Here is a 922,746-nt window from a genome sequence, read left to right on the forward strand (position 1 = left end):
TAACACTCATTGATATTCCGGATATACGAGAAGGCTTTGCCTGCCTTGATCAGATTGGACCCCGTTTCCTGTGACGTTGCCACGTCTTTGCTGAAATAACCTTTTTGGTACCAATCACGCATCAGGTCAGCCATTGTGGAGAACCGCGAAGTCGCAAAAAGATTCTGCACGGTGAAATCCTCCCCGCCAAAATCCAGTACGCCAGGTGCTGTTCCCAATGGATCAAAATTCAGCATGGCTTGTCCGGGTGTTTCCTGCGAGGTATAGCTGACAATTGGCGTGACACCCGGCTCATTGTCCTTAATACGCTGCAATACAGCAGAGATATCATTCCAGGTTTTTATGGCGCTAAGGTCAATATCATGCTTATCGGCAAGCTCTTTGTCCATCACCAAACTGGGAGAAAGTGCCCAAGCTTTAATGCTGGGAACGCCATATGTTTCGCCATTCATCTTCCCGGCTTCTGCAGCTTCCTCCGGAACAGCCTCCAGTATCTTTTTACCGAATTCACTCAATGATTCGTCCATGGGCAGTAACTGCCCCCTGCCGATTTGGGATTCAAGGCCGAACCAAACGCTGGTATACACCAGATCCAGTTTCTCGCTGCCCGCCAGCATCAAGTTCATTTGATTGGCATAGTTAGATCCATTAACAGGCAAGAGCATCACAGTGGCGCCTACCTTTTCCGCTGTAATATCACTGATGGCTTCCTGAATTTCCTTAACATCCGTTACATCCCCAAAAGCCGGATACGTCATGACCACTTCATACATGTCTGTTGCTGAAGCTTTCTCCAGTTCTACTCCATCCTTACTGTCTGGATTTCCGCATGCCGCCAACAATAGAGGGGCCGCACAAATTAAGGACATTACCTTTATGAAACCCGCAGGTAATCTTTTTCTGAACATCTTCATTCACTCCCCATGTTTGCTTTTGGATGTGACATCTCGGATACGAAGCATGACTAACCTTTTACGGCACCAATGGTCAATCCCTTGACGAAGAATTTCTGGAAAAACGGATACGCTGCGATCAGCGGCAACACGCCGATTACGGCAATAGCCATTCTCACACTGCCGAGAGGTACGGATGAGACAACAGCCGTCTGGCCAGACAAACTGTTTTGCTGCAAGTACTGGACATCAGACAACATTCGATTAAGCAGGTTTTGAATGCTGTAGAGGCTTCCGTCATTGATGAAGATCAGACCGTTAAACCAATCGTTCCAATACGAAATCATGAGCATCAGACCAATGGTTGCCAGGCTTGGGAGAGCAAGCGGGAGAACGATTTTGCAATAAATAACCCATTCGTTGGCTCCATCCACATAGGCCGACTCCACGACTTCGCCGGGAATGGACGTGGAAAAGAAACTGCGCATCAACAAAATGTAGAACCCGTTGGTCAGTAAATTCGGGATGATTAGCGACCAGATGGTATCTTTCATATGGAAGAGGTCCGTATAAACCAGATACATGGGCACCAGCCCCCCATTGAAAAGCAGGGTGAAAAATACGAAGAATGACAGGAACGAACGAAATGGAAGCACATTTCTGGATAGCGGATAAGCGACCAGGGTTGTGATCAACAATCCAACGATCGTGCCCACAACCGTGATGAACGTCGTAATTCCATACGACCGCAGAATCAACGAATACTGATTAAACAGATACACATAAGCATCGAAGCTGAATTGAGCCGGAAACAAACGATAACCATCCCTGATAATGGCTTGTTCCTCGGTTAGGGAAGCGGATATCAGAAGTATAAACGGAAACACTGCAGCGATTGCCATCATGATGAGCACGAGGTGAACAGCCATTTGATAAATCCTATTTGAATACATGTTGTCCTCCCCCCTTAGCTAAAACAGCGCCAAATCCCGGTTTTTGCGACGAACAATCGCATTGGTCGTCCATACTAACAGAAAACCGACTATGGACTGATAAAGTCCGGCAGCGGATGACATTCCGAAATCCCCGAAAGTCATCAATCCACGATAAACGTATGTGTCAATGACATCTGTAGTCGTTTGCAGTGCACCCGAATTCAGCGGAACCTGATAGAACAATCCGAAATCGGAATTGAAGATGCGTCCCACTGCAAGAAGCACCATAATAACCATCGTAGGTTTAAGCAGAGGAAGGGTAATGCTCCAGACTTGCCTCCACTTGGATGCTCCGTCCAGCGTAGCGGATTCATAATATTCCTGGCTGATGCCTACGATTGAGGCCAGATAAACAATGCATGTATAACCGACGTTTTTCCACAGATATACGACGCTTAATATAAAGGGCCATTTACCGGAATCCGCATACCACGACACGGGGTCAATCCCCAGCAAAGGAAGCACGTAATGGTTAACGAATCCGTTTTCTTCGTTGAGCAATGCCAGAACCAAGTAAGCGACAATGACCATCGAGATCAGATAGGGCAGCAAAATGATGCTTTGGTACAGTCGGGAGGCGAATCGCTTTTTTACCTCGTTCAACAATACGGCCACAGCTATGGAGAGTACTGTTCCAAGCACGATAAATGCACCGTTGTAGAGTAACGTGTTTCGGGTAATCACCCAAGCATCCTGTGTTTGGAACAGATAGGCGAAATTATCGAAGCCTACCCAGTCACTTCCCCAGATTCCTTTTGCAAAATTGATATCTTTGAACGCAATCACAATGCCGAACATGGGCAAGTAATTGTTGATGAACAGATAGACAATGCCTGGCAAAATCATGACCAATAACAGCCCATGCTTTCTGATGTTTTGGATGCGGTTTGCATGGAAACCTCGACGCATGTCTCTCTCCCCCTGTTCGTAACAATGATGTTTGGTTTTTGTAACTCCTCCAATATCCCTCCTATTCTGTTAATGTCAGTTTATGTGACTCGGAATTGTTCTTATAAGAATAATACGATGTAAGGAAGCCTCAGTCATTGGTGTGATTCACTAAAAAAAATGATTTCATTTGGATTATTACACCAAAAGAAAAGGCTGTCTAAATTTAAGTGTCATGTATTATCACATAAATTGCATTAAGCAACGTTTTATACGTCATCTGATCAGCCTTTTCATGCCAAAAAGCAACGCACCTGAAAAAGGATGCGCTGCTTCATGTATATTAAAGATTGTTACGAATGGATGGCTGCCATCTGTCTACTGTTCGGAAACATTCGACCACCAACAAGCACACCTCCCGAAAATACAGCTTCGCGTGAAGGTGCCGCCGCCAACGCATGCATGGCATTTATGGCATTTACCAACGAGAAAGTGCCTCGTTCACCCACTTTTGGAGTTAATGGCGCATTGGATATAAGCTTGTACGTTTCTAACAGCCAGAAGTCTTCCACCCAACCGGATGCTTCAGCGAGACGTGACCCACGGGAGAGCATATCGCCATTTCCGAATGGGCTCCATGAATCCAAAATGTTATCGGAACCGATATGCACGGATACTCCCGTTTCCATCAACAGTTTGATAGGGGGCATAGGCCTGTCAATGGGCACACTCGTCATGATGGCTACGCCGGTCGCACACAACCTTTCTGCGAGTGAGCGCACCTCCGTTTCCCCAACCTGGCCCAAACAATAGGCATGGCTTACCGCGGTACGGCCGGACATACCGGCTTGTTCTGTCAGTTCGGCGAAGCGGCTGATCGTGTATATTCCGAGATGACTCGGGTCATGCAGATGCAAGTCGATGCCCGCAGAGAATTCTGTCGCAAGTTCAAACATGGCTTCCAGACTGGCATCCACCCGGCGGTCCAGTCCGGCCGGATCCACACCACCAACATAGTTAGCTCCAGCACGAAGCGCTTGCCGCATAACGGAAACGGAGTCAGATCGAAGCAGGCCTTGCTGGGGGAACGCCACAATTTCCATATCGATGCGTCCTTGGTATATCTCACGCACTTCCAAGATCTCCTCAAGATGAGAGAGGCCAATTTGCGGATCCACGTCAACGTGTGTGCGGATTGTCGTTGTACCTTGGGCAAGCATTAAATCCAACATTCGTTTCGCACGTTCTCCCGCCCCGGTCGGTAGTTCCGCCAACATGCTTTTCTCAAATTCCAACTGTCCGGGCAGCGTGACAAACGGCTGCAAAGACTTCCACGGCTCACCGATAAAATGCTTGTCCAGATGGGTATGCATATCTGCCATTGGCGGTACATAGTGCAGCCCATCGGCGTCAATAACGGTTGTCGCCCTACCGGCAATATTTACAGATGTGAGATCCGCATCCGTTCCGGCAGTCTCAATGCTGACAATAAGTCCAGTTGCTTGATCAATCGTTAGATCAAACAGGTTTTCCGACCATTTGACATTTTTTACGAGTGTTAAGCCTTTCTCCATAACTCCATCCCCTTACATCATAATCAGATTGTTTCAATCCCATCCGACAACCACGGTAATTCCAAAGGTTTGGAGTCAGTACAAGCTACCTGTAATCCCGATTTCCAAACCGTGCGGGCCTCCGGTTTATTAAGCAGAACTTCCCTTTCCGACCGCTCTCCGAACAATACCATATCAGCCGGAGCGCCGACCCTAACGCCATAATTATCAATGCCTAACGCCTGTGCCGCGTTATGCGTCAGCATGTTGGTCAAGATGAGCGCATCCCGTTTGCCGCCCATGTACGAAGTAATCGCCAATAGCCAGGCAGCCTCAATCGGGTCTGCCTTGCCAAACGGCGTGAATGGGTTGCGCACATTATTGATGCCAATCGCCACATTCACTCCGCAATCCTGCAGCAGTTTCACGGGAGTCAAACCTCTATGGTGTCCTTCGGGGCCTTCTCTTCCATTCAAAAAGAGGTCCGTCATCGGCAGCGTAATGACGCTGATTCCGGCACGACACAGAAGCTCTCCGATAGCCAAAGCTTCGTGTTCAGGAAGGGAACCGAGCGAGGTTACATGTCCGGCGGCTACATGCCCCTGCATTCCTGCAGCAATTGTCCTTTTTGCAATTTCCACAACGGCACGGTCGTTGGAATTGACCGAGAAATCCGCGTGAAAATCCAGCGGTTTTCCGTACTTCCCTGCCAGACCAAATGCAAAATCCAAGTGCTCCCCCAGGTCTGCATCCTGATAAGTGATTCCTCCAATCACATCGGCTCCCATACGAATGGCCTCTTCCATCAGCCCAGCAGTCCCTGGAATCTTAAACACCCCTTCTTGGGGAAAGGCAACTACCTGTAAATCCAGTAGATGTCTTAAGGATTGTTTGAGACGAAGAGCAGATTCGATAGCTCTGAGTCCGAGAACCGGATCAACCTCTGCATGGCAGCGCATATGGGTTACACCATTCCTGACGGCTTCCCGAATGACAGCCAGCGAGCGCTGGTACATGTCCTCCTTCGTGAATGAACTTTTCAGTTTGGCTGTTATCCGAATCGCATCCTGGAGAGACTCCGCCTCCCGATCCATGGAATCCAGCAAATATGCTTTTTCCAAATGAATATGCGGCTCGACAAAGCCCGGCAGCAATAAGCCCCCTTTGCCCTGCACTACACAAGACGCTTCCGTTTTCCTTTCCCCGCATGGCGCGATAAATGCAATCTTGCCTGAGGATATCCCGACATCCATTCGCCTTACACCCCCGGACAACACCGTATCCGTGATAAGAAGATCAATCATTACAACCTCCATCCATGTACGCTTTTATTACACGCAAGAAACACTTTAAGCATAATTCACTCCTTATAAGAAATCATTGGATGAAAAGGATAAAAATAATTAGCAATATTGGATGATCAAACCAAAGATATTTACTCTCCATGATCATAGTGTTATATTACTTAACAACAAAACAACTTGTTCCAGAAAGGGATGGGTCGATGTGCTGCTGACAGATTTGTTGAATAACAGCATTTACGATGATGCCAGAGTGATCACGGGGCATAAGGGTTTAGTACGCGAGGTTCAAACGGTCAACATTATGGACTGTCCGGATATCATTCGGTTTCTGAGGCCCAACGAGCTCTTGCTGACCAACGGCTTTTTCATGAAGCAGCAGCCAGACATGTTCATTCATCTGATCAGGGACATGCAGCGTCTTCATTGCTCGGGCTTGGCCATCAAAACCAGGCGCTTTGAATTGCCGATCCCCGATGACATCCTTAGGGAAGCGGAGCAGAACGAATTTCCCATCATCGAAATTTCCGATGTCCGTCTATCCCTCGGCGAAATTTTACAGCGATCGACCAGTGTTATTCTGAACAATAAGAGCGACGAACTGCAATATGCACTCAGCATCCACAAAAAATTCTCCGAAATGATCATGCGCGGCAAAGGAATTTCCGGCATTATCGATTCCCTGTCCAAACTGTTCTCATCCCCAGTCATCCTGTTAAACAACAAATGGCAAACCATCTCCGCCTCCAACCAGAATACAGGTGTTGCTGAGCTCACTACGGCCGCAGTAACTACACTTCAAGACTTGTCCGATATTTCTAACCCCACTTCGTTGTGCTTCATCGACACATCAGTCCGGGAACGTTGCTGTATGCTGGTATATCCAGTAAAGACTTACCGCCACGAAGGCTATTTGTTATCCTTTCATTCGCCGGATCAATGGACTGGCCTTTTCGGTCTGACGCTCGAGCAGGCCTCCAACGTCATTGGAATGGAGCTGACCAAATCACAGGCTGTCAAGGAGCGCTCCCGCAGACACAAGAACGAGTTTTTTTCCGATCTGATCGAGGGATACATCACTTCTGAGCAGGAGGCGCTGAACCGCGGCAAGAGATATGGACTTATCAAGGGGCATGCATGCGTCGTACTGACCATGCGTAATGACGAGGTGCATCACATGCATCAAAGATTTCCTAAATACGAGGGTTCGACGTCTCCGAAAGGAGATAATATCACGGAGCAAGAGGAGCAATACGAGCACATCAAACGTCTTTTTGGTGTGTTAGAACATTCCTTCGTCATGTTTACCAAACATGATACCTACTGTCTTCTGCTATCTATCCCTGAGTCGGGGTGGGATGAGGCAAAACTCACCGAGCAGCTGTCAGGATTACTTAGAGAGCTCCATCATGAGACTGGACTGAGTCTCTCTATCGGCATTGGTAAACCTGCAACAAATGTACTCGGCGTTCGACATTCTTATACAGAAGCCGTTAATGCAATGCAATTCGGCTACTGGCTAAAACGAAAGCAATTCGTCCAATCTTACCAAGCAAAGGATATCGGATATTTATTCCATATGCTTCCCCACAACGAACTGAAACAATTTTATGAAGCGACCTTGAACGGATTGCTGCAAGTTGCAGATGAACATGAAAAAAAAGAGCTGCTGCGCACCTTGAACGCTTTTTACGATACACAATGCCAGCTTGTCGAAACATCCAAGCAACTTTTCGTTCATCGAAATACGGTGGTGTATCGACTGGAAAAGTGTGAAAAACTGCTGGGTGTGAAACTCAAAGATCCAGCTGAAAGCTTACGAATACGCATAGCGATAGCCATCGAACCTCTACTACTTCAAAAAGATTAAGTGGGAAATCGTCTCTTTTTCCACTTAAAGTTATTCCGAAGATTGAACAGGCCACGTAAACAAGCAAGTTAGTATCGTGTGTAGCTTTGAAAATTTCTTTATTGTCCCAATGAGGATCATTTTCTGAAGAGTAGTGTTGGCCATCAGGTGGACGCGAACGTATTCTTGAACAAAAGCTTTAATGTACCTCGGCTTACATTGGAAATAAAACCCATTATACAATGAATGTTACTTCTCGAATTTATACTAATTCGATTTTAACTAATTGTTGGCATAACCAAAAATTTCCTCTGCTCAACAAGATTAAATCCATCGTGTTCCCACCCTTCAAGGTAAATTTTATCGGAAATAAAAAATGAATACCTTGCAATTTCTGCACGAATAAGTCAGCAAAAAACTTGCCCTTATTTATGATAAGGTTTCCCGCGAAAACTGAAGAACCTACTTTAAAAAGAATTGAGGGCGCTTACCTTCAGCGCCCTCAATTCTACACGTCATATAGATTTACCACTGGGCCATGTCGATAGCGCCTGCTCCTCAATAGCTTCCAGCATTTCACGACAGAAGTCAGCCCTGGCTTGAACAGCCATACCATGAAGCACCGTCATTACGTATGCAGCCAGGACTGCAGCATTAGCATTTTCCGGCAGGTCGCCTTCCTGCTTTGCCCGTTCGAAACGGGCACGCAGCGATGCCTCTCCATCCGCACGCGCATCAATCAGAGCTCGCCGAATTGGTTCGGCTTCGTCCGAGCCGGCCAAGGCGCCGTGAATGCCCAGACAACCCTTGCGATCCTTGTAACGGGTATGCAGCTCGGCCGCCGCGTAGAGGATTTTTGCAACTACTTCCCGTGAGGTCGGCTGCTCCAATGCCTCCGGGAAGTAATCTGCCCGTTAGTTTAATGAATTAACAGCAAAATACCGATTAAATATACACCTAATCGGAAATAGGAACATGTTCTTGTCCCCCGACACCCTAATGTCTTCACTGAATTTCTCCCTTCACTCTTTCATTTTGCACCAAGTCGGACTTTCTCGACACGAAGAAGCCTCCGAACCGGGTCGGAGGCTTCTTCGTCTTTTGATGTTGAGTTTGCGATCGCGTTCGTGGGGACTTTTTTTCTTAGCTTGAATAATCCGACGCGTTCATAGTGCGTCTTTTGACCGCGATGTAATAGGTCGTTCCTTCCGTTCTTAGGTACTGATCAAGTGTTACTTGAAGGTGGAGGTGTAATCAATGGTTCCTTTCTAAATGAAGGTTTAATTGATGAGATCAGTCTAGTCTTCGCCCCTATTATGGACGGAACTTCTAATATTATCGGTTGGTAAAGACTAATTAACGAAAGAAGGGTTGGCAAAACGGTGTGATACTGGGGTATAGCAGTAACTGCTCGCTTCAAAATGCCCCATATTCACCTGCCATAACAAAGGGCTAAAATCACGCAGCAGCTTATTATTGAAACCGCCGAGGCATTAATTGAGGGCACGGGGAAATCCGAAGTGACACTCTCACAAATAGCGGATGAATTGAATATCACCCATGCAGCACTTTATAAGCATTTTAAAAATAAACAAGAACTCTGGGCAGCCGTAGCTAAAGACTGGTTCAATCGGATGATTTCAGAACAAATCAGTATAAACATGGCTCATTTGGCCTCACCACAGGAAGTGCTCCACGATTGGCTTTGGGCATTTGTGAATGCCAAAAAACGCGCTTATAATGAGAATCCCAAAATGTTCGCTTTGAATACACAATATGTGGACAGTAATCCATTGGTATTAAGGGATGTGCTCTGGGATTCATATCACATTATTGATGGGTTTATGGGTTATAACGATCCTCACTTTGAACGGGCAGAGGCAATCCTATCTGCTTTTGCGGTGTTTAGTCTTCCCTCTTTTAAAGAATCCTGGAATTCACCAGACTACCAAGAGCGGTTTGAACGCATCTGGAGTTTAATCAAACAGGGTGTTTGAAAGGATAATTCTATATATAACAAGGAGCAGTGTTGCCTGCCTGAGGTAACTGCTCCTGTTTTATTGCCAATGTTGCCGTCCTTACTTGCCGGCAAACCTGCCATATGAGATTGTTGGGTAGATTGAGAATGATGTACAGATAAATATCTTGATTTCCTCTAGTATTGACTCCGTATAGATATTCTCAGTAATTTGAAAACGAGAATGAATGTACTAGGCGTAGTATACATTGATTGCCGCTCCAGCTGCGAATATATTCCTGCATACACCGTCCTCTCTTGAATTTCATATAATTTTCGGATCGTTTTCTACCCTTTCCCTACCTTCATCTGCTTGCAGTAATGGATTGCAATTCTTCGATATGGCCGATATGATAATCGGCTAGATTGCTTATACAGGCCTTGCCGATGGCCGCGACCCACATGCCACCTCTGAACGCCGCTTCTACGCCAGCTTCCGCATCTTCCACGACCAAGCAGCGGTCCACGCGCACCCCCAATTTACTTGCCGCCAGCAAAAATACTTCGGGATCCGGCTTGCTGCAGCGAATTTCATTACCGTCCACGACAGCATCGAACATATGCGGAATTCCAAGCCGCTCAATAATAAAGGGAGCGTTTTTGCTAGAGGATCCAATCGCCAACTTTAATCCTTTTTCACGCAGCCTATCCAGAGTATCTAAGACTCCAGAAGGCATGTCCGCGTCAGATAAAGATTGCAGGTGGTCTTTGTAGTAATCGTTTTTCCCCTCGGCCAACTGCATTTTCTCCCGCGACGAATATGCACGAGCCGCCTTCTCCATAATGATGTCCATGCAAGCCATACGGCTTACGCCCCGTAGCCTATAGTTAACCGACTCGTCGAAAGGGATGCCTTCCTCGCTACACATCCTCTTCCATGCCAGATAGTGGAAATGGTCGGTATGTACGAGCACACCGTCCAAATCAAAAATAACCGCTTCTATTTTCATAATTCCTCCAACAGGTTCTTCCTACCGCTTCGCTTCCCAGCAGTCGCAGAATGGGTTTACCGGGCTTATGCCTTTAAAATCCGATCTGCCTAGCAGCTTTTCGATAACTGCATCAATAATCGTCTCACTGCCCGAATATGCGTTAATATACGTTTGTACCTGCGGCACATCGAGAAGATGATATGGACTTGAGACAGAAACGAACGCCGTCGGGAGCTCCCGCACAAACCAAGGAACATCCGCGGCGAGCAGCGGCTCCCAATCGATACGCACCGTTGTCCGGTTACTTGCCGTCTCGATGTTAGCCACGTAGAGCGCCAAATCATATTTTTCACGCAGCTCCTCCACGCCGCTAAACACTGCACTGAAGTCCACATTTTTATTGTCGAAAACAGTGACGTCAAACCCTTCTGCTTCTAATTTAGCAATCATGTAAGGTGCAATCGACGTACTGCGATGACTTCCTTCGTCTCCAAGCACATATAACAGCATGCGTTTATGCGAATCGACAGCGATCGGGAGCAGTTGCTGCGTATCTTTGACGAGTGTGACCGATTGATCTGCACACCACTTCGCCCATTGTTTATGCTCTTCACATTGCAAGATGGACAGCTCTTCCGGACCTGGAACAAGCGTTCCCTCCCGCTGCTGCTTATGCAAGCCAAGCGATGCTTTGAGCGCCAAAATGCGCGTGACCGCTTCATCTAGTCTTTCCATCGTCAAGATCCCGCTTTCGAGCCCCTTCATCATATAATGGAAATCTTCGCGTATATTTTTGTTGAACAGGAACATGTCGCAGCCGGCGGCGATCGATTTTGGCACAGCGAGCTCGCGCTTTTCAGCCATCATAAAACCAGCCATCGGCGTAGCGTCCGTCACAACGAGACCGTTAAAACCAAGCTGCTGCCGAAGCAGCGTTCCGATCAGTTCGGGTGAAAGCGTAGCAGGCATCAGTTCCTCGTCGGCAATGCCGGGCACAAGTTTTCGCGAATAACCAGGAAGCATGATATGACCAGCCATAACGGTCTCAGCCCCCGCTTCGATCAGCTCCCGGTACACTATGCCGAAGGTCGATTCCCACTCGTCCACAGACAGCGAATTAACGGTAGTCAACAAATGCTGGTCGCGCTCGTCCACCCCATCGCCGGGGAAATGCTTGATCGATGCGGCCACGCCGCTCTTCTGAATACCTTCGGTATACGCCTTTGCCATCCTTGCAACTCGAGCTGGGTCGGAACCGAACGTCCGAACATTCGTGATCGGATTACGGAAGTTGAGATCGATATCGACAACCGGAGCAAACGCCCAATTGCAGCCGACGGCACGACCTTCTCTCCCGGCTACAAGCCCTAATTTATATGCCATCTCTTCATTATCCGTCGCCGCCACTTGCAGCTGTCTGCCGAAAAAAGTACCGTCAGAAGCAATTCCGTTGCCTCCGGACTCGAGATTAGCTGCAATGAGCAACGGCACCTTAGAATGTTCCTGCAAAAAACGGTGTACTTCTTGACTTTTCTTACCTGAATCTGGTCGGAACAAGATGCCTCCCGGTTTTATCGTTTCGATGAGCGTTTTCAGCTGTTCGCGGTCATCCGTTATCCCGATCGGACAAAACAGCTGCCCGACCTTATCCTTCACATCCATCGCAGCCAGCGTTTCATTGACCCACTGAATATCTTTTTCCCGCAAATAAAAAGGTTTTGCTTCTAAATCCACCAATTTTGTTTCCCCCAAATTTCAATATTAAAAAAGTACAAATCACTGTATATAAGTGTTCCCAGGATGAATGATATATGGCGGTTTCAACCATGCAAAGTCCGGCGCATCCTTACCCACATCGCACTGCAAGCGTCTACGTGCATTGTGATATGTTTTCTTTTCGGCAAACCAAAGAAGTACCAATCCACATTACTCAGGAAGATTAACGCAGTTAAAATGAGACATCTCTCTTCCCTTTATACCAAGCAGAATCTTTGCAGAGCCTCCCGTTTGGGCTTGTCCAAACCGAACTCCTCTTTAAAATATGCATCATACCCTCCATAAGTACTCTTGATCGATCCCAAAGCGGCAGACAAAAACGCTTCGTTAACCGTGAGGATATGGTTCAAATTTTGCAAAATCGCTTCGTCCGCATGTTCAGCCAGCCTTTCAAGAAGGGTTCTGTTGAACGTTTGCAACGTCTCATTGCTTAAGAGATAGTCTTCCATAACCGTTTGTTCAGGGACACCCAGCGCAAGTAAGATGAGCGCGGCTCCAACCCCGGTACGGTCTTTGCCTGACGTACAATGATGCAGCAGCCCCAATCGATCCGGATCCTGAATGGCTTCCATCAAATGTTTGTACGAAGGATTGGTAATTGGAAGTTTCATATACAATTCCGTCATGTAGGTTTCTGCGCTGAAACTTTTGAAGAAGTCACTTTTAACCAATGCTTTCATAAGATGGCCTTGCGTATCCTCCCCTTCAGGAGCGTCCGGAAAATTCATATGTTCATGCTGATCCTCCGTGTTCGCCGGTATCCGTACATTTTTTGCATTAGGGAGAACCGGGTCCGGCATGATGTGCGATTCACGATCTCCGCGGTAATCGAATACCGTTTTGATATTCAACGTTTGCAAGAATGTTAAATCCTGCTCCGTTAAACCGGTCAAATGATCGGAACGAAAGAATAGGCCGTATTTTACGGTGCGGCCATCGGACGTTCGATAGCCTCCCATATCTCGGAAATTATGCACGCCTTCCAAGGGAATGACTCGATTGGCGGGAAATGCGGTAAATTGACTTGTTGACATAGCTGCACCTCTTTAGCGAAATTATTATTCTATTCTTTCAATAATCACTGATCATTCAATTCTATAGGTCTTTCCGGGATCGAAGGGTCAATAAGGCCGGCACTAACCCTTCCGAAGACGCCTCAATGCGTATCTCTCCTGCCTCATCCAGTGACTGAATCAAGGCCATGGCGTAGCCATTGAACACGCTTCTCGTATTTCCTCGATCCGACTCATGGCATCCTGGATCTCCGTTCCCCAGACCAAGCAGCCTCCCTTTACCCGTAATACGGAATTGTATCTGATTACTGGCAATGGGCACCACTCTTCCCGATTGATCCCTTACTGAGACTGTGACTATGGAGACATCCTGGCCATCGGCGAGCAGTTCAGAGCAGTTAGCCTCCAAGTGAATCGCGTACGCGTCCGTCGTAGTTTCTTTTCGCTCTATTGCTACCACCACGCCATCCCGATAAGCAATGGCTTCGAGAATTCCGGGTTCATAGGCTACTTGCCACGATAATGTGATCTCACCCGCTTCAGCATCCGCTTTCTTCTTGCCCAGGGTTTGGCCGTTCAGTATCAGCTCCACTTCGCTGCAGTTGGTATACACGCGAACCTCTACTTGCTGTCCCAGCCGGTCTGACCAGTTCCAATGCGGCATAAGATGAACGATAGGCTCATCCTTCCAGATCGATTGATAGAAATAGTAAGAGTCCTTTGCAAATCCGCAATAATCGAGAATCCCGAAATGCGATAGCACGGACGGCCACTGAAATGGCGTCGTCTCCCCGCGATAATCAAAACCTGTCCAGATGAATAACCCACCCGAAAAACGATTATTCAAGAAATAGCGCCAGCTTCGTTCAGGCGTTGACGTACCACCAGCTCCGCCCAGATTTCCTACATCCATCTCCTTACCGGACATATGATATCTCGATCCGTAGCTGGAGCATCTTCCACCTTCCGGGTCATCCTCATAGACGCCTCTTGCAGAGAAGAAGGAGACATTCTCCGTATTCAGCACTTTGGATTCCGGATGGGATTGGAACCATTCACCGATCGATTGGCCTCCTATTACGGTCTCGCCATAATTAACGCCATTGACATCGACGTCCATGCCTTTCTGACTTAGATTGGCCGCTGTAACAGGACGGGTGGGATCGATTCGTTTTGCCAAATCCTTCGTGCGCCTCAGCATCCGATTGGCTTGATAACTGCCGCTGATCTTCTCTTCATTACCGAGACTCCACATAAAGATACTTGGATGGTTGCGGTCACGATACAGCATCGATTTCAGATCATCAAGCTTGATCTCCGTACTCTCCGTGATCCGGTTCTCGTTCATGACCAGCATCCCAAGTCTGTCGCAGGCATCCAGCAGCTCCGGGGCGGGCGGATGATGGGCACAACGGTAAGCGTTACAGCCCATTTCCAGCAAGCGTTTAATTTTATATTCATGCACACGGTCCGGCAGCGCGATGCCCACGCCAGCGAAATCCTGGTGATTGCAGGTGCCTTTCACTTGTACATACTTGCCATTCAGGTATAATCCGTCCCGTCGGTATTCCACCGTACGGATCCCGAAAACGGTCCGATACGTGTCGATAATTTGACCTCCATGAAGAAGTTCAGTCACGGCCTCATACAGATGCGGCGTGTCCTGCGACCAGAGCAGCGGCTTCGCTACTTTAACCGATTGAAGAACCGTTTGTTTGTCGATTCCCAGCGTTTCACAGTCGGTTTCCGTGATGGCAACGAGCTCCCCAACCGGATTCAGAATACTCGTTCGGATGCCGTACTTCATCGTCTGCGGATATTCGTTGCTTACCGTCGTTTCGATCGTAACCGCGGCCATTTCATTGTCAACTTGCTCAGTTCTGATAAAGGTTCCCCAGCGGTCCACATGTAAGTAATCATATTTGGTTAACCAGACATGGCGGTAGATGCCTCCGCCTTCATACCACCAGCCTTCATCTCCGCCGGTTGTATCCGTTCGGATCAGGATTACATTATCCCCTTCCTCATCCCCATATTTCAGCAAGTCCGTGATGTCATAATGAAAGCTAGTGTAGCCGCTGAGATGATCGCCGACGAAGCATCCATTCACCCAAACTGAGCTGTTCCGCATCACTCCGTCAAATTCAATGATGATCTTCTTGCCTTCATCCTCCTGTGGAATTTCAAAGACCTTGCGGTAATAGCCCACTCCATTGGGCAGATAACCTTGAAACGCGCCACCGCGTTCCGGGTTGTACGGCTGTTCTAACCGCCAATCATGTGGCAGATCGACGCTCACCCAGCCGGTGGTCTTATCCTTGGGTGTATCCGAACCGTACATTTGGGTAAGATCGAAGTTCGGATCTCCCAGATATTCTCGAGCGATGTTCTGGATGATACGTGCAGCTTCGCCGATCGCAAATGGCTCATGTTTCTCTTCCCCCAGTGCATTTGTCAACCCCGCGATCATGCCTGCTTTTTTCACCGTCTTGACGATCTTTCCAACCTCACCGAAATGAAACATCCAGTTTCGGTCAAAATTTTCCCTAGTTCTCATATGCAGCGGCTCCTTTATGCGCTTAAACTATTTCTGGGTTTTCGCCCATTCGTCAAGCTGCTTCTGTTTTTCGCTTATAATCTTATCGATGCCCGAAGCTTTTAATTTACTGATAAATATCGGCAAGTTCTCGACCGGATCCAACGTACCCGTTTCCAATCCTATGCTGAATTCGGTTAACACGTTATTGACCGAAGCCATTTCCGTTTTCACCGGATCCACATTATAGATGAAGCCCAGTGCTTTTGATTTTTTCGCGCTCTTATTGAATTCATCTAATTTCTTCAGACCGTCCGGATCTTCCGTCGACCATGTGTAGGATAGGAACTGATTGCCGAACATCCATGGCGCATTGAAATTATAGGACGTGTTCTTGACATCAACGCCTTGTGGATAATCAATCACGTTATCCGATTTCTTCACGTAATGCTTCCCTTCGATTCCCCATGCCAACAAGTTATACAACTGCTTGTCGGAATACAGCTGGTCGAGGAACATCATCGCTCTGTCAGGGTCTTTCGAGTTTTTCGGAATCGACCACATCATTAAGTCAATAAAGCCTGTGGTCGAGTAAGCAGGCGTCATTTGAACGGATACCATCGGTTTGCCGACACGTCTCGATTCCTGCGCGTCAAATCCGGGCTTCATATTAGCGAAGTAGGAAAACGCTTTATTCGCCTTGACCAATTCCCTGCCGTCCGCCTTGCTTGTCGCGGCATCCTTCGGTATGAAACCAGCCTGGAACCATCTTCGCAATACGTTCAATTGATCTGCATATTCCGGCGTTTCATACCAATCCATGACTTTCATATTATTATCGTAGTTCGGTAGTACGCCGATTCCATCACCTAAGCTGTCGTAAGTAACATAACCGCCGGTAAATATGGAGAGCCCGGGACTTCTTGGGACGACTGGCGACATATTCGGCTCGTTATTCTTAATGACTTGAAAGACCGCATCCATATCGTTGAGCGTTTTAATGTTGCTCAAATCGATCTTGTACTTTTCCACAAGATCTTTGCGCATCACGATGCCGTAGTTGGCAGCCATATCTCTCGCAGTCGGAATGGCGTAAGTTTTGTCGCCAATTTTGGTCGCAGCGAGTTGATAGGGCTCCAACGCCTTTTTTATTCCCGATCCGTGTTTTTCCACGAGATCGTCAAGCGGAAGCAATTGACCTTTTGCCACTTGCGTACCGTACGTGTTAGCGTACGTAAGCATCAGATCCACCTTCTCATTGCCTGCGAGCATAAGATTGGTCTGCTGCTGCCATGCGCTGACGCTAATCGGCGTCAATTTGACGGTTGTATTGAATTTCTCCTTCGTGATCTTGTTCATTTCATCCTGGACGGCTAGCAAATCCTTCTGGTCGTTTCCGGGAAATGCCATCACTACCTCATACGGCGACTCACTGCTAGCTGAAGAACTTGACGTATCCTCGCTCTTTGTGGAACAACCTGCCAACACCATTACCGACGTCATAACAATTGCCAGCCCAGACTGCATGATCCTTCTTTTCATAGCCACACTGAAACCCTCCTAATAATTTCCACCTTTATGCTAACCGGCGTTTGCCGGAAGTAGCCTTACCCTTTTACCGATCCGATTGTAAGTCCTTTTACGAAAAACTTTTGGAAGAAAGGGTACACAATTAGAAGCGGGATAATCCCGATGACTGCCATCGCCATACGTACCGTCTCCGTCGGTATGTTTGCGGATGAGTCGAATTGAGTTCCGGAGAAATTGCTATTGCTCAAAAATTGGATGTCTAGCAGAATCCGGTTTAACATGTTCTGCAGACTGTACAGCTTACTGTCCGTTATATAAATCATGCCGTTAAACCAGTCGTTCCAATAGTGTATCGTTTGAAACAATCCGACGGTCGCCAGAATCGGAAGGGATAGGGGCAGCACAATCCGGACAAACGTTACGAATTCTCCTGCACCGTCAATTTTGGCGGATTCCATAACAGGAGCTGGAATAGAGTTCGAAAAAAAAGTGCGCATCAACATGACGTAAAAAGCATTAGTCAAAAGTCCTGGTATGATGAGCGCAAACAATGTGTTTTTCAAATCAAACAATTGCGTATAAACCAAATACGTGGGCACGAGACCGCCATTAAACAACATGGTGAAGAATATGAAGAATGACCAAAATTTGTTCAAGGGCATGTCCTTACGTGTCAACGGATATGCCAACATAGAAGTAATGATCATGCTGATGACCGTTCCAATCACCGTAACCATAATCGTAATTCCATAAGATCGAAGTATTGTTTCGATATCATTCCATAAATAACGATAGGCAGATAAGCTGTATGCCTCCGGGAAAAAGGAATATCCATGAAGTACAATCGACTGTTCGTCTGTTATAGAAGAAATGAACAACAAGATAAATGGCAAGATACACGAGAGCGCAATGATCATCAGAATGATGTTAACACTCCACTGCCATATCGAATTTCTACCTTTCAAGCAGTTTTCACTCCTTTAAATTAATGCATTGTCACTGTTTATCTTCCTAACGATATAGTTTGACAATAATACAAGTACAAAACCGACAAACGATTGATACAATCCTGCTGCTGAGGACATACCTATATCACCCGACGTCATCAGCGCACGGTAAACGTACGTATCGATCACGTTCGTCGTTGATTGCAATGCTCCTGTATTAAGTGGTACCTGATAGAACAGTCCAAAATCCGAGTAAAAAATACGCCCGATCTGAAGCAATGTCATAACTGTAATAACCGGCATAATGAGCGGAATTGTGATACTTTTGATCTGTCTCCATTTGCTTGCTCCGTCAATGATTGCGGCCTCGTAATATTCTGGATCAATTCCGATGATCGCGGCCAAATAAACAATACATAAGTAACCTGCACTTTTCCATACATGTACGAGAGTCAAAATGTAGGGCCAATATTCCGGTTCGCTATACCATGAAATATCAGACAGGCCTAGTACCGGAAGAATCGTATTGTTTAAGAAGCCCGTTTCCGTACTCAGCATCGCATACACTAGATATCCTACAATGACCATAGAAATCAGGTAAGGCAGCAAGATAGCGCTTTGATAGAAGCGGGATAAGAACCTTTTCTTCACCTCATTGAGAAGAATCGCTACGCCAACTGCAATGATCAAATTAAGAAAAATAAAGGAAATATTGTATAAAATTGTGTTTCTGGTGATCGTAAGTGCATCTGTTGTTTTAAATAAATATTTAAAATTTTCAAACCCTACCCAATCGCTACCTATGATTCCTTCGCTGAAATTGTAATCTTTGAAGGCAATAATCAAGCCAAACATAGGCAAGTAATTATTGATTACAATGTAAATGAGTCCTGGCAGCATCATCAGATACAGCGGGATGTATGGTTTTAGCCTGCCCTTCCTCTTCCTTCCGCTTATTAAGTTCATGTGCTTTTTCCTTTCTTGTTGTTTTAACCTCATTCATTTTATTTATGTTTACCACTAGTAAACACCTGTTTACCACTAGTACACTTTTATGATTATAGAGATCATATGTTATGGAAACGTCATCTGATTGTAAAGATAATATAAAAAATAGGACGCAACGCAGTCATTAACAGGACACTTCGAATTCGCGGTTTTTTTATGCATTAATAGAGGAGGGAGTGACGGGGATAAGAAAGCAAAAAAAAGAGATGCCCTCTAATACCAGAAGGACATCTACATTTATTGACATTATTTTAGTAGAATTGCTCATTTCAATGCTTGAGGCTTCAGAAAGGTTAATGCCATATCTAACATATGATCCAGAACAACATCAGGTTCGACTCCTTGGTCCAAATGCAGTACCTTGCCTCTTAAAATCATACGTTGCAAGGTAGCCATTACGACATTACTTAATGTAAACGTTAATATTTGTACCTCGATATCGCTTCGAATCGATCCGTCCCGAATCCCTTCTTCAAGTAGCTCGTAATATGGATGGGTGCGGCTTCTCATGAAGGATATAAATCGACCTTCAAGGAATTCATCAGCATAATTTTCATGATATTTTGTATCGAACATGGCTATAAACCGCACATAACTGGCATATTGCTTCGAAGTGCCTATCATTTGCCTCAGCAGGTGCCCAATTTTTTCAAAACCATTGTTTCCCTCGGGTAAATTATTTGTAACAGCTCTCCAAAAATCGGTTAAAACATTGATTTGAACTTCAATTACAATCTCATCGAAAGATCGGAAATATTTATAAAGCGTTACTTTGCTAACGCCGCAGAACTCGACAATATCTTTGAGCGTTACCGAATACAACCCCCGTTCGATAAACAACTGCTGCGCGCCTTGAATAATGTCTTCTCGCCGCTTATTTCTATGCTCCTCTAACTGTTTTTTCCACTGGTAATTCACGATTATCCCCCTTCCTGCATGCTTAAATACCGTCGAATTCAACGGGTCCTGTTTTCAACACGAGTGTGGTTGGTAAACTTGTTTTTCTAAAAAAGCGTAACTACGATGGTCATAGCCCCGTCAAGTAGACAATAAAAAAAGAGATTTTATTATGAGGCGACTTTTTCTCGAAATTCAATCGGGGAGATGTCGCTCAATTTGTTTTGGAAACGTTCCGTGCTGTATAAAGAAATATACACCTTAATTTGCTTCCTTGCCTAAAGCGGTTTGACCTTTCTTCGTTGACATAACAAAATCCCTTCCGATATCCAGTGTTTGAGTTCATTGTAACATGCCCTCTTTATTCACTGTTTACCATGAGGGCATAATACCACATTTCGTTTAATGCTGCCTCTCTTTTTTACACATTGATTTTCTGTGTATTTACATTTATTTTGTTGATATTACTTGTCCCGAGGGTAAACTTTTTAACAGATCTGATCACGATTAATTACTTTATCAGTAACTGACGGATTGCCGGCATACCAGTTTAATTTCTCTCTTTGACTTATGACTCCTTCCGGAGATGAAACTTCGCTTAAACCAGTGTAATGCCAACTATGTGCAGATAGTATGAATGAACGGTTTATTCTCATTCTGTAAACGAAAAGCTTCCCTTGCTGCTTCAATAAACGATAACATGATTGGTGAAAGCCATTTGTCTTTATGCCACAACATCTGTGTATACACCCGCAAGTCCGGAATTTGCCATGGGAGGACAACAAGTTCTCCGCGTTCAACTTCGGCTTCTACAACGATTTCAGGAAGAAAACCGATGCCGATTCCGGAGATCGCACATTGTTTAATAGCTTCGGCACTTTGAAACTCTAGATACGTGATGTTATCAATGCCCTCTTTCTCAAAAGACCGGTCAAACATCGTTCGATATGGACAACCCTTCTCATTCGTCAGGAACACTTCTTCATGAAAATCTTCCAATTGCAGCACAGTCCGTTTGGCGAGTGGGTGATCTGGAGCAGCTAACAATCGGAAATGTTCTTCCAGCAAAGGTTCCACGGAAAGTCCACTCGAACGAATAGGTTCGTCTAGCATATAAACGATATCCGTGGTTCCCTCAAAGAGCGTTTGCTTGATCTCTTGATTCGGAACTGAGCGGAAGATTAGACGAACTCCCGGATGCTGCGAACGAAACCGTTTGAAGACAGGTGGAAGACGGTAGGAGCAAATAACCTCATTCGCACTTATCGTTAAGGTACCACTTAGTTTTTCATTATCATGGACAGCACTACGAGCTTCGTCCATTTTTTCAAGAACGCCTTGGGCGTGTGTTAAAAAGCGTTTACCCGCAGTTGTGAGCGCGAGTTGCTTGCCCAACCGATCAAAGAGGCGCACACCTAGCTCATCTTCCAATGCTTTAATTTGCATCGTGACGTTGGAAGGAACGTAGCTCAGCACTTCTGCTGCCCGCGTGAAATTTAATGTTGTTGCAACCGTGCAAAACGTATTCAGTTGGCGAAATTCCATTGATGTTCTCCCATCATCTTTCAATTTTATTGAATGCTGACTTGAATTTCATTCACTTTTAATGAGACTATCACGGCTCTATACTAAGCACAAGAGATCACAGTGAGCATGTGGTTTTTCATTTTGAAGGGAGCGACTATACGATGGATTATGAAATTTTTAATTTGGGTGATGTCATCTTACAATCCGAAGTGACGTTACCAAACGCTTATCTCGCTTATAAAACTTACGGAAAACTAAATGAACAGAAGGACAATGTTATTGTCTACCCAACAGCTTTTGGAGATCAGCATGTTCAGAATGAATGGCTCATTGGCAGCGGGATGGCACTCGATCCAGAGAAATATTTTATTATCGTTCCCAATTTGCTGGGCAATGGGCTATCTTCCTCTCCCAGTAACACGCCTCCTCCATTCGATCGGGCTAACTTTCCACTGGTAACTATCTATGACAACGTTCGATTACAGCACCGACTGCTGACCGAGAAATTTGGTATTCAAAAGATTGCTCTCGTCGTCGGGTGGTCTATGGGCGGCATTCAGGCATTTCAATGGGGGGCTAGTTACCCGGAGATGGTCGAACGAATTGCACCTTTCGGAGGAATCGCCAAACCTTGGCCTCACACATATGTAGTTCTGGAAGGCGTGAAATCTTCCCTGCTATCTGCAGTCGGCTTCGACTCAAGTAAACTAAACCAATTGACTTCTGCAGACATGCGCGCCGTTGGACGGGTGTATGCGGGCTGGGGACTATCACATGCGTTTTATAGAGAAGAGCTTTACCGTGAGTTGGGATTTGACACATTGGAGGATTTTGTAGCCGGTGTCTGGGAAGATAGCTTTATGAATATGGATCCTCATAATGTTCTGGCAATGTTATGGACAGGCCAACATGCTGATATTAGTGCAAACCCTTCCTATAATGGAGACTTTGATAAAGCACTTCAGAGCATAAAAGCTCTTGCCTGTATCATGCCGGGAAGCACGGATCTCTTCTGCACAGCGGACGATAATGAATACGAAGCTAAGCGTATACCTCATGCTGTCTTGAAACCAATTCAATCGATCTGGGGCCATTTTGCCGGTCGTGGAATCAACAGTACCGATAATCAATTTATTGATGACAATCTAAAACATTTGTTGTCACTTCGCACTAATGAATAGATCGTCAATTACATCAGATGTCTGTCAGGCCTAACAGATGCCCTGTTCTTTAGCCCGATTATATCTCTCATGAATTCATTACCTAACCGATCGGATTTGAGGTCACCAGAACTTACCTATTTACCTATGTTCTTGTCCTTCGATAAGAGTTGCTGCCGATGAACTACATTATCAATTCTAAATTTAAACGACCGATTCCCATGTAGAAATTTTTGGAATCGGTCGTAAGCCTATTTCAGAATTGCCTTATTTAAAGGGATCCTTATGCCATAATTGGTCACCCCATATGAATGGCTTACCAACATCGCTAACTAAATATTAGTCCAGAAGGCTATAGATCTGTATGCTCTCCACCTTGGCATCCTTGATATGAAACGACATCACATCCACATAATTGGATGGCTCGTAACGGAAGTCATCCTCCTCATTAGGGGCTCCATCTCCAAGCAGTTTCCCCTCAGGATAGGCATTTTTGAGTGTATCCAGGCTATCTCCTGCTTTAATGTTTCTCACTGTCGCGTACTTAGGATCCGTAATTTCGATATGAAAGATGGAGTCTTGTTTCCCCTCCGGTATACTGATGGTTTTAATCTCCAGACCAGGATACGTATAAACCTTTTCTGTAAAACCGATTAACGTATCCATGTTTGTTCCATCGTCGGCAGTGTACGTATGAGATTTCAGGTTCTCCGGTTTGCCCAGCATCTGTTCCATCTGATCTTCATTCGCTGTATCCGAAATCGCAATGGTTTGCTCATTATAGACAAAAGCAAGCTCCTTCAGCACCACATTGCCTTCCTTTTCCATCGAACCTTCCTTAATAGCTTCAGCACTCTGTCCTTCCGAATTTTCTGAAGCAGGCGCATTAGAATTTGATGTTCCTTCCCCTTTGGCCTGTTCGTTCGACGTGTTTTTTCCAGCCGAGTTCTGAGCCGCTTCTGGCGACTTGGCACCACCGGACTGACAGCCCGTTAGTGCCATCGTTAGTAAAATACTCAGCAGTATAAAACCTGCAGCTTTCATTGTTAATTTCATCATGATCCCTCCATAAAATGTGTGATTTGTTCTTATGAAGTGATTATAAATAAAACATTTGTTAGTCTCATAACAGAAATGTACCAATCTTGTAACGTTACTTATTTAGGCTTGGATTTAGATGCAGGGCTACGCACGAGGCAAAACAATTGTAACGGTCGTCCCTTTTCCCAGTTGACTTTCGATGTCGATATATCCATTAAACCGCTCTACGATCTCTTTGCAAATGGAAAGTCCAAGACCTGAACCATTTGCTGTGCTTGCATTTTTCGCCCGGTAAAAACGTTCCTGCACTCGCTCCAGCTCATCGCCCGCAATGCCTATGCCTTGATCACATATCCGTATAACTACTTCGCTTGGCGTATGTTCCAACCTCAATTCGATCAGCGATGGACTGCCTGAATATTTGATGGCATTGTCCATAAGATTGGCGATCGCATGGGACATCAGCATTGGATTTACGTTGGCATGAACTCTCGCCGTACCCTCATCATCCGTTTCTTCCTCCGCCTGACTAACTCTGATCTCTATCCCTTTACCCTTAGCCTTGGCTCCCATATTCATTGCGACTTGCTGAATCAGTTCGTTCATTTCCGTCTTCTCGACTTCCAAATCGTTAGCACCAGCCTTATCGAATCGGGATAGTAATAACAGTTCATTAATCAAGCGGGTGAGCCGATCCGATTCCTGCAGCAGATGAGCATAGATTTTTTGAAGCTCCTTGTTCTCAGTCTCCCCTTCCACCAAGTATTGAGAGAAACCACGAATGGCTGCCAAGGGTGTTTTTAACTCGTGAGAGACGTTGGAGACAAATTGTTTCTGGTACTGAATGTAATCATGAAGCTGTCGCCCCATCGAATCCAGCCCATCTGCCAGCATGCCCAGCTCATCCTTCCGTTTGAGATGAACTCTCCGAAACTCCTGTCTGGAGAAACTTTGCGCAGCGCTAAGCAGTATCTTAATCGGCTTGGTTGTGTTGCGGGCAATCCATAGACTGGATAACGTAATCAGCACAATAAATCCGCCTGCACCTACAAACAGGATATAACGGATTTGATCCATGATCGCATAAAAGTAGGAAATGTCCTCCACGAACTCATACACATAAGCGTTTTCGTAGAATTGATCCTGAATGGGAGTCGCAAAATAAAGCAAATGATCTTCCGTGACGGTGTAGGCGTAACTGCCGCTCAGGGCTTTCTCAATATTCTTTTCAAAAATAAGAGGCTTGCCATCATTAATGATGATGCCATCCACAGCCAAGCCCAGCAAGTGCTTGGAGCTGTCATAGATACGTACTTCCTTGCCTGAAGCTTTCAGCTTCTCCAGAGCAAGTCTGACAATTTCCTTGGTCTGGGGCTCTCCTGGCGATGACCTATGCTGTGCCAACACCTCACGGAAGGACAACTCGGATAGATCTGCCTTCTCCATCATCTGTTTCTCAATGGTAACGAAGCTGTAGTAATCAATAGCTTTATTTACCGCAAAAATGATGATGCCAAAAGACAACACGGAGAAAAATAAATAATTCAGCAGTAACCGGGTTGCATACTTCAGGCCTCGCCACCTCCAAGTTGATAGCCAAATCCATAGATCGTCCTGACATACTTCGGTTCGTCCGCGTTATCCTCCAGCTTCTTCCGTAATCGCATGATGGTCATATCCACACTGCGGCTGTCTCCCATAAAGTCATATCCCCATCCGATCTGCAGCAGTTCATCCCGGGTAAAGATTTTGTCTGGTCTTTTGAGTAACGTTTCCAGAATTTTAAACTCTTTGGCCGTTAAAGAGACGGGAACATCATTTTTCAGCACTCTCCTGCTCTCCAGGTCAAAAGTAAGCTCTTCATGAATGATGCGTGTAGATGTCACCTCTGTTCCTTCACTTGATTCCTCCTTGCTCTCGTTTCTTCTCAGAATCACTTTGATCCGAGCGAGCAATTCGCGATTATCAAAGGGTTTGGTCATGTAATCTTCCGCCCCTAGCTCTAGTCCCAGCACCTTGTCGATTACCTCATTTTTGGCAGAGAGCATGATCACAGGAACGGTACGTTTTCCGGTTATTTCTTTGCACAGGTCATATCCGGAGCAGTCAGGGAGCATCAAGTCAAGCACCACCAGGTCCGGCCCAAAAGTATCCAGCAGTTGCAGGGCTATTTTACCGTTTTCAGCCGTTTGAACGACGTAGTTTTCTCTTCTCAGTACGAGCTCAATTAAATCTCGAATTGCGATTTCATCATCAATGACTAGGATTTTCTTCAAATGTACACCCCTATCTAGCCTTGTTCCCCAGCTTGAATCATAATTCACCCTCATCTTAGCACAGACACTTTAGATTCCTCCACCAACTTGAAGATGAGGTACATTTCACTAGCCTACATAACTTGTAATAAACCCGAAGAAAGGAGAACAATCCATGGATCTGCTCTGGGTACTCATTGTTGGTGGACTTATTGGCTGGTTAAGCGGCAACTTGATAGGGCGGGACTTACCGGTCGGTTGTACTTGGGAACGTAATTGCGGGTGTTATCGGTTCCTGCTTAAACGGAACTGCTGGGGCTAAGGGGCCGGTGTTTGGCGGCTTTCATATTATTCCAGCCATCGTTGGCCAAGGTACAGGATACACATAAAAGGACCGAAAGCATTCATCGTAGAAGAATCAGTTGATAAATGGGAAATACAGCCATAAAATCAAAGAGTATGAATCTTGATTTTCCAATGGACGGTGAGCTACAGTTTGATGCTGCGTATATTGGTTATAAGTTTTATTCAAAGAATGGTAGAAGAATGGTATAGGCTATGAAAGGTGGTTTACCAATGAAGATTCTAATAGTTGGCTATTTTAACGAGACCTCAAAATCAAATATTGCGAGGTGTTTTCCGCAAGAATGGAAGGTTGTAGTTGTCCCGCCCGGAGAAGAAATGCTGCATCATATCGAAGATTGCCATGTAATCATCCCTGAACATATTAAAATAGATCACAGCCTGCTTTCTATCGCAAAAAAATTAAAATTGGTACAGACGGGTGCAGGATTTGATAATGTAGATGTCCCTACTTGTACACAATTCGGCATTTGGGTGGCCAATGCTGCAGGAGTGAATGCACAGGCAGTGGCCGAGCACGTAATGGCACTGATGTTATCATACTATAAAAACATACCTTTTCTTGATTCTTTCATGAAAAACAAGATGGATGAAAATCAATTGGACTATACAGGGAGTGAATTAAAAGGCAAAACGATGGGGATTATCGGTTTGGGCGCTATCGGCAAAAAAGTAGCTGCGTTTTGCAGGGTCTTTGATATGAATGTGCTGGCTTATGCGAGAGATGCCAATGCACAATCGGACGGTTCTGTGAAAATGACGGATTTCGATACTCTTATTAGCACATCTGACATAGTCAGTGTACATGTACCCTTGAATCAGCAAACCAAACATCTGATCAACAAAGCTGCATTCAAGAAAATGAAGAATACCACTCTTTTTATCAATACATCGCGAGGCGGGATTGTCAACGAAAGAGACTTGATTGATGCATTAAAAAACGGGGATATTTCAGGCGCATGCCTGGACGTGTTTGAATCTGAACCACTTCCTATTGATAGTGAGCTCAGGAATCTGAGTAATGTGATACTTACTCCCCATACAGCAGGAATGCCTGATGGTCGAAAATTTCATGAAAAAAGATATGATTTCTTTATCAAGAATATAAATCGTATAGAAAATGGTGAAGAACCTGAAAGCAAGCTCAATCAGTTATTATAGCTATGGTGCTATAAAAATAAGCTATTGGATGCAGTTCGTGTATCTAGGTTAAGTCCGGGCGGGGACGAGTGATGTTATGTCAGGCCAGCTGTTGCTGCGTATCACTCCATTGGTTGTATCATGATGATAAAGCCAAGGAAGACGCTACCTATTGAGATTTAAACAACATCATGTTTATTTAGAGCTTAACTAATCGGTAATTAATCTATGTTCTTGTCCCTTCCGACAATCGGTACAAGTTCTTGTCCCTCGACATTCATCTTTAATTTCATAGGATAACTCACTCCTGGTTGCCATTACAAAAACACCTCCAAGATGATTTCCTATTTTACGATAAGATTTCATTGTCTTGAAGGTGTTTTGATTTGTCTCACGTAATGAGGTCAGGCCAATCGCTACATTGGTCTGTTACTGCTTTTCTTTATAAAGACACGTATTCCTAATGAATATAACTGCAATTAAGTAAGTACAGTCATCGCTTCTCTTGTAAATGGAACCAGATCATCGGTACGTCCATCTTGAATTTTCTTAGCCCATTCAGGGTCGACCAGAAGAGCACGTCCTACAGCAACCAGATCAAACTCATTATTCTGAAGTCGCTGTACCAATCCATCGATACCGACGTTACTTGCGCCTTTACCCTCTGTGAACAGACTTGTAAAGTCACCATCAAGACCAATCGATCCAACGGTGATTGTCGGTTTGCCAGTCAGTTTTTTGGTCCATCCAGCAAAATTCAGATCAGATCCTTCGAATTCCGGCTCCCAGAAACGGCGTGTGGAACAGTGGAAGATATCGACTCCAGCTTGAACCAAAGGTGCGAGAAGCTGCTCCAGTAATTCCGGTGTTTCAGCCAATTTAGCCTGATAATCATCTGTTTTCCACTGAGATAAACGCAGTACAATCGGGAAGTCCGGTCCCACTACTTCACGGCAAGCCTCGATCACTTCAACTGCAAAACGTGTGCGAGCCATCATATCTCCACCATAACGATCCGTACGAGAGTTGGTTTTCTCATACAGGAATTGGTCGATCAGATAGCCGTGTGCTCCATGGATTTCAACACCATCGAACCCAACACGTTTCGCTTCCGAGGCTGCTTTTGCGAATTCCTGAACGATTGTAGCAATCTCAGCTTCCGAATAATCATTAACATGACCTTTGGCTCCCATATGCCAGATCTGTGGAATAATTCGACCGCCAGCTTCGTGTACTTCAGATACAACATGTGCCCAGCCATTCATTGCAGCTTCCCCATAAAAGTGCGGTACATTGGCTTGATTGGATGCATCCGGGTGATTAATTATTGTCCCTTCCGTTACAATAAGCCCCACTGCGTTCTCTGCCCTGCGGCGGTAATAGCCCGCAACATTCGAACCCGGGATACCGTCCGGAGAAAACTGACGCGTCATCGGCGCCATTACGATTCGATTGGATAACTTCAGGTGACCTAACTCTATAGGTTGGAACAATGCTTCTACGGATTGAGAATAATTCATAATAACCTCCACATATTTCGTTTTATATAAATTGACCTAGGAGATGTTAAACAGCTACAAACCTGGTTAACAGCTAGACGTTACTTCCAAATGAATCAATACACGATTTTTATCGAAAAGCCCCACCTCCTTCAAGGTTTCGTGGTGTATTATTCCGCCTTCCATTATTTTTGACTTCGTAGTCAAGAATTTCACAAAAAAAAGATCAAGACATGATCATGCCAAATGAAGTACGCAGAACCGTCTCGATCTGTTCACGGGATGAACCTGATTTCTCCATAACTCTCACACCAAGAATGGTGTTATATAGATAAGATGCAAGCTCTATACTCGTAAACCGGTTGGAAATTAACTGCTGTTTCTGGCCACTGCTTATGATTTTCTCTAATATCAGTTGAATCTCTTCTGCCATGAGCTCAGCTTCGCGTGTGACCTGCTCGTCATCTGTTCCGAATTCGAGTGATGCATTCACAAGTAGACACCCTTGGCAGCCTTTTTCACCATCTAAAAGTGAATACCGTAAGGCATCCAGTTTATCACCGGGTGACGAATCCAGCGCTTCAATCTCCTTCAGTTTCGCTATGACCTGTTCACGGTAGAGTGCCAACGCCTTCAGGAACAACGATCGTTTGTCTTTAAAAACACAGTATAAACTTTGCTTTTTGACTCCTGTAGTACGCGTAAGGTCCTCATAAGAAGTTGCTTTGAAGCCTTGATTCCAGAACACTTCCATAGACTGGTGTAATACACGATCGACATCAAATTCTCTTGGTCTGCTCATGCAATTAATATATCAGTTATTGACCACGCAGTCAAAAATATTACTTCCTTTTTCAAAGAGGATGGTTTTATTTAACTTAACTCTACAAGAGTTAGCCCTTCTCTCCCTCACTAACTATTGTAGGCCCAAGCTCATTTAAATCATTTGATTTAGTTCTTGCCCTTCCATCAGGAAACGATAAAAAAAGCCGCCAAAATAGCGACTTGAATGAGAATATGTTCTTCTTGTCCCTCGACATCTAAGACATTCCAGCTTGCTGTAAAACATCTTCTAATTTCAATTTTCCAACAACTTGATACCCTTTATGGTCTCCCAGTGGTTTAATAATGACTGTCTCCATACTCGAGAGTTCTCCTAATCCCAGACCGCTAGGAAAAGAGTGAGCTACAATAAGCCTGTTCGAATTCGTTGAAGCGGTTTGCTCCACTTCATTTGTAAATGCTTGAATTGTGCTGTTTATATTTTCCGTGTCCAGATTTTGACTGAGTTTATATATGTTTAACCAAAATGTATTTTCTTTAACATTTTGTGCACCAAAAGCAATCTGAGCAGTTTGGAGAGTTCGACAAAGGGGGCTTGCTTTCACGGGGAAGTGGACAGGGATATTTAGTTTCCGAATAGCATGACCATACTTCTCTGCCTGTTCCTTTCCAACCGCACTTAAATTCCTCTGTGTAGAGCAATCTGTCAGACTAAAATCTGGTTGATCTACTCCCACTGTTGCATCTCCATGTCGGACATAAAGGATGTAACCACCTTTTTGTAGATCATTTATGAGAGAAGCTGTGGGAATTTCCGATGCTTCGACTGTATGATTTGCTCCAAAGAACAATAAAAGACTGATGACAAAAACGGATACACGGTACATGGCTCTTCCACCTTTTTCTCCCTACTCTCCCCCTTGTTATCATTTTTTATTCAACATTTCCTCTCCTTAAGGGAGATCGAAAATTGATAAATCCTTCCCTCTGAAAAAGAGGACTTTTACCACACCTGTTTCAATACACGGCGGTTTGTTTTATTTTATCAACAGCTGGCTTTCCGAATGATTACTAGCTGGACTAGCACATACTAAGGAAAATTTGGATGAAGATTACATAACGGAGGTCTCTTCATGGTATTTACCATCACAATTATCATCGTTGCACTGTTTGCAATATGGGGGGCCGTCGCCCCTGATCAGCTGGCGGATGTGGCTAACGTTGCCTACAACTTCTCTATTCACAATTTTGGCTGGTTTTATTTGTTAGCGACACTGTTCTTCCTGATCTTTGCTTTCTATCTGGCATTCAGCCGATTTGGCGGGATCAGGCTAGGGGATGACGATGATGAACCGGAATATTCTACGATTTCCTGGCTATCCATGCTGTTTAGCGCTGGTATGGGAATCGGACTGGTTTTCTGGGGAGTTGCCGAGCCCCTGTCCCACTATTTATCTGCACCGGAAGGAGCAGAAGCCGGAACTGCGCAGGCAGCAAGACTTTCCATGCGTTATTCCTTTTTCCACTGGGGGCTGCATCCTTGGGCGATCTATACCGTCATCGGTTTAGCGCTTGCTTACTTCCAGTTCCGGAAAGGATACAAAGGGCTGATCAGTTCCACCTTTATCCCTCTGATTGGTGAGCGTCTTGCCGCAGGCTGGCTTGGCAAGTTCATTGATATTCTGGCGGTTATCTCCACCATCTTTGGTGTTGCGACTTCGCTTGGATTGGGTGCACTTCAGATCGGTGGGGGGCTGAATCACTTATTCGGTATTCCTAACTCGGTTATGACCCAAGTTGTCATTATCTCAGTTGTAACCGTACTGTTTCTAATCTCGGCAACCTCCGGACTGGATAAAGGGATTAAGATTCTGAGCAACACCAACCTCGTTATAGCGGTGCTGTTGATGGTGTTTGTGTTGGTAACTGGACCAACTTCTTTTATATTTGACACCTTCACAACAACCCTGGGCAGTTATATGCAGAATATTATTAATATGAGTTTGAGATTGACGCCGTTCTCAAGAGAAACCTGGATTGGAACATGGACGTTATTTTACTGGGCATGGTGGATCGCTTGGGCTCCCTTTGTCGGTACTTTTATCGCAAGGGTATCCAAAGGAAGAACCATAAAGGAATTTGTAATTTACGTCATGGTTATTCCAAGCCTTTTCGGATTTGTCTGGTTCTCCGTCTTCGGCGGAACAGGACTTCACATGGAATTGTTCAATGCATCCCATCTGGCGGAAGCCGTCAAGGAAGATGCGACAACCGCTTTATTCCTTATGTTGGAGCAGTTGCCTTTAGGCACGATCGTAGCATTTATCGCTACTCTCCTGATTATGATCTTCTTTATTACGTCGGCTGATTCGGCTACCTTTGTGCTTGGCATGCTGACTACAGATGGCAAGATGAACCCGAGTACAAGAGTGAAATTAACTTGGGGAATCATGCAGTCCGCTATTGCGGTAGTGTTGCTGATCAGTGGTGGATTGAACGGCCTTCAGACGGCCTCCATAGTTGCTGCTCTGCCGTTCGCTGTTGTCCTTATCGGGATGTGTTTCTCCCTGCTCAAGGCACTGCAGTCCGAGGACAGAGAGCGACGTCAGAAGGAAAAACGGCAGCGCCAAAAGCTGAAACGACTGCTGGAGGAACATGAAAACTTGCAGCCTGAAGTTCCGGGCACGTAATGTATCTTGTTGATCTCGTTAGAAAGTGTCCCTGTCTTTTCTTCGAGAATTGTAGTACAAGCTTCTCCTTGTTCTATTACACGCAAGTACATAAAAAAAACCAAAGTTCCGATCGGAACTTTGGTTTTTTTTATGTAACATTTGGTGCACAGCGGACGATAATAAGTACGAAGCTAAGCGTATACCTAATGCTGTCTTGAAACCAATTCAATCGATCTGGGGCCATTTTGCCGGTCGTGGAATCAACAGTACCGATAATCAATTTATTGATGACAATCTAAAACATTTGTTGTCACTCGCACTAATGAATAGATCGTCAATTGCATCAGATGTCTGTCAGGCCTAGCAGATGCCCTGTTCTTTAGCCCGGTTATAACTCTTTTTTCTGCGATCGTACTTCCTTTAACGAATCCAGTGAACTCTGAAGACTGTAGCATGTTCTTGTCATCAATGGTACAATTTCTTAGCCTTAGCTCGGGACAAGAACTTGTACCGATAACATAAAAAAGCCGCTAAAATAGCGACTTCAATGGGAATATGTTTTTGTTCCTCGACATTACTGCAACAAAAAAGCATTCTTTCTTACAACTGCGTGAAAAATATAAAAAACCACCCGTTCGGGCTATTGCATAAGACAGATTAACCGATCTTTAAGCAGCATTGCTGCAAATAGGACGAGAAGATTTTTTTATTCATTAGCATGTGCTTGTTATCCCCATCCAACTTGCTGAGTAAAATCCCTCCCTCCAACAAGGAAAATGCAAATGATGCTAGCGCATCCACATCCAGATCCTCCCTGAACTCCCCAGCTTGAATGCCGTCACGAATAATACTTTTCATCATATCCAAGAAGTTATGCATCCCTTGCCTTGCCTGACCACAAAGCTCCACATGCGTATCGTCACTTTCTACAGCTGTATTCTGCATTGGACATCCGCCGATAAATGGGGGATCGTGGACGACATTCTCATAAACACGAAAAAAAGCAACCAACTTTCCTGACGCAGACTGCTCTTGATCGACCGCTTCAGAAAATTTACTGGCGACCATACTGGCAGCATAATTGTAAGCTTCAAGCGCTATCTCGTCCTTACTGGCAAAATGTCGATAGATGCCCCCCTTCTTAATTCCTGTGTCGGCAATAATATCGTTTAACGATGTACCCGCGTATCCTCTCTGGTTAAAAATTTCAGCCGATTTCATAATGATATGTTCCCGTGTTCTGTCTCCTTTTTTCATGTGCTCCTCCGTATGAACCTTTTTTAATTTCATTTGTTTTAAATGAATTATTCAATTCGCCTTGCAATTCACTAATATCATGCTAATATAAAAATACCGATCGGTCTCTTTTCGAATTATACAACAGGCCATTCTAGAATGAAATAGCGCTGGCCCATTTTTATTTCATCACTAGCGTTCGCTTATTGGAATAAATAAAACTCATAGGGGGATTTTTCAATGACTGTAAAAGTAGGTATAAACGGTTTTGGACGAATCGGACGACTCGCTTTTCGCCGAATTCAAGATGTGGAAGGCGTCGAGGTGGTAGCGATTAACGACCTTACGAACGCTAAAATGTTAGCTCATCTGCTCAAATACGATACGACGCAAGGTACTTTTCAGGGTGACATCGAAGTAAATGACGGAGCCTTCAAAGTAAACGGCAAAGAGGTTAAGGTTTTGGCTAAGCGGAATCCTGAAGAACTTCCTTGGGGAGAGCTTGGCGTTGATATTGTTCTCGAATGTACAGGCTTCTTCACTACGAAAGAGAAGGCCGAGCTTCACCTGAAAGGCGGAGCGAAGAAAGTCGTCATTTCCGCCCCTGCTACAGGCGACATGAAAACGATCGTTTACAATGTAAACCATGACACACTGGACGGAACGGAAACCGTTATTTCCGGCGCTTCCTGCACAACCAACTGCCTGGCCCCTATGGCTAAAGCTCTGCACGACAAGTTTGGTATCCAATCCGGGCTTATGACGACCGTTCACGCCTACACGGGTAACCAAAACACGCTTGACGCTCCGGATCCAAAAGGCGATTTCCGAGCTGCGCGCGCCTCAGCGGAGAACATCGTGCCTTACTCCACCGGTGCCGCAAAAGCCATTGGTCTGGTTCTCCCGGAACTAAAGGGCAAACTGGATGGGGCATCTCAACGTGTACCTGTACCAACAGGTTCTGTTACTGAACTCGTTGCCGTTTTGAGTACAAAGGTAACAGTTGAGCAAGTTAACGCTGCTATGAAAGAAGCTTCCGATCCAGAAACGTTCGGCTACACGGAAGACGAAATTGTATCTTCCGATATCAAAGGCATCACATTCGGTTCGCTTTTCGACGCCACCCAGACGAAAGTTCTGACTGTCGGTGATCATCAATTGGTGAAAACCGCAGCTTGGTACGATAACGAAATGTCTTATACAGCCCAATTGGTTCGTACGCTGGAGCACTTCGCTAAGATCGCTAGATAAATAATCGTAAGATGGAGAGAAAGAAAATTCTATGAAGAATGCGCTCTACAGTACGATGATCGATTGTTCGGCATTAGTCTGGTTTTGACCGGAGGCGCGTCGGTTAAGCTATACCATCAATCCGCGGCGGCGCCAGGCGGAATATCCTGAATTCCGAACCGAAAGGATGATTTACTTTGAAAATTCTCGTCACGGGAGGCACCGGCCTGCTCGGCGGCCGCCTGATTCCGAAGCTCGTGGAGGATGGTCACCAGATTTTCGCCTTCACACGCTCTGTATCAGCTCACGCCAAACTCAAGGCCATGGGTGCGACGCCGGTCGATGCCGATCTCGAAAGCAGCACGCCAATCGTTTTACCGATGATCGATGCAGTTGTGCATGCGGCTGCCCTTTTCCGCTTTTCAGGGCCTCGCGAACCCTTCTTCCGTACCAACGTCGATGGCACCGCAGCTTTGCTGAAGGCAGCTGAGTCCGCCCGTGCGAAGACATTCGTCTACATCAGTGCGGCAGGGATCCACATGGATAACGGCGGTACGCTTATCCGCGACGCTGATGAAAGCGCGCCGACTTTCCCGAATCACTTCTCCGCCTATCTGGCGAGCAAGGCACGGGCAGATTCTTTGGTTCTGGCAGCCAATAAACCCGGCTTTCGCACGATCGCGCTTCGCCCACCGGCTATCTGGGGGCCTGGTGATCCGTTTAGCCGAGCGCTTCCCGAAGCACTCAGATCTGGACAGTTCGCGTTCATCGACCGCGGTGATTACCCTTTTTCAACCTGCCATGTGGACAATGTGGTTGAAGCCATACAATGCGCTCTTGAACACGGAGAAGGCGGCCATGCCTACTTTATCAAGGATCAGGAAGGGCAGACTTTCCGTGAGTTTGTCGCCTCGCTTGCGAACTTGCAGGGCTTGTCCATCGATAAGATGCGTTCGCTGTCCTACTGGCTCGTCTCTGCCATTGGCCGGCTGTTCGACACGATCTGGGCCGTCACACGGAAAGACGGCGATCCGCCGATCTCACGCTCGATGATACGCATGATTGGGCGTGAGTTCACCGTCAACGATGCCGCTGCACGTCGAGAGTTGGGTTATGTCGGAAGAACTTTGCGCGACGCCGGCTTGCAAAGCTATGAGGAACCATCTGCTCGACGATAGGGCTTTGGAGGGCAAACGACGGCAATCGGTGGTAAGTTGTTTCCTGGGCTGGCTCTTTTGGCCAATTTGGTAAGCATGAGCACTACAGGATCATCAAAAGCCTATTAGCGTAATAAAAAATGGAGCAGTCGCTGTCGGCGATACTGCTCCTTTATTTATTGAACTAAAGTGCTCCGTTAGTTCAGTGATTACTTCATTAAGTATGGGATAATTGCTGCTTTAGACAGTTTTGGACCCTATCCCATACTGAAAGTACTTAGGGGTGCAATGGACATGCAATTCAATTCCCACACTAGCAGCAATTTGCTCGATCTCTTTATCGCCAAAGAAATTCTTCACTATAGTAGCATGATCACCATTATTAAGCTTCCGAACCATCGTTTGCCCAGATGTCCCCACTACATGGGACTCACGGGTTCCTGCTACTTCTCGATCATCGATAAAAAACATTTTCCCTCCGGGCTTCAAACAGCGAGATACCATAGTGAAGAAGCTTTCCAGTCTCTCTCTGGGTAAATGAGATATCCAAAAAGTAAAAGCAACTGAATCGTATAACTGATCCGGAGACCAACTGAAAAGATCTGCAATGATCGTTCTTACATTGGGTTCAGATGCCACCGGATTATGCGAAAGCATTTCTTCGGAACCGTCTACAAGGGTCAATATAAGGGCATCTTTTAAAAACAGACTACTCCAAGTGCCAGTCCCCGCCGCAAGTTCAAGAAAGTCACCATGAAAATGTTCAGCTTTAAAAGCTTCCTTAATCGTACGGATCTCATCGAACCAAATTTGGTTGGCTTCGTCTCCTTGATTAAATGTGCCTCGACGGTACCACCAGTCATCATACTCTGGAGCTCGTTCTTTATAATATTTCAACTGATCCTGAAGCTGCTGTTCTGTCACACTTTCGTATGAAGCACCGTTGGTTTCCTTGCTGTTCATGCAAACATCATTCCCTTCTCCCATCAGGGCTTATGTCAAAGATTTTTCCATTAACAAAAGTCCTAATAAAATTAAATTTTCACATACTTTCGTTGAATATCTCCTCTAATTTTATAATCATAAATACAACATTTATATGATTCATCAACTTTAAACTTGAAATTATTTATTCTAAATCATTATGTAATTCACATTCAATTTAGATGTTCTAACATTGTTTCTTTAGGTAAAGTTTTGATTCTTGCTATACCGAAAAAAATTAAAAAAAGCCGCTAAATTAGCGACTTTCAATGGGATCATGTTCCTGTCCCACAACACTATTTTAATATTTATCGTTTTTTTCCTTTTTTAAAATGTAATGACAATTTTACCTACAGCGTGGTGAGTCTCACTCAAAGCATGTGCATCATAAATACCCTGCCTACTAAAAGGGAATGTTGCCCCTACAATCGACTTAATCTTTTTCTGTTCCATCAGATCTGCCATTCTCTGCAATTGATCACCATCTGGTTGTAGCCAAATCCCCTTTGCTGATACATTGTGAGACTTAGCCATATCATGGTTCGGTTCACCAACAATGGTAATCAGTCTTCCGATATTTGGCTTAAGCACCTTATAGCTATTCTCAGCTACTTCTCCACCCATCGTGTCGAATACTAAATCGATATCTTTTAGAATCTCTTCAAAGTGTTCCTTTTTGTAATCAATGACTTGATCAGCACCTAACGAATAGAGAAGTTCATGATTTTTTTCACTTGCTGTTGTAATAACATGAGCGCCAGCATACTTTGCTAATTGAATGGCATAAATACCTACACCACCAGCGCCAGCGTGAATAAGTACAGTTTCGCCTTCTTCTAAATGGCCATGAGTAAACAATGCCTGCCATGCTGTTAAACCAGCTAAAGGTACAGCCGCAGCCTCCTCATACGAGATTGAATCGGGTAGTTTTGCCAGTAGGTGCTCATCAACTGCAGTATACTCAGCATACGTACCGAAACGAGTTGTTTCAGGACGACTGAATACTCGGTCCCCAACTTTCCACTTCGTAACGTTTAAACCAATTTCAGTTATGACTCCAGCTACATCCCAACCTAAGATAATAGGAAATTCCCAATCAAACATAACTTTCAAGTAACCCTCTCTTAATTTCCAATCGATTGGATTAATGGATGTAGCTTCTAGTTTTACAACCACTTGATTGGCTTCTGCACTTGGTTTATTCACTTCCTGCTCAACTAACTCTTCTTTACTCCCATACTGATTAATCACAACTGCTTTCATTTTTATAACACTCCTTTAAGCTAATAGCCTGTTACGTGCAATTCCCTATTATTTATATCTTTCACTGAGCGTTCATGAATATTATCCTTACTTATTTTTTACGACTAGGATAAAATTATGCAAAAAAATAATCAAATTATTAAATATTTATCAAAATACCTTCGACTATTTATACCTAATCGTCAAGGGGAATATGTTCGTGTCCCTCAACATTTTTCCGCGGCCGAGTTGTTTACGCATTATTCCAGACTGCTGAAAAATCGCTCAACAAAAACATCCCCATATATTTTCTTCATATGCGCCGTGTTAAAAATATATTGTTCCATATGCTCAAGCTTGCGCAGATTGCGTACTAGTACTTTCCGATCATCGTCAGATAGATCAGGGTCATCGTCTATCTTCTTCAAAGCATTTTTTACACGTGAGGATACCTGTTCTACATACAAATGGTTTTTTGATTTTGGCGGAATACATTGCGTCAGGTCACAGCCCACAAAACGAACACCATCAAGGATGCAGTTTTCAAAATTGGCGATTAGCTTTTGTTGGCCATCTCCCTCAAACGTAATATCTACTAGCTTGCCGGTAAAGGAACAATTGACGATATTCGCCGCTTGTAAAATCCGGTCACTAAATCTACATTTATAAAAAGTACAGTCGATAAACGTAGCATTCTCCAATGTCATGCCTCTCATATCGCAGGCGGTGAATTCGCAATTGGTGAAAACAGCTTCGTTCCTGGCAATGCCAACAGAGCGCAAGTCGGAACGAATAAATGTACAATGATCAATCGTACTACTGGCAAAAAATCAAAAATCTCGCATTTGTAAGATCGCAGGTACTAAATACAAGATGATGCAGGTTACAGCTCCAAAATATAGGTGAACCAACATTCGAGTTTGTTATGGTCGTTTCGCTTATCGTTTCGTGTTCATACCTGACAATATCGGTAAATATTTCGTTGTCTACTGTCATACCAGACTCCAGTCTTCTCATCCCTATCACCCGCTCGAAGTAATTGCGCTGCTGAATTGTAGCGGTACCTTAATAACCAACTTTCATATTTTCACTTCATACATGTTGTAACAAATTTAAAATACCTCATGTTAATGAACATAGCAGTAGTTTCAATCACTAATATTCCTATTTCGATACGACTTGACATATGAATTTATTATCGATATAGTGTGAATCAGTTCACACTTTGAATAAAGGAGTATTATATGCCCAAAAATTCTTTCTTTCGTTTAGATGAAGCAAGGCGCGGAGAAATCTCTAATAACGCTATGCATCTTTTTGTTGATAATGATTACGAAGACATTACGATGAAGATGGTTTTGGATCGTTTGTCCATGCACCCCGGAACATTTTATCGGTATTTTGAAGACAAGGATGACCTTTATTGTCTATTGGTACGTAATGTTACCCAGAAAAGAGCTGCGTATTTTAATAACAGTAATGAAGATTCACTTTACCAGTTTTTCCTGACTACCTTATTTGGTAACGTTAGTGACACTGTGACCGAGCCGCTGAATGAGTTGGAAATCAAACTTATTCAAACATTTTTAAACATTCCTGAAAACACTTTGCTTAAAGTATATCTGAATGTGCTGAAGGGCGAGTCATTACCCTTAATCAAGGACATTTTACGCCGAATGAGGGTTGATGGATATCTAAGACCGGATATTGACGATGACCTGATTTCTTTTATGTTTGAGTCCATGCAGTTTAATTTAGTCATGTTTTTTAGGGAATTCGATATTAAGGATTCTACGCTGCAACATAAGCTTAGCAAGTACTTTGCTGACTTTATGAGTCATGGGCTGCTTGAAGATCATACATATTCTGAAATGGTTAGTGATCTCAAGAAAACCAAGGAGTAGACAGGATTCACTGAAGATCGGATGTAATCGGTTCGCAGTTTTGAAAAGCGCTCATAGCGCAATCTACGTACTTCACATTTTCCACTTTTATTAATGAAGGGGGAACAAGAATATGAGAACTTATGACGCATTTCCAGAACCAATTGGCGAGTATACTGTCGGTCGAACCCAGATGGATTTGGAGTACACCGCATCAGATCACTCCAAAAGAGAACTGACCGCGTTTGTGTACTATCCGTCCGATAGTAACGAAGGTAAGACGACATCAACGTACATGTTTCCTGAAGTCTACGAAATGTTGAAGAAGCAGTCACTTGTCACTGCATATCTTAAAGGGGAGGATTTTTTCTCTATAGATATCAAGACTCAGTGCTACGACGACCTTGCTCTCTCCGGGAAGGAAAAGCGCTATCCGGTGTTATTCTATGTTTGCGGCGGGGGCGGTTCTCCAGAATGGGGTACAGTGATCTGTACAGACTTGGCAAGCATCGGATATATTGTGGTAAGCATCGGCCATCAGAATAGCACAATGTATAAGCGTAAAGATGGGCGCCTGTTTAATGTATCAACGGGTTTCTCGGATGCCATTACAGCGCTTTCTGAAGATCCGGAGATGCTGGCGTTGGCTGGTAAGATGGAGATGCGGCCTGACGATGAAACCGCCATAGAGATATGCCGTAACGTGCTTGCACTGCCGATCCTTTCCAAGTTAACAGAGTATAGTGAATTACAGGCAGAAGATGTAAGGTATGTTGCCGATTGTCTTTACAAACTGGACTCTGGAGAGCTGAATTCCATCTTTAAGGGCAGATTGTTGCTTGACATCGGCATAGGCATAATCGGACATTCTTATGGAGGTCCAACGACGGCGATTGTTTGCCGGGACGACGACCGGTTCGCCTGCGGGATTGGCTTGGATAGCGGTGCGTTCGGCCTTCAGGACAGCGACCTTAAGAAACCCTTCTTGTTACTGTTTTGTGAACCTAACTATAATATGAATGCGATAATTGGCGCTAACAATAGCATGGAAACCTATTATTTCTCTGTTGATCGTGTTGCGCATCTAGATTACTGCGACATCGTGTTTACCTATGCTAATGAGGAACTCAGAGGCGAACGGGATGCTATGGAGATGCGAAATCTGGTTACAGACTATTCAAAGAACTTTTTTGATCATTACTTACTGCAGAAGGAAGCAAGTGTGGAAAGTCTGGCATACGATGGCGTGGACTTGATCAAGAAGAACAGCAACAAGTGACATAACTAAGCGGTTGCTTATAGACGCATTTCAAAGAGTTAGTCGTACAAACACAAAGCCGATAAACCTATTACGCGTTTATCGGCTTTCTCATATTTCAGGCATCGTTGACAGAATAAATGTTGGTCTAACTCTTCCGGTAAGCAACCTTATGAAAAGCATTGATATAATGAAATAGTGCTTCACCATCATCAGGTACATGTGTGCTTCCATCCAGGGGCAGCATCATGGCCTGATACGACTCTGGAACCATTCTATATTGATGAACATAGGAGGTTAAAATGAACCCGTTGCGCTGCCAGAACTGAATGCGTTCCTGATGAGCCTCGGTTTTCCCGGACTCCGCCTCGATAATCATACCATTGATCCCGTGTTCTCTTAACCCCCAGACTCTGAGTTGCTCCAGCATCCAAGACCCGATGCCCGACCCGCGCAGCTTCTGTTCAACCGCGAGGTAATCGATGATCAGGATGCGGTTCGCTGCCTTCCCCTCCAGTCCAGTAACAGCCATCGCAACCACTTCTCCTTGATGCATGCCCGTGTGTAAGTAACCAATTCCCCTGTGCAGCATATTGCGCAAAATCGCTTTTGTCTTCGCCCCGCTTGGAAAAGCCTCATGATAAATTCGCTCCATCCGCGCCCATAATGCTTCATCCCACTCCACTATAGTTGTAAACTCTAATTCCAGCATTTCATTCCCCTCCAGTTTTTTATCAGCGCTTAAATTTTGTATCTCAAGTAAAGGAAGTAACCAAAATAACATTTTAAAAAGATCCCTTCCTCTGTTATCTGTTATGCACAAAGCGGATGAACACGTGAAGAAACGATGATTTCAGTATTTCACTATTTTGTGGGGTAGTCCACCTTTGATTGTATTATACTAAAGCTGATTGCTATTTGGTTCATCGTCATACTTTTTGGGTTGGTAACTGACCAAGCCATCAACTAAAAAAATGCAGGATAGTTCAGACTTATTCCCATTTCAGGTTACTGAGTTATGAAATATAAAACAAAGAAAGCAGTTGATCACCTGGTCAGCTGCTTTCTTTGTTTGAAACAAGTGTTATTTCATTGCAAAGATTGTTTAGATTGTTAGAAAGTTGATGTTTCCGATATAGGGCCATAACTAATCATGTGGAGGTTATCGTAAAGACTTGGAAAAGCCTGTTCTCCATGTGGGATATTGAGGAATCCACCCGCATTCGTTCTTGGCTTTGCGGTTCGAGGCCCCTCTCTCCCACGGGCTTGCTCCCGATTGAATATCTGGTGCTGGTGCACCCAAGGCTTGAGCGTATACAGGGAGCCAGTCTGTCCCTTTAGCTGGTTCATCATCCACAATGTTATACGTACCCGTTGGCCAATCCAGCGCCAGCAAAGCAGCATTCGCAGCATCTTCGACATGAACAAAAGATGATACCCCATCCGTTGCCTTTACTTCTTTGATACTGATCTTCTCTGCTATATCCCCATTTTTAGCATACCAAGTTGCAGGTCCATACAGAGTGCCATATCGCAAAATGACATACGCAGGCATTTCTTTTACGGCTTCCTCCAGAGCCAATACTCCGTGAATTGTAGTATGTCTAGGCATAGGAGCATCCATGTCCAATGCTGTTTCTTCCGTCGCAGGAGTCGTGCCAGGTTCATATGCCCAAGAAATACTCTGTGCGATGATTTTTTGTACCTTCGCCTGTTTTGCTGCATCGACCAAATTTCGTGTTCCTTCAATTCGTATGCGCGCATTTTCTGCCGAACTGCCTTGACTTAATGAGGTTAATTGATGAATAACAACATCAGGTTTAACTTCATTTAGAATTTCCACCATTTGTCCTCGATCAAACACATCTGCAAGAATGGCTTTGGCTCCTAACTGTTCAATGGCCTCTCTTTGCTCTTCTTTCCGCGTCATGCCAATAACTTCGTGACCAGCCTGTATTAATTGCGGCAGCAGCAGTCTGCCAATAACACCACTTGCACCAGCAACGAAAATCTTCATAAATATAGACCTCCAAGTTCATTTTTTATGTTCTAATATTGAGACATTTCTCGATCTTTTTGAGCACATCAACGAATCTTATTTTTTGAATTTTTTCTAGATACCATAGATAAGGATATAATCCCCATAGCTATAGAAATGAATACCATTGCCAATATTCCTGCATTAAAATGACCCATACGGTCATGTAGATAGCCCGTTAACAAAGGGCCGGCCGCTCCAATCAGAAATCCTATACACTGAATCATGGCTGCCCAAGAGGCCGCCTCTTCAGGGGAGGAGGTCATTTCAACCGGAAGCAAATTAAGCAGTGCAAACAGCATACCTGATCCCAAACCACAGATTACCACAGCAAACCATAGATAAGTTGAACAGAATATAAGCAACAGACCAGCGGCTTGCATCAGGGAGGATACGATGAGCCAGCTCCGTCTTGAAGCGTGCATTTTGAGAAGCTGCTGTACAACAGCACCACTTGGAATTTGTATCAAAGCGAACAAGGTCACCATAATTCCAGCGTGAAGCATGGATGCACCTGCCGCAATGAGCATTAAGGGAAGCCAGGCTAGAAGAGAATAAAATACGAGAGATAACAACCCGAATTGTACAGCTAGAATCCATGCTTTTCCCTTATGCCAAGGTATTTCCAATGATTTTCCAAGTAAAATCGCCGAATTAGCTTTAGAACTCAAAGGCTGTCGTTTCAGCACATTGAACCATAGTGGCAAAGCCAGAATCACAGGTATCAGCCAGAATGACAGTGACATTTGCCAAGAATGAAGCCTCCAATGCAAGGGTGAAGTAAGGCTTGAACCAAGTGCTGCTCCCAATGCTAAAGCCATGGAGTAGATTGCAATCATGGAGGGTGCACTGTCAGCCATATGCTTTTTAATAAAACCGGATAACAAAGGTCCCATCATCGCAATACCAATACCCGATAACAATGTAGTCAAAAATAACAATGAAGCGGAATGGATAAACAGGCGTAATAGCGTGCTCCCTCCGATCAGCATCAAGGACCAGGTGATGACTCGCTCAATACCGAGCCTTTCACTTAATTTTACAGAGAACGGAGCGAGTATTCCCATACATAACACCGGAATAGAAACGAGCAAGCTGGATACAGCACCACTTAGGCCAAGATCATGTTGAATGCTTCCCAAGACAGGTGCAATGGATGCAACGACGGGTCTCAAATTGAGCGATGCCATAAAAAGTGCCGCAACGCACAGCCAACGATTCAATACGTAGTCTTTGTGGATTGGTACGGGAGATACCGTCTCAGGCGCTATACTCATCGTGGGTGCTCCAAGGCAGTTGGTTCTACGGTTTCTCATGAGATTAACTTCTTTCTGTTGGATTTGGAATTGGCATGATTTATGATAGCATGATATATTGGTTATCATTAGAGCCATTTTAGACATGTTTTAACCATACCAATTCATTAAAAAGGAGATCCCTCATGCAACCCGGACGAAACGAAACGAAAACCAGACAGGTATACTCGTTTATTAGAGACCGAATTATGCAAGGCAGTTACAAGGCAGGAACTCCCCTTCCCTCCACTCGGGAGCTTGCCAAAGAACTTGGGGTCTCACGCGCCCTTATTGTCGAGGTATACGAGCAGTTAACAGCTGAAGGATTTCTGGAAGGCAAACAAGGTTCGGGAACCTTTGTAAGAGATATAGGGACAAGCAGACCACTACATATACAGCCTGAAGAACTTGTTGCAAGGAATGAGAATGTCTCCCCTGCAGCTGAGAATCGCTTACCATCTATCGATTTTCGTCCCAGCTTTCCTGCTCTTGAGCATGTTCCTTTCCAGAAATGGAAAAGAGCTGCAATGGATGTGTATCATGATCTTCCCCCTTCTATGCTGGGGTACCAGGAGGATATGGCTGGCGACATTGAGCTTCGACAAGCCATTTGTGAGCATCTTCTCCATATCAAAGGCCTTCACTGTCTACCTTCGCAAATTATCGTCACGGCTGGCGCAACCCAGGCGTTTTCGATACTCAGCAAGCTTTTATTAAGGCCTGGTGAAACGGTTGCAATAGAGGACCCCACGGCAACATTTATTTATAACCTTTTCGCTGAAACGAACTCCCGAATTATACCTGTGCCCGTCGATGACAATGGTCTGTGTGTAGAGCAGCTGCCAACCGATGTGAAGCCCAGATGTATCTTTGTGACACCTTCTCATCAATTTCCGTTCGGGAGTATTCTGTCGATCAGCAGGCGCCTCCAATTACTTGACTATGCTCGAAGCTCAAGGGCTTACATTATAGAGGATGATTATGATAGTGAGTTCCGCTATGGCGGGATGCCTGTTCATGCCTTGCGTGAGCTTGATGCAGAGCGGGTAATCTACGTAGGGACGTTTAGTAAAAATATGTTTCCTGCACTAAGGCTTGGTTATATTGTAGCTCCGCAAGAGCTGGTAGACCCGATCGTGCAGCTAAAACGTACGAATGATATGCAATGTCCTGCCTTATCGCAATTAACTTTAGCCCGCTTTATGAACGAAGGGCATCTGAAACGTCATATTTTGCGGATGAAACGAATCTATAATAAACGAAGAACTCACCTGATTACGGCTTTAAGGGAGACGTTTGGAGAAAAGGTACAAATATCGGGTGATGCTGCGGGTTTGCATCTTATTGCAACTTGGCCAGGCCGAAACGCTGATCTTCTGACTGCAATGGAGCTTGAGGAGCATCGTATCAAAATCTACCCTGCCGAGCGATATACCATTCGCAAAGATCAGTATAACGAGAGTCTTATCATGGGGTTTGGCAATGTAAACGAAGCGCAGATTACCGAAGGGGTTCAAACTCTTGCGCAATTTATATAATACAGGGAGCAGTTCTGTTCACCTAACCTGACTGTCTAAAAAATGCAAGTAAAAAGGAAGGGCCTCTGCCCTTCCTTTATTAACATTCATTTCATTGTACAATCAGATGATTCCTTCATCGAAATAAGATACCTGCACATTTTTCCTGACGATTTCTTGTAGACTTTCCTCATAAAATGGCATCAGCGCATCCGCTTCTTCAAGACGAATCCAGGCTATTTGTCTGATCTCATCAGGTCTTGAAATGCTCTCAGCTCCGCATACAATACATGCCCTGAAGGTTACACATATCCCGTGTTCTGAACCATCGCTCTTTTGATACTCATTAATAGCAACTACTCCTTTGAGCTGTACATGTAAGCCGGTTTCCTCGCATACTTCACGAATAGCAGCGACTTCTAACGTTTCATAAGGTTCAACTTTACCTCCCGGAAGAGACCACGCCTCTGAGACTATGTTTTGAACCATTAATAGATGTGAATCGTTCGGATTGGTGATCAATGAATAAACGGTATGCACTCTGTCCATCTTATAATCCTTTCTAGATGCTTACGATAATGACCCCAAGAAGAATAATAGCAATGCCCGCCCATTGGCTTTTCGTCAGCTTTTCTTTTAAAATCAAGCCGGCCATAAGTATGGTAACGACACTATATAATGAAGTAAGTGCAGTTGTGCTCGTTGTATAATCAACGGTTTGTCCCATATTAAAAGAGAGTAAAGCTCCTGTATCCAGCAAGGCGGCTGCAACCAGAATCAGACCGGTAGACAGGCCTATACGCGGGAGTTGAATTCTTTTTACCCGTAGAAGTGCAAACGCACAGAAAAATTGTATGATCCGTGTGATGAGTACAGGAAGAATCACACCCAGATGAGGAGTAATGTATCCGATCGCCCAAAAATAAAAACCGATGCAGATTGAGGCGATAATGGCTTCTGGTATGCCCGACAACGTCACTTGTTGTCCGACGCTTTTGCTTGATCTCGTTACCGTCAACACACCAATGATCAGCAGCATGACACCGATAATTGAATTGAAAGGCAATCGTTCACCGCCAATAAAAGCGAGAATGGCAGTCACCACAGCAAATCCAGAGCCGATGGGAGAAACGATGGACAAGGTTCCCTTTTCAAAAGCTCGATATAACAATAATGTACCTACAAAGTTGACTACACTGATGCCTGCTATTCCAATCCATACCATGGAGTTTTGATCAATATGAGGTGATTGTGTAAGTACATACCCTCCCAGCAGGAGTGAGGCAATGAACTGAATCCCCAGCAGGGCAGGCAAAGTTTGAACCTTTCTGGTGGCCTGGGTAACCATAAAGTCCGATAAACCAAAACATAGTGCTGCAATCAGGCCAAATAACATACGTTTATCCTCCAAGTTTAGCTTTCTGCCCATGAATCCGAGTTATTTATTAATTATGATGGCGACACAGAACTCCGGCTACTACCCTTATTTTTACGGTTCAAAGTCCTCTTTTCCCCATACTTGTATAACAATACAAAGCTAAACATAAACAGACTTGCAAAAAGTGTGACAAGAGGTAAACTCCAAACTTTATCTTCAGGAAATACAAAGGTTAGTAGCGGTATAGCGTATAAGGCAGGAATTCGGACATGAAAAAGGCGTGTTATCACGACGACTAAAAACATATCAATGAACGCAGCCAGAACCGGCGAATCCACCTGTATAACAATGAGAACGCCAACGGATGCAGATAGGGTTAGGGTAAATCCTTGCTTAAACGCCATTTTTGCTGTGTAGATCGGCTTTTGGAGCGATTCGTAAACCACAACAAAAATAGGTGGAATCACTGCCATCTGTTCATAACCCAGTAACCAGCAAATACTGAGCCAGCATAGTGAAATGGCTAAGAAGATTACCATGTATTTGTATTGGACCTTCGACTTTGTTACTAGATTTCTATGAAGCTGAAACACGACAACTCCGGCCATTAAGGTCAGTGTGAACACAAAGACAATTGATACAAATGACCAATCTTCTGTATGAATAGCAAGTGGTAATAGACCTGTAGCAATGGCGGGTGCAAGATTCGAGTGTATTAATCTCAGAAATAACATCATTATAGATAGAGTAAGCATTACCTTTATCGGATAATTGGTTTGGAACTGATTCATGCCCAGACCGATCGCAGCAGTTACGGTCGGTGCAATGAAAATGACGGAAGGACGTCTGATCCACCCTGGTTCTCTGTATACCCACATGGCTATAGCCATTGCTGCAACCTCTGGTAAAATAATCTCTGCATGTTGTAACCATACGGATAAACTAACCATCAATAGAATAAATGATATCGCAAGAACGTAAGGCAGCTTGCCTGTTTTGTTCATTGCGGGATCTGTTACATTCATATGCTCCCCTTCCATTCCAACCTCAAACCATTGCTCCTGCTGGATCATCAAATTGTTGTATAGTTGAACAGCATGCTGTTAGATTTATGCTAACATGAACCTTTTGAATGTTTTAAGTACCACTATATGCATTTTTTTGCATACCAATTTTTGAGATTCTCATAAATCTGCCGAAGGGAGTTTCATCTTTCTTTATTAAGGCAAACGGAACAATCCTTGAACCGGACGTATTTGCTAGCAAATCAGTTATTGTCCTTAGCTTGGACACGATCGTGTAACGGTAAAATAAAAAGTCGCTACATTAGCGACTTTAATCAGAGTATGTTGTCCACGGCTGATTTCTCAATGTGAATCTTATCCTTCATCACTTCAACAAAGTGGAAAGTTCGTACTTTGGTTGCTCAAGAAAATCAATTCCTTTTCAAAATGCCCAGATATGCACTCCAAGGTCCAACATCAGTTCTGTATCTCTCTGCCATCACCCTAACAATTTGCGCCATATGCGTAAAATCATGAACGACCCATGCAGAGAGCAGCTCCTTCAACTTAACGATGCCGAATTCCGGATGTAGGCCAGTCTTTTCAAGATAGGAAGTTGATTGAAGGAACTCCTTTAGCTTGGAGAGGTTCTTCATTCTGATGCTGCCGAACTCTTGCAGGGCCTCTTCAACGGTTCTTTTAGAAATGTTCTTCAAGTGGGAGAAGCGGTCAAATGCAGGAAACAGATGGTTTTCCCCTTCGAATAAAATGGATTCCACTCGCGGAATCCAGTTATGCTTCTCTGCTTCAATGAAGTGTTCAACCACTTCGTGTGTATTCCAGGTTCCTTCACCTTCATTGCTTTGCAGCCATCCTTCAGACAGACCAGATAAGAAACGTTCCAGAGTTTGCGGCGTGCGCTCCAAAATTTCAATAGCTTCATTTAAATGAAAATTAATTTCAATGCACCTCTCTGTCCTAAATAATACATTCCATCATTTCTTACTGCTCCACATACCTTTATGCTTTACAGGCTTCTCGAACGGAGACCTACAAAACAGCTCAATGGCATCCTGGTGGAGATGCTTCTATTAGATTCTTTCTTTAGCATTTGCCCTTGTTCCTTCTTGTCATCAGAATAATCGGTAAAGTTTTTTTAGAAATTATCTCTGCGCTATCGGTCAATTTCGGTAGCTGCAATGCTTTTTCCGCTCCTTTTCGAGACAAACTTCACTCCATATTCAGAATTTCTTTAGAAAATTCCTTTCAAGTTCTTCAGAGTTTATCTCTACTATGGATACGTTAATAAATCCGTATAGGAGTTGAGCATTTGAAGCTTTCTAATCATTCATACACTAAATCAGCATGGCTTTCACTGATTTGGCTTTCAGCAGTTCCAATATTAAATATTTTCTACGGTGTATTAAATCGGCCTGGTGATCATGTCAATAGTCTTGCAACAAGTCTGGACCACATGATCCCTTTTGTCCCATCCTTTATCATCCTATATGTATTATGGTACCCGTTCATTACAGGTGCATTAATAGCACTTGCATTCAAGGACAAGAGAACCTACTTTCAAACGTTAATCGCACTTTGCAGCGGTCTGGTGATCTCGTACATTTTCTTCGCTCTGTTCCAGACAGCGATTGATCGGCCGGATATACGGAATGAAAAAGGCTTTATCTACACTATGGTCAGTTACATCTACAGTCAAGATCAACCATACAACTGTTTTCCAAGTATTCATGTGCTCACCAGTTACCTGATTCTTAGAGGAACGCGTGTATTTAGACGAGCCATATGGGCGATGACTTCCACCCTTTCCATTCTTATTATGGTATCAACCGTGCTCGTGAAACAACATGTAGCGGCAGATATTGCGGGTGGTATTCTGGTCGGAGAGCTTTGTTTCCGGTTGGCGGGCATTGCCCGCATTTCGATCTCATCTCATAAAATGGAGTGATATGAACATTGACAATTCATTTACCATGGCTGCTCCGAAAAAATAGTATTCGTATGAATATTATCATCAGTTTTGGTTTCAGTTTATTAGTTGACTTCTTCGTGACCTTTATGTTCACATTAGACATTTGATTACCGCTCCTGAATATATGCACCTCATCAAGTCTTTCCAGTAAATTGGAAAGACTTTTTTGTCTTCAGCGTAGTTGTTTGGCTTTACTTATGTATTCTTTAGATTTTCTTCAGATTTATGCTCATTAATTCCTTAGTTTTTTTCATTATGATTTCTATATCAACAAGAGAGGAGGCAAAACAATGATCAGTAATACGATCTTAGAGCTGCTTCACCAGTATGGATATCTGATTTTTTATTTTGCCTTCTCATTAGGGCCTTTCGGCATTCCAATTCCGAATGAGATCACAATTATCAGTGGTGCCATTTTAAGTCACACGGGAGTTATCCATTCGTGGATCACATACTTCTGTATTTTGTCAGGCCTATTAACGGCCATCACCTTTGCTTATTTTGCAGGAAAGTTATTTGGAACCAAGATAAAACACCGATTTCAACATCATAAACACTTCATTAAGGCTGAACTGATTCTGAATAAGAGTGGCAAATGGGCGATGTGCATCGGTATGTTCATTCCAATTGTGCGATATGTTCTCCCTTTGCTTATTGGAATGAGCGGCGTGCAGTATCGGAAATTTGCCCTCATCTCATATTCCAGTGCTTTGTTATGGACCATAACGTATTTTACAGCGGGCATCTACTTTGGCGGTCCCATTCTATCCACGCTTCAATTATTACATTTCTAATTAATTTTGCTAACATACCATCACATATATGGAGGAACGACAAACATGAATTCCAATGAACCCATTTTATTTCTGAAAAGCTTTCTTCAAAGCCCTAAACATGTTGGCAGCATCATTCCCAGTTCCCGGTTTCTCGCCAACAAAATGGTGAATCAAGCCTCTTGGCTAGAGGCAAAAGCAGTCGCCGAGCTTGGATCGGGTACAGGTCCTATCACTCGTTATATTCAGCAACAGGTGCAGGACTCCACCAAAGTCCTATTGTTTGAGATGAACGACACCATGAGGAATAATCTGCAGATAGCATATCCGGAATTCTCTTGTTATCCAGACGCCGCTCGATTGGTAGAATCCATGAATCAAGAGAGCGTTCAGCAATTGGATTACATTTTTAGCGGACTGCCCTTCTTCAACTTTGAGCCTGAATTAAGAAATACCTTGGTAGAGCAGATCCATAAGGCACTCAAACCTGGAGGATTATTCATCGCCTTTCAATATTCACTTCAAATGAAAAAAACATTATCTGAACACTTTATCATCGAAAAAATAGAATTAGTGCCTTTGAATATCCCTCCTGCGTTCGTTTATGTCTGTCGCAAAAAGGAAACAATTTAAACATTCCTGGCTATCGTTTACACTGATGTTATCCTCTTTATAAGAAATTAAATTTTTAAGTAGAACAGAGCAAAAAAGGAGTGTTGAATTATGAATACCATACTTGTTGTTGATGATGAACCTGATATCCGTGATGTCATTCATGTCTATTTACGTAATGAAGGATATCAGGTCATTGAAGCAGCCAATGGTGAAGAAGCGCTAAATATTATCAAAACAACATCGGTCCAACTCGTAATACTGGATGTCATGATGCCTATTATGGATGGAATCAAAGCCTGCTTCAAAATAAGAGAAGTATCATCCACTCCGATTATTATGTTATCCGCCAAGGAAGAAGACATAGATAAAATCACAGGCCTGACTACCGGGGCTGACGATTACATGGTCAAACCGTTTAATCCGCTAGAATTACTGGCTCGCGTTAAAGCTCAGTTACGACGTCAAACACTGATTGGCAAAGCTGAATTCAATTCACTTATCCTGATCAAGGACCTTGTCATTGATACAAGTAAACATTCCGTGAAGCTCAAAGAAAATGACATTTCGCTTACACCACTGGAGTTTTCTATTTTGGTGTTGCTTGCCAGCCATCCTGGACAAGTATTTAGCTCCGAGAAGATTTACGAAACCGTATGGAAAGAACCTTACGGGTATTCAGATAATACGGTGATGGTTCATATTCGTAACCTGCGAGAAAAGCTGGAAGTGAATCCACGAGAACCTCAGTATATTAAAACGGTATGGGGAGTGGGTTATAAAATTGATTAAACGATCTAACGCTTCTCATCGAACTCGAAAGAAGAAAATTCAGGTTAACATTTTGATCCGAATCATTTTGAGTACCATTGCTGCAGCTGGCTTCAATAATATGCTCATTTACCTATCTATAGATGTTTTCAAAGCCTGGGAGCAAGCCTGGTTCCGCAATTCGCTTCCGTATGTTATTGCTCCAATTTTCATATTAACTTTTATCTTAACCTTTCTATTTTTAACACGTCGAATGGTTAAAGATATCATTCACTTGGAGCAAGGGCTTCAATTCATTTCGGAGGGCAATCTGGACTACCGTGTACCCGTCAATCGACAAGATGAACTTGGACGCGTCGCTTCCAATATCAATCATATGACTGAACAGTTGCAGATGCAGATCATTAAGGAGCGTGAGCTGGAGAAATCCAAGATGGACATGATTACGGGTATCTCTCATGACCTGCGCACACCGCTTACCAGTATCATCGGCTATATTGAGCTTCTTAGAACAGAATCATTTCAAGACAAAGCAGAGTATGACCGCTTCATTCAGAACACCTATAACAAAGCAACGCATCTAAAGAAGCTGCTCGATGATCTATTTGAATACACGCGTCTAACCTCAGTAGATACCCAATTGGATTTAAAAAAGGTTGACCTATATCAGCTATTAGACCAGTTGTTGTTTGAATTTGAACCTTTAGCTCAGGAGAATGGTATCCATATCGAGAAAGAGATCGGCAATGCCCCCATTATGGCCTGCGTGGATAGTGATAAGATTGCTCGGGCTATCGATAATCTTCTCATGAACGCTCTGAAGTATTCCTTTAAACCTGGTGAGATTCACATTCGAATGAGTATGCACCATGAGCACATTACCATTGAAGTCGAAAATAAAAGTGCGCCGCTCACAATGGAGCAAAAAGACAAACTGTTTGATCGTTTTTATAAGGTGGATTATTCAAGAAGCAGCGAAGGCATTCAAACGGGTTCAGGTCTGGGTCTTTCGATAGCAAAAAATATTGCGGAGCTACATCAAGGTACCTTGACGCTTCAACATACGCATAACGTATTTACGTTCCAGTTAAACTTGCCTTCCAACGTCAAGTGATATTTACCTTAACTCGTCCCTTCATCTTTCAGAGCTCGATTGGAACATGTCAATGAATACCACGAAATGAAAGAAAACTTAGCAAACTCAGCAACAGTGTTTTTGTTTGAAAGAGACAAAAACATGAGGAATCATCTTAGGGTGGAATATCCTGATTTCATGTTCCATTCCAATGCATCCTATTTATTGAAAAGAATGAATCAAGAGCGTGTCCATCAGCTTGATTGCATTATTTGCGGATTACCGTTTTTTAATTTTTCAAGGGAAATGAGAGAATATATCCTTTCTCAGATCACTACGGTATTAAAGCCTGGAGGCGTGTTAGTCTTATATCAGCACTCCCTTTATATGAAGAAAAAATTATGTTTGATAGGGCTGCCCTTTTGCAAGATGGCGAAAATGTGATGTAACAGTTTGTTTGCGCAAGCGATCACGTCCACCTTGGTAGGGCTTGTCCTCTTTTCTTTTTTTTCTCGTAGTACGAACAGATCCTTGCAGGATGCTTTTTACGAGTTCGACTTCTGGCAGGCTTGCCGCCATCTCCTCTCCATTTGCTTTCAACCTCGTCCAGTTGTCCCAATCATTGTCACCAATGGCCATCTGCATCAATACATAATGATAATGAAAAAACCTCAGCTAGGTTAACCAAGCTGAAGTTTTCTTTAGTTACCAACACTGTTGGAGTGTTCTAATTCCCTTAAATTTGCATCAGGCGCTTTGAATACCTTTAATCACTTCAACCTTTTTATCTCCTGCTGTCTTCGCTACCTCTAACGTTGTTTTACCTTGGATAGCGACGATCACGCTAGTAGTCAGCATAGAAACGATTAAAGCTGTGCTGAGAACTGCGGAAAGTTTCTTCTTGATCATAACCCATACCTCCCATATTTATTTACAGGTGTCCATTACCCAACACGATGTTCCGCTTTTAGTAACTTAGACTTCATAAATCAATTACAGTATTTCACTTTTTTGTTGGGTAATTTGCTTGGTATTTGTATTATAACGTACTGACAAAGATTGTAAAAGAGTTTTTTCAGAACTGCTAAACAAGAACCTAAATTTAGATTTATGCTTAATATACTTCTAAATCTTAACAGAAAGTGCTGCTTCGCATGCTGACGGTAAAATGGATAGCGCATCAGCGGCTTATCACAATGGCAGAATAGAGCCTTACAAATCTGGCTGCCTACTGTCAGATTTAGCATGGCCATAATGAGTAAAGGTGAGAATCTTTCAATTGAATCTAGTGAAAGATGATCTTTGAAAATGATTACCAATAGAGATAGGAGTATGCCTATGATCAGAATAGCCAATAAACGTCTGTGGAACGGTGCACGGAGGAGAGCGGTATGCCCGGTAACGAAAATTTCGTGTAATTGCTCGTATTCCTTTTTTTCGAATGTGCGCTGCTCGTTGACATGAAGGTTAGACGAGGAAGGTCTGCTAAGATCATGATCTGTTGACTGAGCCATTCTCTGTTGAAGATCAGCAATCCATATTTCTGGATTTAACAATGGATCAGCAGGGTTTGTTACTGCGCGCACTGCAGATGTGAAATCCGTATGTTTTAGTAAAACATACCCACAGCGCCTGTTAATTCCGATAAATCGTCTAAGGTCATGTTTTTTTCTTTTCTGTACTTTTTCAATTCACCGCCAATTTGTAATACAATTTGTTTTGATTCATCGATTTCATCCATTTGAAATTCACCTCAACAAAAAAACTATATAGCTAGTATATTGTTTATCTAGACTCTTCCATACTTCCCTAACGTTCTTATCAAGGGATGCGAAAATGCTTGGCAACGTATAAAACAACTGATCGATTTCTTGCGATTAAATTAGATATTCTTCTAATCAAAAATCGAATTATGTTCTAGTCCATTCCGGTTCAATAGAACGTGATAAGATTATCTTGATAAAATTGAATTAAAAGGATAAAATGACGAGCATCAAACGGGTTTTATTCTAAGAATGGTATCGGTTATGAAAGGTGTTTTCCACAAGACTGGAACGTCGTAATTGTCCCGCCCGGAGAAGAAATGATGCATCATATTGAAGATTGCCAGGTAATCATTCCTGAACATATTAAAGTGGATCACAGCCTGCTTTCAAACGCCAAAAAATTAAAATTGATACTGACGGGTGCAGGATTTGATAACGTGGATGTCCCTGCCTGTACACAGCTCGGCATTTGGGTGGCCAATGCTGCAGGAGTGAATGCCCAGGCAGTGGCCGAACACGTAATGGCGTTGATATTTTCTTACTATAAAAACATACCTTTTCTTGATACTTTCATGAAAAACAAGATGGATGAAAATCAATTGGACTATACAAGCAGTGAATTAAAAGGCAAAACGATTGGGATTATTGGTTTGGGCGCTATCGGAAAAAAAGTAGCTGCGTTTTGCAAGGTTTTTGATATGAATGTGCTGGCGTATGCGAGACATCGGACATAGTCAGTGTACATGTACCCTTGAATCAGCAAACCAAACAGCTGATCAACAAAACGGCATTCAAAAAAATGAAGAATACCTCTCTTTTTATCAATACAGCCCGCGGCGGCATTGTCAACGAAAGAGACTTGATTGATGCATTAAAAAACAGGGATATTTCAGGCGCATGCCTGGATGTTTTTGAATCTGAACCGCTTCCTATTGATAGTGAGCTCCGGAATCTGGGTAATGTGATCTTACTCCCCATACAGCAGGAATGCCTGATGGTCGGAATTATCATAAAACAAGATATGATTTCTTTATCAAGAATATAAAACGTGTAGAAAATGGTGAGGAGCCTGAAAGCAAGCTCAATCAGTTATGATGTTTTGATGCAATGAAAATTGATCGTCCCCTACTCCCTTACCTTCAATGATACCAATCTCAGCAGCTTTTTAATTTCGTTAGCTGTCTATCCACCCTTTTATATTTTAGACCTCACCAGCAGAGGAAGCATAAAATACGTCTCCATGCATGTGTTTAATTCTATCCCAGTTTGCGGGATTGGTTGTGTCTAGGGATCGGTTCTCCATTATTGCTTGATATAGAGCAGTTTTTTCTTCCAAATGAGCTAAGTGCTGTTTGGCTTCTTCAAACTTGGCAAGAGCTGCTTCCCTATGCTCCATCATAAGTGTGTAACGTTGTGGAATCGTTGAATCTCCTTCGAGACAGAAATCAACATATATCTTAATGATTTCGATCGGCATCCCGGATTGTTTGAGACATTTAATCCCATGTAACCAGTTGATTGATTCTTCGTCAAACATTCGAATATTATTCTGATTGCGCTGTACACTTGGCACCAAGCCTTTATCTGTATAAAAGCGAATAGCATGCTCGGTAAGTCCTGTTATCTGCGCGGCTTCTTTGACGGTGTGCATGAGAAGACCTCCTTGAAAAAATAAATTGCGAAGTATGCTTGCCTTCGTGTAACACGAAGGTGATAGGTTTATTGTAATGCAACTATACCATTAAGGGAAAGCCCTGTGGAGGTGCCCAAATTTTGAATCTAAGGGCTGTTGCATACTACATTTAAACATTAGGAGGAATTACAATGCAAACCGTAACATTAAACAATGGTGTGAAAATGCCGATGATCGGCTTTGGTGTTTACCAAGTTCCAGATGCTGAAGCATGCGAGAATGCAGTATATGAGGCGCTGATGGCAGGTTATCGGTTGATTGACACTGCATCCGGTTATTTGAATGAGGAAGCGGTTGGACGTGCGATTAAGCGCAGTGGCGTGCCACGTGAGGAGCTGTTCATCACGACCAAACTCTGGGTTCAGGATGCCAGTTACGAGAGTGCTAAGCTGGCTTTCACCAAATCCTTGAGTAAGCTACAGTTAGATTATCTCGATTTATATCTAATTCACCAGCCGTTTGGCGATTACTACGGCGCTTGGCGTGCAATGGAAGAACTGTATAGTGAAGGTAAAATCAAGGCGATCGGTGTCAGTAACTTCCTGCCCGACCGTCTGATGGACCTTATCGTGCACAATGAAATTGTGCCAGCTGTTAACCAGGTCGAAACGCACCCGTTCTATCAGCAAACCGAGAGCGCTACCTTTATGAAAGAACAAGGAGTTCAACATCAGTCATGGGCTCCGTTCGCTGAAGGGCTTAATAACATGTTTGGCAACGAAGTGCTGACATCGATTGCCGTAAAACACAGTAAGTCTGTCGCACAGGTCGTGTTGCGTTGGCTTGTTCAGCGTGGAATCGTTGTAATTCCAAAATCAGTGAATAAAGAGCGGATCGTCGAAAATTTCAACATATTCGATTTTGAGTTGAGTACCGAAGATATTGAACAAATTTCGGCGCTGGATACACGGGAGAGTCTTTTCTTATCGTACCGCGATCCAGAAGTCGCCAAAATGATGGGTAACTGGAAAATTGATCTGTAAACCTGAATAAAACCTCATATTACGTGTGGTGAACTAGAAGCTGGTCTAACGGAGAGCGAACTTTGGGAAGGTGCTATAATCATCTTCTTATCGATTAACGTCATAATAAAAGAAAGGGTTTCAGTGCTTAAAGCTTCTATTCGATGACGTGCTCGTTGCGATACACCACACCTATATTGCCAGTTGGAGGCCTATAGCAGCGAGCTTAACTGGTGACTTTTCTGGCTTCAGCCAACCTTCACTATGCCCTGCTTTGTGTCAAATCACTCTATAAAAAAGAAAAGGCTCGCAAGGCAGGGTATGATGATTTCCCTGCCCAATACGAGCGTTTACGTCAAATACACTCAAACGGTTGATCCGGGTGTGTACTTTTAGCAATCGTTTCATTTCATGTAGCGATATTCTAATAGATCCTTCAAGTTTGAGATTTTCCGCAGCAGCTTCTCCCCGACATTGGTTTCCCTCACCAGCTTCCGCTCCAGTTCTTTGTCCACCAATCTTTTTAGAGATAACACGTCCGTTCCGTTACATAACACATCTTCTTTTGAATTAAATTTCTGATGGGCGACGAGCTGCATGCCAAAGGAATTGTACAACAAGGTATATCCGGCAATGCCCGTTGTGGACTGATAGGCTTTGGAAAAACCGCCGTCAATCACGATCATTTTTCCGTTTGCTTTAACAGGACTCTCTCCACGACTTTCTTTGACTGGCGTGTGACCGTTAATGACATGTCCGTGATCTGGATTCAAATCAAACTCCTGCAAAATTTTTCGAGTGATCTCTTCATTTTCACGTAAATGGTAGTAAGGGTTCTTTCTCTCCTTATGTGCTTCTTTATCTTGGATAAAATACCGTTCAAAAGTGGTCATTTCTCTCTTTCCAAAGAGCGAGGAACATTCCCCTGTCCAGATGTACCATACCATATCCGTCGCCAGATCTTCTGTCTCTTCCGGATGGGCAAAGGCGTAACGTAAGTGATCTTCAAAAACATCGAGCAACTGACGGCCCGCATACGTCTTGTCTTCAATCTGCATTTCTTCCATATTTCCTTCTTCATCCAAAGGAATACAGCCATGGATTAACAAATTCCCGTTGTATTTTAAATAAAGGCTGCCCTTTTTCATAAGAAAGTTCATATGTCTGGCCAGCTTTTCGGAATGCTGAACGGAGAACAGCAGCTTTTCCATCACCTGGCGTTCTTCCTCCAGCAATTGTTCAGGCTTCTGCGGATTTACGGTTGCGAAACAGGTGTTTTCCAGCAGGTATGTTTTGCCGCAGATGTTGATTTCATTTTTGTCGTAATCAACCTGCTCCAGCAAAAGTCTTTCAGACATATTAAAGTATGGGCGTCTCTTGATAATCGGGATTTCAAGTTTAAACTGGATCATGGCAATGGCTTGATGAATTTTGGTGATCTGCAGAATTTCCTGCTCCGATAGGTTATGACCAGCCTGTAGCTTAGGTCTGAACGATAGATTGTCCTCATAGTATTTCTCCGCCAAGTTTAGCAGTGGGCGAAGATTGATTCCGTATACATCTTCGATGATATCCAGATTGTCGTATCTGGCGCAGATCCGGATAATATTCGCAAGGCAGACCAGAGAACCTGCGTAGGCGCCTATCCAGAGCACATCATGGTTCCCCCACTGAATGTCTACAGAATGGTAGTTGATTAACGTATCCATAATTTTATCGGGGTCCGGCCCCCGATCATAAATATCGCCAACCACATGAAGATGGTCAACCACCAGGCGCTGGGTCGTATAAGCAAGGCCGATTATGAGATTGTCCGCCTGGCCCAAAGATATAATTTGCCGATATATTTCCTCGTAATAAGGATCTTTATTGTTGGTCGAATCCGTCTTGTATAGAAGCTCTTCTACAATATATACATACTGCTCCGGCAGAGCTTTACGCAATTTCGAGCGTGTATACTTGGAAGAGGCGTAAGAAATAAGCTTAAGCATGTGTTCAATCGTTTGTCTGTACCACTGGTTCAGAGCCTGTTTATTGCTCAGCTCCCCTATGACCAGCTTTATTTTTTCTTCCGGATAATAGACCAACGCCGCAAAATCATTGATTTCTTGATCCGTCCAAACCTTCCGGAATAACTCTTTGATTTTCTCTTTTACCGTACCTGAACCGTTTCTTAGTACATGCTGAAAAGCCTGAAACTCCCCATGCAAATCACTGACAAAATGCTCAGTTCCCTTCGGCAGATTGGAGATCGCTTCGAGGTTGATGATCTCTGTTATGATTTTTTCTTCCGTATCATATTTCTCGGCCAGTAGATCTAAAAATTGCTCATCCAAAACAGATGTCCCCCTTCAAGGAAGTTATGTGGTATTGATTTTATAGGGAATTTCCAAGGGAAATCCTTTTGAACAATAGCTAAGAAGAAAAGCATTAGGTTTTTGGTAACTCTTTACTGTATGGTTAACAATAAAAATAAAATTATTTATTATATGGTGATGATCAGCATTGCCTTCCCCATCATACTCCAGTTCCTCATATATGAACAAATTTCATTGAATGGATTTACTTCAATAGGAATAAGTTCTTGTCCCGCGACACCTCTCTTTCTAATGACAAAATAATTAATGCTCTAGGGTTGCCAAAAACTTTCCAGTGCCTTTTTTATTAATCAAAGCAACTTCAAAATCAGATACCCATTTAAGGTCGCCTAAATGTCTAGCATAAGCGAATTCATCTGGTTGCTCTGAAATGACCTTCTCTAAAAGTACTTGAGTACCATCTCGTTGTAAAATAGATATAAATATATCCATGCTTTCTACATTATGATGGCATATGACTTCAGCATAGTACTTCTTATTAGGGCTCTTGATGTTTTTCTTCCAAGTCCATTCATTAACATAACCTAACTGCTCTATTTGCAAAGCGATATCTTGAAATGGTTTAATGTCCCAATTGTTACTTAGAGCAAGTTTTTCTATCCCATCCATTAGCAGTCGAAGCGTAGTCTTTTTTTTCTCCAACTCACTTTTTGCATCGAAGTCATTCAAACTACATTGGATTGGCACCGAACACACACCTGAATCGTTAACAATCCTTTCGTCCGAAATGTTTTCTACACATTCTATTAGGACTTTCCAACAATCTTTCGTTTTGTACTTCCCAAATAAACGTTCATACATCGCTGTAATACAGCGAGTTTCCAATCTGAATGAACGTCTCTTCCATTTCCAATTCAACTCATAATCTAATTTTGTTGCTTCGTGGTACTCACATTTTTGTTTTTTTATTATAGATTCAATATTTTCATCATCAACAATATATGGTATATCTAAATCAAATTCTTTTAGATACATTTTGATCCTCTCCTTATATGACTCCCATTGGCGTGATTTTTGGTGTTTACCTATTGAATTGCCCTTATCCCATAGTTTCTGCGCATTTGCGCTGATTTAAGCATGCAATAAAAACCCCCGTTGATTCTAAGATAATATCAACAGGGGTTTAAAAATCAAGATTGTTTTATTTGTTTACATGAAATGGCCTTTTGATTAATTTCAGTCAAAACACGTCACTCACAATGATATTTCCCCATAAACTTTTTAATGTTTTACCATTAATCTTAACTTGATTTAATAGTTGTTCAACTGATTCGTACATAACTTGTGCTTCTTCATTTTCCTTAATACAGTAACAACCACTTACATTATAACTGATTAAGAAATGAGTATCATTCAAGATAAATTCTATTTCATGTCCGAGATTTAAATCTTCGGTGAATTCGTTGTAACTATACACCTTGTGTCTCCCTTCACTATCTCCAAGGACCTTTCAATGTCTCATCTTCGGTTACTGCATAATTAACTTCTTTCCAAACTCAAAACCCAAGTTTTAAAGGAATCTAGTATCTCTTCTAAATTTGTTGCTCCCCCTGCACCGTGAAACACTCCATCTCTCACAATACAATAGAACCAATCTTCTTCATTTCTCTCTTCTTCAATTGACTCAAACGGTACGTCTTCTAAATAAGTATCTGTCAAGTCGATTTCGACAGACCAACCGGGATTATCCACAGTATCAATTTTCACACCGTATGAATGCTCCCAATCACCATTACAGTTTTCAAGATACCAGTTCTGAAACCATTTTAATGTGTTCATCATACTTACCTCTTATTCGGAATTTCTTCAAGTATAGCTGGTCTATCTCGGATACATTCTTAATTTCCTCTACAGGTCATTTTGAACTATCGTTTCCCGTTAGTGAAATGTGATGCTCCCAGGTTAATAAATACTATTATAAATGTTTTTTTAATTCTTGAACAAAATCAATCGGCAGCATAGGGTCATCAGAAGCGGCTACTCGTTGAAGCTCTTTTAACCAGTTCATTGATTCTTCATTTAAATTTGACACATTGTATTTTCCTTCAGATATCCTTTCATAAAATGGCGGAAAAACAATTTATAATATTCCGTTTTATTTTCAAATTCCTTAAACGGATAAGAAAGTGCATAATACAATGTAATCCCAATATCGTTTACGAAATACGTATAACCGCAATCATCAAAATCGAACAAATAAATGTCTCCGTTATGCAGATAAAAATTACTTTGATGAAAATCAGTGTGAGTCAAACCGTATGTATCTTTGGACTTGGGCAGAGAATTAAGCTTGTTAATCTTTCTTTTAGAATTGAAATCATTACATCATCAGGTCGCAGGTATTTCTCCGCCTTTAATTGAACTTCTTGGTCCCAGGTCTGTCGTTTAAACGCCGGATTGCTCCATTTATAACCCTTAGTGGCATGATGGATTTTCCCCAGAAATTCGCCCCATTTTTCGTAAAGCGATTCATTCCAATCTGCATCCGACACTTCTTTCCCAAGAGCCATTTCGTATGAAATGGCTAGGAACGAACCATTTTCTGCAGCAATTTCTTCGGCCATATTACCCCTGGTCGATGGAACAGCATTTGAAACTGCCAGTCCTTTATTGGACAAAAAATTTAAAAATTCAATTTCACCCCGTATATTATTTCTTGATCTTCTAATTGTATGTGAGATTTTTAAGATGAAAAATGCATTGTTTTTCTGGTATTCATAAACAAAGCTTTCATACCCCCCTAATAAACGAACAGTGTCATTATTAATGTCATATCGCTTTGTTGCTTCGGTAAGAATCTCTTCAGTAAATTGCTTCTGCAAGGGCGATCGAGATAATTGATAGTATACTTGATTTCTCGTATCATCTTCTATCCCTTCTTTCATTTATAATTTAAGTAGCTTCATAATTCTTTCAATCGTAAATTTTGACGACCATCTAATCGATCCATTCGTGAATGCTTAAAACATATCATATAAAATTCCACTTATTTCCCTGATATCCTGCCCGTTCGTTTAATGAAAACAGCAGCTGATTTTCTGATCAGCTGCTGTTTGTCGCATTCTCCAATTGGATCGTGAATTGGCTTATCCGAAAGTGAACCAGAGCATTGAGGTTTTAATGTTATTTAGAGTTACATCTTATATGGGAAAAAGTGATTTTTTTAATTTTTAATATCATATGGACGAATGTGTTATTTTGTTTCGATTAAAATCTCTTTATTCTCACATGACGTATAAATCAGTGTTTGGACTCCATAATTCATCGAAGTATCAATAAAAAGTATCAGCAAAGAGCATGCAAGCTCCCACTTCGGCTGTCTCAGTCCCTTCGTAGCAGTAGATAACCCTGTATCTAGCGTATTGACACAAGAGTCATCCATTTTTTTGCAAACAAAAACCGCTTATATCAAGCGGCTCGGAATGATTGTCTTGTTTTGAATCACGACAGCCGTTCAACATTAATTAAAGGCTGTATTTTGATGTCGAAGTCAACATTAATTTTCATATTTCCCCAATATTTCAACCATTGCTCTTCCGTTAGTTCTTTAGAAAACGGCTTAAGTGAATGTGTTCCGACCTCTAAGGGATCCACTTTCAACCGTTGCATACTTTTTAATAATTCTGACGTTTGTTCCTCAAGGTATACCTCAATCTCATGAATTAAATGTTCCAATGGTTCCTCGCTTTGAATATTCTTTTCTCCCTGGTATTCCTCAATTCTTCCTTTCAATCCTACATGTAAAGACAAGGATGAATAGTCACTCGATAGTTTCATGCGAATATTGGATCGAACACGTCCTAAACTGATAGATAACTTTGGAATGGCCAAAACTTTCAAGAAATGATCGTTATCCAGAAGTTGAAAAATTTCATCGCTTACGTCTTGAGTGACCATTACTTCTTTATCATTTCGGAAGAAGGCCGTTCCTACGTAATTGAAATTGTTCTTATCCGCATGAAAAACCGGCACGATCGGATCCTTAAGAGGGGAATATAACATCTTCATAAATTGATGAATATTGACAATGCTCATTTCACCTTGGTTATGCTCCTCGTAATGCTTTAACATCCGATAAAGAAAATAATCTTGGTTTTCTTGCTTCGTCAATTGATTTTTTATGTATTCATCAAAATCGCCTCTGACAATCAATAAATAGACACGCATTGAAATATCGGGATCAACCAATATCGTATTGATCAGCTTTTCAATGCCACCTTCTTTTGCCAGTTCCTCATTGATTAATAACATTCGCAGCTGTCCCTGCTTCAATTCTCGATAATAAATTAAATTAAACTCCTTGCCTCCCTGCTTTAACAGATCAACTTCCTTGGAGAGAAATTGTTTTTTTTCTTTGATGAGTGGTGGTACTAAAGTGCTGATTTTAAACTTTCCTTCCGTCCCCTTGTCAATCGACCAGAAAACTACCGGAGCGATCTCTTCGATCATATTGTTCTCGACATATGGAGAAGAGCAACCGACTATCCACATAAGGCTTACAATCGCCAATAAACCATAATGCTTGTATGGTATCATGCCTACATACTCTCCTTTCGTTTAACCACAGTGAAAAGGATCGTAGGAACAAGTAAATAAATGATTGCGCCGAGCCAAATTTGAATGTTCAGTAACATCTTTTGACCCGGAACCGTTTGCCATAACCATTGATCCATTATGATGATACTTATCAAAATGACGAACCAACTCGACAATAATCCGATCCGAGTTGTGCGTGCATTCATTTTTTTCATAAAGACTCTTCCTGCTCCATAAAAACACAACAGAAGAATTGAAATGTCAAATACATAATTAAACATGTGGAAAGAGATAAGTATGTAATCGATTCGTTCTAAACCGCTCGTTTGAATGTATCTTCCCATATATACTACCGGAAAATTGATCTTGTTTAAGAAGTTCGAACCGTAAAACAATACCGTAGCAATGAATAATAATGAATATTCGATAATCGTCAGCATGTTTCCAATGACAAGATATTTCGATATTTTTTGATTGGAGCTTAACCATGGAACCATAAAGACCAAATATACTGGACCGGAAAATGCCGACCAAATAAACAACAAACCCTGCCATGATTGTCCAGACCATTCGGTGGGTATTAGAGGATATAAATCGCGGTAATTTGCAATCGGCGGAAAGAAAAAAGGTATAAACATGATTAAGATCCAAGCCCCACAAAAAAAGGCGATGACGACAAACCGCAATGTTTTCTCCATTCCATGTGAAGCCACAAATAAGCTGATCGAAAGAATAAAAAAGATCAGCCACTTTTTATTCATTGATGGATAAATAAAATTATGGAGCATTTCAACGTAACCCAGTGTTATGATTGAGATTTTTAACAATATGATCAAAAAACCAAATATTGCGAAAACTTGAACTGTCCGTTTCCCAAAAAGCTGTACAATTCCTTGATAGCCTCTCTTTGCATAACTGGAAGTAAACCATTTGCACAGCATCATCAAATTAAGTTGGGACAGTAACCCCAAGGCGACAATTCCCCAAACCATATACGAATGAACCAAATAAACCGGCATGATTAAAATAAAGTAATGCATTTGCGTGCGATTGACCAATAAAAGGAAATGGATGCCGCCAAGGGTGAAAGTTTGATTGAATAAGGATAAAGTCTTCATTTCTTCATCTTCTCCTGTCGCCATTTCTGTAGTGGTTTTAGATTATTCGGACGCGTTTTCATCCAAATCAAAGGTCCGCGAATAAAGAGGTCAATCCAATCCTTTCCATAAAAAGGAGAAAGCGGCGCTAAATAAGGTTGACCTAATGACGTTAATGCATGGATATGTGCAAGAATCCCGATCAGCCCGATCACGATTCCCGGCAACCCAAGAAACGATGCAAGGATAAGAAGAAGCACTTGCAACAGAACCATGGATTTTGTCATTTGATAATTGGGAACTAAAAAGAAAGCAATAGCGGATATACCCATCAAAACAATTAATACTTTACTTGCAAAGCCTGCTTCTACAGCTGCTTGTCCAATGACAATACCACCAATAACCCCTAAAGTTTGACTGGTTTTGGTCGGCATTCGCAAACTTGCTTCTTTGATGATTTCCAGCGTTACGATCATGAAAATTCCTTCCACAAACGGAGTAAAGGGCAATTTGCTTCTCGATTCCAATAATACGAAGAGAATCGGTAGTGGAACCATTTGGTAATGAAATGTCGTTAACGCAACATAAAAAGGAATCATCGTCAAAGAAATAATAAAACTTCCATACCTCATTAAACGTAAAAAACTGGCTACCGGCCAACGAAGGAAGTAGTCTTCTGGCGATTGAAATAGATGAAATAATGTAATGGGACAAATTAAGGCAAACGGTGAATTGGAGACTAATAGAGTCAGCTTACCCTCACCTAAGGCGTACGCACAGGCATCCGGCCGATCCGTTTGTAGAAACTGCGGAAAGACTGTATGGTTATGATCTTCAATAAAAGCTGCAAGCTGTGCGGAGTCTAAAAACTGATCGAAATCCACACTTTCAATTTTCTCTCTTGCAAGGGAAACAAATTCCGGATTAATTATTCCGTCTATGTACATTAACACAACCTTCGTTTTACTTAGTGATCCGATAGTGAAGCTTTCCGTTTTTAATGTCGTTATAGGCAAACGCCTGCGCAACATTGTAATGTTTTTATCGATTTGTTCGCTGAAGCTGTCTTTCGCTCCATATATAACAGTTTCCGTTTGGGAAGGTTCAACTGCCCGACCAAGAGGATTTTCCAATTGTACGCCTAGCCATTGATCGTTGACTGAATCGTATAGAAGAATAAATCCTTGCATTATTTTTTGCCCAGCATCTTCAATCGATATAACTTCAGAAACTTTGGAATTGATTATGCATGATGAAACCGAATGGCCAGCAGATCGCTGAAGTGGCTGAAGAATCGCCTCGTTTAAACGCTCTTGATCAATTAACGTTTTTATAAATAAAAGATGGACTGAAGCACCGGTACCTATTCTGTGCTCAATGATTTCGGCATCATCCATATGGTTTAATTTCTGTTTTAAATCATCAAGCCATGTAGACATTTGATGATTTTTCATTTGAGGGTCGTGTTTTTCAACCATGGTCTTCTCCTTTATTAAAGTAATCAAAACCATCATATGGTTGTTATCTTACCCTGCAACTAGAAAATCATACGACCGGCAATTTGTATTTTAAACCGTACAACGTTCGAGAATGAGGTAGAAATCTGGATCAGGATTCTTTGTTCGGTGAGAATGCATGTGGTACAAAATGATTCACGCTCCTCACCACAAGCTTACAATTATTGGAATTTTGAAATACATTGAAAATCTTAATTATTATTCGCTCTTGTTCATGAATACGGAAAATCGACCGAGCTATGACATTGCCAGCTACGCAGGACCAGCAATATCGGGAACAACATGCTGCCAGATTAATGGAATGATGGCATTAAGGTACCCTTTGCATCTATCACCGGCTTCCTCTCGGGAGCAAAAAACAAAAAGACAGGCATCAACTGATACCTGTCCTATCTCAATTTCGTCAGAATTTCTGTATTACCCTTAAATAAAGGGCCTACGGTCCAGTACTTTATTCAAGATTCGGTCACTGATTACCTGTTCGGGAAGCACGGATTGAACAAGTGCCAAGGCACATACAGCACCGCATAAACTATGCAAATCTCCATAAGGTTCTTCCTCAGCGGATTTACACAAAATGAACTGAATAAATTGTTCGGAGACCTGGTTAATCATCGCCGCTGCCTCATCCCCTCGATGCTCTGTTTGCTCCTTAGCACTGATGAAAGTATACAGCCAGTCCAGTTGATTGAAGGTAAACTCCAGCTCCGACAAAGGCAATTGTTGACTATTAAACATATCCAGACAGGTATTGATTAATTGTTCAGGGTAACGGACTTTTCAGGTTGACGTTTCCCATGAGCATTAGCCAATAATCTCAATATCGCGAAACAGGTCATTATAATATAGTTTCCACTTTGAATTAACTGAATCCGGGAATACTCCTTTTATTCCGAACTTCAAATTAATCAGTTGTAGTTAGACAAGAGTGCATGGACTGCACCCCCATGGTTGGTCTCTGTCATACCATGGGGGTGCAGTCCAGCGTCGCTGCTTCTTTTTTTGATGTCTTCAGGGAACAAAAACCTCCGGGTAATCCTTTCGCCAAGCGCCGATGCATCCAACTAAACAGGCAGTATAACAAGTCATTGCACTGCCGTCCTCGTTCGTTTCATACTCAATGGCGACATTGATACCGGATTCGCGCCATGCCAGAAACGGACCGGTGCCCCCGAGCCAATCCCCTTCTTCATACAATGCAGGTTGACCGTATTCACGAATCAACTCATCTGGCGTTGAATTCATTGTCATTCCTGCAGGAAGCTGTCCCGGAAACGGGGTATGGATTCGGTCATCCGAGCCAGGAGCTAGAAAATGGACGGCCCCGATCATCCATTCATCCGTGTTCAGATCGTCACGTCCAGTCAGTTCATGAAGTTTCGGGGAGCGATAAACGTCAAGGCGGATAGATGACTTTACAGACCAAATAATGTCGTCACTAAAATAACCGCTCGCCTTCGGTATACGTTTGACACCGAAGGATTGCAATACTTGTTGAACACGCCTGGAATCGTAAGGCTGACCCAGCATGGCAATGAGGTGTTCAGACGGTTCTTTCATGATTAGTGGCACACCTTTCCCTTTGCTCAAGCACATCCAGCTTTGGGTACATCATTGTGCACAAAGCAACTTTTTTAGCATAATCATCAACATATTTCGTGCTCAGATTACCTTTTTCCTGCCATAAAAAAAGAAAACCTTTATCACAAAATATCGATTAGAATAAATAACAGGAGCAATGTTGCTAATAAAGAACTCCCTAAACAAATCAGCACAATCTATGATCTCGGCGTTTCCTCGCCCTTTGATCCAAAAATCATATTCACTATCTCTCCATTTCTTTGCTAAAGTGTTTATTGATGGGTTCATAGTTCTAGTTGATATACTTCCGATCAATTTTGACCATAAACCAGCCTTCAGAGTTTCAGTAAATCACTTGTACCGCTAAAATAGCAACTTTAATGGGAGCCTTTTTATGTCTCTCGACACTTATTTAATGGGGGTAGTCATTCATGAAGTCGAAATTTCCCCGCGCCCCACAAATACCACTTCTCGAGCTCCTGATTCTCCCCGCTCATCTCCAGAATATCCGGGTCCAGGCATCGTAGGCACGTTGCGTTAATATACTGTTAGTTGAATAAACACAACTACAGTTTAAGTACAATCTTCCCCTTTGTTCGTCCGCTTTCCATATGTCTATGAGCCTCTATGATCTGCTCTAAAGGATAGCACTTCTCAATAAAAGATTTTATTTTGTAATCCTCCATCAGTTGACTTAAAAAGTCCATGTCTACATTTTTCGGCATAAAAGTTAGTACATTCTGACGAGGACAAACGTATTCCGCATGAGATCCGAAACAACTTCCAATAACATGATCACCAACCTTATAGTTAAATGTATTAATCAAAGCATTTCGTACCTTAAGCATCATCCTATCGTCTTTCTTAATGGATGGCAGTTTTATATCCCTTATCTCCAGAACATCAGGTAAACCATAAGATTTGCAATCCTGTTTTTATATATATTTAAGATTCGAACTTTTTAACTGTTTAAAACCTAAGAAAATTACTGAGTAGGTCTTTTTAAATGAGAGTATATTTGCACGAATACTACAGCCAATCCTACCATTAGTATTCCCAAGACCTCAATAACCGATAAATTACGATGTAAGATGAGAACATCCAATACAGCTACCTCCAATAACATCAAATTGTTGATTAGACTATTTTCATAGGCTCGCAAGTGCTTTTGAGTCCAAGTCCATAAGGAGAATGCAAATGAACCATTAATAATCCCCAGCCAAAGTATGATACCAACAAGTGGCCAAGAGATGCTTGGTAAACCTTCAAAAATGAGTCCGATTATTAACATCCCAAAGGCACCAATCGCCATGGGCATGAGAACTAGATCACCCAGATTCGCTTTTTCGTTTTTAAGTAAGTGCCTCGTTAATGCCAGATGGATAGCATATCCAGCACAAGAAGCGAGTATTAGAACAATTCCACTAAAGTGGCTTCCCCCAAAATCCCAAGGGAAATAGAAAACGACAACTCCAGTCATTGCTACCAATATGCCTAAAAAAGATGAGCGACCACGTAACTCTCTGAGCCAAAAAACATCTAGTATAATTAAAGCGGCAGTGTTACCAACTGAAAGTACCATGCTCGTTTGTGTTGGGGTGACCAGCATTTGCCCCGCGTATTGCAGTCCCTGTGCCATCATATATCCAGTTACTCCAAGAACAACGATATAATATGGTTGTAATTTGATACGGCCTCTTTTCTTTTGAAGATCCACTTCTGGTGCTATATTTTTTCGATTTACCAAAATCAACCTAATGAGTACCAAAGTGATTGTAGAAACGGCGTATCGTAATCCAGCTAAAGTAAAAGGTCCAATAGTATGTTGAAACGCTATCTTATTTAAGATGTAGGATGTCGACCACAGCAAGGTGACCAAAACGGCCGCACCAATAGCGAGAAAATAATGATCTTTAACTGCACCTATACGACCTGAGTCTTCGTTAGTCAACACAGCCACCTCTTTCTTCGTGAACAGTGAACCATTCTCTGATACACTCCTTTGCCTTTATTAAAGCTGGCCGATGATGATCATGGCTTCATTTCCATAACATTCTCCTTCCTATTTAGCTGCACTTATGGTTCGTATGTTATGATTGTAGTTAAAATAAGGGAAATAAAAAGAGTATAGTTTCAAATTTTAAACTTCCCCTTTTATTTGGAGGTGAATCTTCTGCAGTTATCTGAACATTTCTTCAATCTCAAAAAATTGTTTAGCACGCTCGAAGCACAGATTTCACACAAGACGACATTACAGGAGTTGGGCACAGTATGGAACTGCACACCACGTAATGTAAAGTGGATCATCCGTCGTTTATGTACGGCTGGGTGGATTGCATGGTCTCCAGGACGCGGACGAGGTAATCGCTCAACGCTGACTATATTAACTTCGGAAGCGGAAGTAGTGCTCGCACTTGCCCAGGAGGCAACGATTAAAGGAAGGTTTCATGATGGAATACGATTACTTGAGAACCACCACGTGGACGATGTAATACGTGGCAGATTTGTACAGTGGCTAGAGGGACAGTATGGTTACCGCGTAGATAAGAATGAACATTATCAATTAGACACGCTGCGTCTTCCCTTTTATCGAAGTATGACTAATTTAGATCCGGCTTTTACACTTCGGCGTACGGAGTGGCATATGGCCCGGCAACTCTTTGATACGCTTCTTATCAAGAATGATGACAATAACGAAATCCTTCCTCATTTGGCTTATTACTGGGAAACCGATAATACTGAGAGTACATGGACTTTTTACATACGTAAAGGGATACTCTTTCATGATAATACCGAACTCCATGCGAAGGATGTTGTCTATACTCTTGAACGATTAACTTCAACAAAATTTGGGCGAACAGAATGGACTGAGCTTCCAATAGATAAAATCAGGGCCATAGGCCCATACTGTGTTAAAATTAGTCTAAGACGACCTTATCACCTTCTTCCACAACTGCTTGCTTCTCCACGTGCTTCAATCCTCCCCCTCTCTTCGGCCAAACGTTCACCTGGGGAATTTGCACGTCTTCCCATTGGAAGTGGCCCGTTCCGAGTGGTAGAAAACGATGACTCCCAAATTGTTCTTGAAGCCTTTCCTGCTTATTTTTCGGGACGAGCTCAGCTGGATCGGGTTGAACTGTGGATCTTACCGGAAACCCGTTATCGTTCATTGCCGCTAAGGGAATTAGCTGGGGACACGCTTCCCTATATTCATCCATTTCAACTCCACCCACGAAACAATCAACCTCCTGACATTGAAAGAATAGAAACAGGATGCACTTATATGACATTTCAACTAAACAAGCCAGGACCTCTAGAATCTGACGATTTTCGACATTGGCTTAGTCTTGTAGCCAATCCACATCGCATGAATGCAGATCTCAATAATCATACCTATAGCCCTGCTTATAGTTTTTTTCCTGATTGGAGCATCATCTCTGAACAAATGTTAAAGCATGACTATCTGAATTATGGTCCCAGCTACTTAAAATCAGAACCAAATTTTCTAGAAGGACCACCCGTTCATCCACAACAAACACTATCAATTCTGACCTATCATATATTGGGTGATTCCTTGGAACGAAACGCTCGCTGGTTTAGCGAGCAATGCGCTATATATGGAGTGAAAATTAACGTAGAAGTTCGAGATTACGAAGAGTTTATTCGTCCAGAGATTATCGATGCTGCCGATCTTGTATTAGCTAACGCTGTTGTTGATGATAATTCGGTTATTTCTTTTTTACGTCTTATGTTTGACGATCGTCACGTCGTACGTAGGCACCTATCCCCGGAGGTTTATGAGCATCTAAACATTAGATTGCATAAGATCGAAAACGAGCCAGAAGCAAACAAACGAATTCTAATGACCCAAGAAACAGAACAATGGCTTAGAGATAAACGGGCTGTATTCTTTTTGTACCATCTAAACCAGTCCACTTACTACGATAAACGTTTAATAGGAATGCAGACAAACGCTTATGGCTGGGCAGATTTTTATAGACTTGCGTTACGACCGTCCTTTGATTGAGAAAACTTTTAATCTGAACAAGTTCTCTCGCAGTCGCGATAGGAGCTTGTTCAATTAAAGAAAATAGTCTCAGGACTAGGAACTGCCCTATAGACTTGATGACCATCTGTCTGGTCGTCATCGCTATTTCAATACCTTGACCTTTCGAGATCAGTGAACCGGGTTTTACATCCAGCGGATTGCTGCGGTCTGGCGAATAAAATATCAATTTCTCTTTGTCGGCGATAGCTAGCGCAATATCTTCTTTCTGGCAAAGCTGGGCAAAAAACGGTGCAGCTTTGAAAATACTATCCAATAATTCAGAGCTACTTACTGTGAATTCCAATCGAACCTCTCCTCTGTCCGCATAATAACTAGACTTTATGTACTCTAAAATATTGTACCTGTAAAATGTTATTTCATTGTTAAGCGCGACTTGTATGCTTTACATATATATCTTCTTCTCCGAGGACTAATACAGAGACACAACAAATCACAATGGTACATATTCATGTCCTCATCTTGGGACATGAACTTGGTTCCTTAAAACAAAAAAGCCGCTATAATAGCGACTTTGAATGGAAGAATGTTCTTGTTCCGCGACACCATTCATTTTTTACTCTTTTCTACTACTTCTTCTTTTTTCTTTTTCTGAAGAAATCGAACTTGATCACATAATCAAAAAGAGAGGTAATTACAACAACTCCAAGTGGAAACAAGGAATATACCCATAGCGGATTATTTGGCGCTTCACCAGGAGGGGCATCAGTTAAATAAACATAAAGAACAACACAATAAATTATGGCCACTGCAATACCTGTTATATTTCTATTTTTCATAGTTGTTTTTCCACCTCTTGTACACAGAAATTCAAAGCATTATATCTTCCACCCAAGAATATCATAACCCATATTTGGAATAATCTACATCAACTATTTAATACTTTATAATATCGATTGTAAAAATATTAGATTCTGTGAACCCAGGCCTACGTCTCATATCTTTAGATACCCTTTCGTACCCAACATAGCTGATAATTCTTCAACATGAAAAAACTCCCCACACAGTAACAGGATTTATCATTTCACCTGTCAACCGTATGGGGAGAATACAACTTTTAGTAATAAGGTCTTAATGTTGTAATAACATTTGGCTCACTGTGACAGAAAAAGTTATCACTATTGTTAAGCCAGATACACTTTCGTATTAGGCTTTACTGTGAAGGGTAACTAGGTAACCGTCTGGGTCGGCAAATGTAAAAGTTCGTCCGAATGGTCCATCTATTGGTGAAGACGTAATCTTTACGCCTGCTGCAATAAGATTGTTGTGGATTTCTTGCGTATTGGGGGCATGAAGCCACAGAGCGACACCAAGTCCAGGCTGAGTACCTGAACCGAGTTCTGTTTCAGGCAACAGGTCACGAAGAGCAAATGCAATAGGCTTTGTTTCGAAGACTACAGCATGAGGTGGCCCAGCCTGTGAACGAACCAGTCCAAGATAGTTTTGATAGAATTCTGCAGAGATTTCAAGCTTACTGGATTTTTGAAAGATTCAAGTTCAGAGACTACGACATCTGCCCCATATCTAATCGGTAATCGCCCTATATTCTTGTCCATTCCGTCAATATAAAAAGCCGCTATAATAGCGACTTCAAATGGGAATATCATATTCATCGTTGAACTCAGACTAATTCACTTTAAAGGAACTTAATTAGCTCTTCTAGCTCATCAACCAAAACTTTGGCAAGTTCAAAATTAGTATCTTTTAAAGCCAATTCGATTTTCATTTCAACAGACTTTTTCTTTTGTTCCGTTTCTAGATAGTTTTCATCAAAATGACTCGCATAAATCATCTCTCTAAATTCTTGTATACTCATCTTGTTAATCGTTTTGTCCTCAATAATTAAAACATAATCCATACCATTTACAACAGAATAGAAATCATGAGAAATCATGAGAATCGCACCTTTGTAGTCCTCAATAGCTTTCTCCAATGCGATTTGTGAATAGATGTCTAAATGGCTTGTTGGTTCATCAAGCAGCAATACGTTGGCTTGACTGGCAGAAACTTTAGCCAATTGAAGCATGTTTTTTTCTCCACCAGATAAAGACTCTATCTTTTGATCAAGGATTTCTCCTTCAAAGCCATAGTCCAAAAGATGCAATCTAATCTCATCATAAGTTTGAAACCCAGCATCAATAAAGTCGTTTAGTATGGTATTCGAATCCTTGAGCATTTCGCCTTGAAACTGAGATAAATAAGCCACTGTAGCATCAGCATTTATTTCAATAGAATCCTGATTATTTTGGAAGATTTCGCGGAGTAACGTCGTTTTCCCGGTACCGTTTGGACCGATCAGGGCTATTTTATCTGTCGATTTGATCTCAAAGTTCACATTTTCCAAAAGTAATTCGTCAAAGGAAACGCTATAGTTATTGACGTTAACCACAACGGTGTCTTCCATTTCCTTTTCGATGCCAAAACGGATATTCGGCTGCTTGATATCAACAAATGGTTCTTTTATTCGACGCGCTTCCAATCTCTCTTGAAACTTGACTCTGGCTTTTAACGCTCTGCCTCTGGAGGCTTCCGAATTATACGTGGCGATCTCTCTAAGATTGTCGATGATATGATCGTACCTCTCAATTTCTTCAGCTTCAGCTACCGCAATTTCTTGCAGCTCGATCTTCGTCTGAAGCAACGAGAAGTTATAGTCGATGTATCGCCCGTCAAACTCTTGGATCTCCGTGTTTTCAAGGTGTATTATTTTATTGAAACAATGATTCAAAAGATAGCGATTGTGCGTAACAACGAGAAGCATTCCCTTGTGGGAATTAATCAATTTTTTAAGTGCATTCAGGTTTTCAAAGTCTAGAAATACATCGGGTTCGTCCATGATCATTAAGTCTGGACGATTCAGCATTTCCTTCATTACTTGAATAAGTTTGAATTCCCCGCCGCTTAATTCGGATACATCAAGGTCTTTTAGCTTCATGAGGTTGGCAAGGTTTAGCTGCTTATTAATGGTGTTTTCGTAATTATCCCCATCCATCGCCTCGAAGGCATCCAAAGCCAATTGAACCTTTTCAAGCAGCGCATCCATATCCGACGTGGTGGCCATCTCCGCATACATAGCTGTGATTTCATCTTGTAACTTGATGAATTCTTCTCCGATATATTCAAAAACGGTCATTTCTTTCGTTTTCTCGACTTGCGAGAACTGACTCACATACCCAATTCTGCAATCGGGGTCTATCTCTAACTTGCCCTCGAACAAATATCGTTCAGGATCCATCAGGATATCGATCAGTGTACTTTTCCCACTGCCGCTTGTTCCGATAAAAGCGCAATGTTGTGCCTCTTCAAGCGTAAATGAAATGTTATTATATAGTTCTTTTTGTGGAAACGAGAAGGATAAGTTATCAACTTTTATCATAGTGTTACCTTTCTTTATAACTAAAATGGTGGCTAATATTAAATGTATTGTTAAACACAGACTTTTAGAGTAACACTGTTTACCACCAAGTACAATCCATTTGTTGCCCTCACCCCCACTTCGAAATTCAAATACTTTCTATAGAATGGTGGCTTGTTGGACAATTTTCAGAATCAACCACTGCGTACGATAATGAAGATTCATCTAAAACATGGACGAAAAAGCAGCCTGGACGTTTATCCAATCCCAAGAGTTTTCTGCACTTCAACCTATATGTATATACAAATTTAGGATTAGTCTTCATTTCCCCCTTCAATATTACGATAAATAGTATGGGGTTATACAATAACCATATTATTTATTACTTCCAAGGGGGAACAGAACGTGAGACAGACTCGCAAAAAAAAGATGGATTTAAGGTTCAAACTGTATTTGATCATTCTGGTTCCGCTGCTGGCCATGGGCGGTCTAATCATGTGGACCACTATCGACTCTAGTGAAAATGCATCATTAATGACCATGCAGCATAACAATCAGCAGCTGGCAGTGAATACTGCCTCTCAACTAGGTCAGGAATCGGAATTAATCACGACTTTATCCTCTACTGCTTCAGAGGAGAGCAACGAATACAAAAGTCTTAGAGACGAACTCGTTAAAGTTAGGCTTCAATCGGGAGCCTTATACGTTTATATGTATAACAAAACTTCAGACGGGTGGATCTACACCGTGGATGGAGCAGATTGGGACGATAAGGAATACAGCCCTTACGGGACTGCAATGGAATTCAAACCCCAGATTCAGGAACGCTTGTTAAGTGGTGAAGTCGTCACAACGGGCATTGTAGATGATCCAACCTGGGGACAGCTATTGTCCTCCTTTACACCAATCAAGGATTCGCAAGGTACTATTATTGGCTATCTGGGCATTGATATTTCTGCTGCAGCAGTGAACCAAGTCTCCGAGACATCCTTGAATAATGCTTATCGGACCATTATCCCGATTTTTGTGGTTGTACTCGTTCTATCTTTGGTTATGATGCTATTCGTAGTAAGGGGCATTCTCGGACAAGTGCGCGATATTAAGTCAAGCCTCGAACAGGTTGCTGATGGGAATCTCAAAGTCGTGTCCAAACATATGACAAACGATCAGCTCGGTGACATCAGTGATTTGATTAATGTCATGGTTGCCCAATTGACGAACATTCTGTTGGGAATACAGCAAGGATCCAATACCTTGCAGCATTCCTCGAAAAATATTGCGGAAACGGCTCAAACGAACCTGCGTCAGACCGAAGAACTTTCCAGAGCGATCGAAGAAATTGCCATAGGGTCTACGAAACAGGCCGAAGAGACAGAACAATCCGTCCAGCACTCAGAGAGTCTCGGCAAAATAATGGATGAAGTAGGTTCATATGTGCAACAGTTTACCCATACTTCAGAGCAGTTATCTGCCGTGCAAGTACAAGTTACACATGAACATGAGGTTCTGCTTGAAAAGAGCCGCGAGAATGCGAAGCGTGTTGAGCATCAGCAGGAAATTTCCAGTTCACTGACGACTCAATCGGAACTCGCTTCCTCCATTAGCGGACAAATACACAACATTTTAAAACAAACTCAAATTCTATCGCTGAATGCTTCAATCGAGGCAGCCCGCGCTGGCGAAGCGGGAAAAGGCTTTGCGGTCGTTGCTGGTGAAATGGGACAGCTCGCTCAGCAATCCGAACGTTCGATTCAGGAGATTGATGAAATCCTGAGTTCATTTGTTCAAGAGATACATCGTATGGGCAGTCATTTTGATGCGAATATGGTGGCGGTCAAGGAGCAGGAAGAACAGATCGCTGATTGCCTCCAGACGTTCAGACAGGTTAGCCGTTTATCGAACGAAGTGCATGAGCTGGCTCAACGTTTGGAAAGCCGTACGGTGGATATGCACTCTATTCGTCAGGAAGTGGAGCAGCACTTGAGCTATATTGCTTCCGCAACCGAGGAAACTTCAGCCATGGCCGAAGAAGTCACTGCAAGTGCTGTGGAGCAGCAGCGATCGGCCAACGAATTGTCGAACATATCCGGCCAGCTCGCCAGCCTTGCAGGGAACCTCAAATCATATTCTGATCAATTTCAGATCGAAGTCCGTAAATCAGATTCATAATAATAAAAACCCCGTTACCTGTCGATTCAGACTGCGGGGTTTTGCTTTAATCTACCTTACAATTTTCTAATTCTACCTTGTAACTGTGCTCATCTTTGGATATGAACTTAGTTCCTCTAGAGTAAAAGGCTGGGCAAAACCCAGCCCCTCCTCATCAAACCGTACGTGAGGTTTTCCCTCATACGGCTTTCCGATGTTCGTCATTCATGCGCATGCAAATTACAACAGCGTTTTTAGTCCATATTGGCTGGCGATATATTTAACCTCTGATACTGAACCCATCCATTTTCTGCGTTGCCTCTTCTTCGCGTACCACCGGGTTAACCGTTGCAACATATACCAATCCAGCTTAGCGAGTCTCTTTTGGCTGTAGCTTGTGTAGTAATAATTTCTCCACCCTTGAATCTTCGGATTGAGCCATTTCACATGCTCCGCAAACGATCTGGATCGCATACTCGGTGGGGATAATCGCTCTTTAATCACTCCACGAATACGTTCTTCTGCCTGTTGGGTTAGCCATTGCTGCGTGGTGTAGTATACCTTCCCTTGCGACGTTTCTGCTTTCGTTTTTCGGTGGTGCATCCCTAAAAAGTCGAATCCTTCGTCTCCTGTCCATAAGCCTACAATGCGGGTTTTGGTCGGGTGCAGGGTTAACTCCAGACGTTCCATGATTCTGCGTATAAGTTCATATGCATGCTCCGCGTCCTTTTTGGTTTTGCAGACCACCACAAAGTCGTCTGCATACCTTGTCAGTTCTCCCAGACCTCTTCCGTGTTTCTCCCATAGTCGGTCAAAATAGTTCAGATAGATATTCGCCAGAAGCGGTGAGATCACACCACCTTGCGGCGTTCCTAAATCAGAGCGCCGTACGTTTCCTTCTTCCATCACTCCCGCCTGAAGCCACTTCCGTATTAATTTCAGGATCCGCCTGTCGTTGATGCGCATCTGCACCAATTTCATCAGCTTCTCTTGATTCATGTTATCGAAGTAACCTTGGATATCGACGTCGACTACCCAATTCCCTTTGCGGTTGCAGGCTTTCCGAATTCGTTCCAGCGCTCCTTTCGCACTTCGTTTCGGGCGAAATCCAAAAGATACATCCTCAAAATCCGCTTCAAAGATGGGTTCAATCACCAGTTTCGTTGCCATCTGTATGACTCGGTCGCGCACGGAGGGTATGCCCAGCGGTCTTGGCTTCCCATCTTTCTTGGGGATATAATGCCGCCGTACAGGCTGCGGATGGTAGTTGCCTTCTTTCAACGCTCGTTCGCAGTCCTTGAGGAAGTTCATTTCTCCTTGTTCCTCCACATCTGCCAGCGTCATGGCATCTACACCTGCCGCTCCCTTGTTCGCTTTCACTCGTCTCCAGGCTTCGCACAAGACATCCCATCGGTAGACTTTGTCGTACAAGGCATGGAATTTACGCTTGCCGTTCTCCTTGGCCACATGACCTAGCTTTTCTTGGAGTTGTTGAACTTTTTCCTTTGGTGTTGTTAGCCGATTGGCATTCACTCACTCGTACCTCCTCCAAAAGCATAAACAAAGCAGGGCTCCTTCCCTCCCCAAGGTTATGTTGTCCTTGGGTTCTTGGGTACTATGAGCCCCTCGGACTCCCTTCCCACAGACGTTTCACTTCGTCTTTTGGACTTATTGAATGTCTCTTTACGAATTCCTAAAAGAAAAAAAAAAATCCGTGTGGGGGAGGGTCTCCCCAGTTCACTGCATCCTCTTTCATTCCATGCTGTTCCCTATACGCCGGAGGATTCTTCGCTGTCGTTCCAAGTTCTTCACAGCTTCCTTGGCCTTCGTCCAGATTCGCGAGACTCGGCTTCCTCTTGTCCCTCTTGCGAGGCCTTTTTAACGACGCGGCAGGATTCACTTTATGTTACAGCCTGGCTTGTTGCTCGCCCTGTCTCTGACAGGTACTTTCGTCGATACGCTTTTACGCACAGATTTCGCCATACGCAAGTATCCTAGCTACGCAGGGGCTTGGCCCCTCCTGCGACCGGACTTTCACCGGCTAGAAGATGCGTGCTTAGCTGGGCACGCCAAATCAAAAAAAGCCCCTAAAATAGGGACTTTGAATGTAATAATGTTCTTGTCCTGCGACAAGCATACACAGAATAGTGCATGCCTTTTCTCTTCAGTGCATATATACACAATTCGGAAATTATCCAACCAACCACTCCATTCCATTAAAATGTATGAATTATTGCTACAGAATCGCTTTTTGAGCCTTAATAGTGGAGGAGAAATATCAAAATCTATCCGACATATTGAAGAATTAACTGGTATATTGCTACGGAAAGCCCTAAAATACTCGCTTTCATTTTAGATGGATGATATCTTTTGCTGCGAAACAAGTACAGAAAGATCACTATAAATCCTAAGGGAATCAACAGCTGAAAGACACCTTCTGTTGTATAACGAGAATAAATTGGAATAATGGAAGTACTGATCAAAAAGTAAAAGAAAACTGTAAAACGTCTTGTTTCTAAGTGCTTGCTCCACCTTACTAAAAAGAAAAAAATAATGATTCCGATAATTGTAATGTGTAAAGGGGGGAGAAGAATAGAAACGTTCCCAAATTTGAACTCCATTTTGCATTGCCCTCCTCTTTTTAATCATCACCACTTTTTGTTCCGGATTGGGGAAGTATGTACATTATATGTTATAATTGAAAGGTTGATTTTACCAAAAGAAAGGAGGAATGTAAAAAAACATTGTTGAGTTTATAGTTTTCGCTTAAGATTTTAGCTTTATTATGGAACCATTCCAAACAGGTGGTGCCAGGCAAAGAACCAGTAGATATTGGGTACTTCATAGATCGCGGAACAAATATCCATGTCACAAATTTAAGAGGTACATCTCCCATTGATGTGGCGACAAGCTATAAACCAGACAAGATCATCCCATTTTCAGAAGAATATCGACCATTACATCGAGACTAGGAGGAACTCATATCATGAAAAGGATCACCAAACGTACTTTTCTAATCACTACTCTAACAACGTTCATTACTATTTCCTTAGTCCCCATCGCCACTTCAGTATCTGCTTCTGATTACAAGCAACTTCCAAAGCCAGAGTGGACCTATGACGTACCTACCGATACGACACCCCAAATACATAGTAAGAACTATTATTTCACAGGAAATATCTTCTACCCGATCGTATCAGAACAGACTAACTCTCAAACTGCATATACATTCTTGTATCAGTCAGATCGCTCTACCGGCAAAACTAAATCCGTACACTCCTTACTAGCGATAGACGACAAAACTGGAAAACAGAAGTGGATTCATAAATCGCCTATGCCCTACAATTCGTTTGAAATAGATCAGAGCGGTAACGTCTACTACTTCGATGAGGTAAATTCCGGTAACAAGAAGGTATACCAGTTGATCTCTCTGGATTCAAATAACAAGCCACGATGGGTCAAAACATTCAAAGAGCACTTTCAATTCAATATCCTAGAAGATGGGCGCATAGCCGTGATTACTTTCACAAAAGACACCAGTGTGATTACTCTTTATACAAAGGAAGGCAAGCCGCTTATCAAAAGGGAGTTTCCTGGCCACGTAAGACATATTCAGGGGAACTACGTCGGTTTGTTAAATTCTGATGCTCCGAGAAACACGACGACAATTGATATTTACTCCATTCCTACAGGAAAGAAGATTATTTCCGCTGTCCAACCGCAGGATCACGTCAATATTGTGCATGCTGACTTTGAAGTTCTAAGTGGCGGAACTGTGATTGTTCCCATCTACGATGCAAAGATGGAAGTGGAAACCTTGCACGGCTATAAGCCTAACGGGGAACACAAATGGATCAGACCATTGCCTAAGCCAGCACAGGATGCCGTTTTCGGTACAACGTATGCGCATAATATGTACGATTCTTTGTACGTATCCTTAGGAAATAATTATCTGATTCAAGAGAAAAATAAGCTTAGTCTGTACAATACTAACAATCAATTGATTGCGACCAAGACGTTTACTGATTTACCTGCACAAGGACTGTTACAACGACTAAATGATCAGAGCATTGTCTTCGGAGCCGTCGACAAAACACAAGCTTGGTATGATTCATCTAAACCGGAGCCTAAGAAAGCCGCCTACTATATTCTGGACTCTAACACACTAAAAATAAAAAACTCTTTTGTAATCGATGACGCACTTTTTCACCAAGCCGATGTTCGTTTTCACGATGCAAATACATTCTATATCCAGATGAGTGAAACCATTGCCAAATACATTCTAGAGTAGCATATGCAGGCTGGAGTTCCCCCCCATTTTAACGATGTATGCCTAGCCCCTCTCCAGGAGCGAAGTCATACATCGTTTCTTTTTTTATCAAATGAGCAGCCTGCAGAATTGCAGACTACTCATTAGTTTTATTGAGATATCGTTTCCTGTTAGCTTAATGAAAGAACCTTATTTTTCTCTTGTAGGGCCCACGTAATCTCAGATTCATTTCCGACTAGAGTTATCATTCGCCTGCTAGATCTTAAATGTTTTCCTTTATCCAAGAACGCAGCTTATCTGCATAAAAAGCGCGTTCATCTAGATCAGATGGAGAACCCTTTGACAGATAAAGTTGATCATTCATATATCTAGGGTAAACATGGAGATGATAATGCCACACGTCTTGATTGCCAGCAGGCTCATTATGTTGCCGCGTAGAAATCCCTTCACATCCATATGTACTTTTCATTGCAAATGCTGTAAGTTGAGCCGCGCGGTGAATTTCAACAGCGTAATCCGCAGGGAGGTAAAAGATGTTCTCGAAATGTTGATTCGGAATAACAAGAACATGTCCTTTATTTTTTGGCCACCATTTGCTCGCTATAAATGCAGTTACCTTTTCATTCTGATAGATGATATCCCTTTCTTTTGTTCCCTGATTGGGGCGTTCGATCCCCCAAACACAACAAAATGGACATTCGTATCCTTCGGGCTTATGTGAAAATAATGCTGTCATCTTTCGCATTCCACTCCTTTCATATTTTTCCAACCACCTATTAGACGCAGGCCGTTTCTGTTCGTTGCGTTATCCTCAATATTGGTAATCAATTAGAGCTCTCCTTCACACCGGCATGCAAGGCTCTCTTCCCATGATAAATTGGCAAGGCTTTTTGTCTTGAACGTAGTAGTATCGCTTTGCTAATGTAATCTTTAGATTTTCTTCAGAATTATGCTTATTAATTCCTTAGTTTTTTTCATTATGATTTCTATATCAACAAGAGAATATCATTGAATGCAACCATGGAGGATACCGCGATGAAAACATCCGAACCGTTTCTTTTCCTGCAAGGATTCTTAAAGAACCCCAAACGAGTAGGAAGTGTCCTTCCCAGTTCCAAATTTCTAGCCAATAAAATCGTCCAGTCTGTACAATGGGATGAAGTTAAAACGATTGCAGAGCTGGGGCCAGGAACAGGTGCCGTCACACGTCAAATGAGAGCAGAATTACCCCAAGCTGCAACCGTGTTTTTATTTGAAAGAGACCCCAAAATGAGAAGTAATCTGAAGAAAACATATCCTGAATTCATGTTCCATTCGAATGCATCCTATCTTTTGAAAAGGATCAATCAAGAACATATCCATCAGTTGGATAGCATCATTTGCGGACTGCCCTTTTTTAATTTTTCTAGAGAAATGAGACAAAACATCCTGTCACAGATTCATACAGCGCTCCGACCTGGAGGCACACTAGTTTTGTACCAGTACTCACTTCATATGAAGAAACGATTAGCTGACTTATTCGATATTGAGAAAATTCAATTTGTGCCCTTCAGCTTCCCTCCTGTTTTTGTGTATACTTGTCGCAAAAAGAAAGATGAAGGACACAGTGAAACGAGAGAAGCAGTATACTAACCATACGAAGTGTTAAAGAAAAAAACCATCTATAAAAAGATGGTTTTTAAAGGAAGTAAGATTACCGTGCCTTCTCAACACGAGCAATAAGTTCTTGAATCACCTCGTCAGGCGACCGATCAATCATCCAATTTTGCCCAAACATCTGGAACAATTTCACTACAGGAAAGTCCTCCCAGAATCCAACAAATTCTTCGTTTAGATACACCTTGTCTGTGACGTGCTCGTTCATTTCATCCAGGCACTCTTCTAACACTTTTTTTGCCACGGAATCGCTCAACCATTCGCTGAGCAAGCTGAACTTGTGGAACGTGACTTCTTCCTTTCCGAAGTTGCAATGCAAACGTTCGGTGATCCGGATGTCTCGGGATGAGCTACCCAGTGCGATTTGGAAAAATCCACTCTCTGCAATCCAACGGTTATACTTGGTGTTGTAGTATGAGAAGTCTCTCTCTTCAAGCTCGAAGACGATTCTGCGTTTTTCGCCAGGCTCAAGCTCGATTTTGGCAAAAGCTTTTAATTCCTTCTCCGGACGGGTCCAATTGCATTCCTCATCATGCACGTATAATTGAACAACTTCCTTCCCTTTTCGCTTGCCCGTGTTTTTCAGTTGAAAGGACACCGTAACCCCTTTCTCCACTTGATCTACTTCGAGGTCCGCATATGAAAACGAAGTGTAGGACAAACCATGACCGAACGGGAATTGCGGTGCAAGTTCTTTACGGTCATAATATCGGTAGCCTACAAATAGACCTTCACGATAATACAGTTTGCCGTTTTCTCCCCGAATCCGCATATGGGACGGGTTATCCGACAACTTCACTGGGAAGGTCTCGGATAATTTGCCTGAAGGGTTCTCCTGTCCAAACAATACTTCTGCGATCGCTCTACCCATCCCTTGGCCCGACAACCAAGAATGAACAACACCAGGCACAAGCTGCACCCATGGGCGCATGACAAGAGCAGAGCCACTGCTTGTCACCACGATGAACTTAGGCTGAACCGCTGCAACCGCCTGAATCAACTTCACTTGATGCTCCGGAAGATCAATGCTCTTCAGATCGCGCATCTCCGATTCGGCATATTCCGGTTGGCCAACGAACATTACTGCCACATCGGAGTTCTTGGCCAAAGATACACTTTCTTTAATCAAGTCTTCCTGAATGGAGTCATCCTCCGGGTAACCTTCAGCGTAACCCAATGTTACCGAGGTTCCGGCCAGCTCTTTTATTTCATCCCAAGGAATGTCGACTCTAGTAGGGGTTACCTTTGCACTGCCCGCCCCCTGAATTCTGGGTTTCTTGGCAAACCGTCCAATCACGGCAATCGACGAGATCGAATCCGGCTGCAGCGGAAGAATCGCATTTTCGTTTTTTAGAAGGACAATACTTTCGGCTGCCGCTTTACGTGCAAGGGCATGATAGTTTTGATCTCCGTAAGAGTCTGTGGCTTGGTTGCTCGTAACCCGCTCGACCAGCTTCAAAATGCGGGCAACACTCCGATTCAGCTGTTCTTCGGAAAGAGTCCCGTTCTGAATGGCTTCAACGATCGCTTTGGTATTGTAATGAGCAGGACCCGGCATTTCAAGATCAAGTCCAGCCTTCAGGCCGCGAATCCGGTCATTAACGGCAGTCCAGTCGGACAGAACAACACCTTCGTAACCCCATTCTTCTCTCAAAATGTCATTCAGCAGATGTTCATTCTCGCTTGTATACGTTCCATTTAACAAGTTATAAGAACACATAACCGTCCAGGGATCAGATTTTTTGATGATACGTTCAAAAGCACTAAGGTAAATTTCGCGCAGTGTCCGCTCGTCTATTTCCGAACTGGTTACCATTTTCTCAAACTCCTGGTTGTTACCAGCAAAGTGCTTGAGGGAAGCTCCTACCCCCTCGCTTTGGATACCGTTAATGAATGATGCACCGAGTTCACCCGTTAAGCATGGATCTTCCGAATAGTATTCAAAATTTCTTCCGCCAAGCGGTGTTCTTTTCATATTGACTCCCGGTCCAAGCAGTAACTCGACGTCCATAGCCTTCGATTCACGACCTAGCGCAACTCCCACCTCATACAACAAATCCGTATTCCAAGAGGAGCCTATCGCAGAACCCGTTGGGTAACAGGTCGCGGGAACGTTCTCTGTCGTGATGCCCATTTCTTCGTCACTATTCGTTTTACGGATCCCGTTAGTTCCGTCATACATATGAACGGGCGGGATATTTAACCGCTCAATTCCTTTGGTCATCCACATATTTAATCCCGCGCAGATTGAGGCTTTTTCGCTAAGAGTCATTTCCTTCAGCAATTCATTAATCGATTTGTTCATGTCAATCCATCCTTTTTAATCAGTTTTGTTCCTGTTCCTTTTTCAGTTCTTGTGCATCATATAGTTTGAAAAACGGGAACCAGACAACGAATACAATCAGCAGGATTACCGCAAGCAAAATGAGTCCGTTGACGCCGGACATAATGTAGGTTGACAGTCCGATTGGCGTATACCACAATTGAAAGATCTGGCTCGGAATTCTTGCAAAACCCATATTTAATGCCAAATACACAATAATCGGCGTGATCAGTCCGTTGATCCACATCGGTACCATGAGAAGCGGATTGAAAGCAATCGGTGCTCCGTACACGACTGGCTCGTTAATATTGAACAAGGAAGGGATAATGGTCGCCTTGCCGACAGACTTTAATTTTTTCGATCTTGCCAGCAGGAACCAGACGACGAGTGGCAAGGTCGCACCCATTCCCCCAATACCAAGCCAGCCGGAGAAGAAGGTTTCGAAGGTATTAATATTGACCGGATCTTGTCCAGCTGCGACGAGAGCGGCATTCTCTTCGATTGCGGGTATCCATATGGCGTACCAGATCGGTGTCATGACCCATGGACTTACGCCGAAGGAATAGAGCACAACACCGATGAAGTTAAACAATACAAACCCAGTCAGGCTTTGCCCCATCGCATTGATGGGTTCGAACACGCTTACGATCAGTGCAAAGATATCGAAATGAAGCTGGTATACGAGCAGCCATCCAGAAGTTAACACCAAAGCAATAGGGACGAGAAAGTCGAACCAATCCATGATGAACTCGGGAAGAGATGATCCTTTTTTGAAAAACGAGAATTTATTGCATACATTCATGACAAGTGCAACAAATACCCCCACCAAAAGCGCCGTGATCATACCGGAAGGACCAAATCGTTCAAGGATGAACTGAATGGTTCCATCTTCATTCACGCTCGGATTAAGAAGCATAACGAACAGGGAGACCCCTGACATCCCCGCAAGCAGCTTAATTTTGTGGCGATCCTTTTTTTCCATGACTACATACGGCGTCAAAAAAGCAATAAACAGACCCAACAAACCAAAACTGAATGTCGTTATGGGTGTCAGGTCCGGCATTCCCGGAATGAAATCCTGCAAAATCGAAATTAATGTAATGATCGAACCGATAAAAATCATCGGAATAGCGACCATGATCGCTTCTTGAATCGACGAAACCCAAATATTGTTCGTAAACGCCTCCAATCTGGGCGCAAACGATTCTGTCATCCATTTCATAAAACGCTTCATCCAAACTCCCCCTACTTTCCTCTTAGCTGCTATAACCATAGTATAAAGTTTCATGTTAACGCTTTCTTGTTGTAACTTGCCGCATCTTGGTTCGTTTTTTGTCCTCTTCATGCCTTTAGTTCTATCTTGTCTGCTTCAGCTGGAATTAAACAACAAAAAACACCCCTCCCTTTCGGAAAGGATGCCTTCAGTTGAAGATTACACAATCATTTAGTACTGCCGATCGAGGGTAAGCAGCGTTATACCATGCGGCGGGAGCAAAATTTCTTTGTACCAATGTTCACCCTGCACGATTTCTGACCGGATTACCGGACCGCTTCTGCCGTTTAAATAGGAGATCTCTTCGGCTGTTAAAGAATCTGGTGAACCCATACGGATCCACTCGTCAAATACCGATCCGTGCTCCCGATCCAGTCGATAACTGGTGCATTTATACGTTCCTGAAAGCATATGTAACGAAAGTTCAAATGCCTTGATTCCTTTTTCCTCAAACACGTCATAACGCGATGAATCAGATAATTCCGACCAATCTCCACTCGCAAACAGCTGATCTACATGTACGTAGTGATAGAACAGGAACTGTATGCTTCCGTCACTTTTTCGAGTTCCGACATAACCGTTTCCCTTTACAAGCAGCTCGTCCCCCAGCTTTTGCATTAGCTCAAACGCATAATACGCCGGCTTTTTCAGCCCGTCACGATTGATCAGACCAAAACCTCCATAGAACGGAGAAGCAGGAACGATGCTTTCTTCGAATACGTCAGTAAAGGACCAGAAAGCCATCGCCTTTACGTCGCCGAGCGTATTCATGGTTTGGTAGATAACAAAAGGAGCCATAAACATCGTATCGTGCAGCAAGTTTCGGTCATACAGTGAAAAATTCCACTCCGTTACATGAAGCTCAACATGCCCGTACGATGACGCATTCATTTTTTGCCGTAAACGTTCAATGCTTTCCTTATAGAAAGAAGGCGGCATAATCTTCGTCAGACGATCTTCATCAATTTTAAGTTTCGGATACTCCGAATAAATATGGAACGAAAAGAAGTCTAGGGGCACTTCACGTTTTTGGCAATATGCCAAAAACTCTTCAGTCCAAGTATCGTTCCAGAGGGAGCCGTAACCCATGGCAGGGCCTCCTGCTTTCAGTTCGATCAACACCGATTTGATCGCACAAACGGTGGATTCATAAAAAGCAAAGTATTCTTCCTTGCTCCCTGCCCAACAGACTCCTGCCAGGTCAGGCTCGTTCCACACTTCGAAATACCACTTCTTCACTTCTTGCGCTCCATATCGATTCAAACAATGGCGAATAAATTCACTGACAAGTGCTTCCCATCGGGCGGGATCGGACGGAGGACTGATATTCCCTTTCCACTGAAATATCGTTTCATTGGACCTCGCAAGTAGACTCGGCATGAAACTTAACTCCACAAATGGCCGGATCCCCTGATCCAGAAGGAAATCATAGAGCTTGTCCACGTAAGACCAGTTGTAGACTGGTGTTCCATCCTCATTCTCGCTGTACACCATCATCTCATCATTGAATATGCCATGAAACCGGATGTAACGAAACGGAATTCGCGCCCTCAATTCGGCCAACTGCCTCCGCCAATCTTCGCGCAAACCTTCTGCTGCTCTGCCGGCAGTCATGGTAATATTCCAGTGTTTCTCATAAAGAACTGTAGTGTGGTCTTTCCGTATCTCGATATGATGTTGCTCTTCCATCAAGGCTTTCGTTGGTGGAAGCGGCACCTGCTGCGTTTCCGATTTCTCGTCCAGATACCGATACAATGATCCCATCGCGTTTAACGTGTCCATCTCATAATAATCCCCGCTTGAAGATTCCTCGTATGTTTTGGGCTTTCGGTTCTGGTTCGTATTGGGTGATTCTGGCGCGAGCGAAGCTTCGCGGTAGGAGCCGGGCGTGCAGCCGTACTTTTCTTTGAAGTATTTGTTGAACAGCTTTACATTGGCGAAACCACAATCCAGCGCGATTTCCGAAATTTTTTTCTCACTCCCTGCCAGTTGTGCCTGGGATTTCTCCAAGCGAATGAGCGTTAAGTATTTTTGGAAGGGGATTCCGATTTTATCGGTAAAAAAATGGGAGAAATAATGCAAGCTCAAATGCTCATAAGCAGCCATGTCTTGTAGCGTAATCTTCTCACTGTAGTGGCTGTCAATGTACGCAAGGACCCTGTTCAGTCTTTTATAATCGTACTCCTTGCTGCTCTCCTCTGCATCCAGATTTGTCCCATCGGAAAAATATCGCAAAAGGCATCCACATAACATCTGCAGTCTGCCTATCGTGTAGCTTCGATAACCCTTCGTTTTTTTGTTGATCTCCCATACCATTTGAGCGAGGTTTTGTTTGATGCTAGTTAAACGTAATTTATCCCCATCATTATTCAGAGCAGAATTGCAGGAGATAGACGCATTAGTGTTCAGCAATTCTGGACCGAACTGCAATGTCAGAAGTACATTGTCTTGATTGGTCCGTTCAATCTTATGGACAGACATGCTATTGACCACGATTACATCATCTTCATGAAGCGTGTACTGCTTTTGATCCAAATACATGATGATTGAGCCTTGAAGGACATACACAATTTCAACTTCCTTATGCCAATGAAAATCAACATGTTTCACGCTGTTTACAAAGAGCTTCATGGGTAGGTCGTCCTGATGCTGTATAAACTCGTATAGATACCGAATCGACTTCTCCTCCCCTCGTATTAAATTATTATAGACATAGCGTTTACAATAAAACAAAAGACTACACCTAATCGTAAGCATCTGTGCTATAGAATCAATATAAACGCATGATAAATACATAATGATTTTTCAAAAGCAAAAACCCGTTATTCCCTCACACAATCTAGTCCACTTCTCGTCTGACCATCAACCCAACCCATCGACCTCCAAAGTGTTTATAAGTATGAAAAATAGTAATGCTCCTACCTTCAATAATTAAGTGCTAATATAAATACCACTTTTACAGAACGTATGTTCCTGTTATTATGTAGTTATAGTGTTTTGTTCTAGATTATATTCCCACTTAGAAAGGATTACATAATATGAATTTATATAAGTTTGAATTAACGGTTAATGGGTTTCTTTTACGCGTTCATTTTAGTGCCTCTGAAGAAAGTGGATTAAAATGGTGTAAACGAATTGCTTCTGAATTCCAGAGTAATGTTGCTAATTTGGAGATAAAAGTTGATGTACATAAAAAGGAGAAGCAAAAGAATGCATGGGAATATCACGGAAAACCTTATTTATATGATCGAACATTGAGGAAAAAGCCACTTACAAAGAAAAACAATGTAGCTGAATCAACTGCTGCTATGTAAAGGGAATTAAAAGAAGCGGAGTATACCTACAAACCCAATCTGGTATAACGGATCGAACCCAGTTTTTATACAGACCCGTTCAAGCAAGCCGGAAACATGCCGACAAGCAGGTACGGTCAGGCAAATCGCGGCTGCGAGTAACATAGCCGAGAACCTGATCCCGATTGCCCGGCAAGTTCCAGGTACCCGATCGTGGTTATGAGCCATTCTTTTCTGGCAATATCCGTGTCAGTAGCTATGACCTTGATCATCTAACCCTGTTTGCTGTCGTAAATTTTTTTCAGCAGGTCCGCAAACTGCTGTTTATCGCTTTCGGACAAACAATTCGTCATCTGAAGGCTGAACTCATCCAAAATCCGTTTCAGCACAGGTTCGAAATCTTTCGCTTTTTGCGTTGGATAAAGCCGTATTTTTTGCGCTATCGATCATTCAATCTAAGTTCAATAGATTAGGGGTTATTCCAGAAAGTTCCCCGCCATTTTGCCTATAAGGTATGCCTGAAACCAGGTTTACCTTTTTTTAGTCGGCTCCCAAATGTCTTCAACTGCTTGTCACATCGAAAAAGCGAATAAACTCTTCAAGGATCGCACCCAAGAAGAGTTTATTACAAAAGTTTTAGCTTATAGAATCGATGTTCGTGAGGATGTCGATACAGAACGGTATCTTAGTAAAAGATATGTGTCCAATTTATACTAATGCATGTGGTATATAAAGTTCTTCTAAACGGGTAATTTCTTCAGGCGTTAATTTAACCGATAACGCTGAAACCGCATCTTCGAGATGGCTGATTTTGGTCGAACCGATTATTGGTGCTGTGACCTCTTCCTTTTGCAGCAACCATGCAAGAGCAACTTGTGCGCGCGGGATCCCTCGGTTAGCTGCAACTTCCGCAACTCTTTCTGCAACTTTGCGATCAGCTTCTTCCGTTTTAATAAACAACGCTTTTGCTATTTGGTCATTCTCGGATCGCGAGGTCTGCTCATTCCACTCCCGGGTTAACCGTCCTGCCGCCAAAGGTAGGTAAGGAGTGATACCAACCCCCTCATCTTTGCAAAGGGGGAGCATTTCTCTTTCTTCTTCACGATAAAGCAAGTTAAGTCTATTTTCCATGGAAACGAAACGTGTCCAGCCATTGCGCTCCGCGACATGCTGCGCTTTGGCAAATTGCCATGCCAACATGGAAGATGCTCCGATATATCTAACCTTTCCCGACTTAACTAAATCGTGAAGAGCCTCCATTGTCTCCTCAATTGGTGTATTAGGATCCCACCTATGGATCTGGTACAAATCGACGTAGTCTGTTCCAAGCCGTTTTAGACTGTTATCAATTTCATTCATGATGGCTTTACGGGAAAGCCCCATTGCATTCGGACCTTTGCGCATCGGAACAAATACCTTTGTAGCGATGACGGTTTCATCACGACTGGCGAAATCCTTTAATGCACGTCCAAGAATTTCTTCACTTGTTCCGTCAGAATACATATTAGCAGTACTAAAAAAATTAATGCCCATTTCGATTGCTTCTTTAATGATCGGTCTACTGTCCTCTTCATTCAATGACCATGGGGTATTGCCGCGTTCAGGTACGCCGAAGCTCATGGTTCCAAGACTTAATTTCGAAACATCCAAACCGCTTTGTCCCAGTTTCACATATTCCATTTAATAACACACTCCTTATATTTGTAGGGCAGGCGTTACGCCTTATCGATGAAGCCCGGGCATACAGCGTTGACCTTAATGCTTGTGGACTCAAGTTCTGATTGCGAAAGCAAGTGTAATCGCATTGAGAGCGGTTTTAGACGGACTATAAACGGCGCCGAACATTTCACGATGCGAATTGGCAGGGTCTGCGTTTAAAGTCAACGAACTCGAGCCGCTTTTTCATCCGTTTTTTCTCCTTCCTTTGCTTCTTTGCAAATCTTTATAATCTTCGTAGGTTGACATATCAACCTAAAGATAATTTCATCTCTTTGGTTGATATGTCAACTCACAAAACAAACTGTAACATCTTGTGGTTGACGTGTCAACCATGGTATTATATTCGCATGGATATTAACGAACTAAACGAAGACGAAATGCGAATATGGAATACGTGGAAAGGCTCCTTTAAACGAGTCTTCGGTCGCGTTGTAAAGGAAATGTCTGAATATACAGGACTATCAGAAGGTGATTTTGGAGTATTAGACCGTTTAGTCCAATTTGGAGATGGTAAACTTCGCCAACAGGAACTAGCTGACTCGATGGACTGGGATAAGAGCCGATTATCTCATCATCTAACGCGTATGGAAAAAAGAGGTCTAGTTCTGAGGAAACCACTAGACACAGAACGTGGTGTGCAAGTCATTATTACTTCCGTCGGAAAGTCCGCCTTGGATGAAGCCCTTCCCATTGTCTCAAAGGCAATACGCAAGTATTTTCTAGATCTATTAACTGATCAAGACATTAAGTCAATAACTGAATTGGCGGAACGAACCAAAAAAAGTACTGCAATTGACAATTAACGGGCCCCTCACGCTGAAAATAGCGGAGGGGTTGCTTTCTTCATTTAAAATTTTTCTTGCATTAACTAATTTTCATAATCCTCCCAAATGATCTGCTCCATAAGTAAGCGCATAAAAATGTACCCTAACCCCAGACAATAAATCCTTGCGTTACAAAATAAATCCAGGCCATTTTATCGACAACGAAACTAAAAAAATGATTTCATCTAAGATCCATATTTCGCATCATGAGCACTTGCTCAACATTTGTTGTGAAACCTAATTTTATCAATAGATCGTTCAAAAGTTGATTGGATTTACGCAAATTAGCTGTCCCTCGCCTGCATACATAGTCTAACGGGGCGAACAATTCACTGAGAGCAAGCTTATAAATCTCCTCTGCATCGTCCCGTCCAGGAAGGACCTCACATTGATAGAGCGAAATGGTTACCAATTTACCCTCTTGATCAAATGTTCGCTTATACAATGCATAGCATACAGGCTCGCTATCTTGTCTAATGATTATAGATTCACCCTCCTTCATGCTAGGCCATTGTGTCTGCCAAGCAGATAAACCTCGATAAAAGTCTAGCGCGTATACATCACGGGGCAATCCTTTGGTGATAGAAAAGGGATGCGCAACAGATCGCTTCAGTAGTTGGGGATCTATTGTACCCGTATGTTGTAAAATCATTAATCGATCCGTAATTTCATACCCCACATACTGATATAGCTTGATCGCACTCTCATTCTGGGTGAGTGCTTCAAGTATCGCAATCTCCACGCCTTGTTCTCGGTACAACTCTAGATTTCTTAACATGAGCGCTCTGCCAATGCCCTGTCCTCTAAATGTAGGCGCAATACCTGTGCCACCGTTCCATGCCACTTTCTTTCCATCTACGTCACGAAATCCATTCATGACAAACCCTGCAGGTTCACCATCCACATAAATAGCGAGTGAATTCTCCAAAGAAAGTCCTTCGTTAACAATCCTAGTCATCAAAGCCTCAATCGTCATAACAATCTGTATAAAATAACCCTCGAATCCTAGATTCCAAATACGTACATTTTCCTCGATCGATAGCTCACTTAGTTTCCTAAACGTTATTGTCATAAGTACGAACCTCTCTTTTACTTCGTTTAATGTGATCATTTTCGCCCAATCTAATAACTAATACCCTATTAGGTACCCACCCCTTCTCACCATGTGTGGTATGAACAAAACTCCATTCATTAAGTTCAAATTCTTTTTCAACTAACATACCAGGAGTAACAGTCAATTCGTATGCGGAATAGTGTGCTAACACAGTCGCTTTGTTTTCCTCAGTTGGTTTACTTAATATTTGTTTTGGTACCCAGCCTCTCTTTTTCGAATGGATTGCTTCACAAAAAATCCAGTTTGGAAATTCAGTATCTTCTCTGCCGTATATAACGACATCTCCTATAGCTAAAACAATTGGATCAGGATAATTTGAAAGATGTGGGTATACCACTTTATATTGCTTCATAATATGCCTCCAAATTTTAAATTCAACTGTTATTAACCAAGTTACGTCCAACACCGTAATGATTGGTTCCTTCACGCCATATTCATTCAACCTACTTACCTGCATGTTAGCTCAAAGAAAAAGAAACAGACTCCCAACCTCAGGTCTGCCTCTAAAAAATAGATTTATTTAAATTTCACTTGTTTCCGTTTCGTTTCGAGTATATCACTCATATATAACATATGTAAAGAACGCTTGTTCCCTTTTATTATTTCTGGAGTTACAATAACCTACCGTTAACTTAAAGATCTGTTTTCTACGTTTAGTCTTTCTTTTACTTGCTTTCAGTTTTGGGTTTCATGACAACTGAAAATACATTCGTGGATAATAATAGTAACAACCCCGGATACAATGTAAAATACAAACTTTCTTTAGAGAAAATCCCCATAGGATATAAGGCTCCACAAGCCATCAATATATAAGCGGCTATTTTCACCAATTTATACATAACAAACCCTCCAATTAAACGCTTATTTACTTAAATAAGTCAGATCGGTAACGTCTACTACTTCGATGAGGTAATGTCCGGTAACAAAAAGGTATACCAGTTGATCTCTCTGGATTCAAATAACAATCCTGCTGGTCAAAACATTCAAAGATTACTTTCAATTCAATGTCTTAGAGATGAGCGCATAGCCGTGGTTACTTCCACAAAAGACACCAATGATATCACGGCGTACTCGGTGAGTCGCATTATCTTGGCAGCTCTTTGACCGTATGTACGAGAAACCCTCCTTGAGCTTTTTTAAGACGGCTTGCCTTCGGGTAGAACCAGGTTCTAAGCTTATTGTAAAGCAATTCAGCCATATGTGAAATCGGCGTGCATAACGAAATCGTACCTGCCGTCAACTAGATTGCTATATAACGACTTTGAATGGAATAATATTATTATCCATCGACAATAGCCCGCTATACAAGCGGGCTTGATAATCCTTTTCATTAAGTTAAGGAATATAAGGAGTTGCCTCTACACTTTTATTGTAATTACTGGACTACCCACAGAAATATTTTGTGCTGCCACCCCAATTACTGATACATAATTGTCAGAGTTCCAGATACAAGGCTATACACAGTCATCCCTGCTTTCGAAACGGATGGATTTGAGTTTTTACCAAGTTCTTCAATACCGGAAACAGCTACGGAATCCTTTGTAGGCTGCCATCGACACAGGTAATAACACAAGAATCAAAGTTCGAAAGTAACCAGCTCCATCAACGAAGGCGACCTCTTCCAGCTCTTTGGGGACGTTGCGAAAAAAATTCAACAACAGGATCATGTTCCAGATGGATACCGCTTCAGGGAGAATCATCACCCACATCGTGTTCAACAAATTCAGCTTCTGAATCAGAATATAAAATGGAATCAATCCGCCACTGAACAACTGTTATGATGGTTTTCATTCTTGCTACTACGGCAAAAGATTTAATCCCCGTGTTTGTTTTTTCCAACAAAAGTGAGTATTCCGTACTGGGAAGTGTTTCTCCAGCTTTCATTGGTCTTATCATTCCATTTGGCTACGTTCTGCTTGCCTCCGCCCTGGTTGTCGTTAATTTGAAGATCCAAACCAAGAACATTTCCTGCTTTGGGTGTTAGTGAATGTAACTTGATTCTGGCTTCTACGAGATATCCTTTATTCGTTTTCTTCACAGCGCTTACAAGACGTCCGGGTGAGGCACTGCCTGCAAAGGTTCCTACATTGTCTGCACTGATTCTGAACTGGGCATCATCATATTGAAAATACGGTGTGCGCTGGTGATTTTCGTCCAGGAAAATCTCAACCGAATCCTGGTCCCATGGGTTAATACTATCTGTTATGATATTTGGATCAGTGACGTCGACCAGCAGATATAGATACTCACCTGACCATATTGCGTGAGCCACTGCTTCTGCACCTTCAGTCTGATTCAACCGTTTTACCTCAAAGGGTACAGCCTTATTCCATAGGGCGTCTTTCTTCCCATCAATCTGAACAATCCCTTGCACAGCTTGTGCAGATTTGGGCATAGGGGCGAGTTGAATCACGCCGTATTTGCTTGTATCTTGTTCCTGTGATTGTGTTCGATCATTCCAGTACAGTGGATTATAAGGCTGTGTCCCACTTGCACCGCCATCAGTCACACGGATATCCAAGCCGGCTTCATATTCTGATCCGACTTGGATACCACCCCATGGAATGGACAATTCAACCGAATATCCGTTTTTTGTCTCGCGTACACGATATGAACGTGGCTCCGCGCCATCTGCTTTGCCCGACCGCTTAATGATTACGTGTCGATCATCTGCTTCATAGGAGGTGGTCTTGCCATTATTGAGATCAACAAAGAGTTCTACTTTGTCATTCACATCTGCCTTCGCATCCTGAACATCCACAAGGATATACAGGTTACTTTGATCCCATAAGGTGCGGAAACTGGCTGATCCCGAAGAGTCGCCCTTCAGTGGAGTAGACACCGCTTTGTTCCAGAGCGGATCTTGTGACTGTTTTTTAACATCTGGTTTACCTGAAAGTGATACGGCTCTCTGCGTCAAAACAGGCAAGCTGGATTCATCGACGAGTCCCCAGTATGCTTTTTTGGCCTTCAAGGCTGAATCAAACAGCATAGCCTGGTTGTTGTAAGACTTCTCATCCTGCAATCCCCATAAGGTAACTGAAGAAATGTGATCTTTGTGTTTTTGGTACAAATCCAACAATTCCTTATATCGATACGCTTGTTTTACCGCAACTTCATCCGACATCACTTCACCAAATGGAATTCCGCTATCCACATCCAGTTCCGTGATCTGAATATCCAATCCAAGTTCGACGAACATGTTGATCGTTTTTTCAATTTCCTCGATGGGCGGGGATTCCAGGTTATAGTGGGATTGCAAACCCACACCATCGATGAGTCCCTTCTCTTTCAGTCGTTTGACTAACTGAAACATATGCTCTCTTTTCTCAGGGACTTCCGTGAAGTATTCGTTGTAGTATAATTTGGCATCCGGATCGGCTGCACGAGCAAATTCATAAGTTTTCTCAATGTAATCCGGACCGATTAATTCATAAAAGAGACTCCTACGTAAACCGTTGGCATCACCATTGCTATCCGCAATCGCCTCGTTTACCACATCCCAGGCATAGATCTTACCTTTGTATCGGGTCATGACGGTTTCAACGTAATCCTGAATCCGGGCAAGCAGTAATTCTCGACTCGCAGGTTTACCCTGAGGATCCTTGAGCATCCACTCTGCTGCATCAATATGCCACAACAGCGCATGTCCGCGTACACCCATACCATGCTCCTCGGCGAACTGAACATATTGATCGGCTGCCTCGAACTCATAAACACCTTCGGAAGGAGAGATGTACTTTGGTTTCATCTCATAGGTTGCGGTCAAGCTGTTAAAGTGCTTTGTGAGCAGTTGTCCGTATGCGCCTTCCAACTGCCAGCGATACACTGCCGCACCAATGGGGAAATCATCTTGATACAGATCATTCAGAGACAGAATATCTTCTTCAATCTCCAGTTGCTCTGCCATAGTAAATGATACATCATCCACATAGAACGATAACGTATCTACGCTATCTTCAGAGATGTAGGGTGTTTCGATGAACAAATTCAATTCAGCGGGATCATCGCTATACTGAAATTTTCCGGTGATCTTGTGCCATTTATTCCATTCTGCCTTGGCAATCTTCACGCTGCCGATCGGGTTCCAGCTTTCGGCAGTTGTTTTTTTATATGTGGTGAGCTGTAGCGTTTGATCCGTGGTGGGCTCCTGGGTAAGTCTTACATATGCCGTAATTTCGTACTCTTGGTTACGCTCAAGCAGATCTTTCATGGATAACATCGCTCCTTGATAAGAACGCTCACGGTTGGCAACCAGCATACTGGACTGACCTTCGTGTGCCTCCTGCTGTGTCACTGTCAGCCTTTCGTTACCGATCCGTGGAGTCCATCCCTGAAGTGTACCGTCTTCAAAATTTGTACTCAAATGACTTTCCTCAACTTCCGTAACTGCCTTGGCTGCATGTGAGACATTCGAAAATGGAAGCATACCGAGTACGAGCATAAGAACCAAGGCTGCAATATTCCATTGACGTAACCGTTTCATACAATTCCTCCTCTTGATTTGGTCTAAGTATTTCTGAACGGATTAACATCCAGATACATAAATTATAATTCTTACGATAGCGCTTACATATAAAAAAATCCCAATAATGATAATAAAATGTTATCATTTGTCAATATAATATGAGTTTAGGAAGCTGGAGTTCGTTCGCAAAGGTTCGATTAGTAAGGTACCATACGAATAGATTTTTGCAAAAAAAAGACCGTTTCCCGATAGAATACGAGAAAACGGTCATCGTTAGAAAGAATCATTTTTTCCTGTCTGCTAACAGGCATATAAACATACTAGAAATCAAGGGCATCAGATATTCAAAGAATCGCGTGCCATAAGTAAATCAATATAACCTTTGTTTTATAATCGTTCCTCGTGACCCTGTTCCTCCTGCACAATTCGAGCAATGTGAATCATCAAATATAATAATTCCTCGTTTGATATGGAGATATCCAGCATGTTTTGCACATAGGTTTTGATCATCTCCGCGCATTTGTATTCAAGCGGATGCTCCTTCACCATGTGCTGAAAGATGAAATCTTTCGGCGAATTGCCCAACCGACCCTCTTGTAAACGCTGGATGAAAAATTGCAGGTGTGTGACGAGTCTCACATAATGGATGGAGTTTTTGTTCAATTGCATATCAAAGCTATATTGAATCAGGTTAAAAATATCTTTTAACATCTTAACGGATTGCATGGTGCGCTCCATATTCTGCTCATGTGTTTGGGCATTCACAAAATGAAACGCGATATTCCCTGCTTCCTCTTCCGTAAGCTCAATGCCAAGTTCTTGATTCAACATGTGGACGGCTTCCATGCCCAGTTCGAATTCGACGGGATGAAACCTCTGGATCTCCCACAACATGCGATTCTGTAATGATACACCTTTTTTCCATCGTTCAATGGCAAAAGACAAGTGATCCATAAGCGTAAAGAAGATTTGATCGTCAAGAGACAGCTTTTCTTTTGCATTGGAAATCAGTTTGTTTATGACATTCACATGTTTTTCTGGCATGTTTTCGATGGTTCGTACGTAAGCCTGAGCAGATGGATTATTTTGCAGAATGAATCGTTTCTGGATATGCTCCTCTTCGAGACACTCACCGACTTTACCTTTGAATGCCAAACCTTTGCCCATGACAATCACTTCTTGCCCCTGTTCATCTTTGGTCAGTAGCAAGCTGTTATTCAATATTTTGATTACTCTCATGCTTTCATCACGATCCTTTATTCTTTCGTGACCGCCTGATCCGAATTTCCGATACATCTACCATTTTGTTTAATGACCTCTTGATACCACGAGAAGCTTTTCTTCTTCAAACGTTTCAAGTCTTTCAGATCCTGTTCACCACGGTTTACATAAATCATGCCGTAGCGTTTCCCATAACCCTGATGGGTGCTTACTACATCAATAACGGACCAAGGGCAATAACCAATCACATCCACCCCATCCGTTAGAGCGAGTCTGATCTGTTCCAGGTGTTTCTCGATAAAATCAATTCGGTACGTGTCGTTGACAGTGTGATCTGCTTCCAGTACATCTGGAGCTCCTATGCCATTTTCCGTAATTAAAATCGGGAGATCATATCGTTCACTTACCTTACGCAATGTCAGCCTTAGGCCAACCGGGTCAATGACCCAGCCATATTTTGTTTTTTTCGTATAAGGATTCTCTGCGGCACGGTACACTCCCTGCTCGCCAAGCATAATTTGCTGATCACCCGCACGAGCTGTAACATCCGACGCATCGCCCGTACTGGCGGCAATGGTTGCCGTTGAGTAATAATTGATCGCTACAAGATCGGGATGGCCTGACTGGATGTCTTCCATGTCGTCCTGCTCAATAATCGGCTCGATGCCACGTTCCTGCAAATAACTCCAGAATAATGGATTATACCGTCCCCACACCGATAAGTCGAGAAACCCCCATCCACGAATGGTCTCCCAGTTATGTGAAGCGATTGCATCTGCTGGCCTGGAGGTTGCCTGGTACATGGAAGTCATGTTTAATGCAGGACCGATCTTGCCGTGCGGGAGCATATCATGAAATAGTCGCATTGTTCTGCCTTGAGCCACAAACATGTGATGATTTTGCTGATACAGTTCCTTACTGGAAGGCAAACGTCCGCCCTTCGGTGTACCAATAGCACCTGGATGAAGAATCATCGTATTTTGCTCATTAATGGTCAACCAATATTTCACTTTATGCCCGTATTGCTCAAACAAGATACGCCCGTACTCGACAAAGGCATCGATCGTCCCCCGGTTGTTCCATCCTCCGGTTTTCTCAAGCTCGTAGGGGAGGTCGAAATGGTACATGGTGACAATGGGTTCAATGCCATGTAACAGCAACTCGTCAATCAATTGGTGATAAAAATCGAGGCCTTTCTCATTAATAGCCCCTACGCCTGAAGGCAAGATTCGAGTCCATGCAATGGAAAAACGATACGCTTTGAGACCCATCTCTGCAAAAAGCTTCACGTCTTCTCTGAATCGGTGATAGTGATCGCTCGCTACTGTGAAATCGGCGGTTCCGGCCGGATGATCACACATATCAATCACGGACAGACCTTTGCCATCTTCGTTCCAGGCTCCCTCCACTTGATAGGCCGAGGTAGAGCCTCCCCACAGAAAATCATTGGGGAATGGTTTGATGTGTTGATATAACATCTCAAGCACTCCTTCATCTTAATGTTGATCTACATATATATAGGACCGTATTACGGTTGTTAGGTAAGGTGGATAATCGTCGCTCCAACCTCCACAGGACTCTGCTTCTCCAGCTTAATGTCCGAGAAATGATCCGAATTGGCGATAATGATCGGGGTTATGACTTCGTAGCCTTCCGTCTTGATGGCATCGATATCAAAGCGGATCAATAAGTCCCCCCGTTGTACCCGATCCCCTACTTTAATGGATGAGTCGAAATGTCTCCCCTTCAAGTTGACGGTATCCACTCCAATATGAATGAGCACCTCTTCTCCATCATAACCATTTAATTTGACTGCATGTTTGGAGTCCATGAAAGCCGTTACTTCACCTGCGATTGGTGCATACAGTTCTCCTTTGGCAGGAATAATGGCAGCGCCTTTACCCAGTAATCCCAAAGAGAAGACATCGTCTGGTACACGGTCTAGATGGACTAATTCCCCTTGCATCGGGCTGGCGATCGTAAGTGGGAGTAATTCATTTTGGCTCGGTACATTTGCATTTGTTATTGTAGAAGACTTTGTGCTTGGGCTGTTGTCTTGAACAGGCTGCCCGGAAAGTGGCTTGTCATCGTTAACGTTGGTGTTGCCTTCTTCTTCATCGTCCACTGGATCTTCAAAACCAATGATCCATGTCAGAGCAAAGGTAACGACAAAAGCGATTAGACAAGTCACAATGGCATGAACGATGTTCATCGGATTGCTGCCAATGAAGGCAGGTAACGCGGCAAGCCCTGGAGACACGAAGGCATAACGTACTAATCCAGTCAGACCAGCATATATCCCTGCTACACCACCACCGATCATTGCGGCAATTAAGGGTTTCTTCAGTTTCAGCGTTACGCCGTACAAGGATGGTTCCGTGATGCCCAGCACAGCGGTGAAACCGGATGAAGCAGCGAGCTGTTTCAGTTTTTTGTTTTTTGTTTTTAATGCTACAGCAAGCGTGGCCCCACCTTGAGCAATATTGGACGCAAGCATTCCCGGACCGTTGATCATTTCATATCCATTTTTGGTCAGTTGGCTAGTTGCAATCGGCGTCATCGCCCATGCAGTGCCTGTCACGATCAGGAACGGTTGCAAAGTGCCCATTAACAAAGGAATCAGCCAACTGGCTCTGGCATTAATTGCTTCTGCACCCATCGCCACCAGATCATTCAGGTATGTTCCGAAAGGGCCGATGGCCACTAATGCAAGTGGTGCTGTAATCAACAGCACAATCATCGGTTTCGTGAAAAATTTGATCATGGAAGGTGATACTCGATCCGCGAAACGTTCAATGTAAGACATGAGCCAAACAACAATAATAATCGGCAGGACGGAGCCTGCATAGTCGGTTAGTCGAACTGGCACACCGATGAAAAACACGTCTTTTCCTTCCGCCATCAGGGCGCTCCATCCCGGGTGTAATAACACGCCGGCAACGGTCATCGCCAGAATTGGACTTGTTTCAAACTTAATGGAAGCTCCATAAGCCAGCAGAATAGGCATGAAATAAAACGCCGCGTCTGCAATGGTATTAAGGATATAGTAGTTTTGGCTTTCCGTCGTTACGAGGCCTGTCAGCACAAGTACGGCTAATATCGCTTTGATCATACCCGCGCCAATGATTGCCGGAATGACCGGAGTAAATGTCGTTGAGATCACGCTGATGAATCTGGAGATCCAGCTCTGTTTTTGTTTTGGTCCGTTATTTTTGCCAGAAGCTGATGTGGTGTCCGCACTTCGAGTTGCTGAACCCATCTGTTGAGTGATAACTCGGTAGACCTGCTGTACCTCATTGCCCACGACAACCTGGTATTGTCCACCATTGTTCACAACGGTAATGACTCCTGGGAGTGCTTTAAGTTTTTCTGTCTCCGCTTTGGAGATATCGTGAAGTTCGAACCGCAGTCGGGTTGCGCAGTGCGTAAGCCGAGCGATATTATCCTTCGTTCCAACCAATTCCGTAATCTCTTGTCCCAACTTGCGATAATCCATACCTTTGCCCCATTTCTGAATTTGGATATAAAAAAGACCAAAACGATATGCCTTCCCCTACTCACATAAGGAAAATGCAAAATCATTTTGGTCATGCCTGCTTTACCAGTAACAGCCAAACACTGCTAATATTCAATTCGCTTTTGATGTAAACGTTTACTGGATCATAATATCACACAACAAATTAGTTAGCAATCACTTTATTCGACATTTTTCTGCATTTTGATATGAGAATGGTTCTCCATCTGCCAGCTTTCTTACTCGTCAAACCGATGGCTATATAAGCGAACATGGCGAATGGAGATTTATCCATCAACATGTATCATTACCAACAAATTTCAGAACGGGCCATGCTTATTAAAATGAAAAATCAATTGGTTTTATACCTGCTAAATATTTATGGTGCATAGTAACCTTGTCATATTAGCGTCTTGTTTTTTGCTTTTCGGATGTTAAAAGCTATAACCTGTATTCAACGAATAATTCTAAAGAGGTTCAACATTATGCAAAAACGTCCTCTGCATCGCTAATTTCCAATGGTTATTTATAATGTCAGCCACCTCCTCGAGCGCCTCTACGATGCGTCCGTCTGCCCAGTATTATATTTTAGCGTTTCTCGAAGACAATTACTTTCCTTGCAGAAGGTCTTATGTACGGAATTACTAGCTTTGCAATACGGCTAAAGGGTAGTGACACGTAAATGACTTTGCGACGGACAAAAGTCACGCTTTCTATCGAACGATACTTTTTGTTATTACTGTTCTTTTCGTTTAAAAAACATCTTGCCAAGAATAAGTCCCATACCAGATGAACAAATAAGATATCCAAAGAACAAGAAAAGTAAATATACTCCATGAAGATCTTCAGCAATCTGATTTGCACCTACAAACCAAGCAGAACGAAAAGGATACAGTAATGCTACCCAGATAATCATTAACAAAAGAACATAATTAATTGTTTTTCTCAAAATAAAGATCCTTTCAAATTCGAGTGGAAAGCGTTAAGGCCATTAGCTTCAATAAACTCAAGGAATTTATCAATGAACTTATCATTATCGACTTCTCCCCCCCCTTTTAAGATTATATTATCCGATTAAAACGAGATCATCTATAGCTATATTCCAATTTGATCAGTGCTACTGGAAGTTAATTTCCATTATCAGCCCAACCATGTTACGCTCGAATCGCAAAACAAAGAAACTACGGTACCTTATTCGGCACCGCAGTTTGTAATCAATCATATGCTTCCTGTAAGATTTGAATGCCTCAGTAAATTCCTTTGAATCTCATATGATTTAGGTAATGTGAAACTTTCACGGTATCATTTTGTCCTGAACAGATTGTGCTGTATCCAACAGTTTAAACTACTGCATCTCAGCTAGACGTAGTACATCCTCCAGAGTCAACCTTTTAACGATCTCATACCCCATATGATTTCCCAGCGGTTTTAATATTACTGTCCCCATATATGGAATGTCCCCTAAACCCATATCCTGTGGAAAAGAGTGAGCTATGATAACCCTATTGGATGTATTAGGAGTTATACGTTCAACTTCATTTGTAAAGGCTTGAATGATATTCTGTGCATCCTCTGTATTGATGTTCTTGCTTAGTTCGTATATGTTCATCCAAAATTCATTTACAGTTACATTGGGTTTGCCAAAAGCAGCTTCCGCAGTTTGCACAGTTCTACAAAGTGGACTCGATTCAACTGGAAAAGTAACGGGTATATGGAGCTTTCGAATGGCTTCACCATACTTCTTTGCTTGATCCATACCTCTAGCACTTAAATTCCTTTGAGTGGAACAATCCGTTAGACTAAGATCTTGTTGATCCTCTCCTAAAGTTGCTTCCCCATGACGAACATAAAGGATATACCCTCCTTTACGGAGATCATTTATAAGAGGATCTTCAGAAACAGGGGAAGCATAAGAATGTAATGGTGTAATCAATAAAAAAATAAAGGGTAACAACATGAACAAACGGTACATTTCTCATCCACCTTCCGTTTTCATACTGTCCCCATTCAGAAAACACTTTATACAACGTCTAAAGTGGATATAACTATACATGATGGCAATCTGGTATTGTACTACAATGCAAATTCGACACCATAACGGTTCCTTGCAAATGGGGAGTATTTTGTACAACTTATGATTGCATGCTTCCCCTCTTTTTTATCTGCTTTACCTATATATAAAGGAATAAAATCATAGTGCCTGATTGCTGACTTGATTCAAATAAAAAAGCCGCTAAAGTAGCGATTTTACCTTCGTATTCATACACACATGCTCTTTATTATTTGTCATAAGCAGCTAATGCAGTTCGAAGTGTTCTTTGTGTTTGGTTACCCACTATTGAATGGGGAAATTAGTTGTTCCCTAACTTTCTCTGATCATTCCATATTCAACGACCTTCCATTGCCCTTCCTGACAAGCTAGTTTCATGTCTAAAGCGACTGCTCCTTCGTTTGCACGATACTTACTGACCTCAATCGTCATCTCATCTGGGTTGTTAGATTGCTGCTGCTTTTCAATCGTTAAAAGAATGCCTCTTAGCGTAGTTTTCTGCTGGGCATATAACTTCTCCTCTATTAATTGTTCATAAGTGTAGTTGTACATCGTTACGTTATATTCTTTTTGCAGGGATTCCTCAATGACTTGCTTATCAGAGCTTTTTAAAGTAACTCCCTCATTCCAAACCAGGGAAATGTACTCCATATTGGTATTAAGAACTGTATCATATGAAATCAATTCATCCAACGCTACACGATAGGCTTCAATAAGATCATCCTGTGAACCTGTGCTAGTCACTTTGCTGTAGCAAGCTGATGTTAGAAAAATCAGTATAATGCTGAGAATACAATGCAAATATTTTACTTTGATTATAATCCTCCCCTTTAAAGTGCTTACTTATATGGACGCGCTACAAATACATAATGTTGCCAAACGTTATTCAATTCCTGGTTCGAAACTGTTCCGCTCCAGCCCCTGACTATAAAGAAACCCCTTTAGAGTTGAGATTAGAACTGCTCATTTTTTTGAATAATACGATGGCAAAAAGAAAAGCTATGCTTACAGCGGCAAAACCCAGCCAATTCAAATACAGAACAGATGTATGACGGATGACGAGCCCTCCTAATCCAGATCCCAGTGCAAAACCAAATTGGATAAACGACGTATTTACGCTAAGGGCAATATCCGGATTTCGTGGTGCTAGAGTAACCAGATATAGTTGCTGGGCAGGGGAAATGCTCCACGTGGCTAACATAAAAATCATTAACACCAAGAGTAGAACCACCAGATGCACACCCGCTAGAGCGAATAAAAGAAGAGTCACGCCCTGTAACATCAGTCCGAGGCCAATGGTAAACTTTGACCCCTTTGCATCTGCCAATTGCCCGCCCACTTTTGATCCGACAAAGCTGCAAATCCCCGCCAGAAACAGAACACCGCTTATTTCGGCCATGGACAGAGAGGATGTAGCTTGCAAGAAAGGCGTAATATAGGTAAACAGTGTAGCATAACCGCCAACATACAATAACGTAATAACCAAGGCAGTCAGAATGGTTGGATTTTTTAAAATGGTAAGCTGCATGGTGAGCGTAACCTTTTCTTCTTCTTTGATTGCCGGAATCTTTTTATAGATGATCAGTAACGGAAGAACACTTAACAAACCGATGAAAACAAATAGAGCTCTCCATCCAAACATCTCACTAAAAAATGTGCCTATGGGAACACCGAGCACTAGCGAGCTGCTAAGCCCCATCAAAATGATACCAATGGCATTGCCTCGTTTTTCTTTTTCCACGAGTCGTGTCGCTACTGCCATAGCTACAACGGTAGAGATACCTCCACTAGCCCCTTGAATCATTCGTACCCAAAGTATCGTTTCATAGGTAAGATCGACGAGCATTAGTCCGTTGCTGGCAATAAATACACTGAGGGTAGCCATCAGCAACTTCTTGCGATCCATATTTATGGTTAATGCAATCAATATCGGAGCAATTATGGCCGCTGCGAGAGCAAACACGGTCACCAGTAACCCTGCTTCGGAAGTAGATACTTGCAAGTCCGCAGCGATCATTTCAATGACTCCAGTAATAATGTATTCAATGGTTCCAATCAGAAAAACAGCCAGTGCCATTACATAGATGATTCCTTTATTTTTCAATGTATTCCACTCCACCTTCTTCAGTTATCTATTTCGTATTGGAATTTGGATTTCGATAAATTGTGCCTCTTGTTCTGGAGATAACGGCAAATATAGTTCCCTACCCGATTCATCTTCCTTGATCTGATAGTTGTTTTTCTCAATCCATTTCGCCAGATGAACACAGGCCGCCCCATCAAACTTGGAATTTGAATGAAAAGCCATCGTAGCCATCATCGGTTCAGGAGGAAGAGTCCGCAGTTGAAACGGCTCCGGGAATGATTGCAGCTCACAGGTTAAAAAATAACCAACTTCGAACTCAAACTCATCCTCTTTTCCGTCAATGTCTCTCCACAACACAACCTGAGGACCTTGAATCCATTGGCGAATTTCCTTTGTTACGAACTGATCAAACTTACGAAACAAAGTCGGAATGTCCTCTTCTCTGCCGCATGCTTTCTGAAAAAGAAACGGCTGAGCACCTTCTGCTTTGATTCGGATCTCTTGACCTGTTTCGACCTGTCCCTCTTCTTCTATAAGCTTCATACGCTCCTCAATCCTGACAAGTTTGGCTTGTTCTGTATCGATGATTTGTTGGATTTCGCTTCTTTTCAACCTAAACATGCCTTGAATATTCTCCAATGTAATTTCTTCCTGGAGCAACTGTGTAATTTGGGGCAAGGTGAAACCCAATTCCTTATAGATCAAGATTCGGTTGAGCTCAAGAAGCTGATCTGCGGAATAGTAACGATAACCCGTATCGTGATCCACTTTTCTCGGCTTAAGTATGCCAATCTGGTCATAATAGCGCAGTGTTTTTAAAGAGACCTTGCTTAGCCTGGAAAACACACTGATTTTGAACAAAATATCATCTCCAATCTATAACATAATGCGAGTATACAGTTTCCCGTGCAGGGGAAAGTCAAGGGTGTAGAGGCTTTTCATTTTGCGGGGGACGCTACGTCACATTCTATGATGAAAAAAATAGATAAAAGGAGTTCTAATTATGCCTGAAACCCATGTAAAGGAACAGTATAAAATACTGTTGATAGCATTACTAACGCAATGATCATGGGTCTAATTCCGTCAATCTTACCTATGTAATTTAAAATCTTGTCTATTGAAATCATACTGGTGAGAAAATACAAGAAATGATTTTTTGAAAAGAGGAAAGTTAGATGCGATTATCGGTTCTACAGATATTATTGAAAAGGGTTTCCAGATATTTCTAAGCAAGCTTTCTTGGATGGACAAATAAAATTGTGGAGGTTACGGGCACCATTTATGAAAAAGAATATCTGAACAGCCCATAGTAAAGTGGCCCCATCAAAATAACGAATGTTATCAACATCCAAATTCTTCTCGTTACAATCGGTAATTCCTCCAGGATTGCTTCACCTTCGTAATCTTTTAGAAGCATTGTGAATGATATATCCCACAGAAGAGCTGTCACGGTAACCATTTTCCACACAGAAGGATTTAGAATAGTGTTTTCCGTAACGTATTGCATTATAGCCAATCCTTTTCGCAATGGATATATTCAAATCCTTCCATATATAATGGCTATGTAATCGTTCATTTCGGTTATACTTTCTTCACCTCGCAACAAGCTCTTAATTCCATAAAAAAAGCCGCTGCATTAGCGACTTTCAATGGAACATTATTCTTGTATCCTGACAGTATGTTTGTGTTGTTTCATCAACTTCATTAGATCCAAATATCATTGACTGCTGTTAATTCTGACTCTGTCTCGCCAGTGTTTACTACGCCCCTAGGCTCAACCATCATGATATGACATTCCTGTTGAGCAAACGTTTTGTGTTCGACTCCTCTTGGTACAATAAACATCTCCCCTTGGGAAATCTTTACTTGGCCATCGCGGAAATAGATAAACATCTCCCCTTTGATCACGATAAATACCTCATCGGTATCTTGATGATCGTGCCATACAAAATCTCCTTTGATTTTAACCAATTTAAACTGATAATCATTCATTTCACCAATAACTTTCGGAGACCAATGTTCATTGAACTTAGATAATTTCTCTTCAAAATTAATAGGTTGGTAACTCATATTAAACACTCCTTTTTCAACCCATTGGCAATGGTGTTAATCCCTCTGATTCATTAAGTTTACATCCTATGATGCATCACGTAAAATCAAATAAAAGTATATAGATCATCATAATATGTGATGCAAAAGGAGAGGGCTGTTTTGGATATTAGGTCTTTGGAAGTGTTTAAGGCAGTAGCCATTGAACAAAGCATCACCAAGGCTGCTGAGAAATTGAATTATGTACAGTCCAACGTTACTGCACGAATACAACGTCTTGAGCAAGAATTGGGCGTTCCTCTGTTATATCGATATCATAAAAAGGTATCCTTAACGCCTGCAGGACGTGAGCTGTTGCCGCATGTAAACAAGTTGCTCTATGATTTCGAGGAAGCGATTGAGGCAGTTAAACTTTCTTCTGCCCCGCGGGGAACCTTGCGCATTGGAGCTATGGAGTCAACTGCTTCTACACGATTGCCATTGATCTTCACACAATATCACAAGAAATTTCCACAAGTAGAATTAAGCTTATATATGGCACCTACCGTAGATCAAGTAAGTACCATTCTCGAATATAAGGTAGACGGTGCATTTGTGGATGGACCCATTCTTCATCCGGAGATTGTTGAATACCCTGTGTTTGAAGAATCTCTAGTTTTGATTACGAGTTTCTCTCCCGAGCCCTTTCAATTAGAATCGATTTTACATGAACCACTGCTTTCGTCATTCGCGCATTGCATCTATTTGGGACGCTGGCAGCGATGGCTAGAGGATAATGGTTATGCTTCTATGAAGGTCATGGAATACGGCACACTAGAGGGTGTTCTTAAATGTGTCGAGAACGGGCTAGGAGTCACTGTTTTACCCGTGTCTATGGTTGAATCACGCATAGAGCAGGGGAAAATCAGCTGTCATCCATTACCGGAATCGTATGGAAAAGTGCCCACGGTGTTTATAAGACGACGTGACTCGTACATGACAAGTGCTCTCTCACAATTTATGGAGCTGGTGGGCATCACTAATTTTTGATTTATTTCCAGATGGTCACTAGCGTGTTTGGCGTGAGCCTTTCTCCGCCAGAATTGCCGCAGCCGCACCTGCGGCCTCGCCCATCGCAAAGCAATTCGGCATGACTCTGGCAGAGCCTTGGGTCGTTCGATCCTATGATATGCCACACAAAATCAAGTAATTCAGGATCGATGCGATATCATCAAGGGAGGTGCGCAGTGCGATATAACCGTCAGGACGAATCAATACAAGTTCTTTACTTGCGACATCGTAAATTCGATAGGCATTGCCTGCTGTGTCTATTATGCCTTCCAACGCCTCCACCTTCGATGGCAGGATATAATGCAAATGGAGTTCGTCGTTGGTAAAGTTCTTCAGAGAAGGATCGATGTAGTTTGTAAAAGCCAAAAGCGTCCAGTGTGGGCCGCGCAAGAGGTCAAAGACATTTCCTGCAAACCCGGTGCCTTGCAGTCCCGTAGCATTAGGAGCACGATCTCCAGGAAGTGAACGGGTAGCATTTGTTCGAGCAGACGGACGGGTAAGCGAACTAGACCGATAGGAAATGAGAAGCCCGCTCGTCAGATCGTCGGATATGGTGCTCAAGGATTGGGACAACCCTCCGCCTTCTGTCGCCGTTCCTATGACGCCTCCCATCTTCTTTGTGCTGTCTTTGAGCACGGCTTGAGCCACTGGGCGGCGCTCTTCATCGTACGTGTCGAGCAAGGCGGTGTCCGCTCCGCGTATGACAGCCGCCAGCTTCCAGCCGAGGTTGTATGCGTCCTGAATCCCCGTATTCATGCCTTGACCGCCGGCCGGAGAATGAACATGAGCAGCATCACCGGCAAGGAAGACCCGGCCATTGCGGTAACATTCAACCATACGAACGTTGACGCGGTAGATGGACAGCCAGGAAGCATCCGTGAGCTGAACACGTCCGGCCCCGGCGCGACGGTCAAACATAGCCTGATACACCTCTAACGACGGCTGTTCTGGTTCTTCAATGTCTACCGGAATTGTAGCCTGCAGCTGCCAAATATCGGATTTCGGCAGCGGTGTCACCCCGACCATCCCCTCCGAAGAAGTCCAGATATGAATATGGTCACGATCTAACCCTTCCAATCGTACATCGCCAAGATACCATCGCTCATGATCATGTGTTTCCCCAACCAACGGTAAGTGAATAAATTTGCGGATATTGCTTTTGCCCCCGTCAGCGCCGACTACATAAAGAGCACGAATTTGCTCTTCTCCTTGTGGTGTATTCACGGTTACCGATACACCATCCACATCCTGAACAAGCCCTACAGCTTCCATGCCCAACTCAATTTGACCGCCAAATACTGCATATCGGTCGCGCAACGCTTTTTCCACATCAAATTGAGCAATCCAGACCGGATCACGATAGGGTGTCTCAAGTTCGGCGCTGGCTGCAACGGTAATAGTCGGCTTCTCCACACTTCTGCCATCTGCGGTATAATAACGAACAGGTAAGTCCACAACACCTGTATCAACAATGTAGTGAACGGCTTCCAAATCATCGACGACTTCAAGCGAGCGAGGCTGGATTCCTTTGGCGCGAGATGCAACGTTATACACGGTGCTTCGATCAATAATACGATGGTTGACGTTTCGACGGGCAAGTTCGCAGGCAAGTGTAAGCCCTGTGGGTCCGGCCCCGACAATGAGAACATCAACAACAGACGGTATGGTATTCATGGATAAAAACCTCCTTGATCATTGATTTGATATGCTACATTTGTTACACTACACCGTACAGTGTAATTTGTAAAGCAGGGCTCTAATCAATTTCTGAAAGTATACCTATACAGGGGGAAACGTAAGAATGGATAATACGGAAAATAAGAAAATGCGCAAAGGCTCTTCAGAAAAACGAGCTAAAATAATTGCGGCGGCACGAGAGCTGTTTCTTTCAGAAGGGTTTGATCGTTCCAGCGTCGATGCGGTCGCAACTAAAGCGGGAGTTTCAAAACGGACAGTTTATGATTATTATGGCGACAAACAGAACCTACTGCTTGCCGTTGTTGAAGAATCCAGTTCGGCGGTTCTGGATATGATTGAGCAAGGGATTTCAGACCACCTCCTGGAATTCGAGGATCTTGAGCAGGCGCTCATCTTATTTTGTGAACAAATCGTAGCTTCTGCGAATGGTTCGTCCGATTACAAGGCTTTGATTCGTCTGGTTATGGTGGAAGCTGCCAACCTGCCAGACTCGTTTTTTGAAAGGCTGGATAACGCAACTGAAGAGGGGATTATCAGGAGGTTTACAGCTTTTGGACAAAACGGATTGCTCGATGTGATTGACCCTAAAATGGCTGCAAAGCACTTCGCTGCATTAACGTTTTTATTGGTATTCAATCAACCGGGAAAAATCGGAATATTAGAGGAGGAACAAACTCAACGTATTATCACTGAAGGCGTACGCGTCTTTCTTTGCGCTTATGCACCACAACGTAAGTCTTAAAATCGCCGTTGTGAATACCTTTTCTTTTTCCGGATACGATATTTTCATCGGTGATCGGGGGATCACCCTGTCTTCGCCAGCACCTGCAACGTAAATTTCATAATCCAATCGATCTACGACTTCATTATCATGGTAAACGCAAAAACGGAACGAAGCATGCCGATACCCTGCTTCGTTCCGCCCATCCTTTTATCTTCGTCCCATTCCGTTGAGTGAACTTGCTCTAATCTAAAGCAACCCTTTATTGAATGGAAAAAACTTCTTTTTTCAATAATTCTTCTGGCGTCTGCCCTATCACATCACTGTGAAAATAATCGCGTATAACGCCATCTTGAAGATAGTTAGCGATCGACACCATAATCATCCCTTGATCCAGTGCCAAATAGGCCTTGGCAATTTCACCAGTTTCAACATTAACGGAGTCATAGAACCCGTATTTGCCAACCATTTTGAAGTTCTTTAAAGCTTTGATGTTCTTTCGAACAGCTTCAGGAGCATAATCCAGGGCAAGGAATGTTGCGTGTGCTGTTACCGTTGCTCCATCTTTGTAACCTGAGGTACCTAACGGCGTTGCTGCAAACTCACTGTAACCTGTCGGAGTTGCAGAAGGTGAAAAGCCCCATGCGGCATACCCTTTTGCTTTGGCATATGCGATTTGCAATTCGACATGACGTTGGTTGTTCAAGCCCAAAGCTTGAGTACCCAGTTCTTTTTCCTTTATGACCATACCAGGCATAAGAGCCTCAAACATACTGCCTCCCCAGCTTGGCACGAACTTTTTATCCTTGTATACATAACTTCCTTCAAACACATCCACTCCATCGTACTTAACGGATTTACCTTGGGGAATCTGAGCTTGCCAATCCCATTCTTGAGGCAAGGTGCGATACATCTTCCACCAATGATCTTGGGGAACGTCACCTTTCCCAATCGCAATATAGCTGGCTAAGCGTGGTTCCGTATAAAACATCCCATAATGGTGCTCTGTCAGCGCGCCTTTAGCCACATCATAACCTCCGCGAAATTGACCGACTTCAGGATCATATAGCGGTGTATAATTCATATTTTCAACCAACTTGCTTGTTTGCCCATGAAGTTCTTCATAGGCTTGCCCAACGACCATTAAACCTGCGGATAACCAGCCATTATCGACTTGGGAAATAAATTGTCCCCAATCTTTCTTCACTGAACCGTCATCCGTGTTATACCAGTTATAGAATAGTCCGTTCCACTTTTCTAACTTTTCAAGCGAATTTAAAGTCGTTTGCAGGCGATGTACAGCTTCTTTCTTTGAAATAATACCCAATTGTTGGGCTGAAACGGTACTCATCATATACATTGCGATATTTGTGGGCGAAGTCCGTTTAGCTTCTTCTGTCCCGTTTTCAGTGAGCCGTACTTCATCGTAAGTCAAGCCGGTGTTCTGATCTGTATAGTCCTCAAAAAACGTATAAGTCTTATTTGCAATCGCTTTCAATTCTGCTCGAAATCCATTTAGATTGCTTGAGTCTTTCGCTGAAACCATAGAAGTTAAAGTTAAATTAGCCAACAGACAGCAAGTTAAAATAAAACTAAAAACTTTTATTTTTTTCATGATTTTCTCCCTTCAAATGAACTCGAAACGTTTCGTGTATATGTTATCATAAATTTACCATTTCGGTAAACAAAAAAAATAAAACGCTTACAAATGTTGATTTTAACAAGGTTTATTTATAAATATAAATTCGAAACGTTTCATTATATGTGCAATAAACCCATCTGTCAGGCAAAGTAGCTGACTCTGAAGACAACTCGTAAAATCTGCAAAAACTGGATTTAAAAGAAACATTCATCCGCTTTGTAGCGTTAATGTCATGTAAACCATATTACTTTAGGGGGCATCGAAATGAAGCGAGCTATTTCTTTATTGTTAATATTAACTTTTGTTGTCAGTTCTGCGTCCATTGCATCTGCCAAGGACCAATCTGCAAGGGAACTACCCTTTGATGAACGTGCGGCGAATATGTACAGCCCTTTACTAAAAAAATCCATCTTAAATGTAACGCATGACAACAAGCTAACTACAACGACGTATCAATCGATATATATTCCAGTGAAGGATATATTTAAATCAACCGCAGCAATAATTACATGGGATGGTAAGAAAAAAATAACGACAATTAAAAATCAAGGACAAGAGCTAATTCTCAATTTCTCGGGGAATACGGTCTTAGCTGAGCAGAATCAAGTTGTTATCCCTCAAGAGTGGGTACAATTGAAGAACGGAGTCTCCACCATTAATGCATTTGTCTTAACGTATATTTTTGAATATTACGCAGATGAATCGGATCATGAAAGAGTTGAATGGGAAGAACGACTTGAATTTTTGGATATTAAACAAACAACCGGGATCGCAGGAGTAGATCGAAATATGCATGTATTTGTTGAATTTAATGATTAACCTAGAGTTCTTGTAACTGAATCCTTTCTGAAGATACTGATATACGCCATTACTCAACAAAAAAGCCGAATGGATCGTTCTCATCCACTCGGCTCTTATGTTATTTTACAATCATTTGTTTAACATCACTTACCTTAGTTCCACTTCCATTCGCAATTCACTGCCATTATTCAGAAAGTGTCGGTTCACCTTGAGCTTCATTTGCAAGCAGCTCCGAATCATCGGAATGCCGTTCGAACATAACTGCATCAGCCCTCGTATAGATCATATCTGCAGGAAGCGTTGGCGGGTCTACCGTTGTAGGCGTAACCCTGGTTAACCGGACATACTCGCTGCCGTCACCCGTAAAGTCGAACGTTCCTAGATTAACCCAACCCGATGAGCCGACCGTTGCATCGATATAGGTGACCTCGGTACCCGTCTTATGCTTCACTTCCACTTTGACATGATTATCGTTACCCGTCGTATGGACGAGCTTGTAGATCGAGACCGTATATTTCCCCTCTGGAAACTGGCCTTTCCAAGTTGCGGATGATCCTTCAACTGTTGAGTAACGGGATTTAACCCCAATTTTGTATCCGGCTAAATTGCTTTGACTCCAAGACCCTTCTGTCGTGTACAACCCAGTTGTATTTGTACTGTCCACGATAACCGTTAGGTCCTTAATCGTGATGTTCAAAGGTGGTGTGGTTAAGGTCACACCATCAATCGTTACTGTGGCCCATACCTCAATGTGATTCGTATCCCCATCGAGATTTAGAAGGGTCAACAAGCCACTGCTATCCACTTCGGCCAGATCCGTACGATCAACGAAATACTGTACATTGGCCTGTGTTAGATCACCGATCAAACCGTTATCCAAATAGCCGGTTACGCTCAGCTGTGCGGTTTGAGTCATCTGCAGCTCGTTCCGATCAGACAGGATCACAGCAGACTCCAATTGCGGTATCTGGTTCGCGTCCACCCACATGATCGCATCGGCAACGACCCGAGACTTGTTGGCCTTGTTGGTTAGTTCCACGTACCCGCTATCGCCTGCAGCAAAAGGATAATCCCCTAGGTGCACCCAAGTACCATTCGCTGCTGTCTCATCAACAGTAACCGTCTCGGAGCCTCCGCTGTAATACACGGTAAATGAGGCATTCGTTGTCCAATTTTCACTCGCAGCGGTGATTTGCGGAATCTTGTAATACACACTGTAAGTGACACTTTCCGGCAGCTCAGGCCGCCATCTCATTTTGCTTGTCGCTGTGCCAGCCGTAGATTTGGCATACACATAGTTATCATAGTAATAGTTGTCAGCCGTCGTATCCCTTATCCAGACGCCTTCTGTCTCCGCCTCCGTATTATCCACTATGATAGATGAACTCTCCTGCCCATCGGGTTGGACTGGAGTTTCCGTAACCTGATCAGGCAGATAAAGTGTCCGCTTGCGGGTCTGTTTCCCCTCTGATTCCACGTAATACGTGAAGGTTTGGGATAAATCATTCACCCGTATCGACCATTCCATCGGGTATATCGTATCTGGGACGGTTGTATACGTAGCCCCGCCATCCAAGGAATAATGGATTGTCGCTGGTTTCGTCGTTTTGGCCTGCACATATGCATCATAGACCGTTTCGTCGGGTTTAACCATCAGCATGCCTTTAACCGCATCAATTGGACTGTGGGTATCAAAGAAATAGCTTGCATCCGATGGTTCAGCCGTTCTAACCTGATGCATCGGCACATCAATGTTAAGTCCTTCTACAATGATAGCGGTGATGCCCTTGCCTGAAACCGTGGCTTGAATGATTCCGCCACTCATAACTGCTTGCTCTGGTGTACCATTGTCGCGGATGATCGTTACGGTATAATCCTGTGTTGGGTTGAATCCAATGATTTGTTCATTCAATTCAATCGGAGTCTGAACTTCTTCTGACGATGCATTGCTTAGCCCGATGTAGAATTTATCACCGCTCTCACCCGTTATCCAATTCAATTGAGGATGGTTGGTCTTAATAATCCCCTTGGGCATCCAAAGCCAAACGTCGGAATTGCCATAAAATTGACCTGGTTTATTCCCATAGAGGTGATATTTGAACCATAAAAAATTCGTTTCAAATACGGAAGGAAATGTAATACTCCCGTTCGATTTTAATGATTGTTCGCTGATCAAATAATCCATCGTTTGCCCAAGCTGCCCCGGAATATGGTGGTAATAGATGGATGTAGCCCCGCTGGGGCCTTCCAGCGGAAAGTCTGATTCAAGTTGACTAACGGCGAAACCCTTATAGTAATAACCTGGATAACTGGAATATCGGCCAATAACCGCATTATGAGCAATATCCTGCAGCAGTTTATCCCCTGTATAAAGCGACAATCTCAGCATGAATGGAGCTTCCTGAGCATTCATCCGATAATAGCCGGTTGTACTTCCTGCTTCAAACGTCAATCCGCTCGGTGAAACCAGCCAACTCGCAGCTTGAACGCCTCCAGCTATATCTTCTGGAAGCTTGAGCCTAGGATATTGAAATTTACCACTTTCCGGCCAATGGAACGACTCCGCGTAATTATACGTCTCTGGCTGCGGAATCGTAACGTTTCCTTCAGGAACTGGACGAGCAACGAACATGGTTGCATACCGTTTGGCTTCCTTATAAGCGGCATTCAAATATTTGGGATCTTGAGTTTCCTCATATAGCTCCAAGATCTCCATCCACAGCTTGCTATAATAATAAATGAACTCATTTTTACTCACATCCACGGTTGCAGGCGTATCAATATATTGCAAGATATAACTATCGGCTGCATCCTTGGCAGCCTGCAAATACTGGGCCTCTCCTGTCATACGATACATCATCAGGGGTTGAATGACAGGCCCCCGGTCTTTCTGGTCAGGATCACGCATGAGGTACTCTTCCTGTGCCAGCGCCCCAATTCCTGCCGAAGTGCCCATCATCTGATTGACGGCGGCTACGCTTGAAACATCGAACGGCAGAGTAGCCATTTTCCATAAGGAAGGCACACCGTAAACTTTCTTCTGGGTCGGCGACCAACCGATACCGTTTCGCGATACGCCATACTGGACGGACGGCAGTGCTCTCGTATCGTATAGCTGGTCATCCCCAGTCAAATAGTAAGCCCCCAAAAGAACCGCATTCGAGCTTGTTCGGACGCTATCCTCGTTTTCGATATCAATAAAGCCCTTGGCACGGCTCCACCACCCGCTGGGTGACGGGACATAATTGACAGAGTCGTCCCCTTGCGGCTCAATCTTAAGCAAATCGATCATATTGAACATCGCGTCAGTGAGCGACTGATCTGACACATTTTCCCGGTATGCTGAATAACCGTACTCATTGCGAAGAATATCCGCGTAGGACTCATACAGATTGCTTTTTTGAGCGATTAGCCCCATATGAAATTGATAAGTGCTTTCTGCGGTCATTTGCGAATAAGTCCCTAATTGAGGCGCATACAGGATTGGCTGCACGCTGCCTTCGTTGTTGACCAGGCTCATGCCAAGCCGTTGTTTCGTAACGCCTCCCGTCGGTTCAAATTCAATCGGAAGCTCTGCCGAAGGTACAAAAACACCATACGTCAATGGATTTCCCGAACCATCATTTTTCTCAACCAGGCTCATCGGAGCGCTCAGCTCTCTCAAGCTTGTTGATTCCACCGTACCTACCATTTTGGCATGGGACCTGAATCCATTTAACACTTCATTGATGCCCGAGACTGCCTCTGTTGTGAAGGACTGATATCCTATAACATAATTGCCGTCGCGGCGAGGTGTAAAAGCAAAGGAAACATCTGGTTTATCCCCTGCCATGGACCAGTTCACTTCAAAATCGTAATCACTGCCATGCGTAGAATCGGTTAATACCGCCGTGTGGCTGTCTGGAAAATGGACCTCGTCGAATGTAATCCAGCGTTTGTTCATCGTATCGTAGTAATTGGTTCGGCTGCCCGCATTCCCATCCAATAAAACCCATTGCTCCTCAAGTCTTTCCGATACATTATTAATCGGCATCCAGTTTCCCGTGTCCGTGTTCTTGTAGAACATGTCACGAACGATGGATTTGCCCCCATCCCATGCTGCCTCATAGAAGGTCGCCTTATAGTTAGCATTTTCGATGCTGCCTTTTTCCGTGTAACTGAGATTCGCTAATGTGCGGCTCCGCAGCGGGGGCAACGGTGGTGCTTGCTGTCGGATATTTCCTTCGAACTTGACTGCATCGGCCCGTGTAATAATTGTCCCCGTCGTAGGTTGCGTTCGAGTCAGCCTGACAAATTCGCTATCATTACCACTAAACTCATACTCCCCGAGATCCACCCATCCAACCGATGGACCTGACGAAGGTCTTAGATCCATAAACTTGACATCCGTTATCCCGTTATGAACAATCTCAATTTTCACATTACTGTCTGCTTTATCCGCCCAATCCAGCTTATAGAACGATATTCTCGCCGTCCCTGCTTCCAAGCGCGGATTCCATGTGATCGTTCTACCTACAGCGTCTGTGTATTTGGAACTGGAATTATTGTATCCCTTCACTCCTGCGCTTGTGGTCCAATAAGGAGCGGAGAACCCGTTATTGACATTGCCTGAATCAACAGTGACGACATTATCAATTGTGAGGCTTCCATCATCAATGATGATCGTCTTATGTGGTTCTTTCTGCCTTATATTCCCTTCGAACTTGACCGCATCCGCACGCGTAAGGATCGTGTTCGTGGTGCCGGTAGACCGAGTCAATTTAACGAATTCTTCACCAACTCCGGAAAAATAGTACTCTCCCAAATCAACCCAACCTGCTGGAGCGCCAGATGAGGGTCTTAGATCCATAAAGACTACATCCGTCGTTCCATTATGAACAATTTCGATTTTCACATTGCTATCAGCCTTATCCGCCCAATCCAGCTTATAGAAAGATATTTTCGCGGTTCCTGCTTCCAAGCGTGGATTCCATGTGATCGTTCTGCCTGCTGTACTCGTATATTGGGTGCTTGAAAGATCATACCCCTTCACCCCTGTGCTTGTGGTCCAATTTGGAGCCGAATATCCATTGTTCTCGTTACCCGCATCAGGTGTCACAACATCATTAATCTTAATGCTCCCGTCATCGATGATAATGGTCTGATAAGGTAAGGTCTCCGCATAAGCGGCCCTTATTCCGATCAGGCTGGAAGGAACTACGATCGTCAACATGAAAACGATGAAGAAAAAAAGCTTCCTTTTGACCATACAACTCACAGCCTCTCCTATTAATGATAACGCTTCCATAAATGCATTGCCTCTTGCTCGAATGATCGTAAAAAAGCAATTAACCTAGTCTTCTGGCTAATCCCGCTCTGTCGTTTTTATCTTAGCATGTTACATCACGGTGAAATTTCTTTCATTTTAAGAATTTCTTATATGATTTTAAGTAAAAAAAGAAACCTACATCCTAATTGATTGCTCAGTTGCAGTCAGATAGAATATAGGTCTTCCAAGTGTTCCAAAAGGACTAATCAATTATAATGGCGGCTGCACCAATAGTAACTTACCAAGCTGAATGACCGTTTGATCATACCAAGCTGGATGCTGCCGCACGTGCTCCATACTTCGTTCATTGCCGCTAGCCTCAAATACGGCCGCTTTGTCAGTCTTCTCGTGATCAATTTCGAAGCGAACTTTATGTTTCCCATTTGGTAGCTCCGGTAAGAAAACATATTGATTTCGATTATGATCGTTATATGATGTGAATCGATCGATAAGAAAGGGTTCCCCTCCATCCACCGTCACCTTCAATCTGCCGGAATCCGGCCCCCCAATATCGAATAATCCGATGTGGGTTCCCTCAAACTCCACTGTGATCGTCTCTCCGGGATCGACTGCTCGCCATAGACCGGGGAACAACCAATCATACTCGCGCACTAAAGCAAAATCATCAGGGGTCATGTAAGACCACCCCGCGGAAAAATGAGTAAGACGATCCAGTGGCAGCATGGTTGCATACTCCCAAGGGTTGGCCGGGACCAAAGGCTCCTCCGGCAAGTGATGTTCGACTTTTCCTACGTGATCTCGAAGCTCTCTGATTTTCTCAAACGACCGGTTGATTGTATCTGTGTAAATCTGATGTCCTTCGGGAATCGTTGGATGGATCGAATCATGCGTAAAAATAACGGCTCCGGGAATAGATACGTCTGCTCTTAAGGTGAAAATGAGCTTTCCATCCAAAACCAATTGACTGACTGCTACGCCCAGATGAATCGAAGGAATGCCGTAATAGTCGGCGACTTCCTCTTGCATACGAGCGCCCTTCTGGTATTGGCCGGATTGAAATGAGGTCAAATCCCGTTCCTTAACCGTATACACAAACAGGACATCCGTAAAACGGCTGTGCTTGCGAATCTGTCGGACAATACCTTCGATCCGTGCTTTGGATTCGGGAACTCCCCCATCGTTTCCAACAAATTCAACAAACACGAGATCAGGCTGATGACGCAGTACATCTGTCTCCAAACGGGCGCAGCCGAGGTCCGATCCTGTCCCATCAATGCCTGCGTTCACAGAGCGGATATCTGCATGGGGATATTGCCCTCGCAGCCAATCCGCCGTCATGACCCTGTATCCTTCAGAACGCGTATTACTGCCGCCAAAATAGACAATTGTTACTGTCTCCCCATTTTCCAACTTTTGAATGACATTAGGCAGCCCTCTTCGAGGGAAAAATTCCTTCATCGTGACTTCACCCGCCCTCACTTAGCGTTTTTAGGAGCAAAAAATTTGACAGCAAACACTTCATAATAAGGCGAACCATACGTTGCACAGAAATCAAATCGGACTCGGGTTACACCTTTTGCATGCACCTGATGTTTATTCAACGAAAGATAATTACCACGGATATTCATTTCACTCTCGGTTCCGTCTTCTAAGGTTAAGATCACATCATAATCTTGAATCAACGGCTCGATCGGATCGTCGAAATGCTCCAAATTCAGCTGCGAATTGAAAACAAGATGGATTTCATCCAGATTCTTGGGGCTTGCAAAACCAAATTCCAACCACTCCTGTCCTTCCGAACGTTCAGAAATCCAGCCGTTCGGCAGACCATAAGGTCTGGAGAAGCCGTTGACGACATTCGCGGGATTATACATATCCTGGGATGGCATCAGATCCTTGAAGCAAATGCTTCTGTTGAATTTCTTCAGTCTGGATGGCTCTTCCGGTCTATAATAGAAGCTCACCGCTCCTGTCATTTTTTCTTCATTACCATATACGTCAAGGCTCGCTGTACCTTCCAATACGATGTAGATTTTATCGTCAGCAGGCTTCTGACAGCCCAAATCCAGTGTAATCCAGTCATCGTGCCCCGCTGAAATCATCAAGTTGTAGCCTTTCAGCTCGCTGGCTGGAATATAGTTTTCCTTCCGTTCCCCGCCAAACAGCTTCACTTGCAACGTTTCCGAATGCTCGGATCTATTTTTAATTTTGATCTGCACACTTTCAGCCACGGATGTCTGGATCGGCAAGACCAAACATAACGCTTTGTCCAAGGAGATCTCTTCGGTAGGATGAAGATGTTCATAGCTTCGCTGAGACGAGGCACGAATCGTTAATCCGTCAGCGAAATAAGGGTCCAACGGCTCTTGAAGTCCTACAATCGTTTGCCCGTCTCGAAGCAGCTGCGTCTGAAGCTCACCCATATGCGCTTTGACGATGTCCGCGGGGTCTGTATCATATTTTACGCATAACGCAGCAGCTGTTCCTACCGCCTGCCCCATACAACCACAGGTCGCCATCACCCTTGTAGACCCAAAAGCTACATGGGTAGCGCTTATATTGCGGCCAGCGAACATGAGATTGGGAATATTGCGTGAAAATAAGCTGCGGAAAGGGATATTATACAATCCCGGCACGAAATTCCACGCTGTAGCCGGCCCCTCATCGTAGATGCCTTTATTCGCATGCAGATCCATATACCAGCCTCCGACGGATACAGCATCTTCGAAATGAGTCTTTTGTGTAAGATCGTTCTGAGACAGCATGTGTTCCCCGATAAAACGTCTCGACTCCCGCTTTCCCGGAATCGGGCATACATAATCCAAGATGAGATTGTCTACATCATCAAACTCACCGCTATTTTTGATATAATCCCAGATTCCATACACCAATTTCCGCAGTTCCAATGCGATGTCTTCATTATTCTTGATAATATCCATATGTCCGCCGTATTCCAGCCACCACAATCCGCCAAGTCCATTGATTTTCCTTGGAAAAGACCGATGGTTTATTCCTTTTTTGATACTCTCGAAAAACTCCAGCTTCGTGATATCATACGCAAAGCCAGGCCTTTTGTAAGGAACGGAATAGTTTACGTCACGGGCTTGAAACAGAATCGTATCACCCATCGTGTAATGATCCGCCACTTCTGGAGCAAGCTCCTCCTTGTATTCATGCTTCGCCTCTCTTCCCCATCGGAAGTCAGCACCTGCTTGGTATCCAACAATTCCATCACCAGAGCAATCGATATAGGTTGGGCTTTCAAAACGAAATTTTCTTTCGGAAGCTAATTGAAGGCCCTCCACCCACTTGATTCTGCCGTTCTCGATGCCCGTTTCATGTACACATGTATTCAGAAACAGAGAAATGTTAGGCTCATCATAAACCATGTCGAGCAAGACCGTATCCGAAAGCGAAAGCATAAGCTTCTTGTTGTATAACGGATTATAATGAAAGATCTTCAGCTTGAGTTCTTCTACCAACCCGCCCTCGCGGGCATAATAGGATGGACTATTTCCGAGATATGCCGACCCGTTGATATGAACTCTGACCTCGCTGCTCGCATTTCCCCCAAGCACCGGCCGATCATTAATAAGTGAAACCTGCAGACCTTGGCGTGCAGCTGCAATGGCAGCGCATATCCCTGCAATACCTCCACCTACGACGGTTACATCTGCTTTCATAAGCTCCATTTTGATAACCTCCATGATTAGATGCTCCTATCATGGTAATGGTTTTGGCGCCTTTTTTTTTACAGGATTTCGCGAAAAAATCATACATTTTTTGCATCCTTATTTGGACTCGTACCGTGTCATTTTTATCCGATATTGCTTAGGTGTATCACCCGTATATTCTTTAAACAGTTTGCAGAAATAACCTTCATTGACGATACCTACTTCCTCGCACAATTCCAATAAAGAATAATCCCGGACGTTTAACAACTCGAGAGCGAGATGGATTTTTTTACGGTTGATGTAGCTGATCACGCCTTCGTTCATTGTTTTTTTGAATAAGCTGCTAAAATACGATGGCGCTAGATTCACTTCCTCCGCAATTGCCTCCAACGTTAAGCGTTGTTTCAAGTTTTTCTCTATAAAATGCATAGCACTCATGATTTCTGCACGATGTAATCGTTGGCCCGAGTGCACGTATTCAAATGTGAAGTCGCCAATATAAGCGAGTTGTTCTTGAAATGCCATATATTCCATAGGGAATTCAGCTGCTTCCGTAGTCAGCTTGTTCCCCAATTTAAACTTTACGGTAATTTCTCTGTACAAGTCTCTAATCATGGGCGCCATGATGGACTTGTGGATTTTATGGTTCGAAACAAAGTGCAACAGCTCGGCAAGTGCATTGTCCAGCTCTTCCTTGGAAATCTTTCGTTTCAGCCGGATAAGAAAATCAGCCAGTTTCTGCTGAAAGTCTGCTTTTTTGTCATTATGGTATTGGAACCGATGCATCGGTGTTTTGACTACTTTTTCGGTATGATAATAGAAATCCTCACTCACATTTTTAGCTTCCGTGTACGCCTGTTTGATCGATTCCCAGCCTCGGTGTGGACCACCAAAAGCGACAGATACCCTTTGATTCAAATATTGATGCAAATGAGATACGATCTGCCCTCCCAAGGATAGGCAAGCATATTCCGTTTCCATATCACTGCGGTTATTTTCCCAGGATAGAAAGCCAATAAAACGATTATCGGACAGATCCGCAGCTACCCCACTGCCACCATTCATCACCGTTTCTTCGATGATATTCGTAATCGCATATTTCAAGATGTTTTGATCTGAGGCAGCGTATTCGTTTCGAAAACTTTCATACGTATTCATTTCAACGATGAAGCAGCAATAGTTGGCTTGAAAGAAATGAAACTGCATGCGATTAGCAAAATCCGATGCCCGATGAGAAGGAATTTCGCCTCTGATCAGTTCGTTAAAAAATTGCTTGCGCACTCTATATTTATTTTCAAGGACGGATACATTTAACGATTGAAATTCCGCTTCTTTTTTCTTAAACTCATTTAAAATTCCGGCTGCCTTATCCAAAGCTCGATTCAAATCCGCTTCCCGCAAGGGAACCTTTACAATGTACTCCAATACGTTGGCTTGAATCGCTCGCTGGGCGTATTCAAAGGATGAATAGGCGGTCAAAAGTATGTATTGCGTATGGGGGAGCTCCCTCTTGAGCTGCTCAATCATGGAGATTCCGTCCATTCGCGGCATAACGATATCGGATATGACGATGTCCGGCTTCAGTTTTATGATCTCCTCGACCCCATTCAGCCCATTATTCGCTTTGCCCACTAGAACAAATCGCTTATCCCTATGAGAGAGTTCATTAAAAAACAATTCCAATCGTTGAATGATCAGGTCTTCATCGTCAACAATGAAGCAGGTATAGTCTCTCATCATTATGCATCTCCTTTTTGCAATTCTGCCGGGAATACAGCGCGTACACGGGTTATTTCCTTAGGTATGCTAATGATTTGCAGTCCGAATTGATCGCCGTAGTGAAGTCTTATTCGGCCATGAATATTGTTCAGCCCGATTCGTTTTCTTTTTACTTCCTCTTCACTCGGTTCAGAGATTAAAATATGCTTTATTTTATCAGCTGGAATTCCCTCACCTTGATCAACAACTTCGATGATGACGATGCCGTCCTCCCTGTACGCATGAATCGTAATAGGCCCCTCAATTCCCCCTCCGTTATAACCATGGAAGATACTATTCTCCACAAGAGGCTGCAGCAGCATTCGAAAAACAGGGAAATCCATTAACCCTGCTTCGATATTTTCAATCAAGTGGAAGTTTCGGTTATACCGAATGTTCTGGATCTCGATATAGTCCGCTACATTGCGTAATTCCTGGCGTAGGGAAACCTTCTCTGAAGCATCGTCTATCCCGTATTCCAATAATGAAATGAGCGACCCGATCACCACATCTACTTTCTCTATTTGTCCGAGACGTATGACATTGCTGATCGAACCAAGTGTGTTATACAGAAAATGAGGGTTAATTTGAGACTGTAACACCTGGATTTCCAGCTTCCGCTCAAGTTCATTATGAAGCTCAGCCCCCCGAATCAGTTCCACAATTTGTTGCAGCATACGATCGAATGCTCGTGAAAGATCGCCAAACTCATCGTTTCGATTAATTGTTATTGTCGTTGTGAGGATGCCTTGTTCCACCTGCTTCATTTTTGTTTTGAGCGTATAAAGTGGTTTTCTTATATATTTGGCAACCAAAAAAGAAATGAACAAACTTAAGAGAAGACCTGCAGCTAGAAGCTCAATATAATAGGTTTCCAATCTGGACAAAGCTGCTTTCAAGCGTGATTCATCATTGATCGAGATTATGGTCCAGTTGAATTTCTCCGTCGGTTTTTTCAGAAGGGAGACCGGAATGCCATCCTTGGTATGCAGTTGAAGACTTGTTTCTGTCGTATCAAGAATTTGTTCCGCTGACGTTTCTCCGATCGAAAACGTATGATCTTGAATATTCAGTAGTCCTTTATTTTCAGAAAATCCGGCAATGATTTTACCTGTCGCGGTGATCAGAGCCAGATTCATTTGTTCTTGTTTATTAATCTTGAACAAGGTTTCCTCAATGGCATTTAGATCCAAGTCAACCGCAATGGCCATTGGAAACGGAGCACCGTTCAGATATCGAACCATCGTAACGGTCCAGCCAGAATACTTCGATTTGTATGGTTCACTAATAAAGGTAGTCCTTCTGTTCTTATCAGCCGCATCAAACAAAGGTTCTCTCTCAGTTAAAGGTTCATCGAATATTCGAGTAGCTGTACTTCCGCCTAGAATGGATAAATCGCTTTTGATCAAATAAATATTACTGACGTAATTACTATTGAGTTCATACAGTTCTCTTAATTGCTTTTTAATCACTTCGGTATTGTTAATGTTGGCTTTCACTGATGTTTCAACCGAGAAGAGCATCGTTTGGAAGGAGGAAAAATTAACAGTGAAGTACTGGTCTACCTTGTCAAGGATTTGATTGGTGTAAAAAATGTCATTGGTTCTTATTTCCTTTTGGACATAGCGATAAGACAATTGGCTTATCAAGATGATGCACCCTAATACAAAGGCAAACACGATAAAAAATAATTTTAAAGGCAAGCTGATTCTTCTTCGCATCGATCATCTTCCTTTTAGTTCCGTTTTAAACTAAGAATAGCATATGCTAATAAAGAGAGGGGCTCCGAATAGCCACTCTCTTCGTTTATTTATTTTACTTGATAAGGTCGGCTTCTTTAAATTGCTGGATTGCTGTTTCCTTATATTTCTGCATGTCAAACTTGGTATCCAACGTTTGGAGGAAATTGTCCCAGTTAGAAAGAGGCTCTTTGCCCGTCATAAATTTAACTAAACTTTCATTAATGAAACGTGTGCGGTCAGCATCCAAGGTATCGCTGGGGTCAGGGGTCAATAAATTTCCGGGCAGCGTTGGCCCCACATATTGCTGATTATCCTTGAAAGCTTCCGCCGTCTTCGGATTCTGGAAGCTGAAGTACTCCGCATCATCACCACGGCGCGGCATTCTATAATGATCGACCCACAGGTACTTCTCTTTCATTTCCTTCGATAACTCGGAGGTTTTATTTTTGATCTTGCCGTCCACCACGTCCCAATGAATCCCTTTAATTCCGTATGCAAAGTTCGGATAAGCTTCTTCGTCCGTAAAGAGATAATTCAGCATGGACAAGATCCGAATGATTTTGTCCTTATCCGCTTTCGCGGAAATGGCCCATGAATTGCCTTGGAACGATTTTCTCTCTACAATTTGATCACCGTAAGGACCTTTCATCGGAGGAATAACAATCCATTCCGGCACCTCGCCACTAATTTCTTTCATTTTCTGCTGATAATCCGGCTCCAGCCTGCGGGCATCTCTGATCATGAAGCCAACTTTACCCTTAAACATCTTTTGGTCCAACAGATCAGGCGAATTCATCGTCACCCAGTCTGGGTCTACCACTTTGGCTGCCATCATTTTGTTAATGTAAGCAAGCGCTTCTTTCATTTTGGGATCGATAAACAGGAATACCGGTTCATTATCTTTTATCTCAACGGCCGAAGGAGGATTGACACCAAACATCCACATCAAGCTATCGAAGCCATAGGTTTGCAGATTACCTTCTTTATTCATACCGCCGATGAATCCGTACGTATCGTTTTTACCATTCCCGTCCGGATCTTTCTCTGTAAAGGCTTTCATAACTTCGAACAACTCATCCGGTGTCGTTGGTACCTCCATATTCAGCTTTTTCAGCCAATCATTGCGGATAAAGAAGCTTCGACTGATACCGTTTACATTATCATAGCCTGGAACTCCAATCGTTTTTCCTTGATAGGACATTGCTTCCCAGGAGTCGTTGCCAAACCGTTTCTTTAATTCAGGGAATTGATCCAGATACGGTGTCAAATCCGCAAGAACGCCTTGGTCGTAATATTGCGCAAGATCAGCCCGACTCTTCAAGAAGATCAAATCTGGAATATCTCCGCCTGCAATGAGTGTATTCAGTTTGGTTGTTGCTTGCCCAGCTTGAGGAATCATCATATCCAAGTCGATGTTCATCTCTTTTTCCAACATTTGACGTTGAACATCTTCATCACGTGGAGGTACCGGAGCAGCAGCATTGAAAGTGCCTTGGTTAAACATTGAGATTTTCATTTTGGTTGCAAACTGGCCAGATTGCCCTTGCGAATTACCCGAAGCTGTCGATGTAACTTCTTCATTTCCCCCACATCCTGACAGTAGCGTACCCAATCCTAAGATTGCCGACAGAATAGCAAATGAAATCTTCTTACGCTGCATATTGACCTCTCCTTTGCTTGTATATTATCACGGTTTCACCGTAATAAGTTAGGTTGGAACACCTTTTAACCTTTAACGGATCCCAAGAGCACACCTTTGGTAAAATGCTTTTGTAAAAATGGGTAAACGATTAAAATCGGAATCGTAGTCACAACAACGGTAGCCATCTGTACAGCGAACGTACTTACAGCTCCGGAATTGGCGAGCGACTCAGCGCTTTGTGTTGCAACGTTAAGCAGGATGTTGCGCAAGACGACTTGAAGCGGCATGAGGTTGGAATCATTGATATAAACAATAGCATCAAAATAACTGTTCCAATGCCCCACTGCGTAAAATAAAGAAATGGTGGAAATGACGGGCAAAGACAGAGGTAAAATGATCCGCCATAACGATTGAAGTTCACTTGCACCGTCAACCCTCGCTGATTCCTCGATTTCACCAGGCAATTGCTCAAAAAAGCCTTTAATGATCACCAGATTAAATGCACTAATGAGATTTGGAATAATCAATACCCACGGACTGTTTAGCAACCCGAGAGAGCGAATTAGTAGATAAGTCGGAATTAACCCCCCACTAAACATCATGGTAAACACAATGAATAGTAAAAACGGGCTGCGTCCCGGCAAATATTTTTTGGATAACGGATACGCTGCTAAGACCGTAAATAACACATTAAGCATCGTGCCTACAATCGTTCGAAACAACGTAATTTTATACGCCTGCCAGATCCCATGAGAGATGAATACTTCTTTATAGGCCAGAAAGGTAAAAGATTCTGGTATAATAACAATCCCTCTTCTTAACACTTCCGATTCTGGCGTCACTGAAACAGCAATTACATATAGAAAGGGCAGTAAGCAAAGTAGGGATAAAAAAATAAGAATAACATAAACGACGGATTGCCAGACTTTTTCCCCGATTGTTAAATTGATCATATTAAAAACCACCTCACCAAATTTGCCCATCGAATTTTTTGGCGAGCTTATTGGCCGCCAACACTAAAGCAAATCCAATGACAGCTTTAAACAATCCTACAGCAGTAGCCAAGCCAATCTTAAGACGCTCCAACCCCTCACGGTATACCCATGTGTCGATAATGTCGATCTTCTCCTGGTTAAAGGTGTTGGCAAACATGAATATTTGGTCAAAGCCAGCATCCAGAATATGGCTTAATTTAAGGATCAGCATCAGAATAATGACTCCTCGAATGCCGGGTAAAGTGATATGCCAGAGCTGTCTCCATTTGGAAGCACCATCCATTCGAGCCGCTTCATATAAGCTTGGATCAATACCTGCTAATGCGGCGAGGTACAGTATCGCTCCCCATCCAATGTCCTTCCATATTTCAGATGTGATGACCAGCAGTCTTCCCCAAGCAGGCTCCGTTAGAAATGAAATGGGCTGAAAACCACTTTCCTTCAAAATCATATTAAAAAGGCCATCGCCTGGGGCTAATAATGCTACCATCAATCCATATACAATGACCCAAGACAAAAAGTGGGGTAAATAAGTAATGGTTTGTACGATTTTCTTAAACCATTGGGTATGAACTTCATTGAGCAATAAAGCAAGTAAGATGGGAGCGGAGAAACCGAACAATAGCTTATACAGCGATATAACAATCGTATTTTTCATGATGTCCCAGAAATAAACGCCGTTCATAAAATCCGTAAAATTTTTGAATCCCACCCATGGGCTATCCCATACGCCCAAAGACAGGTTGTAGTTTTTAAAAGCAATCAATATTCCCGCCATAGGGATGTATTTGAATACGGCAAAGTAAATTAATGCTGGTAATAAGAGAGCATACATCACTTTATATTTTTGGATCGTCCTTATCCATGACTTCCGCTTTTTGGAGAGAGGAATGGCGTCCGCTGCCAATTTCACTTGCATATCATCACCTCGTCTTTGTTTGTATTTGTATATTAGCACCCGCCTAACGGATAAATTTCTGAAATTTCAAGAATTTCTTATAAGATTTTATGTATGTAGGCCGTACTAGCCTAATAAACAAGCAATGAGAGTAAACTGAACAAGCGATGAGTACCGGAACTTATACCGACAAATCATGAATGGATCTTCATATTCTTTTATACTCAGCTTATCTTCCCAAAATACAAACAAGCACTGTTCATCCCCAAAGGATAAACGTGCTTGTTTGCTAAAAATCTCATCGTTATGATAGTGAAAATGTTAAATGGATCTCTTTCATGCACTTGATGGAGGGCTATATTATTTTCCCTTGACTTGCAATGCATTCTTTAGTGTAACAAACTCATTATTAAAAATTATGCCATTTTATTGTGTTGGCCCCATCAGGATGAGACTCACATCCGATAACATAATCGCTGTATTCCCGTCTTCGACACCACTAATGTTGCCCATATCAAACACGATGCGGCTGTTCGCATAGCTCGGCTCGGTAGTATCAAATATGAAGGTATACTCCCGCTCCGTGGTAGACAAGTCCACTTGTTCACCAAAAAATCCGTGCCATGCATATCCTGCGGGAACGTCAACCCAACCGATGCCTAGGCCCATTTTACGCGGTTTATCCGCTTTGGCTTTGAACGTCAGTTTGTATTTATATCCCTGTTGCATTGCAAAACCTTCATTAATAATCTGTCGATCCCACGGATTAGTTCCCGCCTGACCGATTTGAGCTTGCAGCTTCTGATTCGCAACTTGGAATACCAGTTCTTCGCTATTCCCGTCAGAATGTTTAAACCATCCTTCGCTGCCTTTTGCAAAGTCGCCATTCGGAATCAGATTGACATGTACCGGCTGTCCCCCTTGATCCGCACCAGGATTCACTTCGTACAACATTACATTTTGAATGGATACGTTATGCTCTCCTGCCGAAGCGGTGCCGAGACCAAAGTTCAACAAGGCAGCTGAATCCCCTTGTTCCCCCATCCCAAAGGTATATACATATGATTGTTTGGTTTCTGTCAGGTTTACCGTTTCATCCATATACTTTGTGTCTTCGCCGTTCCCCTGCGACACTACCACTTGCATGGATTTTGGAGCGGTTGCTGATGCCTCAAAGCTTAAACGATACGTTTTTCTTCCCTCCAGCACAAGTTTCCCCTGCTGCAATAACACTTCCCACCAGTTCTCACTTGTTCCCGGCAAATTGATGCTAATACCTCCATCTTCTCCATGGGATACCTCGAGATCAGGGGGGATCAATTCCCAACCACTTCGATCTGAAGTCAGCTCCCCGTTCTGAAGTATGTTCTGCGAGACGTCCAGCCAGCGTGTATTGTATTCATTCCCTTCAAAATTAACGTAGTACACTGCCCCGGCTTTCAGGGAAACCGCTGGGAAATATATGGTTTTATAGGTCTGCCAACCACCTGTATCTCCAAGCACCAGCTGTGAGGTGGCCACCGTTGTACCTTGTTCATCCTTGACACTGAATCGAACTTTTGAATCAGCTTTGGCACTTGCCATCCGTGTGGAGAAGACGTACACTCCATCGTTCGCCCCGTCTATTTTGAATTGCAGCAGATCACCTTCGTCCATGTAGCTGACATGTTTGCCGCCTTCATCGGAGTTTTCGAGTTGCAAGCCTTGCATGAGCCACGCTTCTGTTGCAGGAATATGTGCATACTTCTGGATAGATACAGGCTTTCCCCGTTTCGTCAGGCGAACGTTATCGACGTAGACCTTTCCTGCAGAACTGCCAAATAATAATTTCAGTTCAGACGTTGCTGCAGCCGGGCCCTCTCCAATCACAATCTCACCCGTATAATTCTTCATTTCTTGACTAATCTGAATGAGTTGTCCTTGATGTATCTGTACGTCATGACCCTCAGCGGTAGACAACTCCACATCCATCGTGCGAGATACATCGGCCTTGGCATCAAAAGAGAATCCGTAGGTTGTGCCGCCTTCCAGTTTCATATCAGGCTGAACGACAGCCACTTGATCAGGCTCCCCATTCGTTTGTTTCACATCAACCACGAGCTGCCGCTCCATGATCGGGAACTTCAGGAAATTGTTAACGGAAATCTGAGCTTCAGCATCAGGTTGAATCTGCTTGGACCAGAAGCCCAGTCGCTCCTTGCCTTGATCAAACGTACCGTTATAAACATAATTGCCATCCGGCAGTGCTTTCCGCTCCACAGGGACTGGATCTGCCTCTCCCATCTCCGTCAGTCTGACATTGGACAACAGGACTGTCCCTTCATCCAGGCCCAGATTGAATTCGAATCGAGCGTTATTGTCTGCGCCATCCCGCATATTAAATGTGTATTCGAACGGCTGCCATTCGGTGGTCAATGAGAAGGTTTTTTCACCGGAGTAATTCGTCCAGCTTTTCTCAAATTGGGTTACTTTGGAGCGAATATCACGGTTAACGGATGCTTTGGCATCAAACTCTACTCTATACTTTTTATTTTTCTTCATATACATCGGCATTTGCGTCAATTGTACGGAATAACTCTCGGTGCCCGCCTGGGAGATGGTCACTTTCGCGGCCTTGCCCTTCTGTTCATCGTCAACGATTTCAACTGCACCAGCTCCGCCTGCATTTGTAATAAACTTCCATTCGTTGGGCACCCCGGTTGCATCGGAGCCTTCAGTGAAGCGTTCATTATAGATTTCGTTGCCGTCTGCTTGCGGAGCACGTTGCCGTTCAGGCTCCATTGGACTTGAAGTCACGTCCGGCCAGTCGTTTATTTTTTTATAAGAGTACACCCGAACAAAGTCAACATTCATCTTCTCGGAGACAAATTCGTTCTCAGGTGATCCCGGCCAGTCTCCGCCCACCGCGAGATTGAGGATCAAATAGAACGGTCTGTCGAAGGGTGCAGGGAAGGTATAGCTCTCCGGCTGACCTGCAGCAGTCGTCTGCCAATCATTCACCTGATGATGAAGCTTGCCATCCACATAGAAACGAATCATGCCAGGCAGCCATTCCACCTGAAAATCATGGTAATCATCTGCAAAGGACTCGCCAGCAGGAAGAGTAAACTTGCCTTGATCATGCCCATGCGAACCGTCAGACTTGACGGCATCATAGTGGATGGTGCTGTACACTTCATGGTCTTTATTTTTGCCACCGATCAGTTCCATAATATCGATCTCACCTGAAGCTGGCCATCCGCCATAATGCGCTTCATCCGTAGGCATCATCCAGATAGCTGGCCACATGCCCTGCTGCACCGGCAGCTTTGCCCGAACGACAACTTTACCGTAGGTCCAGTCCCCTTTTCCCATCGTCATCAGTTTGCCTGAGGTAAACGACTTGCCGCTTTTTTGCTCCCGTTTGGCCTCAATTTGCAGTACATTGCGATCCCCGTCCTTGACGATGCGTGTATTGTCAGGGCTGTAATATTGCAATTCATTGTTGTAGACAAGTCCTGTATCCTGAACAGTCCACTTGGATGCATCGATAGCTGAACTGCTAAATTCGTCATTCCAGATCATTTCCCAATCCTTGTTCGGGATCATCGTTGCCGGAATGGGCTTCTCTCCCACAGGATTACCAGGAACAGAAGGGCTCTGTCCACCCGGATTCGAAGGCGTGGAACCATTTGAACCGTTACCGTTTCCAGGTGTAGGAGGTCTTGATGCTGCTGGCTGATCATTACCCAGCGTCATATTAACACTGTGCTGGCCTGTTGTGACCTCTTTCCCGTTAACAAGCACGTTTTCCGCTTCCACATTGAGTAGTTTTATTTTTCCTTTTGCATCAATCCGGGTATGCCGAGCTTTGCTGTTCACGCTTAATGCAGCAATGACGCTCTCGTCAGACAATTCAACCGTCGCTTTGCGCAGAATAATCATTTCTTCAATCAGGCTGTTACCCGTGATATTCACATGTACCGGTCCCGAAGCGTTGTCCACTACCACTCGTTTCAGTTGGGTATTACGAATATTAATGGAATGGCTTCCTCCACCTTTGATGATGACACTTCCCGTAACCGTCACCCCATCAAGCGTCACTGTACCTTCGCCAATCCCTTCGGCCAGCAATAGATTGCCGCCAACGGTCATGTTTTGGAGGGTGACATCAGCTGATCGAACGACCAGGTTGCCATCAACGCTCGACTCATACGTGCCCGGGCTGCTTTTCACATCCTTAATCATGTTGGATATCAGCGTTGCTGCCTCTGCTCTGGTAATATCGGCGTTCGGAGCCAATTGGTTATTGTATCCGTTTACAATTTTCTCCTGAATGAAATAACTGAACGCTTTTTTGGCGTAATCTGCTACCTGTTTCGCATCTGTAAAACGAGTCAGTACGTGCTCATCTTCCTGGCCTGTTGATAGTTGGAACGCTCGATCAGCCATAACTGCGGCATCCTGTCTGGTGACGGGTTGATTGGGTGACAGCTGTCCAGCAACAGTACCCAGTATGATCCCTGCCCTATTTGCTCTAACCAGTGCTTCATAATACCAATCGTTTTCATTCAGGTCGGTAAAAGATACAGATGCTGATTCTTGCCCGCGAGCAAAGCCCATTATCCGGTCCAGCATCACAATAAACTCGGCGCGGCTGATGCGTTCATTCGGTTTGAACGTGCCGTCCGTATAACCTTGAATCACAGCAAGCTCCTGCATCCGTGTCACGGCTTGTTCAGCCCAGTGGGCCGTCATGTCCCTATAGGGTGTGGAATGCAGGCTGTTCGCCTGCACCTGCTCCATTCCCTTCGCTTGCTTTGTTGCGCTGTCTGCTCCGGCCATTGCCGGATATAGTAGTGAAACCATCATGCTTCCTGCCAAGAGACAAGCCAATCCTTTTTTCACCCGTATTCCTCCCCTTATGTGTTGTTCCTTGCAGGGCCATGCTATTCTTTCACTGCCCCGATAACGATGCCTTTAACGAAAAAGCGTTGTAAAAATGGATACACCAGCAAAATAGGCAGAGCCCCTATAAAGATTTGAGCTGCGCGGACCGTGCGCTGGGAGACGTTCTCCAGCATGGACGGGTCTACGTTGATTTTACTAAGATCCTGCTGCACGATAATCGTCTGCAGTAAGGAAGCCAGTGGATAATTTTTCACGTCCGACATATAGATCATACCGTCAAACCAGGAATTCCACTGACCTACCATAGTGAAAAGGGACAGCGTAGCAATGGCCGGAAGAGACAGCGGCACGTAGACCAGCGCCAGAGTCTTGATATGACCCGCCCCATCTAGATAGGCTGCTTCCTCCAGTTCCTTGGGCAGACCGCGGAAGAAATTCATCATGAGAATAACATTCCATACGGACAGTGCTCCTGGCAGAATCAGTGCCCAGATCGTATCCATAAGTCCCAGCTTCTGAATCAGAATGTAACTGGGGATCAGGCCCCCACTGAACAAAATGGTAAAAACGAAAAACCATGTGTAGATCGAACGACCCTTGAAGCTGATATCTTCCTTCGAGAGCGGAAATGCCGTAAGCAGCATAATGACCATGCCAATGATGGTCGCAATCACCGTTCGTTTCACCGAGACCAGCAAGGAGTTAATAAAATTGGAATTGCCAAATGTCTTCACATAAGCGTCGGTGGTGAATCCAATCGGCCAGAAGCTGACGAGATTGGATGAGGCTGGCGCCATGCTGCTGAACGAGACGGCCAAAATATGAATAATGGGCAATATGCACAGCAACGATAATACGCCGAGAAAGATATAATTGAATATGCTGAATAATCGATAGCCTTTTGTTTTGTAATACAAGCCCTTTTCTCCTCTCTAGAACACGCGATAGTTAGCCAGTTTGTAAGCGAGTCGATATGAAATAACGATCAGAATTGTCGCCACCACCGATTTGAACAATCCTACAGCTGTGGCAAAGCTCATCTTGCCGTTCAGGATACCGAGTCGATATACGAACGTATCAATGATGTCGCCTTTGTCATACACAAGCGGATTGTACAGGTTGAACACCTGATCGAATCCCGCATTCAGAATATTTCCGATGGAAAGGGTCATCAGTACGATGGTGATCGGCATCAACGCAGGAAACGTAATATGCAGGGTCTGCTTGAACCGGTTCGCTCCATCCACCTCAGCAGCTTCGTATAATGCCGGGTTGATGCCCGAGAGAGAAGCCAAAAATACAATTGTGCCAAAACCAAATTCCTTCCACACATCACTGACAATCAGTGTTATCCGAAACCACGTTCCATCTCCCAGGAAAAATATCGGGTCTCCACCCAAGGCAACAACAAGCTTGTTCACCATGCCTCCTTGCGGAGAAAGGATATCCAGCAAAATCCCGCCGAGGATAACCCATGAGAGAAAGTGCGGCAGATAAACGAGTGTTTGACTGACCCTTTTAAAAGCGACCAGACGAACTTCGTTTAACAGAACGGCGAACAGGAACGGAGCGATTAACCCGGCAATAATTTTAAAAAATGCAATTACCAGCGTGTTCCAGATCACTTGCCCCATATCTGGATACAGGAACAAATATTTGAAATTATCCCAACCTACCCATTTGGATTCGGTAAATCCCAGATAAGGTTTGAAATCCTGAAAAGCAATGACAATGCCTCCCATTGGTATGTACTGAAAAATGATTGCCAGCAAAACCGCTGGAACAAGCATCAAATGCAAGGACCAGTTTCGTTGCATATTCCAGCGCTGTTTTACCTTGATGGCCCGCCGTTTGCGCGGCGTTTCTAACGTATGTTCCTTCACCCCAACATCCCCCATGTTATCAATTTTGTATTTTACAAGTGCGCGTGAACTTGTATATTAAAATTATAGCAACGCCCATTTGCGATCTATATCCTAATATTGCAACAACGATAACAATATTTTAATGAGTTGAGGAGGTTGAGCGTTGTTCGCCCGTTTGAATGTCTTTACCAAAATCACATTGCTGTTTGTCATGTTGCTCATCCTGGTGTTATTCCTCTACACTTACTCGAACAGAGAAAGTGTGCGTGTGATTGAGCACGAAATCCAGAATAATACGATGAACCACCTATCCACTTTTGCTGATTCTGTAGAATCCAATATTTACCAACTATCTCTATATGGCATATCCATTGGACAGGATTCCAGCATTCAGGAGTACCAGCGTCCGGACTATAAAGATATCCCATATGAACGTGTCAAGGTTGGAAGCGCTATTCTCGAAAAAATAAATTTGTATAACGCCGCCAGCAAATGGCATTCGACGATTACACTGTATTTTCCAAGGTTGCAAAAAGTCATTTCCACGGATTATTATGCTTATATCCCATACAGGAAGGATGAATTTTCCAAGCCGCTTTCAAAATCCTGGGCTTATACACATGAGCAGTTTGAGTGGTACACAACGGACCCCACAACGGCTATGGATACTCCGGGAAAATCCAGACTTATCACCAAGATCAGTTTCCCGGTACATCATTTAATCGCTATGCTCGATCAGAACAAGCTGAATAACAAAGGTGACCCCTTTATGTTCCATCCCGACCTGGGCTTAATAAGCAACAGCAGCGCAAATGACACCTTGAATGCGATTCAGTCCAAGCTCAAAGCGACGGAACTTTCGGGTAAAGGCGGATTTACCGCGACCCTTGACCACACGGAGTACTATGTCTCGTATATTCAATCGGGCAGTCTTGGATGGTACTACGTGGATTATGTACCGATGCAGCAGATTTTAGGGCCCATTACAAACAGCCGTAATCTCTTTTATGCTTCCATCGCCGTTCTGATTGCCATGAGTGTGGTGGTGTTATATGTACTGTATCGCAGTGTTCAGCTCCCACTGCTTCAGCTTGTTAAGGGAACGAATCGATTATCGACTGGAGATTTTTCTGTTCGTTTGCACTATACTTCTCGTAATGAGTTCAGTTTGTTGTTTGCACGATTTAACATCATGGCCCAGCGGATTCAAGAGCTGATAGAGAACGTATATGAGGAGCAGCTTAGAAGACGTGAAGCTACGCTGAAGCAGTTGCAATCACAGATTAATCCGCATTTTCTGTACAACTGTCTCTTCTATATTAAAAATATGGCAAGAATGAAAAATGAAAAGGCCGTTGTGGCCATGGCGCTTAATTTGGGTGAGTATTACCGTTACATAACCAGATCGGAGAATGATCAGGCAACGATCAAGGAAGAGCTTACGATGGTGAAAAATTACCTGGAAATACAGGCGCTCAGGCTGGAACGAATGCATTTTACGATGGATGTGCCAGATGATATGCTGCATAAAACATTACCCCGATTAACCCTGCAGCCGATCGTTGAGAACGCTATCATTCACGGCATCGAACCTCGTACAGAAGATGGGCATATTACGATTACAGGCCATCATACGGATGAATTGAGCACGATAACTGTGGAGGACAGCGGACGGGGTATGACAGAAAATCAGATGCAAGAGTTAACAAATAATTTGCACAAACCGCTTGACAGCAGCATAGGATGCGGGACCTGGAATGTTCATCAGCGTTTGTCTTTTTTGTATGGTGAACGAGCGGGTCTGAGTTATGAACATGGGTCACGCGGCGGAGTCAAAGTGAGCATCACATGGTACAACAATATCAACGAGTAGGTGAAGTACATGTTACAAATTTTATTAGTAGACGATGAACGATCCGTCGTAGAAACACTGGCTGAAACGATCTCTTGGGAAAGCTGCGGAATCAGTACGGTGCACGAGGCATTATCCGGTGCTGTCGCACTTGAAATTATGGAAAACCATGATATCGATATTGTGATCACCGACATTCGTATGCCAGAGATATCCGGCATTGATTTGATTACGACCATTCACGAGAAGTGGCCTCATGTGCAAACAATTTTACTGTCGGGTTTTGCCGACTTTGAATATGCCAAGCAAGCGATGGCTCAGGAGAGCTTTGATTATTTGCTGAAACCCGTGAGTGATGAGGACCTGATTGAAACCGTGCAACGACTGGTCGATCGGATCAAACAAAAGTGGGAAACCGCCGCATCCTATCAACGGGCTTTGCATGCGTTTCAGGATAATCTGCCACTGCTGCAGTCCACCATGCTTCACGAATTACTTACAGGCAAAACCTACTCTCCTTCTGCGCTGGCGGACAAGCTGGAACTGCTTGAACTGCCCTACTCCATCGGCGAGGAGCTCGGCATGCTGGTCATTCGCATGGAGGAGCATCTGTCCGAGATGGGAGATCACGATCTGTCACTGATGCAGTACGCCATTAGCAATATCATCAGTGAAGTGATGCAGCATCATTTTCACATCTGGCACACACGGGACGTGCATGATTATCTGGTGGTTCTGGTCAGTGTGAAGAGGGGCGCAGTGCAGAGCATGAACAAAGAGGAGAAACCCCAGACATTGCTGGAGCATTATGCGGCGCAGATTCAGACCAATGTTCAGTTGTACCTCAAAGGGGCCATCTCGATCTCCGTCTCCCATTGGGGCAAGTTCCCTTATGAGATCGGAGCAATCTATGAAAGTGCGGTTCGGTCCATGCGGAAGCGTATGGGTCAGGCACAGGGGCTGTTTATCACCGCATCTGATGACAAGGATGTACATCCCCTGCCTGCCATTCGATCCCTTTACAATCCACCGACATTGATCAGTCTGCTGGAAGCGGGACGGTTTGATGCGGTAGAGCAGAAAATTGAAGTTATTTTTGAAGAATTACTGGAGTCAGGACAGCATCACGATATTGCCGAAACAACCATTGAGGTCTATCACGCGTTGGCCGGAGCTTTTGCTTATATCATTCATAAGAATGGCAAACAGATTTCTTCTGTTCTGCCTGCTGAATCCTATAAGTACTTCCAAGCTCCTGTATATGCCACAGCACAGCAGCTGAAGGACTGGTCCATACGAACACTGTATTCGATCAGTGAGGATGCTGAACAAGAGCTGAAGGACAATCACAGCACCATCGTTCGAAGTGTCAAAAGCTTTGTGGATCAGCATCTCGCATCAGATGTCTCACTCCCGGCAATTGCCGAGCATGTTCACCTGCACCCGGTATATTTGTCCAAAGTGTATAAAACCGAGACCGGCGAGGCGTTAACAGCTTATGTATATCGATTGCGGATGGAAAAAGCAGCATATTATTTGCGCTCGTCCAGCGCCAAAGTATTTGAAATTGCCGAGCTTGTCGGGTACAACAACACCGCTTATTTCATTCGGGTGTTCAAGAAGTTTTACGATTTGACTCCACAGGAATACAGAGAGAACCTGCCTGTTTGATATGATGTTTTCGAAACCCTACTTAGCTGCCTGCCTGATTTAAGCATCACGAATAAATTTCGTCAATTCTCGTAAAAGATTAGATTAACACATCAAAAGGCCTTGCCGGATCTTACTCCAGCAAGGCCTTTTCTCTATTGCTCTGTTTTTCTCCAGCTTACTTGCCGCTAGTTACGGATTGATACCACTCATTAACTTCCTTCGTATTTTGATCTCCACCTGAAGAATTCCATTTCTCTACGAACGTATCGAATGCGTCGATTGGAGCTTTACCATAAATGATCTGAGAGAACGTATCTTTTTCCATTTTGGTTAAGATGTCGTTATTCATTTGCATCGACATCGTTGGCGCACCTGTGAACATCTGTTTTAATGCAATATCTTTTTGATCCTGAACAATCTTGGCCGCTTCCACCATTGGTGCCGGTACGCCAGATTTGAGTTTTTTCTCGAAAGGTGTTGTTGCTTCTTCACCGTTAGCAAACTTCGCAAGCGTAGCCATGTTCAGACTCGGGATACGTGCACCATCAAACGTTAATGTGTATTTCTCAGGTGCATAACCGCCTGTCACACTAGCATCCGTTGTTACTTTGCCGTCTTTCATTGCCCAGTCATATCCTTCAGCAAAGCCATTTTCAAATTCATCACCTGCTTTTGGATTGGCATAGTGATCAAATAGATAGTTTTGATATGTGAAAAAGACTTCTGGGTTCTTCATATCTTTGTTAATCAGAATTACACCGTTGTCGTTCGCGGTACCGCGTCTGCCTGCCTTGCCATCAGGTCCAGATGGAATCGGGTAAGCTTTGTACTCCGCTTCCGGATTGTTTTTCTTCACATCTTCGAGCGGCCATGACGGCATCCAGTGAGGTCCGACAACAATCCCCGCTTTACCTGCTGTAAACTCTTCTGCTGCTTTGGTTTCATCATATACCCCTGCTTCTTCTGGAATGTATCCTTTGCTCATCCAGTCAGCCAGTGTTGCCAAGGCTTGTTTTGCTCCAGGGTTTACAGAGCCGTACTCCAGTTTTCCTTCTGCGTTCAGATTCCACTGATTTGGCATCGTGCCGTAGGCTCCGAAGATCCAGCCAGCATCAGACATCCATGTGCTCAACCAGTTTTTGAATCCGATGGTGAGACCGTATGTGTCTTTTTTACCATTGCCATCCGGGTCTTTATTCGTAAACGTTTCCATAATTACTTCAAGATCAGCCAGCGTTTCAGGTGCTTTCAAATTAAACTTCTTCATCCAATCCTCGCGAATCCACATCACTGGATCACTATTATAGGAGTAATCGAGAATCGGAATACCAATCCGTTTACCATCCTGCATGTACGGATACCATACGGAAGGATCTTCATTCACTGCGGATTTCCAGGTATCACTTGCATATTGATCAAACAATTCACCTGCATCAACGAACTTGCCCGTTTCAATCAACTCACGTGCCAGATTAAAGTCGCCGCGATACGAGATAATGTCCGGCATTTCTGCATTGGAAGCCAGCGACAGACGAAGCTTCGTTTCAAACGCGTTGTTTGTGGATGGTGAGACCCATTGATTTTTCAATTCAATGCCGAGCTTGTCTTTCGCCCATTTCGTGTGCACGTTATTGTCCTGATCTTCACCAGATTTGAATTTGATTTCAGGTCCCCAAGGACGCAAATAAGTAAGTTTTACGGGTGGATCATACTTACCGTCCTTCGATTCCAGTGTAGCACTCGGTGTGCTCGGTGCATCCTCTTTACTTGCTCCACTGTTACAGCCGCTCAGCACTGCTGAAAGCGCGAACATTCCTGCCAAAGCCAAACCACCGATCTTTTTCTTTTTGCTTGTTACCAACTTATGTTTCCCCCTGTCTATGTAATGGTGTTGTCTACAGAATCCATCATAATGAATGATCCAGGTGCATGCCCATACTAATATTACAACATTTATTGCATTAATTTAGGATATTGGAAAATGGATATGGATGTTGCATTAGTGCAATGGTCCTTATGAAATGTCTAAAATAACATGCAAAAAAGAGGACAGCGACATACGCCCCTCTCCTCTTATCCTCTTCGTTATTCGCCTTCTTGCAAATGGATCACTCTAATTACTTGTATATTTCACCCAGTCATATTCAGCATACAGCGGGTTAGCTCCGTTGTAAGACCCCAGCCAGCTGTCCACGCCCGTTCCGTTCCACAGATTCATCATAATTTTACCAGGCGTCGTTGGAATGTTCGTTGTGGCCGTATGTTTCAGAACGCCATCCACGTACCACTTGATATGGCCTGGTTGCCAATCAAACGCGTAGGTGTGGAAGCCCTGAGATGCATCAAATCCCAAATTAACGATCTTCTCATGATTGCCGACACCATTGGTGTAATAATTGAACTGTACTTTGGTAGTGTCTTTTCCCAAGAATTCAATATCAATCTCATCCCATTGCGTTCCGTGAGCAGGTCCGGTATACGTGAAAAATGAAGAGACAATGCCTGTGTTTTTGGCAGGTTTCATACTTACCTCATACAGACCATATCCTTGAGAATTGGTTGATCGATATTCACCACAATCAAATTTGTTGTTGGACGGGCTGGTCAAGCTCAGTCTCAGCTTACCATCACTCGTAAAGTTTGCATTGTTCGCTCGCCAGGTGCAATTAAACATTGAACCGTTGGAATAACCATCCGCCTTTTGCCAGGTGCTCGGGTTGTGGTACGTTAGCGGCTCCCAAAATACATACCCTGCGAAAGCGCTTACCGAAAGAAATAATGAAACCACTCCCGAAATCGTTAACGTCCACCATGTCTTCCTTTTCATCATACACCTCCATTCAAATTCACCCACCTAATATAAAACGCTTACATGGGTGTTGTTTCCATTTTATATATTCCACCTGAAGTGAACTATAGCAAACTTTAAAGAATGTATATTCATTTTTAAAGATATGTTAGTTTCATTCGTATAAGGCTGAGCACCTTCTTGAGCAATCATGCCAATCCTTTATTCTTACCAAAAGAACAACTGAAATTGTCCATAACCGTATTCCGGAGAGCACGGTTTGGAAATACTCATACATGTACCAGCCAAAACAGGAATTATTAAAGTTATACACCTTTGTATCAAAAGCAATTGAAGAAGGTCTACCCTCCAGCTATACATTTTTCGATCTGATTTATAACAGAGCACCCTCGTAATAGTACCGAATCAAAATGTCCTGGTCGTAGTTCCCGAATCCCTTTCCAAACAGCGTAAGTCCACCCCGGCCGGGTACCCCTTCTTCAGGACTTAATTGAATGGTCCAATACGTTGCGGCTTGGAGATCCAGATCGTGAATGCGGACATCCGAGATGCGCTGACCGTCGATAAAGGTACCTTCTGCATTGATACGAAACACTTTCAGTACGCCGTACTGGTTCACGTCGGAATGCCACCATTGCGGTGTCAGTTTACCCTTGCGGTCGCCAAAATCACCAGGGCTTGTCCACGTTCCGAGGTGATGGCCATTAAGGACAAAACGGATGTCCGAAGGCCAGTTCTCATTGACTTGCGGAGCCTCCGATCCAAGCTCCAGTGAAATTTCAATTTCACGCAGTACCTGATCTTTGTACAGATAATTAGGTATCTTATATTCGAGAAAACCTCGTGCCAACCAGAGTATGCCTGCATTCACCCGGTCCGGGTCCATGAAGCATGCGGGTGTGTCATATTGTCCAATCATTTGGGTCGTCGTTGCAATCCCGCATGTCGGCCACGCTTCGTAATCCGTATATTGTCCAACCGGAATGGATACCTCATGGTATGGGACATCGAGCGGTTCGGGTGACAGATTGATGAGCATGAACTCTTGCTGAATAAAACAATATTTATATGTGCCACCGTTCTCCCGCTTCATTCGGCTGCCTACAATTCCGGCCTTTTGCAGCTTGCTCACATGGGTACTTACGATGGCTTTACTCAAATAAAGCTCCTTGGAGAGCGCATTAATGTGCATTTCTCTGTTCAACAGCAATAACCGAACAATATTTAACCGCGCTTCGCTTGCCAGCGCCTCATAAATGACTAGCGAAGATGCATCTGTGCCAAGCATCATCAATCTCACTCTCCTTATATTGAATTCGCTATTTTGCGAACTCTGCAAAACAAACTTGCTCCTATAGTTGCATTATGATACATATTAACTAACAAATCAATGAATTGATTTTGCTATTTGGCGAATTCAATCCTATGGAGGTTTTCATTTTGCTTACATCCAAAATGCTTATTGATAAAGATTTTCAGGTAGCCGAAGTCGATCCACGTCTGTATGGCTCCTTCGTTGAACATTTGGGACGTGCTGTCTATGGCGGTATTTATGACCCTGGTCATCCCACGGCGAATGAACAAGGTTTCCGCCAAGACGCTATCGAAGCCATCAAAGCGCTGAATGTGCCCATTATCCGTTATCCAGGTGGAAATTTCGTATCCGGTTACAATTGGGAAGATGGTGTTGGACCGGTAGCAGAGCGGAAACGCAGACTTGAGCTGGCCTGGTGGACCATTGAAACCAATGCGGTTGGCACCAACGAATTCGCGGATTGGGCCAAGCTGGTCGGAACCGAGGTCATGATGGCGGTCAATCTCGGTACCCGAGGCATTGATGCCGCAAGAAACCTGGTGGAATACTGCAACCATCCTTCGGGCACCTATTGGAGTGATTTGCGAATTTCCCACGGGTATAAAGAGCCTCACAAATTCAAAACGTGGTGCCTTGGTAACGAAATGGACGGGCCTTGGCAAATTGGTGCAATGACCGCGCATGAATACGGCCGCATTGCGAATGAAACGGCGAAGGCGATGAAATGGGTTGATCCGAATATTGAACTTGTAGCGTGCGGCAGTTCCAGCCGGGGCATGAGCACGTTTGCAGAGTGGGAAGCGACTGTTCTCGACCTGTCCTATGAAAATGTGGATTACTTGTCCTTGCATGCTTACTACAACAATAACAATGACAACACATATAATTTCCTGGCTACATCGCTGGATCTGGACCAATTCATTGACAGTGTGGCATCGATCTGTGACTATGTGCAAGCCAAGAAACGCAGCAAAAAGAAATTGATGCTGTCCCTTGACGAATGGAATGTCTGGAAGTCCATTGGCACAAGCCGAGCTGAAGAGCGCTGGCAGATTGCACCGCCTGAATTCGAAGATGTATACACACATGAAGATGCCCTGGCGGTAGGCTGTTACGTGATTACACTCCTCAAACATGCAGACCGTGTGAAGATGGCCTGCCTTGCACAGTTAATCAATGTCATTGCGCCAATCATGACAGAGAACAACGGAGCGATCTGGTTCCAGACGACCTATTTCCCGTTCATGCATGCATCCAACTTCGGTCGCGGTACTGTGCTTCAGTCTGTCGTATCTTCGCCGAAGTATGATTCCAAAGACTTTACGGACGTACCTTACCTTGAAGCGATCAGCGTGCATGATGAAGAAAACGGCATGATCACCATCTTTGCGGTGAACAGACATCTGGAAGAACAGATGGAGCTTCAAGTGGATCTTCGTTCTTTCGGGGAAACTACATTCATTGAGCATATCGTGCTGGAGAACGACGATCTAAAGGCCATCAATACCAAAGCGAACCCGCATAACGTTGTTCCGCACAACGGAGGACATACCAAGGTTGATCAGGGTAACGTACAAGCTGTGCTGAACAAAGCGTCGTGGAACGTTATTCGTCTGAAAACGAAGCAGGCATAATGGAAATAGGTTTAAAGGGATTTTTCTGTGTACGGGGAGCTGCCTTGATATGCCGAATATCTGGATAGCGGGACGCTGTAGAAGTCTATTTAAGCCCTCAAGATTTGAATAAATAATGAAAATGCCGCTTATCCATTCAAAGATAAGCGGCATTTTTCTGATCCGGTAATCATATGCTCTATTCCCGAGATCAGAAGCTGAATGGCATTTACATGAATCGATTTCATCACTACTCAGCTCAGGCATAGCTATGCATAGCTGGGTATCATTTTGAAGAACTATACTTCTCCCCAAAAAATCTCAGTCTCATAATCGAATTCAACAATACCATCTTGATTATTCCTATTGAATAGATTCCGCAGTTCTTTCATCATGGGATCATAATTTGCATGCCCGGGTGCAGGGCTGTAGGAAGAGGACAGCAACCGGCCTTTCAAGCCCTCAAAATCGAACTGCTGACTCATTCTGACTCGCATTTCATGCATTGAACCTTCCTTGAAAAAAGAGAGCAGCATCGTCTGAGAAATATTTTTATGATTGACTTTTTCGTAGTCGGTTCCGTAAGTATGAAGCAGATGATTGTACTCTTCACGAAACGGAGTACCGTTTGTAAGACGTGAGTTCCAGATGAGTATTACTCTCCCACCTGGCCTTAGAATTCTGCGAAACTCGATTTGGGTTGCAGAGCGATCGAACCAGTGAAATGCCTGAGCGCAGACAATAAAATCAACCGACTGATCAGGTAATCCAGTAGATTCTGCGGAACCTTCTATACTCTGGAATTGCGGATTACTTTCTAACATTTGCTCGGCGGCCTCACGCATTGCCTGATTTGGCTCGACCGCGATTACATAGCTTCCGCGTTCCAGAAGCAACTTTGAGATGATGCCAGTACCTGAACCGATGTCTGCTATATTACTGCTCGCACGTAAACCGACGACCTCATACAAATGGTCAATAGCCTCTTTTGGGTAACTCGGGCGGTATTTTAAATACGAATCGACCCGGCTCGTAAACCGTTCTCTATTGTTCATCGATCGTCACACTCCCATCACTATTTTGACATCCTATATACTGGCCTCAGTAACAGTTTCAAAATCTTACTGCCCCAAAAAGCAAATACCGTCGTTCCGGTCCATGAGCTGCGCTTATCTTGGCTGTATTGATCGTTGATCATATAGGTTCGAGTCGAAATAGGACTCTTCAGACCGAACTCTTCCCATTTCGCCGGATCATTCGAACCTCCAAGTTTTCTAAGCATATTCGCCGACTCATGATCTATTTTAGCCGGAATTTGCTCGAATGCTTGGGTGATTTGCGTATGAAACTCGTCGATCGGGTTGCGACTGGTAATGCTCTGGAGATGGATGCTTTCGCGAATGTAAGAAACGTATGCCAGATGGTCAGCCCAGAACTCGTCGATATAAAAAAGCCGTACCCGCTGCTCCGATGAGCTCATCGGTCTCTCGCCTTTCAAAATTCCGAGCCGCTCCTCGTATAGAATTCGCCTCTGATCCTCCACCATATCCGAATAACAGTTCAATTCCCGCTGAATATCGAAGTTTTGACCTATAATAACGCGCTGAATATGCTCGATTTTGCTGCGGAGCGCCGGATCATCAAGAACCTCGTCCTGCCTGGGAGCGCGAAACAGTCTATGAATGCCAAAGCGAAGCATCAACTCGTCTTCCAGGCTTATATAAAATATGGAAGCTCCCGGGTCGCCTTGGCGGCCGGAACGCCCGCGCAGCTGGTTATCAATCCGCATGCTTTCGTTCACATGTGTACCTATTACGTATAATCCGCCCAGCTTGGCAACCACTTCTGCCTGAGCAGGATTACCGCCGCCGAGACGAATGTCGACGCCGCGCCCTGCCATATTCGTAGATACCGTTACGGCCCCGATTTCTCCCGCTTTAGCGATGATTTCGGCTTCTTTTGCATCGTTTTTTGCATTCAGAACCTGGCAAGGTACTCCGGCAACCGCAAGTGCCTCCGCCAGCATGTCAGATTCCTCGACGCTTGACGTACCAATAAGAATGGGGCGTCCCACCCTATGGACGGAAGATATTTCTTGTACAAGCGCCTTATATTTGGCTTCTTTATGGGTGTAAATCCGATGTTTGTGGTCGATCCGTATGTTTGGCTGGTTCGGCGGAATTTGCACGACCTGCAGTGCATAGATATCCTCGAATTCCATTGCTGAAGCGTGCGCCGTAGCCGTCATTCCGCAAATTCCCGAATACAGGCTAATGAAGTGTTGAATGGTGATCGTACCGAGGATTCTACCACCAGCCTTCCACTGCAACCCTTCTTTCGCCACCAGTGCAGCTTGAAGCCCGTCCGGCAAATACCTGTTCTCGGCCACACGGCCGGTATGTTCTTCGATTAGCTCAATTTCACCGTGCCGGACGATGTAATCGACGTCTTTTTTTAATAACGATTCCACATGCAGCGCACAATTCAATGACGTTAACAAATGACTATTATGGCTATCGTACAAATTACCGCATCCCAGCAGCAACTCCGCTTTTGCAGCACCCGCATCATTCAAGTAAACGTTCCGCTTGAACTCGTCAAAATCGTAATGCTCTGCTGGCTGCAGCTGCCGGGCCACTTCTGCGAAAAGAATGCCGTCATTCTTGGAAGCACTCGAATCGCCACTAATGACTAGCGGCACCCGCGCTTCATCAAGAAGCAGTGAATCCGCTTCGTCGACGATGACGTAGTGGAAAGGACGGTGTACGGTATCAGCTTCATTGAATGCGATTGTGTCGCGCAAATAATCAAACCCTGCTTCTTTAGCCGTAACATAGGTTATATCCTTGGCGTAAGCTTCCCGTTTTTCGAGCAAACTCATGCCCGCTTGAACCGAGCTTACCGTTAACCCAAGGAAGCGGTAGATTGGGCCCATCCACTCTGCATCTCGATTTGCCAAGTAGTCGTTAAATGTGAGCACATGAACGCCTTTGCCGGTCAATGCGTTTAGATAAGCAGGCATAACAGCAGAGAGTGTTTTTCCTTCACCGGTATGCTGTTCGATCAAAAATCTCTCGTGCAAAGCGATAGCAGCCATAATCTGGACATCGTAAGGCTGTAATCTGAGTGTTCTCTTCGCAGCCTCGCAGACTAGCGCATAAGCATCAACAAGCAGCTCATCCAAAGACGTGCCTGATTTTGCCTCATTTTGCAGCCGAAGGGATTCCGCTTGCAGCCGCTGATTGTCCCAAGCTTCCAAACTCCGTTTCCTGATAAGCTCCACTTTGTCTCGATAATCTTTCAACAAACGCCGGGTATCGCGCTCTTTGAATTCACGTATCAACTTGGCGACTACATTCATCGGAATTTGATTCCTCCTCAGTAGAAATAAGCGGTTCTATCGTAACTTTTTAAGCGGTATCCATTCCGTATGTCCTCATATTGCCCCGTGATAAGAAAAGACTCCATATGGAGTCCCTTCTTTCGATCATTAACACACCAGCCAAATCATTCGTTCCCGCTCTAGCTTATGTGAAACAACTTCATCACTTCTCCGATGGGAGCGGTGTAAAGAGTAGATTAACCGGCAGGTTGCTTCCTGGCGCGGCAGAGAAAAGAATCGTTACGCTCTCTCCATATGCCCCTGTGCGGTAAAGAACGCTTTGTTCACTTGAATTGCTAACAGCAACGTTACCATCGGCAATGGATACAACCTGATTGTTTACTAGAGCCACTCCTGAGTACTTCCCTCCACGAGGGTTAAATGAGATTAACGTACGCGGAGCCACATTATTCAGCGTGATTTTGTACAATACGCCAAAATTACCCGCGTTGGATGCGTCTGTGTAAGCCATTGGATCTGTTCCAACCAGATTGGGATCGCTTGCGTTATCACCCAGTGGCAGACGAGCAGGTTCGGCTCCCACTAGCTGATCATACGTAATGATACGAGTCGCATTCGGATACGTTCCACGGTTGTGCACACCGTCACGATCAAGCACAGGCAGCATTGGTAAAGTCTCGAACGGATCTTTATTTTCTTCGACCAGGATAACGTTATAGTCAAGGGTATAATCACTATAAGCATCCGAATAGAGTGAGATCACTTGTCCTTCTTTGATTGGAGTTTTATTTAGTTCGGTCAAAATCAGTTTGCTTTCTCCAGGTTGAATAACTTCTTTCTTTTGATCCGCCCGGGTCTGAATTGACTTGAACCATTTATCAATCGACAATTTCCCAGCGACGGTAGCATACGGTGTAGGCCCAGCAAAGCCCATATTTTGTTGTTCGAATACTGCCGGATTTAGGTTGTTATTTGTTGCAATTACATACATCTTCACTCTTTTTCCCGTATTGTTCACGTGGTGAATCATGAAACGGGTCTGCCCTGAAGATGATTCTTTATACACGATTCCTTCCGTATTAACCGTTTCCGGACTGTTGCTGCGGATCAACAAACTTGGCTCATCCGTGTACGTATAAGACACTTTTTCCATGGAAGTTACTTCGCCACCGTTAAAGGTAAATTTCTGTCCTACCGGCGTGAAGAGTAAATTGAAATCGGAAAATGAATATAATGTCTCATTGGTTATAGTTATAACTTTGGAGTACGTGTTCGTCGCGCCGTGATTGTCAGTAACGGTGAGTGTCACCGTTTTTGGACCGGGTTCAAAGAAAGCCAGCGAATTATTCTCCCATACCGTTTTATCAATACTGTTTTCATCATCTGTACTTTGGTCGATGTATGTTATTTTCTCACCCATTTTATACTGTTCCTTGTCTGTGGTGAACATGGCTACAGGAGGAAGATTAGGACTCAAAACTTGAATCGTCATCGAATAGGGATCGCTCCATTGGCCGTTTGAATCCTGTACTTGATATGAAATCGTATATGTACCCGCTTGATCAAACGAATCCTGACGACCTGTCCAGCGTTCGTCTAGGATATCCAAGCCATTTGGAGAACTGGAAGAAGTCACATAGTCCACCTTATCGCCAGCAAAAATTTCCTTTTGTGTAATCACAAAGCTTGCAACGGGTTTAGTATTGAGATTCAGCACAACCGTTTTAGCCGACTGATTCACTTTATAGGTGATGTTCAGAGCTTGAGTAATGGAAGTTAACGGCACCATGAACGTATTTTTTTGCTGATAAGCAGGGCCTTTCATCGTTCTGGACTCTCCATTTACGGTATAGACCGTGCTGTTGGTTTTGAATCGGAGCTCATTATCACCACTAATGATGATCGTTTCTTTGGTCTTGTTATCGTATTTGACCCCGTATCCCACACGGTCCACCAGTGCACGGATCGCAACATAGGATACGCCGTTTTTTACAGTCATTGGCTGGCCAGCCAGATACGTTTTCCCATCCTGCTCCATCTTGTTACTATTCATGTACAACGTCAGATTGCCGCCTGCTGCTACAGCAGAATTTCCATCAATGGATGGCTGCTCTATTTGAGCAGGCGTAGCTGGCGTTTCAGCATCCTCAGGAGTTCCCTCTTGAGTTACAGGTTTCGTGCTTGTTTCGTTTGTAGTCGTCTCTCCCCCATCTATAGCGGGTTTCTCGATATCTGTTGTACGTGTTGCCTCAGTGTCTGTTGGATTTTCAGTTTTCTTCCCTTCAGAAGACGGTGTAATGGCAGATGCATTACTGCTCCCTGTCTTTACTTCACGCTCAGCAATCGGCTGCTCCTGCTTTAATACCTCAACCGATTCTACTTTGGCCGTATTTACTGACGATGTGTCATCCTGCGGTGCTGACTGCGCATTCACTGAACCGACTGCAAATGCTTGTAAAACGGCTAAAGCGGTAAAAATGGATAATTTCTTTTTCATATTCATGCGTTGTCTTTATCTCCTTCTGCTCCCAAGTAATTGTTATACTCTCAAAAAGTCATAGTATAGACGCTAGATTCAGGAAAAAGTTTCTAGTAAACTTGTAAATTATGGATCGATTTCAGCGTGGTTTTTATTTATTCGATGCTGGGAGAGAGAAAATAAGAAAGACCTTGAGAGTTTAGCACCCTCAAGGTCTTGAATTATCTATTAACTTATGGACGGACCACAACACCATTTTTAAAATTTATCTACGGAAAACTCCCACCTGCTTTTTCATTCTCCGGAATTTCGGCTTCAATTCTTTTCAAGTCACTTTTATTTAATTGGACATCCAGAGACCGGGTTGATTCCTTGTTTATCTTGAAACCGACATTATGATATCCTGGGTATCGCTTAAAGAAACAAACCAGTTTTGTAGAAGAATATTATGATGTGTAATGATTTGATCTGCAATTAAAACGGAAGAGTCCGCGGTACTGTGAGCATCTTTTGCTAAAATAACGTCATATCCCAAGCTAAATGCTCTACGACATGTCGCATCAACACATATCTCAGTCTGAATTCCCGCGACAACCAGTTGATTAACCCCTAGATGAGTTAAATGGGATTCAAGGGTGGTATCTTGAAATGAATCTGGAAAGTTCTTTTCAATTTTCACATCTTGAGCGATCAAGGGTAAGGCGGGATGAAGACTCCACCCTGAGGAATTTTTTGAGGTAAGCGTCCCTAATTTCCCATTATGCTGCGTAAGTATGACTGGAATCTTACTTATGTGGGCCCACGTAATAAGTTGTTTGATATTATCTAATAATTTTTCACTGTTATGTATAAAGAGAGGATCCATAAATGATCCGATCTGTATATCTATGATCAATAAAGCTGGCGTGTAGGTCATAACTATCCCCTCCTCATCCTGGATACTTCTTCATTCATTTCTAGAGGTTAGAATTGCCCGTAAGCATAATTATATTCATTATTTTTTACACCTAATCAGTTATGACCCCAAGTTTTGCCCTCCATTTGGGACAGGAACTTTGTTTTTTTAAACAAAAAGCAAATGTTGCGGGGGACGCTACGTCACAATCTATAATGAAAAAAAACAGATAAAAGGAGTTTAATTATGACTGACACCACGGCAAAGGAACAGTACAAAATACTGTTGAGAGCATCACTAACGCTAACATCATTTCTTTTTATCGGATTGGTTTTTATTTGGATATTCAAACGGGGAGATATGTTACCATTTATAGCTGACCTATTTATACCAAACGAGATTAGTATTTTATCCGCAGTACTCATTGGTCTTATTTCTAGTTTGGTTATAACAACTATTGTTCTAGTTGCATTCATCAAAACCAGAACAGAACTCCCCAAAACCGAGGGATCAGATCTGATCAAAAAAATAATGATCCAACCAAGTGGTATAGCTTTATCTGCAATAGGTGGTGGGGTGTTTGAAGAATTCTTTTTTAGAGGTGTCCTGATCGGATTATGTATTGGATACTCTATAATTGTGGATTGGCTCGTTATCCTAATAAGCACTTTTCTATTTTGGGTAATACATGTTCCCCAATATAAAGGAGCCACTGGTATCCTCACAGGTGTATTTGTAAATGGTTTGATTTTTGCACTACTCTTTTATTTTACCGGCTCGTTAATCCCGTCAATGCTTGCCCATGGGATTTATAATACCTGTATTGGAATGATTCTGGCGAAAAAATACAAGAAATGATTTTGGAAAAGAGGAATTTTAGATGAGATTAACGGCAAGTAAATTTGCAAAGCTGGCAGATACGACGGTTCGTACCTTACGACATTATCGACAACTTGGAATATTAGTCCCCTCACAGAAAAATGAAAAAGATCATTATATATATGTGGATGCGGACTTTAAAAGGCTTCATGAAATCCAACTATTGCAAAGTCTAGGTCTTTCCTTAAACGAGATTAAAGTCTGTTTGGAAAATCCGAAATATTCTTTCCATGAAATCATTAGAGTTCAAGAACAATTACTTCGACAGCGGAGGGAAGCCATTGATTGTTCTTTAGCACTCATTGAACGAGTCCAATTGTTAACCGAGCAAGATCAACTCAATGAATCAAACTCTGAAATACTCATGTTACTTATGAATTCCATGCGTGTTGAGGAGGCTCAAAAAAAGCTGCTTCAAAAGTATGTCTCTATAGATATTATTGATCAGGTGTTTCCAGAGGATATCTCAAAGCAAACCCATATGGATGGACGATTTTACAATTTGTTATTGCTTGTCCATCGGGCTATCGTAAATGATCTTACACCAGATCATCCTATCATACAGCAGCAGTTGCATGGCATATGTGCAGATACTCCATTACGTAATCTCATGTTCAATGACGAGGTAAATAACGAAGAACTGAATAAAAGCGTAAAACCCTATGAGGCGTTGGTGCCTAAGCATACCATGGATTTTTTAAAGGAAGCATTTGAGGTATTAAATACGAAGAATAATTCTTCTCTACAGGATTGAAAAGAGGGTTTCATATAAAAAAGGAGAGCTGCCTTTATATAAGCAGTTCTCCTTTTTGAGATTAAACCGTTTCTTAGTGGTCCAGGAATACAAGCTGGATGAAGAACAATACCGCAAAAATGTAGAATATCGGATGAACATCCTTGCCCTTTCCGCGAAGCAGCTTGAGTACCGGATAGAAAATGAAGCCAACACCGATGCCTGTCGCAATACTGTGCGTCAACGGAGTAAGGATGATAATCAAAAAGGCAGGAAATGTTTCTTCGAGATCCTTCCAATTGATTTTGCTGATTACGCTAATCATAAAGTAACCAACAATAATCAGTGCCGGAGAAGTGATCGCCGGGATACCTGATATGACACTTACGATTGGTGTAAAGAACAAAGTAAGAGCAAGTAGTACACTTACCGTTACCGCCGTCAGTCCTGTTCTTCCTCCTGCAGCCACCCCTGTGCTGGACTCGATATAAGCCGATGTTGGGCTCGTTCCAAGCAAAGCGCCAGTGGTAGTCCCAACGGCATCTGCCAATAGGGCGCCGCGTGAGCGCGGAAATTTACCTTCCTTCAGCAGCCCTGCTTGTTCAGCAACGCCGAGCATCGTCCCCGTCGTATCAAACAGCGTAATCAACAGGAACGTAAATATGATGGTATACAAACCATTAGAGAATACGCCTGCCAAATCCAATTGGAAAGCCGTTGACGTGAGGCCTTGTGGCAAGGATACAATCGACTCCGGCATTTGAAACAGCCCCATGATCCAGGCAAGAATCGCTGTTACCACCATTCCGATGAACAGATAACCTTTTACATTGTAAGCCATAAGCACAACAGTGATAATTAATCCGATTATGGTCAAGTAAGTCATAGGTTCTGCCAAGTTCCCGATCGTAATCAAATTGGATTCGGAATCAGCAATAATCCCGGAATTTTGCAGGCCTACCGTTGTAATAAACAATCCAATCCCTGCTGTTATCGCGTGCTTAAGGCTCGCAGGAATGGCATCAAGCAGCATGTAACGAAATGAAGTAAGCGATAAAATAATAAACAAAAGCCCTGCTATAAATACCGCTCCCAGTGCAACCTGCCAAGACACGCCATATCCAGCAACTACACTATAAGCAAAGAATGCATTCAGACCCATACCGGGCGCTATAACGATCGGATAATTGGACCCGATTCCCATGATCAACGTCGCCACAATACTCGCCAACACTGTAGCAATGAATACTCCGTTAAAGTCCATGCCCGTGCTGCTGAGTATTCCTGGGTTTACGATTACGATGTATACCATCGTGAAAAATGTTGTAATCCCTGCGATGATCTCTGTTGAAACGGTCGTGCCTCTTTCTTTTAGTTTGAACCAATTGTCCATGATTAAAGCCAGCCTCCAACTTTCAAATTATTCACCAAAGCTAAAAATAAAAAAATCCTAATCATCGTCATAGGATTGTAATATTACCGCTCCTATATTCGTCATTAGGATTAAAAAGCTAAGATTCTAAACCAATGATAAGGATACTCATATCTGCTTTACCCTGATGCCCTTTCGAATTTTAATAAATATATCACTCATTGTCAATGAATTAACGTATTGTTCACAGTTATTTACGAACTATATAGAGATGATAGGGAATATTCATTCGTTTTTTAGAGTAAGTTACAATGAATTTAGTTCTTGTACCAATCAAACAAAAAAAGCCGCTAAAGTAGCGACTATACATCGAATTATATTTTTGTTGTGGATAAAGTAAAATTGACAATATAAAGTTCCATTGTTGTTTGATACCCCAAGCCTTTATATAAGCGAACAGCAGGCACGTTATTTGCTAAAACGCCCAGATAAACATCTGGTGACCGTTTTTTACCGAGGTGTGTCAATTCACTTGTTAGGCGTTTAGCTAATCCTCTGCCTCTGTAATCTAACCTGGTAACAATGTTCCCAAGCTATACTAGCTGAGAGTCATAAAAATGGTAGCCGCCCACAGCGATGAAATCCTCCCCTTCCTTAATTCCAAGAAAAGGGTAATTCTCTAACTCACTCCTTGTAAAAAACCTCATTTCCCCACTATGTAAAAAATCAATTACCTTAGAATATTCATTTTCATTTATCTTTTTTGCAATGTGAGCTTCAAGGAGTTTCGATTCATCCTGATGTTTCATAGTTAAAAAACGCTGAGGAATTCCTTTGATGAGTCCGCAGGATTGAAAAAGTTCAAGGTCTCGTTGACAGAGTACCGTGCCACATACAGCACTTTCGTCAAGTTGGATAGTTTCTCTTGTAAAAGCAATTAGTTCTGGCAAAAAGATGTCCTGATCTTCCACTCGGAAGAAAGAAAATGCAGGAAAAGATAGTTCGCTAAAATAAGCTAATACAGCTGTAAGTTGGCTATTCATAAATTGACCAACATATTGAGCCTTATCCTTACGTTGCGTTAAATAACTATAAAAAAGCAGATTCTGTTCTGTATTAATGTTGGGCAATAATTCAATAATTGTATCGTGAGTAAGCAAGCGATGCGAAAACATTTTAACACCTCTCAACCTATAATTTCTTATTCTATTTTTTTATCTTGTTTTCTTTCAACAAATACCCAGATATAGTATGTCAACCAAAATACAATAGGAACTAAGAATACATAAGCTCTCTGATTTGCTGTAAGAAAGTAAATTATAAACAGTCCAATGATTAACATCGGTGGCATCAGGATAAAGTACTTCTTCTTATCTATGTCCATCCCTCCATTTGTTCAATATTCATAATAATAACATTCATTTATTTCTTTGATAAGATTCGCATCTGCTACCAGAAGTAGAGTATATTAAGCTTAGTTAATTTTATTTTAGGAGGCTATAACCATGCCACAAGAGATCTGGATTAACCTGCCGGTCAAAGATGTTGAGAGGTCAACTGCCTTTTTCAATGAAATTGGATTCCAAGCGGTGAGCGTTGGGAACGAAAGAGCCAAGCTTTCCATAGGTCAAACAGCGATTCTATTGTTCCCGGAGTCAGCGTTTGAGAAATTTACAGGTTCAAAAACAGCAGATACTTCCCATAGCGCAGAAGTAATATTCTCCATTGGCGCTGAAAGCAGAGAAGAAATAGATACCTTTATTCAAAAAGTGGAGTTTGCCGGAGGAAGCATCTTTGGCAAACCGAGTGAAAGCGACGGCTGGATGTACGGCGCAGGATTTGCCGACCTGGACGGTCACCGCTGGAACCTGCTATACATGGATGAGAGTAAAATGCCGAAAAAATAAGTGAAGCGCCGGTTTCCTGTTAAGGTCGCCGGCGTTTATTCATAGGGTGCTTCTGAATGAAATCATGTTCGAACCAGAATTCAAAAGAACAAATCCCCCAAATGAAGTATTGTTTTAGGGATTCTGCCTGCTCTTAGCCACATCACAGGGTCCATTCACTTTTCTTTATAAAGTATACTTATTAAGTGTCTATGGCAATTCCTCAAGTTATTCAAAGAAATCATTAATGGATCGAATGGGCTTCACTTCTATAGGCTGACTCGACAATTTCAAAGCCGCATATGCTCCAATCCAAATGATAGCTGCTAAAATTATATATACCATAACGCTCACCTCCTGTATCTCCATTGATCCTTTCTAAATGTATCCAGTGCGTTTTGTAACCCTCTTTATAAAATAACTTTATAAAGTCAGTATGCAGCAAACCTTAATGCTCTGTCAAAGGGTAATTTAGGAAGCTTCTATAGCCTCCGCCGTATGTAAAAGAAAACCTCTAATCATGAATGAATTTTTCAATGATTAGAGGTTTATTTCGATTTGATCATCTGTTTTCAGATAAATTCATCCTACATCTCAACTAAATTAATGCGCGGTATAGCCGCCATCAACAAGCAAGGTCGTACCATTCACGAAGCTAGCATCATCGCTGGCTAGGAACAACACAGCTTTAGCTACTTCTTCTGGTCTTCCAAGTCTGCCCTGTGGATGAAGTGAAGTTAAATATTCTTTGCTCTTTGCATCTACGTTTTTCAACAAAGGCGTTTCAATGTATCCAGGACATACCGCGTTGACACGAATTCCCTCGCTTGCATAAGCAGTACATAAATTCTGAGTTAACAGTTTAACGCCTCCTTTTGCTGAAGCATAAGCTGTCGTTTTAGGCAATGCAACAAAGCTGTGGATCGAGCCAGCATTAACAATAATTCCGCCATTTCCCTGCTTAAGGAACTGCTCAATAGCATATTTATCGGAAAGAAATACACCCGACAAGTTAATATCGATTGTGCGTTTCCATTTATCATAAGACAATACATCAGCGATTTCGTCATCGGCAACCCCTGCATTTGCATACATAATATCCAGCTTGCCATATTTCTCAACAGTTTCCTTAATCATGTGTTTAATATCTTCTTCTTTAGTCACATCTGTTTTGACAAATAACGTATCATGACCTTCTCCATTAAGTTCGGCAGCTAGCTCTTTACCATGTTCAGAATAGTCAGCAATGACCACTTTTGCTCCTTCTTTTGCGAAAAGGCGAACCGTGGCCTCACCAATTCCACTGGCACCGCCTGTAACAATAGCTACTTTTGCATGTAATTTCATAAGATTCAACCGCTCCGTTTCATGATTAGTAAGATTCAATAATCAGTACTCTTCAATCTTACTCCTTTAATTTTGAAATACTATCCTATAAGGTTCTGTGTAATAATGGATTGTATACCCTCCATTTGTAGGGTATTTCATTGGAAGGGAACGGCTTATTATGACCCAACATTTTCATCCATATGGTGAAATGACTTTTCAGGAATTTGTATTATTTTTCAAAACGCACAGCAAACAGCTCGAAGAAAACACAAACATTTACTTGATTTCGGAAGCTAACATCCCTGAAATACATCGGAACGAAACGGAAGTACTGATGAGATCCTTTTTTCAAATGTTTACTTATTCAGACTTGGATCATTTGGATAATCATTATTCTTCTTATTTGGATACCTGGGTTCAATCCCAGCTAACTATTTTAAATATGGCAAGCTTACAATGGCTTCAAATTATATTGGAAAAAGCTTTACTAACACTATTAATACAACTGAAACATCAACGGATGTTGGACCCTCTAATGTTCCTGTTATCTGTCTTTTCTTATCTGATGCATAGCTTTCATAAGTGGGCTGATACGGAGTCTGTTAATCAAGGAACGGAGGAAAATGACGAATTAAGGAACCTGCGCTTGCTGGATCAGTTAAACCAACTCCTAGTCAGTTCTTCCGGAGCTTCAGATTTAGCCTTTATCCTGAAAAAATGTGAGAAGTATTTCAATTATAAACGTTGTGTCTTCTATGCCTATGTACCTTGGTCCAACCAGTTCTATGGGGTCATTGGTGAAGAACTTCCGAAAATTCAGAGTATGAAAGGACAATTGACCGAGCAAAATCTAATCTTTAACTCCAAGAGACCGATCTACTTGAAAAATCCAAAACCTTATCTAAGGGACGAGCATATCCAGTTATTTCAGTTGTCTTCGATCATATTTATACCGATTGCCCACGAGCAGCAATTGTATGGCTGGGTCACTTTTGACCAAATGGGGGATTCATTTGATTGTACGAAGGGCGAACTCGATTTGCTTGAACAAGTGGGAAAGAGAATTGGTTTGTTTTTATCCAGAAAAGAGAAGGAAAACACCGCCAAAACGATGGCCATCGCCTTAACAGAAAGGGAGTCCACCGTTCTCGAACTTCTGGCGGAAGGATACGACAACAAAAAAATCGCTTCCTTGTTGTTCCTCAGCGAATATACTGTGAGAGATTATGTAAGCAGCTTGATGTCCAAGCTGCGTGCAAAAAATCGGACACAGGTCGTTGCTTATGCTTTTCGTTGGGGGTTATTGAGTTAGTACATTTGGTCATGCCTCGGTCAACGAATCAACCGATTTGATCAAGAAATTTACTAAACTTACACATATGATATTAATTATTCATTCGTTTCAGAAAAAATAATAGCCCTTAAACCAAAGACAGCCGGTCCATGGATCGGCTGTCTTGCACAGATGTTTTATGCTTGTTATAAGATTTGTCCATTACTTTCAATAACTTGTTTATACCAGTCAAACGAGTCTTTGCGGTATCTTTGCAGCGTACCATTCCCGGCATTGTCTTGATCTACATAAATGAAGCCATAACGTTTACCCATTTCAGATGTGGAACAGCTAATAATGTCGATGGGTCCCCAGCTTGTGAAGCCCATCAAATCTACACCATCTGCTACCGCTTCTCTCATTTGCTCGATGTGGCGACGCAGATAGTCAATCCGGTATGTGTCATGAATGGAGCCGTCTTCCTCCAGTTTGTCGGTAGCACCAAGGCCATTCTCAACGATAAATAAAGGCATCCGATAACGGTCGTACAAACGGTTCAGTGCAACACGAAGACCGATTGGATCGATTGGCCAACCCCATTCAGTCACTTCCAGGTGAGGGTTTTTCACTTGACTAACCAGCATGCCGGAATTGCTGTTGTCATTCGGATCGTATTTTCCGATATAAGTCATATAATAGCTGAATGCAATGAAATCGACCGTGTTATCTTTAATAATCGCATCATCCTCAGGTTCCTTCACCAGCTTAATCCCGTTCTCCTCAAAATATCGATTCATGTAAGATGGGTATTCGCCCCGTGCCTGAACCTCTGGATAGAACAGATTCATCTGATCTTCCTTCAGCGTTTGCAGAACGTCCTCCGGTTTGCTTGATGCAGCGTACGTTTCCAGACGGCAAATCATGCAGCCGATTTGGGCGTTTGGCATCTTCTCTTTACCGCTTTTTACAGCGAGTGCGCTCGCTACAAACTGGTGATGCGTCGCTTGATAGGCAACCTGCTCTTTGCTGCCTTTGATTTTATCCTCAAGGATACCGCCACCCGTATACAGGCTTGTAAGGATCATGTTCATTTCATTAAACGTAATCCAATATTTTACTTTGTCTTTATAACGGTCAAACAGGGTGTTGGCGAATTTCAGATACAGGTCAATGAGTCTGCGGTCTTCCCAACCATTGTATTTCTGAGTGAGATGTACAGGCATTTCGTAATGGGAGATGGTCACGAGCGGTTCGATATTATGCTTCAAGAGTTCATCCAGCACATTGTCATAGAACGCCAGACCTGCTTCATTAGGAACCTCTTCCTCCCCTGTAGGGAAAATGCGTGTCCATGCCATAGAGATCCGTAATACCTTGAATCCCATCTCGGCGAACATGGCAATGTCTTCTTTATAACGATGATAGAAATCTACCCCGTTGCGCTTCGGGAAATACACATCTGTGTTTCCTCCCAGGAACTCTTCAAGCTCAACAGAATTGACATCAAAGGTAAAATCCTTGCCATTGCGAAGTTCCTTGGGTACGAATGGAGCCATGTCCGAAGTGGACAGCCCTTTCCCATCAGCATCAAATGCTCCCTCCAACTGATTGGCTGCTGTAGCGCCTCCCCACAAAAAGCCTGCTGGGAATGCTTGTTTAGTTTCTTGTTTTGTCATGATGGTTGTGCTCCTTTGATATAATAGTTTGAGTTTGAAATTAAGATGACTTCATATGATAAATGTGATAAAACATTTAGCGAACAGTGACTAGAAGCAATTCATTCATTGAAATCACCCCCTTCACATGCACTGGCACAACATCCAGATAATCCGGCGTATTCGTCACAATAACTGGTGAAACAATGTCCAGTCCCGCTGCTTTGATGCTCTCCAGATCGAATTCAATAAGCGGATCGCCCAAGCGGACTTCTTGTCCAGCTTCTACTTTGACATCAAAGAACTTGCCTTTGAGCGAGACCGTGTTTAGTCCAACGTGGATGAGTATATCAATCCCATCCATGGATTGAAGCATAATCGCATGTTTGCTTTTGGCTACCATCGTGACTATTCCGTCAAAAGGTGCGGTCACTTTGCCTTCTGTCGGTCTGATCGCAATTCCTTTACCTGTCAACTCATCTGCAAATGTTTTGTCTGGAAGCTCTGCAAGTGGGACAAGTTCCCCGGTCAGCGGACTCTGTACCTCACCTTTCTTCTCTTCAATGGAGTGAACCGTGACAGGCAATTTGTTTTCCTTCGGCGAGGTTTCAGGTTTCACTTCCATCGATGGGGGGTCTAACGATACCGAAGGCTGTGGCTCAGAATCATCCCATTTCAGCATCAGAGTCAAGATAAACGAAATGACGAAACTGATAGCGACTCCAATTAACGCATACCACAAGTTGGACATCCCACCCTTCGGGTCGATGTATAACGGCAGTGACAGCAATCCCGGAACAGCAAATCCAAAACATTTCAGGCCAACTGCTGTTATAAACCCACCGCCTGCGGCTCCACCAACGAGTGATGCGTAGAACGGTTTTTTCAACTTTAGCGTAACTCCGTACAACGCAGGTTCCGTAATGCCCAGTAAAGCGGAAATGCCACTCGACAGTGCAATCGACTTCATGTTTGGATTTTTCGTTTTGAGAAACACCGCCATTACCGCGCCAGCCTGACTCATGTTGGTGACGAGGTTGATGGGCAACAAAAGCACGTCATAACCAAGTTTGCTCAAATTTTGCAGTGTGCTCGGAAAAAATGCATAGTGCATGCCTGTCATGACGATTAATGGCATCAAACCGCCAAGGATAATTCCCGTCAAAGGACCGGAATGGGCGAAGAGCCACGATGTACCCATTTCCAAATAAGTACCGATGTAAGTACCTAACGGGCCGATGGCAATCAACAGAACCGGCACCGTAATGACCAGAACAATCATCGATGTAAAAATAACTTTTACCGGCCCTGGAATAACCTTGTCCACCCAGCGATACACGTAGCTAAGCAACCACACACCCAGAATAATCGGTATGACGGACTGCGTATAATTCACGATCGAAACCGGGAGCGAAAGGAAACGAATCGGTTCAAGATGATTGGCATTGAAAGCATCCAGAATGGTCGGATATAACAGCGTCCCTGCAAGCGTCAGAGCGATATACTCGTTCACCTTGAATTTGCGTGCGGATGACACCGCTAGCAGGAAAGGCAAGAAATAAAAAGCAGCATTGCCAATGGAGGACAAGATCTGATATTCGCCACTGGTTTCGTGCAACAGTCCCAAGGTCACCAGCAATGCCAGAATTCCTTTGAGCATACCAGTGCCTACAATAGCCGGCAGAATCGGTGTGAATATGCCCGAGATGGTATCCAGAACGGCGTTGATGCCTCTGGAGCGCGGAGCCTGTTTGTCCTTCTCGGTAGAGGTGTCCTGCTTCAGTTGACCCTCCAATTCCGCATATACCGCAGCGACGTTATTTCCGATGACGACCTGGAATTGATCGTTCTGAAACTGGGCACCCAGGACACCATTCAGTTTTTTAATCTGCTCCAGTTGAACCTTCTTCTCATCCTTAACATTGAAGCGGAGTCTGGTGATGCAGTGCCAGGCCTGTATGATGTTTTCTTCTCCTCCTGTTAACTGGATGATCTCCGCGGACAACTCCCTGTGGTTCATGCTGATTCCTCCTCTGTTTTTGGCGAAAAAAAAACCAAATGCTAAACCTGTCCTCTGCATGTGCAGAGTCGGTAACATTTGGTGGTGCCTGATCGAATCAGTAACACTCCATATTCTATTTATTCAAACGTGATGTTCAGTCCGCATCGGAATGCGACGTCACTCTCTCGATGTGAATCATTAGGTAAACCATCTCATCAGGAGTAATCGTGAACTCATGCTGCCGTTCCATAAACTCCTTTATTTTTTGCGCACATTGGAAGCTTGAAGGGTACCTTTCCGATAGCACGGCATACAAGAAATGCTGATCTTTGAACGAAAGTACCTCCCGATTCATTTGGCGGACGATGAAGTAGCGCAAATGAGTGATGAATCTGGAATAGTTCACAGATTTCTGATCCAGCGCGATGCCGAAATGATGGGACATAATCTCCAGGCTGTCATTAATCATTTTAGTAATCTTGATCGTTTGGTTCATGCCGCCTGAATCGATCTGCGAATTCACGAAGTGCAATGCAATGGAACTTGCTTCGCTATGGGACATCGTCACGCAAAAAGCTTCGTTTATCCGGTTAACGGCTTGTTCACCTACAAGATATTCCACAGGATACAGATGCCGAATGTCCCAGTGAAGGGGATTCTGAACATCCATCCCGCTTTTATGGCGTTCCAGTGCAAAATGTATATGATCCGCAAGGGTCAACAGCAATGAATCGTTAAGCTTTTTCCCAATCTTCTCTTGACCCATTTCTATAATCTGATCGGTTATATCAATGACTTGCAGAGGAATGTCGTTAAAAAACTGCTCGATCCGCTGGTATTTGTCATTGGCTCCAATTCTGAACATTTTTTGGATCTTGTCGCGATCAAGGGGTTGCCCTTTCGCTTTTTTGAAACCAATGCCAGTACCTATTACAATGACTTCGCAACCTTCGTCATCTTCTGCAAGGGCGATATTGTTGTTCAGTGACTTTTTGAATTTCATGCTGCCTTCACCCCCTATATGAGAAAAGCACCACCATCGTCTTCAAACACAAGTATACACTTGTGAAATGGAGACTGAGGTGGTGCCTGATCGAATCAGTGACACTCCTTATTTAGCTGTATTGTAACGAATCATGTAATCGTTGTCAAATAAATAATACGTGTAACTCAAAATAAGTATTGAATACATGACAATCCCACTGGTTTACATCCTTTTACACGATTTTGCTTCAATGTGTACATGTACAGTTTTCACGTCATGTGCAGCACTCAGCAATTCTTCTACGCCCCCTACCTTTAAATGGAAAAAAGCAGGGCATCAAGCCCCGCCAATAGTAATGTTTTTAATCCAGCCTTCTGGTGCCGGGAGAACTCCCATCTGGATACCAGTAAGAGTTTCAAGCAGTTTCTTTGAAATAGGCCCCATTTCGGACATCCCACTTGGGAAATAAATTTCTTTACCATGGTCATCTATTTTACCGACAGGAGAAATAACAGCTGCTGTTCCACACAAACCACATTCTGCAAAATCTTTTACCTCTTCGAAAAGAACTTCCCTTTCCTCCACTTCAAGGCCAAGATATTTCTCAGCAACTACCATCAAAGAACGTCTGGTGATGGACGGAAGAATACTTTCCGACTTAGGTGTAACAACTTTATTGTCTTTGGTTATAAAGATAAAATTGGCCCCACCTGTTTCTTCAACCTTGGTTCTGGTTGCAGCATCCAAATACATATTTTCATCAAAGCCATTTTGTTGGGCTGTTCTTAGCGCATGAAGACTCATGGCATAATTCAATCCTGCTTTGATATGTCCTGTACCATATGGCGCAGCACGATCATAATCACTAACACAGAGGGTAAGGGGCTTAGCTCCTCCTTTAAAATAAGGACCTACTGGTGTAGTAAACACTCTAAACTGATACTCTTCAGAAGGTTTAATCCCAATTACAGGGCCACTTCCGAATAGAGAAGGCCGTATGTATAGTGTGGCACCAGAGCCATACGGTGGTACATATGATGCATTTGCTTTTACGGTCTCGACAATAGCATCTATAAACCTATCCTTTGGAAAGGGCTGCATATGAAGTCTTGTGGCGGAATCCTCCATGCGCTGTGCATTTAAATCGGGACGAAAAATTGCAATTTGTCCGTCTTGGGTGGTGTAGGCTTTTAAACCTTCAAAACATGTCTGCGCATATTGAAGAACGCCTGCCGATTCGTTGAGGACTACATTGGTATCCTCTGTTAAAATTCCATCATCCCATTTTCCGTCTATAAAATTTGACACATATCGTTTCTCAGTCTTTCTGTAATTGAATCCGAGGTTACTCCAGTCCAAGTTTTGCTTTTCCATTTTGTCACCATACCTTTATTTTATCGAATAATGTAATCTCTTCTCCATTCATAATAAATTCAAAATAATATTAAGTATAGAGCAGTTTTATAAAAATCGAAATAAAAATTACTGTTTGCTCACCAGATGTCCTTATTCGAACATTCTTAGATAAAACAGTTTTTCTAGCTATTTTACATAATTGTTAATTTATACTCCAACGAGTAAAATGTTGTACACTTAGCTTACTTCATCAAATTTCTAAACCATTGCCTCTTCTCGCAAATCATGCTCCATGAAGAGAATATCACGTTTCATTTCTTTCATGCCCTGTCTTGAAACCCAGAGTCATATTCTATAATCCCCCCGGCTAACGATTCATGTTCTTGTCCTACGGTTTAACATCAATATATAAAAAAGCCGCAGTTACGCGGCTTTTAAGTAATGTGATAATTTTTGTGTCCCTCGACATCAACCGTCCTTTTGGAACAATCTTATTTCGAGTTCACTTGTAATCAAAAGAAAAATGATTTACCTTAAAATATAATTCCGATAATTATAGCAGATAAAACGCTTACAAGTGTGGCCCCATATAACAGCTTCAATCCAAAACGAGCAACAATATTCCCCTGTTTTTCATTCAGCCCTTTTACTGCACCCACGATAGTACCAATGGACCCAAAGTTAGCAAATGAGATTAGAAAAACGGAAACAATAGCTGTAGTACGGCCACTTAAACCGTCTTGAATCTTAACAAAGTCTAACATGGCAACAAATTCATTCGCAACCAGCTTCGTTGCCATGATACTCCCCGCATGAACCGCTTCATGCCATGGCACACCGATCATAAAGGCAATTGGTGCAAAGACATACCCTAGAACTCCTTGAAACGAGATACCAAATATGCCGCTGAAGACCCCGTTAATTAAAGCAATGATTCCAACAAAACCAACTAACATTACTCCCACTACAATGGCAACTTTAAAGCCATCCATAATATATTCGCCTAGCATTTCAAAAAACGTTTGTTTGCCCTCTTCCCGAACTTCAACGATATCTTCTTCAGCTGTAACTTCATACGGGTTAATGATGGATGCAATGATAAAGCCGCCAAATAGGTTTAATATTAATGCAGCTACTACATATTTAGGTTCCAGCATCGTCATATATGAACCAACAATGGACATCGATACCGTCGACATTGCAGATGCACATAATGTATACAAGCGATGCTTTGGCAATAATCCAAGTTGATTTTTTACTGAAATAAATACTTCATTTTGTCCTACAATTGCGGCTGCAACCGCATTATAAGATTCCAATTTTCCCATGCCATTTACTTTACTTAGCACCAAACCAATATACTTGATAATGAACGGCAATATTTTGTAATGTTGCAGGATTCCTATTAATGCTGACATGAAGACAATTGGCATCAACACAAACAGGAAAAAGGTATGAGCTCCTTCATTGGCAATCCCACCAAAAACAAAGTTCGTTCCTTCGTTGGCATATCCGAGTAATTTCGAAAAACTATCGGCAAACCCTTTGATTAAGAATTCGCCTATACTCGTTTTTAGTATAATTAATCCCAAAGCTAACTGAATAACAATCATTATGATGATTGGACGATATTTGATTTTCCGCTTATTATTACTCGCAAGCCAGGCCAATAATAGAACAATAACCAGACCAACAACAGAAATTAGATAATGCATAATTAACCCTCCAAATTATCGATACTTTTTTCGGAATCCTCATATCGATTTGCATCTTTCCACATTAACGCTTGTTCCAAAATAATCGCCAATAGACTTCCGCAAATTAACCCATTATTCAAAATGGCTATTACAATCGGAGATAAATGGCTCGTAGCGGATGTAGGAATAAACATTAAACCCACACCAACTAGAAGAGAAACTCCACTAACAACACATGTTCGTTCTTCATGAAGAACCTTCTTCAATTCCTTCAGCGATAATCCAACCATCTTCACAAAGATGACGAATGTAACGGCATAGCCTATAGGCGCTGGGATACCGGATATTACGTTCATTATTGGCGGAAACAAGGATACAGAGATGACTAAGATGCACCCAATTAAAAACGATTTCCGTTCCCTCATCCCTGTTTGTTCAACATATCCCGCCGCTCCTGAAATAGGCACTGAACCAATCGCTCCGAAACTGCCACCAATAAAATGGGTAATGCCCGAAGCAAATCCGGCACGCAAATAACGATTATGATCCAATTTCTTTTGTTTCATAACGGTCTCCATCAACCGAATAGACGCAAGCGCATTGGTTATTAATAATAGTGTTAATAGAAAGGCAGTTGTGACTGTCCCGCTATCAAATCTTGGACTTCCAAAAGGAAATATTTTGGGCAGTTTAAATAGCGTATCCGCCGGTGAAATCACCGGCATCTTGTCGCATATGATAAACAATAAGCAGCCTATCGATATACTGATTATTACTGAAAATTGGCGCAGCAAAACAAAGCGACTGTTCCCTAACCCAAAGGTAATGCAAATCACAATCACACTCAGCACGAACACTTTAACATCTAACAAGGTGTGGCTTGACGTGATCCCCATCATACCTTTCATAAAAGAACCGCTTAATTGAAATATCAATAAGAGCAAATATATAAAAGTGACCGTTGGCGTAAATAGACGAGCGATTTTATCCATTAGCTTAAATGCTGAGATTAGGATAAATAAAACTCCACTACAGATCATTCCCGCGCTTAAAGCTTGCAGGGCAGCAATACTCGAAGAATACAATCCCCCCACTAAACTTGCATAAATGGTGAAAATGCTCCACCATAATCCTGCTGGACCTTCATGAATAGGGAATTTATGGCCGATGACGCCTTGTAAAAATCCAGCTATTCCTAAAGTAATCAGTGTGCTCTGGATGAGTCCAGAAGCCTCCAAAGGTGTTAGGTTATATAAATCTGCGATAGCAATTGGCGCAGCAATTGCACCTGCGATCATAAACATCATCCACTGCAATCCAGATAGTATTCCCTTCATTTCTTACTCACTCTCTTTTCTTGCACCCGTACTCGTATTGATAGATTAGCTCTCAATGGCTGTGTTAAGAGCGATTTCGACCATTTCATAAAATGATTGTTCACTTTCTTGATGAGTTAAGTGCTCCTGTGTTAACAGTTGACTGCCAACTGTCAAAATGGATAGCGCTCTCACACCATATTTAGCGGCTAACGTATATAAGGCTGTGCTTTCCATTTCAACTCCTAATACACCAAAATCCATAAACTTGTGAAGTCGATCTAAGCTCTCACGGTAGAATTCATCGGAGTTATAGATATTGCCGACAAAGACATTTACTTGTTTAGCTTGTGCTTGTTGATACGCTTTCATTAACAATGAGAAATCTGCTGTAGGTGCATAATTACAGCCATGGAAGATCTTATCCGTCATATTACTATCCGAAGACACGGATTGGGCTATTATAATATCGCGGATATTAATGTTTTTCTGCATCGCGCCACATGTACCAATACGAATCAATTTCTTCACTTCATAATCGACGATTAATTCTGTTGCATAGATACTCATCGATGGATTTCCCATCCCTGTCCCTTGAACCGATACGCGTTTCCCCTCGTATAATCCGGTGTACCCGTACATTCCTCTTACTTCGTTATAACAATTGGCCTCATCTAGAAAGTGTTCTGCTACAAATTTTGCACGCAAAGGATCTCCCGGAAGCAAAACGATGTCCGCTATTTCTCCTTTTTTTGCGCCTAAATGCCTACTCATATTTCTGCCTCCTACTTTCAATGTTGAACCCGTCTTACCGAAATCTCTTCCGTTGTCTTCAGAAAATCAGTTCGGAAAGTACATTGAGCATAAGATTTTTCAGCATAACAAACTAGACCAAAATCTTACGGAGGATACGGGAAATAATTGATCAAATTATAAAAGCAGTTCTTTACGAATATTGTCCAGATCTCTTTTAGACGGGATCGTAGAGATAATAACAACAGGCACGGTCTGCAATGTTACCGGGATATTACTAATGACAAAATCAATCTGATGTTTCTGCATCATTTCGTCGGAGAGCCCTTTCATTATGGAAGTATTGATGATCAGCTGATCCCCAATTTCCTTCTTGATCAAATCCGCTATGTAATGACGAATTGAAAATTCTTCTCCAATCACCAAGAAGGCCCTTTTTCTTTTATAACGTAAACTTGAACGAACAATTAAGGTTAGCTTGGTTAAATGAAAATGATTATACAAGACGGCAGGATAAGCTTTACTCCACGTTTGCATGCAAGTTTGCAGTTCTTGATAAAGCTGCTGGCATTCCTTTTGAACGTACGCCGTTAAATTACTTTTTGATATCATCATCCATTCAGGAATTGCATTATCGATTAATAACTTGTCAAAGAATGCGTATATCTCCAATAGAAATCGTTCTTCCATCTCCAAGTTAGGGTATACTTTGGCTAGTAGCCTTAGAAGCAGATTACCCATTTGATATTCTTCTTTGTCCTTATGCAATTCAACTTCTTTCATCGGCGTTATTTCTGATCCTTCATAATAATGATATTGGCTGAGACTGACCAGGGATTGCATAAAGTAAATTTCACTATGGGGAAAATCAATGGAAAGCTTATCTCCAAGACTCTTGGCGAGGGTCTTCACAGGCATATAAAACATCCCCTTTTCCCAAGGGTAAGCACTTTCGTCGATTTTTACGTATTTCCCTTTAGCGACTCTTTCCACAACAATGGCCAACAAAAAAGATAATCTCCGTTTGGAATTGATAAAATACACAATATTTTTCTCATTCTCTGTATTTGTGATTAACTGATTGATATATGCAAAATCGACATTCGCAAAGGGCCATCCTGTGAACTCATACGCATCACAATATAACTTCCAATAGAAATATCGAATATTCATTTCATTCCCTTTGATTGTCGGGGTTGAATATGTAATGCGTAACTTATACGCTTTGAGATCATTATTATTTAATTGTACAATCAGTTTCTTCAACGATGAGGTACTCATAAACATAACTCCGGCTAGCTCCTCCACGGACAGTCGATCCACATTGGTGAACAATACATTCATCAGTCGATAAAAGACGGTTTGTCTGAACATCGAAGAAATCACTTCACTCATCGTCTCACTTCGTCCATCTCGCCGAAGAACGATTCCCTTTCCTCTAGAAACTTCTATGGTTACAGTAGGAGGTAATTGCTTGCTGATTTCCTCAACCATTTTACGTATGGTTTTATCGGAGATACCTAAACTTTTTTCAACTTCAGCTAATGTAAACCATCTATGTTCCGTATCAAGCAGCGTTAAAAGTTGACTAGCTAATGTAAATCCCTTATCCATTTCCCCACCCTGTTTCAATTTAATTGGATTGTCATCATGTTTTTTGATAAAAAGTTTATTTGATAAAGAAAAGTCGATTCCTCCATAAAGAAAGAATCGGCTTTTTAATGTGTTTAAATACGATCTATGATAAACCAGTGTGAATAAGCTTAAACTATCTCACTCGTTAGTTCAATCCAGCAGTAGCGTTAAATCTACTATCAAACTAAATATCTATTTTGAAGCGAATTTCTTTCTTGCTCCGTAATGCCAAGTCCCTCGTGAAGATATTTTTCGAAAGAACCATAGTTCTCATCAATGGCTTCAAGCGCAGCCTGTATAAAGGCTGCTTTCATCATATCCGGAATATTGCCCTCTAATTCAGGCATCTGGTCCATATACACTTTGTTAGTATCCGACAGGAAGCGCTGCATAAGCCCGTCCACCGCTAGATTCGTTAGCTCGTAGTCTTCAATAACTACCTCCCGAGGTACGCCCAAGGTAAGAAGGATAACTGCACATACTACACCTGTCCGATCTTTACCTGCGGCGCAGTGGAACAAGGAGGTGCTGCGGCCTTCTTTTAATAGCTCCTGAAGGATAAGCGAACATTTTTCTGTATTTAAAATCATAGCTTTATAGCCTACGTTTAAGTCAAACGCAATCTTCTGCATTTCTTCCGGGTTTGCTTCTGCCATAAAAGGAATGTTCGAGTTCATTGCTTTTCCGATTACAGGGCTTGGACGACTCGCCACTTCGAATTCGCTACGCAGATCACAAATCCAATCTATGCCGAGAGCTTCAGCAGTCTGAAGATCCTGGTCACCGAGCTCATGCAGATCAGCAGAACGCAGCAGCATGCCCCATCGGGTAGTTCGTCCATCTTCTGTGTGATATCCGCCCATATCACGGAAATTAATAATGCCATCCGTATAAATCATACGATCTTGTATCGTAGACACAGAACCGTCCTTGAACTTCACGTGATAATAGCTGCGGCCTGGCGATAGTGTTCTTGTGAAAGTTGCTCCAATGGGCTCTATACGTACCTCCAGCAGCGTACTGCTCAGTTCATCGAATTCCGGATGATTGGAATGGTAGATCGCCTCTGCTTTTACATTCTCTGCTGTATTCCAAGCAAGGGTAAATACGTTATTATCGCTGTATTTTGCCTGTACTAGTGGACCTTGTAAAAGTGGTTTAGATGTTGACATCATATTTCCTCCTCGTAGAGCTTTCGCTTCTGTGATGATATTTCAACTTAGTTCTGTCGTATTTTGAGTTTCATTTTATAGCGGTTTGCCACGAATTCAACACTGAATACCATAACAAAAACGACCAAGCCCACAAACAAAGCGGCTGCGAAATTGTATGATTTCATCGCATGAGTCATTTCATATCCGATACCGCCCGCACCAACTGCGCCTAGAATAGTAGATTCAGCGATACCTCCTTCCAGCTGCAGCACACACCAGGCAATGAAAGCTGTTTTTACTGTAGGTAAAATGCCTTGCATGACAATTTGCAGCCAGCTCGCACCAGTAGACTGCATAGCTTCGAGCACGCCTTTGTCCATTTCTTCAAGTGACTGGGCAAACACCTTAACAAGCATGCCTGATGCAGAAACGGCAATCGCAAGAACACCGGGAAGCGGACCAAGACCGACGGACACGATAAATATAAGGGCCCACACGATCGTAGGAATCGCCCGAAGCAGAGATGCAGCGCTTAGGATGATCCAGGCGATCATTGGATGTGGCGTCAAATTGCTCGCAGCTAAAAAGGACAGAAAGAAAGCGACGACAATTCCAAGCACCGATCCGATAATGGCAACTTGCAACGATTCTATAGCAGCAAGCAAAACATGGCGCCAAGCCGAGACATCAGGAGGAAACATGGTACCCATGTAACCGCCAAGCTTCGTAAAGCCTTGTGCGATTTTGGAATAGTCGAAATGAAGCTGAACAAGACTGAACACAAACAGAACGGCGATAAGCGGGAGCCCAATCATAACCAGCTTGTTTTTTTTCGGCTTAGGCGGTTCTGCCATTGAAGTGAGCACAGTAAAGGACGGTTTAAAATCATTCATTTGCATACTCATATAATTCGCTCCCTTACGCGATTGGTGATCATTTCAACGATGAGGACGATAACGAGCACGAGTAGAACCGCCATGCTTGCTTCTTGGTACTGGAACAATTTCAATTTCGATTGCAAAATAAATCCGAGACCTCCACCTCCAACCATTCCGACAATCGTAGAGGCGCGTACGTTGATTTCAAAGTTGTACAGGCTCCAGCCGATAAATCCGGGTAAAAATTGAGGAACTACAGCTTGAGACAACACTTGAAAATAACTCCCACCAGCTGCCCGAACTGCTTCCACCTGCCCCATGTCAATCTCTTCAAGCACCTCGGCAAAGGAACGAGTCAGCATACCGATTGAGATTAGAATCAGGGACATCGTGCCAACAACTGCACCCAATCCGAATGCTGCCACCAGCAAAATGGTCCAGATGAGTACCGGAATATTCCGAAACAGCGAGGTAGCTGCTCGAACACCTATTTGCAGGTAAGGATGAGGACTTGTTGTTGCCGCTGCAAGAAAAGACAACATCCCCGCGATAACCGATCCAATTACCATCGCGACCACACTCATATAAAGGGTCTGCAAGGCAGGTTCAATGAGCTGGGAAAGCGATGAAAAATCAGGTGGAAGAAAATCGAAAAATATAAAACGGAAGCTTTCACCTATCCCTGAAAACAGGGCACCAAACGAAAATTCTGCACCTATTGAAGACCAAATAATGAGACCCAGTAACACAATAAAAAACAATATCGTCTGAGTACGTTTCATTTTTCGGGCGGATTGTATCTGTACCGCATTCATGTCAGGCTGTCTCCTTCACTTTGGGACTGGTCTGGTTGTAGATTAGCCGGATCATATCGTCCGTAAGCTCTTCGGGTGTTCCGTCAAATACTTTGGTCCCCTTATGGATACCAATAATACGAGTAGCGTATTTCTTGGCGATATCCACCTGATGCAAATTGCATAGGCAGGCAATCCCTTCCTCTTTGCAGATCGTATACAAATAATGCATAATCACCTCCGAGGAAGCAGGGTCCAGACTCGCTATGGGTTCATCCGCCAGAATCAAATCCGGTTTTTGGGAGAGAGCCCGGGCTATGCCCACCCTCTGCTGCTGACCACCACTAAGCTCATCTGCCCGCTTGTACATCTGCTCAAATAGGCCGACACGCTGCAGCATCCCCTTCGCGGCTTCCGTATCTGCTTTGGAGTATAAGCCCAGGGCTCCCTTAAATGCATTCATGTATCCTAATCGGCCATGAAGTACGTTTTTAAGAACAGACACACGAGTAACAAGATTGTATCCCTGAAAAATCATGCCCATGTGGCGACGCAGTTCACGCAGCTTTTTGCCTTTGATTCCTACGGTTTCACGGCCTTTAAACTGGATCTTTCCGTTGGTTGGTTCGATCATGCGGTTCAGGCTGCGCAGCAGTGTACTCTTCCCCGCACCGCTTGGTCCAATAACAACGACGAACTCACCTTGGTTGATCTGCAGGTTTATGTTATCGAGCGCTTTTGTTCCGTCGGGATATACTTTAGATAACCCTTCCACTTGTAAAAGTGTCATACTAAAATCCTCCTTATCTCTCATTTCTGAACTCTACTTTCTCAGCAGCTCCTCAGGAGACATATCGAGATCTTTGGCAACCTGTCGAATCGGATCAAAGTCACTATCACTTCCTTCTACAAAACGGGCGGCCCCCACACTTTCCAAGAAACTAGGATTTTTCGTGTGATATTCCAGCATAAGCTCACGCAGTTGTTTAACTAATTCCTCTGGCAAGTCTTGACGATATAGTAATGGTGCTCCTCCAACGATAGGGTCGGATTCAGCAATGACACGGAAATCTTCCTCTTTTACCAGTCCCGATTCTGCCATCATTGGCAGCATGAGACTCGATGTACCGATTGCGTCAGTACTGCCGTTAGCCAGTGCAAGCAGCGATTTGTCATGTCCACCTGAGAACGCTACACTGCCAAAAAAGGAATCCAATTCTTTATTCGATAAACCAAGCTCTTTCATCAGTGTGGCACGTGGATACAAATTTCCCGATGTTGATGCCGGATCTGCAAACAAGAAATCCTTTCCTTTAAGATCTTTTACGCTTTGATAAGGGGAGTCATTACGGACAAGGATTACGGTATTGGATTGCTGATCACTCTCAGACCGAACGAGCAGTTTCGCATTGGCGCGTTCCGTAGCGATGATGTACCCGAATGGTCCGATTAGTCCGATTTCGATCTTGCCTGCACGCAGGGCTTCAATAACCATGTTATAATCTTCAGCTACAAATATTTCAGCAGGGATACCGGTTGCTTCGGTAATATCTTTTGCAAGTTGTTCCTGTGAACGGTTCATCTCGCCTTCTTCGCTTGGCATAATTCCGATTCGAATCACTTCCGGCATTCCAGCCTCACCTTCGCTTGAATTTGCGGTGGTTCCACAACCAGACAGGATGACAAGCATGAGCACAAGAGAAAAAATCAAACCTAGATGACCTTTGCGTTTATTCGTTTCCAACATGTGAGCCTCCTAAAATCGATGTTTTGATTTATCGGTACACAAGTAGGATACAAGTTGAATGTAAGAAGAATGTGTCACAATATCAGGAAATTTGTAAAATGTTCAGATAGGTTGCAGCCCCTCTTCATGTACTGTTACTATGGAATAGCACAGATTAGTTTTAAGAAGACTGGTAAAGTGAATCTACGTCAGGATAGAAGGGAAATACATATATGAAAACAAACTCGCTGGCAGATACAGCTTATCTGCTTCTTCGTGAACGAATGGTTAGCGGCGAGCTAATGCCGGGAACATTGCTTTCAGAGAATGAACTGGCAGAAGAATTTCAAATGAGCCGAACACCCGTCCGTCATGCTATCGCCCGTCTCGAATCGGAGGGATATATTGTTGCGCTCAAAAATCGTGGAGTGCTGGTCAAGGAAGTGAGTGTAATTGAATTTCTTGATCTCAATGAACAAATTCAATCGATGCTCTTTTACTGTTTTCAGGCAATGAAAGATGAGAAAAGAGACATTAATGTCAATCTCGAATCACTTTCTGTCCATGTGGAATTACAACGGGTCGCAGAACATAATAATGACTATGCCTCTTATATAGAGCATCATTTTTTATTTATGCGAGAAATTCTAGCATCACTCGGAAACGGCGTAATGCTCAGTACATTTGATTCCTTTAAAGATAAGCTGTGTATGTATGCCATCGTACGTTTCAAGCTTACTCCTCATATCAAACATTATAGTGCCATTGGGATTAATAGGGAGACGCTGAAGGCATTGTCGAATCAGGATTATGACTCCGCACAGGAAGTTGTGCTATCGCTCACACGTCTTTCCAGAGAACGAATGCTCACATCTGGTCATTTTTAATAACTGTGGAAGACGTGTAGAAGGGGTCGAGATGACATTATGGTAAACCATAATGTCATCTCGACCCCTTTTCATTTTTTGCATGCAGTAACGAGCTTTCACTAAGGCTGTGTTTAGTCCGATCCATTTAATTCGGGGTCACTTTGCATGTCGTCGGTATAAGTAGTGCTGATAATCAATTCATTGACAATAATCAGAGACGGTTGTTGGAGCGCAATACAAGCGAATTAAATATCGCCTTCTTTATATCGTCTCATTAATTTTGATCAATAATTTCTTTAATACTTGCCTCTCTTCGTCGGTAAGGACTTGAACGATTTCTTCCTCCACCTTTTGGAAAGAGTCTTGGAAGTCTTCAATCAGTTCAACCGCTTTTGGCAGTACATATATGTTTTTTTGTCGTTCATTATTGGCAGGGATTTTACGCTCGATTAACCCTTTTTGCTCTAGAGCTTGAAGCATACTTGTAATGCTGGGCCGACTTAGATGAAACCGATCTGCGAGATCCATTTGAATAATATGACTATTTTGGTTTTCGTAAATATAATCGATTACTTTCCCTTGTTGAGCGTTTAAGCCCAGCTCTTTTATACTCTCGTCCGCTCTTTTCTTTAACTTAAGACCGATAATCTGAAATAAATCCAGATAAGGTGTTTCCTTTCGGGATTTCATAATCGTCCCCCCAGTAATTGTTAGAAATCTAATTGTAAGTAAATAAACTATACAGCGTTCCTATTGGCTTGTCAAAAAAATTAGCTTATTGACAGTTAGAAAACTAACAGTTATGATTCGAATTGTTCACAAACAAACAATTGGGAGGATTTCAAATGGAGAAGGTAACACAAAATGCTGCGTTAGAACAAGTTACGGTGATTACAAATGTACGTATCTTTGATGGGGAGCAAATCATTGCGCCCAGACATGTCGTCATTAAAGGGGAGTCTATCGTTTCAGTCGGTGGAGACCTTCCGGATGATGCAACGATTATCGATGGAGAAAATGCGACTTTAATGCCTGGTCTGATTGATGCACATGTCCACACTTCCATCGGCGGTTTACGAGATGCTCTAAAATTCGGCGTTACCACTGAACTCGAAATGAACGGTGATTTTACTAAACGAGGGCGCGAAATTCAATTGAAAAACGTGAATGACATCGCAGATGTCCGTTCTGCTGGCACAGCGATCACCGCTCCGGGCGGACATCCGGATGAATTACTTCCGGATGGAGATGAAATACCTGAATTTGTATTAAAGGAACTAGAGAAGTTATCGGAAGAAGATCGCGAAGCAATGTTAGCTGCATACGCTCACGATCACGATGAAATACCGCAAGTGACAACAGTCGAAGAAGCGATTAAACATGTCCATACCCAAGTAGAGAATGGGGCCGACTATATTAAGATCATGATTGAAGAAGGAACAGTCATGGGTGCACCTGGCCTGCCTGTATTAAGCGATGAGATTCTAAAAACAGCCGTGACCGAAGCCCACAAGTTCGAGAAGCTGGTCATCGCCCACGTCTTGACGGCCCTTTCATCGCAACAAGCCATTGATTTTGGGGTCGACGGTTTGGGCCACTTGTTTATCGACAGACCGGAGTACACCTCCGAGTTAGTGAAATCCATAGCTGGTTCAGGCGCTTTTGTTACACCGTGCTTGGTGTTGAATTCATCGATTATCGGAAATCCGGCATCCGACTTGGCCAATGATCCCCGTGTTCATTCCAAATTAAGCCCAGACTGGATCGATATTTTGAACTCAAGCTTCAATACGTTCCCGCAGGGCAATATGGAGAACAGCTTTCAGAATGTGATGGACCTTCACCGAGCCGGTGTTGATATTCTGGTAGGGACGGATGTCGCGCCAGTTCCCGTTCCAAACCTTGGCGGCCTTGCTCATGGGGCAAGTGTCCACCATGAAATGCAGCTGCTGGTCAAGGCTGGGTTCACTCCGATCGAAGCTCTTCAGTCGGCCACTTCGAAACCGGCCCGTTGCTTTGGACTTCACGATCGCGGCCGTATTACCGAAGGTGCGCGTGCTGATCTTATTCTCATAGACGGTGATCCAACCACTGATATCTCGGATACCTTGTCGATCAAATCCGTGTGGTTTAATGGTTCGCAGCAACCAGGTTAATCTGATTCAACCTACTTGCATAATAAAACTAAAACTCCGTGCTTTGGCACGGAGTTTTAGTTAATTTAATTGCTTTATAGAATCTTTCCCAATTATAACTGTAAGGTACGATACAATATCACTGCTGTTTCAGCACGGATCTACGGTTAAGTGAAAGGACACGGGGTCCCATTTCACTTCTCTGGGTATGGTTCAATCATGCGAATGGTGCCATCCGGGTTGTACGTCAACTCGGCAAATTTTACGCAGCGCTTGTAATCGATACCGCCGGAAAGGGAGCAGTCGTGATAAAACAAATACCACTTCTCCCGGAATTGTACAATCGAATGATGCGTTGTCCAGCCCATGACCGGAGGTAAAATCGTGCCTTGGAATGTAAACGGCCCCATGGGATTGTCACCGATGGCGTACACCAGCTTGTGCGTCGTTCCTGTGGAGTAAGACAGATAATATTTCCCGTTATACTTGTGCATCCATGGTCCTTCAAAATATCTGCGATCCTCGTCCCCAGCGGTCAGCGGCTTCCCTTCCTGATCCACGATGGATATCTCCAACGCCTCCGACGCCATTGAGAGCATATCTTCACTCAGCTTCGCAACTCTCGGTCCGATCGCCGGAGCATCTGGAGCAGGTCCTTCCGCATGTTCGATGTAGCTTCCAGTTTGATATTTCTCCAACTGTCCACCCCACAACCCGCCAAAGAACATATAAGCTTGCTCATCATCGTCCACGAACACAGCGGGATCAATGCTGAAACTTCCCTGAATATATTGCTCTTCCGGCTTGAATGGTCCTGCCGGAGAAGAAGACGTAGCCACGCCAATGCGGAAAATGCCATCATGATCCCGAGCCGGGAAAAACAAATAATAGGTGCCTTTTCTATACGCAGCATCCGGGGCCCACATCTGACTGGACGCCCAAGGGACATCCTTCACATGCAGTGCTTCGCCATGATCCGTCACGGGTGAATCTATATCCGCCATAGACAGCACATGATAATCCTCCATCTTGTACTGATCTCCGTTGTCATTCACCGGACCGTCGTGATCCAGATCATGGGATGGATAAATATAAATGCGATCCTCGAACACATGCGCTGAAGGATCAGCAGTGAATATATGCGTAACTAAAGGTTGATGCGGTTTAGGCAATTCGCTCATACAAATAGCTCCTTCCAAAAGATATGCAGCCTCGGACAGTTCTTCGAGACTGCTAGGGGTTAAACGATATTAATCCGTTCACCTCACTTGGGTACAGCGATTCGCGCAACGCGCTGATAGGCTTCCTTCGGACGATGCAGCTCATCGAACAGGAATGGCCAGTTTTTCCGCCCTCGGACAGGGAAATTATCGAGCCAGGTGTAATCATCGGCAGCCCCCCAGAAGGTCACAGCGCTAATATGTTCCTTATATTCGTGGAGAAGGCGGAAGATAGATTCATAACGCTCAGCTTGCAATTCCAGCATCTCTTGCGATGGCTGAACGAGATCTGTACGCCTGTCTTCAAAGCGAAATACCGATACATCCAGTTCGGTGAGTTGAAGCTGCAGGCCAAGCTGCGCATACCGCTCAATCGCGGCGCGCATATCATCCAGGGACGGATCATACAGATTCCAGTGTGCCTGCAGACCAACGCCATGAATCGGCACGCCTTGATCGAGTAATGAACGAACAAGCCGATAGATGCGTTCCCGCTTATGCGGATCAGATTCGTTATAATCGTTATAGAATAACAGCGCCTGCGGATCTGCTTCATGGGCGAATTCGAACGCTTTGGCAATAAAATCCTCTCCGGCGATATCCAGCCATTTGGATGGGCGCAGGAATGCGTTTTCGTCATCCGCATCATCGGATATAACCTCGTTTACAACATCCCAAGCATAGATAACGTCCTTATATCTGCCAACGACGGTTTGAATGTGAGCCTTCAATCGCTCCAGCAATACACTTCGCTCCACCTGTCCCCCAGTTTCATTCTCGAACAGCCAATCCGGAGTCTGGTTGTGCCAGACCAGCGTGTGACCGCGCAGCGCCATGCCCTGCTCTCTGGCAAAAGAAGCGATGACATCCGCATCCTCAAACGAATACTGTTCCTGCTGTGGATGCACACTGGAGAATTTCATTTCATTTTCTGCCGTTAGGCTGTTGAAGTGATAGGCAAGCAATGAACGCTGGCTTTCAATCGTCTTCGGATTCACCGCTGCTCCAATGTGGAACGCATCCTTGTACAATTCCTTCAGTGGTGCCTCTTCTCGAAACGAACTCATGATTTCCCTCCTCTGAATTCCCTTTTTCGCATCGTTTATTAGCGACTGAATCAGACTGAGTACTCGAACCAATCAAAATACGCAGGTGTGCTGCTTGCCTGACCATTGCCGGTAGCATATAGTCCGACCACCGATCCGGTAAAGCACATTTTGTGTACAAAATCCTCCGGAGATATGGCACGTGCCGAGCCTGCACACAAGAATGTCCAGTCCTGTCCATCCTCAGAATATATCAATCTGTATTCCTTCTCTGTCGATTCAATTCGAAGCCATAACTGCTCCGTCCCAATCTCGCGCTCATGCACCATGTTCGACTCTCCTCGCACCGTTAAGCGAGCAAAGAGTACGTTTCGCCCATCCAACCTGCTTATGCCAAGCTCATAGTGTGCATCCTCATCCCGTCGAACGCACAGTCCCGCTTCTTCTCCATCCGCAACCGGCATGAATGTCAGACAGGTCGTAAAGCTGGCATGAATATGCTGCTGCCTGCGGCCAACAAACGTAATCTGACCTACGTCTCCAAGCCCTCCTGCCTGACCATACAGCGTTAGGAAACCTGGTTTTTCCGTAAGCGAGCATGTCCCTTCTGAAGGGTTGCGCACAAACATCCATTGCGGCCCAAGTTCTCCGTCGAATTCGTCCCTTCCGACAACGATGGCTGTATGACTCTGGGACAAAGAAGGTGATGCCATTGGCAAACGCTGGACCTTCATATCCAGACTCACTATTCCTTCATTGTTATCAATGTGGGGCCACCCATCGTTCCAGACGACCGGTGCGAGAAAGGTTTCACGTCCAAGCACGCTATACCCGTCCTCCGTCAAACGCACGCCAAGGAAAACGGCCCACCAGTCTCCTTGATGATCCTCCACCAGATCGGCATGACCCAAATACTGAATGGGATGATCCAGATGGCGATGGGTCAGGATGGGCTCAGGATAGCGTTCGAACGGACCATAAGGTCGATCGCTTCGACCGATGATCTCACGATGCTCCTTCGCCGTCCCGCCTGAAGCAGACATCATATAATACAACCCATTGATTTTGTATAGATGCGGTCCTTCGGTCCATGGCCCTCCATCCCCATGCCAGACAACTTGTGGTTCAGAGAGCGCCTCACCTGTGGTGATGTCAATCTCGTACTGGATGGCATGAGAATCGTAATCGGCGCCTTGTTGAGCGGTCACGTATACTTTGCCGTCGTCGTCAAAAAACTGAGAAGGGTCGATTCCACCAAATGGAATGCGAATTGGATCGGACCAGGGGCCTGCAGGGTCGGTTGCCGTCACGTAGAAATTGCCGATGCCTCTCACATCTGTCGTAATCATATAAAATGTACCTTTATGGTAACGCAGTGCAGGAGCATAAATCCCGTCCGAGCTTTTCTGTCCGGTCAAATCCAGCTGGCTGACCCGGTCCAATACATTACCAATCTGCTCCCAGTGAATCAGATCCCGGCTCCGAAAGATCGGCACTCCGGGAAAGTACTCAAATGAACTGCAAATGAGGTAAAAATATTCTTCCGCCTTCACGATGCTGGGATCCGGATAGAATCCGGGAAGAATCGGATTGGCATAACGGATCAGTTGTGATTGAATCTGTGACATCTATTCCTTCACACTCCCTACATTTAGTCCAACGACAAAGTATTTTTGCATAAACGGATACACCAGCAAGATCGGAACAGAAGCGACAATTGTAACAGCAGCACGAATGGAAATTGGCGTTACCTGTGTTGAATGCTCCACCCCCACACCGTTGGCAACGGAAGGATTACTGTTGGCGTTCATACTGGAAGACAACAGCTTCATCAGTTCGTATTGCAATGTGCTGAGCTCTTGACGTGATGACGTGTACAGAAATGCATCGAACCAGGAATTCCACGCGCCGACCGCGACAAAGAGCGCAATAGTCGCCAGCACAGGTTTGCACAGTGGAAAAATAATTCTCCAGAAAATTCTGAAATCTCCTGCTCCGTCGATTTTGGCTGATTCAATCAAGCTTTCGGGGATCGTGTATATATAAGTACGAATGACGATCAGGTTAAACGCACTAATCAATGAAGGCAGGACATACACCCAGAAGGAATTAATCAAATGCAGATCCTTCATCAGGAAGTACCCCGGAATTAGCCCTGCATTGAAATACATCGTCAGCACAAAAATGGTCGTAATCAGCTTGCGGAAAATATAATCACGCCGACTCAGCGTGTAAGCCAGCATGGTGGTCAAGAAAATGTTCAGAATGGTAGATAGTACTGTACGTGCAACGGAAACCAAAAATGCGTTATAGATTGTGCCTGATGCAAATACGGCTTTGTAATTCTGCATGGTGAAATCGCGGGGCCACAAATATAAGCCTCCTCGAATGGTGTCATTCCCTGCATTAAACGAAACCACAATCGTGTTCAAAAATGGATACAACGTCACAATTACCAACAGAACCATGAAGATCGTGTTAAAGGTATTGAACAGAAACGGTTCAATGCCTCTGCCACCCGGGCGGCGAACGGAAAGCGCCGCTGTATTTCCTAAACCAGACAATGGTGTTTTTTTCGTCATTATAACAGCCTCTCTTCCCCAAGCCGCTTGGCGGTCCAATTCGCTACAAGTAACATTGTAATGCTGACCACGGTCTTGAATATTCCGCCTGCAGTTGCGAGCGAATAGTTGCCCTGTGCAATCCCGTATTTGAGCACGAAGATATCAATCGTTTCTGCCCAGTCAACAACCAACCCGTTACCCAGCAAATACTGAACCTCGAAGCCAGCTTCTAGAATATGTCCAATCGACATAATCAACAGGATGACAATGGTAGGCTTGATTCCTGGCAAGGTGACATTCCACATTTTTTGATATCGATTGGCTCCATCAATATCGGCAGCTTCATACTGTGCCGGATCAATAGAGGCCATGGCCGCCAAATAAATAATGGTGCTCCATCCGACTTCTTTCCAAATATGAGAACTTGCAACAACGCCCCAGAAATACTTCCCTTCCGTCAGCCACAAGATCGGCTCGTTGATTAAGTGCAGTTTCATGAGGATATCGTTGATAATGCCGTCAGAAGCAAGCGATGTCGCTACGATGCCGGTAACGATAATCCATGATAAGAAGTGAGGAAGATAAGAGATGGTTTGTACCGTCCGCTTCCACATGATCTTCTTGATCTCATTGAGTAACAAGGCCAAAACGATGGCTGTAACGAAACCTAAAATCATGTTGATGATACTCATGGCAAGCGTATTGCGAAGCACGCGCAAGAAATTGTCATCAGTGAACAAAAATTGAAAATGCTTGAACCCTACCCACGTTTGTTGCGAGAAACTTCTGGCCGGTTTGTAATCCTGAAAGGCCATCGTCCAACCCCAGACAGGTACATAAGCAAAGATGATAATGTACGCAAGCAGAGGAACCGACATCCATATGAGCTGTCTCTGTGCTTTGATATTTTGCCAAGTAATCCGCCTAATTTTCGGTTTTTTCTTCGGGCGGAGCGGCTTGGTACCCACTACAATTTCCTCCATAATATCAGGCTCCTATCCATCTTTATATTGAAAGGAATAACGTCCAGCGATATGTTCTTCAAAAAATCAGGAAGGAAGGTATCCTTCCTTCCTGACAGCAATTTCTTACTTTACAGACCAGTTATCGATTCTCCACTGCAATACTTCATTGATACGATCTTCATACGTTTTGATATCCAGCTTTTGAATTTCGGAAACGTATTCGCTCCATACACTGTCGAATTCAGACGTGTTAGCCAAAATCGCTTTCGGCAAATATTTGGTTGACAACTCGTTCAACTTCGTATTGGCAATCTTGGCTGGAGATCCCTCTACCACATCGACAGACCAAGCAGGGTAAGTCACCGGATTCTCTGGTGGAGCACTGAAGAAATCGACATAGCTTTTGAAACCGTAGGCGTCCAAAACTTCCTTATCAAACGGTCTCAAGCTGGCTTGATATTCTTCCGGCTGATTGCTTGCTGAAGTCGCGTTGCCATCGCTGAAGTAACCTTCCATCTTCGGTGCGGTTCCATAGAAAGCATCTGCTTTATTGGCCAGTTTCCAGGCAGCATCTGCTGCATTGTCGCGCTGCTCTTGTGTCTTCATGAAGCGGCCTTCTTCATTGACATAATAGTCTTCATCCACAATGCCCCAAGTGAGTGTTTTCTGCCATTCTTCCTCCATCAGTTTGTCGAGCACTTTGAGGATTTTTACAGGGTCTTTGGCACTCACGGTAATACCGAAACCATTGTTGAGATTCAGTGCTGCGCGGTCACGATAATAGTCTTTGGTGCTGCTGTCATACACAAGCGGGAAACCTACATAAGTGCGTTCAATTTTGTCTTGCGTTATAAGTGAATCTTCCGCGCTTTGGAAATTCCAGTGTTGATCGAACATGCCGAGTACGGCCCCACTGGACAATTTGGCCATATATTGGTCGTAGTTCTGTGCAAACGCTTCCTTATCAAGCAAGCCTTGGGCATTGATTTCATTTAGCTTCTGATAGTATTTTTTGGCATAATCCTTGTCTGCAAAGATCTCTGCCTTGCCATCGTTGACGACCACTCCACCATCATTCGGATGACCGATCAAATGCTGCGGCGGGTTCAGCAAGCCCCAGTTTTTCCAATCATAGTTCAATACCTCGAAACCGACTGTCGGTTTGCCGTCAATAGTTGGATACTTTTCCTTGTATTTCGCGATCAAGTCAAAGTATTCGTCCAGTGTTTTTGGCGTCGGATAACCGAACTCTTTCAACACGGCTTTTTGAATCCAAAAGGCAGGTCCGCTGTAGTAAGTATCAGCCACTTCGCCGTTGTATGCACCGTAGTTTGGCAGGTAGTATATGTGTCCATCGTTAGGGTCCTTCATCTGATTCCAGTACTTCTCATAGTGCTTCTTCAGATTAGGCGCATGCTCCTCAATCAGGTCTTCCAACGGAATGACCGAGCCGGCTGCTGTCAGCTTGGTATCCGCAGAGATGAGATCCGGATAATCTCCTCCTGCAATCATGACGCCGAGCTTCTGGTTTTTGTCGCCGGCCAAAAATTCAAATTTGAATGTAACGCCAAGCTCATCTTTGATTTTTTTGTAAATTTTGTTGTCAGCAGTTGGCTGTTGTCCGGCCTCGTTCAGGAATACCGAGATTTCTAACGGATTGTCAGCCCCCACCTCACTACCTTTACTGCTCTCTTCTCCGCTGCCTGAATTGCCACTTGAGCAACCTGCTAGCACAACGCTCAACGACAATAACAACGTTGCCCCCATACGGAAGAATGATTTTTTGTTGTCCCCCATAAAGCACCTCCAAAGTTTGGTCTTACTGCATGAAAGCCCTTTCATTTGAATAATTTAATTATAAATTTACATCTACATGGAAACTATATTCGAATTATAGCTCTTTCCGAGAAAAGCTCAGGTTTTCTTATCATATCTTAAAATGGTTAAACTTCAGAGCAATGCTTCCTGACATATCAAGAAAAACTTCTACGATACGCGGTCTGGCTTCCTAGAAGGTACGTTGCTAGACGTTTTTCTTATATTCGGTAGGAGACATTCCCATGCGTTTCTCAAACTGTTTTAAAAAATGATGGTAATTGGCGTATCCAACCTTTTCCGAGACCTCGCTATTTTTGTACTGATTCATCTGTAGCAACCGACATGCCTCCTCAACCCTCAGGTTATGAAGCAGTTCATTGAAGCCGATTCCATTTTTGCGTATCAACAGTTGCCCTAAGTAAGCCGGATGCAGGAAGAAACGTTCAGACAGCATCTTAATCGTCAATGCCTCCCGGAAATGCGCATGTATGTAGTCGTTGATATCCTGCACAATACCCTGCGCTTCGAATACGCTCTCTTTAAGCAATAACTCAAAGCAGACTCTACCGCACGAATGCAGCATGCCGATCAAATCATCAAAGGTTAACAGTGCTTCATCCAGATCCGGGATTTCGAACAAACGGTAATTCTCTGAATCTTCAGCCATTTGCGCCCTCATGTAAGCCCGAATTTCATGAAGAAGGTAAATTACAAATTTCCGAGCCTCATCCGGATGGACCCGCATCTGTCGAAAAGATTGCTCTATAAACTCCACAGCGGACTGGTAGTTATTGTAATCAATGAGCTGAAGTGCTCCCAGCACTCGCTCAATCAGTTCAACCTGTTGGTAATGCCTTTGAAAATCATGGTTCTGGAGATCGGTATAATCCAATATGCTGTTCCCTTCCACTTCATAAAAGGCGTGCAGCAGCGCCTTCTCTGCTGTTATACGGGAGTTGCTGATGTGATGAAGAGAGGATTCGGTTGAGCCAATCGCCATATATGTACGAAAGCCCGCCAGACGGCGAGCCAGTGCTTCTAATTGTTTTCTTAAATTGTCGCTCGTTCTCTGCGGCCCGGGGGAAACATCGCCGAACACAATAGATACGAGATCATTTCGCATACGAATGATATAAATAACATGCCGTCCGTTCATAACCTCTGAAGCAAGACTGCTCCACTGGCCAAAGTCTTTCTCCGACACCTGAACCAGGCAGACATTCCAGGATTCAGCTGACCGGGACAGTGAGTCCATTAATTGAGTCCCTTCTGCTGACAGCACTTTGCCTAATAAAGCCTCCTTCATTGTCAAAATCTCCTGCTCTCTCAATGCGATCTGCCCAATATAAAGCTGCTCTTGCTCCTTCATCAGTTCCTTGCCCATCATACGAATTTCGGACTCCGCCTGTTCCTCGTCCAATGGCTTTAAGAGATAACCGGAAACTTTGAATTTAAGCGCTTTTCGCGCAAACTCAAAATCGCTGTACCCCGTAAGAATAATGAACTTGGTCGACCAGTTACCTCTACGCCGCCATTCTTCAATCATTTCAAGTCCATTCATGATTGGCATATGAATATCCACCACAACAAGATCGGGCTTTAGCTCTTCCATTCGTTTTAATCCTTCCGCACCATTGCCGCACAAAGCGCCTACCTCAAAGCCAAGACTTTCCCATGGAATCACCAGCTCCAAGCCCTCTAGCGCCCATGGTTCATCATCAATCAGCAGCACTTTAAATGCCATTGTCTCTACCTCCCTCTTTACCCTGATGCTCTAGCAGTTGCAACGGTATTTCGAATGAGACCTCTGTCCCCTCACCTATTCTGCTCACCAGGTTAAAATTCACTTTATCGTCATAATACAATTCAAGACGGCGATATACGTTACGTATGCCAATATTACTCTCCCCGCTCTCCTCCTTGCTTCGCATATGATACAGAACCTCTTGTAACCGTTCCTTGTTCATGCCCTTACCATTATCAGATACAACGACGCGCAGGCGCTCGCTCACAACTTCCGCTTTAATTTTCACATAGCCGAGCCCCTCAATAGCCTGAATTCCGTGTTTACATGCATTCTCGGCCAATTGCTGGATACTCATTTTGGGAATTCTATACTGACTCGCCTCATCGCTAATATCAATGTAAAATTCAAACTTGTCTCGAAAACGGAATTTTTCAATTCCCAGATACATGACCGTAAAACTCATCTCTTCTTCCAGGGTGACCACATCGTCCTTCCAATTCAACAGACGGCGAAGCAGCTTGGATAGGTCCTTGATAATATCCTTAACATCCGCATAATTGTTTTTGGTGCTGACCACCAGCAGCGCATTGAGCGTATTGAATAAAAAATGGGGATTCATTTGGCTTTGCAGCAAATTCAGCTCAGCGCGAATGCGCTCAGCTTCCTGGCTCCGCTGCTGAATTTCAAGCTTGTACACATTATTGATCAAGGAATGGATCTGTGCGGTCATCATATTGAAATTACGAATCAGATGACCTATTTCATCCTGTCCACCATCAATGTTGATCAGATCAAATTTCTCGTTACCCACCTTTTGCATATGTCTGGACAGACGCTTCACTCGATAATTGTATGAACGCAGCATGACATAGATGAAGATGGAGGTAACCAAAGTAATGATACCGGCCAGCATGCCGTAATATAGTTTCATGGAAAGCATTGCTTGTTTGACACGTGTTTCCTGAGGCACGCCAATGAGCTTCCAACCTTTCACATAGCTGGCATTGCCAATCGGGACGATATGTAGGTCCTGGTCTGCCGCCTTGCTCGTATCGAATAACGCATAATCACTACCTACCTCGCCCTGATACTTGTCATCTGTGGACACGATAATTTGATTCTCGGCGTTGACCAGATACAGGTCCAGCGAACTTTTCTCTCTTGCAATAACGTCATAGAACCGATTCAGGTAAAAATCAATGCGTACCAACTTCTTGTAAGAGTTGTCTGCGTTGTAATAGTCCATTTTTTCAATCACGCTAAAATAAGACGAGGTCGCCGCGCGATCATTCACCGCCTGATCGCGATAAGCGAGCACACTTAGTGTTTCCCCTGCCTTTTCCCATTGTCTGTACCAGGCACTGGTTTTCATTGAGCTGCCCAGATAATAATAGTCCCCTCCTGACACAATGGTTGGGTTATCCGTGTAGATGCCGATTCGCTGAATCTGATTGTTCACGGGAATATAGGAAGTCATCCGATGGCGCAGCTGTTCGTCGAATGTATTGTAGAAATCCAGCTGGCCATTGTATACACGATCCATAGATTCAGACAACAGCTTGTCCGTGATTAAGGCGTGACTGACAGCTACCCCCCCGTCAATCATGGTGTGAATATCCTTTCTGGCCCGCCCCAGTGAGATTTGCAAATTCTGTTCTTCCCGCTCCTTGATTAGCCCCGACATCCGATCCATGAACAAATAATTGCTTGCTATGATTGGAAGCAAAATACCAAAAACATAGATCAGCATAAACTTGTAGTTCAAAGGAATATCGTTCACGATGCCGCGAAATCGGATTTTTTTAAGCATATCTTCCATCGCCATCCTTCATTTGTTACTTGTCGAGTGTATCTACAGTTGTTTCCGGTATGCAGAAGGAGCCATCCCCGTCATTCGTTTGAACTGACTTACAAAATAATCGGCATTGGGGTACCCTGAATGGACCGCAACTTCGGCTATGCTGGAACAGCTCTGACGAAGCAGCCTCTTGGCTTCCTCGATCCGTTTATCATTCAGATATTCCCGAAAAGACTTACCCGTCTGCTGTTTGAAGGCTTGCCCCAAATAGTTGGCATTCATATGAAATTTCTGTGCAAGTTCCTGGAGCTGCAGCTTCTCCCGAAACTCCTGGTTAACATATTGCACCACACGAAAAATCGTGCTGCATTCTTTTTCTTTCCGCTGCTCCTGAAGAGCTCTCAAAGCGTTGAGACTTAATATAAGCGCATATTCCCGAAATGCAGGATAAGAGTCAATATCAGTTAAGCCTCCTAACATAGGTTGCAACTGCAACACAAACCTGTCAACATCTCCATCCAGCTCCTTCAGCTGCTTGAGAACTCCCATTTCAAGGGCGAGCAATTGTACACGAACATATTCTATATCCGACACAGGTAACCCCCGGTCTGGATTCGCAAGCAGCTCTTGCACGCCTCTCTCCAGCCCATCCTCTTCACCTGTTAAAATAGTTCTAAACAGATTAGTCAAAGCTTTTTGGTTTACGGTTGCGATGCTACCATTTCGTGGCAAATCTTGATCGTGAAAAATACCGCTCCCTTTCTGATAACGCTTCCATTTTAGCGTAGATAATGCTTTTTCATATACCGTCCGCATAGCGCCTACTCCACCTGAATGATATCCAAATGCCATAATGATCGATGCATGATCGGAGTACATCTCAAACAGGTTTCCCCCTAACCTCTCAAGCCAGCTCAAAGAATCTTCAATTTCAGCAGCAAACACACCCATTCTTCCTTCAGCATCCATAAAAAATTCATAGTGATGATCGCTTGCAAAACGCTGTACGTGTGACTGTATTTCCTCATTGCATGAATCCGTCTCAATTAAAAGACAGGCCATGTTCTCATGACCCTCCATTTGCAATAAACTTTCCACTTCGGCTTGCAGTTCGCTGCTGTCCTCCCCTTGAAACAGGCGGTTGAACAAACAATTTACATATAAAGTACGCTCGTGTTGATGCAATTTCTCTGAGACAAGCTCGTTCTGAATTTTAAGACTCATCTGTTCTAATACGTTTTCAATCTCAACCTCATCAATGGGTTTGAGTAAATAATCCTCCACACGCTGTTCCAGCGCTGTTTTCGCATAATCGAAGCTATCGTATCCGCTTAATATGACAAATCGCGGCGGTTTGGCTAGTTTTTGCATCGAACGGCCAATCAGCTCAAGTCCACTAACGGAAGGCATATGAATATCTGTAAATACCAGGTCTGGCTGAAGATCCTCAATAATGGCCCAAGCAGCATTTCCGTTCTCGGCCTCTCCACAAATTTGAAAACCGTATTTGTTCCAATTTACCATTGTTCGTAGACCTTCCAGTACCCATGGCTCATCATCCACCAACAAAACATTCATCATTCTTGTTTCCCCCCGTTAATAGTGATGAATAATCTGCTTTTACCTTGGACACAAACATTAATCTCTCTGTTTCAATTATGTGTCAGCGTACTCCTCGAAATTAAGATATTTATTAAATCATAACATCCAAGAAAAGAATACCAATACTTCAAGCCAATAAACAATACTTTTTAAAGAAAATGATTTAATTTGAACAGCCATGTCTATGGGCAAGAATGTTGATTAACTTACCAAATGGATCACGGACATAGAATCGACGAACTCCCCAAGGCTCATCCGTAAGTTCATATTCTATTGTATAACCAGCGCTTTTCATGCGTTCGTACACTACATCAACATCATCGACTTCAATCGAAAGATCAGGTGTAGGTGTATTGGAGCCACCTTGTGTGGCAATACTTATTTGAACGTTATCCTCCCCAAGTAATCCGTAGGTTTCAATCCAACCCTGATTCATCAATGAATCAAGTTCAAGCACGTCCTGATAAAAGCTTTTTGCTGCTGCAACGTTCTCCGTATGAATATTGGTAACAATTCGTTTTACCTTCATATTCAGAACCTCGATTCAAATAATATATTCCCTCCATTGAGGAAGCCTCTCCCTTAATTCACATTATCATCTAGTACCATGTTATTCAATCGACAAAAAGGCTAACCAGAAGATTCTGGCTAACCTGATAATGCAAAAGTGGGATGTAGCCCTTATGAAATCATAAATTTTGGCCAATCCAATAATAAGAAATTAATTCAGATGAAAATCTAGGGGAGTGACTTTTTTTTCTTATTTTCTTCCTTTAGTCGTAGTGTACGAATATAGTTAAGTATTCCCTCTGATGTACGACGTTTCTGATAAGAGGCGCAGATCAAGTTTGGTTCCTGCCTAATATAACTGCTATTTCGAATCAAGAATATAGCGGTTCCATTTCTGTTGCCAGGCGATATCATCCCAGAATGGATGATGCGGTGCACAGTTAGAGCATAGAGTCATTCCCCAGAAACCCAGAGCCATTCCTTTTCGCAGCGCGTACTCTGCAATAAATTTCCCCACAGGCCCCTCCTCGAATCCCGCTAACAGCGGCGTATAACCAACGTATCCTTCCCCTATAACGACTGGCAACCCGGAATGAGCCGCCCATTCATGAGCTTCCTCCAAGCGCATATCTGCCTTTTGCAGCATTGCCAGCTTATGTTTACTGTAATTGTCATATAAAAAAAGATCCCATTGGTCTGGCTCCACCCAGTCATGCAGATAAAGCAGTCTTAGCCCTACCGGATTTCCTTCCATCCTCCATTCTTGACCACGGGGTAGCGAGTACTCTTCAAATGGAGGCGCATCCTCCCGCAGGAGCGATTGGACGAATGAGCCGGGAAAAGGCGCCTGCTCATCATCAATTCCAGCCGCTTCGGTTAATTCATTCAATACCCCTTTGATATAGAGATGGAAATGTGCAACCTGTAAATTTTCCGCTACATAGGATTTGGGATAGGCTTCATTTAGTGTATAGCTTGCTGTCATCAGGATATCCGGGTGCACACTTCTAAGATAACCTACGGCCTCTTCAATATAAGGCTGCATGGCTTCCACTAGTGCCGGTACATTGGACGGGGCAATACCTTGAGCGGTTCCAATCTCGGTCAATTGCCCGAACTCCACCTCATTATGCAGCTCCGCGTAGACGATCTGCTTATCGTATCCTTCCGCTTTTATATACCGGATAAGCTGATCCATGGATCTCGCAATAGCCATAAATCGCTCCTCCGGAGCTATGGCAGCCAGCTCATCGCGCAACCCGGGAAAGGCAAGGAAGCTTGGGCTCTGCTGATATTCCCACGAAGACAGCATGATATAACAGCCATGGGCCTTGGCCTGTCTGAACAACTCCAGCAAATGCGCATGCCCATCCAGCTCGGCGCCGCCCCGACAGTTGTACCAGCGTGTCCGCTGTCCGATCTCACCAAGACTACCGAAGTGTAACGGGCCCGACCGTTTGCCTTCCGCCGTAAACAATAAGAAGGGCATCGCACAGATTCGGATCGTATTGTAGCCCCTCTCTACCGCTTCCTTAAATCTCGTCTCTAGGTCGCTGTATGGTTCTCCCGGTAAGGTCATGGTGTACCAGGAGAAATCCCACATTGTGATGGTTAGTTTGCTTGGTAACCTGCTAAGCGCTACATCCATTATCATTACACCCTCTTTTTAGTTTTTAGCAATACAGATTTTTCCCTCTGTGACCCAACCAATGGACAATGCTATTTGAGGAATCATCAAGGTTGAAATCCTTCACGCCATTGCCGGGGATACCCTCTATGAACCATTGCCCCTTGATGAGCTGGCTCCATTTTCAGAACCAACTCAAGTTCGGTTCCGGCTTCTTCGTCACGGCCAAGCCCCAGAAGTCCCAAGCCTCTCATGTATCGACAATGGATTACATTGCGCTGGTTCAAATCATCCTCAAATACCAGGAAATCCGGCAAGGATACAGCAAAATAATCCATTTGGATATCGTCAAAAATATGCTTTTCAGCATAATCAATTAGTTTATTGAAGCGACGCTTGGCTTCCTTCTCGTTACGGAGCTTCAACCAGGCCAACCCTTGGTAAAAGATCATTTCTGGCGGCTGATCGTTGTAGAACAACGCACTTGTCGGCTCTGCCAAACCCTGTGAAGCTATGGTGTAACTGGCGATGGCCTCTGTTTCCCGCTGCATACCTTCGTAGGCCATGCCTAGATAATAATAAATATTGTTCTCCTGTGCTCCTTCCAACTTCCCTTCACCCAGATTCAACGGATAGACTAATGCTTGTTGTAAATGCTGAGCCGCTGCTTCATAATGACCGTTCTGCAGCGCTTGTTTACCAAGCTCGGTATGAGCCAACTTATATTGCCCCGTCACTTTTCCCTCTCCACCTTCCCACGGATGGAAATTGCGCAGAGACAGGGCAGCGAGAGCCTCTTGATAACGTTTAAGATTGTTTAGCAAGGTTACGTATTCCACATACAGATCATCCCGCTTCTCAACCAGATCTCGCCGCTCTTCAAGCATATTTAGGCGTTCGTCTATTGACCATGCGAGCTTCTTACGCAGCTGATCCAGTTCATAGAAGATACGACCATCATGCGGTGCATAAGCAAAGGCCATCTCAAGCGAAGTTAGGGCCGCTTGCGGGTTGTTCTGCTTGTTGTAATAGGCCAACCCCAAGTTGCGGTGTACCGTCGGATAATCATTGCGGAGTTCGCGGGACCGCTCCCAGCTGGCAATCGCCTCGATAGGCCGTTTCTTGTCATAATAGAAATTTCCCAGATAGTAATGAGCCTTATCGTCCTCCGGATTAGCATGAACTGCACTTACCAGCAGCTCATGTTCAAACAACGTGTTCGGGAAACAATAGATTGGATCAGCCCATTGTCCCTTACGGCGAGCTTCTTGAGCATGCTCATGTTGTCCGGTACGTTCATATAATGCAGCGAGTGCATAATACAGCATCGGATAGACGGAATTCTCCGGATTCACTATTCTTTCCCCTACTTCAATGGCTTCTTCGTAGAGACCGCTGTTCATATAGTCTGCGATGACATTCAGGTAGTTGTGAGCATCATTTCTCATCAATTGCTGTAATTCAGACAAAATACCCTGTGCAGCATCCTTATCTCCCAAGGCTGAATAAGCCAACGCCAATTCATTATAAGCTCCAAAATCCGCAACATCCAATTCCAAGGTTTCAAGTGCATAGCCCTTTGCTTTATCAAACAACCCAAGCTTGCGCAGCAATGCGGCTTTCAGATTACGCGCTTTGTAGTTTCGGGAATTGCGGATGAGTGAACGCTCAACCTGTTCCATTGCCTCGACGTACTGGCCTTTCAAGGTGGAAATCTGAGCAAGTGAGAAGTACCCTGCATCCTGCCATGCTGCCGACCATACCGATTTGTGAAAAGCAGCAAACGCTTCATCCAAACGGCCTTGGCCACGCAGTGCTACCCCCAGCTGGTAGTATGCCTCGCTGTCATAAGGATTCGGATTACGCCAGGTCAACCGCTCCATCGCTTTACGGAAATACGGCTCGCTGTCTATATATAATCCACGGCGAAGCAGTAACGTTCCATAAGCTACATTCAACCGGATATCTCCGTTGTCCCGCTTCAAGCCTTCCAGATAGTAGGCTTTAGGCTCAAACGTAGCATGACGATATTGCTCCAGATGCTGACCAGCCAAGTACAGTTCTTCGGTTGAATGCAGTTCTTCCGGTGCCACCAGTGGTCTGGCAGCATCAGGGACGCGCTCAATATCCTTACGTTTCGGTTGATAGGAAATCAGCAGCCTGCCTTCCCTATTTCGGACAGAAAGCTTCAAATCATGCTCCTGCTCCCCGCTCTCCAGCGGTATAACCTTCTGGTAAACCTTTATCGGGGACAATTCAAGCGTTTCCTGTAGATATCGGGTTGCTGCTCCGCTTAACTCCACAAGGGCATGTTCAAGTTCAGATGTGGCATATACCTTGATTACTGCCTCTCCGGCTTCAGCATCCACTTCCAGATTGATGGCTGCTTCGATGGAGGCATTTTTTACGACACCGATGTTTTTGTAGGGCATGAAATACTGGGTGAAGGTCTTCTCCTCGTAGGGATGCAGCCATGTAAAGTCGGGCTGATTGTCTGTGTACACTCCAGTCATGAGTTCAATGTACGGGCCGTCTTCATCGGTCAATTGACGGTCCCACGCCTGACCGAACTCCCCATTTCCCCAGGTCCATTGTTTCTTGCCAGGAGAAATATGATGATTCGCCACATGCAGCAATCCGGCCTCTACGCCGTGATCGTATGCGCCGACAAAATTATAATCGGATTTATAAGCCATGTACGAAGTCGGAACCGGGATGTTTTTATACCGTGAAATATCTACGCCTTCCGAATAATCCTGTTTGTAATAGGTCCCGGTCGCGATTGGGAAACGCGAGACATCCCTTTTGCCATGATCAAATACAGCCGTTACGTCTGGAGGAAACACGGATTGCGTATATTCATTAACCGCTACAGCCGGATTCGCCCACCACAGGAAGGTCTGCGGCTCAGGTGTCCGGTTGTATAATTGAGCATGGATCTCCAAGTAGGCTTTGTCCGGATAGAGCCTGAAGGCTGCCGTTACTTTTGTGCCGTACATCCGGTCAATCTCACTTACCCATACTGTAGCACTGCCATCGTCATTTTCCTCGTATTTGTATTCAACCGGACCAAATGTATTAGGGCGGTGGTGCTGAGGCCAGTTAAATTCAATTCCTCCGGAGATCCAAGGACCAGCAAGGCCCACCAGCGCAGGCTTAATGACACGGTTATAATAGACAAAATCATAATTGTTCGTCTTGTCAAGCGCGCGGTAGATTCTGCCGCCGATTTCCGGCATGATCTCAATACGGATATATGGATTCTCCAGAATAACCAATTTGTAATTTTTATCATTCTTCACATCCGAGATACTCTCGATCACTGGATGCGGATACACACGACCGGAGCTTCCCTGATAGACTCTTTTCTCCAGAAACATAGGATTCGGGTCAGCTTCACCCGCCTCATACGTTGGTATCAACACGCTGGTTTCCCACACTTGTACCTGATTGGACCCGGTTGGACCCACCTCCAGCTTATGATCCACAGCCTCATGCTTCATGTCAGAACTGCCTCCCTTGTCTTGATAGTTATACTGTATAAGCTGGCAAGGCAGGTTCCAATTGACGAAATGCGGGTATTGATGGATTATATTCTTATTCTAATTATGAATTACGGGGGTAACTGGAATGGGGCCAGACCATATTCGCAAGCGTGAGGGATTTGAAGAGCAGAAGCTATATGTACTTCCGGAATATTGGATGAAAGAACTGGAACAAGAAGAACTGACCTCTACCTTATTCATTACGGATATCGGCTATTTTCCCAACGCTCAGTATCATTTCAGGGAACGTCTGGAAGGCAGTCCATCACATATTTTCATTTTTTGTGAAGCGGGAGAAGGATGGGTTGAGCTGAATCATGGAGAGCGAATGATGATGCAGCAGGGAGATATGATGATCATCCCACCCGAAACTGCACATCGTTACGGGGCAATGCAGAAGAATCCATGGAGTATCTACTGGTTTCATTTCAAAGGCAGCCATGCGAATCGATTGGTGAAGATGTTTGGTTTGTCTAACGCCTCTCTCTCTTTATCGCCAAGCGGCAAAGCCCGTTTAATGGAATGGTTCGTCCCTACTTATGAAATGCTGGCCGAGCGGACATATGCTCTGACTACCCACATACATGTGGCCCAAACGACAAGACAGTTGCTTTCCGGGATTGGCTTAAATGCCGTCAAATCAGCACAAGAGAAGAAACGTGAATCTTACCTGGAACAGGCAATTCAATACATGAATGTACATATGAGCGACTCTATTTCTCTTACAGAGTTGGCTAAGCATGTCGGGGTATCGAAGCAGCACCTGATCTTTCTGTTTAATTCTGAAACGGGCGTCGCTCCGATCGAATATTTCCTCCGGCTCAAGATTCAGCGGGCTGGTCATCTTCTGGATCTTACCGAACTGAGTATTAAGGAAGTCAGCTATGCAGTGGGCATTAGTGATCCCTATTATTTCTCCCGCCTCTTCAAAAAAATATCGGGATACTCCCCTTCCAGCTATCGGAAGATCCCGAAGGGCTAACCTTTCGAAATTTCTTTGCCGTCTTTCCTTCATTACACACAATAGAAAAACCGTTGAGTCTTTAAATTAAAGTTCAACGGTTTTCTGTATTCAACAGGGTGGAACCCTCATATTCTCAATTAAAGTCAGGATCAGACTGAGCATGTTGTGGGGTTTGATGCGAGATGTTTTTAACGAGTAGGAAGTAAGTAAGAATCGCAACAAGACTCGTCATTAATAAAGTGAGTCCTAACGGGACAGCAGTGTCTTCACCTGCGATACCAACCAGAGGAGCAACGAGGGCACCTAGAAGGAAAGGAACAACTCCGAGCAGTGCTGCTGCACTTCCAGCCATCTTGGCTTGACTCTCCATGGCAAGCGGGAAAGCCGCAGTAGACGTAATCCCTATGGAGCAAACGAAGAAGAACAATGGAATGACCAAAGCGAACAGCGGACCATGAACTATAGTTACCACCAATGCAGCAGCGCTTGCCGCCAAAGCAAGCCAGAGTCCAGCTAATAGAAGGGTCTGCTCCGGTATACGTTGTGCCAACCGTCCCACGATTTGAGAACCGATGATCAAGCTGATCCCGTTCGAGGCAAATAATATAGCAAATACAGTTGGTGTGACTCCATAAATATTTTGGTAAATAAATGGTGTTCCCGCTACATATGCAAAGACGCCAGCCGTCATGATTCCCTGTGCCAGCATATAACCAACAAATTTGCGGTCACGTAGAAGCGTTTTGTAATTCCCCAACTGCTGCTTGAAGTCGGGAGCCATACGTCGTTCAGGCGGGTTGGACTCTTTCAAACTCCATTTGGTCATTATTAATAAGAAAACGCCCAAAAATGAGAGTGAGATAAACACACCAATCCATGACGTGAATGAAAGAATACCACTTCCAGCGATCGGTGCTGCCAAGGGCCCTAAATTCCCTACAAGCAGCAGCAAAGAGAAGAATTTAGTAAGTTCATGTCCACTATAAAGGTCCCTAGCTATCGCACGAGAAATGACAATCCCTGCTGAGGCCGCAAATCCTTGAGTGAAACGAAACAAAATCAAGAGCCCGATATTAGGAGCATATGCGCACGCCAAGGAGCAAATAATATAGGCCGCCATGGAGATTAACAACGGTTTGCGTCTACCGTGAGCATCACTCAAAGGACCCATAACGAGTTGTCCCATACCTAACCCTAATAAACAAGCAGTAAGACTAAACTGAACAAGTGATGCGCTTGTATTGAAATTCCCTGCAATCTCAGGGAAAGCCGGTAAATACATATCAATCGTAAATGGACCTAATGTTGAAAATAAACCCAGCAGCAATGCCAGGCCAAATACATTCCAATTATTGCTCTTGCTCTTCATCATTGTTGATTAAATCTCCAATTCATTACGTAATTTAGTTTATTTGAATCGTCATTACAATCCATTTAGCATTACCTATCCCCTGTTCACACCCCACATCCTGTTTATCCTAACAAATTGTAAATGCCCTACTCCAGAAAAGCCACTTATTTTTCTTTCCTAATCGGAGTATAAGACATAGAGTTAACTGTAAGTCAAATCATATATTTTAAAAAGGGGGTTGGGCGCATAACCACTGGATAAGCTTATCCGCTTCATAATGAAACCAAAGTTCGTTTAAAAACAATCATCGCCCCCTACTAGAACAAAGTATAGTTTTGCTCTAGTAGGGGGCGAGACTATTAATGCATCAGCCTTGCAGTTTTCTAATGATTTAGTGCACAATGAGGACTGGGCATTTTGACAACTGTGAAACCTTGTGGCTGACACTTCCAAGCATCATTTCTTTTATGCCACTTAGCCCCCGGCTTCCAATTATAATAAGTTGCTGCTCAGTATCCTTTGCATATTTTAATATTTCATGTGAAGGATCTCCCTTAAGAAGAACTGTTTCTGAGTTAATCCCCACAGATTTTAATTTGGATTTGGCTTGTTGCAACTTTTCCAGACTCGCTTTCTTCATTTCGTTCAATATTTCTTCCAAGAAATTCTCTGGTAAATAGGTCATACCATTCGATACATATTCCTGACTAACATTAACCAAGGTAACTTGGCTTTGTTTGTCTCGGGCTATTTCAACGGTTGCATTGAGAAGTTTGTTCGTTATTTCAGCTTGATCAATGGCCACAATAATTTTGTTAAACATCGTTATCATCCTTTCCGTGGCAGCTCATAACTACTTCCGCTACCTACAAAACGGTTTCTTGCTGCCCCCATTCCGGCTAACAAGAGTAAGACCGAAGCGCCAAGCAAAATGAAAAGCGGCATATCCCAACTATTTGTCGCATCATGCAGATATCCTATAAGGGCAGGACCAATTGCGGCAAGAAGATATCCGATCGATTGCGCCATGCCAGACAGTTCCGCAGCTTGATGTGCATTTTCAGTGCGTAACCCGAAAAACATCATGGATAAACTGAAGGCGAAGCCCCCACCAATTCCCAGTAATATGATCCACAATAATATGATATTGGAGCTTCCGTAAAGAAGCCCGAGCGTTCCCGTCAAAAGCAAAATGGTAGTGATAACCACTAACAAACGTTGGCTAGACATGCGCCCTGCAATAACAGGAACAATAAATGTAAATGGAAGCAGTGCTAATTGCATTATCGAGAGGTACCAACCTGATTGGGTCGAATCAATTCCTTGCTGCTTTAAAATTTCAGGTAACCATGCGATTAACACATAGAAAACCATAGACTGTATACCCATAAACAAGGTTACTTGCCATGCAAGAGGGGAACGCCAAACACTCACATCGTTACTGGCCCTCTGTTGACTTGTCGTGACTGTTTGCTTCGATTGATTTCTTAATTGGGGTAACCAACAGAGAATGGCTACAAAACTTAGAATCCCCCATATTCCTAATGCTCCCTGCCATTTAAGACCTGCGTTCACTGCTAGCGGTACACTGATTCCTGATGCGATGGCTCCACATAAACACATTGAAACAGAGTAGAGACCTGTCATAGAGCCAATTTTATTAGGGAAATCTCTTTTGATTATACTTGGCAATAATACATTACATATGGCAATTGCAAATCCGAGAATGGCTGTTCCAATATACAGATTGGCTTCACCAGATAAAGAACGTATTACAATACCAATTGTCAAAAAAATTAGGGCAAGCAAAATGATACGTTCCACCCCATATTTTCGGCCTAATTTGGGTACTAGAGGTGATAATAAAGCAAAGGCAAGCAAGGGTAAAGTCGTTATCAAGCCCGCTAATGTATTTGAAATATGAACGTCATCCCTTATTAGACTCACTAAAGGACCCACTGATGTTAAGGGAGTACGTAAATTAGCAGCAATAAAAATAATGCCAAGAATGATAAACCCTATAGAGGATGGTAGGGCTTTTGTATTTTGATTGTTCAGCATCTCCATTACTCCTTCCTGAAATTACAGGTACTATTTGTTCTCTGCTGATTATAAAAATGTTGTAATATGATCCGCGCGGACAACAAAAGTATATTATAATATATCATTATTTACAATAAGTATTTTATATTATAATTTAATCTTCTGAAAAACAAAAACAACTCTGAATTCCGGTGATGGAATTCGGAGTTGTTTTCATAAGCGAAAATATGCTACTTTTAGAAACCATACTTCAAGGCTATATGCAGCACGGTTTCACTATTGGTATGATTGGTATAAGAGTGTGGAGAATCAGCACGGAAACTAATCGTATCGTATTGATTCAATGTGTGAATCTCTTCATTGACTTGAATTTCAATAGATCCCGTCATTACGGTCGCAATTTCAGTTGTATTCACATGATGTCCTTCAGGGTGATAGGAGCTATTGGGCTGTATGTAAGCCCGACACATTTCAATATCGCTGCTAGCATTTTTAAAGACGGGCTCAATAACCCAATTTTTTTGTTCATTAGAAAAACGCAGTCCTTCGCCGGCTCGATACAAACTTACAGGCTCTTCTGATTTGAACAAAGCCAAGAGTGGTAAAGATATGCCTTTGGAAATTTTCCAGATCATCGCCAAAGTTGGATTTGTCTCTCCACGTTCGATATTTCCCAAAGTAAGTTTGCTCACGCCTGTCAATTCCGCTAAGTCATCTAAGCTCATGTTGTTTTCTTTTCTGTACCTTTTTAAGGCAGCACCAATTTGTAATACAAGTTGTTTGGATTCATCGACTTCTTCCATTTGATATTCACCTCAACAAAAAAGCAATTATAAGCTAGTATATCGTTTATCAAGATTCTTTTCCATACGATGAGAATTCAGGAGAAGAAGGCGAGATATCGGCCAACCATCAATTTATGGATGCTACCTGCGGAAAACGGGGGCCGTCATCTATGAGAAACATATAGTCGAATTTCGTACACTTCTGCCCGATCGCCCCCGTGCGTTTCCTTGATGATGACCCTAATCCGTTTGGATAGTATCGGATTCTCAAGACGATGAATCTTTTTGCGAGTAAGGTTAGGGTTATCACCAGCAATACGTTCCCATTGCCCATTAATATAAGCATGCACCTCATAGCTCTTAACCAACTCCGGAATGGTCAGAAACGGTGTTTCATGATGATGCAAATTGATCAAATCCTCATTAACATCGTCATTAAAAGTAAGGTGAATTTCCCGAATATCCACTGGTTCTGGAAGGTTGACTTCAATCCATTCTTCACCGCCATTAGCGATGGGTTCCGATATCCACAGCTGTGGACCGCCAAACGGACGGACATAGCCGTTGATGACTTTATCAGGTGAATACGCGTCAGTCTCAACTGCAAAACAGAATGGCTTCCGGACAAGGCGCTTCATCGACCATTCGATAATCGGCTGATTTGGCTGATGATCCTCCAGGTCGGAGCTGACTATTGGTTTGACCCCTCTCTCAAAGGCGAGGACACCACTTATCGGGACAGCTGATGTGTAGAGACTAACTGCTTCATTCGCCCGAACAATGACAAATACATTACAAGGATCGCCTCCAATCATTGCACTGTCTGCAGGCACATCCAACCATTGCTCCTCACCTACATCGACTTGGATGTCCAAAGCTTGCTTGAAGTTTGCCGGTACATAATTCTCATGGCGACCTGTGTCCCACAGTTCAATAGTCAAACTTGTCGCTTCTCGGGCAGAGACCAACAGCCTAAATCCTTCAATTCCACCCTCGGTCGGGAACAGCCATCCAACGTCAGCGACCAGCCGGTACTCCTCGGAAGGTTCGTTGATCAAAATGCGGGTCATCGTGCTTGAAGCCGTGATGGTCCCCTTTCTCGCAATGTCAGCGGAATCCATATTTCTCAGTCCTATAATTGAGGCATCGGTCCGCAACATCGTTTGCTGCAATTCGGTTAAATGCTGCTCACGCAGCTCACGAGGCGTGATACCTTTAATTACCGACAAGGCAGCGCCTACACCTGCGGCTTCTCCCATTACCGCACAAGTTGCCATGACGCGGGTTGTTCCGAATGCAACATGCGATGCACTGATATTACGTCCCGCAAACAGCAGATTGCTGACATTGCGGGAATACAGGCTCCCAAACGGAATATGATAAATGCCATCTGCATGCAGATGCTTGGAGCCGCTCTCGCTTGCATACATCCCTTGTGGGGGATGCAGGTCGATGGACCAACCGCCAAAGGCGACGCGGTCGTCGAATGGGCGTTGAGAGATAACATCATTTTGCGTCAGAATCGTATCACCAAGGAAGCGGCGGTATTCGCGTTTGCCTGGAATCGAGCCCACCCATTCCAACGTCATCTCCTCGGCCTGAAACTTGCCGGAGTTCTTAATATAATCCCAAACGCCATAAATAACAGACCATAACTCATCCCGAATCTGCTCATTCTCATGTACCGTATCCAGCTCTCCGCCCCATTCAATCCACCAGTAATGACAGCCCGAATCTCCACTGCGGATCACACGCTTTAGCGGAATGGGGGTTGTCGTAATGTCTTTAGCAAACGATGGGGCTACAAACCGTACCGGTTTTCCGGTATCTTTCGTATAGAACAGCAGTGTGCTGCCAAGTGTAATATCATCAGCAACTTCCGGTGCCCATTCTTCCCCGAACTCATGACGGGCTTCACGGCCAAGCCGGTATGCTGCTCCAGCGAGAAATCCGACGAGTCCGTCACCTGTACAGTCAAGGAACATCTCACTTTCAAACGTAATCTCACGCTCGGAGCCCATCATCCAGCCTTTCACGCTACGAATTATCCTTGCATCTTTCTCACCGTCTGCTTCTACTTCTCTAACATCTGTATTCATAAACAAAGTGAGATTAGGTTCGGCTCTTACTGCCTCCAGCAAAGTAACGTCCCACAAATAGGGGTTGCCTTCCGGATTCCGTTGTTGATTCTGAATGAATAATTCACCCATAATGCCGGTCTCCCGTGCATAACGATTCACGCCATGCCCCGTTGCACCGCATACCCATACACGTACCTCGGAGCTGGAATTGCCGCCAAGTACAGGACGATTATGCACAAGTGCAACCTTTTGACCTAATCTTGCCGCTGCTATAGCGGCACAAATCCCGGAAAGTCCTCCGCCAATGACCGTAACATCGAATAATAGTTTTTCGCGTCTCATTTTTATAAGCCTCCTTTGAATTAGCCTTTTACAGCTGAACTGGATACACCTTGAATAATATATTTCTGACCAAGCAGAAAGATTAAAATCATAGGGATAATCGCTGCGGAAGAAGCTGCCATCATGCCGTTATAGTCAACGTTGTTTTCCAAAACGAAATTTTGTAGCCCAAGCGGAATTGTATAAAGCTTTGGACTCTGCAGGAAAACCAGAGCATTCTCATAATCATTCCACTGCCAGGAAAAATCGATAATAGCAAACGTTGCAAGCGCTGGTTTGGCTAACGGTAACACCAGCTTGAAGAAAATTCGAAAATGACCCGCACCATCGAGTAATGCAGATTCTGTAATCTCGTTCGGAATACTGAGAAAGAATTGACGGAGCATAAATACACCAAATATCGAGAACATGGCTGGCAGAATTAATGCCCAATGTGTGTTATAAATATGAAGCCAGTTAAACAGGATAAACTTCGGAACAAAAACGACTTGAGGAGGTATCATCATCATGGATAGATACACGATGAAGAGGGTATTACGTCCTTTAAATTCCGTACGGGCGAAGCCATAAGCAGCAAAGGCCGACAAAAAAACAGCACCAGCTGTACCAATCACAGCAATCTTAATGGAGTTCAAATAATAAGGGAGAAAATTATAGTTCCCCGTCCAGATTCGCTTATGGCTGGTCCAGTCGAGCTTCGAAGGAAGCCATTGACGGAATACTTCACTCGGGGTCTGGAAGGAAGTACTGAGCATCCATAGAAAAGGAACAATCATAAACAACCCTGCAATTAACATGAGGATCGTGACAGAAAGCTTAACCGAGTGTGTCTTCGTTGTTCTAAACATAGGCCAGCTCCTCTCTAGTAATGGACCCAGCGTTTTTGGCCGACCCATTGGATTATGGTAATGACAAGAATAACTGCAAACAGGAACCAGGAAATGGTTGATGCATAGCCCATCTCATAATAGCTAAATGCCGTTTTGTAGACGAACAGCGACAGAATCGTGGTGCTTCCGCTTGGGCCGCCGCCCGTAATCGCTTGGATGAGAGAGAAGGATTTGACCGTCATAATCAGCCCCGTAATCAGTAGCATAAATGTCGTTGGACTAACAAGCGGCCATACAATCCTCCATGTAATAGTCGCTTTCCCTGCACCGTCGATACGTGCGGCTTCAAGTTGCTCGGTCGAAATCTCCTGCAGGGCTGCCAGATAGATAATCATGTTGTAGCCTAACATAAACCATATCTGCACGACGTCAATGGCATACATCGCCGAACTCGAATCAGCGAACCAGCCGGGAGGCGATACAATGCCGATAAAGCGAAGCACTTCATTAATCGGCCCCTGGGACGGCTGGAACAGCAGCATCCATACAAAAGCAACGGCAACACCGCTAGAGATATATGGCAGGAAGAACATGCCTCTAAGCAATCCTTTCAAATACACGCTCCGGTTAAGCACAAGAGCAACGAGAAATGCAATTGCCAATGAGACCGGAACGGACATCAGGAATATGATTGTATATTTAATTGAAGCATAGAACTGATCATCACCAAAAAGGCGTTTGATATTATCTAACCCGGTGAACGTCCAATTCGGATTGGCGAATTGATAGTCCGTGAACATCATAAAGAAGGAGTACAAGGCTGGCAGTATAAAAAATGCGAGGATACCGAGCATATTAGGCAAAATAAATACGTAGCCCACCCAGCCTTGTTTCCGAATCCAGCTGTTCCTTTTCACAGAAAACGCCGCCTTTCTTCTCGTATGGAACTTTTTAAATACAGCAAAGAGAGAAGACGGAAGCGAAGAATCCTTCTTCTCTCTTAGGGATATTGTCACTATTCGATTATTTGATTATTTGATATATTCCTGATGGCGTTTGGCCATATTCTTAAGCGTTGTATCGATATCCTGCTCATTCAGGAAGTATTTCTCGTATTCTTCCTTGCGGGCATCCAGCGCTTGCTGCGGTACATTTAGCTGGAATGATGGGAACTCTCCGAACACAACGCTATTCATCGACTCTGTATCGTATTTGTCTTCAACACCCTTGAGCAGCAGGTCCATCGCCTGCTTGTTATCGACGCTCTTCGAGGATGGAAGACGTCCTCCACTCGCCATCGGCAACATTCCGCCGTCCGCATACCACTTTGCGAATTTCCATGCCGCATCTTGATGCTTGGATTTTGCATTAACGGAGAGCATGTCACCTAAACCGCCAGCATATTTATAGTCCTTTTGATCGGCAGATACTTTCGGAATTGTAGCGAATGCGATTTTGAAGTCATGCGGAAATTCCTTCAGGTTATTGGCGTTGCGGAAAATAAATTCTCCTGCGGCTAACATCGCTGCCTCCCCTTTGAGGAACATTGTATCTACCGGCATTTTGCTGGTTACTTGTTCACCATATTCGGGTGTCGATTTGTCTACAAACATCATGTCATGCACGATTTGAAGCTGCTTTTTCCAAAGATCATTATTGAAGTTAGATGTTCCTTCCGGCGTGGTTACGCCAAGGCCCGCAATGGTACCGTCAATTGCAGCGGTAAAGGCAGCATCATGCTGCATAAGACCGTACACATTTGATTTTGTTAGCGCTTTCGAATATTCCCTCAAGTCATCCCATGTCCAATCAACGGGAGGAATCGGAAGACCGGCTTCATCCAGCATGCTTTTGTTAAGCCAGATGAATAACATGTTTTTCTTTGTCGGAATGCCATAATACTTATCCCCGATTTTCCATTGAGCGGCGTCTACCCCCATTTGCTCGTCGATGTTGTAATCAGTTCTGCTGCTCAGATCCAAAGCGACTCCTGCATCAACACGTTTCTGTAAACGGTTAATCGCGTAGTTGACGAACAAGTCTGCGTCCTGACCCGTCATGAGCGCCGTATCCAGCTTCAGGTTGCCGGGGTCATCATTTACATAACGGAAGTACTCGACCTGAATGTCAGGATTTTCTTTGTTCCAGCTGTCAATCACTTCTTGAGGTCCTGCCTCGGCAGGAACAGCTCCCCAAAGTGTGAGATTAATAGTCTCACCAGCATTTTGATTCGCCGATCCCGCACTCGCTCCTTCGTTGTTAGCCCCTGCGCATGCGCTGAGCATCGAAGCTGTCAAAGTCGTAATCAAAGCTGCCTTTAACCAATTTCTATATTTCATTTACAGTCCCCCTTATCAAGTTGATAAGCTGCTTGCTACGTCTTTAACTTTATCACCAGCCTGACATTGGGGGTATGAACGGTGTTTGGATATTCATAGAACGTTTTTTTGTTCTTTCCGGTATTCATTTGGAGTCAACCCGCACCACCGCTTGAATATTTTAATGAAATAATTGTCGTTCTCGAAGCCTACCAACCTGCCAATTTCACTCACCGTTTTCTCCGTCTCTGTCAGCAGCATTTTCGCTGCTTGAACGCGGCGGTTCTGAATAAAATGCGTCATCGTGATCCCCATCTTCTTCTTGAATAAGTCACTAATGTAACTGGCATCCATGCGAACATATTCAGCCAATCTCTTTAATGTCACATCCTCGGCGAAATGCTCCTCAATGTAAGTAATCATTCGGTTCAGCTCTGGATGATTTGTTGGTTCTTGGACAGTCTTATCCGGGAACCATTTATCTGCCAGGCGAAGCTTATCCATTCTCGTCAGCTCTCCGGCTACTTTGTCCATGGTTTGCTTCAGTTCCTTCAAATCCAGAGAAAGTTTCATCAAATAACCTGAAGCCCCGTATTCCAATGCTTGTCTGGCATACTCGAATTCACTTACTGCCGTCAACATAACGAATCTGCATTCATGTCCTTCCTTTCTCGTGAGCTGGAGTAAACGGATGCCATCCATTAGCGGCATGAAAATGTCGGAAATGACAACATCGGGCTGCAGTTCCCGAATCAACTGCAAACCTTCCTCGCCATTTACCGCCTCACCGATAATTTCAAACGTGATATTCGCCTTTGTAAACAATTTGCGCAAGCTTGCTCTTGCGTATTGTTCATCTTCAACGATCAATGTGCGCCACAATGGTGCTCCCCTCCTTCAAATATGGTTTGGATAACAATAATGGGAAATGCATGATGACCTGCGTTCCTTCGTCCGTCGACTCTATCCGAAGTCCTGTTGGCTGGTTCTTAAACATAAGCTCCAAGCTCTCGCGAAGGTTTTGTACACCAATGCTTTTTCGTTTCCGGTAGGACTGATTCGCCTGGGATTTTTTCATTCCAATGCCATTATCTGCAACCTCCAAAATAAGCAGCGAATGTTGGATTGATGCACGAATGTCGATCCGCCCCTCAAGCTGTGATTGTCCAAACCCGTGAATCAACGAATTTTCTACCAGCGGCTGCAGACAAAATTTCGGAATCAGTGCATACTCCAGATCCCTGGAAACTTCATAATGGAGCTCGATGCCATGTCCAAACCGTTTCCGTTGAATATCCATATAGGATTCAATTAGCACAATCTCCTCCTTCAGAAGAATAAGATCAACCTCCAGATTCAGCGTAGTTTCTAATATTTTTCCTAGCGATACACAAATCTCGTAAATCTCATCTTCATCCTTATCCAGTGCTATGCTCTTGATTGTATTCAGCGTATTCAGCAGAAAATGAGGATTCATCTGACCAAGCAACACCTGAAATCGGACAAACTGCTTTTGCCGCTCCTCAAGCTTTAACTGTTCCAACAGATTATTGATGTCTGCGATCATGAAATTGAAGCTTCGGGTTAGCGCCAGCAATTCACCTCTGCCTTGTTCCGGCAGCTTTGTCTTCAAATTCAATTTTACGGTTGTCTCCATCTTTCGTTGAAGGTGCTTTAAAGGACCGGTAACGGTTGAAGAAATGAAATAAGTCAGCAGCACAAACAGCAGCAGGATGGCCCCATATACGGTATAGAACCTCAGCTTCTGTTTGTTCACTTCTTCGAATAACAAGGATAGGGGAATCTTTTTCACAAGATAACCGTCAAGCTCTTGAATCTTGCTATAGGTATACATCATATGATCGTTCACAATGGATTGGGAGGAGGTATCCTGTCCCTGGCTATGACTTGCTGCTGTAATAGCAGATGACACGGTAGAGGGTACGTTGTCCCCCGACTTGGACTGAAGCATAATATTCCCATATCCATCCATTAGAAAATAGGCTCCTTCCCTATCGCTGCCGAATGTATTTTCCTCCGTTTTTTCCTGAAACCATGCTTCATAATCAATACTAAAACGTCCATAAGCGAATGGTTTCAGTCCGTCGTCACGTAGGACTTCGTAAAGGCTCAGCATCCGATTTCCTTTTCTCTCACGAATGCCGGTCGTCAAATCATTGGATTTCCATACGTACCGTTGTCCGTCAGTCCTCTTCAGCTCCTGTACCCAGGGCTCGGAACTGATGCGGGCATAATTCAAAGAATTCTGCGGTGTATACGAAGTGTAAGCGTTTCCTTTTAAATCGATCAATGTATAAAATACGGTAGCTCCCGTAAGGAAAAAACTGTTTTCAATACTAGCAAATTTATTTTCCACAATTCGCTTTCGATGGATGGCATCATATAATTCCGGCTTCTGCATCACTTCGCGGAGAACAGAATCCTGATCCAGCAGCATCCCCGTCTTCATCACAAGACTCATCAAATCAATAAGATCGGCTTTGATGCCTTCGAGTTGCTTGACGTTAATGTCCGAAGCATCCCGCTGGAGCATAACTTCCGTTTCTCGGAAGTTGTAGAGAACTAAAATGGCTATAGGCGTCAGGAGGAATAACAGAAACGAAAATAGTATTCGGTGTTTAAACGTACCTGGCGTTATTCGTCGCAGCCATCTGGTCAACATGATTGTTGTTCAGCCCTCCCATCGGTATGTACCTCCCAATTTACTGAACATTAGGGCTGATCGCAACAGAAAATTGTAAGCGCTCATATGAGGAGTTGAGAGTCTCCTCTTCCCCTATGGATAAAAAAACGACAGCCAAATAATTGACTGTCGTTAGGTTGAATACTATTTCCGAATCGACTTGAAGGACTCCGTCTGCTGTCTAATGCCTTTCTCTGCCGCAAAACGCTCGATGCTGGATGCGCCGAAGAATCCATCAATGCCCTTCGTTCTCTCAATGACATAAGCCGCATCCTCCGGCTCTGCAATGGGTCCACCGTGGCAAATAATCATGATTTCCGGGTTCACAGCCCGTCCTGCTTCAATAATAGCCTCAATTCGTTGCACACAGTCGTCCAGGGTCAGTGCTGTTTTTGCACCAATGGAGCCCTTGGTCGTCACCCCCATGTGTGCTACCAAAATGTCAGCCCCCGCCTCCGCCATGGCCTTTGCCTGAGCAGGATCAAAAACATACGGCGTAGTCAGCAAATCCAATTCATGGGCGATACGGATCATTTCAACCTCCAGATCGTACCCCATACCGGTTTCCTCCAGGTTTTGTCTGAACACCCCATCAATCAAACCAACGGTTGGGAAGTTTTGAACTCCGCTGAAGCCCTGCTCCTTCAGCTGCTTCAGGTATACCTCCATTATTCGGAAAGGGTCGGTGCCGCACACCCCTGCCAGAACAGGCGTATGTTTGACGACGGGCAGCACCTCGGCACCCATCTCAACGACGATTTGATTGGCATCTCCATAGGAGAGCAAGCCCGCCAGCGATCCGCGGCCCGCCATTCTATACCGGCCGGAATTGTATACGATCAACATATCTGCTCCGCCCGCTTCACTGCTCTTCGCCGTAATGCCTGTTCCTGCCCCGACACCTAGTAGAATTTTACCCTGCTTTACCTCTTCCCTAAATTTGTCCATAATTTCTGATCTGTTCAGCTTATTCATTTCGTTATCCTCCTTATTGGATTGATTAGGAATTTGATGTCATGAGAGCGATCAGCTTTTGTGCTGCGGCCTCTGCAAAGGCTGGATCGTTGATGGCGCAATCCATTTCAATCACTTCAACAATTGTGCGATCGACATGCTGGCGCAGGGTATCAAACAACATCCGGTCCTCCTCCGGTCCGTAGAAAGGCTCCCCCTCCACATCAATTGCGGATACGCCTCTAAGCGGCAGCATTAGCACGGTGCGTTCCTTTGCCATGTTCAGCTTCTCCGCAAGCTTCCTGCCGATCTGCTCATTCTCTTCCACCGTGGTTCTCATCAGAGTTACCGTCGGATTATGCTGATAGAAGGTATGATCCTTGAATTTCTCAGGCACCGTATCGCTCGGCCCAAAATTGCACATATCCAAAGCGCCTACCGAGACTACCTGCGGAATGCGATTGTGGCCTGCAGCCTCCAAGCGATTCGGCCCCGCAGTTAAGACACCGCCGATGATTTCATCTGCCCACTCCGTCGTCGTCAAGTCCAATACCCCTTCAATAAAGCCTGCTTCAATCAACGCCTCCATCGACTGCCCTCCGATGCCCGTGGCGTGGAACACAAGCACCTCGTAGCCCCGCTCCTCCAAATATTTTCTTGCCGCTGTCACACATGGTGTTGTCACCCCAAACATCGTAGCTGCAACCAGCGGCTTTTTATCCGGTTTATGCGTATGCTCAAACTTGAGCATGCCCGCCATCGCAAATAATGCATTTGTAAATATTTTTGTAGAAATGGAGTTCAATCCTGCTACATCCACCACAGACGGAATCATGACAATATCACTCGTGCCTACGTATGGAGCTGTGTTTCCAGAAGCAACGGTGGATACCATCACCTTAGGGACACCAATCGGCAGAGCTCTCATGGCAGGTGTGACCAGTGAGGTCCCACCAGTCCCACCAAAGGAAATGACTCCGTCAAATTTACCTTGTTTGTACAACTGTGGCACCAGCTTCTTCAATCCTATGGACAAAACCTCTGTAGCCAAAGCCCGATCCTTCTTTGCCGCAAGTTCTTCTATGACCATGCCTGCGGCGTGGGCGACTTCCTGATTGGACACATCCGGAACAAAGGACGATTCAAATACACCTGTATGAATCATCAATGTCCCCAACCCAAGCTCCTCTGCAATGCTCTTGATGTAAAGGTATTCGTCACCCTTTGTATCAAACGTTCCAATGATTGCGACGGTTTTCATTCCACGGCCTCCTCGTATGACTCTTTAGAAACCAAGCTCGATCGCAGGTAGCACGCTGATTTTTTTGGCTAACAGAAAAACCAGTACGATCGTTATAACTTCATCATACTGGTCCTGTTTATTTATGAAAACGCTTTTATGTTCTATGTTTTTGTGCTTAGGTTAAATCTGTACTTTTTGGGGGAGCAGCCCTTAAGCTTTTTAAACATTTTGCTGAATTGTGCGTAATTGGGATACCCAACCATCCCGGCCACTTCGGATAATTGAAACTGCGGCGCATGAAGAAGCGTGACGGCTTTATTGATGCGGAAGCTCACCAGATAGGTCTGAAAGCTGCAGCCAACCTCCTTTTTAAACAAACTGCTCAAGTAGCTGCGGGAAACATGAGCAACCTTGGCCAGATCCGAAAAAACAATTTCACTGTTGTAGTTTTGCGCGACATACTCTTTGACAAACTCAACGTAATCATAATGGTGAGTGATGCCTTTCAGCATTTTGACCATAAAATCGTCCTCATCCAGTTTACCCAGGCGTTTAAAATCGCGAGTAATTACCGTAATCGACTTCTCAGAAGGAATTCGTTCAAAAGCAGACCCGCCAATATAGCCCATAATGTCTGTGTTGTCGCTATACATGTACTGGACATCGACCGGCGTCTTTACCGGACCGCCATAAATCATCTTGATCAAATCCGGCTTAAGCTGATTGCAGGTATCAAAAATACGCAGTGCCTTTGATTTGGCGGCCTCCAAGGATACAACCTTCCGTGCACCCAATAACCCGCCTTCGGTCAGGCCGAGATGAGCACAGATTACATCTGCCCCCGCTTCAATCATCTGGGCCGCCTGAAGCTCATCAAATACGAACGCCACCGTAAACAAATCCTGTCGATGGGCCAGGCGTATGGCCTCAACCTCGATGTCATAACGAATTCCGTCTTCCTCCAGAGCCTCTCTGAATAATCCGTCGATCAAGCCGACCGTAGGATAGTTGTTGACTCCCGAAAACCCTCTCCTCTTGATTTCCTCTATATAATCAGCTATTTCTATGGTTGGATCATTCGCATTCAGTCCAAAGAGTACGGGAGAATGCCTCACCAGCGGCACAATTTCTCTTGACGCAAAATCCATCACCATATCATTACTGTTGCAAAACGGCAAAAAGCCGGCTAGAGAGCTCCTGCCCATCTGGCGAAACTTGCCGGAGTTCAGCATTAATATAAAATCCGCTCCACTCTGAGCTGCATACTTGGCTGTAATCCCCGTGCCTGTTGAGACACCGATGATGTGATTTCCCTCGCAGATCTGTGATTGAAGACGCTCCAGTATGACTGTTCTGTTCAAACTCCATCCGCTCCTCATCACAATTTAACAATTGTAGTTTTTGTTCCTCGATATTATTATTGTACATCATTCCATATAGCTCATTCCCTCCTACCTCGAATCGTTTTGTTACAGGGCATCAAAAAAAGCCGATTTCCCAGTTGGGGAATCGACCTTAGAACATGCTTTTGATTCATTATTGTGTGACAATGATTGGACCATTTTTAGTAAGGATAATCGTATGTTCGATTTGAGCTACATAGCTTTTTTCTGTAGCAAAGGTCCATTCGTCTTCTTTTTGATACACCTGTTCTTCTAAAGTTGAGATAAATGGTTCGAATGCAATAACCATGCCTTCTTTTAATAACTCATCATCCGATGTATCGTTATAATTATAAATATGGTCAGGTGCTTCGTGTATGTTACGTCCAACACCATGTCCTGTAAGATTTTTAATAACGGTTAATCCATGCTGTTTTGCTGTTAAGAATACCGCTTTTCCGATGCCGCTTTTTTTGGATCCAGGTTTTGCTTTCTTAAGACCTGCTTCAAATGCCAGTTTAGCAACATCGCATATTTTCGTTAATACTTCGTCTCCTTCGCCTACTACAAACGAGATTCCTGTATCAGCGAAATAGCCATTCTTCGAGCCAGAGACATCTATATTGACTAGATCTCCTTCTTGAATAACCCGCTGCCCCGGAATACCATGTGCCACTTCTTCATTAACACTAATGCAAGTAAAGCCAGGGAAATTATATGCACTTTTTGGAGCTGAGACTGCGCCTTCTTTCTCAAAAAGCTCTCCAGCTATATCATCAAGTTCCTTCGTCGTTATGCCAGGAACTGTTCTTTGTACCAATTCATCTCTAATAAAGGCAACAATTCTGCCAATTTCCTTCAAACCATTAAAGTCTTCTTCTGTTTTTGCAATCATTGTTTTCTGACCTCACTATCTTTTATCATCAATTAAATGTATAAGCTGAAACAACCAATTAGATAATCATATCCAAATGGTCAAAGCTTCGCAACTTTTTTTAAAAACTCGATTTATCAATAACACCTTGACACTAAAAAAGAAAAGCCCCTTACGTCAAAGGGGCTGAATTTCGAATTAGGCCTCTTCCTCTTCGGCCTGACTAGGTGGAGCCATCAGACCTTTGACGGCACCCATAAACGGATGGATGGATTTGATCATGCCGTAGCCCATTTTCATGACCGGCATGAATTGCTGGATCATGCCAAATAGCCGCATTCCACCTCCAAGTATACCTCCAGCCGAAGCCGCACCACCAAGCCCGCCAAACAGCGAGCCCATCATCGGTAGAAAGGACGAAACCTGCGCACGTGATACTGCGCGCGAGCGGGTAGATGGTTTGCGTGTACCATTTACCCGTTTCCGGTTCTGAGGACGACCGTTTTTGCTGCGTGAAACGACCTTTTTATTGGAACGCTGGGAACTGTCCCCTGTGGTCGCTGTGCGCGATACTTTGCCTCCTCCGGTAAGCACCACGCCTCCGCTATTGACGTCAGAAATGTAACCGATGTACGTTTCACCATTATGAAGAGTCACGCAGACGGGCCGGGCCTTATACCGCTTTGCCTTAAGGCGTATTTCGTTGGTTTTAGCCATGGATTTTCACCTCGCTCTACTGATCTACTTCAGTTTACGCGAGAAGTGGACTACTTGCCTGTGCGAATGAGACATACGTGCGGTATTCGCACTAGGAAATTGACGAGTCAAGGAAGGAGAATATGCGATATGTATTTTTCCCTTCCGCTTTAGCAAGATAGAGAGCCGCATCTGCTTTTTGAAGCAGTTCTTTTACTGTGTCGTGTTTCTCATAAAAGGCAATTCCTATGCTGGAAGTAGTATAGAGCTCCTGCCCGTCTATATTCCAGGGAAGTTGCAACGATTCTAAGATATCTTCAGCCATTTGCCTGACGTCTGAGGAGGATTGAACTTGGGGAATTACAAATACGAATTCGTCACCACCCATTCTGGTCAAAACCTCGTGTTCTCGAAGGTAAGCTCCAGCCCTCTTTACAAATTGACGAAGCAACTCATCCCCAGCATCATGCCCTAATGTATCATTAATCTGCTTAAAATTGTCTAGATCTGCAAACATGACAGCCAGCTGACCCACATCTGTTTTTTCTCCACTCAGGGCATCACTTAACATTTTATTAAGAAATCTTCGGTTAGGTGCTCCAGTTAAGGCATCATGATAACTTAATTGCTCCAATTGTATTTGGTACTTTTTTCGTTCTGTTATTTCTCTTCCGACAAGCATCATATTTTTAAAATCACCGGACTCATCGAACATCGGTGTTCCTTTTAACTCTAACCATACTGGAAATCCCTGTTCATGCTGACGCTGTATCTCATAGGTAAAGGGCTTTTGTAAAAGCAACATACTCATAAAAATCGTACGAAAATTCTCATCTACTTCATCATTCGGTTGATAGAATACCCATTTGCCTATGTATTCTTTTGGATCAAATCCAAGTACCATTTTGTGAGAAGGAGAAGCATACTCAACAATACCGTCAAGATTAATCAGTTGGATAAGATCAAGGGAGTTTTCTGCTAACAATCGATATCGCTCTTCACTTTCTTTCAAGGCCGTGAGCAACTGCCTTTGCTCAGTAATGTTTTTAGCTACTCCAAAAATACCATTGACCTTGCCTTCAAAGAACAAGGGAACTTGCTTAATTTGCAAATGAACGATATTTCCATTTTTATGATAAGCTTGGGCAACGTATTGACAGGATGCACCCTTTAAAACTTCAAAGAAAAACTGGCTAATCAAATCAAGCTGATGTAGACAAAATATATCTTTGTAAGATGAACCCATAATTTCTTCCTTTTTATAACCTAAACACTCTGTAACCCCTTCATTCACTTCAACGATCTTTGCTTCGTTGGAAACAATGAAGATGGCATCCGGATTGTAATTAATGATCGATCTAAATGCCTCAATGGACTGCTCACTCAAAAACTTCCTCATACTTCGTCCTATCCTCCGCCAGCATAGCTGTAATTAGTTAGAGTAACTTTAGATTACTTTAGCAAATTTTGTCTCAGTTTGATAATGCTAAAATTAACCAATTGATTCCGTAACCTCCTGCTAAAATTAAAGCGAATTTCCGGCTCATTCTGGAAAGTTAATCCCTTTTAAATATCGTTCTGAAAAATCAAATTTTCAATCAAGGTATTTTGTTCGTAATACTACCTTGACAGTCACAGTAGTGTGTCGTATTATACAGATGCGAGGTGATTACATGAGCCAGAATAAAATTACATCCGACCTACTACGCGGCCATACCGATACGATGATATTACGGCTCTTATCCGAAGCTGACAGATACGGGTACGAGATTGTCAAAATGATTGCCGAGCGCTCGGGTGGTGAGTACGAATTAAAAGAAGCCACCATGTACTCCAGCGTTCGGCGACTTGAAGCGGAGGGCGATATCGAGTGGTATTGGGGCGATGAATCTCAAGGTGGACGTCGTAAATATTTCAGGATTACTGAAAAGGGTAAGGCAACGCATGCCAGTAACAAAGACAACTGGGAGTACGCCAAGCGTGTTCTTGAAAACTTATTATAGGGAGTGTTGAGGTTATGAATGAGAAGTTAACCCACTATTTGAATGGCGTTTTCGCACCGTACGATGAGGTGAAAAGCGTCACCGAATTGAAAGCAGACCTTCACTCCGATTTGCAGGAGAGGTTCCGTGATCTCAAAGCCGAGGGCAAGGATGATGAAACTGCTTTTGAGATGACCATAGAGAGCATCGGTGATATTGAGCAAACGGTACAGGAGGTCGCCAACCTCTCCCGCTCTCTGGAGCGGCAGGTGGTGACGAACTTTAACGCGAGTAACCTACCAACAAGCGACTTTGCGGGCGTTATCGCCCATAAAGGACAATTTAAGTCCAGCGCGTTGCGAGGATCTAATTTCACGAACGCCGACTTGACCGGCAGCTCGTTTGCCAGCAGCGATGTGCGGGATGCCAATTTCGACGGCGCAAATTTGACTGATTGCAACCTATCCACCCTAGACCTAGGAAATGTGAGCTTCAATCGATCGATCCTTGTACGCACAATCTTCAGCAAGTCGGGACTGGACGGAGCAAAATTCACAGGTGTAAGACTGACCGACGTCACGTTCTCCTTGACCGATCTTAGAAAAACCATTTTTCAAAACTGTATCTTTGACGGCGTGGAGTTCAAATCTTCCGATCTGGGAGGGATGTGTTTTGACGGGCAAACTTTTATCGGTGTCAAGTTTGATAAGGCAGCACTGAACGAAGTTTCGTTTAAAAATGCGACACTTAAGAACGTCTCTTTCCCGACATCTTCGTGGTCTAAAAAATATTACCGTATTATCAAAACCATCTGCTTTGACGGTGCGATGATGGATAAACTGACGTATGCCGCCCTTAAAGGCATGGATGCCAATTTGTCAAAAGTTACGGTTATCTAAGGAGGGGATCCCATGCAAAACAAGTCAATTCATGTGAATGGCCTGCAAAAATCCTTCAAGCAACTGCAAGTCCTTAAGGGCGTTGATTTCGAGGTGGAAAAAGGGAGCATCTTCGCCCTGCTCGGCTCCAACGGTGCGGGCAAAACAACCGTTGTCAAAATCCTCACCACGCTGCTCAAAAAAGATAGCGGAACCGCCACCGTAAACGGGTTCGATGTGGAAACCAAACCCGACAATGTGCGGCAAGCGATCAGTTTGACTGGGCAATTTGCCGCCGTAGACGAGATTTTAACCGGACGAGAAAATCTGATCATGATTGCCAAACTTCGATACCTCCAAAATCCCCGTCAGGTTGCGGACGATTTGCTTACACGTTTTGGCCTGACAGATGCCGCCGACCGCAGGGTGTCTACTTATTCTGGTGGTATGCGCCGCAGACTCGACATCGCCTTGAGCCTTGTGGGAAAACCGCAGATCATTTTCCTTGACGAGCCAACGACTGGACTTGACCCCGAAGCACGTATAGAGGTTTGGAAGATTGTAAAGGAGCTGTCGGCCGGAGGTACGACGGTATTCCTGACCACGCAGTATTTAGAAGAAGCGGAACAGCTTGCCGATCGAATTGCCATTCTGCATGAAGGCAGGATTATCGCTAGCGGAACACTCTCGGATCTAAAAAAGTTGATCCCGTCTACAAAGGTCGAGTATGTGGAAAAACAGCCAACATTGGAGGATATATTCCTCGCAATCATCGGCATAAAGGAGGCAAACTAAATGGAAACGGTGAAAAAACACTTTTTTAGCGATATGAGCGTTATGCTTGGACGTTCCATGCGGCATATTTTCCGCAGTATGGACACCATTATTACGGTCACCATTATGCCCATCGCGTTTATGCTGCTGTTCGTCTATGTGTTTGGTGGAGCCATTCATACCGGAACCGATAATTATGTGAATTATCTACTGCCGGGTATACTATTGATTGCTATAGCTAGCGGTATATCCTACACGTCATACCGTCTGTTCATTGATGTGCAGCGGGGCATATTCGAGCGGTTTCACTCCATGCCGATTTCACGTTCCACCTTATTATGGGGACATGTGCTGACCTCTCTGTTATCCAACTTTTTTTCGGTGATAGTCATCATTCTCGTAGCGCTCGTTATGGGCTTTCGTTCACCCGCAGGGATACTGTCATGGCTTGGGGTAGCTGGCATACTCACTCTGTTTACGCTGGCATTAACCTGGGTCGCGGCAATTGCCGGACTGTCCGCCAAATCTGTGGATGGCGCAAGCGCCTTCTCCTACCCGATTATATTCCTGCCTTTTATCAGTTCTGCTTTTGTACCAACCGAGTCGATGCCTTCTGTCGTTCGAGCCTTTGCCGAAAATCAACCGGTAACCTCCATCGTGGAAGCGATCCGGGCACTAATGTTGGGTCAGCCGGTAGGCAATGATATATGGGTCGCGCTTGCCTGGTGTGTCGGGATCTTGGTTGTAGCATATATCTTCGCAATGAGAGTGTATAAGAAGCGGGTATGATCCGTCTTGATCTGACTACTTAACAAAGAGAGATGGTGAAGAAATTCGTTCATGTCTTTGCACCAAAAAAGCGCTCCCTAATAAAGGAGCGCTGTAGCTTTTCAGACTCTTCAACAATGAATAATCTATACCCCCATCTATATCTTCGCCTTCTCCTCCTCCGCCATCGACCGGATGTAGAAAGCACCCAGCACCGAGCACAGCAAGAATGAGAAGAAAGCAATCGCTGCGGCTTGTTCGCGCTCCTGGAAAACGCTGAATACCTGCTGCATGGAGACACCAAGCATCTGCGGAGAGTTGGCTCCGATCAGATAGGGCGCAGTGAAAGAGCCGATGACCCCCATGAAGACAAAGGTCAGGGCAACAAGAAATGTCTTGTACGACAGTGGGAAAATAAACCGGGTAAATAGCGTCAGTCTGCCTACACCCACGTCCTTTGCACTTTCAATGATCGATGAAGGAATGCCCGACAGCGCGGAACTGAGCAGCATCGTCGTAAATGGAATGTTGAACCACAGGTTGGCGATGATGATTCCTTTCTCGTCAAAGATGATGCGTGGCAGCGTGATTCCGACCACCTCAAGCATGCGGGCGAGCCAGCCATGGTTGCCGAGCAAGTTGATCAGACCATAAGTTGCAATGACACCAGGGATGAACAGCGGGATCATGTACGTTTTACGAATCAGATTAACGATTGGCCCCTGATTGAAGCGCATGTAGATTGCCAACGTGTAGCTGATCAAAATTACGGCAACACACGTAATGGCAGTCACCCGAAGTGTAAATACGATATTGCTGCGCATCCCTTTATCAGTGAACAGATAGGTATAGCGGCTCAGATCGTATCCACCCGAACTGTTGCTCAGACTCATGATGAAGGATTGAACAATCGGGATTATGACGACGATCAAGAGGATGGCGAAGGAGGGGAGCACCATCGCCAGGCCTGTGATCGACTGTCTGGTTTCCTTACTCATTTCGCGGCAACGTCGCTCTGCCAGCGTTTGTTAATCTCCGTGCCCAGATCCCCGATGTTGAACGTGCGGAAGCCTTTGGCCACACCGTCGAATTTATTCTGCATCTCCTGTGACATGTTGGAGAGCTCAATGCCCGGGAAACCATTCATTTTGTCAACGATTACTTCCTGCGCTTCAGGGGACAGGACAAAGTTCAGGAATTCATTGATCGCTTCCTTCTTGTCCGACTCCTGGTTGACCATCAGGTACGTTGGTCCGCCGTTGAAGCCCGGTGTGATCTGCTGCATCTTAATTGTATCCGGCAACAAACCTTCGTTCAGCTGCTGCAACACCATGTCCGACCAGGCCGGAATTATGGACACTTCGCCATTCATCAACAGATCCAGCGTGCCCTGGTTTTTCTTCGGATAGATGCCCTGGCCGTAGACATACGGTCCGATTTCTTTGAGCGTGTCGAAACCGCCGTCCCACTTCTCCATGATCGCCGGATCGGAGTTGTGAATGTCTTCTTCCGGCAGGTCCTTGTAGACAATCGTCTGCACGAACGAGCTGCCGGAACCACCCGTTGACGGGTCATTATAGGCGAACTGCTCAGGATTGGCTTTGATCCACTGCAGCAGCTCGTCCAGCGTAGTTGGCGGATTGGAGATTTTGCTGCTGTCATAGGCCAGAACCACGGCGGACGAACGATACGGAACTGCGAAGTTGTCCACATCCTTCATCGTGTCTGTGTTGACTTTGCTCAGATTAGGAATGTCCTTCTCGTTCAGCTGCTCCCAAACACCATCCTTGGTGCCCTGCGCGACGGAGGTGATTCCGTCCTCGTACAGGTCAATGTCTCCTGAGCCCTTACCCGCTTTCTTGGCAGCCACGATCCGGTCGTAGGTCGGCTCAGCGCCAGTACCGGACGGGATATAAACCAGGTTCACGTCGATATCCGGATGCTGTTTCTCAAACATCGGCTCCAGCGAATCCCACAGATCCTTGACGTTCTGAGAGCCCGTAAAGTAGAAGTTAAATTTCACCGGATCGCTCGATGCAGCAGCGCTCCCTCCGGTGGTAGTTGTACTTTTAATCTCGCTTCCGTTCCCACACCCGGCCAGCAATGACACTGATAATCCCACAACAGTCAACAATGATAAAAATGGCTTTTTCATACGCATATCATTCATCCTCCTCAGTTCGATTCATCGACCGGGAATCCGGTCATTTTCGAGATCGAGACGCCGACATCTTTTCCTACCTGCAGCTGCTCAACGAATTCCTTGTTCAGAAAAGCACGTATAATGCCGAATTCCACCAATTCCACGGTAACTTCGGCGTAATGTCCAAGAATCATGACCTGCTTGACCTTGCCCGCCAAAATACCTTCACCCATCGTAGTACTGCTCACCTGTACGTCTTCCGGTCGGACCGCAGCTGTCACCTGTCCGCTTAACCCCTTCTCGTTCGGCAGGCGAAGATGTCCAACCCGGATGCTCTCCCCTTCCGCCACCCCCTTTAGGAAATTCATTTTGCCTATAAAACCGGCGACATATAATGAAGCGGGCTCATCGTAAATCTGCTGTGGATGAGCAATTTGCTCGATGCGCCCGTGATTCATGACGATAATGCGGTCGGACAACGACAGCGCTTCTTCCTGATCATGCGTGACAAAGACCATGGTGAGCCCGGTCTTCATTTGGATCTCACGCAGCTCCTCACGCATTTCGTGCCGCAGCTTGGCGTCCAACGCCGAGAAAGGCTCGTCCAATAGCAGTACCGCCGGATTGAGCAGCAGAGACCGCGCCAGCGCAACCCGCTGCTGCTGTCCACCCGAAAGCTCTGCCGGATATTTCTTCTCGAAACCCGACAGTCGGACCAGCTTGAGCGCATCCTCAACCGCCGTGCGGATCTCTTCCTTCGGCATTTTGCGGATCTTCAGGCCGAAAGCCAGATTGTCGTATACCGACATATGCGACCACAAGTTATAGCTCTGGAACACCATCGAGGTCGGCCGTTTCTCCGGTGGCAGTTGAATGACACTCTTGCCCTCAATCAGGATGTCACCGGAGTCCGGTTCGAGAAACCCGCCGATGCTTCGGAGTACAGTAGTTTTCCCGCACCCGGAGGGACCAAGAAGGGTGACCAGCTCGCCTTTTTTGATATCGATGTTGATGCCGCTGACCCCGTCACCCGTTTTGTAACGTTTGGCTAACTCTCGTACAGACAACTGCATACTTCTGCCTCCCTTTGCTTCGATATATCGACCGAAACATGTTTATTTCATTTGAAAACCGCTCGCCAGCACGTCCGCGCTCACCAGCCGCTGGGCTGCCACCAGCAGAATAATGGTCGGCAGCGTCAGGATGATCGAGAATACGGCTCCGGCGCTGCTCGGAAAGTCGGAAATAATGGAGTACATGACGATTGGCATTGTTTTGTAATCCGGAATACCGACCAGGAACGTCCCCTGTGCTTCGTCTAGCGAATTGAGGAACGTGAAGATCGAAGCGACCATGATGCCGGGCATCGCCATTGGCAGGGTAATGCTGCGGAACACTTTGAATGGGCTTGCCCCAACATCCCGCGCTGATTCCTCCTGCGCCCGGTGCACGTTGCGGAAGGCGGAGGTCGGAATCCAGGTCATGAACATCAGCACATTGATCATATGGATCAGCACAACGCCGAGCAGCGTATTCATCAGTCCAATCCGGTAGAAAAGAACTGCGATGGAGACGTACAACCCCATTTTCGGAAAAGCGTGCGTCAGCAGGAACGAGAACAGGAACATCCGCTTCAGCGGAAACTGGAGTCTTGCGAAGGCATACGCTGCTGGGATGCAGACGACGATGGACAGCAAGGTCACCAGAGTAGCAATGAGGAACGACAATGAGATCGACGAGACAATATCGTCCTTCGCCAGTACGAACTCCCACCATTTGAAGCCCCATACCTGGGGCAGAATATCCGGATAATTCCACTTTTCACTAAAGGCAAGCACTAGCAGATTGACCAGCGGACCCGCGAAAAAAATGGCGAACACGGTCAGCAACACAAATTCGATTATTCTTCTCGGACCTACGTGTTTCCAGTACCAAGACATGTTCCGTCCTCCCTTCCATTCGTCGATTGACGAACAATCACTTCGCTTTCGTATTCAATCAGTCGCGGCACGCTCCCCTCGCCGCTAATCAGGCGATCCAGAATCGATACCGCGTCTCGGCCGATACCAGACGCATCCACGCTGACGGTAGTCAGCGATGGGTGGTACATGCCGGCCACTTCGGTATTGTCGTAGCCCATAACGGATACTTCCTCCGGAACGCGGACGCCGCGCTCCATCAGCACCTTCATCGCCCCCAGTGCAAGCATGTCATTTGTACTGAACAGAGCGCTGTATCGTCCCTCCCGGAAGGCCACATAATGCTCCTCCATCAACTTCCGACCGGAATCGAAGCTTGATTCCGACGACTCGGCAATGGTAAACCCGTCCTGTTCAGAACTAACACCGAGGGATTCAAGCCGCTTTCGGAAGCCCTCCAATCGCAGCGAGTGGCTCCGATGCTCGCTCGGTCCGGCGATGATAAAGAATTTGCGGTGTCCGCAGTCATATAAATGCTGTGCCGCTCGTTCTCCACCGGCTTCATCGTTGCTCACAAGATGTACGACGTCCGGATCTTCCGTCGATCCGTTCACCATCAGATAAGGGATATTGAAGTTTTTGACGTAATCGATGACGTTCTTCTGCAGCCGGCTGACCAGAATGAGTCCATCCACACGCTGTTCCAGCATATAATCGGTGGAGCGCAGCGACATTTCCCTATCGGTCTTCAGGAAAATCGAGTAGCCCATCTCTTCAGCGGACATCAGTATCTCGTCAATGATTCTGCCATACAGCGTGTGGGACACAATCGGCAGCCTGTCACGGAAAACGATGACTCCGATGTTGTACGTACGCTTGGCAACCATCGCCCGGGCGACGGCGCTCGGCTTGTAGCGAAGCTGCTCGACCGCCTTCAGGACGCGATCCCGGACTTCAGGACTCGCATATCCGTTTCCGGAGATCACCCGAGAAGCGGTCGATTTCGATACACCGGCCAGTTGGGCCAGCTCCCGCAAACTATGATTCAGCTTATTGTCCAATCCCTATTCTCCTTTGCAAAATCCGTCTCTTCCCGGACAGCAATCAGCTTCGCCGGATCACGGGTTGTTATCGAGTCAACGCCCAACTGTGCAAGTCGCCGCATGTCGTCCGCCTCCGTAACCGTCCAGACGTAGATAGCCAGACCATTCCGCCGCACAGCTTCCATAAGTTCTGGCTGAACGACCTGATACGGCACGTTAATCCCAAAGCAGCCGGCTTCGTGAGCATTTGCACACGCCTTGAACACTGCCTCGTCGCAGCTCAGACTCCTGAAGCTTTGCATGTTCACATTAAGCAGTCTGCGGATGCTTGGAGCGTATCGACCGGCTTGGAGGGCCGTCTCATATTCGCAGCCGCTGAAGAACACCATCTCCGTCATCCCCATCCGTTCAATCAAGGCGGACACCGGCTCCAGAGCGCTGTCTGTTTTGATATCCAGATTCATCATTTTACCGGCTGAGCGTATCTGCTCAAGCACATCCTGAAGCGTCGGAACGGGCGCTAGTCTAGCGGTGTTCAACTCCTTCAGTGTCATTTCTGTAAGACTGCCGCAGCTCCCATCTGCCAAAGTGATATCTTCATCGTGGGCGAGCACCGGTACGCCGTCCCGAGTGGAACGGATATCGTCTTCGTAAATATCTACGCCAAGTCTTAGCGCCGCCTCAAGTGACTCGAAAGAATGATCGGGATGGCTCATGCAGCCAGTATGGGCTGTGATCAGCGGGAATTTGTTCATCGCGAGTATCCTCCTTCTTCGAAATAGATCGCGTTGGTAAAGGCGATCAGCACATGGGCTCCTCGTACGGTTCCCCATAGCTCGGCGCGAATCCACCTGCGGGGGATATCTGGAGCTGACTCCCTCAGTTGGGCTTCGAGTTGCATCATCTGTCCGTCCGATGAAGACGGAACTTCAAGGTTAAGCTCCTCGCCCAGATTGGAATACAGCTTCAATTTGCAGACCTGGTTCGGTAGCGACCACAGTCCGGTGCGGACCGAGAAGTCCAGCGTCAAGTTCGCCCGGATCGGCTCCTCTGCAGTTTCCCGTCTCTCGTCTGCCGTTGGAAACGTAGAGCCGATTGCATAGATTGCACCTCCAGCGGCCAGTGTCAGGGTCAGCAGAGGACCTATCGTTACGGACGCGCGCCCTTCTCGCAGCGCTTGGATAAGCATTTCTTCATGGAGCGAAAGGGCTGTCGAATCCCCGTTCCCCGCCACTGCGTCGTCCTCGATGCCGAGGTAAGTCACCGAGATCGGATCGTCTGTCTCGCCCTGCGCATGCCAGTCCCTGCCTGAAGTGGCCGCGATCCGATATCCTTCATTCAGTTTCTCCGTCCACAGATCAAATGCACGCCGATTGTTCGTCTGAATGGAAGGGAACGTGCCGGACCAGACTTCAATGTAATCAACGGCGGACCAGTTCCCAATCTCGTATTCCCAGAAACAACCCGTACACGCCGGACTTCCGATCCGGAAGGGATGAGCAAGCCCAGCGATTCCACCAAGGCGATGCACGTTCTCGATCCCCTCATCGATTCCATCCCGATTCGCTTGACGCCAATCAGCAAAAGCGCTCAGTCCGATCGTCACCATATGGCCGTGAAAAGTTGTCCATTCCATGCCGGGGATGATTCGTAGTCCGTATTTCTGCTCGATTTCTGCTTTGCCGCTCAAACCGGACATCGTGTTGTGATCGGTCAGCGCGATGGCGTCGAAGCCCAGATTAGCTGCTCCCGCTGCCAGTTCTCCCAGCGTCTGACTGCCATCGCTGTGCAGCGTATGCGTATGCAGTTCACAGGCGAACCACTTCATATCGAGTCCTCCTCTGTCGTCCAGACTTCCAGCCGATAAGCGCACGTATCGGTCACGATGCAGTGCAGGCTTAATGTGACGCTCCAAGGCCCCGGAACCAGCTCGCCCGCCATTAGGCCGGGAGAAGCTTCTCCCTCCGATACGTATAGATCCTGCACCTCGTCTTGGCGGTGGCACGCCCCTCGGTATCCCCGCGCATCATCCAGCGAGAGTGTGATCAGATTTTTCAGAGGGAGATGATGGTCGGCATTGGCAATCGCGTATTCCCGATTTTGCGGCAAAATGTATAGATCGTAACTGTCCTTGAGCAGCCGTAGCGCCTTCTCCCGATTCTCGAGCGTTTTCGGCGTATATTGTAGTCGCAGGTTCAGCTTTCCACAGCCCTCTTCCAATTCAAAAGGAATGCGGATATGTGTTTTGGAATCCTCGGGAGATGCGTATCCTTGCAGATCCAGCAGCTTCATTGCGCCGCACCACCTTTCATTATTCCGTTATATTGATGACTTGCGTGATACACTTCCCCTGAATGTGGGACCGTTCCCACATCTAATACTTATGTTACGGGTTAAAAATCAAATCCGTATCTGCATCGTGTTAATATTCTGTAAATGCAAAAAAGACCAAACTTCTATTAAAAGAAGACCGGTCTTTTTATCTTTTTATCGCTAGATTGTTTTCGCACGGCATACGAGGGGCAGCTCGTAAAGATTCTCTTGAATGGATTCTTAAAATCGATTGATTGAAAATGTAGAAATGTTATGTTCCGTTTTCCCTGATATAATCAAATCACTTAAAATCTGTCCAACTACACTGCTGAATTTAAAGCCATGTCCTGAGAAACCGGATGCAATGGCAACGTTAGGATAGTTAGGATGTGTATCGATAATGAAATCTTCGTCAGGAGTCATTGTGTACATACACGTTTTACCGAACTTCAATTCTTGTGCAGAGGGCATATAGTGATGTAAAAATTGTTTTAAATCTGTTGTGTCTTCCTTTAGTTCACCAAATCCCTGGATGGCTTCATCTGGATCGATTGTATCTCCTCCATCATGTCGGCCTAATTTTAATCCGGAACCATCGATGCTTGGGAAACCATAATAATGTCCGTTAGATGTTTCGAAGGAAAAGGCTGGGAACTCCTTATGATTATATAAATCTTCATTAGTATCAAACCAGGCAAATGTTTTTCTTATAGGGTTAAGAGGAAGATTTAGATCCAACATGGAAAGAAGACTTCCTGACCAGGCCCCTGCCGAAACTACTAATGCATCTGCGCTAAAAGTATGATCATCGGTTTTGATGTTAACTCTTTGATCATGAACCATGATTTCTTTTACTTTGCTATTGGTTATGATGGTCGCTCCGTTCTGCTCTGCGAGTTCTCGATAGGCTTCGATGCACTCCTCACATTTCAGCACTCCTGAAGTTGGTTCGTAACAGCCGATGTAGTTGTTCGGTAAAGTGATGCCTGGCCAGCGCTTATTTACTTCAATGGAATCTAAAATTTCAAGTGGCAATGAATATGTTTTTGAGCTTGAAATGATATTTTGGATAAAATCTGTTTTCTCGTAACCCACGTTTAGAACCCCGGTAGGGAGAAATAACTGTTTTCCCGACACTTTTGCTAAGTCATTCCATAATTCTTGAGACTTGAGCGCCAACGGAACATAATTTTCACCTTCACCATACGCGTGTCGAATGATTCTCGTCTCTCCGTGATGACTGCCTTTGTTATGGGGCGGGTTAAAAGAATCGATTAATAATGTACTTTTCCCACTCTTGGATAAAAAATAACCCGCCGCCATCCCCATTGAACCTGCTCCTATTACGATTACGTCATAATGCATTGTAAGTAACCTCCCTGTAAGAAATCCCCATGTAACTTAAGTATTACGTATGGCTAGATTCTTCTATATTACTAAATGATATTATCACTTAACAATTGCGCTATCCTGGGCATGATACCCAAGTCATAATAAAAAAACCGCATAACAACGCGGTTTTCTTAGATTCATAAATTTATTACTGAGCCGTTAAAATCAGCGGTCCATCCGACGTGATTGCGATCGTATGCTCATATTGTGCCGACAACTTGCCGTCGGCCGTTCTCGCCGTCCAATGATCTTCGTCGATCGTGATACGGAACGTACCTTCGTTAATCATCGGTTCAATGGTAAACACCATGCCTTCTTTTAATCGAATGCCTTTGCCGGCTACGCCGATATGCTCATAGGTCGGTTCCTCGTGTAGGCTCCGACCGATTCCGTGCGCCAACAGATCGCGTACGACCGAATACCCGTGAGCTTCCGCATGCTTTTGAATCGCCGACGTTATATCGCCGAGTCGGCCCCCGGGTACAGCCTGGGCAATTCCCAGATCCAAGCATTCCTTTGTCACCTTCATTAATTTTTGCGCTTCCGGCCGAATATTGCCCACCGCATAGCTCATGCACGAGTCGCCAAACCATCCTCCGTATTCCGCGACGATGTCGAGTTTCAGCAAGTCACCGTCCTGAAGAACCCGGTTCGAGGGAATGCCGTGGGCTACGACATCGTTGATCGAAATGCAGGTTTCGGCGGGAAAACCATTATACCCTTTCGTAAACTGCTTGCCACCCAGCTTGGTGATGTGTCTGGCAACAAAATCATTGATTTCTAGCGTGGTGATGCCGGGCTCAATGAGTTTGGTCACCTCGCGGTAGCAGTCCGCAACGATTTGGCTCGCCGGCTTCATTTCTTCAATTTCCCTAGGTAATTTTATAATGATCATCTTTTGTTTATTCACTCCTCATCCATCCTATAATTTTAAAAACCGGACGATATCCATCGCCTCTTCGTGAAGCTTGTCGCGACGCATCGATAGCGAGGCGCAGCCAACCAAGGCGGCCAGCAGCATTTCCGCGCGCTGCAGTCCATAGGGCTGCTCCACCGCTATTCCGCCGGAAGCGGCATCCCCGTCCGTCGCATGCCCGGTGTCCACCAGCGCGGCAAACGGCGCAACCACTTCATGCCGAAAAGCGGCCAAGAGTGTGGCTGATCGAGCTTCAGGTAGCGAGGCAAAACCCTCAACAGCCAGCTTATGCAGCAAGTATAGGGCGTGGTCCTCCGCCCAAAGCTGCAGCAACTGGACGCTGGCTGCCGCGACGGGGCCAAGTTCTGCGGAAGCGGTCGTTTCATGGCTTTCCCGGCTGGAATTCGTCGCAATCGCATTCCCGTTGTGCACGGCAGCACCCAAGACGAAGGGCCCACTCGCTGGCTCCTCGCCCAAAGCCGAATCGTTCGGGGCATCTGGCCATCCCTCGGCCCGCTCCAATGCGTCCCACAGGAGATCGTTGAGCAAATCGCCCTTATTGCTGTAATAATGATATACCGTGCCATACCCGAGTCCAGCCTGAGCGGCCACATCTCGGATTTCCATTAAAGGCCCTTTATTCAAAAACACATCGGCAGCGGCTTTACGGATTTGCGCCAGACGCCGCAGCCGGATTTCTTCGTTTTGTTCTTTCGTGCGTGGAGTCATCTCGTCGGATCACCTCTTTTTTGACCTACTATTATGTCAATATAAAACATTAGCTTGCGAATAACAAGAGAAGAGCTGTTACTGAAGCTCTATTGCATTCACTTTTATTTACTGTGTTAGTAAGATAATATTATTAAGAAAGAAAAAAAAGCGTATATACTCCAATTAAATTACTATTCAGAACGGAGATAGAAAATATGAAGAAGTCACAGGTATATGCAGTAACAGATCGTCTACATATTAGGCAATTTGGCTTGCAGGATACGCTGCCTTTCTACGAGTACCGAGCAAATCCAACCATTTCCCAGTTCCAATCCTGGGAGAACTATTCGTATGAGGATGCCGAATTGTTTGTTGACAAGCAAATGAACCACACTCCTAATCAGCCAGGTACATGGTTTCAATTCGCTCTTGCCTTAGCGGATTCGGATCTGCTTATTGGAGATTGCGCTCTGCATACACCCCTTAATGAACCGAGAATTGTAGAGATTGGGTTCACTCTCTCACCTGAGCATCAAGGGCATGGATATATCCATGAAGCGCTAAAGGCATTGTTGGATTATATTTTTAAAACACTGGGCAAACACAAGGTGATTGCATTTACGGATGTACGGAATGACAAATCCATTCGCGTTCTTGAACGCTTAGGCATGAGGCGTGAAGGGCATATGTTGCAAAATTACATGTCAAAAGGAAACTGGGTGGACGAGTATCAGTATGCCATTCTCCAATCGGAGTGGTTAATTGACTGATCACTTCATAACGAATGAATTGCTGCATGGGCTGATCATGATTTAACACACATCGCAAAGATCGTTTGGATAATGGCCAAAAGAAACGATTCGGAGGTGGGACCTTGGGAAGAATATTTGGTTATTTTAAAATAAAGACCACTCCATATGTCGTCCCATATCTCTTCATTATTAAAAAAAGAACAGACGTATTACGGGGTGCCCCAAGCGAGTACCCGGTTTAATACGTCTGTTTTTTAACGAGTAACAACGTATTTTACGATACCATCGTTTTGCAGATCTGCATTACCAGGCGTACACGCCCTTCTCATCCAAGAACTCTCCGTTATGATGTTTGCCATCTGTCGCATAACCCACGATTATCGCAGCAGCTGCTTCTTTTGATTTACCGCCTTCGGCATTACCGTTAAGGTCTGTTGATGTGAATCCAGGCGTTACCGCAAATACTTGAGCCCTGCTGCTTTTGAGTTCATATGCCATCGAAACTGTCATGGCGTTGTTGGCGGTTTTGGATGAATTATAGTCAAATGCGTTTAAAGTAAATCCCGTATTTTGCATATGATCCAGCGAAGCCATGTCGGTCGATACATTAACGATTGTGCCTTCGTTATCTTTGATTAACGGGAACAAACGCTGGTTCAGACGGAAGGTTCCGAAAAAGTTGACTTCGAAAGCGTTCCTCAGATCCTCCTCTTTGGTATCCGTAAATGAACGCGAGAAAGCACCAGGCATACCCGCATTATTGATCAGAAGTTTGAAGTCCGGATAATCCTTAGTAATCGTATCGGCCGACCTTTTGATGCTTTCCAAGTCACTCATATCGATTTGCACAAACTCTATGTCTAACCCCTCGGAAATTAACTCGGAAACAGCCGCTTCCCCCCGTTCAGCGCTGCGTGCACCAAGGAGGACTTTCCAGCCGGCCTGACCTAACTGCTTAACGATTTCAAATCCGATACCTTTATTTGCTCCAGTTACAAAAGCGATTTTTTTCATGTGAATCCTCTTTTCTCTAATTTGATTTTCATTAACAATGTATAAGTTACTATGCTACACTTAGTGTAGGTCAACCATAAATTTTGATAAAAGAGGGTTAGCATGTTAACAATTGGAGAAGTAGCGAAGAAAGTCGATATCGCTGTCGGGGCGATACGTTTTTACGAAAGAAAGGGCCTGTTGAAGCCTGCTGCGCGCAGTGAGCAGAATAACCGTCTTTACACGGAAGATGATCTGAATTGGCTGGTTTTTATCAAATGTCTTCGCGAAACGGGGATGAGTGTGGAGGACATTAAAACGTATTATGACAAGGTAAATGAAGGAACCTCAACTCTGCCTGAAAGAACCAAACTGATTCAAGATCAAAGGCAAAAGCTGTTGGAAGATATCGAGCAGAAAAAAGCGCAGCTCGTTCATCTGGATCACAAACTGGAGCGCTATTATCGTGGAGAAAATTATTAAGATAAGTCTTGTCCTAAAGATAAAACTTTTGAATTTCATGTAATATCAAGTACTCTTTTGCACTATTTTCTTGTTTATTATGGGACAATAACTTGGTTCCTTAAAGCAAAAAAAGCCGCTAATTCAGCGACTTTGAATGGTACTATATACGATTATGGAATATGAAGATTAGACCTTAGCAAAATGATTCATAATTGTATCGGCGGCTCGCTTATAACCACCGGCCTGCCGTAAAGATTCGCCGATGAGGTAAGCCTGCTGTTTATAAAGAGGGTTTCTTAGTACTTCTGCTAATGCCTCTCTCAAACCAGTTGTGGTGAGGTTATGCTTATCTAAAGTGATACCCGCGCCCAGCTCCTCTACCCGACTGGCTACAAGAGGCTGATCCGACGTTAATGGAATCATCACCAATGGAACGTTGTAATAAAGCGCCTCACTAGTGCTGTTCATTCCGGCATGTGTAATAAAAACATCCGTATGCTGCAGCATATCCAACTGTGCGATGTATGGCTTGACGATAAAATTATCTGGAATTCGATCAGCCAGTGGCTCCATATCGGTGTATTTTCCAGAAGATAGTACAACATTCACCGGCAAATCCCCAAATGCTTCAAAGCAAAGCTGATAAAAATCCAGGTTTTTATTTATAATGGTTCCCATGGCAATGTACACCGTTTGCGGGTAACGTTCACGAAGCAGCTCGAACGAGAAGGTCGGAGCATCTTGACGCGGTATGATCGAAGGACCCGTGAAAATAAAACTATCATCCAGCTTTTCTGCCTGCGGCTGAAAATAACGGCTTGTATACACGAGCTTTAACCGACCTGCATGTGCCGGAATCTCTTCCATGGCTGGAATATTCACTTGGAACTCTTGGGCCAACTCACGCGTTATCTTCATCGTGGCCTCATACAGTTCCATCGTATCGGCATCATCCTTCTCATTCAAATCTTGGCCAGAACCTAAGGGCTCTGCGAAAGCAAAGGAGGCAATCGAACACACCGCTGGAATTCCCAGCTTTTCGGCAAGAATAGTCCCACCCCAGCCCATCAGGGAATCAAAGATCAAATAATCGAACTTTTGATGTTCTATCGCTCGAAGCACAGCGGGGATCACCCTCCGAATGATACCGCCTACCATCATATAAATGAATTGATAAGAATGCTTGTACTCCTGTGGCTTCAGTACTGGATCATGCGAGAAGGCATCTTGCGGAAATGGATAGGTAATTAACTGGGCTCCGCTTTGTTCAATTCGGGAACGGTACTCCTCCGTGCACACATAGACAACTTCCTCGCCATTGTTCCTCAACTGAGTAACTAATCCTAACGACGGATTCACATGGCCTTCAGCCGGAGTAATTACAACCAACACACGTGCCATCTTTTCCACCTCCCAATTTCAATAAGTACCCCCGTTCTTCATGATGTATTTTGCGATGTATCCGTTTTCCATTACATGGGAAGCGAATCCTTCGCATCGCTTAATGAATGATGTTTTTGATGAACAAGTTCCGTAATTCTTAAGGATGCTAAGAAACTTGATAAAACAAAGAGTAATTGGAGCGTTAACACCATCAAAACGCCTGTCGATATGCCCCACTGTAAAGTTTCGGACAAAGCAATTAGAGCACCGCCAACTCCAATGCTTACACCCATATAGAAGGAATCCACAAATTGGAGATCCGCGGACATTGCTCCCTCTTTCCCAGACTCGGCATGTTGTAAAGCGATAGCCGCAGTTGTAGGGTTGGCCAATCCAACACCGAACCCCGTAATCATTTGTGAGATTAGGATGAGTATAATTCCACCGCTTGAAAAGATAAGGGCTAGGATCACAAGTATAGTTCCAGCGACCATAATCCCAATTCCCACCATAACTCTGCGCTTTCGGCCATGACCATAATCTCGTGCATCAAGCTTGGCTTGCAACCACGCTGCTGCGGACCAGCTCAGAGACCCTGCTGCAACAAGCAGGCCCGCGAGATCTGATGATAACCCCTTCACTTCGGTCAGTGCCAGGATCACAAAACTCTCCGTTGTAAAATAACAAGCAACATACAGCCCTCTGGAAACCAAAGTTGCCGGCAACCCTTTTTCCACCGTGAAAGTGCCTATTGGAAGCAACTTGTGCATTAGCGGGATCATGATGAATAACCCACCAAAAGTCAGTACTATTCCTTTCCAATCGGTTATCATCCCGAGCCCTGTGAGTAACAATCCCGTTCCAATGGCAAGTAAAATCGCATGGATAATCTTCGAGTTGGCTGTTTGGGCTGAACCAGTCAGAGCTTGACGAAGCTGCAGATCACGAAAAGAGCGAAATGTGAGACTTATTGCCAATACAAGCAAGGGTAGAACGATCCAGAAAACAAACCGCCAAGAGATATAGGAGGCAATAAGCCCTGCCACATAAGGCCCGATTAACGAAGGCAGAACAAATGCCATGGAGAATGCAGCTAAGATTTGAGTACGAAGAGCATCTGGATAATGTAATGTTACACAGGTATAAACACATGTGATCAAAGCTCCCGCTCCAAACCCTTGAAGGGCTCTTCCTGCAATAAGCATATCCATATTCAAAGAAACAGCCGCAACTATGGTACCTAGCACAAAAACACTACACGACACAAGCATGGATGTAAAAACGCCGCGCTTGTCAACCTGCTGACCCATGACCAAGGTTCCTACAAGCTGCGATAACAAAAATGCGCTGAAAATCCAACCGTACAAATGAATGCCCTGCAAGCTTTGTGCCATTTTCGAGGCAATTGTCGTGATAGCCAGTCCCTCAAAAGCTACAGTTGTCAGAACCAGCATAATACCAATTGTAGTCGCTCTGTACGGAGTATCAAAAATTCCAATTGGATTGTTGTTTGTCTCCTACACCCCCATACCTAAATGATTTTATGGAAAAATTCACCTTTTTTATGTCCTGAATATACAATAACGAAACTACTTTGTAAATAAAAAACTTTAAAAAGTAGTTTCGACGAACCAAAAAAAGGCATTCGATCACGTTTGATCATCTGCCTTCTTGATTTTATTTAACTATAGATGAGGTGTGACCTGATTGGCTACCATCATTAATCATCCGTTCTAACATCGATCTCCCCTTTACCATAACCATTCAGCATATCAAAATCATATTATTGTATTTGCTATTTCAATTAATGTTTGGTAATCGTATAACGGTTCAAGATTGTTATTTTTCCCTGAAACAAGAGAGTAAGTTAACCCCTCGTTTCTCCAATAGACGGCACTTACATGTCCGTCCCCTTGGTCCCACGTTTGCGAACCATTAGATAATTTTAGACCTTTCTTTCCATTCGGAGGCGTATCAACCTGTGAGTTTGTAATCATAATGATCAGGTTCAATCCTTCATCGGGATTGGCATACGTGATTTCTACTGCATCAAATTTACCATTGGTATCTAAAATCCTTGCTGATTTTTGAGTAACTTGGAAAGGCACTGACGGTTGTTGGATTTCAAACGGGGTTCTAGCTTCCGCCTCTTCCAATGAAATTTCAACTGGAGGACTCAGTTCCGAATTAATGGTCGGGTGGTTACTTTCCGCGTTGTGTAAGCAGGCAGACAATAATAGAGGAATCATACATAGGACCAGCAACTTACTTACAGCTTTCATTTAATCACCTCGATATCAGAATAGTTACTTCTATTACGTTCTATTGGCTGGGAAGATACATTAACTTGCTTAAAGATCAGAAGAAAAAAACGTTCCTCGAAGTTTATGGTTTGCCTCATTTACAGTAAATAGGCACAAGGCGACCAACATATTTTACGTATTCGACGATGTGTCCTCATATTCCCTGTTAAAATTACCCAAGTGATGTGTTTTTTCATTTTATAAGTTGACAATGATAATCGTTATCAATAATGTAAGATGAGTTATACCCGGATAAATCGCAGAATCATCAGCAACCTATTATCGAAATGAGGTACGCAACGTGAAAATAGACGTGAATCAGTTAGCAGAACATTTTGCACACATTCCTTTTCAAGTTAGGACCGGCAGAATATCTATTAAAACACCGTCTTAACATAGCGCAAAAAATGCTATTTACAAGCGATATGCCAGTACAGCAAATTGCACAAACGGTTGGAATCGCTGACCCCTTTTATTTCAGTAAAGTGTTCAAGAAAGAATTTGGCTTTTCTCCTACTGAATATCGACGGAAGTTCATCAATAATCCATGCTAACTTCAACAGGCATCCATTTTATATCCAAAATTAAATCCGTATACTTATGGTAGACCAAGGAAACAACATCATCATGTCTTGAATTGCGTATGCATCAGAATACTGAAGGTACAACAAGGAGGGATTATTATTCATTATCAAGCGATTAAACTAAGCGAGGAACTATCTAAAATAAACGATAATTGGTCCCCCCAATTAATAGGTGAAATGAATGACTATCAATTTAAAATCGTTAAAATTGCCGGGGAATATGAATGGCATGTTCATCACGAAACCGATAAGTTATTTTTCGTGATTGAAGGCGAGATGATCATTGATTTTTGTGATGGTCAGGTGAGAATATTCAAAGATGAGATGTTTATTGTCCAGAGGGGACTCGAGATCAAACCTTCCGCCGAAAAGGAATGTCATATCCTTTTGATGGAACCTAAAAATGAAGGAAGCACTAGCTCGACTGAGCCCGCATAAACAGCCCACTACGTTTCGTCCAAAGGTAATGTAATAAACGAAACAAAGCCCCTTCAGAAACGAAGGGGCTTTTGCCTTTTATCTTTTTAAGATAATACATGTCACTGAACAGTTGAATGGTTTACTAATACACCGATTTTTAAATAAATAGATTATGATTTGCCTGAGCTGCCTGCCCCAGATAATAACCCACTCCACCAATGTTAACCGAATCCATTAATTCTTCACGCTGAATCCCCATTAAATCCATGGACATCTGGCAAGCGACAAACTCAACTCCCTGCGCAGTTGCGGTCTGCATCAGTTCTTCCAGAGAAGCAACATTATTATTCTTCATAACGCTGCGGATAATCTTCGGACCAACGCCGAGCATATTCATTTTGGACATGCCAAGCTTGTGGCTGCCGCGCGGTAACATCATGTCAAACATGCGGCCGATCATTGTTTTGGATACAGGCTGTGGCTGATGCTTACGGATAATATTCAATCCCCAGAAAGTGAAGAACATGGTTACTTTACGTCCACTTGCTGCTGCCCCATTTGCAATAATAAGAGAAGCAATCGCTTTATCCAGATCACCACTGAAGACAACCATCGTGCTGGCAGGCTCCTCTTTAGGAGTTTCCATAGCTGAAGATACGGGCTGCGCGATATTCTTCGCAATAACAGCTTCAATAGTGCCGCCTTTGGATCGTTCCAAGTGTAGGAGTGAGGAGCCAGACATGGTTGCCCATGCTTTCACATCTTCATAAAATCCTGGATCGGAAGCTTTCACCCGCAGGGTCTCTCCATTCGATAGTTGATCCATTTTCTGCTTGAGTTGAATCAGCGGGCCGGGGCAACTTAAACCGCACACGTTCAACTCGTTATCGATACGCTGTGGCTGTGCAGAGGTTGGGTTGGGAAGCTCTCTTTCCTTTACTACAGCATGTTTCGAATTATTGTTCTGATCTTGTCCGTCATTATTTACGTCGTTGCCGGTAGAAATTGGAGCGGGCCGAAATTGCGCTTGGCGGTATGTTTTATAACCTCCACTCAGATTTTTCACCTTAAAGCCATGTTGTCGCAAAATTTGCGAAGCTGTATATCCACGCAGACCAACCTGGCAGTATACCCAAATATCTTTGGTTGGGTCTAATTCATCTAAACGCTGACGAAGCTCATCCACTGAAATATTTATTGAACCTGGAATATTCCCATTGCGATGCTCCAGCTCACTGCGTACATCCAGCAGTATTGATTGCTCCGGCTGGCGTTCAGATAGCTGATCATAGGTGAACGTTTCAACACGCCCTGCCATGATATTTTCAGCTGCATAACCAGCCATATTAACCGGATCTTTTGCAGAGGAATACGGTGGCGCATAACTCAACTCAAGCTCTGTCAAATCACTGATGTGACCCCCAAAATGAATGGCTACAGCAATGTCATCAATCCGTTTATCCACTCCGTCATAACCAACTGCTTGTGCGCCTAAAATTTTACCTGTCGGTGTAAACAGCAGTTTCAGCGTAATCGCGCTGGAACCGGGATAATACGATGCATGAGATGCAGGATGCACGATTACAGTTCGATACTCGATGCCGAGACGTTTTAGTGTTTTCTCATTACTGCCTGTAGCTGCCCCGGTCATTCCAAACACTTTAATAATGGCTGTCCCTTGTGTTCCTTTGTAGATGGAGCTTAGTCCGGCAATACGATCTGCAACAATGCGTCCCTGTTTGTTGGCAGGTCCAGCAAGCGGAATAGCTGTCTTTGTGCCATGAATGGTGTCAGTTACTTCGATCGCATCGCCAACAGCATAGATATGTGGCACACTGCTTTCGAGTGCATCGTTCACCATAATATGTCCACGTGTTCCCAGGGAAACTCCGCTATTTCTCAGAAAAGCTGTATCTGGAGTTACACCGATTGCAAGAATAACCATGTCAGCTGTCAGAACACGACCATCAACAAGCTCGACACCAATTCCCTGCTCAAGTGAACGAAAGCCCTGAACACGCTGGGAAAACAGCAGCTTTACCCCATTTTGCTCCATTTCCTGTGCCAAGGCTGCTGCCAGCTCAGCATCAAATGGGGTGAGCAGCTGACCATTCCCCTCTACCAACGTCACATCCAACCCGGCTTCCTTCAAATTTTCTGCCATTTCAACACCAATAAATCCTCCACCAATAACAATTGATGATGCGTTGTTAGACGAACTTATTTGCTTCTTGATCCGATCAATATCAGGAATGCTGCGCACCGTATAAATCAGTGGATTATCCTTACCCGGCAGATCAGGAACGATTGGCTTGGCACCTGGTGACAAAATCAATTCGTCATAGCTTTCTTCATATCGACCACGCTCCTGGCTTTCTACCTGAACTGTACGAGTATGCGGATCAACAGCGACGATCTCGCTTCGAGTACGTACATCAATATTAAAGCGATCAGCCATACCTTTAGGCGTTTGTACCAGCAGACGTTCTCGATCCTCGATCGAGCCACCAATATAATAAGGTAAGCCGCAATTGGCAAACGATATATAGGGTCCTTTTTCAAATATGATAATTTCGGCATGTTCATCCAGACGGCGCAGACGGGCAGCTGCTGATGCACCACCCGCTACTCCGCCTACAATCAGTACTTTTTTGCTCATGATTCACAATCTTCCTCTCCAAACAAAATAGGTATCATCTGTTCAATCCGTTGGTCGGCAAGCACATAATTTACTTCAAGGCCATTGCGCTCAGTCGCTACAATACCTGCACTGCGTAGCTTCTGCAAATGCTGAGACACTGTTGATTGCGGGAGATCCAGACACTCCTGCATATATGAAACATTGCATTTCTTTTTTCGCATCAACCCGCGCACAATGCACAGACGAATCGGATGAGATAGAGCTTTCAGTAAATTAGCAGGCTCGTCGAACAGTTTTAGATTAGTGCTATCAAAAGCTTCAGTATTCAAAATTACCCCTCCTGAATCGTTATATCGTAATATTACGATATTTAAATCAGAATGTCAAAATATTTTCATTCCCTGTTCAACTTCCAACTTAGACTCTTTAGAATGTTGCATCAAAAATAAAGTATTAGAACTAGAACTCAGTAATCTCAAAACGTTTAAGAAAAGCCCATAAACACACAGAAGCAGTGGTGTTTATCGGCTTTTAGACTTTCCATCATATCACGAATGACTATTTCCTGTTCCTCAATCAATATAAAACTAAAGACTTGATAAGAAAGAACGTACACAGAACACTTAGCAACAGAAAAATCAGAGCTAACTGACGTTCATTCTTCCACAATCGAAATGTATTAGCAATGCTCAAAATTACCATTGCAAGCATATTAATTCTAGTGTTCATTTCAACAAAATTAATACATAGCAGAATAAATACCACGATCGTGACAAAAAGGAACCATATCGGTATATTTTTAGTAAGACGTTTACGCATTTCATTCCCCTTTATAATTTATATTCTATTTCTATTAGGGTATTCTTCAACCTTATTGGAATACCTTCAATTATGTTCCATAAAATCAAATCGATTTTTTATAACGCCCACAAGGAAAATATAAGCCGTCAGGAACGGTTGTTTTGTTTTGCAGTCTATGAATATATGCTCTTGTCTTCCAGTCCCCCGGATGAGCCGGGGATGACAGAACATCTGACAGTCGATGGAGAATGGACAGAAATGTACCATTGCAAGCGATGTGTAAGATCGATCAGACTGACATAATATCCGTGACCGGCTCCAGTATCAATCCCCATTTTGCCTGCTCCAATCCATATTTGCCACGGCGGAACAAGAAAGCGGTACGTCGAGGTATGACCAAATACAATTGTATATTCAGGGTTAACCGGGCTTTCAAAAAAGGGCTGTCTGATCTCGGTCAGATCTTCAGCGGTTTGATGGTCTAGCGGAATTCCAGGACGAATACCAGCATGTACGAACAAATAGGAATCACATATATACCATAACGGCATTTGATCCAAAAATTTGCGGACATTTGCGATCTCATCATGGCTTGCCGGGATTGAATCAGGCATGGAACGCAGCCACTTGCGTTCATTATTCCCTTGTAAGGCAATGGCACCTTTTTGGGTCAGATCATGCACCAGCTGGAGCGTTCCCCAGGAATCCGGCCCCTTATTCACGTAATCTCCCAACAAAACGAGGCAGTCCTTGTCAGGATTATAACCTGAAGCAGCCAGCAGCTGCTTCAGAAGATGTCCATGTCCGTGTATATCAGACACGGCCAGCAGTCTACTCATCTTCCGTGTGTGCTCCTCCCCGATAGATCATCGTTTGCTCTGGGGAACATTGAACCCAGCATGCCGAGCCCAGTTCCAGAGGTTCAGCATGAAACGCATGAATACGTTGATGATCCTCTGTTGCGATAATTACTCTCCAGTGTATGCCTTCAAAAATGGTTTGTATAACCGTACCCCTGATCTCATTATGATTTCCTTCCTCGTCTGTTGCTCGAAGCTTTAATTGCTCCGGGTGAAGCATAATAATGGCTGCCTGTCCGCCAAGTCCTGGATCTATCATCCTCCCTGCAATACACCGGCCTGCAATCATGACGGATGATGCTCCTATTGTATAGATCCCGTTAATTCGATTATGGTATCCCATTAAGCGGGCAACCCAAGGCATTGCCGGACGCGTAAATAATTGCTGAGGTTCGGCAAACTGATCAATTCGTCCTTCACGAAGCACCAAAATCCGGTCAGCCAAAGTAAAAGCCTCCAGCATGTCATGGGTAACATAGAGCACTGTGGTTTCCAGATCCGACAAAAGTCTCCCCAATTCACTTCGCATCTCAGTCCTCAGCTTCACATCAAGATTGGATAACGGTTCGTCCATAAGCAGTATGGAAGGTTCCGTTGCCAGTGCACGCGCCATTCCGGCGCGTTGCTGCTGCCCACCCGAGCATTGGGAGGGCAGACGGTCCAGCAGCCCGTCCAACTGCAGCATCGCTTGCAGTCGATCCACTCGCTGATTACGAACAGTGGAGCCGATTTTGCCGCGTTTCATACCGTACTCGATATTCTGGCGAATGGTCATATGCGGCCACAGCGCATAATCCTGGAACACCATGTTTACCGGACGTTTTTCTGGAGGGATGTACTGATGTCTGGTGTCCACGCTTTTACCATCCATTTCAATGCTTCCTCCATCCACTCTTAACAGTCCCGCAATCAGTTGCAGCAGGGTGGATTTTCCACATCCCGAAGGTCCGAGAATGCAGATCCTCTCCCCATGATTCAGGGCAAAAGACATCGGCCTGAGTACAACCTGTTTATCGAAGGACTTGTGCACCCCTTCCAGTTTAAGAATTGAATTCATATGGTGAGCCTCCTTGTTGTACCGTATGGGTATGCCTTTCCTGAATCTTGGTTCTGTTTCTCTCTCGACGATCGCTCCACTTAAATATGGCCTCTCCTGTAAATTGAATGAGTACAATGATCAGGAGAACCATCCCTCCACTCAGAACAGTTGCTGCCGTTGCATACCCATAACGACCAAACTCAAAGGCTTGATCAATCACAAGCGGCATCAGCACATAATTGGCCGGCTGCAGCATGGAAGTCAAAGCAAGATCGAATACACTTGTGCCAAAGGCCGTCAGGACGGCAAGCAGCAATGATCTGCGTACCAAGGGAAGAACAATGTGCAGCATTCGAGCCAATGTTCCTGCTCCCTGCACTGCCGCGGCATTCAGGATAGAGGACGAGATGGTGCCGAAAGAGCCCAACTGAACACGTACGGCGTATGGAACAGCACCTGCAATAACTGCGATCACAAGCAGCGAGGGAGACCCATAGAGGTGCAGATTGAATGTCTCCAGCCACTTTTGATTCCAGACAAAAATGTAACCGATTCCCATCACAATCCCCGGCACAGCCAGCGATATGATCGAGAATAACTGCAGCCAGCCCTTCATTTTAAATTCCGTAAATGTAAGGACATAAGCCACGATGAATCCAATGATGATACTGATGCCTGCTGCGATTGCAGCAATCGTCAATGAATGGAGCATGCCTTCAAAAAAACTGAGCTGCTTGTGGTCCGTAGAGGACGCTGCAAACAGGGAAAAATAATGATCAAGGGTCAAATTTGGCCAAACCAATTTGTTACCAGCCTTTTTCATCAAGGAAACGCATAGACTGCTTCCCACCGGAATGCCGATACTCATCATTAAAAATACAATGGTTACTCCATTCAGAAACAGTGTGCTCTTCGGTCTAACCTTAATCATTCTGACCGCTCTCGCATTCAAGAAATCAAACCTGGATCTGCGCAGAGACCATAGCAGAACAGTCATGGCCATTGCCAATAGGACGACCAGATAAAAAGCAAGTACTCCGGCCATATCAAAACGAACAGGAGATTGATAGATGGCAGAATAGATTGAATATGTCAGTGTAGGAAATCGGTAGACCGTGGACAATGCCGCTGGCAGACCAAAATCACCGACAGTATCTATAAATACCAGCGTAGCTCCCGCTACAATGGAAGGAGCCGCAAGTGGTAACTCCACCGTGCGCCATACCGTCCATGGGTGAGCGCCATTCAAACGGGCAGCATGTCCGTATTGGCTGACATTCCATTCCGTTGCAGCAAGAACCGTCAGATAAGCCAGCGGAAATTTGCTCAGGGCCATAATGACCATAAGCCCGGAAGGTTGAAACAGAGCAGCTGTCACCCAGTTCATACCGAGCAATCGGCTGGCAAGTCCGTCAGCACCAGCAAACAGCACCCATCCTTGAGCCAGCATGAACGAAGGCGCGATGAGCAGCAGCCAGACTCCGGCATCCAGCAGACGCCCTGATGCAAAGTTCCAGCGCGCCCTTACCATAGCTAGCGAGGCTCCAATCAACGTGCCCAGAAGTGCAGTTCCTATCCCAAGCCACACGGAGTTAAGCAAGGACTGTCGCCACAAGGGTCGGTGAAATATCTCTCCGAGTAGTCCGAAGCCCTGAAACTGTATGTTGCCAAAAAACAAGCCGGGCAATATCGCGTTCAACAGAACCGCAAGCAGCGGCAGAAAAATTATGATGAATAACAGAAGCGCTACGCCGACTCCCCAACGTGTTCCAGAGTTTTTCATAGGTTGTTCCTCTTAATTTACGTTCTGGTCAGCAAACCAGGTTTTGATCTGTACCTCGTGTTCGGCGGCCCATTCAGCTGGCGGAAGAATGAAAGTTGCATTCGTCTCGCGTTCCTTCCTCGCTTCTACTCCCTTTACCAATGGGGTAAAGAAGCTGTCGGATGAATCGAGGGAAGCTAACATCTGCTGCGTTTCCGGTTCAAGCATGAACTCTACAAAAGCCTTAGCAGCGGCAGGGTTCTTGGTCTGTTTGCTGATGGCAGCAACACGTAAGCTTCCCGGTGCACCTTCTTCCGGCCAGACCAGTTCAACGGGTTCTCCCGATAACTTCAGGTCATAAGCATTGCTCTCCTGGAGCGCTGCAATATCGATTTCCCCTGAGACAAGGGCACTGCCCAGAGGACCGTTTTTGGGATAAACTCTGAGACCATTGCCCATCATTTGTGCATACCTTTGCTCTCCCTGATCAATGCCCCACTTATAAAACAGTGCAGAAACGAGCGGATATGCAGGTGCCGCAACCGCCGGATCAGCCTGACCTGCGGTGCCCTTATATTCAAAAAACTCATCCCAGGTCTTCGGCGCCTGCTCCTTGGTAAGACGGTTGGTGTTATAAGCGATAACCGCAGATGCATGAATACTGATTGGAGTATACGCGTGGTCCTCGGGAACCAGCGAGGAGCCGTATTCGGTCAGGTTACCGATATGATCAGGAGTCCAGTCCGTCATCAGAAATCCCCTGTCTGCCAGGCTGCGAATCGATCCGTGACCGTCCATCATGACAACATCCCACTGTGGATTGCCCTGCTCGGCTTCAATTTTGGCCAGAGCCTCTCCGCCGCCATAATGTACAGCCTCTATTTTGTATCCGGTCTGTTTGGCAAATTCAGGTGCCACAATATCCACAAAGTCATTCCCATATAAATAGATGGTCTCACCTGTGTCCTCCTGGGCAAGTGAGCTGCTGCCTTCAGCTGTAGAAGAGACCGGTGCGGCAGTTTCGCCGTTAGATGATCCACTCCCTGTTGTTATCGTTCCTCCTCCGCATCCTGCCGTAACCAGTACGAGCAGCAAGCTCATTCCGCTTAATCTTTTTCGCCAAATGTTATTCATCATTCTCCCCCTCAAATATGTTGCTTGTTGAATCTATCTTCATCCTAAAGCTATTATTGGAGATTCATATTAGGGGAAAGTAAACGCTAATTTAAATGATATTAATGTATTATATGATAATATAGATATTATCAATGTTTAGGCCAAAAGGAGACGTTAACGGATGAATTTGCAGCAATTGAAGGTGTTTGTCTACGTCGTGGAATTGCAAAAGCTGTACTTAGTCGCACATAAGCTGAATATTACACAACCGACAGTGACATTCCATTTGAACAAACTGCAGGAGGACGCCGGGATTGCCCTGTTTCATACCAAAACCTATCATGTCATCAAATTGACGGAAGCTGGCAAGGCACTGTACCACTATGCCAGTCAGATTGTTGCCCTGAACGAGGAAATGCTCCGCACTCTGGACGACCACAGGGGCTCCGAAACTGGTCGATTGCTGATCGGAAGTACCCATACACCCGCCACATATATGCTTCCATCCTTGTTATCCGATTTCAAACAGCAGCATAATCTGCTCCTGAGTCTTGATGTAAAACCGGCACGCTACATAATGGAGAAAATAAAATATTTCGAATTGGATGTGGGCGTTATCTCCCATACTTCCCCGGATGATGCGGATCTGATCTTTGAACCACTGATGAAGGATGATCTGGTCATTATTTTCCATCCCGAGCATCCGCTGGCTCGCCAAAGTATCGTTCACCCCATGGATTTGCAGGCATATCCGCTCGTTGCTCATGAGGAGGGCTCAAGCAGTCGCACGCTGATTGATCAATGGGCGGAAGCACATGGGGTCCAGTTCACCCACGCCATTGAAATATCCGGTTCCGAGGCATTGAAATCCATTGTTCGCCTTAATCTTGGTATTGGCATGGTATCTGAAGCCTCCATTATTCAGGAGCTGCAAAAAGGAGAACTCAAAGCCTGCCCTATTCCCGATTGGACTCCGGTTAGAACGATCTATGCAGTAAGACATCGTAATAAACTGGTTACGCCAGCATTAAGCCTGTTTTGGCACATGCTTGTAACAAGCTTCTCAGCTCGAAACGAACTATTATAGCCAAATCATACCTGATCAGAACAACAATCAATCTCTCTTCTGTGCTCAAAAACTGGAATCTGTCCGGTTTAAATCTCTTATTTATTCCCGTAGAATTAAATTCATAACATTACAAAAACATATAAATAATTCCATATCTTTTATATGTTTTTGTAAAAAAAAGAAGGTGATACAAGAAAATGATTGGCCCAAAATAGGTCTCAAAATAAGTCTAGGCTTGCTTGTTCAGGTTGAAAAATTTAGTTTAGAGGAGAGTGTAGTGTTGTTATTCAAATTAAAGAAGTCAATTAGTATTCTGTTGGCCATCCTGACTGCCTTGCCGCTGATCTTAACTCCAATTCAGGCTTCGGCTGCCAGCGATGTTACTGTGAACTTGTCCTCTGAAAAGCAGCTTATCAAGGGATTTGGGGGAATCAATCATCCGGCCTGGATTGGAGATTTGACATCAGCACAAAGAGATACGGCATTCGGTAATGGACAAAATCAGCTAGGTTTTTCGATTTTGCGTGTGTATATTGATGAAAACAAAAACAATTGGTATAAAGAAGTGCCTACCGCGAAACGAGCCATCGAGCTGGGGGCGATCGTCTTTGCGTCACCATGGAATCCCCCAAGTGATATGGTGGAAACATTCAATCGTAATGGAGACACTGCAGCCAAGCGCCTTAAATACGACAAATATGCAGCGTATTCCCAGCATCTTAACGACTTTGTTTCTTACATGAAATCCAACGGTGTTAATCTCTATGCAATCTCCGTGCAAAATGAACCGGATTATGCGCATGATTGGACATGGTGGACACCTCAGGAGATGCTTCGATTCATGAAAGATTATGCAGGCTCCATTACAGGAGCAAAAGTAATGGCGCCAGAATCCTTCTCTTACTTGAAAGAAATGTCAGACCCCATACTGAATGATCCTCAAGCTTTAGCAAACATGGACATTCTGGGTGCACATACGTATGGTACACAGTTTAACAATTTCCCTTACCCACTTTTTAAACAAAAAGGTGCTGGCAAGGAACTTTGGATGTCGGAGGTATACTACCCTAATAGTAATGCGAACTCAGCAGATAATTGGCCAGAAGCGCTGGATGTCTCCTATCACATCCATAATGCAATGGTAGAGGCAGATTTCCAGGCGTATGTGTGGTGGTATATTCGTAGACAATACGGACCCATGAAAGAGGATGGCACTATTAGCAAGCGGGGATATAACATGGCCCATTTTTCCAAGTTTGTTCGCCCAGGCTTTGTAAGAGTTGAGGCGACGAAAAATCCGGATACCCAAACGTTTATCTCTGCATACAAAGGAGATAACAAGGTGGTTATCGTAGCAATCAACCGAGGTACTTCCGCTGTAAACCAAAAGTTCGTATTGCAAAACGGGAACGCCTCAACCGTATCTTCCTGGATTACGGACAGCACAAGAAATCTGGCAGCCGGATCTTCCATTAACATCACTAACAATTCTTTTACTGCTCAACTTCCTGCCCAGAGTGTTACCACATTCACAGCTGCATTAAAGTAGGAACCAATCGTAAGCTTAAAAAAAGGGATCTTCGTCTTCATATACCTTGTCAAAACCAGAACAAAAAGACAAAAGCGCTCCCCTGTCTCAGCCACAGTAGGAATGCTCCTGTCTTTTTGTTCTTGTCTGTTTCTTGGTGAAATCTCAAGGTTTGTCTATCCAATTCTTTTAATATTGAAAAATTAATTTGGAATATTGATACAGATCATTCTTCCATAAAGGCCAATCATGTCCACCGCTCTCCTCATACCAAATATGAGGTACTTCGTGCTGTGCCAAATAAGCGTGCATCTGTTCGCTGATTTGCTTGAGGTTGTCTTGGTCACCGCAGGACAACCAGAGCAATCGAAGAAGCGATGACGCTTCTGATGGATGCGGGAGAAGCAGCTCCGGGGCTTTGGTGTTTGGAGCTGCGGAGAACGCACCGATCCAGGCAAAATGGTTTAAATTTTTCAATCCGATATTTAAAGACTGGCCTCCGCCCATGGACAATCCTGCAATTGCCCGGTTCTCCCTTTTCGTCCGTACATGGTAATTCGATTCAATAAAAGGAATTAAATCGTGAAGTAAATCGGACTCAAACGTCTCGAATGCTTTTATTTTCTCCGGATCAAACAGATCTCCCTCAGCCCTGTCGTTTGGCATTGCGCGGCCATTAGGAAAAACGACAATCATCGGTTCAAGCTTGTTATCGTCGTACAGATTGTCGAGAATCACTTGTGGATTGGCATGATTATGCCATTCGGCTTCGTCTCCACCGATCCCATGCAAAAGATAAAGCACATTATAGGTATATTCAACGGAATATCCGGGTGGAGTATACACCATGGTTTTGCGCGAATTCCCTACCGTTGCCGAGAAATATTCCACCATTTCAATGTTGCCATGCCGTATGTTTTCCCTGTACTGGTCATACCCTTCCGGTGCCGTAGTTATTATCATCATCATTCTCCTTTCCCAACATACGTCTTTCGTTCCGGCTTAACATGATGTTGCGGCTAATCAACAAAACCAAATCCCAAAATCGTAAATCGTTTGTCCTCATGGCCTTCAGCCATTGCAATCTCCACAGTATGCTCTCTGGAATGTTCTTCATCGTACAGGATTACAGCATGGCAATGCGTCCAGTTCACTAGATGCGGGTCAGCCGTCCTCACCAGTGCACCATCCACCCTGATATTAGCTGTCCCGAAATCGGCTCTGCCGGAATCCTTAAATACCAAAATAAGTCGTTTGCTCCGCAGGATTAGCTTAAAGCTGGCATGGCCCGTTACGTTCTGCCCCGTGTGCATCCAGTTGTTGGGAAATAGTGGTGTACCGTATGCATGATCATCCATCTCCGTCAGTTGCAGATCGGTGTCCGTCTCCCGAAACCCACCCGCCTCAATCCGGGCGATACTGTCCCCATTCAGACGGTCCAGCAGCTTTGTGCCGACAAAATGGTCCCCAATTAGCGGCGGCCTTTCATTCGTACTGTCTTCATCCTCCCCGTCCAGGACAGATTGATCGGTTACGTCGAACAGCCAGCCCAGACAATCAGCCATAATATGATGCCCGGCATTGGTCGGATGGTAGATGTCGTAGAAAAATTGCTTTTTGGAAATGACATGGCCCTGTTCCAGTGTCCAGTGGAATTGCTCCACCACAGCATCCTTTACACTCACCATAGGCAAATTATAGTGCCAGCCAACAGGAGCCAGCCGATCCTGAAGATTCCAGTCATTCTCAAACACGCTGAACAGCAAAATGACGGCTGGCTTGTTATCTGCATCAAGCGCCTTTAACACCAGACTCTCGTAACAAATGCCTTGGGTCTCATCGTCTGCATCATTTACTGCAAACTCCAGAATGACAATATCCGGCTGGACTGTCCCGTCCCTAAGCACATCCCGGTCATAGCGAATGATGCCCAGCTGTGACGGCGTGCCGCCTACGCCTGCTTTGATTAGACGAATTGGACTGTCCTCAGATGGAGCGAACATGCGCTTGAAAATTTCAAACGAGCGATAGGCGTAACAATTGAGATGAAGAGGCATGGCCCCTGCGCCGTGGGTAATCGAACCGCCAATATAAGCGATGGTCACGGGCTCGCCGCCTTTTGCTTTTTCGATAGCAGCCTTCAATCTGGTGTTATTCCCTTTGCTCAAAAGAGATTTGGCAATCATATTGCGATACGCCTGTGACTCGGAATCAACCGGTGGCTCATTCACAGCTTCAGCAACCCCAACCGGGTCACGCGGTGCCGTTGGAACTTCCTTTTCATTTGCCGAATCCGCTGAATTGTTGAGCATGGACATCCATCACCCTTTCCTGTAACAAATGTGAAGAAAGAAGCAGACACTTGAGAAGAACAATGGAGAGAAACAAGCAACAGGCACGGTCAGTCAATGGAACGCAGTCTTTTACCCTTTCACCTTAAAGTGTAACGCTTACATTATGTACCATCAACCTGACGATAACTTGCTTTTCTCCCTGATAAAGTATAGTTTTTTGTTTTAACATACAATGAAAATCAAGCGAAGAGAATACTCGGTTGGAATTACCTATATTTTTTCTGGAAAGCGCTTTAATTTGGTTAGTATTTGTCATGTTATAATTTGACTAAATCGAGATACCAAGGAGGAAGCGAATGACCATCACGGACAAAGGTGCATTTTACACGGGAACATACCGGAATCTGTTTCTTGAACTGGGCTATGACGACAGCGAAATTACGGAAAAGCTCGAAAAAACGTGGACCGAATTGTTTTATGGAGATGCCGATACGCGAATCTATTACCCGATGGGTGAGGACAAAGGATATGTACTCGACACCGGCAATCTGGATGTGCGCTCGGAGGGCATGTCTTACGGGATGATGATGGCTGTGCAAATGGACAAAAAAGAAGAGTTCAATCGACTCTGGAATTTCTCGAAAACGTATATGCAGCATACCGAAGGCCGATACAAGGATTATTTTGCATGGCATTGCAAGCCGGATGGCACCCGGATATCTCAGGGACCTGCCCCTGATGGTGAGGAATTTTTTGCCATGGCCCTGTTCTTCGCCTCCAATCGGTGGGGCGACGGTCCAGAGCCTTATGATTATGCCGTACAAGCGCGGAAAATACTGCGTGCCTGCGTACATCAAGGGGAGAACGGCGTTGGCGATCCGATGTGGGACCCCGAAACCAAACTGATTAAATTCATACCGGAATCACCATTCAGCGATCCATCCTATCACCTGCCCCATTTTTACGAGCTGTTCGCCAAATACGCGGATGAGCGTGATCAATCGTTCTGGAACGAAGCTGCCGCCGAGAGTCGGGCTTATCTGCATAAAGCCTGTCATCCGGTAACCGGACTTTCGCCTGAATATGCAAATTTTGACGGAACGCCTGCACCACCTCAGCACCATGGCGATTTCCGGCATTTCTACAGTGATGCTTACCGGGTAGCGGCCAACATAGCCCTCGACTGGGAATGGTTCCGCAAGGATCGCTGGCAGGTGGCGCAGTCCAATCGTATCCAGGCATTTTTCAGCGAAATTGAAGTATCGGATTATCGCCGTTACACGATTGAGGGTCAGCCATTTGATGAACTGTCTCTGCACCCCATCGGATTGCTCGCCACCAATGCCATGGCTTCTCTGGCCGCCGACGGGCCGCATGCTAACCCGTTCGTGCATCAGTTCTGGAATACGCCATTACGCCAAGGTGCGCGCCGATACTATGACAATTGTCTGTACTTCTTCAGTCTTCTGGCTTTGAGCGGACGTTATCGTATGTATTAATATGTATGAGTTGATTGTCATCCAGCTGTCCTGGCCCGCAGACTTATGCCTCAAGCATAATTGCTTCATCATCAGCATACATAGGTTGTTGACCGCTTGGCGCTTTGTGCTTGGGCAAGGAAGGAATTTATTCAACCTTTGATAAGGAAAGGAGCACATGGATATGGAGACGAAAGAGGCACTGCAAGGCTTCACTGGGAGCCACATGATATATACTTACGAAAACGGCTGGGAATACGAAATCTATATCAAAAACGATCATACCATTGATTATCGCATTCATAGCGGCATGGTTGCAGGTCGCTGGGTGCGCGATCAGGAAGCAAACGTTGTGAAGTTGACGGAGGGCGTTTATAAAGTAGCGTGGACCGAGCCGACAGGCACGGATGTTGCCCTAAACTTCATGCCAAACGAAATGCGGATGCACGGCATTATTTTTTTCCCGAAATGGGTGCATGATCATCCGGAAATCACGGTCTGTTACCAGAACGACTATATCGATCTTATGATTGAATCACGAGAAAAATATGAAACCTATCCGAAATACGTCGTTCCCGAATTTGCCGATATCACATTTATTGAAAATGCGGGCATCAACAATGAGAAACTGATCTCCATAGCACCTTATCCTGGCATGACGGATGACATACGTGCCGGGAAGCTGAAATAAGCCCATTCGTCGCAGCAAGCAAAGATTGAACAAAGAATGGAAAGAACAAAAAAAACGGACCGGGTTCGCAGATGCGAGCTTGGTCCGTTTTATTCATGAGCACGGGCAGCCGGAATTATTCCTGTGCTTCAGACAGACATTTTTCGGAATTTATCTGATCGTCCTGCAAGCTAAGATGTTTCGTTCTCATACGCTGCGCTGCCCACCTCGGCAATTGAGAATCGTTTGTCTGCAGAAGGATCTTTTTCCAATTCCAAATCCAGGTAGACCGAATACGTCTCTTCCTCCACCCGGAACAGCGGGATGAATTGGGCTTGATGCCCCTCTTCATCCTCTGCCGCGAATGCCAGCTGATCCTGGGGCATTCTGATAAATCTCTCATGAATATTGTGTTCGTTTATGCCCTTCAACAACGCGCTTTGCCCCAGCTGTGCAAGCAGGATGCTGCCGTACATCACCGCCACCCTGCTGTTCGAGCCTTGGAGCGGAACCAAATGCTAATACGCAGCGATTTCGATTTCAATTGTATCCTGATCATGAAATACACGTTGAATGACGATGTACCCGTTTTCCTTTTGAAGCCCCACCGAAATGTCGTTGATCTTGACCGCTTTGACAGCCTTTTCCTTCAGGAGCAATGCAAAAGATGCAGGTTTGGCAATCTCGATCACGAGCGTGGACGCAAGCGAATCAGGGAAATGGGTATGCTGCGTAATTTTGGCCTGTTTTTCTTTCCATTCGACCGTTGACGCTATAAATGAATTCAACAGCAGCATGTTTTGGCTTTTGAACCAGATGTTCTTCTGCAGCTCGCTCATCGCTTCAATTCCTGACGCCGTGCAGCACCAGAACGAGTTGTACGCGCTGCTGAATGTTTTGGACGCACCGCTTCCCATCGGCTGATGATACTGCGAAAGTCCGGTTTTGCTGCTGGCGCTGTTCAGGATGGCGTTATATTTCAGCGATTCCATATGATCCAGATATTCAACTCCTTCAGACCATGACCATGACAGCAATCGCTCCAGGATTCGTTCTGTGTTGTGCGCACAGCAGCTCTCGCTTTCTCCGCCAGTCAGTGCATCCTCCAGCCTGCCGCAGCCTCCCCAGTGCTCCGATTTTTCCGAAACTCCGCCTGCAACAGGAGCTGCAGCCTTTGAGCTGCTATTGCCGTTCGCAAACGTTCTTCCCCGCAAGCAATCGTAAAAATGCAAGGCTGCCGTTTTGTATCTTTCCTCCCCGGTAATGTCATATCGTTGCATCGCTGCAATAATCATGGGAAGATGGGTGTTGGCATGCAGATTCTCAAGCACATCCTGACCATCTGCAAGGCGAGCCATAAAGTAGTCCCGGTCGAACAGTCGCGCCAGGTCAAATATTTTGGCATCGGCCGTGAGGTCAAAGAGGGAGTACAGCGCATCGCCCATGCCTCCAAACTCGTTCGCCGGGTTCACCTTTGTGCAGCGGAGGATGCCATCGATTTTCCAAAAGGAGAGCTTCATAATCCGCCCATGAATATAATGGGCCAGGTTTACCGCAAGCTTCAGCGCCTCAGGATAGTTCAGGTACACATGGCAATCCATGAGTCCTTGCATGATTTTGTGCAGGGTATAATAAGGTGCCCACACCTTCCGGTTTTCCTCGCTTTCCAGCAGGTCAAGCTGCTCCTCCCCGAATGCGCTCAAATATCCGTTGGGCCGGGCGCAAGCTGCCATGATGTCAACAATCTCGTAGGCTTTGACTCGCAATGCCTGATCCTGATCAGCCAAGGCGAATTTGGCGCACGCAGACAGAAAATGCCCGGCAAAATGCCCTCTCAGACCGCAATCCTCGGCTTCCCAGCCTTTCAGTGGCTCTGCGGATGATGGAATTCCCGCATTGCGTTTGAACGTATGCATGAGCCGGTCAACGTCGAATGTAGCAATGTATATTTTGACAAGCTGCCTGCGAAGTGCAAGATCACCTGCGGTTAACCTCACTTCATCCAGGCTAAAGTTGGCGAACAAACCGGACACCTCGATTCCGTAATCAATGGATAAGTCTCAACCTGGCGCTCGTGCATTCTGGAAATTACATTCAGTTACTTGGAAATAGACGAGGAATCGTAAGACGATTGCATGATCTCCACATAACGCTGGATGTTGAGTCCCTCCAACCCTTTCACGTAATCCTCCCAATCCTTATCCAGGCTCTTTGCCCCCGTGATGAATTGCAGGGCGTTCTGGTCAATATAATCCTTGAGATTGGTCTGCATCATGCTCACTTCATCAGCACTTGCAGGGTCGACCCACAGCGCCCAGTGAGGGAATACGTTTTTGGGCTCCTTACCTTCCATCAGCAATGTTGCTTCATACAGACGGCGCTCATATCCGTCGCTTGCATAAATGTCCGTGCCCTGTACTTCCGCGTCGCGGTATGCCCGGTGATGGTTGTACTGACTCATCGCTCCCCAGCTGTCATTACGCGGCTCTTCTCCAGAGGCGAGCGGAATCGACTTGTAGAGCGGCTGGATCTGATCGTTCAGCGCGACCTCACCTTCCTGCGGCTTGCGCCAGCTGGTGCCTTCCTCGCCAAGATAAGCACTCATCGCACCTTCTTGCGTATAGAGGTAATCCAGCAATTGAATAGCTGCGATTTGCGTTTGCTCGCTGGCCTTGTTCGTCAGCACAAACGATGCTCCGGGATCAATCGGATAGTTGTAGGTTGCATAGTTCGCATGTGGTCCTTGCAGCGGAGGAATCGCGTTGTAGTCCTTGCCGTACGGCGAGCCCTCATCCGTATTCACAAAAAGGGCCGGGTGCATGGCTGCGCCTGCTCCTAGCAGCTGCGCATCGGCGTTATCGCCAATCTTCTTGAATGCCCCCGAATTTTGTGTAAAGGCGCCGGGATCGATCAGACCTTCATCGTATAGCGATTTAATATATGTGAGTCCTTCCTTCCACTCCGGTTTGCTCGCTGCCGTATCGACCTTGCCGTTATTCACAACAAGATATGTTCTGTCATCATCGTAAATGAACCCGTTCATCAGGTACGGAATGATGTGCACGCCAAAATTTTCAATGGACCCGCTAAGCGGTACTTCGTCCGCCTTTCCGTTGCCATTCGGGTCCTTGGTTTTGAACGCTTCGAGCACCGCCTTGAATTCATCCGTCGTTCCGGGTTCGGATAACCCGAGCTGTTTCAGCCATTTTGTATTAACCCACATTTTATTCGGATAGGAGCAGTGAAAGCATTCATTTAAGCCGGTCAGACCGTAGATGTTGCCATCAGGAGCTGTATTCATCGCTTTATAATATTCGTTGCTGTCAAGCACTTTCTTGATGTTTGGGGCGTACTTGTCGATCAGGTCGTTAAGCGGCAGGATAACGCCCTGCTGGCCGAATTTCAGCAAGTCCGTTTGCGAGAAGCGGTCCACCCAAGGAATGAGCAGGTACAGGTCAGGATAATCGCCCGAGGCAAGCGAGATCTGCCTCTTTTCAGCAGCTCCGTCAAAGGGAACCGTCGTCCAATGGAACTGGATGTTGAATTTGTCTTCCATCTTTTTCGTAAACTTGTTCGTTTGCAGATTGGTATCCGAGCCTTGATGCGCAAAAACGTTGATGGATACTTTGTCGCCGGAGGAAGCATCGCCCTTCTCCCCGTTGCCGCGATTGCTGGACGAGCACCCCGCCAGCGCCACACTAAGAAGAAGCAGGCACACAAGCATGATTGATCCTGGTTTTCTCAAAAATATCCTCTCCCTTATCGATGATTGTAATCAGTCAGCCTTTGACAGAGCCAATAAGCATGCCCTGCACGAAATACCGCTGAACAAACGGGTAGATCACCAGCACTGGCAAGCTTGCCATGACGATCAATGAAAACTTCATTAATTCCGCCATCTGCTGCATCTTTACCATTTCCCCGGCGTCGATGTTTCCGGTGCCGTTGTTCAGGATGAGGATGCTGCGCAGAATCAGCTGCAGTGGATAGAGCGATTGTGATTTCAAATAGATCAACGCATCGAAGTACGCATTCCACTGCCCGACCGCATACATCAGCGACAGAACGGCGACAATGGGCTTTGCCAGCGGCAGAATGACGCTGAAAATAAATCTGATATCACTGCACCCGTCAATGTCGGCTGCCTCGGACAGCTCCTCAGGAATGGAGTTCTGAAAAAAGGTGCGCGCAATGATAACCTGCCACACCCAGATAGCATTTGGAATCAGCAGCGCCCAGCGGGTATCAATCAATCCCATCGATTTGACCACGAGATAGGTCGGAATCAAACCGCCGGAGAAGAGCATGGTGAACGTGATGAACATCATAAGAGGGCTGCGCCCGACAAAAGTTTTTTTGGAAAGCGGATAAGCGATCATGATCGTTAAAGCTACGCTGATCAGCGTGCCGCATGCGGTGTAGAACAGTGAATTGGCATATCCGGTAATTACCTGATCGTTCTGCAATACCGCCTTGTATCCGGCCAGCGTAATGTCAACCGGCCACAGCCAGACTTTCCCCGAAGAGACAGCAGCCGGGCTGCTTAGGGACGAGCTTAAAATATAGATCAGCGGATAGAGCACTGCAATCAGAACCACGGTCAGAATGATGTAGGTGACTGTCATGAACACGCGGTCCCCAAAGGACTCCCTGATCGTGTGCTTTCGTTTATCCACCAAACGGCTTGGATGCGATTGTAACTCGCTCATCGTATGGACTTCCTCCTTTCAAGGGCGTATTGCATTACCACAGGCTTGTATTGGACAATCGCTTGGCGGCTGCATTCACAGTCAACAGCAGGATCAGGTTGATCAATGAATTAAAGAGGCCGACGGCCGTGGCAAAACTGTAATTGGCGTTCAGCAGCCCCATTTTGTACACGTAGGTGGAGATAATTTCCGAAGCCGACAGGTTCAGCGGGTTTTGGAGCAGATAGATTTTCTCAAACCCAACCGCCATAATGTTGCCTACACTTAAAATGAGGATAATAACCGCCGCGGGCAGTATGCCAGGCAGATCGACGTTCACTATTTTCTGAAACCGACTAGCACCATCAACCCTGGCTGCTTCGTACAGGGAAGGGTCGATGCCGGAAAGCGCCGCCAAATAGATAACTGCCGAATATCCCATGCTCTGCCACACGTCCGAGAACACGTAAATGGAGCGAAACAATCCCGGCTCACCAAGAAAATTCACCGCTTCGAAGCCCAGCGCGCCTGCAATCGTATTCACGATGCCAAGCCGCGGGGAAAGAAACAACATGATGATTGATACCATAACAACCGTCGAAATAAAATAAGGCGCATAGGTGACCATTTGAACGGTTTTCTTGAATCTTGCGCTCTTGATCTCGTTCAGCGCCAGGGCCAGCAGGATCGGCACCGGAAAACCAACGATTAACTGATAGAAAGAAATATACAGCGTGTTTTTGATCAGGGTGGCGAAAGCGGGATTTCGGAAAAGCATTTCAAAATACTTGGTCCCCACCCACGGGCTGCCCCATATCCCCTTGATGACGTTGTAGTCCTTGAATGCCAGGACCGCGTTAGCCATCGGTACATACTTGAAGATGATGAAGTATACGACGGGTGGAAGGACTAGCAGATAAAGCTGCCAGTGCCTTCTCAGACTTTTGGATACGGCATGCTTGACCGCCGAGCGCCTGCGCTGCCTCACATCCGAATTGGCATTGGAAATTGTCGTTCTCAGATTCATCCCCCCATGCGGTGGTCGATGCCATCAGGCAGACCCCTTTTTTTGTTAGCGCTTTCTTGATCGTAATCATAAGATTGCGCGTCCCGGCTCGTAAAGGTACACTTGGACCGATGGGGTACGATTCCAGTTTTTATCGACGGATAGCCTTGTTACTACCCCATTCTCAGCTTCGCCCTCCGTGATCTTCGATCTGCCGGAACGCGCTCGGCGACACCCCCCGAACCCGCTTGAACGCTCTGCGGAACGAATGCGCGCTGTTGTATCCGGCTTGTACTGCAATTTCATCAACCGTCTGACTGCTTTCCCGCAGCAGCTCTGCCGCCTTGTTAATCCGAACCAGTTCGACATACTCCGAAAGATTCTCTCCGGTATGTTCTTTGAACAGCTGCGAGATATACTTTTCCGGCTTGCCGATCTGTTCCGCAATCCGGTACAGCGTCAAGCTCGCATCGTCGTACCTCGACTGGATATAACGGATAATTCCGTTCACAATGTCCGCATGCATGTCGGATTTCTTCCGCTGTACGTCCAGACAGATGTCTTGTGTCAGCTGATTGAATTTATCCCGAAGCACAGCAACGCTATCTGTTGTCAATACGGCAGCTACCCGGCTTTTGAATTGCTCGATGAGTGATTCGTCCAGCAATATTTTGGGCTCGGCCACCTTCAGAAATGTTCCTTTCAGCTCCATGATGAACTGCTGCGTCATGTCATACGACAGCTCCCGCTCCTCAAAGTTCCGGCTGAACAGTTGGTCCAGAATACGGCTGGATTCCTCGAATTCACCCGCCTTGAGCGTATTCAGCAGCCGCTGCTCGGACTCGATCGGATAATAATACATCTCTGTTTCTTTCACAGCATCCTCGAATCGCACCATGTTCTCCGATCCAATATGAATGGCGTATTCAAGTGCTTGCCTCGCTTCATTGAACGAGCGGCCGATGTCGTTCCATACGTGATACGGAGAACCCATCCCGATCCTGGTTGATACCCGGTAATCCCGGTACACGGAAGCGATCAGGCTTTGCAGTTCGGCTTCGAACATACCCAAGGTTTCCTCTGTGTGCTCATGCTCTCCAGGGACTGAATGCACAAAAGCGATCTGATCCGTCCCCCAATCGGTGACCAGAACATCAGAATCCCAATCAATCAGGGCCTGCCTTACGATTAATCTGGCAATGCTCAGCTCCTGAATAATCTCCCCGCTGTCGGGTCTTCCATAACCGTCTACCTTCACAATGCCTACGAAGCCCTGGCTGCTGCGAAGGGATACGCCTGTCTGGGAAGAGACAGCCTCGAGCTCGCCCGTTGTGTAGAACTCGCCCGTCAGAAGGCGTTTGATAAACCCGTCGCGTAGCAGCGGAAGCTGCTCGTTCAATGCGGTCTCCAGCAGATGATTGTTCGTAATCAGGCTGGTGATGTTGCTCGCCAGAAAATCGTACTCGTTGCGGATCTTACCGGGTAATTCGATATCCTGCTCCCGGAACACGGACAGGAGTCGGTGAATCGGCGCGCTGTTTCGGTAAGCCAGCAAAAGCCCGATCAACAGCCCAAGCCCGAGTGTTGCCAGTGTAAAGGTAAAGGTAACCTGTTTGACCCGGTCTGCTGTGACCATGAGCGCACTCTCGGGAATGCCAGCGGCATAGTTCCAGCCGTTCAGATCCGACTTAATGGAAATGAGCAGACGACCATTGCCCATAGGCGTGACTTTATCGTGCTTGTTGGCAGGCATGTCTTTCAATCGTTCTGCCTCCGCTCCATCGATGCCACGCGAGAATATAATGTTCCCCTCCGAATCCGTCACCAGCGTCCAACCGCCATACTGTTCCACGATATTTTGCGTCAGACCGGCCATCTGGTCCTCATCAATCATGACGCCAATCGTAGCCTGCGGTTTATTGAAGCTGTTCAGCGGAAGAGATTGCAGAAACGTGATCGCTGGAGCGTCGACAAGAACGTTATTGCGAATCTCCCGCTTGTAGTTTCGAAGCGGCATGATCTCGTTCAAATGCGGTTTCTTCAAAATATGCTCGCGCCATTCCTCAAACGTCATGCCTTCAAGTTGATTCGCGGCGTAGTAATGCTCAGGTCGGTAAAAAACGGTCGTGGGCGTGATGATGACATTGTAGTTCGGAATGTAAATAAAAAAATGGGACAGATAGTCGTTCGTGCTGCTGTACATGGACAGGCTGCGCTGCATGCGTCCCACGCCGTAAACATTGTTCGAATCCAGCGGCTTGGGATCGGCAATCAGGCGGTACAAATCCTGGTTGATTGCAAGCTGCCTCGTGAAGGCCTCTACCTGCAGGAGGTTTCGTTCAATAATTTCCTTTCCCAGATTCAATGATTTCAGACTGTTTTCGATAGAGCTTGTCCTGGCCACTTCAATCGATGCCTTGTAAGAGGCATAGCCTGCGATCTGGGGAATCATCAGAATGATAAAGTAGGAAATCATAAATCTGCGGAATACCGGTGAAAATTTGGACCATAAACGCTTCATATGTACCCTCCCTTTTTATAGTAAGCGTTTACAAATACAGTAATATGATGATACGCCTTGCATTAGGGCCTGGGGTAGGTACACCTTCTTCCTTAGCGTACAATTGCGGATTTATCGTTATCATACCTTTTTTATGATACAAATGGTTTTATTCATCTCTATTCATCTCTCTTCTGGTTCATATACAGACTGATATAAACGCAAAAAAAGCATGAATGAAAAGGGATGGTTACCTTTGTCACTCACGCTTGTCCTTATATCACCGTGTGGCAAATAACAGGGGACATCCTGTCCGTTAATAAATGACGGTTCAGGGTGCTCCTGCATTCTCTTAGTTTACGGCGACAAATTTCCATTGCTGGTTGGTTGCGTTTGTAAAATCGTTTTGCTGCAATTTGGCACCGTCTGCCGTTGAGGAACCTGTGACCTCAACAGCCTTGTTACTGTTTACGTTTATAATACTCCAGTATCCATTGCCCAGATCATTGATTTTGAAGTGCTGTGCAGTGGTATTCAAATTGCTCATGAGCTGAACTGCCTCTCCGTTGTTGCTGGTCCCATTACGGATATCGATCACCTTATCCGGCGAATTCACGCTCGTCAAACTGTAAATTCCATTAGCAATCTGGGTCAGGACCCACTTTTGAGGGTTGCCACCCAGATCCGACCATTGCTGAAGCTGCAAATTGTTCTCATTTACCCCACCCGGGACATCGATAACTTTGCCAGAATGTCTGGCCACAATCTTGTATGTCGCTCCCGGTGTCAATCCGGTTGATGGAGTGCCACCATTTGGATAAGACTGTGCGCGTTCATAGAACCAATTAAACAAAAAACGTCCCATTGCACTCCGTGAAGCATCACCGTCCCATTTCAAGCCTGCCGTTGGATCGGCAAAGGAGCTTCGTTCCCCGGCATCCAAAATGAATCCGTTCATATGTGCTGCAATACTGACATTGCCTGCCGCGTTGAAAATGGTCTTTGTATTGTTGCCAAAGCCTTCATTGCTGCCATTGAACAGATTCCAGTATTCGGAATCGCCTGCTTTCTTTTTGAACCACGTGACTTCGGTGATGTTAATCGGATATTTATCAGCCGCAGCCTTCACATTCGTATTCCACTGATCTTGCAGAATCGACATGTTGTCATACGCTCCGTACCCCGGATACCAGTGAACGGCATAACCGTAATTGTTCAACGGGTCTGTCAAAGGATGGCTTGCTGTAAGACTGTAGAATTGGTTATATCCCAAACCAGCGGCCCAGATGACATTATCCGCGCCTTGGCTGCGGATGGTTGAGATGATGGAGTTCTGGAAATTGCGCAGATCATTCCAGTGGTCCACGAAGTCGTTCTCGCCGTTGTAGCCGCCCCAATGACCGTTAGCGTAAGATTTAACCGGCTCATTGATCAGCTCGAAGTGTACGTTGTCTGCGCTTTTAATTTCCGGGCGAGAAGCGAGATAACCCCAGATTTGATTGAACTTTTGCAGATTGGCTGCGGTCGTAGCTTGATCATCCTTCAATGTGAAGTCAAGTCCGAGTGTAACATAGACGCCTTTCGTTTTTGCATATTGGATATATGGGATAATGACGTTCTGCGTTACCGTTTGTACACCGGCAAAATTGTAAGTACCTGCTGCTACATCGCCCATATCCTCGCGGTCGATAAACAAACGAATCTGATTCATGTTCCAGCCGTGGCTGCTTCCGTATTTCGGGCTGGTGCTCGTAAATGTATCGGTAATGTCCTTGAGATAAGCCAGCGTTGCGGCATGGCGATTGTTGCCGTTTCGAGTGAGATAATAGTTGCTGTTCTGGTAAGTCCAATAGGCGCCAGATGGCTGATGCCACCCACTCAGCAAGACTGGCTGGTTACTGCTGTTGACCAGATTTTTCCCACTGACATGAAGCTTGCCCATGGGCATGCCAACCCACGCGTCCGCGCGACCCGACCCGAGTGGCGTGATGGACAGCAGCAAGGCCAGAATGATCATCAATTTACAGTAATTCAACATCTTTTTCAACATAATCCCTCCTGAGCTTGAATGGTGAAACGTGAAAACAGACGGCATCACCTCCTTCACTGGACTGTATGGGACTCTCCCTTGATGCCCCTTCCGATGGAGAAGCATCATCCAACGATGCCCGTGCGTTCAACGCTCTCCACAAAGTAACGCTGTACAAACAAGTAAATGATAATTAAAGGCAAGATGGCCAGTAAAATACCTGTATCCTGTATCATGCTTAGATAAAAAGGATCGGCTTTGGATGCACCGTCGCTGACCTGCTGGGCCAGATTATACGGCAGCGAGGACAGCTGGGTTGACATCACTTTGCTGGATGTCAGGTAGGTTGTCGTATAGAAGCTGTCATTCCATTGCCACACGAAGGAAAATAACAGCACGGTCACAATGGAGGGGATCGCATTGGGCAGCATGATGCGTACAAAGGTGCGGCTGATGCCAGCACCATCAACGTAAGCCGCTTCCTCCACTTCCTTGGGAATGCCTCTGAAAAACTGGCGGAAGATGAAAATATACAGCCCTGCTTTGAGCGAATTGGCGGTTATGGCTGTCAGGATAAACGGCCAGTACGTATTCAGCAGATTTACGGGCTTGCCGGCGATCAATGTCATCAGCCCCATCAGATCAAAGCTCTTCAAGTTTAGGTACACCGGAATCAAGATGGTCGTTGGCGGAACCAGAATGGTCAAGATGACTCCGGCAAACAACAGATTGCTTCCTTTGAATTTCAAGCGGGCAAACCCATATCCGGCGAGTGCGCAGGAAAGCGTCGTCAAAATGGTCGTAGTGGCAGACAGTGCAAACGTATTGAGCAGCGTGGCCCAATAATCCATGACACGAATGGCCTGCTTGAAATTGTCGATGGAGAAGTTTTGCGGAACCCAGACCACGACAGCCGAATACAGGTCGCTCTTATCCTTAATGGATGTCGATATTTTCTGAAATATCGGGAACAGGATCACGAAGGAGAGCCCGGTAATCAGCGTGAACCGCACAACAGACCACAGCCAGCTCTTCCACTGCTCAAGCGACAACAGCCTTGATATCATCAATCCGAACAACCTCCTTTCTAATCTTGATAGAAGACACGTTTGGAGAAAATAAGCGATACCACGATCAGAATAACGGCAATCGCCACGAAGTAGACCCACGCCATGGCTGAGCTCAGTCCAAAATCAAATTTGACAAAGCCCGTATCTCGAATCAGCGTAGTCATGGCATTGCTGGCAAAGGAATCGACGATGGTATAGATCACATTAACGAAAATAAGCGGGCTGACCATGGGGAACGTAATTTTCCAAAAAGCTTCATATCCCGTGGCTCCTTCCATTTTGGATGCCTCGTACAGCTGGGGCGAAATGGTTTGGATGCCTGCCAAAAAGATAAGAATCTGCACGCCAGATTGACTGACGATCTGATAAATGCGGTCAACCGCGCCGCTCAGATACATGACTACCCACTCGCTTAACCCTGCGTCCAGCATCAGGTTTTCGATTTCAAAGGTACCCAGAGCGCTGCCACCCGTACTGCTCTGGTTAACAGCCTCGATCAGACTGGTGCTTTCCAGCGCCATGATGACGCCTGATGCCAAAATCACCGGCAGGAAAAAGATAGACCGCGCTATGGCCCGCCCCGGAAACTTCTGATTGAGAATGACGGCAAGGAACAGGCTGAATATGACGATCAGCGGCACATTCACGAGCACATCCGTTATGGATTCGATCAGCGCCCGGTTGAAGCTGGTATTGACCGTCAGCGCCTGAATATAGTTGGCGAGACCTGTGAACTGGATGGATATACCCTGCGCGTTCGCCTGGATTGAGCTCAGACTGTAACGCAGGGAAGCCAGCAGCGGAACAAAAAAGAACAGGACAAAACCGATAAGCCAGGGAAGTACATAGATCACTCCCCAGGCCGCCTTCTGCTGGGCATAGGTCCGACGCCCCCACTTCCATTTCAGTAGCGCTTTCAGAGCTGCTCACCACCTGTCACGTAACTTTTCGCTTCCACAGTTCGGCCAGCTGCCTGCACCTGGAAATCGTTATAATTCACCAGAGCGAAGCCTCCGTTTTCGTATGTCGTTTGAAATACGCCTTCAGCCAGCTTTTCGTGTGCTACCATGTTCAGCCCGGCGAATCGACGATTGGCCTCATTGACCTCTTCATACATCTCGGCTGCCAGGTCCAACCACTGCTCATAATGGGCGGCGTACAGATCATCGTAATCCGTTTCCTTCACGATATGGTTCGGCGCGTTGAACCAGGTGAAATAGGGACTTGCTCCATACTCAACAAGCTTCAGAACATATTGTCTCGCATCGGTATACGTTGACAGATTGTAGGCAGCTCCGGTGTAGCTGATGCCACCGTGAACAACCAGCTGGAAGAACGGAATCTCTTCATCCTCCAGCTTGAAGCGGCTGCTGGACATCGGCGCATCTGTGAGACCCGTCACGTACGGCAGCGCATACGCATTACCGCCTTCGGCGACCACTGGCATCCCCTGCTGATTAATCTGCTTCAATGCCTCCGTGACAGCTGCTTGTGCTCCGGTGCGATCCAGCAGCTTTTTCGGATTCATATCGCTGTTCAGCTGCTCGGCCAGATCACGCAGGGACAATCCGCCTGCCTCATATGGCTTAATCGCTTTTAGCATGTCTTCTGTTACGTTACCCAGCAGGTTCGGAGAAAGGATATAAGCCGGTTGTCGATCCCGGTCACGCCGCTGTCTTGCCGGGTCCATCGGATATAGAACCGCTGGCTCCTGCGTGAGCGTTCGGGAAGCTTCTGAGGAAGGCTTGAAGCCGTTCTTCGCATGTACGTTGAGGACCGCTACATCAGGATAAAAAACGATCCCGGCCTCACGGGCATAGTCGCTAAACGCCTGCATGCCTTTTCGTCCTCCAACCGCCCCGTCCACCTTGATGGAATCCGGCAGCCGATGAAGGAGTCCTCCGTTGAACCAGCCCGCGTAGCGCACCTGAATGTTGGATACATGTTTTTCCTGGAGCTCGGACAAGATTTGCTTCGCCTCGTCAAACGTGGTCAACGCCTCATTCGATTCGTAAGGTATGCCCAACAGGTGTTTTTTGGTGGTCATACTGCCGGCAAGCTTCAGGTAAAACGGAATGTCCTTTTCTCCCTCAGCCGTTTGCTTCGCAGGAAGGCCGTCTGTCCGGGTTAAATAGTCCCGATACAGGGAGGCAAGACCGGAATAGGAGGCCTGCTCTGCTCCCGCAAAGGCGTAACGAACGACAAAATCGGATACCGTTGGCTTCTTTTGAAACTTGGGCAATGTCCGTACCATGTCGCTCGCCTGAAGCGTCACATCGCTTTTGTTCACAACGTAAAAGCTCGGATACACATTGTTGTAGCTGTTCAGCTTGCCGCTGATATCCGCATTAACCACCGCTGTAGCTGCACCTTCCTCGATGATGCCCAGGAACGCACCGCCCTTGCGAATCAGTCCGAAGACCGGCATCCTGGCCTTTTCCTCAGTCGAGTCCACTTCACGAAGTTTCATCGTCAGGTCCGGTCCATACACGTCCTGCTGATAGGCGGGATATTGAACCTTGCCATTATTGAAATGAATGAGCGCTCCTGAACCATCGGGTACAAACAGGGAGCCTTCATCATCCGCTGCACCAGCACCGAAATAATCCAGCACGGATATGCTGTTGATTGGGTATTGTTCCGGAAAATGAATGCCAGATGCCGGCACGCGTACGACCAGTGCTTCGTCATCCAGCCCGTATTCGATGGATAACATAAACATGCGTGGTCCACTTTTTTCCTGCTCAATGCCATGCTCGGCATTGTCCAGTTGAAGGTCCTCGGGCGTGTAACCAGCTGTCTCGAAAGCCTTGAGTGCACGCGTTAGCTGAAGTCCCTGCATCGCCTTGTCGATTCGGATATAAATGCCTTCGTCCTTGTCCTCCGCATAGCCGACCTTCAAGGCACGCTGCCCGGCCTTATCGAGCGCGGCAAGCAGCTTCTGCTCGAAGCGTTCCTTGCTGATTTTCACAGGCAGATCCTCTATGGAGCTCTCATTGCTGCCAAACTGGTAGTTCACCCTTACGCCGTTTGGCAATGCTTCGTAGCTGATCTGCTGGTGGGCTACACTATCCGTATAGGAGTTAACCGAGCCGCTCTGTCCAAGACTGTTATAAAAGCTGAGCTTGGCCTGTGAAGACAGCAGGTCCTTGTTGATTCCCGCCGCAAGCGTATCCAGATTGCGCTCTTCCGGATTGCTGCGCCAGATCTGCCCGCTTTGCTTGTGAATTACCGCAATCTCGGCTGTCTCTTCCTGGATGAACAGCTGCAGCGCTTCATTCTGGGCAAGCCCGATCATGCCAGGCAGACGTGTATCATTGAAGGATGAGGCCAGCTTCTCCCCGGGCGGCAGCGCAGGCACTTCCGCTGGTTCATCCGAGTTCGCAGACATCCTGGCTTCAGGCATGGAAGCGGTCTGACACCCGCCAAGAAGCAGGCCGAATACGAGCAGGATCGCGATCATTTTTTTAGCCACGTACAAATTCATCTCCATTCTCCTTCCTTAGCCCCGGAGTACAAGTTCCTGATAGATGGTGGCTGCAAAGGACACAATCTGCTGCACCAGACTGAAGAACAGCAGGCAGAGAAATGCCATGAAGGCCATGGCAACCAGCGTCAGAAGCATGGTCAGCACCGTTTTGGCGGGTGTATATTGATGCACCGTCATATTGCCGACAAATAACAGGTATACCGTCCAGGCCGTGGCAGCCATGTTAAAGAAATAATAAAAGGCGGTTTCCTGCCCGGAAATGATCAGGCTGAGCCAAATCCATGGAAACTGAATCAAAATCAGTGGAACCAGTGCAAAACATGTGGACATGAAAATTTCCGAGAATTTGCCCTCTCCGTCCATCAGCGTGGTCAGTGACCAGTTTGCTGTACACCAGAACAGCACCGGAACAATGACATAGACGATTTCCAGCAGGCTGTTCAATCGTTTCGGGTTGTTAAAATTGACTAGGAATCCGCTGTACTGGGCCTGAAGGATCGTTGTTACCGTTAACAAAACCAAAATAGCCAAAGCAATCATGAGCGTTGTTCTCTGATTTCGCTCGTATTTCAGCTCCCAATACCCGTCAAACGGATGAAAAATAAGATGCAGCGGATATTGGATCAGCTGTCTACTTGATGCCTGCATTTGTTGTCCCCCTTCTCTGTCTGCGAACGATGGTCACGGTTACCAGCACGGCAACAATCAGAAACAGTCCGGACATGATCCATGAGAAATGCTCGCGGAGCAGCTCTTTGCGAAACAGGAGAAACGCTTTGGAATACCCTTCCCGCTCCATGCTTCGCTTAAAATATTGCGCAGATTGCGCATAATCCTTCTGGCGCAGCAGCGCTTTTCCGATGCCTGCGTAGGCATATTCAAGATTGGCATTCATATCGGCAGCTTTTGCAAAACTTGCCGCTGAGCCCTCCTCGTCTCCATTAAAATAACTTCGAACCGCTTCATGCAGTGTGCGTCCATATTCTGTCGTTTGAAACACGGTAATCTCGCCTAGTGCTTTGTCCAACACTAGCATTCGTTCTCCCGCACGCTCTAGCGAAACTGGGGTATTGAATTGGCCCAACCGGTTTCCAATGCCTCCGAACATGTGGAGCAGATATCCATCTCCGTTATAGGTAAACACCCGCCCCATCTTGGCATCAAGCACGGAATACATATCGCTGTCCCCTACGTCCACATCAACCAGCCGGGAAGGACCTTTCTCATTGGTGTACAACAAATCCCCCTGCGGCGGATAGTAACCTTCCCTTCTCAGGATGTCCGCACCCTGCGCATTCAGTTTCTTGATCGGCAATCCCTTCAAGTCCCCACTCGTTGCATAAATGAAACCTTCTTCGTCAATGTCCATATTGGTGAACTCGGTTGGTGTGAACATGACCATTTGGCTGCGCTGCTGACGGGTTGCGAATCGTTTCCAGAGATACTCCACCGGGTCAACCGAGACTCTATTGGCTCCGATAAAGGAGGCAAAGGACCCGTCGGAATTAAACTCCATGAAGCCGTCAAAAACACCTTCCGCCATGACGTAAATCCGTTCGCCTTTATCCATAACAACCCGGAGCGGCTTGAATTGAAAATCCGCCTTCAGCAGGTCGGATTGCGGCTGCTCCACAATTTTGATTAACTGCCCCTGCTCATCCAGATGAACCACCCGCTGATGTTCCGAATCCGCAACGAGCAGCTGCCCATTGTCTGATACGTACAATCCCTGGGGATTTTTGAAATAATCCTTCTGTCCATCATGATCAAATGAATCGATAACCCGTATCAGCTTCAATTCCCGGTCCAGCTCGACGATTCGGCTGTTGCCCGAATCCAGCACGTAAACCCGCTCATCGGCTGTGACATGCATGTCGTTTGGTTCTTTGAATGTGCCAATCTTCAGCTCGGTGCCCGTCACTATTCGGGTTGCCTCATACGCAGCAGGAGAGCGAACCGCTTCTCCCCAGTAGGAGTAGTTGTACGCATCCGTCTGACCATCGGCAAATGCCGTTGCCGCTGCATTTCCCAAGCACAGGAGGCAGGCAAGGCCCATGGTGAGCCATCCGCATTTTTTCCACATGTTTTTCAATATGTCGCTGCCCCCCTTCTACTCTTTCATACCGGAAGTTGCCATCGTCTGCATGACACTGCTCTGGGAGATGATGAACAGGACGATCGGCACGATCATGAGCAGAAGCGCTACCGCAGCGCCGACACCTGCACGGGCAATTCCTCCCTGGGTAATCTGACTGAGCGCATAATGCAGCGTTTTCAGATTTTCACTGTAAATGAAGCTTCCGCCATCGGTCCCCCACAGCGCCGGAAACTGCAAAATCATAAGCGTGAGCCAGGCTGGCTTCACGTTAGGCATTACGATACTCCAGAATATCCGGTATTCGTTGGCCCCGTCGATTTTTGCAGCCTCCAGCAGCGCATCCGGTATTTGCTCCATGAACTGCTTCATCAGGAAGAGTCCCAGGGAAAAGGCGAGTGAAGGCACAATAATGGAGGCATGTGTGTTGATCCATCCTAGCCAGGACATCACCATGTAGTTCGGAATCGCCGTGACGTGTGGTGAGAACATCAGGGACAGGATGACGATGGTAAACAGCACCTTTGAACCGGGAAACCGGTATTTGGCCAGCGGGTACGCTGCTGCGGAAGCCAGCAGGATATGGCCTGCCGTTCCAAGCAGCGTAATAATCAGCGTATTGGCAATGTATCTGGATAGAGGAACCCATGAGTTGCCCATCAGATTGATCAGGTCCGCGAAATTTTCCATTGTCGGATTGTTCACCCAGAAGCGCGGCGGAAAAATAAACAGCTCATCCAGTGGTTTAAAGGCGTTGTTAACCGTATAGATCAGCGGCAATACCATGAATGACCCGAACAGAGCCAGCAGTGCAAACAGCATCAGGCTGACGGTAAATGACCGATTCAGTTTTCTGGACATGCCGAAGACGGCGCGTACCTTGCTGGTCATTGTCATTCACCTATCTTTCTCAGCATTTTTTGTGTCAAAATGTTCGTTCCGAGCATCATGGCGAACAAAACGGTCGCAATGGCGGACGCATATCCCATCTCAAACCGAATGGTGCCATAATCCATCAGATGTGTTACGACGGTATGTGCCGCATAATTGACGCTGGGAAAACCAGCCAGCGCGATGGAGATTTCGGCTACGGCGAACGAGGCAGTAATCTGCATAACGGCGCCGAACATAAGCTGCGGTCTCATAGAAGGCAGTGTAATGTACCATAGCTCCTGCCAGCGGTTCTTGATACCATCCACAGTACCCGCTTCAACCAGCGATCGGTCGATCGTCTGGAGGCCCGCAATGAAGGCGAGGAAGCTCGTGCCAAGGCTGAGCCACAGCTGTACGAGGATGACAATCGCCAGCACGTACTTCTCGTTTGCAAGCCACAGGATCGGCTCCAGAATAACGCCGAGGCGCATCAGAAAACCGTTCATGTATCCATAGCTGTCTCCAGAAAAAATGATCAGCCAGATGAAAAAAACGTTGCCTGAAATGGAAGGCGCATAGAACACAAGTGTCATGACGGCCCGAATTTTGGGCGACAACTCGTTGATGATCCACGCAAACAAAAAGCAGGCAATATAGCTGACAGGACCCGTAATAACGGCAAACAGCAGCGTATTTTTAAGAGCGATCAAAAAAACATCGTCGTTCAGGAACAGCCGCGAATAATTTTGCCAGCCGACAAATCGGGGCAGCTCCAGCATGTTGAAATGAAAAAAACTGAGGCCAAGCGAGAGGCCGACCGGAATGACCGTAAACAAGAAAAAGATCAGCATAAACGGTGCCATCAGTACGTAATAATGTCTGCTTAGGTACAAATCCCTTTTCAAAAGGGACCACCTGCTCGCCTGCCTGGCGTTAATGGCAGGCGCAGCGGGTGCCTTGGTGGTTTCTGCTTGCAACCGTTACCCTCCCTTCCTTCTACTTCAGATTGAATTCCTTGCGCTTGAGCTCGATTTCATCGTCAATGTACAGGACGTAGTCAGACAAGGCTTCGCGCGGATTTTCGTTCGCATTGACCACCTTGCGGAACGCGTTGTCGAGATGCCGGCCCGTAAAATATCCGCCGGGTACCTGGGGAATGCCCTTTACCCATTCCCACTGCTGCTCCAGGTTTTGATAATCCTTGACCGGCCAGGGCAGCTGCTCCAATGCTTCGATATTAGCAGTTGGATAACGCGCCGCGGCCCCCATCAGTCCCTCCATTTCCCTGCCATATTCAATCTGGGTCTGCTTGTCGGTCCACCATTTCATGAACGACCATGCAGCCTCCTTGTTCTTCGCGTTTTGCAGCATCATGACCGCACTTGTCGTGCTTGCAACCTCATGTCTTACAGAACCGTCCGCCAGCTGCGTGCCCGGAACGATGGTGAAATCCCACAGATTGCGGATCTCGGGAGCCATAACGGTCAACATGTTGTAGGTTGTGTAATCTGCAATGCCAAGCGGCATCTCCCCGGTACGGAAACGGTTTGGAAAATCAGCTTTAAGCGGAAATTTGTAATTGGTATAAAATTGCGTCCACCGCTTGAACGCATCCATGGAAATTTCCGAATCCAGCGCGCTCTCCTTTTGATCTTCCGAATAGAACTCGCCATCGTTCTGATATAAGAGCATGGCGAAGGTTGCGTTGGGTATCATGTTGGCATTGTTTGTTGTATCCTCGATTGGCAAATAGAACTCCATATTGTGCTTTTGCAGCACCGAGATGGCATTATACACGTCCTGCCATGTTTTGGGCGGCTCGAGGCCAAGCTCGTTCAGGACATCCTTGCGATAGAACAGCATTGGAAAATGCTGCTGCTCTGGAAGAGCATAGACCCCATTGTTATAGCGGTAAGGCGTCAGTCCACTCTCCCGAAATCGGTTTGCAACCTGCTCAAAGTCCGGGAATCCGCTCAGGTCGGCTGCCGCATTACGCATCGCGTAATTGACCGGAATATCCTCGCCCATCTGCATCGCTACATCCGGGCCTTCTCCAGCCAGCGTCGCAGGCAGCAGGATATTGGGCGGAACAAGTCGCAGCTGCACGGAAATATCCGTTTCCGGTGTGAAGGATTCATCAATCAGACCTTTCAGCACCTGAGCCTGGTCACGTCCGGTCGTAATCCATACCGTGATGGAATCCTTTTTCAGCTCCGTGTTGCCGATGCTGTCATAATCCTCGGTATAGGAAGCGACATAGGCACCCACTTCGTGCTTCATTTGCTGCAGCAGAGTAGCCCCGGCCTCTGGCAGCTTCTGATCCGGTGAGGCCACCAGGAGGTAATCCAGTGCAATAGGCTGTTCACGAACGGATAGAATCCATGTTCCCAACCCGCCCACATTGATCTTGAAGGTATCCAGACGTTTGGGCACCGTTTCCGGTCTTGCCGCCATATCCTCCAGCTGGACGACCATCGCATGCAGCACAGCTACCTTGTCGCTTTGCTCACCTGTTGCCTGCTCCAAATAGTTGGCAACCGAACGGAGGATGCCTGCCTGCCGCTTGAATACCTCGGTCATCTCGGGAATGCGCTGTTCAAGCTGGTAATCCCTCAAAGGATCAGGCTTGTTGGATGTAATCATCAAAATTTTGCGGTACATTTCATTAAGATCCAGCACGCTGGATTCCACCGTTCGCAGCAGCGGAGCGATATCCCCCAACGTAACCGTCATTCGCAAGCGATGTGTTCCTTTTGAGAGCCGGAACAGGTAAGGCTCGCTTTCGCCCAGTACCCGTGTCTGCCATTCGGGGCTGTAGGTAAAGCGAATACGTTCCACTTCCTTAAATGGAACCTTGCCGTCAATCATCAGGCTTCGTGTCGCATACACACCGCGAAGCTGGTCCTGCTTCACCTTGAGCGCAATCTGGTACAGGCCATCCTCCGGCACGTCTACATCCCATTCGATCCATTCGCCGGGCAGCTTCCAGTTGGTGCCTCCAATAGCATTGATCCGGATTTTGGATACATCGTAGGGCTCGAGGGAAGGACTCGACCGATCCGAGATCGGTGCAAGGGTTGGTGACGATTTACTCACCGCCTGTTCTCCCTGTACCTTGAGCATGACAGCTTCAGCCGGCTTCAATCCGGCCGATGCATAAGCGGTCTGCAGCTCTGCGTAAGACGGAATGTTCTCTTCCTGGTACAGCTCGATATAATCGATCGCCATGCTTTCGCGCAGCGAGGTCAGTGACAGCTTTTGTTTTCCCTTTTCAAAATAAAACTGGTACGGCTCCTCGAAGTAACCGGCGCTGTCCTTGAAGGCGGCAAGCTGCCAAACGGGCTTCTCCACCTGCCGTGGCCTGAGATCATTGCCGCGATCATCCCTTCGCACGCTGTCTTCCCGGTTCCCCCATGCCCTGTCAAATAACAGCACATCGGCTCCCCTGAAAGGAACCTCACCGTTAAGGGTCAGCTTCCGTTCAATGCCGGAGCTTTTGCCCGTGACAGAATAATAATGAATGCGGATCTGGTATAAACCGCTCGCCTGTACAGGGACTTCCCAGCTGATAGTGCCAGCTTCCGGGGTGATGACCGCTTTCCCGTCCAGTCCGGCATATCCATCGACAGTCTCGAACTCACCGTCGGCAGCGTGAATGAAGGATTCTCCTTCGATTCGCACAGCCTGCTCCGGCTTGGCTGCATCTGTGTAATTGGAAAGGTAATGCTCATAGCTGCGTGGGTCGTCTGTACCTGATACGGCTTCAAAATCCTCGCGCGCCTGAGCTATACCCGGACCGCGATCCCGCGCAGGGTAAATGCTCCATATGGAGAAGATCAACGCAATGACGAGCAGCAGGATCAGTCCTTTTTTCTTTCGTGACCGCATGTTCCAAAATGTCCCCCTTCCTTCTGGCGTGGAGCATGGCTAAGCTGTATCACTCTCCGGGACAGTGCGTATAGGGCCTTGCATCCGTTCCGGAGAGAACCGCATCATTTCTTTGGTTTGTATACCTCATCGATAGCAGCCTGGAACGGCGCCTTGTATTTTTCAATGACGGTTGAAACGGAAACACCATCGACCAGCTCACCGTTGAAATCCCAGAAAGGCAGTGACGGGAACGTATTGTGATCAAGCACCAGCATGCCTTCGGCAACTGTTCTGGCATTTTCGATGTCAGCTTCGTCCGCCAAGTGGGTCTCCAGGGTTGATTGTCCGGGGTAATCGTAAATTGAATCGATCTCGTTGATTTTTTCCCAGATATACATTAACTGCTCTGGATGCTCAACTGCTTTCGGAATCGTCAGTGCCTGATATTGCGACTCGCCAGAGTGGTACGCGGTTGCACTTGGTCCTTTCGGGAAAGGCAGGAAGCCGATATCATAGTCCTGCATATCTGTTTTGATACCTTCGATCTCGTACATGGCGCCCGAATACATCAACGTATTGCCCTGACGGAAAAACGTGGCAGGTTCAGTCCAATCCCCGCCTTCCGAGGCTCTGCCGACTTGCTCGGTAGCCATTCTGGAAACAAAGCTCAGTGCTTCTTTTGTTTTTGGATCATCCAGATTTTGCTTGTCACCATTGGTCAGTGAGGCTTCGTTGGAATACAGCACCGGTTCAAGCAGTCCCCTTTGGGCTAATCCCCAGGTATCGAGCTTGCCGTCGTTATTGCGGTCCTTGTTTGCCTTTTTGGCTACTTCAATAAACGTATCCCAGTTCCACTGATCTTCGTCCACATATTCCTGCAGCGGCTTCATGCCGAGTTCCTGCATAAGTGTGCGATTATAAAAAATACCACTGATAAATGAAGATTGATCCTCGGTAAATCCATAACCCCTGCCTTCATACTGCATGTATTGGTTGGTCGTTTTCTGGTTAAACACTTTATCGTTCTTGGTATACTCATCCACTGGCCATAACAGATCTTGCTTGGTCAATGCCGGGATAGCGTAGCTTTTGCCCAGCCGAACAATGTCCCCTAGCGGTTCTCCCGCCATCAGGGAGGCCACGACCTTCTCCTGGTACTCGCCAAAATCGATCGAAATGTATTCGATGTTAAAGTTGTGCTTTTTCTTGAGTGCTTCCAGATTCTCGATGCGCTGAATGTTGTCCGGGTTGCTATCGGTCATTTCCATGTTCCACCAGGCAACCACCTTAATCGTTCTTCCCCCCATGTCAAAATCCATCTCCGGCGTTGATGTCTCATTCTTGGGTTCTGTTTCGTTCGTAGTCTGCTCCTCCTGCGGTGCTTTCGTTTCTGGCTCTGTCTGTGCGCTGGAGCCGGTACTGCACGCGGTAATCAACAGAAACATTACAAGAACAAGGCTAATCATCATGAACGTATTTTTTCTCATCGTTGTCCCCCCTTGAATATGGCTTACCGTTTTCCATCAAAAGTGTAGCTCTTGAATGAAAGCGTTAACAACCTGTTAAAGTAAAGGTGTTTACCCTGTCAAAATATAGGTTTTGGCAATTTGAATCCAAGTTAGCGTATTTTCAACATTAATTGGTAAACAAATGGACCATCTGCAAAGAAATGCACATTGTATGCGCTTTCTTTTATTCCCATAATGAAATAAAGACATGAGTCATACTGGTTTCGAGAGGGTTTGAGGCTCAGAGGGATTCAAATCAAGCGAAAGTGAGGTTTCCTTCATGCATAACATCTTGCTTGTGGATTTCAACCGCCATGCTTGCGGAGAATTACAGAAGCTGCTGGGGCGCTACAGATCCGATTATGCCATCGGAGATTGTGTAGTCTCTGCGCAAGCCGCTTTGCTGGCTTTGGCAGAGCGGGAATTTTCTGTCGTACTCGTGAACACGGGAGGATGTGCTGCTGCAGGTTTGTGGGTATGCCACTATATTCGAAAGAAAAGCCAGATTCCGATCCTTTTCATGGGCGGAGTGGATCATTTCAGGCTTGTACGCAAAGCTTTGGCGTATCAGGTCAGCGATTATTTGCCAGGCCCCGTCCGGGCCTCCGCCCTCCTCAACAGTCTGGATCAGCTCAAGCTCAGGCTGGACGCGGAGCCCGCGAAGAGATTTCCATCCACCTTCAAATCACCTATTCATCTGGAAGGTAAACATCTGCATTCCGGCCAGGTGATCAAGATTGTAAAAGCATATGTACGTGATCATCTGAGCAGTGACATTACACTGAAGAAGATTTCCGACATGCTTCATTTCAATTGTGCGTATCTTGGTCAAAAATTCAAAATGGAAGAGAACATATCCTTTAATCATTATTTGATGCAGCAGCGGATGGAAAAAGCCAAGCTTCTGTTGATATCCACCAATTTGCGGATTTACGAAATTGCCAGCGAGGTTGGATATACGGATACAGACTGGTTTTATAAAAAATTCAGAGCATATACCGGGGAAAGTCCCAATGTCTATCGAAAGCAAAAAACGTTCACCGCATAGTTTTGGAGCAGCCCCTTTTACGATTCGGATAACAAAAACAGAAGCAAGACCACAGGTTCATCTCACCTGAGGTCTTGCTTCTGTTCATATTCACTTCTATTTTAACGAACCAATAGAGATTCCCGAAATTCCTGGGGAGTCATGCCTGTCACTTTTTTGAAAAAGCGTGTGAAGGAATGCGCTGCCTCATAACCAACCTGGAGTGCAACCTCCCGAACCATGAGATCGCTATTCCGCAGCAGCTCCTTTGACCTTCGAACTTTCAACTCGTCAATAAATTCGGAGAGGTTGATCCCCATCTCCTGTTTGAAGAAACGGGAGAGATAGGATGGATTGAAATGATGAAGCTCCGCCAGCCTCACCAGGGAAAGGTCTTCTTCCAGATGTTCCTTGATGTAAGTACACAGGGAATGAATGACCGCATTTGCTCGCTCCTGCTCATCCAAGCCCTTGAAGCGAACGAGCTGGTCAGTTGCCTGATACAGCACCTGCACCGCGTCCTTCATAGACGCATACTCGCTCAGACGAAGCAATCTGCGCTGATCGGGAATATCCTGATGCAGTCCCCATCGATTGATGGTCGAATACAGGTGCAGCGCCAGATTATAATAGGTTTCCATTGCCCTCTCCATCGTCACATCCTGTTGAAGCAGTTCATTGACCAGCTCTTCAAACACTTCGTAAAATTGCTGGATTCGCCCGGTTTCCAAATACCCTGACATCACCTCAATTCGGCTGCTGACCCGTGTAAGCTCCCTATGGTCCGGATTCGGCAAAGCATCTTCATGATCGGTGAGCACCATGGAAATGCCGTCTCCGATCTTCATCCAATGCAGCTGCCTTAATCGCTCGTATTGCCGGGTAATGTCAGACCAGTTGCAGCTTTTCCCGCTTAACGCAAAAGCCACAGATATGCCAAGCGAAGCCATGCAGGCTTCCTGTACCAATTCGAGTGTGCCCTCCAGATATCGGACCAGGGAATGGGCTGGCTCCGCTTCTGGCTGTTTGGATTGAATCAGCCACACCACATCTCCATAATGGTCTGCCACGCTGGCATGATAGGTGTGCTCATCCAACAGGGAAGAACCGATCTTTCGTGCTGATGCCTGAATCTGAGCGCGCTCCGCATGCAGAGGTTTATCCTTATAATCCAATCGGCCCAGCACAACGTACACAGGGGCCGAGGAATGCAAACCAATGTCACGCCTGGTCCATTCATCCTGAATCTCACTTGATCCCGCTGTATATGCTGTGCAGTTCTGAAGCAGGTTCCGCAGATACTCTTCCTGCTGGAGCTCCGCCAGCTGACAGGTGACCTCATGGGACTGCTGCAGCAATTCGTGCATGCGGTGACTCTGCCGAATCTCTTGCATCACTTCCTCAACCACAGCCATGATCTTGTCATACCCTTCGGTTTTGAGCAAATAACGTACATTCGGCATTTGAAATGCCTTGTAGGCATAATTAAAGTCGCTGTATCCAGTGAGGAAAATAACGCGGCAGTGTGACCAGTACGCCTGGATCTGCTCTGTCAGTTCAAGACCGCTCATGCCAGGCATACGAATGTCTGTCAACACGATATCGATCCTTGAGCGTTCCATCCAGGTTAAAGCCTCCTTGGCTGAATAAGCCTTGCATACATCAAGCCGTTCGGGCATATGGCTTACAAAGGTTTCGTAGAGACTGTCTGTAATAATTTCCTCATCATCCACAATCAAAAGTCGATACATCCGTCTTCCCTTCCTTCCATTTGAATTCGGATCGTGACCTTCAACCCCTGCATCTGCTCGCTTCTGGTCAAAAACAGGCCGCTTCCTTCCCCGAATGTCAGCACCAGGCGCCGATGAATATTCATGAGTCCGGTCATTTCATCCGAGCTGCCGTCTTCAAGCAAGCGCTGCTGAAGGGCATGAATCTGTTGATCCTTCAACTCATGCCCATTGTCCTCCACAATGATTTCTGCGATATGCTCCTTCATGCTGAACCGGACTCGAAGCATGCCCTGATCCATCTTTTTCTCAAGACTGTGCTCATACGCATTCTCAATGATAGGTTGTATGATTAACCTTGGAACACAAATGCGCTTCATATCCGGTGGCAGCTCCCCAAAGTCGGCCTGTATTCTTCTGGAAAAACGCAGCTTCTGAATTTCCGTATACACGCGAGAATGGGCAGCTTCCTCATCAAGACTTACATGATCTGTTCCGTTTCGCGTAATGAACCTGAAATACTCGCCAAGCATGTTGGCAAATTGCTCAATGCGCGCTGTATCCCCCGTTCTTGCGAGCGAATTGATAATGAAAAAGCTGTTGTACAAAAAGTGAGGATTAATCTGCGACTGTAGCTGCTTCAATTCGGCGCGCTGCATCATCATTGTCTTTTTGAAATCCCGATCAATAAGCAGCTGAAGCTTCTCAAGCATCTGATTGAACCGGGTGTACAGGAAGCCAAACTCATCCTTGCGCTTGTGCACGATGGGGATATCCAGCACACCGGTCTCCATTTTTTTGAATCTTTTGACGAGCAGCAGCAGCGGAATATGAATGAGCCTGTAGCTGGAATAGAGATAAGCCGATATCGCGACGAAAGATGTCACTGCAAACAGCCAGGCCCAATGATAGAACTTGCTTAAGGGCCTCTTCACACTTTCCTCCGGCAAATACGTTGCTACCGACAAGCCCAATGAACTCATATCGCTCTGGCTCACATAATAGCGTGTACCCTCCACCTTTACCTGAAAGCCGCCAGGATTGCGCTCGACAATGTGATCACGATAGTACGGAAGGATGAAATCACGCTTCGATCGGTCTGTGATAATATGACCCGTCTTTTCCTCAATAAGAAACGAGCCGCTGTCCGGGTACAGATTAAGCTGGGTTAGTGCATTTTGAAATTGCTCTGTATCCAGCTCGACCTGGACGGCAAACAGCGGTTCCTCTCCCTTTTTGCCAGTCAGGCGCACGGCACTTAGGTTCATGGTGCCCTCCTTCACCGTAAAGCGAGTGCCTTTTCCCTGCTTGCCGGAGCTGAAGTATTCATAGGAGGCTTTGTCATAATCATCGATGCCATGGGTGGCCGAGATGCTCTTGCCAATCGTGCGGATATGCACATGAACGTTCTTGATGTAAGCACTGCTGTTCTTGAACGTAGCCAGCCGCTCGGACAAATAGTTCAATGTATCGCGGCGCTCTACCTGATCCATCATGCCCCACAGAATGGCGAGCCTGTTCAGTTTCCTGTCCTCAACGATGTCGAACTGCTGCAGCTCCAGCCATTCGATTTCCCGATTCAAATCATCCAGATATCGGGCAAGCCGTCTTTCTGTTGAAGAGGATATTTCCTGACTAGCGTTGTCATAGCTCCAGTTGTACAGATACAGGCCCAGCAGAATCAGCGGAAGAACAAAGATCAGATAGGTTACAACCAGCCGGGCAAAAATGCTGCTGCGCCAGGATTGGGCAGGGAATTTAAGCAACACATCCCCCTCCATCGCAACAGGCCGGATGGTTTGTTTGCACAATTTGCAAATGAATACACCCTTGAGGAACGGTCAGCGTTCCAGTGCTGTTTTGGTTTTGAGCCACGTATTAACCTCCGTTGTGATCTGTTCTCCGCCTAATTTGAGCCAATTCTTCACAAACTGGTCGAACTCTTCAATCGGTCTTCCCAGAATAATGTTCATGTATGCTTCAAGCTGAAGATCATTAAGAATCATCTGCCGATCGATCATCGTTTCGGTAATTCCCCCCGTGAATTGGTCGTATAAAAGCTGTCCGTTACGCTCGTAGCCATCGGCTATGCTGAAAGCGCCTGTTGGACCGTAGGTTTGATTCCAGCCCCAGCCGCTTTCGACATCTTGAGTCACATAGGCTTCGATTCTTTTTTGAATAGCGGATGCTTCATCCTGAAGAACAGCAAGATTGCCGGATCGCTGAGCCTCCCGAATTTGCCGATAAGCGTCGAGATTTTTGGTGCCCGGAAAGGGAGTCACCGGCGAAAGCATCCACACCGCCTTGGAATCGTCATTGTAGTACGTTTCGTACTGCGCCTGCTCGCCCCAGTTCGTCTGCAAATGAAGATTCATGAGCTTCATCACCACTTCAGGATGAGCGTAACCCTTCCTGACGGCGAAATATTGCCAAGCATTGGTGCGAAGTGGTACTTTAATTTGCCTGCCAGATTCGGCTACTATGGGGTATGCTTGCCAATCCGCTTCTGCATCGTCCTCTCGGCTCGACTGGATCATGAAGGGTGTCCACTGTTCTCCGTACAGCATGCCGATTTTCCCATCTTTGATCAGACGAACGGCTTGCGTACCCTTTTTATAGCTAAATTCGGGATCAAGCTGTCCCTCCAGGTACATCGTTTGCAGAACCTGAAGCGCTTCCCGGACTTCAGGCTGGATGCCGCCATAAACGAGCTTGCCATCTGCATCTTTGATCCATATATTCGGGTATGCCCCATATCCGGCCATCAGACCGGCAACCCCCATCACCGGGTCCCACAGATGATTGGTTAGCGCAAGGCCGTAGGTGTCAGGTTCACCGTTGCCGTCAGGGTCCTCTATTGTAAACGCTTTCGAAATATCAAGCACGTCCTCCATCGTCTCGGGTGGTTGAAGTCCCAGACGTTCAAGCCAATCGGTTCTGACCCACAAGTACTGGGCTGTCTCGATGGAGGAGGCCGTTTCCGGTATCGCCATCAGCTTGCCATCAATGGTAGCGGCATCAAACGGTCCGCTTCCTTCTGCCTCCAATATGCTCTTCGCAAACGGCGATGCATACGTTGTGTACACCTCGGACAGATCCTGGATCAGCCCCGCATTGCTCAGCTGCCTTAATTGGTACGGATTCACCTTAACAACGTCCGGAATGCGTCCGGAAGCAAGGGAAACACCCAGCTTCTGACCGTACACGTCTCCTTTGGCAATCCAGTCATAGCGAAGTTTAATCCCCAGATCTTGCTCATATAACCGGGTCCAGCGATTGTCCAGCAGTGTCTCTCCCGGCAGCTGGCTGATCATCCGCTCCAGATCATCCCCGGCCTCCCTGACAAAAGATACTTCTACAGGAGAACTGTATTTTTCGAAAATGGAATGATTCCCGGATGGCTGCTCATCCACGACTGCCAGGCGTTGTACCGAATATCCGCTCGTATGGTCTGTTGGTATACATGCACTGAGCAAAAGAATGACGACCCACTTTGTTTTGGTTAAAGCAGCAATACGCACATCATGCACCCCGATTCGTCTGTAAAATATCATTTCCAATATTGGAATCTTTTTATAATTGTACAATAAAAAGCTCCAGTTGAAGCAGAAATACCTGTTCTATTGCAAGAAAAACATCTAGCGAAGTCCTTCAGAGAAGTTGGACCGTATTTAGCAGAAGTTCTTCTTGGAATATCAGGAAACGAAAGCTTCGAAGATCAACCGTTCTGATATCATAAAAAAAGCCGCCGGCTCGGCGACTTCTATACAGGTTTGTTCTCGTCCTCCGACACGATCACATCATATTTAAAATTCGAAAAATCAGCGATACCCCCGGTCACTCTCGTCGAATATAAAAACAATCCGATTCGGCATCCCATAAAATGATCCAGCTTATAAATCATCTTGTGTGAAATGCCAAGCTGCCTCCACTCTGCCCCCTCCAGATAGGAGAACGTACACTCGTCCTGATTGTCCACGAAGTTGCCAAAAGCCTTGAGCGTAACCACTGATCCTGAAACAGGTATCCGTGCATGCTCGGTGGCAGGTTCCGCATCAATCAGATTGCCAAATATCGATGAATCCTCACTTTCTCTTGCCAGCATGACCAGGTAAAATCGCCCTTCGTTCTTCGTCAGCGCAATTAAACCGTATGTACCGATCAGAAAACACAAACCTGCATAATCACCCTCCTTCAGCCGGCTGCCATCCAGTGTAACCATTGCTTCACAGGCGGGGCCCATCGCACGCTGCGTCAGCGTATTAACCGCAAAGGTCAGATTGGGGCTGATGTGCGCGGTTTGAATCCGATACACGCCAGGCTGGTCCGTCACGGACCAGAGCGCATCATTCGGGGTATGGTTCCATTGCCAAACATCCTTGAGCTGTACTTTCCCCTCTTCATTCACTTCGTAGTGAAAATCATCGCTGTCAACCAAAGGTTTGTAGACGTGATCCGGTCTCGTGCTTGGCACTGCGATCTCTTTTGGCGCTTCCCTGGCGAACACCGGGATATCGTTCTCAAAGTGCAGTGGGACCAGCACAGGGACGCGCCCAACCGCCCCGTGATCCTGAAACAGCATGGTATACCAGTCGCCATCCGGCGTATCGACGATTCCACCCTGGGCAACACCTGAATTAAAGTAGCCCATATCATCGTTAAACACTTCCCCGCCAACAAATGCGTCTTCCAGGGAATCCGCCATATAACATGCCTGTGTTCTCCGGCCGGAAGCCTTGGATATGTGGATCAGAAATACATAATACTTGCCGTTGATTTTGTAGAAATGAGCCCCTTCGTAACCAAGGAAATAAGGCTCTTTGTCTTTTACGATCATGCGCTGTGCTCCACCGGGCTTGGGTCCGGACAGATCAGAGCTTAACTCGGTCAAATGAATCTCGGCATTGCCGTGCACCAGGTAAATTCGGTCATCTTCGTCGAAAAACAGGGAGCAATCATGATAAAAGCCTTCCACATACTGCTTGGTCCAGGGACCCGAGATCGTATCGGACGTGTACAGATATGTCTTATGGGTATCGTTTGCCACAAAAATGACATAGAACTTATGCTTGTGATATCGAAGCGATGCTGCCCACATGCCTTTGCTGTAAATCTGCCTGCCTTGCTCCAGCCGCTGCGCGGGTGTATCGTCAAGTCTGTCGTACACATGCGTAGCCACTTCCCAATGGGTTAGGTCATAGGAACGCAGGATGACGCAGCCTGGCATCATATGCATCGTTGTGCTGACCATATAATATGTGTCTTCAACCCGAATCACATCGAGATCCGGATAATCGGCCCAAATAATTGGATTTGCATGCATCTGCCTGTTCGCCCCTGTCTGTATTATATTTCCTGCACTTTTCTGATATCATGACTTTAGAAGCTGCCTTATTGATCAATTCAAAGACGGAACAACTATCGGGAGCAAATAATATCATGTTTTGATAGCGCATTCTTAACGCTTATTATTATGAAATTATAAAATAGAAAGACGCCTCAAAGAATGATATATGCTGACGCAAATTTGATCTATTCCAAGATTGGAGATAGCGATGACTACCATTTTCTATGTCGGCTATGACGCCGCTCACCCGAATGATTTCATCTATGACATACCGGAAGGGCATGATTTCTGGCTGCTTATTCTCACACAGACCCCTGCGGAGTTCTGGGTCCATGGAGAGATCAAAGCCTACCCTGCCAATTGTGCCGTGCTGTATCCACCCCATCAAAAAGTGATGTATCGTGCCTGCTCGGATCAATACGTCAATGATTGGGTGCGATTCCGTTCTGAGGAATCATATATACTGGAAACAACGCTTCCTCTAGGCATTCCGATCCCGCTTCCTGACCCCGGCTATTGTCATCAGCTATTCCAATTGCTGGCTACGGAAAACTTTCTTCATTGCGATTACCGTGAGCTGTCCATTGACTATTTGTTTCGCATCATGTTCAACAAGCTGGTCGAAGCCTCGCAATCGGCAGGAAATACACCGCATTATCAAAATCTGCTGAATTTGCGCAAAGCCATCAATCACCATCCAGGCCACGAATGGACGGTTTCGGCAATGGCCGATTATGTTCATCTAAGTTCAGGCTACCTTCAGTCGTTATACAAAGCTGTATTCGGCATCTCCTGCATGGACGATGTCATTCAGTCCAGAATACGCCTCGCCAAAGAAAGGCTCATCCACGGCCGATCCAGAATTTCAGACATCAGCGAGCTTTGCGGATATCGAAATGTGGAGCATTTCTCCAGACAATTCAGACAAATTACAGGCTGCACACCGCGTGCATATCGCAAATCCGCTTCCCGATTATAGGACATGCACGCATATGCAATCCGCCGTTCATAAGGCGTTCAACAGGAGGCATTCAACAGAAAAGATCAGCCAGACTGGAGCTCTTCTGGCTGATCTAGACATCTGATTCATGATCGTCTGAATCAGACGAAAAATTTGCGATAAAGCATTTACGAGACTTTATACGAGTCTTTACGACGCTTCCTGCTTTATCCACGCTTCCTGCCTGCTTTATTGATGCTTGGTAATCCAGCCGATGAGATCCGAGGTCGCTTCCTCGCGGTTAAGCTTATTCTGCATCTCGTGCCGGGCCTGCGGGAGATGATTAGCACTTCACATCCTTGATTCCTGCACTTTTAAACAGGTTCATGATCATATGTGTCCCGATTATTTCCTATTCCAGAATGCCCTCCGGCTGACGGACAATAAAAACGGTCATCAGACAAAACAATATCGTATGGATTGTATTCAATATTGCTTCCCGACGCTTTGATGGGGCAAACGGGACTTCGGGTCCAGTTTTACACTTGCTTATTCAAAACTCCATTCCCTGATACTGATGCCTTGCTTGCCGGATGCTCCCCCAACCACCATATAAATGTCATGAACTCCCTGTGCATCTGTAATTCCAGTAGAATGCTCTTTCCATCGAGCTGATATGTCCGATCCAGGTGATCCACCCGATGCCGGAATCACAAGCTGGCCAATCAGCAGTCCGTCGGGGCGATCCAGATGAAGCTCCAGCACCGCCCCCTCGCCTTCATTGAAGATTGAAGCTGTAAAACATGCTGCCCCTTCATTGCCAAAATCAACCTTCGATAACGCAATCCAGCTGCCTCTTTCCATCACGGTAACGACAACGTCAGAAACGGCAGCATCCGCAGTGTCCCGTGTACATAATCGCTCCGTCTTCACCCCTGCACTCCATCCCATTGTGGCAGCAGCTACCCGCTGATAAGGATTGAACAGCTTGATCTGTTCAACACCTTCATAATCTGCGGCCACCTCGTTAATGCGGTCATCAACTTCGCTGAAGCTAATCCGGTTCAGATGTGTGGAACGATAACCATCAGGAACTTCCATCGCCTGCGATAACGTCTGGGCATGATAAGCAATGTACCAGTGCTCCAAAAATTGAAAAATGGCATGATGGTTGTTGCCGCCAACGCCAAAAAAGTGTCCCGGATTGCGCAGGATTGTTCCTCTGTAGGTCCATGGCCCCATGGGCTGGCTGCTCGTCATGTAAGCAATTTCACCGGGTGGCGGACTGCCCTCCGGACGAATACCCTCGTCAAAGTTAGAACAGTAGGTAAAGTAATAAATATTGTTGAATTTGTGAATCCCCGCATCCTCAAACATGTACGGAGCGGGGATAACCCTCGCGCGTCCAACCACACTGGTCATATCTTCACCCAACGGCATAACTCTTGCGGTATCCGGCCTCTCCGCTCTCCCTTCCGGTATACCTCCTCCAAAATAGATATAAGCTCTGTGATCATCGTCTACCAGCACGGCCGGATCGAACAGCCACGTTACATCTTCAACACCCGGAGTATCTCTGGTAATGAGCGCTTTTCCAATAGGATCTAACCAAGGCCCGACCGGACTCGGGGCGGACAATACACCGATGCCGCTGGCATTGTTAGAAAAATAAAGAAAAAATCGATCCTGCCCGTCGATGATCTGATGTGCAGCGGCTGGTGCCCAGGATTGAATGGCCCATGTGGCTGCGCCTTGAGGCCCTGCCACATGAATCTCCCCATGATCGGTCCAGTTAACCAAGTCGTCTGAAGAGATGACTGTTATGCGATTGATCGAGTGAAAACTGTTTTTCTGCGGATTGCCCTCCGAATCATATTCCAGCTTATCACTCGTCATGTACAGATAGACACGACCCTCGAACACCAGAGCATACGGATCGGCTCCAAATTTATGGGCAACCAAAGGATTGTTATTGGGTGGAAGTTTCCCTATGGCCTTACTGAACTTCACAGCAGCTGCAGATGGATGACTCTGTTCCGTTTGTTCACTCGCATTTGAAGCAGAATTGTAGTTCATCAATCGTTCCTCCATTTAGGTTGGATGTACATCTTTTCCCCGCTCTGCGATTTTCCTGATCCAGTCCCAATACGCAGGAAAACGCTTGCAGTAGAAGACGCATTTATGTTAGGATGATTACATTTTAAGGTAAAGCTGAATACATTTTCATTGCGTATTCCGCTCTATTTATTGCGCGAAAGGACAAGGAGGTGCTACATGAACGGATCCACTGAATATTTTTACGATCCCATCCAGTCCGAGCTTTTATATCTGCATCGCGTAACTACGTATCCATTGGAAACAATCTATCATCGCCATGATGCATACGAGATCTACCTGTTTATTCGCGGCAATGTCAACTTTTATGTGGAGAACCGATGTTATCATCTGGAGCCGGGGGATTTGCTTATCATGTCTCCTGAGGAAATGCACCGTGCCTTTATTTTGGATGAAACCGAATATGAACGAATTACGATAAATCTAAAAAAAACGTATCTGTGTCAGTTGTCGACATTATCAACCAACCTATCCGCATGTTTTGATAATCGTCCAAAGGGACAAGAAAACATCGTTCACCTAGATGAATATCACATGAAGCAGATTTTGCATTTAACTAGCGAGCTGGAGGAATTGCTTGACTCAGATGTATATGGAGCAGATGTTAAGACCAACGCAGTTGTTGCACAGTTGTTGGTGTTGATTAACCATTCGTTCCACAATAAAACCTCTATACCCGTCGATATCATGCCAGAGATGGTACGCAAAACAATGGAATATATTGAAGCGCACATCTCCCAGGAAATAACGCTTCGCAAGCTTGCCGAGGCTTTTTATCTGAACAGCACGTATATCAGCCGCCAGTTTAAAAAGCATACCGGACTAACGATCCGCTCTTACATATTGAACCGTCGTATTGAACTGGCCAGATATTACCTGTCCGGGGGGATGAGTATAACGGAGGCCTGCTTCCAATCGGGGTTTCGCGATTATGCCAATTTTATTCGAACCTTTACCAAAATTACCGGAGTCTCTCCGGGCAAATATAGCAGGCAAGTGCAACATATTCCTGATCCTTTTATTACTTCAGTTCCATAATACCCACGCTCAACATATTAATCTGCATATCTTATGCTGTACCTTAATTTAAAGGAGGAATTAAAGATGGGCTATGGATGCGGAGAAAATGTTGGTGGAGTTGGAGTAGGTGGATGCGGATACCCTGGATGGACTTCTACCGGAGCAATTTTGGTTCTGTTTATTCTTCTGGTCATTATCACTAAAGCCTGTTTGTTCTAGAACATTTTTCTGTTGAGATACGAAGACCGTCAACCTTAAGTGGTTGGCGGTCTTTTGTTCGAATGCACCTTTTCCCCACATATGACACGGTGTCACTTTTATTGTTGACGTATAACATTGGTGTCATATATAATTCATTAATCATCAATTGTGACACAGTGTCACTCATTAAGATTGGAGGATCATATTTGCCCAAAAAAACATTTTTTCACTTATCGAAAGAAAAACAGGACACGTTAATTCAATGTGCCAAAAGGGAATTTTCACGAGTTCCATTACACGAAGCGTCCATCGCCAATATTATCAAAGACGCGGGAATCTCCAGAGGAAGTTTTTATCAGTATTTCGAGGAAAAAGAGGATCTGTATTATTATCTGTTGAACCAGTCCTCGCAGAAAAATAATGACCGATTTATTGCAGCTTTAAAAGAGAACAACGGAGATGTATTCGAAGCTTTTATCGATTCATTTCAATTTATGATTCAGAATCACACTAATCAAGAACACAAAAACTTTTTTAGAAATGCTTTTTTAAACATGAATTATAAAACAGAGAAAACATTTACAAATAATATTTATGAAGAAAACCGGGAAAATCAGCTTTTACCTATCATTGAGTTAATGAACACGGAAACTTTAAATATACAAGGTGAACGAGAATTGCAGCATATTTTAAAAATCATTATAGCTGTAACCTTTGATAACCTGATTCAAGTGTTCGTAAAGGATTTGACCTATGAAGAAGCTTTAAAAAATTATGGTGAGCAGATGGAACTGCTAAAAAGAGGATTTAAAAAGATTTAATAGATAGATATATTTATACACATATATTTAAACGAGCTAAGGGATCAAATGAAGTGTCAAAAAAGGAGAAAACAAATATATGGATTCAGCTTTACAGGAAAAAAAACCACCCTATTTAATGATTGCGATTCTTTTTATCGGTGCATTTGTTTCATTTCTCAATAATTCGCTCTTAAATGTAGCGCTGCCATCCATTATGGTGGATTTGAACATTAAAGACTATTCCACGATTCAGTGGCTATCTACTGGCTATATGCTGGTCAGTGGTATATTAATTCCGGCGTCAGCATTTTTATTAACACGTTTCTCCAATAGAAGTTTGTTCATTACTTCCATGACCATTTTCACTTTAGGTACGGCCATAGCAGCCGTTGCACCAAACTTTGGTTTATTACTTACAGGAAGAATGGTTCAAGCAGCAGGCTCTTCAGTAATGGGACCCCTGTTAATGAATATTATGCTGGTAAGTTTCCCACGAGAAAAACGCGGAACAGCAATGGGTATTTTCGGATTAGTTATGATTACCGCCCCAGCAATCGGGCCCACATTATCAGGTTTCATTGTAGAATATTATGACTGGCGTTTACTTTTCGAAATGATTCTGCCGTTAGCCGTCATTAGTTTATTGTTAGGGATTTGGAAATCCAAAAATGTAATGCAGCAAAACAAAAATGCAACACTGGACTATTTCTCGATCATATTATCTTCCATCGGTTTTGGTGGTTTGTTATATGGTTTCAGCTCTGCAAGTTCAGATGGCTGGACTGATCAAGTCGTCTTAATCACTTTAATCGTTGGAGCTATTTCCCTGATCGCCTTCGTTGTGCGTCAATTGAAAATGGAAACACCCTTGTTGGATTTACGGGTTTACAAGTATCCGATGTTTGCCCTTGGCTCTGTTATTGCCATTGTAAACGCAGTGGCGATGTTCTCCGGAATGATTTTAACACCGGCATACGTACAAAACGTAAGAGGTATCACACCACTTGATTCAGGTTTAATGATGCTGCCAGGTGCAATCATCATGGGGATTATGTCACCTATTACAGGTAGACTATTTGATAAATATGGTCCACGGGTTCTCGGCGTAATTGGACTTACGATTACAGCGATCTCAACGTACATGCTGGCAAACCTGCAAATTGACTCTACGCACACTTATATTATCCTTGTGTACACTCTGCGTATGTTTGGTATGGCCATGGTGATGATGCCTATTATGACAAATGGCCTGAATCAATTGCCAACACGTTTAAATCCACATGGTACAGCTGTCAACAATACCGCTCAGCAAGTGTCCGGTTCGATTGGTACAGCTATTCTGATTACGATCATGAATTCGGTGACCAAAACAAAAGCGGAAGATTTAATGACGGGTGTTGACCCAACAACCTTGACAGCAGCCAATAAAGCTTTGTTAACCCAGGAAGCGTTGCTAGCCGGAATTCAATATTCATTCTATATCGCACTTGGCATTAATATTGTCGCCTTAATATTAGTTTTCTTCATTAAACGTGCGGAAGTCAAAGATGAACCTGTCGAGGCTCTAAAAAATCATCAGGGTAAACCTAAAACAAAACCCGCAGTAAATTAATGAAAAGCATTGGATCAAAAACAATACTGACAAAATTAAAGAATATATAATATAAATGGAGCCTACTATCTTTAAGATAGCAGGCTCCATTTTTTCTCTCCTCTAAACTTACATGTTAGGTATAATTTCAATCTAATCGACCGGGTATATATTCATCTCAGTGAAATTGTAGGGAATACGCTTTACGATGATCAGGTAAACCTATCTCAACAAAACTTGCTCAAGAAATATGATATTGAGTAGATCCATAGTAGTTTCATTTAAAATATCCTTTCAAATACGAAAAGCCGGAAAAAGTTACTCCCGGCTTTTCATGTTATTTTCCAGTTTCACCAAACGTCTTTATGCGCTCCCCAATCTGGTCACGAACCTTTTGGAATACAGCCCATTTCTCCTCTTCTGTACCTTGCGCTTTCGCGGGATCATCGAATCCCCAGTGTTCTCGCTTCACTTGTGGAGGGGTCATTGGACATTTATCTGCCGCATCCCCGCATAATGTGACGACGAAATCTGCACTGTTCAGTAACTCGGAGTCAATAATGTCCGATGTCTGGCTTGAAATATCGATACCTACTTCGTTCATCGCTTCTACTGCTTTTGGATTCAAACCGTGAGCTTCGATTCCTGCGCTATAGATGTTCCAGTCCTCACTCAGATATTTCTTGGCCCAACCTTCAGCCATTTGGCTCCGACACGAGTTGCCTGTGCATAGGAAGTAAAGTGTTTTCTTGCTCATGTTCATCATCTTCTCCTCGTTGTTTGAATTTATAGAATGCTTAACCACAGATAGAGACCCACTAGCGTAATAAGTAAAGTCGGAACTGTGATAATGATACCTGTCTTAAAGTAGGTGCCCCATGAAATCTTGACGCCTTTGGTGCTGAGCACATGAAGCCAGAGCAGTGTTGCCAGTGAACCAATCGGTGTAATCTTGGGACCTAGATCGGAACCAATAATATTAGCGTAGATCAACGCCTCCCGAACGGTCCCCTTAGCCGTTGTTGCGTCAATGGCGAGTGCGTCAATCAAAACCGTAGGCATATTGTTCATCAAAGATGAAATGATCGCAGCAATAAAGCCCATACCAATCGTTGCGACAAACAATCCTTGATCTGCCACGGCCTGGATGGCTACGGCCAGCAGATCCGTCAGACCCACGTTACGCAAGCCATAGACCACGACATACATACCGATAGAGAAGAATACGATTGCCCAAGGCGCTTCCTTAACGACTACTTTAGTCGGTACAGCAGAGCTACGAGAAGCTATAATCAGGAAGAATATAGCCACGACTCCTGCCACAATAGATACAGGCACACCAACAAATTCACTGCCAAAGTAACCGACGAGCAGGATGCCAAGTACAATCCATGACAACCTGAACATCTTCAGATCTTTGATCGCTGTTACAGGTGCTTTCAGTTCACTGGCATCAAACCGTTTGGGAATGCTTTTCCTGAAAAAGAGATATAACACACCGATACTTGCAGCCAGTGAAAACAGATTCGGAATAAACATTCTGCCTACATACTCCATGAAAGTAATACCGAAGAAATCGGCAGATACAATGTTTACTAGGTTACTTACAACCAGTGGCAATGAAGTTGTATCCGCAATAAATCCGCTGGCAATAATGAAGGGAAACACTTTTTTCTCATCAAAATTCAGTGCGCGGACCATAGCCAGAACAATTGGGGTCAGAATCAATGCTCCTCCGTCATTGGCAAAGAAAGCAGAAACTACAGCTCCTAAGAGGGAGACGTATACAAACATCCGAACACCTCTGCCATGAGCTGCCTTCGCCATATGTAAAGCTGCCCATTCAAAGAAACCGATACGGTCCAAAACCAATGAGATGATAATAATGGCCACAAAAGCAAGCGTGGCGTTCCATACCATTTGCGTAACATCCCAAACATCCTGGAAATGAACTACGCCTACAAGTAACGCCAGAATTGCTCCGCCGCAAGCAGACCACCCTATGGACAGGTTTTTAGGCTGCCAGATGACGAGCACTAACGTTATTAAAAAGATAATGCAAGCTAGAAAAGTAGAAAACAATCATGTACGCCTCCGATCAAATGAATTCCATCGCATAATCATATAACAATATACTTATATATTGCTTAAAAATTAATTACATACGGATGAAATGTTCTCTTTATTCAATGCCTTAAGAATGGCTGCAGAATCTGGCATAAATTCCAACACAGATTTAATATAAGGTGTATCCTCAACATTCAAAGAGTAGTATACCCATTGTCCACGTTTATTCTCTTTGACCAAGCCTTGATCCTTTAACTTGCGCAAATGCTGACTGATCCCAGGTTGTGACATGTCCAGTATGTCTACAAACTCACACACACACCATTCACGTTCTTTGAGGAGTGTAAGTATCGTCAGACGAGTCTTATCCCCAAGCAATTTTAACTTATCTGATGCTTCTTGAATAGAATTCATATCACTTACCTCCTTTTCTATACATAAGCACATGCTTATATTATAATGCACAAGTCTTCTTGTCAATTTTAATTCAAAGTGAACATAAAAGTATTGGTTTACAGTTGTTCCAAGACTTTCATGTTAATCAGACCTATTCCAGGTTAATTGGAACAAGATGAACTACAATCATTTGTTTGCTCGGCTACCTGTACTTTTGGACGATTCAGACTGCATACACCCATGTTGCTCTCCGCTTATGGTAATCTTCTTCCCTTACTGCTTCTCAATCCATCCAATAATATCGAATTAAAATTTTAATGTCAAAAATTTTAACTATAAATTAATTTATAGAAAGAGGCAGCAGCAAAATGTCAAATTATCTTCATACTATTGCGACAATCCTTTGACTTGTCTGTGATAATAGTCCTGTTGTTATGATAATTCTGATATATTAGTACATGAGATGAATGATCTAGATCGTAATAGCAATGAGTAGATAACTACATGTCATTACTGTAAGGATATGGAGGATAAGATTTTGGTATTAGCGATATTAAGTATGGTTATGGTTGTATTGTTCTCATCATACATTGTTCTAAAAGCATATAAGCGTAAAGAAAAACTTGCGGGTATGCCTGGCATGATGATCGCTATGACCGTTGGCATGATGTCAAGCCTTGCACTTGGTGTACAATTAGGCATTGTGTTTCCACGTGATTTAACAGTCCCATCCATTACCGCTATATTGTTTGGCTTGGCAGCCGGGTACTTCACAGGCAAACCTATCAGTCTATTGGCAACTTTGGATGGCATGTTGGCAGGAATTATGGGTGGCATGATGGGCGCAATGCTCGGGGCAATGGTTGGTCCTTCTTATATCATGATGATCTTTGTTGACATTCTATTTGTTTTTATTTTGAGCGTTGCTCTTCAATTGGCGAATCAAGAAACGGATACTAACGATAAAACAAATAAAAGTGGTATAGGGATGCCGTTTATTGCAGGAATACTAACGGTCACTTTTGGAGTTGTAGCTGTAGGTGCAACGTTATTTTACCAATATCAACCGAATGAAACATCGGCCACCAAATCACAAGAGTCGCAGAGTGAGCAAGCTAATTCTCTTCAAGAAAATTCAGGATATCAGATTGTATCAGTCGACATAAAATCAGATGGTTTTAGTCAAGAGAATATTGAAGTAAAAGCAGGAGTTCCGACAAAAATAAATTTCATAAAACATTCGGGTTATACATGTATAAGAAGTGTTCAGTCCAAAGATTTAGGGATAGATGTGTATCTTGAAAAAGGAGATAACTTCGTTACCCTAAAAGATTTGAAACCTGGAACTTACAACTTTAATTGTGGCATGTACATGTATTATGGAACGATCACCGTGGTATAAGCGAACTTTCCCCCTTCCAGATGAATTGCCCATCGTAGTTAGTCGATTTAGGGAGCGTAGTGTCAGTTAATCATGACACTACGCTCCCTATTTGGATTGCTTTTGTTGACCTTTATATAACAAATCCTCCTCCCTTTCAAATGTAAGCTTTTTGTAAGAATGAATTAATAAAAAATCAGGATTCACACTCTACAATGAAGTTATCGATTGATATCATTCATATCTATGAGGAGGACAACAATGAGTTTAACGAGAGAATTGGGCAGCTTCAAGAAGTACATAGTTGGGTTCATGGCATTATGGATTGTGTTAGGATGCGGTACAGGTACCGGTTATGCAAGCATTGAACCTGCGACAAGGCTGACGTTAGCACTTGAGCATGCGACGATTGTAGACGTAAGGTCCGGAAAGTTAACCAGCGATCAGACCATTATCATTAAGGATAACAAGATCAGTCACATTGGAAACAGCAGTCAAACGGCCATCCCCGATTACGCACAGGTACGTGATGCTAAGGGCCAATACGTCATTCCTGGTTTGTGGGACATGCATGTCCATCTGGAAGATAACTATAAAAATGCTTTCCCTCTCTTTCTGGCTAATGGAGTGACCGGAGTACGGGAGATGGGGGCGGCTTTAAAGAACGTCGATATATGGAAAACGAGTATTCAAGCGGGAATGCCTGCCCCACGTCTTGTCTATGCGGGTTCGACTCTAAATGGAGGTCCGGCTGACGAGGCTCCGCACATGTTCTACTTGAGCACAGAGGAACAAGCGCGGGAAGCCGTACGTCTGAATGTGGCAAAAGGCGCGGATCATATCAAAGTATACTCTTGGTTGCCGCGTCCTCTGTTTCTGGCGGTTATGGACGAAGCGAATAAGTACGGTTTGCCAGTTGTCGGTCATTTACCGGTAGAGGTTCGGGCCAGCGAAGCCGTTCAGCTAGGATTTAAGAGCATAGAACACCTACACGGCTTATTTATTGCCACTTCGAGCATCGAGGACGAACTTTTCAAAAATGCCGACATGAGTGATTTGCTTGGTTATTCGCTGGCAGAGATCGAGGCTTCCCAAGCCTATGACTCCGTCAAGGCCAGCAAGCTGTTCCGCAAATTCAAAGAAAAAGGTGTCTGGCCTGTACCGACCATGGTTACCTATTTGAATATGGCCAAAACCGAAATCGATCCGAGGTCCAAATACGTACCTACGGCCGTGCAGAAGCAATGGGCCGAAGTGATTCGCGCCACCCCTCCGGAACAAACAGAATTAATGGAGGCCATCAATTCCCTAACGCCGGGCATGGTCAAAAAATTAAATGATGCCGGTGTGCCTATGCTTGCAGGCACCGATTCCAGTTACGAAATGACTAACTTTATATACGGCATTTCCTTGCATGATGAACTTGAATGGCTAGTTAAAAGCGGCCTCACCCCACTCCAGGCCTTGCAGTCAGCAACGTTGAATCCGGCACGATATTTGGAAAGAGAGCAGGAACTGGGCACCGTAGAAAAAGGAAAACTTGCTGATCTCGTAATTCTTGATAAAAATCCGTTAGAGGATATTCGAAATACAACAAGCATATCCGCGGTTATCTTGGATGGAAAACTGATGGAGAAACAAACGTTGGACCGTGCAGTTCAAACCTATCCCGTGATAAAAGTAGCCGATATGAAAGATGAAACGCTATGATCGGGATCCTCTGCTAAAACATCTAGCATAATCATGAATGCGGCCAAGCCCTTCTCTTCCCGAATATGAAGAGGATGGGCTTTTCCTGTTTCAATGCTTTGATCCTATTAAAAAGAAAACGACAGCCCAGTAAATTACTGTTCTGCCGTTAAAATAAACATGATATTAATTGCATGCATGGTGATCAAGCAAGCGCATCTGCTCTTACAAGTTCAGATCATCTGCGAGTGCTTCAACTCCTGTGAAGATAGAATCCCCGTAACCCCAGAAGTTATTGAAATCAATAACGTAAATTTTCTTGTTTTTAATCGCGTTAATGCTTTGCAATTGCTTGTTGGCTAGCAGCTTTTCAATCGTTTGTTCCGGATCAATACCGCCAGCATATTTAGAAATAATCATGGCATCTGGATTGATCTCGATTAGCTTCTCCAAACTGAGCGTGCCTTCTTCGTTAATCAGCATATTATGCATATTGATTAATGACATGGCACTTTCAATAAATGTATCTCCATTTCCGTTGTACACTCCAATGGTTCCATCACCATTATCAAAAAAAGATGCATAGTTGATCGTTTCAGCGCTTGCTCGAGCCGCTAATGCTTTCTCACGTGCTTTGAGCTGTTCGATATAAGACGCTGCATTCGCTTGTACATTAAATATTTCACCTAGCTCAGTGATATCCTTGTATAGATTATCTAATTTTGCATCAGTAACACTGGTACTTTGTACAAAGGTTTTGATATTCATCTCATTCAGACTGTTTACAGTGCCAACGCCCCAATCTGCATCTTCAAACAATCCCCCGCGCCCCATAACCAGATCAGGTGAAGCACCTATGGTTACTTCTTTACCTACATAACCTTCAGATAGCACAGGAATTTTTTTGAAATCTTCAGCAATATCCTCAGGCACATTGCCAAACAGCGCTGCTACGCCAACAATCTTGTCAGTTAAACCAAGACGAATTAATAACTCCGCTGCACCTTGTGTATTGGCAACCACTCGTTCAGGTGCTTTATCGAAGGTTTGTTCCTTAGCCACCCAGGTGCCGTTTTCAGTTGTATAGTTTGAAACAACGATTGGGTATGTTGTTTGAGCTGCGCCTGTAGCATCCGCATCCGTTTTTTGCCCATCTGTTGAAGCATTCGTATCGCTATCCGTCACTGCTTCCTGTGAGCTAGTGTTTGCAGCTTTGCTGCTGCCATTACTACTGGAGCAAGCTGCAAGCACAAGAACAAGTGCAGTCATTAAACATAGAATTGCTCCTTTTTTTACGGATAAAAACATTCAAAATCTCTCCCTTTCCTTTTTCACTTTGGCCATTATGTATCATAGTCATTGTCAGTATACAGCAAATGTCGAATGACGTAAATGAGAATGATAACTATTATCATATTAAAAGGTTGCGAATTATCGTTAATCACATTCCATTGTGACATTTTAACTGCCTGTCCACTATTCATTCCCTCCTGGCCAGTCGTTTCTAGCAGCAAATCCGTATAAAACAAAAAAAGCCGGTGCAATTAACCACACCAACCTCTTACATCACATTGACCATATTCATTATCACCCACAGCCACCACCGTGCCGTCTGATTTAATGCCAAGAGTATGAGCACAACCCGCAGCTATCGCCACAATGTCACTCCAGTTACCTACATTGCATTGATCGTACTTATTCCATCCCACGGCCACCACCGTACCGTCCGATTGAAGGCCAATGGTATGATTACTGCCTGCCGCTATCGCCGTAATACCACGCCAGTTGCTTACTTCGCATTGGCCATGTTTATTTCCACCCACGGCAACCACAGTGCCACCCGATGTAAGCCCCACGGTATGGAGGTACCCTGCCGCTACCTCCACGATGTCGCTCCAACCGCTTACATCACATTGGCCATATTGATTATTGCCCACAATCGTCACAGTACCATCTGATTTAAGCCCGGCGGTATGCCAGTCTCCCGCGGCTACCGCAACCATATCACGCCAGCTGCTTACATCGCATTCGCCTTCATTATTTCGTCCCACAGCAATCACCGTGCCATCCGATTTCAGCCCGACGGTACGACGCCACCCCGCAGCAATTGCTACAATATTGCGCCAATCGCTTACCTCGCATTGCTCATGTTTATTCCAGCCCACCGCCACTACCGTGCCGTGAGACGTTAGGCCGATGGTATGCGCATTACCTGTGTTCGTCGCCATATGAACATTACCAGCCGCTATCGCCACAATATCGCGCCAGCTGCTTACATCACATTGGCCAACTTTATGATCCCCCACTGCCGTTACCGTTCCGTCCGATCTAAGACCAATGGTATGACGTCGCCCCGCCGCTATGGCGGTATATTTAGGGCGCTCCGCCTTTAATGCCGCTTCAATTGACGAAGTGTAATCCATCTTTTACCCCCTTGAAATACATTGCCTGAACCCCGATTCAGTATGAATATTATTTTTTTACATCTTACTCTACAATAAATAATAAATACAACAAATAGTAAATACAACGATTAGAAAGGTCAAAAAACCGTTAACTCTTCTCAGAATTAACGGTTTGAAATCGTACCCTATTTTAATCTAGCTGGTGGAATACTTTGCGGGTTATTAAATACATTTTTCGGATCGTATTTCGCTTTTACTTTTCTTAATCTGGCGTAGTTCTTGCCATAATAGGTCGGCCCTGGATTTTTAATACCTTGGTCTGGTACGTTAATGTAGGACCCTACAATATAAGGCTGCAATTTCGTTCTCGTGTTCCGAGTCAAAGCAATATTTTTAGCTGCATGCGATGGCTTCACCCATGAGCTGTTCCATTCCACATAAAATTCAGCTTTTCGCCAGTAAAACGCAGTGGCTTGAGGAGCAACTCGACTTACAGCACCACCCCAGTTAAGGAAATAGAAACCGGCTGGTGTACCTCCCTCTGCATTTTCCAGAAACTCACGCATGACTTTGAAGGCTTTATCCGGGAACGGGCGTCTGCCGAAGCCACTGGAAAACTGGTTGCTGTATTTTTGGGTGAGCACAGGATCCGGGGCCAGCAAAAACTTCGTGGCTGCCCTGTATGGCAGGTACAGAATGCTTTTTTTGGTAGGTGTTCCTACGCTAAGAATGGGTTCCAACTGACGGAGGGCTTCACTCTTTGAACCGAGGTATACCCCAAGCATGCTAACATTTCCGCCTTTTTTGGGACCAACACTTAATTCACTTCCCAGCTTGGTACTGGCTTTAGGTGCCCATACTTGCCATTTCTTCACGACTTTTTCGAACTGATCCCATGGCCATGTGATACTAAATACAGTAGCTTTGGCTGGAGAGCGCCGCACCTTGAATTTATATTTAGTGTATACACCGAAGTTACCGCCTCCGCCGCCACGTGTAGCCCAGAGAAGATCGGAATTTTGCTTTTTGTTCGCCCGAATAATCCGCCCTTTAGCGTCAACCATTTCGAGCTCGATTAGATTATCACAGATGAGACCCGTTGTTCTTTGCAGTGGACCAATTCCGCCACCAGGTGTTATTCCACCAATTCCAACCGTTGGACTGTCACCAAATGGGGACATATATCCTTGTCGAGCCAACGTATCCACGATTCTTCCTACCCGATTACCTGTCTCAACGACGGCCGTTCCGCTTTTTTTGTTTAACTTGATTCTCTTCATTTCGCTAACGTCGATGACTATACCACCATTGACTTGTGAAAGGTTGGACTCTAATGCGTGCCTCCCACTTCTCGGACGAATAGGCACCTTATTTTGGCGCGCCCATCTTATCGCATTGGCTACATCCTGTGTTTTTTGAGCGAACACAAACACTTTAGGGAATCTGTCCGTATGCGGGTCCCAGTTCTTCCGAGCCACTTCATAACCAGGGTCACCTTTAAACACCACTCGCCCTGTAAGCTTCACTTTTGAAATCACGTATTTATCCAACTCCTTAGTCATGAAAACATGTATTTTCCAATAACAAATTAGGCTGATTCCATATAGCCTATGAAGGAGAATCTGGTTGTGTTTGGGCGTATAAAAAAAGAAAAATATCGGATCACGAGCAACCTACGCTCAGAACCCGATATTTTCAAATGGAATCCTTTTTCCTTATGCAATCATTTTAGTTGAATCTTGAAGACATCTCCCGCTTCACCACCAAAGACGATAAAACCACCTTTGGGAAGCACCGTTGATTCTTGATTCGTTGCTTTCGAAAATTGAACCACTTCACCTTCAGCGTTATATACGGCATAACCTCCGCTCTCCGGAGTATCCACCGTTAACGTTTTGTTCGCCGAGCGGGAATCGATGGCATACCACCGAGCTTGACCGTTTGACGGGATGGTGGTGATGCCTGTTTTGCCACCAAAGATTGGTGTAATGGCCTCCTCCGCAATATACTCCTGTCCATCCTGAGTTAAGTACTCCGCTTCGTTCTTCGTGCGGAAATGCAGATCGAATGCATCTCTTCCGTTCATAACAGGAATCTGAACGACATTCTCTGCATTATCCGGATCAACAACTCGGGTACCATTCGCATATCCGCTTTCCACATCTACGGACAGGTTTTTGATCAGCATCGTTGGGAGCAGATAGAAGATCGACGTTATCTTTTCATCCAACGCATAATATTTCGAACCGTTTCTAGCCTTCCATCTCTCTTTCGATGCTGTATCCAGCGAATTATTTTCCAATTTTTGATAATCATATGTGTTCATCACGGTTTGGCCTAATCCGGGCAGCGTGATATGCGCCTGAACTTTAAGATATACCTTGTCATTGCTTTCTTTCTCGAAGCTGATCTTCACGCTTCCGTCGTTACTCGTAAACTCCCCTTCACCCGTGTACACGTAATTCTGCTCCGGGATAAGTCCTCCCTGCATAGCCGGAAGTGAGAGTTCGCCATTCTTAATCTCTATATCAAGGGTTGAACCTACCGTACCGTAGAGGCCGGAATACGCCGTCAATTCCGAAGGCATCTTCGTTTTGACAGGTGGTGAGAATGTCTCATCAGGCTCTATCTCGTCGATGATGCCTTGTTCCTCAAGAACCTCCAGCAGAACTTTAGTGGCAAACAGCTGATTATAGACAGAAGACCCGCCCGAAGAAAGAACCGCCATCGATATATCATGTTCCGGTATAGTGATTAACGAGGCATGATACAACATGGTGTCTCCACCTTTGGTAAGTGCGGTAATGCCATAATCGCTGAACGGTGCAAGTGCTACTGCATCCCATCCAAGACCATAGTTGAAGGTATTTCGCTCTTCTGACACCCATATTCCTCGACGATATTCATGATTTTGCATGGACTCTACTGAGGTTTTGGACAGAATATCCGGTTTGTTTCCTATCAATACTTCAGCGAATCGACTTAATTCTTCTGCGGTCGAGTAGATTCCACCTGTACCAATGATATTGGCATTTTCAACAGGCAGTTTCGTTTTAATCGTAGGCCAATAGGTTTCAGATAATTGTTTTCTATCAAAAGAATCAAGTGGTGTCTTGGTTGCATGCAGCTGTAACGGATTGCTGATGAACTTGGCAATAAATTCGCTGTAGCTTAATCCACTCACCCGTTCAACCAGTATCTCAAGCAACTGAAAGCCATCATTACAGTATACGGAATAAGCTCCAGGGTTTGATTTTAATTTTTCTGACTTTAGTTTGAGCAGTAATTCATCATGATTGCGGGTATCATTATCGTCAAATAACATACTGTTTCCATAATGGGTACCATAGAGCCCGGAAGAATGGTTCATAAGCATGCGTGGCGTTATTTGCGTATATCGGTCATCCGCCATTTCAAAATCTTTAATATACGAAGTGAGGGGCTGATCCAGATCCACTTTACCGGAATCCACCAACATCATGGTGGCAGCCGTGACAACCATTTTGCTAACCGAGCCTATTCCAAACATGGTATCCTTGTCGACTGGTTTCTGGGATGCCTTATCCTGGAATCCAACACTGCCGGACAAAATGATCTTCCCTTCATCCATGATCGCATACTGCATACCTGTGACACCATAATTCTGCACCATCTCTGTGGCAAGTCGCCCAGCCTGATCCTCAATCGCTCCCATCTTGTTTCCCTCTGCCCTGACATCTGTCATCGGCATGACAACAAGTACAGCCGTACATAACATACTGATTAGTTTCTTCATAATAATAACTTCCTCCCTTATGATACTGTGCATATGATTGCATTCATCATATCGGGGACGAAGCATATAGAGCGATAACGAACCCTGAATGGAAAAAAACAATCCCCGAACGGTATGTTCAGTGACTGCTCATGTCAAAAGGAAGCACGACCATGTTATTAAACGTCCGATGTTGATTCTCAATACTCATATGTCCACCATACTTTTCGCACATTCTCGAAATGTTGGTTAGGCCGATCCCATGATACTCCGGGTTGGGCTTCTCACTCTTGAGGTGAGTCACTTTCTGCTCCACCTGATTCAGAATCTGGATTACAAGTGCAGACGCCGTGGAGTGAATTGCGACCAGGATGTATCGGTCTTCGGCATGTCTGACTTTCTTGGAAGCTTCGATGGCATTATCCAACATATTGCCGAGCACAACACACAGATCATAACGGTCAATATGGATATGTTGTGAATGAAGTTGAATACGGGTGTCAATTTTGATCCCGTTGGCCTGCCCCAATGCAATCGTATTCGTAACAAGAGCATCAATAACAAGATTGCCGGAATTTACCCGTTGGTACGCTCCTTCAATCTTATTCAGCGTGAGTTTAATATGATCGCCTGCCGCATCAAGCTTGTTTTGCTTAATACACTCCTCAATGTACAGGAACTGCTGATTGATATCATGGATGATGTTTTTTACATTTTTGAAACTGTGCACTGTTTTCTCATAGTTGGCATCCTGGTAATCCATCTGACGCTGTAATTGAGCATTTTCATTCGCGAGCTGAACCTTTTCCACCATATTATCGAATACATAAACAATGAACACATTAAGAAAAAGGGAGCCCAGCACGGAAACGACATAGTATATGTTTTTTTCACTATAAGTCGAGGCTACATTGATCTGATAGATCGTAATGGTGGGAACGATCAGAAACAAGAGATAATAACGATAATGCATAGCGAAACTTCTCCGTTTGGCAATCAAACGCACAATCTGAATAACAATGAACATAATACTGCAACCAAGCAATACTACTTTGGAGAACACCCAATGATAATCCACGTTGAAATGATCCCATATACTATAATCCGTAGAATCGATCGCACTCATAATATATACGGCAATGTAATTTACCGTTGTGAGCAGTACAGCATAGAGGATGGTAAAAGCCAGTTTTATGATGAATTCCACCTCATAGGATTGTGCCAGGCTGAAGATGAGTAACAAAGCAAAAGCGGACGATACGACAGGTGAAAATGATGATACCCAATAGAAATATCCCAGTACAATAAATATAATGAAATAAATTACTCTGTATGGCTTTCGTCTGGACTTGCCCAGCACGGAATTGAAATAAAAATTCACCTGGAATGCCATAAGTAAAGGAACGACGAAGACAGACAAGTTTACATACATATCCATATCACTGAATCCTCATGATCATATATTTGGTATAAGCATCCTTGACTTCCTTGACTTTGGAGCGGCCTATGGGCAATTCTGTTCCATTTAACATAACGACCTGGGTACCGGCAAACTTCTGAACATGCAGCAGGTTGATGATAATAGATCGATGAATTTGCAAGAAACCATGATCTTTCAAAGCTGCAGCGTAACCGGATAGGATGCCTTTGCTTTCATACGCATTATCCTGAGTCACAAATTTTAATTTGTTCTTGATCGTCAAACTCTTAATGACCTCAATCCAGAGAATATCATCGTATTTCAACAGAAACTCTTCATAGTCTGACTTAATCAGTACATACTTTTTGTCCAACGCTTTGAAATATTGGCACAGCTTGATCATTTTCTCCTCGAAGATCTGCGGCAGGATTGGTTTGATCAGATATTGAAAAGTAACCACATCAAAGCTCTCCACCATATACTCGGGATAGCTGGTCAGAAACATGATTTGCACGTCCAGATACTTCATCTTCCTGATTTCTTTGGCTGTCTGGATTCCGTTCATTCCGCTCATCTCCACATCCATGATGAGGATATGAAACGTGTCCCCAACGTTTTTATAATGTGAGACGAGCTGCTCACCTGATGCAAATAATGTAATCTGAAAATCAATATTCGTTTTTAGAGATAAGGAGATAAGCATCGTTTTCACAAGTTCTCTTTGGTTCTCCTCGTCATCACAGATTGCAACATTGAACATGTTTGAACATCCGCCTTTCATTGACATCGACGCTGAATTTCACTCTCAAATATACTATTTTATCACAGGTTTAAGGGCTTAATTGAGATGAAACGCATGATTCAGACCCTAAAATGCACAAAAAAACCGTTAACCTTTTCAGATTAACGGTCTAGCTGTTCAATAGTTTCGAGCACTTATTTCTGCTTCTCAAGCTCAATGCTCATCTACAGCGCTGTGCAGCATCATAACACTACTTTACATCCGCTGTTCTATTCACACTTACCAACCGCGGTTGGACATGCGCTCCTCTGGAGACAATTTAGAAATTTCAATGCCTTTCATTGGAGCGCCCAAGTTTTTGGATACTTCAGCAATCAATTTGTAATCCGTGTAATGTGTTGTAGCTTCAACGATTGCACGAGCGAATTTCTCAGGGTTATCTGATTTGAAAATACCGGACCCTACAAACACACCGTCTGCGCCCAGATGCATCATTAGTGCTGCGTCTGCCGGAGTGGCTACACCGCCTGCTGCAAAGTTAACGACAGGAAGTTTTCCATTTTCATGAACATCGCGCAGTAATTCATAAGCTACGCCCAGATTTTTTGCTTCAGCGTATAACTCGTCCTTGGACATGTTTTTCACTTTGCGGATCTGGCTGTTAATCAGACGCATATGACGAACTGCCTCAACGATGTTGCCTGTTCCAGGCTCACCTTTGGTACGAATCATTGATGCGCCTTCGCCAATACGACGCAGCGCTTCTCCCAAATCTTTGGCTCCACATACAAAGGGTACGGTGAACTCCTGTTTATCGATGTGGAACACTTCGTCTGCAGGCGTAAGAACTTCACTTTCGTCAAGGTAATCCACACCTAGAGATTCAAGCACCTTGGCCTCTATGTAATGACCGATACGAGCCTTGGCCATAACCGGAATAGATACAACCTTCATAACCTCTTCCACGATAGTTGGATCTGCCATGCGAGCTACACCGCCGGCTGCGCGAATATCGGAGGGAACCCGTTCAAGAGCCATAACAGCTGTTGCGCCCGCTGCTTCAGCGATTTTAGCTTGCTCTGCATTCATGACGTCCATGATGACGCCGCCTTTTTGCATCTCAGCCATTCCTCTTTTTACACGATCTGTACCTGTTTGCATGATTGTATTCCTCCTATTTAACTTTATTGTTTCACTTCAACCTATGATTTAGTATAAAATGAGAATGGACAACTAAAAAGATCCAATATTTTCGGTTTTTATTGTACCACTTCTAAAATAACCTCTGGAGGGCATATGCAATTTCATGTAGCTTACAGTTCATATTTGAACCGAAAATATACCAAGATGAAAGCTCTTTATCAAGCAATTCGTGATGCTATTCAAGAAGGTAACCTGGTGCATGGCGAGAAGTTACCATCTACACGAGAGTTAGCTGCGACGTATCACATTTCCCGCGGAACTGTGAATCAGGTGTATGATACGTTGACTGCTCAAGGTTATATTCATTCCGAGCATGGGAGAGGAACCTTTGTTGCTTATCAGTTGGATTTAAGCAATGATGCGTCCACCGAGAAAGCATGCACCCATCACTTATCAGCCTGGGGGAATCGTATTCAGCAGTTTGAACAGCAGACCACTCAAAGGTATTCGCAAACCAATGCACAAGCAAGTGATTCCAGAAAAGAAAGCGACGACGTTATTGACTTTAGCAAATACCAGCCTGATTTATCCAAATTCCCTTACGATGAATGGAACAATCGATTGTATGCAGAGATCCGAAATCGCGAGCATCACACGAAAACAACCTCTGCTCTAGTTAGTTCAACCGGAGATCCGAAATTGAGAGAAGCCATTGCGGCCTACCTTCGGAGAATGCGGGGGATTCAAGTCGATGCAGATCATATTGCAGTGACTGCCGGTTCTATGCAAGCTATAGCTCTACTCACTCAATTACTTGCAGATCCCGGGGATCATGTAGTGACGGAAAGTCCTTGTTACATCGGGATTTCTAAAGCCATTGTGGCTGCGGGTGCAAAGTTGATTGAAGCCAATCTCGATGGTCAAGGCGTTGTTCCTCAAAACTGGGAAGCACGTATGTTGTTTGTGACGCCGTCACGACAATTTCCTACTGGCGAGATGCTCAGCCTTGAACGCAGACAAACCTTGCTGGACTGGGCACATCGTCAGGATGCCATGATTGTCGAGGATGATTATGATAGTGAATTCCGATATCGTGGAATGCATGTTGAACCGCTAAAAACACTGGATAAAGCGGGGCGCGTAATCTACCTGGGCAGCTTCACCAAAACCTTGCCTTTAGAAGTAAGGCTTGGCTATGTGGTTCTTCCCCCCACTTTGGCAGACACCTTTCGAAAAGCACAGGCATTATACGAGCCTAGACCCGTCAATCTGATCGAGCAGCGCGCATTAGCTGCATTTATGACAAGCGGCCAATATGAGCGTCATCTGCGTAGGATGAATCGTTTGTACAGCCGCAAATTTCATCTGTTACTCAAACTTTTGAACCAACAACTCTCAACATGGTTTGACTGGGTGGAAAATGAAGCTGGTCTGCACGTGTTTGGCTGGTGGCGAGGTGATGCATCCACTTATGAAGTCTTTCGTTCAGCGGCTAGATCGGAAGGGGTTATATACTCAGAGGTCAGCAGTTCAACGTCTGACGGTACGAAGTATGGTATCTATTTATCATTTGCACATTTGTCAGATGTTCAATTACAGGCAGGCGTATCCAAATTAAAAAATGCTGTCAAAGCTGCATTGTAAGGAACCTCGTTTCAAAAATGCAGTACAAGAAGATCAGCATTTGTTAGAAGGAGCATTGTCGAGCTTTTCAAGTTTTCCGAATTGGAGAGGCAACTGCCAAAAGGACCTCTGCCCCTCCCTTTAACTTCAGCTAGTCGGGCATGAGCTCACTATGTTACAACCATTGCCCTCCTAGCTGAATACAAAAGATGCCCTCAAATGGTTTACTGTTCTTTTCGTTTAAAACACATCTTTCCAACTAAAAGTCCCATACCAGATGAACATATAAGATATCCAAAGAACAAGAAAAGTAAATAAACACCATGAAGATCTTCAGGAATCTGTTTTAAGCCTTCAAACCAAGCAAAACGAAAAGGATATAGGATTGCTACCCAAATGATCAGCAATAATAGAAGAAAATTAATTATTTTTAGCACAATAACGATCCTTTCAAGTCCGAGTGGAAACAGTCGGATGTATACGCTGCATCTTTCATTTCGTATACCTTAACGCTGCCCGCACTATAATAGTTAGCTTATGTATTAGACTCGCTACATTCTGAATGGGCAAAATGTGAGGTTCACGTGTGGTCAAGATGTCAGAAATCTAAGGAACCTGAGACACTATATCGGGATGTATCGCCTTTTAGAGCGTTGTTGAGACATACTTTAGGGTTCATGCTTTGGTCGATGATTGCTGCGGCACAAAGGTACCCTTCTTTTAACAGAAAGGCCCTCTTTGTGCATTTGTAGCAACGTATTATGCTCAGTGCACTCTAGGAGCACTATCTTGCAAATTCGTGTTCGATCTTTTCTTCTTTCTTGGCTGTCCTTTCCAAGATAGATATGTCCAGATTCGAAGGAGATACTCGACTGGCCCACTGCTAAATTTCTTAAGATATAACGGACTGAACCATAATTGAGTACCATAGACAGCAAGTGCAATAACTGCTCCAATGATTACACCAGCACGCCCAAACAGACCTAGACCGTAACCATAAAAAATAGTCGTACAGATGACACTCTGCATCAGGTAATTCGTCAGTGAGAGACGGCCGACCGCCTCAAACCTGCGCATCAGGCTATAACGGCGACTTCCTGCGTATAACATTGCAAATGCGTAAATGTATCCGAGTGCAAGCAACATTCCCCCGAGTGTCCCGCCGATTCCGATTCCGGGCCATCCTTCCGCACCAAATTGTGGCGCCAACACACCGTATGCTTTGAGTATCAAACCAACTGGAATCAAGAACGAGGCACGACGTAAATACATATGCCTCATTGCCTGAGGATCGCTAAACGTGCCCATTCTTGCAGCGTGCATACCAAGCAAAAACATCGGTACCGTCATTAGCGGGGCTAATACCAGGGCCAACAAGGCAAATGACACATCCAAATCCCCACCGAATGGATCGCCGTTATTGCTGAAATCCCTGATCTCCTCGTAGTTGCCATTACCGTATACATCCTGACTTTGAATGATGTAGTTCTTCATATGAGTGGATTCAATAGATAGCGGATTCATTGGATTGGATGCCGGCAAACCTAGCAGCCCTGCTCCGACAAGTAGCAGTACCGCCCAAATGAGCAGCGTTTTTGGCTTTCGATTCAGGAACATCAGCAGAAAGAAACCGAGTACACCGTAAAACGATAAAATGTCCCCTTCCCAAAGATAGGTTATGTGCAGCAATCCGATACCAAACAGTAGTAGAAAACGCCGGGCAAGATGACACTTTGGTCGTAAATCTCGCGATTGAAGGCTTTCTGACAGTTTGATCATACCGAAGCCGAACATGAAGGCAAAGATCGGCATAAAACTACCTACCACAATAATCTGCAGAAACGAGAGAAATGCCTGGTCTACACCACCGATCCCGAATAGTTGGGGTTTACTCTGGCCGAACATTCCGTATTGGAAAGCCAGCATATTCGCCAACACGATACCGGCCAGACTGAATCCGCGCAGTCCATCAATTAATTGGATGCGCTTTTTTGATGTGCTCAATCAATCACCTCTGTCTATAGCATAAAGATCAATCCTAAATATACGTTAAATCTTTCCAAAATTTCAACTATAACTCTGTCACGAACTCCAGTACTTTAGATTCGAAGCCATCCCAGTTTGTATCATGTCCTCCATTTGATTCCCCTCTTATTACACCTCATCTTCTAAACTAAAAAAGCCGCTAAAATAGCGACTTTTAATGGGTTATATTTTCTTCATTATTTATTGAAAGTAACCTTCTCTGTACCGCTCTCCAAAATGATGGACATATCTCGCGGTTTTGTTTCCGCGATTTTGCGTCCACCTCTGTACGAGTAGAGTACACCAGCCTGCTTGCGAACAGCCTCGTATTCGTTCTCTGCTTCAAGAACGATGAAGTTGGCAGGTTTCCCTTCTTCAATGCCGTATACATCCTCGATGTGCAACGTTCTTGCGCTGTTTTTCGTAATGAGATCAACTGAATTCACGATTTGATCATAACCCAGCAACTGCGAAGCATGAATACCCATGTGCAGTACTTGAAGCATATTGCCCGTTCCCAGCGGATACCATGGATCAAAAATGTCATCATGACCGAAGCACACGTTAAGACCAGCTTCCTGCAGCTCTTTGACGCGAGTCAGACCTCTTCTTTTTGGATACGTGTCGAAGCGTCCTTGCAGGTGAATGTTGACCAGCGGATTGGAAACGAAATTGAGGTCAGCCATCTTCAGCAATCTGAACAATTTGTACGTATATGCGTCATTATAAGACCCCATCGCCGTCGTGTGACTTGCCGTTGTGCGAGAGCCCAGTCCGCGTTCGTAGGCTTCCTTCGCAACGACTTCCACGAAGCGGGATTGCTCGTCATCGATCTCGTCACAATGGATGTCGATCAAACGGTCGTATTTTTCGGCAAGGTCAAAGGCAACCTTCATCGAATCAACGCCGTATTCTCTTGTGAATTCGAAGTGCGGAATGCCGCCGACCACGTCAACGCCCATTTTCAGTGACTCTTCCAGCAGTTCAGCACCGTTTGGATAGGAATGAATACCTTCCTGCGGGAAAGCCACCAGCTGGATGTCGATGTAGGGTGCCATCTCTTCTTTTACCTCAAGCATCGCTTTGACTGCCGTCAAGCTTGGATCTGTAACGTCCACATGTGTCCGCACATGTTGGATTCCTTGCGCCAACTGCCATTTCAGTGCTGTTTTGGAGCGGGTTTTAACATCTTCATGCGTCAAGAATGCTTTGCGTTCCGACCAGCGCTGAATGCCTTCAAACAGCGTTCCGCTCAAATTCCACTCCGGCTCGCCAGCCGTTAACGTTGTATCCAAATGAATGTGAGGCTCAATAAATGGTGGCAGTACAAGTGAACCGTTGACGTCAAGTACTTCCTCATTTGCAGTGGCTTGCAGCTCCTGCGTAATTTGTTCGAACTTCCCGTCTTTTACAACGATATTCCATAGACCTTCTTTACCCCGCAATTTTGCGTTCGTTATAATCATTTATTTTCCCCTTTTCTAGGTTGGATTCTTTGTTAGGAACGATCAGCATCAACACGATGTAGGCCACCGCCGTACCGAGCAGTGCATTCAGTGGTGTTACTCCTGGAGCCAGCTGGGCAAACGCAACGCCGATGGCCCAAGCCACCATCGCTACCCAGTTTACCGTTTTGAAACTCATCTCGGCAAACGGTTTATAGTTTCTGCGCTTCACGAAGAAGTAGTCCGCGATGATGATCGCCCCAATGGATGGTACCGCTGCACCCAGCACATTCAGGAAGCTGACGAAATTGTTGTACATCCACATGGCAAATACAGTACCCACAATACCGTTTACGATGACGAAGAACTTTTTCGAAATTTTAGTGATGTTGGCAAAACCTAATCCGGAGGCGTACAAGGCATTATCGTTGGTTGTCCAGATATTGAGTCCAAGAACGATGATTGCGGGAATGAGCAAGCCTTGCAGGAACATAACCTCCGAGATATCAGCCAGGTTATAAGCCATTGCACCAACTGCCCCGAACAAGAACATTAGCGAGTTACCCAGGAAGAAGGCAATCACCGTTGCGGTAACCGCCTGCTTGGACGTCTGGGAAAACCGGGCAAAATCGGGCGTCAGCGTTCCGCCACTAATGAATGATCCGATACAAATGGTTAATGCTGCTGCCGCGGTGAGTGTCTCTGTCGGCGTGTAATCAAGCAACCCTTGCAAACCTCCCAGCGATCCTGCCCCTTCGAACATGGAGTAACCGCCGAGAATAGCAATTGCCGGAACCGCAATATAACCCAAGATGACGAGCGATTTCATACCGAAGATGGCTGATGCCGTCATAGCAAGACCAAACAGGATAATCAGCAGGTACACGTTCCAATCCATTGCTTTGGCAACCGGAATCGCGAACATGGCCACGCCTACCCCGAACCATCCGACCTGTGTGAAGCCGAGCAGGAACGATGGCAGGTACGATCCTTTCGCACCAAACGCATATTTAGCAAGTAAATGTGTGGAAAGGCCCGTCTTGGCAGCGATATGCGCCAGTGCTCCTGTATAGATGCCGAGCACCAGATTGCCGGCCAGCACGATGCCAATGAACTCGATGAACGTCAAGCTGACTCCAAGCGTCCCCCCTGCCAGCATGCTTGCCGAGAAGAAGGTGAAACCCAGCATGACGGACAACGTCTTCCAAAATTGGTTTCTCTGCGATTTTGGCACCTCTTGCCATGAAAACTCTTGATCTTGTTTACTCATCAGAATACCTCCAGCTTAAAGTGTATCTGATACCAAAAAAAGCAGAAAAAAGAGGCTACTCGTCAAGTTACGTACTGACAAGTAGCCTCTTTTTGCATCATAATCCGCGCGAAGACGCAGAGCATCCCTGAGGGGATATGCCCTGATTCCCGCGTGATTATAAAATCCGCTGCCCTTGCCAGCCTCTCTGGACTGAATTAAAGGTACCAGTATTCAATTACGTTTATTATTTTAGAAAAAGCCGCACATGTCAATGTAATTATTATCCAATGGTTATAAATCGCTGATACAATATGCTTTTTTTATTCTTCTTTATCTTTTAAATGAACTAGGATTTCATAATAAAACCAAAGACCACGTTAATCCTTCTGAAGGAAACTGCGTGGTCTCATATCGTTATCTATCTATTAGCTATACTGCAGTCTGTCCTTGTACCACACGTCAGGAATCATATCACGCTCCAGTTCCAGCAATTCATGAATGATTTTGTCCGCGTCACTGATGGAATTCACGAGTGGATCGGTGAGCATCGCCCTTCTCAGCTTCTCGTAGCTCTGTTCCAGAACTGCTTCAACCGTCAGCTCATGTGTATCCAGTACAAGTTCTTGCATACCTCTTACACCGCGCGGCATCTCGCCTACATGAACTGGCTTTACCCCATCCATGCCCACGTCGCACAGCACTTCCAGGAATGAATCGGCATTCATATTGGTTACCGCGCCTTGATTAAGCGTATTGATAAAAAATTTCTTCCCCAAATTTCCTACCATGTTCTCAATGATATCCGTCGCATGATCCGGGCCAAAAGTGCTCATATAATCGGCAATCGGGATAGTTCCCGTAAGAAAGTCATCGACCTGACTCCACATTTCGTCGTGACGCTGATACCTGTCCTCTGTCTCCCAGATGGATAATGGCGGAATCGTGTCTGTAGACTTGCCGAGACCTTGCCAATACCGAACGTATTCCTTCGTATGCGCCGTGCACGTGGGGATAATTCCGAAAATATCATACAGTTCATAGGTAATCGCATCGTTAAAAATAGCTTTTGCGCCGCGATCACCGCCGTTGTTCTCATCACCTGCCATTTTGCGCATAGCTTCCGCGATTAGGGGCATCACATTTTTTCCTTCGAATTCCGCTTTAAGCAGCCAAGTAAAATGATTGACACCAGCGATGCGGAAATCGAATTTCCGGTCAATCTCACGGGTGAACTCATCTGTCTTTTCGATGATTCCGGCTCTTACAGCATAATAGGCTTTCTTATGCGGCATATGATGACTATCGCACAGCGCAAACGATTTGAGCTTCGGCGCATAGCGATGTAACGCGATGCCATGAACGGTAGACGGGTTAATATAATTAATCACCCAGGCATCAGGACACAGCTCCTCAATATCTTTGGCGCATTCCATAATAACTGGCAGTTCCCTCATCGCGCGAAAGATTCCACCCGGTCCAATGGTATCGCCGGAACACATGCGAATGCCGTACTTTAGAGAGACTTGGCAGTCAATTCCCCGGTATTTGACCGATTGCTCTGCAAAGCTAAGCACAACGAAGTCAGCTCCCGGCAGCACTTGTCTTCGGTCCACCGAGCCCTCAATCTTTAAGGATACGTTGTTCTCCCGGGCGACCATCTCTGCCAGTGTTACCATTTTCGAGAGCCGTTCCTCGTCCGTATCCACTAAGGCCAAAGTTCCCTGGTTCAAGTATGTTGAGTGAACCATCTGCCAGATGGATTGACGACCGAAAAACAGGCTGCCTGCTCCAATTACGACTACCTTTGGGTGCTGTATGTTTGTACCATTCATTACGAACCCCTCCTCTTCACGATATAAGTTCATTATAGGGGAGTGGCCTGAGATCGGAATGTGTGATAGTTTTCAATACATGTCATATGGTACGATGAATAACAAGAGATAAAGCCTTGTTTATATTAGTTATAAATCGAAGTATGTCATAAAGTGGAGAGGATTGAATTGAATCCAATGCATACAGGGACTGTAAATATGAGTATAATCGATGAACTTTCGGAATATATCACACTTCGCATGAGCTCTTATTTGGAACAAACTCATGACAGCCATTGGGTTGAGCACAAGTCACATTCCGATTATGATCTGTGGTTCATTACAGCAGGCTCCATCAAGATTATCATTGACGGGATCGAACATATAGCTGACCCGGGTGACGTTGTATTTTTTTATCCAGATATGCCCTATCTTGCTTCCACGACTGAAGAGTGCCGATTCATATACATACACTTTGATTTCAGCATTGCTGAGCAAAAGCGAATTCTGGGCGAGTTTCAATTGCCGGGCATCGTACCAGGCAACCTTATTCGGGAGGAATCAACGCTGTTCACCTCATCCTATCGAAGGTTCAAGCAGAACAGCGGCGCTGCCGGAAGTCCACTCTATTTGAAGGCTTCTCTGCTTCTGGTGATTGCCAAAATTTTGGAGCTTCACGGGCAAGGTCTGTATAACGGTAAATTTCTAAAAGACCGAAAAATGCGGAAAACGGAAGGAAGTCTGGAGGTGCTGCAGAACGTATTCCCATACGTGGATGCGAATCTTCATCGTGTCATCCGAGTTAACGAGCTTGCGGCCATTGCAGGTGTCTCTGAGAAATATTTTATTTCTTTGTTCAAGAAAATTTTGGGTATTACGCCGGGACAGTACATCAATCAAATCAAGATGAACCGGGCACGTGACTATCTGTACGAGAAAAAATATACGATCCAGCAAATTGCCGGATTTCTGGGCTATCCCGATCCCTTCACCTTTTCCAAGGCATTTAAAAAATTTTACAACGTGCCTCCTTCCAAATTCGAATAGAGTGTCGTAGCTAAACAAAGAGGCAACCGGTCTATGCCGGCTGCCTCTTTGAATCACTGGTTATTCATGCTTCAGTTGTATGTCACTTCAGCATTCCTCATAACGTAAAAGGTGCTTCACTCAAATACATGTCATGGAAAAATCCCCTGTACGGTATATCCTCTTCCAGACATTTAATGAAATACAGCACTTCTTCGTTATCTTCCAATTCTTCGCCAGTATGCTGCATTTCCTCCAATTGACCTAGAATATTCTCCAAGAGGGTAACTTGAATAAATAAAGGCAGCTTCTCCAACATCGAATCTTCAATCTTGGTTTCGGAAGTATAACCAGCGAGGGCGGTTTCAAAATAATCATTCATGAACGCATTACGTTTCCCGGCGTCAGGTTCGAATTGTATCCAGCCCACACCGTGTGTCCATAGATCTGCCAGGTCATACATATACCAGCCAAAGCATGAATTATCGAAATCATACACCGTGATGTGGCCGGTATCAAAATCGATCGAGTAATTCCCATCGTTATAATCGAAATGGATCATCCCGAATGTTTCCTGATTTGTATTCAAACCTTTTAAGGTATTCAGGAGCTCGACCATCTTCTCCTTAAGCAGAGAGAAAGATTCAGGGACCAACCTCTCGATATATTCAACTTTGTAATTGTCAAAAAAATGATGCCTGCGATGAACGGGAACATAGCTTTTGGATAGCTGATGCATTTTGCCCAGAACTTTGCCGCTATTATAATAGTATTCGGTAAGTGGAACACCTTCCCGGTACTGATAATTATTTTCTACCAGCAACTTTCCCTTGGCCTTGTGAAACAGGCTGACAAAAAACGTATGCTCTTCATAAGTGATCTCTTCCAACAGATTGCCCTTCTTGGAACTCACCACATTCGAAACGCTGGCTCCATGATCAAACAGATACTGGACATATTCCAGTTCCGCAATATAATCTTCGCGGTTTCTGTCAGGCAAAAAAGACACTCGGAGAATTAGCGATTCACACCCCTCTTGCTCACAGGTGTAAACGACATTCCGCCCACCCTCATGAGGTGGAATAAGCTGAATGTTGTAACCCTCCAGATGAAACAGCTCGGATACCCATTCCAGTACGTGCGTATTGCTGATGTTAACAGCTTCGATAAAGTTAATAATGATCTCCTCCAGTAAACATTGTCGGGACGATCTCCCGCATAGCAATGTCCACAAAAGGAATTCCCATGCCGCAAATATCCTTCTGTGAACCTAAAGCACAATCACCTTGTTAGTCATTGAAATTCGCTCCTTTTTGTTCAGATGTATATATCTTATCCTAAAATTCCAGATTATTCTATTGTTTTTGTTAATACCGCTGCCACGTAATAATACCGAATCAAAATATCTGGGTCGTCGTCTTTGGGCCATGAGTAAAAAATGATTGGGTGAAAAGTAAAAAAAGTGCACAAACCACTTTGATCATTTCTCCGCTTTAACCCAAAAGTAAAAAAACATGCGAATTCTCGTCAATAACCTTTATATCCTGTTCTCCCTTTCTCGTTTAGACTATTTTCAAGAAAACGTATTCACATATGACGCTTAAGGGGGAAAGGAAATGAACAAGAAAACCAAGACTTTACTGTTGTCTTTATGCCTGTCGACCCTATTGGTCGCCGCCTGTACGAATGGAAGCAGCACCGAGAAAAGTACATCCAATACCGATTCGGATGCCAACGAGGGCGGAATAACAACCATTCACACCGTGACGTCAGAATATTCTTCTGCCAAATATCCAAAGGGCGATGATATTACAAACAATGTGTGGATCAAGCGATACAAAGAGCAGTTTAATATCGATGTCAAAACAGACTGGGTCAGCGATGAGTATGATACCAAATTGAATTTGGCTATAGCATCGAATGATCTCCCCGACGTGTTTAGGGTTAATCCATCACAATTAAGACAGTTAGTCGAAGCAGACATGGTAATGGACCTTACCGATGTCTTTGAACAACACGCTTCAGAACGTCTCAAAGGCTACATGGAAACGGACGCGGACAGCTATGAGTCTGGTAAGAAGGACGGCAAGCTGTACGGGATACCGCAGATGCACTGGGGATTAATTGATCAACCAGATTTCATCTGGATTCGGAACGATTGGAAAGAAGAACTGGGTCTCCAAGATCCGAAATCGGTGGAAGACATCAAGAACATTGCACTGAAATTTATGGAAAAGCACGGCGGATATGGCATAGCAGTAGATCAATCGCTCGATTACCTCAACCTGCTCGCCATTGCTTGGAATGCACATCCAGATATGTGGATGGAAGATGCCAGCGGGAAATTAGTATATGGCTCAGTCCAGCCTGAGATGAAGAATGCACTGGCTGAGTGGTCGGAATGGTACAAGCAAGGCATTATTGATCCGGAATTTGCAATCAAAGACTTTAATGCGATGAACGCGGATATCGTAGCCGGCAAAGTGGGCGTACAGCCTTATTACCAGTGGTGGGGTTATAATCCTGGTGTTGATACAGTAGCCAATCTGGGTAAGGACGCGATCTTTTATCCGTATATCATCCCTACCATTGATGGAAAGGAAGCGAAACAATCCATCTTCTTCGCCAACAACAATTATATTGTCATGAAAAAAGGATTCAAGAGCCCTCAAGAAGTGATCAAGATTTTGAATGACTATGCTTATATCGTTGATGAAGGAAATGGCAAGGAGTCCAAAGAAACACTCTCTGCTTTGCTGGACAATGATATTGCCCATGTGGTCGGGGCGTTCCGTGTGCTTAATCCGAATTCAGATTACGAGCAGTTCGAGGCTGTATCAGCAGCCCTTCAATCCGAGGATACCAGTGGACTCACTACTTCGGGAATGTGGCAGAAATATAACAACAGTGTTGAGTTTATGAAGAATGCAACACCGGGAGCAGTCGGTGATTATTTGCAACAAGGTGCTCCAAAGAATGCGTATGGTCTGGCTAAGAAAGTACTCGATAGCGAGAACTACATTAAGACGGCGCTATGGGGTGTTTCTCCGGAGGTGCTGTCAAGCTATGGTACAACGCTGGATGATATCCTGACAGAAGGCTTCACCAAGATTATCATGGGTAGTGAACGTATCGATTATTTCGATGTTGTCGTCCAGAATTGGCGAGCAGCCGGAGGCGATGAAGCAACTCAGGCAGTTAATGATGCCTACGGCAAATAAAAGTGCCGTTTCCAAGAATGGACGGGAGAGTTCTCGTCCTTTCTTGATAACGGTTACAAATGTGGTACACCAAGAACGGAGGAATATGAATGCTGAGAAAATGGAAGCAGCAGAGTCCCTACCATCTTATGTTGATCCCGAGCCTGGTCTTGGTCTTCATCTTTAGCTATATCCCTTTTTATGGGCTTATTATTGCATTTCAAAAATACAATCCGGGTCTCGGCTTTAACTCTCCATGGGTTGGATGGGACAATTTTTCGCACGTATTTAGTCAGCCGAACTTCGTAAGAACCATCTGGAATACACTCTATATGTCCGTCTTCAAGATTATCGGCGGCATTATCGTGCCTGTTATTTTTGCATTACTGCTTAACGAGGTACTGCACAGTGGAATCAAACGTACATTTCAAACACTCGTATACATTCCGAACTTCCTCTCTTGGGTCATTATGGCTGGCATCATGCTGGATATACTTAGCTCCGATGGCATCATCAATACATTTCTAGGCGTATTCGGGATTGCACCGATCTCTTTTCTGGGCACACCGTCCATATTCCCTTGGACCATGATCGTGAGTGATATCTGGAAAGGCTTTGGATTCGGCACGGTTGTATATCTAGCAGCCCTAACCAGTATTGACCCTGGTCTATATGAGGCCGCGGTAATTGATGGAGCCAAACGATGGAAGCAGACCATCTACATTACTTTACCCCTTCTCATGCCAACGATTGTTTTAATGACTGTGTTGTCACTGGGTAACGTCCTCAATGCCGGATTTGATCAAATCTATAACCTGTATTCCCCTGTCGTGTATCAGACGGGAGATATTATTGATACCTATGTATATCGTCTGGGAATTCAGCAGGCACAATATTCGATTGGTACCGCTGTCGGATTATTTAAATCCATCATTTCCAGTGTTCTCGTTGCCGTATCGTACTTCCTGGCCTACAGGGTAGCCGGCTATCGCATCTTCTAAGGAGGAACGTTCATTATGATCTATGATAAAAGTATGAGCAGGCGTGTGTTCCATATCCTAAACTACACGATATTGCTTCTAATCTCCCTACTCTGTATCCTCCCATTTATCAACCTGTTGGCTGTTTCATTCAGCAGCAGTGCCGCTGTATCCGCGGGAAGTGTTACGTTCTGGCCCGTCGAATTCACGACTAAGGCTTATGAATTTGCATTAACTGGAGGGTCATTTTTCTCCTCTCTCTGGGTGGCGATCCAACGAACCGTTCTCGGAACGTTGGTAAATCTGGTGCTGATCGTGCTCACCGCCTATCCATTATCCAAATCCAAACAAAAATTGATGGGCCGTAATATCTATATGGGATTTTTCATTGTGACCATGTTATTTAGCGGAGGATTGATTCCTACCTATCTGGTGGTCGTCAAAATGGGATTAATTGATTCGATTTGGTCTCTGATTCTGCCCGGAGCTCTGCCCGTGTTTAGTATGATTATTCTTATGAATTTCATTAGAGGTTTGCCAGAGGAGATTGAAGAATCAGCGATCATCGACGGTGCCGGGCCTGTGCAGGTATTACTTCGTATTCTATTGCCGCTCCTCAAGCCCGCTCTCGCAACGGTCGGTTTGTTCAGTATCGTCGGCCATTGGAATTCATGGTTCGATGGCATTATCTATATGAACAATCCAGCCAATTATCCACTACAAAGCTACCTGCAGACCCTGCTGCAGAGCTTTGAGCAAATCATGCTGAAATCTGGATCAGACTATACTCAATTGTTATCCATGATGAACGCCAGAACTGGGCGCGCCGCTCAAATGTTCTTGGGTGCCATCCCGATTTTGCTCGTTTATCCGTTCTTACAGAAATACTTTACCAAGGGTTTGGTACTCGGTAGCGTCAAGGGATAATAGAAAGGGGCTGTCTCAAAAGGAATTCCGCCTTGCTCCAATCGCTAACGAACCTACCGCACCTTAAAAGGCGGATCATCAGCGCTTGCAAGATTTAACGAACCTCAGTATTGCTATTTCGTCATAGAACGTTGTCAAAACCTGAAAAATCGACCGAATCGACGAAATAACGTCTCTGTCATTCCTAAGATCTCAGATCTGGGCAAATGGAAGCGAATAGCGTGTCTCAGGTTCATTAACACAAAATAACACGAACAAGGGATGTTCCTGTCATATTCATGACTTATGGGACATCCCCTTTCGGTGTGTTTACCCTCTGATACATACTTAAAATCGTTCTAGGATTGTGAACATATGCATGATTACTTCTATGACTACGTTGTTTCGGTGATAGCAGGTAGCAGAATGGTAAAAGTCGTACCTTCTCCAATCTGACTTGCCACCTGCATTCCATAAGGCTTGCCAAAATGAAGTTGAATACGCCGCTGCACATTATGCAGGCCGATTCCTGTTCCTTTGTCTGGTTCGAGCTTATCTTCCATAAAGTTCTGGATCGTATGTTGATCCATACCAATGCCATTATCGCAGACTTCGATCACAATATCACTGCCCCGTGGTTGAATCCGAATGGTAATGACTCCGTCTTCTTCAAGCTCGGCCAGACCGTGAAAGATCGCATTCTCCACAATGGGCTGCAGAATCATTTTGGGCATATGATAATCGAGCAGTCTATCCTCAATCTCATATTTCATCTGAATACAGTCGTAGTACCTGACATTCTGAATCGTCACGTAATTCGCAATATTATCGATTTCCTCACGAATCGTCACAAGTGTTCCATCGGATCTTGTGGCATAACGAAGCATCGAGATTAATGCATCAGTCATTTCCACGATTTTGTCAGCCTGCTGCATGGAGGCGATCCATTTCACTGAACCCAAAGTATTATACAGAAAATGAGGCTTGATCTGGTCATGAAGCGCACGCATCTCGGCCTTTGCTTTCTCTATCTCTTCCTGCTGCATCCGCTCAACCATACGCTTCAATTCATGTGACATCTTGTTAAATCGAACCGATAAATGCCCAATCTCATCGCGAGAACGAATATGTTCAACTTGTTCAAACTGCCCCTTCTCGACCAAAGAGATATTGCTGAGCAGCTTCTTGATAGGGGTGGTGATGACATGAGATAGAAAAATCGAAATAATGGCAGCAAAAAGAACCAGGACAATGGACAGTGTCACCAGATTATGCCCTAATATTTTGCCGTCGGCAGTAAGCTCATCCAAAGGCATGTATAAATAAGTAGTCCATTTCTGCTGACTAAGTGGACTGGTCACCACAACATTTAATGATTCGGGAGGACGAACGTTGTCCCGGAACAATGTACCGATTAATCGTTCATTCACGTTATATACGATTTTGTCATTCTCATCAACGATCATGAATCTGGAACGCAGCCCTTCCTGCAAGTTACGATTAACGATTTCGATGAACTTTATATCAATGCTGACGACAATGACGCCGAGCAGTTCCCCGCTAGCCACATCATGAATTTTACGAGCGTGTGACACTGCCAGAATTTTATTCTCCAATTGCTCATCGATTCGGGTTGTCAATGTGATGGTTCGATCATTATCATGCATGAATTTTTTAAACCACAATTCGTTCGCCACTTTGAAGTCCGGGTCAATAGGCTGGTTAGGACTGACGAACAGATCTTGTCCCCCATTCAAATTATAGAGGTAAATGGAAAATACGCGATCCTTCATCATGATATAATTCATCAAAATATTGTATGCGGCAATCTCATTTTGTTCATCACCCTCTCGCAGGAAATCCTGGATCGGAAAGCTTCCTTCATGGGTTGCAGATAAATTGTCGCTCAGTCCATTGCTGGCAAGCAGTGTGATTTTCTCAATCTCCTTTAGGAACTCATCGATGCGAATATTCGTCTGCTTGGCCAGATCGGTGAGCAGATTGGTATAATTCTGTGCCAATAATCGCTCAGAGGAATAATACGAATTGATCGTCATCACAAGTACGGGAAGAATGATGACTGTAATGCATATCACCATGATTTTGTACTTGATTGGGAAGAGCCCGGAATGCCTCATATGCTGCACCTCTATTCACGGATTACATGAATTCCTGCTGTCGTTCTCGATATTCCTCAGGAGTGAATCCTACCGATTTTTTGAAAATCTTACTGAAGTACGTGTAATTATGGTAGCCCACCTTGTGGGCAATTTCATATACTCTCATTTCCCTGCTCAATAGATAAGCCTTGGCATGTTCAATCCGAACTCGTGTCAGGTACGTGATAAAATTCTCTCCTTTTTCCTGCTTAAACAATCGGCTGAGATACGAAGGATTGACACGGATCTGGCTAGCGATACTTTGCAACGAAATATCCTCGGCATAATACTTGTCCATTAACTCAATGGCGAGGTCTGTGTAAGAACGCTCCTGCATAATCAGGGAATCGGTTTTAAAGTAATACGCAATATGAGCCAGCATATCCTGGTGAATATCCTCCCAATACTCTCCCTTTAAAACGATTTCGTAAGGCGATCTCTCGGTAAAGGAAGGCCTGCCTCGTTCAATAGCTCGTGAGAGATGGGAGTGTATGGTCTCCATCACCCTGATATATTGCTTGCGAATACTGCTCTCATCTGCTTCTTGCACCTCCAGGTTAGAGCGAATTTCTTCAAGGAATTCCTCCGCCTTTTGGTTATCTTTACTCACCCATAATTTGAGGAAATTTCGTTCTTGCTCCGGACTGAGCATTCCATTCACTTCTTTCCGAACTGGAGCTTGAATCACGTCCGCGTAATACAGTATCTGGTTACTGCCTTTAAAGAAACTTTGCCTTAGAGCGAATTCCGCTTCTCGACACGCCTTTCTTATGCCATGGAAACCGGAAACGATTGTACTTACACCCGCTGAGAGCGACAGATTCATAAAATCCTTGATTGAAGACTGAAGCTTATTACATAGTTTGTTTAGATCGGCTTGTACAGACTCACTCCCAGGAAGAACATTGACAATAACCCAATATTCAGATGAGCTTTCCACAAAAATCTCTTTCTCCCATTTGGATGGAATGATCTCTTCCATAATATTCAGAATAGAGAATCGAAGTAGTTTTTCTCCCTTCTCGACATATTTCCTCTTCGCCTCCTCGTAATAATTCACAACAAACTGGATGACCACCAACTTGTCTGATCGTATACGTAAATGCATTTCTTCAGCTTTGGCAGCCATATCTTTTTCATCTATGAATCCGCTTACAACATCTTGAAAGAAGCTATCTTTGAGATGTCTCAGGCTCTTGGAATGGTCATGTGTCATAAATGGTATGTTGGTCTGCGTGCCACGTTCCCTTTTTAGTTTTTCTTCAATGGTGGAAAGCAAATCAACTAAAGAGGTTTCTGTAATCTCACTTTTAATCAAGTAGTCTACAGCCCCAAGCTTCAATGCCTCTTTTGCATAATGAAATTCATCAAAATTACTCAGGATGACATATTTGCAGCTTTTCAGTAAACAAGATGCCTCTTGTATGAGCTCTAACCCATCCATAATCGGCATCTTGATATCGGTAATAATTAGATCAGGGGTCACTTCTAGCGCAAGTTCCAACGCTTCCTTCCCGTTCCCCGCTTCACCAGCAACATAGAAATTATACTCTTCCCAATTCAGCATGGAACGAATTCCAACCCGCATGAGCAGTTCATCCTCTACGATCATCAGTTTATACATGAGCATCCTTCCTCCAAAATGAAGCATTTTCACTATTTTACCATTAATCCAATTATTGCAAAGATGTCTAGCCGCCCTTTGAATTATGATTTCTAATCAGATGGATGTCCCTTTCGTTCCTGTTCTCAACAGATGCATCCTATGATAAACTTGGATTGCTTAATTATGTTAATGAAAAAAGATAATTCAGAGGAGATGTCACTTGGTATTGAATGCAGAACAATTTGATTATATTTCAGAGACAGAACGATTAATAATAAGACCTTTAAAGAAAGACGATTATGAAAATTGGTTAAATGCATTTGAAAACCGTCTCCCTTCCCAACACCGCCACGATCAAGGGAAAATGGATATGAGCGAATGTACACCGGATTGGTTTCATCAACTCGTAGATCGACACCAAAAGTTAGCGTGTACAGATGCCGTTTATGTATTTGGTGTATTTAGAAAGGAAGATGGTACACATCTGGGTATGATTGATATTGCGACTTTAGCAAGAGCGGATTTTCAATGGGCAAGCTTCGGATATACCATCCATAATCAGTATTGGAGAACAGGCTACGGCAAAGAAGCCGTGAATGAAGCTCTTCATATTGCATTTGAACATTTGAAATTCCATCGTATAGAAGCCCATATTAATTTGGATAATACCCCTTCTATAAAACTTGCAGAACGTGTAGGCATGGAATTTGAATGTGTTCGCAAAGGATTTATATACGAAAACGATGAGTGGACAGACCATTTGGTTTATTACAAGAATTTCAAATAATCTTGCGTCCTTCCTTACCATAGCGTCCTTCTTCCGATTCTGGTCTGGTTGCTATCCATTTGGATTTTATATGATCGGAGTTATAACAGTTTCCTGTATATTTTTATATCCACACCTGTCGCCGTTGAATAACCTTCACTAACGAGCGTATCATTGTTGAGAAAAGATAAGGCCTTACTGTTTGTAACCATTTTGGGAGCAGTACGAAATAATGCAGTTTTCAGCGTTTTATCCATGTTTCCGTTGTTTTCGATATAAATTTGGCAGGTCTGTCCTGTGTAGTCCGTTCCTTGGAGCATGTACCTTGCTGATAGCGTGTGGTAATTCCCCTGTTCCCTGATAATCTGAGTATCCACTCCTCCATCAAGCACCAATCCCTCAAAATACTTTCCGGTCACGTTCCCTGTAAATGTAATCATGACAACCGATTCATCCACGCTGTTATGTAATTCAATTGATTTCCCAATGTTCACATGTACCGTGAACAATTCTTCTAATCTCACGCTTTACCACCTCCAGATTAAGTTAATTATAACTCTACTCCTTATTTTGTAGGTAGCAAGGAATTACATGAGGCATAACGTGACCGGCGGGATCAAAGATCAAAATACAAAAAGACTGATTCCGTATTTGGAATCAGTCTTTTTCAACAGCATTAATCGTGCTTTACTCCGTTCTCACAGGTAACTTGCCCTCAGCTTTCCGTTGACCAACCAGCACTTTGATCCCTGCTAACGTATTGGGCTCCTGCTTTCCATACACAGCAAGCCCTGATCGCACATTCTGCAAATAAATCATCTCGTACGGGTTGCCAAGCGACAATAGGGAGTAACGCTGATTACGCCTGTTCATCGTATCAATCAAGGTTTGATAATCAGACCATCCGAACTCACTGGCCACGTTGCGGAACTGGTAAGAAGCAAGAATGACGTAGTCCGCCTGTCCAATCGCCTGAAGGGCTTCATTCATCTTCCCTTGTCCAATAAGAGAAATTTCTGTCTTTAAGGATAGGTTACCTGTAGCTTGTATCAGTTGCTGTTCAAGCTGCTTTGCCTGTTCCTGTTCGGCTGCGAGAATAACGACCCGGTCGCCTTGTTGAATTTGATCCGGAAGTCCACCCTCACGGCCGGCCAATACGGTGACCGCTCGCTCGGCAATTTCCTGCTCCACCGCCCGATGCTGCTTTGATCCAATGACACCGTTAAGCGCATTTAGCTTTTGCGCTAGAGTCTGGCTGCGTTCAAACAAACCATATTTGGCTTTCAGCTCCAAAATTCGCTTTACTGAAGCATGAATGGTTTCGTCCGGGATCTTCCCGCTCTTCACTGCGTTCACCAGCGTTTGATGGGCAGCAGCCGGATCTTTTGGCATAAGGATGATATCAACACCTGCGGAAACAGCACGTTCCACGGCTTTATTCTCCCCAAAATGCTCCGCGATCGCATTCATGGTAAAGGCGTCAGAAATGATCAGACCTTCATATCCCAGCTCCCCCCGAAGCAGTCCGGTCAGCACCTTTTTGGATAAGGTGGCAGGTATGGGCACACTCTTTCCGTCTTTGAGTGAAGTAACATGCTCGTTATCAATGGCCGGGAAAGCAATGTGTGCAGTCATGATCATCTCGACCCCGTTTTCAATCGCATCCCGAAATGGTTTTAATTCTACCGCATCAAGTCGTGCGCGGTTATGTGTTAGCACAGGCATACCGAGATGGGAGTCTACGGTTGTATCCCCGTGCCCTGGGAAATGTTTGACTGCCGCGATCACCCCGGATTGCTGTAGACCCTTTATCGTTGCGAGACCAAGCCGCGTCACCAAATCCGCGTCTGAGCCAAACGATCGTATGCCAATGATTGGATTGTCTGGATTGCTGTTAATGTCGAGCACTGGCGCAAAGTTGATCTGTATCCCCAGTGCCTTCAGCTCCTCCCCTGTCAGCTGACCAGCCGCTTCGGCCAGTGCCGTGTCTCCCGTTGCGCCAAGCGCCATCTGTCCCGGCAGATTCGTCCCGCCCGGTATCCGCTTAACGACGCCCCCTTCTTGGTCGATGCTAAGAAATAAAGGAATGTCGCCGGCTTCTCTTTGCATGTCATGTGTGAACGTTGTAAGCTGCCTGATATCCACAATATTTTTGTCAAAAAGAATAAGCCCGCCCAAATCTTGATCATGAATGGTGCTTTTCAATCCCTCATGAACGATCGTGGTCACTTTACCGTTCCATTGCCTAATGTCAGGCATAAGCATCTGGCCGACTTGCTCGCTTACGGTCATATAGGATATCAGCTTGTCCCAATCTTGTGTACGAATGGCTGCTTCCCGTTCGAATCGAATCACACGTGACATAAATACAGCATATTCCGCTCGCGTGACCGTTTGATTCGGACGATAAGTACCATCCGAATATCCGCCGACCAAGCCGTTGGAGCTCAAGATCTGAATGGGTGCCTCAGCCCAATGTTGTTTCGTATCTGACCAATTGGCAGGTTGCTTGCCTTCCAAGAGTGAATACGCACGCGTAAGGAATGCTGCAGTTTCGGCGCGGCTAAGCGGTGCATCCGGACGGAAGGAGCCACCAGGAAATCCGCTGGCAAGTCCATTTTTTGATGCTAACGCGATTTCCTGATAAAAGGGGTGAGTTGCCGGAACATCCGAATAAGTCGTTGTACCTTCCACCGGTTTCTCCAGCTGTTGAGGATACAGCTCCCGCACCATAAACGTGACGGCTTGCGCCCTTGTTACCAGCCCTTGGGGCTTAAATATTCCATTTCCATATCCTGCGACTGTTCCTCGTTCAGCCATATACTCGATACCGTCTTCTGCCCACTTCGAATGCTGCAGATCGGTAAAACGTTCTTCCGCATCTACACTTCCTGCCCATATGAGCATAGAGCCGAGAACAGCACCGAATATCGCCATCATTTTTAGTTGCATCTATTCCACTCCTGTTGATGTTCTTTGTAAGATGAATAGACGCTATGGATATACGTTTTGTTGCGTTGAGTCGCTGTTATTATCGCTTGGGTACATAATTAACCCCGATGAAGACTTGACTGTTATCTCACCATCTAAGATAATTACAGTTTGACTAAAAAATTCCTACAACAGGATCTTTCATTTGGAAGGGGGCGCTCGTTATTAACTGGTTAAATGATCTCTATAAGATCAATAAACGGGAATCGGAAAAGGAAATCGAACGATCTTTGGTTAACGCCATCTTCCGAATCTATGATCGGTTTCCTCGAATTGGCCTTAGAGAGCGAATCGGGCAGCAAGAGATGTCTCTTGATATAGCCGATGCTTATATCCATGGGTATAACGCCATGATTGAAGCTGGTGTCGGAATTGGCAAGTCTTTTGGCTACCTGATCCCAAGCCTGCTCATGAATCAAATGTCCCAGAAACCGGTCATTATAGCTACATCCTCCATTCAGCTTTCGGAACAGATACATAAAGATTTAAGAGTCATTGGTAGTCGGCTGGGCTTCACAACGGTTCGCTCTGTCGTTGGGAAAGGAATGGGCCAGTATGCCTGCCGAAGCAGGGCAGCGGAATGGATCAGGCCTGATGATCCGAACACCTCACTGTCTACCCTTGCCCAGCGCATATTAGATTATGAAATTGATGAAAGAGCGGATATTAAAGCTGGAATTAGTGATGCGGATTGGTCCAACTTTTCCGTAAATGATTGCAAATTTGAACGTTGCCATCATAAAAATGCGTGCTTGTTTTACGATATGAGAGCTAAATTAAATGCAAAGGCTCATGAGATTGATTTTATTATTGTGAACCAGGACCTGCTCATACGGGATTTGATGAAGAAAAAAGAAGGAACCAAAAGCATCATCTCGGAACAGCCGGCTCTGATCGTCATTGATGAAGCGCATAATCTGGAAGCGAAAGTTCGAGATGCCAGAACGCTTGAGTTTACTTATCGGGGAGTTTGCCGCACTCTGGATAACACTGTGCAGCTTCTCACGAAGCAGTCCGGGGATAAAAGTATCTTCTCACAAACCAAGTTTATAAAAAAATGTATTGAACGCATCTTCAAACAGGTAAATGCAGATCTGCTCCACCATGCCAAGCAGGATAGCGACCGTATAAAAGTGTCGGAGATCAAAGGAATACCGTTAAACCAAATCTCGAACGATTTGAAAGATCTCAGTCTTCGCCTTTCCATTTTGACCTCTCGTCACGAGCGGGAGATTGATGACGCTTTTGAAGCTATAAACGCGCTTATAACTCTCATCCGTGTCTTGGCTGAATTAGAGGATAACTATCTCATATGGGCAAGCAGTCCCTTGGGAGTAGCCACGATCAGCATCTGTCCCAAAGATATAAGCCAATTTCTGAAGTACGCTTTATTTAACGGCAAGGCGCCTGTTATCTTAACGTCGGCAACGCTGTGCCAAGGCGGGGAGACACTGGAGGAACAATACTCTTATTTGACGCAGTCCCTCGGTTATAAGGGTGATTTTATGGATCGCAAATCCTCCCCTTTTGACTACACCAATCATGCCATGATGTACATCTCGAACAACGTTCCCTATTACCAGCATGAACAGCGCGAAAACTATCTTGAAGCAGCCTACAACGAATTGGTTCAGCTCTGTAATTTAACACAAGGCAGAACCATTGTCCTTTTTTCAGCAAAGGAAGACATGAAGTACATTCATAAGAAGCTGATTTCAAGTCCTGATGAATACACATGGGCAGTTCATGTTCAGAAAGAAGGATCTTCCCAGGACAGTGTCATCACCGAATTCAGGAAAAGCAAAGGTGTGCTCCTGGGTACCGGGGTATTCTGGGAAGGTGTGAATATCGAGGGGCCCGATCTTTCGCAGGTCATTATTTTCCGTCTGCCCTTCCCTGTCCCTTCCGATCCAATTTATGAATATAAGGCATCTGTATCGGAAAATCCGTTCATGGAGGTGTTTGTCCCGGATATGCTTCTCCGGTTACGGCAAGGAACGGGACGCTTGATTCGTAGTGAAACGGATCTAGGCATACTCAGCATACTAGACTCCCGTCTCAGCGCAGCGGCAAAAAAGAGTTACCGGCAACAGGTGCTGGACACGCTCCCATTCAAAGAAGTGACAGAGGATTTTTCGATTTTGGAGAAATTTGCTCAACAAAAAGGGATACGACGTACGGATTGAAAGTGGAACAACCAAATCATATAACTGCTCCAATCACATCAAAAGGCCCTTCGGCCCATATAGCGGAAGGATCAATTTCAATGCTTGAAGTAAGATATATGCTAGAATATAATCCAGAAATATGAATCTCAAAGGAGGTATTTATATGGTTGAAAGACCAACTACAGAGGAATATGCAGCTTTTTATGAAGGGTACATCCGGCTTGTTCCTGAAGGGAATATCATTGAACGGTTAGAGCAGCAGGCCCACATCGTACAAACTTTGCTTTCTTCATTAACAGAGGAGCAAGCAAATTATCGCTACTCCGAAGGCAAATGGAGCGTGAAGGAGGTCATCGGTCACCTACTGGATAACGAACGTATCATGAGCGGCCGATTGCTCCGCATCGCCAGAGGCGACAAAGCGAATCATCCTGGCTACGATCAGGACGTGCTTATGCAGAGCCAACCCTTCAATACGTATACGGTAGCCGATTTGAACGAAGAATATGCCGTCACACGCCGCTCAACCATTCTTATGCTCCGTCATCTCACGCCGGAAGCTTGGCTCTGCAGAGGGATCGTCAGTGATAACCCTGCTTCGGCTCGATCAATCGCCTATATTTTGGTTGGACATGAGCTTCACCATTTGTTGGTACTTCGTGATCGATATTCACTGGATATAACCCTATAATTACAACTGAAGGATAGTTCTGGCTTCTTCTACAATTTGAATAATGATATCGCCTGCAGATTGGTTATCTGTTAACATTCTCGTTCCCTGACCTGCCCAAAGGGCCATATATTCCGGATTATTTTGCTTAGCAGAAGCATTTCTAATCTCGCGAGTTAATGTATTTTGGGTAGGAAAGGTTAGCGGCTTAATGCTGGATGCTTCCCAATGCTGTATGAAGTCATTCTTGATGCCACGCGCTGGCCGTCCAGAAAAGGCATTTGTAATTACAGTACTTTCCTCTGTGCTATCAAGTAATGCACGTTTATATACCTCATGTGCGCCAGACTCTACCGATGTCAAGAAACGCGTCCCCATTTGCACCCCTTGCGCTCCCAAAGCGAGTGAAGCCACCAGTCCTCTGCCATCCATAATACCGCCGGCAGCAATGACTGGAATATGGACGTGATCTACAATTTGTGGGACAAGTGCCATGGTTCCGATGTTTGCTCCAGTAGGCTGAGATGATACATTAAAAGTTCCTCGATGCCCTCCTGCTTCACTACCTTGTGCAACAATGACATGACATCCACGCTTCTCCGCTTCAATAGCTTCCTCTACCGTTGTGACCATACTCATGATTTTGATGCCTAACGATATTGCCTTCTGCATATGGTGCTCAGAAAGTAGTCCAAACGTTGTACTAATCATCGGAACTTTTTCGTCCAGCAGGATGTCAAACTGCTCTTCAAAATGATTGGGTGTACGTAGCTCATCTTGAGCACGCTGCTTCATACCTACAGACTCCCGAATTGGGTTCAACTCTTCGTTTACCGCATCAAAATTCGTATAGTGATCCGGTCCAACATGAGCAAAAATATTTACGGCAAACGGTGCTTGCGTCCGTTTTTTGATCTCGTGTATAGCGCCTCTTAGTTCCTCAGGACTCATATACGCAGCGCCTAACGTCCCTAACCCACCTGCATTAGAAACCGCAGCCACTAGGGGTGCCATGTTTGCAATACCGGCCATCCCCGCCAGAACGATTGGGTAACGAATATTTAAGCTTTCACAGAGCTTATTGTTTAATTGAATAGGCATCTAAGGTTCCCTCCCCATCAAATTCGGATTCCATTCTTTATAGTTTACATCGAGTTTATCCATCTTGTATAATCCGTAAATCAGATGTTACATATCATGATTTCAGATAGATTGTGTTCTAAAGGAGGGTCAACTTGGATATTCACTTGCTGGAGATTTTCATTCAAACACCCTCATAACACCGGCACTATCTGCTTTTTTAGATGAAACTAAGAAAGAAATTCTCCAAAGCTAGCTGCACCGATAAAATAAAACAAAAAAAGCCGCTAATCAGCGACTTTCAATGGGGCTATGCTCTGCTTCTTTCACATGCGCTTTTGACCACTTCAATATCAATACTCTTTCTTAATTACAAAAAATGATCCCCGAATGGTTCCAGCTAACTTGGATTTCTGTCTGGCAAACTTAAACTTGCCTTCCAACTCCGCTGGAACTTCCATCCCCTCGGAAAGCTTAAAACCCACGGCCCGCTTCTTAGGGTCATCCACCGTATACATGACATTGAGTCCAAGACCATCTTCATAAAAGACGTAGGAAATTCGAATGTTTTCCACTTGAAAAGCCGACGTCTCCAAAGGCTTGGCCGCAAATTCAATATCACGTTCTTCCTTCAAAATTCGTGTTACATAATCAAGGGTGTCCTGACTTTCGCTAGCAGGAACAACCGTAAATTCATGCTTGTATTTGTTCATAAAATAACGGGCTTCATTCGCACGCAAACCTGCAAGCGCTGCTGCTACTGGTGAGGACTCTAATCCGACCGTAGACACATTTTTAAAATCAACGATATACGACATGCCGATCTCTCCTTCACCTTATTTCTTAACAACAGGAATCCATATTTCACCAAATACCAAGCCGTTTCGTTGCCCCATCTCAACCGTAGTATTTGGTCCACCAACATAAGCATAATTCGTTTCCGCTGGTAGAACTTGACCAAAAGCAACGCCAGTAAGGTTATTATTTAACTCATCAGATGTTGCTCCTTCCCCCTTAACGACCAGGTACTCACCTTTAGGGAATTGGATCACTCTGGTTGCTTCTGGCAGTGTTTCTTCTGTCATGACACCAGCATAATGCATCATCTTGTTATTCACCGCTTCGTTCACGGCAAAAATATAGTCATTGGTCGCTATAGCTTTTAAAGCATCCAGGCTTCCATCTTCTTTCACAGCCGACCAAAAATCCGCCTTTTCTTTGTTAATCCCAGCAAAGTCTGTGTAATTGCTCTTAAGCTCAGTTCCAATACCCAAAACGATAAAACTGTCTTTTTCCTCAAAATTATAATTACTCATTCGTAACACCATCCTCTTTAAATTTATCAATGCATTTGTCTTTTCACTTGATGGGTTTATAATAACCTTGAATCATGTCAAATTATGATACTGTTTAGGAGGACCCGATGAAAAAAGTTGAACGGATTAATATCATCATGAGGTATATTAACAACCGTGCTCACTTTACCATTTCTGAGATCATGCGGGAATTTAACATCTCTCGTTCGACCGCTATTCGAGATATCCGAGAAATTGAAGCTATGGGCATGCCACTTGTCGCTGAAGTTGGGAGGGATGGGGGTTATTTTGTCATGAACAACTCTGTCCTGCCCACGGTCCGCTTTACCGATAATGAGATCAAAGCTCTTTTTCTCGCCTTTATGGCAACTAGAAATCAACAACTCCCTTATCTAAAGAGCCGTCAGTCTTTAACCGAAAAGTTACTGGGCCTTATCTCCGAAAATCAGCAAGATGACCTTGTTCTTTTGAATCAAATATTGCTTTTTGAAGGGACCAACCCCCATAATCCCGACTTGCTTGATCTGTCAGACCTGCCCCACCCTATGTTGGAAAAACTCATCCAGCTTCTTCTTATAGAGAGCCATTTGTTGGTTACCGTCCAGGAAGAAAGGGAAATAAATTCGTATCCCATTTATCTTCTACACCTTTATCGTGAAAAAAGCCTATGGATCATTGAAGGCTTCGACTTAGAGGAAGAAAAGAGACGGATTCTATCTGTCGACAATGTCACCCATATTGAACCCTTTCCTACGAAGAAAAAGGTAAGCAAGAAAAAGATTTTAGAAAAATTAAGTAAGCAGGAAGAAGTGATCAACCTTGTCCTCGAACTTGGTCCAAAGGCGATTGCACAGTTCAAGAAGTATCATCCTTTAAAGCTTTCACTTTCTTATACGAACCCTTACCAAACTACAGCCGTTATAAAGACGTTTATCAACGTTCATCATGCAGAAGAATTAACCGAAATAACCAATTGGTTGCTTTTCTTGGGTGGAGATATCCAGGTTAAGGAGATGCCAGAAGAAATTGCAGCAGGTGTACAAGAGAGATTAAGCTTATTTTGCCCTTAAGTATTGGATAGTTAAAACCAAATAACTTTGAACTTAGATCATGCTTTTATTATCTGCTGTTTCTACTGAGATCTACTATGGAACATTATCCCAATTCTCCTGAACTATAAGGTATCGTTTAACGATAAAAAAACGCATTGAGGAATGATCTCCTCAATACGTTTTCTGGCGATCTACAACTCACTCACATCATCTGTTATTGTTAAGCTCTTCAAAGAACTTAATATTAGTCTCGAAATCGGGCACAGTTTGAGATTCTTCAGCTTGTTTAACTAATCTTACAACCATATCATTATAAGGTGTTGAGATTTGTTTGCCTAAAGCTGACCGTGGAACTACTCCATTGATATAATCAATTTCGGTCTTCCGCTGCTTTTCGAGATCCTGCAGCATGCTTGCTTTTAACAGTCTGGAGGACGCCATGAGAACCCGAAGAGTTTTAATTCGTTCCGGGATATCCTTATCACTTTGTATTTCCAAAGATTCAATATCAAAGCCACCCATCGTGGCAAATTTCACACCATTTGCGTGTCCAACTTTGATCGTTTCATCGGCAATATGAACGGCACTTACAATACTAATATCATGATCAAGCACGACGCCATACTCCACGTTCAGTGCTGCAGATAGGCCGCTAAATGCATTGTTAATAAGCAATTTAGACCACTTCGTGCCCACCAGGTTATCGGAAATATGTGTTCCACCCACAAGGTCTAGTATAGATTGGATCTGTTGAATTCTTTCGGTTGTTTCCCCATTTAATTCGCCAATTTGAAAAGCGTACTGCTTAAAGCGATTGAACTCTGTTGTAAGTCTTGATACTCCCGGTTCAATAAACGTAGCACCAAATTCAACAGATCCGGCAATGACCCGTTCCCGGCCAACAATGGAAGCTACTTTTTCTTCAGGGATACCGTTTTGCAAGGAAAGCACAACACTTTGGTCATCTAAATACGGTAACAGGTCTTTTAGAACGGACTCGTTATATAGCTGTTTAGTTAGAAGCAAGACTAAATCATAAGTTCCTGACATCTCGTCGGGAGTAATGGCCTTCACCTTTGCCTGAAAATCCGTAGTGCCAGTAATTTGGGCCCCTGTCTGGTTTAATGCGTCCACATGTGCTTGATAGACATCGATCAACTCTACATCTTGTCCGCCGGCAGCAATATATGCACCAGCAATGGTTCCTAAGGAACCTGCTCCTAAAATTGCAATTCTCATATGGAATTCCCCTACCTTTTCTGTTTGAATGCTTTTTTTGAATGCTTTTAATGACGTTTATTTTTCATCAGCTAAATAATCATATATAACTGTTGGAGAAGGCAGCGAAAGCTCTGTGATGATATGGGAAGCCGAAACAACCTCAAGTACTGGCAAATCTGCCATCGGCGCAAGAGCATGAGCGAATAGCTCCAGTCTTGCAGGGCCTGACCAGGCACCCTGTATTTTAATATCCGTAATTTGGCTCCGTACCAATTCACAGATTCTTGGATATCCGTCATAACCAGGCATCTTTTTCAGCATATAATTTGGTTTAACAATCTCTTGCAGCGCCTCCGAATGATCAAGCGGAAAATGCTTATATCCCATAGTCGCGGTAGCCACTCTCAAAGAGCCATAATCCATAAGTCCAACCAATGTGTCGGAATCTACATACAAACTGGGTTTGCCCATTTTTTTAGGAAAGGCACCTATTTCCCTGCCTGATGCGATTGCAGGAAAACTGTCTACGTACATTGCGTGGAGATAATCCCCTTCCTCCCCATCATAGCTCACAGGTATCACTTGACCACATTCTGTATAGGAACCAAGGCCTGTTACATCCGGCATTTTCATAATCTCAAACCTTACAAGCGGAGAGGTAACCTCCAATGGCTCCGGAACGATTTTTCTTAAGCGTTCCAGATCAGTTCTATATAAAATGTTCAGGTATTCGCGATTATAAAAACGATAAGGCCCCAAAGGATATGCCCCTGCATCCAGAGGAGTTGTAAATTGCTTAACCACTTCTTCCTTTCTCATCTGAACCACACCTTCCGATCTCTAATTTCTTCATTTTGTTGTCTGATTTATATCGAAATGATGATTACAAAATCCATTTTACATCTCAATTTACATTTAATCTAATACATGATAATATATAAACTTATTTATTATAATAAATATATGGGGTGCACTATAGTGGAGCTGCTTCAATTGAAATACTTTCAGACCGTCGCTTATACAGAGCATATTTCTAAGGCTGCCGAACAATTAAATATTGCTCAGCCTTCTTTAAGCCTGACGATAAAGAGACTTGAGGATGAGTTGGGTACAACCCTATTTGATCGGAAAGGGAGAAATATACAATTGAATGCATCCGGAAAAATCCTCTTGAACCATGTCAACAGGATTTTCACCGAAATTGAAAATGCAAGAATGGAAATACAGACGAAGGATATGGCAATTGACCATACCATCAAAATATCGATTTCAAATCCCAGATTCCTATCCGGATTGATCAGCAGGTACATTACCCAGTGGCCGGATACCAATATTCAACAGGGACTCGGAGCTAGAAATGACATCCTTGCAAGCTTAAAAAAAGGGGATATTGATTTGGGGATCGCAGGTCCACCTATGGCGGACGATGAGATTGAAAGTTGTGTCCTTATTAATGAAGATATCGTGCTGGTTTTACCATTCACTCACAAGTTTGCGACAAAATCTGAAATTTCGTTAAGTAAAGTGGCCGATGAATCTTTTATTGCCCTTGCTAATAATGAGGAATATAGCTTTTTTACAACCGAGCTTTGCAAAAAAGCAGGATTCACTCCCAAAATTATTTTCGAGGTGGATTCTCATTTACTGGCGGAAATTATTAAGGTCAACCAGGGTATCGCGCTACTCCCTATTTCAGTCTGTAGAACGTTGGATTTGAATTACGTCAGAATCGCGGATATTAATCCTACCTATCCAGTAGGACTATCTTGGGTGAAGGATAGATATTTATCTTCTTCGGCCAGAAATTTCCGGGACTTTATTATTGCCTATTTTAATGATTATTCTGCATTGTACAAAGTTTGAAAAATTACATATACGGAGCATTCTGTGACTTTTTGCGCCTTCAAATTCATCATTGGTTCTCATCTATAGTGCTGTAAAATTTCATTTACTGTTTGCTCAGGGGACTGCTCCGAACTGTCCAGCCAAAATCCGATTTGAGGCGTTTCCTTCAAAAAGTCTGAATACAAATTCTCTACCGTAAAGGCAGTGTACCCGACCTTTCCTCTTGATTTTTCACGTTCTTTTACTACCTCTACCTTCGGACACAGCACAACTAACCGAACCGGGTGATCCTTTAACTGCTCCATCATATAGACTAATTCCGCACCATAGTAATTATCCTGCAAAACTACAGAAAAATCATTCTCATAATAGGTTTTTGCGGCATTTGCAGCTAACCGATAACGCAAATATAATTGACGGACTGCTTCTTCCGACGGTTCAGCGGCCATGTCTTCGCGGCCGGATACAATCATCCGACGGAATATATCACCACGCAGATGCACGGCTTTTCCCAGCTTGGAAGCCAGCAGCTCCGACACTGTTGACTTACCAGAAGCCATTACGCCTGTAATTAAGTAGATCGTTTTTTCCATAACGAAGTACCTCCTTCTTATCATAAAAAGAAACAACCCTGTACAAAGTAGAAATATTCACCAGAATCAAGATATGGGTTCTTAGACATATTTATTTATCATGGCATTTAGGAACTCTCGGAACTCTTCAACATATGCTTTAGGTTCTATGATTTGCAAATCCGTCCCGAAACTAGCTAAAAACCGAAATCCAAAGTGGTTTTGCGGCAAATCTATTTCGGCTATAAGGAGTTCAGAATTGTAAGCTTCAATCCTTTTTTGACCGTATCTTTCAATAAATTGATCTTTTATTCGATGCGAGATCAATACTTTAATTGTAATTAGATTCGGTTGATAATATTGCTCTGTTTTCTGTTCAGTCATAAAATCCCTAGCAACAAATGTATTAATATCGATATTCAGATTATCCGTTCTGGACAATTTAAACGTTCGATACTCCATTCGATCTAAACAAAACCCCTTCAAATACCAACTCATTTCACTAAAATGAAGCTGGTATGGCTCGACCCGTCTCTGCGACTTGGCCCCACTTTGATCTATATAATCGAATGTAAGTAACCTTTCTTGCTCTATTGCTTCCTGACAAGTCTTTAAGATTTGCACAATTTCAGGACGACCATCCCAATTATAAAAAGACAGTTGAATGGTACCTCCCAAAGTCGTTGAACCTATCATTGATTCAATCTTTTTAAGCGTTGATTCTACTTCGTCACTAAATAGAATTTTTCCCAATCCGCCCAGTGCAGTTAGTATATTTTCTAAATCTTTGCTGCTTAAAAGTCGTTTGTCTATTTTGTATTCATCCATAATCCCGTATCCGCCGTTCACTCCATTTATAGAATAAATGGGAATGTTAGATAATCCAATTGTTTCCATATCACGTAGAATCGTTCTTTTGGACACATTGAATAATTTTGCAAATTCGGTGGCTGATACTATATTCTTTTGCAGCAAGATCATTATGATGGATATTAATCTTTCAATTTTGTTCACGATAGTCCTCTTTAAAATATAATTTTTGAACAAAGCTAATAGGTGACAACCTAGCTGTCACCTATTATAGCTTACACTTCATGTATTACAAGAAGGAGGTTTTATCATGTCCGTTATTGCATATTTAAATTTTGATGGGAACACCGAGCAGGTCATCGCGTTTTATTCGGAAGCTTTAAACGCAAGTGAGGTAAAAAAAGTGAAATTCAAGGATTTTTCACAAGATCCAAACTACCCTTTGCCAGAAAATGAGTTGAACATGATTATGGAGTCATCGTTAGAATTCGCTGGTGGAAAAATAATGATGTCGGATCTTCTTCCTTCGATGAAGAATGTAACGGGTGAGCTGGTTAAAGGCAACAATGTAATCATTAGTATCATTATTGATGATAAACAGGCAATGAAAAACTACTTTACTAATTTGTCTGAAGGCGGCTATGTGATCATGCCATTATCAGAGATGCCTTGGTCATCCTGCTTCGGAATGTTGGTGGATAAATTTGGTATCGTTTGGAAGTTTAATAGCGACGCTAACACATTCCTGGATAGCGTAATTGCTAATGCTACTTAATGAACTGCTGCCAGCAAAGTCAAAAAGCGAATTGAGATCTTGGTTTCAAGAACATTGCCTGACTGAAAATTCTTGCTGGGTCGTGGTGAGTATGAAATCAACACCAGGTACGTTGCTGTATCTGGATGCTGTTGAAGAAGCCTTGTGTTTTGGATGGATTGATGGGCAAAAAAAGAAAATTTCCGAGACTCAATTAGCTCAAAGGTTATCTCCTCGAAGCAAAAAAAGTTCGTGGACTGAATTGAATAAAGAACGGGCACGTCGCCTTGAAACGCTGGGATTAATGACAGATGAAGGTCGAAAGGCTCTCCCTGCTCTCAGTTACGAATCATTTAAAATCGACCCTATAATTTTGCAGAGGTTGAAAGAGGACACGAAAGTGCATCAGAATTTCTCTGCATTTCCAGATATTTATAAAAGAATTCGAATCGACACCATCCAAAGCTATAAAACTCAACCTGAGTTATTTAACAAAAGATTAGATAAATTTATAACAAACACCAAACAAAATAAAATGTATGGCAATTGGAATGACAATGGACGCCTATACTACCAAAACACCTCACCTTGAATATTCAAGGTGAGGTGTTTCATGATAGAAAGTAATATTAATCGAAATCGGAATTTAAATATTTCAATTATCATTAGAAATTTCATCAGTCAAAAAAATCCGATTGGTGGAGTTGCTTTATTGGATTTGTTGAGTCAAACCCCATGATTATTACTCACCCAAGTTGTTCCAGAACGCTTGGAAGGCAGCTTTCTTGATTTCGAAGAATACCGGTACATTGCCATAACGCACCAGACCTTCCCCAAATAGGACTAATTGGACCTGCGTCTTATCTTCGAGCGTCAGGTAGATGATCTTGCGATCTTCCTGCCCGTAAAGACGCTCTTCCAGTTCAGGGCTTGTTGCTACCGGTTTGGCAGCGTATAGCGCTGAGATAAAGCTGTTCAGCGCTTTGTCTGCTGCGAGCGGCTGCAGCTGCTGCAAGCCATTGTTCCAGCTGGCGAAGGTCTCCCACTGCGCCGAAGCGACGTTGCCCTCGAGGTGAAGCTTGCCGATCAGGTCTTCGCCGCTGCCGATAGTGATGCCGTTGCTCTGGTCAAACAGTTGGGCATGCCCCTGACCATCGATCTCGGTGTAAGACATGATGCGGAAATTCGTGTCGTAGCCATTGACCGCATAGATGTCCGCTTCTCCTATGTTGGAGGCAAGTTCTCTGTACTCATCCTTTCCACTCAGCTCATGAATGCCGCCAGTCGTAGTACCCAGCTTCTCGCCTCGCAGAGCAAGAGCATCCGTACCGTCAAGCGATGTAGCAGACTGTGTATAGACGTTGCCCTGATAAACCACCAGTTGAAGCATATCGGCCTTCACGCCATCCTTGGAATCCGGCAGCTCTGTCTTCGGAATCACCACCGGGTCGAATGACGCGCCCGGAGTGACCTGTGCCACCTGCGTCGCTGGCGCAGTCGGTCCATTCACTTGCTGCCATATGCTTGGCGCCGCAAGTCCAACACTGGCAGCGATGACGACGCTTGCTGCAATATATAGCGTTTTTCGCTGGTGCTTTTGTTCATGGCGTTGTGTGTTCAATGTTTCTTCTATCCGTTTTTTCATTTGGTCGTTTGTTCTCATATGGTCCACCGCTTTCTTATAGTTACGTTTAAATTGTTCCTCGTTCATTGGGGTTCTGCTCCTTCCAGCTCCAGTTTTAACAGCTGTCTTCCCCGCTTCAATCGCATCTTCACCGCAGACTCGCTGATCTGCAGGATCTCGCCGATTTCCCGGATCGGATAATCTTCGTAATAGTACAAATGAACCACCGATCTATACTTGACGGGCAGTGACAGCACGAGTTCAATCAGTGCCTGATCTTCGGGGTTGTCTGTCGTAAGGGAATCTGCTCCCTCCAGCTTGACCTCCCGTTTGCGCCAGCCTTTGCCTAATAAGGATTTACAATGATTGGTGATGACCCGGATCAACCATGCTTTCTGATGTTCTGCATCGTTGAACGTAGGGGCTTTTTCCATTAACTTGATGAAGGTATCCTGAGTGGCTTCCTCCGCGTCCTCTCGCCTGCCAAGATGCACCATCGCGATCCGGAACAGCGTATCCGCGTAAGTTTCATAGACTTTCATCATATGATCTCCCCGTTGGGGCATTGATCGCTGCATGGTTGTTCTGCCCTCCTTTATATCTCTAACACTCTCAAGGACGGCATTTGGTCACATTTTGTTGTAAATTTTAAATTTAGATAATTTTCTAACGGATGACCGACCAACCTCTTGCTCTCAAGGACGGATATGGATTTGTACGATAAAATAATAAAAAGCCGCTAAAATAGCGACTTTGACAATTAAAATGCGATTGGGATTCATCATAGAGCGGAGCTTCTTTTGACAACAATTAAACTTACCGGAAAATGTAGACAGACAAAAGGCCGTCATGATGACGGCTTACACGTTTTAAAGCATCAATAATATATACAGCAACTGAAAGTATGTTAAATACTTCTATGGATCACACTTTTGGTCTCGGCTGCCTCAAAAATAGTCTCAATCAGTACAAGCACTCTGTGAACTTCATCATTCTTAATTGCAATCTCAGATTTCCCTTCGAGTACAGAGACGAAATTTTCATAGAAGCTTTGCTCCTTCAATTCCGGCTTTTCAATCGCGAACTTTAGTGTAGACAGTTCGGACGGCGGTGCCATCGTTTTGGTCAATCCCTGCCCTGCTTGGATCGGTTTCGGCTCTATATGAGCAACATCCGGATTCCGAGTGATAATCTCTCCACTTAAATCCCAGTCCCTAATCACTGCTGTACCTTCCGTTCCTTTGAGATACCATCTCGGTAACTTCACGTAATTGGTTGTTCCCACTTCAATAAGTGCCGTAAGGCCATCTTTAAACGTTATATAACTCGTAAAACCATCATCCACTTCGGTTCCCAAAATATAACTTAAATTAGCGGCCACACTTTCAATTTGGCTATCTGTAATCTGCAGCAGTTGGTCCAGCAAATGCACGCCCCAATCCAGCAGCATACCTCCACCGTAATCTTTCAGCTGGCGCCAGTCGCCAGGAATGCCATTGGCTCCTTGAACCCGGGATTCCAAATGGAAGAGCTCGCCCAAAGTCTTTTTATCGATGATGTCCTTGGCCGTCAGGAAATCTTCATCCCAGCGGCGATTTTGATGGACCGTAAACACGCGTTTTTCCTCATTCGCTACCTTGACGATATCATCAAAATCCTTGCTGGTGATTGTAACCGGTTTTTCGCAAATGACATGTTTACCCGCCTGCAGAGCTTGAATGGCTATTTCTTTGTGAACATCATTAGGTGTAGCGATTAAAACGATATCCACCAGCTCATCTGTCAGAACAGCATCCAGACTTGCGTATGTTTTATAGCCGGCTTCCTTTCCCAATTCCATCCGATATTCAACCGTATCGTAAACCCCGATGACGGAAATCTGTGATACAGGCTCAATTAACTGGCAATGATAACTGCCCATCCCCCCAAAGCCAACAATTGCTATATTATAAATTCGGTTATTCATCTTCATCGTCCTTCCTTTTTGGAATATGCCTATATGATAGAACTCTCACAGCAAACTTTATGTAAAAAAGATGAGTGGCTGCGACCTTGATGTATGCAAGATGTATAGCACCTCAACTTAATTTAATACCCTTATCATACAAGTCTCATTAGAGACTATCTTCCTATTTTCTTGCTGTTTTATTCCCGGATATTGTCATGCGATACTTTAAAGGCGATGTGCCCGTCGCTTCCTTGAAGAAGTGATGAAACGTCTTAACGCTATTGAATCCGGCTTGCTCTGCTATTTCGGTAATCGAATAGTTTTCATTGAGCAAAATCCATTTCGCTTTATTAAGTCGATATTCATTTAGAAATGTTACAAAGGTCATACCTGTATTTTTCTTGAAAAACTTAGTGAAATAATAAGGACTGAACCCTATATAGTCGGCTACGTCTTTTAGTATAATTGATTCTTGGTAATGGCTTTCTACATATTCAAAAATTCGTTCCAGCTTAAATAGCATTTCTTTGGTCGGAATCAGGATATTTTCCGAGATTTGGGGTCGATGTTTCTCACTCCCCCTTGGTACTTCTCTTAGAATAAAAGTCAACATTTCATAAAGTTTGGCCTTGATCATATATGCATAACCTTCTTTGCGCTCGTAATCTTCTGTGCTTATGTCTTGCAGAAGAGGAAGAAGCTTGGTTGCCGTTTCACGAGGCCAGTTCCTGCTGGATTGCTCTATTTGAGTAAAAATGTCACGAAGCGACCGATCATCGTAAATTAGTGTGGATACGTCTTGGAACAGACTCAAGTCAAATTGAATAACAATTCGCTCACTATCAGGGGATGACAAAAAAAAGTGGACGTCACCGCCATTAATGAATTGGACTTCCCCCTGCTTCAGACGGATTACCTTGTCATTCAATCCCAAATCCAGGCTTCCCTGGGTAACATAAATAATTTCAATTTCCTTATGCCAGTGAGGATAACAGAGCACATCCCCTGTGTGAATAAAGCTTCGAAATGGGAGCCGTTTGTCAAGTTCCGGGATTTCCAGATATAAACTCATGTACGCTAGCTGTCCTCCTTATATGTTGCATTCCATATATTTCTGTAACCGATTTCAGCCAAATTCATGTAAACATTCCTTCTGTTCTTTCTCTATAGATCCTAATTAATAATAATTCAAAAGAATATGTTTATAAACGATTTTCCTCATAAGGATTGATGCTGAGCACTCCTGCATCATCAAGTCGATTTTGAAAGTAACGGTGCAAGATAAGATTAATCATATGCCTTATCAAAAACCGCACATCCGATTTCCGGATGTACGGTTTTGTTTACATTCTAATTCCCTTGTTCCTTAATCACCTGTTCAATTCCCGATAAAATCAGCTTCAAGCCGAACTCAAACGCTCCATCGCTCCCCATCATCTCAAACAGCCCGCCCTTGTGCATTCTCCGGAACAGTCCTGCTTCCGTCTCGCTCATGGAGTCGAGTAGCTGGATCATCTCCACGCCCGGAAGCTCTCCCTGATTCTTAATCATGACGGAGACCGTACGCTGATGCTCATAATTATCCAGAACGAAGAAGAACACATAGTTCACAAGCGTGAGAACGGCTTGCAATTTCTGCTCTTGCTCAAGTGGCGTCGATTCCATGCAGAGCAGCATACGGTTGGTGAAACGAATCATGTCCGGCTCATGGGGCAGCGTCTGCATCATAAGCTGCGTGGAGCAGGGATAACGGCGGAGTACACTCCGTATCGATATCGCAAGGCCCTCCATTTGCACCTTCCAGTCCCCATCGGATTGGAATTCGTTCAGGATCATTTTCGATATCTGGTTGGCCAGATGCTGGTAGAGATGCTGCTTGCTCTTAAAGTACCAGTACAGAGAAGGAGCCTGAATACCCAGTCGATCGGCCAATCGCCTCATACTGAATTTCTCAATACCTTCATCCCCAAGAAGCTCCCAAGAGGCTTCCAAAATCTTATCCTCCGAAATCTGAGGCTGTTGTTTTTTCATCCGTATCCACCCTTTTATCTAACAGTGTAAGATTATGCTTTACAGGTTCATACATTCATGATACCATCTAACACTGTAAGGCACAAACTAACACTGTTAGATTGGAAATTGAAATATCATTCGCATTCCAATTCATTTCAAAAAATAAACAAAGAAAGTAGTGACTCCACATGGATGCAGAAAACCTCCATTATTTTGAAAAAGCACCGATCGCAAAAGCCGTAGCTCACTTCGCTGTACCGATGATGTTAGGTACGTCGATGAGTGTCATTTATTCTATCCTAAACGCCTATTTCCTTGGTACATTAGGCAATACTGCCATGTTAACCGCACTCGCGCTAACCTTGCCGTTATTCGCCGTGATTATGGCGCTCGGCAACTTGATTGGTATGGGCAGCGGTACATTCATCTCCCGTTTGTTAGGAGAAAAAAGATATGAGGATATAAAACATGTTTCTTCATTCGCCTTTTACAGCAGTTTAGTTCTTGGTCTTATCGTAATGGCCGTCGGCCTCCCGCTGATCAATCCCATTGTTCATAGTCTGGGTGCAACGCCTGAATCCTTTGGATTTACAAAAGACTATGTCACGATTATGCTTATCGGTTCACCATTCGTCATATTATTCTTCACGCTGGAGAATATCGTGCGCTCGGAGGGTGCAGCAATCACATCCATGATCGGTATGATTCTCAGTGTGGTTGTAAATATTATTATTGATGCGATCGTCATCTTCATCTTCCATTGGGGTGTAATCGGCGTTGCTTCTGCAACAGTCATTTCTAACTTGGTTGCCAGTGTTTTTTACGCATTCCATATGGGATATAAAAGCCAATTCTTGACTGTCTCCGTAAAATGGTTCAAGGCTTCCAAGGAAATTATGAGTAATGTGTTCAAAATCGGTGTTCCCGTCTTTATCATGAGTATCTTCTTGGGTGCAATGTCGCTCATTTTGAACCATTTTCTTGTCGAGTATGGAGATCAGGCCGTAGCGGGGTACGGAATTTCATCACGTTTGTTGCAATTTCCTGAGTTTATACTGATGGGCTTATGCGAGGGGGTTGTGCCGTTGATTGCCTTCTCTTTTACAGCGAATAAATTACGTATGAAACATACCATTGGATTTACGATCAAAGCGATTTTGGCGTTAGCTGTTGTGTTCGGCGTTGTCGTCTATTTGATTTCCGACCACTTAATTGGTTTATTTACGAATGACCCGCAATTAATTGAAATGGGTAGCTACATTCTGCATGTGACGTTCCTATCCTTGTTCATTACAGGAATGACTTCGTTGTTTGTGGGGATCTTCCAAGCAACAGCGCAAGGAACCGCCGCGTTTGTTATGTCAGTCATTCAAGGAATTACGCTGATTCCTGTACTCTATATCGCCAACCAGCTTAACGGCTTCCACGGGGTTGTATGGTCACTTGTCATTGCGGATGTCGTCGCGTTTCTTGTTGGAGCTATCATGCTGTATATTCTTCGTAACAAATTGCAGCCAGATTTAGAGAATCTAGTGCATTAGAAAATATTTAAAAAATAACACGTAACGTCACAGAGTTTACTTTAGAACGCTGCTCACAGGCTTAACCGCCCGGTATTAGTTATTTATAAATTAAAATAAAACGCCCAATCTTTCTAAAAAAATTGGGCGTTTTCTATATTATGAATGGCGGTCTTAGACCGCAGCTATATGATTATTTATCTCCCCTTCTTCTACATACTTCAATTCATTTACTTCTAAAACGTTTCTGTCTAGTGCAATCTCTAGAAGACAATGCGGTCTTTGACTGATCACTTAAATAACATTTTAAAATCTGTCGTTTATCCTTGTCATAACAGGGTTCAACAAGAACAGCCATGTGCTATTGTCCAAAGCTGGAAGCAAAACAAGGGGACTTTTTGTACCAGCATACCGTATTCGTATGCTATCTGATTCAATACACCGTAACGTACTTAGAAGATACTTCGCATTAATCGTAATAATAAAATTTTCTCCGTTCTTATCTTCCAAAAGAAGCTCATCTCTTACATCACCAATCTCAGACGTACTTGATATAAGCTCCATCCTCTTCTCTGAAACATGTATTGTAATTAAATGATGATCAGCCAACACAAATACGCGGTCAATTACTTGCCTAAATGATTTGACATTCAAGATAATCTCGGAGACATAAGTAGTTGGAACAAGATTTCTGGTTGATGGGTATAAACCTTCGATTAACACCGATTCAATAATCTGATTTTGCGCTATAAACCTGATCTCATGATGGCTTAGTTGTATGGTTACCATTCCGTCGCCTTCATCGTCCAACAGTTTGACGATCTCCATTAAGTTAACACCAGGAATTACAGCACTTCCGAAAAATTCTCTTCTGTTCTCAATACAGATTGACCGTGAGGCCATTCTAATAACCCCGTCTGTAGCGACCATAGTAAGCTGATTTCCTTGAACCTCCAGCGATACTCCCGTCAAAATCGGTTTCGCCTCAGATGTTGAAACTGCCACGACTACCTGTTTGATCAAAGACTTTAATAAGCTGGACGATACATCTATGCTTTTACCTGTGTATTGATGATATGTTGTAGGAATAAATGGGGAGTCAATAGGCGACATTCCGCTCAGGCAAACACGTGTGTTCCCAGAAGTAATACTTAGTAAAAGTTGCTCGTTCACCTCCAAGACCACATTTCCATCATTCAATTTACGAATGATTTCATATAGATACTTGGCTGGGCAGACAATGCTCCCCTCCTTAACAGTATGAATCTTGTTATTATCAGTAATACAAGCCCTATGCTGAACCGTTAGACTGGCATTACTACCGCTAAAAACGACCTCTTTGCTTCCTGCATATATGTACAACCCGGACAAGACTCCCTGATTATTATTCGATAAAGCCTTAAAGACATGCTGAATAGACTTAGCTAATAAATCTCTTGATAAGTGTACTAACAACTTATTCACCTGCCTTTTTTATTAGCGTCATAATAGGCCTCAATCAAATTCCTTAAAAAGGAAGACCGAGAGATCTCTAGATCTTGACACTCACGATCAACTTCTTCCCAAATCTCTTCAGTTAGAGTTAAGGAAACCTTCTTTGTCACGCCGATACCCTTTCTTCCTGCACCCTCACGCGGCCCTCCACGGGTAAAAACGAAGCCGAGCTGACCGTCTTTCTTAGATAGACCAATCTTAAATTGTTTGTCCTCCATCTTATATCAACTCCATTGAATTAGGTTACTCAAATCAATTCTCCATAGTCACATTTTACCACATATTTCTATACCCTGTCACTGAGTGAATACTCCGAATCGTTAATCGTTACAAGGACTTATCCTGGAATGAAACAAGAACTTACAATGTTAAAACAAAAAAGCCGCTATATTAGCGACTTTTAATGGGAAAATTTTATATCCAAGATAGTGGGACACATCATACGAACTGCTTTTTCCAACTAAAAACAAACAAACCGTTAAGCACTTTTTATTCAATTACGCTGCAATCAGCCACGACTTCCGGTTTATAACGCATGCTGTCCGATTCTGTGATGGGACGAATGACTCTGCAGGGTACACCCGCTGCAAAAGAACCCTCAGGGATATCTTGGGTCACTACGCTTCCTGCACCAATGACACATCCGTCACCGATGGTAACACCGCCGCATACGGTGACGTTAGCCGAAATCCAAACATCATTTCCGATGGTGACAGGTTTAGCATAACAAAGCGACTTGGGTTCCCCGTTTTGGTCGAGCATTTGTCGACGTTCTGAAGCTATGAAAGGGTGAACCGGTGTAACAATGGTCACATTAGGTCCAAAGCTGACATGATCACCAATAGTAACCTTAGCATCATCCTGAACGGTCAAATTGTAGTTCGCAAAAAAATGGTTGCCGATTTCTGTGTGAACGCCATAATGAAAGAAAATGGGACCTTGTATAAAACAACGCTCTCCTTTTCGACCCAGAATCTGCATGAGTAATGCTTCGCGCTCCTCCGTCTGATCCTCAAAAGTACGACTGTATTGACTGCTAAGATTGTGAGAGCGCAGCTTAATCGCCTTAAGGTCAGGATGGCCGGGGCTAAATAAGATCCCATCAAAAATTCGTTCTTCTTCAGTCATGTTATCAACTCCTGTTATAGATACTTCGATACATGAAATCAATCAAACTGCTAAGATTAATAATAAAACACACTTTATACAATACCTTTATAATGAATATTTATAAAGTGTATAAAAAGCATCCTACGAAATCAACTACAAAGCAAGTGTATTTATCCACACCATTTCTGTCAATGAATACTCGGAGGCTTTTCGTTCTTCCAACAACCTTTATTTTCCTTACAAACTGATTCCCTTTTCGTTTCGTACTTTGTCCGGTGTTACATCATTTCCATCTGGATCAAGTATGGTAAGCACTGAAAAAGTGTTTAGAACTTGCCCACGAATTTCCCGTAAATAATCTTCTCGTAATACTTGTTGTTCAACTCGTTCCGCATTGGTTAAGCCTTCTTCACGCTCTTTTTTCGCCAATTCATTAATGCGACCTAAATGTTTAATCATCCTTTTCCTCTCCTTCTTTACAATGATTCTTACTGGTAGTCTAGCACCGAAATGCATACATTGCACCTATTTAAGAGCCACTTCAGACACTTTTGTTCTGTAGGATAGCATTTGTGATATTGTATACTTTTTTATACGAAAAGGGAACTGCCACGTTCGACAGTCCCCGTCTCCTAATTACTGCTTGCCTTAAAGCTCCTCATGCCATTCCTGTTTGAGCTCACTCCAATGTGCTCGTTTTTCCAGTGCAGCCTGGAAATCATTCCAAGCCTGTTCAAATTGTGAGTCATCCTTAGCCATAATCAGCTTGGCTTTGTACTCTTTTCGCACATTATCGAGTTCAGGCAAATACTTCTCCCATAAGCCACCCGGTTTGGCTTTCACCATATCGTAGTTTTCAGCAACCCGTGTCCCACCCATTTTGCCAATCTTTTCGGTGAATTCGATCGTTTTGAATCTTCCTTTCGGTTCAGTAACCCCATAATTCCACCATGGATACCAGTCGTTACTATAGGAAGAAGCCGCGTAAAGCTCTGGCGTCGTGCTTGCCTTCTTCGCTTGATCTCCAGAGTCATGCAAAGCTTTATATTTCTCGTCCGTGTACACCCATTTTCCTAACGGTTGATCCACCCAATCCCAGAACACTCCTGGCGGACCTTCATTCACGACCTGCTGCTGTTCGGGCTTTGGCTGTAGTGTGTAATCGAAGAAAGCAAGAATGGAATCGAGATTTTTAGTATTTTTATTGATAAAAACGTCATTGGCAGGATAAGGATTGATAATCTGATTAGCGCCAATCTCACTCACGCCATCCACTTTCGGATAGGGAATGACATCATAGTACCATGCCGGATCGGTTGGCCCATCGAGAACCTCCCATAACTGGGCGTCCATATTAAAGAACCCACCTGCATTCATGGCTACACGTCCGGATTTGTTTTTCTCTTTGTAACGCTCCTTCTTGTCTGTAATCGCTTCGTGATCCAGAAGCCCTTCCCGGAACATGTGGTTCATCCATTGGTAAGCCGCTTTATATTGTGGATTGTCATAGATAAACTGATAATCATTGCCTTGCTTCTCTACTGGAATGACGCCGCCCGCTGTGCTGACCGTAACGCCAAATGTACTCAGGATGACATTTTCATCGCTTGCGTCAGACAGAAAACTAAGAGGAATCAATGGTTTCCCGTTTTCATCCTTCTGCTCAGCAGACAATCTCAAATATTTCTCTATACCTTCCAACGATTTCAAATCATCCATCGTCATGCCGGTTTTCTCCAGTACATCTGTACGGACAAACCAGCCGTAGGAAGCCCAACCGGGCCAAGGATCATCGGGATTTTGATCAAACCATGTCGGAATGGAATAGATATGTCCGTCCGAAGCTTTCATTTGATCGAGATAGATTTTCGGAATGGAAGCCAACCCGGGATATTTATCCGGCATATCGAAGTATTGTTCCAGCGGAAGAACGCTGCCCGAACGCGTCATCGCAGTGGTCACGACATCACTACGTGAGAACAGAGCTGCATCATCAAAGCCACCGGTATTCAATTTCAGGTTCAGCTCTGTCATTACATCGCCCTGCGTAGCCTCCAGCCGAACGTCTATGCCCGGCTCCTTTTCTTTCCAATACATTTGGACCATACTTTGATTATTAATTGTTGCATTCCAGCCCAGCCATAGCTTAAATGAATTTGCATAACTGCTGCCACTCTCTGTGCTGCTGCTTGAGCATGCCGTTATCCCAAACATCAGTAGAGCCAAGGATAATAGCGCCAGTTTTCTTCCCTTTTGTTGACGTAAACTCATCACATACGTCCCCCTCGGTTATTTTGAAATTGTATAGGATTAGAAAACCCATTCTGTTGCTTCATTTTTCATTTTTCATTGGGTTATCCTTTTACTGAGCCGATAAGCACACCTTTTACAAAATACTTTTGCAGGAATGGGTACACACACAGGATCGGAAGCGCGCTTACCATAACTGTCGCCATTTTGATGGACATCAGTGTAACGTTAGAGAGCATGGTGCCCCGGGCAAGCGCTTCCTGATTATTGTTGGACCCGAGGACAGTCGAGATATCCTGGGCAGACAGCAATTGTTGCAAAAACGTTTGAACCGGAATCAGATTCTGATCTGAAACATAAAATGCGCCAGAAAACCAGTCATTCCAGTGCGCCACTGCAGTAAAAAGGCCAATGGCTGCAAGCATGGGTTTCGAAAGCGGCATAATAATAACGAAGAGAATGCGGACAGGATTGGCACCATCCATCTCAGCCGATTCGATCAGTGCTTCCGGAATCCCCTGGATGAATTTCATCATCACAAACATATTCCACGCCGAGAACGCGGACGGAATGATATACACCCAGAATGAGTTTAATAATGACAAGTGATTAAGCTGGATATACAAAGGGATTAATCCCCCACTAAACAGCATCGTAATCAGCACGTATCCCAGGAGGGATTTCCTGAAAGGAAGCTGCCGGTAGGACAAGCCATAAGCCGCAAGAAGTGTGATGAGTAAGCCGACAAAAGTGCCTACGATTGTACGGGATATCGTAATTAAGTAGGCATGTTGAATAACCGAATTCCCAAGCACAACCTCGTAATTGTACAAAGTAAACTCTCTAGGCCACAGATAGACACCACCCTTTGCCGCATCGCTGCCAACGTTCAAGGAAACGGCGAGCATATACGTGAATGGATAGATTACCGAGATACAGAGAAGGGCCAATAGAAACACAATAATTGTCTGGCCCACCCGTTCCCTCATAGAAGTTCTCATATTACCAAAGCCCCTCTCCGTTGAACTTTCGCGCCATCTGATTGGTGCACAGTACCAACACCAGACTGATGACCGAAGAAAGGAGACCCACTGCAGTGGCCATTCCAAAATAACCTTGCTGCAAGCCGTTGCGTAAAATATATGTGTCTAGCACATCCGCGACTGGCTGATTGGCCGGATTCATCAGAGGATAGATTTGATCCATGCCTACTGCAATCAGTCCAGGCATACTGAGAATCAACACGATGGAGATGGTCGGCATGATACCCGGCAGGATTATGTTGCGAATTTGTGCGAGCCGTCCTGCTCCTTCCACCCTAGCGGCTTCATAGAGCTGCGGGTCAATCGTTGTAATTGCCGCCAGATACAAGATCGTATTCCAGCCAATCTCCTTCCATAAACCGCTCACTACGATCATGGGCCGGAACCACTCCGTGGATCCCAAGAAAAAGATTGAATCTCCCCCGAGCTTCTCTATCAACTGATTGACCAATCCGCCGTCCAACGTCAGCAGGGATTGCAGAATGTAAGCCACCACGATCCACGAAAAGAAATGCGGAAGATAACTAACGGATTGGACAAACCGCTTGTATTTGTTGTTTTTCACCTCATTGATGAGCAATGCCAAAATAATAGGAGCTGGAAATCCAAACACAAACTTGAGAATCGCGATGTAAATTGTATTCTTCACCACAATCCAGAACTGTTCATCTTGCAAGAATGAGAAGTTTTCCATACCAACCCATTCACTACTCCACATCGTGCTGCCGATGTGAAAATCCTTGAATGCCACCTGGATGCCCACCATCGGAATGTAGCTGAAGAGAAGCAGCAGGATCGCACCAGGGAGGATCATTACATATTGCCAACGGTATTTTGCCAGTCGTTCAATCATTTAACCACCTCTGCCATCAGTATAGAGATCAATTAAAAGCGGTAACATACAACAACGATCGGATTTCTAGCGATTGGATTGGCAATATCAGAAAAAGCGAAGGAACAACTTACAAATCAAATACGCTGCGTACGATTAGCTGTGATTGCAGTTCTTCAAGGGATGCCGGTTTGTTGAGATCATCTTTCCTCAGAGAAATGGTCTTTCTTTCACCTGCTGACAAGTCAAAATAATTGTTACTGAAAATAACGTCTAATACACCTAAATCCAGCTCCACAAACCGTGCAAAGGCTTTAGAATCAACCGTAATAACAAAACGATCCTTTTCTTCCGTCATCGTGGTCTCAATTGCGGGATCAATAAAATCAAAATGCTTTGGCTTCACAAATAACACTGTACCTTCGCTGACAACTTCACCACCCACCTCAAAGGAAAACTGTAAATACGTATTCCGTTTCTTGGCAGTTGTATTGAGCATCTCAGTGAAATCAAGCTGTTCGAATAATGAGGTTGATAACGCTTTCAAATCAATCACTTTTGAAGAAGCTACGATTTCATTGGATTGCGAATCCATGAGCCTCCATTTCAATTCTCCTTTTACAGCACTCCTACTCTCATTCGATACGTGAAGTTCTACCTTTGAACCATCTTCCCGAGCCGATACAAGAACAGGCGCGAAAAAGCGTTTGGCTGCATAATGCAGTGCTTTCCAGCGACCAAAGTAATCGATACTGGACCAGGAAGCAACAGGCCAGCAATCATTCAACTGCCAGTACAGTGCTCCCATACAGCGTCCACGATGTCTGCGCCAGTGCTCTACCCCACATGAGATACCTTCAGCCTGAATGAGCTGTGAAGCGTATAACAGGGAATTGAAATCTTTTGGCAAGCGATACGTCTCCCCGATGTAATACAGAATTTTCTCATTGCCCGTACCATTCTTCTGATGAGATTCCATGACCGGTGAGAAGATATTGCGATCTTCCGGCAACGTAAACGTCTCTATGGTCTTGTGATTCGGAAAGGATTGCAATCCGAATTCGGACATGTAGCGCGGGAACAATGTGCGGAATTCGGTAAAAGGCTTCTTGCCATGCCACACATCCCAGTAATGCATGTCTCCGTAATTTTCATCGTTTGGATTGTCAAAGCTGCCTTTGGATGAAGGTGAAGCTAACCAGTAGAACGTGTTCGGATCATATTCCTTCGCAATAGCCGGAAGTAATACTTCATATTGCTTAATATAGTCTGCTTGTAACTGTAAGGATGTTTTCTTCGCCCAGTCCCATTCAACCCAAGCCATCTCCTGCTCATTGTTTCCACACCAGATTCCCAATGAGGCATGATGACGCAAGCGTTTCATGTTATCGATGGTCTCTTTTGTAATCAATTGCTTGAATTCCTCAGTGAGTTCATATACACCGCAGGCATACATCAAGTCCTGCCATACAATCAAGCCGTATTCGTCGCACAAATCATAGAAGTAATTCTCCGGATAATGTCCCCCACCCCAGACACGAATTGTATTGAAATGGGCTTGCGCACAGCTCTTGATCAATCGTTCTGTCCGATCTGGGCTACAGCGCGGCAAGATGTTATCTTCCGGAATATAGTCAGCACCCATCGAGAAAAAAGATACACCGTTCACTTCGAATTCGAAGGACTCCCCCCACTGATCCTGCTCTTGCTTCACAGTTAATGTTCTCAGTCCAATGCGCTTAACATCACGATCCAACTCCACGCCTTGTTCCATAAGCGCAATGCTTAGCTGATACAATGGCTGTTTGCCCAGACCATTCGGCCACCATAACTCGGGATGGTCCACTTCAATCCAGATATGATGATTCGCATCATTCACGACAGACGTGCATCCTTTCAATGTCTCCCCGGAAGGAGTATCTAATGTGACCGTGATCTCCCGCTCTTCTTGGACCCAACCAGATGCCCTTACGCGAACATCTAAGGTTACCTTTCCTTCGCTATGCATCTGTGTAATGTAGACATCTTCCAAACGGGCATGATCATAGCCTTGAATGGAGATATTTCGCCAGATTCCCAAATCAGGTAATTGTGGACCCCAATCCCAACCGAACATGGAGTGTGCTTTACGCAAATGGGAGATTCCTTCCACTGCATCACTGCAGTTAATCAACGGGCGCTCGGCTTGTTTACGCAGTACATACTCCACAGGGGAACGAAGAATAATGTGTATGGTATTTTCACCTTGTTTGATAAAGGAGGTAATATCGATTTCATAAGTACTGTGCATGTTACTTACATTCGCGATATTCATTTCATTTAGAAACAATTCGCCAATCGTATCCAACCCTTCACATAACAGGATGATCCGGTCATGCTTAAGATCCGCTGCGCTCACTTCAAAAGAGTGTTTGTATTCATAATCATAATTGCACAGTTCAAGTGCCGCCTGCTCTTGCTCGCGGTAGTAAGGGTCTTCCATTTGTCCAGCTTGAAGCAAATCATTAAAGACCGAACCTGGAACCGTCGCCGGAAGCCATTCGGCATGATCCACTCTCTTCATTTGCCACCTGCCATTGAGATCGATAAGCAACATTTGTGATACCTCCTGATGTCTTTGTAATCTATTTCATTCTATCAAGAGGTCTCCATACTTTCTTATGTTGTGTTCACGGAATTCGTGTGCTATTTTGACATTAACAATAATTGGAGAGGTTCGAGCCATGATCAAATACACAGCGTCTACTCACATCCATCCCGACCTGCTCGTAGATCCGTTCTGGGTCGATTCCTTATCGAAAGTGTCACCCGAGCATACCCATGACTTTTACGAGTTCTTCATTCTAAGTGAAGGGCAGTGCCAACATATCGTCAATGGAACAACCCAGCATTTAAGGCCGGGCTGCCTTGTCTTTATTCGACCGCATGATATTCACCGTTATGAACCGGAAGGCACTCAGGACTGCCGTTTTCTGAATAGCCCGTGTCGATCCGCAGTAATAGAAGAAGCTTTGGCCTACTTGAATGAACAGAAGTATGCGCAAGGACTCTTGCAGGCTCCCGTTCCCCAGATCGCCATGTTATCTCAGTTAGAAATGACAGAGATGGTTCGAAGCTTTGAACGGATTATGATGCTCTCCACAGTGGATAAGAAGAAGGCTCGCGTATACGCAAAAGGGCTGATTATTCAGATTTTTACGCAGCATTTCTTTGAGTTGGAAACCATTGAACAACCCATTCTCCCGCTGTGGCTTGAGCATGCGATCTCCAAAATGCAGCTGAAAGAAAACATGATTCGAGGTCTTCATGCCCTCTATGAATTGTCAGGTCGAAGCGTTGGTCATGTGAACCGAGCCTTTCGTCAATATCTGAATCAGACACCAACAGAGTATATTAATCAGCTTCGGCTGAATGTAGCCAAAAACTTGCTGCTCACGACTGAGCTGCGCGTGCTTGAGATTGCATTGGAAGCGGGATTTGAGAACGTCAGCCACTTCTACCATCAGTTCAAAAAATACTATAATCAAGCTCCGCTAGATTTCCGTAAAAACGCGACAATGAATAAGGAATCGCTGCTGCCGTAGGGAATTCAAAGCATAGCATTCATGTGATGATATACAAGCGTGCCATCTGATCCGTACCCAAAACTCAAAAAAGCTCCCCCTATATGCAGGGAGAGCAGGGTATACACAAAGCAACTTAAGCGGAGTATTTATATTGGCGATTGGCGACACGAACCCCTTTGTGCATTTCCTCAATTTCTCTTACTTCGAGGTTTGGTGCAACTTAGGAGGATATAGTTGCCGTCTTTTCCTTCAGACACGTTGTGCCGCAGGGAAGCCGAACGAGATTACAGCTCCGCCTTCCTTACGGTTGGTGGCCTGAATCAGCCCGCCGCAGCGTTCCACAATGGCCCGGGCAATCGCCAGGCCCAGTCCGGACTCACCGTCTTTTCCTTTTACAAAACGGTGGAATAAGGTGGGCAGCAGCTCCTGCGGAAAGCCGGGACCGTCATCCGTGACGGATAGCGTGATCTTCCCTTTTTCCAAGTTCGCAGTGATGTGAATTTCTTCTTTGGCGTACCTTGCAGCATTCGTCACGACGTTGAGCAGTGCCTGCAGCAGTTTATCCTGATCAGCCATGATGAACAGCTCCTTATTCTCCGGGCAGGCGATATGGAGTGTAAGTCCTTTCTTTACAAGCAGCGGATTGACACGTTCAGACGTTTCCGTCAACAATTCGTTCAGACTGACCTTAGAAGGTTTGAAGATATCCTCTTCACTATCCAGCTTCGCAAGCAGCGTCATTTCGGTAACAATCTTTCCTAATCTGCCGCTCTCCCCAAGAATCACGTCCAGCCCTTTACGAACGTTCTCACCTTCAAAGATTCCATCCCGAATGCCCTCCGCATAACCTGCAATGGACATCAGAGGCGTCTTCAGCTCATGGGATGCATTCTGGAAAAACTGCTTCTGCACCTCATTGAACCTGTTCAGTTCACCCGCCATCTCATATACCGCCTGTGCGACAGCTCCAATCTCACCGCCGGCCTTGACCCGCTGTACATCCGTGAAATGACGTTGTTTGACCTTCTTAAGTTCCTGCTTCAGATTCATCAAGGGCTGAATTAGCCTTTTCGTAATAAACAGACTAAGCAGGAACATCATGGCCCCAACGATACAGATCACCAGGATGAGACGACCCAGAAGCGCCTGTTCGATTGCTTTGATCTTGCTCATGGGAGTCAGCAGAGTCAGAGTTCCTTGGGGGATGGGGCTGACGTCCATCACATAGCGCCCATCCGTTCCCTTCCACAGGTCCTTGATGCTGGACGAAGTGACCGCTGTGTATTTCGACAAGTTTGCTGGTACGGCTTCAGTCAATGTGTTACTGCTCGCCATTCCGGTTGTACCACTCACAGACAATGTCCCTGACAGCACATTTCCGTTAAAATCAGTGACAAAGGCTTCAACATCCGCAGGAATGAGTGTTGAAGGAGCACTCGTAACTTCTCCTGTTACCAACTGGACAGACTGCATACCCGTCATATTCGAATTAGGCATCGTGACAGCAGATCCAGTGGTAAGTACAGGACTCATTTTGATATCCCCCGTCGTTATTGAAGCGGACATTGCTGTACTTAACGTCTTGAGATCATTCTTCTCTGTTCCAATGAAATGATCCAGAAGCACATAATGAAGTAAAACGGCCGTGACGGAGAGGATCAGAATCAGTGACAATCCGAACGCAAGGTTAATCTGATGGACTAGTTTCATATTAAACTTCACTCCGATCTGTACGCATGCGATACCCGTGTCCCCATACCGATTCGACGGGAAGTTCCTCCATCTTTTTGCGAATCCGCTTAATCAAATGATCCACGGCACGGTCACTGCCAAAATAATCTTCTCCCCAGACAAAACTGAGCAGCTCGTCCCTCGTAAACGCTCGATTCGGATGTTCAGCCAGTACCTTGAGCATGGTGAACTCTTTGCTGGTCAGGTCCACTTCTTCCCCTCGCCATATGGCCCGCCTCTCTTCCAACATTAATTGAAGCTCTCCGGTATCGATTCGTGGCGTCACAGCTTCGCTTACAACAGCTCTTTCTTCCGCACCGGTAAGTCTAATCCAACGTTCCAGCTGCCGCTTGATGCGGGCTACCAGCTCACGGGGGCTGAACGGCTTCACTAGATAATCGTCACTGCCGAGCTCAAGGCCAAGTATTTTGTCCACTTCATTATCCTTCGCCGAGATCATAATAATGGGAACCTCTCCTTCACTACGGATGCGTTTGCACAATTCATAGCCATCCATTCCGGGCAGCATAATATCCATCACCCACATACTCGGTGGACTTATTCTATATAAAGACCAGGCATCCTCGGCATTAGCGAGGCCTATCGTTCGATAGTTCTGCTTGTGCAAATAAGCTTGAATCAGCGTACGTATATTCTCGTCATCGTCTACAACCGCGATGAGGTAATCGTTATTCATGAACGGGGCCTCCTGTACTTTTCTCTATAGTGAGTATACCAAAGGTATTTATATGGGAAGAGCTTTGCCATTGTTTTTCCACAATTACACCAATATTGTGCCACACTCCTTCGGTAAATTGATAACTGTAAGACAAACCAAATCATAAGGAGTGTTACGAAATGAACTACAGTTTCAAATTCAGAAATGTTGCCCTGTCCGCCCTGCTGCTCACTGCGATCTCCGCACCGATTGTCGCGAATGCCGACAGTGCCGCTAACGCAAATGCTGTTACAAACGGAACAGCTACCTTGAAAGAAGCAAAATCCGCCATTGCGGCCTTTACATTGGCTAATCCAGTGGAGCTCGCCAAAAAGTACGCGCCAGAAACAGTAAGCGAATGGAAAAAAACGTTGGCCCGTTACAATAAACTGCTTTCACAAAACTCTACATCCCAAGTAATGGCCACTTTGGTTGCTGTTGATGTAGACTCTAACGAATGGAAGAAAGTATCCGAAAACGCCAAACCAGGTGAGATCAAAGAAATGCAGGCCTTGAAGGTTGAGGAAGGCAAGCTACCCTCAGTTGAGAGTGTAAAAGCCGAAAAAATACCTAATTCCGAAAATTTGAACACCTTGTCTTTTTCCATTACCACAAACAGTTCGGATCTGAAAGGATTCGTTGAGAACGCAGAACCTGGAGTGGCAATTGCCCTCAGCCCTCTGAATCTTGACGAAAAAACAACCGGAACAACAAGTGCGGTTATAGCGGATGCTCAAAGTCTTCAATTTAGCGGTACTACAGCTGCCAGTGCATTCTTCTCAGCCCAAGCGAATTTGAATAAGGCCGTAACAGCTAAGGATGAAGCTGCAATCAAGACTTCCCTAGCCGACCTTCTGAAGCAATACAAAGCGCAAATTGCTGAGCTGGAGGCAGCTCAAGAGTAGGTTTAATACATTTCAGCTTTAACAACATCATTAAGCAAAAACACGTAATCTTACGCGAACTAAAAGACCGAAACGCCAACAACCAGCAGGCCTCCATGTGGAAGCCTGCTGGTTGTTGTTTTATCGACCATAAGTTTATATCTGCTATGTGTTATCTTTATTTTTCATTAACCCGGGTAACCACAAATGGTTCGTTCAACGCATGCAGAGCTGCGGCCATATCTTCAACCGGAAGTCTGCCACCCGCCGAAATATGATATTGAAACTCATAGAAGCCGCCCAAGGTCGCTTTGAAATTCGTTTCCCAATAATTCGTCATCAGCCAGGCATAGACTTCTGGTTGGGCGTCAGGTGCTTGCTGGGTGTGGACCTTTCTTGTTCCGTAATCCAGCGTCCCCCATTGCATAAGCGGCGTATCCGGGACGGCAAGCAGCAGGCTGCGGTCATGATCCTGCCAGGCAATGCCCGACTGTACAGCGGAATAATCCAGGCAAGTTCCCGGAATCTGATCCTTCCAAGGGCGAACGAGGCCTCCTGGCTTGTCGGCAAACAGGGTAACTGGCCCGGTGCCTCCCGCGGTGAACGGCAGGGCCAGATAAACGTTCTCCGGATTCCAGATGCTCTCTTTATGGAACCGCGCCGAAATATCCATCCGGTTTTGACGGGTATAGATCTGCAAATGCAGTGAAAAATAGGCGATGCCCTTGAGCTGATAACCAAGCTCAACGGTAGCATACAACGGTCCATTATCCACCGTGCGCACAGAGATGAGCTGACCAACCGAACGCTCCACGTTAAGGCCTTTACGGTTGCGTCCCATTTTGGAACGGACGCTCCATACCTGAGAAGCATTCGCAGGATTCGCTGGATTGGTCACCTCATAGATGGGTGTAAACGCCCCATACAGATCATCCGCTTTCAGCAGTTCGCGTCCTGTCTCCTTATCGATCCACGACACGATGCCGCGCTCTTTCGACCAAGTCAAGCGTACATAAGGTGACTCCAGCCCCGTTTGGCAAACGGAGACCGGCGCTTGCTGTCCGCCTGTCGTTAAGGAATACATATCCTCCATATCGTACACCTGGTCAGCGCCGATCAGCTTCGAATTGGAGGTTGACGTTAAGGAAAGAAGAGTATTCTGGGCTGCCAGGAGTGGGCGCAGGATCAGTATGCAGCTCTCCATGCCTTGGAGCTTAAGCTCTGCAATAATCGTCTGCGGGTGACTTGACTGCTGGATCAGCACCTGTCCTGTGTCCTCCCGGATTACTTCTACTCCGTTCAATAGCTCATCCGGTTCCCATCCTTCAAGCTTCAACTGAACCAACTCCGTTACCTCCCGCTCCGACACGTTCGTAACCTTGAAGCGATAAGGACGCCCCGGGTACAAGGTGGCGGCATTATCGGCAAGCAGCACCTGATCCAGCGCGCGGTAAGCAAGCCTGCTTGCCTCTGCAGCGTGAGCTGTCTTGCGAACCTCAAGCATCTGTACATTTTTGTGCCACGGTTCATACACAGAGGAGTGATACCCCCAAGTGTGTTCGGCATAAAGAGTAAGCGCCTGCTCTACAGCCTCGATTTCCTGGAGACTAACACTTTTCTGTTCAGGGTCGAGCTTTTCCACCTTGCGAAGTGTCCGCTGTGCATCACGGTAAATCTGGGTGTGCATCGGTGTGGAGCTTACACCGTCCGACCACCAGTCCGGCCAATCCCCTTTATGCACAGGCAGATCATCCGTCCCTTCCTCCTTCAAGCGGGCAAAAAAGCCGCTCAACGTACTCATCTCCACGGAAATTTCCTCACCGTTTTGACGGTTCCACGCCTCAATCCATTCCATGATTGCGCTATTGGGCGATCCGTTGTCTGTGGGCAATCCGGACAGCATCATTGGCACGAAATCATACGGATACTGCTCGGCCTCAAGCTGGGCCAAGTATCGGTGGATACGAATATTGGCAATTTGATCATGAATGTTCCCCGGTTCCACAAGTCTGTGGCCGAATTCATCACGAATCATGTATTTGCCAAGCGCACCAGGGCAGAAGCCAAGCTCGTTGCCAAGCATGTAGTGGTCTCCATTCCAGACCAGCAGGCGTTCCCCACTTGGAGCTTCCCACCAGAAAGGGGACTGCTTGCGGCCCAACGCATACATGCCGTGATGAGTATGTATACAGCTGAATAAATGTCCGATTCCGTTATTCAGCAGGCTATCGGCATATCCCCAGCTGTAGCCGTTGATATCCGCTGTCATCGCACTGTCTATTGGGTGACCGATAGATTCGGCATATGTCTGAGCCTTGCTGTGTATTTTGTTCAGCAGCTGTAGGTCGGGCAGCTCGGTCATATTCAAATATGTGCCGGAGAGCTCGATATCGCCACGCCGCACGGCATCGGCAAATGCAACTTTTTCCTCGTCTTGAGCCTGCTTCAGGAATTGCTCCACAGCCCAGAAGGTCTCACAGGTCCAACGGAACCCTTTCCACTCGGGGCTTACACCGTTATGAGCATCATTAACAATACGCAGCGCCTGACGGATAAAATCGATATGATATTGTTCAATCTTCTCCTGCCGGTCGGTATAACCAATGTCAGTATGGGAATGGTGAATGACGTATATTTTCCATTTCCGATCAAGCGTCGGGATGGCGGCCTGTTTAATTTGTTGTTCGAGTGTCATCGTTATTTTCTCCTTTGTTGGTGGATTAGGTACCTTTTACGAGCTGGAAAATCCCGTGGAACACATGCTCCTGCAAATGTTTCTCATTATGCTGAGCGATCCTCTCGGGCAAGAGCGCTTCCGAAAGCGCGCCGCCAAATAAATCAAGGGTTTCGGCAATTTGTCCCCCCAGGATCAGACGAGCGGGGCGAAACTCTGCCACGTACGGACGCAGCATTTCCCCAAGCCGCTGGCCGTAAAGCTGCCATACACGGATGGCGGAGGAAATCCCCTGTCTAGCCGCTATCGCCAGTTGGTACACATCCTCTCCCTGCCTTCGAGCAGCATGGCTATCTGCCAAGGCCAAAATGCCTCGGCTTCCGAACAGATCATCCACGGTTCCTCCGTTATATTGCTCGGCATACAACATGCCTGAGTCGGGAATTCCCCATTTTCCGCTGACAATAGACCGATTCTCAACAAAAGCGGAGCCGAGGCCCGTTCCCAATGTAAGGCAAAGCAATCTTTCCTGAGGATAAAGCCTGCTGACCCCCAGAGCGAACAAGGCAGCATCATTGCCAAAACGAATATCTGCGGCAGCAAGCCGGGTCATCCATGTAGGAGCAGTGGGCTCCGCTGCAAGCGCCGTTAATTCACACCGCAGCAGTGTTTTTAGATTGAATTCATAAAGCTGCCCGTATTTATTCAATCCCTGGATACGGGAAACACCTGTGTCGTATTCAAAAGGGCCGGGGAAAGCAAAACCGATGTGAAAATTGGCAAAAGTGGCCCGGGTCCCTTTATCGGTACTTAGCCTCTCCATGTAGGCGACGTATGCAGCAGCAAGCTCCTGGATCACGCCAGCCAGATTGGAGGCAATTTCATACGCGCTACTGTCGGAGTGCGATGACCTTTTGACATAAAGTTGTGGTAGAAGATTCCCGTCACTCAGTACAACGGCACCCTTCAAAAAGGTCCCCCCGGCATCAATAGCAATCGTGACGTCAGGTTTCATAGATGCTCACCAGATTTCCAGTGATGCGGAAGCAGAGGCATGCTCCAGTCTGGCGATACCTGTGCCCGGATCAGAGTGCACGATCGTTCACCCAGAGACTCCAGGCGGAAACCTCCGACGGAAGCAGGAACGATATACGCCTCGGCATACCCCCACTCCACAGCCGCTGCCTCATCATCCAGCGGGGTCAGACGCACACGATCGCCTTCTACGAGGTTGAACATAACAAACTCTCCAGCCGTATCGTCGATCCACTCTCCGTCCAGCTTTAATCTTTTGATCTGAAAAAGCAGATCCTCCCGTTCGCCCAGCAGCTCTTCCCTGCTGTCTCCCTGTACACGGCTTTCTTTTGGAACCGCTATCAAATGCTTCTGAACGTAATCCGTGTCAAACAGTTCCTGCATGTTGGCTCTGGCATGATCACCGTTGATCGGACGCGGCCGCCCGTCTCTATCCAGCCGCAAATGGTCGTATATTTTGAAGGTAAACCACCAGGTTGTCGAAGAGATCTCCAGCACCAGATTGTTTTTGCCCGAAAAATGTACGGCTCCTGGCGGGATCAGAAACAGATCACCCTTATTCGCATTCCAAATGTTCACAAATTCTGGGATCTTCAGCGGTTTTCCCGTAGTATGGGCGAATTCAACCGCCTGAAGCATCTCCTCTCCGGTTGTTCCCTCCGTGAAGCCTAATCCCACAAAAGGTTTAGCGCCTTCCTTCTGCTCCATAATGTAATAGGATTCCTGCTGCGTCATCGTCTCGTTAAAGGTCTGCTCGATGTAAGCCTGCTGGGGGTGGACCTGCAAAGACAGATGATCCCCGTCGATCGTATCGAGATAATCAAACCGGATTGGAAAATAGTCGCCAAACAGCTGCACATTGCGCTCGCCCATAATTGCTTCTGGATGAGCGGACAGCAGCAGCGGGAAAGGAAGCTCCACTATAAAATCCCGATAACCGATTAATAGCGTGTTCTCCGGTGCGATAGGTTCAAACCCCCATGCGCAGTTATTCCAATCCTTAGGCAGGTCGCATAGTTCTTTTAAATACTGTCCGCCCCAAATCCCCGGTGCAAAAAAGGGCTTTACTCGAAAAGGCTGCCGGGCTGCTGAAGCCAATAGTAGGCGCAGCATGCGGACGGTGACCAAAACGGGTCGTTCCCGGTTGTTCGCATCCACGTAGTAGTCAAAGTCATACAAGTGACGTTTGCGATATTCCTCCCAGACGGGCCACTCCAGAAACAAGGCCTGTTTATAGGTTTCGACCGTATCCCGGCAAGGGCCTAACCCCAAAGAACCCATCCCCTGCTGATGCAGTTTCTGCTGTGCCTCTCTGGATAAGTCGCAAAACAGAGAAACGTTCGCTAAACCTGATGCTGTAGAAAGGAAGCCAGAGCCTGGCCCATAGGTCACAACGATGGGAGCTAACTGCTCTACGTTTGGCGACTGGGCCTCTGCATGTTCAGCGGAATGATAAAATCGAAGTTGATCGTCTACATCACTGAGCCAGACCGACTGTGCATGTGGCCGGAAATAATCCTTAACGCTGACGTCCGAGGCCACAACGCCAAAAGCACGGTTATCCGTCAGATAAGGGTGAAACTGCTGAAGCAAATCTGCAGAAGACTTTAAATAATCAGCGCTGTCTATTTCAATTAAAACCCTGCTCTCTAGCTGGCAGCGCGACCGAAGTAATTCCAGACATTCGCTGAATGCGGCGCCATGCGTACCGTCAATGACCATATAAAAAGGAAGCATATCATTCTGTACACATTCGGGCCAAATTTGATCAAGCCATTCTTCATATCCATTCCAGATCCCCGATTCGATCTCTTGGTCGGGCTGAATCCGGATGAAATTAACGGGGTTGTTTTGAAAGGCCAAAGGGGTTATTCGGGGCATATTTAAAACCTCCAACTCTATATCGATTTATGTTCATCATTGTATAGGGAGTTGGAGGTGCTGTCTTTAAACGATCAAGCTGTGTTTTTGTACGATCAGGACATTCGGGGTGGGTAGTGCATTTTTCCAGAGCGGCCTTCGGCAAACTGATTGCGTCGGAATTTGGCCGGGGAAACACCAAGCTCACGGGTGAATATCCGGGTAAAATAATGTACGGATTGGAACCCGCACTGGAGTGCGATGTCTTTAATTGGTGTCTGTTCATTTAACAGGAGCCCAGTGGCTTGCTGAACACGTCGTTCCTGAATGTAGTGGACAAAGGACTGCCCCAAATTTTCCTGGAACAACCGGGTCAGATGGCGGGACGAAATGTGGAGGTGCCTTGACACCGTCATAAGTGTAAGCTCATTGATCAAATTATCATCAATGTACCGTTTGGCCTGGCGGAACAACGTATTTGGTTCCACGGGCTGCTCTACCGTGTCGGCCGAGTCTGTTCGAGTCGGAACGTGCAAATCTGCTATCGATAATAGCAGAGAAGCGGAAATTTGCTTTACAGCAAGAGGAAGAGTTGCCCCAGGCTGGTCGAAAGAAGTAATGAGCGCTTGCCATAAATGGCCAGTCGGCGTAAGGTTCGCTTGCTGGGCTACGCTTTGCCCAAGCTCAGCAAGACGACGGAAGGATTCAGTATAATAAACATCTGTATTGGCCTCATCCAGTTCGAAAGCCACATAAGAAAGTGTCAGTCCGGTCTGACTGCGAATTTGATGCCATACGCCTGGAAGAGATAGAAATGCTGTTCCTTTATTTAAAGCATAATGCTGGTTTTGTTCTATGTAGCTTCCTTCACCGTCTACCACATAACAAGCCTCAAAAAAGGAATGTCGATGGAAGGCATTATCAAAATGGTCGGGCATGAATCCCCAATACAAAATGGACAATGAAAGCCCTGTTTGCTCTACCTTAGTAATATAACGATTGCATATGTGATTGGCCCGGCGAAAGCTGGCTTCGATGGTCATGGCAGTCCGCTCCCTTCAAGCTTTCATTATACGTTTGCATAGCAAAATGGCAAACCGGAAATCGGCCTGCCTTTTTGAGTATTAATGATGTTCAGCCATTTTCAGGAAATACTCTGAAGCCAAACGGACAGCCAGAACACTCGCACTATTGAGGGAATTAAATTTAAATACACAAGTTACAAATCTGAATGCACAATTATCTAAACTATGGTTGGACGGCTAAAGGTTAGGTCCGTGCCTCACGACAAATCAAAAAAAAGCCGCATCAATGCGACTTTTTATCGTTCAACACGCTAACTCATGTCATCTGTACTTTTTGCCGCCCTGTTGTCTCTACACTCGAAGCTACTTCTAAATTAGTCTTATAATCAAAGTAACTCCAGAGCTTTCAACAAGGCATACTCACTAGAGGTGGCACCTATTTGAGAAAAATGTGCATTCGGAAACATTGGAGCCAAATGATGATATCCAGGAAGTACTTGCAATTCGATCAATACACCGTCAAAAGCTAGTTGTTTGGCAAATAATAAGGTTTCGTCTATGAACAGATCAACGCTGCCTATGCTCATATAAGTGGGTGGTAAACCGGCAAGAGATTTGGCACGCGCTGGCACGTAATACTCATTTGTTTCCTTTTGTCCGGGTTCGTGACCTAAGACTGATTTCCAGCCGAAATAATTGCTTTTTTTGGTCCAAACAAACTCGCCGGCATAAGGATGGTCTGGCAAAATACTTGTACGGTCATCAAGCATTGGGCTGCGCAATCTTAGATGATGGATGTCGAATTCCTTCTGGTCGCGAATGTACAGGGCTAACCCCGCCGCTAAACCACCACCAGCACTGCTGCCAGCAAGTGCAACTTTCTTAGTATCTATCCCTAATTCCTCGGCATGTTCAATACACCATTTCAAGCCTGAATAACAATCCTGTAATTGACTTGGCTGGATATGTTCTGGCGCTAGCCGATAGTAAACCGATACACAGCAAAAACCATGTTGCACAGCCAGTGCCGCATTGCTTTGGCGTTCACCGACTGGACTGCCCATAACCATTCCCCCACCGTGAATCGAATAATATAACGGCATCTTACTGTACTTTGGTTGGCGGGGTTTAATAATTTCTATACGAATATCAGGACCACCAAAATAACTTGGTACTGCCCATTCTTCGAATGTGACCGGAAACAACTGTGTTACATCGATTTGCGGCATCATTTTTGTTTGACTTTTCCGTGCTTCCATTAGTGTGGCAGCGGAAAGATCGGTGGTTGGAATTAATTCAATCGCATCTATTATCTCCTGATCGATCAGATGTCTGCTTCTGCTTTTTGGTTCATTCATATTCACCGTTTCCTCGCTCTCTTAATCGACTCCTCTTCTGCCTAATCCTATTGTAAAGAACGCAATAAGCTATTTAAATGAAAACAATAAGTTAGAATCGTTTTTGACCTAAAAAAGCACTGATGAGTTTCTTCATCAGTGCCGTGTACTACTTATTTTTGGAATAAACAATTTTCTTAATGGTTTCGATAGAGAGAAAGTAGTCCTTAGCAAGCTGTTCAATGCTGCTATTTTTCTTAAAAGCTTGTCTAATATTGGCATTTCGGTGATCTAACCACTGCCTTCCGCCACTCAAGCTTCCCCAATGGTTATATTCCTTTTCCTGTTTCGGAATGTAAATCACTTCTCCCTGGACATACTCTTGAATCATTATTATTAACTTTTCGGGCAATATTTTTTTAGCGTTTGTATATTTCACTCTGCTTCACTCCTTATTTTTGAAAATAAGGTGCAAAGCCACAATATTAGATAAGCTTATTTAGCGTTAGAAAAGATTTAACCCCATGCAAAGTAACGCTTCTCCAATACTGGCTTTGCACAAGTGAAGCGAGTCACAGACAATCTTAACAGATTCTCCATCAGTAAAGCACCTCCCTTTTACGTTGCCAGTATAGCATAAATATAATTACTTCGAACCATCTCATGATCAAAAGTTAGTCGCTCCTATGGATATATTGAATTAACTTAACTTTACCCGTATCGATATCGAATGTAATGAACTCCTTCGCATTTGGAGGATTGTGTGGACCATAGTAAGTGCTGACTTCAACAACCACTCGAAAGGCATAACCTCCAGGCGATTTCCTTTGTAGTTCCAGAACCTTCATATCATACAAACCATAACTTGGCTGCGGCTTCTGAATTTCTTGATAATACTTAGTAATCGCCAGCTGTATGGACGGATTAAGTAACGTTAAAGATAAAGGTTTAAATTGCTCCTCATTCACTGTGTCAGGTTCTGCATAGGCTAGACCGCTTAGATTTAGCATTAGAATACAAAAAACAATACAACGAACAAAGATGTTGGATACTTTCCTCATATGTTCTGCTCCTTAGCGAGATTTGACCCTTCTCCTATCAAGTTTCCCAATAGTTGATTTTTTTAACATAAGTCAACGACAAGTCGCTTGGGAGTTGATTTTATAAACCGTATAATCATAAGCAGAGGTGACGTTGATGAACGAAATTAATCTTGCATCGATTCTTGTAGCAAAACGCAGAGAAAAAGGATTAACACAGGATGCAGTTGCTGCATTTATCGGTGTTTCCAAAGCGTCCGTTTCCAAGTGGGAAACGGGACAAAGCTATCCTGACATCACTTTTCTGCCACGGCTTGCGACCTATTTTAACATTAGCATTGATGAATTGATGGGTTATTCGCCGCAAATGGAGCAGTCGGACATCGCAAAGCTGTACACCCGACTGGCCAATAATTTTGCAGCCTTCCCTTTTGAAGAAGTAATCACTGAATGTAGGGCGGTCATCAAAAAATATTACGCCTGCTTTCCGCTTTTATTGCAAATGGTTAAGCTGTACACCAATCACTTCATGCTGGCGACAACACAAGAGCAAAAAGAGACTCTTCTTAACGAAACCGTGACCCTGTGTGAACGGATTCAGGGCGAAAGTGGCGATATGCAGCTTTCCAACGAGGCGGTTTTGTACCAGTCGATTTGTTGTCTGGCACTAAGGGACCCGCAGCGGGCGTTAGATTTGCTTGGGGAGACTGTTCGGCCTATGATGCCAAAGGGCCAGTTAATTTCACAGGCATATCAGCTTATGGGCAACATCGACAAAGCCAAAGAAACCTTGCAGGCTGAACTGTATCAGCACAGTATGGCAGTCTTTCAAGGGCTGCTGAACGTCCTTCAATTAAATATTAATAATGTCGAAAAAGCCGAAGCAGCTTTTATGAGAGCGTCCGATTTTGCATGAATCTTTAATATGGAGCGGCTAAATCCGAACAATGTCGTCTTGCTTTACGCACTAGGGGCTCATCTATATTGCGTGAACAAATTCCTTGAGAAATCAATTGAATTTCTTGAAAAATATGTGGATACCTGCGTGGAAGGATTCTTCCCTTTTGAGCTTCGTGGTGATCCCTTTTTTGACCTGATTGATCCGTGGCTGAAAGATTTCGACGTCTCCGCCCCACGCAGCGAGCAAGTTATCAAGAATAGCATGATGAGGGATGTTCTGCTGAATCCAGCGTTCGATTCGTTACATGAATTACCCGAATATCAACGACTAGTTCAAAAAATGAATAGGTTTATAGAATAAACATGCTGATCGGAGGTTTTGGGAATACGATACCGGATTATCCGTTAAAGAAGAAACGATTGAAGATGCTATCCTCGCAGCAGATTTATTACGCAATGACCCACGTATTGATACCAACCAAATATTCATTATAGGTCATAGTTTAGGCGGGATGTTAGCTCCACGAATTGATGCAGAAGGTGGACATTTTGCTGGCATCATTATTATGGGTGGGTCTCCACGGAAGTTAGAAGAGATTCTGATGGATCAAAACAACGATGTTTTAGACTCATTGAATATGTTTTTGAAAATGATTGCGAAGAAACAAATAGGAGCGCTATCAGCTAAATTTGATAAAATTTATACATTAAGTGATGAAGAAGCGAAATCAACTGTGATTTTGGGGAAATATTCTAAAGCCTTCTACTTCAAAGAGATGGGAGAAAATCCCTCCATTAATTATCTTAACGTATCAGATAAACCCGTACTCATTTTGCAAGGAGATCAAGATTTCCATGTATCCGTAGACAAAGATTTTCAGGCTTACAAAGACTTATTGGGTGAAAAGCCAAATGTAACGTTTAAACTTTACCCCAACTTAAATCATTTATTCATGCCAGCTGTTTATGGAGAGATATTAAAAATGAAAAAAGAGTACAAAGTTGCACAACATGTAGATAAAAAAGTGATACATGACATTGCCGAATGGATTCTTTCCGTTTAGGAAAACCGGCCAAACCTGTTGAACGTTTATTCAATGACCTACTGATTTCTTCAAAACTTCTATATTTTCCTGAAGGAACGATTGATTTTTTTCAACGCCTCTGTTTTTACACCAAACCACGGCGCTAAAAGCATCATAAAAATTATAGAATGGCAATACGATTTCGAGATTTAACATGGTCCGAATGGTTTGATAACCTTCAACGTACGGGGATTTTGTTCTCGGGTTAACTTCCCAAATATATCTATTGATTTTAGTGAAATCTATTTCAGAGGAACCACCACGAGCACTTTCGAAATCAATAATACCAACGACCTTGTTGCTATTCACCAATATATTTCCAGGTCGAAAATCCATATGTACAAAACAGGGTCCGTCAGGATCAGGTAAAGCAGAGAAAACGCCGTCAAAATGAAGAATGCATCGTTCATACAATGCTGGATCGAGGAGCTCTTTGCAGGGCTCTTTCCACTGATATGTAGACGCCAATTATTTTGGTCAAGAAAAATAAACCCGTTGGTTGAATGGTAACCGTATCCTGGCGTTTTTACCTCATGAAGCATTGCATGATAAACACCCATTTGAAAATACAGCTTTTCATCCATATTTTCTGTACAAGGCACACCTTGAATTGCCGAAAGAAGCAACGCCCCCGTAGTAATTTCATCCCCATACCAAATGTCCAATACCTTAGGAACAGGTAAGACATCCTTCAATGTTTCAAGCATCTGAAATTCACGAAAAAGCTTATCCTTGTTAAATGGAATCTTTACATAAACGTCTTCTCCACTAGCAAGACCAAGTTTATATACATCCGAACTAAATGATTCGGGAACATCTTCAATATTCAAAACGTTCAACTTTAGCTTTTCTATAACGTTTAGAATGGAACTCATGCGGCACCTCCTTTATTTGGCTTTCTAATAAGCGAGCCTGTTTGATGCAGCACGCTGATTTAATGCTCTGTCATTCCATAATACATTTCGAAACTAGGACCTTCAACCTGAACAAAGGTCGACGTTTTTACGTATATGGTGCAGGCACAAAATTTCCCTTTGAGCAAATTTGCCTAAAGGGCAAATTTAAGTTAAGATGATCCTGAGAAAGGAGTCGTGTGAACCCAAAATGAAGTCAACAAATTACGATTGCTTCCCCCAAGTAACAACCATGTTGGAGGTGTACGCATAGCGGAAAATGATGACCAAACCAACTTTGCGACATTTAAAAAAAGAAGCGACAGAGCAATCTCTAGCGATTGCAGCATTTGAACTTGCACTTGAACACGGTCTGGACGGCTTTGTTGTTGAAGATATCGTGCAAAAAGCCGGTTACTCCAGAAGAACTTTCGCAAACTATTTCACATGCAAGGAAGAAGCAGTTGCGAGGGGAGCTACAGCTGTTCATAACACGACTGAGTTCGAGAATTTGCTCACCCAGATTCCCCCAAATACCTCATTGCTTGACGTTCTGTATCAACTCATCCAGATGCAGCTTACAGCGGATCTCATAGGAAGATTGCGTGAACTTTTGTTGCTTTCCCAAAAATATCCTGTCTTGGAACCACATTTCCTCGGGGTAGTGCACCAGATGCAGACGAAAGCTCAAGAAACATTGTTAGACTTGTCTAACGGAAATGATGACGAGGTATATACTTATCTTCTTATAAACGCAGTTTACGGGATCATTCTTCCTTTAATTGACGGAAGACTTAATGTGCTGCTCCCGGGACAAAAGAAGAATGACCATCCAAGCACTGAAGCGGTAGCATTCGATGAGTTTTTAGAAACTATGTTTAGTTATTTGCGCAAAGGATTCTGATGAGCTAAGCAATTTATATTCACCATAGAGGGAGTGTAAAATAGATATATGTCTACATTATTATACAGAGTGGGGAAAACCGCTTTTCGCAAACCCGGGTATTTCATCATTGGTTGGGTATTGATTCTGGGTATTGTCGTTTCTATGATCAGTATCAATGGTGTTCATATCAGTTCTGAAATGAAAATTGAAGGCACTGAATCACAGAAAGTCTTGGATCAATTAGCTAAAGAATTACCAGCGGCCTCCGGCGGCCAAGGAAGTGTTGTGTTCAAAGCACCTGACAGCGAGCGTTTGGATACACCTGAACGTTTGACTGCAATAATGAAAGCTGTCAGTGAAGTTTACGGATTGAACGATGTGCTTAATCCTGCGGATTATGCAGCTGAAGCTAGCAGTTCGGGTGCATCTGCCGACATGGCTCAGGCTGCCAATATGCAGCAATCCACTACAGCCTCTCCTCCCCCCTATGGTCCTCTTATGGTGGATGGCGTTCCTGTACCTGGTGTCCTTCTCTCTTCTGACGGCAAAATTGCTCTGTTCCAATTTCAGTTCACCATTGAGCAGTCTGCAATTACTCAAGATGTATTTGATTCTGTAATTGACTCTGTGATGACTGCCCAGCAAGGAACCAACATCACCGTGCTACCAGGCGAAACGCTCAAAACGGTAGCGATCGGTGTCGGATCGGCAGAGATTATCGGACTGATCATTGCTGTTATTGTTTTGCTAATCACCCTGGGTTCCGTCGTTGCGGCAGGTCTGCCTCTGGTCACTGCACTCCTCGGCGTTGCCATTGGAGTAGGTGGAGCGTTCTCAATCTCCAAGTTTATAGAAATGCCAAGTGTCACTTCCGTTCTGGCTCTAATGGTTGGTCTGGCCGTCGGAATCGATTATGCTCTATTCATTGTCAATCGCCAGCGGCGAATGATTATTGATCAACGTTTGAGCGCACAAGAGGCGACAGCAAGAGCCATTGGAACTTCGGGCAGCGCAGTATTTTTTGCAGGATTAACCGTCATTATTGCACTGTGCGGTATGCTTGTCATCGGTCTCACATTCTTATCTACGATGGCTTTAGTTGCCGCAGCTACCGTTCTTATTAATGTATTTGTTGCCCTTACTCTATTGCCCGCTTTACTTGGATTGGTGGGTGAACGCATCTGTTCCCCTAAAGCACGCGAGAAAAGCACAAAACATCCTAAAGCGGCTGACCGTGGGATCGCTCACAGATGGGTTAAATTCGTTATCAAGTATCGTTGGATCACAATTATTGCCATTGTCGTACTTCTTGGGGCAGCGGCCACACCTATAACAAAAATGGAAATGGGCATCCCGGGAGCTTCTTCAGCAAATCTGGACACCACAGCAAGACAAAGTTATGACGCCATATCCGAAGGCTTCGGAGAAGGATTTAACGGACCACTTATTCTGGTCGCAGAACCTAATAACTCTTCCGCTCAGGTGACTCCGGAACTCTTGGGCAATCTCATGAAGGAACTTCAAAGCCAAAATAACGTTGCACAGGTGACACCACTAGGCATGACAGAAGATCTGGCTATCTTTAGTCTTATTCCTGAAACGGGTCCCAACGATAAAATCACCAAGGATCTGGTGACTGAGCTGCGATCTGCTGAATCAAGCGTGGCAAAGATGAATGACGTTAAGATTGGTGTTACCGGACTCACCGCCGTTAACATTGATATGTCATCCAAATTGGCACAGGTATTCCCGATCTATGTGGGAATTATTATCCTGCTGTCGCTGATCATCCTGCTTTTGGTATTTCGTTCGATTATTGTTCCAATTAAAGCAACGATCGGCTTCCTTCTTAGCATTCTGGCAACGTTCGGGATCACTACTGCTGTATTCCAGTGGGGCTGGCTCCATTCGCTCTTTGGTTTCGACACCGGTGGCCCGCTGCTGAGCTTTATGCCGATCATCGTGACAGGTATCCTGTATGGCTTGGCAATGGACTATCAGGTCTTCCTTGTCAGCTCGATGCGGGAATCATACGTACACGGTCATAGAGGAACTGAGTCTGTTGTTCATGGTTATAACCAGGTAAGTCGCGTGGTTGTTGCCGCAGCGGTGATCATGGTTTCGGTATTTGCTGGGTTTATCTTCACAGATGACGTCATGATCAAACAGATTGGTTTCACATTAGCTGTAGGCATTCTGATTGATGCTTTCATCATTCGGATGGGATTGGTTCCTGCCATCATGGCTATTTTCGGTGACAAGGCTTGGTCACTTCCAAAATGGCTGGATCGCATTCTACCAAATCTGGACGTTGAGGGCGAGAAACTGATTGCTACACTTAATGCTAAAGATCATTCCAACTCCAAATCTTGATCTGGAATGTAATTAATAAGCTTCGCTTTCATTCAACATCGTCAAGTGTTAAAGATCGTACAAAAAAGCCCGTTGACCAGTTCGGTCAATGGGCTTTCGTTTTGTTTATTTTCCGTTAAAAAAAATGATTCCATGCAGTCCTTCATGTCCAAGCTTATAACATATCGAATTTCACTCCATATGTATCGAATATGGCCTTGTATTTATTTTCAAATATGGTCCATCGATGTTCTGCTCCATACTTTCCATGCAAAGCCTTCAAATAATGGTTAGCGGCTGTTACATCCCCGGATTTCAGAAGTAGATGAAAACTCTCTTCACCCAGATGCAAAAATGGGCCCGATATGTAATAATCCACAATGGATCTGGCACTGGTCATCGTATCATATAAGTGAATCACATCTTCCAACCCGGGTAGCAGCATTTTTATTAAATCATCCCTATTTGTATCGGGAGTAACAGCGAATCGATCCGGAACGGCCCGGGCAATTTCCCCGATTCTTGCTCTGAAATGACACTCGGATTCATGGGGTGCAGTCAAAATCTCTTTCGACTGGATTTGCGCCAACTCCGCTGAATAAATGCCACAGTTCACATAAAACATGACATTGTCTGCCGAATTTCCAGAGGATTTTTGGAAATTGAACATGTAGATAAGCTCCTCTGCTTTTCTACTGAAATTCAAACCCTTCTTTGTATAACCGTAATTGGAAAGAAACGGCTTTACATCCTGCTTAATCAGAGCGTTAAAGAGCTGCTGCAACATAATCCCTCCTTTTCTTAACCGGGTCCATATAGTTAGTGCTTTACTTCTTCAAGCTTTCCATAAAATCGTGCAGTGCGTTGGATACCCATTTCTTCGGATGAAGAACGAGCTGAATTTCAAGTTGAAGCTCTGCATGTTCAAGGGGTAGGGCTTTCAGCTCCCCCCGCTCGATTTCCTCCATTACAGCCATTTGCGGCAGAATCGAAATGCCCTCACCTGACTTAATACTTCTTTTGATCGCTTCCGGATTGCCAAGTTCCAGACCGATTCGATAAGGAATTGAATTTGCGCGAAGCACTCTTTCAAGCAGCTGCCTGTAATTACAGGTATCTTCAGGCATGATCCATTCCATATCCTTTAGATCATTCAATTCAATCTGCGTTTTGGCGATCAGCGGATGCTGTGGATGCACGATCAGCAAAAGCGGTTCTTGGCGAATAGTAATCCACTGCAATGCCGGATCGCTCGAATCATCTGCGAGAATAAGCCCGATATCGGCTTCACCCTCCCTAACCTGATGCAAAATCAACCCCTCACGATTCGTATGCAATCGTATGTTCAGTTCCGGGTATTCCTTACGGGTGGCTTGCATATATGGAGGTAAAAAGTAAGAAGCGATAGAGTCCATCGTACCGATTGTTAAGGAGCCGCCACCCTGCTTCGCCATTTTTTCCTTGGACTGCTCAAACAATTCCAACATTTGTCCGGCAAGCTTGAACAGCTCTTCCCCGGCAGAAGTCAGACGAATCTTGTTATTGCTGTAGCGTTCAAACAGTTTGACCTGATATGCTTTTTCCAGCTTCTGAATTTGCGTAGTCACACTGGATTGTGCATAACCCAGCACCTCTGCGGCTCTGGTGAAGCTCTCACGAATTGCGACTTCTCTGAACGTCTGAAGATAGATTAAATCCAACTTGCTCACCTCATCGAAAATATTGATGACAACGATCATTTGTTATAGGTAACTGTGATGCTGATTCCTATGTTACATTAGTTTCAATATAACGGGAAGAGGTAGTTGATAATGATGAATGAACAACTTGTTCAAGGAATTTATATACCGGTAATTGCCCCTTTTTCGGATGATAGCAAGCTCGACATTGAATCGTATCGCAAATATGTTACTCATCTTGCCAAACACGACATTCAGGGATTGGTCGTAAACGGCACGACTGGAGAATCTCCAACTGTCTCCTGGGATGAAGTAAAGCAGATGGTGGAAGTAACGAAAGAGATTTTGACAAGTCTGAACAAAACCATCCCTCTCGTCGTGGGAACAGGAACCAATGATACCTATTCGACGGTTCATCGGACCGAAATGGCCGCTGAATTAGGTGCAGATGCTGCTCTGGTGGTCACTCCCTACTACAACAGACCGACGCAAGAAGGGATTCTAGAGCATTTTTCCAACGCGTCCCGGACCGGATTGCCGATTCTAGTCTATGAGATTCCGGCTCGAACCGGTAGTCGCATGACCTTGGATACAATGAGAAAAGTCATGGATCTGGATGGGGTTATTGGGCTGAAGGACAGCACTGGCGGTTTGGATCTGCTGCTGGCGCTAACCCAATATGAGACGAAGCCTGTACTTTGCGGCGAGGACGCGTATTTCCATGCGATGCTGTGTCAAGGTGCCGCAGGCGGGATGGTGGCCTCTGCCAATATTCATACCCAGCGGTATGTGGATGTGTATCAACGCTTTGTATCCGGTGACGTGAATGCGTCAAGAGACAGCTTTAAGCAGCTGCAGCCGCTAATTAGTGACGTGTTTGCAGAACCTGCTCCAGCCTCGATCAAATGGTGGTTGGCTCAGCAACAGCTGATCGCCTCTGCAAAACTGCGTCTGCCGCTGACTGCCGCATCGGAAAAAGCAAAACAAAGGTTGGCGAATACACTCGCAGAGATGGTTGTACCTTCTTAAACAAGCATAGATCTGGCTACGATTTATGAATACATCCAGTCTGATAATTTGAGACATCATCAAAAAAACAACCAGAATCGATACATCGATACTGGTTGTTTTAATTTTAAACACAATTTTAAACACAAATCTCCACATTGTAGAACTAGATACAGCTAATTCACCATTCATCAGGGGATGCCGATCACTACATTGAATATTAAAAGTAATCCGAAAAGTATGGTGCCTGCTGCTCAATAGCATCTTCTAACAAATCAAGCGTTTCTGGATCACATTTAATCCGGCCAATCTTATGCAAATACTCAGGACGTTTATAGCCTAATAACATGGTCGTCATGGTTTGGATATTTATGCTGTCTTCACTACGTCGATTTTGGCTCCGAATTACTCTTCCGCTTCCATTCGGTTCAATGTTTAGAGTAAATGTGCCTTGATTCCATGACAGCAAAGGATCTTGCAAAGTAAAGGTCCACTCTCTATCCATCGCTGCGGGTTTGAACGGATATTTTGAAATAAATTGCTCAATGTCCACGATCCGTGCCATAAAGTAAGGTGAAATGGTTTCCTTAATATCCGCATCTTCCAGCAAAAAAGCAAGCTGTTCATCGGTATGAATATTGCCTACCACTTTAGATATCATTGAAAAATGCGCACTAATGAAATTCCATAGTCCACTTCGTGCTTCTTCGTGAATGAAGATCATATCTTTGACGTGGAACACTTCTTCTTCAATCCAATATAAAATGTAGCCATCCGGTTGTCCGTCTTCACCATAATAGACAGCTGCAGTTAAATCATCTGAATCCCACCGCCAGTACTCACTCCACGCCAGTTCTTTCCGCAGCATGGCTCCATGGGTTTGCATTGAAAAGCGTTCATAAGCCACCTTCACATCTTCGCTGTCCGGTTCTACACGTGCCACATCGCCAGGAACAGGTTTGTTTTTGGGCAATTGGAAGTCTTGAACCTCAAACACGATTTTATCAGAAATGATCTCCCATCCCTTACGGCGATAATACGGTATGGAATAAGGATACAAGTACGAAATGGATTGTTTCTTTGCACGCATATTGGTGAGAGCTTGCAGCAGCAGTTTATTCATTAAGCCCTGACCCGAATATTCCGGAAAAGTCCCCACACCAGTGACCCCCCCCATAGCGTATGTTTGGTTAAATATTCGAACCTCAAATGGATATATGGATACCTGAGAAATCAGTTTTTCGCCATCGAACCATCCAAGAACATCTGCTTGTTGTAGGACAGGTGACTTTTCATGGAGAATTTCGCTTTCTTTCCAGCCATGTTTGTGAAGATCATTATGAGTAACCTGAAATACATAACGTAACAGCTGACTATATTGTTCTAAATGTGATAAATCAACCTTTTTCATCTTTAAATTTTGCTTACGATGCATGCCGGTTATTCTCCCTTAGTTTTAATTATATTATTTACCAATTGCTTCAGAATAATGCTGGAGCAGCCTTGATCAGGTTTGTTCTTTTTCAAGTGCTTCTGTGAAATTTTCTTAAACAAATAAAAAAAACCATTTAACTTTTAAAAGTTAAATGGTTAAATGCTTAAATGCTTAATTGCTTAAAATTTCATTTTTCAATCACGCTTTTGTTGTGTTCATTCGTCACAAACCATGATCCGATTCAGAAATTGTTCAATCTCTTAATTCCAATGTAAATCCTCCCAGCTCTTCTTCCGCTTCATGCATCAGGTCCAGCAACTGATCTGCGTACTCTCCAAGCGAATTTCGGCTTGCATCAAAATTAATCCACTGAATGGTAAGTGGCATCGGGACAAATCCAGTCAGGCAATCCCATAATGCGTCCAAATTCCGCCCATACGTTTGACCTAATTCAAGACTGGTCTGAAGGACGTCATGTAATTGTTCTTTTCCATGAATGTCCTTTCCATTGATGACAACTGTTTTCATATGATCACCCTTTCCCTATTCGATTTGCTCGAACGTACGGTAATGATCGGTTGTTTTATAGATTAATCCATCATTGGAATATAAAATCCGATCACTCCCCCGTGTTCCTCCCGAATAGTTAATATCTGCTTCGTACCAAGTTCTTCCCTTTTTCTTGGGCAACAGCCCTTCTCGATTTTGAAATACGTCACCGCCAATGCTTTTGCCTGGAGCCACTTTTTCCAAATTACCTTTGCTAGGCTCCCATCCTAATTCTCTAGCTTCTTTCTTGGTTATATAATTGTCCGGAAGTTCATTATGCTCCGAAATATACTTGGCTACTTCATCAAATTGCGTTAGAGCTGCATTCTCTTGAGATGAGCCGTTTAATGAAACCGTTTCGAGTGAGCAGCCTGTAAACAGGAGGGTCGCCAGAATAAAAAGTAAAGCACCTAACCATTTTTTTACAACCATTGATTTTGATCTCCTTCTGAAAAATTAGCATCCTCTCTATCATAACATGTTCCTTCTGTATACTCCTCTTTATATTCGTTTCTCACGGCTTTCGGCCATCTCAACACAAAAAGGCTGGAGCAGGGATGATCCCAGCTCCAGCCTTTATTATGCTTGCATCCTTACGGCTCAATTCCCCAAACCAGTTGGCCATTGATATACCCGGTAACCTGTTCATGGTTTGCAAACTGAGTACTAGATGCCTTAAACGAATAATCGTTAGTCTGGTTGTAATTAGACCAGTTATTTTTGGAGAAACGTGCTTGAATTTCAGCGCTTTGTCCGGCATTAAGCGTTCCGGCAGCACTCGTAAAACCAACCTCCAAAGCATAATCCGCTCCGGCGACTGGTGTTGCCAATTTAACAAATTTGCTGGTTACATTTGCACTTCCGATACTGGCCCAGTCAGACCAGAAACTCTGCGCTTCTTCCCCGTCAATCGTATAGTAATACCGGAGTTTTACATCACTCAACTGAATCGCCGAATTAGCGGTATTGACCACTTTGAATTTAGGTGAGATTCCGTTGGTAGACGTACTTGTATTTCCGTTAAAGGCTTGGATTGTCAAAGCCCCAGAGGGTGCAGTAACACTGCTGTCCACTACGTTTACCGTAAGAACAGCGTTATTTCCTCCGTTAAAATGAAATGTTATCGTATTCTGACTCAGCGGCAGCGTGGAGAGATAGGATTTGTGCAGAACGATGGCAGTGCTTGATGCCGTATAGTCCTGGCCCGATACAAGAGTATAATTCCAATTCGTTATGCTTGTAAGCTGTTTTCCGTTTAAGGTAAGCGTTAAGGAAATATCCTGCGCTAGATTCGCTGCTTTATCAAATGCTGCATTCACGGGCGAAATCATAGCACTTGTGCTTGGTGTTGAATCGACAATTTTAACTTTTAATACAGGATCCTGCCCTTGATTAAAATCAAAAACGATGGAATGTTCGCCGACCGATAGTCCGGCCAAAAATTCTTTTTTCAGCAGCAACGTGCTTCCGCTTAACGTATAATCCTGATTTGCAGTCAATGGTGAGGTACCTATCCGTAGACCGGTTAACGTATTACCGTTAAAGTTCACGGTTATGGCCTTGTCGCTTGGATTGGGCGTGTGTTTGTCAAATTCAACGGTTGTAGGTGTGAGGGACGCGTTGGATGTAGGATTGTTAACCTTCAAATTAGGCAGTTCATCCAGCGTAATGACATAATCGCTTTGATAAAGCGTTTTCAGAGTTGCTGGATAATTAAAGGCTGAACTCATGAGATGCTCGCCATACCATGGGCAGAAGTAGAGCCATCCCGATTTTTCCTCTGTCAGATTCTGTACACTTGGGACGGTGTCATTCTCTGTCATGGCCACCATTTTCTTGCCATCCGTTAAATCAACCAGTTGATAGAAGATCGAGGTAATGGCATCCTCATTCGGTACGCCGGACAAACCGTCATTGCGGTTGTAGATCGTATTGTATTTATCATAACCGACGATATCCACCTGATCGTCGCCAGGATACCATGCAGGAGAAGTGTTATATACGTAGCTGTTGTAAGTCCAAATCAAGTTGTGCAAACCGTACGTCTCTGTAAGTTCAGTGTAAAGCATATCCCACAGCTGTTTGTACACATCTGCACCTGCGGAAGCCCACCAGAACCAGGCGCCTTCCCCATTCAGACCGCCGTTGCCCTCCGCCTCATGATAAGGCCGGAAAAGAACGGGCACATTGTTATCTTGCAGAATCAGCAGTTGTTCCGCCAGATCATCAATCGTACTCATTACGTATTGATATTCTTTTGTACCAGGAATTACGGCGTTAGCTGTATTAAAATTCGTTTCTGTTGGTTTATACGTAGCCTCCTTCCAATCCACATGATCCCCAAGCTGGTAGGTTGTGAAATTTCGGGGCACATTGATATGCCAGGAAGCTGTCGCAATTCCATTGCGGTTATTCACCCAATCGATCATTCGATCGGTCGTACCGTCTTCCCATCCGTAGAGCGGATTATAGTTCATAAAATCAAATCCTCGGATAGCTGGATACTTCCCGGTCAAATTATGAATCCAATCAAACTCCAGCTCCGTATTGCCATCGTTTCCACCACCATATATCTCCTGCTGGCCAGAGATAATATGATTGCCATAAACCTCCGTTAAATAATTCATCAGAAGCTGTGTTTCCGGTGTGGCTTGGGAGTCAGTAAGGACAGGCTGAACATCCAGGGGATCAAGATTGGCATAATCCACAGTGAAGGTGTCAAAATAAGCGAATCCCCAACCAGCCTTTAACTGTATCGTGTTACTTCCCTGGTTCAGCTTGTGGTAACCAAAATTAAAATCAGACCAAGTTGTTGTGTATGGTAGCATATACGAGCCTTTGGTAACGCCATTAACGGATAGATATTGAAGTCGGCCGTCAGCACTTAGCTCCTGCATGTATCGGGTGGAAATTGCATACATGCCCGTTTCCGGGACAGTCACAGTGAAGGTTATCGTGCCGGAATTCTGCATCCAGACAAATCCACTTCCAGAAAATCCAGGCTTGGGTTGTCCGTAAATTTCTGTTGTTACTTGAAGATCAGAGGAAAGTAAAGCGTTTTCGCTTTCGATCGTGAAAAGCGGTGAATCTGCATGAACGGGTACTGTCATCATTCCAAGAAGCAGAGTCAATGCCAGCATTAATACGCCTGTCTTTTTGAGCAAAATCATCATCATCATCTTCTTCCTTCCCATGTTAAAATATGATAAAGAATGATTCCTCTGTTTACTCATGATGGCGCTTTCATTGTAAACATAGCATATGTATCAATTTTTGCAAATATATGGACGAAAAAAAAGCCGCAATTTTGCGGCTTTCAATCTGTTAATCCATATGCGAATCCATTGATTTTCGAATTAACCCTCTTATTGGGCCGTGTATCCTCCATCCACGATAAGGCTATTTCCTGTCATATAGGATGAATCGTCGCTAGCTAGGAACAGTACGGCTTTGGCCATTTCATCTGCTTGACCGAGCCGTTTCATAGGTGTTGCCGAAGAGAGGGCCTGCTTGCTCTCTTCTGGAATAATCGGTGTATCGATGAAACCTGGGCAAAGTGCGTTCACCCGAATATTTTTCTCAGCATACTCCAGCGCGAGCGAACGAGTCAGATTCACAACGCCACCTTTTGCTGCATTGTAGGCTGCAGAACCAGGTGAACCAACCCATCCGTACATGGAAGCCGTGTTGACGATCGTCCCTCCACCAATTTTGAGCATTTCTCGGATCGATTCACGTGCGACCAAGAATACACCGTCCAGATCTACATTCACCGTATTGCGCCATTCAGCATAATCAAGCTCATGCGTTGGATGAACACGCCCGATTCCTGCATTGTTAAATACGATATCCACTTTACCGAAAACCTCAACGGTTTTTTTGAAGATCTCAGCAACCTCTTGTTCACTCGTGATGTTCGCTTTAATAAAAAGGGCGTCAGCCTTAAGCGCTTTCAGTTCTTGCTCAAACGCCTTTCCTTTTTCTTCATTCAGGTCTACCAAGACCACTTTGGCTCCTTCGGAAACGAATAAGCGTGCTGTCGCTGCGCCGATTCCGGATGCCCCTCCCGTAATAACTGCCACTTTGTCTTGAAGTTTGCCCATGATTAAATCCTCCAGTATACTATTTTGAATAGCACCTATTCGCATATGTGCTATATGACGTTTACAAATATAATTGTATGCTTAAAATTGTAACAATCCAATCATTAAGATTTAATGATGTGTTTACTACATAGACACTTAGTGAATTAATGTCTATTTTAATAGGAGTTTTTATGAATGAATGATGAACAATTTTTGAAATCTCAACAGCGTAATCGAACCGAGGAGCATCTTAAAACCGCCCTGATCCAGCTCATTAAGAAAAAAGGCTATCATGCCGTCTCTGTCAAAGATATCGTTGATCAGGCGTGTTACAATCGCAGTACATTTTATTTACACTATCAAGATAAATTCGTGCTCGCCGAAGAATTGTTGAATACGAAGCTCGAAGGTCTGAGGTTCGCCGTAGGCAAGCCTTATTCTCACGGTCAAAAGGTCTACACCACCAAGCTAAATTCGGAATCCTTTCAAATTGTCGATTATGTCTATGAAAACCGAGACTTCTTCGAACTGATTCGATATGATGACACGTTACCAGGTCTGCATACAGGTTTCCCACAGACAATCCTGAAAATCTATGAGGAGCAGTTTATTTTCGAGACGATCAACGATATCCCTGTTAACATGGAGTATTTTAAGTACTATACAGCGTACGGCTTTTTTGGATTATTGAACAATTGGATATTAAGCGGATTTCGTGAATCACGGGAGGCGTTTATCTATAATGTGATCGAACTGTCTAAAACACACATTCAATCTTTTCATTATGTGGGGAACAAGTTGGATTGATTGTAAATTAAAATAAAAATAGCCGCTAAATTAGCGACTTTATATGGTAATATGTGCGGCAGTTGTAGTGACAACTGCCCGCAAACTTCACAGGCAGTCATTTGTTTAAATCGTAGTATGTTTCTCATCATATTCGCTTGATAATTGCTTAAGCGATTTGATTTTACCATGAGGATGCTGTTCTTGCTTTCGTGACTTCCAAGCAGCTTCCTGCCTTTTTTTCTGGCGAGCCATAAAAGATTACCTCCTCTGGAAAATTAGAATTATACTACTTCTTTATGATGTCATTTATCAATTATTTTCATTCATAAATGGAAGCTGAATCCCTGAAGGGTTCCGTTACATTATGCTCACCACCATTATGGCATATTAATGCAAATCTCCTATGATTGGATAGATTGGGCTTCTCAGATTAAAATTGTAGTTCAGGTCTACAATCCCTACGACTTCGTTATTATCATATAGATCTAACATGAAGCCTGCCATTTCTTTGGCGGTGTGGTATTTAGACATGTTAGCTTTGTAATCAAAATCTTCTGTATCTAATGATTTCTTCACAAATTCCGTTTCCGTAATAGCTGGAGCCAGTACTTTTGCTTTTAGTTTTGCACCTTTTATTTCAAGTTCTTTGGCAAGCCCTTCTGTGAAAGCACTAACGTAATATTTCGATGCCGAATACGCAACACTTCCAACAGCAATGGCATATCCAAGTGCGGATGCAACGTTAATTAACTGAGTTCCCTCAACGTCTGCATAATCTCGCACATAGAGTGTAGAAAGGATCGTCAGGGACTCTATGTTCACACGCAGCATCGTTTCAACTTTCTCCAAATTCTGTTCTGCTACAAAAGAACCTTCACCGAGCCCCGCATTGTTAATCCAAGTCTCAATATGGTATTCCTTCAGCGTGTTATAAAGTGTGTATGCCTGAGTTGTATCCGATAGATCACTTGTATGCACAATAACATGTACTGTAGCATCAATTTTCTGAATGGCTAATTTGAGTTCTTCTAATTTGTCCAATCTTCTAGCGACCAAGATTAAATTTTTGCCTCGTGCAGCAAACGCCAATGCAGTCTCATATCCAATTCCTGAACTTGCACCTGTAATAACTGTATACTTCATCCTATTTTCTCCTTCTCAACATGTATTTTAGTATAGATAAGCTTTCAAAAATCATTTTAGAACGATCGTTCTTAAAATTACAAAAAAAACAGTTAGATCTAACTTGCTATTTAGAATAGCATTTCTAGAACGAACAGTAAAGAATTATTTTCTGACGACTATATCATGATGTTGGAACAGGGAACTATGAGTTTTGCCAGACATGCGATACAAGTTCTCCATAACGTTATCTGGACAAGAACCTGTATCACTAAAACAAACCAGCCTCCATGGAGGCAACGCCCTCTTTGCCTTCCATGTTGGAACTCCGCGTTCAATCTAAAACGGATAGTGTCATATCCACAATATTTTTTAACTTTTGCTGATCCGTAGTGGTCTTAACCAACGTACGTATCCCCACCCATGCATTCATCAAATAATGAGAAATAACTACAGGGTCAACGTCAGCCTTGATTTCACCCTTTTGCTGGCCTTCCAGAATAAGGTTTCTCAAGAATTCCTCTGTTTGCAAGTAACTCTCATTAACCAAGGATGCAACTTCAGGATCCAACACGCCCAGTTCCACGCCTGAGTTTACAAGAAAACAGCCTATAGGTTGTCCTTCATTTCTTATTGTTGACTCAAACAATGCCCGAATAATCTCTTTGATTGGTTTTTGGGTACCAATTAGAAACCTCATTTTGTTGGTCTGCTTCGTTTCATATCGTTCAAGAGCTTTCATAAAGAGAGCATGCTTATCCCCGAATGTATCATAGATACTTCTGCGGTGAATGCCCATATATCCAACCAAATCTTGCATTGATGTTTTCTCATATCCTTGGGTCCAGAACAATTGTATTGCTTTATCTAATACTTCATTAACTTCAAATTCTTTGGATCTTGCCATCCTCATCACCTCGAATAATCATTATACAATGAAGTGAACCATCGGCAAACTGGAATTGAACAAGTGGACAGATTACAGGGATGACATGTGCAAAAGAAGATTTTTTTTATTTATTCGCAAGATGATCATCCATGGCCTGAACAGCTAATTCGAATGCTTTAATTCTTCTTCTTAAAAGCGTCTTTTGAGGGCTGCCCGCTTTCGACTTACTATAACTGTTCTCAAGTGACGGGAATAAACCATTCAGAACATTTCGAGCTTCTGCTAACTCTTCCTTGGTGTACTGATGAGCTTCTTGATTCCAAACCGTTTCCAGCATTGCCAAACCAATGTTTAAGGCATTGAGTCGTTTATTTAATAAAGTAGTGTTATTCCCTTTCTGAGTCAAATTAGTCAAGGCGTTTTCGGATTTGCGTATGGTCGATTGGAAAGCTTGAATGGATAGCAATTTTTCTTCTTCTGATACATTTTCCATGTAGCGCTACCTCTCCTTTTCTCATGCATAAAACTAATTTACATGCCCCGCGAGATGTGATCAATATTATAACGGGCACAAACTAATGCAGGTTTCAATGTTAACTGTCTTCTCCACCATAGCAGATGGATAAAATGAAAATCCCGCCCTAGACATAATGTCCAGAACGGGATGTATTGGTTAAATTAATTGTTCGCGTTTTCCTTGGTCACCAGCTTCAATTCAGCCGGAATTGATTTCTCTACCTGCTTGCCATCCAGCACATCCAAAGCAGCTTGCACCGCCAGCTGGCCAATTAGTACTGGCTGTTGAGCGACTGTTGCCGTCAGCTTTCCGTCTTTAATGGATTTGATCGCATCATCGTTGCCGTCAAATCCAATTACGGGAATGTCTTTACCAGAACTTTGAATTGCTTCAATCGCGCCCAGCGCCATCTCGTCGTTATGGGCAAATACCGCCTGTACATCAGGATTGCCCTGCAGCAGATTCTCCATGACATTCAAACCTTTGGAACGATCGAAATCGGCAGACTGCTTTGCAACCACATTCAGTTTTTGATCAGCAATCTCGTGAAAACCTTTCCCCCGCTCTCTTGTTGCAGAGGCTCCGGGTACACCCTCAAGTTCGATCACCTTTGCTCCTTCGCCAAGATGTTCTACGAAATATTCCGCCGCCATTTGCCCACCTTTGACGTTATCGGATGCGACCAATGCGGCCACGTCGCCTTTGTCGGCCGAACGGTCAAGTGTAATCACAGGAATACCCACACTATTAGCCGATTGTACAGCCGTAGAGATTGCCGCGGAATCAGCAGGGTTAATCAGAAGGGCATCCACGCCCTGTTGAATCAGGTCGTCCACATCATTCGTTTGTTTGGCTGAATCATTTTGAGCATCAACCACAATGACCTGAATTCCTTGTTTTTTGGCTTCTGCAACGACTCCGTCCTTAAGGGAAACAAAGAATGGATTATTCAACGTGGAGACCGACAGGCCGATTTTTTTCTGTCCATTGCTTCCGGCAGAGTCGGGCTTAGCCCAACCCGGAGGCTCCAGAGAGCATCCTGCCAGAACGATCATCATTACGCTTACAAGCAATATGGTTAGTTTTTTCATGTTCGCTTCTCTCCTTAAGCCGTTTTCTTGCGGTCCAGCAGGACAGCGATGGCAATAACGACACCTTTTACAACCATTTGATAAAACGAGTTTACTCCGAGCAGGTTCAAACCATTGTTCAGCACGCCGATAATCAGGACCCCAATCAGTGTGCCGACGATCCGTCCTCTACCACCTGACAGGCTTGTTCCACCCAGAACAACAGCTGCAATGGCATCCAGTTCATATGAAGTCCCTGCCGTAGGCTGCGCAGAATTCAGACGGGAGGTCAGAATTGCGCCTGCCAGTGCTGACAGCATACCTACCAGGGAATAAATCATGATTTTTACGCGATGCACTTTAATACCTGAGATAATGGACGCTTTCTCATTGCCCCCAAGTGCGTACGTTTTACGACCGAAAGCTGTTTTATGCAAAATCGTCCACAATATTACGAATGTAATGAGCATTGTGATTGCTGGAACCGGTATGCCTAGCATATAACCACGACCGAACAGTTGGAACAGCAGGCTATCGCCCAATCCGGTTATCGGATTACCGTTTGTATATACCAGCGTTAATCCCCGGAACACCGTCATCGTTGCTAATGTAGCAATAAACGGAGCCATCTTGCCCTTCGTTATCATCAGCCCGTTCACCATACCCATGACTCCGCCGAGCGCAACACCAATAATGATTGACAGAATCGGGTCCAGGCCGGACAGCATCATATTGGCTACAAAGGCGCTAGATAACGCCAGAATGGAGCCAACCGACAAGTCGATGCCGCCAGTCAGAATGACAAATGTCATGCCAAAAGCAATCAACGCGTTAATCGAAACCTGACGCAATAGATTCAAGATGTTAAGCGGTTCCAAAAAGCTTGGATTCAATACCGATACGATGATAATCAAAATGATCAGTCCGAGCAACGGACCTAATTTCTGTGTCAGATTCGTTAGACGGAAGCCGCTTTTGGCGGGTTGGTTTTCCTGCAAAGTTGTCATATCATTGTCCCCCTGTAGCCAATGTCATAATGTTTTCCTGTGTTGCCTCTTCTTTTGCCAGTTCACCGCTAATGTGTCCCTCATGCACTACCGCGATTCGATCGCTCATGCCGAGCACTTCAGGCAGCTCGGAAGATATCATAATGATGGCAACCCCGCGGTCAGTCAGCTCGTTCATCAACTGATAAATTTCTCGTTTGGCTCCAACGTCCACGCCTCGTGTTGGCTCATCCAGGATAAGTACACTTGGGCCAATGCCGACCCATTTGGCGATAACCACCTTCTGCTGGTTGCCCCCTGACAGGTTTCGTGCTGCCGTCTCAGAGGATTGTGTCTTGATTTGCAAACGTTTGATGAGCGTATCCACAAATTCCTGTTCTTTCTGAGTCGAGATGAACCCTTTACTTGAGAAGCTGAACAGATTGGGTAAAGCCATATTCTCACGAATGGAGAAATCAAGCACCAAGCCTTCATCCTTGCGGTCTTCCGTAATAAATCCAATTCCATGTTTAACCGCATCCGCTGGCTTCCGAATATGAACCTTTTTGCCTCGAATCATGATCTCGCCACCATCCAGAGATTGCAGACCGAAGATTGCCCGCATGATCTCTGTCCGTCCCGAACCCATCAATCCGGAGAACCCGAGAATCTCGCCTGCTCTCACCGTAAAGCTGATATTCTGGAACAATCCTTTGCTGCTTGCGTCCCGTACTTCAAGGACTACTTCACCGTACGAAGGATTTCGTGCCGGATATCGTTCCGTGAGTTCCCGTCCAACCATCTTCCGCACCACTTCGTCAAAACTGGTCTCCGGAATCGTCTTGGTGTCTACCGTTTTGCCGTCACGCATGATTGTAATCCGGTCGCAAATGGTGAAAATCTCCTCCATCCGGTGCGAGATATATACGATGGAAACACCATTTTTCTTAAGCGAAGTGATCACGCCGAACAACTTCTGAATCTCCCGCTCCGTAAGCGCCGCCGTGGGCTCATCCATAATGATGACTTTAGCATCGGTCATGAGTGCCTTGGCAATTTCAATCATTTGCTGCTGTCCGACAGAACATTCCCCGGCAGGACGATCCAGCGGGATCTGCACGGAAAGCTTGGCAAACTGCTCGGTGGCAAGCGCTTTCATTTGTCTTGTATTTAGCAACCCTATAGATGAAGTTATTTCCTTACCGATGAAGAGATTATCAAGCACCGTCATTTCCGGCCAAACGTTCAACTCTTGGTGGATAAAAGCAAGTCCCATCTTCTCGGCTTCCTTCGGATTGGCAAAATAGGTTTCTTTGCCGTCAATAGAGATGGTTCCCTGATCACGCCCGTGAAGACCAATCAAAATGTTCATTAACGTGGATTTGCCGGCCCCGTTCTCTCCCATCAAGGCATGAACCTCGCCTTCTTTCAGTTCGAAATCTACCCCGCTTAGCACTTGGTTGGTGCCAAACGCTTTATATATGTCTTGCATCTGAATAAGCATGATACCGTCCCCCTTTTAACCGAAAATGACGCCCGATTGTAAGATGCAATTGGCATACGGCGTAGCTTCGCCCGTACGAATGACGACTTTGGCATTCCGGGTCAACGCCTTGAATTGTTCATGACTGATGGAAACGTCAATTGCTCCATCGCCAAATTTCTCGGTCATAAATTGCAAAGCTTCTGGATTCCCTGCCTGGATCTCTGCTGCCAGAATCACTTTCTCAACGACCATATCGTCCGCAATAAGCTCCACGACCTCTTGAAAACTGGGTGTCCCCAGTTTCAGGGACAAATCGATTTTGAGTACACCGTCTGGAACCGGAAGGCCAGCATCCGCGATGACAATCATGTCCGTATGACCCAGATCAGATAACACCTTGGAGATGTGACTGTTCAATATTCCCTGCTTCTTCATTTCAGGCTTGCCTCCACTTCACCCCGTGTTGGCATGCCTCCTTGTGCGCCGAACTTGGTCACGGATAGCGATGCAGCCCGGTTGGCGAATCTAATGCTGTCTTGTAACGGTTTCCCTTCCGCCAGAGCGACTGCAAATGCGGCGTTGAACGTATCACCCGCTCCGGTTGTATCCACTGGTTCCACTTTATAAGTAGGTACAACGATCTCCTGTTCGCCGTCAAAATATCGAACCCCGTTGCTGCCCTCCGTAATAAACAACTTGTTTGGATATTTGCGCAGCGCCTCAGCCGGAGTCATGCCCTGAAACAATATCTCGGCCTCATGCTCGTTCGGCGTGATATAAGCAGCTTTGTCAATGACCTCATCCGGTACTTTCCTTGCAGGTGCAGGATTCAATAACAGTGGAGTTCCGCTTTGAGCGCAAATCTCGCTGACACGAACAACGGTTTCCTCCGGAATTTCCTGCTGAATCAGTACAATATCTGCACGTTGGATCACTTCTGCCGCTTCATCAACATAGGCTGGTGTAACTTCGCGATTTGCCGCTTCAACCACCACGATACTATTATCACCTTCAGCCAGCACGATATGAGCTGTGCCGCTCTCCATATGTGTAACCGGTTTCACATTCTGCGTATTTACACCATTTGCTTTGAAATTATTTAAAATGGCTGTACCAAAAGCATCATCACCCACTCTGCCGATCATGGAAACGTCGGCCCCCAGTCTTGCGGCAGCGACTGCCTGATTTGCTCCTTTGCCGCCAGGAACTGTTTTGAAGCTGTCGCCAAGGACGGTTTCACCCGCCCCAGGCCGTCTTGAGGAAGTAACAACCAGATCCATGGAGCTGCTGCCAATAACGCATATTTTAGCCATCTGAATTCACCTTTCTTGTTGTGCCCCGTTCAATGAAACTGACCGGAAGCTGTATGTGTTTGTTTTCGATTGGAGCTTGTTCCACCAGTTTGATAAGCAAACCGGCAGCTTCTCTTCCCATCTCGTATGCCGGTTGGCGAATGGTCGACAATGCCGGTGATAGCAGGCTGCTCATCGGAATATCGTCGAAGCCGATAATCTGCATGTCCTCCGGAACTTTTTTACCGATGCGCAATGCCTCGTGCAGTACCGCCATAGCTGCGATGTCATTACTGGCAATGACTCCGTCTGTATCGCCGTACTTGCTAAAAAGCTCGTCCGCCCATAACCCAACATCGTTAAAGGAAAAGGATGTCGTTTGGATTACACGGTAATCCAGGCCGGCCTGACGTATGCTCTCGATTGCGCCTTCAAAACGGTCCTGCGCGGGTTTGATATGTGCCGGCCCCTGCATAACCGTAATTCGGCGGCTTCCGCGATTGATAATCTCCCGTGCAGCCAGACGTCCACCCTCTCTGCCATCCGCATATACGGAGGGACTGTCCAGAGGTGTTCTGTCAAGAAACACCACGGGGATCTTCAAGTTCTCATATATTGAAGAGTGAGGGTAATTCGTTGAAGAGATTACGCCGACTACATTATTCTGGATAAAAGTCTGGATGTAATCCTTTTCCTTCTGTTCATCCTCATCACTATTTCCGAAAATCAGTCTGAATTCCTGCTCCTGCATCCGGTCCTCTACACCGCGTGCAAGCTGCGGAAAGTAAGGGTTTGCAATATCGGGTAACAGCAGGCCAATCAATTTGGACTTGCGCTTGTATAAAGAGCGGGCCACCTCATTGGGAGAGAAGTTAAGTTGCTTAACCGCTTCCTCCACTTTCTTGCGAGTGTCCGCATGAACATAACCTCTTTCATTAATGACCCTGGATACGGTGGCTACCGAAACGCCAGCCAAGTTAGCTACATCTTTTATTGTTGTCATGAACGTTCACTCCTATGTGTAACCGGTTACAGATATGAAAATATCATATTTATTTCAGTTTGACAATCCTTTTATGACTGGAAATTTATCCTAGTCATCAGATAAAGACCTACTTAACGCAGTAACACTATGCCATAGCGTCACCTTGAACCAATCTATATATTCAATCAAAATTAAACAACTTCCTTCGAGGGTGAACTGAAACATCGATACTAAATCAATGCGCGGAATGGTTATAATAGAACATTAAGATACATGTTCAAGTTGAGCACTGCTTGCTTTACATTCGACCTATCCATTAGAGTAGATATACGGAGGTGTACATCATTGAAATTTAACGAGTATGTTATAGGCAAGTCCTATAGAACCAATTCTATTCAATTGTCAAAGAAGGATATTATTGATTTTGCAAAAATCTATGATCCTCAATATATGCATATAGATGAGGCCAAAGCCAAAGAAGGCCGCTTCGGCAGCCTCATTGCTTCGGGTATGCAGACGATGAGCACGTCCTTCAAGCTATGGGTGGAACTCGGGATATATGGTGAAGAGGTTGTCGCAGGAACAGGTATGAATAATATAAAGTTTATCAAACCTGTGTTTCCAGATGATGAAATTAGAGTTCTAGCTGAAGTGATGGAATTGGCTCCAAGAAGGAGTAGTGGTGGAATTGTCACCGTGCTGCTCACTACTTTTAACCAAAATAATGAGAAGGTTTTTCAGGCAGAATTAAGTGCTCTGATTCGTAATTGAATTCACATATAAGTCATTTTAAACAGCGACCGTCACCCGGCAATGTATATACCAGTCAACGGTCGTTTATTCACAATATTTCGATATATCCTTCGGTTCCATGTACCCGAATTCGCTGCCCATCTTTTATTCGATGGGTTGCCTTCTCCACTCCAACAATCGCTGGCAAGCCATATTCACGCGCAATTACAGCTCCATGGGTCATCAGTCCACCCACTTCGGTAACTAGGCCTTTTATAGAAACAAATAATGGTGTCCAGCTCGGATCCGTATACGGAGTCACTAGTATATCTCCATCTTCCAGATCAGCATCTTCAATATTGAAAATGACACGTGCTCGGCCCTCGATCACCCCGGAAGAAACAGGCAGCCCCATAATAGCATCGGCTGGCAGATTTTCACGCTTATACTCACCTGTAATGATTTCACCATCAGACGTGAGCACACGAGGTGGCGTTAGCTTATCATAGATTTTGTAATCACCTTTTCGTTGAGTAATGATCTTCTCATCCAGATTATTGGTGTGTACAACTTCACGAAGTTCTTCAAAAGTGAGAAAATATATATCTTCTTTTTCGGCAATAACACCCGCTTGTGCAAGTCGTTCGGCTTCTTTCAATAAAGCCTGTTTATAGACGAAGTAACGATTGATCATGCCGTATTTGGGATATTCCCGATACCCGATGAAGTTGCGAACCAAGTCAATCATTCGTTTCGTTTCCTTGGCTTTTTGTTCACCGTCAGGCAATAACTTCAACCGATCTAATATTTCTTGTTCTTTCTTCAACGCTTCCTGTCTTCCCTGCTCAAATTTCCGTTTGCTTGCATTAGGCTCAAAGTTTTTGATGTTACCCAGAATCAATGGCACAAGTGTAATGGGTTTTTCAATCCAACGGGTTCTGGTCAGATCGATTTCTCCGGCACATCTCATGCCGTATTTGTCCAGATAATCCTGGATAGCGTCCCTTGTTTCCTGTCCACCCTCAACCTTAGCAAGTTCATCCATAAAGTCATCCTCTTTCACATGCTGTAAATAAGCAATGACTTCCGGATAAGGACGAATCACATCTGCAACATCCAGTAATGCGAGACCCATTTCGGAAGTGATATTGTTAGGTACCGATTGAGACAGCGTATCCGCTGCATTTTTCTCACCCAACCACTCTTTCATGTTTTCATTGATCCATGCTGAAGCCTTCATGGCAGTCATAAAAACATTTGAACTTCGTGGGTCAGATAGAAATCTCTTCAATTCTTGCAGATCTTCAAGGATAAAATCAAACAAATCCAATCCAGACTTGTTTTGGATGTTACGTTTTAGCTCTTCTACTGAGGCTTGATTGCTCTTAATCAAATCAGAGACGATGGTTGATTCATTTTCAATATGTGCTTGAAAACCATTAGACGCGCTCTGTTCATTGTTAGTAGGTGGAGTTGGTGCTGGATGATCAACTGGTATCGATTTTATGAAATTCTGGCGCTTGACTACAGTTGTAAGTGCGTCCTTAAGGAGCGGATCGGATTGTCCCATGGTATTTATGAAGTTTTCTCTCATGACAGGCGAAGCCAGCCTAGGCGTAATATCAACAAACAATCTTCCACCAGCTATACGCATGGGTGCCGGAGTCGTTAACAGAAAAAAGGATAAGCCCAGCGGTTTCATAGGATCAGTCATCATTTGTTGGTGACCAACAGAGAGGTACACATGATTTTCCTGGTCATTTGCTTCAGGAATCGGGTATAACGTTGTAATTGGCCGACTTTGGACTATATAAAACGTATCATCCGCCAAACACCATTCTATATCTTGCGGGAAACCAAAATGAGCTTCGATCTGTCTTCCTATGCGTGCCAGTTCCATAATTTGTTGATCGGTAAGTGTTTGCGTCTTTTGCAGCACGGGATCGATCTGATGTGTATACGTTCCACCATCTTTCCGTCCATAGATAGCCAACGTTTTGAGGGCTATCGTCTTGTCGACAATTTCACCTTCCCGTACTTTATAACAATCAGCAGATACCAGGCCGGACACCAGCGCCTCACCAAGTCCAAAACTTGCGTCGATAGATACCAGTTTCCGGTTGGATGTGACCGGATCAGCCGTAAATAAAATCCCTGAAGCCGTTGGGAATATCATCTTTTGAATGATAACGGACAAGTAAACCTGACCATGGTCAAATCCATTTTGCATACGGTAGATCACCGCCCGATCGGTAAACAGGGAAGCCCAACATTTGCTGATATGGTGCATGATTGCTTCTTTCCCGATGATATTTAAGTAGGTATCTTGTTGACCCGCAAAAGAGGCATGTGGTAAATCTTCAGCAGTCGCACTGGAACGTACTGCATACGCATGACCCTCTCCAAATGTGGAAAGATAATGAGCAACTTCATTTTCAACATCGGCAGGAATGTCTGCGCCTATTATAAGCTCCCTGATCTTCCTGCTGATTTCACTAATCTTCTCTCGTTCTTCAGCTTTTAACAAGGATAGTTGATCCAGCAAAGTTTGATACGTTTCGTTTTGTTCAACGGCTTTTTGATATCCGACGGTTGTAACACAAAATCCATCGGGAACCTTTACCCCTTCCACCTTTGATAACTTCGCTAGTTTGAATCCTTTTCCACCAGCGAGCGCAAGCTGCAATTTTTCCGTTTCCTGTAATCCGATAACCCAGGAACTCATTCGGTATCTCCCCTAACCAGTAAATTGAAAAAAAACATTTGACAAAGAGTTTACGGCCATGATAAGATTTAAATATAAGATGAGATAATTATGAATAACAACATTAAAAAAGTGTGTTTTGATTATATCATTGTATTTGTTTATATACAATATCAAAGAACCGAGGAACATTACCTCGGTTCTTTTTTTGATCCACTAGATACTATCGTGAAAGCCTCTTCTATGTCATAGATGTAGAAAGCCAATAGAAAAGCAGCCTACCCTTAAATGAACTGCACCCCAATTGTTAGACACCATCTAACAATTGGAGGTGCAGTTTTTTTGTCAAAATTTAATTTAGACTTGAAAATAGAAGCTATTCATCAATATTTATCAGGAAATGAAGGGATTAAAAGCATTGCGAAATCCTTAGGAATTAATCATGAAATCCTGCGTATGTGGATCAAGCAATACGAATATCACGGTTTAAAAGCTTTTGAAAAAACCTATACAGCTTACTCTCTAACCTATAAACTAGACGTACTCAACTATATGAACGAAAATGGGACGTCTCCAAATGAAGCTGCGGTCATTTTCAATATCTCTTCTCCAGGGGTTATTCGAAGGTGGCGCAGTCAGTTCAATGAAAATGGGATCGACGCCCTAAAACCAAAGATAAAGGGGCGTCATTGTATGACGGATAAGAATAAAAAAGGACTTCAAAAGCAAGAACCTGCTGAGGGATCGACTGAAGCTCTACAAGCTGAATTAGAACGTTTGCGTATGGAAAACGCCTACTTAAAAAAGTTGAATGCCTTAGTTCAAAACAAGGAAAAATCACCAAACAAGACAAAGCGCAAGTCGTCTATGAATTAAGGCTTGAATTCCCGGTGGTTGCATTATTAGCGTTCGCTGAAGTCCCACGTAGTACCTTCTATTACTGGGTGAAGCAGTTTGACAAGCCCGATCTAGACGCAGACCTGAAACTCCTTATTCAATCCATTTATGAGGAACATCACGGGCGTTATGGATATCGTCGTATCTGTGATGAACTAGTTAATCGTGGACATCGAGTTAACCATAAAAAAGTACTGCGTATCATGAAAGAATTAGGCTTGAAATCAGTGGTGCGTATGAAGAAATATCGTTCCTATAAAGGAACTGTAGGTAAAATTGCACCCAACGTACTGGATCGTAATTTTCTAGCAAAAAAACCAAATGAGAAATGGGTTACGGATATTACAGAGTTCAAGTTGTTTGGAGAAAAGATGTATTTATCACCTGTTCTGGACTTGTATAACGGTGAGATTATTACGTACACAGTAGGGTCTCGCCCTACGTATTCCTTAGTCTCCGAGATGCTAAATAAAGCCTTTAAACGCTTGTCCAACGAGGATAAACTCCTCCTGCATTCGGATCAAGGCTGGCACTACCAGATGAAACAGTATCGACAGGCTTTAAAGGGACAAGCGATTACCCAGAGCATGTCACGCAAAGGGAATTGTTATGATAACGCAGTAATGGAGAACTTCTTTGGCATTATGAAGTCAGAGTTTTTTTATCTTCATGAATTTGAAAGTGTAGATCACTTCAAACAAGAGCTAGCACGATACATGGATTACTACAATCACAAACGCATCAAGTCAAAATTAAAAGGCATGAGTCCGGTACAATACCGGGCTCATGCCCAACAAATTGCATAAAAATATTTGTCTAACTTTAAGGGGTCACTTCAAAATGAGGTTGGGCTTCTTTTCTATTGGCATTTTTTCATGACGTTAAAATACGAACCGCAATGTAGCAATGACTGAAAAGATTAAGGCCTCTTTTCTGTAGAAATAGTCTTTACATTTTTTTGTTACAGCTACTAGCAGTTTGTGATATGGTCAGTGAGGTGCAATCAGCCCGTACACATATACATATCATGCGAGGAGAAGATTGAAAGTGAATGAGATAAAAGCTATGGAGAAACCGATCAAATTTAGCGATCCTTTATTTGTAACTTTAGTTGCAAGTATTTGTTGCTTGTTATGGGGAAGTGCCTACCCGTTTATTAAGCTTGGATATAGTGCTTTTGACATCCTGGCGGAAGATATTCCATCAAAATTTGTATTTGCGGGTTATCGATTTATTTTAGCAGGATTACTGCTCCTATTCCTGTTTCGTGTCATGAGTAAACGGAAGTTTAATCTGTCTGGAAAACAATTTTCAAGTTTAATCTTGCTTGGCGTGTTCCAAACGGGTCTGCAATATATGTTTTTTTATGTTGGTGTAGCCAATACAACAGGTGTCAAAGGTTCGATCATGAATGCGACAACGACCTTTTTCAGTGTGGTTCTGGCTCATTTTTTATATAAAAATGATAAACTGAGCAAAAATAAAATAGTCGGCTGTTTGCTGGGATTCATTGGGGTAGTTATTGTTAATTTTCACTCCAATCTGCTGGAATTCTCTTTCTCTCTCACAGGTGAAGGTTTCGTTATTATTGCGGCTCTTATTTTTTCCATTACGGCCATCTATGCAAAGCACTTAACAGGCTCCATCGACGTCCTCGTTATTACCGGAATCAGCCTGTTTGTCGGCGGACTGGCACTCACCATACTTGGACTTCTGCTTGGCGGTCGGGTTGCGCATTTTACACTTGAATCAACAGGCATCTTGATTTACTTAGTTTTACTTTCATCAGCTGCATTTTGCTTGTGGAATCTGCTTCTGAAATACAACAAAGTGGGAAAAGTATCTGTCTATAACTTCCTTATCCCAGTGTTTGGTGCATTGCTATCGGCGTTGTTTTTGGGAGAAACGATTATGGAATTCAAAAACCTAATCGCATTGCTGTTCGTGTCCATCGGCATTTATATGGTTAATCGCGTAAGCTCTCGAAAGTTCTCAAATACCCTCGAATCGTAGTTCAAAAAAATAATAACAGGGGCGCGACATTGGTCGCGTCCCTGTTTGTTTCCTATTGTACGAATACTCGTCAGATTCCACTTCCGTCTTACAAGCAGGAGTAAACAACATTACGCAAACGGCGCTGAATGTAAGGCTCCTGACTGTTGAGCAAATGCTGCGCATACATGACAGTGAGTTCGGAATCTGGATCAATAATGGCCATGCAGCCGGCAGCCCCACTCCATCCAAATTCACCAAGCGGGCTTAACGAACCGCTGCCCGCCTTGGAGACATGCGTACGTACACCCAGCCCGTAACCATACCCGCCCATATGATCCCATGAGTAATCACCACGGGTCAGATCGTTCAGATGGTCAGTGCGCATAAGCTCCACTGAAGCCTGTGACAGAATGCGCACGCCTTGCGGACTCGTCCCGCGTCCAGTCAGCGCATTTAGGAACAGTGCATAATCGCTAACGGTAGACAACAGCCCGGCACCGCCGCTCTCCAAATCCGTGCCTACCCGGAACCCGTTTCCGTCCATGCGTACGGCTTTTTCAAGCTCATCATTGTAAGCATACTGTGGAATCAGACGCGTCTTCTGTTCCTCGTTCAGATCGAATGCCGTATCGTTCATACCTAGCGGTCCGGTAATTTCTTCTTGCAGATATGTACCAAATCGTCTGCCACTCACAACCTCCACCAAAGCTCCGAGCACATCATGACACATGCTATAGTTCCAATGCGTACCTGGCTCAAACAAAAGGGGTTCCTTGGCGAGCGCTTTCGCAAAGTCTCTTGTCGGTAATGTACCATTGGTGCTTTGCACAGCTTCCTGAATGCTTGGCGAGCCAATGTCATAGGAGAACCCGGCAGTCATCGTAAACAAGTCGCGTACCGTAATCGCCCTTGTCGCTTTTTCCAGTCTGACCTCGCCGTTCGATAATGTTTTCTTCACCGTCATCTCGGCATACTCCGGCAGATAGTCGGACAACGGATCGCTCAGCAGCATTTGCCCTCTCTCTACAAGTTGAAGCGCTGCCACACAGGTCATAATTTTCGTCATGGAGTAGAGATTGAAGATCGCCCCATCACCAATGGGCGTTTGCTCCTCCAGATTGGCGTAACCATTGCGGTAACGGAAAACGGTATCATTTTGATGCATCACAAGGACCTCTGCCCACGGAATTCTCCATGATGTGATGCGGTCAATAAATGAAGCAAGCGGTTTAAAGTCCATATTTCCCCGTCCTTTAATGTAGAATCGTTTATCATTGCACATCGTGAATCTGTGTTTATGCACATAACCCACATAGTATTAATATACGACCATTCACATGCATTGACCATATCTAATAGAAAGCAACTTTAAACAATTCATACATTTTTTTTAGGATCGGTACGATTACTACAGGGTTTTGATCATGATAAAATCGAATTGTTCCTCGTCCCCCATATAAAAAGAGTGAGAGCCCGTTTGAACAAACCCCATCTTCCTGTAAAAAGCAATGGCATTGTCATTCTTTTCCCATACTCCTAGCCAGACCTGCTTCTTGTTGTGCTCCAAAGCGGTCTCCATGGCTTTATTTAACAGATATTTACCCAGTCCATTTTTTTGAAATGGTTTCCTGATATAAATTCTCTCAATTTCTAGTGAAGCATCACTCATTTTTTCGGATTGGGCGCCATCTCTGTTCACTTTTAGATATCCGGCAAGTTCATCATTGTAGTAGACGAAAAAGAAGTCTGAACAGCTATTAGACAGTTCATCTTCCAATTGTTTAGCGTTAAATGCTTTTTCCAGATAAGCTCTCATATTGTCAGGGGAATTCTGATCCTTAAATGTATCGTTGAATGTTTCTATACCTATTTCTTGCAGTTTTTGTAAATCCTCGCGACGGCAAGCTCGTATTTCAACTGTCATTGTGATGTATCTCTCCTTCTATGAATCCACAACATACTTATATTTTTTTGTCGCAAATACAACATAATTTATAATCTTAATCTACTCCTAATTTGTATCGTTTGCAACATAAAATAGTGAGACCAAGCAGATCAAAATACATAGCAAACGTTTTCGAAATTTTAATGTGCTTTTCCTTGAATGGACTATTTAAGCAATTTTTCTTTGTATTCTGTGGGACTGAATCCCGTGTATTCCTTAAATACCTTGGAGAAATAATGCTGATCACTGAATGATAGCACATCCGATAACTCCTTAAACTTCATCTCGGGTTGGCATTCCATCAGTCTGCAGGCTTCCTTAATTCTAAGGTTTGTATAATACTGAACAAACGTAACTTGTGTTGCGTTTTTAATGACTCTGCTAACGTAAGAGGGGCTGACATGAAACTTCATTGCAATGTCATTGATGGATATCTGGGTGTACTTGTTCCGTTTGATGTACTCATCCATTTGCACAAACAGATCTTCTCTGCTTTTCCGACCATGGGATTGAAGCATATCAAAACATTGTCCAATCCATTCCGTTAATTCACTGCAAAAATCACCATATGTTTCTTCATCAAACAGTTTTTTTGCTCTAAGCTCCAAACCAAGCCTAATTCCCGCCCCTTGCTCTTCAAGCAAATGTGCGAATGTATCTATTACTAAATTGATAAATCGTTCCAATTCTTTCACATGTACGTTATCCTCCGTCCATCGATTCATCAACTCGGACAGCTTAAGGACAAACTGTTCCTTCTGATGAGCTTGTATCATGTGGACAAAAGCAGATTCCAATGCAGCATCCAGGCAACCTGACTCAGTTCTTGCTATGGAGACGGGATTTCCGCTATCCAGCACCAATCCATTGTTCAATCGCTGGTGAATCGATAAGATGGACGATATGTGGTAATAAAGCTCCGACAGATTAACAGATTCCGACCATACGAGCTGCCCAGCAATGGTTGTGTCCATACCTTGTGTAACCAAATGACGCCGCAACGATTCGAGACATTCATGTACAGAAGAATACAAATCAAGAATTCCTCTGTTTACAAAAACGATGAATTGCTGCGGAGTTTGACTTAGAAACACTTTACATAGACGAGGAGCAAAAAAATCTTCTAAAGAAGCCTGTAACGTCTTTTGTCCCCATCGTTCCCGTTCCGAGGTGAAGGGCTGTCTGCGCAGAATAATCATCATTGGGGCCAGAAAAGCAGCATGTTCTCCTGGCTTAATTTCAGCATAACTATGGGGATCAACGATCTCCTGCAGCTCATGAAAGTTTCTGGACCTCGATTGATCGAGCTGCTTAATAACTCTGCCCATGACTTCCTCCAGAGCATCAGGTTCGACGGGCTTCAGCAAATAGTCGAACACCTGCAAATTCAATGCTTTTCGTGTATATTCAAAATCGCTATACCCGCTAATTAAAATAACCTTCAACTCCGGCTGGGCAAGCTTTGCCTGCTCAATTAGTGATAAACCATCCATCTTGGGCATTCGTATGTCTGTCAACAAAAGATCGATTGGCTGCTTCCGAAGTGCTTCCAGCGCCTCTTCCCCATTCGTGGCTGTAACTGCCACGTGAACGGGAAAGTTCAGCTTATCCAACAGCATTTTAATATTGCGCAATATAGGTTTGCTATCCTCAACAATCATGATTTTGTACATGGTCTATCCCTCCTGTGCTCAGTAAAAATCGCTCGTCATCGATCCGATGATTTGAATGGTTGCTCCTTTTTCCTCGTCAGAATGATTGTTGTACATATTAAATAAAAGCCGATTGCTATACATCAGTTTAAGCCGATTGACGCTATTAACGATCCCCATGTTGCCAAGAGCTGTCTGACGATCAGTGGATTGATTCATTCCGGAGCCGGACTTCTGAATATTGGACAAAATCTCTTCTATTTTATTTGGCGGGAAGCCCTCTCCGTTGTCTTTAATCTCCAGAGCCCACAATCCGTTATACTGCTTTACGGTAATTTGGATACGCCAGGGAGGCGTAGTATTGAAGAAAGCATGCTCAATGCAATTTTCAACGAAAGGCTGAATAACCAGCCGCGGCAGCCGGATTTCACTCGTCAGATCATCAGCATGGATGCTCCATTCCAAATCCTCTTCATACTTTTGCTGTACCAACGACAAATAATGTCTCGTATGCTCAAGCTCCTCCGTCATCGTCACATGTGCATAAGGGGATGAAACAATATAACGTAAACTGTCTGACAGATGTTTGCACATATCAGACACGACCCGGGTTCTTCCCTCTTGAGCAGCAATACTGATCAAATAGAGGACGTTATGAAGAAAATGGGGAGCAATCTGAGCTTGTAATGCGGAATTCCGTGCAGTGACTTCTTCATGCAATGCCTTCTTCTCACGGTCAATGGACTGCTGTAAACGTTCCATCAAGTCCTGAAAAGCTTCATTCAACAGCAGCAGGTCGTTATTTTTAGGCCGATCATCGACTTTCAGTTTCATATTGCTGTAGTTAATGCGCCAAATCTGGCTGCGAAGCTTGCGAATAGGAAGCAACAGGTTGCGTGTAGAGAAGAAAATGTACACGAAAGAAATAAGCATTAAGGCTGTAATTAGCAAAATGGACATGCTTTGTACGGAACGGATCGAGCCTAAAACCGAATCTTTCGGCGTTATTATAAAAGTAATCCAACCCGTCTGGTGAGATGTAGAATGTGTAACGTAATTATTTTGTTCATCAACTGCCAGTCCTTCTTCGGATAAAGGCTCTTTCCATGTCAAAGCGTTCTTTCTCGCTTCCGATCCAGTCATTTGTTCACCTTGCTTGTTCAAAATGAATACATCTCCTGCTGTAATTCCTTCCGTGAGATTTTGAATGTAAGCTTGATCCATTTGAATACTAAGATATCCGTATAACTTGCCATTCTGATCGTTGACCGTACGGAGAAATGAGATCGTGTCTGCCTCTCGAAGCAGGATAAAACCGTTCCCGGTCCACGCTCGTCCACTCCTGCTTTTTTCCGTCAGGGTACTCAGGATCGTTGGAGGATGACCTGAACCCAGATACGATGTGAGCAGCACACCTTGTTTATCATAAATGGACATGTCCTTGATGTTCATGCTGGGGCCAATGGCTTGAAACATGATATCTTTTAGTTTCCGAATCTGGTTCAGTCGTTCATAATTGCTTGGGGCTGAAGAGCTCTTGTCCATCGTTGTGAAGATGTCCTTATTGGACAATATGCGCTGGGACATCTGGTTTTGCTGCTCTACGTACAGGTCAACCTGTTCTCGTACCTTGGTGGCCGTGATCAGTGTATCCTCCTCCGTTTTTTGTGTAAGCGGGCGGATAACGACCAGGTTCACGTAAACGATAAAACAGCCCAGCACGAATAAAAGAAGGGCCAGAAATGTCAAAAATACTTTTGTCTGCAAGCTGAATTGTGTGGCTCTATGTATAAGTTTAGCCATGCTTCGCGAAGCCTCCTGTCTTGTCATGCTGTACAACTCGTCTGGATCATGTCTTAATGTAGCATGGGTTTGAATGAAATGATAGCGATTTCAAGTTCAGAATTTTACACATAAATATTCAAGCACAGACATGTACCGGAGAAGAAGTGGATTTTATAATTGGACTTGTAAACGGATTCATTACATGTTTCAGAGGGGGATTTGCGTTGAAAATGCATAAAAGAAAAAAAGCAGCATCCATGGTACTGGCAAGCTTGTTGTCCATTTCACTGACCGCTTGCGGATCAGGTGGCACTGATTCCGGCACGTCCGCAAGCAATGGCAATAAGAACAGCAAGGTCACACTGGAATTAGCGATTTCGAAGAGTTCACAGGATTCTGCCTTTATCCAGCAGGATATTCTCGATGAGTTTGAAAAGCAGACAAATATTTCTGTCAATCTGCAGCTCATTCCGGCTGAGCAAACAACGACCGTGCTGCAAACCAAGCTGGCTGTCGATGAAACGCCCGACATCATTCAATACAATTTGGCCAGTGCGATTACGGATCTGAATCTTGAGCGAAATTTTGAAATTCTGGATAACGAGTCCTGGGCCAGCAGAATTGTAAACAAAGATGTGCTCTCCGCTGCCGGCCATATCTACAGCTTCCATGTCAGCCAGGACACGGGCATGCAAGGTGTTGTTTACAACAAACAGATTTTTGCTGATCTAGGTCTGTCCATCCCTACAAGTTACGAACAGTTTTTGGTGATTTGTGAAAAAATTAAAGCTGGCGGCATTACTCCGGTATTCATGCCCTATAAAGATGCTTGGGCTGCGAACATCTGGCCTGCGGCAGCATTTGCCGATTTTGTAGCCAAAAACGATCCTTCTTTTTTCGATGAGCTCAACAGCAACAAGAAAAAATGGTCCGATATTCCTGAGTTTAAAACGTTTTTGGAGCAGCAATATGAAGTGTACACCAAAGGATATACCAATACGGATGTGCTTAGCGACAGCTATGACATGGCCGTTGGCAAATTCCTGAACAAGGAAGTCGCCATGATGTTTATGGGAGATTGGTTAATCGAAGGCGTAGCAGAGCAGGATCCAAGCATGGAACTCGGCGTATTCCCGATTCCGTCTTCCGATGATGCCAAACTGGGTGCAAGTCCGCTTGGAGGACAGCTGTTCATTCCGAAAAAGGCTAAGCATTTGGACGAAGCCAAACAGTTCCTAGACTTTATCGCCTCCAAGGAAATTGCTCAACAGATCGTCGATGCCAAAGGATATGTATCTAATTTTAGCGATGTTACTACACCGGAGTTGCCTGCTTACAAACAGGATATCGTTGACAATTACATTCTGCCTAAGAAAACCGTATTAACCACCGATGCTTACATGCTGGTTGATCGCAGTGAGCTGTATAGGCTGTTACAGGATCAATTCGCTGGCGGTTTGACACCGGAGGAAGTATTAAAATCCTGGGATGAGAAGTTCAGTCAACTGATGCAGGATAAAGGCGTTTCCGGTTTCTAAGAATTGAAATACAGGGCAGTATGTCATTCCTGAATGATGTGCTGCCTAGCCATAACGGAGTGTGAAACATGAAAAGGGCTAAAAATTTATATTCGTATTACATGGTATTTCCGGCACTGCTTATCTACTCCATCTTTTTTGTCGTTCCAGCGATTGCTGCTTTTTATTACTCTTTTACGGATTGGCGGCTGGATCGGATTGATCTGAAGTTTATTGGATGGGATAATTTTGAGAAAATTTTCTCGGACAAAACGCTTATTTTGGCGCTTAAAAATACAGCCATTTTTGCCGTTGTTACGGTTGCTGGCAAAAACATTATTGGTCTGCTGCTTGCCGTGGCGCTAAACATGAGATTAAAAACGAAGAACCTGCTGCGCGCGATTTTCTACTCCCCTTCCATACTGAGTATTCTGGTCATCAGCATCCTGTTCACACCAATGCTGCGTACAGAAGGTACGATCAATCATGTATTGGAAGCAGTCGGATTACATTCATTAAGCCAAGCTTGGTTGACCAATCCTTCCCTTGTCATCTGGACGATTGCGATCGTATCCATCTGGCAAAGCGCCGGATTCCAAATGGCCATCTATCTGGCTGGTTTGCAATCTATTTCTCAAGAATATTATGAAGCCGCTAAGATTGACGGAGCAAGCTCCTGGAAAAGTTTTTTCAAAATTACGCTGCCTCTGCTGCTGCCAGCCATCAATATTAATCTGATGTTGACACTGATTGGCGGGCTTAAAGTATTCTCGGAAGTGTATGTCATGACCGGCGGTGGCCCAGGCAACGCTTCACAAGTTGTGGGTACCATCATTCTCCGTTCTTTCGGTGAAGGAAACTGGGGACTGGGTACCGCAGTTAACACACTTCTGTTTGTGGTCGTTACGATTATTGCTATACCGCTATTGATCTTCATGCGGCGCAAGGAGGTTACGGAATAACATGGGATATACTCGCAAACTCGCTATTCGCAACTATGTTGTTGAAGGATTTCTGCTGCTCGCCTCTCTGCTCATTCTGTTGCCGCTGGTAATTCTAATTCTGGGTTCATTCAAAACAAGTGCTGAAGTGCTCAGCTTCTCCTTGAGTCTGCCGGATAAATGGCAGTTCTCAAACTATGTCCGGGTATTTGAAGAAGGCGGTCTGTCCAGAGCATTCCTGAACAGCATCTGGATTACGGGAATATCGTCCATCATCAACATTGTCGCTTCTTCAGCAGCGTCCTTCATTCTGGCACGCCGGGACACCAAACTTTCAAACACAATATATATGTATTTCTTCATGGGATTGATCGCACCAATGTCGATCATTACGACGATTCGGGTTGTGCAGGGATTGGGGTTTTACGGCAGCATATCAAGTGTCATCCTGATCTACGCGGCGCTTAATACCGCTTTTAGCGTATTTTTGTACAGTGGATTTATCAAAACCATTCCGAAAGCACTGGACGAGGTTGCATTTCTCGAAGGTGCCAGCGTATTCGGCGTGTTTTTCCGTATCGTTACACCGCTTATTCTGCCCGTTAACGCAACGGTAGCGATCATGGTGTTTATGTCGGTATGGAATGATATTACGATTCCGGTGTACTTCCTTACGAATAGCTCAACGTGGACGATGCCGCTTTCGATCTATAATTTTTACGGCAAATACAGCCGAGATTGGAATTTGATTTTTGCGAATCTTGTACTGACTTCACTCCCTGTGTTTATCCTCTACTTGTTTGGACAAAAATATATCGTTAGCGGACTTACTGCGGGAGCAGTCAAAGGGTGACCATTGGTATTTAAATAGAAATAAACTAGGGCGCTTTTGGCGATTCAACTCCCAAAGCGTTTTTTGTTCATGCTCTCTTAACGTTTATTTACAACACATACCTCTCTGTTTATTAATGAACAAATTCAATGAATCCAACAATTGATTATACGCTTCTCTCTTATATAATAATAGATATATGTTCATTATTGTATGAATGTAAATTAATAGTGCCCGATGCTTATCTCGCACCTCCGTTCATTTTGAATGGATAAGAGTCGAACAAATGGAACATAACGGATTGCGGATGACTTATCGAGTAGAAGGAAATTCTAAAGAATTCTCAAACGAATAGCGAATGGAGGATCACGTAGCTATGGAAAAAAAACAAACTGCTGGACGAGATATATTGGGTGAATTCGCCCCCAAATTTGCAGAGTTGAATGACGATATTCTGTTTGGCGAGGTATGGTCAAGAGTAGAACAATTATCCAGTCGTGATCGCAGTATGATTACCCTCTCTGCACTTATTGCCGGCGGAAATTTTGAACAATTAACCCCCCACCTTCATAAAGCAAAGGAAAATGGAATAGCTCGTCATGAAGTGGCTGAAATGATTACTCACCTTTCCTTCTATGTGGGCTGGCCTAAGGCATGGTCTGCGTTCAATATTGCAAAAGACATTTATAAATAAAATAGAAAGCAGGTAACCATTATGACAAACGAACATTTGAGTAACAGCACTATCTTCCCGCTGGGAAAAAAAGTAGAAGCCAATTTTATTGGAGACGCATATCTGGAGATGGTCTTTACAGATGAAACTCCACTTAACACTAGCATTGGAAATGTCACTTTCGCGCCGGGAGCACGCAATAATTGGCATTCACACGTTGTAGGTCAAGTATTACTCATTACAGGTGGTGAAGGCTGGTACCAAGAAGAAGGTAAACCCGCACGATTGCTTAAAACCGGAGATATTGTAAATATTCCTCCTAACGTGAAGCACTGGCATGGGGCAACAGCCGATAGCTGGTTTGTGCATCTGGCTATGACACCTGGACAGACGGAATGGTTAGAACCTGTGAATGATGAGTGGTACAACGCGCTCTAAGGCGAAAGAATCTGTATCTAAATGAAAGGAATGAAATTGAATATATCTAACATTGCGGGTAAAGTTGTAATTCTTACAAGCGCATCCAGTAACACACTTCAACCGATTCTGCCCGTTAGTTGAATAAGATGCCTTTTTTTTGATTATATCCAGGAGTCCAAGCACTCTAGTAACCTTCGAATATACTATCCTATCCCACTGACTAGGAGGTAGATTCAATGACAACATTTCTTGATGCGAGAACATCGCAAAACGCAAGTTTGGCTAACTCGATTGCTATTCCGATTCTGGTAATCAACACGCCGCAATTGTTCGGACAAATTGGTCTTCAGACCGCAGGTGCAGGTGCTAACCCCAGAGTTCAATTTAAAGGAACCATTTCTGTACAATTGCCATTAGCTCTTGTCGGAATTACGATTACTATTGTAAGAGGTACCTTGTCCACTGACCCGGTCATTTACTCAGCGACTTCCACATTTAATTTGAGTATTTTGGCGCCTCAGGTCATTACGTTCTCTGCGGATGATTTCAATCCGCCTATTACCCCTCAATTGACATACACTGCATTCGTAAGCTCCAACTTGCTCGGTACGATCCGTGTAGGCCCTGAGAACTTTGATGGATTAGTCGTTTCAGATTAATACAACAGCTCATTTTTCAAATGGTTTCTTACCGTCTCCTTCGTCATAAAGAAGAAAAATCCAATCGCATGTTATTAGCGATTGGATTTTCTATTTTCTAATTATAGATAGATCACATGGTAAAGGTCTTTACAGACTACTTAAAAACAACTTAAATTGTGCTCGTGTCGATTACGAATCTGTACTTCACATCTGAAGCTAATACACGTTGGTATGCCTCGTCAATTTGGTCAGCTGAAATGACTTCGATCATAGGAACAATATTATGTTCTGCACAGAAATCAAGCATTTCCTGAGTCTCACGGATGCCACCGATCATTGAACCTGCAAATGAACGACGGTGACCGATGAGGGACATTACGTTTACTGCCAACGGCTCCCCAGGAGCACCTACATTAACCAGTGTGCCATCCAGAGTGAGCAGTGAGAAGTAAGCATTGATGTCGATATTTGCACTGACCGTGTTAATAATCAGATCAAACGACCCGGCGAGTTTGGCAAACGTTTCTGGTTCGCTTGTGGCATAATAATGATCTGCACCGAATTGCAAACCATCCTCTTTTTTCTTCAATGATTGTGACAGGACAGTTACTTCTGCGCCCATGGCATGTGCAATTTTAACAGCCATGTGACCTAGACCACCCATACCTACAATCGCTATTTTTTTACCTGGTCCAGCTCCCCAATGATTTAACGGCGAGTATGTTGTAATACCTGCACATAGGAGTGGTGCAGCGACATCCAGCTCAATGTTGTCCGGAATACGAACGATGAACTCCTCGGTTACGACGATGTGAGTGGAGTACCCACCTTGAGTAGGTTCGCCGTATTTATCAACACCCGCGTAGGTGGGAACATTTCCTTTGAGACAGTACTGCTCTTCTCCTTGGCGGCAGTTCTCACATTCGCCACAGGAGTCAACCATGCATCCAACCCCTACTCGGTCACCAACTTTATACTTTGAAACCTCGGCTCCTACATCGGTAACAATTCCTGCGATTTCATGGCCAGGTACGAGCGGATAGTTTACGGGACCCCATTCGCCGTGAGCAGTATGGATGTCAGAGTGGCAGATGCCGGCATATTTAATCTCGATCAGGACATCGTGCAAATCAAGATCGCGTCGTTTAATCTCAGCTGCCCGGAACGATTGGTCCGGACCATCAACAGCTCGTGCTTTAGCAGTTATCATCATAAAACCTCCTAAGATTGTCATTCTTCCTTTTCTCTTGCAAAACGATCTTAATCCCTCTAGTTAACTCTAAGTCAACCCTTTTTAGAAACTTTGACATCCTGCAAACTGCGTGGTAAAATCCCAAAAGATAATCCTAGAGTTAGCTCGAAGTCTATACTAGTAAGAAAAGGGGAAAATAAATGACATATTCAATTAGCGAAGTTGCTAAAGAATTGAATCTAACCGTATATACCTTGCGTTACTACGACAAGGAAGGACTCATGCCTTTTGTAGAACGTACCCCTGGCGGAGCTCGAAACTTCAAAGAATCGGACATCGATTTTTTAAAGATCATTCAATGTCTGAAATCTACCGGGATGCCGATTAAGGATATCAAAGATTTTATTGCATGGTGTTCCGAGGGGGATTCTACTTTGCAGGAGCGATATGACATGTTTACAGAACGCAAGGCGAGTGTAGAAGCGCAGATGGAAGAACTTAGAAAAACTATGGAAGTCATTGAACATAAACGTGCTTATTACAGGACTGCTCTCGATGCTGGAACGGAAGAGATTCATAAAAGCAATCGAATGGGTAATTTCATTGCTAACTAATTACGCGTTGTATTCGACTCATAACAAAAAGCCTAGACATCTGTAGACGTCTAGGCTCTTTTTACTCCATCCACTTGAGGATGACGTTTCCTTTTTAATAACCCATATCCTTTAATATCTTGGATAATGTACGCAAACGCTCGCCGATCATTTCATCGTCATCACTCAGAGCTTGGCTGAACAGCTTAATATCTTCATTTATTCTCTCATTGTCCGTACAGATTTCCACGGACATTGCGTCCCCTTGCAGTCCAACACGATCGATGACAGGCTGCTCTGGGTCATATAAATTTTCATATCTATAAGCCTCGCGAAAATGTTCCAAAGACCGACAGATCAGAATGGACAAATCCAGCACGCGATGGAGAGGTAGTTCCTCGGATTGTCTGGACCACTTTTCTCCGGTGTATCTCCATACCTTGGCTGAAATATCAACCTTTCCTCTATCGTTCCACTGGGCCAATCCCAGGGAAAGACCTTTGGCGTCGGTGTTCCCGGCCATCCGGCCGTCAACCTTTTCATAATTATCCGATACGACAACAGGTTTATGTTTTAACGTTGTAGGTATTTTCAATTTCATTCCCTCATTCCGTTTACCTTTTTACTAATTTACTAAACGACGGTTTCATCTTATCTTGATTTTAAGCGTTAGTCAAATCAGTTTCCTCTTAGATGATTTAATTCTTTGGAGGTCTATTATAGCCCTTGTCTCCGTAAGGCTGTAACTTCTGAAGCCACGGCTTCAGGATTTGTTTTTGTTCCCAACGCATATCCATCACCTTATCGATGTCCTTCTGTTCCAGAACCTCATAAGTGAATGCCTCTTCTCCAAATTCTCTCCATTCTTTTTGTAACTCGGCATTCGCAAATCGTCCTTGATCCAGCTGCATCTGCAGAGTAAACCATTTGTTTTTCAAGTTGGGATAGCTGTCGATATAGATCTTACCGTTAATTTTGTTTTTAATTTGGGCTACGCCCATATATGTCTTGATCTGTTTGTACTCCTCCAGCAGCTCCCTGCGCTTATTCATATCCATGTGTCTCTCTCCTTATCGTTTCATTTCCCTTTCCGTCATGATGATGGAGTTTCCTCGGCTTTATTTCTTCTTTCAATGACAATAGGTAGCAATAATAACGCACCGATTATCACAAAAAAACCACTCGCTATAAATACACTAAGCAAGGAAAACATATCCTTGAGATATCCGGAGGTAAGCATGCCAATTACCATCATTCCCATAAAAATCGGCATGATCGCTCCGGATACACGGCCAATAAATGCCCCTTCCGTATTCCGCACAAGAAGCGTCTGAATTCCACCTTGGATACACGGGAAGAACAAACCGCTGATTACGAGCAGAATAATGGTTAACCAAATTTGTGTTGATGCACCCATTCCAACCGTACAGATTGCATTAACAAGTAAGCCGACTAAAAGCAATACCTGTGGCTTGACTTTTTTAGCGATCGCCATGATCACAGCACCTCCGACCAACATGGCTGCCCCATTCGCCATCACCAGCCATTGCAAGAACTCTTTATCCTGGCCCAAATTTTCAATGACAAGAAAGAGCTGAAGCGGCTGAGTCAGTCCTGATGCCAAACCAACTGCCGAGAAAGTTAATCCAAGTGTTCTCAAGGATTTATTCGCCCCGATATAACGCAGGCCATCCGTGAGCTCTTTAACGAAGCCGCCACTATTCCCTGATTTCTCCTCCTCTACATCTCGGGGAAGCGATAATAATACAAGCGAAGAGCCCAGAAACATGATCGCTGTCAGGATGAGGGATACGCTAATGCCAAACTTAATGAAAATAAACGTGCCAATGACCGGCCCCAAAACCATAAAGACAGCAACAAGCGTTTGGGACATAGCCATGACGCCCTGCAATTGTTCGGCTGGTACATGCCTTTTGTACAGTTTCATCGCCGAAGGCTGAGAAAACTGTGACAAACTGGCAGAAACGAATGATCCAATCAGAAGTGCAATCCATCCACCATTCATGACCGTAAGCAATACAACACCAACGGATAAACCGGATAATAAATCACTCCATACCATTGTTCTTTTCGGCCGCCATCGATCGGCAAAGGTACCACCAATCAGACCAAATATAAAGATCGGTGAAAATTCCGCTACCGAAATCAGTGAAATATCAACCGGATTATTATGCGTCAATTCGGAGACATAAAGAAGAACGGCATAATTTCGGATCCAAATTCCGAGCTGCAAGAGCACCCGGGAAAAAATAATAGTTCGAACATATGGATTGGCAAACATGTTAATACCCCATATCCTTTAAGATTTTTGCTAACGCGCGCAGCCGTTCACTATTCATTTCATCATAAAGCAACTGCTTCTTTCATTTTTATTCCTCCTATCCTCCAACTTTTTATTTAGTAATTTACTAAATTACTAATTTACTAAATCACGGCTTCATTCTATACAGGATATCTTCCTTCGTCAACCGTTTTTTTGAAAGCTTCCTTTTCAATTCTGCTTTTGAACAACAAGTGATCCATGGGAAAAAGGTGCTGTTCAGCATATTTTCACAATAATTTTTGTGTTAGAAATCTATCCAAAAAACAAAAAAAGCCGCTAAATTAGCGGCTTTCCGTGCTCAAACATGTATGATTATGTCGTTTCAATTTGCTTACTCAATGAATAGTCACACTTGTGGACCAAAGAAGCAGACTTCAGAGGCTACTAATTAGGACTTGGAATCGAATAGTCTACTTTAGGAGCGGTGGCTCCCTCCGGCTTCAATTGAATGGATCGCTGGCAGGTCGCTGTGATTACAAAAGCCATCAGAGCTAGTATCACAGCTACTGGTGGCACCCACGTCACACCACCTAAATTGACAGCAAGCCCGCCAACTCCGGAGCCGAGAGCTATCCCCACATTTGCTGCCACGGGCAGCAGCGTGGATGCGAACGGTCTGGAATTCGGCGCGATTGCTCCAGAGACGTCGAACAGATAGAGCTGGGACGCCGCGCTCATGGATGACGACAGGCAACCGATCAGGAACAGGAACGCCAAGCCCAGCCACTGGTGAGACACGGTGAAGCTGAGTCCAAGAAAGATGACTGCCTGAATGACGAAAAGCCACTTGAGCTTGGGCAAGAAATCGCCTTTGGCTATTTTGGCACCGATCCAATTGCTTAGTATGCTGCAGGCACCGTAAATGAGGAGTACAGCGCTAATCCAGCGTGCAGGTATACCCATGGACTGCCCCAGCAGCGGAGTGATATACGTAAAGATTACAAAAATACAACTGTTTCCAAGAACCGGAATCAAGCAGGCCAGCAATATGCGCGGCTTCATAAATAGCGCCATCTGATCACTGAATGAACCGGCAATGGTCGTTGTTTGCCTTGGAAGTATCCGAAACATGAATAGGAATGGCACGGCCCCGATGCATGCCGTAACAACAAACGTCATGGACCAGTTCAGATGCTGTCCGATGAAGGTGCCAAGCGGAACGCCAAGCACATTGGCAATGGAAAAGCCGCCCAGTATCCAGGCGATCGCTTCCCCTCTTCGTTCCCGGTTGACTGCATCGCTTGCAATTGAGATCGAAAGGGATATCGTAAGTCCACATGCTACGGCTGAAATGATCCGAATAACCATCAAGGAATAGAATGTCGTTGAGAAAATGGTAAGTACGTTCAAGACCAGCACGACTGCAAACCCGATTAAAATGGAGTTTCTTCGGGGGATTTTGGCCAAGAACGCAACGGCAAACGGTGTCCCGATCGCATAGGCAATCGCAAAGCCGGATACGAGCGCGCCTGCGGCAGCCAGCGATACTTTCAGATAGGTTTCGATTTCCTTTAATACGCCTACAATTACGTATTCGGTTGTTCCCAATACAAAGCTAACCAATGTAAGTGTTAAAATAAGTAAATTTTCTCTTTTTCTAGTCAAGAATAAGCCCTCACAATTCTCTCTAATGTTGCAAGCGTTTCATTTTCTTAAATGGATTCCATTCTTAACAAATTTTGCTTTCACATCCCTTCCATTCAATATATAGTACATATTATTGAATAGTGAAATTGTACTGTCAGACATGCTAAGCGACAATCAAGGTTGTTGTGATCTTCATCCAAAACATTATGTATGTTGTCATTTCACCACAGAATCTTGAAGGGAAGACATTAATGAATACACGCCATGAGCCCGACCGACTGCATGAAGATCAAGATTGCATTATTATTTATGTAGGGAAGTTGGCAGATAATCCCCATTGGAGTTTTCCGACCCATAAGCATGACGATTTGCATGAGATTATTTATGTTAATGAGGGTCAGGGCTCGTTCACGATTGATGGGACAAAGCACTCGGCTCAAAAGGGAGATGTTCTTGTATACAATAAGGGAACGCTTCACGAGGAAAGATCGGACCCGGAATTCCCTTTATCCACCTTTTATTGCGGCTTTCGGTTCAAAGAGGGCACTCGTGCCAACAACGATTGGGTTGTTCCTCCTGGTAGTGATCCAGTTGTTCGTGCCAATCGTTATTCCGAAGAGATCCGTTCGTTAATGCAGACCATGTTCAATGAATTTTCAATCCGGGAAGAAGGATACAACTCTATCTCTCATCATCTGCTGAATGCCGTTCTGCTGATTATCGATCGCATGTCTCAGCACCAGCGCGCAGCCAATGAGATCGTTCGGAGTAATACCCTCGCTGAAAGCATCAAAGATTATTTGGATACAAACTACCGTCAACATATTAAGCTCAAGGACTTGGCTGACCAATTCCATATCGATTTCTACTACTTGATTCATATGTATAAAAATTGCTACGGCATCTCCCCCTATCATTACCTCATTCAGCGAAGAATGGGAGAAGCGACCCGATTGTTGGTTTCGACCAAGAAAAAAGTATGGGAAATCTCCAAGTTGGTGGGTTACGAGAACCCAAACTACTTTACGATTCTATTTACCAAAACGGTCGGTGAATCTCCGAGAAGTTTCCGCAAAAGAAATCAAAAGGACATGTTTGGTGACCCTTCCAACTAAAAAACAGGTAGCCGAAGGGCTACCTGTTCTGTCTTACGTCAAGAAGAGACTACATTCATATTTACTGGAACGTTCTCATATGTGCCGCTCCTATTTTATAATATAAGTACTTCGTTAGAGGCTTCGTCAGAGTCTGGTTCAACGTGAACATGAACAGTGTACACCTCATGCTCTTTTAACAGCTCGTCTTCTACATTTGTTGAAATATCATGAGCTTTCTGCAGATCCAAATCCGATCGTACCAGAATGACCACATCGACAACAGCATTATTACCATAATTCCGTGCTCTTAAATCCTTAACTGCCTCTACCCCGTCCACATTGGCAATTGTACTCCTGTATTCCTTGATTAGCTCTTCGTCAAATCCATCTGTAAGATGGTGTGTAGCTTCCCGAAAAATGTCCCAGGCGGTTTTACATATTAGGATGCCCACCGCTACTGCTGTTAATGGGTCGAGCCATGGCAGGCCGAATTGGGAACCAATAATCCCTACAACTATCCCTATGCTAACCCAGGCATCCGAGATATTGTCTTTTGCAGCTGCCATAACCGCCTGGCTCTTGATTTTCAAAGCAAGTCTTTTGTTATATCTGTAAACCAGATACATCACAGCGGCACAGAAAATGCCTGTCCAGGCTGCGATGAGGTCCGGAGATTCGCTTTTCCCCTCGAATACGGATGTAATCGCTCCGTAAAGCACTTGCAGCCCAACTACCATCATTATGAAAGACGCAACCAGTGAGGCAACAGTCTCAGCTTTCCAATGTCCGTATGTATGATCTTGATCAGCAGGTCGTTGAGCAAGTCTCAGACCGATAAGAACCGCGATCGAAGCTATAATATCGGTAGCATTGTTTAACCCATCGGCTTTTAAAGCTTCTGAATTAGACATATAACCGATCATCATTTTAATTGCAGTCAAACCAATATAAGCAATAATACTGATGATTGCTCCCTTTTCACCCAATTTTAAGTTGTCGTACTTTATTTGCTCCACGAAACGTAATCCCCCTGATTCCAACTGTTTTCTAGCACTTGTACGATGGTATCATCACGATGTTGTGTGGGTCTAGAGAAACGTTTTGAACCAAGTAAAACAATGTCTGTACAACGAAAGAGTTTGACCTCGGCCAAAAAAAGTTGCGATAAGTAAACTTTTAGATATTGTGAATCGTACACCTTCTCCAGTCACAATGCTCCTCTTTACTTCGGTTTGCCCCACCTTTTCCGCATATAGCTTGACTCTGGTATCGTCCCAGGGTTTATCGTGTTGTATATCAAATATGGCTTTACGAATCAGGAGTGGATGAAGATGATCTTGCAAAAACAGTTTGACCACGTGTTTGAAATTATGAAGCAATCATTTCCCGAAGCCGAATACCGGGAATATTCAGAACAGAAGAAACTGCTGTCCCATTCATGCTATCGCCTTCTTACAGAGGAAAATGAGCAGAATGACGTGATTGGTTTTCTCGCAGGCTGGGAGTTCGAGTCGTTCAGATATGTTGAGCATTTGGCTGTTTCCCCGAACATTCGTGGAGGCGGCATTGGCAAGTGGTTAATGGAGCGTTTCATGAACCAGTCAGCCAAGCCGGTTATCTTGGAAGTTGAATTACCAGAAGATGAGCTAAAGCGGAGAAGAATCGGATTTTATGAGCGCCTGGGATTCTGCCTGGGGGATCATTCTTATGTTCAGCCGCCCCTTCGGGCTGTCAGGCAGCAAACCTTACCTTTACAGATCATGAGTTATCCGACAAAGTTGACCCCGACACAATTTGAAATGGTGAGAGAATTACTGTATAAGGAAGTGTATGGCGCGCCTTCGGCATACGCACACGCATATATTAGCTGAGTATAAATGAGGAAAAAAACCGATGAAAAATGATTATAAAATCAATGAAATCTCGAAGCTTTACGGAATAGGTGTTGATGCACTGCGTTATTACGAGAAATTAGGGCTGCTGGAGCCTCGGCGAGACGGAAACGGGTATCGTCTGTATAGCCTTCAGGATATGTATAAGCTGAATATCATCCGGGACCTGCGCCAGTTGGATTTTACGATGCAACAGATCAAGGCGTATTTGGATGAGCAAAGTGTCGAAAATACGCTTCAATTGTTGTTCACTGAACAGGAACTAATTAAGAAACAAATAGCCAAACTCGAAACCACGCAGCGTATGATTCAGGGCAGAATAAAGGTGTTAACTGATGCCAGCAAAATTCAGACAGGAGTTTTCTCCATCAAAACGTATCCTGACCGGCCGTGTCTTCATCTCAATACACGTATAACGAAGGATGAGGAGATGGATTACGCCATTAAGAAACTGCATCAAAAGCATAAAAGTCACATTCCGGACTTCGGCAACCAATTATATGGTGCATCCGTGTCCCTTGAGGAATTAAAGCATGGCGTAAGGGATGTCTTTAACTCCGTCTTCTTTATTTTTAATCCTGACGAAGCCAGAACGATCAATTATGATTACATGCTGCCAGCTGGTGAGTATCTGTCCCTCTTTTATCGGGGTAACTACCGTCAAAGTTATGAAAAAATGCTTGAGGTCGTTGCTTATGCGAATGACAATGGATTCCGTGTAATGGGTGATCCTTTTGAAATTTATGAAATTGATAATCGTGATACGATCATTACCGAGCAATTTCTGACCGAAATACAGCTGCGGATTGCCAAAGCATGATGAACTTCAAAGGGTAGAAGTTATAGAATTCGACTGGATGCCATAACTTCTACCCTTATAACAAAAAAAGTCGCTAAATTATTAGCGACTTTTTTTATGTTATATCCTTTTCTCCCCGACATTAACTCCTGCTTGTAGTGATTAGTGAATATCTTTCTTTTTGAAATTGCCGCCCTTCACTTCGGCTACGTCGTACACTACAATAAAAGCATTAGGATCAATTTCGTGAATGATATCCTTGATTTTGCTTTCCTCCATACGGTTGATTACGCAGGTAATCTCTTTGAATTGTTCATTGGTATACCCGCCGTAAGCATCGGTATACGTTGCTCCACGACCTAATCGATCACGAATGGTTTCGACCATGATCTCCGGTTGATTGGTAATAATTTTAAAGGTTTTGGAGCCGCTCAAACCTTCCTCAACAATATGTATCACTTTGGAAGCGATGTAATAAGCAAGTGCGGACAGGATCGCCCCTTGCAGACCAAATACAGTGGATACGACAATAAAGACAAACATGTTCAAGAATAAGATTAGATCACTGGTTCCAAAAGGTAATTTGCGTGAAAGCAGGACAGCCAACATATCGATTCCATCCAATGCCCCACCATTACGCAGCGCCAAACCCATACCAAAACCGATAATAATCCCGCCTACAACGGTAATTAACAGTGTATCCCCTTGAATAATCGTTGGTACATGGTGCATAAGGCTTGTACCCACAGCTAGCGAGGCAATACCGATAATGGAGTAAATAGCAAAGCTCTTACCTATTTGTTTGTAGCCTAACCATACAAATGGAATGTTGATGATACCAATCAGCATACCTAACGGTAAACCAAACAGTTGTGAACCCACGATACTAAGACCTGTCACACCACCGTCTGATACATTATTTGGAATTAATACAGCTTCCAGACCATACGAGGTAATAAAAGCCCCGATCATAATCAATAACACTTTGGAGATAATTTTCAGTTTGTTAGACTTTTGCACGTTCCTTTGATTCATTCCTTTTCCCCCTTGATGAACAAACATAAAAAATAGTCTATAACAAAATTCACTATTTTGGCAATATATCGTCACATAGGCAACCACTGAATTCGCTCTGCTCGTTTCCTCGATCAGATTACATTATTTCCCGATTGATACTCGATATGCCGTAATTTTATTCTCCAGCATCTGATCTGCTGCGTGAAGTGTGTGCATCTGCTGTTGAATCGCCTCTTTGTGCTCTTCCAGCAACTTCAAACGCTCTGCAGCCGTATGCTCACCTTCCTGATATAAGGATGCGTACTTTTTGATGATAGCGATGGGCATTTGAGTCTCTTTTAGTTTGATTACAAATTGCAACCAATTCAGATGTGATTCGTTGTATCGTCTATCTCCACTAGCATCACGGAGCGGTATGATAATCTGCTCCTTCTCATAATAACGCAATGTGTGGGTACTGATACCGAGTAGTTCAGCCACTTCACCGATTGTATGCATAGTGATCCTCCTTCTATATTCCGCTTGACTTAGAGTAAGCTCTAATCAGTATAATCAACTCGTAGTCATATCACAATAAATAATGAACCGAATCCAGGAGGAATATCCATGAAGTATACAGTGATTACCGGTGCCAGTTCGGGCATTGGCTATGAAGCAGCTTTGGCTTTTGCGGCTCGCGGCAAACATTTGATCCTGGCTGCACGCAGAACCGACGAACTGGAGAAGTTAAAATCGAAAGTAACTGAAATTGATTCTGATTTGGACATCGTCATTCGCACGGTGGATCTGTCCATCGCTGCCAATGTCCATGCATTTTATGAAAGTCTCCATCAGTACTCAATCGAGACATGGATTAACAACGCAGGGTTCGGAAATTTTGCTTCGGTTGGTGAACAGCATCTACCTAAAATCGAACAGATGCTTCATCTGAATATAGAAGCATTAACCATTCTTTCTTCCCTCTATGTACGTGATTATGCAGAGGTTGAGGGCACACAGATTATTAACATCTCCTCTGGAGGTGGATATACGATCGTGGCGGATGCAGTAACCTACTGTGCAACAAAGTTCTATGTAAGTGCCTTTACGGAAGGGCTCGCACAGGAATTAAAAGGAAAGCGTGCAGCAATGCAAGCCAAAGTACTTGCGCCTGCGGCAACGGAAACGGAATTTGCGGAACGTGCTTTTGATCTGGACCAGTTCGAATATGAGGGCCGTGTTCCCCAATTCCATACAGCAGAACAAATGGCTGGATTTTTGCTTGAGTTATATGACAGCGAAAGCGTCGTCGGTATTGTAAATGGATTAACCTATGAGTTCGAATTGAAAGAACCGATTTTTCCGTATGCCGCGAGAGCAGCCTCGAAACCCAACGATGAATCATAAACACAACCGTTTACCCATCCTATGTTAAACGTCAAAAGGGAACCTGTGGTCAGGTTCCCTTTTGCTTTTGCTATATCTGTAAAAAGTATTAAGCCAATCTCATTTTGAAATCCTGATAGCCGAACTCGCGAACCACTTCGCAATCACCATCTTTTCTTTTTACTGCGATGGCTGGTAACGGCATGCCGTTAAATGTATTGGTTTTGACCATGGAGTAGATCGCCATGTCCTCAAATACCAATCTGTCACCCGTTTTGAGCGGTTGATCAAACGAATAATCGCCGATCACATCACCTGACAGACAAGTTTGTCCACCCAGACGATACAGGTGAGGTTTCTCTCCTGCTTCTCCCGAACCGATAAGCGGTGGGCGATACGGCATTTCCAGCACGTCCGGCATGTGGCATGTGGCCGAGGTATCCAGAATAGCAATGTCCATACCGTTCTTGTGGAAATCGAGAACGGAAGTCACCAGGAAGCCCGCGTTCAGCGCAACTGCTTCGCCCGGCTCCAGATATACTTCCAGACCATATTTTTCCTGCATGCGTTTGATGCAGGCTTCCAGTCTTGGAATGTCGTAATCCTCGCGTGTGATATGGTGTCCACCGCCGAAGTTGATCCATTCCATTTGTGGCAGCCATTGTCCAAACTTCTCTTCTACCGCATTCAGCGTCGTTTCCAGATCGTCTGAATTTTGCTGGCACAAGGTATGGAAATGCAGTCCGGAGACCCCTTCCAGCAGCTCCGCACGGAAATCTTCTTGCTTTGCACCAAACCTTGAGCCAGGAGAACATGGATCGTAGATCTCATGTCCCTCCTGAGTCGAGCATTCAGGGTTAATACGCAGGCCTACTTTTCGACCAGCCTGAAGCGCTTTGCCCTTGAACTTCTCCAGTTGGGAGAATGAATTGAAGATAATATGATCGGTAATCGAAAGGATTTCATCAATCTCATCTTCGCGATAGGCCGGGGCAAAGACGTGGTTCTCTTTGCCCATCTCCTCATGGCCCAGGCGGGCTTCATACAGCCCGCTTGCCGTTGCACCGCTCAGATATTCTCCAATGAGCGGATACATCGTGGTCATGGAAAATGCTTTCTGAGCCAGCACGATTTTGGCTCCTGTACGCTGCATAACACCGTTCAGGATTTTGAGATTTCTTTCGATAAGTCCTTCGTCAACAACAAAACATGGTGTCGGTAATTGCTCAAACCGCATCTTAACGAACGAGCTCCGATTCTTTGACTTCTTCTGGCAGTTCGTCAACGAGTACCGGGTTGAAGTCTTCAACCCATGGGAGACCCCATTTGTTCAACTCTTCCATGAATGGATCTGGATTGAACTCTTCCACGTTGTATACGCCTGGTTTGTTCCATTTGCCCGTCATCACCATTGCTGCACCAATCATGGCTGGAACACCTGTTGTGTAAGAGATCGCTTGGGAGCCGACTTCTTTGAAGCATTCTTGGTGATCGCAAATGTTGTACACGTAGTACGTTTTGTCTTTGCCGTCTTTTTTACCTTTGAAAATACAGCCGATGTTCGTTTTACCCACAGTACGTGGTCCAAGGGACGCCGGATCTGGCAATACCGCCTTCAGGAATTGCAAAGGAATAATTTGTTTGCCTTCGTATTCGATAGGTTCAATCGAAGTCATGCCCACATTTTCAAGTGCTTTCAAGTGCGTAAGGTAGCTTTGACCAAATGTCATGAAGAAACGAATGCGTTTCAGACCAGGCATGTTTTTAGCCAAGGACTCCAGCTCTTCATGATAAAGCAGATACATGTCTTTCTCGCCAACTTCTTTGAAGTCATAGACACGTTTAATTTCCATCGGTTTTGTTTCGATCCATTCACCTTTTTCCCAATATCTTCCGTTAGCCGAAACTTCGCGGATGTTGATTTCAGGGTTGAAGTTGGTTGCGAACGGGTAGCCGTGATCCCCACCGTTGCAGTCCAGAATGTCAATATATTCGATCTCGTCAAAGTAATGCTTCAGGGCATAAGCAGAGAATACACCCGTAACACCTGGGTCAAATCCGCTGCCGAGCAGAGCTGTAATTCCTGCTTTTTCAAAACGCTCTTTGTAATCCCATTGCCATTTGTATTCAAATTTTGCCGTATCTTCCGGCTCATAGTTCGCTGTATCCATGTAGTTCGTTTTCGTTGCAAGGCAAGCATCCATGATTGTCAGGTCTTGGTAAGGCAATGCCAGGTTCATGACGATATCCGGTTTAACTTCGTTGATGAGGGCGATCAGTTCGTCAACGTTGTCGGCATCCACTTGAGCTGTCGTAATTTTTGTTTTACCGCCGTCCAGCTTGGCTTTAAGATCGTCACATTTGGATTTCGTACGACTTGCGATGCAGATTTCCTCAAATACTTCGCTGTTTTGAACGCATTTATGAACTGCTACTGAAGCTACGCCGCCGGCGCCGATGATTAGTGCTTTTCCCATTTTCCATTCTCCTAACCCAATATGAATTTTTTTTAAAAATTTAACTTTATTATTTTTCTCATTTTTCAACTTTTCGCCCGTTCTGAACCAACAAAAAAAGCAAGGTGAAAAATGCCCCAAACGCGCATCATCACACTTGCTTGTCGATATACATCATTAAAAAGACGCAAAGTTCCCATAACTAAAAAAGTTCAAAAGAACTCCTGTAGCGGAAAGCTTCTTCATGTATATCAATATCAGATCAGAGTCTATATAGCAAATAATTCGCCTTTACCACTCTTATTGACCGTTTCACAAGTTGATGTGCAGATGCACTGGTTGTAAAGTAACCAACTTATAAAATTTGAGCTTTTAACTCAATCAATAAGGCAACATAAGTTGCCAATCGGCGTTTGACCCGGCTGTCCGTATGGCCTTAACTTCCTTAAGAGAAGTGGTCAAAAATTATCTGCTGGAAAGACCTGATTCATGTTGATATATCTGCTTTCCAAAATCACAGGTCTTACAATATCAGATACATTGCAAAAAATCAAGCGATCTCTAAAAATTTATTTATTCATTATTTTGGAACCCACATTTCGCTCTTCGGCACGCCTGATTATTGGGGCAGATATTTACCTGAGCTTGAAGAAAGCTCGTGAATCTGACATCGATATGATAGATGTGGCTAACCTGGGGATTTAGATGATCCTATCGTGTTAATAGTTTTAAAATAAGTTGTTAAATGAATTATTTTCACATAAAAACGCATCCAAAAATATTTTCAGTTCACTTGAAATTTTATACAATTTTGATAGGTAGATATGATATATTTGGTATGTAATTTAAAATATATCCCAGAAAAGAGGATCTTATGAAAAAAGCCGTTTTGCTATTTGCTGCAATTTTCATGTTTTTGCTCCCCATCGCTCCTTCAGCGTCTGCGGCTGGAGACCGCCTCATTTACGACATTATGTATAACAACTCGATTCCACTCGTATCCAACAACGTCAGGTTTTCACTGCAATACAGCGTCTACGGCGACCTACAGCTCTGGGATAACCGCACACGCACGATGTTATGGAACACCAAGACCAGTGACACAAGAATAAATCATTTCAAGATTGATTATTGGAGTGGAAAACTAGTACTTCAGGATCCCCAAAACACACCTTACTGGACGTCAGACAACAAGGCATGGTCTACATCGTACTATGGAGCCGACAATGTGCCACCCAACCTCAGAGGTAACGTGCTCATCGTTCAAAATGACGGCAATTTGGTGCTTTACAATACAGAAACACCGAGTGCAGGCTGGTATCCTGTCTGGGCTTCCAATACAGGAGGCCATTAAGGTCTGTTGTACTGGAGCACAAGTTGTTTAATCAAAGCTTCATTTGATTGATGCTTGTCCTCATTCATTTTCGGGTTTCAAACTAAAAATACACTCACACAGTGTAAACGTGTGCGAGTGTATTTTTTGGTATGGCGAATGTTTAAACTGCCATGACTCTCATTCACATCCGTGTATATCTTATTTCCTTACCCTTCGGCTTCTCCGATCATTTGCCGCTCGATCTTCTTCATCTCATAAAAATAACCTTTTTGCTCCATTAACTCCGCATAGGAGCCTGTTTCCACTATCGTTCCCTGTTCCATAACCACAATCCGATCCATCTCTTCCAGACCGGTAAGCCGATGACAGATCAAGAGAAGCGTATCCTCGGCTGCTTGTGCATAGAGATGTTTCATCACTCGTTCTTCTGTAACGTAATCCATGGAGGAAGTTGGTTCGTCGAGAAGCCATAACCGTCCCTTGCGAAGCATGACCCGTGCCAGAGCCAGCCTCTGCTTCTCGCCGTCCGACAGGTTTTCCCCTTTTTCATATACTACATCGGTCAATGATGTACTCGGCAGCTGTACTTTCGCCAGCACATCCAACAGTTGCTCGTCCGAATGTTCATCATCATTCAACAGCAGGTTATCCCGGATCGTTCCCCGGAAGAAATGACTTTGCTGCAACACGACATTTGCCGTCTGCCAAATACTCGTCTCCTCCAATTCCTTCACCGAAATGTCATTTAATCGGATCTCCCCAGTCGTAGGTGTTCGCAGTTTAAGCAGCAATTCAATCATCGTTGATTTGCCTGATCCGCTCGGTCCAACAATCGCCGTTTTGGAGCCGGGTACAATCTGCAGCGAAATATCCTTTAACGCCGGTCTCCACTCCCCTTCATATTGAAACGTAACATCGCACAGATCAAGCGAAACAGCCTGATTGTCAGATAACGCTCCTTCTGGCTGCGTAGACACACGCTGCCTATCGGAGGTCTGTATCGTTTCCGTCAGTCGCTTGGCTGCGTGTTCGCTATCCTGCTTATACAAAGGTAATGTCGCCATTGCCGCAGCTTCTTCGAATACGGTTAGTGAGGCCATGACCAGCATTGCAAGAAACACGCCAGCCAGCGCTCCATCAAAAATCAGATAAGCACCAAGTGTCAGCACGCCCCAGGAAATAAGGAACGTAACCAAAGCATGCATGGATTGCCCGCGCAGGAGGTGTCCGGCAGCCCTTTGCTGCTGGTCCGTCAACGCAGCAGAAGCCTGCTGCAGCTGCTGCTCTCGCTGAGCCAGTTGTCCGTACACTTTCAAATCCCGGAATCCATACAATACTTCGGTGACTTCCGTGGAAAGCAGCGCCCGTTGCTCGCGAACACGACCATGCATTTTTCGCTGTCCAAGCAAAACTATTCCCGGTACAACCAATGCCGTTGTGAGCATACCTACTACAAACAAAACCGCAATCCAGAATGAAAAGGCAGAAGTAAACAACACTGTCGCCAAAAAAACCATGACAACAATGATCGGTGGATAAGCAACTCGCAAAAAATAATGTTGCAGGCTCTCCACATCCCCAACAATGCGGGCTAGCAGGTCCCCGCTTCGCTTTTTGTTCAATATTCCCGGCGTTAAAGGAATGAGCTTCGCAAAAAAGGAGGTACGCAAACGGCTAAGCATAGAGAAGGTAGCCCGGTGGGAATACAAACGCTCCCCGTAACGACTCGCTGCCCGAAGCAGTCCAAGCAACTTGACCAGCGAGGTGAGTACAATTAAGGTATACAGCGGTGGCGCAAAGACCGTTTGTGAAATCAGATATCCGCTCGCAGAGAAGAGGGCTACTCCTGCAATCCCTGCAATAAACCCACCTAGAATGGAAAAGATGATATCCTTGCGCTCCTGAATCATGGCTTTGGACAAAATCGCTAGTTCATTCATGCTAAGCCCCCCTTTCGTTGAACCTCAATCATCTCGGCATACTGGGGTAGGCGCGCCATAAGCTCTTCATGCCGTCCCGAATCCACTAGCACACCGTTGTCCATAAACAATATACAATCGGCATGTTGAATGGTATATAACCGGTGAGCCACTGTAATCATCGTCGCCTTGTCAGCCAATCTGGCAATCGAACGTTGCAATATCTGCTCCGTGCGCAGATCCAGTCCCACCGTGGGTTCATCAAACAATATGATGGATGGACGCTTCAAGAAAGCACGTGCCAAGGCAAGTCGCTGCTTTTCCCCGCCAGACAGACCTCGTCCCCCTTCTCCAACCAAGGTATCGAAGCCATGCTCCAACTGGGCAGCAAGTTCGGCAAGCCCGGCATCCTCTGCCGCCTGCTCAATTTCCGTCCTGGACACGGTCCGACCCGCTCCGATCGCAATGTTCTCAGCAAATGTACCTGCAAAAATATACGGATGCTGTGTAATGTAGCTAACCTGTTCGAACCATACAGCCTCATCATATTTGGATAACGGCTGTCCATTTACCAGAACTTCTCCTGATGCTGGCTTCAGCAAACCCGCAATGAGATGCAGCAATGTCGTTTTCCCTGAGCCGCTTTTGCCGACAATAGCAATGTGTTCTCCCGGATTAAGCTGGACCCGGCCAGTTTCAAGTTCGAATGATTCAGGCGAATATCGAAAACGGAGATGGTTCAAAATGATGGATGGCGGCATGGAACTGTCATTGGAACGGTCCATTTGCAATGTCCCTATCCCGTTCTCCCTTTCCATCCGATCCGTGTTATCAACCTCGTCAATCCCATCGGATGTGCCTGATCCTTCTTTGCCATCTGACGATTTGTTCTCTCCAGCCGTTTCCTCAAGCATCTGCTCTACCTTACGAACCGCTCCCATACTTGTGCGCCCGCTGTGAAAAGCCGTCCCCGTATTTTTCAACAAACTGTAAAACTCGGGAACAAGCAGCAGCACGAGAAACGCGGTGTGGAACGACATCGATTTGAATACAAGCAGCTGGATTGCCAGTTCGAGAGCGACGATACCGATACTTAGCATGACGATCGATTCCAGCATAAACGTATTGGTAAACGCAATCCGCAAAATGCCCATCGTGGCATCCCGGTAACCCAGGCTGGTGCGCTCAATCTCCTGCTGCTGACGGTGAGCGCGTCCAAATATTTTCAACGAAACGAGCCCTTGAAGAGAATCCAGAAACGTACCGGAGAACTCAGCCAGCTGCGCATATTTCTCCTCTGATTTATTTTTCGTCTTCAGTCCCACCAAAATCATGAACAAGGGGATAAACGGGGCGGTAAACAGCATAATGAAGCCTGCGTTGGCATGCTGCATAAACGTTACCACCAAAATCAGAATCGGAATGATGGCAGCCTCCATCATACGCGGCATATACTGACTGAAATAACTGTCAGCCTCATCCACAGCATCCAGAGCAACACTGACCTTTCCGCCTGTTTGGCCATGAAGGGTTGATGGCATCGACGCATGGGTCAAATGTTCCAGAACGGCTGCCCGCATATTCGTCTTCGCACTGGCAGCCATATGCAAACCAACTTTTCCGTTCCCATAAGACAATCCTGTACGTATGACCATGACAGCCAGAAGTATCCCGAGCAGCATGACGACCGACGAAAGGGAAGCCTTCTCCACGAAAATCCGTTGCACAGCTTCAGCAAGCAGCGCAGCCTGACTTACAATCGCTGCACCCAGCCCAAGTGAAATGACCGCGAGGAGCGAAAGACGTTTTCGCTGGCCAGACATTTGTTGAGAGATCAGGCTTGTTTTCCTCTTCATGTTCACTTTCCTCCTTTCTATGAACCTGTGAGATTACTCCCTTGCATCGCATAATGAATTCAATTTATTTTTTTCCCTTTACATAGTCCGCATCAAACAGAAACAGTCTGAAAACCAGAATCAAGGAAGGAATCAACATACACATGCCACCGATAAAGACAACAACCAGTGCGAAGCCCATTGCTGGTGAGGTTACACTGTTTTGAATTGTAATGAACGGATCAAGGATATAAGGATATTGACCAATTCCGTAAGCGAAGAAGGCACAGAAAAATTGCAGCATGATGCATATAAACGCTAATCCGTAGCGGCGTCCGTTATAGATCAGCCACATCGCTATCATGAAGAAGGCAACGGAAAGTGCAAGCAGCCACCATAAATCCATCATATTTTGAAAATGTCGCTCATTGTGCTGTCCCAAATAAATAAATGCAGTCAGTGCGATGATAATCGTCGGTGTGCTCCAGAACAGGGCATAGGTCCGTACCAGCTTCAATGCAGCGTGATCCTCTGCCCGCGACGCATAGAAGGCCAGAAATGAGCTGCTAATAAATAATACAGACACAATCGCCAGTCCAACGATGCTCCATGATAACGGATTGGTAAACAACGTCCAGTAATCCAAAGAAACCATCGAACCCTGCTTCACGATAAAACCACCTTCAGACAGCGTTAGCGCCACTGATAGCGAAGCGGGAATAAGCAATCCCGAAGCTCCATATAGAAACAGATACACGATATTATTTTTGGAACCATAGTTCTCAAAGGCATAAAACGACCCACGAATGGCGAGCAAAATGACAGCAATACTGCCCGGTACGAGCAGCGCTGATCCGTAATAATAAGCCGTGTCGGGAAAGAATCCAACGATGCCAATGTAGAAAAAGACAAAAAATACATTCGTAATCTCCCATACCGGTGATAAATAACGAGAGATCAGACGATTAATCAGGTGATCCTGTTTCGTCAGGCGTGCATAAAAGGCAAAGAAACCCGCCCCGAAATCAATGGAGGCTACTATTAAATATCCATACAAGAACAGCCAGAGCACCGAGATGCCAATCAGTTCGTAACTCATGTACGCTCACCCTTTTCTGTAGACGGATTGCGCTTCTCCTTCATCCATTTCTCCATCTCGACTTCTGCCGGATTATTGTTGAACAAACGTCTTAGTACGAGAACACACATCACTCCCAGAACAATGTAAAGAAGCAGGAAGAAGAAAAAGATCATTCTGATGTTGGGTGATGAAGTAGCGGCTTCCTCTACACGCATATATCCCCGGATAATCCACGGCTGTCGTCCAAGTTCAGCATAGAACCAGCCCAGCTCAACCCCGAGAAAAGCCATCGGTGCGCCTAGCGCTATAATCCCAAGCAGCCACTTGTTCAGCTCATTGCGCTTTTTCCAGAACACAAACAGGAAATACAGAACCGAGATAACCAGCAGCGTAAATCCGATTCCCGCCATTAAATCAAACAGGTAGTGAACGAGCAGCGGCGGCCATTCGTCCTTCGGAAACTCCTCCAGTCCAGTTACTTCGGCATTAAAGTCACTAAAGGCCAGGAAGCTGAGCAGTTTCGGCAGGTGAAGAGCCCCTATAATTTCATGCTCCGCATTCAGCCATCCCAATAAAATCAAATCTGCGCCACTTTCCGTCTCAAAATGCCATTCTGCTGCTGCAAGTTTCTCCGGCTGATGCTCAGCCAGAAACTTGGCGGACACATCTCCCGCTAACGTGTTTAGTAAGCCGAATAGCAGAACCACCGCCATCATGAGATTCAAGGCTTTTTTGTGGTAGGCAGACGCCCCTTTTCTCAGCATTGCAAAGGCTGCAATTCCGGCCAACAGAGCAGCTCCTGTCAAATAGGCCGAGCTTAATACATGAAACACCTTGGAGAACGTCGCCGTATTCAGCATCGCCTGCACCGGGTTAACCGCTGTGAATTGGCCTGCTTCCATCACAAAGCCTCCAGGCTGGTTCATGAAGCCGTTCACCGTCGTAATAAACACAGCCGACATCCCTGCACCGGTGACAATGGGAATCGTCAGCAGCCAGTGGATGTATGGATTTTTGAATCGATCCCACGTATACAAATAAATGCCCAGGAAGATGGCTTCAAAAAAGAACGCGAATACTTCCATAAATAACGGAAGTGCAATGACATTGCCTGCCAGTTTCATAAAATTAGGCCACACCAGGGCCAGCTGCAGTGAAATCGCAGTACCAGTCACCACACCAACCGCCACAGAAATGACAAACCCTCTTGACCACCTCTTCGCCATCAGTGTGTAATGAGGGTCCTTCTTGCGAATCCCCATGAACTCAGCAATTGCGATCATTAGGGGTATACCGACGCCAAGTGTCGCAAAAATAGCGTGGAAGCCCAGTGTCATTCCTGTCACCAGCTTGCTCCACATCACCGTATCGATTGCCATACTTTACTGCCTCCTTTCAAACTCTGTTCGATATTTGTACTGATTTGAATCTTTTACTTATTAGGTCAGTCAGCCCTCGGACTGCGTTCTATATCAGGTTGATAGAAGCCCACTAGACTGATTCAGAGTTTATCTACAAACCATTCCTCCATCGTTGTATGTACAAAGAGAATTTTTTCACAAAGTAAGAGACGAAGGAAGCTTTACCACACCATCATTGTGTATTGCCACATAGTAACTGGACTGAGCATGGGTTGGCGAGCTGTGTTTTACCTGATACTGAAGGGCCAAAGTACTTAACGGGACCTAATAGTTAAAATTATTATATCTTTGTGAATTAGCAATTCAATCACTGACACGTCTTCGTCCCTAAATGTTCAAGAAAGGATCAACTCTTTCTGACAACTCGGTGAAAAGCATTAAAAGCACCCAAAGGGGCTATTGATTCATCAGGCACAACCGTGGTATTGCGATTTTCCATTCTACTATGCATGCAAGATGTTCGGAAAAATCGTTCACGTTTGCCTGGATTCTCATTGCAGCTTACAAATAAAACAAAAAAAGCCGCTCCTATAGCGACTTCTCGACTTGTTTTGTTCATAAGCATACATCTTGCAAAGCTCAATTCTTTTGCTGTACGGTCTGCTCCAGCCATTGCTGCAAGGGAATATCCTTGGTCAACTCACCGAGCAGAATGTGACTGAATATACCTTCCTGATCTATGATCATGGTCGCTGGCAACCCGGTGATGCGATATAGACCGGAGACCTTTCCGGTCACATCAATGATAACAGGGAAATCGAATTGCTGTTTCTCCATAAATTCACGAATGGTGCCCTTCGCTTCCCCCACGTTGACAAACAGGGTCTCTACATCGTTTTGATATGTCTGAGCGATCTGATTAATCATTGGCATTTCCCTCACACAGGGCGTGCACCATGAAGCCCAGAAGTTAATCATGACGACTTTGCCCCGATAATCGGAGAGCTTCACCTGTTCTCCTGCTGAGTTAACCGCAGTGAATTCGGGGGCAATTACGCCTGCTTCAATAGCACTGGTCCTTTTGGACTCGGATGATGAAGTCCCCTGATAAATGGCCCACGCCGCGACCAGCACAGCAGCCATTCCAATCAGGATAGTAAGCAAACGTCTCATTTTCGCACTCATTTTTCTATTCTTTATTTCCAATCGATTCACCTTCATTTTAAGCCAAGACTATGATGAAAAGCAGCATGAAGCGACCCAAACTGCTCTCGAAACTTCTCAGTAGAGCCATCTCCCACATTACGTCCCTGATTCATAAAAACAATGTGATCTGCAATATCATCTGCAATCTCAAGCTGGTGGGTGGAGAACACAACCATATGCCCCTCCTCCTTGATCTGTTTTATCAGATTTGCAAACTCCTGCATCCAGAAAGGATCTAGTCCATTCGTCGGCTCATCAATGATCAGCAGCGGAGGCTTGGCCAGCAGAGCCTGGGCAAATAACACACGCTGCCGCATACCTTTGGAAAAGGTCGTGACTCGTTTCTTTTTTTGATCGGCCAAGCCTACCATGGTTAGCACTTCCGTTACTCGCTCTTTGGGCACTTTCCTAAACGCCGCCCAGAACTGAAGCACTTCCTCTGCCGTCAAACCCTGGTTGAAATGATAATCATCCGGCATATATCCGATCTGTTCCGAATATCGCTTTCGTTCTTTGGACCAGCGCATCTTGTTTACAATGATTTCACCCGAGGTAGGTTGAAGAATACCTGCGAGCATACGCAGAACGGTGCTTTTTCCGGCCCCATTTCCTCCGCATAAGGCAAGCACATGACCGGAAGAAACGCGAAAGGATATATCCTCAACAATCTGTTGTTTTTTTATGGATTTACACAGTCCAACAATCTCTGCTTCCACGTTATCCATGGGAACGCCCCCTTTCCCATATCCCGTATACTGCCACGATCGAACATGCAATCCACAGCAGGCATATCCCCATAAAAATCCAGCTCCCGCTCGATGGCTGTAACCAATCTACCCACTGATAATATTCAGGTCCCAGAATAGAGCCCCCGCCAAGTTTAATCACCACAAACAAACGTACCAGCTCAGCCGGATTGATGAAGGTTAGAACGGTGAGTAAAGGTTTTACCCACTGATAAGGCATGAGACCCAACACGGAGATTAGAAGCGTAGGCCATCCGATCACCGCAAAAAACCAAACGGATACGGATATCGTTAACGCTTGCCAGCGATTTTTGGATAACGAACCGATAAACAGTGCAATCGTCAAAAATAGCAGCACCAGTCCACAGGAGAATACCAGAAATAAAAGGTATGTCATGACATTTAAAGGGCTGTCCATCCATCCGCTGAGAATTCCCATCAGGCCATAACCAAATGTAACTATCGTTATTAATACAACGGACAGACCGAGATATTTGCCAACAATAAAAGACATCGTACCGATGGGGTAAGTGGACAACAGCTGCCAGCTGCCCTCTTCTTTTTCAGAAGTCAACGAGAACGAGCCCAGAAAGAGGGTCATCAGCGGCAACAGATAAAGAATGAGATTTAACATGGAACCTGTCGTGCCAGAGTAGCCTGCTACAAAATTCTGAGAATTAATGATTAACAAACTCAGGCTAAACACGCAGAAAAGAATCAAAAATGAATATGACCAGGGGTTGCGAAAGCCCATTTTCATTTCTCGTCGAACGACTTGGAACATATCTCCCATCATGCATCACCATCTTCATTGTTCATTACTTGTGGCCTGATTCTTCCGTTGATTCACTTTCCCCATGCGTTTCTTCATGCATACCTTCACCCATTCCCTCTTCGGAATGCCCGTGCTCACCCTCACCCATCATATCCATCATTTCGGTATTCTGTTTCCAGTCGTGAGAAGCGAGGTCTTCAGCGGTCATGATCGTTCCTACACCCTGCTCAGCTACAAAAGCTTCCGCGGAGGCTTTATCCTTGAAATTGAGGATGCCGTAAGCCATGGGTGTACGCAGTGAAGCATCATATACATAAGTGGCTTTGCTGTACTCAATCCATTCCTTGTCATTATAATCACGAACAAAATCCATCCCGATATTATCTGTTCCGTTCTCTTCTTTCCACTGATGCATACAACCAATGTCATCAAATTTATAATTTTTACCGTCTTTTGTGGTAAGCTGCGTGGCATAGGCATCATCTTTCACCTGCATTTTGCAAATGGCACAGATATCCACGTCTTCATTAATAGGCAATGCCTCGTATTTTTTTCCGCAAGCTGTTAATAACAGCACCCCAAAGAGAAGCACCATCACTGTTTTCCAATGTGTTTTCATTCTCATTTTCGTAATACCCCCATTTTGATCATAATAAAAGTAGCTAGGCCCAGTAGAATGCATCCAATGATCCAAACCCCAGTTGTCTCTTTGACTGCTTTTGTACCTGTCTTCGTCGTCTTTGATTGCGCTTCCATACTCATTAACGGCGATCTGTCGCTTGTCCACTCTGCCTTGCCTTCCGTAAACAAGCTGCTCATAAAGATCATGCCTGGAGATTGAAAGAAAAGTTGATAGGCCGAATTTCGGTTGACCACTTGCTCATAAAATGGATTAATCCCATAAGACAGTTCACTAATTCCATCATTGTTCAGGTCAAGACCCTGAAAGGAATCCCAATAATTTTCCTTCATCTCATTGTTCCGGCTGTCCATCGCTGAAGCTTCAATCACATTCGAAACAAATTGGTTTCTGGTAAACTGATTATCCTCCGCAAGAACGAGCTGAATTCCGATGAAATTCCGGAGCACCGCATTGCCGCGAATTTCATTTCCTGAGGATTCAGCAATGTTCATGCCAACACGATTACCTTCCACGACATTGTTATGAACCGAAGATTGCTGTACGTCATACAACAAAATCCCTTGTGAATGCACATTTTCGTTCTGTTTGCTAAAGGAATTTCCCGATACAACCGTATTCTTGACACCCATGACCATGGCTCCGGTACTGTTGTTCTCCCCCACATTGTCCATAACAGAAGAACCATCAATATACATACAATGAATGCCATATCTGGTATGTAACAGCGTATTAGCCTTAACCGTAAGATTGCGACTATTCTCCAGGTAGATCCCGTCCCGCATACCCGTAATTTGGTTGTCTTCGATGTGGGTGCGATGGGAATTGTACAGATCAATGCCATTCCCCTTTTGACCACTGGAAGCAGACTCCGGTCCAGCCCATGAAATGGTATTGCCTTGTATGAGCCCGTCGACGGAACCCCGCAGCACGATTCCAAAACTTTGACTCTGAATATCCAGGCCCGTGATCTCTACACGATCTCCTTCAACCAGAATCGCAGCAGTGGGTTCGTTCGTTAAATGTTGAACCGTGAACCCCTGCAAAGTCACTCCATCTGAACGAATGGTAATCGTGGATTCAGCTTCCATATTCAATACCGTTACCGATGAATCTCCTCGAATGGATATATTCTTGTCTATACTTACGGGACCAGAATAAATACCCGGCTCAAGCACAAGCACTTCTCCAGGTTTAGAACCATCAATGATTGGCTGGAGTGGAATAGCGTCTTTGGTATCAGAAGCAGCGTTCGCAGAGTCAAGTGAGTAAGATAACGGGATCGCCAGTATACCCACAAGCAGCAACAAGCCCAGGACAATCCGTCCGTTTAACATCATAACCTCCTTCATGAAGCACACTGCTCATAGTGTACATAAAAACAAATTTTTACCATATAGCTCAATCTGGCTATAGAGCTGGACGTTTTGTGTCCAATTTGTGAGGTCATGGTGGTGAAAAGCAGAGAAAGTGACATCCACTTATACATAGAAACCGAAAGAACGCTCCGATCTAGTAAAAAAAGCTTACTACAGACGATTGTGGTCTGTAATAAGCCCTTGCTCCAATGCGTAACGTGTCAGTTGAACACGATTTTGAACCTGCAGCTTTTGCAAAATGTTTTTCAAATGATTCTTGACCGTATATTCTGAAATCGTATAATTCACAGCGATTTCTTTGTTCGTCCAACCTGCAGCCACGCCATACAGAATATCCTTTTCCCTTGTCGTTAGTGGAACGTCAGGTTCTTTTTTCTCCGTGAGTGAGACATCCTTCAGGATTTGGTAAGCCACCTCGCGGCTCAATGGAGCTTCTTCTGTAACAATGGAATGAAGATATGCCAGCCACATGGACGGTTCCAGATTTTTGAGCAAGTAACCCTGAGCTCCCCGCTTCAACGCTTCCAGGAGGTGGAGTACATCATCCGAGACGGTAATCATGACAATTTTCACATAAGGAAAGGCTAATTTGATCCGCTGTGTTGCTTCGAGACCGTTCATAATGGGCATCTGAATGTCCATGAGGATTAAGTCGGGAAGCCACTGTTCTGTATAGTCAATCGCCTGTTGACCGTCCGATACGACGCCAATCACTTCGAAGCCGGGATCCATGGATAAAATTTCACATATGGCTTCTCTCGCATGAGCGTGGTCGTCTACAACAAGTACGCGAGTATGGCTCATAACATCTCACCATCCTTTGAAAATTCGACAACAGTAAGCTGCTGCTCCCTTCGGAATTGCATGTTAAAGTTCAGTTCATTCATCCGCTCTCTCATAATTTTCAGTCCATATCGATCCTTTCGTTCAAAGGGGTTCATCTCAAATCCTTTTCCATTATCTCGAATCGTGATATTCCAGCAATTCTTGTGCCCGTTTCCCTGAATCCATCCTTGGGAAGCTGATGCGTGCTTCTGAATATTAAAGAGGGCTTCCCGAATACAAGCGAGCAGTTCTACTTTCTCTTTGTCCGTAAATGTATCATCCGGGATGTTCCAATCCAGTTCGATTCGGACGGGAATATCTTTGACAATTCTTCGGATTTGACCAAGTAGTGTGATCGATTCGTTCATAGTGAAGGTATTGTCAACGTTAGGATCATAACGTAAATCGGCAATGGCCTGGCGTACATAACGATTGACTTCATGAACCGTTTTTTTAATCGAATACACATCGTCCAGCTGTTGATCCTGCTTGGCTTGTTCCTCCAAACGCCCTACTTTCACCGATAATAAAAAAAGGGATTGGGCGATTCCATCATGAAGTTCCTTGGCCATCTTTTCCCGAGATTCAAATGCGGCTTTGGCTTCACGCTCATGCTCCAGCTCTTTTTGAATTCGTTCCAGGATAAGAAACAACCGAGTTAACAACGTTATACTCACTACATACACAATGACAGGTGTTAGCCAGTTGCCCAAATCCATTGATATATAAGGGAGTAGAAACCGATGTCGTACATATTCCCAGAGAGCAACGGTTAAGGTGGGAATCAGCAAGATCATCCACTTGATTTGTTTATAAGACATGTTCCCCTCCTGAACTTCAAGATAAGCATCAGTGAGGCAGACGAAGAATATAACCGAACCCCCACAGGGTTTGAATCAGATCTTCCCGATTCGGCACATGTTCGGAGAGTTTGTCCCGCAACCGTTTTACATGGGTATCTACGGTTCGATAATCCAGATCTTCCTCATGCTCCACTTTCCAAACAATTCTCAGCAAATCCTGCCTGGAGAATGCGATTTCCGCGTGTGTCGCCAGATGATAAAGCAAATCAAATTCTTTGGGAGTCATATGAATCTCCTCGTCTTCTACTGTGACTCTTCGGGAAGTAGGATTGATTAAAATAGAGGAGATCAACACCTCGCTTGCTGAATGGTCTTTTGACGCAGGTTTGATTAATCCGTTATAACGAGCCATCATGGTTTTGATGCGCAGCACAACTTCCCTCGGACTGAACGGTTTCATGACAAAGTCATCCGCCCCGGCTTTGAAAGCTTCAAGCCGATTCCCCTCTTCTGACTTGGCTGTCAGAAACATGACGGGTATGCTTAAGTTGGTCCGTAGATATTGGCATATTTCAATCCCCTTAATATCGGGGAGAATCCAATCCAGAATGATCATGGCATACGAGTCATGATGAAGCTTGCTTAAGGCTTGCCAGCCCAGCGAAGCCTCCTCAACGATAAATTGTTCTTTCTCCAAATACATGCGAAGAAGTCCACGGACCCGTTTATCATCATCTACAATCAATATTCTATTTTGCTGCAGGGTCCCGTTCATGTCTTACCTCCAAATCTTTGCGATATGTAATCAGCATACCTTCAACGTACTCAAAAGGCATGACTCCATAGAGCCATGCCTTTTGATAATCTATCTCTGAATTGTAGACAATGTATGAACGATGATGTTCAGGTTGATTTCTCTCCTGTGACGGCTGTCAATCATAATTCTCGAATGCACCAAATATCGTGCATTCGAATATGGATATCTACTAAGCCACAAATTTTTTAAGCCTAGTAATAGAGCCCATTCATGAGGTTTTTTCACAAAATCGATACCGATATACAATTGACAATTCTATATATTGATATAAAATTGAAAATATAATCTATATATAGTGTTTGTTTCTGATCACCGTTCATTTGTCAAGGAGGATAATGATCATGCTAATTGTGTATGATTCTATAACCGGGAATGTTAAGAGGTTTATTTCCAAGCTTCAACTGCCAGCAGTACAGATTCAAAATCAAATGACGATTGATGAACCGTACGTACTTGTGACATATACAACAGGTTTTGGGCAGATACCTGATAAGGTGTCTTCTTTTTTACAAAAAAACTCTGAATACCTGATTGGCGTGGCCGCCAGCGGTAATCGTAACTGGGGTGAGCGTTTTGCCAAAAGTGCAGATTTGATCTCTGCATCTTATAACGTCCCGGTTATTAGTAAATTTGGATTATCAGGTTCCAAGAAAGACGTGGAGTATTTTAAACAGGAGGTGAGCCGCATTGCGTCATATTGAATTAAATAACATGCTGCTAAAACGCAACTCTGATGGCTTCTTCCAGTTACATAAGGATAAAGAGGCTGTAGAGGAGTTTATGAAAGAAATTAAAGATAAAAGTATGGCATTTGCCAACATTGATGATCAGGTCAAATTCATGATTGATCATGATTATTACGAGGATTTCTATGCTTCCTATACAGCTGACGAAGTTAGAACCGTATTTGAAATTACGCGTGGCTATCAGTATACCTTTCCTTCCTATATGGCAGCGTCCAAATTCTATACTGATTATGCGTTGAGAACATATGACCGCAAAACATACCTTGAGCAATATGCAGATCGGGTAGCCGCCGCTGCACTTCATCTGGGTCGTGGACACTTTGATACGGCTTGTTTGCTGTCCCGTTCGATGATGGAGCAGCGTCTTCAACCGGCAACCCCCACTTTCCTGAATGCGGGAAAAAGTCGGCGCGGTGAACTGGTTTCTTGCTTCCTGCTTGAAATGGATGATTCACTGAACTCCATAAACTATGTCCTAAACACGTGTATGCAGTTATCCAAAATCGGTGGTGGCGTTGCTGTCAATCTGTCGAAGTTGCGTGCTCGTGGTGAAGTCATTAAAGGAGTTGAAGGTGCTGCTAAAGGCATCACGCCTGTTCTCAAGCTGATGGAAGACGGCTTCTCCTACGCCGATCAGATGGGTCAACGTAAAGGTTCTGGTGCAGCATACTATAATATTTTCGGTTGGGACGTTATGGAACTGCTGGATAGCAAAAAAATCAATGCGGATGAGAAAATCCGGCTGAAAACTCTCTCTATCGGACTTATTGTTCCTAATCGTTTCTATAAGCTGGCTCAAGATAATGAGCCTCTGTATCTCTTCGCACCTTATAGTGTTTATAAGGCGTATGGAACACATTTGGATGATATGGATCTGGACGTAATGTATGATACCTTGCTGGCTGACGACCGGGTGAAGAAGAAAAAATCGCTCAGCGCACGGGATATGCTGACCAAAATAGCGATGACTCAACTTGAATCCGGCTATCCCTACATCATTAATAAAACCAATGCCAATCAAGCACATGCCTTGAAAAACGTAGGACAAGTCAAAATGTCCAACCTCTGCACAGAGATCTTCCAGCTCCAGGAGACTTCTGAAATTACAGACTATGGTCAACCGGATATTATCCGCAAAGATATCAGCTGCAACCTGGCCTCCCTCAATATTGTTAATGTTATGGAGAGTGGCAAGATCAAGGAATCCGTGCATGAGGGCATGATTGCACTGACCTCCGTCAGCGACATGACGCATGTTGCCAATGCTCCCGGTGTGGCTAAAGCCAATTCCGAGATGCATTCCGTTGGCTTGGGAGCCATGAACCTGCACGGTTACTTAGCCAAAAACAGGATTGCTTATGAAAGCTCGGAGGCCAAGGATTTTGTACGTACCTTCTTTATGACCATGAATTATCATTCTCTGGAGAAAAGTATGGAGTTTGCAGTTCAAACGGGTCAACGGTTCTATGGATTTGAGCAGTCGGATTATGCGACTGGCGTATATTTTGATCGTTATGTGACTACGGATTACCGTCCCACCACATCGAAAGTACAAGAATTGTTTACCGGCATTGCTGTTCCGTCTCCCGAGGATTGGAACCAGCTTAAGTCTAAAGTGATGAAAAATGGTCTCTACCATGCCTATCGCATGGCTATTGCTCCAACGGCCAGCATCTCTTATATCCAAAACGCAACATCCAGTGTCATGCCGATCGTAGAACAGATTGAGACACGGACCTATGCCAATTCAACCACGTATTATCCAATGCCCTATTTGCAAAAGGATAACGTCTTCTATTACAAATCAGCGTATCAAATGGATCAATTCAAGGTGATTGATTTGATTGCGGAGATTCAGCCGCATGTGGACCAAGGCATCTCAACCATTCTGCATGTAAACAGTGATGTAACCACGCGAGAGTTGGCTCGCTGCTATCTGTATGCTGCTCATAAAGGGTTGAAATCTTTGTATTACACAAGAACCAACAAGCTGACGATGGAAGAATGCATTGCTTGTTCAATATAAACAAATTTCCCTTTAGGGTATTACGATTGGAGTTTGATATACCATGCCGGCAATTCAAGCTGTGAACTGGAATCGGGCGGATGATGATTTCACCCTGATGTTCTGGAATCAGAATATTATGCAATTTTGGACCGATGACGAGATTCCTTTATCCGATGATAAAATGACCTGGGGCATGCTCAGTGATGTAGAAAAAGACGCTTATATGAAAGTTTTGGGAGGCTTAACCCTTCTGGATACAATCCAGGGCGGTGTAGGTATGCCGCAGATTATGGAGCATGTCGATGGACTGCAACGCAAAGCTGTACTTAGTTTTATGGCGATGATGGAACAAATTCATGCGAAATCATACAGCAGTATTTTTACCACGTTGGCATCAACCGAAGAAATTGACAGTGTATTTAAATGGGTGGAAGAAAATCCATATCTGCAAACCAAAGCGTCGGTTATACGCCAGTATTATATGAGTATTGAAACTTCAAAAGATCTGTATATGGCTATGGCGGCCTCCGTTCTTTTGGAAAGTTATTTGTTTTACAGCGGATTTTTCTATCCACTCTATTTAGCTGGACAAGGCAAACTCACATGCAGTGGTGAGATCATTGATCTGATTCTAAGGGATGAAAGTATTCACGGTGTATATGTGGGCGTGCTGGCCCAGGAAATATACGCAAGCTTTGATGAAACGCAGCGGAACGATGTGTATCAAGGTTTGGTTGATCTAGTACAGCTTCTTCATCAAAATGAGTTGAAATATACGAAGGAATTATATACCCCTATTCATTTGACCGAAGAAGTCGAAGCATTCCTTCGTTATAACGCTAACAAAGCGATGATGAACCTCGGTTTTGAGCCATTATTTGAAGACGAGGAAGTCAACCCGATTGTATTAAATGGAATCAGTACACATACCAAACAGCATGACTTTTTCTCTAAAAAAGGCAACGGGTATATTCGTACTCTGAATGTAGAACCTCTGACGGATGATGATTTCAAATTTGAATAAGTGATAAAGAATTATAATAGGGCTAACGTATAACCTATGAATATAAATAAAGAAGGCTGTTCCTCCCAGAGGAATGGCCTTCTTTATTTACTTTTCCAGCATGAAATCAGTCTTTGCAGCAGAACCGGCTCTTCCTTGCGGAATTGTTCCAACCGGAGTTTTATCCTCGCAAACACAGCCTTGTCTTCACGAATTTCATGACGGATGTATTGATCTCTTAGCTTCATTGCCCTTGTGGTTATATCCTGATAACCGTTCACAAGTTCTTCGTCGTAAGGGATCATCCCCTCCTCGATCAAGTAGGCAATCCGTTCACTCATCATTTTTTTGTGCTCCCAGAGCACATGAAGATGCCTCACATCGTTACGGTCACCGAGACGAGGATCGTTGCTCTCTACCGCATCATAGTACATTTGCAAATAGTCGTAGACGTTAATTCCAAAAGCCTGTTCGTTATCAGGATTGTAATTAATACGATTCAGATGAGTCTCTCCGTTCAGGTAATCATGCAGTTGGTCGAGCGCTACGATTCTATCGAAAGGATAAGGAGAATGCGGCTCGTATTTGTAAAAATAAGTGTGATGATCCGCGGTGAGTCCCTCTCTGAGCAGATGTCTCATGGAATGGATAGCATCCAGGAACTCCTTGAACGGAATCTGTACATTGCGGTAAACTCCCGTATGGTCGAACATGGAAGCATCAAAAAAACGATTGTCCCAATCAAAACCGTACAGAAAAAGATGATGCGGAAACGGTTCCTGCTGATAGGCCGCCGCTGGCGTTAGCTTCGCTTCGTCCAAAAACACGACACAATAATAGCCGTTGCGAATCTGATCGGTGAAAAATTGGGGCCAGGCGTCCAGCGCCAAATGCTCCAGAATTGTGTAATTCACAGAGCATGTGAGTAGAAATGGATTATTGAAATTCAGTTCGTTGGGTTGGCCCCGAAAAAAATCGATATAAAACTGTCTGCCATCCTCCAGAAAGGTTTTCTTGCAGGACAACTGAATGAAATTGCTGTAATACCAAGGAATCGTTTCCTCATGTGCACTGGTAATCGAAAGCGTGTAAGCCCACCGCAGAAATCCTTTAAGCGGCGGATTTAACACGGGCAGCTGAAGAGCATTCATTTTTCTCCCCCTTAACTGCTTGCACTGCTATATCCCTTCACAGCCTGTTTCCAGAGCAATCGTATAACTGTGAAGAGTATCAGCGAAGCGACCAGCGCCAGTCCTGTATAGAGCCAGCTGAGCTGTCCTAGCAGGAACAGCGGTCCGAAGTTGGTAATCAGGAACAGCGGAATGACAAAGGTACCGATCCGCCGGACCCAAGTTGGGTATATCGCCATTGGAAAATTGTTGGCGTCCCAAGCGGAATGAGCGATCTCCGATGCAGAGCCCGTCTGAACGAACCGAAATGACAGCAATGCAGGGATAATCATTAGACAGTATGTGATGATAACGGAGACGAATAACAGCAGCATAAACCCGACTAGCTGGAGAAACGTCAGGGGGATGTCCATCGCATGCCAGCCAATGCCAATCATGACGAAACCAACTAAAATATCGGGGATTGGCAGCGCCAGATCGACATAACGCAAAGAAGCCATAAATTGAAGAGAAACCGGCTTCGTTAGCATTAGATCAAGCGAGCCGTCCTTAATATATTCCGGAATTTTCGTAAAATTGGTAAAAAACAGCCCGACATACATGCCTGTCACCACGGTGTGCATGCCTATAAATAGAAGCAGCCCTTCCGGTGGTATGCCATCGACGTGAAGATCGGTACGGAACACAACGAGTACATATAACAGTTTGGCGAGCAGGTAGACGGATTCCACGAGCAGGCTCATCATGAAATTGCCTCGAAACTCCATCTGGGCAATGAGACAATTTTTAATGAACATGCCATACAAATGTGCGTATTTTCTCATGGCTCTAAACATATGGGATCTACGCTACCCCCCAACCGCTGAATATTTCTTCATGGATATGCGCCACGTTAGACGGGATAGCCAGAAGAACAGGAGTATCCAGCCGAACTGGATGAGCAATCCTTGATACATCGCCGCCACCTCCGTTTTGCCGCTGAGCACATTGACTGGAAAATAAATGGTATATGGAAACGGCGTGTACTGAAGTGCCTCCACGATCGAATCCCCGAAAATCTCTAATGGGAACATACCTCCGCTCAGAATATTCACAAGCAGACTCGTAATAACGAAAAAATAAGAGATTTCATTTAGATAAAAAGCACTTGCACAGATACAGTAGGAGATCAAGAAATTGAGCAAAAGCGCCCCCGACAACGTAACGACGAACAAGATCAGCCGTATGACCTGGAACTCAAGCACACCACCCGCAGATGAGATCCAGATAATCCCGACAAGAAGCACCGCTGTAACACCGTAATAGATCGCCTTCTGTCCGAAAAAGGATACCAGCCGATATCCGAAGTAGCTGACCGGTTTGATCAAATACTTATTGAGACCGCCGTTCTTGATATCATCGACAATCTGGTGCTCGAACTGGGTAGCGATCAGCTTGGAGACCAAACCCGCCAAGATCGTATACAAAATGATCTGATGATATGAATACGAGAATAATGCCGTTTCCCCGGAGTGCTGGTACACCGCTGTCCATATAAAATACTGAACAAGAATCGGAAACGCGGAGCCGAGAAGACCGAGAAAGAAGTGAAATCGGTATTCCATCGATTGCTGCACACCCATCGAAAATACAGCCGTATACAATCTGCGTCCACTCATCCGACGGATTCCTTTTGGTAGAGCATGGAGATACTCTCCTCGATCGGCACGTCCTCAATCGTCCAGTCAACAATCGGAAACGAATCGAGCATAGCACGTGACACTTCTTTTAGTCGGTGCTTGGGCAGCTCCAGAACAACACTGTAGTCGTCTGCGCTGATTATTTTTCCGAATTTGGCCAGCCGCTGCTCGGCAACCGGCTCCGAGAACTGCAGCTTTACAATTTTGTGCTCGCCAAACAGATCGTTAATCTTATGAAGATCTCCGTCATACAGAAGAGTTCCTTCATTAATGATAATTGTTCGCTTGCACAGGTCCTCCACGTCCTTCATGTAGTGGCTCGTTAGCAGGATCGTGGCGCCAAACTGCTCATTATAGTATTTCAGAAATTCCCGCACCCTCTTCTGAGAGGGGAAATCCAGGCCGATCGTCGGCTCGTCGAGATACAGCAGCTTCGGTCGGTGGATCAGAGCAGCGATTAGCTCCATTTTCATACGTTCACCCAAGGACAGTCTGCGAACCTGTACATCCAGCAGATCTTGCACATCAAGCATCTCTGACAGTTCGGCAAGAATTCGACGATAGACATCATCCTCGACGTCATATATACATTTGTTCAAATAAATCGAATCGCTCGCGGGAAGGTCCCACCAAAGTTGATTTTTCTGACCCATTACAATGGAGAACAGCCTTTTGAATTCATTTTTCCGCTCCCAAGGCACATAGCCAAGTACGTCAGCTTCTCCGCTTGTCGGATATAGAATGCCCGACAACATTTTGAGCGTTGTGGTTTTACCTGCTCCGTTCGGTCCCAGAAATCCAACGCACTCTCCGGGGCCGATATCAAAGGAAACGGATTTAACCGCTTCCTTCACAAGTGATTTGCGAGCAAACAGGTTTTTCAGTGAATGTTTGAGTCCTGCTTCTTTCCGGTAATATACGAACGATTTGTGCAGTTCTCGTACACGGATAAAGTCCATCCCCGCTCCTCCTGAATGATTGCATGTTTTTCCATATTGGCGGCTTAAAGTTAAAGCGATTAAACTCCGTTGTTATACAAAAGCACGCATTTGGAGCAAATCGGTGTCAGGCCGCAGGCCAGAACCTCGCGTTGTTTTCGCAGATCCTCACCGTGGAAAATATCGGTCACACTTTCTTCATATAAATTACCGACACTGAATTCCGGAAAAAATTTGCATGGATTGACCTTACCGTCTGGCATCACGTCCATCCGATTGGAGATCGAAAAACACTTGGTCCGATTCATGGCCGGCTTTTCGCTACCCCGAATAAAATCTTCTACCTCTTCGGGCTCCAGCGCAGGCTGATAGCGGATACGTACATTCCACACTCGTGAATTAACTCGTTTAAATTCCTCGATTAATGTGTCGTAACGATCCGGTGAGATGTGAAACGTGAAAGAGTGCCAGCTGTTCTTGTGGTCGCTCGCAAAGCGGGAGGCCAGGTGCGGAAAGTGCGCATCAAAGTAGGTGTCCATTTTTTCCGCCGTATCGGAAGGGATGTACCATGGGAAGCAGAAGTACACGGAATCAACACCCAACTCTTCAAAGAATTCCATCAAGCTATACAACTGATCAACCATCTGGTCATTTACGGTCAGAGCTACGGACACTTTGCCTTTGTACAAGCCCTGCTTTTGCAGATCCAACAGCAGCTGTATGGCGTGAATCACTTTTTTGAACGTGCCTTTGCCCCGAATCGCGTCATTCTCCTTCTCGAATCCTTCCAGGCTGACCAGCATGACTAAATTCTTAGACATTTTCAAAATGGAATCCAGCTTTTGTTCAATGAGAATTGCGTTTGTACAAATGGTTGTATGCCGGTCTTCCTTAGCCAGCAGTTCTGCCAGTTCATCGAACTTGGAGTAGAATAGCGGTTCTCCGCCCCACAGGAACACACGTGATTTGCGTTCTCTCGTTTCGGCGAGCAGTTTCTCCACGACGGGAATCTCGATTTCGTCTCTTTTCACTTCACTGGCAAAGCCGTGATGGAAGCCATCTGGATTCCATTCAAAGCAATGTTTGCAGCGAAGGTTACAGCCGTTATTAAGCTTGATTCCGATCTCATAAGGCACGGGTGCGGCATATGTCGGGTCCTCCCGGCGTTTCCTTCCCGTTTCGGCGAGCGGAACGAGGGTTCTTTTCATATTTTGGAATGTCAGCTTATCAAACGTAACTGCTGTTTTCGGCTGCATGCGTTTTCCTCCCCAAATGATTGATTTTTGATCGCTGCTCCAGCAAACGTCCGTACATTTCTTCGAGATGTTGTTCCGAGTAATCCAGGGCTTTCCATTCCGCGAATCGAATACCGAAACCACAGGATTCCCAATAGTTTGAATTCTGAAGCTCATGGTCGCCAAACGGCTCTAACATGACAAAAGGTATTCCGCAGGACAACGAATCGTTAAGCGTCGCTCCTCCTGGCTTGCTGATAATGGCAGCACAATTGCGCATCAGATGCGTGTAAGCAGAGTAATCACGGAGCGGAATTGCCCGAAGAATGCCATCTTCACGTACATATTGGTTCATTGGCGGAAACGAATGCCGCCCTTGGGCATCCCGACTCCACGGGTTCCATGAAGCCTCAGTTCCGAAGTAACGTGTGCTACCATCGTCTTCCTCGACCTCGGAAGGATCATAGACGATCACATCCAGCAAGTAATTACATTGACGAAGCTCTGCAATCGTTGACGCGTACGTTCCTATGCCCCAGCCGCCGCCATGGACCAGAATGCGTCCGTCTCGCTGTGCATAAGGCAGGACTTCCTTTTCATTGGAGGCAATATAATAATCTGGATACAACCTTGAAGGCTCGTAAAGCCAGACATTATCGTAGTCCGGATACAAGGACCTGTGTACTTTAAACGAGGGCGTATCGCACACATCCAAACGAATCAGTTGAATATCCAGAGACGAAGGTGCAATGGCTTTGTACCTCTCCAGGACCGGGAGCCAAAAACCGGTAAACACAGCAAAATGAGATACCCCATCACGTATCCATCCATCCAACAGCAACTGGACTTCCGCTTCGTTCAGGGAAGAGTCTACAGGCTTGGCCAGTTTATGCCCCATAAGGGCAACAGAGAAATCGGCATGAAATGCTTTTTTGGTGGAATTAATCTTGCCTCTGATTCCTTCATGATACAGGTTCTCCAGAACGTAAACGTCCGTTCGAACACCTCTATCTTGCAGGTAAGTGTTCAGATGCATAGCCGGAATGTATGCACCAAGCGAATTGCCCGACGCAAGCAGGGTAACCGAAGATGAATTCATGCGCAGCCTCCGCATTCCAGAATTAGTTGTACACTTTAATAGACAAGTCAGCGAGTACCTGTCTCAGACTTACGATCAGTTCATTGCGATGTTCGTCATCACGGCCCACCACCGAGATATACAATCGTCCCTTCGGCATACCACGATGACTCTGGATTCCCTCGGCTATACGCCGTGAGGTCAGAATATCATTCACCATTACGGTGTTAGATGAAATAGGCATAATTCCGTACTCACCTTGCCCTTTGAATAGAAGACCGGATACATGCAAGGCGTCGAGCAACTTTCCGAACGTGAAGCCTTCAGGTAGACCGAGAGAGAGGAAGGTAAGAAGGCCGCTATGGCCGTACGTTTTCCAGCCTTTATCGAGATAAGCATTAATAAGACCCATGGACTTGCGGGCGTTAATCTCAACAATGGGTACGATATCGCCATCCTCCAGAATCATGGAGTCGAAGCACACGAAGCCATGGTATCCATCCTCGAATAATACCCGAAGTGCCTTTTCCATCGTATCAAAATAACCCACGCTCTCCAGCAGAAGGAGCAGATCCTCATCTGCTCTAATAGAACCGCCGTAATTCTGCTGCTGATTTATCATTCGCTGAACGGAAATGAAATCTCTCTCCCCGCTCTTACGAATGAACCAGTGTGAGCTGAAATCAATCTCTTTTCTCAGCAGTGGTTCCAGCAGGAATTGCGAGCGCAATCCTCTTCTCTCCTGCTTGTCCAGATGCTCTGCTATCCTTCGCTGCATGGCTTCATTTTCAATGAGCATATTGCCCTTGCCGGAAACACCGAATGGATCTTTCAGCAAATACGCCCCTCGCTTCAGCAGCGTATTTCCGACAGCCTGCACTTCTACTACACTGTTCACTTCCGTGCCATAACACTTCTCTCCGATTCTGTTCACCAGTCGGTTAGAGTAGAATTTGGAATTTACACGTTTAACCGTCTCAAGGTCGGGCAAAGAACCCAACGATCCTTCGGCACGCAGGTACTCCTCCGTATCAGCCGTAATGGCATAAGGAGAGAGCTGTTTTTCGTTGTGGGTCAAGATCTCTTCACGCTGTTGATTGTCTGAAGCAAGACTGAACATGCACTGCTTGAAAATGTCCGGTTCGGGCAGGGTCCTCTTCTCATCGTTCAAATCAAAGTGATAACGGCTGCGAAAGGAAAAACCTAACCCGTTTAGATATTCGTACAGCTTTTGATCGATTTTGCAGCGGGTGTAGAGGATATCGTCTGGCCCGCAAAATGGAAACAACAGCTCGTCCATACATAAGACAATGGATTCCCTGTCCTTGTCAGGCATAGCAGGTAACTTGGCTAAGTCCGGATCCCTCCATCGCGTTTCAGGGTCAAACGTGCCCATAACAATTCTTGGAATCACCGCGGCCTCAATTCTGGACATCTTCGTACAATAATTGCTCTTGCGACTGGCAGCTTTTCAGAAAGGTTATAAATGTGTCGATCGACTGAAGATGTTCATAATCGAATTCGTCATAGTCAATAATTACGTTCAATTGATCCTCGACTTTGAGCATAAACTGGATCATTTGCAGAGAATCGAGACCAATATCGTTATTCAGATCCGTTGCTGGGGACAGGGATTGGCGTAGTTCCGGTTGGTCTTCTTTGATAGCGCACAAAATATCTACGATTTTATCGTACATGACTACACTCCTTTAAAGTGATCATTGTGTGAGGGTACAACCGAAATTATTACGCTTACATACCATTCAAATCAAACCTGAGCTTGGTGTTGATTTCTCCTCCCTCTTCCAAAGTTACAATTATTATCTTTATAATGACATTTTATGTCAAGGGATAAAAACCTGTGATTTCGCCCTCACCAACAAGGCTTCTAGCCACTAAAAAACCGCTATTTTAGCGGCCTCACAGGGTCGAACTTCCTCATTTTGTTTTGGACGATTTTCTCCCTTTGATAAGATCAAGACAAATTGTTAAAATTTATGTACTAGCGTTTAAAGCCACCCATTTAATAGAAAATGAGGCGAGAACATGATTGAAATTACGAATGAACTGGTTCGTCAATTAGTCGATAGTCAATTTCCGAAGTGGAAGGGTTTAACGATAACACCTGTAGAAAAAAGCGGGCACGATAACCGCACCTATCGATTGGGAGACGAAATGACGATTCGTTTACCGAGTCACGAACGTTACGCCTCTGCTGTAGAAAAAGAACTGAAGTGGCTTCCAGTTTTCCAACCTCAACTGTCCTTGCCTATTCCAGCTCCCATTGCCAAAGGTGAACCTTCGGACGAATATCCCCTTCCCTGGTCAATCAACCAATGGATCGCAGGCGAGACCGTCTCGCATACCAACGTACTCGATCTCAGTGTATTTGCCGAAGACCTCGCTACATTTCTGAGGGAACTGGAAGCCATTGATGTTAGTCACGGTATACCCGCAGGCATTCAAAATTTTCATCGCGGCGGAAACTTAGCGGTTTACGATACAGATACAAGGACCGTCATTGAAAAGGTATCCGGCCAATACGATCCAAAGCTCTTGACTGAAATATGGGAGCTTGCGCTGGCAACGAAATATCAAGCGTCACCGTTATGGCTCCATGGTGATGTTGCAGTAGGCAATCTGCTCGTGCAAGATGGACGATTATGCGGGGTTATTGATTTTGGAACTATGGGCGTGGGCGATCCTTCAAGTGATCTTGTGATGGCATGGAACTTTTTTGATGATGTAAGTCGTAATATATTCTTAAGCTGCATGAATGTTGACCAAGATATGGTTGATCGTGCCCGTGGTTGGGCTTTGTGGAAAGCACTCATCTCCTACGATTGGAATGAACAAGGATCGGAAACCTCGAATTGGGGAAAGCGTGTCATAGATGTCATTATTCGTGACTATACATCGCTCTAAGCATATGACCCTACCAAATCCCTACGCGGGGCGCACAGCCCCGCATAGGGATTTCTTTCTGCTTATCCGTAGATTGGTTTTACATTTTATTTCGGCCATCTCATTTAACCTCTAAATCTTGCACTATTAATTCCAAATCAGTGTTGACATGAAGCCGAGGATAAGGCAGTTCGTTATAACGAGTTGGTGGGATGGTGTAGTAGGGATGCAGGTATGAACTGGGGAGCGTAAATTAATCTTACTATTGTGAATTTTTCATATATTGAAATAATAATATAGTGTGCGAAGGCAAGCTGCCGTGAGTTAACATTTGTAGCTATACGTTTAAATTCTCCCTTAATTCTTGGGTAAAAATCTGGCGGAAGCACCCCCTCCCTGTGGACATAGCAAGTACGCTTTTGTTATTGTGAATTTTTCATATAGTGAAAATATAAGGTTGTTGCCAATAAAAAAAGCCGCCTTTAAGGCGACTTTGTAATTATCATGCTATTTTTATAGCTGATAGAATCAAGTTCGTCCAATCCAGTCAGCTCCCGCTATTTCTTTCCAACGTTCTCTAATCTCGTCATATAACTCCTTACTCAGAGCTCCTTTGGCGACGAGATCCGCATTTTGCTGCCAACGGTTAGGTTTAGCTGTACCCACAATTGCCGTGTCTACCCCTTCTGTACTGAGCGTAAAACGCAATGCCGTTTCAACGGCTGTTTGTGCATCTTCACCCAGAAAACCATAACCAAGTTCAGTTAAGCGTTTCCAGTATACATAGGGATACGCTTCTTCTGAAAGCGAGTCATACGTCCATGCCGCATTGGCAATGGGACGTTTGGCGATAACACCCATATTTCTCTTTCTTGCCTCAGGCAACGTCAGTTCGATAGCTTCCTGATCTGCAATGTTCAGCGAGGTTTCCAAGCTGTCGAACACACCTGTCTGAATGGCATAAAGGGCATCCGTTGTATCGCCGCTATATCCAATAAACCTTGTTTTCCCAGCTTCCTTGGCTCGCTGCAGCACTTCTATAACCGCTCCTTGCCGAAGTACTTCTTCAGAGCAACTATGAAGGTGGATGACATCCACGTATTCCGTTTTTAGTCTTCTAAGGCTACGGTCAATCGTTTGCTCTAGTACTTTGGCGTCCCAATCCGGGCCATCGATCCCGGCGGCATGTCCACATTTGGTAAACAAATAATAATCATCTCTGCGATGTGATAGCACATCTCCAATTAACTCTTCACTATCCCCATAACATTCAGCCGTGTCAATGACGTTTAACCCTGCATCCAACGCACTGTTTAGCAATATTTCTACATCTGCTTTGGATACGTCCTTTCCGATCTCCGCTCCACCAAACCCAAGTGTACTTACTTTCATGCCAGTGTTTCCGTAATTACGCAGTTCCATGGATCATTTCCTCCAAGCCTTGTGAATTTGGTTACAGATAATGAAAGTTCATATAGTACAAAATAGTTTTCGGTATGTATTACCCTTATGTTGGGTATTACACCCACTTGTTGTCCTACTTTATTTCCTCCAACTCGGTACATCCGTTAAATCAGGTTACGAAGAACTGACTCGGGTTCCCCAGTTCAGGATGAAATTTCTCACGAAAGCGGCCTCCCGTGTATTCTCCAATGATTTTTCGCCAGAATGCCTGAGCAATGACATTGTTCCGCACCTGGGTTACTTTCCACCTTCCAGGAAAACGTTCAAACAGCTCATAAGCGGCCCGGGTACCCACTCCACTACGCCGGTATTTCTGCATTACAAAAAACTCGGTCAAGTAGTAGTCATTATCTTTGCTGCCAGGTTCACAACGCTCTACTAATGCAAACCCTGCTGGTGCCTCATCACTTGTAATCAAAAAAGGAAACTTGCGGTCTTCCTCTGACCAAAAAGCGTCCAATCCGGGATACTCCGGGAAAATACCGTTACTATCCACATCAATATTCAAATATTTAGTAAAATCATACAGATAAAATTGCATTAAGTGCCGAATCACCTGACTGCGTTCCCGGGGAACCAGCTCTATTTTTATATTCATCCGGTTCACCTCCTCTGCTCTACTTATAACTCATACTTTAAAGCTTTACACCGCCAAGGGCAAGGAAGCATGAATTGGATTATTCCGGTTCCGTGATCAGGCTGTGACGATCTAAATATGGTAAACTAGGATATAGCATATTTTAGAAATTATTTTAACATGGGGGTGCCGAACTTGACCAATGTGCAAAAAGAGATCGACCGACGCAAGCTGGATGACAAACTGCCTTCCATGCCGTGGTTCGTTCAGCAATTCATTGACTATAAATTACCCGACTTATCTCCTTCTACGCTGCTTGAATATTTAAGGGATTACGAAGCTTTCTTTGGCTGGTTGCGTGCGGAAGGATTATCCGAGGCAAGCTCCAATAAGGAAGTTACATTGACTGAGCTGGAAGTCCTTCGAATGGAATCAGTAACATCTTATCGATTATTTCTGGCCACCAAGCGTGAAGGAGCCAACTCCAGAATCACGGTATCCCGCAAGCTTTCTTCCCTTCGTTCGCTCTTTCATTATTTGAGTCAGATTGCAGAAGATGAAGATTTCTACCCCCTGCTGAAACGAAACATTATGGCGAAGATTGAGATCAAACGCACCCATAAACCCAAAGATACAGCAGCCAAACTAAAGGGTAAACTTCTGGAGGAAGAAGAGTTACTGGAATTTATCGGATACATCCTTGAAGGATATGCCGTAGATATGGAAAAGAACAAACAGGCAATTTACTCACATGAGCTAAACAAAGAACGAGATGCCTGTATCGCCAGTCTCATTCTGAATTCGGGTTTGCGTGTATCTGAAGTGGTGAACCTGAACGTGGATGATCTGGATCTCAACAATAAGCTGCTGTATGTATATCGCAAAGGTAATAATGATGAGACGTTTAAGACGCCCGTGTATTTTAGAGAACAAGCCAAGGATGAACTCGCAACTTATATCAATCTGCGCCAATCACGTTACCGTACACCCAAACGGGAAAAAGGGCTGTTTATCGCTCTTCGCAATGGAGATTCAGAAGGAAGTCGGATGACCAAACGGGCCATACAGGCTATGATCATGAAGTACGCCAAACAATTCGGCAAGCCGTATCTGACTGTTCATAAATTGCGCCATTCTTTTGCCACAGACTATTATTTGCAAAATGATATCTATAAAACGAAGGAACAGCTTGGACACGCTTCTACGGAAACAACCGAAATTTACGCGCACCTCACGGATAAAACGATGTCTGAAGCCATTGAACGTCGCACAGATGATGGGATGTAGCCTATTTATGCTGCTCAGCATGCCGATTCATTAGATCCATTACATGGTAACTTAAAAAAGCGATTCTTTCAGGAAAATGTCCTGCAAGGATCGCTTTTTCCATTTTAATTCATTCACAAAATTAATGAAAACATACTCTTTTCCTTACATTTCATGCCATTCAGTTTACATAATAATTATTTCGTCATAATCTTCTTTTCTCTTCATGACATTCAAGCGAAACCAGCCATCTTGCTATATCCTCTGCCTCATGAACAGAATGCCAAACGAGATCCCCACTTTTCTCCACACATTCCCTCTTGTCATCCGTCAGCCATGAAACAATCCCGACTGCATCCTGTAACGTCTCCATTAGAGAGAGATCTTTCTCTTCACGGACCATGACCAATTTGGGGTAAGGAGCTTGTTTGTATCCCTCAATGAGAATCCAGTCATACCTTGACAGATAGTTTATCATGTCTTCCAACGACGTTGCTTGTCTTTCAATAAGTGCGGTACGTTTCTCTGACAAAACAACGACTGCATCAGCCCCTGCCTGAGCAAAGCTGTAGGAATCGGTTCCTTCGTGATCCATCTCAAAATGATCATGTCCATCATGTTTAATTACAGCCACTTTTCGTCCAGCAAAGGTAAGGGACCTGGTAAGCGCAGCAATTAAAGTGCTTTTGCCTGTGTTTTTATATCCAACAATCTGCATGATATGTGGTGAAGTGATGCTTGTTTCAGCCATGTATGACCTACCTGACATGACCCGTAGGAAGTCTGAGAATTCGAACCTGTTCACCAGCAGGAATGCCTTTTTTCTCGGGCGGAACAACGATCAGGCAATCGCTGTCTTTAATGGTAATCATGACACTGGATTCATCCACACGCGCGGCAGAAGGTTTAGCATACACCATTCCGTTACGTATCTCAGTCCGTCCGCGTACAAATCGCGTAAAATTGTTCACCTTTGTATAGTCATCATCCAAAATGGCTGTCCATTCTTCCAAATATGGATGAGCATCGGCCTGCATCATACGGATCGTTGGCCGAACAAATAACTCAAAGCCAACAAAACAAGCTCCCGGATTGCCCGAAAGCGCAAAGAGCAGCTTGTCATTAATCACAGCAGCCGTCGTAACACTGCCGGGACGCATGGTCACTTTATTAAACAGCATCTCCATATTCCCTTCCCGAACCAAATCCCCCATTATATCATAATCCCCAACCGATACCCCACCTGTTGTGACCACCATATCATTATGTTCAAGCGCCTCACCAAGCTTCGTACGTGCAGTATCTACGTCATCAGCAATCGAACCATACATAACCGGCTCGCCCCCCGCTTCAACGACCAGAGAACGAAGCATATAGCTGTTACTGTTCCGAATACGCCCGGGTTGCAGCGGCTCGTCCACTTCCAACAACTCTGTACCTGTTGCAAAAATGGCTACCTTGGGGCGTTTGTATACAGGCACTTGACCTACGCCGAATGTCGCCAGCACGGATTGTTCACCTGCCTGAATAATCGTTCCTGCTTCAAGCAGCAATTGCCCCTCATGCACCTCCAATCCAATCGGCGTAATGTTGGCTTCCGGCTGAATATGGCGCTTCAGGCCAATCCATTGTTCCCCATGCTCTTCTTTACTTTCAGTCATCTCCATCATAACAACAGCATCTGCACCTTCCGGTACCTGAGCTCCTGTCATGATCCGAGCAGCTGTACCCGATGTAATCGTAAGATCCGATATATACCCGCATGGAATTTCATCAATGATACGGAACCAAATCTGCTGCTCGCTGGATGCTTCAATCGTATCCGAACTTAGAATCGCAAATCCATCCATTCCGGAACGACGAAAGAATGGGTAAGGATGGGGAGCATGAATTGTCTCAGCAAGCGTTCGACCATGTGCTTGCTCAAGTGTTACCTTTTCTATTGAACCCGAACTGACATGAGCAGCAACTTTCGCCTGCGCATCCGGTACTTGTATAGCTTTACGGATAAATTTCGAAGTCGACATATCTGTTGAATGTGAATTTATTTTCAATGGCGATAGAACCTCCCTGGGTCATTTGTTCATCTTAAAAAGTGTAGCCCGAAAGCCAGGTCATGACAAGTACTCACCAACAACCCATTCACATGAAAGACGAATCGACAGACCATAATATGTAAGAGAAAAGGAGCTGACATATATGAACCAACAATGCGAATTATGTGGAAGGGAGCCTGTCGAGACAACCGTCCATCACCTGACACCAAAAGAAATGGGCGGAACGCACATGCCTACTGCCGATCTCTGTATCCCTTGCCACAAACAAATTCATTCCCTATATACCAATCGTGATATTATGACCTTAGGTTTAACTGGAATACAGGCACTAAGGCAAGATGAGCGCATCGCTCCTTATATCCGCTGGATTCGCAAACAACCTGCCACAACCATTCCTCGTGTTCGAAAGTCTCATCATGTCCGCAAATCGTAAAACAAAAAGAACAGCGTCCAAGGTCATGTTCAGTGGCATAGCTCGCTCCACCTTACCTTTTCACTGTTCTTCTGCGAATGATTTAATATTGCGGGTCCCTTTCATGAGAAGTGCTACCTACGCCTCATGATTCGGCCACCGCCAACCCTCGTTTTGGGCTTTTTATAAGAGCTCTTCGGTGAATCAAACAATCCTCCAAGGCCGCCACTGCTCTTATTACGATCAATTGTACCTTTGCTTTGTTCCTTATTTCGGCTGAATAATCCTCCACCGGACCCTACGCTCGAATCCTTATCGCTGCCACGCCGGGTAATTGACCCTTTTCGGTCAACGGTAATCGGTGGAGCCACCTTTTTATCGCTGCTCGTCGGTGTCCGATAGGAGCCTTCTCTTGGCTTGTACGTGTCCTTGTTCGTATAACCCCGATACGTACCGGACCCTCTACCCCCGAACGAATCAAACAAATTACCGATTAATGTTGCGGTTAAGTAGCCTTGCAAAAAGGACGAATCATAATTCTGCCGAACATATTCCTTGGAATCCACCTCAACCAAGGTGTCTTCCACTTTATTCGGGTCTTGCTGCAAATGATAATACTGGTCCTGATACACCAGGAACATCCGCTCTGTATTTTCCGCCGAGATCTGATCCGGCTTCCGCTGTTCAGATAATTCCTGAGCGACCTCTGGAACGGTACGATCGGCAGCTCGGTACACATAGGATGTCGTGTTACCACTGCCGCTGACCGATTCAAGCGGATATGTGTCCTGAACGGAAGGTGCTCCGCACGCGGACAGCAGCGACATCACAAGGCTGAGGACCAGCATTAATTTTAATCCATGTGCCAAGCGCTTTTTCATTGGAACCTCTCCTAGCTCGAACGAATCACTTTGATATCCGCAGGAAGAATGGACTCACCCTCATACAGTGTAAATCTTCTGTCTTGCCACTCCACACGCAAAAGCATGTTATCATCAGACTGATATTGCCATACTAATTGTTCCCCCGCCTGACCATAGGGTGTCCTGCCTGCAGTGGTTACCATTCCTCCGTATTCTTCCTCCAGATGATACGCACGTCCATCCAGATCCAGCAATGTAGGCACCTCATCCGGTGCATCGAGACGTCCATCAATGGGTGTATAGAGGGCATACCGGGTCATTTCCCGTTCTTCAATATGCAAATGTCGGATTGCCGTACCATCCTGCAACGTGAGGACAGCCGCATTCCGTGCTCGATGATGTACCCGCCCAACAACTTCATAGGTGACCAGCGAAACCTCACAGATATCACCAGGTGCCAGCTGAAGCATAGTTTTCTCTGCCTTAGGCGGTTCAGGTTTGGCTATTATCCCTTTAATCCGTTTCCACACACTCATGCCCATTACTCCTGTTCTTTATCTTATAAACAAGCTGCAATAATTAATGCGCCCACGATATGTAGGGCACCCGAGAACAAACCGTAACCTGTCTTGCCCTGCTGTATTCCCGTATCCAGATCCAGGTTGGCCCATCTCCGAATCATAAAGTGAACCACACTCTCCAGAATCAGCAAAATGACAAAGGAAACAACGGATACAAGCAACGCTTCTCCAAGATGACCCGCTGTCGAAATGGAGGTGGCGAGTACGTATCCCTGAGCAAACAGCTTCATAACCATACGTGTCGTAACGGCCATATTGCCGGCCTTCACTTCGGCAAAATCCTTATACTTCGTGAACAAAGAATCCACATACATCAAGACAAACAGCAAAACCGAACCCGATAACGTCCAGACCAGCATTGCCAAAATGTTCAAATCCATTTACATAGCCCCCACATTTCAACATGAACCGCAATTAAAAGCGAAGGAGAAACGCTGGTCTCTCCTCCGCTAGTGCCCCTGCTTGCTTACAAGGTTTAGTTCTTATTTTCGTATTGCTTCATCAATGCTGCCAGTTCATCCTCGACAGCCTGATCCTTGCCCAGCTTCTCAAACTCATCGTCCAGCGATTTACCTTTGGACGACATCTCATTGCTGGCTTCAGCCTGAGCTTCCATCTGCATCATTTTTTCTTCCATACGCTTCATGCCGGCACTTGCAGTGTCGGAGCTAAATCCGTTCAGCGCCTTGTTGATTTCGGTTTGAGCTTTTGCCGCGTTGTAGCGCGCAACCAATGTTTCGCGTTTATTTTTCATTTGAGTCAATTGTTTACGCATTTCGTCCAGCTTGCCACGAAGGTTATCGGCAGAAGCTTTATTTTGATCATAGCTTGTTTTGTATTCAGCCATCTTCTCTTCAGCGACTTTTTTCTCTTCCAGTGCCCGACGGGCCAAATCCATATTCTGTGCACGTGCTGCTGTATGTGCTTGCTCCTCACGTTTCTTCACGAGAGCTTCCTGTTCTTCGAACAGCTGCTTGAATTTCTTCTCAATGGCAATCTGTGCAGCAACAGCTTTCTCCGCATCTTCAAGATCTTCCTGCATATCCCGGATATATTGATCCGTCATCTTGATCGGATCTTCTGCCTTGTCAATAATAGAGTTAATGTTAGACATGGTTAAATCGCGTAATCGTTTGAAAATGGACATTATGGTATTCCTCCTAGTCGATAGTTCATCCTTGTATATAATCATACATACGTGGCAATGTTCTACTCGTTTCAATTTTAACAAAAAAAATCATAAAAAACGATTTTAGCCTATTTTGCTTACATCGAACTATTGAATTAGTCGACCCGTTTGGCACAGCTCCTCATCAAGCAGCTTCTCTGCAGTCTGCACAATCTCATCAATCTGCATCCGCGTAATGGCGTCAAAGTGAATCCCCATAATCACAGTGACGGTTACCTTTAAATGCAGGGCAGCCTTACGTGCCAGTCTTTCACACAGTTCTTGTTCTTTATGTCCTGGAATATGCACCGTAGCTCCACTCACCCGTTCACGATCCGGATAAAATATCGCTACTGCTCCAATGTGTGATCTGCCTCCAGTTATTATAAAAACCTTATCTTCTCCTGCTTCGATCACCTGTAACCGAACGGAATTTAAGTCGTATGTACTCATCCTGCTCCACCTGTCCTTTTCTATATATATGGTGGAATTATGGCTTTGATTTTCTGAATCAGCAATGAAACATCTCACATCATGCATAAATACGGATGGCCCCGGGCATACCAAAGAGAACGCAATTTGGGAAAAGGAGGCACTAACATGCGTATACGCCTCATCATGTTATCCATCATGGTCATTCTTCTGGGAGGAAGTTACGCTCCTGCTCAGTTATGGGCTTCTTCAAGCCCGCAAACCGAACCTGCTTCGAAGTCTGATTCTTCCGAAGAGGAGCAGCTGACGCTGGGACAGCTCCGACAGAAATATGCGGATACATTCAAAACGAATGGCCCCTCGACAAAAAAGGTCGCACTGACTTTTGATGACGTACCTGATCCACGGTTCACCCCGCAGGTGTTGGATATTCTAAAAAAACACAAGGTGCGGGCTACGTTTTTCATTGTGGGACATCGCGCCGAGAAACATCCGGATTTAGTGAAACGCATGGTGAAGGAAGGGCATATTGTTGGCAATCACAGCTACAATCACCCGGAGTTCAGTAAGCTGACCATGAATGCATTTCGCAAACAAATCTTACATACCGGGGATATTATTCGGGATCTGGTGGGGTACACACCCAAAATGATTCGTCCACCTTACGGCGACATTAACGAGCAGCAGCTGCAATGGGCAGCCAAACAACATTACAGCATTGTGAACTGGAATGTCGATTCCCTGGACTGGAAGGGCCTCTCCAAAGAGGAAGTCAAACAAAACATCCTGTCCGCCGTCAAACCGGGTTCCATTGTTCTTCAGCATGCAGGAGGCGGTGTCGGATCAAAGCTGAGTGGGTCCATCGAGGCGTTGCCTGAAGTTATCGAGGAATTGCGTAACCGCGGGTACGAGCTGGTGACTTTGGACGAAATGCTAGAACTGCCAAAGGGCAAATAGGTCAAAGAATCCAGAAGTCGGATATTCAAAAGGGTGCCCTTCAATCACATTCTCGTGATTAAGGGACACCCTTTACTGTTTAATTTAGATTTAGTTGGAATCACATATGATGATGTGCAGCTACGCTTTGATTTTTATTTCAAAATGTAAAGTTCAACATCCTGAATACCAAATGTGCTCACGGATTGTTTGCTGCCAGGAATAAAGATATCGATCTTATGGCCTTTAATGGCGCTGCCCACATCACGAGCCGTAGCGACAAATGCCTGTTTTGGCAGTCCTGGGTGTGTATGACCTGTTACCAGTACCTTAGTTCCCAATGGAATAATACTTGGGTCTACTGCAATGGTTCCCAATTCGAGCGGGTTACCGAAGTAGTCCACAGCACCCCATCCTCCATTTTCGGAAGCGTCCGCGGAGTATGCTGTTGCTTTGACATCGACCGCTTTGCTGTAATCAAACGTTTTTCCCCAGGCTTGTACAACTTTACTATCTGCATTAACGTCAAGACTTGCAGTAGTGATCGTTTTAGCCTCCGTTTTAGCTTCTGCAGCAGAAGCTGTGTACGTTGTTTTTCCAGGAATCGTAATTTTCAAACCACCATAAATGTTGTAAGCTGAAATGTCATTGTTAGCTTTGATAAGAGCGTTAAGTCCAACTCCGTATTGTTTGGATAAGGTATAGAAGGTATCCCCCTCTTTGGCCACATGAACTGAATCAGCGTGAGCCGGAACGGCCTGAATGAGCATTGCTGCTGTCAGCAAAGCTGTTGCTGTTTTGGCTATACGTTTCTTGTTAATCATGGTCTTCCTCCCTCATTATGCCTGCGAAGTTAGTTGTCGGATTCGGATGGAGGAAACCACCCTATAGGTTCAATTACATTAAGAATTTATGTAGCCCTAATTCACCCCAAGCCGTGTGCAAATGATTCTTCCCCAAGCACACTCTGCATCGTTACATCCCCCGCACTCCCAACTCCGGAAGTTTCGGCAGGAACAAATATATCACAATTTTGTAACCAAGAGTCGTAGTAAATGTTACCATCTGTCTAATTCACTTCAACATCATGGCTGAATCTAAGCGGTTTTTTTCAAAAAAATGTCTATTTGAGCTTATATCGCTGATGACAGAAACGTTACTTTTTATGTTAATCCGTGCGTTTCCTTACATAACAAAACAATCCCTGCCGACGGGTCGTCGACAGGGATGTATGAGGGGATGAAATTCTCATCCAAAGTATAGATTTTGCAATTTCATCCTGATCTTCATCCTGAATAACTTGGATGTATTAGAGCACTTTAGCAAGGAAGTCACGTGTACGTGCATGCTTGGGCTCACCGAACACTTCAGCAGGCGTTCCTTCTTCTACAATTACCCCGCCATCCATAAACAGGATGCGGTCACCCACTTCGCGTGCGAAGCCCATCTCATGCGTCACAATAACCATGGTCATGCCGCCCTCTGCAAGCCGCTTCATAACATCCAGGACTTCACCCACCATTTCAGGGTCCAGTGCAGACGTTGGCTCGTCAAAGAGCATGACATGCGGCTGCATCGCGAGCGCTCTTGCAATAGCTATCCGTTGTTTCTGTCCACCGGACAGCTGATTTGGATAGGCGTCTTTTTTGTCAGAGAGGCCCACCGTCTTGAGCAAATCTGCACAGATTTGTTCCGCTTCATGTGCAGGCTGTTTCTTCACTTTAATGGGAGCAATCGTAATGTTCTGCTGCACCGTTTTGTGCGGAAACAGATTGAAATGCTGGAATACCATCCCCATTTTTTCACGAGTTGCATTAATGTTGTGTTTCGGGTCAGTGATCGAAACTCCCTCAAAGTTAATCTCACCGGAAGTAGGTTTCTCCAGTAAGTTCAGACAACGCAAAAAGGTACTTTTCCCCGATCCGGACGGACCGATGACCACGACAACCTCGCCTTTGCCAATCGTTACGTTAATGCCTTTAAGCACTTCGTTCTTATCATAGGATTTATATAATTGTCTAACGTCTATCACTTGCACCCAACTTCCTTTCCAGTCGACCCAGCAGTTTGGACAAAATGAACGTCAGCACAAAGTAGATGGCTGCCGCAATCAGGAATGGATTCATCCCTTGATACGTAATATTTTTGACCACACTTGCCTGGTACATAATGTCCACCATACCGATAACCGAGATAATGGAGGATTCCTTGATAATGGTCACGAACTCATTACCGATCGCCGGCAACACCGCTTTGAACGCTTGTGGGAGCACGATGAAGCGCATGGCCGCACCTCTGCCCATTCCTAGGGAACGAGCTGCTTCCAGTTGGCCGCGATCCACACCCTGTATACCAGCACGGAAAATCTCCGCAAGATAGGCACCACTATTAATGGATAGTGTGATAATCCCCGCCTGAAGCGGCGAAAATGTAATACCGAACGTCAAGGCAAGCCCGTAATAGATAATCATCAATTGAACCAGCATTGGTGTACCACGAATAACTTCAACGTAAGCTGTTCCAATCCAACGCAGAATTGAGACGTCATGCAGACGTAACAGACAGATGATCAAACCGATAATTACCCCGAATATTACACCGAGTGCAGACAGTAATAGGGTGTAACCCACACCTGTTGCATAAAAGCTTTTGTATTGCCAGAACACTTGAAAAATGTTTTGATCTTTTTTCACCTTGTCTGCCATCAACTGGCTTGCTTCAGTGACCATCTGATCGATTTTATTTTCGCTTTTCAGACGTTCGAGCGTTCCGTTCACTGCATTCAGCAATTCCGTATTGCCCTTACGAATCCCGATTGCCGCTTCGGCCTGCTCTTCATCCGGAATAGCCGGAGCTAGTCCAATCACATCATCCAGGTAACCGGCAGCTACCGTATCCTCAACGATTGCAGCATTTACACGATTGGTCTGCAATTGCAGTACGATATCAGATATTTTATCAAGTGCTGTCAGTTTTGCGCCGGGGATTCCCTGGCCAATCGTTTCCTGAATGGAGCCCTTTTGGACACCAATTTTTTCATTTTCCAGATCAGCCATGGTTGGATATTTATCTTTATCCGCATTGCGAATCATGATGACTTGCTTGGATTTATAATAGGTATCGGAGAAGTCAATGCTTTGTCTACGCTCATCCGTTGGCGTCATTCCAGAGATGACCATATCCACACGACCACTCTGTAACGCAGGAAGAAGTCCGTCAAAACCCATATCCTCTATTACAAGCTCTGCGCCTAGATCCGCAGCAATTTCTTTAGCAATCGAAATATCAAATCCGACGATTTGGTCTTTACCATCAATCACTTTATGGAATTCATATGGTGCAAAATCGGCACTTGTACCGAGCACCAGCTTTTTACTGCCTGAATTGCCTGTAGTTCCCGTTGCCGACGCAACAGGTGCAACCGTAGTTAACAAGACCACAAGAGCTAGCAGCATCATGGTGTAACGACTAATCAATTTCAACCCTGTTCTCCCCTTATAATACTTTGTATGCTTTCTGTTGTTGATGCCTGAGTCATTATAAAGTAGAATGCATGATTATGCAATGCATTTCGACATTACAAATCCTGACTAGTTTCTGAAAAATAACCGCAACTATGATATAATTATTGAATTATTTTCATTTTTGCTTAAGGAGTCCAGCATGACACATACCAAAACACAAATTTTCACTGTAATTGATCAATATGCTTCCCGTTTTAAAGAGATTTCATCATACATTGGTGCGAATCCCGAACTTGGGAATGAAGAATACCTCGCCTCTGCCCGGTTAAAAGAAGAGCTTGCATACCATGGTTTTTCCGTAGAAGCTCCTGTCCTGGGCTTGGACACCGCATTCATCGGTACGTATGCTGCATCCAAGCCAGGTCCGACCATTGCCCTGTTATGTGAATACGACGCACTACCGGAAATCGGTCATGCTTGTGGGCACCATCTGATCTGCATGATGAGCCTCGGAGCTGCGGTAGGTCTGAAGTCCATACTGGATGAAGTGGGCGGAACATTGAAAGTGTTCGGTACACCAGCGGAAGAAACACGTGGGGCCAAAGTGCCTATGGCTGAAGCGGGTTTATTCGATGACTGTGATATCGCACTGATGGCGCATCCTTATTACGCGTATGAGAAATCTGGCAGCTCCCTGGCTATTGATGCCGTACAATTTGAATTCCATGGGAAATCTTCGCATGCTGCTGCAAGTCCACATGAAGGCATCAATGCCCTGGATGCGGTTATCCAGACGTTTAATGGCATTAATGCGTTCCGTCAACAAGTGAAAAGTACGGTTCGTATCCACGGGGTTATCAACAGCGGAGGACAGGCAGCCAACATCATTCCTGACTACGCTTCTGCTCAATTCTATGTACGAGCCTCAACGAGAAAAGAGTTGAATATTCTCACTCAACGTGTAATTCAGATTGCGGAAGGTTCTGCTCTGCAAACCGGATGCCGGCTTGTGACATCCAATTACGAGACATCCTATGATGAGATGGTCACGAATGAATCGTTATCTGCTGCATTCAGTGCTAATCTGCTTGAACTCGGCATTTCTCAAGAAGAGATCGTCAGTGGCAACGACCATGGTTCCATGGATATCGGTAACGTATCCTTGCGTTGTCCTGCAATCCATCCGTATATCCGTGTTGTGGACGAAGTTCATACGCTTCATTCCATTGAATTCCGTGATCTGGCGCTTCAGGAACGGGCCCTGGATGGTATGATCCTTGGAGCCAAGGCAATTGCTGCAACTGCTTATGATGTTCTTACACAGCCTGAGCTGCTGCAAACCATTCAAACAGAGTTTAAGCAAGCAAGTCGCTAAGTTTTTCGTGAACTGTTGTATATTAACCTAGGGTGTTCCCCATGACCTGCATTTCAGGTCTTAAGGGGCACCTTTTTTTGTTTTGATAAGTACGTATATACGGACACAAGGTGGAGATGCTGTGAAAAGAAAACATTGAAAAATGTTGAAATTCTTACATTTAGCGACCGCACTTATGGTTCATATGCTCTCTAACTTGGTTATTTATAGCTATAACTGTATCTTAGTTTCAGGAGGTGTTGTCATGCTGCTCGAAGCGATGTATCACGTTCCCCGCGATAAATGGGCCTATGCTTATAATCCCTCGACGATTCACCTGCGTGTACGAACGAAGAGAAACGATGTGCAATATGTGACTGCACTGACTGGTGATAAATATGATTGGAATGGAACCTATAAAGAAATTCAACTGGAGAAAGCGGCTTCCGACAGTATGTTTGATTACTGGGAAACTGCAGTTAAGCCCAAATTCAAGCGCCTGACATACATCTTCCGCATTACCGCTGGTACCGAAAATATTTATCTGGCTGATAACGGAATTCATTATGCTCAGCCATATCCTACCGGAGGATATTATGAATTTTCCTATATTCATGAAATCGATGTGTTTAAGGTTCCCGAATGGGCCAAAGAAGCCGTGTTCTACCAAATCATGACCGAAAGGTTTGCCAATGGCAATCCCGACCTGAACCCTGAAGGAACCCAGGAATGGGGTGGCCGACCTGAACTGGATAACTACTTTGGCGGAGACCTGCAGGGGGTGCTCAATCACCTGGATGATCTGACTAAGCTCGGTGTTAATGCCATTTACTTTACCCCGCTGTTTCAAGCAAACTCCTACCATAAATACGATACCGTTGATTATAAAAAAGTAGATCCTCATTTCGGGGATAATGAGCTACTCAAAGAAGTGGCGGAACAATGTCATCGCCGTGGAATCCGGGTCATGCTTGACGCGGTTTTTAACCATTGCAGCGAAGACTTCCCTCCTTTTCAGGATGTACTGAAGAACGGCAAAAATTCCAAATATGCAGACTGGTTCCATATCAATGAATATCCGGTGCAGATCAAGGATGGTATCCCAACCTACGATACATTTGGATTTTATGGCAATATGCCCAAGTTCAACACTGCTAATCCCGAAGTAAAAGACTATTTGCTTGATGTGGCTGAATACTGGATCAAGGAGATTAAACTCGACGGTTGGCGACTCGATGTTGCGAATGAAGTGGATAACCATTTCTGGCGCGATTTCCGCAAAGTGGTCAAAACCGCCAATCCGGAAGCCTATATTGTAGGCGAAGTATGGAGTGATTCCCTCACCTGGCTCATGGGAGATCAATTTGATTCCGTAATGAACTACCCTTTTGCTGACAAGGTGCTTGAGTTCTTCTGTGGTTCGATGGATGGGTATAACTTCGCTAACGAGATGGGATCACTCATTATGCGTTACCCGCAACAGACGAATGAAGTCATCTTCAACATGCTGTGCAGTCATGACACCCCACGTCTGCTTACCCGAGCTGGAGAAGACAAACGCAGATTAAAATTGTCGGTTGTGTTTCTTTTCACTTATATTGGTACGCCCTGTATATTCTATGGGGATGAGGTGGGTATACGTGGAGAAGGTGATCCGGATTGTCGTAAATGCATGCAATGGGATCCTGCCAAGCAAGATCAGGAGCTTTATGACTTCTACCGTCTGATGATTGATTTGCGGAAAAGTAATGAGTCTCTGCGCAAAGGCCGCTTCCGTTTTCTGAAGGCCGATCACAACGATCCATGCATCATATATGAACGTATGGATGACACTCTCCACTTTACGGTGTGGATGAACAATACTCCGCAAGAACGTACCCTGTCACATCCAATGGAAACCATGGACTGGAAAGATGCCTTAACCGAAGATGCTGTTGTTCCCACCAATGGCATGATGAATATTAAACTTGATCCTTATGGATACCGCATTTTGTATAGACAATTGGAACCGAGCTAATACTTGCCAGAAAACTCCTGAAATATTGAACGACCCTTTAATGGATCATCAGATGCTTCAGGAGTTTTCTGACGAAGACTTTACTGAAGCTATAACTTCGTCGTTTTCAAATCCCCTTTCGCATCTATGGTGATTCTCCACCGCGTAGAATTCGGACCCTGCATGACCATTTCATTTACGAATTGATATAACGTTCCATTATTATCCTTAACTAGATCTACAACTATGTTTTTCCCGTTTGTGAAGGGACTTGCGCCAAAGAGATAACGTCCCGCCGCACTTGCCGCAACCATCAGCATGTTATCTGTTATGATATTGCCCTCCACCGTGTTATTAACCATGTCCAGATGCACTGCCCACCATGTTCCCTCATATTTTAAGCGATTTCCAGTAATGATATTGTTGGAGCCACGTAATTGAATACATGTACCTTTTCCTGCAACTGAATTATGAGAAAAGGTACAATCATTATGCAGACTGACCATCCGGTCAGGATTGGTCGTTTCAAAGCCAGGCTCAATGATGTTGCTTGATGCAATCACTCCATTAGCGATATCCATGGCAATGCCCGCTTGGGCAATATAATTGCCTTTTACGATAATATGACCATCCGCCACAATTCCCCAGTGTTTACCTCTAGGAATAATAATGTTGTCTGATATAACTCCGATGTCCATGCCTTCTGGACCCGTACTGGTTTTCGCTTCTATGGCAGCAGTAGCACTTGACCTGGAGATGGTGTCGATCAGGTTACCCTGGATTACAAACAGATGGTTGCTTAAGTCATTAGGATTATATTGGGAGGGAAGGAAAGATACTGAAATAACAGACGTGATTTTGATATCCTTAAAGACATTGGAGGTTACAAATGCGCCTTCAAAACCGATAAGCCCCACACCAAATGCTGTTCCAATCAGGCTATTGCCATGTATGTGCAGGTTTTTGGCTCCAGTCTCTCCTCCCTCATTGTTACAGGTAATCCCACCACCGACTGTAGGCATATTATTTACCTGTTGTCCGCCTGAAAAAGAAGCAAAATCTGAATCACTGGATAATACAGGAGTGTGCAGAAAGTTGTCGGTGATCGAAACATGCCATGTTCCCTTGACCAGGATGCCATCCCCCAGATAGCGGTAACAGTCATTCTCACGAATCACCACAAAAACCAAATGACTCCGAACTGCAATCGGCTCTTCTCCCAAGTGATGAAGCTTATTGTTTCTTATGACGACATTTCGGGCGGGATTGTCTTGACTGCTGGAACCATTCACTCCAATGCCATCGGTAAATTTACTAATATCATTATGCTGCAATAGTACATTGCTCGAATTCTCGATGTTAAGCCCTGTCTTGTTTTTACTCCAACCTGCTTGAGTCGTGCGAACCAAGGTTAAACCACTAATTTCTACATGATTGCTTCCTTCAATTCGGAGTCCTTGATCCGAGACCTCCAATATTGCACCTGGCAGTGCCTTGATGATGACGGATCTGCCGCTAAACGTATAAAACCAGCCCGTCTTAACAACTTTATAGTGCCCTGATGTAAATAATAAAACGTCACCTTCCTGTGCCGAGTCAAAAAAAGCTTTGATCTGAGCTGTCTGATCGCTTCCATCTCCGGGAGCAAAATTCCTTACATCAATATGGCTACCTGTCAGCGTGGATTGTACAGAGGCGATATTACCCATGATCTGGCCAAACATTTCATTCATTTTGACGGAATCATACCCGTCGGCACTGCTTAAAGCCTGCAAATTAGGATTGTAAGTAGAGGTAAAATTAATGTAGTTGTTCATTTTAAATTCGCCTCCTCCTTATGATCGTACAAAAAAGCCACAGTACGAATATACTGCGGCTGATTTGTGCAAATCTATTTCACAGATTCAAGCATTATGCGGCGATAAATATCCATATACTCTTCTGCTGAGACGTTCCAGCTATAATCTCCGCTCATTGCATTTTTCACGATTTTTTTCCAGTGCTCGGGCTGACGGTAAAATTCTTCAGCACGGCGAATGGTGTTCATCATATCATGTGCGTTAAAGCTGGTGAAGGAGAATCCATTCCCCTCTCCGCTGAATTCATTGTATGCCTGCACCGTATCGTTCAGACCCCCTGTTTCCCGGACAAGCGGTACACTGCCATAACGGAGTGCAAGCAGCTGGCTAATGCCACATGGCTCGAACCTCGATGGCATCAGGAACAGATCACTGCCTGCATAAAAACGGCGGGATAACCCATCATTAAACGTAATCTGAGCAGACATTTTTAGCGGATAACGATTAGCTGCCTCACGGAACCAGTGCTCATAAGCCGGATCCCCAGTACCCAATACTGCGAACTGAATGTCGTCATAATACAATAATTCATCCAATACACGACACACCAGATCCAACCCTTTGGAATCCACAAGCCTTGTAACCATCACCATTAGTGGAGCATCCGGACGTACAGGCAATCCTAATTCCTTTTGCAGCTCGATCTTGTTCTCGATTTTCTTGGACAGGCTGGTTCTGTATTTAACCGCAATTTTATGATCCGTTGCGGGGTTGTAACTCTTGGTATCAATACCGTTCACAATCCCACTGAAACGATCGCCCAATGAGCTGAGCAACCCATCCAGACCATAGCCATAATAGGAAGTTTGCACTTCCTTGGCGTAGGTAGGGCTGACAGTTGTTACATGATCCGCAAAAACGATTCCTACTTTGAGAAAATTGACATTGCCATAATATTCTGCCCCATCCACCGTGAAATACCGATCATCCAGCTCAAGCAGATCACTGAATAAATCATGTGGAAACACACCTTGATATAACAGGTTATGTATCGTAAAAACGGTTTTCATGTCACTGTAGAAGGAATCATGCGCATAATGAGCCTCCAGTAATAAAGGAATCATGCCTGCATGCCAATCGTGACTGTGCAGCACATCCGGCTTGAATTCAATTTGCGGCAGCACCTCGAGAACAGCACGATTGAAGAAGGCAAAACGCTCCCCGTCATCCATATACCCATACACGCCATCTCGTCCAAAATAGTATTCATTGTCTACAAAGTAGACAGGAATTCCGTCATGAACCAGCATCTCGATTCCACAATAAGGTCTGCGCCAACCCAGAGGAACATCTGTTGTGATGACAGGCTCCATCGCTTCTTTATACTCACCCGCAATGCCCTTGTATTTGGGTAAAATAACACGAACATCTGCCCCACTTTTCTTTAATGCCTGTGGTAATGCGCCGATGACGTCAGCAAGGCCTCCTGTTTTGATAAATGGATGTACTTCAGCAGCAGCAAATAGAATATTCATGCCTTCGTCCTCCTTTTGGGTTTAACTGTAGTGCTATCTTTTGTTTTACTGGTTTTAGTGGTACTGGCTTTTTCTCTGACGGATTGAACTTCAAGGGGCAATGCATCCGTTTTCCGACGTGTGTTCTTTTTTAAAATAACTACGCTTAGCGGTGGCAAAACAACTTCCAGACTATGTGGTTGCCCATGAAAAGGAATCTTTTCAGTAGTAAGCTGCATATCATTGATAATGCCTGATCCGCCGTAATCGGAATGATCACTGTTCAGAACTTCGGTATACATACCGGGACGCATGACACCAATCCGGTAACGCTCCCGCTTGACTGGCTGAAAGTTAATGAGCACAAGGAGTGTATCCGCAGGTTTTTTTCCTTTGCGCACATATGAAATGACACTTTGGTCCTGATCATCCGGAGTGATCCATTCATAACCGTCAAAGGAATGATCAAGCTCCCACAAAGCTTTTTCGCCCAAGTATAGCTCGGACAGATCCCGTTCAAACTTGTGGAGTTTACGGTGACTGTCGTAGTTCAGCAAAAACCAGTCCAGTTGATCCTCGTCTTTCCATTCGATAAACTGGCCGAATTCTCCACCCATAAACAGCAGTTTTTTGCCTGGGAAGGTCATAAAGTACCCCATAAAGGCACGCATGCCGGCAAACTTCTGCTCGTATGTTCCTGGCATCTTGTCTAGGAGCGACTTTTTGCCATGAACGACCTCGTCATGCGACAGAGGAAGCACGTAATTTTCTGCAAAGGAGTATACGACCGGGAATGTCAGCAAATGATGTTTGGAAGGACGCTCGTGAAAATCCGATTCCATGTAGTCAAGGGTATCGTTCATCCAACCCATGTTCCATTTGTAGTTAAACCCTAACCCACCCTGATCTACTGGCGAAGTAACCATCGGCCATGCACTGGATTCTTCTGCCATCATCAGTGCATAGGGAAAGTACTTGAAGACCGTTTCATTCAACTGCTGCAAAAAAGCAACAGCTTCCTTGTTCTCCAGGCCACCTTCGTTATTCGTTCGGTATTGTCCTGGCCGCTTTTCGAAATCCAACTTAAGCATGCTGGTTACGGCGTCAACCCGCAGTCCGTCGAAATGGTACATCTCCATCCAGTACAACGCATTAGAGATCAAGAACGAACGAATCTCTGGTTTAGAGTAGTCAAAGCTGAGGGTGCCCCAGCCTGGTCTCTCTGCTAACAGTGGGTCTGCATATTCATACAAAGGCGTTCCATCAAACAAACGCAAGCCATGAGCATCCTTGGCAAAATGTGCAGGGACCCAATCGAGCAATACGCCTATTCCTGCCTGATGTAGCGTATCAATCAGATACATCAGATCTTTAGGTTGCCCATAACGGCTGGTTGGCGCATAAAATCCTGTATTTTGATACCCCCACGAAAGATCGTAAGGATGTTCACTCAGGGGCATCATCTCAACATGGGTATATTTCATCTCCAATAAATAAGGAACAAGCAAGTCTGCAAGTTCACGATAACTGTACAGAGTTCCGTCTTCTTTCCGTTTCCAGGTTCCAGCATGCATTTCATAAATATGTAGAGGTTTGTTATACACGCCTCGTTGTTTGCGTCTCCACGCGCCATCATTCCATTTGTAACCTTCAATGGAGCTGGTGACGGATGCCGTACGCGGACGTACTTCCGCCTGGAAAGCATAAGGGTCAGCTTTCAGCAATTCGGTACCATCTTCCGTTAATATACGGAATTTGTATAAAGTTCCTTCACTGATTTCCGGAATAAAACGACTCCAAAATCCAGAATCGGGTATCTTATATAAAGGTTCCTGTTCACCTTTCCATCCATTACGATCTAAAGCCAGTCCTACTTCTGTGGCATTCGGAGCCCACACAGTAAAACGGTACCCCTGACGATGATCTTCGATCGCAGGCTGTGCGCCCATTATTCGATAACTGTGATGAAGGTTTCCTTCATGAAACAAATAAATGTGCTCCGGCGAAATTTCCGGGTTTGTTAACGGTTGAATGGCCAAGAGATCACCTTCTTCTCCAGAAAATAGATATAACATTAACCATTACCCCATTCTAGCCAAGTTGAAAAGAAAAATGCGGTGTGTAAAAAAATGTTGTAATTTTTCAGGATTTTTACAGTATACATCGTTTCAATAGCTCCGCATTGCGTTTATGTATGTACTACACTGGACAAATATCTTGGGAGGGAAACGATTATGTTTAATAAAGATTGCATCGCTATGCTGTTGGCGGGAGGAGAAGGGAAGCGATTAGCCCCTTTAACCTCAAGTATCGCAAAACCCGCTGTACCGTTTGGCGGGCACTACCGGATTATCGATTTTCCTCTCAGCAACTGCGTAAACTCAGGAATCGACACCGTAGGTGTTCTGACGCAGTATCAAGCTGATTCATTACATGATCACATTGGTGGAGGAGAACCTTGGGGACATGGTACTTCAAGTGAGGCAGGAATTTCCTTACTTCCATCTTATCATACAGGAAATGACGAATACTTGGGAACCGCGGATGCTATTTATAAAAATATGGACTATATTGACCAACAAAACCCCGAAAATGTTCTAATTTTGTCGGGCGACCATATTTATCATATGAATTATCGTGAAATGCTGGAAGCTCATACAGCCAATGAAGCGGTAGCGACCATTTCCGTTATGGAGGTTCCTTGGGAGGAAGCCCATCGCTTCGGCATTATGGCCGCGGATGAGAATCTGAGAGTGACTGAGTTTGCCGAGAAACCGGCCGAACCAAAAAGCAATCTGGCTTCCATGGGCATTTACATGTTCAAATGGGAATACCTGAAGCGCCACTTAATCGAAGATGCCGCAAATCCGGAATCCAGCCATGACTTCGGTAAAGATGTGATTCCTCAAATGTTGAATGAAAATACCCCTCTCTTCGTATATAACTTCAATGGTTATTGGAAAGACGTGGGTACCGTGAAGAGTTTATGGGATGCGCACATGGATCTGCTTCATAACGATGAAGACTGGAGCCTGCAAAAAGAAGATTGGCCGATGTTTACTCGTGACTGGAGAACTAAACCGAGTGCATTCAAAGCACGTCATACACGCGCTGAGCTCCTGCACTCCATGATCCATGAATCCTGCGCTATTGATGGCCGTGCGGAACGTTCTGTTATTTTCTGCGGAGCCGAGGTTGGTAAAGGTTCTGAGGTTAAAGATAGCGTGATTATGCCAAATGCACGGGTAGGTCGCGGTGTTCACATCGAACGCGCCATCATTGGTGAAGGTGCCATCATCAAAGACGGCGCCATTGTCAAAGGCACGGCGGATGAAATCGTGGTTGTTGGACCGAATGAGATTGTTTCCGCCAAACCGGCTGTGCGCACGCAACCTGTGCGTATACTGAAAGATGTTTATGAAAAAAGCGGGCGTTTGCGCGCTGGTGAACTTTCTTCATAAAGCATAAAGAAAAGGCGAGCCATATGGCTCGCCTTTTTGGTACGGTAAATCCCAACATTATTTCAAGCAATAATACGCAGCCTTAATGTTGCCAACAAAAGATTATGTTTCTTCCTTATCGGACTCTGTCTGCTGGGCATGTGTCTCCTGAACTTCTTCAGAGTCATTGTTACGCTTATGAGCTTCACTCACCACAGCCTCTTCTTCAGGTAATGCTGGTAAAGAAACGGTAACTGTAGTTCCCGACCCAAGCTCACTCTGAATCGTGATTGTGCCGTCATGCAGTTCCACAAGTTCCTGCGTAATGGCAAGCCCCAGCCCAGTCCCCCCGTTTTGGTGATTTACCTGGAAGAACCGGTCACGTACCTTGATTAAATGTTCTTCACTGATACCAATACCCGTATCCTGAACAGCAGCTATGATCTGACCCTTCTCTTCTTTGACAGAAAGGAAAATCCACGAATTCTCATGAGAAAATTTAATCGCGTTGTCAACCAGATTAAGAAAGACCTGTTTCAGCCTATTGCCATCCCCAAATACGTTAAACGCACGCGTCTCATCTGTGTCCAGCTTGAGATGTACTTGCTTTTGCTCCGCTTTGGCCCAGACGTTCAACATCGTTTCCTGAACAATTTCTCGAATGCTGACCGAGCCTTTTACAAGCTTCATCTGATTTTGCTGCAATTTGGAGAAATCGAGCATTTCTTCAACAAGACCGATCAATCGCTCGGTTTCTTTGGATATAATACTCATTCCAATTCTCGTTTCATCGGGATCATACCCGCCTGAATCCAGGGTTTCGCTCCACCCTTTGATACTGGTCAGAGGTGTCCGCAATTCATGCGAAATAGATGAAATAAAATCGTCTTTAATCTGGTTACTGCGTACAATCTCATGTGCCATGAAATTCAATGTAGATGCAAGTTCACCAAGCTCGTGCTTGTAATTCCCTTTAACTCTGACATCCAGACGTCCCCGGGCCATTTGAGCCGAAACGGCTGTAATGTTATTGAGGGGTCGCACAATTGAATTCGCCATTCCGATACTGATAATTAAAACAATGACTAGTACAGCCACGCCTACAGCAACGGCAAGCAGTCCCATAACCAGAAGCTTGGAATTAACCATATCCAGCGAGGTGAGATACCTCACAATATACGTATTTTCGCCACCCAAATCTAGCTTGTGGGATACAGCCATGACTTGCTCACCCGTAAGGGGTTGTCTACCCACCCAACGGCCTATGCTTCCGTTCATGGCCTGTGATATATCACTCGTTTGAAGAACGGCATGCTCGGACTCAAAAGCAGTTGAACTAGCTAAGACTCGGCCATCCATATCAAGGATTTGCAGCTCGGTACTACCCAATTGTAAATTGGCGAGCAAATACGATAAATTATTAGCCTCGTCCGTACGAGATAACGTCTCTTTAAAATCATTCGTCGAAGTAATCTGCTGATTAATCGTATTATAAATACTCTCGTAATAATACCTTTGCACTGCAATCAAAAATACGAATTCGACCAACAGCAGAGCCAGAAAAACTACAATAAAGTAATGTAGTACGATCTGCCGTGTGATGCCTTTTTTGATCATTGATCCCGGCCCTTCCATTTGTACCCGTGTCCCCATACAGTCTGCAGGTACTCAGGTTCGGAAGGATTGTTTTCAATTTTCTGACGCAAGCGGCGAATGTTTACGTCCACGATTTTGGGATCACCCATATACTCTTTGCCCCACACATGATCCAGCAGCACATCACGACTGAGTGGTGTGTTTTCTTTTTCTAGGAAAAATTGAATCAAGGAAAATTCAGTTGGTGTTAACTCAATTAATTCATTTTGTTTCTTGAATTGCTTGGAGATCAGATCGAGCGAGAACGGCCCTGATTGGAACGTTACCTTTGCAGCTGTCTCCCGGTGAACATTGACCCGGCGAAGCAAAGATTGTATACGTGCGATAAGCTCGGTTGGACTAAACGGCTTACTTACGTGATCATCTGCCCCAACGGATAGCGCATATACCTTGTCCTGCTCTTGCACTTTGGCTGTCAGGAAAATAATTCCTAGACGTTCATTCGTTTCACGGATTCGTCGACACACTTCAAAACCGTCAATTCCAGGAACCATGACATCCAGCAAAGCCAAGTCAATATCTGGTACGGATTGTAAAATACGAAGCGCTTCATGTCCGTCCCCCGCTTCAAGCACTTCGAACCCGTTTCTCTTCAAATTGATAACAATAAAACTGCGGATGGATTCTTCATCCTCAAGAATAAGTACTTTACTCATTAAGTTCGTCCTTTCTGTTCAGATGCGACATATTGTCCAGTAATCCACCATCGTTATTCGCAGATTGTGCGCTACGATAGGCAATCACTCGATCATTTGATTTGGTAATTTCTTTCCACCCTTTACCCTTGTCTTGTTCCCACTGCGTAAGTGTGAAATATTTAATTTCACCCACCGTTTCATCCGTATCAATCATTTTGAAACGAATATATTTCCCCTTTTCTGATTTGGTATCTATCGTAACTTTTCCGTACCAATCCGTTTTCAGGTTAAGATGGAATGCATTCGCATCATCACGATACTGGAAGGATACGAAATCTTTACCATCCTTACCATTCCATTGATAGAAAGTATAGAACCACATCCGAGCATCAAATACGTAATGTTCCCAGCCTCTGGGTGTTTCCTTCAATCCAAATTCAATAATACCATCATTATTAAAATCACCGCTTAAAATTTTGTCATCTCTATAAGTTTGATCAGGGGAATTGAATGCATACACCAGTTTGTTGTCTTTTACATACACAATCTGTGTAAACGTACTTCGGTCATCCAATTCAGCATCCAATAGAAAGCCCACTTTATCTTTGGCAATTTGACCACCAAGTGCATTATAAAATTCTTTTACTGTATAGTCTGTTTGTATTCGGTCTACTTCCTTGAAGCTGCCATCATCATATTGATATAGAGCAATGGAGGCAAATCCGCTAGTATTGAGCGAAACGATTGCAAAATCATTTTTTTTGTCCCCGTTCAGATCCAAAGGATTCCCTTGCAAATCATCAATAATTAATTCATTATAAGGTACACCGCCCATCACCTGTTCAAGGGCCCCTCCTTTATAGGAATAGGCCATTAAGGCTTTCTGCGCTTCAAGGCTCACTCCAAGAACAATATCAGGATTGCCATCGTTTGTGATGTCCAGCAGTTTAAACGATTGCAAGGTATTTCCTGGAACATCAAAAGTAAGTTTTTTCACCCAGGTATCACCCTGTTCTTCGAGAAGCATGCCATGAATCCGCACATTTTCGCTCGGAGTTTCGTAGAAAACAATGGCTTCTCGGGTTCCATCCCCATCCAAATCTGCCACCCGTATCATGCTTGTGTTGTTCAAGTCTTTGGGCCGAATTAATTGGCTTTCAGGGGGTTGTTCTTTCTGTACAATAGTAAGAAGTCTCTCCTTGTCCATCGACATCATCGGTTGTTTCATTAAAAGCTTGGGATCACTCAGGACAGTGCATCCGCTAAGAACGGAGCCGAGTACAATTATAGCTGCTCCCCCCGCTAACAGGCGCCCCCACCGTGAATTAAGCAAATTCATCACTCTTTTCAATAGTTTAAATCATATTTTTTTCTTGTTGTGTCAAGCGACGTCCACGTATATCAAAAGCAATTTTGCCTTCCGCAAGACCCCAGATGCGGGTCGCATGTTTCTCTGCCATTTCAATCGGCAATACTGCTATCACGGTAGCTCGTTCCTCTTCGCACAATTTGCGCAGCGTTTCCAGCACCGTATCTGCGGTATGAGGATCAAGTCCGATGACAGGCTCATCTGCCAAAACAACTTTGGCACCATGCGCGAGCGCTCTGGCAATTGCAACACGCTGCTTCTCGCCACCACTGAGCTTCTCTGCCGTCTGGTGTGCTTTATCCAGCAATCCGAGCCCTTCCAGATAATCCATCGCACCCATATAATCATCCGAACGAACCATACCTGTTACCATTCTCCACAAAGGGGTTTGACCAGACCGACCGATCAATACATTTTTCAAAGCTGTACGTCTCGGATACAATTGCGGATTCTGTTCCAAGTATGCCCATTCCCGTTTAATTTTCCGTTTTCCGGACCAACCTTCTTTTATAATCTCGGCGCCGTCCACCGTAAATTGACCACTATCCCATTTTTCCATCATAGCAAGGCATTTAAGCAGCATGCTTTTCCCGCTGCCACTCGAGCCTACTACACCGATCATTTCTCCCTGTTGCATATCGAACCGTATATCCCGCAGAACCGGAACCCGGTCCGCTCCAACGGATTTGCTTAAACCCTCAACTCTGATCATCGCGATGTCTCCTCTTGTCCATGTTTTTCCCTACTACTAGTGTACTCGGAAATGGACATCAATTTCCATGCGAACACCAGCTTCTATTTTACCACAGATTCGAGCATAGGTTTACGACGAAATAATACACCTGCTGCACCAAAAAGAAGATACATGAATCCAAGCAAAATAAACATGCTTCCTGGTGAAATCCAATTGATCACTTGCCCACCCAGATTCGGTCCAATGATGCTTCCAATTGTAAAATGAAATGAGGCCACCACATTCGCTGCAGGCAGGAGCGCTTTTGGCAAAATATCTGCGGCATAAGCCAGGCCAAGCGAGAAAAATGAACCTACCAAACCGCCTGCTATGGTCAACAGCACAAGTGTCCACCAGAAATGTGTGCCCGCAACAGGAACCAGCATGAAGATGATCCCCCCAGTAATACCAGCAAACATTAATGTTTGCTTACGTCCATAACGGTCACTCAACATGCCTAGCGGTAATTGCAGGAACAGACCACCGATTCCGACAAAAGGCAGCAAGGACGATATCTGATTGGCATCCAGACCAATACGCAGTCCGTATACCGGAAAATTGCTGTTCATCCCGGCTTCCATGTACCCGTACAATAACGCAGGCAACAGCGCATACCACGCCCAGGCCAAGCTCCGACGGAAACGGCGTTCAGGCAATTGTCCATGTTCAGCCTTTTCCGGCTTCGTATCGGGAAGCTTCATTAATACAAGGATAAGTACAGCAGCCATACATACGAATAATACCCAGAATGGAACGGCATCTCCATACCCAAGCAGTTTGATTCCCAATGGGCCAATACTGAATCCTAAACCATAAGACATGCCATATAAAGAGATGTAACGTCCGCGTTTTTCGGGTGCGGTCACCAGTAGTACCCATAATTGGGCAGAATAATGGAGTGCACTATCCCCGATTCCGACGACGAGACGCAATATGAACCAAATTTTGATATCCGGAAAATAAGGAAACAGAATCAGGGGAATCATGACAAATAACAGTCCGCCGATAATCAGCTTTTTGAAACCAATAGCTCCCAGCAATCGTTCGGCCACCAAGGTCATGGCAAAAGAGCCAACGTACAGTGCGGCTGCATTCAATCCGTTTAAACCCGGTGAGACTCCCTTTTGCTCCAAAAAAATCGAGAGCACCGGTAATAAAAGGCCCTGACTGATCCCCGCCACAACAATAACGGTAATCAGAATGAGATAGTTTGATGTAGAATGTGATAATTTGGGGGTGGTTATAGATGACACAAAAATCATTCCTCCTGCAAGCATACAAAGAAAAATCGCCATCACTGACGACCTTTCAGATGTTATATCTATTCTATTGATCATGCATGGTTAAGCCTGGGGTTTTGCCCCGGACTTGAACATTATAGTGGACAACGCCCTGCAAAACAAGCCATAATAGTACTTAAGTCGCTGCGTACATTTAGATGTGACGGGAGGATTCTGCATCATATGGCTTATCATGTTAAAATCGATGTTTCACCGATATATGAAATGCTCAACAGCTTTTTGGTCTATGTAACGAAGAAATGGATTCAACATCTGGATGTTGGCCCCGAATGGATCATTGAGGTGGAAGGCAAACTAAGTTCCAATGTTCGAGCAGCGCTCGCACCTGCTGCCACCTGGCCTTTTGATGACTTTGATGTATTATTTGCATGGGCGGCCTATCGGAACACTTCTAATGAGAATATTGATTTTCTGGATATGCTTGCTGGACTGACAGCCGAAGAGCTGTTCGCACGCGTATCTGTTCTGCTTCCCCATCTTACAATAGAAGAATCTACACGTATTCGGGATAGCTATGTGCCACTTTTACGACTCTGGGATCAGCATTACTGCCAGAATTTGAGTGAGGATTATCGTACCTGGCTCGAGGAAGACGCTGAAGAGAAACGCGTACTGCTTGATAAAATGGGGCCTGAACTCCTTATTGAATACGCTACTGCGGGTGTTCTGGTTGAACCGATGCCTGGACTGGATGAAGTTATCCTGTTTCCAACCGTCCACAACCGTCCTATTAATATGTACTGCTTCTATGAGGGCATGATGATCATGCAGTATCCTGTAGACGCACCGGAAGAGGATGAAGACCAACCACCGACCTGTCTGCTTCGTTTCACACATGCCCTGGCTGATCCGGAAAGACTCCGTCTGCTCCGCTACGTGTCAGGTGAACCGAAGTCGCTCGCCGAAATGTGTGAAGAGTTGGGCAAAGACGAGGATATGGTTAAAGATCAGGTTATGGCACTGCGCATCGCTGGACTGCTGCGAACCCATCTGCTCGGCAGTAATCGGAAAGAGAAATACAGTATTCGACCGGATGGCGTATCTGAATTGAACATGTTCCTGGAATCCTATATTCGCATATAAAAATATGAACAACTGTGCTGCTGCTGCAAGGAGTGAATTGGATATGAAAATAATAAAACAACATATTTTGTTTGATCTCGATGATACACTCGTGTACTGCAATAAATATTTCAACCTGGTGCTTGGTGAATTCTTCGAGAACATGCAGGAGTGGTTTGACGGACATGCCCTAACGGTTCAACAAATTAGGGAGAAGCAGCTGGAGATCGATGTAACCGGGGTTAACAAACTGGGATTTGCAAGTCACCATTTCCCGCAATCCCTTATTGATACTTACCGTTACTTCTCCCAGAAGTTCTCAAAGCCAACCTCTCATCAAGAAGAGTCTTACCTCACCAAATTAGGAATGAGTGTATATGACCAAGAGGTTGAGCCTTATCCGCATATGGTCGAAACGCTGGAGAATCTTAAGTCAGCTGGACATGCCCTGTATCTGTACACAGGAGGAGAAACCGTAATTCAGCAGCGGAAGATTGACCAGATGAAGCTCTCGGCTTATTTCGATGACCGGATCTACATTCGGCAGCATAAGAACATTGAAGCGCTGGAAGGGATTCTCTCAAATGGCCCGTTTGATCGTCGTGCAACGTGGATGATTGGTAACTCACTGCGCACAGATATCATGCCAGCAGTGACGGCTGGTATCCATAGCATATATATCAAGCAGCCTAACGAATGGCAATACAATATGGTGGAGCTTCAACCTAATCCCGAGACATCGATGTATACCATCACGGCCCTGGAAGAGGTACCGAAGGTCATCCATGAAAATATACAACAGCAGCAACAGAAAAGGACCCTTGGGTAAGGGTCCTTTTCTTATTGGTTTAATAATATTTGAATTTGCGCTGGTATATCAGGCTGCACGTTCTTCTTTCTGCTTTTACATCCAAAGCCTTATGCATCCTGCTTTTCCGCAGATAGTTTGCCTGTTGCCTTATCCTGCAAAATAATACGTGCTTTCACCGTACTTCCGTCTTTTCGTTTAAAAGCCAGTACCTGAGTACTCCCCTTTTCAATCAACGCTTTCAACATCGTACTGGTGATTTTTTTGCCGACGTACTCTTTCCAAATGACAAACCCGCAGCCTTCCTTAAAGCGTGTACAGCCATAACCTTTCTTGCCTTCAATAATCTGACCGGTGCAACCCGGTGATGGACAAGATGCCAGCGTTTCACGAACGCCCGGTTGACTGGAAGTCGAAGATCGAGTTTGTGCCGTCGCGTTCGCGACACTGCCAGTTCTGGATGACGTTTCCGACGTTTGACGTGAAGTCTTCGAACCTGCACGGGTACTTGAGCCAGTACCTGATGTCTTGGTGGAAGTTGTTCTGTTGCTGGTTTTCTGGGTTTTGGCTCCCTTGCCTTTCCCCCGTCCTCCACGTGTATCTTCACCAAAAGCATCCGCTGGTGCCGGTGCCTGCACACGTACTTTATCAATAATGGACATCGTAAATTTCTTGACGTTCTCCATAAACTTGTCCTGGCCCGCTTCACCTTTGGAAATTTGATACAATCTTCTTTCCCACTGACCTGTCATTTCAGGCGAGGTTAACAGATCTACGCCTGCCTTGCGGATCAATTCAATGGCTGTCCGGCCCTTCAACGTCAGTTGCATCTTTTTACCCTGCATCGTAATGTAACCCACGTTTTTAAGTCGTTCTATCGTTGCCGCACGTGTCGCAGGTGTACCCAGTCCACTGTCTTTCATCGCATCACGCAGCTCTTCATTCTCGATCTGTTTCCCTGCACTCTCCATTGCTTTCAGCAACGTTCCCTCAGTGTAACTTTTGGGAGGCTGGGTCGCCTTCTCCTTGAATTCACTTTTGGTACATTGAACAGGCAACTCAGGTTGAACGGCAAAAGCCTTATCCGTCCATTCCTCTGCTTCCTCTTCTTCGTTGCTATTTTTCTTTGTCTTTTTCTTGCCTGTCTGCTCCTGATCTGAAGATCCCAGTACCACCTTCCACCCCAGTGACAGCAGTTCTTTCACAGAGGTCTTGAACTGGTGCTTCTCAACGTCAGTGAGCACGGTATGCTGCTTGTACTCTGCTGGCGGATAGAAATGGGATAAGAAACGTCTTACGATCAGATCATAGATATTCTGCTCATCCTTGGATAACGTACCCGGTCGTTTCAATGTAGGCAGGATCGCATGGTGATCCTCAACTCTGGACGGGTTACATACACCTTTGTTTCCTTTATGAACAAGTTCAGGTTTCGCTCCTTGCGCCAGCTCACTATAAGGTCCGTTTTTAAGCAAATTCAGCGTTTTGTGCATCCCTTCAATATTCTGTTCCGTAACGTAGTTTGAATTTGTCCGTGGATAAGAGATCACCTTATGTTTCTCATAAAGTGCCTGTGCAATATCCAACGTTTTCTTCGCCCCATATCCATACTTGGCATTTGCTTCACGCTGCAAAAGGGTCAGATCATACAACCGGTATGGATACTCCTTGGTCTGTTTTGCTTCGTACTTGGTAATCTGTCCCTTCTTCCCCTTCACACTGGTCGCAATCGATTCAGCCACGGCGGGGTCGGTCAGCTTGTCTCCTTGACGTAAGCCCCTGTACTCCACTCCTTCCTGACGAAACCATGCGGCTACTTCATAAAAGGTCTGGGACTGGAACGCTTCAATCTCCATTTCCCGATCATAGATCAAGGCCAGTACCGGAGTCTGTACCCGGCCTACAGAGAGCAGGGCATTATGTCGTGTAGTGAAAGCCCGGGACGCATTCATGCCAATCAACCAATCCGCTTCACTACGAGCCCGGGCAGCATGGGTCAAATTCTCAAATTCCGAGGCGTCTTTCAAACCGTCAAAACCACGTTTAATACTCTCTGCGGTCAGATCCGATATCCAGAGACGTTTGACAGGCTGACGCAGCTTCAACTGCTGTTGAATTAAGGCAAAAATATACTGTCCCTCTCGCCCTGCATCACAAGCATTAACGATGGCCGAGGCTCTTTTCGCAAGTTCTCCGATCATTTTCAGTTGATCTTTCGTTCTGGGGTTGGGTACAATCTTGAACTGATCCGGAATGATCGGCAGATCGCCGATATTCCAGCGCTTGTACTTTGAATCATAGGCATCCGGTTCAGCAAGTCCCAATAGATGGCCAATCGCCCAGGTGATAATGTAATGCTCACCTTCCAAATAATTGCGATTGTTCTTGGCTCTTGGTTCTATGACGGCGGCAATGGTTCGGCCCATGTCGGGCTTTTCCGCAATAACCAGTGTCTTCATCCGTCCATCTCTCCTCCTTCACCGTCCACATGACGGCAAAAAGGGGCCTTCCGCCCACGGAAGCCCCTTGCTTCTGAAACTTATTATATCAGATTTTGGTTGCGGGAGCATCCTCCCCAATTGGATTTACCCTGCTGCCTGTTCATTCAAAGCCTGCTTTGCTCTGCACTCTTTGCATACGCCCTGAAAATCAAGCCGATGGTCTATAACCGCAAATCCGTACTGCCGCTCAATTTGTTGTTCCAAACGAAGCAAGCCATCCTCCATAATCTCTTCTACAGTGCCACATTCTGTGCATATCAAGTGATGATGGTGGTGTGAGCCGTCGGTACTTCGCAGGTCGAAGCGCGCAGCACCATCCCCAAAGTTAATCTTTTCTACAACCTGAAGATCACTAAGCAATTCAAGTGTACGATATACCGTAGCCAAGCCAATCTCGGGGAATTGTTCCTTGACCAGCAGAAATACTTCCTCTGCGCTAAAATGATCCTTCTCATTCTCAAGTAGCACACGTACCGTAACTTCTCGTTGCTGCGTCAGCTTATAACCTTTTGCAACCAACTGTTTTTTAATGTCATTAATCTGTTCTGAAATGGATTTGTCCCGGTTACTTGCCATAAAGATTGCACCTCCGGATATTATAATTTCACAATTCGTGTAGTTTTCAATGAAGTGTCATTACATTTCTTATTTATAATAATTATAATGTAATAATAAATCTTTATGAGATAAAAAGCAATGCTATACCTCACAGTTGTCTAAAATAATTGTTGCTGAACGTCTCTGGATCTCATAAAACAACAAAAAACCCCCGCTAATTGCGAGAGTTTTGTTGTATCAGTTATATATTCTATTCATAATTGCAAATACATATCCACTTGTCGCTCATTAACTCATTATACGAGAACTGTAGAACCCATCAAGTATTTGTCCACTTCACGGGCAGCTTCACGACCTTCATTAATTGCCCATACAACCAGACTTTGACCACGACGCATGTCACCTGCTGCAAATACTTTATCCACATTGGTATTGTATTTGCCGTAACGTGCCTTAACGTTGGTACGACGGTCTGTTGCAAGTCCAAGTTGTTCCACCAAAGTCTGTTCCGGTCCGTCAAAACCGATAGCAATCATGGCCATTTGAGCTGGGAAGACGCGCTCTGTACCCGGAATAGGCTGATAGATTTTACGTCCTGTCTCATCTACAATACGTTCAATTTGAACGGTGTGAAGTTCTTTGAGGTTACCCTCATCGTCACCCACAAATTTGGTTGTCATGATGGAGAACTCACGCGGATCGTCACCGAACAATGCTTTCGCTTCTTCCTGTGCATAATCAAGAGTATATACGTTCGGGAATTGCGGCCAAGGGTTATTAATGCGATCACGTTCCATAGGAGCCTGAGTATGTGTACCAAATTGTGTAATGCTTCGACAACCATGGCGAAGCGATGTAGCTACACAGTCGGAACCAGTATCCCCGCCACCGATGACGATAACATCCTTGTCCTGTGCGGACAGATAGTTTCCATCCTCCAGATTGGAGTCCAGGTAACTTTTGATACTGCCATTCAGGAAATCCATCGCGTAGTGTACGCCTTTCAAGTCACTGCCTTCAATGTTGAACTCACGTGGTTTGGTTGCACCGCCACACAGAACAACCGCATCATAATCATCCACCAGTTGCTGCGCAGCAATATCTTTACCGATCTCCGTGTTCGTTACAAATTGAATGCCTTCTGCTTCCAATAAATCAACACGACGCTGAACGACGTTTTTGTCCAATTTCATGGTAGGGATACCATACATCAGCAAACCGCCGACACGGTCAGAGCGCTCGTATACCGTCACTGAGTGACCCGCTTTGTTCAACTGAGCTGCAGTAGCCAGTCCCGCAGGACCTGAACCTACAACTGCTACTCGTTTACCTGTACGTTTCTCTGGAGGCTGAGGAACCACCCATCCTTCTTCAAAACCCTTTTCAATAATCGCTTCTTCAATCGTTTTGATGGTTACAGGTTCACCGATAAGTCCCACTGTACATGATCCTTCACAAGGAGCAGGACAGACACGACCTGTAAACTCAGGGAAATTATTCGTTTTGTGCAGACGGTCAAGTGCTTCTCTCCACAAACCACGATATACCAGATTATTCCATTCTGGAATCAGGTTATGCACAGGGCAACCCGACGTTCCGCCAGTCATATCTATACCTGTATGGCAATACGGGGTACCACAATCCATGCATCGTGCACCTTGTGTTCTGAGCTCTTCTTCAGCCATATGTTTATGAAACTCTTCCCAATCCTTAACCCGCTCCGCTGGTTGGCGGTCCGCAGGCAGCTGCCGTTTGTATTCCATAAATCCAGTAGGTGTAGACATCTTACGTTTTCCCCCATCCGTTCTTGTCTTAATCCCTTCATCTGCATGGTTCTATATGAAATGGATTACTCATGTTTGAGTTTTTGTATATTGTATCACAAAATCTTCTCGAAGATATTTCAATTATAGTAGCACTTTGCATGCTGAATATTAAATGGATTATCCGAATAATTATTTGTATTTTATACATCATATCGTCCAAGTCTACCCATGGTCAATACCCTTAAAATGGTTATTTCTAAGGTATGGCTATTTGAAATTAGGCGTTTATTTAAAGGAAAAACGATCGAAACGTCATTTGAATGTGAGGTAATTTGTCATTAAAAACAACAGTTTATGCTATTTTACGCCAGAAAATCCGAATAATATCTCATTTTAGGACTTTACAACGGTGAAATCCTACATTTTTTATACTTTTTTACCACAGAGTGTTTTAGAGGCTATGTATTATATTCATACTTCTGTTAATACAGCGTCACCTTTATGTTATTTATATGTCATTTCGTAATTTTATTAAATAATTTAAAAGAAAAAACGCTGTTCACGAATGTTTCGCAAATCAGCGCCCTTCTATTTCGTAAATAGCGCATGTTGGGGCTCTTCTACTTCATTTTATGTCCCTTTTACTGTTTTCGTTCATAGAACTCAAACGTATACGCATAAACATTTTTTTCATCTTGCTCGCCTTCGATCTGTTCTGTTAGCTCCCACTCCGACCAATCCACTTCCGGGAAAAAGGTATCCCCCTCAAAATCCTCATGAATTTTGGTCACCACCAGACGATCTGCGAGCGGCAAAAACTCACGATAGACCTGGGAGCCGCCAATAACGCAAAGCTCTTCGCCTTTTGTAACTTCCAGACCCTCTTCAATCGAATGCACCACTTCAGCCTGATTTGCTTTGTAGTTCAGATCTCTGGTTACGACAATATTCCGGCGTTGCGGAAGCGGTTTTCCCCCAAAGGACTCCCATGTATTGCGTCCCATAATAATTGTTTTGTTTAACGTACGTTGCTTGAAAAAGGCCATATCTTTAGGCAAACGCCACGGAATGGAATTATTCAAACCAATGACACCATTCTCGCCCATCGCCCATACAAGTTCAATGCTCAAAGATTACACACTCCTTCAATCCGTGTCTGTTTAGAGATTGCTCCAAATCACGCACTTATACTGCAATCGGAGCTTTAATACCCGGATGATGCTGATAGTTCTCAAACTCAAAATCATCAAACGTATAATCGAAAATGGAATCCGGCTTACGCTTGATTACCAACTTAGGCAGCGCAAATGGCTCGCGCTCCAGCTGAGTTTTCACTTGTTCCACATGGTTTGAGTAGATATGAACGTCCCCACCGGACCAGATGAACTCTCCCACTTCAAGATCACACTGCTGTGCAATCATATGTGTCAGCAGCGCATAGCTGGCAATGTTAAATGGCAGTCCGAGGAACGTATCTACAGAACGCATGGTAAGCATACATGATAGTTTACCCTCAGCCACGTAGAACTGAAACGCGAAATGACAAGGAGGCAGTTTCATGTGGTTAATCTCCGCCACATTCCAGGCGCTAACGAGGTGACGCCGTGAATCCGGATTATTTTTGATCGAATCAATAACAGCAGCAATCTGATCGATCTTCTCCCCGTTAGGTGCTTCCCAAGTACGCCATTGTGATCCATATACCGGACCCAGGTCGCCATTCTCGTCGGCCCAATCGTCCCAGATCTTCACACCATTTTCCTTCAGATAGGCTATGTTCGTATCCCCACTCAAAAACCACAACAATTCATGAATGACTGATTTCAGATGGATTCGTTTGGTTGTTACCAGCGGGAACCCTTCGGACAAATCATAACGGAGCTGTCTGCCAAATACCGACTGTGTTCCAGTTCCGGTGCGATCTCCTTTATGCACGCCTGTATCCAAGATATCCTGTAATAAATCGAGATAGTTTTTCAAATTATATTCCCCTCGCACTTTTTTTCATACTAAACTAAAGAATATTTACACTTACCACTCCGATGACAGAACAACCTTCCGATCGCTGTTATCCCCAGATTTTTTTGATTTCCTTTTCCAAAAGTATAAAATCCGGGGATAAAGGCGAAGCGTATGCTTCCGATGCAGCTTTCCTTCAGAAAGCTTTTAGCTCCGCATCTTCAGGTTTTTTCTGTCCTCTACGTTCTCGTGTAAAAGGTTAGTTTAACTAACTTAAATACTAAATATATAGACCGTGATTGGCTTGGAGCCACATCATAACTGATCATTACTACAGTGTACCACAATTGAGTTGTTGGATAAAATCAATTCACTAAACCTTTTGAGTGTGTAACTTTTCATCATATCATATACACTGGTATCTTGAATTTCTCGGCTTTTGCTCAGAAAAAAGAGACGAACAACGCGTTAACGTCATTCGTCTCTTCTGATTTACGTATAATGCCGGACGAATCCGAAGCTTAGACGATATTAGCGGGAAATGATGTGGATCGGGTGACCCATAACCAGTTCCGCAGCTTCCATCACGATTTCGCCCAAAGTTGGGTGAGCGTGAATAGTCAGCGCCAAATCTTCCAGAGTAGCACCCATTTCGATTGCGAGACCAAGCTCAGCAATCAGGTTGGAAGCTTCCAGACCTACGATTTGGCAACCCAACACGAGGCCGCTTTCTTCGTCAGCAACGATTTTCACGAAGCCTTCAGCGTGGTTCAAAGATACAGCACGGCCATTACCCGCATAAGGGAATTTGCCAGCTTTTACTTTGTAGCCTTTTTCTTTAGCTTCTTTCTCAGTGTAACCTACGCTGGAGCACTCAGGATCTGTGAACACAACTGCCGGCATACATTTGTAGTCAACTACAGATGGTTGTCCTGCGATCGCTTCAGCAGCCACTTTACCTTCATAAGAAGCTTTGTGGGCAAGTGCCAGACCGGATACGATATCACCGATTGCAAAGATGTGAGGAATGCTAGTGCGGCCTTGGTGATCAACTTTAACGAATCCACGCTCGTCAACGTCTACGCCAATCAGGTCCAGACCAAGCTCTCCGTCTGTGTTAGGACGACGTCCAACAGTAACGAGCAGGTAATCTGCAGTTACTTCTTTGGATTCACCGTTTACAGAATATTTAACAGTTACATCTTTATCCGTTTGCTCAGCACTTTCAGCTTTTGCACCCGTTACGATTTCGATGCCTGTTTTCTTCATGTTTTTAGCTACGAGGCTAGTCATGTCTTTATCGAAACCTGGCAGTACCGTATCCAAACCTTCGATGATTGTTACTTTTGCACCGAATTTGGAGTACATTTGACCAAGCTCAGCACCGATATAACCGCCACCGATAACGATCATGCTTTTTGGAACTTCAGGCAAGTTCAGAGCTTCTGTCGAAGACAGAATGCGTCCGCCAAACGGGAAAGGTTTCAGCTCGATTGGACGGGAACCTGTTGCAATGATTGCATTTTTGAATTTGTAACGCGGAGACTCGTGATCATTGAATACACGAGCTTCGTTTTCGTTGATGAACATGCACTCACCGTTGAAAACTTCAACTTTGTTGCCTTTGAGCAAACCAGCTACGCCGCCAGTCATTTTCTTAACAACGCCGTTTTTGAATTCTTGAGTTTTGCTGAAGTCCACTTTTACGTTCTCAGCAGAGATACCAAAAGCTTCGCCGTGCAATGCAGACTCATATTGGTGTGCAGCCGAGATCAGGGCTTTGGATGGAATACATCCACGGTTCAAACAAACGCCACCCAGTTCGGATTTGTCTACGATCAATACGCTTTGGCCCAGTTGAGCAGCACGGATGGCAGCTACATAGCCACCAGGACCCGCACCAATTACTAATGTGTCGATATTGAGAGAAGCGTCGCCTACTACCATATCTTACACCTCCATAACAAGCAGCTCAGGGTTAGCGAGCAGCTGTTTAATGTAATTCATAAAGTTTTGTGCTGTTGCGCCATCGATGATACGGTGGTCGAAGCTCAGGGAAAGAGCCATTACAGGTGCAGCAACAACTTCGCCATTTTTGATAACGGCTTTTTCGCTGATGCGTCCAGTTCCTAGAATTGCAACTTCAGGGAAGTTGATGATCGGAGTGAAGAACATACCGCCAGCAGAACCGATGTTACTGATGGAGATTGTGCTTCCTCTCATTTCGTTCGCGCTCAATTTGCCATCGCGGCCACGAGCTGCCAGATCACGAATGGAATCAGCGATCATCCAGATGGATTTACGATCAGCATCTTTGATAACAGGAACGATCAAACCGTTGTCTGTATCTGTAGCGATACCGATGTTGTAGTATTTTTTGTATACAATTTCATTAGCTTCTTCATCAATCATAGCGTTCAATGCTGGGAACTCACGGGAAGCTGCAACCAGAGCTTTAACGATGAATGGCAGATAAGTAACTTTTGTACCTTTTTTCTCAGCAATAGGTTTCATGCGAGTACGGAAAGCAACCAGCTCAGTTACGTCCACTTCGTCCATGATTGTAACGTGAGGTGCTGTGTAAGCCGATTTAACCATCGCATTGGCAATTGCTTTACGGATACCTTTGAATGGTACGCGCTCTTCTTCCACACGTTGATCAGCTGCTGCTGCTGGTGCTGCGGATTTTTTCTCTTCTTGAGCCGGAGCTGCGGAAGATGCCGCTGCGGAAGAACCGCCACCGTTTTTGAAGGATTCAACATCTTCTTTGGTAACTTTACCGTTGTTGCCAGTACCGTTAACCTGAGCGATGTCTACGCCTTGTTCGCGGGCAAATTTGCGCACGCTTGGTGTTGCCAGAACGTCTTTGGCAGGCACTGCCGGAACGCTGTTGTTTCCGCCTTCTTTTGCTGCATCCGAGCTGGAAGCTGCTGCGGAAGAACCGCTTGTGTCAGCTCCACCTTGAGCTGCATCTTTTTCTTGCTCGCCTGCAGGAGCATCGTCTTGCTCAGGAAGCTCGCCTTCAGCGTCGATGATTGCAACAACTTCGCCAACGTGGCAAACTTGGCCATCTTTTGCGAATACTTCTGTTACTGTGCCGTTAACCGGACAAGGTACTTCAACGACCGCTTTGTCATTCTGTACTTCCATGATGATGTCGTCGTCAGTTACTTTGTCCCCGACTTTGATGTGCATCTTGATGATTTCGCCTTCGTGAAGGCCTTCGCCCAGTTCAGGGAATTTGTATTCAAATTTAGCCAACTGAAAAACCTCCTTGATTATGTCTCAATCCTGAAAACAACCCTTAACTCCAAGAAACAACCGTTACTGCTAGTGCAATAAACTGTTACTCAAGGGGCTAATGGCTGTTTACAGTGCAGCTTGCGCTGCGGTGTGGATCACCATACTGCGCCTTGCGGCATGTCAGATGATTAAATTAGAAATTTACGACTTTGTTAACCGCAGCAACGATACGCGCTGGGTTAGGAAGCCATGTATCTTCGATTTGTGCAAATGGATATACAGTATCCGGACCAGCTACACGCAGAACCGGTGCTTCCAAGTGCAGGATTGCTTTTTCATTGATTTGGGCAATGACTTCAGCTGCAACACCTGCGCTCTTTTGAGCTTCCTGTACAACAATTGCACGGTTTGTTTTCTTAATGGAAGCAACGATTGTATCGATGTCGATCGGGCTAACCGTACGAAGGTCGATAACTTCAACTTTGATTCCTTGTTTTTCGAGCTCTTCTGCTGCTTTCACAGAAGTGTGAACCATCATACCGTAAGTAATGATCGTCACATCAGAACCTTCACGAACAACGTTCGCTTTGCCCAGCTCAACAGTGTAATCTTCTTCAGGTACTTCTGCACGGAATGCATGGTACAGGTTCAAGTGCTCCATGAAGAATACAGGGTCGTTATCGCGAATAGAAGCGATCATCAGACCTTTTGCATCGTAAGGGTTAGAAGGAACTACCACTTTGATCCCCGGAGTTTGTGTAAGCAAACCTTCAAGGGAATCTGTGTGCAATTCTGCTGCTTTTACACCGCCACCGAATGGTGTACGGAATACGATTGGAGAATTGTATTTACCGCCAGAGCGGAAACGCATACGAGCTGCTTGAACTACCATTTGGTCAAGGGCTTCGAAGATAAAACCAACGAATTGGATCTCGGCAACCGGACGGAAGCCTTGAACACCCAAACCTACAGCCAGACCGCCAATAGCGGACTCAGCGAGTGGAGTATCAAATACACGCTCTTCGCCAAACTCTTTTTGCAGACCTTCCGTTACACGGAAAACGCCGCCTACATTACCTACGTCTTCACCGAAAAGCAGAACGTTAGGATCACGTTTCAACTCAACGCGAAGCGCATCACGGATTGCTTCTTTCATGTTCATTTGTGCCATTTGCTTCATTTCCTCCTTAAACATTGACAGTTCACATTTGAATTCATACATGTATACCGGGACACCGGAACCCGTCCCGGATGTTTATGCTTTATCGGAAAAAACTTATTGGAAATCAGCTTTTTGCTCTTCCAAGTGCTTAGGCGTTTGTTCGAACATGCTGTCGATCAAGCCTGAAATCGTCATTTTCTCGGTTTTTTCCGCTTTTTTGATCTCTTCATTCACTTTAGCTTTTGCTTCTTCTTTCACACGTGCTGTATCTTCTTCAGTCCACAGACCTTTTTTCTCCAGATATTTAGCAAAACGCGCGATTGGATCTTTTACGCTCCACTCAGCCTCTTCTTCTTTCGTACGATACTTGGAAGCATCGTCAGAAAGGGAGTGAGGACGGAAACGGTAAGTTACTGCTTCGATCAGAGTTGCGCCTTCACCGTTACGACCACGTTCAGCAGCTTCCTGAACTGCTTTGATAACTGCGAAGATGTCCATACCGTCAACTTTAACACCTTTGATACCTGCTGCTACCGCTTTGTGAGCGATGGACAGAGCTGCCGTTTGTTTGGCAAAAGGAGTTGTGATGGCATAACCATTGTTTTGTACGAAGAAAATTACAGGCAATTTGTAAACACCAGCGTAGTTCAGACCTTCGTAGAAGTCACCTTCTGAAGAACCACCATCACCTGTGTACGTAATTACAACTTGTTTTTGTTTCTTCAATTTGTAACCCATAGCAATACCCATTGCGTGCAGGATTTGTGCACCAATGATGATTTGCGGCATCAATACATTAACGCCATCCGGGATTTGTCCACCATGTTGGTGTCCACGGGAGTACAGGAACGCTTGATAAAGAGGAAGTCCGTGCCACACGAGTTGCGGAATGTCGCGATAGCCAGGACATACAAAGTCTTCTTTTTCAATTGCAAATTCACTACCAACCATTGTAGCTTCTTGACCAGACACTGGAGCATAGAAACCAAGACGACCTTGACGGCCCAGGTTTACTGCACGGTCATCCCAAGTACGGGTAAATACCATGCGGTACATAATTTCTTTTAATTGATCGTCGGAAAGTTTAGGCATCATGTCTTTGTTAACGATTTCGCCGTCAGGAGACAGCACGGACAGAGCTTCTACATCCTCCGTATATACTTCATAAGGAACCTTGCTCATTTTTTTCTTCACCTCAACAAAAAATTTGAATATCAAGTTCCGCTGTTATAATATTATTATACACCTGTTTCACTGCATACGTCAAAGATATCCGTAACTTTTTTATGTTTCCTTCCGGATTGTATGTATAACAGGGGCTTAATATTGGTATAACAGCATAATACATGTTTGCGTATTTGACCTATCCCCGCACAAGGTTAATCTTACCGTATTGCGCGGTCGAATGCAAAAATTAACCGAGAAAGGTGACGTTTTATGACGGATTCCCGCTATTTGAAACGCACGATTGTGAAGGAAGAGATTGAGAGCCGCTATCTTGGAGAGAAGCGAACACTACGAATTTATCTTCCCCCAGGTTATAACGAATTGTTATCCTACCCTGTCGTTTATTGTCAGGACGGTGAAGAATTTTTCAACTTTGGACGTATTGCCACCACTGCCAACCGTATCATTCTGGACGAGGGAGCCGAACCTTTCATTATAGTAGGAGTTCAGGTTGACGTGTCAGTAAGAACTCAGGAATACGCCCCTTTCGGCGATCGGTTCAAGGCGTATACCTCATGCTTCGCTGAAGAGATTATTCCCTATGTAGAAGAGAAATATCCTGTGCGCCGCTCTCCGCAGGAACGTGTTCTTGCCGGCGACTCATTGGGTGGCAGCGTTTCGCTTCATCTTGCTCTACTCTATCCTGACCTGTTCACACGTGTCATCAGCATGTCCGGAGCGTACTACTCCGCTTCCCAGGAAATCTACGCTGCAGCTGAAGACTTGTCCTGGTTATCGATCTGGATGATTGTTGGTTTGCAGGAGACTGCCTTTAAAGCCGACACCGGCACGTATGACTTTGTACAATTAAACCGCGATACCCGTGATTTGCTGGAAAAACGAGGTGCGCTTGTCTCCTATCAGGAGAAAGACGGGCATCACCAATGGGGATTCTGGCAGAACGAGCTGCCGGAAGCATTGCTTTATTTTTTTCAGGAAAATTAATTCGATCATTGAACAGGGCGGCTGAAATGCCGCTTTTGTTTTGCAATCGCATGATACCGCTTACATCAACACTCAAAAAAGAAGCAGGTTCTCCTGCTTGTCCGCCCGGCTTCTTCTGTTGTATCTCACTTGTCATTCCAAGCAAATGTAACCGATGTTATATCAAAGAATGTTCCTTTTCAATCCGATCCAGCAACACGTCACAACCGGCATCAACCAGCCTGTACACTTCTTCAAAATTCCCTGTATAATACGGGTCGGGTACTTCACGGAGCGTCTCGTCCGGCAGCAGATCCATCATCTTGATAATATCCGCATCTGCACCACCTGTTACACTTCTTACGTTAGCTGCGTTGGAATCATCCATGCATATAATGTAATCAAAATGGGTGAAGTCTGCACTCGCAAATTGTCTTGCCGCCATATTGGCATAAGAAATTTTATAGGAATCCAGCAATGCTCTAGTCCCCTCATGCGGTGGTTTGCCAACATGCCAGTCTCCTGTACCTGCGGAGTCCACTAAAATTTGCTGGTCAAGTCCTCTTTCACTCACTTTATGACGGAGGACAGCCTCAGCCATCGGCGAGCGGCATATGTTGCCCAAACATACAAACAAAACGTTAATCATGTTATTCCCCCTTACTCAAGGTGCGGTTAAGTGGCGCTGGTGCTGTCTGAGGTTTTACACTCTCCGTTTGTACCAGGGAACGACGTGGCAGCTTCCATTTATAATGAACAGAGCACATCCGGAAGAACACAACGGCGGCGAAGCATATTAACAGTCCAGCGTTCGTTGTAAACCATCCCATACCTATGGCGAAACCAGCTGTTATAGCCCACACAGCATAGATTTCATCGCGCAGTACCAACGGCTTTCTTCCTGCCAGCAGATCACGAATGATCCCTCCGCCTATACCGGTCATTACTGCGGCTACAATAACCGCACTAATGGGATGTCCCATATCGGCCGCGTATAACGCCCCTTGAATCGCAAATGCTGCAAGTCCGATCGCATCAAACAGCGCTTCAGTCCGCTTCCAATGACCAATCCACTTAAGAGGAAGGACAAACGCAATCGCGACAGATATTAGAGCGAGCATAATCAGCATTCCCTGGCTCCACAGCATCGTTACGGGTACACCAATGAGAACATTACGAATGACTCCGCCTCCGAATGCGGTCACCAGACCCAGCACCAGCACGCCCAAAATATCATACTCCTCTTCCATTGCCACGAAAGCTCCGGACATTGCAAATGCGATGGTACCTATAATGCTGAATACTTCAAAAATGTGCAAGTCCAACCTGTTCAAACCTCACTTTTCAAGTCATCTCCATGTTGCTCTACCCATTGTATCCGCGCATGCCGAAATTGTGCAACCACATTTTGTGGATTATACTGGTTTTGTGAATGATTTTTGCATCATATTAACACCTTAATTAGAAGTGAATTGTTTTTTATTGATCAGGAAGGATGAAATAGAATGACTAAGAAACGAGTTGTTATTTTTACGGGCGGAAATCTCTCTCCCCAATTTCTAAATGAAATCGGTAAAGATGACCTTATTATCGCGGCCGATCGTGGGGCGTTATTCTTAATAGAAAACGGGGTACAGCCACATATCGCAGTAGGAGATTTTGATTCCATTACCGAGCAGGAACGGGAGAGTGTACGAGATAACAGCGAACGGATAATCACCTGCGATCCGGTGCATAAGGATTTGACGGATACCGAGATGGCATTTGAAATAGCGTTGGATCTCGAGCCGTCTGACATTCTTATGTTGGGTGCAACGGGCACTCGCATGGATCATACACTGGCTAACGTACATATTATGGTCCGCGCTATGCAGCATCATATTTCCTGCACTCTGCAGGATGAACACAATTATATGATGCTAACGACCTCCGAAGCTGATGTGGAAGACCGTGGATATGAGTACATCTCCCTGCTCCCACTCACTAATGAAGTAACAGGTATTACGCTGGAAGGTTTCATGTACCCGCTTGATCAAGCAACTATACGTATGGGTCAATCATTGGGGATTAGCAACAAACTGCTCGGAAAGACTGGCACCGTCTCAATCGATAGCGGGTTATTACTCATTATTCAAAGCAAAGATTAACCTTCCGCTTATACTTATTACGTTTTTGTAACCTATGATTTAGATTAAAAATAATCAAATAAAACATCAAAGACCCTTGATATATCAAGGGTCTTTTCTATATTTGTAACGTTCAAGGCTCGTCAATGATTAATTTTTTGACATTTTTAATGGTATTTTAATAAACAAACCCAAACTGTTGCGGCCCTAAGGATGATCAGGTTCCATCCAATTTCTAGGCTGTTACAAAGCTGTTATACTCGCTCTAGCAACTAAACGAAAACGAATTTTGGAGGTACTCACATGAAAACAAACATCTTTGTCCAAAAGGCCGTAACCGTCGGGTTGTGCGCTACACTAGGTTTTGGAGCTGTATTAATGACGAATGCACCTGTTGCACAGGCAGCAAGCGCTTCTGTATCCACAGGACAACAAATTGTGAACTATGGTAAAACCTTTACAGGAACTCCATATAAATTTGGCGCTTCAACTTCAACTACACAAAATTTTGACTGCTCTTCATTTATGAAATACATCTTTAAAAAGTATGGTGTTGATTTGCCACGTACATCCGTTAAGCAATCCAAAGAAGGCGTAGCTGTATCTAAAGCTAATCTGCAAGTTGGAGATCTGGTCTTCTTCTCCAGCGGTAGTCGCTCCACAGGCTCCAATATTACTCACGTAGGCGTATATGCAGGCGACGGAAAAATTCTGCACACGTACGGATCACCAGGTGTAACTCTTTCCGACTTGAACTCGGGGAACTGGAAAAAAACATATATTAAAGCTCGCCGCGTACTGTAGCTCATATTTTGAAGATAAAGAAGCGAGTAGGGCCGGATCTAATGATCCGGTCCTTTTATATTTACCCAATGAAATTCTCAGCTCAAACAGGAGTTATGTGGAAAACAGGCAATTCGTTAGCCCCGCTTTTATTGGGTATGAAGCATATAACCGACTCCACGCACGGTATGAATTAATTTGACGCTCCTTCCCTTATCTACCTTTACCCTTAAATGTTTGATATACACATCTACCACATTCGTATCCATTGCAAAATCATATCCCCATACTTCCCTCAAAATAACACTCCGGGGACATGCCTCGTTCACATGACGCGCCAAGAACTCCAGCAATTCGTATTCTTTCGGAGTCAACACCAGATATTCACCTGCACGACTTACGCGACGTGAACGCAGATTAACCTTGAGATCATGCACTACAATGACTTCTTCATCTTCCTGTGATGTATGCGAGAACACACGTAAAAGATTCCGTATTCTGGCCATCATCACCTTATCGTGAATAGGTGCTTCCATCACATCGTTAGCGCCATAATCGAGCAATTCCACAATTAATTCAGGCGATATCTTGGGAGTTATGACAAGCAATGGAGAAGTAACTCCTATGTGTACGAAGGACTCCAGTCCATTTTTTAGGGTAGCTTCATGGCATCCTTCATTTATTAATATGATCATATTGAGATTCGTGAGTGTTAGTTCAGAAAGACGGTTCAGATCTGTCCATTCCATTTGCTCGACTTGGTAGCCTTCAGCACACAGTATGCCTTGAGTAGAAGATACCAGCTCGCCCCTGCCAACCAGTAATATGGATGTTTTCATTTTTTTCACCCGGCCTGTCTTATACGCTGCTACATATTTGTTGGTTTAAATTACACTTGAACTCCACAATCTTGTGACCGTTGTGTATCGCAGCATTGTTGTATAGTTATCATGCCGTAAAATGAAAAAGTCCATTCCCGGAAGGAACGGACTCGGAACATTCATTTTCTTCTTTAACCAAAGTACCGATGAACCAGCGTACGCGCCTCTGCCGTATCTTTTGTGCCATGAACAAGGACGCGACCATCCTGAAAAATGACCATCCTGTGCGCTCCAGTTGTAAAAGAAACCAAAAACGGATTAGCCTCCACGCGGCCTTCCTCCAGCTTAACGAGGCGATCAGCCGTATGCTGTAGATCCAGATTCATTCGCCGTGAAGGGCGAATCTGTACTGTATCTCTGCCACATAGTACGTCGGTTTTTTCCAAGTTTGAGGCAGAGAGGTACGGATAGTTAGCCTTTGCTCCGCAGGATGGACAATCTTCTTTCCGGGCACCATCGACGTTAATGGATATGTATTCATTTCTCCACACATCGAATGATAACAATTTGCGTCTCAGCGCACCTGAATTACCACTGAGAAACTTCATCGCTTCCGCAGTCTGATTAGCTGTAACCATCTGCACCGCCTGAGGAATAATGCCTGACGTATCACAGGTGTCCCCACCTAACGGAACCTCACCTAATAAGCAGTTCAAACAAGGTGTTTCGCCAGGTAGAAATGTGTAGGTAATTCCATAACTGCCCACACATCCGCCGTAAATCCAGGGAATACGATACTTTTGAGACATATCATTTATTAATAGCCGGGTATCAAAATTATCTGTGGCATCCATGATCAAGTCTGCATTCTGAACCAGTTCCTCCAGTTCGTCTACTCTGACGTCCATCACTTTGGCTACAACCTCAACAGTAGAATTAATGTCAGATAGGCGCTTCTTTGCTGCCATCGCTTTGGGCATTCGCTGAATGGCGTCTTGCTCGATATATAATTGCTGTCTCTGCAGGTTGCTCCACTCCACATAGTCACGATCTGCAATGGTGATATGGCCAATTCCTGAACGTACCAGCGTTTCAGCAATGCCCGTACCAAGCGCGCCCGCTCCAACAATTAATACTCTGCTGTTATTCAATCGATGTTGACCTTCTTTACCGATAGGTGCATACCGTTCCTGTCTGGAATAGCGGTCTCCCTGTTCAGAAGATCGTGTCTGATTAGTCATGTGTGAACCATTCCTTCCGCGGGACTGCTCGCTGCTGCATAGCGCTTAACGGGAATCATGCCTGCCTCATAAGCCAGTCTACCTGCTTCAACCCCCAATCGCATTGCCTTCGCCATCTTCACCGGATCTCCGGATCCGGACACAGCCGTATTCAACAAAACACCGTCAGCTCCCAGCTCCATCGCATAAGCAGCATCTTTAGGTGCTCGAAGTCCTGCATCCACAATAACAGGAACGACGGCTTGTTCAATAATAATCTCCAGGTTATAGGGATTAATAATGCCTCTTCCCGCCCCTATCGGTGAAGCCCCAGGCATAACAGCATGTACGCCGAGTAGTTGCAATCGTTTGGCCAGCATAACATCGTCCGAGATATAAGGCAGTACCGTAAAGCCTTTTTCAAGCAAAATTTCGCAAGCTTTATAGGTTTCAATTGGGTCAGGAAGCAAAGTGATTCCATCGCCGATAACTTCTACTTTTATCATATCACAAAGCCCTGACGCTCGAGCAAGTTCAGCGATTCGCACAGCTTCCTCTGCTGTTGAAGCACCCGCTGTATTAGGTAGAAGGGTATACCTTTTCAAGTCCAGGGTGTCCAGAAAGTGCTGTTTGTTGCGCTCTTCCAGATTCAAACGCCGAACGGCGAACGTTAATACTTCCGTACCTGAGGCTTCAACCGCCTGGCTCTGCACTTCCAAGTCCGAAAATTTGCCTGTACCCATAAGCAATCTTGACTCAAACGTATAACTCCCAATCCTCAACATGATTCAACCGCCTCCCACAAAATGTACAATTTCAATTCGGTCTCCGTCTCTTAAAGTGGTCGTTTCATGATATTCCCGCGTTAAAATTTGACGATTCAACTCAACCACGACGGTTTTTACTTGCAAATTAAATGAATGGAGCAATTTGTCCACACGATTTAAGCTATCTTCAATTTGCATGGTTTGTCCGTTGACAATGATATTCACTGCAACATCTCCTTTGTGTTCAAACGTTCTGGACTAAGGTCCTGAATCCCCAGCTCTTCCGAGGTTTTGCCACAAATCAAGTCAGCCATGAGGCTCGCTGTAATCGCACTAAGCAATATGCCGTTACGATAGTGTCCAAAAGCAGCGAATAAACCGGGAACACTTTCGCAAGCCCCCACATAAGGCAATCCATCCGGAGTCGAAGGACGGACACCCGCCCACGCTCGGATAAAATGGGCTTCCTTTATGCCAGGTATCCAGTTTGTTGCAGCTGCAAGCAGCTTCTGAATGCCTTGCACCGAAACGTTCATATCTGTTCTTCCAGGAAGGCTTGTTGCACCGATCCATACTTCTCCATTAGCTTTGGGAACAATATATATATCCTCTGCATACACCGTTTTGTCTGGCCTGTACCCGGCATGGTGAGGTGAAAACTGCACGGCTGCAATCTCTCCCTTTACTGGTAAAACAGGCGATTTCAGACCCACATGTCTCATCAATTCTTCACCATGTAACCCTGTAGCAATAATGACATTTCTCGATGTCATCGTTCCTATTGAAGTCTCGATCCCTTGCACTCCATTCACATCCGTATGCAAACGGACATCCTGTACACCTTCCATCACCCTTGCACCCATGGCTTGAGCAGATCTGACATAAGCCTGCGTTAAGTTGACAGGAAGAACCTCGCTCTCGGAAGGTCTGTAAAATGCTCCATACGTATCCCTGTTTAACCATGAAGCTTCCTGTTGGACAGCGACACGATCCCACCAAATATGTTCTGTAGATAAGGTAGACCATCGATTATTCTTGTAACTGCTGACCTCACTGTATGAGCGAAAAGGAGTAATAAAACCTTGCTGTTGCAGCCCCATTTCAACGCCGCTAAGCGCACTGATTCGTTCCTTCTGCTCATGAAGCAAAGCTCTGCTCTGCCGGGCAAGCTTTGCCATCACAGCATGAGTAAATTCCTCACTGTCAGCGGCAAGCATGCCTGCGGCTGCACAGGAAGTTCCACCAGCGATCCGAGCACGCTCAACCAGAAGAACGTCATAACCTCGGGTAGCGAGTTCACATGCGATAGCACAACCGATAACGCCTCCGCCTACAATAATGGTTTCTGCATGAAGCTTGCCTCGAAATTCTGCTCCAACTTTACTCCTCGATACTGTGCCTGGATGATACCCTGAACGATTCCCGCTTCGGCTTCTTGCTTCCTTTCTCATGGCATCATCTCCTTGGTTCGGCGTATTTCTCTGAATCCGTAATCGCCAGTCGCAATGCAGCGGCAGCCAGTTCCGGCTGATCATTCGTCCAAATCGACGAAATCACAGCGGCTCCACGGGCACCAGCAGTTCGAATGGCAGCAATATTCTCCGTTGCAATCCCACCAATCGCGATGACCGGAATTGAAACTTTAGCGCATACCTCTGCTAACGAAGCAAGTCCCCTGGGCTCGAAATTTGGTTTACTGGGTGAGGCATATACATGCCCGTAAAAGAGATAATCCGCTCCACGTTCTTCTGCAACTTTTGCTTCTTCCAGAGAATGAACCGATACTCCTACGCGAAGCCGATTGTTTCTCCTCAACACATCCTTATCGTATTTCCGAATAACTGCTTGACCCCAATGCACACCACCAAGCAACGCATGATGATCAAGCTGAGTGGAGCCATTCAGAATGATTCGGTTAAATGGGACACCTCGTGTTCTGAGACTTTGCGCCCAATACATCTGTTGCTCAAGGGGCAGCTTTTTTTCCCGTATGTGGATATAATCGACCCACCGCCATATATCCTTAGCAATATTCAGAAAAGAGTCCAAGTCTCCTGTACCTGGTGAAACCACATGCAGTTCGAATAATCGTGTTGTTAACTGTTCGTGGAAGATTTCCGTCCTGTTCACCCTCCTCTTGTATGATTTAAGCGGATATAAAACAACAAAAAAGCCACTCCCGTAGGGGAGTGGCCACGAATTTAGAATTCATGGATCAACTGAATGACTGTCGCATGGGATTACTCTATATATACATAATGCATAACAACTACAGAAACCAACATAGTCGCAACGCTGTATACTTAGAAACCGCATGAATCATCTTGCAGGCCATATCGCAAAGTTATCGATAACGCCCTTTGTCATTAGCTGAAACGCGCCACTTCCCTACGCTGGTATGATCCAGATCAGGTACAAAGGGTCCGGAATCGCATTCTTCCATCTCAGCCGCATCGTGCGGCCCCCCTAGTGTTCATATGAAGCTGTAGCCTATGTTACCATAGACACCTTTTTTTGTCACCGTACATTTCCAATTATTACGTTATTGTTTCTCGGACCAAGCTTCAACATCCCACGTTTTGGTAACCCAATCTTCATAAAAATCAGGTTCATGGGATACGAGCAGCACGGTACCCTTGAATTCTTGCAAGGCACGTTTCAGCTCTGCTTTGGCCGTTACATCCAAATGGTTTGTAGGCTCATCGAACAAAATCCAGTTACTTTCACGCATCAGAAGTTTACACAAACGAACTTTGGCTTGTTCACCACCACTAAGCGCGTTAAGCGGACGGGTGATATGCTCATTTTTCAATCCACAACGTGCGAGATGCCCCCGGACTTCATTCTGTGTCAGATGAGAAAATTCATTCCACACATCTTCAATCGGGGTAATGTTTCCTGCACGTACTTCCTGTTCGAAATAGGCTGTCTCCAAATAGTCACCCAAGAAAGTCTTACCGCTGATTGGTGGGATTTTTCCCAAGATGGTCTTGAGCAGTGTGGATTTACCTACACCGTTACAGCCAACAATGGCAATTTTCTCGCCACGCTCAATCGTCATCGTCATTTTGGGCAATAATGCATACGAATATCCAATTTCAAAATCAATGCCCTCAAAGACGATTTTACTACTCGCCCGGGCATCCTTGAATTTAAATGTGGGTTTGGCCGCTTCGTCTGGACGATCGATCCGTTCGATCTTGCCGAGCTGCTTCTCACGGCTCTTGGCACGACCGGAAGTAGAAGCACGGGCTTTGTTCCGCTGGATGAAATCTTCCTGCTTCTTGATATACTCCTGCTGTTTCTCATAAGCATCAATATGCTGCGCCTTATTCATGTCGGCCATTTCAAGGAATTTGTTATAGTTCGCTGCATAACGCGTCAACTTGGCAAATTCCAGATGATAAATAACGTTAACGACCTCATTCATAAACTCCGTATCATGCGAAATCAGAATAAACGCATACGGGTAATCCTTCAGGTAACGCGTCAGCCATTCAATGTGTTCCACATCAAGATAGTTCGTTGGCTCATCCAGCAAAAGAGCAGTTGGTTTTTCCAGTAAAAGCTTGGCAAGCAATACCTTCGTACGTTGACCACCACTAAGCGCGGCAACGTCACGATCCAGACCGATGGCGGACAAGCCCAGTCCATTTGCCATCTCTTCCACTTTCACATCAATCAGATAAAAGTCACCTTGCTCCAATTGCTCCTGAATGTCACCCATTTCTTCCAGCAACAATTCGAGTTTGTCCGGATCGGCGTCTGCCATCTGATCGGTAATGGACATCATTTCTTTTTCCAACTCAAGCAAGGGCTGAAACGCATCCTTAAGCACATCACGAATCGTTTTTCCAGGTGTGAGCTTGGTATGCTGATCCAGATATCCATAACGAACTTTGGGGGTCCATTCGACCTTCCCTTCGTCCTTTAACAATTTCCCGGTAAGGATGTTCATCAGTGTGGACTTTCCCACACCATTAGCACCAACAAGGCCTACACGCTCTCCGGCAAGTAAACGAAAAGATACATTTTTAAATAACGTGCGGTCTCCAAAATTATGACTCACGTTCTCTACTGACAATAAACTCATAAGATGAGGTTGCTCCTATCTATTGGACATTACTATCGTTCCGAAACCCTATTTTAGCACAGGTGTCGCCTTTTCTGAAAGTAATGCAAACATCTCATGCAACCTCGCTTTTATATTTCATATAAACTGCCTTTAATTATTTGAACAGCTATACTCAAAATACCCTTGCGCTGCCGCTTGTTTGGCATTTGTAAACACTTCTTCAGCTCTGTAACCATTGTTACATGTGGATGGGTAATAGTATTTAATCCCACTTACCGGATCAACTCCGCCAACAATCGCCGTTTTCTTCACCAGTCTGCCACCACCAATGGCATAGTTGTTAAACTTTTGATTACCTACAGGAATTCCCTGAATAAACGCCATAAGCCCCGTGTCATTAATTGAATTGTACCAGTCTTCCTGAGAAATCAAAGGCATGGTAAAGGTATAGGAAACACCATTCCTTCTTGCAAACTCATTATGGCGGTTAATAACATCTGCCAAATCTTCCTGCACACTTGTCACGATCCGGCTTCGTCTGACCTGCTCAAACGTCTCGGCATTCTGAAGCAGGGGGATTTGCGTGCTGGAGGCCAATTCTTTCTGGAAACCCTCCACCCACTTGCCCAAACCTGCGTCATAGGCATACACATACCCATCGAGTGTGAAATTAATACTGTTACCATTTGAATCAGAATATGTATAGGGCTTTTTGGGACTCCAAACTTGCCGGAATGACTCTTCAAGTTTTCCGGTCATTTCTGTTTCGATCGCGAAAATATAATAACCATCATAATCCAGCACGACTAATGCTGGAATGTAATTGAACATGGCCCGTATAGCAGCAGGATCATTTAAAATCCCCATATTTAGCGCCATTGTTTGGGTAAACGTAGCTAAGGCGAGCTCTTTGTCCGCTTTTACAAATTTGGTCGAATCATATCCTGCTTCATCGTTTTGCTTCTCATTTTGATGCATCACAGCCCCTGCATCCAGTACGGCACTCTGAAGTGCCATCTTATACCGATCGCTTAAATATTGAGCCTCTTGAGCACTGTTTGTATTGTGAGAGATAACCCAGAATATAGGTGAAAAGATAAGTACAAATACAATGGAGAGATCAGTAATCTTCATTAAGCACCATACCTCCATATGTGGTAAACACCGCCGCAGCCTGTGCAGACCCGTTCAACCACTCACGAATCAGCATGGCAGGTGTGCGATTGGTATTTTTGATGGTTACTGTGAAGAAATCCCCCATTGCCAGTGTATATCTGCGCCCAGGATCGTCTAAAGCCTGCACACCGGACGAAGGAAACAGCTTTGCTTTAATTTGGGCTGCATAGTAGCCATCTTGTACAGTTTCATAGGTACCAGAGAATGTGCTCTGATCCATTGTATCTGAGTAATGAGGAACATATTTTTTGTGCAAGTGCTCCATAGAAATCTCATAGACGTTCCCCGTTCGAGCCATCTGTTCTTCGAACTCTGCATACATGGCAGGGGAAATGTATCCCTTTGTTCTGACCGCATCAACAAAACGGGTAACCGTCTGAACTACGGTCATACGTGCCATGTCATCCTGTCGATCAGCAGTTTCTGCTGCCGGGTAAACATAAAGCAAAATCACTGCCAGCAAAACAGCAAGCAGCTTGGATGCAGCATTAATCAAGGTGTACTGGCCTCCTTCCAAAATGCAATCTTCAGCAGTTCGCCAGCCTCACTTCTTATGAACTTGGGTGTATACGATGCAGCAAGCTGGACAGGAATAGTTTCTTTTCTGTTTACAAGGGGATCAATGACATATGCAATCCCGTCCACCTGCACGCTGACTGTTGTCCCTGTCATTTGCCTCACAGTGTGTAACACTTCCGCACCACTATAACGGATTGGCTCGCTTATATGCAGCGTGGTATTCAACCGTCCTTCCATGTCTGCTGTCGTCTGTACCAAGTGATTCAAAGCGTCTGATAGAATTCGAACATTCTGCTGCCCGTACAGGCAGGCTGTCACAAATAGGACAACCGCCGTACAGAACAACATGAGCTGCTGTGTATTCTGGGACATGTTAAACCAACTCCTGTCAGGATTGCTGGAAAATAAGCCCTCTTACCACATTGGATTTGTCTTTTACGATAATTGCTTTGAATTTACCACTTGGATTGACATATTGATTGTCTTTTTCACTCATGGTCTGGTTGATAACACCCACTTTCTCGTCAGGTTTAATAACAGAACCATAATCTGCATTATTGAGATCCTGGGAGATGTTCAACTGATTACCGTACCATTGTCCTCCTTTATTTTTACCTGTAATCACTTGAATCCCGAACTGGTCTTTGTCCGCATATTTACGCAGCGCGTTTGTGACTTGTGACCCACTAATGGTAGTTCCGTCATATACCGTAAATGCAGCTTGGGACAATTCGGTCTGGATATCGGCAAAATTGTTTTGCGCCGTTTTGGTCGCCTCCTGAGCCGAAATAAACAACAGAACTACAATTGTAATAAGGGCGATGGTCAGAAAGATGCCTGCTGCCACCTTTAAAGCGCTTGATGCATTGTTCATGATAAATCCTCCTGTATCGTTTTTAATTTATTTCAGACTGTGACGTAATGGTCGTTACAGTTTCTGAATCTGTTCATAATAAATGTTCATTTGCAGGAAACTCATACCTACCAACGGAATGACCAGATAGAGGAAGATCAGGGCATACATCGGTGTAAACCCGATCATTCTTCCCCATGATGCTTTAACATCAATCATCTTGGTGTATTCCTGCTTCCTTTGTTCAAAATAAAAGGCCATCATGCTTTCCAGATCATCAAATGCTTCTCGAATCGAAATTTTCCCAAGTGCAAGTTGCAGCTTATCAACCAGACGCTGAAATTCAGGCAGACCTGCTTCTTCTTTCAACTGTTCAAGTGCATGCTCAGGCCCATGTTCAAAGTGCAGCAGACATTTTTGCAGCGGCCTTTTGAAAATAACAGCAAAGCGATTGAGCCATTCCAATATCTCCTCTACAGACATACGGTCCATCTCTCGCAAGATCGAGATAACCGTCTGAAACTGATAGATTTCATGCCTCATGTCCATACTTCTCATCTTGCGCTGGAACATCATTAGCCAGATCGGCATGTGATAACCCGTTATACCTACCAACATTGCAATAATTAATTCCCACCAGTGGAGGTATTGCTTGTTATAGCCTTCCAGCTTCTGCAGAATGCGTGCAATAGTTTCAGTCTGTGTGTCATGATCCAGTTGCACGGGATTTACGGACTGCAATGCTTTCGAAATCTCATCAAAAGTTGCACCCCGCTTCATTTCGATGCGCTCGAGTACAGCTTTATCCAAGCTTGTCTTTTCTGTAGCCTGCTTCAACTCCTCCTCTCCCATCGCTCCAAACATCCGGTCATCTCTCACGGGATCATATAAGATATGATTTCGTTCAACCTGATGCAGCACCAAGACACAGCCAATGGTCAGCACAAAACAACTTGCAAATAACATCAGCCTTCGTATAGCCAGCCATTCATATTTCAGTTCCGAGCTGCTTTCCCGCATCAGTCTTACGGTTTGACTGTAATTGGTACTGCCAGGTTTGGGCGCAAACAACATCGCCACCTTTCGAATGAACGTCTGCTTGTATAGGAACTGATCCATTCTGGAGTGTTTGCGTCCTGTCCGATAGCGGGTTTCATCATACTGCTGAAGTCTTTGCAAAAGCAGGTAGGCAAGTATGATAATGACGTAGATCGATATTTTGGTTACAAACCCGATTTTGCTGCGATAGAATTCATCCATAGTTGGAAAACTTCCCCTAGCCCAACGTTCAATTGGAGCTGTGAACAGGACGGGGGCCAGGGCGATGATATTCAACCCTTTTAACAGATAGTCCAGTTTGTCCCTCCGCAAAATCTCAAGATGAATTTCCTGCGTCAGATTCCCCAGGCCTTTCAAGTAAATCGAACCTTGTGCTCTGTCTTTATCTCCGAACTCCATCACCATATATGAAATACCGGCAAAACCTTTAAGAAAGCGATTCGGCGCAATCTCATAGTACCGTTCCAAAGCTTCGTTCGGATCGGGAGAAGTCAATGCTTCATAGATCAACAGCACTTGATCAGCAGCCTCTCCTTTACCTGCTTCCGCTGCTTCATACAGTGCTTCCTCTACCATTCCATGCTGATGATACCGATGTCTCACGTCGGCAAACAGGTCCAGCATCTGTACCAACAGTCGTTTCTCCATACGATTCAAACACATATCCAGTACAAGGCTGTTCAGAACGACAGCGCAGAGTACCGACAATATAACAAAGGCGATACCCGGCTGCATAAGGAAAAGAATTACACTGATACTCCCGTATCCTCCGAGGATCATTAGAACCACGCTCATCGTCATTCGTCTTAAAGATGGTTCGTCGCCGACATGCCTGAATGAAATTCGTTTTTGTACTTGCATAATATAGGAAGAGAATAGCGGCACTTTCATTCCCCAGCGATAAGACTGTAACAGGAACGATCCCCACCGCAGCATACGATTGCCGTTAAGTGTAGCGATCCCTATGGATTTAGTTGCAGAGTCACCTCCTCTGTGACGTAACAGGTTCAGTACAAGTAGCGTGATTATCAAGCCACCTGCACATATCCCCAGCACCAAAAGAAGAACAAGCTTAACGGTCATAGGTATCACCCCAATGTTGCTTGATGAACTGTTCGAAGAGCGCAGCGTCCTGTAGTGTCATCTGATCCCGCATATCCGTAATACTTTCTATGGAGATCGGAGCTGTGACGACGTAATTGCCATCTCTGTACTCGATCACATTACGAAACGAAAATCCAGCCCGTTCTTCCACGCTATCCCCTTTATTCGCACGTGGCAGACACTCTGTGATTCGTTCGATATATCTTCGACCCTCTGCGTCCTTTTTCATATGTACATCAAAATTAATGACACTTACTACTTGCTCCTCGGCAATATGTTCATGTTGAAACATACCTGTTTTGAGCAGTGAATTACGGAGGGAGAAGACCAGATCGCGAAACGTTTTGGCATGATGGGTAAACAGGGTGAACAGACTGGCAACTTGGGACATCTGAATCATCCATGCGGCTACTTCGTCACTTGCGACCTCACCGAGAATATTTACAGTACCATCGGTCTTTTTCTGTAAATCCAGTCCCTGTTGACCAGATATGTGCTCGGTCTCCCGGAAGCTTAGAATGTTACGTCGACTGTATATACGCCGCAGCTGTAACTCGAAAGCCATCTCCTGTACACGCAGGGTATATGAAGCATAAATATGCTTGACCATTGCCATAAGAAGCGTCGTTTTACCCGACCCCTGTGCTCCTGTTACAGCTGTAATTCGACTGCCTTTCATCAAATACTGCAGCAAATTGATTGGCAAATCTGCGTTGTTACCAGTAATCAGCTGTTCAAGTGAAGCATTAGGAATATCGAATTTCCGGACAAAGAATGCCCATGATTCGGCAAAGGGAGGACGCACAACAACGACGCGTGATCCGTCCTTCATCTCGTTTACCTTATATCCATTCGCTTCCGAAAGCTGTCCCGGATAGTTGTATTTATAAATATTTTGACATACCCTCTTCAGTTCACGGATACTGCCAAATGACAGGAAGGGCAGATGAATGGACTTACCTTTATAGAAAATCCAGACACTTTCCATTCCACTAAGCGGTTCTTCGAGGGGAGCATCTTCAAGTCCATCCGCGAGCAGATCATTCCACAAAGCTGGCTGCCGTAGCCCCATATCCTGAAGGGCATCCAGCATGCCGCTCACACCACCACTAACGCCATCTATTCGTTGATCTCTTATTTCATCAACCACCGAGAAGCCTTTGTAATGTTGGTAGATCCGTTGAACGATGATATCCGTTTTTTCTCTGAAGCCAAGCTCTCTGTACTCACATTCAAACACATATCGGATATCCTCCTCGGAGATATAGTAACTTCCTCCGTCGTCTGCACCTTCACCCAGCCTCAGTCTGCCAAGATCATAAGTGTCTATCATGCGCGACAAAGCATCGACACCAAATTGCTGCCGGTATAGATAAAACACGATTTCGAATTGATCCTGAACCGTCAGTAACTCAGTGTCTCCAAAATAAATGACTTCATCGATATTTGACTTATTCAGTCCTAGGCTGCGGGTAAGCAGATCACCTATCAGATTTTTGACATATGTTTTGTCACTGATGCTTCCTGATACACAACCTTTAAGCGCCTTGCGCATCTCGGCACGCTGATTGATTCTTCGCCGATACTCTTCTTCATGTAATCCGGCATCCGCAAGTTGACTATGACTAAGCTCATGAAGCGAGTTCTTTACTTTCTCCGTCAGCAATTCAATTGTGAAGGATTCGCGCTCAGGAGCACGGTTATTCTTTTCACGATGGGAAGCTCTGAACTTGAACCAAACATACGCAAGGCATAACAGCAAAACTAAAATTAACCATAGGGTATTCCAGAGCATCAGAGTTCAGGCTCCCCTTTCCAACCTCTTTAGTACGGTTCGCATCCCCGCCCCGTCCATAATGAGGCGAGCAAGTTCAGCCATACTTGCGGCAAAGCTCCCTTTACGCATATCTTTATTGTTGCTCAGACCTTCCAATTGCAAGTACGCTGCCGCATCACGACGATTGAAGGCATCCAGAAATCCGGTGGTATACGGCAACACCGATATCGATCCTTTGTATCGAAAACGCCGACGAATATTGGTAATGGTTGCGTGTGAATGTGGGTCATACTTATTCAGTACCACATGCAGCTTCTGATCACCCAGGCTTTCGGGTCTGATCTTTTCAAAAAAATACTCCAGATCCCTCATATTTTGATTTAGGTTCACCACAACATAGCCGGCTTGATCCAGCAGAACCTGGTCACGTATACCTGCACGGTCTGCATCCAGTAGAACTAGATCATAATATTCATTGGCTACGTGCAGCAGCGTTTTTAATGTCTCTACATGTTCTTCTGAGGAACGCTCCAGCCTGTTAATTCTGCCAGTCAACAAATCCAGACGATCTTTAAGGAGCGGCTTGGTGTAGTCCCTCAAATTATGCTTGTTCAGACTCCCGCTGATATGCAGCCGTTCCACAGCATCCCAACCCCCTTCCTCAAACGTGAATGCTGATCCCGTGTCCTCTATTTCTTTAGGTGGAAGGGCAGCTTCTGTGCTGCTCCCGACTGGACCTGTATTTACAAGTAAAATTCTTGTCCTATATTGTAGTGCCATCGCATAGGCGCTGATTAGCGCACTTGAGGTGCTGCCTGTTCCTGCAAAAGGACTCCAAAACGTAATGCTGCTCATGCCCTCATCCTTTCAGCTTCTTTAATGGCCCTGCGACTCTGGACATTTTCCCATCCGGTCAACTGCTCCACTAACCTGCATAGCGATCTTTTATAGTTCCGTGACAATGGCCCCAGGCGAATACGACGATGATGCTCGTTTTCCAGTTTGACTGCTGCAGTCAGTTCATCCCAAGGCAATATCAGCGATTCTCCTGCCCATACAAATGGGCTGTCTTCCAGATACGCCCACAAATATCGAGCTTCCAGTTTGCAATCAACGGCATTAATCAAAATGCGCTGAAATGGTAGTTCTGCTGGCAGGGACTGCTCCTCAAGCAAACGCTTGAGCCACCCTTTGCCCCGTTCCAGATTGTAACGTTCATAGTCACTGACCCAGACACGAGTATCTGCCATGAGCCATAGTTCACGTGATGCAAAGTGCGATGTTTCCATGTCGTAAAGAACGTAATCATAACTCTCTAATTTCTCGCCATTCGCTTCAAGATGACTCTCAACCGCTGTTGAAGTTACGAACTGACAAGCGATATCAAAACCTTCAAATTCTGTAATACGCAGAGATTGCTGACTTTCCCCAACGCTGTATCCATATTTCTGTTGTAATGTTCCATCAACAAGCAAGACACGTTTACCGGAGGAGGCTAGTATTTTGCAAAGGTACAGCATCAGGTCATTCTTCTCGCATAACCCGGCAAAAATCCATGTTTGCATAGCTATCAAAGCTCCTTCATGTTACTTTTATACGTTGTTAAATGAATATTAATTGTTCTTCCTGCGTTTTACTCCCCGCCCGTCAGCAAGCTTTTCTGCTCATCCGTACTCGAAGCTGACGCAGAAGAATCATTGCTGCCACTTCCAGTCGCTCCACCGTTACCTGAACCGTCATTCCAGATGACCCCATCAGTAGATGAAGAGTTATTCGCTCCAGGGCGACTATTATATGAAACGGAGGACTGCGCAACGTCCTGCTCCACACCTTGGGAAGGCGCTGATATGGACGCGGCGAGTGAGCTTTCTAACGAACTTCGTACCTGCCGCGCCAACTCCACTTCAGCCCGACGTACAAGATTAGGATCACTCTCCAGCAATTTTAACACCTCTTTGTTGGCAGGGTATGTCGGGATCGCTGGTGTCTGGAACTGTGGTTCTACGTAGGTTAAGGCATAGATTGAAGCTTTATGTAAATAGGCATCTACAATTGCACTTGAAAGGGACAGGATCTCCTCCTCCGTCATCGTAATCCATAGTGTAGCTGCATTTAATCTTTCGACTTTCTTTTTGGACAGGAGAATGTAGTCTTGACCCGTTGGAAACTGAATACGAATATCAATGATGTCTCCCTTAATAAGTGAAGAAGGTAATAACACAACCTGTAGTTCACGGTTTCTTAAATCCGGCGGTGCCGGGGTATCTTCATACACCATTTCAGTTGTAATGGCTGTTCCCTTTTTTAATTCTATTTTCGCCACTTGACCATCCATCTGCTTGGAGCTGGACCACAGATTCCTTGGTGCCTGTGCATCTGGAACGGCTATGAGTTTGATATCCTCGGGCAATATCGGCTCTCCTGCTTCAACATCCCGTATTGTCACCCATCCCTGTGCCCCTGAGTTCCACTGCTGCATCAATTCAGCTTCTTTTTGTTCGTAGGCTGATGAATAACGGGCCTCCACTTCAGTCCTCGTATCACTCATGGTTTTGACATTGTAAATGACATATGCCCCAAACAACAAACCAATTGCTCCTGCTCCCGTCAGCCCAGCATAAATCAGTTGACGGCTTTGTTTTCTTAATTTAGACAAAAGAGGCTCTCCTTTCGCAATCTCTTCTAATCATGTACTCTTTTTCTTGCAAAGAATGAACGTTTCTTGGGAAGCTGCCCAATCATATGAGTCAGAATATGAGCAAAAACCTTATCCATCTGTGGTTCACGATCAAAGGGATCGATATGTAAAGGCAATCCATATACACTGGAAGTGTCCAACGTTTTGCGCATGCGCTGAACGGCGTCAGCAGCTGCCAGTGGCAGACAGTAGATCCATTTGTCTCTTGGGTACCGATTGTGTGAACGGACAAAAGAACCAATCTCCGCTTGTCTCCATTCGGCTCCCGAACCTATAACAATGGGCAAGTCGGCTCTAAGAAACTCTTCAAGCCGGTTCTGATCCTGACCACTGCCCAGATCCATCACAATGAACTGATAGCTGCCTCCCAATAAAGATAGAATGTCTGCTCGTCCCGATTGTTTCCAGTAATGTACACCATCTACTGAAAACTGTCTGCCTGCTGGCACGGGTTTACCTGCATGCGCCACTTGTTGAATCCGTGCAAACGATTGGGAACGTGGTGACATCTCGATTATGGCCACTTTGAAGTTCTGCCGCTCCAGATAGTGACTGATGGCTATGGCCGTATGTGTAACTCCAACTCCAGATGATGCCCCCGTCAAAGCGATCACTCTTGTCCCTCCGCTTATCGTCACCGTCGTTTCTGAACTTACAGACGCTATTCCCGGTCTGCGCAGCAGCTCCTTACGAACTTCATCAGCCGATTGAAAGCGTTCATTCGGATTCAATCGCAACAGCCTTCTCACAACAGGAATATAGGTACGCGGAGCATCACTGCGAATGGAACTCTCTACTCCCTGAATCCATTCCGTATATGTCCCACAAGTCATGAGATAGAGCAGCAATGCTCCAAGCCCGTACAGGTCAGAACGCGCATCCGTCTGCCCTGAACCATATTGTTCGGGTGCAGCGAAGCCGGCCGTTCCCAATTTAACCGTATCATCGACTCTTTGTGCTTTATAACTCCGCGCTATCCCAAAATCAATCAGTCTGACTTCATGTTCCGGTGTAATCATAATGTTGGATGGTTTCAAATCCCGGTAGATGACAGGCGGGTCCAGACTGTGCAAATAACTTAATACATCCAGCAACTGAAGCACAAACTCCGTCATATGTTCAAGCGGAATCTTCCCGCGGCATTGCTTGAAATAGTCACTAAGTGTCAATCCCTCAATGTACTCCATCACAAGATAGGTATACCCGTGCTCATCCGGAACAAAAAAATCTACGATTTGCGGCAATCTGGGATGCCTCAGAGATGTAAGAAGAGCAGCCTCCGACTCCATACTGCCTTCGTATGGCATCGCCGTCACGCTTTCTTTGATCGCCCAGGTTTTGCCTGGCAATTTCAAATCCTCTGCTTCATATACATGGCTCATTCCACCCGAACCGAGAATGGACACGATACGATATCTTCCTCCCAGCAGGCTTCCACGCTCGAGCCTGGCCGGATGTCTCATATAGACTCCTCCTTATGTGCAAAACAAAAAAGGGAAAGCTTCACCGAAGCGGAACAGACCGGATATCCGGACTCTTCACTTCGGGATGCTTTCCCTCAACTTGTTATGGTTAATATTGGTATCATTATAGTATAGGCAATAAGGTATTGTAAAGCATAAAATTTAACGCCCTTAATATCTTAATACTTAATCATGTATAGCGTGATTTCTTCACGGTTATGAAACAACTGTTTGGAACGCTGAATCTGCATCCGGGAGCGCTCAAATGTATCGATGACTTCTTTAATCAACGCAAGCGGCTTCTTATGCAGTAACTTCACGGTCACAACTGCTGTTCCCCCTGATTGAAGGCTGTATAACAGGTCCGATATAAGACGGCTCATCAGCTTGGGACTCCAGCTCATATCACATACGAGCAGATCGAATTCTCCTTCGCGGAAACGTACATCACCTGCATTTTTTTTCAAAAAGGTGAGCTTAGGCGATTCCAGCAGGGTTGCATCCATCTTAGCCGGATCAACAGCTGTAACTTCAAGCCCGCGCTCAAGCAGGAAAGAGGTCCATCCACCTGGTGCAGCACCGATGTCCAATGCTTTGTGAAAAGAAGTAAAGTCGATGCCGAATGTCTGCTCCGCTTCAAGCAATTTGAATTTGGCCCGAGAGATTTGTCCCTCTTCCTTCTGAAAACGAACTGCTCCGCCACTCCAGTCCGACAGATTTTGATCAGGTCTGGATACACCAGCATATAACATATCATCCGCAACGAAGACAGATATAACATGATCCGCATCACGGACAACCCACTCACAGCCAAGGTCATCCAGCTTCTCAGTCAAGAGCTGTTTCAATGAAGCAGCGTTTTCCTGCCAGAAGGCACCTTCGGTTTTACGAACCTGCAATGCAACTTTAGTGCCTGTTAACTCCGTATGGTTCAACACAAATGAAATCAATTTTTCCATTGCTTGCGCTGAATCTTCCGTATTTTCCTGAAATTGAACAGGTTGAATATGACGTAAAAACGTCGGGCTTTCTTCCAAAAGCTTGATCGCTACCTCTTCTTCCGCAATCGGAAGACCGGCAAGCAGAATTTCACCTGGTACGAGTACCGTGCTCTTAACTGCCCCAAACGTACGGCGCAATTCCTCCTGAGCATAGGGCGCAAAGCCATGATTGGCTGTGCAGATAAAACGGGAGAAGTCTCCTTCACCCCAAGATGACTGTGTACTCAAAATGTGTTACCCTCCAGAACGTACGCGGATCCAGGGACGTCCATCATCCCACTGGATATCAACCGGAACATCGTACGTATGCTTAATTGTATCTTGTGTTAAAACTTCATGTTTGGGACCTGCCGCAGCAATACGTCCATCGCGGATCAAGGCCACATGTGTGAACAAAGGTACGATCTCTTCAACGTGATGCGTTACATAAACGACAGTGATATTACGCTTACGCAATCGATCAATTTCGGCTAGCATTTTCTCACGTTCATATAAATCAAGTCCAGCACAAGGCTCGTCCATAATCAGCAATTTGGGATCTGCCATCAATGAACGAGCCAGCATTACTTTTTTGCGTTCCCCTTGAGAAAGGGTGCCGAGCGGATGATTAGCCAGTTTTGCAAAGCCCATTTCATCAAGCAGTTTCATCGCTTTGGCTTTCACATCATCCGGAATCGTCTGATAGAAACGCAAAAAAGCATAAGCTCCTGTTGCGACAACTTCCCATACCGGATCTCGAGGTGTCAGCTTCTCAATCAATGTCTGACTGATATAACCAATCTCTTTCCGTACCTCCCGCACGTCACATTGACCATAAAGGTTGCCCAATACTTCAATGCGCCCCTGACTGGGAAACATATATCCATTCATCATTTCCAGCAGCGTTGTTTTACCTGAACCATTGCGCCCAAGAATCACCCAATGCTCGCCTTTTTTAACATGCAGATGAACGTCATCCAGAATCTGATTGTCTTCCCGTCTAAGAGAGACATGCTCCATCGAGATTACACTCATTTTAGCACCGCCTTTCGGATTTCCCCTAACAGATGCTCAACAGAGTTCATCCGATAGACCATTCTGGGCACATCATGTTCTCCATCAAACAGCATAACCGCAGGCACGCTTGAAATCTGAAACTGCTGAACAAGTTCCGGGATATCGTGAATATTCATCTCGGTCAGAATCCCTTCGGGCAGCAGATGTTCGGCGATCTCAAGCATTCGACGTGCTGCTGCGCAAGTTCCGCACAGCGGGGTATAGATAAATACAGCCTGAGGCATGCCTTCCCATACTCCACGCATTAACATTTTGGTCGTAATCGGCTTCATCAGCTTTCTTCTCCTGCAGCAACACGAAGCATAACCTCACCCGACATCGGACCATTATGGACGGTGACAGAGTCTGGTTTATTGCTGTACAACAATTCGTACATTTGACGTTTGCCATACATGCTGGACGTGTGCAAATAGATCTGACGTGGAAACAAACCTTCCCGGACGATCGAAGCAGCAACTTCTCCGCCATTCGGCGAATCTGGACCCAATTCATAATCCAGAGATAGAATGTCCACATCACCTTCTCTAAGCAGCATCAGGCACTCTTCTGCATTGGTAGCCAAAACAAACCCTTTCGGACATGCCCGGTAATCATCCAAAAAAACATGCATTACAATCGCTCCTCTCCCCATTTAAAGCCAGGAACGCATGAGCTCAATGTCTCCACGGTGTGTTCCATCTTCGCCTGATTCGGTTTCCAGCACAACTACTGCTTGCTGAAATTCAGGCGCACATAACAGTTCCTGCATCGCTTTTTTTCCTATATAACCCTGTCCAATCCGTGCATGTCTGTCCTTGCATGAACCGGAAGGATATTTCGAATCATTAAAGTGAACAGCCGCAAGAGCATCCCAATATCCCAACAATCTGCCTTTCTCCAGCATGGATGTCTCATTGCCTGACGTCCACATGCCTGAAGCAAAAGCATGACACGTGTCAAAACAAAAAGCAATATGTTCAGGATACCGGCTTAGCTTACGAATCTGTATCAATTCTTCCATCGTTGTCCCCATGGGACCATGATCTCCAGCCTGATTTTCAAGCAGAACCTTAGCCTGTCCATTCCAATCTGCTAAAGCGGTATCCAGACAGGATATGAGATTCTGATATCCTTCAAGTGGTTCATTGCTCTTGAGATGTCCAAAGTGAACTACAGTCCCTACTGAACCACAGGCATCTGCAATATGCAGATCATTTTGTATCGATGCGATGGTTGCATGAAAACCCGCCTCTCCTCGGGTTCTGCCAAAAGCCGGATTCGTGGGATAGGGTGAGTGGGCAATGGAAGATATCCCTTGCGTCTCACACCAATCCCGACACTGTTCAGCATCTTTGAGGTCCAGTTCTTTCAAGCCAAGGCTCCGCGGGTTCTTCGGAAAATATTGAAATGCCGTAGCCCCCATATCATATGCCCGTTTGGCTGCCTGTAGAAATCCACCTCTGGTGCTGACATGTGCCCCGATTCCGCTTTTAGGCCTCATGCTGGCAATCCGGACAGAAAAAAGCCTTCTTGCCCGTAATTTCCACGCGTGCTATCGTTCCCCCACAACGAGGGCAAGTTTCCCCTTCACGATCATACACTCGACACTGCTCGTCAAAACTTCCCGTCTTGGTGTCTCCCTGCATCAGCGGCATTTCCATATAACCGCCTTCCGATGCAGCTTCCCGCAACACGGATTGCACAGAATGGTACAAACGTGCTGTGAGTTCAGGCGAAGCGGCAATATTTTGCGTCTTGGAGCTTGGTCTCAGGCCTGCTGCAAATGCAATCTCATCTGAATAACAATTTCCGATGCCTGCAATAATGTGCTGGTTGACCAGTGTAGTTTTGAGTGTCCCCCGACGTCCTTTCAACAGGGCAGCAAAACGTTCTGCATTCATGCGCCGATCAAGAGGTTCAGGTCCAAGGTCAGACATAGCCTCTTCCGTCTCTTTGGAAGTAAGCAGATGCAGATATCCTAAACGGAGCCCGATAAAGAATAACGTATATTCTCCAAACTGAATTTCCACTTGAGTGGAGCGATCAGGACGTTCAGCTTCTGTGCCCCAGAAAATCATTCCACCCAGCATGAGGTGCAGGACAAGCCGCTTACCATTAGCCAGGTGAAAGATCAGATGTTTGGCCCGGCGCTCTACAAATATGATACGATTGCCTGTCAGTTCACGTGTGAACACATCAGGATCGATATTAATCGACTTTTCACGGTTAACCACCACACCTGTAATCGGCAAATCGAGTATTTTCTCGGACAGCAAGGTCCGGTAGTTTTCCATTTCCGGCAATTCTGGCATCGTACATCTACCCCTTCTTGGATGCTTGGCTTGTCGTCTGCGACAGCCACTCAATCAGTTTATGCAAATCTTCAAACACATGATCAGGACGAACCTTGGTCGCCTGGATGTGACTATCCATATTGTCTCGTGTCGTTATTCCGGTAAGAACCAGCATTGTCTCGCATCCTGCCGCAGCTCCTGCCGCAATATCTGTACGCATATTGTCTCCGATTACAGCAACTTCATCAGACTTTAAGTTCAATCGGCTAATGGCAGACTTCATAATAATACTTGAAGGTTTGCCAATGACGGTAGGGTGAACTCCGGTTGCAGCTTCTATCGCTGCCCCAATCGTTCCCGCTCCTGGCGTAAGTCCATCATCAGAAGGAAGTTGCAAGTCCGGGTTGGTCATGACAGATTTAGAACCACCGTTGATCCAGCGGAGCGCTTTGGTCAATTTATGATAGGAAAATTCACGATCAATCCCTTGTATTACGTATTCAGGTTCATCATCCGTTAGTGTAAGCCCTGCAGCTTCTATAGCTTGCAACAGCCCCTCTTCTCCGATACAAGCCACTTTCGCACCTGGAGACTCTTGGGCCACGTATTCCGCAGCCGCCACCGCAGAAGTACATACCTGTGATGCATCGGCAGGGATACCCATCCCGTTCAGATGATCTGCCACACCTTGCGGAGTACGCGAAGAATTATTAGTCACAAACAAATAAGGCATGCCTTGTTCATTCAATGTCTGAATAAGCTTATCGGCTCCTTCGATACGATGTCTGCCATGATAGAGCGTACCGTCCAGGTCGATCAGATAGGCCTTAATCATATACAGCACTTCCTTTCTTTATTTCATTAACATTTCATGTCATTAACCATTTGCCTCGAACTTCAATGCCAACCTATGTATACAGTACAAGAAAATAGCTAGCTCGCATCTGCACGTAACACGTCGAACCGAATCGAACACAGACGTCTGGCCCCGCGCGCCTTCTGTACAAGCTTGTCATTTCCTGCGCTTTCCCGGAAAATAATTTGAATCATTTCCCTGCTCATATTGCCCATCCTACACGCTTTCCGGCCAGATTGCAAAAGGGACCTCGGGAGTAACTTCCCCTCAGTCCCGTGCAATTAACGGCTTCTTCTTCCGTCGTGTTTGGCTGTACTGTTTCGCACATCCACCATTAGGATTCGCTCTTACGGTGAACAACTGGAATAAGCTCGTGCTCAATCGCAAGTGTTGTATTCGGGAATATCGACTGTGCTTCTTCCAGAAGTGGCTGCAGCTGATCCTCATCTTTGTAACGAGAGCTAAAATGGGTCATGATCAGTTGTCCTGCACCTGCCGCTCTTGCCGCCTCAGCCGCTTGCTTCGATGTACTATGATAGTACTCATGAGCCGTATCAGCCAAATCATGCAGAAACGTAGCTTCGTGCACAAGAACATCCGCATTTAGTGCAAGTGGCTGTACATTTTCACATGGACGCGTATCTCCCAAGATGGTAATGACCATCCCTCGCTTGGGTGCACCCAACACATCTTCTGGGCGAAGGAAGTCCCCGTTGTCGAGGGTAATCGTTTCTCCCCGCTTCAAGCGACCAAATAGCGGCCCTGGCTTCAGGCCATACTCAGCCAGTTTTGCAGGATCCAGACTGCCCGGACGATCCTTTTCGGTAATCCGATACCCATAACTGTCGATACGATGTTCCAGCAACGCAGATTCCACAATGAAGCTCTCGTCTTCGAAAAGCACTCCGCCTGTATGCTCTACAATGCTTAGATCATAGTTTAGACGTGATTGACTCAGCTCCATGGTTGTCATGATCATTCGTTCAGTTCCTGGCGGACCATACACCGTTAACGGCGTAGTACCACCCTGATATGCTCTGCTGGAGAGCAGACCTGGAAGTCCAAATACATGATCTCCATGTAAATGGGTTATAAATATTTTCTCCAATTTGCTCAATTTAAGCGGAGAACTTAAAATCTGATGCTGGGTTCCTTCCCCGCAGTCAAACAACCACAATGCTCTACGCTCATCCAACATGCGCAGCCCTATGGAAGTTACATTCCGCTGAAGCGTCGGTACACCAGCGTTAGTTCCCAGGAAATATAGTTCCATCTGGATCGCACCTCTTTCTGCTGCCAGCAAAAAGCCTCCGACAATGCGGAGGGCTTTGCCTGACCTTTTACTTTTAAGCCTTATCCACGTTAAAATACTTCGCTTGCGGGTGGCTGAATACCATCGCTGATACGGATGCTTCAGGTTCCATCATGAAACCTTCAGTCAATTCCACACCAATATCCTCAGGCTGTAACAACTTGAACAGCGGCCCTTGGTCTTCCAAATCGGGACAAGCCGGATATCCGAATGATACCCTGATTCCCTGATAGCGTGCTCCATGACGCTGCTTCATGGTCATCTGTGCTGGATCCGGGAATCCCCAGATATCTCTCATCATATGATGAACCCGCTCAGCTAATCCCTCTGCTACTTCAAGCGCTACGGATTGCAGAGCATGTGAGCGAAGATAATCACCTTGCTCCTTCCAAGCTGTCGATAACTCCCGTACACCGTGCCCAGCCGTAACGACCATGAAACCAACGTAATCCATTTGTCCGGATTCCACTGGCTTCAAGAAATCGGACAGGCAGAGGTATGGTTCAACTTTTTGACGAGGGAACGTGAATGTATGCAGGATATTGCTTGTATCCTCCGGGTCATAGATAATGACGCTGTTACCGCTGGACTGAGCAGGGAAGAAACGATACATCGCATGAGCCTGAATAATCCCGTCACGAACAGCTTCCTGCATAATATCATCCACTACCGCTTTCAGGTCAGTAGCTTTCTGATCACCCGAAGCAAGCAACTGCTCTACTGAGCCACGCAAACCAAGATGGTGACCTAGCAACATCTGCATGTTCACATACGGTAAGATGTGTGATAGCGGATAATTTCGCATAACATGTCGTTCCAGATCCGGCGGAACAAGGACCGGGTTGTCTATTGCGATATCCGAACGTTCTACCCGTGTAAGCTCAGGAAGTGAGGTAACGGTTTCTGCACCAGCTGCGTCCGCCTCTTTTTCTGCGTCCATCTCCAGCTGCATCACTTCACGAGTGCTTGGGTTCATGAGCTTGTTGGCCAAATCCAGACCGTCCATCGCATCTTTTGCATATACAACCATGCCGTTATATTCCGGGCGTATACGATTCTTGGTGAATTTGCGTGTCAATGCCGCTCCACCAACCATAATAGGTACATCAATTCCTGCTGTACGCAAGTCCTGAGCGGTAAGAATCATCTGCTGCGCCGATTTTACCAACAGACCGGATAGACCGATCGCATCGACTTTTTCTTCTCTGTACGCCTCGATAATTCGCTCTGGTGGTACTTTTATACCCAAATTAATGATCCGGTAACCGTTATTGGAAAGGATGATCTCCACAAGGTTTTTGCCGATGTCGTGTACATCGCCCTTGACCGTCGCCAGAATAATTTTCCCTTTAACTGACGTCTCATTCTTCTCCATGAACTGTTCCAAATAAGCTACCGAAGCCTTCATGACTTCCGCGCTCTGAAGCACCTCTGCTACGATCAACTCATTATTGTTAAACAGTCGCCCTACTTCTTCCATGCCCCGCATCAGCGGTCCATTGATTACTTCAAGGGCTGTATATTTGGTCAGTGCCTGCTCCAGATCGGGCAGCAAGCCTTCTTTACTTCCTTCAACAACATAGGATGCGAGACGTTCTTCCAACGACAGGTTCGAAATCTTTTCTTTTTTCTCGACCTTTTTGTTACGGAACGCCGCTACGAAAGCAGCCAGTGTCTCGTCATTCGTATTATATAACAGCTCTTCCGAGAGTCTGCGCTCTTCTTCCGGAATGGATGCATAACGCTCCAGCTTCTCTGTATTAACGATGGCATAATCGAGACCTGCTTTGGTACACTCATATAAAAATACAGAGTTCAGCACTTCACGCCCTGCTTCAGGCAATCCAAATGAAATGTTACTGATCCCCAGTATCGTATGACATTCAGGCATCGCTTCTTTAATGACACGAATACCTTCAATTGTTTCTTTGGCGGAACCGATATACTGTTCATCGCCCGTCCCTACTGGAAACACCAGGGTGTCAAAAATTAGGTCTTCTGCTTTTAACCCATATTTGTTCACCAGCAAATCGTAAGATCGCTTGGCTACCTCCAGCTTGTCCTCACGACTAATGGCCTGACCACGTTCATCAATCGTTCCGACAACGACAGCACCGCCATATTTATGCAAGAGCGGAGTGACCAGCTCGAACTTTTCCTCGCCGTCCTCAAGGTTAATGGAGTTAATTATCGCTTTACCTTGAGAGTATTGCAGTGCAAGATCGATAACGGCTGCATCCGTCGTATCGATCATAAGTGGCACCTTTACTTTTTTGACAACAAGTTCAAGGAATTTCTCCATATCTTCGGCTTCTTCACGGTCCGGGTCTTGAACACAAACGTCGACAACATGTGCCCCATTTTTCACCTGAGCCCGAGCAATTTCCGAAGCTTCTTCATATTTCCCTTCAACAATAAGACGCTTGAATTTCCGTGATCCAAGTACGTTCGTACGTTCCCCAACCATGTAAGGGCGATTGTCCTGTTCAACGTAGACTGGATCAATTCCCGACAATGCTGGTGGATGTGTTCCATTCATTTCTCTTGGAGGGTACTTGGCAAGTGTATCCCGCATTGCCCGAATATGTGCAGGTGTTGTTCCACAGCAGCCACCCGCGATGTTCAACCAGCCCTGCTCGGCAAAAGCACCGATCTTCTGAGCAAGCGAATCAGGGGATTCATGGTAATTACCGTTTTCATCCGGAAGACCTGCATTTGGATAACAACTTACTGCAACTGAAGCCATCCCGGAAAGCGAGCGAATATGGTCACGCATGAATTCCGGACCTGTAGCACAGTTTAGTCCCACTGAAATTGGGTTAAGGTGTTCTAAGGATATATAAAAAGACTCAATATTCTGACCAGCGAGGGTTGTACCCATCGGTTCGATCGTTCCTGAGATCATCAAGGGAAGTTTGATACCACTTTGCTCGAATGCCTGTTGAATTCCAATGCTACCTGCTTTTACATTAAGCGTATCTTGTGAGGTTTCAAGCAGCAGCGCATCAACGCCTCCCTCAATTAAAGCAAGCGCTTGCTCAAAATAACTGTCGATGAGTTCTTGGAACGTTACTCCACCTGTTACAGACAGCGTTTTGGTAGTAGGGCCCATAGCGCCGACCACATAACGCGGAGACTCCGGTGTCGAGAATCGATCCGCGGCCGCTTTTGCAATTCTGGCTGCTTCGAGATTAATTTCATGTGCACGGTCCTGAATGTCATATTCAGCAAGTACAACTGAAGTTGCACCAAACGTATTTGTTTCAATCAAGTCAGCACCGGCTTCCAGATATTCCTCATGAATACGCTGGATCAGCTCTGGACGTGTAAGTACAAGCATTTCATTACACCCATCCAGGTCTTCTCCGCCAAAATCTGCGCCTGTGAGTTCAACCTGCTGAATCATTGTCCCCATTGCACCGTCGAGGATCAATATTCGTTGTTTTAATGCATCATGTAAGCTAAGCTTATCCAATATCGTCACCTCCGCAAAACGTTAAATCTTAGTTTAACAGAAACTAACTTAATGTGAAAGATCGGGTTTGATCAGTCCCCTGGCGGTTTTTGTTGAAGTTCGAATCAATATGTGAATCGACAAAAATAGAGGAATCCGATATAATAGCGATTAAACCAAGTGGAAAAGAGGGAAAGAACATGGCTGAAATTGTAATCCGAAATACGAACGAACGTATCACTGGAGACGAAAATGTTCGAAATTTCTTAAACAAATATGATGTATTATTTGAAAAATGGGACGCGTCCAAATTAAACACTGATCTGCAAAACAACTTTGGACTCACCGATGAACAAAAAGAAGAAGTCCTAAAAACTTATGACTATGAAATCAGAGACTTGGCTGCACGTCGCGGATACCAAATCTGGGATGTAATAACGTTATCAGAACAAACACCAGATATTGAAGAGAAGCTTGCCAAATTTGAAGAGATTCACACTCATGCTGAAGATGAAATCCGTGCAATTGTAGCCGGCAAAGGAATCTTTGTCATCAAAGCTACAGATGATGTAGGTTACTTTAATGTAGAATTGTCTCCTGGAGACGTTATCTCGGTACCTGAGAACACCCCACACTTCTTCACATTGATGGAGAATAAACAAATCATTGCCGTGCGGCTGTTCATTGAAAAAGATGGCTGGATCGCAGATCCGTACCCTGATCCAACGTTTATCAAACAAGCCTAATAAGCAAATTATATTATTTGCTCAACAAACCCCTGTTCAATTCGAACAGGGGTTTCTGCATATGGAGAAAGTATACAACATTTGATGTTTTATATAAAATAATGCGGATATTTCGCCTTCATCTTCTCTTGTTCAACAACAACGAGTCTGAGATGAGCTTCCATAACCTTAACAGCTCGCTCGGTTTCACGTTCCGTGATGAGTCGGTATATTTCTTTGTGTTGTGAAATAATAACCTCTGCATCGGAATCTTCAGACAGGCGTAACAAACGAAGGCGATTAAAGGGAATATTGAGCTGCTGCAGCATTTTCCATGTTCTCATTTTTCCTGTGCCTTGAAACAATATTTGATGAAACTCTTCATCCAGTTCAAAAAGCCGATAGAAGTTATTTTTGCCTATACATACTTCCTGCATGGCAATATTGGTTTCAAGTCTGAATCTGAATTCTTCCGGAAAAGAAGCACAAGCCAGAGTAACAATTTCCTTCTCCATCTTCTCCCTCATAAACCTGCCTTCTTCAACATGCTCCAGATTAATATGGGACACGATGGTTCCACTCTGTGGAATGATATCCAGTAATTCTTCTTCGGCAAGCTTCATGAATGCTTCACGTACTGGCGTTCTGCTTACTTGCAATTCATCGGCAATTTCCTTCTCGGAAATCTTGGTACCAGGCTCAAGTTCAAGGTGCAGAATTCGTTCCTTTATCAGATTGTATGAATAATCCCGAGTCGAACCTCTAATCTTTTGATTAAGTGACATTCCGTAACCTCTTCCTCTCAGCCGTATTCATCCATCTTAGCACAATTTGCCGCTCCACTAAAATTCCCTCAGTGAAACGGCAATGGGCAAATTTCAATTCAGAACTACTGTTGCTTGTTTTCTTTGTACTTCTTATACGTGTCGTTGGCAAGCTGCAAATATTGAGACAATCCTTGGCTTTCCAATTCTTTTACAAATGCATCAAACTCGGTAAGTTTGCGTTCTCCCAAAATGAATTTAAGTGTATTTTGATCCGAAAAATCCTTGAGTGGTGTACTGAGCAGCGTGACTTGTTCACGATCGATATCCGAATAGGGAATTGGTGGCTCTGCCGGAATCACTTCTTTTGTATCTTTCATGTCTTGTTGGAATTTCAGTTCTTCCTCACTAAACATGGATTGCAGCAAATCTGTTGTGCCTCCATATGCAAACACACCACCAGAGAAGCCGTAATCTATACGCAAATCTTTCGTGCCCTTCGGATTCAATCCGTTATAATTCACGTCTTCTGCCAGTTTACGAACGCCGTCCTTTTTGGTGAAGGTTTCCCCTTCAACACCCCATTTAGCAAATTCCTGACCTTCATCACTATAATATAACCAGTCAATAAATTGCATGGTTGCTTTAAAGTTTTCGCTGTCTTTAATTTTCCCGGAAATCATGACACCGTTTTCAAGCCTGGAGCCAGACATCAGTTGGCCTTTTGGACCACCAGGGACCGTAATTTTGGCGATGGAGAAATTCCCTTCTCCCAACGTTTTGTTCATGTCATTGCGGTGGAGTACTAACGTTTGTGAGTTACCATTGATCATGAATGATTTACCAGAAACGAATTTTTGTGTAGCCTGATCATCGTCTTGCGTGAAGCTTTCCTTATCCAGAAGTCCTTCCGATACAAGCTTGTTGAAGTAAGTTAACATATCTTTATATTCCGGTGTTGTAGCCGTGTATACAAATTCATCCTTGTCTGCCTGATATGTCAGACCATTACCGAATCCCCATCCGGCTTTTGTCCCAAAACCAATAGCTGCAATACCCAGCGTACTATTGAACTTGAAGCGATCCGAGAATGGAATGGAATCCGGATAAATTTCTTTCAGCTTTTTGGCTGCCTCATACAATTCATCCCATGTCTTCGGAATGGCAATGTTATTTTTCTCAAAAATATCAGTTCTTACAATAAGCGTATAGTCTGGCCATACCTCTTCGTGTAAACCTGGAAGTACATAATATTTCCCATCTTCTTGTCGAAGGCCCTCCAGCTCATCCTGAAGTCCCCATTTCTCTATTTTATCCTTGAAATTAGGCATCAAATCAACATAGTCACTCACTGGCAAAATCGCACCCGAGGATACAAAAGCCGCTTCTTCACCTGGATAGGTTTTCGGAATAACCAGTGGAGCATCTCCAGAGCTGATCAAAAGAGATCTTTTCTGGGGATAGTCACTCATCGGTACGATGGTAGGATCAAGCGTAACTCCGGTTTTTTCCGTGATTTTTTGGAACAGGAGCCAATCTTTCTTGTACGGGTATGCAGGCTGGTCACTGTACAGAATAGATAGATTAAACGGTTCAGTGGCTTTGAAGGTCTGCCCTACACCATAGGATTCCATGGCTCCCTTGGATTCTGGTTCGACTTTGTCTCCACCAGCTCCGCTGCTACATGCTGCCAGAACGACACTCATCATTGTTGCCAATACCATCTTGCCTACCAGCTTACGTGGTCTCTGTTTCATTCAATTCTCCCCCTGCATGTGGTTTAGATTGGCCTTACAATCAAGATGTTGAACTATATCGTTTTAGGATTACTGTTTTACTGTTTAACAGATCCCAACATGATACCGGTTACAAAATATCTTTGGACGAAAGGATAGATGGTCAGAATAGGAAGAATGGTAAGTACCATGGTCACCGACTTAATATTCGCAGCGATTTGAGTCAAATTATCTGCAGATGCTCCCGCGGAAGCCCCACCAGTCGCGCCGGCGATCATATTACGCAAGTAGATTGTTACTGGGAACAGTTCCTTTTTGTCGAGATACAGAAATGCGGGAAACCATGAATTCCAGTGTCCTACAGCGTAAAACAGAACCATCGTTGCCATGACAGCTTTACTCAGCGGTAGAATGATCCGCAACAAAATGCCGTACGTATTCAAACCGTCGATTGCTGCCGCTTCCTCAAGCTCCTCAGGCATGTTTTCGAAAAATGATTTCATAATTAACATGTTATAAATGCTGATTGCACCAGGCACAACCAATGCCCACATCGTATTATTGAAACCTAGAGAGTTAATCAGGACATAGTTAGGAATCAAGCCGCCACTGAAAAACATCGTGAAAACTGCAAACATCGTCAAAAACTTTCGTCCCATTAATCTTTTCTTGGATAAGGCATAAGCGAAAATCGTCGTCATGAACATGGAAATTAAAGTACCTACAACCGTATATATAATTGTGTTTTTATAGTTGGTCCAGAACATGCTGTCACGAGAGATCGTCTTGTAGGTTTCAACATTAAATCCTCTTGGGATAATGCTCACCTTGCCTGAATTAATATAAGCCTCGCTACTGAAAGATTGGGCCACAACATTCAGAAACGGATAGAGCGTGATGAACACCACAAGCAGCAAAAAGATGGCATTGAACACTTTAAATACTTTGTATGATTTTGACTCCAGCATATTGCTCCTCCTTTACCACAAGCTTCGTTGTGTCAGTCTGCGTGAAATTGCATTAACCGAGAATACCAGGATCAGCCCAATAATGGATTCGAACAACCCAATGGCGGTAGCATAGCTGAAATTGCTCGACTGCAAACCTACCCGGTACAGATAAGTAGAAATCACGTCAGATGTCTCGTAGATCAGCGGATTGTAAAGGAGTAAGATTTTCTCAAATCCAACCGCAAGGAAATTACCCATGTTCAAAATCAGCAATGTAACAATCGTTGGGAGAATACCGGGTATGGTTATATGGAGGGTTTGCTTCCAACGGTTTGCACCATCGATCCGCGCAGCCTCATACAAAGAATCATCAATGGTTGTCAACGCAGCCAAATATAGAATGGCTCCCCACCCCATACCTTGCCAAACCTCAGAGGTGATATAGATTGTTCTGAACCATTCCGCTCGCTGCATGAAAGGAATGCTGTCTCCGGTAAAAAATGATACCATTCCGTTAATTGAGCCATTAACTGCCGTTAATTGCAGAATCATTCCGGCAACGATGACGATGGACAAGAAGTGCGGAAGATACGATGCGGTCTGCACAAACTTTTTGAAGCGTTTGCTTTTCACCTCATTCAGCAGCAATGCAAAAATGATCGGAACTGGGAAGGTGAAAAGTAACGCAAGTCCACCGAGCATAAGTGTGTTTCCAAATACTTTCCAAAAGGTTGGATCTTGAATGAACATCTGAAAATACCTGAATCCAACCCATGTCTCTCCAAAAATACTGCCTCCCGGTACAAATCGTCTAAAGGCGATTACATTACCAAGCATTGGCCCGTATTTGAAAATAATAAGATAGATAATTGGAAGAATTAACAGCGAGTACAGCTGCCAATCTTTGCGAAGCAGAGCTGCAGCCGTTCTTAACCTGCTTTCTTTTCGTAAAGATGTCATCGTTAGTGTAGTTTTAGCGGTTTCCGACTCCATATGTTATTTCACTCCGATCCTTAGCTTGATAAACTAAAAGCGTTTTCGGCAAGTCTTATCATATCTTCCTTTTGTAGAAGACAAGTATTTAGATGAACTTCACCCCCACTACAAAATCAATAATGTAAGCGGTATCAATTCTGGCAATCACTAGAGATACATATCGGTTAAGATGCTTACCATCATTTTGTTACTAACCACTACCTGTTGTTTTTACTGAATTAAGTGGCTTTCTTTAATTATTTAAAGCGCTTACAATAGAAAGCAAAATTAGAGCGAATAACTCCTGTTTCACTTCATTCGAGTAAGTCAACAGATATCCGCTGCATTTCTTCGCATACTAGTTGTACTAGTATGTTAGTTATATTCTAAATCAGCAGTTCTATAATATCAATAACTTTTAATAAAAAATTTTATATTTCGTAATTACGGTTCAGTTCAAGCTGTCCCAAAACAAAAAAACATTGTTAGGTTTTATGGATAAAATACATCTCATAAAACCTAACAATGTTTGAGCAGTACAAGAAAAAAACGATTTATGATGCACTAATTGAGAATTCAGCAATGATTCGTTCCAATTCGGATAAATGCTTGATTTGATGGTCAGGCACATACGATTCGGTATTCTCTTTGTTCTCACGGTTAATCCAAACAGATTGAATACCTGCAGACAACGCTCCACGAATATCAGTCGTAAGCTTATCTCCAACCATTAAACTCTCCTCAGGTTGCACTCCCAGCTTACTCAATGCGTGCTCGAAGATCGAAGGATCAGGTTTTCCTTTACCGAATGTACCCGAGATAATAATTTCGTCAAAAAAAGGAGCCAATTCAGGAACGCCATCAAGCTTCTCTTGTTGTAAAGCAGGACAGCCGTTGGTTAAAAGCAAAAGCTTGAACTTCCCTTGTAGATGACTCAACGTTTCCATCGTTTCTTCATAGACATGGGGTCTTGATCTCCGCTCTGCCCCAAATTGTGAGGCGAGTTGTTCCGCCAGATCTTCACGATCAACACCCAGCTTTAACAAGCCACGACGCCATGACTCTTTACGATATGCAGGTGCAAGCTGCTCCAACTGGCGAAATTCCGGCTGATCCCCACCCGTGAAGTTAGCCCAAAGACCTTCAAACGGGTTAATCCCAATCATTTTGGTAAACGAAAAAGTTTCATAAGACTCATACAGATTACGTGCCTCATTACGAACAGCTTCTTCAAGTTCTTCGGGTTTAACACCAGTCTCTTGAGCAGCGATCAGGCAAGTCTCATGAAAGGCTTCTCGAACACTGCGCTCATCCCACAGCAAAGTATCATCCAGGTCGAACAAAATCGCTTTTAACGCCATTTCGGTCATCTTCCCCTTTATGCAAAATTACTTTTTCTCGTATGTTTCCACGGTGATTTGATGTGCTTTGGCGAATTTCAGAAGACGCTCAGTGATTGCATCGGTATCATAACGATTGAGTAGTTTGGTAAATACCCATCTCTTACCTCGTGCATTATGCTCAATCACAACCGTGCCTGGCTCAAATCTGAATTTCACGATATCGTCGACTCCAATTGAACGCTCACGGTTCCCTTTTGTCGTCAAAATCCGGTTACTTCCTATTTTGACATAAGGACGACGGAGCATGAAGATGACTGCCAAAAATACATACAGCAACATGGTCACCCAGTCCCAGGTGGTCATCGGAGCTTTGACAAGAAATGTACTCATAAAGAGGTACAGGAATGCTAGTCCGATCAGAAAAATAGGAAACAGAAGGCTGCGTCCTTTAAATACTTCCTCACCTGGTGTGCCTGAAATCGGTTGACCGCTTTTTTTACGTTGCTGATTCAACTGCTTAGAATTTTTCCGAACCGTTCTCTCGAACGAACGCGACATGAGAATCCCCCTTAGATGTTCTTTGTATCGGCTTACATAACAGTAAACCAACATTTCCCCCTATAATTTGCAACCTCTAGATAACAGGAAGAAACCTAAATATCATAATGATATCATTAGGTTTCCTTAATGTTTGAGTTTGCCTTGGTGGCCTTGATCGTTCTCATCATCTACGATTTCAATCGAATCCAGTTGTTGTCTGAAATTGCTTCGAATGTTATTCAAATAGATTTCTCTAAGCTTGGCACGTTCAGCGAGCTCTTCCTCTGTCAATCCAGTAGATTTTTGCTTGCGAGCCAATTCATTAATACGTGCTACCAGACTATCTATATCCAAGCTTGTCCCCTCCAAAAATACAAAGTCATATTAACTTTGACATGATAAGGGCAGCTTGTCAAGCTGACACGCATTAATGCGTGTGAATATGCAGTTTTATTGTGTGAATTGAGGCAGTATTAAGACTTGCCCCACTTGTATTGAAGTTGATCCAAGTTGATTGACTTTCTTAATTGCTTCTATATATATACGTGTATCCATTGTTTCCGGTTTGTGATTCAATGATATACTCCATAGTGTATCTCCTTGTGAAACTGCTATCTTCCCGCCAGGCAACAGATCATTTTCATTACCAGCAAACACTGTCAATACTGTACTGCATCCAACCAGTATAATTAAGCTTACGATTATTAATTTCAAGACCCATGTTGGGACATTACCTTTTGCAAAAACCTTCTTAAAATTCCTTATGTTCGTTTCAACCACTTCTGAATGCACCGGTTCGTAAATGCTTTGATAAGTAGAATATCTCATTAAATATCGACCTCCAAACGTTTGTTCCTATCCGTTGAAATCAATATAACACGAACACTTGTTTTGTACAATAACTTTTTAGAACAATTGTTCGCTTTTTTTTGTAACATCCTACATTCCATTATCTTTCTTCTATTGTATGGGAACTGTCATTTGCAGTATTTGATTAGACTAAAAGAAATTTTTCATCTTAATTTGCAAAAAAACATTGATTTTATGGCATTTTATTTAGAACTTATGTTTGTACGAACGGAGGTTCTATGTTATAATTTTCCCAAACGTTACTAAAATGGGGTTGATACGGTATGTCGAAGATATCCAGCAGGCAACAGGCTATTCTGGAGTTTATACGCAATGAAGTCCGGTTGAAGGGGTATCCTCCTTCCGTACGCGAAATTGGTGAGGCCGTTGGGTTGGCTTCCAGCTCTACAGTACATGGACATCTGGATCGTTTGGAGAAGAAAGGTCTGATTAGACGCGACCCAACCAAACCAAGAGCCATTGAACTTCTCAGCCAGGAAGAGTCAGAGCATTCACATCAGTTTGCTCACAGCGTTGCTCGCATTCCAGTCGTGGGTAAAGTTACTGCAGGGGTTCCAATCACAGCAACAGAAAATATCGAAGATTACTTCCCTCTTCCTACGCATTATGTAGGCGATCAGAAAGTATTTATGCTTTCGGTCGTGGGTGACAGTATGGTTGAAGCAGGCATTGTTAACGGAGACTATGTTATTGTACGTCAGCAGCAAACTGCGGATAACGGCGACATCGTAGTAGCCATGACTGAAGACGATGAAGCAACGGTAAAAACGTTCTACAAAGAAAAAGATCATATTCGTCTTCAACCGGAAAATTCGACTTTTGAACCGTTGCGTTTGAAACACGTTAGCATCCTCGGCAAAGTCATTGGCCTTTTCCGTGATATTCATTAATATGTATTGATGTTGTTCAGATGTTTCACAATAAGATACTTAAAGAGGTTGTCCCGTTCCGGGACAACCTCTTTTTTCTACATATTACTTATATTATTCTACGTTAACGACTATTCGCTGCGTCTAAGAATGCTCTTATGATGAGAGAACACATCAAAACTCTGATGACCATGGTAAGAACCCATTCCACTTTCTCCTACGCCGCCGAACGGAAGATAATGTGATGTCATATGAGACAATGTGTCATTAATACAACCACCACCAAAAGAAACTTGATTCAGAACCTGATTCTGCAGATTATCATTTTGCGTGAAGAGGTATAATGCCAGTGGTTTTGGACGGCGAACAATCTCATCTAGCATCGGGTTAAGATCAGTATACTTAAACACAGGAAGGATTGGACCAAAGATCTCCTCTTGCATCACTGGGGATTTCCAATCCACTTCCCCCAGTACTGTTGGTTCAATGAGCAGCTGATCACGTTCAGATCGTCCACCAATCATTGCTTTGCCATCTTGGAGTAACACCGCTAAACGATCAAAGTTACGTGCGTTGACAATGTGCGGAAAATCAGCATTTTGCAACACATCGTCTCCAAATTTGTCCTGAATTTCTGCACCGATCAATTCCACTAATTTGTCATGTACATCCTCATGTACAAGCAAATAGTCAGGAGCGACACAGGTTTGCCCAGCATTCAGAAATTTACCACGAACAATGCGCTGAGCCGCCAGCTTCAAATCCGCATCCTGATGAACTATGACTGGGCTCTTACCCCCTAGTTCTAACGTAACTGGAGTCAAATGCTCAGCAGCTGCCTTCATAACAATGCGGCCAACACCTGTACTGCCTGTAAAGAAAATATAATCAAACTTTTCTTTCAGCAATGCTGTACTGGTCTCGACTTCTCCTTCCACAACTGCCAGGTACTCACTAGGAAATATCTCATGAATCAAATTATAAGTCAGACGTGATACGGCTGGAGTTAATTCAGACGGCTTAATAATAGCACAGTTACCCGCAGCAATGACTCCAATTAGAGGGCCGAAAGCCAGCTGGAACGGATAGTTCCATGGTGCAATAATAAGAGCAACTCCATAAGGTTCTGGATAAATTAGGCTTGTACCATCAGGTATAGCAGAATTTGTAGGCACAGGTTTTGGTGTTGCCCATTCCTCCAAGTGTTCCAATGCAAAATCCAGTTCACCCAACACAATTCGAATCTCGGAGCCATAAGCCTCTGTTTCAGATTTATTTAGATCCGCACGGAGTGCGTCAAGAATACGTTGCTGATATTTCTCAATTCCCTGTCTTAATTGCTGAAGAGCACGAATACGGTACTCTACAGACTTGGTTTGACCTGTATAAAAAAATGTCCGCTGTGCGGAAACCAGTTGCTTCTCTTGTTCCATATTAACATCTCCAATTAATTGTTCAAAATTTAATTTCTAAAAACATAAATGAATTATAACGCAATTATATGAAACTATCAACATATAGATACTGTAAAAATAGAGTAAACAATCAATATGAACTTTCGCTTCAACGATATGATCGTAATTTAATTAACCATTCTCTTTTTTATTGACTACTTTAAAACCTCAATGCTAAGATGCCAAGATCTACACTACGAATACCAGCTTTCCCTTTACCTTTTTGTTTCGGTCCCTGATCTACTACAACGTGAGATAGTAATCGTTCTCGATAGCGCACACGGTTTCTGCCTATGTTATTTCTTCCTGAATTTTCTCTTCATTAAATACACTTGATATATACTTGGAATCAGGATACTTACTGCATATGTTTACGAGAATAGGATTGACAAAAAAAGAGGTCATTGCTACAATGGCCCTCATATCTTAAGGAAGGATGATTCAGATGATTCGTCGTCTAAAAAAACTAAAGAATGTGGCTACCGCATCTCGCTTCTAAGTTACTCAGAAATATAACTTAGAAGCGAGGAATTTAAAATGAATATAAACCACTTTAATCACTGGTCCGAAATTAAGTATTTAAAGGACATTGTAACCAATCCATTAATTGATGTTGGCGATTACTCCTATTACTCTGGTTATTACGATAACCATTCATCTTTTGAAGATGGATGCGTGAGATATTTATGGGGAGATGAAAAATCGAGGAGCTTATTCAACCCGATTGAGGAATTTGGTTGGCAAATAGATCGATTAATTATTGGTAATTATGTATGTATCGCAGCCGGCGTCGTTATTCTTATGGGAGGAAATAACAATCACCATGCGGAGTGGATCACGGTTTATCCGTTCGCTAATCAAATTAGCCGTTCATTCTCACCCAAGGGAGATACCATTATAGAAAGCGATGCATGGATCGGCATGAATGCCATGATTATGCCTGGTGTTACCATTGGTGAAGGTGCGATTGTTGCAGCAGGCTCAATTGTAACAAAAGATGTCGCCCCTTACACGATAGTTGGTGGAAATCCTGCAAAAGAAGTTAGAAAGCGTTTCTCAGAAGAAAAAATTATGAAGTTAAAAGAAATGCGCTGGTTTGATTGGAAAAGAGAATCAATTGAAGCAGCCACTCACTTACTTTCTAGTTCTTCTATTGATGAGTTATATGAGTACTATTTATCAGAAATTAAGGACTGAGCTCCTATATATATAAAGCTAGGTAGAATAATATTCTACCTAGCTTCTTTATATCCCCCGCCCACAAAAAGAAAAACCCCTCAGCGCTAGAGCGCCAAGGGATTCAGCTATTAGTACAACGTGATATATTAATCGCGTTCCCATTGGTGGACTTGGGTACGATTTATGTACGATGGCTTCATATTATTGTTTCTTTCATTATATAAGCGCTAAATATGGAATCCAATAGAAACAAAAGCTCGTATTCAATCATAGCTTTGCATGACTTGAGGGACGTTTGGGGGACGAGTTGGGGGATGTCCCCGAACTTCAAATGAACCGTCAGTACAGCTCCGATGGATTACAAATCATATGTCCGAAACAACCCTATATAATAGAAGGAAAAAAACTGAGCCCCTGGAGTAATCCCTTGGGGCTCTATCAATTATCGGCTTGCCGCAGTAATTTCTTCGATCTTGATCCAACTATAATCCTCATCAGCGCGTACAAGTTTAATTCTCCTGTTTGGCTTATCGATCGATGTCACAACGCCCCGCATAATCTCGTCATCAAATGGGTTAAATACAGTCAACGTAACAGAGCGGCATTCTTGGTAAGATTCCAGGATCGCTTCCTCAATGAGCTGCATTTCCTGTTCATCCAAGGCAGGCTTCCCCCGTCTCTCTTGTTCCTTCATTTCGTTTAAGTATGCTTCCCGATGTTCTGGAAGAATAATGCGAGATCCTTCAAAGATCCCGTTAGCCGTCAATTTGCTCGACACATTGCATTCCTCCTCAGTATTCAGTCCAATAGCTTAAATCATTTGGCTGCGCCGGCGACGGTGCCTTAGGAAGCTTAGGCAGCTCAGACTCTCGTTCCCAGTCTTCCAAAATAACGATACTAGCCGTATCTGACTTGTCATCCCAATGTATGTATTCCGAGGCTATAAGAGCGTCCAGGGCAGCCATGACGTCTGGCTTATGCTTACCCGTTTTAACAGTCAATTCATGGATTGTAGGCAGCCGTCGCCGCCCACCACTGTAGTTGTACAAGATCCGTAGGACCTTACGTTGATAATCTGTCAACATGTTAACCACCTCGAATTCATTATATGCGAACATTTGTTCTTTTATAAACAACAAAAAAAACCAGTCGAGCAGACCAGGTACATTTATAGTAGCACTCATAGGAGAGAGTAATAATAGCTTACACCATGTTATGTAATTTTATTCTTGAAGGCAGGTATGGAGCAGATATTGAATAAATTCATAAGTTCTTCAGACAATAGAGATGCAGGCAACAGAGTAGGTAACCAGTTTGAAGTGCATCAAGATCGTAGAATTATTTGGGATTAGCAAAAACCCGCTAACCTTAGTAGTTGGCGGGTTTTCCTTTAGTAAGTTTAGAAACCGGAATCTTGTGTAACAATTCCTGAATAATAGGCTCTTACTTGTGATGGAGTAACTTGAACGATATTCGTTCTTTGAAGAGTGCCATAATAATGATCGGCATCAGTATAAAAATAGGTTGAAGGAATATTAGCATTTGATGGGTAATCTTGATAAACGGTCACACTTTTTTGTTTGTTCATAATCGTTACATCTGAAGCTTGGCTTGCCATTACTGGCACCGATATAGACAAAAGCGCAAGAGACAAAACAGAAGCAGTTAAGATTTTTTTCAAAGCCACAAGATCATCTCCTAGTATTTTATATGTATTACACAAACAACAATACTATATTTTTACATGTATTCATGTAACATTCGTTACATAATTAGGATAATCACACACCTCCTAACCCATAACTTACCGCATCTATCCTTTATGGCAAAACGATATAATTGGATTGAGATTTTTTAATGTATTTTTCAATCTTCAGGATTACTCCATAAACCAATGTTTGATCAATTTATTGTGTGATTATATATTGCAAAGACAATACAGGAGGTGTTTTGTATGTGTGGTAGATTTACAATCACTGACCCCATTGAAGCTATATTAGACCGGTACTATGCATCTATTGCAGATGGATTTGAGTACAAGCCTAATTACAACGCTGCACCTATGCAGTACATCCCCACCATTATAGGGAGCAAAGACGGCAATAGGCTGGGCTCACTCCGATGGGGACTGGTACCCGTTTGGGCCAAGGATGACAAGATCGGTAACAAGATGATTAACGCTCGAGCTGAGACACTAAATGAAAAGCCGGCCTTTAAACGACTGATCAGCTCCAAGCGTTGTATCATCCCATGCAGCGGATTCTACGAGTGGAAGAAAGAAGGGACAGACAAACAGCCGATGCGCATACTGATGAAGGATGAAAGTATCTTTTCATTGGCTGGCCTTTATGATACCTGGGCGGATCCGGACGGCAATAAGCTCAGCACATGCACCATCATTACTACTCAGCCCAATGAACTGATGGAAGACATCCACAATCGTATGCCGGTTATCCTGCGTCCAGAGGACGAGGCGGAATGGCTTGGAAGAGATAATGATGATGTTCAGTCGTTGCTCGGTCTGTTGAAGCCGTATCAAGCATCAGAGATGCGCGCATACGAAGTACCAAAGGGAGTAGGTAACGTACGTAATAACAACGAGGATTTGATTAGAGAAGTAGGCTGAACATGCCGCAAAGCTGCAGCTCAGCTGCAGATAAATAAGAACTGAACACGTTGCTTGATAAAAATATATATGTGAACAAAAAAAGACACTGCCAGCATTATGCCAGCAGTGTCTTTTACCGATTCAATTTTGTTGTTTTAACAGATGTTCACATAGATTAACATACATCTCTTGCATCTGAAGAGATTTCAAAAGATATGATGGGTTAACATCTGCCGGCGCTATCAACTTCACAAGAGATACGAACTCATCATATGTTGGTGGAGAATCACTCAATAGGAAATCATCAGGAACTGAAAAGAATTTATTTCTTTCCTTTATATCTTCTATCTTCTCCCTGTGAAAATGCTCCATTTGTTCGTCTCTTGCACTAGTTTGTGCTTTTAGCCTGCGGTTAAATATGTATAACACATCAGTCAAAGAACGAGTTTGCTTTTCATTAAAATCGTGATCAAGTAGGAACATGAAATATGGATGTTCATCCGAGGCAACCACTGTTCTAATGAGCTTGATTTGATATTTCAAAAGCTCAAGCTGTTCATCTACATTCATTCCATTCCCACCTTGTAAATTATTTAAAATGCAATAAACATAATAGCCTTAGCTATTACTGTCGCTGCACCTTGTGGAATACTGCATTCGAATATTAAAAATCCAATTAAGTTTTTCTCTACTACTAGTTCAGTCTCTTCTATAAAGTTCGCGATAGATAAACGATTTTCTTTCACATAATCAGCATACTCTTTTTTACCTAGATATTCTAACAAATCTTCGAGCAGTTCCCCTCCATGCTTTAGAGCAAATACAAAGGCTGATTTTTTGAATCCCATTGTCGTAACAGTGCCATCATCAACTGGTTGTGGAGTAACAACTGGCGTTTCAATCTTTGCTCTGTCAACAGGATTCGGTGTGCTAGCAAATGCGGAGATTGGAGCAATAACAAATGATAGAGCGAGTACGGAAGTCGACATAGCTAATACCAATTTCTTTTTCATAGACGCAATCATTCCAATACCTCCAAATATTTGTATTTATGTTACTGGATCATAGTATTATATTTCCAATGTCGAAGTAAGGGGAAATGTGTAAAATATCTGTTAAATAAAAAAAAGGTTCCACCAGCGTTATACTAGTGGAACCTTTTCACCGATGCTATCGGATTTAAATATAGTGGCTGTAAATTGTTCCAATTTAAATATAGCCACATTTTCCTGGGTCTGATAGACTATTTTATGTTGTTAATTATTACTATATCAGGAGGAAGAAGATTGAAAAAGCCTATTCAGAAAAAATGGTGGTTTTGGCTTATTGTTGTGATTATAGTTGCAGGGATTTTTGGAAACAAAGATGAGGAGAATTCTAAAAAAGACGAGGTTGCATCAACCGAAGTATCGATCCCGACTGAAAGCAAGTCAGAGACTATTGTAACTGAAAAATCAGTTGCTAAAACCCAGGAAGTAAAGGTAGCAAAAGAAAATGTAAAGAAGCAAGATCAGAAGGAACTAGAGATCCCTGGAAGTTTAAATATGACACCTGAAGAATTTCGAAAGTCATTTAACAAACGTGCTCAGGAAATCGGAAATTCGAAATTAAAAATAGGGAAGAAACTTGAGATACAAAAAGGAGCAGTTCAGGATGTATTTCAGTATATCATTACAGATTACATAGGTATCACTGGTTCCATTAACAAAGCTGATGGTTCTGTACGAGATGTTACAATGATCGGTCAAGGAAATGGAACCATGACATCTGGAGCTGATATTGTTCTAGCTATCGGTTTAGTTATTCTTTCTGTTAATCCCGATGTGCCCGCAAGTTCTGTCGCAAATATCCTTTCAGATATGCATATACTGGATGAAGGAGTTGACTGGAGTACAGTTGATGAATCAACCGAAGTAAACGGAATACGATACACTGTACTTGGTTCGGAAACGATCGGAATTATGTTTAGTGCTAGTGACGCAAACGATAAGTAATTTATAAAGGAGACTACTATGAAACGAGTAACAGCTCTACTATGTGCCATTACAATGTTTGGATTCATATTTAACGCATCTTACATCGAGGCTGCTACTGTAAATCCAAAGACTCTGTTAGAAAAGAAATTCCCACGGGAGCAGGTAAAGGTCAGTAAGTCAGTAGACCTAAACGTAGACAAAAAGAAGGAACACTTATTGATCACTGAATCAGGCAATTTTTATCTTATTAATTCCAAAGGTGTCATAGTACTTATAGATACAAATTACTATAGCGATGAAGAACCAACAATCCAAATCCTCAATGTTTCGGCTAAAGAAAAGCATGTAGCTGTTACTCTTGACTATTTACCATCAAATACAGAACTGCTCGTTTATAAATATCAGAATGGTACTCTTAAAAAGAAGTTATCTGTTATGGGTGATGTTGGAATAGAGATTTCGAAAACCGGGGAAATAATTCAAATGTGGAAGAATTACTATCCAGAAGGTGGTTGGAAGATCGCAGTTGCAAGCTATAAGTGGAATAGTAAGAAAGATAAATATGTAGGTTCAGGTGAATTACCACGATAAGACAAATAAGACTCTTTCGACTTAGTTTCGTGAGAGTCTTATTTTTGTTCAATTATGCAAAGCATAAACTAAGTATCAACTCCTCTTGCTTTGCCGACCTAGAGCATAAGCCGTCACATAATTGATCCTGCCGTCACCCAGTGCAGGTAAGTTTGTCTCTCCTGTTACGATAGAAATTTTATTTGCGCCAGCCACGCCCATACCGTCCCTTTGTTTCTGATGACGACAGAACCCTCTGTTTCGTAAGCCATGTTGAATCTACTTTTGCTCATAGAGAAAAGCACCCGTTTGGGTGCTCTTAGGTTAAACCTTGATTAATTTATTAAGTAGGAAGATGAAGTCCTCTTGTCCACCAACATGCGAGGTTAAACGGACACGGAGTAGATTCAGTACCTCCTCTGATTACTTAACGCTCAACATCTTCTTCAGAACGCTTGTTAAGTGATCTTTATATTTTGGGTCATCCTGATGCTTTCAGGGCTCAGCATATAGAATTTTATTACACATATAAACTCAAACCTCGATTTCTAAAATGTACTCGTTTGAGGGTAAGATTAAATTAATCTTTAAAGGCAGCGGTAGTTCAAACTCTTTTATAATCGCTCTTACATAGCACTCTGCACTTCGCTTCTGTATATCCCATGGGAAATAAATTGTGTGATTGTTCATTTACTGTCCTCCATGATGCCAGGCTTAGTATTTGAATTTCTTTTCTAGTCATGAGAGCATTATTTTTGCTGTGAATAAAAAACTTGCCTACCCTTAAACACTTCAAATGAATGAAAGCATTTTATGCTCTATTTGTGGATCAATAAACGTTGTAATCAATTAAAAATTATGTAACCAGACCCGTAGTAGAACTTATATTCAAACGATAAACTGCAAGATACATGAGTAGTGAGTTTTTAACCTTACTACTATCAATAATTTCTCACCATTCTTATAAGTCGTGAAAAATAATTATCCATTTTAGGATCATAGTTTTCTTTCATACAAATACACCTGAATTTTATTTATGGCTTTAACCCTTTAACCTGAGCAAGAGCTTGATTAATGTTCCACGATTCCCACGGCTCCATTACTCTATATCATAATTCACTAAGCACACGGATCTAACTGGATGATGTTTTTGTATCATTGTTGTGTTGATTTATTAATTCATCTAATAGTTCGGATTGTCTGATAACCAAAGGATGTTCAATACCATATATGTTAACTAACTTGTTTAAGACATCCCTCTCTTCTTCTATTTTTTCTTTAATTGTAGGATTAGTAGACATAACAAAATCACCTCTATAACTAATCCTAACTCTTTCTATTCAAATTTCAGATTGGTGAATATATACAAAAAAGACAATTAAAAAACCTCCATCCAAGGAGGTTTTGGACATTACTATTCTGTTTTACCAACCGCCAGCACCATGTGAGCTCGTTTTTATTATGGAAATATCTTTTTTTGGAATAACTTCGTAGTTATCAGCTGATACCTGATTAAATGGAGCAATTACCAAAATTGCTAAAGTCACAGCCAAAGAAACGATCATTATCTTCTTCATATAACTAATTCGACCTCCTTTAAAATTGCTTTATACTTATCTAGTTGATCCACTGTTGCTGAATGCCTCAATTTCTCAAATAAGCAGAAGCATCTGACCAGATAAGCATCATTATTTAGTTTAGCAGATATTGCCAAACTATCTAACACAAAGATTATACCAATATTAGGGCGTAGAGATCTAATATAATATTCAGCTAAATCAGCTAAGAAAATCACAAATCTGTCGTTAATTACTTGAGAAGTATATGTCCCCACCTTTTTCTGGGAGATTACCTGGTTTTGAATCATTTCGTTATAGCGCTCTAAAATATGGTCGATATTACAGGAGTATTTCAGCGCAGCTTTCACAACTTTGAATAGAGCCAGAAGTATTTCGTTATCGTTGCTAGCCAAAGAATCTACATAATTCTCAATTAATTGGATATCCCCTGTCATTATTCTATAAAGCATTCTATTCGCGGTGGCCCAGACTAAAAATTGTTTCTTTGTTTGCTCGGCTGCAGCGTCGGTTTCAACGATCCAACTGTGATCCTCATATTTTTCTAAATGATAAAAAGCTTCATTGAAATCCCGAGCCTCTTCAGCTACTGTCCCTAATATCAAATGCGAATACAAAATATACCCAAATAACACTTTTTTAGGTCCACTCACACTGATTTCATTTACTTTCCTTTTATGTTTTAAATCGTATTGTATTCTAGCTATTCGTCCCATTTCAGTGCTTAATTGTTTTGCTTTCTCCCATTTCTGCAAAGAAACATACAAGTTAACGAGATCTTTTATAGCATCAAGTTGTTCTAATTCACCCAACCTTGTGACAAAAGGTTCGAATACAAGAGCAAGTTCATAATTGATATGCTGATCATTCCCTAGTGATAATTTGAAGATTCTATATTGACACACAGCTAACCTTTCGGCATGCTGATAACGTTCTCCTTCTGAGACTTTTTTATAGATAAGAAGTGATGCCGTGGTATTGCCTCCTTCATACAGAGATTCAGCAAAATCAAATAGTGAAGAAATATAGTAAGATTTCTCCAACATAAGATCAACAACTTTTTCAATACAGAATAGTTTATTTAACTGTGAGCATCTAGTTAGAAACGGCCGTAACCTTCTCCAGTCTGTTGATGGATCAAGCAGCAGCTCATCTACATATAGATCATAAAAAGTGCCCTCTTCAAGTCCCATCGTGTATGTCATTCTATCAAGAGCTTTAATCGGAATGAGCTGAGAACCATTGATAAAGCGACTAAGAGTTCCAGAATTTATACCCGATATTTCAGCAAAATGATAAACAAGCATTTGATTTTCTTCTATGTAATTTAACAACTCTGCCCGAATTGTTTGTTGAGTTTTCACTTCCAAGGATGATTTCACCTCCACTGATAAAAATCCATTTTTTATGTCTTTATCATCTATATAGGTAATGATATGGATTATTCTACCATCGGTCAATGCATTTTTCTGCAAAAATACTTAAACAATTTAATTTCGCAGAATTATAAGCTAACTTTTTATACGAACAACAAAAAAAGGTTCTAAATTAACGCGGCCCTTTTAGGAACTTCATTTAAAATTAGGTTTGATTTGAACCAGTAATCACTAGTAAATTCGCAGTTGTTTAATTAATCGGCTTATCTAATGAAATTTTATTTGGCTTACTTCAACATTTTAAAACAAGAACCCAAATCAAAAATATAATGATTGGGGTTCTTCTAAAACTGAACATTCTCTTCACTTTATGAAATTAGTAATCATAAGATGTTGGCGTTCCTGCTGGGAATGGATCACGAGCCGCTTCTCGAACTTGTACAACGTCACCGGATTGCATGGGCACTACTTGATCCACATTCAATGCAACCCACTCTCCACCATTCCGAGAATATTCAAGCGTCGACAATGACGTGGATAGCGAATTGTTTCCAGTTAGGACATAAACATTAGATGTGAATGTAAAACTTTTGGCTGGTCCTGCTGGAAGAAAATCGTTTGCACTTTCGCGAAGAAGGATCGTAAGGTCTCCAGGGAATTGTGGTGGATTTGCCTCATTATACGTAGTCCACGTTTCTCCGTCATTTGAGGAATACTCCATTGCTGATGATATATACGCTTTTTCAAATGTGTTACTAGCATCATTAATACGAATATACATTGCTACATTTTCTACAAAGCTAACAAACTTCGTTTTCCCAGATGGAACCTGACTAACTGGATCAGCTTTAACTCTAACTCTTACAGATACGCTTCCAGGGAAAATCGGAGGGTTTACTTCATCATAAGTAATCCATTTCACACCATCGTCGATGGAAGGCAAGTAACAGTCAATGGCCTTTGCCGAGCGAACCTGGTAACGATCCATGTCCAGCTGAACTTTCGCCGTACAAAAATAGGTTTCAATGGCCCAACGTTTACTGTAATAGCCTAAAACTTATGTTTTTCAATCCAAATCTTCTAATTCTTTATATTACAAACAATGTATGTTTGCTTGCTTTTTATTACATTTACATTTCTATCATTTGCTTCAAATAAAAAAGACAACAGTTTTCTGTTGTCTGCTGGCTATTAATATATGTACGCTTCATTAAGATATTCGATTGCAAGTTCGAAACTTTGATTTATTTCGTTTAATTTATTCAATGCCTCTTTGTTAAATTGATTTTCAGTCAACTTGTCTTTACCATCGTAATGATCCTTAATGAATTTAACAAGTTCAGTTTTTTGTTCAGCTATACTTTTTAGTAGAAAATTGCTTTCTCTTGTATAACTTTTAATCATTTCTGCCAACTGTTTTTTGGCAGCAGCAAGGTCCTTTTTGATCTTTTCTTTCTCCTTTTTCAAGACTTCGATTGAGTTTTTACTTGATTTATTTTTTACTGCTTGGTTGTACTTTACTGTCGCCTGTTTTAATTTTTCTGTGAGTGAAGCAACTTCTGTACCTAATACTACTTTGAGTTTTTTTTGTGCCTTCTTAATCTCTTTTACATTGTCTTTGTAGTCCTCAAAATAAATTCTTTCAATCTCACTAGTAGACATTGATCTTGCTGCAAACACTTGGACTGGAAAAATTAAAGTAAATAACATAACTAACAATAATGCTTTTCTCATATGTATCCCCTTATATACTTAGTTTTAGATTTCATTTTAAGTTAAATAAAGGAATCAATCAATAGATATTATTGCAGGGTTATATTCATGAGTAAAACAAGAAATTACTATTAAAGCTCAAAAGTACATTCACTAAACTGGGTCACTGTGAAGTTGTACGTAAGGAATTCAAATTGTGCATCAGAAGATAATTCGTTATGAACTTGTACACTTGTACCATTAAAGGACAAGAACTTCTACCTATTGCTGTATAATTCCTCTTTTCACTCTCAATTTCCCCGGGTCCATGGCTAAACTTTCAGATTAGCCGCTTCAACTTATTTACTTCCCATTGGGTAGAAAAATCTGCTTTTTATCGCCAGATTATCTTATCTGGCCGTCAAACCCTCAATAACAATCCCAATGCATGTGCCATTCACCATTCGAACGAGACCTTAACAGTACATCGTCCCCGTTGTCACCCACCATAACTCCCGGCTTTTCCTCGCTTCCGATCTGCATGATAAACTGAAAATCTTCTAAGGAAACCGGTGACTGGATATAGGATGCATATCCTCCTATTTTCGTTTGCGGGTAACTGTCGAATTCATCGAAGAACTGATCGTGCGCAGCTTCATCCTCATTCACTTCCGTCAAGTCAACATATTTCCAAGCCTCTTCCCAGCATGGGTAATCATCGCTGCTCCTTCCGGTGTTATCATCAATTGCAGCTCTTCCACCGACTGATGCTCGATGAGCAGCCAGCCTTCTCCGTTCTTGACAGGATAGATCGGAAGCTGTTTCCTGTTCAGAAACAGCTGGATCAAGCTTGCCTTCCCCACACCTCTGCTGGAGTTTTTTGTGAGTTATATAGCCAAAAACCAATCGAGAAAATTTTAGTTCAGGAAATCGCGAATAAGTCAGGATATAACCGTAGCACCTTTTATCAATACTTTACTCTGATATATACGAATTGTTAGATGCTCTCGAAAATGACTTATTGAGCGACATAAAAGAAGAATTGGCGAAAAAAGAGCTATCGATGCATGCGGTTCAAGATGCGCTCCATTGTCTGGACAAAAAAAGAACATCTTTTGGTTCTCAATGCCCTTTTAGGTGTTTATGGAAGTCCCCGTTTTTTAAAACGCTTAAAAAAGAAATCACTCTAAATCGGTTAATTAAATGTTCCGCAAAACCCTTCCTTAACGCCATATTTGATTGAGTTTTACCTGTCAACCTCCCTTTCCTTATTTCGTCTTTGGCTCCAGCGACAAAAGGATTTATCGTCAGAAGAGTTTTTCAAGTTAGTGGACAACCTCTGTTCAAAAGAGGTTACGTCCTATTCTAAAGAACGAGTTAATCGGTGTGTAGTACAATAAAAAACTTGCCCTTCCTTGTGGTACGATTCAGGAATGATCTTAAACTATCCTACCCGTTAGTTTAATGAATTAACGGTTATAAAACTCCTCACTTAGATATTCATCTAATCGGCAATCGGACTAGTTCTTGTCCTTGGCTCAGGACAAGAACTTGTACCGATAAATTAAAAAAGCCGCTAAATTAGCGACTTCAATGGGACCATGTTCTGGTCCCTCAACACTTGTACAAATCCTTTATTTTGCTACAGGGCATTTTTTTGTTTTTAGTTTTCCTACATGAATTATTTTTTGTTTTCAATTTTTGTTAACTAGAAAATATTGTGTCCCCATATAACATTTTTTATTCATTTTATTATTTGATGTCACTCCCCTACTATAAGCTTCCTATACCAGAATGAATACGGCTTCTTCTTAAATCCCTTCAGCTGAGTAAAATGTGCAGTCTTTTGAAGCTTCCGCTCATGATACTCTGACATTCCAAATATCTCGACGATTGTTTCCGGAGACGTATCCAGGAATAAGCCATCAGGCAACATGCCATTCCAAGTCGGATAATACTTTAGGTTGTACGGCGGCCGGATAATCTGCCGCTGCTGACAATGGCATTCGTTGTAGATATCCCGCTCATAGGAACTGTCAACTACCACTCCATGAGAACTGATCGGTATTGACGTCATGGAACGAAACTCTACCAGCTTCTCATACCCCGTATCGGTCACCCCTCCTCCAACTGAATAGGGTCACCTATTCCGCTTAACGAATGGAGGGCATCCTCCCATTTGTTCTTTTTGCAAAGGATCTCGAACCGAGTGTTACTCGACAAATGCTTCCCTTTAATGATGTGATGCGTATCACTGAACACACGCACTTCCTAAAAAAGAAGAAGCGTCATGAGATAGAGGTTATGTTTGTTCTTAACGCTATACGCAGCTTTCGAGATTTCCCCTTTCCCAGCAAACACCATGTTCTTGTCCATTTTTGGTGCAACATCAGTTGCCCTTTCCGCCAGCACCGCCCGGAAACAGCCAATTGCGCTTATAGTATCTCTAAAACCAACTGAACGAAACTTCCCGTGAGAGCTTATTCATGAATAAGCTTTTTATAAGCTGGATAGACTTTATACATGAAAATTATGCTTGAATTCATTAATGTCGATCAGCAATCTGCTCATAAACGTCATTCACAAATAATGATGTGTGAGTTTATTCAGTCAATCTAGAATTTACGAAGGGAGAGTGTATATGGACGCATTTAAATACCAACCTGGATTCGGACCTGATGATAAAATAAACTTGATATTGTAAATACAATTCTAATTGAAATTCCCCCTAAACATACCATTAGTATGCATTGTGATTTTTTGGGAGAAAAAGAGAACACGACGTGTATTTACTCTTTGCAAACCGGAGCAAAAATATGGCATCAAAATAAAAATGATAGATTACAAAATGGTACAAATGACTACACAATACCAATTTTTCACTTGGACAACTACTCATCAGCCCTAGCAATGTCAAATTTAAAAACAGCATGGCATAAGATAGATCCTGCTTCTTCTTCTTGGTACCAATCAAAAAATGTTGTATTTAATCGCATGGATATAGCAATGACAATTAACAATGACATAGATATTTACAATCCCATTTATAGTATAGTTGGTGATGGCAATCTTGATTTACCGGAAATTAGATACTATATACGCATTACGGATCCCTCCAAAGCTCCAAAATGAGTTGTAGTAGTTAGTATCACTTTTAACGTTAACCGTTCCACCCGTAATTATCTTAAAAAGTAACCAAGTAAGTAGAGTAAAAACAAATGTCCTGCCGTCATGGGTGGATTGGCCGGTTATACAAAGAATCAATGGGAAACGGAGCTATGGTAGCAGGGTTTAAACATAACTCGAAGGATCTCAATGGCATCTTCTGCACGAGAGTTTATATATTTGAGGACTTGTGCATTGAAATTCACTATGTGAACGTGAATAGTGTTGGAAGCAAATAACTCATTCATAATTGTGCTGATCTGCAAGGCAGCCATCACATTAAATTTTAAAATAAACATAAGTAAATCACGGCAGTCCAGCATGCAATTCAGTAGTTCTCCATTTCACCACCTCAAATAAAAAGACGAGACTACTAAATCTCGTCTTTGAACCTAATTAACATGAGCGTTTTACATAAGTAGCCCATCTTTCTCCACCGTGTGATGTCCTATTATGTTCATCTGCATCTGCTTTAGCATCAGCGCTATTAGTTCTACATTGACCATACCATCCTCCGAAATGACCATTACACAGTGCCTGCCATCCCTGAGCTAGAGCTGGATTAGTAACCACTGATATTGTCATAATGTTAGAATCTTGTGGATTCATCATTACTTCAGGGACAGGATGATAATAATAATGAGCTGGAGGCATTGGATAATAGTATTGAGGGTAGAAAGTAAGATGGACATGGCTGGTTATCATACCAAGCAGCAGACTTTACATTTTTTAATGCTGCAGTATTAAAACAAACTTGTTTGGACGATGCTTGCCCGCAGACAGGTGGTCTACCATCCTTGTATTCGATATAACAATTTCCCATTACGTTTGCTCCTTTAAAGTTATTGTTAGAACTAACAGTAACTTATTCTAAGCACATGCCTATGGTTCCATCGACACATTCATTTCACCAAATAGAACATTGATCATTTGCCAACTCGAAATCACTAGAAGTCTTTTAAGCGTCCCCAGGTGCCCTACTTTATCGCCATTTTCGAAAATGGATGCTCATCTCCCGCCTAATTTTCTGCCAAAGTGTTGCTTAGTTCAGCATCTTCCCCCGTACGCTTGATGAAGAACGACAGAACCAAACCAAGGATACCAATGCCTACAAGAACAAGATACGAATCGTTGATACCTTGTATCATTGCTCCCAGTTTCAATTTGTCTGTCAATGCGGCCCCTGAAGCTGCTATTTTATTCCAATGGCTCGTGTCTGCGAAGACATAACCGTTACGAGCAAGGATGTTCCGATCGCTCCGGCAACCTGGCGTATAGTATTAGTAATAGCCGTTCCATGACCGTTTAACTTAGCCGACAGCTCATTCAATCCCACTGTTTGAATAGGCATCATAAGCATTCCCATCCCAATTCGTCTCGCAGACGACATTAGTAGCAGAAAGATATAGCTCGTCGATTCCGTCAGGTTAATAAAGCCTAGGGTCGTACCGATCGTAATAAGCTGCCCAATAATACTTCCGCTTGGCTCCGAAGCGATCAAACAGCCTACCTGTAACAGGCATCAGAAAACCCATGATGAGTGCTCCGGGAAGCATAAGCAGGCCTGCTTCAATTGCTGTATAGCCGCGGGCATTTTGAAGATATAGTGGCAGAAGCATCATAATCTGCAAACATAATCATCGTTACCGCTGTACCATATTTTCCGCCATAACGCTGATAGGCTCGAAGTACCTGTTTTTTCGCATTCGCATCGCGATCCACTCGTTTACGCTTTAAATACGCGTAATACCCACTTCGGGAAACCCCAAACACACGAGCGAGTTTTTGGACATCTCCGTAGGATGCTACCTTGTCCATGATCTGATATCTTTCCTGTATAGCTTCCTTTTTCAGTTCAAAGGAATACGTTTTAAATTTCTGTCCCATAAAAATACACCCCCTAGAATTCATCCTCTAAACCCGGGGGTTTTTCCAATGTCTATTCTAAGGGGTGCACTACATGGGATTTTGTGGTTTTTGAGTTTAGATAGGGATCTCTGTTCCAAACTCTCCGTTACGTTCGCCAACGGGCAATTCGTGATTAAGATATCTTTCGATAGGTCTGTTGCTACCATACTGACTAGCCCATCGAACAGTATAGGCATAATCAGTATTATATATTGCCCAATTTAATTCACCAGCCCGGTAAATACCCCAATTGTGTGAATCCAAAAGGTAGAAGTTTCCATCTTGAGTAACAGTAAGTGTTTGATAGTCCTTTATTTTAACAGCTGCTGGACCTTTTTGTGCAGGAAATGATACCTGTCCGACATGTCTATCATTTGGAACAAAAAATCCGTCACAATCGAAATTTGAAGAAGTTGCTTCACCTGGTTTTAAAGGAAAACAACTATTATCAAAACCGCCTACCGGATCTCCACCATACACACATAAAATTTCATTTGTCTTATTTATTATTCTACCATTCATAACTAATCCTCCTACATAGGCCAATGGACTTTTGTTCGGATCTCACGGGGTACGAACACCAAGACGCTGTTGTCAGGAAAAATCATAGTTCTTCAATTTAAAATCTTCCTTCAAAAGAAGATCTCCAATAACTTCTTCTATAACTATGCCCGTTAAGTGATCAAAGAAAGCAGCTAATTATTTTAAACTACTCGACAGCGCCCCGGTTAATGACACCAAATGAATGGGAAAAATAGTTGTTAGATTAATAACCCCGCGCAATCAGGGATGATCTCAAGGTAAGTTTCAATGCTTGTGGCCTGTCAGCGCTCGTAGGCGCGCATAGACAATTTAGAATTTTGAAGGCTATCGGCTTCCATAGGATTACCAATTGGGAGTCAATCAACAGCTCTTACGGTTAGTAAATTATTGTTCTTCAAGGTGAACATACATCGAGCCGGGAGCAGTATCTTGATTAGAGATAGTAACATCAATATCGAAATCGAATTTTCTATCTATATTTGTTGCAACTTCCCCACTAAATATAATACTTTGATCATTAGACTTTTTGATTTCAACAAATAAATTAACACCAGGGCAATCGCATGGATATTGTCCCCCAGCTTTTTTGCACATAAACACTTTTGCCCTGTTCTTCACATGCCACTGCTTTGGACCATCCTCTTTTGTTAATTCAATTACTTCTTGTGCAACACGAACTCTTTCTAAAGTTGCTGTACCACCGTTATCATCATCAACCATAAAACTATTTTGTTCAAGATTTGTTTCAGAATCGTGAAAATTCTCGTGTGAATATTGCATTTCTATTCCTCCTGTATTGAGTTTCTGGATTGTCGATTTCAATTGCAATTGAGGTATTATATTGCAAACTTATTGTTTCCTAACAAAGTAAATCTAATCTTAATAATATATGGAAAGAACATTACAAATTGATTTTAGTTCATTAACGTAATTAACTGGACAGTGAGTAGTTCTTATGAAAAAATCGAGGCATAGAAAAATAACCCAACTGAGCTAATCATTCTCACACGAAAGGAATAATCGCCAGATGAATCTCAAATTTTTTGATCAAATTCTATAATGTCCAAATAGTTCACTTTTTTCTTTGTACTTATTATTTTGTTTTTTCTAATCCATGCAAGTTTTTGCCCTAGGTTAGTCTAACGAACTTTTACTGATAAAAAACCGGACAACGAGAGAATGTCTTTGAACCGATGCAGAAATTTACCAAAATGACGGGAATGACGTCTTCAGCATGGTTATAGTCCTCATTAAGGTAATACCACTTCCAAAACTTTTCTGACTGATGACATTATTATTTAAATCAGGTCATGGAAAGGATGCGTTAGGTCAATTCCTCGGCTGTGTATTACAAGCTGTTCACCGATGATCCCAAAACGTGCTTTCATGGTCGCTAAGTTGCATTGACCAGGCCCCCAATAGTATAAATGCCCATACGGGCTAAGTTTCGTTCCTTCCTCCCTCCAACACCCCAGCACTCGCGGACGGGATGGTTCCAAATTTTCTGCGGAAATGTCTCATAGCTTACTTCATCAATGAAACCAGTCGCTTCGTTATTTTTGTCCAGAATATAGAGTGCTATCTTGCTCTGGAGTATGTTATCTCCTAGCCCAATCGCAGTGGGTCACCCCATTTCTGTTTTAATAATCTCCTGAAGCTTTCGAGTAAATGTCTAAATTATCTCCAAACAAATTCTGCGTATCGTACGTAATAAATATTTCATCTATACTAAGTGATCGTAAACATCCAACTATTCGTAATCGCTTTAAACTTGTACCGATTGCCGTATCATATCAAAACCACAGTCCAACTGCTTGGCGTCTATGTCTAACCGATAGTGTCTTCTGCTACCACATCACCGAACTCAAACCCTGCATTATCAGCTATTTCTTGGCGACATTCCTGCTTAGTGTACAACATTCCATTATAAAATTAATGAGGCCGCTAAATGTTCTTGTCCCTCAACCTTTGCGTTCACTGAATTTTGCTCAAGTCGGACTTTCTCGACACGAAGAAGCCTCCGAACCGAATCGGAGGCTTCTTTTCTATTGATATTGAGTTTACAAACGCGTTCGTGGGGAGTTTTTTTCTTAGCTTGAATAATCCGACGCGTTCATAGTGCCTCTTTTGACCCCGATGTAATAGATCATCCCTTCCGTTCTTAGGTTCACATCCAGGATAGCATCGCCATACGTACCTGCGGACGAAATAGAGAATCGCCCCGACGTATCAGTCTGCACTGGAATGATAGTCTTTATGAACTGAAACTTGAAACTGTTCAAAGCCATTGAGCTGCAGTTCCAGTCCATGAATTGTCTTATAACTGAAGGCAACCTCCTGAATGATAAATGGTATACTGACAATCTCTTTGACCCAATCTTGCGAAGAAAGCCTAATATTCAATTTAACCTTTAAACCAATCAACATTTTCTCCATTTCTTTAAGCGGAAGGTCCAGTTGTTCTTCAATGGAATCCTGGCTTAGATCGTTTTCTTCATCCGGAGTACTCTCATCACAGTCAACTAAACTAAAGGTAGAGCCCTCTTGTAATTTTAATGGCTCCCGTGACTATGTTCTTGTCATTCAACAGTTGAAGCAGCTGCTTTATGATTGTAATCCACCATTTAGTCTGTTAGTCGATCAAAAGGACTCACTACCCACACTTAGCTATTCATCTAATCGGTAATCGGACGATGTTCTTGTCCATTCCGGCAATCGGTACAAGTTCTTGTCCTTGGCTCGGGACAAGAACTTGTACCGATAAAATAAAAAAGCCGCTAAATTAGCGACTGATATGCTCCCCTCATAGTAGACAGTAGAAAAAAACAAAACTTTCTACGGTTACTATGAGGGGAGCATATCAGACTTCAATGGGAACATGTTCTTGTCACCGACAGATGTCGTTTACCGGCAATCGACTCACCATTGAGATCCGCTGTTCCATTACTCAACTTGTAATCGCCATCGGCAAAGAAGAAAACTGACTCCCAACGCTGTCTACCATCAATAACCCAGATATATCCGTCTCCGTTATTCCAAACGAGAATATTTGGGATGTAGCGATCCCTAATGACGGAATCGACCAGGTACGAGCGTCGATCATTCTTCCACACGCTGTTGCGTTGGAATGGCAAATCAAATCGAATACGTTCACGTATATTTAAAAGACTTTTTGTAGTTCTCTGAATACTTGACCTTTTCATACTTGTATCCTCCTCATATTAAGAAAACAGGACGCATTGTACACGCCCTGTTCTTTGGTCATATATCAAAAGCCTGCTCTATAGATTGATCCTCAAACGACGAGGCTCGAACAATTCGATCAGAGAATCCGTCTACTCCATGAATGGATTCTTTCCCTAATAACAAGGACAAGACAGAAAATCCTTTTTGTTCCTTCAAGCTAGTCCACGCTTTTAAAAAATCATGATTTACATGCGCTTCCCCATCAGTAACAAAAATAACATCTGCTTGATTAAATCGACTTTGTTTAATGACTTCGCTTGCTTTGTTTAAGGGTTGTACAAAATTCGTACCTCCGTCAAGAAAAACGGTAGCAAGCTGAATCATATCTTGCACTTCAATTTTTCCTCGCTCATAGATGATTGCATCAGAAGCATGTGAGGAAAACGGAATCCACGCAAAATCCCTTCTCTGTTTCCGAGCAATGCTCATGAGTGCCAAAGCGAATCCCTTGGAAATAGTATCCTGATCCTTCATACTACCAGATTGATCTAGACACAGGATGATTGGCCCTTTACCGAGATGCTCTTTTCCCTTCGTATCATACTGAAGAGTTTGACATTCCGCATATCGGCGTAAGAAATCCAATTTGCTAATGGGGCTGGCGTAACTGCCCAGCTCCATCGGCAGCAGTTGCTCAATATCACTCCCTTGCCGAATTCCATTCCGATCAATCGCATCCTTATGTTTAGAACGCTGTTTACGATTCGCAATGACCTTCATTCGTCCTGCCCATTTTGCGATTTCCTTCAAATTCTTATTATGACTCAACTTTTCAGCAAGAAATAATTGCTCTTTTAAAGGAACCTTCTTCAGCTCACTGTCACCACTTCCGGCCTGTATTCCACCTAAAATAGATTTCACATTTTCTTTAGTCTCTACCGACTCATCAGCAGCCTGAGCGAGCATTTGTGATAATTGAGAACCGTTCTGATTAAGTGCTGCGGATAAAGCATCTGTAGCTTGCTGGGAAGCTCCCTTTTCTCCTTGAATGAGCTTCTTTAAAGCTTCTGCCAAGTCTTGATCTTGCTTAGCCTGCTCTTTTAACCATCCAAGAACGGTTTCACTGTATTTCGTTGTGCCAATGGCTGCTGCCAGATCATCCAAGCGAGTAAACTCACGAAAATCCAGATATCCTTGATCAGTCATGACTTTTTTCATGAGCTGATGGTTCATTCCAATTTCTTCAGGAACCTCATCAAGTAGCTCTGGCTTCATTTTGAACAACCCGGCCCATAGATCACTCATTAAAGGTTGGATCAAGGGGAATATGTTTTTCCCCTCTTTTCCAATTTTCTTGAGGCTGTCCGACATTTCCATTAACTGTCCAAATCGTCTACGGTCATATGCATCTGTGTTTAAAACAGATTTCATAGGTTCCTTCATCTGCTACACTCCCAACACTTGTGACGCGATACCACTCAAAGAGCTTTGAACAGTTGTAATCGTACTCTCAATTTCTGATCTGTTTGGTTGTTCTTTTTGAAGTTTTTTCAGCTCATTGACCAACGATTTCAGTTTCTTCGTACTTTCAACAGCAACGTCCGTAGAATTACTGGACTGATCCAAATTTTTCATAATATCTGCTGTTTCAGCTTCAATTCCTTGAATACGTGTCTTCACCGCATCCTGAGCATAGTTCCGCACGATTTTCATGACCTTATCGCGTTGTTCCGGTTTTTCCCACAAACTGTTCTTGAGAATCATGAGGTCTTCCAAGATAGCCTTATCTCTGCCAGCAAGTACGGCCTTCGCGCGGATCACAGAGAGAGTCTGTTTAAAACGTCGATCCGAAGGACGAATCCCTTCATCCATCAGTTCTCTCCTAATTTTGCTCAAGGCATCAAAAACCTCATCAGGAATCACTACCGTGTCACTAAAAAATTGAAGTTGAAACAGTTCTTCAATATTCATATCCGCAGGAGATGGTGGAGATCCTTTCAACATGGATACAAAAGACTGATCCTCTCCGATATAGTTAACCTCAAATCTCAGTAGAAATCGGTCGAACAATGCCTCCAGTCCTTCCCCTTCCTCAGGATACTCATTTGAGCTGCCAATGAGTGACATGAGCGGAACTTGTGCTGGCGCGCCATCATTGTAAAATATCCTTTCATTAATGAGTGTCAAAAGTGCATTCAAAATGGCACTATTCGCTTTAAAAATCTCATCGAGAAAGGATGTATGTGCCGTTGGTAATTTGCCAGCCGTGTTCCGCTTGTACACACCCTGTTCCAATTCTTTCAAAGATACAGGTCCAAATAGCTCCTCTGGTGTACTGAAGCGTGTCAGACAGCCATTGAAAATAATTGGCTCCTGTAATACGCTTGGTCAAATCACTCACCATTGCGCTCTTTCCTGTTCCGGGCGGTCCAATCAAAAGGGCATGTTGACGAGCAATCATGGCTACCATAAGCCCTTCAATGACTTCTTCACGTTCTGCATATTGTTGTGACAACGCATTTTGAATATTTTTAATTTTCATATTTAAGTCCTCCATATATTGGTTTTAGAAATTAAAAAGAGCTGAACCTAAAAAGAAATAGGGGTAGCTCCGTTCAACAAGACAATGTGAAACTCAATCGGCCATATTTGCTAATGCATCCGCAACTCTCTTACGGATGAGCGCAACATAAGCCTCCATTTCTTGCAAATTCCCTGTAACAATAATTTCGTAGTCTTTAAAGTTGCTCACTACATTTTTCGCATCCTCAAGAATAGCTTTTAAATCATTCTTCTTGAGTTGATTCTCTACCCCGTTCTCACAAGCAGCCAGTGTTGAACGGAGATGATCCATCAATTTCCGAGTCACCATGTTTTTCATATCCAACGTGTTCATGACAGGAACCTTCTCCGCTTCCCCTTTTTCAAGTGAAACAATAAAGCGGATCAGTGCATCCAAGTTTCCATCAAATTGTGCTGGAACAAAATAGACACCTCCAGATGGCCTTACTGGGGTTGGTGACATACTCTTTAAAGCATTCGTAATCACGGTTCGTAATGTAGTAGACCCATAGTTGTTTCGGAAGATATCAAATTGTAGGGCAGCATTACTAACGAGTTGCTGCGCCATGGAAGAGACGTAACTGGCATCTACCTTCTCCGTTTTCCGATCCAATACTAGCGATCCTACATCCGGGATGTAGTTCAACCTTCTCCCTTTGGTATCCACCGTTTCGCAAACCAAATTAAGTTGCACGAAAGAACTTGTCGATGCCACTTCTCTAAACATGTAGTTCTCATATACACCGGGCGACATCTCCCGTTTAAACTTTTCACTGGTCGCTCTTCTAAAAGCGTCTGGTAGACGAATTGCATTTGGCATCCAGCCTTCTCCCAGCCCTGTATCGGTAAGCTTCTGTTTCAAGTCTTCAGGCGTGATTAGCATATTAGATAAGGAGTTCCAAGTTAAAAATCCAATTGCATCCCCTTGACCAGCCGCAACCACAACAGCATCTTTTAAAATTGAGTTCAATGAAAAAACCTCCTCGTTTTTGGAATAAAGAAGAACACTTGAAAGTTGTTCAAGTGTTCAGATCAACATTATATGCTTGCTTACAGATAGTCTTTGACTGGCTTGCTGCCACCATAAAGTTCAAAGTTGGTTGTGATAAAGTGCTCCAACTCCTCACGGGTGACCCCATCAAACTCTTCAAGTCTTTCATAAATGTACATTTTATCCAATGCCTTTGCGTATCGTGGGTAAGACTTTTCCACGATATGTCGAATCGTACTCCAGTGCTGGACAAATCCACATATCGTAGAGAACGTTATTCCCGACATCAAGTACACCAAGACCAGTAGCCCCAAAACCTCTTTTTTTGAAGTCGATTTCCAATTGCCTATAAACCTCTTGTTCAAAAATAATCTCGAAGATGAGTTCACCATCTTGCTTCCAATTTTCCAACGTAATGAGGTCAAGATTGTGTCGTTTAGTGTACTCCCTGAGCAAGTTTTCCAAAGATTCATCCGACAGTTTAGACAAGTATTCATAACAAGCAAATTGCTTTGCTTTATAAAACTTTCCTTGAATATTCTCTTCAACATGCCGCTGAAGGACAATACGTACAAGCGCCAGCGGGTCATATGTAAATTTCACTGTTTTCATCCTACCTTACCTCCTTCATCTGCAACAGATATCCAACGCGCTGGCAGTATTCCAAACGAGTCATTCTGCCTAACATGTAGTTATCAAAAACACGTTCGATTGAATGAGATACTGGTTCTCGACAAACTCTCCAATTATTTCTCATTTCATATCACTTTCCTTATTAAATTGAGAAAGCCGATTTCATCGCATGGGATACATGCATAAAATCGGCTTTTCTGTATTGTTCAAGCTATACACGAAACATTTTCACTCTCGGTACAACGATTGAACTTTCATTCATTTGTTGTGTCAGGTCAGCAATGTTGGATACCAACTGCTTACGACCTTCTTCACGTTCTTTAATATCATCCAGCAAATCTTGTCCAAAGACCATTACTTGCTGCACGCTTTGCCAAAAAGGTTGTCCTTTAAGAGCCTGCACGTTAATTTCATTTCCGTCCGTTTTGTAAAAGAAACTTTGAGTTTCCATATCGAAACGGACGGTATCACTGATTTTCACTTCTGTTTCAGCGGTTCCCCATACTTCTACAGCGACATAAACAGTTACTCCGGCCATCATCTGAAGAAAGCCACAGCATTTTTATGACGTTTTTTCTCTTCATGGAGGAACCCACCTACCGCTGTATGAATCGTACTTTTTGCATCTTTACCTCTGAACAGTTTAAACATTTTAATCATCCTCTCGATTTTTAATGAAACGCAAAAAAGCCGATCTCCGCACGGACGAATCCATGCAAAAATTGGCTTTTAAAACTCAGTAACATTGCTTTTCCAAGAGCCTTTCGGTACTCTTCATTCCTTGTCTCCAGCAAACGGGAGCTGCGGAACTTCATTGGCTTTAGCCTTTTGTCCTACATTTTATCCTCTCTTCATTTCTGTCTTTATCAGAACGGAGATATAGGTTGAGGTGTTACACTAGACTTGTTCTTTCGATACAAGCTACCCTACTTTGTAACTCTGTGAAGACCAAAGTCAAAGTGACGGATAGACCCTTGTCTCCAGCAAAATGGGAGTTTAGGAGTTAAGGAATAATTTATAAAATTATTATACCACTGGAGCACATCTTAGTTCAAGAGTACGTCGAAAATCATATATATTCAGGAAAGTTCTCGACTGAACTCAAAAGTTTGGTCGAAGTTTCACATATTCTGGATCGCCAGGCTGAAGGTCTATCTACGGGTTATAAGCTACTGCGTAAATATGATCGGTTGGCACGATTCTGATGTTCATTACTGATACCTCCTTATAGCAACAAAAAAAGGACAAACCGTAAGGCTCGTCCTAGAAAAAATCATTTTTAAATGTTCAACAAATCAATAGATGAGGCGGCTTCCCCGATATCTCGCAGATCGACGAAGCTGGTCTTGCCCTTGCCTGCAAGGCACGAATATGAGATAAATTAGTCTCAGAGATAGAGACTTTATCTTTAAAAAACCAGCGAATGAACGAAGAGAATTCGATTTTGAAAAACTATTTAACTATTAAATCCACTAAAATAAAGCAATTGCTTAATGAAAATAAAAAGCTGCAAGCTTACATTTCAATAACATGAAAAATGGCGGACATTTGTCTGCCTTTTTTTATCTTCATTATCGATTGTAATTAAAAACCATAATTAACATTGTAATTACATAATGAATACAATTAAGCGTATTTAATGTTATAAAATAGAAAATATAGTCATTTAGGGAGTTTTTCTCAACTAAAACAATTGGAAGTCGAAGGGAGATTCTATCTGTGAAAAAATTAATTACAGCTGCTTTATCCATCGCACTGTGCCTTGAGGTTGTTGTTCCTACGGTGATGCTTGCAGCTCCAAATGCACTGGAAGCTAGCGTAAGTCAACTTTCACAAGAAAAACAAAACTTTATTTTCTTAGAAGGAAAACCGGGAGACGCGCATCTTATATATACCTATGAAAGCAATGGAGATACGTATAAAGTTGAAGAAAGAGCTAATAAGGATTTTACTGAGGTTGACAGCACTATTTATGTGAAAAACGCTGAAGGAGAATTCGTTAAGCATGCAACTCAAAATGCTATCATCGATACTCAGAACTCTCTTTTCCAAGTTACTACTAATGAGAATGGAGTAACTGAAACAGAAACACAAAATTTTGGTGTCGATCCAACCGATCTCTCAACTATCCCCAATATCCCTATGCGTCCTGATAGAGGCGATCTGATTACCCCTTTTGATAGTTATATGGGAGGTGCTGTATCTGCCTGGTATTACGGTTCATGGGTTGATGGTAGTAGCAAGATAGAAAGATATACTGTCACTGCAGTGACAGCCTTACTTATTGGGTTAGCGACCGCCGCAAACCCCTCAGCTGCAGTTGCAACATCAGTTATAGGTACTATGGCTCTTACCATTGTTCAAGACCAAATTCCACTTGTATATTATAAACGGCGGTATGCAGAAAAAAAATCCTTAGTCGCAACAACTGTCATTGTCGGATCTAAATGGGACACTATTTTTTATAGTAATTCAGCCCGTACGAATGAATTAGACCGTACAACCGCAACGAAATTTTTGAGCGGGTATGTGGCGGATTGAAAATGAATTTGAAAATTTTTCTCAAAAACTTCTTAGGATTCTTCATACTCTGCAGCTTAGTATTTATTGGTTTTAATATGTTAGTACGACATAAATCTTGGGATGAAATCGATCATATGCTAAATTTACTTAGCGCTACTATCATCAGTTTAGTAGTAGGTATTTCAAAGGCAAGAAAGTAAGCTTTTTTACTTAATCCCCCTAAATGACTATAAATTGCTCAGTACCATTCGTTATACGTCTGGTACTGAGTTTTATTTTGACTTCGGGGTTATAGTTTATAAACTATGCAAAATAAGGCTTATTTTGATAAGGGAGATCCCTTTGAAGTCCACAAAAAAATAAAACAAGAGTTTAATAAGCTACATAAATGGGTGCTAAAAACTTCTAAATACAAGATAATAGTTCAGCTCTATGAGCAAGTTCAACAAGAATCATATCAAGTCTATGTAGGTACTCTGGAGCAATTACAAATTATTCAGGCACATAACTCAAAATACGATCTGAAAATTAATCACGTTCTTAGTGAACTTGGGAAGCTTAAACAAGATTACATAACGAACTCTCAGGAACTGTGTTTTGCAAAAGAATATGAAGCAGTCAATGTTCCGAAACAACTGGATATAAGCCCGATTTAAAACGTTGCCCTCATTTGCTGGACCCGGAGTACATCCTAGTCGCAGACCGGTCATATGGCAAACCTAAACAGTTTGACCGCTACCAGAAACAAGAAAATCGGTAGTGCTTTGTCATTCGGTTCCGCGATCATACCACCTTTACCCTTCCAACGCCACGGGTATGCGAACGTCCCTTAGGGAAGCATTGAGCAAGATTTGATCTGCCAGTTAGGGAAAAACAAGGCCCTTTCCAAAAACCGGTTGAGTCTGCATACGGTCAATAACCCCGGTAGACCAGCTACAAATACTTTTATGTCGATATACCTCCAAAATGTTGAGGGAGATCATAAAGCATCATATTCTCTCTACGCTTCTAAGCACAACTGATTAACTATTTTTCAAACAACAATTCTGTAAATAGAATGCAAAGCATGCTGTATTCATTTGCATATGCTTATTATCCCCATCTAACTTGCTGAGTAAAATGCCTCCTTCGAGCAAGGAAAAGGCAAATGAAGCAAGTGCATCCGCATTCATATCCTCCTTAAACTCCCCACTATATATTCCGTTAAGAATTATACTCTTTATCATATCCAAATGGTTATGCAGCCCTTGTCTTGCCCGATCTCGAAGTTCCGTATGAGTATCGTCACTTTCTACTGCTGTATTCTGCATAGGGCATCCGCCAACAAATGGTGGATTACCAACAACATCTTCATAAACACTAAAAAAAGCAAGTAACCGCCCTGACGCAGACTGCTCCCGTTCGACCGCCTCAGCAAATTTGCTGACAACTATACTGGCGGCGTAGTTGTAGGCTTCAAGCGCAATCTCATCTTTATTTGTAAAATGTCGATAGATGCCCCCCTTCTTAATCCCGGTGTCGGCAATAATATCATTTAACGATGTACCGGCATAACCTCTTTGATTAAAGATTGCTGCCGATTTCATAATAATGTGCTCTCTTGTTCGATCTCCTTTTTTCATAGCTTCCTCCGAATGATCTTATTCTAATCTAACATTATATCAAATTTTACGGCCGAAACCTTGCCAATGTCATAAATCTTGATATAATAAAGGTACCGATCGGTATCTTTTTTTTAAAAACAAACCATTCCAAAGGCAAATTGGACAAAAAAATGGGGAATGGATTTCGAACGAAAACAGGAGGTTTATTCAATGAGTATAAAAGTAGGCATTAATGGTTTTGGGCGAATCGGTAGACTCGCTTTCCGTCGAATTCAAGATGTGGAAAATATCGAGGTTGTAGCGATAAACGATTTAACTGACGCAAAAATGCTGGCGCATCTGCTCAAATATGATACTACACAAGGCACTTTCTATGGTGATATCGAAGTTCATGTTGGAGCCTTTACTGTTAACGGTCAAGAAATTAAAGTGCTGGCTCACCGCAACCCTGAAGAAATCCCATGGGGCGAGCTTGACGTAGATATCGTACTCGAATGTACAGGTTTCTTCACCACCAAAGAAAAGGCCGAGCTTCACCTGAAAGGCGGAGCAAATAAAGTTGTTATTTCCGCTCCGGCAACAGCCGACATGAAGACCATCGTGTATAACGTAAACCATGAAACACTGGACGGAACGGAAACCGTCATTTCCGGTGCTTCTTGCACAACGGTCAGTCTGGCTCCCATGGCTAAAGCTCTGAACGATAAATTTGGAATTCAATCCGGGTTGATGACAACCGTTCACGCCTATACAGGCAACCAGAATACCCTTGATGCGCCAGATTCAAAAGGAAACTTCCGCGCAGCACGGGCTGCAGCAGAGAACATTGTTCCTTACTCCACCGGTGCTGCTAAAGCCATTGGCCTCGTTCTTCCTGAACTGAAGGGCAAACTTGATGGTGCATCTCAGCGTGTACCTGTGCCAACAGGCTCCGTAACAGAACTCGTAGCCATTTTGAACACTAAGGTAACGGTTGAGGAAGTTAACGCCGCTATGAGAGAAGTATCAGATCCAGAAACATACGGATACACGGAGGACGAGATCGTATCTTCCGATGTTAGAGGAATGACATTCGGGTCTCTTTTTGATGCCACTCAAACAAAAGTTCTAACAGTTGGCGACCAGCAACTAGTGAAAACTGTAGCCTGGTACGATAATGAAATGTCTTACACCGCGCAACTGGTTAGAACATTAGAATATTTCGCAAAAATCGCCAAGTAACACTGCTGCATTGCTTCTTGATTCTACCTGCAAGCGTCAAAAGAGCAGGGTTTATATGCACTGTACGGAAAGCTGCATAAGCAGGAGCAAGATCGGTACTTCCGATTTCTAGAAAGTTATTCCAGGTGAAGAGTTAAGTTTTTCAAGACATGATTGATGAATTAGAGAAAATGCGAACGGTGAAGCTGATAACACAGCCTCTATGAAAGGAGTCATGAAATGAGAGATTCTGAGGAATTGTTCAAAGATGTAGATGATGTATTGAGAAAACTGCGTCCTTATTTAAACCGCGATGGTGGAGATGCCGAATTGGTTCAAGTTAAGGATGGAGTGGCTAAACTAAAATTCTTGGGAGAGTGCAACGGCTGTCCTAGTGCAACGATCACATTGAAGGCTGGCATAGAACGTGCCATTTTTGAAGAAGTAGATGGCATTCATGAAGTCGTTCAAGTCTTCTAGAGAAAGGGTGACCAAACAAACTACTTCCTTGCTGACATACGTTTGGACCTGCCTTTTCGCTACAATAAGAGCGTAAACCAAACTTGAAACGAATGCAGCTTTATGATGAAGATTGCGCTAGATCCAACAAAAGTATGCGCTTCCGGAAAAAACGGCTTTTCCAAGTGCTTCAAAGGATCACGTTTCAAATCACATTTAGGAGGAACATTCATGTATAATGCCAGCTCCACCCGATATGACAAGATGACATATAACCGTACTGGCCGCAGTGGCCTGCTCCTGCCAGCTATTTCGCTAGGTCTGTGGCATAACTTTGGCGGGATCGATAACTTCGAGAACGGCAGAGCTATGGTGAGAAGAGCCTTTGATCTGGGAATCACCCATTTTGATTTATCCAACAACTACGGGCCTCCTGCCGGTTCCGCAGAAGAGACTTTCGGACAAATCCTGAAGAAGGATTTAGCCGCTTATCGTGATGAACTGATTATCTCCAGCAAAGCCGGATATTATATGTGGCCAGGCCCTTACGGAGAATGGGGCTCCAAGAAATATCTCGTATCCAGTCTGGATCAAAGCTTGCAACGGATGGGACTGGATTATGTAGACATTTACTACCACCACCGCCCAGACCCTAACACGCCGCTGGAAGAAACGATGTCTGCATTGGATCTGCTTGTTCGCCAAGGCAAGGCCCTGTATGTCGGCATTTCGAATTACAGTGCGGAAGATACCCGCAAAGCATCGCAAATCCTGCGCCAGCTCGGAACTCCATGCCTGATTCATCAGCCGAATTACTCGATGCTGTCCCGCTGGATTGAAGGCGGCTTGCAGGATGTACTGGACGAAGAAGGTATTGGAAGCATCGTGTTCTCACCGCTGGAAAAAGGCATCCTGACTGACCGTTATCTAAACGGCATCGCAGCCGATTCCCGTGCCGCCGGACCAAGTGTCTTCCTTTCTGAAAAAGAGCTTACGGATGATGTCCTCGGTAAAGTACGGAAACTGAACGATCTTGCCGCTGCTCGCGGACAGAAAATGTCGCAGTTGGCTCTCTCCTGGGTGCTTCGCGGCGGCAGAGTGACTTCCGCCCTGATTGGAGCCAGCAAGGTAAGCCAAATTGAGGATGCGGTCGCCTCCTTGAATGCACCGGAACTTAGTGCAGAAGAGCTGGAGCAAATCGAAGCCATTTTGCCCGGATAGTTTACTTTTCAATATGGAGGGCGGGGACAACGGTCCCCGCTTATTCTATTCTATCTACAGCCCATGCATGGGCTTGCGCTCTACTGAGCCTTTACACTCTACTCCTTGCTCATCCCTTTTCATTACAGGTTTATTTTCCGGATCATGCTCTGGAGTTGTCAACAAAAGTGCAGTTTGAAAACACACACAACAAGCTGATGGCTGCTTGCGGCGTTATATTAGCTCCACTCTATGGCACACTGCAAAGCATTATCGGCGGGTTGACGCTGGTGCTGCTGATTGCTGTTGCCAGCAGTTTCCGCTTCGGCTTTCAAGATACTAAACAAACAGCATTGCCACTGGCTCCTTTTCTGGCTATTGGCGGCATCGCTGCTTTTTTCTTTCGAATTAAAGCTATTTTTCATTTCGTATTAAGGAGGATAAATATGAATAGCGTATCTAATCTGCTTCATTTAGCACAACAAGGTGACAAAGAAGCTGAAGCCAGATTGATTATCCGTTATGGGATTTATAAATAAATACGCTAAACGAAATGGCACCATTGATCCAAATTGCAAACAACAGTTGACAATTGCCTTTATCCTGGCAGTCAGTCGCTTTGATCTTAGTCGTTACAAATAATACAAGGACAAGCCATGTGGAGTTTGCTTCATATGGCTTGTCCTTGTTTCCATACTATATTCTAAATTATTTATAGAGAAATATCCAAGGAAGTAATCATCAGATCTTAATGTTACCTTTATTGCCCCTTGATCTTTAAGAACTTCATATTACTTGTTTCAAGTACGTTCTTTTCTCTGCTGTCTGCTATATCGACAAAAGGGGGCAAGTCCGTAGAACGACTAACCGGCGATTGTCTGCGTTCGCCCTCCAAAGCACTATCGTCGAGCAGATGTTTCCTCATAGCTTTGCAAGCCCGCATCACGCAAAGTTCTTCCGACATAGCCCAACTCTCGACGTGCAGCGGCATCGTTGACTGTGAACTCACGCCCGATCATGCGTATCATCGAGCGTGAGATCGGCGGATCCCCGTCCTTCCGCGTGACGGCCCAGATAGTGTCGAGCAGCCGGCCAATGGCAGAGGCAAGCCAGTAGGGCATCGAATGCAGCTTATTGATGGACAAGCCCTGTAAGTTCGCGAGCGAGGTGACGAACTCACGGAAAGTCTGCCCTTCCTGGTCTTTGATGAAGAAGGCATGACCGCCTTCTCCGCGTGTGAGTGTGCATTGTATCGCTTCTACCACATTGTCCACGTGGCAGGTTGCAAAAGCATAGTCTCCGCGGTTGATGAAGGCGAACTGTCCAGATCTGACTGCTTCGGGAAGCCCTTGACTAAACGGATCACCCGGCCCCCAGATAGCCGGCGGGCGAAGCGCGATGGTGCGAAAGCCAGGTTTGTTAGCTGCCAGAACCATCGATTCGGCCCGTGCCTTGCTTGCCAGGTAGGCGGAGAAGTGGTTCGGGAAAATCGGCGTGCTTTCATCAACGTTGCGTTTGGGAGTACCGCCATTATCCATGAGGATTCCCGCTGCACTGATGTAGACAAATGTCTTCGCACCGGCGGACTCGGCTGCCTTCAACAAGGCTACGGTTCCATCAACGTTGGTACGAAAGAGGGGTTCGCGAGGCCCTGAAAAGCGGAACAGTGCTGCTGCGTGCACAACCGCATCAATCACCGGCAATATGAGTGGCGTGCTGCTTTCGAGATCGGCATCGACTGGCGTAGCACCCATGGACTTGAGTTTGGCGTGAGATGATATGGAGCGTGTGAGTGCGAAAATCTCGTGACCGTCCTCTATGAGCTTCGGGATTAGGCGACCGCCTAGCAGACCAGTACCTCCCGTGACAAGAATTTTCATTGTGTTCGTCCTTTCTGTTCAGGATGTAGGATGGACCGTATGGCCCCCTCACGAATTTGCTCCAGGATTTCTAAAGTGGGTGGCACCGCTTTGCGTAGCCGAGCTGTGACGTATAGTAGGGATGCAGCATTCGCAGATGCCCACATGAGATCAGCAGCCACCTCCACCGTCGGCCTGAGCCGACCCTCAGCAGCGATGGCCGCGATGCGTTGGATGAGGAGCGCAAATGCCTGCTCGTCGGCGGGAATTTCAGCATCGTTGAGAACGCGGCCCATCATCACCCCGTAGAGCCGTGGACGAGCCGCCGCGAAGCGCACGTAATCGTCCCAGCCTTCGCGTAGTGCCATAACCGGATCGAAGGATTGCGTAGCAGTCCTTTTACTCTCAAGAAACTGAGCAAATGCTTCCTTAATGGCGGCGCTCAGTAGCCCGTCGGCGCTGCCGAAGTGATGGTACAGCGTCGGTGCGGTCACCTTCGCTATTGCGAAGACGGAGCGGGTTGTGAACTGTGCCTCGCCCTCTTCCTCGAGAACTTGTAAAGCCGCATTGAGTAGAGCGTCGTGTGTATTCATGCGACCAATATAGCACAGCTACTTAGTTTGTCTATAGCGATGCTATATTGGTGCCAATCCCCTCCTGACATTCAATAAAACCCCAGTTCCCGACGCGACTATATCCGTTTCCCGTACGGACGCTGAAAATCCATCTTGATTCAGTGATTGTGGCAAACACGAGCAATCCCCCATCAAAGTCTGTCTCTATAAGACCCACGATTTCTCATGGACGATAAGCAAAGCTTACCCTAAAATTACGGCCTAGTACTTTTCTTTTGTTGTTGAACACTCCAGAGAGTAAATAAAATTCCCACGCCGGTTACGATGGAAGCAACCCAAGGAACGGCTGTTAGGCCTCCCCCAAATTGTAAATCTATAACCAAGCCTCCGATATACGCACCAAACGCATTACCCAGGTTAAAAGCCGCAACATTTAAAGTCGACGCCAGCGTTGGAGCTTCTTTGGCCATATTCAGCATATGAAGCTGCAATCCTGGTATAATTCCAAAAGCAGCCATTCCTAATATAAAAATAGTAATCAAAGCAGGCACTTTATGCTGATCCGTAATTGAGAATAATGCCAAAACTATGGCCAACACAACGAGTATCCCGAGGAGAGACGGCATTAATTTGCGGTCAGCCAGCTTGCCTCCGATAATATTCCCAAGCGTGATGCCGATCCCGAATAAAACAAGGATGTAAGAAACCGAATTCACCGGGAACTTAGTAATATCAGTTAAAATCGGTGAAATATAAGTGAATACCGTAAAGAGCCCTCCATTACCAAACGTCGTCATCAAAAGAGCAATATAAACGGTTGGCTTACGCAGTACACTAAGCTCCTGCTTAAGGTTCGATAAAGCTGATTCTACTTTTGGAACGAGCACGGCAATCCCAATCAAAGCAATCAGACCTAGGATAGTGATCGCCCAAAAAGTGGATCTCCATCCAAAGGCTTGACCAATAAATGTACCGATCGGAACGCCAAGAATATTTGCAAGTGTCAGACCGGTAAACATGATTGCAATAGCTCCAGCCCGTTTTTCCTTAGGAACCAGTCCAGCTGCAATAACAGATCCAACGCCAAAAAAGGACCCATGAGTTAATGCAGCCACGATACGAGCTACCATTAATACTCCATAGTTCGGTGCAAGAGCAGCCAATGCATTACCTGATATGAACAGAATCATAAGAAAAAGAAGCAACTGCTTTCGCTTCATTCGATGAGTGGCGACTGTGATGATAGGAGCTCCTATAGCCACACCCAGTGCATATCCGGTAATGAGTAGCCCTGCTGAGGGGATGGACACCTGCAAGCTTTCGGCCACTTCAGGAAGTAACCCCATAATAATAAATTCAGTCATTCCAATCGCAAATGCCCCGATTGTCAGCGCTAATAGCGCCAAAGTCGGTCTTTTACTTTCTGGTTTATTTTCTATATTCACTGCATCCAAATAAATAACCACCTATCCGTTTTTCTCAATAAGAAAGCACTCGAAAACCAGCAGCTTTAGCACCAGACTCGGGTGATTCCTGCATTATTCACAAGCCCCGTTCGACAAGCTCCTTCTGCTACTCCTTCGATATAGCTCACCATTTTGTCATACATATACGCACAATGGTTGTTCCATCTACTCGTGTTTCCTTGCGAAACAGCATTCCTGCAAATAAGACGAGAAGAATGTTATATTCATTAGCACGCGCTTGTTAGCCTATCCAATCTACTGAGCAAAACTCCTTAAATCCAGATCCCCCTAAACTCCCCAGCTTTAATCCTGTCACGAAAAAATCGAACATACGATTCCGGTCTTGCCTTTCAATAGAATCATGATACAATAAAAGGTACCGTTCGGTATCTTTTATTGTACAACAAGCTGTTCTAGAATGAAATAGCGCCGAGCCATTTTGTTTTCATGAGAGTTATTACCTTTTTGGAATAACTAAAACTTATAGGAGGACTTGAGAATGACTGAAAAGTAGATTTTAAAGGCGTTGAACTGATCTGACCTTTTTTTCGCCGAATTAAAGAGTTGTCACATAATGAATTTGTAGTGCACGCAAGGACAAGGAAGTGATTATATATTTGTTAAAATACGGAACTAAAATTCTCATTGTTGCTCGGGATAGACGCATTCAAATGCTTCTCAAATCAAATCTTGAGAAGAAAGACTGCATGGTCGATCAAGTGTATGATGATAAATCATCATTTCTTAAAACACGACAGTTCGACTATAGTCCCGTTACATTAGATGCAGCAACTCCTTATCAGGATGAAATCACTCTTTGTTCTAAGATCAAGAAATGAAATTCAAAAAAAAGAAAGCTATTGGATAAGACAAAACAACCAGGGGAGTTGAAGTAAGATGAGTGAAGCAACAGAAACGATAGAGGGTTGGTATGCACTGCATGATTTCCGCACCATCGACTGGCTTGCCTGGGAAAGTGCAACCACAAAGGAACGCGAGTATGCAAAGCATGATTTGATGACGCTAATCTATGAATGGTCGGCGGTCGAATCCCGGATGGAGGGCAGCTTGGCAATGTACGCCATCGTAGGCCAGAAGGCAGACATTATGTTTATAAACCTACGCGAGACACTCGAGGAGCTGAACTCAGCGGAGAACGCATTTAATCGTTCTCGGTTCGCAAAATTCGTAAAACCAGTTTACTCGTACGTCAGTGTCGTCGAGCTGAGCAATTATTTAGCCCCTCCCGGCTCCGATCCGATGCAAGTTCCCGAAGTAGCCGCTCGCCTTAAGCCAATCTTACCCAAGGCGAAACATATCTGCTTTTACCCTATGAACAAGCGACGCATGCTTAACGATAACTGGTACATGCTTTCTCTGGAGGAGCGCAAAAACTTCATGCGCAGTCACGGTATGATCGGCCGCACTTATGCAGGCAAGGTCAAGCAGATTATCACCGGCTCGGTCGGCTTCGACGATTGGGAGTGGGGTGTTACACTGTTTGCCGACGATCCGCTGCAGTTTAAGAAGCTCGTCTATGAGATGCGGTTCGACGAGACTAGCGCACGCTTCGGAGAATTCGGCCAGTTTTACGTTGGCAACATACTCACACCTGCTGGCTTGACAGAGTTGCTGAACGTGTGAAGGGCTAAATTATGCTTCACGGATTTTTAATTTTTTTATATTTCGTGACAGTTCTAGGTCCATTTTGAAAATATAAACCCAATTGCAAAGTACCGAGGAAACTTAACAAAAAATCAACCCGGATAAGGAGAAACTTAGATTGATGACAAACCAGACGGAAAAAACATTGGTCATTGTAACCCATCCTAACTTAAATAGCTCAAGAATAAATAAACGGCTGACCGAAGAACTATTAATACATGAAGAAGTCACTGTCCACCTGCTGTATGAAGCTTACCCTGACGAACAAATCGACGTGGAAAAAGAACGCCAACTTTTGGAAAATCACGACCGGATTGTACTTCAATTCCCATTTTACTGGTACAGCGCTCCTTACTTGTTGAAAAAATGGCTGGACAAAGTATGGGGCAGCGGCTGGGCGTACGGGCCGGGAGGAAATAAGCTGGAAGGTAAGGAACTGCGGCTGGCCATTTCAACCGGCGGTGTTCGTGAAGCTTATCAAGCCGGCGGATTCCATCAATATTCTTATAGCGAGCTGCTGAGACCCTTCCAGGCTTCTGCAAATCGTGTAAAAATGCTTTATAAACCCTCCTTTGAAATTAGTGGTGTTAGAGAAGTAAATGACGAAGCTCTTGAAAAACTGGCTAAGAAGTATGCTGAATTCGTCACTCAGCCATTTCTGATTGCAGTTGAATCCTAAGGGGGGATCTCACTCGGGGAGTCATCCAAAAACTTAACCCCTCATAAGCGGCGCTGCGCTCATATGTCCAGTAATCGTTGCTGGTGTATAAAAAAAGAACGGTTCCTGAGCATAATGTTATCCATCAGCAACGACAATGCAATCGGCTCACAAGAAAAAGCGGCTCGGATATCCGAGTCAGCGTATACGAAAAGGAGATAAGAAGATGACGAATACGAACGCAACGAATGGTAAAGAGGCCGCCTATCATGGTGTGCCGGCGGAAGACGCTTACGGTTATGCACAAGCAATCAAGATCGGAAACACGATCCATGTTTCCGGCCAACTCAGCCACGACGAAAATGGGGCGATGGTCTTCCCCGCGGTGCTCGATGAATCTGGGAAGCCGGCCGACTTCTCGATGATGGAGGAGCAGATGCGGGTAACCTATGCCAATGCCGCGAAGATCCTAGCACAATTCGGGGCCACCTTCGACCACGTGGTTGAAGATACGCTCTACGTCCTCGATGTCGATGCGGCGTTTGCGGTCGCAGGCAAGGTTCGGAAAGAAGTCTACGGGACGCCGCGGCCTCAGGTCGCCAGCAATTTGATCGGCGTACCGAGACTGGGCTTCCCAGAGCAACTAATCGAAATCGTCTTCAAGGCAGTGCTGCCTCAAGCCTAAGCGGACGCGGGTTTGACGAGGAGGCGTGCCCATCACGAACCCATCAAGACAACTGCCCCCAACGACATGTTGATTGTGTGCCAACCTGTGGCAGCATGTCGTGTTATGCATGAGACGTGTATTGGCATCCTTGGTCGCTGATAACGGTCAATCCAGTCACGTCTTTATGTTGTTTAAATACCTTTTTAGACGTCTCCAGGACCAACGGATTGTCGTTATGGCGGTCGAATCCCGGATGGAAGGCAGCTTGGCAATGTATGCCATCGTCGGCCAGAAGGCAGACATTATGTTTATAAACCTACGCGACACACTCAAGGAGCTGAACTCAGCGGAGAACGCATTTAATCGTTCTCGGTTCGCCAAATTCGTAAAACCAGATTGCTGAGGGACAGATATATAATCAACACAAATTACAAATGGCTTTGGAAGGGAGGTCGTAAGGAATGGGAATTGATACGGTACTATGGAGCAGGCTGGTGACAGGAATAACACTAGGGTTCCATATGATATTCGCGACGATTGGTGTCGGTATCCCTCTCATGATCGCGATTGCTGAGTTCATCGGCATCCGCAAGCAAGATTCTCATTACACACTGATGGCTAAGAGGTGGGCGCGGGGGTTTGTTATATCCGTCGCAGTTGGTGTCGTAACAGGCACGGCAATTTCACTGCAACTGGCATTGGTATGGCCGAATTTTATGAAATTGGCAGGGAACGTTATTGCACTTCCGTTATTCATGGAGGTATTTGCATTCTTTTTTGAAGCTATCTTTTTAGGCATTTATCTGTATACGTGGGATCGGTTCAAGAATCCCTATATTCATTGGCTGCTCACACTCCCCATTGTCTTAGGGGCAGGAATGTCTGCTGTTTTTATTACGACTGTGAATGGTTTTATGAACCAACCTGGGGGATTCACAATGCAAGGTGGACAATTTACAGCCGTTAACCCTGTGCAAGCGATGCTGAATACGGCGACGTTCTCCAAAGTGTTCCATGTATTAAGCTCAGCCTACTTAACAGGAGCGGCTCTGCTAGCAGGAATTGCGGCTTTTACGATGCTTAGAAAAGGGGTTACTGGATACCACAAAAAAGCGTTAAAGCTTATGATGGCCGTTGTTATGTTATTCGGATTGCTAAACACAGTAGCTGGAGATGCGTCTGCCAAGTTCTTGGCCGAGCATCAGCCGGAAAAGCTAGCAGCTGCGGAATGGCATTTTGAGACCGAGAGCGGCGCGGATTTGATTCTATTGGGGTGGCTTAATGCCGAGCATAAAATTATTGGCGCAATTCACCTGCCGAAGATTCTCAGCTTCCTGGCTTTTGGAAATTTTAATGCGAAAGTAACAGGTCTGAATGAATTTTCTCCAGATGAACAACCTCCGCTCCTTGTGCATTATTTTTTTGATTTGATGGCTGGCATAGGGTTTGCGTTATTGGGCATATCCGTTCTGTATTTCCTATTTACATTCTGGAAAAAACGCAATGAGCACAATAAATGGCTGCTCCGCATTATTGCTCTAGGTGCGCCGCTCGCATTTTTGGGAGTCGAGTTGGGCTGGTTTTACGCCGAGTTGGGGCGGCAGCCGTGGATTCTACGAGGATATATGCGTGTAGAAGAAGCGGCGACGACATCGCCCAGCGTGAGAATTCTTTTTTTCCTCTTCCTTCTTCTTTACATCGTATTAGGCGCGGTTAGTGTTCTTGTTCTTCGGCGCTTATTCCACAATAATCCGGCAGAAACTGAGATGGAGAAGTGGGCACAGCATGCGGGTAACAAGAGGTCCGGGAAGGATGCGCATGCCTGATGAGTTATGATTTGATTGGAATTTCAGTACTTTGGCTGTTTTTGTACGGTTATCTTATTTTAGCCTCCATTGACTTTGGAGCAGGTTTCTTTGCCTTTTATGCCCGCCTGACCAAGCAGGACCACCTCATTAATCGTCTGATTTCTCGTTATTTGTCACCCGTATGGGAGATCACAAATGTGTTTTTCGTCTTTTTCTACATCGGCATGATCGGATTTTTTCCGGATACAGCGTATTATTATGGCTCGGCGCTTATTGTTCCAGGGAGTGTCGCAATCGTGCTGCTTGCTATTCGTGGCTCGTTCTATGCATTTGAAAACTATGGGTCCAAAAATAATATTGTCTATCTGTTTTTGTACGGCGCAACGGGTTTGCTGATCCCGGCTTCATTGTCCGTGGCGCTGACCCTGTCTGAAGGCGGCTTTATCTTGAAGCAGGATCAGACGGTTTCTCTGGATTACTGGGCTTTATTAACCAATCCATTATCGTGGAGCATCGTTGGATTGGCGATTGTGTCTGTTTTGTTTATTAGTGCCTGTTTTTTGACGTTTTACGCTTCACGAGCAGAGGACAAAGCTGCCCTAAAGCTTATGCGGACCTATGCGCTGTTCTGGAGCACACCGACGATTATTATCGCCCTGACGGCCTTTATCTATTTGGGGCAACACAATGAGCGGCACTATCAAAATATGATGGATTTATGGTGGCTGTTAGCACTTTCTGTTACCTTTTTCATCATTGCGTTGTGGCTGTTATACCGCGGCCGTCGCTATGGGGTAGCATTTGTTTGCATCATGCTGCAATTTCTCTGTGCCTTTTTCGCTTACGGGATTGGGCAGTATCCCTATATTCTTGATCCCTACATTACGATTCAAAGCAGCGTTACCTCATCGTCAATGGGCTTCGCGCTGGTTGTCGTATTTATCGGGGGTATGTGTCTATTAATTCCTTCTCTTATTTTGGTTTTCAAGCTGTTTCTATTTGATGCGGATTACGTGAAAGGGAAAAAGTAGGCTGATTACTCGCAGGCTACTACCATAAAAGGAGTTGAGTTTGGTGAAGGAGAAAAGAAGCTTGATTGCTATACAGTTGACCGCGCAACGCAAACGTCTCATTTACCTGTCATTCATCTCGCTCGCACTAGGCGCCGCGATTGTAAGTCAGGCTGCACTGCTGGCCGAAGCCGTCCAGCAGATCTTTGTAGAGAAAGCATCTTTATCATCGGTTGCCCTACTACTTGGCATCCTACTGGTCGTGATGACGATGCGTACACTGTTGTCATTAGGGAACGCGACAGTTGGTTTGCAAATGGCAGCAACCGCCAAAATAAATATGCGAGCAGCCGTGCTTGAAAATTTCATGCATGCTTCCATGCCTTCCTCTCTTCAAGGGCAAACGGGGGGAAAGGTCAGCATTGCGCTGGATGCTGTGGATGAGGCGGATAGTTATTTCAGTCAATACATGCCGCGTATGGTGGAAATGGTCATTATCCCCATTCTGATTTTAGTCGTTTCGTTTACCCAACATGCCAATTCAGGTATTATCATGCTGGTTACAGCACCGTTTATACCGATTTTTATGATTTTGGTAGGGCTGAAAACAAAAAATAAATCAGAAGAAAAGTATGCGCAGTTGGCTGAATTTTCCGGTACATTTCTAGATTCTCTTCAAGGGCTCGTTACGTTAAAAATATTCGGACGGGCCCGCCATCAGCAGCAAGAAATCGAACGTAGTAGCTTAAGATACCGTGATGCCACAATGGATATTTTGAAGATTGCGTTTACGAATACCCTCATGCTGGAATCAATTGTGATGCTGAGCATCGGGATTGTTGCTCTCGAACTGGCCATTCAGCTCCTTGTTTTCAAATCGATGTCGTTTCACACGGCCTTTTTTGTATTGTTGCTCGTGCCCGAATTTTACAGCTTACTAAAGAGTTCGGGAACAGCCTTTCACAATGGGCGAACCAGTATGGGGGCGGTTCGCAAGGTTGAAACCATGCTCGCGGACACGAACGATAGAAACGATCTGAAGGATCAGCCGGTAGGGCTCCAGACATTTCCGAAGAAGCTGTTTCCAATGCCGCCCACCATTGAACTGGACAATGTCCGGTTTCAGTATGCACCTGACTCATTTGAGCTGAATACAGGTTCGATCACAATTCGACCAGGAGATCATATTGCCCTTGTTGGTCATAGCGGATCCGGTAAAACAACCTTGCTCCATCTTATAGCGGGTTTACTAAGACCGGTGTCGGGGACCATTCTAGTGAGTGGAAACCCGCTTACTCAACAGAATGAGACGATATGGTTCGAACATATCAGCTACATTACGCAGCATCCTTACATTTTTGCAGGTACCTTCGCTGATAATATCGCAATCGGTGCCGGGCGGAAAGTCTCCAGGGCTGAAATTGAGGCAGCGGCTGCGGACGCGGGTCTTTCGCAGGTTGTATCCCAACTGGAGCAGGGATTTGATACCCCCGTCGGTGAAGGCGGTAGAGGACTATCCGGTGGGGAAAAGCAACGGCTTGCCGTAGCGCGGGCTTTTTTGAAGCGACCTTCCATTATTTTGTTCGATGAGCCGACCGTCGGACTCGATCTTCACACCGAGAGCATCCTGCAACATTCGATTGGAACCTTGGCAAAATCGGCGACGATGATTACGGTGGCTCACCGATTGTATACCATTCGAAATGCGGACAACATTTTGTTTATGGACCATGGCGTCCTAATGGGCTCGGGACATCACGACGAGCTTATTAAACGCCTGCCTGCGTATGCAGAGATGGTCGATGTCCAACGCAAAGGGGTGCCGGGATGAACGAGTTGGCTATTTTGTTCCAATCTATGATTCGGGAGCGCAAAGATATTATTCTTTCGATTTTAGGCGGATTTGTCGCCGGTATTGCCGGTGTGATCCTCTTTTCTGCGAGCGGCTATCTGATTTCGCAAACGGTGTTTGCACCTCCGCTTTATACGCTGATCGTACTTACTTCGTTGGTCAAGCTGCTTGGTTTACTTCGAGCGGTGAGTCGTTATGGCGAGCGCTTATATTCACACCGAGCGACATTCTCTATGCTTAGCCGTTTGCGATCATCCTTTTTTGCCAAGCTCATTCCCTTAACGCCAGGCATTTTAAATAAAAACCGAAGCGGGGATCTGCTTGCACGAATCGTTGGGGATGTAGAGAGTTTGCAGCACTATTTTTTACGCGTCGCGTATCCGCCGATCATTGTTGTCATGGTGTTCTTGACGACAATGCTGGCTACCGCCTCCTTTTCTTTCTGGATGGCTTGCTTGATGCTACTCGGTATGCTGGGAACCGTATTGGTCGTGCCGGGAATCGTATTACTAGGATATCGGAAAATCAATGGGCATGTTCGCAAGCAGCGAGCGCTGTTGTCTACGGAAGTAACAGAGGTGTTGTATGGTTTCCGGGATCTTAAAGTTTATGGGCAGCTTGCGCAGCGGGAACAGCAACTTCGCCAAGCTTCTGCTACATTGGCAGCCGAGCAGCAGCGAGCGGCCGGACAACTGCTACGTGGACAAACGATGCATGCCTTTGTCACATATCTGATTTCCTGGGGGGTGTTGGCCCTTGGTGCTTATCTGATATCGGATGGAATGCTAGCTGGCGTATATCTGGCTATGCTTGTCATGGCCTCATTAACTGTATTTGAAGAAGCAGCGACTATGGCCACGTTGCCAGCATATAAGCAAGATAGCGAACATGCAGCCAAGCGGCTGACGGAAGCAGTATTGACTCCTGCAATGCAGCCGGTTCTGCCAAGTTGTACGTTAAATACCGAGCATGCCGTTTCTATTGAACTATCCGGCGTTTCATTTCAATATGAAGACGAGTGGAGACCAGCATTAAAGAACTTTTCGTTGCAAATTCCACCAGGATCTAAAACAGCGATTGTCGGACCTAGCGGTTCGGGAAAGTCTACGCTGATTGAGTTGTTACTCAAGCTACGTACGCCAACGGCTGGGGATTTGCGACTGAGCGGCATATCAGTACAGGAACTGGAGGAGTCGAGCATTTGGAAAACGGCTAGTGTCGTGCTGCAGCAAAGCCATTTTTTCCGGGGAACGATCCGGGATAACTTGCTCATGGATGGTGAGAATCATTCTGACGGCGACCTGTTGGATATTCTCGCTAAAGTGCAATTGCCGACCATCTCGTTAACGGATCCCGTGTACGAAAAGGGAGTAAATTTATCGGAAGGCGAAAAACAGCGGTTGGCCCTGGCGCGGGCCATACTTCGCAAGGGAAAGCTATGGCTACTGGATGAGCCGACGTCTTCGCTGGACTATGTGACAGAGCAACGTGTTTTGACGTACCTATACGAGCAGGCGTCCGAAGATACGCTTCTGCTAATCTGTCACCGGCTTAACGGTTTGGAAGGAATGGATAGAATCGTCGTTATGGAGCAAGGAGGGGTAGTAGAAACGGGTTCGTATTCCGAATTGATGGAGCAAAAAGGCTATTTTTATAAGATGAAACAAATTGAGTTACAATTAATTGGCGCTACGGGGGACTGAGCAGATTGCACTCAGAATCGGAGCGGGAAGAAGGAAATTGATTATGAATAATGGGTTAATCAACGCTATTATCGCTTATATCATGTGGGGAGTTCTCCCGCTTTATTGGAAGTTGTTTAATGATGTGCCTGCAGGCGAGATTTTATCACACAGGGTTGTCTGGTCGTTTGTCTTCATGGGTATTCTCGTCACCGTCCAGCGCCGCTGGGGTGATATGAAGCGGATTGTGACTAGCCGTACGCTCCTGCTATCACTCACCGCCAGCGGACTGTTGATCGCTGCTAATTGGCTCATCTTCATCTGGGCTGTCAATAACAACCATGTCGTTGAGACAAGCCTCGGCTATTATTTAAACCCGCTGCTGAACGTGTTACTAGCAATCGTCTTCCTTCGTGAGAAGCCGAATCGTGGCCAGTGGCTCGCGATTGCCGTCGCTGGCGCGGCGGTGCTCATTATCGCAATCGACTATGGGCGATTTCCGTGGGTCGCAATCTCGCTGGCTGCGTCGTTTGGCTTATACGGCCTTGCGAAAAAGAAGATTGTGCTAAACGCTTCTGTAGGCTTGTTGTCGGAGACAGTTGTAGTTCTACCCATTGCGCTCGGGTACTGGGTCTATTTGGCATCCGTGGGCAAGGCGATGGCATGGACACTGCCTCCGTCCATGTTCATCGAACTACTCCTTTCGGGCGTAGTAACGGCACTGCCGCTGTTCTTCTTTGCACGAGCAGCCGCCCGCATGGCGTTTTCCACACTCGGATTCGTACAATACATCGGGCCGACAATCATGCTGTTACTGAGCGTATTTGTGTTCAAGGAATCGGTTTCGTCTACCCTTCTCGTCGGTTTTGCACTCATTTGGACAGCGCTTGTTATATACGCTGTGGCATCAGTTCGTGGCACAAAAGTCACGAAGGTGAATGTGCACCATGATAAAACCTATGTATGACGAGGCCTTCAGGTGTTAGACAGTACAACATATTAATGAAAGCGTCCAAACGATGACAGATGTCACCCGAGAACTGAAGATTAACCATGACACAGTGTATGGTTCTCCAATAATAAGCTGCCCGTTCAACACAATGTGTTAAACCGCGAGTTCCAAGCGACGAAGCTCGAAGAGAAATGGGGCAGCGATATCATCTATGATTGGAACGCGGAAAGATGGCTGTTTTGGGCAAAGCCTGTTAGTTAGCCAAAAAAAGGTAAAAAAGCCGCCTCATTCGGTAAATTGTTGTACCCCTGCAATCTCCCGAAACGAGGCGGCCTCATGAAAAAGCCTACTTCAATATCCAGCATTCTTCAATATATTGATTCCGGAAGAAACCATCCTTCCCTACTAAGCGAGATGCACTACGTCGATGTTGCGCGGAAATTCACCGTATATAAGTTATATTTGTTATTGGCGGAAGGCTGCCTTCCAGCAGTGGAAGGGATTTCGAGGATGGGGATATACCTCCAAAATGTTGAGAGAGATCATATAAGCATCTTATTCTCTCTACGCTTCCAAGCACAACTGATTAACTATTTTTCAAACAACAATTCTGTAAATAAAATGCAAAGGATGCTGTATTCATTTGCATATGCTTATTATCCCCATCTAACTTGCTGAGTAAAATGCCTCCTTCGAGCAAGGAAAAGGCAAATGAAGCAAGAGCATCCGCATTTAAATCCTCCTTAAACTCCCCACTATTTATCCCGTTAAGAATTATACTCTTTATCATATCCAAATGGTTATGCAGCCCTTGTCTTGCCTGATCTCGAAGCTCCACATGAGTATCGTCACTTTCTACTGCTGTATTCTGCATAGGACATCCGCCAACAAATGGTGGATTACCAACAACATCTTCATAAACACGAAAAAAAGCAAGTAATCTCCCTGACGCAGATTGCTCCCGGTCGACCGCCTCAGCAAATTTGCTGATAACATTACTGGCGGCGTAGTTGTAGGCTTCAAGCGCAATTTCATCTTTACTTGTAAAATGCCGATAGATGCCCCCCTTCTTAATCCCGGTATCGGCAATAATATCGTTTAACGATGTACCGGCATATCCTCTCTGATTAAAGATTGCTGCCGATTTCATAATAATGTGCTCTCTTGTTCGATCTCCTTTTTTCATGGGTTCCTCCGAATGACCTTATTCCAATCTAACATTATATCAAAATTTTACGGCCGAAGCCTTGCCAATGTATCAAATCCTGATATAATAAAGATACCGATCGGTATCTTTTATTTTAAAACAAACCCATTCCAAAGGCAAGCTTGTTTGGCTTCGGGTCAATGCTTACCTTTAAGTTCTATTGGACAAAATAATATGGAATGGATTTCGAACGAAAACAGGAGGTTTATTCAATGAGTGTAAAAGTAGGCATTAACGGTTTTGGGCGGATCGGAAGACTCGCTTTTCGTCGAATTCAAGAGGTGGGCAATATCGAGGTTGTGGCCATCAACGATCTGACTGACGCAAAAATGCTGGCTCATCTGCTCAAATATGATACTACGCAAGGCACTTTCCATGGAGACATCGAAGTTCATGATGGAGCCTTTACTGTTAACGGCAAAGAAATTAAAGTACTGGCTAACCGTAATCCCGAAGAGATTCCTTGGGGCGAGCTCGGCGTAGATATCGTGCTTGAATGTACAGGTTTCTTCACCACCAAAGAAAAGGCCGAGCTTCACCTGAAAGGCGGAGCAAATAAAGTTGTTATTTCTGCTCCGGCAACAGCCGACATGAAGACCATCGTGTATAACGTAAACCATGAAACACTGGACGGAACGGAAACCGTCATTTCCGGTGCTTCTTGCACAACGGTCAGTCTGGCTCCCATGGCTAAAGCTCTGAACGATAAATTTGGAATTCAATCCGGGTTGATGACAACCGTTCACGCCTATACAGGCAACCAGAATACCCTTGATGCGCCAGATTCAAAAGGAAACTTCCGCGCAGCACGGGCTGCAGCAGAGAACATTGTTCCTTACTCCACCGGCGCTGCTAAAGCCATAGGCCTCGTTCTTCCTGAATTGAAGGGGAAACTTGATGGTGCATCTCAGCGTGTACCTGTAGCAACAGGCTCCGTAACAGAACTCGTAGCTGTTTTGAACACGAAGGTTACGGTTGAAGAAGTTAATGCCGTTATGAGAAAAGCATCAGATCCAGAAACATACGGATATACTGAGGACGAGATCGTATCTTCCGATGTTAGAGGAATGACATTCGGGTCTCTTTTTGATGCCACTCAAACAAAAGTTCTAACAGTTGGCGACCAGCAACTAGTGAAAACTGTAGCCTGGTACGATAATGAAATGTCTTACACCGCGCAACTGGTTAGAACATTAGAATATTTCGCAAAAATCGCCAAGTAACACTGCTGCATTGCTTCTTGATTCTACCTGCAAGCGTCAAAAGAGCAGGGTTTATATGCACTGTACGGAAAGCTGCATAAGCAGGAGCAAGATCGGTACTTCCGATTTCTAGAAAGTTATTCCAGGTGAAGAGTTAAGTTTTATCAAGACATGATTGATGAATTAGAGAAAATGCGAACGGTGAAGCTGATAACACAGCCTCTATGAAAGGAGTCATGAAATGAGAGATTCTGAGGAATTGTTCAAAGATGTAGATGATGTATTGAGAAAACTGCGTCCTTATTTAAACCGCGATGGTGGAGATGCCGAATTGGTTCAAGTTAAGAATGGAGTGGCTAAATTAAAATTCTTGGGAGAGTGCAACGGCTGTCCTAGCGCAACGATCACATTGAAGGCTGGCATTGAACGTGCCATTTTTGAAGAAGTGGATGGCATTCATGAAGTCGTTCAAGTCTTCTAGAAAAAAGGGTGACCAAAAACAAACGGCTTCCTTGCTGACATACGTTTGGACCTGCCTTTTCGCTACAATAAGAGCGTAAGCTAACTTGAAACGCACGCAGCTTCACAGAGCCCAACAGTCTTATGGCTGAAATCCATAACCGTATGCCGGCCATAATTAGTCCGCATGATGAAGCAGAGTGGTTAAGCAGAGAAAAGGACAAGAAGAGCGTTACAGGACTTCTCAGACCATTTGCAGCAGAAGAGATGCGTGCATAAGGTGGATTCTTCGGTGGGTAATGTAAGGAACAATAACAAAGATCCCAAGAAGTTTCATAACAAAAGATTTAGGAGATGTGAATGCGATTTACTTGATGACTAGCGTAATACGCCGGTCTCGGAAGATGGGTTCGGCGTATTGTGTTTTGTGCATGGTCTTGTAAAATCTCCTTTCCATAAGTGATTTTTTGTTTGAGGTCCCGAACCAAGTTATCACCTGTTTAAGCTATCTGCTCTATTTACAGATTCACGGCGTTCTTCTTCTCCAACGTGTGTGTAAATCATAGTTGTGTTTAAATCGGAATGGCCAAGTTGATCCTTTAACGAGGCAAGATCTTTGTTTTCCTTATGATACTTGGTTGCAAATGTATGTCTTAACTTGTGAATTGTCAGTGCCGGCTTTCCAAAAGAACTCACATAGCGATCGAGCATTTTTTGTGAAGCCCTAACAGTTAATCGGCTTACTTTCCCGTGAGGTCCAGTAGGAAGTGAAAGAAAGATTGCTTCTTGTTTGTCATCTACACCATAATTGGTTTGACGAAAGGCCAAATATGACTTTAAATCATCCAATGCAATATTACTTACAGGTACTGAATCTTTCTTATTACCTTTTCTGTTAACCAAGACCTTGCCTTTAAGCCAGTCTATATCAGGAAGGTCAAGGGACAGAGCTTCAGACACTCGTAGACCTGAACCAAGAATAAGACTTACGAATGCTAAATCACGGTCTTTGTTCTTCAAGTGGGAATTCAGAATTCGTTTATTGTCTTTGCATACGATCTGAAATCCTTCAGCAATGAATTCTCTGAACTCAAAAATCTCTTCATCACGGAGGATTTTATCCTTAATTCGATCTGCTTTTGCCATTACAGTAATCTTTTCTTTTTCCGTCTCAATTTTGACCATTACATTGCGCTTTATGTATGGGTATCCATTTTCATCCTCGGAAAGTACAGATAGGTACTGAAACAATGACTTTAGAGAGGCGATCTTTCTGGCTATAGTATCCAATGAGTTTTCATGTTTTATTGAAAGAAAGTCTTTGTACCGTTCAACATCGTCTACGCGTAAAGACTCCAGTGTAGAAAGAGGACAATCGAGTCTAGTTCCATTATAGAATCCCTCTGAACTCAACCAATCCAAAAAAGAGATGTAATCTGAACAATAACCTAATAGAGTATTAGGTGACCTTTTACGAAGGTTACGAATGATATATTCCTTAGCATACCAAGGTAATTGATCCATTTTAATTTCTGTTTTTTCATAAAGACGTTTCCGTTCATCATTGTGCATAAGTTACCTCCAAATATGACATATTTGTTAAAAACGTATATTCATAGTATACCAAACATTTGTTCCTGTGTATAGATTACGCCTAACTCTTGTTAGGCGTAATTAAGTTGATAGTTAGTTTTATAAAAGAAAGACGAGTCATCTTTTCCGGTTATCTTGGTGACTCATAACGACCATCAGACTGGAGAGTTTTCAAGGTGGCGCTGATGACTCTAAATAACATGTAATGGAGTTGCGCCATGACGATTAGTCGCAGTCTCTTGTTCTCGCTTAATTGCTGTTTTTTCATTTCACTGTTCACATTCGCCGGTTTCCATTTTGCCCGGTTGCGCAGTCAACGTGATTCTCGCCGATTGATAGGTAACGCGCCCAGGCTGATGAACACTAAAAGTGCTTTCCGCCTCCTGATTATCGTTGCTGCAGCCTTCGTCTTCTGGACGCTCTTGAATCGTTTCGCCCTGGATCCGGATGCGTCGGTTTTTTTGAGCCACAAGACCAAGCTCATCCGTCCGATGAATTTACCTGTCTGGCTAACTATGCTGAACGTTCACGTCATCTTCGCCTGCATCGCAATCGCTGCGGGAGTCATAAACTTTGCTAGTGCCAAGCTCCGTAAGTACCGGAAGATGCATCGTATTCTCGGCTACGTCTATGTCGTCGCCGTACTGGCCGTATGCATCACATCAGGCTATATGGCTCCTTTTGCGACCGGAGGCAAGATCGTGAGTGTAGCCTTCAATTTGCTTAATATCATTTAGATATTTATAACAGTGAACGCATACTTGCATATTCGACAAGGACGGGTTGAAAACCACCGCCGCTGGATGATCCGCAGCTACGCGTTCTGCTTTACAAATCAGATAATACATACGCTTATGCTTCTCTTCATCAACGCGCTGGGAATGAGCTACGAGGTACGGCGAGTGTTATAGGAACGATCGTACTTCTTTTCTTGGCGGCGGAATGGACCATTCGGAGACGCAAGGCTGGCGAGCAGGCTTCGTAAAATATGGCATATTACTTTGCCTGGGATTAAGCCTACCATTGTTATTTTGCTAATTTTACAAATCGGGAAGATGCTCTGATGAATCTTTGAGTATAGATTGATTCCTAATAGAAAAATACCAGTATATCTTTTTTCATTTTCACAGTAGTTATACAAAATAATATAAATAGGAGTGAATATTGTGTCTGTTACCAAATCAAAAGCATTTTTTATTTTCATCCTAGCTTTAGGGATTTTTGGAATCATTAATACAGAGATGGGCATTATCGGGATATTGCCACTCATTGCTGAAAACTTTGGAGTTAGCGTTTCAACTGCAGGCCTGCTTGTTAGCCTATTCGCACTCGCAGTTGCAATTTCAGGTCCTATCTTGCCATTGTTATTCTCAGGATTTAACCGTAAAGGTGTTATGCTTCTTGCTATCGGGCTATTTGTGGTTAGTAACGTTGTTTCTATGTTTGCCCCCAATTTTACAATAGCCTTAATAGCAAGAATTGTTCCTGCATTCCTACATCCGGTTTACGTGTCTGTTGCCTTTACTGCAGCTGCTTCCTCAGTTAGTCCAGAAATGGCTCCAAAAGCAATCGGTCGTGTATTCATGGGTCTCACCGCGGGTATGATTATTGGAATTCCAATTGCCTCTTTCATTGCGGACTATGCGAATCTTGAGATAGCGATGTTATTCTTTGCTGTTGTAAATGCTTTAACATTCTTGGCCATTCTTCTCTTTGTCCCTTCCCTTCCCGTGAAACAAAAACAGTCTTATGGTTCACAGGTTCGTATTTTGAAGAAAGGTGTTGTTTGGGCAGCCATCTTTGGTGCAATCTTTATCCTTTCTGGTATGTATGCAACATTCAGCTTCTTTGCAGAGTACCTTGGGCGTGTAACGGAAATGTCTTCAAATACGATTAGCTTAATGCTTATTCTATTTGGTTTAACAGGGATGATAGGTAATTTACTCGCAGGTAAATTACTTACAAATAATGCGTTAAAGACTGCCTTTGTCTATCCACTCGTGTTTGTTGGTAGTTATTTTGTACTATTCTTGCTCGGATCGTTTACTGTTCCCATGATACTTCTTATTGCTTTCTGGGGCGTATTGTTTACTTTTGGCCTTAATATCTCCCAGTACATGATCACTTCATCCGCGCCCGAAGCACCAGACTTCTCTAACGGTCTGTTCGTAGCGTTTTCAAATCTTGGAGTTACCATTGGTACAATGGTTAGTGGTGCATTTATCAATGGCATGGGTATTCAAAGCGTCATGTGGGTAGGAATTGTCTTCTTGTTACTTGGGTTCTTATCTATCCTATTATTTATACCTCTTACCCGTAAGTCCAATATAAAAGATGCATCCAAGTTAGCAGCTTAATATCTCTCCAACAAAAAAGGTCCTGAGTCGTTTGGTATTCCAACCTAACGATTCAGGACCTTTTCTATTTATCAATCAAGGTTTTTAAAAGCAGGTGCTCCTAATTGTGGAGTTGAAGTGTTTTTTGTTATAGTTCTGTGCTTTTCCAATCTACAATTTGAAATCAAGCCACCTATTCTGCCGAACGGGGTATCGATGACATTTAACGTACTGCCATCCCCTTGCCCCCACAGGATACGTTCGGAGCCGGTAGGAACCAGCTTACGGTGCTTGCCCAGTAAAGTCCCGTCCGGCCTGATATAAAACATTATACAAAGTGCCCGTACTGAACTCCTGATCCCTCTCTACCACGCCGATAATCAAATAAACTCCCAATTCTTTTGCCAATTGGCCCAACATTTCAGTTTCGGATCCCGGAACGTCAATCGAACTTTCCCAGTAGCGCTGCCAATCTTTTCTCCCTTCCACTGTACGGCTGCCAACACGCATACCGAAGCTGAGACCCCGCGGATACCCGGGCAGGAATATCTCGGGGAACACGATCAGTTGCGCGCCTTGTCCGGCAGAGCTCCAAGTCCCGTCCCTGTTGTGAAGATGGTCCAATCCGTGCCGCTTTCGAGCAGACGAAATAAGTCCCGTTCCAATTCCCACTCTTGCAGCACAAGCAAACCCTGCTGCGGACGAACGATCACCTCACCGCCCTGCCGCTCAATAATCTCACCGAGCTCCTGTATTTTGCGTGAGCCGGTGATGGCGACCTTTCGCCCTGACAATCCTTTAGGCAAAATGTTCACCTACTCCTGCTTTCTTGAGCGTCGTTTTCAAATCACCCTTGAGAATTCCGTGAAGCTGCAAGGTTTGGCGGGTGGTGATGAGCATATTTTTGTAATCTGTATACTCATCCGCCAGCTTGTTAAAGACGAGATATTGATCCGAAGTTAGCACATCGCCCGGAATGCGGGCGCGGATCATCATGCTGTAATGCCGCTCCTTCCCCTCTATCTTAAGCTGTGCCCGTAAATCCCGATCATCCTGCTGATAGACGCCATGAAACTTGAGCACTTGAATATTATCCTCGGAAAAATACGGTTCTTCGTCCTGCAACGCTTCCTTTATTGTGCCCCTAGATGACGGCCCTACCGCTTGATGATCTCGACCTTGGATATCTTTTCGTCATTTGATGTTTTCATAAACCGAACTCACTCCCTTATTTAATTCTGATTTGATCAAAATGATAAACGAAAAAACGCTAAAAATAACCATCCAATATCGGTATATTTGTACCCACCCATTCTGGTTGGAGTTACCCTTTGCCCGTTATACAACAAATAGCCTCCGTTTGTGTGTGTAGTTCTAGTCTGACACTTCAATTCTAGCTCAATGCATTAAAAAGACAAAATATTTCATCATAATTGCAACAACCGCTTTAAGATCTTTACGGTCAGCTCCATTGATTGCTTGATTTTTCGCAGACATTTTCACAAATTCCGTATTTAACCTCAGGTACACCAGCAATCAGGATAAACTCCTTCTTCTTGTTAATGCTGCTACCAACATTAATTACACCATCTCGGTAAAGAATAAATGCTTTCATCGTCAGTATGCCTCCTCTGCCGGCCGAGACTCCCTGCAACTGGCTCACGGCTACGCGCGGCCAGCTTTTGGCCGGCAGCTGCCTCACGTAATTGTTGATCTGCTATCGGTATGCGTCCTGGTGCAGATCGATTTGATTAGTTTACTTTTCAGTGGCCTCGCTATAGGCATAGGTGTTTTGCTTAACTTCTAATTACATATACCTTTGCATTTTTGCTTCAGTTTGGTATTAGTTTAATGTAATCAATTAACAGATCGTAGTCTGAACTTGAGCCATTTTTACCTGCAACGTTAAACTTAAAAGATTTATCGCCTGCCGAGCTGAAGGTGATAGTAGCAACATTCAGTTCTACATAGTTAAATGCAGAGGAATATAAATCCTGAATCAGACCATGACTGACATCGTTTACAGACAATTGAAACTGCCCTCTGTTCGCTCCCTTTTTCACGCCGACCCTTACACTATAGCTTCGCGCTTCGGGCACATTCACCGTGTATGTCACAAAGTCGTTGACTGCATTGGCGTCTAGTGCAGTTCCAAATCCACCGCTCAAATTTAGGTCTCGACCGGTTCCATTCCCAAACATGGTGTGTTTGTCGCCAGAGGTTGCGCTTACAAATAAATTTTCTGTTTCATATCGGCTGCTTTGAACTGAAATATTATCAAATTTGGCAGCTGAATCATACGTTCTAAGACCAACACTGCCCCCAATATAGGTTGCATCCGTTACATTAATCTTAGGTATCGTCATATCATCAACATAGACCTTTATGGAAGCATCTTGTGCGACGATTTTAACATGATACTTTGTATTAGCCGTTAAGCTCATAGAAGCAGTGGAAAGCGATGTCCAATTGTTGTTAGCCTTTCCGATCAAAACCTTCTGATTGGGAACATCGAGTCCAGCATAGTAGCCTTGGTAAGCATCCGCACCCGTTCCAGGATTGGATACTCTAAATACCAGACCCGCATTGCCGGTTGACCCCGGTGTCACATCAGCTTCATAAATTACATCTGAGAAATTGGTATCCAAAAGTGCCTTGGCACCCGGATTTGATGCTACATTATACTGGCCGCCAGATACGGTCCATGCACCGCCATATTTGGTCCATCCCGTATCAGTACTGTCATCAAAGGTATCTTCTTCTGACATTTCGACTGGTTTTATCGTATTATCAGCATTAAACTCAAATTTATCAAATGCCAGTACGCGTTGTGAACTGCTCAGATAACGCTTATGGTAAAAAATGTACCAATCATTTGTTGTAGGTGATTGAACAATACCGTTATGACCAGGTCCATCTGCTGTTGTCGTATCGGTATGTAACATAATACCTTGCGGTACAAATGGTCCTGTTACAGAGCTGGACGTTGCATACATGACCTTATAAGATGAATCTGCCCAAACGCCTGCAGCATAAGTCAAATAGTATATCCCGTTTCTCTTGAACACTTTAGGCGCCTCAAAATAATCATTATCGCCCGTTTTAGTGGGCGTAACTTTCTTATAGACGGTTCCGTCAGACCATGTTCCCAAAGACTTCATGTCCGCGTTAAGTTTTACAACATTACACTCGCCCCAACTGCCATAATACATGTACGCTTGACCGTCATCATCTATAAATACATCTTGATCCATTGGGCCTGCACCATTTCGTACAACGTTGATAAGGGGGGCGCCAATCGCATCGGTATATGGACCTTGTGGATTATCAGCGACCGCAACGCCTATTCCGCCTAATTGTCCATCGCCATTGATTGCGTTAGCAGCAAAATAGATGTAGTATTTCCCATCGCGATAAGCCCCGCTCGGCGCCCACAAGGAGTGTTGCAACCATGATATATTGGCCGAGCTTATGACATTCGAGTATTTGGTCCAATTGACCATGTCTGTTGAAGAGAAGATGTCCACCGATTTTGCGCCAGTGTCGGATTCACCAACTTGAGTCGAACGAGTCGGATACACCCAATATGTGCCATTATATATCTGTACGTCAGGATCTGCATAATAGCCATCCACAAATTGTGGACCAGCGTGAATTGGAGCAGCATTTGCTAGTCCCGGTAAAGATACAATCAAGCAAAATACAATCGAAAAGCAAAACAATACATAATTAGATTTTTTAGTTTTTTTCATAATACAACCTCCTTCTGTAGTTGACTTGACAGTTTACTCCCCTCGTTACAAGATAGCGCTTACAAATTAATGGAATTTGAATGGTTCATTACTGAATCACCTATTGAATCAATCGTTACATATTGACCTCCTCCTAGAAGCTGTCTTCGCCACTGCTGCCTAGCTGATATGGATGCGTAGTCTTGTCCTGTAATCCCGATTATGAATTGACACGCATTGTTCCTTGAAATCTTTCTCTACGGCCATGTGGTCTCCGCTCAGCACAAATGTGATTCGACAGGAGTCTCTGTCGGTAATCTTAAACAGAGATCTCATGTAAAGTATCATACGCTCATGAATTTTGATTAAAATGTAATTCTATAAATGATTTTTGCAAAAAAATAAAGATTTGAAGAGATGATAAAAATGCACTCCTGCTGTCCAAAAAAAAAAATCAGCGTTACCGTTTTAATTCGGTAACGCTGATTTTTTTTATATTTTTAATCGAGCTACAACTGGTCTACATATTTTTTGAATTGTTTGTTTTCGCTAGTTGGATTTGAATACTTTGGATTCCCCGCCGGTAATGGGTTATTTAACTAAAGTTGCATTAGCTCAACAGCCGCTTCTGATAGGTACTATTTTTCTGCAGATAAACAATTATGGCAAACAATTTTGCCTTTGAAATAGGATACGTTTTCTGCATTGCCGCAGAAGATACAAGCAGGCTCGTATTTCTTAAGCATAATACGCTCGCCGTCTACATAGATCTCCAGAGCATCATTCTCGCCAATACCAAGGGTACGGCGCAATTCGATTGGAATAACAACACGACCCAATTCGTCGACTTTACGTACAATATCATATCAGTTCAGCGACGACGGTAGGAGTCTAATGTAGTGTAGTACTTTGAAAAATGCAAATGAGCCCATCACCGTAATTTGGAAGCTTTTATTTTCCAATTTTACATGGCAATGGGCTATTTATGTTCAATGTAAAGCAGTGTAAATAGAGTGAGAAACAGATGGATCGAAAGGTTGGCCAATCCATAAGTGCTTCCCATTTGCTAGTTGTTTAATGGCGCATTCCTTCTCTTCGCTAAGCGACGAGACTGATTAAATTGTTATCGGGGTCCTTAATGATCGCATATCGCTCTCCCCACGGTGTATCTCGCGGCTCGAGGAATCCGTTATACCCAAGCATCGTCAACTGACGGTACACGTCGTCCAGCGCTTCGTTGCTGGAGAACTGAAAAGCGAGCTCGGTCCGGTAGCCGACAGGATCTTCCCAGCCTTCAAAAACACTCTTTACCGATTCCAGCATATCGAATGCAAACACAATTCCTTCTTGCTCCACGTCTACGTGATGCGCTTCGTCTGCGCCGTCCGGAATAACCAGCCCCAGCACGCTATAAAAATCCAACGACCTCTTCATCTCTTCTACGTAAATCGCGACTCGTTTCAACTTTACCGTCATGCTTTGCAGCTCCCCTCTCCTTGTTTGATTTTCAATCCCATTATAGTAATTGTCCCTCATTGCAAAATAGTAAAAACGGACTTCCTCACTCCTGCTTGGTCAGCCGTTTAAGTGGAAGTCCGTAATATCGTTTAAAAACGCCAGCGAAGTGTGACTGATCGTAGTACCCGTGTTGAAGGGCCAAATCCGTCAAGCTGAAATAGTCTCCGCTGTTCAATTCCTCAAGAACGCTTTGAAAGCGGACGATTCCGAGCATCTCCTTCGGGCTTAGGCCAAGCTCCAGTTCAAAAGCCCTTCGCAGATGCCTCTCGCTGAAATTCACTTTATCCGCCAAATCCGTTACGGAAAGATTACCTTTGACCTCGTATATATACTGCATGCTCTGGTAGACCAAAGTGGGAGCAGGCGCCTCGGTCGCAGCCAGTATTTGGCCCAATTGCTGCTCGACGACCTCGATCCTGTCTGGTAACGATTGGGCAGTCAGCAGCTTTTCGACCCAATCCAGAGCCTCTTGTCCCCAGAGATCCTCCAAAAACACACGATTTGCCGCTAATGTCGATATTGGAGACTTCAGGATCGTGCGGGCCGACTCCGAATAAAGCCGGATGCCCCATACCGAGCGTGCTATTGTAAAGTTCATAACTTCGACTTGTGTCGTTAGCCCTACGACATAAGCGGCCTGCCTGCTTGATGAAGCGAGCAGGTCCACTGTAATATCGACACAGCCATCGGGGATGACTCGATGCCCCGGATTTCCCGGTACCGGCAGGAAATCCACCGTCCAGTAGGCAGCTACATGCGACGCCAGGCGACGGCTCGGCGCAAACTCCCGGAAGTTGTGAGAAGCTTGACAACAATCAGCCGATCCATCATTTGCTTGTTCATTTATGTATTTATCGTGGGTCCAAAAATAGCTATACGAGTCCAGCGTTATTCCATAAGGAATAAGGGCTGATTTTTTTTGTTTTCTGCGGTAAAAACGCATCAGTCTCCGCTTTCCCATTGCATGAGCGAATATTCCCCTATCGATCCGTTATCCCGTCCATGACGGCATATAAACTGCTTCGGGGAGCAACCAAAATGTCTTCTAAACAACTGATAAAATTGAGCCGGGCTTGCAAATCCCACTCTGCCGCTGATTTCGGTTACCGACCAAGACTCCGTGAGTAGAAGCTGCGCGGCCCGCTTCATCCTCCGCATTTGCACATAAGACGTAAACGTCATTCCCATTCCTCTCTTAAACAGCTTGGAAAAATAACTGCCGTTGTAATTCAACTCTTTGCCGATATCGGCGATCAGGCAGGATGTCTCGAGCTGCTGCTCAATCAGCGCTAACGCAGGCCGCAGTTTTTCCGCCAGATGCGGGTCCATCGGCGCAATAACCTTCCTGTCATCGATTTGAATCAGCGTATACAAAAGCATTTTGAAGCTGGCATTAACGGCGAGCTCGTATCCTCTTTTCTTGGCCGTAATATCCTGAAGCATTCTATTGAGCAACTCCAAGGCTTGTCCCTTTGAGCCGGACTTGCTTAACGGCTCGTACAGCGTCGTCAGATTGGCGGATTTGCCCGTAAAAGCCGCATAATACGTCAGCAGGGACGGGTCCATAAAAGCGGTCATATCAACGTGGCACACGATGTAAATCAGTTCGGAAGTTCCGTATTTATAGGATCGATGAAGCTCATTTGAGCCTAACAGCATCACGTCGCCGCCTTGCAGCGGATAATGATGATTCGTTGTTTCAATGGCCATCGTGCCCTTCAGAACAGCAATCCACTCCACTTCCTCATGATAGTGCCATGGTCCGTATTCCTCGGAGGTTAAACTTTGGTGGTTAATCTTCCATATTTTCATGCGAAAATATGGATCGGCGTAATCGACCTGTTCCCTGTCATAAGCACTGAAACTCACCGTCATTTTCCTGCCTCCACATTGGCTATAGTGCCTTTATCGTATCATGAATGTCCGTTTTCAAGACAAAGGAATCGGCTATCAAGAGGCTTTTTCGGGCACCTTGCCTTTACAATAAAGAGAAAATGCCATAGCCGAAGGAGCCGTCCGACATGAATGACTATCAGCGTCTTTCCAATAATCATGACTTGAACCTGCCTTCCTGGGGACCTTATGCCAAGCAATATATAGGTATCTCCCACATTAACGATCCGTCGAAAGGCGTTCGATTTGATTTAAGCTTAATGCCCGGATTCTATCGGCGAAAAATAGACATTCCTAATGTCTTATGGGAATCCGGCTATCATCCCTGGGAGGCTTCGCCGGATTTCAGCCATTTCTCCCATCGTCATGAACTCGAATGGAAGGACCGCGTCTACGCGGATATATCGTTCAGCCGGATTGATGAGCAGAGTCGGCTTATCCGCCTTAACTTCGCCAATCAAACGGAGTATCCGCAAAATCTGGTGTTGCACGCGATGGCTTCGCTCCAGCCTCCCCGGCTGCCGGGACACGGCGAAGTCCAAATCTTCGCGGAAGCACGGCTTCCTGATGGAGCAAAATGGGTAAATGCGCTGGATTACAAGGAATTGATCTTTGCCAAGCCACGGCCTGCAAACGGTCTTGTCTACGCCGGATTGGCGCGCGGGGAGATTCGCGGACAGCATTTTACGGGCGGATCGGCTGTTGGCGGTTCATTCGGAACGGATCCCGGAGATCTGCTCCGATATGAGATAAACCTCGAGACCTCCCTGAAGGACGCCGTGTTCCTGCTGCGCGGTCAAGCCATTCGAGGAGCGGAGCTCGAGCTTCGGCTCGGGGAGCAGAAGTACCGGCTTCATCTGGAACCATCCGGCAGCTTAACGTTGTCAGAACTGCATATCGGGAACTTGCCTGCAGGAAAAGTTGCCGTTAGTCTTCGCACGCGGAGTGCTAACCCGCTTGTTCTTGACGGCTTTACGCTTGTCGAGCAGCAGACTTCCGAAGAGGTTGCGTTCGTGTATCTCCCTTGGGGCTTGGAACCGAAACTACTGGAAGGTCCCGTTCCCGGCAGTCTTATTCTTCATTATCCGGATAACCCCTGCTATTACGGCTTGTTGTGGAATTATCCCGATGCGGAGATCAGACAGTTCAGAACGGACGAGCTTGATCATTTCGCCCGTCACACGGTGCACAATCATGTGAATGCTATTTTGCAAGGCAACGGAAAAGGAAATTATACGAATGTGTTTATGCGTCCTATTCCCCTAAACCCGGCTTCATCCCTTGTTCTTCACGGATTGGTGTGCGGCGGGACTTTGGAAGAAGTACATGCCCGTCTGGCATGCTTTGCATTGGATGCCAGCAGCTGCGAGTCTATCTATCTAGCGGAACGCAAAAAGCTGGAGTCTCCTCCCGCTTATCCTTCGGGCGACCGATATTCCTTCAGCCAGCAGCTCATGCGGGCGACCTTGCTGACTAATACGGTTTTCCCGGTCTACACCAAGCGACAATTTATTCGTCACAACACGCCGGGGAGATGGTGGGATTCCCTGTATACATGGGATTCCGGGTTTATCGGACTTGGCTTCGCCGATCTCGATGACAGCCGGGCGATTGATTGCTTAAATGCTTATATGACGGAGCCGGGAGATCCTGAAGCAGCCTTTATTCATCACGGCAGCCCGGTTCCCGTGCAGCATTATTTGTTCCACGAGTTATGGAACCGCAAGCAGTCTCCAGAGTTCCTTAACTATTTCTACCCGAGATTACGGCAATACTACTTATTCCTTGCAGGCAAATTGAATGGTTCAACAACGGACGTATTTCAAACCGGTCTGCTTCAAACCTGGGATTATTTCTATAACTCCGGGGGATGGGATGACTACCCTCCTCAAAAATACGTGCATGAGCAAAAATTAGAAAATAAAGCAGCTCCCGTCATTACGACGAGTCAGCTCATACGAATCGCCAAAATCCTTAGGATGGCGGCGGCATCTTCTGATGATTGGGATATAGACATCCAGGAATACGAGAAGGATATCCGTAGATGGAGCAATGCCCTTGACGCTTATGCCTGGGATGAGGAGACCGGCTATTACGGCTATGTGCTGCATAACGAAAAAGGAGAATACGAAGGTCTTCTGCATCACGGCTCCGGAGCGAATTACAATAGGGGGATGGATGGTTTATACCCACTCCTGGCAGGGATCTGCAGCAAAGACCGTGCCCGGCGTCTGATTGAAGCCTTGTTTGACGAACAACGTTTCTGGACGCCAATCGGCTTATCCACCGTTGATCAAAGCGCCCCGTATTATCGGGCAGACGGTTATTGGAACGGTGCGGTCTGGATGCCTCATCAGTGGTTTTTCTGGAAAACGATGTTCGATTACGGTTATCCGGACCTCGCTTACCGTATTGCAAACACGGCGCTGGAATTATGGAAACGCGAGAACGAAGCCACTTACAATTGTTACGAGCATTTTATCGTGCAGTCGGGACGCGGCGCAGGCTGGCATCACTTCGGAGGGTTATCGGCGCCTGTCATCAATTGGTTTGCGTCCTATTATCAGTTGGGTAAGGTTACGACAGGCTTTAACGTCTGGATGCTGCAGCAACGCATTAAGGATGACTTTACGGAATATGAGGCAGAGTTTCATTACGCCGGACAATCCGATCAGCCCTTTCATATACGGGTCAATCTGGCCGAAGGATTCGAATACGAGGCTAACTGCACAGGATGCGAAGTCGTATGCACAAGCCACCCTGACGGAGGAGTGGATCTCATGATAACCAACTGCCTGTCGCAAGCGTCGATCCGGATTCAGCCCGCTGAATAAAGGTAAAGGCCTGAATACGCCATTCAGGCCTTTACTAGTTGCCTGCTATTCCAATGACGGAATCTTAACGACTACAGTTGTTCCATAGCCAATCCGGCTTTCTATGGTGATCCCATAGCGCTCTCCGAAAAGGAGCCGAAGCCTGTTATGGATATTGGTTAATCCGATGCTTTGCGACGGTTGGCCGTCTTGCGCGCGTTCCGGATAATCCGTGTCCAGCTTAGCCTGGAGAGCGGCCAGTTCCTCCGGTTCCATTCCTTTTCCGGTATCCCTGATACAGAAGCACACATCCCCCTGCTCATCCATGCTCCCGGTAACCTCTAGCCGCCCCCCTTGGTCCATCCGCTCGAGCCCGTGATAGACGGAATTCTCGACAATAGGCTGGAGAATCATCTTGGGAGTTCTCAACTCAAGCAGCCGCTCTTCCACATCCACGTTCATAGAGAATTTATTATCATACCGAATAGAGATAATCTTTATATAGGCCTGAATACAGTCCACTTCTTCCTTGATCTGCACAAGCTCATCTTGCTTGATGCTGTACCGGAAAATTTTGGACATGCTTGACGTCATTTGCGCGATTTCCCTGTTTCCGTATTCCAATCCGATGCTGCTGATGCAATTCAGCGTATTATACAGGAAATGCGGGTTGATCTGGCTCTGCAGGGCAGAAAACTCCGCTTGCTTCTGGCTGAGCTCGGATTTGTACAATCTGGCTTGGGTATTAAACATATCCCTTGTCATTTCCTCCATCTCATCCATCATCCGATTGATATCGCGAGCCAGCGAGCCTACTTCATTGGTAGAGCGGACTTTAATTCGGAAGCCCCTGTCCCTTCTCCCTACCCTCTTCATATCCATAACAAGCCCCATCACCGGATTCATCAGGCTATTCATGAAGAAAATGCCCATCATAATCAGAATGAGAATAATCCCGATCCCCACGATAATGCTGACCTTCCTCATAGGGTTCATGTCCGCAGTTAGTTCATGAACCGGAATCAAACTAACAATTCGCCACCCATCCGCCTGCTCCAAACCTTTGACCTGAACGAGAATACGTTCCCCGTCGATGGTTGTGTTCACGCCGTTAAGCAGGTTGTCCTTATTCATAGACAGTACATCCTTGAACAACATGCCTCGTGTCTTGGCATTCGTGGACGCAATAACCTCATCCTGGCTGTCCAGAATGTACAAAGTGGAGTGCGGCGTCAATTCCGTATTTTCCACAAGCCCCTGAAGCTTGTCCATATTAACCATTACGGTGAAGTAACCCGTTATTTGCGAGAAATAGATGCCACCAATAGATTCCAAAATCGGCGCGATATAAAAAAACTGTTCCGATCCCGTGCTATCGTCTTTTAAAGTAGTGGTGAACTGCCCCTTTTCCCGAAGCGAAGGGTCCTTCTTATACGTCCGGATAAAGCTTTCGTAACGTTTTAGAAAGAAAATATCGCCGCCCGAGGAATCCAGACTGTAAAGCTGCTTCCCCCGAACGTCATCAATGACAATTCCGCTCACATACGAATTAAAGGATCTCATATAATCCATGAGATCCAGTGCATAATTACCGCTATCAAACGCCCTTTTGTAATCATCATCCACTACGGTATATTCCTGAATCAGTTTGCTGTTGACCGCAATGCCGGTGCTGACCCGGATATCATTAAACACGGTATCAATCTTGCTTCGCGTTTGCTCTATCATTTGGTTTCCAAAATTGGCGGCCCTATTCTGGGTTAGATGAGAGAAGCTATTGAAGAAATACAACACCATGACTGTAAATATAACGATAGCGAAATAAAAGATAAGCCATATCTGATGTTTCAATTTCAGTCTACTGGTCTTCATGGCCTGCCGCTCCGTTCATCGTTAACTGCTTTTTCTGAATTTAGAAGGCGTTATTCCGCAATGTTTCTTGAAAACCTTATTGAAATAGTAGTATTCCACATACCCAGTCTGAATGGCGATCTCCTCGATCGACAGGTCCGTTTTCCTCAACAACTCGCGGGCTTTCTTAATCCTGAGCTCCGACACGTATTTGGAGAAGGTTTTGCCCAAATTTTTCTTGAATAATTGACAGCAATACACCTGATTAATATAGAACTGGGCGGACAAATCTTTCAAATACAATTTCTGTTCATAGTGACCGTCGATATAGGCTACCATTCGGTTAAAGCAAGATACAATGTCCCCTTCCTGCAACGGTCGGTTGTTCCCTTGCGTAATGGAAGCGAGGACGTCATGCAAAAAGCTGCACAAAGATTCGAAGTGTTCGAATCGTTCTTTAATCTCGGAATAATTGAGGAATTCCATTTCCATATCCTTCAATTCTTCGGCGTAGGCGTTTATAAGGATCCCGACTGCCTGGTTCCATAAGTAGACAACCTCGCTCATGCCGAGCTGCTGTTCTTTGAAGTATGCCTGCAGCCCGTTTAAGTACGCATCCATGTCGCCAGGCTGGTCCTCCCGAACGATCCGATTAATCTCTTCGATACATGGTTTCACCAAATGAACCTTCGGTTCGTAATGAACGACCCTTCCAATTTCGTTCAAAAAAACCTGTGAGGCAGACAGATCCGCCTCTTTAATCAGCTTGCTCATATGCGTTAGCTGACTGGAAATGCTGCTGACGCCCACCGTATTCATGCCAGTATTGTTCGCGACTAATTCATCCCAAAGTTCTTCCAAACAAGCTTTATGTTCCGTTATCAGAACAATCAGCCTTTTACTCGTTCCGGATTCAACGACCACAGCCGTAACAGGCTTTTCTTCCAAAGAGAGCAGCTTTCCGAAATCCTTGTTGCCGCCTGCGAAATCGATAGAAAGCACTTGGTAGTAACATACCTCCCCGCTACCCGGAAGAGGCAAATAACGTTTGATCTCCTCCTCATTGGGCGAGGTCAGCGCATCCAGAAGGAGCTGATTGCGTGCCGCGCTTCTTTTGGAGAAATGCATGGCAAGCTCCTCAATAAATGAATCTGCCATATCTACATCCAAAGGCTTCAGGAAATAATTAAGCGCGCCGAAGCGCAGCGCTTCCTGGGCATATTTAAATTCCGCGTATCCGCTAACGACGACAAACTCAGTGTCCAGATTATGCGATTTGGCTCTCTTCATGAGATCAAGTCCGGAAAGGTCCGGCATGCGTATATCCGTAAATACCAAGTCAGGTTTCTCTGCTAGAATAGCATCCCACGCTTTGTAAGCGCTTGTAAATTGGCCTATAATTTCAAAACCGTAATTATCCCAGTCAAAGGCGTTGCGAATTCCTTTAATCGCCCACGACTCATCATCAATAATCATGACCTTGTACATGGGTATCCTCCTGAACTTGTGGATTTCTTCGAAATGATAGCAAAGCTTCCCGGTAATAGCAATCTAAAATACGGATAAACCACGGTCATTAGCAAACGATGGGTTTATCCGTATCTTATGAATTACTTGCTGCTCTCTTTAATTTCTCTGTAATGCTTCACGTTCTCTTCTTGAACCGCTTTACCGCCAGCGTCCATATATTCTTTCACCAGCTTGTCATACAAGGCGTCGAATTCGGCCGGCTTGACAACAATCAGCCGATCCGTCATTTGCTTGTTCATATCACCCAGCGTTTTGCCGTATTTGATGCTGGCTTCGTTCGGGACACCATAGTAAAAGCCGGTATAGCCGTCTGTCGTGTTGATCTTATAGGAATCAACAGCCATTTTCTCATAGTCTTTATCTCCGGTCGCCAAGGCTGCCGCGTACGTTTTGACATTCTTTTCGGTGTCGCCCAGCTCCGCGCCGTTAACAACGAGCGTATAATCCAGATTGAGATTGCTCATCTGCATATTTTCGCCGGTTTGCGCAATCCCTTGCGGGATGCCGTCTACCATCGTGTGGTTGACGCCTTTTTCGCCGAACTGCAGGAAGAACAACACTTCCGGATCGGCCATCCAGTTCAGATACTTCATAGCCAGTTCCGCATGTTTGCTGCTTTTCGGAATAAAAGAGAAAAGTCCGTTTTCATTATACGTCTCTTTGATATATTTTCCTTCCGCGTTCTTGAAGGCATCGATCGGAACATAGTTCGCGTCCGGCGCATTTTGTTTCAGCGGCTCGCGAATTTTTTGCACCATCGGATAATCCCAGTTGGCCCCATAGAAGCCTACCTTGCCGTTCGTTACGTCGGCATCCGCCTGCTTAGCCGTTTTGTCCAAAGCAAAGTCGGGGCTGATCAGTTTTTCCGCGTACAGCTTATTCAGCCATTTATACGCATCCTTGTTGCCGGGCTTCAGCCAGTTGGTGGTGGTAACGAATTCTTCCTCCGACATAGGACTCCAGAAGGATGGAACCAGATTGCCAAAGGTGTAGTTCATGCCGGCAGCCGCAGTCGCCCACGGAATGACGCCATTTACATTGCCGGGGTTCTTGTCGCGGAAGGCAACGAGCGTATCGTACAATTCGTCCTTGTTCGTCGGAACGGGCAGTCCAAGCTTATCGAGCCAATCTTTGCGGATAAACAATCCGTTCCAGGCAAGCAAAGTCCGCTTCGCCGGGATGGAGACCTGTTTGCCATCGTATTTCCCGTAGTCAAGAACGGTATCGCCGAGATAAGCTTTCAATTGCTGGCCATCCTTCTCGAGCAATTCGTCCAGCGTATAAAGGCCATTGTTTTTGGCAAAACGGGTTACGGTCGTACCGTCGTAGGTGAAGGAAATATCTGGCGCTTCGTTGGCAGCCATGAGTACGTTCAGCTTGTCGACTTCCTGGGAACGAGGCACGGAAACAAATTTTACGACGGCGTTATTAGGCTTACCGAATTTTTCGTTGACGTATTTGGTCCACGTGTTGTTATTCAAGTCCGGCTGTCCTTGAATCCCTCTATCGAACACTTCTACAGTCAAGGTTTCAACGGGACCAGAAGATGATTCTGCTGCCGGGGATCCACCGTTTGATGCCGCCGGTTCATTATTGCCGTTATTCCCACCGCAGCCTGCCATAACACCGGCAAGCAGCGCTGTACTAAACAGAATGGCTGCTTTTTTCTTTATACCAGTATTCACTCAAAACCACCCTTTCAAATGATAGATATGAACTGATTCTTATCGCAAAGCCTCTTTACATCCACCAGCCCAGCCCGGCAATCACCCCTTTCCATCCGAATTTTCCTTATCAGCCCTTAATGGCTCCCGTCATTACGCCGTCTACGAAATACTTCTGCAGCTTGGGATAGATGAGCAGGATCGGTATGGTCGTAAACATAACGCTGGCCGCTTTCAATGACTCGGGCACAATGAAGGAGCCGGCGCTTCCTTCTCCGCCTTGCTGGCTGTCCAGCTGCTGATTGGCCGAAATGATCTGGTACAGCTTCATCTGCATCGGATACAGATTTTTATCCGTAATGTAGAACAGGGCATCCTGGAAACCGTTCCATCTGTCCACCGCATAAAAGAGGCTTAACGTGGCGATCGAGGGCAGCGACAGAGGAAGCACGATTTTCATGAGAATGCCCAGATCCGAACAGCCATCAATCGCAGCCGATTCTTCCAGACTTTCTGGAAGATTGGTGAAGAACGTCTTCAGGATGATTAGGTTAAACACGCTCATGGCGCCCGGCAACACCAAGCTCCACACCGTGTTCATCATCCCCAGGTTTTTAACCAGTATATAAGAAGGAATCAAACCACCGCTGAAATACATGGTGAAGACCAATGCCGACAAGATAAAGTTTCTTCCCATCAGCCGCTTTTTCGTCAGCGGATACGCTCCGCAAATGGTCAGGAACATACATACTACGGTGTAGAAAACCGTAAGCAGAATACTGTAACCAAGCGTATACAGCATCTCCCCGTCGCTTAAGATGGTTTTGTACGTTTCGAGGGTGAAGCCCACCGGCCACAGCCCTACCTTTTGAGAGATAATCGCTTCGTTGGAGCTTAAGGAAAGCGCAATCATATAGAGGAACGGAACGATACACGTGAAGGATAACGTCACGATAAATACGATAATGACGATATCCGCCACGCTCATTTTTTTCTTTTTGCCTAAACTGCTCGCCATGCTCACCATATCCCATCCTCACCCAATTTCTTCGCGATATAGTTAGCACCCATCAGCAGGATTAGGCCAACGACGGATTGGAACAATCCTACCGCAGTCGCTTGGGAGAAATCCCCCGAACTAATACCAACTCTGTATACGAATGTACTGATCACGTCGGAGTAATCGCTGACTAATGAATTGCCCATTACAAACGGTCGATCAAACCCTATGGAAACCATTCTGCCAATCTGGAGTATCAGCAAAATATTGATCGTTGACTTAATGCCGGGCAGCGTAATATGCCATACTTTGCGAAGTCTGCTGCATCCGTCAATATCGGAGGCCTCGTACAATTCCTTGTTGATTCCCGTCATTGCCGCCAGATAGATGATCGTTCCCCAGCCGATATGCTGCCATACGCCAACCGAGATATAAGTCATTAACCAAGGCACCTTCTGCGACAGAAACTCGATCTTCACAAGGCCCAGGTTCGCCAGGAACGTGTTGACCATGCCGCTGTTGGAGAACATCAGATAGACCATGCCGCCGATAATCACCCAGGATAAAAAGTGAGGCAGATATAATACGGTTTGCGTTATTTTCTTAAATTTCACCATTCTCACTTCATTGAGCAAAATCGCTAGAATAATCGGCGCTGGGAAGCCCGCGATCAAGTCATAAACATTCAGCAGCAGCGTATTCTTGAGCGCACGGTAGAAGCTGTCCTGCTGGAAAATGAACTCAAACACATCCAATCCAACCCACTCACTCCCCTGTATTCCCGCAAAAATATTGTAATCTTGAAAGGCCATAACAACGCCGTAGATCGGGGCATACTTGAAGATCAGGATATAGGCAAAGGGCAGCAGTAAAAGAGCGTATAACCATTTGTCTCTTTTGACGTTGTGAAGAAATTTATTTTTCTTCTTAATTGAAGCGTAGTCTTGTTCTAAAACCGCTTTCATTTCTTTCCTCCTTCCGGCTGTATTAAGAGGAGCTCTCATATTTTCATTATAGCTACCGGGGAAATTATAAAAATGTACTCATTTAAATGAATTTTGTAATAACTTAAAATCGTGGTGATATAAGTAATCCGAAAGAAACCCGTAAAAAGCCTTGATTGCTCAAGGCTCTTTACGGGTGATGCCTAGCTAGCGCGAAGTTATAAAGCGGGCAAGTATGGCAGATACTTCAGCTCGAGTGACGCTGCTTGCAGGCGCCAGAAGGTTCCCCGGCTTGCCGTTCATGATCCCTTGCGCCACAGCCAGTTCATCGCTTCCTTTGCCCAAACGGAAACCTCGCCGCTGTCGGCATAGCTCTTACCGTTGCCGCTTGTTGCAGGTTGTCGGCGTACCGGGCAAAAGAGTGATCAATTGCTCCCTGGTAATGGCTGCATCCGGGGCGCTGCCGTCGCTAATCCCGGCCGTTACAGACCAGTTTTGCGCCTTGGTGTACCAATTCGCACCGCCTTCGGTCTCAACGTCGTCGAGGCGAGCCAACACAGTAAAGAACATGGCACGGCTCATGGATTCACCCGGAATAAATACGCCTTGCCCCGTTCCAAGGAACAGTTCTCGGCTGGCGGCAAAGGTTATCGCTTCGGCCGCCCAATAGCTGTCAGGCACATCCTTGAAGGTAATCTTGTTGTCGATCAATTTAACCGTCATATCGCCTTTGGCTATAAAGCTCACTCCATCTTTGGTTAGAACAGAGTCTCCAATGATTTTTCTGGAGCCGTCTTCCCTGACCGTAAGGCTACAGTCGAAGCAGAGGCATTTTTCGCGGGGATCGTAATCCGCGCATCTGCCACGCCTTCTGGTAGATGGACATTGGCGGTTACTTCCGCAAGGGAAGTCGTGATCGTTTCACTTTAACTCCATTAGGCCAAGTGGTGGTCTCGGTTACTGTACCGGTTGTCTTATTCGTAACGATGGTTGTCGTACTGCCGTCCTCGTTTTTGACTGTTGTAGACGTGTTGGTAGAGCTGCTAGATCCACCTCCGCCCAGAGGGGTTCGTCGGTTGATCATAACCTTTGATGGTTAACTCCACATGGGCACTGGCTTTATAGTCATCGATCTCACGGTAACGAATCCAATAAGTTCCCGGAGCCGGATTGTGCAGAGTATCCCCCTTTACAATGGACCACGTGCTCCCATTGTCCGAAGATCATTCCATAGAGGCGTTCACGCCCGTGATGGTTCCATCGTTAGCGCCTGCCGCTGTTTCATTACTTGACCCAAGTCCAACAGGAGTTGCCTTAGCTCCTCCGGTAACCATCACTTTGAAATCGTCAAAGTCGATGGACGCGTTGGCATAGCCGTCGATGCCAAACCGCTGGCCGGTCAGCTTGTTGCCGCCCGTATGGCGGAAAACGAAGTCAGTAGCGACCGGATCAGGATTATCGTTGATATAGACGGTATAAGTCTTGGCATCCCAGTTGGCTACCATTTTAATTTTGTACCACGTGTTAATGGTGTAGTTTTGGACGGTCTTCTTGGAAGCGCCATCCTGCACGATCAGCTTGCCCTTCAAACGCAGAGACCATAGAATAATTGCTAGTCCCGCTGTCGTTCCTCGTCATAGCGCCATTGGCGTACTGGAAGTTGGTGTTTAATCGTGCGCGATATTCGATAACAATGCGTTGATCTGCCCCAGCTGTCACCTCACCCAGATAAGGCAGGAACAGGTTGGCTTTGCCTGCGGTAGCGGTTGTGGTCAACCGAAGGAATTTATTTCCTTCCTCTTCCTGAACTGTTGCGGTAGCGCCATTGGTCAGGTCTTCGATGTTAAAGCCAAATGGGTATTTACCCGTCTCATCGCTGGAGAAACCCCGATAAGCGTTATAAAACACGCCATCTTGCGTACTATTGAGCGAAGCTAACAGAGCGGCTTCCAGCTCGGCAAGGGAACTCCGTTCTTCGTTGAATTGCTCTTCCGTCAAACTTGCGTCGGTAGATAATTCCTCCGCATGGTCGAGTTTAGCGAGAAGGGCATCGTACGCAGATCGGCTATAGCTTCCCAACCCTTCGCCTAGCGGATACGAGAAGTTGTCTATTCGGCTGCGAGCTTGCTTCACGATCTCATCAAGACCCTAGGCCAGATGTTGTAATTGATACGGATACTGACCGTATTTATGCGCCAAGACATTGAACTAACGGGAAACGTTAGCTCAATAAAACAAGAATCATCCTACAAAAAATATCTGCAAATTTACTTATGTCTGTACAACGGGTTTTGCCTTTTTTATATTTCCTTTTTAATTCCGAAATTGAACATGTCTTGCCGATGATAAGTACATTTTCAAAATAACCATCAATTTCAACTATCAAGTTCATCACCGCCGGTCGCTATCCAGCCGGTAAGCTCAAAGGTATTGATACATAAGATTATTAACGGCATCTCTTAGTTAACCCGTTAGGCGGAATCAATCTTTACCAAACCCTTTCGTTCCAACATCATTTGCCAGAGGGGAAGAAATGAAGGTAACTTATCTATCGATACATCAGATACGCCTTCTATACGACCAGATTGGACGAGTTGACATACACCGTCTTCTGACCATTCTTAGTCTTAAAGTCGCCATTCTCCAACTTGTCTAAGAATCCTGTAGTGTGAGCTTCAAGCATGTCAATGAGGTGAACGATGTAAGCCCAAATGGTTACTGGCTTATCGGCAAATTCACCGTGATGCCCCAACTGAACTGAGATAATATCGTAATAAAACTTCTCGCCAAACGTCACCACGATTTCATCTTTATTTCTCATAGTGATCTCAGCACCAAAAACCCTGTGACTTATATAGGACAACCCTGTGTAAACACCATCTTCAATTTCTAACACCTTACCTATAACATGAAGGATAATGCTCAGGTAGAGTAAATCAGCCCAAGGAGCTAGTCGAGAATCATTTTCGATCAAGGTTCTAGCAAGACGAAGCATCTTCATCGTATGGTTCATCAAACCACCGATCTGAGCGTCATGCATCTTCGCACCCGCCCAAGTAACCTTGAACGGATCGAACAAATTTTCCTTCTGAAAAATGCCGAATAATAGAGTTGCAGCGGGCTGAGTGAGGTTACTGTTTACAAATTGCACGAAACTTTTGAAAACCGATTCCACATCTACTCGCTTGTAAAAGATATTGATATCCGTTACACCGTGCTGGAAGTTTATTTCTGTTAATGTCAACTCGATTTTATCGTTGTAGGAATCAACATTGCCTTTAATCAAGGCAATAGCCCCTACAAGGTTGTTGATGTTGAGATTGTTCTGAAGGTACTCGTCACAAATCTTGAAACCTATTGTCTTACCGTAGTAATGACAAGTACCGTATATAGGTGCCTTACCTGCCGCATCTGTCTTTGGTGTGTAATCAGTGATGTAGATAAGTCCGTTGATAATCTCCCCGTCTTTAACGCTATGCAAATCTATAGGTTGTATGTTTATCACTACTTAATCTCACCTCAAAAATATTGGTCATTAAAATAGTTCTATATCATCAATGCAAACCCCTTTTTATTCCAGTGACCTGCCCGTTAGTTGAATTAAAGCAACTGATCAAAGTGATCAGCTGCTTTCTTGGTTTTATTACGCTATCGTTTCCCGTTAGTTCAATAGGTGTCCTGCGCGAAATGAGCTGCCATGAGTCGGGATTTTGTTTCGGAAACTAGTTGTACTGCAAAGCCAAATAGGCCCTTACCATTTTAGTGAATATAATGTTTTAAAGTAGGAAATAATTGTTGGTATAGAAAGGGCGAGGATAATATGTTTAAAAAAATATATTTAATAGCCTTTGCAGTGACTATTATTTCAGGAGTGGAATTAATATCGAATTCAAAAGCAGACACCAATCCAGAAATGGAAACTGTAAATAAGACAGTTGAAAATCCTGTTAACACTAATTTTTCAACAAATAACGTAAAATCCGTAAAATTCGAAGAATCAGTAAAAATCGTAGAATCCGTAGAATCAAAACTCACAAAAGGGTATTTTAGTCAACTATATACACCTCATGGCATGTTCTTGCGAGCAGATGAACAAAGTATCTTTAAGGAATCTGAGATAGCAAGAAAGTTAGATCAAATCGGACCTAATACGAATCAACTAATTTTTGAAGGCGAGTTTTTTTTAAAAGTAGATGAATCAACATTTCTTAAATCGTATCCCAATTCGTTGCTCTTAAATGAAAAAGATGAAAACCCGACTGATACTGATGTTCCATCAAGTTTATCATAATAGTAATTTCATAAAGAAGGAGCCATTGTTTTCGACAATGGCTCCTGATTTTTTTTATTCTGGAATTAGCGTGACTCCAGTGAATGCTTCTACTTCCGGCCGCTGTTGTTCCCAGATATTCACGGTAGAAATCCGGTGACAAAGGCGGACGCTATCGCTCCTACATTTTCTAACTTCTCCTCCGTCTCTCTTCCCTTATAAGATATTTTCAAGTTCAATCTATATAGATTTAAAAGCTCCGTTTCAGTCACGTCCATATCTATTTTCCTACGTTAACCTGCCCGTTAGCTTAATGACTTAGCAGGCAGAGTTAGAATAGATATACTTCTAATCGGCAATCGGATCATGTTCTTGTCCCCCCACAATTTTCGGATTTCTTTAATGGCATGTATTCCCGCATACTCGGCACCGATGACGACGCAAGATAATGTTCTCATAGCAATTACTCCTTCTATAGTTTGCATATAAAACGAGTTAGCGGCTTTTAATGTGATATAAAGTTACAACTTTTTGAGAACTACGAGCTGACTCCATCCAAAATTCGGTGCAAGATAACCACCACCGCGGTAAACGACTGTTTCCTGTGGCTATTATTCAAATCACTTCAATACTAACTTTCGGAAAATGAAAACAAAAATGAGAACTATGGTATATCCTTCATGAAGCACTGGAAAGGCTGCCAATGAAGGCAGCCATAATAAATTGGCCAAATTTGAATAACACCAGATTAAACCGCTACTACCGAATCACGTCGTCATAAAATACTTCAAGGTCCATCATCGTGTCATGCCGCTTACGTAGTAGCATCTATTCACCATTCTCTATATTAGTTAGTCAATATTATAAATTAGATCGATCTTATCACGATATGAAAAAATCAATCCAATTGAATCTACACATTAGAGTAAAACTGCTCACTAAGATAAAGTTATTTATTTTCTTCAAAAATGCTGAACAAATCTCTGGCCTCATGAAGTGGTCTTATATTCTTTTGAAACTCCAAAGCCTCTTCATACGTCTTAAAGTATCTCATTGATCGAAAGCTTTTCTGAGAGGACTTATTTTCAAGTATACATTCCAACTTACCTTGCTCTTTTATACTAGGAATTATATCTGAAATACGCAAATTATATACGCCCATCACTGCAAACAATTCCAGATCTACCTCAAGTAAATTAATATTCTCAGGCTGCACAAATGTAAAACCGGCGGTTTGACTGATTAACCGATCTTTATCAAAATCCTCAGGAGGATCGAATGTAATCGAAGTATACTTAATATTTTCTCTGAACGGCACTTCTTTTACAAAGGACGAGTACAGTTTAATTAACCAGATGTCTTCCTCATCACTAAGAGGCAAATCTAGTGAAAAATGGACTCCCAACTTGTTCTCAACACTTTTCATCTTTTTCCAAAACGTTAATAGTTCATTCAATGTCCCACTCTCTACATCGTTGATTGGCGAAGGGGGTAATCTCATTCCAACTACCTGCCCGTCGCCTTGAATAAATGCCTGATATACTAATAAAACACTTAATAATTCATCGATGGAATTAACTTTTTGGAGATTAAAATTAAAGGAAAATTGAAGTGTTTCTATATCTTCAAGTACTGTCATGGATACCTGCAGACCGTCATTATCTATATTTTTTAATAGCGTTTTATTAAGATCAGCAAGCGGCTGCCTTTGCATAGTTAGAGATCTAGTGTGCCCATATCCAGAAAATTCAACTACGTGAGGTGGCGGGAATGGCTTTGGCTGTAAGTAGAATTCAGTATTTTCACTTGCTAATAAAGGAGCTAATGCCGCTTCATCTAATGGTATCTCGATCCCGTTTATTTTAACTGGCACATTTTTATCAATTTTAAGTTCAGTTTGACTTCTATAGATTATATCGAAAAGTTCCTCCGGTTTGTAGATTCTTAAACTTTCAGGGATTTTGATATTGGCAGACATCTGCATAGCCCTACCTTCACTAGGCACTGCAACAACCAGGTCATTAGCTACTCGCTTATATATAAGACCATCAGGCAACCTTTTGTTGAGAGACTCAACGATTTCTTTTGGGATTATACGACCGTCTGATTTTTTAAATGATTCTTTAAAGTTGGAAAACATGTTTCACCAATCCTTCTCTAATTGAGTAAATACCATAATTTTAGAGATTAGAATATATTTTGTGGTTTGATCAGTGTGTAAATCATTCATGATGAAATGAATTAAATTATCTCGATCTTCAACCGTATCCACGATTAGATATTCAATCTTATCATAATCAAATTTCAACCACAGTTCTTCTTTTTGTTCAATGCCGTCTGAGTATGCATTACATACCACATTGTTCAAATTATTCACCAAAACCGATTGTGGAATTATCAAACTCAAATCTGTATATACATCACTAAAATTGGGGACGAATCTCCATTCCCTCTCATCATGAAAATTCTTAGAAATGTGTTCGAAAGAAGTCCCTCTTTGCTTTGCCATTTCTCCGTTTAATGGTTTGATAAAAAGCAGTTGTGTTGCCAATTGATTATGAAGGATTTCATCCCCAGTACCATCACGCATTTGTTCCATAGCATGTTTGAATGCTGTTTTGAAGTCAGAGAGTAAAGCCGATGAACTATTCATATAACTAATCGGTTGAACACCTTCTTGGATGCCCCACATCTTGCTCATACCAATTCCGTATCGCCCATATCCATCAGAGCTATTGGTGCCTCCCATATGGTACGTTAATTTGTTTAGATGAATATCACAGAAACAAACCATAGGAAATGCAACTTTATCCATCTCGGTCAAATCCAAGTATGTGATATTCTCTTCATAAAATCTCGGAATCATTGCTTTTTTGCTTAATTTACTTTTCAGGTATTCAAGTTTAGGCATGAAATTGAAAAGGACATTCGCACTTTGTCTGTAAGTGTAGTTAGCCTGAGACACCTGTGGAGCTGAGTCCAATAAAATATCACTATACTGTTCAATGGCCATTAGAGTCTCCTATAGATTTTAAGTTATATTGCTAACTGAAAGAATCATTTACTATAAAATTATACCTTATGGATTAAGAGGACGCATTTTGGTTTACATAAGTTTAAAGATATAAGGAAAAATAGAGATAGACACTTTGGGTTAGGCATTAACGTCGAAGAAGCAAAAGAACTTGGTTTTTTTAATAACTATTGACGATACGGGCCTACTGGTCGAAACTCTTTTCCTTCTCATCCAAACTTAGGTCTGGATGGCCGTAATTGAACTGTACGTTATTCTGGCCCTGCAAGGCCCATTTACATGTGTTACGGTACTTAATGAGGTTTTAAGTGATATGCTCAATGCTTAGATTTATATCTAATCGGCAATCGGACTAAGTTTTTGTCCATTCCAGCACGGTTCTGGTCTCGAACCAAGGACAATAACTATAAAGCTAAAGTATGGTCAAATTCTCTGAAATAGGGTAGAATTGTTATCGCTATTTGGTCAGTGAGAAACCACTGTCTTAAACCAATCACAACTTTTGGAGCCAATAGTGGCTTCTGCACAAACGAGCCTCAGTTACTAAGGCTCGTTTTTTGTTGATTCCTTTAAAATATCTTTTTCAGATTCTAACTAAAAGCTTTTCCTTTTTACATCTTTCAACAACAACATTTTACTGCTCTGTTCGATAATTTGATTAACTTACGCTTACACCGCTGTAAAGCGGTTTTACATATACAAAAAAATGAAATAACGTTCTATACAGTACCCGTTCTCTCGACATGTGCCATCATTTCTTATCAGAAGTTTTCCCATCATTCCTACAGCTACCCATTCTGGACGCTCCAACCGAGAAACGTAAGTCTGTAAAGGATCATACTGAGGATTGATTAATGCTGTTTTCAACGTGTGTGATGGGACTGTAACCTCCCCGTTTCCATCTTTTCATGGACGCTCTCCTCATTTCATTTAGTGTATCTGAGGTGGCTTCGAGTGTCCAATTGGATTAGAGGCTTTAAAGATATAAAAGGGGTTCTTAATAAATACATTATGCTAATTCTGCAGAATATGAAGTTTAAAGCTTCACATAATCAATGGTTTGATGCAGCTCTGCCTTCTCCATACTTCCAAAAACATTAAAATCTCTGAGGAACTCATCGAACTTATCCCTCAAATCGATGACCAAGGAGCACTTCGAAGCTCCCCCTCCAGCTTTGTTGTTAACTTTACCGCATACCTACTCTCCGTATAGGACGGATGCTTTCCATATAAAAGCTCGATATTCCATAATGCCTCAACCGTATTTGGCATCTCGCTGACCTGAACATCCGGCGCAAACCATCAAGCCCCTAGAAAAGAAAAAAGACGACCCACCAATTCGAGTCGCCTTCATTCCAACTCAATGCCAGTTTAAAAAATCACGAAACGACCCAAACAGCTCCGTCATAATATACCCCGAAAATGAAGGAGATTATATCATTATTTTAGCCCGTTATCGGTTAGTATTAATCCACATTTACAGGCTCGATCACTTCGAATAAAAATGGATTACCATTTAAATATTCTCTTATGTATGCTTGGGCATACTTTTGTTCATCGATTAAACTGGTTGTTTCTCTTGGATCAGAGGAGTGATGGCAGCAATTCTCGATCATGAACATGACAAAAAAACATTCCAGATCCCGAATATAGTCCGTTTCCAACTTCCTAATACTCTCATAACCTTGGATAAGCATCCATCGATGCTTTGGCCAAAGCTCCAATATGGTGCCTGCCATATCGTAGAGATAATATCCGTACCCACATCTTCCAAAATCAATCGGATAGGGTTCATTATCCTTAAAAACCATATTACCGGTATGTAAATCAGCATGAATGAGCCCATAGTTATGTTCACTTGGATGCATAGTGGTAAGTTGGGATACAACCTTCTCAGCTGCATCTTGATACAGCTTCCATCCCTCTTCGGATAAAAAACGTTCATAGTAAAGTTCCAACTTACCCATTTCACGTTTAAAACTTTCTACTCCCCAAGTAGGTCTTACAAAATCAGAAGGTGGATTGAAATCCTTTGCTGCTGCATGGAGCCTGCTCATCAATACACCTATATTATATGCTTGACTATCTGTAAATTCACCTGCTGCTTTTTCACCCTCTATCCACCGCATCATCGTTACATAAGGGCGCCTATATCCTATCTCTGTTTCGATGTCCAATACATAAATACCATCACAACTTGCCATCCCTTCTGGTACATTTAGATCTTTCGATTTGTTCAGTGCTTGTAACAGTAGGAGTTCCGAACGAATTTCCTCTCTGCTTAATCGGTCCGAATGAATGCGAAGTAAATAATTGTTATCTGTACTGGTTTCAATTTTATACGTGATCGTATCGGATAGTTGAATAAACTGGATGCTATCCCATTCTAAGGCATACTTTCGAATTGCAGATAAAGCGACTTTCCTTGCTCTGATTAATAACGCCCGCCGTTCTTCATCAGTATCAAATCTAAAAAAATCATTCATTTGTTATCCCCCTGCAGTTTTTATGAAGTAAAATCAACTACTTCTTTTATATGTTATTGTAACGATAGTAAAAGCTTAAAAATATGTAGTAAACAATTTAAACTATACTATACACAAAAAAGTCACATTAGAATTTCTTCCAATGCGACTTTTGTTAAACTATTATTTTGTATAAACGATCTTTTTAATAGTATCGCTTGAAAGGCAAAATCGATCTGAAAGTTGATCGATAGTGTCACCATCGAGAAACTTTTGCCGGATTTCATCATTTCTAAGATTCAAAATTTTTCTGCTGCCTGAATTTTCACCCCATTTTTTACGCAAACCTTTTGATTTAGGGATGTAAACCAATCCACCGTTCATATACTTTTGTATTTCATTTAGTAGGTGAACCATATGATCGCTAGTGATACGTGGATGAAACACTCGATTTTCAAGCTGAAGACGAGGACGAACTTTTCGGAGATACAAAAACCGGAAATTCTACCCGCACAATTAGCGTAAGTAACGGAATCATAAATGATTTGAGATATCATGCTTCATGGCAGAATCAAAATAAGATCAATTTAGGGGAGTCAATGTACAGACACGATTTAAACCTGGTCTTGTGCAGGAAATGATGGTAGTCCGATGCCTAAATCTAGTCTCTTTAATGCTTCAAAGAGAATTTTGAGAAAGGCTGGTTTGAGTGAGGAATTAACAATTCATTCCTTGAGACATACCTATGCTGTGATCATGCTAGAAGCTGGGGCTGACATAAAATTTGTACAAGAGCAGCTTGGGCATGGCAGTGTGCAAATTACATCCGATGTGTATGCTCATATTTCTAAAAAGCTAGAAAAGCGGAACATTGATAAATATGAAGAGTACACTTCCCGTATTTTTGGATCAGAAAATCAAAAACCGGGGGACGTTTGGGGGACGCAACCTCAATAGAAGTGCAATTCCCTCAAAACGTCCCCCGGTTCATTCCTTCAAAACCCCGTAGTTACAAGGTTTTTTCGATTAGTACAACGTGATATATTGATCGCGTTCCCATTGGTGGACTTGTGTACGGTACATATCCCACTCAATTTCTTTCAGCTCGTAGAAGTGAGCCAGGGCGTGGTCGCCGAGAGCATCACAGATAACTTCGCTGCGGATCATTTCGTTCAATGCTTCTTTCAGGTCAGCTGGCAAGCTTGGAATGCCTTCTTCCACACGCTCTTCTTCTGACATGATGTAGATGTTACGGTCAATCGGAGCTGGTAAGGAAAGCTCACGTTTGATTCCGTCCAGGCCTGCTTTCAATAAAACTGCCAAAGCCAAGTAAGGGTTAGCAGCCGGATCCGGATTACGAACCTCAACACGTGTACTCAGACCACGGGAAGCTGGAATACGGATCATTGGGCTACGGTTACTGGCGGACCATGCTACATAACAAGGCGCTTCATAACCTGGTACAAGACGTTTGTATGAGTTCACAGTTGGGTTCGTAATTGCTGCAAACGCACGCGCATGCTTCAAAGTTCCAGCCATGAAGTGACGTGCAGTTTTGCTCAGACCCAGCTCGTCCGACTCGTCTACGAATGCGTTCACTTTACCTTGGAACAAGGATTGGTTACAGTGCATACCGGAACCGTTCATACCAAACAGCGGTTTCGGCATAAAGGTAGCATGTAGACCATGCTGACGTGCAATCGTTTTAACAACAAGTTTGAACGTTTGGATCTGGTCTGCTGCTTTAAGAGCATCAGCATATTTAAAGTCGATCTCATGCTGACCTGGAGCTACCTCATGGTGGGAAGCTTCGATCTCAAAGCCCATTTCTTCAAGTGTGATAACGATGTCACGACGACAGTTTTCACCAAGATCCGTAGGCGCAAGGTCGAAATATCCACCTTGGTCATTCAGTTCGTTAGTCGGGTTTCCTTTTTCGTCTGTTTTGAACAAGAAGAACTCTGGTTCAGGACCGACGTTGAAGGAAGTGAATCCCATTTCTTCGGCTTCTTTCAGGTTTCGTTTCAAGATGCCACGCGGATCTCCTGGAAACGGATTACCATCCGGAAGATATACGTCGCAAATCAGTCGAGCAACACGGTTCTCGGCTACCCAAGGGAAAATGAGCCAAGAATCAAGATCAGGATAGAGGTACATGTCGGACTCTTCAATACGCACATAACCTTCAATGGAAGATCCATCAAACATCATTTTATTGTCCAGAGCCTTGGTAAGCTGGCTCACAGGGATCTCAACGTTTTTGATTGATCCAAGCAGATCGGTAAATTGCAAACGAATGAATCGTACATTCTCTTCTTTTGAGATGCGTAGTATGTCTTCTTTAGTAAAACTCACGATACCCTCTCCCTTTCTTCTCTGCGTATTTGGCTTGCCTGTTATATTTGTACATTAGAATATTGCACGGGTCAAGGAGTCCTCCTACCCAAAAGCAGGATTTCCCCTGACCTACGAGGTTATACGAACTTATTTTTTATTAAAGAATCGGGAAAGCTCTCCCTGGATGAGAGATACTTGTCCAGGTCTCTTACCTGACACCAGTTGTTGTTTAAGCAGACGATGCAGTTGGGAGTCCGACAGCTCTCTGCGTTTCACTTCCGTATCGGCTGTAATAACCGTTGCTTCTTCTGACTCTTTGGATACAGGATTCATCACTTGTTTAATGCCCGCAATGTTAACTCCTTTTTCAATCAGAGCCTTGATTTCCAGCAATCGTTCTACGTCATTGAAAGAGAACAAACGCTGATTACCTGACGTTCTCGCAGGAACAATCAAACTGTGCTGCTCATAATAACGAATCTGACGCGCGGACAGATCCGTTAGTTTCATTACAATACCTATCGGGAATAAGGCCATATTTCTGCGAATTTCGTCACCCATCATTCATCAACCTTCCAGTCATCTATTCTTCACTCTATTGTACATTTAGTTATTACTAAGTGTCAATGATGTGTTAGATAAACTCACAATAATTTACGTTCTTTCATGGTCTGTAGTGCCATCAAAACGCCATATTTAACATGAGAGTACGTTAAACCGCCCTGCATATAGCCAATATAAGGCTCACGGATAGGCGCATCTGCAGATAATTCAAGGCTTCCGCCCTGTATAAACGTACCTGCCGCCATGATGACAGGATGCTCGTAACCCGGCATGTCCCACGGTTCAGGAACAACATGGCTATCTACTGCAGCAGCCCGCTGTATTCCTTGCACAAAGGCAATTAAATGCTCGGCCGAACTGAATTGAACAGCTTGAATCAGATCTGTACGCATTTCGTTCCATGCCGGTTTGGTTACAAATCCGGATGCAGCAAACATCGCTGCAGCGAATATACTCCCTTTAATGGCCTGTCCCACAATTGTCGGAGCCATGTAAAGTCCTTGGTAGATGCCACGAGTTGTTCCCAACATCGCACCAACCTCACCGCCAATTCCGGGAGCAGTCAGACGATAGGCTGCCAATTGTACGTACTTTTCCTTCCCGCATATGTATCCTCCGGTTTCCGCCAGACCTCCACCGGGATTCTTAATCAGTGATCCTGCCATCAGGTCTACCCCGATTTCAGTTGGTTCATGTTCCTCCGTGAATTCACCATAACAGTTATCCACAAATACGATGACATCTTCCTTGATCGCCTTTACACGTGCAACCATATCAGCGATTTCCTCAATACAGAAGGAAGATCTCCAATCATATCCTCTGGAGCGCTGAATGCCAATGACTTTTGTCGCTGCATGGATGCTTTTCTCGACCGCTGCCCAATCTACTCCGCCATCTTCTAACAGAGCCGTCTCTTGATAACCAATGCCGAAATCCCGTAACGATCCTGTTCCATCACCAGGCTTGCCAATGACTTTATGCAATGTGTCATAGGGCTTACCCGTAATGTACAACAACTCGTCACCTGGACGGAGCACACCGAACAAAGCTGTAGCAATAGTATGTGTACCTGATGCAAAATGCGGACGCACCAGTGCCGCCTCTGCACCAAACACATCGGCATATACTTCATCAAGCACCTCACGCCCGCGATCGTTATACGCGTAACCCGTTGAACCCGCAAAGTGAAAATCACTGACTTTTCTGCGTTGAAACGCATTGATTACTTTCCACTGGTTATGATCGGTGATCCGATCAATCTGTTGCAATTGCCCCTCAATCTGGCGTTCAACCTGTTGTTGAAGTTCAATAATCTCTGAATCAAAGCTTGCCATCTTGCTTCATTCCCCTTCATAGCACGAATCTGACGTCAAATATCAATTATCGTGTCAACTTATCATACAAATATGTCATCGATGTTACAGTTGTATGAAATCTTCAAGTAAATAACCGAATTTCTCATATTCGCCTTTTTGCAGTTCCACTTCATAAATTACATCATTATCTTCAAATGTGGTCTCAACCACATCACCAATTTTGTAAAGTACAGACGTAAGATCTCCACGCTCAGCCGGAATACGGAACCGTTTCGTGTCTCCGGTCAATTCAGCCTGAATAAGCTCCCGAATTTTCTGCAAGTCCTCAGCATCCAGAGCGCTCACTTTGATATGTTCTTTATCCAAAGGAAGCATTTCAAGCTGCTCCGGCGTACAAGCATCCTTTTTGTTATACAATACCAATTGAGGCTTGTCCCCTGAACCCAGTTGCTGCAAAATGGTGTGTACCGTTTTCATCTGATCTTCACGCATTGCAGACGATGCATCGACCACATGTAATATAAGGTCCGCTTCATTCACTTCCTCCAGCGTTGCACGGAAAGCCGCAATCAGATCATGAGGAAGGTTCTGTATAAAGCCAACCGTATCTGTGAGTACAATTTCTTTACCACTTGGCAGTTCCATCGTCCGAGAGGTTGGATCCAGTGTGGCAAACAGCTGGTCTTGAATGTACACATCTGCCGCCGTTAATTGTTTAAGCAAGGTGGATTTACCCGCATTCGTATAACCTACAAGCGCTACCTGAACGATCCCCGTCTTTTTGCGACGCTCCCGGTGCAGCTTGCGATGACGTGTCACTTCTTCCAAATGACGCTTCAAGTCATCAATGCGACCACGAATATGTCGACGATCTGTCTCCAGTTTACTTTCACCCGGACCCCGCGTTCCAATTCCGCCGCCAAGTCTGGACAAATTCTTGCCGTGACCCGACAAACGTGGCAGCAAATAGCTCAACTGAGCCAGTTCAACCTGGATAATACCTTCTCTCGTGTTGGCACGCTGCGCAAAGATATCCAAAATCAGCTGGGTACGGTCAATAATTTTGAGATCCAACGCTTCTTCCAGGTTACGAACTTGAGCACCGGACAGTTCCTGGTCAAAAATAGCTGTTGTTGCTCCCATTTCCTCAGCTACTGCACGAAGTTCTTCCACTTTCCCCTTACCAATGAACCATTTGGTGTCCCGGGTTTTCAGGTTCTGTGACAATACACTCAGCACTTCCACACCTGCCGTCTCGGCGAGCTTTACCAACTCCTCAAGGGAGTACTCCGGGTTAATACCCGAACGTTTGACCTCATCGGTAACCAGACTCACCAACACAGCGCGATCCTTCTTCACCATATCTGTATCATGTGTGCCATTTGTCATCGTGTATATTCACTCCTTCTACTTACGTTTCCGTATATATTCTGTGCCACCATGCTTACATGGCATGCTTTAAGCCGAACCGGTTAACCCGGCCGGCTGCATTAAAAATTATATTATCGCTTACTTTTGCTCAAACTTCAAATCCTCTGTGCGAATGGTCATCAGCTCCAGTTTTCCCGGACTCCCTTGGGTATACTGTTCCAATAGTCGAACTGCCTGATGGCGTATCGATCGTTCAATGGCATTTCGGACATATCGGGCGTTGCTGAACGCATGAAGAGATTCATTTTTTTCCTGAAGCAGATGCTGCTTTAGTTTGAGTATGGTCTGTGGCATGAGAATATAGTCACGTTCCTTGGCCATAATCTCGGAGATTTGAATCAATTGATCAATGCTATAGTCTGGAAATTCAACCTGAATCGGAAAACGGGAAGGTAATCCGGGATTCGTCTGTAGAAAAAAATCAATCTCTTCCGAGTATCCCGCCAAAATGAGGATAAATTGATTCTTATTATCTTCCATTGACTTCACAAGAGTGTCGATCGCTTCCTTCCCAAAATCCTTCTCGCCCCCGCGAGCCAGACTGTACGCCTCGTCAATAAACAAAATTCCGCCCAATGCCTTCTTGACCAAGTCTCTGGTTTTCTGTGCCGTATGCCCAATGTATTCTCCGACCAAGTCTGCACGTTCCACTTCAATCAAGTGACCCTTACTCAATACACCCATCTTCTGAAAAAGCTTCGCAACAATTCGTGCTACCGTTGTTTTTCCGGTTCCCGGATTGCCTTTGAAAATCATATGATACACGTGCGCCCCACTGATCAATCCAGCCTCGGTACGCATCTGGGCAATCTGTAAGAAAGCATAGATTTCAAATACTAAATCCTTGATATTTTCCAGTCCAACCAGTTGCTCTAACTCACCTTGAATTTCTTGAAAATGCGCATGTTTAGCTAAGCCTTTTGCTGCTTGTATGGCTGTCTCTTCTTCTTTGACCAGCATCTGAGGTTCCTGGTTACGCAAAACAACATTAATTTGTCTGGATGGTCTGCCTCCCGGTTGCCCTCCTGCAGCCATGACCCGTCCGTTCATTCGCCATCACCTCTATTTTATCGGGCTGAACTCTCCTGATTATTAATGTATTCTATCAGGTGCTCTAATATTAGAAGGATGGAGAAGAATTCTGCAACTTTTCCATGACTCAAATCTGAATATTTTTTCGGAACTCCCCATTCTCAAACAGGGTTTGTCTATGCTTCAAGGACAGTTGGAAATATGGAAACACATGTGCATCAATGGCATGCAACAAATCCTTTGCTGTCCGGTTCGCCAGATCATAATCCCCCGTCGTAATGTGCTTACGTGAAAGAGCATCTTCAAGTTCATCCTCGTCCAGCAAAAATATTTCTCCATCTTTGAGGACAACGACATCCAGATACAGATCATCAAACCACGGGACACCCTGATCGGTTATGCCCTGGCTGCGGCATGTATCAATGTACCATTCAACAATCCGCTCCTGATCGTCAAACATGGCCGTAACAACAAAATGCTCGCCTTTCGGATAATACTGCAACCAGGAATAACCTTTATCCGCAATGCAGAAGGTGCTCCCTCCATAGGTTTTCCATAAAGGCTCTTTCAAATCTTGTATCGTATACAACGTAATGTAACCCGTAAAAATTTTGGATTGAACGAACCGGCATGTAAATTGTCGGTTCGTAATCCGGCGCCAGTTCGCGCGGTCCCCGAATTTCCGTTTCATACGAACCCCTCTTTGCCGACCACAGGTCCGTGACCTGCTGATATTGGTGAACAGCGAATAACGTCCGCATTACCGATTCCACAAGTCCCGGAATCCGCTTTGCACAACGTATTACGAATAGTTACAGCTTACCATATTTAAGTTATACACTCAAAATCAAGCTTTGCCTCATCTGTTAGAGCGCTCTCGTTCAACTTCAAATGTTACAAACACCAAAAACCTGCTTCCCCAATATGAGGGGAGCAGGTTTTTGGTTGTAATTATTTAATGCGGCTTATTCTTGTTAACCGCCAGTTCCAGCTTGAGAATCTGTCGGTGCATTCGTTTCTCCACTGTTACCGTTGTTCCCACTATCTGGTGGCGTGACTACTTCACCCGGTGTTGTTACAGACCCATCATTGGAACCTTCACCGGTACCTCCAGGTTCTGTTGTTCCCTGTCCTGGTGGTGTATTTCCTTCTCCGGTCTGTCCGTTCCCTTGACCTGTCCCGCCGTTGTTTCCATTATTCCCGTTACCATTGTTGCCATTGTTGCCATTTTCATTTCCATTTCCATTGCCATTGTTACCCTCAGAACCTCCATTCCCCGGCAAACCGTTGTCTGGATTTTCTGTTCCTGGCTGCTCTGTACCCGGTTCCGTTCCTGGCTCCGTGCCCGTATCTGGCTGTTGTGGTTCCAATTCCTCTGCTTCAATCATCAGCGATATGGTATTGGACGTATCCGTCTCTTGTCCTGAAGCCAGATCATAGGCTGTCACATAATACTCATAAGTGAGACCAGGGAGTGCACTTAGATCCTGCGCACTGGTCGAACCAACAGCATCAATGAGGTGAGTGAACTGTCCCTCAGATGTTTCTTTTCTGTAAATCCGATACTGTGTCGAGGAATCTCCCGTTGAAGTCCAATTCAGCGATACAGTTTGCGTAGATGGATCATACGAACCATTCAAACCACTCACTGAAAGTGTTGGTTGTTCCGGTTCTTTTTCCGGCGGAGGTGTCTGGGCTCCTGCTGGAGCTTTGAAGTCCTTCACAGGAACGCCTTTCAATGCATCCCCCATTACTTTGGCAAAGAACGCAGCTGACAGCTTACTGCTATTCTTGAGCATATGGGTTGCATCGGGATTGTCGTAACCCATCCATACGGCAGCTGTCCATTCTGGCGTGTATCCGACAAACCAAACATCACGGTTGGAACTGTTGCCGGAAATACCACTTTGAACGGTTCCCGTTTTACCTGCAACCGGTCGATCCAGACGCGCCGAACGACCTGTACCGTCATTTACTACATTTTGCAGCATCTGAGTCAGGGAATACGCATTCTGCTCACTCATGACACGCGTTGTTTCCGATTTATCGTGTTTAAAGGTCGTTTTCCCCGCGCTATCCTTAATTTCCTTAATGGAATACGCCTGCTGGTACTCACCCAGATTGGCGAATGCGCTATAGGCTTGCGCCATTTCCAGCGTATTCGTACCTTTACTAAGCCCCCCCAGCGCAATCGCCAGGTTTTTGTCTTCATCCGTAAGCTGGATACCTACGCTTTTGGCAAACTGAACACCTGTATTCACACCAATTTTGTTCAGGAGCCATACTGCCGGGATGTTCTCCGATTTTGTAATGGCATCCGTCATGCTAATGGTTGAAGAATACCCATGCAAGTTACCCGGACAGTAATTCCCGAAGCATTGCTTTTCATTACTGAGAGGTGAGTTTGCATTGTAATTACCTGATTCAAGAGCCGGTGCATAACTCACAATCGGTTTGAATGCCGATCCAGGCTGTCTGCGGCTCTGTGTTACCCGGCTATAGCCCTTCGTTTGATAATCCCGTCCGCCCAGCAAGGCGACAAGACTGCCATTTTCATGGTTCATAATTACCATGGAGCCTTGAACCTGCTGATCATCTTTGCTTGACTCAAACAAACTATCATCCGAGAACGCACTCTCCATGGCTGTTTGAGCCTGAGCATCCATCGTCGTGTAAATTTTGTACCCGCCGATATTCAGATCATCCTCCGTTTTACCAGTCACTTTCTCTGCTTCACGAAGAACATAGTCGATAAAGGCTTGATATTTCTGCTCTTTCTCAGGCGGTGTATAATCATAATCTACTTCTTTGGCTTCATCCATTTCCGCCTTGGTGATGTAACCTTGCTCATACATCAGCTGCAATACCACACCACGACGGGCCTTGGAATCGTTGGGATTGCTCAGCGGGTTATAGGCAGAAGGCCCTTTAGGCATCGCAGCCAGCGTAGCAATTTGCCAAATCTTCAGCTCATTAAGGTCAGACACCCCAAAATAAAATTCAGACGCTGCCTTAATTCCATAACGCTGATGACCAAAGAAAATCCGGTTCAGATACATCGTCAGAATTTCGTCTTTTGTGTACTTGCGTTCCAATGCCATTGCAATGGAAACCTCCGTCGCTTTACGGAAGAAGGTCTTGTCACGGGACAAGAACATATTTTTCGCAAGCTGCTGTGTCAGCGTACTGCCACCTTCCACCATGGAGCGGGCCATGACGTCTTTTACCGCCGCACGTCCGATGGACCAGATATCCACGCCCTGATGCTCGTAGAATCGTTTATCCTCCGTAGCAACAAAAGCTTCCTTTACTAAATCCGGAATATCTTCTTCTTTGACCGGCTCCAGCTTCTGAATGGACAACTCGCCCATTAACTGGCCGTTGCGGTCATATACTTTTGAAGTTTCATTAATTGTTGTTTTGTCCATGTTGGCTTTGAGCAGATTTTCGCCACTCACCATAATAAATAAATATCCACCCAGTGCACAGAATATGGCGATGGCCATGGTGAAAAACAGTGTCCATCCAACGCGTTTACCCGTAATTTTTTTCTTTTTAGAGGTCTTTGGCTTCGCTTTTTTGGTTGACTTGTTATTACTGTTGCGATTGTTAGACCTCGACAACGGATCGTTTGGCATGTTACCTCCTGACTCCCTTTCAATTGCATAATTTCTATTCGTCTGCTGGCTCAAGCTCCATTGAGCTTATTTTGCCCGGAATGAAAAGAACAACCCTTATTCAGGTTGCTCTGTTTCAATTCCTATACTTGTAGACGAAATGGTTGATAAAAAGGTTTCGTAATTTTTTAAGCTTCGCCGCTATTATCTTGCTGCATCAGCGATACGCTGCGTTGCGGCGTGAACGTGGAGATGGCGTGCTTGTAGACCATTTGCTGGCGTCCGTCGCTGTCAATGACGATCGTAAAATTGTCAAATGCCTTGATCGTTCCGCGGATTTGAAAGCCATTGGTCAGATAGACCGTAGCTGGAATGTTTTCTTTCCGCAGTTGGTTCAAGAACGTATCTTGGATGTTGATGGACTTGTTCATTAGCCGTACCCCCATTGGTTCATTTGAATTCGTGATTAAGTAATATTCAATATCGCTGAGTAGCTTTCGTGCTATTATATCATGAACGGATTCATATAATCCACAAAAACCCCTTGCCTGCTATTTTGCACCTATGCCTGAGCTTCGCTTGCAACTAGAAGACTTATCCATTATACACCGCTTGTCAGAATTGCAAAAGAGGGACAAATTCTACCTTTCCCCACGATTCCCTTCCAATTTTCCGGATCTGTATACGGTTTCTCTTTTTCTCTGAATAACGTAATATTTTTCCGATTTTTTCTATCATTGATTAAGAGTTTCAGGTATGTATTGGTATTGATTAGAACGATAATTAACCAAATTAAGGCGATAAGACCTCCAATGGCAAAGGCAATTCCAAATAACCCTGAGAAAAAGAGATATAAACTTGCCACTCCGCTCGGTTCTGCACTCATAAAATCTTCCCCCTTCCCACTTTAGCTTAGAATCAAAATCAATTAGCCTGTCAGTTGAATACATTTTAATATTTATGTTATTTTTTCACAATGAGTTTCTTTGTTTAAATTTGTATAGATCTCCGATTATTTCCTCATATATTGACATTGTTTTATATAAAAAAGTAAAAACCTCTACCTTTTATTGCTAAAAGATAGAGGTTCTAAAGTCCTAAAAAGGTGGCAAATTCCACCTTCTATATTCAGTCAAACTTGCGTTTGATCATCTCACATACTTCGGCATAATTCCCTGCAAAATCTTCGGTTTCCGTCATATCCACCCATTCGATGTCCTTCATATGACGGAACCAGGACAATTGCCGCTTGGCAAAACGACGCGTATCCCTTTTCAGCCACTCCACCGCAGCATCCCAGCTTACTTCACCCTGAAGATAAGCCGCAATTTCCTTATAACCGAGCCCCTGCATGGAGATATGCCCTCTCGCTACGCCGCGCTCCAGTAAGGACTTGACCTCATCTACCAGACCCTGCTCGATCATAAGATCAATTCGCTCTTCCACGCGGGCATACAGCTTCTGACGATCCATGGTCAAACCCACAATAAGCAGGTCATATGGAGACTCTTTTTTCTGGGAAGCCAGCTGCTCGGACAACTTCTCACCAGTAAGGTGATAGATCTCCAGTGCACGAACAATTCGGCGCTGGTCATTCGGATGCAGTCGTTCTGCACTAACCGGATCAATGACCCTCAGCTTATCATGTAACGCCTGCGGGCCATGTTGCTCTGCATAACGAAACTGTTCATCCCGGAACGCTTCATCCGAGCCGCTGTCCGAGAATTGAAAGCCATAACATACCGATTCCACATACAGACCCGTACCACCAACAATAAAAGGCAACTTGCCGCGCTCATGGATTTCCCCAATCAGACGTGTACAGCTTTCCTGAAATTCCGCCACGGAATAGGGGTATTCCGGTTCATGGATGTCGATGAGGTGATGGGGCACACCCTTCATTTCATCGCGAGTAATTTTGGCTGTCCCGATATCCATTTCGCGATATACTTGCATGGAATCCCCCGAAATAATCTCGCAATTGAACGCCTGTGCAAGCTCAATACTCATTCTCGTTTTGCCTACTGCTGTTGGTCCGACCAGCACAAGCAGCTTCGGTTTAACTTCCGCTTTCAACATTAATCACTCCGTACAGTGTTTTTGCATTGCCCCGGTCGTGCACTTCAAAACCGAGTCTCGTAAACTCTGCGCTGCCGCGCTTCTCTTTCATCACTACCCGCTTGCGGGCAACTCGTTTCGCTTCAATAATACTCTGTTCATCCAGTGCACTTGGATTTGCATAATCTCGCAAAGGCTGTATGGCGCTTGAATCAAGCATTGGTTCACGAAACATCGGATCGAAATATACCGTGTCACAGCTTCGGTCTGGCAAGGAACGCAGCAAATCGAGATGATTCGCATGCCGCAGCTCAATACGCCGGAAAGCTTCGTTTACCGCAGGCTTAATGCTCTCGTATTGAGACATGCCTTCTACCAATAAGGTGTACAGTGGGAGTGAGCTTTCACAGGCGATGACCCGACCGCTTTTGCCTACAGCAACCGAGAATACCAGTGCATCGGTGCCCAATCCTGCTGTACAATCGATAACGGTATCCCCTTCCAGGATCGCCCCTGCGTCCAGCATCGGATCAGCTTCTCCATTTAACACACGTTTGGCCCGAACAAATCCCATACTGGGGTGAAACTCAAGCAGCGGTGAATCCGGACGAAATAAACGAACTTTGCCCTGAAGCACAACTACAATTTCATCTATCCCATAATGTGCAGTCAGTGCAGGTAAAGACATTTTTTTGCGCGGTACATAGGTCCCTCCTGTTGTTTCCGCCAGGTTTCGTGCACGTTCCACAAGGTGGCCTGCTTCCTTTTCACCGGTTGTAATATACATAACTTCCTCCTAAATAGCTACATGACCCGTTTGAACAATTTCTCCAGATCATAGGTTGAAAATGACACCACAATCGGTCTCCCATGTGGACAAGTATACGGTTGACGGCAGGAACCCAGGCGTTGAATCAAGACTTCCGCCTCCTGATCCGTCAATTTCTGATTGGCTTTAATAGAAGCCTTGCAAGAGCACATAATAGACGCCGCTTCTCGCATCTTGGCAACATCAATACTACGTTCACTCAGCACCCATTCTGACATCTCTTCAATAATGTCTTTCTCGTCCCCCTTGGGGAACCAGAACGGATGGGAACGGACCCGGAAAGTTTGCCCACCGAAATGTTCCAAGTACACACCCGCCTGCTCGAACCAAGCCAGTCTTGTTTTGAGCTTTTCGGTCTCGGATGGTGTGAACTCCAGTGTAATGGGCAGCAGCAGCTCCTGCGAAGCCTGAGCCGGATTGCCAAACTGCTCGTAGTAATACTCATAATTCACCCGTTCATGAGCCGCATGCTGATCAATCAGATATAGACCATCTTGATTTTGTGCAATCAAGTACGTCCCGTGATGCTGCCCAATCAGGCTTAGTTCGGGAAACGCAGGCATAGAAGCATCCGACTTAACGGCGGATGCCAACCTTGCCGAATCCGGTAAATTTGGAGCCTTCCAGCTTCGCTCTCCTTTTGCAGCCACCGCAGATGGATTATACGATGAACGTCCTTCTCTGACCGGAGAATTCACCGAATTGGAACGATACGTAGAAGCCTGAGCGTGTGAAGTCGATATCCCCTTATCCTCAGTTGAAGGTATGGCATCTTGCGCAGCACGATCTGTAGCAGCACCGGTATTTCCACCCACAGCAGAAGCTGGATCACTATGGGAATTTTCGTCAGGACTATAATTTTGCTTCAGAACATCATTAGAGCCTGGGTCCCCGCTTAACATCCCAAATGGATCATAGGCTGGTGGTATCTCGGGTGGAGCTTCAGGCAAAGGCAGCATCTGGCCCTCACCTTTTCCATCAGAAAGTGATTGCACATCAGCCGGAGCATCCAGATCATCGTCCTCTGAAGTCGTTTTATCGAGGCCAGCAGTTATCCCTAATGGACCCTGTTGCCCATACCCCGCGGATTCTGTTTCGTCCTTTAAAGGACCTCTGGGGAACAGAAATTGTTCCTGGATAAAGGAACTGTTATCTCCACGTCTGATTTGCTGCTTGGTTACCTGTGGAATGAGCACTTCCTTCCGCAAGATTCCACGCAGTGTCGTTTCCACAAACTCGTACAGCTCCGCTTCCTTGCTGAAACGAACCTCCAGCTTCGCCGGATGCACGTTCACATCAACCAGGGACGGATGCATTTCCAATTGCACCACGACAAGCGGGAACCGATTAATGGGCAGCAGCGTATGATACGCCTTCAAAATAGCCTGGTTGAGCCCATAATTTCGAATAAATCGTCCATTTACAATGGTCGACATGCCGCCACGATTCGCACGAGTCCATTCCGGCAAACTGATCAGCCCACTCACATGATAGTCCAGACTCTCTCCCTGAATGGGGAGCATCGCTTTGGCGGCACTTGTACCGTAGATTGCCGCAACCACTTGCAGCAGATCCCCATTGCCCAGCGTCTGAAGCAGCGTATTTTCATTATGTCGCAGCGTGAACGAGATATTCGGATGAGACATCGCCATGCGATAGAGAACATCCGAGATATGCCCCAACTCAGTCTGGATCGTTTTCATATATTTAAGCCTAGCTGGCGTATTGAAAAATAGTTCTTTTACCTCAAAGTCCGTGCCTTGGGGTGAGGTTTCATCCTCATGTGAGAGAAGTTTACCGCCCTCAATCACGATTCGGCGCCCTCGCCCGTCATTCCCGCTGGCCGATAACACTTCCACCTTGGAGACAGCGGCAATACTCGCCAAGGCCTCTCCCCTGAATCCAAGACTTGTGATCTGGAACAGATCGCGGCCATGAGCTATTTTACTGGTTGCATGACGATAGAAGGCCTTTTCCATATCCTCCGGTTCGATACCGGAACCATTGTCTTTGACCCGAATACGGAGCAGTCCGCCCTCTTCCACCGTAACATCAATTTTGGAGGCGCCTGCATCCACCGAGTTTTCGAGCAGCTCCTTAACGACTGAAGCTGGCCGTTCGACCACCTCACCTGCCGCAATCTGGTTGGCAATATGTTCATCAAGCACATGAATTTTCGCCACAGGATTTCCCCTCCCCTATACTCAGGATAATTGCTGTGCCTTTAATTTGAGATCATTCAGTATTTGCATCGCCTGAAGTGGCGTCATGTTCATTACATCAATATCCTTCATATTACGAATAAACTCCCGGGCAGGCTTGTCAAGGGCAACAACCTCCGTTTTCGGAGTTACACTTGGCTCTTCATCCCCAAAGATGGACAGTTGAACCACATCAGCATGTTTGGAGACTGACTGCTGCTTCCCAATTTGTTTTTTGTCCTGTTGTTTCTGTTCTGGAGCTTCAGTTGCAACAGCCAATTCAACAGTTTCCGCAGACTCACCTTCACGGATTAATGAGGAATGATCTGTCGGCTGGAACTCCACGCGCTGATCATGGTCATCACGTTGCTGCTTGTCCTTCCCGGCAAATTCACTTCCAACCGCAACCTGAGCGGCCGCATGTTCGAAACCGTGTAACAAGCCATTCGCCCGCTCAATGATGCTGTCCGGCAGACCTGCAAGCCGTGCGCAATAGATTCCGTAGCTGCTGCTGGCAGCCCCGGCGATCAATTTACGCAGGAAATTAACCTTGTCCCCACTCTCCTGAACGGCCATGGAGTAATTCGCCAGCTTGTCCAAACTCTCTTCCAGATGAGCAAGCTCATGGAAATGGGTTGATACAAGCGCTTTGCACCCAATGATATCATGCACATATTCGATGACAGACTGGGCAATCGCCATTCCCTCACTGGTAGACGTTCCCCGACCCAATTCATCAATAATAATCAGACTGCGTGGTGTTGCTTTGTCCGTCATGACCTGAATGTCGGCCATCTCCACCATAAACGTACTTTGTCCGCCGATGAGATCGTCTGCCGCACCAATCCGTGTAAAAATACGATCCATAATCGGCACTTCAGCTTGCCCAGCTGGCACGAAACAGCCGATCTGTGCCAGAATCGAAATCAGCGCCACCTGCCGCATATACGTACTTTTCCCCGCCATATTCGGACCGGTAATCAGCAGAATGCGCGCCTCTTCCTTCTGCATCGCAGTATTGTTGGCAATGAAAGCTCCATCTCGCATCACTGCTTCAACCACCGGATGGCGCCCCTGCTCCACGACCAGATCGTAACCATCGGTCAATGTAGGCCGTACGAAATTGCGTTCTGCACTGATGACGGCAAAGGATTGATACACATCAATCTCCGCGACCAGCTCAGCCAGCTTCTGCAGCCTGGCGATCTCCTGATTGAGCCGTTCCCGTAATTCCGCGAACAAGCCGTACTCAATATCGACCATCTTGTCCTGAGCTTCCAGAATCAGCGTCTCTTTTTCTTTCAGTTCCGGTGTAATATAACGCTCAGCATTCGCAAGCGTTTGTTTCCGTTCGTAACGGCCTTCTGGCAGAGAAGCCAGGTTCGACTTGGTAATTTCAATATAGTACCCAAATACTTTGTTGTAACCGATTTTCAGCGAGCGAATGCCAGTCGCTTCACGCTCTCTGGCTTCCAGTTCAGCAATCCACTGCTTACCATTCACCGAGGCTTCCCGGAGCTCATCCAGCCGCTCGTGGTACCCTTCACGAATTAAGCCGCCATCACGCACAGATACAGGCGGTTCATCAACGATAGCCTGACCGATTGCATCTCGCAGATCACTGCAATCATCCATAATGCCAGCAATGTGCTGCAGCGTCTTGGAAGGCGAATCTGCACAATATTGACGTAGCCCTGGAATTTTGTCCAGTGACATCTTCAGTGCATTCAGATCCCGACCGTTGGCGTTACCGAAGGCAATCCGCCCCACCAGGCGTTCCAGATCGTAGATGTCTTTGAGTTCTGCACGCAGATCTTCCCGCAATATAAACTGGTTATACAGCGTATCTACCGCTTCCAGACGTTCATTAATTTTGCCTTTTTGCAGCAAGGGTTTATCCACCCAACGGCGCAGCATCCGGGCACCCATGGACGTCTCTGTGCGATCCAGGAGCCAGAGCAGTGAACCTTTTTTCGAACGTTCACGTACGGTTTCCACCAGTTCCAGGTTACGCCGAGTGAAGGGGTCCAGAATCATAAAGTGATCCGGCTCATACGTTGAAACCTGTGTCAATTGTCCAAGTGAACGTTTCTGTGTCTCACTTAAATAGGAGAACAGCCGCGCTATACAGGCTTGACGTTCAGGCTCCAAACGTGCCCATACCGCTTCGCCGAATTGCTGACGCACCAAATCTTCCTTACTCTTCGTCCATGGTGTGTATACTACAGGCCGACCAATTGGAGATGACTGGACAGCCACCGTATCCAGCAACGCAGCATCACCCACCAGCTCCGAAGGTTCGTAGATCCCGATCTCATCCTTAAGCCACTCTTGCGAGTATGGAACAGAGGTGACGTATAGCTCCCCTGTGGACAAGTCACAGGCAGCCAGTGCAATGGTGTTCTGGTTCCCTGTCAGGCAAACCATATAGTTATTGGACTTATCCCCCAAGGTCTTGCCTTCCATTACCGTTCCGGGTGTTATAACTCGTACAATTTCTCGCCGTACCATGCCTTTGGTTACTGTCGGATCTTCCATCTGCTCGCAGATGGCTACTTTGTATCCTTTTTCAATCAAGCGCTGTATGTAATTGTCAGCCGAATGATAAGGCACACCGCACATCGGGATTTTGTCTTCTCCCCCACCTGCGCGTGCTGTTAATGTAATTTCTAGCTCACGAGAAGCATTAACTGCATCTTCAAAGAACATTTCATAGAAATCACCTAATCTAAAAAAAAGAAAAGCGTCCTGCGCTTCGGCCTTCACTTGCAAATATTGTTGAATCATTGGCGTATACTGAGCCATGAGTATCCTCCATCCGTTCCAATGTTGTCAGGAAGAGAAAGCAGTCCCGGAAGGAGCAATAAGGCGGTCAGGCAACTTATTCGTGCCACCGCCTCATGTTTCGGCATCTGCCGCTTCCCTCACAGGTTGCTGTTCCATTTCTTCCGTAACGATGATCAAAATCAACTTATTTCTCATTATACCAAAAAAGTGCCCACTCTTCATGAACCTGCTCGAATATTCCAGAGTTTGCGTATATCCCGACTCTCATCCCACGTCCTGCCCAGTCTTAGCTGGCTAATTAATGGAGCGGCGTAGCGTTCATAGCGGTTATAACCATCCATTTGCGTCAGATCATCCAGTAATGCCGGAATATGCGCCTGCATCACTTCACGGTTGCCTTCATAAAAAGCAGTATGAATAACAGCCTTCGCCAATGGACGTTGAAGCAATTGTTGGTAACCTCTCGCGATAAGACCAGCCAGAGCAACAACGCCTTTGGCAACCAGAGGGGATACCAGGAAACTAGGTAACGTGCGGTATTCGAATCCACCGTAAGATTTCAGTCGAAAATCACCCAATACCCCATAACGTGGACGCCTGCCCGAACCTCGTGGGTCCTGAAGAACGGCAAGCGGCAGCGCCAGATAATTGTCAAGTGCACGCAGCAGCTCCCCGTTTAGTGTAACGCCACTGAAATGAATATGTCCGCCGAGTGGCAAGCCGCGCTGGGGCATTCCCCCTGCCTGCCAGATTAGCGAGTGATCACTAATACTGCGCGATGCGGCCGCAAAAGCTCTCATCAGATGAGCCAACAATTCACGCGGCTCGGAGCTGGGGGCAGGTCGCAGTTCGGCTACAGGATATATTCGTCGTCCATTGATCGTTACGGAGTCACAGCCAGCTACACCTGTTCGTTCGAGAAATCTGGAGGCGGGCACGATTTTGGATTCTGGCATCTGCACAAGCAGGAATTCGGGGTCCATTCCAAGGATGGGTGCTGCATTACGAATCCGCTCTTCATCCAGTTCGGACTGAAGCTGTTCCCAGCCTGCACGGTACATGGCAGAGAGATCCGTCATGCCCTTCCATGGCCTTGGGTCAATCGAGATGACAGCACAACCGCTCTTTCCTGACGCTTCCAGTCTTACAGCGCCGTGATCCAGTCCAACCGTATACAATGCTTTGATGGCAAGCCGTTCAATGCGTTTGAATAACGTTGATGCCGCTTCACGATCCAGCACACGTTCTTGCGCTCCCCCCATGCCACTGGTGTCCCTACGTTTGATGCGAATCGCTTGCAGACAACATATCTCCACATCGTAACGTACACGCAGACCCAACTCCCGGTCACGCCTGCCCTGCGATGCCAGTACTTCAATTCCGGATCGTTTCAGTCGATCTGCCCGTTCACGAGGGAGCATGCGTTCATATCGGCGCACCGACTCCTCGGCCTCATCGATCACATTCATCCTGTCCCTCCTCCCAATTGTCGCCCAAAATGAAAAAAGAGGGCTTACGCCCTCTTCACTGCCGCTCGCGGCGCATATAATACCTTAAGTTTATGAATCCGGATCGCTGAGCTTACAGCTCATCGTCAAGCAGGTCGGGATCGAGATCATCATAATCTCCATCACCACTGCCGTAGTCATAATCCTTGTCTTCGTAATCTCCACAGCCATCCGTGCACACTTTCACACAAACTTTGGTCTCGGCAACCAGTTCAACAGCGAATTCCCGTTCCACCCGGATAATTACGCTGCCTCCACCTGCCGACACCGTGGCTTCCACACAGCTTGGTTCCTGCGTTGCATCCGCAGATACCTCCACAGTGGCGGCCCGGTGTTTCGGGTCCAGATAGGACAAAGGCACATGTTCTACATACGACACCGTTTCTTTGGCTACATCCGTCTGTGAATTTTTGTCATAGGAATACCAAATGTTGATATCGTAAGTACCAATAACTTCAATTCCGTCCCCCGCTGATACGGCTTCATATTGGTGGTTGATAATCCAAGCCCCCAAAATACTGGTCGGACCATGTGGCGGAGTCACGGTATGTGTTACGGTAGAGAACTTACGACCTTTGCCGCAGATCGCCTTCGTGATGATCTCTCTACATTGATGTTTATGACTCAATGACATCTTTAAACCTCCTCCATACAATCATTCTTTACAAGTGTATGCAGGGCATCCGTCTAGGGTGACAACTATTTTCTATTATTCATTTGTAGATTGGGACCGGTCCGATACCGGAGACGGTGCTTTGTCCTTCTTGGCTATTTTCAGATACAGCGCGAGTTCCCGGCACAGCTGGAGAATCGCGGAACGAATCTCGAATTCTTCCCTTGTATCCGGCAATTCCATTTGCTTGAATTCTTCTTGCACATCTGCGAGAAGTTTTTCTGTACGTCCAGTGTAAGATTCAGTGAGCACATCCTGACTGAGCTGGTCGAACAGCTCCGATACCATTTCGGCGTGCGGCATCTTCTGATAGATCTGGGATACCAGATGCATCATATGCTGGATGGAATCCAATTGCGTTTTGCGCATATAAAAGTAAACACTCCATCCCTCATTCGGGTGGATGACCTGATTCTCCAATGAACGTTTGGCCGCTTCAATGCCGCCCAGTACAGCCTTGTCGGCTTCAATAAGCTCTTTTCCTGCCCATACTTCGTTTGGATTGCGCAGCGTGGCTGCAAACTCCTTGAAGATAACCGAGAATAATTCATCAATTCTTTTGCGAATACGCAGCATCTGCGGGTCCGCAGCCGGCATATAGGCCAGATTGACAACCATCGCGGAACCGAGACCAATCAACAGCAGCCCAATTTGGATCAAAACCACCTGTACGTCCATTTCACCGCCGCTAAATACCCGGAACACCACGACAGAACCCGTCACAATGCCTTCCTTGAATCCGGCCCGAACGATAACCGGGAATGCAATCAGTATGTAGACCGCCAGCACCCAATAATGGAAGCCAAGAAAGTGAAAAAGTACACTTGCAAATAAAAGCCCCACTACGGAAGCGAAAAATCTCGCAGATATGGTGCGAATACTTCTTTTTCGTGTCACATCAACGCCGAGTATGGCTAACAAGCCCGCCGATGTTGGTCCGGGCAAGCCGCACCAGTCCGCAATCAGCACGGCCATCAGCGCGGCTATTGCGGTTTTAATTACCCTAAAACCCATCTAACTCCCTCTCCTCTAAGCTGCAAAAATGTCAAAGCCAGCGAGCAATACCTATCCAGGTGAGCGCTTGTCCAATGCCTGACAGCGTGTATCGTCATATCTCATATCCTTAGTATTACACATCCTGCCAAAAACCATTTCTTATCTAATCAAAAGAATCATTTCGAAACAACCGCATATCGCAATTCGCTTCTACACTCATAAACGACATCAACCGACACGCATATGCATGTCGGTCTCAATAACGCGCCCCGGATGAGGGACGCTGGCAATTTGTTTGATGCGACAGAAGCCTCTGGGCCCTCTTCTCCAATCGTCGCATTCATTCCGGACTGCGCGGAATATTCGTATTAGTATGGTACTTGATTTTACAGGTTACGGCAACGTGACACCTCTTGTGAAATTGTATACATATCATGAAGCGTTCTATTTTGCACACACATGCTGTGCAGAATTACCTGCGTCCTGCCAGCAGCTTTCGTTCTACATATACAACGAGTTGGTACATCGCTGTGGCTACAGCCGCAATAATCAACAAGCTCGATAAAACAAGGGTAAAGTTGAACACTTGAAATCCATAGATGATCAGATAGCCCAATCCCTGCTTGGCGACCAGAAATTCACCCACAATCACACCGACCCAGGCCATGCCCACGTTTACTTTCAAGGTAGAGACAATGGCAGGAAACGAAGCGGGCAATACGACTTTGCTGAAAATCTCGGAGCGATCGCCACCAAACGTACGGATAACCTTAATATAGTTCTGATCTACTTCATTAAAGCTGTTATACACGACAAGTGTAGTAATAATGACTGTAATGGATAACGTCGTCATGACAATGGCCGTAAATCCTGCACCAAACATAACGATAAAGATTGGACCCAGCGCTACTTTGGGCATGCTGTTGAACACAACCATATAGGGATCAAGCACTTTGGACAAAAAAGGAGACCACCAGATCAGAACCGCAAGCAGTGTTCCGACGAGTGTCCCCAGCAAAAAGCCGACTGCCGTTTCCCCAACGGTTACCCCAACATGCGCCCATAGTTCTCCACTGACGATATCCTTCCAGATCTGATTGAAAATTTTGCTCGGATAACTGAACAAAAGCACATCAATCCAGCGCAACCTTCCCGCCAGTTCCCACAGCAAAAACATAAACACCAGCATGGACAGCTGCACCGCCAGCACTTTATGTCGCCATCTGGCAACCTGTTGAATATGACTTTGGTGCAGCTGTCTCATCCAATCATCACGCATCTCCTGCTTCTGGTTCGTCTGATTCACCCGTTCTTCTCACCTCCTCCGGACTGATCCAGTTCACTCCATAACGCCTGGAACAGCTCATTGAACCCTGGCTGCTCCCTCGCGTGAAAAGGCTGTGCGTTCCGCAGATCTTCGGGAATGATAAACTGCTTCCGAATGCGCCCCGGATTGCGATCAAGCACGATGACGCGGTCACTGACGGCAATAGCTTCCGACAGATCATGGGTAACAAGCACCGAGGTTTTGCCGGATTTCTTCAATGTGTCCGAGACCAGATCCTCCAGCTGCAGCTTGGTTTGATAATCGAGTGCGGAAAAGGGTTCATCCAGCAACAGTATTCCCGGGTCCGTAGCCAGTGTACGTACCAAAGCCACCCGTTGCCTCATGCCCCCGGATAACTCGGAAGGATACTGGGCTTCGGTGCCAGCCAGACCCATACCTGCCAGCAGCTCACGTGTGCGCTCACGACTCTGTTCATTGAGCGTACCTGTCAGTTCAAGTCCGATCAGGGCATTATCCAAAATGGTGCGCCATGGAAACAGATAATCCTGTTGCAGCATATAGCCGATCTGGGCAGACGGGCCTTCGATGCGTTTCCCTTTAACCTTGACCTCGCCTGCGGTCGGTGTGAGCAGCCCGGCGATGATCGACAGCAATGTCGTTTTACCACATCCGCTTGGGCCGACAAGACTAACGAACTCTCCTTGCTCGACCTGAAGATTCAAATTTTCGATAACCAGTGATGCTTCACGCTCGCTGACATAAACTTGCGAAATTCCTTCCAGTCTGATCACCGTTTCGGATTCAGGCATACATGCTCACGTCCTTTCCTGAATACCTGGTTACTTCGCTGATGCTGCTTGTTCTGCATAGGAATTATCCACAATCGATTGAGAATCCACACGCTGTTTCAATTCTCCCGCAGCACTCATGACGTCCAGCAAGTTATTCCATTCGTCTTCATCAATGATTGGATCGGTTGCATAGGTGCCCTGTTCCTTGTAACGGTTCACACTGCTTACCAGAATGGCTGGATCGATATCTTTGAAATAAGGTTTGATGACTTCAGCAATCTCTTCAGCGGTGTGGGAATCCACCCATGCTTGTGCTTTGTGCAAGCCGTTAGTGAACTTCTGTACAATGTCTTTGTTGTCGTTGATATAACTTTGTTTGGTCATGAAGACCGTATAAGGCAGATGACCACTTTCCGTTCCAAACGAGGCTACAACCTTGCCGCGGCCCTCTTTCTCAAAAATGGACGCCTGAGGTTCAAACAGCTGTACATAATCCCCCGTACCTGAAGCAAATGCAGAAGCGATGTTGGCAAAATCCACATTTTGAATCAGTTCCAGATCTTTCTGCGGATCAATGCCATGTTTTTTCAGCGTGAATTCGCCTGCCATTTGAGGCATACCGCCTTTTCTTTGTCCAAGGAATGTACTCTGTTTCAATTGATCCCAATTGAAGTCGCCTTCGGGATTGCGGGCAAACAGGAACGTTCCGTCCGTCTGTGTAAGTTGGGCAAAGTTAATGACCGGATCTTCTGCGCCTTGTTGATAGACATAAATAGACGTCTCTGCTCCGACCAGTGCGATATCTACTGAGCCTGCAAGCAATGCAGCCATCGTTTTGTCTCCGCCAGCCGTCGTCTGAATGTCCACTTCAAGCCCCTGTTCCTTAAAAAAACCTTGGGCCACGGCCACATACTCAGGCGCGTAAAACACAGAACGTGTGACTTCACCAATCGTAATTTTGGTTTCATCCTTATCTCTATTGCAGCTGGTGAGAGCTACGATGATAATGAGCAAAATGACGATGGCCCGGATGAACCAGGGCGTGTATTTCATGATATTTCCCTCCTTCACTGGTTTCAGCTGTTCTCTCTACTATGAATATGCTGATGCCCAGCAAAAGGTTAAGAACTTGCATGCAAAAGAAGAGCCGGGCAAAGACGCCCCGCTCTTCAAGAGTTAGATGATGATGTTATAGCTGTACTACAGCTTGTAAATCTCGGTATATTTCGCTTCCAGATAATCGGCCAAATAGTCCGGGTTCAACTCTTCACCCGTTACGGCCACAATCAGTTCGGAAGGAGTGCGGCTTTTGCCATAACGATAAATTTTGTCAGTCAACCATTCCTTGATTGGAATCAGGTTACCTTCAGCAATATGGGCATCGAACTCCGGCATTTCTTTGCGCAGTGTATGTAGAATCTGTGCAGCATACATGTTGCCGAGCGAGTAAGAAGCAAAGTAACCAAAGTCACCACCCGACCAGTGCACATCCTGAAGCACACCCAGACCATCATTCGGCGGCACAACGCCAAGATATTCCTTGTATTTTGCATTCCAGGTCTCCGGCAGGTCCTTAACTTCCAGGCCTTCGTTAAACAGCATTTTCTCAATTTCATAACGAATGATGATGTGCAGATTGTACGTCAGCTCATCTGCCTCAATCCGGATCAGAGAGCTTTCAACCCGGTTAATTGCCCGATAAAAATCTTCTAACTCAACCTCGTTTAATTGAGGGAAGTGCTGTTGCAGATCTTTATAATAGCGCGTCCAGAATGGAAGACTGCGGCCAATCATATTTTCCCAAAGACGCGACTGGGATTCGTGGATTCCCATGGACGTTCCTTCGGCAAGAAGAGTACCAGCCAGGCTGTCGTCAATATTTTGCTCATACAGGGCGTGTCCGCCTTCGTGTAGTGAACTGAAGACCGCACTCGTCACATCATCCTGCAAATAGTTTGTCGTGATCCGCACATCTCCTGGATTCAGGCCCGTTGCGAACGGGTGAACACTCTCATCGAGTCTGCCGGCTTCAAAATCGTAACCCATTTGTCCCAGAATAAACAAACTGAATTTCTCCTGTTGATCCTTGTCAAACAGCTGGTTCAAGAACTCTGTCTCCGGTTTGTTGGCCGACGCGTTGATCTTCTCTTGCAGAGGCACCAAGCGGGCTTTGAGACGGGCAAATACCGCATCCACCTTTTCTACCGTCAGTTCTGGCTCATACATGTCAAGAAGGGTATCATAACGAGTATCTTTCACACCCCAGTAGTCAATGAACTCTTGTTTGAGCTTCACAATATCGGTAAGGTAGGGCGAGAAACCTGCAAAATCGCTATTATGCTTGGCATCTTCCCAAGCCGTTTCCGATTTGGCGGTAAGTACGGTATACGCTTGTACTTTTTCCGGTGGTACGGACTGACTGCGATTATATTCTTTCTGGCAATCTTCCACCTGACGGCGATCGATATCTTCCAGCTGTTCCAGCACCGCTGGACTTGTTAATGTATCCAGGTAGGATTTCATGTCAGCTGAGGTTTGCAGTTTGAATGCTTCGGTCGACAGCATGCCAAGTGTTTCCGAACGTGTCGGGACACCTTTTTTGGGCGCACCTGTGCGCAGATCCCAGTGAAGCAAACCAATGGCTTCATGATAACTCTTAATTTTGCGAGCCAGATTACGGAAGGATTCCAGCTGTTGCTGTGTTTGTTGTTCCATGGTTAACGTCCACCTCTTCAAAAAATGTTGGTTTCCCTATTGATGATACTTTTTGCATTGCGTATAATCAACTTTTAACAGATACAAATTGCATTATTCCTCCAAACCGAGGAATAATGCAATTTGTTGACCGTGGTATAATAAAAAACCAAAGGGCGTAGGACAAGCTGCATTTAATGCAAGTGGCCGTGCTCATCGTATTGGATAACAGGAGGCAATGGACATGAACAACATTCAAGAGATTCTGGCTTACAACAAATCATTTGTCGAGACTAAAGAATACGAAAAGTATACGGCTGGCAAATTCCCAACCAAAAAGATGGTCATCATCACTTGTATGGATACCCGTCTGGTGGAAATGCTGCCCAAGGCCATGAACCTGAAAAATGGCGATGTGAAAATCATCAAAAACGCTGGCGCAATCATCTCTCAACCTTTCGGGTCTGTTATGCGTAGTGTTCTCGTTGCCATCTATGAGCTTGGTGCCGATGAAGTACTGGTTGTTGGACATACGGAATGCGGTATGGCTTCCCTGCATGCAGAGACTATGATTGGACATATGGTTGAACGGGGTGTATCCGAGGAAGTCATGAGCACACTGGAGAACTCGGGCATACGTTTACAAAAGTGGCTACGCGGGTTTGACAGCGTTGAAGAGGGGGTAAAACATACTGTGGAAGTGATTAAGAAACATCCATTGCTTCCACCTACTGTACCCGTTCACGGCATGGTCATCGACTCCTACACGGGTGAACTTGATCTTGTCGCAGATGGGTACGGGCAACAGACATCTCTCTAAATGGTTTTGGGTGCGGACCTCAGGGTCCGCACTCTTTTTTTGTCTAAATTGAGGCAGTTGTTCTGTCAGGTTGTCAAACCATACAGTTTCAGTGTACACTTTTATGAAAGCGGTCAATGAGAACAATTTGCATTGTTTTCGCTGGCCCAGCCCTAATATTAAGGAGACATGTGCATGAACATACTTTCCTACGGATTGCTCGGGCTTCTTACCCGCGAGGAGTCATCAGGTTATGATCTAATGCTGAAGATCCAGCCGCATTGGCAGGCTAAACACAGTCAGATCTATCCCCTCCTCTCCAAAATGGAAAACGATGAGCTTTTAGCCTCCCGCTGGGTACAACAGTCTGACAAACCAGACAAGAAAATGTATGCAGTCACGGAGAAAGGTATTGAAAAACTGCTGGGATGGATGACCACTCCCGTTACCGCTCCAGTTACGCGCGACGAGTTCAATCTGCGCATTTTATGTGTAGGCATTGCGGAAGACGGAAGCATGAGACGCATTTTGAATGAGCGCAAAAACTGGTTCATGGAACGCATCCGTTATTTCGAAGATTTGAAGTCCCGAATCCCTCAGGATCATTTGCGAGTAGGCAGTCGGGAATTCGGAAGTTACATTCTGGTACAAAAAGGGTTGATGAACGCACAAACGGGTATCGAATGGTGTAACTGGGTAACCCAGCTACTGGATGGTCAAGCGGCAATTCAGGACCCTTGTCCAAGTATTTCAGAAAAATAAACAAAATTTGAAACGTTCCTGCAAGTTGACCGTATTACTTGAGTAAGGCCCATTTTTGGGGTAATCAAACAAATTTATCGGGGGGTTCGATCTTTACAATGAAGAAAAAATTCGGAATTAAACATCTCATGATGGTTTTCATGGCCTTTACATTGCTGTTTGCAACAGTCGGAGTCGCGAATCCGGATTCTGCTGACGCTAGACGTGGTGGCGGTTTCAAATCGGGAACCAAAAGTTATACCAACACACCTAAGAAATCCGATTCCAACAGTAATGTGAGCAAATCGAATACGAATAACAACTCCAGCAATGGAGCAGCTACAACGAACCGTGGCGGATTCTTCGGTGGTGGCGGTGGATTCATGAAAGGTATGATGCTGGGTGGTCTTGCTGGTATGATGTTCGGCGGATTGTTCGGTGGCATGGGCGCTCTGGGTAACATTCTTGGATTGCTCGTAAACGTAGCTGCAATCATGCTGATCGTAATGCTGGCAATGGCCCTGTTCAGAGCCATTACGAATCGCCGTAAACCAGCAGCAGATGGTCGTTATGACCGCCGTAATGATCGTGATGATGATGACCGTAACAGAAACGGACGGTACTAATCTCTATGGTTCTGAGTATGGATGAAATTGTCAACGCGATCTGTATTCACATGGCTGAACGCAAGGGTGTTCGCCCAACCGATGTCAATGTGGAACTGAGCTGGGAAGAAGATACGGGATATTCCGCTGAAGTCTGGATTCAAGGCCGCAGTCAGTATCTGGTCGAATCCAACATGATCGAAGCGATCCTGCGCTACCTGCACAGTGAATACGACATTCGGGCTTACCGTGAGAATGTAAGACTGGATCTGGATGAAGAGATCACAGCGATTGTGAATCAATAAATGAATAAGCCATTTGCGGATGGCATATAAAAAGGGCCGTCTCCATGATGTCAATGACATGATTGGGGACGGTCCTTTTTTGGTGTTGTTTGGGAAGATAATGCCTTCGCTATTACCTTCCCAAGATTCATACTACAATCCTGTGGCTATTTCAATTTCACCAGACTGTAGTTTTTCTTGCCTTTGCGGATAATGATGAATTTACCGCCGATTGCGTGCTCTGCAGAGACCGTGAATTCCAGCTCCGTCACTTTCTCACCATTCATGGAGATAGCCCCTTTGGTGACATCCTCACGCGCCTGACGTTTGGATGGTTCCAGGCCAAGATCCACGAGCCAATCTACAATATTTTTCGCTTCACCATCGGTTTCGAAGGTCGGCATTTCTTTGAATCCCTGCTCGATTTCGTCGGCTGTAAGGGAACGAATATCTCCGCTGAAGAGTGCTGCGGTAATGCGTTTCGCCTGCTCCAGCATATCGTCGCCGTGAACAAATTTCGTCATTTCTTCAGCGAGTGCCTTTTGTGCTTCACGCTTGTGCGGCTCCGCTTCTACCTTTTCAGCCAAAGCTTCAATCTCTTCTTTGCTTAGGAACGTGAAGTACTTCAGGTATTTAATTACATCACGGTCATCCGTGTTCGCCCAGAACTGGTAGAATTCGAATGGAGTCGTTTTATTCGCATCCAGCCAGATGGAACCGCCTGCAGATTTACCGAATTTCGTACCGTCGGATTTGAGCATAAGCGGGATCGTCAGACCGTAAGCTTTAGCTTCTGGCCCTTCTTTTTTACGGATCAGGTCCAGACCGCTTGTAATGTTGCCCCATTGATCGGAACCACCGATTTGCAGCTGTACACCCTCATGTTGGAACAGGTGCAGGTAATCGAGCGATTGGAGAATCTGGTAGGAGAACTCGGTAAACGAAATTCCGTCTTCCAGTCTGCTCGCAACTACATCTTTAGCCAGCATCGTGTTGAGATTAAAGTTTTTACCGTAGTCACGCAAAAATTCAATTACATTGATTTTGTGTGTCCAGTCGTAGTTATTGACCATACGTACCTGATTGTCGCCATCCGTTACAAAGAGCTTTTTCATTTGTGCAGTCAGAGCATCCACATTGGCCTGTACCTCTTCCAACGTTTGCAGGGAACGTTCCGATTGACGACCACTTGGATCACCAATGGTTCCTGTTGCCCCACCAATTAGAATCACTGGACGGTGCCCAGCAAGTTGGAAACGTTTCAGCATCATGAACGGGATCAAATGTCCGATATGCATGCTGTCTCCTGTAGGGTCAACCCCGCAGTACAATGAAACCGACGTCGTCTCGGTCAGCTCACGCAGACCCTCCGCATCCGTCTGTTGATTAATGGCGTCACGCCATTCCAGTTCATCAATAATATTCAAAACAAACAACCCCTTCTCTATGCAATGGTATTAGGCCATGATCTACGTTAAACGTGAATTCACAAGGAGCTAAGCCGGGTGAGCCTTTTTTGGACACAAAAAAATCGCCGCCTTGTCTTCAATAGACATAGGGACGATTATCATAACCGTGGTACCACCCAACTTGCACAGACAACAACTCACACGCTGTCCATACCGCTTTCAGCAAAATATCGTTTGCCATCCCGCTTGGCATTACCCAAGTACTCCAGAGTGTAATTCGCAGCCCTTGTATGTATCAGGTTCCATCAACCCCTGACTTTCTGTAACAGGGACAAAGCCGCTACTGCGCTCTATCAACGTAATTCATGTATTCAATTTATAGCCAGTATAGCCGAACGTTAATATCATTGCAAGACCAAGTATTTAAACTTTAGATAGAGCAATAGATGAGCGCCTATGCCTAACTTATAAAGACATCATGTTCAACTTCCTGTGATAATATGCATATGCCTTTTCTGCAATCTGATCTTCATTATTCCAAAATTGCTGATCCAGCGTATCCAGCTGGTGTTCCTCCTCTGATGTTAGAAACTTAGGAATATCCCACAGTCCGGTAAGTCTTTCATCCTCTTCCAAATGCTCAATGCAGCCGTATGCTGACTTAATGATATCCAACACTTGAGTCGCACCAATCGTATGTAATGCCCGCAACGCATAAAGGTACGCCTCTTCTCCCCAGTTGCAGAAAAATTGAACAAAACCACCGTTAAAGACATCCACCTCTAGCAGCCATAAAGCAGCAATTTCCTGTTCATTCGTTGTTAACGCAGCCCAGCCCTGAGCGGATTCATTCTTTTTCCCCACAAAGGTTAAGGCATATTCATACCACACATCATTAATATCCTGTTCACTCACGTCAATCACCTCTCTTTCCTTGGTTCCTGCCTCTCCAGATCATGCCGTTTACCCGTCTGATGCCAATACAAGTAAGGATCACCGAGCTGTTGGAAAGCCTTCTCAACACTTTGGGTCAGTTCTTGCGTCACTGCGTTTGTGTAATTCAAGTGTGTCTGTTTATTATCCACACCATATCGTTTCAGCAATTCCACATGCGCTGCCGTAAAAATGATATCCTCCAGCAGCCAGTAGATTACTTCTTCTGTCTGTTTCATTCTTTTTTCCAACATGACCATGCCACGCTCGTATATACGAACTATATATGCATTCTTTTCACTCTCTACATATGGAACACCTTCCCATTTATGGCTCTCAAACAAGCGGTTAACATAGTTCTCCATCTCCTGCCTGCGGAAGGATGTGCGCTCAAGCAACTGAAAAAGAGTTTTTGCAATCTCTGGTTTGCTTCGTATGTTGGACATAAAATCTCCTTTCGACATGATAATGAAAAAGCTGCCAATGGCAGCCTCTTCATAACAATTTTTCAATCAGGTTCCACAAAAAGTCCGGTAGGAGGTATCGCACTGCGTAGGCAGTTCCGCGTACTCAGCCTGTTCGGTAGAATGTGCAAACGGGTTGGAAAGAACAGCAAGAAGTTTTTCCATCACACTAAGATCTCCGTGATTCTCTGCTCGGTCCAGTGCTTCTTCCACCCGATGATTACGAGGAATCACCGCAGGGTTGTTAGACTTCATCAATTGCTGCGATTCTTCTTTCCCTTCCTGTTGTCTGCCCAATCTTGCCTGGCGACGCTCATTCCATTCTGCAAACTCTGAAGTGTCGAACAAGGGAGATCCGTTAAGCGTATCAAAGGTTAGTGCGAGAAACGTATTTGTGTAATCTGCAGTATGCTTCTCCATCAATTCAAGAAGATCCCTGATTAGCACTTCATCCTCAGCCTCTTCATTAAACAAGCCCAGTTTGCTCCGCATTCCCGAGAGCCAGTGGTGATGATACAATTCAGAGAATTGTGCAATGGCATCCTGGGCGATTTGTACAGCCTGATCTTCATCCTCATGCAGCAGTGGCAGTAGCGTCTCGGCAAATCGAGCCAGATTCCAGCCGCCAATATACGGTTGATTTCCATAAGCATATCGACCTTGCGTGTCAATGGAGCTAAATACTGTCGCTGGATTGTAGGCATCCATAAATGCACACGGCCCATAATCGATGGTTTCACCACTGATGGCCATATTATCCGTATTCATTACGCCATGAATGAAACCAACCTGCTGCCACTTAGCAATAAGTGAAGCCTGCCGCTGGATGACTTCCTGAAGCAGCTGCAGATAGCGATTGTCGGCTTCGGCAACATCGGGAAAGTGCCGTTTCAGTGTATAGTCCGCCAATGCTCTGAGCTCATCAATTGATCCCCATCTGGCTGCGTATTGGAAGGTTGCTACACGCAAATGACTTGAAGCTACTCGTGTCAGGATTGCACCAGGGCGCTCTGTTTCACGTGTAATGTTTTCTCCAGTAGACACAACCGCCAAACTTCGCGTTGTTGGAATCCCCAGTGCATACATCGCTTCACTAATAATATACTCTCGCAGCATGGGTCCAACGGCAGCACGTCCATCGCCTCCACGAGAATATGGGGTTCTTCCCGAACCTTTCAGCTGGATGTCCACTCGCTCGCCTTGTGGCGTGATCTGTTCTCCCAGCAGCAAAGCCCGTCCATCACCAAGCATGTTAAAATTGCCGAACTGATGACCTGCATAGGCCTGAGCCAGAGGCTCGGCACCTTCCGGAATCAGGTTTCCTGCAAACACCTCCGCTACTTCATCAGTGTTCAGTGCCTCAACATTCAGCCCCAGGCTGGCTGCAAGCAATGTATTGAAGATGATCAATTTTGGTGATTGAACAGGTACCGCACCCTGATTTGTAAAAAAGGTCTGTGGCAAACGTCCATAACTATTGTCAAAGTGCCAGCCTTTTTTCAACGTTTCTTGTTGCATGGTAATCACAACTCCTTTTCTGTAACCAAGCGATATCAGGATATCTCTTCGTTTTATTTTAGCCTTGTGAACCAATGCTCATTTATGTAGTCGCATGGAAATTCAACGGGAAGAACATGTAGCATGTTCATGATGAAACTTTAGCATATTTATATCCCTTTTGCATTCATCCTGCTGTAACTTTCATACCCCAGGCACCGTTTAAGTTTCAAGGGGGGATCAGATTGAGAAAATATATCTATGTGATTGGCTGTGTGACGCTTTTATTTATGTGCCTTACCGGGTGTTCAGCGGACAACATACAATCAAAGGGAAATCAGGTTATCGTTCAACAACCGGTTGAGAACTCCAATCAATACACCCTGTATAGAAAAATTACCGATCCAGCACAGGTGCAAGCCATCAGGAACATCACCGCCTCTATCCCATCGAACAATACTATAGCGGATATGGTACGGCCTCCGGATTATAAATTCTTTTTCGAGAAAAAGAACACAGATTCCTCAGATAAAAGTGTCATCTATAGCCTCTGGATCAGTCCTAATCAGGATCAAGTTGAAATCATTATTGAAAGCAAGCCTACTTATGTTCAATTAACTAAGAAGAAATCTGCCAAACTTTTCGAACTTATCACAGGTGAAAAGCTTCCGGGGTATGTTTGAATAAAAATATCCAATTGTACTCTGCAGACTCTGCAGTTTATCAACATAAAGACCCAAGAGGTTCATTTGCGAGGGGAATCATTCCCGATCATTCCACCTCAATGAATACCATCTTGGGTCTGTTCCATTTATTCAGATCGTATACCTGTTAGCAAGATGATCTTACGTATGTGCTTCTTGAGCCTGTACGGGCTGTACGGGCAGACTCTCTTTTTTTAATCCAAGGTTAAAGAAGATATTGAGCAGGATGGCACACAGACTACCTGTGATAATACCGTCACCAACAATAATGCGGATACTTTGAGGCAGCTGGGCAAACAGATCCGGCACAGCCGTGACGCCAAGACCGAGTGAAACCGAACAAGCAACGATTAACAGATTGGATTGCTTGCTGAAATCCACATGTTGCAGCATTTTAATCCCGGATGAGACTACCATGCCGAACAGAACAACCGTTGCCCCGCCGAGTACCGCGCTGGGAATAATCGTTGCGAATGCCGCAACTTTGGGGATCAGTCCAAGAAAAATCAGAATACCTCCGGCTGCAACAACCACATTGGTCGTTTTCACTTTGGAGAGCTGAACCAAACCGACATTCTGAGCAAATGTGTTATACGGAAAAGCATTGAAGATACCACCAAGTACAAATGCCAGACCTTCTGCGCGGTATCCTCGTGCCAAATCCTTTTCGTTAATCGGTTGATCACAGATTTTGCTCAAGGCCATAAACACACCTGTAGATTCGATAATGACAACGGTGCCGACAATAATCATGGTAATGATCGGACCGATTTCGAAGGTAGGCCATCCAAAATAAAAGGGCTGGGGCAAATGGAACCAGGAGGCTTCCTGTACAGAGCTGAAATTCACTTTCCCCATGAGGGCAGCGACGAGGGTACCCACAATAATACCAAGGAGGACTGCGAGGGATTTGACAAAGCCGCGAGCATATCGATTCAGCACCAGAATGAAGAGCAGCACCCCGAAAGAGAGAGCCAGATTGTCCAGACTTCCGAAATTTTCGCTGTTTGCTCCGCCTGCCATGTTTTTGATACCCGTTGGAATCAACGCCAGACCAATAATCGTTACGACTGTTCCAATCACGACGGGAGGAAACAGTTTGACGATTTTACTAAAGAAAACAGCACATATAACGATGAATATCCCTGCTGCTATAATGGAACCGTAAATGGCCGGAATCCCATATTGTGATCCAATCGCAATCATGGGAGTCACAGCAACAAATGAGCTTCCGAGAACCGCTGGCAAGCCAATCCCCAAGTACTTCCCTTTGCGTGCTTGAAGCCATGTCGCGATACCACAGGTTAACAGGTCAATCGATACCAGGTACGCCAATTGTTCCGCAGTCAGATTTAACGCTCTTCCCACAAGCAGCGGTACCAAAATGGCTCCGGCATACATCGCCAATACGTGCTGAATTCCCAGTGAAAAAATCCTCATTCTCTTCGTTTCTCTCATCCCTACCTGCCCCCTGTAATTTAGAATCACTTTACCGCTGCAAAATCATGTTATGTTGATTCACATTATATAAACAATTGCTTCAAGTTCCATGATTCATGTTGCGGAATTGTTACAAAATATAAATAGATTCAGTCTTTTTATGCTTCTTATACAAAATTAACACATAATCGATCTATTATATGTCAGTTAATATAACAACAAAAGTTGAATAACGTTGCACTCTTCATACTTCTTCGCCAAGGATAATTACACGTCACGATTTAGTAGTAAAGATTTCCTTTAGATCAATCTCTTGATCTCTGTTATGATGATTAACGGCAAATTTGAGAAATTCGGGAGGAACTTCCTAGATGAGACAAAATTTTAAAGGTATCACCCTATTTTACTTAACCATGCTTTTAGTGTTACTAGCCTGTCCTTGGAATAAGGCCGCTGCTGCCGATTCCTACAAATCGTTGGACTTATACTATCCAACAGACATTGACGATCACTGGGCATACGATACCCTTGACAACTTCGTTAATGCTGATTTACTAAACGGGTATCCCCTAAGTACTGGCGAAGTGGCTCTCAAGCCCAATCATCCCATTACCCGTGCAGAATTTGTTTCTATTCTTGTACAGGCGGCAGGGCTACATAGCACTGCTCAAGGGAAAGCCTTTAATGATGTGAACGCAGGCAAATGGTATGCCGATGCGGTCCGGATCGCTAGTTCACTTGGCGTAGTTGGAGGCATATCCAGTACTGAATTTGGTCCAGATCTCCCTATCACCCGCGGAGATATTGCCGTTATGGTTGTACGGACTTTCTCCAGCTCCATCCAATTTGAAGGCTCTGCCAAAACCTTTAAGGATGTCCCCAACTATTACGCAGCCTCGGCCATTGCAAAAGCAAGTCAAGCAAGGATCGTTTCGGGTATGACGACCACCACGTTTCAACCGTTTGCGAAAGCCACTCGCGCCCAATCGGTTGTCATGCTAGAGCGGGCTTTACGTTTGGAACAAACCCAGCTCCCTGATACAACTGAACTGATTACTCTGGCTTCCAACGCAACCGAACAGGAGATTACGTCGATGTCTGAACACAGCTACAATCAAGTGTCTGATATCTATGCTACATATTACACCGGTTATCAGCTCTCCTTTAATCTCACTTCACTTGAAGATCTGACATCCGCTCTGGATGAGCAAAGCCAGATGGATATTGATTGGATCTCCAAACCTGTTTTCTCCATTGTGGAGCGCTCCAATCAATATGCCGTATTGGAAGCGAATGGCGGCAAAATTAAAACGAGCATCAATGCAGGTAAGGACCTAAACGAAGAAACCATTTCATTAGACGGGTTGTATAGGCTCAAGAAAATGGATGATAACACCTGGAAAATCTACGCGGTTTTTACCTTATGAGGGATAACATCAGAAACACTGATAAATAACAAAAAGCACTGAACCGGGTTCAGTGCTTTTTGTTATTTCAATAAACCATTAAACAGCTATTTCAGGCAACCAGCGATTCCAAGCCCCTCATCTTGAGGGGATCGGATAATCGACCACAATTACATTCTCCACCCACTCATTCAGAGAGGTTACAAATGCCTGATGTGCAGGATGCGGGCCATAAGCACGCAGTGCCTCCTGATCTTCAAACGTCACTCTCAGGCCAAGTGTGAAGCCCTGAATATGATCCGTCTCCTCTGTTACATTAACGCCTGCGGTCAGATCCACAATTCCAGGAATTTGTTCCTGTAAAGCGAGCAATTGAGCCACCAATTCTTGCTGTTTGACCGTAGTGATTTTATCGTTCAATTTAAATGCGACCAAATGTTCATACATCATTTTCTCCTCCTCATTCCTTTAACAAGTTATTCAGCTTTTTAATACTCTGCTCTGAACATGATGCAGCAGCTTCTGTAGCCAGATTATATCACTTTGAATAGAGTGGTAGGCATGATCTCGCATTAACAGGAGTGCATCTTTCAGATCCTCCTGCACATCAATCTCCTGAGGTGTATGAGAATCAATGTATTCCAGCCTCTTATTCATCTTCTCAATAATATCCTCAATCAAATATGCGATTTTCTGATTATCCACCTTATCCAAATGAACCAACGCAGCGTATAAGGACTGTACATTCGTAAACTTCTGAAACACCTTATATATGCTCTCTTCAAGGGACTGACGTCCTTTTTCGGTGATTCCATATGTCGTTTTATCCGGTCGATTTTCAGTCTGAATCGTTTCAACCTTCTCGATCAGGCCCTTCTTCAGCAACACTTCAAAATTATAATAAATGGTGCCTTCCGTAATCTTGGCATCCGTTTGATCCAGATGTTTCCCAATTCGTTTCTTAATATCATAGGGATAACAATTCCCCTCACTTAGTGCACCGAGTATAAAAATTTGAATCGACATTGTGACTGCCCCCATTCTGCTCTTCCAAGGGTACAGCTTCTTCCTGATCGCCTACCCTTATCACTTCTATTTTATATCATAACGGGCTGTTGTACAGGCTCCTGTGTTGTATCAGTCTGTTTGGCTTTTTTGAAATGATGAATGGCTGTATTGATCACAAAGGCTCCCAAGCCCACCAATGCCAGTCTAACCGCATATTCTACCGTCTTCCCTCCGCCAAAGAGAATATTATAATCCAGATGTGTTGAATAGAACATCGGTGTAATTTGACTCACGAATTTGAAATATCCTGGCATCATCTCCGGTGACATGGACGTCCCGTTTGCAATGGACTGGCTGAGTACAAATATCATATTGATCAGCATTCCGCCTTGACCGAGAAGCATGATAAAGATGCTGGTGAACTCAATTGACACAAACAGCTGTAAACTGTGTACCATCCACATTTTCATAAACACTTCCACGCCATACCCCTGCACCATAAAATAAATGCCGATCCCTACGAGTGGAGCAAGTATGGAAACAAGCAAATTCGTACCTCGCATTGCAAAAAATGCGTTCCATTTCCCCATTTGTCCTTGCAGCTGCTTCATTCCCCCAATGCTTTGCATCGCATAGATCATGGCTCCAACATAGAGCGCCATGGTGATGAACATCGGTGCCATCTGATTCTGCATGCCTGCTGGCTGCGGATTGCTCAGAACGATGTCGGATGACACTTTGCCCATAGTGGATTCCACAATCTGTTTCGATTGCTCGGCAGGAATTTGCATACTGCTCAACACACCCTCGAAGCTCTGTGCCTGAACCTGTGCACCCATCTGCGCGGTGATTTCAGCTGCCACATTTTTCATGGAGCTCGTGATTGTTGTTGGGTTCGATTCATTAATCAGGTACTGTAACTGAGCTTTGCCGCCCTGTTCAGACAGTTCCTCCGTAAAATCACCCGGTATACGTATGATCATATGAATATCCCGGTCTTCCAGCCCCGTCTTCGCCTGTACTAATGATTCGTTGGTAACGACTTTAAATGGCAATTGTTCTTGCAACTTTTGTACAAATTCAGTTCCGGATTGCTGGTCTTCGTTGACAATAGCGACCGTAAGATTCGTTACATTTTTGGGGATTACGCTATACCCCGACATGAAAACGGTCAACATTACAATTTGGTAAAAAACGATCATAAATATGCCTGCCTTGACTCCACCGTGCTTCAGTATGTTCTTCACTCTCTATTCCACCTTATTATCTCAATTTAAACTACTTGAATTAAAGTACTCTTGTTTGTTATATTTGTCAATGAGACCAACCAAGGAGGCGAAACGAATGACGAAGAGCTCTATTATTTCTCTGTCTGAAATCACGAATTTCCAATCGAAAGAAGAAGAATTCAGTCCCTACCGTTGGTATCGCAGCATGTTGAATCAGGAACCCGTCATCTACAATGAAGAGACCGATTCCTGGCATGTATTCAGGTATGATCTTGTCAAAACCGTGCTTAATGATCACGAGCACTTCTCCAGTGTGAGAAAAAGATCTATTGTTAACGTGGGATATTCAAGTGAAGAAGAAGGTGCGGACAGTGAGCATCACATGCCGGACAAGCTGGATATTCACAACGTAGATCCGCCGGAACATCGCAAGCGGAGATCATTGCTGGCAAGTGCATTTACACCCAGAAGTCTCAAGCTCTGGGAACCGAGAATCGAGGCTGTGGCTGAAGAGCTGATCAGCGAATTTGAAGGTCAATCAGAAGTGGACATTGTTGAAGCTTATACAAGCATGTTTCCTGTCATTATCATGTCGGACCTGCTCGGCATTCCTTCCAAAGATCGTCATTTGTTCAAGGATTGGGTGGACACCATGTTTATGCCTACTACCGATGCCACTTTTGATCAAATTAACGAAATGAAAAAGATAGCCGGGGAAGAATATTTCAAGTACTTGTATCCCTTCGTTGTGTCCAAAAGGTCCAATCTGGGAGAAGATATCATATCGGACCTGATTCAGGTGGAATTGGATGGCGAGCACTTTACGGATGAAGAGATCGTGCGAACCACCATGTTTATTCTGGGAGCCGGCATAGAAACCACAAGCAACCTGCTGGCCAACTCGTTCTATGCTCTTCTGTATGACCAACCGGAATTGTATGCCCAACTCAGGGATAACCTTGAGCTTGTCCCCGCCGCGGTAGAGGAAATGCTGAGATATCGCTTTCACATCAGCAAAATGGACCGTATGGTCAAAGAGGATAACGATCTGCTCGGAGTTAAACTGAAAAAGGGAGACGCTATCGTGGCGTGGATGAGTGCAGCCAATATGGATGAGACCATGTTCGAAGATCCGTTCACTTTGAATATTCATCGAGCGAACAATAATAAACAGCTTGCGTTTGGTTTTGGTACTCACTTCTGTCTGGGGGCTCCTCTGGCCCGTCTAGAGGCCAAAATTGTACTGACCGCATTTCTCAAAACGTTCACCAGCATTGAACCCGTGCAAGGATTCAATCTGGAGGAAAACCTGACCGCTTCTGCGGCCGGACAATCTTTAACAAGCCTTCCGATGAAGTTGTCTAGGTAATTACATCTGACGTAAATGCTTATATGGATATGTCATCTTTACTATAAGTTCTATCGATATTATCAAAACAAAAAGAGCAGATCCCATCTGCTCTTTCTCTCTACCCTTATCCTTATAGATATCCTCTATCCTTCAATTCTACCGTTCGTTAATTCAGCAAACCTGTTCCATTCATCATAAACGGCACCACTCGCTCGGCCAACTCAGCCGGGGATTCCTGCCTCTCCTCCAGATTCCAACGATACGTCACCCCATAGATCGACCAGCTCAGCATCGTTGCCAAATACGCCAATGTTCTGGGTGGCTCCGCACCATGTGTTTGACTCATGGCAAGCTCCAGAACAAGCTTTTCTAACTGAGCCTTAATGTTTTCCTCAAAGATTGGCGCTACGGACTCATATTTCTTGATACACTGGTTGCTTGAATCATGGTAATTACATAACGAGATCACCAGTTGCTTCAAGGTCTCTTCGGTCAAATGTGCCTCTACATCAATCTGTTTGAGCACATATTCTTGGAAAGCATAGGACAAAACGGATTCAAGCAGTTCATATTTGTCTGCAAAATGGGCATAAAATGTGGCCCGGTTAATCGTCGCTTTTTGCGTAATATCCTGAACCGTGATAGCAGAGAAATCCTTTTTATTCAAATGATAAAAAAACGCATCCTGAATTAATTGACGGGTTCGGATCACCCGCGGGTCATTGGGATTTGGAGAAAACTCACCTGACATATACAAAGTACCCCTTTTGATCGATCTTGTAATCAACCTTCTCAATGCCTCTATTATAAATAGCTCCTGTTAGGTCAACAAGTAATTCAGGGTTAAACCAACATTATTATGGTCGCTTCGCTTAAGCAACACATTGGTTAAATCGTCGGTTGATACAGGCATTCTCCATTGATACTATTGCACTCGTACCCCGCTTGGAGGTGCACTATTATGGAGGTGTTTGACTTGAGTAATCATCAGCAGCAACAAGTCCAATCGACGGAAAAACTGTTTCAACCTTATACAATTCATCATTTAACCCTGCAGTCACGTATCGTTATGCCCGCAATGGGTCGGGCTTTCTCACCAGATGGTGTGCCAGGCTCCGATGTAGCAGCTTATTATCGCAGACGTGCCGAAAATGGTGTCGGACTTATTATTACCGAAGGTGTAACTATTGACCATCCGGCGGCAACCAGCGAACCACGCGTGCCCCGTTTTCATGGCGAAGAAGCATTAAACGGCTGGGCAGAAGTCGTCAGACAAGTCCATGAAGCCGGGGGCAAGATTTTTCCACAGCTCTGGCATATGGGTATGGCTCGTCCAGCGGGATCACAGCCTTATCCGGAAGTTCCGTCCATTGGGCCGTCCGGTATTGATCTTGAGGGAAACTTGACCGGTGCACCAATGACCGAGGAGGAAATCGCCAACATCATTCAAGCTTTTGTGGACGCAGCAGTTCATGCCAAACGGCTTGGGTTCGACGGCATTGAAATTCAAGGAGCACATGGTTACCTGGTTGACCAATTCTTCTGGGCCAGAACAAATACACGGACAGACCGCTATGGCGGCGATCTAATCAAGCGTACGCAATTCGCTACCGAACTTATTCAAGCCATTCGTACAGCCGTGGGTCCCGATTATCCGATTGCCATCCGTTTGTCGCAGTGGAAAATGAGTGATTATGACATCAAACCGCTGGACACACCGGATAAGCTGGAGCAATTCCTGAATGTGCTGGTAGAGGCCGGCGTCGATATATTCCACTGCTCTACACGACGTTTCTGGGAGCCGGAATTTGATAGTTCGAAACTTGGATTTGCCGGCTGGGTGAAAAAACTGACAGGCAAACCAACGATAGCCGTGGGCTCTGTCGGTCTGGATAATGAATTCACCAGTCTCTATACGGAAGGTAAAGGTGCAGGACATAAGGATTTGGATGATCTTCTTCATCGGTTGGAACAGGAGGAATTTGATCTGGTTGCCGTTGGACGCGCACTACTTGCTGATCCGACGTGGGCCGTGAAAATCCGTGATGGCCGTGTGAATGAAATTCAGGCCTTTTCACCAGAAGCACTTGCTACGTTGCTATAAGAATAATTTCGGTTCAAATTCATATGGTTATCCATTAAATGAGCTATAATTGAACCAAAATACTCGTCATCCATCTAGTTAGGGACAGCGGGTATTTTGGCTTTTTTACATGTTTGAACAAAACAAAGCGAGCAATATCGTCCAAGAAAGTTCCTTCTTTTCATATTATAATGACATTTAACTTACCAGAAAGAAGGTGCAGCAGGTGACTCGCGAAGTGCGAACCGTCGTGTTCGATACCGATTTACAGCTCGAAGCCTATCAATTCGAAGGCATTATGCAGAAATTCCCCAATCATTTTCATGACTATTACGTCATCGGATTTATTGAGCAAGGCAAGCGCCATCTCGTATGTAATAACGAAGAATATATGCTGAACACTGGAGACATGATTATTTTTAATCCGCATGATCCCCATGCCTGCGAACAGGTGGACGGCAGAACTCTGGATTATCGCTGCATCAACATTCAACCTGAGGTCATGCACCAGTATGTACAGGAAATTACAGGACAAGATTACTTGCCCCGATTTACTTCTCCTGTTCTCTACCAAAGCGAACATGTTGGTTCTTTACACGAACTGCATCAGATGATTTTGGAAGAGCAAGCTGACTTTCACAAAGAAGAGCTGCTGCTCTTTCTGCTGGAACAACTGATGAGAGAATATGCGGATGCCGATCCACCCGTTTCTGCCCAGGACGTCACCATCGAGATCAGACGTATATGCGAGTACATAGAGACTCATTATATGGAGAGCATTACGCTGAACCAGCTGGTCGAGTTAACAGGACTGAGCAAGTATCATCTGTTGCGTTTATTTACCCGTCAAAAAGGGATATCTCCCTACCGCTACCTGGAAACGATTCGCATCAATCAGGCCAAACGTCTATTGGAACAAGGCAATCTCCCAATTGAGGTCGCCGCGCAGACCGGTTTCAGTGACCAGAGTCACTTTACGAATTTTTTCAAAAAGCTGATTGGCTTGACACCCAAGCAATACAGACGCATCTTCAACCATGAAGTGGATTCAAATCGCACAGCGGATGATCTGTCATGACAGGTCAGAACAAACCCTCCACTGGACACCTGCTGGCCTTACTTACGATCCTGATCTGGGGAACAACGTTTATCTCCACTAAGATGCTGCTGATCGATTTCACCCCGGTGGAAATTCTCTTTTTCCGTTTCGTGATTGGCTATGTAGTGCTCTTCCTGATCTATCCACGGTTGATGCGAATTACCTCGCTCCGAGAAGAAATGCTGTTTATCGGTGCTGGAGTATGCGGAGTTACGTTATATTTTCTTATTGAAAATATTGCACTGGTGTACACCCTCGCTTCCAATGTAGGTGTTATTGTTTCAATTGCCCCCTTCTTTACTGCAGTCCTTGCACATTTCTTTCTGGATGGAGAGACATTGCACAAGCGGTTTATTGTAGGCTTCGCCATTGCCTTGACTGGCATTATCCTGATTGGATTCAACGGCAGTTTCATTCTGCAACTAAATCCGCTGGGCGATCTGCTCGCTTTCGTAGCACCTGCTGTGTGGGCGATCTACTCAGTAATCATGCGCAAAATAGGTGAACTTCCCTATCACACCATCGGTGCAACACGCAAAGTATTTTTTTATGGACTATTATTCATGCTGCCGTCTTTGTTCCTGTTCGAATTCCACTTCGATCTTGGGCGCTTCGCCAACATGGCCAACCTCTCGAATTTTCTCTTTCTGGGGCTGGGTGCCTCGGCCTTATGTTTTGTAACCTGGAACCGGGCAGTGAGTCTGCTGGGAGCCGTCAAAACAAGTGTGTACATTTATTTGGTGCCTGTCATAACTGTCGTCGCTTCTGCACTGATTCTACATGAACGGATTACCTGGATAACGCTGCTCGGAGCTCTATTAACGTTGCTCGGGTCATTTATATCAGAGAAGAAAGTACAAAGAAAAGACTACGGTAGTACCTTGCCGAAACTTCAATAGTGCATGGTTCGTCTACCATAACTCAAAAAAGAGGCATTTATCCTGACGGATTAGTGCCTCTCTTCATTTTGCCAAGGACATTGCTTCGATGCCTTTCTCTAATTCAACATGGATAGAAGTTTCTCCAACTCCTGTTTCTCCAGATGTCTCCATTGTCCACGTTCCAGTCCATCCAGCGTAACATTCATAATTCGGATGCGCTCCAGCTTGAGCACTCTGTAACCCAGAGCCTTGCACATTCTGCGGATTTGCAGATTAAGCCCCTGAGTCAAAATGATACGAAATACGTTCTCACTATGCTGCTGATATACCTCACACGGCTTCGTCACCACGTCCAGAATCTCAACCCCTTGCGACATCGCCCGTACGAATTCGTCTGTCACAGGTTTGTCGACGGTCACTACGTATTCCTTGTCGTGGTTATGCTCCGAACGCATCATCTTGTTCACAATATCTCCGTCATTCGTCAGAAAAATCAAACCCTCGGACGCCTTATCCAGCCTGCCAATCGCAAAGATACGCGAGGGATAATTCACATACTGAATGATGTTTCCCTCCACCTGTTCCGCTGCGGTGCAGACAATGCCGATAGGTTTATTCAGAGCAAGGTAAACAGGCTCGCGATCATTGTAAGGAATCTCCTTACCGTCGATGAGCACGATATCCTCAGGCTCTACGTCCGCACCTTTTTCACATACCTTGCCATTAATCGTGATGCGCCCGGCTGCAATTAATCGGTTCGTTTCCCTGCGGGAGCAATATCCCGTTTCACTGATGTATTTGTTAATTCGCATGCTCCACCACTTCTCATCTGTAATATTGCCGCTGGTCCATTAGCAAGTTCATGTTGTCAGTTCATCTTCTCCGTTCAATGGGTTAGTACCTTGTACTGATTTTCATCCCACATCATCTCACTTATAATGAAACGAAGCAAATGAATTGTTATACGTAAGTACATAGGAGATTAAAAATTAACTTTGGAAAGGAGTTAACCATGGACAAAAAGTGCATGAGAGTGCTTAAAAAGTTATATCTACACACCAATGGTGATTATGACAGAGCACGAGAAGTAATGATCTATCAAACGGATACACTAACTCCAGCCGAACAGGAGCTACTGGCTGCACAAGGTTGGGTGGCTAATGATCTGGAGTTAATCCACCATGATAATATCATTCAACAACTAATCGCTTTCCAGCAGAATGAACGTCTTTCCTGGTCCACGATTACCCAAGCATTTATTGCAGGGGTCGGAGGCAGTTATCCACGAGGCATATCTACGCTCGCAAGCTACCATATGATGACTCACTCGCAGGCGCATGCTTACGAAGAGACCGAACAATTTCTTGCTTGCAGAGTTTGCGGTTTCAGTCATAGTGATGAGAGCTGGAAGAATCTATCCAGTATCCGATACGCCCTCCACCAGGGTTATGATTACAGTGGGTCAAGCGTAGGTGCATACGCCGATCTGACAGAGTTTGTCACCTTACTTGAGCAAGGACCCATTAAAGCGACTTCCGAGGATATCAGCACATTCAATCAACTGCTTTACATGCTGGATCAAGCTGACGCCGAAGAATCCCCGGGAAAATTTGAGAAACGACTCACTGCAGAGAAATTGGTCAAAGGACACGCCGGGATTCGTCGAAGTATTCTTCAAGCGCTGTCCAGGGTAGGTGTGCTGCCCAATCAGGTTCTCTCCCTAAGTACAGACCATTGGACCAACAACGAGCATATCCTGAACGGTGAGTTGCAGCTTAACAATACCAAAGGCCGCTCTGATATGGAGATGCCTTGGGCTGGCTGGCAAGGTAAACTTGGCGTCGATTGGGACAAAGCGCACAAGCTGTTTGGACACGTGATTCAAGTCAAAGATTAAACGTACCGACCGGTCAGATTTGATGATTGATGTTTGTATAAACAGCTTAATCCAGATAAAAAGGAGTTGCCCATGCACAAAGTTACCCAACTTTTAATTGACCCTGATCATCCGAACCAGAATACTGGCGTATGGATTGGCGGAGAAGTTGCATATGTTACGAATTGGCCGCTTAATGCGGAGGGCCAGCCCTTGTTGCATTTGTTCTCCATCGATTGCAATACACTTTTACAACAGCACCATATCCTTTCTTCTTTACCACCGGATAAGTATATCTCGGTCTTCTCCAGTTATTCCGCTTCAGAATACTTTTTGGATCAGGTAACCTATGCGGGAGATGAGCTGGAGTGGAAGGAAAATATTCTCGCTGGAAGTACATACGTATCCATAACTTCAGAGCCACTGACTTCCGTATGTCCCATTCAATCCATTCCTTTATGCGGAGTAAGATTGACGGAAATGGAGATTGAGGAACAGGATTTCCCTGCCTTTTCATTTTTCTCTTCCATGCTACCTAACGGTGTGAATGGAATTAGCCATTTGTTAGAGGACTATCAATTCGTAGGTCAGATTTATTCCGCGGATTTCCCCGATCCCTATCAGGATATACTGGGACTTTCCGATGCAACCGGATATTTGTTATTACGAACTGGCCCTGCATCTGCTCAGGCTCCCTTGGATGGGATTTTCTTCGTGCAGACTGCTTAGTGGGGACGATTGCTTAAGTTAAATCATATTCGGATTAATGTTCCCGAACGTCAAGAAGTTTCCTGTCTATTACTGACAAGAAACTTTTTTTTGTTTCGACACGAAATCGTTTTAGGCTGAACATTGTGTGAGAAAGATCATTCATTCGTCAAAAGTTAACATTATTTTACAATAAAAAGCATGTACAATTGCATAATTATGGTATAAGTTATATACGAAAGAAACATTATTTACATAATATAAAATTTATATCCATCTTAGGAGGACAACTTATGAGAAGAATTTTCGCTTTAAGCTGCGGTTTTTATCTGTTAATCGGCATAACCAGCGTTGTACTCGGTGCACTTCTACCCGTTTTATTGACACATTACGAGCGTGGTTATAGTGATGGCGGATTTTTGTTGTTTCTGCAGTTCCTCGGTTTTCTTGTCGGGGTGCTTGTTGCTCCTTCCATGACTGCCCGCATCGGCAGAAAATCCATGTTAACCATCGCACTGATCTGTATTGTGGCCGCCTATGCCGTTCTCGGATTTTTGCCATCCTGGACAGTTGTTCTTCTTCTAACCATTATTGTCGGGTTTGGGTCTGGCATCATTGAACCCTCCGTTGGTGCGTTTACGATAGAATTTACGGAAAATCAGAAAGCAGTCGCCATGTCCAAGCTTGATGTGTACTTTGCCCTCGGAGCACTTCTCATTCCGGCAGTCGCTGCCTTATACATTTGGCTGGATCTTTGGCATCTTACGTTTTATACCGTTTCCGCGTTATCCCTTATTCTCATGCTGCTATGGGTAACCATGCCCACCTCCGCCGCTTCTTATCTGAAACAAGCTGGTGAAAATACCGTTGGACATGCAACGGGCAGGGCCCAGTATTCCAGAAAACATCTGGGGCTGCTCACCATTTTCGTCATCTTCTTCTTCGTTTACATGGGTCTGGAGTTAGGCCTGATGAACTTCCTGCCTTCCATCCTGGTCGAACGTTTGCAGTTGCAGGAATCCGTCGCTTCACTCAGCGTATCCATTCTATGGATTGCCATGATTATCGGTCGTCTTTTTTCGGGAAAAATTGCCGAGGCCGTCAACTACATGCCTTTCCTGATTTGGAGTACGGTAGGAACACTTCTGTTCGCCGTTGCCATGGTGTTCGTTACAGGCCAATGGGCAACATATCTGCTAATCTTCGGAACTGGATTGTTCATGTCAGGACTGTTCTGTATCGCACTGGTCTATGCCAACATTCTGATCCCGGGCATGACTGAACGCACAACCAGCATCCTGATTGCCTCAGGCGGCATCGGTGGCGCCATTCTACAGTATGTCACTGGATGGAGCATGAGTACGTGGCCTGTAGTGAACACGGTCTGGATTTTGGCCGGATTTTGTCTGATTCTGCTCCTCACTCTCGTACTCTCTCATCTCTGGAATGTAAGGAACAGCAGCGTAAGTGGAACTCTCGCACATCAGAGTAAAGAGATTTAAACGTTGCATCTTGAGAGGGGTGATGCCTGCGTAATCCGGAATTATTGATCATCGTTCAGGCTAGTACATTACATTTATGGAGGGAATCGTATGCAAACTTTAACCAAAAACCGCTTCAGAACCGGACAAGGGATTAAGTTGATTGACGATGCAGGCGTTGAATATCTGGATGGCGTATCCGGTACATTTAACCTGTCACTGGGCTACAATCACCCGCATGTCGTGAGCAAAATTCAGGAACAAGTCGGCAATCTGACGCATATGTCTTCCTCCTTCACAGAACCGTATGTGGATGAAGTGCTCGATCATCTGATTGAATATGCTCCAAACGACATTAATGCCGGATGGATGCGGGATATTACGGGTTCAACCGCCAATGAATGTGCCACCAAAATTGCACAGAAATACACGCAATCCACAGACATTATCAGCCTGTACCTGTCCCATCATGGGCAGACCCAATTTGCAACCGGGATTTCGGGAAATGCCTTCCGGCGTAAACGTTTCCCCAACTCGGCTGTTGCCAACTCCGTTCATGTACCTGCACCATACTGCTATCGTTGCCCATTCAAATCTTCAAACGGAGACTGCGGATATCAATGCGTTGAAGCTATCTCCGATGCTATAGAATATGCGAGCTCCGGCTCAGTCGCCTGCATGATTATTGAACCAATCCTCGGCAATGGCGGCAATATCATTCCTCCTGCAGGATATTTCAAGCGCCTGCGTAAACTGTGTGATGAGTACAACATCATTCTTATTGCCGACGAAGTGCAGACCGGAATCGGACGTACTGGATATATGTTCGCCAGCGAACTGTTCGATATCCAGCCAGACATGATTACCCTTGCCAAAGGTCTCGGCGGAATCGGTGTACCTGTTGCTGCGGTATTGATGCAGTCCCGATTGAATGTACTGGAAAAGCATGAACATTCCTTCACCTCAGGAAGCAATCTGATCTCCGTAACCGCTGCCAAATCTACCCTGGAGGTTGTATCCGAACCTGGATTCCTGGATGACGTGAAACGCAAAGGTGAAATTTTAGGTGGATTACTGCAAGATTTGGCCATGAAATATCCAAGCATCGGTGAAGCTCGCGGAGTCGGGCTGATGTGGGGATTAGAAATGGTGGGTGACAATAATGAACCGGATACGGATAAAACCAACGCCATTATTGACCGTGCCTTCACGGATGAGCATCTGATTTTAAGAGGGTCACGTTATGGCTTCGGGAACGTAGTTAAGGTCAGACCATCGCTAACCACAACAGAAGATGAGTTGGTTGAAATTGTAGAGCGACTCGATTCGGTGCTTGCAAGCGTCCATTAAAACATTTCAATGCCATTGCTCGTAGTGGTCGTTTCGGTTACGAATCGTTCTTCTGATCGCTGTTATCCCCGGATTTTTTTGATTTCCCTTTTCCAAGGGAAAAATCCGTTGATAAAGGCGAACGCTCCGCTTCTCCAGAATCGATTTCGTCCCCTTCACTACTTTCGTATCTTGTCAGAAACTGTTTTTAAAATGAATCGCTATAGTTACATTTCATATTATAATAAGGAGGTTTTCACATGTTAGCATTGGTATACAAATCGGCCTGGGATGTAGTGCTTGAAGAACGACCTGTTCCGGAAATCGCAAGAGACAATCAAGTATTGGTTCGAATCCGGGCAACAGGTGTGTGCGGTACCGACCTCGGTATTGTCAGCGGTAAATATCATGCGGTTCCTTCCGTCATTCTTGGTCATGAGTCTGCCGGGGAAGTCATTGCTGTGGGCTCTGCTGTAACAACACTACAACCGGGCGACCGGGTTGTCATCGATCCTACCTATTATTGCGGGCAATGCGACATGTGCAGAACAGGCAGACAAAATCACTGCACACATAAATCGGTTACAGAGACAGGTGTGAGCGCTGACGGTACATTTACGGATTATTATGTAACCGAGGATCGCTTTTTGTATAAATTGAAGGACCATGTGAGTTACGAGGAAGCGACGCTGACCGAACCTCTGAGCTGCATGCTTACAGGTATTAATCAGATCCATCTGCTGCCGAATTTTAGAACCATTATCCTCGGTGCGGGCCCGATTGGCATTCTTTACAGCTATGCCCTCGCTTCCAAAGGTGTCACTGGCTGTCTCGTCGACATCTCGGAAGAACGTCTGGCTATTGCAGGTTCGATTGCACCGGACCGATGGGAGGTTCATTCATCCTTTGAAAATGCGATAGAATCACTGGCACCCACAACCAATCAGGTTGATATGATTGTGGATACGACAGGCGTCGTGGGTACACAAGTGCTTTCACAGCTCGCAAGCGGCGGCTATCTCATGCTGGTTGGTCTGAGAGATGGAAACACATCGTTCAATCCCAAGGAAGTTGTGGACCGCAGTCTGAAAATCATTGGCTCCATCGACTCCCTGGGCACATTCGCAACAGCACATTACATGATTGAGCAACAGATTATCCCGGCGAAAAAAATTATCACCCACTCGTTCCCGTTGGAGGATTACGAAGAAGCATTCCGCACGCTTGGCTGCGATATTCAGGGGCGTACACTTCAAGCTTCTTCACATGCGATCAAAGTGGTGCTGCAATCCAGCGGTTCCAGTATCTAATGTAGCAAGTTCATCATAATTGAGATAAATTAGAGATAATTGCTTACAGAATCCTGGAGGAGGAATACAACATATGGTAGCAAACAAGGAGTTTGAAGGGCTGGGAGAGTCGAAGGATGACAGCATTCAGGCGGTCATTTTTGACATGGATGGCGTACTGATTGACAGCGAACCGATTTATTTCGAGATTGAACGCAGCTCTTTTGCCCATTTCGGCGCGAAGATGACGGAGGAAGAACATCACACCTATGTTGGAGTCACGCTGGAATCGATGTGGCGGCAAGTATTGGACAAGCACCAGTTGACGGCTACCGTGGAAGAAGCCCTCGCCTACCATCAACATAATGTGATGCAGACGATGCTGGCTCACCCGAAGCTAACAGCCATGCCTTCCGTTGAACGCTGGTTAAGCTGGCTGCATGAGCAGCACATTCCGATAGCCGTTGCTTCTTCATCTCCACGTGCACTGATCGACCTGATCATGGACAAGACCGGACTTGGAAAATACTTTGAGGTCCGAATGACAGGTGAGGAAGTTACAAACGGCAAACCGGCTCCGGATATTTTCCTGACTACAGCTGAAATGATTGGAGCATCCCCTTCGAACTGTCTCGTCATTGAGGATTCGCGCAATGGAGTTCAGGCCGCCAAAAGTGCAGGTATGCGCTGCATCGGATACCGTAATCCGGGATCAGGTGACCAGGACTTATCCAAAGCCGATCTTCAGATTTCCAGTTACGATGAGTTATGGACGCTGAAAGAGACACTTCCGTTGAAAGGCAGATCGCCAAGCTTGTAGGAAATCATCTAAAACGAAAATAAACAACCCAAACGGCTTCAATTCCTTGGAATTGAAGCCGTTTGGGTTCTGCTTGCTGCATATTTAACGCGAGAACGAAAACTCAAATATCTTCTAGACCGAAATATCCAGACTTCCACCCAGATTGGGATGAGGAGCCGGAACCGACTTTAACATTTCTGTTAGTTGCTGACCTTGCTGCTCTGCCATGTCTTTCGACATGGACATGACTTGCAAGCTCGCCGACTGTGCCACTGAGACTTGACTCATAGCCATTGATAATGCTGCAATATCCATGTTCTGCACTCCTTTCGTTTTCTGGTCTATAGGCATACCTATTTTATATCGGTCAGATGGGAGAAAATATGTAATCCTCTCCTTCATATTCATCAGCTTAACATTCACTCTAACCCAAATATTTCAATACCCCATCCGTTTCTTTGGCTCTTAGGGTTACTTTGGCTAATAACTGTTCGGGTTGCTGAAAATCCTCTTTGATCTCTGCCATCAATTCTTTTACCATCTCTTCCAGTTGGGCTAATGTTGTTTCTTTAGGTAAAATACGAGTTCTTGCGATCTCATATTTACGAACAGAATCATCGTACGATGGTACGGTTTCCTGACCAAATGCACTAACTTCCAGCTCCACTTTTATTCCTTCCGACATGGGTTTCACCTCTTCCACTCGTTTGGGGTTGATTAGGCCTCAATCAATCCATATTTTACAAAACTGTGGTATAAACCATCTTCTTCAATAGTTCCAGTTATATCATCTGCAATGGCTTTGAGACCTGGCTTGGCATTACCCATCGCAATCCCTACAGCACAATACTCCAGCATCTCGGCATCATTCATGCCGTCCCCAATGGCGAGTGTATCTTCACGTGACATATCCAGATGCTCCAACAGATCTGCAATTGCAATGGCTTTATGAATGCCCGGGATCATCAGTTCACCGCTTCCTTCCCCGAAGATGGGCACCGTGCACTGAATGACTTCGAATTTGCCTTCGAACTCCTGCTTGATTCGATCGAATGGAATTGTGGAGCTTTCCAGAAAACAAACTTTGTTCACGTCGTCCTTGTATAAATCAGCTTCACCATAAGTCAAACCGGCAATAAACGGATGCGGCTTTTGTTCTTTTTTTGCTCTGGCATTCGGATCATTCTCCACATCACCATAGATACGACGTTCCAGGTGAGGTTGAAGATTGGGGCTTGCGTACAAGGCCGAATTCGATTCCAGGTAGAAGTCAATCTGGTGTTCATTGAAGAAATCGACCATATGCCGTACATCTTCTGCCGTTACCCTTTTGTGATACAGCACATCCTGACCGAATTCAACATATCCACCACCGGCACCGATCAGACCGTCAAATCCTACATCCCATATCGATTCGTAGATTTCCGCCTTCGATCGCCCTGTACATAAATAGAGCAAATGTCCATTTTCACGTGCCTGTTTGCACGCCTGTTGTGCAGACAACGGAATATTACCGTCATCATCTACCAATGTGCCATCAATATCTATAAAAACAATCTTTCGATTCGTTGTACTCATCTCGTATCCCCCATTAAAGTAATCCAAGCGCATCACGCTATCTTCCCTTCGGTATCCACAGTTCGTACATCAAAGTAATCATAGTCATAATCACTTATTTTGCAGCAATTTGTCCATATGCACCGTCTGCCAATCATCGTCCTGCTCCACTACAACCACATATCCCTGACGTTTCCAGAAATCCACGGCTCCAGGCAAAAAGCGATGTGTATGCAAATACAACGTTGTATAGTGCAGTTCTGCCACCACGTTCTCCAGTTCTCTTACGAGGAGTGAACCGATACCGTATCTGCGATATTTAGAATCCACATAACATTTCACAATTTCGGCAGCAGACTGCTCAGGATATCGTCCATTCAGAACTTCGATACGCCCATTATAAGGCAGGATGCCAATGGAACCCACAATCTCTTTGTCTTCGGTGACAGCAACCAGAAATACAGCATCGGCTGCATCCAGATAACGTTCTTTGAATTGCTCCAGATCTACAGGTAATTTCCCATGATCCAGCATTGGAAATACTTCTTTGCGAACACGCATGGCAAAATCAATTGCATCATTCATTTGGTGTTCCTGAATAGCTATCACTCTCGGTGTGGCCTGAAGGTGTGTCATAAAATCCACATTCCTTATCTTTAGTTTCGAGCCCCTTTTCAGCTCCGTATACGAATCCAACTAAGCGCAAGTTCGCTCTCTGTTTACAATTCTACCGAAATAAACTCTTCCTATCAATCTATCTAAACGACTAACCAAAATAAAAGAAAGCCCGCGCGATTTGATAGGGATTGCATACGATAAGGCGTGTCATCAATCAAAATTCGAGGGAGGAGAACATATGTGGTTATCGCTAGGAATCTCTGCTGCAGCTCTGCTGGCCATTGGGTTCGTATATCGTTATGTGGAATATAAACTTGCAGCCAAAAAGTTTCATCCCCACGCACCCAAGCAGCTGTTAATCAAGTTCAAGGAAGGTACGACATCCGACGAGATGTACACTCTGCATAAAAAAGCAAAATGTAACGTAGCCGAAACGTATGAAGATCTGGGCTGGTATCGCATTGAATCAAGAAAGAAAATGCAGCGTATGTTGAAGCACTACAAGGACCATGTGCTCATCGAGCACGCTGAACCGAACTACTACCTACAGGCATCATTTACGCCAAATGACCCGTTTTTTCCTTACCAGTACAATCTACCAAAAATCAATGCTCCTGCTGCCTGGGATATTTCCCAGAGTAACAGCTCGGTGAAAATCGCGATCATTGACACTGGCGTGCAGTTAAACCACCCTGAGCTTGCTGGCAAGCTCCTTCCCGGATACGATTACGTTAATTATGATAGTATTCCCGAAGATGGTAACGGGCACGGCACCCATGTAGCTGGAATTGCAGCTTCTATAACCAATAATGGAGTTGGCATTGCTGGTGTGGCACCGCTCGCTTCGATTGTCCCGCTACGAGTGTTGGACAACAATGGACAAGGTACAACGGGCAACGTCGGAAACGGACTTGTTTACGCGGCCAACAACGGTATTCAAGTCGTTAACCTGAGTCTCGGTGGGCCAACGGGAGAAGCTTTCCTTCAAGCTGCCGTGCAATATGCATGGTATCGGGGCGCTGTCATCATCGCGGCAGCAGGTAATGATAATACTTCGTATCCGATTGTACCTGCATCTTATCCCAACGTCATTGCGGTAGCTTCAACCAATCCTTCCGATCTCAAATCGAATTTCTCAAACTATGGATCGTGGGTAGATATGGCTGCACCGGGTGATAGCATTTTGTCCACATACCTGGGCGGCTCCTATGCTTATCTAAGCGGAACGTCCATGGCGGCTCCCCATGTAGCGGGAGTGGCTGCATTACTGGCTGCTCAAGGGAAAACCAATGCCCAGATTCGCGATGCCCTATGCTTCGCATCCGATCCCGTATCCGGCTCCGGTGTCTACTGGACGTATGGGCGACTGAATGCCTATCAGAGTCTGCAAGTGCCATAACATTTACATTCACTCATAATGGCATGGATGATCGCCATACCATTTCTCACGAATAAAGAAACCAAAAAAAACCATGGTGCTTCTATTGAAGCTCCATGGTTTAAATAAGTTTAATTGGTTCTACACTTTTGCTGCCCAAATTTCGATTTCAATTTTAATTTCTGGTAAACCTAATTCCGTAATATATCCAATTGTCATCGCAGGATAATCATGACTGAATAATTGTCCCCACTCAGCGTATAAGAAATCCCAATCGATTTTCTCCGTTGCCCATATGTTAACTTTGATAATATGTTCGGCATCTAAATGCTCGGATTCGAGTACTGTTTTAATATTATTGAATGTATTCGTGACTTGTTCATTCAGACTTTCTGGAAAGTGTCCGCTACGATCTGCTCCAATTTGACCCGACGTCACGAACAACTCTGCATTCCTCGGAATTCTTGTAATATGCGTGTACTGTCCTACAGGAGCTGGCATATTAGCTGGATTTTTTCTAGTAATTTTGTCGATTTTCATGTTGATTACCTCGTCATTCTTAAGATTTTTCTGCGTTATTCCCTAGTTTTCTTCCTAATTTGGGCGCACTTCTCCCTTGGAATAGATTCTAGAAAAAGACAGCAGTGGAGTATCCATATCCCGTAGATATAAATGCAAGTGATTTTTTCTTCATGATTGGATGCTCCTCCCTTCTTAAGTGACAAGATTCTCTTGATCTCTTGATTATATATGTGAAACAAATCATGAGTCAAATTCATCCCTATAAGCAAAGAGCAATCCCGCGTCAACGAGACTGCTCTTCGTATACTCAAAAGGGACTACACCTGGAGTTAAAAATATTGCGCTCCATTATTGGCAATAACCTCTTTATACCAATGGAAACTTTTCTTTTTCACTCTGCGAAGTGTGCCGCTTCCGTCATTGTTCCGGTCTACATAAATGTAACCGTATCGCTTTTTCATCTCCCCGGTACCCGCACTGACCAGATCAATCGGTCCCCAGCTCGTGTAACCCAAAAGCTCAACCCCGTCCTGAATGGCTTCAGCCATCTCGGCAAAATGACGATTCAGATAGTCGATACGATAATCGTCTTCAACGGTATCATCCTCCAGCAACACATCCGTTGCGCCAAGTCCATTTTCCACAATAAACAATGGTTTACCATAACGGTCATACAGCTGGTTGCAGGTAATTCGAAGACCCTTCGGATCAATCGTCCAGCCCCATTCGGAAGCTTGAAGATACGGATTTTTCACTGAACCAAACACATTACCTTCGGTCGAATCCTTCAAAATCTCTGGATCGGTACTTGTACAGCGACTGGCGTAATAACTGAATCCAATATAGTCAACTGTATTCTGCATGAGAATATCTGCATCTTCCGGCTGCATATCAATGACGATCTCGTGTTCTCTGAAGAAACGCTTCGTATACCCAGGATACGCTCCTTTGGACTGAACATCGATAAAAAAGAACGACTCCCGATCCTGCTCCATGGCTTTCCATACATCGTCTGGATTGGAAGTGTACGGATAAACCATGCCCGCTGCTAGCATGCAGCCAATCTGTGCACCTGGAATGATCTCATGACAGGCCTTTACAGCCAGAGCACTCGCAACCAATTCATGATGCGCTGCCTGATAGAGAACCTGCTCTTTATTCTCACCTTCCTGAAGAACAATACCAGCTCCAATGTACGGAAGATGCAGCAGCATATTGATTTCATTAAACGTCATCCAGTATTTGACCTTGTCCTTGTAACGATTAAACAAAGTCTTTGCATAAGTCTCAAAGAAACCAATCATCTTACGGTTCTTCCAACCGCCATATGTTTCGACCAGATGCACAGGGACATCAAAGTGACAGATGGTGACCACAGGTTCAATATTGTATTTCAACAATTCGTCGAAGACATCATCGTAAAACTGCAATCCTGCCTCATTCGGCTCAGCGTCATCACCATTAGGGAAAATCCGTGCCCAGGCAATGGACATTCTGAAGCACTTGAATCCCATTTCCGCGAATAGCGCAATGTCTTCTTTATACCGATGGTAAAAATCAATCGCTTCATGCGAAGGATAAAACTCTCCATCTTTCGGCTCATATGAATCGAGATTACCCAAAGCAATAGGGAAGCGATTAGCCCCTGTGGGGATCAGGTCGACTGTAGTTAACCCTTTGCCACTTTCAAGATAGGCTCCTTCAAGCTGATTCGCTGCCGTTGCTCCTCCCCAGAGAAAATTCTCCGGGAAGGCTGTTAATTTTTCATACATTCACATCTGCCTCCTATCCATAATGAACGTTTAATTAACCGAGCACTGTGATCAATTTATCTTTCTCTTTCACAGATGCATCTTTCGTGCCCACTACATCCAGATAATTGGACGTGTTCGTAATAATAATCGGTGTAACTGTCTCATACCCGGCATCCTTGATCGCTTGCAGATCAAATTCCATAATCAGATCGCCCACATTAACACGGTCGCCATCTTTTACATGAGCTGTGAAATGCTGACCTTTCAATTGCACGGTATCCTGTCCGATATGAATCAGCATCTCAACACCATCATCCGTTACAAGTCCAATAGCGTGTTTGGTGCGATATACCGTTTGTACAACTCCCGTGATTGGAGATACAACTCTGCCGCTGGTTGGACGAATCGCAATCCCTTTACCCATATGCTCTCCTGCAAAGGTAACATCATTGATCTCTTTCAGTTCAACCACTTCACCAGCCATTGGGCTGAAAATTTCATATCTGTTGTTCGGGTTTGGATCGAGTACCGGGGCTGGAGCTGGTGTAGCTGCTTTGTCCACCGGATCTTTGAAACCAACAACATACGTCAAGATGAAACCAAGGATGAATGCAATAATGGTTGCTGCAACCGTCCAGAAGAATACGGAATTCATACCCTCTGTAGGACTTACATAGCTCGGATAACCGAAGATTCCAAGACCACCAATTATATAACCTTTAGTTCCGGCAAAACCAAGGATACCACCACCAATACCACCAGCAATACAGCTCATGATAAACGGTTTTTTCAGTGGCAATGTTACGCCGTAAATCGCTGGTTCAGTGACACCGAAAATACCAGATATAAACGCAGGTGCACCGAGTGTTTTTATTTTTTGACTTTTCGTTTTCAGAATAACCGCAAGCACTGCACCGATTTGAGCAAAGGAAGCTGCAAATGACAATGCCAGAATCGAATCATAACCAAGCGTTGCAAGGTTAACGAATGCCAATGGAACGAGTCCCCAGTGGAGTCCAAACAAGACGAATACTTGCCACAAACCGCCGATTACAAGTCCTGTAAGTAAAGGGCTCAGTCCGTAAATCGAAGATGTAAATGCACCTAACAGTTGACCCGCCCATGTCGCAACCGGCCCAATTACCAAGAACGTAAGTGGTACAATAACTAGTAAAGTACAAAATGGAACTAGGAAATTGCTGACTACTTTAGGCATAACCTTTTTGAAGAAACGTTCGATTTTGACCGCAAAGAACGTTGCTAAGATAATCGGAATAACGGATGAAGCATAATCCATTAAAATAACCGGTATACCTAGAAACTCGATCCGAATCGGTGATTCGAACAGTGTGCCTGCAAATAAAGTGTACAACGGTTCTCCAGCACGAATACCTGCAAGTGTTGGATAGACTAATGATGCACCAATGGCCATACCTAGGAATGGACTTCCACCGAATTTTTTAATAGCTGTGTATCCAAGGAAGATCGGGAAGAAGTAGAATAAACAATCCCCAATGGCATTTAATAATGCATACGTACCAGCAGTATTGTCTACCCAACCCAAGGACACGAACATAGCAGTGAAACCTTTAATCATTCCCGTCGCTGCGAGTAATCCAAGCACTGGAGTAAATACACCAGAAATCATATCTACAAAGCGGTTAAACAAACTGCCTTTTGGACCTGAATCTGAATCTGTCTCATCTACTTGACCTTCAGCAGACAAGTTACCTGCCTTTACTACGGCTTTATATACATCCGGCACTTCATTGCCGATTACGACCTGATACTGTCCACCACTCTGCATAACGGTAATGACACCCGGCAGATTTTTAAGTTCTTCCGTTTTAGCAACGCTTTCATCTTTGAGTTTAAAACGCAATCTGGTTACGCAATGGAATACACTGTTTACGTTTTTAGCTCCACCTACACCAGACAAAATGTCTTTGGCCAGTTGATCGTAGTTCATAGTAATTCTCCCTCTCTAAGTAGACTCCCGATGCTTGTGAAACAAAGAAAACCTGAACTACTGAACATACACAACGTACCGAAAAATCCGGAAACAAGTCGTGATATTCAGCAATTCAGGTTTTGCCCTTAACGGTTGCAACCCTGTAAGGCTGTACACAGCGATATTCAGTTGTTACACTAACAACTTCATCTTAAAGTAAGTTGCAACCCATCTTTACGGACCAGAGTGGTCGGAAGTATCGGAATTGCCTGATTGAACAGTTACAATCCGATTGATGTATGCGCTTACTTTATGGATTCATAATATAATAACTTCTGAACTATTGCAAGCGTTTTTTTAAGAATCTTTATTTTGTAATATCGTTACTCAGATGTGGCATGTACCACACGCTCAATATGAATGGTTAAATACATCATTTCTTCGTTAGTCAGTTGATACGTGTAGTTGTTTTCAATGAATTTTCGAATTTTCTCCGAGCACTTGTGCGCTTCTGGATACTTTTTCTGAATCATCTCGAATAACTCATCGTCGTTGTTACTCTTGTAATGCTTGCCTTTTACCAGCCGTTGAGCGAAAAACTTCAGATGGGTCACAAATCGATAATAATTCAGTGAGTTCTCGTCAAAGTCCATCTTGAAATGATATTTGATGATCGTCAAAATCTCCTGCATGACCTGAGTCATGCTTCGGATGTTAGGCATCTCTTCGTTTAGTGCCGCATTCACAAAATGAAGCGCCATGAACCCTGCCTCATCTTCCGGCAACAATATACCAAACTGATCACAAATCATATTTAGCGCTTCCAGCCCTACCTCATATTCATCCTTGTAGAGCTGCTTGGTCTCCCACAGCAGTCCATTACGGATAGGCAGATTATTACGATAACGTTCGATGGCAAAATGAATATGATCCGTCAGATGCAGGTAGATGCTCTCGTTTAGCTTTTTCCCAAGCTTCAGCTTGGCATAGGCAATAATCTCCTCAGACACTTTCATGTATTCCAGTGGTATGCTCGCGATTAATGCCTTGAAATTTTCCTGAATATTTTCATTCTGTAAAGTAAATATCTTATCAATATGCTGCTCGGACACCTCATCACCGGCTCGCTTCTGAAAAGCAATTCCCCGGCCAATGACAATGACTTCACGTTCGTCTTTCATCGCAACTACAGCATTATTGTTTAACACCTTCTCGATCTTCACTTTATCCACTCCAATATACAGAAAAAGGCAAACCGTACCTTCTACGAGGTCACTGGCCTTGCCCATTTCACATCAATGTTAACTATATGTGCGTTCATGGTATTACATTTTTCTACATTGTGCAACATAAAAATCGATGATGCTTTACCCCTAACAACCATTTTTTGAATGTCTAAATGGAACTGTTTAGTCGCTTTGTATTTTTTTCTGTTTGCGCATATCGAATCTGCATCTATTTACCTTCCCTCACAAACCACGCCCTTAGCATGACGTTTTATCCAGTGAATTATACTTACACAGAGAGCATTAGATCGATAATTTCAATACCTGCCTGCACCAGATCTGTGTCAGACAGCCTACTACTCACCTTCCACTTCGTCCACTTATAAACCAAAATTAATAAGTACGTTTATGAACATTTTAGCGTCATTCCAGATTAAAAGCGCTTGCACTTATTCGCTATTTTTTTGATTATCCGCCTCTTAAAATCCTGCTGAATTCCGATCATAAATAAACAAAAAAAGCCCTCCCTAGAGGAGGACTTAATGTGTCCGAATGATGAAAAATGGCATACAAAAAAATTAATTATTATTATTTTGTCACGATTTGCTCACTTTTTTCGCAGACATATATCATCTCAAGACTATCATCAGTCAACGGCGTAACATGCCAATCCTTTTCCCTTTTCGTGTAGTGTTTGATCATGATTTATTCTTTTTGCTTTCCTTCTCCAGCTCTGCTTCAATTCTTCGATTAATGATCTTCAACTGATCCGAGTCCAAGTGATCCATATCGGTTAACTGTTTATCGATCTGGTACTCTTCCGCTTCACCCTTGTGCATCAGTCCTAGATGATGCTTAATGGAACGAATATCCTCGCGCATACTCATGGTCTGACGATAATTGTCTGCAACAAGTGCAAATATAATAGCACCTACCAAAATCGTACCATATGGGAACAGAAGACACAGAACAAATCCTACTATTAGAGCCAAAATGAGATACATACTTTATTCGCCTCCCCTTATAATTACAGTTTGAATCGTTCTTGGATTAGCTGCGCCACGTCTTTCGGGCTCTTATTGGTGTTATTAATCCGAATATAATGCTCATGCGTAATTTCTCCGGGCTCTGAGTTCAACCGATATTTCTCCATACTCGAAAGCAGGTCCTGCTCAGACCATTCGATATTACGCTTCGTTGCTTTGTGCAGCAGCCGATGTGGACTCTTGTTACGCTCCACTCGTTCGGTCGGATCAGCCTCCAGTTCAACATAATATACCTCTGCACCTCTGGACTCGAACAACGCACTGACTTTGCGTATGTACTCCCAATCCTCTTTTATATCGAATGCCCACACAAATGTAAAAATCAAACCGGGCAGCTCACTCTTCGCCACTTCTTCAAAAATCTCCTGACGGAACAGATTAACAAGTCTCTTTCCTTGAGGTGTACCATAACTGAAATAAGGTGACACCAGTTCAATCGTCATATGATTGTGAAACAATTTCAGATCGGTGATCTTCTCCAATTCCTGACCCACCGTCATTTTCCCCACAGCCTGTGGACCAAAAATAATGATAAACTTCATCCCATCACTCCTGACATCAACGATATGTATACCATTACTTGAATTTTCTGGACATTAGTCCATAATAACGCCTCTTGGACAAATAAAAAAGAGATTTCAAGTCATCCACTGAAAATTACAGGGCTTGAAATCTCTCTTTTCGGCTTCACTTTATATTCATCATTTCACAGTCTACCCAACGTTAACGTCCGATCAGAACCCATCCCCACTTCATTCTTCTAAGTCCCATGGCAATCATCCATGAGAGCAGAATTGCCACAACATAAGACAGCATAATGCCCAGGCTGAAGTGTGGAGCGAGTTCCACGGAAAGCTCTCTTCTCCAGAACAAAAGCACTAATGGGTGTATTAAAAATACACCAAACGCCACCGTACCCAAAGAGTTCAGAATGCGAGTTGTCCGATTAGATCCATTCTGGTTCCATGCACCTATTCGTTCACATACGATCAGTAAGAGTAAGCAGGCTGAGAGGGTAAACAGATTACGGAATAGAAATAGCAGCGTATAGGTTAGCGCCGGAGTTGCGGCGAAAGCCGTTTTTATATAAGTATTGCCGTAAATAAAGACTGCTCCTCCGCTCAACAATGCAGCAATCAGCACATAACGGTACGAGAACAATTTCTTCAATGCCGCATCGAAGTTCAAGCCAATCCAAGCACCGAATCCAATAACAATCAGGTAACTGGGCAGCAAACTCCCCATCCGTGAGAAATGAAACTGCAAATGCAGTGCGTAAAAAACAGCCTGCGCCGCAATAAAGAACAACGGTAAATATCGATTAAATAAACGGTAACGTGTTAACGAAAGAAGCAGTGGAAAAACCACATAAAATTGCAAAATAATCAGAAAAAAATATAAATGCGTATGTGCAGTACCCGTTAACAATTGCTCCGAGAACTGCTTCACATGTGCCAGAGGCTCTTTGCCTGCTAGCCATTGTTTGACGATAAAATAAATGAGTGACCAGGCCAGATAAGGCACAAAAACATAAAATAATCGCTTTTTATAAAAAGCGGGCATCCAGCCCTTTTCCTTCATCTTGGAGCTGTAATTATAAAACAACACCAATGAGGACAAGAACAAAAATGCAGGTACGGCGAATTGCAGAAAGCTGTTCCAAAAATAATAAAAGTTATGATCCAACGTGTGCTTGGGATAATGTGCAACGGCTGTTGAAGTCGCATGAATGGCGACCACTGCCATAATTGCAAAAGCACGATAGAGATCCAGATACTCAATATGCCGGGGCCGATTAACCGGTTGATTCATAGTAAAACCTCACTTATGCCTGATAGGATGATAGTTTCCGGCCGCAATCCAGATTCTAAGCTTTATTTTAATCAGCAAACGTTAGTAATACAATCATAATCTATATTATTTTCGTTAAATCACCCCAATTTTCAGCATTATTCGACATTAGCTATTTACCTATCCAGAACCGCTCAACGATATTTCCGTCAGGCTCTACATAGTCTTGGTCCTGAATGCCCCCGTTACGAAGAATAACTCTTCTGGATGCCTCATTATGGGCGTTACATACGACTAATACTTTGGTAATTCCGAGATGTTTGGTAATTTCCAAGGAAAGCTTGAGGATCTCCGCACCGTATCCATTCTGTCGCTCGCCTGGACGAATTCCATAACCAATATGCCCTCCGCTATGGAACAGCTTCTCATTCAATTCATGTCGTATATTTACGGCTCCAACAACTCGCTCACTCTCCGTCACGAGCCAGTATGTACTGTCTCTGACCCAGCCTTCCGGGATATCGATGCCTTGTTCGCTGCGTTCCAAAAAAGCTAACATCTCTTCATAAGGATAAGGCTCTTTCGTAATGACCCACGGTACCATTGATTCTCCGCTTGCAACCCAATCTTCATAAAATGCTACATACGCTTCTTTGTATTCAGCTGAAGGTTTAACCAGTCTGACTTTTTCTTTGCTCATTCTGCATACGTCCTCCTTACTCATATTGATATTGCTATGCTCCTTCACCCTAATATATTAATTCACAGTCGTGATGCTCCCAGACGTCGAACAGATTACCGTCCAGATCTTCAAAAGTAAAAAACTTTCCGTATATGCCCTCATCACTAACTTTCCCAACACGGACATGACCAGCAGTGAGTTCAGTATGGAGTTTAACGATATCGTCCGTGAAAAAGGTGATCACCCATCTCTTTTTCTGCTTCACTTGAAATACGGCTCTGGAATCATGATCACTTTCAATCAGATCGAGAATCGGTCTATTGTCTCTAAAAAGGCTGATATAGCCTTCTCTTGGCTGTCTAATATTAAATCCAAAATGGTTGACAAACCAAGCGGCGGACTGTTCAACATTGGATACAGGAATGACATTGTATGCAATACCTAATATTTTTCCAGTCGTCAAATATAGCCTTCTCCCTTCATTGCATCATTAATTTTTGAGCCTCGTATCGAAATGCTGAAAAGTGTCTCTTTCCAAGTAAAAAAAGAGAACCTGCGTGTGCAGATCCTCTACTCGGGTCCAGCTTTCACTATTATATTAGTTCACGATCCTGTTGGCAGATTCCTCTAATACACCCAGTTATACTGACTCCACCTGTTGTGCGTGGACTTCCTGATCCGCTTCAAGTACCTTGTATGTGAATTGGTAGCTTCCTGAGCCCAGAGCAATTCGTACATCTGATCCCTGCGTTAGAATTTCATGAATGTCCGCTACTTGATCCAAAGCTTTTCCGTTCTCCACAACCGTCTGCACATCTGCTCCAGGAAGAAGGACCGTGCCCGTCGTATTGGCAGGAATGGTCACATGTACCTGCATCTCGTTATTATCGCGGCGATACCAGTTGGATGTGACAGAACCGTACATGGTCTTGAAGCTCGCTTCCACCCACTCCAGTCCAGGTCCTGGTTTGGGTTCAATGTGTACGATGCGGAACCCTGGCTCTTGCTCATCTGTGTTAATTCCGGCAACATAACGATATAACCACTCCCCTATGGCGCCGTAAGCATAATGGTTGAACGAATTCATGTCTGCACTCCACAGACTGCCATCCTCCCTGATTCCGTCCCAATGCTCCCAAACCGTAGTCGCACCTTGTGTCACTTGATATAACCAGGATGGATAGTCTTCCTGAAAGAGCAGCGTATAGGCCAGATCATGATGCCCCGTATCACTCAATACCGGATTCAGATAAGGTGTTCCAACAAAACCGGTGGTCAAGTGGTTTCCTGCATCCGCAACCAGTTTTCCCAATTGATCAATGGTCCGTTTCCGAGCTGTAGAATCCAATAGGTCAAAATGCAAAGCAAGCACATGCGCGGTCTGTGTGGGGACTGCAAGTTTGCCCGCAGGTGTCACAAATTCATTTTGAAATGCAGCAACAATGTTGTCATGCAGCTTATCATAATAAGTTACATCTTCTGTATGCCCCAACACCTCAGCAGCCTTCCGTGTTAGAGAAACCGAATAAGCATAGAATGCAGTTGCTACGAAATCCTTATCTGTAGCTCCAATATAGCTGTCCGGCTTGGAATCCAGCCCGAGCCAATCCCCAAAGTGGAAACCAGTATTCCACAAGTAAGGATTCTCTCCTTGAGCATGAATGTAATTAATCCAGCGCTTCATGCTGTCATATTGCTCGGCCAACAGCCTGACATCCCCGTACATCTCGTAGATCGTCCATGGACAGATCACTGCGGCATCCCCCCAGGCAGCGGAAGAATGATTCGTATCCCCCCATCCGTCTGACGTCGAGCTCCTCAAATCAGGAACATAGAAAGGAATGCCTCCATCCTCTCCCTGATCGGACTGCAGATCCCTCAGCCATTTGGTGAAAAAAGGCGCTGTGTTCATCAGATATGAGGATGTGCGTATAAACATCTGTGCGTCTCCCGTCCAGCCCAGCCGCTCATCCCGCTGCGGACAATCTGTCGGTACGTCAAGGAAATTCCCTTTTTGCCCCCACAATATATTGTGATGAAGCTGATTCACGAGTGAACTGGAACTTTTAAAATCACCGGTTCGCTCCATATTGGAATGCAGCACTACACCGGTGAAATCCTCGAGCCGAATCTCGTCCGGGAATCCAATCAACTTCACATAACGGAATCCCTGAAATGTGAAACGTGGCTCGTACGTCTCTACTGCACCGCCTTTTAGGGTATAACGAATGCACTGCGTTGCCCCACGCAGGTTTTCAGTGTAGAAATTACCCTTATGATCCAATATCTCGGCATGTAGCAACTCAACGGTGTGCCCCGTTTCACCCTGAATGCTGAATCTTACCCAACCGACCATATTCTGTCCCATATCCAGCACACGCTCTCCCAGTGGAGTAGTAAGCAAGGCAATCGGTTTAATTTGCTCTATTGGCGTTACGGGAACGTTCTCTTGTGCAATAATAATCTCCTTCGAGTAATCCAGCACACGTACTGGCGACCATTGGACTGAGGATGAATCCTGCCATTCAGATTCCATACGTGCATCATACGTTTCGCCCATATAAATGTCCGAGCTGCGAATGGCGCTGGGGGAAGTCTTCCAGTTTCGATCCGAAATAATACGTTCTTCTGAACCATCGGTATAATGAATATGAAGTTCCAGCAGCAAGCCTGCGTTCGTACCGTATATCTTCTGCTTTTTCTCCCATCCCAAATGTCCTTTGTACCAGCCATCTCCCAGATAAGCACCGAGTATATTCTGTCCATTCTGAAGCTGATCGGTAACATCATAGACCTGATACTGCAATCGCTTACTATAACTGGTCCAGCCGGGGGTGAAGTATGCTTCACCCACTCTCTGGTTATTCAGATGAAGTTCATACAATCCAAGTGCTGTCACATAAATTCTTGCCGATGTTACAGGCTTTATCAGTTCAAACAAGGTACGCAGTCGTGGGCAAGACTCATCCTGCTGAGAGGAAGGATCGACTGTGATCCACTCCGCCTGCCAGGCATCTTCCCTACCCATGAATCCCGTCTCGAAATACGCTGTCTCCGACCAGTCTGATTCATCTCCTGCACGATCCCAGGCACGAATGTGATAATAGTAACGGGTTCGTGCTTCGGGCACCCATTGATCCAGTTCAACATGAATGGACTGATCAGAGCTTTTTTTGCCAGAATCCCATTCCATCTGAGCAAAATCTTCCGTCCGTGACAACTGAATTTGATAATCTGACTGTACACAATTTCTGTGATCGGATTGCAAATGCCAGCTTAATCTGGGCGACGTGATATCTAGTCCAATCGGATTTATTCTATACTCACAACGCAGATGACTTACGGTCAACATCAGAGAAACATCCCTTTCCATCGTGGTTTCCTATTCAAGGTTACGATATAATTATATCGATTCTGTGATCGGAAATACCCGGCAATGAGGACAGTTTAACCCGGTAATCTGGTCATTCCAACCAAGGAGGCTGTCTCGTGAATCCAACCATACAACTGTTCAAGAGCGAATCCTTTTTTCAAAATAATCTGAAGCTGTTCGTGAACCGATGTTCCGAGGATTTTGTGGTTCCTTTTCACGCACACGAGTTTGTTGAGTATAGTTATGTGGCAGAAGGAAAGGGCTTTCATCACATTGGTGACGATATTATTCCGGTACACAAAGGCATGTTATTTGTCATTCCGGTCGGCGTACCTCATGTGTTCCGTCCGGCTACCGCAAATGTATCAGAGCATCCACTCATTATCTATAACTGTCTGTTCAATTCCGAACTGATCCACACCTTGTCCATTATGATTCAGGAGACTGAGATTCAAAACCATCTGACAGACCTGGAGATGAATCGAATTCCTTATGTATCCATCACAGATTATAGCCAACGGCTGGAGGAATTAATGGTAAAGCTGTACCGTGAATCTGCCGTTCCGGGAATCGGTTCTTCCACGATCCTGTACACGCTTGTTAGCCAACTCGTCGTGACAACGTACAGACAGATTCATCAAGCTACCTGTAATGTGAAGGAACATGCGACTGATATGGAACATATTCTTCATTACCTGGACCAGCATGTTCACGAACGAATCCGTTTAAGCGAACTGGTGAATATTTCTGGTTGGAGCGAAAGACATATTGGACGCATGTTCGTGACCCATACCGGGCGGACGTTTGGTTCTTACCTGCAACATTTGCGCATACAAAAAAGCTGTGAATTGCTGAAGAATTCACAACATAAAGTCAGTTTAATTGCTGAACTTGTAGGTTACCGGGATGTAGATTCATTTTACGCCGTCTTTAAACGAATTACAGGAGAAACCCCGCAGGGCTATCGCAGGAACTTCAGAGCAGAACCATTGAATTAAGTGTTCCTGCCTTCCGTTCCTTCTCTGGGTTCATCCCTTTATTGGATAAAATCGGCTTTCTTCCTGTTCTGTTTCAAGCAGACGATCTACATAAGCCTTTGCACCTTTCCAAGACGTCATCAACGGAAACTGATGCTGCTCCCGTTCATTTATATTCCAAGGATGAGGGATACAGATGACTTTTTTTCCGTCATTCATCGCAGGTATCAGGTTATGTGCTCCATCATCAATTAACAGATCGAAGTTAATCAAGTTCTTCCGTTTACAGGTTATAAACTGTTCTGGAGATATGTATGGCATATGCTTCTGAAGCCAATTCCACTTCTCTACAACCGTTTTGGGCTCAGCCGCGGTTAGGATCAGCAGATCATAGGCTTGATGGAGCTTTTCCACCTCTTCTACCACATATTCATCGTAAATCTCCAGTTCCTCAAACAGCCCTGGTCGACCGTAAAATACATCATGTGTACAATCCGGATGGCGCAAATGGGATGTATCCCAATGTATCATATCCTCATATCGCAGCGGATGGGTTGGGAAATGGATATTGTTATGATAGATGGCTCGCTTGACCAGATGACATATGGTGTCATCCATATCTACAGCAATAATAGGTTTCTTCATCTTTATCCCCTCCAATAGGATCACAGTATATCATCATCAATGTAACAGCGCTATCCTTTTTGACCTCAAAATAAAAAGCGGCCCCTGCGCCGCAATAACTGCTGCGCAAGGACTGCCCCCGAAATCAGCCCAAATCTTCGCCATTCGTAGCGATGACGTTCTGATACCAACCAAAGCTCTTTTTCTTATAGCGATTCAATGTGCCTTGTCCGTTGTCGTCCTGATCGACATAGATTACGCCATAACGCTTGGACATTTCCGAAGTGGATGCACTGATGATATCAATCGCACCCCAGTTGGTATACCCCATAAGGTCTACCCCATCCATGACTGCTTCTTTCATTTGTGTAATATGTTTTCTCAGATAATCAATCCGATAATCATCATGAATGGAACCATCGGCCTCTACTGTATCCTTGGCACCAAGTCCGTTCTCCACGACAAATAACGGCAGTTGGTAACGGTCATATAGCTCTTTTAACGCCACACGAAGTCCGATCGGATCAAGCTGCCAGCCCCATTCTGTACGCTCCAGGTTCGGGTTCTTAATCGTACTGTACAGGTTGCCGCCAGTTACTCCATATTCCTCGGGATTCACTGCGGATACCAGCGATGTGTAATAGCTGAACGAGATGAAATCAACCGTATGTTCTTTCATAATCGCTTCGTCTCCAGCTTCCATCACAATGGAAATGTCATGTTCAGCCCAATAACGAGCCATGAAGGTAGGATAACTGCCTCGCACCTGTACGTCGGTATGCAGCAGGTTCAGCTGATTATCGATCTGAGCTTGCAGTACATCCTCCGGCTTTGACGTGGCCGGGTAGTGAATCATGCGCGCAAGCATACAGCCAATCTGGAAATCAGGGTTAATCTGACGCGCCTTCTGCGTTACCAGACTGCTGGCAACAAACTGATGGTGAAGTGCTTGATAGGAAGCTTGCGTCACATTATCGACACGATCTTCAATGATGCCTCCACCCGTGAATGGCTCAATAATGGTTGTGTTGATCTCATTAAACGTCAGCCAGTATTTCACCTTGTCTTTGTAGCGATTCATCACGGTCTCGGCGTATCTTACAAAATGCCCGATCACTTCCCGTCCTGCCCAGCCGTTGTACTTCAATACCAATGACATCGGCATTTCATAGTGAGAGAGCGTCACGAGAGGTTCGATATGGTGCTTCCGCAATTCGTCGAACACTTCATCATAGAAACGCAATCCTTCTTCATTCGGCTCAGCATCGTACCCGTTCGGGAAAATACGCGGCCAGTTGATGGAAAGACGGAATGTCTTGAAACCAAGCTCGGCGAATAACGCAATATCCTCTCTGAAACGGTGATAGAAATCAATACCGTAACGCTTCGGGTATCCCTTCGCACTGTGATGAGCCATCGCTTTCTCAACCGTTGCACTGGTCACGTGCATCAGTTCTCTAAGGTTGGTGTAATCCTTCTTCTCAAAATAAGGAACCATATCCGCTGTGGACCAGCCTTTGCCCCCTGCATCAAATCCACCCTCAGCCTGGTTGGCGGCAATTGCGCCGCCCCACAGAAAACCTTCCGGAAACCCTTGTCGATTGATCATGCGTATCTCTCCTCTTCTTATGGATGTCGTCTTAAGTTCGTCTTTCGGCTTTAAATTTCAGCCTTCAATACTTCTTCACCGATCGTAATTGCACCCAATTTCACAGGCAGAACCTGCTTGTAATCTGCTGTATTCGTAACGACCATCGCCGTTGTAATGTCATATTCCTTGGCAATTTGATCAAGTTCAAACGTGAGTAACTTGTCTCCTGCCTGTACACGTGCTCCCGTAGCGACATGGGCTTCAAAATACTGTCCGCGCAGTTTCACGGTGTTAATCCCCACATGGATCAGAAGCTCCATTCCGGTATCACTGCGGACCACGATCGCGTGTTTCGTTTTGAACACATTCATGACGGTACCTGTAACTGGTGACACCATTTCGCCCACCGTTGGAACAAATGCCACACCTTTACCCATCAATTCATCGCCAAACGTTGGATCATTAACTTCTTTAAGTGCGATTGCTTTACCCGTCATCGGTGCGATGGCTACCGCATCATTCGTTGGTATTGGAGCACCCATATCGTCCACGTTCACGGTTGCAGCATTGCTGGAAGGTGCTGCCGCTGGTTCCGCAGGAGCGCCTGGTGAGAATTGAGCCAACGCCTCGGCATCACCCTCTTCTTCCTTGATCCCGAACACAGTAGACACAATTGCACCTACTACAAAGGCAAGTATCATACCGCCAAAGGAGTACCAGAAGGTTTGTCCGATCAGGGATGGCAGACCCGGAAGACCACCGTTACCCGCAAGCACATAAGCTTTGGCTCCAAAAGCAAGAGCGAATCCGCCACCCACGGCACTACCAATCATCGCAGCAGCGAACGGTTTTTTATATTTCATGTTCACGCCGTACATAGCTGGCTCGGTTACACCCATCAGAGCTGTAAAGCTGGTCGACAATGCAACGGTTTTGAGCTTTTTGTCTTTTGCACGGAAGAATACGCCCAACGTCGCTCCGGCCTGTCCCATATTGGAGATGAACGTCAGTGGCAAGAATTTATCGAAGCCTAATGTAGCAATATTGCTCAGGATGATCGGTACGAGCGCATAGTGCATACCTGTCATAATAATGAGCGCCATCGCGCCTCCAAGAACAATACCTGCAATTAATCCGCCTTCGTTCAGCAGCCAGTTAATACCACCGGACAAGCCACTACCTACAAATGTACCCAGTGGACCGATCGCAATCAGTGTTACCGGAACCATAACAAGCAAGGTAATCAGTGGCACAAGCAGCAGCTTCAATGCTGCCGGGATAACGCGGTCAACCCATTTCTCAACATAAGACATTAACCATACGGCAAGCAAAATCGGAATAACCGATGAGGCATAACTGACAGCCGTTACCGGAATGCCAATAAACGCAACCGATTCACCGCTGGATAGCAATGCGCCCATATCGGGATACATCAGCGCAGTACTTAGCGCAATGGCTACAAACGGATTACTGCCGAATTTGCGAGCGGCACTAACCGCAATTAGCAGCGGAAGGAAGTAGAATACGCCATCCCCAATGGCTGAAAGAATACGGTACGTGTCAGTACCTGCTGACATCCACTCCAGAGATACGAATAATGCAAGCAATCCTTTGAGCATACCCGCAGCTGTAATTGCTGGCAGCATTGGTGCGAAGACACCTGCGATCGTCTCAAAAATATTGAGAATTACATTTTTATTTTTTTCCGGTTTAGCTTGTTTATTTTCTGTACTTTGCTGTATTGCCGGATGTTCCTTCACCATAGCATCGAATACTTTGGATACGTCATTCCCGATAATCACCTGGAATTGATCTCCAGAGATATTCGTTCCCATGACTTTATCCAGCTTCTTGAGTGAGTTATTATCCACTTTATCGTTATTTTTCAGATCAAATCTCAGTCGTGTGACGCAATGATATACCGAGTTGATATTGTTTGTTCCCCCAACGGCTTTGATGATTTCCTGTGCCGTTTCCTGATGTTTCATGATCGTTTCCTCCTCATTTTTCCAATAAAAAATACCCGAACAAATAGCCACGTCTTCTACGTGTCATTCATTCGGGTATTGCCTGATTGAACAGTAACAAGCCCATTTGATATTTAGTTAGGTTCTGGTTCATGTTCTTATCATTCATTGCTCACGCTTCGGTTTCATTAACCGCTCCAGATGAAGGGTCAGATACAACTGTTCCGAATGCGTCATATCATACTGGTAGTTCTTATGGATAAATGTTTCAATCTTGCCGATACATTTGAAGGTTTCGGGATAGTTTTTCCGTACAACTTCATATAAATACTCCTCCGCATCGTCGTGTGAAGAGTGAGTAATTACCCGTTGGCAGAAATACTTCAAATGAGTAATGAAACGGAAATAGTTGACGCTATCTTCATCCAATTCAACATTGAAGTGATATTTGATAATGTTCATAATCTCTTGCAGCAGCTGCATCAAATGGGTGACGTCGTTCATGGAATCATTGACTTCGGCATTGATGAAATGCAGCGCTATGTTGCAAATTTCATCTTTGGGAAACTCCACATCCAGTCTTTCCTTCAGCAGGGTGAGCGCTTCCCGGGCCACGTCGAACTCGGCCTTGTAGAAATGCTGCACTTCCCAAGAGAGCGGATTTCGTGTAATCATTCCCTTTTCCAAACGCTGGACAGCAAAATGAATGTGATCCGACAGTGAGACATAAATCCCGTCACTGATGGTTTTGTTCAATTGCGTACGTGCCAGTGTCACAATATCATCTGTCGCCTGCAGGATTTCAATCGGCACTTCTGTGACGATGGACTTGAACTTCTCATAGATCGATGCATCCTGAAGCCGGAAGACTTTCTCAATCCGTTCTTCATCAATCTCATCGCCCGCCTTGAACTTAAATCCGATACCCCGGCCGAGGATCAGCAGTTCCTGATTTTTGTCATCCACGGTACTGACAATATTGTTATTAAATATCTGTTTAATAATCATGTTGGACCCACCTGTTTTTTTTGAGGATCAAAAAAGGGCAAAACCAAAATAGAAATAATAAAAATCATTTCCATAGTGGTTTTGCCCGCATTACCGGTAACAAGCCTCGGGTATAATTTATCACAACCTGAAAACGGTGTCAACCCAAAATGCTACCACTGCTAATTCACTACATTCCATATACATGCAACATTTCCCTTAAATTCCACGTTAAAAGTAATATAAGCTTTATTGTTTACCTTTTATCAATTAAACAATCAGGAGGATTCTTTCTAATGAACAAATTCAAATCCGTTACAGCAACTCTTGCAGCCATAACCCTGCTATTATCCGCAACCCCCATATCCGCAGCAACGCAGAGCAATTCCTCAGCAGTAATAGCGAATACCCAGGCTTCCCTGAATCTCGATGAAACAGCGCTGAAACGATTAACCGAAGCCATCACAGCATTGGTTGGTAAACAGACGGTGCAATTCACCAGTTCCAGTCCAGGGCTGGGCTCTGACGAGTTGTCGGTGGAAGGCATCGTTAAGGGAGCCGCAACCGCTATGTCTTCGCAGGTCTATAATAAAAAAGAAGATCGTGTAGAATCGACCATTCTGATCTACCGAGCTTCAGATATACATAAATTTATGGATAATGCGCTTCGTCTCAAAATAGACAGCTTTCTGAAATCATTTGACCCCAAGGAAACCTTCAAGCCTGATGCCGTGTGGCGGGTCAATCATCCAGGCAAAGAAAGCGGCCTCAAAAACTATTGGGTAATCTGGGGAGAACATCAAAGTGTTTACATCGATATAGACAACAACAATGAAATTACAGCCAGCTTCACGTACGCCCTGCAAAACGCTGATGCTTCCCTGACCAACAAAGCCAGAAACGCATTGAAAACCTTGGGCATTTCACATAAGAAGGCGTTTGATTATGTGCTGCGTCAGCAAAATGGAAAAGACTCCTTCTGGAATTATCGCGATGACGGAGATATTAATCATGTATTTATTGGAGCCAAGACAGGCAAGGTATGGGCAGTCCAAAATGACTTTGGCAAGGACTGGAGCGGGTACAAGGATTTCAACAAATCCTTCGCCAAACCTAAGTTGAGCAAATCACAAGCCTTGTCCGCTGCCTCACCGAAGGTAAAATCTCTTTTTGGAATCCAACTGAAAGGCTATACGGTCACAATTAAAGAAAATCAGTACACCTTTACGAAAAAAGGAGCTGCTACTGTTGTTGGGGAAATCAACAAAAAAGGGGTATTCTATTCGCTTGAGGTTCAGCCATTGAATGGTATGCGGAATTAGTCAGCCATCTGCATACAAAAGGATACACGGGCCTTGTATAAAAGCAATCACATGAAACATGTCTATCCGTCGTCTTTTGGAATGGAGTACAACTATGAGCCCTTCGACGGAAGGGCTCATAGTTACTATTATCGCTGATTATTGCTGGAACGTCACATGAATCTGGACAATCTCGGATCGACTGCTTGTTCGAATCGGAGGTCCCCAGAAGCCAAATCCAGAGGTGACGATAGAGTGCATGGACCCTTTTTGCAGATAACCCCAATCATTCTCGTAGATGGCCTTAGTAATAAACTGAGCGGGTGCGATCTGACCACGATGGGTGTGGCCAGACACAACCAAATCTACGTTGTTCTGTTCCGCAATATCCAAATCATAAGGCTGGTGATCCATCATGAGCACAGGCTTGCTCAAGTCGGTATCCTGCATCAACGTCGCTACTTCTGCACGATCCTTCTCTGTCCGGTCTTTCCGTCCAATCAGTGTAATCTTATCGTCCAATGTAATTTTATCATCATACAGAACTTGCATATTACTCTTCTCCAAAGCAGCAATCAGATCCTCGATCGGACCATTATACTTGTCGTGATTGCCCAGTGAAGCGTACACTCCGTAAGGGGCTTGAATGCCGCTGATAATATCCGCAATCCCACTCTTGAGGTACATATCCAGGTTGTCATCGATAATATCACCAGGATACAGCACTAAATCCGGCTTCAGTGCGTTAATTTCTTCCACCATGCGTTTAGCGTGAGCAGGGCCGGACAGCAGGCCAAAGTGCATATCCGCAGCCATAACAATGTTGAGGCTGTCGACACCTTCCACTTTTTTATCAATCTGAATGCTGTATTGTCTTACGACTGGACTATAGGCGTTATAGATACCATAGCCCAACGTGGACAGCAACAGCACGAGAGTGACCACACCTGCCCATTTGTGAGCGTAATGTCTTGGAATACGGGTTAGTCTAAGCAACCATAGCGTTAGATGAACCACGGGAAGGATCAATAACAGCAGAGAAAAGATTGCAAGCCAATACGAACCGATAACACTCAGGAAGGAAATACTTCCAAACAACCTTGCCAGTATAAATGAAAATGCAAGGAATACAAGCACAGCGATGTAAAACCAACGAAATCTCGCAGATACAACCGGCTTCATCCAGCTCCATCCGCTCCGTCCTATGTAAAACACTAATAAACCGTACACTACCAAAAACAAGATGCCTGCAAGTACAAACATGCCTCCGTTAACCTCCACGTCAATAAGTTGATTGCTGAATTTTCTCTTAACCAAATTCCAGTCCATCTGAACAAGTATAACGTAGTTAAAGGCGACAGGACATCTGTTTCCAATACTTATATGCGTACATTTTATTACAATTTGGAATATTTGAATTCCAATTATTATATAGTAGCCGATACGTTAACCCATAGCCTGTTCATCTGAATAAAAAAACATTCCTGCGTCCGCTCAAGATGACTAACATCATGAACGAGCACAGGAATGCTGAATGATCTCGAATTACATATTACTCGTTAGTGTCCATCCATTGGAAATGGAATGAACCTTCTTTGTCCACACGTTTGAATGTGTGAGCGCCAAAGTAGTCACGTTGTGCTTGCAACAGGTTCGCAGGCAAACGCTCAGTGCGGTAGCTGTCATAGTAAGACAACGCGCTGGAGAATCCAGGAACCGGAATTCCTTGAGTTACCGCAGCTGCAACGACTTCACGCCATGCACCTTGGTAGGATTCAACAATATTTTGGAAGTATGGGTCCAGCAGCAGGTTTTTCAATGCTGCATCCTTGTCATATGCTTCCTTGATGTTTTGCAGGAATTGCGAACGGATGATGCAGCCACCGCGGAAGATCATGGCGATGTTGCCGTATTTCAGATCCCAGCCATATTCGTCTGAAGCTGCACGCATTTGAGCAAAACCTTGTGCATAGGATACGATTTTACTTGCAAAGAGGGCTTTGCGCACATTCTCGATGAATGCTTTTTTGTCGCCAGAGAAGGCTTCAACCGCAGGTCCATTCAAGATTTTGCTTGCCGCCACACGCTCATCTTTCATCGCAGACAAGAAGCGGGAGAATACGGATTCCGTAATCATGGACAATGGTACGCCGAGATCCAACGCGCTTTGGCTTGTCCATTTACCTGTTCCTTTTTGTCCAGCTGCATCCAGAATGACATCAACCATGGGTTTGCCGGTTTCCGGATCGTATTTGGAGAAGATGTCTGCTGTGATTTCAATCAGGTAGCTATCCAGCTCACCTTGGTTCCATTCAGAGAAGATTGCATGCAATTCTTCAACGGACACATTCAGCACGGATTTGAGCAAGTGATATGCTTCACCGATCAACTGCATATCTCCATACTCGATACCGTTGTGCACCATTTTCACATAGTGTCCGGCACCATCTGGTCCGATATATGTGCTGCAGGCGTCATCGCCTACTTTGGCCGAAATCGCTGTAAGGATCGGTTCTACCAACTGATAAGCACTTTCTTGTCCACCTGGCATGATTGCCGGGCCTTTCAACGCGCCTTCTTCCCCACCGGATACACCCGCACCGATGAAACGGAAACCTTTGGCTTCCAGATCTTTGCTGCGGCGTTGGGTGTCAGGGAAGTATGCGTTTCCTCCATCAATGATGATGTCCCCTTCGTCCAAGTGTGGCAGCAGTTGTTCAATGGTAGCGTCCGTTGCTTTACCTGCTTGCACCATGATCAGGATTTTACGCGGGGATTCCAGGGAAGCTACGAACTCTTCAATCGTGAATGCGCCTGTCAGGTTTTTGCCTTCGGCTTCTTTCAGAAGATCGTTCGTTTTCTCCGGGGAACGGTTATATACCGATACGGAGAATCCTTTGCTTTCAATATTAAGGGCAAGGTTCTTACCCATTACTGCAAGTCCGATGACACCGATCTGTTGTTTACTCATTATGTCCTCCCAATACTCTTTATATATAGTAGTTTAAAATTGGAAATCAACAATCCTTTATTATTGAACCGTTTTTTTCCAGTCTGCTGCGAATTTCTCCATGCCTTGATCTGTCAGCGGGTGTTTGGAGATTTGTTCAATGACGGAGAATGGAACAGTAGCGATATGTGCTCCTGCCATTGCTACACGTGTAACGTGGTCCGGATGTCTTACAGAAGCCGCAATAATCTGTGCATCCAGGTTATGTGTACGGAACAGCTCAGCAACTTTAGCAACCAATTGAACGCCATCTTCGGAGATGTCATCCAGACGTCCCAGGAACGGGGATACATATGTTGCACCTGCACGAGCAGCAAGCAGCGCCTGGTTCACGGTGAAGATCAACGTTACGTTGGTTTTCACGCCTTTTTTGGTCAGGTAACGGCAAGCTTCCAGTCCTGCAAGTGTCATTGGCAGCTTGATGGTGATGTTTTTGTCGTTGTTATTGATTTTGATCAGTTCGTCTGCTTGAGCAATCATCTCTTCAGCTGTGATCGCATCTGGTGTTACTTCCGCAGATACGGATTCAACTTCAGGTACTTCACGCAAAATTTCTTCAATGCGGTCTTCGAATTTCACGCCTTCTTTGGCTACCAATGACGGGTTTGTTGTTACACCAGACAGGACGCCGATTTTGTAAGCTTTTTTGATGTCTACCAAGTTTGCTGTATCGATGAAAAATTTCATATTCAATTACCTCCAAAGGATATGTTTTTTAGGTTACAGATTAGCATTAACAGCCATAGGAACTTCAATATCATCTTCAGCCTGCTGATCGGCAGGTTGATCAAACCACCAGTGGTGCCCTTCCGCAGCGAGCATCGCATCGGACTCTGCGGGTCCATAGCTTCCCGCCGGGTACAGATGAAGTGGGAGCAAATTCTCCTGGAATGCATCCAGAATAGGTTGTACCCAAGCCCAAGACAGTTCTACTTCATCCCAATGAGCAAAGAACGTTGGATCACCATGCAATGCATCATGAATCAAGTTCTCATAAGCCTCCGCCAGATCCTCGCGATCTGGTGACAGATCAATATGAACCGGCTTGAACTCCCCTTTGTTTTGCGGGTCGCTCGCATTCAGCTGCAGCGTCATGCTCTGGTCAGGACTCATCTCAATCACAAGCAGATTCGGTTTGGAACCGTTAACCACGTTGGACTGTCCGGATGGTTCCTTGAATTCGATGACGATACGAGTGGATTTCTCCTTCATTCGTTTACCGGTACGGATATAGAATGGTACTCCGCGCCAGAAGAAGTCATCAATCTGCAATTTGGCAGCAATAAACGTATCATTCATCGTATTCTCGGCAACACCCGGCTCAGCTGCATATCCGTTAACGGATTTGCCTTGGATGTTTCCTTCAGCATACTGTCCGCGAATGACACTTGCACCCACGTTTTGCTTTTGCAGTGGCTGGATTGATTCCATGATGTGTTTTTTCTTCAAACCGACTTTTTCCGAGGTGCTGTTATACGGAAGCTGGATCGCCATCATCATAAGCAATTGCAGCATATGATTCTGGAACATGTCACGCACGGCGCCTACATGATCATAATAGGATGCCCGTTCTTCCACACCAACAGTCTCATTAGCGGTGATCTGCACATTGGAGATGTAACGGTTGTTCCACAACGCCTTCATGATCGGATTGCTTTGATGCAAGGTTTCGAGACGCTGTACCATCGGTTTGCCCAAATAGTGGTCAATTCGATAAATTTCTTCTTCGGTGAACGCTTCGCTTAATTTGCGATTGAGGTCACGAGCCGATTGCAGATCATGTCCAAATGGCTTTTCGATCACAAGGCGTTTCCAGCCCTCAGTTGATCCAAGTCCACTTTTTTGAATATTCTCTGCAATGGGTTCGAAGAATTCTGGACCAACCGAAAGGTAGAACAGACGATTGGACGGAATGCCAAGTTCAGCCTCTCTTTGTTCAACCAAATTTAACAGCTCTATATAATCTTCCTTATGGCTTATATTCAATACACTGTAGCGAAAAGCCTGCACGAATGATTTCACAACTTGAGGATCAGCCGGGCGTCTGGAAAATTCATTTAATGATTTTTCCACTTGTGCCTGAAAGAATTCATCAGACCATTCTCTGCGTCCCAAGCCAATCAGCGAGAAGGATGCCGGAAGTTTCTGCTCAATGTATAAATTATATAAGGCTGGATATATTTTTCTTTTGGCTAAATCGCCAGTCGCACCAAATAAAATAATGCTCGTTGGTTCCATCTCACTATTCTCCTTCCAAGTAACTCTGGTTTCTTTGCTGTAGTTACACTATAATACGTTTTATAGCCATACAAGTAATTAATATATTTCACAGGAGCTATAGACGATATCTATGACGACAAATTATGAATTATATAAGGTATTCTATTGGGCTGCCAAAACAGGCAGTTTGACCCAAGCCGCCAAAGCGCTATATATTACTCAACCAAGTGTCAGTCATGCCATTAAACAGCTGGAAGAAAGTTTTGGTCTCACGTTGTTTTACCGGAACTCCAAGGGCGTTGCGCTAACACAGGAAGGTGTAAGTCTTTATTCGTATATTGAACAATCCCAGATTCTAATCTCGCTGGCCGAGGAGAAAATGGCTGCATTGAAGAGTTTAGACAACGGAGAACTACGGATTGGTGGCAGTGATTCGCTGTTCAAGCATTACATGCTGTCCTATCTGGAAGAATTCCATGTGCTCTACCCTAACATCAAGCTGCATCTAAGTCATGGGACAACGCCGGAAGTCATTACCTTTCTGAAAGAAGGTAAAATTGATTTGGGTGTTGTGCGGATGCCCATTGTTGATCCACAGCTTGAGGTCAGGGAAAGTATCCAGCTCAAAGACTGCTTCGTTGCGGGTGAACGTTATGCTCAACTGAAGGATAAAGTTATGACATTGGACATGCTGCTGGAGCATCAACTGATTCTTTTCTCCAGAAACAGCCGGGTTCGGATGGCGATCACGGAGCTGTTCAACAGCTATGGCTATACCCTCAAGCCCGAGATTGAGGTCGGCAGTGTCGATTTGTTAATTGAATTTGCACGGCGGGGATTGGGCATATCGTATGTCACCCGTGAATTTATTTCCAAAGAGCTGGAAGAAGGTTCTCTCTTCGAAATTCAGCTGGATGTTGCCCTGCCCCCTTCGCATGTGGGCATCATGACAAAACGTAATATGCCGATTTCCCTGGCAGCCAACCGGTTTATGGATCTCATTTTCAAAGCAGATTAAGAAACTCGTTGTTCTACTGGTTTACAAAAAAAGTGCCTCGTCATCCTAAAAAGATGATGAAGCACTTTTTGTTATATTCATTTTCCTAAGTAAACAACCTGCCAACTCTACCTGATTCAAGTTCTCTCAATCTACTCTCAATTCTCTCAGGAATCATAGCAAACAGTTGCTCCCAGGGCATGAATAGACTCGGCTCAAGCAAAAACTCTTCAAACTCCATAGAGGGAACAAACGCCTTAGTCTGCAGGAAACTCCGCACGCTGGCATCAATCTCTTCATTGGTTTCGAAATAACCTTTGAACATCTCGTTCACGAGCAGACCGTCACACCCCGCATTGGCGCCTGCTGCACTATACAAATCTGGCAGAAGTTCAAACACCACAGGGATCGGAGAAAAAGCATGTTTGCCTGGCTGCGAGTATAGATACACATGGCGTCCAACCACATTCACTCGATCCTTCAGCAATCCCCGAAGTACTTTGCCATGGAAGCTGGCTTCACAGTCCACGACTTCACCATCATGACCCACATATATCCACACATGCTCCATTTCGTACAAATGTCCAATTTCATAATCCCACCAAATCGAAAATTCAATCACATATTGGACCGCCTCAACCGGAAAATGAATTTCACGCTGGAATGACGGTGAAGGTCCTGATTGATCCAAAATGGAAACGCCTACAAAATCAGGGTAAAAGGGTTCATTGCGATCAAACATCAATACAGGTGCATAGCTCATCGCAGTTTCCAGCATTTCCTGCTCAGTCATGGTCATGGATCGTCCCTCCAGATTCTTTGAGTGCTACTACTGTAACAAACCAGTGTTATGCCTATCTTAACAGAGAATTCGGAATGTGTTAATTGGAACAAAACATAGGCCCGTACTCGGAAAATGTTCCGGTCACGGACCTGAATCGGTCATTGGATAGGAGAACGTGTTGATGTTATCCCTTTGAGTTTTTGGAGGATTTGGATGCTTTGATTGCCTGATCGGAAACAGAATCCACACAGCCAATCGGTGGTCCCAAAATAGCGTCATTTTTAATTGATGCTACTGCCTTTGCGTATGCCTCCTCATCAATGCAGTATGCACGATGGGCAACTTCAGGCGGCGTTGCAACCAGGAAATCTGCCCCGAGCACAATGTCCGGTGTAGGTTGATCAAAAATCGTCAACAGGTGTACTTCATCAGTCTCCGCCACAAACCAGTGAAACCATCCTTGAGGGAATATCGAAACCTGACCTGGCTTCAAGTGATAACTAATCCGCTCCCGCTTGAACGGATCGTAGACAGAGGTGGTAATTTCCCCGTTGATCAGAACGACCATCTCGGTCACATTTGTATGCCAGTGTGGCTGCACAATAATACCTTTGCTCATGTGTACATTGAAGAATCCATTTTTGATCGTAGGCAGCTGCGGTCCAAATAACTGGGTAATATAATTGCGCGAATCACGCTGATAATTCAACACCGCTGTCGAATCGGCCGCCAGCTGAACATTCGGGGCTTGCAGAATCGGATTAGTCATACCGCTGTTTCCTCCTTGTAGGCGTACATCTCATTGTTGTACTGTATGCGTTAATTAGCGGAGATAATACCGAGGACACGGTTCCATTGCAATTTTTATCCAGCCGAGTAATTTCATCTGTCAATTAGGTGAAAATCATCCACTCTCAAGTAAAACACAAAAACACCCTTTTCTGAAAACAGGTCTGGGGCGTTAAGTGTTTTATCTATAGTCTTGCTTTATATTAGGCAAGTCCCGGGTATCTTCCCCCTGCGGCAAATCCTTTAGGAGATATTCGTTCAATCTCAGCCCATTCATCCTTGGTGAAAGAAACCTGCAATGCACCCAGATTCTCATGAACTCTCTCCAGACTGCGAGTACCAGGGATCTTTACTTTCATTCGAAAACGGGTAAGCAAGTTGAATAATGATGCTCTGCATTGGGGTCCCATAAACGAAATAGATGGTCCTTCTCTTCCTCACTTAACTGGAGTGATCCCGGCTTGCTCTGGCTGAATCCGGCTCCTCCGAGATTTCAAAAATTCACCCAGCGTTTTATTACGGCTAATACCTGTAGTCATAAATAACCTCCCTTAGATATTCAGATTTCTATCGATTCAAATATGGCTCTATCCAAAATGGATGTGATCGAACGCCTTTGATATAATTCTTTTATTATCATTTTTGCAAAATCTCTAGTTTACAAGAAGCTTAGCATTGATTTATGCAAAACGAAAGGAGCACATCATGGTCCCAACGGTCGGAGACATATACTGTGTATACGTCGAAAATTTACAACAATATGCTGCCTGCCAGGTAACTGGCCTGAAAGAAACCGGGAGTAAGGGATCACGCCAGCTTGCTGCAATCCTGCAATTGGACTGGACAGGAGATCAGCGGCCCGATGAAACGGAACTTCATCAGATGAAACCGCTCATTTGCAGCTTTTATTTCTGGAAAAATCGGCTGGATCATACCTTTGTGAATGCCAATGTCCCTTCCAATTTTATTCTGGCAGGTAATATCCCTCCGCTTGTCACTGAACAGACAAATAGTTATAGCGGAGGATGGCTGATTGGGGACAGTCTGTACCGGCAACGTCAATGGGATGCCATTGATGAAACAAGAAGAATACGGTTTAAGAAAGCCGCTGAAGACTTTGAAGAGATCTCGGTTGGCCATCAGATGATGAGACGCAATTCGAGTGTAATACGCAATTTCAAGCCGAGGTCTGAAGAAGATGTGGCCGAACTTGCCAAACTGCCTTGTTTGACAAATATTCAAATGGACGGATATCCGGAATCACTGATACCCTTCCTAACCAAGGAGCCGATTATCAATGAACTCCATATCACGAACCACGGTCAAAAGTCGCTGGACCTCAGTAAAAGTCATTTGACCAAACTCGTCATCGATGTCAGCGGATTGGAACGTCTCACTTTGAATACCAAGATGAAAAGTCTGAATTTTACAGGAAACCTGTCTGCCAGCCTTTGTATTGATGCTCATGAGGATGGAAAATGGTTAACATTGAATGTTGCTGCGAGTCTGCCACATATCAACGGAGTTCCACGTCTGGATGGCTTACATATTAGAGAAATCACAGAGCTGGATTTAGCCCCCCTTGTGAAACGTTATCCGGAACTTACGGAATTGCGTTTGTGGGGTAAACCAGGCAGTCTGATTCAACTTGAATCCATTCAGCATTTGAAGGCGTTACAGGAATTTAGTACATATGACTTGTTCGGATTCATTGGAGAACAGTTCCCTAACCCAGAACAATTCCCTAAGCTATCGAAACTATGGCTAACCAGTTTGCCAGCAGAAGCCGCCAAATCAATTAAAACGAGATATAAAAAAGCAGCCGCAGCCGGGCTCGAACTCGAAATCAGTAAACCGCGAAAACCGGAATGGCTCGCAGAGAATCTAACGAATCCTTTTCGAGACTGGGACGGACGGGATCATATAAAGTCTGCTCATGCCAAGAAGGCAGCACAACTGTATAAACAATGTCTCAAGAAAATTCGTCAGCTGGCTCAAAGCCAGATAAGCAACGAAGTTATCCAGAAACAGCTATTTTCCATGTTTGAAAACTACACACAAACCTTCAACAAAATGGATGCTAAAACTGGCTTTATTGAAACGGTTGAACGTGAAGAAATCTATGTTGTTCTTGCGAGCTTGCTTGATCAACTGGAACAGGAACTTGGTAATGAGAGTACTATTAAAGTTAACCATGAGGCGTTATATGAGGTGTTTGATCTGTTGAGGGATTTCTAATTTGTATTGCAAATTCTAAACAATCGAACAAGTAATACAAAAAAAAAAAAAAAAAACCGGATTCATTCGAATCCGGCTCTTTCTTGTTAATTTATATATATCAGTGAATAAATATTTAATAATTGCATCCATGCTTAGCTACATTTGATCGAAGAATTCTGTGATCTTCTCACCCGGGTCAGCTAGAAATTCAGGGAACGTGCATATATTTCCAATCTCCTGATGTTCAATGTCAGCGAACCCAATCATTTTTTTGCTCGGGTTCCAGACGATCAGGATATGGGAGTACTGATCCACGTCAGAGGATATGCGCAGCAGTTTCTGTCTGCCCAGCTTCATCTCTACCGTATCGATCAGATGGAAGAATTCGATGTATCCCACGCCGGATGGATTGTCCGGCAAGTCGATTCTGCGCGGACCTTCCGTTAGAAAACGGATTAATACATCAGGCAGCTTGTACGATTTGAGCACATGCAATTTATTGCTCAGACTGTGAAAGTCTTGCGGCTCATGAGCTTTCAAATACTCTGCCATTTCCGCATTCTTCTGACTGACCGCAATCGTATACGCCCGCTCCCCATCCTTCTCTTGAATAGTTACATCCGCTCCACGCTCTACCAGAAATTGAACCATCTTCATATTGTTGTTGCGAGCAGCTACCGTAAGCGGTGTAGCCTTGTATGGATACACCATATCCGGCTCATTATAGTTAATATCTACACCCTCATCCAGTAAATACTGAATGGTTTGCAGATCGTGATCTGACACTGCTCTTCGCAGTGTTTTTCCACCATATTTTTGAATATCCAGTCCGAGGTCCTTCAGCACTGCGATATTCTTTTTGTTACCGTAATAGGCTTCATCATATGCATTCGACTTCACCTTGCTCAAACTGTTCAACTTGGCACCCTTCTGATGCAAATATCGGATGAGCTCTTCCCCGCCATATCTGACCGCTTTGAGGATTGCTGGATTATCCTTCACGTTCAGGTTCACTCCGCGCTCCACCAAAACCTTAATGACTGGAAGTTGATTGGTGATTAGGGCAATATCCAATGGTGTCAATGCTATGTATTTGCTGAGCGTAATCTCTTTTTCAAGATCCATACCCTGTTTAATGAATTCTTCTACAGCAATAACATCTCCCTTGTAAATCGCCATAGCTTCATCAGGCAACGTTTCAAACGTACCTTGATTTCCGATTTTGAACAAAGGTGTAACCTCCCCCTGGTTAATATCTACACAACTAAAAGCCCCTGATGCTCGTTACTACTAGTATACCTGCTATCCTTTTCATTTGTACAAACCCTCTACCAAAATCATGATTCCAGTCCTAAAGCCTTTCATACACACCAACCCCGAAACATAAAGTTCCGGGGCCAATATCATCCTTTAAACTACATCACATCAACTCAATCATGCGCTAAATTCGTTGGGTCTGTTGACACAATATCAATCCCCTTCTCTAACCCCTTAATGGATTTAAGTTGAGAAGTGATAGCTGCAATAGCGATAACAAATATTCCTGCAATAATAAACAACAACGCAATGCCTCTTCCCGGACCAACGCCGATATATGATCCTACGGTCGAAGCAAGTGCTCCACCTTCCACCAAAAGCGGGTTAAAGACACGGTCTGCCAAAAATCCTGCAAGGCTGTAGGATACAATAAAACCCAATTGTGATAAAATGCCGATGATTCCCCACACCCTGCCTTGTTTCTCGTTGGATATGTTATTGCGCACCAATACGTCTGCACTCATGTTGACAAAAGGCAGGGAGGCCAAAAACAGGAAGCCTGCAAAGATAATGAAATAAATATTGGTGGAAACCCCCAAGAGGGAGAATGATAATCCGGATAGAACCAGACCCAGAACAAGTATTTTTGAATATTTTTTACTTAGGGTGAACATGCCAATACACAGACTGCTGATCAGCATGCCGATCGCGCTCACAGATTGAAATGTTCCAAGTGTCCTTGAATCCGAAAATGATAAGATCATAGGACCAATGAGCGTCTCGAGGAATCCCAGATAGAACGTGACAATCGAAATAATAATAACAAGGAGCAGCACGCCTTTACTTGTCGTGACTTCAATCCAGCCTTCGTTAAGTTCAGCAAGCCAAGGCTTCCTCTCGGCATCGCTTCGCGCTGCTTTAATGCTTTTCCGAATAGCAAGCACCGCTAGAATGGCAACCAGATACGTCAACATATTAATGACTAGAATGACTTCAATGGTTGTTATACTGAGCAGAATGCCCGCTATTATGGGTGAAAATAGAAACTTGGATGATTCGGCGAGCTGAACCAAGCCACTGCCCTTTGAATATTGATCTTTATCAAGCAAATCGGTAGCTGAAGCCTTGTACGCTGGACTTTGAATGGCCGAGAATATGGAACTGAAAGCAACACCAACATACAGATGCCATAGTTCAATCTCCCCCGTCAGGATCATGATCCAGATAAAAACGAGACCACCGGCAGAACCAAGATCACCTATGACCATCATCATGCGCCGGTCAAAACGATCTGCAAGGACTCCACCTATAGGACGCAACAGGATATTAGGCAAAAAGGTAAATAGTGTAATCAGTGCCACAGCTGTCGCCATATGGGTTTTCTCAAATGCGTAAACACCAAGGGAGAATGCCGTCATTCCGATTCCCATGGTAGATATGAGCTGTCCGAACCATACGATCAGAAATTTGCCAAATGACCTGTGTTCCGTCTGTTTCATTGGTTAAGCTCCTCTCCAATAAACCGTGTTAGAACCCGTGATCCGCAAGCCACTTACCTAAGCTGCTCTCTCTCGCTTTAAGATCATGCTGCTTGTTGAACTTGCCCATATTACGATCTGCCACCAGTTTGCCGTCCATCATGAATAAAACCCGTTCAGATCGCGCGGCGACCTTGACGTCATGGGTAACCATTAATATGGTCGTTCCAGAAGCATTAATATCTCCTAGAATATCCATAATTTCACTGGTTGAACGTGAATTCAGTGCCCCAGTGGGTTCGTCGCCAAACAGAATATCAGGCTGATTGATCAGTGCCCTGCAAATGGCGAACCGTTGCAACTGTCCACCCGATGCCTGGGTGATATTGTGGTTGGCTAGTTCATCAATCCCCATTTTTTCCATCAGATTGAGCGCTCGTTTATTAATGGAATCTCTACTACTTTTTTTGGCCAGATAGGCAGAAAGAATGATATTGTCGAGTAGATTCAGATTTTTCAACAGATGTATGTTCTGAAATATAAAGCCCATCTTATTCAAGCGAAGCTGTGCCAATTCTTTCTCTGAGAACTCCGAAATTTTCTTGCCAGCAAAATAAACACTCCCGCTACTTACCTGATCCATGCCGCTGACATTGTATAACAAGGTTGATTTTCCTGAGCCCGATGGACCCATAATGGAGACAAATTCGCCCTTCTTCAATTGAAAATTAATATCCTTCAAAATAGGATGCTTCTCATGCTCACCAGTACTGTACGATTTGTTCACGTTTTTGGCTTCCAGGATTATAGTCATGGTTGTCCCCCTATTCGATAATCATTTTGGAAATGCTGGATTCTTTGATGGATTGAATACTGATTAGAGCGGTACAGATAATCGTTGCTGCCAGCAGCAGCGGACAAAGTACGTACGCTTGTAGCGGGTCAATGACAAAAACGATATTGGACGCCCCGAAAGAAGCCATTATTGCACTGATCAACCACTCACCTGCCGTATTTGATAGTATCGTTCCTACAAGGACCCCAACACCCAAAACAATAAGGGACATCGATACATATTTGAATTTAATTGTGGAGAGGCCAAATCCCAAACTTCTGAAAATCGCGATATCACCGCTGTCCTTTGCGACAAGCATTTTCAGGAATAATGATGTGATCAGGATAGTAACCAATACTGCTACAACAAGCGCCAACACCGCAACCAGCTTAAGCTGATGAATCGTTCCTCCAAGTGTTTGATATAAGTAGCCTTTTAAATCGGTCACCTTTGCAGGTGAGAACGCTTGCTCATATTCCGCAATTTTATCTGAGATTTTATTACCGTCATCTTTCAAATCCAAACTTACGACATACCAGAGCACACGATCCTTGTTATAGGCCAGCCGTGCTTTGGCAGTCTTTCCACCGTTGGTCACATCCTGATATACACCACTGACTGTCATTTTTTTTCCCTGTCCATTTACGATCAGTACCAAGGAATCTCCTGTCTTCTTCTCCATGTCTTTACTGTTCGCATCAGACAAAGCAATTTCATTTTCATTTTTCGGTGCCTCGCCATTCACGTAAGACAAAGGAAAAACATCAAAGTCACCTGTCTCTACGCTCAAATGATCATAGCTACCTTCACTGTTCAACACTTTGAATTGGCTTGTGACAAGAGGTGAGTATCGAAGTACGTTCTTATCCTTTTGAACATAATCAATTAATTCAGCGTAACGCTGTTCGATATCTTCAGAGTGTCTCAGATCAATACGCATATCGCTTTGACCTACACCCATGTAAGAAATAAAGCTAGGAGCTTGTAAAGTATGGAGGAAATTTATAGGTACGATGATAATAAATGAACTTATAATAAACACAAACAACAGCAAACGGAACATTTTCATTCGTTGGATGACTTCTTTTAAACTCAGAAAAACCGGAACCGATAACCACCGATTTTGGGAAAGGTTCAGTCTGTTTTGACTTATTCTCGTCTCACCCATACTGCCCGAACGTAATGCTTCAACGGCTGAAATGTAATTAAAACGCCGAAGCACACGGTTGCAGAAAAATACAACGATGGCAAAAATGAAGACAGCCGCAAACAATGTTATGCCGTAATGCAGCCATGTTTTGGGAGCTGCCCCTATGTAGAGTATCATATTGGACATGAACAGATTGTTAATCCATAGTGATGCAAGAAAACCTGAGATAGAGCCCAATCCTGCCATAACAACATATTTACTCAAGTAGAGTTTCTTAATATTACGCTCAGATATGCCGATAGCTTTCATGACGCTAATCTCTCGATAATCCTCTTCAATGGTAGCGAGCATAGTGAAACGAATGCAGAGTACAGCGATCACAATCAATATCAAACTGACCAGAATGACTACAGCCGCCACAACCCCATCGGTCAAAGCATTCAACAACTGAAACAGATTGTAGTTCACCACAGGACCAGCGTTCGGTAAACTCGTATTTTGATAGGCTTGGGTAAACTCGCTGATCATCTTGGAATCTCTAAGTCGAAATTCAATCAGATACTCCGACTCTCCCGTATTTTGTTTCAAGGCTTGGAATTCACCCTGACTGATGACAAAACGTTTGGAGTGAATGATCGATGGATTCATTTGAGCATCACGTACAAAATCCACGATCTTGTATGTTCTGCTGAAAGAACCGTCTTTAATATGAATAGGGTCACCAATGCTCAATTTCTTTTGCTGCAAATAATAAACGGGAACCGCAATTTCTCCATCATTCACCTGCACAATCTCACTATCCAGATTCAGCAGAAAATCAAAATCCTGATTTTGTACAACAAAATCAAGATCCATGATGCTGTTTTTCTCAGCCTCGTCTCCAAAAAACAAATGAGCACCGTCTATGTTAATCATTTCTACGATCTGGTGTTTATCTACCATCTCATTGGCCTGTGCCCACTCATTCACCTTCATTTCATCCAGTTTCCCTGCGTGCATTTGCACAACATGAGGTGTCTTCGATTCTGTAAATAAATGGTGAATTGAACTTGTTAGCTCCATAATCATTCTTGTACCTGAAGAAACAAGTAAAGCCGCTAGTAAAATAAAAACAAATAGAGCGATGTTGATTCCTTTTTTCCTCATAAGATCATTTCTCAGCATACGTAATAGCATGAATAACCACTAGCTCCTTTGCATGGAACACTACTTTGGAATAATCAGGTACACTTTATGTAATTACTTTTACCGATATGTCAAACCCTACGGACCAAAGCTCATGTTCCTTTTTTTCTGTAAAATAACCCCATTTATTATGTGCCCCGATTGTACCAATAAATATGAACATCTGAATCAGTCTGCGGTCCAGTTCTTACTACTCCCAGAGCCTGAGGTCGATGAATTGAGAACTTATTTATTCATATGCTAAGATAATGATTCAAACCTTTTCTAATGAACACTCAATTTATGGGACAAGTCCCCGATAAGAAAGGACACTATGAATCCTTCATCCATACCATCCATGTTGCATCCAATGATCCCGCCGCTGGATCTGCGCAGTTGTTTAGTCAGCGTACGTGGTGAGATCATATACGAGCACTACCGCAATCAAGAAGCAGCAACCCATATTGCCAAAGTCAATTCCTGTACCAAAAGTGTGCTGTCCGCGCTCATCTGTATTGCTATGGATCAAGGGGTGCTGCCTGAGGCTGACACGCCGATCTCCACCTTCTTCCCACAGCTGATATCAGACCCTGACCCCCGCAAACCGGAAATAACGTTGGAGCAGTTATTAACCATGACGGCTGGCTTCAACTGGGATGAATTCGGAGGACAGAATTCATTTCCGCGTATGACGCGTACAGATCACTGGGTGAATTTTGCGCTGGAGCAACGCTTAAGTCATGTGCCAGGTACATATATGGAATACAATTCAGGGGTATCACAGATATTGTCTGCCATCCTCATGCATAGTACAGGTATGTCCGTAGCTGAGTTTGCGGAACGTTATCTATTTTGCCCACTGGGAATTCAACAGTATGAATGGGAAAGCGACCCACAGGGGGTACATACCGGGGGGTTCGGCTTAAAGATGTTGCCGAAGGATTTACTGAAATTCGGACAACTGTTTTTGCAACAAGGCATGTGGGACGGGCAGTCGCTGATTTCGAGTGATCTTGTTAGCCGCTCTACAAAACCTGCCATTCCAGTTACCCCACCCAATCATGGCAGTTACGCTTGGCATTGGTGGGTGGATGCCTACACCAACGAAACTTCCGAAGCTCAGGTTGCGGAACAGCCCGCTCCCATACTTCACTATTACTACGCCCGTGGATTTGGCGGTCAATTTGTATATATCGTCCCGGCTCTGGAACTCGTTGCCGTGCTCACCAATGACAAACGAAAGAAGGAAAAACCTCCGCTGGATGTATTCCCCAAACGGATTGCACCTGAACTGTTAAAATGCCTATAACATTCTTACGTTTCGTTTAATGGATAATAAATAACCCCCAACCATTTGGGCGTGTTCCCGAATAGTTGAGGGTTATTTGTTTAGCTTTATTAGAACTAGACATGCCATACTCTTGTATATCACAAGCTTTGCAGATCAGCCTCCGAACTTCCGACCTCCGTCTTCCTATCACGGAAAGTTCTTGTATTAATTAGATAGTATAACGTTGCGTAAATCGTAAGAATAAACGTACCAAAGAACATACAGAAAGCCAGCGATGGACGACTTACACTCTCATGCATAAGTTCAACCAGCGTCTCTCGATTGGTTAACGCATCCCAGCTGTTCAGGCGATAAACACGTCCCAGCAGGACACCGTAACTTCCCAGAGCACAACCTCCAAGCACAAAGATCCATGAAACCCATCGCCCCATTTTGTGATGAATCACTTCCTGAAGCTGATACATCGACAGAAATCCGAGCAATAAACCTGTCCAAACGAACATCAAGACCACAATTAAATCATACCAGTACTTGTAGTCCAATCCATTGCCTCCGTCATAATAGCGGGAACTGCGTGCCGTCAGGTGAACAAGATCCGTTACAATGTAAGACGAGTTCGGAAAGAACAATAGCCAGAGCAGTCCGCTTGCAACGGCAAACCCTGCTGCCCCTTTCCATTTAGCATGGCTAAAGCCATAGGCCACATAGGAGAATACAAACGGAATCCAGCCCAAAAACAGATTCCAGATAAGGAAGCGAAAATAGCGCTGCTCCAGCCAATCCGCTGCCGCGTAATACAAACCTATAGTCACCACTGTGACCACACTAAGGAAAATAAATATTTTGATATAGTTCAGTTTTCTCAATGATATTTACCTCGCTTGATTCAATGAAATACATTCAGTTCCGAAAATATCGGATGATCTCTTCCTTGTTCTTTTCCACACGCAGATTCAGTCCACGTTTATCCTTTAACCCATATTGCTGTAGTTCATGTCCCGGATCAAGCACCAACGGTTTCGTTACTACATCCTCCAACAAGTTCATTGTCAGTTGATAGGCTTCACGCAGCTTATGCACCGGAATAATCGATTCATATCGCTTAATCAACTCAATCACACGTTCCGCATACATCAGACGCACCATACTGTCCGCACTCGTCAGTTGTCTTGATGCGAATGCTGTGATTGCATTAATAATTAGCGGATTCGCATGATATCTGGCAATTGACGTAAGCTCATCAATCGCGTCCCAGTTCATTATAGATAATTCAGAGGTTAACTGAACTATTCTTTCATCCATCCATGTCTGCTCCAGCTCCTGCGGCACATCCCATTGCTTATACTCTGTATAAACTCCACCACGATGCATCTGAACAGCGCTCCCATAATGTTTAACGAATAACGCTTTGGGAACACTCCAATCAGTTTCCATCCAACCACCACCATACCTGTCTCTATTTTCGCTTAAAACCAACACACATTACATAATTTTACTGTTGAAGACCATACTAAGATCATACCATTTCCCAAAGGAGAATCAAATTCACAATGAATCCAAATTCAATGCAGCCTCCAAACCGAATACAACCTGCAACTAATGCAAATCCAGGCTTCACACCTCAGATGAACCATGGCGGACATGAAATGTTCGATATGCATGAAATTCTGTCAGGAGCCATCAACGTGTTGGATCAATACATGATCTTCAGGACGTTTGTACAAGACAACGAACTGTTGGGTATCCTTGATCGTCAATACAACTTCATGTTGTCCCAATACAATCTGACTGCGGAATGTTTCTCAACCGGACACAAACCGCAGCAAGAGACTGCAACCTACATGATTCCAAACATCGTACCACCTGTATATGGCCTTAAGCCGTCCGCTCCAAAAAAGCCAAACCAATCCCTTTCGGATGTGAAAGATGCAGGCATCAGTGGTCATATGCTGGGATTAATTAAGTCTCACGCCTCCCTGCTGGCCATGTCTGCTCCTGAAATTACGAATGGAGCCGTGCGCCGAGTCATCGCTTCGCAGGTTCAACAGTTTATCGAGATGGCCTACGAAATTTTCATGTATCAAAATCAACACGCTTATTATCAAGTGCCTCAGCTAAATGCAAATGATACCACGCAGATGCTTCAGGCATACGTTCCAGCAAACGGCACACCTCAGATGCCAATCAACAATAAACCACCTCTCCATTAATTTAAAATAAGCTTGATCAACAAAGAACAGTATCTTCAACCCACTCAAGGTTGAAAGATGCTGTTCTTTGTTGTTTCCAGAATCATCCGGTGTTGTTACTACCTTGGGTAACACATTTTATTTTTAAGGAATTCTACCTTGATTCAATTACCAGAAACTGGTTTAATCAGAATGTGGTCACACTACTCATTATGTAACATGGGAGGTTTTTGAATGCGATTGAATCCATCGATTAAACTTGGTTTTCTAGCCATCACATTAAGCTTTACAGCCATCTGTGCAACTCTGACAACATCTCAAACTACATTGGCTGCACCTGACGCAGCTTCCAAAACGGTATATCAACAATTTCAAATATTTTCAAAAAATGCAGTGAAATCCACACCCAGCCTGGATCAGGCACGTAAATATCTATTGAATCATATCGATGAAGTCGGCCCTTGGCAGGCTACCTTGATGACCCTTCAACTGGAGAATTTGCAAAAGATCAGACTGGCTGACTTGGATCAAAAAATGTATACGGAACTGTTTCAAAGTGTTCTCTATGAAGCCCATTCCAGCATAGGTTATGAACAAAAGCTTACATATAGCAGTCTGCTCAAAGTGATTAAAGATCCGACGGTTCGCAAGCTCTTGCAGGAAGCTTCCGATCTGAGATTCAAACTGGAAACCAGTGAAGGTCTATACTATCCCATCATCAATTATGAGATGTACAAAAAGTTTCAGCCCTACGTGAAACCTGACATTTTTGCTTACATTGATATTATGGCTGCGGAATCCAACCAGCCCACAACTTCCGATGCGGCCTTTATCATAACCTGGGATGAACTCATCCGGCGTACTCTAGAGAAGGAGGCTTTCCTGAACAACTTCCCAAGCTCTAATCGTACGTCAGCAGTTAAGAATTCGCTGTATGTTGATTACCTGTTTTATGGAAGTGATAACTCTCCCGCCTATGACTGGTACACGGAAGAAGAAATTCGTACTATCGATCCAGAAGTGAAAAAAGCATACGAGAAGGCTGTGGCAAATAGGGAGCCTAACACGAAGAGTGTACTTCTGGATACAGTGGATAAGATTTTGCATCTTCTCGATAAGAGTAACGACGAACTTACCCCAGAAATCAAAGAAATCACTGACCATGTTGAAAGCCTGTTTGCCAATGATTAATAAATAAAAAAGAAGCGGCACTCCTCTTTACAGGATGTGCCGCTTTAGCATACCTTGAGCCCTTCTTATTCCATTCCAGAAAAGTATTATCTCGATACCGATGTAAGTTTGTCTGGATTCACAACAAGATAGAATCCCTTTATTCGCTCTCCAAGAGAGTCCAGTTCCAAACACAGCACTTCGGACAACTGTCCGTTTTCCAGTAACGCAAGGTGTTGCTCTCCGTTGATAAATGTGGGCACCCACTCTCGTTCTCGCAATCGGGTAAGCACCCGGCGAGAGGTCAACAAGGCAAGTACGCCCTTACGAACTCTCATCGTTCTCATAACCGTATGCACACGTCCACCGCCATCTGCCGTAAATACGGGTTGTTCCGCAAGAAGCTCGAGCATCTCGGAGACATCATAGTTTAGAAAAGCGGTTGTAAAACGAGCCAGCAATTGCTCTTTTGCAGCATAATTCGCAGAACTCTGTTCGATCGGCAAAGGTCTGTCGGGAAGCTTACGTCTCGCCCGGCTAAAGATCTGACGGCAGTTGCTTTCTGATTTGCCCAGCCACTCCGCTATTTCCGTATATTCATACTGGAATGCCTCACGAAGCACAAAAACGGCTCGCTCCATCGGGGAAAGCTGTTCCAGCATAACCAGATAAGCGTAGGAAATCATCTCCTTCTGCTGCACAGTTTCTTCCGGGATGTTACCCATTTCACTGTCACTCATTGGCTCGGGAAGCCATTCTCCAACATAGCTTTCCCTTTGATTACGGGCAGAATTTAATAGGTTCAGACTTCGGTTTACGATTAGTTTAGCAATATAGGACTTGGCATTACGGATATCATCAAGAGACTTGCTCTGAAGTTCCGTAAAACAATCCTGCACCATATCTTCAGCCTCCACAACACTGCCAAGCATACGATAAGCAATGGAAAAGGCGTAGGCTTTGTAACGAATATACAATTCACCAACTTCCAGAGAAGACACTTCTGGCTCATTGGTGAAGGAATTGAATTGCATGAGATGGCCTCCTCTGGCAGATGGTCGAAAGTTTACTTATTCAAAGCAGCCAGGGTACATCCCTGTTGTAATGGCAATCCGGTTCCAGCTATTAATGGTATTAATCGCCATGATCAGATCCACCAGTTCGGCCTCACTGAAATGCTCTCTAACTTTTTCATACAATTCAAGTGGTACGCCTTGCTCCGAAATAAGTGTTACCGCTTCAGCCAGCTCCAGCATAACACGTTCTTTTTCCGTAAACAAAGGCACCTCGCGCCACACACTCAGCAGCAAAATGTGATCGGCATAATCTCCAAGCTTCAACAGATCTTTGGCATGCATATCGAGACAGAACGCACAGCCATTGATTTGCGAGACACGGATTTTCAGCAGCTCATATAATGGCTTGTCTTTAAACTGACCCGAAATGTGCTGCTCCAATGCCATCATTGCTTTGAAAGCACCCGGGTTAGCCCTTCTATAATTCACTCTTAAACTCATTGCATTCGCCTCCGTATTTTGGTCTACAACCTGAAGACAAATCAAGGCTCACATCTGTGACACTTTTCTATAAAAAATTTCTTCAGCATATTTTGGGCACAGAATTTAACTCGGCAAAGTTAAGATGAGTAACCTGAATGGACCTTGCTAGGTATGAATATAGTTCACGTAATGCGTTATGTATAAACAAGATTTTTCCGTATTTATGTTAGCTGTTTGATGTTTTGTTTGTGATTTTGAACAAATAATCAGGATACATATTGATACACGAAACAAAAGAGTAGTAACATACAGCTACAAAGTAAACTTTCCTGACATAAAAAATGAACGTTTCATTATCCTAGCAAGGAGTGACTTCCATGATAACTTCCAATTCCAATTCTCCACTTACATCCGAACTGCCTCGCGGCTGCACGTTCTCCCCTGAAGACTGGCATGTACTATCTCAATATTGGTATCCAGTTGCCCAGGCAAGCGAAGTGACAGATAAACCACTTGCCGCTCAATTGCTTGATGTCCGCTTGGTCCTGTATCGCAGCAATGACAAGGTTGTCGTTGCCAAGGATCTTTGTTTTCACCGTGGTGCTCCGCTCAGTAAAGGTTGGGTAGAAAATGGGGAAATTGTCTGCCCATATCATGGTTTCCGTTACAACTGTGAGGGTAAATGTACCGCCGTACCTGCGCATCCGAGCTCCAAAATCTCTCCCAAACTGAAACTTATCGTATATCCTGCGGTCGAACGTTATGGCTTGATCTGGACTTCACTCGCAGATACTGACGAGCAGATTCCTGCATTCCCGGGATGGGATGATCCGGATTATATCAACATCCTGCCCCCGAACTTTGATATCGCAGGTTCTGCCGGACGTCAAATGGAAGGATTTCTGGATGTATCCCATTTTGCCTACGTGCATACCGAGACGTTCGGGGACCGGAACAACACGGAAGTGCCCCAATACAAAGTAAAACGCGAAGGCAATGAACTGCTTGCCGAATACTGGAGTTCTGTCAGCAACTATGGCAAAGGGCAGGACAACGTGGCACCCGAGGGTTTTCAGTGGCTGCGTGAATTCCGCGTATTTCCACCATTCGCCGCATCACTTACCGTTCACTTCCCGGAGAACGACAAGCTGAACATTCTCAACTGTGCCTCTCCCATCTCCGCACGTTTTACGCGATTGTTCTGTCCGATTACCCGTAACTTTGACAAGGATGCTCCAATTGAAGATACAATCAAGTTTAATTTGCAAGTATTTGAGGAAGATCGAGAAATGGTGGAATCCCAAAAGCCAGAGGATTTACCACTGGATCTGCATGCTGAAGCGCATATTCCCGCAGACCGTACCTCGATCGCTTATCGTCAGTTATTGACGGAGCTTGGATTGGGAAGAAACTATACATCATAAATGGAAAACAACTATGGAAAACAAATGGACAAAAAAAGAAGCGTTCCTCCGAACTCGGACGCTTCTTTTTTTGTATAATTTCTATACTTTCACTCGTGACAATGTACTGGGATGAACCCCACTTAAACGCCTTATATCAGTCACTTACCCTTGATTATCCGTGCTCATAGGAGGTTCGGTATAATACGGACAACCGGGTTCGTGGATAATACGGGGATCAACCCAGGTTCCCCAATATGGAAGTCGATTCACATAAGGCTGAACGTTGGGATGGCTATTCGAGTCAGGCATGTTTGTTGCCGGAGAAACTTGAGTTACACAGTCCACTGGCGGCCCAACAATTACCGTTTTTTGAATGGGAGCAAGTGTATCCTTTACCTTATTCTCATCCAAACAATACGTATGGGCCAGAATACTGGCAGGTGTCAGTCGTAAAATATCCGAACCAAATATAGCTTCAGGAACCGGCGCATCGAAGATAGCGAGCAGGTGGGTCTGATCTACCGTTGCAATTTCATAGTGCCACCAGCCTTGCGGAACATTCGCCACTTGACCCGGAGTAATCGTAAAGTTTAACAACTCATTGGTAAACGGATTGATGAGGGAAACGACGGCGGAACCACTGATGCAATACACCAGCTCGGTTGCATTCTGATGAATATGAGGTTCAACCACATTGCCTGTGCTAAGAAAAATATCCAGCAAGGATACGTTTCCCAATGTGTTTAATTGATGAATGGAGAGAAAGTTAATATAGTTATTTCCGTCTTTTTGAAAGAAAGGATTCTGGTTCACGTCAAATGTAAATTGGGTGGTTGGTAAGGTATAGTCCATATAGGAAGTTGCCAAAATAAAACGCCTGCCTTTCGCTCTCGGTTTAGGTGATAACCTATACGCCAGCTTATGCTCCGGGCTACTATGCGTGAGCCCATTTCTGAGGAAGATACATTTACAGAACAAACCAATCCTGACACAGGAAGCCTCGTCAGGATTGGTTTGTTGTTGTTATTCATCATCTTTTCTCGCCAAAATCTCTTCCGAACTGACGCCTACTCATGTACAGGACAAGTCCACATGCTGCAACCAAGTCATCCGCGACACAAATTCAGGGGTCTCTTTAATTAAGCTGTTCGTCACACCCAGATAATGCAGATTCTCCAGCTTCTCCAGCTCAGGAGGAAGCTCGTTTATGCCAGAATAACTAATGTTTAAACTCACTAGCTTCTTCTTGTGTAATCCCCATTCCATATATGTTCTCATGAGCAACACTAAAGAAAAAACCTCTCCCATCCTCTTTCAAAAAACAAAGATCATCCGGCAGTGATGGGTACAACCAGTCATGAAAACGATTTGCTTCTTCCTTAAGGATCTGCCCTGATTTCGGTTTACAGCGATATATGTAATAGATCCCCTCTAAATACATGGCTCCACTTTGCATCATCATTTCTTCCATCGTACAGCTTTCAATAAGGTAAGGCTTCAGTCTCTGCAATACTCTTGAAACCCCTGGTATTTCGTCGTCATCGTAACTTCCTCTGTCCACCAGCAAAAAACGATCTGTTTTCTCAATCAACTCGTCAATTAAATGTTCATAGGCAGCGCCTCTTGGATCAGTATGAAACGATACAGCAACCACATCATATCCCCTTCACCCATACCACGTTCTATTAAGCCCTCTGTGTCACTCCATCGCATCGCAGCATAGGCTAATATCATCAATCAAACACTGGAGGCATGCAACATGGCATACGGACCTGGTTCAGTTCCTATCCCGCCAACTGCGGGTTATCCTTACCCTTATTATCCACCGCCGCCCTATCCCTACCCTTATCCATATCCATATCCATATCCATATCCCTATCCACCCATCGTACCGTTTCCACTGCCCTTTCCCATCGGACATATCGGAGGCCCAGGATGGCATGGCGGTTACCACGGTGGTCCACACGGTCCATTCCCTGGAGGCGGCTATCCCGGCGGACCACATGGCGGAGGACCCGGTGGACCTGGCGGAGGTTTCCACGGCCATCGTTTCTAAGAGTAGAATAGCCATGCAGGAGCTGCTACGGGCAGCTCCTGTCCTTGTTCAATTTTCTTTTAAAACATCCAATGATGCCCTTTCGTTGAACGGCTTTCTGCCTGTTCAATACTCAATCTCATCCATGATCTTCAGATTACGATTGGACATCTCCAGCAAGTCTGTAAACGTCTCAGACACATAATAAACAAAGTCCGGATCATGCACATACATAATCACTTGCCCGTAGGTTCCTCTCTCTGTCGGATCAAAATCTAGCATCAAATACAGGGAGCCTCCCGCCATCGTTGCAAAAGGAATCCACGCTTTATGGAATAAGTAAGGCTTAATCTCCGGATCAAGTTTGCTAATCTCTTCTGCAGAATAGTACTCGTCCAACTTCTCATCTACTTCACAGAAGTATTGTTTGGTTTCCCGAATTTCCTTCAACGACATCAGATAAAACGGGTTACATTCCTCTGCCTCCGCATCACCCGGATACAAGATATGAAATGCATAACCACTGCCATCCTTACGCTTATAGAAGGCACGAAAATCCTCCGGCAGCCGGACGGCATACTCCGTTTCAAATGCGGTTAGACTTTGCTCAGGAGCACCCTCCCGATGCTGGTATTCGTCGTATAACTGCCGAATTTCTTCATCTTGGATTTTTTCGTTCAGGAGCTCATTCAGTGTATCAAACAAATCATTCCATCTTGCATTAGCCTCAGGTGTCATACACACCCCTCCCTTTTCAACTCTTTTCTACCCGTTCCCTAACATATTCCTGATATCCCCAGAATGCCTCTTCTTCCCCTCCGCCTTGATATCATCCAATCTTGATCTTCAATCATTGGTGTTCACCAACGTAAAGGTTCTTCTCCACGCCATAACACGTAGCGCTCAATTTCACGGAGGGTGCTTGTGCCTATGCCATACTCATCCATCTGATCCGAGTGCAGATCAAGAATATGCAGCATGCCTCCGAACGTACCGACAGCAAGTTTGGACTGGTCAGGAGAGCTTGCCAAGGAATAGATGGTGCTGCCTACAAAATGTCTCCACACTTCCTGCCCGTCACCATTCACACAGTATAAATATCCATATGCGTCACCAAGCACCATGCCTGCATCCAATTCCACTGCAGCGTATACACGGGCGTTCTCATCCATTACAGGCCAATCTTCTTTATTTTCATTACCATCGATCGTTTCCAGCTGAACTTGTATTGTAGCACCGTTATAAAAGTGACAGGCATTAAACCATACCTCTGAGCTGTCAGCAGTGAATACCGCATAATGAGGATAGCTGGATTCAGGATAAAGGGAATACGTCTTATTTTGTTTGCGATCCAGTACCATATGGTTACTGACCTGGCTGCCGTAGGCAATCCAGCGACCGTCCCGTGAGACTGCTGCATGACCCATATCAATCTGCGTATCTTCCAACTCATATTCTTCGATCTCTGCCGGATCCGGGTGAAGCAGGGATACCTGATCTTGGTCTACCATGTAGATTCCATAATTGGAGAAGATAAGAACGGATTTCCCATCATTAAAAGGAATAAGTCCTTCAAGTGTGCGTTCCGGATGCTCGCAGTCAGCAAGGGATTCGATGCGCGGCAGAGCCTTCTGAATACTGGATTGGATATCTTCCCAGCGATAAACCGCAAGCTCTTGTCCTTCCAGATGGCGATCTGGTTGTCTGATGATGTGAATACCGTCCGATCCGGCCAGCGCATAGTCTTCACCATTTGGCGAACAGCCTGCGAAGGTATACTGAGAGAAAGGCAGCCATCCATCTTGATCAGCCGTATATACACAGCCATTCTCCGTGAAGGTGCCGGTTGTGAAGACCATTGTTCCCGCATCCAGGTAACCAACCACCCGTACCGCCTGCATGGCAGATTGAAAATGTTCGTTCATTGGCCAGGTTGCAGCAGGCAGTTCAAGTCGAAGCCGTTCCACATCCCCTTGAAGATTGGCTTGCTTCACCATATTCCACACTTCAGTACTGATCGAGGTTCTTCCATCCGCCTCCAGCTCCGATTCATCTACTTGCTCTCCTGCCATGCCTCTGCGTACAAATGCATTGACATCTTTTGCGTATCTTTTGCCTTCATTACGCCATGTTTCTGCAATATTTTCTTTCAACCAACGCAAATGTTATTCCTCCACTCCGCCTCTATTGATGACTGTACAATGATGTGCCAGCAAAAATTGATCCAGATCGTGATCCCTCGCACCTTCCGTCCCGTGCATCTCTTCATAGAAAAGCGCAATTTCCCTGCCGTTCGCATAATTAAAACGTACATATCCACCCATGGAGACCATAAAAAGTTTACATGTGTACTCATTTTCCATCACTGCATCCCATTTGAATCTGCTTTTACACAAATCGGCCAGTTCTTTCATGGAGCCTCCACGTTCAACGTTAACCAAGTGGTAGAACGTATGGTTTCGCAGCTCGTTCCACGGTTCAAAATACGCCGGGGTCAGCGGTTTATCCTGATGGTAATATCCGCAATAGATCCGGTCCAGTGTCTCTCCAAAGTCAGCTTCTGAGCACGTCCACAGGATAATATGCTCATCATGACGCGGGAACCATAACAATCCCTTCACCTCTGGATGAATCGCCAGGAAATCACCATCCACCGAACTGCCGATACTGATGCACTCCTGAAGCTGATTCTGAGTAACCGGTGTGTCGTCCGTGTGCATCCAAAAATCATATTCAGCAAAAGGTTTCAGTACCTCCTGATCCGGCCGCTGCACATTCATCCAGCCCGTATACGTGCCTTCCCCGTATTGTTCCAGCCATTGGCGATATGACGCAGGTAACGAGATGGAATACTGTTCTTCAAAATGATCCAGTTCCTTAGCCGGTACGGGCTTCAACGCACGAGTTACTATATACATTCACGACATCTCCCTACGATCGTTTCGTTCAATCAAGACAGTTCATTCAATCGATTAGCAATTCAGCCAGGTTAAGGCTAGGCCAATTCTTCCTGCACAATTTCGGTTAGTACACCCTTGCGGTTTACAATGCTAATGGCAAATGCATCATATCCGTCACGTTTCACCTGCTCAAAATCCTTGCGCTCTCCCGTAACTAATTCGTAGGTTCCGTCTTCATCCACATCTTCCCCGAACTCATCATCCCACGGTACGTTGTAAAAGGCAGATAGCTGTACTTCAAATATGTCTTCCCCTTCGACGTCCAGATAGGGACGTAGCGGCCTGTTATTCAGGTCTTCCTCTGGATATGTCTCACACAGCATGGCATCATAACCGTGTTTGGCTGAATCGATGAGTAAGTAACGTTCCCCTGTTAAGGTATGCTCTGCATATACAATGAGTGGTGTCGAATCATGCCAGGTTATCAGATCATCATCGGTTAAGTCACCATAATAAAAAATATGGAACTTGTCATGTCCATCGCTCGTTTGCAATTTGCCTTTCCATTCGACTTCATGAGTCTGAACATCCGAAATCTCCCGAACCAAACCTTCCAAATAGGTAGGTCCTTTATGTACACCAAATAAATTCATCATCTCGCCTCCGCTTTATTCATTCGAATGGTTACAACTTTATGTTCTTCATCCACATCCAGCTTCACATCGATGCCTAACTTATCACGGAACAAAGCCGTAACGTTGATATAAGGATCACGAGCAGCTTCGCTGCCTCCATTGCTAGAACGACTCATCCCCTGATGAATAATGGATTGGACCAGCTTTCCATCCCCTTTTCCAGTATTTTGATAAGTATAAATCACCTCTTTGTCCTTATTATAAAAATTCAACGCCGTTGTAAAATCGTTGGCATTGGTATATTGCTTTTCGGATTTTACATATTCATTTTCTGTGGAGTGATAGCTCACTTTACCCGCCAGATAGGGATTCTCTTCACTCGGTTTAACATCAAACTCCTGATACGCGATGTGAAAAAGATATTGAATATGATTCATATCTACACGGTAATACAACTGCCTGTTGTCTTCCTCCTTATCCATGGCCGCAAAACTGTTGATGAGCGGCCAGGCTTCATAGGATTTGCCATTCACGTCGACAGCCAGAGCATAATCAGAGAGTACCTTCTCTTTTTGAAACACACCATACGTCTGTAAAATGAAATAAGTTGGAATGAGTAATATGCCTATGATCACTGCAAATATCGTAATCTTTAAACGGAATTTCATGTTTGTCCTCCTTAACGTTACGCCTCGCCATATCCCCGTTTATCCAGTCTTATGCTGAAGTTTGGTCAACATGCGGACAACTAGCTCCCTGTTCTTGGCGTTCTTGATATAAGCTGGGATGGAATGTGAAGCCGTCTTCAAAGGTACATTTCCAGGTTTCACGCGCAAATCAGCCGAAATATATGAGATCAGATAGTTTAAATGCTCCCGATTAACAGCCCACAGCACCTTACCTCTGATATAGTCTAGAAAATACAATTCCATATTAAACACAGGATCGCACCCATCCTGAATATCGGGATAACACTCTTGGTATGCTCGCTTTTTATGTAATTCGACATGATTAATAGTCCCGCAGTGCGGGCATTCGATATGTGACGCTTTGTGAGTTATCTTTTTCTCATCCGTCACTTCAACATTGAACCAGCGCTCACATCGGACGCAATTGTTCTTGGCCATGTAATCGTATTCCGTCCCTTGAATTCCATGAGCGTAACACTGCAAACATTTCCATGCCAAATGATCTTCTTCTATGACAATAAAGGCATGCCCGCCGCATGATTTACATTTCACATCGACCTGCTCTCCCCGGCGAAGAACAGCGTAGAAGCTGTATTTATAAGCGCCTTCATCCTCGAAACGTTTCATTTTTAATCCCCGCCTTTCCCCTGCATATTAACCATCGCTAAAAGCAATCACTCAACATTTGCCAGTTGTTCTACCTAAAATTATATGTAACTCCAGTGCTTAGCACAAGAAAACACAGCGTAAAAAAAGAGCACCTTATTCCAGATCATCATCCGAAAGGTACTCTTCTCTCCCATATAACTGAATGAATCAAAGGTCAAGCAAAAGGGATACAAGCAATCCCATCGAAGCGATAAAACCTACTACCGGCCCACCTTCTTCGAACGCTTCCGGCATCATGGTGGAACAGATCATCGCAATAATGCCCCCTCCGGCAAATGCCCCAATAGCCGCGGCCATCTCATCAGGAAGCTGCTCCAGGAACAAATATCCGCCCAAAGCTGCAAGTGCAGAGATGATCAGTACACCCAGCCACATGAGGATAATTCTGGAGCGGGTGTATTTATTGCGTTGTAATCCAACCGTACTGGAGAGGCCCTCAGGAATATTGCTGACAAAGATAGAAACAACCAACACCACACTGACACCGTTCCCGGCGAGTAGACTGGCCCCCAGCATGATCGATTCGGGAATGGCATCCATAACCGTCCCTGCAAAAATACCAAGTCCGCTCTGGCTGGAATCTCCGTTACCGGCGTTTTCCGAACGCTTGCGCCCGGCTCCTCCTTTACTGGAAATGAGCAAATCGAACAGCGTGTACACTACGGCCCCTGAGGTAAATCCAATCGCCGTCGGCACAATCCCCCCATCATTGAGCGCATCCCCAATCAATTCAAATGCGGCTGCACCAATCAGGGTCCCTGTACCAAAAGCCATAATCCAGCCAATAACTCGTTTCGGAATTTTCAGAAATAGCGCGGCAAGTGCTCCAATGACAACAGCCGAGGCGGAGATGCCGCCCCACATGAATGCAGTCCACATCCGGGATGACCCCTCTCATGTTCATATATGATCTATCACTCCATTAACCGGAGCATAGAGAACAAAAACAGGGGACATGACCAAAAACGGTTTGGAAATAAAGGTCAGACTACCAGCCGCCCACGCTTCTCCGCTATACCTATAGTAGCTTCTACCCCGGAATTAAATTCGAGAAAGTCCTGTTCTACCCCGTCACTGAAAATAACGCCATCCTCCGGCATCTGGGAGACAATCTGTAAAGGCTGTTTCGGATGAATCTGTCCAAACACGAGATTGGCTGCTGTCGTCCGGCTGGGGAAAGGTTCACGTACTGTATAATACAGATAAGGCGCGTCCCAGCCGAAGTGATTCATGCCGCTCATACTCCCCTGTGCAGATGATGTCGCAGCGATATATGATTCTGAATAAATTTTCCTTCTAGAGTTCGAGGTTGAATGAGAGCTTTTGCTGTCTCTATCGGAGATGAACGCTTCACCCGCTTGGATATGCTGCCACGCTTCCGAACCCACAACTCCAGCAGCACCTGCCAGCACACTTTTGAACCAGCCCGTCGATCCCATTCCCGTGGATACAATCACTCCGCTGGAGGATTGTTGTTCTACCGATGAACCCATGCGAACTTCATAACGAGCGGATACATGCGTCTTACGGCCAATGAACAGATCGTTGACGCCATAGAGATACTGCCCGTCATTGAGCTCCACTTTGGCCAGAGTCACTTCTTTCAGGGAGCGCCGTTTACGAATAACATCAGGAATTAGGAAGCTCAGATCCTCCACCGTAAATGGCAGCAGTACCCCATCCCAACGCATGGGATCAGGGTTTACACCAATGAGCGGCTGCTCGGTTACATACTTGAGTGTATTGGCAACCAGTCCGTCCTGTCCGATCACTACCACAATGTCCTGTGCTCCAAAAATAAAATTGGGCACATGTTCCCGATCAATGGTCTGAACCCGCCCCAGTTGGCTGAGCTGCTGCTGAGCCTGCTGCACGGAATGATGATAACGTCTGTCCTCCTCCAGGTAATCACTGAAGTCTGCTCCCAAGCGTTCAATGTAGAATTGGGCTTGTTGGACCGTATTATAGCGGACCACCAATTCTTCCAGCCTTGTTCTGCGTTTGACCAGAATCAACTTGTATTCGGTCATGGGTTCTCCTCCCCCAGTGTGTGCAGCTACAGTCTGGCTTGCCTTCCCAAGTCTCATCGTGCCCGACCTCCCTGCTCTCTTGTCGGTGGATTCATCAATCCTTGCAACAGATCCGGCGAAATGTTAAGCTGTCCAATTTTCCCGGCATTCTCAGCCAGTTCCTGGAATGCAAGGGCAATCAGTTTATCCGAGTTCATACCCATGTTAGCCATTGCCTGCAGCACGCTAGGTTCCACCTGTTGTAACGAGTTCATCACGGCAGCAATTTCATAGGCTTTGGCATCGGCTTCGGCATTCTGATTGGCAATCGTTAATTCAATGAGCTGTTGCTTCCGTTCTTCCATCGCGGTATTGAATTGGAGCTGTTCCTGTTCCATCTCATTTTGTTTCTGTTTCACCGAACGCTCGGCATGTAATTGCGTTTCTCGAATCTGCTGTTTCTTCGTCACCACGGCAATTTCCGTGTTTAGCTCATTCTCCTTCACTTTCCGCTCCTGTTCAATGGATGCATTGCGACGTACATACAGTGCTTCGTCGGCTTGACGCAAAATCTCTTCCCGCGCTTGTGCTTCCAGTGCACGCATCGTCTCTTTATTGGGCAAAATAGCCAGAATGGACAAACTCATCAGTTCTACGCCCAATTTCTCCAGTTCCTCACTCTGCACCACTTCCCGTTTCATGCTGCTGGCCAGCCGTTCACTCGATTGAATGGCTTCCTTCAGCGGCATTTGCTCCAGATGTTTTTTGGTCAGCACCTTGGCGATCGTAATTACACGTTGATCCAACTTGCCAGGATCGTCGGAAATATATCTGTTTTTGCGCAAATTGTACGTGTAGTTCAAGCTTTGGGTGATTTTCATATAATCAACGATACGATAGCTCAGTTGACCCTGAACGGTAACCGTTTGATAATCGGCTGTTATTTCTTCGAACATAAAGGGAACATCCACCGAAGATACAGGCAGAACCACCACCGATGTCGTTGGCTCATAATAATAAAAGGATAAACCTACACCTTGACGCTGTACCTGCCCATTCTTCACTTTCATTACGTACTCACTGGGTTGAAACTTCACAAATCGGAATCCAAACATCGCTCATTCCCCATTTCTTAATATTGTCATTATGATATTATCGAAATGATAACAAACGGATTTGATATTGTCAATATGACATTAACAACTTTTTTTTGCTTTTTACATCAAAAAAAGACCTACCTTAGGCCGAAGCCTTAAAGCATGTCCATTTTCTATGGATAAATCGAGAGGCAGCTATATAATCGAACCGGTTCGCTCGGTAGGCATAAAATGACTCGATCAAGCCTACGAGCTCCCCGCGTAACACGTTGGCCAGTTCTGCCTAATTTTTTGCGGTACTCATATTTTTTGAGATTTTTGGAGTAAACTTTGAACTTTTCGCTTTATTTAGATAACGGGAAAAACAGGCACCTGAATGGTTAGACACAGTAGCGATGGAATCCTGGAATATACAGAATCGGAGGTGCTTATAAGGAAGGATACGCTATATTCATCAAAAAATTTAAAATTCTCGCATCTCTGTTAGGAGTCTTTAAAGATTTTGATAAAAGAATATTGTAACAAAATCGTAATGAGGAGGAATACAAATGCAACAACAATGGATGGAAATGGTGAATCACGTAGTCGAATGGGGAAAGGGTATTCCTTGGTGCAAGGATTTCCAGGGTGCGAAAGAAACGGTTGAACTCGCCTGCAGCTGCCTCTGTGTCCACCCGATTTAAACATGCAATCAAGAAGAATTTTAAAGCGAAACACAAAGTATCGCAGACGCAACCGAAAATTACGCAAGTAAAGATTCATTTTCAGCAATAATAATATGGCGCTTCGTCCTAGCAAAATAAAATCCCGCCAGTACTGGCGGGATTTTATTTATGCATCGATCTGAAAGAGGCATGCCGCCAACTGCAGGACATTATTCAGATTTGAATTTGCTTTTCATTTCGACAATGAAAGACTCTAAGGCCTCCAGGGAGGGTGCTATTTTCCGGTAGCATAGATGGCACTCGTGATAACATTGAAGAGATGATCGGTCCGTGGCGTGAATGAAGGTTGGCCGACAAGCCAGCCGAGCGCCGATATCAGGGCGAACAAGTCGTCCCCATTCATATCGGCGCGAGCCGTTCCCTCGGTCTGAGCTCGGAGCAATAGTCTCTCGCCTGCTGAGTGCACCGCTACGCATGTAGCATAAAGTGCGGAGTCCGGGTCCGCGTGGGCGCTCGCCATCAAGGCGACAACGCCGCTATAGCTTTGGACGAAAGCCACCTGTTCGCGAACCCAGGACACGAGCGCTTCGTCAGGTGGTTTCGACGTTTCCAGTTCGCCTGCCTTCTGCGTCAGTGCCTCCAGATTCGTACGCAGCAACGCTTCGAACAAGGCTTCCCGCGTCGGGAAATGACGAAGCAATGTGGCCAACCCAACGTCGGCACGGCGGGCGATATCTCGCATGGACGCATCAACACCATGCTCGGCGACGACGTCACGCGCGACTGCAAGTAGATGACTGTAATTTTTTCTGGCGTCGGCTCGCATCATGTTTCACCCCACTCAAAATACGCGACTTTTCTCGGCATACGCCTAGTTATAACTTGATCTGTAAAAACCACAAAAAGATTTGTTTTTGGGACATTCCATCGAAATCATTATATCAAATTCAATCTTCCTCCGCCAGATGATCGGCAATCGTCTGTCTACCGGCGTCGCCCCCACTTCAATCAAACTGTGGCTGCCCCTTGTCCACGAGGCAAGATTGCATCGGAATTTGCGATCACGATCCATCAGTCGAGCTTGAACAAATCCTTAAAGATCAGTTGACCCCAGCTATTTCCGCGCGCCTGCACAAGCAGTCCGCCTTCCGAAAGCCCGCCAAGTTTGATCGGCGCGAAACCGAGATTTTCCGCAAGCACACCAATCTCCGCTGCTGCGCCGTCATCGTCGCTCGCCAGGAACACGACTCTCCTGCCACCATGAACAGCCGGATCTTGCTCAAGGACGGCAGCCCCCAAATGGTTGAAGCCCTTGACCAATCGTCCACCAGTGAAGGCCTGCGCGATGAACTTGGAAGAAGGCTGTCCTCCCAGTTCCTCAGGAGGCACACCGTAGGCATTGGTTACATCGACGATGGTCTTCCCCTGCCAATTGGGGAGCGCCTTCGCGACATCGGGGTGCGACTCGAAACGGACAGCTAGAAAGATGATGTCCGCCTTGACGGCGTCTGCCAATTTTTTGGGAATGATCTCTGGTCCGATCGCGGCCGCAGCGGATGCAAAGCTTTCCGGGTCGCGAGTGGTTGCAACGGATACTTCAATGCCACTTCGGGCAAACGCCTTAGCAAGAGCCTGGCCGATCTTACCGAATCCAATAATTGCGTAACTCATATATTCTTCTCCTTTGGTTTACACGCCCTACGGGCTCCGCATATCGAATGGAGTGTCCGGTCGGGCGAGCGTGTCAGATTTGTGCTAGACCGCCGTCGACGGCGACCTCGCTGGCGGTCATGAAGCTGCTGTCCGATGATGCGAGAAAGGCGGCCACCGCCCCAATCTCCGCCGGATCAGCCATGCGCTGGAGCGGAGTCATCGAGGCGAAGACTTTTTGGCCCTCCTCGCCTAGCGATTCCTTCGCGAGCTCGGTTGCTGTCGCTCCGGGCGATAGTACGTTTACCCGAATGCCGGTGCCCTTCAGGTCCTCCGCCCAGGTCCGCGCGAGGTTGCGCACTGCCGCCTTACTCGCACTGTAGGCGCTCATTGCCGGGGCGCCCGTGGTTCCAGCGCTCGATCCCGTTAGGATGATCGAACCTCCCTGGCCCATCAGCGGCAGCGCCTTCTGGACAGTGAAGATAGAACCCTTCACATTGGTGTCGAAGACTTCGTCAATGTGCTCAGCGGTGATCTCGCCGAGCGGAAGCTGGCTTCCCGCCCCGGCATTGGCGAAGACGATGTCAAGAGTTCCGCGCTCGGACTTCACCGCCGCGTAGAGTCGGTCGAGGTCGGCCAGATCGGAGACCGAGCCCTTCACCGCGCGGGCATTGGGCCCAAGTTCTGCCACAGCGGAGTCGAGCGCTTCCTGCCTGCGGCCGAAGATGAAGACGAAGGCGCCCTCCTCGATAAATCGTTTTGCTGCGGCGAGGCCGATGCCGGTAGCGCCCCCCGTGATGACTGCAACCTTACCTTCAAGCTTTCTCATGAATTTACACCCTTTCATTGTGTTGGACAGCTTCTCTGGCCCATTTGCACAGATTGCTGTACCTTATGGATTTTACTGATCCAGTCACCAAATGCTGTATCTGGATCAGTGATCCGATTATAATGGATCACTGATCCGTTTGTCAAGACAACCATGCGAGCTGACGTCAGAAAAAATTTTAGTCATCAACTTGGGGTAGTACCAGCGTAGATGACACCATCCGGTTAGTGGTGTCATCTATCGTTAAGTCATTTGCCAAAGCAACCACTTCCTATCGAATGTAATTTTCTAATGCTTTATTTAGATCGGACAGTACCTTTTCTTGATTTCCGTGGTGTACAGCGTCCACAACACAACTCTCCAAGTGATCCTTGAGGAGAAGTTTGGCCGCATTGTCTAATGCTTTCTGCACTGCGGCACGCCGCTGGCCAATGACAAGCTTGTTGGATATATTGAAGGAAACTAATTTACGTATTTCGTTTACAGAATTGTTCAAGACCATTCCATCGAGAGAATTAGATCGAGATACCCTGCAAAAGCGGTTGCTCTTATCTCTTTATGGTTTGGGAACAAATACTGGTTTATAGATTGTTAGCGGCAGTGATCGTGTGTGAAAGCTATAAAGATCTCCTTTACATCCGGCGCAAATTCATTCATAAGGATAACCTTCGCAACACGATTTCCAAAGTAGTGAACGCTATTTTCAAAGTACGAATGCAGAAATTTGGGGCGAGGGACAAAAACCTCATAACGAATGGCACATTCCGATTGGACATGAAGGATAGAATTCCATTGGAAGGTGAACTGGTGTGATTGAAAAACGTTTCCGCAAAAAAGAAAGCCCGGGAACTGGCGAAATATCTTCGCGCTGAACCCGGACTATGCTTACTTAAAGAGTTTGTTTCAGCAATTAAGAAGCAAGCTTGAAATTGAGATTCCAAAATCATCAAAGAAGCTACCTTACGTGCTGACAGAAGAAGAATTAAAGGATACTATGAAGTGATTTTGAAAGGACAAAAATTTTCAGGACATGATGATCGTGAAAACCCTTATGTATGCAAGTGTCAGTGAGTTAACCAGCATCAAGCTGGCAGACATCGATTTTCTTTACTGCCAGATTCGAATCAACAAAGGAAAGGGTAGCAAAGATCGCATTGTTCCATTTTCAGACTTCCAAAGAACTACTGCCCATGCACGCAGATCCGATGAAAAAGAAGAAAAAAGCATTTTTGATTGAGTCCTCATGGAAGAAAAAGTACACGGACAGGTAAATCCGCAAGATATTGGCCAAATATTCATAGGAATCCAAATTATCTCAAAACCTGTCACCACATAAATTACGTCACTTTCAATTAGCCTGGCTAAAAAAGCAGAGCATTGATGACGCGCTGATTCAACCTTATTCTGATCATGAAAGCAGAAAGTCGTTAGAAGTTTATTCAAAGCTGGCGATTACCGATGCACAAAATGAATTTAACGAGGCTATTAATCAATTAAATTTCCTATTTAATCCACTCGTTGCGGGTGGTGTCATCAACATGGGTACTCCCCCTTATAATGGGTTAGCTTATGTTATGAGAAGCGCTAGCGTAAACCATTATGAGTCATCTCGTTGTTAATCAACATTCATCATTTATTTGTTTTGTTCAGCGCTCTTCAAGATCAGATCAACAAACAAATCAATCTGGGCTGTAATGGCGATCGGATCATATCGATAGAATGTGTCAAAATCATTCTCGAAGAATCGGTGATTCTTCACCGCATCCAGACCGTTCCATACTTTGGACTGTTTGAATTCCTTCAGCGCTTCGCCTTTTTTCTCAGGATCGTACACCGTCATGAACATGTAATCCGTAGCGTATTCAGGCAATACTTCGAGTGATAGCTGTACAGTCTGATTGTCTTTGCTTACCTTGCTCGGCATTTTCAACTTCAAAGCATTGTATACAACTTGTCCTCCCCGGCCTGCGTTGTCGCCAAAAATCCACAGATCTCCTTTGTCCGTTAACTCGTATAATCCAACGGTCGTATTTTCGTCCACGATGCCTTTCAGCTTCTCACGTCCGTCTGCCGCCTTTTTCTCATAATCGGCAATGAACGCCTTCGCCTGCTCCGGTTGACCGATCAAATCACCAAACAGCTCAACGGTCTTGTAAATATCTGTCGCTGTACCATATGGGATATGCACGGTTGGAGCAATTTTGGAAAGTTCCTCGTAGTTATCATCATACATCACAACGATTAAGTCAGGCGCTAGTTCCAGCGTCTTCTCCACGTTCACCGGATAACCCACATCTGAAGTGTCTTTGAGCTTGTCCTTAATAAATGGATTATCAAAGGCACTTGGCTCCACACCAATCAGATTACCGCCTACAGACAGAATTTCGCCCCCGTAGTAATCGGTCACGATGCGTTTCGGATGTGCAGGAATAGTAACCGTCCCTTTATCCGTCTCATATTCGCGTGTTTCACTTTCCGCCGATTCATTCTGAGCTGTATCGGTTCCAGTGGATTCCTGATTCTCAGTCGTCTGTCCTGAGCCGTTCCTCGTTTCATTCGTTGTCTTTCCTGCATTTCCGCAGCCCGCAAGAACTAGCGTAAACACAATGAATAATGTGCAAATGGAAAGAATCGATTTGGATTTAAACATAAACATGATGCCCCCTATAATTCAATGCTTTTTGTGATAATGGTAATCATTATCATTGGAATCATAGCAGAATTGATTACTAACTGTCTACCATTTCAAACCCATAAACATAGGGATCGAGCCAGAAAGACCCGATCCCTATATCATATATACAATTAGAATTTATAGATCTGCTCCATCATTCTGGCTACAGCCACTGCACCCTGTGCACGATTGGCTTGCATTTTAGGCGCAAACGAGCCATCTGCCATTCCTTTAAGCAGGCCTTGCTCCTGCATCGCTGCAACCGCTTGTTTTGCATATTCAGCGATATCTGCGTTATCATTAAATGCGGTGCTGTTAGGTGTTGAATCAACGGCTGCACTGGTGTTCTGCTTCATGATCTGTATTGCACGGTTTAACATCACCGCCATGTCCTCACGGGTAATACGTTCATTAGCTGCAAACGAACCGTCTGCTCGGCCTTGCACGATTCCCATCTCCAAACCAAGGCGTACGGAATCTGAATACCACTGATCATTCTTCACATCCATTGGAGCTGAAGTGGATGTATCCGGCAAACGTGATTCGCCAATACCCTTCATGATCATTTGCAGAAATTGTGCACGTGTCAGTTCACCTTGCGGACTGAATCGGGTATCCGTCATGCCTGAAATGATTCCTTTGCCATACAGATTCTGAACCTCTTTAATGGCCCAGGAGTAGGATTGCAAATCATTTAACGGCACCTGCACTTCAGTAATCACGAAACGGCCTGATTCAAGTGGCTTGAAAGCCAGACTTTGGGTCATTTCATCATATTGAGCAAAGGTTACTGGTTTCATTTCACCATTTGGCAAAAGGGATTGGATGACCAGCACAACGTCTTCTGCATTTGAATGTTGCACATTCGACATCGCAATTTCAATGGATCTATCTGTCCACTGTAAAGGCTGTCCGTTCAACAACAGATCCACACTGACCACGTTGCGATTGCCAGCAGCTTTCTTTTGCGCTTCAGACAGATTTGCTGTGGAGTCTTCGGCCAGAACGATATCCATTGTATCCCCATCTTCACTACGAGCATCCTTCAATAAACTTAATGGGATGCGGACAGATGTCTGTTTCATGGACAGCTCCAGCGACTGTAATGCCTGAGTACGTGCCCATTCCTGAAGTTGATTTGCATTGAGCTGAAAGGTCGTAGCCTTTGCATCTTTAGGAACATCTGCAATCAAGATTAACTTTTTGCTCCCTGCTCCCATTCCTTCAATCGTTTGAGACAACTGCTTCATATCAGGTTGAATCACATAGGTGCTCACCCCGGTACTTATCCCTTTGAATGTAACGGAACCACTTTCTCCCGGATTACCGGATTCAACAGGTGGCGTAACAGGAGGACTGCCAGTATTCTGCGATGATCCAGGCGTGGAAGGCTGCGCAGGTTGACCAGGCTGTGACGGCTGACCCGGGGTCGACTCTTGCCTTACAAGCTGACTAATAGCCTCTTTCAACGCGTTATCCGCAGCACTGATTTCCTGTACACTGGCTTCTGAGTCATCCTTAATCACTCGAGCAAACGACAGTGCCTGTGCAACCCCCTTCCAGCTTGCGGCCGTGTAATCACTTTGATGCAGCTTCGCAGCGGAATTCACTGTAGTCTCCAACGCAGATTTGTCCGCCGGGAACATACCGTAAGCTTCAAAATCCATAAAGCCTACCCACTGAGAACCAGCGGTAATGGTCAGTTTAATATAACGCGCCTCCGTGCCTGCGGGCAGGATATGCCTCGGACTGGTGGAAACAACCACATCACTTGTTGTATCCACGACTTTGACAAAGTTCTTGTTATCGTTGGATACTTCGATCTTGTATTTAATGCCTCCACTCCACATGGACATTTCCAGCTTGCGGATCACAGCGGTCGCCCCCAGATCCACTTGCCACCAACTATGCACACTTTCGTCTGTTCCCCATGAAGTAGTGGGGTCACTGTCAATCGCTCCCCCAGGCGAGTTGTCTTTTCCACCACCTGTACCGGCACTGCTTGATGCGGTAGCTGTTTTACCTGTTGTTAACGCCTCCAGCAAAACAAGATTGTTATTGGCTTTTCGAAGTGTTGTCAGAGCCTCCTGCACTTCGGCTTGAATGGCATCCTGCTTGTCTCTGACTGTGATAGCCGATGACAATGCCGCTTTCAGGTTTGCCCAGCTTCGCTGTGTATATGATGATTCGGTCAGCTGCTGGGTTTCACCGATGAACTGTGTCAGCTCGGTTTTGTCTACATTGGACAGACCATGAATGGCTGCTTCCACTTGTTTTGCAGCCGTATTCACCTCGGTCTGGGTGGCTCTTGGATCTGCCATGATCTGTTCTGCACGAGTAAGAGCCTTGGTCAGAACAGCCCAGGTTGCAGCAGACCAGTCCGCTTGTTTATATGTTTTGGCTTCGGCAATGATCGCCTCGAGAGCATTCCGATTCGCCGCTATAACATCAAGCTTCTGCATTACCTCATGAAGAGCGGCAGTCGCATCGTCCGTATCCTGTTGGGTTACACCACCAGATGTATAAGCCAATTTGTACGTATTCTCGGCTGCTGCAATGGCTGGAGCGAGTGTGGTCCAGCTTTCAGAGGTAAAATCACTGGATTCAAGTGCCTTTGCACGTGTAATCGCTGCCGACAGCTCCTTCCGATCTGCGGGAAGAATGTTCAGGCCGCGTTTGTACACATCCAGCGATGGCAGGGCACGCCCTTCATACGAGTAACCGCCATTCGCCGGATATTCGTCATAATCGAACATGGCGTGATTCTCCCATGCGTCTCCCTCGGAAGCAATCCAGCCTACATTGGCCGCAATCCATGCCGGTTCCCAATAGAAGAACCCCGCTCCCTTCTGATTTGGAACTTGTGAGATCATGTCCATAATGCCTGCAATCGCATCATATTGTCCCTGTACGGTTGCCGGGAAGGTCGCCCCTCCGACATTCAGCGTTTCGGGATTGCCAATAATATTGCCATGAGCGTCCCCGTTTTTATACGAGAATGGATAGGACGTCTCAGCAATAATGACTTCTTTTCCATATTTCACAGATACTTCATTCATCGTTTTGCGCACATCTGCGAATGTCCCATGCCAGAATGGATAATAGGACAGCCCGATAATATCGTATTTCAAATCCCGTTTCTCCAATTCGCCGAAATACCAATCAAAGGTATCTGCTTTGCCTCCTTCAGCCAAATGGATCATAATTTGAACCTGTTCTCCACCAGGGACATCGCGAACGCCGTCCACTCCACGCTTAAGCAATGCTACGTTCTCATCAAAATTGACTTCACTTTTCAACCCGTTTAATACACCGCTGTTGATTTCATTACCAATCTGAACCATGTCGGGCATGGCGCCTGCTTTCTCCATGTCTCCAACCACTTCACGCGTGTAATTATACACCGCAGTTTTCAGGTCTTCGAACGAGAGGTTTTCCCAGGCCTTTGGACGAAGCTGTTGGCCCGGATGTGCCCATTCATCAGAATAATGGAAGTCGAGCAAAACCTTCATACCTTTCCCCTTTACCCGCTGGGCCAGACGAATCACATCTTCCTTGTCGTTGTACCCATTGGATTTCTGTGGATCATTCCACAGCCGAAGCCGCACATAGTTCACGCCACGGTCTTTGAGAATATCGAGCAGATCGCGTTTTGCACCATTACTGTCCAGATAATAACCTCCATTATCCTCAATGGCTGTTAACGTGGAAATATCCACACCTCTGACAAAATCACTGCGATATCCTTCTACCGTAACGGTAGCTTCAGGTTGAATGGGAGCCCCATATACGTCACCCGTAACAGTAAAGCTGCCTGCTGATGCATATTGTGAAGGATTAATTTCCTCCCATGCAACCGGGACTAGGCCCGATTTCCCGTTCTTGTAATGTGCCGTAACTTTTTCTGGCAGAACAGGAGCAGTACGACTTACAGTAGACACGTTGACTTGATCATAATGCTCGATGTCTGCCGGGTTCCGCACCTCTTCCTCCCCCCAGATTTGAAGCTCGGAAATGCCAGGCCACCAGTCGGTACCCGCATAATAAGGAATCGTGACCTTCACATACTGAACCGCCTCTGCTTCGAAATCCAGATTGACCTGTGATTCCGCTTTATCATTGGCAGAGTGATCTGCCACAGGTGTCCATGTATTTCCGTCCTCAGACACTTCAACCAAAAACTTCACAACCTCATTTGCATCCTTCCACGTTAGTTCCAAACCGGAAAGGTTGTATGAAGCTCCCAAGTTTACCGTCAGCCAATGCGGATGATCTATTGAAGTAGGACTGCTCGCACTCCATTTTGTATCTCCTTTACCATCCACCGCGTTTTCTTTATTGCCCCCCCATTGTAGATCCTCTGAGCTGACCGTAACCGCCTTATTCAGCGCAACGTTTACTTTCGCTGCTGCCGCTGCGGGTCGAACTGCCAAATTCAAATCACAGAACAACATCAGTAATACGAGACAGCCGCTTATGTATCTTTTGTGCACGCTTGATCTCCCCCTTATCGTGTTTGGTTCAACTTGAACAATGCATGTTGTAAACCATTATTATTGTAAGCGCTTTACAACAATCGAGGACACGGTATTATGCCAAGGAAACAGCAGTTATTTTAACAGATCGAATGGTAATTCCTTGCTCATCGCGGATCGATTCCCATTCTTAACAGAAAAAATCTGTCCCTCCGCCTCACTAGGCAGATTAGAACAGATTTTAGCCTTACATACCCAAATGCTTATTTACTGAGCTTCAGCTCCAGTTGGACCTGAATGTCATTTTCAGTAGACAGGACCACCGAATGTGGATTCTCCATACCAAAATCTTCAAAGGTAACCATCGTTGTGGCGGACAACAACACCTGGTCATTTTCATAAGCAGCTTTTACATCAAACGTTACCTCTTTCTCCATCCCTTTTACCGTTAGGGTGCCGTTCATTTTAAAGTCTACAGTCTGTCCTGCCGGCCACTCCGTGGGTACACCTTCAAATGAGGTAGCCGTAAATGTAGCTTGTGGATAGGTCGAAACATCGAAGTAATCTGCTTCTTTCACATGTCCATCCCGCTGGCTATTGCCTGAATCAATGTCACTCATCTCGATCTGTCCATTCGCTTTCATCTGGGACGCATCGTCAACATTAAGGGTCAGGTTACCACTGACCTGCTCGTCCGCAAAATTGACCGTCTCCTGGGATGTCGTGACCGAGAAATATACTTTTGAACCTTCGCTGATGTTCCAGTCTCCATTTAACTGCTCTGCTCCCGCTGCAACGTTGGATACGCTTGTACCACTGTGCGATCCGGCTTCCGTAGTGGACGCGGCAGTGCTGACAGGAAGCACCTGTTCAATCTCAACGTTGTTGCCCAGGTAACTGTTCGCGAAATAGTACCCTCCGCCTCCAAGAATAACAATTGCTGCCGCGCCTGAGATCATCCATGTTTTTGTCTTTTTATTCATCTCTATTTTCCTCCAATGGGTAACTGTATAAGTTGGTTATTTATCAGCATCTTAACAGCCCAATGTGTCAGGATGACGTCAAGAAATGACTTATAACGCATTTTTTTCTGAAAATAATTGCCTCATTGGCATTGTGCTTCCGCTCATGTAAAATCAGTACACAAGCTTCTGAAGTGAAAGGAGACACCTTCTTGAAATCCATACTTATCGTCGAAGATGAACAAGCCATTGCACGCGTGCTTGCTGCCTATCTTCGAAAAGCGGGATTCGACGTTCGCCAGGCAGCGGATGGGCCCACTGCCCTAACTTTATTTGATTCGGATGTGCCTTCCTTGGTCTTGCTGGATGTGATGCTGCCTGGAATGGACGGTTGGGATCTGCTGCGAATCATCCGCGAAAAAAGTGCTTGTCCCGTCATCATGTTAACCGCACTGGATGATATTCAGGACCGCCTGAATGGGCTGAATGCCGGTGCTGACGATTATATGAGCAAACCCTTTGTGCCCGAGGAAGTGGTCGCCAGGGTCAATGCTGTGCTTCGCCGCAATCCACACTGGACAGCTGAAGGTGAAGGCAAACGTTACTTTGGCAATCTGGTCATTGATCTGGCTGCCAAACAGGTACTTTTGAACGGTGCCAAGGTTGCACTCACACCACGTGATTTGTCACTGCTCCTGTTTCTGTCGGAATACCCCAATCGCACATTCACCCGGGACCATCTGATTGAACAGGTATGGGGCATGGACTATGACGGAAGTGACCGGGCTGTGGACCTGTCGATCAAACGGCTGCGTCAGGCGTTATCCCACTGGCTGCCTGAAACGGGAGAAATCCGGACTTTACGGGGAATGGGGTATCAATTTTGGATCGCCAACTAAAACGAAATACACCAAAACGTAAAACATCCATTCTGTCCTACTGGACGCTTCGTTATTTTCTAATCCTCTGCATCGGTTTCACCATTATTGTTGCAGGGGCACTCTACTGGATCAGAACCACTTCCATTGAGAAAGGTCTCAAAACGGCCCAGCTGTTAGGGCTGGAAATCGCCGAGAAGGTCACAGGAACACAAAACAACCTGTATATTCCTCCGGATCTCGACAGGCTCGTGGACAAGCGTACCAAGCTTTTCAATACAGATAATTACTTTTGTATTATGGTGCTCGACAACAATAATCAATTGATTTATTCCCAACCGAAAATGACGCAGCAGGATGTGTATTACAGGTTGTCTGACGACCTACGCGAACCAAGAAACAAAAAATTCGCCGGGGTGATGGTTAACGTGATAGATGACGATCAGATGCTGGGTAAAGTGTGGGTCATGCAATCCAAAAAGTCCATTGCATACAATCCGGAAACGATGCTGGTGGTGTGCATCCTGTTCGTTGCTTTAATCCTATGTGGTTGGTTTACGATCTACCTCCTGTCCCGCAAGCTGTCCAGGCCTATTCGTCAAGTCGCCCATGCCGCGGAGCAGATTCGAAACGGAAACTATGAAGTGAATTTGGATCTGAACACACGGGAACGGGAGATGAATGAACTCGTAGAGTCTTTTCGCGAGATGTCCATTCGTTTGCAGCAATTGGAGGAATGGCGTGCCCTGTCACTTGCTGGGGTAACCCATGAATTAAAAACGCCGGTAACGTCCATTAAAGGACTCGTGATGGCTGTCCGGGACGATATTGTTAGTCCGAAGGAAGGAAAGGAATTTCTGGACATCGCACTCAAAGAATCCGAACGGATGGAACGCATGGTCGCTGACCTGCTGGATTACAATGCGATGAGCGCTGGAAGTGTTGCTGTTCGTCGGGAACGCTTAGATTTGAATTTGCTGGTAAGTGAGATTATCTATCAGTGGAAAATCGCTTATGAGGACAAGTCTCCCGAGATTGAATTGCATACACCATCGGGTACGCTCTATACCATCGGTGATGCCCTTCGGATTCAGCAGATCATTGTCAACCTGCTCAATAACGGGCTGCAAGCAGCCACTTCCGACCAAGCTGCCGTCTTTCATATCCGTTTGCGCGCGGTGGAGGACAACTTGTTTGTTGATGTGCAGGATAACGGTATGGGGATCACTAAAGAAGATCAACCCAAGATCTTCGAACGTTTTTACCGTGGCGAGATCAAAAAACGCCTTACCCGTGGGCTGGGTCTGGGACTGACCTACAGCCGCTTGCTTGCTCGTGCTCAGGGAGGGGAGCTATCCTTAACCTCCAGCAGTCCTGAAGGCAGTCTTTTCACCTTAACTTTGCCACGATGGTCTGGTCCTGAAAAAACAGAGAAAGAACCGTCTTACCGCGCAACGGCTAACGCCTAAATTCAATGCATCAAATCAATGCATGCATGTCATAAACGGGCTTTCTTCATCTGCCAAAGAACAAGACCCAACGGCCTATGCAGCTTGCTGAAATAACGAATAGCCCGACATTCCTTCACAGGAACCGGGCTATTCGTTATGTGACAGTGGTTGCTGATATTCATATACAAGCTATGTGGCCAGAACCCGCGGCATATATTCTGCATACGCGTCATTAATGAATTGCTCATGTAATGGGCTGTTGGCAATAATGGCTTTCCGCTTAGCTTTTAAGACAATCTGCTCTACATCCGCATAACTGCATCCTGCGAGGCGTTCACACGTGAATTCTTCCAGTCGGCTCTCCTGCTCAAACTGCCCCATCAGCTTGCTAATATATAATCTGCGGCTTGATTCATCCGGAATCCCATAGGTCATTTTGGTATCAAATCGCCGCCATATCGCATGATCCAGCTGTCTCTCCAGATTCGTAGCGGCAACCAGAATACTGTCTCCATCGAATTCATCAAGACACTGCAACAATGTATTGACGACACGAGCCATTTCTTTAACCTCATCATTACTTTCACGCGTACGACCTACGGCATCAAATTCATCTAGAAATAACACACAGGGGTTAGCCCGTGCATATTCAAATAATTTACGGACATTGCTTCCCGTCTCTCCAAGATGGCTGTGTATAACGGCATCAAGCCTTACAAGGACCAGAGGAAGCTGAAGTCGGTGTGCCAGATGGAAAGCAGTTAAGGTTTTGCCTGTGCCCGGTGGACCAAACATCACCATTTTGTTCGGCATCGGTACATCATGTTCTGCAAACTGCTCTTTCATACCGAGAATCGTAATAAACTCCTCCACAACCCGTGCATTGTCTGCAGAGAATACAATATGCTTTGCCTTGCGGCCACACTCTTTCGGCGAATAAAAAGCGGCCATATCGATGCCTTTCGCTCGGGGAATCCGGTTTATGTGATTGGTTTTGCTCATCGTTGATCGTTCTCCTTCTTCTATGTCTCAGGAAGTCATCCAGGTTATATCGTATCGATTCATTCTCATTTATATTTAATGATCTTTTAATCGTAATTATTACTATTAAATAATAACATAAGACGGCCTCTTTGCAAAGTTTATGTGACTTGTCCATCATTTATCGTGAGTCCAGTCCAATTTGTTGCAAGCGGTAGTAAAATTTGCTATTCTAAATATGCATCGTTGTGTATAACGCAAAAAAGCCCTCTATTTACTCGAGAGAGCACAAAATATTTCCAGATTTGCAAGCGGCAACTTGCCAATTCCGGATGTTCTTTTATACCAACGACTGTAATCCAATTAAAGCGAGGTTATCAATCATGGCAAAAGACGTATTATGCGAGGTTAACTCCTGTCGTCACTGGGCTGAAGAGAACAAATGCAACGCATCTTCAATCTACATCGTGAGTCACAGTTCCAAAAAAGTGAGTGAATCCGCTGAAACGGATTGCAAAACTTTTGAAGTAAAATAACAAATTCAAATTGTACAAGTTAAAGGAGCCGTATGGTTCCTTTTTCTTTTTCTATTGTAACAAGAATGATAATTATTATCAAGCTCTTTTCTGCAAAATCTGAACTCCCCTCTCTTCATGCACATTGGACTGCCTATTCACGTACACTACGAGAGCAGTCAAACTGCCCATGAACGAATAGATCATAGAGGTGAGTAACGATGCCCGTAAAAAGTGGCAAACAGTATATCGAACGTATCGATGCCCAGACGGTCCCATGCTGGTATAAAGGAGAACTTGTTACTGGAAAACGTTCTGAACATTTTGCGTTTGCAGGTTTGATGCAGACACAAGCGAAGCTGTACGATCTTCAGTCCGATCCGCATTTGATCGATACGATGACTTATGCATCCCCAGCTGACGGAAAACCAGTCGGTATGTCCTTTCTGCCTCCAACCAGTGTGGATGACCTGCGCAGACGCCGAGAAGCAATGAACATTTGGTCAGGGACTCACCATGGTTTTCTGGGACGATCACCCGATTATATGAACACAGCAATTATGGCCTTTTATACCGGAGCAGATATTATTGAAGAAGTATCGCCACAATACGCCGAAAATCTGAGAAACTACTATGCCTACTGCCGGGATAATGATATTACCCTCTCCCATGCCTTTATCCAGCCTCATGCCAGTAAAATGTCGGGACAATTGGACGCGACCGAAGATGCCATTGCCGCCAAAGTGGTTGATCGCACTGAAGAAGGTCTGATCATCAATGGTGCATTCATGATGGCCACTCAGGCCGCTACGTCAGACGAAATCCTGGTATATCCTTCCCCTTCACCGGCACCGTTCGACGATGAAAATCCGTTCGCTTTTGCCTTTGCTGTACCGAATGACCTGCCTGGAATTAGTCTGATCTGCCGGGATACCTACGCAGCCGAATCCAATTTCAACTATCCTCTCAGTTCCAGGTATGAAGAGATGGATAACATCGTCATTTTTGATCATGTGCTTGTTCCTCATGAACGGATATTCTTCGTCGGTAATGAGGAATTGTCTGGCCGTCTTTTTAGTGGAAGCCATTTTCACATTCACGCAGGACATCAGGTCATATGCCGGTATATCGCCAAAACGGAATTTGTCCTGGGCACCATCCAGTTACTCGCTGACACGCTCGATCAAGCTGCTGAAACGCATGTGATAGAGAAAACAGCCAGGGTACTCGCTGGTCTTGAATCGTTAAAAGCACTGGCTCTGGCAGCAGAAGCCGGTGCTATAGATGATGGACGGGGATTTATAATACCTGCCCCCAAACCGTTAATGGCAGCAAACCTTTTATTTCCCAAGCTGTATCCAGAGATGATTGAAATCTTACAGCTCCTGGGTTCCAGCGGTGTAATTATGGTGCCTCAGGAAGAAGAATTCCGCTCCGATATCGCACCGCACCTGGATACGTACCTGAGAGGAACCGACATGGTATCTCAGGAACGCACAGCATTGTTTCGTCTGATCTGGGAGCTTGGAGCAGGATCTTTCGGTGGCAGACAGACCCAGTTCGAACGTTTCTTTTTTGGTAACACGATCACCGTGTCGAACCGGCTGTATTCAGCAGTTTCTGCAGATCAATCCTATCGTCAGCTCGTTCGTAAGTTTATTGCCAAAACCGGCAAGTAAGAATGAGGGATAATCCCCCCGTTTAAACCAGATGGTCGTAAACCGTCATCAGTTCAGAGGCTGGTCTGCCTGCGTCGGTGTCCCGAAGTGCAGACTGGTCTCCGTAACCGATGTGGAATACACCCAATACCTTTTCCTTACTCGTTAAACCCATCAAATTCATAAACACGGGATGCTGTTGATAATCATTGATCTTCCAGACGGCATTCAAACCCTGTTCTGCTGCCAGGATGCAAAAACGTTTGCTCCAGGCTTTTGCAGGCAAAACATGGTCCTCCCTGGCACTTGAAGGAGCGACAACAACCAGATGTGCCGGAATAGCTTCTGTATATTGATATGTAGCCCAGTCCCCGTAGCGATCTGCCAAATGTGGTGGGTAACTCTGTCTGACCGCCTCCAGATACAGTTGACGTCCTTCACTGGCAAACAACATAAACCGCCAAGGCGCTGAACTTATCACATATAAAGATGGATCTGCTTCATCCAGCAACCGTCTTATCACCGACTGTGGTACAGGCAACGGGCTGAATTCACAAGTTCCTGTACGTTTCTTGCCGCTTGCTGTATCTTGTCTCAAACCGGTAGACATAGCTCATCCCTCCTTAATCTGCACGATAGTTCGCAACATCCCTTGTCATTCTTTACATCAACCAGTTTTTTTTCGGTTCTGTCTCACTTCTCCACCGATCAACTTCATCATGCACTCTCGCTTTGTCCTGAACCGTAAATTGGTCAGATTCCACCTTCTCTGTGCTAGAAATGCTGTCACGAATCAGTCGAATATAGTCCATCGATCGGACAAGCGATTGACGTCCCGGGATACATCTAATCTTGCGACCTTCAAGCAAACAATAAATTTCGATCATGCCTGGCAGCTTGCCAAATGCTTCCCAGCAGAACACGCTCACCATATGCTGGAACGCCTCAACGACGTTTGGATCATGGACAACCATATATTTTTGGATGAGCAGCGAATCCCAGCCCTCTGGCTGCCAAGCCGCCTGGAAGATCATGGACAGATGCATCGACAAGGTAGGAAGCTCCGTTCGCCATTGTTCAAACAGAATGGTCGGATGCTTCAAATCATCGTTCATCGCAATTGCAAGGGATAATTCATCCGTAATTTTGTTTTTTACATCCCAGTAATGAAGTACAGATTCGAATCCGGTCGCTTTTCTAGGCCACCACTTTTCGAGTAAATACTGTACAGGCACCTCTTTGCGCACTTCCGGGTCCAAACTGTAAAAAGCATTGACTGCATGGCTGACTGCATATTGAACACGGTGTCTCCATTGCAGCGCTGAGCGCTGTTCAGCCTCCGGTTCCGGGCGGATGAACCGATGCGGGCTGCGCAGCATCTCTTCCAATCTGTAATCTTCAAGCAGACGTAGCGGGGTGTCTGACATTCCCGGCTGCAGAGCTGCCTGAACATTATGTCTTAACATGATTTTTAGGACACCTGTAATCCGGCAGCAGCAAAACGTTTGCCAAAGTCACGGCACGTATCCTTCTCCTGCTCCATCGGACTATATTCAATCTTCAGCATCTCTGGAGATACCTCCGCCCCACGCTCCACCAGCTTCGCTGCCGCGAGATCTACGGCCCCGCAGTACTGCTCATAAGAAGTATCGCCACTTCCGAACACCGCTGCCCGTTTGCCACTCAGATCAAGCTCATCCAGCTCTTCGTAAAAATCGAGGAATTCATCCGGCAGTTCACCGTCTCCCCACGTGTATACGCCAATGAGAAACCCGTCATAATCAAGCACATCAGCTGCATTGCAATCCGTTACGGACTTGAGATCCACTTCATGCCCACCTTGTTTGATTCCTTCGACGATCAGTTCCGCAATCTCTTCCGTATTTCCTGTCATACTTGCATAAGCCACTAACAATTTAGCCATCTATTTTTCCCTCACTTTTTATTGATCATGTCATACTGTTCCTGAAGAAGTAACATTTGAAATTATCAAAATCATATGTGATAATGATTATCATTGTCAAATTAAATTTTCATTTCTATTCCAATTCAGTATATGGGGATGAACCAAATTCAACACTACGAAAAGCAATTCACCCTTTCAGGCGCCCATCGCAACTGGCGTACAGGCCCTTTTTTGTTGTACAATAGTATCCAAATGACTTTTGAAGGATGGATAAATCATTATGTACGTAGCAAAGAATTGGAAGGACTATGAAGTAATCGATACAGGAGGCGGCGAAAAGCTGGAGCGCTGGGGCGATGTAATTTTGCGCAGACCCGATCCACAGATCATTTGGCCCCTTGAAAAAGAAACCAATGAATGGCGCCAGGTTCACGGTCATTATCACCGCAGTTCTTCGGGCGGCGGCAGCTGGGACATGAAAAAACCGATCCCGGAACGCTGGACCATCGGATACGAAAACCTGAAATTTCATATTAAACCAACCAGCTTCAAGCATACCGGTCTGTTCCCTGAACAAGCGGCTAACTGGAGCTGGATGATGGATAAAATTGCTGGAGCAGGCCGTCCCATCTCTGTATTGAACCTGTTTGCGTATACAGGTGGTGCAACTGTTGCTGCTGCTTATGCCGGAGCTTCCGTTGTGCACGTGGATGCCGCTAAAGGCATGGTACAGTGGGCTAAAGAGAATGTTCAATTATCCGGTCTCGCGGATCGTCCTGTTCGTTTCATTACAGACGATGTATTCAAATTCGTACAGCGCGAACAACGTCGCGGCAATCGGTATGACGCGATTATTATGGACCCGCCTTCCTATGGCCGCGGCCCTAACGGAGAGACATGGAAGCTGGAAGAGAACCTCTACCCTTTCCTGAAATCGTGTATGGAAATTTTGTCCGATAACCCATTATTCATGCTGGTCAATTCCTATACAACCGGTATTTCGTCTACTGTTCTGCGCAACATGCTGACAATGACGATGTCTGCTCAATACGGCGGTCAAATTACAGCAGGTGAAATCGGTCTTCCCATTACCCGTAGTGGTCTGGATCTGCCATGCGGCATCTTGGGCCGCTGGGAGTCCTCATGATGTCCGAACATTCGCAAACAACGGGAAATATTCCGATTCTGTTTGAGGACAATCATTTGTTAGGCATTACGAAACCAGTCAATGTGCCTACCCAGGAAGATGCATCGGGTGATCCGGATCTGCTTACACTGCTGAAGCAGGATTTGAAAGAGCGATATAACAAACCTGGTAACGTTTATCTCGGATTAGTACATCGACTGGACCGCCCCGTTGGTGGTGCAATGATTTTTGCCAAAACATCGAAGGCTGCTTCAAGATTATCCGAGACGGTTCGGGGACGTCATTTCCGCAAAATATATGCGGCTGTTGTACATGGCAAGCTGCCTGCACAACATGGGACGTTAAAGCACACGCTGCTGAAAGATGCGCGTACCAATACCGTTACTGTTGTGCCCAAGGGTACAACTGGTGGTAAAGATGCTGTTCTGGATTATCGGGTCATCGGCGAAACGGACCGTTACAGTCTGGTTCACATCGAGCTGCACACAGGCAGATCACATCAGATCCGGGTCCAAATGAAAGAAATGGGCTGTCCGCTGTTCGGAGATCAAAAGTATGGTGCAAGTGTGAATAAGCCCGGACAACAAATTGCGCTCTGGTCTGCGATCGCTGCTTTTCCCCACCCGGTAACGAAGGAAGAAATTGTGCTGCAATCCCTGCCTCCCCGTGAATTCCCATGGGCAGAGTGGCCGGCGGCTGTGTATGATAAATCATTTAAAGCGGAACATTAATCGATCTATTTTTAATAATCATTCACAAGATCAGATCAATCCGACCGTCAACCGTGTCATCCAGATTCCTATCTGAATGGCACGGTTTTTTACTCCAATGGAAAGGAAGAGCCACTCTTATGACACCGTTTACGAAACAGGTCGTCGCTATCATCGCAGCAATCCCTGAAGGAAAAGTCATGACGTATGGACAGATCGCCGCTCATGCAGGCAGCCCAAGAGCTGCCAGACAGGTTGTACGCATTCTGCACTCCATGAGCCGGAAGGAGCGCCTTCCCTGGCACCGTGTCGTCAACGCCAAAGGGCTGATAGCCATTCCCGACGAGCATTCCCGTTTGATGCAGGAGTCGGAGCTCATTAGCGAGGGCGTTGAATTTCAGATGGATGGAAGCATCAACCTCCGACTCTTTGGTCATGATCCTGGTCCTGCCTTCCTACTTGATCTTGATGTATCGACCGATGAAGAATAAAGTCCAAACAAGGCATAACAAAAAGAGAGTTCAAGCAGTGTGATCTGCCTGAACTCTCTTTTGTATATATAAGACCTTTATTACATGAATAATAACAGTAATCGAGTTTGATTTAAGCTGTTGCATTCACTTTTTGTTGCTCAGTGGTTACAGGTTCAGTAGCCGGTTTTGTTTTACGGATAAAGAACGCCAGCAGCAGTGCAACTACAGTCATCGCTGTCGCTACAACAAACGCATAGTTTACGCCGTAAATTGTTGCATCTGCAGTAGCACGAAGCATCGCAGCCTTATCATCTGGAGAGATTTGACCAGTTGCCAAAGTATCAGCCAGATGGGATTTCAGCTTGCTGCTCATAATCGTAACAAGAATCGCTGTACCAATTGCACCCGCAACTGTACGCAATGTGTTGGACATCGCTGTACCATGTGCATTCAGGCGCTGTGGAAGCTGATTCAGACCCGCTGTTTGAATTGGCATCATCAACATCGACATACCGAACATACGAGCTGTGTAGATAAACATCATGTAACCATAAGTAGTGTCAATCGACAGTCGGCTGAGCCCCCAAGTTGTGACAGCGGTAATGGCAAGGCCGGCAACGGACAACCAGCGTGCTCCGACTTTATCGAAGATGCGACCTGTGATTGGAGACATAATCCCCATCAGGATGGCGCCCGGCATCATCAGCAAACCAGATTCAATCGGTGAGAATCCACGAATATTTTGCAAGAAAATCGGAAGCAAAATCATACCAGCGAACATCGCCATCGTAACAAGCATGTTAATGATCGTTGTTAATGTATACATGTTGTATTTGAAAATACGGAACTCCAACAGCGGATGATCGGTTGTCATCTGTCTAATAACGAACAGGATCAGGGAAATGGCCCCTACGACCAGACATGCAATTACAATTGCACTGCCCCATCCGTCTGTACCCGCATCACTGAAGCCGTACAACAAGCTACCAAAACCGAGTGTGGATAAAATAACACCTGGATAGTCCAATTTAGGTTTGGATTGACGTGTTACATTTTTGACAAACGCAATACCGATTGCAGTTGCAATCACGGAGAATGGCAAAATGATATAGAACAACAGTCTCCAGGAATAATGCTCAACCACATAACCTGACAGTGTCGGTCCAATGGCAGGAGCGAGAATCATCGCGATCCCCATCGTACCCATAGCCTGACCACGCTTCTCAATCGGGAAGATGGTCAAGAATACAACCGTCATCAGAGGCATCAGGATACCTGCCCCTGCCGCTTGAATAACACGACCGACCATCAGAATACCAAAGTTCGGACTTAGACCACAGACCAAGGTCCCTAATGTAAAGAGCGTCATGGCCGTAATGAAAATTTGACGTGTTGAGAATTTGGCGATCAGATACGCCGTAACCGGAATCAACACACCATTGACGAGCATATAACCCGTAGTCAGCCATTGGGCTTTATTCGCTCCGATGCCGAGGTCCTCCATAATTTTAGGAAGAGCTACGTTCATCAAAGTTTGGTTCAGGAAGGCGACGAATGCACCGATTAACAATGCGGCCACAATCGGGCCTTTCTTAATGTTGTCCATCGCAGAGGATGGCGCTGCTGCTGCAGTAGTACTCATTGGTTGTTCATCTCTCTTCCTTCTAGCTTTTCCATCATTTGATTATGAATTCTTAGCAGGTGCTCAAGGTCTTCCTTCGGGATATCCAGAATCGGTGACACTCGCTCCATCCACAAACGGTGTGTTTCCTGCTGGGCCTTTTCCCCTTTATCCGTAATCTGAAGCTTTACGGATCGGCGGTCCGAGTCGGAACGTGTTCGCACAATGTACTCACCCTTGACCAGGCGCTCCACCACAGCGCTCATGGAGCTGCTGCCCATATGACAGAGGTCAGCCACTTCATTGATACCAATTGAAGGGCGCTCTCTCAGAATGGATAACACCATGAATTGAATTGAAGTGAGCTCAATTTCCTTGTTTTCATTCCAGAATACCCGGAAGAGCATTTGATTGACCTGCCGAAACGAATTAATAATGTAGAATACTTCGTATGTGTCAGACATTAATTCACCCTTTTACTTATGGAATATAATATTTCGTACACGAAATATCAGGGGAACAATTACTTATTATAGCAAAAATATTTACATAGTCAACTCTTTACATATAAAATTTTAGATTTTATTCTTAGCCCTCCAAAACAGGCAAAACTCTTTAAAGTACACATCAATAAAAAAATAACCACAGCCCTCCTGCATGTTAAGCAAGAGTTCCATGGTTACTATTATTCATCCGTCCATCGTCATTAAGAAGTGGACAAGGCATGCTCTTTTGTTTTTGGTGTCGTCATTTTGCCTAGTAGATAAACCAGCAACTGCTGGTTATGCATTGAAATATTGCTGAGAACGGAATTCATAAATTCATTACGAATCGTGATTCCCCGTTCGGTCTCCATGCGTCCCTTATCCGATAGGGATATCCATACAATTCGTCGATCCTGATCATCCCGGTCCCGGCGAATCAGTCCGTTTTTCTCCATACGATCCAACAACATCGTTACTGCTGCGGGTGTTGTAGCCAGAAAAGGAATCAGATCGGATGGTTTCATCTTTTCGTGATCCTCAAGAACCTCAAGTACGGCCAGCTGTGCCTCTGTTAACGAGGGTGCCAGCTCATGATCCATATGCAGCTTGTAGTCCTTAGTCAGCCTTGACCAGCACTTGGCAAAATCGGAATTATACATCTTGAATCGCTCCTCTCTGTAACCGGTTATCACTTCACCTGCTTAAGTTTTCGCCCTTCAAAGCCGCATTCCTGCTGCCTTTTTTCAATTTCCCAGCGATCGACCGTAATCGACGAAGGTTGTTAATCTTCGCATGGAGGTCCTCTTGTAATCCGCGTCGGAACAACAAAATAAGACTCTTCACATGACAGGTTTCCCTGATCAGCAAAGAGTCATTATTAAGTCATTATTGAATCCTTATTAGGACGAAGAAGCTGCCTGATTCTCTGTGAGATCCATCATAAGCTCCACAATTTCATCCTGTTTGTCCACATGCACAAGCAATTTACCAATATGTTTCCGTTCAGTAATAGGTACAGCTTCGGAAGAAATGTGATGTGATTGACCTTCCTTGGTCATCACCGTTACATTTCGTTGTTCCCGACAATAGAATGCTCCGGCAATTCGGCTACCGTTCGGTTTCACCCGTTTGCCTTCCTTGAATTCAAATGTTGCCAGTCCCTTGCCGCCACGGCTCTGCAGAGCATAATCCAGCAGTAACGAGCGTTTGCCATAACCCAAGTCAGACAATATAGCAACCTCGCCTTCATCGCCTTCCACCCACAGAACAGATACAACTTCATCCGTTTCTTTTAACTGAATACCACGTACGCCTCCAGACACACGCCCCATCGGATTTACTTCATCCTCACGGAAACGGATAGCCATGGCTTCTTTGGTGATCAGCATAATATCTTTGCCACCTGTGCTTAGATGAACGGATAATACCTCATCATCCTTGCCAACTTTGCATGCGGCTACTGCGCCGGAACGCTTGGTGACGTATTCCTTCAGCTCGGTACGTTTAACCTGCCCTTTGCGGGTGACAAAGACCAGACTGTGATCCGGCTCTTCGAAGGATTTAACAGCAAGCACACTTGAGATTCGATCGTCTTTTGCCAGAGGAATAACGTTGACGATTGCCGTCCCCGGATCTTTCCACTTGAATTCCGGTACCTGATGTACAGGCAACAGGAAATACTGGCCTTTCTGCGTAAATACCAGCAGGTTCTCCAGCGTGTTAACTTCAAGGACCTGGGCGATATAATCGCCTTCCTTCACACCACTTGCGTTACGTTCCCCGCCGGATCGTGTGAATGATTGCATGCCTGTACGCTTGATGTATCCCTCTTTGGACAAGGTGACAAATACATCTTCGGCGTTCACCAGCACTTCCAGATTAACCTTGAGTTCTTCTACTTCGCCTTGAATGGCTGAGCGACGATCAATTCCATATTTCTCACGAATCTCCATCAGCTCTTTGCGGATGACTCCGATCAGCTTGCGGTCACTATCCAAAATAGAGCGTAATTGCGCGATCTTCTTCATCAGTTCGCCGAGTTCCTTTTCCAGAGAAGTAATCTCCAGGTTGGTCAAACGGTATAATTGCAAAGTGAGAATGGAATCCGCCTGTCGTTCGGAGAAACCAAACATCCACATCAGGTTATTTTGAGCATCCTGACGGTTCTTCGACGCTTTGATAGCCGCAATGACCTCATCGAGGATGTTAAGAGCTTTTACCAGACCTTCCAGCACATGTGCACGGTCTTCCGCCTTCTCCAGCTCAAAGCGGGTACGGAACGTTACTACTTCACGCTGATGGGCAATATAAGCCTCTAGGATTGATTTCAATCCCAATTGCTGTGGGGCTTTATTCACAATCGCAACCATGTTGAAGTTGTAAGTGACTTGAAGATCGGTTTTCTTCAGCAAATAAGCCAAAATCCCTTGTGCATCTGCTTCTTTTTTCAGCTCAACGACGATACGCAGGCCTTCACGCCCACTCTCATCCCGTACTTCGGCAATGCCTTCAACCTTTTTCTCCAGTCGGATGTTCTCCATCGCCGTAACCAAACGGGATTTTACGACCTGATAAGGAATCTCGGTAATCACGATTTGTTGTTTGCCACCGCGCATATTCTCGATATCGGTTTTGGAGCGGAGATAGATCCGTCCTTTACCTGTGCGATAAGCATCCAGAATGCCGTCGCCGCCCATGATTAATCCGCCTGTTGGAAAATCCGGACCCTTCATAAACATCATGATTTCATCCAGTTCAATTGACGGCTTCTCCATTACGGCAATACAAGCATCAATGGTTTCACGCAAATTATGTGGAGGAATCTCTGTAGCAAAACCAGACGATATCCCACTTACACCATTGACCAGCAGATTCGGATAACGGGATGGTAATACCACCGGTTCTTTGGCCGTATTATCAAAATTATCCTTAAACAGAACAGTCCGTTTCTCGATATCGCGAAGCATCTCCATTGCGATGGGCGACAAACGGGCCTCCGTATACCGCATGGCCGCTGCCGGGTCATCATCCTGTGATCCCCAGTTTCCATGACCGTCCACAAGCATATGCCCCATTTTCCATGGCTGTGCCATCCGTACCATACCATCATAAATGGAGGAATCCCCGTGAGGATGGTAGTTACCCATAACATCCCCAACTGTTTTTGCGGACTTCCGATATGGTTTCTCCGGTGTATTACCTGAATCGTACATAGCGTAAAGAATACGCCGCTGCACCGGCTTCAATCCATCCCGTACATCGGGAATGGCCCGGTCCTGAATAATGTATTTGGAGTAGCGACCGAAACGGTCACCTACGACCTCTTCGAGAAAGGCCGGCATAAATTGTTCTGATAGACTCATTCCAAGCACCTTCTATTCTTCGTACTCTGTAAAGTCGACGTTCTCTACAATCCAGCGTTTGCGCGGATCAACCTTATCACCCATGAGTGTAGATACACGACGTTCCGCTTTTGCTGCATCGACAATTTCTACTTTGAGCAATGCGCGTGTTTCAGGGTTCATCGTTGTCTCCCACAGTTGATCCGGGTTCATCTCGCCAAGTCCTTTATAACGTTGAAGCTCCACATTGTTTCCAAATTCTTTCATGTAATTCGCCAGCTCTTCATCAGTCCAGGCATAACGTACACTAGCCATTTTTCCTGATTTGCGTGTGAGTTTGTATAATGGCGGCTGAGCGATATATATTTTGCCTGCATCAATGAGCGGTTTCATATACCGGTAGAAGAAAGTCAGCAACAATACCTGTATATGTGCGCCATCTGTGTCGGCATCTGTCATAATTATGATTTTGGAATAATTGCTGTCTTCAACTGCAAATTCGGTTCCAATACCTGCTCCGATGGCCGATGTAATGGCACGATATTCTTCATTTTTGAGGATATCAGCCAATTTCGCTTTTTCCGGATTGAGTGGTTTACCCTTAAGCGGGAGTATCGCCTGAATCTTGGAATCACGTCCCTGTTTGGCTGAACCCCCTGCGGAATCCCCTTCGACAATAAACAGTTCATTTCGGGTAAAATCCTTGGATTGTGCCGGAGTCAGTTTGCCGTTCAGGTTGGAGCTTTCACTGCGTTTTTTGCCGGTCCGCATCTCATCCCGAGCTTTTCGTGCAGCTTCTCTGGCTCTGGAGGCCTGAACCGCTTTGCGAATCAACGTTTGCGCAACCTGCGGGTTTTCTTCCAAAAAACGCTGGATATTCTCGGACACGACAGAATCCACTGCGCTACGTGCGGAAGCGCTACCGAGTTGATCCTTCGTTTGGCCTACGAATTCAACCTCCGACATTTTGACACTGATGACCGCCATCATGCCTTCACGAAGATCATTGCCTTCGAGGTTTTTATCTTTTTCTTTGATCATGCTGGTACGCCGTGCGTAGTCATTCATCACACGTGTATAAGCGGCTCTGAATCCGGTCTCATGTGTACCGCCGCCCCTAGTGGGAATCGAGTTCACGAACGACGCCAGCGTTTCGGTATAACCCGCGTTATACTGAATCGCTACTTCGACCTCAATGTCATCCTTCTCCGCATAGAAGTGAATGACATCATGCAGCACATCTTTATTTTCGTTAAGAAAAGCAACAAACTGGCTTGCTCCGCCTTCGTACATGTACTCATCCTGATTGCCTGACCGTTCGTCCTTGAGCACAATTCTCAGACCCGAATTCAGAAAAGCAATCTCCTGAAGACGTTCTGCCAGTGTATCATAATTAAATTGAATGCCGTTCTGGAACACCCGAATATCCGGTTTAAACGTAACTTTGGTTCCCGTTCGATTGGTATTGCCCAATACTTCGAGACCAGACACCGGTTCTCCGACATGCTCAACGCCTTTTTTGTCTTGCCAATACTCGAATCGTTGACGATGAATCTTGCCATCACGGAAAATCTCGACTTCAAGCCATTCGGACAATGCGTTTGTAACTGACGCACCTACACCGTGCAAACCGCCGGATTTTTTATATCCTGATCCACCGAACTTTCCGCCTGCGTGCAAAATCGTAAACACGACCTGGGGAGTAGGAATCCCTGTTTTATGTATACCTGTCGGAATTCCCCTTCCGTTATCCTGAACCGTAACAGAACCGTCCTTATGCAGCGTGATATCGATTTTGGAGCAGAATTTGGCGAGATGTTCGTCGACAGCGTTATCCACGATTTCCCATACCAAATGATGTAGACCCGAAGTACTGGTGCTGCCGATGTACATCCCCGGCCGTTTCCGTACCGCTACCAGTCCTTCAAGTACTTGAATGTCGTCCGCGTCGTAGCCTGAAGACCCTTGTCCTCCGCCTGTCGAACCTGCCGACATATCGATTTGCTCGACCATTCATGCTCCCCCTTCTTAACTTGCAACTAAAAAAATGCCTGAAATGCAAACAGATGTTTTCTTATCCTTGTCCATTTTAATTCAAGATATCCCGTTTCGTAAAGACAATGAATGACACAAAGAGTGAAGCAATGCCCCAAACACTAAGCACAATAAGGGAAAAACCTAAATTCATCCCTTCGATTGGTGGCAATCCGCCAGACAAATAATTCGGAAGTTCGAGGTTAACCATAAACAAATATTTGGCTGACTGCCAGGATGCAGCCATACTGGTGAGAATAGTTCCTGCTATGAGTGCTGCCATCATGATGACAATACTTGCTGCTGTACTTCGCACTAATACAGAGACCATGAAGGCAAGCATCGCCACAATGATACTGACAAACCAGATCAGCCCTGCCTGCATTAGCATATACAACCACTGGTCCACAGCATGGACTGCTGACATATCGACATCTGTACCCACAACCTTGAATCCGGTAAAGATCGGCATACCGAAACCTTTATATCCGAATACCGCTCCCGAGATGACATAACAGATAACGTACGCTGACACCACAATAATCGACACGAACATAATCAACGTGATGAGCTTACTCAGCAACACTTTCCAACGTTTGACGGGACGGGTCAGAAGCATTTTAATCGTACCTGTGGTGCGCTCACCAGATACCAGATCCGAAGCAATCGCCATAATGAGCAGTGGGATAAACAATCCAACTGCGTTATTCATGAATTCCCGCGTAAAAGTTACACCACCAGGCTCCTTCGGATTGATGTCATTCTCCAGATAGTATTGCATTTGCTGGATGTACACAGTCCTGTACTTTTTGTACTCTTCAGGTACCCGGTCACTGCCAAGCGAGTTCTGATTATCCGTAATGGCTTGTTGCAGTTCAAGCCGCCAGTCGCCGCCAAACTTGTCACGATTATTTTCCGCAGATTTCATCTGGGCATACGTAAACATCGGAACCAGGACCGCGAGCACGATAAAAATAATATAAAGACGTTTTTTCTTTACCATCTTGATCGTTTCGTTTCGGATCAGCGGCATGATGTTACTCAATGGATTCACCTTCTGTCATTTTTAAGAATAGCTGTTCCAGCGTAGGCTGAATTCGCTGCACTCCTTCAACCTGAATTCCGGCTTGCACCATTTGCTGGACTAAGGCGGGAATCCGATCTTCATGCATTTCAGCAACGACCGCATTCAGACCAAGCCCTGCAACAATGGTATCGTCCATAACATCCGCAGGCCGATCCACCAGGGAAACACCTGCATTCAACAGCATTTTTTTACCTTCCTCCAACGGAGTAACATGCCATATTGCCAATTTGGAATGGTCTTCAATCAGTTCATTGACGCCGCCAACTGCAAGCACGCGCCCGGCACTGATAATTGCCACCCTGTCACAAAGAAGCTGGATCTCGCTGAGCAAATGACTACTGACGAATACTGCCATGCCTTCGCTTGCAAGCTGTTTGATAAAGACACGAAGTTCCTTAATCCCTTTGGGATCAAGTCCGTTCGTTGGCTCATCCAGAATCAGCAGCCGTGGGCGACCAAGCAATGCCTGTGCAATGCCAAGTCGTTGACGCATCCCCAGAGAGTAGGTTCTTACTTTATCATGAATCCGCTGATCGAGACGTACAATATCCACAACTTCCTGAATACGGTCATTATCTACACCGGGCTGCATACGGGCAAAATGCTCAAGATTCTCCCATCCGGTCAAATACGTGTACACTTCCGGGTTTTCAACAATGGAACCGACGTATTTCAAGGCCCGTTCAGGATCACGATTGACATCATATCCGCAGACTTGAATTTTGCCTTCTGTCGGTTTAATCAGATCGACTAACATCCGGATGGTAGTTGTTTTCCCGGCACCATTGGGCCCCAGAAAACCGAAAATTTCACCTGGTTTAACATCAAAAGTGACATCCTTAATGATCCATTTGCGTCCAATCTTTTTCTTCAGATGATGCACGGACAATACGGAATCAGTCTGTTCTTGTGCCATTTATTTTCCGCTCCCTTCTGCTGGAGTCCCTGCCTGATATTCCTGTGCAATCCGAACCGCAATCTGCTCGTAGCCTTCTCCATTGGGATGAAAATGATCTGACGACAAATACTGTCCCAGGTGATTTTCAAACAGATCAAATGTAGGCACAAGTGTCATCTTGTCCTCGTTGTTCAGAACCTTCATTGCAGCATCGTTCCATGCAGCTACAACCGCATTTCCTGGCTCTTTGAGTTCTTTCACATCCCCAAACGGATTGTATAGCCCTATGTAGGCAATCTGTGCATCAGGGTTAATTTCTTTCACTTTCTTCAAAATCTCCTGCAAACGCTTCGACGTCTCCGGTAACGCCGCAGCAAGTGTTTCTGCCGTTGGCGCGTCTTCTCCCTGGAGAACCTGTCCACCCTGGAACAGATCATTGGCTCCGATCGACAACAGTATAAAGTTGGATTGCTGTAAGACATAACGTACGCCCTGTTCATCTAACTTGTTCAACAATGCGTCTGTTCTCAAACCATTCACACCCATATTGTTCAGCACCTGCACATCATATCCCTGATCTTTGAGCAAATTACCTGCCCGTCTTACAAATCCAAGCCCTTCGTCATCCCCTGTACCTCTTGCCAGGGAATCACCAATCACAGCCATTTGAATTTTGCCATCATTCACCGCAGGCTTTGATTGTCCGTTTTCCTTGGCAGGTGACGTTGTTTGCTGTCCTGTACCTAATTGGGCATCTCCCTCAGGAAAAATAACGTCTTTAATGGCGTATCCAAATCCAAATAACAGCAGTAATGTTGTTAATATGGATACTGTACTAATGGTTCTCCAGATCCATGGCGCTGAATCAAGATTTCTTTTTTTCATTCATCACATCTCCGCTCATGTACACCTGGCCGGGTACTTAAAATTTAAAATGATTTTACATTAAGATGACGCTTTTTCTAAATAACATAAATGTTCTGTCGTTAATTTGCAAATTTTGCCGCTATATAAGTAGAATTCAATATTAAATATGCTTCTACAAAAAAAAGCTATGTCACACACAGCTTCAAGCTGTGATGACATAACCTTTTTTTGAACTAAAATCAGAATTTTCTTCAATAAGATTAATTATTTGCCGATAAATTCTTGAGCCCAATATCCGTTATAGTATCCAACACCGATTTTTGTGAAGTTTTTGTTCAGGATATTCGCACGGTGACCTTCGCTATTCATCCAGGCAGTAACAACCTCTTGAGGTGTTTTTTGCCCTTTTGCGATATTCTCGCCAGCATAGCTGTAAGTTACTCCGAATTGTTTCATCATGTCAAACGGAGAACCATAAGTCGGTGATTGGTGATCAAAATAATTGTTGTTGCTCATATCTTTAACTTTGGCTACAGCCACTTTGTCCAACAGAGCATCGGAAGCCAATGCGCTCAGGCCAGCTTTGGCACGCTCAGCATTCACAAGTTTTACTACTTGAGCTGCAAAATCCGATTGTGTGCTCTCGCTGCCACTGTTGCCTGTGTTGCCTGTAGTTGTTCCAGTTCCAGTTCCACTATTTGAAGGATCTTTGGCTGGTGTAGTTGCCGGTTTCTCTTCTTGAGTTGGTTTTGCTGGTGTTGTCGGTTTTGCTGGTGTTGTCGGTTGAGCTGGCTTCGTAGTTTGATCAGGCTGTGCTGCAGGCTTCTCTACTGTTGTTTGCCCTTCGCCAGTGGATACAGTGTAACCATTATCTTTCAGCCATTGTTCAATGTACGCTTTTAAGCTTTCCGCACTCGTAATTTTATACGTTGTAGTTTTAGTAGTTGTTTTATATGATGCATCTGCAGCTGAAGCGGAAGCAGGGAGCATAACCCCTACGGCGAGTACGGCTGTCAGACTGCTAGTTACGACGGTTTTCATCCATTTCTTCTTCAAATTCATTCATCTCCTTAGAAATATTAGTTATGACAACTTTGTAATTAATACTCTTGGAGTATATCAATTGAATAGTAGATTGTGAACCCATAAATTATGGAAAAGTAACTTTTTTGTCATTTTTCAACCTGTTTCAAAGGGGTTTGGACGGTTTATAGTACATTGCACCATATCCTGCAACTTGCTCTTAAAACGCTGGTATATCAGCCAAAATCGCAACCATCAACCTTAAAATACGGCATAAAAAAATGGCATCCGGACAAGAAATGCTCGCCGAATGCCACTTAGCTTCTATTTATCATTCACCACACCAAAAACGTGAAGATCGCGATATAATAAAACTCTTTTTCTATAGAAGGACTTTACTGAAACGATAGCCTCTCTTCTGGAAACCAATATGCTCGTAGAAAGAATAGGTTGTTGAAGTCACTTCACGGTTCGCTCCGGTGACAAACAATTGTTTCCCACCTTGCTGTCTGCCCCAATCCTCAGCACGAGCCATCAGACGACGGCCAATTCCGCCCCCACGATGTTCTTGCCCTACAATCAAGGACGTAATTTGGGCGGCAGGTTCCGGATAGGCATGACTTTGCACACATTGCAAGCCAATCACACCAATAATCTGTTCATCCACTTCGGCAACAAGCATGCATGCGTTTGGATTGCTTTCCAAGCATTCAATGCGCTCTTTCATGACATTGGCTGTTGTCGGATAGCTGACCTCTCGCATCAGTCCCGTTACCGCTTCAGCATCTCGCAGTTCACACTCTCGGATCATCAGTACAGGGGCCTCAACATTATTGGACATGATTTACCTCCACTTTCAGCATATTAGCGGCTTGTACCGCTGTTTTACGAGCTTCTTCCACATCTTGGCCGGCACTTAACGCAACGGCCATTCGGCGTCCCACTTTGGTCTCAGGTTTGCCAAATACACGAACCTGAGTACGAGGAAGCGCCAGTGCTTCTTCAATCCCGCCTACAGTAAAGTCAGATGTTTCATCATTAGCCTTCAGCGTTGCTGAAGCTCCCGGTGTCAGTAAATGTACATCTGTGACCGGAAAACCAAGAATTGCACGCACATGCAGCGCAAACTCGGAACTATCTTGCGTGACCATGGTTACCATACCTGTATCATGCGGACGAGGCGATACCTCGCTGAACACAACTCCATCTGATGTCAGGAATAATTCAACCCCGAACAGTCCATAACCACCGAGTTCATCGGTAACCAACTTGGCAATATGACAAGCTTGCTCCCATTGCTCCGGTGTCATCGCGTGAGGCTGCCACGATTCGACATAATCCCCATCTTTCTGAATATGACCGATCGGAGGACAAAATACAGTCCCTGAGACAGATCTAACCGTGAGCAGCGTAATTTCGCTGTCAAACTTCACAAAGCTTTCCACAATGACACGTACGGATTTGCCACGTGCTCCAGAAAGAGCAATGTTCCAGCAATTCTCTACGTCATCCGGTGTGCGGCATACACTCTGCCCTTTACCGGAAGAACTCATTAGTGGTTTGATGACGCATGGTGTACCCAATTCACGAACAGCTTCCTGAAGTTGTTCCAGGTTGTCCGCAAAAAGATAGGCCGCTGTCGGAAGGTTCAATTGTTCGGCTGCCAGACGGCGGATGCCTTCGCGATCCATCGTCAAACGAGCAGCACGGGCCGTAGGAACGACACAAAATCCTTCTTCCTCAAGCTCGAGTAAAGCTTCTGTTGCGATTGCTTCAATCTCAGGTACGATGTAATGAGGTTGTTCCTTTCGGATCAATTGCTTCAAAGCTTCGGCATTTAACATGTCGATGCAGTAAGACCGATGTGCAACCTGCATGGCAGGTGCGTTTTCGTAGCGATCAACAGCGATCGTCTCTACTCCCAGTCGCTGGGCCTCAATAACGACCTCTTTTCCCAATTCTCCGCTGCCCAGTAGCAGCATTTTTTTGGCTTGAGCCGAAAATGGAGCACCCCACATGTTCTTTCCAATCCTCCCAAAGAGAAATCTTCTATATCTATCTCTCTATTTTCGGGGTTTTGGTTAAAGATTGCAAGAGTGCTCCCTATTTTTCTTGTGAATTTTACAAGATTTTTTGTGTTTTTTCGATCAATTTTTACAAAAATCTGTATTGAGCTTCTATTAACCCATTATAAACTCCTTGTTTCTGGATAAGTTGCTCATGGTTTCCTTCTTCCTTGATTTCACCATGATCCAGCACGATAATGTTATCCGCATTTCGGATCGTGGAGAGACGGTGGGCCACCATAAAGGAAGTTCTTCCTTTCAGCAGCACTTTCAAAGCCTCCTGAATTTTGAGCTCCGTTTCGGTGTCGATGCTGGCAGTCGCTTCATCCAAAATCAAGATTCGAGGGTCAGCCAGCAAGGCACGGGCAAAGGATAACAATTGCCTTTGGCCCATGGATAATACATTCCCGCGTTCTTCAACTTCCGTATCATATCCACCCGGCAGCTTCATAATAAATTCATGGGCATTAACAGCCTTCGCAGCTTCTTCCACTTCTTCATCGGTTGCATCCAGTCGTCCAAAACGAATATTATCGCGAATGGTGCCAGAGAAGATAAACGTATCCTGCAGCACAATACTGATCTGGCTGCGCAGACTTTCAACCGTTACATCCCTTACATCCTGACCATCAATGGTGAGACGTCCGCCAGAGATGTCATAGAACCGGCTGATCAGATTGATAATGGTACTTTTACCTGAACCCGTATGACCTACAAGGGCAATCGATTGTCCGGCACCTGCAGCAAAACTGATTCCCTTCAGCGCCTGTCTGCCCTTCTCATATTCAAACACGACATTGTCGAATACGATATCTCCTTTAATAGAAGCAAGCGGCTTGGCTCCAGGTTTATCTGCAATACTCGGCTCTTCATCCATAAACTCGAAGATCCGTTCGGAGGAAGCCATGGCTACGAGCAATTGATTGTACATCTGTCCCAGACGGTTAATCGGGTCCCAGAAGTTGCCGACATAGTTGGCAAAGGCTACAAGCAATCCGATTGTCAGCTGCCCCTCTTGAATCAGATAAGCACCAAACCAGAACAGGATTAACGTTCCGAAGCCGCCCGTAATTTCAATCAGAGGACCAAAGCCCTGGTTCATGGCCGATGCCCTGTCCCATGATTTTTTGCTCGACAGATTCATGTTGTCAAAATACTTCATGTTTTCTTTTTCCTGCGTATACGCCTGAGTCACACGAATCCCCTGAATGGATTCATTCAAGTGGGAATTAATACGGGAGTTCTTCATGCGTACATCCTGCCAGGCCCGGCGGATCAGCACACGCAGTTTGGTCGAAATAATAAACATGAGCGGAACCGTAATAATGACCGCGAGGCCCAGTTTCCAGTTGATCAGCAGCAAAATGACGATAATACCGAGCAGCTGCACACAGTCAATCATGACGTTGACCGCACCGTTAGTGAACAAATCCTGCAGGGAGTTGATATCATTGGTGACACGCACCAGCACCGAGCCCGCAGGTCTTTTGTCAAAGAAGTTAAAGGACAGCTTCTGGATATGTTTGAACAGATCCGAGCGAAGATCGTAAATGACCCGTTGCCCGATAACGTTCGTCAATTTGATTCGGTACGTATTAGCCGCCCATTGAATCAGATACAACACAAGCACAGAACCAGCAATAATATAAAGCATCGTTAAGCTTGGCAACCCCGTTGCAGGTGCAATCGCTTTATCAATCGCCAAACTGATCAAAAATGGAACGGACAATTTCGTAATGGTACCCAAAATCATCATTAGAATAATGAGTGGCAAAAGTTGTCTTGCATAAGGTTTCATGTACGAGAACAAACGTCCGAACTCACGCCAGTTAAACGGTTTTTCAATTATTTCGTCGTCCTGATATACAAAACGTTCATTCATTTTCTTGTCAGAGGTCTCTTTGACCTCGCGCCTGTCGGCTACCGTTTCGGCACTCATGAATTCACCTGCTCCCCAGCCTCTCGCTTACCGCGGGCAATATAATCTGCGTATTGAATCTCATATACGTCCCGGTAAGGCCCAGGCTCTTCAATAAGACGTTTGTGTGTGCCACGTTGAACGACCCGTCCTTCATCCAGCACCAGTATCTCATCTGCGTGACGCAGGGAAGAGATCCGATGCGCAATGATAAACGTCGTTCTGCCACGCATGACTTCCTGGAATCCAGATTGAATTTCATGTTCAGTTTCCATGTCGACTGCACTGGTTGCATCGTCCAGAACGAGAATTTTCGGATTTTTGAGCAGAGCCCTTGCAATTGCAATCCGCTGTTTCTGTCCTCCCGACAAGCCCATTCCACGCTCCCCTACAACCGTATCGTATCCTTCAGGGAATTCCATGATAAAATCATGGGCTTTCGCCAGTTTAGCGGCACGGATAATTTCGTCCATTGTTACATTTTTGAGTCCATATGAAATGTTGTTGCGAATGCTGGATGAGAACAGGAACGTTTCCTGGAACACAGAAGCAATCTGACTCCGCAGGCTGCGAATGCCAATATCCTTAATATTTTTGCCGTCCAGCTTGATGGTGCCCGAGTTCACGTTGTATGCACGCATCAGGAGCTGAATAATAGTTGATTTACCCGAGCCTGTTCCTCCCAGGAAGCCTATGACAGAGCCTGGTGGGGCATCAAAGTTAATATCAGTCACTGCCGGCATTTTATTGCCGTAGGCAAAGGTAACGGACTCGAAGGTCACATGCCCTTTGACTTGATCTGCTTCTACAATGACTGGATCTTCTGTCTCTTGTACATCTACCGGCGTATTCAAAAGTTCCAACACCCGTTCACCCGATGCTTTGGATTGCGTATAGTTGTTGATATGGAATCCAAGGTTCCACATTGGACCGATTATGTACCAGATCAAACTGAAAAAGGCAACGAGTTGACCGAGTGTTAACGTTTTCTGAATAACCATGTTTCCACCAATGAGGAGCAGAAGAACTACGCTGACCGAAGCGAGAATCTCCATGATCGGAAAATATTGACTCCATAAGGTTGCTGCATGAATCTGGTTCGTTTTGTAACGCTCGTTGCGGACGGAAAACTTCTCCACTTCGTGAGGCTCACGTGCAAATGACTTTACAGTACGCACACCTGTAATATTCTCCTGTACTGCTGTCGTCAAAGAGCTGAGTGCCAGCCGCATTTCTTGGAACGCAGGGTGAATTCGGGATTCGAATCTCAGCGCAACGAAGGCAAGCAGAGGAATACATATGAGCGTTAGCAAGGTAAGCTTCCAACTCATGGTCATCATCATGATTGCGCCGAATACGACCATCAGAACCATGTTGAGAATTTGAGCGAAGCCAAATCCGATAAAGTTGCGGATCGCTTCGAGATCTCCCGTGAGGCGGGACATCAAGTCTCCCGTTTTGGCCGTGTCGTAATACCGGAAGGATAAAAATTGAAGCTTTTCGTAACAAGCGTTACGAAGTCGGTAAGCCAGGAAGTTTCCGAGACGCCCTCCAAAAAGACCGTGTAAAAATTGCATTCCCGCTTTCAAAATAACGACACCTAATACCGTTAAAGCAAGTTTGGGAACGTCTTCAAAATTGCGCGGAGTGATGACGTCATCAATCAGTATCCTTAGCAGGTTCGGATACACCAGCCCAAGCGCGGTCGCTATGGCGAGGCATAAGATCGATAAAAATAAATACGTGCGCTTCTCCCAGAAAAAGATCTGCAATTGCCTGAGAACATCCATGTCTCTCCTCCTCTTATATCGTTCAAAAACAGTATGAACATTTATGAAGTTTATCACCGTCCCCCATTCGCGGCAAAGCGAATAAGCGACCATATTCAGGCTACTTTCACCTTAATGCGTCATTAAGGGAGGTAGATACCCTCCTATCAATCAAATGTTTGAATATTCTCTTCCTTTCAGGTTGTTCGTACCAAAAAAGGCTCCCTGTATGCCTTTACAGGCAGGGGCCTTTTTGGGTACAACGACAACATTTCAACATATCGCTGTATAACTCATTTTGTTTTAAAACCGTTTCCATACATACATGGATTTGAATCCCTTTTATTCACGTTCGATCTGCCCCAGTTGTACAGCCAGACCCTCCCATTCTTCGGCAGGAATTCCACTGGTCAGCGTCTCGTGAAGGGCACTCACGGCCTCCTCAAGTCTCTCTTCCAATTGACGAGAATGATGCCGCAAAGACTGCCCAAGCTGGTTGTCATAGAATTGAACCAGCTTATTCTCCGCGTCAGGCAGAACATCGATCACCATCTGTTTAATTATGGGGTCAAGTGCCTCCTGCAGCCGCTGTCGTCCATCTCCTTCGAAGAACTGCTTCGGATTACGGAAATAACTCAGATATGCTTTCCAACCTGAAGGTTCTTCCAGACGCACCTCTTCCAGGACAGGTGTACTCCAGCGTTCGTTCAGCGGCAACGACAGATCCATACCTCCGGACACTCGTTTCAATTCATCTACACAATCGGTCACTTGCTTGTGCAGCCAAGTCTGACCCGCCTGTTCAAGTCTGAGTGTAGTGGCAAGCAGTTCCTGCTCCAGTTCAATGGCGATCATGCGCAGCAATTCACGACCACAGGCTGCGAATGCTGCTTTCAGATTCCCGCGATCCTCGCGAAGAACGGATGGATGGAACGCTTCAGCCATGAACAGACCAAAACGGTAGCCCAGGCGCTGCCGCACATGGAAGAGCAGTTCAGCCGTTTCCTGAGCCAGTTCTGCCTTCATGGACCGTTCCGCGAGCAAATGTACCCTCTGAAGGGACTGTTCCTGGATGGAGCCCAGCTCATCCCGGCGACGCTGTAGCACCTCTTCCCCCTGAGCCGCATCCTCGGCACGTGTCTTCAGTCGTTTGATCACCCGTGCGATCTCTTCAGAAGCTCCACCAACCGCAAGGTCCGCAAGCTCACTTCCTGCAAACCGGTTAAATTCTTCCTCGAACCGAATGAAGCCGGATTGCTCCAATAATGTCGCATCGTTGCCCGTCTTGCCTTCCAATGCCAGCATGCTGGATACAGGAAAGAGACGTGGTGCCCGAATGCCATTACTGCGCAGCTGCGTGCTCACATGGTCCAGAACCTGCTCCAACTCCTCTTCAGAGGAAGACAAATCACTCGCATTAACTACAAAGAACATCTGATCCATCGCCGAGCTGTCTTTCACACGTCCCAATTGATTCAGGAACTGTCGGTCTCCCTGAGAGAAGGCATGATTGTAGTACGTTACGAAAATGAGTGCATCCGCATTCTTCATATAATTGAAAGTGACACCCGTATGACGGGCATTCACGGAGTCAGCCCCTGGCGTATCTACAAGGACAATGCCTTGTTCTGTCACATCACAACTGTAGTACAGGTCAATACTGTCGACAAAACAAGATTTCTTTTCATTCGCGACAAAGTTACGATATCCGTTCAGATCCACCAGCACATCCTGGCCGAGTTGAGCTGCGGTATCCTCCCAGCCTGCTGCGGCTGCCTGCAAAAAGCTGTAATGCGGACGCCCTGCCGGATGCACATCCTGTGGTGAAAGGGCTTTGACGCGTTTTTGCCAGTCTGCCCCAGGCTCGCCCAGTCCAAGCAAGCGGAAGGAGTACGCGAGATCCTCCTGGAAGGCGTCCGGGGTCTTCATCCGGACCCGGGCAGTTCCATGCTCCGCGCCACCGGAAGGAGCCATGATCCGGTTAATGGCCGCTGTCGTTGGATGCGGCGAGACCGGTAACACAGCTTCGCCCAGCAACGCGTTGGCGAAGGAGGACTTGCCGGCGCTGAACGCTCCGAACAGCGCCAGCGTAAACGTGCCGCCCGCAAGCGAAGCCGCGCGTGCACGCAGATCCCGTACCGCCGACCCCATGGCGGGGTACGGCTCTACCAGCGCAGCGGCGGCTTCCAGCCGTGCCGCCGCTGCGTCCAGGCGCCGGCGGCGCTGTGCGCCAGCCGCCGGCTGCCCAGGCACCGCCGCTTTGCGCGGCGGCGGTGCCCCGAGTCTGTGGCTGCGCAGCCACAGACTCCGCCGTGCCGTGTGCGGGCCGGGTGCTTCACCCGGCTCGTGCGCGGGCACGGGCGGGCCCTGCACCTCCGGCAACAGCCCGGAGGTGAGGGGGCCCGCAGGCGCCAGCAGGCTGCGCAGCCCTGCTGCCTCGGCGTCGGCGGCGCGCTGCAGCGCCGTGTAGCGCGCCGCCGACGCGGATTGCGCCATCAGCGCTGCGCGGCTGGCGTCCAGCGCCTGGAGCGCGGCTTCGCCCTGCGCGCCAAGCGCTTCAAGCAAGCGGTCGGCCAGCATCATGGCCGACCTGCGGTAACGGGCCTCAATCTCGCCCCGTATATCTTTGCTGAATTGAAGCACATACTCGGGAGATACTTCTGCGCTAGTGCTCCGTTTCATCTCCAGCAGTGCTTCATCTACCGCAGGCAGCTCCGCGTTCAGCGCCTGCTCCCATTCAGCGCCCCACAGCTGGTGGGCTTCACCCAGCTGTCTGAGCATGGTACGGATATGTACCTCTACCTGTCCTGAGGCCTGATCCTGCAACAGTCTCACAAGCTCAGCGGCCCGACGCTGTTTCTCCTGCTCTGTCTTGCCACCAGAGAACAATAAACCTACCCGAAAACCGGGTTTACGGCTCTCCAAATAAGCCGCAGCAGAGGCACGAATATCAGCCGGGGTCAGGTTCGCATTCGCCAGAAGGGATTCCAGTTCCGCCCGAAACTTCTCCCGTTCACGCGATGGTTTGGAACGAAGTTCGGCTTCCTGTTGATCCAGCAGACCCAACTCCCGTTCCAGGCGTTCGATACCTTCCTTGCCCCCAACTTCCTCCAGGAGCGCTGTCTCTTCCTCTTCGCGTTCTTCCGCCTGTCTTGTCAGATGCTGCTCCGTCACATGGCTCGCAGAGCTCGCAAGGCTGTGCTTGATTAACCCTTCCTTCTCCTTCATCATATGTTCAATCAGTTGAGGAAGCTGCTGCCACTGGCTGTAACGATGCTCCTTGTCGCGAAGTGAAGTAAACAGCAGACCATCATACCGAACTTCCCAGGCAGCAAAAATAGCTTCTACACCTTCAACATATTGGTCAAACGAAAGCTCCCGTTCCCGATGTTTATCAATCTGGTTTACGATCAGAAACAACGGTTTGCCCCAATCCGATAGACTTTTGGCAAAAGAAAGATTGCTTTCCGATTGCACATGGTTATAATCCATCACATAGAACACCACATCGGCAAGATGCAGTGCTGAATGGGTTGCAAGGCTGTGCCCCTGATCGGTCGAATCCACGCCTGGCGTATCAAGTAATACCGCATCATCTTTCAGTAAGGGAATGTCATCCCATACTTCAATGGAGGTATATGCCCCACCATTCTTGCAATACTCTTCCAATTGTTCTGGCGAAACCTCAAGTACTCCCGCTGAATTGTCAGCGCTTACGTTCGATGACGTATAAATAAGTGCTCTCGGCTCACCGTTGCGGATGGATACAACATTCGCACTTGTAGGTACAGGACTCGAAGGCAGAACCCGCTTGCCGCATAAACTATTAATTAGACTCGATTTGCCTGCCGAGAAGTGTCCACAAAACGCAATCGTTAACTGTTTCATTTCCGCCTTACTGATCAAATCCGTTAAAGCCTGTACAGCTGTATGGTCCCCTGTCTGCTCCATCGCTTCTCGCAGTGGAAGCAGAGGTTTAGCCATCTCTACTGGGTAATCTGTTCTGGACATGACTGGCCTTCCCCCTGGCTCCTCTAATTTGACATCTGGTCCGATGTCTTTATCTTATAATTCATTTATTTTACCATTATCAAGTTTGAAATTGAACGGTTGGAATTCTCCACATAAAAAAATAAAACCGATGCTGTCGGTTTTATCTGTGAAACGATTGGATACCATAAGCTTGCTGCGTCCATGCCCCATGGATCACCTTCAAAAGGATAACCTGTGACATAGAAGCAGCACATCTTATTATTTCAAATCTCTTAAGAAACAGCGTTCTCCATCGAAGGCAGCAAAATTTCAAATACTTGTCCATGCTGCAAAATCGTAATGTTACGACCTTTGTCTCTCATGACAACCACTTCTGGTTTCGTGGACATACGCTCCAGATAATGTTCAGGCACATCGCCAGAATGGCTTACAGTGATACCTTCTACTTCTTTTTCTTCGTTCTCAGCCATTTCCTGTTCAACGATTTGTTCGAAAATATCGGAGAAGGCCTCAAAATTGTCAGTGTACACGGAAATGCATTTCATGATTACTCATCCTCTTCTGCTCATTAATTTATTTTTCGTTTTGGGGTTGTGGCACGTTCCTTATCTTTCCTGATTTGGGACGTTTTCATACGCTTTTTACCTTCTCTGCATATGTCCAGCAATGGACAGACATGACATTGAGGGTTTTGTGCCTTGCAATGGTAGCGTCCAAAAAATATGATCCGGTGATGGGTTAAAGTCCACTCATCCCGGGGTACGCGCTTCATTAGTTTTTTCTCGACCTCAAGTACGGAATCATCCCAACCTGCCAGTGCCAACCTTTTGGATACACGTTCAACATGCGTATCCACCGCAATCGCCGGGACTCCAAATGCATTGGATACAACGACATTTGCCGTTTTCCGCCCGACACCAGGGAGCGTCACAAGCTGATCATGTTCCTGCGGTACATCACCGCCATACTGCTCTATTAAAATTCGGCACATGTTCTGAATATGCTTGGCCTTGTTTCGGTACAAGCCGATACGCCGGATATCCTGCTCCAGCTCTTCGAGAGGAACAGACAGATAATCGGCAGGACTGGTGTACTTTTTGAACAAGTCTGCGGTTACCTTGTTTACCGTTTCGTCGGTGCACTGGGCAGACAACAGGACGGCTACAGTCAATTCAAACGCGTTGCTGTGATTTAATTCGCAATGTGCATCAGGAAACATTGCTTCCATTGTATCGAGTATATGCCTAACAGTGGCTGCATTCATGAAGAGCTACCTCCCACAAAATGACTCCACGCGGTGGAGCCTTACTTCGAAGCTTCTTTCGAGTACTTTGCGGGGACCCCAAAAATCTTGCAAAAAAAACGTCCTGATGCGGGAAAGATCCCGCATCAAGACGGTCATTCTTTTGATCCTCGAAAAGAAACGATTACTGTTTTTGGATCTCCAGTACAACGTTGTTCAGGAGATACAATACAATATTATCATTATCTTTGAGAGATTGCACGCTTAAAGTGTTGTCACCCTGGTGAACAAATGCGCCTGTACCCAGTGCAAAACGATAATTCGTGTCCGATGTGGACTCACGTTTAACCAAAATTTGGTTACCAACTCCATCATAAGACCAGAACTGTTTGCTCATGACTGTCAACACTCTGAAACGGGTGGAATTATCCGTATCCTTCGTCATTTCAACACGATCACCTACAGTAAGACTGCCAAGAGTAGTTAATGTAGATCCCGATTTGACCACTTTTACAGAACCACTAACAGGAACCGTCTCACTTTGACCATTAAACAGTTTCAGTGTAACTGACGAAGCATCAACAGATGTAACCTCCGCAAGCGTACGTTTAACAACTTGAACCGCTTTAGGCGTCGTTCCCTCAAATGTAACGTTAATCAGGTTGCCGGCTGTCAACTGCGAGACCGTAATAGTCTGACCGCTTTCCCCTGTCAGTACCGCTTGATCAACGTAGAACTGACTTGTCAGCGAATCCGATTTCACACGAACACGACCATTGGTCTCTACAGAGACTACTTCAAATTGAGCCACGGTGTTCAAAGCCACTTTTTGCACATAGTCCTGATTCGAACCCAGCGTAACTGTGACACTGTCACCGATCTTCAGATCACTCAGACTTGCTCCAGATTTGTTGTAGATCTCGATGGTTGGAACTGTAGAGTACGGTACTGTTACCGTCTGGCTTCCGGACAACAAACTGATTTTTCTGCCCGCAGTATCGATGCTGCTAATTGTGCCTTCGTATTTGTAGATCACTTTAACGGATAACGCACGAGTTCCCACATACGTCAGATCCAATTTGCGGCCATCATTCAACAAAGGCTCCAACCCAGCAAGTGTAGGCTTCGATGTGTTGTAGTCCAGCTTCGTTTTGTCATCGAGCGTGAACACAAACGGTTTTTTATTGCTGTCGAGAATCGTCAATACTTTTGTTTTGCTGTTGTAGGATACAACGGAAACCCCGTTCATTGGCTCCATCTGACGTCCGATCACTTGAATGCGCGTCACACGATCTTCAGAATTTAACGTAAGCTCAACCTGATCCCCATTGGTTGCATCCGAAATCAGATCATTCAGCGTAGCATCCTGGATTCCATTAATTACGACTTCCGGCTTCTCTGCTAGCAGCTTCGCTTCCAATGATCCACCTTCACGTTTAAACGTCAGTGTCGATTGGTTACCACCGACCTCCACCAGTGTACCGCGTAAAGACTGCTCTACACCTTGCGACAATTCGATCGTTTGCAGGATGCTGTCTTTCACCGTATACTTCACTGCACTTCCCGCTTTGAGCTCGGCCAGGGAAAGGATTCGGTCCTGGTAACGAATGATCAGATTATCGTTGTAGGTATATTGCTCTGTAGTTCCGGCAGCATTGGTAAGCTTGATCGTTTTGGCAGCAGTCGTTACTTCCGCAACAACGCCACTATCACTTTTGTTGACAATACCGGACTTCACACGAATAACAACTGTCTTTTTGTCAGCAGAGAACGTCTCACGCTGTACTTCAATGGTGCTGTCTGCTGTTATATCAGACAGTTTGATTGCATTTCCGTTTTGATCGATAAATGCCGTTGCCTCATCATAGCCGTACGTTTCATAATTCTCGCCTACAAACAAGCCAATTTTATTCCCTGACAATGAACGGGCAAACGTACCTTCAACGCTTTCTACCTGTGGTGTAGCATCAACCACTTCGACATAGGAAGCCGTACCGGTAGTACCTACAATCTGAACTTTTGTATACAGCTTCACATCCGCAGACGATGCACGGGATTCACTGTCTTTTGTAAAGTAAGGTGTACTGCTGTTCACTGCGAAGTTGACAGCTTTTCCGTCCACAACCAGCGTGATCTGCCCATCTTTTAATCCAGTTACATAACCCGTGGATGTGTTCGCATACTTCGTATCCGTTAACGTTTCGCCACGGCTGAAGAATGTAGCGAGTTGGGCACGCGTTACAGAGCCAGTTGGATTAAATTTGTTGCCATCTACACCTTTGGCCAGATCCAGGCTTACAGCCAGATTGATGTACCCTTTGCCACTTTCGGAAATACTATCATTATCAGCAAATCCGGTAGATTGGTTGTTTTGCGCCTTCGCTTCAGCATCTTTGTTCAACGAACGGATCAGCAATTTCGTAATCCATTCACGTGATGCTGGTTTCTGTCCCCATGATGTTTTCGATACATCCACAGTGGATTCTTCCGTTTTATCAATGAGTCCCAGTTGAAGCGCCAAAGCGACATATGGCTTGAAATAGTTTCCCACTTCCATATTTGTCGGTAATGCCGTAGCCGTGCTGTCGTTCAACTGGTTCTCCTTGTTCATAAAACGGATCGCCATCGTCACAGCTTCCTGCTGCGTTACCGCGTCTCCCGGACGGAACAGGCCGTTGTTACCGAGAAGAATACCTTGATAGGCCAGCTTGTACACATGTTTCTCAGCCCAGTATCCGACCTTGATATCACTGAACAAACCGGTTGGTGCAGCTGTATTGCTTACAGTTGCAGTCTGGCCTTGCCCCGTATCTGTTGATTCTGCTGCCATGGCAGCTCCGCCGGCGCTAAGGGCCATCATGCCTGCAAGCACGGCTGAAACTACTTTTTTAGAGTGTGATGGATTGTTATATTTAAAAGTCACCTGTGATTCCCCTCTCTCATGTAAAACGGCCGATATTCCGCAGATTCACGGTAAAACAACATGCTGTACAACCTATTCGGATCGTGTCATTGGATGCTCAAGATCCACATGTCCCATCAAACTCTCGGATTTCTGGCCGTCTACCAGCAAATCAAGCGATTTGACTTCATCAAACTGGAAGAACGTTTGCTTCAAAGCATCAATGGCAAATACTTCACCACCTGCACCAAGACGTGCTGTATCCGGCATATGGATATCCAAGGTAAGCGCACCGTCTTTGAACTGAACAGATTTCAATTCAATTTCTTTCGCCCAAAGCGGAACAAGTTTATCGTCCTTGCTTTGTTGCAGCGCTGCAAATGCAGCCTTGTACTTGGCATCATCCGAAGCGTAAGTAATATCTGCCGTTGCTTTGTGCAATTCCAACTCTTCCAGATCTGTGTAGTACACATCAATGGTTTTCTTCTCATTACCTTCGGATGTTCCAGGCTTCTCTGAAGTAGTTCCACCCGATGGAGTCGTTGTACCCTCCGTAGTGCCTTCTGTTGTACCCGGTGTCGTTGTCGTTGTATCCTCCGGATCCACGGTTACAGGTTCAGTAATATCCGTCTCATTCTGATTCTCAGACGCATTATTCTCTGTTCCCGCACCTTGAGTCTGATTTGGAGCTGGAGCAGCTGTTGGCTTGCTTCCACATCCAGCAGCAACTGTCATAACCGTTACCAGCAGCGCTGCAATCCATAATTTTTTGTTCATTCTAACTCCGCCTCCTGATCATAAGGGTTGAACCCTTATTTAATTCCCAGATACTCCTTGATCCCTGCAACAATCCCTTTGGCTACACTGTTCTGGAAACTTTCAGTGAACAATGCCGCTTCATCACTCTTGTTGCTCAGGAAACCAGCTTCCAGCAAAACAGCCGGCATCGTTGTTTCACGGGTTACGTGGAGACTTGCCGTTTTTACTCCGCGGTCCTTCAGACCAGATGATTGCAGAAGGTACTTGTGCATCACCGAAGCCAATGCCTTGCTATTCGAACGGGTGTAATACGTCTCCACACCGTTTGCCGCTGCAGACCCGCTGTTCGCATGAATGGAAATAAAGATATCCGCCTTCAATTTTTCTGCGATCTTTACTCGTTCACTCAAAGCCAAAAATGTATCATCGCTGCGCGTCAGCACAACGTCAATGTTAGATTCTTTTTTCAGCAATGCTTCTACTTTCAGAGCCATTGCCAGATTGAAGTCTTTTTCCTTCTTGCCGGTTACACCGATGGCTCCCGGGTCCTGATCACCATGTCCAGCGTCTACAACAACAACTTTTTTGCCATTGTTTCCAACAGGAGGTTGCGGCGTTGTAGTGCCTTCTTTGTTCAGATCAATCATAACCAGACCGGAGTCACTTTGCACGTCATAACCTTTGGCAGTGCTCAGATCAATGACAAAACGAAGAGTAGAAGGACTATTGCTGTACAAGGAATAACGAATCTTCGATACATCCGGATATCCACTCACTACAAGCTGTCCATTCTGGTTGCTGTCCAGAGCTTGTCCTTCACTGAAAGAATCAGCGAATGCGGTATTTGGCAAGTCTATAACGATTCGATCCGGTCCTGTCATCGTGAAGACGTTCGGCTTCGTATTTCCGCTTGTTGCAATCAAAAAGCGGTTGTCACTGAAGCTGATGCCGTTCACCAGTACAAGACCCTCCTGATCCGATCCTCCACCATCATTACCAGAGTTCGGAGGAGTGGTTGTCCCGTTTCCGGAACCTGAATTCTGGGTAACTAATGTTACCGTCTTCGTTGTATTGTTCCAACCCACCTTAAGGCCCATTTGCTCACCAATGAACCTTAAAGGCACAAGTGTAGTTCCATTTTTCACGAGTGGCGGGGCATCCAGGTTCACGTTACTGCCGTTCACCGTTGCCGTCTTCTGTCCAACAATCATCTGCATGGCAGTGTTGTCTTTGCTAATAGTCACGGTGCTTGTTGCCTGTTTCCAGTCCACACCATATCCCAGGCTCTCCGAAATAACCCGAATCGGAACCATCACTTTGCTATTGATGATTTCCGCTTTGGCATCCGAAGGCTGCACAATTTCTTTCCCATCTAGGATAATATGCGTATCTGCTGCTGCATGACTATAGCCCGGGAAAACGAGCCCAAAGACAAATAACAGTACCAAAAAACCGAACTTCTTCATCCTTCACCCCTACCATTCTCATATTTTTTTGCCGCATGTTGTGAACCTTCAGCTCCGACTGACCACTGAGGCATTACCAGACACCTATTAGACGCCTCTCACTCTCAAAAGTTGCGAATATATTCCAACATAACAGAAAAAAAACGTTGTCAAATCAAGCTTTTTCTACATTTTATTGTCTGTATTTTTCCTTAATTATCAATTATGCATCTCGAAACAACGCACTAGCCTGACCTTCATATTTGCGCACGATCCACATTAAAGACCCAAATATTCAACAATTCCGTCCATGATGGCCTGTGCACATTTATTTTGATAATCTTCGGTCAGCATCATTGCTTCATCCGCAGGATTACTCAGAAATCCGAGTTCAAGCAGAACTGCGGGCATCGTTGTTTCACGGGTTACATGCAGACTTGCCGTCTTCACTCCCCGGTCCTTAAATCCCGTAATCGGCAATACATGCTTGTGCAAAATGTCAGCCAGATCCTTGCTCTCCTTACGACTGTACAACGTTTCAATTCCATTAGGAACAGTCGTTGTAAACTTGTTTCCATGGATCGACACAAAAATATCTGCCTGATTCAGTTGGGCGATATCCACACGCTGCTGCAGGGATAATTCCGTATCGTCCTGCCTTGTAATCACAGTCTGAATCTCTGTACGCTGCTGCAGAAGTGCCTGAACTTTGAGTCCCACTGCCAAATTAAAGTCCTTTTCATAGGCGCCTGTCACACTGACGGCTCCCGACTGTCGTCCGCCATGTCCTGGATCGATAATGACAACCTTTTTGCCATCATTGGTTGGCACAGCAGGCTGACTTGTTGGTTCTCCATTACTCGCCGCAACGTCAACAAGCAACACGTTGTTCTCGCCCAGTGACCATTTGGCTGTCGCTACCTGACTCAGATCAAGGACCACACGAACCGTTGAAGGCGTTTGGCTGAACATTGCATATCGCACCTTGGATACCAGCGATGAATCCGTAACCAGCAGAGTTCCGCTACCATCCGGATTGGAAGCCTGTCCCTGGATAAATTCCTTGGCAAATGTGGTGCCGGGCAGATCTACGATAATACGATCAGGTTCGCTAAGACTGGAAACCTTCGGTGTGATTTTCCCGTTCGTCGCCAGGATCAGACGATCCCCGCCGAAGCTGATGCTTTGAAGCTTTGACAGACCATCCGGTTCAGGAGCTTCCACTGGGTCATTTTCACTTTCCGTACCGGCTACAGGAGGAATGCTAGATAGGCTAACTGTCTTGGTTCCATTGTCCCATCCCACCTGAAGGCCCATGCCTTCACCAACAAAACGTAACGGAACCAGTGTAGTCCCCTGTTTAATTAGAGGCGGAGAATCGAGACTCACCCGATTTCCATTCACGGTGGCCGCATCTTCGCCTGCCGTCATCTGGATACTGCTGTTGCCTTTGAGAATACGAACCGTCTGGGTAGCTTTCTCCCATTTCACCTGATAACCGAGGTTTTCCGAGACGATCCGAATGGGCACCATCACGATTTTGCCAGTATTCTCGGCCGGAGCTCCCGACGGCTGATTAATGGTCACACCGTCCAGCACAATCGAGGGAGACGAATCGGCATTTGCCATGACAGGAAATAAACATAGGAACAGAAAAACAAAGACTGCTGTCCACCATTTCTTCATACATCTACCACCATTCTGTTTGTCTTTTGAACCTTCGACCTGATTCGCTGTGGTGCAACACTCGACTCTATCTACCCTTCCATAATCTACTAATCAGTTTATCAGATATTGTCACTTCATCCGGTTACAACGTTGTCATATTTAGTCGGATTATCCTGCAATTCGAAGACAAATCGCTTCATTGCCAAATGCAAAAAAACCTCCAATTCGATCCAAGGAACGGTGAAGTTCCCTGCATGATTGGAGGTTAGATATACGAACTACAGATGAAAGATTAGACTGAGGCCGTTTGTCCAAACAGCTTTGCCGCGTGGCGCTGTTCATAAGCGGTAATTTCATCATCATGCTGGAGTGTCAGGCCAATATCATCCAGGCCTTGCAACAGGAACTGACGACGGTGCTCATCCAGATCAAAATCAATATGCAATCCGAGCGCATCTGTAATCGTTTTGTTTTCCAGATTGACATTCAGTTCATAACCTTCATGAGTCGCTGTACGCTGGAACAGATCTTCTACCTGCTCTTCCGACAGTTTGATTGGCAAAATGCCGTTTTTGAAGCAGTTATTGTAGAAAATATCCGCATACGATGGTGCAATTACACAACGGAATCCGTAATCCATAATCGCCCATGGTGCGTGCTCACGAGAAGATCCACAACCAAAGTTAGCGCGTGAGATCAGAATGGATGCTCCTTCGTAGCGAGGTTTATTCATTTCGAAAGAAGGATTGTTGTTGCCCTCTTCGTCAAAACGCCATTCGTAGAACAAGAATTGTCCAAATCCGGTCCGTTCGATCCGTTTCAAAAATTGTTTTGGAATAATTGCATCTGTATCTACATTGACCCGGTCTACCGGTGCAACGATGCCTTGCAGTGTTTTGAATTCATCCATATCATTCGTTCTCCCTTCAATCCGTTCCTAGTTAAATAGCTGCTTCCGTTTTGAAATTCCAGTCACGTACGTCAACGAAGTGTCCTTTAACCGCTGCTGCTGCCGCCATTGCAGGAGATACAAGGTGAGTACGTCCTCCGCGTCCTTGACGTCCTTCGAAGTTACGGTTGGATGTCGAAGCACAACGTTGTCCTGGTTTCAGTACATCCGGGTTCATTGCCAGACACATACTGCATCCTGCATCACGCCATTCAAATCCAGCTTCCGTGAAGATTTTATCCAGACCTTCTTTTTCTGCCTGAATTTTAACACGTCCCGAGCCTGGTACAACGATCGCTGTAACATTGCTGGATACGGTGTGACCTTTGGCTACCTGTGCAGCAGCTCGCAGATCTTCAATCCGTCCATTGGTGCATGAACCGATAAATACATAATCAACCGGGATTTCGGAGATCGGTGTTCCAGGTTCCAAGCCCATATATTCAAGCGCTTTTTCAGCAGCTTTACGTTCGTTTTCAGTTGGCAGTTCAGCCGGGACAGGAACTTTCGAAGAAATATCGGTTCCCATACCTGGGCTAGTACCCCAAGTTACTTGCGGAATCAATGTTTCCACATCGATTTCAACCACACGGTCGAATTCAGCACCTTCGTCAGTTACAAGCTCTTTCCACGCAGCAACCGCTTCATCGAATTGGCCATCGGCAGGTACGTATTCACGTCCACGCAGATACTCAAAAGTTGTTTCATCCGGAGCAATCATGCCCGCTCTTGCTCCACCTTCAATGGACATGTTGCAGACGGTCATACGCTCTTCCATGCTCAGTTCACGGATCGACTCACCTGTGTATTCAATAACATATCCAGTAGCAAAGTCTGTACCGTATTTGGCGATGACTGCGAGAATCATATCCTTCGCCGTTACACCCGGGTTACGTTTGCCGACAAAACGAACTTCCATCGTTTTGGCTTTGGCTTGCTGCAAACATTGAGTTGCCATAACGTGCTCTACTTCACTCGTTCCGATCCCGAATGCGAGTGCGCCAAATGCACCATGTGTGGATGTGTGGCTGTCGCCACATACAATCGTTTTACCTGGATGAGTCAGACCGAGTTCAGGACCCATAACGTGTACGACACCTTGATCAATAGTATCCAGGTCATACAGTTTTACGCCAAAGTCACGGCAGTTTTGTGAAAGGGTGTCAATTTGTTGTTTGGAGATTGGATCTGTTATGTTGAACCGATCCTTCGTTGGAACGTTGTGATCCATGGTTGCAAACGTCAGCTCAGGGCGACGAACTTTACGGCCGCTCAGACGCAGACCTTCAAACGCCTGCGGGGATGTTACTTCATGCACCAGATGCAGATCGATATACAAAATGCTTGGTTTGCCTTCTTCCTGATGAATCACGTGATTTTCCCAAATTTTCTCAAACATCGTTTTTTTACTCATCATTTTCACCTCATCATAAGTTCGGTCCTTGGAAGAGCCTCATGTTGTATTCCTCTAAAAGTGAAGCTCTTGAATGACATAAATATATCACCCTGTCCTTGATTGTTCCAAGATATAATATCTATAGATGTAATAGGTTTAACCTATAATGAGGGGAGCGCAAATAAACCACTGCTCTACGCAGAGGTTTCAGTTGATAACAATTATCATTATCATGTAAGTCTTATACTACGTTCCAGCTTCTTCTCTGTCAATGCTTTTTATGTTAAGCAGAAAAACAGCCCTGATACCAGGGCTGCGCTGTCTTCATTAACTTTTTACAATCAATTGCTGTATGCGCGGTTTTGTAATTATGCCAGACTACTACACGGATTCTACAAACCGTTATTGGCAATCACATCTTTGTACCAGAAGAAACTCTTTTTGCGCTTTCTCTCCAGCGTTCCGTTACCGTCATTATCCTGATCAACGTAAATAAAACCATATCTTTTCTCCATTTCGGAGGAAGAATAACTGATCAGATCAATAATGCCCCAACTCGTGTAACCCATCAATTCGACTCCATCGAGAATTGCTTCATGCATCTGTTCCATATGGGAACGGAAATAATCGATCCGGTAATCATCCTGAATGCTACCGTCTTCTTCGAACGTATCGACGGCTCCAATCCCATTTTCAACAATAAATAATGGCACTCCATAGCGACTATAAAGTTCGTTCAGGGAAATGCGCAGACCTACCGGATCAATCTGCCAGCCCCAGTCATTGGTGTTCAGATAAGGATTCTTTACACCCCCAGTAGTGTTACCACTCACCTGTTCCAATCGATCCCCATCAACACTCGATACAAGCGACATGTAATAACTGAATGAAATAAAGTCCACCGTGTGCACTTTCAGAATCTCCTCGTCACCTTCCAGCATATCCAGTACAATCCCTTTTTCAGCAAACAATCTCTTCGTAAAATATGGGTATGCCCCACGGACCTGAACATCCGTGAACATAAGATTAAATTGATTATCCCGGGAAGCGACCAATACATCTTCGGGGTTACACGTATGGGCATATGTCGTAAGCTTGGTAAGCATACATCCGATCTGAGAACCAGGAATGATCTCATGACAATATTTCACCGCCAGGCTACTGGCCACAAATTGGTGATGCAGCGCCTGATATACAGCTTGTTCCACGTTGTTGAAACGATCCGAAACGATACCACCACTCGTAAACGGGTGACGAACGATGCTGTCAATCTCATTAAAGGTAATCCAATATTTCACTTTGTCTTTATATCGATTGAACACCGTTTGGCAAAAGTGAACAAAGTAATCGACCACTATGCGATCCGTCCATCCCCCATGATGATTGACCAGATACATCGGCATCTCATAATGAGACAACGTAATCAACGGTTCAATGCCCTCCTTTAACATGCCATCAATGACACGATCATAGAATTGCAAACCGGCTTCATTGGGCTGCGTTTCATTCCCATTAGGGAAGATCCGTGTCCATGCAATGGACAAACGCAATGTTTTTAGACCCATTTCCCCAAACAAGGCTAGGTCTTCCTCGTAACGATGGTAGAAATCGATGCCCCTGCGTTTCGGATATTCTCTGTCCGACGTTGATTCCATCGCTTCCTGGATCTGTTCTTCCGTAATTGCGTTATGTTTTTTGTACTCACTCTTGGAAACACCTTTTCGATAAATGGCGATATCAGCTGTAGACAGACCCTTGCCATCCACATTCCAGGCACCTTCCGCCTGATTGGCTGCAATGGCTCCTCCCCATAAAAAACCTTCCGGGAACGTTCTTGTTGTATTGGTCATTGTGTATTCCTCCTTGATTGGTTCTATCTTAATTGCGACTCATTACACGATTGATATGAATAATCAGGTACATCATTTCTTCGCTAGAAATCGTATGTTCGAAGCGGGCTTCAATGTACTCTTTGATCAGCTGTACACATTGTTCTTCCTGCGGATATTTGCTCGCAATCTGGTCAAACAGCTCATGATCCTGCGTATTTAACGTTTTATGCTCAAACAGTCGCTGAATGAAGAATTGCAAATGGGTTAAAAAGCGGGAATAGTTAATGCTGTGTGTATCCAGCTCCACCTGATAATGAATTTTAATAATATTGAGTACATCCTTGACCGTGCCCGTCATCAGCATGACCTGATTCATATTGTCATCATTCTGCTGAGCATTGACGAGATGAAAAGCGATATTGGCCGCTTCTTCTTCAGGCAGGGAGAGACCAAGCTGATTGTGAATGAGAGACAGACCATGCATGCCAATGCTGAATTCCTGTGGATAGAACTTCTTTACTTCCCAAAGCATACGATTCTGGATGGTCATATTGTCCTTGAACCGTTTAGTCGCCATATACAGATGATCCGTCAATGAGACGTAGAGATGATCACTCAGATGTCGGGACAATGTATGTTTGGCATAAGAAATGATTTCGTCAGCCAGAATGAGATATTCTTTTGGCGTTTCCTTCATCAGAGCGGTGAGATCCGAAGAAATTGTTTCATTTTCAAGCACATATACCTTCTCAATCTCGTCCTCATTCACGACATCTCCAGGTTTGCTCTTGAAGCCGATGCCCTTCCCCATCACAATAATTTCCTTATCATCCTCGCCACGTCTGGCAAGAACAACGCTCGAGTTCAGTATTTTCACGACTTCCATATCTGGCTGCCTGCCTCTCATTGATATTTCGGGCGGTTATAACACTGTAATTAATGGTTTCTCCGGTCCCGTTATTGGTGATGATTCATTACCCAATACCTCCAGGTAATCCGAGGAATTGGTCACAATTACAGGGGTCGTGGTGTCATAACCTGCGGCTTGTATTGCTGCAAGATCAAACTCCATCAGAAGTTGACCATGGGAGATTGGTTCCCCTTCAGTTACTTTTACATCAAAATGCTGCCCTTTCAATTTCACAGTATCCAGTCCTACATGAATTAGGAGTTCCACCCCATCCACCGATCTCAACCCGATCGAATGTTTGGTACGAAATACCGTCTCAACGGTACCATCAAACGGAGCAAACACTTTGCCGATGCTTGGCTGAATCGCCATCCCCTGTCCCATTGCCTCTTGGGAGAAAGCCTCATCCTTCACTTCTCTTAAGGAAAGGACTGTACCCTCCAGTGGCGCAAATACCATTTTTTTTGATTTGATTCCAGCCGAAGGCCTGATCTCAGGTTTTACTTCCACTTTTGCTACCGAAGAGTCTGTTGCTGGAACTGCTGCTGGAACAACATCCTGAAATCCAATAACATACACTGCAATAAACGCGATAATGGAGGAGATTAACATCGTAATAATGGCATATATAATGTTCATGTTGTCTTCACTGATAAACATAGGCATGGATGCAATCCCTGGTCCCACGGCTGCATACGCCTTGAGATTCACAATTCCTGCGAATAATCCCCCGATGCCCGCACCGATCATGCATGCAAACAGCGTTTTCTTGAGTCTTAAATGTACACCGTACAATGCTGGTTCCGTGATGCCAAATACACCGGAGATGCCCGCAGACAGCGCGACTTGTTTGAGCTTCACATCCTTGGTTTTGAACGATACAGCCAGCGATCCTGCTCCCTGCGCCATATTAGATGCCAGCATGGCAACCAGTACTAGTGTCTCGTAACCAGGTGAAGCGAGTGCTGCGAAAATAATGGGATAAAACACTTTGTGCATACCGAACATCACAATTAAAGGCATCAGAATCGCCATAATGACAACAGTCAACCAGCCAATTTTGTCCTGAATCCAGTAGATCAGGTTGGACATGCCTGTGCCGAGATACATGCCCAGTGGACCAAGTACAATTAGCGCAATTGGAGCAACAATCAGAATGACAATCAACGGTTTAAGGAATATCTTAACGGGTCCTGGTGAGACCTTGTCGGCAAAACGTTCGATATAGGACATAAACCAGACTGTTAAAATAATCGGTACAACCGATGATGCATATTGAACAGAAGCCACAGGCAATCCGATAAAGGATACCGGATCTTCACCGCCAAGCAATCCAATCATATTGGGATGCAGCATGATTCCTGCGAACAGGACAGCTACAAAAGGGTTGGTCTTGAATTTATTTGCACTAGAATAGGCCAGCAGGACCGGAAGAAAATAAAAGGCTGCATCCGACATAACACTCAAAACGGTATACGTCTGACTTTCTTTGGACATTAATCCAGTCACGGTCGCCAGAAGCAGCAGCGCCTTCAACATGCCTGAAGCAGCAATGGCCGGGATAATCGGCTGGAAGATGCCTGCAATTACACTGGCAAAGGTGTTAAACAGACCTTTGGGACTGTAATCCGCTTTTTTCTTTTCCAGAACCTCACTGGATTGCTGGGTATCCACCATCTTGGCAAGTTCGTTATAGACATATCCAACATCATTGCCGATGATTACCTGGTATTGGCCGCCACTATTCACTGCGCCGATGACGCCATCCAGGTTTTTGATCTCGGCCGTTTTCGCTAAATCAGGGTTCTTCAAAGTAAGTCTGAGCCTGGTGGAGCAATGAATTGCCGTGTTGATATTATCATTGCCACCAACCAGCTCCATAATCGATTGGGCTAATTGTTTGTGATTCATGGTGCACCTCCGCCTTTTTTCTGCTGGGAACAAAAAAAGACCTAAATAGGGTAGGAAAAAGAAACTCTTCCCACCCAATCTAGGTCTTGCCTGCCGAACAGTAACACGCCATCGTTGGATGAACTATTATTCAATTATATTAACGAAAAGAATATGAATAGCTGGACTTTATCTGTACTGAAAAAGAATACATCTGAAAACGATTTTCTTGTTATACCCGGGTAAGTTTAAACCATTAAGCGTTTTCAGACACAGTATATCAGCTCTTTTTAAGCAGTGCAAGCGTTTCAGCAAAAATAATGATTTCTTCATCTGTAGTGATATAATGATGGCATAACGAAAGGAATGACGTGTGGATATGGAATTCAGACAACTTCAATATACGCTGCAAATTGCGGCAGAGCGGAATTTCTCCCGGGCAGCCGAGAAGCTGCACATTGCCCAGCCTTCTTTAAGTCAGCAGCTATCCAAACTCGAAAAGGAACTGGGTGTACTGTTATTTCAGCGTAATACCAGCACCGTGGAGTTGACCCATGCAGGGGTGACTTTTGTAGAGCAGGCTCAGAAAATTATTGATGCAGTCGAGCTGCTCAGACAGGAAATGTCGGACATCTCCCAGCTGCGTAAAGGTAAAGTCGTTGTAGGCAGTATGCCGATCACTGGCTCCCACCTGCTTCCGCATGTGCTTCCCGCATTTCAGCAGGCCTACCCCGAGATTGAAGTAACGTTGCTGGAAGACTCCGGACTTACGCTTGAAAAGTTGACCGCCAGTGGCAAGGCCGACTTAAGCCTTCTCTCGCTCCCATTGCAGGAGTCAAGCCTATCTTATGTGACGATTGGTGAAGAGCGAATTGATCTGGCTGTTCCACCAAATCACCCTCTTGCACGTAGAGGAGATCCGGAACATCCGGTTCCAGTACGGATGGAAGAGCTTCGCGATGAACCCTTTGTTGTGCTGAAGAAAGGACAAGGCTTCCGGAAGCTTACATTTGATCTGTGTGAAGAAGCCGGGTTTGACCCCAACGTGGTGTTTGAGAGCACGAATATTGAGACGGTGCAGTCACTGGTGGCTACAGGTATGGGGATTACGCTCGTTCCGCGCTTTATTGCTCGCGCGCCGCGCAGTGAATTTATTCCTGTTTATGTACCATTGGCCGAGCCAACTCCCAGTCGTACTCTTGTCGTTGCATACCGCCAAGGACGGGTTCTCTCCAAAGCCGCGGAGGCGTTCATTCATACGTTTCAACAAACCGTTGCCGAGCTCTCTCAAGGAGAATAATTGGACAGTCAGCGAACTAGCCCGCCATACATGGCAATAAAATAAACAAAGGCTTGACCCATAAGGGCCAAGCCTTTGTTCTATACTCGTCTCCCGCATCCGCAGGATAAAGTTCTTACATGGTATTAGCAGTACATCATCGTTACAGTACAATGTTGCTGATATCACCATTGAATTGTTAACGTAAAAACGTACATATAAGAATTTCAAGTTTGGCGGTTTATTTTCGCAAATTACGTTCACTTGTCAGCCTGTTCTGTTGATTCACAAGGCGGCCTTCGTCCTGAACAGATTGTTCAGGGGGTGATAGCCCTCCTGCCCCATTCTCTAAGAATGGCCTCAAGTGATCTACCCTAGTGTTTTCCTGTTCCAGTCTCCTGAGCGTATCTTTCACATGGTTGTCCATTGATTGATCATCCTCCTTGGTGACGGGATAGTTATCATTACCCGCCTCCCGGATGAATAAACACTTTATTGGAAAATTACAGATTTTTATTTGCTGCCAAAATAAATGCCAGGTCTGCGGTCTTCGAATACCGGAATACGGCCACGAACCTCATCCACAAGCGAAGGACGAATAATTCCGGTCACAATCTCTTCCCCTTCTCCGCCTTCAGCCACAATTTCACCCCAAGGATCAATAATGAGGGAATGCCCGAAAAATTCGGTGTCTCCGCTTTTCCCAACGCGATTGCAGGCAATAACATACATCTGATTCTCAATGGCCCTTGCTGTAAGCAGTGTGCGCCAATGATGCAAGCGCGGGTTCGGCCATTCAGCGGGGACAATTAATGCTTTGGCTCCGTTCAAGGCAAGCGTTCGAGCAAGCTCAGGGAAACGGATATCGTAACAGATCGAAGCTCCAGCGGTGAGGCCGTTCTCCAATTCGAATATTTCCGGTTCTGCACCAGGCTGCAAATACTTCTCTTCATCCATCAGGCGGAACAAATGCAATTTATCGTAACGTGTCACCTGATTTCCTTCACTATTATAGGCGTACATTGTATTGAAGATTTGGCCATCACGTTTCTCCGCAATGGAACCGCCAACGATGGAGATTCGATGTTTTTGGGCAAAAGTCGCTAGCCACTCTCTTGATTTCTGGCCTTCCGGGTCAGCAAGCTCATGAATTTGTTCCAAAGCATAGCCCGTATTCCACATCTCGGGCAGCACAGCCAATCCCAAGTCGGGAACCTGTTCTACCGCTCGTTCGAGCAAAGACTGCATATGTTTATGGTTGGCCTCAGGGTCTCCGATCTGAATATCGCCCTGAATCAGGGCTACACGCATTTCCCCTTGTTGTTGTTCTGTCATAACCAGCACTCCTCTGAACCGTAATACCTGTAATCATAGCTTGATCATTCAATCATCTGCAACCTGTTTTCGTGCTGAACTCCTACATAATAATTCGGGCAACAAAGTTAACAAACGGTTGCTAGTCATTGCATCGCCCAAATTCCATGTTGTTTCCTCCACTCCGTACACTTGCCCCTTCTGCACGGCTGGAAGTGCTCGCCAGCTTGGACTATGCATCAACTTCTCTGTGGCCTGCCTTGCAATAACCTCTTCAGGAACCAAGACAAATATATGATCACCCGCATACTGACGAATCGCTTCAGACGAAATCTCCTTATATGCTCTGCCCGCCACAAGCGCCTCCTTCACTTTCGTAACGGGTCTGAATCCCATCGAATGATACAAGAGCGAGGCCAGACCAATATTGCCCATGACAAACAATCGTGCACCCCGATGATATGTAAATACGGACGCCGTTTCCCCCGGTTCAATTGAAGCATGAATCTTCATCCACATCTTTTCCATACGCTCCTGATAGGAGGAGAGCCATTTCTCAGCCTCTGCTTGCTTGCCAAACCAGCTTCCCACCCTGCAAATCCGATCTTCCAGCGTTGCGTGAGAGTTGTATGCCAGTGTGGGTGCAATTCGGGAAAATTGGTCATATTGTTGTTCGTTGGTGCTATCGAAAATGATCAGGTCTGGTCTCATCCGGACTGCCTCTTCCACATTAACCGGGGCAACCGCATCATATGTCTGATCTCCTAATAGACCTATGCCCAGCACTTGAAGATCTCCACCGGAATCACCATAAAACATAATTCGCTCCGGCCGTGCCGGAATATTCACATCATGACCCAACCAATCCTGAACCAGTGTTTGTTGCTGAATAGATCGGTCATATTGACGAGGCGATAATCCGGTCATTTGACGAAAACGCCTGCTAAAATAATACTCATCCTTAAAGCCCACCCGGGTTGCTATATCCCGAAGTGGTTCATCGGATTTGCGCAGCCAATCCTTGGCATGTTTAATTCGTATATGGTTCACATAATCAAGCGGCTTGTGGCCGGTTAATTGTCTGAACAAGGTTGTATATTGCACGGGTCGGATATCTGCAAGACGGGCCAGTTTCGTTACTGTGATTTCTTCAGCGTAATGGTCTTCTACATATTGAATTGTACTGTGTAGTCTGGATTCCATACTCTGCTCCGTTTTTGGTGAAGTGTACCGGGTGATGACCATCTCCATCCATCTCTGAAACTGTGCATTCAAATGGCTGTATTCGGCATCTGTTTGATAATCCCGAATGGCATACATCTGCTCCAGCAGCCCACTTAACGGGGCATAAGGATAGCCGTTCAATTGATTTCTATGTTCGAATACAGGGCGCGTATACTGTTCCGGATCTCCTGTCAACACATGAATAACATCAAATGATATCACCATATATTTCAATTCCTTTCGGTTTCCATGTTCAATTTGGTATCCCTCGCTCGGAGAAAGCGGGTAAACACATCCGGTGGTAAAGGGAAACTGTTCATATCCTATATATAAGCGACCTTCCCCTTCTTCGCAGATCAAGAATGTATGTTTATCGCATGTTACTTCAAGCATCACCTGCTCTGGTGGTTCAATTCGTTGTTCCAGATGAGCCAGCCGAAACATGAATGCTGAAAAATACAACCCTCCCGCATCGGCATTCAAAGCCTGCATGATGGTTCACCTCGTTTTTTAAAATGAGAATGATTATCATTATTTCTGTATGAACTGATTATAAGCGAGCTTTTGTCATTAATCCAGATCTGGCTGTAATCAGCACAAAAAAAGAGCTTTCAACGAAATGTTGAAGGCTCTTTTATAGTCGGCATTCTCGTTCTTAATCCAATACTATATTATGATGTATCAATCGATAAACAACTATTGAATCATTTGTTTCGGCAACTCTTTCAAAAGCCATTCTCTTGAAGTTGCATCACTTGAAGCCTTAACCAGATCAAAGCGATATTCTTTTCCTTCTTTTACAGCGGGCAAGTTCTTCCAGATCGGGCTATCCAGCAATTCTTTGGTGGACTGCTTCGCATCTTCCGTTACTGGATTCAGTATGAATACGCGATCACCCGCTATTTCGGGCAGCTTTTCAGTAGAAATCTCTGCAAAGCCCATTCCTTCATCTAATACTTTCTGAATTTCCGCGGTTGGCTTCATCCCATCGGCTCCATATAACAACTGTGGCAATCCTGCTCCGGCCATGACAAACAGTCGATTACCAGGATACATGGTGAATACCGAAGCTGTTTCCCCTTCTTTCAGTCCATTCTCATGAAGCTGCTTCCACATCTCTTCCGTTGCTTTTTGATGGGCCGTGATCCAAGCTTCCGCTTCCGGCTTTTTGTTCAACAGATCGCCAAGAATACGCATGCGGTCGTCCAGTGAAGCAAATGAATCAAAGGTAACCGTTGGCGCAACCTTCGAGATTTGATCATATTGTGCCTCATCGCTATTCGAGAAAATGATCAGATCAGGATTCAAGGTAAGCGCCTTTTCAACACTCATAGGGAAACCCACATCTTCCGCTTGTGCCACCTGATCATCATATACCGTTCCATTCTGACGAAGAATACCTACAGGTACAACGCCCAGCGCTAACAGATCTCCTGTAACTTCACCATGATAAATCACACGCTTTGGCGTAACCGGAACCTCCACTTCATGGCCTGTCCAGTCCTTGAACATCCGGGTTTCACCCTCAATGTTATCTGCGGATGCCGTCTGTTCCTGATTGGACTGATCTCCATCTGTCTGTGTTTCATTGACTGTTTTGGAATCATCCGTTCCGGCAGATGGAGTTGAAGTCTGATTTCCGCATGCCAGCAGAAGAATGGACAACCATGTAACCGTCAATAATACTGCCGTATTTCGTATACCCTTTTTCATTTCTATTTCTCCCCCTAATAAGTGCTTCGTCCCTATTTATCAATGATATTGATTATCATTATCGAATATAATCATAAAACAGAATTTCCCCTAATCTCAATGGACAAAACAAAATCCCTCATTTCAGTTTTGTACAAAAACTCAAATATTGGCTCTACCCAAGCATTCATGAAGTGTTTTCCCCCTATACAGCTCGGGATTGACGTGATAAATTAATGAGTACTATATTGCCATCTTTAATAACCGGAGTGATGTATAGCATGACTAATCAGCCAAAAGCATCGGGTCGTTCAGCCTTTACCATACCTACATCCGATGTAATGACACAGCTTCCAACACAATTTTTTGCTACCCTTGTTCAAAATGTAAACCGCGAAATCGCAAGTGGTCATGACGTGATTAACCTGGGTCAGGGTAACCCGGACACACCTACACCACCCCACATTGTTAAAACATTGCAGGAGTCGGCGGAGAACCCGCTCTATCACAAATATTCGCCTTTTAGCGGGCATGCTTTCCTGAAGGAAGCCGTTGCGAAGCGTTATAAGGAAGATTACAACGTGGACCTGGACCCCGAAACGGAAGTTGCGATTTTATTTGGCGGAAAAACGGGCTTGGTCCAGCTACCTCAGGTATTGCTCAATCCTGGCGACGTATGTCTCGTACCTGATCCAGGTTATCCGGATTATTGGTCCGGTGTGGCACTGGCAAAAGCGCACATGTCTTTTATGCCACTGCTGGAGTCCAATGCATTTCTGCCTGATTATGAAGCAATCTCTACCGAGGATCGGGAAAAGGCCAAACTGATGTTCCTGAACTATCCCAACAATCCAACATCGGCAACAGCCCCGCTTTCCTTCTATAAAGATACGGTAGAGTTCGCCATTCAAAATAAAATTGTCGTAGCCAGTGACTTCGCCTATGGTGCAATTGGATTCGACGGCCATCGTCCGGTAAGCTTTTTGCAGGCACCAGGTGCCAAAGAAGTGGGCATTGAGTTCTACACATTATCCAAAACCTACAATATGGCGGGTTGGCGTGTCGGATTTGCTCTGGGCAATGCAGAGATCATCTCCAAAATCAATCTGCTGCAGGATCATATCTACGTGAGCCTCTTCGGAGGCATCCAGGCCGCTGCTGCGGCAGCACTTACGTCTTCCCAGGAATGTGTCACTTCACTGGTTGCACGTTATGAATCACGCCGCGATGCTTTCTATGAAGCACTCTCAGCCATCGGCTGGCTGGCCCCAAAACCGGGAGGTTCCTTCTTTAGCTGGCTGCCTGTACCAGCAGGCTTTACTTCTGCTTCATTTGCCGACGTGTTACTACGTGAAGCAAAAGTCGCGGTAGCACCGGGTATTGGTTTCGGTTCACATGGTGAGGGCTATGTGCGCGCAGGGCTACTAAGTGATGAAGATCGATTAAGGGAAGCTGTAGAGCGGATTGGCAAGTTGAATTTATTCAAGTAATTTACAGGTGCATAACCCCTTTGCATCTGCCAAGTTTCCATGGTATGTTATAAGGAAATATTGAACGAAACGTGATGACGGGACCAGTACGAGAGGATCAGCCGCGCCCAGAGAGTAAATTCCACCCGGCTGCAAGAATTTACCGCGACTTCTCTCCGAAACCTACCCCTGAGCGGCCTGTGATGCACAGGACAGTGCCTTCTGTTACAGGGCATGAAGCCGGATGATCCAATCATCAATAAAGGTGGTACCGCGGAAGTAACGAACTTTCGTCCTTTTTAATTAAAAGGGCGGGAGTTTTTTTTGTACCCAACGGTCTGCTCCAGGGTCAATCATTAATATTGTTTAAGGAAGTGAAAACATGACCTCACGTATTGTAGTTAAGATCGGAAGCAGTTCGCTTACTACGGAAGAAGGCGGACTTGATCGAAATGCCATTACTTTTTTTGCCGGAGAAATTGCTGGCTTGGCTGAACAAGGCCATGAGGTTCTTCTGGTCACATCAGGAGCGGTAGCTGCCGGATTCCGGGAGATTGGTTACCCCCAGCGTCCCAAGCAATTGCATGAAAAACAAGCTGCAGCGGCTGTTGGGCAAGCTTTGCTGATGCAGTCATATCAACAGGCTTTTGCAGCGCACCGCGTTACTACAGCACAAATTCTACTCACCCGTACCGACTTTCACAGCCGGAAACGTATGGGCAATGCGGGCATGACGGTGGAAGAGCTGCTCAAGCAGCGCGTCATTCCAATCTTTAATGAGAATGATACCGTATCTGTCGATGAATTGAAGTTCGGAGATAATGATCTCCTGTCTGCTCTGGTAGCGAATCTGGTCAAGGCACAGCATCTGGTCATTCTTACGGATACCAACGGTCTGTACACGGCTGATCCGCGAAAAGATCCGTCTGCGTTTCGTTATGACCGCATCCCCGAAATTACGGCAGAAATTTACGCCTATGCTGGCGGTTCAGGATCATCCGTAGGTACAGGCGGCATGCGATCCAAGGTAGATGCAGCCAAAGTGGCAACGCGTGGAGGCGTACCTGTCTTTGTAGGAAGTGTTAAGGAACCTGGAGATATGCAGAGGGCAGTTGATGGGACCGGAAAAGGAACCTACTTCGAGACTCGCCTTGCGGCTCTCTCTCGTAAAAAGCAATGGCTTGGCTTCATGTCTACTCCGCTCGGCACCGTCGTTGTGGATAATGGTGCCGAAGAAGCACTGGTCCATGGTGGTCATAGCCTCCTGCCTGTAGGTGTCAAACGCGTGCTGGGTACCTTCCATGCAGGAGATGTTGTAGAGGTGCTGGGTATGGATGACACCTTGCTCGGTCGTGGTATCGTCAATTATGATGATGACCAGCTACGCCTCATCGCAGGACTGCCAAGTGGCGAAGTAATGAAGCAGTTGAACAGCATCCATCGACTTGAGGTTATTCATCGGGACGAGTGGATTACGTTAAAATAGAACTCCTATAATCCTACCGAGTGTACTGCTCAAAATCATATGATATAGCCATTAAATAATCTTTTGTTTCCAATTTATATATGGGAGGAATTTATAATGAGTGAAGTCAGGGAAAAAGCGAGTAAGGCCCAAGCCGTCGTTCCACAGCTGAATCGACTGAGCACAGAACAAAAAAATAACGCCCTGCTGGTCATGGCGGACGCATTGATTGCGCAAGCGGATTCCATTATTGCAGCAAACGCTGACGATCTGGAACGAGGCAGACAGCAAGGCACGCCAGAATCGATGCTGGATCGCCTCGCTTTGAATAAGGAGCGGATCGCCGGCATCGCTGAAGGACTGCGTCAGATCGTGGAGTTGCAGGACCCTGTAGGCGAAGTGCTAGAAACATTCACTCGTCCGAACGGATTACACGTTGAAAAATTGAGAGTGCCTATCGGTCTAATCGGCATCATATACGAGGCACGTCCAAATGTTACAGTAGATGCAGCGGGACTTTGCCTCAAAACAGGCAACGCTGTACTGCTGCGAGGCGGCTCCTCTGCCCTCTCCTCCAATCGCAAAATTGTGGAGGTACTTCATCAGGCACTGGCAACAACAGACATGCCAGCTGATGCATTGCAGCTTGTTGAGGATGCAGACCGTTCCTCCGTGGACGAAATGCTCAAGTTAAATGGACTGCTCGATGTCATCATCCCACGCGGCGGAGCTTCACTGATCCGCAATGTGGTCACCAATGCAACAGTGCCTGTGATCGAAACCGGTGCAGGTATCTGTCATACTTATGTGGATGAATCTGCCGATCCGGTCATGGCTGCGGAGATTGCTGTTAATGCCAAGGCACAGCGTCCATCCGTATGCAACTCCATGGAAACCTTGTTGCTGCACGCTGTTTACGCCGAGGAGCATCTGCCGACACTGGCTGAACAATTCCGTGAGGCGAACGTCCTGTTGAAGGGGTGTGACACGGTTCGTCGTCTGGTTCCCTCTGCCCTTCCTGTGACGGAAGAAGATTATGCGACAGAGTACAATGATTATATTTTAAATATTCGTGTAGTTCAGAATTTGGATGAAGCGATGGAGCATATCGCACGTTATGGCACAAAGCATTCAGAGTGTATCGTCACCAAGGATACGAGCAATGCAGAACGTTTTTTACATGATGTAGATGCAGCTGCTGTATACCATAATGCTTCCACACGTTTCACAGACGGATTTGAGTTCGGTTATGGAGCCGAAATTGGGATCAGTACCCAGAAGCTGCATGCTCGTGGACCGATGGGTCTGCCTGCATTAACGTCAACCAAATATCGTATCACTGGCAATGGACAAATCCGGCAATAATATCGCAGCTACAGTTATATAGGAGGAACGATAAATATGAGTCAAGAACAACAGACGTTATTACAACAAAAGATTACTTTTCACGGAGCAGGTGCGATGGCGGAAGCCATCGTGCGCGGATTAATTTCCCGCCTTGTCGTTCGTCCTCAGGATATTACGATGCTGAACCGCAGCAACCAGAAACGTCAGGAGGAGCTCAGTACCCGTTATGCCGTACATACCGGAACTGCTGCACAATCGCTGGATCATCTCGCCGCTTCTCCCGTTATTGTACTCTGCATGAAACCGAAGGATGCTGCCGCAGCGCTGCGTGAGCTTGGGCCGCTCCTGTCTCCGGATCAATTAATCGTCTCCGTTATTGCCGGATTATCGATCCGTACGATGCAATCCCTGCTGGGACGCAAGCAACCGATCGCCCGCACCATGCCGAATACGTCCAGTACAATCGGGCTTGGCGCAACCGGACTTGCCTTCTCTGAAGAGATTACGGATGACCAGCGCAGTACAGTCATGACGATGTTCGAAGCTGTTGGAATCGTGACCATCGTGCCTGAAGATAAACTCGAAGTGCTCACAGGTATTTCCGGAAGTGGTCCGGCTTATGTATACTATTTGATGGAGGCCATGATTGCCGCAGGTATTCGTGGCGGCTTGTCCAGCCAACAATCCCGCGATCTGACTGTTCAGACCGTGCTGGGTGCTTCACGTATGGTGCAGCAAACTGGCTTGGAACCAATGAAACTTCGTAGTGATGTAACCTCCCCGGGAGGTGCAACTCAGGCAGCACTAAAAACGCTGGACGAGGGAGATTTCTTTGAAAATGTAATCGCAGCCGTCAACCGCTGTGCAGAGCGCTCACGGGAGATGGGAGCTGCTTTGGAAGGAGATTTAAAATGAATACTATGTGCACAGCCACTTATCGTCTGCATGATGATCGTGCAGACTTTCGCAAGAAGGCTGGGTCCATTGCTGTCGGCATGACCGTTGGCAGTTGGACTGAATTGCCTCAAGCCAAGCGTGAGGCGATGCAGAAACATCTGGGGGAAGTCATCAGCGTTGAGGTGCATGAAGCTGAGGGCATGACCCCAGGTGAGCGTTACGCTGATATTACCATCGGTTATCCGGATGTAAATTTCAGCCGTGATATTCCTGCTCTGCTCGTGACGGTCTTTGGCAAAATTTCAATGGATGGACGCATCAAACTGACACGGCTTGGATTCTCGGACGGCTTCCTCAGCGCATTCCCTGGTCCCAAGTTTGGACTGAACGGTGTTCGTGATCTGCTAGGTGTACATGATCGTCCGTTGTTAATGAGTATTTTTAAATCAGTCATTGGACTGGATGCTGACGAACTGAGGGAACAGTTTATTCGCCAAGCTCTTGGTGGAGTAGACTTGATTAAAGATGATGAAATTCTGTTTGAGAACAAACTGACTCCGATTGAGAAAAGAGTCGAGGTCTGCATGAAAGCTGCGGAACAGGCACGCAAGGAGACAGGTAAGAAACTTCTTTATGCCGCAAATTTAACTGGACCTACCTCACGCCTGAAACAACAGGCTGAACGCGCGATAGGTGCAGGAGCAAATGCGCTGTTGTTCAATGTCTTGTCATACGGATATGACGTGCTGCACGAACTAAGCAGTGATCCGGACATCAACGTACCGATCATGGCTCACCCTGCGCTTGCAGGTGCACTGTATCCTTCACCACACTATGGAATCTCGGCTTCCGTCCTGCTGGGACAGCTGATGCGACTTGCCGGAGCGGATCTGGTGCTCTTCCCTTCCCCTTACGGATCGGTGACGATGCCGAAGGAAGAGAATATGGCCATTACAGAACAGTTGCTGTCACCTGAGCTTCCTGTCAGAACCAGCATGCCTGTGCCTTCGGCTGGTATACATCCAGGGCTTGTACCTCTTATTCTGCGTGACTTCGGCACCGATGTCATCGTTAATGCCGGCGGAGGTATTCATGGGCATCCCATGGGTACTGAGGCAGGCGGACGGGCATTCTTGCAGGCTATCGAGGCAGCCCAACGTTCCATTCCACTGGCAGAATATGCAGTCGAACATCCCGAACTGAAAAGTGCAATAGATCTGTGGGGTGGTGAACGATGAGAAGTGATAAAAAAACAGTTATTTTCTGTGATTTTGATGGCACGATCACCCTTTCGGACAATATCGTAGCGATTATGAAACATTTTAAACCCGAAGGTATTGAAGCAATTATGAAAGACACGATTGAACAGCGAATTTCGCTTCGCGAAGGTGTGGGAGCGATGTTCGCTCTGTTGCCTTCTTCGCAAAAAGATGAGATTGTGGAATTTGTACTTGGACAGGCTGGCATCCGAGAAGGGTTCAGCGAATTTCTTGCATACGTTCGGGACGAGGGCATTGAATTTAATGTCACGAGCGGCGGAATGGACTTTTTTATCGAGCCTTTGCTCGCTCCATTCGATATTCCACAGGATCATGTTTATTGCAACGGGGCGGATTTCACAGATGAATTCATACGTATTGAATGGCCTAATCCATGTCGGCCTCCTTGTGAGAACGGCTGCGGCATGTGTAAAACGACGGTTATTCGTACATTCCCGGAAGAACAATATAATCGTATCCTCATTGGAGACAGTCTGACGGATTTTGAAGGTGCCAAAATCGCTGATCTTGTCTACTCTCGTTCTATCCTGACGGATAAGTGTATAGAGCTGGGTGTGGATCATGTCCCATTCACAACCTTCTACGATATTATGAAAGATATGAAACAGAAGCAAACACAAGGAGTGCTGTAAAGATGGGTTTTGAAAAGATTACATTGGAACATAAACGTCAGGTGCTCGAAGAACTGGCTGATATCAAAGCGCTGTTTGCCAGCCGTAACTGGTTCCCTGGTACAAGTGGCAACCTGTCAATGCGTGTGGGCGACTTCGACCCGGAGCAATTCTACTTTGCAGTTACTGCATCAGGCAAAGACAAATCTCTCCGTACACCGGAAGACTTTCTGTTTGTAGACAAGCATGGTAAAGCCATTGAGACCACAACCCTGAAACCAAGCGCTGAAACGTTGATTCACTGCGAAATCTATCGTTTAACCGGCTGTGGCGCGGTGTTCCATGTGCATACCGTATTTAACAACCTGATCAGTGAGTTCTTTGGAGCAGATGGACACGTACCGATTCAAGGCATCGAATTGATCAAGGCGTTCAACATCTGGGAAGAAAATGCAGAGATTCGTGTACCAGTTCTGCCTAACTTCGCTGATATTCCATCCATCGCTGAATTGGTACCAGGTGTACTTGACGCGAATGTACCGGGAATTTTGCTGCGTAATCACGGGATTTATGCCTGGGGCAAAGATGCTTTTGAAGCGAAACGTCATCTGGAAGCGTTCGAGTTCCTGTTCGAAGTGATGTACCGTCAACTTCTACTGAAGGGTGCTACGAAATAGCAATCATTCATTCGAAATCAAAGCTGCACAACCAAAAACACGCCAAGGCTGATAGACATAGCCCTCGGCGTGTTTTTATGTTTGGTTAATTCCTTGTTTTCTGTGATTCTCTTTGTTCCCCTTTGGAAAAGGGAATCGAAAAAATCTGTAAAGTTCTACAATCGATCCTCCCGATCCTTGAATAAAAAGAGACTGTCTGCTCCCTCATCAGTTCGATGAACCGTACTATTCGTACTCGCACCGCGCTGCTTGCCAAACAGCAGCTTCAGACCGCCAAAAATGAGCAGCAAGGACACAATGACGGTGTTCACATACGAACGAATCTCGTACGTCATAAATGCATTCGGGAACATTTCATTCAGCTGTGGAATGACCAGGCGGATAAACAGATAGTACAATCCCAATGCAGCAATTCCGAATCCAATCAGGCGCTGGTGACGAGCCCAATCCTTGAAAATGGGTTGATCGGTCAACGGTTCACGGCCATAACGGCTTGAACACTGAAGTCCGTCAAAGAAGCTGTAGAACCAGATCAACGGAATCATGAACAGGAACACCGATAAATGAAGCAGGTCCAGAACGTAGATACTGCCGAGAAACAGGAACATGAGTTGCATGCCTCTTTTTTGCAGTCCCAGATACAGATGTCCCGCACCCGGGAAGGCTGATAACAGGGTTGCCAGCACTTTGCTTCGCCGTCCAGAAGCCCTGCCCATCTCCAGCTCCTCGAACAACGTACGATCCTGCAATACCTCACCGGCCTGTTTGCGATGCACATGCTGAACCGCATCAAACATGCAGTATACCCAGATGACAGGCAGAATGAGCAAGAACATCAGAAATACCGATTCATTCGTAATCGAAGCTACAAATACCATCATCGCAAATGAGCCAAAGAACGCCATCAGGAATGATAAACCGCGATGTAACAGTCCGAGATGAAGATGTCCCAGACCTGGAACAAAAGAAAGTAGAATCGTAAAAAATCGTTCGCTTTCACTGCCTTTTTGATACATGGGTTGACCATAAGGAGCCGCAGGCACGCCATACTCACCGTTCTGATTCTGATGTATCCCCTCCATGTCCATCTCCATCTGTCCCAGATGACCTTCCTGCCCAGTGTATGCTCCCTGATATGCCGCCCCCTGATGCGGTCCACTGTAATGTGCGCCATATCCATGGTATCGGGCATCATGTAGTGAAGGAGCACGGAGCAGAACGATAATCATATCCAGCATGCTGATACACCAGAAGAATATGGCTCCCAGGAACCCGACAATCATCAAATCCTTCTCATCAGTCAACAACGCCAACATGACGAAGCCAATGCCTGTTCCAAAAAAGAGTAATGGATAGACCACAGCTCTGGTAGGCCGCCTCCAATAGAGAAAACCAAGACCCGGTATCAGGTTTAATAAAAATGCAAGTATTTTGTTACGATCTGATTGCACAGTCTTCATCCTTTCTTTTCAGGCAATGCGAAACAATTTATGGTCCAGGCTTGAAGTGATCCAGCCATGACGTGGCTGCCTCTGTCCACTTTTCCGTAAATGACCCCCTGTGCTCACCGTCCTGGAACTTATGATATGGCGCTACCTTGTCAAACAATCCCGAGGAGAGGAAGATTAACGTCAGACAAGCCGCTACGGCATAATGAAACACTTTGTGATCCAGCCAGATACGTCTTCGTCCAGAACGCGATTTGCGCTTTGGCTTGGAGGATTGCATTTCCGTAATTTGATTCATCACCGAATCGGCGAAGCCTACCGGGTCCTTCAGTTGTGGCAGCTCCCGATGAATGTCGAGTGCTTCGAGATAGTTGTCCATCGCTTCCGGAACGTCCATAAGCATCTGTTCCATCATACTTGCCTGGTCTGCAGTCATTCGGCCTTCAATATAATCAGTCCATTCCTGGACGGTATACATCCTTTTATTCCTCACGCCACTCATCCTCCTTCCAATGATTTCGAATCCACTGCCGGGCACGATACAGACGGGACTCCACGGTTTTCACTGCTACCTGTGCATCACGGGCAATCTGCTCATAATTTTTTTCGCTTAAGTAATACGCAGTAATAATGTCCCTATGCTGGGCAGGCAGCTGGTTGATTCGCTCGCGCAACTTCTCCTGACGCTCTTCACGCACGAGGCGGGCAAGAACATCTTCTTCACGACCGGGCATGTTCATTATTTTTTCTTCTCCGCCCAGATCCTCAGCGCTTCGTCTGCCCAGCTTGCGTTTGGCATCTATTGCTTTGTGAAAGGCAATTCGGGTTAACCACGTTTTGAAACCTTCGGATCGGTAATCGGGGAGAGATTTAACCATCTGAATGAACGCCTCCTGCGCTGCATCCTGTGCATCCTGATCGTTCCGCAATACGGAATAGGCCACATGGTATACATGCTGACTGTACTTTTCGATCAACAAGCGTATCTGGGATGTATCGCCTTGACGGATTTGTTCGATTAAGCGCGCTTCATCAATGACTCTCCCCTCCTCTCCACTACAATAGACGACAACTTGTTTGTTGACCCCTGCGTATTCATTCATTTTTTTATAAAAAGGTTACACATTGCCTGAAAAGTCAGACCTATCGGGGACTTAATGTATCTTACTTAACATCTCTATAATCTAAAAAAACAGGCACAGAATAAATTCTGGCCTGTTTTTGGTTTAATCTGAATGAAATTGTTGCTTAATCTAACATTGGTATTAACGTCCACCGTTACGGAACCGCTGCGTATATGCCTTGGCGTCCTGCACATTCTTCACGCGGTTACGGCTCCATTCAAGCAGAATTCGGTCGATATAGCGAAAATGCACTTTACCAGCAAAGACCGCTTCCTTCAATGCCATGAGAATCAGTTCCTCCTGATAGCGATCCTGATCCAGCCAGCCGGATATCGTCTCGCATTCCATCGGGGAAAGCGGGCGGCCAAATTCTTTTTCAAAAATAGAGAACATATTTCGTTCTTCCTCTTCTTTTTGAACACTGTTCGAATCCGGGCGCAATGCATTACTGTCCAGCTGCTGCTTACGGGCCATGGCCATATCCTCTGCTGTACATCCTGCCAGCTTCGCATATAATCCATGCAGATCATAACGTTCATATTGAATGTCACGCTCTTCATCCCGATGCTCGTCAATGTGAATGTACCCGTCTCTCATAAGACGCTGCAGCATTCTGGCGATGCCTTCAGGAGCAAGACCCATACGGGTTGCAAGCTCTTCAAGCGTTGGAAACTCATTGAATTCGACTTGCCGGAATCCAAACAATTGAATCAGCAGAAGCACCTCTGCGTCACTTAACCCCAGCTGATGATAATAGCGCAATAAAGCATATGGGAGCTGCGCTGTCCCTGATGCCATACCGTAAGCTGCTCCGTTCAACCAGGCTTTGGAGCCGGCTTCTTCCATGGACTCGCGGTTAAGCATTAAGGGTACAGACGATAGAGCATACGTGGGAATGCAATTGTTTCACGTACGTGATCCAATCCACAGATCCATGCTACCGTCCGCTCCAATCCCAGACCGAAGCCGGAGTGAGGAACCGATCCGTATTTACGTAAATCCAGATACCACTGATATGCCTCTTCCGACAACTGATGCTCATCAAAGCGCTGCTGCATCAGTTCCGGATCATCAATACGCTGGGAACCGCCAATGATCTCTCCGTATCCTTCTGGTGCGATCATATCTGCACAGAGGACCACTTCAGGACGATTCGGATCAGGTTTCATGTAGAATGCCTTGATTCCAGCCGGATAATGGGTAATAAAGACCGGTGTTTCGTATTTCTCAGCAATCGCCGTTTCGTGTGGAGCACCAAAGTCTTCTCCCCAAGGAATATCGAAGCCTTGTCCATTCAAGAATTCAATCGCTTCATCATACGTAATGCGCGGGAATGGAGCTACAATTTTTTCAAGCTTGGATACATCACGTCCGATGGACTCCAGTTCAGCACGGCAGTTTTTCAGAACCGTTTGAACCACGTGAGCAATAAACTTCTCTTGCACTCGCAGGCTTTCCTCATGATCCACAAACGCCATTTCCGGCTCAATCATCCAGAACTCGATCAGGTGACGACGTGTTTTGGATTTCTCGGCACGGAACGTAGGACCGAAGGAGTACACTTTGCCCAGCGCCATTGCTGCAGCTTCCATATACAACTGTCCACTTTGTGTCAGATAGGCATCTTCATCAAAATATTTGATGTGGAACAAGTTCGTCGTTCCTTCAGCAGATGAAGGTGTAAGAATCGGAGGATCAACCTGTGTGAATCCGTTACCATCAAAGAACTGCTGAACAGCGCGGATGATTTCCGCACGAATAACCATAATCGCACGTTGTTTTGTCGAACGCAGCCACAGATGGCGATGATCCATCAGGAAGTCTACCCCATGCTCTTTCGGAGTAATTGGATAGTTTTCAGTAAGATGAATAATGTCCACGCCAGTAACCGTCATCTCATAACCGGATGCACTACGTGGTTCTTCACGGATAATTCCCGTTACATACAATGAACTTTCTTGAGTCAAGCTCTTCGCAGCATTCCAGATATCTTCGCTGACTTCACTTTTAACGACTACCCCTTGAATATATCCGGTTCCATCACGCAGTTGCAAAAATTGAATTTTGCCGCTGGAACGTTTGTTGTTAATCCAGGCGCCGATCTTAACAGTCTCGCCCACATGCTCACTCACATTACGAATTACGCAATCCGTACTCATGCATATATCTCTCCTTGGAATCCTGAATTTGAAAATGCAGCGGGCAGGCTATATGCCTGTCCCCTGCACTTCCTTGTCATGCTATATTCACTTTACAATTAGATTACAGAGAATTCAATACGATTCGGTGTGTATCTCTTGCAATCACCAATTCTTCGTTCGTGGGAACTACGAGAACGTCCACTTTGGAATTGGCTGTTGTGATGCGGCGTGGTTCTCCAGAGCGAATTGCATTCAGCGCTTCATCCAGTTCAACACCCAGATACGTGAGTTGCTCACATACTTTTTGGCGAAGAACAACAGAGTTTTCACCTACACCAGCCGTAAATACGATCACGTCTACACCGTTCATTGCTGCTGCATAAGAACCGATGTATTTACGCAGACGGTATTCGTACATCTCGAATGCAAGCGTGGAGTTAGCATCGCCAGCCTCCATACCTTCCGTGATTTCACGCATGTCGCTGCTGATGCCGGAGATTGCAAGAAGTCCACTATGTTTGTTCAACATGGAGTTTACTTCGCTCACGCTCAGTTCTTCCTTGTTCATGACATAAGGTACAATGGCCGGATCTAGGTCACCACTACGTGTTCCCATCATCAATCCTTCGAGTGGAGTCATGCCCATGGACGTGTCCACGGATACGCCGCCTTGTACAGCCGTTACGCTACCACCATTACCAACGTGGCATGTGATGATCTTCAGATCTTCCAATGGACGATCGAGATATTCAGCTGCTGCCTTGCTTACGTAATCATGGGAAGTACCATGTGCTCCATAACGACGCACTTTATACTTTTTGTAAAGCACACGTGGAATGGCATACAGATATGCTTTTTCCGGCATCGTTTGATGGAAAGCCGTATCAAAGACCATTACCTGTGGTACGCCTGGCATGTTGGATTCAGCCGCACGAATACCCATCATTGCTGCAGGGTTATGCAGTGGAGCCAGATCGAACAGACGGCGAATTTCTGCTTTGGAAGCATCATCAACCAACGCCGATTCCTTAAATGCTTCACCACCATGCACTACACGATGTCCAACAGCCTGAATTTCATCAACAGAACCAAGCACACCGTTTTCTTTGTCTGTCAGGATGTCAATAACTTTACGAATCGCTGTAGTATGTTCAAGAATTTCGCTAACTTCCGTAACATCCTCACGGCCGGTTGGTTTATGAGTCAGAATGGAAGAATCCATCCCGATCCGCTCTACCAGACCTTTTGCCAATACGGATTCATCCGTCATGTTATACAATTGATATTTGAGCGAGGAACTCCCCGCATTAATTACGAGTACTTTCACAGCCGGTCACCATCCTTGTCGTACTTGAAGAATCCTTCGCCTGTTTTGACACCCAGGTGTCCTGCACGCACCATTTTCTTCAGGACTGTGGAAGGACGATATTTCAATTCACCGAATTCACGGAACATTCTTTCGAGTGCAGCTTCTACCGAATCCAATCCGAAACGGTCTGCCATCTCAAGCGGTCCGTGCTGGAAATTGTATCCGATACGCATAGCGTCATCTATATCTTCAGCGGAAGCGACACCTTCCTGCAGTACATGCAGCGCTTCGTTGATCAGAAGACAGATCAGTCTGGACGTCACAAATCCAGGTGATTCATAGATCATAACGCCTTTTTTGTCCGCAACTTCTTCCACAAAACGTCTCGTTTCTGCAAAAGTGCTATCGGATGTTTTCAGACCACGAATAATCTCTACAAGATCAACCCGGGAAACCGGGTGAATAAAGTGCATACCAATAACACGCTCTGGGTATTTGGTTGAGCTTGCAAGCTCAGTCAAACTCAGCGTGGATGTATTACTTGCAAGAATTACGTTGCTTGGGCAAACTTGGTCCAGTTGACTGAATACCGCTTTTTTCGCTTCCAGATCTTCAGAAATAGTCTCAATGACCATATCGCAAGTTCCGAGTTCAGCCAGATGAGCAACTTTGGTAATACGGGAGAGAATCAATTTCTTCTCAGCCTTTGTAATCGCCCATTTCTCCAGTTGTTTATCGAGGTTGGTCTCAATCATGTTATATGCATGATCCAGCTTCTCCGTTGTGTGTTCCACCAGAAGCACATCAAGTCCTTTGGCTGCAAGCATCTGGGAAATACCTTGCCCCATCGTGCCGCCGCCGACAACTCCTATCTTTTTGAAAAACATGGTTCTGCTCCATCCTTTCGGTTCTCTATTTCTCTATTGTACCCTGTTCGCCGAAAATTACAAATTTCGACCCAACATATAATAATATCTTAGCACGACTGAAATGTAAAAAAAAATAACCGACATAAATAAATTATGCCGGTAGAAGGGCGCTGTCACGAAATTGACAACGAAATTGATCGCCAGACAATACTTCTTCCCTGAGCAATGTGTCGAGGGAATTGTCGAAAATTGTCCGCTGTTCTTCAAGCAATCGTTTGGTCTGTTCCATCAGGTCTTGCAGGATCAATTTGTTCTCCCGCATTAATTCTTCCGTAGTGACCATATCCATGTTAACAATGCCCAACGTTGTGAGCCCGGAAGCCATCATCGTCTGTACCACATTCGTTGCCTGCTCAAAGTCATTGCGTGATCCTGTACTGCGTCCACCGTAATACATTTCCTCCGCTGCTGCACCTCCAAGGGCAATCATGATTTGCTCTTCAAGGAAGCGCTTCGTGTACAGAAATTGCTCTTGTTGCGGGTTATGACGTACATATCCCAGGGCCTGTCCACGAGGGCTGAGTGCAACCTGACTCACACTGCCAGGACGAACCAGTTCAGCCATGATGGCATGTCCCAATTCATGGATAGCGACTCTTTTCTTCTCTTCCACGCTGGATTCGCGGTCTGTCTTCTCACCCATCATTACCTTATCAATTGCAAGGGACAGATGACGCTGTTCAATGTTAGGCAGCCCGTCTCTCATGGCGTAAATTGCGGCTTCGTTCATCACACTTTCCAGCTGTGCTCCAGAGAAACCATAGGATTCTTCTGCTGTCTTCTCAAGGCTGACCCCTTCAAGAAGAGGTTTATTGACTGCATGCAGCTCCAGTATGTGTTGTCTGCCTTTCTTATCCGGCAAGTCTACCTGAATATGACGGTCAAAACGACCTGGACGTGTCAACGCGCTGTCCAGCATTTCTTTTCGGTTTGTAGCGGCGATCACAAGTATGCGCGGTGTGTCGGAAGAGTATATGCCATCCATCTCCGTCAACAGCTGATTCAGCGTCTGATCATATTCACGCTGTTGTCCACCTTCCCGTTTTCCACCAATCACATCAATTTCATCGATAAATATAATGGCATTTTCCTTATTTTCTTTAGCGGCACGTGTTCTTGCATCACGGAACAAATCCCGTATTCTGCCAGCACCTACACCAACATACATCTCAACAAACTCACTGCCTGATGCAGCTACAAAAACAGAGTCGGTATAATGAGCAGCAGCTTTGGCCATCAAGGTTTTACCAGTCCCTGGAGGCCCAGTAAGCAGGATACCTTTCAAAGGACGAATACCAAACTTCTGAATTTCTTCATGTCGAATGAGAAAATCGAGCGCTTCCCGCAGTTCCTGCTTGGCACTCTCCTGACCACCGATTTCTTCAAAAGTCAGCTTGGACGGTCCTTTTTTCTTGCGTTTACGTTCCTGACCTGCGCCCACTGTAATTCCACCACGCATTTGCATCATGAGCAGCAGAGCACCCACAAGCATTGCAGCGATCAGAATGGGAATCATGTTTACACCGATAAAAGCAATAAAGATAATCAATACGGGTACAAATCCAATGACAATTTCTTTCGTCCATTTAGGCATTTGGCCACACTCCTATCTGACCGGGCACACGCGGCAGAATAATAAACTTGCTGGCATCTCCATCTCTGAGACTGACATATACATTATTGTCATCCATGGCTGTATTTACCTTGATTCCATTCGTAGCCATTTTGGACAAGGTCGGTGTAATCTCGGTGTATTGCTTGTTCTCCATCGCTTGAGCTACGGTAAACATCGCGCTTCCCCACCAGCTTTCTAACGCTTCGTTCGAATGATCCACGACATCCAGCTTCAACGAACGAGTGCCAATCAAGGTCTGTCCTTCTTTGTGAATATATTGTACCAATCTGCCCAGATCAACATCCGGCTGCAGATCAAGTTTCAACTGTACATCATTGCGGTTAATAGTTAATTGAACATCATTGACTCCATCGTACTGGGTAACCATCTTTTCAATTGGGCTTTGCACAGCCACATGACGATACACAAACCAACCTCCAAACAACACAACGGCTGAAATGACGGCAGTCAGAGCAATAGGCAATACTTTTATCTTCAAGTGAGTTACCCCTCCTAAATTTTGGCCCATCCTATAACTTATAGGCAAGAATATGAATATGTGTACATAATGTCCTGTGATGTGCCTAACAGGATTTATTTGTGTATGATGTATCCTTGAATACATATTTGAGTATATCACATCGTATATACAATATCTAAGGCGAAAATATGAATTTTAACTATTCAAATCCAAAATGATCAACAAAGTACGTCAAAAAACCGGTCAGTCGGGTTTCCGTCTGCCGGTTCTTTAATCTATTCTTTTCAGACCATAGCAGGTCTGCCAATTCTAGCTGTTCGGGATCGTATAGACCAGGTCCACCTGTTCCCCGTTACTGAAACGGTAAAACCGATAATAGTTGTGAGTATCATCGTTATAATACACTTGCCATACATAGATTCCATTGACAACGCCTGGCATGATTCGTTTGATCTCTCCACCGGGAACTTCAGAGCTGAACCGATTTCGTATCTGAGCTTCAGACATGCCATTCTTCAACAGTTCACTGTGCACCGCATTGGCTCCCGACACCGGTTTGTTATTCTCATCAAACTTGATCCACACCATGACATCCTGGTTATCCTTATTTTTGCCGATCAGGGTCCAGTATATGTTGTCTCCGCCGTCTTTCTGCCCCCAGACATACTTACGCAACTCTTCGTGGGACGTAATCCCCAGCTGTTTCTGAGCCGCCTGTATGGCCAACGCCTCTTCCTTGCGCTGATCCTGGGTAACATAGACATAATAACGCTGAAGTCCAAACAGAATCAGAACCAGGAGCAGCAGCGAAATCCATATCCACTTCTTTTTTTTCTTCAAAAGCCGAACTTCCTTTCCCTATGACGCTGCTGTCCTTGTAATTAACGGGCCAGCAAACTGTCAAATGCCAGTTGAGACTCACGCAGAATGCGCTCTTCATCCATCGTAAGACATTCGCCATGTTTAACCACCTGATTACCATCCACCCACACATGCTCCACATCTTTGGCTGAAGCCGAGTAGACCGTATGGGAAATCAGGTCCGTATGCGGATAGAAATGGGCCTGCTCGATGTTCAACGCGATGAAGTCAGCCTTCATGCCAACTTGCAGAGCGCCTGTATTGTTCAGGAATATAGATTTGGCCCCATATGAAGTTCCAAGCAGAAGTGCTTCCCCTGCCGGCACTGCAGTAGGGTCACCGGACACCCCTTTGTGAATCAAGGCAGCCAGTCTCATTTCTTCAAACATGTCAAGATTGTTGTTACTTGCTGGTCCGTCTGTTCCCAGGGACACGGTTACGCCAGCTTTCAACAGATCAGGCACACGTGCAACACCCGAAGCCAATTTCAGGTTACTGCCTGGATTGTGGGACACTGCTACATCATGCTTTGCGAGAATCTCGATCTCTTCATCATTCAGATGTACCGCGTGTGCAACCAGAGAAGGACGGGAGAAAAATCCTAGCTTCTCCAGATGTGCGACTGGACGCAGTCCGTAATCAGCCACGTTCTGCTCCACTTCGCGAAGCGTTTCAGACATATGCGTATGCAAAGGCAGATTCAGGTCATGAGCAACCTGTACCAGCTTCTCTATGTAATCCGGAGGGCAAGTGTAAGGTGCGTGTGGAGAGATTACGGTTGTAATTCTTCCGTCTGCTTGTCCATTCCATTGACGAGCAAATGCGGCGGACTCTTCCAGCTTGCGCAGTTGTTCTTCTTCTGAGCAAAGTCCGATGACCCCACGTGCCAGAGCAGCCCGAACGCCGGATTGTTCCACCACTTTCGCAACCTGATCCATATGATCATACATATCCAGGAAAGCTGTTGTTCCACCTTTCAACATTTCAAGCACGGATAGGGATGTACCCCAATAAACGTCTTCAGACGTCATTTTGGCTTCCATCGGCCACATTTTCTCCTGCAACCATACTTGTAACGCCAGATCGTCTCCATGGCCTCTCAGAAGCGACATGGCCGCATGACCATGCGTATTGATCAGACCCGGCAAGAAGAACAGTCCTTTTCCGTCCACCTTTGTCAGACTTTCGTCTCCTTCCGGCAATGTCTCACCAATATGCACAATCTTGTCATTCTCTACAACCATAAAGCCTTGAACCACGTTCCAATTCGCGCCTTCACTCACGGCAAATTTGCCGTTGTGAATTACCCATCTATTTGTCGTCATCTTCCTCGTCGTCCTTTCCATTCTCCAAGTAATAAGCCAGACTAAGCAAATCCGTCGTAAAATCGGCATGGTGAATGCGAATATGCGGCGGGGTCTTCAGGATGGTTGGCGCAAAGTTAAGAATTGCTTCAATTCCTGACTCAATCAGCTGATCCGCAACATTTTGGGCTTCCGTATCCGGAACCGTGATGATACCGATGCGTATGTTATCCTTTTTGACCGAATCCGTTAATTCATTCATCGGCTGCACCGTCAAACTGTTGATTTGACTCCCAATCTTCGGACCATAGGCATCAAATACAGCGACAATCTTCATGTTGTCTTTGAGGTAAGCATTGTAATTGGACAAGGCATGTCCCAAATTACCAGCTCCGACAAGAGCCACATTGATCTGCTGGTCTATTTTTAAAATATGGCGAATTTTCTCGATGAGATATGAAACGTCATACCCGATTCCTTTACGACCAAAGTCACCGAAGTAAGCCAAGTCTTTACGAATCTGGGCCGGATTCAAATCCAACCTCAGTCCAAGTTCTTGTGAAGAAACCGTATTGACTTCGCGCTGATGCAGTTCATTCAAATAACGCAAGTAAACAGGCAATCTGCGCACCACGGCTTCCGAAATTTTATCTGATTTCATTCAATTGCTCCCCCTTACCAAAGCCACGATAGATAGATGAAAAGATGAGCACCCTGTCTAAAACGATGCAACATGATTTCTGAATTAAACAGGATGCTCCTTGTTATATAATGGATAATTGCTTTATTCGCCTTACTCGCATATCCATGAAACGAATACATGATATTACTCAATTTTACAGCCAATCAGTGGCGTCATGCAATAATGGAAGCTACAAAGCGTATCTGTTATTGTTGCTCTTCAGTGGGTCTCTCGAGCCATTCCGAAATGCGTGGAACCATCTGCTCAGTGAGCATGTGCTCCATTTTGGGACCAGGTAATGAGTATAAAAAGTACTTGCCATAATACGCTTCAATAACGCGTGTATCGTATACAATTACAATGCCTCTGTCTTTGCCTGTACGAACCAGTCTGCCAAATCCCTGTTTGAAGCGGATGACAGCTTGTGGTACGGACAGCTTCATAAACGGGTTTTTCTTCTGCTGCTGCAAAAGCTCGCTCTTCGCTTCGACCAATGGATGATTCGGTGGCTGGAATGGCAGTCTGACAATCGCAAGACAGGTCAGAGCCTCTCCTGGAATGTCCACCCCTTCCCAGAAGCTGCTTGTGCCAAGAAGCACCGTTGCTTTCGCATCTTGGAAGCGGCGTGTAAGCTTGGAACGGCTGCCGCTGTCCACCCCTTGCCCCAGCAAAGATATTTCATTGCCTGACAAAGCCTCTTTGAGCGGGTCATAGACCTGGCGCAGCATGCGGTAGGAGGTGAACAACACCATCATGCGTCCACGAGTCGCAATAGCCGTTTCCGCGAGCGAGTGTACGAGCATATCCACAAAGTGGGCATCGCCTACACTGCCCTTCACGCTTGGGAAATCACGCGGAATGACGAGCAGAGCCTGATCGCGATAATTGAACGGTGACGGCAGCATGGACGTCAACAGACGGTTATTTTCGGCAGCTTCCTGCAAGCCCAACTGTTCGATCATGAATTGAAATGACTTGTCAACGGAGAGCGTAGCCGATGTAAGCACAACGCTTTTCTTTTTATCAAAGAACATATCCTTCAATTGGGCACTGACATCGACAGGAACAGCATAGAGCTGCAGTGATTTGCTGCGGAACTGGCCGCTGGCCTCCATCCAGTACACGGTGTTGGCATCATCCATCCGCATGAAGAAACGCAGGTTATCCTTGATCGTTGCCAAATCCTTCAGCAGACCTGAGATATCCGTAATCAGACTATCGGACTGATAATCGTCCTGATCTTCTTTCACTTCAAGCAGCAGCTTGTCGCCTTTACGAATCAAATCGCCTAGAGTGACATAAATTTGGTTTTCAGCATCCTGCAATTCCTGCCATTTGGCTGGTTTTTGCGAAGGCTTCAGTCTAAGAGAAAATTGTCCTGTCTCCCCTGGAGAGGCATCGCTGCGTTCAGGCAGCAGGCCGAACAAGGTATCGCTTAGTCGATCCCACATCTCCTTGACTTCTACAGCAAGCGGGAACATCTGATCAATCATGGAGCCCCACTGTACCGAATTTTCATGTCCCGACAATTGAGAACGAAGCATCGGCAGTTGGCCATTACGGCTATCTTTAAACAGTCGGGTCAGTGTATGAACCAACGTAAAGTATTTCATATGAAGACCAAGGTGTTTACCTGCTACGTCCTCCAGATGATGTGCTTCATCGATGACGAGACTTTCGTAGGCCGGCAGCAGCTGATGTGCTGCTTTGACATCCGTAAATAATTTCGAGTGATTCGTAATAACGATATCGGACAGCCCGGCTTCATGTTTGGCACGATGATAGAAACATTTGCGGAACCAAGGACAGGAACGTCCAAGACAGGATTCAGACTCGCTCTGTACCGTCTCCCAGAAGTCTCCTCCGCGCCCGCTTAGATTCAGTTCCTCGTCATCTCCAGTCTCCGTCTGGGTAAGCCAGACAATCATCTGAGCCGCTGTAAAATAATCCTCTTTCGGTGTAGCAAATTCACGTTTATTGATTTTATGCTCAAACTTACGCAGACACAGATAGTGCCCACGTCCTTTGAACACTGCTGCCTTGAACGGGAACGGAACCACTTGGGTCAGCATAGGAATATCCCGCTCTCTCAATTGCTCCTGCAGGTTGATGGTATGTGTGCTGACCATGACTTTCTGTTCCTGTTTCACACTTTCATAGATGGCAGGCAGCAAATAACCAAGTGATTTGCCCGTACCTGTCCCAGCTTCGATCAAGAGATGTTTCTCTTCATCCAAAGCTTGTCGTACACTGCTGAACATCTGAGTTTGCGCCTCACGCTCCTCATAATGGTCCAGCGTCTCCTTCAGGTTATCTCTAACCTGATCCATAAACTGCTCAAAACTTACGCCTTCCAGCGGATTACCTTCTCGCTCATCGCGTGGTGAGCCTATATCGGTCCAGTCACTCACGTTCAAGGCAAGCTGGCGGTAATACGTATGACCATCCAGATCCTGAATCGGCTCTGCTTCCTTCTCAGTACGCATTCCGTCGAAGAACCAGCCCAAGTCACTGTCTTCCGGTGCAAACAGGTCACTGAGGCGCTGAATCGTGATCAGAGGCAATGCACGCAGCTCATCGAGACACTTCAGTAGTACAAAAGCTGTGGCAAGTGCATCACTGTCTGCCTGATGAGGGCGGTCATGCTGAAATCCGAATTCTGAAGACACATAACCGAGTTGGTAAGAGCCCAGTGACGGGAACGAAATCTTCAGGAAATCAATCGTATCCAGAATCCGTCCGGTAAATGGCAAATAACCGCATCGATCAAGTGCATTTTGAAGAAAATGAAAATCAAAAGCAACATTGTGTCCAACAAGAACCACATCGTCAAGCAGCGGAACCATCTCCATCATCATCTCTTCCAATGAGGGAGCATCCGCCACATCTTCATCGGTAATACCGGTTAACCCCGTAATAAACGGGGGAATCGGTACACCTGGGTTCACATAAGAACTATATATTTGAGTTATGCTGTAGTCATGATCTATGATGGCAAGTCCGGCCTGTATTATCTCACCGTCGGACTGCGTGCCGGTTGTTTCGAAATCCAATACGGCAAATTTCATTGCAATGTACGGTCCCTTCCATTCCAGTCTATGTTACAGCATAGCAAAAAAAAGGGCATTTGAAAATTAACTGACAAAAAAGGCGGTGTCCCCGCCGCTATGCCAGAGGAGGGAACACCGTCTTTTTGCCGCCGAATAGCCTTTAATTTAAGGCAGTCAGCTGATTTGCATATTGCAATTTTCCGCTGTTTAAACGACAGGCTTCCATGTTATACAGCGGTTCGGTCAACGTGGGGTCATACTGAAGCGCCTGAGCAAATAGTGAACATGCACCTTCAGGGTTCGCAAGCTTGGCCTCGATACAGCCCAGGACGTTACACACCAGCCCCTTCAATCTCGGCGAACCATTCAGATGCATGATCCGCTGCAAGTGTATTCCTGCTTCCTCGGTTTGTTCCAGGTTAAGATGAGCAAGAGCCAGGTAAAAACGAGTTAATGCACTTTCTGGATAGTCGGTCACAACCCTGGAAAATTGCATAATCGCCTGCGGGTACATTTGCAGTTTGAAATATCCCTGACCGCGACTGAAACACTCCAGATGCAGTTCCGGCAGAGCGGTAACAGCTTCCTGTTCAGGTTCGAGGGTAGCGGGCTTATCCAGCTCCCTTTCCCTTACCTGGCTCATTTTTTCTTCAAACATCAGCCACTCATCAATCATCCCGTCACTCATCCGCTTCAGAAAATTCCACTTTTGCAGCAATTCCTGTTTGTTTAGGCCTTCAGCAGAAGGGTAGCGCTTGATAATTTCATCTAACATGTCGTTCATTTCTGCGAAAACATGCTGGAACATCGATGCATCCCCACCCTTGAAAAAATGGATTAGTGCAGTGACCTGTACTCATTTTTTGTAGAATGGGGCGATTTCATTCCCCTTACCAGTCGATTACATAATCGTCGCATGAACTTCTTGCTTCATCGTTTGCACAGGTTTATTCTGTCCATCCACAAATACAACGGTAGGCTTGTGATTATTTGCCTCTTCTTGAGACATCATCGCATAGGAAATGATAATGACGGTATCCCCAGGCTGTACCAGACGGGCCGCTGCTCCATTCAAGCAGATTACTCCACTTCCCCGTGGACCTGGAATGACATAGGTTTCCAAACGTGCGCCATTGTTGTTATTCACAATTTGCACTTTCTCATTTTCCATCAGATCGGAAGTTTCCATTAGATCTTCATCAATGGTAATGCTACCCACATAGTTGAGGTTTGCTTCCGTAACGGTTGCCCGGTGAATTTTGGATTTCATTAGTGTTCTAAACATGGGACAGTACCTCCGATTTTTGCAGCCTTATATTGTCAATCAATCTTGTTTTGCCGAATTTTACTGCAAGTGCGATCAACAAATCGTCACGACCATGAACTTTTTCCTGATCCGCAAGTGGCTCCAGACTTGGAAAAGCCTGAATTTCAGCATAATCAATCACAGCCATTGGTGAACGTTCAATGTTCTGACGCAATATGCCGCGGATATCCGCTGCCGTCAACGCCGTCCCCGCATCTACAGCTTCCTGTGCCTCACGTAACGCCTTGGACAGAACGAGAGCTTCCTGACGCTGTTCTGTACTGAGGTACACGTTGCGCGAACTAAGCGCCAATCCATCACTTTCACGAACGATAGGACAAGGTACAATCTCAACTGCCATGTTCAAATCGTTAACCATCTGCTGGATCACAGCTACCTGCTGTGCGTCCTTCATGCCAAAAAATGCACGCTGCGGTTGTACAATGTTAAACAGCTTCGACACGACCGTAGTCACTCCGTCAAAATGCCCTGGACGAGAAGCACCGCACAAGCGATCTGTTAAACGGGAAACCGATACGGTCGTTTGTGTAGGCTGTGGATACATCTCTTCAACAGAGGGAATAAATACGATATCCACCCCTTTTGCTCGTGCTGTTTCCACATCTCTGGCTTCATCCCTAGGGTAACTGTCAAAGTCTTCATTCGGACCAAATTGAATGGGATTTACGAATATGCTCAAAACCACGATATCACTCTGTTGTTTGGCCGCTTGCATCAAGCTTGCATGGCCATCATGAAGAAATCCCATCGTAGGCACAAGTCCTACAACGGACTCTCTGGACTGAATCGACTGACGTTTCAAGCTCAGTTCTTGTCTTAATTCTGCGATTGTCCGTATCACTTTCATGCGTTCGTCTCCACCTTTTCTTTGCGATGTCCATACAGTTGATCCAGAACGCCGTCAGCGGCGGTAAATATATGCTCTTCTGCCGGGAATGAGCGATCTTTGACTTCTTTCACATAGGACTCAATGCTATTACGAATTAATGTACCTACGTCTCCATACGATTTGACAAAGCGTTTTGGGGTGTATGGGGAAGCATACTGAACCACATCATGGAATACCAGTACCTGACCATCACACCCTCTACCTGCCCCAATACCAATCGTAGGAATAGACAGTTCTTCCGAGATTGCTCTAGCCACTTCTTCCGTAACCAGCTCTAGTACAATGCCGAAAGCTCCGGCTGCTTCAAGCGCCTTGGCTTCGTCCATCAGCCGTTTGGCATCTGCAGCATCCTTGCCCTGAATACGATAACCGCCAATTTGATTCACGGACTGTGGTGTAAGTCCGATATGTCCAAGTACAGGTACACCGGCTTGCACAACCGCTTTTACCGTATCCGCGATTTCGAGACCGCCCTCCATCTTGACTGCTTGTGCATGCCCCTCCTGCATCAGGCGACGAACACCTTTGAGCGTCTCATCCAGGCTGCCATGATACGTCATGAAGGGCATGTCAGCAACGATAAACGTATTTCCCGCACCACGTACCACAGAGCGTGTATGGTACACCATATCGTCGATCGTAACAGGCAAGGTGGAGTTATAACCCAATACCACGTTTCCCAGTGAATCACCAACCAGAATCAGATCGATACCCGCTTCCTCAGCCAATTGGGCTGTCGGATAATCGTAAGCTGTAATCATGCTAAGCGGCACGCCGTCCTGCTTATATTTTTTCATTTTCACAATATTCAACGCTGATTTGTTTGCCATTTTCGTCATGGCTCCTCTCATCTTTTCAATTTAAAAACAACAAAAAAACCTTTTAGTTTCCACTAAAAAGTCCCGAAAAGTCAAAAAAGAGTCACTTGCGATCGTCCCTTCTGTCTCGGTCCTCTTCGGCTCAGAGCAGAATCCAACAACTCACTTTATTACCATTGCTGCCTTGTCACTGCAACATTTTGAAGCAGAACAAAGCATACTACTGCCGGAGTGCAATTCGGTCTGCATTAGCCGATATCGCCTCACGAACACAGTATACCAAAGTTCTGCCCAAAGTTCACGTCTTATGTTCATTTTAACGGTGTAAATTCGACAAATTGTTTAATTTACCAATGAAACTTCACCGGAGTAAACCGATACACGCTCACCGTTTTTCTTCTCCAAAATCAATGCGCCAGAAGAATCAAGGCCTATGGCTGTACCTTCGATGATCCCCTGTGGATTAGCCACCTTAATTTCACGATTCATGGATACGGACAAAGCTTCCCAGAGCGAAGAGATCACATCGAACCCTTCCTTTTGATACAAAAAATACAAACGCTCCAATTCTGAGAGAATGGCCGCTGCAAGTTTGGTTCGGTCTACGGTTTGTCCCGTTTCCATCTTAAGTGAAGTTGCGATTGAACTCAGATCCTCAGGATAATCCTTAGGATCAAAGTTCACATCTACGCCTATGCCTGCGATACAGTAGCGTAATTCGTGGTCTTCAACAGTTGATTCAAGCAGAATCCCGCATACCTTGCGACCATCAATAAAAAGATCATTAGGCCATTTAATCCCGGCATCAGCACCTGTATATGACCGAATGGCACGACACACCGCCACACCCGTTAATAACGTAAGCTGTGGTGTATTTTGCAGTGCAAGCTCCGGACGCATTAGAACACTCATCCAGATGCCTCGTCCAGGTGGGGAGTACCATTTACGTCCAAAGCGACCTCGTCCACCCGTCTGTTCTTCTGCCAGAACCACTGCCCCTTCGCCCTGCCCCTGCTCAGCCATGTGCTGAACATCACCTTGGGTAGACAACGTGGAATTCAGAATGATCGCCTTCCGACCAAACACCGTCGTTTCCAGAGCCAGCTGAAGCGCTGTAGCATCGATACTGTCCGGTTTCGTCACCAAGCGATACCCTTTGCGAGATACTGCTTCAAACTCATAACCCATATCGCGCAGTTTGTTTACGTGCTTCCACACGGCCGTACGGCTAATGGAAAGGTTGCGACTGATCTCCTCACCAGACACAAACTCCCCTTCGGCATTCAGTAACATATGTAACAGTTCCTCATGCTTTGTCATCTGCAGCCACCCGCTTTACTTCGTTGGTCAGCATGTCATGCTGATTCGCTATATTTCCGATCGCAGTCTCTCTTAAGAGATGTTTCATCAATTGTCCCAGCCATGGTCCACCCTTACGTCCAAGCAGCTGCAGAACGTTCTCACCTGTAATTTGCAGATCTTTCAGTTCATGCACTTTCATAGATTGACTCCATGCAGCACCTCGGGATTGTATTATGTCGATCTGTTCTTCGTGCAGAACCTCTTGATCTCGCCAACCTGCTGGAAACAGTCGTTGAACGATGAGCCAGTCCTCTGTTGCCTGACGTCCGCAAGCTAGCACAGTCACGATCCATTCTGATCGTAGTGTCTCTTCATCCCTCAGCTCCTGTACGACAGTCTGAATTAACTGTTCGACCTGGAGAACTCCACTAATGCGGGAACGATCGTCATTAGAAAACGTCCATTTTCGAAGCAAAGCATCTGCTTCATCTCGGGTATAACGACCTGCAATCAGTATCATGGACCAGCGCAATAAAACGTTCTCTTCCATCAATTGTTCCATATTGCACATGAGGGCTTTATTGAATCGTTCCATATGGATCGGTGCTTTCACATGCTCCAGCGCCTGGCTGCGAAACAGCAATTCCAGACCGCGCAGCGGATGGGGGCCTGCCATCATTTTCACCATTTCGGTACGTACTCTTTCCATGGCGATATGTTGGAGCAGATCCTTTTGATGAACAAGCCCCTTCCAGGTGTTGTAGGCAATTTTGAAATCAAATACCGAAGCAAAACGAACACAGCGAAGCATCCGCAGCGCATCTTCACCAAAGCGTTCTGCTGCCGATCCCACACATCTGACCCGCCCATCCTGAATATCCGATTGTCCCCCGAAAGGATCAACGATATTTCCGTCTCGATCCATAGCGAGAGCATTCATTGTGAAGTCACGCCGCTGCAAATCTTCTTTGACATCCTGCACAAATTGAACGGCAGCGGGTCTTCGATTATCCTTATATTCAGATTCGGTGCGGAAGGTCGTAACTTCAAAGTAAAAACCTCCTGAACGAACAGTAACCGTTCCATGCTGGAGGCCTGTAGGAATGCAATCGGCGAACAGTTCCATGACTTGCTCAGGGGAAGCGGACGTGGTGATATCCATATCATCCACGCTACGTTCCAGCAGTTCATCACGTACACAACCACCGACCCAGTAGGCCTCGTACCCTTTTTCATTTAATGTCCGCAGCACCTGTTCACTTTGTCTTGCCATTTCATGGTCTACCTGTGTCCATTCAACCACTTACTCTCACCCCATAACTACGTGTTGCTTGGTGTGGCTTACACAGAACTATTTCCAAGATGGAACTATCCTATCTGACGATCAGCCACAAACCGGCTTCAGATTTGGAACTTCACGTCCCAGTACCCGGTAGTATATTTGTTCATATTCGTGCCGAATGGCATCATTACAGAAATCATGGTGTGCCCGTCTCAAGCACGCTTCTCTGAAGTCCGCAGTCAAACGATCGTCTGTCAACAAACGAATCGTGTTCTCCGCCATCGATTGCGTGTCGCCGATTGGAGACAAAAATCCGGTCTTGCCGTGCAATACCAGCTCAGGGATACCTCCTGCTAGTGAACCAATGGTAGGTACGCCACAAGCCATGGCTTCGAGTGCCACCAGACCAAAGCTTTCCTTCTCGGACGGCAGCATAAGCACATCAGCCATCGAAATGACTTGAGCAATATCATCCTGCTTACCCAGGAAATGAACTTTGTCATTCAGTCCAAGCTCATTAATCTTCCATTGAATCTTCGGCAAATCCGGTCCTTCTCCAACAAATAACAGTTTGGCAGGTACTTGCTCCTGTACTTGGCGGAACACCTCTACAACATCCTGTGTTCTCTTCACAGGACGGAAGTTGGAGATATGCATCAGTATTTTTTCGTGAGGTGCTGCGAAGTCTCTACGCAGACTTGCGGCGTCACGCGGATAATAAATTCGTTTATCAATAAAGTTATAGGTCAGATCAATTGGACGTCTTATATCCAGCAATTCAACCGTTTCACGAATCAAATCCTGGGAAACGGCCGTAACCGCATCACTCTCGTTGATGGCAAGTCGAATCAAATCCTTCAACGACTCATCCTGCGCCAGTACGGTAATATCTGTTCCGTGTAACGTTGTGACCACCTTTAAATCCTCACCCACCATTTGTTTAGCCAAAAAGGCACACACCGCATGTGGCACTGCATAATGTACGTGCAGCAGATCCAGTTGCTGTGCTTTGGCTACTTGCGCCATTTTCGTGGCCAATGACAGGTCATACGGTGGATAACGGAAGACGTAATAATCGTTGACCTCAACTTCATGATAGAAAATATTTTTCTGAAATTTACCCAGTCTAAACGGAATACTATTGGCAATAAAATGAACCTGGTGACCCTGTTCGGCAAGCAATTTGCCCAGCTCCGTTGCGACAACGCCAGACCCTCCGAGGGACGGATAACAGGTTATACCAATTTTTAGCTTTTGATCCATCCGGTGGACGCTCCTTTAATCTCCCGCGTGTGCAGGTTGATGTAATGCAACGGAATTGCAATTGATAAATGATTTATACGAGAAAGTTCAATCGTTTTATGACTTGGCAGCTTGGCCAAATTGATGAACTACATATGGTGTAATACTAGCGAATCCTTCTGCAAATGGAATAAGGCTACGCTGTCCGAGCAAAGAATCCCGGGCTTTTACACGTTCAATATATCCTTGAGTCAATGGAGTGGCAACTGCGCCTTCTCCCAATTCGAACTGGGAACGATAACTGAGCAATGAATTTTCCTTCTGCTCATAGTGTTCCGTAATATCCACAATCAAATCCGTTGGTCCGATATCGTTAATGAAGTAAAAATACAATTCTTTCACCTGAACTGCGGGCATGTCCGGCTTATAGTTTCTAAGCTTGGCATTAAAGACAGCCTCCTGCACCAGCTTGCTGCACATCACATGATCCGGGTGACGATCCTCCCAATAAGGCGCAAACACGATTCGAGGGGCATGACGCCGTATCTCGGCAGTCACAGCTTCGATGTGTTCAGGAGTCATATACAGTCCCCGATCAGGCAAACCGAGATTGCTTCGACACGAAAGACCGAGGACGCGGGAGGCTTGCTCCGCTTCCTCGGCTCTGCGCTCTACTGTCCCGTTGGAGGACATCTCTGCCCGGGTCAGATCACACACGCCTACTTTCAGTCCCGCTGCAGTATGTTTGGCAATCGTTCCTGCCATTCCAATCTCTGCATCATCCGCGTGTGCACCAAATATGAGAATGTCCAAACTCATTGAGCATCACCCGAATTCAATCCACCCTCAGGCTTGTATTTATGTACAAGCTCTCTCCAGCCAAAATCACCGCGATCGAGCGCTTTAACGAGAATCTCTGCCGTTGCAATATTGGTAGCAAGCGGTATTCCCTGTACATCGCACAAACGCAGCAAAGCGTTAATATCTGGTTCATGCGGCTGTGCCATTAATGGATCACGCAGAAAAATAATCAAATCCATCTCATTTTGCGCAACCAAAGCTCCGATCTGTTGATCCCCGCCCAGTGGACCGGATTCAAACCGATGGATCTGTAATGAGGTGCCTTCCATAATACGAAGACCTGTTGTACCTGTCGAGTAGAGTTGATGGTCTGTAAATACATTTTCGTAGGCTGTCACGAAGTTAACCATCTCTTCTTTTTTGCGATCATGGGCAATAAATGCGATTTTCAACATGACAATCTCCTTTTAGTGTGTGTTCAAAAAGTCAGGTTTTCAGCACCAAGAAGGTTGGATAAAGCTAGGGACTGAGTAGCGGAGCTACACGTTTTCGGAGAAAACGGCTTCGGAAGCATGTGCTTGCGAACCTACGTGAGCAACGGAAGGCCCGGCTGAATTCAAGATTCGATGTCGTATCCGCTTCTCGAGTGACCTCGTGATCAAAAGTTGACTTTTTGAACTACCTCTTTTAGTCGATAAAGTGATCAAATCCGTAGATGAGTCCTGTATATTCCATAACCTTCTGTACACCAATCTTAACACCAGGCATATAACCTGCCCGTTCATAAGAGTCATGACGAATTTTGAGAGATTGGCCAAAGTCTCCAAATACCACTTCCTGCTGGGCGAATACCCCCGGCAACCGTACACTATGAATTCGGAATCCATTATAATATCCGCCACGCGATCCTTCGATCGTCTCTTCTTCATTCGGATTGCCCTGACGAAGTTCCTCACGGTTTGCTGCAATTAGCTCGGCTGTTTTGATTGCTGTACCTGAAGGAGCATCCAGCTTCTGATCGCCGTGATATTCGATGATCTCCACATTCGGCATATGTTTGGCAGCTTGTGCGGCAAATCTCATCATCAGAATAGCACCGATCGAGAAATTCGGGGCGATTAGCCCTCCAATGCCTTTGTCCTGACACTGCTTGTCCAGCTGTTCAATCTGCTCCGGCGTAAAGCCGGTAACACCCATAACAGGTCTTACACCGTGACGAATGGCAATCTCTGTATGGGCAAAGGCGTATTGAGGGACTGTGAAGTCCACCATAACCTGTGGTTTAGTCTCTGCAAAAGCCATCTCGATATCATCGGTCAGAAGCACCCCACATTCGGGCAGACCGACAAGTGTTCCGGCATCCGTGCCTACTCCGGAGCGGTTGACCGCTGCGGCGAGCTCCAGTTCAGGATCTTGAAGCACCAGTTTCACTACTTCACGGCCCATCCGGCCAGCCGCTCCGATTACGGCAACTCTTATTACTTCACTCATCTTGGCTGCATCTCCTCACTATGTTGGTTCGTTTGGTTGAATCCATTTCAACGGATATCCATTCCGTTATGAAATGGACCCTTATTGAATGGACTTCATACGCTGCTTAATTTCCTGTAACATTAGATGCAGTTGCTCATTCTGCGGGTCCAGTAACAATGCGTCACGAACGGACCGGGTTGCAAGATCGAACTCATTCAGATCGCTGTAAGCAAGTGCAAGCATGATATGCGCTTCCACATATAACGGATCAAGTTTAACCGCCTGTTTCAGCAGATCGGCCGCCTGCACATATCGTTCATGCGTTCCGTCTCCGGCCTGCTCCAGCAGCACCTTGGCCTGAAGGCTTATCTGTTTGGCTTCCAGGGTCTGCAAATGCAAAACATATTCCTCTATCCCCTGTGACAGTTCAACAGCCTTACGCGCATATTCAAGCGCTGGAGCCAGGTGTTGACTGCGGGCATGTGTAATGGAACAACGATAATAGAGCTCCGCATGTTCCGGGTGAGCATTAATAGCAGATTCAAACCAACGAATCGCCTGCTCAAAATCATTTTGCAAAATACAGCGATAAGCATGCTGCATATACTCTTCCGGTGTCATCATCCAAGCTGTCCCTCCCCAATGAGGTGATGGTACAGCATATGTAATCTACGCCTAATCGGTGTTTTTTGGCGTCCACCGATTTGCATCGCGTGTGTTAAATTTATGCATGACTTTGTCGTGCGCCTCAGCCAGGTCGATCCCTAGAGAGTTAGCAAAACAAATCGTGATAAATAATATGTCCCCGAGCTCAAGCTCAATGGAATTGTCTGCTTCGGAAGATTTTTTCGGCTTCTCACCAAATTCGTGATTCACTTCCCTTGCAAGCTCTCCCACCTCTTCAGACATACGGGCGAGCATGGCCAGCGGGCTGAAGTATCCTTCTTTGAACTGAGAAATATACAGATCAACCTCACGCTGCATTTCTGCAATGCTTTTCTCCATGAGAACGGATTCTCCTTTTGAAATTGTGTCGTATTTGTTCCTAATATATCAGTTATTTAGATTCACTTCCACCATCATAAACGACAAATCATTTTTAAAGAATCGATAAACAGGTATACTAAGATGGGAATGATTGCTTTCTCATTCTAATTTGTAAAACGGAGAGGGAACTTATGAGCACTTCCAAAACCTGGGTTCAATTCAAATTGATTCTCCCCATCCTATTGGGTACAGCATTATATGCCTTTGGACTTCTGTACTTCATCATCCCCAACCAGCTCATGGAAGGCGGCGTAACCGGGATTACAGTCCTGCTGAATTATGCGTTTAATATCTCACCTTCGCTTACCACCTTGGTTGTTAATATTCCCCTCTTTCTGGTGGGACTCAAGATTTTGGGCGGCAGACAGATGATCTATACAGGCGTGGGTATAGGAGCGCTTACGGTGTTTCTGTGGTTATTCGAAAAAATGATTCATCTTGGCTGGATTGAACCGCTGCATACCCAGAATGACCTTTTACTTGCGGCGCTTTACGCTGGAGTTACCTTGGGGGCAGGCCTTGGTATCGTATTCCGCTGGGGCGGAACGACCGGTGGCTCTGACATCATTGCCCGCATTCTTAATCGAAAATATGGCTGGAGTATGGGACGTGTACTATTAGGTATCGATTTCATCATTATCGGTATCTCCCTCGTCTACATTCCCAAAGAAAAAATACTGTATACCCTTGTAGCTGTGTTTATCGCCTCTAAAGTGATCGACTTTATCCAGGAAGGAGCCTACTCGGCTCGCGCATTTATGATTATTAGTGACCATGCACCCGAGATTGCAGATCTGATTACCCGTGATATGGACCGCGGTGTCACGCTCATTCCCGCCATTGGTGCGTATTCGAAACAAGCCAAGCATGTTGCTTACTGTGTCATTTCCAGACAGGAATTCCGACGTTTGCAAACGATTGTGCGTTCGATTGACCCAAGAGCTTTTGTTATTATTAGCGATGTCCATGATGTACATGGAGAAGGGTTCAAGGAAAGCTAACTTATATTTGTACAAAAGAAAACCTCTCTCCCCAAGAGAAGAGCCACGGGCTGGCCTTCCTTGCAGATAGAGGTCTTTGTCATATTCTAATGGCAGTAATGGCTTAACGCCGAAACGGAAAAATGCCTTGCTGCTGCGCCCGATATTTTCGGTACCCCGCATAACTTAGCGCTGCTATGATTATGGAAGTAATCAGCAACCCGGCTGCCCTGCGATTGGGACCCTGAACAAACGGTACGAAGGCACTTTCGTCCTTTTCACGACCAAATAACTGATTCACCAGCTCTTCACCATGGGCTACCATACTCTTCAATTGTGCTGTGTCAGTCTGCTTGGCCTCAGTCAGACCCTTGGTGTGAGATAACCAGGCGTCCAGCTGGGCGATCTCGTAAGGTTCACGGCGGATCATCGCCGCAGGCCGGATGGTCTCGTAATGCTCCTCCAGCAAGGCGTAGCGGCTTGCGATTATCGCTGAACTTAGCTGCTGATCTGCCGCGGTTGACAGCGCATCAATATCATTTTTTACGATTTTATAATACTGGAGCCATAAAGGTTTGGCCGGGTTGGCGAGACTGTCCGCTGCAAGTCGAAGTTTGGCAGAGGCCTGCTGGAGAGAAGCATCATCACTTTTTACCCTGACCGCAGCTTCTTTCACTTCAACAATGGTCTCGGATAGGGCATGAATGCCTTCTACTGTCGTCTGACCCTCAAAAGATATATGTTCCAAACCTTTACTGATTCGCAAAATACTGCCTCTAACCTCTTCGATATCATTCTCCAAGGCATGTCGATACAGCAGGGCCGCTTCTTCATTTAATTGCTCAATTGAATTTTTGGCTGATACTTGCTGATCTGTATTTCCGTTCGCACCTGTACTGTCTGCTGATACGCTGTATGATAAGTTCGTCCAGAACAATAGAGTCATGAACGACGCCACCATAAATCCGGTTTTGATCCTGAACGTTCTCTTCATGGACATCCCTCCCATCATCAATGTATGGCAGGGGAGGGTCCCTTAGAACAAGCTTACATGATGAATCAGGCCCGTTTGGCCTGCCTTAAGGCAAGCCATGCACAGAGAATGCTCACTAGCGTCAGTCCAACGGTGAAATTGCGGACGCCATCCAGATGGTCCATCAGCGATGCAGGCAGCCAAGGGAAGATATCATAGGTATAATCCATTGTATCGTTTAACAGCGTCCATAATGCAGCAATCACCAAAGCACCCCAACGGAACCCAAAGAATCGCACATACAGCAAAGCCTCGATAGCCATGGCGCTATGCGACGCAATTAACATCCAATCCTGCCAATTCTGTGCGCCCCCCTGCATCCAGCCTGCAAAAATGATGGAGACTGCCCATACGCCGTATTTTACCGAAGTAACCACAGCAAGCGCCTGTACGACATGTCCAATCCGATTTAGAAGCATCGATTTCGGCTTGTACAAAATCCACAACAAGGATAGTGTAAAAAACAGACTCGCAGTCGGACTGTCCGGCACAAACACAATTTGCCACAGTGGTTGCTGTGCCAGCGTATACTCCAATTGATCCCCGTACCATATGTATCCATATACTGTTCCTAATGCGTTACACCAAAAAAGAAGCCACAGGAAATAACGGCTCGTTAGAAATTCCCGGCTCCAAAAGTACGATAAAGCCACAGGCTCTGCCCCTTTCATCAAATGTATTGTACGTTCCAAAAAATAATGTTGCGAAAAACGCCTCAAAAAAACCTGACCGCATAAACGATCAGGTTTCATTGCTTATTTCGATTTTACTGTTCTGCCTTCTGTTTCGCAAGCCATTCCGCCAGGTGATTGATGTCATCATCTGTCAGCCCTTGGGCGATTGCTTGATCATACATTGCGGGCATACTGTTATATCCTTCTTTGATAATCGTCAGAATTTCTTCCTGGCTGTGTTTGTCACCCACACCCCGAAGCGAAGGCCCTCCTGCGCCCTTCATATCTGCCGCATGGCATCCGATACATCCGGCCTTTTTGAAGGTTTCCATTGCAGGGTCATCCTTCTCAACGATCGCCACTTCTTCTTTTTGACCTGGCGCATTCGACGTAGGAAGACCCTGGGCGCGTTTCTCCCGCGCTTCTTCTTCACGCTGAATGTGTTCCGGCTTCTGGCCGCTTGCTTCCAACTCATGCGCGTAGTGTGTCCATGCAACATTGGTCAGGTAGAACACGGCCATCACTGATAGAATCATAAGTGATGATGCAATCGGACGTTTGTAGAAACGCCGCTCCTTGCCTGTATCCAGAAAAGGGGCCAGTAACAAAGCGCCGAAAGCAACTCCGCTGACTCCAAGTACCCCGAGCAGGACATAATCACCTGAGGCATATGGGTACTTCAAATACTGATACAGAAAAAGGAAGTACCAGTCCGGCATCGGGATAACCGATGCACTTGGATTGGCCGGGTAGCCCAGTGGTGCAGGTTCCGAAATCGTTAATACCAGAATACCAACCAGTACAACGACACCAACCATCCATTCCTTCAGCAAGAAGTTAGGAATAAAAGCCTCTGATTTGCCGGGATACGCCGTGTAATCCGGTGGAGTTATAAACCCCGCTCCTTTACGGACGCGTGAGTCCCCGACGAAGATAATCTTTTCCTGGTCATCTGACTTGTGTCCGTGAGCCATGTCGATTCCTCCCTTCTCAGATTATAGTGGTCCCGAAATGCCCTGTCTGCGGATCATAATAAAGTGACCGACCAGAAGCACCAGAAGCACAGCCGGAAGGAAGAAGACGTGCAGGGCAAAGAACCGTGTTAACGTCTGCGCACCTACAATAGTTCCGCCTTGCAGGAATTCCTTAATGATCGGCCCCAGCCAAGGAACCGTATTCGCAATCTCCAGCGTAACCTTGGTTGCAAAGTAGGCTTTGTTATCCCAAGGCAACAGGTACCCCGTAAGCCCCAGACCCAGCATGACAAAAAAGATCAGCATGCCGACAACCCAGTTCATCTCGCGTGGTGCTTTGTAAGAGCCGGTAAAGAACACACGCATCGTATGTAAGAACATCATAACGATAACCAAGCTGGCTCCCCAATGGTGCATCCCGCGTACAATTTGGCCGAAGGCTACTTTGGTCTGCAAATACTCGACACTGGCGTAAGCATTAATAATATCAGGCACATAATACATGGTCAGGAACATCCCTGACAAAATTTGAATAACAGTGATAAAGAACGTCAATCCACCAAAGCAGTACACGAATGCGGAAAAGTGATGAGCCGGGTTTACGTGCTCTGGAACTTCATGATCCGCAACGTCCCTCCAAATTGGCGTGATATCGAGACGCTCGTCAATCCAGTCATAGACATTTTTAAACATCTGCGTTCACGCCTCCTATTTGACTCGGGTGTTCGGAATAATGTCGCCCAGATAAACCCAACCCTGATCTTCCTTCACCACATACTCATCAAGCGGCTTCGGGGCTACGGCAAGATTCTTGCCTTCCTTGTCATAATGCGCACCATGGCATGGACAATGATATTCGTCGGGATATTGCTTATCACTGTTCCAACCTACGGTACATCCCAAATGTTTACAAATGGGTGAAAGCGCATAGATTTTGCCCTGCTCATCTTTCCTGATCCAGGCGATTAACGAAGCATTGCTCAAATACCAACCGTCTTGCTGTTTCAATTCAAACGTAAATTCTTGAGGTTCATTCGTAATTTTGCTGATTTCCGCTACTTTGACAGAGGTGCCTTCTCCCTTGTGCTGCAATATCGGGTCCACCGCAAAACGGACCATGGGGAGTATTGCACCGGCGGCCATGTAGGCTGTAGCTCCACCAAGCGTGTACGTCAAAAACTGCCTGCGTGACATTTCCATGCGGCTTGGCAATTTCATCGAAGCTTCGTGCTGGTCATGCTCACTGCTCATACTGTCTCCAACCCCCTTTGTCAGCCAACTCTCTCAATCGTTTTCATTATCAGAAATTCCACGACTTACTAGAACATACATAATCATATAGTAGCCCTAGAACACCGTCAAGAATTTGTCACACATTTTTAAGCTTCATTTGTAAGCGTTATTAAAAAATTGTTGGTAAATTGTCACATTTGTCACAGGAAGGTCATCTTTTCCATAACTCACGAATTTTTTCCCCGACCAAACGCGAAATCCCCTCTTCTCCAACCTCTCGAATTAAAACAGAACGACTTAATACCAAATCAGCTGAAGTCACTTGGGTCTGTTCCAATTCTCCATCAGATGACATTATAACCACATATTTGAAACCGGAGGATTTGATTTGTTCGGATAAGGTATTTAATGCCATTGACATATCCGGACACGCATAATGGAATGCAGGGTAAGTCATGATACGCCCTTTGAACGGAATCTCTACCATATCCAAAAAATCTCTAAGCCGCTCCAACGCCTCGGTCGCTTCAACCGGGGAGTGCTTGCCCGTCAGGGCTGTATATGGAATAAGGCATGTATCCAGATAGAGTTGCAGTTCCGCCCAGCTGTCTTGAGTCATCTCACTGAATTTCAATTCCCTAATTCCCCTCTCTATCCATTTTATTCCCATATTATATATGAGCGTATATTATAAATCCAGAGATTCATACTTTTTCCGTGCAGGAATGGTAATAAACGCAAAAAAGAAATGCGTGTTTCACGCATTTCTGTGTTATATATTTATTTTTACATGCTCATCAGTTTATGGCCTTCAGTTCATCCGTCAGATTCCGGAAAGCTACTTCGTCTCCGGTAGCCAATGCCTTATCGATTTCCATATACAGCTTCTCGCTGCGCTGTTTACGAAGCGCGTCGTCCCACACCATCTCAGCAGCCAGCCCCAACATGACTTCATACGTAACTTTCATTTTATCCAATAGGATGCACCTCCAAAACGGATTTAAGAGCTCCTATACTCCTTTCCTTTGGCAACATAACCTAGTGTAGTTCTCGACATCCGCTCAAGATCTGCGTCAGTCAACTCACGTATCACTTTGGCTGGTGTGCCCAAAGCAAGAGTATAAGGCGGTATTTTAGTATTTTCAGTAACAACAGAACCGGCCCCGATCAGCGTATATTCACCAATTTCGGCTCCATTGAGTAGGATAGCGCCCATACCAATCAGCGAACCTGTTCCGATACGACATCCATGGATAATCGCAGAATGCCCCACCGACACATCGTCGTCCAAAATCAAAGGCTGATCCGTGTTGACATGCCCAACAGCATTATCCTGTATATTACAGCGCCGTCCAATCACAATGGGTGCCAGATCGGCGCGCAGCACAGCATTGAACCAGATCGTAGATTCTTCACCCATTGTCAGATCACCTATAAGTTTGGCGCCTTCAGCCATATATACCGAAGGGTGTAACTGGGGTTGCATACCTTTGTATGGAATTATCATAAGTATCACTCCTTAATTTGGGAGTGATTTTAGCAACTTGTCCTTCACTTGTCAAACATAACGGGGGTAATATCCCCGGACAGTGAGCGACAGGATGACGCAAGACGTGAACCCCATGCTGTCATTTGTACTGTTCGCCCATCTGCATGTTCTCCAATGCGAAGCATGCCCAGATGCAGCATCATTTTGAGTATCCTGTTGTCATAAATCGTCTCTGCAGTGTCATAATAGAACGGCTGAATGTAGGGACCAATCTGGCGGAACAAAGACTCTACTGTGGACCAGCCAGCTGCACATTCCCCTGTCCAGTACACAATGGAGGACAGATTGGGAATAGCACCTTTATAAAGTCTTAACCAAAACCGAAATAGCTGTATCATCTCGGCTGTTTTCTCCGCACCCAGCTTGTCTTCACCGGAAGCTGACAATTTCAGCGTGCCCTGCTCCTCACGGACCAGACGATGATGAAAAGCGTAGTCATAGATGAAAGCAAATCGGTCGGGGTAGTCCTTGAACGAACGACCATAACCGAATCTCCATCCAGCCTTACCCACCAACGCTTCACTCACATGTAAATGCTCCATGATCTGCTGCTGGGAACGACGGTACATCATGCCTTCTGCATTTAGTGCTATTTCATGCTGCTGGACAAATTGGAGAAACAGTTTCAGATCATCCGCGAGTAGATGGTATTCATCCCTGTAAACGGGAGGCTCGCTCGTCTGTGCAATGCCTGATTTCAGATGATTGGATAACACATCCCGAAATCTCATTTGCAAATCCTTAGGTACCTGATACAGGTATCTGGTCTGCTGAGTTGTGCCATTAAACAACCATCCACTCTTCGTGAACCGTACGATAAGATCACGTGGACTGGCTCCAGCTTCGCTATCTTTTTTATCCATCGATTGACGAGCAATGGCGACAAGTTCCTCCATACCGAAGTATTGGCGGGCATCAAACAGCAAGTTGTTTAAAAATCGCAGATCTACCTGGTTTAGTTCACGAACCTGCTGCTCAAAAAATGGTCTGCTGCCCAATGTAGTGAGAATACTCTGGATGAGTTCATGTTTGGAATTGGGCTTACACTCGCACTGGTAATAGTCTGCTATTCGATTAAGCTGGCCGATATCGGCAAAAGTAAGCATATCCGCTAGATTCATGGGTCCATCGCCTCGCCCTTGACTACTTTTTGGCTGTTGATTCGGGGCCTGGAGTAGTTTGGTTTTGTAAACATCGTTGACGGAATTCCCATGATCTAAACCTCTTTTTTGCAAATCTTTTATGTTTTAACCATACTATGCCCAAAGTTGCCTGCTCAGAAGAAGAATGAGAGGTTCAAAATCATATAGAAAGATGGTAATAAACGCCCATAATGCAAAAAAACAACCTGAGTCAATCACTCAGGTTGTTTCGCCAGATCCAATGAAAGGTGTCGTGTGCAGTTGTAAAGCAATGGTCTCCAATCGTCACGTTCCTTCTCCAGGATCGTGAGTGACAGGTTTCCAATTCGTTCCGTATAGCGGTCTTTGTACAAAGCTGATAGCAGATTGGCTAAAAAAGCGCCATGGGAGACAATCAGCACATTTTGGTCCTGATGAGCCTCCCATAAATCCTCCAGAAAGCCCAATGCACGTGTCTGAATATCAACAATCTGTTCCTGTCCCAGATCCAGCGTCTCCCAGGAAGCGCCCCAGCGAGCCACACGTTCTTCGGACGTCAGACCTTCAATCTGACCAAAAGCACGCTCCTTCAAGCGTGCATCTGGCTCCAGCAAAGGAACATTCAATAGCCCGGAGATGATCTCTCCTGTCTCCTGAGCCCTGGACAGCCCGCTTGTTATGATGTGGTCCCAACGATACTCTTCGGTAAGCAAACGTCTACCCAGACGCTCAGCTTGCTCTCGACCTTCTGCATTCAGAGGTATGTCTGTCTGTCCTTGAATACGTCCTGCCGCATTCCAGTCGGTTAGGCCGTGACGAATAAGCCCGATCCGCATCTCATCCCTCATTTCTCTATACGGTGAACGAAAGCTTTACCTAAGCACGTGCACCTTGTTTGCGTTTGTTCGTTGAACGATGCATACGCCCAAGAGAGAACAGAGCCATACCAATTGCAAGCAACGACAACGCCATCCAGTACTGAGGATACGCTGGGCCCATGCTCACAACGAAGGGCTCAATAATGCTCCCTCTGTCCGCTCCCGTCATGTTGTACTTGTACAATCCGGAGGAAGTAGGCTCACTGCCCGCTACCCCTGTCTCCAAAATACCTGTAGAGACCACGCTGGTCTGCTCAGCTTCTGTTACGTCTGGCTTAAACATCGCCATGTACAAAAAGCTGCATAAGAAAATTGCCAGGAAAGCAGCAATCCACAAAGACATATGCTTGCGGATCACAGCAGAGAAACGATTAACCTTTGCCTCTTCCGGCAATAGCCATGGAGACTCCGCATAGATCCGTTCCATAACATTACGGTTTACTCTCTCTGCCTGTTGTTCTGTCACTGGGACCGGTATGCTGTGCAGCAGAATTTGAGCTTCTTCCCAAACCTCAAATTGCTGCGAGCAATCTTCACAACCAGCGAGATGAGCATGAAATGCAATCCGCTGAGGATGAGCTTCCGGCAAGTCCCAGACCAGTGCAAACAGCTCCTGGGCTTCATTGCAATTCATCGGTTCTTCATCCCTTCATATGGCTCGTAGACCGGTTCGAAGAAATAAGGTTCCAATTGAGTTTTTACGCTTGATCTTGCTCTGAACAATAACGATTTCACAGAACTAACGCTCTGCCCAAGAATATTTGCAATCTCCTGGTAATCTAGTTGATCATACTCACGGAGTATAATGGCAGAACGCTGCTTCTCCGGTAAATTGTTAATTGCATCCCTAACCAGCATCACCCGCTCACTGCGCAATACAGCATGCTCTGGCGCATTCTCAGAAGGAGCAACAGGTACAATACCGCTCTCTTCAAGTGGAACACTCCCACTACGCTGTTTGCGAAGCTCACTCAATACCGTATTTCTCGCAATGGTATATAACCAGGTTGAGAACGAGGCATCCACCTCTCGGAATGAGTGCAGACTGCGGAACGCCTTATAGAAAGTCTCAGAACAGAGATCTTCCGCAAGCAGCTCCATATTAGAACTTTTCAACATATGATATACGAAAGCCAGTATTTTACGCTGATAACGACTCATCAGCTCGGAATATAACTCTAGGTTACCTTCCTTGATCTCTCGAATCAACTGGGAATCCGTCATTTGAGTGCGACCCCTCCTCGCCCATCCATGTGCTTCTCCCCGTTCGACTCTATCCATGTATTACCGAACAGGCACAAAAAAGTTGCGGTTTTCACCGCATAAAACAGCGTTCAGCGCCAAAACAGGCCTTCCCGCCAAATTCCCCTATGTAATGGCAATTTCCCCAACGTTTCTACATTAACAGTATTTATTGTACAACGGTCTGCATCATCCTGGCAAATCCATGGCTTCCATTGAAGCCCGACCAGTCATTATTATGCAGCCATTTTCTCGTCCATGACTTCAATTTGATCCCTTTTGTGAAGCCACTATTATATTGGACGAACGAAAGCCTCAAAAAGTTTATGCGAATAAAGAATTAATTTAAAATTTCAGAAGAATTTCGTTACCATGCAATTGTCCAAATAAGGATCAATTCCACTTTAAGCAAGGATTATATTTCCTTAATTTACGAATGTTATAATTATTTTAAACAATTTTACTCAAAGTGTTGACAAAATGAAAACGTATACATATAATAAAAGTACAGTATGGTTTCTCTCCACTCCTATCCAATAACTGTATTGCTCCACGTGAGCAATGGCCGCTTATGTAAGCGGTCTTTTTTTTGTCCTTTTTTAGGACATATCCTGTAACAGACGGTTTTCAACATAAAAAAGAGGGCTTTCGCCCCCTTTCAAAAACCTAAACCCATACTTGATACCCCAGGGAATCCAGCAACGTTTTGGCCCGTTCCATTTCTTCTTCCTGCCGGAACGACAAACGCATAATGCCCGGCACATCGACCCGGTTTTCAATAATTTCCATGTTGCTTAAGTTAATATCATTCGCCCCAAGCTCGGTGGCAATCTTGCCGATCATTCCCGGCGCATCCTGCACATCCGTATAAAGATCAAACAACGACGAGATCATACCTTTCCGACGTTCTGGCAGCACGCTGCGGAACTCGCGTGCCTGACGGAACGCTTCCTCAATGCCCTCACCATTTTGTTGCTCCAGCATTTCAGTGAAAGCCGTCATCTGGCTGTTCCAGTCCTTCAGCAAGCCCAGCAGCACCTCACGGTTGCTCAGCAGGATATCTCTCCATACAATGGCATCACTGGAGGCAATCCGGGTAATATCCCGGAAACCGCCTGCAGCCAGCATTTTATATAAAGGGTTCGATTCATTATATTCGCGCACCTGATTGACGAGCGCAACTGCAATGACATGTGGCAAATGACTGATCGCTCCCACAATGTCATCGTGCAGCAGCGGCTCTACACGAACAATCTGGGCACGTGTATACGCAAGAAGATCAGATAACCTGTCGTAAGCTTCTTCAGGTACATATTCTGAAGGGGTCAAGACATAGTATGCATTCTCGAATAACACAGCTGAGGCTGCATCCACACCTGCACGCTCAGATCCGGCCATAGGATGACCGCCAATAAAGTAGGCATCACTCATGCGTACATGCTCCGCACAGGCTGCGATGGACGCCTTTGTGCTGCCAACATCTGTAATGATACATCCCTTTTTCAAGGGAAGCTTGGCCAACTGTTCAAAATATGATTCGAGCAGCCCAACAGGTACGCACAAAAAAATAAAGTCGGCATCCTGTACCGCTTCCTCCAGGGAGAGTGTAGCATCATCCACTACACCACTCGCTATGTACTTGTCCTTCAATTCAGGCAGGTGGGCATAGCCCATCACCGTTACACCGGGCTTGCCTTTAAAGCAAAGCGCCAATGAACCGCCGATGAGCCCTACACCGATCATTGCAATTTTTAATTTCATGGGTCCTCACTCTTTTCGTCGCCAGATTTAAGGGCGTGCTACCGCCTTCTCAGCCAGCGTGTTCTCCAGTGCCGTGACGAACGCACGGTTCTGTTCTGATGTTCCGACGGACACACGAATGTATGTTGGATATACATCGAATCCAGGACGAACAATAATACCTTGTTTTAATAGCGACTGGAACGCCGTTGCGGAAGGCATATCCAGATCAACCATGATAAAGTTACCCTGGGAAGGGAAAAACGGCAATTCTAACCGCTTGAATTCATTTTGCAAATACGCTCGCTCTACTGCATTACGCTCCGCACATGCTTGGACAAAAGCCTGATCCTCCAGCGCTGCTTTTGCGGCAACCTGAGCAAAGCGTGAAGTATTAAACGGCTCACGCACGCGGTTGATCAGATCGATCACTTCCGGACGTGCAATACCGTATCCAATACGCAATGAAGCCAAGCCATAGATTTTGGAGAATGTCCGCAAAATGACCAGGTTAGGATAACGCTCAATCATAGGGATGCTTTGTGGATACGCCTCATCCGTTACAAATTCATAATAGGCTTCATCCAGCACAACCATGACATGAGAAGGTACACGATCCAGGAATGCCGTCAATTCCTGCTCAGAGATAATTGTACCCGTTGGGTTATTGGGGTTACACACCCAAACTGCTTTGGTCTTATCATTGATTTGCGCCAGCATGGAAGTCAGGTCGTGAGTTCCATCTTTAAGTGGCACTTCAATGCTGACAGCACCTTCGATGTCAGCATTACTTTTGTATACAGAGAACGTCTGGTCGGCCATGATGTTCTCGTCTCCCGGGAGGAAAAATGCACGAGTGATCAACGCAATGATCTCATCCGATCCACAACCAAAGATCAGATTATTCCGTTCCACTCCCAGATGCTTCGCCAGCACTTCAGTCAGTTCCTTGGAACTTCCATCCGGATATATGCTTACATTGACCAGCTCTCTGGTGATCGCTTCAAGCGCAGCAGGCGAACTTCCATATGGATTTTCGTTGGAGGCCAGCTTAATCACTTGCTCCAAACCCAGTTCACGTTTCACTTCTTCAATCGGTTTGCCCGGTTTATATACAGGCAGATTGACAATCTGGGACTTCGGTTTCAACTCGACCGCCTCCTGTTATTAAAATAGTTATGGACATGCCTCAGCCTGTGCTGAGCATGCCCCGTGGATGTAACATCATTGAATCCCTATCCTTTTAATTGTGCCACAAAGTTGCGAATTTGCAACAGTCCCGCCTGACGTGTATCCGGGTTTCCAAGAAGAGGTATGGCTTCTTCCACCTGACGAACGATAGCACTGCCTACAACAACGCCGTCACAGATACGGGAGAAACGAGCGACCTGCTCGTGACTGGAAATGCCGAAGCCAACAGCGACCGGAAGATCTGTAAGACTCTTTACAGTTTCAATGAAGCTCTCTACCCCATCGAAAAAGGAAGCTCTCTCTCCCGTAACACCTAGAGAAGAGACACAATAGATGAAACCACGTGCTCCCGTGACAATACGCTCGATTCTCGCATTGGACGTAGGAGCTACGAGCGGAACCAGATGCACACCTGCAGCATCCGCACGGCGTCGCATATCCTCCGCTTCCTCAATCGGAAGATCCGGGATGATCATGCCGCTGATTTCGTGTTTGATCAACTCGTCAAAAAATACATCCAGTCCCGTCTGTAATACCGGATTATAGTAGGTGAACAGTACAAAAGGCAGTTTTACACCCGCAGCACGCGCTCTTGCCGCTGTCTCCATACAAGTCCGAATCGTGATCTGGCTTTTCAATGCACGCTCGGAAGCACGCTGGATTACAGGTCCATCTGCGAGCGGATCAGAATAGGGAACACCGAGCTCCAAAATGTCTGCCCCCGCCTGTTCCAATTCCTTAATGATTTCTACCGTGGTGTCTACATCTGGATCTCCAACCGTAAGGAATGGGATAAGTGCTGTCCGGTTCTGTTCTTTCAATTGCTGGAAGGTCTGGTCCATCAGGTTCATGCCAAGTCCCCTCCTGTATATTTCATAATGGATTCAACGTCTTTATCACCACGACCGGAAAGACAGATCACAACGATATCATCAGCGCTGAGTTCAGGTGCAAGCTTGATGACCTGTGCAACAGCATGGGCTGACTCCAAAGCAGGGATAATGCCTTCGGTTCGGCTCAGTAACTGCAGGGCATCCAATGCCTCCTGGTCCGTAATCGGGACATATTTTGCACGTTTAATATCTTTGAGATAGGAATGCTCGGGACCAACACCTGGATAATCAAGTCCCGCCGAAATGGAATGGGCTGGCTGAACCTGTCCATATTCATCTTGCAGTAGATAACTCATCGAACCCTGGAATACACCATGTGTTCCTTTGCTCATCGTAGCCGCATGGAACTCGGTGTCCACCCCTTTACCTGCTGCTTCAACACCAACAAGCTTCACATCCTGATCGCCAATAAACGGATAGAACATGCCGATTGCATTACTTCCGCCGCCTACAGCTGCAACAATCACATCCGGCAGCCGTCCTTCAATCTCCTGAATCTGGCGCCGTGTCTCATCACCGATCACTCGCTGGAAGTTACGTACCATCATTGGATACGGATGAGGACCGACTACAGATCCAAGCACGTAGAAGGTATCTTCCACATTGCTAACCCAGTAGCGGAGTGCTTCGTTGCCTGCATCTTTCAATGTGCGCGTTCCAGATGTCACCGGAATGACTTCCGCCCCAAGCAGCTTCATCCGAAATACGTTCAATTGTTGTCGCTGCGTATCTTCTTCGCCCATAAACACTTTGCATTCAAGCCCTAGCAATGCAGCAACGGTTGCCGTGGCAACACCATGCTGTCCTGCACCTGTTTCAGCGATGACTTTCTTTTTCCCCATCCGTTTAGCCAGCAATCCCTGTCCAATAGCGTTATTGATCTTGTGCGCTCCCGTATGGTTCAGGTCTTCACGTTTCAGATAAATTTTGGGTCCACCCAAGCGGCGGGACAATTGCTCTGCATGATATAAAGGCGTTTCCCGTCCAGAATACTCGCTTAGCAGGTAATTCAGTTCCTTGTTGAAATCCTCGTCTTCGGAGAAGTGGCTATACGCTTCCTCCAGTTCGATTAGAGCGTTCATTAGTGTCTCAGGTACAAAGCGGCCTCCGAAGGGACCGAAACGCCCGTGTTGATCCGGCAATTGATGTGTCATGCCTGCTTCACCCTTTCTACAAATGCTGTAATTTTCGCAATATCCTTCACACCTTCGGACTCTACGCCGCTGGATACATCGACGCCGTCCGGCGCATATGTCTGTATCAGTTGTTGCACATTATCCGGCTGCAATCCTCCTGCCACGAACAATGCAATTCCATGTTTTCTTGCCCATTCGGCGTAGAAAGGAATTCGTTCCCAGGCAAAGGTTTTACCGGAGCCCCCTCCATAGAGCGGGTCAAACGTATCGAGCAATATGGCGTCCACCACATTTTTATATGGATCAAGTGCCAGCAAGGCGGTATCGTCAGATAATGAACCTGTTTCATCCTTGGGAAAAGAGAAAGCCTTAAACACTTCGGTACCGAAGCGCTGCTTCACTTCTTCACAAAATTCAGGCGATTCCTGTCCATGCAGCTGAATGACATCCAGGCGTGAAATCTGCATGATGCTTTCCAGCTCTTCGAGCGTGGGATTCACGAAAACACCCGCCAGCTTGGGCCGATCGAACATCGTCCAGTCCAAGAGAACCGTTCTTAGCTCGGCACCCTGTTCAGGTGTAATACGGCGACGGGATGGGGCAAAAACAACACCAATGTAATCCACAGGCAAGTTTATCATCGATTTTAGCACTTCAACGTCCTGAAGTCCACATATTTTTACAGCCGCTGCCGGCCGCTTTCGCAGATTTACGTCTCTGCTGCCTGTGCCGTCATGATTAAATGCATTCATGCTTTTGGACCCATCAGTTCATATACCGCAGCTTCAACATCGTCTTTGCGCATCAGATGCTCCCCAACAAGGATACCATGCACACCTGCCTCAATAAGAGATTCCAATGGTTGAGGGCCGTCAATTCCACTTTCACTGATTAATGTTACACCATCCGGAATCAAGTTCATCAAATCCAACGTGGTGTTCAGACTGGTTTCGAATGTTTTCAGATTGCGGTTGTTGATGCCCACAAGTGTTGCCTGCGGAATATCGAGTACCTGCTCCAGCTCTGCACGGTCATGGACTTCAATTAATGCATCCAGGCCCAGACTTTTGGCAAACGTCAGATATTGTCGCATCTGTTCGGGTGTCAGAATGCTCGCAATCAGCAAAACGGCATCCGCGCCAAGCAGCCTTGCCTCGGCAATCTGGCGCTCATCTATAATAAAATCCTTGCGCAGTAGCGGTATGTTCACAGCTTCATGAATAGCCTGCAAGTATTCGCTATTTCCCTGGAAATAAGAAACGTCGGTCAATACGGATATACAATCCGCTCCAGCCCGTTCGTATGCGGAAGCAATCTCTACCGGATGGAAATCAGGACGAATCAGTCCTTTGGACGGAGAAGCCTTCTTCACTTCGGCAATGAGACCCAGCTTACGGTTACGTCTCTCTGATAAAGCACGTTCGAATCCACGAGTATTGGGTAATGCCTCTATCTTTTTCAGCGCATCGTCCATCTGAAATGTTTGTGCGAGAACTTCAACTTCTTTATGTTTGGTTGCTACGATTCGATCAAGATACATGACTGTACGCCTCCGTTGTATGAATTAACTGTTCCAGCTTTCTGGCAGCCTTACCAGAGTCTACAGCTTCTGTTGCCATCAACACACCTTCTGCAATGGTATTCGCTAAACCGGATACATAGATGCACGCTCCAGCATTCAACAGAACGACATCCCGGTATGCGCTCCGTTCTCCCTGGAAGATCCTTTTAATAATTTCGGCATTCTGAGCCGCATCTCCTCCAAGAACCGATTCCAGCGGATGCAACGATAATCCCATGTCCCGTGGATCAATGTCATACGTATGCACTTCACCATTGCGCAGCTCGGATACCTGGGTAGGTGCGGAGATGCTGATTTCATCCAGTCCATCATGACTCGCTACGACCAAAGCTCTTTTCAGCCCCAGACGATTCAACACTTCAGCGATCATCGGTGTCCGGCTGCGGTCATATAAACCAAGCAATTGTCGATCCGCTCCAGCAGGATTGGTGAGAGGTCCGAGCATGTTAAAGATCGTACGCACACCCAGCTCTTTTCTTGGCGCAGCAGCATGTTTCATAGATGGGTGGTACACCTGAGCAAAACAAAAACAGATTCCGATCTCATCGAGACATTGTCTCGCCTGCTCTCCGTTCAGATGAATATTCACGCCCAAGGCTTCAAGTACATCCGCACTGCCCGCCTTGCCTGAGGCAGAGCGATTGCCATGCTTCGCCACCCGGACAGAAACGGCTGAAGCAATGATGGCCGACGCCGTTGAAATGTTGAATTTATGAATACCAGAGCCCCCTGTTCCACAGGTGTCCAGCAGTCCATTGCCGTCCGTCAGAATCCGTCCGCCCTGTCCACGCATGGCTTCGGCAAACCCCGTGATTTCATCCACCGTTTCCCCCTTCATCCGCAAGCCCATAAGCAAACCTCCGATTTGAGCCGGAGTCGCCTCACCTCTCATGATAGAGTACATTAGGTCGCGCGCTTCTGCCTGCTCCAGGTGGCTGCCCTCCAAAATTTTGGCAAGGCCATTCTTCATGCCTTCAGCATGACTAACTTCAGTTACAGATCGCTCGAATTCTTCATTCATGACTGGGTTCATATTCATTTCCGGTCTCTCCTCTCTCAGTTTTGTGCGGCCGTGGCCGGGGTAACAAAATAATCGGCGTTGGCAAGTTTCAACGTGTGATCCTTTTCTTTGGCAGGAAACATCGCTTCTGCTGTACGAATTGCCTTGAGCAACGCTTTGGCTTTGTTTACTGTTTCTTCATATTCATTCTCAGGCACCGAATCCCATACGATTCCGGCTCCAGCCTGCACATAAGCTTTTCCTTTTTTGAAAATAATCGTTCGGATTGTAATACAGGAGTCCATGTTGCCTGAGAAACCAAGATAACCGATTGCACCTGCATAAGCACCCCGTGCTTCTTTTTCCAGTTCGGCGATAATTTCCATCGCACGCAGCTTCGGCGCACCTGATACGGTACCCGCTGGCAAACATGAAAGAAATGCATCAAAGAAATCCTTGTCTTCTCTAAGCTCACCTGTAACGTTGGACACCATGTGCATGACGTGGGAATATCGTTCAATCTCCATGAACATGTCACATTTCACACTTCCGAAGTTAGACACACGTCCCAGATCATTACGACCCAGATCGACAAGCATCAGATGTTCCGCACGTTCCTTCTCATCCTGCAGCAGATCTGCGGCCAATGCACGATCTTCTGCTTCCGTAGCTCCTCTTGGACGGGTTCCCGCAATCGGCCGTGTCTCTACGCGGTTTCCATCCACTTTTACCAACGCTTCCGGTGAAGTCCCTACGATAATTTCATCGTCCATCTTCAGATAATACATGTAGGGTGATGGATTCAACGTCCGAAGCACGCGATATACATGCAGCGGAGAAACTTCGGTATCAATATGGAAACGTTGGGATAACACCACCTGAAAAATATCTCCTGCCCGAATGTACTCTTTGGCCTGTTCTACATTCCCGATAAACTGTTCCTTCGTGAGATTGGATTGGATATCTCCCAGTTCCACGTCTCCTGGGATGGAACGCGGGTTCAGGTTCTCCCCTGGTCCTTGCTGCTGCAAGCGTTCAGCCGCCTGTTCCAGCTTCTCAGAAGTTAAAGCATAAGCTTTACGGATATCATCATCCGTTGCACCGTCTTTCACGTGCACATTGCCCACGAGCAGCATCTGCTGCTTCACATGGTCAAACACGATAATCTGGTCACAGAACATGAAGCGAATATCATCCATTTTCAGATCATCCAGCGCGTGGGCCGGAAGCTTCTCATAATATTGCAGCAGATCGTATCCAAAGAAACCGATGGCCCCGCCTGTAAATGGGGGCAGTTCATCATCCTTCGGACTACGATACTTACGCAGCAGCGCTTTGAGTTCTTCAATCGGCTTGCCTGGCAGTTCTCGAATCTGTCCCGCTTCTTCTACCACGATCCGGCCTTTTTTGGCGGAGATCATCAGGAACGGATCTGTACCAATGAAGGAATATCTCGCCCATTGAATTCCACCCTCCACACTTTCCAGCAGAAATGCCCGGTCGTTGTCAGCATAACGGCGAAAAATCCGAATCGGGGTCTCCATGTCTGCCAGAATCCGTTTGACTACCGGAATCAGATTATATTCATTCGACATTTTCAGTACTTGATTAACGTTTGGCGTTATCATCAGATCACGTCCTTTCAGATTTATATAAGTTCAACTAAAGAGGTTTACACTGAGCACTCCGATGACAGAACAACCTTCCGATCGCTGTTATCCCCAGATTTTTTGATTCCCTTTCTAAAGGGAAAATCCGGTGATAAAGGCGAACGCTCCGCTTCTTCAGGTTATTTCTGTCCTCTCCGTTTTTGTGTAAAAAGTTTAGTTGAACCTATATGGGTAGAAGAAACAAGTCAATATACAAAAAAACCTCTACCATCAGGTAGAGGTTTGGTTATAAGCTGTTTCAACAGGTTGGTGCTTCATAAATAACAAGTCCATATACATGCATCCTTACCGAATTATCACACAGGCTGTTGTATTGATGTAATATATATCCATCAAATCATAAGGAAATGTACCGGTATACACTATTCTCATTCATAGCACTCATTCTTTCATGAAATGCATGAGGATATCGGTTGTGTTATACCTAAACAAAACGATGTCGCTAGACACGTTTGCATTCCTTCATCCTGTTTCCAACAATTCCGTAGCACGACGTACCGCGAATCAGTTGACCGGCTTCTGTTGCTCCGGTTACCACCCGCTAGACTCTGCTATATACTCCACTCATCTCAGCTGCTCTCAGCTCAATCTCTACTCTACTCAACTGGTTCTCACTATACAGCATTCCGAATGATTTGACAACCACTCTAATCTTACGATTTGGAAGGTGCCGCCAAATCGGGACGCAGAGACTGTGCTCCGTTAAGATACACATGGTTGATTTCATTCTGACCTTTTGCAGTGTTAACATGTACCATAAAACGGATGCACTGTGGCAAGGCGCCTGCAACCGGAACTTCCAGCGCACACATCAAGGGTACAAGCTCCCAGCCATCCAACTGGCGAATTGCCTTTGCCGGGAAAGCAGCATCCAAATCTCCAGTCATCGTAATCCACACACTGCAAATATCTTCGGGTTGGATCTCGTTACGATCCACGATTTCCTGCAATAGTACAGCCGTTTCTTTCAAAATATGTTCTTCGTTATTATGCGTGACCGTAGTAGCCCCGCGAATTCCCCGAGTAACCATCGCTTTTAATCTCCCTTCTTGAGCAATTCAATGACGTCGCGTACTGCCGATACCGGTACATCTTTCACAATTCTGGCAGCGCCGATCCGGTCAGGAATAATGAAGACCATATGGCCTTCACGGAACTTTTTGTCGTGCATCATTGCATCCATTAATGCATCCGTATCCAAATGTTTTGGCATCGTCACCGGCAGGCGCAGTGAACGCAGCATGCGAACCGTATCGTCATAGAGGCCTGCTGGGGCTCCCAACTTCTCACCGAGCAATGCCGAACCCGCCATACCAATCGAGATGGCTTCACCATGCAGAAATTCGCCGTAACCGGCAATCGCTTCAATGGCATGACCAATCGTATGACCCAGGTTTAACAATGCGCGTTCTCCATTTTCCCGTTCGTCACGCGATACAATCTCTGCCTTAATACCACAGCCTCGTTCCAAGCCATATCCCAGAGCTTCCGGATCAAGGGCAAGCAGCTCATCCGCATGCTCCTCACACCAGTATGCAAAAGCTTCGTCACGAATCAGTCCATGCTTCAGCATCTCTGACAAACCAGCCGAGACATCGCGTGGCGGTAAGGTTTGAAGAGTATCCACATCATAAAGTACCAGCTCTGGCTGATGGAATGCACCGATCATATTTTTAGCCAGCGGATGATTGACAGCCACCTTGCCGCCAACACTGCTGTCATGCGCCAGAATCGTCGTAGGCACTTGTACAAACTTGATTCCACGCATATATGTAGCAGCAACAAAACCAGCCAGATCCCCTACTACACCCCCGCCTAGAGCAACAATCGCCGAACTGCGATCCAGTTTGCCTTCAATGGCGACAGTCATCATATCCTGATATACCGAAAGGGATTTGGATGTTTCACCCGATGGAACAACTGCGGAGACGACTGTAAAACCAGCCGTACGCAATGTTTGTTCCAGATCAGACAAGTATTTGGGGGCCACATGCTCATCGGTAATAATGAGTAAGGGGCTTTTTTTGGTTAAGCCATATTGCTCAAAATATTGAGGCGCTTGAGCCAACAGACCGCTGCCAATCAGGATTGGATAAGAGCGCTCCTCCAACTGCACTGTCAGCTGGCGCATCTTAGTAATTCTCCAGTTGATTATTGTAGTTGGCAAAGTTCGCGCGGATTTCCTCCATGGAGTCTCCGCCAAATTTCTCAAGGAAAGCTTTTGCAATTTCCCAGGCTACCACATGCTCCATTACGACACTCGCTGCCGGAACAGCACATGCATCAGAACGTTCAACCTGAGCTGTAAATGCTTCTTTGGTATCGATATCCACACTTTGAAGCGGTTTGTACAACGTAGGAATAGGTTTCATAACCCCACGTACCACAACTGGCATACCGTTAGTCATTCCGCCCTCGAATCCGCCCAAACGGTTGGTAGCCCGGTGATAACCACGCTCTTCACTATGCACAATCTCATCATGCACCTGAGAACCACGAATCGTTCCGGCTTCGAACCCGATACCAATTTCCACACCTTTGAATGCGTTAATGGACATTACGCCCTGAGCAATCCGTGCATCCAGTTTACGGTCATATTGTACGTGGCTACCAAGACCCACAGGCACACCTTCAACGATACATTCAACGATTCCACCGATGGAGTCGCCTTCCTGCTTGATCTGGTCGATGTAGGCTTCCATCTTCTTCTCGGTTTCTGCATCAGTTACACGTACGGAGGAAGCTTCTGTCACTTCGATCAGTTCATCGATCGGCAGATCTTGATAAGGAGCTTCAATTTCTCCGATACGCAACACACGTCCAGCTACTTTGATTCCGAATTCAGCGAGGAATTGACGTGCAATAGCACCACACGCTACACGCACCGTTGTCTCACGCGCACTGGAACGCTCCAGCACATTACGCAAATCTTTCAGGTTATATTTGAGCCCGCCATTCAAGTCGGCATGTCCCGGACGTGGACGATGAACGCGACGTTTCTCTTCGTCACTGCCTTCAATCGGCTCAATATTCATAATATTCTGCCAGTGTTTCCAGTCATTATTTTGAACAACCAACGCTACGGGAGCACCCGTTGTATATCCGTGACGGATACCACCAACGAAATTGGCCTGATCCTTCTCAATTTGCATGCGACGTCCACGGCCATATCCCTTCTGGCGGCGGTGAAGCTGAAAATTCAGCTCTTCAAAGTCAATATTCAGATTGCTTGGCAAGCCTTCAATAATTGCGGTTAATTGGGGTCCGTGCGTCTCCCCTGCGGTTAAATAGCGTAAACTCATAATACGTTCCCCCTTTAAACTGTTAAACTTCACATTGCTAAAATCCCATAATTTCTTTGCTTATTATAGTATAGCTGACCGGCTTTGACAAGAAAGCCGGTCGTTTCTTGTCCTAAAATGGATTGGACTCGAATGGTGATTGTTTGAGATTCCGACGTGTCTGGGAAATATCCATTCATCCATTATGCAAATAACCGCCTGGACACATATACATGTGCACGCCAGACGGTTATGAAATAATTAAAATTATTTTTTGCGATAAAAGAATGTTTCCGCTGTCTCCAGACCATATTGTCCTGGGGAGAAAATCTGTTCCGTACTGCCCACGAACAAAATACCACCTGGACGCAAACTTGTTGCAAACTTGTGATACAACAGGTTTTTGGCTTCCTCGGTAAAATAGATCATGACATTGCGGCACACAATCAGATCATATCCCTCGTCAAAACGATCCAGCAACAGATTTTGCTTCATGAACTTAACTGAACTTTTCAGTTGTTCATCAATACGGTACACCAAGCCATCCTGCTTGAAGTATCGATTGGCCGTTTCCTTCGGAACATCTTTAAGCGAGCGTTCCATATAACGCCCTTCCTTGGCTTTTGCGAGAGCACCTTCATCCAAGTCACTTGCCGTAATGGAGCTTCCCTTAAGAATCCCCATCGTGTCCAGAATCATCGCCAGCGTGTAAGGTTCTTCGCCTGTGGAACAAGCGGCACTCCACACCTTAACGCCACGCTTCGGACCCAGCAACTCGGGCAAGATTTCATCCCGCAGTACTTCCCAGCGATTAGGGTTGCGCCAAAATTCCGAGACGTTAATGGTCATGCGGTCCAGAAACTCATAAAATAGAGACTTGTCCTTTTGCATGGCATCAAAAAAGATAGAAAACGTATGAAATCCGTTTTTGTTACGAAGTGTGGTCAGCCGTCTTTTCATCTGGCCTTCCTTGTATTGAGCAAGATCAATGCCTGTGCTCTCTTTGATTTTCCGAATAAATCCGGCGTAATCCGGGTCTAGTAGTTGTTCCTGCTCCAGCATCGTATCACCCTTCTGGCTAAAAAATTACAACCAGGCTGCGATGCTCTTGTCGTACGTTACCAGCTCATCCGGAGTAAAGAAGTTTGCTGCTTCACGAGTGGCGCTTTCCGGTGAATCCGCCCCATGAATCAGATTATGCGGTGTGTGGCTGGCGAAATCTCCGCGAATGGTACCCGGAGCCGCTTCCTTCACATTGGTTTTCCCGATTACGATGCGCGCAAGCGCCACGATGTCGTCACCTTCCCAGACCATAGCAAATACAGGTCCAGATGTGATAAAACGAACCAGATCATCGAAGAACGGTTTCCCCTCATGTTCAGCATAATGGCGTTTGGCCTGATCTTCAGACATCTGCACCAGCTTGCCTGCCACCAACTTAAATCCTTTGTCTTCCAGACGGCTAACGATACGCCCAATCAAACCACGCTGCACACCATCCGGCTTCACCATCAAAAATGTACGATCCATAGGCTCACTCCTCACTCACGGTTCAAAGTTATTTCATTATGTAAACGCAATCCCTTTGATTGTAACATACATGTCCAAATCCCCCCAATGAGGAATATCACATGAACATTATTTTTTTGAGTGAGAACAGCTACACGAAAAACTGCATCATGAAAAGGCGCCGTCCATAGCAGAGTAAAGTCCAAACATATTAATGCGTACGTTTGACTACAAAATGAGCGATATCACGCAAGTTTTTGGTGGTCTTGATGTTAGGCAGTTGATCCAGAGCATCGAGCGCTTTCTTCATATATCGGTCAGCCAAGGCTTCTGCTTTAGCAATTCCTTGACTTTGGCGAATCATTCCAATCGCATCGGATGCACTCGCCCGTCCCTCCTCGTGCTGAACGCGGCTTATCTCCTCCAGCAAAGGCTCACGCAAGTTGGGTTCCTGCAATGCATACAGTACAGGCAGCGTAATATTTCCCTGCTTCATATCACTGCCTGGAGGCTTGCCCAGTTGCTTCTCGGTTCCAACCAGATCAAGCACATCGTCCTGAATCTGGAACGCCATACCCACGTTGTAACCGTAGGTGTACAGCAACGAAGATACATGTTCCGGCGCACGAGTAGCAAGCGCCCCCAATTGGCAGCTGACAGCAATAAGAAGCGCCGTTTTGCGACGAATGCGCAAGAGATAATTACGTACACTTTGTCCCGTATTGAAAAAGTCCCGAATTTGCTCCATTTCACCAATGGACATCTGCACCATCGCTTTGGCCAGAATACGGTGTATCGCCGGATCGGACAGGCCCGCAGTCATTTCAAGCGCCTTGCCGTAAATGTAATCTCCGGTGTACATGGCAATCCGATTATCCCATTTGGACTTCACCGTAGGTTTACCTCTGCGTGTCGCGGCGTTATCAATAACATCATCGTGAACCAGAGAAGCCGAATGAATCAGTTCCAGCGGAACCGCTACCAGCTTCAGACGTTCAATGTCGTATGTACCAAATTTCCCACCCAGTAACACAAATACCGGACGCAAACGCTTCCCCCCTGCCTTGAGCAGGTGAAGTGACGTTTCGCTTAGCAGCTTCTGTTCTCCCTGAACACTGCGATACAGCTCTTTTTCAATGTAGTCCATGTCTTTTTTTAACAACCCGAAAATATCCAATAGTTTCATTCGTTCACCCGTGTCAGCGTATTGTCAGTCCATAAATCCATGCTTACCTTCCCCTCCAGCAAGTCGGGCCTGCAGGCATAACGAAAAACCAGGGCTTGCCTTTCCTGCTTGTGTTCTTCTAAGACGTACTAATCTTCTTCGAATGTCAAGGCCGACATCCGGGAATTAAACTCTGCGACTTGTTCTGAAACATAAGTACAGAAGTTGCCGGAGCATGGGTCAAGGCTGTGGTTCCATCAAACATCACCATCAGCGCTCACCAATACCCCGGGATTGGGGGACAGCAAGTTGAGTTGCCACTGCATTTCGGTCAGCAGATTCAAAATTAAAGGAAACTCAGAAGCTATCCCCGTTCATCCGGTTCTCCCCATCTGGTAAACAGTTGATGCGGGATGCGCAGACTATCGAGCACTTTACCCACCAGAAACAGAATCAACTCGTCCATCGTTTGGGGTTTGTAATAAAAAGCAGGCATGGCCGGAATCATTCGGACACCAAGCCGTGAGAGCTTCAGCATGTTTTCCAGATGGATGGCATGCAGTGGCGTCTCACGTGGCACCAAAATCAGCGTTCTTCCCTCTTTCATCATGACATCAGCAGCCCGGGACATCAGATTGTCCGACGAGCCTTGTGCAATGGATGAAAGAGTACCCATGGAGCACGGCATTATAATCATGCCTTCTGCCAGGAAAGAACCACTTGCGATGGAGGCACCAATATCACTAACGGGATGATAGATCAGGGAACCCGCACGGCCGCCGAATTTTTCTTCCAGTACACGGTCCCGATTCGCAACATCCCAGTCCATTTCTTCTTTTAATACACGCCACCCAGCATTGGAGATCACCAGATGCACGGTGTATTCAAGATCAAGCAGCGTTTCAATTAATCTGATGCCATATATACTTCCACTGGCCCCGGTAATTCCGACAACTAGTCGTTTATTGTCCGGCTGCTGCATCTTTATTTCACCGCCAGATCAATTAAAGTAAATGTGAATACAACCAGACTGAGCACACTGTTCATTGTAAAGAATGCGGTCTGCACCCGGCTCATGTCATTTGGCGATACAATATAGTGTTCATAGAAGAGGATACCATAAGTAATCAGCATTCCGGCACCATACCACCAGCTCAGATCGGTCAACAATAACAAAGCAAGAAAACCGATTGCTGTAATCACGTGGAAGAACTTTGCGATCTGCAATGATTTGTTAAGACCAAAACGGGAAGGTATGGAATGAAGACCCTCGCCCTGATCAAAATCCAGATCCTGACATGCATAGATGATATCGAACCCTGCAGTCCAGAACACAATCGTAACGTACAGCACAATCGCTGTCCAATCCATCGTACCCGTTACCGCTACCCAACCCCCAAGTGGAGCCAGACCAATGGTCATACCAAGCACTACGTGACACAACCAGGTGAAACGTTTGGTATATGAATACAATACCAGCATAAATACAGCTATCGGCAACAGCTGCATGGATAACACGTTAAGGTTGGATGAGGCCCAGAACAAGAGCACAAATGATACTATGATAAAAATAACGACCTCACCATTTTTCAACAAACCGGCCGGAATTGCTCTCATCGCGGTACGTGGATTTTTCTTGTCTATGGCCTGGTCAATCATGCGGTTCAAGCCAAAAGCAGCACTTCTTGCACCAATCATAGCCAGTAGTACCCACATAATCTGCATCCAGGTCGGGAATGTATCATTCACTACCATGGAACCGAGGATGGCTCCCATAAATGCAAAAGGTAAAGCGAAAAGCGTGTGTTCAATTTTGATCATTTCTAAAAAGATGCGAATTTTCCTAAACATGCTGATTCTCCTTGGTTCCAATATGCAATGCCGCAATACCTCCGGTCAGAGGATAGGCCTGCACTTGCTTTAATCCAGTTTCAGCGAAAATATCGGCCAGTTCCTTTCTTCCTGGAAAAAGTGCAAGTGAGTCCGGCAGCCATTTATACTGCTCATAACGTTTGGCAAACAATTTGGCAAGATTGGGTAATACTTGTTCAAAATAAAAATAATAAATACCTTTAAACGGCTGCCATGTCGGCTTGGACAATTCCAGGCACACCACCATGCCACCCGGTTTCACTACACGTTTCATCTCCGACAGAACCTGTCTCAGATCCGGTACATTACGCAGTCCAAAACCGATCGTCACATAATCGAATGAATTGTCTTCAAAGGGAAGCGACATCGCATTGCCCTGTACCAACGTAATTTGTTTTTGACGATTTACAGCGTCAACCTTGGTTTGTCCCACCTCTAACATGTTGCTGCTGAAATCCAGTCCATGCATGTGACCTGTTTCACTTGCTTCAGCCATCGCGAGCGTCCAGTCACATGTGCCGCAGCACAGATCAAGACCGGTATCACCTTTGGACATATTCATCTTCTTCATGGTGAATTTACGCCAAGCCTTGTGCCTGCGGAAACTCAGAATATCATTCATGACGTCATATTTACCGGCTATACTCTGAAAAACAGAATGGACAAATTCTTCTTTAGGTTTGGTCTCTCCGCTCCCCATTCGTCTGTCTCCCCCTCAATCTTCCCTTACTGCCGCATGTGAAGGCTGCAAATACGTCAGGTAAGGCTCCAGAATTGCATTGATCTCATGCAGGCCCAGTTGATCTTCCTCGTCTTGCAGCAACAGTTGTATACGGTGTGTACACTCACGAAGCTTGTCCAGCAAAAACTCGCCGATCCGATACTTCAGCACCATACCGCTCCATGCTCTTGTATCCGGCTCTGGCTGACGCAGCATATTCCGCTCGTCGTCATTGCCATACTCGTAAATATGCCAGAAAGCATAACTGTGATAAAAGTTCTGTTCGTCATTCATCTGCTGCAGCTCTTCCATAATTGCCTCGCAGTAGCTGAATTCGGTCAACAGGTCGTTCCATAGTGATGCTTCGTCATCGCGAATCATGCCTGTAAAAGAAAGAAACAGCTGCATCTTCAGCTGTATTGTTTCACGCAAGTATTCTTCAGCCGAAACGAGAAGCTTTTTCATCCGTTCATACAGCGTCATCTTACGAGCATTCACTTCGGATACAGCACCACTAAGTTTACCGATCATTTCAATTTTGCCTGCATGGGCAAGCAACTGATAGAAACGACTACTGAAATAATCTCCGGCAAGAACATTCAGCTGGCGTGAACGCATCTCCACTTCTCTACGCTCTCCGGATATCGTATCGATTCGATCATGCGTATCCATGGCCAACTGAACGAGCGAGGTTGCGAGAGCGTATAGCTCATCATGCACCTTTTCGTCTGTGCGGCCCACAAATACCTGCAGCAGACGAGCCCGGCTATCCGGAAATGATGGGATTTCCGTATGTTGTCGAATCATGTCGTAATCCGTATATTTCTTTGCTAGTTGGGGTACGCGATATGAATTCATTCTCAGCCTCCGAGCCTTTGCATTGTTAAACCATTTCTGCACTACAATCTTATATATTATAGCATATGTTTATCGGGCACGCACTGAATCCTGCTATTCTATTACCCCTGACTTGACATTTCGAATTGCTTCTTCCAAAGTTCGGTCTCCATCATGTGAAACCAGTCCTTCAATTCGTCGGAGAGGATCGGGCTATTCCAGTCTCGAAGCGTTTCGATCGCATACATCGGCCATTCCCCACGTCGAAAATCCGCAGCGATCAACAAATGTCTTTTGTGAAGCCATTCATCCTCTGCCATAACACGCAGCATCACCTGTTCAACGTTATCCAGACTTCGAAAGCCCAAATCTGCCACAGTAGCCATATTACCATAGATTTCGGTGTAACTTGTGCTGGTTCCGGTCACCTTTAGATCAAGCGTCAAAATGGATTGTTTCCACTCCACCCTGGCAATGGGTGTCGATAATTTCATGGTGCTCAGCACATCCACCAGATTGTCTTCCGTTAGCTGGACGGGATGCTGCGTCGCAGAAACGGGTTGTATGTTTTCACCGCCCAAGGTACGCATATGTAAGGTTTGTATGGCAACAAGCAGAAGGACCGCCGCAACCGTTGCCAGCAGCGAAGCAGTCACGATCATCCGCGGTTTCATAAATGCCTCCCTGCCCTTACCTGTTAGTGTAGTCTGTCCGGTAAAGGCTCATACCTCATTGTACAATGAAAAAAAGCAGGCTATGCCTGCAATTTTCATTATTCAGACTGAATCTGTCCATGCTTGGTGATCAGCGTGGCTTTTCCACGGATTTTAATGGCGGAAGTATGATTGGTAAATTGGGCAAACATGACTTCTCCCTTATCCAGCTTCTCGGTATGGTGGAAACGGGTATCCTGACCTCGGGTTAAGCCGATCACCTGAACACCGTTCTCCTCCGCCTTAATTACGATATAATCACTGCCGGTTGGATGATCCATCACGCACATCCCCTCTCCTTGTTCAATAGCGTTAATGATGATTAAGATTGTTTCATTTGTCAACCAGCCCTTATGTGAATGGAGCGCAATAATCTGTTACTCCCAGGTCATACTACAAGTGATCCAGCCACAGAAAGGAGAGTCTCTATGAAATACATTCCCGCAGCACTGACAGACGAGCATATTCGCCAGTTAAAAGAAACCGAACAGCAACTGTCCTCAGCTGCTGGAGAAGAACTGATTCTGATTGCCTATGCGCAGCAACCGGATGAACCGGAGTCGCTAAACGACAGGAAGAACAATGATTAAAGACAAAAGAAAAGGCCGTGAACAAGTCACGGTCTTTTTGTCGACATATGGAATATGTAGAAATCTTATTTAATTCCGTCTTTGAGCGCTTTACCTGGTTTGAATGCAGGAATTTTGCTCGCAGGAATTTCGATTTCTTCACCTGTTTGCGGGTTGCGTCCTTTACGTGCAGAGCGCTCGCGAACTTCGAAGTTCCCAAAACCAACCAATTGTACTTTGTCTCCGCTTTGAAGAGCCTCAGAGATTGCTTCGAATACGGCATCAACCGCTTTCGTTACATCCTTTTTGGACAATTCTGTCGCTTCAGACACGTGTGTAATCAAGTCTGATTTGTTCATTTGTTTTTTCACCTCCTGAATCAATGTCCTGAATGTTATACTGTGTTTCCGTTTTATAGCGAAATATACGTTCATACACAAAAAATCTACGTACATCTTGAGCGTGATGAACACAAATCTCGGCCTGCGGTCAACAGTCATTTCCGGCAGAATGTCGCCTGAAACAAAGGTTGTTTCAGACGCCGAACAAATTTTATACTAATACAGACAGCACACAATTTCAAGTGCGGTTGCGGTTTAACACGTAAAATGTAACGGCCAGAGCAAGCACGAGTACCCCACCTTTTACAATATCATGCGTGAAATATTGAACATTCATCATCGTCAAACCGTTCACCAGTACACCAATTAGAACCGAGCCAATGAATGTTCCGATCACGTTTGGCTTACCTGCACCAAATACAGAGAATCCGACAAACACAGCGGCCACAGATTCCATTAACAACGGAGAACCGGCATCAATTTGCCCTGAACCTACTTTCGATGCATAGATAATACCGCCGATTGCAGCAAACACTCCAGCAGCTACATAAGCGAGTGTACGCACCTTTTTCACCTTAATACCGGATAGGCGTGCCGCTTCTTCATTTCCCCCAGTAACATACATCTGGCGCCCATACTTCGTATACGTCAAAAAGATATGCACACCGATAACCGCAATGAGCAGCAGGATGACCGAAATCGGCATTCCCAGCCATTTCCCTTGCCCCAGCTGCAGAAATGTAGGATCCATCTCTCCAGCAGCCTTGCTTCCGTCTGGAAACTGCATATGGTTATAGATCGTGTATCCTTGAGCATACGTTTTATGAATTCCACCGATAATGTACATTGTGGCAAGGGTAGCCAGCAGATCGGGAATACGAAGTTTCACAATGAGCAAGGAATTAAGCCAACCAATCACAGCCCCAATAATCAGTGGGACGATAATGACAACTGCCAGCGGCTGCTGATACCAAATCATTAATGAAGCGGTAACGACAGTTGTCAGCGAGACGGTTGCCCCCACTGAAAGATCAAATCCGTCTACAATGAGAGATAAGGTAACACCTATCGCCACAAATGTCACGATAGAGATTGAACCCAAAATATCGGTCAAGTTACTATACGTGAAGAAATAAGGCAATTTAATACCGAAAAATGCGATAACACCAATAATAACGATAATCGCGCCATAACGGAACGCAAAATCCAATGATTTATCCTTCATGCTTCCACCTCTTGTCCACCGCTTGCGTAGTATAGCAGCTGTTCTTGATTGGTCTCGCCCCGTTTGAATTCTTTTACAATGGTCCCTTCACACATGACTGCAATCCGATCACCTATGCCCAATCCTTCATCCAGTTCACACGTGAAATAGATAACAGCTTTACCCGCCAAAGCCAGTTCGTTAATGATGCGAAAAATGTCACTTTTGGCGCCGATATCCACACCTTTTGTTGGCTCATCAAAGATAAATACGTCTGCGTCGGCATTCAGCCATTTGCCAATGGCTACCTTTTGCTGATTTCCACCGCTTAAATACTTCACTTCCTGCCGCACTGAGGATGTTTTGATACCGAGCTGCTGCACTAAAGATTCCGCATTCTCACGCTCTCGCTTTCGACTTACAAAACCTAATCTACTAAGACGCCCAAGCAAAGGCAAGCTCAAATTCCGTTCCACGTTTTCCTCAATCAGAATCCCCTGTTTCCGCCGTTCCTCAGGCACAGAGACAATGCCCAGAGCCGCAGCATCAGCAGGTTGGGAAAGACGGAGCTCACGATTGTTAAGCCGAATCTCTCCACTCTCCAGCCGATCTGCACCAATCAACAAACGGGAACATTCCGTTTTCCCCGCACCTACAAGCCCTACCACAGCAAGCACTTCGCCTCGACGAACAGACAGGTCCACCCCCTTGACGCGGACTCCACGCCGAAGTCCTCTTGCTTCCAGCAGCACTTCACCTACCGGTGCTTTTGTCTTGGGGAACTCTTCCTCAAACGGTTTTCCGAGCATCTGCGTCACCAGATCATTGATCGTAAGCTCTTTTGCCTCACCCGTAAACACATGTTGTCCATCTCTCATAACAGTAACGCGGTCACAGTGACTCGTAACTTCAGGAAGACGGTGCGTAATGAAAATACATGCCACTCCGCGTTCTTTCAACAAATGTACAATTCGGAAAAAAGCGTCCGTTTCTTCCTGGCTCAGCGGTGCAGTTGGTTCATCAAAAATAATGACCTTGGCATCCTGAATCAGGATACGTGCGAGCAGAATCATCTGCTTCTCCGCGAGCGTCAGGTCGGCTACTTTTTTGTGAACGGATATAGCCGCTCCTAATTGCTGTAAAGCTTCAGCCGCACGCTGTTGCAGTTTCCGCGGACTTTTCCACCAACCTCCGTCAGGTGACGCCAATTGATCCAGCATAATGTTCTCGGCAGCTGTCAATTGGGGAACCAACGCAGCATCTACCTCTTGATACACACAGTGAATTCCACTCGCTTTGGCATCTCCCGGTGAATTTAGATGAAGCGTTTGCCCACTTAATTGGATGCTGCCCTGATCCAGTTGATAGGCACCAGACAGAATTTTCATCAATGTGCTCTTGCCGGCACCATTCGCACCAAGCAGCGCGTGTATTTCCCCACCTTTGACGGAGAACTCCACGTCTTTCAGTGCAGGAATGCCTGCAAACTGCTTGTGGATATGTTCCATTTGAAGCAGAATCGGTGCAGTACTCATGACGCCAACCTCCAATCGCTCCCCTCCGGGAGTATCACATTCTCATGTAGTTTTTTCATCATGGTAGGAAAAAGCGCGCCTTGTGGCGCGCCCCCGTTACGCTGTTTTATTTAGCAGTAACTCCGTATTCCGACATCCAATCCTTGATTCCCTGTGTACTTCCTCCCCAGCCCTCCACATACTCGGACAGCTCTGAAGTGGAGATTTGTTTGTCTGGCAGCGCATCACGCTGTACATAAACCGGGTTGAGAACCACTTGATCCTCAGTCTCATCCCCATTCAGCTTCTGGTATGCATAACGAACCTGAACACGTCCAATGTCGGTTGGATCAACCGCTGCGGAAGCTACCCAAGGGTTTTTCGGATCCTGGATCATCTGCAAATCTTCATCACTCATGTCGATACCATATACCTTGATCTCGTCACGTCCTGCTTGCTGAATGGCACGCGCCGCACCTTTAGCGAACTCATCCCATGCAGTCCATACCGCCGTGATTTCACCTTTTGGATATTGTTTCAGAATCGCTTCCATTTTAGCTTGTGTATCCAGCGCCGGGTTCTGTGCTGAACCAAACGTTGCTATCTCCTTGATGTCCGGGTTCTCTTTCAGGAACTTGCCATAAGCAATCTGACGACGTTCCATTGGTGCAAAGCCGGCTACCCATACTTTTACGATATTGCCTTGTCCGTTAATATCTTTTTTCATTTGCTCGAGCGTAAGCTCAGCCATCTTCTGATCATCCTGGGACAACACTGTTGCTCCCGGAACGTTAATATCTGCATCGAAAACAACAACCGGGATATTTTGTTCTACTGCCTTTTTCACGCCCGGCGTCAGCAAGGAATCCCCATGATCCGTTAGAATGGCATCGAATTTCTGGTTAATTGCGCTATCGAGCAACGAAACCATTTTGGCTTTATCATTATCGGCGACAAACGTAGTCAGTTGTCCACCAAATTTTTCGATTTCTTCTTTAACCCCTTGCACGTATTGTTGTGAGAACGTACCTGTGTTAAATTCCATAATCAGTGCAATTCGTTTTCCGCTGAGTGGACCTGTTACTGCTTCGGTTTGAGGCTTGTCCTCCGTTGCGCCGGAAGCTGTAGTTGAAGCAGGTTCTTTTTTAATTCCGCAAGCGGACAGCGCCAATGTAAATACAAGCAGCACACTCAACCATACCCATTTTGAATTTTTCCCTCTCATCTCTTTCTCCCCCTGTTCACACTCTCTGTGATCTCGATCACAATAGTTGAATATTAATATAACGGCTAATCCCTAGTATGTAAATGGGTTTTAGTAATTTAAAGCTAAAACTCGCTAAGTTTTTATTCGAAACTAAAGTATCTTATCCAGTTCATCCAGAATCATGAAAATAAAACAAGAAAAAGACCGCGAGGTTTACCCCTACGGCCTTTTGGACTTACAGAATGATGGCGATTAATCCACCTGAACCTTCGTTAATGATACGTCCCAATGTCTCTTGCAATTTGTATCGTGCGTTATCTGGCATCATCGCAATTTTACCCTGAATGCCTTCTCTCACGATGGAATGCAGCGAACGACCGAACATATCTGAATCCCATACCTTGATCGGATCGTTCTCGAAGTCCTGCATCAAGTACCTCACCAGTTCCTCACTCTGTTTTTCCGTTCCGATAATCGGTGCAAACTCCGATTCCACATCGACCCGGATCATATGAATGGATGGTGCGGTTGCTTTCAGGCGGACGCCGAATTTGGTACCCTGGCGGATGAGTTCTGGCTCATCCAGTGCCATCTCAGCGAGGGATGGCGCTGCGATACCGTAGCCGGTCGTTTTGACCATCTCCAGCGCCTCAGCGAAGCGATCGTACTCCCTCTTCGCATGGGAGAATTCCTGCATCAATTGCAGCAGATGATCCTTGCCTCGAATTTCAATACCAACAACTTCCACGAGGATCTGATCGTATAATTCATCCGGTGCATACAGATCGATTTCTGCCACACCCTGCCCCATGTTCATGCCGCTCAGTCCGGCTCGATCGATGAATTCATATTCCATGAACTGAGCAACAACCCGATCCACGTCACGCAGCCTGCGGATATCCTTAACCGTGTCGCGAACGGAATTTTCGTAGTTGCTGCGCAGCCAGTGGTTTTCATTCAGTACCATCACCCAGCTCGGCAGATTCACGTTCACTTCATGCACAGGGAACTCATACAATACTTCGCGAAGCACACCTGTTACATCATCTTCGGTCATTGTAGCTGCACTGAGTGTCATAACCGGAATGTCATACTTGGCAGCAAGCTCACTGCGCAACTGCAGCGCTTCTTCACTGCGAGGGCGAGTGGAGTTGATGACCAGCACAAACGGTTTGCCCACTTCCTTCAGTTCGGCAATGACACGTTCCTCTGATTCCACATATGAACTCCGGGCAATCTCAGCGATCGTGCCATCTGTTGTGACCACCACACCCAGTGTGGAATGCTCCTGAATGACTTTGCGTGTGCCAATTTCGGCTGCTTCCTGAAAAGGAATCGGTTCTTCGAACCAAGGCGTGGAGATCATGCGTGGTCCATTCTCATCCTCGTATCCCTTGGCTCCTTCCACCGCGTAACCTACACAATCCACAAGGCGCACATTGACATCAAGTCCCTCAGCGACCTTGATTTGAACCGCGTTATTCGGTACGAATTTTGGCTCCGTAGTCATGATTGTTTTGCCAGCTGCGCTCTGTGGCAATTCATCAACTGCCCGCCCGCGGTCTGCCTCGTTTGTGATGTTTGGCAAGACAATCGTTTCCATGAAACGTTTGATAAATGTTGATTTACCTGTCCGGACTGCGCCGACAACCCCGAGATAGATATCCCCTCCGGTCCGCTCGGCAATGTCCTTAAAAATGTCCACTTTCTCCAATGAAATCCCCTCCCTAAATTACTCCGAAGGAAAAATGCTAAAGAGCATCCGCTTCGTTTTTTCAATCAGAAGACTGAAATCCCTGCAACGGTAGAGCCGCCTTTGTGAGTGCCCGGAAGTCGTCCGCCGCCGAACGTTGCATTCTGATGAAACCGGCGAAAGCGGCGTTAACTCGTACATGCAATTGGACTAGTATCATCTTATGTATCCGTATGCAGCATTATGACGCGTATTTTTTGTTTTTTTCTCAAGGTAGTTGCCTTAAGAGAATCGCCCCGCTCTCGGACTGCGCGTCTTTATTTCAATCTACTTTATGAGCGTGCCGAAGCTTTTATGCCGGATCATTGATTTGGGTTTCGTGGTACCGTTCAAGCCGTACAGGAGGTATAATGTGAGAGTAAGGCATTTTTTAGCAGAGAAGAGCAGAGATAACGAGCTGAGAAAGGTGAGATGAGCGTGGCACAGATTAAAGTATATGGACTAGGTGAGCATCTGAACCCATTGAAAGAACAGCTTTCACAAGTCATACACTCGGTTATGATGGACGTTGTGGGATTACCAGAGAACAAGAAGTTTCAACGCTACTTTCCCATGAGCACGGATGATTTTCTTTTTCCCTCTGATCGTTCAGCAGGGTACACCATTATTGAAATCAGCATGTTCGAAGGCCGCACAGATCAAGTCAAGAAAGAACTCATTCAGCAATTATTCACACGAATAGATGAACAGTTGAAATTGTCGCCTAATGATGTGGAGATTACCCTTTTTGAAACACCGCGCAGTCATTGGGGTATTCGGGGATTACCCGGCGATGAACTTGACTTGAGTTATAAAGTCGAGGTCTGAACAAAGTAATCGAAAGATAGCTTGTGGACCATATGATGGGTACTATATGATATGAACTATAAACCAGCATATAAGAAAGAGATATTCCGTGATGCGGAATATCTCTTTTTTTACTTTAAGGTCAATTCATTGGATTATGTGCATTCGAATCGAATTAACGCTCATGATTACTTTCTTGCAACTGGGGTATTATTCTGCCAGGTGTAGGCAACCGATTTTACAGGGACAAAATAAGAATGCTCCAGCAAGAAATCACGCATATCTTCCACTTTCGATGGAGGATTCTCTGACTTCTCTACAGCCTGCATAATGTCAAAAGCATAATCCACATACACATTGCCCTCATCATCCATCATGAAAGGCAGCTCCTGACCCGAATATACACTATTCAGTGTAACCGCTGGGGCACCCGCCTGTGCGGCTTGCTCCATATCTACAGCGTACAGACCCGGGTACAGTTCTTCCCCACTTGGCAGTTGATTGTTATGTACGGACTTGTACTGATTGACCATTCGTTGAACATCATTTACTTTCTGTACCGTTTGAAGATCCATGACTTTGACAGTCGGGTTCACTTCTTCATCCTGAATGAGAAAGTAAGCGCTCCCACCACTCTCAAACGCAGTGCCCGGTATTTCATCCAGATACCCCTGCTGTTTCAGCTTGGACAGATCAACTCTGAATTTTTCATATTTCGGTGTTTCCATATCTGCATTGACCATGGGCAAAATCCCTTGATCCTGTTGGAATGCTTCTACCGCAGTTTGAATACGGCTTACGCTTTCCCTATAAGCTATTTTGGGATCGGGATTACTCTGGGATTGATACATACACCCCGTTGCAGTGATAGAAAACAACAGGAATAAGAGCAGACAGGACATCTTCTGCAAATGACGCCTCTGCCCTCTTGGTTTCACGTTCTTCGTCATATTCACGTTCATCCGTATCCTCCTTGAATCGTTCCACTCAGGTATTCTTAGAACCAATCGTCCTCTTCCTGCTGCTGACGCTCCAATTGTTTACGAATCGCTGCCTTCAGCGGGTCCTCCGGAACATGAACTGTCACCGATCCCCGAACCTTCGCCTGACATGACAGCCGAGTGCCTGCATCCAGCAGTGAACCTAGCTTACGCCTCTCCGCATCTGTTGGAGGATGCAGTGCTGCAAGATGTTCCGAATCTACTTTCACCTTACACATCAGGCAGGCTGCCTTTCCATCACATCGCGTTGCTATTTTCACCCCTGCACGGCGTGCAGCATTTAATAGCGTTACCCCTGGCTTTAGCCGAATCGTTTTATTTTGCGGTAAAAATGTAATATTGTAATCCATCATTCTTCCTCCCAACCTACTGAGGCCATTCGAAGCCAACAAGCTCTTCCACTTCTGCTCTAAATCGGCTTGTCCATATATTTTGCTTCCCCAATAAAGTCATTAGAGGTTGATGTAATTCGGGCATCTGCCGAATCTGTCTTGCAATGGGTTCGTAACGATCGGCACGGCCTCTCATTAGATTGAATAACAGCTCATGAGCAAGTGGCATTAGACGCAATGTGTAAGAACCCACTTTGGCTTCAGGTGCATACTTGGCCAATACATGCTCAATTTCAATGCGGTACCAGCTTTTACGTGACCATACTTCGAAACCACCAACCAGTTCCAACGAACAAGTCCCTACCTGATAATGACTGAGCAGCGAGGCATAAGGTCCCGTCTTATCTACGACAGGCTCGTCCAGCACCATTCCAGGCGCAGATTTATGAAGCAACTTCGCGGCGGTGATATCAGCGTAAACATCAATATCTCTGGGAGCCTGCTGTAATTCCACCTGTTGGAGCAACAACCCACAGCTTCCCCCAAGCAGCCACGTATAAGGCTCTGCATCCCAAGCTTTCGCCGTTTCCAGCAAAGCCGCGTGTAATTCCGGATAGCGCTCTGTCCGATCCTCCGTTTCATGCGGCCTCATCCGCTCACTTCCCTTCATCCGTTTTCGTTGTGTCAGTTCTTATGATGTGTTTATGCGGATGTTATCTCTCAGGTGAGAAAGATCAGGTCAGAGAAGCTATTCCGCCGAAAAAGCCAATCAGCATAATGAGAAAAGCAATTAAAGAAAGAATCCCCCGTACAATGCCTTTCGTTTTGGATCGAGCAAACGTAATCAGGAATACAGATAGTCCCATAATGAGGATTGCGACCAATGATAGCCACATCTTGTCCATCGCGTTCATAATCCAGAGTTCTCCCCTTCAGTCCGTTATTCATCACTGACACTGTGACAATTGCAACTATTATAACACGAAACATTGCTCAGCTTTCCAAAAAAAAGACAAAAAGCAAGCCGGCAGATGCCGACTTGTCTTTTTGTCTTGCTCGATCGCCTGCACGCAGGCGCGATCTATTATTTTTTCATCATCATTTTCATTAATGATTCCATACTGTTTGGGTTTAATCCGCTTTTTTTGACGGCACTCACGATATCCTGAACTGTATCCTCAGATACCGGCACTTTTGCCATGGCGGATACTTGCTTGATCAGTTGGCGCAACTGAGCTTCATTCTGCATGGTGGACGGTTTTACTGTACTCGCCAATTTCTTGACGGCACCTTCCGTAATCGATTTCCCTGTTTTTTTGTTGATCGCTTTCAGCGCTTCCTTGGAAATGTTGTTAGCCATTCGTCTCCCCTCCTCCGGCAATACTCATGTGTATAATATGAGTGCACCGCAAAAAAGGTGAATAAGCTTCTCATTTCGGGAAAACAGCCTACGCTGCCATCAGGAATGCCACTGCTCCCAGGTTTCAAGCGTCATGACTTCCATTTCGGTCTTGGGATCACGTCCCATCAAAGCTTCAACAGCATCCCGCGGCTGTCTCTCCTGAAAAAGAACGTGATAAAGCTGATCTGCAATCGGCATTTGCACACCGTATTTCTGAGAAATAAAGTGGGCGGCCTGTGTGGTCCGAATACCTTCCACAACCATGCCCATGGAATTCAAAACATCGTCCAGCTTCTGTCCTTTGCCCAGCAAGGAACCGGCTCTCCAGTTACGACTATGCTGACTAGTCGCGGTCACGACCAAATCGCCGATCCCTGCAAGTCCAGAGAACGTGAGCGGATTCGCTCCCATCTCCACACCGATGCGTGTGATCTCGGCCAGCCCACGTGTTAGCAACGCTGCTTTGGCATTGTCACCAAAGTTAAGCCCGTCTGACATCCCTGCTCCCAGCGCGATAATATTTTTGAACGCTCCCGCCAGTTCTACACCGATCATATCTCGATTTGTGTACACACGGAAATAAGCATTCATAAATAAACCTTGGGCTGCCTCGGCAGAAGCTTTATCCAGTGATGCCACAACAACCGTTGTTGGGCAACGCTTAACCACTTCTTCCGCATGGCTTGGACCAGAAAGTACAACGATACGTCCTTCTTCACATTCGAGTTCTTCCGAAATGACTGTGGACATGCGTTTCAGGCTTTCTGTCTCAAAACCCTTGGTTGCATGAATGATTAACATTTCCGGTTTGTAATAGGCCTTAAGCTGATGAGCTACCGAACGCATCGCCGATGAAGGAGCAACAATTAACACAGCAGAAGCCCCTTCAACTGCCGTCGCCATATCCGTGGTTGCCTGAATACGGGGTGACAGCTCTGCATCGGGAAGGAAGCGTTGGTTTGTATGTTTAGTATTGATCTCTGCGGCCTGGTCTTCACCACGTGTCCACATGATCACATCCAGTTGATTGGCAGCCAATACACTGGCAAGTGCAGTACCCCAACTGCCCGCAACCAGAACAGCAACTTTTTTAGACAACGCGTTTTCCCCCTCCAGGGCTTTTCGATCCCAATTTATTTTCCTGTCCTTTGGCGAGCTTCGCAATATTGGTACGATGTCTCCAGAACGCAAACAGACAAATAATCAGACTTCCCCAGAAGATACTCATCGAATATCCGGGTAACACAAGGATGCAGAGCGGTGTCAAAGCTACAAAAATAAGGGAACCCAATGAAACATATCGTGTCAATACGATGGACAGGATCGCAAATACCCCGGCGCATAGCGCAGGAATAAGTGCAAGAGTCACGAGTACACCAATCGCTGTCGCAATTCCTTTTCCTCCACGGAAACGGAAGTACAGCGGCCAGTTATGTCCTGCAATGGCAGCTATACCACTAAGTGCAGGAATCCAATCAGAACCATTGCTGAACCAAACACCAATCCAAACGGCCGCAATACCTTTGAGTACATCCAACAGCAGTACCAGAATTGCTGGTCCTTTACCCAATATCCGCAAAGTATTGGTAGCCCCTGCATTTCCGCTTCCGTGTTGACGGATATCGATCCCCCGTAGTGCTTTTGCAAGGAGGACACTAAAGCTGATTGAACCGAGCAGATAGCTCAGTACAATCGCTGCGATTTGTAAAATCACAAACTTCTCCCCTAACCTTCGTCGGACTTCCTCCGAGTAAATATGCGAATTGGCGTCCCTTCAAAATCAAACGCTGCACGAATTTTATTCTCCAGGTAACGTTCATAAGAAAAGTGCATCAATTCCGGATCGTTCACAAAAATAACCATGGTCGGAGGTTTAACGGCAACCTGAGTCACATAGTTGATTCTCATTCTGCGTCCTTTATCTGTTGGTGGCGGATTTATGGCTACGGCATCAGACACTACATCGTTAAGCAGATGCGTCTGAACACGCATAGAGTGCTGCTGGGCCACACGTTGCACCACAGGCAACAATTTTTGTAAGCGTTGTTTTGTCTTAGCTGACAAAAATACAACCGGAGCGTAAGTCATAAACAGGAAATGATCCCGAATTTTTTTCTCAAACTCATTCATTGTTTTATCTGACTTCTCTACAACGTCCCATTTGTTCACAACAAACATGGAGGCTTTGCCTGCTTCAAATGCATAACCTGCAATATGCTTGTCCTGCTCAATAATGCCTTCTTCGCCATTAATAACAATCAGAACAACATCTGCACGCTCAATAGCACGCATCGCACGCATCACGCTGTATTTCTCCGTGGTTTCATAGACTTTACCACGTTTACGCATACCTGCTGTATCAATCAGCACATAGCGCTGGCCATCTTTTTCAAACGGTGTATCGATCGCGTCCCGCGTCGTTCCAGCAACATCACTGACAATAACACGCTCTTCCCCCAAAATGGCGTTCACCAATGAAGATTTACCCACGTTAGGACGTCCGATCAGAGCTACACGAATGACATCGTCATCGTAAGTCTCTTCCTCAAGTTCAGGCAATTTCTCTACGATGGCGTCGAGCAAATCACCTACACCTGTACCATGACTTCCCGATACTCCGATTGGATCACCAAATCCAAATCCATAAAACTCATAAATGAGCTCACTGCGCCCGATATTATCCACTTTGTTAACGGCTACAACGATAGGCTTGCCTGAGCGGTACAACATCTCTGCGACTTCTTCATCAGATTGCGTAATCCCTGCTTTTGCATCACACATGAATACAATAACATCCGCTTCTTCAATGGCGAGCTCTGCCTGCATCCGGATTGATTTTAAAATGACGTCCTCGCCGTCGATTTCGATACCACCTGTATCGATAATGCTAAATGGTTTACCGTTCCATTCGCCGATTCCGTAGATACGGTCACGGGTAATGCCCGGCTTGTCTTCCACAATGGCCAATCTGTCGCCGATGATCCGATTAAAAATGGTGGATTTGCCCACATTCGGTCGCCCGACAATTGCCACAACGGGTCTTGCCATACATTCCACTCCTCCTGTCCATACTTACGATACTCATCATAGCAAAAAACACCTGTCTTGGCTAACGTTTCATGCCGTTATACTCGCAATAACAACAATCGGCGAACCCGCTGGGGCTCGCCGATCTTGCTTTTATTGTTCAGCAAAATATGCAGTATATAACTAAGAACCATGCATTGTTAACTTATTTGAATTTGCTAAGTTTGTCACCGAAGCGCTCGCCGAGCGTGATGCTCAGACCTTGATTGCTCAAGGAAACGTTCGGGTTGTTGATTTCTTCACGTGGAGCGTTGTTTCTAGCAGGTCTTTCTGATTTTGGTGCTTGAGCAGGAGCTTCTTCAGTTTCCTTAATGCTCAGGCTTACACGTTGCTCAGAAGGATTCATATCCAAGATTTTAACTTGAACTTCTTGTCCTTCTTTCAACACTTCGTGCGGAGTGCCAATATGTTTGTGGGAGATTTGCGAGATATGCACAAGTCCCTCAACACCAGGAGCGATTTCAACGAAAGCACCGAAGTCAACCAGACGTTTTACAACACCTGTTACGATATCGCTAGAATTGAATTTGTCGCCAGCTGTTTCCCAAGGACCTGGTTGAACAGCTTTCATGCTCAGGCTGATTTTACCTTTTTCAGGATCAACTTTCAGCACTTTAACGTTTACTTTATCGCCTTCAGACAGAACGTCCGATGGTTTGTCAACGTGTGTCCAAGCCAGCTCGGATACGTGAACCAATCCGTCTACTCCGCCCACATCAACGAAAGCACCGAATTGAGTCAAGCGTTGTACTGTACCTTCGATAACTTGACCTTCTTGCAAACCAGCCATAACCGTAGCTTTGTTTGCTTCGAATTCTTGCTCAAGTACGTCTTTTTGGGAAAGGATCACTTTGTTGTTCTCACGGTCGATCTCTTTCACTTTAACACGCAATGTGCGTCCTTTGTAATCGCTGAAATCTTCAACGAAATGGCGCTCTACCATGGAAGCCGGGATAAATCCGCGTACGCCCACGTCTGCTACCAGACCGCCTTTAACAACGTCAGCTACAACAACTTCGAATACGTCTTGGTCTTCAAAATGCTTTTGCAATTGATCCCAAGCGTTTTCGCTGTCGATTGCACGTTTGGACAGAACGAGTTTTTCTTTCTCGTCGTCGATGCTAAGTACTTTAGCTTCAACTTCTTGTCCAACTTCAACTGCATCAGACGCGCTGTCTACGTGTAGGGAAGACAGTTCACGAATTGGAATTACACCGTCATATTTATATCCAATGCTCACATAGGCTTGGTTATCTTCCAATTTGACGATGGTTCCTTTTACGGTATCTCCTTTTTTCAAGGAAACGAATTGATCCAACTCATCTTGGGTTGCTTCTTGATTTTTCATTTCTTCCGACATGTCAAATACCCTCCTCAATTCAAAAACCCCATTATATTCAAACCTGCCTGTAGCAGAGTTCAAAACACTTTCAGAACTGAATGCCTAACTTAGCTTCCCTCAAAGAAATGGAAACATGCACTCAGTTGTCCGACGATGCCGTTATTTGCTCGGCACGCCTGTTTGCACCATTTCATTAATTTTGGACATAATCTTCTCCGTCGCTCTCTCCAGCGCATCGCCGGATGGATCTTCCTTGAACTCGTCCAAATTCACCGGTGCTCCATAAACCACTTTCATCTTACGAAAAACCTTGTAGTTACCGATAATAGCAGTAGGAATAACTGTAGCACCACTTCGGAGAGCGAAACTCGCTGCCCCTTTTTTGCCGATGCCTCCATCATTGTGTCGGCTTCCCGAAGGGAAAATACCAAGCACTTCACCGTCACGCAAAATGTTGAGTGAGGTCTTGATGGATTCCTTGCTGACGCCTCCACGTTTAACGGGAAAAGCGCCTACGGCTTTGATAATTCGGCCAAAGACCGGGATATCAAACAATTCGCTTTTGGCCATGAAGCGCACCTGACGACGAATCTTGATACCAACCGTTGGAGGATCAAAGTTACTGATATGATTAGAACATAAAAGTACGCCGCCTTCTTTCGGGATGTTCTCCCGTCCAACTGCCTCCAGGCGGAAAAGAATGGTGTAAATGATCCGCAGTAATGTGCTGCAAAATGTGTAAATCATAGACCGATCTCTCCTCTGACCATTGTGCAATAAGACACGATTTTGTCAACCACTTCATGGATGCTCATCTCTGTTGTGTCGAGCACAGTAGCGTCCTCAGCACAGCGAAGCGGGGATATTTCCCGACTTTCATCCAATTTGTCACGGGTGGCAATGTCTCGCTCAAGCTGCTGCAACGTCAGTCCTTCTGAGGGATCCAGTTCTTTGAAGCGGCGAAGTGCACGCTCTTCCACACTGGCAGTCATGAAGATTTTCACTTCCGCGTCGGGCAATACTGTCGTTCCGATATCGCGTCCATCCATGACGACGCCCTTGCGCAAAGCCATTTGCCGCTGTGTATCCACCAATTGCGTACGCAGCCCCTCGATTTGCGCATATCGGGACACGATTCCCGTCACTTCACGGGAGCGGATTTCCGAGGTAACATCTTCCCCATTACAGAACACTTTCTGTCCGTCGGGATCCGGTTGTAAATCAATGACCAGCTTTTGGGTTTCCTGAAGCACCTCTGGCACATCTTCCGGTGAAATACCTTTTCGAAGCATATGCAGGGTTACCGCACGGTACATTGCGCCAGAATCGACGTATATATACGCGAGCGCCTCTGCAACCAATCGGGCCACCGTGCTTTTCCCGGCACCGGCAGGTCCGTCAATTGCGACGTTCATCTTCCCGTTCTCTGATGTGTTCTGGCTTGCCAACGGGGCATTCCTCCTCAAACGATAAGCCTCAATAAAAAAACAGGCATTGCCTGCATCGTCAAAATTATACCACACTATACACATGGATGCAAAAACAGACAAATCAGTGATGTGATTGTTCGTGTACCGTTTGCATCTGAATTGGTGTTCCTTCCAGACGATCAATGGAGGTCATATTCTTTTTCATATCAGGCACAAGAAGTAATAACTGATAGATCACAAGCAGAACAAGAAGAGCTGTAATCAGCAGCAGAGCCCTTCTTTCCATTCGTTTGGATAAAACATAATACAGGCGCTCGTATCTGCGGGATGCATTGCGATTGTTCACAAGCTGAACCTCCGTTTTTTCCATTACAGTGCCCACTGCTGCACCTTTTTATCCCAGCCAATCCCCATTCTTTATTTCGTGCGATAATCCAATTGCCGTTCAAAGCAAAACTTGATGATCTTCTGTCGTTCCGAATCCGTAATCTGCACAAACTTTAACATGCATAGCTGTCTGCCCGTCTCCAGTGTTTTGATCCGAACCACTTCAGCTTCAAAATTCGCATGCTCAATCACTGCATTCCGATAAGGAATAAGCAACCAGCACTTGAGCTTCTGCCCTTCCGCAATAACAAAACCGGGTTCACCATAAATGGACAATCCCCCGCCGCCGATATCTTCAGTCAAGCCCACGGCTCGGGTTAGATCTTCGCTCTGGATGGCCATTTCAAGGTTTGCATGAACACGCAGAAAACTGCGACGCTGGATTTTGGTGATGTCGTCCGGCAATGGCTTGCGAATTCGTACTAGCCGAACTACATCTTCTTCAAATCCGGTCACATACGTGTTGAAATAATGACGAACCCCGTCTTCTGTAATATACGAAATGGACAATTCCTCACCAAAAAACAACCGTTTCAACCGACTGCTTCCCTGTTGCATCGGAACTTCGATCAGGAAACTGTTGTCATCCACATCCGCTATGCGTGATTTATATTCTTTGCTTTCCTCTTTTTCATCTGCAGAGGCAATCTGGATGTATAAAACTTCATTTATTTTGGGAAACAAGCTGTTCACCGCCACCTTAGCTTTTTATCTTCGTATCGTATGTACAAGGACTATTATACCATGACCTTTCTCATAGTGGACAACAAAAAACAGACCACTACGTGGTCTGTTTCAGTAATTCATTTTCATTTATCATGCTCCCGGCTCTTGATGTTATGTGGTCTCATTCACCGGTTTGATTTCCTCAACGGCTTCTTCCGTACCTGTATCGGCGTTGATGTAAATTTTATATTTTGCACCATTGATGCGTCCACCGAATTCGTAACACAGAACTTCTTTGCTGTAATCATTCTTAATGAGTGATTTGCGAGCGTAGCTCTCCTTGAATTCCGGATTCAGCTTTTTGCGGGCTTGTTCAACCGTGAGCGCTGCTTTTGGAATCTCCCGCTTCTTCTGATGCTCATATACAAAATCACTTGCCTGAAAGCCGGTAACATCCCCATTATCAAGGCCAACCCGAACAGACATTTTTTCTGGATAGATCAGGGTATCACCTTGTTTACGGACATAGGTCAGGTTACCGAGATTGCCAAATTCGTCATAATTGACTGCCTTCATATCTTTGTAACCCTTATTGGAAAGGAAATGATCTGCTTTTGCCATAGCTTCCTTACGTGTTACTTTCTTTGTTCCGATTGGCCGAGTGTCACTGTAAGAGATGAGCAGACCGCCATTACGCGTGAAGTCCATACTCAATTTGCTGTCTTTGGATTGATCAATCGTGGCTGTGTAAGATTCCCAGTCTGTACCTTTACCATTTTCCTGTACTTGAATCTTGCCGTGTTCAGCATTCGAAAACTTCGCAGCTTTAGTTTGGATCTGCTCTTTGGTCACAGGTAGACCATCCAGCTTTTTCACCGAACGTTTGGCATAAATGCTGGAGACTGAAGGGCCCCAATCAAGTTCAGGATATTCCTGTACCTTTTTGTTCACAGTCCGGAAACCATCCACGATGGTATTGTCCATCGTTTGCTCTTCCGTTGCCATAGCCGACTCGGCATCCATCCAGCGTAAACGGTCGGAAATGACTTTCTGCTGTACATCCTGCAAATTTTTGGTGATCTCGGATGAATTCGCATACAGTTTTTTCAAGTTACCCATTTCTTTCTCACTTAAAGGTTCATTGGTCAGATCACGCATGGACGCCTGATAAGCAAAGTTGGAGATGCGGGAGAGAAACTCCTCCGTTTCACTGAATGGCAACATCGTAAGCGGCAATTGGTTAATCTCATTCTGCGCTTCACTGGTAAGTCGCCATACATTCATCAGACCTTTGCGATGCATCCCTTGGGACGTAGCATGGACGGCCAGTGTATTCCCAATCTCCGAGTGCAATTTGTCCATATGAAAAGATAAATCGTGAAAGGCACGCTGATATTGATTCTCTGCCTTGATCAGAATTGCATTTTTCTCCTGGTTCTCTTGGTAACCCCATACGAGAGCACCGATTAACAGAACTGCAAATATCGGAAACATAACTGAACTTAAACGTTTATACATCGGTAGAGTCTCCTTTCTTCTAAGCCACTACCTCTATTGTGGATCGAAGAAAGACCTCTTATGCATGCGATTTCCAGTCTGTCCAATGACGGGCTTATCACGCATGATCCCAAACGGTCTGTTTAATTCAATTGCACCCAGCTTGTGCCGCCATCTTCCTCAATTTCGAACTGGTCCCGATTGTCACACAAACACTGTTTAAAACCGGTCTCAATTCTTCCTCTTTCCTTCTTGCCTCGCAGTGTAAAACGTTCTCCGCATTGTTTGCATCTGATTTTAATTTTGATTCTCATCACGCGTATCCCCGTTTCTATTTGTCTTTCCCCGGGAATTTTTATTTTATTGCAACAAAAAACACACCGGGGCATTAGGCGCAGGTTGCGCTCCATGTCCACCAGTGTGTCCGTATTTTTATAATTTAATCTCTTCCTCACGCTTCACAAAACGGAAAGGAGAACGATTGTTGGCCCTTGTAATTTTGCCCATCGCTCCGTACCATAATCCGGCCATCAACGGCGCAATGAACCACAACCAATGATTGACCATCGTATTCATAATGACATCGTAAAGGGCATGCCAGAAGAACGGCAAGACGAGTGAAAGCATAAGAAACCAACGTTTTTTCTTGCCATCCGAGAACTTGGCCCGCCCCATGTAATAACCCATAATTACTGCAAACATGGCGTGACCCGATACAGGAAGCAATGCACGAATGAACATGGCTGAGACGGAAGCATTCCCCGCAAAGGCATACAACACATTCTCAACCGTAGCAAATCCGAGTGAAACAGCTACAGAGTATAGAATCCCATCATAAGGCTCGTCAAATTCGGTGTGGTTATAGATGATATGGTATATCACAAACCATTTGACGAACTCTTCAACCCCACCCGAAATGAGGATGGCTTCAACATAAGGATTATCTCCAAGCCAGATCATCATGCCACGCTGAATAATCATCACAGGCAATACCATCAGAATCCCCATGAGGAAGACTCGAAATACCATGTGAAGAGGTTCAGAGTCATAACGGTCTTTCAGATAAAAGTATGTTAACAAGGCGAGACCCGGAGCTACTGCTGCCGCTAAAACCGAAAACAAAAGCACCGAAATTCCCTCCTCCAACTAAGACGCGATTACAACTAGAGCTTAATCCTGACGTTTAAAGTGGGTGCAGATAACCTCAACCGCTTGTTCAGGCATAACAACCTTTCCGTACTCTTCCATGACGGCAGGGGTAACGGAAGATCCTTCACCGAATTCAGCAAGCAAGGCAATCAATGCTGCATGTTTGGTGGAATCCAAGTCATCCGGTTCAAAATGCAAAAACCACTTGTCTTTATAGGAATAAAGTCTTCCGGCATCCGTTACGTGCTGATGCAACATATGTGCAGCCTCAATTAGCACTTCAAAATCTTTGAATGCGTAGACGATGGAATCGCTCTGCTCAAGTGTAACTTCCATCTCATATACTTCTTCAGGCAAATCATCCTCATTACCTGAACCATATTGTTGCGGATCATATTTCCCCCGGGTGACAATGACAACCATCCCTTGAGCGGGAAGTGCGAATACTTCGACAGCAAGTGGACCTGTAGCATCAAATCCAAGTTCGGAATAGGCCTGGTCCATCATTTCAGTGAACAGTTCATGAACTTTAGGTATTTCCTGCCACATATCTTCTTTTTGTATTCCGCGCTCGCTCAGATCGTCAAAGGTCAGGAAAATCCGTATCTTATCGTGACTTAATCGTTCTATTTTCATACAGGATCTCCCCTTTATAAGCAAGTCTTATAACAGATTATGAAGCACAAAACAATATGTGCTGAAAATAAATCTATGTAGTTATGTTATCATTTTATACCTGCAAATGCACGAAGTAAAATCGACAAAAAAAGAATCATTCCACATCAAAACAGGACTGTGGATGATTCTAATGGGAGGTTTGTGTTTATAAACCCGGTACTGTTGTGTTTGTTTGAGTTAAAATTTGCTCAACTTCATGTTTAACATCCGGATTGGAGCGAATAAAATCTTTGAGCATGTTCATGTTCTCTTCTTTTTCCTGCGGAGTGATCGGCTTAGCACTTTTTTTATGCGTGCTTTTGTGGGAATCTCCGCTCTGTTCGTTTGGTTTGGAGCTGAATCCGTCCATGCCCGGGAACGTCATCTCCATCATTTTGTGTTTGGCCTGATTCATCATGTTGCGGGATGAACCGGAAGACAGCATTGACATTTTACCTTTGGACAGCCAAGTGCTGGCTGCTACGCCAATTACAACACCCCAGAAAAAGGATGACGCCTTCATTACACCAACCTCCTTTTAATGTTAAAATCACAACTAGTGTTTGCGGGAGTGCGTCATCTCATTCCGCATAAATACAGGAAAGCGAGTTGAAATCATGATTAGACACACCACCGCCTTAATTATGATCGCATGCATGCTGTTGTCAGCTTGTAGTACAACGGAGGAAAAAACACCTGAATCCACGAACTCCAGCAATGATTCGGTTACTTCAACACAGGAGCAGCAGAACGAGCCAACTTCCGCTGGCACAGGTGAAACACCAACCACGGATTCCTCGTCCTCAACGGACTCCAATTCGGATCAAGAATCACCAAGTGATGACGAAACATCTCCGACAGAAAAAGAAGGAACTGATATTACTTCAGGATCACAAGCAACCGAAGATAATATCGAAAAAACGTATCACATGAACGCCAATTACTACATCAAACCCAACGATAAAACGAGCGAAAGCAAGGTTGTATTATTGACATTTGATGATGGGCCCAAAGAAGAAAAAATGATTAATGGATTAATCGATACCTTGGATAACCATGACGCGAAAGCGATTTTTTTTGTTAACGGCTACCGCGTGAAAAGTCATCCCGAGTTGCTCAAGATCATTCATGAACGTGGTCAAGTTGTAGGAAATCATGCGTGGGATCATGAGGATCTGAAAAAAATGTCCACCACAGCAGCCGCCAAACAGGTAAACGATGTGCAAAAGATTGTGAAAGAAACGATTGGTGTGGAACCTCAGTTTTTCCGCCCGCCGTTCGGTTCTGGAAATGATGCACTAAAGGCCACAGTCAAGAAGAACGGCATGTTATACATGACATGGTCCAATGGTTCACTGGATTGGGATAAGAGCACCAAAAACAAACCGGAGAAAGTGATCCAGAATGTGCTCGATCAATTAAATCCAGGCAGTAATATTTTGATGCATGAGTTGCCATGGACGGTTGAAGCGTTGGATGAGTTGTTAACCAAACTTGAACAGAAAGGCTACTCTTTTGTCGATCCTCGCTCCATTGAACTGGAAGCACGCTGAGCATCGATTATTTGCCCAACATTCTGCTTACTATCAATCATTGATGAGTTGGAATTGACATGAAGGAACTTACAAATTTATAACAAACAGCCTTGGTCCTAAGCGGATCAAGGCTGTTTGTTTGAGAGCACTCGCAAAGTAATCATATGCATTTCTGCGGGACAACAAAGTCTGAACGGCAAATGATTTGTTCCGTATCCTCTGCTTACCAGCATTTTGCCTGCTTGCTCGGTATCATTATCATCCTTTTTCAAAGAGAACCATCCGCTAGACACGGAGCGATACGCTTTGTTAAGAAAGACAGGGCCGAAGCCTGGAATTACCAATTGTCCTCCATGTGTGTGACCACTCAATATCAGATCAACAGGAGCATTCAAATGAAGAGCCTCTAAGGGATCATGGACGATGGCAATCTTGCAATCTTTGGTGTCCAATTCTGCAAGCAGCGAATCCCCTCGCCGTGAACGATAATCAATTCCGACCAGGCATAATTTACTTTCTCCTTTACGAAGATAAGCGGTAGAATCCTGTAAAAGATGAACGCCCGTATCTCGAAATATACGTTCAAGATGCACAGTTCCTGCTCTTTTATCATGGTTTCCATACACTGTAAAGGCAGGTGCGATATAAGATAACAAGCTCATATTATGTCTGACGATGGGCCATGAAATTCCTTTTTCCGCCACATCTCCCCCAATGATAACCCAGTCCACCTGATTCCGAAGATGTTCCAGGTCATTCTTTTTCAGCATGCGTTTATGGATATCAGATACATACAGGATTTTGCTGCCATCAAAAGAAGAGGGCAAATTCGGAACTTCAACCTCTTCTGAAACAATGTGATGAAGGTGCGCCTCACGCCACATATGAACCAGCAAGGCAAACACGGCCAAAATAACGGCAACGATCCACGCCAGTATTACCATGGCCATGGAAGGAAAGTATCCAATGAAGGTGCTCCTTTTATCCCCCACCAAACCAGACTGATTGTAAGCAAAACAAATATAAATATGAGCGAGTTAACAAATCGTTTACTGAGACGTAAACGGCGAGATGGATGAAGCTCAGTCCGCGTAGGAAGTGTACCCGCTTCGGAAACGACTTCATCTGATGGCTTTTGTACTTTATTGGCACGTGCTGGAGCCCGCCGGGGAAGTACCGGACTTTCCAGCGATGATGCATAAGACTTGCGTTGTGATCTTGGTATGGAGACCGAGGTAATTGGTGTGAGTCCTCCCACCTCTGAGGCAGCAGCTGATTCAACAACCAAATTTACCTGAGAAGCTTCAGGACGCTCAGATGTCTCTGTTTTATCCGAGTGACGATGGCGCTGACTGCCGTAAGTCTTCATTCTACTTAATTGCTGATTCATGATCCCCTCCGAAAACGTATCGCTAATCCAGACACCAAATCAATAATAAAATGACATAATATAGGCGCCCATAATGTGCCGGATTGCATATAAATCCAACCCAATCCATAGCTCGAAACAAATACCCAACCAGTCGGAATCCAGTGCCGCAAATAGCGTATATGGATGACCGCAAATAAAATACTTGTCCAGTAAGGACCTAACGCATGTTGTATGGCTCCACGAAATAACAATTCCTCACAAACAGCAACGATGGCCGCTATGCATACAATGTGCCAGATTGGACGCTTGCGAAACAGCATCTCATTAATTCCCCCATCGTCCATGCTCTCTTGAGGAATAACATAAGAAAGAATCAAGTCCATAACAAGCATAATGCCAGCAAGACCAAGCCCCCACCATATAAACTGGTAACTGTCTGGCAACGCAAGTACATCAAAAAGATTTCTCTTCTGCAATAAAATCCATACAACCCCAATGATCAAAGTTAACCCTTGTGTAAAGTATAGATTGATCAGAAGCAAACGCTCGGTGAGTTGCTGTGGTTCAGCCTTCTGAATCTTGAACTTGGGAAACTTTAATTTTTTCATCGCCTGTGTCTGTCCTCTTGACTTATATTTGATGGATAACAAATTCGTTGTCCAATCGGATAGTATACTAAATGATAGCCAAAAAACCAAATAGGTTCAAGGCCTGCCCCAAGTCCCGGTTTTTAAGCGAAGCGATATCTATTGAATTAGTTCATTAATGTGTTAAAATCCGATTCACAAAACAGCTTGTAATCGAGCTATTTTGAACGATCAAGGAAGTCAATTCTTTACATCTATGCGCCTTCTCCTCCACTGAAGAAAATCTTATTAGTAAATCGAATTAAAACATTTAAGCCTATTGACATGCTCATGTCAGCCATGATACATTATGAAAAAATTAGTCACGTTAAACACGATGATGGAAAAAAGATGTTGCTTTGTCTTACAGAGAGCCGATGGATGGTGTAAATCGGTGGCAGGCAAATGATCTTGAGCGCTCCTGAGTTATTGCATTGAAATTGGAGTAGGTGCAATCGGTTTAGACCCGTTATCCTCTTCGGTCTTCATTGACCGCTAAGACTGTCGTTGCGAAACGGCGGTGAATTAGGGTGGTACCACGACAACTCTCGTCCCTTATTGCGCAAGCAGTATGTGGATTGAGAGTTTTTTGATTTATTTTAGAGTAAAAACGTGGAAATCGCCCTATTCGCTACACCCTCCTCCTCTACTGCGACACCGCGTTGTTGGAAGGAAGAATTTTAATGGTTTTAAGGAATGCCTCTTTCGTGAGGTGAAACCTTGACGATATAGATACACATACCTAAGGAGGAAGAAACCATGTACAAAGTGTTAGTGTCGGACCCGATTAGTGATCTGGGAATTCAGCAGCTGGTGGATGCAAATGATGTTGTAGTTGAGAAGAAAACAGGTCTTAGCGAAGATGAGCTTGTTGCAATTATCGGCAATTATGATGCCCTTCTGGTTCGAAGTCAGACTCGTGTAACAGATCGTATTATGACAGCAGGTACAAACCTTAAAGTCATCGGACGTGCTGGCGTTGGTGTAGATAACATTGATTTGGAAGCTGCTACCCAACGCGGTATCATTGTTATTAATGCCCCTGACGGTAATACGATTACGACATGTGAGCATACATTTGCCATGATGATGGCACTGGCACGACATATTCCTCAGGCATATGCCAAAACCATTCAAGGTACTTGGGATCGTAAAACCTTCCTGGGTGTAGAGTTAAGAAATAAAACGCTGGGTGTACTTGGTATGGGACGAATCGGTAGCGAAGTAGCTAAACGTGCCAAAGCGTTCGGAATGGATATCCTGGCTTACGACCCGTTCCTCACTCAAGATCGCGCAGAAAAACTTCAGGTTAAGCTGGCTAGTGTGGATGACATCATTCGCAATGCCGACTTTATGACCGTTCACACACCATTAACACCTGAGACACGCCATATGATTTCCCGCCCACAATTCGAAGTAATGAAAAAAGGTATGCGTATTATCAACTGTGCCCGTGGTGGAGTCGTTGACGAAATGGCCCTTGTAGAAGCAATTGATGGAGGTATCGTTGCTGGTGCAGCATTTGACGTATTCGAGAGCGAACCACCCGCTGCTGATCACCCGTTCCTGAATCATCCTAGCATTATTGTAACGCCTCATCTTGGTGCATCCACAGTAGAAGCACAAGAAAATGTAGCGATCGACGTATCCGAGCAAGTCCTGCATATCCTGCGCAATGAACCGTTCAAAAACGCAGTTAACATGCCTGCAGTAGCCCCAACTGTAATGAACAAACTGCAGCCGTACTTTAAACTGGGTGAAACACTGGGTAGCTTTGCAGCTCAGATCACTCAAAATGCAGTTCAGGAAATTCGGATCGACTACGCTGGAGATCTGTCGGAAGTGGATACTTCGCCTTTGACTCGTTACATTGTAAAAGGTATTCTGGCAAGACATTTAGGCGGAGAAGCCAATATTGTCAACTCCATGCATTTGGCTAAAGTGCGGGATCTCAACGTAGTGGTTAGCCAAACGTCGGCGACGAAAGGATTTACAAATCTGATTACCGTCACACTGGTGACGACTCAGGATGCCGAGGAGCGTCGTGTTGCGGGTACACTGCTCGCCGGTTACGGTGAACGTATCGTGCGTCTGGACAAATTCCCAGTAGATATTGCTCCCGAAAGTCACCAGATTCTGATTTCGCATAATGATAAACCGGGGATTATCGGACGCGTTGGGACTTTGCTTGGAGAGAACGAAGTTAACATCGCCTCCATGCAAGTCGGACGTAAAATCATTGGTGGGGCAGCTATCATGATTCTGACTGTTGACAAAGAAGTTCCAAAAGATGTTCTGGTGCAACTCGCTGCTCTTCAGGAAATCAATACAGCCGTTGAAATCGTTTTGAATTAATTATTGTCGGACTATTCACTCATAAGATAAAAAAGAGGCGAACCCTTATTGGGTCGCCTCTTTTCTATAAACTCAAACTTCTTTTTTAAGATCGTAATTCATGCATTAACTTAATTGAATAATGTTTATTGTAGCTCCTGGTGGAGAGAGGACAGCTGTAGCAACAAGACCAAATAATTGGAACTGTATTGTAGCTCCAGCAGTTACCGTCACAATAAAGTCAGACTGTAACTGACTGAGGGAAAGTAATGGTGAAACTACACTCGCTGGAATTGCTGCCCCGTTAAGTAATATACGGGATTGAATAGCAAGTGCGGCTGTCAGATTTATTTTGTAAGAGATATAGTAACGCCCTGCATTGGCAAGAGTGAAAGTATCATTCGCTCCATTGATGGTTATGCCAGTGCCTATATTTTGGTTGTTTGGTAATGGTATTAGTGTTCCACCCAAAATAACAAGGATGGTTCCATTTGTGTTTTCACCAAAAGCTGAATTAGATGTTACAGAGGTTCCTGTGGCTCCTGTTGCACCCGTCGATCCAATATCCCCCGTAACGCCTGTCGCTCCTGTGCTTCCAGTTACACCGGCTCCTGTGGCTCCGGTAACCCCAGTTGTTCCGCTTGCTCCTGTTGCACCCGTTAAGCCAGTAACCCCAGTGGCCCCGGTTATTCCTGTCTCTCCCGTAACTCCAGTTATTCCAGTTGCTCCTGTTGCACCCGTTAAGCCCGTAACCCCAATGGCTCCGGTTATTCCTGTCTCTCCCGTAACTCCAGTGGTTCCGGTTACACCTGTATCACCAGTTGCTCCTGTTACTCCTGTTACTCCTGTTACTCCTGTTACACCAACACCCGTAGCACCCGTTACCCCCGCAGCCCCTGTATCACCGGTAACTCCAGTGGCTCCGGTTACACCTGTATCACCAGTTGCTCCTGTTGCACCTGTTACACCAACACCGGTAGCACCCGTTACCCCCGCAGCCCCTGTATCGCCGGTAACTCCAGTGGCTCCGGTTACACCTGTATCACCAGTTGCTCCTGTTGCACCTGTTGCTCCTGTTGCACCTGTTGCACCTGTTGCTCCTGTTGCACCCGTCGCTCCGGTACCTCCGGTTGCCCCAGTTGCTCCTGTGACGCTCACTCCAGTAGCACCTGTTACTCCCGTCGATCCAGTATCCCCCGTAACGCCTGTCGCTCCTGTGGTTCCAGTTACACCGGCTCCTGTGGCTCCGGTTATTCCGGTTGCTCCTGTTGCACCCGTTACTCCCGCAGCCCCTGTATCACCGGTAACTCCAGTGGTTCCGGTTACACCTGTATCACCAGTTGCTCCTGTTACTCCTGTTACTCCTGTTACACCAACACCGGTAGCACCCGTTACCCCCGCAGCCCCTGTATCGCCGGTAACTCCAGTGGCTCCGGTTACACCTGTATCACCAGTTGCTCCTGTACCTCCAGTTGCCCCAGTTGCTCCTGTACCTCCAGTTGCCCCAGTTGCTCCTGTGACGCTCACTCCAGTAGCACCTGTTACTCCCGTTGATCCAGTATCCCCCGTAACGCCTGTTGTTCCTGTGCTTCCAGTTACACCCGTATCTCCGGTTGTTCCGGTACTTCCGGTTACACCCGTATCTCCGGTTGTTCCGGTACTTCCGGTTACACTGACCCCTGTTGCACCCGTTAAGCCCGCAACCCCAGTGGCCCCGGTTAATCCCGTCGCTCCGGTGGCTCCGGTGATTCCTGTCTCTCCCGTAACTCCAATTATTCCGGTTGCTCCGGTTGCTCCGGTTACTCCCGTGGCTCCGGTGCTTCCGGTTACACTGACCCCTGTAGCTCCAGTTACCCCCGTAGCTCCTGTATCTCCAGTCGCCCCAGTTACACCCGTATCTCCGGTTGTTCCGGTACTTCCGGTTACACTGACCCCTGTTGCTCCGGTTACTCCCGTATCTCCCGTGGCTCCGGTACTTCCCGTTACACCGACTCCGGTAACCCCTGTCGCTCCCGTAGCTCCTACTCCAGCCAGCAACGTATAATCCGGGGATGTTCCCGGCGTTCCCGTTGGCGATGCTACATTTGCAATATACGTACTGCCATCAAACGTTACGACTTGACCCGCTGGATATGTTGGTGCTACTGCCGGGTCGAATGGAACGACGCCTGTCAAACCTGCACCGGTGACTCCCGTTACACCCGTATTTCCGGTTGCGCCCGTTACACCGACGCCGGTTGCCCCTGTCGCACCCGTTGCCCCAGCACCAGCCAGCAACGTGTAATCTGGGGACGTTCCTGGGGTGCCTGTTGGCGATGCGACATTCGTAATATACGTGCTGCCATCAAACGTTACGACTTGACCCGCTGGATACGTTGGTGCTACTGCTGGGTCGAATGGAACGACGCCTGTCAGGCCTGCACCGGTGGCTCCCGTTACACCCGTATTTCCGGTTGCGCCCGTTACACCGACGCCGGTTGCCCCTGTCGCACCCGTTGCCCCAGCACCAGCCAGCAACGTGTAATCTGGGGACGTTCTTGGGGTGCCTGTTGGCGATGCGACATTCGTAATATACGTGCTGCCATCAAACGTTACGACTTGACCCGCTGGATACGTTGGTGCTACTGCTGGGTCGAATGGAACGACGCCTGTCAGGCCTGCACCGGTGGCTCCCGTTACACCCATATTTCCGGTTGCGCCCGTTACACCGACGCCGGTTGCCCCTGTCGCACCCGTTGCCCCAGCACCAGCCAGCAACGTGTAATCCGGGGATGTTCCCGGCGTTCCCGTTGGCGATGCGACATTTGCAATATACGTGCTGCCATCAAACGTTACGACTTGACCCGCTGGATACGTTGGTGCTACTGCTGGGTCGAATGGAACGACGCCTGTCAGGCCTGCACCGGTGGCTCCCGTTACACCCGTATTTCCGGTTGCGCCCGTTACACCGACGCCGGTTGCCCCTTTCGCACCCGTTGCCCCAGCACCAGCCAGCAACGTGTAATCCGGGGATGTTCCCGGCGTTCCCGTTGGCGATGCGACATTTGCAATATACGTGCTGCCATCAAACGTTACGACTTGACCCGCTGGATACGTTGGTGCTACTGCTGGGTCGAATGGAACGACGCCTGTCAGGCCTGCACCGGTGGCTCCCGTTACACCCGTATTTCCGGTTGCGCCCGTTACACCGACGCCGGTTGCCCCTTTCGCACCCGTTGCCCCAGCACCAGCCAATAATATGTAATCAGGGGATGTTCCCGGCGTTCCCGTTGGCGATGCGACATTTGCAATATACGTGCTGCCATCAAACGTTACGACTTGACCCGCTGGATACGTTGGTGCTACTGCCGGATCAAACGGAACAGAACCACCGAGTCCCACACCTGTTACCCCGGTGGCTCCAGTAACTCCGGCCGCTGCTAGCAAAGTATAATCCGGTGAACTACCCGGTGTTCCCGTTGGCGATGCCACATTAGTAATATAGGTACTACCGCCAAATGTTACAATTTGTCCTGCCGGATAACCTGGTGCGAGCGCCTGATCGAATGGAATAGAGCCCGTAAAACCTGCCCCTGTTGCTCCAGTCGTTCCTCCTGACAAAAACGACGTGTAGTCTGGAGAACTTCCCGGTACTCCGGTAGGATCATTCACGTTAACAACATAAAGACTGCCGTTATACGAAACTACTTGACCTTGCACATAGCCAGGTGCCTGAGCTGGATCAAAAACGGATATATCATACAGTCCAACTCCCGGCAGCCCCTGCGCACCTGGTACACCTTGGGGCCCTTGAGGACCTACCGGACCTACCGGACCTACCGGGCCCACTGGCCCAACTGTCCCCCCTGGGCCAGCCGGACCTGGGACTCCGGGAACACCTGGAACTCCTGGAACTCCTGGAACTCCCGGGGGGCCTGGAGGACCGGGTGTTCCCGATGTACCAAATAAACTGGTAGCACGACTCAAGGATACAGATATGGAGCGAATCAATCCGACCAGTTTATCTTTTTCCGCAGGCGGAACTTCCAGAAGCAACGTTATACTTAACAAATCATCGAGCAAATTTTGCAAGTTGCCAGCCAGATTGATGACGGCTACAGGTACAACTTCAGAACCTGCTATAGTTAGTTCCAGAACGGATTGTAACTCCGCTTTCACCCCAGCTCGAAAACCAGAGGTATTAACAAAAGTGAGCAAACTCCGTAAACTGTTTTGCAACGCGAGAATATTAGACGCTGTAGGCTGACTTACAGCTACAGGAATAGTCAATGCCAGTGCTTTCAAAATGGACTCAAACTGCTCCACTTCACTCGATGTAATTGGAATAAACGGTGATCCCGCTCGAAAGGATCTTCCTTCTAAAAAAGCTTTAATATTCACCCTTTTTCTTTCATCAGACATGCCTAATCCACTCCTCCTCTAACTTCTTCGCTTTTCAAGCTTATGTTTCATAAGAGGTAAAATTATCTTGGACACCTTTTTGATGCAAAAAAAGTGAACATACTTGTTCCACGTTGAACAAGATTAAACGGTACTGTTCAACAAAAAAAGCACCCTCAGCATGAGGGTGCTTTCGCACTTTTTGTATGAATTCGGGCTATTTCGAAGAATCCACAGGAAATTGTAAAATAAACTCTGTACCTTCGCCAAGTACACTATTAACGATAATGGTACCGTGATGTGCATCTACAATATTTTTTACAATTGCGAGCCCCAGCCCTGTACCGACACTTTCACCCCGAACACGAGCCTTATCTGCTTTGTAGAATCGTTCAAAGATGAATGGCAGATCAGAAGACGGAATGCCTACGCCCTCGTCTTTTACAGTCACTTTAGCTAGAGGTGTCCGGATATCGGATAACAGCTCTGCAGATATGACAACATTTTTGCCTGAGGGAGTATGCCGAAACGCATTATCCAGCAAATTTGTAAATACCTGTTCAAGCCGGTCCTCGTCAGCCTGGTGAAGTTCAATCGAAGTCTGTTTGCACTCAAACCGAAGATGGATATCCTGTTCTTTGGAACGTACAGAGAACTTTCTATAGACACGCTCCAATAGTTCAATCAGATCCACTTCCTTCACGGCCATATCCGTATGACCCGCTTCCATTCGCGCAAGATCAAGCAGATCTTTAACCAACCTGCCCATACGCAAAGACTCATCATGAATCACTTGAATTAATTCTTCACTTTCTTCCGGAGAAGCCGCCATCCCATCCAAAAGAGCTTCACTGTACCCTTGCATCATGGATAGCGGAGTACGTATTTCGTGGGATACGTTGGCGACAAAATCACGACGCATCTTCTCCAGTCGCACTTCCTCCGTTACGTCACGAAGCACAGCTACCGCGCCTCGTACGACACTATCCGCATACAAAGGTGCCATCTGAACAGACCAGACGCCCTGCTGCACATGCACGTTAGAGTTCTGATCGACACCTTGCTCCATCACCATTTTGAACAAAGGAACAAGTGGTTCCGGTACCTCTCGTGAAGAATTCACAGAATTATCCAAACCCTGTCCCTCATCCATCTGTGCCCAATCCAAATCACACCAAGCCTGCATGATTTTCTCACCAGGAGGGTTTGTCAAAATAACTTTTCCCTCACCGTCGAATGTCACTACGGCATCGGTCATGCTTCGGAGCACGCTTGCCAGATGTTCTTTCTCATGGTTAAGGTTGCGAATGTTATCTTCCAGCTGTGCAGCCATATGGTTAAATGTATTACCTAATTCTCCAATCTCATCGCTTGTTACAAGGGAGAGACGCGTACCGTAGTTACCTTTCCGAATCGCATTGGCTGCCTGAATTAACTGCTGCATCGGCTGCGTAATTTTCGTGAAAAGAAACAGCGCAAAAAAGGTCGTTAAGCTGAATCCGATAATACAAACATACGTGAACAAACGTTTGATATCTCTCGACTCAGACTCCGCAAAATTCGTATCAATATACGGCAGCAAAAAAAGACCCAATGCTATGAGTACACAGCCCACAAGGCAAATAATCGTAATCCATAACTTCCCGACCAGCGATCTCCAGAAACTAAAACTACTTCGGTACTTCCAGTTTATAACCCACACCCCACACCGTCGTAATCATCGCCGCTGATTCTGGCGAAACCTTGTTTAACTTCTCGCGAAGACGCTTCACATGTGTATCCACAGTACGAAGATCACCAAAGAATTCATAATTCCATACATCCTTCAGCAGCTCTTCTCTGGAGAAAACTTTATCTGGAGATGTCGCAAGATAATGCAACAGTTCATATTCTTTCGGTGTTAGACTGATCTCCTCCCCACCCGCAGTTACGCGGTGAGCATCATGTTCGATGACCAAATGAGGAAATACGATATTGTTGCTTGAATTACTCTCCTTGGACAGATATGCTGTCGCAGAAGAACGACGCAGAATTGCCTTCACCCGGTAAATCACTTCACGTGGACTGAACGGTTTAACGACATAATCATCTGCTCCAACTTCAAAGCCCTGAACGCGGTTGATTTCTTCACCTTTTGCAGTAAGCATCAAAACCGGAGTTGATTTCACCTGACGCAAACGGGTACATACTTCAACGCCGTCCATGCCCGGCAACATCACATCAAGCAAAATCAGACCATAGTCACCAGCAGTTGCTTTTCGCAGCGCAGTTTCCCCATCCTCTGCTTCATCGATTTCATAACCTTCTTTTTCGAGATACATTTTCAAAAGCCGTCGGATTCTTTCCTCATCATCCACGACTAGTATACGGTTCTCATGTTCAGCCATTCCACTCCAGCCCCTTTGCAATAACTCCTCATCACTTCTATTATGTTCGATCTGGCGAACAATATTTGAATGCCCCATTGGACGTAGGGGCTTACGTATGTGTTTCATGGATTTCTCTCGGGAACTTCACGAAACTACCTATCCTAGTCTGCCCCTGCGTAAGAATGCAACCCGGCGATAATCAAGTTCACACCAACGAGCGTAAACATAACGACCAAAAATCCAAGTACTGCAAGCCAGGCAGACTTGCGGCCCTGCCAGCCTCTGGACAAACGCAAATGCAGGTACACACTATAATATAACCATGTTATCAGTGCCCACACCTCTTTGGGGTCCCATCCCCAGAAGCGGCTCCAGGCAATCTGAGCCCAAATCATAGCAAAAATTAACGCTCCCAATGTAAATATCGGGAATCCGATAGCAATTGCGCGATAACTAATCTCGTCGAGATCGTCGGCATCAATGCCGTCCAGCATCGGCTGCAGAGCTTGTCCAAGCGGTCTTCTTACAATTAAACGAATAAGTCCATATAAGATCAGCCCTACAATCAAAGACCAGACCACCGTATTCAGTTTGCGCCCAGCATTAACTCCGTTCATCCAGGAAGGTGTTTCAAGTAAAGGTTCCTTCATGCCAAGAAACGGTTTTATGCTCTCCACTTCGCTATTATAAGGTGCAAAAATAGGAGGCATACGATAAATCACTTTCTCTATTGTACTATTTTCCTGTACCTCTGTGTCAATGCTCGTGGTTTCCTGAACAAAAACCGCCTCATATCCGGAAGCACGGAAAGCAAATACCGAACCGATAAACCCAACCACAACGACGATAGTGATTAATGTAAACTCAACCCATCCTCGCTGGCGTCTGGATGACTTATCCTTGCCACTGAAGTCGACCGTGCGTAACAAGTACATGAATCCTGCCGCAAAGCCTACGGCGAAGAATGCCTCGCCAAGTGCAGCCAACGTCACATGGATCTTGAGCCATATCGATTGCAAAGCAGGGATCAGCGGCTGTACTTCCTGAGGAAATACGGCTGCATATGCCATAATAATGATGGTTAGTGGCAATGCAAACAGTCCTAGCAACGACTTACGATATATGGCGTAAACTACAATAAATGCGACCATAATCATCATGGATAAAAAACTCATAAACTCATACATATTACTTACGGGTATATGGCCTGCTCCAGCCCAGCGTGTACCAAAGAAGATAAGATGTGCAGCTAGTGCAACCGTTGATGCAATAAAGGCTCGTTTTCCCCATCGTTCTACATGAGCTTGCGGGTCACGATTACTCCATTTTTTGCCCATGACGGCAACGCCATATAACATAAATGCGGCACAATATAGAAAAAAAGATACGATAAATGCGTCGCTGCTGAAATCCAATAAACTCATGTTTGGTTCCCCCCGTTATCCAACGACTTCTCATCCACTTCCACATTCATATGTTTTAACACAGCTGCAACCTCACGCCTAAATCCAAACCAGTTTTTGTTCGTATGGCCGCCTAGGGTGAGTTGTCCATTATCAATCCGAATCCAAATACGTCGGTGGTGCCAGTAAAAGCCCATAACCAGACCCAACATAACGATTCCTGCCCCAACCCATACAAAAGGCATGGCCTTATCAATACGGATATTGAGGTAACTCACGGATTGAATAATGTCCACCTTATCCATGCTGTCAACCTCCAGCTGCAAAGGAATGGCTCCTCCATTCAGCTGTTCGTTAATTGCATCCTGTTGAAAACGCTGTTTATCGATCTGCTTCGCAAAATACAAGTACTGCATTCCCTCTTTAGGTAAATTGGGTCCCTTGATATTAAATAGAAAGGCGGGCGCATTCGGTGAAGGAGACTTTGACTTAGGTTCTCCATTTTCATCCAGCCCAAAATCCATATATTTTTCTTTTACAGTCAGGTTATAAGGTCCAGCTTCGAACGTTCGCTGTGTATCTACCATAGCAATTTGGATTGCTCCGTATTTCTCACCTGTCTGAGCATTGACCAAATCAGGCGTTACCGAACGAATCGTTGGTGTCAGATCATAATCAAACTGATATGCTTTCAATCCCTTGTAATTCAGTGGATGATTCACTCGAACATCATGTCGGTCCACCTCGGTCAATTGAGGTTTTTTCGAAGGATCAGAACAATCTGCCGTACATTCGTACAACACCACTTTGGTTTCAAACAGTTTTGGAACGGTTTTGTTCAAATTACGGAACTGTTCTGGAACCTCATCTTCACTGTAAAACTCAACATTAAACTGTTCATTTTTTAAATACATGGAGGTATTCGGTATTTTCTTGATCTCACCTTCGGGAAAAGCAACATGCTCATCCAGATTGAGCCCGGGAAGTCCTCGGGCAAGTACTGCGAGCAGAAAGATAATCAAGCCGATATGGATAACATAAGGTCCCCAGCGACTGAATCGCTGCTTCTCAGCCAGCAATGCACTACCCTCGGTATGCACACGGTAACCTTTCTTTTTAAGCGGCGTAACCGCTTTCTTAATCCAGTCTTCTGATGCCTCATCTATGGAGCCTTGGTACACCAGTCGCTGGCGTGTAAGAAACTGCATGTGTTTGCGTATTTTCTGTTTATTCAGCGCTTTGTACAGTGGAAGTACCCGGTCAAGACTGCATATGACCAGTGAGGCACCGATCAGCACCAGTAGCAAAATAAACCACCAGGATTCATATGTATGGGATAGACCCAGCAGATAATAGATATGACCCAATTGACCGTATGTGTCCTTATAATATACGGATGGATCAATATTCAGAAATGTACTTTCTTGTGGATAGATCGTGCCCAGCATGGAACCTACAAGCGTAAACACAATCATGTAAACAGCAATTTTGACCGATGAAAAAAAGTTCCATATGCGGTCAAGGATTTTGGGATTCGTACGCTGCGAACGACGGGCCATGCCATCATAACGCATTTCCAATACTTCATCCGATTTGACCTCGGCCTCCAGCAGCGGCTTGCCGCATGCTTCACACAGTACAGTGCCCACCGGATTTTGGTGTCCGCACTCACATTTCGTATTTTGGAACACGACTAGACCTCCTGTCAGGGCTGTTTCGCCAATTGTGAAATTTGAGCGTCAAGTGTGTCCAAATCAAGTTGACCGATATGAATGGTGGAGATTTTACCCGTGTCGGAGACAAAAAATGTCGTTGGCATCGGAGATATACCGAAATCCCGGATCGAGTTTTTGTCACGGTCGAGCATAATCGGAAACGTAACGCCCACCTGTCGAACAAAATTTTCCACGGTCATCTGGTCTTCCCCAACATTGATACCAACAAATTGCACACCCTGGTCCTTCCATTTGTCCGCTTGAGCTTGTAGCGCAGGCATCTCTTTGACACAAGGCTCACACCAAGTTCCCCAGAAGTTGATTACCATGGCTTTGCCTTTGTATTCCTCAGACGTATGAACTTGTCCATCCAGGCCCAGCAGTTCAAAAGAAGGAGCCTTGTCCCCTTCTTTTGGCTTGCCATTCGAGCCGGATACCGATGTAGTAATCGCATATCCGCCCAACACCAGGATCAATAACAAAATGACGATTTGCACCGCTCTTCTTGATTTCCCCATGTGCTGCTCCCCTTTTAATTCAGCATTTTGCATAATTTGATTCTAAACGCTCCCGGGTACAAGAATTAGACGATTAAAACCATTTCGATCTAACTCATGCGGATTGAAAGTCGCTCCGGGGATTTATGCAAAAAGCTTGAGTGACTAGCATTCGCATATAACGGTCTTGGACAACTGTGAACATCCTATGAACAATTATAGCGAATTTCGTCACAAAACTGCGGCGCTTTTATGAAAATTATGTGTCCTCACATTACCTTTTTTTCATTTTTTTGGCGGGTTCTGATTTTGCGAGCGTAATCAGGTTGTTGACTTCTTCTTTGGTTAGATTGCGTGTGAGTCCCCGTTTCAGGTTTTGAAGCAAAATGCCACCAAACGAAATCCGTTTCAGACGTGTTACCGGATGGTTAATCGCTTCGAACATACGTCTAACCTGACGGTTACGTCCTTCGTAAATCGTGATGGAGATTACAGCTTCATTGCCTGCCGTATCGACATCCTTGTATTCAACCTCTGCAGGAGCGGTCATGCCGTCATCCAGCATAATGCCTGTCTTTAATTTCTCCAGGGCAGTACCATGGGGAACCCCTTTAACCGTTGCCAGATACGTCTTCGGTACGTGATGCTTCGGATGCGTGAGCAAATGAGCAAATTCACCATCATTGGTCAGAATGAGCAAGCCTTCTGTGTCATAATCCAGACGACCAACGGGATACACACGTTCTTTGACACCTTTAAGATAGTCGGATACAATTTTCCGACCTTCCGGGTCTGAAGCACTTGTGATAACACCCTTCGGTTTGTTCAACATCATGTACACTTTCTTTTCACTGCGGATCGGTTTACCATTAACCGTAATCATATCCTCTTCGGGGTTCGCTTTCGTACCCAGTTCGGTTACGACCTCCCCGTTAACTTCTACTTTGCCGGACAGGATCAGTTCCTCGCTCTTGCGGCGGGATGCAATGCCTGCCTGTGCGATAATTTTTTGTAATCTTTCCATGTTTGTCATGTCACCTCACACTAATGATACCCATCAAGGCCGGAAATCACAAGGATAATCCATCGATTTTGTTAACGCAGGGGTTGTAAAGACCTTTTAAGCTGCATTTAGCTATAAATTCAGTCCAAAAAAGCTCACCCTCTCACTGCCTGTATGCGACAGGAGCGTCAAGGTGAGCCGTTCAATTTCAACCGTATGTAACCAATGCAATGTGAATAAGGTTAGCTGGATACTTTACCTGCAACAACGACCTGTTTTTTTCCAGGGGATTCACTTTCTTTAATGAAGGATTGCAACGTTTTGGAAGTAATATAATAAGTACGTCCTCCGTATACAAAGGTCATCATGCCAATAACCCGATTGTTCTGATCCAGAACAGGGCCACCTGAATTGCCTTGTGCCACTGATTTTACGATACTGCCAATGCCCTTCTTGCCTGGAACGTCCGAATCCTGTGAATTAAATACTCGGCTTTTGGCGATTGTATTGAAAGTTGAAGGGAATTGTTCGTCCAACAGCACAAGTTCCCCGGCGGAATTTTTAGGAAAACCTATGGTATAGACGATTTGATTATCTTTCGCATTTGCAAACGTCACCGGTTGTGCGTCGATTTCTTTGTCCAGCTTCAGCAATGCCATATCTGTCACCGGATCTGTTTTAACGATTTTCGCTTTAACCGGCTTGTCCAGATGACCTGGGCTTGCTACAGTAAGTTTGCCTTCATCCCCATCAGACAGTTCAGCATAGTCCTGAATGACATGATAGTTGGTTAGCACCTCATCCTTGGAGATCAGTATGGATGTACCTACATCATAATATACTGTATCGGGTTCATCCTGCTTGACCAGACGTACGTTCACAACTGGAAAAGAATCCGCTGTAACGGCCAACTGAGCACGTAACTGTTTATCGAAGTAACCTGTAAAATGAATCGTATTAACGGCTTGAGCCGCAGCCAATCCCGTCTGTCCTGCAAGCAACGCAATGGCAAGCATGCCTGACATCCCAAAGCGGAGCATTCTTTTCCAACTCTTTTGCATGGTTCTCACTCTCCTCCGCTTTCATTCTAGCATAATTCGTATATCGGAAGGAGAGGGCATATTTTTTACCCAAATACAATTAAACAAATGACCAAGGCAGCAATGAAACCAACCACATCGGAAAACAACCCAACTTTGAGCGCATATCGACCATTACGTATACCTACCGCTCCAAAATAAACTGTCAATACATATAGTGTTGTATCCGTACTGCCTTGAATCGTAGAAGCCATGCGGCCAATCATCGAGTCAGGACCATACGTTTTGATCAGATCTGTCGTAAAAGCAAGCGAGCCTGTCCCGGTCAAAGGACGCAAAATACCGAGTGGCAATACTTCTCCCGGAACCCCCATCCAGGACACAAGTGGTGCGAATAGACTGATCACATAATCCAATGCACCGGAGGCACGGAATACACTGATCGCTACCATCATGCCTACCAGATGGGGAATAATGCTGATTGCCGTAGAGAAACCATCTTTGGCCCCATCAACAAAAGACTCGTAGACCGGGACCTTTTTGGTAAACGCATATAATGGAACAAACGCGATGATAACCGGAATGGCCCAGACGGAAATCCAGTTGATGAAGGTTAACAACGTTGCTCATCCTTTCATACGGGATTATCACTTTTATGTACACGCGGCGGCCTGTGAAGTGCCCTGTTTCGGTACCAGCGATCGGCTACGATGGCTGCAAATGTTGCAATAATGGTTGCCATTAGCGTTGTGCCTACAATTTCCGTGGCGTTCGCGGAATGATAATTAAGACGAATAGCTATCAGGGTTGTCGGGATAATAGTGATACTCGCCGTATTCAGAGCCAGCAAAGTACACATGGCAGGGGAAGCCGTTTGTTTATCCGGATTCAGCTCTTGCAGCTGCTGCATGGCTTTGATCCCCATTGGGGTTGCCGCATTGCCTAGGCCGAGCAGATTGGCACTCATGTTGGATAAAATATAGCCCATAGCTGGATGATTCCGCGGAACATCCGGGAACAGAAAGGCAACAACCGGACCCAACAGCTTCGCAATTCGGCCCAGCAACCCGGCATCCTCAGCCATTTTCATCATGCCCATCCAGAACACGAGCACACTGATCAGCCCAAAACATACCGTTACTCCGGTTGCTGCTCCATCAAAAGCCGCCTGTGTAACAATTTCAATTTTGCCTTGTGCTGCTGCAAAAGCAAAGCCGGTTACAATCATGAGAAGCCAGATTACATTGATCAAAGGATAACCCTCCCCTCATTATGGAGATAACAAATGGCTTAATACTGCACGCCATGCGGAAGCCCAGGTAGAAATTTCACCAATCCCCCCCAGAGTTGCATCCTCTGCCTTCGGCTCCGGCGGAATATAACTTCCTTTGCGATACACAGGAATAGAACCTACAAGTTTTCCGTCAAGCTGCATATCAATTCGACCGGCCAGTCCAAAGGAAGGATCTGTCGATGTTGCATCTCCCTTCGAACCCTTCTGGGCACGGTTTTCGAGTAAAATCAGCTTTTTCGCCAATGAGGCTGTCTCACTCTTCGCCAGAGGATAGGTGAACCCGCGACCTGTGACTACATCCGTGTTCTGTACAGGCTGTTCCTTTTTTGCAATTTCCACCAAAGGGAAGTTTTCAAAACCGAAATCCAGCATGCGAGCATGGTCATTCCAGTCATCGCCGTCGTTCAGGGTTACCGCAGCAAGCTGTTGTCCATTGCGAGTAGCCGAGCTGACGAGACAACGGAACGCCTTTTTGGTATATCCGGTCTTTACGCCATCGGCTCCCTCATACAACCGCAGCATTTTATTTTTGTTTTGCCAGGAGTACTGCCAGCTCTCATTCGGATTTGGAGCTGATTTGTTCTCTGTAGCTACAATTCGTTTGAAAACCGGATTCTTGAGCGCATACGCGGTTAAGCGTGCCAGATCATTGGCGGTAGAGTAGTGACCGTCTGCATCAAGTCCATGGGGATTCATAAAATGGGAATGCGTCAGACCCATTTGCTCTGCCTTTTTGTTCATTAACAGCACGAAACCTTCTTCAGATCCACCGACATGTTCAGCAATCGCCGAGGCCGCATCGTTGCCTGATCGCAGCATCAGCCCATACAGCATATTTTCCAGCGTCATTTCTTCACCCAGCTTGAGATAGATGGACGAGCCTTCTTTGGCAAAAGCCGAAGAAGTTACCTTTACTTTGTCATCCAGTTTACCGTGTTCAATCGCAACAATTGCTGTCATGATTTTGGTTAAGCTGGCAATTCTGAGTTCCTTATCCCCATCCTTGCTGTACAATATTCGGCCTGAAGTCACATCAATGAGAGCAGCGCTTTGCGCATGGTTTGAGGGGCCAGGTATGGTTCCCTGGGCTTCAGCAAGCCCAATAGAGGGAAACAGAAACAAAGGTACAAACATACACGCCATAAATTTCATTAATTTTCGCATCGATTCATTCCTCCGGGTCACTTGGAATCTTGTACTAGCTTATGTCTGGACAACCCGAAGTATGTCCCAGTGTTAGAAAACAGCAAAAATCCCTCTCGCATGCGCTGCGGAAGGGATTTTAAACGAATCATTTAGCTGTACGTAGAAGGATCAGGTGTGACAGGAATACCGGACTCAGCAGATTGTGCTGTATTACGATTGCGGAACATGTCCTGAATTCTGTCCATCACATACGGTGTGGAATCGATCAGTTTCTCAAACAGATGCGTTGAGTTGTCAAGCGGCACGATATGAACGCCCTGTTTGCCAACTACCAGGAATGCGATAGGACGAATGGATACGCCGCCCCCACTTCCTCCTCCAAATGGTGAGGCAACTGATGCGGAGCTGGCATGCTCAGTAGTACTGTTTCCGCTGCTACCACCGTTTCCACCTTTGCTGCTTCCATCACTCACATGAAAATCACTGCCACCCGCAGCGAATCCGAATCCTACTTTACTGATCGGCAAAATTACGGTACCATCAGGTGTTTCAACCGCATCGCCCACGATTGTATTGACATCCACCATGGCCTTGATATTTTCCATTGCGGTTTCCATTAAGCCTTGAATTGGATGATCTGACATTTGAATTCCCTCCAGTTTCAATTTAAGCTAGGTTTGATCTAACCATATCATCCCCAAACTTGTAGGGACTTATGTAAGCCAGCCATTTAACTAAACCTCAATACTTCAAACCGCTGACTCGGCAAAATAAAACCAGGCAGTTGCAAGCAAACTGTAGAAAATTGTCGCATACTCGGCTTCACTTTAACTGCCGAATAGATCCAGCCAAGAGCCATTGTTCCACTCGCACCCGCAATCATTTTCATGAAAGCTAAATAACACGGAACAATACATGCACTCATATGTGCGATTTACTGTGTTGTTTCTTGAGCTTTAGTTTGCGTCTGCGACGTTGTTCTTGTAGGAGTTTGAACCACATCCGCCATCCTCCCTCAACTTGAAGCACTCGGGTTAACAACGTAAGTCCTGCGATCATGACTGCTGAGATCCGGATCTTTAGTTTCCAATCCAGCTCGGTTTGGAACTCCATCTCGTCTTCCCACACCGGCACAACTTGTAACTTTGGCGTTTGTTCAAAACGGATTTGATAAGAGAGGTATCCAATGATGATCGACTTGATACTCCACACCCAACCTATGAGAACAGCCGTATATGCTGCATCGCCGACGCCAATGCGAGTGGACCAGGACCAGTGAGTCATATGTACACGAGTGAGCGTTTGCTTGATCCAGAGCTTTAATGCTTCCGTTGCCCTGAGCATGATCTTTACATCCTTAGCCCATTTTTTGACTTTACGTTTGTTAACACGCTCGTTGCTCTGGGCTTCGCCCCTCGAATGATTCATTCGCTGCTCCGTCTTCACAAGGAAACCTTCCTTCATATTCCGAAAGACGATACTAGGAATTTCATAGTTAATACGCACAATGCCATATAGCAGACGAACCGTAATCTTGGCATAATCATCATGATTGTGTTTCCTGAATGTAAAATGCACATGAACATACGAGATGAGGACTGCGACAAGAAGCAGTGCGATCAACAAGCCGATTCCTCCAAGCCAAATCCACACAGGCCTTACCTCCAAGCCCTCAATTCTTTTCTCGTCTAGTATGACACTCTATATAGGAAAAAATTCACGTCTGACCTGAAAATTCCATTTAATCTTTGCACAACCACCTTGTAATACATTCCGTTTACCACGTCAAAAAAACCGGCCCTCCGACAGGGTACCGGTTTTGGATCGATCCAGACTGCAAAGTTATGAGTTCAAAGGATCATCTTCGTTATTAATATCGTTTGCATTTGTATCATCTTCAAGATTTGTATTATCAAGATCCAGATCCACATGCTGCACATCCAATTTTTCAAAAAGCAGCTGTGTTTCTTCCTCCAGGTTCTCGGAATCTTCAAACAACCCTGGCTCAGGCAGATCTTTGAGCGAAGCCAAGCCAAAGTAATCCAGGAAGGACTTGGTAGTGCCATATAGAATTGGGCGTCCAATGGCCTCAGCCCGTCCCACTTCCTGAATGAGATCCTTGTTCACAAGGGTATGAATGGCACGTTCGGATTTTACGCCACGGATCTCCTCAATCTCCACCCGCGTGATAGGCTGACGATACGCCACAATAGCGAGCGTCTCCAAAGCCGCCTGGGATAAAGAGGTACGTGCAGGTGAATAAGCCAATTTCTCAAAATAAGCTGCATGTTCCGGTAATGTCCCCAGTTGGACTACCCCTGCAATTTTAAGAATTTGTACGCCTCGTCCCTGCTTGGCAAATTCAGCGATCATTTCCTCGATCGCATCCGATACCAGTTCGGCTCGCTGATCCACGATCTCGGCGATTTGTTTGATACTCAGACCTTCTTCTCCGGACAAAAACAGCAGGCCTTCAATAATCGATTTCAATTTCGGAAAATCCATGATTCTTTGTTTCCCCTCTCCACTCCATAACGATATCCTCAAACATCCGCTCCTGATAACAGACAATCTGCTTCATCTTCATCAGCTCCAGCACCGCCAGAAAAGTTACGACAATCTCATGCCGATAAATTTGGTTATCCAGCAGCTTGGAGAATAACAGCCTGCCCCCCGGTCCCATACTTTCCAACGCGCCGATAACATCGCGAATGCGATCCTTAACCGAGATTTCATCCCGCTGGATCCGAGTTACGGTTGTCCGCTTCTCCGCCTTACGCAGCGCCTTCTGAAAGGCTGCAATCAGATCAGAGGTATGCAAACCCTCTACCGGATTCGATTGTGCTTCTACAGGCATATACGGCCGCAAATCCTCGGGCTCTTTGGAGAAAATAAGGCTGCGTTCCCACTCCCGTTCGTGCAAGTGACGCGCAATTCCCTTGTATTTGCGATATTCAATCAGACGTGCAATCAGTTCGGCACGTGGATCATAATCTTCATCTTCCATATATGCATAATCCTCAAAATCCTCGATTACCGGTGGTTTGGGCAGTAATAGTTTGCTCTTGATTGACAGCAATGTTGCTGCCATTACCAAAAATTCACTCGTAATATCCAGCTCCAGCTCCTGCATCGAATGCAGATACGCCATATATTGATCGGTAATATCGCTGATGGGAATATCCTGGATATGAATCTCTGCCTTATCGATCAAATGAAGCAGCAGATCCAAAGGCCCTTCAAAAGTCTCCAGTTTGTATGTAACTACCGTCACTAGACGAATCCTCCCGCCAGAAAAATAAAAACCCCCGCTAAGCCGCCGAATCCGGTCTCCCGTTTTCGTCTGCGCAGAGCAGGGCACTATATTAAATAAGCACTATTTTAGCTGTTTCGTCAAGTTCGCCATTTCAATCGCGGCAGTAGCTGCATCCCAGCCTTTGTTTCCTGCCTTTGTTCCAGCACGTTCAATGGCCTGTTCAATATTCTCTGTTGTAACGAGGCCGAAGATTGTAGGTACGCCTGTTTTCAGGTTAATTGCGGCTACACCCTTAGCCATCTCATTACACACATAATCATAATGTGTTGTTGAACCACGGATAACCGTCCCCAACGTAATGACTGCATCATATTTTCCACTTTCAGCCATTTTTTGTGCAATCAACGGGATTTCAAAAGCTCCTGGAACCCACGCTACATCCACTTCATTATCTTGTACACCGTGACGTTTGAACGCATCCAGTGCTCCGCTGAGCAATTTGCTTGTAATGAACTCGTTAAAACGTCCTACAACCACTCCATATTTTAATCCTTCTGATACCAAATGTCCTTCAAAAAAGTGTGGCATTCAAGTCATCTCCCTAATTGTATTATATGATGTATGCAGCTGATCTTCGGCAAATATTTCACTTATTTAACTCAGAAAAGCTACTCAGTTTTTTTCTTCATTCTGCTCGATATCGTCGAACTTTAGCATATGGCCGAGTTTTGCCTGCTTCGTGTGCAGGTAAACCGTATTATCCTCGTTCTCTTCCATCTGAATCGGAACTCGTTCCACCACTTCAAGTCCGTAACCTTCAAGCCCTTTAATTTTGCGTGGATTGTTGGTTAACAAACGGATTTGACGAACGCCAAGATCCTTGAGAATTTGGGCACCAATGCCGTAATCTCGAAGATCGGCAGCAAACCCAAGCTTCAGATTGGCATCCACGGTGTCCAGACCTTCTTCTTGCAGTTTGTAGGCTTTGAGCTTGTTGATCAGTCCAATGCCTCGTCCTTCCTGTCTCATATAGAGCAGGACGCCATTGCCTTCGTCATGGATCTGTTTCAAAGCTGCATCGAATTGTGGACCACAGTCACAGCGATGGGAATGGAAAACATCCCCTGTGAGACATTCGGAGTGTACGCGGACCAATACAGGCTTCGAACCATCAATTTCGCCTTTAACCAAAGCAACATGCTCCTTGTTGTCCACCGCATTGGTGTAGGCCACCGCCTGGAATTCACCAAAGTCCGTTGGCATACGTACAGCTACTTCGCGTTGAACCAGCTGTTCCTTCTCATTCCGGTACCGAATCATATCCTGAATGCTGATTAGCTTCAGATCATGCTTGCGGGCGATCTCCTGTAGATCCGGAAGTCTGGCCATCGTGCCATCTTCCTTGATCACTTCACAGATTACACCTGCCGGATAGGAACCGCACATAATGGCGAGATCTACAGCCGCTTCCGTGTGGCCCGCGCGTCGTAGCACACCGCCATCTTTAGCAATAAGTGGGAACATGTGGCCCGGCTTGCGGAAATCTCCGCTTTTCGCTTCGGGATCAATTAGACCCTTAACTGTAATGGAGCGTTCATGAGCCGAGATGCCCGTTGTGGTATCTTTATGATCTACAGAGACGGTAAAAGCCGTCCCATGAAAGTCCGTATTTTGCTGGACCATAGGTTTCAGGTTGAGTTCATCGGCACGTTGCTGCGTAATGGGAACACACACCAGACCTCTGCCTTCGGTAATCATGAAATTGATCACTTCAGGTGTAGCCTTTTCCGCCAAAGCGATAAAGTCACCTTCATTCTCCCGATCCTCATCATCCACCACAATAACCGGTTTACCCTGCATGAGATCGTAGATGGCTTCCTCAATAGAATTCAGAATGGATTTCTCTGACATAGGTCCCCCTCCAGTATCTATTTCAATTTATATTTGTAGTTAAGCAATTACGATTTGTTAAGCAAATCCGTGATTAGCAAGGAAATCCTCACTGATACTTCTCGGCTTGCCCGTACCTGTCTCCTGATGTCCCTTACCATAGTGCAACAGATGATCCACATATTTGCCCAAAATATCACACTCAATATTGATGGTATCCCCCGTCTTTTTCACATTTAATACGGTCTCACCAATGGTGTGTGGAATAATGGATACAGTGAATGCGGTCTGTGAAGTATGCACAACGGTCAGACTAATTCCGTCCAGGGTTACAGACCCTTTGGGTATCAGATATTTGAACAGTTGCGTATCATCAGGTTTGATCTCGAAAACAATCGCATTCTGGTCACGTGTAATGCTGCCAATGACCCCAGTGCCATCGACATGGCCCTGAACGATATGCCCGCCAAAACGACCACCTGACAACATGGCTCGCTCCAGATTAACTTTGCTTCCGGATTGCAATTGACTAAGATTGGTATGTCGATATGTCTCAGGCATCACGTCAGCAGTAAAACCGCCACCCTCCAGGGTAGTCGCAGTTAAGCATACCCCGTTTACGGCTACACTATCGCCAATCTTCAAGTCGTTCATGATGGCGGAAGCTCCGATATTCAGGACCATCGCTTCGCCTTTCCGACCTATACGCCGGATCTGACCGACTTCTTCCACCAAACCGGTAAACATGCTACCGCCTCCTTTATTTATTTCGTTATTGTTAATTCAATCAATTCATTTATTCAGGCCAAACCGGAATTCCGCCAATGCTAATATTATCTCCAACTTGCTCAATTTCCAGCTGATGCAATTGAATCGCCTGACTCATGCGCTCAACACCCTCGAAGCGGAAACTGCCTGGTGTTTCGTATCCTCCGACAATTTTCGGAGCAATGAACATGAGCAGTCGATCTACCAATCGCGCTTCCAGCATGGCACCATTCAGAGTACCCCCGCCTTCAAGCAGAATCGAACCAATTTCACGCTCACCGAGCTTGCTGAGTGCACTTAGCAGATCAACACGTGGTCCTGGACCACAACGTATAATCTCCACCCCATAGGCCTCAAGCCGCTCAGCGGCTTTAGGGCTCGCCTCATCCGTTGTAAGCACCCAGGTTGGTGCAAGGCCATCCTTAACCATTTTGGCTCCTACAGGCAGACGTAGCTTGGAATCGACCACAATTCGTACCGGGCTGATCCCTTCCACTTGCAAGCGAGTCGTGAGTTCGGGATTGTCTGCAATGACCGTTTCCACACCAACCATAATTCCTTGATGGCGATGACGAAGCGCGTGTACAATCTCGCGAGCTGACTCGTTAGAGATCCATTTGCTGTCACCGCTACGCGTAGCGATTTTGCCATCCAGAGTAGAGGCCGTCTTCAAAGTTACAAAGGGGAGACCTGTTGTAATGTATTTGATGAATTTCTCGTTCATCCGTCTTCCGCGCTCACGCAGCACTCCAACTTCAACTTCGATCCCTTGTTGACGCAGCATGCTGATCCCTCTGCCTGAGACTTGCGGATTCGGATCTTCGCAGCATACGACGACACGTTTCACTTTCTCATGAATGAGACGTTCACTGCATGGTGGAGTCTTGCCATAATGGCTACAGGGTTCAAGCGTAACGTATACTGTACTGCCTTCCGCATCACTGCCCGCCATGTTCAGCGCATGAACCTCTGCATGACCCGTTCCCCGTTTGAGATGACTTCCGAGGCCCACGATACGTCCTTCTTTAACAACGACACAACCTACTACCGGATTGATTCCAGTCTGTCCTTGTGCCCGCTCTGCCATATCCAGTGCCAGCGCCATATAAAATTCATCATTAATCATTTCCAAGTCCGTTCACCCCACGGTTAAAATCTCAAGTTATAGACCTCCCTTCCAACAGAGAGGCATGTTCCATATCCAATAAGAAAAAACGTCTATCGAAGTACTCCAAGGAAGCCAGACCGCGTTTAGCGGAATTTTTTCTTGCAATATCAAGAGCATCATACTTCGAAGTTTTTACTTTACTGATATTAAAAAATCCCCGTCGAACAAACCGTTCGATGGGGATGATGAGAGACATGTGTCACCAGCAGTACTATTGATACATTGCCAACAACACATCGCCCAAAACTTCATTTCAGGCAAGTGAAAGCAGACACATACCTTAATGAACTTCAATTACAGGTAAAGAGCTTCTATGATGTGGCATATGTATGAAGATTGCCGGAAGTATCCGGATTTCTCCCTGCACAGGAAATGAATTCATCAAAAACTGTACAGCAACACTCCTGCGGAATGCGGTCCCTAAGGACGGCACCCTCTCCTTCTCCCATCCAGACTATACTGTCGGTTCTGGAATTACACCAGATCAGCCATCTGCCACAGGCAGACGGGTCACGGACTTTGCATCAATGCTGGAAAGATATCCTCACATACTGCATCACCGCCGGTAGGGAATTACACCCTGCCCTGAAGGATTCGTTGCGTTATTAATTGGATGTTAGCACTTTAACGTCAAAAAATCAATTGTTTTTTGTTCCTTTTTGTCACATACTAACTTTTAATAAGCTTAAGTGTAAACAAAAACCGCTTCGCTCATTGCGAAACGGTTTACATACGGATATTGATTAAGCTTCTACTACTTCAACAGTTTCCATTTTGTCGCGACCTTCGAAAGCGTCCACGAACTCCATACCTTTGGTTACTTTACCAAATACAGTATGTTGTCCATCCAAATGTGGTTGCGGTTGGTAGCAGATGTAGAACTGGCTTCCGCCTGTGTTACGGCCTGCATGTGCCATAGCCAATGTTCCGCGCTCATGTTTGTTCGGGTTGATTTCACAGTTGATTGTGTAACCTGGGCCGCCTGCACCGGAACCGTTAGGGCATCCGCCTTGAGCTACAAAGCCCGGAATAACACGGTGGAATACAAGACCGTTGTAGAAACCGGAGTTAGCCAGTTTCTCAAAGTTTGCTACTGTGTTTGGAGCTTCTTGATCGAACAAATCGATTACAACTTCTCCGCCGTTTGCCATTTTGATTTTCGCTTGTTTCGCCATATGTAAATGACTCCTTTCGTATTGACCATCGTTAATGGTGCCAGAACGCATGACCCTGGGCCAAGCTTTATAGCACTTTTCTTAGTGTACACTGAAAATGGATTGATCGCAAAATAATCAGCAAGATTTTTTCAAAATCCTGCCCTAAAGATGCAAAAGAAGACAAAAAAGGAGTGTCCTTTTTTGTCTTCTTCATAATAGAGCTCCGTTAGATATCCTTTAATTAACGGGTAACTGGTTGCTTTGCAATGCGCTCAGGCACCAGGTCATTCTGGATGATATCCTGATACGTCTCACGGCGTACGACAACATCGCCTTGACCGTCTTTGACAAATACCACTGCCGGACGACGAATCCGGTTGTAGTTGCTTGCCATAGAGTAGTTGTACGCGCCTGTGCAAGCTACTGCGAGCAGATCGCCGCTTTGCACTTTAGGCAGGTCCAGATCCCAGATCAGCATATCACCACTCTCACAGCATTTACCAGCAACAGATACCGTTTCCTGAGCAGCCTCATTTGCACGGTTTGCCAATACAGCTTCATATTTGGACTCATACAGTGCTGGACGTGGATTGTCTGTCATTCCACCATCCACAGCAACGTATTTACGAACCCCTGGAATATCTTTGCTTGTTCCAACGGTATAGAGTGTTGTTCCCGCTTCACCTACAATGCTGCGGCCTGGTTCAACCCAGATCTCAGGCACAGCATAGCCGATTTGAGCAAAATGATTTTTCACCGCATCCGTGATGGCTTTTACGTATTGTGAAACTTCAAGTGGTGTATCTCCATCAATATAGCGGATACCGAAGCCACCGCCCAGATTAACCACTTTGAATGCCACGTTAAGACGCTCATACACAGCTGCTGCAAACTCAGCAACGCGTTGAACGGCCATTTGGAAGCCTTCAACTTCGAAGATTTGTGATCCGATGTGTGAATGTACACCGAGCAATACCAGATTTGACTGCTTGGAAGCCAATTCAATGGCTTCAAATGCCGTTCCGTTTCCGATATCGAATCCAAATTTGGAATCCGTTTGTCCTGTCGAGATATATTCATGCGTATGCGCTTCAACACCAGGCGTCACACGCAGCAAAATGTTAACTTTGCGATTTTTGTCTGCGGCTACAGCTTGCAGCAAGTGCAGTTCATTGAAGTTATCCACAACGAAGCAGCCAATCTCTGCATCAAGCGCCATTTCGATCTCTTCCAGCGTTTTGTTGTTGCCGTGGAAGTGAATACGCTCTGCCGGGAAACCGGCTTGCAGTGCGGTGAACAATTCACCATCGGATACAACATCCAGGGAAAGTCCTTCTTCCGCAGCAAGGGCACACATCGCCATTACGCAGAATGCTTTACTTGCATAAGCAACCTGGAAGCCCAGACCTGAAGCACGGAACGCTTCCATGTACTCTCTGCAGCGCTCACGAACCAATTGCTCGTCCACAACATACAGGGGAGTTCCAAATTGTGCTTTCAAGTCGGTTGTATCGACTCCGCCAATTTCCAGATGTCCCTGTGCATTTATTTTACTTGTACCATGTAAATACATAATCTGCATTCCTCACTTTTTTATATACTGGAACAGCTGTTATTCCAATGATTTTACACCAGTATATCAAATTAGAAAATGAGAAGAATGGATTTTTCGGCAGATCATTTGTGTTTTTTACTTTTTTGCAGTTCCCCGTCCGGATCATTGTCCATTTTGGTATTGTCACGCGTTTTGTTGATTGAAGGACGTTTTTTATTTTCCAACAGCGGCAAACGGAACAAAAAGTTACCCAAAGCCTTTGCATTAAACGGTATGAATGGCCAGAGATACGAAGAGTTGTAGGAGCGATGCAAGGTGAGAGCCACAATAATGAACGTCGTCCCGACTACGAAGCCAGGGACCTTGAAAATCGCCACGGCCACCAGCAAAAACAACCTCACCAAGCGATTGGCCAATCCAAGCTCATAACTGGGAGTTGCAAACATGCCAATTGCGGCTATCGCCATATACAGTACAACTTCATCCACAAAATAACCCGTTTTCACAGCGATATCTCCAACCAGAATTGCTGCAATCAATCCCATGGCCGACGCGAGTGGCGTGGGCGTATGAACAGCCGCCATCCGTAATAAATCGACCCCAAATTCAATGAGAAGGAACTGTAGAATTAGAGGAAGCTCTGCATTTTTATGTGGACCGATAAATTCCATACCAACGGGTTTAATCGCCGGGTCAATCACCATCAGTAACCACAGAGGCAACAGGAAAAGGGATATCAAAATGCCCCCGAATCGTACCCATCGCAGATAGGTCCCCATAAAAGCGGTCTGTCTGTTCTCCTCCGCATGCTCACACAGATCAAAAAAGGTCGTGGGCAGAATCATCACACTGGGTGAAGTATCTACAAATATGACAACTCGCCCTTCCATCAGATGAGAAGCGGTCACATCCGGCCGTTCCGAATAACGAACCAATGGATACGGGTGCCACCCCTTATTAATAATTGCTTCTTCAAGCTGCTTATCAGCAGCAGGGATGCCGTCGATATTCACTCGTTTGATTTTTTCACGAACGGAATCCACCTGAACCTTGTCCACGATATCGTCAATATATACAACACAGACATCCGTTTGCGATCTGCGTCCGACCTGCATAATTTCAAATTTTAATCCTGGGTCCCGTATTCTTCGGCGCACTAACGCCACGTTGGTCAGAAGTGTCTCCGTAAATCCGTCTCTTGAACCGCGCACCACTCTCTCCAGCGAAGGTTCCTCCGGGGAACGCACCGGATAGCTCCGGGTATCCATAATGATGACAGAACGGTCCCCTTCGACAAACATGGCACTCATGCCTGTGAGGACCTTGTTAATGACGGCGCTCATTTTCTCCACTCGCTCAACTTGAATATGAGGAATGTAACATTCAAAATACGATTTCAACGCGTGTCCGGACACTTGGTCCGGTGTCAGATAAGTTAGCCTTTTTAACACTTCAAGTAGAATCTCATCCTTCGCAAACCCAGTCAGCAGCAGTAATCCAACGTGTTTGCCACCCAAGACCATTTCCCTCATATTCACATCAAAGGACTCTCCAAGTCCCAACACTTGCTGAAGCGTATATTTGTTATCACTCATGCGAGGGGAAATATCGTCGTTTTCCTGCCAATATTCTACCGATTCCTCGATACTGTCAGACATTTCATTTTGCTTCTTTTTATCGTAAGCCTTCTTTTCTTCTTCCTCCTGAATCTCATAAGGAGATTTATGCTTCATCTCTTCGGATGTTGCTTCGCTGGAGTCATGCCCGTCGTTGTCCGATCTTACGTCCATTTCCCATCCTCCTTAGGCCTAACGTTTTAACGCTGGTATACAAAAAAGTCAAACAGTGAACCTGTCATCTTCCCCAAAATCATAGCAAGCAGCAATCCAAATAAATACGATTTCATGCCCAGTCGTTTCGCCAGCACTGGCAGTACATTCAGCACTTCAGTCAGTGCCGCCGCAAGCAGTCCGATGAACACACCGCAAAACAGTCCGATGATCGGGCTGAGCAACAGCGCTCCATGCACTTTCCAGTGCCAAAAATCCGCAACGGTACCAAGCAGCGAACCTCCAATCAAAGCCCCTTCATACCAATGGGTTTTGTCGTAGGTCCGCGTAAGCTGAGCTAGTCTGGGGATCATATCAAGCACGAGAATAAGCGCAATCACACCGCTCCCTACCGCGATCCCCCCCGCAATGCCCAGTACAATGCTGATTGCTCCGTTAAGAACGCTCATCCGCATTCATCTCCCTGCGTTCCTCGTCATGCATACGTTCGGTTTCTTCAATAACCACATACTTGTCTACATTTTGCTGATATAGGAACATTTCCACTTCCAAAGGGGTAGGTTCTTCATTCCACTTTTTCTTGAATAAATGATTGAAAAACACCGCCATGCCAAACCCGATCCCAAGGGAATACGCCACCTGAAACAGATACGGATGCTCATCCCGGCGACCTGTAATCATCTCTACAATTCGAATCTGAACTTCCTGCATGTTTACGTCCGCATGAAAATTCATAATGGTCAATGCTGAGCCAAAGAAAAGCAGCAGCCACACCAGGATGAACAGAGATTTGGAAGGCTTGCCACTTCCCACAACCACCTCAACTAGCGTATGACCCGATCCGATTAATTCAACGGTGACATCTGGCAAGGCACGACGGATCTCGGGGATAATCTGCAATATATCAATGAGGATCAGATTGCCGTCCTCCGGTCCGGGACGCATCAATTCAAGCTCAAGCATCCTCCCTTCCTGTTCTTCGGGAGAGGTGAGCAAGTGAGCTACATCCCCAAGCTTGATACTTCGGCCCCTTTGGATACGAATACGGCTGCGCAAACGAACATAGACCGTTGGAGTGGGTGTCAGGGACATCCGAAACACTCCTTTACTGCGTAATTTAGGTTAGTATTTGAAGAATGTGAAAATTTATTACATTTTGGTTGGAAAAAGGTTGGTTGGACCCTGCGGGCGCTTCGAGATGGATCGGCCATCGGTCGCTGTTGTTCGGGGGGAGGATACACGCAGACACTCCGACGGCAGACCAACCTTTCGATCGCTGTTGTCTCCAAATTTTCTTGATTGATTTCTACTTGTGTAGAAATTCGGAGACAGTGTAGGCTTTCGAAGTAGCTTTCTTTCAGAAAGCTTTTAGGCGAACGCTTCGCTTCTTCAGGTCTAATCTGCCGCCTTCGTTGCTTATGTGTATCCTTAGACGAGCCCTCACGCTTCGCTCCTTTTGACCGATTCCATCCCTCCGCTGCACGCGTCCCCTTTTTTTCCAAAGGCCTGCAATAAACTTTCAGGGGTGAGGTATGAGGAAAAAAGCATCCAGAAACTCCGATGGCAGACCAACCTTCCGATCGCTGTTGTCTCCAAATTCTTTGGTTTGATTTCTACTAGTGTATGTCTTCAAATTCAGACAACCTATACCATAATGGATGTCAGGGTCCCAAAGGTCTTAATGTTGAGGCTGGCTGATTTTGACGAATTGTCAGACGATTTTCTAAGGAACACAGGACGTCTTATTCGGCCTTTGAGCCCTCTTTTTAAATTGTAAAGAACATCAGACACGTTATTTCCCAAAATCTCCTGAAAAAGAGCTGCAAGCAACTGTTTATTCTGATATAACGTGTCTCAGGTTTCTTAGATTTCTGCGAGCGCTCCAAATCCTTGAATAAGACGCCTCAGATTCGTCAGCGTTTGCTCGTTCATGAAGGACACACTCTCGCACATTAAGGATACAGCTCAATTGCTTACTCTGGACACGCTCGAGTATACTTCGCTTCTTCAGGTCTAATCTACCGCCTTAGTTGCTTATGTGTATCCTTGGGACAAACCCTCACGTTTCGCTCCTTTTGTCCGATTCCATCCCTCCGCTGCACGGGTCCCTTTTTTTCCAAAGGCCTGCAATAATGATGCAGGGAAGACGGTAGTAGAAGATTTTATTAGCTGGATTAATTACAGCTTTTTCTCTTTTACATTTCTTTTATGATCAATTCACAAAAACAAAAAAAGCCGCTAATTTAGCGACTTATTGAGAGGAGAACATCTTATGGATTGACCATTTCTCTTCTAAACTTTAACGGGGTGATTTGCATGGTTTTGCGAAACTGATTAATAAAATAGCTCGTGCTATTAAACCCAACTTCATAAGCAATCTCGGTAATACTGCGTTCCTGGAGTTGCAACAGCTCCACGCTCTTTTGGATGCGATAATCGATTACATACTGCACAGGGGTTATCTTCAGCATTTGCTTAAAATAACGGCAGGTTTCCGAGCGGCTTAACTGACCTGCCCTTGCAATGTCCTCCAATTGGATGGGTTCAGCGAAGTGCAGGTGAATCCATTCAACCATGTCCTTCATTCGCTTGCTTCTAATGATTTCGGATGGATCATATTCCAGCGCGTATCCGCTTGTAATCAGATGTTTCCATATCGTCAAAAGGCTTGAAGCCACATTCATTTCGTAAAATGGAGCCTGCTCATTCAGGTCCTTTTTAACATGTCGAATACCGTTAAGGATTTGAGCTCCCCAGGAAAGTTCCCTTTTGATATGAAGATAAGGTAAATTGGTTGCTGAGATATAAGGATGAACATACTTCAAATATAGCTCGGAAGGCACAACAAAATGAGGAGAAACATTAAGGCAAAGATAAATACAATGATCATTCTTACCCTGTTCCTCTGCCATGTGCATACAACCACTGTTGATAAACAGCCCGTCGCCTTGCGACACAATGACCTTTTGATCATTCACATGAAAAAGAGCTTCTCCCTGGACAACCAAAACAAACTGCAATTCATCATGCCAGTGCAAAGGAATATGCCCGTGAACATTACGTACAATCGTGGTTTCATAACATGCCACAGGCAGTGTAACCGTACGATGCTCCGTCAGCTCTCTCCCGTTTTGATCAATCCTGAATTCTGTCTTAAGCATATTTCCTCATCTCAATATAATGATATTTATCTGTGCGATATTGATATTATTATAGCCTATTTCATTTTAATATAGCACTATTCTTATATTTAAGGCGAGGGAACTATCCATGAAAGCATCTATTCAAAGATCTAGAAAATCTGGCCTGTTCTTTGTTCTTACAGGAGCGATATGCTGGGGAATTGGTGGAACGGTTTCACAAAAGCTGTTTCAACAATACGGAATTGAAGTCAACTGGTTTGTAACAGTTCGACTGCTGATTGCGGGTATACTGCTGCTGACGGTTCAGTCCTTCACCACAAGGCGCTCGCAAATTTTCGATATGTGGAAGCAGAAAAAAACAGCCTTGCAGCTAATCATTTTCGGATTACTCGGGATGCTCGCTGTTCAATATACGTACATGGCGTCTATTCAACATGGCAACTCCGCGGTGGCGACACTCCTTCAATATCTATCACCAGTCATGATCATGGTCTATATGATCTGGCGAAAACAGGCTGCTCTGACTAGAAAGGATGTTATATCAGCGATTCTGGCTTTGAGCGGGTGTTTTCTCCTGCTGACCAATGGTTCTCTCTCCCAATTGTCTGTGCCTTTACCCGCAGTTTCGTGGGGGTTGTTATCCGGAGTCACCGCTGCCTTCTATACCCTCTACGCCGTGAAACTGATTGAAAAGTTTGATTCACTCGTGGTAGTCGGCTGGGCAATGATTATCGGAGGTGCTGCACTGAGTCTCATCCACCCACCGTGGAACTTGGACTTTGCCAGCTTGCGTTTGGAAACCTACGGATATTTGGCCTTCACCATTATTTTCGGGACGATGATTGCATTCTGGTTCTATATCGAAAGTTTAAAAAGTTTGTCAGCCAAAGAAACAAGTCTAATGGGAAGTGCGGAGCCACTTGCTGCCGTTGGCACCACTGTTATCTGGTTAAATGAACCATTTGGATTATTTCAATGGCTGGGAACCGTATGTATCATTGGATTGATAGTATTGTTGCAGTCGAATCGTCCCAAACCCATTCAGGCTAACGACAAATAACCTTCCTCGCACATTAATGCGCGATAGAAGGTTGTTAGTTGTCGTATATTGGTAGTTTAACACCAATATTGTTGTCTGCAATCCAAAATCACTGTGCGATCTGGTCGCGGATGGATTGAAGTATTTTTTTCTCCAGCCGTGACACCTGCACCTGGGATATCCCCAGTCTGCTGGCGACTTCGGACTGAGTCTGATCTCGGTAATACCGGAGATATACAATCAGCCGTTCCCGTTCACTGAGACCGCCAATCGCTTCGTTTAGCGCAAGTTTGTCAAACCACCGTTCCTGAGACTCGTCGGCAATCTGGTCCATTAGTGTAATGGGATCGCCATCATTCTCAAACACCGTCTCATGTATGGAGGTTGGCGGTTTGTTCGCTTCTTGGGCAAAAACAACTTCCTCCGGGGTTACCCCCAGCTCCGCGGCTACTTCCTTGATCGTGGGCAGACGGTCCAGGTTTTTGGACAACTCATCCCTTTTCTTGCGGACTTTATTCGCCATCTCCTTCAGTGAACGACTGACCTTAAGGGTGCCGTCGTCCCGCAGGAAGCGCTGAATTTCTCCGATAATCATCGGGACAGCATAGGTGGAGAATTTTACATCATAACTGAGATCGAATTTATCCACCGATTTGAGCAGCCCGATACAACCAATCTGGAACAGATCTTCCGGCTCATATCCCCTGTTCATAAAACGTTGTACGACGGACCAGACGAGTCTGATGTTGCAGTTCACCAGCGTATCCCGTGCGACATGGTCACCCGACTGACTGAGCGCAATCAGCCGTTTGACCTCGGCATCGTCCAAATAGGTCTGTGAAGACTGTTTCACTTCAGCATCCATAAGACCACCAACCCCTAATTATACAATGCTTTCTTGGATTCAATCCTTTTCTTCATCTTGATGGAGGTGCCTCTGCCGGGCTCACTGCTGACTTCGAATTCATCCATGAAGTTTTCCATAATGGTGAAGCCCATGCCCGAGCGCTCAAGTTCGGGTTTGGACGTATACAGCGGCTGTTTCGCCAATTCAAGATCTTCGATGCCTTCACCGCGGTCTTCCACAATGATGGTGATCATGTCATCGCGAATCTCCGCTTGAATGGACACGACACCTTCCGGATTGTTGTTGTAACCGTGGATGATGCTGTTCGTTACGGCTTCCGAAATGACCGTCTTCAGATCGCTAAGCTCGTCCATCGTAGGATCAAGCTGGGAGATGAAGGCAGCAACCGTCACCCGTGCGAACGATTCGTTCTCCGACTTGGCCGCGAATTGCAGATTCATGAAATTTGTCCCCGTTCCTTCATTCATGAGACGACCTCCAGACCCGAGAGAGCAGTTCCCTCATTTTCGTAAATCGGCATAATCTTGAACAAACCCGACATTTCCAGCAAACGATACACTGGCGGATTGACATCACAGACAACCATCTTGCCGCCTTTATTCTTAATGAGCTTGTATCTTCCCAAAATGACACCCAAACCCGAACTGTCCATGAATTGCAGATCTTTCAGGCTGAGTACCAGATGCTCGCATTGTCTGCGCTGGATGGCTTCATCCATCTGCATCCGTACCATGTCAGCTGTATGGTGATCCAGCTCCCCGGATAATCGTACAATCAGAATCCCGCGGTGATGTTCCATTTCCACATCCAAGTTCACGTTTGCTCACTCTCCTCCCTGTCTTGAACAAGGATTTCTACGTTCCCGAAGGCTTTTCCTGCCCCCCGACAAAACTAGAAGAAAACCCCTATTTAACTACAAAATATGTTCAAAGGATGTACGTAACCTGCATAAATCGCCGTTTAATCAAACAGATTGGAGGTTGTGCGTTTGAACAGCTTCCACCAGCCAGCCTTGTCCACATCCTGCGGAGCCTTTATATCAAATTCCTTGATGACTTCATTGCCCTGGTAGACGACTAGCTTACCGACACTCTGACCTGCTTTGACCGGAGCTTTCACTTCTTTGGCCATCAGCAATTCATGACGGATCTCATCCGATTTCGCACCTTTGCGCATCAGCACACTATAATTTTGCGTTGCATTCAGCGGCAATTCGGCAACTTCACCTTTTTCAATTTTCAGACTGCCCAGCAGGTCCCCTGACTTGTACAGAGCTTTCATCGTGTATTGCCCAAAAGCATAATCAAACATCGAGGACACTTCGCTGTTCCGTGTTTTGGTATTCGGTTCTCCAAGTACTACCGCAATTGTGCGCAACCCATCCTTCATCGCGGTAGCCGAGAGACAAAACTTAGCTTCGGAAGTATATCCTGTTTTCAACCCGTCCGCACCGGAGTAGAAACGAACCAGCTTGTTCGTATTCACCAGCCAGAATGGCTTCTCGCTATCTTTACGAAGGTAGTCCTGGTATGCACCGGTATATTTCGTAATCCCCGGATGCTTCAGCAGTTCACGGCTCATGACCGCAATGTCATGGGCGGAAGAATAATGGTTTTCTACCGGCAGGCCGTTACAATTGGCAAAATGCGTATCCTTCATGCCGAGTTCCTTCGCGCGATCATTCATCAGTTGCACAAAGGCTTCCTCCGAACCGGCAAGTTTCTCAGCCATCGCTACAGAGGCATCATTACCGGAAGCCATAGCAATACCTTTTAGCATATCGTCGACCGTCATCTCTTCCCCGGGTTCCAGAAAAATCTGTGATCCGCCCATCGATGCGGCATATTCACTCGTTCTCACTTTATCCGTCAGCTTCAGCTTGCCAGAGTCGACCGCTTCAATGGTGAGCAGCATGGTCATAATTTTCGTAATGCTCGCCGGAGGCAGCTGATCATGACTGTTTTTTTCAAAAATGACAGTGCCCGTATCTGCATCCATCAAAATGGCGGAGCGTGCCGACGGGGCCAAATCGGTTCCACCCGCTGCTTTGGGAGTCTCTTCAGCCAGCGCGGTTGATGCCATCAAGGGCAGCAGGATACAAAGGGTCATGAACGATGCCATTATTCGTTTCTTCACTAGGGTTACCTCCTCAAATGACTTGCTTACTGCATGTTCCATGCATGTACTGCTAATCATTGTCGGCCCGATTGAAGTAAATTATTCCATGTAAAGAATGATTTCCCGAACTTTTTATGTAATCCGTGTGAAACACAAACATACGAGCTGGCACTCACTGAGCAGTTGAGCAGCACGTTTAGGAAAAAAAAGAAGCAACCCACCCAATGAATCACATTAGGTAAATCGCCTCTTCTTATTGATCAGTTACAATTACATTTGTGGAATAACAGCCAGTACAAGGGCCAGGAACGATTCACGAACACGCTCTGTCGTCTCCATTACCTCATCATGGGACAACGGCTGGTCCAGAATGCCGGCAGCCATGTTGCTGATACAAGAGATACCGAGTACTTCCAGGCCGGCGTGGCGTGCTACGATAACCTCAGAAACGGTAGACATGCCGACAGCATCCGCACCCAGCGTACGCAGCATCACGATCTCAGCCGGTGTCTCGTAGTTTGGACCGAGCATACCTGCGTATACACCTTCACGTACATCAAAACCTTGTGACGCGGCTGTATCCTTCGCCAGCGCACGCAGACGACGGCTGTATGCTTCGGACAGATCCGGGAAGCGAACTCCCAGTGCGGAGTCATTCGGTCCGATTAACGGATTCTTGCCTGTGAGATTCAGATGATCCGAGATCAGCATCAGGTCACCAGCTTCATATGAGGTATTCACTCCACCTGCAGCGTTCGTTACGAGCAAGGAAGTTACACCCAATTCTTTCATAACTCGCACCGGGAAGGCAGTAAGTTCAGGACCATATCCTTCGTACATGTGGAAACGACCCTTCATCATCACGACCGGACGGCCTTTGATGGTTCCCACCAGCAATTCACCTTCATGTCCCTCTACTGTGGACACCGGAAAATGCGGAATATCCTGATAAGCGATGCTGACGCCATCTTCAATCAATTCTGCCAAAATGCCAAGTCCTGAACCTAAAATCAAACCGACTTCCGGTTTAATCGTACTTTTGCTTTGGATATAAGATGCCGCTTCCAAAATCATCTGTTGGTTTAATGCTGTCATAAGATGTTCCCCCTTGAGTTGAAACGATCCGTCTGTATCCGCAAATGGAATCAATCCAAACTACGCGCTAACTACACGCTGAAATGATGCATTTGCTTATGTATAACGGCGTTTAAATGTGTTCAATTTATTTTATCCTAATTCGGACTATTGTTCTGCTTTTTTTCAGATTTGTAACCAAGTACAAACTATTTTGCCCGCGGATGATGAGATTCATAAATCTCTTTCATCGTTTTGCGGCCATGATGCCCATACTGTTGCCCAGGTTGCTCCACATGACCGAGCATGTCCTGCACCGCACGCGTATCTGCCCCACTGGCAATCAGGTGAGCCGCAAAGGAATGACGCAGCGTATGTGGTGTGATTTCACCCGAGATTCCCGCATCCATCGCTGCTTTTTTGAGCAGCTTCCAGAAGCCCTGCCGGGTTAATCGTCTACCAGACACGTTGACAAAGAGAGCCTGCTCGTCCGTCTCATTTTTGATTAGCCGATTGCGGTACTCATTCACATAAACACTTGCCCACTCTGCTGCTGGTGCACCGATTGGCAAAATTCGTTCTTTACCAGCACCTCCACAGCGAATAAAGCGCATGCCTGGCTGTACGTCCCGCACATCCAGTGCAATCAGTTCGGATACACGAATGCCTGTCGCATACAATAATTCCAGCATGGCCCGGTCACGCACCCCTTGCGGTGAACGAGTATCAGGGGACGCGAGCAGTAACTCGATCTCTTGGATGGTTAACACCTGCGGCGGTGTCTTGTCTGCTTTTGGAGCCTCCACATCAAACGTAGGGTCCTGTAATATGTCACCACGCCGCATCAAAAAATGAAAATAGGAGCGCAGGGATACGACGCTGCGGGCAATGGTTGCATTCGCACGTCCTGCCTGTTTCAGCTGGCCTATAAACAGGATAACATGCGTCCGGCGCACCTGCTCCGCTTCCCGGATACCGTATTCTTTATCCGCAAATTCGATGAACTTGTCCACGTCCCGAAGATACGATTCCAGCGTGCTGCTCGACATCCCTTTATCCTCTTCCAAGTATAAGGCATAGGCGTGTATCGTCTGCTTCATGCACAACGCTCCTCATCTGACAGGACTGCCACACGGGCAACCTGCTTCCGTATTTGCATCCCTGGCTGTCCAGCTACTCTCCGTACCAATAGAATAAACGGAGACGCTCTGCCATCGTAGGACGTCCTTCCCCGTTACTTGGCCATACCGTTTCCTGAAATACTTTAACCGCATTTCCTGTTGGCATCTGATATTGGTCCACAGGTGAGATCCATCCGTTGAACAAATCCAAGACATGATAGAACAGATAAACTAATGCAGCAAAAAATACAATAAATCGAATAAAACGGAGTCCTCTCCGCAGCGATATAATCATGGGTTGTACCCCTTTCTGGTTCATATCCGACTCGTCTAGAATCAGGGTATGTTAACGAACGCAGGAATATGACATTCAGGGTAAACCTCACATCACACGCTGGACCAAAAAAGCTCTCCCGTCAAAACCGCCGGTGAGAGCTTGAAGATATGCTATGTTATTCTTCATCTTTGGGCTTCTGGTCATTTTTAGCTTTGCAACGGTAACAAATTCCATGGAAATCCAGTCGGTGATCTACTACCGAAAAGTTAAATTCCCGCTCCAGTCGCTCTTCAAGCGGTCCAAGCCAGTCTTCACGTATTTCATCCATACTTCCGCATTGAACACAGATTAAGTGATGATGGTGATGCTTGGATGTATCTCCGCGTAGATCATAACGCGCTACACCGTCGCCGAAGTTGATTTTCTCTACAACATGCAGCTCACTCAGCAGTTCGAGGGTACGGTACACGGTTGCCAGACCGATTTCGGGAGCCTTTTCTTTCACGAGCATGAATACGTCTTCTGCGCTCAGATGATCTTCTTCATTCTCAAGAAGTACTCTTACGGTGGCTTCCCGCTGGGGCGTTAATTTATATCCTTGGGACTGTAGTTGCTGCTTAATTTTATCGATCCGTGCTTCCATTTTCTCCCTCCCCCTAGGAAATCACTGCACACTGCAACTTAACCCACTTCTTTCATTATAGGGGGAGTGCATAATTAAAGTCAACATTTTACACGATCACGCGCAATGCTAAGCCGGTAGCAGCATCGGTGTGACCCAGCGCATCATCGCAGGTGTAACCCATGTTTCAAATGACGCAACCCCTAACAGCAGCGCTGCCATAACGAGAGTTAACACCATATATGAAGCAAAAGGCTTCTGACGGCCTGGCGTCCGCTGCATCAGCACACGGTTCCGAATAATGTATAAGGAAAAGGTCATGGCCGACACACTGCAAATGAGCATTACCGGAATCACGAATAAATTATGAGGCGCAACGGAAACCAGGGCAAATAACAGCCCTTTCCATGAATACTGTCCAACAAGGTAACCCACTGTAAAACCAATGAGCACTCCTTTCAGAAAATCCAGAACCAATATGCCCGGCAGGCCGATGACCGATAAACCCAGAATGAAAATCAGGCCAACCCACTTTAGGTGAAGCATGGCAATGTCCCAATAGGTTCCGGTCTCAGTCACCTGTCCGCTGTGCTGTACCGTCATGAAGAAGTTACCGAGGTACCCCTCCAGATCCTGGCGCTGTTCAAGGGATAGGGCATTAACCATCAGGGCGCCAAAAATGACACCGACCAGAAACAAGACAGCCACGAATACATATAAAGAGGTTTGGCCTTTGAATGTGAAGTAGGCAGAACGCATACAGGTACGGGTCCCCTTTCCGGTTATCATGCTGCAAGGATGTCGAGTGAAATCCTTATAGTCATTCTTATGAACCGGAATGCACACGTATGACTTCTTGTCCGGATTCCACTTCCTTCTACATGTCAAAATGTCGTTTTCGACCAAATGATGCGAACTCACTTTACGGGGCCTATCGCAAACCTCTCTACTCTGATCTTTCCTTACTGGACACCTTTCCGTAAGTGCCCCCACCACCAGATGACAATTCAAGTTGACCATTCCGCGCAGCAACGATAAGACCTGCCAGAACCGGTCCAACGACCTCTGCAAGTTCATCCTCGCTTGTACGATGTAATACGTTCATTTCCGTACCAAAGCGATCCAGCAGCTGGCGCAGTTTGGCTTTCCCCAAACCCGGGATGAATTCGAGCGGTACCTGATAGTGATAAGCAGGTCGGTTTGCGGGAACCTGAGGACTCTCCCGATCCGCGATTGCCAATATGCGATCGAGTACACCCTGCACAAGCTTCACACTGCCACAGTATGGACAACGTTCTGCCGACATCGCATGCTCGTCCATAATGCTTCCACAGGATGCACAATAGGTTCGGTGGTATTTTCCAAGTCTTGGATTCAAACCGTAATTGGCCGTAATGCTTCTGCCTGCTTGTCCTTTAAGTGCCATGTTGAATTCGTCAAAGGAAGGCTTCTCGAGTTGTAACTGGTTGTACTCCCGGCCAATCTTGCCCAGAGAATGAGCATCCGAGTTCGTTAGAAAAGGAACTTGATCCAGTTCCCGAATATAACTGGCCATGGATGAATCGGAGCTTAGCCCAAGCTCAACCGCATCGATCAGGCTCGTATCCAGCACATCAGCCATACGAGGGGCTGTGCTGCCATATATGCCTTTATGCGGGGTAAACGCATGCGCTGGCACAATAAGCCCGCCACGCGCCTTTATCTCGCCCTGCATCTCAAGCGCAGGTACATATACCCGCTGTGAGCTCAGGTTCACATTTTTCATATAACGTTTCATCCAGTCCGTGAAGGACTTCATGGTTTTCAGATCACGGAAGTAGGCCAGCATATGGAACTCCCGCATTCCTGGCTCACGCAGTTCTAATTCCGTACCCAGCAGGATGGTTGTGTCCTGATACGCAATGCCTCCTCCCTCAAGCTCGGACATCGTGCCGTTCTCAAGCAGCTGTTCAATGTCCATCTGCACAACCGGGGAGTGGCAATCAATGACGCCGAGTAGGTGGATTCCTTTGCGATCCGAGGCTTCTCTAGCAATGTTCTCAAATGTCAGATCACGGCTGCCACTGATTTTAACAGCTTCACCGCGCGAAGTTCGCCCAATGTGAATATGGAGGTCAGCATAACAAGGCCCCCACCCTGCAGACGCTGTCTGCTGCTCATTCATCATTAAAACCGTCCTGTCGTTCTGTAAAGATCCCATGCATACACTGCCATCATCGTTTTGGCATCACTGATCCGATTCTGATCCATCAACTGATAAGCCTCTTCAATTGTAATCTCGGACACTTCAAGAAATTCATCTTCGTCCAAAGCCATGTCTCCTGCTTCGAGCTCCTCGGCGATGTACAGATGAATGATCTCATCCGCGAATCCTGGCGAAGTGTAAAACGAACGCAAATGCCGCAGTGATTTGGCTACATAACCAGTCTCTTCGCGCAATTCACGCGCTGCTGCCACTTCAGGTTCTTCTCCCGGGTCCAGCTTGCCTGCCGGAATCTCGACTTCGGTACGTCCCATAGCCTGACGATACTGATCAACGACCAGCATACGATCGCCATTCAGCGCGAGGACAGCTACCGCTCCAGGGTGACGGATGATCTCACGGGTAGCGGTCTGACCGTTAGGCAGCTTGACCGTGTCGACCTGAAGGGAAATGACTTTGCCCTCGAAGATGGGCTTTGTCGATATCGTCTCTTCGTCCAGTTTTGGATTGGCAGGATGTTTAGGATTGGTTGGGTTCATCTGTTCTTCAACTCCACTTCTTCGAATTTTGGTTCTCTTATACGTATAAACCTCTGTTTTTTGGCATATGGTGAGCTTATAGCGATTTCAAACAAATATAGCGAATCAGGGGGACAACCAATGAATAGTTATTTAACACCGCAATCCGTACACGTGGTCGGACAAGCCAGACAAGTCCAGCTCATACTCAAGCAATGGGTGCGTGAGTGGGGTCCAGATGCCAAGTTAGTTGATATGCTCGCTGGACGTAAATGATACTGTTCTTGGTCTGCAATACCCATGAAATATACCATGATTTTGCCAAAAAGTCCGAACTCGGTTTGTACCGGATTCGGACTTTTCAATTGATGCACGGGGGAGGTTCGCCCCTCAGTCTCTTTGGATTACTTTTGACTTGCAGCCGTTTCCTGAATAATAGCCACAACCACTTCAGATAATTTCACAATATCCTCGGCGCGGATGCGTTCTTTCGTCGTATGGATGTCCTCATAGCCTACAGCCAGATTGACCGTAGGAATGTTGAAGCCATTGAAGATGTTGGCATCACTGCCACCACCGGATGCAAACGTGCTGGTCTCTAGCCCCAGGCTCCGAATCGCACGCTGTGCAAGCTGAACAACCTCGTGTTCATCATGGAAGCCAAATGCAGGATAGAGAATCTCACTGCGGAATTCAGCGGTTGCACCATACTTACGGCATGTCGTTTCCAGTGCTTCACGCATCTGGGCCACTTGAAGCTCTACCTTCTCCTGCACAATACTGCGTGCCTCAGCCTCAATCTGCACAAAATCGCAAACAACGTTCAGTGCTGATCCGCCCTGGAATTTGCCGATGTTCGCCGTAGTCTCATCATCAATTCGTCCCAGCTTCATCGCCGCAATTGCTTTGGCCGCCACCTGAATGGCACTGATGCCGTCTTCCGGATTTACGCCCGCATGTGCGGATTTCCCATAGATGTTCATTTGAATTTCGGCTCTCGCCGGAGCTGCCACACAGATTGTACCCACAGCTCCGTTGGAATCCAGAGCGTAACCGAACTCGGCTTCAATATCGTTCGGATTCATGGCACGTGCACCAACCAGACCCGACTCTTCCCCAACAGTAATCACAAACTGAATTTTCCCATGAGGTATGTTGTTCTCTTGAATAGCTCGAATCGCTTCAAACAAAGCGGCAATCCCCGCCTTGTCATCTGCACCCAGAATCGTCGTGCCATCACTGCGAATCCAGCCGTCTTCACCCAGCTCAGGTTTAATTCCTTGTCCAGGCGTTACGGTATCCATATGACATGTGAAAAAGATTGGTGCTGCTTCTTCAGTATTCTCGGCTTCCCAGGTAACCACGAGATTACCAGCGCCATGTCCAGTTTTCTCCATGGTGTCGTCCTCATATACACTGAGGCCCAGTTGAGTAAACTGTTCTTTTAACACTTTTGATATATTTTGTTCATGGGTTGTTTCACTATCAATCTGCACCAGTTCCATAAAATGATCAATAACACGCTGCTGTTTTATCATAGGACTTTCCTACCTTTCGTCGATACGGTACAATACAATTACTATGGTCTGTTTATTCAATTGTTGAAAGGAGTTCTCTCATCATGCAAAAAAAGAAATGGTTCCGCATCATTATCTATCTCATGCTGCTCGCCATGATTGGGTCCACCCTTTTCATTGCGCTCGAACCTTTATTGTTCGGATAGAAACCTGAAGCCTTTGTACTGTCTGATTTACAGACGGGGAAGGGCTTCTTTTTCTGTAATCCAGGTAATCTCATACGGGAAAATACGGTTAAAGTATGGAACGATATCCTGCGCAACCTGCTCTATAGTATAGGTCTTGCCTGTAATATCCTCCAATGAGGTCACACCATACTGCTCAATCCCGCAAGGTACAATCCCCTGAAAGCCTGCGTGCTGAATCCCCGAGGTAATATTAAAAGCAAATCCGTGACTCGTCACGAAGCCGCGCCGATGTTTACATCGATTGAACTTTACGCCGATGGCGGCAATTTTCAAATCTCCGATCCACACTCCTGTGTACGCCTCTTTGCGTCCCGCTTCGATACCCTGATCAGCCAGGTAATCAATAATCATTTGCTCCAGACAACGCAAATAGCCATGTAAATCCAAGGCTTCATCCCGCCCAAGGACAAGTAACGGGTAACCTACCAACTGGCCAGGGCCATGATACGTAATATCACCGCCACGGTCAATTTGAAACAAGGAGATGCCTTGCTCCCGCAGCTCATCTTCACTGAGAAGCAGGTGCTCCGGGTGGTTCTGTGAACCGATCGTATACGTCGGCGGATGCTGGAGCAGCAGCATCTGTTCCGCGCCTTCTCCCTCATCCAGTTGCTGCACAATCGCTTTCTGGCGGTTCCAAGCCTCTTCATAATCAAGCATCGGTATGTACACCACATCCAGCGGCTTGCTCATGATTCCCCCACACCCTTCTGTTTCAATGTTAATTGCATGATGAGCATTCATTGAAGAAAACGGGAAAAGTGCACGGCCATTGGCACATACACTTTCCCATTATCCATCTATTCAGCGCTTGGCATCATTTGTAACTCATTGAAATGATGCACTTGCTCTCTCTTAATACACGTTCGATTCCATGGTGTATCCTTCAAGATTCTCTTTTACACGTTGCAGGAACCGTCCGCTAATGACTCCATCCAGAATACGATGATCCAGGGAGAGACAAAGGTTCGCCATGGAACGGACAGCAATCATGTCATTGATGACCACAGGTTTCTTGACGATCGACTCAAAGGTAAGAATCGCTGCCTGCGGGTAGTTAATGATAGGTTGTGACAGAATGGACCCAAATGATCCGGTATTGTTAACCGTGAACGTTCCGCCCTGCATATGGTCCAGCTTCAAAGTGCCTTCACGAGTTTTGCGTGCCAGCTCATCAATTTCACGAGCCAGGCCAGCGATGTTGCGCTGATCTGCATGTTTAATTACAGGTGTCAGTACAGAGTCTTCTGTACCCACTGCCATCGACAGGTTGATATCCCGTTTGACAATAATTTTGTCAACAGCCCATACCGAGTTCATGATCGGGTAGTCTTTAATCGCATTAACGACCCCCTTCATCATGAAGGACAAGTACGTCAGGTTGATGCCTTCCTTGCGCTTGAACTCATCCTTGAGTTTGTTGCGCAGCATCACCAGATTCGTCACGTCCACTTCGATCATCGTCCACGCGTGCGGGATTTCCGATACACTTTGGCGCATATTACGAGCAATGGCATTACGAACAGGAGTGACGTCGATAAAGTATTCGGATCTTCCCTGTCCGCCGCCCTCTACTTCGATTTTTGGAATTTTCGGACTTTCGGTCAGATGTATGCCGGAATGTCTCACAGGAACGCCTGCGTCAGCTGCTGGAACGGTTTCTCCGGCAGATGCGCCCAAGTCTGCATTTCCCCGATTCAATCCGCTGAAAGGAGAACCAGAAGGCACTCCCGAAGAGACCTGCTGTGCTGCTACAGGAGAAGACTGTGCAGACGCTGCGCCCGCGTTTCCACCCTGTGCAATGACTGCCAGTACATCCTTACGAGTAATCCGTCCACCTGCTCCAGTGCCCTGAATGCTCTGCAAGTTCAGACCATGTTCAGCTGCAAGGGATTGAACCGCAGGAGAATAGCGGTTACGCATCGGCTGATTGGGATCATGGCTTGTTGTACTCGCTGCACCCGCAGCAGGTGCGTAATTCGCACGTTGTTCTGCGTGAACATGATCACCATTCTGTTGCTGCGAAGCTTGTGTGACTTGCTCTGGTGCTTCCGTATCAGAAGCAGCTACCTGCATGCGGCAGATGGCTTCACCAACTGCAATGGTCGTACCTTCTTCGACCAACAGGTCACCCATAATTCCATCAACGGTTGATGGAATCTCTGCGTTGACTTTATCCGTAATCACTTCACAGATCGGTTCGTATTGTTCAACCCGGTCACCCGGTTTTTTCAACCATTTGGCAATGGTAGCCGAGACCAGCGATTCCGCCAGCTGCGGCATAATGACCTCGATCCATTTCATACTCATTGGTTATATCACTCCAAACTTTGCTTTTAAACTATCTCACTACACGAATTAATACTCGGCGAGTGTACGCATCGCTTCCTTGGCTTTATCCTTGCTCAGCATATAGAATTTCTCCAATGTTGGGCTAATCGGCATTGCCGGTACATCCGGTCCGCAGAGACGCTGAATTGGCGCATCCAGTTCGAACAGACATTCTTCACTGATGATAGCCGCAACTTCCGCTCCTACACCACCGGTTTTATTATCTTCATGCACGATCAGCACTTTGCCTGTCAGACGAGCAGATGCAATGATGGCTTCGCGATCAAGTGGCTGCAATGTGCGCAGATCCAGTACGTGGGCAGTAATGCCTTCCTCACGCTCCAGCTCCTCGGCAGCCTGCATGACAAAATGAAGTGGCTGGCTATAACCGATAACCGTAATATCTGCTCCTTCACGAAGCACGTTGGCTTTACCGATTGGAACGATGTAATCATCTTCCGGCACATCTTCCTTGATCAGCTTGTAGCATTTTTTATTTTCAAAAAAGAGAACCGGGTCCGGGTCGCGAATCGCTGCTTTGAGCAGTCCCTTTGCATCGTATGCCGAGTATGGAGCAATAATTTTCAGACCTGGTGTGCCAAAAAAGATCGATTCAGGACATTGGGAGTGATACAGCCCACCAAAAATACCGCCGCCAATCGGCGCACGAATAACAATCGGGCAACTCCAGTCATTGTTGGAGCGATAGCGAATTTTGGCCGCTTCACTAATAATCTGATTCGTTGCAGGCAGCATGAAATCCGAATATTGCATCTCGGCAATAGGTTTCATACCGTACATCGCAGCGCCAATGGCTACACCTGCAATGGCTGATTCGGACAAAGGTGTGTCCATAACACGCATTTCGCCGAACTGATCCTGTAATCCTTTGGTTGTAGTAAACACGCCGCCTTTGAGTCCAACATCTTCACCAAGGATAAAAACATTTTCATCCCGCTCCATCTCTTCTTTCATCGCGAGACGGATTGCATCAATATATTCCATAACCGCCATGATTACCGTCCCCCTTCTTCGCTGTCCGCATAAACGTGCGTCAGAGTGTCCTCAGGTTTCGGATATGGCGCGTTGTCTGCGTATTCAGTCGCTTCTTTCATTTCCAACGCAAGCTGGGAAGCCAAATCCGCATCCCGGGCTTCATCCCAGATGCCGCAATCGATTAGATAATTCTTCATACGAAGGACCCCGTCCTTCTTCCAGTTCTCTTCAACCTCTTCCTTGGTCCGGTATGCCAGATCATTGTCGGAAGTAGAGTGTGGAGACAAACGATACATCATTGCTTCAATAAGCGTAGGTCCTTCACCAGCGATTGCGCGGCGGCGAGCTTCTTTGACTGCACCGTATACTTCCAGCGCATCGTTTCCGTCCACACGAAGTCCGGGGAACCCGTACCCAAGTGCACGATCCGATATTTTACCACTCAGCTGCTTGTGGATTGGCACCGAGATGGCATACTGATTGTTCTCACACATAATGATCACAGGAAGTTTATGAACACCTGCGAAATTGGCACCTTCGTGGAAATCGCCCTGATTGCTCGACCCTTCGCCAAAAGTTACAAAAGAAACGAATTCTTGCTTCTTCATTTTGGCAGCCAGTGCAAACCCTACAGCGTGCGGAACCTGTGTGGTAACCGGGCTGGAGCCCGTTACAATCCGCAGCTTTTTGTGACCAAAGTGACCCGGCATTTGCCGTCCGCCACTATTCGGATCTTCCGCCTTCGCAAAAGCAGACAGCATCAGCTCACGTGGAGTCATGCCGACCGCCAGTACAAAGCCATAATCGCGATAATACGGTAAATAATAATCGTGATCCCGGTCGAGACCAAATGCAGCGCCTACTTGCGCAGCTTCCTGTCCTACACCGGATACGTGAAAGTTAATTTTGCCGGCCCGTTGCAAGAGCAAGCAGCGCTCGTCAAACTTGCGTGCGAGCAGCATGTATTTATACATATCCAATACTTCACCATCGCTAAGTCCCAGCTGTTCATGCCGATGGACCGCGTCTGCAGTACCTTTTGAACTCATATGAGGTACCTCCTTTTAATCAAAGCCTATGCCCGTCTTACTACCCGATCTTATAACCTGGTACTAAGACTTGGCTTAACCTTATTATAATCCCATTTGCCCAAAAAAGGAAAGGACCTTTCTCATAAGCCTGTCCGGCTTACATTCCAATCGATTTTCCGTCTACTGCCAACATGGCTTCACCCATGATTTCCGACAAAGTTGGATGAGGATGGATCGTCTGTCCCACTTCCCACGGTGTGGCATCCA

831 protein-coding genes, 10 pseudogenes, 3 riboswitches and 2 other annotated features (2 of these 846 only partly in view) are annotated in these 922,746 nt (G+C 45.1%); of the genes and pseudogenes, 196 read left to right on the top strand and 645 right to left on the bottom strand.

Translation table 11 applies throughout. The annotated features are described in order from the left end of the window. From MKY42_RS17380 to MKY42_RS17400, 5 genes are all read right to left on the bottom strand, one after another. Positions 1-908 carry the 5' portion of an ABC transporter substrate-binding protein gene (locus MKY42_RS17380; protein ID WP_339843559.1) on the bottom strand. The gene continues 586 nt to the left of window position 1, outside the view, so 908 of the gene's 1,494 nt are visible here — the first part of the coding sequence; its start codon is at positions 906-908; its stop codon lies beyond the left edge, outside the window. Between the two features lie 56 nt (positions 909-964). Next, positions 965-1,846, bottom strand: a complete 882-nt coding sequence (locus tag MKY42_RS17385; RefSeq protein ID WP_339843561.1) for a carbohydrate ABC transporter permease — start codon at positions 1,844-1,846, stop codon at positions 965-967. Positions 1,847-1,864: 18 nt separating this feature from the next. After that, positions 1,865-2,797 carry an ABC transporter permease subunit gene (locus MKY42_RS17390; RefSeq protein ID WP_256222077.1) on the bottom strand — a complete coding sequence of 311 codons (933 nt, stop codon included), beginning with the start codon at positions 2,795-2,797 and terminating at the stop codon, positions 1,865-1,867. 332 nt (positions 2,798-3,129) lie between these two features. Continuing rightward, positions 3,130-4,350 (bottom strand): amidohydrolase family protein, encoded by a 1,221-nt coding sequence (locus tag MKY42_RS17395; protein WP_339843565.1) that lies wholly within the window; start codon positions 4,348-4,350, stop codon positions 3,130-3,132. A 23-nt stretch (positions 4,351-4,373) separates the two neighbouring features. Next, the gene (locus MKY42_RS17400) at positions 4,374-5,633 is read right to left on the bottom strand and encodes an amidohydrolase family protein (protein ID WP_339843567.1); all 1,260 of its coding nucleotides are present in this window, start codon (positions 5,631-5,633) and stop codon (positions 4,374-4,376) included. A 220-nt stretch (positions 5,634-5,853) separates the two neighbouring features. Here MKY42_RS17400 and MKY42_RS17405 point away from each other — a divergent pair, with 220 nt between their 5' ends. After that, a complete protein-coding gene (locus tag MKY42_RS17405; RefSeq protein ID WP_339843569.1) occupies positions 5,854-7,500 on the top strand; it encodes a PucR family transcriptional regulator ligand-binding domain-containing protein in 1,647 nt (548 codons plus the stop codon). Positions 7,501-7,994: 494 nt separating this feature from the next. On the opposite strand, the gene MKY42_RS17410 is transcribed toward MKY42_RS17405, so the two are convergent. Further along, positions 7,995-8,261, bottom strand: a complete 267-nt coding sequence (locus MKY42_RS17410; protein ID WP_339843571.1) for a hypothetical protein — start codon at positions 8,259-8,261, stop codon at positions 7,995-7,997. 693 nt (positions 8,262-8,954) lie between these two features. Here MKY42_RS17410 and MKY42_RS17415 point away from each other — a divergent pair. Continuing rightward, positions 8,955-9,476, top strand: coding sequence for a TetR/AcrR family transcriptional regulator (locus MKY42_RS17415; RefSeq protein ID WP_339852960.1), 522 nt, complete (start codon positions 8,955-8,957; stop codon positions 9,474-9,476). 325 nt (positions 9,477-9,801) lie between these two features. On the opposite strand, the gene pgmB is transcribed toward MKY42_RS17415, so the two are convergent. From pgmB to MKY42_RS17460, 9 genes are all read right to left on the bottom strand, one after another. Then, positions 9,802-10,446 (bottom strand): beta-phosphoglucomutase, encoded by a 645-nt coding sequence (pgmB, locus tag MKY42_RS17420; RefSeq protein ID WP_339843573.1) that lies wholly within the window; start codon positions 10,444-10,446, stop codon positions 9,802-9,804. A 21-nt stretch (positions 10,447-10,467) separates the two neighbouring features. Further along, the gene (locus tag MKY42_RS17425; protein ID WP_339843575.1) at positions 10,468-12,162 is read right to left on the bottom strand and encodes a glycoside hydrolase family 3 N-terminal domain-containing protein; all 1,695 of its coding nucleotides are present in this window, start codon (positions 12,160-12,162) and stop codon (positions 10,468-10,470) included. A gap of 239 nt (positions 12,163-12,401) precedes the next feature. After that, entirely contained in the window at positions 12,402-13,238 is an 837-nt protein-coding gene (locus MKY42_RS17430) for a tyrosine-protein phosphatase (protein ID WP_090898811.1), read from the bottom strand. Between the two features lie 61 nt (positions 13,239-13,299). Next, the gene (gene galA / locus MKY42_RS17435) at positions 13,300-15,774 is read right to left on the bottom strand and encodes a beta-galactosidase GalA (RefSeq protein ID WP_090898814.1); all 2,475 of its coding nucleotides are present in this window, start codon (positions 15,772-15,774) and stop codon (positions 13,300-13,302) included. A gap of 27 nt (positions 15,775-15,801) precedes the next feature. Continuing rightward, on the bottom strand, positions 15,802-17,295 hold the full coding sequence (locus tag MKY42_RS17440) for an ABC transporter substrate-binding protein (protein ID WP_339852963.1): 1,494 nt from the start codon (positions 17,293-17,295) through the stop codon (positions 15,802-15,804). 65 nt (positions 17,296-17,360) lie between these two features. After that, the gene (locus tag MKY42_RS17445; protein WP_256222080.1) at positions 17,361-18,248 is read right to left on the bottom strand and encodes a carbohydrate ABC transporter permease; all 888 of its coding nucleotides are present in this window, start codon (positions 18,246-18,248) and stop codon (positions 17,361-17,363) included. 15 nt (positions 18,249-18,263) lie between these two features. Next, a complete protein-coding gene (locus MKY42_RS17450; protein ID WP_339843581.1) occupies positions 18,264-19,196 on the bottom strand; it encodes an ABC transporter permease subunit in 933 nt (310 codons plus the stop codon). A gap of 306 nt (positions 19,197-19,502) precedes the next feature. Next, positions 19,503-20,156: a TetR/AcrR family transcriptional regulator gene (locus tag MKY42_RS17455; RefSeq protein ID WP_177185722.1), complete on the bottom strand. Its 654-nt coding sequence runs from the start codon at positions 20,154-20,156 to the stop codon at positions 19,503-19,505. 597 nt (positions 20,157-20,753) lie between these two features. Beyond that, the gene (locus tag MKY42_RS17460) at positions 20,754-21,680 is read right to left on the bottom strand and encodes a LysR family transcriptional regulator (protein ID WP_339843583.1); all 927 of its coding nucleotides are present in this window, start codon (positions 21,678-21,680) and stop codon (positions 20,754-20,756) included. 143 nt (positions 21,681-21,823) lie between these two features. Between MKY42_RS17460 and MKY42_RS17465 the strand changes: the two genes are divergently transcribed. Continuing rightward, a complete protein-coding gene (locus MKY42_RS17465) occupies positions 21,824-22,843 on the top strand; it encodes an alpha/beta fold hydrolase (protein ID WP_339843585.1) in 1,020 nt (339 codons plus the stop codon). A gap of 318 nt (positions 22,844-23,161) precedes the next feature. On the opposite strand, the gene MKY42_RS17470 is transcribed toward MKY42_RS17465, so the two are convergent. From MKY42_RS17470 to MKY42_RS17480, 3 genes are all read right to left on the bottom strand, one after another. Beyond that, a complete protein-coding gene (locus tag MKY42_RS17470; RefSeq protein WP_339843587.1) occupies positions 23,162-23,881 on the bottom strand; it encodes a hypothetical protein in 720 nt (239 codons plus the stop codon). Positions 23,882-24,007: 126 nt separating this feature from the next. Beyond that, a complete protein-coding gene (locus tag MKY42_RS17475; protein WP_339843589.1) occupies positions 24,008-25,390 on the bottom strand; it encodes a HAMP domain-containing sensor histidine kinase in 1,383 nt (460 codons plus the stop codon). Positions 25,391-25,431: 41 nt separating this feature from the next. Next, positions 25,432-26,139 (bottom strand): response regulator transcription factor, encoded by a 708-nt coding sequence (locus tag MKY42_RS17480; RefSeq protein ID WP_090898835.1) that lies wholly within the window; start codon positions 26,137-26,139, stop codon positions 25,432-25,434. A 154-nt stretch (positions 26,140-26,293) separates the two neighbouring features. Here MKY42_RS17480 and MKY42_RS17485 point away from each other — a divergent pair. After that, positions 26,294-26,507 (top strand): annotated as a pseudogene (locus MKY42_RS17485) (GlsB/YeaQ/YmgE family stress response membrane protein). A gap of 187 nt (positions 26,508-26,694) precedes the next feature. Next, on the top strand, positions 26,695-27,642 hold the full coding sequence (locus tag MKY42_RS17490; RefSeq protein WP_339843594.1) for a hydroxyacid dehydrogenase: 948 nt from the start codon (positions 26,695-26,697) through the stop codon (positions 27,640-27,642). Between the two features lie 458 nt (positions 27,643-28,100). Here MKY42_RS17490 and MKY42_RS17495 read toward each other — a convergent pair whose 3' ends face one another. From MKY42_RS17495 to MKY42_RS17505, 3 genes are all read right to left on the bottom strand, one after another. Continuing rightward, complete coding sequence (locus MKY42_RS17495; RefSeq protein WP_339843596.1) at positions 28,101-29,141, bottom strand: NADH:flavin oxidoreductase; 1,041 nt, start codon at positions 29,139-29,141, stop codon at positions 28,101-28,103. 205 nt (positions 29,142-29,346) lie between these two features. Then, positions 29,347-29,922: a TetR/AcrR family transcriptional regulator gene (locus tag MKY42_RS17500; protein ID WP_090898840.1), complete on the bottom strand. Its 576-nt coding sequence runs from the start codon at positions 29,920-29,922 to the stop codon at positions 29,347-29,349. Between the two features lie 238 nt (positions 29,923-30,160). Beyond that, on the bottom strand, positions 30,161-30,790 hold the full coding sequence (locus MKY42_RS17505; protein WP_090898843.1) for a histidine phosphatase family protein: 630 nt from the start codon (positions 30,788-30,790) through the stop codon (positions 30,161-30,163). 246 nt (positions 30,791-31,036) lie between these two features. On the opposite strand from MKY42_RS17505, the gene MKY42_RS17510 reads away from it, so the two are divergent. Together MKY42_RS17510 and MKY42_RS17515 are read left to right on the top strand one after the other, a co-directional pair. Beyond that, a complete protein-coding gene (locus tag MKY42_RS17510) occupies positions 31,037-32,593 on the top strand; it encodes a BCCT family transporter (protein ID WP_090898846.1) in 1,557 nt (518 codons plus the stop codon). A 136-nt stretch (positions 32,594-32,729) separates the two neighbouring features. Continuing rightward, positions 32,730-32,939 (top strand): annotated as a pseudogene (locus MKY42_RS17515) (hypothetical protein); the annotation flags it as partial. Between the two features lie 293 nt (positions 32,940-33,232). Here the strand turns inward: MKY42_RS17515 and MKY42_RS17520 are convergent. Continuing rightward, positions 33,233-33,865 (bottom strand): TetR/AcrR family transcriptional regulator, encoded by a 633-nt coding sequence (locus MKY42_RS17520; protein ID WP_339843601.1) that lies wholly within the window; start codon positions 33,863-33,865, stop codon positions 33,233-33,235. A gap of 186 nt (positions 33,866-34,051) precedes the next feature. Between MKY42_RS17520 and gap (MKY42_RS17525) the strand changes: the two genes are divergently transcribed. Continuing rightward, positions 34,052-35,062 (top strand): type I glyceraldehyde-3-phosphate dehydrogenase, encoded by a 1,011-nt coding sequence (gap, locus tag MKY42_RS17525; RefSeq protein ID WP_339843603.1) that lies wholly within the window; start codon positions 34,052-34,054, stop codon positions 35,060-35,062. 176 nt (positions 35,063-35,238) lie between these two features. Continuing rightward, entirely contained in the window at positions 35,239-36,219 is a 981-nt protein-coding gene (locus MKY42_RS17530) for an NAD-dependent epimerase/dehydratase family protein (protein WP_339843605.1), read from the top strand. 219 nt (positions 36,220-36,438) lie between these two features. Here MKY42_RS17530 and MKY42_RS17535 read toward each other — a convergent pair whose 3' ends face one another. From MKY42_RS17535 to MKY42_RS17545, 3 genes are all read right to left on the bottom strand, one after another. Then, positions 36,439-37,161 (bottom strand): class I SAM-dependent methyltransferase, encoded by a 723-nt coding sequence (locus tag MKY42_RS17535; RefSeq protein WP_339843608.1) that lies wholly within the window; start codon positions 37,159-37,161, stop codon positions 36,439-36,441. A gap of 348 nt (positions 37,162-37,509) precedes the next feature. Beyond that, a complete protein-coding gene (locus tag MKY42_RS17540) occupies positions 37,510-38,445 on the bottom strand; it encodes an NADP-dependent oxidoreductase (RefSeq protein WP_339843609.1) in 936 nt (311 codons plus the stop codon). Positions 38,446-38,684: 239 nt separating this feature from the next. Continuing rightward, positions 38,685-39,140: a pentapeptide repeat-containing protein gene (locus MKY42_RS17545; protein ID WP_339843611.1), complete on the bottom strand. Its 456-nt coding sequence runs from the start codon at positions 39,138-39,140 to the stop codon at positions 38,685-38,687. Between the two features lie 528 nt (positions 39,141-39,668). On the opposite strand from MKY42_RS17545, the gene MKY42_RS17550 reads away from it, so the two are divergent. Together MKY42_RS17550 and MKY42_RS17555 are read left to right on the top strand one after the other, a co-directional pair. After that, a complete protein-coding gene (locus MKY42_RS17550; protein WP_339843613.1) occupies positions 39,669-40,328 on the top strand; it encodes a TetR/AcrR family transcriptional regulator in 660 nt (219 codons plus the stop codon). Between the two features lie 112 nt (positions 40,329-40,440). Continuing rightward, complete coding sequence (locus MKY42_RS17555) at positions 40,441-41,586, top strand: choline esterase (RefSeq protein WP_339843615.1); 1,146 nt, start codon at positions 40,441-40,443, stop codon at positions 41,584-41,586. 127 nt (positions 41,587-41,713) lie between these two features. On the opposite strand, the gene MKY42_RS17560 is transcribed toward MKY42_RS17555, so the two are convergent. The 3 genes from MKY42_RS17560 to MKY42_RS17570 all read right to left on the bottom strand — a co-directional run bounded on the left by MKY42_RS17560 (position 41,714) and on the right by MKY42_RS17570 (position 44,919). Further along, on the bottom strand, positions 41,714-42,277 hold the full coding sequence (locus tag MKY42_RS17560) for a GNAT family N-acetyltransferase (protein ID WP_339843617.1): 564 nt from the start codon (positions 42,275-42,277) through the stop codon (positions 41,714-41,716). Between the two features lie 450 nt (positions 42,278-42,727). Beyond that, on the bottom strand, positions 42,728-43,582 hold the full coding sequence (locus tag MKY42_RS17565) for an NAD(P)-dependent oxidoreductase (protein WP_179264576.1): 855 nt from the start codon (positions 43,580-43,582) through the stop codon (positions 42,728-42,730). A gap of 68 nt (positions 43,583-43,650) precedes the next feature. Further along, complete coding sequence (locus MKY42_RS17570) at positions 43,651-44,919, bottom strand: MFS transporter (RefSeq protein WP_177185725.1); 1,269 nt, start codon at positions 44,917-44,919, stop codon at positions 43,651-43,653. Between the two features lie 125 nt (positions 44,920-45,044). Between MKY42_RS17570 and MKY42_RS17575 the strand changes: the two genes are divergently transcribed. Beyond that, a complete protein-coding gene (locus MKY42_RS17575; protein ID WP_339843620.1) occupies positions 45,045-46,436 on the top strand; it encodes a PLP-dependent aminotransferase family protein in 1,392 nt (463 codons plus the stop codon). A gap of 102 nt (positions 46,437-46,538) precedes the next feature. Here the strand turns inward: MKY42_RS17575 and MKY42_RS17580 are convergent, their stop codons facing one another. From MKY42_RS17580 to MKY42_RS17595, 4 genes are all read right to left on the bottom strand, one after another. Then, on the bottom strand, positions 46,539-46,964 hold the full coding sequence (locus tag MKY42_RS17580) for an NUDIX hydrolase (RefSeq protein ID WP_339843622.1): 426 nt from the start codon (positions 46,962-46,964) through the stop codon (positions 46,539-46,541). A gap of 13 nt (positions 46,965-46,977) precedes the next feature. Further along, complete coding sequence (locus tag MKY42_RS17585; protein WP_339843624.1) at positions 46,978-47,811, bottom strand: DMT family transporter; 834 nt, start codon at positions 47,809-47,811, stop codon at positions 46,978-46,980. Between the two features lie 53 nt (positions 47,812-47,864). Then, positions 47,865-48,797, bottom strand: coding sequence for a hypothetical protein (locus MKY42_RS17590; protein WP_339852966.1), 933 nt, complete (start codon positions 48,795-48,797; stop codon positions 47,865-47,867). A 431-nt stretch (positions 48,798-49,228) separates the two neighbouring features. Further along, complete coding sequence (locus tag MKY42_RS17595; protein ID WP_090898887.1) at positions 49,229-49,756, bottom strand: DinB family protein; 528 nt, start codon at positions 49,754-49,756, stop codon at positions 49,229-49,231. A gap of 515 nt (positions 49,757-50,271) precedes the next feature. On the opposite strand from MKY42_RS17595, the gene MKY42_RS17600 reads away from it, so the two are divergent. The 5 genes from MKY42_RS17600 to MKY42_RS17620 all read left to right on the top strand — a co-directional run bounded on the left by MKY42_RS17600 (position 50,272) and on the right by MKY42_RS17620 (position 54,057). Further along, complete coding sequence (locus MKY42_RS17600; RefSeq protein WP_339843626.1) at positions 50,272-50,763, top strand: phosphatase PAP2 family protein; 492 nt, start codon at positions 50,272-50,274, stop codon at positions 50,761-50,763. Positions 50,764-51,077: 314 nt separating this feature from the next. Beyond that, complete coding sequence (locus tag MKY42_RS17605) at positions 51,078-51,581, top strand: DedA family protein (RefSeq protein ID WP_339843628.1); 504 nt, start codon at positions 51,078-51,080, stop codon at positions 51,579-51,581. 45 nt (positions 51,582-51,626) lie between these two features. Next, on the top strand, positions 51,627-52,193 hold the full coding sequence (locus MKY42_RS17610; RefSeq protein ID WP_339843630.1) for a methyltransferase domain-containing protein: 567 nt from the start codon (positions 51,627-51,629) through the stop codon (positions 52,191-52,193). Between the two features lie 90 nt (positions 52,194-52,283). After that, on the top strand, positions 52,284-52,964 hold the full coding sequence (locus MKY42_RS17615) for a response regulator transcription factor (RefSeq protein WP_339843632.1): 681 nt from the start codon (positions 52,284-52,286) through the stop codon (positions 52,962-52,964). Positions 52,965-53,025: 61 nt separating this feature from the next. Then, positions 53,026-54,057, top strand: coding sequence for a HAMP domain-containing sensor histidine kinase (locus MKY42_RS17620; protein ID WP_339852970.1), 1,032 nt, complete (start codon positions 53,026-53,028; stop codon positions 54,055-54,057). A gap of 360 nt (positions 54,058-54,417) precedes the next feature. On the opposite strand, the gene MKY42_RS17625 is transcribed toward MKY42_RS17620, so the two are convergent. The 3 genes from MKY42_RS17625 to MKY42_RS17635 all read right to left on the bottom strand — a co-directional run bounded on the left by MKY42_RS17625 (position 54,418) and on the right by MKY42_RS17635 (position 55,759). Next, positions 54,418-54,663, bottom strand: a complete 246-nt coding sequence (locus tag MKY42_RS17625) for a hypothetical protein (RefSeq protein ID WP_090898905.1) — start codon at positions 54,661-54,663, stop codon at positions 54,418-54,420. 102 nt (positions 54,664-54,765) lie between these two features. Next, positions 54,766-54,927: a hypothetical protein gene (locus MKY42_RS17630; RefSeq protein ID WP_339843636.1), complete on the bottom strand. Its 162-nt coding sequence runs from the start codon at positions 54,925-54,927 to the stop codon at positions 54,766-54,768. Between the two features lie 700 nt (positions 54,928-55,627). After that, complete coding sequence (locus MKY42_RS17635) at positions 55,628-55,759, bottom strand: hypothetical protein (RefSeq protein WP_339843639.1); 132 nt, start codon at positions 55,757-55,759, stop codon at positions 55,628-55,630. Positions 55,760-56,104: 345 nt separating this feature from the next. Here MKY42_RS17635 and MKY42_RS17640 point away from each other — a divergent pair. Continuing rightward, positions 56,105-56,829: pseudogene (locus tag MKY42_RS17640) on the top strand (NAD(P)-dependent oxidoreductase). Between the two features lie 156 nt (positions 56,830-56,985). Here the strand turns inward: MKY42_RS17640 and MKY42_RS17645 are convergent. Next, positions 56,986-57,435 (bottom strand): MerR family transcriptional regulator, encoded by a 450-nt coding sequence (locus MKY42_RS17645; protein WP_090898911.1) that lies wholly within the window; start codon positions 57,433-57,435, stop codon positions 56,986-56,988. Between the two features lie 173 nt (positions 57,436-57,608). Here MKY42_RS17645 and MKY42_RS17650 point away from each other — a divergent pair, with 173 nt between their 5' ends. Further along, entirely contained in the window at positions 57,609-58,460 is an 852-nt protein-coding gene (locus MKY42_RS17650; RefSeq protein WP_339843640.1) for an aldo/keto reductase, read from the top strand. Between the two features lie 383 nt (positions 58,461-58,843). Here the strand turns inward: MKY42_RS17650 and MKY42_RS17655 are convergent, their stop codons facing one another. The 10 genes from MKY42_RS17655 to MKY42_RS17700 form a co-directional block, all read right to left on the bottom strand. Continuing rightward, the gene (locus MKY42_RS17655) at positions 58,844-60,775 is read right to left on the bottom strand and encodes a fructose-1,6-bisphosphatase (protein WP_090898918.1); all 1,932 of its coding nucleotides are present in this window, start codon (positions 60,773-60,775) and stop codon (positions 58,844-58,846) included. A gap of 285 nt (positions 60,776-61,060) precedes the next feature. Continuing rightward, the gene (locus MKY42_RS17660; RefSeq protein WP_090898921.1) at positions 61,061-61,792 is read right to left on the bottom strand and encodes a hypothetical protein; all 732 of its coding nucleotides are present in this window, start codon (positions 61,790-61,792) and stop codon (positions 61,061-61,063) included. Between the two features lie 504 nt (positions 61,793-62,296). Then, positions 62,297-62,599, bottom strand: coding sequence for an immunity 53 family protein (locus MKY42_RS17665; protein ID WP_256222085.1), 303 nt, complete (start codon positions 62,597-62,599; stop codon positions 62,297-62,299). 467 nt (positions 62,600-63,066) lie between these two features. Next, complete coding sequence (locus MKY42_RS17670) at positions 63,067-63,702, bottom strand: phosphotransferase (RefSeq protein WP_143067028.1); 636 nt, start codon at positions 63,700-63,702, stop codon at positions 63,067-63,069. 556 nt (positions 63,703-64,258) lie between these two features. Next, positions 64,259-65,353, bottom strand: a complete 1,095-nt coding sequence (locus MKY42_RS17675; RefSeq protein ID WP_339843643.1) for a Ger(x)C family spore germination C-terminal domain-containing protein — start codon at positions 65,351-65,353, stop codon at positions 64,259-64,261. A 2-nt stretch (positions 65,354-65,355) separates the two neighbouring features. Further along, on the bottom strand, positions 65,356-66,495 hold the full coding sequence (locus MKY42_RS17680) for a GerAB/ArcD/ProY family transporter (RefSeq protein WP_339843644.1): 1,140 nt from the start codon (positions 66,493-66,495) through the stop codon (positions 65,356-65,358). After that, positions 66,468-67,928 carry a spore germination protein gene (locus MKY42_RS17685; protein WP_090898936.1) on the bottom strand — a complete coding sequence of 487 codons (1,461 nt, stop codon included), beginning with the start codon at positions 67,926-67,928 and terminating at the stop codon, positions 66,468-66,470. The genes MKY42_RS17680 and MKY42_RS17685 overlap by 28 nt, the downstream gene beginning before the upstream one ends. Before the next feature lie 462 nt (positions 67,929-68,390). After that, positions 68,391-68,705, bottom strand: a complete 315-nt coding sequence (locus MKY42_RS17690) for a hypothetical protein (RefSeq protein ID WP_179264557.1) — start codon at positions 68,703-68,705, stop codon at positions 68,391-68,393. 273 nt (positions 68,706-68,978) lie between these two features. Next, entirely contained in the window at positions 68,979-69,527 is a 549-nt protein-coding gene (locus MKY42_RS17695; protein WP_090898942.1) for a hypothetical protein, read from the bottom strand. 1,006 nt (positions 69,528-70,533) lie between these two features. Then, entirely contained in the window at positions 70,534-71,499 is a 966-nt protein-coding gene (locus MKY42_RS17700; RefSeq protein ID WP_339843650.1) for a DMT family transporter, read from the bottom strand. Between the two features lie 213 nt (positions 71,500-71,712). Between MKY42_RS17700 and MKY42_RS17705 the strand changes: the two genes are divergently transcribed. Next, complete coding sequence (locus MKY42_RS17705; protein WP_177185730.1) at positions 71,713-73,575, top strand: ABC transporter substrate-binding protein; 1,863 nt, start codon at positions 71,713-71,715, stop codon at positions 73,573-73,575. 608 nt (positions 73,576-74,183) lie between these two features. On the opposite strand, the gene MKY42_RS17710 is transcribed toward MKY42_RS17705, so the two are convergent. From MKY42_RS17710 to MKY42_RS17720, 3 genes are all read right to left on the bottom strand, one after another. Continuing rightward, positions 74,184-74,393 (bottom strand): hypothetical protein, encoded by a 210-nt coding sequence (locus tag MKY42_RS17710; protein ID WP_090898951.1) that lies wholly within the window; start codon positions 74,391-74,393, stop codon positions 74,184-74,186. Between the two features lie 367 nt (positions 74,394-74,760). Further along, positions 74,761-75,105, bottom strand: a complete 345-nt coding sequence (locus MKY42_RS17715) for a VOC family protein (protein ID WP_339852973.1) — start codon at positions 75,103-75,105, stop codon at positions 74,761-74,763. 145 nt (positions 75,106-75,250) lie between these two features. Then, complete coding sequence (locus tag MKY42_RS17720) at positions 75,251-76,990, bottom strand: ATP-binding cassette domain-containing protein (protein ID WP_090898961.1); 1,740 nt, start codon at positions 76,988-76,990, stop codon at positions 75,251-75,253. A gap of 384 nt (positions 76,991-77,374) precedes the next feature. On the opposite strand from MKY42_RS17720, the gene MKY42_RS17725 reads away from it, so the two are divergent. Continuing rightward, positions 77,375-79,138, top strand: coding sequence for a methyl-accepting chemotaxis protein (locus MKY42_RS17725; protein ID WP_090898964.1), 1,764 nt, complete (start codon positions 77,375-77,377; stop codon positions 79,136-79,138). Positions 79,139-79,357: 219 nt separating this feature from the next. Here the strand turns inward: MKY42_RS17725 and ltrA are convergent, their stop codons facing one another. After that, positions 79,358-80,650: a group II intron reverse transcriptase/maturase gene (gene ltrA / locus MKY42_RS17730; RefSeq protein ID WP_339843657.1), complete on the bottom strand. Its 1,293-nt coding sequence runs from the start codon at positions 80,648-80,650 to the stop codon at positions 79,358-79,360. A gap of 1,453 nt (positions 80,651-82,103) precedes the next feature. On the opposite strand from ltrA, the gene MKY42_RS17735 reads away from it, so the two are divergent. Then, entirely contained in the window at positions 82,104-83,408 is a 1,305-nt protein-coding gene (locus MKY42_RS17735; RefSeq protein ID WP_339843659.1) for a hypothetical protein, read from the top strand. A 241-nt stretch (positions 83,409-83,649) separates the two neighbouring features. Here MKY42_RS17735 and MKY42_RS17740 read toward each other — a convergent pair whose 3' ends face one another. Beyond that, the gene (locus tag MKY42_RS17740; RefSeq protein WP_179264551.1) at positions 83,650-84,123 is read right to left on the bottom strand and encodes an HIT family protein; all 474 of its coding nucleotides are present in this window, start codon (positions 84,121-84,123) and stop codon (positions 83,650-83,652) included. A gap of 299 nt (positions 84,124-84,422) precedes the next feature. Between MKY42_RS17740 and MKY42_RS17745 the strand changes: the two genes are divergently transcribed. Beyond that, positions 84,423-85,019, top strand: coding sequence for a methyltransferase domain-containing protein (locus MKY42_RS17745; RefSeq protein WP_339843662.1), 597 nt, complete (start codon positions 84,423-84,425; stop codon positions 85,017-85,019). A 61-nt stretch (positions 85,020-85,080) separates the two neighbouring features. Here the strand turns inward: MKY42_RS17745 and MKY42_RS17750 are convergent, their stop codons facing one another. The 3 genes from MKY42_RS17750 to MKY42_RS17760 form a co-directional block, all read right to left on the bottom strand. Next, the gene (locus MKY42_RS17750) at positions 85,081-87,348 is read right to left on the bottom strand and encodes a glycoside hydrolase family 3 C-terminal domain-containing protein (RefSeq protein ID WP_339843664.1); all 2,268 of its coding nucleotides are present in this window, start codon (positions 87,346-87,348) and stop codon (positions 85,081-85,083) included. Positions 87,349-87,367: 19 nt separating this feature from the next. Next, on the bottom strand, positions 87,368-88,600 hold the full coding sequence (locus MKY42_RS17755; RefSeq protein ID WP_339843666.1) for a PTS transporter subunit EIIC: 1,233 nt from the start codon (positions 88,598-88,600) through the stop codon (positions 87,368-87,370). 210 nt (positions 88,601-88,810) lie between these two features. Further along, on the bottom strand, positions 88,811-91,270 hold the full coding sequence (locus MKY42_RS17760; RefSeq protein ID WP_339843669.1) for a helix-turn-helix domain-containing protein: 2,460 nt from the start codon (positions 91,268-91,270) through the stop codon (positions 88,811-88,813). A 407-nt stretch (positions 91,271-91,677) separates the two neighbouring features. Between MKY42_RS17760 and MKY42_RS17765 the strand changes: the two genes are divergently transcribed. Beyond that, the gene (locus MKY42_RS17765; protein ID WP_090898984.1) at positions 91,678-91,953 is read left to right on the top strand and encodes a hypothetical protein; all 276 of its coding nucleotides are present in this window, start codon (positions 91,678-91,680) and stop codon (positions 91,951-91,953) included. A gap of 687 nt (positions 91,954-92,640) precedes the next feature. Here MKY42_RS17765 and MKY42_RS17770 read toward each other — a convergent pair. Then, positions 92,641-93,612 carry an aldo/keto reductase gene (locus MKY42_RS17770; RefSeq protein WP_090898987.1) on the bottom strand — a complete coding sequence of 324 codons (972 nt, stop codon included), beginning with the start codon at positions 93,610-93,612 and terminating at the stop codon, positions 92,641-92,643. 386 nt (positions 93,613-93,998) lie between these two features. Between MKY42_RS17770 and MKY42_RS17775 the strand changes: the two genes are divergently transcribed. Beyond that, the gene (locus MKY42_RS17775) at positions 93,999-94,454 is read left to right on the top strand and encodes a MarR family transcriptional regulator (RefSeq protein ID WP_110001805.1); all 456 of its coding nucleotides are present in this window, start codon (positions 93,999-94,001) and stop codon (positions 94,452-94,454) included. Positions 94,455-94,656: 202 nt separating this feature from the next. On the opposite strand, the gene MKY42_RS17780 is transcribed toward MKY42_RS17775, so the two are convergent. The 13 genes and pseudogenes from MKY42_RS17780 to MKY42_RS17840 form a co-directional block, all read right to left on the bottom strand. After that, on the bottom strand, positions 94,657-95,547 hold the full coding sequence (locus tag MKY42_RS17780) for a GNAT family N-acetyltransferase (protein ID WP_177185731.1): 891 nt from the start codon (positions 95,545-95,547) through the stop codon (positions 94,657-94,659). Continuing rightward, the gene (locus MKY42_RS17785) at positions 95,531-95,941 is read right to left on the bottom strand and encodes an SH3 domain-containing protein (protein ID WP_177185732.1); all 411 of its coding nucleotides are present in this window, start codon (positions 95,939-95,941) and stop codon (positions 95,531-95,533) included. The genes MKY42_RS17780 and MKY42_RS17785 overlap by 17 nt, the downstream gene beginning before the upstream one ends. A 1,198-nt stretch (positions 95,942-97,139) precedes the next feature. Beyond that, positions 97,140-97,361, bottom strand: a pseudogene (locus tag MKY42_RS17790) (ABC transporter permease subunit); the annotation flags it as partial. 41 nt (positions 97,362-97,402) lie between these two features. Next, positions 97,403-100,075 carry an endo-1,4-beta-xylanase gene (locus MKY42_RS17795; RefSeq protein WP_339843676.1) on the bottom strand — a complete coding sequence of 891 codons (2,673 nt, stop codon included), beginning with the start codon at positions 100,073-100,075 and terminating at the stop codon, positions 97,403-97,405. A gap of 369 nt (positions 100,076-100,444) precedes the next feature. Then, a complete protein-coding gene (locus MKY42_RS17800) occupies positions 100,445-101,296 on the bottom strand; it encodes a PRD domain-containing protein (protein ID WP_090902394.1) in 852 nt (283 codons plus the stop codon). 17 nt (positions 101,297-101,313) lie between these two features. Next, positions 101,314-102,756 carry a glycoside hydrolase family 1 protein gene (locus MKY42_RS17805; protein ID WP_179264541.1) on the bottom strand — a complete coding sequence of 481 codons (1,443 nt, stop codon included), beginning with the start codon at positions 102,754-102,756 and terminating at the stop codon, positions 101,314-101,316. A gap of 59 nt (positions 102,757-102,815) precedes the next feature. Then, the gene (locus tag MKY42_RS17810) at positions 102,816-104,774 is read right to left on the bottom strand and encodes a beta-glucoside-specific PTS transporter subunit IIABC (protein ID WP_179264539.1); all 1,959 of its coding nucleotides are present in this window, start codon (positions 104,772-104,774) and stop codon (positions 102,816-102,818) included. Positions 104,775-105,528: 754 nt separating this feature from the next. Beyond that, positions 105,529-105,741, bottom strand: a complete 213-nt coding sequence (locus tag MKY42_RS17815; protein WP_090899010.1) for a hypothetical protein — start codon at positions 105,739-105,741, stop codon at positions 105,529-105,531. Between the two features lie 396 nt (positions 105,742-106,137). Next, on the bottom strand, positions 106,138-106,764 hold the full coding sequence (locus tag MKY42_RS17820; protein WP_257031388.1) for a histidine phosphatase family protein: 627 nt from the start codon (positions 106,762-106,764) through the stop codon (positions 106,138-106,140). 390 nt (positions 106,765-107,154) lie between these two features. Further along, a complete protein-coding gene (locus MKY42_RS17825; RefSeq protein WP_339843683.1) occupies positions 107,155-107,535 on the bottom strand; it encodes a hypothetical protein in 381 nt (126 codons plus the stop codon). Between the two features lie 232 nt (positions 107,536-107,767). Then, positions 107,768-108,946, bottom strand: coding sequence for an MFS transporter (locus MKY42_RS17830; protein WP_179264537.1), 1,179 nt, complete (start codon positions 108,944-108,946; stop codon positions 107,768-107,770). A gap of 24 nt (positions 108,947-108,970) precedes the next feature. Next, positions 108,971-109,789 (bottom strand): MerR family transcriptional regulator, encoded by an 819-nt coding sequence (locus MKY42_RS17835; protein ID WP_090899019.1) that lies wholly within the window; start codon positions 109,787-109,789, stop codon positions 108,971-108,973. Positions 109,790-110,632: 843 nt separating this feature from the next. Then, a complete protein-coding gene (locus MKY42_RS17840; protein WP_090899025.1) occupies positions 110,633-110,998 on the bottom strand; it encodes a cupin domain-containing protein in 366 nt (121 codons plus the stop codon). Between the two features lie 141 nt (positions 110,999-111,139). Between MKY42_RS17840 and MKY42_RS17845 the strand changes: the two genes are divergently transcribed. Next, a complete protein-coding gene (locus MKY42_RS17845; RefSeq protein WP_090899027.1) occupies positions 111,140-112,006 on the top strand; it encodes a LysR family transcriptional regulator in 867 nt (288 codons plus the stop codon). Between the two features lie 18 nt (positions 112,007-112,024). Here MKY42_RS17845 and MKY42_RS17850 read toward each other — a convergent pair. Together MKY42_RS17850 and MKY42_RS17855 are read right to left on the bottom strand one after the other, a co-directional pair. Continuing rightward, positions 112,025-112,123: pseudogene (locus tag MKY42_RS17850) on the bottom strand (FAD-dependent oxidoreductase); the annotation flags it as partial. Between the two features lie 15 nt (positions 112,124-112,138). Beyond that, positions 112,139-113,701 carry an FAD-dependent monooxygenase gene (locus MKY42_RS17855; RefSeq protein ID WP_339843688.1) on the bottom strand — a complete coding sequence of 521 codons (1,563 nt, stop codon included), beginning with the start codon at positions 113,699-113,701 and terminating at the stop codon, positions 112,139-112,141. Between the two features lie 127 nt (positions 113,702-113,828). Between MKY42_RS17855 and MKY42_RS17860 the strand changes: the two genes are divergently transcribed. Beyond that, entirely contained in the window at positions 113,829-114,467 is a 639-nt protein-coding gene (locus tag MKY42_RS17860) for a TetR/AcrR family transcriptional regulator (protein WP_339843690.1), read from the top strand. 241 nt (positions 114,468-114,708) lie between these two features. On the opposite strand, the gene MKY42_RS17865 is transcribed toward MKY42_RS17860, so the two are convergent. After that, a complete protein-coding gene (locus MKY42_RS17865) occupies positions 114,709-116,061 on the bottom strand; it encodes a glucoamylase family protein (protein ID WP_339843692.1) in 1,353 nt (450 codons plus the stop codon). Positions 116,062-116,352: 291 nt separating this feature from the next. On the opposite strand from MKY42_RS17865, the gene MKY42_RS17870 reads away from it, so the two are divergent. Beyond that, positions 116,353-116,907 carry a stalk domain-containing protein gene (locus tag MKY42_RS17870; protein WP_090899035.1) on the top strand — a complete coding sequence of 185 codons (555 nt, stop codon included), beginning with the start codon at positions 116,353-116,355 and terminating at the stop codon, positions 116,905-116,907. Positions 116,908-117,073: 166 nt separating this feature from the next. Here the strand turns inward: MKY42_RS17870 and MKY42_RS17875 are convergent, their stop codons facing one another. From MKY42_RS17875 to MKY42_RS17925, 11 genes are all read right to left on the bottom strand, one after another. Beyond that, positions 117,074-122,101 (bottom strand): hypothetical protein, encoded by a 5,028-nt coding sequence (locus MKY42_RS17875; protein WP_339843695.1) that lies wholly within the window; start codon positions 122,099-122,101, stop codon positions 117,074-117,076. A 306-nt stretch (positions 122,102-122,407) separates the two neighbouring features. Beyond that, the gene (locus tag MKY42_RS17880) at positions 122,408-123,616 is read right to left on the bottom strand and encodes an SGNH/GDSL hydrolase family protein (protein WP_090899041.1); all 1,209 of its coding nucleotides are present in this window, start codon (positions 123,614-123,616) and stop codon (positions 122,408-122,410) included. 17 nt (positions 123,617-123,633) lie between these two features. Beyond that, positions 123,634-125,865, bottom strand: coding sequence for an FAD-dependent oxidoreductase (locus MKY42_RS17885; protein ID WP_339843699.1), 2,232 nt, complete (start codon positions 125,863-125,865; stop codon positions 123,634-123,636). An 84-nt stretch (positions 125,866-125,949) separates the two neighbouring features. Next, complete coding sequence (locus tag MKY42_RS17890) at positions 125,950-127,572, bottom strand: response regulator (RefSeq protein ID WP_339843701.1); 1,623 nt, start codon at positions 127,570-127,572, stop codon at positions 125,950-125,952. Further along, positions 127,572-129,239 carry a histidine kinase gene (locus MKY42_RS17895; protein WP_339843704.1) on the bottom strand — a complete coding sequence of 556 codons (1,668 nt, stop codon included), beginning with the start codon at positions 129,237-129,239 and terminating at the stop codon, positions 127,572-127,574. The genes MKY42_RS17890 and MKY42_RS17895 overlap by 1 nt, the downstream gene beginning before the upstream one ends. A gap of 166 nt (positions 129,240-129,405) precedes the next feature. Further along, entirely contained in the window at positions 129,406-130,992 is a 1,587-nt protein-coding gene (locus tag MKY42_RS17900) for an extracellular solute-binding protein (RefSeq protein ID WP_339843706.1), read from the bottom strand. A gap of 65 nt (positions 130,993-131,057) precedes the next feature. Continuing rightward, positions 131,058-131,957 (bottom strand): carbohydrate ABC transporter permease, encoded by a 900-nt coding sequence (locus MKY42_RS17905; protein ID WP_339843708.1) that lies wholly within the window; start codon positions 131,955-131,957, stop codon positions 131,058-131,060. Beyond that, positions 131,941-132,888: an ABC transporter permease subunit gene (locus tag MKY42_RS17910; protein WP_339843711.1), complete on the bottom strand. Its 948-nt coding sequence runs from the start codon at positions 132,886-132,888 to the stop codon at positions 131,941-131,943. Before MKY42_RS17910 ends, MKY42_RS17905 begins: the two co-directional genes overlap by 17 nt. A 405-nt stretch (positions 132,889-133,293) precedes the next feature. Next, positions 133,294-137,754: a carbohydrate binding domain-containing protein gene (locus MKY42_RS17915; protein ID WP_339843713.1), complete on the bottom strand. Its 4,461-nt coding sequence runs from the start codon at positions 137,752-137,754 to the stop codon at positions 133,294-133,296. A gap of 41 nt (positions 137,755-137,795) precedes the next feature. Beyond that, positions 137,796-138,674: a carbohydrate ABC transporter permease gene (locus MKY42_RS17920; protein WP_090899062.1), complete on the bottom strand. Its 879-nt coding sequence runs from the start codon at positions 138,672-138,674 to the stop codon at positions 137,796-137,798. Between the two features lie 15 nt (positions 138,675-138,689). Continuing rightward, the gene (locus MKY42_RS17925) at positions 138,690-139,574 is read right to left on the bottom strand and encodes an ABC transporter permease subunit (protein ID WP_339852976.1); all 885 of its coding nucleotides are present in this window, start codon (positions 139,572-139,574) and stop codon (positions 138,690-138,692) included. A 211-nt stretch (positions 139,575-139,785) separates the two neighbouring features. On the opposite strand from MKY42_RS17925, the gene MKY42_RS17930 reads away from it, so the two are divergent. Both MKY42_RS17930 and MKY42_RS17935 read left to right on the top strand, forming a co-directional pair. Further along, a complete protein-coding gene (locus MKY42_RS17930) occupies positions 139,786-141,495 on the top strand; it encodes a histidine kinase (protein WP_090899068.1) in 1,710 nt (569 codons plus the stop codon). A 9-nt stretch (positions 141,496-141,504) separates the two neighbouring features. Next, entirely contained in the window at positions 141,505-143,145 is a 1,641-nt protein-coding gene (locus MKY42_RS17935; RefSeq protein ID WP_090899071.1) for a response regulator, read from the top strand. Positions 143,146-143,302: 157 nt separating this feature from the next. On the opposite strand, the gene MKY42_RS17940 is transcribed toward MKY42_RS17935, so the two are convergent. From MKY42_RS17940 to MKY42_RS17950, 3 genes are all read right to left on the bottom strand, one after another. Continuing rightward, positions 143,303-144,988 carry an extracellular solute-binding protein gene (locus MKY42_RS17940; RefSeq protein WP_339843720.1) on the bottom strand — a complete coding sequence of 562 codons (1,686 nt, stop codon included), beginning with the start codon at positions 144,986-144,988 and terminating at the stop codon, positions 143,303-143,305. A gap of 252 nt (positions 144,989-145,240) precedes the next feature. Then, positions 145,241-145,954 (bottom strand): glycoside hydrolase family 16 protein, encoded by a 714-nt coding sequence (locus tag MKY42_RS17945; RefSeq protein WP_179264514.1) that lies wholly within the window; start codon positions 145,952-145,954, stop codon positions 145,241-145,243. Between the two features lie 355 nt (positions 145,955-146,309). Further along, complete coding sequence (locus MKY42_RS17950; RefSeq protein ID WP_339843722.1) at positions 146,310-147,227, bottom strand: ArsR family transcriptional regulator; 918 nt, start codon at positions 147,225-147,227, stop codon at positions 146,310-146,312. A gap of 146 nt (positions 147,228-147,373) precedes the next feature. Here MKY42_RS17950 and MKY42_RS17955 point away from each other — a divergent pair, with 146 nt between their 5' ends. Further along, complete coding sequence (locus MKY42_RS17955) at positions 147,374-148,885, top strand: alpha-N-arabinofuranosidase (protein ID WP_110001915.1); 1,512 nt, start codon at positions 147,374-147,376, stop codon at positions 148,883-148,885. 278 nt (positions 148,886-149,163) lie between these two features. Here MKY42_RS17955 and MKY42_RS17960 read toward each other — a convergent pair whose 3' ends face one another. The 4 genes from MKY42_RS17960 to MKY42_RS17975 all read right to left on the bottom strand — a co-directional run bounded on the left by MKY42_RS17960 (position 149,164) and on the right by MKY42_RS17975 (position 155,602). Then, the gene (locus MKY42_RS17960) at positions 149,164-149,919 is read right to left on the bottom strand and encodes a class I SAM-dependent methyltransferase (RefSeq protein ID WP_179264512.1); all 756 of its coding nucleotides are present in this window, start codon (positions 149,917-149,919) and stop codon (positions 149,164-149,166) included. Between the two features lie 20 nt (positions 149,920-149,939). After that, complete coding sequence (locus tag MKY42_RS17965) at positions 149,940-152,225, bottom strand: DEAD/DEAH box helicase (protein WP_339843725.1); 2,286 nt, start codon at positions 152,223-152,225, stop codon at positions 149,940-149,942. Positions 152,226-152,409: 184 nt separating this feature from the next. Continuing rightward, entirely contained in the window at positions 152,410-154,710 is a 2,301-nt protein-coding gene (locus MKY42_RS17970; protein WP_179264510.1) for a stalk domain-containing protein, read from the bottom strand. Between the two features lie 352 nt (positions 154,711-155,062). Further along, positions 155,063-155,602, bottom strand: coding sequence for a cysteine hydrolase family protein (locus MKY42_RS17975; RefSeq protein ID WP_090899092.1), 540 nt, complete (start codon positions 155,600-155,602; stop codon positions 155,063-155,065). A gap of 225 nt (positions 155,603-155,827) precedes the next feature. Here MKY42_RS17975 and MKY42_RS17980 point away from each other — a divergent pair, with 225 nt between their 5' ends. Both MKY42_RS17980 and MKY42_RS17985 read left to right on the top strand, forming a co-directional pair. Beyond that, positions 155,828-156,439 carry a type II CAAX endopeptidase family protein gene (locus tag MKY42_RS17980; RefSeq protein ID WP_090899095.1) on the top strand — a complete coding sequence of 204 codons (612 nt, stop codon included), beginning with the start codon at positions 155,828-155,830 and terminating at the stop codon, positions 156,437-156,439. 22 nt (positions 156,440-156,461) lie between these two features. After that, positions 156,462-157,214, top strand: a complete 753-nt coding sequence (locus tag MKY42_RS17985) for a MerR family transcriptional regulator (protein ID WP_090899098.1) — start codon at positions 156,462-156,464, stop codon at positions 157,212-157,214. Positions 157,215-157,287: 73 nt separating this feature from the next. On the opposite strand, the gene MKY42_RS17990 is transcribed toward MKY42_RS17985, so the two are convergent. The 3 genes from MKY42_RS17990 to MKY42_RS18000 form a co-directional block, all read right to left on the bottom strand. Continuing rightward, positions 157,288-158,586: an NCS2 family permease gene (locus MKY42_RS17990; RefSeq protein WP_339843728.1), complete on the bottom strand. Its 1,299-nt coding sequence runs from the start codon at positions 158,584-158,586 to the stop codon at positions 157,288-157,290. Between the two features lie 353 nt (positions 158,587-158,939). Beyond that, positions 158,940-159,149: a GNAT family N-acetyltransferase gene (locus MKY42_RS17995; RefSeq protein ID WP_339852979.1), complete on the bottom strand. Its 210-nt coding sequence runs from the start codon at positions 159,147-159,149 to the stop codon at positions 158,940-158,942. A gap of 9 nt (positions 159,150-159,158) precedes the next feature. Further along, positions 159,159-159,740, bottom strand: a complete 582-nt coding sequence (locus MKY42_RS18000) for a GNAT family N-acetyltransferase (RefSeq protein ID WP_339843730.1) — start codon at positions 159,738-159,740, stop codon at positions 159,159-159,161. A 330-nt stretch (positions 159,741-160,070) separates the two neighbouring features. Here MKY42_RS18000 and MKY42_RS18005 point away from each other — a divergent pair, with 330 nt between their 5' ends. Beyond that, positions 160,071-160,472 carry a VOC family protein gene (locus tag MKY42_RS18005; protein WP_090899110.1) on the top strand — a complete coding sequence of 134 codons (402 nt, stop codon included), beginning with the start codon at positions 160,071-160,073 and terminating at the stop codon, positions 160,470-160,472. A gap of 582 nt (positions 160,473-161,054) precedes the next feature. Here MKY42_RS18005 and MKY42_RS18010 read toward each other — a convergent pair. Beyond that, positions 161,055-161,798 (bottom strand): glucose 1-dehydrogenase, encoded by a 744-nt coding sequence (locus MKY42_RS18010; protein ID WP_090902403.1) that lies wholly within the window; start codon positions 161,796-161,798, stop codon positions 161,055-161,057. Positions 161,799-162,222: 424 nt separating this feature from the next. Here MKY42_RS18010 and MKY42_RS18015 point away from each other — a divergent pair, with 424 nt between their 5' ends. Next, on the top strand, positions 162,223-163,092 hold the full coding sequence (locus MKY42_RS18015) for a LuxR C-terminal-related transcriptional regulator (RefSeq protein ID WP_339843732.1): 870 nt from the start codon (positions 162,223-162,225) through the stop codon (positions 163,090-163,092). Positions 163,093-163,259: 167 nt separating this feature from the next. Here MKY42_RS18015 and MKY42_RS18020 read toward each other — a convergent pair whose 3' ends face one another. From MKY42_RS18020 to MKY42_RS18080, 13 genes are all read right to left on the bottom strand, one after another. Continuing rightward, positions 163,260-164,729, bottom strand: coding sequence for a family 1 glycosylhydrolase (locus MKY42_RS18020; protein WP_090899116.1), 1,470 nt, complete (start codon positions 164,727-164,729; stop codon positions 163,260-163,262). A gap of 76 nt (positions 164,730-164,805) precedes the next feature. Beyond that, a complete protein-coding gene (locus MKY42_RS18025) occupies positions 164,806-166,728 on the bottom strand; it encodes a beta-glucoside-specific PTS transporter subunit IIABC (RefSeq protein ID WP_090899119.1) in 1,923 nt (640 codons plus the stop codon). A 136-nt stretch (positions 166,729-166,864) separates the two neighbouring features. Next, positions 166,865-167,713: a PRD domain-containing protein gene (locus MKY42_RS18030; RefSeq protein WP_090899122.1), complete on the bottom strand. Its 849-nt coding sequence runs from the start codon at positions 167,711-167,713 to the stop codon at positions 166,865-166,867. A gap of 318 nt (positions 167,714-168,031) precedes the next feature. After that, positions 168,032-169,069 carry a branched-chain amino acid aminotransferase gene (locus MKY42_RS18035; RefSeq protein ID WP_090899125.1) on the bottom strand — a complete coding sequence of 346 codons (1,038 nt, stop codon included), beginning with the start codon at positions 169,067-169,069 and terminating at the stop codon, positions 168,032-168,034. Between the two features lie 515 nt (positions 169,070-169,584). Next, the gene (locus MKY42_RS18040; protein WP_339843736.1) at positions 169,585-170,766 is read right to left on the bottom strand and encodes a NupC/NupG family nucleoside CNT transporter; all 1,182 of its coding nucleotides are present in this window, start codon (positions 170,764-170,766) and stop codon (positions 169,585-169,587) included. Positions 170,767-170,768: 2 nt separating this feature from the next. Next, positions 170,769-172,085: a purine/pyrimidine permease gene (locus MKY42_RS18045; protein ID WP_339843738.1), complete on the bottom strand. Its 1,317-nt coding sequence runs from the start codon at positions 172,083-172,085 to the stop codon at positions 170,769-170,771. Between the two features lie 45 nt (positions 172,086-172,130). Then, positions 172,131-172,838, bottom strand: coding sequence for a purine-nucleoside phosphorylase (gene deoD, locus MKY42_RS18050; protein WP_339843740.1), 708 nt, complete (start codon positions 172,836-172,838; stop codon positions 172,131-172,133). 156 nt (positions 172,839-172,994) lie between these two features. Next, the gene (locus MKY42_RS18055) at positions 172,995-174,431 is read right to left on the bottom strand and encodes a helix-turn-helix domain-containing protein (RefSeq protein WP_339843742.1); all 1,437 of its coding nucleotides are present in this window, start codon (positions 174,429-174,431) and stop codon (positions 172,995-172,997) included. A 200-nt stretch (positions 174,432-174,631) separates the two neighbouring features. Then, a complete protein-coding gene (locus MKY42_RS18060) occupies positions 174,632-175,627 on the bottom strand; it encodes a tyrosine-protein phosphatase (protein ID WP_339843745.1) in 996 nt (331 codons plus the stop codon). Positions 175,628-175,671: 44 nt separating this feature from the next. Then, a complete protein-coding gene (gene phnE, locus MKY42_RS18065) occupies positions 175,672-176,511 on the bottom strand; it encodes a phosphonate ABC transporter, permease protein PhnE (RefSeq protein WP_179264496.1) in 840 nt (279 codons plus the stop codon). Next, positions 176,508-177,299, bottom strand: coding sequence for a phosphonate ABC transporter, permease protein PhnE (gene phnE, locus MKY42_RS18070; protein WP_179264494.1), 792 nt, complete (start codon positions 177,297-177,299; stop codon positions 176,508-176,510). Before phnE (MKY42_RS18070) ends, phnE (MKY42_RS18065) begins: the two co-directional genes overlap by 4 nt. 1 nt (position 177,300) lies before the next feature. After that, entirely contained in the window at positions 177,301-178,068 is a 768-nt protein-coding gene (phnC, locus tag MKY42_RS18075; protein WP_339843747.1) for a phosphonate ABC transporter ATP-binding protein, read from the bottom strand. A 33-nt stretch (positions 178,069-178,101) separates the two neighbouring features. Next, complete coding sequence (locus MKY42_RS18080; protein WP_179264490.1) at positions 178,102-179,025, bottom strand: phosphate/phosphite/phosphonate ABC transporter substrate-binding protein; 924 nt, start codon at positions 179,023-179,025, stop codon at positions 178,102-178,104. Positions 179,026-179,237: 212 nt separating this feature from the next. Between MKY42_RS18080 and MKY42_RS18085 the strand changes: the two genes are divergently transcribed. Next, positions 179,238-179,891, top strand: coding sequence for a GntR family transcriptional regulator (locus MKY42_RS18085; RefSeq protein ID WP_339843749.1), 654 nt, complete (start codon positions 179,238-179,240; stop codon positions 179,889-179,891). A 243-nt stretch (positions 179,892-180,134) separates the two neighbouring features. Here MKY42_RS18085 and MKY42_RS18090 read toward each other — a convergent pair whose 3' ends face one another. After that, the gene (locus MKY42_RS18090) at positions 180,135-180,563 is read right to left on the bottom strand and encodes a MarR family transcriptional regulator (protein WP_090899152.1); all 429 of its coding nucleotides are present in this window, start codon (positions 180,561-180,563) and stop codon (positions 180,135-180,137) included. Between the two features lie 155 nt (positions 180,564-180,718). On the opposite strand from MKY42_RS18090, the gene MKY42_RS18095 reads away from it, so the two are divergent. Next, positions 180,719-182,029, top strand: coding sequence for an amidohydrolase family protein (locus MKY42_RS18095; RefSeq protein WP_339843751.1), 1,311 nt, complete (start codon positions 180,719-180,721; stop codon positions 182,027-182,029). A 173-nt stretch (positions 182,030-182,202) separates the two neighbouring features. Here the strand turns inward: MKY42_RS18095 and MKY42_RS18100 are convergent, their stop codons facing one another. The 12 genes from MKY42_RS18100 to MKY42_RS18155 form a co-directional block, all read right to left on the bottom strand. Then, positions 182,203-183,189, bottom strand: a complete 987-nt coding sequence (locus MKY42_RS18100; RefSeq protein WP_090899158.1) for a glycoside hydrolase family 43 protein — start codon at positions 183,187-183,189, stop codon at positions 182,203-182,205. An 83-nt stretch (positions 183,190-183,272) separates the two neighbouring features. Then, positions 183,273-184,295: an endo-1,4-beta-xylanase gene (locus tag MKY42_RS18105; protein ID WP_339843754.1), complete on the bottom strand. Its 1,023-nt coding sequence runs from the start codon at positions 184,293-184,295 to the stop codon at positions 183,273-183,275. Positions 184,296-184,345: 50 nt separating this feature from the next. Continuing rightward, on the bottom strand, positions 184,346-185,902 hold the full coding sequence (locus MKY42_RS18110) for a glycoside hydrolase family 43 protein (RefSeq protein WP_339843756.1): 1,557 nt from the start codon (positions 185,900-185,902) through the stop codon (positions 184,346-184,348). Continuing rightward, a complete protein-coding gene (locus tag MKY42_RS18115) occupies positions 185,903-186,856 on the bottom strand; it encodes a carbohydrate ABC transporter permease (protein ID WP_090899164.1) in 954 nt (317 codons plus the stop codon). Continuing rightward, the gene (locus MKY42_RS18120) at positions 186,856-187,821 is read right to left on the bottom strand and encodes an ABC transporter permease subunit (RefSeq protein ID WP_090899167.1); all 966 of its coding nucleotides are present in this window, start codon (positions 187,819-187,821) and stop codon (positions 186,856-186,858) included. The genes MKY42_RS18115 and MKY42_RS18120 overlap by 1 nt, the downstream gene beginning before the upstream one ends. 105 nt (positions 187,822-187,926) lie before the next feature. Continuing rightward, the gene (locus MKY42_RS18125) at positions 187,927-189,600 is read right to left on the bottom strand and encodes an extracellular solute-binding protein (protein ID WP_090899169.1); all 1,674 of its coding nucleotides are present in this window, start codon (positions 189,598-189,600) and stop codon (positions 187,927-187,929) included. Between the two features lie 226 nt (positions 189,601-189,826). After that, complete coding sequence (locus MKY42_RS18130; RefSeq protein ID WP_090899172.1) at positions 189,827-191,365, bottom strand: response regulator; 1,539 nt, start codon at positions 191,363-191,365, stop codon at positions 189,827-189,829. Further along, the gene (locus tag MKY42_RS18135) at positions 191,355-193,178 is read right to left on the bottom strand and encodes a sensor histidine kinase (protein ID WP_256222096.1); all 1,824 of its coding nucleotides are present in this window, start codon (positions 193,176-193,178) and stop codon (positions 191,355-191,357) included. Before MKY42_RS18135 ends, MKY42_RS18130 begins: the two co-directional genes overlap by 11 nt. A 42-nt stretch (positions 193,179-193,220) precedes the next feature. Beyond that, positions 193,221-194,747, bottom strand: coding sequence for a helix-turn-helix domain-containing protein (locus MKY42_RS18140; RefSeq protein ID WP_090899178.1), 1,527 nt, complete (start codon positions 194,745-194,747; stop codon positions 193,221-193,223). A 184-nt stretch (positions 194,748-194,931) separates the two neighbouring features. Then, positions 194,932-195,297 (bottom strand): VOC family protein, encoded by a 366-nt coding sequence (locus MKY42_RS18145; protein ID WP_179264485.1) that lies wholly within the window; start codon positions 195,295-195,297, stop codon positions 194,932-194,934. A 342-nt stretch (positions 195,298-195,639) separates the two neighbouring features. Continuing rightward, a complete protein-coding gene (locus MKY42_RS18150) occupies positions 195,640-196,926 on the bottom strand; it encodes a cellulase-like family protein (protein WP_339852982.1) in 1,287 nt (428 codons plus the stop codon). A gap of 86 nt (positions 196,927-197,012) precedes the next feature. After that, positions 197,013-200,408, bottom strand: coding sequence for a DUF5107 domain-containing protein (locus tag MKY42_RS18155; RefSeq protein WP_339843766.1), 3,396 nt, complete (start codon positions 200,406-200,408; stop codon positions 197,013-197,015). A gap of 127 nt (positions 200,409-200,535) precedes the next feature. Here MKY42_RS18155 and MKY42_RS18160 point away from each other — a divergent pair, with 127 nt between their 5' ends. Beyond that, entirely contained in the window at positions 200,536-201,432 is an 897-nt protein-coding gene (locus MKY42_RS18160; protein ID WP_339843768.1) for an AraC family transcriptional regulator, read from the top strand. A 115-nt stretch (positions 201,433-201,547) separates the two neighbouring features. Here the strand turns inward: MKY42_RS18160 and MKY42_RS18165 are convergent, their stop codons facing one another. From MKY42_RS18165 to MKY42_RS18240, 16 genes are all read right to left on the bottom strand, one after another. Next, positions 201,548-202,786 (bottom strand): multidrug effflux MFS transporter, encoded by a 1,239-nt coding sequence (locus tag MKY42_RS18165; RefSeq protein ID WP_090899194.1) that lies wholly within the window; start codon positions 202,784-202,786, stop codon positions 201,548-201,550. A gap of 370 nt (positions 202,787-203,156) precedes the next feature. Beyond that, positions 203,157-203,588: a universal stress protein gene (locus tag MKY42_RS18170; RefSeq protein ID WP_179264479.1), complete on the bottom strand. Its 432-nt coding sequence runs from the start codon at positions 203,586-203,588 to the stop codon at positions 203,157-203,159. A 5-nt stretch (positions 203,589-203,593) separates the two neighbouring features. Continuing rightward, positions 203,594-204,826, bottom strand: coding sequence for an MFS transporter (locus MKY42_RS18175; protein WP_090899200.1), 1,233 nt, complete (start codon positions 204,824-204,826; stop codon positions 203,594-203,596). Between the two features lie 218 nt (positions 204,827-205,044). Continuing rightward, a complete protein-coding gene (locus MKY42_RS18180; protein ID WP_090899203.1) occupies positions 205,045-205,611 on the bottom strand; it encodes an XRE family transcriptional regulator in 567 nt (188 codons plus the stop codon). Positions 205,612-205,757: 146 nt separating this feature from the next. Next, entirely contained in the window at positions 205,758-208,016 is a 2,259-nt protein-coding gene (locus MKY42_RS18185) for an FAD-dependent oxidoreductase (RefSeq protein ID WP_339843771.1), read from the bottom strand. A 20-nt stretch (positions 208,017-208,036) separates the two neighbouring features. Next, complete coding sequence (locus MKY42_RS18190; RefSeq protein ID WP_339843773.1) at positions 208,037-208,864, bottom strand: carbohydrate ABC transporter permease; 828 nt, start codon at positions 208,862-208,864, stop codon at positions 208,037-208,039. A gap of 14 nt (positions 208,865-208,878) precedes the next feature. Beyond that, a complete protein-coding gene (locus tag MKY42_RS18195) occupies positions 208,879-209,763 on the bottom strand; it encodes a sugar ABC transporter permease (RefSeq protein WP_076289323.1) in 885 nt (294 codons plus the stop codon). 114 nt (positions 209,764-209,877) lie between these two features. Then, the gene (locus MKY42_RS18200; RefSeq protein WP_339843777.1) at positions 209,878-211,185 is read right to left on the bottom strand and encodes an extracellular solute-binding protein; all 1,308 of its coding nucleotides are present in this window, start codon (positions 211,183-211,185) and stop codon (positions 209,878-209,880) included. 93 nt (positions 211,186-211,278) lie between these two features. After that, positions 211,279-212,046, bottom strand: coding sequence for a response regulator (locus MKY42_RS18205; RefSeq protein ID WP_339843778.1), 768 nt, complete (start codon positions 212,044-212,046; stop codon positions 211,279-211,281). Further along, entirely contained in the window at positions 212,024-213,847 is a 1,824-nt protein-coding gene (locus MKY42_RS18210; protein WP_179264469.1) for a histidine kinase, read from the bottom strand. The genes MKY42_RS18205 and MKY42_RS18210 overlap by 23 nt, the downstream gene beginning before the upstream one ends. Positions 213,848-214,012: 165 nt before the next feature. Further along, a complete protein-coding gene (locus MKY42_RS18215) occupies positions 214,013-214,843 on the bottom strand; it encodes a phosphoenolpyruvate hydrolase family protein (RefSeq protein WP_339843780.1) in 831 nt (276 codons plus the stop codon). A 25-nt stretch (positions 214,844-214,868) separates the two neighbouring features. Then, positions 214,869-216,083, bottom strand: a complete 1,215-nt coding sequence (locus MKY42_RS18220) for a Tm-1-like ATP-binding domain-containing protein (protein WP_090899222.1) — start codon at positions 216,081-216,083, stop codon at positions 214,869-214,871. Between the two features lie 143 nt (positions 216,084-216,226). After that, complete coding sequence (locus MKY42_RS18225; RefSeq protein ID WP_339843784.1) at positions 216,227-217,426, bottom strand: phosphoenolpyruvate hydrolase family protein; 1,200 nt, start codon at positions 217,424-217,426, stop codon at positions 216,227-216,229. Between the two features lie 175 nt (positions 217,427-217,601). Beyond that, entirely contained in the window at positions 217,602-218,342 is a 741-nt protein-coding gene (gene map, locus MKY42_RS18230; protein ID WP_179264463.1) for a type I methionyl aminopeptidase, read from the bottom strand. A gap of 177 nt (positions 218,343-218,519) precedes the next feature. Beyond that, entirely contained in the window at positions 218,520-219,038 is a 519-nt protein-coding gene (locus MKY42_RS18235; protein ID WP_179264461.1) for a hypothetical protein, read from the bottom strand. Positions 219,039-219,129: 91 nt separating this feature from the next. Beyond that, on the bottom strand, positions 219,130-220,404 hold the full coding sequence (locus MKY42_RS18240; RefSeq protein WP_339843789.1) for a diguanylate cyclase: 1,275 nt from the start codon (positions 220,402-220,404) through the stop codon (positions 219,130-219,132). A gap of 286 nt (positions 220,405-220,690) precedes the next feature. Between MKY42_RS18240 and MKY42_RS18245 the strand changes: the two genes are divergently transcribed. From MKY42_RS18245 to MKY42_RS18260, 4 genes are read left to right on the top strand one after another with little or no spacing between them, the layout of a single operon-like run. Continuing rightward, the gene (locus MKY42_RS18245) at positions 220,691-221,020 is read left to right on the top strand and encodes a PadR family transcriptional regulator (protein ID WP_090899236.1); all 330 of its coding nucleotides are present in this window, start codon (positions 220,691-220,693) and stop codon (positions 221,018-221,020) included. Positions 221,021-221,034: 14 nt separating this feature from the next. Then, entirely contained in the window at positions 221,035-221,898 is an 864-nt protein-coding gene (locus tag MKY42_RS18250) for a pentapeptide repeat-containing protein (protein ID WP_090899238.1), read from the top strand. A 12-nt stretch (positions 221,899-221,910) separates the two neighbouring features. After that, positions 221,911-222,672, top strand: coding sequence for an ATP-binding cassette domain-containing protein (locus tag MKY42_RS18255; protein ID WP_179264457.1), 762 nt, complete (start codon positions 221,911-221,913; stop codon positions 222,670-222,672). Continuing rightward, on the top strand, positions 222,673-223,440 hold the full coding sequence (locus MKY42_RS18260; RefSeq protein WP_339843793.1) for an ABC transporter permease: 768 nt from the start codon (positions 222,673-222,675) through the stop codon (positions 223,438-223,440). A gap of 137 nt (positions 223,441-223,577) precedes the next feature. Here MKY42_RS18260 and MKY42_RS18265 read toward each other — a convergent pair whose 3' ends face one another. The 11 genes from MKY42_RS18265 to MKY42_RS18315 form a co-directional block, all read right to left on the bottom strand. Continuing rightward, positions 223,578-224,417 (bottom strand): ABC transporter permease subunit, encoded by an 840-nt coding sequence (locus MKY42_RS18265; protein WP_179264455.1) that lies wholly within the window; start codon positions 224,415-224,417, stop codon positions 223,578-223,580. Further along, positions 224,414-225,580 carry an extracellular solute-binding protein gene (locus MKY42_RS18270; RefSeq protein WP_339843797.1) on the bottom strand — a complete coding sequence of 389 codons (1,167 nt, stop codon included), beginning with the start codon at positions 225,578-225,580 and terminating at the stop codon, positions 224,414-224,416. Before MKY42_RS18270 ends, MKY42_RS18265 begins: the two co-directional genes overlap by 4 nt. 14 nt (positions 225,581-225,594) lie before the next feature. Continuing rightward, positions 225,595-226,635: an ABC transporter ATP-binding protein gene (locus MKY42_RS18275; RefSeq protein WP_090899253.1), complete on the bottom strand. Its 1,041-nt coding sequence runs from the start codon at positions 226,633-226,635 to the stop codon at positions 225,595-225,597. Positions 226,636-226,677: 42 nt separating this feature from the next. Beyond that, positions 226,678-227,502, bottom strand: a complete 825-nt coding sequence (locus MKY42_RS18280) for an ABC transporter permease subunit (RefSeq protein ID WP_076289304.1) — start codon at positions 227,500-227,502, stop codon at positions 226,678-226,680. Then, positions 227,478-228,542 (bottom strand): LacI family DNA-binding transcriptional regulator, encoded by a 1,065-nt coding sequence (locus tag MKY42_RS18285; RefSeq protein ID WP_090899257.1) that lies wholly within the window; start codon positions 228,540-228,542, stop codon positions 227,478-227,480. The genes MKY42_RS18280 and MKY42_RS18285 overlap by 25 nt, the downstream gene beginning before the upstream one ends. Next, a complete protein-coding gene (locus MKY42_RS18290; RefSeq protein ID WP_090899259.1) occupies positions 228,527-229,279 on the bottom strand; it encodes a glycerophosphodiester phosphodiesterase in 753 nt (250 codons plus the stop codon). Before MKY42_RS18290 ends, MKY42_RS18285 begins: the two co-directional genes overlap by 16 nt. Further along, positions 229,276-230,352 carry a CehA/McbA family metallohydrolase gene (locus tag MKY42_RS18295; RefSeq protein ID WP_179264447.1) on the bottom strand — a complete coding sequence of 359 codons (1,077 nt, stop codon included), beginning with the start codon at positions 230,350-230,352 and terminating at the stop codon, positions 229,276-229,278. Before MKY42_RS18295 ends, MKY42_RS18290 begins: the two co-directional genes overlap by 4 nt. After that, a complete protein-coding gene (locus MKY42_RS18300) occupies positions 230,349-230,816 on the bottom strand; it encodes a hypothetical protein (protein WP_090899265.1) in 468 nt (155 codons plus the stop codon). The genes MKY42_RS18295 and MKY42_RS18300 overlap by 4 nt, the downstream gene beginning before the upstream one ends. A gap of 261 nt (positions 230,817-231,077) precedes the next feature. Then, positions 231,078-232,202: an N-methyl-L-tryptophan oxidase gene (gene solA / locus MKY42_RS18305; protein ID WP_090899268.1), complete on the bottom strand. Its 1,125-nt coding sequence runs from the start codon at positions 232,200-232,202 to the stop codon at positions 231,078-231,080. A gap of 175 nt (positions 232,203-232,377) precedes the next feature. Next, positions 232,378-233,124 carry a type I methionyl aminopeptidase gene (map, locus tag MKY42_RS18310; protein ID WP_339852985.1) on the bottom strand — a complete coding sequence of 249 codons (747 nt, stop codon included), beginning with the start codon at positions 233,122-233,124 and terminating at the stop codon, positions 232,378-232,380. 27 nt (positions 233,125-233,151) lie between these two features. After that, positions 233,152-233,874, bottom strand: a complete 723-nt coding sequence (locus tag MKY42_RS18315) for a helix-turn-helix domain-containing protein (RefSeq protein ID WP_339843806.1) — start codon at positions 233,872-233,874, stop codon at positions 233,152-233,154. A gap of 197 nt (positions 233,875-234,071) precedes the next feature. Here MKY42_RS18315 and MKY42_RS18320 point away from each other — a divergent pair, with 197 nt between their 5' ends. Next, positions 234,072-234,626, top strand: a complete 555-nt coding sequence (locus tag MKY42_RS18320) for a GNAT family protein (protein WP_090899276.1) — start codon at positions 234,072-234,074, stop codon at positions 234,624-234,626. Positions 234,627-234,911: 285 nt separating this feature from the next. Here the strand turns inward: MKY42_RS18320 and MKY42_RS18325 are convergent, their stop codons facing one another. After that, on the bottom strand, positions 234,912-235,622 hold the full coding sequence (locus MKY42_RS18325; protein ID WP_179264443.1) for an SDR family NAD(P)-dependent oxidoreductase: 711 nt from the start codon (positions 235,620-235,622) through the stop codon (positions 234,912-234,914). A gap of 102 nt (positions 235,623-235,724) precedes the next feature. Between MKY42_RS18325 and MKY42_RS18330 the strand changes: the two genes are divergently transcribed. Continuing rightward, positions 235,725-236,084 (top strand): MerR family transcriptional regulator, encoded by a 360-nt coding sequence (locus tag MKY42_RS18330; RefSeq protein WP_090899282.1) that lies wholly within the window; start codon positions 235,725-235,727, stop codon positions 236,082-236,084. 168 nt (positions 236,085-236,252) lie between these two features. Here MKY42_RS18330 and MKY42_RS18335 read toward each other — a convergent pair whose 3' ends face one another. From MKY42_RS18335 to MKY42_RS18345, 3 genes are all read right to left on the bottom strand, one after another. Next, positions 236,253-237,467 carry a macrolide family glycosyltransferase gene (locus MKY42_RS18335; protein ID WP_179264442.1) on the bottom strand — a complete coding sequence of 405 codons (1,215 nt, stop codon included), beginning with the start codon at positions 237,465-237,467 and terminating at the stop codon, positions 236,253-236,255. 71 nt (positions 237,468-237,538) lie between these two features. Further along, positions 237,539-238,903, bottom strand: a complete 1,365-nt coding sequence (locus MKY42_RS18340; RefSeq protein WP_090899288.1) for an MFS transporter — start codon at positions 238,901-238,903, stop codon at positions 237,539-237,541. A 324-nt stretch (positions 238,904-239,227) separates the two neighbouring features. Further along, complete coding sequence (locus tag MKY42_RS18345; protein WP_090899290.1) at positions 239,228-239,731, bottom strand: hypothetical protein; 504 nt, start codon at positions 239,729-239,731, stop codon at positions 239,228-239,230. A gap of 362 nt (positions 239,732-240,093) precedes the next feature. Here MKY42_RS18345 and MKY42_RS18350 point away from each other — a divergent pair. Both MKY42_RS18350 and MKY42_RS18355 read left to right on the top strand, forming a co-directional pair. Further along, positions 240,094-240,306, top strand: a pseudogene (locus MKY42_RS18350) (helix-turn-helix transcriptional regulator); the annotation flags it as partial. A 129-nt stretch (positions 240,307-240,435) separates the two neighbouring features. Further along, complete coding sequence (locus MKY42_RS18355; RefSeq protein ID WP_179265867.1) at positions 240,436-240,774, top strand: cupin domain-containing protein; 339 nt, start codon at positions 240,436-240,438, stop codon at positions 240,772-240,774. Between the two features lie 139 nt (positions 240,775-240,913). Here the strand turns inward: MKY42_RS18355 and MKY42_RS18360 are convergent, their stop codons facing one another. The 6 genes from MKY42_RS18360 to MKY42_RS18385 all read right to left on the bottom strand — a co-directional run bounded on the left by MKY42_RS18360 (position 240,914) and on the right by MKY42_RS18385 (position 248,996). Continuing rightward, positions 240,914-243,415, bottom strand: coding sequence for an FAD-dependent oxidoreductase (locus tag MKY42_RS18360; protein ID WP_179264438.1), 2,502 nt, complete (start codon positions 243,413-243,415; stop codon positions 240,914-240,916). Further along, positions 243,412-243,726 (bottom strand): metalloregulator ArsR/SmtB family transcription factor, encoded by a 315-nt coding sequence (locus MKY42_RS18365; RefSeq protein WP_090899301.1) that lies wholly within the window; start codon positions 243,724-243,726, stop codon positions 243,412-243,414. Before MKY42_RS18365 ends, MKY42_RS18360 begins: the two co-directional genes overlap by 4 nt. Positions 243,727-244,371: 645 nt before the next feature. Beyond that, positions 244,372-245,037, bottom strand: a complete 666-nt coding sequence (locus tag MKY42_RS18370) for a metallophosphoesterase (RefSeq protein ID WP_257031384.1) — start codon at positions 245,035-245,037, stop codon at positions 244,372-244,374. Further along, positions 245,030-246,115 (bottom strand): ABC transporter ATP-binding protein, encoded by a 1,086-nt coding sequence (locus MKY42_RS18375; RefSeq protein ID WP_339843813.1) that lies wholly within the window; start codon positions 246,113-246,115, stop codon positions 245,030-245,032. Before MKY42_RS18375 ends, MKY42_RS18370 begins: the two co-directional genes overlap by 8 nt. Continuing rightward, positions 246,099-247,880, bottom strand: a complete 1,782-nt coding sequence (locus MKY42_RS18380) for an iron ABC transporter permease (RefSeq protein ID WP_090899310.1) — start codon at positions 247,878-247,880, stop codon at positions 246,099-246,101. The genes MKY42_RS18375 and MKY42_RS18380 overlap by 17 nt, the downstream gene beginning before the upstream one ends. Positions 247,881-247,892: 12 nt before the next feature. Further along, positions 247,893-248,996, bottom strand: a complete 1,104-nt coding sequence (locus MKY42_RS18385) for an extracellular solute-binding protein (protein ID WP_339843815.1) — start codon at positions 248,994-248,996, stop codon at positions 247,893-247,895. A 160-nt stretch (positions 248,997-249,156) separates the two neighbouring features. On the opposite strand from MKY42_RS18385, the gene MKY42_RS18390 reads away from it, so the two are divergent. Then, the gene (locus MKY42_RS18390; protein ID WP_090899316.1) at positions 249,157-250,062 is read left to right on the top strand and encodes a LysR family transcriptional regulator; all 906 of its coding nucleotides are present in this window, start codon (positions 249,157-249,159) and stop codon (positions 250,060-250,062) included. Positions 250,063-250,324: 262 nt separating this feature from the next. After that, positions 250,325-251,593 (top strand): glucuronoxylanase, encoded by a 1,269-nt coding sequence (locus tag MKY42_RS18395; protein ID WP_090899319.1) that lies wholly within the window; start codon positions 250,325-250,327, stop codon positions 251,591-251,593. A 168-nt stretch (positions 251,594-251,761) separates the two neighbouring features. Here the strand turns inward: MKY42_RS18395 and MKY42_RS18400 are convergent, their stop codons facing one another. Continuing rightward, positions 251,762-252,541 carry an alpha/beta hydrolase-fold protein gene (locus MKY42_RS18400; protein ID WP_257031383.1) on the bottom strand — a complete coding sequence of 260 codons (780 nt, stop codon included), beginning with the start codon at positions 252,539-252,541 and terminating at the stop codon, positions 251,762-251,764. A gap of 50 nt (positions 252,542-252,591) precedes the next feature. Next, positions 252,592-253,884 carry an SGNH/GDSL hydrolase family protein gene (locus tag MKY42_RS18405; protein WP_339843819.1) on the bottom strand — a complete coding sequence of 431 codons (1,293 nt, stop codon included), beginning with the start codon at positions 253,882-253,884 and terminating at the stop codon, positions 252,592-252,594. Positions 253,885-254,222: 338 nt separating this feature from the next. On the opposite strand from MKY42_RS18405, the gene MKY42_RS18410 reads away from it, so the two are divergent. Both MKY42_RS18410 and MKY42_RS18415 read left to right on the top strand, forming a co-directional pair. Continuing rightward, a complete protein-coding gene (locus MKY42_RS18410) occupies positions 254,223-255,365 on the top strand; it encodes a glycosyl hydrolase family 8 (protein ID WP_339843821.1) in 1,143 nt (380 codons plus the stop codon). A gap of 181 nt (positions 255,366-255,546) precedes the next feature. Further along, positions 255,547-256,035 carry a phenolic acid decarboxylase gene (locus MKY42_RS18415; protein WP_111619769.1) on the top strand — a complete coding sequence of 163 codons (489 nt, stop codon included), beginning with the start codon at positions 255,547-255,549 and terminating at the stop codon, positions 256,033-256,035. A gap of 170 nt (positions 256,036-256,205) precedes the next feature. On the opposite strand, the gene MKY42_RS18420 is transcribed toward MKY42_RS18415, so the two are convergent. From MKY42_RS18420 to MKY42_RS18495, 16 genes are all read right to left on the bottom strand, one after another. After that, a complete protein-coding gene (locus tag MKY42_RS18420; protein WP_339843823.1) occupies positions 256,206-256,490 on the bottom strand; it encodes a hypothetical protein in 285 nt (94 codons plus the stop codon). Between the two features lie 42 nt (positions 256,491-256,532). After that, the gene (locus MKY42_RS18425) at positions 256,533-258,038 is read right to left on the bottom strand and encodes a beta-L-arabinofuranosidase domain-containing protein (protein ID WP_339843825.1); all 1,506 of its coding nucleotides are present in this window, start codon (positions 258,036-258,038) and stop codon (positions 256,533-256,535) included. A 74-nt stretch (positions 258,039-258,112) separates the two neighbouring features. Next, a complete protein-coding gene (locus MKY42_RS18430) occupies positions 258,113-259,759 on the bottom strand; it encodes an ABC transporter substrate-binding protein (RefSeq protein ID WP_339843827.1) in 1,647 nt (548 codons plus the stop codon). Between the two features lie 34 nt (positions 259,760-259,793). Continuing rightward, positions 259,794-260,723, bottom strand: a complete 930-nt coding sequence (locus MKY42_RS18435; RefSeq protein WP_090899330.1) for a carbohydrate ABC transporter permease — start codon at positions 260,721-260,723, stop codon at positions 259,794-259,796. A gap of 34 nt (positions 260,724-260,757) precedes the next feature. Then, positions 260,758-261,729 (bottom strand): ABC transporter permease subunit, encoded by a 972-nt coding sequence (locus tag MKY42_RS18440; RefSeq protein WP_090899333.1) that lies wholly within the window; start codon positions 261,727-261,729, stop codon positions 260,758-260,760. Between the two features lie 163 nt (positions 261,730-261,892). Continuing rightward, positions 261,893-264,229, bottom strand: coding sequence for a helix-turn-helix domain-containing protein (locus tag MKY42_RS18445; RefSeq protein ID WP_339843829.1), 2,337 nt, complete (start codon positions 264,227-264,229; stop codon positions 261,893-261,895). Between the two features lie 331 nt (positions 264,230-264,560). Further along, a complete protein-coding gene (locus tag MKY42_RS18450; protein WP_339843831.1) occupies positions 264,561-266,258 on the bottom strand; it encodes an RICIN domain-containing protein in 1,698 nt (565 codons plus the stop codon). Positions 266,259-266,362: 104 nt separating this feature from the next. Beyond that, a complete protein-coding gene (locus MKY42_RS18455) occupies positions 266,363-267,307 on the bottom strand; it encodes a carbohydrate ABC transporter permease (protein ID WP_339843833.1) in 945 nt (314 codons plus the stop codon). A 17-nt stretch (positions 267,308-267,324) separates the two neighbouring features. Continuing rightward, complete coding sequence (locus MKY42_RS18460) at positions 267,325-268,227, bottom strand: sugar ABC transporter permease (protein ID WP_339852990.1); 903 nt, start codon at positions 268,225-268,227, stop codon at positions 267,325-267,327. Then, a complete protein-coding gene (locus MKY42_RS18465; RefSeq protein WP_339843835.1) occupies positions 268,224-270,794 on the bottom strand; it encodes a DUF5696 domain-containing protein in 2,571 nt (856 codons plus the stop codon). The genes MKY42_RS18460 and MKY42_RS18465 overlap by 4 nt, the downstream gene beginning before the upstream one ends. A gap of 15 nt (positions 270,795-270,809) precedes the next feature. Continuing rightward, a complete protein-coding gene (locus MKY42_RS18470) occupies positions 270,810-271,445 on the bottom strand; it encodes a Yip1 family protein (RefSeq protein WP_339843837.1) in 636 nt (211 codons plus the stop codon). Continuing rightward, positions 271,429-272,892, bottom strand: coding sequence for an SMP-30/gluconolactonase/LRE family protein (locus MKY42_RS18475; RefSeq protein WP_090899350.1), 1,464 nt, complete (start codon positions 272,890-272,892; stop codon positions 271,429-271,431). Before MKY42_RS18475 ends, MKY42_RS18470 begins: the two co-directional genes overlap by 17 nt. Positions 272,893-272,907: 15 nt before the next feature. Then, a complete protein-coding gene (locus MKY42_RS18480; RefSeq protein ID WP_090899353.1) occupies positions 272,908-273,783 on the bottom strand; it encodes a carbohydrate ABC transporter permease in 876 nt (291 codons plus the stop codon). A 2-nt stretch (positions 273,784-273,785) separates the two neighbouring features. After that, complete coding sequence (locus tag MKY42_RS18485) at positions 273,786-274,742, bottom strand: sugar ABC transporter permease (protein WP_090899355.1); 957 nt, start codon at positions 274,740-274,742, stop codon at positions 273,786-273,788. 19 nt (positions 274,743-274,761) lie between these two features. Beyond that, a complete protein-coding gene (locus tag MKY42_RS18490; protein WP_339843840.1) occupies positions 274,762-277,653 on the bottom strand; it encodes an extracellular solute-binding protein in 2,892 nt (963 codons plus the stop codon). Positions 277,654-277,757: 104 nt separating this feature from the next. Beyond that, positions 277,758-279,122, bottom strand: a complete 1,365-nt coding sequence (locus MKY42_RS18495; protein WP_179264420.1) for an extracellular solute-binding protein — start codon at positions 279,120-279,122, stop codon at positions 277,758-277,760. A gap of 301 nt (positions 279,123-279,423) precedes the next feature. Between MKY42_RS18495 and MKY42_RS18500 the strand changes: the two genes are divergently transcribed. After that, a complete protein-coding gene (locus tag MKY42_RS18500; RefSeq protein WP_339843844.1) occupies positions 279,424-280,191 on the top strand; it encodes a helix-turn-helix domain-containing protein in 768 nt (255 codons plus the stop codon). Positions 280,192-280,292: 101 nt separating this feature from the next. Here the strand turns inward: MKY42_RS18500 and MKY42_RS18505 are convergent, their stop codons facing one another. From MKY42_RS18505 to MKY42_RS18520, 4 genes are all read right to left on the bottom strand, one after another. Next, positions 280,293-281,921: a response regulator gene (locus tag MKY42_RS18505; RefSeq protein WP_090899367.1), complete on the bottom strand. Its 1,629-nt coding sequence runs from the start codon at positions 281,919-281,921 to the stop codon at positions 280,293-280,295. Beyond that, on the bottom strand, positions 281,906-283,711 hold the full coding sequence (locus tag MKY42_RS18510; protein WP_339843846.1) for a histidine kinase: 1,806 nt from the start codon (positions 283,709-283,711) through the stop codon (positions 281,906-281,908). The genes MKY42_RS18505 and MKY42_RS18510 overlap by 16 nt, the downstream gene beginning before the upstream one ends. 30 nt (positions 283,712-283,741) lie before the next feature. Further along, positions 283,742-285,454 carry an extracellular solute-binding protein gene (locus MKY42_RS18515; protein ID WP_090902426.1) on the bottom strand — a complete coding sequence of 571 codons (1,713 nt, stop codon included), beginning with the start codon at positions 285,452-285,454 and terminating at the stop codon, positions 283,742-283,744. 209 nt (positions 285,455-285,663) lie between these two features. After that, a complete protein-coding gene (locus MKY42_RS18520) occupies positions 285,664-287,223 on the bottom strand; it encodes a family 43 glycosylhydrolase (RefSeq protein WP_339843848.1) in 1,560 nt (519 codons plus the stop codon). Between the two features lie 232 nt (positions 287,224-287,455). Between MKY42_RS18520 and MKY42_RS18525 the strand changes: the two genes are divergently transcribed. Next, positions 287,456-288,226, top strand: coding sequence for an AraC family transcriptional regulator (locus MKY42_RS18525; protein WP_090899376.1), 771 nt, complete (start codon positions 287,456-287,458; stop codon positions 288,224-288,226). A 510-nt stretch (positions 288,227-288,736) separates the two neighbouring features. Here MKY42_RS18525 and MKY42_RS18530 read toward each other — a convergent pair. Beyond that, positions 288,737-290,263 (bottom strand): glycoside hydrolase family 43 protein, encoded by a 1,527-nt coding sequence (locus tag MKY42_RS18530; RefSeq protein WP_339843850.1) that lies wholly within the window; start codon positions 290,261-290,263, stop codon positions 288,737-288,739. Between the two features lie 198 nt (positions 290,264-290,461). Here MKY42_RS18530 and MKY42_RS18535 point away from each other — a divergent pair, with 198 nt between their 5' ends. The 4 genes from MKY42_RS18535 to MKY42_RS18550 all read left to right on the top strand — a co-directional run bounded on the left by MKY42_RS18535 (position 290,462) and on the right by MKY42_RS18550 (position 293,938). Beyond that, positions 290,462-291,340 carry an AraC family transcriptional regulator gene (locus tag MKY42_RS18535; RefSeq protein ID WP_339843852.1) on the top strand — a complete coding sequence of 293 codons (879 nt, stop codon included), beginning with the start codon at positions 290,462-290,464 and terminating at the stop codon, positions 291,338-291,340. 66 nt (positions 291,341-291,406) lie between these two features. Beyond that, positions 291,407-291,541, top strand: coding sequence for a YjcZ family sporulation protein (locus MKY42_RS18540; RefSeq protein WP_208642753.1), 135 nt, complete (start codon positions 291,407-291,409; stop codon positions 291,539-291,541). Positions 291,542-291,729: 188 nt separating this feature from the next. Then, positions 291,730-292,344 (top strand): TetR/AcrR family transcriptional regulator, encoded by a 615-nt coding sequence (locus MKY42_RS18545; protein WP_090899387.1) that lies wholly within the window; start codon positions 291,730-291,732, stop codon positions 292,342-292,344. 79 nt (positions 292,345-292,423) lie between these two features. Further along, entirely contained in the window at positions 292,424-293,938 is a 1,515-nt protein-coding gene (locus tag MKY42_RS18550) for a DHA2 family efflux MFS transporter permease subunit (protein ID WP_179264412.1), read from the top strand. 316 nt (positions 293,939-294,254) lie between these two features. Here MKY42_RS18550 and arsC read toward each other — a convergent pair whose 3' ends face one another. From arsC to MKY42_RS18565, 3 genes are all read right to left on the bottom strand, one after another. After that, complete coding sequence (gene arsC, locus MKY42_RS18555) at positions 294,255-294,674, bottom strand: arsenate reductase (thioredoxin) (RefSeq protein ID WP_090902429.1); 420 nt, start codon at positions 294,672-294,674, stop codon at positions 294,255-294,257. 29 nt (positions 294,675-294,703) lie between these two features. After that, positions 294,704-295,999 carry an arsenic transporter gene (locus tag MKY42_RS18560; protein ID WP_090899392.1) on the bottom strand — a complete coding sequence of 432 codons (1,296 nt, stop codon included), beginning with the start codon at positions 295,997-295,999 and terminating at the stop codon, positions 294,704-294,706. 72 nt (positions 296,000-296,071) lie between these two features. After that, positions 296,072-296,398 (bottom strand): metalloregulator ArsR/SmtB family transcription factor, encoded by a 327-nt coding sequence (locus MKY42_RS18565; protein ID WP_090899395.1) that lies wholly within the window; start codon positions 296,396-296,398, stop codon positions 296,072-296,074. A 520-nt stretch (positions 296,399-296,918) separates the two neighbouring features. Between MKY42_RS18565 and MKY42_RS18570 the strand changes: the two genes are divergently transcribed. After that, positions 296,919-297,782 (top strand): cupredoxin domain-containing protein, encoded by an 864-nt coding sequence (locus MKY42_RS18570; RefSeq protein WP_339843856.1) that lies wholly within the window; start codon positions 296,919-296,921, stop codon positions 297,780-297,782. A 240-nt stretch (positions 297,783-298,022) separates the two neighbouring features. Beyond that, the gene (locus MKY42_RS18575) at positions 298,023-299,471 is read left to right on the top strand and encodes an amidohydrolase family protein (RefSeq protein ID WP_339843858.1); all 1,449 of its coding nucleotides are present in this window, start codon (positions 298,023-298,025) and stop codon (positions 299,469-299,471) included. Between the two features lie 204 nt (positions 299,472-299,675). On the opposite strand, the gene MKY42_RS18580 is transcribed toward MKY42_RS18575, so the two are convergent. The 7 genes from MKY42_RS18580 to pdxS form a co-directional block, all read right to left on the bottom strand. After that, the gene (locus tag MKY42_RS18580; RefSeq protein WP_339843860.1) at positions 299,676-300,758 is read right to left on the bottom strand and encodes an ABC transporter substrate-binding protein; all 1,083 of its coding nucleotides are present in this window, start codon (positions 300,756-300,758) and stop codon (positions 299,676-299,678) included. Between the two features lie 236 nt (positions 300,759-300,994). Next, entirely contained in the window at positions 300,995-301,873 is an 879-nt protein-coding gene (locus MKY42_RS18585; protein ID WP_339843862.1) for a chromosome condensation regulator, read from the bottom strand. 167 nt (positions 301,874-302,040) lie between these two features. Further along, entirely contained in the window at positions 302,041-303,417 is a 1,377-nt protein-coding gene (locus MKY42_RS18590) for an FAD-binding oxidoreductase (RefSeq protein WP_339843864.1), read from the bottom strand. Positions 303,418-303,578: 161 nt separating this feature from the next. After that, complete coding sequence (locus MKY42_RS18595) at positions 303,579-305,630, bottom strand: serine hydrolase domain-containing protein (RefSeq protein ID WP_339843866.1); 2,052 nt, start codon at positions 305,628-305,630, stop codon at positions 303,579-303,581. A 118-nt stretch (positions 305,631-305,748) separates the two neighbouring features. Next, positions 305,749-307,047, bottom strand: coding sequence for a GHKL domain-containing protein (locus MKY42_RS18600; RefSeq protein ID WP_090899417.1), 1,299 nt, complete (start codon positions 307,045-307,047; stop codon positions 305,749-305,751). Between the two features lies 1 nt (position 307,048). Next, a complete protein-coding gene (locus MKY42_RS18605; protein WP_339843869.1) occupies positions 307,049-307,789 on the bottom strand; it encodes a LytTR family DNA-binding domain-containing protein in 741 nt (246 codons plus the stop codon). A 261-nt stretch (positions 307,790-308,050) separates the two neighbouring features. Next, complete coding sequence (gene pdxS / locus MKY42_RS18610; RefSeq protein ID WP_218152282.1) at positions 308,051-308,935, bottom strand: pyridoxal 5'-phosphate synthase lyase subunit PdxS; 885 nt, start codon at positions 308,933-308,935, stop codon at positions 308,051-308,053. A 162-nt stretch (positions 308,936-309,097) separates the two neighbouring features. On the opposite strand from pdxS, the gene MKY42_RS18615 reads away from it, so the two are divergent. Further along, complete coding sequence (locus MKY42_RS18615; RefSeq protein ID WP_339843871.1) at positions 309,098-310,558, top strand: PLP-dependent aminotransferase family protein; 1,461 nt, start codon at positions 309,098-309,100, stop codon at positions 310,556-310,558. Between the two features lie 744 nt (positions 310,559-311,302). Here MKY42_RS18615 and MKY42_RS18620 read toward each other — a convergent pair. The 4 genes from MKY42_RS18620 to MKY42_RS18635 all read right to left on the bottom strand — a co-directional run bounded on the left by MKY42_RS18620 (position 311,303) and on the right by MKY42_RS18635 (position 317,091). After that, complete coding sequence (locus tag MKY42_RS18620; protein ID WP_339843873.1) at positions 311,303-312,541, bottom strand: DUF418 domain-containing protein; 1,239 nt, start codon at positions 312,539-312,541, stop codon at positions 311,303-311,305. 218 nt (positions 312,542-312,759) lie between these two features. Beyond that, positions 312,760-314,028, bottom strand: a complete 1,269-nt coding sequence (locus MKY42_RS18625; protein WP_339843875.1) for a cytosine deaminase — start codon at positions 314,026-314,028, stop codon at positions 312,760-312,762. After that, the gene (gene codB, locus MKY42_RS18630) at positions 313,997-315,277 is read right to left on the bottom strand and encodes a cytosine permease (RefSeq protein WP_339843876.1); all 1,281 of its coding nucleotides are present in this window, start codon (positions 315,275-315,277) and stop codon (positions 313,997-313,999) included. The genes MKY42_RS18625 and codB overlap by 32 nt, the downstream gene beginning before the upstream one ends. 407 nt (positions 315,278-315,684) lie before the next feature. Beyond that, complete coding sequence (locus MKY42_RS18635; protein ID WP_090899435.1) at positions 315,685-317,091, bottom strand: glycoside hydrolase family 4; 1,407 nt, start codon at positions 317,089-317,091, stop codon at positions 315,685-315,687. A gap of 177 nt (positions 317,092-317,268) precedes the next feature. On the opposite strand from MKY42_RS18635, the gene MKY42_RS18640 reads away from it, so the two are divergent. After that, positions 317,269-318,117: an AraC family transcriptional regulator gene (locus tag MKY42_RS18640; RefSeq protein WP_339852993.1), complete on the top strand. Its 849-nt coding sequence runs from the start codon at positions 317,269-317,271 to the stop codon at positions 318,115-318,117. A gap of 97 nt (positions 318,118-318,214) precedes the next feature. Here the strand turns inward: MKY42_RS18640 and MKY42_RS18645 are convergent, their stop codons facing one another. Beyond that, positions 318,215-319,330, bottom strand: a complete 1,116-nt coding sequence (locus MKY42_RS18645) for a phosphotransferase (RefSeq protein WP_339843880.1) — start codon at positions 319,328-319,330, stop codon at positions 318,215-318,217. A gap of 382 nt (positions 319,331-319,712) precedes the next feature. Here MKY42_RS18645 and MKY42_RS18650 point away from each other — a divergent pair, with 382 nt between their 5' ends. The 3 genes from MKY42_RS18650 to MKY42_RS18660 all read left to right on the top strand — a co-directional run bounded on the left by MKY42_RS18650 (position 319,713) and on the right by MKY42_RS18660 (position 323,203). After that, positions 319,713-321,317 carry an extracellular solute-binding protein gene (locus MKY42_RS18650; RefSeq protein ID WP_090899438.1) on the top strand — a complete coding sequence of 535 codons (1,605 nt, stop codon included), beginning with the start codon at positions 319,713-319,715 and terminating at the stop codon, positions 321,315-321,317. Between the two features lie 89 nt (positions 321,318-321,406). Next, positions 321,407-322,297, top strand: a complete 891-nt coding sequence (locus MKY42_RS18655) for an ABC transporter permease subunit (RefSeq protein ID WP_090899441.1) — start codon at positions 321,407-321,409, stop codon at positions 322,295-322,297. A gap of 15 nt (positions 322,298-322,312) precedes the next feature. After that, entirely contained in the window at positions 322,313-323,203 is an 891-nt protein-coding gene (locus MKY42_RS18660; RefSeq protein WP_339843882.1) for a carbohydrate ABC transporter permease, read from the top strand. 374 nt (positions 323,204-323,577) lie between these two features. On the opposite strand, the gene MKY42_RS18665 is transcribed toward MKY42_RS18660, so the two are convergent. Then, the gene (locus MKY42_RS18665; RefSeq protein ID WP_179264374.1) at positions 323,578-325,320 is read right to left on the bottom strand and encodes a sensor histidine kinase; all 1,743 of its coding nucleotides are present in this window, start codon (positions 325,318-325,320) and stop codon (positions 323,578-323,580) included. 22 nt (positions 325,321-325,342) lie between these two features. Further along, complete coding sequence (locus MKY42_RS18670; protein ID WP_179264372.1) at positions 325,343-326,965, bottom strand: helix-turn-helix domain-containing protein; 1,623 nt, start codon at positions 326,963-326,965, stop codon at positions 325,343-325,345. Between the two features lie 202 nt (positions 326,966-327,167). On the opposite strand from MKY42_RS18670, the gene MKY42_RS18675 reads away from it, so the two are divergent. After that, positions 327,168-327,734: a GNAT family N-acetyltransferase gene (locus MKY42_RS18675; RefSeq protein WP_090899453.1), complete on the top strand. Its 567-nt coding sequence runs from the start codon at positions 327,168-327,170 to the stop codon at positions 327,732-327,734. Between the two features lie 80 nt (positions 327,735-327,814). Here the strand turns inward: MKY42_RS18675 and MKY42_RS18680 are convergent, their stop codons facing one another. Beyond that, positions 327,815-328,237 carry a DUF3237 family protein gene (locus MKY42_RS18680; RefSeq protein ID WP_179264370.1) on the bottom strand — a complete coding sequence of 141 codons (423 nt, stop codon included), beginning with the start codon at positions 328,235-328,237 and terminating at the stop codon, positions 327,815-327,817. 163 nt (positions 328,238-328,400) lie between these two features. Further along, positions 328,401-330,665, bottom strand: a complete 2,265-nt coding sequence (locus MKY42_RS18685) for a glycoside hydrolase family 3 N-terminal domain-containing protein (protein WP_179264368.1) — start codon at positions 330,663-330,665, stop codon at positions 328,401-328,403. A gap of 269 nt (positions 330,666-330,934) precedes the next feature. Here MKY42_RS18685 and MKY42_RS18690 point away from each other — a divergent pair, with 269 nt between their 5' ends. Further along, positions 330,935-332,890: an ATP-dependent DNA helicase gene (locus tag MKY42_RS18690; RefSeq protein WP_257031377.1), complete on the top strand. Its 1,956-nt coding sequence runs from the start codon at positions 330,935-330,937 to the stop codon at positions 332,888-332,890. 145 nt (positions 332,891-333,035) lie between these two features. Beyond that, entirely contained in the window at positions 333,036-333,563 is a 528-nt protein-coding gene (locus MKY42_RS18695) for a DinB family protein (RefSeq protein ID WP_179264366.1), read from the top strand. On the opposite strand, the gene MKY42_RS18700 is transcribed toward MKY42_RS18695, so the two are convergent. From MKY42_RS18700 to MKY42_RS18710, 3 genes are all read right to left on the bottom strand, one after another. Further along, positions 333,564-334,643 carry a nitronate monooxygenase gene (locus MKY42_RS18700; RefSeq protein ID WP_339843888.1) on the bottom strand — a complete coding sequence of 360 codons (1,080 nt, stop codon included), beginning with the start codon at positions 334,641-334,643 and terminating at the stop codon, positions 333,564-333,566. It lies immediately after the preceding gene. 332 nt (positions 334,644-334,975) lie between these two features. Beyond that, positions 334,976-335,440 carry a phage tail protein gene (locus MKY42_RS18705; protein WP_090899471.1) on the bottom strand — a complete coding sequence of 155 codons (465 nt, stop codon included), beginning with the start codon at positions 335,438-335,440 and terminating at the stop codon, positions 334,976-334,978. Between the two features lie 18 nt (positions 335,441-335,458). Further along, positions 335,459-335,938, bottom strand: a complete 480-nt coding sequence (locus tag MKY42_RS18710) for a GyrI-like domain-containing protein (RefSeq protein ID WP_339843891.1) — start codon at positions 335,936-335,938, stop codon at positions 335,459-335,461. A 107-nt stretch (positions 335,939-336,045) separates the two neighbouring features. Between MKY42_RS18710 and MKY42_RS18715 the strand changes: the two genes are divergently transcribed. Then, the gene (locus tag MKY42_RS18715) at positions 336,046-337,008 is read left to right on the top strand and encodes an HTH domain-containing protein (protein ID WP_339843894.1); all 963 of its coding nucleotides are present in this window, start codon (positions 336,046-336,048) and stop codon (positions 337,006-337,008) included. Between the two features lie 189 nt (positions 337,009-337,197). Here MKY42_RS18715 and MKY42_RS18720 read toward each other — a convergent pair whose 3' ends face one another. Together MKY42_RS18720 and MKY42_RS18725 are read right to left on the bottom strand one after the other, a co-directional pair. After that, positions 337,198-338,229: a ketopantoate reductase family protein gene (locus tag MKY42_RS18720; protein ID WP_339843896.1), complete on the bottom strand. Its 1,032-nt coding sequence runs from the start codon at positions 338,227-338,229 to the stop codon at positions 337,198-337,200. 57 nt (positions 338,230-338,286) lie between these two features. Next, the gene (locus MKY42_RS18725; protein WP_111619627.1) at positions 338,287-339,030 is read right to left on the bottom strand and encodes an acetoacetate decarboxylase; all 744 of its coding nucleotides are present in this window, start codon (positions 339,028-339,030) and stop codon (positions 338,287-338,289) included. A 159-nt stretch (positions 339,031-339,189) separates the two neighbouring features. Between MKY42_RS18725 and MKY42_RS18730 the strand changes: the two genes are divergently transcribed. Next, complete coding sequence (locus MKY42_RS18730) at positions 339,190-340,074, top strand: LysR family transcriptional regulator (protein ID WP_090899485.1); 885 nt, start codon at positions 339,190-339,192, stop codon at positions 340,072-340,074. Positions 340,075-340,133: 59 nt separating this feature from the next. Here the strand turns inward: MKY42_RS18730 and MKY42_RS18735 are convergent, their stop codons facing one another. Continuing rightward, positions 340,134-340,649 carry an AAA family ATPase gene (locus MKY42_RS18735; RefSeq protein ID WP_090899488.1) on the bottom strand — a complete coding sequence of 172 codons (516 nt, stop codon included), beginning with the start codon at positions 340,647-340,649 and terminating at the stop codon, positions 340,134-340,136. Positions 340,650-340,730: 81 nt separating this feature from the next. After that, positions 340,731-341,642, bottom strand: coding sequence for a YafY family protein (locus tag MKY42_RS18740; protein ID WP_339843899.1), 912 nt, complete (start codon positions 341,640-341,642; stop codon positions 340,731-340,733). Between the two features lie 106 nt (positions 341,643-341,748). Here MKY42_RS18740 and MKY42_RS18745 point away from each other — a divergent pair, with 106 nt between their 5' ends. Both MKY42_RS18745 and MKY42_RS18750 read left to right on the top strand, forming a co-directional pair. Continuing rightward, on the top strand, positions 341,749-342,213 hold the full coding sequence (locus MKY42_RS18745) for a VOC family protein (RefSeq protein WP_090899493.1): 465 nt from the start codon (positions 341,749-341,751) through the stop codon (positions 342,211-342,213). Then, on the top strand, positions 342,203-342,784 hold the full coding sequence (locus MKY42_RS18750; RefSeq protein ID WP_339843901.1) for a YdeI/OmpD-associated family protein: 582 nt from the start codon (positions 342,203-342,205) through the stop codon (positions 342,782-342,784). Before MKY42_RS18745 ends, MKY42_RS18750 begins: the two co-directional genes overlap by 11 nt. Before the next feature lie 150 nt (positions 342,785-342,934). On the opposite strand, the gene MKY42_RS18755 is transcribed toward MKY42_RS18750, so the two are convergent. The 5 genes from MKY42_RS18755 to MKY42_RS18775 all read right to left on the bottom strand — a co-directional run bounded on the left by MKY42_RS18755 (position 342,935) and on the right by MKY42_RS18775 (position 347,795). Further along, positions 342,935-343,903, bottom strand: coding sequence for a hypothetical protein (locus tag MKY42_RS18755; RefSeq protein ID WP_090899498.1), 969 nt, complete (start codon positions 343,901-343,903; stop codon positions 342,935-342,937). Beyond that, a complete protein-coding gene (locus MKY42_RS18760; RefSeq protein WP_090899501.1) occupies positions 343,900-344,394 on the bottom strand; it encodes a sigma-70 family RNA polymerase sigma factor in 495 nt (164 codons plus the stop codon). Before MKY42_RS18760 ends, MKY42_RS18755 begins: the two co-directional genes overlap by 4 nt. Before the next feature lie 329 nt (positions 344,395-344,723). After that, a complete protein-coding gene (locus MKY42_RS18765) occupies positions 344,724-345,788 on the bottom strand; it encodes a Gfo/Idh/MocA family oxidoreductase (RefSeq protein WP_339843905.1) in 1,065 nt (354 codons plus the stop codon). Between the two features lie 157 nt (positions 345,789-345,945). Beyond that, positions 345,946-346,836 carry a helix-turn-helix domain-containing protein gene (locus MKY42_RS18770; RefSeq protein ID WP_090899508.1) on the bottom strand — a complete coding sequence of 297 codons (891 nt, stop codon included), beginning with the start codon at positions 346,834-346,836 and terminating at the stop codon, positions 345,946-345,948. A 278-nt stretch (positions 346,837-347,114) separates the two neighbouring features. Continuing rightward, entirely contained in the window at positions 347,115-347,795 is a 681-nt protein-coding gene (locus MKY42_RS18775; protein WP_090899511.1) for a TetR/AcrR family transcriptional regulator C-terminal domain-containing protein, read from the bottom strand. Between the two features lie 170 nt (positions 347,796-347,965). Here MKY42_RS18775 and MKY42_RS18780 point away from each other — a divergent pair, with 170 nt between their 5' ends. Beyond that, positions 347,966-349,318 (top strand): MATE family efflux transporter, encoded by a 1,353-nt coding sequence (locus tag MKY42_RS18780; RefSeq protein ID WP_179264354.1) that lies wholly within the window; start codon positions 347,966-347,968, stop codon positions 349,316-349,318. Between the two features lie 285 nt (positions 349,319-349,603). On the opposite strand, the gene dnaN is transcribed toward MKY42_RS18780, so the two are convergent. From dnaN to MKY42_RS18820, 8 genes are all read right to left on the bottom strand, one after another. Beyond that, the gene (gene dnaN, locus MKY42_RS18785) at positions 349,604-350,761 is read right to left on the bottom strand and encodes a DNA polymerase III subunit beta (protein WP_339843911.1); all 1,158 of its coding nucleotides are present in this window, start codon (positions 350,759-350,761) and stop codon (positions 349,604-349,606) included. After that, the gene (locus tag MKY42_RS18790; protein WP_090899521.1) at positions 350,758-351,009 is read right to left on the bottom strand and encodes a ribbon-helix-helix domain-containing protein; all 252 of its coding nucleotides are present in this window, start codon (positions 351,007-351,009) and stop codon (positions 350,758-350,760) included. Before MKY42_RS18790 ends, dnaN begins: the two co-directional genes overlap by 4 nt. 271 nt (positions 351,010-351,280) lie before the next feature. Then, positions 351,281-351,919 (bottom strand): sugar O-acetyltransferase, encoded by a 639-nt coding sequence (locus MKY42_RS18795; RefSeq protein ID WP_339843914.1) that lies wholly within the window; start codon positions 351,917-351,919, stop codon positions 351,281-351,283. A gap of 219 nt (positions 351,920-352,138) precedes the next feature. Then, the gene (locus tag MKY42_RS18800) at positions 352,139-352,360 is read right to left on the bottom strand and encodes a DUF896 domain-containing protein (RefSeq protein ID WP_076289250.1); all 222 of its coding nucleotides are present in this window, start codon (positions 352,358-352,360) and stop codon (positions 352,139-352,141) included. A gap of 189 nt (positions 352,361-352,549) precedes the next feature. Next, on the bottom strand, positions 352,550-354,172 hold the full coding sequence (locus tag MKY42_RS18805) for a hypothetical protein (protein WP_339843918.1): 1,623 nt from the start codon (positions 354,170-354,172) through the stop codon (positions 352,550-352,552). Positions 354,173-354,255: 83 nt separating this feature from the next. After that, on the bottom strand, positions 354,256-355,152 hold the full coding sequence (locus tag MKY42_RS18810) for a carbohydrate ABC transporter permease (protein WP_090899530.1): 897 nt from the start codon (positions 355,150-355,152) through the stop codon (positions 354,256-354,258). A 1-nt stretch (position 355,153) separates the two neighbouring features. Further along, positions 355,154-356,047, bottom strand: a complete 894-nt coding sequence (locus MKY42_RS18815) for an ABC transporter permease subunit (RefSeq protein ID WP_339843920.1) — start codon at positions 356,045-356,047, stop codon at positions 355,154-355,156. A 109-nt stretch (positions 356,048-356,156) separates the two neighbouring features. Next, positions 356,157-358,622 (bottom strand): glycoside hydrolase family 2 protein, encoded by a 2,466-nt coding sequence (locus tag MKY42_RS18820; protein WP_090899536.1) that lies wholly within the window; start codon positions 358,620-358,622, stop codon positions 356,157-356,159. A gap of 127 nt (positions 358,623-358,749) precedes the next feature. Between MKY42_RS18820 and MKY42_RS18825 the strand changes: the two genes are divergently transcribed. Further along, positions 358,750-359,610 (top strand): helix-turn-helix domain-containing protein, encoded by an 861-nt coding sequence (locus MKY42_RS18825; protein WP_163760625.1) that lies wholly within the window; start codon positions 358,750-358,752, stop codon positions 359,608-359,610. A 231-nt stretch (positions 359,611-359,841) separates the two neighbouring features. On the opposite strand, the gene MKY42_RS18830 is transcribed toward MKY42_RS18825, so the two are convergent. Then, positions 359,842-361,302, bottom strand: coding sequence for a HAMP domain-containing sensor histidine kinase (locus tag MKY42_RS18830; RefSeq protein WP_090899542.1), 1,461 nt, complete (start codon positions 361,300-361,302; stop codon positions 359,842-359,844). A 1-nt stretch (position 361,303) separates the two neighbouring features. Next, the gene (locus MKY42_RS18835; protein ID WP_090899545.1) at positions 361,304-362,020 is read right to left on the bottom strand and encodes a response regulator transcription factor; all 717 of its coding nucleotides are present in this window, start codon (positions 362,018-362,020) and stop codon (positions 361,304-361,306) included. Between the two features lie 161 nt (positions 362,021-362,181). Here MKY42_RS18835 and MKY42_RS18840 point away from each other — a divergent pair, with 161 nt between their 5' ends. After that, a complete protein-coding gene (locus MKY42_RS18840; RefSeq protein ID WP_090899548.1) occupies positions 362,182-362,946 on the top strand; it encodes a hypothetical protein in 765 nt (254 codons plus the stop codon). A gap of 157 nt (positions 362,947-363,103) precedes the next feature. Here the strand turns inward: MKY42_RS18840 and MKY42_RS18845 are convergent, their stop codons facing one another. From MKY42_RS18845 to MKY42_RS18875, 7 genes are all read right to left on the bottom strand, one after another. Then, complete coding sequence (locus tag MKY42_RS18845; protein ID WP_090899551.1) at positions 363,104-365,620, bottom strand: glycoside hydrolase family 38 C-terminal domain-containing protein; 2,517 nt, start codon at positions 365,618-365,620, stop codon at positions 363,104-363,106. Positions 365,621-365,645: 25 nt separating this feature from the next. Next, on the bottom strand, positions 365,646-366,614 hold the full coding sequence (locus MKY42_RS18850; protein WP_339843926.1) for an ROK family protein: 969 nt from the start codon (positions 366,612-366,614) through the stop codon (positions 365,646-365,648). Further along, positions 366,611-368,515 carry a class I mannose-6-phosphate isomerase gene (locus MKY42_RS18855; protein WP_090899557.1) on the bottom strand — a complete coding sequence of 635 codons (1,905 nt, stop codon included), beginning with the start codon at positions 368,513-368,515 and terminating at the stop codon, positions 366,611-366,613. Before MKY42_RS18855 ends, MKY42_RS18850 begins: the two co-directional genes overlap by 4 nt. Positions 368,516-368,610: 95 nt before the next feature. Continuing rightward, on the bottom strand, positions 368,611-369,537 hold the full coding sequence (locus MKY42_RS18860; RefSeq protein ID WP_090899560.1) for an AraC family transcriptional regulator: 927 nt from the start codon (positions 369,535-369,537) through the stop codon (positions 368,611-368,613). Positions 369,538-369,905: 368 nt separating this feature from the next. Further along, on the bottom strand, positions 369,906-370,877 hold the full coding sequence (locus MKY42_RS18865; RefSeq protein ID WP_090899563.1) for an alpha/beta hydrolase: 972 nt from the start codon (positions 370,875-370,877) through the stop codon (positions 369,906-369,908). Between the two features lie 148 nt (positions 370,878-371,025). Then, entirely contained in the window at positions 371,026-371,295 is a 270-nt protein-coding gene (locus tag MKY42_RS18870) for a CD3324 family protein (protein WP_090899566.1), read from the bottom strand. Positions 371,296-371,530: 235 nt separating this feature from the next. Beyond that, positions 371,531-371,917, bottom strand: a complete 387-nt coding sequence (locus MKY42_RS18875; RefSeq protein ID WP_090899569.1) for a DUF3888 domain-containing protein — start codon at positions 371,915-371,917, stop codon at positions 371,531-371,533. A 136-nt stretch (positions 371,918-372,053) separates the two neighbouring features. Between MKY42_RS18875 and MKY42_RS18880 the strand changes: the two genes are divergently transcribed. The 3 genes and pseudogenes from MKY42_RS18880 to MKY42_RS18890 all read left to right on the top strand — a co-directional run. After that, complete coding sequence (locus MKY42_RS18880; RefSeq protein ID WP_256222110.1) at positions 372,054-372,812, top strand: helix-turn-helix transcriptional regulator; 759 nt, start codon at positions 372,054-372,056, stop codon at positions 372,810-372,812. A gap of 72 nt (positions 372,813-372,884) precedes the next feature. Continuing rightward, positions 372,885-373,157, top strand: a complete 273-nt coding sequence (locus MKY42_RS18885; protein WP_256222111.1) for a hypothetical protein — start codon at positions 372,885-372,887, stop codon at positions 373,155-373,157. 52 nt (positions 373,158-373,209) lie between these two features. Beyond that, positions 373,210-373,860: pseudogene (locus MKY42_RS18890) on the top strand (alpha/beta hydrolase); the annotation flags it as partial. Between the two features lie 30 nt (positions 373,861-373,890). Here MKY42_RS18890 and MKY42_RS18895 read toward each other — a convergent pair. Further along, on the bottom strand, positions 373,891-374,295 hold the full coding sequence (locus tag MKY42_RS18895; RefSeq protein WP_306459208.1) for a phosphotransferase: 405 nt from the start codon (positions 374,293-374,295) through the stop codon (positions 373,891-373,893). Next, positions 374,187-374,756, bottom strand: a complete 570-nt coding sequence (locus tag MKY42_RS18900; protein WP_339853214.1) for a hypothetical protein — start codon at positions 374,754-374,756, stop codon at positions 374,187-374,189. Before MKY42_RS18900 ends, MKY42_RS18895 begins: the two co-directional genes overlap by 109 nt. 298 nt (positions 374,757-375,054) lie before the next feature. Here MKY42_RS18900 and MKY42_RS18905 point away from each other — a divergent pair, with 298 nt between their 5' ends. Together MKY42_RS18905 and MKY42_RS18910 are read left to right on the top strand one after the other, a co-directional pair. Then, positions 375,055-375,678, top strand: a complete 624-nt coding sequence (locus MKY42_RS18905) for a TetR/AcrR family transcriptional regulator (RefSeq protein ID WP_090899572.1) — start codon at positions 375,055-375,057, stop codon at positions 375,676-375,678. Positions 375,679-375,726: 48 nt separating this feature from the next. Then, entirely contained in the window at positions 375,727-378,033 is a 2,307-nt protein-coding gene (locus MKY42_RS18910; protein ID WP_179264336.1) for an MMPL family transporter, read from the top strand. 154 nt (positions 378,034-378,187) lie between these two features. Here MKY42_RS18910 and MKY42_RS18915 read toward each other — a convergent pair whose 3' ends face one another. Both MKY42_RS18915 and MKY42_RS18920 read right to left on the bottom strand, forming a co-directional pair. Then, complete coding sequence (locus MKY42_RS18915) at positions 378,188-378,799, bottom strand: DUF4304 domain-containing protein (RefSeq protein ID WP_090899578.1); 612 nt, start codon at positions 378,797-378,799, stop codon at positions 378,188-378,190. Between the two features lie 40 nt (positions 378,800-378,839). Then, positions 378,840-379,712 (bottom strand): LysR family transcriptional regulator, encoded by an 873-nt coding sequence (locus tag MKY42_RS18920; protein WP_090902440.1) that lies wholly within the window; start codon positions 379,710-379,712, stop codon positions 378,840-378,842. A gap of 111 nt (positions 379,713-379,823) precedes the next feature. Between MKY42_RS18920 and dapA the strand changes: the two genes are divergently transcribed. Continuing rightward, positions 379,824-380,720 (top strand): 4-hydroxy-tetrahydrodipicolinate synthase, encoded by an 897-nt coding sequence (gene dapA / locus MKY42_RS18925; RefSeq protein ID WP_339843933.1) that lies wholly within the window; start codon positions 379,824-379,826, stop codon positions 380,718-380,720. Between the two features lie 199 nt (positions 380,721-380,919). Here dapA and MKY42_RS18930 read toward each other — a convergent pair whose 3' ends face one another. The 5 genes from MKY42_RS18930 to MKY42_RS18950 form a co-directional block, all read right to left on the bottom strand. Next, complete coding sequence (locus MKY42_RS18930; protein WP_179264332.1) at positions 380,920-382,134, bottom strand: GNAT family N-acetyltransferase; 1,215 nt, start codon at positions 382,132-382,134, stop codon at positions 380,920-380,922. Between the two features lie 252 nt (positions 382,135-382,386). Next, entirely contained in the window at positions 382,387-382,662 is a 276-nt protein-coding gene (locus MKY42_RS18935) for a barstar family protein (RefSeq protein WP_339843935.1), read from the bottom strand. Between the two features lie 15 nt (positions 382,663-382,677). Beyond that, a complete protein-coding gene (locus MKY42_RS18940) occupies positions 382,678-383,115 on the bottom strand; it encodes a ribonuclease (RefSeq protein ID WP_339843937.1) in 438 nt (145 codons plus the stop codon). Positions 383,116-383,276: 161 nt separating this feature from the next. Then, positions 383,277-385,856 (bottom strand): glycosyl hydrolase, encoded by a 2,580-nt coding sequence (locus tag MKY42_RS18945; RefSeq protein ID WP_339852995.1) that lies wholly within the window; start codon positions 385,854-385,856, stop codon positions 383,277-383,279. A 192-nt stretch (positions 385,857-386,048) separates the two neighbouring features. After that, positions 386,049-386,786 carry an SDR family NAD(P)-dependent oxidoreductase gene (locus MKY42_RS18950; RefSeq protein ID WP_339843939.1) on the bottom strand — a complete coding sequence of 246 codons (738 nt, stop codon included), beginning with the start codon at positions 386,784-386,786 and terminating at the stop codon, positions 386,049-386,051. A 177-nt stretch (positions 386,787-386,963) separates the two neighbouring features. Here MKY42_RS18950 and MKY42_RS18955 point away from each other — a divergent pair, with 177 nt between their 5' ends. Beyond that, on the top strand, positions 386,964-387,575 hold the full coding sequence (locus MKY42_RS18955; protein WP_339843941.1) for a TetR/AcrR family transcriptional regulator: 612 nt from the start codon (positions 386,964-386,966) through the stop codon (positions 387,573-387,575). A 105-nt stretch (positions 387,576-387,680) separates the two neighbouring features. Here MKY42_RS18955 and MKY42_RS18960 read toward each other — a convergent pair whose 3' ends face one another. The 10 genes from MKY42_RS18960 to MKY42_RS19005 form a co-directional block, all read right to left on the bottom strand. Beyond that, complete coding sequence (locus MKY42_RS18960) at positions 387,681-387,809, bottom strand: DUF6254 family protein (RefSeq protein ID WP_240343196.1); 129 nt, start codon at positions 387,807-387,809, stop codon at positions 387,681-387,683. 135 nt (positions 387,810-387,944) lie between these two features. Next, positions 387,945-388,700: an SDR family NAD(P)-dependent oxidoreductase gene (locus MKY42_RS18965; RefSeq protein ID WP_090899603.1), complete on the bottom strand. Its 756-nt coding sequence runs from the start codon at positions 388,698-388,700 to the stop codon at positions 387,945-387,947. A gap of 313 nt (positions 388,701-389,013) precedes the next feature. Then, positions 389,014-389,586 (bottom strand): TetR/AcrR family transcriptional regulator, encoded by a 573-nt coding sequence (locus MKY42_RS18970; RefSeq protein WP_339843945.1) that lies wholly within the window; start codon positions 389,584-389,586, stop codon positions 389,014-389,016. 106 nt (positions 389,587-389,692) lie between these two features. After that, positions 389,693-390,061, bottom strand: a complete 369-nt coding sequence (locus MKY42_RS18975; protein ID WP_339843947.1) for a hypothetical protein — start codon at positions 390,059-390,061, stop codon at positions 389,693-389,695. Positions 390,062-390,246: 185 nt separating this feature from the next. After that, on the bottom strand, positions 390,247-391,176 hold the full coding sequence (gene rbsB / locus MKY42_RS18980; RefSeq protein ID WP_090899612.1) for a ribose ABC transporter substrate-binding protein RbsB: 930 nt from the start codon (positions 391,174-391,176) through the stop codon (positions 390,247-390,249). 14 nt (positions 391,177-391,190) lie between these two features. Next, on the bottom strand, positions 391,191-392,162 hold the full coding sequence (rbsC, locus tag MKY42_RS18985) for a ribose ABC transporter permease (RefSeq protein ID WP_090899615.1): 972 nt from the start codon (positions 392,160-392,162) through the stop codon (positions 391,191-391,193). Position 392,163: 1 nt separating this feature from the next. Next, a complete protein-coding gene (locus MKY42_RS18990; RefSeq protein WP_339843950.1) occupies positions 392,164-393,645 on the bottom strand; it encodes a sugar ABC transporter ATP-binding protein in 1,482 nt (493 codons plus the stop codon). Positions 393,646-393,660: 15 nt separating this feature from the next. Further along, a complete protein-coding gene (gene rbsD / locus MKY42_RS18995; RefSeq protein ID WP_090899622.1) occupies positions 393,661-394,062 on the bottom strand; it encodes a D-ribose pyranase in 402 nt (133 codons plus the stop codon). After that, positions 394,059-394,940 (bottom strand): ribokinase, encoded by an 882-nt coding sequence (gene rbsK, locus MKY42_RS19000; protein ID WP_090899625.1) that lies wholly within the window; start codon positions 394,938-394,940, stop codon positions 394,059-394,061. Before rbsK ends, rbsD begins: the two co-directional genes overlap by 4 nt. Continuing rightward, positions 394,933-395,922, bottom strand: coding sequence for a LacI family DNA-binding transcriptional regulator (locus tag MKY42_RS19005; protein WP_090899628.1), 990 nt, complete (start codon positions 395,920-395,922; stop codon positions 394,933-394,935). The genes rbsK and MKY42_RS19005 overlap by 8 nt, the downstream gene beginning before the upstream one ends. A 327-nt stretch (positions 395,923-396,249) precedes the next feature. Between MKY42_RS19005 and MKY42_RS19010 the strand changes: the two genes are divergently transcribed. Beyond that, positions 396,250-396,675: a MaoC family dehydratase gene (locus tag MKY42_RS19010; protein WP_090899631.1), complete on the top strand. Its 426-nt coding sequence runs from the start codon at positions 396,250-396,252 to the stop codon at positions 396,673-396,675. A gap of 70 nt (positions 396,676-396,745) precedes the next feature. Here MKY42_RS19010 and ppsA read toward each other — a convergent pair whose 3' ends face one another. Beyond that, positions 396,746-399,361, bottom strand: a complete 2,616-nt coding sequence (gene ppsA / locus MKY42_RS19015) for a phosphoenolpyruvate synthase (RefSeq protein WP_339843953.1) — start codon at positions 399,359-399,361, stop codon at positions 396,746-396,748. Positions 399,362-399,682: 321 nt separating this feature from the next. Here ppsA and MKY42_RS19020 point away from each other — a divergent pair. Both MKY42_RS19020 and MKY42_RS19025 read left to right on the top strand, forming a co-directional pair. Then, positions 399,683-401,043 (top strand): IS3 family transposase gene (locus MKY42_RS19020; protein WP_339843955.1). Its coding sequence is split into 2 segments (ribosomal slippage): positions 399,683-400,139 and positions 400,139-401,043, totalling 1,362 coding nucleotides; the frame shifts between segments, so codons are not numbered across the junction. Between the two features lie 241 nt (positions 401,044-401,284). After that, positions 401,285-402,250 carry a DMT family transporter gene (locus tag MKY42_RS19025; RefSeq protein WP_339843957.1) on the top strand — a complete coding sequence of 322 codons (966 nt, stop codon included), beginning with the start codon at positions 401,285-401,287 and terminating at the stop codon, positions 402,248-402,250. Positions 402,251-402,338: 88 nt separating this feature from the next. Here MKY42_RS19025 and MKY42_RS19030 read toward each other — a convergent pair whose 3' ends face one another. The 4 genes from MKY42_RS19030 to MKY42_RS19045 form a co-directional block, all read right to left on the bottom strand. Beyond that, positions 402,339-403,472, bottom strand: a complete 1,134-nt coding sequence (locus MKY42_RS19030; RefSeq protein ID WP_090899636.1) for a serine hydrolase domain-containing protein — start codon at positions 403,470-403,472, stop codon at positions 402,339-402,341. 168 nt (positions 403,473-403,640) lie between these two features. After that, positions 403,641-404,156, bottom strand: a complete 516-nt coding sequence (locus tag MKY42_RS19035; RefSeq protein ID WP_090899639.1) for a GNAT family N-acetyltransferase — start codon at positions 404,154-404,156, stop codon at positions 403,641-403,643. A 185-nt stretch (positions 404,157-404,341) separates the two neighbouring features. Continuing rightward, complete coding sequence (locus MKY42_RS19040) at positions 404,342-405,850, bottom strand: response regulator (RefSeq protein ID WP_339843960.1); 1,509 nt, start codon at positions 405,848-405,850, stop codon at positions 404,342-404,344. A gap of 18 nt (positions 405,851-405,868) precedes the next feature. After that, positions 405,869-407,632 carry a histidine kinase gene (locus MKY42_RS19045; RefSeq protein ID WP_339843962.1) on the bottom strand — a complete coding sequence of 588 codons (1,764 nt, stop codon included), beginning with the start codon at positions 407,630-407,632 and terminating at the stop codon, positions 405,869-405,871. Positions 407,633-407,844: 212 nt separating this feature from the next. Here MKY42_RS19045 and MKY42_RS19050 point away from each other — a divergent pair, with 212 nt between their 5' ends. From MKY42_RS19050 to MKY42_RS19075, 6 genes are all read left to right on the top strand, one after another. Further along, a complete protein-coding gene (locus MKY42_RS19050; RefSeq protein WP_090902447.1) occupies positions 407,845-409,152 on the top strand; it encodes an ABC transporter substrate-binding protein in 1,308 nt (435 codons plus the stop codon). A gap of 68 nt (positions 409,153-409,220) precedes the next feature. Further along, positions 409,221-410,093: a sugar ABC transporter permease gene (locus MKY42_RS19055; RefSeq protein ID WP_090899648.1), complete on the top strand. Its 873-nt coding sequence runs from the start codon at positions 409,221-409,223 to the stop codon at positions 410,091-410,093. 1 nt (position 410,094) lies between these two features. Then, on the top strand, positions 410,095-410,925 hold the full coding sequence (locus tag MKY42_RS19060) for a carbohydrate ABC transporter permease (RefSeq protein WP_076289194.1): 831 nt from the start codon (positions 410,095-410,097) through the stop codon (positions 410,923-410,925). Positions 410,926-411,280: 355 nt separating this feature from the next. Further along, positions 411,281-411,598, top strand: a complete 318-nt coding sequence (locus MKY42_RS19065) for a carboxymuconolactone decarboxylase family protein (RefSeq protein ID WP_179264314.1) — start codon at positions 411,281-411,283, stop codon at positions 411,596-411,598. 21 nt (positions 411,599-411,619) lie between these two features. Next, a complete protein-coding gene (locus tag MKY42_RS19070) occupies positions 411,620-412,015 on the top strand; it encodes a cupin domain-containing protein (protein ID WP_179264312.1) in 396 nt (131 codons plus the stop codon). A 218-nt stretch (positions 412,016-412,233) separates the two neighbouring features. After that, entirely contained in the window at positions 412,234-412,656 is a 423-nt protein-coding gene (locus tag MKY42_RS19075; RefSeq protein ID WP_339843966.1) for a hypothetical protein, read from the top strand. A gap of 151 nt (positions 412,657-412,807) precedes the next feature. On the opposite strand, the gene MKY42_RS19080 is transcribed toward MKY42_RS19075, so the two are convergent. Then, entirely contained in the window at positions 412,808-413,848 is a 1,041-nt protein-coding gene (locus tag MKY42_RS19080) for an NAD(P)-dependent alcohol dehydrogenase (protein WP_090899660.1), read from the bottom strand. A gap of 182 nt (positions 413,849-414,030) precedes the next feature. Here MKY42_RS19080 and MKY42_RS19085 point away from each other — a divergent pair, with 182 nt between their 5' ends. Next, complete coding sequence (locus MKY42_RS19085) at positions 414,031-414,444, top strand: MerR family transcriptional regulator (protein ID WP_076289189.1); 414 nt, start codon at positions 414,031-414,033, stop codon at positions 414,442-414,444. 94 nt (positions 414,445-414,538) lie between these two features. On the opposite strand, the gene MKY42_RS19090 is transcribed toward MKY42_RS19085, so the two are convergent. The 4 genes from MKY42_RS19090 to MKY42_RS19105 all read right to left on the bottom strand — a co-directional run bounded on the left by MKY42_RS19090 (position 414,539) and on the right by MKY42_RS19105 (position 418,372). Next, complete coding sequence (locus tag MKY42_RS19090; RefSeq protein ID WP_076289188.1) at positions 414,539-415,018, bottom strand: DUF6530 family protein; 480 nt, start codon at positions 415,016-415,018, stop codon at positions 414,539-414,541. A 103-nt stretch (positions 415,019-415,121) separates the two neighbouring features. Next, positions 415,122-415,481 (bottom strand): GIY-YIG nuclease family protein, encoded by a 360-nt coding sequence (locus MKY42_RS19095; protein ID WP_090899662.1) that lies wholly within the window; start codon positions 415,479-415,481, stop codon positions 415,122-415,124. Between the two features lie 35 nt (positions 415,482-415,516). Then, positions 415,517-416,725, bottom strand: coding sequence for an MFS transporter (locus tag MKY42_RS19100; RefSeq protein ID WP_339843970.1), 1,209 nt, complete (start codon positions 416,723-416,725; stop codon positions 415,517-415,519). A gap of 426 nt (positions 416,726-417,151) precedes the next feature. After that, positions 417,152-418,372, bottom strand: a complete 1,221-nt coding sequence (locus tag MKY42_RS19105; RefSeq protein WP_339843972.1) for an MFS transporter — start codon at positions 418,370-418,372, stop codon at positions 417,152-417,154. A gap of 233 nt (positions 418,373-418,605) precedes the next feature. Here MKY42_RS19105 and MKY42_RS19110 point away from each other — a divergent pair, with 233 nt between their 5' ends. Further along, positions 418,606-419,469, top strand: a complete 864-nt coding sequence (locus tag MKY42_RS19110; protein WP_339843974.1) for an AraC family transcriptional regulator — start codon at positions 418,606-418,608, stop codon at positions 419,467-419,469. A gap of 95 nt (positions 419,470-419,564) precedes the next feature. Here the strand turns inward: MKY42_RS19110 and MKY42_RS19115 are convergent, their stop codons facing one another. Further along, complete coding sequence (locus MKY42_RS19115; protein ID WP_110001235.1) at positions 419,565-420,467, bottom strand: cation diffusion facilitator family transporter; 903 nt, start codon at positions 420,465-420,467, stop codon at positions 419,565-419,567. 315 nt (positions 420,468-420,782) lie between these two features. Between MKY42_RS19115 and MKY42_RS19120 the strand changes: the two genes are divergently transcribed. Continuing rightward, a complete protein-coding gene (locus MKY42_RS19120) occupies positions 420,783-421,322 on the top strand; it encodes a GNAT family N-acetyltransferase (RefSeq protein ID WP_339843979.1) in 540 nt (179 codons plus the stop codon). 22 nt (positions 421,323-421,344) lie between these two features. Next, positions 421,345-422,163: a MerR family transcriptional regulator gene (locus tag MKY42_RS19125; RefSeq protein WP_339843981.1), complete on the top strand. Its 819-nt coding sequence runs from the start codon at positions 421,345-421,347 to the stop codon at positions 422,161-422,163. A gap of 141 nt (positions 422,164-422,304) precedes the next feature. Here the strand turns inward: MKY42_RS19125 and MKY42_RS19130 are convergent, their stop codons facing one another. Together MKY42_RS19130 and MKY42_RS19135 are read right to left on the bottom strand one after the other, a co-directional pair. Further along, positions 422,305-423,177 carry a YitT family protein gene (locus tag MKY42_RS19130; RefSeq protein WP_063562775.1) on the bottom strand — a complete coding sequence of 291 codons (873 nt, stop codon included), beginning with the start codon at positions 423,175-423,177 and terminating at the stop codon, positions 422,305-422,307. Between the two features lie 123 nt (positions 423,178-423,300). Further along, complete coding sequence (locus MKY42_RS19135; protein WP_090899683.1) at positions 423,301-423,657, bottom strand: MerR family transcriptional regulator; 357 nt, start codon at positions 423,655-423,657, stop codon at positions 423,301-423,303. A 108-nt stretch (positions 423,658-423,765) separates the two neighbouring features. Between MKY42_RS19135 and MKY42_RS19140 the strand changes: the two genes are divergently transcribed. Then, positions 423,766-424,545 carry an SDR family NAD(P)-dependent oxidoreductase gene (locus MKY42_RS19140; protein ID WP_090899686.1) on the top strand — a complete coding sequence of 260 codons (780 nt, stop codon included), beginning with the start codon at positions 423,766-423,768 and terminating at the stop codon, positions 424,543-424,545. An 88-nt stretch (positions 424,546-424,633) separates the two neighbouring features. On the opposite strand, the gene nspC is transcribed toward MKY42_RS19140, so the two are convergent. Together nspC and MKY42_RS19150 are read right to left on the bottom strand one after the other, a co-directional pair. Beyond that, complete coding sequence (nspC, locus tag MKY42_RS19145) at positions 424,634-425,761, bottom strand: carboxynorspermidine decarboxylase (protein ID WP_163760493.1); 1,128 nt, start codon at positions 425,759-425,761, stop codon at positions 424,634-424,636. Between the two features lies 1 nt (position 425,762). Further along, positions 425,763-427,001 carry a saccharopine dehydrogenase family protein gene (locus tag MKY42_RS19150; RefSeq protein ID WP_090899692.1) on the bottom strand — a complete coding sequence of 413 codons (1,239 nt, stop codon included), beginning with the start codon at positions 426,999-427,001 and terminating at the stop codon, positions 425,763-425,765. 853 nt (positions 427,002-427,854) lie between these two features. Here MKY42_RS19150 and MKY42_RS19155 point away from each other — a divergent pair. Next, positions 427,855-428,334 (top strand): hypothetical protein, encoded by a 480-nt coding sequence (locus tag MKY42_RS19155; RefSeq protein WP_179264295.1) that lies wholly within the window; start codon positions 427,855-427,857, stop codon positions 428,332-428,334. Between the two features lie 188 nt (positions 428,335-428,522). Here the strand turns inward: MKY42_RS19155 and cydC (MKY42_RS19160) are convergent, their stop codons facing one another. The 12 genes from cydC (MKY42_RS19160) to MKY42_RS19215 all read right to left on the bottom strand — a co-directional run bounded on the left by cydC (MKY42_RS19160) (position 428,523) and on the right by MKY42_RS19215 (position 441,661). Beyond that, positions 428,523-430,256 carry a thiol reductant ABC exporter subunit CydC gene (gene cydC / locus MKY42_RS19160; RefSeq protein ID WP_339843990.1) on the bottom strand — a complete coding sequence of 578 codons (1,734 nt, stop codon included), beginning with the start codon at positions 430,254-430,256 and terminating at the stop codon, positions 428,523-428,525. After that, positions 430,253-432,091 (bottom strand): thiol reductant ABC exporter subunit CydD, encoded by a 1,839-nt coding sequence (gene cydD, locus MKY42_RS19165; RefSeq protein ID WP_339843992.1) that lies wholly within the window; start codon positions 432,089-432,091, stop codon positions 430,253-430,255. Before cydD (MKY42_RS19165) ends, cydC (MKY42_RS19160) begins: the two co-directional genes overlap by 4 nt. A gap of 64 nt (positions 432,092-432,155) precedes the next feature. Beyond that, a complete protein-coding gene (locus MKY42_RS19170) occupies positions 432,156-433,169 on the bottom strand; it encodes a cytochrome d ubiquinol oxidase subunit II (RefSeq protein WP_339843994.1) in 1,014 nt (337 codons plus the stop codon). Further along, positions 433,166-434,530 carry a cytochrome ubiquinol oxidase subunit I gene (locus MKY42_RS19175; RefSeq protein WP_110001228.1) on the bottom strand — a complete coding sequence of 455 codons (1,365 nt, stop codon included), beginning with the start codon at positions 434,528-434,530 and terminating at the stop codon, positions 433,166-433,168. The genes MKY42_RS19170 and MKY42_RS19175 overlap by 4 nt, the downstream gene beginning before the upstream one ends. 621 nt (positions 434,531-435,151) lie before the next feature. Then, positions 435,152-435,697 (bottom strand): redoxin domain-containing protein, encoded by a 546-nt coding sequence (locus MKY42_RS19180; protein WP_257031375.1) that lies wholly within the window; start codon positions 435,695-435,697, stop codon positions 435,152-435,154. A gap of 32 nt (positions 435,698-435,729) precedes the next feature. Continuing rightward, positions 435,730-436,443, bottom strand: coding sequence for a heme ABC exporter ATP-binding protein CcmA (ccmA, locus tag MKY42_RS19185; RefSeq protein WP_339843997.1), 714 nt, complete (start codon positions 436,441-436,443; stop codon positions 435,730-435,732). Next, the gene (locus MKY42_RS19190; RefSeq protein ID WP_179265853.1) at positions 436,436-437,257 is read right to left on the bottom strand and encodes an ABC transporter permease; all 822 of its coding nucleotides are present in this window, start codon (positions 437,255-437,257) and stop codon (positions 436,436-436,438) included. The genes ccmA and MKY42_RS19190 overlap by 8 nt, the downstream gene beginning before the upstream one ends. Before the next feature lie 25 nt (positions 437,258-437,282). Further along, a complete protein-coding gene (locus MKY42_RS19195; RefSeq protein WP_257031374.1) occupies positions 437,283-437,864 on the bottom strand; it encodes a nitrous oxide reductase accessory protein NosL in 582 nt (193 codons plus the stop codon). After that, positions 437,861-439,219 (bottom strand): NosD domain-containing protein, encoded by a 1,359-nt coding sequence (locus tag MKY42_RS19200; RefSeq protein ID WP_339844000.1) that lies wholly within the window; start codon positions 439,217-439,219, stop codon positions 437,861-437,863. The genes MKY42_RS19195 and MKY42_RS19200 overlap by 4 nt, the downstream gene beginning before the upstream one ends. A gap of 189 nt (positions 439,220-439,408) precedes the next feature. Beyond that, complete coding sequence (locus MKY42_RS19205) at positions 439,409-440,062, bottom strand: response regulator transcription factor (protein WP_090899722.1); 654 nt, start codon at positions 440,060-440,062, stop codon at positions 439,409-439,411. Beyond that, on the bottom strand, positions 440,059-440,904 hold the full coding sequence (locus MKY42_RS19210; protein ID WP_339844002.1) for a histidine kinase: 846 nt from the start codon (positions 440,902-440,904) through the stop codon (positions 440,059-440,061). Before MKY42_RS19210 ends, MKY42_RS19205 begins: the two co-directional genes overlap by 4 nt. 28 nt (positions 440,905-440,932) lie before the next feature. Next, the gene (locus MKY42_RS19215) at positions 440,933-441,661 is read right to left on the bottom strand and encodes a response regulator transcription factor (RefSeq protein WP_179264283.1); all 729 of its coding nucleotides are present in this window, start codon (positions 441,659-441,661) and stop codon (positions 440,933-440,935) included. Between the two features lie 383 nt (positions 441,662-442,044). Between MKY42_RS19215 and nrdI the strand changes: the two genes are divergently transcribed. From nrdI to nrdF, 3 genes are read left to right on the top strand one after another with little or no spacing between them, the layout of a single operon-like run. Continuing rightward, positions 442,045-442,404: a class Ib ribonucleoside-diphosphate reductase assembly flavoprotein NrdI gene (gene nrdI / locus MKY42_RS19220; protein WP_339844005.1), complete on the top strand. Its 360-nt coding sequence runs from the start codon at positions 442,045-442,047 to the stop codon at positions 442,402-442,404. Continuing rightward, positions 442,391-444,475: a class 1b ribonucleoside-diphosphate reductase subunit alpha gene (gene nrdE / locus MKY42_RS19225; RefSeq protein ID WP_339844006.1), complete on the top strand. Its 2,085-nt coding sequence runs from the start codon at positions 442,391-442,393 to the stop codon at positions 444,473-444,475. The genes nrdI and nrdE overlap by 14 nt, the downstream gene beginning before the upstream one ends. Before the next feature lie 43 nt (positions 444,476-444,518). After that, positions 444,519-445,481, top strand: coding sequence for a class 1b ribonucleoside-diphosphate reductase subunit beta (gene nrdF, locus MKY42_RS19230; protein WP_339844007.1), 963 nt, complete (start codon positions 444,519-444,521; stop codon positions 445,479-445,481). 83 nt (positions 445,482-445,564) lie between these two features. On the opposite strand, the gene MKY42_RS19235 is transcribed toward nrdF, so the two are convergent. The 8 genes from MKY42_RS19235 to MKY42_RS19270 are packed head-to-tail and all read right to left on the bottom strand — an operon-like array spanning position 445,565 to position 453,217. Then, entirely contained in the window at positions 445,565-446,611 is a 1,047-nt protein-coding gene (locus MKY42_RS19235) for a hypothetical protein (RefSeq protein WP_339844009.1), read from the bottom strand. An 11-nt stretch (positions 446,612-446,622) separates the two neighbouring features. Next, positions 446,623-447,414: an ABC-2 family transporter protein gene (locus MKY42_RS19240; protein WP_339844011.1), complete on the bottom strand. Its 792-nt coding sequence runs from the start codon at positions 447,412-447,414 to the stop codon at positions 446,623-446,625. Positions 447,415-447,438: 24 nt separating this feature from the next. Further along, positions 447,439-448,248: an ABC-2 family transporter protein gene (locus MKY42_RS19245; protein WP_090899744.1), complete on the bottom strand. Its 810-nt coding sequence runs from the start codon at positions 448,246-448,248 to the stop codon at positions 447,439-447,441. Next, positions 448,245-449,228 carry an ABC transporter ATP-binding protein gene (locus MKY42_RS19250; protein ID WP_090899747.1) on the bottom strand — a complete coding sequence of 328 codons (984 nt, stop codon included), beginning with the start codon at positions 449,226-449,228 and terminating at the stop codon, positions 448,245-448,247. Before MKY42_RS19250 ends, MKY42_RS19245 begins: the two co-directional genes overlap by 4 nt. Positions 449,229-449,287: 59 nt before the next feature. Further along, a complete protein-coding gene (locus MKY42_RS19255; protein ID WP_090899750.1) occupies positions 449,288-450,463 on the bottom strand; it encodes a radical SAM protein in 1,176 nt (391 codons plus the stop codon). After that, complete coding sequence (locus tag MKY42_RS19260) at positions 450,435-451,541, bottom strand: hypothetical protein (RefSeq protein ID WP_090899752.1); 1,107 nt, start codon at positions 451,539-451,541, stop codon at positions 450,435-450,437. The genes MKY42_RS19255 and MKY42_RS19260 overlap by 29 nt, the downstream gene beginning before the upstream one ends. A gap of 22 nt (positions 451,542-451,563) precedes the next feature. Then, entirely contained in the window at positions 451,564-452,955 is a 1,392-nt protein-coding gene (locus MKY42_RS19265; protein WP_339844014.1) for a hypothetical protein, read from the bottom strand. Continuing rightward, entirely contained in the window at positions 452,942-453,217 is a 276-nt protein-coding gene (locus MKY42_RS19270; RefSeq protein ID WP_090899757.1) for a phosphopantetheine-binding protein, read from the bottom strand. The genes MKY42_RS19265 and MKY42_RS19270 overlap by 14 nt, the downstream gene beginning before the upstream one ends. Before the next feature lie 349 nt (positions 453,218-453,566). Between MKY42_RS19270 and MKY42_RS19275 the strand changes: the two genes are divergently transcribed. Next, positions 453,567-454,445 carry an aminoglycoside phosphotransferase family protein gene (locus MKY42_RS19275; protein WP_339844016.1) on the top strand — a complete coding sequence of 293 codons (879 nt, stop codon included), beginning with the start codon at positions 453,567-453,569 and terminating at the stop codon, positions 454,443-454,445. 507 nt (positions 454,446-454,952) lie between these two features. On the opposite strand, the gene MKY42_RS19280 is transcribed toward MKY42_RS19275, so the two are convergent. Together MKY42_RS19280 and MKY42_RS19285 are read right to left on the bottom strand one after the other, a co-directional pair. After that, a complete protein-coding gene (locus MKY42_RS19280; protein ID WP_090899762.1) occupies positions 454,953-455,846 on the bottom strand; it encodes an aldo/keto reductase in 894 nt (297 codons plus the stop codon). A gap of 151 nt (positions 455,847-455,997) precedes the next feature. After that, positions 455,998-456,486 (bottom strand): GNAT family N-acetyltransferase, encoded by a 489-nt coding sequence (locus MKY42_RS19285; protein WP_076289151.1) that lies wholly within the window; start codon positions 456,484-456,486, stop codon positions 455,998-456,000. A gap of 159 nt (positions 456,487-456,645) precedes the next feature. On the opposite strand from MKY42_RS19285, the gene xerS (MKY42_RS19290) reads away from it, so the two are divergent. Further along, positions 456,646-457,752 (top strand): tyrosine recombinase XerS, encoded by a 1,107-nt coding sequence (xerS, locus tag MKY42_RS19290; RefSeq protein WP_090899765.1) that lies wholly within the window; start codon positions 456,646-456,648, stop codon positions 457,750-457,752. 184 nt (positions 457,753-457,936) lie between these two features. Here the strand turns inward: xerS (MKY42_RS19290) and mobB are convergent, their stop codons facing one another. Both mobB and glp read right to left on the bottom strand, forming a co-directional pair. Further along, on the bottom strand, positions 457,937-458,482 hold the full coding sequence (gene mobB / locus MKY42_RS19295; RefSeq protein WP_177185740.1) for a molybdopterin-guanine dinucleotide biosynthesis protein B: 546 nt from the start codon (positions 458,480-458,482) through the stop codon (positions 457,937-457,939). 7 nt (positions 458,483-458,489) lie between these two features. Continuing rightward, a complete protein-coding gene (gene glp, locus MKY42_RS19300) occupies positions 458,490-459,758 on the bottom strand; it encodes a gephyrin-like molybdotransferase Glp (protein WP_339844020.1) in 1,269 nt (422 codons plus the stop codon). A 172-nt stretch (positions 459,759-459,930) separates the two neighbouring features. Here glp and MKY42_RS19305 point away from each other — a divergent pair, with 172 nt between their 5' ends. Further along, positions 459,931-460,221: an HNH endonuclease gene (locus MKY42_RS19305; RefSeq protein ID WP_339844022.1), complete on the top strand. Its 291-nt coding sequence runs from the start codon at positions 459,931-459,933 to the stop codon at positions 460,219-460,221. 113 nt (positions 460,222-460,334) lie between these two features. On the opposite strand, the gene MKY42_RS19310 is transcribed toward MKY42_RS19305, so the two are convergent. From MKY42_RS19310 to MKY42_RS19330, 5 genes are all read right to left on the bottom strand, one after another. After that, on the bottom strand, positions 460,335-461,081 hold the full coding sequence (locus MKY42_RS19310) for a DUF4247 domain-containing protein (protein ID WP_090899774.1): 747 nt from the start codon (positions 461,079-461,081) through the stop codon (positions 460,335-460,337). Positions 461,082-461,092: 11 nt separating this feature from the next. Further along, positions 461,093-461,599, bottom strand: a complete 507-nt coding sequence (locus MKY42_RS19315; protein WP_063562808.1) for a DUF4178 domain-containing protein — start codon at positions 461,597-461,599, stop codon at positions 461,093-461,095. A gap of 23 nt (positions 461,600-461,622) precedes the next feature. Further along, positions 461,623-462,024, bottom strand: coding sequence for a DUF350 domain-containing protein (locus tag MKY42_RS19320; protein ID WP_090899776.1), 402 nt, complete (start codon positions 462,022-462,024; stop codon positions 461,623-461,625). Between the two features lie 95 nt (positions 462,025-462,119). Continuing rightward, positions 462,120-462,791 (bottom strand): PspA/IM30 family protein, encoded by a 672-nt coding sequence (locus MKY42_RS19325; RefSeq protein WP_090899779.1) that lies wholly within the window; start codon positions 462,789-462,791, stop codon positions 462,120-462,122. 129 nt (positions 462,792-462,920) lie between these two features. Further along, the gene (locus tag MKY42_RS19330) at positions 462,921-463,265 is read right to left on the bottom strand and encodes a hypothetical protein (RefSeq protein WP_090899782.1); all 345 of its coding nucleotides are present in this window, start codon (positions 463,263-463,265) and stop codon (positions 462,921-462,923) included. A 147-nt stretch (positions 463,266-463,412) separates the two neighbouring features. Here MKY42_RS19330 and MKY42_RS19335 point away from each other — a divergent pair, with 147 nt between their 5' ends. Beyond that, positions 463,413-464,201 carry a polysaccharide deacetylase family protein gene (locus MKY42_RS19335; RefSeq protein ID WP_339844027.1) on the top strand — a complete coding sequence of 263 codons (789 nt, stop codon included), beginning with the start codon at positions 463,413-463,415 and terminating at the stop codon, positions 464,199-464,201. 134 nt (positions 464,202-464,335) lie between these two features. Here the strand turns inward: MKY42_RS19335 and MKY42_RS19340 are convergent, their stop codons facing one another. From MKY42_RS19340 to MKY42_RS19350, 3 genes are all read right to left on the bottom strand, one after another. Then, the gene (locus tag MKY42_RS19340; RefSeq protein WP_090899788.1) at positions 464,336-465,004 is read right to left on the bottom strand and encodes a 3D domain-containing protein; all 669 of its coding nucleotides are present in this window, start codon (positions 465,002-465,004) and stop codon (positions 464,336-464,338) included. A 2-nt stretch (positions 465,005-465,006) separates the two neighbouring features. Next, positions 465,007-465,203, bottom strand: a riboswitch (cyclic di-AMP (ydaO/yuaA leader). A 286-nt stretch (positions 465,204-465,489) separates the two neighbouring features. Then, positions 465,490-466,212: an amino acid ABC transporter ATP-binding protein gene (locus MKY42_RS19345; RefSeq protein ID WP_090899791.1), complete on the bottom strand. Its 723-nt coding sequence runs from the start codon at positions 466,210-466,212 to the stop codon at positions 465,490-465,492. Beyond that, positions 466,199-467,662, bottom strand: a complete 1,464-nt coding sequence (locus tag MKY42_RS19350) for an ABC transporter substrate-binding protein/permease (RefSeq protein ID WP_090899794.1) — start codon at positions 467,660-467,662, stop codon at positions 466,199-466,201. Before MKY42_RS19350 ends, MKY42_RS19345 begins: the two co-directional genes overlap by 14 nt. A gap of 181 nt (positions 467,663-467,843) precedes the next feature. Here MKY42_RS19350 and MKY42_RS19355 point away from each other — a divergent pair, with 181 nt between their 5' ends. Both MKY42_RS19355 and MKY42_RS19360 read left to right on the top strand, forming a co-directional pair. After that, on the top strand, positions 467,844-469,019 hold the full coding sequence (locus tag MKY42_RS19355) for a M20 family metallopeptidase (RefSeq protein WP_090899796.1): 1,176 nt from the start codon (positions 467,844-467,846) through the stop codon (positions 469,017-469,019). Positions 469,020-469,263: 244 nt separating this feature from the next. Beyond that, on the top strand, positions 469,264-471,015 hold the full coding sequence (locus MKY42_RS19360; protein ID WP_179264256.1) for an alpha-glycosidase: 1,752 nt from the start codon (positions 469,264-469,266) through the stop codon (positions 471,013-471,015). Positions 471,016-471,104: 89 nt separating this feature from the next. Here MKY42_RS19360 and MKY42_RS19365 read toward each other — a convergent pair whose 3' ends face one another. From MKY42_RS19365 to glgB, 3 genes are all read right to left on the bottom strand, one after another. Continuing rightward, positions 471,105-472,811: a right-handed parallel beta-helix repeat-containing protein gene (locus MKY42_RS19365; protein WP_179264254.1), complete on the bottom strand. Its 1,707-nt coding sequence runs from the start codon at positions 472,809-472,811 to the stop codon at positions 471,105-471,107. Positions 472,812-472,885: 74 nt separating this feature from the next. Next, positions 472,886-474,328 (bottom strand): glycogen synthase GlgA, encoded by a 1,443-nt coding sequence (gene glgA / locus MKY42_RS19370; protein WP_339844033.1) that lies wholly within the window; start codon positions 474,326-474,328, stop codon positions 472,886-472,888. After that, a complete protein-coding gene (glgB, locus tag MKY42_RS19375) occupies positions 474,325-476,382 on the bottom strand; it encodes a 1,4-alpha-glucan branching protein GlgB (RefSeq protein ID WP_256222122.1) in 2,058 nt (685 codons plus the stop codon). Before glgB ends, glgA begins: the two co-directional genes overlap by 4 nt. A gap of 159 nt (positions 476,383-476,541) precedes the next feature. On the opposite strand from glgB, the gene MKY42_RS19380 reads away from it, so the two are divergent. Continuing rightward, positions 476,542-477,768 (top strand): glucose-1-phosphate adenylyltransferase, encoded by a 1,227-nt coding sequence (locus MKY42_RS19380; RefSeq protein ID WP_090899808.1) that lies wholly within the window; start codon positions 476,542-476,544, stop codon positions 477,766-477,768. Between the two features lie 102 nt (positions 477,769-477,870). Here the strand turns inward: MKY42_RS19380 and MKY42_RS19385 are convergent, their stop codons facing one another. From MKY42_RS19385 to MKY42_RS19405, 5 genes are all read right to left on the bottom strand, one after another. Further along, a complete protein-coding gene (locus tag MKY42_RS19385; RefSeq protein ID WP_339844036.1) occupies positions 477,871-479,364 on the bottom strand; it encodes a HAMP domain-containing sensor histidine kinase in 1,494 nt (497 codons plus the stop codon). Next, the gene (locus tag MKY42_RS19390) at positions 479,361-480,059 is read right to left on the bottom strand and encodes a response regulator transcription factor (RefSeq protein WP_063562821.1); all 699 of its coding nucleotides are present in this window, start codon (positions 480,057-480,059) and stop codon (positions 479,361-479,363) included. Before MKY42_RS19390 ends, MKY42_RS19385 begins: the two co-directional genes overlap by 4 nt. Further along, positions 480,052-481,269, bottom strand: a complete 1,218-nt coding sequence (locus tag MKY42_RS19395) for a hypothetical protein (protein WP_339844038.1) — start codon at positions 481,267-481,269, stop codon at positions 480,052-480,054. Before MKY42_RS19395 ends, MKY42_RS19390 begins: the two co-directional genes overlap by 8 nt. 127 nt (positions 481,270-481,396) lie before the next feature. Next, positions 481,397-482,122, bottom strand: a complete 726-nt coding sequence (locus tag MKY42_RS19400) for an ATP-binding cassette domain-containing protein (RefSeq protein ID WP_076289134.1) — start codon at positions 482,120-482,122, stop codon at positions 481,397-481,399. 83 nt (positions 482,123-482,205) lie between these two features. Next, complete coding sequence (locus tag MKY42_RS19405) at positions 482,206-483,396, bottom strand: MFS transporter (protein WP_339844041.1); 1,191 nt, start codon at positions 483,394-483,396, stop codon at positions 482,206-482,208. 210 nt (positions 483,397-483,606) lie between these two features. On the opposite strand from MKY42_RS19405, the gene MKY42_RS19410 reads away from it, so the two are divergent. Further along, positions 483,607-484,527 (top strand): ArsR family transcriptional regulator, encoded by a 921-nt coding sequence (locus MKY42_RS19410; protein ID WP_339844043.1) that lies wholly within the window; start codon positions 483,607-483,609, stop codon positions 484,525-484,527. A gap of 43 nt (positions 484,528-484,570) precedes the next feature. Beyond that, a complete protein-coding gene (locus tag MKY42_RS19415; RefSeq protein ID WP_090899823.1) occupies positions 484,571-485,335 on the top strand; it encodes an HAD family hydrolase in 765 nt (254 codons plus the stop codon). Positions 485,336-485,424: 89 nt separating this feature from the next. On the opposite strand, the gene MKY42_RS19420 is transcribed toward MKY42_RS19415, so the two are convergent. From MKY42_RS19420 to pdhA, 9 genes are all read right to left on the bottom strand, one after another. Beyond that, positions 485,425-487,773, bottom strand: coding sequence for a DNA topoisomerase 3 (locus MKY42_RS19420; protein ID WP_339844045.1), 2,349 nt, complete (start codon positions 487,771-487,773; stop codon positions 485,425-485,427). Between the two features lie 126 nt (positions 487,774-487,899). Then, on the bottom strand, positions 487,900-488,367 hold the full coding sequence (locus MKY42_RS19425; RefSeq protein WP_339853000.1) for a Fur family transcriptional regulator: 468 nt from the start codon (positions 488,365-488,367) through the stop codon (positions 487,900-487,902). A 302-nt stretch (positions 488,368-488,669) separates the two neighbouring features. Continuing rightward, positions 488,670-490,157 (bottom strand): glutamate synthase subunit beta, encoded by a 1,488-nt coding sequence (locus MKY42_RS19430; protein ID WP_110001192.1) that lies wholly within the window; start codon positions 490,155-490,157, stop codon positions 488,670-488,672. A gap of 623 nt (positions 490,158-490,780) precedes the next feature. Beyond that, entirely contained in the window at positions 490,781-491,269 is a 489-nt protein-coding gene (locus MKY42_RS19435; protein WP_090899832.1) for a dihydrofolate reductase, read from the bottom strand. Positions 491,270-491,324: 55 nt separating this feature from the next. Then, positions 491,325-492,119, bottom strand: coding sequence for a thymidylate synthase (thyA, locus tag MKY42_RS19440; RefSeq protein WP_090899835.1), 795 nt, complete (start codon positions 492,117-492,119; stop codon positions 491,325-491,327). Between the two features lie 510 nt (positions 492,120-492,629). Further along, a complete protein-coding gene (gene lpdA, locus MKY42_RS19445) occupies positions 492,630-494,045 on the bottom strand; it encodes a dihydrolipoyl dehydrogenase (protein ID WP_024630356.1) in 1,416 nt (471 codons plus the stop codon). Positions 494,046-494,048: 3 nt separating this feature from the next. Continuing rightward, complete coding sequence (locus MKY42_RS19450; RefSeq protein ID WP_339844049.1) at positions 494,049-495,359, bottom strand: dihydrolipoamide acetyltransferase family protein; 1,311 nt, start codon at positions 495,357-495,359, stop codon at positions 494,049-494,051. Positions 495,360-495,534: 175 nt separating this feature from the next. After that, on the bottom strand, positions 495,535-496,512 hold the full coding sequence (locus MKY42_RS19455) for an alpha-ketoacid dehydrogenase subunit beta (protein ID WP_062325380.1): 978 nt from the start codon (positions 496,510-496,512) through the stop codon (positions 495,535-495,537). 105 nt (positions 496,513-496,617) lie between these two features. After that, the gene (pdhA, locus tag MKY42_RS19460; RefSeq protein ID WP_056690070.1) at positions 496,618-497,685 is read right to left on the bottom strand and encodes a pyruvate dehydrogenase (acetyl-transferring) E1 component subunit alpha; all 1,068 of its coding nucleotides are present in this window, start codon (positions 497,683-497,685) and stop codon (positions 496,618-496,620) included. A 255-nt stretch (positions 497,686-497,940) separates the two neighbouring features. Here pdhA and MKY42_RS19465 point away from each other — a divergent pair, with 255 nt between their 5' ends. Continuing rightward, on the top strand, positions 497,941-498,675 hold the full coding sequence (locus MKY42_RS19465; protein ID WP_339844051.1) for an alpha/beta hydrolase-fold protein: 735 nt from the start codon (positions 497,941-497,943) through the stop codon (positions 498,673-498,675). Between the two features lie 157 nt (positions 498,676-498,832). Here the strand turns inward: MKY42_RS19465 and MKY42_RS19470 are convergent, their stop codons facing one another. Together MKY42_RS19470 and MKY42_RS19475 are read right to left on the bottom strand one after the other, a co-directional pair. After that, the gene (locus tag MKY42_RS19470; RefSeq protein WP_339844053.1) at positions 498,833-499,303 is read right to left on the bottom strand and encodes a low molecular weight protein-tyrosine-phosphatase; all 471 of its coding nucleotides are present in this window, start codon (positions 499,301-499,303) and stop codon (positions 498,833-498,835) included. A gap of 1 nt (position 499,304) precedes the next feature. Then, a complete protein-coding gene (locus MKY42_RS19475; protein ID WP_090902466.1) occupies positions 499,305-499,973 on the bottom strand; it encodes a trimeric intracellular cation channel family protein in 669 nt (222 codons plus the stop codon). 186 nt (positions 499,974-500,159) lie between these two features. On the opposite strand from MKY42_RS19475, the gene MKY42_RS19480 reads away from it, so the two are divergent. Both MKY42_RS19480 and MKY42_RS19485 read left to right on the top strand, forming a co-directional pair. Continuing rightward, a complete protein-coding gene (locus MKY42_RS19480; protein WP_339844055.1) occupies positions 500,160-500,801 on the top strand; it encodes a thiamine diphosphokinase in 642 nt (213 codons plus the stop codon). A 282-nt stretch (positions 500,802-501,083) separates the two neighbouring features. Beyond that, entirely contained in the window at positions 501,084-501,584 is a 501-nt protein-coding gene (locus MKY42_RS19485) for a C40 family peptidase (protein ID WP_090899849.1), read from the top strand. 128 nt (positions 501,585-501,712) lie between these two features. Here MKY42_RS19485 and MKY42_RS19490 read toward each other — a convergent pair whose 3' ends face one another. The 27 genes from MKY42_RS19490 to metH all read right to left on the bottom strand — a co-directional run bounded on the left by MKY42_RS19490 (position 501,713) and on the right by metH (position 529,068). Next, positions 501,713-502,402: a response regulator transcription factor gene (locus MKY42_RS19490; protein WP_090899851.1), complete on the bottom strand. Its 690-nt coding sequence runs from the start codon at positions 502,400-502,402 to the stop codon at positions 501,713-501,715. A gap of 173 nt (positions 502,403-502,575) precedes the next feature. Continuing rightward, positions 502,576-503,625: a MoeB/ThiF family adenylyltransferase gene (locus MKY42_RS19495; RefSeq protein WP_090899854.1), complete on the bottom strand. Its 1,050-nt coding sequence runs from the start codon at positions 503,623-503,625 to the stop codon at positions 502,576-502,578. Next, positions 503,622-504,389, bottom strand: coding sequence for a thiazole synthase (locus MKY42_RS19500; protein ID WP_090899857.1), 768 nt, complete (start codon positions 504,387-504,389; stop codon positions 503,622-503,624). Before MKY42_RS19500 ends, MKY42_RS19495 begins: the two co-directional genes overlap by 4 nt. A gap of 3 nt (positions 504,390-504,392) precedes the next feature. Beyond that, positions 504,393-504,596, bottom strand: a complete 204-nt coding sequence (thiS, locus tag MKY42_RS19505; RefSeq protein WP_090899859.1) for a sulfur carrier protein ThiS — start codon at positions 504,594-504,596, stop codon at positions 504,393-504,395. Then, the gene (gene thiO / locus MKY42_RS19510; RefSeq protein WP_339844062.1) at positions 504,593-505,822 is read right to left on the bottom strand and encodes a glycine oxidase ThiO; all 1,230 of its coding nucleotides are present in this window, start codon (positions 505,820-505,822) and stop codon (positions 504,593-504,595) included. The genes thiS and thiO overlap by 4 nt, the downstream gene beginning before the upstream one ends. Before the next feature lie 4 nt (positions 505,823-505,826). Then, complete coding sequence (locus MKY42_RS19515) at positions 505,827-506,501, bottom strand: thiamine phosphate synthase (RefSeq protein WP_177185742.1); 675 nt, start codon at positions 506,499-506,501, stop codon at positions 505,827-505,829. A gap of 238 nt (positions 506,502-506,739) precedes the next feature. Continuing rightward, a riboswitch (TPP riboswitch) is annotated at positions 506,740-506,849 on the bottom strand. Positions 506,850-506,913: 64 nt separating this feature from the next. Continuing rightward, entirely contained in the window at positions 506,914-508,464 is a 1,551-nt protein-coding gene (locus MKY42_RS19520; protein ID WP_339844065.1) for an ABC-F family ATP-binding cassette domain-containing protein, read from the bottom strand. A gap of 132 nt (positions 508,465-508,596) precedes the next feature. Beyond that, positions 508,597-509,580, bottom strand: coding sequence for a hypothetical protein (locus tag MKY42_RS19525; protein WP_339844067.1), 984 nt, complete (start codon positions 509,578-509,580; stop codon positions 508,597-508,599). After that, positions 509,567-510,118: a hypothetical protein gene (locus MKY42_RS19530; protein ID WP_339844069.1), complete on the bottom strand. Its 552-nt coding sequence runs from the start codon at positions 510,116-510,118 to the stop codon at positions 509,567-509,569. The genes MKY42_RS19525 and MKY42_RS19530 overlap by 14 nt, the downstream gene beginning before the upstream one ends. After that, complete coding sequence (locus MKY42_RS19535) at positions 510,115-510,513, bottom strand: hypothetical protein (RefSeq protein WP_090899877.1); 399 nt, start codon at positions 510,511-510,513, stop codon at positions 510,115-510,117. The genes MKY42_RS19530 and MKY42_RS19535 overlap by 4 nt, the downstream gene beginning before the upstream one ends. A 16-nt stretch (positions 510,514-510,529) precedes the next feature. Then, positions 510,530-511,015, bottom strand: a complete 486-nt coding sequence (locus MKY42_RS19540) for an ABC transporter permease (protein ID WP_076289114.1) — start codon at positions 511,013-511,015, stop codon at positions 510,530-510,532. A 54-nt stretch (positions 511,016-511,069) separates the two neighbouring features. After that, complete coding sequence (locus tag MKY42_RS19545) at positions 511,070-513,136, bottom strand: hypothetical protein (protein WP_339844074.1); 2,067 nt, start codon at positions 513,134-513,136, stop codon at positions 511,070-511,072. Beyond that, positions 513,126-514,952: an ATPase, T2SS/T4P/T4SS family gene (locus MKY42_RS19550; protein ID WP_339844076.1), complete on the bottom strand. Its 1,827-nt coding sequence runs from the start codon at positions 514,950-514,952 to the stop codon at positions 513,126-513,128. The genes MKY42_RS19545 and MKY42_RS19550 overlap by 11 nt, the downstream gene beginning before the upstream one ends. Before the next feature lie 6 nt (positions 514,953-514,958). Continuing rightward, on the bottom strand, positions 514,959-515,789 hold the full coding sequence (locus tag MKY42_RS19555) for a hypothetical protein (protein WP_339844078.1): 831 nt from the start codon (positions 515,787-515,789) through the stop codon (positions 514,959-514,961). Beyond that, positions 515,786-516,499, bottom strand: a complete 714-nt coding sequence (locus tag MKY42_RS19560; RefSeq protein WP_339844080.1) for a hypothetical protein — start codon at positions 516,497-516,499, stop codon at positions 515,786-515,788. Before MKY42_RS19560 ends, MKY42_RS19555 begins: the two co-directional genes overlap by 4 nt. A 68-nt stretch (positions 516,500-516,567) precedes the next feature. Beyond that, the gene (locus MKY42_RS19565; protein WP_339844082.1) at positions 516,568-517,590 is read right to left on the bottom strand and encodes an SAF domain-containing protein; all 1,023 of its coding nucleotides are present in this window, start codon (positions 517,588-517,590) and stop codon (positions 516,568-516,570) included. A 26-nt stretch (positions 517,591-517,616) separates the two neighbouring features. Beyond that, the gene (locus MKY42_RS19570) at positions 517,617-519,095 is read right to left on the bottom strand and encodes a serine/threonine protein kinase (RefSeq protein ID WP_339844084.1); all 1,479 of its coding nucleotides are present in this window, start codon (positions 519,093-519,095) and stop codon (positions 517,617-517,619) included. 179 nt (positions 519,096-519,274) lie between these two features. After that, entirely contained in the window at positions 519,275-520,324 is a 1,050-nt protein-coding gene (locus MKY42_RS19575; protein WP_339844086.1) for an SAM-dependent methyltransferase, read from the bottom strand. A 6-nt stretch (positions 520,325-520,330) separates the two neighbouring features. Continuing rightward, complete coding sequence (locus MKY42_RS19580; protein WP_179264238.1) at positions 520,331-521,110, bottom strand: ATP-binding cassette domain-containing protein; 780 nt, start codon at positions 521,108-521,110, stop codon at positions 520,331-520,333. Next, positions 521,107-521,424: a thioredoxin family protein gene (locus MKY42_RS19585; RefSeq protein WP_053780884.1), complete on the bottom strand. Its 318-nt coding sequence runs from the start codon at positions 521,422-521,424 to the stop codon at positions 521,107-521,109. The genes MKY42_RS19580 and MKY42_RS19585 overlap by 4 nt, the downstream gene beginning before the upstream one ends. Continuing rightward, positions 521,424-521,762 carry a cyclic-phosphate processing receiver domain-containing protein gene (locus tag MKY42_RS19590; protein WP_179264236.1) on the bottom strand — a complete coding sequence of 113 codons (339 nt, stop codon included), beginning with the start codon at positions 521,760-521,762 and terminating at the stop codon, positions 521,424-521,426. The genes MKY42_RS19585 and MKY42_RS19590 overlap by 1 nt, the downstream gene beginning before the upstream one ends. Before the next feature lie 21 nt (positions 521,763-521,783). Then, positions 521,784-522,632: a deoxyribonuclease IV gene (locus tag MKY42_RS19595; protein WP_339844090.1), complete on the bottom strand. Its 849-nt coding sequence runs from the start codon at positions 522,630-522,632 to the stop codon at positions 521,784-521,786. Continuing rightward, the gene (locus MKY42_RS19600) at positions 522,622-523,443 is read right to left on the bottom strand and encodes a DNA-formamidopyrimidine glycosylase family protein (RefSeq protein ID WP_090899911.1); all 822 of its coding nucleotides are present in this window, start codon (positions 523,441-523,443) and stop codon (positions 522,622-522,624) included. Before MKY42_RS19600 ends, MKY42_RS19595 begins: the two co-directional genes overlap by 11 nt. Positions 523,444-523,450: 7 nt before the next feature. Next, entirely contained in the window at positions 523,451-524,260 is an 810-nt protein-coding gene (locus tag MKY42_RS19605; protein ID WP_090899914.1) for a TIGR01457 family HAD-type hydrolase, read from the bottom strand. A 98-nt stretch (positions 524,261-524,358) separates the two neighbouring features. After that, positions 524,359-524,487 (bottom strand): hypothetical protein, encoded by a 129-nt coding sequence (locus MKY42_RS19610; RefSeq protein WP_257031370.1) that lies wholly within the window; start codon positions 524,485-524,487, stop codon positions 524,359-524,361. 128 nt (positions 524,488-524,615) lie between these two features. Continuing rightward, the gene (rnz, locus tag MKY42_RS19615; RefSeq protein ID WP_179264234.1) at positions 524,616-525,554 is read right to left on the bottom strand and encodes a ribonuclease Z; all 939 of its coding nucleotides are present in this window, start codon (positions 525,552-525,554) and stop codon (positions 524,616-524,618) included. Between the two features lie 73 nt (positions 525,555-525,627). Continuing rightward, complete coding sequence (gene metH, locus MKY42_RS19620; protein ID WP_339844093.1) at positions 525,628-529,068, bottom strand: methionine synthase; 3,441 nt, start codon at positions 529,066-529,068, stop codon at positions 525,628-525,630. 179 nt (positions 529,069-529,247) lie between these two features. Between metH and MKY42_RS19625 the strand changes: the two genes are divergently transcribed. Next, positions 529,248-529,793: a cupin domain-containing protein gene (locus tag MKY42_RS19625; RefSeq protein ID WP_090899920.1), complete on the top strand. Its 546-nt coding sequence runs from the start codon at positions 529,248-529,250 to the stop codon at positions 529,791-529,793. A gap of 89 nt (positions 529,794-529,882) precedes the next feature. Here MKY42_RS19625 and MKY42_RS19630 read toward each other — a convergent pair whose 3' ends face one another. From MKY42_RS19630 to MKY42_RS19665, 8 genes are all read right to left on the bottom strand, one after another. Beyond that, positions 529,883-530,557 (bottom strand): GntR family transcriptional regulator, encoded by a 675-nt coding sequence (locus MKY42_RS19630; RefSeq protein ID WP_110001163.1) that lies wholly within the window; start codon positions 530,555-530,557, stop codon positions 529,883-529,885. Between the two features lie 104 nt (positions 530,558-530,661). Then, on the bottom strand, positions 530,662-532,293 hold the full coding sequence (locus MKY42_RS19635; protein WP_339844097.1) for an extracellular solute-binding protein: 1,632 nt from the start codon (positions 532,291-532,293) through the stop codon (positions 530,662-530,664). Positions 532,294-532,370: 77 nt separating this feature from the next. Beyond that, positions 532,371-533,240 (bottom strand): carbohydrate ABC transporter permease, encoded by an 870-nt coding sequence (locus MKY42_RS19640; protein WP_062325447.1) that lies wholly within the window; start codon positions 533,238-533,240, stop codon positions 532,371-532,373. A gap of 12 nt (positions 533,241-533,252) precedes the next feature. Beyond that, positions 533,253-534,215 (bottom strand): ABC transporter permease subunit, encoded by a 963-nt coding sequence (locus MKY42_RS19645; RefSeq protein ID WP_053780874.1) that lies wholly within the window; start codon positions 534,213-534,215, stop codon positions 533,253-533,255. A 536-nt stretch (positions 534,216-534,751) separates the two neighbouring features. After that, the gene (locus MKY42_RS19650; RefSeq protein ID WP_090899929.1) at positions 534,752-535,558 is read right to left on the bottom strand and encodes an HAD family hydrolase; all 807 of its coding nucleotides are present in this window, start codon (positions 535,556-535,558) and stop codon (positions 534,752-534,754) included. Between the two features lie 27 nt (positions 535,559-535,585). Continuing rightward, positions 535,586-536,098 carry a hypothetical protein gene (locus MKY42_RS19655; RefSeq protein ID WP_090899932.1) on the bottom strand — a complete coding sequence of 171 codons (513 nt, stop codon included), beginning with the start codon at positions 536,096-536,098 and terminating at the stop codon, positions 535,586-535,588. 126 nt (positions 536,099-536,224) lie between these two features. Then, positions 536,225-536,434 (bottom strand): DUF896 domain-containing protein, encoded by a 210-nt coding sequence (locus tag MKY42_RS19660; protein ID WP_062325454.1) that lies wholly within the window; start codon positions 536,432-536,434, stop codon positions 536,225-536,227. A 96-nt stretch (positions 536,435-536,530) separates the two neighbouring features. Beyond that, positions 536,531-536,908 (bottom strand): LysM peptidoglycan-binding domain-containing protein, encoded by a 378-nt coding sequence (locus MKY42_RS19665; RefSeq protein WP_090899935.1) that lies wholly within the window; start codon positions 536,906-536,908, stop codon positions 536,531-536,533. A 305-nt stretch (positions 536,909-537,213) separates the two neighbouring features. Between MKY42_RS19665 and lexA the strand changes: the two genes are divergently transcribed. Next, the gene (gene lexA, locus MKY42_RS19670) at positions 537,214-537,840 is read left to right on the top strand and encodes a transcriptional repressor LexA (RefSeq protein WP_090899937.1); all 627 of its coding nucleotides are present in this window, start codon (positions 537,214-537,216) and stop codon (positions 537,838-537,840) included. Between the two features lie 110 nt (positions 537,841-537,950). On the opposite strand, the gene MKY42_RS19675 is transcribed toward lexA, so the two are convergent. Beyond that, on the bottom strand, positions 537,951-539,252 hold the full coding sequence (locus MKY42_RS19675) for an aldehyde dehydrogenase (RefSeq protein ID WP_090899940.1): 1,302 nt from the start codon (positions 539,250-539,252) through the stop codon (positions 537,951-537,953). Positions 539,253-539,810: 558 nt separating this feature from the next. Here MKY42_RS19675 and MKY42_RS19680 point away from each other — a divergent pair. Further along, entirely contained in the window at positions 539,811-540,470 is a 660-nt protein-coding gene (locus tag MKY42_RS19680) for a CatB-related O-acetyltransferase (protein ID WP_339844102.1), read from the top strand. 424 nt (positions 540,471-540,894) lie between these two features. Here MKY42_RS19680 and MKY42_RS19685 read toward each other — a convergent pair whose 3' ends face one another. The 3 genes from MKY42_RS19685 to MKY42_RS19695 all read right to left on the bottom strand — a co-directional run bounded on the left by MKY42_RS19685 (position 540,895) and on the right by MKY42_RS19695 (position 542,139). Continuing rightward, the gene (locus MKY42_RS19685; protein WP_090899944.1) at positions 540,895-541,230 is read right to left on the bottom strand and encodes a YolD-like family protein; all 336 of its coding nucleotides are present in this window, start codon (positions 541,228-541,230) and stop codon (positions 540,895-540,897) included. A gap of 13 nt (positions 541,231-541,243) precedes the next feature. Then, the gene (locus MKY42_RS19690) at positions 541,244-541,636 is read right to left on the bottom strand and encodes a hypothetical protein (protein WP_090899946.1); all 393 of its coding nucleotides are present in this window, start codon (positions 541,634-541,636) and stop codon (positions 541,244-541,246) included. Between the two features lie 215 nt (positions 541,637-541,851). Beyond that, entirely contained in the window at positions 541,852-542,139 is a 288-nt protein-coding gene (locus MKY42_RS19695) for a hypothetical protein (protein ID WP_090899949.1), read from the bottom strand. Between the two features lie 267 nt (positions 542,140-542,406). On the opposite strand from MKY42_RS19695, the gene MKY42_RS19700 reads away from it, so the two are divergent. Then, a complete protein-coding gene (locus MKY42_RS19700) occupies positions 542,407-543,078 on the top strand; it encodes an SOS response-associated peptidase (RefSeq protein ID WP_090899952.1) in 672 nt (223 codons plus the stop codon). A 123-nt stretch (positions 543,079-543,201) separates the two neighbouring features. Here the strand turns inward: MKY42_RS19700 and MKY42_RS19705 are convergent, their stop codons facing one another. Both MKY42_RS19705 and MKY42_RS19710 read right to left on the bottom strand, forming a co-directional pair. Then, positions 543,202-543,630, bottom strand: coding sequence for a hypothetical protein (locus tag MKY42_RS19705; RefSeq protein WP_090899955.1), 429 nt, complete (start codon positions 543,628-543,630; stop codon positions 543,202-543,204). A gap of 23 nt (positions 543,631-543,653) precedes the next feature. After that, positions 543,654-544,085, bottom strand: a complete 432-nt coding sequence (locus tag MKY42_RS19710) for a hypothetical protein (RefSeq protein ID WP_090899958.1) — start codon at positions 544,083-544,085, stop codon at positions 543,654-543,656. Between the two features lie 261 nt (positions 544,086-544,346). Between MKY42_RS19710 and MKY42_RS19715 the strand changes: the two genes are divergently transcribed. Both MKY42_RS19715 and MKY42_RS19720 read left to right on the top strand, forming a co-directional pair. Next, positions 544,347-545,054, top strand: coding sequence for a hypothetical protein (locus MKY42_RS19715; protein ID WP_090899961.1), 708 nt, complete (start codon positions 544,347-544,349; stop codon positions 545,052-545,054). Between the two features lie 18 nt (positions 545,055-545,072). Continuing rightward, complete coding sequence (locus tag MKY42_RS19720; protein ID WP_090899963.1) at positions 545,073-545,627, top strand: hypothetical protein; 555 nt, start codon at positions 545,073-545,075, stop codon at positions 545,625-545,627. A 1,112-nt stretch (positions 545,628-546,739) separates the two neighbouring features. Here MKY42_RS19720 and MKY42_RS19725 read toward each other — a convergent pair. The 8 genes from MKY42_RS19725 to MKY42_RS19760 form a co-directional block, all read right to left on the bottom strand. Then, positions 546,740-546,907, bottom strand: a complete 168-nt coding sequence (locus MKY42_RS19725) for an aspartyl-phosphate phosphatase Spo0E family protein (protein ID WP_090899966.1) — start codon at positions 546,905-546,907, stop codon at positions 546,740-546,742. Between the two features lie 123 nt (positions 546,908-547,030). Further along, the gene (locus MKY42_RS19730; RefSeq protein WP_177185743.1) at positions 547,031-547,183 is read right to left on the bottom strand and encodes a hypothetical protein; all 153 of its coding nucleotides are present in this window, start codon (positions 547,181-547,183) and stop codon (positions 547,031-547,033) included. Continuing rightward, on the bottom strand, positions 547,180-548,658 hold the full coding sequence (locus MKY42_RS19735; RefSeq protein ID WP_339844106.1) for an XRE family transcriptional regulator: 1,479 nt from the start codon (positions 548,656-548,658) through the stop codon (positions 547,180-547,182). Before MKY42_RS19735 ends, MKY42_RS19730 begins: the two co-directional genes overlap by 4 nt. Positions 548,659-548,935: 277 nt before the next feature. Beyond that, a complete protein-coding gene (locus MKY42_RS19740; RefSeq protein WP_090899973.1) occupies positions 548,936-549,547 on the bottom strand; it encodes a DUF4073 domain-containing protein in 612 nt (203 codons plus the stop codon). A 203-nt stretch (positions 549,548-549,750) separates the two neighbouring features. After that, positions 549,751-550,293, bottom strand: coding sequence for a hypothetical protein (locus MKY42_RS19745; protein WP_090899976.1), 543 nt, complete (start codon positions 550,291-550,293; stop codon positions 549,751-549,753). 387 nt (positions 550,294-550,680) lie between these two features. After that, positions 550,681-550,929: a DUF1963 domain-containing protein gene (locus MKY42_RS19750; protein WP_090899978.1), complete on the bottom strand. Its 249-nt coding sequence runs from the start codon at positions 550,927-550,929 to the stop codon at positions 550,681-550,683. Next, complete coding sequence (locus MKY42_RS19755; RefSeq protein ID WP_257031369.1) at positions 550,926-551,099, bottom strand: hypothetical protein; 174 nt, start codon at positions 551,097-551,099, stop codon at positions 550,926-550,928. The genes MKY42_RS19750 and MKY42_RS19755 overlap by 4 nt, the downstream gene beginning before the upstream one ends. Before the next feature lie 914 nt (positions 551,100-552,013). After that, a complete protein-coding gene (locus MKY42_RS19760) occupies positions 552,014-552,370 on the bottom strand; it encodes a hypothetical protein (RefSeq protein WP_339844110.1) in 357 nt (118 codons plus the stop codon). 677 nt (positions 552,371-553,047) lie between these two features. On the opposite strand from MKY42_RS19760, the gene MKY42_RS19765 reads away from it, so the two are divergent. Next, positions 553,048-553,383 carry a hypothetical protein gene (locus MKY42_RS19765; protein ID WP_339844112.1) on the top strand — a complete coding sequence of 112 codons (336 nt, stop codon included), beginning with the start codon at positions 553,048-553,050 and terminating at the stop codon, positions 553,381-553,383. 1,052 nt (positions 553,384-554,435) lie between these two features. Here MKY42_RS19765 and MKY42_RS19770 read toward each other — a convergent pair. From MKY42_RS19770 to MKY42_RS19835, 14 genes are all read right to left on the bottom strand, one after another. After that, entirely contained in the window at positions 554,436-554,591 is a 156-nt protein-coding gene (locus MKY42_RS19770) for a hypothetical protein (RefSeq protein WP_306459205.1), read from the bottom strand. A gap of 17 nt (positions 554,592-554,608) precedes the next feature. Continuing rightward, complete coding sequence (locus tag MKY42_RS19775; RefSeq protein WP_306459204.1) at positions 554,609-554,770, bottom strand: hypothetical protein; 162 nt, start codon at positions 554,768-554,770, stop codon at positions 554,609-554,611. Positions 554,771-554,843: 73 nt separating this feature from the next. Beyond that, complete coding sequence (locus MKY42_RS19780; RefSeq protein WP_339844114.1) at positions 554,844-555,038, bottom strand: MFS transporter; 195 nt, start codon at positions 555,036-555,038, stop codon at positions 554,844-554,846. Continuing rightward, entirely contained in the window at positions 554,986-555,303 is a 318-nt protein-coding gene (locus MKY42_RS19785) for a hypothetical protein (RefSeq protein ID WP_090899989.1), read from the bottom strand. The genes MKY42_RS19780 and MKY42_RS19785 overlap by 53 nt, the downstream gene beginning before the upstream one ends. Positions 555,304-555,399: 96 nt before the next feature. Next, positions 555,400-555,846 (bottom strand): hypothetical protein, encoded by a 447-nt coding sequence (locus MKY42_RS19790; protein WP_090899992.1) that lies wholly within the window; start codon positions 555,844-555,846, stop codon positions 555,400-555,402. Between the two features lie 405 nt (positions 555,847-556,251). Then, a complete protein-coding gene (locus tag MKY42_RS19795) occupies positions 556,252-556,647 on the bottom strand; it encodes a hypothetical protein (protein ID WP_090899995.1) in 396 nt (131 codons plus the stop codon). A gap of 1,449 nt (positions 556,648-558,096) precedes the next feature. After that, entirely contained in the window at positions 558,097-558,303 is a 207-nt protein-coding gene (locus tag MKY42_RS19800; protein ID WP_339844117.1) for a hypothetical protein, read from the bottom strand. Positions 558,304-558,734: 431 nt separating this feature from the next. Continuing rightward, on the bottom strand, positions 558,735-559,070 hold the full coding sequence (locus MKY42_RS19805) for a DUF262 domain-containing protein (RefSeq protein WP_090900002.1): 336 nt from the start codon (positions 559,068-559,070) through the stop codon (positions 558,735-558,737). Between the two features lie 58 nt (positions 559,071-559,128). Then, positions 559,129-560,496, bottom strand: a complete 1,368-nt coding sequence (locus MKY42_RS19810; RefSeq protein WP_339844120.1) for a VWA domain-containing protein — start codon at positions 560,494-560,496, stop codon at positions 559,129-559,131. A gap of 3 nt (positions 560,497-560,499) precedes the next feature. Then, positions 560,500-561,357: an AAA family ATPase gene (locus MKY42_RS19815; RefSeq protein WP_257031368.1), complete on the bottom strand. Its 858-nt coding sequence runs from the start codon at positions 561,355-561,357 to the stop codon at positions 560,500-560,502. Further along, complete coding sequence (locus MKY42_RS19820) at positions 561,278-561,595, bottom strand: AAA family ATPase (RefSeq protein ID WP_256222133.1); 318 nt, start codon at positions 561,593-561,595, stop codon at positions 561,278-561,280. The genes MKY42_RS19815 and MKY42_RS19820 overlap by 80 nt, the downstream gene beginning before the upstream one ends. A gap of 93 nt (positions 561,596-561,688) precedes the next feature. After that, positions 561,689-562,585, bottom strand: a complete 897-nt coding sequence (locus MKY42_RS19825) for a DUF6744 family protein (RefSeq protein ID WP_090900009.1) — start codon at positions 562,583-562,585, stop codon at positions 561,689-561,691. A gap of 201 nt (positions 562,586-562,786) precedes the next feature. After that, positions 562,787-563,218 (bottom strand): hypothetical protein, encoded by a 432-nt coding sequence (locus tag MKY42_RS19830; RefSeq protein WP_090900012.1) that lies wholly within the window; start codon positions 563,216-563,218, stop codon positions 562,787-562,789. Between the two features lie 232 nt (positions 563,219-563,450). Further along, positions 563,451-563,780, bottom strand: a complete 330-nt coding sequence (locus MKY42_RS19835) for a hypothetical protein (RefSeq protein WP_090900014.1) — start codon at positions 563,778-563,780, stop codon at positions 563,451-563,453. A 1,178-nt stretch (positions 563,781-564,958) separates the two neighbouring features. Here MKY42_RS19835 and MKY42_RS19840 point away from each other — a divergent pair. Both MKY42_RS19840 and MKY42_RS19845 read left to right on the top strand, forming a co-directional pair. Continuing rightward, positions 564,959-565,780, top strand: coding sequence for a hypothetical protein (locus MKY42_RS19840; protein ID WP_339844126.1), 822 nt, complete (start codon positions 564,959-564,961; stop codon positions 565,778-565,780). Between the two features lie 287 nt (positions 565,781-566,067). Continuing rightward, positions 566,068-566,418: a hypothetical protein gene (locus MKY42_RS19845; RefSeq protein ID WP_090900023.1), complete on the top strand. Its 351-nt coding sequence runs from the start codon at positions 566,068-566,070 to the stop codon at positions 566,416-566,418. A gap of 366 nt (positions 566,419-566,784) precedes the next feature. Here MKY42_RS19845 and MKY42_RS19850 read toward each other — a convergent pair whose 3' ends face one another. Further along, the gene (locus MKY42_RS19850) at positions 566,785-567,384 is read right to left on the bottom strand and encodes a TetR/AcrR family transcriptional regulator (protein ID WP_090900026.1); all 600 of its coding nucleotides are present in this window, start codon (positions 567,382-567,384) and stop codon (positions 566,785-566,787) included. 192 nt (positions 567,385-567,576) lie between these two features. Between MKY42_RS19850 and gap (MKY42_RS19855) the strand changes: the two genes are divergently transcribed. From gap (MKY42_RS19855) to MKY42_RS19875, 5 genes are all read left to right on the top strand, one after another. After that, the gene (gene gap, locus MKY42_RS19855) at positions 567,577-568,587 is read left to right on the top strand and encodes a type I glyceraldehyde-3-phosphate dehydrogenase (RefSeq protein ID WP_179264219.1); all 1,011 of its coding nucleotides are present in this window, start codon (positions 567,577-567,579) and stop codon (positions 568,585-568,587) included. Between the two features lie 219 nt (positions 568,588-568,806). After that, positions 568,807-569,046, top strand: a complete 240-nt coding sequence (locus tag MKY42_RS19860) for a NifU family protein (protein ID WP_163753924.1) — start codon at positions 568,807-568,809, stop codon at positions 569,044-569,046. 210 nt (positions 569,047-569,256) lie between these two features. Beyond that, a complete protein-coding gene (locus MKY42_RS19865) occupies positions 569,257-570,246 on the top strand; it encodes an aldo/keto reductase (RefSeq protein WP_053779478.1) in 990 nt (329 codons plus the stop codon). 167 nt (positions 570,247-570,413) lie between these two features. After that, positions 570,414-570,764, top strand: a complete 351-nt coding sequence (locus MKY42_RS19870) for a hypothetical protein (protein ID WP_257031367.1) — start codon at positions 570,414-570,416, stop codon at positions 570,762-570,764. After that, the gene (locus MKY42_RS19875; protein WP_256222578.1) at positions 570,748-570,867 is read left to right on the top strand and encodes a helix-turn-helix domain-containing protein; all 120 of its coding nucleotides are present in this window, start codon (positions 570,748-570,750) and stop codon (positions 570,865-570,867) included. Before MKY42_RS19870 ends, MKY42_RS19875 begins: the two co-directional genes overlap by 17 nt. Positions 570,868-571,124: 257 nt before the next feature. On the opposite strand, the gene MKY42_RS19880 is transcribed toward MKY42_RS19875, so the two are convergent. The 3 genes from MKY42_RS19880 to MKY42_RS19890 form a co-directional block, all read right to left on the bottom strand. Further along, positions 571,125-572,105, bottom strand: a complete 981-nt coding sequence (locus MKY42_RS19880) for an NAD-dependent epimerase/dehydratase family protein (RefSeq protein ID WP_090905523.1) — start codon at positions 572,103-572,105, stop codon at positions 571,125-571,127. Next, a complete protein-coding gene (locus tag MKY42_RS19885; protein ID WP_339844132.1) occupies positions 572,102-572,677 on the bottom strand; it encodes a TetR/AcrR family transcriptional regulator in 576 nt (191 codons plus the stop codon). The genes MKY42_RS19880 and MKY42_RS19885 overlap by 4 nt, the downstream gene beginning before the upstream one ends. A 236-nt stretch (positions 572,678-572,913) precedes the next feature. After that, positions 572,914-574,113 carry an MFS transporter gene (locus tag MKY42_RS19890; protein WP_090905520.1) on the bottom strand — a complete coding sequence of 400 codons (1,200 nt, stop codon included), beginning with the start codon at positions 574,111-574,113 and terminating at the stop codon, positions 572,914-572,916. A gap of 909 nt (positions 574,114-575,022) precedes the next feature. Here MKY42_RS19890 and hemQ point away from each other — a divergent pair. The 9 genes from hemQ to rarD all read left to right on the top strand — a co-directional run bounded on the left by hemQ (position 575,023) and on the right by rarD (position 584,434). Further along, positions 575,023-575,769: a hydrogen peroxide-dependent heme synthase gene (hemQ, locus tag MKY42_RS19895; RefSeq protein ID WP_339844134.1), complete on the top strand. Its 747-nt coding sequence runs from the start codon at positions 575,023-575,025 to the stop codon at positions 575,767-575,769. 142 nt (positions 575,770-575,911) lie between these two features. Beyond that, positions 575,912-576,469 carry an NAD(P)H-dependent oxidoreductase gene (locus tag MKY42_RS19900; RefSeq protein ID WP_339853004.1) on the top strand — a complete coding sequence of 186 codons (558 nt, stop codon included), beginning with the start codon at positions 575,912-575,914 and terminating at the stop codon, positions 576,467-576,469. Positions 576,470-576,674: 205 nt separating this feature from the next. Continuing rightward, positions 576,675-577,133, top strand: a complete 459-nt coding sequence (locus tag MKY42_RS19905; RefSeq protein ID WP_090905511.1) for a Rid family hydrolase — start codon at positions 576,675-576,677, stop codon at positions 577,131-577,133. 109 nt (positions 577,134-577,242) lie between these two features. Beyond that, a complete protein-coding gene (locus MKY42_RS19910) occupies positions 577,243-577,518 on the top strand; it encodes a chlorite dismutase family protein (RefSeq protein ID WP_306459203.1) in 276 nt (91 codons plus the stop codon). 58 nt (positions 577,519-577,576) lie between these two features. Next, on the top strand, positions 577,577-578,941 hold the full coding sequence (locus MKY42_RS19915) for a cytochrome ubiquinol oxidase subunit I (RefSeq protein ID WP_339844137.1): 1,365 nt from the start codon (positions 577,577-577,579) through the stop codon (positions 578,939-578,941). After that, on the top strand, positions 578,941-579,954 hold the full coding sequence (locus MKY42_RS19920; protein WP_090905507.1) for a cytochrome d ubiquinol oxidase subunit II: 1,014 nt from the start codon (positions 578,941-578,943) through the stop codon (positions 579,952-579,954). Before MKY42_RS19915 ends, MKY42_RS19920 begins: the two co-directional genes overlap by 1 nt. A 43-nt stretch (positions 579,955-579,997) precedes the next feature. Then, the gene (cydD, locus tag MKY42_RS19925; RefSeq protein ID WP_090905505.1) at positions 579,998-581,764 is read left to right on the top strand and encodes a thiol reductant ABC exporter subunit CydD; all 1,767 of its coding nucleotides are present in this window, start codon (positions 579,998-580,000) and stop codon (positions 581,762-581,764) included. After that, positions 581,761-583,488, top strand: coding sequence for a thiol reductant ABC exporter subunit CydC (gene cydC, locus MKY42_RS19930; RefSeq protein ID WP_090905503.1), 1,728 nt, complete (start codon positions 581,761-581,763; stop codon positions 583,486-583,488). Before cydD (MKY42_RS19925) ends, cydC (MKY42_RS19930) begins: the two co-directional genes overlap by 4 nt. A gap of 43 nt (positions 583,489-583,531) precedes the next feature. After that, on the top strand, positions 583,532-584,434 hold the full coding sequence (gene rarD / locus MKY42_RS19935) for an EamA family transporter RarD (protein ID WP_090905501.1): 903 nt from the start codon (positions 583,532-583,534) through the stop codon (positions 584,432-584,434). A 571-nt stretch (positions 584,435-585,005) separates the two neighbouring features. On the opposite strand, the gene MKY42_RS19940 is transcribed toward rarD, so the two are convergent. Further along, the gene (locus tag MKY42_RS19940; protein WP_090905499.1) at positions 585,006-585,605 is read right to left on the bottom strand and encodes a TetR/AcrR family transcriptional regulator; all 600 of its coding nucleotides are present in this window, start codon (positions 585,603-585,605) and stop codon (positions 585,006-585,008) included. Positions 585,606-585,838: 233 nt separating this feature from the next. Between MKY42_RS19940 and gap (MKY42_RS19945) the strand changes: the two genes are divergently transcribed. The 3 genes from gap (MKY42_RS19945) to MKY42_RS19955 all read left to right on the top strand — a co-directional run bounded on the left by gap (MKY42_RS19945) (position 585,839) and on the right by MKY42_RS19955 (position 587,566). Further along, positions 585,839-586,849: a type I glyceraldehyde-3-phosphate dehydrogenase gene (gene gap, locus MKY42_RS19945; RefSeq protein ID WP_179264217.1), complete on the top strand. Its 1,011-nt coding sequence runs from the start codon at positions 585,839-585,841 to the stop codon at positions 586,847-586,849. A 220-nt stretch (positions 586,850-587,069) separates the two neighbouring features. After that, the gene (locus tag MKY42_RS19950; RefSeq protein ID WP_090900032.1) at positions 587,070-587,309 is read left to right on the top strand and encodes a NifU family protein; all 240 of its coding nucleotides are present in this window, start codon (positions 587,070-587,072) and stop codon (positions 587,307-587,309) included. 122 nt (positions 587,310-587,431) lie between these two features. Continuing rightward, positions 587,432-587,566 (top strand): SOS response-associated peptidase family protein, encoded by a 135-nt coding sequence (locus MKY42_RS19955; RefSeq protein ID WP_306459202.1) that lies wholly within the window; start codon positions 587,432-587,434, stop codon positions 587,564-587,566. A gap of 213 nt (positions 587,567-587,779) precedes the next feature. Here the strand turns inward: MKY42_RS19955 and xerS (MKY42_RS19960) are convergent, their stop codons facing one another. Beyond that, entirely contained in the window at positions 587,780-588,859 is a 1,080-nt protein-coding gene (xerS, locus tag MKY42_RS19960; RefSeq protein WP_090900035.1) for a tyrosine recombinase XerS, read from the bottom strand. Positions 588,860-589,236: 377 nt separating this feature from the next. On the opposite strand from xerS (MKY42_RS19960), the pseudogene MKY42_RS19965 reads away from it, so the two are divergent. The 3 genes and pseudogenes from MKY42_RS19965 (at position 589,237) to MKY42_RS19975 (ending at position 591,237) form a co-directional block, all read left to right on the top strand. Beyond that, positions 589,237-589,791 (top strand): annotated as a pseudogene (locus tag MKY42_RS19965) (DUF2306 domain-containing protein). A 57-nt stretch (positions 589,792-589,848) separates the two neighbouring features. Continuing rightward, positions 589,849-589,941, top strand: a pseudogene (locus tag MKY42_RS19970) (sugar ABC transporter permease); the annotation flags it as partial. 105 nt (positions 589,942-590,046) lie between these two features. Then, positions 590,047-591,237, top strand: a complete 1,191-nt coding sequence (locus MKY42_RS19975; RefSeq protein ID WP_339844141.1) for an MFS transporter — start codon at positions 590,047-590,049, stop codon at positions 591,235-591,237. Positions 591,238-591,398: 161 nt separating this feature from the next. Here the strand turns inward: MKY42_RS19975 and MKY42_RS19980 are convergent. The 9 genes and pseudogenes from MKY42_RS19980 to MKY42_RS20020 all read right to left on the bottom strand — a co-directional run. Beyond that, positions 591,399-591,840 (bottom strand): annotated as a pseudogene (locus MKY42_RS19980) (nitrilase-related carbon-nitrogen hydrolase); the annotation flags it as partial. Then, positions 591,780-592,022 (bottom strand): hypothetical protein, encoded by a 243-nt coding sequence (locus MKY42_RS19985; RefSeq protein WP_339844144.1) that lies wholly within the window; start codon positions 592,020-592,022, stop codon positions 591,780-591,782. The gene MKY42_RS19985 and the pseudogene MKY42_RS19980, both read right to left, overlap by 61 nt. Continuing rightward, positions 592,015-592,341, bottom strand: a complete 327-nt coding sequence (locus tag MKY42_RS19990; RefSeq protein WP_256222135.1) for a hypothetical protein — start codon at positions 592,339-592,341, stop codon at positions 592,015-592,017. Before MKY42_RS19990 ends, MKY42_RS19985 begins: the two co-directional genes overlap by 8 nt. Positions 592,342-592,678: 337 nt before the next feature. Beyond that, positions 592,679-592,831, bottom strand: a complete 153-nt coding sequence (locus MKY42_RS19995; protein ID WP_177185745.1) for a hypothetical protein — start codon at positions 592,829-592,831, stop codon at positions 592,679-592,681. Between the two features lie 217 nt (positions 592,832-593,048). Then, complete coding sequence (locus tag MKY42_RS20000) at positions 593,049-594,968, bottom strand: family 43 glycosylhydrolase (protein ID WP_090900044.1); 1,920 nt, start codon at positions 594,966-594,968, stop codon at positions 593,049-593,051. A 617-nt stretch (positions 594,969-595,585) separates the two neighbouring features. Beyond that, a complete protein-coding gene (locus MKY42_RS20005; RefSeq protein ID WP_090900048.1) occupies positions 595,586-595,807 on the bottom strand; it encodes an AbrB/MazE/SpoVT family DNA-binding domain-containing protein in 222 nt (73 codons plus the stop codon). 238 nt (positions 595,808-596,045) lie between these two features. Next, the gene (locus MKY42_RS20010) at positions 596,046-596,423 is read right to left on the bottom strand and encodes a VOC family protein (RefSeq protein WP_090900050.1); all 378 of its coding nucleotides are present in this window, start codon (positions 596,421-596,423) and stop codon (positions 596,046-596,048) included. Between the two features lie 85 nt (positions 596,424-596,508). Beyond that, positions 596,509-597,426, bottom strand: coding sequence for a helix-turn-helix transcriptional regulator (locus MKY42_RS20015; protein ID WP_090900053.1), 918 nt, complete (start codon positions 597,424-597,426; stop codon positions 596,509-596,511). Continuing rightward, positions 597,408-598,340, bottom strand: coding sequence for a helix-turn-helix domain-containing protein (locus tag MKY42_RS20020; RefSeq protein WP_090900056.1), 933 nt, complete (start codon positions 598,338-598,340; stop codon positions 597,408-597,410). The genes MKY42_RS20015 and MKY42_RS20020 overlap by 19 nt, the downstream gene beginning before the upstream one ends. Before the next feature lie 146 nt (positions 598,341-598,486). Here MKY42_RS20020 and MKY42_RS20025 point away from each other — a divergent pair, with 146 nt between their 5' ends. Then, positions 598,487-601,192: a trehalase family glycosidase gene (locus MKY42_RS20025; protein ID WP_090900059.1), complete on the top strand. Its 2,706-nt coding sequence runs from the start codon at positions 598,487-598,489 to the stop codon at positions 601,190-601,192. Positions 601,193-601,237: 45 nt separating this feature from the next. Here the strand turns inward: MKY42_RS20025 and MKY42_RS20030 are convergent, their stop codons facing one another. The 7 genes from MKY42_RS20030 to MKY42_RS20060 all read right to left on the bottom strand — a co-directional run bounded on the left by MKY42_RS20030 (position 601,238) and on the right by MKY42_RS20060 (position 608,883). Beyond that, complete coding sequence (locus tag MKY42_RS20030) at positions 601,238-603,043, bottom strand: histidine kinase (protein ID WP_339844156.1); 1,806 nt, start codon at positions 603,041-603,043, stop codon at positions 601,238-601,240. Between the two features lie 21 nt (positions 603,044-603,064). After that, complete coding sequence (locus tag MKY42_RS20035; RefSeq protein WP_090900064.1) at positions 603,065-604,510, bottom strand: helix-turn-helix domain-containing protein; 1,446 nt, start codon at positions 604,508-604,510, stop codon at positions 603,065-603,067. Positions 604,511-604,632: 122 nt separating this feature from the next. After that, positions 604,633-606,237 carry an extracellular solute-binding protein gene (locus MKY42_RS20040; protein ID WP_090900067.1) on the bottom strand — a complete coding sequence of 535 codons (1,605 nt, stop codon included), beginning with the start codon at positions 606,235-606,237 and terminating at the stop codon, positions 604,633-604,635. A 109-nt stretch (positions 606,238-606,346) separates the two neighbouring features. Then, a complete protein-coding gene (locus tag MKY42_RS20045) occupies positions 606,347-607,243 on the bottom strand; it encodes a carbohydrate ABC transporter permease (RefSeq protein ID WP_090900070.1) in 897 nt (298 codons plus the stop codon). Further along, positions 607,237-608,181, bottom strand: coding sequence for an ABC transporter permease subunit (locus MKY42_RS20050; RefSeq protein WP_090900072.1), 945 nt, complete (start codon positions 608,179-608,181; stop codon positions 607,237-607,239). Before MKY42_RS20050 ends, MKY42_RS20045 begins: the two co-directional genes overlap by 7 nt. Before the next feature lie 186 nt (positions 608,182-608,367). After that, positions 608,368-608,505: an S-layer homology domain-containing protein gene (locus MKY42_RS20055; protein ID WP_256222136.1), complete on the bottom strand. Its 138-nt coding sequence runs from the start codon at positions 608,503-608,505 to the stop codon at positions 608,368-608,370. Between the two features lie 30 nt (positions 608,506-608,535). Then, complete coding sequence (locus tag MKY42_RS20060) at positions 608,536-608,883, bottom strand: S-layer homology domain-containing protein (protein ID WP_256222138.1); 348 nt, start codon at positions 608,881-608,883, stop codon at positions 608,536-608,538. Between the two features lie 155 nt (positions 608,884-609,038). Here MKY42_RS20060 and MKY42_RS20065 point away from each other — a divergent pair, with 155 nt between their 5' ends. Next, complete coding sequence (locus tag MKY42_RS20065) at positions 609,039-609,260, top strand: hypothetical protein (protein ID WP_339844162.1); 222 nt, start codon at positions 609,039-609,041, stop codon at positions 609,258-609,260. Between the two features lie 123 nt (positions 609,261-609,383). On the opposite strand, the gene MKY42_RS20070 is transcribed toward MKY42_RS20065, so the two are convergent. The 3 genes from MKY42_RS20070 to MKY42_RS20080 all read right to left on the bottom strand — a co-directional run bounded on the left by MKY42_RS20070 (position 609,384) and on the right by MKY42_RS20080 (position 611,665). Beyond that, positions 609,384-609,749 (bottom strand): hypothetical protein, encoded by a 366-nt coding sequence (locus MKY42_RS20070; protein ID WP_256222141.1) that lies wholly within the window; start codon positions 609,747-609,749, stop codon positions 609,384-609,386. Further along, on the bottom strand, positions 609,685-610,293 hold the full coding sequence (locus MKY42_RS20075) for a hypothetical protein (protein ID WP_256222142.1): 609 nt from the start codon (positions 610,291-610,293) through the stop codon (positions 609,685-609,687). Before MKY42_RS20075 ends, MKY42_RS20070 begins: the two co-directional genes overlap by 65 nt. Positions 610,294-610,732: 439 nt before the next feature. Further along, entirely contained in the window at positions 610,733-611,665 is a 933-nt protein-coding gene (locus MKY42_RS20080; RefSeq protein WP_339844165.1) for a hypothetical protein, read from the bottom strand. Between the two features lie 315 nt (positions 611,666-611,980). Between MKY42_RS20080 and MKY42_RS20085 the strand changes: the two genes are divergently transcribed. Further along, entirely contained in the window at positions 611,981-612,451 is a 471-nt protein-coding gene (locus tag MKY42_RS20085) for a hypothetical protein (RefSeq protein ID WP_179264213.1), read from the top strand. 284 nt (positions 612,452-612,735) lie between these two features. On the opposite strand, the gene MKY42_RS20090 is transcribed toward MKY42_RS20085, so the two are convergent. The 5 genes from MKY42_RS20090 to MKY42_RS20110 all read right to left on the bottom strand — a co-directional run bounded on the left by MKY42_RS20090 (position 612,736) and on the right by MKY42_RS20110 (position 618,346). After that, positions 612,736-612,888: a hypothetical protein gene (locus MKY42_RS20090; protein ID WP_177185746.1), complete on the bottom strand. Its 153-nt coding sequence runs from the start codon at positions 612,886-612,888 to the stop codon at positions 612,736-612,738. Positions 612,889-613,379: 491 nt separating this feature from the next. After that, positions 613,380-614,570 carry an abortive infection system toxin AbiGii family protein gene (locus tag MKY42_RS20095; protein WP_090900081.1) on the bottom strand — a complete coding sequence of 397 codons (1,191 nt, stop codon included), beginning with the start codon at positions 614,568-614,570 and terminating at the stop codon, positions 613,380-613,382. Between the two features lie 3 nt (positions 614,571-614,573). Next, the gene (locus tag MKY42_RS20100; RefSeq protein WP_090900084.1) at positions 614,574-615,443 is read right to left on the bottom strand and encodes an abortive infection system antitoxin AbiGi family protein; all 870 of its coding nucleotides are present in this window, start codon (positions 615,441-615,443) and stop codon (positions 614,574-614,576) included. 1,487 nt (positions 615,444-616,930) lie between these two features. Then, entirely contained in the window at positions 616,931-617,950 is a 1,020-nt protein-coding gene (locus MKY42_RS20105) for a phosphotransferase (protein ID WP_090900090.1), read from the bottom strand. Positions 617,951-618,112: 162 nt separating this feature from the next. Beyond that, positions 618,113-618,346, bottom strand: coding sequence for a CD3324 family protein (locus MKY42_RS20110; protein ID WP_090900093.1), 234 nt, complete (start codon positions 618,344-618,346; stop codon positions 618,113-618,115). Between the two features lie 234 nt (positions 618,347-618,580). On the opposite strand from MKY42_RS20110, the gene MKY42_RS20115 reads away from it, so the two are divergent. Then, positions 618,581-618,886 carry a tyrosine-type recombinase/integrase gene (locus MKY42_RS20115; protein ID WP_339844170.1) on the top strand — a complete coding sequence of 102 codons (306 nt, stop codon included), beginning with the start codon at positions 618,581-618,583 and terminating at the stop codon, positions 618,884-618,886. A gap of 69 nt (positions 618,887-618,955) precedes the next feature. On the opposite strand, the gene glnA is transcribed toward MKY42_RS20115, so the two are convergent. The 20 genes from glnA to MKY42_RS20215 form a co-directional block, all read right to left on the bottom strand. Then, complete coding sequence (gene glnA, locus MKY42_RS20120) at positions 618,956-620,284, bottom strand: type I glutamate--ammonia ligase (protein WP_090900096.1); 1,329 nt, start codon at positions 620,282-620,284, stop codon at positions 618,956-618,958. Between the two features lie 129 nt (positions 620,285-620,413). Next, entirely contained in the window at positions 620,414-620,827 is a 414-nt protein-coding gene (locus MKY42_RS20125) for a MerR family transcriptional regulator (protein WP_063563200.1), read from the bottom strand. Between the two features lie 83 nt (positions 620,828-620,910). After that, positions 620,911-622,164, bottom strand: a complete 1,254-nt coding sequence (locus tag MKY42_RS20130; RefSeq protein WP_179264211.1) for a methionine gamma-lyase family protein — start codon at positions 622,162-622,164, stop codon at positions 620,911-620,913. An 84-nt stretch (positions 622,165-622,248) separates the two neighbouring features. Further along, a complete protein-coding gene (gene hflX, locus MKY42_RS20135; RefSeq protein WP_339844174.1) occupies positions 622,249-623,535 on the bottom strand; it encodes a GTPase HflX in 1,287 nt (428 codons plus the stop codon). Positions 623,536-623,655: 120 nt separating this feature from the next. After that, the gene (locus MKY42_RS20140) at positions 623,656-624,627 is read right to left on the bottom strand and encodes an AAA family ATPase (RefSeq protein ID WP_109998339.1); all 972 of its coding nucleotides are present in this window, start codon (positions 624,625-624,627) and stop codon (positions 623,656-623,658) included. A gap of 109 nt (positions 624,628-624,736) precedes the next feature. Further along, on the bottom strand, positions 624,737-625,300 hold the full coding sequence (locus MKY42_RS20145) for a DUF402 domain-containing protein (RefSeq protein ID WP_024630470.1): 564 nt from the start codon (positions 625,298-625,300) through the stop codon (positions 624,737-624,739). A gap of 283 nt (positions 625,301-625,583) precedes the next feature. Continuing rightward, positions 625,584-628,247, bottom strand: coding sequence for a PBP1A family penicillin-binding protein (locus MKY42_RS20150; RefSeq protein WP_339844180.1), 2,664 nt, complete (start codon positions 628,245-628,247; stop codon positions 625,584-625,586). Between the two features lie 167 nt (positions 628,248-628,414). After that, on the bottom strand, positions 628,415-628,657 hold the full coding sequence (gene hfq, locus MKY42_RS20155; protein WP_017687918.1) for an RNA chaperone Hfq: 243 nt from the start codon (positions 628,655-628,657) through the stop codon (positions 628,415-628,417). 170 nt (positions 628,658-628,827) lie between these two features. Beyond that, positions 628,828-629,112, bottom strand: coding sequence for a hypothetical protein (locus MKY42_RS20160; protein WP_339844182.1), 285 nt, complete (start codon positions 629,110-629,112; stop codon positions 628,828-628,830). 242 nt (positions 629,113-629,354) lie between these two features. Next, a complete protein-coding gene (gene miaA / locus MKY42_RS20165) occupies positions 629,355-630,305 on the bottom strand; it encodes a tRNA (adenosine(37)-N6)-dimethylallyltransferase MiaA (RefSeq protein ID WP_179264207.1) in 951 nt (316 codons plus the stop codon). Next, complete coding sequence (locus MKY42_RS20170) at positions 630,286-631,071, bottom strand: class I SAM-dependent methyltransferase (RefSeq protein WP_076289083.1); 786 nt, start codon at positions 631,069-631,071, stop codon at positions 630,286-630,288. Before MKY42_RS20170 ends, miaA begins: the two co-directional genes overlap by 20 nt. 17 nt (positions 631,072-631,088) lie before the next feature. Beyond that, entirely contained in the window at positions 631,089-633,296 is a 2,208-nt protein-coding gene (gene mutL / locus MKY42_RS20175) for a DNA mismatch repair endonuclease MutL (RefSeq protein WP_090900114.1), read from the bottom strand. A 21-nt stretch (positions 633,297-633,317) separates the two neighbouring features. After that, a complete protein-coding gene (mutS, locus tag MKY42_RS20180) occupies positions 633,318-636,119 on the bottom strand; it encodes a DNA mismatch repair protein MutS (protein ID WP_090900117.1) in 2,802 nt (933 codons plus the stop codon). 200 nt (positions 636,120-636,319) lie between these two features. Continuing rightward, a complete protein-coding gene (locus MKY42_RS20185; RefSeq protein WP_339844188.1) occupies positions 636,320-637,570 on the bottom strand; it encodes a hypothetical protein in 1,251 nt (416 codons plus the stop codon). Positions 637,571-637,682: 112 nt separating this feature from the next. Then, on the bottom strand, positions 637,683-638,243 hold the full coding sequence (locus tag MKY42_RS20190) for an outer spore coat protein CotE (protein WP_076289080.1): 561 nt from the start codon (positions 638,241-638,243) through the stop codon (positions 637,683-637,685). 75 nt (positions 638,244-638,318) lie between these two features. Continuing rightward, positions 638,319-639,296, bottom strand: coding sequence for an aromatic acid exporter family protein (locus tag MKY42_RS20195; protein WP_090900120.1), 978 nt, complete (start codon positions 639,294-639,296; stop codon positions 638,319-638,321). 454 nt (positions 639,297-639,750) lie between these two features. Continuing rightward, positions 639,751-640,557: an ABC transporter permease gene (locus MKY42_RS20200; RefSeq protein WP_063563212.1), complete on the bottom strand. Its 807-nt coding sequence runs from the start codon at positions 640,555-640,557 to the stop codon at positions 639,751-639,753. 23 nt (positions 640,558-640,580) lie between these two features. Beyond that, complete coding sequence (locus MKY42_RS20205) at positions 640,581-641,375, bottom strand: ABC transporter ATP-binding protein (RefSeq protein WP_090900123.1); 795 nt, start codon at positions 641,373-641,375, stop codon at positions 640,581-640,583. A 30-nt stretch (positions 641,376-641,405) separates the two neighbouring features. Further along, positions 641,406-642,410 (bottom strand): ABC transporter substrate-binding protein, encoded by a 1,005-nt coding sequence (locus MKY42_RS20210; RefSeq protein WP_090900125.1) that lies wholly within the window; start codon positions 642,408-642,410, stop codon positions 641,406-641,408. A gap of 147 nt (positions 642,411-642,557) precedes the next feature. Further along, positions 642,558-644,072 carry a carboxypeptidase M32 gene (locus MKY42_RS20215; protein WP_090900128.1) on the bottom strand — a complete coding sequence of 505 codons (1,515 nt, stop codon included), beginning with the start codon at positions 644,070-644,072 and terminating at the stop codon, positions 642,558-642,560. 223 nt (positions 644,073-644,295) lie between these two features. Here MKY42_RS20215 and MKY42_RS20220 point away from each other — a divergent pair, with 223 nt between their 5' ends. The 4 genes from MKY42_RS20220 (at position 644,296) to MKY42_RS20235 (ending at position 646,501) form a co-directional block, all read left to right on the top strand. Next, positions 644,296-644,871: a carbonic anhydrase gene (locus MKY42_RS20220; protein WP_090900131.1), complete on the top strand. Its 576-nt coding sequence runs from the start codon at positions 644,296-644,298 to the stop codon at positions 644,869-644,871. 174 nt (positions 644,872-645,045) lie between these two features. Continuing rightward, positions 645,046-645,612 carry a PadR family transcriptional regulator gene (locus tag MKY42_RS20225; RefSeq protein ID WP_090900135.1) on the top strand — a complete coding sequence of 189 codons (567 nt, stop codon included), beginning with the start codon at positions 645,046-645,048 and terminating at the stop codon, positions 645,610-645,612. A 98-nt stretch (positions 645,613-645,710) separates the two neighbouring features. After that, positions 645,711-646,217, top strand: a complete 507-nt coding sequence (locus tag MKY42_RS20230) for a hypothetical protein (protein WP_090900138.1) — start codon at positions 645,711-645,713, stop codon at positions 646,215-646,217. Between the two features lie 5 nt (positions 646,218-646,222). Beyond that, the gene (locus MKY42_RS20235; protein ID WP_024630486.1) at positions 646,223-646,501 is read left to right on the top strand and encodes a YxcD family protein; all 279 of its coding nucleotides are present in this window, start codon (positions 646,223-646,225) and stop codon (positions 646,499-646,501) included. Positions 646,502-646,647: 146 nt separating this feature from the next. Here MKY42_RS20235 and tyrS read toward each other — a convergent pair whose 3' ends face one another. The 4 genes from tyrS to MKY42_RS20255 form a co-directional block, all read right to left on the bottom strand. Beyond that, positions 646,648-647,907 (bottom strand): tyrosine--tRNA ligase, encoded by a 1,260-nt coding sequence (tyrS, locus tag MKY42_RS20240; protein WP_090900141.1) that lies wholly within the window; start codon positions 647,905-647,907, stop codon positions 646,648-646,650. A gap of 126 nt (positions 647,908-648,033) precedes the next feature. Continuing rightward, positions 648,034-648,255: a binding site (T-box leader), on the bottom strand. 99 nt (positions 648,256-648,354) lie between these two features. Beyond that, positions 648,355-648,804, bottom strand: coding sequence for a DUF4375 domain-containing protein (locus MKY42_RS20245; RefSeq protein ID WP_179264203.1), 450 nt, complete (start codon positions 648,802-648,804; stop codon positions 648,355-648,357). Between the two features lie 5 nt (positions 648,805-648,809). After that, entirely contained in the window at positions 648,810-649,268 is a 459-nt protein-coding gene (locus MKY42_RS20250) for an Imm63 family immunity protein (protein ID WP_339844196.1), read from the bottom strand. Positions 649,269-649,334: 66 nt separating this feature from the next. Beyond that, on the bottom strand, positions 649,335-650,810 hold the full coding sequence (locus MKY42_RS20255; protein ID WP_305729138.1) for a YdiU family protein: 1,476 nt from the start codon (positions 650,808-650,810) through the stop codon (positions 649,335-649,337). 218 nt (positions 650,811-651,028) lie between these two features. Here MKY42_RS20255 and MKY42_RS20260 point away from each other — a divergent pair, with 218 nt between their 5' ends. After that, positions 651,029-651,466, top strand: a complete 438-nt coding sequence (locus tag MKY42_RS20260; RefSeq protein ID WP_090900153.1) for a hypothetical protein — start codon at positions 651,029-651,031, stop codon at positions 651,464-651,466. Positions 651,467-651,628: 162 nt separating this feature from the next. On the opposite strand, the gene MKY42_RS20265 is transcribed toward MKY42_RS20260, so the two are convergent. Beyond that, on the bottom strand, positions 651,629-652,945 hold the full coding sequence (locus MKY42_RS20265; RefSeq protein WP_339844200.1) for a nucleobase:cation symporter-2 family protein: 1,317 nt from the start codon (positions 652,943-652,945) through the stop codon (positions 651,629-651,631). 353 nt (positions 652,946-653,298) lie between these two features. On the opposite strand from MKY42_RS20265, the gene MKY42_RS20270 reads away from it, so the two are divergent. Next, positions 653,299-654,354, top strand: coding sequence for an S-layer homology domain-containing protein (locus MKY42_RS20270; protein WP_339844203.1), 1,056 nt, complete (start codon positions 653,299-653,301; stop codon positions 654,352-654,354). Between the two features lie 117 nt (positions 654,355-654,471). Here MKY42_RS20270 and MKY42_RS20275 read toward each other — a convergent pair whose 3' ends face one another. The 3 genes from MKY42_RS20275 to MKY42_RS20285 form a co-directional block, all read right to left on the bottom strand. Further along, positions 654,472-654,783, bottom strand: a complete 312-nt coding sequence (locus MKY42_RS20275; protein WP_256222145.1) for a Dabb family protein — start codon at positions 654,781-654,783, stop codon at positions 654,472-654,474. Positions 654,784-654,813: 30 nt separating this feature from the next. Next, positions 654,814-655,359, bottom strand: a complete 546-nt coding sequence (locus MKY42_RS20280; RefSeq protein ID WP_177185748.1) for a PadR family transcriptional regulator — start codon at positions 655,357-655,359, stop codon at positions 654,814-654,816. 71 nt (positions 655,360-655,430) lie between these two features. Then, positions 655,431-656,588, bottom strand: a complete 1,158-nt coding sequence (locus MKY42_RS20285; protein WP_339844209.1) for an ABC transporter permease — start codon at positions 656,586-656,588, stop codon at positions 655,431-655,433. A gap of 97 nt (positions 656,589-656,685) precedes the next feature. Between MKY42_RS20285 and MKY42_RS20290 the strand changes: the two genes are divergently transcribed. After that, positions 656,686-657,939, top strand: coding sequence for a cytochrome P450 (locus MKY42_RS20290; protein WP_339844212.1), 1,254 nt, complete (start codon positions 656,686-656,688; stop codon positions 657,937-657,939). 148 nt (positions 657,940-658,087) lie between these two features. Here MKY42_RS20290 and MKY42_RS20295 read toward each other — a convergent pair whose 3' ends face one another. After that, entirely contained in the window at positions 658,088-658,672 is a 585-nt protein-coding gene (locus tag MKY42_RS20295) for a TetR/AcrR family transcriptional regulator (protein ID WP_090900174.1), read from the bottom strand. Positions 658,673-658,897: 225 nt separating this feature from the next. Between MKY42_RS20295 and MKY42_RS20300 the strand changes: the two genes are divergently transcribed. From MKY42_RS20300 to MKY42_RS20310, 3 genes are all read left to right on the top strand, one after another. Then, positions 658,898-660,025, top strand: a complete 1,128-nt coding sequence (locus MKY42_RS20300; protein WP_339844215.1) for an NADH:flavin oxidoreductase — start codon at positions 658,898-658,900, stop codon at positions 660,023-660,025. A gap of 205 nt (positions 660,026-660,230) precedes the next feature. Then, complete coding sequence (locus tag MKY42_RS20305; RefSeq protein ID WP_179264186.1) at positions 660,231-661,082, top strand: AraC family transcriptional regulator; 852 nt, start codon at positions 660,231-660,233, stop codon at positions 661,080-661,082. Then, positions 661,079-662,002 (top strand): DMT family transporter, encoded by a 924-nt coding sequence (locus MKY42_RS20310; protein WP_090900184.1) that lies wholly within the window; start codon positions 661,079-661,081, stop codon positions 662,000-662,002. Before MKY42_RS20305 ends, MKY42_RS20310 begins: the two co-directional genes overlap by 4 nt. Before the next feature lie 98 nt (positions 662,003-662,100). Here MKY42_RS20310 and MKY42_RS20315 read toward each other — a convergent pair whose 3' ends face one another. Beyond that, entirely contained in the window at positions 662,101-662,796 is a 696-nt protein-coding gene (locus tag MKY42_RS20315) for a pseudouridine synthase (protein WP_339844218.1), read from the bottom strand. A 215-nt stretch (positions 662,797-663,011) separates the two neighbouring features. Here MKY42_RS20315 and MKY42_RS20320 point away from each other — a divergent pair, with 215 nt between their 5' ends. The 6 genes from MKY42_RS20320 (at position 663,012) to MKY42_RS20345 (ending at position 669,487) form a co-directional block, all read left to right on the top strand. Next, entirely contained in the window at positions 663,012-663,881 is an 870-nt protein-coding gene (locus MKY42_RS20320) for a hypothetical protein (RefSeq protein ID WP_339844220.1), read from the top strand. Positions 663,882-663,953: 72 nt separating this feature from the next. After that, positions 663,954-664,589 (top strand): hypothetical protein, encoded by a 636-nt coding sequence (locus MKY42_RS20325; RefSeq protein ID WP_090900193.1) that lies wholly within the window; start codon positions 663,954-663,956, stop codon positions 664,587-664,589. Between the two features lie 272 nt (positions 664,590-664,861). Next, positions 664,862-666,070, top strand: a complete 1,209-nt coding sequence (locus MKY42_RS20330) for an MFS transporter (RefSeq protein WP_090900196.1) — start codon at positions 664,862-664,864, stop codon at positions 666,068-666,070. Positions 666,071-666,160: 90 nt separating this feature from the next. After that, positions 666,161-667,399: an aspartate aminotransferase family protein gene (locus MKY42_RS20335; protein ID WP_339844226.1), complete on the top strand. Its 1,239-nt coding sequence runs from the start codon at positions 666,161-666,163 to the stop codon at positions 667,397-667,399. A 239-nt stretch (positions 667,400-667,638) separates the two neighbouring features. Further along, positions 667,639-668,688 carry an alcohol dehydrogenase catalytic domain-containing protein gene (locus tag MKY42_RS20340; protein ID WP_079693960.1) on the top strand — a complete coding sequence of 350 codons (1,050 nt, stop codon included), beginning with the start codon at positions 667,639-667,641 and terminating at the stop codon, positions 668,686-668,688. Positions 668,689-668,761: 73 nt separating this feature from the next. Further along, complete coding sequence (locus MKY42_RS20345) at positions 668,762-669,487, top strand: HAD family hydrolase (RefSeq protein ID WP_179264172.1); 726 nt, start codon at positions 668,762-668,764, stop codon at positions 669,485-669,487. A gap of 114 nt (positions 669,488-669,601) precedes the next feature. Here the strand turns inward: MKY42_RS20345 and MKY42_RS20350 are convergent, their stop codons facing one another. From MKY42_RS20350 to MKY42_RS20365, 4 genes are all read right to left on the bottom strand, one after another. After that, a complete protein-coding gene (locus MKY42_RS20350; protein ID WP_024630505.1) occupies positions 669,602-669,784 on the bottom strand; it encodes a YjfB family protein in 183 nt (60 codons plus the stop codon). Positions 669,785-669,893: 109 nt separating this feature from the next. Continuing rightward, on the bottom strand, positions 669,894-670,154 hold the full coding sequence (locus tag MKY42_RS20355) for a hypothetical protein (protein WP_090900212.1): 261 nt from the start codon (positions 670,152-670,154) through the stop codon (positions 669,894-669,896). Between the two features lie 32 nt (positions 670,155-670,186). After that, positions 670,187-671,047, bottom strand: coding sequence for a Cof-type HAD-IIB family hydrolase (locus MKY42_RS20360; protein ID WP_339844237.1), 861 nt, complete (start codon positions 671,045-671,047; stop codon positions 670,187-670,189). A gap of 90 nt (positions 671,048-671,137) precedes the next feature. Beyond that, positions 671,138-671,662 (bottom strand): GNAT family N-acetyltransferase, encoded by a 525-nt coding sequence (locus tag MKY42_RS20365; protein ID WP_339844239.1) that lies wholly within the window; start codon positions 671,660-671,662, stop codon positions 671,138-671,140. A gap of 220 nt (positions 671,663-671,882) precedes the next feature. Here MKY42_RS20365 and MKY42_RS20370 point away from each other — a divergent pair, with 220 nt between their 5' ends. Further along, entirely contained in the window at positions 671,883-673,043 is a 1,161-nt protein-coding gene (locus MKY42_RS20370) for a S8 family peptidase (RefSeq protein WP_339844241.1), read from the top strand. A gap of 120 nt (positions 673,044-673,163) precedes the next feature. Here MKY42_RS20370 and MKY42_RS20375 read toward each other — a convergent pair whose 3' ends face one another. From MKY42_RS20375 to MKY42_RS20420, 10 genes are all read right to left on the bottom strand, one after another. Beyond that, positions 673,164-673,562, bottom strand: coding sequence for a RidA family protein (locus MKY42_RS20375; protein ID WP_090900221.1), 399 nt, complete (start codon positions 673,560-673,562; stop codon positions 673,164-673,166). A 311-nt stretch (positions 673,563-673,873) separates the two neighbouring features. Beyond that, entirely contained in the window at positions 673,874-675,316 is a 1,443-nt protein-coding gene (locus tag MKY42_RS20380) for a 6-phospho-beta-glucosidase (protein WP_090900224.1), read from the bottom strand. Positions 675,317-675,350: 34 nt separating this feature from the next. Then, on the bottom strand, positions 675,351-677,267 hold the full coding sequence (locus tag MKY42_RS20385; RefSeq protein WP_090900227.1) for a beta-glucoside-specific PTS transporter subunit IIABC: 1,917 nt from the start codon (positions 677,265-677,267) through the stop codon (positions 675,351-675,353). Between the two features lie 365 nt (positions 677,268-677,632). Beyond that, positions 677,633-678,472: a PRD domain-containing protein gene (locus tag MKY42_RS20390; protein WP_090900230.1), complete on the bottom strand. Its 840-nt coding sequence runs from the start codon at positions 678,470-678,472 to the stop codon at positions 677,633-677,635. Between the two features lie 701 nt (positions 678,473-679,173). After that, positions 679,174-679,479 (bottom strand): DUF456 domain-containing protein, encoded by a 306-nt coding sequence (locus tag MKY42_RS20395; protein ID WP_090900233.1) that lies wholly within the window; start codon positions 679,477-679,479, stop codon positions 679,174-679,176. Positions 679,480-679,502: 23 nt separating this feature from the next. Next, on the bottom strand, positions 679,503-680,063 hold the full coding sequence (locus tag MKY42_RS20400; RefSeq protein WP_090900236.1) for an AAA family ATPase: 561 nt from the start codon (positions 680,061-680,063) through the stop codon (positions 679,503-679,505). A gap of 181 nt (positions 680,064-680,244) precedes the next feature. Beyond that, the gene (locus tag MKY42_RS20405; RefSeq protein ID WP_339844247.1) at positions 680,245-681,333 is read right to left on the bottom strand and encodes an acyltransferase; all 1,089 of its coding nucleotides are present in this window, start codon (positions 681,331-681,333) and stop codon (positions 680,245-680,247) included. Positions 681,334-681,484: 151 nt separating this feature from the next. Then, entirely contained in the window at positions 681,485-682,012 is a 528-nt protein-coding gene (locus MKY42_RS20410; protein WP_090900242.1) for a GNAT family N-acetyltransferase, read from the bottom strand. Between the two features lie 49 nt (positions 682,013-682,061). Then, positions 682,062-682,457 carry a VOC family protein gene (locus MKY42_RS20415; protein WP_109998375.1) on the bottom strand — a complete coding sequence of 132 codons (396 nt, stop codon included), beginning with the start codon at positions 682,455-682,457 and terminating at the stop codon, positions 682,062-682,064. A 177-nt stretch (positions 682,458-682,634) separates the two neighbouring features. Then, positions 682,635-685,346 (bottom strand): family 78 glycoside hydrolase catalytic domain, encoded by a 2,712-nt coding sequence (locus tag MKY42_RS20420; RefSeq protein WP_339844250.1) that lies wholly within the window; start codon positions 685,344-685,346, stop codon positions 682,635-682,637. Between the two features lie 137 nt (positions 685,347-685,483). Here MKY42_RS20420 and MKY42_RS20425 point away from each other — a divergent pair, with 137 nt between their 5' ends. Beyond that, positions 685,484-686,365, top strand: coding sequence for an AraC family transcriptional regulator (locus tag MKY42_RS20425; protein ID WP_339844253.1), 882 nt, complete (start codon positions 685,484-685,486; stop codon positions 686,363-686,365). Positions 686,366-686,395: 30 nt separating this feature from the next. Here MKY42_RS20425 and MKY42_RS20430 read toward each other — a convergent pair whose 3' ends face one another. From MKY42_RS20430 to MKY42_RS20445, 4 genes are all read right to left on the bottom strand, one after another. Beyond that, positions 686,396-686,989, bottom strand: coding sequence for a hypothetical protein (locus MKY42_RS20430; protein WP_090902484.1), 594 nt, complete (start codon positions 686,987-686,989; stop codon positions 686,396-686,398). Positions 686,990-687,113: 124 nt separating this feature from the next. Continuing rightward, a complete protein-coding gene (ascB, locus tag MKY42_RS20435) occupies positions 687,114-688,577 on the bottom strand; it encodes a 6-phospho-beta-glucosidase (RefSeq protein ID WP_339844255.1) in 1,464 nt (487 codons plus the stop codon). 50 nt (positions 688,578-688,627) lie between these two features. Beyond that, complete coding sequence (locus MKY42_RS20440; protein WP_339844257.1) at positions 688,628-690,547, bottom strand: beta-glucoside-specific PTS transporter subunit IIABC; 1,920 nt, start codon at positions 690,545-690,547, stop codon at positions 688,628-688,630. A gap of 144 nt (positions 690,548-690,691) precedes the next feature. Next, the gene (locus MKY42_RS20445) at positions 690,692-691,534 is read right to left on the bottom strand and encodes a PRD domain-containing protein (protein WP_053780809.1); all 843 of its coding nucleotides are present in this window, start codon (positions 691,532-691,534) and stop codon (positions 690,692-690,694) included. 275 nt (positions 691,535-691,809) lie between these two features. Here MKY42_RS20445 and MKY42_RS20450 point away from each other — a divergent pair, with 275 nt between their 5' ends. Further along, complete coding sequence (locus MKY42_RS20450) at positions 691,810-692,835, top strand: hypothetical protein (RefSeq protein ID WP_339844259.1); 1,026 nt, start codon at positions 691,810-691,812, stop codon at positions 692,833-692,835. 138 nt (positions 692,836-692,973) lie between these two features. Here MKY42_RS20450 and MKY42_RS20455 read toward each other — a convergent pair whose 3' ends face one another. From MKY42_RS20455 to zwf, 4 genes are all read right to left on the bottom strand, one after another. Next, positions 692,974-694,077 (bottom strand): metallophosphoesterase, encoded by a 1,104-nt coding sequence (locus MKY42_RS20455; RefSeq protein WP_339853009.1) that lies wholly within the window; start codon positions 694,075-694,077, stop codon positions 692,974-692,976. A gap of 289 nt (positions 694,078-694,366) precedes the next feature. Continuing rightward, on the bottom strand, positions 694,367-695,785 hold the full coding sequence (gene gndA / locus MKY42_RS20460; protein WP_090900269.1) for an NADP-dependent phosphogluconate dehydrogenase: 1,419 nt from the start codon (positions 695,783-695,785) through the stop codon (positions 694,367-694,369). 60 nt (positions 695,786-695,845) lie between these two features. Further along, positions 695,846-696,511, bottom strand: a complete 666-nt coding sequence (fsa, locus tag MKY42_RS20465; RefSeq protein WP_063563123.1) for a fructose-6-phosphate aldolase — start codon at positions 696,509-696,511, stop codon at positions 695,846-695,848. A gap of 33 nt (positions 696,512-696,544) precedes the next feature. Next, positions 696,545-698,062, bottom strand: coding sequence for a glucose-6-phosphate dehydrogenase (gene zwf, locus MKY42_RS20470; RefSeq protein ID WP_339844265.1), 1,518 nt, complete (start codon positions 698,060-698,062; stop codon positions 696,545-696,547). Between the two features lie 112 nt (positions 698,063-698,174). On the opposite strand from zwf, the gene MKY42_RS20475 reads away from it, so the two are divergent. Further along, positions 698,175-699,062 carry a LysR family transcriptional regulator gene (locus MKY42_RS20475; protein WP_090900275.1) on the top strand — a complete coding sequence of 296 codons (888 nt, stop codon included), beginning with the start codon at positions 698,175-698,177 and terminating at the stop codon, positions 699,060-699,062. An 85-nt stretch (positions 699,063-699,147) separates the two neighbouring features. On the opposite strand, the gene MKY42_RS20480 is transcribed toward MKY42_RS20475, so the two are convergent. The 3 genes from MKY42_RS20480 to MKY42_RS20490 all read right to left on the bottom strand — a co-directional run bounded on the left by MKY42_RS20480 (position 699,148) and on the right by MKY42_RS20490 (position 700,973). Further along, positions 699,148-699,840, bottom strand: coding sequence for a hypothetical protein (locus MKY42_RS20480; protein ID WP_090900277.1), 693 nt, complete (start codon positions 699,838-699,840; stop codon positions 699,148-699,150). A gap of 169 nt (positions 699,841-700,009) precedes the next feature. Continuing rightward, entirely contained in the window at positions 700,010-700,594 is a 585-nt protein-coding gene (locus MKY42_RS20485) for a cupin domain-containing protein (protein ID WP_090900280.1), read from the bottom strand. A gap of 223 nt (positions 700,595-700,817) precedes the next feature. Further along, positions 700,818-700,973 carry a hypothetical protein gene (locus MKY42_RS20490; RefSeq protein ID WP_339844270.1) on the bottom strand — a complete coding sequence of 52 codons (156 nt, stop codon included), beginning with the start codon at positions 700,971-700,973 and terminating at the stop codon, positions 700,818-700,820. A 346-nt stretch (positions 700,974-701,319) separates the two neighbouring features. On the opposite strand from MKY42_RS20490, the gene MKY42_RS20495 reads away from it, so the two are divergent. After that, positions 701,320-702,852: a hypothetical protein gene (locus MKY42_RS20495; protein ID WP_179264146.1), complete on the top strand. Its 1,533-nt coding sequence runs from the start codon at positions 701,320-701,322 to the stop codon at positions 702,850-702,852. Positions 702,853-702,990: 138 nt separating this feature from the next. On the opposite strand, the gene MKY42_RS20500 is transcribed toward MKY42_RS20495, so the two are convergent. From MKY42_RS20500 to MKY42_RS20515, 4 genes are all read right to left on the bottom strand, one after another. Next, positions 702,991-704,064, bottom strand: a complete 1,074-nt coding sequence (locus MKY42_RS20500) for an ankyrin repeat domain-containing protein (RefSeq protein WP_339844274.1) — start codon at positions 704,062-704,064, stop codon at positions 702,991-702,993. 200 nt (positions 704,065-704,264) lie between these two features. Further along, positions 704,265-705,590 (bottom strand): MFS transporter, encoded by a 1,326-nt coding sequence (locus MKY42_RS20505; RefSeq protein ID WP_179264142.1) that lies wholly within the window; start codon positions 705,588-705,590, stop codon positions 704,265-704,267. Between the two features lie 28 nt (positions 705,591-705,618). Next, positions 705,619-706,383 (bottom strand): ABC transporter ATP-binding protein, encoded by a 765-nt coding sequence (locus MKY42_RS20510; protein WP_179264140.1) that lies wholly within the window; start codon positions 706,381-706,383, stop codon positions 705,619-705,621. 10 nt (positions 706,384-706,393) lie between these two features. After that, the gene (locus tag MKY42_RS20515) at positions 706,394-708,622 is read right to left on the bottom strand and encodes an FtsX-like permease family protein (protein ID WP_339844278.1); all 2,229 of its coding nucleotides are present in this window, start codon (positions 708,620-708,622) and stop codon (positions 706,394-706,396) included. A gap of 454 nt (positions 708,623-709,076) precedes the next feature. Between MKY42_RS20515 and MKY42_RS20520 the strand changes: the two genes are divergently transcribed. Next, positions 709,077-710,027: a serine hydrolase gene (locus MKY42_RS20520; RefSeq protein WP_339844281.1), complete on the top strand. Its 951-nt coding sequence runs from the start codon at positions 709,077-709,079 to the stop codon at positions 710,025-710,027. Positions 710,028-710,146: 119 nt separating this feature from the next. Here MKY42_RS20520 and MKY42_RS20525 read toward each other — a convergent pair whose 3' ends face one another. Together MKY42_RS20525 and MKY42_RS20530 are read right to left on the bottom strand one after the other, a co-directional pair. Continuing rightward, complete coding sequence (locus tag MKY42_RS20525; RefSeq protein ID WP_090900305.1) at positions 710,147-710,875, bottom strand: DUF1361 domain-containing protein; 729 nt, start codon at positions 710,873-710,875, stop codon at positions 710,147-710,149. A 34-nt stretch (positions 710,876-710,909) separates the two neighbouring features. Continuing rightward, complete coding sequence (locus tag MKY42_RS20530) at positions 710,910-711,443, bottom strand: hypothetical protein (protein ID WP_090900308.1); 534 nt, start codon at positions 711,441-711,443, stop codon at positions 710,910-710,912. A 131-nt stretch (positions 711,444-711,574) separates the two neighbouring features. Here MKY42_RS20530 and MKY42_RS20535 point away from each other — a divergent pair, with 131 nt between their 5' ends. Both MKY42_RS20535 and MKY42_RS20540 read left to right on the top strand, forming a co-directional pair. After that, positions 711,575-712,219 carry a spore coat protein gene (locus tag MKY42_RS20535; RefSeq protein WP_256222219.1) on the top strand — a complete coding sequence of 215 codons (645 nt, stop codon included), beginning with the start codon at positions 711,575-711,577 and terminating at the stop codon, positions 712,217-712,219. A 213-nt stretch (positions 712,220-712,432) separates the two neighbouring features. Next, a complete protein-coding gene (locus MKY42_RS20540) occupies positions 712,433-713,389 on the top strand; it encodes a hypothetical protein (protein ID WP_090900311.1) in 957 nt (318 codons plus the stop codon). A gap of 86 nt (positions 713,390-713,475) precedes the next feature. Here MKY42_RS20540 and MKY42_RS20545 read toward each other — a convergent pair whose 3' ends face one another. Then, complete coding sequence (locus MKY42_RS20545; protein WP_090900314.1) at positions 713,476-714,402, bottom strand: sigma-70 family RNA polymerase sigma factor; 927 nt, start codon at positions 714,400-714,402, stop codon at positions 713,476-713,478. 36 nt (positions 714,403-714,438) lie between these two features. Next, entirely contained in the window at positions 714,439-714,885 is a 447-nt protein-coding gene (locus MKY42_RS20550) for a carboxymuconolactone decarboxylase family protein (RefSeq protein ID WP_090900316.1), read from the bottom strand. Between the two features lie 359 nt (positions 714,886-715,244). Between MKY42_RS20550 and MKY42_RS20555 the strand changes: the two genes are divergently transcribed. Then, positions 715,245-716,291, top strand: coding sequence for an aromatic ring-hydroxylating dioxygenase subunit alpha (locus MKY42_RS20555; RefSeq protein WP_090900319.1), 1,047 nt, complete (start codon positions 715,245-715,247; stop codon positions 716,289-716,291). Positions 716,292-716,435: 144 nt separating this feature from the next. Here MKY42_RS20555 and MKY42_RS20560 read toward each other — a convergent pair whose 3' ends face one another. The 3 genes from MKY42_RS20560 to MKY42_RS20570 all read right to left on the bottom strand — a co-directional run bounded on the left by MKY42_RS20560 (position 716,436) and on the right by MKY42_RS20570 (position 717,927). Then, positions 716,436-717,140, bottom strand: coding sequence for a cupin domain-containing protein (locus MKY42_RS20560; protein WP_090900322.1), 705 nt, complete (start codon positions 717,138-717,140; stop codon positions 716,436-716,438). Positions 717,141-717,344: 204 nt separating this feature from the next. Continuing rightward, positions 717,345-717,509, bottom strand: coding sequence for a hypothetical protein (locus MKY42_RS20565; RefSeq protein ID WP_339844288.1), 165 nt, complete (start codon positions 717,507-717,509; stop codon positions 717,345-717,347). After that, the gene (locus tag MKY42_RS20570) at positions 717,493-717,927 is read right to left on the bottom strand and encodes a hypothetical protein (RefSeq protein ID WP_090900324.1); all 435 of its coding nucleotides are present in this window, start codon (positions 717,925-717,927) and stop codon (positions 717,493-717,495) included. The genes MKY42_RS20565 and MKY42_RS20570 overlap by 17 nt, the downstream gene beginning before the upstream one ends. A 105-nt stretch (positions 717,928-718,032) precedes the next feature. On the opposite strand from MKY42_RS20570, the gene MKY42_RS20575 reads away from it, so the two are divergent. Then, positions 718,033-718,329 (top strand): hypothetical protein, encoded by a 297-nt coding sequence (locus MKY42_RS20575; protein WP_090900327.1) that lies wholly within the window; start codon positions 718,033-718,035, stop codon positions 718,327-718,329. Between the two features lie 105 nt (positions 718,330-718,434). On the opposite strand, the gene MKY42_RS20580 is transcribed toward MKY42_RS20575, so the two are convergent. The 9 genes from MKY42_RS20580 to MKY42_RS20620 all read right to left on the bottom strand — a co-directional run bounded on the left by MKY42_RS20580 (position 718,435) and on the right by MKY42_RS20620 (position 726,325). Beyond that, positions 718,435-719,046 carry an SMI1/KNR4 family protein gene (locus MKY42_RS20580; protein ID WP_339844291.1) on the bottom strand — a complete coding sequence of 204 codons (612 nt, stop codon included), beginning with the start codon at positions 719,044-719,046 and terminating at the stop codon, positions 718,435-718,437. A 122-nt stretch (positions 719,047-719,168) separates the two neighbouring features. After that, the gene (locus MKY42_RS20585; RefSeq protein ID WP_339844294.1) at positions 719,169-720,470 is read right to left on the bottom strand and encodes a hypothetical protein; all 1,302 of its coding nucleotides are present in this window, start codon (positions 720,468-720,470) and stop codon (positions 719,169-719,171) included. Between the two features lie 3 nt (positions 720,471-720,473). Then, positions 720,474-721,226 carry an SMI1/KNR4 family protein gene (locus tag MKY42_RS20590; RefSeq protein ID WP_179264120.1) on the bottom strand — a complete coding sequence of 251 codons (753 nt, stop codon included), beginning with the start codon at positions 721,224-721,226 and terminating at the stop codon, positions 720,474-720,476. Between the two features lie 77 nt (positions 721,227-721,303). Next, positions 721,304-721,864, bottom strand: coding sequence for a hypothetical protein (locus tag MKY42_RS20595; protein WP_257031357.1), 561 nt, complete (start codon positions 721,862-721,864; stop codon positions 721,304-721,306). Then, entirely contained in the window at positions 721,861-722,511 is a 651-nt protein-coding gene (locus tag MKY42_RS20600) for a hypothetical protein (RefSeq protein ID WP_179264118.1), read from the bottom strand. Before MKY42_RS20600 ends, MKY42_RS20595 begins: the two co-directional genes overlap by 4 nt. A 39-nt stretch (positions 722,512-722,550) precedes the next feature. Continuing rightward, positions 722,551-723,159, bottom strand: a complete 609-nt coding sequence (locus MKY42_RS20605) for a hypothetical protein (protein WP_179264116.1) — start codon at positions 723,157-723,159, stop codon at positions 722,551-722,553. 189 nt (positions 723,160-723,348) lie between these two features. After that, on the bottom strand, positions 723,349-724,080 hold the full coding sequence (locus tag MKY42_RS20610) for a hypothetical protein (RefSeq protein ID WP_090900344.1): 732 nt from the start codon (positions 724,078-724,080) through the stop codon (positions 723,349-723,351). A gap of 104 nt (positions 724,081-724,184) precedes the next feature. Beyond that, positions 724,185-725,288, bottom strand: a complete 1,104-nt coding sequence (locus tag MKY42_RS20615) for a sugar kinase (RefSeq protein WP_339844298.1) — start codon at positions 725,286-725,288, stop codon at positions 724,185-724,187. Then, positions 725,285-726,325, bottom strand: a complete 1,041-nt coding sequence (locus MKY42_RS20620) for an SPFH domain-containing protein (protein WP_339844300.1) — start codon at positions 726,323-726,325, stop codon at positions 725,285-725,287. The genes MKY42_RS20615 and MKY42_RS20620 overlap by 4 nt, the downstream gene beginning before the upstream one ends. 530 nt (positions 726,326-726,855) lie before the next feature. On the opposite strand from MKY42_RS20620, the gene MKY42_RS20625 reads away from it, so the two are divergent. Next, a complete protein-coding gene (locus MKY42_RS20625) occupies positions 726,856-726,990 on the top strand; it encodes a hypothetical protein (protein ID WP_339844302.1) in 135 nt (44 codons plus the stop codon). Positions 726,991-727,246: 256 nt separating this feature from the next. Here MKY42_RS20625 and MKY42_RS20630 read toward each other — a convergent pair whose 3' ends face one another. The 4 genes from MKY42_RS20630 to MKY42_RS20645 all read right to left on the bottom strand — a co-directional run bounded on the left by MKY42_RS20630 (position 727,247) and on the right by MKY42_RS20645 (position 729,953). Beyond that, positions 727,247-727,801: a helix-turn-helix domain-containing protein gene (locus tag MKY42_RS20630; RefSeq protein WP_339844305.1), complete on the bottom strand. Its 555-nt coding sequence runs from the start codon at positions 727,799-727,801 to the stop codon at positions 727,247-727,249. 242 nt (positions 727,802-728,043) lie between these two features. Next, a complete protein-coding gene (locus MKY42_RS20635) occupies positions 728,044-728,643 on the bottom strand; it encodes an NADPH-dependent F420 reductase (RefSeq protein ID WP_179264110.1) in 600 nt (199 codons plus the stop codon). A gap of 73 nt (positions 728,644-728,716) precedes the next feature. Beyond that, a complete protein-coding gene (locus MKY42_RS20640) occupies positions 728,717-729,451 on the bottom strand; it encodes an SDR family oxidoreductase (protein ID WP_179264108.1) in 735 nt (244 codons plus the stop codon). A 271-nt stretch (positions 729,452-729,722) separates the two neighbouring features. Then, positions 729,723-729,953: a metal-sensing transcriptional repressor gene (locus MKY42_RS20645; protein WP_179264106.1), complete on the bottom strand. Its 231-nt coding sequence runs from the start codon at positions 729,951-729,953 to the stop codon at positions 729,723-729,725. On the opposite strand from MKY42_RS20645, the gene MKY42_RS20650 reads away from it, so the two are divergent. The 3 genes from MKY42_RS20650 (at position 729,883) to MKY42_RS20660 (ending at position 731,070) form a co-directional block, all read left to right on the top strand. Beyond that, on the top strand, positions 729,883-730,038 hold the full coding sequence (locus MKY42_RS20650; RefSeq protein WP_257031355.1) for a Tn3 family transposase: 156 nt from the start codon (positions 729,883-729,885) through the stop codon (positions 730,036-730,038). The two genes, MKY42_RS20645 and MKY42_RS20650, sit on opposite strands and share 71 nt — an antisense overlap. Before the next feature lie 443 nt (positions 730,039-730,481). Continuing rightward, entirely contained in the window at positions 730,482-730,688 is a 207-nt protein-coding gene (locus tag MKY42_RS20655) for a hypothetical protein (RefSeq protein WP_339844310.1), read from the top strand. An 85-nt stretch (positions 730,689-730,773) separates the two neighbouring features. After that, positions 730,774-731,070, top strand: coding sequence for a hypothetical protein (locus MKY42_RS20660; protein ID WP_339853014.1), 297 nt, complete (start codon positions 730,774-730,776; stop codon positions 731,068-731,070). Between the two features lie 14 nt (positions 731,071-731,084). Here MKY42_RS20660 and MKY42_RS20665 read toward each other — a convergent pair whose 3' ends face one another. The 3 genes from MKY42_RS20665 to MKY42_RS20675 all read right to left on the bottom strand — a co-directional run bounded on the left by MKY42_RS20665 (position 731,085) and on the right by MKY42_RS20675 (position 737,583). Further along, on the bottom strand, positions 731,085-732,101 hold the full coding sequence (locus tag MKY42_RS20665; protein WP_339844313.1) for an iron-hydroxamate ABC transporter substrate-binding protein: 1,017 nt from the start codon (positions 732,099-732,101) through the stop codon (positions 731,085-731,087). 155 nt (positions 732,102-732,256) lie between these two features. Next, complete coding sequence (locus MKY42_RS20670; RefSeq protein WP_339844316.1) at positions 732,257-736,618, bottom strand: glycosyl hydrolase 53 family protein; 4,362 nt, start codon at positions 736,616-736,618, stop codon at positions 732,257-732,259. 245 nt (positions 736,619-736,863) lie between these two features. Continuing rightward, the gene (locus MKY42_RS20675; protein WP_090900366.1) at positions 736,864-737,583 is read right to left on the bottom strand and encodes a YceI family protein; all 720 of its coding nucleotides are present in this window, start codon (positions 737,581-737,583) and stop codon (positions 736,864-736,866) included. Between the two features lie 191 nt (positions 737,584-737,774). Between MKY42_RS20675 and MKY42_RS20680 the strand changes: the two genes are divergently transcribed. After that, positions 737,775-738,461, top strand: coding sequence for a response regulator transcription factor (locus MKY42_RS20680; RefSeq protein WP_090900369.1), 687 nt, complete (start codon positions 737,775-737,777; stop codon positions 738,459-738,461). Further along, on the top strand, positions 738,446-739,909 hold the full coding sequence (locus tag MKY42_RS20685) for a HAMP domain-containing sensor histidine kinase (protein ID WP_179264096.1): 1,464 nt from the start codon (positions 738,446-738,448) through the stop codon (positions 739,907-739,909). The genes MKY42_RS20680 and MKY42_RS20685 overlap by 16 nt, the downstream gene beginning before the upstream one ends. Positions 739,910-740,080: 171 nt before the next feature. On the opposite strand, the gene MKY42_RS20690 is transcribed toward MKY42_RS20685, so the two are convergent. After that, positions 740,081-740,893 carry an ATP-binding protein gene (locus MKY42_RS20690; protein ID WP_179264094.1) on the bottom strand — a complete coding sequence of 271 codons (813 nt, stop codon included), beginning with the start codon at positions 740,891-740,893 and terminating at the stop codon, positions 740,081-740,083. Positions 740,894-741,255: 362 nt separating this feature from the next. Between MKY42_RS20690 and MKY42_RS20695 the strand changes: the two genes are divergently transcribed. After that, positions 741,256-741,408 (top strand): DUF1540 domain-containing protein, encoded by a 153-nt coding sequence (locus MKY42_RS20695; protein WP_090807335.1) that lies wholly within the window; start codon positions 741,256-741,258, stop codon positions 741,406-741,408. Positions 741,409-741,608: 200 nt separating this feature from the next. Next, positions 741,609-743,066 carry a 4-hydroxyphenylacetate 3-hydroxylase N-terminal domain-containing protein gene (locus MKY42_RS20700; protein WP_339844321.1) on the top strand — a complete coding sequence of 486 codons (1,458 nt, stop codon included), beginning with the start codon at positions 741,609-741,611 and terminating at the stop codon, positions 743,064-743,066. A 22-nt stretch (positions 743,067-743,088) separates the two neighbouring features. Here MKY42_RS20700 and MKY42_RS20705 read toward each other — a convergent pair whose 3' ends face one another. Genes MKY42_RS20705 through MKY42_RS20715 form a run of 3 tightly spaced genes read right to left on the bottom strand, consistent with a single transcriptional unit; the run spans position 743,089 to position 744,969 of the window. Further along, a complete protein-coding gene (locus MKY42_RS20705) occupies positions 743,089-743,655 on the bottom strand; it encodes a nitroreductase family protein (protein WP_339844323.1) in 567 nt (188 codons plus the stop codon). Between the two features lie 52 nt (positions 743,656-743,707). After that, entirely contained in the window at positions 743,708-744,511 is an 804-nt protein-coding gene (locus tag MKY42_RS20710; RefSeq protein ID WP_339844325.1) for a hypothetical protein, read from the bottom strand. A 5-nt stretch (positions 744,512-744,516) separates the two neighbouring features. Beyond that, complete coding sequence (locus tag MKY42_RS20715; RefSeq protein WP_064636952.1) at positions 744,517-744,969, bottom strand: flavodoxin; 453 nt, start codon at positions 744,967-744,969, stop codon at positions 744,517-744,519. A gap of 262 nt (positions 744,970-745,231) precedes the next feature. Here MKY42_RS20715 and MKY42_RS20720 point away from each other — a divergent pair, with 262 nt between their 5' ends. The 3 genes from MKY42_RS20720 (at position 745,232) to MKY42_RS20730 (ending at position 747,299) form a co-directional block, all read left to right on the top strand. After that, positions 745,232-746,098 carry a class I SAM-dependent methyltransferase gene (locus MKY42_RS20720; protein ID WP_339844331.1) on the top strand — a complete coding sequence of 289 codons (867 nt, stop codon included), beginning with the start codon at positions 745,232-745,234 and terminating at the stop codon, positions 746,096-746,098. Then, positions 746,095-746,829: an RluA family pseudouridine synthase gene (locus MKY42_RS20725; protein WP_339844333.1), complete on the top strand. Its 735-nt coding sequence runs from the start codon at positions 746,095-746,097 to the stop codon at positions 746,827-746,829. The genes MKY42_RS20720 and MKY42_RS20725 overlap by 4 nt, the downstream gene beginning before the upstream one ends. 119 nt (positions 746,830-746,948) lie before the next feature. Further along, on the top strand, positions 746,949-747,299 hold the full coding sequence (locus MKY42_RS20730) for an MGMT family protein (RefSeq protein ID WP_090900394.1): 351 nt from the start codon (positions 746,949-746,951) through the stop codon (positions 747,297-747,299). A gap of 112 nt (positions 747,300-747,411) precedes the next feature. On the opposite strand, the gene MKY42_RS20735 is transcribed toward MKY42_RS20730, so the two are convergent. The 25 genes from MKY42_RS20735 to MKY42_RS20855 all read right to left on the bottom strand — a co-directional run bounded on the left by MKY42_RS20735 (position 747,412) and on the right by MKY42_RS20855 (position 783,398). Next, positions 747,412-748,923 (bottom strand): DHA2 family efflux MFS transporter permease subunit, encoded by a 1,512-nt coding sequence (locus MKY42_RS20735; protein ID WP_090900397.1) that lies wholly within the window; start codon positions 748,921-748,923, stop codon positions 747,412-747,414. Then, entirely contained in the window at positions 748,920-749,366 is a 447-nt protein-coding gene (locus tag MKY42_RS20740; protein WP_090900400.1) for a MarR family winged helix-turn-helix transcriptional regulator, read from the bottom strand. The genes MKY42_RS20735 and MKY42_RS20740 overlap by 4 nt, the downstream gene beginning before the upstream one ends. A gap of 242 nt (positions 749,367-749,608) precedes the next feature. Continuing rightward, entirely contained in the window at positions 749,609-750,046 is a 438-nt protein-coding gene (locus MKY42_RS20745) for a MarR family transcriptional regulator (protein ID WP_090900403.1), read from the bottom strand. 240 nt (positions 750,047-750,286) lie between these two features. Beyond that, positions 750,287-752,749 (bottom strand): DNA gyrase subunit A, encoded by a 2,463-nt coding sequence (gene gyrA / locus MKY42_RS20750; protein ID WP_179264086.1) that lies wholly within the window; start codon positions 752,747-752,749, stop codon positions 750,287-750,289. A 12-nt stretch (positions 752,750-752,761) separates the two neighbouring features. After that, complete coding sequence (parE, locus tag MKY42_RS20755) at positions 752,762-754,741, bottom strand: DNA topoisomerase IV subunit B (RefSeq protein ID WP_099858369.1); 1,980 nt, start codon at positions 754,739-754,741, stop codon at positions 752,762-752,764. Between the two features lie 76 nt (positions 754,742-754,817). Next, the gene (locus MKY42_RS20760) at positions 754,818-755,807 is read right to left on the bottom strand and encodes an ABC transporter permease (RefSeq protein ID WP_063563174.1); all 990 of its coding nucleotides are present in this window, start codon (positions 755,805-755,807) and stop codon (positions 754,818-754,820) included. Then, entirely contained in the window at positions 755,800-756,765 is a 966-nt protein-coding gene (locus tag MKY42_RS20765; protein WP_179264084.1) for an ABC transporter ATP-binding protein, read from the bottom strand. Before MKY42_RS20765 ends, MKY42_RS20760 begins: the two co-directional genes overlap by 8 nt. Then, positions 756,766-757,632, bottom strand: a complete 867-nt coding sequence (locus tag MKY42_RS20770) for a GDSL-type esterase/lipase family protein (protein ID WP_339844345.1) — start codon at positions 757,630-757,632, stop codon at positions 756,766-756,768. 246 nt (positions 757,633-757,878) lie between these two features. Beyond that, complete coding sequence (locus MKY42_RS20775) at positions 757,879-758,670, bottom strand: CAP domain-containing protein (RefSeq protein ID WP_339844348.1); 792 nt, start codon at positions 758,668-758,670, stop codon at positions 757,879-757,881. A gap of 349 nt (positions 758,671-759,019) precedes the next feature. Continuing rightward, positions 759,020-759,478, bottom strand: a complete 459-nt coding sequence (locus MKY42_RS20780; RefSeq protein WP_062328403.1) for a GNAT family N-acetyltransferase — start codon at positions 759,476-759,478, stop codon at positions 759,020-759,022. Beyond that, complete coding sequence (purT, locus tag MKY42_RS20785) at positions 759,468-760,655, bottom strand: formate-dependent phosphoribosylglycinamide formyltransferase (protein ID WP_090900421.1); 1,188 nt, start codon at positions 760,653-760,655, stop codon at positions 759,468-759,470. The genes MKY42_RS20780 and purT overlap by 11 nt, the downstream gene beginning before the upstream one ends. Positions 760,656-760,791: 136 nt before the next feature. Continuing rightward, positions 760,792-762,642 carry an ABC transporter ATP-binding protein gene (locus MKY42_RS20790; RefSeq protein ID WP_090900424.1) on the bottom strand — a complete coding sequence of 617 codons (1,851 nt, stop codon included), beginning with the start codon at positions 762,640-762,642 and terminating at the stop codon, positions 760,792-760,794. Then, on the bottom strand, positions 762,639-764,411 hold the full coding sequence (locus tag MKY42_RS20795; RefSeq protein ID WP_090900427.1) for an ABC transporter ATP-binding protein: 1,773 nt from the start codon (positions 764,409-764,411) through the stop codon (positions 762,639-762,641). The genes MKY42_RS20790 and MKY42_RS20795 overlap by 4 nt, the downstream gene beginning before the upstream one ends. Before the next feature lie 321 nt (positions 764,412-764,732). Next, on the bottom strand, positions 764,733-768,401 hold the full coding sequence (locus tag MKY42_RS20800) for a dynamin family protein (RefSeq protein ID WP_339844352.1): 3,669 nt from the start codon (positions 768,399-768,401) through the stop codon (positions 764,733-764,735). Positions 768,402-768,655: 254 nt separating this feature from the next. Further along, a complete protein-coding gene (locus MKY42_RS20805) occupies positions 768,656-768,928 on the bottom strand; it encodes an NAD/NADP transhydrogenase alpha subunit (protein WP_090900431.1) in 273 nt (90 codons plus the stop codon). 23 nt (positions 768,929-768,951) lie between these two features. Then, positions 768,952-769,647: an endonuclease III gene (gene nth, locus MKY42_RS20810; protein WP_090900434.1), complete on the bottom strand. Its 696-nt coding sequence runs from the start codon at positions 769,645-769,647 to the stop codon at positions 768,952-768,954. A 163-nt stretch (positions 769,648-769,810) separates the two neighbouring features. After that, positions 769,811-772,549 (bottom strand): S-layer homology domain-containing protein, encoded by a 2,739-nt coding sequence (locus MKY42_RS20815; RefSeq protein WP_179264075.1) that lies wholly within the window; start codon positions 772,547-772,549, stop codon positions 769,811-769,813. Between the two features lie 72 nt (positions 772,550-772,621). Then, the gene (locus MKY42_RS20820) at positions 772,622-773,305 is read right to left on the bottom strand and encodes a GerMN domain-containing protein (protein WP_090900439.1); all 684 of its coding nucleotides are present in this window, start codon (positions 773,303-773,305) and stop codon (positions 772,622-772,624) included. A 35-nt stretch (positions 773,306-773,340) separates the two neighbouring features. After that, positions 773,341-774,753, bottom strand: coding sequence for an N-acetylmuramoyl-L-alanine amidase family protein (locus MKY42_RS20825; RefSeq protein ID WP_179264073.1), 1,413 nt, complete (start codon positions 774,751-774,753; stop codon positions 773,341-773,343). 258 nt (positions 774,754-775,011) lie between these two features. Beyond that, positions 775,012-776,418 (bottom strand): N-acetylmuramoyl-L-alanine amidase family protein, encoded by a 1,407-nt coding sequence (locus MKY42_RS20830; protein ID WP_339844359.1) that lies wholly within the window; start codon positions 776,416-776,418, stop codon positions 775,012-775,014. A gap of 274 nt (positions 776,419-776,692) precedes the next feature. Next, positions 776,693-777,310, bottom strand: a complete 618-nt coding sequence (leuD, locus tag MKY42_RS20835) for a 3-isopropylmalate dehydratase small subunit (protein ID WP_090900448.1) — start codon at positions 777,308-777,310, stop codon at positions 776,693-776,695. Between the two features lie 31 nt (positions 777,311-777,341). Further along, positions 777,342-778,763 carry a 3-isopropylmalate dehydratase large subunit gene (gene leuC, locus MKY42_RS20840; RefSeq protein WP_090900450.1) on the bottom strand — a complete coding sequence of 474 codons (1,422 nt, stop codon included), beginning with the start codon at positions 778,761-778,763 and terminating at the stop codon, positions 777,342-777,344. Between the two features lie 374 nt (positions 778,764-779,137). Continuing rightward, positions 779,138-780,595, bottom strand: a complete 1,458-nt coding sequence (locus tag MKY42_RS20845; protein ID WP_090900453.1) for a glycoside hydrolase family 1 protein — start codon at positions 780,593-780,595, stop codon at positions 779,138-779,140. Positions 780,596-780,623: 28 nt separating this feature from the next. Beyond that, a complete protein-coding gene (locus MKY42_RS20850; protein ID WP_090900456.1) occupies positions 780,624-781,463 on the bottom strand; it encodes a PRD domain-containing protein in 840 nt (279 codons plus the stop codon). Positions 781,464-781,499: 36 nt separating this feature from the next. Next, on the bottom strand, positions 781,500-783,398 hold the full coding sequence (locus MKY42_RS20855) for a beta-glucoside-specific PTS transporter subunit IIABC (protein WP_179264067.1): 1,899 nt from the start codon (positions 783,396-783,398) through the stop codon (positions 781,500-781,502). Between the two features lie 358 nt (positions 783,399-783,756). Here MKY42_RS20855 and MKY42_RS20860 point away from each other — a divergent pair, with 358 nt between their 5' ends. After that, positions 783,757-784,677 carry a LysR family transcriptional regulator gene (locus MKY42_RS20860; protein ID WP_090900462.1) on the top strand — a complete coding sequence of 307 codons (921 nt, stop codon included), beginning with the start codon at positions 783,757-783,759 and terminating at the stop codon, positions 784,675-784,677. A gap of 492 nt (positions 784,678-785,169) precedes the next feature. Here MKY42_RS20860 and MKY42_RS20865 read toward each other — a convergent pair whose 3' ends face one another. The 3 genes from MKY42_RS20865 to MKY42_RS20875 all read right to left on the bottom strand — a co-directional run bounded on the left by MKY42_RS20865 (position 785,170) and on the right by MKY42_RS20875 (position 788,907). Beyond that, positions 785,170-785,991, bottom strand: a complete 822-nt coding sequence (locus MKY42_RS20865; RefSeq protein WP_076288978.1) for a carbon-nitrogen family hydrolase — start codon at positions 785,989-785,991, stop codon at positions 785,170-785,172. Between the two features lie 48 nt (positions 785,992-786,039). Continuing rightward, positions 786,040-787,686 carry an AraC family transcriptional regulator gene (locus MKY42_RS20870; RefSeq protein WP_339844367.1) on the bottom strand — a complete coding sequence of 549 codons (1,647 nt, stop codon included), beginning with the start codon at positions 787,684-787,686 and terminating at the stop codon, positions 786,040-786,042. Positions 787,687-787,890: 204 nt separating this feature from the next. Beyond that, positions 787,891-788,907 (bottom strand): ABC transporter substrate-binding protein, encoded by a 1,017-nt coding sequence (locus tag MKY42_RS20875; protein ID WP_339844369.1) that lies wholly within the window; start codon positions 788,905-788,907, stop codon positions 787,891-787,893. Positions 788,908-789,167: 260 nt separating this feature from the next. On the opposite strand from MKY42_RS20875, the gene MKY42_RS20880 reads away from it, so the two are divergent. The 7 genes from MKY42_RS20880 (at position 789,168) to MKY42_RS20910 (ending at position 796,632) form a co-directional block, all read left to right on the top strand. Further along, positions 789,168-790,376, top strand: a complete 1,209-nt coding sequence (locus tag MKY42_RS20880; protein ID WP_179264063.1) for a pyridoxal phosphate-dependent aminotransferase — start codon at positions 789,168-789,170, stop codon at positions 790,374-790,376. Positions 790,377-790,737: 361 nt separating this feature from the next. Continuing rightward, positions 790,738-791,841, top strand: coding sequence for a glutamate 5-kinase (proB, locus tag MKY42_RS20885; protein WP_090900477.1), 1,104 nt, complete (start codon positions 790,738-790,740; stop codon positions 791,839-791,841). A gap of 96 nt (positions 791,842-791,937) precedes the next feature. After that, the gene (locus tag MKY42_RS20890) at positions 791,938-793,185 is read left to right on the top strand and encodes a glutamate-5-semialdehyde dehydrogenase (RefSeq protein ID WP_090900481.1); all 1,248 of its coding nucleotides are present in this window, start codon (positions 791,938-791,940) and stop codon (positions 793,183-793,185) included. 36 nt (positions 793,186-793,221) lie between these two features. Continuing rightward, complete coding sequence (proC, locus tag MKY42_RS20895) at positions 793,222-794,082, top strand: pyrroline-5-carboxylate reductase (protein ID WP_339844379.1); 861 nt, start codon at positions 793,222-793,224, stop codon at positions 794,080-794,082. After that, positions 794,079-795,302 (top strand): 2,3-diketo-5-methylthiopentyl-1-phosphate enolase, encoded by a 1,224-nt coding sequence (locus tag MKY42_RS20900; protein ID WP_339844382.1) that lies wholly within the window; start codon positions 794,079-794,081, stop codon positions 795,300-795,302. Before proC ends, MKY42_RS20900 begins: the two co-directional genes overlap by 4 nt. Continuing rightward, positions 795,299-795,976 (top strand): 2-hydroxy-3-keto-5-methylthiopentenyl-1-phosphate phosphatase, encoded by a 678-nt coding sequence (locus MKY42_RS20905; RefSeq protein ID WP_179264061.1) that lies wholly within the window; start codon positions 795,299-795,301, stop codon positions 795,974-795,976. Before MKY42_RS20900 ends, MKY42_RS20905 begins: the two co-directional genes overlap by 4 nt. Before the next feature lie 2 nt (positions 795,977-795,978). Next, positions 795,979-796,632 (top strand): methylthioribulose 1-phosphate dehydratase, encoded by a 654-nt coding sequence (locus tag MKY42_RS20910; RefSeq protein WP_036607600.1) that lies wholly within the window; start codon positions 795,979-795,981, stop codon positions 796,630-796,632. A 155-nt stretch (positions 796,633-796,787) separates the two neighbouring features. Here MKY42_RS20910 and MKY42_RS20915 read toward each other — a convergent pair whose 3' ends face one another. The 25 genes from MKY42_RS20915 to MKY42_RS21035 form a co-directional block, all read right to left on the bottom strand. Then, positions 796,788-798,092, bottom strand: coding sequence for a multi-tm2 domain protein (locus tag MKY42_RS20915; protein ID WP_090900491.1), 1,305 nt, complete (start codon positions 798,090-798,092; stop codon positions 796,788-796,790). 28 nt (positions 798,093-798,120) lie between these two features. Further along, complete coding sequence (locus MKY42_RS20920; RefSeq protein ID WP_090900493.1) at positions 798,121-798,573, bottom strand: hypothetical protein; 453 nt, start codon at positions 798,571-798,573, stop codon at positions 798,121-798,123. Next, positions 798,563-799,183 (bottom strand): RNA polymerase sigma factor, encoded by a 621-nt coding sequence (locus MKY42_RS20925; RefSeq protein ID WP_090900496.1) that lies wholly within the window; start codon positions 799,181-799,183, stop codon positions 798,563-798,565. The genes MKY42_RS20920 and MKY42_RS20925 overlap by 11 nt, the downstream gene beginning before the upstream one ends. A gap of 162 nt (positions 799,184-799,345) precedes the next feature. Beyond that, the gene (locus tag MKY42_RS20930) at positions 799,346-800,068 is read right to left on the bottom strand and encodes a DnaD domain-containing protein (RefSeq protein ID WP_339844387.1); all 723 of its coding nucleotides are present in this window, start codon (positions 800,066-800,068) and stop codon (positions 799,346-799,348) included. Beyond that, entirely contained in the window at positions 800,068-801,363 is a 1,296-nt protein-coding gene (gene asnS, locus MKY42_RS20935) for an asparagine--tRNA ligase (RefSeq protein WP_090900499.1), read from the bottom strand. Before asnS ends, MKY42_RS20930 begins: the two co-directional genes overlap by 1 nt. Positions 801,364-801,466: 103 nt before the next feature. After that, a complete protein-coding gene (locus MKY42_RS20940) occupies positions 801,467-802,672 on the bottom strand; it encodes an acetate kinase (RefSeq protein WP_076288965.1) in 1,206 nt (401 codons plus the stop codon). Continuing rightward, a complete protein-coding gene (locus MKY42_RS20945) occupies positions 802,669-803,541 on the bottom strand; it encodes a 3-hydroxyacyl-CoA dehydrogenase NAD-binding domain-containing protein (RefSeq protein WP_063566802.1) in 873 nt (290 codons plus the stop codon). Before MKY42_RS20945 ends, MKY42_RS20940 begins: the two co-directional genes overlap by 4 nt. Before the next feature lie 133 nt (positions 803,542-803,674). Continuing rightward, on the bottom strand, positions 803,675-805,177 hold the full coding sequence (locus tag MKY42_RS20950; protein ID WP_090900502.1) for an AAA family ATPase: 1,503 nt from the start codon (positions 805,175-805,177) through the stop codon (positions 803,675-803,677). Next, on the bottom strand, positions 805,170-805,697 hold the full coding sequence (locus tag MKY42_RS20955) for a hypothetical protein (protein ID WP_063566800.1): 528 nt from the start codon (positions 805,695-805,697) through the stop codon (positions 805,170-805,172). Before MKY42_RS20955 ends, MKY42_RS20950 begins: the two co-directional genes overlap by 8 nt. 291 nt (positions 805,698-805,988) lie before the next feature. Next, entirely contained in the window at positions 805,989-806,519 is a 531-nt protein-coding gene (locus MKY42_RS20960; RefSeq protein WP_090900505.1) for a DUF5590 domain-containing protein, read from the bottom strand. Between the two features lie 41 nt (positions 806,520-806,560). Beyond that, positions 806,561-807,865: an amidohydrolase gene (locus MKY42_RS20965; protein WP_090900508.1), complete on the bottom strand. Its 1,305-nt coding sequence runs from the start codon at positions 807,863-807,865 to the stop codon at positions 806,561-806,563. Continuing rightward, positions 807,852-808,505: a redox-sensing transcriptional repressor Rex gene (locus MKY42_RS20970; RefSeq protein WP_053780717.1), complete on the bottom strand. Its 654-nt coding sequence runs from the start codon at positions 808,503-808,505 to the stop codon at positions 807,852-807,854. Before MKY42_RS20970 ends, MKY42_RS20965 begins: the two co-directional genes overlap by 14 nt. Before the next feature lie 227 nt (positions 808,506-808,732). Further along, entirely contained in the window at positions 808,733-811,594 is a 2,862-nt protein-coding gene (gene dinG / locus MKY42_RS20975; protein ID WP_179264055.1) for an ATP-dependent DNA helicase DinG, read from the bottom strand. A 142-nt stretch (positions 811,595-811,736) separates the two neighbouring features. Next, positions 811,737-812,360, bottom strand: a complete 624-nt coding sequence (locus tag MKY42_RS20980; protein ID WP_339844397.1) for a tetratricopeptide repeat protein — start codon at positions 812,358-812,360, stop codon at positions 811,737-811,739. A gap of 117 nt (positions 812,361-812,477) precedes the next feature. Then, complete coding sequence (gene panD / locus MKY42_RS20985; RefSeq protein WP_062327492.1) at positions 812,478-812,861, bottom strand: aspartate 1-decarboxylase; 384 nt, start codon at positions 812,859-812,861, stop codon at positions 812,478-812,480. After that, entirely contained in the window at positions 812,854-813,750 is an 897-nt protein-coding gene (gene panC / locus MKY42_RS20990; protein ID WP_090900518.1) for a pantoate--beta-alanine ligase, read from the bottom strand. The genes panD and panC overlap by 8 nt, the downstream gene beginning before the upstream one ends. Beyond that, entirely contained in the window at positions 813,747-814,622 is an 876-nt protein-coding gene (gene panB / locus MKY42_RS20995; RefSeq protein WP_090900521.1) for a 3-methyl-2-oxobutanoate hydroxymethyltransferase, read from the bottom strand. Before panB ends, panC begins: the two co-directional genes overlap by 4 nt. Positions 814,623-814,952: 330 nt before the next feature. Then, on the bottom strand, positions 814,953-815,930 hold the full coding sequence (locus tag MKY42_RS21000) for a biotin--[acetyl-CoA-carboxylase] ligase (RefSeq protein ID WP_090900524.1): 978 nt from the start codon (positions 815,928-815,930) through the stop codon (positions 814,953-814,955). Beyond that, positions 815,917-817,215, bottom strand: coding sequence for a CCA tRNA nucleotidyltransferase (locus MKY42_RS21005; RefSeq protein ID WP_306459201.1), 1,299 nt, complete (start codon positions 817,213-817,215; stop codon positions 815,917-815,919). Before MKY42_RS21005 ends, MKY42_RS21000 begins: the two co-directional genes overlap by 14 nt. An 81-nt stretch (positions 817,216-817,296) precedes the next feature. Next, a complete protein-coding gene (bshA, locus tag MKY42_RS21010) occupies positions 817,297-818,457 on the bottom strand; it encodes an N-acetyl-alpha-D-glucosaminyl L-malate synthase BshA (RefSeq protein WP_090900527.1) in 1,161 nt (386 codons plus the stop codon). Positions 818,458-818,553: 96 nt separating this feature from the next. Beyond that, positions 818,554-819,255, bottom strand: a complete 702-nt coding sequence (bshB1, locus tag MKY42_RS21015; RefSeq protein ID WP_090900532.1) for a bacillithiol biosynthesis deacetylase BshB1 — start codon at positions 819,253-819,255, stop codon at positions 818,554-818,556. Further along, positions 819,252-819,692 (bottom strand): methylglyoxal synthase, encoded by a 441-nt coding sequence (gene mgsA, locus MKY42_RS21020; protein ID WP_024630633.1) that lies wholly within the window; start codon positions 819,690-819,692, stop codon positions 819,252-819,254. Before mgsA ends, bshB1 begins: the two co-directional genes overlap by 4 nt. Positions 819,693-819,924: 232 nt before the next feature. After that, a complete protein-coding gene (gene dapB / locus MKY42_RS21025; RefSeq protein WP_053780709.1) occupies positions 819,925-820,728 on the bottom strand; it encodes a 4-hydroxy-tetrahydrodipicolinate reductase in 804 nt (267 codons plus the stop codon). Positions 820,729-820,809: 81 nt separating this feature from the next. Next, on the bottom strand, positions 820,810-821,334 hold the full coding sequence (locus tag MKY42_RS21030) for a tetratricopeptide repeat protein (RefSeq protein ID WP_090900535.1): 525 nt from the start codon (positions 821,332-821,334) through the stop codon (positions 820,810-820,812). Between the two features lie 51 nt (positions 821,335-821,385). Then, complete coding sequence (locus MKY42_RS21035; RefSeq protein ID WP_024630636.1) at positions 821,386-821,715, bottom strand: nucleotide pyrophosphohydrolase; 330 nt, start codon at positions 821,713-821,715, stop codon at positions 821,386-821,388. 173 nt (positions 821,716-821,888) lie between these two features. On the opposite strand from MKY42_RS21035, the gene MKY42_RS21040 reads away from it, so the two are divergent. Continuing rightward, on the top strand, positions 821,889-822,758 hold the full coding sequence (locus MKY42_RS21040; protein WP_339844416.1) for a YitT family protein: 870 nt from the start codon (positions 821,889-821,891) through the stop codon (positions 822,756-822,758). A gap of 103 nt (positions 822,759-822,861) precedes the next feature. Here MKY42_RS21040 and MKY42_RS21045 read toward each other — a convergent pair whose 3' ends face one another. The 32 genes from MKY42_RS21045 to mtrB all read right to left on the bottom strand — a co-directional run bounded on the left by MKY42_RS21045 (position 822,862) and on the right by mtrB (position 851,032). Further along, complete coding sequence (locus MKY42_RS21045) at positions 822,862-823,731, bottom strand: sporulation protein YpjB (protein ID WP_339844419.1); 870 nt, start codon at positions 823,729-823,731, stop codon at positions 822,862-822,864. 65 nt (positions 823,732-823,796) lie between these two features. Then, on the bottom strand, positions 823,797-824,423 hold the full coding sequence (locus MKY42_RS21050) for a DUF1405 domain-containing protein (protein WP_109998660.1): 627 nt from the start codon (positions 824,421-824,423) through the stop codon (positions 823,797-823,799). 113 nt (positions 824,424-824,536) lie between these two features. Beyond that, on the bottom strand, positions 824,537-825,418 hold the full coding sequence (locus MKY42_RS21055) for a c-type cytochrome (protein WP_339844421.1): 882 nt from the start codon (positions 825,416-825,418) through the stop codon (positions 824,537-824,539). A 21-nt stretch (positions 825,419-825,439) separates the two neighbouring features. Further along, entirely contained in the window at positions 825,440-826,111 is a 672-nt protein-coding gene (locus MKY42_RS21060; protein ID WP_017687726.1) for a cytochrome b6, read from the bottom strand. A gap of 15 nt (positions 826,112-826,126) precedes the next feature. Next, positions 826,127-826,669 carry a ubiquinol-cytochrome c reductase iron-sulfur subunit gene (locus tag MKY42_RS21065; protein WP_090900541.1) on the bottom strand — a complete coding sequence of 181 codons (543 nt, stop codon included), beginning with the start codon at positions 826,667-826,669 and terminating at the stop codon, positions 826,127-826,129. Between the two features lie 193 nt (positions 826,670-826,862). After that, entirely contained in the window at positions 826,863-827,285 is a 423-nt protein-coding gene (locus MKY42_RS21070; RefSeq protein WP_339844426.1) for a DUF2487 family protein, read from the bottom strand. 163 nt (positions 827,286-827,448) lie between these two features. Continuing rightward, positions 827,449-827,628, bottom strand: a complete 180-nt coding sequence (locus MKY42_RS21075) for an IDEAL domain-containing protein (RefSeq protein WP_024630643.1) — start codon at positions 827,626-827,628, stop codon at positions 827,449-827,451. Between the two features lie 23 nt (positions 827,629-827,651). After that, on the bottom strand, positions 827,652-828,158 hold the full coding sequence (locus tag MKY42_RS21080) for a gamma carbonic anhydrase family protein (RefSeq protein WP_063566783.1): 507 nt from the start codon (positions 828,156-828,158) through the stop codon (positions 827,652-827,654). 44 nt (positions 828,159-828,202) lie between these two features. After that, the gene (locus MKY42_RS21085) at positions 828,203-829,321 is read right to left on the bottom strand and encodes a hypothetical protein (RefSeq protein WP_339844431.1); all 1,119 of its coding nucleotides are present in this window, start codon (positions 829,319-829,321) and stop codon (positions 828,203-828,205) included. 236 nt (positions 829,322-829,557) lie between these two features. After that, positions 829,558-830,157 (bottom strand): histidine phosphatase family protein, encoded by a 600-nt coding sequence (locus MKY42_RS21090; protein WP_090900553.1) that lies wholly within the window; start codon positions 830,155-830,157, stop codon positions 829,558-829,560. 40 nt (positions 830,158-830,197) lie between these two features. Then, a complete protein-coding gene (locus MKY42_RS21095) occupies positions 830,198-830,833 on the bottom strand; it encodes a zf-HC2 domain-containing protein (protein WP_090900556.1) in 636 nt (211 codons plus the stop codon). Then, positions 830,830-831,423, bottom strand: a complete 594-nt coding sequence (locus tag MKY42_RS21100; protein WP_053780698.1) for a sigma-70 family RNA polymerase sigma factor — start codon at positions 831,421-831,423, stop codon at positions 830,830-830,832. The genes MKY42_RS21095 and MKY42_RS21100 overlap by 4 nt, the downstream gene beginning before the upstream one ends. Positions 831,424-832,107: 684 nt before the next feature. Beyond that, positions 832,108-833,202 carry a prephenate dehydrogenase gene (locus tag MKY42_RS21105; RefSeq protein ID WP_090900559.1) on the bottom strand — a complete coding sequence of 365 codons (1,095 nt, stop codon included), beginning with the start codon at positions 833,200-833,202 and terminating at the stop codon, positions 832,108-832,110. Positions 833,203-833,229: 27 nt separating this feature from the next. Beyond that, a complete protein-coding gene (hisC, locus tag MKY42_RS21110) occupies positions 833,230-834,330 on the bottom strand; it encodes a histidinol-phosphate transaminase (RefSeq protein ID WP_339844437.1) in 1,101 nt (366 codons plus the stop codon). 86 nt (positions 834,331-834,416) lie between these two features. Next, the gene (trpA, locus tag MKY42_RS21115) at positions 834,417-835,223 is read right to left on the bottom strand and encodes a tryptophan synthase subunit alpha (protein ID WP_090900565.1); all 807 of its coding nucleotides are present in this window, start codon (positions 835,221-835,223) and stop codon (positions 834,417-834,419) included. Next, complete coding sequence (gene trpB / locus MKY42_RS21120) at positions 835,220-836,419, bottom strand: tryptophan synthase subunit beta (protein WP_090900568.1); 1,200 nt, start codon at positions 836,417-836,419, stop codon at positions 835,220-835,222. The genes trpA and trpB overlap by 4 nt, the downstream gene beginning before the upstream one ends. Further along, complete coding sequence (locus MKY42_RS21125) at positions 836,416-837,153, bottom strand: phosphoribosylanthranilate isomerase (RefSeq protein ID WP_339844442.1); 738 nt, start codon at positions 837,151-837,153, stop codon at positions 836,416-836,418. Before MKY42_RS21125 ends, trpB begins: the two co-directional genes overlap by 4 nt. Then, complete coding sequence (trpC, locus tag MKY42_RS21130; protein WP_063566775.1) at positions 837,150-837,941, bottom strand: indole-3-glycerol phosphate synthase TrpC; 792 nt, start codon at positions 837,939-837,941, stop codon at positions 837,150-837,152. The genes MKY42_RS21125 and trpC overlap by 4 nt, the downstream gene beginning before the upstream one ends. Further along, positions 837,931-839,022, bottom strand: a complete 1,092-nt coding sequence (gene trpD / locus MKY42_RS21135; RefSeq protein ID WP_339844446.1) for an anthranilate phosphoribosyltransferase — start codon at positions 839,020-839,022, stop codon at positions 837,931-837,933. The genes trpC and trpD overlap by 11 nt, the downstream gene beginning before the upstream one ends. Positions 839,023-839,039: 17 nt before the next feature. Then, a complete protein-coding gene (gene trpE / locus MKY42_RS21140; protein ID WP_090900577.1) occupies positions 839,040-840,611 on the bottom strand; it encodes an anthranilate synthase component I in 1,572 nt (523 codons plus the stop codon). 695 nt (positions 840,612-841,306) lie between these two features. Next, complete coding sequence (aroH, locus tag MKY42_RS21145; protein ID WP_090900580.1) at positions 841,307-841,684, bottom strand: chorismate mutase; 378 nt, start codon at positions 841,682-841,684, stop codon at positions 841,307-841,309. A 5-nt stretch (positions 841,685-841,689) separates the two neighbouring features. Then, positions 841,690-842,784: a 3-dehydroquinate synthase gene (aroB, locus tag MKY42_RS21150; protein ID WP_339844450.1), complete on the bottom strand. Its 1,095-nt coding sequence runs from the start codon at positions 842,782-842,784 to the stop codon at positions 841,690-841,692. A 1-nt stretch (position 842,785) separates the two neighbouring features. Then, positions 842,786-843,955: a chorismate synthase gene (aroC, locus tag MKY42_RS21155; protein WP_063566771.1), complete on the bottom strand. Its 1,170-nt coding sequence runs from the start codon at positions 843,953-843,955 to the stop codon at positions 842,786-842,788. 246 nt (positions 843,956-844,201) lie between these two features. Further along, positions 844,202-844,996: a protein-glutamate O-methyltransferase CheR gene (locus tag MKY42_RS21160; RefSeq protein ID WP_076288938.1), complete on the bottom strand. Its 795-nt coding sequence runs from the start codon at positions 844,994-844,996 to the stop codon at positions 844,202-844,204. A 24-nt stretch (positions 844,997-845,020) separates the two neighbouring features. Next, positions 845,021-845,464 (bottom strand): nucleoside-diphosphate kinase, encoded by a 444-nt coding sequence (ndk, locus tag MKY42_RS21165; protein WP_063566769.1) that lies wholly within the window; start codon positions 845,462-845,464, stop codon positions 845,021-845,023. A 190-nt stretch (positions 845,465-845,654) separates the two neighbouring features. After that, positions 845,655-846,629: a polyprenyl synthetase family protein gene (locus MKY42_RS21170; RefSeq protein WP_090900589.1), complete on the bottom strand. Its 975-nt coding sequence runs from the start codon at positions 846,627-846,629 to the stop codon at positions 845,655-845,657. Positions 846,630-846,972: 343 nt separating this feature from the next. Next, a complete protein-coding gene (locus MKY42_RS21175; protein ID WP_090900592.1) occupies positions 846,973-847,590 on the bottom strand; it encodes a flavin prenyltransferase UbiX in 618 nt (205 codons plus the stop codon). 2 nt (positions 847,591-847,592) lie between these two features. Next, positions 847,593-848,459, bottom strand: a complete 867-nt coding sequence (locus MKY42_RS21180) for a UbiA-like polyprenyltransferase (protein WP_063566766.1) — start codon at positions 848,457-848,459, stop codon at positions 847,593-847,595. Further along, the gene (locus tag MKY42_RS21185) at positions 848,452-849,180 is read right to left on the bottom strand and encodes a demethylmenaquinone methyltransferase (RefSeq protein ID WP_090900596.1); all 729 of its coding nucleotides are present in this window, start codon (positions 849,178-849,180) and stop codon (positions 848,452-848,454) included. Before MKY42_RS21185 ends, MKY42_RS21180 begins: the two co-directional genes overlap by 8 nt. A gap of 15 nt (positions 849,181-849,195) precedes the next feature. Continuing rightward, positions 849,196-850,059 (bottom strand): heptaprenyl diphosphate synthase component 1, encoded by an 864-nt coding sequence (locus tag MKY42_RS21190; protein WP_090900599.1) that lies wholly within the window; start codon positions 850,057-850,059, stop codon positions 849,196-849,198. A 101-nt stretch (positions 850,060-850,160) separates the two neighbouring features. Further along, complete coding sequence (locus MKY42_RS21195; RefSeq protein WP_090900603.1) at positions 850,161-850,712, bottom strand: hypothetical protein; 552 nt, start codon at positions 850,710-850,712, stop codon at positions 850,161-850,163. A gap of 98 nt (positions 850,713-850,810) precedes the next feature. Then, a complete protein-coding gene (gene mtrB / locus MKY42_RS21200) occupies positions 850,811-851,032 on the bottom strand; it encodes a trp RNA-binding attenuation protein MtrB (protein WP_024630669.1) in 222 nt (73 codons plus the stop codon). 147 nt (positions 851,033-851,179) lie between these two features. Between mtrB and MKY42_RS21205 the strand changes: the two genes are divergently transcribed. Continuing rightward, a complete protein-coding gene (locus tag MKY42_RS21205; RefSeq protein WP_177185752.1) occupies positions 851,180-851,341 on the top strand; it encodes a hypothetical protein in 162 nt (53 codons plus the stop codon). 65 nt (positions 851,342-851,406) lie between these two features. Here MKY42_RS21205 and MKY42_RS21210 read toward each other — a convergent pair whose 3' ends face one another. The 5 genes from MKY42_RS21210 to spoIVA form a co-directional block, all read right to left on the bottom strand. Then, a complete protein-coding gene (locus MKY42_RS21210; RefSeq protein ID WP_024630670.1) occupies positions 851,407-851,679 on the bottom strand; it encodes an HU family DNA-binding protein in 273 nt (90 codons plus the stop codon). A 220-nt stretch (positions 851,680-851,899) separates the two neighbouring features. Further along, positions 851,900-852,886, bottom strand: a complete 987-nt coding sequence (locus MKY42_RS21215; RefSeq protein ID WP_063566763.1) for an ABC transporter permease — start codon at positions 852,884-852,886, stop codon at positions 851,900-851,902. Then, positions 852,883-854,400: a sugar ABC transporter ATP-binding protein gene (locus MKY42_RS21220; RefSeq protein WP_339844461.1), complete on the bottom strand. Its 1,518-nt coding sequence runs from the start codon at positions 854,398-854,400 to the stop codon at positions 852,883-852,885. The genes MKY42_RS21215 and MKY42_RS21220 overlap by 4 nt, the downstream gene beginning before the upstream one ends. 106 nt (positions 854,401-854,506) lie before the next feature. Then, positions 854,507-855,604 (bottom strand): sugar ABC transporter substrate-binding protein, encoded by a 1,098-nt coding sequence (locus MKY42_RS21225; protein WP_090900609.1) that lies wholly within the window; start codon positions 855,602-855,604, stop codon positions 854,507-854,509. Between the two features lie 217 nt (positions 855,605-855,821). Beyond that, entirely contained in the window at positions 855,822-857,300 is a 1,479-nt protein-coding gene (gene spoIVA / locus MKY42_RS21230; RefSeq protein WP_076288931.1) for a stage IV sporulation protein A, read from the bottom strand. A 456-nt stretch (positions 857,301-857,756) separates the two neighbouring features. On the opposite strand from spoIVA, the gene MKY42_RS21235 reads away from it, so the two are divergent. After that, positions 857,757-858,146, top strand: coding sequence for a tautomerase family protein (locus MKY42_RS21235; RefSeq protein ID WP_090900612.1), 390 nt, complete (start codon positions 857,757-857,759; stop codon positions 858,144-858,146). A 167-nt stretch (positions 858,147-858,313) separates the two neighbouring features. Here the strand turns inward: MKY42_RS21235 and MKY42_RS21240 are convergent, their stop codons facing one another. The 18 genes from MKY42_RS21240 to MKY42_RS21325 form a co-directional block, all read right to left on the bottom strand. Then, positions 858,314-859,087 (bottom strand): hypothetical protein, encoded by a 774-nt coding sequence (locus MKY42_RS21240; protein ID WP_256222167.1) that lies wholly within the window; start codon positions 859,085-859,087, stop codon positions 858,314-858,316. A gap of 35 nt (positions 859,088-859,122) precedes the next feature. Beyond that, a complete protein-coding gene (locus MKY42_RS21245; RefSeq protein WP_090900615.1) occupies positions 859,123-859,476 on the bottom strand; it encodes a 2Fe-2S iron-sulfur cluster-binding protein in 354 nt (117 codons plus the stop codon). A gap of 16 nt (positions 859,477-859,492) precedes the next feature. Further along, complete coding sequence (locus MKY42_RS21250; RefSeq protein WP_090900618.1) at positions 859,493-860,110, bottom strand: hypothetical protein; 618 nt, start codon at positions 860,108-860,110, stop codon at positions 859,493-859,495. 82 nt (positions 860,111-860,192) lie between these two features. Continuing rightward, positions 860,193-860,372: a DUF2768 family protein gene (locus MKY42_RS21255; protein ID WP_053780676.1), complete on the bottom strand. Its 180-nt coding sequence runs from the start codon at positions 860,370-860,372 to the stop codon at positions 860,193-860,195. Between the two features lie 170 nt (positions 860,373-860,542). Continuing rightward, a complete protein-coding gene (locus tag MKY42_RS21260; RefSeq protein ID WP_024630680.1) occupies positions 860,543-860,818 on the bottom strand; it encodes a stage VI sporulation protein F in 276 nt (91 codons plus the stop codon). Positions 860,819-860,917: 99 nt separating this feature from the next. Further along, a complete protein-coding gene (locus tag MKY42_RS21265; RefSeq protein ID WP_090900621.1) occupies positions 860,918-861,958 on the bottom strand; it encodes an NAD(P)H-dependent glycerol-3-phosphate dehydrogenase in 1,041 nt (346 codons plus the stop codon). Further along, positions 861,951-862,574 (bottom strand): glycerol-3-phosphate 1-O-acyltransferase PlsY, encoded by a 624-nt coding sequence (plsY, locus tag MKY42_RS21270; RefSeq protein ID WP_090900624.1) that lies wholly within the window; start codon positions 862,572-862,574, stop codon positions 861,951-861,953. Before plsY ends, MKY42_RS21265 begins: the two co-directional genes overlap by 8 nt. 11 nt (positions 862,575-862,585) lie before the next feature. Further along, on the bottom strand, positions 862,586-863,908 hold the full coding sequence (der, locus tag MKY42_RS21275; RefSeq protein WP_024630683.1) for a ribosome biogenesis GTPase Der: 1,323 nt from the start codon (positions 863,906-863,908) through the stop codon (positions 862,586-862,588). 184 nt (positions 863,909-864,092) lie between these two features. Continuing rightward, positions 864,093-865,307, bottom strand: a complete 1,215-nt coding sequence (rpsA, locus tag MKY42_RS21280) for a 30S ribosomal protein S1 (RefSeq protein ID WP_076288924.1) — start codon at positions 865,305-865,307, stop codon at positions 864,093-864,095. 141 nt (positions 865,308-865,448) lie between these two features. Then, positions 865,449-866,036: a lysophospholipid acyltransferase family protein gene (locus MKY42_RS21285; RefSeq protein ID WP_090900627.1), complete on the bottom strand. Its 588-nt coding sequence runs from the start codon at positions 866,034-866,036 to the stop codon at positions 865,449-865,451. After that, entirely contained in the window at positions 866,033-866,737 is a 705-nt protein-coding gene (gene cmk / locus MKY42_RS21290; protein WP_090900630.1) for a (d)CMP kinase, read from the bottom strand. Before cmk ends, MKY42_RS21285 begins: the two co-directional genes overlap by 4 nt. Positions 866,738-866,840: 103 nt before the next feature. Then, positions 866,841-867,089: a hypothetical protein gene (locus MKY42_RS21295; RefSeq protein WP_090900633.1), complete on the bottom strand. Its 249-nt coding sequence runs from the start codon at positions 867,087-867,089 to the stop codon at positions 866,841-866,843. A gap of 47 nt (positions 867,090-867,136) precedes the next feature. Beyond that, positions 867,137-867,790, bottom strand: a complete 654-nt coding sequence (locus MKY42_RS21300) for a flagellar brake domain-containing protein (protein ID WP_090900636.1) — start codon at positions 867,788-867,790, stop codon at positions 867,137-867,139. A gap of 153 nt (positions 867,791-867,943) precedes the next feature. Further along, positions 867,944-869,290, bottom strand: coding sequence for a germination protein YpeB (ypeB, locus tag MKY42_RS21305; protein ID WP_090900639.1), 1,347 nt, complete (start codon positions 869,288-869,290; stop codon positions 867,944-867,946). Between the two features lie 122 nt (positions 869,291-869,412). Further along, a complete protein-coding gene (locus MKY42_RS21310) occupies positions 869,413-869,583 on the bottom strand; it encodes a hypothetical protein (protein ID WP_167434663.1) in 171 nt (56 codons plus the stop codon). 118 nt (positions 869,584-869,701) lie between these two features. Next, positions 869,702-870,397, bottom strand: coding sequence for a glutamic-type intramembrane protease PrsW (gene prsW / locus MKY42_RS21315; protein ID WP_076288920.1), 696 nt, complete (start codon positions 870,395-870,397; stop codon positions 869,702-869,704). Positions 870,398-870,439: 42 nt separating this feature from the next. Then, a complete protein-coding gene (locus MKY42_RS21320) occupies positions 870,440-871,054 on the bottom strand; it encodes a genetic competence negative regulator (protein ID WP_090900642.1) in 615 nt (204 codons plus the stop codon). Positions 871,055-871,241: 187 nt separating this feature from the next. Next, complete coding sequence (locus MKY42_RS21325) at positions 871,242-871,598, bottom strand: hypothetical protein (protein ID WP_090900645.1); 357 nt, start codon at positions 871,596-871,598, stop codon at positions 871,242-871,244. Between the two features lie 94 nt (positions 871,599-871,692). On the opposite strand from MKY42_RS21325, the gene MKY42_RS21330 reads away from it, so the two are divergent. Further along, complete coding sequence (locus MKY42_RS21330) at positions 871,693-872,628, top strand: polysaccharide deacetylase family protein (RefSeq protein ID WP_179264044.1); 936 nt, start codon at positions 871,693-871,695, stop codon at positions 872,626-872,628. A gap of 107 nt (positions 872,629-872,735) precedes the next feature. Here the strand turns inward: MKY42_RS21330 and MKY42_RS21335 are convergent, their stop codons facing one another. The 3 genes from MKY42_RS21335 to MKY42_RS21345 are packed head-to-tail and all read right to left on the bottom strand — an operon-like array spanning position 872,736 to position 874,590. Next, positions 872,736-873,560 (bottom strand): metallophosphoesterase, encoded by an 825-nt coding sequence (locus tag MKY42_RS21335; protein ID WP_090900651.1) that lies wholly within the window; start codon positions 873,558-873,560, stop codon positions 872,736-872,738. After that, positions 873,548-874,000 carry a hypothetical protein gene (locus MKY42_RS21340; RefSeq protein WP_090900654.1) on the bottom strand — a complete coding sequence of 151 codons (453 nt, stop codon included), beginning with the start codon at positions 873,998-874,000 and terminating at the stop codon, positions 873,548-873,550. Before MKY42_RS21340 ends, MKY42_RS21335 begins: the two co-directional genes overlap by 13 nt. After that, positions 873,997-874,590 (bottom strand): type II CAAX endopeptidase family protein, encoded by a 594-nt coding sequence (locus MKY42_RS21345; protein ID WP_090900657.1) that lies wholly within the window; start codon positions 874,588-874,590, stop codon positions 873,997-873,999. Before MKY42_RS21345 ends, MKY42_RS21340 begins: the two co-directional genes overlap by 4 nt. Positions 874,591-874,936: 346 nt before the next feature. Next, positions 874,937-875,167, top strand: a binding site (T-box leader). Between the two features lie 200 nt (positions 875,168-875,367). Here MKY42_RS21345 and serA point away from each other — a divergent pair. Then, positions 875,368-876,963: a phosphoglycerate dehydrogenase gene (gene serA / locus MKY42_RS21350; RefSeq protein ID WP_090900660.1), complete on the top strand. Its 1,596-nt coding sequence runs from the start codon at positions 875,368-875,370 to the stop codon at positions 876,961-876,963. A 105-nt stretch (positions 876,964-877,068) separates the two neighbouring features. On the opposite strand, the gene MKY42_RS21355 is transcribed toward serA, so the two are convergent. From MKY42_RS21355 to MKY42_RS21480, 26 genes are all read right to left on the bottom strand, one after another. Continuing rightward, a complete protein-coding gene (locus MKY42_RS21355; protein ID WP_339844485.1) occupies positions 877,069-881,343 on the bottom strand; it encodes a collagen-like repeat preface domain-containing protein in 4,275 nt (1,424 codons plus the stop codon). Positions 881,344-881,539: 196 nt separating this feature from the next. Beyond that, the gene (locus MKY42_RS21360) at positions 881,540-882,937 is read right to left on the bottom strand and encodes an ATP-binding protein (protein ID WP_339853017.1); all 1,398 of its coding nucleotides are present in this window, start codon (positions 882,935-882,937) and stop codon (positions 881,540-881,542) included. Positions 882,938-882,992: 55 nt separating this feature from the next. Further along, positions 882,993-883,709, bottom strand: coding sequence for a response regulator transcription factor (locus MKY42_RS21365; RefSeq protein ID WP_017687664.1), 717 nt, complete (start codon positions 883,707-883,709; stop codon positions 882,993-882,995). Positions 883,710-883,852: 143 nt separating this feature from the next. After that, on the bottom strand, positions 883,853-885,115 hold the full coding sequence (gene ccsA / locus MKY42_RS21370) for a cytochrome c biogenesis protein CcsA (RefSeq protein WP_179264038.1): 1,263 nt from the start codon (positions 885,113-885,115) through the stop codon (positions 883,853-883,855). Next, positions 885,112-886,785, bottom strand: a complete 1,674-nt coding sequence (locus MKY42_RS21375; RefSeq protein ID WP_339844488.1) for a cytochrome c biogenesis protein ResB — start codon at positions 886,783-886,785, stop codon at positions 885,112-885,114. Before MKY42_RS21375 ends, ccsA begins: the two co-directional genes overlap by 4 nt. Before the next feature lie 14 nt (positions 886,786-886,799). Continuing rightward, a complete protein-coding gene (locus MKY42_RS21380; RefSeq protein ID WP_063568320.1) occupies positions 886,800-887,327 on the bottom strand; it encodes a redoxin domain-containing protein in 528 nt (175 codons plus the stop codon). Positions 887,328-887,580: 253 nt separating this feature from the next. Next, entirely contained in the window at positions 887,581-888,330 is a 750-nt protein-coding gene (locus MKY42_RS21385) for a pseudouridine synthase (protein ID WP_024634051.1), read from the bottom strand. 221 nt (positions 888,331-888,551) lie between these two features. Further along, positions 888,552-889,370, bottom strand: a complete 819-nt coding sequence (locus tag MKY42_RS21390) for a serine protease (protein ID WP_339844493.1) — start codon at positions 889,368-889,370, stop codon at positions 888,552-888,554. A 65-nt stretch (positions 889,371-889,435) separates the two neighbouring features. Beyond that, positions 889,436-889,969, bottom strand: a complete 534-nt coding sequence (locus tag MKY42_RS21395) for a spore maturation protein (protein WP_062324415.1) — start codon at positions 889,967-889,969, stop codon at positions 889,436-889,438. A gap of 14 nt (positions 889,970-889,983) precedes the next feature. Then, positions 889,984-890,601: a nucleoside recognition domain-containing protein gene (locus tag MKY42_RS21400; RefSeq protein ID WP_339844497.1), complete on the bottom strand. Its 618-nt coding sequence runs from the start codon at positions 890,599-890,601 to the stop codon at positions 889,984-889,986. An 18-nt stretch (positions 890,602-890,619) separates the two neighbouring features. Next, positions 890,620-891,807, bottom strand: coding sequence for a D-alanyl-D-alanine carboxypeptidase family protein (locus MKY42_RS21405; RefSeq protein WP_090900681.1), 1,188 nt, complete (start codon positions 891,805-891,807; stop codon positions 890,620-890,622). Positions 891,808-891,938: 131 nt separating this feature from the next. Beyond that, a complete protein-coding gene (gene ytfJ, locus MKY42_RS21410) occupies positions 891,939-892,433 on the bottom strand; it encodes a GerW family sporulation protein (RefSeq protein ID WP_090900684.1) in 495 nt (164 codons plus the stop codon). 86 nt (positions 892,434-892,519) lie between these two features. Continuing rightward, entirely contained in the window at positions 892,520-892,678 is a 159-nt protein-coding gene (locus MKY42_RS21415) for a hypothetical protein (protein ID WP_339844499.1), read from the bottom strand. Between the two features lie 32 nt (positions 892,679-892,710). Next, positions 892,711-893,442, bottom strand: a complete 732-nt coding sequence (locus MKY42_RS21420; RefSeq protein ID WP_090900687.1) for a DUF2953 domain-containing protein — start codon at positions 893,440-893,442, stop codon at positions 892,711-892,713. Positions 893,443-893,631: 189 nt separating this feature from the next. Next, on the bottom strand, positions 893,632-894,294 hold the full coding sequence (gene scpB, locus MKY42_RS21425; protein ID WP_090900690.1) for an SMC-Scp complex subunit ScpB: 663 nt from the start codon (positions 894,292-894,294) through the stop codon (positions 893,632-893,634). Continuing rightward, positions 894,263-895,063, bottom strand: coding sequence for a segregation/condensation protein A (locus tag MKY42_RS21430; RefSeq protein ID WP_024630942.1), 801 nt, complete (start codon positions 895,061-895,063; stop codon positions 894,263-894,265). Before MKY42_RS21430 ends, scpB begins: the two co-directional genes overlap by 32 nt. 102 nt (positions 895,064-895,165) lie before the next feature. Then, positions 895,166-895,633: a 6,7-dimethyl-8-ribityllumazine synthase gene (gene ribE, locus MKY42_RS21435; RefSeq protein WP_062324408.1), complete on the bottom strand. Its 468-nt coding sequence runs from the start codon at positions 895,631-895,633 to the stop codon at positions 895,166-895,168. A gap of 84 nt (positions 895,634-895,717) precedes the next feature. Beyond that, positions 895,718-896,956, bottom strand: a complete 1,239-nt coding sequence (locus MKY42_RS21440) for a bifunctional 3,4-dihydroxy-2-butanone-4-phosphate synthase/GTP cyclohydrolase II (RefSeq protein WP_090900693.1) — start codon at positions 896,954-896,956, stop codon at positions 895,718-895,720. 57 nt (positions 896,957-897,013) lie between these two features. Then, positions 897,014-897,682 carry a riboflavin synthase gene (gene ribE, locus MKY42_RS21445; RefSeq protein WP_090900696.1) on the bottom strand — a complete coding sequence of 223 codons (669 nt, stop codon included), beginning with the start codon at positions 897,680-897,682 and terminating at the stop codon, positions 897,014-897,016. Positions 897,683-897,731: 49 nt separating this feature from the next. Then, the gene (gene ribD / locus MKY42_RS21450; protein ID WP_179264036.1) at positions 897,732-898,835 is read right to left on the bottom strand and encodes a bifunctional diaminohydroxyphosphoribosylaminopyrimidine deaminase/5-amino-6-(5-phosphoribosylamino)uracil reductase RibD; all 1,104 of its coding nucleotides are present in this window, start codon (positions 898,833-898,835) and stop codon (positions 897,732-897,734) included. Positions 898,836-899,304: 469 nt separating this feature from the next. Further along, positions 899,305-899,468, bottom strand: a riboswitch (FMN riboswitch). A 146-nt stretch (positions 899,469-899,614) separates the two neighbouring features. Next, entirely contained in the window at positions 899,615-900,046 is a 432-nt protein-coding gene (locus tag MKY42_RS21455) for a peptidylprolyl isomerase (protein ID WP_024630947.1), read from the bottom strand. 223 nt (positions 900,047-900,269) lie between these two features. Continuing rightward, on the bottom strand, positions 900,270-901,601 hold the full coding sequence (gene lysA, locus MKY42_RS21460; RefSeq protein WP_090900699.1) for a diaminopimelate decarboxylase: 1,332 nt from the start codon (positions 901,599-901,601) through the stop codon (positions 900,270-900,272). 104 nt (positions 901,602-901,705) lie between these two features. Continuing rightward, on the bottom strand, positions 901,706-903,316 hold the full coding sequence (locus MKY42_RS21465; RefSeq protein WP_090902520.1) for a spore germination protein: 1,611 nt from the start codon (positions 903,314-903,316) through the stop codon (positions 901,706-901,708). A gap of 83 nt (positions 903,317-903,399) precedes the next feature. Further along, on the bottom strand, positions 903,400-903,822 hold the full coding sequence (locus MKY42_RS21470) for a stage V sporulation protein AB (RefSeq protein ID WP_063565738.1): 423 nt from the start codon (positions 903,820-903,822) through the stop codon (positions 903,400-903,402). Beyond that, the gene (locus MKY42_RS21475; RefSeq protein WP_090900702.1) at positions 903,809-904,465 is read right to left on the bottom strand and encodes a stage V sporulation protein AA; all 657 of its coding nucleotides are present in this window, start codon (positions 904,463-904,465) and stop codon (positions 903,809-903,811) included. Before MKY42_RS21475 ends, MKY42_RS21470 begins: the two co-directional genes overlap by 14 nt. Positions 904,466-905,643: 1,178 nt before the next feature. Continuing rightward, positions 905,644-906,534: an AraC family transcriptional regulator gene (locus MKY42_RS21480; RefSeq protein WP_090900705.1), complete on the bottom strand. Its 891-nt coding sequence runs from the start codon at positions 906,532-906,534 to the stop codon at positions 905,644-905,646. Positions 906,535-906,643: 109 nt separating this feature from the next. Here MKY42_RS21480 and MKY42_RS21485 point away from each other — a divergent pair, with 109 nt between their 5' ends. Further along, the gene (locus tag MKY42_RS21485) at positions 906,644-907,576 is read left to right on the top strand and encodes an EamA family transporter (protein WP_339844516.1); all 933 of its coding nucleotides are present in this window, start codon (positions 906,644-906,646) and stop codon (positions 907,574-907,576) included. Positions 907,577-907,664: 88 nt separating this feature from the next. On the opposite strand, the gene sigF is transcribed toward MKY42_RS21485, so the two are convergent. The 11 genes from sigF to MKY42_RS21540 all read right to left on the bottom strand — a co-directional run bounded on the left by sigF (position 907,665) and on the right by MKY42_RS21540 (position 916,377). Next, positions 907,665-908,420 carry an RNA polymerase sporulation sigma factor SigF gene (sigF, locus tag MKY42_RS21490; RefSeq protein ID WP_109998526.1) on the bottom strand — a complete coding sequence of 252 codons (756 nt, stop codon included), beginning with the start codon at positions 908,418-908,420 and terminating at the stop codon, positions 907,665-907,667. A gap of 14 nt (positions 908,421-908,434) precedes the next feature. Further along, a complete protein-coding gene (gene spoIIAB, locus MKY42_RS21495; RefSeq protein WP_062324397.1) occupies positions 908,435-908,890 on the bottom strand; it encodes an anti-sigma F factor in 456 nt (151 codons plus the stop codon). Continuing rightward, on the bottom strand, positions 908,887-909,240 hold the full coding sequence (gene spoIIAA / locus MKY42_RS21500; RefSeq protein ID WP_339844522.1) for an anti-sigma F factor antagonist: 354 nt from the start codon (positions 909,238-909,240) through the stop codon (positions 908,887-908,889). Before spoIIAA ends, spoIIAB begins: the two co-directional genes overlap by 4 nt. Before the next feature lie 143 nt (positions 909,241-909,383). Next, positions 909,384-910,505, bottom strand: coding sequence for a D-alanyl-D-alanine carboxypeptidase family protein (locus MKY42_RS21505; protein WP_256222220.1), 1,122 nt, complete (start codon positions 910,503-910,505; stop codon positions 909,384-909,386). Between the two features lie 306 nt (positions 910,506-910,811). Continuing rightward, complete coding sequence (locus MKY42_RS21510; protein ID WP_090900713.1) at positions 910,812-911,636, bottom strand: purine-nucleoside phosphorylase; 825 nt, start codon at positions 911,634-911,636, stop codon at positions 910,812-910,814. A 188-nt stretch (positions 911,637-911,824) separates the two neighbouring features. Continuing rightward, positions 911,825-912,715 carry a tyrosine recombinase gene (locus MKY42_RS21515; RefSeq protein WP_090900716.1) on the bottom strand — a complete coding sequence of 297 codons (891 nt, stop codon included), beginning with the start codon at positions 912,713-912,715 and terminating at the stop codon, positions 911,825-911,827. Positions 912,716-912,788: 73 nt separating this feature from the next. Next, the gene (locus MKY42_RS21520) at positions 912,789-913,031 is read right to left on the bottom strand and encodes a DUF4227 family protein (RefSeq protein ID WP_024630960.1); all 243 of its coding nucleotides are present in this window, start codon (positions 913,029-913,031) and stop codon (positions 912,789-912,791) included. A 157-nt stretch (positions 913,032-913,188) separates the two neighbouring features. Further along, positions 913,189-913,656 carry a Fur family transcriptional regulator gene (locus MKY42_RS21525; RefSeq protein WP_024630961.1) on the bottom strand — a complete coding sequence of 156 codons (468 nt, stop codon included), beginning with the start codon at positions 913,654-913,656 and terminating at the stop codon, positions 913,189-913,191. Between the two features lie 108 nt (positions 913,657-913,764). Continuing rightward, entirely contained in the window at positions 913,765-914,394 is a 630-nt protein-coding gene (gene spoIIM / locus MKY42_RS21530; RefSeq protein WP_339853023.1) for a stage II sporulation protein M, read from the bottom strand. Between the two features lie 187 nt (positions 914,395-914,581). Further along, the gene (locus MKY42_RS21535; protein ID WP_339844525.1) at positions 914,582-915,802 is read right to left on the bottom strand and encodes an endonuclease Q family protein; all 1,221 of its coding nucleotides are present in this window, start codon (positions 915,800-915,802) and stop codon (positions 914,582-914,584) included. Continuing rightward, complete coding sequence (locus MKY42_RS21540; protein ID WP_090900720.1) at positions 915,802-916,377, bottom strand: NUDIX hydrolase; 576 nt, start codon at positions 916,375-916,377, stop codon at positions 915,802-915,804. Before MKY42_RS21540 ends, MKY42_RS21535 begins: the two co-directional genes overlap by 1 nt. A 120-nt stretch (positions 916,378-916,497) precedes the next feature. Between MKY42_RS21540 and mciZ the strand changes: the two genes are divergently transcribed. Further along, on the top strand, positions 916,498-916,632 hold the full coding sequence (gene mciZ / locus MKY42_RS21545) for a Z-ring formation inhibitor MciZ (RefSeq protein ID WP_090900723.1): 135 nt from the start codon (positions 916,498-916,500) through the stop codon (positions 916,630-916,632). A gap of 128 nt (positions 916,633-916,760) precedes the next feature. Here mciZ and MKY42_RS21550 read toward each other — a convergent pair whose 3' ends face one another. Beyond that, positions 916,761-917,894: a tripeptidase T gene (locus tag MKY42_RS21550; RefSeq protein WP_090900726.1), complete on the bottom strand. Its 1,134-nt coding sequence runs from the start codon at positions 917,892-917,894 to the stop codon at positions 916,761-916,763. Between the two features lie 83 nt (positions 917,895-917,977). On the opposite strand from MKY42_RS21550, the gene prli42 reads away from it, so the two are divergent. After that, positions 917,978-918,079, top strand: coding sequence for a stressosome-associated protein Prli42 (gene prli42, locus MKY42_RS21555; protein ID WP_090810668.1), 102 nt, complete (start codon positions 917,978-917,980; stop codon positions 918,077-918,079). A 27-nt stretch (positions 918,080-918,106) separates the two neighbouring features. Here the strand turns inward: prli42 and lipB are convergent, their stop codons facing one another. The 5 genes from lipB to lpdA (MKY42_RS21580) all read right to left on the bottom strand — a co-directional run. After that, entirely contained in the window at positions 918,107-918,814 is a 708-nt protein-coding gene (lipB, locus tag MKY42_RS21560) for a lipoyl(octanoyl) transferase LipB (RefSeq protein WP_090900730.1), read from the bottom strand. Between the two features lie 162 nt (positions 918,815-918,976). Next, positions 918,977-920,431: a dihydrolipoamide acetyltransferase family protein gene (locus tag MKY42_RS21565; protein ID WP_339844535.1), complete on the bottom strand. Its 1,455-nt coding sequence runs from the start codon at positions 920,429-920,431 to the stop codon at positions 918,977-918,979. A 48-nt stretch (positions 920,432-920,479) separates the two neighbouring features. Beyond that, positions 920,480-921,466 carry an alpha-ketoacid dehydrogenase subunit beta gene (locus MKY42_RS21570; RefSeq protein ID WP_053784434.1) on the bottom strand — a complete coding sequence of 329 codons (987 nt, stop codon included), beginning with the start codon at positions 921,464-921,466 and terminating at the stop codon, positions 920,480-920,482. A gap of 2 nt (positions 921,467-921,468) precedes the next feature. Then, positions 921,469-922,497 carry a thiamine pyrophosphate-dependent dehydrogenase E1 component subunit alpha gene (locus tag MKY42_RS21575; RefSeq protein ID WP_063565722.1) on the bottom strand — a complete coding sequence of 343 codons (1,029 nt, stop codon included), beginning with the start codon at positions 922,495-922,497 and terminating at the stop codon, positions 921,469-921,471. A 139-nt stretch (positions 922,498-922,636) separates the two neighbouring features. Next, positions 922,637-922,746, bottom strand: the 3' portion of a protein-coding gene (gene lpdA, locus MKY42_RS21580) for a dihydrolipoyl dehydrogenase (RefSeq protein ID WP_109998534.1). The gene runs 1,315 nt beyond the window's last position; 110 of the gene's 1,425 nt are visible here — the last part of the coding sequence; its start codon lies off the right edge, out of view; the stop codon is at positions 922,637-922,639.

The sequence above is a fragment of the Paenibacillus sp. FSL W7-1088 genome (assembly GCF_037969855.1).
GTDB lineage: Bacteria > Bacillota > Bacilli > Paenibacillales > Paenibacillaceae > Paenibacillus.

Coding starts and splice junctions, on each gene's coding strand:
- MKY42_RS18900 (WP_339853214.1), bottom strand. CDS start 374,756: ATGAGTTCCATTCTAAACGTTATAGAAAAGCTAAAGTTGAACGTTTTG.
- MKY42_RS18865 (WP_090899563.1), bottom strand. CDS start 370,877: ATGAATGAACCAAAAAGCAGAAGCAGACATCTGATCGATCAGGAGATA.
- MKY42_RS19850 (WP_090900026.1), bottom strand. CDS start 567,384: ATGAAAAAAGGAGATCGAACAAGAGAGCACATTATTATGAAATCGGCA.
- map (WP_339852985.1), bottom strand. CDS start 233,124: ATGATCATTATAAAATTACCTAGGGAAATTGAAGAAATGAAGCCGGCG.
- MKY42_RS20700 (WP_339844321.1), top strand. CDS start 741,609: ATGCCCGTAAAAAGTGGCAAACAGTATATCGAACGTATCGATGCCCAG.
- MKY42_RS20385 (WP_090900227.1), bottom strand. CDS start 677,267: ATGAACTACGATCAACTGGCCAAAGACATTTTGTCTGGTGTAGGTGGA.
- MKY42_RS18025 (WP_090899119.1), bottom strand. CDS start 166,728: ATGAACCACAGGGAGTTGTCCGCGGAGATCATCCAGTTAACAGGAGGA.
- MKY42_RS18765 (WP_339843905.1), bottom strand. CDS start 345,788: ATGAAGATGAATAACCGAATTTATAATATAGCAATTGTTGGCTTTGGG.
- MKY42_RS20635 (WP_179264110.1), bottom strand. CDS start 728,643: ATGAGTTACGCAATTATTGGATTCGGTAAGATCGGCCAGGCTCTTGCT.
- MKY42_RS20650 (WP_257031355.1), top strand. CDS start 729,883: ATGACAAGCTTGTTGGATATATTGAAGGAAACTAATTTACGTATTTCG.
- MKY42_RS20630 (WP_339844305.1), bottom strand. CDS start 727,801: ATGATGCGAGCCGACGCCAGAAAAAATTACAGTCATCTACTTGCAGTC.
- MKY42_RS18810 (WP_090899530.1), bottom strand. CDS start 355,152: ATGAGAACTTCTATGAGGGAACGGGTGGGCCAGACAATTATTGTGTTT.
- MKY42_RS21485 (WP_339844516.1), top strand. CDS start 906,644: ATGAAAGCATCTATTCAAAGATCTAGAAAATCTGGCCTGTTCTTTGTT.
- MKY42_RS18905 (WP_090899572.1), top strand. CDS start 375,055: ATGATGACCAAACCAACTTTGCGACATTTAAAAAAAGAAGCGACAGAG.
- MKY42_RS21540 (WP_090900720.1), bottom strand. CDS start 916,377: ATGAACCCAACCAATCCTAAACATCCTGCCAATCCAAAACTGGACGAA.
- fsa (WP_063563123.1), bottom strand. CDS start 696,511: ATGAAATTTTTCATCGATACAGCAAACTTGGTAGACATCAAAAAAGCT.
- MKY42_RS21355 (WP_339844485.1), bottom strand. CDS start 881,343: ATGTCTGATGAAAGAAAAAGGGTGAATATTAAAGCTTTTTTAGAAGGA.
- MKY42_RS20025 (WP_090900059.1), top strand. CDS start 598,487: ATGAATGACTATCAGCGTCTTTCCAATAATCATGACTTGAACCTGCCT.
- MKY42_RS20440 (WP_339844257.1), bottom strand. CDS start 690,547: ATGAAACATCAGGAAACGGCACAGGAAATCATCAAAGCCGTTGGGGGA.
- MKY42_RS19130 (WP_063562775.1), bottom strand. CDS start 423,177: ATGAATCAAAGGAACGTGCAAAAGTCTAACAAACTGAAAATTATCTCC.
- MKY42_RS20355 (WP_090900212.1), bottom strand. CDS start 670,154: ATGTCGGAAGGAATAAAAGTGGAGCTGGAAGTTAGTGCATTTGGTCAG.
- MKY42_RS19720 (WP_090899963.1), top strand. CDS start 545,073: ATGAAACGAGTAACAGCTCTACTATGTGCCATTACAATGTTTGGATTC.
- MKY42_RS19780 (WP_339844114.1), bottom strand. CDS start 555,038: ATGATGCTTCTGCCACTATATCTTCAAAATGCCCGCGGCTATACAGCA.
- MKY42_RS20235 (WP_024630486.1), top strand. CDS start 646,223: ATGGTTCTGAGTATGGATGAAATTGTCAACGCGATCTGTATTCACATG.
- codB (WP_339843876.1), bottom strand. CDS start 315,277: ATGAGTAAACAAGATCAAGAGTTTTCATGGCAAGAGGTGCCAAAATCG.
- MKY42_RS19180 (WP_257031375.1), bottom strand. CDS start 435,697: ATGAGTGCGAAAATGAGACGTTTGCTTACTATCCTGATTGGAATGGCT.
- MKY42_RS19240 (WP_339844011.1), bottom strand. CDS start 447,414: ATGAGAAAATACGCACATTTGTATGGCATGTTCATTAAAAATTGTCTC.
- MKY42_RS19680 (WP_339844102.1), top strand. CDS start 539,811: ATGAATATAAACCACTTTAATCACTGGTCCGAAATTAAGTATTTAAAG.
- MKY42_RS20090 (WP_177185746.1), bottom strand. CDS start 612,888: ATGAGAACATTATCTTGCGTCGTCATCGGTGCCGAGTATGCGGGAATA.
- MKY42_RS19200 (WP_339844000.1), bottom strand. CDS start 439,219: ATGATGTTAAACGGACGGATTGTCCTGGGCTTGTTGCTGCTTGTGGGT.
- MKY42_RS20595 (WP_257031357.1), bottom strand. CDS start 721,864: ATGATGAATTTATTTGGTGTACATAAAGGACCTACCTATTTGGAAGGT.
- MKY42_RS18855 (WP_090899557.1), bottom strand. CDS start 368,515: ATGCCCCGAATAACCCCTTTGGCCTTTCAAAACAACCCCGTTAATTTC.
- MKY42_RS18915 (WP_090899578.1), bottom strand. CDS start 378,799: ATGTTGCAGCAGCTCTTTAACGCTCTGATTAAGCAGGATGTAAAGCCG.
- MKY42_RS17885 (WP_339843699.1), bottom strand. CDS start 125,865: ATGGAGGTTATCAAAATGGAGCTTATGAAAGCAGATGTAACCGTCGTA.
- MKY42_RS18005 (WP_090899110.1), top strand. CDS start 160,071: ATGCCACAAGAGATCTGGATTAACCTGCCGGTCAAAGATGTTGAGAGG.
- MKY42_RS19535 (WP_090899877.1), bottom strand. CDS start 510,513: ATGTCCCAGAATACACAGCAGCTCATGTTGTTCTGTACGGCGGTTGTC.
- MKY42_RS21340 (WP_090900654.1), bottom strand. CDS start 874,000: ATGAATCAGCAATTAAGTAGAATGAAGACTTACGGCAGTCAGCGCCAT.
- MKY42_RS17565 (WP_179264576.1), bottom strand. CDS start 43,582: ATGAAGATTTTCGTTGCTGGTGCAAGTGGTGTTATTGGCAGACTGCTG.
- MKY42_RS17610 (WP_339843630.1), top strand. CDS start 51,627: ATGAATTCCAATGAACCCATTTTATTTCTGAAAAGCTTTCTTCAAAGC.
- MKY42_RS20855 (WP_179264067.1), bottom strand. CDS start 783,398: ATGAATCACAAACAATTAGCCCAATCGATTATGGAGCTGGTTGGTGGC.
- MKY42_RS17615 (WP_339843632.1), top strand. CDS start 52,284: ATGAATACCATACTTGTTGTTGATGATGAACCTGATATCCGTGATGTC.
- MKY42_RS21455 (WP_024630947.1), bottom strand. CDS start 900,046: ATGGCGAAACAAGCGAAAATCAAAATGGCAAACGGCGGAGAAGTTGTA.
- MKY42_RS21325 (WP_090900645.1), bottom strand. CDS start 871,598: ATGAAGGCGTCATCCTTTTTCTGGGGTGTTGTAATTGGCGTAGCAGCC.
- MKY42_RS18095 (WP_339843751.1), top strand. CDS start 180,719: ATGGAGAAGGTAACACAAAATGCTGCGTTAGAACAAGTTACGGTGATT.
- MKY42_RS18040 (WP_339843736.1), bottom strand. CDS start 170,766: ATGCATTATCTAATTTCTGTTGTTGGTCTGGTTATTGTTCTATTATTG.
- MKY42_RS20150 (WP_339844180.1), bottom strand. CDS start 628,247: ATGCCAAACGATCCGTTGTCGAGGTCTAACAATCGCAACAGTAATAAC.
- MKY42_RS20610 (WP_090900344.1), bottom strand. CDS start 724,080: ATGTGGACTGCATTCATGTGGGGCGGCATCTCCGCCTCGGCTGTTGTC.
- MKY42_RS17935 (WP_090899071.1), top strand. CDS start 141,505: ATGTTACAAATTTTATTAGTAGACGATGAACGATCCGTCGTAGAAACA.
- MKY42_RS18760 (WP_090899501.1), bottom strand. CDS start 344,394: ATGCAGCGATCAATGCCCCAACGGGGAGATCATATGATGAAAGTCTAT.
- MKY42_RS21405 (WP_090900681.1), bottom strand. CDS start 891,807: ATGCGAAAATTAATGAAATTTATGGCGTGTATGTTTGTACCTTTGTTT.
- MKY42_RS20915 (WP_090900491.1), bottom strand. CDS start 798,092: ATGAAGACTGTGCAATCAGATCGTAACAAAATACTTGCATTTTTATTA.
- MKY42_RS20225 (WP_090900135.1), top strand. CDS start 645,046: ATGAACATACTTTCCTACGGATTGCTCGGGCTTCTTACCCGCGAGGAG.
- MKY42_RS18435 (WP_090899330.1), bottom strand. CDS start 260,723: ATGAGCGAGTTACAATCGCATCCAAGCCGTTTGGTGGATAAACGAAAG.
- MKY42_RS18190 (WP_339843773.1), bottom strand. CDS start 208,864: ATGTTTAGAACAACGAAGACACACTCGGTTAAGCTTTCTGTCACGATC.
- MKY42_RS20740 (WP_090900400.1), bottom strand. CDS start 749,366: ATGTCTGACACATACGAAGTATTCTACATTATTAATTCGTTTCGGCAG.
- MKY42_RS19690 (WP_090899946.1), bottom strand. CDS start 541,636: ATGAGTGCTACTATAAATGTACCTGGTCTGCTCGACTGGTTTTTTTTG.
- MKY42_RS18650 (WP_090899438.1), top strand. CDS start 319,713: ATGAACAAGAAAACCAAGACTTTACTGTTGTCTTTATGCCTGTCGACC.
- glgA (WP_339844033.1), bottom strand. CDS start 474,328: ATGAATATTCTATTTGCTGCTGCTGAAGTACATCCATTTATCAAAACA.
- MKY42_RS18705 (WP_090899471.1), bottom strand. CDS start 335,440: ATGTCGTATATCGTTGATTTTAAAAATGTGTCTACGGTCGGATTAGAG.
- MKY42_RS20580 (WP_339844291.1), bottom strand. CDS start 719,046: ATGACACCTGAGGCTAATGCAAGATGGAATGATTTGTTTGATACACTG.
- MKY42_RS18320 (WP_090899276.1), top strand. CDS start 234,072: ATGAAGAAGTCACAGGTATATGCAGTAACAGATCGTCTACATATTAGG.
- MKY42_RS20000 (WP_090900044.1), bottom strand. CDS start 594,968: ATGAAAAAAACTAAAAAATCTAATTATGTATTGTTTTGCTTTTCGATT.
- spoIIM (WP_339853023.1), bottom strand. CDS start 914,394: ATGCGTTCTGCCTACTTCACATTCAAAGGCCAAACCTCTTTATATGTA.
- MKY42_RS19155 (WP_179264295.1), top strand. CDS start 427,855: ATGAAAAAAGCCGTTTTGCTATTTGCTGCAATTTTCATGTTTTTGCTC.
- MKY42_RS18525 (WP_090899376.1), top strand. CDS start 287,456: ATGACTACCATTTTCTATGTCGGCTATGACGCCGCTCACCCGAATGAT.
- MKY42_RS18380 (WP_090899310.1), bottom strand. CDS start 247,880: ATGAAAAACTCTGGAACACGTTGGGGAGTCGGCGTAGCGCTTCTGTTA.
- solA (WP_090899268.1), bottom strand. CDS start 232,202: ATGCATTATGACGTAATCGTAATAGGAGCAGGTTCAATGGGGATGGCG.
- MKY42_RS20555 (WP_090900319.1), top strand. CDS start 715,245: ATGATAACTTCCAATTCCAATTCTCCACTTACATCCGAACTGCCTCGC.
- MKY42_RS20710 (WP_339844325.1), bottom strand. CDS start 744,511: ATGTTAAGACATAATGTTCAGGCAGCTCTGCAGCCGGGAATGTCAGAC.
- MKY42_RS17495 (WP_339843596.1), bottom strand. CDS start 29,141: ATGAATTATTCTCAATCCGTAGAAGCATTGTTCCAACCTATAGAGTTA.
- MKY42_RS20020 (WP_090900056.1), bottom strand. CDS start 598,340: ATGACGGTGAGTTTCAGTGCTTATGACAGGGAACAGGTCGATTACGCC.
- MKY42_RS19275 (WP_339844016.1), top strand. CDS start 453,567: ATGATTGAAATTACGAATGAACTGGTTCGTCAATTAGTCGATAGTCAA.
- MKY42_RS20060 (WP_256222138.1), bottom strand. CDS start 608,883: ATGACGGTTAAATTGATCGACAACAAGATTACCTTCAAGGATGTGCCT.
- MKY42_RS17840 (WP_090899025.1), bottom strand. CDS start 110,998: ATGAGTTACCAACCTATTAATTTTGAAGAGAAATTATCTAAGTTCAAT.
- lysA (WP_090900699.1), bottom strand. CDS start 901,601: ATGTATTTACATGGTACAAGTAAAATAAATGCACAGGGACATCTGGAA.
- MKY42_RS18715 (WP_339843894.1), top strand. CDS start 336,046: ATGAAAAAAGTTGAACGGATTAATATCATCATGAGGTATATTAACAAC.
- MKY42_RS19355 (WP_090899796.1), top strand. CDS start 467,844: ATGACACATACCAAAACACAAATTTTCACTGTAATTGATCAATATGCT.
- MKY42_RS17580 (WP_339843622.1), bottom strand. CDS start 46,964: ATGGACAGAGTGCATACCGTTTATTCATTGATCACCAATCCGAACGAT.
- gap (WP_339843603.1), top strand. CDS start 34,052: ATGACTGTAAAAGTAGGTATAAACGGTTTTGGACGAATCGGACGACTC.
- MKY42_RS19995 (WP_177185745.1), bottom strand. CDS start 592,831: ATGAAAGCATTTATTCTTTACCGAGATGGTGTAATTAATGTTGGTAGC.
- MKY42_RS17740 (WP_179264551.1), bottom strand. CDS start 84,123: ATGACAGCATTATTTTCACATAAGCCCGAAGGATACGAATGTCCATTT.
- MKY42_RS20945 (WP_063566802.1), bottom strand. CDS start 803,541: ATGTTTTTCAAAAAGATAGGAGTTGTCGGCGGCGGCACGATGGGGCAA.
- MKY42_RS20455 (WP_339853009.1), bottom strand. CDS start 694,077: ATGTTTGTACTTGCAGGCATCTTGTTTTTGGTAGTGTACGGTTTATTA.
- MKY42_RS19915 (WP_339844137.1), top strand. CDS start 577,577: ATGGGAATTGATACGGTACTATGGAGCAGGCTGGTGACAGGAATAACA.
- MKY42_RS19420 (WP_339844045.1), bottom strand. CDS start 487,773: ATGAAGACACTGGTTATTGCGGAAAAGCCCGACATGGGCCGAACCATT.
- MKY42_RS19705 (WP_090899955.1), bottom strand. CDS start 543,630: ATGAATGTAGATGAACAGCTTGAGCTTTTGAAATATCAAATCAAGCTC.
- MKY42_RS19140 (WP_090899686.1), top strand. CDS start 423,766: ATGAAGTATACAGTGATTACCGGTGCCAGTTCGGGCATTGGCTATGAA.
- MKY42_RS18655 (WP_090899441.1), top strand. CDS start 321,407: ATGCTGAGAAAATGGAAGCAGCAGAGTCCCTACCATCTTATGTTGATC.
- MKY42_RS20085 (WP_179264213.1), top strand. CDS start 611,981: ATGTTTAAAAAAATATATTTAATAGCCTTTGCAGTGACTATTATTTCA.
- MKY42_RS19730 (WP_177185743.1), bottom strand. CDS start 547,183: ATGAAGAAGATAATGATCGTTTCTTTGGCTGTGACTTTAGCAATTTTG.
- MKY42_RS18030 (WP_090899122.1), bottom strand. CDS start 167,713: ATGAAATTCAAAAAGTCACTGAACAACAATATCGCCCTTGCAGAAGAT.
- MKY42_RS19285 (WP_076289151.1), bottom strand. CDS start 456,486: ATGAATATAAAAATAGAGCTGGTTCCCCGGGAACGCAGTCAGGTGATT.
- MKY42_RS20540 (WP_090900311.1), top strand. CDS start 712,433: ATGCGATTGAATCCATCGATTAAACTTGGTTTTCTAGCCATCACATTA.
- MKY42_RS19880 (WP_090905523.1), bottom strand. CDS start 572,105: ATGAAAATTCTTGTCACGGGAGGTACTGGTCTGCTAGGCGGTCGCCTA.
- MKY42_RS17755 (WP_339843666.1), bottom strand. CDS start 88,600: ATGAAGCGTTTTATGAAATGGATGACAGAATCGTTTGCGCCCAGATTG.
- MKY42_RS21390 (WP_339844493.1), bottom strand. CDS start 889,370: ATGCAAAAGAGTTGGAAAAGAATGCTCCGCTTTGGGATGTCAGGCATG.
- MKY42_RS21000 (WP_090900524.1), bottom strand. CDS start 815,930: ATGACAAAGCATGAGGAACTGTTACATATGTTACTGAATGCCGAAGGG.
- MKY42_RS17505 (WP_090898843.1), bottom strand. CDS start 30,790: ATGTACCGTGTATCCGTTTTTGTCATCAGTCTTTTATTGTTCTTTGGA.
- MKY42_RS19740 (WP_090899973.1), bottom strand. CDS start 549,547: ATGGATCGTTACCAGGTTCGCTCGGCAAAGGCCATTGACTGTTACTTG.
- MKY42_RS18585 (WP_339843862.1), bottom strand. CDS start 301,873: ATGGATTACACTTCGTCAATTGAAGCGGCATTAAAGGCGGAGCGCCCT.
- ypeB (WP_090900639.1), bottom strand. CDS start 869,290: ATGTATAAACGTTTAAGTTCAGTTATGTTTCCGATATTTGCAGTTCTG.
- MKY42_RS18625 (WP_339843875.1), bottom strand. CDS start 314,028: ATGATTATAACGAACGCAAAATTGCGGGGTAAAGAAGGTCTATGGAAT.
- MKY42_RS20505 (WP_179264142.1), bottom strand. CDS start 705,590: ATGAAACAGACGGAACACAGGTCATTTGGCAAATTTCTGATCGTATGG.
- MKY42_RS19335 (WP_339844027.1), top strand. CDS start 463,413: ATGCGTATACGCCTCATCATGTTATCCATCATGGTCATTCTTCTGGGA.
- MKY42_RS20615 (WP_339844298.1), bottom strand. CDS start 725,288: ATGAGACTTGGGAAGGCAAGCCAGACTGTAGCTGCACACACTGGGGGA.
- MKY42_RS20325 (WP_090900193.1), top strand. CDS start 663,954: ATGCACAAAGTTACCCAACTTTTAATTGACCCTGATCATCCGAACCAG.
- MKY42_RS20850 (WP_090900456.1), bottom strand. CDS start 781,463: ATGGAAGTCGTGAAAATACTGAACTCGAGCGTTGTTCTTGCCAGACGT.
- MKY42_RS18780 (WP_179264354.1), top strand. CDS start 347,966: ATGGATGCAGAAAACCTCCATTATTTTGAAAAAGCACCGATCGCAAAA.
- MKY42_RS20605 (WP_179264116.1), bottom strand. CDS start 723,159: ATGAAACGTTTCGAGGATGAAGGCGCTTATAAATACAGCTTCTACGCT.
- MKY42_RS20805 (WP_090900431.1), bottom strand. CDS start 768,928: ATGAAATGCATTTCCGTGTACACTGACAATTTTGAGGCCTTCTCCGAT.
- MKY42_RS17395 (WP_339843565.1), bottom strand. CDS start 4,350: ATGGAGAAAGGCTTAACACTCGTAAAAAATGTCAAATGGTCGGAAAAC.
- lipB (WP_090900730.1), bottom strand. CDS start 918,814: ATGAGCAAGCCGCTGGATGTGGTGTACATACCGATGCTTGATTATGAA.
- MKY42_RS19710 (WP_090899958.1), bottom strand. CDS start 544,085: ATGATTGCGTCTATGAAAAAGAAATTGGTATTAGCTATGTCGACTTCC.
- MKY42_RS21330 (WP_179264044.1), top strand. CDS start 871,693: ATGATTAGACACACCACCGCCTTAATTATGATCGCATGCATGCTGTTG.
- MKY42_RS18405 (WP_339843819.1), bottom strand. CDS start 253,884: ATGCTCAACAATTCAGCGGATTCGGCAAATGAAAAGGAAGTTCCAACG.
- MKY42_RS20310 (WP_090900184.1), top strand. CDS start 661,079: ATGACAGGTCAGAACAAACCCTCCACTGGACACCTGCTGGCCTTACTT.
- MKY42_RS21415 (WP_339844499.1), bottom strand. CDS start 892,678: ATGAAAATGATTGCGGGTGCGAGTGGAACAATGGCTCTTGGCTGGATC.
- MKY42_RS18015 (WP_339843732.1), top strand. CDS start 162,223: ATGGCAAGCTTACAATGGCTTCAAATTATATTGGAAAAAGCTTTACTA.
- nrdF (WP_339844007.1), top strand. CDS start 444,519: ATGCCGGCAATTCAAGCTGTGAACTGGAATCGGGCGGATGATGATTTC.
- MKY42_RS18580 (WP_339843860.1), bottom strand. CDS start 300,758: ATGTTTTTATCCGTAAAAAAAGGAGCAATTCTATGTTTAATGACTGCA.
- MKY42_RS17465 (WP_339843585.1), top strand. CDS start 21,824: ATGGATTATGAAATTTTTAATTTGGGTGATGTCATCTTACAATCCGAA.
- pgmB (WP_339843573.1), bottom strand. CDS start 10,446: ATGAAAATAGAAGCGGTTATTTTTGATTTGGACGGTGTGCTCGTACAT.
- MKY42_RS20100 (WP_090900084.1), bottom strand. CDS start 615,443: ATGGCCATTGAACAGTATAGTGATATTTTATTGGACTCAGCTCCACAG.
- MKY42_RS18695 (WP_179264366.1), top strand. CDS start 333,036: ATGGTTGAAAGACCAACTACAGAGGAATATGCAGCTTTTTATGAAGGG.
- MKY42_RS17670 (WP_143067028.1), bottom strand. CDS start 63,702: ATGAAAGAAGGGATAGAAGATGATACGAGAAATCAAGTATACTATCAA.
- MKY42_RS17470 (WP_339843587.1), bottom strand. CDS start 23,881: ATGATGAAATTAACAATGAAAGCTGCAGGTTTTATACTGCTGAGTATT.
- MKY42_RS20930 (WP_339844387.1), bottom strand. CDS start 800,068: ATGCTTAACCGCGAGTCCATGGAAGAAGCCGGCTCCAAAGCCTGGTTG.
- MKY42_RS19075 (WP_339843966.1), top strand. CDS start 412,234: ATGACAACATTTCTTGATGCGAGAACATCGCAAAACGCAAGTTTGGCT.
- MKY42_RS17910 (WP_339843711.1), bottom strand. CDS start 132,888: ATGCAAGTGAAATTGGCAGCGGACGCCATTCCTCTCTCCAAAAAGCGG.
- MKY42_RS18445 (WP_339843829.1), bottom strand. CDS start 264,229: ATGAAGCGTTTATGGTCCAAATTTTCACCGGTATTCCGCAGATTTATG.
- MKY42_RS17805 (WP_179264541.1), bottom strand. CDS start 102,756: ATGTTATATCAACACATCAAACCATTCCCCAATGATTTTCTGTGGGGA.
- MKY42_RS20345 (WP_179264172.1), top strand. CDS start 668,762: ATGGTAGCAAACAAGGAGTTTGAAGGGCTGGGAGAGTCGAAGGATGAC.
- MKY42_RS19495 (WP_090899854.1), bottom strand. CDS start 503,625: ATGACTAATCAGACACGATCTTCTGAACAGGGAGACCGCTATTCCAGA.
- MKY42_RS18535 (WP_339843852.1), top strand. CDS start 290,462: ATGAACGGATCCACTGAATATTTTTACGATCCCATCCAGTCCGAGCTT.
- MKY42_RS21510 (WP_090900713.1), bottom strand. CDS start 911,636: ATGACAGCATTAAACCAACAGATGATTTTGGAAGCGGCATCTTATATC.
- MKY42_RS21185 (WP_090900596.1), bottom strand. CDS start 849,180: ATGGGGAGCGGAGAGACCAAACCTAAAGAAGAATTTGTCCATTCTGTT.
- ccsA (WP_179264038.1), bottom strand. CDS start 885,115: ATGAGTTTATTGGATTTCAGCAGCGACGCATTTATCGTATCTTTTTTT.
- MKY42_RS19635 (WP_339844097.1), bottom strand. CDS start 532,293: ATGAAACAGAGACCACGTAAGCTGGTAGGCAAGATGGTATTGGCAACA.
- MKY42_RS18150 (WP_339852982.1), bottom strand. CDS start 196,926: ATGGATGTAGCGCTTAGCAGGTTACCAAGCAAACTAACCATCACAATG.
- MKY42_RS19550 (WP_339844076.1), bottom strand. CDS start 514,952: ATGCTCTGGAATACCCTATGGTTAATTTTAGTTTTGCTGTTATGCCTT.
- MKY42_RS20725 (WP_339844333.1), top strand. CDS start 746,095: ATGATGTCCGAACATTCGCAAACAACGGGAAATATTCCGATTCTGTTT.
- MKY42_RS20825 (WP_179264073.1), bottom strand. CDS start 774,753: ATGAAGAAGTTCGGTTTTTTGGTACTGTTATTTGTCTTTGGGCTCGTT.
- MKY42_RS20510 (WP_179264140.1), bottom strand. CDS start 706,383: ATGACTATAATCCTGGAAGCCAAAAACGTGAACAAATCGTACAGTACT.
- MKY42_RS18480 (WP_090899353.1), bottom strand. CDS start 273,783: ATGACCAGCAAGGTACGCGCCGTCTTCGGCATGTCCAGAAAACTGAAT.
- MKY42_RS19820 (WP_256222133.1), bottom strand. CDS start 561,595: ATGAAAATTAAAAATATTCAAAATGCGTTGTCACAACAATATGCAGAA.
- MKY42_RS18790 (WP_090899521.1), bottom strand. CDS start 351,009: ATGGAGGACAAACAATTTAAGATTGGTCTATCTAAGAAAGACGGTCAG.
- MKY42_RS17680 (WP_339843644.1), bottom strand. CDS start 66,495: ATGGCGACAGGAGAAGATGAAGAAATGAAGACTTTATCCTTATTCAAT.
- MKY42_RS19215 (WP_179264283.1), bottom strand. CDS start 441,661: ATGAACGGGACCCTGCAGCAAAATAGAATATTGATTGTAGATGATGAT.
- MKY42_RS19630 (WP_110001163.1), bottom strand. CDS start 530,557: ATGTCACTTAATCAAAAGATTAGAGGTTCGACTCGGGATTATTCATAC.
- MKY42_RS20590 (WP_179264120.1), bottom strand. CDS start 721,226: ATGTATATAGTAACTCGTGCGTTGAAGCCCGTACCGGCTAAGGAACTG.
- MKY42_RS17980 (WP_090899095.1), top strand. CDS start 155,828: ATGACTGACACCACGGCAAAGGAACAGTACAAAATACTGTTGAGAGCA.
- MKY42_RS18710 (WP_339843891.1), bottom strand. CDS start 335,938: ATGAGTAATTATAATTTTGAGGAAAAAGACAGTTTTATCGTTTTGGGT.
- ascB (WP_339844255.1), bottom strand. CDS start 688,577: ATGATCAATCGACAAGGGTTTCCGGAAGGTTTTCTGTGGGGCGGCGCA.
- MKY42_RS21505 (WP_256222220.1), bottom strand. CDS start 910,505: ATGGCATCAACCGCGCTGGCTGAAGAGACTCCCAAAGCAGCGGGTGGA.
- MKY42_RS18975 (WP_339843947.1), bottom strand. CDS start 390,061: ATGGAAAATGTATCAGAAGAAGAAAAATTGCTATCCATTCAAGCTTTC.
- cydC (WP_339843990.1), bottom strand. CDS start 430,256: ATGAATGAACTAGCGATTTTGTCCAAAGCCATGATTCAGGAGCGCAAG.
- MKY42_RS20620 (WP_339844300.1), bottom strand. CDS start 726,325: ATGTTTGGATTCCGATTTGTGAAGTTTCAACCCAGTGAGTACGTAATG.
- MKY42_RS17890 (WP_339843701.1), bottom strand. CDS start 127,572: ATGATGAGAGACTATACCTGCTTCATTGTTGACGATGAAGACCTGATC.
- MKY42_RS21175 (WP_090900592.1), bottom strand. CDS start 847,590: ATGCAGCAGCCGGACAATAAACGACTAGTTGTCGGAATTACCGGGGCC.
- MKY42_RS20215 (WP_090900128.1), bottom strand. CDS start 644,072: ATGGAACAACAAACACAGCAACAGCTGGAATCCTTCCGTAATCTGGCT.
- MKY42_RS20780 (WP_062328403.1), bottom strand. CDS start 759,478: ATGTCCAATAATGTTGAGGCCCCTGTACTGATGATCCGAGAGTGTGAA.
- MKY42_RS18035 (WP_090899125.1), bottom strand. CDS start 169,069: ATGGAAAAGCAAAACTTGGACTGGAGTAACCTCGGATTCAATTACAGA.
- proC (WP_339844379.1), top strand. CDS start 793,222: ATGAGTCAAGAACAACAGACGTTATTACAACAAAAGATTACTTTTCAC.
- MKY42_RS21065 (WP_090900541.1), bottom strand. CDS start 826,669: ATGAGCAGTGAGCATGACCAGCACGAAGCTTCGATGAAATTGCCAAGC.
- MKY42_RS17630 (WP_339843636.1), bottom strand. CDS start 54,927: ATGATCAAGAAGAAACTTTCCGCAGTTCTCAGCACAGCTTTAATCGTT.
- MKY42_RS20170 (WP_076289083.1), bottom strand. CDS start 631,071: ATGTATATTACAACCGGTGAAAAGGAAGCAGGCCACCTTGTGGAACGT.
- MKY42_RS21465 (WP_090902520.1), bottom strand. CDS start 903,316: ATGAAGCATAAATCTCCTTATGAGATTCAGGAGGAAGAAGAAAAGAAG.
- glgB (WP_256222122.1), bottom strand. CDS start 476,382: ATGTTATATCTATTTTCTGGAGAAGAAGGTGATCTCTTGGCCATTCAA.
- MKY42_RS17575 (WP_339843620.1), top strand. CDS start 45,045: ATGCAACCCGGACGAAACGAAACGAAAACCAGACAGGTATACTCGTTT.
- MKY42_RS20195 (WP_090900120.1), bottom strand. CDS start 639,296: ATGGGTTTTAGGGTAATTAAAACCGCAATAGCCGCGCTGATGGCCGTG.
- lpdA (WP_024630356.1), bottom strand. CDS start 494,045: ATGGTAGTAGGCGACGCTTCTCTCAATATCGACACATTAGTAATTGGT.
- MKY42_RS18805 (WP_339843918.1), bottom strand. CDS start 354,172: ATGAGTTTACGTCAACAAAAGGGAAGAAAACTGGCGCTATTATCCTTG.
- MKY42_RS19470 (WP_339844053.1), bottom strand. CDS start 499,303: ATGATTAACGTTTTGTTTGTATGTTTGGGCAACATATGCCGCTCGCCG.
- MKY42_RS18105 (WP_339843754.1), bottom strand. CDS start 184,295: ATGAGTTCGTTTCGAGAAGAGGCACCACTGAAGGAATTGTACAAGGAT.
- MKY42_RS21105 (WP_090900559.1), bottom strand. CDS start 833,202: ATGAAATTAAAAATTGCAATGATCGGTGTAGGGCTCATCGGCGGTTCA.
- MKY42_RS18235 (WP_179264461.1), bottom strand. CDS start 219,038: ATGGCTAAAACCAACGAAATACGCCTTAAGGCAAAGCGGTATAAGGCC.
- MKY42_RS17685 (WP_090898936.1), bottom strand. CDS start 67,928: ATGGTTGAAAAACACGACCCTCAAATGAAAAATCATCAAATGTCTACA.
- MKY42_RS17745 (WP_339843662.1), top strand. CDS start 84,423: ATGAAAACATCCGAACCGTTTCTTTTCCTGCAAGGATTCTTAAAGAAC.
- MKY42_RS17650 (WP_339843640.1), top strand. CDS start 57,609: ATGCAAACCGTAACATTAAACAATGGTGTGAAAATGCCGATGATCGGC.
- MKY42_RS21365 (WP_017687664.1), bottom strand. CDS start 883,709: ATGGCTGAACATGAGAACCGTATACTAGTCGTGGATGATGAGGAAAGA.
- MKY42_RS18635 (WP_090899435.1), bottom strand. CDS start 317,091: ATGAATGGTACAAACATACAGCACCCAAAGGTAGTCGTAATTGGAGCA.
- MKY42_RS17855 (WP_339843688.1), bottom strand. CDS start 113,701: ATGAATACCATACCGTCTGTTGTTGATGTTCTCATTGTCGGGGCCGGA.
- MKY42_RS19390 (WP_063562821.1), bottom strand. CDS start 480,059: ATGAGTAAAGTACTTATTCTTGAGGATGAAGAATCCATCCGCAGTTTT.
- MKY42_RS18265 (WP_179264455.1), bottom strand. CDS start 224,417: ATGAGTAAGGAAACCAGACAGTCGATCACAGGCCTGGCGATGGTGCTC.
- ccmA (WP_339843997.1), bottom strand. CDS start 436,443: ATGGATAACGTGGAAGCAGAGATTGTTGGACTGTGTAAATCCATAAAA.
- MKY42_RS17460 (WP_339843583.1), bottom strand. CDS start 21,680: ATGGAATTTCGCCAACTGAATACGTTTTGCACGGTTGCAACAACATTA.
- phnE (WP_179264494.1), bottom strand. CDS start 177,299: ATGAATGCGGTACAGATACAATCCGCCCGAAAAATGAAACGTACTCAG.
- MKY42_RS18275 (WP_090899253.1), bottom strand. CDS start 226,635: ATGCAGTTGTCTGTACGAGAGTTAGCCAAACGTTACAAAACGGGTGAC.
- MKY42_RS20190 (WP_076289080.1), bottom strand. CDS start 638,243: ATGTCATTGAGTCATAAACATCAATGTAGAGAGATCATCACGAAGGCG.
- MKY42_RS19060 (WP_076289194.1), top strand. CDS start 410,095: ATGGGATATACTCGCAAACTCGCTATTCGCAACTATGTTGTTGAAGGA.
- MKY42_RS17385 (WP_339843561.1), bottom strand. CDS start 1,846: ATGTATTCAAATAGGATTTATCAAATGGCTGTTCACCTCGTGCTCATC.
- MKY42_RS17735 (WP_339843659.1), top strand. CDS start 82,104: ATGAAAAGGATCACCAAACGTACTTTTCTAATCACTACTCTAACAACG.
- MKY42_RS19725 (WP_090899966.1), bottom strand. CDS start 546,907: ATGTCTACTAATCCTACAATTAAAGAAAAAATAGAAGAAGAGAGGGAT.
- MKY42_RS18565 (WP_090899395.1), bottom strand. CDS start 296,398: ATGAATTCTATTCAAGAAGCATCAGATAAGTTAAAATTGCTTGGGGAT.
- MKY42_RS19830 (WP_090900012.1), bottom strand. CDS start 563,218: ATGAAAACAGTGAAATTTACATATGACCCGCTGGCGCTTGTACGTATT.
- MKY42_RS18200 (WP_339843777.1), bottom strand. CDS start 211,185: ATGAAATATAGAAATTGGTTAAAGGCAGCTTTGATTACGACTTTGACA.
- MKY42_RS21550 (WP_090900726.1), bottom strand. CDS start 917,894: ATGATAAAACAGCAGCGTGTTATTGATCATTTTATGGAACTGGTGCAG.
- MKY42_RS19110 (WP_339843974.1), top strand. CDS start 418,606: ATGAATACACGCCATGAGCCCGACCGACTGCATGAAGATCAAGATTGC.
- MKY42_RS18130 (WP_090899172.1), bottom strand. CDS start 191,365: ATGGCATTTAAAGTGCTGCTGATTGATGATGAACCATGGGCGCTAGAG.
- MKY42_RS19415 (WP_090899823.1), top strand. CDS start 484,571: ATGAAAATAATAAAACAACATATTTTGTTTGATCTCGATGATACACTC.
- bshB1 (WP_090900532.1), bottom strand. CDS start 819,255: ATGAGTTTGGACATTCTCATATTTGGTGCACACGCGGATGATGCAGAG.
- MKY42_RS18640 (WP_339852993.1), top strand. CDS start 317,269: ATGCATACAGGGACTGTAAATATGAGTATAATCGATGAACTTTCGGAA.
- MKY42_RS20875 (WP_339844369.1), bottom strand. CDS start 788,907: ATGAAAAAGGGTATACGAAATACGGCAGTATTATTGACGGTTACATGG.
- MKY42_RS20290 (WP_339844212.1), top strand. CDS start 656,686: ATGACGAAGAGCTCTATTATTTCTCTGTCTGAAATCACGAATTTCCAA.
- MKY42_RS17960 (WP_179264512.1), bottom strand. CDS start 149,919: ATGAACAATAGAGAACGGTTTACGAGCCGGGTCGATTCGTATTTAAAA.
- MKY42_RS20050 (WP_090900072.1), bottom strand. CDS start 608,181: ATGAAAGCGGTTTTAGAACAAGACTACGCTTCAATTAAGAAGAAAAAT.
- MKY42_RS20270 (WP_339844203.1), top strand. CDS start 653,299: ATGAGACAAAATTTTAAAGGTATCACCCTATTTTACTTAACCATGCTT.
- MKY42_RS20970 (WP_053780717.1), bottom strand. CDS start 808,505: ATGAAATCAGATAAAATTTCGGAAGCCGTGGTGCGCAGATTGCCTGTT.
- MKY42_RS18670 (WP_179264372.1), bottom strand. CDS start 326,965: ATGTATAAACTGATGATCGTAGAGGATGAACTGCTCATGCGGGTTGGA.
- MKY42_RS20035 (WP_090900064.1), bottom strand. CDS start 604,510: ATGTACAAGGTCATGATTATTGATGATGAGTCGTGGGCGATTAAAGGA.
- dinG (WP_179264055.1), bottom strand. CDS start 811,594: ATGAAATTTGCCGTATTGGATTTCGAAACAACCGGCACGCAGTCCGAC.
- deoD (WP_339843740.1), bottom strand. CDS start 172,838: ATGAGTAGGCATTTAGGCGCAAAAAAAGGAGAAATAGCGGACATCGTT.
- panB (WP_090900521.1), bottom strand. CDS start 814,622: ATGGCAAACAAATCAGCGTTGAATATTGTGAAAATGAAAAAATATAAG.
- MKY42_RS18465 (WP_339843835.1), bottom strand. CDS start 270,794: ATGAATTTGTACGTGGCTAAAAAAATGATCGCGATCCTGCTCGTATTC.
- ribE (WP_062324408.1), bottom strand. CDS start 895,633: ATGCCACACTTTTTTGAAGGACATTTGGTATCAGAAGGATTAAAATAT.
- MKY42_RS18260 (WP_339843793.1), top strand. CDS start 222,673: ATGGAAACGGTGAAAAAACACTTTTTTAGCGATATGAGCGTTATGCTT.
- MKY42_RS18575 (WP_339843858.1), top strand. CDS start 298,023: ATGAGTTTAACGAGAGAATTGGGCAGCTTCAAGAAGTACATAGTTGGG.
- MKY42_RS21285 (WP_090900627.1), bottom strand. CDS start 866,036: ATGATTTACACATTTTGCAGCACATTACTGCGGATCATTTACACCATT.
- MKY42_RS18835 (WP_090899545.1), bottom strand. CDS start 362,020: ATGAATAACGATTACCTCATCGCGGTTGTAGACGATGACGAGAATATA.
- MKY42_RS21205 (WP_177185752.1), top strand. CDS start 851,180: ATGAAATACATTCCCGCAGCACTGACAGACGAGCATATTCGCCAGTTA.
- MKY42_RS17710 (WP_090898951.1), bottom strand. CDS start 74,393: ATGAAAAATAGAAATATAACAGGTATTGCAGTGGCCATAATTTATTGT.
- MKY42_RS18540 (WP_208642753.1), top strand. CDS start 291,407: ATGGGCTATGGATGCGGAGAAAATGTTGGTGGAGTTGGAGTAGGTGGA.
- MKY42_RS18815 (WP_339843920.1), bottom strand. CDS start 356,047: ATGATTGAACGACTGGCAAAATACCGTTGGCAATATGTAATGATCCTC.
- MKY42_RS21210 (WP_024630670.1), bottom strand. CDS start 851,679: ATGAACAAATCAGACTTGATTACACACGTGTCTGAAGCGACAGAATTG.
- ribE (WP_090900696.1), bottom strand. CDS start 897,682: ATGTTTACCGGTTTGGTGGAAGAAGTCGGTCAGATCCGGCGTATAGGT.
- MKY42_RS19395 (WP_339844038.1), bottom strand. CDS start 481,269: ATGAAACAACCGATGATGTCGATGGACAAGGAGAGACTTCTTACTATT.
- MKY42_RS18595 (WP_339843866.1), bottom strand. CDS start 305,630: ATGAAGAAACTAATCAGTATGTTATGTACGGCTGTACTTGTTGTCATG.
- MKY42_RS18960 (WP_240343196.1), bottom strand. CDS start 387,809: ATGGCTCGCCAGAAAAAAAGGCAGGAAGCTGCTTGGAAGTCACGAAAG.
- MKY42_RS20515 (WP_339844278.1), bottom strand. CDS start 708,622: ATGATTATGGAGCTAACAAGTTCAATTCACCATTTATTTACAGAATCG.
- prli42 (WP_090810668.1), top strand. CDS start 917,978: ATGCAAAAAAAGAAATGGTTCCGCATCATTATCTATCTCATGCTGCTC.
- MKY42_RS20695 (WP_090807335.1), top strand. CDS start 741,256: ATGGCAAAAGACGTATTATGCGAGGTTAACTCCTGTCGTCACTGGGCT.
- ytfJ (WP_090900684.1), bottom strand. CDS start 892,433: ATGTCAGATCATCCAATTCAAGGCTTAATGGAAACCGCAATGGAAAAT.
- MKY42_RS18290 (WP_090899259.1), bottom strand. CDS start 229,279: ATGAACAAATTCCCGCTGATCACAGCCCATACTGGCTGCATGAGCCAT.
- MKY42_RS18045 (WP_339843738.1), bottom strand. CDS start 172,085: ATGAAGGGAATACTATCTGGATTGCAGTGGATGATGTTTATGATCGCA.
- MKY42_RS17765 (WP_090898984.1), top strand. CDS start 91,678: ATGAATTTATATAAGTTTGAATTAACGGTTAATGGGTTTCTTTTACGC.
- MKY42_RS20450 (WP_339844259.1), top strand. CDS start 691,810: ATGAACAAATTCAAATCCGTTACAGCAACTCTTGCAGCCATAACCCTG.
- MKY42_RS19050 (WP_090902447.1), top strand. CDS start 407,845: ATGCATAAAAGAAAAAAAGCAGCATCCATGGTACTGGCAAGCTTGTTG.
- MKY42_RS19465 (WP_339844051.1), top strand. CDS start 497,941: ATGACGGATTCCCGCTATTTGAAACGCACGATTGTGAAGGAAGAGATT.
- MKY42_RS21040 (WP_339844416.1), top strand. CDS start 821,889: ATGAGCACTTCCAAAACCTGGGTTCAATTCAAATTGATTCTCCCCATC.
- MKY42_RS19360 (WP_179264256.1), top strand. CDS start 469,264: ATGCTGCTCGAAGCGATGTATCACGTTCCCCGCGATAAATGGGCCTAT.
- MKY42_RS18220 (WP_090899222.1), bottom strand. CDS start 216,083: ATGAAAACCGTCGCAATCATTGGAACGTTTGATACAAAGGGTGACGAA.
- scpB (WP_090900690.1), bottom strand. CDS start 894,294: ATGGATTTTCCGAAATTGAAATCGATTATTGAAGGCCTGCTGTTTTTG.
- MKY42_RS21380 (WP_063568320.1), bottom strand. CDS start 887,327: ATGGGGAAATCAAGAAGAGCGGTGCAAATCGTCATTTTGTTATTGATC.
- MKY42_RS17600 (WP_339843626.1), top strand. CDS start 50,272: ATGATCCCTTTTGTCCCATCCTTTATCATCCTATATGTATTATGGTAC.
- MKY42_RS17800 (WP_090902394.1), bottom strand. CDS start 101,296: ATGAGAGTAATCAAAATATTGAATAACAGCTTGCTACTGACCAAAGAT.
- MKY42_RS20665 (WP_339844313.1), bottom strand. CDS start 732,101: ATGTTTAAATCCAAATCGATTCTTTCCATTTGCACATTATTCATTGTG.
- MKY42_RS18400 (WP_257031383.1), bottom strand. CDS start 252,541: ATGATGATGATAATAACTACGGCACCGGAAGGGTATGACCAGTACAGG.
- MKY42_RS18720 (WP_339843896.1), bottom strand. CDS start 338,229: ATGAGAATTGCAATTTTAGGAGCAGGTTCCTTAGGAACCATTGCTGGT.
- MKY42_RS19790 (WP_090899992.1), bottom strand. CDS start 555,846: ATGAATGGTAGAATAATAAATAAGACAAATGAAATTTTATGTGTGTAT.
- MKY42_RS19525 (WP_339844067.1), bottom strand. CDS start 509,580: ATGAAGATTACTGATCTCTCCATTGTATTTGTACTTATCTTTTCACCT.
- gap (WP_179264217.1), top strand. CDS start 585,839: ATGAGTGTAAAAGTAGGCATTAACGGTTTTGGGCGGATCGGAAGACTC.
- MKY42_RS20675 (WP_090900366.1), bottom strand. CDS start 737,583: ATGAATAAAAAGACAAAAACATGGATGATCTCAGGCGCGGCAGCAATT.
- arsC (WP_090902429.1), bottom strand. CDS start 294,674: ATGAGCAAGAAAACACTTTACTTCCTATGCACAGGCAACTCGTGTCGG.
- MKY42_RS20275 (WP_256222145.1), bottom strand. CDS start 654,783: ATGATGTATGAACATTTGGTCGCATTTAAATTGAACGATAAAATCACT.
- MKY42_RS19940 (WP_090905499.1), bottom strand. CDS start 585,605: ATGAAAAAAGGAGATCGAACAAGAGAGCACATTATTATGAAATCGGCA.
- MKY42_RS21565 (WP_339844535.1), bottom strand. CDS start 920,431: ATGAGTATGAAATGGATCGAGGTCATTATGCCGCAGCTGGCGGAATCG.
- MKY42_RS18160 (WP_339843768.1), top strand. CDS start 200,536: ATGGGGCCAGACCATATTCGCAAGCGTGAGGGATTTGAAGAGCAGAAG.
- aroH (WP_090900580.1), bottom strand. CDS start 841,684: ATGGTTACTCGGGGAATTCGCGGGGCTACTACGGTCACGCATAATAAC.
- MKY42_RS20405 (WP_339844247.1), bottom strand. CDS start 681,333: ATGAATCAACCGGTTAATCGGCCCCGGCATATTGAGTATCTGGATCTC.
- MKY42_RS20445 (WP_053780809.1), bottom strand. CDS start 691,534: ATGATTATTAAACAGATATTTAATAACAATATTGTCAGTACCGTGGAT.
- MKY42_RS18590 (WP_339843864.1), bottom strand. CDS start 303,417: ATGACTAAGGAGTTGGATAAATACGTGATTTCAAAAGTGAAGCTTACA.
- MKY42_RS18385 (WP_339843815.1), bottom strand. CDS start 248,996: ATGATGAATAACATTTGGCGAAAAAGATTAAGCGGAATGAGCTTGCTG.
- ppsA (WP_339843953.1), bottom strand. CDS start 399,361: ATGAGTTCCTGGGTTATCGGATTACAGGAAACGGAAAAATTGCAGCTT.
- MKY42_RS20860 (WP_090900462.1), top strand. CDS start 783,757: ATGGAATTCAGACAACTTCAATATACGCTGCAAATTGCGGCAGAGCGG.
- MKY42_RS19600 (WP_090899911.1), bottom strand. CDS start 523,443: ATGCCAGAATTGCCGGAAATGGAAAACTACCGGACCTTGCTGTCCGAG.
- MKY42_RS20045 (WP_090900070.1), bottom strand. CDS start 607,243: ATGGTGAGCATGGCGAGCAGTTTAGGCAAAAAGAAAAAAATGAGCGTG.
- proB (WP_090900477.1), top strand. CDS start 790,738: ATGACCTCACGTATTGTAGTTAAGATCGGAAGCAGTTCGCTTACTACG.
- MKY42_RS20495 (WP_179264146.1), top strand. CDS start 701,320: ATGGTCCCAACGGTCGGAGACATATACTGTGTATACGTCGAAAATTTA.
- MKY42_RS20625 (WP_339844302.1), top strand. CDS start 726,856: ATGCAACAACAATGGATGGAAATGGTGAATCACGTAGTCGAATGGGGA.
- MKY42_RS20730 (WP_090900394.1), top strand. CDS start 746,949: ATGACACCGTTTACGAAACAGGTCGTCGCTATCATCGCAGCAATCCCT.
- MKY42_RS20265 (WP_339844200.1), bottom strand. CDS start 652,945: ATGAGAGAAACGAAGAGAATGAGGATTTTTTCACTGGGAATTCAGCAC.
- MKY42_RS19315 (WP_063562808.1), bottom strand. CDS start 461,599: ATGAGTGTGTGGAAACGGATTAAAGGGATAATAGCCAAACCTGAACCG.
- MKY42_RS18410 (WP_339843821.1), top strand. CDS start 254,223: ATGACCATCACGGACAAAGGTGCATTTTACACGGGAACATACCGGAAT.
- MKY42_RS20645 (WP_179264106.1), bottom strand. CDS start 729,953: ATGGTCTTGAACAATTCTGTAAACGAAATACGTAAATTAGTTTCCTTC.
- MKY42_RS20870 (WP_339844367.1), bottom strand. CDS start 787,686: ATGCAGGCTTTGAATGCCGATGCGGGAGGGTTGTATTTTTCAGCATTC.
- MKY42_RS18965 (WP_090899603.1), bottom strand. CDS start 388,700: ATGAAGTATACAGTTATTACAGGTGCAAGTTCAGGAATTGGATATGAG.
- MKY42_RS19100 (WP_339843970.1), bottom strand. CDS start 416,725: ATGTTTGCCAATCCATATGTTCGAACTATTATTTTTTCCCGGGTGCTC.
- MKY42_RS18600 (WP_090899417.1), bottom strand. CDS start 307,047: ATGGATATGTATGTAAACTTGTCTGTCTTCGTCGTTCCTTTACTTATG.
- MKY42_RS18060 (WP_339843745.1), bottom strand. CDS start 175,627: ATGATGTCAACATCTAAACCACTTTTACAAGGTCCACTAGTACAGGCA.
- MKY42_RS17555 (WP_339843615.1), top strand. CDS start 40,441: ATGAGAACTTATGACGCATTTCCAGAACCAATTGGCGAGTATACTGTC.
- MKY42_RS18140 (WP_090899178.1), bottom strand. CDS start 194,747: ATGATGAATGTTTTGTTGGTGGATGATGAGCCATGGGTACTGGAAGGT.
- mobB (WP_177185740.1), bottom strand. CDS start 458,482: ATGGCTGAAACAAGCATCACTTCACCACATATCATGCAGATTGTTGGA.
- pdhA (WP_056690070.1), bottom strand. CDS start 497,685: ATGAGCAAGGTTCCTTATGAAGTATATACGGAGGATGTAGAAGCTCTG.
- zwf (WP_339844265.1), bottom strand. CDS start 698,062: ATGGAACCAACGAGCATTATTTTATTTGGTGCGACTGGCGATTTAGCC.
- MKY42_RS20765 (WP_179264084.1), bottom strand. CDS start 756,765: ATGGCACAAGAACAGACTGATTCCGTATTGTCCGTGCATCATCTGAAG.
- MKY42_RS18145 (WP_179264485.1), bottom strand. CDS start 195,297: ATGAAGGTAAAACGAATTGTTACCAATATTCATACGGAGAACGTTGCA.
- MKY42_RS20065 (WP_339844162.1), top strand. CDS start 609,039: ATGGACATTGGCGGTTACTTCCGCAAGGGAAGTCGTGATCGTTTCACT.
- MKY42_RS19795 (WP_090899995.1), bottom strand. CDS start 556,647: ATGCAATATTCACACGAGAATTTTCACGATTCTGAAACAAATCTTGAA.
- glp (WP_339844020.1), bottom strand. CDS start 459,758: ATGTCGACTTCGAAATTTATCCGTAAAGCTATACAAGTACCGGATGCG.
- MKY42_RS18505 (WP_090899367.1), bottom strand. CDS start 281,921: ATGTATCGACTTTTGATTGTGGATGATGAGGAAATTATTACAGACAGT.
- MKY42_RS21440 (WP_090900693.1), bottom strand. CDS start 896,956: ATGTCAGAGAAATCCATTCTGAATTCTATTGAGGAAGCCATCTACGAT.
- rarD (WP_090905501.1), top strand. CDS start 583,532: ATGAATAATGGGTTAATCAACGCTATTATCGCTTATATCATGTGGGGA.
- MKY42_RS19250 (WP_090899747.1), bottom strand. CDS start 449,228: ATGGACTTTATCCGTGTACGAGAACTGCACAAATCGTTCGTATATTAC.
- MKY42_RS21225 (WP_090900609.1), bottom strand. CDS start 855,604: ATGAGAGGGAAAAATTCAAAATGGGTATGGTTGAGTGTGCTGCTTGTA.
- MKY42_RS21345 (WP_090900657.1), bottom strand. CDS start 874,590: ATGAAAAAATTAAAGTTTCCCAAGTTCAAGATTCAGAAGGCTGAACCA.
- MKY42_RS19095 (WP_090899662.1), bottom strand. CDS start 415,481: ATGGATATGAATAAGCGCAGGGAGCTGCTGGAGGAGTACAAACAGATC.
- MKY42_RS17780 (WP_177185731.1), bottom strand. CDS start 95,547: ATGACAATAACGTTTAGGAAACTAAGTGAGCTATCGATCGAGGAAAAT.
- MKY42_RS19310 (WP_090899774.1), bottom strand. CDS start 461,081: ATGAAAAAGCGCTTGGCACATGGATTAAAATTAATGCTGGTCCTCAGC.
- lexA (WP_090899937.1), top strand. CDS start 537,214: ATGTCGAAGATATCCAGCAGGCAACAGGCTATTCTGGAGTTTATACGC.
- MKY42_RS20950 (WP_090900502.1), bottom strand. CDS start 805,177: ATGCCTAAATGGACGAAAGAAATTGTCATTGGATTTGTACCCGTATTG.
- MKY42_RS19805 (WP_090900002.1), bottom strand. CDS start 559,070: ATGAAAAGGTCAAGTATTCAGAGAACTACAAAAAGTCTTTTAAATATA.
- MKY42_RS17500 (WP_090898840.1), bottom strand. CDS start 29,922: ATGAGCAGACCAAGAGAATTTGATGTCGATCGTGTATTACACCAGTCT.
- MKY42_RS17970 (WP_179264510.1), bottom strand. CDS start 154,710: ATGAATATGAAAAAGAAATTATCCATTTTTACCGCTTTAGCCGTTTTA.
- nth (WP_090900434.1), bottom strand. CDS start 769,647: ATGAATGCAGCCACTGTTAGGCATATACTCGATACAATGGAAGCAATG.
- MKY42_RS20230 (WP_090900138.1), top strand. CDS start 645,711: ATGAAGAAAAAATTCGGAATTAAACATCTCATGATGGTTTTCATGGCC.
- MKY42_RS20925 (WP_090900496.1), bottom strand. CDS start 799,183: ATGAATGAATACGCAGGGGTCAACAAACAAGTTGTCGTCTATTGTAGT.
- MKY42_RS18950 (WP_339843939.1), bottom strand. CDS start 386,786: ATGGGCAAACTTCAAGACAAAGTGGCAGTTATTACGGGAGGGGCATCC.
- MKY42_RS20475 (WP_090900275.1), top strand. CDS start 698,175: ATGACGACAAATTATGAATTATATAAGGTATTCTATTGGGCTGCCAAA.
- MKY42_RS19235 (WP_339844009.1), bottom strand. CDS start 446,611: ATGAATGCTCTTCAGCTGCCCGTGTTAAATCCGCCGCTTAAAGGATTT.
- MKY42_RS20105 (WP_090900090.1), bottom strand. CDS start 617,950: ATGAATGATTTTTTTAGATTTGATACTGATGAAGAACGGCGGGCGTTA.
- MKY42_RS20900 (WP_339844382.1), top strand. CDS start 794,079: ATGAATACTATGTGCACAGCCACTTATCGTCTGCATGATGATCGTGCA.
- MKY42_RS18085 (WP_339843749.1), top strand. CDS start 179,238: ATGAAAACAAACTCGCTGGCAGATACAGCTTATCTGCTTCTTCGTGAA.
- nrdI (WP_339844005.1), top strand. CDS start 442,045: ATGCTAATTGTGTATGATTCTATAACCGGGAATGTTAAGAGGTTTATT.
- rnz (WP_179264234.1), bottom strand. CDS start 525,554: ATGGAACTATATTTCCTGGGAACTAACGCTGGTGTACCGACGCTTCAG.
- sigF (WP_109998526.1), bottom strand. CDS start 908,420: ATGGATGCTGAAGTGAAACAGTCTTCACAGACCTATTTGGACGATGCC.
- serA (WP_090900660.1), top strand. CDS start 875,368: ATGTACAAAGTGTTAGTGTCGGACCCGATTAGTGATCTGGGAATTCAG.
- MKY42_RS18335 (WP_179264442.1), bottom strand. CDS start 237,467: ATGGCACGTGTGTTGGTTGTAATTACTCCGGCTGAAGGCCATGTGAAT.
- MKY42_RS20315 (WP_339844218.1), bottom strand. CDS start 662,796: ATGCGAATTAACAAATACATCAGTGAAACGGGATATTGCTCCCGCAGG.
- MKY42_RS18770 (WP_090899508.1), bottom strand. CDS start 346,836: ATGAGTTTATATCTGGAAATCCCGGAACTTGACAAACGGCTCCCATTT.
- MKY42_RS18155 (WP_339843766.1), bottom strand. CDS start 200,408: ATGAAGCATGAGGCTGTGGATCATAAGCTGGAGGTGGGTCCAACCGGG.
- MKY42_RS17430 (WP_090898811.1), bottom strand. CDS start 13,238: ATGTCAACAAGTCAATTTACCGCATTTCCCGCCAATCGAGTCATTCCC.
- aroB (WP_339844450.1), bottom strand. CDS start 842,784: ATGCGCCAGCTGACAGTGCAGTTGGAGGAGCGCTCTTATCCAATCCTG.
- MKY42_RS21080 (WP_063566783.1), bottom strand. CDS start 828,158: ATGATAATTCCATACAAAGGTATGCAACCCCAGTTACACCCTTCGGTA.
- MKY42_RS20140 (WP_109998339.1), bottom strand. CDS start 624,627: ATGAACGGACGGGTCATGGCTGCAGGAGGGCAACCGGGAGGCAGACCA.
- MKY42_RS19120 (WP_339843979.1), top strand. CDS start 420,783: ATGATCTTGCAAAAACAGTTTGACCACGTGTTTGAAATTATGAAGCAA.
- MKY42_RS20365 (WP_339844239.1), bottom strand. CDS start 671,662: ATGACACACCTTCAGGCCACACCGAGAGTGATAGCTATTCAGGAACAC.
- MKY42_RS17390 (WP_256222077.1), bottom strand. CDS start 2,797: ATGCGTCGAGGTTTCCATGCAAACCGCATCCAAAACATCAGAAAGCAT.
- MKY42_RS18605 (WP_339843869.1), bottom strand. CDS start 307,789: ATGTTCAATGTTGCAATCTGTGATGACGAGGAGAACCAAAGAGAACTT.
- MKY42_RS20845 (WP_090900453.1), bottom strand. CDS start 780,595: ATGACCAATACAACAAGAACGTTCCCGGAAGGTTTTTTATGGGGAGGA.
- MKY42_RS19490 (WP_090899851.1), bottom strand. CDS start 502,402: ATGAAAACATCCATATTACTGGTTGGCAGGGGCGAGCTGGTATCTTCT.
- MKY42_RS17550 (WP_339843613.1), top strand. CDS start 39,669: ATGCCCAAAAATTCTTTCTTTCGTTTAGATGAAGCAAGGCGCGGAGAA.
- MKY42_RS19610 (WP_257031370.1), bottom strand. CDS start 524,487: ATGAGCAGGGAAATGATTCAAATTATTTTCCGGGAAAGCGCAGGAAAT.
- MKY42_RS19555 (WP_339844078.1), bottom strand. CDS start 515,789: ATGAGCAGCATTACGTTTTGGAGTCCTTTTGCAGGAACAGGCAGCACC.
- MKY42_RS18170 (WP_179264479.1), bottom strand. CDS start 203,588: ATGTTTAACAAAATTATTGTGGCCATTGATCAAGCTGAAATAACGAAC.
- rbsD (WP_090899622.1), bottom strand. CDS start 394,062: ATGAAGAAGCAGGGAATATTGAACAGTCACATCTCCAAGGTGTTATCT.
- MKY42_RS19800 (WP_339844117.1), bottom strand. CDS start 558,303: ATGGAGAAAATGTTGATTGGTTTAAAGGTTAAATTGAATATTAGGCTT.
- mgsA (WP_024630633.1), bottom strand. CDS start 819,692: ATGTTGAAAATCGCATTTATTGCCCATGATCGCAAAAAAGAAGAGATG.
- MKY42_RS18830 (WP_090899542.1), bottom strand. CDS start 361,302: ATGAAACTAGTCCATCAGATTAACCTTGCGTTCGGATTGTCACTGATT.
- MKY42_RS19785 (WP_090899989.1), bottom strand. CDS start 555,303: ATGGGACAGAAATTTAAAACGTATTCCTTTGAACTGAAAAAGGAAGCT.
- MKY42_RS17675 (WP_339843643.1), bottom strand. CDS start 65,353: ATGATACCATACAAGCATTATGGTTTATTGGCGATTGTAAGCCTTATG.
- MKY42_RS19545 (WP_339844074.1), bottom strand. CDS start 513,136: ATGACCGTTAAGCTTGTTCTTCTTTTGGTGCTGGGGATATGTGCAGGT.
- MKY42_RS21535 (WP_339844525.1), bottom strand. CDS start 915,802: ATGATGAATGAGCAGCAGACAGCGTCTGCAGGGTGGGGGCCTTGTTAT.
- MKY42_RS21060 (WP_017687726.1), bottom strand. CDS start 826,111: ATGTTTAAAAATGTCTATGACTGGATTGACGAGCGTCTCGATATCACG.
- panC (WP_090900518.1), bottom strand. CDS start 813,750: ATGAAAGTGATACGGACAATCGCAGAATTAAGACAAGAACTGAGCTTG.
- MKY42_RS20735 (WP_090900397.1), bottom strand. CDS start 748,923: ATGAGTACTACTGCAGCAGCAGCGCCATCCTCTGCGATGGACAACATT.
- MKY42_RS20250 (WP_339844196.1), bottom strand. CDS start 649,268: ATGTCCAACATACGAAGCAAACCAGAGATTGCAAAAACTCTTTTTCAG.
- MKY42_RS18185 (WP_339843771.1), bottom strand. CDS start 208,016: ATGAGACGCGAAAAACTATTATTCGATGTTACGGTCATTGGCGGAGGA.
- MKY42_RS17990 (WP_339843728.1), bottom strand. CDS start 158,586: ATGGACAATTGGTTCAAACTAAAAGAAAGAGGCACGACCGTTTCAACA.
- MKY42_RS19860 (WP_163753924.1), top strand. CDS start 568,807: ATGAGAGATTCTGAGGAATTGTTCAAAGATGTAGATGATGTATTGAGA.
- MKY42_RS19175 (WP_110001228.1), bottom strand. CDS start 434,530: ATGGCAATCGATACGGTGATGTGGAGCAAGCTGGTGACAGGAATGACA.
- MKY42_RS17605 (WP_339843628.1), top strand. CDS start 51,078: ATGATCAGTAATACGATCTTAGAGCTGCTTCACCAGTATGGATATCTG.
- MKY42_RS17585 (WP_339843624.1), bottom strand. CDS start 47,811: ATGTTATTTGGCCTGATTGCAGCACTATGTTTTGGTTTATCGGACTTT.
- MKY42_RS17905 (WP_339843708.1), bottom strand. CDS start 131,957: ATGGGCAAATTTGGTGAGGTGGTTTTTAATATGATCAATTTAACAATC.
- gndA (WP_090900269.1), bottom strand. CDS start 695,785: ATGAGTAAACAACAGATCGGTGTCATCGGACTTGCAGTAATGGGTAAG.
- MKY42_RS19455 (WP_062325380.1), bottom strand. CDS start 496,512: ATGGCACAAATGAACATGAAAGAAGCAATCCGTGATGCGCTTCGCGTT.
- MKY42_RS19580 (WP_179264238.1), bottom strand. CDS start 521,110: ATGAGTGTAATCTCGATGGAGCATGTCTCTCTTAGACGGGAAGACAAT.
- MKY42_RS19920 (WP_090905507.1), top strand. CDS start 578,941: ATGAGTTATGATTTGATTGGAATTTCAGTACTTTGGCTGTTTTTGTAC.
- trpC (WP_063566775.1), bottom strand. CDS start 837,941: ATGTATCTTGATCGAATCGTAGCAACCAAACATAAAGAAGTTGAAGTT.
- spoIIAB (WP_062324397.1), bottom strand. CDS start 908,890: ATGAATGAAGGAACGGGGACAAATTTCATGAATCTGCAATTCGCGGCC.
- MKY42_RS20015 (WP_090900053.1), bottom strand. CDS start 597,426: ATGGGAAAGCGGAGACTGATGCGTTTTTACCGCAGAAAACAAAAAAAA.
- miaA (WP_179264207.1), bottom strand. CDS start 630,305: ATGTTGAAAGCGGAAGTTAAACCGAAGCTGCTTGTGCTGGTCGGACCA.
- MKY42_RS18860 (WP_090899560.1), bottom strand. CDS start 369,537: ATGACCATCGAAGCCAGCTTTCGCCGGGCCAATCACATATGCAATCGT.
- MKY42_RS21475 (WP_090900702.1), bottom strand. CDS start 904,465: ATGTCCCTGACACCCACTCCAACGGTCTATGTTCGTTTGCGCAGCCGT.
- MKY42_RS20830 (WP_339844359.1), bottom strand. CDS start 776,418: ATGAAGAAATGGTGGACAGCAGTCTTTGTTTTTCTGTTCCTATGTTTA.
- MKY42_RS19500 (WP_090899857.1), bottom strand. CDS start 504,389: ATGTTGAGGATTGGGAGTTATACGTTTGAGTCAAGATTGCTTATGGGT.
- MKY42_RS21525 (WP_024630961.1), bottom strand. CDS start 913,656: ATGGAAGCACGGATCGATAAAATTAAGCAGCAACTACAGTCCCAAGGA.
- der (WP_024630683.1), bottom strand. CDS start 863,908: ATGGCAAGACCCGTTGTGGCAATTGTCGGGCGACCGAATGTGGGCAAA.
- rpsA (WP_076288924.1), bottom strand. CDS start 865,307: ATGTCGGAAGAAATGAAAAATCAAGAAGCAACCCAAGATGAGTTGGAT.
- MKY42_RS18825 (WP_163760625.1), top strand. CDS start 358,750: ATGATCAAATACACAGCGTCTACTCACATCCATCCCGACCTGCTCGTA.
- MKY42_RS19190 (WP_179265853.1), bottom strand. CDS start 437,257: ATGGGAGATATGTTCCAAGTCGTTCGACGAGAAATGAAAATGGGCTTT.
- MKY42_RS20395 (WP_090900233.1), bottom strand. CDS start 679,479: ATGTATCTCATTTTGGCTCTAATAGTAGGATTTGTTCTGTGTCTTCTG.
- MKY42_RS20705 (WP_339844323.1), bottom strand. CDS start 743,655: ATGTCTACCGGTTTGAGACAAGATACAGCAAGCGGCAAGAAACGTACA.
- MKY42_RS19135 (WP_090899683.1), bottom strand. CDS start 423,657: ATGCATACAATCGGTGAAGTGGCTGAACTACTCGGTATCAGTACCCAC.
- MKY42_RS19005 (WP_090899628.1), bottom strand. CDS start 395,922: ATGACAACAATAAAAGATGTAGCTAACTTGGCTGGCGTTTCGGTAGCC.
- cydD (WP_339843992.1), bottom strand. CDS start 432,091: ATGAAGAGGAAAACAAGCCTGATCTCTCAACAAATGTCTGGCCAGCGA.
- MKY42_RS20820 (WP_090900439.1), bottom strand. CDS start 773,305: ATGAACAAAAAATTATGGATTGCAGCGCTGCTGGTAACGGTTATGACA.
- MKY42_RS17945 (WP_179264514.1), bottom strand. CDS start 145,954: ATGAAAAGGAAGACATGGTGGACGTTAACGATTTCGGGAGTGGTTTCA.
- MKY42_RS20980 (WP_339844397.1), bottom strand. CDS start 812,360: ATGAACGACATGTTAGATGAAATTATCAAGCGCTACCCTTCTGCTGAA.
- MKY42_RS18325 (WP_179264443.1), bottom strand. CDS start 235,622: ATGAAAAAAATCGCTTTTGTAACTGGAGCAAATAAAGGTATCGGATTT.
- MKY42_RS20535 (WP_256222219.1), top strand. CDS start 711,575: ATGCAGCCTCCAAACCGAATACAACCTGCAACTAATGCAAATCCAGGC.
- MKY42_RS19125 (WP_339843981.1), top strand. CDS start 421,345: ATGAAAAATGATTATAAAATCAATGAAATCTCGAAGCTTTACGGAATA.
- MKY42_RS18800 (WP_076289250.1), bottom strand. CDS start 352,360: ATGATTAAACATTTAGGTCGCATTAATGAATTGGCGAAAAAAGAGCGT.
- MKY42_RS19520 (WP_339844065.1), bottom strand. CDS start 508,464: ATGAGTTTATTGTCAGTAGAGAACGTGAGTCATAATTTTGGAGACCGC.
- MKY42_RS19845 (WP_090900023.1), top strand. CDS start 566,068: ATGCAAAATAAGGCTTATTTTGATAAGGGAGATCCCTTTGAAGTCCAC.
- MKY42_RS18970 (WP_339843945.1), bottom strand. CDS start 389,586: ATGGCAAGATCCAAAGAATTTGAAGTTAATGAAGTATTAGATAAAGCA.
- MKY42_RS18940 (WP_339843937.1), bottom strand. CDS start 383,115: ATGGTTGTAAAAAAATGGTTAGGTGCTTTACTTTTTATTCTGGCGACC.
- MKY42_RS18110 (WP_339843756.1), bottom strand. CDS start 185,902: ATGTCACAGATTCAATCACAACTGATCCGTTATGCCAATCCGATTCTT.
- MKY42_RS21335 (WP_090900651.1), bottom strand. CDS start 873,560: ATGGCCATGGTAATACTGGCGTGGATCGTTGCCGTTATTTTGGCCGTG.
- MKY42_RS18360 (WP_179264438.1), bottom strand. CDS start 243,415: ATGAGCAAAAAAGTACTGATTGTAGGCGGAGTAGCGGGTGGTGCATCA.
- parE (WP_099858369.1), bottom strand. CDS start 754,741: ATGGTCGAGCAAATCGATATGTCGGCAGGTTCGACAGGCGGAGGACAA.
- MKY42_RS21385 (WP_024634051.1), bottom strand. CDS start 888,330: ATGGAAAGATTACAAAAAATTATCGCACAGGCAGGCATTGCATCCCGC.
- MKY42_RS19810 (WP_339844120.1), bottom strand. CDS start 560,496: ATGAAGGAACCTATGAAATCTGTTTTAAACACAGATGCATATGACCGT.
- MKY42_RS19045 (WP_339843962.1), bottom strand. CDS start 407,632: ATGGCTAAACTTATACATAGAGCCACACAATTCAGCTTGCAGACAAAA.
- MKY42_RS18745 (WP_090899493.1), top strand. CDS start 341,749: ATGTCCGTTATTGCATATTTAAATTTTGATGGGAACACCGAGCAGGTC.
- MKY42_RS19645 (WP_053780874.1), bottom strand. CDS start 534,215: ATGGAGTCGGAAACCGCTAAAACTACACTAACGATGACATCTTTACGA.
- MKY42_RS18880 (WP_256222110.1), top strand. CDS start 372,054: ATGAACGAAATTAATCTTGCATCGATTCTTGTAGCAAAACGCAGAGAA.
- MKY42_RS17950 (WP_339843722.1), bottom strand. CDS start 147,227: ATGATGCTTGGCACAGATGCATCTTCGCTAGTCATTTATGAGGCGCTG.
- MKY42_RS18990 (WP_339843950.1), bottom strand. CDS start 393,645: ATGCTTATTCAGATGCAAGACATATATAAAGCGTTTGGCACCAACCAA.
- MKY42_RS19905 (WP_090905511.1), top strand. CDS start 576,675: ATGACGAATACGAACGCAACGAATGGTAAAGAGGCCGCCTATCATGGT.
- MKY42_RS20545 (WP_090900314.1), bottom strand. CDS start 714,402: ATGCAATTCAATTCCTTCACCAATGAGCCAGAAGTGTCTTCTCTGGAA.
- MKY42_RS17760 (WP_339843669.1), bottom strand. CDS start 91,270: ATGAAGCTCTTTGTAAACAGCGTGAAACATGTTGATTTTCATTGGCAT.
- MKY42_RS18775 (WP_090899511.1), bottom strand. CDS start 347,795: ATGAAAAAACAACAGCCTCAGATTTCGGAGGATAAGATTTTGGAAGCC.
- gyrA (WP_179264086.1), bottom strand. CDS start 752,749: ATGAGTCTATCAGAACAATTTATGCCGGCCTTTCTCGAAGAGGTCGTA.
- MKY42_RS17750 (WP_339843664.1), bottom strand. CDS start 87,348: ATGAACAAATCGATTAATGAATTGCTGAAGGAAATGACTCTTAGCGAA.
- MKY42_RS20575 (WP_090900327.1), top strand. CDS start 718,033: ATGGCATACGGACCTGGTTCAGTTCCTATCCCGCCAACTGCGGGTTAT.
- nspC (WP_163760493.1), bottom strand. CDS start 425,761: ATGCGGTTTGAGCAATTACCGACACCATGTTTTGTTGTTGACGAAGGA.
- leuC (WP_090900450.1), bottom strand. CDS start 778,763: ATGAGTAAAAAAACGATGTTTGAGAAAATTTGGGAAAATCACGTGATT.
- MKY42_RS19775 (WP_306459204.1), bottom strand. CDS start 554,770: ATGATGCCTATTCAAACAGTGGGATTGAATGAGCTGTCGGCTAAGTTA.
- MKY42_RS20530 (WP_090900308.1), bottom strand. CDS start 711,443: ATGGAAACTGATTGGAGTGTTCCCAAAGCGTTATTCGTTAAACATTAT.
- MKY42_RS18340 (WP_090899288.1), bottom strand. CDS start 238,903: ATGCTGGTTCTGACAACTGTAGCTTTTGAGGGACTGGCTATCACGACA.
- MKY42_RS21470 (WP_063565738.1), bottom strand. CDS start 903,822: ATGAGCGTTCTTAACGGAGCAATCAGCATTGTACTGGGCATTGCGGGG.
- ndk (WP_063566769.1), bottom strand. CDS start 845,464: ATGGATCGTACATTTTTGATGGTGAAGCCGGATGGTGTGCAGCGTGGT.
- MKY42_RS19330 (WP_090899782.1), bottom strand. CDS start 463,265: ATGAGTACATACGACTTAAATTCCGTTCGGTTACAGGTGATCGAAGCA.
- MKY42_RS19080 (WP_090899660.1), bottom strand. CDS start 413,848: ATGATAACTGCTAAAGCACGAGCTGTTGATGGTCCGGACCAATCGTTC.
- MKY42_RS19030 (WP_090899636.1), bottom strand. CDS start 403,472: ATGGACTTTAAACCGCTTGCTTCATTTATTGACCGCATCACATCATGG.
- MKY42_RS20490 (WP_339844270.1), bottom strand. CDS start 700,973: ATGAAAGTAAAGATCCCTGGTACTCGCAGTCTGGAGAGAGTTCATGAG.
- MKY42_RS20420 (WP_339844250.1), bottom strand. CDS start 685,346: ATGTTGACCGTAAGTCATCTGCGTTGTGAGTATAGAATAAATCCGATT.
- MKY42_RS18665 (WP_179264374.1), bottom strand. CDS start 325,320: ATGAGGCATTCCGGGCTCTTCCCAATCAAGTACAAAATCATGGTGATA.
- MKY42_RS20145 (WP_024630470.1), bottom strand. CDS start 625,300: ATGAAACGGAAATTCGGGGACCGCGCGAACTGGCGCCGGATTACGAAC.
- MKY42_RS20010 (WP_090900050.1), bottom strand. CDS start 596,423: ATGACGGTAAAGTTGAAACGAGTCGCGATTTACGTAGAAGAGATGAAG.
- MKY42_RS20320 (WP_339844220.1), top strand. CDS start 663,012: ATGAGAGTGCTTAAAAAGTTATATCTACACACCAATGGTGATTATGAC.
- MKY42_RS17535 (WP_339843608.1), bottom strand. CDS start 37,161: ATGAACAGCAAGGAAACCAACGGTGCTTCATACGAAAGTGTGACAGAA.
- MKY42_RS18315 (WP_339843806.1), bottom strand. CDS start 233,874: ATGACTCCACGCACGAAAGAACAAAACGAAGAAATCCGGCTGCGGCGT.
- MKY42_RS20205 (WP_090900123.1), bottom strand. CDS start 641,375: ATGCCTGAATCCGAAACGGTGATCAGACTGGAAGGAATTTCGCAAGTT.
- MKY42_RS18375 (WP_339843813.1), bottom strand. CDS start 246,115: ATGAATTCAATTCTTAAACTGGAAGGGGTGCACAAGTCCTTCGATAAA.
- MKY42_RS20905 (WP_179264061.1), top strand. CDS start 795,299: ATGAGAAGTGATAAAAAAACAGTTATTTTCTGTGATTTTGATGGCACG.
- hemQ (WP_339844134.1), top strand. CDS start 575,023: ATGAGTGAAGCAACAGAAACGATAGAGGGTTGGTATGCACTGCATGAT.
- MKY42_RS17870 (WP_090899035.1), top strand. CDS start 116,353: ATGAAGCGAGCTATTTCTTTATTGTTAATATTAACTTTTGTTGTCAGT.
- MKY42_RS21045 (WP_339844419.1), bottom strand. CDS start 823,731: ATGAAGAGAACGTTCAGGATCAAAACCGGATTTATGGTGGCGTCGTTC.
- MKY42_RS19480 (WP_339844055.1), top strand. CDS start 500,160: ATGACTAAGAAACGAGTTGTTATTTTTACGGGCGGAAATCTCTCTCCC.
- MKY42_RS18295 (WP_179264447.1), bottom strand. CDS start 230,352: ATGAAGTGGTTCGCCTGTGAACTGCATACGCATACGCTGCACAGCGAT.
- MKY42_RS17590 (WP_339852966.1), bottom strand. CDS start 48,797: ATGAACAAAACAGGCAAGCTGCCTTACGTTCTTGCGATATCATTTATT.
- MKY42_RS19650 (WP_090899929.1), bottom strand. CDS start 535,558: ATGGCGTTAAAAGCGATTTTGTTCGACCTGGATGATACTTTGCTGTGG.
- hflX (WP_339844174.1), bottom strand. CDS start 623,535: ATGACAAATGGCACACATGATACAGATATGGTGAAGAAGGATCGCGCT.
- MKY42_RS19625 (WP_090899920.1), top strand. CDS start 529,248: ATGGCTGAAATTGTAATCCGAAATACGAACGAACGTATCACTGGAGAC.
- MKY42_RS18840 (WP_090899548.1), top strand. CDS start 362,182: ATGAACTACAGTTTCAAATTCAGAAATGTTGCCCTGTCCGCCCTGCTG.
- aroC (WP_063566771.1), bottom strand. CDS start 843,955: ATGAGTTTACGCTATTTAACCGCAGGGGAGACGCACGGACCCCAATTA.
- MKY42_RS19585 (WP_053780884.1), bottom strand. CDS start 521,424: ATGAAGCCGATTACGACCAAAATGTTAATGCGTGGAGTATGGGAAGGC.
- MKY42_RS18500 (WP_339843844.1), top strand. CDS start 279,424: ATGCATAACATCTTGCTTGTGGATTTCAACCGCCATGCTTGCGGAGAA.
- MKY42_RS19210 (WP_339844002.1), bottom strand. CDS start 440,904: ATGTCTTATAAACAAATCAAGTGGATGATCTTGCTGATTCCCACCTTA.
- MKY42_RS20185 (WP_339844188.1), bottom strand. CDS start 637,570: ATGAATGTGATCGATGAGGCCGAGGAGTCGGTGCGCCGATATGAACGC.
- MKY42_RS20880 (WP_179264063.1), top strand. CDS start 789,168: ATGACTAATCAGCCAAAAGCATCGGGTCGTTCAGCCTTTACCATACCT.
- MKY42_RS21100 (WP_053780698.1), bottom strand. CDS start 831,423: ATGACGGATTCCCAGTTGATTCGAGAGATCAAGGAAGGTAACCTAGAG.
- MKY42_RS17440 (WP_339852963.1), bottom strand. CDS start 17,295: ATGAAAAGAAGGATCATGCAGTCTGGGCTGGCAATTGTTATGACGTCG.
- MKY42_RS18750 (WP_339843901.1), top strand. CDS start 342,203: ATGCTACTTAATGAACTGCTGCCAGCAAAGTCAAAAAGCGAATTGAGA.
- MKY42_RS18135 (WP_256222096.1), bottom strand. CDS start 193,178: ATGCTTAAAAAAATCCGATTTCGCGGCATCGTGAACGATATTCCTTTG.
- MKY42_RS21310 (WP_167434663.1), bottom strand. CDS start 869,583: ATGAGAATCAAAATTAAAATCAGATGCAAACAATGCGGAGAACGTTTT.
- MKY42_RS17690 (WP_179264557.1), bottom strand. CDS start 68,705: ATGTTTAATAGTCAACAATTGCCTTTGTCGGAGCTGGAGTTTACCTTC.
- MKY42_RS21095 (WP_090900556.1), bottom strand. CDS start 830,833: ATGAATTGCAATGAAGCCCAGGAGCTGTTTGCACTGGTCTGGGACTTG.
- MKY42_RS21195 (WP_090900603.1), bottom strand. CDS start 850,712: ATGAAACCGCGGATGATCGTGACTGCTTCGCTGCTGGCAACGGTTGCG.
- MKY42_RS19400 (WP_076289134.1), bottom strand. CDS start 482,122: ATGATCAGAGTTGAGGGTTTAAGCAAATCCGTTGGAGCGGACCGGGTT.
- rbsB (WP_090899612.1), bottom strand. CDS start 391,176: ATGAAAAAACTAACCATATTGCTTGTAAGCGTAATGATGATCGTTCTG.
- MKY42_RS20380 (WP_090900224.1), bottom strand. CDS start 675,316: ATGTATGAAAAATTAACAGCCTTCCCGGAGAATTTTCTCTGGGGAGGA.
- MKY42_RS20430 (WP_090902484.1), bottom strand. CDS start 686,989: ATGAAGAAACCTATTATTGCTGTAGATATGGATGACACCATATGTCAT.
- MKY42_RS20220 (WP_090900131.1), top strand. CDS start 644,296: ATGAACAACATTCAAGAGATTCTGGCTTACAACAAATCATTTGTCGAG.
- MKY42_RS18115 (WP_090899164.1), bottom strand. CDS start 186,856: ATGACGAAAAAAACACCATTGTCTGGTTTAGGAAATACAGCGGCGCTT.
- MKY42_RS21250 (WP_090900618.1), bottom strand. CDS start 860,110: ATGAGGCCGCATGAAACGGAGGATCGGACAGAGCGCTATCCGGAATTA.
- MKY42_RS18850 (WP_339843926.1), bottom strand. CDS start 366,614: ATGAAACCTGACGTCACGATTGCTATTGATGCCGGGGGGACCTTTTTG.
- MKY42_RS20790 (WP_090900424.1), bottom strand. CDS start 762,642: ATGAGTGCCGAAACGGTAGCCGACAGGCGCGAGGTCAAAGAGACCTCT.
- MKY42_RS18250 (WP_090899238.1), top strand. CDS start 221,035: ATGAATGAGAAGTTAACCCACTATTTGAATGGCGTTTTCGCACCGTAC.
- MKY42_RS19590 (WP_179264236.1), bottom strand. CDS start 521,762: ATGCATGTTTTTTTGGATGATTACCGGGCATGTCCGAAAGGGTTTGTT.
- MKY42_RS17965 (WP_339843725.1), bottom strand. CDS start 152,225: ATGAATGTAGTCGCCAAGTTGATACGTGAATTCAAAGAGCGCGATACC.
- MKY42_RS17975 (WP_090899092.1), bottom strand. CDS start 155,602: ATGACCTACACGCCAGCTTTATTGATCATAGATATACAGATCGGATCA.
- MKY42_RS19885 (WP_339844132.1), bottom strand. CDS start 572,677: ATGAATACACACGACGCTCTACTCAATGCGGCTTTACAAGTTCTCGAG.
- MKY42_RS19835 (WP_090900014.1), bottom strand. CDS start 563,780: ATGATGGCCGGAGTAACTGTTTATGTCGCTGTAGAAGTATGGGGAACC.
- MKY42_RS18875 (WP_090899569.1), bottom strand. CDS start 371,917: ATGAGGAAAGTATCCAACATCTTTGTTCGTTGTATTGTTTTTTGTATT.
- MKY42_RS20340 (WP_079693960.1), top strand. CDS start 667,639: ATGTTAGCATTGGTATACAAATCGGCCTGGGATGTAGTGCTTGAAGAA.
- rbsC (WP_090899615.1), bottom strand. CDS start 392,162: ATGACAACTTTGCAGGAAAACCAACCCGCCAAAAGCGGCTTCCGTCTA.
- MKY42_RS21570 (WP_053784434.1), bottom strand. CDS start 921,466: ATGGCGGTTATGGAATATATTGATGCAATCCGTCTCGCGATGAAAGAA.
- MKY42_RS20520 (WP_339844281.1), top strand. CDS start 709,077: ATGTTGCATCCAATGATCCCGCCGCTGGATCTGCGCAGTTGTTTAGTC.
- MKY42_RS17635 (WP_339843639.1), bottom strand. CDS start 55,759: ATGGATGAAATCGATGAATCAAAACAAATTGTATTACAAATTGGCGGT.
- MKY42_RS17695 (WP_090898942.1), bottom strand. CDS start 69,527: ATGAAAGAACCGTCTGAACACCTCATTGCCATGCTGGGTCAGCCTTAC.
- MKY42_RS20550 (WP_090900316.1), bottom strand. CDS start 714,885: ATGAGTTTAAGAGTGAATTATAGAAGGGCTAACCCGGGTGCTTTCAAA.
- MKY42_RS19950 (WP_090900032.1), top strand. CDS start 587,070: ATGAGAGATTCTGAGGAATTGTTCAAAGATGTAGATGATGTATTGAGA.
- MKY42_RS17665 (WP_256222085.1), bottom strand. CDS start 62,599: ATGATGAACACATTAAAATGGTTTCAGAACTGGTATCTTGAAAACTGT.
- MKY42_RS19665 (WP_090899935.1), bottom strand. CDS start 536,908: ATGAGATATTCTACTTATCAAAGCATTTACGAACCGGTGCATTCAGAA.
- MKY42_RS17490 (WP_339843594.1), top strand. CDS start 26,695: ATGAAGATTCTAATAGTTGGCTATTTTAACGAGACCTCAAAATCAAAT.
- MKY42_RS17570 (WP_177185725.1), bottom strand. CDS start 44,919: ATGAGAAACCGTAGAACCAACTGCCTTGGAGCACCCACGATGAGTATA.
- MKY42_RS20715 (WP_064636952.1), bottom strand. CDS start 744,969: ATGGCTAAATTGTTAGTGGCTTATGCAAGTATGACAGGAAATACGGAA.
- MKY42_RS21090 (WP_090900553.1), bottom strand. CDS start 830,157: ATGCGGATCGGGCTTATTCGTCACGGCCTAACCGACTGGAATGCGGCA.
- MKY42_RS19385 (WP_339844036.1), bottom strand. CDS start 479,364: ATGATCAAAAAAGGCATCACACGGCAGATCGTACTACATTACTTTATT.
- trpB (WP_090900568.1), bottom strand. CDS start 836,419: ATGACACATCAATTGCCGGATCAACACGGGCGTTTCGGTCCCTTCGGA.
- MKY42_RS19260 (WP_090899752.1), bottom strand. CDS start 451,541: ATGAATTCATCTTCGGTTACCCTGCTTGCGTCGGGCAATTCGCTTGGT.
- MKY42_RS18055 (WP_339843742.1), bottom strand. CDS start 174,431: ATGGATAAGGGATTTACATTAGCTAGTCAACTTTTAACGCTGCTTGAT.
- MKY42_RS19745 (WP_090899976.1), bottom strand. CDS start 550,293: ATGAGAAAAGCATTATTGTTAGTTATGTTATTTACTTTAATTTTTCCA.
- MKY42_RS20690 (WP_179264094.1), bottom strand. CDS start 740,893: ATGAGCAAAACCAATCACATAAACCGGATTCCCCGAGCGAAAGGCATC.
- MKY42_RS18270 (WP_339843797.1), bottom strand. CDS start 225,580: ATGCGTATGAAAAAGCCATTTTTATCATTGTTGACTGTTGTGGGATTA.
- MKY42_RS19195 (WP_257031374.1), bottom strand. CDS start 437,864: ATGAGAATGAAAACACATTGGAAAACAGTGATGGTGCTTCTCTTTGGG.
- MKY42_RS20335 (WP_339844226.1), top strand. CDS start 666,161: ATGCAAACTTTAACCAAAAACCGCTTCAGAACCGGACAAGGGATTAAG.
- trpA (WP_090900565.1), bottom strand. CDS start 835,223: ATGAACCTGATGGACCAGACCTTCCAGCAATTGAAAGAACAGAACCGG.
- MKY42_RS20115 (WP_339844170.1), top strand. CDS start 618,581: ATGCCTAAATCTAGTCTCTTTAATGCTTCAAAGAGAATTTTGAGAAAG.
- MKY42_RS20640 (WP_179264108.1), bottom strand. CDS start 729,451: ATGAGAAAGCTTGAAGGTAAGGTTGCAGTCATCACGGGGGGCGCTACC.
- MKY42_RS19035 (WP_090899639.1), bottom strand. CDS start 404,156: ATGACAGTTGAAATACGAGCTTGCCGTCGCGAGGATTTACAAAAACTG.
- MKY42_RS18685 (WP_179264368.1), bottom strand. CDS start 330,665: ATGCAACTAAAAATGATGGCGATATTCGGTGCTGTTCTCGGCTCTATG.
- MKY42_RS18255 (WP_179264457.1), top strand. CDS start 221,911: ATGCAAAACAAGTCAATTCATGTGAATGGCCTGCAAAAATCCTTCAAG.
- MKY42_RS18080 (WP_179264490.1), bottom strand. CDS start 179,025: ATGTTGGAAACGAATAAACGCAAAGGTCATCTAGGTTTGATTTTTTCT.
- MKY42_RS18935 (WP_339843935.1), bottom strand. CDS start 382,662: ATGAAAACAGTTGTCATCAATGGAAAGGACATTCATGGAAAAGAACAA.
- MKY42_RS19900 (WP_339853004.1), top strand. CDS start 575,912: ATGACAAACCAGACGGAAAAAACATTGGTCATTGTAACCCATCCTAAC.
- MKY42_RS19655 (WP_090899932.1), bottom strand. CDS start 536,098: ATGTCGCGTTCGTTCGAGAGAACGGTTCGGAAAAATTCTAAGCAGTTG.
- MKY42_RS19365 (WP_179264254.1), bottom strand. CDS start 472,811: ATGAACAACTACATTAATTTTACCTCTACTTACAATCCTAATTTGCAG.
- MKY42_RS21030 (WP_090900535.1), bottom strand. CDS start 821,334: ATGATGACACCGGAAGAGTATATGCAGCATGCTTATCGCTGTATTTTG.
- MKY42_RS19675 (WP_090899940.1), bottom strand. CDS start 539,252: ATGGAACAAGAGAAGCAACTGGTTTCCGCACAGCGGACATTTTTTTAT.
- MKY42_RS20480 (WP_090900277.1), bottom strand. CDS start 699,840: ATGACCATGACTGAGCAGGAAATGCTGGAAACTGCGATGAGCTATGCA.
- MKY42_RS17545 (WP_339843611.1), bottom strand. CDS start 39,140: ATGAGAGGCATGACATTGGAGAATGCTACGTTTATCGACTGTACTTTT.
- MKY42_RS18125 (WP_090899169.1), bottom strand. CDS start 189,600: ATGGGGGACAACAAAAAATCATTCTTCCGTATGGGGGCAACGTTGTTA.
- MKY42_RS20400 (WP_090900236.1), bottom strand. CDS start 680,063: ATGAAGTTTATCATTATTTTTGGTCCACAGGCTGTGGGGAAAATGACG.
- MKY42_RS17810 (WP_179264539.1), bottom strand. CDS start 104,774: ATGGATTATCGCAAGTTGGGACAAGAGATTACGGAATTGGTTGGAACG.
- MKY42_RS20795 (WP_090900427.1), bottom strand. CDS start 764,411: ATGGATGTTCTCAGGCAATTGCAGATCTTTTTCTGGGAGAAGCGCACG.
- panD (WP_062327492.1), bottom strand. CDS start 812,861: ATGTTTAGAACACTAATGAAATCCAAAATTCACCGGGCAACCGTTACG.
- MKY42_RS18910 (WP_179264336.1), top strand. CDS start 375,727: ATGTCTACATTATTATACAGAGTGGGGAAAACCGCTTTTCGCAAACCC.
- cydC (WP_090905503.1), top strand. CDS start 581,761: ATGAACGAGTTGGCTATTTTGTTCCAATCTATGATTCGGGAGCGCAAA.
- MKY42_RS17400 (WP_339843567.1), bottom strand. CDS start 5,633: ATGATTGATCTTCTTATCACGGATACGGTGTTGTCCGGGGGTGTAAGG.
- MKY42_RS19305 (WP_339844022.1), top strand. CDS start 459,931: ATGAACCAACAATGCGAATTATGTGGAAGGGAGCCTGTCGAGACAACC.
- MKY42_RS19875 (WP_256222578.1), top strand. CDS start 570,748: ATGGGATTTATAAATAAATACGCTAAACGAAATGGCACCATTGATCCA.
- MKY42_RS21260 (WP_024630680.1), bottom strand. CDS start 860,818: ATGGCTAACAACATTTCCAAGGAAGCGCTGAAAGCGATCAACAAAAAA.
- MKY42_RS20600 (WP_179264118.1), bottom strand. CDS start 722,511: ATGAAATTCCGTTTAAAGATTACGATATTTGCAGTGATCATAGGCATA.
- dapA (WP_339843933.1), top strand. CDS start 379,824: ATGATGAATGAACAACTTGTTCAAGGAATTTATATACCGGTAATTGCC.
- phnE (WP_179264496.1), bottom strand. CDS start 176,511: ATGAGTATGCAAATGAATGATTTTAAACCGTCCTTTACTGTGCTCACT.
- MKY42_RS20910 (WP_036607600.1), top strand. CDS start 795,979: ATGGGTTTTGAAAAGATTACATTGGAACATAAACGTCAGGTGCTCGAA.
- leuD (WP_090900448.1), bottom strand. CDS start 777,310: ATGGATGAATTCAAAACACTGCAAGGCATCGTTGCACCGGTAGACCGG.
- MKY42_RS17900 (WP_339843706.1), bottom strand. CDS start 130,992: ATGCAGCGTAAGAAGATTTCATTTGCTATTCTGTCGGCAATCTTAGGA.
- MKY42_RS20160 (WP_339844182.1), bottom strand. CDS start 629,112: ATGAGTGCAGAACCGAGCGGAGTGGCAAGTTTATATCTCTTTTTCTCA.
- MKY42_RS20745 (WP_090900403.1), bottom strand. CDS start 750,046: ATGTATAATTCCGATTTTGCCAAGTGCTGGTCAAGGCTGACTAAGGAC.
- MKY42_RS19595 (WP_339844090.1), bottom strand. CDS start 522,632: ATGAGGCCTAAAAGCGGAATCGGGGCACATGTCAGCACCAGAGGTGGA.
- MKY42_RS21255 (WP_053780676.1), bottom strand. CDS start 860,372: ATGAACGCGATGGACAAGATGTGGCTATCATTGGTCGCAATCCTCATT.
- MKY42_RS18390 (WP_090899316.1), top strand. CDS start 249,157: ATGAATTTGCAGCAATTGAAGGTGTTTGTCTACGTCGTGGAATTGCAA.
- MKY42_RS17880 (WP_090899041.1), bottom strand. CDS start 123,616: ATGAAGGAATTTTTCCCTCGAAGAGGGCTGCCTAATGTCATTCAAAAG.
- MKY42_RS17645 (WP_090898911.1), bottom strand. CDS start 57,435: ATGCACACCGTCAAAGAAGCCGCGCAGATAACAGGACTTACCGAGCAT.
- MKY42_RS21190 (WP_090900599.1), bottom strand. CDS start 850,059: ATGAATTCATATCGCGTACCCCAACTAGCAAAGAAATATACGGATTAC.
- MKY42_RS17510 (WP_090898846.1), top strand. CDS start 31,037: ATGGTATTTACCATCACAATTATCATCGTTGCACTGTTTGCAATATGG.
- MKY42_RS19955 (WP_306459202.1), top strand. CDS start 587,432: ATGGCTGAAATCCATAACCGTATGCCGGCCATAATTAGTCCGCATGAT.
- MKY42_RS17820 (WP_257031388.1), bottom strand. CDS start 106,764: ATGTACCGTTTGTTCATGTTGTTACCCTTTATTTTTTTATTGATTACA.
- MKY42_RS18215 (WP_339843780.1), bottom strand. CDS start 214,843: ATGAATAAGCTGAACAGATCAGAAATTATGGACAAATTTAGGGAAGAG.
- MKY42_RS19865 (WP_053779478.1), top strand. CDS start 569,257: ATGTATAATGCCAGCTCCACCCGATATGACAAGATGACATATAACCGT.
- MKY42_RS20800 (WP_339844352.1), bottom strand. CDS start 768,401: ATGTCCAGAACAGATTACCCAGTAGAGATGGCTAAACCTCTGCTTCCA.
- MKY42_RS18520 (WP_339843848.1), bottom strand. CDS start 287,223: ATGCATGCAAATCCAATTATTTGGGCCGATTATCCGGATCTCGATGTG.
- MKY42_RS18300 (WP_090899265.1), bottom strand. CDS start 230,816: ATGAAGCTGCTGGATCTGCAAGGATACGCATCTCCCGAGGATTCCAAA.
- MKY42_RS17875 (WP_339843695.1), bottom strand. CDS start 122,101: ATGTTGACGATCGTAGTTCCTTCCAGCCTGATCGGAATAAGGGCCGCT.
- MKY42_RS17450 (WP_339843581.1), bottom strand. CDS start 19,196: ATGAACTTAATAAGCGGAAGGAAGAGGAAGGGCAGGCTAAAACCATAC.
- MKY42_RS19380 (WP_090899808.1), top strand. CDS start 476,542: ATGTTTAATAAAGATTGCATCGCTATGCTGTTGGCGGGAGGAGAAGGG.
- MKY42_RS20770 (WP_339844345.1), bottom strand. CDS start 757,632: ATGAAAAAAAGAAATCTTGATTCAGCGCCATGGATCTGGAGAACCATT.
- MKY42_RS20370 (WP_339844241.1), top strand. CDS start 671,883: ATGTGGTTATCGCTAGGAATCTCTGCTGCAGCTCTGCTGGCCATTGGG.
- MKY42_RS19255 (WP_090899750.1), bottom strand. CDS start 450,463: ATGCAGCCGAAAACAGCAGTTACGTTTGATAAGCTGACATTCCAAAAT.
- MKY42_RS20965 (WP_090900508.1), bottom strand. CDS start 807,865: ATGACGACAAATAGATGGGTAATTCACAACGGCAAATTTGCCGTGAGT.
- MKY42_RS21245 (WP_090900615.1), bottom strand. CDS start 859,476: ATGGATTACAATATTACATTTTTACCGCAAAATAAAACGATTCGGCTA.
- MKY42_RS18330 (WP_090899282.1), top strand. CDS start 235,725: ATGTTAACAATTGGAGAAGTAGCGAAGAAAGTCGATATCGCTGTCGGG.
- MKY42_RS19540 (WP_076289114.1), bottom strand. CDS start 511,015: ATGAACAATGCATCAAGCGCTTTAAAGGTGGCAGCAGGCATCTTTCTG.
- xerS (WP_090900035.1), bottom strand. CDS start 588,859: ATGCACAATGATGAACGGAAACGTCTTTATGAAAAAACAGAAATTAAA.
- MKY42_RS18020 (WP_090899116.1), bottom strand. CDS start 164,729: ATGACAAAACAAGAAACTAAACAAGCATTCCCAGCAGGCTTTTTGTGG.
- MKY42_RS20410 (WP_090900242.1), bottom strand. CDS start 682,012: ATGAGCAAAGAAAAAGTCAGACTGGTTAAACCTTCAGCTGAATACAAA.
- MKY42_RS18470 (WP_339843837.1), bottom strand. CDS start 271,445: ATGCAGGCATCAAGTAGACAGCTGATCCAATATCCGCTGCATCTTATT.
- MKY42_RS17775 (WP_110001805.1), top strand. CDS start 93,999: ATGGATATTAACGAACTAAACGAAGACGAAATGCGAATATGGAATACG.
- MKY42_RS20350 (WP_024630505.1), bottom strand. CDS start 669,784: ATGGATATTGCAGCATTATCAATGGCTATGAGTCAAGTCTCAGTGGCA.
- MKY42_RS21035 (WP_024630636.1), bottom strand. CDS start 821,715: ATGGAGAAAAGCATTGCAGAAATGCAGCGTGAGGTTGATCTGTATATT.
- MKY42_RS17795 (WP_339843676.1), bottom strand. CDS start 100,075: ATGAAACGGTTACGTCAATGGAATATTGCAGCCTTGGTTCTTATGCTC.
- MKY42_RS21160 (WP_076288938.1), bottom strand. CDS start 844,996: ATGCTGGAGCAGGAACAACTACTAGACCCGGATTACGCCGGATTTATT.
- MKY42_RS18735 (WP_090899488.1), bottom strand. CDS start 340,649: ATGGAAAAAACGATCTACTTAATTACAGGCGTAATGGCTTCTGGTAAG.
- MKY42_RS17720 (WP_090898961.1), bottom strand. CDS start 76,990: ATGATAAAAGTTGATAACTTATCCTTCTCGTTTCCACAAAAAGAACTA.
- MKY42_RS20030 (WP_339844156.1), bottom strand. CDS start 603,043: ATGAAGACCAGTAGACTGAAATTGAAACATCAGATATGGCTTATCTTT.
- xerS (WP_090899765.1), top strand. CDS start 456,646: ATGGGGGTGCCGAACTTGACCAATGTGCAAAAAGAGATCGACCGACGC.
- MKY42_RS19410 (WP_339844043.1), top strand. CDS start 483,607: ATGGCTTATCATGTTAAAATCGATGTTTCACCGATATATGAAATGCTC.
- MKY42_RS19485 (WP_090899849.1), top strand. CDS start 501,084: ATGAAAACAAACATCTTTGTCCAAAAGGCCGTAACCGTCGGGTTGTGC.
- MKY42_RS20095 (WP_090900081.1), bottom strand. CDS start 614,570: ATGTTTTCCAACTTTAAAGAATCATTTAAAAAATCAGACGGTCGTATA.
- MKY42_RS18420 (WP_339843823.1), bottom strand. CDS start 256,490: ATGTACGGCAGCATCCTGCTTGCACAGCTGGGGCAAAGCGCGTTGTTG.
- MKY42_RS18450 (WP_339843831.1), bottom strand. CDS start 266,258: ATGTTGAAAAAGATGTTGAATTACTGTAAATTGATGATCATTCTGGCC.
- MKY42_RS19150 (WP_090899692.1), bottom strand. CDS start 427,001: ATGGGAAAAGCACTAATCATCGGCGCCGGCGGCGTAGCTTCAGTAGCA.
- MKY42_RS21170 (WP_090900589.1), bottom strand. CDS start 846,629: ATGAAACTATTGGATATTTTCGGGTTGTTAAAAAAAGACATGGACTAC.
- MKY42_RS19430 (WP_110001192.1), bottom strand. CDS start 490,157: ATGTCTACACCTACTGGATTTATGGAATACAAACGGCAGCTGCCTGCG.
- MKY42_RS18280 (WP_076289304.1), bottom strand. CDS start 227,502: ATGTCTTGGTACTGGAAACACGTAGGTCCGAGAAGAATAATCGAATTT.
- MKY42_RS20210 (WP_090900125.1), bottom strand. CDS start 642,410: ATGAAATACACGCCCTGGTTCATCCGGGCCATCGTCATTTTGCTCATT.
- MKY42_RS18245 (WP_090899236.1), top strand. CDS start 220,691: ATGAGCCAGAATAAAATTACATCCGACCTACTACGCGGCCATACCGAT.
- rbsK (WP_090899625.1), bottom strand. CDS start 394,940: ATGGCTAAAATATGCGTTATTGGCAGCAGCTCCATGGATCTGGTTGTT.
- MKY42_RS17985 (WP_090899098.1), top strand. CDS start 156,462: ATGAGATTAACGGCAAGTAAATTTGCAAAGCTGGCAGATACGACGGTT.
- MKY42_RS18660 (WP_339843882.1), top strand. CDS start 322,313: ATGATCTATGATAAAAGTATGAGCAGGCGTGTGTTCCATATCCTAAAC.
- MKY42_RS21240 (WP_256222167.1), bottom strand. CDS start 859,087: ATGAACGTGAATATGACGAAGAACGTGAAACCAAGAGGGCAGAGGCGT.
- MKY42_RS17785 (WP_177185732.1), bottom strand. CDS start 95,941: ATGAAGCAATATAAAGTGGTATACCCACATCTTTCAAATTATCCTGAT.
- MKY42_RS21320 (WP_090900642.1), bottom strand. CDS start 871,054: ATGAAAATAGAACGATTAAGTCACGATAAGATACGGATTTTCCTGACC.
- MKY42_RS20375 (WP_090900221.1), bottom strand. CDS start 673,562: ATGAAAATCGACAAAATTACTAGAAAAAATCCAGCTAATATGCCAGCT.
- MKY42_RS21215 (WP_063566763.1), bottom strand. CDS start 852,886: ATGAAGGATAAATCATTGGATTTTGCGTTCCGTTATGGCGCGATTATC.
- thiO (WP_339844062.1), bottom strand. CDS start 505,822: ATGAGAAAGGAAGCAAGAAGCCGAAGCGGGAATCGTTCAGGGTATCAT.
- MKY42_RS19265 (WP_339844014.1), bottom strand. CDS start 452,955: ATGTCCAGAATTGAGGCCGCGGTGATTCCAAGAATTGTTATGGGCACG.
- MKY42_RS20200 (WP_063563212.1), bottom strand. CDS start 640,557: ATGCGTGATGATTGGATGAGACAGCTGCACCAAAGTCATATTCAACAG.
- MKY42_RS18700 (WP_339843888.1), bottom strand. CDS start 334,643: ATGCCTATTCAATTAAACAATAAGCTCTGTGAAAGCTTAAATATTCGT.
- MKY42_RS19910 (WP_306459203.1), top strand. CDS start 577,243: ATGAGACGTGTATTGGCATCCTTGGTCGCTGATAACGGTCAATCCAGT.
- MKY42_RS19570 (WP_339844084.1), bottom strand. CDS start 519,095: ATGAGACATCCGGCCAGGCTCGAGCGTGGAAGCCTGCTGGGAGGAAGA.
- gap (WP_179264219.1), top strand. CDS start 567,577: ATGAGTATAAAAGTAGGCATTAATGGTTTTGGGCGAATCGGTAGACTC.
- MKY42_RS18820 (WP_090899536.1), bottom strand. CDS start 358,622: ATGTTGCTTATCGATCTCAATGGCAGGTGGCAAATGAAGAGAGTGGAT.
- MKY42_RS18550 (WP_179264412.1), top strand. CDS start 292,424: ATGGATTCAGCTTTACAGGAAAAAAAACCACCCTATTTAATGATTGCG.
- MKY42_RS18345 (WP_090899290.1), bottom strand. CDS start 239,731: ATGAAAGCTGTAAGTAAGTTGCTGGTCCTATGTATGATTCCTCTATTA.
- MKY42_RS20720 (WP_339844331.1), top strand. CDS start 745,232: ATGTACGTAGCAAAGAATTGGAAGGACTATGAAGTAATCGATACAGGA.
- MKY42_RS17540 (WP_339843609.1), bottom strand. CDS start 38,445: ATGAAAGCAGTTGTGATTAATCAGTATGGGAGTAAAGAAGAGTTAGTT.
- MKY42_RS21515 (WP_090900716.1), bottom strand. CDS start 912,715: ATGAAGCAGACGATACACGCCTATGCCTTATACTTGGAAGAGGATAAA.
- MKY42_RS21220 (WP_339844461.1), bottom strand. CDS start 854,400: ATGAGTACTGCACCGATTCTGCTTCAAATGGAACATATCCACAAGCAG.
- MKY42_RS21085 (WP_339844431.1), bottom strand. CDS start 829,321: ATGAATCTAGCGGATATGCTTACTTTTGCCGATATCGGCCAGCTTAAT.
- trpE (WP_090900577.1), bottom strand. CDS start 840,611: ATGATAACGCCAAACGTTAATCAAGTACTGAAAATGTCGAATGAATAT.
- MKY42_RS18000 (WP_339843730.1), bottom strand. CDS start 159,740: ATGTTTTCGCATCGCTTGCTTACTCACGATACAATTATTGAATTATTG.
- MKY42_RS20485 (WP_090900280.1), bottom strand. CDS start 700,594: ATGACTAATCCGATTCTGCAAGCCCCGAATGTTCAGCTGGCGGCCGAT.
- MKY42_RS21180 (WP_063566766.1), bottom strand. CDS start 848,459: ATGTTTAGGAAAATTCGCATCTTTTTAGAAATGATCAAAATTGAACAC.
- MKY42_RS18180 (WP_090899203.1), bottom strand. CDS start 205,611: ATGGAAGAAGTCGATGAATCCAAACAACTTGTATTACAAATTGGTGCT.
- mtrB (WP_024630669.1), bottom strand. CDS start 851,032: ATGGATCATCCAACCGGCAGTGATTATATCGTAATTAAGGCGGAGGAG.
- MKY42_RS19340 (WP_090899788.1), bottom strand. CDS start 465,004: ATGATTAACAAGAAACGTATAGCCAAAACAGCAACAGCTTTGCTGACA.
- purT (WP_090900421.1), bottom strand. CDS start 760,655: ATGTGGGGTGCTCCATTTTCGGCTCAAGCCAAAAAAATGCTGCTACTG.
- MKY42_RS18100 (WP_090899158.1), bottom strand. CDS start 183,189: ATGAGCGAATTGCCTAAACCGCATCAACCTTTAGTTACGCATATATTC.
- MKY42_RS18120 (WP_090899167.1), bottom strand. CDS start 187,821: ATGGAGGAAATTGTAGTGGGTACCAAGCCGCTCCGCCCGAAGAAAAAA.
- dapB (WP_053780709.1), bottom strand. CDS start 820,728: ATGAGTGAAGTAATAAGAGTTGCCGTAATCGGAGCGGCTGGCCGGATG.
- MKY42_RS21055 (WP_339844421.1), bottom strand. CDS start 825,418: ATGGCTCACGGACACAAGTCAGATGACCAGGAAAAGATTATCTTCGTC.
- MKY42_RS18515 (WP_090902426.1), bottom strand. CDS start 285,454: ATGATATTTTACAGACGAATCGGGGTGCATGATGTGCGTATTGCTGCT.
- MKY42_RS19085 (WP_076289189.1), top strand. CDS start 414,031: ATGACATATTCAATTAGCGAAGTTGCTAAAGAATTGAATCTAACCGTA.
- MKY42_RS19170 (WP_339843994.1), bottom strand. CDS start 433,169: ATGAGTTACGAACTGATTGGCATCTCGGTGCTCTGGCTGTTCTTGTAT.
- MKY42_RS17865 (WP_339843692.1), bottom strand. CDS start 116,061: ATGAAAAAAATAAAAGTTTTTAGTTTTATTTTAACTTGCTGTCTGTTG.
- MKY42_RS19270 (WP_090899757.1), bottom strand. CDS start 453,217: ATGTACGATAAAATCGTAGATATTTTGTGCGCTATCAAAGAAGACCAA.
- MKY42_RS19325 (WP_090899779.1), bottom strand. CDS start 462,791: ATGTCCATTTTCAAACGATTACGCGATTTAACCATGTCTAACATTAAC.
- MKY42_RS17625 (WP_090898905.1), bottom strand. CDS start 54,663: ATGCAGATGGCCATTGGTGACAATGATTGGGACAACTGGACGAGGTTG.
- MKY42_RS19055 (WP_090899648.1), top strand. CDS start 409,221: ATGAAAAGGGCTAAAAATTTATATTCGTATTACATGGTATTTCCGGCA.
- MKY42_RS18175 (WP_090899200.1), bottom strand. CDS start 204,826: ATGCTGAACAATCAAAATACAAAAGCCCTACCATCCTCTATAGGGTTT.
- MKY42_RS17560 (WP_339843617.1), bottom strand. CDS start 42,277: ATGCTGGAATTAGAGTTTACAACTATAGTGGAGTGGGATGAAGCATTA.
- MKY42_RS18530 (WP_339843850.1), bottom strand. CDS start 290,263: ATGAACTACAATTCTGCTTCAAATGCGAGTGAACAAACGGAACAGAGT.
- MKY42_RS17660 (WP_090898921.1), bottom strand. CDS start 61,792: ATGTATCTAAAAGAATTTGATTTAGATATACCATATATTGTTGATGAT.
- MKY42_RS21520 (WP_024630960.1), bottom strand. CDS start 913,031: ATGATTATATCGCTGCGGAGAGGACTCCGTTTTATTCGATTTATTGTA.
- MKY42_RS18725 (WP_111619627.1), bottom strand. CDS start 339,030: ATGAGAAAGGAAGAAGTGGTTAAGCAATTTACAACTCCTCTGGATGCA.
- MKY42_RS17520 (WP_339843601.1), bottom strand. CDS start 33,865: ATGAAATTAAAAAAGGTTCATACGGAGGAGCACATGAAAAAAGGAGAC.
- MKY42_RS17860 (WP_339843690.1), top strand. CDS start 113,829: ATGGATAATACGGAAAATAAGAAAATGCGCAAAGGCTCTTCAGAAAAA.
- MKY42_RS17925 (WP_339852976.1), bottom strand. CDS start 139,574: ATGCAACGAAACTGGTCCTTGCATTTGATGCTTGTTCCAGCGGTTTTG.
- galA (WP_090898814.1), bottom strand. CDS start 15,774: ATGAGAACTAGGGAAAATTTTGACCGAAACTGGATGTTTCATTTCGGT.
- MKY42_RS21480 (WP_090900705.1), bottom strand. CDS start 906,534: ATGCTTAAGACAGAATTCAGGATTGATCAAAACGGGAGAGAGCTGACG.
- MKY42_RS18090 (WP_090899152.1), bottom strand. CDS start 180,563: ATGAAATCCCGAAAGGAAACACCTTATCTGGATTTATTTCAGATTATC.
- MKY42_RS19040 (WP_339843960.1), bottom strand. CDS start 405,850: ATGTACAAAATCATGATTGTTGAGGATAGCAAACCTATATTGCGCAAT.
- bshA (WP_090900527.1), bottom strand. CDS start 818,457: ATGGATCAAAAGCTAAAAATTGGTATAACCTGTTATCCGTCCCTCGGA.
- MKY42_RS20865 (WP_076288978.1), bottom strand. CDS start 785,991: ATGACAGAACAACAACAAGGGGAAATGCGTGTAGCCCTGATTCAGGGC.
- MKY42_RS18490 (WP_339843840.1), bottom strand. CDS start 277,653: ATGCGGTCACGAAAGAAAAAAGGACTGATCCTGCTGCTCGTCATTGCG.
- MKY42_RS19560 (WP_339844080.1), bottom strand. CDS start 516,499: ATGCAAACATGGATTTTTGCCGGGTTATGCGAGAAGAATGACCTGATG.
- phnC (WP_339843747.1), bottom strand. CDS start 178,068: ATGACACTTTTACAAGTGGAAGGGTTATCTAAAGTATATCCCGACGGA.
- MKY42_RS20295 (WP_090900174.1), bottom strand. CDS start 658,672: ATGTCAGGTGAGTTTTCTCCAAATCCCAATGACCCGCGGGTGATCCGA.
- MKY42_RS18930 (WP_179264332.1), bottom strand. CDS start 382,134: ATGCATCGTAAGCAAAATTTAAAGATGAAAAAGGTTGATTTATCACAT.
- MKY42_RS19070 (WP_179264312.1), top strand. CDS start 411,620: ATGACAAACGAACATTTGAGTAACAGCACTATCTTCCCGCTGGGAAAA.
- MKY42_RS18010 (WP_090902403.1), bottom strand. CDS start 161,798: ATGAAATTACATGCAAAAGTAGCTATTGTTACAGGCGGTGCCAGTGGA.
- mutS (WP_090900117.1), bottom strand. CDS start 636,119: ATGGCTCAGTATACGCCAATGATTCAACAATATTTGCAAGTGAAGGCC.
- MKY42_RS18370 (WP_257031384.1), bottom strand. CDS start 245,037: ATGAGTAGACTGCTGGCCGTGTCTGATATACACGGACATGGACATCTT.
- MKY42_RS18945 (WP_339852995.1), bottom strand. CDS start 385,856: ATGATGATTTTGCTCAAAAAGACAGGCGTATTAATGCTGGCATTGACT.
- MKY42_RS18755 (WP_090899498.1), bottom strand. CDS start 343,903: ATGAACGAGGAACAATTTAAACGTAACTATAAGAAAGCGGTGGACCAT.
- map (WP_179264463.1), bottom strand. CDS start 218,342: ATGATTGCAAAAACAGAAGAAGACTTTAATGGTTTGAAGGAAATTGGC.
- mciZ (WP_090900723.1), top strand. CDS start 916,498: ATGAATAGTTATTTAACACCGCAATCCGTACACGTGGTCGGACAAGCC.
- MKY42_RS18795 (WP_339843914.1), bottom strand. CDS start 351,919: ATGACTGAAGAAGAACGAATTTTTGATGGGATCTTATTTAGCCCCGGC.
- hfq (WP_017687918.1), bottom strand. CDS start 628,657: ATGAACAAGTCCATCAACATCCAAGATACGTTCTTGAACCAACTGCGG.
- MKY42_RS18440 (WP_090899333.1), bottom strand. CDS start 261,729: ATGAATCTGAGAACGACAATTTCCAATGCCAATTCGGATGTGAGGCAG.
- MKY42_RS21575 (WP_063565722.1), bottom strand. CDS start 922,497: ATGAGTTCAAAAGGTACTGCAGACGCGGTCCATCGGCATGAACAGCTG.
- MKY42_RS20655 (WP_339844310.1), top strand. CDS start 730,482: ATGATGATCGTGAAAACCCTTATGTATGCAAGTGTCAGTGAGTTAACC.
- MKY42_RS20130 (WP_179264211.1), bottom strand. CDS start 622,164: ATGGCAAGCTTTGATTCAGAGATTATTGAACTTCAACAACAGGTTGAA.
- MKY42_RS21125 (WP_339844442.1), bottom strand. CDS start 837,153: ATGAATGCATTTAATCATGACGGCACAGGCAGCAGAGACGTAAATCTG.
- MKY42_RS20125 (WP_063563200.1), bottom strand. CDS start 620,827: ATGGGTGACGAAATTCGCAGAAATATGGCCTTATTCCCGATAGGTATT.
- MKY42_RS19605 (WP_090899914.1), bottom strand. CDS start 524,260: ATGATTAAGGCCTATCTGATCGACCTGGACGGTACGCTCTATCATGGC.
- MKY42_RS18845 (WP_090899551.1), bottom strand. CDS start 365,620: ATGACACTCGAACAACAAATTAAACAGGCCGCCATCCCGACGCTTGAT.
- MKY42_RS19320 (WP_090899776.1), bottom strand. CDS start 462,024: ATGGATTTGAACATTTTGGCAATGCTGGTCTGGACGTTATCGGGTTCG.
- MKY42_RS18495 (WP_179264420.1), bottom strand. CDS start 279,122: ATGAGAAAAAATACGTTCATGATGATTAGCCTTGTTCTTGTAATGTTT.
- MKY42_RS20890 (WP_090900481.1), top strand. CDS start 791,938: ATGAGTGAAGTCAGGGAAAAAGCGAGTAAGGCCCAAGCCGTCGTTCCA.
- MKY42_RS18210 (WP_179264469.1), bottom strand. CDS start 213,847: ATGTTGACCAGATGGCTGCGACGAATAACGCCAGGTACGTTTAAACAC.
- MKY42_RS19205 (WP_090899722.1), bottom strand. CDS start 440,062: ATGAGCCATACTCGCGTACTTGTTGTAGACGACCACGCTCATGCGAGA.
- MKY42_RS19700 (WP_090899952.1), top strand. CDS start 542,407: ATGTGTGGTAGATTTACAATCACTGACCCCATTGAAGCTATATTAGAC.
- MKY42_RS21295 (WP_090900633.1), bottom strand. CDS start 867,089: ATGGAAAAAACGGAGGTTCAGCTTGTGAACAATCGCAATGCATCCCGC.
- MKY42_RS19280 (WP_090899762.1), bottom strand. CDS start 455,846: ATGGAACTGCGTAATTACGGAAACACTGGCATGAAAGTAAGTACACTT.
- MKY42_RS20360 (WP_339844237.1), bottom strand. CDS start 671,047: ATGAGTACAACGAATCGAAAGATTGTTTTTATAGATATTGATGGCACA.
- MKY42_RS19065 (WP_179264314.1), top strand. CDS start 411,281: ATGGAAAAAAAACAAACTGCTGGACGAGATATATTGGGTGAATTCGCC.
- MKY42_RS17770 (WP_090898987.1), bottom strand. CDS start 93,612: ATGGAATATGTGAAACTGGGACAAAGCGGTTTGGATGTTTCGAAATTA.
- trpD (WP_339844446.1), bottom strand. CDS start 839,022: ATGAATATGAACCCAGTCATGAATGAAGAATTCGAGCGATCTGTAACT.
- MKY42_RS20280 (WP_177185748.1), bottom strand. CDS start 655,359: ATGTCGATTCAAATTTTTATACTCGGTGCACTAAGTGAGGGGAATTGT.
- MKY42_RS18165 (WP_090899194.1), bottom strand. CDS start 202,786: ATGATGAAGAGCAAGAGCAATAATTGGAATGTATTTGGCCTGGCATTG.
- MKY42_RS18955 (WP_339843941.1), top strand. CDS start 386,964: ATGAATGATGAACAATTTTTGAAATCTCAACAGCGTAATCGAACCGAG.
- MKY42_RS19245 (WP_090899744.1), bottom strand. CDS start 448,248: ATGAGTGGACGCAGATTGTATACGGCTGTATTTTCGATGGGTGTGCAG.
- MKY42_RS20110 (WP_090900093.1), bottom strand. CDS start 618,346: ATGGTTCACCTACTAAATGAAATACAAAAGTATATGAACGGTGGATTG.
- MKY42_RS20330 (WP_090900196.1), top strand. CDS start 664,862: ATGAGAAGAATTTTCGCTTTAAGCTGCGGTTTTTATCTGTTAATCGGC.
- MKY42_RS19640 (WP_062325447.1), bottom strand. CDS start 533,240: ATGCTGGAGTCAAAATCATACAAAGTATTTAAAGTGTTCAATGCCATC.
- asnS (WP_090900499.1), bottom strand. CDS start 801,363: ATGAGTACGGATTGCGTAATTCGTAATGTGAGTGAGCATGTGGGCGAG.